Here is an 863,327-nt window from a genome sequence, read left to right on the forward strand (position 1 = left end):
TCCAGAATCAAAAAACACAAAAAACGTAGCTGTGGCGACACCTCGGCGATGAGGAGAAGCTTTTTTTACAGCAATGGATTGAAAACTTGATGTAATCGTTCCAAAGCCTAATCCAATCAATGCTCCAGCTAATAAAAACACCCAGCTTGTTGTCGCTTGGCTAAGCAAAAAGATACCGATAGCTAAAGATAAAATGGACGGATATACCACGCTGTTTTCTCCGTATTGATCAAACCATTTTCCAGTAAAAGGTCTAGAAGCTAATAAGCACACCGCGTAGACAACAAAGAAAAAGCTTGAAGCTTGCGTAAAGCCCATTTCTTTTGCATAAATAGACACAAACGAAATAACACTTGCATATGAAAAAGCTACCACAAGGCCAGCAACAGAAATAGGCAGCGAACGGTATTCAAAAAACGCCGCAAGACCTTTAGCTGGCTGTATTTCATTTGTTGCAGAAGAAGCTTGCACCTCAGGTACACGAAGTACTAGACTGCATAATACTGCTAAAACAGAAGATACAACCGCAACGGTAAAGACCGCTGTATGACCCAAAGTATTTGTTAACGTTAAGCCTACAAACGGACCTACTACCATCGCTAAGTTCATAAACGTCGCATAGTACCCCATCCCTTCGCCTTTCCTCTGTTCTGGAATTACATTTGCAACGATTGCTCCTGTGGCAGTTGTGCTCATTCCAAAACCAATACCATGAAGCACACGCAGCAGCAGCAGCGCAGATAATGAGTGAATGTTCATATATAAAATAGAACCAATTAAAAAGATAAAGACACCTATTAATAGTACTTTCTTTTGTCCTAATGTTGTCATCCACTTACCGGCTAGCGGTCTGAACACAATGCCGGACACTAAAAAAATTGTCACAATTAGCCCTAGGCTTTGTTTACTTGCATGAAGTTCATCCGTTGCAAACAGCGGCAATGTGACAGTTAACATATAAAAAATGACAAAAACAAAAAAGCTGGTCAATGAGACCGCTAAAAAATCTTTTGTCCATAATTTTGATTTCTGCATGATTTTCCTCCTTTTATTTGTTTGTTCGTATCTATTTATTAAAACAAACTAAATCATAGTCTAGAAATAATATGTATACGAATTATCTCAACTCAAACTATTATAGGGTTCATATATGTAAGTGTCAACATGTATTTATCGATTTTGATTTCCGTGCAAGACTTCGCTTTTCCCGCAGGAGTCTTGCACGGAAATCAACCGCTAGAAAGACCTACACACATGAAACCTACGTTTACCACAAAAAAACAAACCATGAATCAAACACTTTGATCAATGGTTCGTTTTTCACTTCGTCTAATATTCTTTTGTCCTAGCCTCTTTTAGAACCTTCACTTCTTTAAATGAGAAATAATTTGATCCGTTACTTCACTAGTAGTTGCGCTGCCTCCAACATCTGGTGTAATGATGCCCGATTCCGTCACTTGTTCGATAACCTCTAATAAATGACTGCCTAATTCTTGTTCACCAAAATGATCCAACATCATTTTAGCCGTCCAAATCTGTCCGATTGGGTTTGCAATTCCTTTTCCGACAATATCAGGAGCAGACCCGTGTACCGGTTCAAACATCGAAGGATATTTTCCGTTCACATTAATATTTGCAGCAGGAGCAACGCCAATACTTCCCATAATAGCAGCTCCGATATCTGTTAAAATATCTCCAAATAAATTGCTTGCCACAATTACATCAAAACGACTTGGATTTGTAACGAAAAAAGCCGCCAGCGCATCGATGTGCTGTGAGTCTGTTTCAATATGAGGATAACTCTTTGCAACATCTTGAAACACTTCGTCCCAAAACGGCATGGAATGAACAATTCCATTTGACTTCGTTGCGCTTGTAACTTTCGCTTTTCTTTTAGAAGCTAATTCAAATGCGTAGCGCATCGCTCGTTCTGTTCCTTTTCGAGAAAAAACCGCATTTTGAATAGAAATTTGATCTTCTCCTTGATAAATCCGGCCTCCTACTTCACTGTATTCTCCTTCACTATTTTCACGAACAACAATTAAATCAAAATCTTTTGGGTTCGTTAGTGGAGATGCGATGCCTTTTAACCTTTTGGCTGGACGAATATTAATTACCTGCTGAAATTCTCGACGAATCTTAATGAGCAGACCCCATAGCGACACGTGATCTGGCACAAGATTTAAATTTCCTACGGCTCCTAAAAAAATTCCGTCAAAGTGTTGAAGCTGCTTTAGCCCATCTTCCGGCATCATCTGTCCGTACTTCAAATAATAATCACAGCTCCAAGGAAATTCTGTAAATTCAAATTTTAATCCCCCGTGAAGATCTGCAATCGTGTGAAGGACCCTAACCGCCTCCGGCACAACTTCTTTTCCTACTCCATCTCCTGGTATGTTCGCTATTTTTAACGTTTTCATCAAAAATCCCCCTGCGTCTTTTATGTAAAAAATTATCGGTCGACCGTCGACTGATATTATCTATTTGATTATACGTAAAAAGAACGCTTTTAACAAGAAAATTCTGAATATATTCATTCTCTTCAAAAATTCAAAATTATTATGACTCTTATGAACAAGCGTATTATAATTAGGAAATAAATGATTATAAATAAACGAGGTATATCAATGAACAATTTTGATTTACACAAGCCGTTACCATACTATCTTCAATTTTATGAAAAAATTAAGCAAATGATTGTGAACGGTGAATATGAACCGGGTCAGCGAATCAATGAAACCCAGCTAGCTAAAGCATTTGGGGTCAGCCGCTCTCCCATAAGAGAAGCAATGCGTTTATTAGAAAAAGACGGCCTTTTAGTTGCAGATCAAAAAACAGGCTTTATTGTTTATTCCCTGTCTCCTGAAGACGTAGAAGAAATTTATCAAATTCGTACGGCTTTAGAGTCTTTAGCCATTGAGCTGTGTATTACTCGCGCTTCTGATGAAGAGCTTCTTTTCATTGAGCAACTGTTAGACAGAACCGCTGAGGAAATAAAGCAAGGAGCCGAAGATTCTCGACTTATTGAGCTAAATGAACATTTTCATCAGCTGATTCTTCAATACAGTCATAATAAACATTTAAAAAAACAGCTCGATAGCGTAAATGTATTGATTTATTTTTGTCGGGTGCTTAATTTTAAAGGTAAAGGACGCGCTGCTGAGATTTTAGATGAGCATCAGCAAGTGTTCACCTTTATGAAAAAACGCAGTTTAAAAGCTGTTGAACATATGCAACAACATTTACATCATGATCTTGTTTATTTACAAAAACGATTAAATACCAAAAGAGATTGAGACATAACTAAATTCATTCAATCCAAAGACGAACAAATGAGATACATAAAAAAATCCGAACGATGAATCGAGATTCTCCATCAAGAATCTCAATTTATCGTTCGGATCTTTCTTCAACGAAAAAAATTTTGTCCTAACCTCTTTTTTTAAATAGGCAAAAACACTCCAGGTGCTTCCCCATGCTCATCGTCATCGAGCCACCACTTAAAGCCTTCTTGTTCAACTAATTTCTGGGCTTCTTCAGGGCCTTGTGAGCCGGATGGATATTCATAAAGCGGCAGCATATCAGCTTCAAATGCATCTAATACAGGCTGCACCCACTGCCAAGATAGCTCTACTTCTTTCCAATGAGCAAAAAACGTGGAGTCTCCGATTAATGCGTCGTAAATAATTCGTTCATATGCTTCCGGCACACTTTCTTCTTCTCTTGAAAACGTAATACGAACCGGCTCAATAACACCATTTTTTAATGGGTTTTTGCTGTTAAGCTGCAAAGCGACGTTTTCGCTTGGACTGATTTCGATAATAAATAAGTTTGGTGCTACTTTGTCATAAGGAGTTTCGTACAGACCCTTTAAAGAATCTTTAAATTCTACGACGATACGAGTTGATTTTTCTTTCATTCGTTTGCCCGTTCGAATATAAAAAGGAACGCCTTTCCAAAATGGATTATCAATCCATAAACGTGCTGCCACAAACGTATCATTTTTAGAGTCTGCTTCTACGCCAGGCTCTTCTTTGTATCCTCTAACAGATTTGTGATTGATTTCTCCGTTTCCGTATTGTCCTCTTACAACATCGCGAGCTACTTCTTTCGCTTGAATTTTCCTCAGTGACTCCATTACTTTTTGCTTTTCTTCTAAAATGTTTTCTGAGCAAATTCGTTTTGGAAGATGCATAGCTGTCATCATGAGAACCTGCAGCATATGATTTTGAATCATGTCGCGTATGGCCCCCGTATGATCATAATACCCTGCACGATTTTCAACACCGACTGTTTCACTTGCCGTAATTTGTACGTTCGCAATGTGTTTGTTATTCCACAGCGATTGCAGCACGGGGTTCGTAAATTCAAGCGCTTCTAAATTTTGCACCATCGGTTTACCTAAATAATGATCAATTCGATAAATTTCTTCTTCTTTAAACGTACTGCTTAGCTTTTCATTAAGCTCTCTTGCTGAAACAAGATCATGTCCAAATGGCTTTTCAATCATAAGACGCTTCCACCCGCTGGTTTGATCCAAGCCGCTTTTTTTTATATGCAGAGCAATTACATCGAAGTATTCGGGTGCTACGGACAAATAAAACAAACGATTTCCTTTACTTCCATGAGTTGTTTCTTGCTCATTCACAACCTTTAATAGCTGTTTGTAATCTTCTGTTTTGCTTGCGTCTACTGCTTGATAATGAAACAGGGACAAAAAATCTTCTTCGTTACTTTCCATTTTCCGTCTCGAAAAATCGTTTATAGATTGCTTTACACGCTCTTTAAAATCCTCATGAGACATCTGCTCGTACCCCGATCCAATAATAGAAATAGCATCAGGGAGCTTTTTGTCTGTAAATAAATTATAAAGAGCGGGAAAGATTTTTCTTTTTGCTAAATCACCCGTTGCGCCAAATAAAACAAAAGTTAAGGACTCCACTTTTTTTTCCTCCCGTCAGGTTGTATGTATGATGGATTTTCTCTTCTCCTAGCTTACCTCTGTTTATTTGGGAATATCCTTTTTTCATCAAAAAGGACGCTCACAAGTGCGAGCGTCCTCAGTTATTTACATTAAAATGTTTGTCATTCCCCACAGCAGCAAAAAACTCAGCAGAATCGTCATATTTGAAACGGTGCCGACAAATTTTTGATCGTATTTGAATTCTACTGCGTAAGGTAAAACTGACCCCGCTACTGGTAGAATGAAGCAAACTAAGATTGTATACCGGAACATATCTTCAAATGGAAGCAGGAAAAACAGCGCAATTCCTACGCCGAGTCCGATTATGTAGCGGATACTTAAAAACATAATAATTTTTTTCAAGTAGCTTTTTTGGAACGAAAAATTTAAATATACGCCTAAAAGCAAAAGAGAAAGCGGCATATTAGCTTTAGAGATAATGCCTGAAACGTCTAATACATATGATGGTAAATGAATGCCTATAATCGCAAGAAGACAAATGATTACGTAGGTAAGAAGCGGCATCGATTTTAATACTTTGTATAAAATCTTTTTAAATTCAATGTCAATATCATCTCCTGAGTAGTAGCTGCCAATCACATAGCATAAAACAAAAATAACAAAGGCATTTCCGACATCAAACATACCAAAATATTTAAGCCCTTCTTTTCCCCAAATGCCTTCTACTAACGGATAAGCAAACATTCCAATATTAAACCCTGGAATCATCATCGTCAGCATGCCTTTCACTTTTCTTTCATCTTTTCGAAAAACAAAAATTCCTACCGCAGCTAACAGCAAGCCATAGACAATTCCAATAACTAATAGTAAAATAAGCGATCCATCAATTTTAATACTGCTGAATGTGACAATAATCAAGCAAGGCATTGTAATATTAAAAATAATTCTGGCTAAAGCTTCCCCGTCTTTTTGCTGAAGGAGGTTTGTTCGTTTTAGTATGTATCCTAATAGAATGATTGTAACGGAATACAAAAACTGACTGTTAAAGCTGCTCATAGACCTACTCCCTTGCCCTCTAAGATAAACGTTTTATAGAAACGTTCTTCATATCTTTTATACTTATTTAATCGATTGTTTTACCCTGTCTTTTTTAATCCTTGTTTCATTATAATATAAGCAGCTTAAAAAGAAACTAGAGAATTGGATGCAGTTTACCTGTTTGTTAGACAAAAACAGCTTAGAAACAAATGAAAAAACTTTCCTCCAAACTGATTTTAAAACAGGAGATTTTTCTTTTTTATGGAATTTGTTTAAAAGGTATGTAGTATTTTTATGAGGAGGAAGAAACGTGAAACGAAAAATGATAGCGCTTACTTTTTCTGCTGCTCTTTGTTTTTCAGCTTCAGGATCTCTTGCTGAAGCTTCTAACAAAACAGATGTAATTCCAAATGCTGATCAGTCGGCAGAAACCTATTTCGACGGAGCGAACGGGAATTGGCTCACCACTAAAAACCCCACTCAATATCAGCAGGCTACGCTCTATGGCAATATTGGGCTTACTCCTTATAACTGGGGGAAACCTGAAGATGGATCGGGCTGGTATCGAATCAATCAGCCCGCTGAGGTCAAAGGAACGCAAGTAAATGGCATTTTTGAAGACGCTCAGTTCGTCATCCGTGTTCCTGATAACTGGAACGGAAAACTTGTGGTAGCCGGCATTCCTGCCACGCGCAACGAAACGTCCACCGATTTATTATTCAGCGATTACGTTCTTAAAAAAGGCTATGCATTTGCAGCCACCGATAAAGGAACGCAAGGAGAAAGTGACCCTAACGATCCTTTTGCTAAAGTAAAAAATGCACTCGCTAACGATGACGACAGCGTAGCAGAATGGAATATGCGCTATCGTCAACTGACAAAAGCTGCCCAGCAATACTTGACTACTCATTATTCAGACAAGCTAATCAACCCGTCCAACCGAAAAAATCCTGCAAGCGATTTGATTCGAAACGATCATAAAGTACCAACGTATGCAATTGGCATTTCAAACGGTGGATACGTCGTCAGATACGCACTTGAGCACGATGATCCAAAGCAAACAAAAGAGCCTCGTTTATTTGATGGAGGCGTCGATTGGGAAGGCGTATTATGGAGTTCAAAAGCACCAAATTTAATTAGCTCACTAACACCTGTTGTCAACAACGCAGAAGAAGCGCTGTACGGAACGGGAAAAGAGCAGAAAAAAGCCATTAAACAAATGTATAAAGCAGGTCTTCCGAAAGGATCAGAAAAATTGTGGAATTACCATGATCAAGTGTACTGGTCGGTCACATTAAACATTTACCGTGATCACTTTGATCCAACTGCTCCAGGAAGAACAAACTGGCACAACTATTTAAACTTTACTTCAGCAGGTTTACGTGATCGCTCATGGGATTATATCTTTGAAAATTATCGCTATCAAACCCGTCCAAAAAGTGTAAAAGAAAATGTAGCAAAAGTAGAAAATACAGGCGATATCGATGTACCTCTTATCAGTATGGCCGGCTCTCTCGATTCACTTATCTTCCCGTCTATTCACGCGGAAGGCTATGAAAAACTCGTTAAAAAAGCTGGCAAGGCAAATCTTCATCGTCTTTATACCGTTAAAAACGGAAATCACGTTGACAGCTTAGTATGGAATAAACAAACGGATCCAAATCAAGAGCTTCAGCCCCTGCTTCCATATGCCCATCAATCTTTTGATTTGTTAGTAGACTGGGTGGAAAATAAAAAAGCTGCACCTGCAAGTAAAGATATTAAAGCACCTCAAAATAACCTTAAAGTAATGGATATAAAATCCGGACAAGAAGTAGATCCACGCTGAGGTTGAAACATAACTAAATGAATCCAACCTAAAGACGAACAAATGAGATACATGAGCTGGACTGCTTATTACACCGCAGTTGATTTCCGTGCAAGGCTTCGCTTTCCGCGGGCGGTCGCTGAGCCTCCTCGTTGCTTGCGCTCCTGCGGGGTCTCATCTGTTCCGCTTTTCCCGCAAGAGTCTTCGCCTTGCCCTCCAATCAACTGCTAGAAGGAACGAAACAGATAAAACTATATTCACAATCACAAAAAACGAACCACTAATCAGACATGTTGATTAATGGTTCGTTTTTCACTTGGGCTAAAATACTTTTCTCTCAGCCTCAGTCTTCATAATAATCAAGATACAAATGACCTGCTGAGTCTGCTTGACCTAAAAATACCTTATCGGCTGCAGCACCTTTCTTTTTGAGCTGTTCTTTAACCCACGCTACGCTATATCCCAGCTCATGAACCGCTTCTTTCATTATATTTCCGTCCATGATAATCGTTTGAGGTAATCGTGTCGCCTCTCCTTTTATTAATAAATCTTCTCTCGTAACGTTTTGCTTTTCTTTTTTTAACAGCACGCTTAATTCGCCGTTGGTTTCGAGCATGGCAAAAGCTACGTCTTCCACATAAAAGATGTCTTTTTTTCGAAGCTGCTCCATGAGCTCATCTACTGTATATTTTTCTTTTTTTACATTTTCCTCAAGAATTTTTCCTTCTTTAATGAGGATCGTTGTTGTCCCTTCCACCGCTTTTCGAAAGCTTATACTTTTTAACGATACGTTTGATACAAAAATAAGAAACGATGCCCACACTAAAATTGCGACTACCCCGTGACTTGCCTGTAAATCTACATCCATTGAAATTGTTCCTGCAATATCTCCAATTGTAATGCCAACGATATATTCAAAAAAAGAAAGTTTGGATAACTGTTTTTTCCCCAACAGCTTTGTGATAAAAAACAAGCCAAGTAAAATCAGCACTGAACGAAGTACCACTTCCATCCAATGATTCAACGCATGCACCTTCTTTACTAAAATTGATGTATCCTTTATCTTGTACTTATTTTTATGTATGAACACGTTTTTTCATCTTCCATTATTTACATACCTTTCACGACAGGTTAGAGTAGAAAGAAGTAGGAAGCAAATGGGGGTTTTATGATGAACGATGAAGTGTTAACCGTATTTAACGACCAACAGCAGCGCATAGGAACAGCGTCTCGCAAAGAAGTTCATGAAAAAGGCTATTGGCACGAAGCGTTTCACTGCTGGTTTGTCAGCCGTGAAAATGATACAGACTATATTTATTTTCAAATTCGAAGCGAACAAAAACAAGATTATCCCGGTGCGCTTGATATCACAGCTGCCGGACATTTGCTTCATACAGAAACCGCTGTGGACGGAATAAGAGAAATTCACGAGGAACTTGGTGTAAACATTTCATTTGATGAACTGCTTCCTTTAGATGTCTTTAAATACGAAGTATCTCAGCCGCACTATGTTGATAAAGAATTTGCACACGTATTTTTATACCACAGCTCTCATCTGCTCACTGCTTTTACGTTGCAGCAAGAAGAAGTATCAGCACTTGTAAAAGCGCCTTTTTCTCACTTTTGCGAACTGTGGCTTGGAAATCAAACAGAACTGATCATTGAAGGGATAACAAATAAAAAAGAGCCAATTCACCGTACAGCACATAAAAGTGAATTTGCTCCTCATCCCAAAGCTTACTATAAAACGATCATTGCATGTATTAGTCAGCAGCTGCATTCAACAGAAAAAGCTTAGAATCCTAAGCTTTTTCTGCTGAGAAAACCATGTATGTTGCACTGCCAAGCGCAACAAGCTTGCCGCTGCTGTCTTCAATTTTCACTTCTCCAACAGCGAGTGTTTTGCCGCGGTGAGACAATGTAGACTTTGCAACTAAATAATCGCCTATACCTGGTCTAGTATAATTTACTTTTAACTCAACTGTACTGGCGCTTTCCTCCTCAGAAAGAGAAGATCGCACAGCCGAACCAACCGCCGCGTCGATAAGCGTGGCAATAACGCCTCCATGAACCGTTCCTCTTCCTTGCAGAAGCTGCGGTTGAATCGTAATTTTCAACTCTGCATACCCTTTTTCAAGCAGCGTTTCTTCAATGCCAATATAATCCCAAAACGGAATCATCCCTTTACTCGTTCGTTTCATCAATCTCATCCTTTACATAAATAAACTATGTAAGAAATTCTAGAAAAGCTGGAAAACTCCTGTTTTTATATACAAAAAGCGCTTGCTCTTTAGCAAACGCTTTTTATTCCTCTATTTTTCAAATAAAAACTGCACTTTGTTTTCTTTCCATTCTAACTTGGCATTAAAGGTTTTATCGCCTTTTTTAAAGCCTTCAATTAAATCTGTTTGTCCTTCGCTTAACAGCTTTTTTAAATTAGCCTGCGTAACTGTTTTACCTAAAATCTTTTTCGATACGGTAAACGTGCATTTTGTTTTTGCATAGTTTGAGCATCCGTAAAATGAGCCTTTATCAACTACTTTTCCGTCGCAAAGCTTACATGAACCAAACGATTTAGAAGAAAAGCCTTTACCTTTTCCCTTACCTTTTCGCTGAATGGATTCAGTATCGTATCCGCTGAAGTTCCACTTGCTTTCTGCTTCGACAGCGTCTTCGATAATTTTAGCTGACAGCTTCTTTGTTTGTTCCATAAAGGCAGCGGCCGATGCTGTTCCTTCTCCAATTTCAGCTAGACGCTGCTCCCATTTAGCCGTCATTTCTGGAGAAGCTAAAATTTTATCGCCAATCGCGTCAATCAATACCTTTCCTTTATCAGTCGCAAATACTTGGTTTTTTTTCACATCAATATATTTACGATCTTTAAGCATTGTAATGATTCCAGCGCGCGTAGCTTCTGTTCCTAAGCCTTCTGATTTTGCTAAAATTTTCTCCAGCTCGTCATTATCCAAATGCTTGCCTGCTGTCTTCATCAGTGTAATCAACTGACCTTCCGTGTAGCGTTTTGGAGGCTGTGTTTTACCTTCTTTTACGTCTACTTTAATAACTTTTCCTTCTTCGCCTTCTTGAACATTCGGAAGAATAACGTCGTCATCTTTCTCATTTTGAAAAATTACTTTGCGCCAGCCTTCTTGGATTTGCTGCTTTCCTTTTGAAATAAAAGCTGCTCGCTTTTCCACTAGTGTCGTAATCGTTGTATAGTCGAAAATCGCTTTTTCGTAGTGTGCCGCAATTAGACGTCTTACGACTAAGTCGTAAATTTTCTGTTCGTCTCCTGACAGTTTGCTGGGGTCCTTCACTTGTTCCGTTGGAATAATCGCATAGTGATCGCTCACTTTTTTTGCATTTACATAGCGTTTATTTCCTAGGATTGAAGCGTAAGGCAGCGGAAATAAATGTTCATATTCAGAAAAAGCACTCAGCTTTTCTAAAATCTCAGGAAACGTTTCCGCTTCTCCTTCTGTTACGTAGTTTGAGTCTGATCTTGGATAAGAAACAATTCCTTTCTGATACAGCCCTTGCAGCACATCAAGCGTCTTTTTAGGAGAAAACTTAAACGCTTTATTCGCCGTTGCTTGAAGTGATGATAAGTTAAATAATAGCGGCGGCTGGAACTCTTTTCGCTCCGTTACGAGTTCATGAACTTCCGCGTCTTTTCCTTCGCAAAACTGAGCAATTTTATAGGCCATTTCTTTTTCTTTAAGACGCGATTCTCCGTCTTGATGCCATTTGCCTTCATACTTCTTTCCTTCAATATCAAACTTGGCAAGCACTTCCCAAAAAGGCTCTGATTTAAAGTTATCAATTTCTTTTTCACGCTTCACGATCAAAGCAAGCGTTGGCGTCTGAACTCGTCCTGCTGAAAAAACATCTGACATGCCATGCTTTTTTAACAAAATGCTATACACCCGTGAAGCATTCATCCCAACGACCCAATCTGCACATGCTCTTGTATATGCTTCATAATAAAGGTTACGCGTATCGCTTTCGTCTTTTAACTGTTGAAACCCATCATAAATGGCTTTTGGCGTTAAAGAAGAAATCCACAATCGCTTCATCGGCTTATGCACACCTGACAGCTGAATGATATTACGAACGATTAATTCCCCTTCACGCCCCGCATCTCCCGCATGTATAATTTCTGTGACCGTGGGCTTTTTAAGCAGCTTTTTTACCACTTGAAACTGCTTCGCTTTTGAGCGCGTCACTTCATATTGAAAACGGTCTGGAATCATCGGCAGCGTGTCAATTGACCACTTTTTCCACTCCGGCTTATAATCTTCCGGACTCACAAGCTGACATAAATGCCCGACTGCCCACGTTACATATGCTCCGTCTGTAAACACTTCATTCGGTGGAATCTCTAAATAGCCGTCGTGACGCTTCGGCTTAAACTGTGAAGCTAGCGTAGATCCTTGATCCGGCTTTTCTGCAATAATTAACTTCATGTATCTAATCACCTTACATTTCAAATTTCCATGTGAAACTTAGTCAGTTTTATTATTTTATCATAGAAAGAGCTGTTGGAGTATGAATGAGGAGAAAAGTAGCTTAGATGAGAAATACGTATCTCATTTTAAAAACGTGTCGCTGTCCGTTATACCTTTTCAAAAAAAAAGCTGTAGATCATTTTCTACAGCTTCGATACACATCTCAATTTTTCTGGCAACAGCCATTATCATATCGACTAAAACAAATCTCCTTTAGGACGTGTTATGAAATAATCAATAACCAAATATACAAACCAACAAGCGTAATAAACAATGTGGGAATCGTTAAGATAATACCTGTTTTAAGATACGTTCCCCATGAAATCTTCACGCCTTTTGTTGAAAGAACATGAAGCCATAAAAGCGTCGCTAAAGAACCAATCGGGGTAATTTTCGGACCTAAATCCGATCCAATGACGTTTGCATAAATCAATGCTTCCTTGATTGTTCCAGCTGCGTGTGTTGCATCGATTGCCAGTGCATCAATCATAACGGTTGGCATATTGTTCATAATCGATGAAAGAATAGCCGCAGTGAATCCCATACCAATTGTTGCTGCAAACAGTCCATGACTGGCCGTTGCTCGGATCACGTCAGCCAGAATTTCTGTTAAACCAGCATTACGCAAGCCGTATACAACAACATACATGCCGATAGAGAAAAAGACAATCGCCCATGGAGCTCCCTGTAACACTTTTTTTGTATGAACCGCTCGGCTTTTTTTGGCCATCATCAAAAACAGAATAGCAATAATACCTGCAATAATCGAAACAGGGACGCTGAAGAATTCTCCAATTAAATAGCCTAGCACTAACAAAACTAAGACAATTCCGGATAACCGAAACATCTTTTCATCTTTGATGGCATCCACTGGCTTCTGCAAATCTGCTACATTGTATTTCTTAGGAATTCTTTTGCGGAAATACAGATATAAGACCATAATACTTGCAAACAGAGAAACCAAATCTGGAACAATCATGCGTGATGCAAATTCAGAAAAGCTAATACCAAAGAAGTCGGCTGATACGATATTTACTAAGTTACTAACAACAAGGGGCAGCGACGTTGTATCTGCAATAAATCCACTTGCGATGATAAACGGAAAAACCATTTTATCGTCGAACTTTAATGCCCGAACCATGGCTAGTACAATGGGTGTTAAAATCAACGCTGCTCCGTCATTAGCAAATAGCGCTGCTACAACGGCTCCAAGAAGAGACACGTAAACAAACATACGCACGCCGTTCCCTCCTGCAGCTCTAGCCATATGAAGCGCTGCCCATTCAAAGAAACCAATTTCATCTAAAATTAAAGAAATAATAATAATAGCAATAAACGTAAGAGTCGCATTCCACACAATGCTGGTTACCTCAAGAACGTCTTGAAAATCAACAACGCCTGCCAGTAAAGCAATCATAGCTCCCCCGCAAGCCGACCAGCCGATTGATAAATTTTTCGGCTGCCAAATGACAAAAATTAATGTTACTAAAAAAATCAATGATGCTAGTACAACTGATGCCACTTTTTAAACCTCCAATTATTCACAACAACTAATACGCAGTCCTTGTTTTTCCAGCTCTTTTAAACGTTCGTCCTGACTTGGTACAGATTCAAGTATGCCCAGAACAAACTCATAGTACTGGCTTTCTTTATTAAGAGAATAAAAAACCCATTGCCCTTTTCTTCTTTCCTTCACAAGTTCAGCATCTCTTAATTTTCGTAAATGCTGACTAATTGAAGGTTGGCTAGCTTGATAGATATCTACGAACTCACACACACAGCATTCATTGTTCTCTATTAATTTCACCATCGAAAGCCTTGTTTTATCTCCCAATAATTTTAAGATTTGGGCTGCCTTTTCAATACTATCTATAGATTTTGTGCTCATTAATGAATACCTCCTACTCCCTTTCAGTTGATAGATAATAATGTGCTTATGTATTAATGCTCATTACTATAATTGATTTATATATTATTTACAACTCTTCTAGCAAAATGCAATGGATGAACTATGAAGAATAATAACTAGGTCTGATTCTTAGGCTGTTTTTTAATAGATGTAATTTATATAGTTGACAATTTTCATCATAAGATTCATCCTGTCAGCTGCCCCAACTGTCCTTTTTCCTGTCTTATCTTTTTGAAATTCATGAATTCTCGTTAATTCTCGTTAAGCTGTCTTTTCATTTAAACTTTGTCACAAAAAGAGGCTGGGACAAAAGTATTTTAGCCCAAATAAAAAACGAACCATTGATCAACATGTTCGATGAGTGGTTCGTTTTTTTGGTTATGGTGAATACTGCTTCATCTGTTTCGTTCCTTCTAGCAGTTGATTGAAGGGCAAGGCGAAGACTCCTGCGGGAAAAGCGGGACAGATGAGACCCCGTAGGAGCGCAAGCGACGAGGAGGCTCATCGCCCACCCGCGGAAAGCGAAGCCTTGCACGGAAATCAACTGCGGTGTCATAAGCGGTTCAGCTCATGTATCTCATTTGTTCATCTTTAGGTTGGATTCATTTAGTTATGTCCCGGCCTCTTTTTAATTAATCCGCTTATTTCAGAACTTACTTCGCTTTTTCTCTTTGTTGTAAGAAAATAGAAGCACTAATCCAAGAAGTAATCGGAATAATAATAGCTACACCAATGCCTCCGCTCAAGATAGAAATGACTTCTGCACAAAAGGTTTTTGAATTGATAATATCTCCAAACGAATACGACAATCTCTTAAACCATATAATTAAAGTTAAATATCCCCCTACAAATGCAAAATACAGTGTATTGGTTGTGGTGCCTAAAATATCTCTTCCGATTTTCAATCCTGAATTGAAGAGATTTTTTTTAGTTACGGACGGATCATGAACAAATAATTCATTCATAGAAGATGAAATAGATAGCGAAATATCAATGATTGCTCCTATGGCTCCCATAATAATGGTACAAATGGCTATTTTAGCAAAGTCAATTCCAACGTAAAGTGAAAAAGCGTTAATTTCTTCTTCTTGTTCTTCTCCAAACCCTTGAATCATGGCATGATGTTCAATGATAAAAATAAAGAGTACTAAAAAGGCTAAGGTAATAATCGTTGAAACAAACGCAGCAAGCGTTTTATGATTGAATTTATTAATATAAAATAAATTAATGCAGCTAATGATTGTACAAGCGATTAACGTAACAATAATCGTATTTTTTATAGACAGCATAAAGAGAATGGTTAGAAAAATAACGCCAAAATTCAAGAACAAAGCAAGGAACGATCTAACCCCTTTTTTTCCGCCCACAATACTCATCAAAATAAATAAAATAAGAGCAAGCAATAGTAAAACGTTCACTTTCTGTTCCCCTTCCTAAAAATAAAAAGAATCGAAAGATAGAGTGTAATTGGAATCGTTAGCACAATGCCAATACTGCCAGTAAGAGCACGGATTAACTCTAACGAGAAATTCATCGAAAATGTGTATCCTAAAGGAGAGCCGTTTTCTAAATAAAGAAGAACCATTGGAATTGTTCCACTTATATATGAAAAAAATAAAATATTCGTCATGGCTCCCATGATGTCTCCGCCAATTTCCTTGCCCGATTTTAGTAAGTCTTTGTGCGCTATCTCTTTATTCTTTTCATATAGTTCATAGACAGAAGAAGTAATCGTAATAGCTACATCCATGACAGCTCCTAAAGATCCAATTAGTACCTCACTCATAAATATTTTTTGAGGAGGAATCGTCACAAACTCCATTCCTTCATAATGAAGACCATTAGAATCTGTTAGCTGCATGACGATGTATGCAATTAACAGAGAAATAAACGTACCTATTAAAGTTGAAATAATTGCTACATGCGTTTTTTCTTGATTACCGCTTACTAATAATAAAGAAATAACCGTAAAAAGAACGACCGCAACAATACATACAGCTAGCAAGCTCACATTCCCTAGTGCTAGATATACATTCAAGGCTCCGATTAAAAGAACAATATTAATAAGTAAGCTGATAATTGAATAAAAACCTTGTTTTTTTCCAATCGCCAGCAAAATCAGTATAAATAAGCCTGCGACAGCGGTAACCTGCGCGTCCCGCTTCACTCCTTCAATCGTGCCGCTTAAAGCATGCTGTGAATTCTTTTCTAAGGAGACAAAAAGATCTGTTCCGACAGTGTACTTTTGATCATAAGCACCTGAGTATGAGTACGTATTCTCTAAATGAATAAGCTTCCCTTTGTATTTTCCGTTCATGATTTTAGCAACAATTTTTTGAGAATATACGGTATCTTTGTTGTGATTTAAATCAGCAGATTTGTTTTTTTCTACAACATTCGTCTTCACTACCTCAGCTATTGGTTTTTTATAAAGAGAATAATTGTGGTTTGTTACTATTAGCGCTATACACAAACAGCAAATTCCTAGTATATAGAGAAAGATTTGTTTACGCGATAATTTATTAAACTTTTGCTTCGAAAAAAGATTCCTTATATGCTGGGAATACAGAGGTGACATCACATAATTCCTTTCTGGTTATTATTTGAACGCAGAGCTCTTGAACGTGAAGAGACTGCAAAGAGATCTAAGACCCTTTGCAGTCTTTTCATTCGTTTATTTATTATGGGCGCTATACAGCAAAACACACTATGATCATGCAAGACACTCCACATGCTATTTTTCATTCCGTACTGTATCAGAGAAAAGTGAAATTATAGTGAAAACATAGAACGATTTATCTACTTCACTAGTTTTTTATGACTATCTTATATAATCATAGGAATATAAAAACAAATAGAAAACTGTCTGCGCTATAATAAATTGACTTTATAGCTACTGATTAGTTATAAAACTCATGAAAAGCGACAAATAGTTGCTAAAAACAAGGAGGTTATTTCATGTTAACGAAAAAAACACTTGTCATGCTTTCTACTCTCACCCTTGTAACAACATGCGTAGCATTCAGCACTCCAACTACTGAAGCAGCTGCTAAAGATACCTACTCACAAAAAATTGAAACTAAAGCAGGAACAAGGCCTACGCTTCGTAAAGGTTCTCACTCTAGCTACGTAAAGGACTTACAGCAAAGCTTAAAAGATGTGAAGTATAACACATCAGTTGATGGAATTTTCGGTACGCAAACACAAAATGTAGTAAAAGAATTTCAAATCGATCACAGCTTGTCTCCAGATGGTATTGTGGGTCCCTTAACATGGGCAGCTTTAGATGAGAACAAGGTAGAAAGAAAGCAATTTCCTGTCAGCACAGCTATTACATTCGGTAAAAAAGAGCTCGGTGACAACATTGTCTTCAGTACAGACGACCGCTTACGGAAAGATAACAACGATAAAGCTTACTACAGATTCTTAGCAAAAAACAAAGACTGGATGGATCAAGGCGGATCAGGTACCATAGGGTGGTATCACATTTACAAAAATGGAGATGTGATTGAAGCATCCAATTAAATCTATTTACAAATAACGGTTCGCAAAAAAACCTTTATAATCACTCTTTTGAGTGATTTACTGCCCGCCTTACAGAATGCTAAAATTTAAAGGAATCATTCCGTAGGTATTTTACTTGAACAAGAACAGCTGTTACTCCCCGTCGCTGTTCTTGTTATTTTTTTAGGTAAAAATACAAAAAGCAGCATGTAAACATTCCACGCGCTGCTTTTTGCAATTACATGACTACTCTGCGGGTCGAGGTCCTGCTTCTCGTCCTGAGCTCTCTACCGTTAGTATTGGTCGAACGGTGATATCTTCATTTACACGAATTTGACATGATAAGCGCAAGTGATCTTCAATTGAACTTTCTGAGTATGCATTTTTCTCCGCGTGTGTTAAATCACAATATTCACCTTCGAGCACTTCTACCCTGCAAGTCGTGCATTTAGCTTTCCCGCCGCACCGATGAAGAATATTTATACCATTGTCTTCAAGTGCCAAGACAAGCTTTTTTCCTTTTTCCACTTCAAAACTTCCGTGTCCTAAAACGGTTACTCTTGGCATGTATCTCCCTCTTTCCCTCTACTGTGTACAAGCGATTTAAATTACACTATATGCAGTTTCTTTTTATTGCATGCCTAAATAAGTTACAATCCCTTATTTCTACTGATTGCGACGCTTGTTTGTACGTTACAGGCCCCTTTTGCATGCCTAGATCCAATTAAGAAGACCATCATTTTGTAATACGGCAACTAAAACGACAATCCCAAGTATAATAACAGGTATCAGTGCTTTTAAAATTTGATACTTAGATAATTCTACGCGTTGAGGCTCCTTTAATGAGTGGCTTTGTTTTAACTCAGTGTTGTTTTCACTTTCTTTGTGATCCATGTTCCTCTGCCTTTCTATTTTTTATAGTGCGGTTCATATCTACTTCTGCTGAAATCACAAAAATAGACACAGAATTTCTTCATAAAAACCAGCTTAACCTTTTTAAGAACATGCTATACTAACAATTCTATTTTAAAATACGCACCTATCTTAAATTTCAGACAAACAAATTCACCATGATCATAAAAAACACGAACTATTCATCCATTCATGATAAATAGTTCGTGTCTGACTTTACCTGCACTACTTTTGTCTCGAGCTTTTTACTTTATATGTTGTTTTTTTGGAATTTTAATTTGTTTAATATCTCCAAGCACATAAATATAAAAAATTAAGCCTAGCAACAATACAATTCCCGCTACAATAAAGCTTAGATTAAAAGAACCAGTTTTATCTAAAAGATATCCCGTTAAAGCTGTAGCTATAATTCCACCAAACAAATTATTAGCTAAATTAACAATAGAACTGAGAAGAGAAATAGAGCCTGCAGGCGCAATTTCAGCAGAAATAGACCAGCCGATTGGTGCCGTTGCAGATATACCTGCCAGTCCAATCGAAATACAAATCATCGCTACGACGACATTATCGGTGAAAATAGAGCCTAAAAACACAAACCCTAAGCATAACCCTACTACAATGATCGTACGATATACATTTTGACTGTTATACCCTTTTTTTATAAGGTAATCAACAAGCCAGCCGCCAACTAAAATGCCAGCAAATGTAGCAATTAGCCAAGGTACTGCCGTAAGCAGGCCCGATGACATGATATCCATACCGTATTTTTCTTTTAAAAAAGTTGGCAGCCACGTTAACAGTAAATTAAACGTATATCCATAGCCTGTAAACCCAATCATGAGCCCCCAAACTTTCCGATTCGTAAATAATACTTTTAAGGTATGTAAAAATTTTGATGTTTGCTCATCGTTTGCATTTAGATTATTTTCTTGAATATACTTCAACTCATCATCTGATATACGTCTATGCTTTTCTGGCTTTTCGTAATAAAACCAAAACAGCAGCGTAAACAGCACGTTTATAATTCCAATGGATAAAAATGCTGTGCGCCAATCAAATTTGGTGATGAGAAACGCTACAAGAGGCGCGCCAAGTACATTTGAAAATTTGGCCGCTGAATCAAACAAAGAATTTGGTAAGCTTCTTTCGTTTGGAGGAAACCATAGCGACGTAGCTTTTGATGCTGCCGGAAATGCGGAAGCACTCATTATTCCTATTAAAAACCGGACAATATAGAGAAGAAGTTTTCCTTGCAAAAAAGCCATCGACATCGTTAATAAACTCCAAATCACCATACCGACTCTTGTCACCCAAGCTACTCCGAACCGATCAAGCAAGCTTCCGGCAGGTATTTGCATGATCGTATAAGAATACGTATAAATAGAAAAGACAATTCCGAGCTCTGTTCCTGTTAAGTGAAATGCATCTTGTATTGCAGGAGCGGCTACTGACACCGCTACACGATCAAAATAGTTTAAAATAATCATACTGCTTAACAAAGATGAAATGAACCATCGTGTGCGTCCTGTTCGCTTTACTGTATGTTCACTCATAGCTAGCTCCTTTCATCAGTAGTTTGTTCGTTTTATTACCGCAGCATTCTACTTAATACCGCAACTTCTTTTGAAAGAAACATGCGTTTTCTTCATACATCATGTCAGAAATTCATCATTATAAAACATAAAACAAGAAGTAAACAAAAAGAGATTGAGTCATAACTAAATCAATCCAAACTACAGCTAGAAGCCACTACCTACATGAAACCTGCGTTCACCATAACAATGAAAAAATCCGAACGAGTTGGATTCTCAATCAAGAATCTCGATTCATCGTTCGGACCTTCCTTCACCTAAAATACTTTTGTACCAGCCTCTTTTTTCGCTAACAGTCTATTTGGTTGAAAGTTCACTTTCGGTTACCCATTTGTGATTTTTTACTTTCTCTCCGCCTGTAGTCGGTTTGTAGTCTACCATATACACCGTTGTTTTTTCGGCTGAATCAATCGTTGCTTTTGCCCCTTTCATACCTTTCATATGATCTGCTTCAATCGTCACTTCGCTACCTGGCTTTAACTGTTCGTTACCCGCATCTTTTATTTCTTCTTGAATAACCCACTTATGATTTTTTACTTTTTTGCCGCCAGTCTTTGGCGTATACGAAACAGTATAGGCCGTAGTGTCGTAAGCACCAACAATCGTTGCTTCAGCCCCGTTCATGCCTTTCATATGATCTGCTTTTATAACGGCTTTATCTCCAACTTTATATGTTGGATTCTCAGCTTGCTTTAATCCTTTTGGAACCTCTCCTGAACTAGAGTGATTCATCTCTGAGTGATCGTGCATGGATTCGTTTTTGTCAGTTGAAGGCTTTTCATGACTAGAATCGTTTCCGCATCCGCTTAGTCCAATAATGACAGATGCACCAAGAATAAATAGCTGTTTTTTCATAACAGTCCCTCTTTTCCACATAATAAATTTTAAAATAAAAATCATTTAATCCTTAAAAACAACTTATCTTTGCCTACTCTTCTACTTTTCTTTATTGTAGCCAGACTTTGTGCAGATTTTGTGAAGATGAAGGTAATTGGGTACGAAAAATTCCTGTGCCTAAAAAAGGCCTTCGTATGAAACACTTACCACAAGGAAAAAGTATAAAAATAAAAGGAGGAAAGAAACATGCTAAAAATACGCTTTGCTCTATCCTCACTCTTACTTGCGTTTAGCTTGGTGATGGGAGCCCCCTTTGCTTCCGCACACTCCACGCTCTCATCTAGCGTACAAAAGATAGAAGTAACGTCCATTAAAATGAAAACGCTCAAAACATTTATCGATGAACAAGATATGAATGCATTCACCAATAGCATAAAAAAGGCACAGCATATGAACATTCTCTTAGATGAAGAATCTGCTGAGAGTATTGATTGCAAAATGACCATTACCTATGGAGATGGTTCTAGCCGTCATTATTTCATTTGGATTATGGATGATGGACGCGATGTGTTAATTGCTCATCAAAAGTATCCCCAGGACCTTCATCTTAAAGGGTATGAATTAAGCCAAAAAAATTCCTTGCACCTAACAAAGCTGCTAAAGAATATTCTTTAGCAGCTTTGCTTTTGGATCACTTTCACCGAGAGTGGCTCGATGACTCCAATATTTTTTAGTTTATATTGCCCACATAGCATATACTGCTATGACTGCGAGCACGTACAAAATAGCTGAGATGATCCACTTTTTCATATCTTATAGTCTCACTCTCTGCAATCGCAGTGCATTTAATACAACCGATACAGAACTAAAGGCCATCGCGGCTCCAGCGACCCAAGGAGCTAACAGCCCAACTGCTGCAATTGGAATACCAAGCGTGTTGTAGCCCATTGCCCAGAATAAGTTTTGCTTAATATTAGAAATCGTTTTTCTACTCATTTCAATCGCAGCTGCAATGCTCATCAAGTCTCCTCGCATCAGCGTAATATCAGCGGCTTCCATCGCTACATCCGTTCCTGTTCCGATGGCCATTCCAATATCAGCTAACGCAAGTGCAGGAGCATCGTTAATACCGTCTCCTACCATTGCGACTTTTTTACCTTGCTGCTGAAGCTTTTTCACTTCTTCTGCTTTTCCTTCTGGCAACACTTCTGCTATAACATGCTCAATACCCGCTTGCATCGCAATAGCCTGAGCTGTTTGACGATTATCACCTGTAATCATCATCACTTCTAAGCCCATTTCTTTTAACCTGGAAACTGCTTCTTTAGAAGTTGCTTTAATGGTATCTGCAACAGCAAGCATGCCGGCATATTTTCCGTCAAGAGCAACGAGCATGGCCGTTTTTCCTTCTTGTTCTAAATTTGTCATTTCTTCTAAGGCTGTATCAATATTCACTTTATACTGGTTCATAAGCTTTCTTGTTCCCACTAACAGCTCTCGCTCTTGTACAGTTGCTTTTACTCCATACCCTGGAATAGCTTCAAAAGATAACGGTTCTTGAATCTCTATACCTTTATTTTTTATACCTGCTACGAGTGCTTGAGCGAGAGGGTGCTCCGACAAACGCTCAGCCGATGCAACTAACTGTAATAGCTCATTTTCTTCGTAGCCTTGTGCAATACGTACATCGGTTAACTCGGGGGTTCCATTTGTAACAGTTCCCGTTTTATCTAAAAGAATCGTATCGATTTTATGCGTTGCTTCTAAATGCTCGCCGCCTTTGAATAAAATACCAAATTCTGCTGCGCGGCCCGACCCCGCCATAATGGAAGTTGGAGTAGCTAAGCCTAACGCGCATGGACATGCAATCACTAGTACGGCAATAAGCTTTTCTAAAGCCGGTGCAAATTCGCCAGGCGCAATCCAAATATACCAAACAAAGAAAGTAAGAAGTGCAATTCCGACTACAATTGGCACGAATATACCTGAGATATAATCAGCTAATCGCTGAATAGGCGCTTTAGACCCCTGCGCTTCTTCTACTACTTTAATAATTTGCGCAAGCGCCGTCTCTTTTCCAATGTTTGTAGCTTTTATTTTCAGAAAACCATTTTTATTAAGTGTGGCCCCAATTACTTTATCTCCAATGTTTTTATCTACCGGTACGCTTTCACCTGTCAGCATGGACTCATCTAAGGCCGATTGCCCTTCAATAATCTCTCCGTCTACAGGCACTTTTTCACCAGGCTTAATAAAAATAACTTCGCCTTTTTGGACTTCTTCCACTGGAATTTCAACTTCCGCTCCGTCTCTTATGACAACGGCCGTTTTAGCCTGTAAGCCCATCATCTTTTTAATTGCTTCTGAAGAACGGCCTTTGGCGTTTGCTTCAAATAACTTTCCTAAAAGAATCAGCGTAATCAATATAGCGCTCGTTTCATAGTAAAGCTGATCTGTATGAGCAGATGACCCAAGCGATTTAAGAGAAGAGTATAGACTGTAGAAATAAGCTGCGCTTGTGCCCAGTGCTACTAAAACATCCATGTTGGCGCTTTTGTTACGAAGAGCTTTAAATGCGCCTACATAAAATTGCTTCCCTACCACGAATTGAACAGGCGTAGCTAAAGCGAGCTGAACCCATGGATTCATCAGCATATGAGGCAAAGGAATAAACGATGTAAACGTAAAATGGCTAACCATTGCCCACAATAACGGTACGCTTAAAATCAATGAAAACCAAAACTTCCCTTTTTGTTTACTGAGTTCTTTTTCTCTGTAGCTTTGCTCTTCTTCTTTTTCTTCTGACTTTAGCTTTGCTCCGTATCCAAGTTTTTCAACTCGCTGCGTTATATCTTGCGGAGCTATTTGAGAAGGGCTGTATTCAACAGAAGCCGTTTCTAAAGCAAGATTAACGCTTGCCTTTGTCACGCCTTCTAATTTGTTTAACCCTTTTTCAATACGAGTCGAACAAGCGGCGCACGTCATGCCCGTAATAGCAAATTCGGCTTTTTCACTTACAACTCCATACCCAAGCTTTTCGATTTTTTCTTCAAAGACCTGTGGACTTGTTTTAGACGGATCAAATACGATAGTAGATCTTTCCAAAGCCAAATTCACGTTTGCTTCTTTTACACCTTCTATTTTTTTTAATCCTTTTTCAATTCGGTTAGAACATGCTGCACATGTCATACCTGTAATTTGCAAGGTGGCTTCTTTTTGTTTATCACCCATCACGTTTCGCCTCCTGTCATATACCTATAAGGGGTATATATTTTTCCTAAATCAAGCGTGCGAAGGTATTCGCACGCGATGCTGTTTATGCTACGTCATAACCTTGGTCATCAATAGCCTCTTTAATATCTTCGACCGTTACTTGACTTGGATCAAATGCAACCGTTACTTTTGCATCTTCTAAGCTTACTTCTACGCTTTTAACGCCATTAAGTTCGCCTACGCCGCCTTCAACAGCTTTGACACAATGACCGCAAGACATTCCTTTTACTGATAATGTTACGTTTTCCATTTCTAGCATCTCCTTTATTTCATTAATCGTTTAATGGTTGTTAATAATTCATCCACTACTTCTTCATCACCATCTTGCACACGTTCTACAATGCAATGCTTCAAGTGGCCTTCAAGCAAAATTTTACTTACACTATTTAAAGCAGACTGCGCAGCTGCGATTTGAGTAATCACGTCGTCACAATACGTATCTTTTTCAATTAATCCTTTAATTCCTCGAATTTGTCCTTCAATTCGATTTAATCGGCTTGTTAGATTTTTTTTCACTTCTGGAGAATGGTGACTTTTTCTTTCACTATTTATCGTACAACATTTTTCTTCACTATTCATGTGATTCGCTTCGACCATCTAACATCCTCCCTTCATAACTTCATGATACTATACCCCCCTACCCTATGTAAAGAAAAAAGCTCGCTTCTGCTTACTTTATCTTTTCACCAATTTCACCAGCTATGCTTATATCATTTTCAACTAACATCAACCCACTTATAGCCTATTCCCCATACGGTTTGCAGGTATTCGTCTACAGGAAAGCCCGCTTTTCTTAGCTTATCCCGAACATTTCGCACATGAGAGTCAATAGTACGGTCTCCAATCTCCGCCTCATATCCCCACACTAACACAAGCAAGTCGTCCCGGCTGAACACACGATTTAAATGCTGAAGAAGTAATCCCACTAATTCAAACTCTTTAGGCGTCACTTGAATGTGCTGATTTTTATATTGTAATACGTGGTCTTCCTTGCTCCATACTAACCCTTTATAGGTGATTTCATTCTTTTCTTTTAAGGAACGTCTAAGAACCGCACTGATGCGTGCAACCAATTCTTCTTCGCTAAACGGTTTAGTAATATAGTCGTCTGCCCCTATATTTAATCCTTTTACTACATCTAACGTTTGGCTGCGGGCTGTGAGCATAATGACCGGTAGATCAGACATTTTCCTTACTTTTTGACAAATCTCCCACCCATCTTCGCTTGGCATCATAATATCTAATAACATCAAATCTGCTTTGTTACCTTCATAAAGATAGCGCAGCGCTTCTGTGCCTTTTTCAAATTTTATACATGTAAATCCGTTTGGCAGAAGATAAAGTTCTAGTAAATCCAGCATCCTTGCTTCATCATCTACTAATAAAATAGTGGCCATCCTATCCATCCTCTCTTAATGCAATCTCTACAGTCGTTCCTTTTCCCACCTTGCTTATGATTGTTATTTCTCCTCCATGAGCTTCTACAATCTCTTTTACAATTGATAAGCCTAATCCGTAACCTCCGCTTTTTCTCGAGCGGGATTTTTCCACTCGATACAGCTTGTCAAATACGTAAGGCAGATCTTTTTCTGGAATGCCTATTCCTTGATCTTTAAGAGTTATTGTCAATGATTCAGCTGATTTTTTTACAATTAAATCAATTTTAGTCCCTTCTTTTGAATATTTCATTGCGTTATCAAGTAAATTGATAATCACTTGCTGAAATCTTTCAGGATCTAGTGAAATGTAAAGGCCTTGAGAGCAGCTTATGTCCAGCTCCATCTCTTTTTCTTTTAAAGCTAAATTAAAATGCGCGCATATGGTGTGCAAATACGTAGCCAGTTCTACTTTTTGTTTTTGAATAAAAAATGTGTGCTGATCCAGCTGCGCCAGCTGAAACAAATCTTTGACTAACTGTGAAATTCTTTCCGCTTCTTCTTCCACAATGGCAAGATATTTATCACGTTCTTGCGGTGTATTAGAAGGCCTTCTCGCTACGTCCGCATAGCCCTTTAAATACATCAAAGGAGTTTGAAGTTCATGTGAAATGCTGCTTAAAAATTCATTTCTCTCTTTTCGTAACCGCTGCAGCTCATTCGCTAGCGACTGAATGGACATTCCTAATTGGCCAAGTTCATCTCTTGAATGAGCACCAAGCTTTACAGACAAATCTCCTTGACTCAGCTTCTCTGTTGCTTTTTTCATCTTGATTAAAGGAGCGGTTATAAATTTAGACAGAGCAAAAATAGTCACAATCGAAAATAAAATGGAAACAGCTCCTGCTACGTAAAAATGATGCTGTAGTCTCGCAATCATTTCGTGAATATCATTTGTGTTTTTGAACATATAAACCGTTCCAAACTGCTGACGGCCTTTTTCAATAGGTGATGCTGTGGCGATATAAGGTTTGCTTTTCCAGTCGCCTTGCATAATTTCACCTTTGTATGTAAGAGACTTTCCTTTCCATTTCTCTACTGCTTTTCTTGCACCTTGAATTAAAGGCCTAGACGAACTGATAATCTTTCCTGTTTTATCCGTTATGACAACATCAGTTTCTGCTTCAGATTCCATCAGTGCAACATGGTTAAGCGTAGCCGAATCATGATGCTTCTCTAGTACTTCCCGGTGACTGTTTCCTCTTAAACGCAAACTTTCTAATTCCTCTGAAATTCGTGTGTTGGCAAGACCGCTATATAAGTAAAAAAAGAGCGCAGCTTCAATTAGTAAAATGAACATTAAAAATAAGAGTCCAAGCTTAATAGAAATTCTATTCATTTATTCACATCCTTTGCTTTCATTATAAAAGTAATAATTGAAGAAACTGTGCAGAATAAAGCATACCTGATTAAATAACCATTATTCTCTGACAGTTTACCACAGGTATCTGACAGCTTAGCGTATAAAGTACGTTTATCATACAGTAAATTTCGAACTCACTAAGCACGCAGCACTACATAATCCAAACGCAAAAAAAGATGGAGACATAACGAAATCCATCCAACCTACAGAACAAATAAAATAAAGAAGCTAGTAGGTATCGCTTGTTCCACCGCGGTTGATTTCCATGCAAGACTTCGCTTTCTGCGGGGTCTCACCTATGCCTCTTTTTCCGCAGGAGTCTTCCTCTTGCCCTCCAATCCACAGCTAGAAGCACCTATATACAGGAAACCTACCTTCACCATATCAATAAAATCAACAAAAAATCCGAACGAGTTGGATTCTCCATCAAGAATCTCACTTCATCGTTCGGATTTCCCTTCAACTAAAATACTTTTGTCTCAGCCTCTTTTTATTTAACAATGATAACAGGACATTCTGCGGATTGAGCAACTTCGTGACTTACACTTCCTAAAAATGTCTCTTTAACAAAGCCCTTTCCTTGACTTCCTATTACAATGACGTCTTGTTGATTGTCATGTGCGTATTCGATAATTTTCTTTGAAGCGGTGCCTTCTAAACCGTATGCCTTATATGGAATACCTGATTGAGTTAAATGATTGTGAGCTTCAGATAAAATATCGCGATTTTCTTCTTCTATCAGTGCGTCTAAGTCAACGCTAAAAACAGGCTGCTGCAAGTGAATTCTTTCCTTAATATGTACAATTGTCAGCTTATTAGCATTTACGCTTTTAGCTAGTTTACTTGCATGTTGAAGAGCACGAATAGAAGGTGCCGAACCGTCAAAGGCGACTAAGATTTTGTTATACATATAAAGAACCCTCTCTCTTTTTGTTCTTTCGTGATGCGCTGCCATCTAGATGCTGTAGATGATAAAGCAAAAAATAATAAAGTAAGAGACTTCTTGATTTTTGCTTTATCATCCATACTATACTTTTACCGCTTTCAGAAAAAACAAAACATTTATCCGTTTTTTTCCATATAAAAAGCCTTTGCTCACTAGAAGCAAAGGCTGATCGTTTATGTTAGTAGGTTATTTAACAAACTTCTTTTAACTCTTCAGTTAAACGTAAAAAAGTTTCTTTATCTCTTTTTTCTAAAGACTGATCAATTTGCAGTAAAAGCTGTGCTTTTTTAAAGTCACGAAGAGATTTGTTTAGCACTAGTTGAGCTGCTGTCGCGTCTGATACTTTTACTTCTTCTTGTGTCATTTTGCGGGACGTATAGTTTTCCATTACAAGTCAACTCCTCATCCTTTTCGCTATTATATAAGAAATCATATAATTATTCAAATATTTTTTCTTATTTTTCATTTTAAATGTGCCTCTCAAAATGAGGTTTGGACATACCCAAATCATTTTAATCCAAAGGCGAGCGAATTGAATTGATTTCCGTGCAAGGCTTCGCTTTCCGTGGGCGGCCGGTGAGCCTCCTCATCGCTTACACTCCTGCGGGGTCTCACCTGTTTCGCTTTTCCCGCAGGAGTCTTCGCCTTGCCCTCCAATCAACAGCTAGAAGCAACAGAAGATACAAAATCCACGTTCACCATCGCCATGAAAAAATCCGAACGAGTTGGATCCTTTATCAAGAATCTCGATTCATCGTTCGGATTTTCCTTCAACTAAAATACTTTTGTCTCAGCCTCTTGATATCACAACCACTCTGGGCATGAAGAACCTCGAGGAACCAGAACCGTCTTATATTTCCCTGGAGTTTCCGACATTTCAATTTGTTCTGTAAGCCCTTGGTACAATCCTAAAGGTGTTTGGGCTGTAAAGAGATCCGGTGCAATGTACTCGTGCTTCTCTGACGAACCAGCTGTTTGATGAGCGTACGCTTTGTCATAGATGCCCATTGATAAAATCCATAAAGATACGCGATCCAATGATACACGCACGCGGTAGCTGCCTCCTTCTTTTGCTCTTCTTTCCAGTGCCATTAAAGCACCAACTTCAAGCAACCAAGAAACCGCATAATCATTGACAACTACAATAGGAGGCAGCTTAGGATTTTCTGGCGATCCTTCTAACGCCATGACTCCCGTTACACTTCCCGCTGTCTGATCAAATCCATTTCTTTTTGCCCACTCTCCTTGCGTTCCGTGCAGGTTAACGGTGCAGTGGATGATTCCTGGTTTTAGTTCTGCACACTCTTCAGCTGTTAGACCGTATCTCTCTAGAAATCCGTATCGACGGTTCGCAAAAAAGATATCGGCTTCTTTTAGAAGTTCAACCATTTTTTCTTTTCCTTCTTTTTCACCGATATCCAGCGTTGAAGAGCGCATACCGACATTAGACGTAGCGTAAATCGTATCATGCTCCCAATCCGTTGGCTTCCAAATATTTAAGACGTCCGCACCGTGTAAGGCAAGAGCTCTACCAAATCCTGCTCCCGCAATAACATGACCAAGCCCTAATGCTCGAATACCATCTAGCGGCGTTTTAGGATCTTTTGAAAAAGGAATCGGCTCACTTTCTCCAATCTTTTCAATTTCAATTAAAGGAAGTTGCGCTACTTCTTCATACACGGACTCATTCATAAACTCTTCAATTGTCCGCACAACAGGCATGATAACTCCTCGCTCCGCTGCAGCTTTTTCTAATTCTTCTGCATTCCATCCGCGAATTGCTTTTGCCACTGCATCAGGGTCTTCTATACAATTTAACAGCTTTAGCGTTTCATGCTTGGAGCGTGGATATGGATTCAGCGGCATCACCCATTTGTCATCTTTTGTTTGATAAAAGCGAAAGCCTAATGGGTTATATGGATCATTTGCTTTACTTGGTGCGTACCCATTAAGCTTTTCCCATTTTTTATCGTAAAAAGGTGATAATCTTCGGATAGCTTTTCGTAAATCCATATGAATATCTTGACCTTTTCCTCCGCGTATTCTCCAAATTTTTGAGACAGCTACTGATTTAGCAACTAGTGCAATAGCTGCTGCTGAGGCAAGGCGCAGCGTACTAGGAACAACCGGATCTTCTCCGTAAAACGTAATGTTTCCTCCACTGTCTTTTGCTGATAAACCTACTCCTTGAAGCACATTTTCAAGCTCTTGATAGATATCAAAATCACTATTATCCGTTAAACGATTTTCATTTGCTTTCACAATAGATTTTGTTAGCTGATCTTTCGTAATGTTGCTCACGTATAGTCCCTTCTTTCCTAATATAATTACCTCATTATGTCCCTGCTTGCTGAAGTTATGCCCTCATGGAGTTAAATCAAAACACTTTAAATATAACCTTTACGTTAACGTTAATATTACCTTAAAACGAATGTATCATATATCACTTATGCGAACAAATAATTTGTTTCACAGACAAACAAAAGCGCTTTATGTTTTTGTACATAAAACGCTTTTTTCCTATTTCATATTTTCTTTTTTGAACTACTTTTCGATTGGTTTTTTTAATGCATGTAAATTTTCTTCTGCAGAAAGCATGACTTGGTTCATAATATCTTCCGCATCTTTAATTGCTTGGTTATAAAAGTGAGGACCGATATGTTCTTTAATAAACTCTAATACATTTTCCGCTGCAAATTCACTTATTTCTTCATCTCGTTCGTTATAAAAAAACGTTTGAATTTCATTCAGCATTTTATCTTTGTCTTCTTTTGAAAAATTAATAAACATAAACAAAACTCCTCTTTACATTGATATCTGTCTACCTGACATCATAGCAAGAGGAGCTGAGAAAATGCAGTCTTTTTTTCTTGTTGTTTTTGTGTACAATGCTGATGCTAATTTTAATTAGCTAGACACCTTCATAGCCGGTTTTTCTTTTATGCGGCTTGAGCGTTTTTTCATATCTTGTAAAATTTCTAGATATCTCTTTTCCGTCAACTCATATTTTACGAGTGGGACAAGTGATAACAAACAGAGAATACCCGGAATAATCGTAAAGATTAAAGCAATCCAAATGAGTGTGCTGTGTGACTGAATTTGATTTGGCACGTACCCTACTGCTGAAAGGATATACCCCCCTACTGCTCCACCCACTGCTGAAGCGACCTTTGTTTTGAAAATATTCGTAGAAAACACCATTCCTTCTGCTCGGTTCCCCGTTTTCCATTCGCCGTATTCTACACAGTCAGCGAGCATAGATGTTTGAGCAATGTTACTAACTCCACCGCCAAAAGAAGCTAAAAAGCTTAAAATCATCACTGGCATAACGTGGAAACCCGTTGCAAACATTGTAAGAGTGGCTACAGCATTTAGCGCAATCCCCCCTATTGCTGCACGTTTCTTTCCAAATTTATTTGAAATAAAAGGAGACGCAATCGCCCCTACAATTTGTGCTGTAAAAAATAAGGTTAAATAAAGAGACGCGATGTTCTCTGCATTTAGATTGTATTTAAAATAGTAAATAGAAAAAGTAGTTCGAATTGTTAAAATCGTTTCAACTAAGAGCATCGAGAAAATCAGGTAGCGCAGCGGTTTATTTTGAATAAATAAGTTCCAAACTGCTTTTGGCGTCTGCTTTTCCTGTCTTTTTACGGTATAGTTTTCTTTTACTCCTGAAAATGTAATGATCATTGTAATCATTAAAATACAAGCATAAATAAGACTAAGCATAAACCAGTTTCCAAAATAATGAGCTAGTGGAAGAGTTAATAAACTAGCAAATAAAGACCCTACTGCTGCAATGGTTCTAGGAAAAGCCACTACTTTATTTCGTTCTTTTACATCTTGTGTAATCGTTGCTGAAAGCGACCAATAGGGAATATCCATGATAGCAAAACTTGTTCCCCACGCGATATAAGTGATATAAGCATAAATTAATTTTCCTGTATGAGAAAGATCAGGACTAATAAAACACGCGACTGTAGCAACGGCTGCAAAAAATCCGCCTATTAACAGGTAAGGCCTAAACTTACCAAATCTCGTTTCTGTATTATCAACAATCATTCCAATAATAATGTCTGCAATTCCATCCCATATCCTAGCAATAAGAAATAAAGTTCCTACAGCTGCGGCATTTAATCCTACGCTATCCGTATAAAAAATCATTAAATATGTACTTGTTAATGCATAAATAATATTGTTTCCAAAACTCCCCATTCCGTATGATAATACGGTTTTTAGAGAAACTTTTGACTGTACCCCCATGCTCATATAACTTAACTCCCTTCTCCTATAAAACGCTTTCATATCATTGGTGACTAGAATCTCATTGCTTTATGAGATTCTAGTCTTCTATTACGGCTGTATATTTTCCACAACTCGACTTTCGTAAGGCTGCAGAACAATATCTTTAAATACTTTTACTTCTGACGTATGGTTCATAAGGAAGTAATAACTTTTCTCTCCAAGCTTGCGAGGATATACTTCAATTCCATCTTCACTTTCTCTATGCTCAATATGTTGCTGTTTCACAATATCAAGCGCAATTTTTTCAAACGTTTGCTCCTCAATTCCACAGCCTACATAATAAACCGTTCCGCGACCAAACTGATTTTTTGTTACAGCTGCTTGATTATAAAATGGATCATCATACTCATACAGCACTTCAGCTGTTACAGGCGTGATAATATCTCTCCACACGGACGCACTTGATTCTTCTCCTTCATACGGTCCTTTTCCTTTAATAGCTGCTTTTTGAGTAGAAGACAGTGCTTCCACTTCATGAATTTCAATTCCTGTTATTTCTTTTACATATCCCGGGAGCGTCTGTTTAAAATGAATGTTATTTTGTTTGTCTTTAATGCCGGTTCTAAAAGTAAAAATAATCACGCCGCCGTTTTCAGTAAATTCAGTAAATATCTTACCTAGTTCTTCATCAATGATTTGCAAAGCCGGAACAACCAGTACTTTATAGCTTGAAAAATCTCTCGAAGCAGGAATAACATCAATAGGTGTATTCAGCTTATAAAACGGTGTATATCCTCTAAGAAGCTCTTGCGTAAAGTCAAATCCTTCACTTTGCTGCTGAAAGCGCCATGACCATATATTTTCATAGTCATACAAAACGGCAACATCGGATTTAATATCAGACTCAAGTACATGTTCGTAATGAACGATTTCACTAAATAACGACTGAACTTCTTTGTAGCGTCTTCCATAATGATTATCATGACCTACAACTCCATAGCAGTACTGCTCGGCTCCTCTTGTCATTCCGCGCCAACGGAAATACAGCATATTCGTACATCCATGAGCAAAAGCCTGATAAGACCACATCTTTGCCTGGTTAGGTCGCGGAAGATAACCGATGACATCATGACCTTGAGCGCCCATTAATTCCTCTACAATCCAGAAGTTTTTATGTAGCAAGCCTCTATTAAAATCATGCCCTAGTGCAATATGAGCCGGAGTAATTGGCTCTGTTTGACCGCCCCATACCGGATAATTGTCATAGGATACAAAGTCCATTGCTTCTAGATTTTCTTCATGATCAAACCATTTATCAAAGAAGCCTCCTGATACGTTCGTTGTCAACAGCTGGTGATCACCTTTATATTTCTTCACAATCGCCGTTTGTTCGTGAGCGTATCTGTTTAATGAAAAAGAGCGAAAGCGCGCCCAGTCAAGCTTTAGCGAAGGGCTGTGTGTCGTAATTGTTTTTACAGGCATAGGCACTTCAGTAAACTCGTTATATGTTTGTCCCCAGAAAATAGTGCCATACTTTTCATTTAGCTCATTAATATCTTTATATTTTCTTTCCAAAAACTGCTGAAACTCTTTATGACATTGTTCGCAGTAACACATGTCACTGCCTTCATGGCCAAATTCATTGTCAACTTGCCATGCTACGATTGCTTCTTCTGAGCAGTAGTGCTTTACGAGTTGTTCTGTAATCTGGGCGCTATACTTCCGGTAAAGAGGCGAATTAAAACAATATTGACGTCTTCCTCCAAAGGCTCTGACCGCCCCGTTTTCATCTTTTGATAAAATGGAAGGATGCTGCTTCGCAAGCCAAGCCGGAAAAGTGGCAGTAGGCGTACCAAACATAACATCAATATTCTGTTTTTTAAGTTTATTGATAACGCTATCAAAAAAGGAAAAGTCATAGTGCCCTTCTTTAGGCTCCATAAGGTGCCAAGCGAACTCTCCTATTCTCACCATGTTTGATCCTAGCTCTTTAATGCCTTGGATATCTTCTTCTATCATATTCTCTGGCCAATGTTCAGGGTAATAATCGACGCCGATGTACATTTTTCTCTACTCCTATCTATTACTTTATTTCATTAAATGAACGATTTGCTGCTAACTGTTAAGGTCTACTCGGAAACGGTAATCAAAAGCAAAAAAATCACATTTATTTTCTTCATAAATAAATCTCTATTCAACTTTCAAGATACATACTTCCTAATCTTTTAAAACGCTTACAAGTTTATTTTATGAACTTTATTCAAAATATTCAATGGTAAAAATTTAGAGAAAAACATCCTTTTTTTGCTCTTTATTAAAACAAATAATAAAACGCTTACAGAGACAAATGTTTTTATGATTCTTTTATATATCTCCTCTCATACTTTCCATATCCACATTTAGGTAATAAATTGCTAAGAAAACCATCATCAAAAGTCATTTCTTTTACACATGTTATCTATCAATTAGCAGAAGTCATTTGACTTATCTATAAAATAGCAAAAATTAAAGAGCAGGTTTTTACCATTATTAATATATTAAACCTACGTTCACCCTCACAACAAAAAATACCGCACAATTAATCAATAATCTCGATTAATTGTGCGGCTACTTCTTGTGCTAAAATACTGTTGTCCCACCTCTGCCTTGCAGCTGATTGTGAACATAGAACATACCTTCTAACGGTTTGTATTCATGCAGCTTCCATTTATACAAAACTCTTCAAACACAGGATTCTCTACATTTTCCATTAACAATGGTGTTGCAACATGCTGGAAATTAGAATTGCGAATTGTTAGGTTTGTAACGGGAGAACGTTCATAGGCTCGAACCCATAAACCGTATTTCCCTCCATTACTTTGCAAATTTTCTATGTTGATATTACGAACGACGGGCGTAAAATTCCCTGTGTCTCCTTCTTCATAGTACATGTCTATTTGAATCACTTCACTGCCAACGCTTTTGACCGTATTGTTGCTAAAGTCGATATCTTCAATCGTTCCGCCGCGAACGGAATTTGTTTTAATGCGCAGCGCCCGGTCTAGATTGGGACTGTCCATAACATTGTGCTGAGCAAATACGTTCCGAACGCTTCCTGATATTTCGCTGCCGATCACAACGCCCCCGTGGCCATCTTTCATTTCGTTTCCTTCAATAATAATATTTTCACTTGGTACGTTGATTCTTCTTCCATCTGCATTACGCCCCGACTTAATCGCAATACAATCATCTCCATTGTCAAAATAAGAATCTTTAATAAGCACATTTTTACTCGATTCAGGGTCTACTCCATCATTATTAGGACCATGACCTATAATTTTTACATCATCAATTAAAATGTTCTCGCTTAAGACGGGATTGATTTGCCACATTGGCGAATTTAAAATAGTTACGCCTTTTATCATGATATTTTTGCTGTGATAAGACTGAATAAAACTAGGTCTCAAATAGTGCCCTTTACCAAATACGCGCTCTTTAACAGGAACTTTCTCTTCTGCCATTTTAAACAGCAAATCGCGATCTTGCTGTTGATTCGGCTCGCCTTCTTTCCATCCAAACTCCTTTTTTCCTTTCCAGGGCCACCAATGTTCGTTATCACCCTGTCCATCTAACGTACCTTCTCCTGTAATCGCAATATTTTTTTCGTTATAAGCATAGATAAGCGGTGAATAATTATATAGCTCCACGCCTTCCCATCTTGTTAAGACAGCAGGTAAGTATTTGTCAGGATTTTGACTAAACTTAATCGTAGCTTTTTTCATTACATGAAGATTTACATTGCTTTTTAAATAAATCGCACCGGTAACATAAGTTCCTGGTGGAACAACAACACGCCCTCCTCCTGCTTTGTTAGCCGCTTCGATTGCTTTTTTAAAAGCAGCCGTTGAATCAGACTTTCCATCTCCTGCTGCTCCGTACCGCTTAATATTAAACGTACGGTTTGGAAATGAAGGAGGCTGAATTTGTTCTTTAACTGCTGTTATTTTTTCACTTGCTGAAAGAGCTTCCCCTTGGGCAGAAAACGGTAAAACAAGCATAAGAGTCATCACAAACAAAGAAAGCACATATTTTTTCACTAGCTTTTCTCCTTTCGTTTAACAATCTAGTAACCGACTTATTTATAAAGTAACGCCTGTTTTAAAAATGGCTATTTCTCTAAAATCATTTTTTTCATTATTTACAAGCTCTCCGCTAGAAACGCTGATCATGTACTCAATAAAGTTTTCTAACGTAGTTTCTTCCGTTTCGCCTTCAACCAGTACTCCTCCATTAAAATCAATCCAGTGCGGCTTTTTGTTATAAAGAGCGGTGTTTGTAGAAATTTTTATAGTGGGCACAAACGTTCCAAACGGCGTTCCTCGTCCCGTTGTAAACAGTACAATATGACACCCTGAAGCCGCTAAAGCAGTTGAGGCAACTAAATCATTTCCAGGAGCACTTAATAGATTTAAACCGTTAATTTGTAAGCATTCTCCGTACTTTAACACATCTACAACTGGGGCTGTTCCTGCTTTTTGAGTGCAGCCAAGTGATTTATCTTCTAACGTTGTAATGCCGCCTGCTTTATTACCGGGAGAAGGATTTTCATACACCGGCTGTTTATGATTGAGAAAGTACGTTTTAAAATCATTAACAAGATCAACAATTTTATCAAATGTTTGTTCATCAACGGCTCTTTCCATCAGCAGGGTCTCTGCTCCAAACATTTCAGGTACTTCTGTTAAAACTGTTGTACCTCCTTGAGCAATGAGCCAATCGGAGAATTTGCCGAGCAGCGGATTTGCTGTAATACCAGATAATCCATCTGACCCACCGCATTTAAGGCCTACTTTCAGCCTTGAAATATCAACGTCTTCTCTTTTATCATCTTTAGCAGCATCATAAATTTCTTTTAGCAAAGCGACTCCTGCCTCAACTTCATCCTCGACGTCTTGAGATTGTAAAAACTTCACTCTGCTTTCATCAATTGTACCTAGCGCTTGTTTAAATTCTGTTAAGCTATTATTCTCACATCCAAGCCCTAATACTAGTACGCCACCTGCATTTGGATGCTGTACCATTCTCGTAAGCATGGTTCTTGTATTAAGGTGATCATCACCGAGCTGAGAACATCCGTAATTGTGTTTTAAAACGGTTACATGTTCAAAAGGCGAGATATCCCCTATTTCTCTTTGAAACTGTTTAATCATTTGTTCGGCTATACCATTGACGCACCCTACCGTTGGAACAATCCAAAGCTCATTTCTAATTCCAACATCTCCGTTTTTGCGGCGATATCCTTTAAACATTAGCGATTGTTTTTTTTCTTTAGGAGCTGCTAACTTTTGATGAAATTCATATTCGTTAATATTATTTAAATTTGTTTTTGTGTTATGCGTATGCACCCATTCACCAGGTGAAATAGAGTGAGTCGCATGTCCGATTGGAAAACCATATTTTATAATGTTGCCGCCCGCTGAAATAGGCGTAAGAGCTATTTTATGGCCCCGTTTCACTTCTTCTTTTAGAGAAATTTCTTTTCCGTTAACCATAAGGTTCTCTTGTGCTAAAAAATCTCGTAAAGCTACTGCTACATTATCTTCCTGATGAATACGAATTACTTCTTTCATATGCTTCACCTCTTACTGTTTAGTTGCGGTTACATAGAGAATTTCTTTTATTGCCTGTTTCATTCCGAGAGTTTCAATGGCTAAGACTCCATTTGTTACGGCTTTTGTTAAGCTAGGAATTGTATTTAAATCCTCTCCCCAATGCTGTTTACAACCCAGCACTTCTCTTACAATATAAGAGATATTTTTTTCAGTACTGTCATACGTATTCCAAAGAGATTCATACATTTCTAGAACTGCAGGGTCATCTGATAGTTCAATTTTTTCTCCTCCTCTTTTTCCTTTATAAAAAGAAATGAGGGCACTGAGAGAGAATGTAAGCAAAGCAGGCAGCGCTCCTTGCTTTTCAACGTATTCTTTAAGGGTTGGGATATTTCGCGTTTTAAACTTTGTCATGCTGTTCAAAGAGATGCTCATTAATTCGTGGTGGATAAACGGATTTTGAAAGCGTTCTAATGCAGATTTAGCAAATGACAAAGACTCTTCTTCGGAAACTGGTAAGCAAGGAATAATTTCTTCATACAGACATTTTCGAATAAACGTTCCAATTACTTCATCTTCAACTGCTTCTCTGACCGTATTTAGTTCCGCTAAATACGCAACAGGCATCATAGCAGTATGAATACCGTTTAAAATTCTAACTTTCTGCAGCGCATATGGTGCAATGTCGTTCACAAATTTCACATGTAAACCAGCTTCTTCCGCGGGAAACTCTTCTTTTACCCACTCAGGTCCCTCAATAACCCATAAGTAAAATGGCTCTGTGATAACAAAAAACTCATCTTCATAACTCAGTTCATTTAGCATATTTTTATCGTTTGGATAACCTGGCACAATTCGGTCAACAAGCGTGCAGCAAAAAGCATTTGCTTCGTGTATCCATTCCGTAAACTTTTTCTCTAAATTCCATTTGTCGGCATAGCGCAATACCATTTTCTTTAACAAATCCCCGTTTCGCTCCACTAATTCACAGGGAAGGATAATAAGTCCCTTTGTTGGATCTCCTTGAAAAGCTTTAAACCGCTTATATAGAAATGCCGTGACTTTACCAGGAAAACTCGTTTGCGGTGCATGTTCCAAGCGGTCTTCTTCTAAAAATGCGATGCCTGCCTCTGTTGTATTAGAAATAAGAAATCTTAGCTCTTCTTTCTCTGCTAATTGCATATACGCCTCATAATCTTCATATGGATTTAGACCGCGGCTAATAGATTCAATTACTTCATGTTCTTTGACTGCTTTGCCGTCTTGAATTCCTTGAAGAGAAACCGTAAACAAACCGTCTTGCTTATTCAATTTACCTGCATTTCCTGTGATTCTCGGATTGACAGCTACTATACTGCCTTTAAATGCAGTGCGTTTGTTCATTTGATGAATTTGCCAATCAGCAAACCCTCTTAGAAATACGCCTTCTCCAAACTGCAGTACTTTTTCTGGGTATATACGTGTGTTAGCTTGCATCTCACGGTTTAGCTTCATGTTAGCATCTCCTTCTTTGCACACATTAACATTGTTATTTTTATAGATTTTTATATTATTTTAATTCTAAAAATGTTAACGTTAACATTTTTGGGCCGGTTATACTAAATAACCGGCTACATAGATGAGCGTGACTTTACAGACTGGCGAACCATTAATTCGGTATTAATTAAAACTTTATTTTGCAGCATATTTTTGTCATCTTTGTTCATTAATGATAAAACTGCTTCTGCTCCGGTCATGCTGATTTTCTCGATTGGTCTTTTAACGGTTGTTAGTGAAGGAGTGGTGTATTTGGCTAATTCAATATCATCAAATCCAATAATTGAGATATCACTCGGTACGTTTAGCCCAGACTCGAATGCGGCATTCATAGCACCGATTGCCATATCATCATTTGAACAAAAAACAGCAGTAGGCGGTTGCTTCAACCTTAACAGTGCTTTCATTCCTTCATATCCGCTTTGCATATCGTAATTTCCTTGAATCATATACTCTTGACGAATGGAAACATTATGATCAATTAACGAGTTAAGAAATCCTTCCTTACGCTGTTGAGTTGATTTAAAGCCTTCTATTCCTTCTATGATTGCAATATGTCTGTGACCTAATTCCATCAAATACTCGCCGGCTTTGTAGGCTCCTTCTTTGTCATTAGACAAAATATTAATAATTGATGAATCGTCAACTTGGCGGTTGAGCACAATCAACGGGATGCCTTTCTCTACTACATTATATATAAAAGTGTTATCACGATCGCTTTGACTCATTAAAATAATCGCATCAAAGCGTTTATTATTGATGTACGTATAATCATCATAATCGTCAATGCCTCTTACAAATAAATTATACTGAACATCAATTACTTTACTTACCCCTCTAATACTATCCACTAAAAAACTTGGTGACGTACCGTTTGCCATGCTCGTAAAAAACAATCCAATTGTATGAGATTTTTGAAGAACCAAATTTTTCGCATGATAGTCAGGAATATAGTTAAGCGTATTTGCAATATCTAAAATTTTCTTTTTTGTTTTTTCTTTAATAAGCGGACTATTGTTTAATGCACGTGAAACCGTTGTATGTGATACGTTTGCTAGTTTTGCAATATCCTTAATTGTAACACCCATTTCATTTACCTTCCTTTAATGAATCAGTATCGATTTTTATTATAAGGATATCACAACTTAGTAGGAATAATAAGCAAATGGTGAATGTTATGACAGTTTTGACTAAGACCTAGCATGAATATCTTGGACAATCTCCGCGTGTTTCTTATCCGTTAGCTTATACATAAAACCAATAATCACTGCAGCAATGGATAAAGCAATAGCAGGATATAGTAACAGCAAACTTTTAATCCCCACTAATGTACCTGCCTTTTGTGCCACGTTTGGGATATACCCAACTAACCCTAAACCAATACCTGATAAGAAGCCGGATAGCGACTGAGCGAGCTTTCGAGAAAAGTTGAACAGTGAATACGTTGTGCCTTCTTTTCTTTCGCCTGTTTTCCATTCACCATAATCAATGATATCTGATACAAATGCCCATGTAATCCCGTTAGGAATGCTGATACCTATAAAAGCAATACTTGCTAAAATCGTAAAAATTACGACGTTAGAAGGCATAAAGAAATTTACTGTGTCCGCTGCAATACTGATTCCTAAGCCAATCATTGCCGCCTGCTTTTTTCCAAATCGGCTAACAAGCTTTGGCAGCATAATGACTCCTAGAAAGGATGAACCAATAATAATAAAGTTCATGTAAGCCATCAATTTAATATTCCCTAAATTATATTGTGCAAAGTAAATAAGCATAGCTGATTTAATATTGTAAGCTGAAATGGTAAATACCGTCATAAATACTAAAATTAAAAGAGGTTTGTTACTTACAAACGTTTTAAAAATAGACTTGACTGATAATTTTTCTTTTGGACTCTCTTTTACGACAATGCGTTCTTTGCAATTGCGATAACATACATAAAAAGCGATTATTCCAATGACCGACATAATCCCCATGACAACGGGATAACCGATTTTTTCATTTGGAAATAACAGAATGAGCGGTACAACAGCAATGCTGGTTACAAACAGTGCACCTAATGATCCTGTTTGACGAAAAGCAGCAAGAGACGTGCGATCAGAAGTATTTTGAGTCATGGATGCGCCTAGCGATCCGTATGGAATATTGACAAATGAATAGCCAATTCCCCAAATCATATAAGAAGCGTACGCATAAATTAATTTACCCGCCGGTGAAAGGTTTGGAGAAATAAAAGTGAGTACGGTTAAAATAGCCAACACCATACTTCCGAACAGTAAATACGGTCGGAATTTCCCTTTAGCACCTATGTTTTTTCGGTAATCAATGGACGAACCAACAATTGGGTCGCAAACTGCCGCAAATAACTTACTTACTAGAAAAATTCCTCCCGCAGCCGCGGCAGGGATGCCTGCCACATCTGTAAAGAACTTCAACAAATACAACTGCCCTAAATCAAACATGAAACCGTTACCAAAATCACCCATACCATAAGATATTTTTTCTTTTACACTAAGATTTTTCTCTTCTACTTTTATTTCAACCTTTCTTTCTGTTGCCACAACACTCATGGTAATCCCCCTTCTCCCCTTGCAATTCTTTAAACTATTTTGCGTCTTTAATTTTGCAGCGTGTAGGCTGGGAAGCTAAAGTAGTCTTTAGCATTTTCATAACATACTCCTTTTACAATTTGCTCAAGCAACTGTTGGTCGTTAGGTACTTCCCCTTCTTCTACCCACGTACCGATTAAGCTGCATACTAGTCTTCTGAAATATTCATGCCTTGTATATGAAAGAAAACTTCGGGAATCTGTCAACATACCGATAAATCGACTAAATAACCCAATGTTTGATAACGCTTTCATTTGTTCTAACATACCTTCTCTTTGATCATTAAACCACCAAGCTGTGCCGAGCTGCAGTTTGCCAGGGATGCCATCTCCTTGAAAGCTGCCAATTATACTTGCTAATACATAATTATCTTTTGGATTTAACGAATATAAAATCGTCTTTGGCAAACTATTCTGTACGTCCATTTGATCAAGAAGTTTCACGAGAGGCTCTGCCACTTGTCCGTCATACATCGAGTCATATCCTGTATCCGGCCCTAACTGGTGAAACATTTTTGTGTTATTGTTTCTAAGAGCATGAAGGTGAAATTGCATTGCCCAACCTAGCTCATTATACAGCTTCCCTAAAAAGATTAACGTATATGACTTGTATTTACTTTCTTCTTCAGTACTTACGCCTTCACCTTTTAAGGCTTTTAAGAAAATCTCCGAAACTTCTTCTTTCGAAGTCTTCGTATATACCATTTTGTTTAGTGCGTGATCAGATAAACGCCCTCCCATGGAATGGAAAAAACGAGCTCGACTTTCAAGAGCTTTTAACAAATCATCATAGGTGTGAATGGAATGATGTGCACAATCTTGCAGCTTTGCAATCCAGTTCTTAAACCCTTCTTGATTGATTTCAAGCCCTTTATCCGGACGAAAGCTTGGAAGTACTTGGGTCTCAAAACCTTGGACATCTCTTAGTTTCATATGATACTCTAGTGAATCTGTTGGGTCATCCGTCGTACAAATAACTTTTACGTTAGAACGTGTAATAAGATCTCTTGCACCAAACTTACCGCTTCGTAATTTCTCGTTTGCTTTTTCCCAAATAAACGGTGCCGTATGTTCATTTAATATTTCATCAATATCAAAGAAACGCTTTAACTCTAGATGCGTCCAATGATATAACGGATTCCCAATTGTCATCGGAACTGTTTTAGCCCACGCGAGAAATTTTTCATAGTCACTCGCTGATCCTGTTATCTTTTCTTCTTCAATTCCGTTGGCTCTCATCAGTCTCCATTTATAGTGATCTCCATCTAGCCAAACGTTAGTTAACGTTTTAAACTGTTTATTCTCATAAATTTCCCGGGGGTTTAAGTGGCAGTGATAATCAATAATCGGCATATCTTTTGCGTAAGCATTATACAAGTGTGCTGCTGTTTCATTTGTTAATAAAAAATTGTCATCCATAAACTTTTTCATTCCCATTCACTCCTTCACTTTTTTGTTAACGTTAACAAAATCAAATAAATTGATGAATACTCTTATTTATAGATAGCTATATTAATAAGATATAATCTTCAATAACAAAAATGTTAACGTTAACATTTTATTTAATTCTATTACTTATTTCTAAATTTTACAACAATTTATCTTTATATTTTTCAATTTTTTCTCTCTTTATTTTCATATATTGATTCTTCATTTAAAAAAACAGGATTTATGACATGTTTCCATAAGAATTAAAGCAAGTTTTTTCACATAGAGCTTATACAAGGGTAATAAGGCGAACGGCTGTCTTTAATGCTATAATTAACTTCGTATGCAAAATATCACTACTAGCATTTAAACCATACATAGCCGCTTCACCTTATTTTCGTATCATTTAAAATAAAGGAATTTTAAAGAGAAAAGTGAATAGTATAAACATGCACTTTATTTACTATCTCTTTTTAATTTTCATATATTCATTGCTTTTAAAGGAGAGGATATCATGCCAGGAGCTACAAGCATGGTCGTAATCGGGATTACTGCCTTAATTGTATTTGGACCAAGTAAATTGCCGGACATAGGACGAGCATTTGGACATTCCCTGCGAGAATTTAAAAATGCAGCAGAAGGAATTATACAGGATGACGACAAAAAAACTCCAGAGGATACTACTGAAGATAAAGAGGAAAAATCCTAATTTTTATGTAAATGAAAGTTATACAGACTAAAAAGCCCACTTTTAACGTGCAGTGGGTTTCTTTTTTGATGTATGATAGTAAAAAATAGTAAAGAAAGAGGGTAACTTTTTGTTTAAATCGAAACTGCATTTTTGGACATTAGAACTATTAATGATTGCTTTACTGATTTACATTTGTAAACATATTTCGTTTGTTTTTCTACCAATCGGTGTGTTTATCTCCACTTTGTTTTTCCCTATTCTTGTAGCTGGTTTTCTTTTCTTTTTATTCGAACCAATTGTGTCATTTCTCACAAGAAAAAAAGTGCCAAAAACACTGGCCATCTTATTATTATACGTTGTTTTTATCGGCGTAATTGCTTCTATTGTGGGCGGTGTGGGACCTACTTTATCTAAACAATTAACTGATTTGGCTAAGAATATTCCGTCTTATATTGTAGAAACGAGAGAGTACATAAATGATTTATCTAACTCAAGATGGTTTAACTGGCTCGTTGAACAAAAATATGTGTCGCTCGATCATATTGAAGAGTCACTTTTAAACTACGCGTCTACTTTACCTACGAATCTCACAAACAGTATTTCATCTGTTTTAAGCGTCGTAACAAATATTACACTTACGGTTGTAACCGTTCCTTTCATTCTTTTTTATATGCTTAAAGACAGCCATAAACTTCGTAAAAATACGCTGCGTATGGTTCCTGCTTCTTACCGAAAAGAAACGTTACGTACAATGAAAGAAACAACAAATACGCTAGCTACTTATATTCAAGGCCAAATGCTCGTTTGTTTATTTGTCGGTATTAGTACATTCATTGGTTACCTCATCATCGGGTTGCCCTATGCATTAATACTCGCACTAATAGGAGCCCTTACTAATATTATCCCGTACGTCGGCCCTTTTATTGGCGTAGCACCCGCTTTAATCGTAGGTTTATTATACTCTCCTACAAAAGCAATATTAGTAATTATCGTCGTCGTAATCGTCCAACAGCTAGATGGGAACATTATTTCTCCGCTGGTAATTGGAAAAAAATTAAACACTCATCCTTTAACGATTATTATTTTATTGCTTGTTGCGGGTAATATTGCAGGAATACTCGGAATGATATTAGCGATTCCGGCTTATGCTGTAACAAAAACAATTGTGATAAATATTGTAAGAATGATTCAATTCAGAAACAAATCTATCAAGTTGTAAAATGCAAAGGCAATCCAATAAAGAGGCTGATACAAAAGTATTTTAGTTGAAGTTAAATCCGAACTATTAATCTGATTAATGGTTCGGATTTTTTGTTGTCATATTGAACGTAGGTTTCGTGCAGCTGCTTCTAGCTGTTGAGTTCCTTTATCCCATTTGTTTGTCTTTAGATTCGGTTAATTTTGTCATATCTTAATCTCTTTTATCTTCCCATGAGTTCAGCACTGACACACCATCAGATGATTTCCATCCGGATCTTTAAATGTAAACCAATGATTGTGTTGAATTCCTGTCGTTAGCTCTACTTTTTTCTGTTTCATATATTCATAAGCTTTTTTGATATCGTTTGTATTCAAATGAAAAGCTGGCGTTTTAAAAAGCGTATTTTTTGAATAAGTTTTGCTATCTAATACAATTCCTGTTCCATTCATAGGTATCACATATAAATGATCATATAAAATGTCTCCATCTGCTATCACACCTAGTATGTCACAATACCAATCTCGTGCTTTTTTTATGTCCTTTACAGGAATAAAAACCGTGCCTACTTCATTTAATATAGGGTTCATTTATGACCTCCGGTATGGGTTTAGTAGTTTTACAAAATATTCTCTTTTAATCGCTGATAACCTTTTATTTTGAGATACTTTCTATCAGTCCATTAAACTCGGTAGCAGAATTAGCAGTGGTGCGGACACGGTCATTCTCCATACATAAGCTACACTGCAAATGTATATACTTCATGACAAAATGTAGATTACTAAAAAAGAAAATGAGAAAATCTCCCCCTTCGCCCGCTTTGCACGTGTATAATGAAAAATAGACTATAGATAGTAGCCGTCTTTTGTTTGTAGCATCGAACTTTCGTGCATTACAATAGATTTATAGCCACTATCCAGCTAAGAATTAAAATGACTAACTTAAGGTTAAGGAGGTTAGATGTGTATGGATTATTCATCTTTACTCATACGCGAAGTCATTGATAGAGTATCTAAACTACGCCTCTTATCTGTTTATAATGAAAGTATAAAAGGAGATTTAGAAAGCACCATCCTCCCTCTTTATCAGCAGCACTTTGAAAATAAAGATGTAAACGAAGCGTTGAGGATTTTAAAAAAAGACTTTCTCAATCGTACGAAACGCAGATGGTTAGATGCTGCTATACGCGACTATGAGCAAAAAAAACCTAAGAAGAATAAAGAGCTGATTGGAGAATACAAAGCGCTAACAGCTTATTATAAAACGAATGGAAAAGAACTCTTTTGCAAACAGTTTGAAAACGTATCATCTCCGGAAGAAGTCATTGATAAACGAATTGGTATTCTGCGTGAATGGAGTCAAGAAGATAGCTTCTTCTTAACGGATTATCCTTATATTCATCAAAAAACCAAGACCCAGCGAGAAAAAGCAATCCATACGGATATATCTATTATTATTGGGCTTACTATACTGGATCCAAGCTTCCAAAACGGAAATCATAGTATTATTGAGAGCCCTTTTTCAACTGTAGAGAATCCTTTTTTCTCTAACTCAAGAGCAAAACTTCTCGTCGAGCAACCCCTATTAGAGAAAGAAGGAAAAGAATATTTCTTAAGTACTTATAACTCTGAAGACGGGACAGATTACGAATTGTTAATAGAAAAAGAATACGCTGAAGAAAATGGAAATAAAATTAGTGATTTAGATCGGTTTGATTATAAAGTGTTTTTAGAAATCATGAGCCAGCGGGACGAGTTGTTCGCTACACAAAAAATCATTAACGTAAAAATTGGTGACCTTGTGAAAGCACTTTATAAAACAGATAGTAAGCGCAACTATCAGATGATAGAAGAAAGAATTACAAAAATGAAGCACTACAGCATGACAAAAGTACAGCATAATAAGAAAATTGCCTATGGTATTTTTGACTTTGTAGATATTACTACGATGCCGAACGGAACGCGAATTGCTGAAATTCACGTCAATGAAGTGATATATAGAGACTATATTCAACGCCAAACGGTGCGTATTTATAAAAATAAAGTAGAAAAATTAAGTTTAGACGCCGCTTATCATTTGCTATTCGTTATGCAAAAAGAGCGCCTCATTTGCTATGAAACAAAATCTTCATACAATGTCACAAGAGATTATTTATATTTTTCGACAAGAGTCCGCTTTCGAAAAAGACGAAAAAAAGAAAACCTTGTCGAAATTGAAACAGCCTTAGATGAGCTAGTCGAACAAAAACTAGCTGTCCAATCCTATAAAAGAGTGGGCCAAGTGTTTCAGATTACCTTTATTCCTGTGGGAGAAAGTGAAGTAAAAGACTTATTAGCTGGTGATTACGAATATGCTCCCCTTTCTATTTATCAAAACGTAACAAGTTCTATAGGCTAAAAAAGAATGCCCTTATAATCTTTATAAGGGCATTCTTTTTATCTATCTACTATTAATCACTGCATTTTTTGCTCCACATTTCCGTGCGAAAGTGTTTTTTTGCTCCAATTCTTTATGTAAACATATTATTTCCCCTGCTAATATAGCTATTAAACTTCACCTTCCTTATCATTTTGTGAACTTTTTATGTCTAAAAAAGTATTTATAATTGTTTTTTGCTCCAGATCCCCGTGCGAATGTGCCGTTTTTCTTTCTATACTGCATTTACTATAAGTTTGGCTCCAATCTTCCGTGCAAATATGCCACTTTTACATAAATTTTCTTGTGCCAGCGACTTTCCCTCTTCGTTTCCTTCAATTTTTGCTCCACATCTCCGTGCAAAAGTGTTTTTTGCTCCAGATTTCCGTGCAAACATGCCACTTTCTTAAAAAAACACTATTTTTGCTGCAAATGTTTGTTTATCCCCTCTGAAAATGTGAACTTTTTGTGTCTCAAAAAGGGCATTTTTCTTTTTTTTGTCCCTTTTTTCCGTGCAAATGTGTCACTTCCTTGCCTGGATCTTTACTTTTATCATTTTTGCTCCTATTCTCCGTGCGAATATGTCATTTTTACATCAAAATTTTTTTTGAATTTGTCGCATTTTGTGTATTTCATCCGTCATAATACGACATTTAGCTTAAGAATGCTGTTTTATCAACGTTTATGAAATATAACACTATTTTTGCTCCACATCTCCGTGCAAATATGTCACCTTTTAAATAGATGTCTCGTCCCTTGATATCACTAGTCTTTTAAAAAAATGCACCATTTCCCCGTGCAAATATGTCATTTTACAGCCTATATGACTGTGTCTATACTGTAAAAGACGACGTCTATAGTTTTGGAAAGGAGGTCACTACATGAGTATACAAAAGCTGTCACTAAAACGGCACACCCTTGTAGCAAATAAACTGCTGATTGTCATGAGCGGCTTAAATAGAAACACTAAACGAGACAATAGCTATTACTATGAAAAACATTCATTTGGTCTTGCGAAAAACTTTGTAGATATAAAGTGGACGGGTTCTCTAATGAAGCAAATTTTAGCTTACATAGCCAAATGTAACAGCCAGGGTCACATTTCAATTATTTCTGAGCAAGAACTGGCTAATACAATCCAATGTTCCGTTCGGACCGTTCAAAATAATAATAAGCTTTTAGAAGACTATGACATCATTCGCTGGGATCGTTTATGGGGAGACTATATTCAAGTTTCTTTAAACAACTATTTAGAGGATTTTTTAGATTTATATATAAAAGAAGCTGCTGATGTTCAAAACATATCATATAATCCTGAAATGCTTGATGAAGATAACAATACATATACTTCAAAAGGTGGTTATACTTCTGTTTCGATGGAAGTGATTTATCAATTGCTGGCTATTAAAAATATCAACATGCTGCGTCTGGCTTTACGTGCGTTGTACGTATACGAATCTGATGTAAACGTAAAGAAAGATTCAGAAGCACTTTTATCTTACACCGAGGTAAAACACATTCTTCCAAAATACATTGGCTATAAAGCTGCTATTAAAGAAATGGCTAGTAAATTGAGTACAATTTTCCGTATCGATGTGCTAGAAAAAGATGATTGTGTCAAAACATTATTAGAAGAAAAGCAGCCAAGAAAATCAATTATTGAAAAAATCAAGGATGGTTTTATTTTAAGCTTTAATTTAACTGGTGCTCATGATAGTAAAAAACAAAAAGAAATCGAAAAAATCCGTGGAGAGCATGCATTTGCTCAGTTTAAGAATTTCTTTAAATCTTTTGGCCATTATTCAATTAAAAAGGAAGATATTCATTCCATTGTACATGAGTTTGGTTTAGATATAATCGAAAAATCATTAACGTCCGTTCAGCGTCACCTACAACAAACTTACATAGAAGAAAGTATGGATGCATTTCGCCCTCTTGTGCATGAAATGGAGTCAAACTTCTTTACGTATATCCGCAAAATTGCCAACGGGTATTATCAGGCAAAAATTAACGCTCTATAATACTCTTTTTTGTTATGCCTTTTTTTACTCATTTCTACTCTATTTTCCTTCCATTCTTTCTTTCTCTTTAACTTACTAAAACATAAATGTCTGTGAGCTATAATAAATCCTTTTAAATGATAATGATTTTCGTTTTCATGAAAAAAATCAACTAAATGAACAAAAAACACAATAAATAAACGTTATTTTCCGAACTACTGCGTAGAAAATGTGGCTGTTATAAAAAAATCCTATATTTTTTCGTGAAAATTCTTGTAGTAAACTGCAGTTTTTTTGATTACTTTATTCCCTTTAACCTCAGTCAGCAGAAGGCTTTTACCCATATAAGTTTTAACAATGTTTTTAATTTCTTTAATTTCTTTTTAATCTCTTATAAATGTATAGTAATGTCTCTAAAATAAAGGGCATCAAATAAATAGCAGGTATATATATGAAATGATGAAGCTAATCTATGAGATATAATCATGAGTTGATTTAATTTAGCTGACAAAAAAAGCTGTTTTATACGTCAAATTTCTCACGTATAAAACAGCTCAGCCTGTTATTCACATATTTTCACGAAGCCCTATTCACTACGTTCAATTACTAGTTAGCTGGACTTCTTTCTTTTCTTCATTTTCTTCTATTCCCACTTCTTCTATATTCACAAAAGGTTGATCAGCAACGGTCACAAGCTCGCCGCCGCAAACATGGCGAACAACGGTTACTAGCTCTGGAAAAGCGGGAAATTTGCCGTATAACGTTTTTAAAGGAAGTGCGCCTTTACATATCTTACTGTTATGTGGTTCATACCCTCTGAGCGTATCAAGCAATAATTGTTCTCCGCTTTCAGTCAATTTGATGTAGGTGTTTCTTTTATCATTTTCTCTTTTGGACAAATGCAGGTATCCTTGATTTTCTAATTTTTTCGAAAAATTAAACGCTGTAGAGATATGCATAGCTCCTAAATTAGCTAACTCTGACATAGAGATTTCTCCCGTGTTACTAGCTAAACATAAAATATGATGCTCATTTACGTTTAGTCCATAAGGTTTCACCCATTGCTCCCAGTCATCTTCCGCAGCTCTCCAGATGGCTTTACTTACCTGCATTAATTTTAATCCAAACAATGATGCATCTTTTATTGTGTATTCACTTTCTTGTTTCGGCATACTATCATTCCTTATTTGTAGGCTGTTGTAAGTTAGTTTATTTTTAAAACGCGTAAAAACATTTTTATTTCATCTAATTTATCAGTATACCTACAAAATCAGACGAAAAAATACACGTACAGTTTAATTTATCAGCTTTATTCCACAAAATTTCTACAATTCTGAAGAAGTGTCTACCAACTAAAAAGAGGTACTTACTTTATTTTTATTAAAAAAAGTAATACGCGTCTTTTTAATTACTAATAGATGATGCGGATTCTAAGTGAGCAAATGCTTGTTCTAAGTCTGCAATTAAATCTTCCGTATCTTCAATTCCAACAGATATGCGAACCAGTCCTTCAGATATTCCAAGGGCTTTACGTTCTTCAAGCGTACATTCTACGTGACTAGTCGTTCTTGCTGGTCCATAAATCGTTTCAACCGCTCCTAAATTGCCGGCTTTATTTGCATACGTTAACTTTGGCAGCAAAATTTTAATAGCTTCCATTTCTCCTTTTAAAACAAAGCTTAATATTCCGCCAAAGCCTTTCATTTGTTTTTTGGCAATATGATGATGAGGGTGTGTTTCCAATCCAGGATAATAGACGGCTTCAACAGCTTCTTTCTTTTGAAGAAATTTAGCAATTTCCAAAGCGCTTCGTTCTTGTTGACGTATACGTAATTTTAACGTTTTCATTCCTCTTAAAATAAGATACGCTGACATGGGATCCATGGTCGCGCCATTGATCTCACGGTAGTGATACACTTGCTGCATTAATTCTTTAGAGCCGCATACTGCCCCTCCTAAGGCATCCGCATGTCCGCTTAAAAATTTTGTTGCGCTGTGAATGACAAGATCTACCCCTAATTGAAGAGGGTTTTGATTAATGGGTGTCGCAAACGTATTATCAATAATGACGACTGCCCCTGCAGATTTTCCTGCTTTTGCTATTCTTTCAATATCAATAATTTTCATCGTAGGATTTGTAGGTGACTCTAGATACAGCACTTTACATCCTTTATTTACTTCCGCTTCAATTTCTTCATGATTTCCCGTATTACATAAGGTTACATCAACTCCGATGTTAGGAAGGAACTCAGTGAAGATTTTATTTGTTCCTCCATATGTATCTTTTACCGATACGACGCGGTCTCCAGGTTTTAAAAACGTGTATAATGTGCTGCTAATAGCCGCCATGCCGGAGGAAAATGCGACCGCTTCTTCTGCTTCTTCAAGTATCCTTACTTTTTCTTCAAAAGCTTTAACCGTAGGATTACTCATACGATTATACGTATAGCCTGGTTTGTTTCCTAACGCAACTTCTTGCCATTCGTCCACATCATCATAATTGTAAGCTACGCTGAAGACGACGGGGACTTGAGTGGCATTGTAAGCAAGGGATTCTTTTTCTCCTGCCCATACCGCTTTTGTTCCGTCTTGTACATTTCTAAACTGTTTGTCTGTCATTCACTCATCACCTCTGATTTTATTAATTAGATAATGATTAGATTATATATTGTATACAATATACTGTATATAGTACAGAATAATCTGATAATAAAATAACCATACTTACCTTATTAAATTTAAAGAGGTTGAGACATAACGAAATGAATCCAATCTAAAGACGAACAAATAGGATACATGAGCTGAACCGCTTGTGACACGTCAGTTGATTTCCGTGCAAGACTTCGCTTTCCGCGGGAGTCTTCGTCTTGCCCTCCAATCAACTGCTAGAAGGACCTAAACAAATCGAACCTACGTTCACCCTAACAAAAAAATGAACCACTAATCAAAAATCTTGATCAATGGTTCATTTTTTACTTCGTCTAAAATACTTTTGTCCCACCCTCTTTTTTTATTCAGCTTTCACCAAAATTTTCACCTGTTCTTTTTCTTTTAACAATGTCTCAAAACCTTCTTCAATTACATTCTCTAGCTTGATACGTTTTGTCACCAGTTTATCAGCAGAAAAATAGCCTTTTGCCATTAAACTAATAACCGCTGGAAATACATCGCGGTAGCCAATAATACCTGTTACTGTACGCTCTTGTAAAACGATTGTTTGGGGATGAATGGACGCTTCTTTTTCAAATATGCTAACAATCATTGTCTCCCCACCACTTTTGGTAGAATTAATGGCTTGAGTTAAAACTAAGGGAACACCCGTCACTTCATAGGAAACATCCACACCTCCACCTGTGGGCTTATGTACTTCTGCTACGGGGTCGTATTCTTGCGGGTTAATCACAATCGCCCCAAGTTCTTCAGCTTTCTGTCTGCGCTGTTCCGATAGTTCGATCGCATAAATTTCAGATGCACCCGATGCTTTTAACGCTTCAATAACTAACAAACCGATTGGTCCCGTCCCAAATACGGCAGCTTTATCTCCTACCTTTAGTTTGCTTTGACGCACAGCATGAAGAGCCACAGCTGAAGGCTCTACGAGAGCTCCTTGCTCGTAAGATACCACTTCCGGTATTTTATGAATCATTTCTACCGGTATGGAGGCATACTCAGAAAAACCTCCGCCACCTCCGGCAAGACCATAAAACCCCATTTTATTACAAAGATTATACTTTCCTTGTTTACAGTTTTCACACTCTCCGCATGCATAGATAGGTTCTACCACTACTCTGTCTCCGACTTTTACATTCGTAATACCTTCTCCGATTTCTACAACTTGTCCAGAAAATTCATGCCCCAGCACAACCGGCGCTTTATCTTTACTTAATGGATGGGGTTCTTCTGTAGGAATAAAAATGGGTCCTGCCGTGTACTCATGCAAATCACTTCCGCAAATTCCACACCATTCTACTTTAATTTTCACTTTCCCTTGAGAGACGGTAGGTTCTGCAATATGTTCTAACCTTACATCTTTAACGCCATGCCATCTTAATGCTTTCATTCTACTCAGCTCCTATCCTTATTTAAAAATTTAAAACAGCTAAAAACTCTTAGCTTACAAATTGAATCTTTTTAATCTGTTATAAAATGTACTTCTTGGTATATCTAACAGCTTAGCGGCAAGTGACACATTTCCCTGCGTTTTACGTAAAGCATCCATCATTAAGTCTTTTTGAACTTTTTCACGAAATGTGAGTGCGGGTAAGGACGTAAAATCATTTTCTTCTATTTCTTGTGAAGTATCAAAGTGGGAGATGCTCTTCTGACCGCCAAGATTTAAAGAACTTAAATAATTCAATATCCTCTCTTTTTCTGTTTCTGTTTTAAGCGAGATCTTCAAGCGTTCAAGTACATTAAATAATTCTCGAATATTGCCGGGCCACTGATAATCTATTAATTTATCTACTAACTCTTTGGAGAAATTCATATTCCAAGCATTCTTTTGACAAAAGTAGCGCATCAGATGTGGAATATCTTCTTTCCTTTCTCGCAAAGGCGGAACATGCACGGGATACACGTGAAGCCGGTAATATAAATCTTCTCGAAACTTCCCTTCACTGACAAGTTGACGAAGATCTCGATGAGTAGCGGTAATAATCCGGATGTCTACCGGAATTTCCTGATTGCTTCCAACAGGCGTTACCTTGCGCTCTTGCAATACTCTTAACAAAGAAACTTGCATAGAATGAGGAAGTTCACCTATTTCATCAAGAAAAATCGTACCGTGATTAGCCTGCTCAAACTTTCCTTGATATCCTTGACGCCGTGCTCCTGTAAACGCTCCTTCCACATAGCCAAATAATTCACTTTCCATAAGTTCCTTCGGAATAGCACCACAATTAAGAGCAATAAAAGGCCCGTTTTTACGCGAGCTGTTTTCATGAATTGTTTGAGCTATTACTTCTTTTCCAGTACCTGTTTCCCCTAAAATATAGACCGTTGTATCCGTAGGAGCCGCATGCTTTATTTCTTCTAGTGTTTGCTGAAAGGAACGGCTTATGCCTGCTTCTCCTTTAAAAGAAAATGATTGAGCAGGGATCTGTGTAGTTGTTTGGTTATGGTGCGCTTCTTCTGATAGATAAATAATCTTTCCAATAGAATGACCGTGTCTTTTTGAAATGACAGGTACTTCCATCACTATACGAAATCCCTGTTGTACAATCGTATTTAACTGCAGGCCTGACCATTTTGGTATACATTCCCGAACGGTTTTGCTTGCTCCTACAATCACTTCTTTGTAATTGCAAAGCAGCAAGAGCTGTTTGCTATCAACAAAATTCATAGAAGCGTGAACCAACTCAATTTCGTCTTTGTGCATTCGAATGCTTAACTCCCGCTCAATTGTATAAGCAATGGACGTAACCATTCCAAGTGTATAAGGGTGAGCTCTGTTTACAGGACAAGAAATATTAATAATCCCAATTAAATTTCCGTCGTCATTTCGAACAGGAGCTGCCGAACAGCTCCATTGATGCGAAGCAATTGAATAATGTTCTGTACCCGTTATCATAATGGGCTCTTCCGTTTGCAGAGCCGTACCGATTGCATTTGTGCCTACTTCTTTTTCTGTCCAACAGGCACCTTCCACAAAATTAATTTTCCTTGCTTCATTCAGTGTAAGTCTATTTCCTGTAATAGATAAAATATAGCCTTCTGGGTCAATTAATAAAGCAACCATTCCTAAGTCCGCCGCTGATTGTCTGATTCTTTCTAAGTGCGGCAAAGCCGTCTCAAGAAATAAAGAGTTCATTTGTTTTCGAGAATGAAAGGCTTCATTTCTTAAAATCGATCTGCCTTTATCTAGGTAAGGATTAACATCTGCGCTTTTACAACGATGCCATGACTTTACAATAATGTCGTTTAACCTTGAAGATTCAAGTGCTCCTTCGTTTACAAAACGTTTCCATGTGTTTAAAGAAAGTGTGGATTCCATTTCTTACCTCTCCCCTATAAACTTAATTGAATATAGTAAATCAAGGCTTGTTATCATTATTATAAATCACAAAGAAAACGTTATCATTACCAAATGATAGATTTTTAAACTCACGTTATGTAAAAATTAATAAAGAAACTAGACGAGGATGCAGGAAAACTCCTATACCGCTTCCGTGATTCCTTCATCCTCTAGTTATCTTTTTGAATCATTCATTTTTACTTTTCATCCTCAAAGAGTTTAATAACTTGGGCACCTGCGTAATCAGGAGTGAACGGCCTGACCCGCCGACTGCAAAAGAGCTTCGTGAATGGCTTCAGATAATGTAGGGTGGGCAGCGATAAAGTCTTCCATTATATCTGTGGTCAACTCTCCGTGCATCATAATGGTTCCTTGTCCAATTAATTCTGTAGCATGTGAACCTACAATGGAAAGCCCAATAATTTCATTAAACTGCGGTTCTACGATTACTTTCACTTTTCCAACGGACTCATTGGCAATCATCGCTTTGCCGTTTGCCGTAAACGAGAATTCTCCGACGCGAATATCGCCGTATTCGCTGCGAGCCTGCTTTTCTGTCATACCGACACTTGCAATTTCAGGGTGAGTATAAATGCAGCGGGGTACAGCTCGGTAATTTACGCTCTTATCTTTTCCGCATGCGTGTAAAGCAGCAACTGTGCCTTCATGAAAGGCTACATGAGCAAGCTGAATTCCGCCAACTACATCTCCACAAGCATAGATGTTAGGTATATTCGTTTGCATATGCTCATTAACATCAATTCCTTGTTTTGAAAAATGTACGCCAACCTGTTCTAAACCCAAACCTAGCACTCTAGGTTTTCTTCCAATTGAAATTAATGCATACTCAGCTTGCAGTTCATGCAGCTCCTCTTTATGTTTAAATAGAGCTGTTTTATCTTCTGGCTGCATTTCTGTTAACGAAGAGGATGTATAAATTGCTACGCCTTTTTTCTCTAATTCTTCCTGTAACGTAAATGCGATGTCGGCATCTTCACCAGGAAGCAGCTGATCTGCCGCTTCCACAATCGTTACTGTTGTTCCCATTTGGCTGTAAATGCTTGCAAATTCACATCCAATTACACCCCCTCCTACTATTAGAAGAGTTGAAGGGATAGCAGGCAGCGACATTGCTTGTTTACTGTGAATGATCCACTTTCCATCAAAAGGAGCAAATGGCAGGCTAGCAGGTTCTGAACCCGCAGCAATAATAAACTGTTCAGCCTCTATCTCTTCTACGTGATTTTCGTTTCGCACAGATAGACGATGATTTGTCAAAAAAGAAGCTTCTCCTTTTATGACTTTAATACTGTTCTTTTTCATCAAATAGCCAATTCCCCTGACCAAGTTTTTAACAATGGTTGTTTTATGATGCTGAACGCCATCCCAGTTAATTTTCACTTGTTCTAAAGGAATAGTGATACCGAATTGCTCAGCTTTCTTAATTTTCTCATAGGCTTCCGCGCTTGCTAATAGCGACTTTGTTGGCATACAGCCCTCATTTAAACAGGTTCCACCTAAATCTTTTTGTTCGATTAACGTAACTTGTTTTCCTTGCCGAGCGGCAGTGATTGCCGCCACATATCCTGCTGGACCGCCGCCAATCACAACTAAAGGTTTCACGGAATGCACCCCTTTCTATAAGAGTAGTAAAATAGGCTGTTCTAAGTATTGTTTAATAGTTCCAAGGAAATTAGCTGCAGGTGCTCCGTCCAGTACGCGATGATCAAACGTCAGGCTTAAAGGCAGCAAGTTTCTTTTTTGTAATTCGTCTCCTTTATACATCGGTACATCTTCAGTAGCTCCAACACCAAGAATTCCTGTTTCAGGCGGGTTTAATACAGGTGTAAAATACTCTACTCCGTAAGCACCGAGATTAGTAATAGTGAATGTAGAACCTTGCATTCTATCAGTGCTCAGCTGACCTTGCCGAGCATCTGCTGCTCGTGTTTTGATCTCTGTAGCTAATTCAACTAACGACATCTTTTCAGCATGCTGCATAACTGGAACAACTAACCCATTTTCTAAAGCTACGGCCATTCCAAGATGAACATGGTTATAGAGTTGAATTTCGTTATCAATATAGGCACTGTTCATTTGTTTGTGTTCTTGAAGTGAAAGAACAACAGCGCGAGCAATAAAATCAGTTAGAGATATCTTCACCTTATGGCGTTGCTGGGTCACATCTTTAATTTCTCGTTGAAGAGACAGCAAATCCGTCACGTCAGCTTTCATATTAATCGTTAATTGGGCACTGTTTAATAAACTGTTATGCATTCGACTTGCAATGACTTTCCTCATGCCCGCTACTGGAAGCGTTTCTTTGTTTATAGCGGGGTTATCTCTTTCTACCGTTTGGGGACTCGATTCTGAAGCTCTTTCCGCCAGCACTTTCTCTACATCTGCTTTGGTGATTCTTCCTTTTGGTCCTGTGCCTTGAATCGTTTCAATATTAATGTTTTCAGATTCTGCTATTTTCCGTGCAATTGGTGAAATGCGCACAGTTTCTTTATTCTTTTTTGATGAAGCTGTGTTTGCTGGTGGCTCTTCTAAAGAGATAGCAGCCGCTACCTCGTTTTTAGGCGCTTGCAGCTCATTTGCTGAACGGTTCTGCTCAGTGAGCTGCTCGTTTGGCTTTCCAACATAACAGATAATCGTTCCAGGAGGCACTCCTACATCTTCTTGTACAAGAATATCAAGAATCACACCGTCCTGCGGCGCTTCAATATCCATTTCGATTTTTTCAGAATTAATGCTTGCAATCATATCTCCTTTTGAAACGGAGTCTCCAACTTTTTTGTTCCACGTCGAAACGGTTCCTTCTTTCATTGCCATACCTAGTTTTGGCATTACAACCTCTGCAGCCATTTGCTTCCTCCTCCTTTTCTTTAATTACACGCTTAGAAGCGATTTATCTCCTAGTAACTCCGATACAACTTCAATTACTTTTTGTGGTGTCGGCAGATAAATATCTTCTAATGGAGGTGAAAACGGCACAGGTGTATGTGGTGCTGTAATTCGTTTAATAGGTGCATCAAGCATGTCAAATCCTTTATCAGCAACTAGCGCAGCAATATCTGTTGCTATGCTGCATCTTGGATTGGCTTCGTCAATGACAATTAATCGATTCGTTTTTTCTACAGACGAAAGAATGGTCTCTTCATCAAAAGGTGATAGACTTCGCGGATCGACTACTTCTACGTCAATTCCCTTGTGAGATAATTGATCTGCTGCCGCAAGTGCAGTATTTACTTGTTTTCCAATTGCTACAATGGTTAAATCTGTTCCTTCGCGTTTCACGTCAGCTTTCCCTAACGGAATCGTATAGTAGCCTTCAGGAACCTCTCCTTTCATGTTGTACAATGTTTTGTCTTCAAAAAAGATAACCGGATCATTGTCTTCGATTGCTGCTAACAATAACCCTTTTGCATCGTAAGGGTTAGAAGGTACTACTACTTTAATGCCAGGAATGCTAGTAAACAAGGCGTACAAGCTCTGAGAATGCTGAGCTGCAGCCCTAAATCCAGCTCCATGGGTTGTCCGAATCGTGACGGGCACTTCAGCTTTTCCTCCAAACATGTATCTAAATTTTGCGCCTTGATTCAGCACTTGATCTAAACAGCAGCCAATAAAGTCATTAAACATTAATTCTGCAACCGGCCTTAACCCTGTAGCTGCCGCTCCCATTGCAGCTCCTATATAAGCTGCTTCTGAAATAGGCGTATCAAGAATTCGTTCACGTCCAAATTCTTGTACAAGTCCCTTCGTAACTCCAAGGACCCCGCCCCACGCCTCATCATCTTGCAGGTGGTCAATTTCCGCTCCGCCAGCTACGTCTTCTCCCAAAAGAACCACATTCTCATCTTTTCGCATCGCTAGTTTCATAGCTTCGTTAATAGCTTCAGACATGCTTAATTTTCTAGTCATTTTCTTTTCCCCCTTTAATTAATAAGATACATAAACATCCGTTAATAGTTCCGAAGCATCAGGATAATCGCTTGTTTCTGCTAGCTCAACTGCGCGTTTTACTGCTTTTTCTACTTCACCATCAATATCTCTAAGCTCTTGTTCTGTTACTACTTGTTCTGAAAGCAAGTAATTTTCAAAAAGAGCGATAGCATCTTTTTCCTGGAGATGTTCTTTCTTTTCATTTCCTGATTTATACGTTTGTGCGTCACCTTCAAAATGTCCGTAATTTCGATACGTTACACATTCAATTAACGTTGGACCTTCCCCTCTGCGGGCTCGTTGAATAGCTTCTGCAGCTGCTTCATAAACTGCCATCACATCTTTCCCATCTACCCTTACCCCTGGAATGTTATAAGATGCGGCACGGTCTGCAATCGCACTGCAGCTCGAAGCATAAGAAAATGGAGTTGCCTCTCCGTAGCCATTATTTTCAGCAACAAAAACAACCGGCAGTTTCCAAATGGCTGCTAAGTTAATTCCTTCATGAAACGTCCCTTCATTGCCTGCTCCGTCTCCAAAAAAGCAAACGCTTACATCTTTTGTCTTTTTATACTTAGCAGTTAAAGCAGAACCGCATGCAAGCGGAAATCCTCCTCCTACAATTCCATTTGCTCCTAAAATTCCTTTATCTAAATCCGCGATATGCATGGATCCGCCTTTTCCTTTGCCTAACCCCGTTACCTTTCCAAAAAGCTCCGCCATCATGCCATCTAAATCGCCGCCTTTAGCAATACAATGGCCGTGTCCGCGATGAGTGCTCGTAATACTGTCACTGTCATTAAGATGAGCGCACATTCCAACCGCTACCGCTTCTTCACCTGCATACAGATGAACAAAACCAGGCAGTACCCCTTTTGCGAAAATTTGATGTACTTCATCTTCAAACTTTCGAATTTCTACCATTTTCTGATACATCCAGCTGGCTTTTTCTTTCGTAAGCTTTTCTGTTTTGTTTTGAGCAGTTTTCATTATGGTAAGCCTCCTCATTTGATTATCAAACTTCACTTAACTACTATTGCAAGTACCGTGCCAATAGTAAAATCGCTTCATACTAGCAATCTATTGTTGTATTTGGCCTCATAAAGTTAGACAAAATTGGACACTGTTCCAACTTTGTCTAACTTTGTCCAATCTTAAAGGAAACAATTATGTAAACTGAATTTAAGGTGCATAATAAGCGTGCGAGATGAAAATCGCATTGAATAATCAACAAGAAAGCTTTTATATAAATATGATATAATGCTGAAGGAATCGTCTTCATTTTGAAGAATACTAAAGCTCCTAAAGGAGGTTGGTTAAAGCAAAACAGGCTTTATAGAAGTTTTACCGTAAAGTTGGATGTAAATTAAACGATGAAAGATGAGGTGAAAACCTGGAAAACATCCAAAGTTTTTGTCATCTACACTTCGTGATGTCTAGATGACATATCGCCAGGTTACTGTTATGCACAATGCAATTCAACACATTACAAGTTTTCATGTATACGCAGCCATTATTATATTTATCATTACATATTTTTTGATTATGACCGAAAAGATCAATCGCGCTTCGGCAGCTCTTTTAGGTGCTATATTGATGATTTTGTTAGGTATTGTTGACTTTAATAAGGCCATTATGGAACACATTCAGTGGGAAACGATTGTCCTTCTTATGGGTATGATGATTTTAGTCGGCATTACAAACAAAACAGGCGTGTTTCAATACGCAGCCATCAAGTCTGCTAAAATCGCTAAAGGTGATCCTGTTCGAATTCTAGTTATTTTATCAATCTTAACAGGCGTCGGATCAGCATTTTTAGACAACGTAACAACCGTGTTATTAATTGTTCCCGTTACATTTTCCATCACTACTATTTTGAATATTAATCCTTTTCCCTTTCTTATATCAGAAGTGCTGTTTTCAAATATTGGAGGAACGGCAACTTTAATAGGCGACCCGCCTAATATTATGATTGGGGCAGCGAACCCTCACCTTGATTTTAATGCTTTTTTATTAAATTTAACTCCTGCAGTACTGATTATCGGTGTTGTTACGCTGGGGATTCTTGTTCTTATCTATCGTAAAAAGTTAAAAGTAGAAGATAGTAAAAAGCAAGAGCTAATGAGTTTAAATGAAAAAGATTATATTCAAGATTCCGTTTTAATGAAAAAATCGTTAACTGTATTAGTCTTAACGATTCTAGGTTTTACCCTGCATTCCGTTTTACATATTGATGCCGCTATGGTAGCTATTACAGGTGCAGCTGTATTATTGGTAATTGGATTAAGAACTCATGATGAAGTAGAAAGTGCGTTTGATTCTGTTGAATGGACAACCATTATTTTCTTTGCTGGTTTGTTTATTCTTGTCGGGGGATTAATCGATGTAGGCATCATTAAAAAGCTGGCTGCAGGCGCGTTAAACGTTACAGACGGCAATATCGCACTGTCAGCTTATCTCATTTTGTGGATTAGCGGAATTGCTTCAGCTGTTATTGACAACATTCCTTTTGTTGCTACAATGATTCCACTTATTCAAGATATGGCTCATGGAATGGGAATGAGCCCTGATTCTGCTCAAATCAGTGTACTATGGTGGTCACTGGCTCTAGGAGCATGTTTGGGAGGAAATGGTACGTTAATTGGAGCGTCTGCCAATGTAATTGTAGCTGGCATGGCTGTAAAAAAAGGACATAAATTTTCGTTTATGGATTTTTTGAAAATTGGAGCTCCAATCACGCTCGTATCTCTTTTAATTTCAACGTTATATATTTTCCTTCGCTATCTTTTATTTCTGTAAGGGAAGAAAAATTAAAATCTACGCGAACAGTAAAAAAGACTTCTCAGCTGAGAAGTCTTTTTTACTGTAAATACATGCCTCAAGCAGCCCAGACGAAGTTGATAATAAAAGCGGCGCTAATGATGTACATAATCCAGTGAATTTCCTTTGCCCTGCCGGCTAACAATTTAACGAATGTATAAGATAAAAACCCTAGCGCTAAGCCTTCGCCGATACTAAACGTTAACGGCATCAAAATGATGGTACAAAAAGCAGGCACAGCATCTGTTATCTCGTCTAAAGGAATGTTTTTGATTTCTGTTAACATGAGAGCTCCAACCATAATTAAAATAGGCGCTGTAGCAAAAGCAGGAATAATGCTAATTAATGGCGTAAATAAAATGCTCACTAAAAACAACATGGCAACGACCAGTGCTTTAAGGCCCGTTTTGCCTCCTTCTGCAATTCCCGCAGCATTTTCTACATACGCGTTCATTGCGGTAGATCCCATAGCAGCACTGGATACAGTCGCAAGAGAATCTGCCATAAGCGCTTTATCTAACCCTTTGATTTTTCCTTTTTCATCCATTAATCCAGCTTTTTTAGATAATCCAATCATCGATCCTAAATTATCAAATAGCTCCACAAGTGTAAATGAAAAAATAATAGAGAAAAGACCGTAATGAAGAGCAGATTTAATATCCATTTGTAAAAAAGTTTCCGATATGCTCGGCATTGAAAACGACACCACGCTGCTGATGCTTTTAGGTGCTTCTACTATGCCCAGCACCATCCCGGCAATTGATACTAGCAAAATGCTAATCAGGGCAGCTCCTTTAATTTTTCGAGCAGTTAATACAGTTACCGCGATAAAACCTAATAAAGCAAGTAATGGGCCCGGTTTTGTAAGCTGACCAAGGGCTACTAAATTTTCTTTGTTGCTTACAATAATTCCTGCTTGCTTAAAACCGATAAAAGCAATAAATAGACCGATTCCAACAGAAATAGCACTTTTTAAAACAGCGGGTATCCCTTCAATAATCTTCTTGCGTAAGCCTGTTATGGTTAAAATAAAAAATACAACCCCTGAAATAAATACGGCTCCTAAACCTGTTTGCCACGTTAACCCTTCACCCAATACCACTGTATACGTAAAAAAAGCGTTTAGCCCCATTCCTGGTGCTACTGCAATAGGCATGTTCGCCCATAATGCAAACAAAAGAGTTGCAAAGACAGTGGCAAAAATCGTCGCCGCAATTGCCGCTTCTTTTGGAATGCCTGCATCTGCTAAAATCGTCGGATTAACAAAGATAATATAGCTCATCGTCACAAAAGTAGTAATTCCAGCAAGAATTTCTGTTTTTACATCTGTTTTGCGTTCGGTTAAATGAAACAGCTTATCCAACCATGAAGGGTTAGGTGCTGATTTTTTTATTAGTTCCATATGCTGAGTTTCAACTTTTTCATTTATCGCCACTTGCTTTTCACTCCTTTAATTTTCGATTCAGCTTCTTTTAACTCGCTTTTACAACTCCTCTATAAAACAGTGTGTTTTTAACCATTTCCCCTCTCTTTTTTATGAAAATATCTATAAAAAGAGCCGTGAAAACAGAAGGGAATCCTTCTATCTTCACGGCTCTTTGCTTCTGTAAACAGAAGATAAGCATCCGTCTTTTACGTGTTTTGCACAACAAACGATTTCATCGAACGTTTTGCAATTTATATAGAGAAGTTATTTAAAGCAAATAACCGTACAAGAATTCTCTGTAACAGGATCATAGTCTCTAAATAAAGAAGTGACCTGGATATCAAATAAAAGCTCCACTTTTTGCTTTAGCATTTTTTTATATTTAGTCGACAAAGCGGCATCAAGAGACATCACTAATTCTCTATATTCTTCACTAAGTGCTTCTAGTGCCGGCATTCTTTTTGATTGAGCTAGTATAAGGATTTTATTATCAATAATATCTATTTTTTGAGTATTCACGCCTACATTAAAAATTTCTTGGCTAATTTGAGTATACAAAGTAGCTATCTTCTTTTTAGAGATCGGCTCCATATGCTTCACCTTTTTCATTGTTAAAAATATGTTTTTGCTATATTGTTTTCGCTTGATTATTGTCCTTTGACCAGCTGCCGACAAATTCAGGCTCATCATAGTCAAAGAAATTGGTTAAATTCTCATGGCGATTATCAATAAAAAGCTGATTGGCGACTTCTGAGACGAGCTTTGGTATCGCATATTTTAGCCCTGAAAGAGCGGATGCAGAAATTCCACAGCTAATTAAAGCGGAATAATTAAAAGCAAAAAGGCCATATACCATTTTTTGACCTTCCCTATTACGACTTAAAAAAGCAAAGCCGTTACTAAGGTAAGGATGGGCATCCAATACTGGGTTGGCAATTTCATGCGGTGCTTTGTAATGATCGTTCCAGCGGGCGATGTGTTTTTCAACAAGTTGCAATTCTGGACGCAGAGCCGGATCTGTTAGAAGTCCGGTGCTAATAATTAAATAGTCAAACGTAAACGTTCCCTGAGGAGTGGTTACAACTGCTTTGTCGTGTTTTTCCTCGACGTCGAGCCATGGGGCATGTACGTGCAAATGAAAACCTGGCCATGAGGAAGCGCGTCCAAATGTATCATTCGTAGGCGGCTGATTGTATTCGAAAAAATGAGCCATCACTTCATATTTTTCAGCATCTGATAGAGCATGGAAACGTTCAATCATTCCTGAAGCTTCCATTTGTCTGATTGGATTAATACGGGGAAGTTCTTTTCGTCGAACAAATACATGAGCTTCAGCAACCCCTTCAGAAAGCGCATAGTTGGCGTTATCAAACGCGGAAGCTCCTCCTCCTAAAACAGCTACTTTTTTGTTCTTCAACGTAGTAAAATCAATGGTTTGTGAAGTGTGAGAGTAAAGATGAGACGGCAATTTTTCAGAAATCATAGATGGAACATGCCATTCTCCTCCTCCTTGAATTCCTGTAGCTAGTATAACTTTACGTGCCATCAGTGTAGGACACACGGCTCCATTCCCTTCAATATGCAAGCGATGGATACCTGTTTCTGCAGGCTCAATTAACGTTAATTTTATTTCATTTGCCACAGGAAGGTTAAGAATGTTCCGGTACCAGCGCAAATAATTCATCCAGTCTCCTCTTGGGATTTTGTCAAGAGCTTCCCAGCCTTCTGAGCCGAATTGTGCTTCCCACCACGCTTGAAACGTAAGTGAAGGCATACCTAAATCGATAGACGTTAAGTTTTTGGGCGTTCTTAGCGTAATCATTCGCGCGTACGTTTCCCACGGACCTTCTAAACCCGAACGGTTTTCATCAATAACAAGAATATTCGACACGCGTTCTCGCAGCAAGCCAAAGGCCGTTCCTAAACCGCTTTGACCTCCTCCAATAATGATTGCATCGTATACGTGTCCGCTCTTAGGGATAATCGGCTGTACCTCTGTTGGTTTCCTGAAGGAAAGGTAAGAAAGATCGGTTTCTACTCTTTTATTTAAAGCTTCTAAGCTCATTGTTATCTCTCCTTTCAATAAAGTTTCTCCGTGATAAAAGTTTATTTTATACCTAACATAAAATGATAGGTTTTATAACATCATTTAATTTATATTTATATTATCACTTTTGGAATATGATTGTATCTCCATTCTCTCTAAAGTTTTTTTTGCAAATTGTATAAAATCACTAATATAATTTTTTATATCTTATGTATGGAAGCATATTTACATCGTTTAAAAGGAAAAAACCATTACAAAGTTTAAGGAAGAAAGCTTTTCTGACATAAATTTTAAGTTAAACATGTGCGAGTTTGTGACAGTTATTTGTTAATTACGCTCTACTACTTGACTATCGTATTCATCAAATCTATAGTCATAATTAGTAACTCAGCAAAGGGAGTCAACGTATGAGAAATTTATTTAAAATAACAGCTATATTTACAACGATTGTTATGTTTATTTTAATGATTGCCGGCAGTCTGGTCACAACCACAGGATCTGGATTAGGATGTGGAAACGAGTGGCCGCTGTGTAACGGGCAGTTAATACCCGAATACGCGGTAGCAACAATGATTGAATATACGCATCGTTTGATTACCGCATTTGCAGGTCTTCTCGTTTTAGCATTTTCTATTTGGGCTTGGATTCGTTACCGCAGAAACCGTGAAGTGAAAATTTTAGCGATTATGAGTATTGCATTTATCGTTATTGAGTCATTACTCGGGGCTTCTGCAGTTATTTGGCCTCAGTCAGCTGAAGCGCTAGCGCTTCATTTCGGTCTTTCGCTTATTGCGTTTACCGGCGTATTTTTACTTTCAATGTTTGTTATTCAAAAGGACCGTTCGGATCATTTTATTAAAGGAGCGGTTACAGGCAAATTTAAATGGCTCGCATGGTTTACGCTTCTGTTTACTTACTGCGATATTTATTTAGGGGCATATGTGCGTCACAAAGGTGCAAGCTTAGCATGTACAAGCTTTCCTGCTTGTTATGGCAATACGCTTATTCCAAAACTTTCAGGAACAACAGGTATTCATTTTGCCCACCGATTTGCTGCTCTTGTGCTGTTTGTTCTTATCATTTGGATTATGGTATCTGCCATCAAACAGTATAAAGAAACCCGCCGTGATATTTATTACGCGTCCATCATTGCGGTTGCTTTAACCATTGCTCAAATATTCAGCGGTATCTTTGTTGTCATATCTCGTTTAAATGTCTTTGCTACACTGTCTCACTCGGCATTTATTACAGCGTTATTCGCTACGCTTAGCTACATTTGTGTACAGACTTTAAAAGGTAAAAGACGATAAAACCAAAAAAACACGTGCAGTTCATAACTGCACGTGTTTTTTTTTGAGTTAAGCTAGTTCTATCCCGCCTGTAATCCCGTAAACTTGAGCTGTTACGTAGCTTGCATCCGTTGAAGCTAAAAATACGTATACATTTGCTAACTCTACCGGCTGACCAGCACGCTGCAAAGGTGTATCTTGTCCAAAGCCTGGAATAGCGTCGCTTGGCTGCCCTCCAGAAATTTGTAGCGGCGTCCAGATAGGTCCTGGAGCAACGGAGTTGACGCGAATACCTTTTGGAGCTAATTGCTTGGCTAGTCCGCGAGTGAATCCGTTAATGGCAAACTTTGTAGCTGCATAGTCTAATAAATTAGGACTTGGGCTATAGCCTTGTACAGAACTTGTTGTAATAATAGAAGCACCTGCCGGTAAATAAGGCAGCGCTGCTTTTACGGTCCAATATAAAGAGAATACATTTACTTCAAAGGTTTTGCGCAGTTGGTCCGTTTCTAAATCAGCAATATCTTCTACTGCCTGCTGTTTGCCAGCTACGAGCGCTAGAACATCTAAACCATCTAATTCTTTATAAGCTTTTTCTACTAGCTCTTTGCAAAAAGATTCTTCGCCTACATCACCAGGTATGAGAACGGCTTTTCTTCCTTCTGCTTCAATAAGCTTTTGTACTTCTTCTGCATCTGCTTGCTCTTGTGGCAAGTAATTAAGCGCAACGTCTGCACCTTCTCTTGCGTAAGCGATCGCTGCTGCCCGACCAATACCTGAATCTCCACCCGTCACAAGAGCTTTTCTGCCTTTTAATTTACCTGCACCTATGTAACTGTTTTCCCCGCAGTCCGGGATGACGTTCATTTCTTTCTGTACACCGGGCGGTTCTTGATACTGTTTTGGATAGTCTTCATGGAAATATTGAGTTAATGGATTATTTAGTTTTGACATATTCGTCACTCCTTTATAAATCAACCTTAACCAACTAAGGAAAAGTTTTCTATATACTTGTTCTTCCCGTCCTCTTCTTTAGTAAACATGTTTGATGTGCTCTATTATCCTCACTTTTCTTTCATTACCCTTCCCCTTCAATCAACAGCTAAAAACAGCTGCATACATGAAACCTACGTTCACCATCACAATAAAAAAATCCCAACGAGTCGAATTCTCTATTAAGAATTCGATTCCTCGTTCGGATCTTCTTTCAACTAAAATACATTTATCCCCCCTCTTTAAATAAATGGTGAGAGCTTTGTATTTTGCTGTGAACAATAAGCTTTCTTTCTCTTCTGTCCTGCTACTCTGTTAGTTCCACTTGTAAAGGCTTTGATTCTTCTTCAGCTTCTTTAGGAGTGCGAACGATTAACACATCACATTTGGCATAGCGTAAAATATGTTGAGATACGCTTCCGATTAAAATGCGCTCTACGGCGTTTAACCCCGTCGCACCGCATACAATTAAATCAACGTGCTTATCGGGAGCAATTTTTTTAGATATTTTTGTTTTAGGGGAGCCGTGTTCAATTAATGTCTCGACTTTCGTTACTCCAGCTTTGATGGCTAGGTTGCTATAGTTGGTCAAAAGTTCTTCAGCAAATTTCTCTGCATCTTGAAAGCGTGTATCCGTATAGAATGCATAAGGTGATGGACTTAACGCCTGTATGTCGATAACGTGACAAACTATCAAATGAGCGTTATTTTTTTTCGCACTGTTAACTGCTTTTTTGAATGCCCACTCTGCTTCTACAGAACCGTCTACTGCTACGAGGATGTTACGATAAGCCATATTCATCATAATCTCTCCTTTGTCTTTCGTTTATAAAGAACTTTCCTTGCTACACTTTTATTTTACTTCTTACGCAAACGAAAGTATGTGATTTTTATCACAAGGTAGAGAAATTAATAAAAATGGAGCCGTGTGTAGTGCACGGCTCCATTTTTATTGAACTTGAGAGTTAAAAGTCATTATCCAAATCGACCCTGCTACAATCGTAATAACAAAAACGATTCCAAGTATTAAAGCCATCACATTATAACGGGGCTTCTCTCCGTCTTTAATATGCATGAAGAAAAACAGTTGAATGAAAAATTGAAGCACGGCCATTCCTAGAATACTAGCTAGTAATATATTTTTAGCAAATACATGGTTTAATACGAGCATCAGAGGAATAACGGTTAAAATAATCGAGAAAATAAATCCTATTGTATAAGCTTTTAACGACCCATGGTTCTCCATCTACATCACCCCCATTAAATACACAACCGTGTAAAGGAAGATCCAGACAGCATCAAGAAAATGCCAGTATAAGCTGATAATCGTCACTTTTCGCTTTGTTACAGAGGTAATTCCGTATCGTTTTAATTGGATTGTAATTGAAATCATCCAAATGATGCCGACAGAAACGTGCAGCCCGTGCGTACTAACTAGCGTATAGAAAGCTGTAAAAAATGCGCTGGTGGAAATGGTTGCTCCTTCATGAACCATTGTTTGAAATTCATGAATTTCAAGGCCAACAAAGCACATACCTAAAAGCAGAGTTACGATTAGCCAGCCAATTAAAGGCTTTATTTTTCCCTTGTGCATGCTCAGCACAGCTAATCCGCTCGTAAAGCTGCTCGTTAATAAGATAAACGTTTCAGAAACAAATCCTGGAACTTCAAAAAATTCCTTTCCTGTAAGGCCACTCGCAGTATGATTAACAAGAACGGCATAGGTCGCAAATAATGCTCCAAATAAGATGCAGTCCGTTACGAGGAAAAGCCAAAAACCCATAACTGTGATTCCTTCATCATGTTCGTCATGATGTTCTTCGTGGTGCGCTGTCGCATAAGCCATGTCAGCCAACCCTCCCTACTGAATCTTCTGTATGCCGAATTTCGTCCACCGGAATATAATAGTCCGAGTTGTATTGAAAAGAACGAGCTAGTAAACAAGCTCCGACTCCTGTCAAACCTAATATCGCCATCCACACCCAGTGGAACGTTAAGCCAAAACCAGCAATGAACCAGAAAACCGCCATGATAAATGGAATACCTGAATTCTTAGGCATATGAATCGCAGAAAAAGCAGCTGTTTCCTTCGCTTTTTTCTTTTTTCTTTCTTCTTTTATTGCCCACCACGCATCTTGCCCCGTTACTGTTGGAATCACTGCAAAATTGTAGTGCGGCGGCGGTGAAGGAATGGACCATTCTAATGTACGTCCATTCCAAGGATCCCCTGTTACATCTCGTTCTCCGTACTTAATGCCATGAAGAATCTGCCATGCTTGAAAGATAAACCCTATGCCCATAAAGAAAGCTCCGACTGTAGAGATAACGTTCAGCGGTCCCCATCCCATGTCAAAGTCGTACGTATAAATACGGCGCGTCATTCCCATAAACCCTAATGCGTATTGAGGCATGAAGCATACATAAAAACCAATATTCCACGTCCAAAACGCCCATTTACCAAGACGGTCATTTAGATTAAAGCCAAACATTTTTGGCCACCAATAGTACAAACCTGCAAAAAAGCCGAATACAACGCCTCCAATTAACACTTGGTGAAAGTGTGCAACTAAAAAGTAGCTATTATGATACTGATAGTCTGCGGGAGCTGCTGAAAGCATAACACCCGTTGCTCCTCCCACAACAAAGCACGGGATAAAAGCAATTGTCCATAGCATTGGCTGCGTCATTTGAATACGGCCGCGGAACATCGTAAATAACCAGTTGAACACTTTAACACCCGTTGGAATTCCGATAGCCATCGTCGTAATAGCAAAAAACACATTCACATTAGCACCTGCACCCATCGTAAAGAAATGATGCACCCATGTGAAATACGATAGAATGCTAATAATCATCATTGAAAAAACCATAGACTTATAGCCAAATATCTTCTTTTGAGAAAACGTGGCAACGATTTCAGAAAAAATACCGAATGCAGGAAGTACAACAATATACACTTCAGGATGTCCCCACATCCAAATTAAGTTAATGTACATCATCGGATTTCCTCCGCCGGTCATAGTAAATAAGTGTCCGTCAAAGAAGCGGTCAATAAACAATAAAGCAAGCGTTACGGTTAATACAGGAAACGCAAAAATGATAATAATACAGCTTGCTAGAACGGACCACGTGAATAACGGCATATGCATAAGTTTCATGCCCGGCGCACGCATTTTTAAAATAGTCATAATAAAATTAATTCCGGAAGCCAAGCTGCCAATACCTGATATTTGAATACCCCAAATATAAAAATCTTGACCTGGTCCAGGACTGAACTGCATGCCAGAAAGCGGCGGATAACTCAACCATCCTGCATCTGGCGAGCCGCCGATTACGAACGACAAATTGAAAAGCATGGCGCCAAAGAAAAATAGCCAAAAGCTTACCGCGTTTAAAAAAGGATAGGCGACATCTCTTGCTCCAATTTGAAGCGGTACAACAATGTTAAAGAACGCAAACATAAGCGGCATTGCCATAAATAGAATCATAATGGTTCCGTGCGTAGTGAAAATTTCGTTGTAATGATTAGAATCTAGAAAATGCCACTGAGGGAATGCTAGTTGAATACGCATTAATAGTGCATCTATTCCGCCTCGAAACAGCATTAATAATGAAGAAAGCATATACATAATTCCAATTTTTTTATGATCCATCGTTGTGAGCCATTCACGCCATAGCCACTTCCATTTTTTAAGATACGTAAGAACAAAAATAATACCGGCTAGTGTTAACAAAATGGCGACATCTGCTCCATAAATCATCGGCTCCCCTGTCACAAAAAAACGAGATGAAAAATCTTTTAATTTGTCTAACAACTTATTTTCCTCCTTCCTGGTGCTCGTGCTGTGTATGTGTTTGTTCATCAGAAGCCACATTCATGGTCTTCATGTCTTCGTTTTTCATATGGTGATGCTGACTATAATATTGACCGCCGTTTTTAATGACAATTTCTTGGAATAAACCTTTAGGAATAGTAGAATACGATTTTTCCAAGGAAAGACCTTGTTTGGCAAGACTGTTATAATCAGCTTTTGTTAAAGCTGGTGCGGTTTCTTTCACTTGTTTTACCCACTGATTAAATTCTTTTGTCGATGTAGATTTAACTTTAAAATTCATATGAGCAAATCCTTTACCCGTAAAATTAGCGCCTGAACCAAAATATTCTCCCTTGTGATCAGCTTGCAGCCACAGTCCCATTGCCATTCCCGGCATGGTATATAATTGTCCTCCCAGCTCCGGTACCCAAAAAGAATTCATAGGTGCATCTGACGTTAGCACGAATTGAACGGGCACATCTTTTGGAATTTCAACATAGTTGACTGTCGCAATATCTTGATCCGGATATTGAAATAACCATTTCCAATCAAGAGACGTTACTTCAATCGTTAGTGGCTTTACATCTTTTTCCGGCGGATCCACTAAGTCATACGTTGTTCTGGCCGTAGCAAAACCTAAAATGCCAATAATAATAATAGGGATGACCCACCAAATAAATTCCAGACGCTTACTATCGTCCCAGTCTGGTCGATACGGAGCCTTGTTTCCAGGCTTATCACGGTAGCGTAAAACGATATATACAAGCAGGCCTAACACAGGAATAACAACAATTGCGCATAAAATTATGGAAAAAATAATTAACTGGTATTCTTTTTGGGCCACCGCCCCCTGCGGATTTAAAATCAAATAACGACTATCACAGCCTGCTAAAAAAATTGTGATGAATACGGAGAGAATCATTAACTTGCTAATATGCATTGATTTTTGCTTTCTCACCTAAGCTCAGGCTCCCTTCCTCTAAATCTCTGTACATAATAATGGTATATAAACGTTCATATTAGAGATGCATCTCAACAGATCAAAAGGCTAAAAACCTCCTAACATATTGAAGTTTGTCATGACATATTGCTTACTCCTAAAAAATTATCATGTTGTGTTGTTAAAGGGTGTGATATTTATCACACTTAAATCGGTTTTTATCTATTTTAAATACCTTTACCATAATTTCGTCACATATTTGGGTAAATGTAGGGGATAAAAGGTGCCTTGTGACTAGCCTAATAAAAGAAAAAACTCTTCCAGTTTTTATTAACTGAAAGAGTTTTTTATAAGTACTAGATGAAGTATTGAGCTTTAACACTTACTGATTTGCTTGTTTGACCTACTGAAACATCCAATCAATCATTTTCTGATTTTGATACGCGGGAACCCATGAAGCATGATCATACTTTAATTCTTTAGGATATTCCGTATATAGCGGATGCCCCCAGATTTTTTGTAAATTCATTGCACCGTTATTTATATTTACGATGAAACACTCCTCATAAAGAAAACTATATTTCTATTTTCAAAGAGACTTATCACTATAGCAATATCTTTTAAAAAAGCTATCCACTTTCTTCATAAAGATTACATATTAAAAACACCTAAGGATAGTTTAGGTGTTTTTGAAAGTTTTATATTCATCTTTCCTCTAATTAAAAGCTCAATGGTTATATGGCCTTCTTACTCTTTGAAGCCCCTTGTTTTTTTCTCCACATATTTTCCATTTGTTCAAGAGTTCTACCCTTTGTTTCAGGAATAAATTTCCAGACAAATAAAGCAGAAAGTACACTCATTAAACCGTAAAAACCATATGTTAATCCTCCGCTATATTCCATCATCACGGGATATGTAGAGGAAATAAAATAGTTAGCCGCCCACTGAGCAGCTACGGCAATAGCTACAGCACGACCTCTAATTTTATTAGGGAAAATCTCTGAAATGAGCACCCAACAAATTGGTCCCCATGACATCATAAAGGAAGCTGTATAAATAATGATAAATACAAGCGTCCCTATACCAATGATGTTTGAAAAAGCCATGCTTGCGACACCGAACATTCCAATGGCCATTCCGATAGACCCTGTTATTAATAAAGGTTTTCTTCCCAAACGATCAACCGTCAAAATTGCAATTACTGTAAAAATAACGTTTACTAATCCCATAATAATCGTTTGCAGCATAGAAGAATCTTTAGCTGCTCCCATGCTTTCAAAAATACGTGGAGCATAATATAGAGCTACATTTATTCCTACAAACTGTTGAAATACAGAAAGCAGTATCCCTACAACGATAACTAATTTTCCATATGCCAATAATTTTTCAGACGAAACATTGGTAGTGATTGTCTGTTTAATATCATCTAAAATCGATTTCGCTTCTGAAGGCCCATTAATTTTAGTTAGTATAGCTAAAGCTTTTTGATCTTGATTCTGTATAGCTAAGTAGCGAGGCGTTTCAGGAACTAAAAACAAGAGTGCTGCAAAGAGTAAAGCTGGAATAGCTCCTGAAGCAAACATGTATCTCCATCCTACATCATTAATCCATTCTAAGGTTTCCCCATTTGCAATACCCCAATTCACGAAGTAAACGACTAACATTCCAAAAATAATCATAAATTGATTGAACGATACCAATCTGCCGCGAATATCTGCCGGTGCAATTTCTCCTATATAGATGGGACAAATGGCTGATGCTAAGCCAACGCCAATCCCACCTATAATGCGGTAGAAGTTAAAAGCTAGTAACAAAGAGAGTGTCGGTTCACCTTTTGTAAAAAATAAAAACTCAGGATAAGAAGCGCCTAACGCTGAGACTATAAAAAGAATAGCTGCTAGTATAAGTGATTGTTTGCGTCCTAGTTTCGTCGCAAAATAACCAGATACCAATCCTCCAATAATACATCCTATTAAAGCACTTGATACAGTAACACCGTGTGCTAAAGATCCTAACCCTAAGCTGTCAATAAGATACACCTTTAAAGATTCTTCAGCTCCAGATATTACAGCTGTATCATATCCAAACAGTAACCCCCCGATAGCGGCAACTAAGGTAATAGAAAAAATATATAATGAGTTTCGATTTTGTTTCATGCGTTGTTAAAAGCAGTTAAGAGTAACAGTAGAAGTTCTATTTCTAACTGAGTTCGCACTTATTTGAATGCGCTTTCAAATTCTTGGAACACAAAAGAAATTTTCTTCGTCCATTCGATTAACTGCTCTTATCCTCCCCTCTAATGTACGTATTTTTCTATTGAATCAAATCTTACTACAGCATTTTCTATACTTCCTTTTGTGTCAGATATATCGATATACAACCATAATCAATTGATACAAGCTACTTTCATATGAAGCTCCTTTTTAAAGTAAGGTTGCATATTTTGCAATCTATTACTTCCTTTTAAATTCGCCTAGCTTTTTACTTAAGTCGTTTGTTTGAAGGTAGACTTCTTTATATAATTCATAAAGCTGTTTATAGACTTGTACATGTTCTGCGTTAGGATAATATGTTTTCGAAGAGGTAATAAATACGTTTGCACACTCTTCCAATGAGTTATACCAGCCACAGCCATAAGCTGCTAGCATGGCTGCTCCTAATGCTGGGCCTTGTTCAGTAGACAACTTTACGATTTTTGCATTAAAAACATCTGCTTGAATTTGAAGCCAATGATCATTTTTTGCTCCTCCGCCAATTGATACAATAGATGTAATTTCCTTTCCGCTTTCTCGAAAGATTTCAATTGATTCACTTAATGAAAACGTAATACCTTCAATAACTGCTCGCGTAAAGTCTCTCTTTTTATGAGAGGCGTCCATTCCTATAAAACTTCCGCGAATCGTAGCATCTGCATGCGGTGTACGCTCCCCAACTAAGTAAGGGGTAAATAAAAGGCCGTTTGAGCCGATCGGTACATTTTTTAGGTCAGCCAACAATTCTTCAAACGTGTCTTTTTCTGCGAAATTCTCCTTAAACCAGCTTAAACTGTGACCCGCAGATAGCGTAACGCCCATCGTATAAAAGGCATTTTCTTTTCCATGATTAAAATAATGGACTCTTCCATTAAAGTCTCTATCGTTTCGTTCCTCATAAGAAAGAACAACACCCGATGTCCCAATGCTACACAGTGTTTCTCCTGGCGATAAAATGCCGGCGCCAATTGCTCCGCAAGCATTATCAGCTCCACCTGCAAATACTTTTGTTGAAGTAGCTAATCCCGTTTTTTGAGAGAACGATTCACTAATATTGCCTATGCATTCACTAGATTCGACTAGTGGCGGACAAAGGTTAATATTGACTCCTACTAATTGGCAAAGCTCACCATCCCATTTTTTCTTGCTGATATTTAATAATAATGTACCGGCAGCATCTGAATATTCACTATGAATAAAGCCAGTCATCTTAAAACGCAAATAGTCTTTGGGCAACATAAATACAGCTGTTTTTTCAAATATCTCCGGTTCATACTCTTTTACCCACAATAACTTAGGAAGAGTAAATCCTTCTAAAGCCTGGTTTTTTGTTATTTCTAAAAGACGTTTTTCTCCAATCACTTTATAGAGATGATGACATTGTTCTGTTGTTCTTGTGTCATTCCACAAAATGGCATTACGTAATAGGTTATAGTTTTCATCCAACAGCACAAGGCCATGCATCTGTCCAGAATAACTAATTCCTTCTATATCTTCGGGTTTTATATTAGCGTTAGCAATTAATTCATTTAAAGCACTAGCCGTCTGCTGAACCCATTCTTCTGGATTCTGTTCGCTATACCCTGTTTTTTCATGAAGGAGAGGATAATTTTTAGAAACCACAGCGCAAATCTCGCCTTTTGTATCAACTAAAACCGTTTTTACGGCGCTTGTTCCTAGATCAATTCCAATTACATATTTCATCTTGATACCTCCGTGTTTATAAACGAGAGTAGAAATTGTTTCTACTCTCGTTTGTCCTTTAAACTTCCAAAATATATTGATTTAAAATAGCCTTTAATCGTTCTTGTCTTCCTGATTTATTCACAATATTCGGATTTTTAAACGCGTACTGCTCCAGTGTATGGAAGTTAGCTTTTCCTTCCACAATCTCAAGCCCAATTCCCTCTTTAAAACTGCTGTAGCGCTCGTTGATAACATTTTCGAAAACACGATCTTCTACTAATTTATGCGCTACTTTCAATCCTCGAGCAAACGCATCCATTCCTGCTACATGAGCATAAAGTAAATCGTCTTGTTCAAAAGAACCTCTGCGTACTTTGGCATCAAAGTTTAATCCTCCGCTGCCCAGCCCTCCATTTTGCAGGATTTCATACATTGCTAGCGTTGTAGAATATAAATCCGTTGGGAATTCATCTGTATCCCAGCCTAAAAGAGGGTCACCTTGGTTTGCATCCACTGATCCTAATAAGCCTTGTACTCTAGCTACTCGTAATTCGTGTTCAAATGTATGCCCAGCTAACGTTGCATGGTTAGCTTCTAGATTAAGTTTGAAGTATTTATCTAATCCGTATTGTCTTAAAAATGAAATAGTTGTTGCTGCATCGGTATCATACTGATGTGTCGTAGGCTCTTTAGGTTTAGGTTCAATTAAAAACTGTCCCGTATATCCAATTTCGGTTGCGTAATCTACAGCCATATACATAAATCTGGCTAAGTTATCTAACTCTAACTGTAAATTTGTGTTAAGCAGTGTTTCATATCCCTCACGGCCGCCCCAGAATACATAATTTTCTGCACCTAGTTCTTTTGCTGTTTCAAGCCCCTTTTTTACTTGAGCCGCCGCATAAGCAAATACATCTGCATTACAAGAAGTAGCTGCACCATGAACGAACCGGGGATTTGTAAACATATTCGCTGTGTTCCATAATAACTTTACGTTACTTGTTTGCATGTATTCTTTGATCATAGTGACGATAACATCAAGATTTTTATTTGTTTCTTGCAACGTACTGCCCTCAGGAGCAACGTCTCGATCATGAAATGCGAAGAATGGAACATTTAATGTTTCAAAAAGTTGAAAAGCTGCCTCAACTCTCGCTTTTGCTAAATCCATTCCATCATATCTATCCCAAGATCTTTGCATAGTAGCTGCACCAAAAGGATCCGTCCCATCTGCTGTAAACGTGTGCCAGTAAGCAACAGAAAAACGCAGCTGATCTTTCATCGTTTTACCGCCTACTACTTCGTCAGGGTTATAGTATTTAAAAGCTAAAGGATTTTTAGAATCTTTACCTTCGTATAAAACTTTGTTTGCGCTTTCAAAATAATTAATTTTATTAGTACTAGTTTGGACCATTTGTCATTTCCCCCTTTGATTTAAGTGAACAAGTTTATCCAATAACTATCTTAATTCGGTTAGTTTGTTTATCCAATAAACTAACTTTATTTCATCATATACAAAATAAATGTTTATTTCAATGTTTTTTTTAGAAAATTTAGTTATAATATTAGGTAAGATACTTTTAAATATCTAATTAAAGCTTCATAAAACGCCAACTTAGTTCGATAGATAAACAAAGGAGTGGTTATTATTCAAATTGCAGATCAAGCTTTAGTAAAAAAAATGAATCAAAAATTAATATTAGATGAAATTTTAAAGAACTCCCCTATCTCCAGGGCAACTCTCTCTGAGATTACAGGATTAAACAAGTCTACTGTCTCCTCTCAAGTAAATACACTGCTTGAAAAAGATTTTATTTTTGAAATTGGGGCAGGGCAATCTAGAGGCGGCAGAAGACCTGTAATGCTTGTTTTTAATAAGAATGCAGGCTACTCGATCGGTATCGATATAGGAGTCGACTATCTTAACGGAATTCTAACCGACTTAGAAGGAAATATTATTCTTGAGAAGACTTCTGACTTGTCTAGTTCTTCCGCTAGTGAAGTAAAAGAGATTTTATTTGCACTTATTCATGGTTTTGTAACCCATATGCCTGAGTCCCCTTATGGTCTAGTGGGAATAGGAATTTGTGTTCCAGGTCTTGTAGATCGTCATCAGCAAATTATTTTTATGCCTAACTTAAATTGGAATATCAAAGATTTGCAGTTTTTAATTGAAAGTGAGTTTAATGTTCCGGTTTTTGTTGAAAATGAAGCTAATGCAGGAGCATACGGTGAAAAAGTATTTGGTATGACAAAAAACTATGAAAACATCGTTTACATCAGTATTAATGTCGGAATTGGAACTGGACTTGTTATTAACAACGAATTGTATAAAGGTGTTCAGGGTTTTTCTGGGGAAATGGGTCATATGACGATAGATTTTAATGGCCCCAAATGTAGCTGTGGAAATCGAGGCTGTTGGGAATTATATGCTTCTGAAAAAGCGTTACTGGCTTCGCTCTCTAAAGAAGAAAAGAATATTTCTCGAAAAGAGATTGTGGAACGCGCAAATAAAAATGATGTAGAAATGTTAAATGCACTTCAAAACTTTGGCTTTTATATCGGAATTGGATTAACTAATATTCTTAATACATTTGATGTAGAAGCTGTTATCTTGAGAAATCATATAATTGAATCTCATCCCATTGTTTTAAATACGATTAAAAACGAAGTTTCTTCTAGAGTCCATTCTCATTTAGACAATAAATGTGAATTATTGCCTTCTTCGTTAGGAAAAAATGCACCTGCGTTAGGAGCGGTTTCTATCGTTATTGATTCTTTTTTAAGTGTTACCCCTATAAGTTAGTTAAGTGTTACCCCTATAAGTTAGTTAAGTGAACGCAAAGGTTAGCAAACTATATCACGTTTGATCTTAAGAATGAAGCAGCTATTTTCGATTAATTGATTTTCTATAAAAGGGAAAGAATTACCCTCTTCTAATAAGAGTGTTATGTCTGTCTCCACCACCTTTTTCATCCCATGCAGCCAGTCACCTATCATAACGGCAACTGGCTGTTTATATGTTATTGGCAACCTGCTTTTTTCTAAATTACGGAGAGTCTTGCCTTTTAGGTTAGTTTACCTGCTTTTCAAATTATGAAGCATGTCTTGTCAGAGTAGTTATGACTTCCTTATATTCCTCTAACTCTTTGGTCTGTGCGAGAGTATTGATTTTCTCTAGCGATAAAAGAGAGCTCTGAATAATAAATGTGCGAGGCTCCGTATCATTTTGCAGTAATTCATCAGATATAAACGTCACAAATTCCAGACCCTTCTTTTGTTCCTCTTCATTTATTAGTTTATTTTCAATCACCCGTTTTAACTTCGCGGTTACGCGCGTAAGCTCAGTCGAAAAATGACTTTCTGTTTTCTCATTAAATACCGCAGAGTAAACGGAAGGATTAAATAACTGTTCTTTTTGTTCTGCTACTTCGATTACGATTTCCTCTATACGCTTCATACAATAACGGACAATTTGTTCAATAGGCAATGGATAGTTTAGTGCTTTATTCATTTTAAATATATTGTTAAGCATTCCTTCTAGCAGCACAGCTCCATCAAATAAATAAGGAGAAGTCTTAGAGGGGAAAATCTCCTGAAAGCGTTCATATATCCAGTTGAATGTTGCTGCTTTTAACTCCTCTATATATTGAAATGTTTTGACCTCATTTAAAACGAGTGTACTTTCAATCATTTCAGGAATTTTGTTTTGCTCTGCAAAGCTCAGCATAAAAATTATCTGCTCTTCAAATAGCTTCTGATTATCTCCTTTATATTTAATGGCTACTTTTTCTCTTTGTAGAATAAGTGATTCTTGCAAAGACGAAAGTAATGAGAGAAGCAGTTCGCTTTTAGATGAAAAATATTTATAAAATGTTCCTTTTGAAATACCGCTTCTTTCTAATATATCTTGTACCGAAGTGTCTACGTATCCTTTTTCCATAAAAAGCTGGTGCGTATGCCCTAAAATATCGAGCTGTTTTTGATTCATTGCTGCTACTCCTCTGTTTACAATTTACTTTTTATTTAGTATAACTTATCTGCCTTTTCTTACGTGAACTTTATCCTTTTTCCTTGATAAATAAATAAAAATAATTATATACTATTAGTACACTTTTATACACTAAGTATAAAAGTGTACTAATAGTATAGGTAATTCAACAAAGTAATTATTGATCTAGCAAGTGACAACTACTAAGCGCTATGTAGCTAGTAGATTCCAAATTTATACCTATTCTGAAGGAGGAATAAGATCATATGAACAAAGAAGTCATTCCCGTTACAGAAATTCCAAAATTCCAATCACGTGCAGAAGAGTTTTTCCCTATCCAATGGTATAAAGAAATGCTGAACAACCACCCTGTTTATTTTCATGAAGAAACAAACACCTGGAATGTATTCCAATACGACCATGTTAAACAAGTCTTGAGCAACTACGAATTTTTTTCAAGCGATGGACAAAGAACCACTATTTTTGTTGGAGATAATAGTAAGAAAAAAAGCACATCTCCAATTACCAATCTTACAAACTTAGATCCTCCTGACCACCGGAAAGCGCGATCTTTGCTTGCTGCAGCCTTTACTCCTCGCAGTTTAAAGAACTGGGAACCGCGAATCAAACAAATTGCAGCAGAGCTTGTAGAAGCGATACAAAAGAATTTAACTATTGATATTGTTGACGATTTATCTTCTCCTTTTCCTAGTTTAGTTATAGCAGATCTATTTGGCGTACCGGTAAAAGACCGATATCAGTTCAAAAAATGGGTAGATATTCTGTTTCAGCCTTATGACCAAGAAAGATTAGAAAAGATTGAACAAGAAAAGCAACGTGCAGGAGCTGAATATTTTCAATACCTCTACCCGATTGTCATTGAAAAGCGCTCCAACCTTTCTGATGATATTATCTCAGACTTAATTCAAGCCGAAGTTGATGGTGAAACATTCACAGATGAAGAAATTGTACACGCTACCATGCTGCTTTTAGGTGCAGGCGTTGAAACCACAAGTCACGCTATTGCAAATATGTTTTATTCTTTTTTATATGACGACGAGTCGTTATACAGCGAGCTGAGAAACAATAGAGAATTAGCTCCAAAAGCAGTAGAAGAAATGCTTCGATATCGGTTTCACATCTCCAGACGAGATCGGACGGTTAAACAAGATAACGATTTATTAGGCGTTAAGCTAAAAAAAGGAGATGTGGTTATTGCGTGGATGAGTGCATGTAATATGGATGAAAATATGTTTAAAACCCCTTTTTCTGTAGATATTCACCGTCCAACTAATAAAAAGCACTTAACATTCGGAAACGGACCTCATTTTTGTTTAGGCGCCCCTCTTGCTAGACTTGAAATGACAATCATATTAGAAGCATTTTTAGAGGCCTTTTCTCACATCGAACCATTTGAAGATTTTGAATTAGAGTCGCATTTAACAGCTTCAGCTACGGGGCAATCTTTAACATATTTGCCGATGACGGTGTACAGATAAAGTCTATGTGCATGCCAAAGTAGAGAAACGTGAAAGAGGTTTATCTTCTCTCATGTTTCTCTTTTCTTTTATTATCTCGTTTAATTATTTATGTACCAAGTTTAGGAGGCCTTTAATATGATTTAAAGCTGACAGTATCGAAATTTAAGTGACGATGAGCCGGTTAACGAAATATCAGCTATTGTCTTCTCTGCCTTAATACATCTTCTATAAAATGCTGATACAAATAATTAATAAGAGCAGTCGCAGTCGAGATGATAAAAAGTTGAAAACGCGTCATGTTGACCATTTTGTATACCTTTAGTTTTTCTGCCAGACTCGTCAAAGGATAAGCAAATAGATAATCAAATAGAACGTTAATCAGCAAATATTTTTTGAAATTTCCATAGGTCAGCTTGAATACCCAAAAATTAGCTACAAAAAATGGTCCAAAGATAAAAGAAATGTCGCTTGAAAGTTTAGGAAAAAGAGGTTTTCTCACTTTCCACCAAGTAAAGCTTTTAGATAACTCACTGATAAAGGCAATAACCAATGAACTAAACGTCAAAACAGGTAGGTATCTTTTAAAGACAAATTTATCAACTTTTACTATAGACAGCCAAGGCAATAAAAGTACTGCCAAAAGCGTTAATTTTCCTTTCATTATGTACCCAACTCCTGTCGTTACGAAAATGTAAGCTAGATCATATCCTCTTTAGTTTGTGTAATAGGCTCTTTTTTATGTGCTTATTACACTGCGTTAGTTCTTTTATTCACCTTTTATTAAAAAATTTTTTCCTTTCTTTATTTTAATCCTGTACTTTTTGGCTTTTAGGAAATTATTGATTCTCATATTCTGCATGTGCATGGAGAAAATACGGAGGTGAATGTTTAAAAGGAGGAAATAAAAATGACTACAGTACGTGAAGTTATGACTAAAGATGTGAAAGCTTGTGCACCGCACGACCCAGTAACAGCAGCTGCAAAATTAATGCGTGATATTAATTGTGGTTCTGTGCCGGTGTGTCAAGAAAATCGAGTAATGGGAATGATCACAGACCGTGATATCGTATTAAACTGCGTGGCGGATGGAAAAGATTGCAACACTGTGCATTGCCATGATTGTATGACCAAAGATGTAATTACGTGTTCTCCGGATACGGATATTCACGAGTGTGCACGTATGATGGCTGACCATCAAATTCGCCGCATTATTGTAGTGGAGAATAATAATATGGTTGGAATCTGTGCAATCGGCGACCTTGCGACGGTTAACGTATATGTTGATGAAGCCGGTGCAGCATTAAGCGAAATTTCTAATCAAGTTCATTAAAACTTTTCAGCATATAAATCCTTAATGCTTGTACAAAATAACCCTGTCTGCAAGGAGGTGCTAACATGCCAAATTTAAACGATAACAAATTTAAAAAGATTCAGTCTGAGAGTCAAAAGCAAGGAAAGTCTCAAGAAGAATATGCAGCTGAGCTTGACGCTAATCGTGCAAAAAGCCAAAAGAAAAAGTAACAATAAAAAAGGATTACAATTGGCAGAGGCTCGTTTGTAATCCTTTTTATCATCCCGTTTTGTTACAGGCTGCGATCAGTTATAAATGTATAGTGAGTATATGCTTCATACTTTTCACCGGGCTTTAATACACAAGAAGGAAAATGCTTATGATGAATAGCGTCCGGTAAACCTTGTGTTTCTAGGCAAACACCGAGGTATTTCTCTGAGTGAACTCCTCTAATTTCAAATTCTTCGTCTAGATGATTTCCCGTATAGAGAACAACTGAAGGCTGATCCGTTTTGACTTCTATTTTGCGGCCGCTTGCAGGATCAAATAATGACATCTGATTTTTAGCTTCTGCTTCTAAAAGAAATGGATGATCGTACCCTTTACCCACTAATATGTTTTGCGGATGTGTGGATTCCACACCTTCCTTGAGACTATGTCCTTCTCTAAAATCAAATGGGGTACCTGTGACATTTAGCGTTTCTCCAGTAGGTAAAAGATCATCATTCAGCTCTAAGAATTCGTTACTTTTCAGCTTCAAAACATGATCCAAGACCGTTTCTTTTAGATTTCCGCTTAAATTGAAATACGTATGATTTGTTAAATTGATAAGAGTGTCTTGATCTGTTGTTCCTTCATAAGAAATATGAAACTCATTTTTATTCGTTAATGTATACGTAACTTTCACTTCAAGGTTGCCGGGATACCCTTCTTCTCCGTCTTTACTTACATATGTAAATTCAACACCTACATGGTCACTTGCTTCAATTATTTTGGCATTCCATATCTTATGGCTGAATCCTTCTTTTCCGCCATGCAAATGATTGTTTCCTTCATTTTTCTCTAGACGATAGGTTTCATTATTAAGCTCAAACGATGCTCCACCTATACGCCCTGCTACGCGTCCGACCACAGCTCCGAAATAAGGAGAATACTTTTGGTATTCTTCTATTGAATCAAATCCCAATACAACACTTTCAATCTTCCCTTCAGAATCCGGCATTTCAATATTTGATATCACACATCCATAGTCAAGGCAGGTGATTTTAAGCCCTTCATCATTTAATAAGGTATAAGCATGTACAGCTTGATTGTTTAGTTCGCCAAATTTCTCTGAGTTCACTTTCACTTTTAATCAGTCCAATCCTCTTTTTATTCGTAAATTGCTTAACGGACCCTACATGTTATAAACATCGGATATGTTGTTATAGTTCCCTCTGCAATACTTCCTGAATCTTCATTATTCTCATTTTATTGTAATCGTGTACATTTCTTAATTCAAGCTTGAATGATAAAGGCTGGCCACTGTGTGTCATTGCTATTTCTTTAGTATTCCTAAGTATTCTTCCCAAGGTCCTACATCTTCTCTATATCGTTCTGCCATTACTCGAACAATTTGCGCAATATGGGTTAAATCATGAGCAACCCAAGTCGAGAGCAACTCTCTGACTTTTACTTCCCCAAACGCCGGGTGTTCTCCTCTCACTTCAAGGTGCTTTTCATGCTTAACTAGCAGCTTTAGTTGATGTAAATTCTGTATTCTTATCTTTTTGAATTCAAGAAGCTTCTCTTCAATAGAACTAGCAGATTCCTTGTTTAAATGGGCATAGCGGTCAAACGGAGGAAAAGCTCCCTCTTTTCCTTTTTGAAGGATAAATTCTAGCCTTGGTATCCAATTGTTTTTTTCTGCTTCTATTAAATGTTCTATGACTTCGGAGGTATTCCACGTTCCTTCTCCTTCATTGCATTGCAGCCACCCTGCAGATAGACCAGACAAAAGTTTTTCAAGTGTTTGTGGCGTATGCTCAAGTATTTCAAACGCTTCTTTTAAATTAAAATTCATATCAATTCCCCTTTCTCAACGTAATGATGCTGAGCTATCAGTTATGTAAATCCTTTAGAGATTATAGTCAATTTTACCATAATTCGCTTCTATTAAAGGAGCCAACTATTTTTCTAATTCCTTTTATGATGACTAAAACAAAACAAGAACACACGTTTGGTTTTTCTCTAGAAATATGATAAAATATATATAGACTAAAACGCAGTGAGTATCAGTCTGAATAGGCACTGCTCATTCGTAAAATAGATTGCTAGCAACTTTTTCATCTTGAGCTTTTCGTGTGAATTGGAGTGAGACAACAGTGAGTAAAAATCAAAAGCGATGGACAAAAGAAGAAGATAGATTTCTTATCCAACACTATGGTGCTATGACGCTTCAAGAGATGGGTAAGCATTTACATAGAAGCAAGGAATCGGTTAATAAACGACTTACTCGATTAAATCTTCGTGCTTCGGATACAGCTTTACGTAAAAAATGGACGCTTGAACAAGATGCTTTTTTGCAGGAGAACATTGATATCATGAATAACCGTGAAATGGCACATTCCTTAGGCAGAAGTCCTTCTTCTATTGCTACGCGCATAAAAGTTTTGGGACTAACACGAAAAACGGCGATGCGAAGATGGACGCTGCAAGAAGACGAATATTTGCTAAGGTATTACGGGGTAAAACCTCTTTCACACATATCAGCTAAATTACAGCGAAGTGTGCAAGCGCTAGAATCGAGGTTGAACCGTTTAGAAGTGTATGGAGCCAAAGCACACGTAGGACATATTACAGCGTGTGAACTAGCAGCCTGCCTTGAAGTAGATGTTCATACAATTTACAAGTGGATTCATAAAGAGAATCTACCGTACAAAATGATCATCGCCAAGACCAGAACATTTATGGGAATTGACATTCAATCTTTTTGGAAGTGGGCTGAACAAAATAAATCGTGCCTTAACTTTTTTAAAATACCTAAAAATACGCTTATTCCAGAACCAGCGTGGGTGAATGGACAAAGAAAACTAGACTATGTAAAGCGCCCTAAATACGAGCATAAAAAGTGGACAGCAGAAGAAGATGCCAGATTGTGGCGTATGTTTTATCAGGAAAAGCGCAATCAGCGAGAAATTGGGCAGCTGCTCGGGCGTTCGAGAAATAGCGTGCAGCGACGCTTAGAGCGTTTACGTAAAAAGAAACTAGTTAGTTAAACGATAAAAAGCTTGGAATAAGCTATGCTTACTCCAAGCTTTTTTATTGATATGACTTTTTGTTAAGCTTTAACTGCTTTTTCCCAATCCGCTGCAAATTTTTCCATTCCTTGGTCAGTTAAAGGATGTTTTGCTAATTGCTCAATAACAGCGTATGGAATTGTGGCAATATGAGCTCCTGCAAGTGCTACACGCGTTACATGATCCGGATGTCTTACAGATGCCGCAATAATTTGAGAGTCGATGTTTTGAACGCGGAATAACTCAGCAATTTTAGATACCAGCTGTACTCCGTCTTCTGAAATATCATCAAGACGTCCTAAAAATGGAGAAACATACGTCGCTCCAGCACGAGCTGCTAAAAGCGCTTGGTTTACTGTAAAGATCAGGGTTACATTTGTTTTTACGCCTTTTTTAGCAAGATAACGTGTCGCTTCCAAGCCAGCTAATGTCATAGGCAGCTTAATCGTAATGTTTTTATCTCCGTCGTTAATTTTAATCAGTTCTTCAGCTTGAGCAATCATCTCTTCAGCAGAAAGTGCGTCAGGAGTTACTTCAGCGGAAACGGATTCAACTTCCGGTACCATTTGAAGAATTTCTTCGATGCGGTCTTCAAATCTTACGCCTTCTTTTGCTACTAAAGATGGATTTGTTGTCACACCAGCTAGAACACCTACTTTGTATGCTTTCTTAATATCCTCAAGGTTTGCTGTATCAATAAAAAATTTCATCTCACTATTCCTCCTTATTGTTGTCCATAAATCTGCATTTCAACGTACGAAAACTATAGCCTAGCCAATTTGCTGTAGCGCATATAGGTTTTCTATAGAAGCGTTTTCAATCTCTTTTGCAGTTAATACCTTTAATTTTTCTAAAAATTGTATAGCGTCCACTCGGTCTTCAATGTCTTCTTCTGTACGAATATTCTCCGTTTTAATCTGGTGGATACATTCGTTGATAACTTCTTTGTACGCATTCGTTTGAATAAACCATTCTGCTAACAGCGTTTTTGTTGCTTCTCTTTCTTCTTCACTTTTAACCGCAAACAAACTCTCTGTTTCCGTTTCACTGAGCATAAGGCTGCTAAAATCGTGATTCATACAAATCCAAAAATAACCTTTTTGGCTATCGTAATACTTTCCTTCCCTTAAAAGAAAATACTTGATTCCAAATTTAATTTTATGAGATTGGTTCTCTGAACTCGGCATATGAATTTCTTTTATTTCCACGCTTTCTGGTACATCCAGGTATGTCTCTAAACCGTACTTTGTATTTACTACTTTTGCATCCAATATGTCCATCCTCATTCTCCTTTTCTCAAGTTCTATTTATTTTTATAAAAAAACAGAGGCCTGATTTTATGTAATAACGAATCCAGTTTTTGTGGATGTTTTTCTTAACCAACCGACATGTTTCACTGTTTACGCTTTCATTATATATCAGATTATTCGAAAAATCATCAAAAACAATCAAATTCATTCAAAAAAAGTCATAAAATCGTAAAAAATAGTCAAAAAAGGTCATTATTCATTAAAAATAGATGTACTTTTATGTTAATTGCGTGCTTCACTGTATCTTAAGGGAATTACCTCTTCAAAAAAACCGGCTTTTATTACATACCCTCTCTGCAAAAATATACCCACTCATTTCACCGTTTTTTCACTTTAACATGCTATCCTGTAGTATAATTTTGTTTCACATGCTAATTCCCAATAATTTTTACCGTTTAAGGTTATTCGTTTTTATTAGTGGGAAAGTTACATAAATACAACACGTTATAGGGGGACTTTAACATGGATAAAAGAATTGAAACATTAAAAGAAAAGCTGCCTGATAATCATAAGGAGGTTGCTGTTCTGACCTCTCATATTTTTGATGCGCTTGATAAATTAACAACTGAGCATCGTAGATACGTTGATATTTCGGCAGCAGCCAAAATAAAGCCTAACCCGGATGAAGAGAGAGCTTTTTTTGATACCATTTATCAAGTAAAAACACTCATTATGTCAGAGCTTGAAAAAACCGTTGAGGATATCGAGCATAAAGGTGATAAAAACTGGCATAAGAACTATAAAGATGGAATCGAGTAACGATTAAATAAGATGTTTAAAAGCCTGTGCTTTGTGAAGCACAGGCTTTTTTCTATAAGTCCCTCTACTGGCTTGATTTGGAGAGCTCTTGAAATTCAATCATTGAAGATTTAATACCGTTACTTTTTCACGAGTCATGGATTCAATACTTTTACGAATGCCTTGAGCACCCATACCGGATCCTTTTACGCCGATAAAAGGAAAATGATCAGGACCGCGTTCTGTACGGCCGTTGATTTGAACGGAGCCGACTTCAATTTTGTTTGCAATTGAGAAGGCTTTATTAATATCTTTTGTAAAAACACTTGCTTGTAAGCCAAATTCTGATTCGTTTGCTATATCAACGGCTTCTTGATCAGAAGCGACGCGGATAATTGGTAACACAGGACCGAATGGTTCTTCCCATGCCACGCGCATAGTATCATTCACGTCATCTAAAAGCGTAGGATAGATAAGGTTTCCTTCACGCTTGTTTCCAGTCACAACTGTTGCACCTTTTCCTAGTGCATCTGCAATTAAAATCTGAATAAAGTCCGCTGCTTTGCTATCAATTAATGGAACGATCGTACATCCATCTTCAGGAGAACCGACTGATAGTTTATGTACTTCTTCTTTTAAAATATTTACGAGCTCGTTTGCCACTTTTTCATGCACAAGTACACGTTTAATAGCTGTACAGCGCTGACCGGAATAAGAAAATGCTCCGCTTATAATATGTTTTGCTGCTTCTTGTAAATCTGCATCTTCACATACAATACCCGGGTCTTTTCCTCCAAGTTCTAGTACAAGAGGAATCATGCCTGCCTTTTTAGCTAATTGAGTACCCGTGTTTGTTCCTCCGGTAAATGAAATCATGTTAATGCCTTTATGTTCAACTAAATAATCCCCAATAACAGATCCGCGGCCCGTTACGACGTTTACAAGACCTTGTGGAATACCTGCTTGATGAAGAGCTTCAATCATCTTAATACCGCTGATCGCTCCTTGCGTTGCGGGTTTGAAGATAACTGCATTTCCTGAAATAAGCGCAGGCGCCAGTTTAGCAGCTGCTAAATTTACCGGATAATTAAAAGGAGGAATTGCGAGTACAACCCCTAAAGGCACGCGTTCAACAATGGCAACTTTAGACTTAGAACCGCCAGGAAAACTATCTCCCTTCATGCTTTCTCCGTTCATATGAAGGGCTTCTTCAACTGTATAGCGAATGAAATCTGCTGTGCGCACTACTTCATTCCTTGCATCTTTTAAGCTTTTTCCAACTTCCTTCATAATAATTTCGGCAATTTCACTCTGCATTTTTACCAGCTCATCCGCCCAGTTGTATAAATATTTGGCACGTTCTTGCAGAGAAATTTCTGCCCACCCTTTCTGAGCTTTTTGCGCGGCATGTACTGCTTCATCGACCTCTTCTTTTGTGATAGCCTGCACTTTTCCAATCACGTCATGACGGTATGGAGAAACAATGTCGATTGTCTGCCCTGATTTGCTTTCTTTCCACTCACCGTTAAGATAAAAAGAATAAGTTGATACATTTAATACCGTTGTTGTCATAAAAAGTCCCCCTTAATAAAAGTGAAATTATTATCAAAATTTTCAGTCTTTTTCACGAATGAAAACTCTGTGAATATCTGAGCAAAAAGAATTCTAGATGCATCCATTTCTATAACTTTTTATATCGCTTGTAACTTCCTTAAACTTGTTGCCTTTAAAGCAGCAGCTTTTCTCTTTTCGACTCAAAACCAAAGCATCATATAATTTAATGAATATTTTGTATTTTTAATATATATAAATTTCTTTCATTCGTACAATACAAAAAAGTTATCTCAACGATTAATAATTTTAATGATTTATATCCCCCATACGAAAAAAATTTATGGCTTCCTACTTTTTTAGGGAAAATGGGATAAGCTCCCTTGATTATATTTATTTTGAGGGAGATATTGAGGAGATGCACTACTCTTTTTGTTCTATGTGTTGAGAAAATAAAATAAGGGTATATAATAAATATAGGAAAATGAAGATAAAAGTAGAATATATATTCTAAAGGGAGGGATTTATTGTGATTGTTACTTTAGGTTTTGCGGCATCAATTATTGCTTTGTTTATGCTTTTTACTAACCGGACGTCCAATATCCCGGAAGAAATAATCCATGAAACAACAAATGTTAATAAAGATGAGCAGTATATGTATTATATATAAAGCGTCTTAACAGACGCTTTTTTGTTGCGCTTTTTACAAAGTCTATAGCGGTTAGAAACAGCCCTCACTTATCATTTATCTTTATTTGTCAGTGCCTGATAGCCATAAATAGTTAAGCAGAAACTAATAAACGAAAAAAAGATATGTTTTGGCTTAAAGTTGACTAACTTAAATAAGTTCAATTTTTGATACAAGTAACTTAGCGGAAAAGCAAATAGTGAATCCATAAGTAAATTAACGAAAAAAAATCTTTTAAAGCTGCCAAACGTAAAATGAAAGATCCACAGTGTCCCTACCAAAAAGGGTCCAAAAATAAAACTACTATCGTTTAAAATTTTTCCTTTCCACCCTCCTTTTACACTCCACCACTTGTAAGGAATAGCTAATGAGCACATTCCAATTACTAAAGATGAGGCAAAAAGAGAAGCGGGAAAATAGGTTCTCATTGATTTTTTGGCATAAAAACAAGGGAAATCCACGGAAGAAACAATTGAAGAATTCTGATGACATTGGGCATATTAGTAAATTCTCCTTTCTTATGTTAACATGCCTAAATGTAATCGGATTATGCCTATATCCAAAAAACAGGATAAGCTCTGTTGGTCTGTGAGTTATTTACAACCGGGGAACAATCACAATTAAGATAGAGCACAGCTTCCAGCAAAACGTTTAAGAGCTAATTCTTTTTAAATGAAAATATCTGAATTCAAAATACGACAGACTTCGACACTATCTATTTGTTACTATATTTTTTAGGTTCTATTTTTAGATTGGAACCATTTTTACATAAATAATTCAACAATTTAAGCCTTTAAAATGACGTGGCAAGTGGAGGAAACTTAATGTGTTTCAAATGTAGACTACTGCTGATAAAGATAGAATTTATACGAAAAATGATGATGATGATTGCTCTAGAAGAAGGGTTTACAAGTAGTAATACGATTAAAATCAGTCAGGATCTAGATGTATTGTTAAATCGGTTTGAAGCTACTTGTTAAAAAATGTTCGTTGATAACAGAAAAAGGATCTTTCGATAAGATCCTTTTTTGCTGTTGGTAGACAATTATTTGTTTCAAAAAAAATGAAAGCTAATGTTATTTAGTAGTACATCTTGATCGCTCGTTCATACTCTATTCAATCATTCTGTGCTTCAAAAAAGTCCCACATCATTTTTGAAGCATTAGGACCTTTTGAATCAGTATCTGATCCATTGTCATTTCCTCCTGACCATGCATGCACCATATCCTCTACCATAATTTTTTTCATCCAGATTTTATTTTCTGCATCTATGTAGTCAGACATTATGTAGCTATAATGATTTCCGTTGTCTTGTGACGTATAAAAAGCAGCATTTTCATGTAAGTTTATACCGAAATTCTTATAGGTATGAATCCACTGCTGAATTAATGTAGACGCATTAATTGGATTGACTGTTGTATCTGATTGACCATGAAACGTAATGATGGGAACAGGCCGTGCATAAGGTCCCATTTTTTTATAAGCTTCATCACCGTCAAGTTCAGGATTTAAAGAGCCGTATAGCATGACTTCTCCAGCTGTGATGAGGTCTACAGCATACGCATTACTGCCTGCTGAATGAATGCCTACCGCTTTAAATACATCGGGATAAGCAATAGCCATCACATTTGCCATAAAGCCTCCAGCTGACATGCCAGCAAGGTATATATTAGTAGAATCAATCGCATATTTAGCGGTTATGTGATCAATCATATCTTTTATTATGTCTGGCTCTCCATTACCACGAAACTGGTTATACTCATAAAACCAATTCCAGCACCCGTTGGAATTAGCAAAGTAATTCATTTGAGGATAGAGAACAATAAAGCCTTTTTCTTCCGCTAGCTTATTCATCTCCGTACCTGCAGCAAAATCATCTGCATCTTGTTGACATCCATGAAGCATAACGATTAATGGTACTTTACTTAACCCAGTATATGTACTTGGAACATACACCTTGTAGGTAAAATAATCATCATAATTATACTTTTTCCAAATAGGTTGAAAGAACACGCTCTGTAATTCTATTAAAAACGTAGAAGCAGTTAAAACCGGGTTCGTAAAAAAGGAATATAAAGTATTCACGGAGTTTACCCTCTCTCTATTTCTGATGTATATACTCTTTATTTCGTTATATCACAAAATAATCCTTTTATTATGTATCTCATCTTTCTTATATGTCTTCCATTATTTTTTTCTTCACTCTTTAGTGGTGCAAATTCATAGAGTAAGTTACGCTCTGCGCTGGATAACAACTTTAGTTAATTTTATTAAACTTAATATAACGACTATCCAATCGGGGAAATTTTAAAGGGAGTGTTCAAAATGCCGAAAGTAAAGCCTGGTTTTAAACATTACTGGAATGAGATCATTCAAGCCCTTATTACCACCAAATAATAGACAAAAATCCTACTACAGAAAAAAGTTGTGCAGCACGGATAGGTTAGTAAGGCTAGCCCTTTACCATAGCGATAAAACAGTGGGTCTTATCGAAGAAGGCACGCGTGAGTTTAGCTTAAAAGAACCTATCTTTCCATATTCTGAACCGACTACAAAATAATTGTCTTTTAAGAGAATAAAAAAAGGCTGGCTATAGAAAGCCAGTCCTTTTTGTGTTATCGAACGCTTATTGGTTTAAACAAAATTAAAAACTTACATTATTTGGCGGGATGCTGTCGTCTTTGTCATCTGTTTTCAACTCGGACTCTATGTATGAATCTTTAGAGGATTCTCCCATACGCCAATAAACAAGAAAGCTGATGGCGATACATCCTGCTACATAGAAAAAGAAAAGTGATTCATGGCCGATACTTTTCAGCCATAGGGCGATAAATTCTGCAGTGCCTCCAAATATGGCAACTGTAAGTCCATACGGTAACCCAACACCAAGAGCTCGAATTTCTGTTGGGAAAAGCTCGGCTTTTACAATAGCGTTAATCGATGTATAACCTGTTACAATGATAAGTCCAATTGTCATTAATAAAAAAGCCATGACTGGGTTATGTGCTTGTTTCATAAAAAGAAAAAGCGGTACTGTCAGTAATGTTCCTAAAATACCAAAGCTCATTAACAGAGGTCTGCGTCCAATTTTATCAGATAGCATACCTGCTATTGGCTGAATAACAACAAATACAAGCAGCGCACAGAAGTTAATCCAGCTTACGACTCCTTTATCTAGCCCTACACTGTTTACCATAAATTTTTGCAAATACGTCGTATACGTATAAAAAGCGACTGTTCCTCCTAGTGTTAAGCCAATAACGGTCAACACTGCTTTAGGATGCTTCATAAGTGCTTTAATAGTTCCTGCATTTTCACGGCTTTCAGAGTCCATTTTAGAAAATTGCTCTGACTCATCCATTGTACGGCGCAGCCATAAAACGCTTAGCGCTCCGATTGCTCCAATTACAAAAGGAATACGCCAGCCCCATGAAATCATATCTGCTTCACTAAGAACGTTTTGCAGAATAATTTGAACACCTAATGCCACTAGCTGACCAGCAACAAGCGTCACATACTGAAAGCTTGAATAAAACCCTCTTCGCCCGCTGCTTGCCATTTCAGAAAGATAAGTTGCAGACGTTCCGTATTCTCCTCCTAAGGAGATTCCTTGCAGCAAACGCGCTAGTACTAGAATAATAGGAGATAATAACCCTATCGTGCCATAGCTAGGAGTACAGGCGATAATAAAAGAACCGCTCGCCATAATGGTAATAGATAAGGTAAGCGCAGCCCGACGACCATATCGATCCGCATAGCGCCCCATTAATAAACTTCCGATTGGACGCATTAAGAAACCGACGGCAAAGATTGCCGCTGTGTTAAGCAGCTGACTTGTTGAATCACCTTCCGGGAAGAATTGCGATGAAAAATAGACGGCAAAAGCAGAGTAAACGTACCAATCGTACCATTCAATTAAGTTCCCAACAGATCCTTTAAAAATATTACTTGTAACACGCCTGTTGTTTGCAGCTTCACTGGTATGAGCCATGAGTGATCCCTCTTTTCTTTGAGTGTTTAATGTTGGTTCTCCTATAACATGAAGTAGTAAGTAATTTACCAGCAAATCTTTTTAAACAGCTAGACTGTATTGCTTTCTATAAAACCTGTTCAACCAATTACTTATATAATGAGAGCGCTTAAAAAAGGTTGGATAATTCATTTCAATATCATCTATAGATAACAAAATAAGCGGTTTTAAAAGCGGCTGCTGTCTATTACATATGTAGTGTTAATCCTCCCTTCTATTTATATATTGTACTATTGATTTATTAGAAAATATAATATTTTCTAATTATTTATACAGAAATTTTACAAAGTTCGGTTTTCTAATTTATATGACAAACAGAAAAAAAGCCATGTTCTTTAAGTAAGAACATGGTTAAGAAAATACTCTTTTCAACTTGTGAGTGTAAGCTGCTTACATTTACACAATATGTAGAATAAACATAACTTGTACTAAGCTCTAACCTAAATTTAAGATAATTATCGAATTTTAATCTTATCCCCTATTATATATACAGCCATAGATGCTCTATAATTTTGTTGCATCGGCGACCTTAATTTGACTCATTTGATTTTAAATTCACACAAAAAGCGTTCTATCCCGAGATATTTTTCACCTAAGCTTGTTGTTTGGAAACCAAACTATATAAAATAATGAATGAGAAGAAATACCCCGAGAACTGGAGTGGCAGCTAACATAAGGTTTATAGAATTTGTAATTCTCCACTTCTTGTCTGTTTTTGATTCTGTGGCTAGATTAGCTCTCATTCGATCACCGCTTACAGCTGCTCCAGATATAATAATAGCTAGCGCTACTAGTATAATGAACGCTACAAAAAATACTGTTTCTGAATTTACGTTAGCTATTGTACATGCTACTAAAAGAATAAAAGATAAAATGAACCCTCCAATAATTGATTTAATCATTTTTGCTTTCCTCCTAGTCCTTTTATAAAGCTTCTAAACATTAACTATATAATATCATTTTTTCTATATTTTTACTTTTATTTTGTTGTTTTAACAGATAAAAAGACAGTAATTAAGGGAACTAAAAAAGCGAAACGCTCATGTCGGAGTGCGTTTCGCTCAAGGGAACTACATTTCAACTATCTTTTGTGATGTCTGCTAAACCTATGCGAATTACTTTTGATAAGTCACTTAACGTTAACTGTATTTGGTGACCTACACGCCCGCCTGAAAAGTAAATCGTTTCACAGTTTTCTGCTGTAGAGTCAATGAAGGTTTCGAACTGCTTTTTCATTCCGATAGGAGAACACCCGCCGTGAACATATCCTGTAAGAGGTAACAGTTCTTTTTGAGGAATCATTTCCAAAGACTTTTCACCAGCTGCTTTTGCCGCTTTCTTTAAGTCAAGCTCCTTTTCAACCGGTACCATGAAGACGTAATGTTCTTTTGATTTCCCTACGGTCACCAGTGTCTTGAAGACTTTAGCAAGATCCTCTCCGAGCGAAGTAGCTACCTGTACCCCACTCAGATTTTTAGTTTCATAAGAATAATAATTGTACTCAATTTTTTTCTGATCTAAAATTCGCATGACATTCGTTTTATCTGCTTTTTTACCCATAATTATCACCGATACTATCATAACACGTTTTGTTTTCATATCTCCATATATTAGGATAGGTAGGTTAGTAAGGATTATTCATATCTTTTATATAAAAATGAATCTAATATGCTGAATAATGACTTTTCTCAACCCATTGAACCCGCTTTTTTCACAGAAAAAAAGCCACTAGAGGTACTAGTGACTTTTTCATTTTTATTTATTCAATTATGCTGCTGCATTACTACGTTGCTTTCTATATCTCTACAGCTTCTCAAATTAATTATAAAGATGACATTTTACTTTATGCTGGCTGTCAATCACTGTATCTTCAGGTGTTTCTTTCATGCAGCGGTCAAATGCGAACGGGCATCTTTTATGAAACGCACAGCCTGAAGGCGGATTAAGAGGAGAAGGAATTTCACCTTTAACCTCAATTTTTTCGCGTTTTTCATGTTCGTGAATTGCCGGGACAGATGATAAAAGAAGTTTTGTGTAAGGATGACGAGGATTTGAAAAAATCTCATCTGTTGGCCCTTCTTCTACTAATCTTCCTAAATACATCACACCAACGCGGTCTGCAATATGTCTTACGACGCTTAAATCGTGGGAGATAAAAAGATATGAAAGCTTCATTTCTCTTTGCAAACTGCGCAGCAGGTTTAAGATTTGTGCTTGAATGGATACGTCCAGCGCTGAAACCGGCTCATCACAAATGATAAGCTTGGGGTTTAAAATCAATGAACGCGTAATGCCTATGCGCTGGCGCTGACCGCCTGAAAATTCGTGCGGATAGCGGTTGTAATCTTCTTCGTTAAATCCGAGCTTTTTTAATAACTCAATGACAAGCTGCTTTCGTTCGCTTTTTGCGCCTACATTATGAATTGTTAATGTTTCTTGAATGGAAGCACCAATCTTTTTCCTTGGATTAAGGGAAGTATGCGGATCTTGGAAAATCATTTGTAAATCTTTACGAATTGTTCGTAAGCGTGATGCTTTAGATTCGAAAATACTTTCTCCATTAAACTGTGCTTCTCCGCCTGTTGGTTCTACTAATTTTAAAAGCGTGCGCCCCGCTGTACTTTTCCCGCAGCCAGATTCACCTACTAATCCATACGTTTCGCCTTCATAAATATCAAAGGATAAATCTTGAACTGCTTTGATTTGGCCTTTTGCTTTCCCAAAAGCAGAACGAACCGGGTAATATTTTTGCAGGTTGCGAACTTCAAGCAAGGGCTTGGCGCTTTGCTGCTTTGCTTCACTAGACATACGCAACCTCTCCTTCTTGAATTTTTTCATAGTGCCAGCATCGAACGCGATGTGTATCATCGGCATGCTCTAAAACAGGTACTTCTTTATGGCATTTTTCCGTTGCAAATGGGCATCTTGGTGCAAAACGACAGCCGTCTGGCACGTTTGAAAGCGGCGGAACCGTTCCGGGAATGGACGAAAGCTCTTGTGTTCTGTCGCCATCTAAGTGAGGAACCGACTTAATTAAGCCCATTGTATAAGGATGAAGCGGCTTTGAAAACAGCGTTTTAACGTCCGTTTCTTCCATCACTTGTCCTAGATACATCACGGCTACTTTTGTACAAATATTAGCCACAACGCCTAAATCATGGGTGATGAACAGCACGCCCATGTTGAGCTTGTCTTTTAAATTCATCATAAGATCAAGGATTTGCGCTTGAATGGTTACGTCTAAAGCCGTTGTTGGCTCGTCGGCAATCAGAAGCTTTGGCTCACAGGCTAAAGCCATTGCAATCATAATTCTCTGCCTCATTCCTCCAGAAATTTCATGCGGATACTCTTTTGCCCGCTGTTCTGGAGAAGAAATGCCAGTCAGTCTCAAAAGCTCTACAACTTTCTTTTGCGCTTCTTTTTTAGAGACTTTTTGATGCAGACGAATGACTTCAGCAATTTGTTTTCCAATGGGCATAACAGGATTTAAGGACGACATTGGATCTTGGAAAATCATTGAGATTTCGTTTCCTCTTAGCTTTTGAATTTGCTTTGAAGACATGTCTAATAAGTTTTTTCCTTCAAACAAAATCTTGCCATCGTAGCTTGTTAGGTCTTCATCTAATAGCTGAAGAATAGATTCGGATGTTACGCTTTTTCCAGATCCTGATTCACCGACAATCCCTAATACTTCTCCTTTATTTAATTGAAGAGATACATTGTCAACAGCCGTTACTTCTCCGCCATAGGTTGTAAAAGTTACTTGTAAGTCTTCTAATTTTAAAAGGGCGTTACTCAACGTTTTTTCCTCCTTTTCTTCAGCATTACGTTTTTCGGATTTAACCAGTCGCGCAGACCGTCACCAAATAAATTAAGGCCAAGTACAATTAAAATGATGAATACACCAGGAAACACGGTCATCCACCACGCGTTGTAAATCGCAAGCTTTCCGTCATACAGCATATTTCCTAAGCTTGGTGTCGGCGCAGGAATCCCAGCTCCTAAAAAGCTTAGCGAAGCCTCTGTTAAAATCGTCACGGCAAACACGTATGTTACTTGAACGATTAAAGGCGATAAGACGTTTGGCGCCATATGAAAACAAATGATTCGAAGTGAGCTTGCACCTTGAGCTTTTAATGCTTCAATAAAGGTTTTTTCTTTTACAACAAGTGCAGCTGAACGAACAATTCTCGCGATTGAAGGAATAAATACAAGGCTCAGTGCGATAATAACGTTGCTTGTTTTCGGTCCTAAAGCAGCCATGATGGCAATTGCTAGTAAAATAGATGGAAAAGCAAACAAGCCGTCACAAATTCTCATTAAAATATAATCAAGAATTTTATAATAAGAAGATAAAAGTCCAACGATTAAACCAAGTACAGTAGCAATAATCGTTACTGCGGCTCCAATCATTAATGATATTCTGACGCCGTACATTGTCCGGCTAAATACATCTCGTCCAAAGTTATCCGTTCCAAACCAGTGCGTGCTTGACGGCGGTGCTAATCGATTTGCAGGGTCGATTTGTAAGCTGCCAAAAGGAGAAATGAGCGGAGCAAAAACAGCAATCAAAATCGATAATAAAATAAGTATCGCTCCTCTTACTAACAAACGGTTTGAGAAAAAGCGCGCTACCGCTGGGTTTCTTTTTTTCTTTGCAGTTACTGAAATGGTCTCTGTATTTTGTTGTGCGTTCACATTCATCACCCTCCTTTAATCATGATAAGAATTGCGTACACGCGGATCGATCACGGCATACAGCAAATCAACAACTAAATTGATGACCACATAAGCAACCGTAATTAAAAGTACGGCTCCTTGAATAAGCGCGTAATCTCGGCGTTCAATTGATGAAACAATCAGCTGACCTAGCCCTGGAATGTTAAATAATGATTCTGTTACCGCCGCTCCGGTCACAAGCCCCGCAAATGATTCTCCGATAACTGTTAAAATCGGTAAAAAACTCACGCGCAGCGTATGCTTAAGCATAATTGTGCGTTCATTTAATCCTTTTGCTTTTGCCGTTTTAACAAAGTTCTCAGAAATGGTATCGAGCAAAGATGAACGCGTCATACGCGTAATTAATGCAGCTTGAATCGCTCCAAGTGTAATCGTTGGTAAAACTAAGTACTTTAAATACTCAAATAATCCAGCATTTAACGGAACGTATCCTGAAACAGGAAAAATTCGAAGCTGTACCGCAAAAAGCAAAATAAGGAATGAACCGAGAAGAAAGCTAGGAATGGAAATACCTAAAAGGCTGGCTCCCATAATGCTTTCATCACGAATCGTTCCTTTATGTTTAGCTGCATATATACCAAATAGTAAAGCAAAGGCCACACCAAAAATTTGCGCGAGTATAGCTAGAGAAACCGTAGGACCTACATTATCCCAAATTGCCCCGAGCACAGGTTTATTTAAAAAGTAGGAATAGCCAAAATCTCCGTGAAAAATGTTAGATAGCCAGATAAAGTATTGACTTACCACAGGCTCATCCAATCCCATTTCTTTGCTCAGCGCTGCAATTTGTTCCGGACTTGCGCCTTGTCCTAAAATGATTGCTGCGGGACTCCCAGGCGTTAAGCGCGTAATTAAGAACACAACAATAGATACAATGAATAAAACAGGAATTAGTGCAAAAAGTCTCTTAAGTGTATAAGCTCCCATCGTAAACTCCTTTCTAAAACAGAGAGCATAAGCTCCCTGTTTATTAGAATAATAAGATATTATTTTGTTAGACTCATATTGTAGAAAATTGGACCTAAATTATACTCATAGCCTTTTGCATTGTTAGAAACGGCATTGATGTTCACTTTATGACCAATAAGCGTAAACGGAAGCTCGTCCCATACGTATTGCTGAATTGCATCAATGTCACCGCGAGCTTCTTTAACAGAAGGAGCAGCTTTAATTTTGTTTAAGTAGTCCATTGATTTTTCAACTGATGTACCTTTTGTAGTCCAGAATCCTTGGAAGATGGTAGAACGAGCATTCCAGTCAACAGGATAGATGTCCCATTGGCTTGTATCACTCATTTTATCGCTGAATGTCGCCCAGTCGTATACTTCTAATTTTACATTCATACCAATGTCTTTTAACTCTTGTTGAACCACAACAGCTGTATTGTATTGATCTTGGTAATCACGAGACGCCATTAAGCGAATTTCTTCTCCGTTATAACCAGATTTCTTCAAATATTCTTTTGCTTTTTTCTTATCATGCTGGTTATATTCTTCTTTTCCAGCTGTACTGTAGTAATTTGGATACTCTTTGTTCACAATGGATGAAGAAAGCTTGTAATAATCCGAGCTTCCGTAAGAACTGTCTAAGATATCTTTTGAGTTAAGAGCTGCGTTAACTGCTTTTCGTGCATTGATGTCTTTAAAGACGCCTTTATCTGCGTTGTAGAAAAGTCCCATAAATCCGCCTGGTGATGTTTCTACTTTTGCATTTTGGCTGCCTTCAACTTGTTTGGCATTATCGCTCGATACAGATAGCGCAACGTCAAATTGTCCGGTTGTAATACCAGAAATCCTAGTTGACTCATCGCTTACGAAACTAATCTTAATTTCATCGACGTGAGGAGTTTTCTTAACTTCGCGGCCTTTCGAAGAATAATCTTTAAATTTCTCTAATAAAAGATATTGATTTTTCTTCCATTCTTTTACTTTATATGGACCTGTTCCTATGTAGTCTTTGATCCCTTCATCAGATGCATTGTCAACCACTTCTTTTGGTAAAATAGCTGCTGCGGGGATTGGATCAGCTAATAAAGATAGCGTGTTAACGTTTGGTGATGGTAAATGAAGCTCCACCGTATCATCATTGGTTTTTGTCATTTCAGCACCAGAGAAGTTTGTTTTCCCAAGGGATGATAGCTTAATCCAGCGGTTAATAGAAGCGACAACGTCATCTGCAGTCATTTCTTTACCGTTATGAAATTTAACCCCTTTTCTTAAATGGAACGTGTATGTTTTTTTATCATCGCTAATATCTACTTTAGACGCTAAGTCAGGCTTAGGATTTCCTTTGTCGTCTAAAATCATCAACCCTTCATAGATACTGCGCGTTGCGTCTTTCACGTCGGAGTCCCCAGTGATTTGAGCATCCAGCGTTGCTGGCTCACTTTGAGACGCGACGTTTAGCGTTCCGCCTTCTTTTCCTTCTTTTTCACTTGAAGTATTTTTACTTGCGTTACCACTGCACCCTGCTACCATGAGGACAATGGTTAAAAGAGAAATGAAAAGTAAATAAGTCCTTTTCACTAAAATCACTCCTATTTCCTTGTATAAAATTTTAATCCGACTATAATAAGAAGAATAGTAGGAATGTGAACAATTGTAGCACTACCTTCTACCTTTGGCAATTAGTATTTTTAACATACAGAGGCTATCATACCATTTTCTATTAAATAAATATGGTATATATGTATAATAGTTGAACAAAAGAACCATTTATTTCTTATAAAGCAAGAGATTGAACACACTTTATCAACGCAGGAAAAAGAAAAAACATCTCAAGAAATGGTAATTTAACAAAAAAGGAGAAAACAACAGTGGGATTTTTAATTGGTATATCAGGAAGCATTATTGTGGATCAAGGAGGACGCTTTCCAGGCTATAAGCGAGCGTATGTGAATAACGACTATATCGAATCAACAGCGCTCAGCGGCGGAGTTCCTTTTATCTTGCCAGTGCTAAAAGACGAAGAAATGATTAAAGCGCAGGCAGAAAGTATAGACGGGTTGATTTTATCAGGTGGACAAGACGTTAATCCCCTTTTATACGGAGAAGAACCGACAACCAAAACGGGTTCACCTTTTTTAGCACGAGATCAGTCTGAACAGCTATTGTTAAAGCATGTGATTAATCAAGGAAAGCCGGTATTAGCAATTTGCCGCGGCTTACAAATTTTAAACGTTGCTTACGGAGGCACTCTTTATCAAGACATGTCAGACATTAAAGAGTCATTTATCAAACATGATCAATACAACAATACAAGCGACCCTTCTCATTCCATCATGATTAAAGACGGAACACAGCTACATAGTCTTTATGGTAATCAAGCTCTTATTAATTCATTTCACCACCAAGCTATTAAAGACGTAGCGCCAGGTTTTGAAGTTTCTGCATGGGCAAAAGATGGAGTCATTGAAGCCATTGAAAAACGAGGAGAACAATTTGTAGTCGGCGTCCAGTGGCATCCAGAAATGATGGCAAAAGAACATACTTCAATGCTAAACTTGTTTAAACTGTTTATGGAGCATGTGCAGCAGTCGGCTGTAAAAAAAGTCAGCATTTGACGTTTTAATCTACTGCGTCACCAATACAAAAAGGCAGGCCGTTATAATGGCCTGCCTTTTTGCATTACCTGAAGATACGCATAGAAATCTACACAAATTTTCATCTATTAATAAAGAAGAAAAACAGCGCAAGCATCTTTAGCTTTTACAACATTTCAATATACCCTTCTGTTCCATGTACGCGAATTCGCTGTCCGTCTTTTATCAGCCGAGTAGCATTCTCTACTCCGACAACCGCTGGCAATCCGTATTCACGTGCAATGACTGCTCCATGAGTCATCAGTCCGCCAACTTCCGTAACAAGCCCCTTTATCCCTACAAATAACGGGGTCCAGCTGGGGTCAGTAAAGGAAGTGACTAATATATCTCCCTCTGATAGATTAGCATTTTCCATGTTTAAAATGACGCGCGCTCGCCCTTCTATCACTCCTGAAGAAACCGGTAAACCTACAATTGCTTGGGACGGAAGATTTTCTCGTTTGTACGCACCTGTAACAATTTCGCCATGAGACGTGATGACACGCGGAGGTGTTAGCTTTGTGTATAATCGGTATTCTTCTTTTCGCTTGGTGATGATTTGATCATTCACTTTATGTGTGTACACGACTTCTTGAAGTTCGTCAAACGTCAGATAGTATATATCTTCTGTTTCAGAAATAACATCGGCTTTTACAAGCTGAGCGGCTTCTTTCAGCAGAGCCTGCTTATAAACAAAATAACGATTAATCATCCCGTATTTGGGATATTCACGATAACCGATAAAATTTCGGATGAGATTAATCTTTTCTTTTGTTTCTTTTGCTTTTTGTTCACCATCCGGCAATTGCTTCAAGCGGTTTAGTAGCTCTTGCTCTTTTTTCAAGGCTTCCTGCAGGCCTTTTTCAAATTTTTGCTTGCTAGCGTTAGCCTCAAAGTTTTTAATATTACCAAGAATCACGGGGATAAGTGAAGCCGGCTTTTCGCTCCAGCGAGTTTTCGTAATATCGATTTCGCCGGGGCATCGCATTCCGTATTTGCTCAGATAATCATAGATAGCGTCTTGAGTTTTCTCTCCGCCTTCAAACTTAACCAGTTTCTCCAAAAAGTTATCATCTTTTCCATGTTTTAAATAATGAATTACTTCTGGATAAGGACGAATCACATCTGCGACATCCAATAGCGCCAGACCCATTTCTGAAGTAATATTGTTTGGTACAGATTGAGAAAGCATGTCTGCTGCGTTTTTTTCACCTAGCCACGTCTCCATTTTTTCATTGATCCATGATGAAGCATCCATAGCGGCCATAAACACAGCTGAACTTTGTGGGTCAAATAAAATCTTCTTTAATGTCCCGATATCTTCTGAAATAAAATCGACTAATTCCGACCCTGATTTCGTTTGGATGGTTTGCTTTAGCTCTTCTATTGATGCTTGATTCTTCTTGATCAAGTCAGAAACGATGGTCGAGTCGTTTTCGATTTGTGCCTTAGGCTTCGTAGGCGGCACGCTTTTATTGCTTTTACCGGAACTTTGATCATTTGGTAAAGGTTTTATAAAGTCTCCTCGCTCTATTATGCTTGTAAGTGCATCTTTCATGAGCGGATCATGTTGTGCCATGGCACCTAACATCATTTTTCTGCTGTCAGGTGAAGCTAGCATAGGGGTGACATCAACAAACAGCCTTCCACCGGCTGTACGCATCGGTGCATTAGTCGTTAACAGAAAAAAAGACAATCCCAGTGGTTTCATGGCATCGGTCATCATTTGTTGATGTCCAACAGATACATAAACGCGATTTTCCTGATCATGTGCTTCAGGAATTGGATATAAAGTAGTAATTGGACGACTTTGGACAATGTAAAATGTATCATCAGCCAAGCACCATTCAATATCTTGAGGACAATCAAAATAAGCTTCAAGCTGTCTTCCAACGCGTTCTAGCTGTAAAATTTGAAAGTCAGTGAGCGCTTGCGTTTTTTGCAGATCGAAATGAACTTCCTTCGTTTCTGTTCCGCCTTCTTTTAATCCGTAGATAGCTACCTTTTTAGCTGCTATTTTTTTATCGCCGATTTCTCCTTCTTGTACTTTATAGCAATCGGCAGAGACCAAACCTGACACTAGCGCTTCTCCAAGTCCAAATCCCGCATCGATTGATAACAGCTTTCGGTTAGAAGTAATTGGGTCAGCGGTAAATAAAATACCTGAAGCCTGTGGAAAAACCATTCGTTGAACAATAACCGATACGTGCACTTGACTATGGTCAAATCCATTTTTAATACGGTAGGTTACCGCGCGATTTGTAAACAGGGAAGCCCAGCATTTGCTAATGTGCTCAAGGATGGCTTCTTTGCCTCTGATGTTTAAATAGGTGTCATGCTGACCAGCAAAAGAAGCATGTGGCAGATCTTCAGCAGTCGCACTTGAACGAATTGCATAAGCATGCTCTTCCCCAAACTGAGAGAGAGAATGAATAACTGCTTTTACAACGTCAGAAGGAATTTTTATTTCCAGAATGATTTGGCGAATTTTTTCGCTAATTTCACCAATTTGATCTCGGTCATCAGCTTTTAGCATTGTCAGCTGGTTCAGTAACGCTTGAAACGTTTCATTGTGTTCAAGGGCTTTTTGATACCCGGCCGCTGTCACACAAAATCCGTCCGGCACTTGTATTCCTTGAATTTTTGATAACGCCCCTAAATTCAAGGCTTTTCCTCCAACAAGTGAAAGCTGTGTATCTTTTATTTCTTGACAGCTAAGAACTAAAGAGTTCATTCAACATCTCTCCTAACCGGTAATGTTTTATTGATTTTACCAGCAGTAAATGAGAATAAACAGTCTATATTGACGTTTTTTTATGTGATATAATTAAAGTAGGAAGAGAAATACATGCCTTTTTGTTTGCGGTTACATATTTAAAAGTTGTATAACTAACTTATCTAATTGATTCGTATCCTTTTTAAAGCAGGTAAGTACACGTTTGAAGTATTTGTTGATCTTCCTCATTTAGCACTTTCTTTTTAGCGGATAAAATTTCAGCAACTCTCCTCATTTTAACCCTTCTTTCATTTGGTCACCTGAAGAGTCTAGCTCATTAGATGACTAACTCTCTTTTTTTGAACTATTCCGAAACCATAGTATTACGAATGTATCTCTTTGCTCGTTTTCTAGCAAGTGTATAAATAATTACCTGCAGAACAAGCGCCGCAAGGCTTATCAGTACTACTTGTTCGACAGAATTAAAGGGCGAAAAATATTTCTCCCATTTAGAATCAGGAAGCCTTAATGCGTTATAAAAATATGAAGTACTAAAAGAAATTATATTTCCTAAAATAAGTGATAAATCCGCTCTAATAAGCCCACTTAGATAAGACAGTGCTACTGTAACTATGGCCATGATTATATAGTTTACCTTTGAATCATCCTCAAAATCTTTTCACATAGATAAATAAACGTATGGAATGCAATAAATGGTAAAAATTATAAAAGGAAGTATTCTTCTCATATAGTAATCTCTCCAATATTTGGGATTCGACATAGTTTTCTATTATTATAAATTACCGAAGAGAATTTTTTCCAGTTTTTTGTACGCAGAGAGTGTAGAAATACTTATATGTATCATGATCGTTTTTAGAATCATTCCTTAAGGCAAAGTAAAAAAGCACGCTTATGAGTGCTTTTTTACAGCATATTTATTTAAACAGGACGTGTGTTTTAATCGAACATTTTCTGTTTACTGGTAACAATTACTTCTTTATTTTTCTCCTAAAATGGCTACAGGGCTAAACACCTCGTAATGAATACGTTCGTTTGGTATATCCCATCTACGTAATGCTTTAAGAATAGCTTCCATAAACGGAATCGATCCACAGAAATAAAAGACAGCTTCTTTTGAAGGAACAACGGATTGTAACAATTCTAAATCAATATAACCCTCTTTATCAAAATCAGTGCCAAGTCGATCCCCTTCATTAGGCGAACTATAACAGATGAAGGAGGTAACATTTTCGTTATTTCTATTTAGTTGAGCCACATGTTCTTTAAAAGCATGCGTTTTACCATTAATACTTGCATGAAGAAAGGTAACCTTACATGTAGGTTGTTTTTCTACAATGGTATTCAGCATACTAAGCAAAGGTGTAATACCTATACCTCCACTAATTAGCACAACGGGAAGTTCACTGTGATCAAGTACAAAATCTCCAGCAGGAGCTGAGAACTTAAGAGTATCTCCTGTCTGAACTTGTTTATGTAAATAGTTTGACACGATTCCTGCTGGCGCACCGTCATGCGCATCTTCTCGTTTTACACTGATTCGATAATAATCCTTTCCAGGGGCTTCAGAAAGACTATAGTGACGAATATGCGTGTATTTCTCTCCCGGAACATTTGCTGCTAATGTAAGGTATTGTCCTGCTTTATAAGAGGCAATTCCTTTCTCATTTTTAGCTTTTAAATAAAAAGATGTTACATTATCACTTTCTTCTACCTTCTTATCTATATAAAAGCTTTGATATCCTTCCCAGCCTCCAGGTTGACTCTCTGTCTCTTCGTAGAGAGCTTCTTCTAGCTCAATAAAAGCATTGGCAATATATCCGTATGCTTGTCCCCATGCTTCAATAATCTCATCTGAAGCTGTATCTCCTAAAACATCCTTTACTGCTTGAAGTAAGGTTTCACCAACGACTGGATATTGTTCTGCCTTTACCCCTATCGCACGATGTTTTTGTGAAATCCTTTCAATTACAGGTTTAATGGCTTCTAAGTTTGTAATATGTTCCCCAGCAGCATACACGGCATAGCCTAATGCTTCCTGCTGAATTCCTCTTTTTTGATTTGTTTGATTGAACATATTATATAAATCTGGCGCTTTTTCAAATAACAATTCATAAAATCTCTTTCCTATTTGTTTACTATGTTCTTTCAAAACTGGTACTGTTGATTGGACAATTTCAATCGTTTTAGAATCAAGCATATAACATCCACCTTTTAAGAATTTTTCATATGTATTAATCTTTTTCAATACTACAATTTAGTATGGATAAATTTGGATTGTCCTATACGGGAATGAAAATACTAACTCTAGTTACCGTAATGAATAGGTTCTTTAAGAAACAAATTTATTAGATTTGACATTACTTTAATTTGGCTTTTCAACAAGTACCCAAGGAACTTCTATCTCAAAATCAAGTTGAAGTACGGGTCTGGTAAATCCGCCAGGGACAAATTCTAAATCGTTGGAAAAGCCAATATGTAGGTTATTGCTTATTTCAATTGCACCATCTGAATTTATAATTTCAAGAGGTGTTTTGTTAGATACCTTACCTACCATATGATAGCAGCCAATATAGAAGTATAGTCCATTTTCTTGAGGATCAAAATGTGATAAGTGATTACATTGAGAAGGATTAATACCTAGTCGGTTAAAAAACTGAAGCTCTATCTCTGATCGTGACTTCATAGCTTCATAAAAGTTTAGACAATATAGACAATCGCACAAATCCCACTTTTTCAAATACTGTTTTTTTGTTTCTTCAACATCAATTTCTAAAATCCAATCATTAATTTTTATAGTTTGATACAAACTCTTCACTTCCCGTACTTAGGCTATTTAGCAGTTACCTTCAGTTGCAGAATTCTTTAGCTTAATTTATAAGCTGATTAGAAAGATATACGGGCAATTATAACGAATCAGCGAAAGCATCTAATAAGTCTTCACCTTTAGTTTCTGAATAGCTTTTAATACATCTTCTCTATTCTTAGCAAACTTCATCCACTTTGGCAGTCGACTCTCGACACTTAAATAATAGGGATGTGATTCCCTGAGTTCAGCTTCTATATAGCTTTCGATATAATTTAAATGTTCCAGGTTTAATGTCCATAAGGTGTTTCCACTACATTCAATTTGTAAATAGAGCGGAAGTTGAAAATACCAGTCGCAGGGATTTCCAATTAAAATTACTTCATAATCAGCTTTAGGTTCATACGATACTCTTGCTTGTCCGTAACCGTTTGCTTTTATAACTTTGTCTTTTGTGGTTCCGCAAGTAGTACAAACAAACCTTCTTCTGACGTTAGCGACGTAGGGACTCGAATCATCTAAAGCTATGACTTTTGCACAAGAGGCGCAATGTGGACAAACGACTAGAAATTCATATCCTAACCCTATAAGTGTTTTATTTTTATTTAGAAATGTTTTTTTAAAGACGTTTTCTCCCTTGAATTTATTAATTCATATTATCGAAGCGATGGAACTACAACATTGATTTCAGTTTTAATTTTACATTAATCGCCAGAGGCAAATACTAATTTATTTAGCTTTAGTGCCTCTAAGCAAAGGCCCTTTAATGCTTCAGCAAATGTTTTCGTCTTCAGATCTATCTCCGTTGGTTGTCTACAGATAGTCTGTAATGCTTCACATACCTTGATTAATTGATTTATTTCTTGTACAGAAAACAACTTGTCACCATATTGATCTAATCCTGTCAATAATTCAAACGAATCTCTGAATTCTCTTGTTAACAGGTAGTCGTGTACTCTTCCCTCAAATTTTACACATTTAGTAGAAAAAGCTGCTTCTTTCTTATTATCAGCAATACAGAAATCGATTCCTACCATCAGTCCCTTCCTTCCTCTACATTCTTTCTAAGTTTAATAGGTACTAAAAAAGAGGACAGCTAGGTATATACTAAACTACTATCTGTCCTCTTCTGGCCGTACTTTTATCCAAATCTTTTAACGTAGCAATAATTAGGTAACATCTTCTACAAACTCTTTTAGAGAATCATACATTTCTAAAGCGTCCCATTCCCCCATTCCGTGTCTAGCTGTGAAAACTGGGTAATCTACATTCGCTATATCAATAAAGAGCGGGTCACCGCCTATTTCTTCATCATAACCTATAACAAACCAGTTTTCTTGCCAATCTCCTTCTTGATTTCCTATAAGGGAATTTGCTTCTAAATCTTCTCTGTAGCCTAATTGTCCATCTAAAAACTCGCTTTTAAGGTAGATATAATAAGGAGTAGAAAGAGTTTCTCCCACTTCATCTTCAAATTCTACTTTCACTGACGTACCTGGAAGTTCTTTAAGAATTTTATAGATTTTCTCTATATCAGGTTTTATCATTTGCTTCTCCTCTTTAATGATCTGTATGACTTATCGTGGCTGTTACCCATTCTTCTAAGCTGTCTGCTATTACTTCACGCTGTTCCCAATCGTGCCAAAAGGTGATAATTTGGCCGACTTTTCCTCCTTCATCAGGATCCAAGTCTATACAAATATCATCTCCTCCCCCATTCGTGGCAATCGAAATCCAACGTGGATTCCACCAAAATTCTTTTTTTACTGGCCCGATAGGTTCAATTTCTGGGAAATCTTCAAATTCTCCTCCGTCTAAAAGCTCTTTTAATGTTTGCCACGTATACAGAATCTCCTCTAAAGGTAATAGAGTATAATTTTCAATAACCGCTATGTATTCATCACGCTGTCCATTATGTATCATTAACCATTCTTTAAGGTTTTGAGGGAAGGTTAGTCCCATCTTTTGTTCAACCGCTGCAATTTCTGATTCAGCAGCAGCTTCATTAAGCGTTCCTACTGCTTCTGGTCGATTTGTCTTCAACCACTGTTCAAACTCATTCCAAACCTGCTTCATATTAGGAGCCTCCTTATATAACGTCATTAAATGAATCTATGGAAAATGATTAGATACTTTTTAAACTTATACTAATTATGTATGGAAATCTTATGTAAATAAACTGTTTTATTATTTTCTACTACATGAAACGAACATCAATTAGCTCACTTAACCTCATTTTGTTCGTTTGCTTACATCCTTCATCTATAAATACAAATAAACCTCCAAGGGAATCTACAAATTGAATAACTCCTGTTTCCGTTATACATTGCCCGTGGTTGTAATACGTAAGGTATACTTTTTTATGTGTATGAAGAGCTTCAATCAAGGTAAAATTAATTTGTTCCATTTGATCTTCTGTTAAAAAAGGTTGAGGTATTTCTGATTGCTTTTTTATAACTTCTTGTAATCCTCTGTATTGCTCTGGCATAGTGGCGAATGGTCGCCATTTTTTCATTCCTCTGTTTTGCATATCATCTTCCTCCTTTATGCTTTATGACCTCCTAAAAGGCCGTTTCGATAACGAGCTGTTGAATGCTCGAGATGGCTTGAAGCTCGCAAAACACTATTCTTCCCATAACGCATCCGTATTTCATCAATCGTTTTAGCAAGTGCATAGGCTCTTTCGCGCTGGTCAATATCTTCAAATAAACTCATTTGCTCCTCTTCTTGAATAAGGGTGTTCGATAATGAAATCCCAATAGAACGAATTGGCATTCCGCTATCAAACGTATGTAAAATCGTTAAACAATAAGGGAAAATATCTTGACTTAAATTCGAAGCTCTTCCCATTTTCTTTTGCCTTGAGAAGCCCCCACCTGTTTGTTTGCTATATCCAATGGATAAATGGATAGTTTGTGCCACGACTTGATGCATACGTAAACAAAAGCACACATCGTCTAACAGCTCTAATAGCAGCAATTCCACTTCTTTTCGATTTGTATAGTCTTGAAACAGAATTTGACTCTTCCCGAATGATCTAGAGCTCGGAATATACACGTTAGAAATGCGACTAAAATCAATTCCGTTTGCATGTTGGTGGAGTTCTTCTCCCAAGATGCCAAACTCTTTTTGTAACATCTCTTTTGAAGAAAGAGCGAGTTCTTTGATGGAGTGAACGCCCAAACGATTTAAGCGCCTTTCCGTAGCGGATGAGATTCCCCAGAAATCCTTCATTGGGTGAATCGACCATAATTTAAAAGGAATATCTTCGTATCGCCAATAAGCTACCCCTGTTGGGCTATTCTTGGCCTCATGATCTAAGCTCACCTTAGCCAGTAAGAGATTCGGACCTATGCCTGCAGTAGCTGTCAGCCGTGTTTTACGATAAATCTCGTTGATGATTTTATGGGCTAATTCTTCTGGTGTGCGAGCGAATAAATGCAAAGAAGCTGTGGCATCAATAAACAACTCATCAATGCTATACGCATGAAAATCCTCAGGAGCCACATACTGTAATACTAAACTAGAAACATAGTTCGAAGCCTTGACATACCTTTCCATGGATGGGTTTACGACGTGGATATCTTTCCTTCTAGGAATGTCGAAAAGACGGCTGCCTGTTTTGATTCCTTCTTTCTTTAATAAGGGTGTGGCAGCTAACACAACTGATCCCGACCGCTTTGTATCTCCTACAACTGCCAACTTTGTTTTTAATGGATCTAGCCTACGTATCACGCATGAAACAGAAGATAACGATAGGTAGCCTACTAAGTGTAAAATCTGGTATGATTCCATTCTCTTTTGGGCTTTCCCCCGTTCCACACCGTGCGTGAGACTTTCACCTCACACGGCGCTCCAGCAATTCCTAAGTTTGATTTCTACTAAGTCATAAACACTTCATTGGTTTAGTTCATTAGAACAAAGTTAGTTGTTCATAGTAAGTTTTGTTAGTACAGATTAAATTGTTTTTCACAAGAAATCGCAGTTTATTTAATTTCTCGATTTGTTTATCTGTCATTTTTAGTTTGTCCACTAGCTTTTTGGCCAGAGGTTCATTAGTTAGATGTATCAGCTTGTGAATTTCTGATTTTACGAGAATAAGATTTGCGTAGTTGTCGTCCTGCGTTTCATTCCATAATTGTTTGTGATGACAATGCATGTCTGTCAGTTCAAGCTTTTCATTCATAACCCCACATTTTCCGTTTTGTGCAACGAATAGGGAGATTCGATTATCATTGAACTCAATTGTTGCTCTGTCATTAATTACTGGATGTTCCCTTAGCCACCTTAATTCTGCTTCGGTCACGTTTTCCAGTCCTTTATGGATTAGTTTTCGTCCTTCTGGTGTGTACTTATTAATAGCTATACGTTTGCTCATAGGATTCTTATGCAGAACATACGCAAAAGGAAGAATTGGTTTTTTTATGTAGAATCTTATGGTTTTTGATCCGAGATAGGGAATAATTCCTTTATCTTTGCCACTATATTTACCTACCCTTGAGAAACCGAAGGTATCTGCTTTGCTAGCTCTTGGAAGCCGGTTGTACATTTTCCTAGTTAAGTTTCTTCCGGGCCAATGAAAATCTCGACTTACATGGGTGGCAATGCAATAGTAGTTGTGCGCTCCAATCACCATACTGTTGTACTTTCCAATATTCCTAATTATCTCTCGATGGCTTGCTGATTTTTGTAACTTTTTGATTTGGTCTGTTAATTTAGCTATTTGAATTTTGATAGCTTTTGGTGATACATGAGTCTCTGCCACGTATTTGGTTTTCCCCGTGGAAAGACGCTTACCTTTCTTGGTCGCCTTTAAGGTAAAACCAAGAAATTCGCTTCTTTCCCTTTTTAGGTTCGTCACTTTGGACTTTTCTTCAGAGATAGGAAGTTTCAATCTTTCCTCGAGCCATCGTTTACACGCTTTGTAAATCTTTTCGGCGTTGCTTCTTATATTCGTAAATATTTTGAAGTCATCTGCATACCTCACTATGTACATTGGTTTTAGTCTGGTTTTTTTAAGTTCGACATTCTCGTGTGAACGGTTTTGCGCTCCTTGCTTTGTTAGCTTGGGCGTCCTCTCTTTTACCACAAACGTTTCCCATTGTCGGCTTATCCACCAATCAAATTCATTCAGATTGATGTTGGCGAGCAGTGGACTTAATATTCCACCTTGCGGTGTTCCTTTTGTAGGATATATGGTTGAACCATCAGTCATTATAATTGGGGCTTTGAGTATCTTTCGTATAATTACTAACAGTTGTTTATCTCGTATTCCCAATGTCCATAATTGTCGCATTAGCTTTACATGGTTTACTTCATCGAAAAAGCCTTTAATATCGACATCTACCACGAAAGTTAAATCCTGCCGATTAATCTTTCTAACTGAATCTGCAATAGCTTGTTCGGCAGACCGATTAGGTCTGAATCCATAGCTCCTAGGGCAAAAGTGTGCTTCACATATCGGTTCCAGAACTTGCAAGATACATTGTTGGATAAGTCTATCCCAAAACGATGGTATGCCAAGAGGTCTGTTTTTTCCGTTTGGTTTTGGAATTTCCTTACGCCTAACTTTACCTGGTGTGTAATTTTTAAATCGCATTTTAACAGACTTAACAAAACTTTCTTGGGACATTTTTTCGACAGTTTTAATGGTAATCTTATCGACTGATGGTGTTCTACTTCCTTTATTTCGCTTAATATTTCGATAGGCTAGTAGGATATTCTTTTCAGAAACGATTATTTTCATTAGTTGTCGAAAGTTTTCTTTGTTCTTAGCCCTCTGATACAAGTTATCGAAAGTCTCTGTCATACTGTAGTATTCTGAGTTTCGGATACTTTTGTCTTTAAGCCTTTTTCCTACTGAGTGTTTATTCATGGTTTGTCACCGTCCTTTGAAATTCAGTGACCTTTTTAGTCCTACCAGAATCCATGCTAGGATTTAGTGAAATCATGTTTTAACCTTAGTTATTGCCTCGTGGCTGTTCCTCCAGTTCTATTACATAACCTTCATCGGTCGTGCCACTACTTTCATCTACCATTAAAGAGAGTTATATCCTTACGGAATTTTCCCCTCTAACTCGACATGCCTGCCTAGTTTTATTTCACACTATACGTTGGTAGCTTCCGACGTTCCTTTTCAGCTATCATTAATTATACTTAGGTGCTCACTCTACTCCGTGGTTTGCTCCACCGCCTATAACAGTGTAAGAATTAGGGCATCTTCGATTACCTTTGTTTCCTTAAACCAAGTCATCTTTTCAGACCCGACTCATTTCTAAGCCGTAAAGCTATCGAAGCGTACATTCGCGAGTTCGTCAGTGATTTATCACATTCTCACCGTATATAATCCACGGCATACATTACTCGTCCAGTTCCACCGGGTTTATTACTCCCTTTGGCTTTCGGTTACCTCATGAGAGGTACTTCGGGTTACTTTCATGCATACGTTACCCAGCTATGGTCGCCCAAGCCGTTGCTGCGGCTTGAGGTTAGGGCGTATTACCGCAGAAGTTTCAAGGCGTTACTCAATCATTCCTTCTGTCACTGAAAAAGTTGTATCTCTTGTAATCTAAATTCAGATTCCATTGAGATCAATCCCTCCCCGTTAGGTTATTAGCCTAACTTTTGAGATTAACGTCTCGCACCAAAGAATGCTTTCATATCAATACAAATAATGACTCTGTTTGGTAGATATTCATAATCCATTGGAATAACTCCTCAAATAAAGAACGTTTGTTCTCTATTATATACGAACAAACGTTCTTTATTCAATAAAAACTCTAAATTTTTCCCGATTATTGTTACTCTAATAAGAGAAAAGAACATCGCATATAAATCGGAAGAATGGAGGGGTGACCTATGAATAGAAAAATGCCTAATTATATTATCTTTTTATCATGGTTTTTGTTTTTAGTTCTTTTATGGATTATCTTCTCATTTTTTAAAGGTGAAAATGGACAGTGGTGGTCTATGTATCGTTTAAATATAAAGAAATATGGTCCTTGGGCTTTAGAGGTTTCTTACATAAAAATTAGTATTGCTGCTGTTATCTGCTTAGTAATAGCTTATATGGGGAGTTTTGGCTTCAAAAGAAAAAGATAAGGTTAAATAAAGTGCTTTTAAGGTAATATATATCATTCAATTTAATCGTAATAAGCAATAAAGATAAAAAGACCTTAATTAATTTGTTAATAAGGTCCTTTCAGTATATATAAAATTTATGACATATTTTAAAAAAGAAAAAATGGTCATTATTACTTATCCTCTGACTGCTTGAGTGGAGTACCATAAGATAATGATTCAAAGGAAACAGAAACATTTTTGATTCTAGACAGTAATTTTACATTAGAAAAGTACTTTGTTTAGAGATAAGCTGTTGATTGTCAAATCACTAGCTCAGGAGATAAAAGTAAGCATTCTTTATAAGACTTAGAACGCTCCATTTCTTGAAGTAATAAATCAACTACTTTTTCCTTTTAGATGTTTAGCTCATATTAAAAAGTTTTATAAGTTTCGTAGTACTATATTTACAAACTTTCTTGACTTAATTGCATATCATTCAATCAAATTAATTAAAAGGATAATATACGCGATTTGAATATGATTTATAATTTTTTAAAAATAATACCGTTATTAACCTACTTAACGTACGCATTTTGAATAAAAATCTGGGTTTTTAATATTATTTTTATTTTAATAATGGATAATGAACGGAAAATTGATAATTTTTTAAATTTTATCAAAAAAGTTTATTTTTTATATTGAAATATGTAATTTGACTGTTTATAATACAAAAAAGATAAGTTATTTGTAATTTAAGTTGTCTGAAAATTTAATTTTTTATGAAGAATATTATTAATGGGGGTTTCACCTTGTCAAACAAAGTACCGTTTTCTTTTATAGTAATCATTGGTTTAATGTTATTTGCATTATTTTTTGGAGCTGGAAATTTAATATTCCCTGCTATGCTTGGCCAGTCAGCGGGAGCAAATATCTGGTCAGCAAATGCGGGTTTTTTAGTTACTGGAGTAGGCTTGCCTTTACTTGGTGTACTAGCTTTTGGATTCTCCGGAAAGGAAGATTTACAATCATTAGCAAGTCGCGTACATCCTATCTTTGGTTTAGTATTTACAACTGTTCTTTATCTAGCTATTGGACCTTTATTTGCTATCCCACGAACAGGTAACGTCTCTTTTGAAATCGGACTTAAACCTTTCATTTCTGAAAGCTCTAGTTCTATAGCTTTACTCGTATTTACTATTATATTTTTCAGTATCACATGCTTTTTTTCTCTCAATCCTGCGAAAATTGTCGATATTGTTGGAAAATTCTTAACGCCAATTAAATTAACATTTATTGGAATTTTAGTTCTAGTTGCTTTTATTCATCCTATTGGAAAATTTCAAGCACCCACAGAAAAATATGTAACAAACTCTTTTTTTAATGGGTTCCAAGAAGGATATCTCACAATGGATACTCTTGCATCTTTCGTTTTCGGAATCATTATTATCAATGCAATTAAAGAGAAAGGCGCTAAAACAAAGAAGCAAATTATAACTGTTTGCCTAAAAGCTACGGGAATTGCTGCTATTATTCTTGCAACTATCTATTCTGCCCTTTCATACATGGGCGCTTCAAGTGTAGAAAAGCTTGGGCATTTAGATAATGGTGGTACGGTGTTAGCGAAAGTTTCTGATTATTATTTTGGAGAATATGGAGGATTACTATTAGGCTTAATGATCACAGTAGCTTGTCTGACAACTAGCGTAGGGCTTATTACTTCATGCTCTTCTTATTTCCATAAATTATTACCTTCTATTTCTTATAAGAAAATTGCGATTAGCTTATCCGTGTTTAGCGCAATCATCGCAAATGTTGGATTAAATCATTTAATTTCTTTTTCAGTACCTGTTTTAACAGTTCTCTATCCATTAGCAATTGTTCTAATCTTTTTGACTTTCCTTCATTCTTTATTTAAAGGATGTGCTGAGGTATACCAAGGTAGCCTATTCTTAACATTTGTTGTAAGCCTGGTAGATGGATTAAATGATTTTGGCTTACACATCCCTGGTATTGACCAATTATTTACTTACTATCTTCCTCTTTACCATATTGGATTAGGTTGGATATTCCCTGCAATTATTGGAGGTCTTGCAGGTTATGGAGTTAACTTGTTTAAAAATAAAGAGCAATTTACTTCTAAATCAACAAGGTTAAATAAATAAATTTACTTTAATTCTCTGGATAAATTAAAGCATTTAGATGAACACTTTGAAGCCTACTTTTATTACTATTTGGTACTTAGTATAAAATGAAGCTTCAATTAACTTCTAAATAAGGAATATAACTATGGAGAAAACGTCACAAAATTATAGTTGTATGGATTCGTTAGTATTTAGATAAGATTAAAGAAAATTTAATCGAAGAAGATGAATCACTTAAAAATTCTCTTAAATAATAAAGCAAATGTAAAAAGAGTCTTTTACTATACGAAGTAAAAGACTCTTTTTACGCGTTGCTTTTATTATATATGTTTTTGATAAAATATTATTAGATTTCTGCTTTTAGACATAAATAAGCTTCTATATCCCCCTTTTTTGTAAAGATCAATCAAATCTCTTAAGGATCTTAGCTTTTTGAAATTAATTATAAATTAATCTAAGAATGATTCAGTCATTTATTTAAAAGCTCTTATTACATATTTAGGCAAGTTCTCTTACCATTTTTATACTTATTTTAAACTTATATCTATATCATTCTAAAAAAATGTTCGTAAAAGTGTAGAGTTTTCAAAAGACGTTCGTAATTCGTTTTTTAATTTAAACGAACGATGGAAATGATAGATTTTCTATATAATAGAAAAGTCCGTAAAGGTATACTTTTACGGATATACTTCATTCATAGAAGATCCTACATCATTTTGATGAAGGATCTTCTTGGAGTGTCATGTTGGTCATCTTCGTCTAGATTATTTAAGGAACCTATATGTTAACTACCTGTGTATATGGAAATTTACTTACTTCCCATTATTCCAAAGAAAGAATGTTAAATCTGCTTCACACACAATATTATTATCTACTTTAGCAATGCCATGAGCTTTTGCAACAGCTCCTCGGACTCGTGTCATTTCTACCTCTAAGTATAATTGATCCCCTGGACGAACTTGTTTCTTAAAGCGACAATTTTCAATACCAGTTAAAAGGCCTATCTTTTCACGATTATCTTCTTTTTGTAGCATTATCATTCCACTTACTTGAGCCAAAGCTTCAACAATTAATACACCTGGCATAACCGAATAGCCAGGAAAATGTCCACTGAAGAATTCCTCATTAGCTGTAACGTTCTTAAGCCCAATTGCATTTTTTCCTTCTTTTAATTTAATAATTTTATCTACCAGTAAAAAAGGATAACGATGGGGTATAATTCTTTGAATTTCTTGAATATCTAGCACAATTTTTCTCCTTTTAAATATTACCTTTTAATTCTTCAAACACTTTTGAGATCACTTCGTTTGTTGCTTCTGTAACAGCTTCTTTATCTTTAGTCATTTTAGGCACATGAATAGCATCTCCAAAAATGATAAATCTTTTTTTTCTTCCTAATAAGTCTCTTATGGTATGAGGTCCTATATATACTGTTGGTATAATAGGAACACTTGCCCTTGAAGCAATATGAATAGCTCCATTTTTTAAAGCTTTCTCTTCTGAGTTTCTTGTTCCACTTGGAAAGATCCCAACTACTTGTTTCTTTTTTAGCAATTGCAAAGGTATTTTTAAGACACTGGGTCCAGGATTACTTCGATCTACAGGAAATGCATTTAATTTTTTTAAAAGCTTTTTGATAAAAATCTTATCAAATAACTCTTTCTTAGCCATAAAGTGAATAGGAGTCGGATGTAACGCTATTCCTAAACACACTACATCAATCCAGCTTTTATGCGTACACACAACAATAAACGGATCATTTTGAGGAAGTTTTTCTTTGTTTACTGTTTTCATTCTTCCGTTCATCAAAAATAGTATAAGCTGTAGAAATCTTGTTGCAAAGGTATACATTGATTATTTACTCCTTACCTAAATCCCATTTAATAATATGACCTGCGTGGGTAAGGCCTCCTCCAAATCCGTAGAGTAAGAGAATGTCTCCATCTTTTAATTTCCCTTCGTTTATCCCTATTTGTAGTGCTAGAGGAATGGAAACGGAAGAAGTGTTTCCCATGTACTCAACACTAGTTAATGTCTTCTCAACTGGAAACTCTGATCTTTCACATATAGACTCAATCATTCGTAAATTGGCACTGTGTGGAACGAACCAATTTACTTCATTCTTTTGTAGATTTGCTTGTTCTAGCAATTCAGATATCCCTAAAGGGATTGTTCGAGATGCCCACTTATATACTTCCCTTCCGTTTTGCACCATCTTGCCACTCGAACTCAAAGGTTGTCCATGCATAGTAGTAGATAAATTGGTGCGGTATACGTGTTTACCTCCCTTTCCATTTGTACCAATATGCGTAGCAATAAAACTCGGGTGCTCTGCATCACTTTCGACCAAAACAGCCGCAGCTCCATCCCCAAATAGAACACATGTAGTGCGATCTGTATAATCTGTAACCTTCGATAACGTTTCTGCAGTTACGACTAAGACTTTATGATGAAGTCCAGATGTAATAAAGGCATTTGCCATGTGTAATCCATATGTAAAGCCAGCACAGGTAGCGTTAAAGTCTAGAGCCCCAGTTGTAGGAATATCAAAGTAATCTTGTATTTGGGCTGCTACGCTTGGAAATGCATAGTCCGGTGTTGTAGTTGAGACAACGATACATCCTACATCCTTTAACTCTTTCTGATATTGCTCCACTAAGTTTTCAATTGCTTTAATAGCTAGGTCAGAAGAATATTCGTTTTCATCGGCAATTCTTCTTTCCCTCATGCCAGTTCGTTTCACGATCCATTCATCGTTCGTATCTACAATTCTTTCTAAATCGTCATTGGTAAGTCTTTTTTCTGGTACGTATGTACCTATTGCTGTAATACGTGCAGTTGATTTCATTGTATTCACCCTTCTTCATTACCAAGATATATACATTGATATTAGTACTAGGTACTAATAAAGTCAATGATTTTACATGAAAAAATTGTAAATTAAGTTGACTCGATCTTAATAAAAAAATATCAACCTCTCCCGATTTGTACTCGGAAGAGGTTGATAATTAGTAAGATTATAAGAGGATTGAGTTAATAAACGTATGTATAAAATGCAAATTTCTTATACATTCATTTTGTCATTTCTCTTGCATCAAACCTTTATAAATAAGGCATTTATAAAAAGCTGTATAAACGATAAATTTAAAAAGCGAACAAGCCTTTGTGTACCAAGGACTCGTTTTTTGCGTGTGTTCCGAAAAGAGTGATTATGTTAACTACTTTTGTATATCGTACACAGCTTAAAAAACAGAAAAAACTACCTCATGCGGGTAAGATAGCTTTTCTGGTGAATGTTCTAAATAGCCTTATTTGATACTTTGCAGTATCTTGAGTAGTTTGTTCGAAAAACAAAAAAATATTCAGTTCTGAAAAGTAGAAAAAGCTACTTGAACCTAATCAGTAGCTTTCTTTACAAGCAGTCAGTATCAAGGACCGATGACTATGAGTTCAGTCATCTTAAGTAGTTTGCTTTAGTTAGGATCTTTTAATTCATATAAAAAGCAAATACCCCCTGAATAAATGCATTCAAAGGGTATTGACTAGTTCAATTTATAGGTATGTTGAGTCCTTTGTTAAATGATATGCTTATCTTTACAGTTTTATGATTTTATATTTCATAAAAACAAGCTACCTCTAATTCATTTTGAATGGTGGCGAGGTAGCTTATAAGGTGTAACGGAGGAAAGTAGAAACTGTATAGAAAGTATGCTACCCATCTTGATTAGCTTGCTCTAAGGTTGCAGCAGCTATGCAACCTTTACATAGTAAATTTGCAATAACTTCTTGCATAGATATTTAATGTGTTCCGAAAAAAACATTATATTAACTAAAGTTATATATCATGTACATCTTAAAATAATCTAGATCGAAAAATGACCGATGTTTTAAAACGATTCTCAGATGTGAATATTACCTATAGACCTCCAAGATTCGCATAGGATTGGATAAATTTAGGTATATTAATTGAAGTGTTTAGTCCTGATACATATTACAAACTTCTTAAAAGGTGGATGATGTAACATGCTTGATTCCAAGATAATTGTAAGTAACCTGAAGTTTTTGAATCAGAATCACTCTTACCAATTTGATTATAAATAGTTAAACTATTTCAATTACAAATGCTCTAACTATTCCTTACTTTGTAGAAAATTGTAAGATATTTCACCAAAAAGTCGGCTTACCGACCATAAACCAAAGCATAGTCATTAATAGAATGATGTAAATCCAAATAGATCGCTTTAGTTTAGTTGCTAGTTCTTTCTTATTTTGGCCTTCTTCCTTATACTTTCGAAGTGTTGGTGAAAACGCACGAGCCAAAAAGAATAATGAACAAAAGAGGAGAATAAGTGTCATTATAATCCACGGTGTAGTCCACGTCCATGGACCACACATTACAAGGAGAATCCCTGTTATAACAAGAACATGGCCTGTATGTTTTGCGATCCTAACGACAGATTGAAATGTGCTCAAATAGGCATTCATTTCTTCTTCTCTTGAACTATGTAGTTTTTTAACGATTGGCAAGAGAATAAAGAAAGGACCAATAGATAAAATGACACTAGAAACATGAATATATACTAATATACGGTACAACAAATCCATTTCTTTTACCTATCAATCATTAACTGATCTGAACTCATGCACCCATACCCTCATATGAGGAAGCCAAGGCATTCCAGGATGATAAGATAAAATAGATTTTTTATATTCCTCTACTGTATCATAGCCCTCCTGGCGAGCCTCTTCATCTGTTAGCTCACCTAGTGATTGAGAATAAACCCGTTCCACTATAAACTTTTTATCCCCTAAGACCATTATCTCTCCTACATCAGCATACCTTCCATTTCGACGAGTTGCTGTTTTGCTGCCCTTGAGTACTTTATTTACATCCTCCGGCATCGTTACAAGTCGATCAATTGTACATGTTTTTGGTGGCAATTCATTTTGTGCTTCATAATTACTCATTAAAAAACTCCTTTCATTTCTTGTCTCTTATTTAATGTATCACACTTCCAATAACAAATTTTATTTAAATTTATTAGGTGGATGGTTTTCGGGGAAAATAAAAAGGAACCAGAATGTTCTAATTGATGTAGGAAAGTTGTTGAATTTCCATATTCACTTTTTTTATTTAAGACTTGAAACAAGAACATAAATTAATGTCAAGGAGCTGTAAAAGTGAAAGCATTACAGGAATATCAAAAATGGTTAAATTACAAAGAGCTACCCAAGAAACTTTATCAAGAACTACTTGCTATTCAGGGAAATACGGAGGCAATTGAAGAAGGATTCGGAGGTGTTCTTGATTTTGGTACAGCCGGACTTCGAGGAATACTGGGTCCGGGGTTGAATCGAATGAATATCTATACTATTCGCAGAACCTCTTGGGCACTAGCTCAATATATCTTACGTCAAAATGATGGCAAAGATTTGCGTAGTATCGTAATTGGATATGATTCTAGACATATGTCTAGAGAGTTTGCACAAGAAGCCGGACTTACAATAGCTGCTGCTGGTATTCGTGCATACGTCTCACCTTACTTATGCCCAACTCCTGAGGTATCATTCTCAGTTCGCCACCTCCAAGCTGATGCAGGTATAATGATTACCGCAAGCCACAACCCTCCGGAATACAATGGGTTTAAAGTGTATGATCCACACGGATATCAACTGTTACCTGAAGCTGCGTCAAAAATACATAATATCATGTTGGAAAATCAAGATGTATTCAAACTTTCAATCTTGTCTCTTGATGATGCAACAAAGCGTGAATTATTCGAGTGGATTACTCCAAAAGCACGATATATATACAAAAACAATAGTTGATGAAGTACAGCTCCCATCTGTTACTTCTTCTCAAAGAAAGGATCTATCTATTGTCTATACTCCCTTACATGGTACGGGAAATATTCCTGTGCAAGAAGTATTGCACGCATCTGGATATAACAAAGTGCACATTGTAAAAGAACAAGCTGATCCGGATGGTGATTTTCCAACTGTCAAAAGTCCGAATCCAGAGGAATCTGAAGCACTAAAACTAGGTATTGGTCTTGCAAATAAAATTCAAGCCGATATCGTTATGGGTACAGATCCAGATGCCGACAGAGTTGGAATTGCAGTACGTGATCACAAAGGTTCCTATCAGCTTCTCACAGGAAACCAAGTTGGAGCCCTCTTGGTGGAATTTATTCTTAGTCAACGGAAAACAGAAAACAGATTACCTAATAATGGGATTATATTCAATACAATCGTTAGCTCTACACTTGGTCAGGCAGTGGCCTCATCATATAAGATTCCCATAGAAAATACATTAACAGGATTTAAATACATCGGTGAAGGAATTACTCGTTATGAAAAGGAGAATGAGCATACTTTTTTATTTGGCTATGAAGAAAGTTATGGATATTTAATCTCCCCTATTGTTCGTGACAAGGATGCAGTACAGACTTGTTTGGCTATTGCTGAAATGACATCCTTTTACAAAGACCAAGGTAAAACCCTTTTGGTTGTGTTGGAAGAATTATTTCAGAAATTTGGTTATTACAAGGAAGAATTGTTCAGCCTTCCCATCAATGGAGGAAATACGCCAAATCATACAGGATTAGTGATGGCTGAATTACGAAAAAACATTCCAAAAATTGAAGGACTTAAACTAGTATCTATCGATGATTACCATATATTAAAACGAACTCACATAAATAAAAAGGGAAAATTAACTTCTAATACAGAGCCTTTACTTTTACCAAGCTCGAACGTATTAAAATATTGGTATGAGGATGGCTCTTGGATAGCGATCCGGCCCTCAGGAACAGAACCGAAACTTAAAGTTTATCTGGCTGCCCATGGAACAGGCTCCACAGAATGTGAAACAAAAATACAACAGATGCAGACAGCTATCAAAAAACATATAAAATAAAGAGAGCCACATGGCTCTCTTTATTTTTTTACCATTTATATATTCTTTACCCCACAGTGCTCGACCGATGCAAGCTTACATGGACGACTACTTGATGTACTTTACCATCATCCACAAGTTTTAAGTATGGCTGATTCTCAAGTACCTTACCGTCAACTACCCATGTTAATAAAGCTCCATAATCTGGTCTACAATAAACCTCAATTGAATAAGTAGTCTGCCTATATCTATAGTCGATTGTAAACGATTCCCATTCGGAAGGTACACAAGGTTGAATATATAGTTGATCTCCCAGAAGTTTAATGCCTAATACATACTCTAATCCAGCTTGATACATCCAGCCGCCAGCTCCTGTATACCATGACCAGCCACCTCGACCTTCATGTGGATTTGCGGTATACACATCAGCTGACATCACATATGGTTCATTTGCATATATTTGGACGTCACGAGATGTTTGTGTATGATTAATTGGATTAAGCATAGAAAAAAGCTCAAATGCCTTATCACGTCTTCCTAACATCGCCCAAGCTACAATTCCCCAAATAACACCATGAGTATACTGTCCACCATTTTCGCGGATTCCCGGTGGATATCCCTGTATATACCCTGGACTAGGGCTTGTTTTATCAAAGGCCTTTGTCAACAATCGTGCAAGTTTCATATCTTTATCCACAAGCTCACGATCAAACGAAAGCATCGCCCGAGACTGTCGTTCCTCATTCGCTCCCTGAGAAATAACTGCCCACGACTGTGCGATGGCGTCGATTCGGCACTCTTTATTTTTAATTGATCCAAGCCATGTTCTAGCATCAGTATACGCACGACGATACCACGCGCCATCCCAAGCAGAATCATTTAAATGATTCTGCAATTCAAGGGTTATATGTTCAAACTGTTTTACTGTATCATGAGGAATGATATCATTCTCAAATTTTGTAAAACGTTTCAGGATGTCTAATAAGAACCATCCTAGCCAGACACTCTCACCTTTTCCCTTTGCACCAACTCGGCTCATTCCATCATTCCAATCACCAATACCCATAAGTGGAATTCCATGTTCACCAAATTTCAGAGCATGACGGATTGCTCGTAGGCAATGCTCCAATAGTGAATCTTTCTCATCAGATAACACTGTATCTTCATAACGTTCTAATTCTTCTTCTTTTAGAACTTCGCTGTATAGAAATGGAACTTCCTCTTTTAAAATCTCATAATCACCTGTCTGTTCTATATATCGAGATACAGTATATGGAAGCCATAATAAATCGTCTGAGAATTTCGTACGTATACCCTTATGTGTTTCCTCGTGCCACCAATGTTGAACATCTCCCTCTTGATATTGATGGGCAGCATTAATGAGTATTTGCTTCTTAGTAATAGAAGGTTCTGCATGCAAAAATGCAAGTGAATCCTGAAGCTGATCGCGGAACCCATATGCACCTCCAGCTTGATAAAATGCTGTGCGTGCCCACAATCGACAAGCCAAGGTTTGGTACAATAACCAACCATTCATCATTAGATCCATCGCTCGATCTGGCGTTTTAATCTGGACTTGTCCAAGATTATGCTCCCAATATTGAGCAACACTTGTAATTGTATCTTTGTATGCAGAAGTATGACCATACTGTCTAATAAGTGAATATACTTCCTCTTTGGAAGAGGTACAACCAATTAAAAAAGTCACTGTTATTTCATCTTCTGCGGGCAGTTCAATTATAGTCTGAAGCGCTCCACATGTATTAGAGAATGTACCTGTACGATTAGATAATCTCCCCTCTAAAAATGCTGAAGGATATTCTAATGTACCACCACGACCAATAAATTCTCTTCGATCTCCCGTCCAAGAAAATAGCTGTTCAGATTTTCCTGCTAAAGAATCTGGTAACACGATATGCATAAAACCAACCGCATCACGAAATGTCTCTTGATATGCATTGCGAGCAAGCAATGTGTTATGATTCTTATCCCATTCGGTAACAATGTATGGTGCTTGTGCTTCCCTCATGACTCCAAGAACCCATTCAGCGTAATAAGTAATAGAAATTCTCTTCATATTTTTACTTCTATTGCGCAGGCGAAGCTGGATAAGTTTTAACGGATCCTTCAATGGAACCGTTGCTTCCATTGTGTGTACTACATCTCCATCGAGCTGTTCAAATCGGCTAAATCCCCTGCCATGAGTAACTTTGTATTTGTGCTCTCGGCCTGCTGGTTTTGGAGTAGCTGACCATACACGACTAGTATCGAGATCGTGTAAATAAAGGCATTCTCCAGGTTGATCTAGAACTGGATCATTTGTCCACGGTGTAAGTTTACACTCTCGGGAGTTACGCCACCAACTGTATCCAGTGCCCAACTCTGTGAATATGCAACCGAATTGTGGATTTGCTATTACATTACTCCATGGTTTTGGTAAATACTTTCCATTCTGTACATTAATCTGGTACGCCTTACCATCCTCAACGAAACCTCCCCAACCGTTAAAAAATTCACCCTCCTTGCAAATAGTAGATGGTTGCTGTTTCTGACGTATTTTTCGAGAAGAAATTGCTGCTTGCTGTAACGGCCATATTTCTCCTTCATCAAATTGCAATTGCGCACGTAAGCTTGGACCTCCAGCCCGTAGCAAGACCCGTGATACCGTTATAAGAAGAGTTCGTTCAGCCTCTTTCAACTGAGATGCTTTTAATCCCACTATTCGTTTCATCTCTCCAATCCCAAGTGCAGAAAGGTTATCGCGTAGACGGTTCATGAGCTGATCCTGATACCCACCAATAGTTTCATCAAGTACTACCAAGTCAATTTCTAATCCAAGTTTGTATAAATACTGGTGCTGACGTGCTAACAAGATTACAAAAGGTAAATCAGCCAGGTTACTGATTGACAAAACAACAACTGGTACGTCACCACTAATTCCATGTGACCATAGCGAGGATTGACCTAAAGTATTCTGCACAATTGCACCCCCTCGCTCTTGCGTCAGTGGTGGAGCGAAAAGACCTCTTCCTGCCAATAGTTGTGCCACTGAAGCCTGCATTGGTGTTAAATGCATGTGACGAAGATCAATTTGGGAGCGTACCCAAGCTAAATGAAAAGTGCGATCTGCTTGTTTAGATTCACGTAAGCGATGAATAATGTCTAGGACATTCTCACAATTTTCTGCAATCCCTGTTATAATATACACTTTTGCTGACTCTCCGGGTGCCAATTGAATACGGCGTCGCATGATAAAAGCTGGGTCCACTACTGATCCAACAGATCCTCGCAAGCGTGCATATATTCCATTTGGAGATTCCAGCGAATAACCTCTTTTAATAAATTCGGCTCTATCCGTTTCAAATTCGTAATCCTCTGTTTCATCTCCATCAACATAAATGGTATGAGCTGCCCAAGTCTCTTTTTCCTCGTCCTCTCTTTTACGTCTCTTTGCCAACAGACATTGATTGTTTTGATCATGGATGGTTTCTATAAATAACTTGCTGAATGCCGGATGTGCACTGTCTGCCGATGGACTTGCTAGAGCCAACTCTAGAAATGACGTTACTTCTAGCATACGTTCCTCATCACCGTTGTTGATGATGTGAAGGCGTTTTACCTCTGCGTCCACATCTGGAGAAATGGTCAATTCAAGTTTGGAGGAAATGTTGCTATAAGTTCCTTCAAAAGTTGTTTTGTCAAGACGGAACACAGCTTTCGTATCTTGAATTCCTTTATGAGGAAATCTGTTAGCGCTCCATGTTTCCTCCGACTTAGTATCATGAATATAAACAATAGCACCGGAAGTATCGACAACTGAATCTTCTCTCCATCTTGTGACGGCAAGACCATTCCATTTGAGCATACCTGTTCCATCGTTCGTATTCACACTAGTCATGGAACCATTTGACAATACATTAATCTCTGGTACAACAGTGGGCTCAATAAATGTCCGATCTTCATCATTTAACTGACCATCAATTTCAGAAAATCCGCCGTGTAACCCAATTGGTTCCTCAATTAACGCTGCATTTTTAGGCACACGTTCCTGTAAAATCAAATCAGCTGCACACACACGTGCATCAGCATGAAATCTTTTAATCATGATATCGTCCGCCAATAAGTTGATAAGAGTCAGCATGCTCATGCCTTGATGATGAGCCATATAGCTTTGCACTACTTTATATCGTTGTCCTCGTGGTAGTCGGGCTGTAGTAAAATCAACAGCTTCATAAAAACCAAATTCGCCTTTTGCACTGTAATCTTTGAACTTATCCAACGCTGCAAGTCCAGCTTGACCTGAAAACGGAAGGGCCATCACAGTAGCATATGGCGCGACAACTAAATTCTGTTCCAAACCTCGATCAAGTCCAAGTCCTGGAACCCCAAAAGCTCGATATTGATAATTCAATTGATAGTCAAATGCATAATAACCACTTTCTGAAATTCCAAACGGCACTTGATGTTTATTTGCGTATGTTTGCTGTTGATGAATAACACCACGATAGGTGGAATCCCACACCGTATTTTTATAGGTACGCATAATCAAACTTGGCATCATGTACTCGAACATTGTTCCAGACCAAGATAACAGCGTCTTATTTTTTCCCGAAATTGTCATTGTTCGTCCTAATGCAAACCAATGAGAAATCGGAACTTGTCCCAAGGCAATTGCTACAAAACTTGCTTGTCTAGCTTCTGAAGCCAGTAGGTCATAAAGAGTTGTATCTTTTTGATTGGTATCGACATGATATCCTAGACAAAATAGACGTTCATCAGAATTATATAAGGATTTGAAATTAGTCTGCTCAATAAGTTCCTCGATGTCTCTATTGAGATTGTCAATGCGAGATTGAAAATCCATTTCTCGCTGACTCCATTCAGATAAAGCTTGGCGCACAAGCATCAAGTAAGCAACAAAATTTCCGGAATCAACTGTAGAAACGTATTTAGGGAATAGAGGCTTAGCTGTTTGAGTATCGTACCAGTTCAGCAGGTGCCCATTCCATTTTTCCATGTTTGCAATTGTTTTAACTGATGCTTCAATGCGTTTAATCATGGTAAGTGTATCTATAAATTTAAGGTCACGCGCAGCCACTACACTAGCTAAATATAATCCAATATTTGTAGGTGATGTACGATGTGCGACAACCTCCTTCGGATGATATTGTACATTGTCAGGAGGTAGCCACGACTCTTCTGCTGTCACATACTTTTTATAAAATGACCAAATTTGCAGTGCTAACTCCTCAAGTTCTGGACGAGCGCCTTTTAGCCAAGTACGTGGATCCATTTTACGAGGATGGTTCAATTGCTTTATAACAGGTCTAGCTAGAAGCCACATAACAAGAGCAATAACACTTATAATACGACCCGAAGTGCTATCAGAAAACCAAGCTATTGCAGAAAATAAAAAAATCACAATATACCCAGCTGGCTCGTACATGAATACGCGTCCTTTAATAGACCTGCGATCCGTTACTGCAGATGTAGTCCACTCAAGTAGATTGCGCTTACTAATAAATAAGCGATAAAGTGTTCGTATGATAGCATCTACCGCAAGAACAGCCGAAAATGGAAGAGTTATTAGCTGTACAAGACTTTGCAGAAAACTCACGCCAAGTATGCGACTTATGTTTCTGCCAAGAACTCCTAGTACAAGAGCACGCAAGAATGGGAGAAAAATCGTTAATAACACAATTGTTTCCCATACCCATTTCTGACCAGGAAGCAAGAATAGTCCAAGTATCGCAATTAATAAGAGAGCCGGTGTCAGTAGGCTTCGACGTAAATTATCAATTATTTGCCAACGTGTTAATCCACACAAAGCAACGCGCTTATTCTCACCGTGACGGTCCTTGCATCTTACACCCAACCATTTGAGGAGTTGCCAATCCCCGCGAATCCATCGATGAGCACGTTGTTCATAGGCATAGAATGTACGGGGGTGTGACTCGACCACTTCAATGTCAGAGGTTAACCCCGTACGTAGAAATCCTCCTTCAAGTAAATCATGACTCAGTACATGCTGATCTGGTACACGACTAATCAAAGTCTTCCTAAATGCATTCACCTCAAAAATACCTTTACCAACAAAGATTGCCTGACCGAAGAGATCTTGATAAGCATTCGAGACAGCAAAAGCATATGGGTCGATGCCAGGATCTCCGGCCCATAATTCGGCAAAACGAGATCTTTGTGTAGATTCAAAGTTCACGGCGATACGGGGTTGAAGGACACCGAATCCTTCGACTATACGCGTCTCTTCTTTGTTAAGACGCGGTCGGTTATATGGAAAATGAATCGTACCTGCTAAGCGGCTAACCACTCCAATTGGAAGTTGTGTATCGTGATCTGCTGTAAATATATATCGAATTTTTTGCAGAATGTCTGTTTGCCCATGTATCGTTGTATAACTGGTCTGGTCACTACCAGACAAAAGTTCGACGAACTCAACTAGTTTACCACGCTTGCGCTCCCATCCCATATAAATGTTATCGGCCGAATTATATAGACGTGATCTGTGAAATAGAAAGAATTTATTATCCCCATACTGCTTGCGTAAAGCATCAATTCGTCCAATTGCATGGTCGACAATTTTCTTGTCTTCTGGGTGTATCTCTGTAGATGCATCTGAGAAGTCAGCCAAAACGCCAAAATAGATATTTTGTTGTCGGTTTGCTAGATAGTGAATTAGGAGTCGATTAATCACGTCATCCACTTCTTCGATACTTGACCAAATAATTGGCATGACAACCATTGTACTAGCATCATTGGGTAACTTTTCCGAAAAATCATACCGTAGAAGGGTGGTAGGTCGACAATAGCGACAAATGACATCATGTAAAATGGTTATAACCCATTCACTAACAGGCAAAGAAAGAGCAACTAAGATTGCAAGCCAAGATATAAATCGAATCGGCTCGCCATACGATACCCATCCCGCAGCAAACACCATCAATCCAACAAAAAGTAAAATCGCACCTGATAAATATACCAGGAGGGGTTGACGTCGAAGAGAAATATCTGGTAAACGACGTGGACGTGTTATCGAAGAGATTTCCTCACGTATGTCCATGATTCCTTTTAGATCAAGTAAGTAGTATGCTAAGCATGCATTGCGAGGCTGCAAATCTGTTTGATTTGATTCTTCTTGTTTAGATTTAGCAAGTCTTACAGCAGTTTGAGCAACCAACACTTCCGGAACGTCTAGTTGGCGTGCAAATTCTGCAATACGTCCACGAAGTAAATCGCAACTTTGTATATCTAAACATTTATATTCACTAGTTGTATCAGACAACAAAATTTGTTCTACATGCGAAATTTTTGTAAACGTTAATTGCCATGGCAAACGTTCCAAAAGGTGTAAACTCCGAACTAGGTTTCCACAATTAACCTGTAATTCTGTTTGAAGCTGATGCTCAAACGAGACCATCTGCTCAAGACTGGATTCACTGTTTCCTACATGGGCCGCAAGCCAATCTCGCACGGTTTGAATATTTGGTTCCCATTCTCTCAAGTGTTGTACGAAATGTACGACTTCTACTGGTCCTAACTTCTTTTTGCGTGTAGCCCGTTCTAATAAAGAACGGATTCTGATATCAGACATACTCTTTATACTTATACTTCCAAGTAAGGATGTAATAAAATTACACACTTCATGTCGATGCCGTACCTCACGCATTTCTGCAGCGAGACGACGAATAATCATAACACGCATGGCGCTAGGTAACGCCCAGCATTCTGCAACCTTAAGGACGGAAACTTCCTGATAGGATAATAAATAATTTTCAAAAGATTTTACATCGTAGTGTCCATCTACATGCTCTAGATAATCACTGCAAATAGCATATATTCTTGGCATTCCAGTAGATTGTAATCTTGGAAGCTGTTTAAGCATGGTTCTCGAAAGTTCTCGCATAACCACTTGTGCTTGTGTCTCTATGAAATTGATATGATCAAGTAGCCAATCTTCTGCAGGTTGCTTACAATTTAAATTATTGCTTCTTAACTGCTCTGCAAACTCATGCAGGCTGTCCATATCTGATTTAAAAACTGGCCAAAAGCCTTTATTTACCTTATTATTTGTACATAATTCATGAGTTAGAGCAAATTCGTGTGCTCTATCTTTTAGTTGGTCATTGTTTAGAATCATAAGGGCCTCCTTGTAGGCATTATCAAGGAAAATATGCCCTATAAACCATCATTTTATACAAAATATAGAGCTTTGAAGCTCACTAGTTAGTAATAAATCATCTGAAAAAGAACATATTAACTTTTAACAAATTACTTTCTATCAGATATTTTTTAAACGCCACCAAAATCACTCATTTTAACACTCGAAACTATTTTGTGTATAGTAATTAAGCTTTCCCATTGGGGATATCATTCATATTTTGAGCAACATACTTAATACTAGCTTTCCATCAAAAATAGAGCCTCAAAGTTAATGAGGCTCTATTTTTGATGGAAAGTAAATGTTTCTTGATATTCTCTTTCTTCGCCTTTTTCTTTCCACATTATCACAATATTTAAGTCGGTTGCTTTTTCAGACAAACCAAAATTGGAAACATGTAAGGGATGTCCATCTTTCTGAGAAAGCTCCGGGGACTCCATAGTTGGTAAAAGTCCATATTTAGTATTCGAATTGGATTCATTGCGAAATAATTGAACTTTTACATCGTGTACGTCCTTCCCTACGTTTTTCACATTTAAACTATATGTGTGATATACTCCCCTCTTAGCTTGCGCTAAATTAGGGTAAGCGTTGTCAGGATTATTGACCTCTACGGCCCATTGTTTAGACGTTTCTGTCATTGGTAATTCAGGAATAGTTAGAGCTTTAACTTGCATACTTTTACCAAAAGTTAAAAAACTAGCTAGGACAAAGGCTGTAAATGCTATTTTCTTCATCATTACACCTCCATATATATATAGTTTTAGTATGTCGCTCATAGCAAAATATATGTAGATGTACAAATGATTCCGTATGTATTCCACTTCTGAAGATGAAAATCGTATACGGGCTGGTCGATTCGATTTAATTACAGTAGATATGAAAAATGTAAAATGTAAAATTACAAGTTCGTCTTTCGAAATCAAAAACAGAAAAACTCGGACCTCCTGTTTTGCAAAATATAATAAAAATCTTTAAGTAACTATTTTATGAAACGGAGATAAAGATTTCGTTTTACTTCTCATTATATCCCAATCTATCTTCCATTTCCTTTTTGGGAAATTGCTTTATTCACAGTAACCAAATATAAACGTTATAATTATTTATTTTTAAGATGGATTTAATCAGATAAAATTAACAAAAATACAAAATTAACTTCTTTTATATTGAGAAGTAAATGAATAAACTTACTTTTAAAGATTATAGTTTTATCATTCAATTAATGATATAGATTCTCCATCTGTTCTTCTTTTCGCTATCTATAAAATTACTCCATCCTTCTCCTTGGCTAATATAATCATTAAACGTAGCATTCTTCATCACAATATGAACTCCACATTCATCTGCCAATTGTTTAGAAGACTCTCCATCAATGGGAAATGCTAACGATTCATCATTAGTAAATTCGTAACTGGATACCTCTTTCTTTTTTACGTTCTTATACGAATGATATACATAATATAATTTACCTAACCTTATAAAATAGTATGGATACTCTCTGTTAGGCAACTTATTCCCCTCCATTTCTGTATCCTTCAATTGCTTTATAAGTCACTATTACTATCTTACTTGGATTTAAAAAGGTAAAATCCTTCTACGCCAAAGGGTTTCCTTTTTCATGTGTTCCGGAAATGGTGATTATGTTAACTGAAAATTCATAGCAACCCTTTAGCAATATAGAGTTTTTCTTTTGACTTTTAAACTTCAGCTGTAGTGTTCAATTACAGGGCCATTTTCTGGAGTAAGAATTATTGAGAATATTGGACAGTTATTAATAAGAATTAGAAATTATTCTGAATTTTATATAGTAAAATAAGGAAAGCTTTAGATGTAGAAAGGAAGCTTAATATGGGGTCCTACCACATAAATAAAGAAAGCGTACTCTGGTAGAAGAAATTCAGTTAAGTAGTTTAGTATTACAATAGCAATTGGAAGGGGAAGAATAAAATGATTGTCGATTGCCATTTTCATGTAGATGAAAAAATGTTGACTCTAGAAAAAATGATAGAGGGTATGGATAAAAATGATATAACTAAAACAGTGCTAATTGCCTCTATGAGTGAAACAATGTTTGAATTGGATAGCGCTTTTCAAGATAATTTACAACACTTTTTCCGGTTTTTAATACTAAATGCACCTCAAATTGGACTTAAGATTTATGATGGTCTAGTAAAGGATGGCTTTTTGAAACTTTATGGCAACTCATACAAGATTTTCACTAAGCCAAGTAATGATATAGTTGCTACTGCAATTGCTAGATTTCCGGAACGATTTCTAGGCTGGGTAGCAGTGAACCCACTGACTCATGAATCAGTGGAAGAAGTAGAATTCTATCTTAATAACCCCCGTTTTATTGGAGTGAAAGCTCATCCGTTCATGCATGAATATAGTATTAAAGCACTTGATCCAATTGCGGCTTTGTGCGAATCAAAAGGCATACCTATGATTATTCATCTATCTTCAGAAGCTGACTCCTATAAATATTTACCTGAAAATTATCCTAAATTAAAATTAATTTATGCTCACGCAGGTCTTCCGTTTTGGAAAAAACTATGGAAATACGTTAAGGATCAACCAAATGTATTTGTTGACACATCAAGTGATTATCTTAACCAATCGATTGTAAAGAAGGCAGTTGAATCTTTAGGATTTCGTAAAGTTCTTTATGGTTGCGACGGACCTTATGGAATGAAAAAATTCAATAATTATGACTATTCGGCAAAGAAAAGTTGGATTGAATCACTTCATATTCCTGATAACCAAAAGGAATATATTCTTGGAAAAAACTTTTTAGGATTAATTGATTAATATAAGTATTGTTGACGAGAGAAGAGATATTTTAATAGAAAATAAAGTTGAATAAATGACGACATATTATTATTCAGCTAAAGGGCGTTTTAATGACATAAGAATCACAGAAATGATCAAACATTTTTATAAAAGAATAATTCAGTTGAATAATTCAGTTGAATAATAGAAGAAACTCGTCAAAAAAGTAGCCTTTGCTCAACGGGAGCAAAGGCTTGTTAAAATCCAGGCGATTGGGGAATACGCTATTAGTTTGAGCCAAATTAAAAATTCATATACATGTTTTTATATTATATAGGTGTGGATTTTGATGCGGATGACTCCATTATCTTCCTTTAACGGATTTCATTTCGTCACAGCGCAAATCTCAGTATCTATTTTAATGAATTATTTTTTAAACCCTCAAAATAAGGGCTTATGTTTGAACCTTTTATAAAGACTATGATATGTTTTACGTATACATACTATATGGCAATAAGAAATGAGGCATTTAAATATGAAAAAACCTGAATTAATCGATGCAGTTGCTACAAAATCCGACTTAACAAAGCAAGATTCGAAAAAAGCTGTAGATGCGTTGTTTGAAACGATTTCTAATACACTTGCAAAAGAAGAAAAAATTCAACTACTTGGCTTTGGCACATTTGAAGTACGTGAACGTGCTGAGCGCACAGGTCGTAACCCTCAAACAGGTGAGGAAATGACCATCCCAGCTTCAAAAGTTCCTGCATTTAAGCCAGGAAAAGAATTAAAAGAAGCTATTAAATCACTATAAATTGGAGATTAATTATAGAGATGGAAACATCAATTCCAATTTTATTATGGTGTATGTTCTCAAAAAGACTACCCGAGTTAGTTTTTTTGCGTTTAAAAATGTATACTTTATGCTTTTTTAGTTTATATAACTGCAATTATCGACAATAATAAGCTAAAAAGCCCTTTTTACTTAACGCAAATCTATCGTTTTTTTCTAGGGCCTAAAATTAATTTGATTCCTGTTCTTTCTTCATTATCGATTAAAATATTTGTAAACCCAGGAACAACAACCAAATCAACACCACTGGGAGCTACGAATCCCCTTGCAATCGCAACAGCTTTAATCGCTTGATTTAAAGCGCCGGCTCCCATTACTTGAATTTCTACATTACCTCTTTCTCTAAATACGGCTGTAATTGCACCTGCAACTGAATTTGGATTTGATATTGATGATACTCTTAATATAGTATCCATATAAAGTGCTCCTCCTGTTATTTAATCGATTTATTTGATCATTGGAACGAATGTAATTGACGTATCTTTAAATCATATTCATATCCCGATTAAACTGAACTATTAAACCGTTTTCTAAATGGGTGCCTCAATTAAAGGATTTAAGACATACATCTCTTAACTTTTGTTTATTTCCCGACCATTCCCATGATAAATGGAGTAAGATCACTCAACTTTGTTTTATCGCTAAGAACTTTCAAAAAGACATTAGAGACATGTTCAGGTATAGGTGTTCGACTATCTACAGTTGCTGTCAAAAAATAATATAAAAAATCAAAATGATTTCCTCTTTTCATTGCATCACTCAAATAATGAGCATAAAGATTATTATTTGATAGCTTCCTCTTTACGACTGTTCCAAAATCATACAATTCATTAACAGCTGTATTCACAAGGTATTCCTCCTTCTAAAATTCAGACAGTTAAAAACCGGATACCACATAGTTACTATAAACTGAACGAGAAAACTTTTTAACTGCGTGTAGAAAAAACACTCTATTTTCTATAATGAAAATGCTACGTAATATTGCAGGTGGAAGCTGTTACATAAGTGTATTATATTAGAAAATGGGAACTTGTATGGATACGCATAGAAGATAGGGGGGAAGAGAAAAATTATCCCTGTAGCAAAGGATTGTGAATTCCATGGGCAATTTAATTAGCTTGATTTGATGATTTTTGCACTAATACCATATTAAGATGACTAAAAAAATCATTGATAAACTAATAATTAGACTTTCTCCTTACCAGCTTTAAAGAAAATTAGGAGGTTTTATTTTATATATATTCTTTTTTCAACTAAATTCCCCTGCTCTATTTCTTCTAGTAAATCTTTAATCTGCTTACATAAATTAATCCTCAAATTTAACATTACGTTTTCTTTTGACGTCAAATTAGCTCCCTATAAAAAGATTTATAACAGCAATAAACGACCTATTCATCCGATTAGAATCATAAAGTCGCCTACATTATTTTCATTTTCATTTTTTATCCTTCCAGGATTTACATACGGAAATTCATATATTGTTTGGTATGATAAATTCTGCATAAGTATACTTAGATGAAAAGTATAACTATAATTTTTATAGATTTATTTATCTATCTTTAAAAAATTCAGAGGCTGGACCTTCCATTAATAAATTTCCATCTAAGTAAAACTCTACTTTTTCTTTTCCAGTGATTTTAGCCATAGCTTCCACCTCCTTTTCCATAAGTTACTTGCACTTAATATTTTATATTATTCTGAATACTATCGATACCTATTTCCTATATTGGTTTAAAGATAAGTTGGATAAGGTTGCAGGAAGTACAAATTGAATACCGAATTATCCTTAACAAATAGATTTCTTCTTACATCCAAAAGTTTTTTGTATGTTAACGAGCATGTATAATACCTATACTGTTGAAAAGGAGATGAGTGCTAGTTGTATTCTAGGAGGGTAACGAAGTATAACCCCTTAAAAAGAGATAATAATGGTTACTTTCTCAATGATGAATGGACTTGTTTTTCTGAAGTAGGAGTAAAGATAAATATGGATGAGTATTTGAAAGTGGAAAAAAATTATATTAATGCGGTTGTAACATTCATGAATGAAATGAATATTAACAAACTTTATATAAAAGGGTTAGAACAATGGTCTGAAGATATAGAAGCTCAAAATGCAACTGAATTTATATCAAAATTATGGATAGGACAATGGATAAGTATTCAAGAAGTAAAAGAGCTAGTAAAGCTAACATTACGAAATGCAGTGTGGTGTAAATTAGAGTTAGGAAACCAGTTCTTTGTCCATTTTGGCTATGATTATTATATGTACATAGGAACCTCTCACAAATGTTCTAATGCTTTAGAAAAAGTAGTTTTAACAGGTTTACATGTTGAAATGGTTGATTCTCCGTATCTATAACTTTGAAAAATAAATTTCTCAAATGTGTGTTATGTAAAGAATATTAGTTAATTAGCAGGGTTTGTAATTATTTCCTTGTAATAGTAAGAGTAGAAAAGATGATGAAGTAATATTTTACACATGACAAACACACCGGCTAAGTCGATGTCAAATTAGCTAAGAATAATTAGATAGTACTGAACTAGATTATAGGAGGAAGAAAATAGTATGACAAACACCATTGAAACAGTAGAACAGTATATGGATCAAGTAGTGCCAGACAATCGAAAGCATGATTTGATCCAACTTCGCAACTTAATTATTCAAATAGTACCTAATGCTATAGAATCAATTAAATATGGAATGCCTTATTATGAACTAAACGGTTCACTATGTGCATTTGCTTCTCAAAAAAATTATATGAGTCTGTACTTTCTAAATACTCCTATTCTGCAAAAGAATATAGATTCTTTAAGAGACCTAAATGTCGGAAAAGGATGTATTCGATTCAGAAATATTGATCAGCTTTCGATAACTGTCATTCAGAAAATCTTAGAAGAATCAGTGGAAGATAACTTGGCTCGTTATAATGATCATTGCTAAATGCAATATTATTGGATTAATATCATGATAAGAAAAAAGGTATAGTGATAGTATTACTCCTAATCACCTACCGATAATTCGTGTTCGTAACTGAATAGCAGGGTTATATTAAGTGAATGCAACAAGAAAATCGTAAGCCATACAAGGTTGAAAAGAGAAAAAACAGCAGGCTTGTTAGACAGCCTGCTGCAGAAGACAAAATGGTTTTAAGGTATTGGTATTAAACTAACTTTAAGAGTCTGCTCTATTTAAGAAGCGCATATCTTATGGTATTCATTCTTAGCTCTGCGTTCACTCAGTTTAATGAAGTCCTGTCTCAACTCCAATTATACTTCCTATCTTATTTGGATCTTTCACTAAATTCACCAATTTCAACCAGTAACTTTCATTTTTCGTAACCGGTCTAATCGTTTTTGAATGCCCCTAGTAGAACGTCCCATTAATTCGCCTATTTCTTTTTGAGTACGGCCTTCTCCGTAAAACATGTTCCTTAGGCGAGTATCTTCCTCATCGTTCCAGTTTTTGTTTTCATTCCTAGGACGAGTAAGATAATCAATATCCCTTTGTTTATCTACCCAATCTGGCTCTGGAACAAGAGCGTTCTTTGGCACTTTATAAAAATTAATAAGCCCTCTATTCTGTTCAACCCATCCCCAAAAAATCAGTACGTCAATCAACATAAATTCACGCGTTTTCGCTACCATCTTTTTATAGGGCATTTTGTTATTCTTAATCCAGTTGTAAACAGTATGAACATCAACTTGAAGACACTCGGCTAATTCGTAGACTGTAATGTTTGTTGTATTTGCTTTTGCTCCATATACACCCAAACGATTTAACCTAGACTCTAAGGCTTTTACAGTTCTTTGTAAACTTTCTGATATATGTTTAAGAGGTGCGGAGCCGTAGTAATTTAATAGGTACTCATCTTCTTCATCCGTCCATCTACGAACTTTTTCTTTCCATTCAAGATTTAATACTTTGATACGTGTAACAACAGAACTGGCTACTTTCCCTAAATGTTCGCCTATTTCACGATTACTCATGGTATCGATGTTTTCTTTGAGAAAAGTATCTTGATTCTCCGTCCAGTTTTTGCGTAACCGTGTTTCTTCGGTCCGAAGTTTTAATCTACTAATACGTTTATTAACAGATTCTTTACTCCGATTTAAATGTTCGCCAATTTTTTGTAACGTCATTCGTCCATATTGTACTGTAACGAATAAATCTTCTTCGTCCGTCCAGATTCTCTGACTCTTACTCAACGTTATCTCACCCCTTTTCATCTAAAAAATAAAGAAGTCAATAAAAAAGGTGTTAGTGTGTGTACTATCTCCCTTGATGTTCTTAATCATTTTATGGTCTAACTGTGTTGTCCTCTTAAATTATCCAAATTATAGGTCGTGGTATTTGGTATATTTAATAATCTGTAATGTTTCTACCTAAATAAGTGCTACTTTGTCATACTAATTATACACCCTTTTTAAGTAGTAGTATCGGTATGACAAAGAGAGGAATAACCTTTTCAAAAAAATTCGGTAACAAAACCAGATAAACCTCAACTGATATATTTTATTGAATAAAAAAGGAATTTTTTCTCACTCAAGGAATTATCAGTTTCATTTTCTATTATGAATATTTGATGAATGTTATATCTAAGTGTTGATTTTTTTGTGCATAACACCATTGAATCCCTAATCCCTCTTTGCTCTTAAATTTGTTTTGTTAGAATTTGATCAATTAAACCATACTCTTTTGCAGAATCGGCATTTAGAAAATAATCACGATTTGTATCTCTTTCAATTTCTTTTATTGTTCTTCCTGTATGGTAAGCCAGTAACTTATTTAGTCGATTCCTCATACTTAAGATTCTTTTAGCACTAATATCAATGTCAGATGCTTGCCCCTTAGCCCCACCTAATGGTTGATGAATCATAATTTCACTATTGGGAAGGGAAAATCGTTTTCCTTTTTTACCACCTGCAAGTAAAAAAGCCCCCATTGATGCAGCTATTCCAATGCATAATGTACTTACATCAGGACGAACTTGTTGCATGGTATCGTAAATTCCCAAGCCATCTGTGATAGATCCTCCTGGTGAGTTAATGTAAATAATAATGTCCTTTTTGTCATCCTCTGCTTGCAGGAACAATAATTGTGCAATGATACTACATGCAGTTTCGCCATTAATTTCTCCACTTATCCAGATAATACGCTCTTGTAATAATCGTGAATAAATATCATAAGCTCGTTCACCTGTTCGTGTTTGCTCAATTACATATGGGACAAAGTTCATTTGATTTCCTCCATCTTCAAGAATTCAGTTATTTTTATGTGCAATTTGGTTTACGATGATAGCCATTTCATAATCAACCATAATTAATATATGCTTATCTTTTAATTTTAAGGATCTTTAAAATTTAGTTCTTCCTAATAAAGCAGTCCCAAAAGGTACACCTTTTTAGACGATGAAAAAATGATTCGAAAAACGTCTATTTAAATGAAAAATATACTTTTACGGACAAAATATTTAAATCTATTATACGATGTGAAAGTCATTATTATCGTTAACAAAATAAAAAGCAACCTCGGCATTGGCAAGCGAGGTTGCTTTTAATAGGGTTCACACGTAGGTGAATATGAAAGAAATAACTGCAAATAAACAATAGCACATTTTTGCTGGAGATACTATATTTTTCCGTATAAGCATATGTATAAAAGGTGCACTTTTTATACGTTCTTGTTTCTTTCAACTATCCAAAGAACATAGTCATATCAACGATGCATAAAAAGTTGGATGATTCGGGTGAAGAATCCTTGGTGGAAGCCTACCGCCCCAAGGGTTCTTTTGCTTTCTTATCTCCGTAAAGAGACATTATGTTAACAAGAATTGTGCTCTTTCTTTTTGTTAAGGGCCCTTTTGTGGAATAATACTTAATGAGCGAATTAGGTAAATTTTGTTGAAGTAAATAGAGAAGATTGTTAAGAAATGTACTTAAGCTAACGGAGCAGGTTAGTTTAATATTTGGACAATTTATTTTTCTAGGTTTTTCTTAACAATGGATGATTCTTTTTTAACGTGAAATCGCTCTTTTAAAAAGCCCCTTAAATTTCTCCTTATCTTCTGATGTAAATGGTTTTGGCCCCTTTGTACGCTTTCCGCTTTTTCGAGCCATTGCACTCAAATAACGTGTTTGTAATAATTGGTCAATGTTTTCATTTGTATAGCTAGACCCATTATGGTGAAGTACCGCACACCCTTTTGCTAAACCTAGCGAAGCAAGACCATAATCTTGCGTAACGATTATATCTCCTTTTTCTGCTAACCTCATAATACGATAATCCGCAGCATCTGCTCCAGAATCAACATAAATGGTTTCCACTCCTGATGGTTGTTCCGCATTAGAAAAATGAGAAAAACTAGTGACAAGGATAACAGGAATTTCAGCATTCGTACCTTCAGAGATAATGATATCTTTTACTGGACAAGCATCGGCATCAACATAAATTTTCATCTTAACCTCTCCCTGTAAATAAGTTTGAGTTGATGATAATGGCAAATTTAGCCTTTGTCAAACGATAAAGATGGTTTACCTAAAATTATTTAAAAACAGTTGTTCTATTAAAGGGCGCGTTTGTTGAACAAGAAGTAAAATGGTGATGCATATTATACATGACTAATATGTATCACTATCTATTTTTTTATGACTTTTTACGATTTGGTCTTGATAAGCTTTTGCGTCTATTCCTGAACAATCAAGATTGTTCTAATTGTGATTTATAAGAGAAAATGAGAAGCTAATTTGAGCTTACGTAACCTTCTAACTTATAAAAAGGTTAATTACTTTTTGTGCGTATAATAAGGTTTATTTAGTAGAGTAAATAGACGTTTTGTCATTAGTTTTCCTATAGTATAAAAAGGTGTACCTTTTTGGATTATCTACATTGGGCAGCCTTCACCATAGACTACCTATACATAGTTAGATTAAATAACAGCGCCCTGATTGAATTGGGAGATCTTTTTATATTTTTTTCGCTAGAAAAAATATAAGCCTGAAGGCTAAAAAATCACCCTAAAGGTGACTAATCTAGTTAACAGAATAAAAGGCTACACCATTTTGAAATGATGTAGCCTTTTACTTTTAAGTATTAGATGAAATTTGCAAAAAAATAATCAGTTCCTCTACAAATATATCACATTCATATGAGTAATAAATAAATTATTTTGGAATTTCTGCATATGTATAAGCGTAACATTTTTTATGCAGTACGTATTATTCAGCAAAAGCTCGTTTTTTAGTTTGGTTCTGGAAAGAGGCATTATGTGAACTTACTTATAATAAATTGCACTTAGTAAAAAAAGAATCCTTTGCTACAAGCAGAAAAGGATTTTTAAATTTATCGGAACAGGGGGAATACGTTATTAGTCTGGCCAGTTTTATAGATTAATATACAGGAGAAATAAAAAAGTTATATTTTTGATTCTATTAGTTGTCATTTCAATCTTTCGTATTCATTAATGCTCCACAAATCCGTTATTTTATGACCATTTAAGAAGATAAAGCTAAGAGTCTTTGATAAAAGGGCTTTTTAGCATTCTATTGCTGATAGTGGTGACTATGGTAACTAGTTTTTTTGGTAGGGCACGTAAACTGTAGATGGAAATGTTATGCTCAACAAAAAAGAAGTTTTAACCTATACATATGTGGTACACAAATAGTACAGGGCCAATAGAAGAAATTCTAAGGCTATTGTGAAAGGTTAAATACTTAGCTTTATGAAGGGGACTGGTTCGGTTTTGAAAGACGTAACAGCAACTTCAGCAAACGTATTACCCCAATTGACAAGTAGATATTCTGATTTAACGAACGGCACTCTCGTTATGAACCGATATACGTAACGAAAGGGCCTCACAAGGGCAAATGAACATGAGAAATATTCTTTATTAAGATTAGAAGAGCCTGCATCATTTTCGGTGCAGGTTCTTCTAATCTTGATTATATACAGTAGAAAACAAAAAATAATTGATAAGAAAAACACACAAATAGCCCAAGTTTATATATATTGTATCCTCTATGAATCAATGTAACACTTTATTATTATCTTTGTAGGATAATCAGTTAAATGGGTACAACGAAATCTAGTGATTTAATTTCCTCGAAAGAAGTTTTTTTTCACTATCAGTATTGATAATTTGACTCGACAATATACTGTTTAATTCTTTGATTGAAATAATATTACTTAAATTTTTTTCTATTTCATTATTAAATAAATTCTCAATTTCTCTAATCTTAGGAACTAAAGATCTACCATGTTTAGTTAGATGAAGAACAATTTTTCTACTATCTTCAATAGACTGACTTTGAAATACGGCATCTCTATCTACAAGCCGTTTTACAAGTCTACTTGGGCTTTTTGATTCACATAAAAGTAAATTTCCAAGCTCAACAAGTGATAAAGGCTCGTACTCGCTTAGAACCATAATTACCTCACTTTGACTGGGGGTAATATCTAGCTCTTTTTTGAGTAGAGCTCCGAATTTTTTAGTACCTTCTCTTTGAACACATTGGATTAAATATCTAAGTTCATCTGTATCATTCATAAAATATTCTCCTCTTTATTCCATTATACATGACCTATCATTTATATCAATTTAGCATATAAATAAAATAAAATCTATTGACTAATGTAATATAATGTATTAAATTGATTACACGACATCATTTACATGACATTGATGTCGTGTAAATGATAATTGGTGAAGGAGATAACTATGAAAAAAACAGTTTTAGTAACAGGAGCTTCATCTGGAATAGGAAAATCGTTTGCAGAGGAATATGCAAAAAAAGGATTTGATGTAGTTTTAGTAGCACGATCAGAAGATAAATTAATGGCTATATCAAAGGAATTAGAAAATAAATATAATATTGAGACTTATATCATATTAGCTGACTTATCAAAAGAGTATGAAGCTAAAAAAATACATAGTATTGTAAAAGAAAAAAAACTATCTATTGATATTTTAGTAAACAATGCCGGCTATGCTTCAAATGGAATATTAACCCATGTGGAATTACCAAAACAACACGAACAAATAATGGTAAATTCAGTTGCGGTCGTAGACATGTGTTATCTATTCATCGAAGAAATGGTCAGGAATAATGCTGGAACGATTATTAATGTAGCCTCCACTTCAGCTTTCCATCCTATTCCATATATGTCGATTTATGCAGCAACTAAAGCTTTTGTTTTATCATTTACAGAAGCCTTAAGTATTGAATACAAAAATAAAGGTATCAAAATCATTGCTATTTGTCCTGGTGCGACAGATACTAATTTTTTTGCTAATGGTGGAGTTTCATTTGGCAGTAAACGTACTCCTAAAGATGTCGTTAACACCACTTTTAAAGGTATAAATAGAGGGAGAATTTCAATTATTGATGGAACTAACAATATATTTACTAGCATTGTTCTCCCAAAAATTCTATCACGTAAAAATATGGTGAAAATGGTAGGGAATATAATGAGCAAACGAATAGATTAATTATTATTGAACTTAGATTGAAAAATGATTAAATAGTAAAAATCTCATCACGATTATTTATAGAAGTAACTATTTATAGAAGTAACTATTGTAGTTATTGAGTTCAGTTACACAATTAATTGGTTCTGGTGCAAGTATAATACGATTTTAAAAGATTCATTTCAATTATCTTGAAGTTTTTGCACCAGAACGAAAACTTCTCACCATCACATAATTAAAGTGATGATGAGGAATGATTTACTCTCCGATGTTAATGCGTCTGGCACCATAATAAATGGATTTCCAATAAGAGCTCACTTTATAATTAACAATTCGAACTCCTTCGTTTCTTGAAACCACTGCAATTTGTCCATTTCCAACATAGATGGCAGGGATCATGCTATTGGATTCAAAGAATATAAGGTCTCCTGGTTGTAAATCCTCTTCTTTCACTTCTGTTCCTTTTTGAAGCATGTCTTTCCCATAACGAGGTAAGTCGATGCCTACTTGTTTATAAACATATTGGACAAACCCACCGGTATCAAATCCTTCCGGTGATGTACCCCCTGATTGGTAAGGAACATTTAGAAGGTCTGTTGCTTCTTTAACAACTGGGATATTCTTAGGAATGACAAGAGTATTCATTCGTCTAATACCAGCGAATTTTTCCGTATAGAAATTATAGGACAAGTAATTGATTCTCACCTCTGCTGTATCAGTTCTTGAGGCATGGATCATTTGATTGTGTCCTGCATATATCCCCACATGGGATATGCCTGGACGATGCGTATCTTGAAAGAATACTAGATCGCCTACTTGAATATCTTTCTTTTCAACAGGTGTACCTAGCTCCCATTGCTGCTCAGGTGCTTCAGGCAAATAAATTCCCATCGCTTTTTCATACACATATTTTGTAAATCCAGAGCAATCGAATCCATTTGGTGTTTTACCACCTTCGACATAAGGTACTCCCATGTACTTCAAAGCCTCAGTGATTAGTGGATTTTCACGATCAATATCTGGAACTTCTGTTATTCGTTTAGCTCCATAAAAACGACTATTCCAATAAGAAGAATCCTCAAAATCAATCGCTGTGATGCCTTCTGAAGGTGAACTGTAAATCATTTGTCCATTTCCTAGATAAAAAGCCGTGGTTGTAATATCTCCTGTATCCGTATTTTTAAAGAAAAGGACGTCACCAGGCTGAAGATTTTCCTTTGATATGGTTTGTCCTAAACTCCACTGTTCACTGGAGTTATCTGGAAGTTTAAGATGTAAGGCATGTTCAAACACATACTGAACGAATCCTGCAGAACTAAAGCCCTCATCAGGCGTCTTTCCATTGCTTGAGTAGCCAACTCCCACATATTTCATTGCTTCTTTTAAGAGAGGGGATTCGACTTGATAAAGATTATCAGCATCGAGCCGTTTAGCACCAATATACCTATCTTCGTAGTAGGATCCCTCTGTTAGTTCAGTCTTTATGACGCCCTTTGAAACAGAGCTAATGATAATTTCATTATTTCCATTGTAAATCCCGACACTTGTGACATTTTCCGTATTTGCCCCTTTAAAAAAGACGAGGTCACCAGCTTTTAGATCTTCCTTGTTCACATCTTTACCAAGCTTGAATTGTTCTCTTGGATACAAAGGTAAATCTACATCTTTAGCTTCTTTAAAGACATATTGAATTAGTCCACCTGTACTGAATCCCTGATTGGGTTCTTGGCTGTCTGTAAGGTAAGGAACACCCAAATATTTTTGAGCTGTTTCTGAAATACTTAGTTCTTCATCCGCAAAGGCTGTATTTGCGAGAAAAACGGAGAGAAAAAAGACTCCTAGGAATAAACATGTATGTAACCACTTTGACAAATCTCTCACTCCTTCCTTTTTACTTCTCCATTATTTCGACAATTAAAGTTAGATACAATGGTTTGAATTACCTGTTTTTTTCGAAATAATAAACATCTACTAGCAAAAATAGGATTTCATTTTATTAGAGAGGTAAGTTCGATTCCACTAGGAAGTTTTTCACCTCTTTATATCTTCCTCAAGTATTTGCACCAGAACCTCCTATTCTACGATATTTTTTCTTACTTTTAATAGACAAGGATGCTGGGGAATGTATGGAGAAAGACCTATCTTTTATAATATCTCTTCCCTCCGAACTGCAATTAAACTAATTTTTTTATTTTTTTACATTTTTAGGTTTTGGAATTTTAACCTTTTATGTTTAAATGTAATCTTAATGGGTATTAAACCCAGGTTTCTATATTAATTGAATCTAAACATACTGAAGGGAATGATTTAAAAAGAGAGTTTAATAAAGATTTTGATTAACGTTATCTTTATTTTATTTATAATCACAGAAACCAAAATGGAAAAGGGGCTAATCTATTTGATGAATTTTCAAAAATATGGAGCAATTATCCTTTTTGCTCTTATTATTGCTTTATCGTGCCAAATCTCAAAAACAGAAGCTGCTGGGGTATTAGAGCCTGCCAGTGAAGAAAATCAAGTTTACTTACTACAAGAGCAGCTTCTAAAAATGGGGTATTTACAAACTTCTCCTACAGGATACTATGGTCCTGCCACAGAAGGAGCTGTAAAAGAGTTTCAACAAGATACAGGTCTTGGCATAGACGGTAGAGTAGGAGCACGTACATATAAACAACTGATAAATGTGGAACAAATGGCCCGCGTTGTAAACGGAGAAGCGAGAGGAGAAACTTATGAAGGAAAAGTAGCTGTTGCTTCTGTCATATTAAATCGACTTGAATCCCCCGGATTTCCAAAGACGGTTTCTGCAGTCATTTCTCAGACGAATGCTTTTACCTGCATGGATGATGGTCAGTATAATTTGACTCCGAACCATTCAGCATATCAAGCTGTTATTGACGCATTTCAGGGGTGGGATCCTTCAAGTGGATCTGTCTATTATTACAATTCTTCTATAGCTACTAACGAATGGATTTTCACACGTTCTACGGTCAAAAGAATAGGGAACCATCTATTCGCTCGTTAATACAAGGAGCTAAAACAGAGAATGAATCTTTCCTATAAAGCTTTGTAATTAATAAAGATGATTTTTTACATAGACTAAGGAAAGTGGGATTAAACCTAATATAGTAATCTTTATCACACATAAAAGCCCATGGAATTTTATTCCGTGGGCTTTTTCTACGAATGCCACGCAACGGTTCTGGTGCAAAAAGAATTAGATAGCTAACTCAACATGAATGCTACCTATCCCATGAGCAATTTTTATTCGGAATAAAAAACTTTATTCCGAATATTAACGGTATATAAAAATGAAACGTTCGGGAAACACTAAAGTATTTAGTGTATATTATTAGTTTTATAATTTACACTAAATGACGACAAATTCGTTCTTTGTCGTAATTATTAACAAAGAATTTCAATTGTATATATACCGTTCGTTGCTTTCCTTCCCTTTATCACGTTGAATAAGTATTTAAGGTGGACAAGAATGAGATTCTAATCAAAAACGTTATTAAGTTACCTTGCAGTTCTCTAATCTACATCGATTTTTTATTGGCAGAAAAAATTAATAACTAATTTCTAAATGAATGGTATTAATTATAAAAAATTTGTAAGTTTATACAGATATTGATTCTGGTGCAAAAAATACTTAATAGAACATAGAATGTCAATTTTCTTTAAATGAATAGCTTATTGAACTACTCCAAACAATTTATGAATGAATTCTTTTAGATTTTGGACAGACTTCTCCCGTTGGAGAGTTTGTCCTTTTTTGATCATGTGCATAGCCTCTATTCCTGCAATGATTCGTTTGGCCGTTCGTAAAGACTTTAATCCAAGCATTGGACGAATTCGTTTTTTAATAAAGCGATGATCCTGCTCTACAATATTGTTGAGATATTTCACTTGCCTTAGTTGAATGCCTTTAGGCATTTGTTTTTCTTTTTTTAACTCTTGGATAGCCATAGGATAAGCAGGGTTCTTGTCTACAGTGATCACACGAGGTTTAGAAACATGTGAAAAAGCCAAGGCTTTCTTAAAAAAGCGCTTGGCTGCTTGTTTATTTCTTGTTTTACTTAGATAAAAATCAATCGTATCTCCTTCTGAATCAACGGCACGATACAGATACATCCATTGTCCTTTCACTTTCACGTAGGTTTCATCCACTCGCCAAGAGTCGTTCGTTGTCTTAAGATGGCGCCGTACTCGCTCATCTAATTCTGGTCCATATTGATGAACCCAACGCATAATCGTGGTGTGAGCCATCGATAAGCCTCGTTCTTCCATCATTTCAACCAAATCACGAAAGCTGAGGCTGTACCGTAGGTACCATCTCACGGTTAACAAAATAATATCAGATTGATAGTGTTTCCACTTAAATTCTACAGATTTTTTCATACTGATTGATACACGTCCTTTTTAGTTTAGTAGTATCAGTATGTCCAAATTTAAGAGATTACTTGCAAGCTCCCTGAAATTTTTGCACCAGAACCAGTTTTTCTACAAGATAAATAGTTATTGAAGTATTTTTTCTGAAGTAAGTTAATTATTACTCTTCAAATAGATGTATAAAATACTTTTTTATAAACTATTGAAATGTTATTTATTTTCTACTTAGAGTGTGAATACTAATTATTTTATAAAGAGACTCTGTTAAATTTCATAGTTGATTTTTAATCAAATGGCATTGCAAACAATAGTGTTTCTCTTTTATTAAAGAAAAAAGCCAGTGTAAAAACCGGCTTTTTGACTTGCTTGTTGAATTAACGCAACTCCGTAGGTAATATAGGGTCTACTTTCTTATCAGATTATTTATATACCCTAATTTTATATTTAATTATTAATTCGAAAAATTTATAATTTTATGTCACTTTCTGTCGGATTACATAGTTCATAATATAAATTAAAGATAAGATCTTGATAGTAAAAAATGAAAGCGCTTAATAACAGTTTTTATTTTTGTTAATCACACTTCATTGGAGAGATTTCTAAACTAAATACAGAAAAAAAGTTGCTCTTATTTTATCAGTATTAATGACTTAGGGGCATTCTCATCTTTTCAAGTTACACTGACGTATCAACTTCTATTGAAGCTATGCAGACTGCAATATCTAATATAACCCCTTCGTTATAAGGAACCGGAATGGGAGGATATCGGTTTGGTAAAGATTTAAAAAACAACACTTCTAACAAAGCTAACTTACGAGATATTAAGAATAAAAGGATTCTTTAAATTGTTGATCTTCCTTTTTTATAACCACCAAATTTTTTCTAGTTTACAAAAAAATATAAATCTACTTATAACCTTTATAGTCGAAAAATTTTTACAACAAGGAGACAAAACCATGACAGAAATCGTTACACTTATTAATGATTATTTATGGGCTAAATTAATTGTTATAATCTTAGTTGCAATTGGACTATTTTTATCTATTAATTTTGGTTTTTTACAAATAAGGTTCTTTCCTGAAATGATTCGTTTATTGTGGGATGGACGTAAAAACAAAGATAAAGATAAAAAAAGTGTTTCTTCATTACAAGCATTTATGATTGGAATGGCTGCTCGTATTGGTACAGGTAATATTGCCGGTGTTGCTACAGCAGTAGCACTAGGAGGACCTGGTGCAGTATTTTGGATGTGGATTATAGCATTAATTGGATCTGCTTCAGCTTTTGTAGAAAGTACATTAGCCCAGGTTTATAAGGTTAAAGATGGAGATGCTTGGCGAGGTGGACCTGCTTACTATATGGAGAAAGGTTTAGGAAATAGAAAACTTGGTATTGCATTTAGCATATTAATTACTCTATCCTTTGGCCTTATTTTTAATGCTGTGCAAGCTAATACCATTGCTGCTTCGGTTGAAAATGAATTTGGAATAAACAATACCTTAACCGGTGTTATACTTACCATTATTACTACTCTAATTATATTCGGTGGCGTTCATTCAGTAGCGAAATTTTCTACAATTTTAGTGCCTATTAAAGCCGGTGCTTATATCTTATTATCAGTGTGGATGATGATTGCAAATTATGAAGTATTACCAAATGTTTTTAGTGCAATCTTTTCAGAAGGTTTGTTTTCATTTAAACAACTTTTTAGTGGTGTAATGGGTGCTGCTGTACTTCATGGTATCCGTCGTGGATTATTTTCTAACGAAGCCGGTATGGGTTCTGCTCCGAATGCAGCTGCAGCTGCAGACGTTACTCATCCCGCAAAACAAGGATTTATTCAAGCTTTAGGCGTTATTTTAGATACATTTATAATCTGTTCATCTACTGTAATGATTGTTTTAGTTTCAGGCGAGTATCAAACATCAGATTTAACAGGTATTCCATTAACACAAGAATCTTTACGGACGGGAATTGGTGGCTTTGCAGCAACATTTGTATCTATTTCAGTATTTTTATTTGCGCTGAGTACGATAATGGGTAACTATTACTATGGTGAATCAAATATTAGTTTTATGAAGCATAGTAAGAAAACAGTCTTATTATACCGTGTTGCTGTTATCTTGATGGTGTTATTTGGAGCATTATATAGTGCAGAATTGGTATGGTCTCTTGCAGATATCTTTATGGGATTAATGGTTCTAATTAACCTATATGCAATTACTCGATTATCCAAAGTAGCTAAGGCTGTACTGAAAGATTATGTAGCTCAAAAAAAGCAAGGACGAGACCCTGTGTTTCAGGCAGATAGTATTTCAAATTTACCTGGTCGCGAAAAGTTAGAAGCATGGACTGAAGAACAAAAATCTAATAAACAAGTTGTATAAGAAATTACAAAAAAATCCATCTCCTTGTCTCACAAGGGGGTGGCTTTTTTTGTAACCAGAAAATCACATTATGTTAACTGGATTTGTATCTCGTATATATCCTCAAAACCAGAAAAAACTACTGATCCTGTTTCAGCAGTTTTCCTAGTCGTTGAAATATAGATGTTAAGCTGATGCTCTATTGCATCTTAAGTAGTTTGCTCAAAATATTGAATTTTATTATTTTTCTTTTGCTATTTCTTTTCTGTTAGGAGCAAGTGGTGGTTGTTCTAACCATTTATTTTTCACCATAATGTTAAACCATTTTTTTGTTATCATTAGATTTTTGAGAATGATGCCTTCATAAGTTGTTACAAGATCTGTTCGCATGGCTGATGCTAAACCTGTTCCGTGATATGCTTGTGCAGCTTGGAACAAGAAACCAATATGATACATCATTAACTTATCAGAAAAAGGAGAATCTGTTGAAGTTGTTACTTCTGTCTCCCACGATTTAGGAACTGGTAAATTATCTGCGTGCATGATTTTTGAAAAGGATTGTATTTGATCATCAGCTGTTTTCTCCGAAGCCTCTAGAAATTTTCTTACTTCTTTTGATCGAGCGACCTGACTAAATCCAATAGAAAGGGTTTTAGCCATAATGCTTTTTTTAAGATTAAAAGAAATACTTATGATTTCTGTTGCAGTTAAACGTCTGCCTTTCCCGAAAAACCCATCCGAAAAATCCTGGCTAGAAATATATTCAGGGTTCTTAGCAGGATAAAAATAGGGATCCCTCTGAAACTCCCCTTTTTCAAGTAATAATTCAATCGTTTGATGATACATCCTTTTTGCATCATTATCACATGTATCATAGAAGTGACGTAAGTCTTCTCTGACAGACACACCTAATGAGGTTGTATGTCCTAGTAAGCCATGTAACGTCATGATATGTAAATAATTCAAGCAGAATATATCAGTGAATAATCTTTTAGTACCTTTATTGAGGTCAGACTCAGTAAATCCAATTGGAACTGGAAACCCTTCCTTTTCTATAAAAGCTACGATTTGTTTCTTTTGTTTTGCGAAGGTATTGATAGCATCCTCAAAAATGGCCTTTATTGACTCATCCTCAATAATAGAGAACATATATTTATTTACTACATCTGTCATCGTTCCGTTCACATACTCTCCCCATAGTGTTCCTATTTCGGAAGATGTGAGTTTTAACTTATTCTTATCCACATTATCACCTCTTGCATAATATTCACTAATTTAGTAATAGATATGAATTTTTTCTTAATAAAAAGGGGTTTTAGCATGTCATTTCCGATAATTTTTTTATGTAAACTAAAAATGAATCGGATATACATTGAAAAAACAATAAATTTTAATTGTCAATATTTTGGGAAGGATATGAATAAAAAAGCATTTATCGAGTGTATGTAGAGAGGAGAAAGAGTATTTATGACCTACCCTTCTTATGATCAAGTACAAGATATTCGAAGTGACCTAAAGGAAGCCGGATATCAGTATTGGCTTCACTATGACCTATTTACATGGCAATGGTGGGTTTTGCTTATAGTTTCTATTCTACCTTGGATTATATGGGGGTATCTTATTAAACAGGAGCACCGCCTACATGTATTTGCATTTGCTATGTCGATGGGAATCATTTCAATTGTCTTAGATGTAATTGGAGTTGATACATTGTTATGGGGATACCCTATCAAATTATTTTTCATGGTTCCACCCTTATTTCCTGCTGACTTAACTGTCATCCCTGTTGCATTTAGTTTAGCTTATTATTACGGGAAAACATGGAGAAGATACTTCCTATATATCGTTATTACCTCATTTTTATTCTCTTATCTGATAGAGCCTTTATTTATATGGGCAGGAATGTATGAGATACATAACTTTTCTCATTGGCTTTCTTTCATTGGTTTTATATTCATTTCTTTACTCATTAGGTGGTTTTTGGAGAGAATTCTACCACTAAGAGAACAATAAATAAAGAAAAAATACCTAAAGTGAACTGCACCCCCATTGTTAGACAAAGAAACTCTAATGATTTTGGGTTCAGTTCACTTTTCGAGAGGAAGGTAGTTTTTTCTGCTACATTTATTTAACCAAAAGATTGAAGCTTCACGACGTCTTGAGTAGTTGGCTCAAGATACTATTTATTTTACGTTTGTAGTTAGAGAAAGGATGTAAATTAATTTTTGCTGGATGTTCGAACTAAACAGTCAGTAAGAAGGAGAATAGCAAAAGGAATAGCAGAAACACCAAGGATTACAAGAAAGACTTTACGAACTTTGTAATTCATTTATATTGAATCCACCTTTATATAGTAGAGTGAACATTCTATTGGATAGTTTACTCATATAGTTAGTTATTAAACCTATTTTATAAATTGCATTCTACAATGTTTTTTATATAAAGTAAAAAGGAGGAACAATACGCAATGAAATTGTCCCTCCAAAGCAGAAAATGAACAAAGCATGCTGCATATACAATGTTTTGTCATTGTTCGATAGTATACCATGAGAACTATGTTATATATGCTTTGATACATTTATGTATAGAAAATGAAACATCTTGTAGCACTAATGATACTTTATTTACCAAAAAAGCAGCATTCCGTAATATAAAAACACGAAATACTGATTCGTTATCAATTATTTTTTAACTTGTAGCCTTTGAACGTATACCCGTAAACCTTAGTTAGATCAACAAAGCTCTTATAGGAATAAGTAATCGCAACCAGTGTACCCACTTGAACTTTATCATAAAACTTTTCAATATCTACATTATGCATTCTCACGCAAGCTTGTTGTAGTACTTGTTAATGATAATCAAATCTTGATTCGCTGGTTTGCTTGCTGCTTCTGCTTTCCCTTCATTGCCCCCACATAATACGATCATTAGTAACGTAAAAACGGTCATTGACTTAATAAAGATATTTTTCATAAAAATTCTCCTCTTTTTTATATTTTTATATAAAATGAAAAAAGCACCTCCAAATGGAAAGGCGCTTTTTCCGCAACGATTAGTTAATAAATAAAAAGCCAACTTTTCTTTACAGCAAGTTGACCTCTTTTTATACTTACTTTCTACTCCTTAATTGACGATTGTTCTGAGAAATAATAATGCTGCTGAAAACAGTAGTTGCCACAACACCCATAATAGAAAAGAATAATAGCACTACAAAGTGATTATCTGATCGCATAGCGAACCTCCAGTTATTTGTAAACTACTTTTATTATTTGAATAACCTTCATTTTTATTCTCAATTACTTACGAGATATCCGTTTTATTACTTACTGAGAAACGCTCTCTGACGAAATTAACTTTTATTCTACGTATAACTTTGAACTTTGGTCATTCGATGCAAATTTCAGCGTCTTAAAACTACATATAAAAAAAGACCACCCATAAAAGAGAGGTCCTTTTTATTGCTTATTAATTTTTTCTGTGTGACGACAAGAAGGAAAAGCAAAACAGCCAAAAAAACGAGTGCCATTCCCCTCTCGTACGACTAAATCCTGCCCACATTTCGGACACTGACGAGCTTCTGGTGTGATATTTTCAAAGATTTCCCGTGCCTTAAAAACAGGATTAACTTCATTAATAAACTTTTGAAGATCCGCACGATCCACTAAGGTCACATCACATGCAGCTGCAAGCTCTTTTGCTTGTTTCGTGAAATAACTATTGGTCACAACCCAAGCTTGGTTCGCTTTATAATAAGCTTTTGCTGCGTACACTTCTTGTACTGCTGAAAGGTTGACCCTATTTTTAGCACTATACCGTTTGGCTTGAATCACAACTTTTTCTTTACCTTTCATCACTAGATCAGCCCCAAAATCACCTGATTTTGGTGTTATCTGTGGTTTGTATCCTAGTTGTTGAAAAAGTGCTCGCAAATATACCTCAAATTGATACCCATCCATCTTATCAATATAAGGCATACCTGATTGGGCTAACTCTTTCATATACCTCCGTTCACGAATCACACGATAAGCAAATGTAGAAAGTTTAAATAAAATGATGATAAGAAAAAGATAAAATACACTTTGAAACACTTTATCCATTCATTGAAAGCTCCTGTTCAGTTTGTTTATTCCGGAGACGTGATGCCACAGGTTGAATGCTTTTTCCATTCTTCTTTAATTCTTCGTTCCAGTCTTTCGCTCCCTTTGGAATATCTGCTCTTATTAAATCAGCATTCACGATTTGGTTCATTTTGTCAATAAATTCTTTTCCTCCTTGGTCATTATCGACAGCTAACACCATTTCTTTAATGTTTAAGCCTTCTCTTCGAGCTTCGATATAAGACTGTGCAACAGTTTTAGGTTTTAAGCCATTCATACTAATAAGGCGTGTATTCTGCAATTGGTTCTCTTGTATACTCCAATAAGAAAGAAGATCAATTGGGCTTTCAAAAAAATGAATCTTATTTGGATGTCCGACATCGATTGAAAAGCCTGTATACGGGTTATCGTTCGGTAAGACTTGTTTAAAAGAACCTCGTTTATTTTTTATTGAAGCTGTTCCTTGCCGATCCGCCCCAATCACTTTTCCTTTTCCTCCGTGCTCACGCCATTTAAACACGACATTGTTCCGTTTATCCTGGGCGATTAAATCTTTTTGAAGGAGCCAGTTAACTAATCGAGGATCTATTTTACGTTCTTTTATGAGATAGTCTTTTACTTTGCTTTGATCCTTTACTTCTAACTCTTTTGGGTAGCGAAAAGGCTCTTTCGATGGTGAAATTGACGGTTGCTCATGTGAATGAGAAAGCTCTTTATAATCGCCTTTATTAATATCTAACACAGCTTGTGGAAACGACATCCCATAATACATTTGAGCGAAACTGATCGCTCCATACCCTGTTTCATTCCGGCTATTCCAAGCATACATATTCCCTTTGATGAGTAAGCTATCATGTTCCGTATGGCGATAGTACTTTCCTTCTTTTACAAAGGTTTCGCCTTTGGCTTCCAGATACGACAACAAATCAATATCTCGCGCTTTCATAACCTCCTCCTCCTTGACATGTTTTCGTTCTCCCATCTAAATCCCTCCCTCACTTCACCCTATGAAAAAAGGAAGCTTTTCAGCCCCCCTCTTTCTTTTCCAACCATTTGCCATTTTTAGCGTTCTATTTCTTGTGTTTCTTTCCGTTTCTTTGAAGAATTTGCTCCATTACTCCGTGCGAAAAACTTGGTAAACCCATTTTGCGATTTCTCTTTTTTTTTCTGCTTGTCATGATCCTTTTTCTCCATATCTAATGCCTTTTCAAGCTTGGTTAATTTTTCACGTTGAGAATCAGTCAAATTTAATTCTTTCAATTCCTGCAGCACCTCTTGTTTCAATTTGTACACCTTATCAAAGGAATGCTTTTGTTCAAACTCCTTCATTTTGGCCAAACGCTGCTCTTTCTCTTGAGGTGTTTCTTGCTTAAGCTGCTTTTCGACAGGAGCTTTTTCTGCTTCAGCTTCCTTTTTCGCTTCTTTAGAAGAATCTTTTTCATCTGATATGCCTAATTGAGCTAACAAGCTTTGTTTAAACAGCTGCTTATACTGTGTCTCTTCACTAGGCTGCTGCATAACTTCTAGTACCTCTTGTTTGTAATCTTCTTGATATCGGTCCTTCTCTTGTGCCTGTTTTCGTGCTTGAAACTGATGAGAAAGCTCATTCTCCATGCCTTTCAATTGGTCAGGGGTGAAGGTATTTTCCTTTAAAGCACTTGATTTCAACATGACATAATCGTTTTCTGCATTCACACGAGCTAACATACTATCAATATCTTGAGGTTTTTCTTTGTCATGAGCCTGTAAAAACTGAATGTAGCTTGTTTTGAGCTGCATTTCTCGATCTTTCTCTAAAACAGGGTTCACGTCATGACTCTTTAAAAAATCAAGTGTTGTTTCACTTTCATAGGCTTGTTTTTGCCCTCTTTCATTAGTAGAAACAAGTAAAACCTGCGGCTTTTCCTCTCCTATAGCTGATTGTGTTAAGTAAACGGCACCAGAAGGTATGTTTTGCAGCTGTTCCCCACTGATGTTTGCCCAACCTGCCTCGATTTTTTCATTTTGTGGGTGCTTCATGAACTTCTTTAATTCGCGTTTATCTGCAATAAGGGTGTTGAATTGGTCATTTGAAAGAGATGTTACTTTTTTCATTGTCGATTCCTCCGTTTAATTCATATTTGGGCATAAAAAAAAGAGCTTTTACGCTCCCTTACCTTTCGAGTTCCTGATCTTCTTTTTTCTTTTTGGTGGTGCCTGTACGTTTTTGGATTTGCATGTGATTACCCACTTCCATACAGTCTTGAAAAGTAAGAGATTTCTCTTGAACTTGACCATTGATGATTCCCTTCTCGTTTTTAGTGATGTTCGAATCGATCTGATGCTCAAGCTTCACGACTTCCTCTTTTGTCATCCATCCATTTTTGATGGCTTGTGTTTTGGTTGAATAATATTTTTCTTCAGCCGTGACACGATCTAAAATGCTATCTACATTTTGTACGGATTCCCTTTGCTGCTTTTGCTTATAGTCTTCATAACCTTCTTTCATTTTCTCTTGCACGTTTTGAGGAAAAAGAGGATCTGCTTGCTGCTGTTTTTCATCGTTTTTTTTCGGTGACTGATTTTTTTCTCGTTCTTTTACCAAAGTCTCTTCAATTGTTTCAATAAAACCAACTGACGTTTCATGTACTTCTTTTAAAAGCTTGGTTTTATCTTCAAAGCTCTTTCCTTTCGTCCAGTGTGACAGGTAATTGGGTAGAAAGAGGACGCCCAGCCGAACTGTGTTTTCCTCCAGCCCCCGTTAGAACCGTGCAAGCAAGTTTCCCTGCACACGGCTCACGATCAATCATTTCTATCCCTTTATTGTTCCAGCTTTTGAGTGAATATCCTTATGACATGTTGCACACAAATAGACTTTAGGAATATCTTTGCTAGCCTGTCGCCTTGCCTGAATATCCTTTCTTTTTCCTCTCTTTATCATTTTTGTGTGATGTACTTGGAATTTCCCCTCACTTTTCCCACATTTGCTACAGAATTCTCCTTCAGTTTCTACTAATTCAGCTTTAAACTCGACAGAGTGTCCTGAGTTAAGGATTCCAATAGATTTTTCTATTGTTCCATTATCAGGTGTTCTAAACCAAGGCTCATAGGCAATCTTCATTACTTTATTTGCTATTTCATTTGAGGTAACGTATTTAAAGTCGCTGAACTTTCTTAATATATAAGTTTTATATTCGTTATTTGCAATAATCTTTTGATTAGTTGTACCATAAGCTGTAACATTGTTTCTAACATGTTTTTTAATCACTTGAGGGATTTGGCACTTGTATTTCCTACCAATCCAATGCATGATCTTCCAGTATAAGATTCGGTCTAATTTAGAACTTATAGTGCTCCAGTTATTTGCTATTCGGAAGTAATTACTCCATCCACTAATAAGTCTGTTAAGACTCACAATTATATCTGGTATACCTACGCTATAAATTTTCAGGATCTTTTCCATCTTTTCAATGACAGCTTTGAATTTAACTTTTGGAACATAAACCTTTGCAAATCTGCCGTATCCTATTCCATTACCTGACGGTATCTGTACGATATCATATCCTAGAAATGAAAAGCCTTTGGTTGAATGTGTAATCATTGTCTTCTCAGGACTTAATTCCAAATCGAGTTCAGACGTAAACCAAGACATGACTTTTCTTTTTAATTCCACAGCGTCCTTTTTTTGATAGTTCCCCATTAAAATAACAAAATCATCTGCATAACGAACATAGCCCAGACTTTTGTTTGAATGATAGTTTTCATTAGTACGAGTATTAAGGTTCTTCCTTATTTTCTTTAGCTTACGGAGCATATCAACCATTTCTTGTCGATTTCTCAATTGAATTCTTTTATCCTTGGAGTTATCATCAGCAATGTCGTCTTTAACAAAAATATTATACGAAGTTCTTCCTTCTTTCAGTGCTCTGGCCAGTCTTACTACCTTGTTATTGTAGTACTGATAAGGTTTTGAATTTCTATTTTTGTTGTCATCCATTTTCTTACACATTGGTGTAAGAAATTTATCAAACTCATGCAGATAGACATTGGCAAGAATAGGGCTAATTATGCCTCCTTGAGGTGTTCCCTTACTTGTCTCATAGATTGGATATCTTCCATCTGTACCAAAACTTAATTGATAGCCACTCTTAAGGAATTTCGCAATCAAATTAATAAACTTTTCATCTGCAATTCTTTTCCTAAGGAGGTTTAATAATTTACCGTGTTTAATGTTGTCAAAGCACCCTTTTATATCACCTTCCACAACCCAATCGAACTTACGACAAACAATTTTACTTATTGCTGTTTGACAACTTCTCTTAGGTCGGAATCCATGTGAAGATTCTAGAAACAGAGGTTCATATATTGCTTCCAGTATGATTTTAACCGCAGATTGCACAGCTCTATCTTTTAATGCTGGAATTCCCAAAGGACGTTTCTTACCGTTACTTTTGGGAATTTCTATTCTTCTAACAGGTAAAGGACGATAACTATTATCATATAGAGAACTAGACAGCATTTCGATCATATCGTGCTTGTTTTCATTTGTTAAATTTACCTTCGTTATCTTATCAATTCCAGCTGTTTTGGACCCTCTATTTCCTTCAATTGAGTCGTAAGCATGTAAAAGAAACTCTTTACGCGTGACTAATTTATATAAGTTTTTAAATCGTAGGTCTTTCTTTTTAAGAGCAATTCGGGATAGATAAGCAATACTCTCCATAGCGTCAAACATGGGGCTTCGCCTCCTATTCTAAAGTTTGTATTACTTACGGTTGACCTCGTGTCATTCGCCAGCACTATTTTATAGTCACCTATAAAGTAGTGTCTTATATCCTTCGATATAAGTGTGAAAGGGTTATTCCCTCGCTAAACTAAATAGCTTTCAGTAAAACTTTTGATCTTACCTACCAATCGCAGACTACTCTAACACGTCTTTTGGTATTCTGTATTTCCGCGAATATTCACCCTTCTCAATACAGAAAACCTTTGCAGGTTATCTACATAACACGCATATGGAAATCCGTAGGTTGTCTTCCGATGGCTCCACAATCTGTGGCTGTGTGTCACTTAGATGGACTACTTGTACAGAGCACCATCCTCACGATTTAATTTAATCATGTCCTCAACGCCTCGATTATTCGTATTGGTAAGTGCAATGAACGTATCAAGGATTTCTTCGTTCATGGGTTACTTACTTCCCCCACCCATCTCAACTTCGCAATTAACCTGCTAACCATAATAGACTTCCGCACCCTGAAGGAATGGCTTCTTGCCTACAATCCTCTTGGCTCACCACCCCAACTTTCACCCTCCAAGCTGACCCAACTTTATTTTCGGAGCTAAGGGCAATCTTAACTACGGGGGAGGGATTAGGTCGTAGGTACTGTACTACCCTAAGAGAGTGTTACCACTCTCAACGGTGTCTTAAGACACTTTGTTATGCAGACATCGTCTGCCGCCCATCAAGCGAATACTCACTCGTATCAATGCCAAAGTAAGAAGAAACGGTATAAGCTGTCATTTCTGCCTGAAATTCTTTTTCGGCAGCTGTATAGTTTAGATGTGTCTCTTTTGTATGAAGTTTCGCATGAGCTAACTCATGCACCAAAGTCTTTACATTTTGACGTTCAGAGTTACGAGGATTCAACGCAACTTCTTTTGTTAATGTATAAGAAACTCCTTTTGCAGCTCCAAGCTCCTCTTTTGGTTGAATAATAGAAATACCATTCTTTTTGGCAATGGCTTCCATCCCTTTATAAAGTGCTTTGTAGTCCTCCACGTTGCCTTCTAACCAACGATTGGGGAAAATCTTAGGTAAATCACTCGCTTTTGCATTCGTTTGTGAAATTTCAAAAACATGGCCGACTGAAAAGTACAGTCGGCCTTGAGTGACTTCTTTTTTCCCCTCTTGAATGAGCTTCTTTTCTTGAGAAGTAGCTTTAGTAATGGACTTTAATTTCCCATTTTCATCTTTGAATTTGGGAACCGTTTTATTTGGCACAAGAATTTTAATGCCTTTCTCTCCTTTATTGACAGAGAACCCTTTATCTTTCCAAAACTTAAATGACCCAACAGCTTGAGCACCAAAGAACTGTTCCTGAATAAGAGCTGTGTTCGACATGGAGTATTGATAAAACTTGCCCATAAAAGATAAATAGTCTTTTAATTCTTCGGCAGAATGCACCTTCATACATACACATTCCCCCAAAAGAAAGTAGTATTTTGACGTGCACACTTTACTGAAGTTGGGTCGATGTCGGTTGCATACAGCTCAATGAGGCCTATGACTTTGGCCAGCGCGGCTCCAACTGCACCCGTACCACAACACAAGTCAACTATGATGGATCCTGGAGTAGCAAGAAAAGCTGCCTGTTTAACAAGAAACTCGGTGCGCGGGCGTGGTATAAAGACTCCCTGTTCCACTTCTATTCGAATACCGCAGAAATCTGCCCAACCAATAATATGTTCGAGGGGAAGACCAGTTACTCGCTGTTCCACCATGTCGGTGAGTTTGTCCAATGTCTGAGCCTCTGAAATAAGTAACCGAGCCTCATTCTCTGCAAAAACACAACCGGCAGTTCTAAGCTTCTTTATTATAATTTCCTCTGTTTTCTTGTCTATATAATTATGAATCTGTTTCTCCATTCATTTCACCATTCCAAATATCTTATTGAAGTTATATTCATTGATAACTAGTTCTTTGAAATTTAGAGGAGCCCTTCTTCAAGTGTCCTTTAATTGCATAAGCAAGGTGTATATCATATAGTTAGTTAAGTTAGGTGGGAGGGTATTCTTAAGAGTACCTTCCTACCGTAACTAGTAAAGAGTATCGCGTATAATGGAAGCTGCCGAAACTTAAAAGCCCATATTCTCTTAACTATAACCCATGAAATCTAGCAATAAAGTTCATTAAATTAAGTTTTTGGCAATGTATGACTAAGCTCTTTACCAATAAGATTGGCTGAAACCGGTTTTTTTCCTATTTCCCTAGCCCATACTGATAATTGTCCAATATGGTGTATCTCGTGAGCAATCATATGACGCATAACTTCTCCCCAAGTATCAGTTACTATACTTCCATCTGGTTGTGGATCATAAAGAATATTATTTTCTTTTTCTACATTCCAAGACCTAACAAATTCTCTTACCTCAAGCTGAAAGTTTGTATCTAGCTGCCGAACTTTTTCTAAGCTTTGATATTCCTCAAAAATCTCTTGGAAATCATCTTTTCCCTGAAGAATACGAACCCAACTCCACTCTACATCAACAATGTGAAAGAGAGTATGTAGTATTCCTCCTACCCCTCCTGTTCGCTTCCTAAGCAATTCCTCTAGTGGAATATTCTCACACCATTGATACCACTCTTCTCTAACCAACCAGTTATAATGGAACATAGTTTGCAAATTAATTCCTCCCTTTATTGTATTTTTTACTTTGACTCTTTTTTAATGAGGTATTAATTAGTTCGACAAATATTTATAGATACCTATTTCATAGGAGTAAGAGAAAGTAATAAGTAAAGTCGTATAGGCTGTTTTGTTCCTAACTGTATTATGTTAACTAAAGATGTATAAGATATGCAGCTTAAAAACAGAAAAACCACTGGCTTATATCAGTGGTTTTCTGCGATGCATGTTGTCAACTCTATAAACCATGAGGATTTCCAAATGGATGCTTCACAGCGTCTTGAGTAGTTTGCTTAAGATGCATAATAGTATGTATTTTCAATTATAATTATTGAACTTTTTAGTTATTCGTCTTTCTAGATCTTCTAAAGTGTTTCGTAACCAAAGAGTTTGGGCAAATGCTGCTATCATAGATATAAAACCCATAATTAAAATAAAGCTTAGCTTATTATTTATTTTTCGATACATATTAGGTTGAAGCCACCTTTACTTTTTTACATAGTATTCTCCTCCAAATCTTTTTTATTATAAAGATTCCTAGAAAATCCATTATGGTAACTAAACATATATATCATATTCATTAAAAAAATAAATGGTCCACTAATGAATTTATGGGCTATTTACATATGTATTATCTTCTTCAACAAACCGAACAGATTAGTTTAAAAAGCATTTGGTATTAACTAACCATAAATGCATATTTTCTTTCAAAAAAAGAAATTCTAAATAAAAAGAAATAAAAGGAAGTTTAAATATGTCAATGAAAAATAAGTGGTTATTTAATATTGCCATGGTATTATTCTCTTGGGTATCAATATCTTTTTTGGACCGGCGTAGTATAAAAAGATTTTTCCCGGCTTTTATTTTTGTGTTTTTAATAAATTGTATTGATGTTCCTGTTGGAAAGAAATTTAGATGGTGGTCTTTTTATAATAAACCACATTCCTTTATTTATAATGAATTTCCTTTTTTAATAGGTCCAATGCTGGCGGTGGCTTTATGGTCATTAAAATGGACATACGGAAATTTTAAAAAGTTTATTACTCTAAATGCTCTTTTTCAATTATTTTTTGCATTTTTAGCTAAAACTTTATTTGTAAAAATAAAATTATTTAAATTAGTTCGATTTAATGCATTTCAATTCTTCCTTTACTTCTTTTACAAGGCCTTTCTCCTGTATGGATTTCAATACATTTTTGAAAGTAAAAGAAGATGAACATAATCCACTAAAGGTTAGAAATATATATTTATTCTAGTCAAAAAGGGACGAAAAAATTTAGATTCAAAATTAGTTGTAGGACATAAACTATCATATGAATATCAAAAATCTTGTTGAACTAACAAAGGTATTAGTTCAACAAGAATCGCCTATTTAATTTCGGATAACTGTGATTATGTTAACTATCTTTGTATATCATGTGTAATAGATTTCCTAGAATATATAAGCTTAAATCATGTAAATTTTTAACTTTCATGGGATTTATTCGTATATATTATGGGAGGCGGTATTGTGAGCGTAACAAGTATTAACTGGGGAGATATTGCTTGGCAGATTTTTAACCTGGTAGTTTTATTTGGAATTGGAGTTTTTATTTTTAATTTTATAAAGAAATTAAAGAAGAATTAACAACAGAACCTTCTAGAAATGGTCTAGAAGGTTCTGTTAGTTCCTAGAAGGTACATTATGGTAACTAACTATAGCATACATCCTGAACTGATACATAATCTCTGATAAAATGTAATTATAAGGAAAATAACGAGAGAGGAGTTAACGAAAATGAAAAAAAGACTTAAAAGGGAGGAAACTAAGTGAAAGAGATTGTTCGGTTTTTGATACGTTATTTAGGTCGATTTATTTGTTTTTTTCTAATAACTGCTTTTCTTTTATACGTATACGGAGCTATTACTTACTTTCCAAACAGCCTAATGAGTATTTATTGGATAGCCTTATCTTTATTAGTTTTGTTGCTAGTTTACAGTGTATATTTATTTAAAAGAAGTATTTGATAATAAAACCGACTTCTCCCTTAAATAGAAAAGCCGGCTTTATATATAGACTATTATGAGGAGAGCCCTGATTGTTAGATAAAAGTTATATTCACCTCAGTCTATTAGGGCAGTCTTTTTTACACCGATGTAGCTCCTTGTCCACCATCAATACGATAATAAGAACCTGATATGAATGATGCCTTTTCAGAAGCTAAAAATGTGATTAAGTTGGCGATTTCAGTAGCCTCAGCATAACGATTCATTGGTACTGACGCTTCAAAAACGGATTTGGCTTCTTCCTCTTTACCTGGCATTGCATTTTTTTCAATAGAACGCATCATCTGAGTATCAACACCCGAAGGACAAACTGCAACAGAACGTATGCCATATTCTGCACCTTCAAGTGCTGCTGTTTTATTAAGAGCGATCACTCCGTGCTTAGATGCTACATATGAACTCATTCCAGGTGCACCTAGCAATCCACCATTAGATGCCATATTTACAATTGAACCTTCTTTTTGATTCATCATTACTTTCATGACATATTTTAAACCTAAGAATACTCCAATGACATTAATATTTAATACATTTTTAAAGTTTTCAACGGTTTGATCCACAATATTTGCAAAATCCCCATTAATCCCTGCATTGTTTACAAATGCATCAATTCTTCCATATCTTTCAACAGTATCATCAACATATTTTTTTACTTCTTCTTCATTTGTTACGTCTGCAGTCAATAATAAAGCATCGTTAATCCCTGCTTCTTTAACTGCCTTTTCTAAGCTTCCCTTTTTTAAATCAACTAATGCTAGCTTTGCGCCTTCCTTAGCAAAAGCTTTTGCCGTAGCGATACCAATACCGCCAGCAGCACCCGTAATTAAAACAACTTTATTTGAGAAATCTCCCATGATGTATCATTCCTTCTATTAATTATTTATACGTGGTTTATGTGTTCTATGATAATTCACTCTATTATTACCTTATTTATAAATGAAATTATGATAGTGCAGTAACTTTAGTTTTCGCAAAAATCTTCAATATTTATAAGATTGACCACCATCGATTGGAATAACAGTTGCATTTATAAAGTTTGCTTGATCAGACAATAAGAATGCGACTAAATAAGCCACTTCTTCTGGTTTGCCAAATCGTTTCATCGGGTTTGTCTCAACAAATTGTTTTCCTGCTTCTTCCCATTTTTCTGAATCAATTTGTCTTAATGAACCTTCGACCATTGGTGTCATGATTGCACCGGGTGCAATGGCTTTGATACTGATTCCGTATTGACCATATTCAATTCCCGAGTTTCTGGTTAATCCAACTACACCGTGTTTACTAGCTGCGTAACCAGATTGGTTTCCTAAACCACGAATACCACCAACTGAAGCAGTATTAACAATAGAGCCAAAACCTTGCTCTCTCATGACTTTCAATACGCTTTTTAGGCCGTAAAACACACCATTTAAGTTAACATTAACTACTTTTTGGAATTCATCAATATCAAAATCTTCTGTGAGACTTTGTTTTCCTTCGATTCCTGCGTTGTTGAAGAAACCATCGATTTTCTCAAATTTCTCAACTGTTTTATTTATATAGTTTTCCACTGCTTTTTCATCTGACACATCTGCGGTGATAAGTAACACATCTGCATTTGGCACAATTTCTAACACTTTACTTTTTGTTTCTTCTAATGAAGAAGCGTTTAAATCAACGAGTGAAAGTTTTGCTCCTTCTTTTGCTACTTGTAAGGCAGAAGCTTGACCCAAACCGGATCCTGCACCGGTAATTAATATTACTTTCCCATCAAAACGATTAACCATCGAAAATTCCTCCTTTATTATTCTCATAGAAAATGGCAAATAATTTATGATAGATATTCTATTATGTTTCCTTTAATTAAAATATCTTGAAATAAAGATATATAATCACGTAAGTCATCTACTAGTACCCAAGTGGTACATTTAATCCGGCAAAGCTAACTATTTCCTGTTTAAAACTCAAAAAGCAAGAGGGTTCACCTTCTAAATTTATTATTGAGCTGTATATCCACCGTCAAGGGTTAAACTATTACCAGTCATATATGAAGAGTCATCAGAGGCCATGAATAATACTGCTTTTGCCATTTCTTCTGTTTTACCCAAACGTTTTAATGGTGTAATTGCAGCTAAAGCTTGTTTGTCTTCTTCTGGTATAATTGGTGTATCAATAAAACCTGGGCATAATGCGTTGATACGGATATTTTGTTCTGCATATTCAAGTGCAAGTGAACGAGTTAAGTTGATCACGCCGCCTTTTGCAGCGTTATAGGCAGCTGAACCGGGTGATCCAACCCAACCGTACATAGACGCCGTATTAACAATGGTACCACCATCTGTTTTTAACATTTCACGAATGGCCTCACGTGCTACTAAGAAGACTCCATCTAGGTCCACGTTGACAGTTTTGCGCCATTCTGAGTACTCTAAATCGTGTGATGGATGAACCCGACCGATACCCGCATTATTGAAAACAACATCCACTTTACCAAACGTTTCAACAGTTTGTTTGAAAATATTTTTGACTTCTTCTTCACTCGTAATATTTGCCTTTATAAAAAGAACTTCTTGGCTAAACGCTTTTAACTCTTTCTCAAAAGCTTTTCCTTTTTCCTCATTTAAATCTACAAGAACTACTTTGGCTCCTTCTGAAACAAATAAACGTGCCGTTGCTGCCCCAATACCGGATGCTCCACCAGTGATAATAGCTACTTTATCTTGTAATTTCCCCATTCTAAATCCTCCTAGTCATTGAAAGTTATCTACCATATTTAGAATAAAAATGCTAGATATATTTTATATCTGTGCTTTTTTGTTCACAATTTAATTGTACTACTCTGTTCATATTTAACAATCATTAAGATATCATTAAGTGTCCACTAACTAGACACTTATGATAAATCTGTTTACTTCAAGGGAGGTTTTTTCATGCATAACGAACAAAATACAACATCTCAGCGTCAAAATCGCACAAAAAATCATTTAAAGCAAGCATTGATTGAACTGATAAAAGAGAAGGGCTACCATAATGTAACTGTAAAAAACATTGTTGATTATGCTTCCTATAATCGCAGTACCTTTTATATTCATTACTCTGATAAAATTGAACTTGCTAAAGATTTGCTTGCTTCCATGCTTCAAGGGTTAGAATCTTCAGTAGGCAGTCCATATGTACCTGGTCGTAAAGTGTATACAACTAAGCTAAATGCACCGTATTTAAACATCGTTTTCTACATTTATAAAAACCGAAATTTTTTTGAACTCATTAATTACGATGACACCTTACCGGGGTTACATATACAGTTTCCTCAAATGATCTTAAAGATCTATAAGGAACAATTTATTTTTGAAACCATCAACAATATAGCAGTTAATATGGAGTATTTTAAACGTTATACAGCCTATGGATTTTATGGGCTTCTTCAGAATTGGATTCGGAATGGCTTTAAGCAAAATCCAGACGAATTTATTCACGAAGTCATTGATCTAGCGAAAACACATATATACTCAATCGAGTATATTGGAAATAAAAGGTAAATAAACTAATGATTTTAGCATCTTGATTAGTTTGCTCAATACATGTAAATTTGCTCATTTATATAAAAAATAAAAAAGAGGAGTTCAGAAGCATGATCTTCTCTTTTTGTTTATAGGTTCCGGTAACATTGATTATGGTAACTAGCTTTTTATGGAGTATACATAAGGTAATTGAAGAGTATTAAAGTATATGGGAAAATAATTGAGGAATTTTTGTTTTTTTAATACTGTGCAAAAGGATCTATTTAAATAGATAGTTTCAACCAAGGAGGAAACAAATGCGAGATTGTCCCGAAGAATTAGACTTTATTTCATTATTTGAATGTATTCCACTTAAAAAGGACCAAAATGAGAGCTTTTTGTACGATGAGTCCACTTTTATCTTTACGAACGAAATAAACAGGTTCGAAGTGAAAATCTCACCATTCTATAATTCTTTCTCGCTTTCAGTAACGGATTTAGAAGATGATGAAATCTTTTACTACAGACTCGAATCAGTTACAAAGATTGAGATCATGAATGACAATAAAGAAAGCAAAGCAATTCGATTATTTATAGATCAAAGAATTGACCGTTTTATAATGATTATGCATTTAGTATTTAGACCCAAATTTAAAGTTGTGCTAAAAGAGGTTTTAGATTCCTAGAACGCATATCATGGTAATTGTAAATGTATGCACTCATACATGAAATAATAAGGATAAAAACTTTAAAAGGAGAAACGACTTTGAAGATAGAGAATCAGAGATTAGCAGAAAAAGCTTTACAGTATTTACTTGTGGGTAGTCAAATGGATGGAATAAAGTTCACGTGTGAGGTTTCCGCCATTTCCCTGACCTTTACTCACTACGATCGAAAGGAAGATGATGCATTCGTTTTAACGATTGAAACAGAGTGGACGGTATATGATGACGTTCCACTTGTCTACCCATCCTCAGAGAAAGAAGTCCCCGCACATACCGAAGAACAGCATTTTAAGCATATTTGGGATGTTAAGAGACAAAAAGTAGTCAATGTTCAATTAGGTCATCGGTCGCCCCATCTCATTATTTCATTTGAATCAGGCAGCATCTTGTTTGTAAACGGTCACGACCCGAATTATGAGTGCTGGCAACTAGGTGATCATTTTGCAGGTGGTAGTTGTGATTGGCTTTTAGTAGCAACTCCAGGCGATGATATAGCAGTTTGGTCTCCTGAAAGCTTTGAATAAACTTCTAGAATGCTGATTATGGTAACTTTAATAAATACTTAGGAAAGGTGGAATTAATGTTTGAAAGTCAGCCAACTAAAAAAGACTTGATAAATAAATTAGAGAACGTTCTTAAAGGAAAGATGTCTAGAGAACAATTTAATCAATGGTCCTATAAATGGGTTCAAAACCTAGAGAGTAGAAATGTGCTCTCTTCTGATGAAGATCAACTACATGAATACCTTATTTTTTTATTATGTATAGATTTAGAGATTGAACCAAATATATATTTTCATGAAGATATAGAACTAAAAGAATGGATTAAAAAAATAACGCTAGGTATTCCATTAACTTAATATAGGTATTTCAATGATTGCCGATAATACGTTTTATGTTAACTACAAACGTATACTTCTACGGCAGGTAGGTTTGATTCTGTTTCAAAACGCTAAAGGAATAAAGTCAAGGTTTTTCTTTGAATTATTGAAATTGTCTTATTAAAAATGATCAAAAATAGGTTGTAAATGAGCTTCAAGTTCAGACATAACACAAAAGCCTTTGCTTAACCTATTAAAGCAAAGGCTTTTTATTTAATCGGATTTCCTCTTATAAAGAAAAAGCTCCCATTGCAATAGATACAAGAATCATTATAACCGATGTTCCAATAGCCCATGGTAAAGTGAATTTTTGGAATTCCCCGAAATCAACTTTCGCCATCCCTACTAATAGATAGGTTGAGGCAACGAGTGGACTTAATAGATGAACGCCAGGTCCCATAAGAGCAGCTCGAGCAATCTCCCCAGAATCCACTCCATAATTACTAGCAGCTTCTGCAATTATTGGTAGAATTCCAAAGTAATATGCATCATTAGACATAAAGAAAGTAAATAGAATAATATGCATGATTAAGCCCTATTTCCTTTTAGATATTTTTCATATGCCTTCAATTAGATAAGAAAAAGATATCACTCCATCATTAATAACTAATCGATTAAAGAGAAATGATATTAATTAGTTTCTTTTATTTATTAAGAAAAGAAAAAAACTAATTTTTGAAGGTCAATGTGTTATTGCTTAAAGATATTTGACGACAAATGAAAATTCCCCCTTCATATCTTATACCAATTTATGTTTTACTTCTCTTTTAAGAAATTGTTTTATTCACTTTATTTCATCATAAAACTTATAAGCACTAAAAGTTATTTTTTTTAACTACATTAAATACCTTATTGAACTAAAAAGGTATCAGTTTAGTAAGATCCATCTAAGTATAATTAAATTTTATTTTAAAGTATCATGGATCCCCTTCTTTTTCGTACATACTCGTACGGAGATGGTGTTTATAGCTAATCAGTTAGAAGTTCTTACCCAGCATGTCAATGATAAACAATACTATTACTGGCTTCATCACGATTTACTTAGTGCCCAATGGTGGCTAATTGTGATTTTAATTGTGCTCTTTCTATTTATTCTTTATCTGCTCGTTGACCGACAACGAATGGTATTTATTCTCTTAGTCTTTTTCATTAGCTTTGTTGTAGTATGTATAAATTAAAAAATAAATTAACTATTCTAATGAATTATTAATTTATTTTTCATAGATACTTAAGAGTATTGCCATACAATTATCTTAACGTTAAAAACATATTGGATATGAGGTGTTTTTTGACAAAAATTACTTTCAAAAAAAACAAATAATAGTAAATAATTCATGGAGTAAATTAATATAAATTGCACTCGTTTTTTGAATTCTAAAATGTATGGCAATGCTATAGAACAATCAGCTTGTTCTTTAAAAAAAGTTGTGGGAAACCACTGTAAAGAAGGGGAATGTGTATGCAAGAGAACCAAAATAAATTGGGTATTTCACTTAACAAAGTGCCAGAAGTCACAATTTTCTTCTGGATAATCAAAGTTTTATGCACAACTGTAGGTGAAACATTTGCTGATTTTCTAAATTTCAACCTTGGATTTGGGTTAACTCTCACTACTATAATTATGGGAATAGCATTTTTTATTTTATTGTATCTTCAATTTAAAGCAACTAAATATGTCCCAGGGATTTATTGGACAACGGTTGTGCTTATAAGTGTATTTGGAACACTAGTAACTGATAATTTGACAGATGCAATGGGAGTACCTCTTGAAGTTAGTACAATTGTCTTTTCCGTTCTACTTGGATTAACTTTTCTTTTTTGGTACCTGAGTGAAAAAACACTCTCTATACATTCAATTTATACAAGAAAAAGAGAAGTTTTCTATTGGCTTACTATTCTATTCACATTTGCACTTGGAACAGCAGTAGGTGATTTATATTCTGAACAACTAGGTTTTGGATATCTTAAAACGGGAGTAACAGTCATCATTATCATAGGCTGTATCTTTTTGGCATACAAATCGAAACTTAATGGAATTTTAGCATTTTGGATTGCCTATATTCTTACTCGTCCACTGGGAGCATCATTAGGAGATTACCTATCACAAACAAAAGTTAATGGTGGATTAGGTTTGGGAACAACTGTTACTAGTGTTATTTTTCTTTTAGCTATTTTAGCAATAATCGTTTTTCTTGCTATTACAAAAATTGATATAACTTCAAAAAGTGAAATAGTGGATACACGCCAAACACGTGCAAGTAAGAAAAATATTTTGACACAAACCATTGTAGTGCTTTGCCTTTTCTTAGTTCTAAGTATAGGTGGTTATATCTGGCGCAGTAATGATATAGCATCACAATCCACTGCTTCACAAGCTACATTATCTGGGCAATTAAAGGATTTTATTAAAATTGAAAATGACATGCTCAAGGATGTGAATTCAAAAAACTTTACTTCAACGAAAAAAGGAGCAGACGATTTAGAACATCAATGGGACTCGTCGGAAGCTAAACTTAGAAAAGTAGATGGTTCTAAATGGACTAAAATTGATGGAACTATTGTTGTGCTTTCATGTCTTTATATAAGTGCATTGTGTATTCACTCTCTACTTTGCTTAGCTTCTGTTTGTTCAAAACGTTTCTCCAGGTAACGTTGATAAAACCAAATGGCGATAGCAAGCCAGCAACCACTAGCAAAATACCCTCCAATAACGTCGCTAGGATAATGCACACCTAAATAAATACGACTAATACCTATTGTCAGAATCATTATAATGCTAGTAACGATTAAAAGTGTACGTCCCCAGCGAGTAGGAATATGACGCCAGAGCAAGAATGAAAGAACGCCGTAAACAGCAAAGGCACTCATAGCATGTCCACTTGGAAAACTATAACCATTTATTTTGATTAATCGATGAAAATCAGGACGTGCACGATGAAAAAGCAGTTTTAGCAATTCATTAAGAATTGGAGAGCCTACAATAATGGCTATAAATAAAATAAGCTCCGTTCGATGTTTTAATACTTTATAAAGAAAAAATAAACTAAAGAGAGAAATCACTGCAACGGATGGTGTAGAGCCAATGAAAGTAAAACCCTTCATAATAGCCGTTAATCCAGGAGATTCGAATCCTTGAATAAACGATATAATAGAATGATCGGATGCCTCAATTTTTGATCCACTAATTAAAATAGCCATCCCACTAAAACAAAGAAGGGAGAATATGCTTAACATAAAAGCCAGTGTAAATTGGAATTTCAACTTCATACTAGACACCTCTAATTTCTGTCCTTTATCAAGCTACTTTTGATGGAATGTGATAAGGTCTTTTTATTTTTACATTTTAATGTTTCTTTGTTTTTGCAGTTAGGAGTATTAAAAATAAAGAGCTTGTTTTATATGCACATTTATAAAGAGTTATTAAACAGAGGCAACACAATCGTTACATTTGTTCCTTCGCCTTCTTTACTTTCAATGTTAATAGTGCCGTGGTACTGTTCAACCCAGCGTTTGGCTATAGCCACCCCTAAGCCCAACCCTCCCTGTTTTCTGCTCCTTGCCTTATCCACTCGATAAAATCTATTTAAAATATAGGGTATATCTTCTTCTGGAATTCCAATTCCTTTATCCATTACTTTAAGGGATACCTTTTCATTGATTAGAGAACAGTCTATAACTACCTCTTTCTCTTCCTTCTTAGAATACTTGACTGCATTATCTAACAAAATGATCAATATTTGTTCTAGATGTCGAGAAGAAATATTCACATAAAGATTTTCATGTGAATGTTTTATTTTAAACTCATAGTTGCTATACAGTACTTCAAAATTCCTTACAACATGTTGGACAGTCGTCCATACATTGATAGGTTCAACATCTACAGGATTTATCAGACTATTCTCAGCTCGGGATAACTCTAATAATTCTTGCACCAGATTCGTTAAACGCTCTACTTCTTTCAGACTGGATTTCAAGGATTTATCTAGTATTGCAGCATCATTTTTGCCCCAGCGATTTAACAACATCAAATGTCCTTGAATAATGGCTAACGGAGTCCTTAATTCATGTGAAGCATCCTCTACAAACTGTTTTTGCTGTAAAAAGGAGTCTTCGAGGCTATCCATCAACTCATTAAATAAACTACCTAATTGAGCAAATTCATCGTTTTTTTCATTAACTGGAACCCGTTCTTCAAGGCCATTTGTTTTTATTTTTTTCATCGTCAATGTTAACGCTTGAATGTTAGATAGTATTTTCTTTGCTAGAATTGTTCCACCTAAAATACTAAAGATAAGCGATCCTACTCCTGCAGCAATCATTAATAAGAAAATCTTATCCATAAAGGCATCGGACATCTCCATATTTCTAATAATTTCAACCGTTCCAGAGAAGTTGTCGGTGACGATAGGAGAACGAAGAACGAGTAGACGTTCGTCGTTCTTTCGAATCACTTTATACTCTTGATGCTTCACTGTTTTCGGTTGCTGCCAGTTTGGTGAAACATTATTTGAGGTACTAGTTATAACGTTTCCTTTCGTATCAAGAATCCGAATCAGCTGATTCTTCTCATTAATTTTTGATAAGTATCCTTCACTGTTTTCAATTTGGTTTAAAGATAAAGGTTCATCATCAGATTGAATAAAAGCTAGAACTTCTTTTAATTGATGAATAACATTTTGCTTCTCATAATTTAAAATACCGTTATCAATCACAATATATTGAAAGAGGTTATAAGAGAGAAAAAGAAAAAATAAAAACATGGAAGACCATAAAGTTATCTTCCATCTTATAGGTAAATCTTTTATATATGTTATCTCTTTTCTCATTCACGCATCACGTACCCAACCCCTCTAATAGTTTGAATATATAACTCTTTGTCCTCTGCACTTAATTTATTTCTTAAATATCTGACATATACATCTACAACATTCGTTTCAACAACTGAATCGTACCCCCACACTTGTTCTAACAGTATATCTCTCGTCAATACTTTATTAATGTTACGCATAAAAATGGCTAGAAGTTCAAATTCTTTGTTCGTGAGTTCAATAGGCTTTTTTTCTTTTATCATTGTTCTTGATTCCAAATCAAGTTCAATATCTTTAAATGTTAATAGTAGCTTCTGATTCAACATCTTGTTGTTTTCTTGACGTCTAAAAATGACTCGCATCCTTGCAAATAACTCTTCAATTGCAAATGGTTTCGATAAATAATCATCGGCCCCATTATCAAGCCCCATTACCCTATCCATGACACTATCCTTAGCTGTGAGCATAATAACAGGAGTATCCTTAGTTGTTCTTAGTCTTCTACATACTTCAATTCCATTTAATCCAGGCATCATTAAATCAAGTAATATAATATCGTAATTCTGCTTGGTTGCTTTATCTAAACCAGCGCGCCCATCATAAGCTACGTCAACTAAATATCCTTCATATTTTAGTTCTAGTTCTAAAAATTCTACTAATCCTTCTTCATCCTCTATAATTAGTACCTTTTGCATATAAGATACTCTCCTTTGTCTAAAAATAAAAAAACATAGAAACTTTTTCTATCATTAATGAATGCTGATGCTATGTACTCTGATTTTGAAAGATAATAATAAAAAAGATGAACTGAGTTTTTCTATAATTCCTCTTCTTCCTTCAAACCTTTTCTTCAATTTATCAAGTGAAAATTAGATTTCAATAAAAAAGAGATTAAGAATAAATGAAATTATTTCTTAATCTTCTTTAATCAATCATATAAAGCTACTCTCGAGATTCCCCTTAGAACCTTCGATGTCAAACGTCATGGATTCTTACTATTAAAATTTAACTTTCTTTAATGGTGTATCCTATACCTCGAACAGTCTCAATGAGTGAGGTACTAAATCCTTCTTCAACTTTCTTTCTCAAATAACTTATATAAACATCAAGTACATTTGTGTCGCCATCGTATTCATATCCCCATACATTCAGTAAGATACCTTCACGCGTAACCGTTTTATTTTTATGAAGGACTAAATAAACCAATAAATTATACTCCTTAGGTGTTAAGCAGATTTTTTGCCCAGCTCTAGTTACTTCTCTTGATTCGGTATTTATAACTACATCTTTAATTAATAATAATGAGTCATTTTCTGTCTTATCTCTAATAACAAGATGCTTATAACTTAGTAAAGAACGTATCCTAGCTAGCAATTCTTCAGTTTTAAATGGCTTAGTTATATAATCATTTGCTCTATGATCTAATCCCATTACCTTGTCTAGAGTTGAATTACGGGCTGTTAAAAGAATAATAGGCACGTAATTTTCTCTCTTTCTTAATTTACGCAAGACCTCTATACCACTCATTTTCGGCAGCATAATGTCAAGTAGAATTAAATCAAACAAATCTGATAAGGCTGTTTCGAGACCATCTCTTCCATTGTTTTTTATTTTCACTTGGTAACCTTCATGTTCAAGTTCCATTTTTAATATGTTTCCTATTTCTACTTCATCTTCCACAATTAGAATGCTTTCTTTCATCGAACCCCTCTTTTCAAACTCTAGATTTTCACATATCGTTGTTCCCATAACGAAGAGAAGTATATAGCTACCACAAACCAACACCTCATTGAAAGATAGGAAATTTTAAGTGCTGAACATAAAAACATAAGATAAAAGACTGCTATTAAGATGTGATATCAAATTCCCTACCCATTGTTCTTTGCTTTAATAACAATTACTTCACTAATATCATTAAAGTTGGATGAGGGTTTTATAATGGCCAATTGTGTTAGTCCATATTCATCGGGTTTTACTTTAATTACTTTTCCTAAAGCTAATTTCCCTTGAAAAATTGAACTGATAGGAGAGGTTTGAACTTTATCTCCTACATTAACCTCAGCCTCACTAGGAATTTTTCTAATAATTAAATTACCCTTTTTATCATCATAGCCTTCTAATGTTCCATTTACGTTTTTCTTATCCTTTAACATTACCGCCATGCGATTTGTCCTAAGGTTTGAGCTAATTAGTTCTACTATAGAGGTTGACGAGAAAACTTTAGATACCTTCCCAATGACTCCATTTGTACCTAGCACATTCATATCTATTTTTAACCCCTGATTCTTTCCCTTATCAATTGTTATTTCATTGTTCCAATTGTTCGTTGAGCGACCAATTACGGTAGCTGTTACAGGATTATAGGCTTTCACCTTAGCTTCTGTTTTTAGAATTTTTTTAAATGCTTTATTTTCATATTCCAACTTATAAACATTTGCTTCATCCTGATTTTCAGTGGCTAGTTTATTCTTTAAGGTAAGGTTTTCCCGGTAAGTGGAAAATAATTGACTCACTTGTTGAGGTTCACTCCAAGAAACCTTGTCTAGAAAAGGTAAGCTATCTTTGTACAAGCTCCCAACAACAATGAATCCTCCTATAGCAAGAATCCCTCCTATCAAAATATATCTATGTCTTCTCTTCTTTCTTTGAAAACGTATCAAAATGGCACCTTCCTACCAATAGTCATGCTATTTATAATATTATTAGCTGTTTCTTAAAAACTTCTTAAGTATTATCATCTTTGAACTCTTAATAGCTGTTTGACGTTCTCCTTCTTTCAATGAATTGTACTTATTTTCTGGTTTCAGAAGCTGAAGGCATAACGTTATGTTTAAAAAAATTGGCTCATATGATTTAAATTTAATACTGTGTAATGAAATTTAAATGAAATTAAAATGAGAATTCAATGAAAAGTTTTTTATAGAAATCTCATTAAATTCTTATTTACTTTTCATTTTCATTTTATAAAAAGACTGTACAGTTTGAATTGCAATGATAAGGCTTTTAAAGAATTTTTTAGAAAAACTTTAGGTATGTGTGCCGTTTATTTAAGAGAATAAACAGTTAGCACAAGAAGGAGAGAAAAATTAAAAATGCAAGCATCTTCGCCAATGAATAAAATTGCACAAATTACCCTTGTTTTTTGGATTATGAAGATTTCTGCTACGACACTAGGTGAAACCGCAGGTGACTTATTAGCACAAACACTGGGAGTTGGATACGCAGTTAGTACGCTAATCTTTTTTAGCATATTTTTAATTACACTTGTAGCTCAACTGAGCTCTAGGAGATATATTCCGGCCCTTTATTGGACTGTTATTCTGTCAACTAGCGTAGCTGGCACAACAATGTCTGATTTTATGGACCGTACACTGGCATTAGGTTACGCAAAAGGCTCGATGATATTAATCACTATATTGTTGTCGATATTTGCATATTGGTATTTTAGCGAGCGTTCATTAAATATCAATTATATTAGAAATCGCAAGGCTGAAGTACTTTATTGGATTGCCATTCTTTTCTCAAACACATTAGGTACAGCTTTAGGGGATTTTTTGTCTGATACGTCTGGCCTTGGGTACATAGGTGGAGCTATTTTAATCGGCAGCTTACTAGCATTCATCGTTATATGTACCTTCTATACAAAGATTTCTCGTGTATTTTTATTCTGGGTAGCATTTGTTTTAACTCGCCCTTTCGGAGCAACATTTGGAGATCTTTTGACAAAGCCACATGAAAAAGGTGGTTTGGACTTAGGTACGACAGGATCTTCTCTAGTCCTAGCCTCCATTCTTATTGCCTTTATGATTTATACAACATTTAAACAAAATAACGTAAGTTCAGAACAAGCGCTGTAGATTTTCTTTTTTATTTAATACATTATAAAATTCATAAAAAGGAAAAATCTAATGAAGTGACTGATTGCATGAACACCCCCTTTTTCGCACATACTCGTACGGAGGTGGTGTTTATGGTTAATCAGTTAGAAGTTCTTACCCAGCATGTCAATGATAAACAATACTATTACTGGCTTCATCACGATTTATTTAGTGCCCAATGGTGGCTAATTGTGATTTTAAGTGCGCTCTTTCTATTCATTTTTTATCTGCTAGTTGACCGACAACGAATGGTATTTATTCTCTTAGTATTTTTCATTAGCTTTGTATTAGTAGGTATTGTGGATGAACTGGGAAAGTTCTTTGATGTATGGAGCTACCCTCATCAATTCCTAGTGTTTACCCATCGGTTTAATTCCGTTGATTTTGCGGTTATCCCAGTTATACTTACGTTGGTGTACCAATTCTTTAGCAAATGGAAGTTCTATTGGATTGCACTATTATCAAACTTGTAGTCCCACTTATAAGCCCCTACTTTGGATGCTGGCTCATACTTAGCTAAAAACCATTTGTTATTTACATTCATCTCTATATTTTCCTTTATAACCTTTATATTTTGCCATCTAAATAGACTAAATCACAGGTTTATTCTATTTTAATTATATATCAAAATTGAGTTGGGAAACTTGAATATCATATACAAAGTTAGTTAACATAATCACTCTTTCCAGAAAACATGTGAAAAACGATCCCTTGATAATCAAGGGATCGTTCACTTTTTGTTTTTCTTTTTTATCTTTGAAATACCATTGGTTATTGTACATTTTTACCACTTATAGCTTAAACGAGATTGTAAGAGATTGTCCTTAGTGACCCATAAAAAGTTCCCCTCCACGTATAGTGTAACCCTCACTCTCAAAGAGTAGTTTTTTCACACTATATTTAGAGGGGATAATACCAAATTTTACTTATTTTCTCGCATTACTTGGGCTACTTCAGTAAAAATTACGCCTAAGCCATGTGCACCTGCGTCCGGATAACCAAGACTTCTTTCTCCAACCGTACCAGCACGTCCCATACGTGCAACAATCTGTTCGGTTGATTTTGCTCCTTCAACAGCAGCTTCTGCTGCTTTGACAAGAGCATGTTTCAAGCTTTCACCTTCAGCAGCACTTGATGTTAACGTATCTGCATAAGGTACTAAGGCATCGATTAAAGTTTTATCTCCCACAACAGCTCCACGTCCAAAAGAACGTTCTCCTGTTGCTTGAATTCCTTTTACAGACGCTTGGACCATTTCAGCAAATTCTGCTAAAGTGAGTTCGGTTTTAGATTCGGTGTTCTTTCCAGCCGCACGAAACGCTGATCCCCAAATAGGTCCTGATGCTCCACCACAGTGCTCCATGATAACGATAGAACACGCCTCTAAAAAGTTGCCAATATCATTTGATTTATTTTCTAGAATTTCGTGCCATTCAGATTTCAACTGTTTGAATCCTTTAGCAACACTCATTCCAAAGTCCCCATCACCAGCATGGGAATCTAATTCACAGAATGGTATTTCATTTCTAATAATACATTCACTCATTTGGTCAACCATAAAAATAATATTATTCAACGTCAATCGATTTTCCGTTACTACGGAATATTCTTTGTTGGTTTGCACCTCATAGGACACTTTCGGGGCCTCCACGGTACCGATGATTTCATCATAAGTGACAGCTGGTACTTCACCTTTGATTCTTAGCGCAGGAGTATCGCACTCTTCAGATAAGAGACTCTTTAAGTTTTCATCTAATTTCATAATTGAAATAGAAGCACCGGCCATATCAATGGCTGTCATATAGTTTCCGACAAACGTTCTTGCAATCGTTACTTTTCTACGTGACAATTCACGAATGACAGAATGATTTAATAAATATAGTTCTTGAAGAGGTGTGCTTCCAAATCCATTAATTAGGACAGCCACTTCTCCTTTTCCATCTTCTATCCCTATTTCTTTTAATAATGCCGTTACCATGCACTCTGCAAGTTCGTCTGCTGAAATAATTTTTTCACGACGGATACCAGGTTCTCCATGAATGCCAACCCCAAATTCCATCTCATCTTCTGCAATCTCAAACGTAGGAGTTCCTTTAGCAGGAACTGTACAAGAAGTTAGCCCAATACCAATGCTTTTAACATTCGCAATAGCGTTTTCTGCTGCCTCTTTCACTTTTGATAGATCATATCCGCGTTCTGCTGCAGCACCTGCTATTTTATGGACAAGAACAGTACCAGCTACTCCACGTCTTCCAACTGTATATAAACTGTCCTGTACAGCAATATCATCATCTACTTTTACATAATCCACTTGAATTCCATCTTCTTCTGCCAGATAAGCAGCATTCTTGAAATTCATCATGTCACCACTGTAGTTCTTAATAACTAGTAAAGTTCCCTTATCGCTTGCTGTTTCTTTAATGGCTTGATAAATCTGTATTTGAGAAGGTGAGGCAAATACATCACCACAAACTGCTGCATCTAACATGCCCTTCCCAACATATCCAGCGTGAGCAGGTTCATGTCCACTACCGCCCCCACTAATTATACTTACTTTGTTTTTATTAATTTGCTCTTTTTTAATGACTTTATATTTTTCAATTAAATTCAGTTCAGTATGTGCTAGAACCATTCCTTTACACATTTCAAGTACGACATCTTCTGGTTTATTAATAATTTTTTTCATCTTATATTAACCTCTTCTTATAATCATTTCCAATTTGATCTGCTGCGATGATAGCTGCAGCTACTGACTCTGGAGTAATAGGGAATGGCATAGAATAAATAGATTCCTCTGGAATACAAGCTTTATTAGCTACTTCCATTAACTCTTCTTGTGTGATTTGTTCTACTCCAATATCAGCAAGACAAACTGGAAGTCCTACTGCTAAACAGAAATCTAACACTTCTTCTATTTCCTCAGTTGGGGCATTTTCCAATACCAATTGTGCTAATGTACCAAAAGCTACTTTTTCACCGTGGAAGTAGTGGTGCGCACTTTCTAAAAGAGTAAGTCCATCATGAATTGCATGTGCGCCAGCTAATCCACCACTTTCAAACCCTAATCCTGATAATAAGATATTGGCTTCAATAATGTTTTCTAAGGCTGGAGTAACAACATTATGATCGCTTGCAGCTTTTGCTTTAACCCCGTCCTCTAATAGAGTGTTGTAGCAATGTTTTGCTAAAACTAACGCTGCATTTGTACCTTTTGCTGGTGCACATAAGTCCTCACGCACTCCACAAGGTAATCCAGCATTTACATTAGAGAAAGAACGTGCTGTTGCTCTTGCTTCGAAATAAGTGGATAATGCATCTCCCATACCAGATACTAAGAATCTAGTAGGTGCATTAGCAATCACTGTTGTATCAATCAATACAACACTTGGGCTTTGCTTAAAGTATGCGTAATCATCGAAAGCACCCTCTGGTGTATATATAACTGCGGAATGACTTGTAGGTGCATCTGTAGCAGCGATTGTTGGGACGATAATTAATCCCTCTCCCTCTGCCACACATTTTGCTGTATCAATTGCCTTACCGCCACCTAAACCAATTGTACAATCACAGTTGTTTTCTTTTGCTATTTCCTGCAATCTAGAAATTTCTGGTCTTGAACATTCGCCATTGAATCCGCCTTCAAAAAATGTAATACCATATTTTTCTGCTGTTGCATCTAATTTGTCTTGTACACGTTTAATATCTTCAGGATGTGCTATTAAAAGTGCAGAAGTACCAAATGTTTTCACGAAATAACCTAGGTTTAAAATTTCATTTTCACCTTGAATGTATTTTGAAGGACTAATAAATGCTTTCCTCATAAGTAAAACCTCCTAATTGACTTTGTAATCCCTTACAATTGGAATTTTACTATCTTTTGTCCAAGATTACATTAGTCTTAAATGACGAGTTTTTACAACCTTTTATCGTATTTTTTTGCTCTCTTCATTTAATATGGTATTATTATGACATTATTTCAGGTAAAAATATTACCAAGTTCATGTTGAGCAGAGATGACCTTTATCTCTAAGAACTCTTTTATTTCATGAACTAAAGAATAAAGAAAAAGTATTCTCAAATAGTTGATTTAAACTACCACAGGGTAAGTAAGGGAGATAAAAACATCATTGAAAACTACTTACATGAATTTAGATAAAATACTAGATTTAAAAAAGTGGCGAAATCTTCAAGATTCGCTTGCTCTTGTTACAAAATTAGCGATTGTCACGGTTAACTATAAAGGAGTGCCCATTTCTCAACACAGTAGCGTACGTCCATTTTGTGAGACTATGCGTAAAAATCCTAATACAGCAAAACTTTGTGAAAAGTGCGATGCGCGGGGAGGACTAGAGGCAGTCAGAACCAATGCTCCTTATATCTATTTATGCCACTGGAATATTGTCGATATTGCCATTCCCATTATAATTGATGATAAATATGTAGGTGCCATCATGGCGGGAGAAGTGAAAATTAAGGATGGTGACAAACATCCTCCCTTGGAACAAATGCTTACTGTTCCATCAAAGGGATTTGAACAGAATTTAAATAATAATGAGGAAATACAGCGTCTATATGATTCTATTCCTACTCTATCCTATACAGAAATTAACGACGCTGCTCAAATGTTATATAGGCTTTGTAACTACATTGTAGAGGAAGCTATGAATAAAAACTTAATTTTAGAAGTATATGAAAAGATGGCTCCAGTAAAAGAGAACCTTTCTACTGAAGACATTTCTTACGGTTATTCTCTAGATAATATTCAAAATATAAAAAAGGAATTAGCCAACACAGTTACTAATGCTTACGTAAAAACGTCTATTAACGATCACTTAGTTTGTAAAAACAAAGTATTACAGCCAGCCTTTGACTACATTTATAAACATAAAAGAGAAAAAATATCTCAACAAAAGATGGCTGATTTATGTCACATTAGTACAGGTTATTTCAGCCGTATATTTACCAAAGAAACGGGTATGAATTTTTCTGTTTTTATTTCTCTCAAAAAAATAGAGTGGTCCAAACAATTATTAGAAAAAACGGATTTGTCTATTGCACAGATTAGCGATGAATTAGGTTTTAACGACCCCGGGTATTACATCAAGACATTTAAAAAATATGAAAATATAACTCCTAACGTCTATCGGAAATATTATCAAGAAAAGCTGTAGAATTTTCAGTCCTGATGTAAGAAATATATATAACTTTTCCATACTGATACTATTACTCTAAAAAGGGATACTCTCAGTATGTAAAAGCAAAATCTCTTTAAGTGGAAACACGATTGATTTTTATCTGAGTAAAATAAGAAATAAACAAGCAGCATATTAAATAAACAAATTTTTTATTTACTCCATCCACTTCATTGGGAGCATATCACACATGAATGAACCCATACAAAAAGACACCTTGATTGCCAATATCGAGGTGTCTTATACTTTTTTCATAAAAAATAAGAACTAATCAGCCGTAGAGGCCTCTTTTAATTGGTTTAGCAATTGATCAATGGATTGGCTAATTACAATGGTATTTTCACTGGTGAATCCTTCTTCTAAACCAACTTGAATCATAAGTTCTCTTCCTGCCTCTATATCTACAAGTAAAGCTTTTATTAAAAATTGTTCTTTATATATACTTGCACTTACCTAATCACCTATTGCTCTAATTTGCTACTTTTTTATTTAACACTAACTATATTTTGGCTTTCCAACAATGTTTTTTCCTGTAAAATCCAATTAAAAGCTCGGAATCCCCTTTTTAGGATTTGAATAGCTCATTTTTTATATCGAATGCGTGTTATAATACATTTTGTAGATGCAAATAAAATTTCCATTCCTAATTTCATAGTTAAGAAAAGTCCTCAATTTATGAGGACTTTTTTATAATTAACATAGAGATATTCAATTTTTAAATTAGAAATTAAATATTTACCCTACCACCAGAATGACAAAAAGGACAAACATGATGACTTGTTTGTCCTTTTTACATAGATGATATGTAAGATTTAATTTGCTATCAATCACTTATTTGTTTTAAACGTACTAAAGTTAAACAGTATAACAGCAATAATAAGCTCTATGATAGCGCCTATTTTTCTTTTAAATCAGAGGTAGGCATGAAGAAAGAGACATTTTACAATAAGGTAAAAGTATACGGGGCAAGGAAGTAAAGTCTTCTTCGTTTCCTAATCTTATTAGATGTCCTAACAAAATAAGTGACTCAACAGTTTGTTAATAATCAAGCTTATAGCTTTAATAAAATCACATTAATAAAATCACAGTTTTTTTAAAAATACGTTGATTTAAAAAAACACCCTGAATTAGGTATTCTTCATTTAGATATTCATACTTCCAATTTGGATCATGTTCAACTACTGTAATGTTCATTTTTTTCCCCCTTAATCATTTATTACATGGACAATATAATAAATGATTAAATTAATTCAAAAATCTTAGTATCTCCTAAATTATAATATGTGCCTTCCTATAAAGTACCCTTATTCTCCAATGCCATTAACGATGAGGGTGCTTTTTTCTATTTGAAAAATTCATGAGTGCTTGCCAACTGTATGATACAAGTATGGTTTGATAAAAATACATAGCGAACAGGTGTAATTAACATGACAGAAAGGAAGAGGGGTCTTCTGGCTGCAACTCCAATCAAAATATCAAATAAAAAAGAGCTTATTTCTTTTGCAAGTTTACATAAGATAAATTATAAGAAGTAACAAACCTTTAAAATTCCTATTATTAAAGGTTTTTGTATAGTTGTAATTCAAATGTTGTAAAAGAAAAGTTCCTAAAAGGATAATAACTCTTGCCTTGTTATATTCTTTAGGATAAAATACAATACTGAGATATATTCTCACCATTTTTATTCTGATTTGAAAACCTACTGTACTCTTGTTTGCACAGTAGGTTTTCTATTATAGAAAAGCGTACAATTCAATCACAGTACAAATGATTGGAAAAGGAATGATTAACTACTAAATAGTGATAATTGTTATCTTTATGTAAAATCTAATAACTCTTCTTATAGCTGTAAGTAGATAAAAAACATATTGACATTTAATTTCAAACTAACTAATATGATATACATTACATACACTTTAATTTAATAAACAAAAGCTAAGATAGGATCTTAAGTAATCCTAATCTCCCTGTTATAGAGAGCTGATAATTGGTGGAAGTCAGTACAAAGGTTAGAGATGAAATTCACTCCTAGAGCTTCCTCTTCTAATGGTGTTTTAGAGAGGACGGATAAAACCGTTATGCTAATTAAGAGGTAAGATGTTTTTACAATATAGGGTGGTACCGCGAAATTTTCGTCCCTGCTGAATAATTCAGCAGGGACTTTTTTATGTTAAAAGGAGGGCATCATGAAAGAAAATACTGCATCAAAGAATACGTTAAAAAAGCAATTATTACCGCGACACATTCGAATGATTGCTATTGGAGGAATGATTGGGACAGGGATTTTCAAAGGGAGTGCTGATACAATTGGATTAGCAGGACCTTCGGTTATCTTTTCGTATCTATTTGCTGGACTATTGCTTCTTATTGTAATGGGAGCTTTGGCTGAAATGGCTATTGTATACCCATCCCACAATATGAAAGATCTAATTCAAAAAGCTTTTGGAAGACGTTTTTCTTTTGTAACGGGAGCTACTTATTGCTTTATGTGGCTTACTGTATGCGTTATTGAAGTCATCGCTGCAGGTAGTTTTCTGCAATATTGGTTTTCTTCTATCCCCTTATGGATTCTTTGTCTTATTTGTTCAATTGTACTTATTTTAATTAATGCTACAAGCGTAAAGTCTTTTGGAGAAATTGAGTTTTGGTTTGCTGGTATTAAAATCTTTATTATTATTGCTTTTATTTTATTAGGTATAGCGATACTATTTGGAATTATGCCAAGCAATAATTCATCTTCTCATTATCTTCATAATTATAGTGATTTTATGCCAAATGGCTGGAAAGCCGTTTTCTCTACATTACTTGTAGTCATTTTCTCGTATGGAGGATCAGAACTCATTGGTTTAACTATTACAGAAACGAAAGATGCTGAAAAGGTATTGCCAGGGGTAGTTAAAGGCGTTATGTGGAGAGTAGTTCTGTTTTATACTTTGCCTATTTTTATTATCTGTGGCTTGATACCATGGGATAAAATTGATGCAAATGCTAGCCCTTTTGTCCAAGTATTTGAAACAGCCGGGCTTCAAGGGGCTTCTCATGTTATGAACTTTATTTTATTAACAGCTGTCCTTTCAGCAGCCAATTCAGGTATTTATGGCTGTACAAGGATGCTTCATTCTTTATCTCAGTCGGGAGATGCTCCTAAAAGTTTGTCCTATGTAAATAAACAAGGCGTACCTGTTTACAGTTTAGCTTTCAGTGTCCTATTTTTATTATTGGGAACGTACCTCGTATACTTATATCCTGAAAAAGCTTTTTCTTATTTATTAGCTATTCCTGGATTTACAGTTTCTCTTATATGGATTAGTATTTGCTTAGCTCAGCTAAAGCTACGTCCTCAATATAAAGAAAAACCATATTTTAAACTTTGGGGCTTCCCTTATTTAACGCTTTTTGCCGCATGTACATTAATTATTAGCTTCATAGTCTTTCTCATAGACAGTGCGAATAGGTTAAGCTCTATAGTTTGTGTAGCATTCGTTCTTGTAATGGTAATTCTTTCATTTTTCAAAAGGAACACCAAACCTACTTCTCTTGAAGTACCGAATGATACCAATTAGATTTTACATTCTTCAAAAACTTAAATCAAAAAAAGATACTTTATAAAGTATCTTTTTTTGATTTATAGAATCACTCGCTTCATCTGAGAGCATTTTTAGTGATTTAACTCACGATTTGTTTTTGGGATTTTTGCTCTTCATTCCAAGCCTCTAAGGTTTCAAGGCCTGTTAAGTGCAAGATACTCTTTGCATCTCCTTATAGTTGTTTTCGCTGTGAGTGTAGTTTATTCCTTTAGCGTAATATGCCATATTCGTTTTGAACAATTCTTTCATTTTCTGCATAGCTTGTAGATTAAAATAAGCAACATCGATTTCCATTAAGTACCCAAAATGGTGATGTACGATTGTGTTTGACATACCTTTGTTATCCACACTGTAAATTCGTTAATCATGTTAATTAACTCACTAATGTACTTGTTTTTGTGATGATCAAACTGTTTGTACGTTTCCTCTACTTTGCTAAAATCAATCCATTTCTTTAGTTTAATCATAGGCGGATTAGTGCTCAAAAAATACGCAAGTTCTTGCAGCTGATTACTGATCCTCAGCCATGTTTCTGCTTTGATTTCTGTCACTTGGGTAGGTTGATACTGTGGCACATACTTGCAAATCGTGGTGTAGAAATAAGCAAAAGCTTCATCAGCAAAATAGACCGATTCTTTATTCCAATACTTTGCATTGTACTCACCTGGTTTCACTTCTATATAATAAGCATTTTCGACCTTGTCCACATTGGTTATCATTTCAAAAGGAGATTCCATAGTAACACCTCTTTTTTAGATAACGTTAGTATGTCCTTTTTTATTAGTGATTTACCTAAAAATTACTCCTAAGTTAATATCATGTACTTTTATTTTTTTAACCATTTATAAAACATAGGTATGATTGCCTTTCCTTTGAATAGGTTAGTTGTAAAAAACCATATAGCCGAAAGGAAGTAGCAATTATGCATATAGAAATGAATATCTTATTTACTTTAGGTTCTTTACTGGGTTTATTAGTAGGAGGAGGAATTCTCAAATTAGTAAACCATCTGGCAAGGGGAAGAATCCAATTTATGTATGCTATATGCGGTGGAATCTTATTGGGCTTATTGTTCTTTGATATCCTTCCGTCTACTTGGCATCTATATGATTTAAGAGGCGTTTTATTAGGAATTGTAGTCGGATATATCATCATGCTATGCATTGATCTCTTTTTGCATAAACAAAACAGCGAAATTTCACCCTTACAGGCACTTATCTTATTAACGGTTGCTATCTTTTTTCATAATGTCATCACAGGTATTACCTTTGGAATAACAGATATGCACCAATCAGCTTCTGTATTCGCAGCTACCCTTTTACATCAGGTCCCAGAGGGGATGGCAATTATGACAGTCCTCTCTATAGCAAAAATACCGAACACCTTCTTTTTACTAATTATAGCCCTTCTATCGCTGTCCTTAGGAGGCAGTTTATTTATTGGTGAAAGTGTACAAGTTTCCTCACTTAAACTACAAGCTTTATCGACTGGTGCAGCAATCGGTACACTGTCTTTTGTTATCTTTCATGAAATAATTGGAAATACCATCAAGCACTTCAGGAAATTGCATGTATGGCTACTAATTTCGCTAGGATTCGTAATTATTTATGTTTATCAATATTCCCTTTCATTATTTCATGGCCATTAGAATGATTAAGTTTAAGTGTCAAAAAGACAACTGCAAATGTATGCAGCTATACCTCATTCTGATCATTTATAAAATTAGAACATTCATGATTATGGTAACTAGAAATGAGTGTTATATATAATGAAACCACAGGAGACAATACAATGACAAAAAACACCTTAAATCATGGCATTATAATTTTATTAGAATTTTATCCAACTTGGTTAGCATTACCTCGTGAAAAAAGAAGAGAGCTTGCAGAGGATTTATATTCAATAATCGAAAAATACAGCGAGAACGTTAAAGTGAAGTTCTTTGACGCTGATGCCTTTGGAGACGGTACTTATACGGATTTCATCTTTTGTGGAACATCAGATTTAAAAATGTATCATTTTATGTGGGAAGAAATTCGTGATACATATGCCTATTCAAATGGTTACTTTAAAATGAAAAAAGTGATGATGGGCGTACAGAATGCCTATCAAAAATTCGAGGAAGAAGTCTTAGAAATGGGTTCTGAACACAAATAAAATCTTAGTGTAGCAAAAGATGAAGACGAAATAGATCTTACATTTAAAAAAGGCTGCACAATATTTTGGGGTTATTACGATAGCACACCTATCATTTCTACCTCTCACAACAATCTATTGTCATTCAATTATTAACTCATCCTCAACAAACATCAATGGGGTTGAATTTAAATATAAAAAGTAAATTATAGATTGTATCCTTTAGACCTTTTAGTTAACTAACATGTATATAATGCTATTTATGACTATGAAAAAGAAGCCACGCTATCTTAGTGGCTTCTTCCCACATGTACAATGTAGTTACTATTTTAGTTAGACCATTTTTCTTCACTATCAATCCATTTGTTCTCATTTAAATCAAACGATTCTATGTCATCATGAAAATTAAGATAAACAGGCAGCTTAATTTCACTGTCGCTGGCTTTATTCCAGCAAGAAATAAACCAGTTTGTAATTAATTCTTTCTCAGCAGCAAATATTTCTTCTTCATTTGCTTCATAGAATTCCCAAAGCTCACCCGAATGCTCGTCGGCTAGCTCATAGTATTCAAACTCTTCAAGTAATTCATAACTTCCTGAAAAAATGGCACGATTGTTCCTTTCATAGAAAACTTCGTTCGCTTCATTGTCCATAGAAAACATCATAATAGACAAATCAAATGGTTGGATAAAGATTTCAAAGTCCAGTAAATCAATGCCTTTATAATAATGAAAAGTATGTACTTTTTCGATATTGTTAATTAACTTATCTTCATTTTGCTCAAGTATTCTCTTTAATGAACCAATATATGAATCAACCGTAAATAACTCATTACTTTTATTTTCTTCTTTTGTATGCTTCCAAGTATTAAAACGCTTATTAATCTTTGTTTTAATAGCCTCATAATTGTTCCACGTATCTTCTACCTCATAAAGTGATTCTACATGAGGAAATATATCTTCATAATCATCTAAATAAATTCCTTTATCGAAATCAAAATAATCTTTTGTAAAAGCCTTTCCTTCTGCATTCAGCATATCGCTTGCAAAGATGCCATCCCATTCCGTGTAAACTTCAGTTCCGGTCATATTTTTTTGTTTGAATTTTAGGATCTCCTGTGCAGCTTCTTCTTCAAATTCTTTGCTGTATAAGTTTTCTTCAATGATCCATCCAAGATACATTCCAGTATGAACGAACGCCTGCTTTTCACTCAAGTTATTTGGGAAATCTCCTTCGTAATGCCATTTAGCTTTATCATAAACGGTTGTCATAGACCCTGTCTCTTCTTTCTCTGCATCTTCTGTCAATACATTTTTTTCCTGTTCACGACTACTTTTTTTATTTAACGAGTCTTCACAACCTTGTAGTAATAAAATAATAGATACAAAAAACGGAATACACTTTAATTTATACAAAATTCCCTCCATACATTAAATCAAAAGTAAACGATATACTGCATTATATACTGTAGAGGCTAAACAATATATATTTTAACTGATAAAAATAGGATTATAGTAAAAAAACGTGGTTGAGGTAAGGATGATTACCAGTAACAATTGTGTTAAAATTTAATATCTATCCACTGTCCTGCTACCACTTTCTCGTATGTTCCCCACTGAGGAGAACTAGTGTCTATCCCCTTAACTCTTACTGGTTCAATAAGGTCTTCCTGACAATTCTTCATAGGGTTTGATACATACACCCAGGATACCTCATTATTTGTTTCTTTTAAGAATGTCCGAATAAAAAAGTCCTCTGCTTCTTGCAGTGTTTCGAAACTATAATCTCCGATCGAAGGTTTATCATCTAGCGTATCGTAAAGAAACATAGTTACTTCATCTCTAAATTGAACTATCATAACTTTCTTAACATTGTTTATAGGTATATCTAAAGCTATATATTTTCTCATTGAATCTCCTAGTTTAAATAAACTTTCACCTAACATAATAAATATTGTGAGGTGCATTAGCTATTTATAAATAGGCTACAGAATTCTTGTTTTGAACGTAGCCGTAAATCTTAATAACATTACCGTTTGCTTGTCCTGTAAGCTTTTATAGTGCCAATTAATATGGTCAAGTTCTAACTCTATTTCAATTAATTGTTCTATAACTTTCTCTTTATCTAGTGAAGAGCTAAGAAGAGCTTTAATTAACCGCTCAATTTTATTACTACTCTCAGATATGTCATTTAAATCTAAATCAGTCTATTTATTAAAATAAAAAGCACCTCAATTAATAGATGCCTAGTTTTTATTATTATTTTTCTTCTGTAATCATAAACTGTACCACGTTATTTAAATTGATGTGCACTAACTCTTTTTCATTCGAAATGAATCTTTCATATTTTGTTATATGACTAATGACTTCTTTCTTTGATGTGGCTTCGAATTTTAATTCCTTTGTCCTGCCATTTATAAATTCGAAAATAACTTTAAATTTAAGCATAGGTGTATCTCCTCATTATCTACTTATTATTTTTGTTTCATTAATTCTTCTTCAAAGAAAAAAACACTTGAATATTTAGTAACCGTATAAGAGTATCTTTTTATGTTTTTTACATAATGACTTTTTAAGATTGTTACTAATTCATTCGATACTCTTATAGTTACTGTTTTTCCATTACTAAATATTTTCACGCTTATATCCTTCATCTTCTCTCCTATTAAAAATAATAAGATTATCGTATTATTCTTATAATAGAGCTGAGAAAAGCTTACATCAACCCGTATAGATTTTCCTCATTCTGGTATATGGGCTCAAAAAGTATATAGTTATAAAATAGTAAAGGATTATTTTCTATAGATTTTTTTATGACCTACTGTCGCTTTTCTACCTCTCCTACGTTCTGCTCTTGCCTTTTTATTAGCGAACAGAGCCAAGGAATGCTCGCTATTAATGATGGGTGGGAAAAATGTGTCAGTCCCTAGTCATTCCTACTATCTTTGGGCTAACATTTACATACGCATTAATGCACCATTAGGCTTTGGTAACTCCTCAGCTGTTATCAGATTCATTTTACAAAAATGTTCAAAAAATTGTTGTGCCAGCTCTCTTTCCTTTGGGTCACTTTTTAACTCAGCTATATCAAGCAAAATTTGAGCCATCCATAAATTATCAAAATAACGGTATTTACCTGTATTCCATGTCATTTTTTGAGATGACCTTTCATTTACATAATATTTCCAGAAAGGCATCTGATCCGATTCCTGTTCTGTAAGTTGGAGTCTGTATTTTGAATGAGCAGGAATATATCCATCTTCACAAAGCTTACCGATAAAATCTTCATTCACCATATAGACGCCTAAGATACGTCTGTCTTTTTCAGGCATACTGGAATCTATTGCTGTTAACAAGACAGCACTATTTTGGTGCAAACGGATGGGTTTGGTTGGCTTCCCCTTGTTATTACCGCTTTTTATTACGCCTGAAAAAACCTTCCACTCTAAAAGAGAACTATTCTGTTCTTCTGTGTTACACCAAAAAACCATTTGTGATTCAGAATGAAGTTTATGATTTTTCATAAGTTTTTCAAGTCCCCAGCGAAGTTCTTGGTTTTTTCGTTGTAGTTTTTTTTCCTCTTCCTTCTTCCGTTCTTCCTCGTTGTGTTCCATTTCCTTTTTTTCTATAATTTTTTCGAGTGAATGAGCAACACTTTTATCATGCAGTTTTAGATGCTTTCCAAATACATCGGGGAAAACAAACTTTTTATTTTCCGATGCGAAATGTATTTCAATACTAGAATCATTATATTTAACTATACTACCTATCCCAAAAAGCTTGTGTGTAACTTTCTTATTGATTAGATTCATTATTTTAGACCTCCTTGTAGAATAAAAACTCGGTTACTATTAGATAGTAAATTAATAATTTTATTCAACTAACTTACCTTTAAAGCTCACACAACTGTTTGAGTGTTTTTAGTTTAAAAAAGTATTGAAAAAATGTATCCATAATTCTATCTGAAAAAAACACAGCGGAATTTGGAATACGATCGAAAAAACAATTGTAAAACTATTATAACATTTTTTGAAAATATTACAAATTTTTCATTGACAATATATTTTAATCTGAGGTAAAATGGAGTTTTGTTATTTATAATAACTCGAAATAAAAGTCTCCAACAAGTCACGAAACTTCTGGAAAGTCCCTATAAATAACAACTTGATTACCGGTGATAAGCGAAATGATTCCACCATTAAACTAATCTTTAAACTAACCCTCATTACGTTGGAGGCTTAGTTTAGGGATGTACTACTACAGTAAGTGTTACAAGTAAAAAGCAAAAGAAGAAGATATGAATATTATTACCAAGTGTTTAGAAATTCTCATATCACAAATTCCGCGCATTATTCAATGAAAATAAAGTGGTAAAAAAACACCAATTCATATAAATGATTATTACTCCTTTATAAGCTATAATATAAAATGAGGAGTAGTGATGTTAGTATGTATTATTACGGCAAAAGAAATCAAGAACCTTTAGCTCAAGAACAAACAGAGGTTTGGGAATGTACGGTAGAAGATTGTAAGGGCTGGATGAGAAAAGATTTCTCTTACGACAACCACCAAAAATGCCCTTTGTGTGGAAATCACATGGAAGCTGGAGAACGGCTTATTAATAAAATTCCCCTTAATCCCCATCGAAGATAATTTGTACCAAATTATTTAATTTAATTGAAAATATAGTTAATTCATTTGCATTTGCTTTCTATTTCTATTGTATGTTATAACTAGTTATACCTTGTATCGATCGTCTTGTCTAAAACCCAGGCTTTTTTTAAAGCCTGGGTTTTCTATTGAACTAATAGTAGATAAATCATGGTTTTCTAATTATAAGACCACAAAAAAAGACTCCTTCATAAGGAGTCCTTTTTGTTATCACTTTTAATTATGCTTTGTGAACGTTAGCAGCTTGTGCTCCACGTTGACCTTGCTCGATATCAAAAGTAACTTTTTGACCTTCTTCTAATGATTTGAAACCTTCACCTTGAATAGCACTGAAATGAACGAATACATCGTCTCCGCCTTCGATTTCAATGAAACCGAAACCTTTGTCTGCATTAAACCATTTTACTGTACCTTGTGTCATAATGTTGCCTCCTGCTGTGGAATACTCCACAAATGTATTACCTCTCTTGCCCAATCATACTATTTCAAGATAAAAACTTCTGTTTAAGGTTTTTTCTTCTCTCAATCTTATACCGAACAAAAATAAGTTAAGTATAATGTAACACATAGAGATATTCATAGCAAATAATTGCTTTTTTCCATTCCTTCACAAAAAACAGTATTATGAGAAACGCTCAGAATTGCAACGAGTGGACAATGACCCGCGAAATAAAGAATATCTTCTTCTGGTAGCTTATCAGCACAACATTTCAACACTTATGCACCAGCATCCCCTTAACTATGTATAGTTAATTTATGGTTAAGGTTGTCCAATATAGATAGTCTCAAAAAGTACACTTTTTGGGATTGTGAAAAAATGACTTAAAAAACAGCTATCCCATCCGAAAAAGTATACTTTTTCGGACTCCTAATTCTATACTTTATTCAAACACTAAAGGAATAAAGTTAAAAAATTTATTGGAATTAATAAAATTGCTTTAACGAAACTCAAATAAAAGGTTAATTAATACTTTTTTATGAATTAATTTACTTTTAATTTATTTTTAACCATATTTTAATGATTCAATATAATCATTGGATTATAATGGAATTACCAAAGTGATTATCCTTCTTTCAACTTGCTTTCTATCTAAAGCAAGTCTTTTTATTTATCGGAATGAAAATGACTAGAATGATATAGGTTGCACCGTATCCACATATTTCATTAGTAATCAAATTAAAATATATTTCAAATATACAGAGAAACGCTCTCTGAGGGAATGAACTTTGGTTTTACATATAATAAATGGTTCGACATAAATTTGAGCAATTTAGAAGCTCTTATTTTCTTCTTATTATTGATTTTGAAACACTTGCTTTTTGAAATTAGTTAACCTAATGTCACTCTCAAGAACTACAAACGCCTTTCATCAAGAAGTATTTATAACGTGCTATATTTAATAAACTTCATTTCTATATACAATCCAAAAGTTACTAACATATATACTGATAAAGCATGGAAATAGGAGAGGATATTCTTGACTAAAAATCATCCATATTTAGATGAGAAAGTTATGACTATAAAAATCGTTACTGAAATGACAGGTTTATCAGAAAGGCAAGTTCGTTATTATGAAGAGCGAGAGCTTATTTTCCCGAAACGAAACTCTTCAGGTACCCGAATGTATTCCTTTTCCGACATTGAAAGGTTAATGGACATCGCAGAAAAAATTGAAGATGGGGTTCGAACACGAGAATTGCGTAAGGATTTATTTTAAAATAGGTAAATTTGATTTGTTCTTTTAGTCTTTGTTCATGTTTACTCAATCCGTATCTTCAATATTTAATGGATTATTTTCATTTTAATTTTTATAAGTGTATATAAAACAAGATTTTTATGCATCCCATTACCATTTAGCCTAGAGAGAAACATTGATACATAAAGAATGTATAAAAATTTGCATATTCTATAAAAATGACTCTGTTAGAACCCTTACTCCCATAAGGGTTCCTTTTTGGGTTGTGTACCGTAAAGAGGTATTATGTTAACTGAACATTCATAGGTTATAGAGTCAAAAAATAGAAGGAACTACTGTCCCTCAACAGTAATTCCTTGCTGTAATATAAATGTATTTTGGATGATCTAATTTATCTGAAGTAGTTTATACAGAAAGAATGATTGACGAATAACTCACAGAGATAGATTCTTTTTTAGTTATTTACTAACTTCCACTACGAATGGAACTATAAAGACTTTGTTACTGCGCTGAAACTCTCCCCAAACTTTATAGACGCCAGGTGAAGGGAAGGTTGTATGGAACATAGCATTAGATCCTTTTACCCTTTCATCCATCGGATGTACGTGCAGATATTTTGTTGCGTCTTGATTTAGAATGACAACGTGTCCTACAGCTCCAAGGTATGGTTGTAAATCCTGAATAGGCTGTTTGGTTTGAGCGTCTTCAAAATAAAAATTTAGCATAGTTTCCTGATTCGCTTTTAGCTGGCTATCTATTTTAAGAGACACTTGATTCCCATTAACAGTTTTTACTAATTTCTTATCAGGTGTAAGGCTAACAGGAGGTGGTGTATTTCCCCTAACAGAAACCGTATGCATTTGAACTGTATCCGATTGTCCTTTCGGTACAAAGTCAGCAATTAACTGAAATGATCCTCCCTGAGTAAACGTAACAGGTACTGTGAACACACCTTTTCCCTTATAAGCAGGATGGATGTGTTGATATTTTGACAAGTCTTTGCTTGCAACAATCAGATGCATTTTCTTTTCGTGATTTACCTCAAATTCGGAAATAGGCTTCCCTTTATTATCTTTGATTGTGATTGTTAACTGGTTGGTTGTATTAGCCTGAGGATAATGTTCAAACTTCCAATCGGTTTGTACTGCAACTTGTTGTTTTTCTTTTGAAGAATCGTTATGGTCCATGTTTGCCATGTCGTGTTTCATCTGCTTATGTTCAGAATCCTTATTACATGCTACCAAAGCAATCATAGTTAAGAGAGATACCACGACAAATAGTAACTTTTTCATATATACACCCTTTCATTGTAATAAGTACTGCTGTCCACTATTTATATCAAATAGATGTGGAGAAACTGTGCAGACCTATCCATACTCAAACACAGGATTAAGCAACTACCGATAAGGAACATTATGGTAACTAAACATGTATAGGGTATAAATTAAAAAAGATTTTATTATTACCTTAAAGGTATGGACGAACTTTTCTGCCCTCCAATAGTTAGCCTTTATGTTATGATTGTTGGTAGTATCCTAGGACAGAAATGGAGTGGTCATAATGGTAAGGAGAAGATAGGTAGCCTCCTGTAATAGACGTTTAAGTGATCTTAGGAGGCTATTTTACTATATAGGAGTTGTTATCAGTAATGAAACAAAATAAATATGATGTTGAAAAATTCTTTTCTGCTTACGAGCAGATGCCACGTTCTATTAAAGGGCTTGAAGGCGCTGGTGAATGGCATGTGTTAAAAGCATTAATGCCAGATATGAAAGACAAAAAAGTACTGGATCTAGGTTGTGGGTTCGGCTGGCATTGCCAGTTTGCACATGAACAAGGAGCACGTTCAGTAATCGGTGTTGACATATCTGAAAAGATGCTTGAAAAAGCTCGTGAAAAAACAAAGGACCTTTCTATTTCATATATCCAAATGCCGATAGAAGATATTGATTTTAAGAAATCAGAATTTGATGTGGTCATTAGTTCGTTAGCTTTTCACTACATCAAGTCATTTGAGGAAGTTGCTAAAAAGGTATGCAGCTTTTTAAAGCCAGGTGGTACATTTCTTTTCTCAGTAGAGCATCCGATTTTTACTTCTCGGAATGAACAAGACTGGTACTATGATAATGATGGACACCCTATGCATTGGCCTATCGATCATTATCAAGAGGAAGGGATTCGTCATACGTCCTTTTTAACCGAGGATGTAATAAAATATCATCGTACGATTTCTACTTATATGAATGATCTGATTCGCACAGGTTTTACAATCAATGCAGTGAAGGAACCAATGCCTTCTGATGAAATGTTAGAAAGTATACCTGAAATGGTACATGAAACTAGAAGACCGATGTTTTTAATAATCTTAGCAGAAAAGAACTAATTTGTTTCATGAAGAAGAATTAGTTAATTAAATAATGAAAGGGTGTCCTAACTTACTAAAGGACACCTTTTTTGTTTCCTAGGACTGTGATTATGGTAACTTAAATTAGCTCTGAGCTTTTGTAATATATGTTTTTACTGAAGGTGGTTGGTATGTATTAAATTGATTAAGTAACCCATGTGGTTCTGTATCTACTAGAGCCATAGAACGATATTTTTCCTGTAAAAACTGTTCTTCTGTCATATGATTAAATAATGATACAAGTGGTGTGTAATAGTTATTAATGTTTAAAAGTCCACATGGTTTCTGATGTAAACCTAACTGAGCCCATGTGAAAATTTCAAAGAATTCCTCTAATGTGCCTGGACCACCTGGTAATGCAATAAATCCATCCACTAATTCTGCCATCTTGGCTTTCCTTTCATGCATAGATTCAACAACAATAAGTTCCGATAAGTTTTTATGAGAAATTTCTCTTTCCTCAAGAAAGCTCGGCATAACGCCAATTACATGTCCACCTTCTTGTAAAACGGCATCAGCAACAGCACCCATTACACCGACACTTGCACCTCCGTATACAAGAGCGATATTGCGTTTAGCAAGCTCTCTTCCTAGAGCTTTTGCTCCTTCAATATAAAGATCAGATGCCCCTTTACTTGAGCCACAAAATACAGCTAGTCTTTTCAAAAGTATCCCCTCCTAAGTAAATAACCCTTATCGATTATACATAATGATGGAACATTTGTTAAACTTAGGAGGATTTTTAAAAATGGAAGGTGGAACTAATCAATGAATGTAACAGAATTTCAACAATGGGTAAAGGACTACTACAAGATGAGAGGCTGGTCAGACTTAGATATTTTTGTTCGAATTGGCTTTCTAGCTGAAGAAACAGGTGAAGTAGCACGAGCTATTAGAGCTTTAGAGATCGGGAGAGATAGACCAGACGAAGTAGAGGGTACTCTGGAAGAAAATAAGAGAGAATTGACGGAGGAACTAGGAGATGTATTAGGCAACTTAATTGTGATTGCCAATAAGTATGATATTCCTCTAGAAGAGATATTTCAATCTCATAAGGATAAACTTGCAGAACGATATTCTAGTTAAGGGTTAGGATTTACATGCTAATAAGTACCAAGATATATTAAGCAAAATACATATTAACAAAAGGGAGACAGCATATATAGGCTCCCTTTTGTTAATATGTATTTTTATAAATTTTTTTATGTAAACTTGCTTTATATATGGTATTCATAATTTAACGTCTCTTTTTTTCGTGATCTTTTTGGGTGTCTTTTACTGTTTTAGCCATAGCTAGAAATATAATTAATGCAATGATGATACCCAGTATAATACCTCCGGACAATAGGCTGAGCCCCCTTTAAAATTCCTGTTTTTGTTAATTATATCATATAGATTAAAGAGATTAAGTACCTAGAAACAACATTATGCTGACTAGAAGCATAATGTATATTTTGTATATTTTTCTGCTTCTTAGTATCAAATAAAGGTAATTATATCGACTTGTTGAACTCTTATCTTAACTGATAGTTAAAGGAGTGGTATTCAACATGAGTACCTATTTATATCGAGTAAATGCTTTTTCACAAGATTTAACTTCTGGTAATCCAGCATATGTAATTCAATTAACTAGTCCAATCCATAAACAGTTTATGCAAGCGATTGCTAAAGAGTTAAATCTACCTATTACAGCTTTTCTCCTAGAGCAACAGTGTAACGTATATGAGTTAAGGTGGTTTACTCCTTCAGAGGAAATAAAATTGTGTGGGCATGGTACATTAGCAGCTGCTCATATACTCTGGGAGGAAGGTATTATAGAGGATCAACACCCTATTACATTTACAACAAAATCCGGTCATTTGAAAGTGGAAAAAGTAGAAAAAGGGGTTCAATTAGCTTTCTCTACCGATGCACCTACCCCTATAGATATTACATCTACCATCCAAAAATTAGTAGATGTACCTATTTTAAAGGCTGCCCAAAACAGTGATCGATACATTATTGAAGTAGCAGATGAAGAATTATTGAAAAGACTTGTACCTAATTTAGACCTCCTTGCTACTCTGCCTGTTACAGGTTTAGTCGTAACAAGCCCTTCAACTAAGTATGATTTTGTTTCTCGTTATTTTGCTCCTAGAATTGGAATAGAAGAAGATTTTGTTACGGGTTCAGCCCATTGTGGTCTAGCTCCATATTGGAGCCAAAGGCTAAATAAAAAACAATTATATGCTTTCCAATCTTCTGAAAGAGGTGGAGAGTTATTCATTTATTATCAAGGTGATTTAACTTACATAACTGGTAAGGTTATTACTATTTATAAAAGTCATTTTAATGAATTGTTACTCTAAGGATATAGAAACATTCAACAACAGAAAGAAGCGTTAGAATCAATTCGGACGCTTTTATGTATGCGTATTTTGCTTTTGTAAGCTTATCTTTGAAATTTTTTCTGATTTTGTATCAAAATGAATATTAACTATAACTTCAAACTTCTTGTTATTTTCATCAAGCCATAGTTTGAATGTCTCAACTGAATAATTCCCTTTCTGTTCTCGCTTTACGTGTAGGTAATCATAAATTTTAGCTGATGGATATCTTTCTGTAGCTTTTTGCATAGCGATCTTTCCCCACTTTGCATGTGAGGGAATCGCTTTTTCCGCATTTACTGTGTTGATGTTATTAGGATTATTCAAAAAAGGTATGAAAATAAACAGAATACATAAACAAGTGGTTATTATTGTAATATCTTTTAAAGGTGGCATATTACAATGAAAATGGCACTAATTATTTTATTGATCTTTGGAGGGATGAATTTTTCTTCAATACTTGTTCCGGCGGAGCAAATTCAGGGGCCGTCTCTAATGAAAATGGTTGAAAAATTCAAGCCGTCTAATGCAATTCTTATAAAAGCTGACAGACCTTCATCCGCAAAACCAATTCAATTTTATGACTTTAATCATGATGAACAAAAGGAAATTATTATTACCTATGAAATTAAAGCAAAAGAACAACCCTCTCCTTCTCAATTTGGAGTAATGATATTAAAAAAAGAAAAGGATGGAAATTGGAGAAAGCTATTTAATGACCACGTTCAAGGAGTAGATTTAGACTTTTCAGTACTAGCTGATATTACAGGGAATGGTGTGAATGACTACTTATGGGGAGTTACAATTGGAGCAGCAGCAGGAAGTCAACTTAAAGTTATTCATTGGAATGGTACATCATTCAAAGAAATTGCAGACGAACCTTACCACAAAATAGATCTCGTAAAAGGAAACAAAAAGCTTGGTATTACAGCTTGGCATATGTACCTTGGTGATAGTCATCTTGTAGATGTATTGAAATGGAATGGTGAAAAACTAGTTTATGATCAAGAATTATACTCTACATATTATCCAATTATTGAAAAGTTTTATAAAAATAAAATCAGAAAGTTGGATGCCTGGTATTACTGGTATTGCCTTGCAGATGCTCAAATAAAAGCGAATTCATTTGATGAGGCTTCTAAATCCATAAAAAAAGGCAAATAACCCTTGAATCAATACATTCAAGGGTTATCTACTAATTCAATTTATAAGCACGTTAAGGTCTTTATAAATCATATGCCTGTTTTTAAAGTGCTATGACTTTTTGTCCTTTAAAAAACAAACTACCTAAAAATAGAAAAAACTACTGGGACAGCAGTAGTTTTTTCTAGTGCAAACTATGTTTTTATTGATGACTTTAATCATCATGAATAGTGTAGTTACACTAATGAATTTTATTCCTAGATAATCGATAAGAAAGAAAGCTGCCAGGGAGGGCAGCTTTCTTTCTTACAAGGTTGCAGTGGAAGACGCCGTTCAGACATCTTGAGTAGTTTGCTCAAATGATAAAAAAGTATTCAATTTAGGCAAGTTGCCTGATAAAGAATGAAAACATATAGTGTAGTCAGAATGCTTTCAGCTCTGAATCCGTATTTTTTATAACTTCCCTGATCTATAAAATTAAAAAGCGCTTTTCCGATAAAAACATTCATGACAGCTAGCTAAAGCTTATACATATAGTAAGAGATAAATTGACTGAAAAGGTGATTATTATTCGGAAAATACTGGTTGTTCTAGTCGGAAGCTTATTGTTAAGTATAGGAATTAATGGATTTTTAGTTCCTCATTATTTGTTAGATGGGGGAACAATTGGGATTGCTCTCATCCTTCACTATTATTTTGAATTTCCTACAGGTGTGATGATTATTATTTTGGGTTTTCCATTATGCTGGTTTGCTTGGGTTTATGAAAGAAATTATTTTTATAATAGTTTTTATGGTTTAGTTATTTCTTCTTTATTGATTGATTGGCTAGAACCTATTAAAGACCAGTTTCAACTTCCTGTTTTTCCTAGTGTAATTCTTGGAGGAGTGTGTATTGGGACGGGGATTGGTCTTATGCTTCGATATGAGACAAGCACAGGAGGAACAGATTTACTAGCACAACTTATATCAAAAGCTTTTTCTTTAAACATAGGGATGGTTATTTTAATTATAGATGGTTTTATCATAACAGCAGGTCTTCCTTTATTAGGACCTAAAACGTTTCTTTTTTCATGTTCGACAATTTTCATAGGTGGAATGACGACTTCGTTAATTACTAAAAAAGAATAATTTGGATTATAAAATTAGTATCTTCTATCCTCCATTTTTTGCACTTTCTTGATTTTTATAAATTTAAAAGGCCCTTATAATAATTCTGAGATTGACTAAAGGGTTCTCTTTTATGGTTCGTTCCTAGAGAATCCATTATGGTAACTAAAAGGCGAAAAAGCTACCTTTGGGGAAGATGGCTTTTTCTACTGATAAATAAATTAGGTTGTAAGTGGAGTCCTAAAAGACTTCTTAAGTAGTTTGCTCATTATATAAGTTTTTATCAAAGTTATTTTATTACTCAATTGGACCAAGCATCTGTTGGGCCATATCTTTATACTCTTGCATCCCAGAGCTTTTAGCAAACTCAGCAACAGTAATTGCCTGTGTTGTTGCTAACTCTATGATATGCTCTTTCATAAGTGGCCACGCTTTTCCCCCTGCTTTCTCATATGCAGTAATAGCTTTTTCCAATCCACCTTCTCCAGTAAATAAATAGTGAGCAAGAAAATCACGAGATACATCTGTAACGGCTACTTCGGTCCAATCTATTAAGCCAGTGACCTCTGATTGGTGATTAATTAAAATATGCCCCGGATGAATGTCACCATGGCTAAGGCCGGTATAGTTTGGCCACATATCATCATTAGCTACCCAGGCTTCCCAACGATTCAACAAATTATTACGCACCTCATATTCATCTTTTACTTTTTGCATTTTTTCTTTCATTAACTCTCTTGCTTCCGTTGCCGTATAAACCTTAATACCAGCCTTCTTTACTACGTTTGTTGGCAGTTGATGTAACTCTGCTAACATGCGTCCGAATGATTCGTAATATGTGGATGGAATATTTTCTATATCTAAAACCCACTCGTAATTTTGAATTTTAGGATTAATGGTACCCACAGGCACTCCGTCTAATAATCTATAAGCAATGAGTTCATCGGTGGAAATTTCCCAATTGGGTGCTTGAATGGTTGTATATCGATTTACAGCATCTAAAACCATCTTTTCTTGATTAGCTTTTGCCATAGAGTCTAGTCTGCGCGGGATTCGTAAAATCCATTTTTGTCCCTGCTCATCCTCTGCATGGGCAACTTGAAAATCTAAGCCTGATTCATTCAATTTCATTGTTTTTTCGATTACATTTAGGCCTTTTCTTTTTGCTAATTCTTTAATTTCTAGTTTATTCATCTTAATTATCCTCCCATAAATATTCAATTTTTTTTACTTTGTTCGTTGCCCTTTTTATTCTCTACAGCTCTTCTTCTCACAACTAATGTTATCAATTAATAGCTATTTATCAGTATAAATCAACAGTTAGAAACACAAAAAAACTGCAGAAATCTCTGTCTGCAGCTTAAAGTAACCAAGTATCAACCTCCATGTACTCAGTAATACCTCGAAGAAACCATAACAGTAGATTGTTCAAGGTAAATGAGTGCATTTTTAGGTTAGGTATAACAAAAGAAAGATAGATGAACCCACCTTTCCTCATGTCACACATTGCTATGTCCGTTGAAGATTATTAAAAATGGACAGACTGATCCTGTTTACTCTGCAAGTATTAAACAGAGCCTTTGAACATATTAAATTACTTGTTCAAAGTACGGATACGCAATCTGATTGAAGCAGTCATTTTTAATAATCCTCCTTATTGTAGAATACTTTCATTTTATAACATAAAATTATTATTTTCCATCCCCCGATAAAAGTCTATTTTACTTATCTAAAAGGTCTATTGCTAGGAGTAATGTTTGCACGAGAATTAACATATTAGGTAATACTTATCAAAAAATTTACTCTATAAAGATTTATACTAATACTCTTCCGGTAATGATCATGTTAACTAGATATGTATGCGGTATTGATGTTATTAAATAAGCTTATAAGGATTACCATGCTTGGGATACAAACGAACAGATCAGTTTGGATTTAAATAATATCAATACAGCATTGAATTTACCGATATTATGAAAAATTTCCTGGAACAGTTTAACACTAATCAAATAAACTGTTTCTATTAAACCATTTTGATTTTATTTGGCAGAAGTAAATAAATTTAATACTTCTTGCTTACTCGTGTTTGTTTTACACTATATAATGAAAACAATTAATTGACTATTTTTATTATGAAAAGGTTGGAGCAGGAAATTCATCAATTTTGATACGAAGTAAACTATAAGGTTTCTCTCGTAAGTCTTTTCCATAATGAAATCTAGGCTGTCGATGTAATTGGTTTACAATGACATACAAATATTGATCTGGGCCAATTGAAAAAGTATCCGGCCACAAAATTTTCGGATCATGTGCGATAGTTTCCATTATGCCATTTGGCAATATCTTACGAATACTGTTGTTTTCGTAATCTCCAGCATAAACAGTTCCCTTTGCATCGGTGATCATTCCATCAGACGCACCTTTTTCTCCCCAATACTCCACATGATAAATTAAATCTTTATCTGGTATAGTTCGGTCCCTTAGAACTTCTGTTGAAATCGAGAAAAGATGACGACTGGTTAGTGGACAAAAAAATAAAACTTTGCCATCGGGAGAAATTGCTATTCCATCAGAAGCCAACCTAAATGGGGAAGTTGAGCCATCTATGTTTCTATTCATCAAAATTTCACCTTCTACCTTCGGTAAAAAATAGGGATCGGGTGAAGTTGATTTTTCTCCATTTAATCGTCTAAACGCGTTTCCATTTGATAAATCTACGACAATAATAGCTCCTGGTCCTCTTGAAGAAGAATCCGTTATATAGGCATAACCTGCTTTTCCAACACGAAAATCAAAACGGACATCATTCAGATAAGTTGTAGGTAGAACAACATCTTCTGTAAAGGTATATACTTTTCTTATTGTATTGGTTTCTAAATCAACAGCGACTAATTTTGCTCCCCCTTTAATAGGTTCAGAAAAATTGGGTGCCGCTGTATCTAATATCCAAAGCGTTCCCCTTCCATCAGCAACTACACTTTGGACACTGATGAAAGTCATTGTGATATTTTCGGAGTTAACCAAATTGGTTTGTAAATTAGGATAAGACTGCAATTTATCCTGAATAATTTCCGCCACTGTAAATTTAACATCGTCTCCCCATTTCGGAAAGCAAATGAAAATACGACCGGTTTCTGAAACAGTAACACCTGTAGGCATAGCCCCATAAAATGCATAAACTAGTTCTAAATTACCGAAATATTTTTCACTAGGTAACATAGGTTTCATAATATCCTCCTCAAACATTCAAACGGGATATCTCATATATATGGTTTATATTTTTTCTAATGCATATTTCTTAATAAGTTTTTCTATACGAAAAGATGATTGAATTGATTGTTTTCGAAATTTAATAAGTCTGTCAGAAGAAAGGAAACATTTTAATTTAAAGGTCTCCAGATGAAGTAGAATTCAATTAGCAGGTAGCGAAGTTCAATATTCCCGAATCAACATTAAGCTGTTATAAATAAGAAATTAGGAAAATTTTCTTTTTTAACTTTATGAAGAAATGTATTTAAGCTAAACTGCCTCTTTAGCACAATAAGCACTTCAACCTTTAGCAATTTAAGTCCACTACTCTTTTATCATAGCTTTGCTTTTTAAAGAATTTTCGTATAAAGTGATGATTACATAGAATACTGTATCAGTCAGTGGTTTAATAACATTTCGGAGGAAAAATGCCAATGAATACAAAAGACTTAAGAAATATCCATGCCCTCGTAACAGGTGCTTCAAGCGGCCTAGGATTTTCCATGGCGGAGGCTTTGCTTCAAGCTGGAGCCACGGTGGCGTTAGCTTCTAGAGTTGGAACTAAATTGGATCAAGCAGTAGAGAAATTAAAGCGTGAGGGTTATCCTGCTGTTGGAATTCCTTTGGATGTTCGATCAGAACAATCCGTCAATAATGCGATCAAATGGGTGAAAAGAGAATGGGGGAAGCTCGATGTTCTCGTCAATAATGCGGGAATTGGGATGAGGACAGTAAACCCGCGTTTTTTAGTCGAGCCTCAGCCATTTTTTAAAGTAACACCAGAGGGGTTTCGAGATTTAATTGATACCAATCTCACAGGATATTTTTTAGTAGCTCGAGGGTTTGCTCCTTTAATGATGGAACAAGGTCATGGGCGAATCATTAATATTTCTATGAATCATGAGACTATGAAAAGAAAGGGTTTTGTACCTTATGGACCATCGAGGGCAGCCACTGAATCACTCTCATATATAATGGCCGAAGATTTAAAGGAATATGGAATTATGGTGAATATGCTTTTACCAGGTGGTGCCACTACTACCGGGATGATTCCGGACGAAGTTCGAAAAGAGATTGAATCAAAATTCCAGCTATTAGATCCAAGGGTTATGGCCGAGCCGATTGTTTTTTTAGCCTCAGCTGCTGCAGAGGGAATCACAGGTGAAAGAATAGTTGCCACCGATTTTCAAGACTGGCTTCTTAAAAGAAAATAAGTTTTTAATCACAGGGACGGATCCTTTCCTCTTTGAAAAAGTAGAGCTGTCCCTATGATTATTCTTTTATATTTTATAGAATGTCCAGCTCCAGCACGGGTATAAGCCAATCCGTCAAGAAGACTAAAGAGCAAACCTTCTCGCTAGCTTGTCTAGAGTCACGCCTCTCATCTACACGCTTCCGCTTTTGTTCCTTCGGGTTCTGCATAGTTTTATAACATCTGTTATCCATAGTCAAGGAAAGAATTCCTTCTTCAACTAACTTGCCCCATTACTTTAAGTACATTCCTCCACCAACAAAGAAAGCGTCGCCCATGACAACATCATCAATGATGTCAAAATTGGGCTTACTGCCGTTCAATTTCCCCGACTCATCCCCATTCATATAGAATCGATATCTCATAGATCGCAAACCCCTACAATTAATTTTATTTTTAATTTTACTTTTAAGTACTTCTCGTTCACATCGCTTATAATACAGGCATTTCCGTACAATGGTATAGTCGTTTTCTGTAATTAATTTAGTGAAAAAAAGAACCCAAATTGAGTTCTTTTTCACGGTGGCCGTTTCTATTTTAAATAAGTGAAGAAGCGATTGTACATATTAAACATTTGCTACCCGTTAGTTTAAGTGAAAATGTTCATAACCAGGAAACAATTTTATATCAAAATAGAACCTTGCTTATTCACTGTTTACTGATCTAATTTTGGAATTTCCTTAGTATAACCTCCTACATCAAAGATAAACTATCTTTGTGGAGGTGCTAAAATTGGATCGGAAATTTGAAATAAACCTTGTAAAATTCCTTTATTTCTTTGGTATTAGTTCTTTTATATATTTAATAAAAAAACCACTTGCAAAGGAATGGCTCCTTGTTTTCTTTATAAAAAGTTACTATGCATCATTGGTCGATAATCTGGTTGTAAAAAGAGGCTATGTTCAATATCCCACCCGATTTCCAAAACAAGTTAAAACAAGCGTGTTGTTTGATTACATAATTTTCCCAATTACTTGTGTCTTTTATAATCAACTAACTAAGGATTCCCGCATCATTCAGTGCCTTTTAAAAGTTCTGTATTTCAGTATACCTATGACTATTGCTGAGCTATGGTTAGAAAAAAATACACGTCTTATTAAATATAAAAATGGATGGAATTGGACAACTACTTTTTATTCTCTCTCTTTTTCCTTATTATTGGTTAGATTTACAATGTCTGTTATAAGACTTATCTTCAATAATAAGTACGATTTATCTTAGATAGAGGTGTCAATCAATAATAAGAGTCAAAAAGAATATAGGGACATTTGAAGAATGATTAAATCTGCATATTTGTTTCAATTATTCACAATTTCTTCTCTACATTAACTTAAATATCCTACTGATTTTCTGTTAATAAGCACCGAAAACGGTCAATTATATGGAGAGCTTTTTTAAAAATGCATAAACGTCTTCCAGAGAAAGGAGTAAATGAATAAACGTTATAAAAATTATAGTTTTATCCTTTACTCTATATGACGACAAATACAATGTTTTTCGACAATATAAGTAATAGTTAAACTATTTTTAACTATTACTTATATTATTATTTACTCTTATGAATAATGTAACAACAAATATTATCTATATTTTAAAATTAAAAGGTATTAAAGATTCATTTAACAAGTTATTTTAAAATTATCTAACGTTTATTATTTTTATAATGGACTTCATTTCGCCACAGAGCAAATCTTAGTATGAAGATTCCCGGAAAAATAGGAATTCTTCTTCTTTTTATCTAATCTTATTAAGTGACAAGCTTGTAGAAGCTATGATATGTTAACATCTCTACATATTATCTAAAAATAAGAGGATGAGGTGTTTGAATATGAATAAAACTGAACTAGTAGATGCAGTTGCAACACAAGCAGAACTATCAAAGCAAGATGCTAAAAAAGCTGTGGAAGCGTTGTTTGAAACGATTTCTAACACACTTGCGAAAGAGGAAAAAATTCAGTTGATTGGATTTGGAACATTTGAAGTACGTGAACGTGCAGCTCGTACAGGTCGTAACCCTCAAACAGGTGAGGAAATGACAATTCCGGCTTCAAAGGTTCCTGCTTTTAAACCAGGAAAAGAATTAAAAGAAGCTGTTAAATAAATATTCCTTATAAGCAAGTCCCCTCTAGAGCTAGACTTCTAAAGGGGGCTATTTTTTATGGTGAAAAATCTTTAAATACCTCCACCTAAATATTATCTAATCAAGGTTTCTATTTTCTTGAGTCGTCGTCTTAGAGTTAGAGTTAGAGGTAGGCTCTTTGCCAAGTCTAGGCTTCCAATTTCCTAACTTGTTTTTTTAGTAATCCTTTAAAAAATCATGTTTCTTTTTTTGTCTTTTATCCCTGTTTTTCATAAAAACTCACCACCTTTAGGTTACTTAATAGATGTAATTTATCCTTATTATAACTATGGTGAAAAACCCACTCTTTATGCTAAATCTATAAGTAATAAGTAGTTCATCTTGCTACTAAAAAGTATACTTTTAGGTATTGTCATAATTAATAATAATAAAGAAAGAAGGTTAATAAATATTAACCTTCTTTTCAGACTGGCGAGAAACCTTTTAAGTTCTCGTTGAAAGGACTTTATTATTTCGTAGAAGAAGCATCCTCATTCTCAGAGGTAGAATCTTTCTCTTTGAAGTTAGGTAGATGTTTTCCATGAACATTATTGATATTGGCTTCATCAGAAGTATATCCAGCAGTATTAAATCTGTCATCCCCTATTACAGGCTGAGAATTGTTAGACTGATTTTTCATCATGTACCTCCTAGTTTGGGTTGGATAGGTTTAGTATGCTCATGTTCACATTATTTCATGAGGATGCACTCAACGTTTTACTTCTATTCAGTCGAAAGGGTTGGATATTTAATCAATGTAAGGATTAAAATGTTTCATTAAAATGAGTTTTGATTATTACATATAACATAAAAAAAGGATGTATTTGTCGTCATAAAGAATAAAGTGTAAAATATTAATTTTCAGAAGTTAGTTTTTGTCTTTTCTCTTGTATATAAAATAGATTACCGATCTAAAACCTATACAATTTTCCTTTTATTAATTAGTCATTAACTGAGTAGGTTTATTTTTTTATCTAAGTATAAGTATACAACAAAGTTTTAATAGGAAAAGATTGTCCTTACTTTCAACCGACTTGTTTCTCAGATGAATAATTGCTTTTGTTTTGTTTTTCTTCACCTGGTAATTTCATAAATACCATCAAAATAGCACTAGCAAAATACAAACCAGCAAATATCCACATGACTCCGTGTACACCCATGCTACCAATGAATGTTCCCACAATTGCAGGTGCAATAAAGTAAGACATTCCAGCCCCAAAACTTACAATAGCCATAGCTGAGCCCTTCTTTTCAGGTGCTAATGAACTTACTAGAGCAGAGAGTGGTACATAACCACATAGAACGATTCCAAAAAATATGCCTACCACAGTTAATGCCCAGAAATTATGCCCGAACATTTGAGGAGTATAAAGCATAACCAGAGTCATTACACCGCAACCGACACTGCCAATCCACATAATTGTCTTTCGCCAACCTAACCATTTGTCACTGATATAGGGAATGATTAAGTTAAAAGAGATATTGGCCACCCACATAGTTCCCCATACTTGTAACCATTCTTCTGTACTGTATCCATATTCTGAGGACAAGTATAGAGGGAAAAAGATTGGAAGAGCACCTACGCCGGTCGAGTTTATTATACGAACAACTCCTCCTATTGCGATTTTTGGATTTTCAATACAAATAGTTAGTCCACTGAGTAAACTTTTCAATTTTTCCTTGCCGTTACCCTCACGTTCGTGTACTTGGCCTTTTACAACAACAACTCCAATTAATCCACCGATTAACACCCACACGACTGCACTCCACATTAATCCGATATATCCGATTTTCGGAATCATATACGCTGGAAAATAACTTCCAACAACATAAAGACCGCCACTCCATGCTGCCCAAAATAGCCCTATTGCCGTAGCTAAAATACGGTCAGGACTGCGATACGTAACCCAAACTAAAAACGAATAGCAAAATAAAGGATAACCAAATCCTCGAATAGCATAAGTTGGTAACATAACTGCATAATTATGCGGTTTTAGACCATACTCAATAAAAAGAATTTGACCAACTAACCAGATAGCCAAGCCTGCTATCATAACCTTTCTTGGTCCCCATGCTTCTGTAAGGACACCCGAAAAGTAGGAGGCGATTGCTAATATAGCTCCGTATGCTGCAAAGAGAGTAGAAGATTGTTGAACGGTTAAGCCATGTTCAATAAGATACGGTGAAAGCCAACCATGTTCGAGACCATCTCCTACCATAAAAATTAGAGTTGCGATATAGCCCCAAATCATAGCTGATGGAAGACCTTTGGTGTTTTGCTCTCTTTTTGAAATCGCATTCATTTTAATCACCTCAAAATTATATATTTAACAATGCTAATAGTCACATTTACTCATTAGATGGTTCTCTTTAATGGTTAATGATAAATACCCAACCGAGTATTTATCATTAACCATATAGGAAATATACTGTTACGCCCACCACATTTCAGTTAATTGTTCTTTAAATTGTGCGCCTTTTAATAAAGAGATGGCCTTACTTAATCCTTCATCTAACGAAGCTAGCATATCTTCATGTTCAATGGATATCACATAGTCATATCCTACCGCACGAAGCGCACTCACCATATCTTTCCATACTTTTTCGTTTTGCCCATATCCTACGGATCTAAATGTCCACGAACGATTCAAAGTATCACTGTAATGTTTTGTATCTAATACTCCATTAACACTAATATTTGCCTGATCCAAATACGTATCTTTTGCATGAAAATGAAAAATAGCCTCTTCTCGACCAAGTTTTTTAATGGCTTCTACTGGATTAATCCCTTGCCAAATCAAATGGCTTGGATCAAAATTAGCTCCAATACTTGGCCCAGCATGTTCTCTTAATTTCAAGAGAGTTTCAGGGTTATACACAACAAAACCCGGGTGCATTTCAAGCGCAATTTGATGGATACCGTGTGACTCTGCAAATTTCACTTCCTCTTTCCAGTAAGGAATGACTACTTCATTCCACTGCCAATCTAGGATTTCCGTATATTCCGGCGGCCAAGAACAGGTTACCCAGTTCGGATTTTTGGCACCTGGGTGGTCACCTGGGCACCCAGAAAATCCATTAATCACCGGCACTTCTAAACGTTCAGCTAATAAAACTGTTTTTCTCCACACATCATGAGCCTTTTTGGCAACCATCTTATTTGGATGCAGTAAATTTCCATGACAACTTAGACCACTTATTGTAAGTCCTCTACTTATAAGGGCAGCTTGAAATCTTTTTAATTTCTCTGGGTTCTCTAGTAATTCATCGGGATTACAATGACTGTTTCCTGGAAAATTGCCTGTGCCCAATTCAACGGCCTCTACACCCATTTCACATAGTTTGTCCAGCATCTCTTCAAAAGGTAAGTTTTGATAAAGAACTGTAAACACCCCTAATTTCATGCACGTACCTCCTGCTTTACCGTCACCTTCATCCATTTTTGTTGTTCATGACTTGCTAAAATGGCGTCGGTAATGCACATGGACATATGTCCATCTTCAAATGTCGCGAAAGTGGCTTTATCACTTAAAGGATTTTTACCTTCTCGAATAAAGGTATAGAAATTCAACAATCCATTTTTTAATGCATCTGGCCAGCCTTCATTATGGCCCCCAGGATGATGAATGGACGATTTTGCTTCAGGATTAAATAAAGCAGGATCTGCAAGAAGAGTTTGATTTGGTTGATCTCGATAGCCAATCCACAGCTTTTCTGGTTCTTCTTGATTCCAAAAAGCAGAATTTTGACTGCAAGCGATTTCGAAGCTTAGCCTATTTTTTCGCCCTGCACTTACTTGAGACACAGTAAATAAGCCTTTTACCCCGTCTTCAAAACGTACAAGAACAGATGCATAGTCTTCTGTGTTAATCGGAATATCTTCATATGCTTCTTCTTGTCCTTTTTGTCCCCCAAAAGTAGATCCTTGAGAAGTAGATTTTTTTCTTACTGGTATAACAGTTGCTAGATCAGCAAAAACTTCGACAATTTTTTTACCTGTTACATATTGAACTGTATCACACCAATGAGAACCGATATCCGCTACCGCCCGTGATTTCCCTCCGACTTCGGGAGCTAAACGCCAATTAAAGTCTGTTTCGAACAATAACCAGTCTTGTAAATAACTTCCGTGCACTAAGTTGACTTTCCCTAACTCACCGTTTCTGATCATCGTTTCTAATTGTTTTACAATCGGAAATTGGCGGTAGTTAAAGTTTACGCCATGTACGACCTGGTGCTCTTTAGCTAATTTCAATAGCTCGGCTGATTCTTCACTAGACATAGCTAATGGTTTTTCCGATAACACATGTTTGCCTGCTTGAATAATTTCTTTATTAATTTGAAAGTGAAGGTGATTAGGTGTACAGTTATGAACAACTTGAATATCACTGTCTTTTAACATGTCACGATAATCCCCATAAGCTTTCGGAATTCCAAGTTCAACCGCTTTTTGTTCCGCTACTTCTTGACCATGTTCTGCTAATCCAACTACTTCTACAAAACCAAGTCTTCTGATAGCCTCAATATGAGTAGGTCCAATAAACCCTGTCCCAATAACTCCAACTTTTATTTTTTCCATTTCTTTCTCCACCTTAATAAACTGTATTTTCTATAATTTCTGTTGTTTACGTAGTAGCTAAAAAGAGAATTAAAACCTTTATAGCTGTTTGTTGACTTGTCTTTATTGATCCGAATCACAAATCAACAACTCTATTTCTAATAAAGGCTAGTCTACTAGGACTAGCCACTACTAAACTATTATTTAAGCTTTCACTAAATTTTCTGTAAGATTAACCCATACACCTTTTTCAGCTGATTCAAGGATAGCATCTGAAATAACAGCGATTTGATAACCGTCTTCAAAATCTGGTGATACGCTTGTATCTTCAGCGATTGATTTGAGGAAATCATATGTTTCAATAATTTTTGTTTCCCCGTAGCCAATCCCTAATGCTGGGATTGGCCATAGACCTTCTCCATATGGATGTGCAGGTCCTGTATAAACCGTTCTGAATCCGCGGCTATCACTTGGATCATCAGAGAAACATACTTGAAGCTCATCACGGCGTTCATAGTTAAAGTATAATGAACCTTTCTCTCCGTGAATTTCAAATGTTAAGAAGTTGTTGCGACCCCAGGCATTACGAGTCGCTTCAATACTTCCTACTGCGCCGTTATCAAATTTAATTAAAGTTGAAAACTCATCGTCTACATCAACTTTACCCTTTGGTACATCAGCTTCTGCTTTTACTGTTCCTAGTTTATCTACACCGCCACTTTGAATCGGTCTTTCACCAATCCATGTCTTTGCAACAGCCATTACCTCTGAAATGTCACCCACAAGATATCTTGCATAGTCGATCACATGTGTTCCGATATCACCTAATGCACCTGAACCAGCTCGTTCTTTTTGGAAGCGCCATGATAAAGGCGAGTTACGATCCGCAGACCAGTCTTGCAGGTACGTACCTCGGAAGTTTAAAATCTTTCCGATTCTTCCTTCCTCAATATATTTTTTTGCTAGAGCAACGGCCGGTGTTCTGCGATAGTTAAATGCAACCATATGTTTAACACCTGCTTCTTTTACTGCGTCAAGCATTGTTTTTGCTTCTGCTGCAGTTCGTGCTAAAGGTTTTTCTGAAATGATATGTTTACCTGCTTTGGCAGCTGCAATGGCAATCTCTGCATGAGAGTCATTTGGTGTTACAATATCAATAATATCAATTTCAGGATCTTCTACTACCTTTCTCCAATCAGATGAATAGTTTTCAAACCCTAAACGTTCCGCTGCATCTTTTGCTAACTCTTCGGTCACATCAACGACTGTGTGTCGTTGAGGAATTGCTGGTGCTGGCCAAAAAAACATTGGCATACCTGCATAAGCAAGTGCATGCGCCTTCCCCATAAATCCTCCGCCAATCATACCTACGTTTAACTTTTTCATTTTTATTCTCCTCCTATGAAAGTAGTCTATTTATTCGGATCTACTACCTTTTAAATAACATCTGCTATATCGTTATGGTAAATCAGATTCCAAGTTTCTAATATATTATCTCTGTTACTTTCTCCTTGACCTTAAGACTTATTTGCCGTTTCAAAACTTAATAAGAAGTTAAAGCTGATTTCTGCTCCTTTTTTCGGATCATTATAGCTGTCTAATTCTACTGTAAGCCATTCATCATACCCAATCCCATCCAGCGCTTGGATCATCTGGTCAAACTTTTGATGTCCTTCTCCTAAAGGAAGAAATTCTCCATTATAATAATCTTTGAAATGAATATATTTAATGCGATCTGCATATTTTTTAATTACTTCTACCGGATTCCCTCCACCTGCTTCGATATGCGCTGTATCCGGACATAAATTAATCGTTGTTAGTGCCATTAATTTGTCCAGCTGGTCTGGGGCCTCTACGTTTGTTCCTAAATGCGGGTGATAGCTTGGAATAAGATTATATTTCTCTGCAATTACTACTACTCGATTAAGCGCATTGCCTAAATCAGCGTAATCGCTTTCTAAAATACCATTCGTACGGATAGCTCCTCCGCCAATTACTAGATGCTGCGCTCCTAGTTCAGAAGCAAGAGCTGCAACCTCTTCAATTTTTAATAATTCCTCTTCCAAAATATCCGGGAAAATAAAATTCCCTCCAGTGTAAACTCCAATAAAGTCTAAAGAGTAACGGTTCAGCAATGCTCTAAATTCTTCTTTTCTATCTTTAAATTCCATTAGATTTCCGTCAAACATTTCAAATCCTTTATATCCAACTTCTGCAATATCTTTTAAAGCTTCTTCTGTTGATCCATTTGCAAGGTAATAAAGGTCTTTTATCGAAGTGACTCCGGCAGGGTGCCCTACTACCCCGCCCCACGTATTTGTCTGATATCCTAGTTTCATGGTTTCTCCCCTATCTTTAAAGATTCCTTATGAGTGCATAGTGTATTAATACTGGGATTTCATCACCTCCCTAAATTAATTTAGATAAGAAATAATTGAACCAAAATACATGTAATCGATTACAAAGTATTCTAGACAAAGACTGTATTTTTTAATTCATTATAAGAAGAAGTTGTTTTTACTACCTGTACTTGTACTTGATTGTACTTATCAGAAATCTAAACTAAAAATCCCTTTTTAATCGGATATTAAATAATTCTTTTTCCAACCATTTGTAATCGATTACATCTTAATTTTTAAAAAACAAGAAGATTTAAATCATCAGATACATTTTCAAAAGAACTCTTATTCCCTTATGAAATATGTGTTGAGCATGAATCACGTATGATAAGCTGATCTTCCATTAGGTATTGATGTCTTTCAATTTCTTCCTTATTCATCAACTTTATAAGTAATTTCATTGCCATCGTGCCCATCTCAAAAGCTGGCTGTGAGATGGTTGTAAGAGCCGGTTTGAAAATAGATGAAAATTTTATATCATCAAATCCTACTACGGAAATATCATGTGGAACACTTAATCCTTTTGAAGAAATAGCATTTATAGCTCCAAATGCCATCTCATCATTGGCTGCGAACACGGCTGTTGGAAGATGATTAAGATCCAAAAATTGATTCATTATATTAAAACCGCTTTCATAAGAAAAATTACCCTCCTGCACTAGAACGGACTCAATTGTAAGGTTGTATCGTGCCATTGTCTGATAAAATCCTTTTAATCGATCCTGGCCTATCACTCCATCTAGAGGACCTGATATAAATCCTATTCTTTTATGTCCCAGCTTAACCAAATATTCTGTTGCTTTTTGAGCCCCACTGATATTATTAATAGAAACGGTGGGGATGGCTGAACCTTCTATATATTCACATGCCAAAACTACAGGATATTTGAGAGCCATTTCCTCAATGTTCTTCGATTTCATTCTCGCCGTTAGTAAAACCATTCCATCAGCTTTTTTTTGGAGAAGTATGTTTAAATACCCATTTTCTCTTTCCAAATCATTGCCCGTATCCCCAAGCAGAACTTGATATCCGTTTATGACGGCTACAGACTCAATTCCTCTTAATACTTTAGAAAAAAAAGGATTTGTTATATCAGGTACAATGACTAGAATCGTTTTGGTTTCTAATGTTCTTAACTGGCGAGCTAATGCATTTGGCTGATAGTTTAATTCTTTAATTACTTGTAATACTTTCTCAGTCGTTTCTTCCGTTACAGTGTTAGGTTTACTTAGTACTCTTGACACTGTAGCAGTTGAAACATTTGCTTTTTTTGCTACATCTATTATTCGCACCATTTTACGACTCTCTTTTCTTGTTCTTCTCTATAACAGAATTGTAATCGCATACAAAATTATTGTCTAATTGGATTCAGACAACATTTTCTGAGATTCAAACTCTTTAAATTTCCTTTTAAGCGTCGTTTTTATCCATATAAACAAAAAAACAACAAATTAAAAAAACTCAGCACTTATTGCTGAGCTCCATGTTTATAATAATTTGTACCTTTGCAGATTGTCTACTTTATGCTTGGAAATCTTTGCAGTTTCCTTATAATCTTTAAAATAGGCTTTATACATTTGACCCGTTGCTTCGATTCTTGTTAAAAGTTCCACATTTATAATATAAGATCTATGAGATATCATAAACCTAGAATCAACGGCACCTTCCAAGCTAGTTAAAGCTTCATTTGTCTCAAATTTACCATTTTTAGTATGAATGACAGATTTCCGATCAAGTCTTTCAATAAAGATAATTTCTTCTAATGGAATAAAAACTATATTTTTCTGCTGTTTAATCATTAAATCCTTTTTAAATGAATGTTCTTTATCAACTAGTGAAATAGACACTTGGGAGGCTCTTTCTAAAGCACCATATAAACGATTTCTATCAATTGGCTTTAAAATATAGTCCACTGCCTTTACGTTAAATGCCTCAAGTGCATAATCATCATGCCCCGTAATAAAAATAACTTGTAAAGTCGGGAAAAGTTCTTTACATGCTTTAACCGCTTCCATCCCATTCAATAAGGGCATTCCGATATCTACTAAAGCAAGATCCGGTTTTTCTTTCGTAACATAGTGTATCAATTCTTCACCGTTGGCGGCCTCTCCGACAATTTTATATTTGGATAAACTCCCAATAAAGTACCTTAACAATTTTCTTGAGGTAACATCATCGTCTGCGATCAATACTTTCATCTTGTTGTTCCCCCTTTTCCTTAGCGCTTCTTGATTTCGCAACACTTTGAATAATATCTGGAGCATCTTCATGATAAACGAGCTGCCAAGCATCAATTACATTTTCTTTCATTACTTTTAGAGACGGAACGGCTACATAAGGTGGCGCTTGTTTTCCAAGTAGGCCGTACCCTGCTAGAATCGCTTCGGCGACTCCTTGCTGGTATGGTAGCTGGGCACCTAGTCCTTTAATAGGTCCATCCTGTGCAATTTCCAAGGCGACATTCATACCCAAATCCATTGTCGTAATGACTAAATTGCTTTTTTTTGCAGTACGAGTTGCCCTCAAAGCTCCTTCAGCCGGTACATCCCATACAACAAAAATACCATTTAAATCCTGATGTTCAGCAATCATAGCGGATGCCACTTTTTCTCCATCATTCGAATCAGTAATGCCCCTGCGATCGACAATTTGAATGTCAGGGTACTTTTCCTTTATAGTTTTTTCAAATGCTTCCGTTCTTTGTTTGGTTGCAAAAAAATCAGCATCATGATAGATAATCCCAACCTTACCTTTTCTATCTAATTTTTCAGCCATGATATTGGCCGATTCAATGCCATTTCCATAATTGTCAGCTGAAACAATACTTACATAATCCTTCCCATGCTGCAAACCATTCGGTGTATTGTCCATAAACACCAGCTTCACACCAGCTTGGGCCGCTTTTTGATATACGCTTGCAGTCAATTCTGGATCAACTGGAATGCTCACCAGGATATCCGGGTTTTTGGCTAAAATGCTTTCAATGTCGGCTACTTGCTTTTTCCATTTAAATTCTGCATTTGTCACGGCTACTACCTCAATGCCCATTTTCTCAAAAGTAGTTTGCATTCCTTCCAATTGAGACCTTGACCAATCACTTCCAGTATAATGCATGGCAATAGCAGCCCTATATTTCTTTTTCTTAATTTTTTTTAGCTCTTTCAAAGATAACCGAAGTGTTTTTGCTGAGACAGCTTCCTCGCCATGTGGTCCTGTACTTAAAATTTTATGATCTGGAATATTTTGATTAATTGTATTGTTTAGCGTTTCACTTAGGATTGTCAAAAACTCTTGTACATGAATGGGCTTTGTTAAATAGTTATTAAATCCTTTATCCAATGTATATTGAATATCCTTTGGCATTGCATTGGCACTTACAGCGATGACAGCAATATCTTTCGTTTCTTTGCCTGCTTTTAAAATTTCAAATACTTCATATCCGTTAATATCTGGGAGGTTAATATCAAGAAGAACCAAATCTATTTTTTCGTTTGCTACAATTTCTATTCCTTCTTTTCCTGTACAAGCTGATAAAAGCGTATAGGAAGGCTGCGATTTAATGATGTTACTTACTAAGTGCAAGTTGGATTCGTTATCTTCAATATATAGCAAACGATAGTTATCTTCCTTCCTATTATTTGTTGGAGGAAATTTAGTTTGTTCACCCCATTGTATGACAGTCTTTAAATCATTTGGAAGAGGAAGACTAAAGCAAAACTCACTTCCTGTTCCTTTATTGCTTGTTACATTAATCTCCCCTCCCATTAGATGCACCAGCTGTTTAACTAAAGATAACCCAATCCCTGTACCTTCTTCTTTTGTACTTTCAATTCGATAAAATGGAACAAACACTTTAGTATATTCCTCTACAGAAAAACCCACACCTGTATCTACGATATGAATGTACTGCTTATTCTCTTGTAAACGACAGAAAACGATGACTTTTCCATTTTCTTGATTGTATTTAATAGCATTATCAAGTAGGTTCAGCAATATTTGTTTAAGACGTATAGGATCAGCAAGAACGATCATATCTTCCCATTGATCCAGTTGGCTATAAATACTGATATTCTTCTTCTTAGCCAATGGTTGTACAATGTTGATACATTCCTTGATGACAGTTAGAAGATGAACTTCCTCTACAGAAATCTTTAAATTTCCTGTTTCTATTCTTGACACGTCTAAAATATCATTAATTAAACTTAATAAATGGCTTCCTCCACTTAAAATCTCCTGTGCAAAATCACGCTGTTGTTCATTTAAAGATTCATCCATCTCCAATAATTGAGCAAAACCCAGAATTCCATTCAGCGGCGTACGCAGTTCATGACTCATCTTAGACAAAAAACTTGATTTGGCCATGTTCACTTTTTCAGCTTCTTCTTTTGCCTGAATAATAACTCTTTCCATTTTTTTTTGTTCTGTGATATCCTCAAACTCCCACAAGTAGCCTACAAAATCATTTTCCTCATTTAAAGGAAAACAATTGTAGCGTAGTGTCCTACCTGTATCTATTTTAATTTCTTTCGTAGTTCTCGTTCGTTTTTCTGTATTTTCGAACTTATTTTTATTAATTTCCTTATCAAAAAGATAATGTAAATCCGAAGCCTGCATCCCAATATGGCAATCAACTTCCCCCTTCAACTGGAAAAGTTCATAAAATTTCCTATTTAAGAGCCTTATTTTTTTATTGCAATCTGTTACTGCAATCCCACTATCTAACCGATCAATCAAACTACGCTGGAATGCATAAGAATTCATTAATTTTCGTTCTTGTTCTTTTTGAAGAATGTCATCTTCCATAATCTTTTTGTTAGTAATGTCCACACAAGTTCCGACTACTTCTGCTACTTTATCCTTATGAAATAAAGGTCTTAAATAAATTACATAATAGATACCTCTAAATTCACCTTCATATTCAATGTACTGTCCTTCCCATGCTTTTTTGTAATAACCGTTTAGTAAATTGGCAGTGTCAATATCATCCCAATAAAAATCATGAAGCGTCTTTCCGACGATATCCTCTCGATTAAAACCCAATGTATACAGTAATTCTCCCTCGGCAAAAGTATGAATAAACTCGTTACTTCTTTGTACAAACTTAAAAATCATCCCGGTATCAGTAAAGCCTGGTTGTGAAATATATCTGGAATCCTTCATTTGTTTCGCCCCTAGTTAGTTAAAAAAATATAATATGGATTCTATATGATGAATCCCTTACTTTACGTTCTTTACAGTGCTTAAAGATTAATTTGAAACCAATTATTCATTTGTAATGATTATTGTAATCGCTTTACAAATTATACTTTTCTTATTATAAGCTTCACTATATTGATTAGTCTAACAATACTTACCCATGGGGCTGCCAAACCTTTATTAAAGAAGGAAGGGATCAAAACAGGGAGTCGTCTTTTTGACATTCCTAAAAGGAAAGATATTTATGTCGTTAATCCGTCTATGGAACTTTACATAAAAGCTTCGAATTATGAATGCCCATTTTTCTTCATCTGTTCTTTCTGCTTTTAACGGGTCATCAAAACCCCAGTGAACTTGTTTCACATGTAGAGGAGTTACAGATCAATGCTCTACTGCGTATCCGCATAGTGTCACAACTAAAGTAGTATTATCAAGAATTTCAGGATTGATTACATAAGATACTTGGTTTGAGATATCGATTCCTACCTCTTTCATTACTTTTATGGCATTAGGATTTAAAGCATGAACTTCAAGCCCAGCACTTTTTAGCCCAACTTTCTGCCATGCCATATTTAAATCAAAAAAATTTGATGTAATTAAAAGGGTTTCTTGTTCAGCTAACCTATCAGTTAGCTAACAAGAAAAAAACTATCGAAGCGTTTAGCCTCTGCTATCATAAATGAATTAATTTTATTAATTATTAGAATATTAAACAAACCAATATAATTCACCTATACAAAAATTATAGAATGTTTTCTCCTATATTCGGAACAATAACTTTGTATTTACGTAAAAAGGAGGGTAATCAGAAATGGATATTCAGAAATTAGCCGATCATGAGTCATTGGATCTACATGAAGTTATTAATTTTAAAACCCTTTGCTTAGCGAAATCAAAACTAATGCAAGGACTTGTATTTGATGATGATTTGAGAGCATTGATGCAAAAAGATGTTGAACAATCGATACAAGCGCTGGGAGAATTACAGGCAATTTATCAACGTGCACCTTTTGAAGCCCCTGTTCCTCAAAACCGGCCAACACCAATAATAAATTAAAAAGGAGGTAAATTCATTGAATCATGACTATTTAGATCCTATAAACTCGCTACACGTACCAGAGCTCGCAGATACCACATTTGCGATGGACTTTCTTCTTCGTGCCAAGGAAGGTGTTCGCAATATCGCAGTCGCATTAACGGAGTCCGCATCACCTGATGTTAGAACTCTCTTACGAAAACAGTTAATGCAAGGAATTGCCATGCACCAAGAAATTACAGAACTAATGATCAGTAAAAAATGGTTCCATCCATACGAATTAAGTGAACAATATCAATTAGACCAACTTTCTGCCAACAATACATTGATGATTGGCAAAATGAATCTATTTCCTGTTGAGACCAATAGAAAAGGTCTGTTTGACCGAACACCTGATGAACACTAACACTGGAGGCTATATATCATGAAGGCAGTAACGTATCAAGGCATTAAAAATGTTGTAGTCAAAGAAGTTCCAGATCCAAAGATTCAAAAACGAGATGACATGATTATTAAAGTAACCAGTACAGCTATATGCGGATCTGATTTACATTTAATTCATGGCATGATTCCTAACCTGCAAGAAAACTATGTGATTGGCCATGAACCAATGGGAATCGTCGAAGAAGTTGGTCCAGATGTGACGAAGGTAAAAAAGGGAGATCGTGTCATTATTCCTTTTAATATAGCATGCGGTGAATGTCTTTACTGTAAAAACCATTTAGAAAGCCAATGTGATAATTCCAATGATAATGGTGATATGGGTGCCTATTTCGGATATTCTGGTACGACGGGTGGCTATCCAGGTGGGCAAGCTGAATATTTAAGAGTACCATTTGCAAACTTTACTCATTTCAAAATTCCAGAGACTTGTGAAGAACCAGATGAAAAGTTAGCAGTTATTGCCGATGCAATGACTACTGGTTATTGGAGTGTTGACAATGCAGGCGTAAAGGGTGGAGACACAGTTATTGTTCTTGGCTGTGGTCCGGTTGGTCTTTTTGCTCAAAAATTCTGTTGGCTAAAAGGAGCAAAGCGTGTCATTGCCGTAGATTATGTAGATTATCGTTTGCAACACGCCAAACGTACCAACAAAGTTGAAATTGTAAATTTCGAACATTTTGAAAATGCAGGAATGCATTTGAAAGAAATGACGAAGGGCGGCGCTGATGTTGTCATTGATGCAGTTGGTATGGACGCTAAAATGACTGATATGGAGTTCCTTGCGAGTGGAATGAAACTGCAGGGCGGAGCATTTGGTGCGTTTATCATGGCTTCACAAGCAGTACGTAAAGGCGGGACAATCCAAGTTACAGGCGTTTACGGTGGCAAATATAATGGATTCCCAATGGGAGATATTATGAACCGAAACGTCAATATTCGCTCTGGACAAGCACCTGTGATTCACTATATGCCATATATGTTTGAATTAGTTTCGACCGGAAAAATTGATCCAGGAGATGTCGTGAGTCATGTACTTCCACTTAGTGAAGCAAAGCGTGGCTATGAGATTTTTGACACCAAAATGGATAATTGTATAAAAGTCTTGTTAAAACCTTGAGGAAGGAGGTAGAAAAAATGAATTACGCCTTACATGAAGTTCTTGAGGTCCATGAAATGGCTGCATTTAAGACCAATTGCTTGACTAAGTCCAAAACGATGAGAGGGTTAGTTACAGATCAGCAATTAAAAGATATTATGCAACAAGATATTGATGTATCTGCGAGACAATTACAAGAATATGCTTCTATCCTTTCCAACGCTAAGCAGTAAAATAGGAGATGAATGAACATGAATCCAATTATTGAAAATTTAACTGGCATGAATGCACTATCGGATCAAGTGGTTGCAATGGATTTATTGATTGCAGCTAAAAGTGGAGTTAGAAATTACGCCATGGCAGTTACAGAGGCAGGAACACCTGAAATTAAAGAAATGCTCACTCGCCATTTAGTGGAAGCTCTTGATATGCATGAACAAATTTCTGCATACATGGTAGAAAAAGGATGGTACCACGCTTGGGATACAAACGAACAAATCACTTTAGATTTAAATAATATCGATACAGCATTGAACTTACCCACTCTATAAAAATAAAATAGGAGCAGTTTAACATTACCAACCTAAACTGTTCCTAATAAACCATTTATATTTAAATAATGGAAATATACGATTGCACTCGCCATTTTCTTTTACGATTACAAATTTGATGTCTTTTCTTTTAGAATTAGAGATAAATGAAGCCAATTACGAACTATTGGCTTCATGCTTACCCGTTCAAAGATTAAAAAATGAACCAATTATTCTTTATACCAAATAGTAGTATCAAATAGTAGTATAAGGAAATTAATCAATTTTCATATGAAGTAAACTATAAGGTTTCTGTCCTAAATCTTTTCTAGAATGAAATCTAGCCTGCAGATGTAATTGAGTCAAAATGACATACAAATATTGATCCGGACCAATTGAAAAAGTATCCCGCCACAAAATTCTCGGATCATATGCGATTGTTTCCATTATGCCATTCGGCAACATCTTACGGATACTGTTGTTTTCATAGTCTCCAGTATAAACGGTTCCTTTTGCACCTGTGATCATCCCATTAGACGCACCTTTTTCTCCCCAATACTCCACATGATATAATCCATGTCCGGTATCGTTCTGTCTCTTAGGGATTCTGTTAAGATTGAGAACAGATGACAACTGGTAAGTGGATAAAAAAATAAAATCTTTCCATCGGGAGAAATCGCTATACCATCAGACGCCAATCTAAAGGGAGAAGCACCGCTATCTGGATTTCGATTCATCAAAATTTCACCTTCTACTTTCGGTAAAAAATAAGAATCCGGTGAAGATGAATTTGCTCACCTTAGTGGAAAAAGGGTTCAATTAGCTTTCTCTACTGATGTACCTATTACATCTACTATCCAAGAATTAGTAAATGCACCTCTCTTAAAGGTTGCCAAAAATAGTGATCGATACCTTATAGAAGTAGCAAATGAAGAATTATTGAAAGGACTTGTTCCTAATTTAAACCTCTTTGCTACTCTGCCTATTACGGATTTAGTCGTAACCAGTCCTGCAACTAAGTATGATTTTATTCCTCGTTATTTTGCTCCTAGAATTGGAATAGAAGAAAATTTTGTAACGGGTTCAGCCCATTGTGGTCTAGCTCCTTATTCGAGTCAAAGATTAAGTAAAAAACAGTTATATGCTTTCCAATCCTCTGAAAAAGCTGGAGAGTTATTCAGTTATTATCAAGATGATTTAGCTTATATAACTGGTAAGGCCATTACTATTTATAAAAGTCATTTCAATGAATTGTTACTCTAAGGAAAAAACATTCAACAACAGAAAAAAGGGTTCTGGTGCAATAATTTCATTTTTTTCTAAGAGGTATAACTGTCCTGTTGGTGTTCAATCTTATAAAGTTATTCCAAATAGTGGATGAATGAATCTGACTGGATTTTCGACAGACTTCACCTCCTGATAAACCTGTTTCTTTTTCATCATATGCATGACCTCTATTCCAGAAATAATGGCTTTTGCTGTACGAAAGAGTGATTATGTTAACTAAACATGTATACGATATACAGCTTAAGGACAGAAAAAACGCTGGGCCTATTCAGTGGTTTTTTTTGTTTATTGAAAGGTAGTCGTAAAGTGATGATTCAATCCGTCTTAAGTAGTTTATTTAAAGAAATAAACTTTATGAAAAAAGATAGAAAAAGCTAATGAAGCCTTGAGGAGTGAACCTTGTTCTTATACAAATAACAAAGGTTATAATTTACTTAATAGGCTTGGATAAAGTAGCAATATAATGTTTAAAGACTACAAAGAATAAAAATGATATAAAAGGCAACTCTAAGAAAAAATAAGCTTAGGAGATTATACATGAGAACAATTAAACCAACTAAAATAGGCTCAAAAAAGTCAAATTTCAATGGAAAATTGACAGCACCAGAAATGGGAAAACTTTGGGCAACCTATATGGGGAACAGCATGTCTAATTGTATTTTAAATTATTTTCTACAACATGTTGAAGATCAAGACATAAAAAAACTAGTAGAACATGCGAAAAGATTAACTGAAGAATTTCAAAGGAGTGTAAAGGAAATCTTTATCAAAGAAAACATACCTCTTCCACATGGTTTTACGGAGGATGACGTTAATCTAGGTGCTCCAAGATTATTTGCAGACGAGTTCTATGTACATTACTTAAAATATGCAGCAAAAGCAGGACTTAGCATTTATAGCATTGCTATACCTTTGATGTATAGAGAAGATGTACGCAATTTCTTAACTTATTGTATGAACTCGACAATGGAATTAGTGGAAGAAATTAAAACAATTTTAATGGATAAAAGCCTTATTATTGAACCACCTATTATTCCAGCTCCAGAACAAGTAAGAATTGCCGACACTGATTATTTGAGTGGTTTTGTTGGAGACGTTCGTCCTCTACACGCATTAGAAATAGCTCATTTATACGATAATATTGAAAATAACGTAACAAGCAAAGCCTTAATCATGGCCTTTAGTCAAGTTGCCAAAAGGGAAAAGGTTAGAGACATATTTATAAAAGGGAAAGACATTACAAATAAAGCAGTTGAACGTTACATGGAAAAACTTCACTATGAGAGCTTACCAGCTCCAGGATTTATTGATCATTTAGTCACCACTTCAACTTTTGCACCTTTTTCTGATAAATTAATGCTGTTTCATAAGGTCGATATGTTTTCCATGAAAATACGAGCATTTGGGAATTCACTAGCTGTAAATGGAAGACATGATTTAGCGTTACTATATGGAAAGTCATTAATGAATATAGCAAATTTTGTTAAGGATGCATCAAATATTCTGATAGAGAATGAATGGATGGAAATCCCACCCGAAGCTGTAGATAGAGAAAATCTAGCTTCAAAATAGTATCTTTGATAAAAGTGAGAAAACAACAAAAAAGCCTTAATAAAAGGGCTTTTTTGCATGTGATTTCTGATAAAATCCATTATGGTGCCTAAAGAAGATACGACATCAAATGGACCTGCAATGGGAGGCTTGAGCCGATGCGTGTTGAAAGGGACTCGCACGGTTCTTAGGGGAGGCAGGGGCAGTGATGCCCCTAACTTACCCGACTTAACTAAACATGTATATCATATAAAGCTTAAAAACAGAAAAACCACTGCTCCCGTACAGTAGTTTTTCTGTTACACGTATTTTATGTTTAAGTACTAATGCCTCATGACGTCTTAATTAGTTTTACGTATATTTAACACTTTATTCGTATTATCCTAACGTTCTAAGATCTTTTGCCAGATAAAGTGTTATCTTTTACATACATTTCATAGTGTCCATTTATGTAACTAGATACCTTTAAATTAAGTAAAAGAGCTTTTAGGTTAACTATTTTTTCAGTATCTAACCCACACTCTTTTGCTATATCTTCAATCCCCTTTTTACTGATTTGTATGTTATCTTCCAAATCGGTTACTGTTTCTTTACTGTACTGGAAAGGAACTTCATCTATAACTTCTGTAATTAATTGATCCTGCCCTTCATACTCTAGTCTCCCTTTGACTGCAGCATGTTTTCCAATTAATACAGCCTGCTCCTTTATATCCGACAGCAGAATCATTAATCTAATTCGTTGATTCATTAGAATATGGTGTTTATCAAAAATAGAGATAATTTTGGTTTGATAATCATCCATGGTTGTATGAAGTTGATGTTTTGCTTCTCTTATTACTTCTTCGCTGTTTTTAATAAGTATCATACTCAAATTCTCTACCCTCCCCGTATCATACATACTTTCATTATAACAAACTATAAAAAGGGAACGTCATTTTTCACTATTTATCACGATAAATAATGTACATAAACAAATATTATCATGGATTTATTAATCATTAACATTGATTGTAGGGAAATATACCGACTCATAGTTTTTAAAGATTTACACCAATAATAAGCGACCTCATTAATTTCAATTAGAATTATAAGGTCGCTTATAAGAAATTCTGATTCAATTTTTGTATTTTTTCCGTTCTTTTATTGCAAAGCAATTGTTTTTTTATCAAACTCTCGTCTCATTTTTAACATGTATATCAATTATACTGAGCAAATAAATAAGGTAAGAATTTAATTTGAATTGCTTCTCTTCAATAAAGTCAGATAATATTAGAGTAGTATTACTAGTCACTCCAATTTACATTTTATCTCTTTCTCATGCATGATGACCATGATTATTGTTTTGACCCATTTTGCGCATAATAAAGCTTACAATTAACACTAAAATAATCGATCCAATAATAGCTGGGATAATTGCAAATCCACCTACGACTGGTCCCCAATTACCTAAGATAAGTCCACCTAACCAGGCACCAATAAAACCAGCAATAATATTACCGATAATTCCTCCAGGGACATCTCGGCCTGTAATTAAACTAGCAAGCCAACCGATAATCCCTCCAACAATTAGCATCCATAGTATTTCCATTAAGAATCGTCTCCTTGTTAAAAGATTTAGTTGACTTTACCCCTAAATGAGACGAATTAATCGTGGGATTTTTTTCTTATTTGGAGGCTTTTCTCTCAGTTAAGTAGAAAATTTCACACAGATTTCTTTAAATAGTTACTAAGTGCTAGTCCTATTCACCATATGAATTTCCTAAATAAAAATAATCCATATATCATAAATTTATTTGTTTCTATGGGTCGTATAATTCGTTTTATGTTAACTAGAGATCACTAAGATATCATCGCTACTATGCATATTAGCAATGATCTGTCATTGTCTCCTTTTTATTTCGTTTAAGTGATAAGAACCTATTCTTTTATATAAAAAAGAGAAAAACAATCCGATTTAAAGATCAATTGTTTTTCTAAACAAATATATAACTTCTACTATCTAGATATTCTTTTTTCATATCCATATTTAAGTACTTTTTTTAAAAATACTATCTGATTGTATAACTCGTTCTTAGTAGGTAGAAGCCTACACTTATCATAATCCGCAATTAAACATTTAATTTCCCTATACAATAGGAAACGTTCATAGTTATCGAGCATCTCCTTCCCTCCTGATGTTATATCTTTTACATTACCCTTTCGACACATATTGACACATGATCTCTGATAATTTACATTATGGTAACTAATCTCTTATATGATATATATCTTAAATCAACTTAACTCAAGAAAGCTAGGAACTTTAATCCCCTAGCTTTCTTGAGTTGCTATTGCTTGTTTAACAGTTGCATAAGTTTTAATAGAGGAGAAGTCAATGCCATTTCTAACAACTGTTTGGGCAAGTTCAGGTCGTATACCTGTCATCACTACCTCAATACCTTGTAAGCGAAGAACACTGTAAATATCAAAGAGGTAACGTTCAGCTATACTGTCTATATTTAAAATACCTGAAAAATCAACAATTAGATACTCTACCTTCATTTCAATAATTTTCAAGATAACATTCTCTAAGATATATTCAGCTCTTTCTGAATCAATAGAGCCAATTAGTGGGAGAACAGCGGTTTTATCTTGAATGGGGACCACAGGAACAGATAATTTCAATACTTCTTGTTGCGCCTTTTGAATAATTTTATCTTTCACTTGTTCAAATACTACAATCGTTTCATTAATACTTATATCGAGCAAATAGTTAAATCGTTTATTAATAAATACAAATTCTTCTGAAGAAAGTCCATGCTCTATACTTATTTTAGTAAGGTAATCGATGAAGACTAGGCGCGTAGGAGGATAGCGTGTAATAATAATAGAGACTCTCTCCCCTTGAGATGCTGTACGCTTACCATTGGTCTTACTCCATTCAACAAGTCCTTCAGGTACGTTGTTTTCACTGCTATGGAGACTTTTCCCTAAAAACCTAATAAATTCAGTATAGACGATAATTGCTTGTTCAAGTTCCTCCTTTAGAGCCTCAAAGTTAGGGCTTTGAGAAATTTTTTGAACAATTTCATTTGCTAACATTTCTGCGTTATCATTTAAGTATCTAGCAACGCCTATAATCCCTTTCAATAATTGTCACTTCCTCATCTTCTTATTCATGAATACGTTTAGTTAGTCATTTTATCTCTTGCTTTCTCTATTTATTGTTTTTGACACGAATAAGTAGATCTTCTATCGCCTTTTGTAAACTTGATTTTATAGTCAAGCTACTAAAATCAATACCTCTACTTACAATGGTCTGTGCAACTTCCGGACGAATTCCTGTCAAAATTGTTTCTACACCGAGAAATCTTAAAGAGTCTATCACTTTAAAAATTTGATCTGCTACCATGGTATCTATAATATAAACACCCGACAAATCTACTATTAAACGTTGAAGCTGCAGTCTGTTTGCTGATTTCAACGTTTCTTCCATTAGATAATTGGCTCTTTCCGTATCTATATTTCCAATAAGAGGTAACACAGCGATTTCTTTGGCTAAAGGTACCACAGGAACCGATAATTCAAGAAATGTACTTTGCGCACGTTCAAGAGTTAATTGATAGAAATGCACATAACTTAAACTAAAGGAATAAGCTGCATGATCGAGAAGAGGATCAATAATTCCGCCTACTTCAAATACAGTATCTATTGACATCTTATCTTTCTTTATTACTTCCTTTAGTGTCTCCCATAAGAAAGTTCGATAATACTTTGTATCTTTTAACGCTTCATCCAATGAAACCTTCAAATTGAAAAACATTTCTCCTGTTTCTTTTCCCCATTGTGTAAATTTTTGGAGTGCTGTTTCTTCATCTAGATGATCCCTAAGAACTTCACCAAATAGACTTATAAAGTGAGCACGAATATTAATAAGTTCAACTTCAAAAGGAGCCAATTTCTTCTTTTCTTCTTCTGTAATACCACTAATTCTACTCTCATGTACCTCATTAGCGATTTTAAATCTATATTCTAAGATTTTATCCCCTAAAAATCCTATTTCATCTTCCATCTTTTCCTCCGAAAAGCCTGCTGAGGCTATTATTTAGTTTTTATATTAATTATACCACCACGTGTCAAAATACTTATTTTTTCGTTAATTTCTTAGTATAAAATTCTCTATTATCATCTTTAGTACTTATTATACAAATTTGTTACAAAGGGTAAAAAATCAAAGTCGAATTCGTCTGCTATGATATGATTAATCCAATAAATAGAAATCTTGTATGTTATACACATCATAAAAATAGACGTTAAGCTGATGCTCTACGGCAACTTGAATAGTTTACTCAATATATTAAAGGACGTTCAACATCGGAATATGTAAAATTAACACAAATAAGAATATCTTATTATTCTATAGGTTTTTAAATTTTTTTGCTAAAATCACTCTGAGGTGAACTATGAAAACAGTTAATCCTATATCTAATTCTAAAAAATTTGATATAGGTCATGTCTTTTACCGTTTTGAAGATAAACAATTTTACATAAATAATTTAATGAGTTTTATTAAGAATGGATTAGAGAGTAAACAACGTATATTGATAATTGAGAATATGAGGGCACTTCCTCTAATAAAAGCTAATATTGATAAAAAGTTTAATCATAAACAAAAAGAATCTATTCGTTTAATTAATAATTTTGATTATTACTTGGCAAATGGTGATTTTTACACCAAAACTATTCTTAGTCATTTTCAAGAAGATTTGTCTATGTTGAAAATGAAAAATACAATGATAAAAACATGGGCTCACGTAGAATGGGCTTCAGAGAAACCAGATGTTCTTTTACTAGAAGAATTTGAATCAACTGCCGATAATTTTGTTAAGGAGGAAGGTATGGTTTCAGTTTGTGCATCTGCTGCTGATTCTTTATCTTGTACTTTGGATACTACTCTGCAGCAATTACATCAATACATTATGACAGATCATAACTTTTTTATTTCCCCCTTTTACAATGGGTGAAGTTATTAAAAGTATGGCCAACAATCTACATATTCATGGCTTTTTTGGTTCCTATATCGTGTTTTATGTTAACTAAAAATATATAGTATTTACATTTTAAGAAGAAAAAAGCAACTGTCCTATATCAGTGGCTTTTTTTGCAATGAATGCATGTCGTCAACTCGAAAACAGAATGAAAATTTCCAAATAGACACTTCCCAGCGTCCCAAATAGTTTGCTCAAGACATTGAATTTTATAAATAAAATTATACTTCTAGGAGAAGTTAAGGAGAAAAAGAAATGTTTATAAAATAAGTTTTAAGACTAGAACTTTTAAATTATATATATTACTATTGGTGTTTCTGAAAAAGCTCATGATAAAGTGAGGAAGTAGAAAGTGAGGTCGAAATATCTATGCACTTCCCTCTTAAGGAACCAGTTCTTATATTTGGTTTTGCTGTATTAATTTTTTTATTGTTCCCTATACTCATGGGGAAATTAAGAATACCTGCTATTATTGGTCCCATTATTGCAGGTATTATCGTTGGACCAAATGGGCTAGAAATATTAGAACGAGATTCGACTATTCAATTGCTTGGAACAGTTGGATTGCTGTTTATCATGTTCATAGCAGGGCTTGAGTTGGATCTTGATGGTTTCAAAAAATACCGAAATCGCAGCATTTTGTTTGGAATGCTCTCGTTTTTAATTCCATTAGTTCTTGGAGTACTCATAGGGTTATGGCTTCATCTCAGCATGCTTTCAGCCATTCTATTCGGTAGTATTTTCTCTACCCATACCCTTTTAGGATATCCTGCCATTAGCCGGCTAGGCGTGGCGAAAAACCAAGCTGTCACCACAGCAGTTGGCGGTACATTATTAACCGATAGCTTGGCATTACTTTTTCTTGCCGTCATAACAGGGGCGTCTGAAGGTCATTTAACAGTTGGATTTTTTGTATACTTGATTGTTGCAACGGCTCTTTTTGCGGTAGTTGTTCTATTCTTAACTCCTTACCTGACAAAGTGGTTCTTTAAACGTTCTAATAATGAAGGAACAACAGAATTTAATTTTGTTCTAGCCATTTTATTTGTTGCAGGAGCAATCTCTTTATTTGTTGGATTAGAACCAATTATCGGCGCATTCTTGGCTGGTCTGGCTTTAAATCGGTACATTTATGACCATGGTCCGTTAATGAATCGAATTCGTTTTACGGCAAATGCCTTATTTATTCCATTTTTCTTGTTATCTGTAGGTATGTTGATGGATCTTGGCGTTCTTATATCCAGTCCCAAAACATTGTTAACCATCGCATTAATTACCATTGTAGCAATTGGAAGCAAACTACTTGCCAGTTGGGTTACCAGTAAAGTATATGGTTATTCCAAGACTGAACGTAACGTTATATTTGGTCTTTCCACTACTCATGCAGCAGCAACACTAGCCATCACACTTGTTGGATATGAATTTGGATTATTTGACCAACAGATCATCAATGCTGTAATTATTGTTATATTAGTTACGTGTATTCTTGGCCCTTACTTGTGTGAAAAATATGGAAGAAAACTAGCTGTTGCACAAGATAAAGAATCACTGGATGATACACTTCCAGAACGTATATTAATAACCATTACGAATTCAGACACAATAGAATCTTTACTTGATTTAGGATTTGTTCTTAAGAAGGCGAAAAAAACAGAAGAACCGATTTATCCCCTAACAGTTATTCAAAAGGATTTAAAGCAAGCGGATCATGAAGTAGCACAAGCTGAAAGAATGCTTGGACACGCTCTCACGTATGCATCAGGAGCAGATGTTCCCGTTAGGTTATTGACACGCGTAGATCATAATATTGGATGGGGTATTGAACGTGCTGCTACAGAAGAACGAATCACAACAATTATCGTAGGATGGGATGGTTCAGTGAAAGAAAGCCAAAAGGTCTTTGGTAGAGTTATTGATAATTTCCTTGAACATACCTATCAACGCTCACTCATTACAACAATTAAGCATCCGTTGAATACGATGGAACGAGTGATTCTTATTCTGCCAAATAATATCGTACACAAGCCAGGATTTGAAGATTCAATTGCAATTATTAAAGATATTGTATCCCAACTCAATGCGACAATTCAAGGTCTTGTCATTCGTGATGACTTAGAAGCTTATAGAAAAGCTTCGGAACAGGTACACCCTAATGTCGAAGTCGAGTTCCAATCCATTGATTGCTGGAATTCCGTTTACAAAAATGGTTTGAATGATATTAAGTCAACTGATCTTGTGATTTTATTAAGTGCTAGAAAAGGTACTGTGGCATGGCACCCGGAATTAGAAACATTACCTAAAAAGCTAGCTTCGATGAATCTTGAAAACTTCATCGTGTTCTACCCAACAGAAATGAAGGAAACAGATATTCGAGGCTCACGTGGTACAGAAATTCCCAAAGAATTACTTCTTAAAAGTGATTATGAAAGCTAATGATGTTTTATATGCCACAGTGTGGTCTAATATATCATTAAAAAAATTTAATTGGCTAAAAAATAAAACCCTTGTCACATCTATATTTGTGGCGAGGGTTTTATTAGCATCACATGTAATCTTACACCTTTTAATTAATAAAAAAGTTCATTGATTTGTAATAGGTTGTTACGACATACGAGTCTTTATTTAGCAAATAGATAAAGACTTATTAATTTTATATTCCTTTTGGTTATCTAAAATCGGTTTTATGTTAACTAAAGTTGTAGATGACATTCACTTCAAAAGTAAAAAAACTCTCTATTTCCGTAGAGAGTTTTTCTACTACAAGAATTATCTATCATATAGGTTGACGTGTTGGAGCATCTTGGACAATTTGTTCAAGAATCAAATTTGTAATCCTCTCTAATAAGATCTGTATTTTTAAATGGAGAATCAACAACAAGCATTATTTACAGGTAGCTTTTCATTTGGCCCAACGCTATCCTCACCCTTATGAACCTCACTATCAGATTTCGTATAAAAGAATTCCCATTCATTCCCGTCAGGATCTGTTATCCAAAACTTATCTTGTACAGCATAGCAGCAAGTTGTATCCATTTCTTGACGGGCAAAGAAGCCTTCTTTTTCTAATCGTGATTTATGGGAATGGATTTCTTGGGGAGTTTCTACTTGGAAGCCGAAATGATTCACTTGATTACCCTTTACTTCGTCCTGTACATTTAAAGTGAAATTTAATCTTGGCTCATCTAATAAGAATTTAGCATAATCTACTTTCGTTTTCACAGGATGAACGCCAAATACCTTTTGATAAAACGCAATGGACGCCTCTAGATTTGTTACATTAATTCCTACGTGAACATATTTCATTTACACTTCCTCCTTCGCATGATAAACAATATTATTTTGAATGTATTAAATTACGAGCATGAGCCGCTTTTCCTTGTATCTTTTCTAAACAAGCAGCAAAGCTCCTCAGATAACAGGTGATTTACCTCTTTATCATTTAAATCATAATAGCTCCATGTCCCTTTCGTTTCTTTTGTGATGAGGTTTGCTTCTAATAAAATCTTTAAATGATAGGAAAGTTTAGATTGAGACATTCCAAAGCATTCAGTTAGATCACATACGCATGTCTGTCCTCGCTGACAGAGCTCATACATAATTTCTAATCTCTTTTGATCAGCAAGAGCTTTAAATTTTTGTTCGTACTGTTTAAATGGGTGCTTTTCTTCATTAACTTTTTCCATTGTCATTCCCCTTCATCAATTTTTTTTGATTTAAAGTTCAAAGCTTTCGGCAGCTTTTTTAAAGTTACTATATGTAGTTTCCCCTCTTAGCATAGGATCTTGATGAAAAAAACGCTGAAAGATTAGGTTTTGTGCTTCCTTATGGTTCATCCCTTGAGTGTTCATAACTAAATGAAAATAGGCTCGAAAGTACGTAACTGATAAGTTTCCAGAGTTGTTGACTCTCACTGCTTTCATCCTCACTTTTATAAATCAATTTTTTTTGATGTATTCATCATATCTGGAAAATTTAGATAAATCAAGGTATTCATCAACTTTTTTTGATTAATATTTAAAATGTATATTTTCGTTGAATATATAATAAAATACTTATATAATTATATTTGAAAATAAGGAGGCGAGTCATAATGGATGTAAAAGCGCAGGTAGAAGTGGAAAAAGCAGTACAGATACTGAAGCTGCTTGGAGATAAGACGAGATTGTCAATGATGAAGCTGCTCCAAAATAACGAGTGCTGTGTTTGTGAGCTAGTTGAAATTTATAAAGCAAGTCAACCGGCTATTAGCCAACACTTACGTAAATTAAGAGATATCGAACTTGTAAGTGAAAGACGAAAAGGACATTGGATCTTCTATTCCTTAAATAAAGAAAACAGCTATTATCAGTTTGTCCTTGATATACTCGATTCTTTGCCAAGCGAAGATGAACGATTAAAAGAACTAGAAAAGCAAGGATTACGTATTAGTTGTTGCTAATAGTAGGAGGTTTGTAAAGTGGTATCAGTTATAGTAGCTTCCCTCATTTTCTTAGTGACATTGATTTTTGTCATTTGGCAGCCGAAGAACTTGTCTATTGGCTGGTCAGCATGCGGAGGCGCAGTATTAGCTCTTTTAGCGGGTGTGGTTGATTTCCATGACGTGCTAAATGTAACTCAAATTGTATGGAATGCAACATTAACGTTTATTGCAGTTATTATTATTTCCTTAATTTTAGATGAAATTGGATTTTTTGAGTGGGCAGCTTTACATATGGCACGAGCTGCAGGAGGAAATGGCGTTCGCATGTTTGTGTATGTATCCCTACTTGGAGCTGTAGTAGCCGCATTATTCGCAAATGATGGAGCAGCCTTAATTCTAACACCTATTGTACTTGCCATGGTACGAGCACTAAAATTTGAAGATAAAATGGTCTTTCCTTTTATTATCGCCAGTGGATTCATTGCAGATACAACATCGTTACCTCTTGTAGTAAGTAACTTGGTCAACATTGTATCAGCTGATTTCTTTGGTATTCGCTTTTCTGAATTTGCATCACGTATGATTGTGCCAGATCTGTTCTCACTTTTGGCAAGTATTGTTGTCTTATATTTGTACTTTCGTAAAAGCATTCCTAAGAAATACAACTTAGATGACTTACAGAAACCGGTTGAGGCTATTAAAGATGAAAAAATGTTCCGTTTATCAGGAATCGTTTTATTCATTTTAGTTCTTGGTTACTTTATTGGTGAGTTTTTCGATGTTCCCGTTTCAATTATTTCAGGAATTATTGCAATTTTATTCTTAGGAATAGCGAGAAAGAGTCCCGCTGTTCACACTAAAAAAGTGTTAGCAGGAGCTCCATGGGCAATTGTTTTCTTTTCCATTGGTATGTATGTGGTTGTCTACGGATTACGTAATGTAGGGCTAACTGAAGTATTAGCAAGCCTTATTCAAACAGCGGCTGACCATGGATTGTTTGCAGCAACTATTGGCATGGGATTCATTGCAGCCATTCTTTCATCGATTATGAACAACATGCCAACCGTGATGATTGATGCTTTGGCCATTGATGCAACTTCTGCAACAGGTACAATTAAAGAAGCCTTGATTTATGCAAATGTCATTGGTTCGGACTTAGGACCAAAAATTACACCTATTGGCTCTCTAGCCACTCTCTTATGGCTCCACGTTCTTTCGACAAAAGGAGTTAAGATTTCTTGGGGAACCTATTTTAAAACAGGTATCATCTTAACCATCCCAACATTGTTTATTACGCTTGTTGGTTTATATATTTGGTTATCAATTATTTCTTAACATATTATAAAGGAGATTTTACACATGTCTAAAAAAACACTTTATTTCTTATGTACAGGTAACTCTTGCCGTAGCCAAATGGCTGAAGGATGGGCAAAAAAATATCTAAATAACGATGAATGGGATGTACGCAGTGCAGGATTAGAAGCTCATGGATTAAATCCCAATGCTGTAAAAGCAATGAAAGAAGCTGGTGTTGATATTTCAAATCAAACATCTGATGTCATTGATCCTGAAATTTTAAATAATGCAGATTTGGTCGTTACATTATGTGGCCATGCAGCAGATCACTGCCCAGTAACGCCTCCCCATGTGAAGCGTGAACACTGGGGATTTGATGACCCAGCAAAAGCTGAAGGAACAGAAGAAGAAAAATGGGCGTTTTTCCAGCGTGTACGTGATGAAATCGCTGAACGTATTCAGCGTTTTGCTGAAACAGGTAAATAATTAATCAAGAAGCAGTCTATTTGTGTAGACTGCTTTATTTCTTCCTGAAATCTGTTTTATAGTAACTGGGAATATGAGGAATACGTTATTAGTCTAACCAGATTTGTAGATTCATATACATACAAATTTAAAAATGCAGATTGTAATCGATTCTACTTCTATAAAAAGCGTCACTTATTGTTACTTATTGTTACTTATTTAATTTAACTTATATAAAAGTAAAAGTATAAACTTACTTTTTATAAATATAAGATATTCTTTTAGCTAGTTTGTAGAAAAACTTTCGCCTTTACAATTAGATGCGTTTATTGTATGATTACACAACAGGAACATTTGTTCGATGCTAAGGGTTTAGAGATGAATAAAGGAACACCGGAACAAACTAAGACAGTTAAACACAAAATTTTCTCGCACGGAGCAAAAACATTTGAGCCAACTCTTATTATTTATCGAAATACCTTGGCGTTTATTGTAAACGTAATAACAATCGGAGGTTTCAAATTATGAATGATAAAAAAGCAGCACTAGATATGGCTCTAAAACAAATTGAAAAACAATTCGGTACAGGATCAATTATTAAAATGGGAGAAGGCACACATACAAAAGTTGAGGCATCTAGCTCAGGCTCATTAGCTTTAGATATAGCTCTTGGAATTAATGGTTATCCCAAGGGAAGAATTATGGAAGTTTACGGGCCCGAAAGTTCAGGTAAAACAACCGTTTCCTTACACGCAATTGCAGAAGTACAAAAAAATGGAGGTCGAGCTGCCTTTATTGATGCTGAACACGCACTTGATCCGGTTTATGCAAGAAAACTAGGTGTAGATATTGATGAGTTACTGTTATCTCAACCAGATACTGGTGAACAGGCACTTGAAATTGCTGAAGCATTAGTTAGAAGTGGTGCTGTAGATATTATTGTTGTTGACTCAGTAGCAGCATTAGTTCCACAAAAAGAAATTGAAGGAGAAATGGGAGATTCTCACGTAGGTTTACAAGCTCGTTTGATGTCTCAAGCTCTTCGTAAACTATCTGGAGCAATCAATAAGTCTAAAACCATTGCCATCTTCATCAACCAAATCAGGGAGAAAGTAGGCGTTATGTTTGGAAATCCGGAAACAACGCCAGGTGGAAGAGCACTAAAATTCTATTCTTCCGTTCGTCTGGAGGTTCGCCGCGCTGAACAACTAAAACTCGGAAATGACATAGTTGGTAATAAAACAAGAATTAAAGTAGTCAAAAATAAAATGGCACCTCCTTTCCGCATTGCTGAAGTAGATATTATGTATGGAGAAGGTATCTCAAAAGAAGGAGAAATCTTAGATATCGGCTCTGAAGTAGACATTGTTCAAAAGTCTGGATCTTGGTTTTCATATAATGAGGAGCGTTTAGGACAGGGACGAGAAAACGCTAAGATTTTCTTAAAAGAAAACCCTGAAATTAGAGAAGAAATTAGAAAAAGAATTATTGATTTCAAATATAGTGATAATGTTAATAACGATAACGATAGCGAAAAAGAAAACCAATAAAAGCATAAAACACCTTTCCCACGGCTTGAACTGCCCCCCCATTATTAGATAAAAAAACTCTAATGATTGGGGGGTTTTTATGTCAAGACTATTGATTTGTACCTAAATAAACACTACTCATATAGAGAAACAGCATGAATCTTCTTGCAATCCATTGGTATATTTACAACGAACGCACCTTTCTCTTTGTTTCAATGAAATAAAAAGTATAATCAGCAGATAGTGAAGTGAATAATTTTTCGGCCTCAAATAGAATCCCAGCGAGTAACTAAATAAAGAATATCTTCTAAAAAGAAATTCTTATTAAAAAAGCCTAGGTGATACGATAGTAGAACTTTCTATTTCTGCCCCCTTCCATATCCATCGATTCGCTTTATCTCTACTTTTATTTAGGTACACATTATGATTAAGTTGATTATATTTATTTGAGTAATGAAGATTGGCCAGAAGCAAATTAGATTTTACTGAAACCATAACATTATTGTTGATAGTGTTATGAGTTGCATGATATTGCATCAGTAATTGGCCACCATCCATGTTCATCGTATCATTTCCATATAAAATATTATGTTCAATAAGAGTATTTATCGTCCCTCCACGTTTTTTATCATAGCCTCCAATGGAAATTCCTGTAAAACGATTCTTATAAATCATATTCCGTATAACTTGAACATTGCTAGTTTGTTTACCATAGTGTTCACTTGCGATTTCTATTCCTAGATCGTTATGACTTGAAACGTTATGCTCAATAATAACATCTTTTCCTCCGTCTACGTAGATTCCGCCAGCGGAGTATTCATATTTGTAAGCAGGGTTTGAATAACTGCTGACGTTGTAAATATGGTTTTCACTAATGAGTCCTTCACGGGCTCGGTCATATTTCTCAATAGGAGCTACTTTTTCAAAGCCAATTACGTCAATCCCAATATTATCAACGTTTCGAATTGTATTGGCATTGACGATAAAATCTTTAACATTCCCATTTAGAGTTAGCGCTTCACTAAAACCTAAGGTCAGGTTTTCAAGTAGGTTTCGCGATATTTTAATGTTTTCTAATGAACGCGGCGCTTTGGATCCATAAAAAGCTATTCCATGAGCGTTTCCATTTTTATGTGCAGTCTTAATATCGAAAATATGATTATTAATAATTCGAAGGTTCTTTCCACTTCCTTCTACTAAAATACCACATGGTGTATTTTGTTCCTTAGAAGTAGAAGAATGACCTATATTCAAACCTTGAATTGTTATGTAGCTCTTATTTTTTATGCTAACTAGCCCTCCATCTGTAGAACGGCTTTTTATTTTTTCTCCACTAATAAGAGGCTTTTCACTTTTATAGTTCCTGAAGATAATAGGCTTTTGTTTAGTACCTGAACGGCTAATAATTAATTGTTCATAGTAGATACCGCCTCTGATGTAAACGGTAGTTCCGGGCTGAGCTGCTTCACTTGCCTTTCTTAATGTTCTAAAAGGTTTGCTTTTAGTACCTAGGTTTTTGTCATCCCCTGTAGGAGAAACATAAATTTCATGATGTATTATAGGAGCTGCTGAAGGTTGATTAGCTGCCTCAACCCTTTGATTTATACAACACAGTAAAATAAGAAGAATACCAACTGCTTTTTTCATAAGATCCTCCTTAAAGTTAATGAATTTCACTTGCAAGATTTTTAAATTGTACTATAGTTCTTTTAATAAGGATGTAAATAATCGCACTATGTCTTATTATTTTTTAAAACTACAACAATTTTTACATTTAAAACGGAAAGTGCTAAAGTAATGCTAGAATGTGGAGGTTTGAGAAATGAATAAGGAACTTAAGTTACGACCTTTGGAAAGAGAAGATTTAAAATTTGTCCATGAACTCAATAATGATGCAAACATTATGTCTTATTGGTTTGAAGAGCCTTATGAAGCTTTTGTAGAGCTACAGGACTTATATGATAAACATATTCACGATCAAGGTGAGCGTCGTTTCATACTTGAAAAGGACGGGGATATGCTTGGATTAGTGGAATTAGTCGAAATTGATTATATTCATCGTAGAGCAGAGTTTCAAATTATCATTGACCCTACGTATCAAGGTCATGGTTACGCCATGGTTGCCACAAACCTAGCAATGAATTATGCCTTTTCGGTATTGAATATGCATAAACTTTACTTAATTGTAGACAAGGAAAATGAAAAAGCAATTCATATCTATAAGAAGGTTGGTTTTTCTATTGAAGGCGAGTTAAAAGATGAATTTTTTGTTGATGGAAGCTATCATAACGCTATAAGAATGTGTATGTTTCAAAAAGAATATTTACAAACCAAAAATAAAAACTAAGGTTGAACTAGTATAAGAGTCCTGGTCACTAAAAAAAGAAGAAAGAATGAAATTGGGCTTCTGCTATAGGGGTGAAAAATCCTGGAGGAGAAATGTGCAAACCATTTAAATATGATAACATTGTAAATTATAGAAATCATAAGGATGGTATTATGAGTACATTTAGTCCAACAGGATTGCTATTATTCTTAATAATTATTGGTTTAATAGGATTCCTAGCTTTTAAAGTTGTTAAAAGGTTAAAAAAGAAATAAGTAACAAGAAGGACCTGCTATCAAAACAGTAGGTTTTTTTAATAAGAAGATACATAATACCAGTTTTTATGTACTTTTTTTATTTGTTTAAAATCCCCGTTAAAATCGCTTTTTGAAGGTTTATTATCGTTTGGGTTATATACAAATCCCGAAAAATTGTCTATCATCCCACGGTATGTAAAGAAAAGAATTGATTTAGCCTTTCCTTTTGTTTCTACTACGATGTCGCCCCCACCTTTAGACAATTGAGTATACTCTTTAGGTAATTGAATAAGTGATGGACTATTAGGTACATTAGGTTTAATAACACCATTTTCTATTTTAGTTGCAACCTCTTCTCTCTTATCTTGATGGATTCTAAAGTTGAGATCTAAGTTGATTTGATTGAATGGAAAGAAAAACCATAATAAGATAGTAATGAGCTGAATAACAAACGGCTGCCACTTTCTATTTTTTAAAAGATGAATCAATGTCCATATAGTCATTATGATAAAGAAAGCATATACAAATAACCAAATAGGTAACATTAAAAATTCTGTTATAATATCAATCAGATCCCACTGGAACAATGACACTAAAATAACTAACAAACTACTAATTAACGATAAAAGCAACAATCGATTACGTTTCACACATTTTCCTCTTCCTAAAATAATTCTTTTTTAACCTTAATTATATATTAAAATCCTTATAAAGACGTATATATAATTCATACATAATCTGTTAACATAATCACTCTTTCAGAAAACATCATAAAAAAGAACCCTTGATGAAGGACGGGGACTGCCAAGGGCCCTTTTTCCGGAGTATGCAGCTTTTTATACATTGTTGACTGATCAACGTTTTCTCAGTAGGTGGATGAGAAACTAATGTATAAGAAGTGCACCTTTTATACATATGTTAATTTTAAAAAATATAGTATTTCCAGGTGAAATTGCCTCTTTTTTTAGTAAACTTTCATAAGATATTCTGATAACACTCAAAATTGAGAGGATGATCTATTAACGGATTAATCTGTTAATAGATCAGAAAGCAACCTCACTTTAATACCTGTGAATGAGATTGCTTTCTTTTTTCACGTATTTACTTTTTATTTGCTGTTAGTACATTTTGGAACAAAATACAATTAGAATGCTTTCAGAACTTGGGCATTTGCAACCCATTTTTTCTGTTTTTAAGCTGGATATGATATACAAATTTCTATTCTGCATGCTTATAAACATCCGGTCTCAGGCTTTCAAATATTGGGATGTATTTTTGTTGTTCTGTAACTTTCTGTATATGGATTTCCGCAGTTATAATCTCTTCTTGATCTCCCCCCTCTTCTACAATGTTTCCATTTGGATCAATGATCATTGAATGCCCCGCGTATGTGTTGCCAACATGATTTTTATTATTTACATTTCCTACACTGTTACATGCAATGACATAAACACAATTTTCTATAGCTCTTGCCCTCAATAGTGTTCTCCAATGGTTTATATTTCTGGTAGTCCATTGTGCAACGTAGAATATGACTTTTGCACCTTGAGACGTTGGGTAGCGTGTGATTTCTGGAAAACGTAAATCGTAGCATATAATTTGACTGGCTTTTATATTGTTAATCTCAAAGACATCTGGGACTTCATCTCCCCCTGTTAAATAATGATGTTCATCCAACATCGGCACGAGATGTATCTTATCCTTTTGATAGAGCAGCTTACCCGTTTTTGATACAGCAAAGGCTGTATTATAAATATTTTCATTTCTTTTATTTGAAACTGAACCTGCAATGATATTCACTTGATGGTTGATTGCTAAACGTTGAATAAAGGGAAAAGCTCTCTTTAAATCAATATCTGCTTTTTCTGCTACATTTTTTAAATCATAACCCGTATTCCACATTTCAGGTATCACAACAATCTCAGTATCTATATGAAGCTTTTCTTCAAATAAGGACTCAATGCGGTTTTCGTTTTGCTTAACTTCTCCTTCTATAATCTCCATTTGAAATAATTGTATTTTCATTTTTCTCCCTCTTATTCATATATAAATTTATAAATAGGATATAAATCACAGTTATATTTGACATCCTCGCCATGTGATGAAGAAATAATAGAAGGTTTAATTTCATCTATAATTCGCCCGCTATTAATATTTTCACCCATATCAACTGTAAACTTTCGAATCGGTGGATGTAAGGATTCAGCATTAGAAAAGAATAAGTCTCCAGTTAGCAGCACATTGTCATCTTTATGATGGTATATCACATGTCCTGGTGTATGACCGGGCGTTAAATATACATCTAAAGGTAACTTTTTAATGATGTTGTCACTTAAACTTTCAACTTGATGTTCCACGCCTGTTGTTTCCTTTTCTGCCTTGTTTGGATATGGCTTTTCGCCATTGATAAAAGGCGTTTCAATTTCGTGTGCGTAAATAGGAATATTTAAATTATCTCTTAAATACTTGGCGCCATTAATGTGATCTAAATGGCCATGTGTCAGTAAGATACTTTTGGGGATACCTAAAGATTTTGCTATATTTAACTGAGTATGTGCATAGTCTTTCATTCCGGTATCAATGATATGAACATTCTCACCATCTAGCACGTACCATGTATTGATTTTGACTGGAATTCCCACAATGGTTTTGTAAGTAAGTTTGTAAATATGGCTAGAGATTTGGACAAATTCCAATTGATGCACCTTCTTTTGTTTTATTTGACAATATAAGTTTAGTAAGAAAAAATAGACGTAACAAGAAGGCACAATTTTGTTACTAGCCATTGAGGTGAGAAAATGTCAGACTTTAAAAGTGATCAATACGGTCCTTGTACGTTAACTGTAAAACATGCTTGTCCAATTGAGTTAACGATGCATATTATGGGTGGTAAATGGAAAGGTATTATTTTATCTTTGTTATCAAAATCACCCATGTATTATAATGCAATGCGCCGTGAAATACCGGGTATTACCCAGCGCATCCTTACACTGCAGCTTAGGAATATGGAAAAAAACGGATTGATTGAAAGGGAAGAAACAAACGATAACCCTAAAAGGGTTTTATATTATTTAACAGATCTTGGAGAAAGTTTTGTTCCAATACTAAAATCTTTAGAGAAGTGGGGCAATGCTTATATAAGTCAGCAGGAAGAAGAATTAAAAAAATCTTAACGCTTTAAATAAACTCCTTAACTATATTTTACTTCTTTTTAATGATGCCTTGTTTTTTATAATGTAAGGACTTAATTAAGTGGTGTCCATGAAACTATACTAACTCCACCTCTTCTTTAATTAAAACGAAAACTTATTAAATGAGAAGAGCCTTTACCATGACGGTAAAGGCTCTTCATACGCTCTTCCCTGATGGGAATCTCTTGTTATCTTTATCTTTATTTTTAATTAAGGTCTATGAAAATCGACTGTTTTTTCGTCATCTCCTGTTCGTTCAAACCATCCTCTGAAAGCCCAGTTATCATAACCTCCATCGCCTTCATTAATAAATGTTCCTTCTTCAAATACCCAGACACCATACGTAATACCATCATAATCTACGGTATCAAAATATTGAACACCTTGTAATTGATCTGAATTATACCCTTGGCTCAAATTCATAACTATTACATTATATTGTTGACCTGATTCAAAGAATGCTTTTTCCATTGCTCCCTTAACGAACCCACTTCGATTGTCGGCTGTTTTAGCCGCATCTGCAATCGCTTGTCCTATGGCTACGGGATCAACTGTTACGTCTCCTCCAACTTCTGCAGCTTCTGCGGAGCCTGCAGAACCTCCTAAATTCGGTAGAGCTAATGGCGTCGCTAACACAGCTAAACCTACGGCAGAAGCTACAACAGCTTGTTTCGCTTTTCTCATTTGATCTCCTCCTATTTTTAGGTGATTCTTAGAATATTTACCCTTTATTACCAAATCAAAACAAAAAAGATACTATAATTAAGAATAGGAGATGGATAATTTTATTCTTTTAAAGCTTTTGTTCAACTAAACCTAAGCTTATAAGTTTCTTTCTAAAAGCTCCCTACTTTTTCTGCCATTTCTCTCGGTGAATATGGCATCTCATTTTTGAGCCACCACTCCACTGTGACGCCGTATTGGAAAAAGTTGAGGTAGCTCATTCAACATGATAACCAACTATTATTTAATGGATTTAGTTGCCAGATAACAAGGCATATATTCAGTGATTTTCCCCTTGTGGTGATGATCTTCATAAAGATCTTGTAGGGTGAATCCAGCTTTTAGCTGTCCTCCAATTTGAGTTTCTAAAGAATGACTAAACTGTACACCGCCATTCTTTATAAGCTCTTCATCATTTTCTACCGTGTTTTTAGTTCCATCATAAGGTAATTTATTAACCACTTGTAATGCTTTCTCACCTTCTCCAAATAAATAAAGAGCAGGGTTTGCAAAGCCAGATAGCAGAACGCCACCTTTTTTTAGAACTCTAAAACATTCTTGCCAAACGTGTTCAACATCTTGAATATAGCAGTTTGATACGGGATTAAAAATCATATCGAACGTCTCATCTTCAAAGGGAAATGTCTTACTCATATCGCCTTTAACTAAATCAATAGAATAGCCTTCTCTAGCGGACACCATTCTTTCTAATTCTAATTGTTTATCAGAGTAGTCAAACACTGTAACTTCTGCATGCTGTGCTGCAAAGACTGGGCATTGCTGTCCTCCTCCGCTAGCAAGTCCCAATATTTTTGCTTTTTTAAATGGAATAAACCAGTTATGTGGAACAGGCTTACAAGGTGTTAAGTAAATATCAAAAACACCTTGAGTTGCATCTACAAAGTCTTGATGATTAATAGCTAATGACCATTCTCCTCCAGCTGAAGCCCACTCATCCCACATTTTTGAGTTAATTTTTGTATAATCAGCTTTTTGTGACATAGTTACTCCCCCTTTACCTTTTTTAGTATTTTGTTTAATTTTACCATGTCACTAGAAGAATAATTTAGATGTACAAATTAATTTTTTCTGTTTCAGATAATTAATTTGTACTGGAGAAGTACTTAATAGATATTTTTAAAAATAAAAACACCCTTTTTAAAAATTAAAAGGGTGTTTTTATCTTAAGTATAAAAGCTTGTATATAAACAAGATACGAGTTTTATTTTTAATGACTTGTCTCGAAGCTTTCAGCCATCATTAGGTCATTTTTGTAGGCAGCCATTGCGAGTTCATATCTCACCTTTTGACCCGCTTCTACAAAATCTGCTTCCTTCACAAGTCCTGATAATGAATATTGGTGACCTTTAAAATCTACGTTCAGTTCAGTAATTTGATTGAATTGAAAGCTCTCTATAGGAATTCCATTCACATCTTTCAACAAATATTGACCATATTTCTCGTTACATGTTTGTGCTACTTGCTCCATTACTTTGAAGGCATCGTCCGGATTTTGCCTATAGTTGAGAATAAGACTTTCATTTACTCGGCGTCTTCCTCGGGTTCCGTTCTGTAGTTCCGTAATGTTGCTATATGAGACTGTATAGAGGTAACCGTCATACTGACGAATCTTTAAGTAGCGCATGGTGATTTCTTCTATTTTCCCTTGGCGGTTTCCGTTGAGAATAACATAATCTCCGTGATGGATCTGGCGTTCAAACAAGTAAGTCAGTCCCATTATATAATCACGGATAATATGCTGGAGGATTATTGCCAAGGCACTGGCCAACACTACTGAACTAGTGAGTATCTTTCCGAAGTCAAAGAAATGGCTAAGCACATAAATAAAGAAAAAAGCCAGGCCTACTACTCTTGTCACCTGATTAGAAAAATGCATCAGCGTCTCTTCTCGTTTTTCATCTAAGAAGCTCGTTTTGTCAAAGAAAAGCTTAATGAATTTGCGAATAAAATAAACGATAAGTATAATCAGCAGCGCTACCGTTAAAACCTTTACGGGAAACTGCTGGAAGAATTCAGTAAAAACCAACCTATCCACTCCTTATTTCTAACACTATACCAAAAGAATGCACGTAAAAACAAAAATCTTCTGTTCTTCATAAACCTTAATGATAATAGCACGGTTTCATCAAAAAAAGAAGCGTAATCTATGCTTCTTGAAGTTGGGTATATTGATGATAATCTCTCAATTAATTGAAATTAAAGGGGTAAGGTGAACTGTAATAGACTAATTTTCTTCGTTTTTTTGTAGACTATTCTTATATATCTTTTGACTTTTGCAGGCTTTCTAATAAAGACATTCCTATATGTTCATCATTATTTCTACCTAGTCTATAATTAGCTAAAACGACGGACGCAACTTTCTTTTCTTTATCAATCCCTAAAAATGAGCTGAAGCATCCTGTTCCACCGCCGTGCAACACTACATTATTGTTTTTCTTTAAAAGCAACCATCCAAGACCCATATCAAACTTCTTTGTTCCATTCCCGTGTTTTTTATGACAAAAAGAAAGATATGGTTTATCTTCATACATATTTATTTTTGCGTATTTAAGTAAATCGTCAGCGGTTGAGGATACCGCCCCGGCAGGTGATATAAAATTTTCCTTGTCCCACTGCCAGTTGCCACAATTATTATTTTTGCGGTCATAACCCTGTAGATTATTATTTGAGCTGCCTAAACAAGTATCCTTTAGTCCGAGCTCATTATGAAAAAAGTCATTCATGGTATCCCAATATCCCCTGCCCGATACCATTCCCAACACGTACCCAATAAGTGAGATGCCGAAATTGGAATATTTCCATGAATAATCTACTTCTTTCAATTTATTACTTTCGATTAGCATCTTCATTTTGTTAAAATCCATATGCAGCGGATTATTTTTGTTCAAATCACTTCCGCCAAAAATCAAACCTAAAATTATTTTAAAATATTCCCGTTTATTTAAAGGTAAGCTTCCTGAATATCCAGAAGAGTGAATAGCAAGGCGAAGCAATGTGGGATAATACGTGTCTTCTTTAATTTCTTTTATGTATTTTTGTATAGAGTCATTTATTGACAGCTTGTTTTCAGATACATACTTTGAGAGCAGCGATACAGTGAAAGTTTTCGTAATAGAACCAATTTCATAATGATATTTTTTTGATGAATCTATTTCACCGCCTTCGTTATAAGTTTTTGTAACAGGATTATTGTCCTTTAAGTAGCCAACGGTTAATTTTAAGTGTTTTTTTCCTTTACAGGTTTTATTAATTAACCGTAATGTTTCATCGCTGATTTCAAACATAATGATTGCTCTCCCTTATCCTTTATTTTTAAAATTTTAAAAGGATTAATCGATATGCTTTAAGTTAGATTAGCCTATCGAGTTTTTTTATATATTCTTTCTCATATTATCAATTGCTTGAACTCTTCGACTTTCAAGCTCCCTTATTACTCTCAACTGTAATTCATTGTGATCATCATCCATTTTGATGTTGCCTTCTTCTTCAAATCCATCATGTTCTTCCCCATCAAAGCTATAGAGTTTCTTTAAAAGCTTCCACATTATTTCCAGCTCTTCAGTTGAGAACTTTTTAAAAAGTTCTTCCAAAAAGAAAATTCCTTTTTCTGAGACAACAAGCAGTGCCACTTTTCCCGCTTTTGTAATTTTTACGTTAACTGCACGCTTGTCTTTACTGCTAGGAACTACGTCAACATAACCCTTCTTTTCCATAATGGTAATTAACTGTTTGACGCTTTGTTTTGTGGTTCCTAATTTTCTAGCGATATTATTCAATGTTGTTTCATCTTCAGGTAAATGAGCAATTGCCACCATCGCCATATGCTGTCTTGATGTTAAAAGTTCAAGAGATTTATCACCTTTTACTTGGATTTTATTTGCCAGAGAAAATAAAGTAGCGTAAGTTTGCTGCATTAAGAAAAGCTCTTTATAAATATCCATATTCAGCCTCCATTTTAGACAATATAATGTCTAAAATAAGAGTATTACACTTCGAGAATTTAGTCAATATATTGTCTATTTTATTTTAGAAACATTCGGATTATGTGAACAAATAAAAAAGCAAACTCCCTATCACCAGAGGTTGCTTTTTATCTTATTTTAATTTTGACAATTCTAAGGAGACTATTCTGTTACACTAAATTAGGCAAAGAAATAGTGGCCGCTCGTAACCAAAAGTTGTCCTTTCTTTATCTAATTAGATAACTAAAAAGGCAATCTAATTTAATATTACTCTAAAAAAATGTAAGAAAACCGATATGAAGTAAAGGAGAAAAAACATGAACCAACACACACAACCTTTAAACCAGATATCAAAACGTGTATTAAGGGATAAAAACCAACAAAAGCAGCAAGTTGATCTTCAGAGTCACTGAAAATCAACTTGCTGTTTTTTTGTATTGTTCATTAATATTTTTAATTATAATCATCATTTATCTATATTTTACTAATAATAAACGGTCTTTTATAGTTAAAATATACACTTCTTGTGTGAAGCTGCGCTTGATAAGAATTCATATTGGAGATGAAATGTATGATAACTATAAATAAAGCCCAAAAGCAGAATCTATTTTCACGAACAAATGCTAAAACATCATCTACTGTTTCTTTATGGACTGGAGGAGTTGCTTTTACTTTTCTTTTTGCTTTACTTGCTTATGGCTTAGCGAAAGTCCCAGGGTTTAATCATATCGGTCCACTAGCCTGTTCAATTATAATGGCAGTCATTTATCGTCAAATTTGGGGGTACCCTGAAAAAATAAGATCTGGAATTGAATTTTCTTCTAAAAAGCTGTTACGCTATGCGATTGTTTTATATGGACTAAAGCTTAATATTGATGTTGTTATTCATCACGGGTTAGGATTGTTACTTCGCGATGTGGGAACGGCTGTATTTGCGATTGTTTTAACGGTTTTTCTAGCCAAATGGATGAAGGCTGATAGTGGTTTATCCCTTCTTTTAGGGATAGGAACAGGAATATGCGGTGCCGCAGCTATTGCGTCTGTTTCTCCGATTGTAAAAGCAAAAGAAGAAGATACAGCTATCGGAGCTGGTGTTATTGCTTTAGTGGGAACCCTATTTGCGATTGGATATACCATTTTAAGACCTTATATACATTTAACAAATATTCAATATGGAATTTGGTCAGGCGTAGGTCTCCATGAAATTGCCCATGTAGCTCTAGCTGCAGCACCGGCTGGACGCGATGCCCTAGCTATTGGACTGTTGGCTAAGTTAGGCAGAGTGCTCTTACTTGTGCCATTAAGCTTTATCTTAATGTACTGGATGAAGCGAACAGGAAAAATTGAAAAGGATACGAAGATTGAATTCCCTTGGTTTTTAATAGGTTTTATAATCATGAGTATTTTTGGGAGTTATGTCGTCGGTAAGTATTTTATAATACCTAAAACGATCATGAATGATATTTCAACTCTAACTACCTTTCTTTTAACAATGGCTATGGTCGGCTTAGGGTTAAATGTAAGTATGAAGGCTCTTCGAACAAAAGCATTAAAGCCGTTGATTGCGATGTTTATTACCTCTATACTCTTATCATTCCTTACATTTTGGACGATGTAAAGATAAGTAAATTAGAATAATTAAGTAACAACTAATACTTCCTATACAACTGTTAATGTGAAAAAAGTTTCTTATTTATCATGTTTTAAATCTCTTCCCAAATTTATGGATTAATTATAGAGAACTCTAAACCTATAACCTAAATACTAATGGTAGTTCCCTCTCTAATAAACAGTTTCACTTAAAAAACAATCTTTATTGCAGTAAGTAGTGCTGTAAGATGCGCTGTATTTGTATATACTAGGGGTTGTACTGCTGAACTTGATGTTGTTTTAAGAGCAGCAAGCGGATGAAAAGCCAAAGCATCTCCTGCCCATGGAATACAGTAAAACAGAGACACATTTAGAAAATACATTGACGCCTCTGAATCAGTCATGGTATAAACACAATAGGAGAGTTTAGTGCTTAAAAGCATAAAAGCGATAAAGTTTAAAATAATACTCATATAAATGAATACATAGGAGGAAACAACTACCATGGAACATAATAGCAAAATTATAGACTGTACCATTCGTGACGGAGGTTTAATTAATAATTGGGATTTTAGCGTTGAATTTGTGCAAGACTTATATAACGGCCTAAGCGCAGCCGGCGTTGAATATATGGAGATCGGTTATAAAAATTCACCTAAGCTTCTTCAAGCAACCGAGCCCAATCCATGGAGATTTCTTGACGATAACTTTCTCAAAGAAATTATCCCTGAGAAAAAGTTTACGAAGCTATCTGCCTTAGTAGATATTGGGCGTGTAGATCCAAACGACATCCTGCCGCGTGAACAAAGTATGTTAGATATGATTCGAGTGGCATGCTATATTCGCGAAGTAGATAAAGGCTTAGAGCTTATAAAAATGTTTCACGATTTGGGCTATGAGACTTCACTTAACATTATGGCACTATCTAGCGTACCGGAAAATCAGCTTATTGAAGCATTTGAAATGGTAAAGAAAAGCCCTGTAGATGTTGTATATATCGTTGACTCCTTTGGAAGCCTAGACCCTGCGGATATTGAGCATCAAGTGAAAAAGTTTCAAGCCATGATTCCTAGCAAACAGCTTGGTATCCATACGCATAACAACATGCAGCTAGCTTTTGCTAATACATTAACTGCGATGCGTAATGGCGTTACATTCCTTGATTCATCTGTTTATGGTATGGGCCGCGCAGCTGGTAACTGTAACACAGAGCTGCTTGTTAGCTACATACCAAAACCAAGCTATGAGATGAAACCGATTCTTGGCGTAATTGAAAAGCATATGCTTGAAATGCGTCAAAAGTGGGAATGGGGCTATATCATTCCTTACATGATTTCTGGCGTACTGAATGAACATCCACGTGTTGCTATGGCTTACCGTGATAGCGAGGATCGTGACAAATTCATAGATTTTTATGACAAAGTAACGTCTCCAGAAGTTACTACGTCTCCAGCATCAAAATAAGTTAAAATGCTAAAAGTACCTCTGTTAATCGGGGTACTTTTTTGTTTTCGTACAAAAAGCCCATGATTGTATAGCATATACTTAAACTTTGATAACCTCGATCTCGACAATTAGCTAAATGTAAGCAGTCTTGCTCTTCTTAAACTATTATTTATGTATATAAACCGGCGTTCCAATAGGAACTGCAGAGGAAAGTTCTAGAATATCTTCATTGTCCATTCTGACACATCCATGTGACATATCTCTGCCAATAGAAGCTGGATCATTAGTCCCGTGTATTCCATATGTAGGTTTTGACAGTCCCATCCATAAGGGACCAAATACAGCTGGAGGGGTAGTATCTTTATTAATAATTTTAAATTTTCCAGTTGGAGTTGGAGTGATCATTTTCCCTACAGCAATAGGATATGTCTTTACTAATTTAGCTCCATCATATAGTTTTAATTGATGCTGCTTTATTGAGACATCTATCCTTTTTGCCATAGCACTGCCTCCAATCTCTTATAAGTTACTATAAATAGAATTATTTTATTGTTAACCACGTATATCGAATAACTGTTAACTGAAAAATATCTAAATTGATCCATAAAAATTAGTGCTATTTATACCGTTCTAATAGTGAAAAATTTCTTTAAAAGCCAAGGCCCTGGCGTAAATCCAAGCGTTAATTGCCAAGCTCCTATTGCTTGCAAACCAAATTTACGAACTAACACCATTTTTTCACTCATGCTTCTTACATCTTCAAACCATACTTCATGCATCTGTCCCGCTTGATCTCTATACTGAAAAAATGGTGATTTATACTCCTTAGAATATTGGATGGGAGACTGATATCTCATCGCTGTTTTAATCGCATTTTGATTGGATATAGCGGATGCTACTGTGCCAGGCTTGTAAGGAATTGACCAGTTATATCCATACAAAGGGACTCCAATGATAAGTTTTCTTCGCGGAACACTTTTTATGGCAAATTCTATTGTTCTTTTTACTTCAGTAATAGGTGCAACAGGCCCTGGTTCACTGCCTGCATGATGCCAATCATATGCCATAATGAACATATAGTTAACAACGGCACCTATTCCCCCGTAATCATATCCTTTTAACCAAGGAATATCTTCGCTTGTCTTGGCTGGAACCGCTATGGTCAGCACGTATCCGGCAGGTTTTAAACGTTCACCCAGCTGACGTAAAAATCCTGTAAAAAGATCTCTATCCTCGGCCTTTACACGTTCAAAATCAATATTCACCCCGCCGTAGCCTTTTCTAGATACTAAATAAAAAATATTATTCACAAGATTGTTTCTTGCCTGAGGATTGTTTAAAACTTGGTGGGCAAGATCAGAACTAAATCCTTCAGAAGTTAGATTAGTAATCGTAACTAACGGTGTAACTCGGTTTTTCCAAGTCGTTTCAATCGCTACTAAATCGTTTAAATTATTCATTATATCTCCATTGCTGCCAAAATGATATTCAAAGATAGAAATGGACGAGGAATAAGTTGCAAAATCAGTAATTAAACTGCGGTCTAACTCTGGATTTCGAACAGCATAGTATTGCAGTGTACCTGCAATGTAGTTTGATATGTTAGGAATTTTTATTTTCATTCCCACCTGCAAATAATTATAATGGACTGAAGGATTAGCCCTTTTTAATTGTTCTAGGGACACATAAGCTTTTTTAGCAATGCTGCTCATTGTATCACCAGGTTGAACTCTGTATACATAAGAAGCTATAAGTAAGGCTTGACCTGGAACAATATTCGTTTCTTCTAACCCATTCACACTCCTAAGCTGCGCAATGGGATAATCATATCTACTGCTTATTAAAGACAGGGTATCACCAGGTTGAACTATATGAACAAACATGTTTTCTCCTCCTATGTACTCTTTATCGAATTATGTTTTATTCCGTGACAAGTTTAAAGAAGCCATTCAATAAATGTATATGAGTATTGTTTGTTTATATAACTGAGTTAATTGAGGGGGAACCTTTTTACACACTCCCCCCTCCATTGCGCCCCTAATATGGGTAGAAATGTTCCAAAGATTATGTCAAAATCTATGTATCATAAACGTATGCTTTTAGCGTACTTGAAAAAGGATGATTGTTTGTCAGGTAGGATTACGTTAAGAAATAAAACTATTTTAAACAATATAAACAACGCGGCGATTAATGTTAGTCTTAATGAATAATTAAAATCGAAAAACCTTCCCCTCTGTTAGGTAGAAGGTCATTCGTGTAATTGAAATGTCAATGTAGTCTCTGTAAAAAGAATTCAATTCTTTAAACGGAAGTGGAAGAATACAAGTAAATTTGAGTGACATGACTTATTTGAGAGCTAGGCCTCCATGCCACAGATAAATTAAAGTCCTTGACCTACTTTAACTTTATTTTCACCTGTACTCCTATAAGCCCATATGATAACCGGAATTAATATCAAAGATAGAATCCCTCCACTTAATGATAAAACGGCATAACTTGATTGAGCCACAACCATTCCGGATAAAGCTCCTCCGGAAGCTCCCGCTAAAGCAATTAAAACGTCTATAGTACCTTGTGTTTTCGCACGTGTTAATGGTTCTGTAGCATCCACTATTTGAGCTGTCCCGCTAATTAACCCTAAGTTCCATCCTAATCCAAGTAACGATAGAGCAACCAATAGAAGAACCATTGAATCACTCGGTGCCATAGCTGCTACCAGCCCAGCTAAAAGAAGGATAATTCCTGAAGCAATTGTCATCGCCGTTCGTCCAATTTTATCAATTAAGACTCCTGTAAATAATGAAGGAAAATACATAGAACCAATATGAAAGCCAATTACAACTCCTACTTCAGTTAGCCCGTGGCCATGATGTCTCATGTGCACAGGTGTCATGGTCATTATAGCAACCATGACAATTTGAGTAAGAACCATAACTGTGGCCCCAACAGCCACTCCTTTTTTGTTGGTTGATTGCTCAGTATTTGTTAAATTTTTTTGAGTATCACGTTCTTGTTTATTCGCTTCTATCGCTCTTGCAATCAGTAACGGATCCGGACGCAGCATAATATAAAATACAAGACCAGCTACTATATATGCAACTGCTGCTAAAATGAAAGGTCCCGCAAGTGCTGGGGCACCAATAGAAAGAGCAAAATCTCCCATTACGTCAACTAAATTCGGACCTGCAACAGCTCCAAATGTAGTGAAAACCATGGCCATACTAACAGCGGTCCCCCGTTGTTTTGCTTTGGCTAAATCTGTTCCTGCATAACGCGCCTGTAGATTAGTAGCTGTTCCTGATCCATAAACGAGGAGCGAAAGAAAAAGAAGAAAAATACTATTAAGGATGGCAGAAAAAATAACACCAATCGCTCCAACTCCCCCTAGAATAAAACCCGTCGTAAGTCCTGCACGACGCCCTTTTTTTTGAGAGAGCTTTCCTACTAACCAAGCAGCTCCTGCAGATCCTAAGGTAAATAGCGCCGTCGGTACTCCTGCATAAGCATCTGTACCAAGCATTTGCTGTGCAATAAGTGCACCGACAGTAACTCCTGCTGCCAATCCTGCACCGCCAAAGATTTGAGAAACACTTACAACAAATAAGGTGCGTTTATATAAAGCTTTTTGTTTCTCTGGTGAAGTAACATATTCTTGTAAACAAGTTGATTGGGTGTCTAAAACTTTTACATGATCCTCGTTTACCATCATAACCTTCCTTTCAGAAAAACTCATTCTATTTTTAAAAATATTCTCACTAGATTTGGATTATCATAACACGCATAAAAAAACCATACAATATTATAATTGTATGGCAAACAATATTATATATAGTCGTTAAGTAAACGTTTAAGGATAATCAATCCTTGCTCAAACTCTCCAATCGTTTTCGGTGCACAGACAGCGATCCTTACAGCTCTGTCTGGACAACTGTTTCCCACTACAAAGCGTTCTGCTGCATACACTTGTACGCCCTGCTGCGCATCTAATGTTTCAAATTCAGCACGTGTAATTTTCTAAATATTGATTTACAATTCGATTTCTGAGAATAGCTTGTTCACGATGATTCTCTACTAAGGGTTCAAATTGATTTGACACAATAATACGTGCTGTTAGCTCTGCTAATAATGGTGAAACTGATATGTTTAAATTATAAAGTGCCTTTGAAATAGGCTCTTTAAATCGACTAGGCGCTGCTACATATGCTAGTCGTAACCCTGGTGCTATTGATTTTGATAAACTCGCAATATAGATGACTTGTTCTGGTGCATACGATGCCACTGCTGGCATTGGTTGCTCATGATGGAGATGATACGTTGCATCTTCAATAATAAATTGGTTATATTTTTTTGCAATCACGGCAAGCCTTTCTCGGTTTTCCACAGACATACAGCAAGCAGTTGGATTATGATAGTCTGGTATCAAGTAAATGCCTTTAATATGGTCATTTTTACATGCATATTCAAAAGCAGTTGGACTCATTTCATAATTCTTTGATTTTATCGGTACTAATTGTATACTAAGCATAGCTGCAACCGTTTTCAAACCTGGATAAGTGTGATGATCAACCCCGATGCGATCTCCAGGCTGACAAAGACTCGCTAGTATTGTAGCAATTGCATTTTGTCCTCCATTTGCAAATAAAATGTGATCAACTGTTGTTTCGAATCCGCCTCTTCTCATCAGCTTTACAGCTGCAACTTTTTGCCAAAGACTTTCACCTGGCCTCCCATAACTAAACCACTTTTCGTAATCAGTCTCTTGTAGCATATCTTTTAGTTGAAGGAGAAGCGGCTCGTATGAATCATTGTCTGGCAGTGTCGCGCCCATTTCAATTAAGTGGCTAGGCTTTATATCTTCGAGTAAATACGCATTCGATAACGCATCATACGATACGAATGTACCGCTTCCAACAGTAGCACTTAATAAACCCTTTAGCTCGCACACTTTAAATGCTTTTGAAATCGTACTCAAATTTAAATCTAAATAATCGGCTAGCTCTCTCTGTGGAGGAAGTTTTGTTCCAAGTAATAAAACTCCCTTGATAATATTCCTGTTCCAATTGTCCTGCAATGGCTTGATAAATAGGCTTTCTTGTTTTATCAACAGATGGTTTCCAGCTCATCGGATAGTTTTCAAACGAATTAATCGGCATAGTATCCATCCTTTTTTCACACAATTATATACTTGTACTGTTTATATCACAATTATCATTATTAATAATTTCCAAGAATCCATGGTTTTTGAGACTTGATTATGATCAATTATTTTAACGATTAAATGCACTTGCTCATAATTTTCTACACCTTTTCTCATTTTTCTAAGCCTCTTGTGACTACTACGAAGAAAAATTTTTGTCCTACTGCTAAGAGTTAATAGAGGAGAAGCACATGCTGAAGGTACCAACTCACGCATGTGAAATATCTTAACCTTATCCTAGAGCAGGATCAACAGGGGATGATATTTTTAGAAGCTATCTCCTATTCAATAAAGGAGTCTTTTGTAAAGAGGAAGTCCGTTCTTTCTTAAACTTTTTAAAATTTCTTGACCTTAATAGTGCTTAATGAAAAATATATTTTTCAGTCTAACTACTGATAAATCTATACAAATCTTTACCTACTGTTGTAGATAAACGTTTACACTTTAACTTGGGTTCCTTTTACTTATTTCTTTTTTTCCATTTTATAACCTGAATGTTAACGCCATGGTCTTCTTGAGTTGATATGGTGAATTCGTCCATTAATTTTTTCACCCCTGATAAACCAACGCCTAACCCTCCTGACGTTGTATAGCCACTTTCTAGCGCTTTTTGAATATGTTTAATGCCTGGTCCTTTATCTATAGCTATTATTTTGAGTCCTATTTCAGGTTGTTTCTCTATTATTTCCATTATAATTTTTCCGGTAGTGGCATATTTATATATATTTCTGGACAATTCTGAAATAGTCGTAATAATTCGGGCTTGATCAAGTGTGCTGAAGCCTAAGCAGTTAGAGAACATTCGCCCTTTCTGACGCGCTTCTACTATATCCACTTCAGTTTGTATCTCAACAGTTAAAGGTTCCTTTCCTTCATCCGATTGAAATAGCATAAGTATCACCACTTTCTTTATTTTAATAGTAGTAAAAAAACAATAGGCCAAAAAGAAAGGTTAGATAACCTTTCTTTTTGGCCTACATCTAGTTCAGTGCCTAGCTTATCAGTGCCGTTATGAAGTTGGGTTTAAAATCAGAAGAATTGTACTTTTATCTTTATGAAAGTCCCATGCTACTAGTATATCTGTTACCTTTGAATCTAAAATTACTTCTAATGATTGACTATGTTCATAAAGTAGCCTTTTTTCGAGATTTCTTTTAGCCAATGTAAGGTTTTCTTCAAATCCTAATTGAACTAATTCTTTCTCTATAGTTACCATAATACCTTCCCTGATTATAAGAAGTGTTCTCTGATCTAATAGATAAGAAGAAACATTGTGAGGGAACTTTTCCGCTTTTTGAGTTACTTCCTCAACTTCTTTATGCAGCAATTTCTGATTTCTATAGGAATGATTAGCTATGTTTTCTTTATCAGAATGGATCATGATAAACATCCCAGACTGCAGCTCTAAATTCCAATCATAATAAAATTCTTTAATATCTAAATGTATATTTAATTGTATATATCCTTTTATCTCTTCAATTAAAGTCTCCATTAACAAATCACGTGTTTTTTGAACATAGATAACTTGTCCCTTGTCTAACAAAGCCTTTTCTAAAGGTAATAAAAAGGCTTTAAAATAAACGGTTATAAAAGGAGGAGAAATGACGGTGAATACACCTCCAGGACCTCTTCCAAAGTTTTCACGAAGTAACCTTCCCATATAGCTACTTAATTCTTTTTCCAGTTTCGTTTTATCCATAGATGGTGCACCTAGTTTCTAGTTTCATAAGGTATACTATTCGTGATGTTTTATGAAAAATCCTTCTTCATCATAAGATCATTTTCGGTAATAAGAATTCACTTTTTATAAAGTGTAAACGAGGCATACTAGTATACCTTTAAGAGATTGGTTTCTGTTTAGCTTTGTATTTCCTGTGTTTAAAGATTCTTCTTTCATTTAAAATTACAATTTTACTTCCATAGATAATGGTACTTAAAAGTAGTATATCCTTGCTAATTTCTTCTTTGTATAATTCATTGTCATACTTTTGGTAATCCTGCAACAATCGACGAAGCTCTTTTATAAACAATACAATCTCATGATTATCAGCCATCCCGACCAAATCCTTTCTGTTGGCACATCCTATTTTCAGGTGCTGTTTTAGGGGATTATTCCGTTATAAAAGGACTTACTCTTTTTAGACAACAAAAATAAGCCGAAAAAGAAAAGGTATGTCCTTTGCTTCCTCGGCTTATTTTTGGCACAGTGTGTCCAATTCATTACTGCCTCATTAATTTTTTGGTTTTAGGATAAGCGTAATGATACTATTATCCTTTTCAAAATCCCAATCTACAAAAATATCAAGAATGTCTGCATTTAATATCTCATCATAGTCATCGTTTTGTCGTAAGATTCCTTTTTCCAAAGGACGTTTAGAGATGCGTAAGGTATCATCAAAACCCAACGAAATTAGCTGCTTTTCAATAGCCACCAGTATTCCCTCGCGTACGATGACCAATGTACGATCGCTTAATTTATATGAAGAAATTTTTTCAGGTCCTTTTTGGGCAATCTCACTCATCTTTATAATTCGATCATGAATTGCTTGTTTTCCTGGGTAAGGGTCACCCTCAGTCAAATCGGCTTTCAAATCGTCCAGACACACTCCCACAAAAATTCCGGAGTGGTGATCTAAATTCCAATCATAATATAAGTGCTGTATGTCAAGGTCTGTAATCCCTTTAATTTGCCCAGTGATTTGAGGTTCAAGAGTCTTAGAGAATTAAGCTTTGGAAACGTGCAAAAAAGCCAAAGCTTTCTTAAAAAGCATTTGGCTGCTTGCTTATTTCTTTCTTGCTTTACTTAAATAAAAATCTACTCATCATTTAACAGACCTTTATTAAGAAAGAAGGCCGTCCTCCCTGACCGATTTCTTTCTTAATAACCCTCTATTTAAGAGAGTAGCAGCACCGGCAGTAGATCGGCGTTTGATGGATTCCTCCATAATTGAACCGGAACTATTTTGTTATAATTTTTTCAGCCTTCTCCCTTTAGCTCTACCAATTTTTTGTTTAATCGCGGAGTGTACATAACTAGGAACCCTGATCGCCCGATAGTATAGATGATGAAAGCCAGCCATAGGCCATGATTATGCCAGATAGGAGTTGCTGTAATCTGTATAATGATATAGACAACCATCGCGTAAATCATAGAATTTCGAACGGGAGCAATTTCAGTTGCTCCTGTAAAAACCCCATAAAGGACAAGGCCAAAACAAGCAACAAAGGGGTAGATGATAAGCCATACTCCATACGTAAGTGAAAGTTCAATCACATCAGGCAAATTTGTAAATAGCCCTACAACCTGCTTTTGAAAAAGTGCATATAAACTAGCTATAATAACAGCTGTTATTATCGACCACTGTCTAGACAAAGTAAGTGTTTTTTTAAATAATTCTTTATCATTTGACCCTACTGCTTTGCCAACTAGGATACTAGAAGCATTAGCAAATCCATCAAAGAAATAAGCCATTATATAGTGAATTTGAAATAATACAGCATTTGCAGCTAGAAATTCTGTGCCAAACGAAGCACCTTTTGCTGTGAACATATTAATAACGACTAATAAACAAATAGTTCGAATAAACAAATCCTTGTTAACATTAAACATCCTCTTCGTAGAATTTGTATCTATAAGTGCCTGAATGGATGGCATTTTCCATTTAAATGGAGATACTTTCAAAATAATGAATAATCCTAATATGAAGGCTGTAACTTCAGCAATCAAGGTTGCTGTAGCAACTCCTTGTACGTCAAAAGAAAAAACATGGACAAAAAGAATAGCTAAAAGCATATTTAAAACATTTGTTAGTATCTGTAAACATAAAGATTCTTTAATCTTAGCCATCCCCATTAACCAACCAAGAATCACATAGTTCATCAGTATAAAGGGTGCTCCCCATATTCTAATTCTAAAATATTCTACTGCAAACCTACTTACATCAGCATCGGGAGAAATCACTAGGAGAGCCGCATGTTCAATCGGCCATTGTAAAAGAATAAAAAGCATCCCTACTATTAAAGCTAATAAAAACGGGCGGGATAAAGCAAGTACTCCCTGATCTGGATCGCTTGCCCCATTTGCTTGTGCAGCAAAGGCGGATGTACTAACTCTTAAAAAGCCAAATACCCAATATAACGTATTAAAAATAAGAGTTCCTACCGCAACTCCTGCAATATAAGCTGGAGCTGAAAGTTGCCCGACAACCGCGGTATCCACCGCACCTAATAAGGGCGTAGTCATCGTTGAGATTGTCAGGGGAATCGCCAAAGTAAGATACGTACGATGATTCATCCAACTGGCCTCCTTCTATCGTTTCGAGTTAAACATAACAGCAATAGCCTCGATTACGTGGATGAAATCGAGGCCTTAAAATGCATGAGTATAGTAATATCTTTAAATTAAATATAATTGCTCTTTGTTCTAATCGAGCGAAAACGTGGATGCTCGGCAAGTATAGAACCTCTCATCTCTTTTACCACAGGATTTTCTGAACTAAAGAACTCATTTTTCGAATTATAATGTTCAATTAATTCTCCTTTTTCTAATACACCTAATGTATCGCTAATCATGCAAGCGGCTTTGATATCATGTGTAATAAAAAAATACGATAAGCCAAAGTCTTCTTTTAACTCTCTTAATAGTTCTAGAATAAGAGTTTGCGTAACCATGTCTAGACTGCTTACAGATTCGTCTAAGACAATGAGCTTCGGCTTAAGAGAGACTGCCCTTGCAATATTGATTCTTTGCAGCTGACCACCACTAAATTGATGTGGATATTTTTTTAAGTCCTTTTCACCGAGTCCTACTTTTTCTAATAATTCAATTACGGTTCGTTTTTGTTCAGCTAATGTTAATTTCTCATAGTTTTCTAACGGCTCTGCAATAATACGTTCAGCGGTCATTCGGGGATTAACTGCTGAGTATGAATCTTGAAAAACAACTTGAAGATCACGCCGAATTTTTTGGCGAGTGTACTTATCTACCGTATAGATATCATGTCCTTGAAAAAGAATCTGTCCATGCTTTGGCTTTTCCAAACCAAGGATTACTTTTCCTAACGTACTTTTACCGGCTCCACTCGTACCCAACATTCCTAAACATGTCCCTTCTTCAATAGAGAAGGAGATATCAGAAAGTACTTTCTTAGAACGATTTTGCCATTTGAAAAAAGTTCGATTTCCGTAGCTATGAGTGACTTCATTTACTTGTAATAAACTCACTTGTTCACCTCTTATAAAATGCTTTCCACATATCAAATTAAGTTGGTCATAGGTTCTTCTAAATATAATGTTGGTCTTGCATTTAACAGCTTCTTTGTATACTCATGCTTGGGTGAATCAAACAGCTGAAATACACCTGCTTTTTCTACTATTTTTCCATGCTGCATAACGGCTACTTCATCTGCCATTTCAGAGACAACTCCTAGATCGTGTGATATTAATAAAATTGCTGAACCATATTCGGAACGAATTTTATCCAAATGACGTAGTACATTCTTCTGATTATTTACATCTAACGCGGTGGTCGGTTCATCAGCGATAATAACAGCTGGATGCAAGCTTGCTGCAATAGCAATCATTACTCGTTGAAGCATACCCCCACTTAGTTGAAAAGGATAGTATTTCAAAAGCTTGCCAGGGTCAGGTAAGTTTACTTGTTTCATTGACTCAATAGCAAGCTCTGTTGCCTGTTTTTTATTCAAGCTCGTATGAGAGCGAATAGTCTCAACAAATTGGTGCCCAATAGTAAAAACTGGTGTAAAAGCATTCATCGGGTTTTGCATAATAAACGCTATGTCCTTGCCACGAATCTTACGCATTTCTTTCTCAGCTAAACCGTTTAATTCTTGCCCTTTTAGCATTATGCTCCCTTCAATTGTTGTTTCCTTACGATTAAGGAGCTGAAGAATAGACATACTTGTGACGGTTTTACCACAACCGCTTTCACCAATAAGACCAAGAATCTCCCCAGGCTTCAGTTCAAAATTGATATCTTGAACGAGAGTTGTAATACCGTTTTTTGCTTTTATTTGAACATGTAAATCTCTAACTTGTAATACTTTTGACTTGTCTGTTCCCAACTTTCTTCATTCCTTTTTAAAATCGACGTTTGACACCGTAACGCTCTGATAATGCTTCGCCTAATAGATTGAATGTAACAATAACAAGCATAATAGACAAACCTGGATAAAGCATCAGTTCCGGATTCGTCCGAATATATGATTTTCCTTCGTGAATCATTGCTCCCCATTCAGGTGTAGGAGACTGAACGCCTAATCCCAGAAAAGACATAGCAGATATATCCATGATTGCCCAGCCCATTTCCAGTGTACCCATTACGACAAGCGGGGGTAACACATTGGGGATAATATGATTTTTAATGATCTTCCATTGAGAAGAACCACTGATCTTCGCAGCAGGGATAAAGTTCTGCTCTTTCAAACTAAGGGCCATTCCTCGGAACATTCTCGCGTAATAAACCCATTGTACAAGCATCAGCGCTAAGATTACTTGTGACAGTCCAGGACCAAATATACCAACCAATCCTAATACAAGAATAAGGCTTGGAAAAGCCATAACAGCATCGCAAAATCTCATTAAAACATGATCGACCCAGCCACCTTTATAACCTGAAAAAGTTCCAATAATTAAACCAATGGCTAATGATGAAATGAAAATAAGTATAGCAAAACCTAATGAGATGCGTGCTCCATATAAAATACGTGACAAGTTACATCTTCCTAAATGATCGGTTCCTAATGGGAAATTCCAGCTTGGAGGCTGCAATTTATAAGCCAAATTGACGGCAACGGGATCATTTGGTGTAATCCAAGGGGCCAAAATGGCGATGATAAAAAGAATACCTAATATCGTTGAACATATGGGAATTACTTTTTCATTTTTAAATATCGTACGTATACTTGTTATCATCGATGTTGCCCTTCTTTCCTGGAAATACGTGGGTCGATATACATTTGAACTATATCTACAATTAAGTTACTCAAAATAAATAAACTAGCCGCTATTAGTACATAGCATTGTATAACAGGTATATCACGATTAAAAATAGCTTCAATGAAATAACGGCCAAATCCAGGCCAAGAAAAAACCGATTCAACGATAATTGTGCCCGTAAGTAATTTCCCAAGATTCATTCCAAGCCCAGTTATCATTGGAGAAATAGCAATTCTCAGCACATGCTTTGTCATAATCGTTTTTTCTTTAAGTCCTCTAGTTCGAGCAAATAGCACATATGGTTGCTGCAAGTTTTCAAGAACACTGGCACGTAATAATCTTGTATACATTGCTATTAAAGGAAGAGCTAGCGTAATGGAAGGCAGTACAAGATGCTGCCATGTCCCAATCCCTTCAACTGGAAAAAGGTTAAGCTTAACAGAAAAGAAAAAGACCAATATATAGCCCAGCCAAAAACTTGGAATAGATGCACCAAAAAAGGAAAGTAAACGACTAAAATGATCAATAGCGCTACCTTTCTTTACTCCCGCCAGAAATCCAAGAGGCACGCTGACGAACACGGCTATTAATATACTTACTATAGCTAGTTGGATGGTCGCTGGTATTCGATATATAACCTCATCCCAAACCGGCTTATTCGAAACATAAGATATGCCAAAATCAAGTTGGCATATCTTCATAATAGAGTTTGCATATTGAATAAAGAATGGTTGATCTAAACCAAACTCATGTCTTTTTTGAGCTAAAATCTCATCAGTCGGCTGGATATGGGCTGCTGTTAAATAAGCTTCAGCTGGATCCACCGATGAAAGGTGAACCATTCCAGTCGTGAGAAGTGTGGCCAAAAGAAAAACTGGAATGATGGACATAATTCGTTTCAGTATATAATTGCCCATGAAAACCTCCTGCTAGTTACTGTTTGATGCTAATTCCTGTGAATGGATTCTCGTCACGATTAGCAGGGAAATTAAAATTCGTTACATTCTTTTGATAAATGGCTGTTTTCTTCATATACGAAATAGGAATAATAGCTCCTTGGTCTTGTATTGACTTTAAAATAGATGAATAGAGCTGTTGGCGCTCTTTTTCATCTGTTGTTTGAGGAACCTTCGCCATTTGTTTAATTAATTCATCTTTATTTGGATATGCTGAAATAGCTTCATTAAACCCATACCCTTTTGATGAGACAATGTTTAAAAATGTATGAGGATCATAAGGAGCACCAAAATTACTATAGAAATTAATATCAAATTTATTATCTTTAAATCTTTGAACTTGGTCTGGTAGTTCAACTCCCTCAATGTTTAATTTCACACCAATTGCCGCCCATTCAGATTGAAGAGTTTCGGCCATTGCTTTTTGAATTGATTCTGCTGAATCATACATTAGGTCAATTTCAAGTAACTTTCCATCTTTTTCACGAACTGTTTTTCCTTTAGGGAGTTTCCATCCTGCTTTGTCTAATAGTGCCTTTGCTTTTTCTACATTATACTTTACCAACTTCACATCAACATCTTTCGTGTAAGGTAAATTTGCAGGTAAGATATGGTCTGCTTTTTCTTCTAAATCTGAAGTCACTCCTTTAACCAAAGCTTCTTTATTAAAACCATAATGAAGGGCTTGTCTTACACGTTCATCTGAAAGCTGTTCTGTTTTTGTATTCATAACAAGCTGTCTTGTGGCAATTGGTTCAGAAACCCTAGTTTCATATTTTCCAGTAGACTTTAATTGCTTAAACGTGTCTAGACTGACAACTCCTTCTCCATAAATCATGTCCAAATCACCTTTTTCAAATGCGAGTACTCTCGTTTCCGCATCTGGAATAACTTTCACTTTGATTTTTTCTACTTTTGGAATCTCTCCCCAATAATTTTCATTTCGTTTATAAATAGCATATTCGTCTGCTTTATACTTTTCTAAAATCCATGGACCTGTACCTACCGGTTTAACGATACCTTTTGAAGTATCACCATCTTTAGGAAAACCAGCTTCACCCAAGAAACGAACTGGTCGAACTACAGCTAGCTCTTGAATTGTTGGGTAATATGGTTCAGTCAATGTTAATTTAAAAGTATTTTTATCCACTACTTCTGTTTGAGCTATTTTTGTAATGAAACCCAACCAACTATGTAATTCTTTATTATTCAAAATAGTGTCAAAATTCTTTTTAACAATTTCTGCATTAAAATCTGTTCCATCGGAAAATTTTACACCTTCACGCAAATGAAACGTGTATACTTTACCATCCTCAGAGATTTCCCATGACTTAGCTAGATTTGGTTTTATCTTACCGCCGGCTTGATAGCTCACTAACGGTTCATATACCATAGATTGAGCAAATAATTGTGAAGGATTGTAGACATGTGGATTCATTTCTCCTACATCTCTCGGCCAAGCAATCGTAAGCATGTTATCATGATTGCCTTTCGATGTTGATTCCTCATTATTAGCGTTTGAACAACCAACTAATAATGTCGACAAAATTAAAATAAACATAAAAGCTAACTTAATTTTCAGACTAATTTTACCCTTAGACATAACGGTGTCTCCTCCTACTTGATGTTGATAATCGTTTTCAATTGTAAGCAGGATTGGCATTCTTGTCAATGTAATATTAAAAACTTTATTTTCAATATTGTTATCCCGTTTGTGAAAGTAACTTTCTAATAAAATAAGCTAATCCTTATTTATATGTATGATATAAACTTAATTATTGCTTAATATATAGAATTAATGCTATATCTTCTTTGTGTAAATAGATATTTCCTACTTTTTTTGGAATTTACTGCTTTTTTATTTACGTTTGTTTGTATAAAAAGGTGTAGATCTTTAAATTGTCTGCTTTAGATATTCTCAATTATGGCTTATGTATTATGCCCTCTTTTAACATATTATATTGGGGTAAAATTCCTTTTATCACCCACTTTGTTTATACAGGTTTGTTGTTGAAAACCTTGCTTTTGACAAATAATATATTTACTTTGACTTAAATGATGGGAAAATATGAAGATTTTCGGAATAAATATATTGGTTCTTTTATTGACAACTGCAAACCTCCTATAATGGATGGTTTGTTAGATTAGAGCGTAGATTCATTTTTGAGGGAATGAGTTATAGCATGTAGTCAAATTATTGTTGGGGAAATATAGCTTTATCTTTTAATTGATGTATCGCAGGGACATACTAAAAAATGAGGTGATACTATGGAAATAAATCGAGCTAAGCAAATTCTTTCTTCACCCAAGGAAATTGATGTTCATTACCACGGAGTTCCTATTTGGATTAAAAGTGTAGATGAAACATCAAGTATGGCTACCGTTCATGCGAGAGGAACACATGATGAAGACCGTATGGTTCCAGTCCTTGATTTAGAAGAAAAATAAAAAGTCAGAAAGGAAGAATGTGGAATTTTCACATTCTTTTCTTCCATCTTCAAATAGAACCGAATAACTGATACCATATTTCTCTAAGCTTTATTTATAAGAAAAAAGAGGTGCAGCATGAAAGAGAAAAAAGAACCACAATTCAGAAGTGGCGAGCTAGAAAATGCGGAACTAAAAGGCTATTATGGAATGGATCCTGAAACTAGCCTTCAATCTGTTAATTTTGCTACGACAGAGAACCTATACTTAAATGAACATTACCAGGAAGATTCTAAAGAAAATGAATAAAGAGGGAAGAGAATAACTGATCTTTATTTCTTTAGTTATACATTTTTAATAAGTTGTCAATAAAGGGGTTGTAGATACCATATTTCAATCTTGGCTTATTCTTACTTCTGCAAAGATATTACCTAACACATAACGAATATAAAGAGCCAATTGCTTTACGCAAGTGGCTCTTTGCTACGTTAATTGAATACACTTGAATCCCTAATAAATAATGGCAGATAGCAATCTATAAGTGATTTAGATTATTCTTTAACTAATTTAACAAGCATATGAGCAAGATGATGTTGTTCTTCCTCATTTCCAACTTTCCATAACTCATGTAACAAGTATTGCTCTTCATTTTGTGGCTCCTCATGCGTTGCGAGATAATCAGCTGTTTTTTTAGCTGCTAGAGCTAATTGATTATCATTTAACCCTAGTTTCTCACCTTTTGTGACTTTATCTCCTAAGTAACTTTTAAATTCGTTAAAACTAGAAAGGATGTTGTCTTTCTTCTCTTGACTCATTTCATTTAGTTTATCCTCTACTTTATTTTCAACGGTTTCAGTATTATTGTTCATTTTTCATTCTTCTTCCAATTAAGTATTAATGTTCTTATATGGTAAATCCCCCATTTACAAGTATGTAAACATTTCGTAGCCTACTCATATATTAAGTAGAATAGTTAACGGGCTTCAAAATAGTGAACACTTCTTTTTTGACGAGTTTGAATAGAAGATATTGGATATTAAAAAAGAAAAACTCCCCTAGTGCGTTAAGGGAGTTTTTCTTTTTTTTTAATATTAAGGGTGTAATTGCTTGTTACTTACATATCATTTAATATTTTTGTAGATATTTATTATAACCTATCAAATGATTTCAAGAAAGTAAAAAATGAAAGCGATTACTTTAAATTTAAAATAATAAATGAAACATAACTGTTTTTTATGAGATGTATTTTGGTTTTGAAAAAATACAGAGCTTAAGCTTAAATGCTCTAAAGTTTCTCTTATATATTAATATATAAGAAACTTTTATTCTTTATCGTTTCGTGGCACAGCATTAGAAACCATAGAAGTATCTCCAGTATAATATTTATGCTGATAAGGATCAGAAGACTTAGCAGGCTTTGTTACAAACTCTTTCTCAAGATCATCTAATTTGGTTTCATCTGTATTGTTCTCTGATACCTGTTCTAAATTATTTGATTGATTATCGCCCATATAAAATTCCTCCTTTTAATTAAACAATGCTCATTGCTCATTAAGGATACATTTTTTAATAACCTGGATATAAATACTGTTTTTATTCTATACTTTCCTGTGCTTTTTCTTCATTTAGTATATATTTGAAATAAATATTTATTACTTTTTTGAAATTGTGAACGATTTATTTATACCTTTAAAATTCATTATGTTAATTAAGAAAGTATGTTATATTCACTTTAAAAAGCAGAGACCGATTGGCCCTGCTTGTTATTTGACTATCACTTTCCCTACCATTCCACTATTAAAATGATACCTACATATCAGTTCATATGTACCGGGGTTTTGTGGTTTCACGGTAATGGTTTTTTCTTTTCCAGGCTGGACTTCAGCGTCAATTCCGAGTTTTTCTACTGTGAAGGTATGCTCTTTCTGACCTTCATTTTTCAATATCAATGTTGTCGTTTTTCCACTCGGGATAGTGATGGTTTCTGGATTAAAGTAATCATCGTTCAACTGAACCTCTATGGCTTTCTGTCTTACCACGTCGGATTCGGCCAAAACGCCGAGTGATCCTGAAGTCATCACACCGATAACCATCGCACACAAAACGACTAATCCCATTAACCACTTTTTCATAGACATTTGCATTCACTCCTTTCATAAGCCATATTCTTTTCCAATTCATAAAATAATATCACTATTTTTTTGTGAATGAAGTATTATTTTTCCTTAATTTCAATTTCTGGAAAGCACAAATAGTTATGAACGTTGAGAGAAGCGTGAGTGCTAAGAGAAGAAAATAGCAGGCGTAATTAGGAATGGATAATTTTTATAAAAAAAGCCTCTCAATTAGGTCTCTTAGTTAAATTACCTAACTTTATAAAATAGTATTGATACTAATAGAACAGTTACAATCATATTCTTATAAAAGAAAACAATAAAAAGGAGTGTCAAGTTAGTTGATAAAAGCTAAGGTTAGTTTACGGCCTATTGTTAGTAAGATAAATTTACCTACCGTGTTGAAAACAGCTATACTTCCTGGTGACTCATTTGAAAGCTTATTTATTGCAGCCCAAGTAGGAGAGATCTTTTACATAAGAGACGAAGCTATACAGACTTTTTTAGATATTCGCTCACGAATCATAAAATTAGGTACGTCTGAACCAGGTGTTTCTCGCGGAGGATATGATGAACGAGGATTGCTAGGGCTAGCGTTTCATCCAGAATTTTATTATAACGGTCTGTTTTATCTTCATTACTCAGTAGCTGGAACACAAGGCCCAGGTGCACTTTCCGAACATTATAGGCCTAACCCGTGTGATCCTAAAACTTCAAACTTAAGGTGGATAAATAGAGAAACTAACTATGATCATATTGATACAGTGGAAGAATGGGTTTTCCAACCATATGCTCAGCCTCAAAAAAGACGGACGTTACTTAACTTAAGAAGACCATTTTTTAATCATAATGGTGTCAACAGCTTAAACTTTTCACCTGAAACTGGAAAACTTATCTTAACAATCGGAGATGGTGGATCAGGCTATGACCCCTTTAACTTAAGTCAGGATGATATGGAAATTTACGGGAAAATAATTGAAATTGATGTAGGTAAGAATACATTTATCTATAATCCACCCGTAGTCACACGTTTTAGTGAACTCCCCTCACCTATTCAGGAAACTCTTACGCTCATTGCTAAGGGTGTTCGCAATATAACGGGCATTTCATTTCAAAAATTTTATAATCAGTACATCAAATATGTGGGAAATGTTGGACAAGACGTGGTAGAGTCGATTTTTTCATTTGTTCATTATAAGCCAATACCTGTTCCTCAACTTGTTCAAGCTTCTTTAATGAGAGCTAAACCCAGCCAAGAAGGATTTATTAACCTTGGCTGGCGGGGATGGGAAGGAGATTTTCCAACTTCGTTTATAAAAAGGTGTTCTGAAAATCCGGCCTTGGATGAGAAAATAATTGCTTATTACAATGAAGCGGTAAAAACTTCAGTGAGACGTCTTCAGCCTTTAACTAGTTATTTTCACAAAGATCCCCGCCCCAATAAATTTGGAGGGACCTCCCTTACAGGAGTTCAGCCATATATGGGGAATAAAATCCCTAGCTTAACAGGAAGCGTTATGTTTACGGATATTGCACAGGTTAAAGAATCTCAATCCCCAGTTAGAGGAGTTTTAGCTTATACCAAGGCAGGTACAGATTGTAAGCTAAATGATTTTAGTGTTGTGGAAATTGATTATAATTTTGGTTCCCAATCAGCTTACTACGTTAGTTTGGGAACGAACCTGGATCAAACCAGGCTTTATTTAGGAGTTTATGGCTCTATGAAAGTGTCTGACTTTAATCAAGGTACTGTTTTTGAAATTGTTCCATGATTTATATTTATAAAATTCGACTGGGTATTGATTTTCTCCCAAAAATTATAGCTTAATTTTTTCACCAGCTATTTTGTAAGAATGAGCAAATGAACTTTCTAGAAAATAAAAAAGCCTTTAATCAATAAAGCCCATAAAAGATTCATTTTATGGGCTACAGTACATACCTTTAGAAAGATAAAGAAATTTATCTTAACGGATATGACCTATTCCTGTAAAAGTAAATGCGACTTATTAGTCCTCCCTCTTAATTTCTTTATATATTACATGTAAGAGTTGACATATCAGGCAATGATCTAAATCTCTTACAATGTAAAAACAGTTAACCGAGGTGAAATTCATGTACTTTTTAAAGTCTCTTTCAAATGAAGTAAACTCTGCGCGGCTTTTTTTTAATAGACTATCTAAAACTAAGCAGCTTGTATCAGGCGCTCTTTTCGCCAGCTTAGCAGCCTTTTTTCAATCAGCAGGAGGTTTCTTACCAGGAATAGGAATTTTTATTAGCCCATTCTCTACTGCACCCATTCTTTTTTGTTTTACACTTTCGCTCCCTTTAGGATTTATTACCTATATACTAACGAATCTGCTTCTTCTGATTACCCAGCCAAGTGAACTTATTATTTTTCCTTTTACCACAGGAATATTGGGAATGGGCATAGGAGCTGCTTTTTACTTTTTTAAAAAGAGATTGTACATTATTATAAGTGGGGCCACCCTATTAACTGTTGGGATTATTACCCTATTGTACGGTTTCAAATTCCCAGTACTAGGTCCCGTGATTTCTAAAAATTTTTCTCTTTCTACTACTGGTTTAATTTTTGTATTTACTTTCCTTTATAGTTGGATTTGGGTTGAACTCAGCTTAGCTTATTTTAAAAAATTAAAAACCTTTATTTCCTAGTGAATCTACAAATTAATCCCTTAACAGAGATAACTCGTTAAAATAATGGAGAAATCCCAATCAGCTTTTTAGAAGAACGTCAATTAGGACAATCTCATCTAAACTTTGTAAGGCTCTTTTCATTATATTTTCAAATTCAACTAAACTATTTGCCTGTTCCCCTTTAATTCCAAAGCTTTTTGCCAGTTGAACAAAATCTGGGTTTGTAAAAGTTACTCCATAGCTCTTACCAAACTTTTTGTTCATCATTTCCTGCTCTATTTTTAATGTAGAGTCGTTTAAAACAATAATGATGAATGAAAGCCCTAAGCGCTTTGCCGTCTCTATTTCAGCAAAATTCATTAAAGCTCCTCCATCTCCAGTAATACAAATAGCTGGATCATTAGGGCAGGCTAGTTTAGCTCCAATTGAGCCTGGTAGAGCAATACCCATGGAAGCTAGACCATTTGATATAATGAGCCTGTTAGGGTTTTTAGGTTGATAAGTTCGGGCTATAGATACTTTATGAGCTCCCACATCTGAAATCACAATTGTTTTCTCTGAAGAGAGCTTGTCAATAATATGCAAGATATTCTCGATTGTCAAAGGCAGCAAATTGCTGTCTATCTTTTTCTCTTCAATGTGATAAGATTGCTTAATTTGTTCCTGGAGATTACCAGAGGGAATCCATGGTTTAGAAGGAATATCAAGCTGATTGAATACTCGTAAAGTTTGCTTTATATCTCCAACCAATTCGACCTCTATAGGGTAATATTCATCTACTTCTGCGGGTAAAGTATCTATATGTAAAATTGGTGTTTTTTCCGTGTTCCATTCTTTGGGTAACCTTTCGACAAAATCAAACCCAATTACAATAAGTAGATCAGCTTCCTTTAAGCCTGCGAGCACTTCATCTTTTTCATTAAATCCAAACGTAAAGAAGTTTTGTGGATGATCTTTAGACAATACACCTTTAGCCATATAACTATGGGTAACCGGTGATTGAAGGCGTTCAATAAATGGTTGAAGCTCATCCACGGCTCCCTGTCTAACAGCGCCGTTACCGATAATAACAAAAGGTTTCTTATACTGCTTAATAAGAGTATTGGCAGCCTGAATGGACTCCAATATAGGTATGCTTACGGGTATAGATGTAGGTAAAATAGGTTTAATGGGAACGATTTGAGTTGCTAAGTCTTCTGGCAATTCTACTACTACGGGTCCTGGCTTTTCCATTTGTGCAATTTTAAATGCTTTTCGAATAATCTCAGGAAGCGTTTGTGCATCTTTTATCTGAACACCCCACTTCGTTGCCGGTTCCACCATTTTGATAATGTCCATATACTGATGCGAATCTTTATGCTGCCTTCCCAAAGCAGCCTGTCCTGTTAAAACAACAACAGGGGAATGGTCTAGCTTTGCGCTAGATATACCTGTCAATAAATTAGTAGCTCCAGGGCCTAATGTTGATAAGCATACCCCTACTTTGTTTGTTAACCTTCCGTATACATCTGCCATAAAAGCAGCTCCTTGCTCATGCCTCACATTCACGAATTGAATCTGTTTAGAGTTGGATAAAGAATCAACAAAATCCAATGTCTCTTTACCAGGTATTGCGAAAATATATTCAACTCCCTCATTTTCTAAACATTGAACAAGTGTGTCGGTCACTTTCATATTGTTCGACCTCTCTTTAGATAGTATTGTGACAAGCTTATGTAAAAGGAATAGCTCATTAATCTTTATCTCATTTTTTTAGTTTTAACTCGCAAAAATCCCAAATATATGCAAGGAAATCCTATTCACTAACTATTGTTTATAGTGTTGCCATTAGGTTCTTATGTTAAATACATTTTTTAGAGAATGTATAAATAATTGGATGAGTCAAAAAAATTGGAATGAAATTAAACCTCAATGACTGTTTCTTTGTTAGTGAACAAAAAAAGGCTCCCTCAAAAGCTGAAGCCTTTTAAATTAAGTCATTAAGGTTTGTAAAGAGGAAACATCAATGTATTATTTTTGTGTTTGAAGATTCTTTTCAAACATATCGATAATATGAAGGAACCTTTCAGCCTCTCGAAAAACATGATCAGCTAAAAGAGGATGAATAATACTTTTAATTCTACATTCCTCAATTAAATCTCTTGCTGTTTTTTTAAAGTCTCTAAGGGAAGCCACGGAAACACGATTCTGATCAAGAAATTGATCCAAAAGAGGTACCGTTTGAGATTGAGGCTTCATAGACTCTAAATCTCTTGCTTGAAAAACTAATTGATCAAAATCGTGACTGAAGTTTCTCGCCATATCTACAAGTTTTCTTTCTGATGGATCAAGAAGATGGCCTATAAATTGGGCATGATCAGCCATAATTCTTAAAAAGAAGACATTTTCCTTTATAATGGCATCAGCTAGCGGCTTCAATTTCCCTTCGTTTAATTCAATTAATCGTTTTCTAAAATAGTTGGCTTCTCTACTAGTATGATCAACCAAAAGAGGAAAGTTATTTGAGCCCGGTAGTTGACAGGTTAAGATTAAACCTAAAATTTTTCTCTTAAATGCAAATATACCTGTGGCTGCTTGTTGGACTTCCGAATTAAATCTTCTCATTTGCTCCGGATCTGTTTGATTAGTAAATGAATGAGAGCGTTGTTCAATATCTTCAAACAAACGATAAAATTGATTCGCTTCCTGTATTAATTGTGTATCCTCACATCTAAAACCTAATCGAAGAAACAATGAGTGTTCCTTCATAATCCTTGACCAAAAACGAATTTCATCTAAGGATTGTGCAACAAATGCATTAGTCATTATTAATCCTCCTATAATTGTAAATTAGTTTCATTCTAAGTTATTCTGTTTTATGTCTGGACATGCTTAAGCTCACATAAAAATTGGTTTTACTATATTTTTGAGGAATGGAATAAAAGATTTTGATTTTAGCCCTTCTCTCACAAAAAGAACAGGTACATGTAGAGTAGTGAATCTTCTTTACATGGGGGGTTTTAAGACCAATAAGTCCCTCCTTCACATGCTGATTACATACCATTAGCATATGCTTCACATTTTTCACCTCTTTTTCTTCTAGAGTTTTATATAAACATATGAGACAAGCAATAATATTTATGAATGTATAAATACAAGAGCCTAAAATTTCGAATTCTCTACTATCACCTTATAGAAAGGTATCCTCTGTAACCCTTCATCCGTGTGAGCTGATTGGGAGTGTGGTAGTACTCTATAAAGAATTATTATTAGAAAATAACATTTTGAGGAATGTAAAAAATGCCATATACAAATAATAAGACGGATCATTTAAATTGGAAGGAGCAGCTTTTATGAAAAAATTGTTATGGCTGGGATTTATTTTGTTATTTTCGCTAAACATGCTGGTTGACCCAAGTAGTACTCGTGCTCAAACACAAGAACATCGTGTTAGTCAATCTCAGGTAAAGTTTGAAAATGAATTCAGAAGTCTTTGGATGGATCATGTATTGTGGACAAGCAATTATATTACAAGTGCAACAACAGCAGGATCAGAAGACCAAAAACAGGTGTTGGCAAGGTTATTAAAAAATCAAGAAGATATCGGGAATGCTGTGAAGCCGATATACGGAGAGAAAGCTGGGAATAAACTTACGGATTTGCTCAAGGAACATATTGTGATTGCTGGCAAGATTGTAGATGCGGCTAAAACGGGAAAGAAAGCCTTGGTGAATCAATTAAACAAAGAATGGTATAGAAATGCTGATGATATAGCAGCGTTCCTTAGCCAGGCCAACCCTTATTTAAAAAATGAAGATTTGAAAAAATTACTGTATATGCATCTAAAATTAGTGACAAATGATTTATCTGCAAGCTTAGAAAAAGATTGGGAGGCAAGAATCGTTGCAATTGATGAAGGAGTCTCACATATTATCTTAATGGCAGATACTATATCTGCGGGAGTTGTGAAGCAGTTTCCAAAGAAATTTAATAAATAATTTTAATAATATCCAGTATTATTTGAAATTTCTTCATAAAACACTGCACCTGTAAGGGCTCTTTTACTTGATGACTCTAAGAAACCTTATGTTTACTAAAAAGGTAAACGTAGATATTCTGCATAAAGCGTCATAACCAAAGGTTTATTAAATTTAAACACTGGGTATTATCAAATCAAGACGATGTGTTAAGAGTACCGCCCGTGCCTAGGGTGTGTCCTTCTCTATTCTATAAAAAATGGCGCCTAAAACGGCGTCATTTTTTATTTGGAAACAAGTTTACGGATTTTAGTGCGAAGGTTGTATTTATATGAAAAAGGTATATAGATTCCTATCTAATAGAATGTATTTTTACGCCACTATTCAAAATTTTTTTGAGTGAACTTCCTTTTCTTTAGGAAAGACCGGTTCCATTGTGCTCTCTCATCTAATTTAGGTTCATATTTATGAATACAATGCCCTTAATAATTGTGTGAACAGTGGCTAATACTCGACTTCTATCATTTCCATGTTTAGAAGATCACTTATAAATATTTTGAAGGTTTTGCACCAGAACCTCATTATGATGTATATAGTCATACCCTTATTACATTTTAATGGAATGAGTGATGATAAAAAAAGTTAAAAAGATCAAATTAATTTAAGTTTAAGATGTCTCTATTGGGATAATATAATAAATAAGCTAGATTTAATGATAATCTGGTTTATTTTCTATATTTTAGGAGGCAACAAAAAATGGAACACGGTAAAGTGAAATGGTTTAATGCTGACAAAGGTTTTGGATTTATTGAGCGCGAAGGTGGAGAAGATGTATTTGTTCACTTCTCAGCTATTCAAGGTGAAGGTTTTAAATCCTTGGATGAAGGTCAAGAAGTGACTTTTGATATCGAACAGGGACAACGTGGACCACAAGCGACAAACGTAAATAAAGCATAAGAAACCATACTAAAAAACAGACTCTATTTTCAGAGTCTGTTTTTACTTAAAAAGATTTTTATATCAACACTTATTCATCAATAATTATAGTTCACGTTTTTTTAACTCTTCTTCAAAGAAAAAGGTACTTGGGTATTTGTCGACTGTATAAGAGTATCTTTTCATGTTTTTTACATAATGACTTTTTAAGATTGTCACTAATTCATTTGATACTCTTATATTTACTATTTCTCCATTACTAAATATTTTCTCACTCATAGCCATTATCCTTTCTCGCATCAAAAATAATCAGGGATTATTTTCTATATGTTTTTTTACGGCCTACTGTTTCTTTTCTCCCTCTATTTCTCTTACGCTCTGTTTTTGCCTTTTTATTACGAAGTGGTGCCACTTCAGTCAATTGGACAGAGGTCATATTTGATTCTTTTGTTAAGAGCTTTAAAGTGGCTGACAGTAAAGAAACAGAATCCACTTCTTCTAATAGCTTTTCCGCCATTGGCTTATATTCCACAAACTCGCCTTTGTCGATAGCGGTCAAAACCTGGTGAATGATTGCTTCCTGATGCCCTGCCATTACCTCACTAGAAGTAGGAGGTGATTGTCTAGACATTTTGGTTTTCGTGACATCTTCAATCACTTTTAAATGATTACGTTCTCTTGGAGTTATAAAGGTAACTGCCAATCCCTTAGTACCTGCCCGTCCTGTTCGGCCAATACGATGAACATAGCTTTCAGGGTCCTGAGGAATATCAAAATTATAGACATGGCTAACACCTGTAATATCAAGTCCTCTTGCTGCAACGTCGGTTGCAACCATAATCTCAATCGTATGATTCTTGAATTGACGAATTACATCGGCACGTTTGGATTGTGTAAGATCTCCATGAATGCCTTCTGCTGCATACCCACGCTTTTTTAGTCCTTCAGCAAGTTCATCCACACGTTTTTTTGTGCGTCCAAACACAATAGCAAGGTCTGGTGATTGAAGGTCTACAAGATTACAAAGAACATCAAATTTTCGATTCTCTGGAATTTCCATATATTGCTGCTCAATGTTCTTTACCGTTAACTCCTTCGCTTTTACTTTTACGAGTTCAGGATCGTTCATAAATTTCTGGGCTAGACTTTGTACTTGCTTCGACATAGTTGCTGAAAATAGTAAAGTTTGATGGGGAGAAGAGATGCCACCAAGAATCGATTGGATATCTTCAATAAAGCCCATATTTAACATCTCATCTGCTTCATCCAGAACAGCTGTACGAATATGATTTAAACGAATGGTTCTTCGCTTCATATGGTCCTTAAGGCGTCCTGGGGTTGCCGAGATAATATGCGGTCTGTTTTTAAGGGCTTTAATCTGACGATTAATATCCTGGCCTCCATAAATGGGTAGCGTTTTAACTCCTTTTACCTGTCCAATTCGATTTAACTCCTCTGCTACTTGAATAGCCAGTTCACGTGTCGGTGCTAAGACTATTCCCTGAATCCCTTCTTCACCAAGCTCAACCCGCTCTATAAGGGGAATGCCAAAAGCTGTTGTCTTTCCAGTACCGGTTTGAGCTTGTCCAATTAGATCTTTACCCGTCATAGCTATCGGAATAGCTTCAGCCTGAATCGGCGTAGCCTCTTCAAAACCCAAGTTATGAACTGCCTTTTCAATGTCCTTGCTTAAATTAAAATCAGAAAATTTTTTCATTTTTTCGTGCTCCTTCTCTTACTTAAATTCAGAAATGAGAAAAGTACTCTTTAACGAGAGATATTATTTATTCATTTCTGCGTAATGGAAATCCGTGTTATTATTCACGAACATCTTATTTTAGCGTATCTATACAAGGCGAATTCATGCCTTATTTTATCCGCGCTTCCGTGTATTTATAAATTTTTATAGGATCTATAAAGTGTGGTTTAATTTAGAAAGATATGGTTCTCACTATTTCTTTTTTAAAAGGTATACTATTTAGGAGGAGGGATGATGTAGTTATGTATTATAACCATAGGAAAAAAAATCAAGAGCCCTTACCTAAAGAACAAATAGAGATTTGGGAATGTGAATCAGAAGAATGTAATGGTTGGATGAGAAAAAATTTCTCTTATCAAAAACAGCAAAAGTGTCCTTTATGTGGCCATAAAATGAGAACAGGAGAACGGCTTTTAGATGCGTCTCCTAATCCCCATCAAAAATAATTCATGTCCGTCTGTTGTATAAATCTATAAAAAAATTACGGCACTTCTTTAACTGAAAGTAAACTTCTTACCAAACAAACATGCCATATTTGCTTTGTATTTCTAGTGTATGGTTAACTAGTTCATACCTTGTACCCTACGTATGACCCAGAAACCAGACTTAAAACGCTGGTTTTTCTATTATAAGGAGATTTTAAAATGAGATATAATATGTCTTTTGCTAGCTAGTGAAATCAAAAGTAAAAAAGACTCCACCTAGGAGTCTTTTTTACTCATTTTAATTATGCTACTTTATGAACGTTAGCAGCTTGTGCTCCACGTTGGCCTTGTTCGATATCAAACGTCACTTTTTGACCTTCTTCTAGCGATTTAAAGCCTTCACCTTGAATAGAGCTGAAATGTACGAATACATCGTCTCCGCCTTCAATTTCGATAAAGCCGAAGCCTTTGTCTGCATTAAACCATTTCACTGTACCTTGTTCCATAATAGTGCCTCCTGGTGTGGAATACTCCACGCTTGTATTACTACCCTTGTCCAACCATACTATCTTAAGATGAAAATTTCTATGGAAGAGATTTCTCTTCTCTCAATCCTACACCGAACAAAAATAATTAACCTAAGCGTAACACACAGAACCGAAGATAGCAAATACAGAAAAATAGATAAAATTTTAAAATGGAAATATATGTATCACATTAAGAACTAATTTAAGGTTTACTAGCAGTACATAAATTCAATGGACTTTCACCATTTTTGCACCTCTGTAGATTACTTACAAAATAATAAGCGCATTAAGAAACCTGCTGTTTTTGTGTATATGAAATTTTTCATAAAATTGATATCTTGGGCATAATACAGGATAGACACTTGGTAGAGGGGGGATTGTGTGAGACTGAAGGATGGAAACTTTTATACAGATAGTAGAACCAATAAGGTATATAGATTAAATGAAGATAACAAAGGAAGTTGGTACCTGAGTACTCATGATGATGAAGATAATAATCAAATGTCAAGAACTTCAGGGCGTAACATGATGAAAATGTTAAAGAGTTTTTATAACAAAGTGAACGACAGTTGAAAATTTACAGCTCTGGAAAACAGCATAAAAAATATAAAGCTAGCTTAACACAGCTAGCTTTATTTCTAATTTATAGAGCTAGTTATCATAATGTTTTTTGGGGATTAAGCAACAATACTAACAAAAAATTTTTAGCCTTGCCATTGGGAATCACCTATTATTTAATTTCGATTGCAGAAGCCTTGTTGTCCCAATCGGATGCCATAATACCATTTCTATATTGTTTTTTGAAAAATCATCTATAATTGATATTGTTTTAATCTCATATTGAGATATATAATAAAAACAAGAAAAAGAAAACGCTTTCTATATTTAAATACATTGTTACTTCTCAAACTATAAGGAGGATTTAAAATGAGCCAAGTGGAAAGAAATTCTAAAGTGCAGAAATTAGTTGAGTATCAAAAATTCAATGAAGAAGAAGTTTCGAAGATGACAGATCCGCAGGTTGAATATTATCACTGGCTCTATTTTGATGATTCCGCTTATGATTATATGTAACTCAATTATAAAATAAGAAAAAAGCACAAAAACGTTTGGTTCCAACGGGTTTGTGCTTTTTTCGTTTCTTTAATTATGCGATTACTCGTTTTTAACACCATTTCCTGTGACAACAAAGTGAGGGCTGCCTTCCTTCCGGTTGAAAAGTCTCCAGAACTCACTATATTCATCGTCTTCTGACGTATTCGGAAACACCTCTAATAAATAACCTTGAGATAAAAAGATCTTTAGCCCTCCTACTTCGTCCGAGTCAACTCTTTCTACAATCGTGTGTTCGTTTATATCTTCTATAATCGATTCAATTCGTTCGCTGATTTTCCCCTTCTCTTACTTCGCTGATTGTCTTTATAAATTCACGCTCAGTTACTCCTAGATAGGAGTCGGAGCGACGAACATACACAATCCTGAGGTTTCTGTAAGGTTCAGGTATTGGAAAGAGTTGTACTAACCCTTCCCTCTCATATCTCTCCGCTAATGACCGTGCTATAAGTGTCACACCCAGACCAGAAACTACTGTCCCCATAATCGTTTCAAGTGTAGCAAATTCCATAATTTTTGGTGATATTATTTGTTCGTCTTTTAACCACTGCTGTAGTCTTTCTCTATATTGGCAGCCTTCATTAAATAAAATGAATGGTAAGTGCAGTAACTCTTTGGCAGACTGACTCTGCTTCTTCCCTTTTTCATTTGCACTGCATACAAGTACAACTTCTTCATCAAAAGCCGGAATTTGATCAAGCGTTGACACATTTACTGGTTCTGCTACAAATGCCCCGTCTAACTGAAACTTAAGAACTTTCTCTATTAATTGTGTACTTACTCCTGATACTAAAGAAATATCCACATTTTTATGCTTATTATGATAGGAAGAAATGATTTCAGGAAACCCTACTACCGTTTCAACTAATCCAATACATAATGATCCAACAAGGTTACGCTCATCTTGAAATGCTTTCTGTATTTCATCCATCAGCCGCATCATTTGTTCTCCATATGTTAAAAGTTTTCGACCTTCTACATTTAATGTCATTCCTCGTCTGTGACGATGAAACAATGGGTGTCCAATTTTTCGTTCAAGAGACCGAATACGTGCTGTTACATTTGGTTGGACATAGCCTAGCTTATCAGCGGCAAGGCTTACACTGCCGTATTCTGCTACAGCCATAAATATGCGTATATCTTCTACTTCCATAAACATCCTCCTTTCCACTTACATTCATTTAGGTATTAATAATAGTGATATCTACAATCATTTATCATTATTTTACAAGATATCAAGCTCTAGATAAAATAATGACATCTGAGTGCTACTGCAATTATTTAGTAGCAATTACGTAAAGTTCTTAAAATGAGGTGACTGAAAGGAGGAAATCTGATTGTTTTATTTACTATTGTTTCTTGCCATCATCTTGGAGGTAATCGCAGTATTTTTTCTTAATCTTACAAATGGATTCACAAACTTTGTTCCTACTGTTTTCGCCATACTATTTTATTGTTCTTCAATTGCTGCTTATATGCTACTTAACGCCAAAGGTGAAGTAGGAGTAGCAAGTGCTTTGTATGCAGGAGGAGCAACCGTACTTGTTGTTGTCACAGGTATTATCTTTTTTGATGAAACTATTTCCTTATCTAAAATTTTAGGTGTTTCTCTTATTATAATCGGTGCAGTTTCTCTTAACATTAAAGGGAGCTCTAAAGAAAGAAGGACAGCGTAATGGGATACGTATTTTTAACGATTGGCTTAGTTTTAGGCATTGCAGGGCAAATGTGTGTAAAACTATCTAAAGGCTTTAGACAAACTGTTCCCACGATAGGCGCATTTCTACTCTTCATTGCTTGTATTTATTTTATTTCTCTAACGACACACTATTTTGAAATGGGAATCGTTTTTGCTATATGGGCAGGGCTGACGATTGTTAGTACAACGCTGTTAGGTATTTATATATTTAAGGAATCAAAAAACAAAAGAAAGATTATCTCGGTTACTCTTATTATTACAGGTGTTATTATACTGAAAGCTTTCTAATAAAAATAAGATAAATAAGGCCCTTACTTAACTTATAAGTAAGGGCACCAATGCAACACGGTCCATCTCTTCTTCTAATTCATGTATTCGTTTTGATAATACACTTTTCAATTTCACAGCCTCTGCTAGAGAAATTTTAGACATAGATCAAAGCTCCTTTATTCATAAACTTAATTTTTACTATTTTATTGTTGTAATACCTTCTCATAATAAGGAGGTGTTGTGCCACTTCCGCCATACCCTGAGACACTGCTGCGATCTACTTTATAAGACATTACATAGTGTCCTTTTCGTTTCCCTTTGGTCCAGTTTTCTTCAAAGGTCACAAGGTATAACTCTTTATTTATTTTTTTAGTACGAGTGCTTCTTTGAACGTGATATCCCTCAAACGTTCCTTTCCATGTTCCAACTGTATCAGGAAATAAATCAATATCTGTTCCTTCACCAGTTGTCGCAAACTCTATGGCATCTTCTTTGGTAAATGGCGGAAGACTAGGTGATATCGCTTCTAATATACTCCAACTGAGAAGTAAAAGAATAAGAGGTATAATTAGCAATAATTTTGTACTTTTTTCCCTGTCAATTCTTCTTTCTACCCACCAATCTATACATGCATATAACATAGCAGCTGCCATCCCGTAATAAGCCAAATATGTATCTTGAAAAAACAAACCGTTAATTAAGCCTAATATGCCGTGGAAGAAGACAAATAGCCACCTCATGTTGGGAAGCCATTTCTTTCGAATAGCGTCCAGTATAACTGAGACAAAATTTCCGTATACAGCAATAACTGCACCTACATAAAAAAGATATACAAGGAACCACCCTGCCATGTCATTTCCAGTATGATACGATAGTTCTTCTCCATCAGTTAGCTGTTGAACCAGACCTGTTATTGCCAAAAGGTAAGCTAAAATAAAGCTTGTAGAAAGAGTTGTTATCGTCTTTCTCAAAATCACATAATCTTTTTCACTTTCCATAAAGGGTACCTTTTTCTATTTATTTCTATATATTTTATATTAAATCATATTTCGTCATTTAAAGGCGACTTACAAACAAAAAATTGTGATTGATACTATTTATTTTAGTGGCTTTGTTATAGTAAAACGTTAATCACAGAAGTACATATATTAAACTGATTTGTGTTAAACTGTTACAAGCTTAATACTTTGAAAAAGAAAGGCCGGAAAAAACATGACACAAACGAATACAGCATTTCGTGATGCGCTTATCAAATCACTGCGAGGTGAAAGAGGTCATCTTCCGACGATTAACGCAATAACTGATATTAATATGAAGCTTGCTTCACATAAACAAGAGGAATTACCTTATTCTATTTATCAATTAGTGAAGCATATGAGCTATTGGCAAGACTTTTTACTTGCCCTTGCTAAAGGAGAAAACCCCGAAAAACCGAAAAGTGTGAGTGAAAGCTGGCCCGAACATCCAGCTCCGTCTGATGAGGAAGAATGGAAAAAGACGATCCAGCATTTTTGTGATGGAATTGACGAAGCTTGTCACTTAGCTGATACATTAGCAATCGAAGAACCTCTGGATGCTTGGCCAAGTGAGACCCCAGGGGGATTACTGCGTAATATTGCTTCTCACAACAGCTATCATCTAGGTGAAATTGTCATTATGAGAAGATTAAACGGAGCATGGCCACCGCCAACAGGAGGCTTTCCTGCTTAATAAAAACCGATTGAGACACAATGATTGGCAGAAATAAAGCCCTAAGAAGCGTCGATTAGACACTTTTAGGGCTTTATTTTAGTTATGTGCTATTACCTTTTGTTTTATCTATAAATCAATCGATTACTGAATTCGATTTTCAGCACTCTAAAAATCTTTGTCTTCGTGCAATTAGTTACCTATAAGAATAATGTGTCGGACGAAACAAGTCTTCTTCTGCATTTCTGACAATTGAAAAGTGTACAACATTGTAATGACCATTTAAACTTTCACTATGATGCTTTATAATTTGTTCCGTACTTAAACCTGTTACGGCTCGCTGATGAATGCCCACCCCATTGATCGTAGCTGTTTTGACTGCACTATCTATACAGTGTTGTCTCTAAATTTATGACAAGCTCAGTGAGCAACTTAACGAATGTTCTTTACCCCTTGGTCTTTTAACTAGTTCCCCTCCACAGTTAGGACAAATATACATCGCGTTTTCACTACATTTATCACAAAATGTACATTCATGTATACAGATATAAGCAACAGAGCTATTTTGGAGTTTCTTATTGCACTTTTCGCATGTATTTCTCATTTCTAAAGCCATTAAATCCCTCCTTTTGATATAATTAAATTGTATTCTATAAATTTCTATTTTTACATATGTTTCTCATTGTATTACTAAGTAATAACTTTAATATTGACGGAAAACCTACTATTTTAATTTATAATTTAAAGCGGGGTATGTTTTATGGATGAAATTGATAAAAATATATTACTACATCTACAAGAGAATGCTCGTTTGTCCGTTACACAGTTGGGAAAGCTGGTTGGTTTATCTACCCCTGCTGTTAATGAAAGGGTAAAAAAACTTGAAGAAAAAAATATAATAGATGGATATAGAGCAATAATTAATCCTGAAAATTTTAATAAACCTGTAACTGCTTTTATTTTATACAGCAATACAAAATGCAAGCAATTCGTAGAATATTGCAAAGAACACCCTGAAGTTATCGAATGTCATCGTTTGGCAGGTCAATACAACTACTTAGTAAAAGTTTTAACTAATTCCGTTCAATCTCTTGAAACATTCATTAATGAATCTATGGCTTTTGGGCAGCCATCTACATTGATTAAACTTTCCTCACCAGTTGTTTATAAAGCAATAAAGTAGATTATAATCTACTCTTTTTTTATTACTAAATCTATTTAAGGTAATTCTATTATAAGAAGAACATGTTCTGTTGATAGCCGCCTTTTTAACTGATCAGCTAGCAGGATTAGAAGTGCATAGAATTTACAATTGCAGTTATCATACTGTCTGTTCTCGGCAGGTATTTTTCTATACGTTCATATGTTACAATAGAGAAAGAACATAAATTAAAATTATATGGTCTCTTTGTACCCTGAGTTTCCTTATAATGGAAAGAGGTACTTTTATGAATATACTTGAAATAAAAAAAACGCTTTATACTCTTGTTCAATACGAGGATAGTGCTATTACTCATACCATTCCTCAAGTACTGGAACTGTCGTATTGTAAAACATCTAAGATTTTTCAAATCACTACACTTACGGATCAAAAAACCTTAAATTATAACGATTATGATATAGATAACGCTTCTGAAGCTTTATACAAGATCTTAAACTGAAGAAAGCGATTCAATGATTCTTCTATCTTTTATTTAACAAACGTGCGATTGCACAATATGTTATTTTAAACCAAAGAAACTCCTGGTATATGTTCAGGAGTTTCTTTGGTTTTTCTAATGTATACAAAATACAAATCTAATTTAAAAAACCATCTAAAAATATTTAAAACAGCACGAAACCGGAAAGACGATGCCACTATTTCTTTAATTAGAAACTTCCTCTGAAAGGGTTAGCACCATCTAAAGATTCATATCATATGTATCTTTAAAAACGTAAAAGTGGCTTTAGTTATTTTCATTTTACAGATTATTTACTAGAAGTAATTCCTAAAAAATGAAGTGCATTTTTTACAGTAGCCATTGTCCGGGTAGAATCTAAATTAATACCTAGCTGTACAGCAGAGCGAGATAATTCTGGCCTTAATCCTGTTAAGATACATTGCACTCCAAGTAGTGACATAACGCTATTAATTTTAAAAAGATGCTCCGTTACAATTGAATTCAATGTATAAATACCGGAAAAATCTATAATTAAACAATTTACATTTTGCGTCTGCACTTTTACTGGAACGGCCATTAAAAGTTGGTTTGCTCTTTCCTCATCTATGGATCCTACTAAGGGAAGTACAGCGATTCCCTCTAAAAGAGGAACAAGGGTTGTAGACAGTTCATTTATTTGCTTTATTATTTCTTTTTGTCTTGTTTCACTCTCTTTTTTTACCGTAATATCTCTCACATAGGTTTGGATTACTTTTTTATCCCCCAGCAGCAAGGGATGACAATATAATTCAACATTAACAGTTGTCCCGTCCAATCTAAATATGGTTTCCTCAATGAGCTCTGCTGGGCGTTCATAAGCAGATTGGATTCTTTTCCTTATTGCTGCTTTAGATGTTTCTTGAAATATATCTAAGGGACTTGCACCTATAATATCTTCCCTTTTTCCTCTAAAAAAATGTTCAGCTGCGTGGTTAACATACATAATCTTATGATTTGAATGAATAATGAGTGGATCTAACGCATATTCAATGACTTCCTGATAATCAATACCCGAAATGTTTTCATTCATAATTTTCACTCCTTAATATGAAGGTTAGACTACTATTTCAAATTTATCAAGGGTTCAATTGCTTGTTTAAGATCTTAAAAAACGATAATAAAGTTTCTTTTGAAGTTATAAATAAGAAATAGTAAGAAAATAGAAGATTAAAAGGTCGTCTGTCCTTTACAGAACAAAAATAAAAACAGCCCTTAGAAATGAATTCAAGGGCCCTCTCTGCATTTATTTAAATCATACTTTCTCACGAGTTAAATCATGGTGTAAGGCTGTATCAGGAACTGTAGGATTAGGATAATTTATTTTCACTTCAAACGGGAATTCTTTTTGATGACGAAATATATTAATTCTTCTTTTAGATCATTTACAGAGTTTTATCTTTTCCTCTTTTCCCCTTTACCCTATTCTCATTTGAATGAATCGTTTGATCTCTATTTCTTTTTCTTCTACTAAGAAAATAGATAATAAAACCTACTAAAACTAATAAAGTAATTAGAAGGATACTTGTAGGAAAGTATAACGTCCCTATGTGGATACCAAAAAATTGAATCATTATCCTTTCACCTCCATATGAGATTAGTAAACGACTCTAGTAATATACTTTGCGTTCAGTATCTTTCCGATTCATAAACCCTTCGTACAGAAGAACAAATATTATATATAAAGCAACATGCTAGTATGATTTACTAATAGTTCTCGATCACTTAGTTTCTTCGAAAGTTATTGCAAGGAAAAATCATTACACATCTTTTTTTGCAATAATGATTATACGTTCTTGTTTCATTTCACCGACACATTGTTTAGCTTCTTCTTGGGTTAAACCTAACGAGGCCATTTTAGAATGAAGTTCATCTTCACGAGAAAATAACTTATTAACTGCAGATTCAAAAACTCCTTGTTCAGAAGCTCGATATTCTTTTGTATTTGTTGTATTTGTTAAATATTCCGAGCGCTCTTTATTATAGGTCAATAAATAAATTTCACTTTTACTAAACCCGTTGGCAAAAAACTCTTCAATAAACTTATTTGCCTGACCACTATTTTCTGCTACTTTAATTTCCTTCACTATTTTCTCCTCCTCTATCCCCATAGAATATGTCGTTCTACTAATAGGTGTATCCTTCAGCAGCCAATTAAAACCAATTTATTCGGATATGGGATAAAAGACTATAAAATACCATCTAAATATTGTATAAAATGGGGTAAATTATCTACTTCTAAGAGAATAAAATATAGACTTCTTTTCCTTTGTAGAAATATCGAAAGAGAACTTTTTATGTAACCTTGAAAAAATTCCCCCTCTATTGTCAGAGGGGGAATTTTAGTTAACCTTTCGCTAAATCTAACGCTTTATCTGCCTTTTTTAAATCGTGATTTACTTGTTCTTCTACATCATAGGCATGATACATTTCATTATCAATCATATATTGGGCAATCTTTTCATGAAGCTCGATGGCTTTATCTAATTGCTTTTTTAATACCTTTCGAACTTCAGGCGTCGCCGTTTCTGTAAGCGCTACCGCGTATGTTCGTACACCATTCTTAGCTGATAATAATAAATCAGTCGCGATAGCAAGATCATCTAACGTTTTAGTAAGAGTACTTTTAGTGGCCATTTTTCTACCCCTCCTATTTATTGAGCTTTCTTTAAGATTTTTTTCAATTCTTTAATCGCTTCAGTAGATGTTTGAACATCTTCTTCAAGAATCTTTTTTAAATCCTCATCCTCTACCAATTCCAACATAGCTGTTCCTTTTGTTACACATGATGTTTTAAGCGTTAAGATTTCATGAACTTCTAGCGTTTCGTGCATAGCTAGTCCCTTTGCCATGTTTGCATCCTCCTTGTCATTTTTTTGACTTGTGAATTATATTCCCAAACCATTTCCATTTAAACAAGTATTGATTATTTTTTTGAAATTTTAGAAAGAGAAACAGGAATATTAAAACTAACAAAAATAATAAATAAAATAATCCGGTTCGCTTGCGCAATAGTTTCAATTAAAAAGTGCGTTAACCCGGCTTGGATTAACGCACTTGATCGTTACGCTTGAAATAACAAAACTCACTTTTCTATAGAATCTAAACATCCTTTTAAATGCTGAAATGAGGATCCATTTGGACGGAAAGAGTAAGGGTGATTGGTAAATTCAGGGTGCGCATTACACTCGATTACCTTCTAGGCCGATGATTTTTCTGATGACTTATTGCCCGGTGCAAACCAACCTAATAGAGCAATACCAACTAATGCTCCATAGAAAATTAGAGTCCAGATAGTGCTATGAGGAAAATGAGGATCTAAGACACCAATATCTTTATGCGCAAAAGTAATAACAGCAAGTTTCACCCCTACCCAGGCAACAATGGCGTATGCTGTCGTTTCTAGAGCAGGTCGCTTTTCAAGGAGTTTTACAAACCAGGTCGCTGCAAACTTGATTAAGATAAGACCTGCAATCCCTCCAAGAACTACAACTGCAAACTGCCCTCCGTCCATACCACCGATTTCTCCAAACTGTGAATCCGGAAGTCCGAGAGCTATAGCAACCGCAGCTAAAATAGAATCAATGGCAAAAGCTAGGTCGGCTAACGCAATTTTTCCCACCGTCGGCCAGAACCCTTTTCCAGCAGACTCCTTTTCATCATCATTATGAATATTCTCATTGTGTTTCCCAAACCGTGCCTTAATGACATGCTTTAAACCTAAATACAGAAGATAAGCTGCTCCTATCGCCTGTATCCACCAGACGTTGGCGATAAATGAAATGGCAAAAAGAGCTCCAAATCGAAAAATAAATGCCATAAGAATTCCGTAATTAATCGCTCTTTTCTTCTGATCCTCGGGTAAATGTTTAGCTATAACTGCTAGTACAAGAGCATTATCAGCTGATAATAATCCTTCTAACCCAATTAGAATCAATAATGCCCATACGTATTCGAGCCAAATAGATTCCATCCATTTTTCTCCTTTCCAAAATGTAAGCTGTTATACTAAAGGTTTTGTTTACAATAGAATAACCATATATGCTACAGTAAACTCTAAAAGATAAGATTTTCATTTTTTTAACACTAATCAACAATTGAACATCTCTTAAGATAAACATAAACATAAACACGAGTTCCAGTATGTCAGTAAATAGTTTATGTCAACATACTTACATAGGTTAGAAAGTCACCCTATTATTGTTATGCCCTTCCCCTTTTCTCAAGAAGTACCTGTGAACAATAAAAAAAACCGGCTGTAACATATTAACCAATATGTTACAGCCGGTTTTTATAGTGGAATAAGAAAATTAATTAGGACTAATCCCTACCCAAAAAAGATCCACTAGAGCCTGAGCCGTTTTTTCAGGGCCTCCTAATTCTGTAATTAATTCTTTTTTGTTCCGAATCATTGTTACCGTGGAAAATGTATGCGCAAGCAATCTGGGACTTGCTACGACGATTTCTCCGCTGTTTGCAGCTTGCTTGAATACGTTCTCTAATGCCTCATGTATCGCTTTCTCCGCTTCACGAATTTCATGAATATGACCTTCTGTAAGCGAAGAAGTCGCTTCTTGCAATAATGTTTCAAAATCAATATGCGGTCTTTTTAAATGATCCAAGGTTACCTCATATAATCTGTGTTTCAGCCCTTTGGAGTTTTGTAATAATTTCTCTGTCTGTTTTGTGATACGTTGGAACATACTTGATACCGAAACGGTAAACAAAGTTGCCTTATTTTTAAAATAGTAGTAAACGCTGGCCTTGGTCACATCGCTTGCTTCAGCCACTTGCTCCATTGAAACTTTTTCGTATCCATATGCCATAAAGAGATGGGCAGCTGTTTTTAAAATTTGCTCTCTTGTTATATTATTTTCAGTTGTTATTTTAGGTCTGCCAGGCTTTTTTTTCGGCTTCTGATTCGTATTCATAAGGGCCCTCCTTCTAGTTCAAGAAATTGGCACATTTAAACTAGTTGATTAATTAACCTTCTGGTATATATAATTATTGAAGGTTCTATATATATTGTAATAGAAACAAACAGATTTGGAAATGAGGGAGAATTAATGAAAGAATCACCTTTAGCAACATTCAGCCGATTGATGACTGGAAAAGTGAGTCGTTGGGTTGTTATTGCCGTATGGATTCTGGCAACTGCAGTTCTAACAATTGCTTGGCCTGCCGTTAATAAAACGGAAGTGAACAATGCACCAAACTTAAGTGAGAATTCACCTTCTGTAGAGGCTGAAAATCTCATAAAGAAAGAATTCCCTAACTCTTCAGGGGTTCCTGCCCTGCTTACATGGCATAAAGATTCAGGTTTGAATACCGATGACTTAAAATCTATTCAGCAAGTGGCGGCAGATTTAGAAAAGAAACCGTTAGAAGAACAAACGTCTACCCCGCCTTTGCACAAATTACCGTTAGCAGCTTTACAAAATATGATTTCGAAGGACGGTACAACGCTTGTACAGCCCATTTTCTTTAAAGAAAACGTTGAAACGGATGTACTAGAAAAAAATCTAGACACGATTAAAAAACAAGTAAAAGAACAGGTTTCATATGATTCTTTTGCTACAGATATCGATGCAAAAGATAAGCTAAGCACGCGCGTTACCGGACCTGTAGGAATTCAAGTAGATGCAACCAGCTTATTTGAAGGAGCAGACGTTTCCTTACTAATCGCGACAGTTTTATTAGTCTTAATTTTACTTCTTGTAATTTATCGTTCCCCAATTTTAGCGATTATTCCTTTAATCGGTGTAGGTTTTGCCTATGGGGTTCTGAGTCCGATTCTCGGTATTTTGGCAGATAAAGAATGGATTACGGTTGACTCGCAGTCCATATCCATTATGACGGTCTTGTTATTTGGAGCAGGAACAGACTATTGTTTATTTTTAATTTCTCATTATCGGGATGAGCTTCGCAAAGTAAAAGATAAGAGACAAGCACTTATTAACGCCTTTAAAGGTGCTTCAGGTGCTATAGCTATGAGTGGATTTACAGTTGTCATCTCTCTTCTGGCCTTGATTGTAGCAAAATACGGTGCTTACCACCGCTTTGCAATCCCTTTTAGCTTATCTATTCTAGTTATGGGATTAGCAAGTTTAACACTTATTCCCGCCCTGCTTTCGGTTATGGGAAGAGGTTCTTTTTATCCTTTCGTTCCTCGTACTCCTGAAATGGAAGAGGAATTGGCGAAAAAGAAAGGAAAACCGGTGCGTGACCGAAAAGAGAAAAACCGTTTCGGGAATTGGATTGGTAATGTGGTTACGACTAAACCATGGACAATCATTGTAGCTTGTCTAGTCTTTTTTGGAGCTTTGTCCATTTACTCAAGTCAAATCAAGTACACATATGATTTATTGTCTTCTTTCCCTGAAGATATGCCTTCTCGTGAAGGATTTACCATTATCTCTGATGCTTACTCTCCTGGTGAACTAGCACCGGCACAAGTAGTCATTGATACGGAAGGAAAATCGGTTGACCTTGAAAAAGCATTAAAGAAAAATCACCTTATTAGTACCGTTTCTGCACCTCAAAGTGGTACAAATAATGAGGATTTAAAAGTATATGACGTCACGTTTAATGTGAATCCATATAGTATAGAAGCAATGAAAGCTATTCCAGACTTGAGAGATGCAGCTGAAAAGGCACTGTCACAGTCCGGAGTTTCCGCAGTCAAATCCAAAGTATGGATCGGCGGTCAAACAGCTACACAGTATGACACGATGACCACGAGTGATAAAGACGACAGTATCATTGTCCCATTAATTATTATTTTCATATCGCTCCTGCTATTAGCTTACTTGCGTTCCATTGTAGCCATGCTTTACTTGGTTGGAACGGTTATCTTGTCCTACAGTGCAGCCTTAGGATTAGGCTGGCTCATTATTCACAACATCATGGGGGCAGATGCTATCCAAGGAGCGATTCCTTTATACGCATTTGTATTTTTAGTGGCGCTTGGTGAGGATTATAATATCTTTATGATCTCAAGCATCTGGCAGAAAAAGAAGCACATGCCATTAAAGCAAGCAATTAAAGAAGGCGTAAGCGAAACAAGCGGTGTTATTACATCAGCTGGAATCATTTTAGCTGCTACCTTCGCGGTTCTAGCAACACTGCCTATTCAAGTTCTGGTTCAGTTCGGAATTATCACAGCTTTAGGTGTTTTGTTAGATACATTTATTGTGCGACCATTCCTTGTACCTGCGATTACTACGGTTTTAGGAAAATTTGCTTTCTGGCCAGGTAAAGTTGAAATGGTATCAGAAAAAGAGCAGTAAGTATTTGAACAAAGATGTTATATATATAATTTACTATGTAGCTTCTATGAATATGAAAACAAGAAAAAAGCAAAGAGAATATTCTCTTTGCTTTTTTACTTCACTTCCATCTATTCTCTTTTTTATCTGTTAGCTTTACGGTAAACGGAAACAAGTTATAACCATCCTTAAGTTTCTTGTCCAAGCGTCCTTAATAGATTAAAAAAGGGTGTGATTCTATTAACTTTTTACATATTATCACAGCGGCTGTTATTCTCTCTTTTGTTGGTGTGATCTTCAGAGTCATTTACCGCCTATTAATTGGAGAAAAAGGTGTGCAAATAGAAAGTCTCACCGGTCTTTTCATTGATTTTTTATTCAAATAATTTTAATTTACTATTTTACTGATTATTGAAAAAAAGAATTAATTCAGTAGTTAGCAAACGAAATACTCAATACAAGTTCCAATAATCTAAAATGGCCTTTAACACAACTTTCATAAAAGCAACTATTTAGGTTAAATTATTACTTAAGAAAGATATGCTACTGAAGGTCATAACTTGTTAATAGGTGAGATTGTTCAAAAGCTAAATAATGGTGCTTCTTATGAAGATATTGCTTCTTCCATGAAAATTACTGAAGATATATTGAGAAATGATTTAAAGAAAATCGGAGTTCACTATGATAATAAAGAAAGAAATCTGGTATTCACAGGATACGAATCTGAATATGAGAATACACTTTGTATTTGTTACTCTGATATCAGGAAACTCTCTACTTAACATTTTCATTTTAAGGTGATATAGTGAGCTCCCGCTATAAAAGTGTGGGTTAGATTTAATCCACGCTTTTAACTAGTCCTACTCTATTAGAGACTACGAAAACTAACCATTTTTAGTCATCTTAGATTCGTTCAAACTAGCCTCTTATTGCCGAGTCGTTATATTCCCTATCCTCTGCATTAATAAAGATTCCTTTGTATGTTATGAATCAATTGAGCTTTCGCCTCTTCTAATTCTCTCTCGCTTTCATTATCATTATTTAATCAATTTATTGCACGATTTTCAAGTTAACATACATATCATATAGAGAAATAATCAAGACAAATCTATATTCCATGCTATAACAAGTGTTACCAGTAAATAGGTGAAAGATCCAATCAAGTATCGAATGAAGTGATTCCTCAAAATTAAGAAATGTTTTTTATTAGCTATTCTTTTTCTCTCTATTAGTTGAAGAAGACTTTAATTTGGTAAAATATTGGAGAGGCTTTTCATTTTCTTATTCAGCTTCACTATCTAGATTTCTCATTTCCTTAATAAATAACTTTACAGCAATGGACGCTTCTTTTAATGCTGGAACTGCTAGTGCGATTTCTCTACAAAACCTTGGTTCTAATTTTTTTATAGCAATTCCTTCAGGTACACTTGTTAATGAAAATTTAGGAGCTATGGCCAAGCCTAAGTCTTCTTGAATCATTTTTAATAGAGTATTGATATGAGAAACCGTAAATTCAGCTCTTAATTTCACTTTAGCTTTATTAAACATATCTATAATGGGAGATTCAAACCCTCCTCTGCACAAAATTAATGGCTCATTATCTAAGTCATTAATACTAATAGAATTTTTTTCAGATAAAGCGTGAGTTTTTGGTACTAAAACTACCATTTCATCTTTAGCAATTGGCACAATATCCATACCTGTGCTTGGCAGAACGATAAACCCTATATCGATAGCTTTAGATTTGAGCCAACTTTTAATTTCATCTAATGTTCCTTCATGAACAATTAGCTGGAGAGAAGGATATTTTTGTTTAAAAACTTTAATGATTCCGGGTAAAAATTTCGTAGATGCACTAGGAAAACTTCCTATTCTTATTGTTCCTACTTCAAACCCCTTTTCAGCTGCTACTTCTTGTTCCACTTTTTCAATATGATTTAATACTGCTCGAATATGTACTAAAATACGTTCCCCAATATCAGTTAAAAGTAGACCTCTTTTACGATCCCTAAGAAGCAATTTAACGCCCAAATCAGCTTCTAAGTTAGATATTGCATGGCTGACAGCTGGCTGAGTCATATTCAAAACATGACTAGCCTTTGTAAAACTTCCCGTGTCAATAGCTTTTACTAATACTTGAAGTTGTGTAATTGTTATCATAAGTGATTACTTATACTCCCTATAAAAAACATTCATTTTCTTTATTCATCTTCCTATCGTATCATGTTTAATGTAATCATAACAAGGAGGTTTTATCATGAAGCAATATTCTAAAACGCGAATTGGATTTTTTCTTGCATTTCTTGTTTTTATGTGGGGAATAAACTGGCCTCTAACGAAATTCGCGCTGCACTACTCTCCACCACTTTTATTTGCAGGTATACGATTGTTTATCGGCGGAATCATATTACTCATAATTGCCGTTCCTAGATATAAAATGCTTCGTTTTAAAGAGACATGGCCTATTTATTTTATATCCGCACTATTTAATATCATCTTATTCTATGGACTCCAGACGATTGGATTAAATTATTTACCGGCCGGACTTTTTACCGCGATTGTTTTCTTTCAACCAATCTTAATGGGATTATTTTCTTGGATTTGGCTTGGTGAATCAATGTATCCCTTCAAAATATTAGGTCTTATTTTAGGGTTTGCGGGCGTTCTTGTCATTTGTCTTGGAGGTTTAAAAGGCCATATTTCTATTACAGGCATTTGTCTTGCATTAGGTTCTGCTTTAAGCTGGGCTTTTGGTACTGTATTTATGAAAAAATCCTCTAATAAAGTTGATGGAATTTGGCTTACTACACTGCACATTATTATTGGTGGATTATTTTTAATGGCTTCCGGAACACTTACAGAAAGCTGGTCATCTATTTCATGGAATCCGGCTTTTATCGCCGTATTGTTGTTCATATCCGTGTTCGTCATTGCTCTGGGTTGGCTTGATTTCTTTACACTTGTTAGTTCAGGAGAAGCAAGCAAAGTTTCCACCTATACTTTTTTAATCCCTATTATTTCTATTACAGCAAGTTCATTATTTTTAAAAGAACCAATTACAATGAATCTACTAGTAGGTCTCTTATTAGTCATTTTCAGTATAATATTTGTCAGTATAAAACCGAAAACCTCAAAGCCTCTCCTAGTATCAAAATAAAAGAAAAGGATGGCCCTTTGGATCATCCTTTTCTTTTTCATAACTTCCTCTCAAGGTTTACTTGCTCATTTATTCATTAAAGGAACTTATTTTTGTTCTTTTTCCTCTTCTAAATCTCTTTTCAGCCAATAAATAAGTTGTTGTTCACGTTCTTTGTTCATTTTTTTTGATTGCTGCTGTGACCATTCATAAAATCCTTTTCCCGTTTTTTGTCCGTAATTTCCCTCATCTATAAGATTTTTCATCTTGCTAAACGATTTATTATGATTGCTTAAATCAGGGAATAGATAGGCTGATATAGAATCAAATACATCTAGTCCTCCCATATCAGCTGTCATAAATGGGCCTGTCACCGATAAACGTCTACCTATACTGTAACAAACGGCTTTATCAATATCCTCAATTGAGGCCACCCCTTGCTCAAGAATATATTGAGCCTCACGGAATAAAGCATATTGCAGTCGATTTCCAATTGAACCAAGGATATCTTTTTGAACCACAATAGGCTTTTTATTCAAGTTTTTAAGTAATTCAAGCGATCGATTAACAGTCTGTTCTGACGTCTGTTCTCCACGTATTACTTCTACAAGAGGGATCAAATGTCCTGGATTCCAAAAATGTGTAACTACTGTTCTTTTCGGATATAATGTAAGAGCAGCAATATCAGTTGGACTCAAACCGGATGTGTTACTCGCAAGTATTACATTTTGGGAACATAATTCATCTAACTCTTGAAACATTTTTTGTTTTAAGTATAAGTTTTCTGGAATTCCTTCAATCACGAAACTCGCATTATTTACACACTCTCTTAACGAATTTGTAAAGTAGATACGTTCTTTTATATTTTTTATCTCATTAGAATCCACTACCTCATACGTTGTCAACAAATTCAATTTTTCATCAATACCTTGCTTCCCACGGTGAATATCATTATCATCTATTCCCCAAATTTTTACGTTGAAGCCTGCTATAGATGCAGATAAAGCGATAGAATGCCCCATTGTACCAGAACCTATAATTGCTAATTCTTCTTTAAAAACACTCATATTGCTGTCCACCCTCCATCTACTTTAATTGTTTCTCCTGTTATAAACTGAGCTAAATCGGAAGCTAAAAAAAGAACTGCTCCTGTAACATCGGAGGGCTGAGCCAATTTTCCTAAAGGGATACGGGAGACAATATCCTGATAAAATTCCTGATCTTCAAACATTTCCCTCGTAAAATCTGTCTCGATAAAAGTAGGAGCCACAGCATTTACTCTTACGTTATAGGGGGCCCATTCAACTGCAAGTGCTTTTGTTAACTGAACTGCGCCGCCTTTACTAGAACAATAGACAGAGCGCTTAATATATCCTACAAAAGCCATTTGGGACGCCATATTAATAATCTTTCCTCCTCCTTGTTCTATCATATGTTTGCCTACTCTTTGTGCACAGAAAAAGGTTCCTTTAAGATTGGTGTCTATGACTTGATTCCAATCTTTTTCGGTTACTTCTAGTGCTGGTTTTGCAATATTAATCCCTGCATTGTTTATGAGTATATCAATATTACCTAATGTAGAAACTGCGTTATCTACCATTTCATGCACACTTTGTATATCTTGTATATCTACTTTTAAGTAGAAAGAATGGGGATGAATCCGCTTTAATTCATTTGTAGTCGACACTAAATCTGCTTCGTTACGCCCTATAATGACTACATCTGCCCCTTGTTTAGCGAACGCCAAAGCAATATCCTTACCAATTCCCTTACTACCTCCAGTAACTAGCACTTTTTTTCCTTTGAGTTCAGAGAAATAAGTCATTATAATCCTCCTTTTATTAGATTCATAGACTCTATCATCAAACTAAACCAGTTAAACTATAAACAAGGATTACAAAGAAGCATGCGAGTGTTTTAAAAATAGTCACTGCAAAGATATCTCCATAAGCTTGTTTATGGGTTAATCCAGTAACAGCAAGTAGGGTAATTACGGCTCCGTTATGAGGTAAGGAATCCATCCCACCCGATGCCATCGCTACGACACGGTGCATAACTTCAGGAGGAATATTATATTGTGTAATAGCTTGTATATACTTATCTCCCATAGCACTCAGTGCTATCCCCATTCCGCCAGATGCTGAACCCGTGATTCCAGCTAATACGTTTGTTGTAACAGCTCCATTAATAAGTGGATTTGTAAAAGTATGTGAGATGCTATCTCGTACAGTTGCAAATCCGGGAAGAGATGCAATAACTCCACCAAAACCATATTCAGAACCTGTATTCATAGCTGCTAGCAGAGCTCCGCCAATACTGGCATTAATACCTTGTTGAAATCCACTAGTCACGCGCTTCCAATCATAGGCAAGTGCTGTAAGAATACCTAGCACTAAAGCTAGCTCTACCGACCAAATTCCTGTTACTGTTGCTAAGTCTACTTTTCCAAAGGCTTCTAAACCTAACTTAGAAAAATCAAAACCTTCTGGGTACCACTTTGGAATAGATATAGTGAAAAATTTATTGGCCACTCCAACTAAAATCAGAGGAACAAATGCTAATACCTGACGCCCGATACTAGCAGAATTAGTAGAAGGAGCAGCTGACATATTAACTGTTTCAGCAGCAATAGCTGTCTCTTCCCCAGCGCCATTAAAACCAAAATAATCTTCACCTGCACTTTGAGCTTTTTTACGGCGTCTTTCCAAATAAAGAAGTCCTAGGCAAAGTACAAAGAGCGATCCGATTATTCCTAATATAGGAGCTGCATAAATATCTGTCTTAAAAAAAGAAGTCGGTATTACATTTTGAATTTGAGGTGTTCCCGGCATAGCATCCATTGTAAAAGATAAAGCTCCTAAAGCAATGGTTCCAGGAATAAGTCGCTTAGGAATGTTAGCTTCTCGAAAAAGGTTTGCTGCAAATGGATAAACGGCAAACGCTACTACAAACAAACTGACTCCGCTGTAAGTTAATATTGCACACATGAGAACAATAGCTAAAATAGCTCGTTTTCGACCAACTAAATTTATGATTGTTTTGGCTATAGATTCAGCAATTCCAGACATTTCAACTAACTTTCCGAAAACTGCTCCTAATAAAAAGACTGGAAAATAGTTCTTAATAAAGCCAACCATCTTTTCCATAAAAATATTAGAAAAGAAAGGTAAAGCATAGCTAGGTTCCGTTAATATAACCGCAAGTAATGCACATAGAGGTGCAAAAAGAATGACAGAAAAACCTCGGTAAGCAATAAGCATTAAGAGCCCTAAAGCAAGTATAATGATGACTAAATCCATTGTTTCTCCCCCTATATTTCTCGTCGCAACTTATTATATTTTCTTTCTTAGTTTAAATTTTAGCCTTTAAACCATATTAAGCTCTAGTAATTCTACCGCTAACCCTCTAAAAGCAAACGCTTTCAATATTTTAATAGGGATAATCAGTAATTCATCTAAAGAACAAAAACTTACTGAAAAAGGATACATAAAAAGTTTATGCATCCCTTTTATTGGTTATTTTGCTGTTACTTTTCCATAACGACGTACGCGAAGTAAAGCTTGTTCAGCATGTCCAGAGAAGTTCTCTAGTTGACAAAGGCGTGCTGCATATTCCCCAATATGCGCGCTAGCTTCTTCTGTAACCTTTTGATAAGTACATGTTTTTAAAAATTTACCTACCCACAGTCCACCAGTATAGCGTGCAGCTCCTTTTGTTGGAAGCGTATGGTTTGTACCAATGACTTTATCACCATAAGCTACATTTGTCTCAGGACCTAAAAATAAACATCCGTAATTATTCATGTTTTCTAAAAAATAATCTGGGTTTTCAGTTAAGATTTCAACGTGCTCAAAAGCTAATTTGTCTGCTTCTATTAAAGCTTCCTGTTCATTTTCTACAATTATGATTTTGCCGTAATCCTCCCATGAAACACGTGCTACATCAGCTGTTGGAAGCTTTTCGAGCTGACGCTCAATTTCTTCTACAGTTTCTTGAGCTAACTTTTCAGATATTGTAATTAATGCTCCTGGTGAAGTTGGTCCATGTTCTCCCTGTCCTAAAATGTCAGTGGCAATCATTTCTGCGTCTGCTGTTTCATCAGCTACAACTAATGTTTCTGTAGGGCCTGCAAAGAGATCAATTCCAACACGACCATACAATTGACGTTTTGCTTCTGCCACATAAGCATTACCTGGCCCTACCAGCATATCTACAGGTTCAATTGTTTCCGTACCAACAGCCATGGCAGCCATTGCTTGAATTCCCCCAAGAATGTAGATTTCATCGGCTCCTGCTAAATGCATGGCTGCTACTGTAGCTGATGGAATTTCTCCTCCAATAGGTGGAGTACAAGCAATCACTCGTTTTACTCCAGCTACCTTTGCTGTCAGTACACTCATATGTGCAGAAGCAACCATAGGATAACGTCCACCTGGAATATAACATCCAACACTTCCAACTGGAATATTTTTATGGCCTAAAATAACGCCAGGTAATGTTTCTACTTCAATGTCTAGCATAGATTTTCTCTGTTCTTCAGCAAATCTTCGTACATTATTTTGAGCAAATTTAATATCTTCAATTGTTTGCTCTGGTACACTATTCACAATCTCAATGATTTGTTGATTGCTCAATCTGAAATTTTCCGGAGACCAATTATCAAATTTTCTTGATAGTTCTCTAACTGCACTGTCTCCTTCGTCCTCAATTTTTTTAATGGTTTGACTTACTGTTGCTGATACTTGCATATCATTTTGATTAATTTCTTCCTGACTTTTCCCCTGTTTGAAAACTTTCGCCATGACAAATCTCTCCCTTTATTTGCATACGTATGCATTAAATTCATACTTCATTTAACAGCATCCCCGAAATGCATACGTATGCATTTTAAAACAGAATTTTTAAATCCTAGTAGTATTAATTTATTTAATAAAAAGTTATTTGCATACGTATGCATTTTTAGTCGTAAAAGAGATATTATGTATCCCTTTTTTAAAAAAACCTTATTGTTTACACAATTCATACTATTGTGTCTACTAAATCATAAATGATAGCCCTTTCATTGTCAACTATTTTTGAGAAGTTTTACAGACTTTCTCTCAAGAAGCTTGCCTGAAAAAAGTAGAGATTGAGGCTTGGTCGCTTCTCCATCCACTGTATTTAATAACATATTAATAGTTGCTTCAATCATTTCTTTTACTGGTTGCTGCCAAGTTGTTAAAGAATAAGGAGGCCAAGAGGCCATTGAAATATCATCAAATCCTACAATTGACAATTCATTTGGAATAGATAGACCTAATATTTTAGCAGCATCTATTACTCCTAAAGCTATAATATCATTTGCACAGAAAATAGCATCCGGACGATTTCTATTTTTTAGTACACGCATTGCTACAGAGTAACCGGCTTCATAAGTGTAATCTCCTTCTTCAATTACCGGTTTTATTCCTTTTTGTAAAAGAAACTCAACGAATCCCCTCTCACGATCACGACTCGTTGATGTATTTGTACGACCGGTAATATAAGTGAACTTTTGATGACCTTGTTTATATAAATACTCCCCGATTTTCATGCCCGCAGAATAATTATCACAACATACAGAATGACAGGAAGAATCTTGGGTATATCGATTGAAAAGAACAATAGGTATATCATGTGTAGAAAGTTTGGAGACAACATTTGAAGATAGCAAAACGTCTGTCACTATCACACCCTCTACATTGTATTCAAGAAATTGGGATACTTCATCTTGGGTAATTTCATCATTCTTTGTATGAAAAAAAAGTACATGATACCCTTTTTCATACAAACTTTTTGTGAATTCATCGAGGATTTCTGGATAAAAAGGGTTTTGAATATTACCCATTACAAGTCCAATTATGTTAGTCTTATTAGTTATTAGCCCTCTTGCTAAAGCATTTGGACGATATCCTATTTTTTGGGCAGCTTCTAACACGCGTTTTTGTGTCCTAGGAGACACTTTGGCACCTGGAGTAAATACCCTAGAAACCGTCGATTGTGATACATTAGCTAGCTTAGCCACTTCTATTGCATTAATTTGTTTTTTTTTCACATTTACCTCTCCCTGTTCCCTATATAGTACGTTTTCTTAATATAAAAACTCGTTAATAACTAGATATACTTATATTATAGATATTTCCCCCTTTTAACAATTGACTGTTATATTATTATTATCATTTTTTGAGAAAAGGTAGTATAAAAGTGTTTTAATAAATATTAAGAGGAATTAAAATAATCCCGTGACATTTCAAATTTTAACCAAATGCCCCTATAATACTATTAAAACACAAAAAAGTCGCAAAGCCTTAGTGGAAAAGGTCTTTGCGACTATGTGATTTTTATTTCACTTGCATTACTATCAAGCACATTTATTTTTGGACAATATTAATAAGAATTACTCAAAGCTTCCCCTTTGTCTCTAAATATCTTTTTAGTAACGAGCTGTAACCATTTTCTTTCTTGTATAAAACTCTACGCCATCTGTGCCGTTTGCATGAAGATCGCCGTAGAAAGAGTCTTTCCAGCCTGAGAATGGGAAGAATGCCATAGGTGCCGGCACCCCTACATTCACTCCTAGCATGCCTGACTCAATATTTTCACGGAACTCGCGTACGCTTGCGCCGCTGTCTGTATAGATGCAAGCACCGTTTGCAAATCGGGAATTATTTGCTACCTCAATTGCTTCTTCTAGTGATTTTACACGCACAATCGATAATACTGGTGCAAAAATCTCATCTTGCCAGATTTTCATTTCTTGTGTGACATGATCAAAAATAGTTGGCCCTACAAAATAGCCTTTATCTTTTACTGCACTATCTTCACGGCCATCCCGAACTAAACGAGCTCCTTCCTCTATGCCTGATTTTATGTAGCTAAGCGTACGCTCTTTGTGATTTTCACGAATAACAGGTCCTAAGAAGACATCTTTTTCTAGGCCGTTCCCAATGACAATGTTGTTTGCTTCTTCTACTAACCGATTGATTAATTTATCCGCAATTTCCTCTTGTACCGTTACAACAGAAGCGGCCATACAACGCTCACCTGCCGAGCCGAAGGCAGCCCCAATAATTTGTTTTGTTGCTACGTCTAAGTCAGCATCATTTAATACGATTGAGTGGTTTTTAGCACCCGCTAATGCTTGAACACGCTTTAAATGTTCCGTACCTTTTTTGTATACGTATTCAGCTACTGGCTGAGAACCTACAAACGAAATTGCTTTCACTAATTTATGTTCAAGAAGGCCATTTACCACATCATGCGCGCCGTTTACAATGTTTAATACGCCTTTTGGCAATCCAGCTTCTTCGAATAATTCTACTAATCTTGCAGCTAAAAGCGGCGTACGCTCAGATGGTTTTAAGACAAATGTATTACCGCAAGCAATCGCAAGCGGGAACATCCAGCAAGGAACCATCATTGGAAAGTTAAACGGTGTAATTCCTCCGATTACGCCAATTGGATAGCGGTACATGCCAGATTCAATGCCTGTCGCGATATCAGGAAGCTGTTTCCCCATCATTAAAGTAGGGGCGCCTGCAGCAAATTCCACGCATTCAATCCCACGTTGTACTTCACCATACGCTTCATTAAAGCTTTTTCCATTTTCAATCGTCACTAACCTTGCTAATTCATCCCAGTTATCTACTAATAACTGTTGATACTTAAATAAGATTCGTGCCCGTTTTGGAACTGCTGTCTTGGACCAGCCCTTAAATGCTTCATTTGCAGCTCGGACAGCTTGATCTACATCTTCTTTTGTTGAAAGAGGCACCTCTGCAATAACTTCACCCGTTGCAGGGTTATAAACTGGTTCTGTAAGACTTGTAGATGACTCTACCCATTCACTGGCAATATAGTTTTGAATTACTTTTGTATTAGTTGTAGTTTCCATTTTCCATTCTCCTTTTTAGATAAACTAGTAGATGTTTAAGATTCAACGGTATTTTTGCTTCCTGAAAAATCGTAGTTATAGCAGTAATAGTACAAATCCACTATTTCTTGATGAGTAGGTACTTTTGGGCTATTTCCTGGACTGCCGCTTGCTATTGCATCCGTTGCCATTTTATCAACTACCTGTTGAAACTCTTGTTCATCTATTCCCCATGCTTTCATATTAGGAATATCTAAGTCACAACAAAGTTGTTTTATTTTCTCAATAGCCACATCAGCTAGCTCTTCTTTGTTTAATGATTTCGATTCTGGATAAATTAGATGTCCTATTTTTGCTAGCGAATCAATAGCAGCTTCCTTTGTAAATTCAAGTACCGCTGGAAGTAACATTGCATTTGAAATACCATGAGGTACATGAAATAAAGCACCAATTGGACGGGACATTCCATGAATCAGCGTCACAGAAGCATTACTAAAAGCAAGTCCAGCTTCCATAGAAGCAATGGCCATTTTTTCCCTTGCGTCTGTATTCTCTCCATCTTGATAAACTTTTCTTAAATGGTTCAAAATAGCTTCTATCGATGAAAGAGCCAATGTTTCCGTTAACGGTTGAGATAAACGTGATATATAAGCTTCAACAGCATGGCAAAGTGCATCAATTCCCGTTGCTGCTGTAACTTGTGAAGGAGTAGAAATTGTGAAAATTGGATCTACAATCGCTACTTTCGGAAGAAATGCTTGATGTTTAATCATCATTTTTATATCTTCCTTAGTATTCGTAATTACTGTAACATTTGTTACTTCCGAACCCGTTCCAGCCGTAGTCGGAATTGCAATAAGCGGAAGAGGATCTTCTGTAATTGGAGACTTTCCGCCTTCAAAATCACCAATATAACCACCATTGGTTGCTACTACAGCTACAGCTTTGGCAGCATCAATGCAGCTTCCTCCACCTATTGCGATAATAACATCGCATTGCTCTCTTAAACACAGGTTTAATGCTTCATTAACATGTAAATCCGTAGGCTCTGTATTAACATCTAAGTATGCAGCATAAGAAACATTTAAATCCTCCAGTATTTTTTTGCAACTTCTTACATGTCCTATTTTTTCCATAACACGATCACTAATTAAAAGTACTTTCTTTCCATAAGCTCTCACTTGCTCTCCAAGCTGAGCTAAAGAATTTTCACCATAAAAGACTGAGTTAGGCATACAAAATTTTGAATACCCTTTCATAAAATCCCTCCTTACATTAACGTCACTATTATTAATGCAAGAACCGTGCCAAATATAAATGCTTCATTTCAAAGGCTTCTTTTAGTTAAAGTGTCCATTTTTAAATACATAAGTGTTTGATATATGTCCGATCACAAAGACACTTGAACTATAATCCGTATTTTTTTAATTTTATGTAAAGAGTAGAACGCTGAATGCCAAGAATTCTCGCGGCAGCAGCCTTATTACCGTTCACGTCGGCAAGCGCTTTCAAAATAGTGTCTTTTTCACTAGATAAAATATCTTCTCTTACCTTTTTTAAGAGTTTGTTTGTATCACTAGTTTTTTCTGTTGTAAAAGAGCTTGTATCTTTTTTTCGAAAATGAGTAGGTAAGTCTTTTTCCGTGATTTCTTGATTTTCTACTAGACTCACTAACATTTCCACCGTATTAACAAGTTCCCGTATATTTCCCGGCCATTGATATTCTTGTAAATACCGCATTGCTTCAAAAGAAAAGCTTTTTTTAATGATTCCAAACTTTTCACAAAAATTTTTAAGGTGGTGTATGAGTAATATCTGAATATCCTCTTTTCTTTCTATAAGTGGTGGAATACTCAAACGAATAATGTTTAAACGATAATATAAATCTTCACGGAACTCCCCCTTCTTAACTAGATCTTCTAATCTTTTATTAGTAGCAGCAATAATTCGTACATCTACATGTTGACTTTTCATTCCTCCGACTCGCTCCACTTCTCTGTCTTGTAATACTCGGAGTATCTTAGCTTGCATAAGTAGGGGCATGTCTCCAATTTCATCTAGAAATAAGGTACCTTTATGAGCTTGTTCAAATTTACCTGGCTTTCCTCCTTTGCGTGCTCCTGTAAATGCTCCTTCCTCATAGCCAAATAACTCTGCTTCAAGTAATTGTTCTGGAATAGCGGCACAATTGATACTAACAAAGGGTCCTTCTGAAAATGGGCTAGAATAGTGAATTGCTTTTGCGAATAATTCTTTTCCCGTGCCACTTTCTCCAGTAATTAATACGGTAGAAGGCGTTTTTGCTGCTTTTCTAGCAATCTCTTTTACGGTTTGTATTGCAGAACTTTCTCCAATAATTTGATCAAAATGATTGTTATTCTCTATTGGTTCATGATTAGGCAAATGAGCTTCTGTTACTTTTCGGGACAATTCCTGCATACGTCCTAAAATATTATAAAGCTCACTGACGCCTTCGAAGATAAGCATGCCAATTGCTCCTACAATTTTCCCTTCCTTTCTAATCGGAATGCGATGAACAATCATGTCTTGACCTTGGATACGTTGAACATAACCTCTTTCATCTGTCCCCGTCTCACTAACGATATGCACTCGGGTATTCTCTATAATCTCTGTGACATGTTTTCCAATAGCTTCTTCACGTTTTTTTCCTAAAAAACGGCAGTAAGCCGCATTAAACTCCTTAATAATTCCATCCGTGTCAACAATAACAATACCTTCGTAAGCGCTTTCTAAAACAGCATCTAATGTTTCAACAGCATAAAGATTTTCTTGTAGATGCTTTAGATAGAAAGAATACGAATGAAGAATATCCATTTTAGTTAATACCCCGACCAATTTTTCTTTTTCATCTATAACAGGTAAAATTCCCTCTTGTACTTTCCAAGCTGTGTCAATGGAGTCATATGGGCTAACACTGTTTATTGAAGGCTTCATAACTTCTTCAACTTTGGTATTTAGGGAGTGGCACTCAGTCAGGGATCTTATTAATTCCGAAGTTGTTAGCATCCCTACAACTTTCTGCTGTGGGGAAACAACAGGTAATCCCTCAATACCGTACATATCTAGTAAATGAAAGGCTTCCTTTAACGTTTGACCTACTGTCAAGTTAGAAGAAAGAGGTCTCATCCATCTATGAACAAGTTCGTTATTTTCTATTTGGTTATAATCAAGGGGCGCATATTTATTAAAATCTTGTAGCATTATTCATACCTCCTAATCTTAGCTATCAATACAAATGTAGCATTTATTATACATAAAGTTTTTGGAGTTGTCTGTGTTTTAGACATAAAAGAAATCTCTTATTACCTGTCTAATTATATTCAAATTGGTAGAAAAAGCACCAGTTTAAGATTACATACGACGGTTATATTTCAGCTTTTAGCTGTTCTGTTACATGCTTATCTCCTTATTCAAAAATAAATATGTAGAGGAGGTTAAATGTGGTATTGTCAATTTTTATCTTAGCTTATTCTTAGTTATTTCTTACATGTATTGGAATATAGACTTAAACATTAACTATTTTATCATTCTAGATTTTATCGCTTCTACTTTCACAAATTTTCCAAAAAAAAAAAAAAAAAAAATAACTTACCGAGAGGTGGATTGTTCGTAATGCTATAGAAAAATTTCGATAAAAATGAAATTAGTATTTTACTTTTAATTATACTCGCTTTTGCTATGTTCGCTTTTCTTTCTCAAAGATTGTCCCGTCACATTACGTTTTTAAGCTTATTATGGGGTTCAGCTAGTAGCATACCCTTCGATTTCACCCTTGGAAGGAGTTTTGTGGATACTTATACAGTAAATTACTAAGAACGCTACGAATTATTTGATTTTTTGTATCATACCTTATTCTCTCCACCCAACTATTTTTCCAGTTGTATTACCGATATGAATAACAAAAGTCATAAGAGTTATATTAATAAAAACGCTAAGATAATATAGAGCTTCTCTTCTTGCTATAGGATATATAAATGACCATGGAGGAAAATATGAATAAAGTCTTTTTCATTTTTATGATTATTGGTGTACCTCTTTCAATTATTGGTAGCATTTTTAATTGGAATTATATTTTCATGTTCTTTATTTATTGTGTGACATTAATTAGTTTGGCTAATTACATCAGACGTTCTACTGAAAGCCTTAGCGTTGTGGTAGGTCCAACAGCAGGGGGATTACTGAATGCTACATTTGGCAACGCTGCAGAAATTATTATTTCGTTTTTTGCATTAAGTAAAGGACTAAATACAATCGTCATTTCCTCCATTACTGGAGCAGTTCTCGTTAATCTACTTTTTGCGAGCGGAATATCAATGATTGTTGGAGGAATTCGATTTAAAAAGCAAAAATTTAGTGTGTTTAAAACACGACATAATACCTCCCTTTTAATGTTTGCTATTATCGTAACTTTTGTATTGCCATTTATCTTTGCAAAACGCTTGGATGATAAAGATATGCAGGTTCTATCAACTTCTTTTGCGATTGTGATGCTGACCATTTACCTGCTTGCTCTTCTTTTTAAACTTGTCACGCATAAGGGGATTTTCACTGGAAACGCAGAAGAAAATGGAGAAGAACCAGAATGGGGAAAAAAGAAAGCAATCGTTGTGCTTGGATTGGCCACAATTGTACTAGCTTATATTAGTGAAAAACTTGTTGGCACCATTGAGCCAGTAGGTGCTGCCTTAGGCTGGAGTCACGTTTTTATTGGAATTATTGTTGTGGCCATAGTGGGAAGTGCTGCAGAGTACGTGTCAGCAATTGCAATGGCCTATAATAACAGAATGGACGTAATGGTGGAGATTTCCATTGGTTCAACCGTCCAAACGGCTATGTTTGTTGCTCCTATACTCGTTCTGTTCTCATACTTGTATGATTTCTTGCCTCTTGTGTTTAATACAGCGGAAATGATTGCGATGATCCTTGCCGCTCTCATGACGGTGACCGTTGTGAACGACGGTGATTCCAACTGGTTCGAAGGTGTTTTACTTGTTGGTACCTATATTGCGATAGGCTTCAGTTTTTACCTTTTATAGAATTAATCTCGCAACAAAGAGGAAATTTTTAAACATAATCAAAGTCTTTCTATATCAATGATGCATAAACGAGCCCTTCATAAACAAGAGCTCGTTTTTTACGTATGTTTTATCTATATAAGTATTTAAAATATACTAAACACTTCTATTTATTAAATTTTTTAACTTTTTCGTCCAAGATCCTTCCATATTAATATTTTTTCATCTGGAAAATTCTCTATCTTTTCCTCTTCCCTTCCATTTGCGGCTTTATTTTTATTTATAAAGTCTCTGCTACTTTTCGTTTTATACTTCTCTTGACCTGCTAATCACGAGCAAACATGATTCCATTTAACAGTTAAAATCATATATTCAGGTTTAATTACATCTTTACTAGCATCAACCTTTACTTTTTCTTTGAAATTCCCTTCTTTATTTAACCTTGCGTCTCTCACTGCAATTCCATTTTGATTATTTGAAGTGTCTAAATTAATCCCAAAATCTCCTACGGATTCTACCTCACCACCTAGATAATTTAAGTTCATTTGAGCTATTTCTTTACTATTTTCAACGGGATATAACGTAATAGTAGCTGACCAGCTTTGAGTTTCACCTGAAAACTCTAAAGGATCCTCAGCTTTACTTTGACATCCAACTAATGAAATAAAAAAGAAAAGACTAAATAAAGCAATATAAAACTTTCTCATGCTCTTCCTCCATGTAAACACCATAATGTCATTTTTACTACCTTATATTTTATTAAAATATATATCTTTAGTTAACATGGCGTAGAATATTATCTAACAAAGAACATATTTAAGATCTTTTTTAATAACTGTTCGTAGGTTTTGAAAGCCGCACTAAATGTGGAACGTTTCTTTTCATTTCCCATCATAACTTTATCCCCTTTTATCTTAAGCGGGTATATTATATACAAGTTTATACAAAATGAATTGTCGTTAGTTTAAATAATGAAGGGTCTCCCAGAAATAATTCTGAGAGATTAGTAAAAAAAATTAACCTGTAAAAAAGCTTACAACACCTATTAGCACAAAAAATATGAGAATTGCAGATAAAATGAGCACAACTGTAAAGATAGGTTTATACTTTGTTCTATTTTCTTGATTACTTATCTTATTATGTAAATCATCTAATTTTCTTTCAATTTCATCCAGACGTTTTTCCGTGTTAATATCCATCACCTCCTACCTTTTATACGAATTACTTCTACAAAAGTTTCCTAATTACTGTATTTTAAAGAATATATATGTAAAAGCCGTTTTAAATTGTATTTATAGTTAGTTACCGAAATCCCCTTTTCACATAGTAAACTTTCTTTTTTTTAATCTTAATCTAAATTAAAAGTGAAATGGACTTACTTGTTTGATAATAAACGAAATGATAAACGAAACAGAAATTATTGCCGCTAGCTGCTTTGGATTTTTGTAAAAGACTCCGCATAAAACAGCATACATAATGAATTCTTCAATATAACTTACATATATATAAAATACTCCAACCGCTAAGGAAAGACTTAGCAATAACCCCATAGGCAACGCTGGTAATATCCAAGCTAGACGTAAATTATTTTTAGCCATCCATACAATAGCTGCTAGAAACGGAGACGCTAGTGCGATACTTCCCCACAGTAAAAAATAACTAGTTGGAAAAGATCCAAATAGAAAAGCGGAATATATATAATAGCCTGTTAGCATTCCTATAAAGAACATGAATGTATTAAGAGCCGCACTAATTTGGCTTTTACTATACGCGGGCGGCTATAAGGGTAGCAATCAGTACCCAAATACCGGCCCTAGAACACAAATCCCCAAAGCACGGCAGAATATTCATCCACCAGCTTCCATCAACACCTGCGATGGTATCTAAATATTTGGCTACTATCCCCAAAGCTGTACCGAAGACTAAATAGATAATAGAAAATGCAAGTTTGTTTGTAGACTTAACTATTCCAATAGTAAACTCCCCCTAACCAAAGCAAATCTATTAAATTATTTTAACTCTTTCGTCCAAAAGCTTTTGTATCAATATTTTTGTCATCTAGAAAATTCTCTATTTTTTTCTGTTCCCTTCCATTTACACCTTCATTTTTATTCATAAGTGACTCAATTTCTGTTTCAGAAAAATCTCCTTCGCTCATACGCTCAACCATGTCATCGATTGCTTGATCCAGTTCATCCAAAATTTGATTGGAATCCGTAATAAAGCGGCTAATTCTCTCTGACTCTTTTTTATATCCTTCTGGTAGAGTGTTGTGCGAGATATATGTGGAAAAGTTACGATCATTTTCTTTGACCAGATCGTTTAGTTGTTCAAGTTTTTTCGCTTCAGCTTTAGTTAGCTGTTGATCGGAATCCATCATTTCTTCAAATTGATCACTGGTGTTGAGTAAATCCTCGTTAGCATCTAAGTAAGTCTTTATACTTTCTTTTATTTCCTTTTCATCAATTACGGCATTATTTTTTGATGAACTAAATGTGGAAGTTGGTAATACAATTTCTTCACTAGCTTCTTTTGTACTTTCCTGATAAGAACAAGCACCTAATAAAAAAATAATCATTAAGCTAAAACAAAATTTCTTCAATTCAAACGCTCCCTTTAATAATGTAATCATACCATTAATTTACATAGAAAATTTTAACATTAAAATCCCCTTAGGGCTATACATCCAGAGGCGTACATTACAAAAACATCCTCACCTAACTGAATGTAGCAAAAAATGTTAAGAACAAAGATTTGTTTGCTGTTATAGTGAACATAAGGTAGGTGGATGTAAATGAATTATGTAACTTGTATACAGAGAACGCTAGATTACATTGAGGAGAATTTGGAGACACAAATTACTTTAGAAAAGTTAGCAGAAATTGCTTGTTTTTCTCCTTTTCATTATCACCGTGTCTTCCAAGCCATGGTTGGAGAATCAGTGATGGATTATGTGAGAAAACGAAGACTTACACGCGCAGCAGAACGCTTATTTTTCACAGATGAAAAAGTCATTGATATCGCACTTGATGTTGGTTTCCAATACCAAGAATCATTTAACAGAGCGTTCAAAAAGTTTTATGATGTTTCACCGAAGCAATACCGTAACGCAAGGAGAATATCTGGACCGCTGCGGGGAAAAGCCTACCTAACTACCACACTTTTGTCAGGAGGAAATAAGATGGAACCAAAGCTAGTCACTAAACCTGCTTTTTATGTCATTGGATATGAGCTAAAAACGAAAAACGAAGGTGGCCAGAATAATAAAGACATTCCTGAATTTTGGCAACAGTACATGCAAAATGGATTAGGCTCTAAAATCCCCAATCCCCTAAACGAAAACGCGGAGCTTGGCATTTGCACTGATTTTAATCCTGAAACGGGTGAATTTGTTTATGTAATTGGCATGGAAGTAGAGGAAGGCACTCCAGCGCCTGAAGGAACAGTTTACAGAAGCTTCCCTGAACTAGAATATGCTGTATTTACTACACCAAAATCAAATGAAGAATCTTTTACTTCTTCCATTCAGTCCACATGGAATTATGTTTTTACAGAATGGTTTCCAGAATCAGGTTATGAGCACTACGGATCAATGGAATTTGAACTGTATGATAAGAGGTGTTATGGTTCAGAAAATAAAGAGATCGACATCTACATTCCTGTGAAAAAACAGACCGTTAAAGCATAAAAGAGAGTACCCTTTCTTAATAGAGAAGTAATGTAAATAGAAATTTATCTATCATATTAAAAATATTTCTATACAAAAGCCCAATCTCTAAGCAATTAAATTTAGGATAGGGCTTTTTGTTATTTCACATTAGAAATTTTGAAATTCATCAACGTGGATATTTGCTTCCTTTACAATACCGATATAAAAAGCTCCAAGTATACAAAGCAATATGGGCTGCTTTGTATATCGAATTACTTAACTTTTTTTAAAATACCTCCTGATTTGTCACTGAATATAAAGTCATATTAGCTGGCTAGCTTTGTCTTTCACCTAAACGCTCTAAAAGATCCTTAGCATTACTTTGATACCCAACTAATGCGAAAAAAGAAGATACTAAAGTTCCTACATGTACATATTTTTTACAAATTATAGAGACAATAACAGTGCTCATTGCATACACAAATATTCATTCATATAAAAGGTGGTAAAAAGTGCGACAAAGATATCTTCTAAGAGAATCTAAGGAAAAAAAGACAATAAATTATTCAGTAACTCCTCTATATGATGATGTAAATAAAAATATAGAGCGGTTATTGAACGAACTAGGAAATAGTTCTGATGTGTCATTTCGAATAGTGGAGTCTCCATACCAAAAAACGGTAAAAGCAGCTGTTGTCCACCTTGATGGATTAGCAGATGAAAACATTATAAATGAGAATATCATGACTCCTCTTATTCAGTGGCTTAAGGAAAGTAATCAAGTAGTAACCGTCAAAGAGATAGAAGAACAAATATCCCAGATATTAACTGTATCTCAATTGACTATAAAAGAGAATTGGCATGAATTTATGTCAGCCGTTTTAACTGGTGATACGGTCATACTACTGAATGGAAGTTCTAAAATTTTCATTGGCAATACAAAAAAACTTCAGTCCCGCGCAGTAACAGAACCAACCAGTCAAACTGTTGTTAGAGGACCTAAAGATAGTTTTACAGAGAATTTACGAACTAATACCTCCTTGATAAGAGCTAGAATTCAGGATTCTAATTTACGCTTAGACAGCATGAAAATTGGAAGCGTAACCCAAACAGATATAGGGATCATGTATATTCAAGGGAATGCAGATGAACGTATTGTAGAGGAAATCAAAGAACGTTTAAAAGAGATTAAGGTAGATGGGGTCCTTGAGTCGAACTATATTGAGGAATTTATCCGGGATGATAGGACCACTATTTTTCCACTTCTATTAAATACGGAACGACCTGATGCCGTTGTAGGAAATTTATTAGAAGGTCGAATTGCTATTATTGTACAAGGAACACCTTTTGTATTAATTGCGCCTGCTATTTTTTCTCAATTTTTCCAGTCTCCCGAAGATTATTATCAAAATGACTATATTTCTTCCTTTTTAAGGATCTTGAGATTTGGTTCTTTTTTTCTTTCTATGTATGCGTCTGCTATCTATTTAGCATTGATTACGCATCATCAGGGACTTATTCCAAACACATTAATGGTCAGCTTAATGGCGCAAAGAGAAAGAGTTCCTTTTCCAGCAATTGTAGAAATGGTAGTGATGGAACTAGCTTTTGAGATGTTGCGAGAAGCAGGAATCCGAATGCCTAGAGCAATCGGACCAGCAGTCTCCATTGTAGGAGCACTAATTTTAGGACAAGCAGCTGTAGAAGCAGGTTTTGTATCGGCTGCTGTTGTGATCATTGTTGCTATTTCTGCCATCAGTAATTTTACACTGCCATCTACTAGCATTGTCAATGCGGCCCGTGGTTTTCGGTTTATCTTGATTCTAATTTCAGCATTTATTGGCTTATATGGAATTTTGCTTATGACCTTATGTATATGGCTTCATATAAGTAGTCTAAGATCTTTCGGTATCCCCTACTTTTCACCTTTTGCTCCCTTTGATTTTAAAGAGCAAAAGGATACTTTAGTTCGATTCTCTTTACCATCTCTGTTGAAAAAACATCAAAATAAATAGACGTCGTATAAAGATGAATGAGGATAGAAAATGAAAACTTATCTTTTGCTTTTATGGATCGCTGCCATTTGTTTATGCGTTTCAGGATGTTCGAATTATCGAGAATTAAACCAAATAGGAGTCATTATAGGAATGGGAATTGATCAAAATGACAGTTCGGAACAACCTTATAAAGTAACCTATCAGGTTATTAATCCAAGTGGTTTATCACAAGGCAGTTCGTCAGGAGGACAGGGTCTTCCTGTCATTAACTACACAGTAACTGCCAAAACGCTAGTGGAGGCATTAAAAAGAGCCTCCGTCGTCATTCCAAGAGAACATGTTACTTCACATCTTTCGCTTATCGTTGTAGGTGAAAAGTTAGCAAGAAGTGACCTTAGCTCATTATTTGATGCTTTGGATCGAGGCAAACAAGCCCGTACCAGTATTCCAGTTTTTATTGCACGTGATGGGACTGCGGAAAAATTGCTTGGTGTGATTGAACCTTTTGAGGTTACTCCAGTTAAAAGCATCATAAGCACAAGTCAAAATGCTCAAAAAGTGTACGGAATAGTTAGCAACGTACAAGCATATGAAGTGATTTCTATGCTTGGGAGTGAAGGAAAAGATCTATCTCTTCCTGGAATCAGCATTAACAAGCCCTCCCAGAGCGGCGAAGAAGCAGGAAATTTAGAAAGTACAAACCCAAGTGCGATGCAGGTAAAAGGATTAGCTATGTTTCGAAAAGAAAAGTTAGTGGGGTGGCTGGATGGTGAAGAGGCTCGATCTATCCAGCTTGTTACGTCTAAGGTGAAGAGTACAGCCCTTGTTTTCCCTTGCAGTATAAATGGAAATAGCACACTTACAACGACCGGAATAAAAAGCAAAATAAAAACAAAAATCCGCCATGGACAACCTGTTATTCATACAGATTTGAACGTCATGGGAGAAATTACGGAAACATCATGCCGGAAAGATTTAAGCAACCCTAAAGTATTAAAGGAGTTGGAAAAAGAGGTAGAAAATGAACTACAAAAGGAAGTTACAAAGGCTATTACCATCGCACAAAAAGAAAAGTCAGACATATTCGGCTTTGGTGATAGCTTATCTCGAACCAATCCTAGTTATTGGGGTCAGCATAAACAGAACTGGGAGAATCTATTTTCAAGCGCTAAGATATCGATGAATGTGAACGTCAGTATTGTAAATACTGGCATGCGAACAAATCCTTATGAGGTAAATTAGATGAGGAGCTGAAAAAGCATTGACTAAAATAAAAATCGATGGATTTCAATTATTTTGTATGATGTTTATCTTTATATTAGGCAGTACGTTACTTTTAGATATTGGAAAGGCTGCTAGGCAAGATGCATGGATAGTCCCCCTTTTGGCTACTATTTTTGGCTGTTTACTGTATTTAGTCTATATCTCCTTATATAAGAAATATCCCAATATGCCTTTGACTGGCTATATCATTAAAATTTGGGGTAAATACGTAGGCAGTGCTATCAGCTTTTGTTATATTATCTATTTTGTTTATATTGCTTCCAGAGTACTACGAGATTTTGAAGAATTACTAATTAGCTCTTCTTACTATGTTACATCGATTATTACGCTGGGCATATGCATGACCTTTGTGTTAATTTATAGTATTCACTTAGGAATAGAAGCATTCGCACGAGTTACATGCTTATGTTTTGTTGTTATTTTACTGACTCTTTTTATATTAAATGTTTTGTATATAGTAGGAGGCTACATCAAGGTGGAGAACCTTCAACCCGTATTAGCGAATGGATGGGGAAACATAGGGAAAGAGTTAGTCCCTCTTGGCATTACTGTACCTTTCGGGGAATTGATTACCTTTACTATGATTCTTCCTTATTTAAATAAAAAAAGTCAGGCTGCAACAATTGGTTTGTCCGCCATTATGATAGGAGGAATTGTCTTAACCATTAATTCAATTATTCTTTTGTGTGTACTCGGACCAGAGACTGTTTTAAGATCCTCTTTCCCGGCTCTTACAGCTGTGAGTTACATTAACATAGCTAGTTTTATTCAAAGACTGGATACCTTTATTCTTATTCTCATGGTCATTTTAGGTTTTGTCAAAATAACCATCTATTTCTTTTGTGCAGTGATTGGCGCGGCTGATTTGTTTCGAATGAAACCTTCTGTTACAAACATTTATTTAATTGGCGGTGTTATTTTTTTCTCCTCACTGATGATTGCTCCTAGTTACCAAGCTCATATAAATGAAGGACTCAAAATTGTTCCTTATTTATTGCACCTCCCTTTTCATATAGCAATTCCCATCCTATTGCTGATTACAGCATATATAAAACAAAAAATAAAGCCTACCCTTTCATGAGAAGGGAGGCTATTGTTTTTTTAAAACAGGAAAAATGCTAACAGCAAGGAATATTATAGCAAATAAAATAACCAAAAAATAATCTTCCCCACGGGCAATTACAAAATATTGTTTTAGGTTATAAAACGATTGAAACATATAGTTTCCCTGAAAAACGTCGATGAATACAATAAGAACATAAGCCCCGAGCAAAATGCATAAGGATGGAATTATTTTAGCCATTATATCAGCCTCACCTTTTTCTTTTAAATTGCGGTAAATAATATAAAAATATACAAGACGTCCATGAGATTTAATAATATTTATTAAATGATGAAAAATAATTGATTTTCTGCAAAGCAATCTGTTATAAAAGTTTAACGCAACAAGAATTGTGGACATTGATCTCCAAGGAACTTTGTTCATTCTAATGCACGATTCTATTTTTATAGACTCTTAAGAAATAGTACAAGCCAAGCAGAAGTAATCCTACATTTGTATAAACATAAAAGATAAATCCATACAAAAAGTTCTTTTGAGCCAATGAATCAAAAACATAATGCAAAGAGTGGTATAGCGCTACATAGATTAAACAAAGATTCCAGAAAATATTTTCTTCTCTAGAATAAATCTCTCTTAGTAATAAAAGAATGATCCACCAAAACACAAGTATGGATAATGTACTGAGTAAGTTAATTGGGTAAGTCTTATAGTAAAAAAATACGCGCTGCTATAAAATGAAAGCATCGATAGTAACAACATGAATAGTGGCTTTCTAGAGTATTTATTGGTGATAAAAAAGTACAAGCCAACTAAAATAGCAACAAAAAAATAAATGTAATTTAACGAATTTCCCATCTCAAACCTCAAAATTTTTATAATTTAATACTATGATATTTAAGTTTCTAATAAAATCTTTTATGTATTGGGTGAAAAACACTGCACCTTATGCTACCTTGCCTTTTTTATGTGTATAATACTCAAAGATAGCAATCCCAAAGGAAACTCCAAAAGCGGTTGAAAATGCTGGTAAAAGATCAAAATTAGAGGTAAACAGAATATTAATCATTAAGTTTCCTCCAAAGAAGATTAAAAAATATACCAAGAATTTCAAAATAACTATTTTCAAGAATTACCCTACTTTCATAGATGTCGTTTAGATTGACTGCTGATTCAGCACAGATTTTAAAAATCACGAGATTATAAATATAACCAATATATGATTATATTTCCATATATTTTTGCTGGACATAAAAAAGAACCTCTTTAAAATAGCGGTTCTTTTTTTATAACAGACAAGATATTTAGTTACGGTAATAACAAGAATTAAAATTTCATTCGCAAGCTTTAATAAAGATAATCTTCTTACTACCTATAGCTTTTCTACCAATTCATCAACACGGACACAAGTGAATCCTTTTGTTTTCACTGTTTTTAATACATCTCTTAACGCATTAATTGTGTTTCTTGGAGCGTCGGATTCCGCCCCGAGCGTATCTCCGCAGTCGTGCAGCAAAATGACGTCCCCGCCTTTTATGTTGGCCAGGCGTTGTTTAATCTTTTCGCTTCCGCCAGAGGTTCGCCAATCTTCCGCCATGATTGACCATAGAATAATCTTATATTTACCTCTTCTCATAAAATCGAAAAGGTTGAGCATTCCCCAAGGTGGGCGATAATAAATAGGTGTAACTCCAGTGATAGATTTAATCACCTTGGCTGTATTCTTAAGTCCATTTCTAACTTTCCAAGGCGCCATAAACCAATTAGAATGATGGACGTAATTATGAATTCCAATTAAGTGGCCTTCATTATGCATGCGCTGAATCAGTTCAGGATATTTCTCTGCTTTAGTACCTACCACGAAAAAGGTGGCCTTTACCTCATTTTCCTTCAGTAAATCAAGAAGGATTGGCGTATAAACAGGATTCGGACCATCATCAAACGTAAAAGCAATTTTGGATAAGTCCCTTCCCCTTTTAACTACGTTCACTCCTAGACCACGTGATAGGACATACGGAATAACGCTGTATAATAAAATTAAAAAAATAATAGCAGAAATTATGAACCCCATATTATATACTCACCTCTATCTCCTTTTGCTTTTGTATCGTTTTACTACTTGTTACGTTGCGTAATGGACCGCTTCTTGCTGCTCCGACAATGACATGGAGAGCGTCTATGGATGATGTTTTGGTTTGAGATTTTCTCATTCTTTGCTTCATCCATTTTAAAGGTGCTGAATCGCAGACAAGATTTTCAACTTGCGCAATTAACTCTTTTTCTGACTCTGCAGAAAGTGCGAATCCTGAACGACATAAATAATCCGCGTTGTCTTCTTCCTGTCCTGGTAACGAATGATAAATTAATATCGGTAAATCCATCGCCGTTGCCTCAGAGGTTGTTACTCCCCCGGGCTTGCTGATCATTAAATCTGAAATAGCCATTAATTCCTCGACCTTTTCACAGTATCCAAGAATTCTCACTTCATGCTTCGAGTCTTTTAATTCCCACTCTAATTGTGTTTTTAATTTCTTATTTTTACCACATACTATAAAAAGTTGAATCGGTGTGGAAATGGATTCTAATGCCTTAAAGGTTGAAATCCCTTTCCCAAAAAATCCGTCGCCCCCTCCCATGATGAGCAGGGTGAACATATTTGGATTGATCATATATTTATCTAAGAGAAGGTCTTTTGGAAGAACATCCATAAATCTTTTCCGTACAGGTATTCCAGTGTTTTTAATTTTGTCTGCCTCTACTCCTAACGCAATTAATTGATCACGCAGTTGGGCAGAACCTACCACATATTGATCTGTATAATCCGTGATGATGGTTACTGCTGGAATATCAATTAACCCTTGCTCTTTTAATTTTGATATAATCCCGGCGGCAAATGGGTAGGTACTGACCACTACTTTCGGTTTTATTTCCTGTATAATTTTAAGCACGGTTTGCATTCCCGACAAAAAAATCGAATTTAACTTGATGGAAAACGAATTTTTTACACGAGTTTTTTTATACAAAAAGCTGTACACTTGAGGAAACTTCTTAATGCTTTTTTTGTAAATATAATGGCTGATTGGATAAAGATTGGGATGAATCCATTCCATGATGTCCATGGTAATAGGCTCAGCATCAGCAACCATATCATTTACCGCCTCGCTTATCGCATTAGCCACTTGTTTATGCCCCTCTCCAAATGTAGCGGAAAGAATGAGGTATTTATCCTTCTCACGATTGTTCATGACTTTTCCCTCCTTGTAGTTTGTATGCTTTTGCTATGTGGTAAAGCCTGGGCTGTTTCCCACACCTTTTTGTTCTCTTGTTTATACGATTAAAGAATTACTCTACTTGGAAAAGAGTAAGCATTATAAAAAATTAATAATGGGTAGTTACCCTTTTCAATTAATTTGTAAGATTTATCTTTTCTTCTCCTCCATTACATAGATTGTTTAGGAACTCCTTACACTATTTATTAGAAAAATAAACGTTCTTATGTTGACCTTTCAAATACCACATTTTCAGTCTACGGTTTGTAATTAAAAATAGGCTAAAAATAACATTAAAAATCAATGAAAAAGAAAGTTTTTTTTATAAATAGTGCTACATTAAAAGAAAAGCAAAGGTGAAATTAACCTTTTTCCTCCTCTTATTTTCAATCAAATTCAAGCATATTTGAGTTATTCACTATGCTTTAGGCAAATACATATTATGAAAGAAGGACAAACCATGGATTTTATCACATCTTATATAAATCAATACGGATATATCGTGCTGTTTCTAGCATTGATGCTGGAACTTCTTGCACTTCCTCTTCCAGGGGAGCTTCTCATGGGCTACGCTGGGGTTCTTGCTTTTCAAGGACATTTAAGCTGGGTGGGAAGTATCCTGGTGGCTGGTATGGGGAGTATGGTTGGAATGACCATAGCTTACGGGGTAGGCTATAAGTTAGGGACTCCTTTTTTTGATAAATACGGACTGGTCTTTCGTGCTTGAAAATGATGTTGTATATGGCAAAATCATTATGACATAGTATCTCAAATGGTTTAGGAGTGTTATCTATTGCTTTCCAGCTATCATCAAATGAAAAATCACTCACTGAATCATGATAAAGACGGAGCATTTTCCCTATTTCTATTAAAACATCGTCAGACCACATATATTTCTTCAAGGGATAATTACCAGCTTCACCTTCAATAAATGACAAGACCTCTCTCCCTTTTTCATCAATGCCTAAAAATTTTGGTGCATAACTAAAACCTTTGTTCTCTAAATGCTTTAATAGCTTATGAAATTTATGACTATCTGATTTTAATTCTCGTCGTACAGTATCTCCCGAGCGATAAACGTTAGAGACATTCCCTCCTCTTAGCACTTCTTCGTCCTCAAAGCTTGACATATAAACATTCCTCCTGAATATATCCTATTTGTCGTCAATAAGTGAAAATGATAAAGCATTCGTCATAAATGAAATATCTCATTTTACTACTGATGATTTAGAAAAGCCCGTACTTTTTCTTTTGTAGCCCATCAACAATCCTTTGGGACTGACTGATAAGTTGTAGAAACTCGGTTATCGTCATGTTACGTTACATTATAATAAAAAAAGAATCTTCATTCGAAGATCCTTTTAACTGCTTGTTTCATACAAAAATCCGCTAAAAAGTGGAAGGCCGCTACTATGTTAAATCACCAAAAGCCTCCATCTGAGTGAATAATTTGTCCGGTAATCCATTCTGATTCTTCACTTGCTAAAAAGATAACTAATTTTGCGGCATCCCGGGGCTCTCCAAGTCGCCCCATCGGGAACTTTGGCAGTAACTCTTCCTTTAACTCACTGCTCATCCAGCCAGTGTTAGTTGGTCCAGGATCTACAGCATTAACAGTAATTTTAAGAGGTGCTAATTCAATAGCAACTGATTTAGTAAACGTAGAAACAGCCCCTTTCGTTGCAACATAAGCCAAATTCCCAGGCTCAGGTGACTTATCTTGACCTGAAACCATATTAATAATTCGACCGCCATGCTTACCTTCTATTAGACGTGCAAACTCAACAGTCAAAAGACACGTACCTCTAACATTCACGTTATAATGAGCATTAAGAATATCAGCATCTATAGAACGAAAATCTACGTCCACAGAATGTGTTGCGTTATTTACAAGGATTGATGGAGAACCTAGTTTGTTTTGAACTTCATCAAGCAGCTTTCTTGGTGCATCGGGTTGCGATAAATCCAATTCCATTGATTCACATCGCACTCCCAGACTGCGAATCTCTTCCATAAGATGTTTCGACCATTTAAAATCATCTTCATTGCAATAATCCATTAAACGATCATACTTTGACCAATGAGTGAAAAAAATATCTGCGCCTTCTCTAGCTAATTCCCTGCATATTTCAGTACCAATACCTTTTGCCCGACTAGCACCAGTAACAACCGCAATTTTATTTATTAACCGCTTCATAAAGCATCTCCTCATGAGAACGTTGAATTCATATGCTCACCAATAGCACACGAATTCAGCAATCCTTTATATGTATATTAATCTATCAAGTTGTAATAAATGAAAAAATGTAATTAAAGTTTAAAAGGTATTTTCTCCATATTAATCATTCATTCTTATTTCACCTCACATAAGTATTTTTCCATACATGCATTCAACTTTCCTGCCTTATCAACATGTTACAGACAGTACAAGCTCAATCCCCCCTAGTCTCCAACAAGTTTAGGCTCTTTCCTTAGTTACATTTTTAAGAACGTTATATTTTACTTTTTAGTAAAAAGGTAAAGAGATAGACAGAATAATGGATTTCCTAAATAAAATTTCAAAAGGAAATATCCTTATTTTAGAGAACTTAATAAAGGGCTGCTTTTCATTTCTCTAACATTTAAAAGGAGGTACACGAATGAATGAACAGATACTGAAAATTAACAACGTGGAAATTTGTACAGAAAGTTTTGGAAACCCTAACAACCCGGCTGTACTGCTAATAATGGGAGCAATGTCTTCGTTAGATTGGTGGGATGAAGACTTCTGTCTTCGTCTTGCCGAACGGGAGAGATTTGTTATTCGTTATGACCATCGTGATTTAGGGCGATCTACCACTTATCCACCCGGTACTTCTAACTATACAATAACGGATATGGCTGATGACGCAATTGGTGTTTTAGACGCTTATTCTATAGAAAAAGCTCATATTGTTGGAATGTCTTTGGGCGGAATGATAGGTCAGATTCTTGCTCTTAGATATCCGGATCGCATAGACTCCCTTACTTTAATTGCATCAAGCGTATTTGGAACGGAGGCGGAAAAATTGCCCCCAATGGATCAGCAGATACTTGATTACCACACGAAGAGCACTTCCATAGACTGGTCAAATCAAGAGGAAACCGTTCCCTACCTTGCAGGTGGATGGGAAATTTTAAGTGGGACAAAACCTTATGAAGAGGAAAGAATGTATAAGCTAGCAGAAAGAGAAGCTGCCCGTGCTAAACAGCTGCCGAGTAGATTTAATCATGCTTTGCTTCAAGGAGGCGGACAATATTATGACAGGCTGAGTGAAATTAACATACCTACGCTGATCATTCATGGAACAAAAGACCCCGCACTGCCGTATGAACATGGGCTTGCTCTTGCAAAAGCTATTTCTCATGCTAAATTAATAGCTCTTGAAGGTACAGGACATGAAGTTCATAGCGAGGACTGGGAACAAATTATCCAATCAATTGTAGGGATTAGCTCCTAAAAATAAACTGGTTTGCATACTAAAACCAAAAGGAAAGTCGTTAATTCAGAAGAAAATTCAATTGATTTTTATCTAAGTAAAACAAGAGACATGAAGACTTCAAAGCGCTTTTTTAAGAAAGCTTTGGGGTCTTTTTATGTTTCAAATTTTCTTCTACTGACAGTAGACAAAACATCCCCTACAGCAAAGGGTGTTTTGTACAAAAGTACCTACACCTTTTCAAAACATCACATTTACGATACACTGATATTCCGTATAATATCCACATAAGGGTATTTAAGTAATAAAATGGAGGTTTTCATGAAATACTTTAAGGTGTTTTTTTTGTTTAATCTTATTAATCCTTGTAAGCATAACAGGCTGTTCTCAAAAAGAAGAAGTCACAAGTATTAACAATGTTGATGTAAAAAAACTTAAAGACCACAGTGGAACTTATGTTGGATATAATTCTAACGTAGTAGCTATCATAGGGGCGTTGCCTGGAGGAGAAACATTTAAAGAAATTGATTTACATAATAAAACACCAAAAATAATGTATGGTACTAAAGAGGGCTCTTTATCAGAAGATGAAATATTAAAATATTGGTTCGACGGTAAGGATACACTTGAGAAAAACTTTCTTTATAATGCTATTTATTTAACGATACTAATACCTAATGCTGGAGGGTACAGTTTTAAAATAGATGATCAGAAATTCTCAGTATCTAGGCAAGAAATGAAACAATTCATTTCCAAAAACATTCAAACTTTACCAGATAGCAATGAGTTATTTGATAAAGAAAAAGCACAGCAATTTATAGATTATAATAAAGAAAAGATAAATAAAACAGCTAAATCGGCAGCTATTCGACAACAATTCTTTAAGAATGTTCCTATCATAAAAAAATAGAAAACAAATAAAGAGCCTTATGTAAGGCTCTTTATTTGTTTTCTATTTGCCTTTGTGCTTGGCTTTTGCCTTTTGTTTTTTTATAAAATACTTTTGTTCCTTCAGCTCTTCACGATATTGTTTAGCTTTCTTTTTTCTACTTTTTTTCTTTTCTTCGTACTCCTTCTTCACGGCTTCTTGAGCTTTAGTCGAAATACCAACATTATTTATCTCTTTTGCTACTTGGCGCTGTAAGCGTTTTGGATTTACCTTTTTATTAGATTTTATTTTTACATCAAGACCTGCATGAACTGATTGATTGATCACCTCTAGCAATCTGTAATTAATAAAGTCTAATATCTCTGTATCTTTTGGTTCTGCTCCAAATACATAACGAAATGCTTTTAACTTACCGCCTTCTACAACTTCAATAATTCCTACCCAAAACTGACCATCATGGTAAATCGTTAGTGACATAACGATTCCCTCCTCTAAACATACTATGAAATGATGGACATCCCGAGGAGGGGAAGGTCACTGACATTAATTTATTAATGCATCCGGACTACCAACCGAATTGTGTTTTTACATCCCATATACAAATTTTAACATAAAGCTATTTAATATCACTACCTTCTTTTATTTGTCGCCAAAATTCATTGCAAAAAATAAAACGCCCGCCATAATAAATATTGGAATTACTACAAAAGAGATTAAACTAAAATATTTTATTAGCCCTTTTTCTTGTTTTCCAAAAGCTATTATTCCAAATGAGAATCCTATTAAGTAAACAGTAATACATACAAAATTTTTGATCTATGTATGGGTGTGAAATATTGTCCAACACCAACAACCATTCCAAGCAACGATAACCACAGTGAATATTGACTAAAACGTTTTTCCAATTTGGTCCTCACTGAACTAGGTACATGTTTATATGGCCCATTTAGTTATCAGTTACTATAATGTACTTAATCATCGGTAGAAAAAGAGCTTGGATGAATCACTCCAAACTCTTTTTTCTATAAAGAAAGAAACCTATTACCGCTCCGACTACAGCTATAACTACACTAAAACGAATTAAATGAATAATAAAATCACTAAGGTTTAAATAAGTTGTTTCTGTTGCACCATCACCGACTGATTCAACTTCTTTATATGGGATTACAAAGAAACCCATTGATCCTCCTAAAATAAGGCCATAGAAAAAACCTTTTTCTATAAATTTCAACAAGAAACTCTTCTCCTTTCAAAAATGCTCATTTAATGAGTTATAGCATTCCCTATAACTATTAAAAGGCATTTATTTATCTTCCATAAAAATTATTTAATTATGAATTTTATTACATATAATCTATATATTAACATATGTACAGATTAAAAGGGAGACTAACGTATAGTCTCCCTTTCTATAAAAATTTAATAACTTTTAAAAATGCTATTTACTTAAACAGTCTTTCAAATTAAATAAAAGATCCAGAAAGTCACGAAGCAAGGAAGCTTTTCACAGCAGTTAAAAAAGCGGATAAGTTTCCTACATGCACCTCATGTCCAGCCCCTTCTATCGTTACTAATTTACAATTTGGGATGCGCTTAGAAACTTCCTGCAATTTATCTTGAGGAATATGGCTGGATCCTCCTCCTATGATGAGAGTAGGTGCAATTATCTCTGTAAGACTTCCCCACCATTTAGGATTGGGGTTGTTTAACTGTTGAAGAATTGAAGGTACAACCTCCCAGTCAAACGGTAAAGAACCAGGCGGTTTGGCAGGAGTTTCAAACTTTTCTCCTGTAAAAGGTGGAGGAGTGTCTTCAACAATCAATTGATCTACCCTTTCTGGAAATGTTTCAGAAAAAAGATAGGACACCGTACCACCCATAGAATGCCCAATCAACGTAAAGCTCTCCAAATTCATCGCATTTACAAACTGAAGTAAGTCATCGCACATAAGTTCAAACGTATAGGTGCCGGTTCTCTCACTTCCACCGTGTCCTCGCTGATCTAAAGCTAAAAACCAATATTCCTTCCCTAATACAGCTGCTACTTCATCCCAAGACTCTGCACTCATTCCCAAAGCGTGAAGTGCAATAATGGCGGGTGCCGAAGCTTCACCCGCCTCTCGATATTGAAATGTTAAACCATTTAGTTCGATTTGATTTACTCTCATTTCCAAATCAGATCAACTCCTAACTCAGATTTCACCAATTAAAATCTAGTTTATTAAGGTTCATCTATATATTAGTGAAGGAATGAAGATTTCCTTCACCTCTTATCTTATTGGGAAAGATATTAGATTATTTTATGGATCCTGTTTAATTCTTTAGTCAGCATAATGCACCTAGAGTTTTTTACTTTCGATACCTATATAATTTAAACCAAAAGTACTGCAAGCCAATTGAATAAAAGATTGTAAAGGAAGAGACATAAATTTATCTTTATGCCAAAACATTTGTGTATAAAGAGGCGTATCAACTTTAGTACAAGCCAATTCTTTTAATATGCCTTTCTCAAGCTCTCCTTTTACTACTACTTCGGGCAATATGGCAATACCTAAATCTAGCATGACGCATTGCTTAATAGCTTCCACGCTTGCAAATTCAAATTTAGTTGATGTACAAATACCCGCCTCGCGAAACAAGTTTTCCAATACTACCCGGTATGAACACCCCGACTCAGTATACAAAAGAGTCTCATTTTCAAGATCTTCTAAGTAGATATCCGCTTTATCAGCTAAAGGATGCTGAGGAGAAGCAATAATTTTTAAGTCTTCTGCAACAAGACATTGTGTATGTAGATTTGCATCATGATGCTGAATAGGCTCCATTGTAAAGGCGATATCAAGAGTGCCGTCTAGTAGCTGCGCTCTTGTTTGTGCTTGAGAGTAAATGGGCTTAAAAATCATTTTAACCTTTGGAAATTGATCCTTAAACTCTTTTAATATTGGAGGTAACCTATACGTGCACTGGCTTTCAGAAGATCCAATAATAAGTGTACCCGCAGGCTCCTCCACTCCACTTACAGCGTTTTTTGCTTCCTTAGTCAATTGAATCAGTTTATCAGCGTATCTTTTAAATTCTCTACCTGCCTCTGTTAAAACCAAGCGCTTCCCTAAACGTTCAAATAAAGGCGTTTCAAGTTCATTCTCAAGAGCTTTTATTTGAGCGGTAACGCTTGATTGAGCAAAGTTCAAAATTTTAGCTGTATATGTAAAATTTAAATTTTCTGCAGCTGTTTTAAATGTAATCAGTTGTTTTATTTCGATTTTCCTCACCTCTGTATAATCGGATGTTTCGATTGATTTAATCGTAATGTTCATCTGTAACGATTGCTAATTTCATTATAAAATATGGTAAATCAAACCACAACATACTAAATATAAAGAGATAAGGGGAAATCATAATGACTACAAGAAAAGAGAGTAAAAAGGAATCAATCAGTTTAACACAAAAAGATACAAGTGAAAAAAACTTCAAATACTATTGGAATGAAATTATTCGAGCGCTTATCATAACTAAATAAGTAAGGCTAATCAATTTTATTTTTGGTTAAAAAGGCTATATAAAATAAATCCACATACAAGCGCTTAAATATAAAAACAATAGTCCGCTAACTCTGTATATCGTCAGAGTTAGCGAGCTATTAGCCTATTTAAATTTAAAATCATGTTTATTGACTTGAATCTAATCTGAATTTGGCAATATCCTTTCCATCTTGGGAGATAATGAGTGTACCCTTTAACGCATTAGCTTGTAACTTTTTTAGTTTTTCTTCAGTTGGCAAAAGAGGTAATTCATTATTTTTTTGTTTTGCTCCTAAGGTATAATTAAGAGTAAATTTACTGGTTCCTTTAGATGGGATCTCTCCTATACTCATACCAAACCCTAACTTACTGTTATCCATATCATAAATATTTGAACCAATTGCTTCTTTTACAGCTGATACTAACTCCTTATCTGGTTCTATGCGAAGTTTTGTTTTATCAAGATCAGAGAGAGCCATAATATTATTGGACGTGTTTTCCATCGTGAATGTATAGTATAACTCGGTTGGAACGATACGTTTACTTTTATTCTTTTTATCAGGTACTATCATCTCCCCGACGATTTTTTTATCATCTGTTAGCCTTACCTCTGTTTTTTGTAATTTTAAGTGCTCGACATTGTTTACATACTGTGTATTTGAACAAGCTGAAATTATAAATACTAGAAAAGCAATAAATAAACTAAGAGAGAACTTTTTCATAACGCAGCCCCTTCTTTATTCCAACTATATTTCAAGAGCAAAATAATACATCCTCTTTAATTAACATAATGGATTTTGTAGACACTTTAGCGTCTTTATTGACGAGAATATAAAAACCACATAGGCATCTCTGTATTTTCAATTAGTAGAACTTGTTTATGCTTATCATCACCTTTAATCGCATAAATAAAGTCACCATTTTGTGTTTTACCAAAGGCTCTAAAATATTTCTTAGAGTCATACTTTGTTTGATCAGCCATCTCCGTGCACTCATAATTTCCATATGTATTACTTAAAAGCTTTGTGTTAAACATATTATCGTCTTTTCACATCATGACTCCTTTCAATTTAAGCTGCATCCTTCTTTTTTAATTCCCAGATAAGAGCACTGGTGGAAATAGCTCCACCTACCGCAAAGAGATAAGAAGAAAACGGTATTGTTTCATGTATGAATAAACCTCTTACTCCATAAAAACACAGGATAATAGTGCTGATTAAACCAATCATAAGCCGAATATTTTTATTAATCTTTTTCTCCCCCTTAGGATTTTCCCTGCACCTGATCCTTTATCATAAGTCCAAATATAGCCAAGAAGTTTAATGCAATCAGCAATCCATAATAAAAGCCAAGCCCTTCAAAAAACAAAGAGAGAATAGAAAATATTATAGATTCAAAGCCAAATAACATAATAATAAGGCCAATTCCTTTAGCGAGCTGTTTTTCATCCTTAGGTGTAAATATCCTTCCATACCCAGCAATGAAATTAGTATTACCTTTTTTCCATACACGTTTCCCAATATAAATAATGAAGCAGCTTACTAAACATATAAATAATACGTGCAACATCAGATATTACCCCTTCTTTACACACTCTAATTTAACATATATAGTATATTTTACCATAAATAATTTACAAATATTATGTATTAAAGGTGGACTCATAAAATATAACACTATAAAATATATACATTCTAATTATGGATATCTTAATTAAACAAGAACTCACTGAAGAATATAATAAAACTGAAGAAGTTGTGAAAAGCGCTTTTTTAAATGAAGAATACAGCGATAAGAAAGAACATTTTGACGTGCCTGAAGAATTCTTTATGGCCTTAGAGTTAACAGAGGGATTATTAAAAAATATGCAAGGTGTTGTGCATTACTCAAAAGCTTTTTCAAAGTAAGTACTAACTGATTAATTAGGTTTTACGTAAAGGCTGCCTGGAAAATAATTTTATAGTATTTTCTGTGGACAGCCTCTCTTTTATTTACCTGATATTATTAAAGCGGTGGGTTTTCCACACCTAAATGAACCCAATCTTCTTTTGGAGGTCCATAAACTCCAGCAGGTTTTAGGCCTGCTTGACGCATAAGAACTGTAATTTGACCTCGGTGATGAACAATATGCTTGATTAGTCCCATTAAGATTGCCGCATTTGATTGCTTTCTACCAAACGCTTCTTGCGTATGTTCTAAAGATTCATCTGTCCATTGCTGTTCAATAATTTTAGCAGCGTGAGAACTTACATTTTTGAAGGTTATAGCGATTTCCTGGGCAGAAGATGGAACGCTTGCTGTACTTTCTATCCTGTCTATACTTAATCCAAACTCAGTTAGGTAATCTGGAATATTTGTTGTAAAATGCCAAGCGATTCTTCCTAACGTACGTCCTTCAGGGTAAACTTGTTGTTTCAACGAATCATCTGTCAAGCTATCCAAAACTTTTTGAGTTAGCGTGGCTTCGCTGTTCCATTCTTTGATAAAATCTGAAATGGTGTTATACATGTAAAAAACCTCCTAATATAAATCTAATCTAAATTAACACTTAAATAATATCATAGAAAAAACCAGTTGGCTTATTTACTAAAGAAAGGAGATTCTATGTTATTTAAAGCTACTGCTCAAAAAGCTATTGTTTTTCCTTTATTACTTTTAAATAATTTATTACTCATTCAAGCAGTTCAATATAAAGCACTTGATTTTTTACTTCTTTTTGCTATCCTTTGTTCGTTTCTTTCCCTTTTCCTCAGATATGAATTTCAGATAGACAAAGATACTTTAACCTATAGAACATATATATTATGGTTTAAAGTATATGCAAAAACAGTTAAACCAACGGACATTAAAAAAATTGTATTTAAACGGTTAAGTTGGAAAACAAAATTAGCAGTAGTAAAAGTAGAAAACGGGTGGAATATGCGAATAGCATTATTTAATCCACCAAATGTTTTTAAGGAATTAGAAAGATTTGCACATGAATATGATGTAGATATTCAAAAAACATCAGATTATAAAATTCTAGAGAAAACGTCCTGAATTTCACCGCGTTTAGAATACATTAACTTTACGTATGGGTGCATAATCAGCATCTATTCATTTCTAATTAAGACGCTTTTGGACCTCTTTACTCCTACAAAAAATTAGTAAAGAGGTCCTTCTATTCTTAACCTACTATAAGCATCTCTAAGTTTAAACACTTTGTCCTCCCTCCTCACATCAACCTCAAGCCCTACATAAAAATAGGCTTCAAGACCATTCTGTTTAACATTATTTGGATATACAATTCGTATATAACGCTTTTTAAGAGGTGATGATTCTGTATATATCAAAAAAGGTTGGCATTTTAAGCTGGTTTGCTACTTGCTTGTATTTTTTAGTTGAACCTTTCTTTATTTTGACTTCAACTGCTCCCTACAGTGTTTTAAATCACGCAATGAGTGATCTTGGCGTAACTTCTTGTGGAACCTACACCTATTCAATTGCACCTCATGAAATTTGCTCTCCTGACCATTTCTGGATGAACGTATTGTTTATTATAAACGGATTAACACTTTCAATTGGTGTTCTGTACATTTCACAAAACCTAAAGAAAACAAAAATAACCCAACTAGCAACAGCTTTTATTCTTATATTAGCTTTAGGTAACATTGTTTCAGGCTTTATACCGGCTGATATAAATTTATTTTGGCATTCAATATTCGCTCAACTTGGCATGATCACTGTTTTAGCTGGTCTTTGGATATATGCATCCTCTTTAACCAGCGGCAAGTATTGGACTTATGGCTGTTTAGTCTCCTTAATAGTCATCCTCATACTCATCATGCTTGTATTTTTTGTTCCTATGCCTACCGGTCTGCTGCAAAGATTATTCTATTTAGTAATCTTTATATGGGGCACCGTGCTTTCCTTTATGTTAAACAAGTAATCCATTATCATTCCGTTTCATATGAGCTTACAAGATTACGTTCAACTACGCGTAATTTTAAATAGCAAAAAGTCCATAGAGGCATCCCCTATGGACTTTTTATACGATTTTGTTAGATAAATTCTCTTAATAATTCTTTAGATTTCTTTCCGCTAAAACCAAAATAATTGCCAATAAGCTTGACGTATTCTGTGTAGGTAACTTTTCTATTTAAAGCAGTTTCCCACCACCTCTGTGGATTATAATAGCGACTTCCACTAGAACAATAGGTTAATTGTATTTGGGTATCCTTAAATTCTTTATTAAAGTTTTTTTCTGCCCTTTTCATATGATAGTTGGAAGAAACAACGATAGCGGATTGAAAATGATAGTTCATCATTAGCCTTTTTGTGAATTTAGCGTTTTCCGTAGTACTTGTAGCGTGATTTTCTAATATAATTGAATCCTCAGGTATCCCTGATTCCTTGGCTTGATGATAAAAATTATTCTCTTGACCATTCGAAAGGATTAAATGAGCCGCATAGCCTTTTTTATATAATTCAATTCCCTTCTCCAGTCGATCATTATCACCACTTAACACAATAATCACGTCAGATTTTACCGGCTTTTCGTTTACCACAAGCTCTTTCCCGGCAAACAGAAAAAAAATAATCCCTAATCCCAGCATAAATATACTAATTTTTATCCTTTTACCTTTAATTTTTTGCATATAGACCCTCATTTAAAAAGTTCACTTCATATCGTATCATAAAGCTCAATATTCATAAAAATAAAAAGGTAATCTCCAAAAAAATTTTAATTCTTAACCTTGATCTTAGCCTTCTCGTTCTTGGTAACTAGTGCTTTGTAGTTTATTAGAAGACAGATTTACTTCCTAAATAACGAGGTGCCCAGTAAGAATTGCTTAACGATGCAATAGTTACACCAGTTGAACTTCCAGCATGAATAAACTGCCCGTTTCCAATATAAATTCCAGCATGTGAAGGACCTCCAGTAGTATCAAAGAACACAATATCTCCTACATTTGGAGTAGATGTATTTTTTCCTGACTGATACAAGGTAGCTACTGTTCGCGGTACAGTTACTCCACCTCCATTTTTAAATACATAATAAATGAAACCACTGCAATCGAAACCACTCGGAGACGTTCCTCCCCAAACATATGGTACGCCTATGAATTTTTTGGAATAAGCAACAATATCACTAGCTGTCGCTTGCGTTGAACTATTGACAGTTGAAGAACCAGTGGAGCTGCTAGATGCGTTATTTAAGGCATTTAAAGTAGCCGGACCTACTATTCCATCCACGGCTAAGCCATGATCCCGTTGGAAATTCATAACCGCAGTTTGAGTAACTGTACCAAAATATCCTGTTGGTGTGGCGTTAAAGTAACCTTTGTCCTTTAACAGTTGCTGTACTTTTTCAACTTCATTACTAGTCATTCCATATTTTAAAAGTGTACCGTTTGTAACCGTACTTGTTGAATTACCTATTAACGCTTGATATGTATTAGATCCTACAATTCCATCAGCGGTTAAACTATGAGAACGCTGAAAGCTTAAAACTGAATCTTTTGTAATTGAACCAAAATAGCCAGTCGAAGTAGCTGAAAATATCCCCTTCTGTCTTAAAACATCCTGTAATTCTTTTACGTCTGGATCTGTCATACCTTCTTTTAATAGCTTGTCTCCTAAAGCTGCCTGGCTTATTGTTGGTAAAACAATCAATGATGAGCATAGAGCTAATGAAGAAATTATCTTTTTCACTAAGTATATCCCCCGATGTTATATTTTTCTTGTTCTTGACTATAAAATTTTAGCAGGGAGGAAGAGAAAAGAAACAACCTATTTATGAGTTTTTTGTGACATTTTCAAAAATCACTTGATTTATTAGGAGGTAATTATTTGTTTTGTCATATAAAGTATAAATATACTTATAATGGTTAAACCTGTTGTTCTTGAATCTCATTTTTCTTTTTAATTATGTGACGCTAAATCGTGAATACAATAAAACACCTTTCTGTAATGGTGGACACCAAAAGGAAAGATAGGATGCCAGCGCGAAGAGATAGGAGGAATAATGTGAGCAAATTAGTATTTTTGAAGCGCCGGTTTAAATACTTACTTATTAAACTATTAAGATTAAAAGATCATTCACATAAAGTTGCGCTAGGTTTTAGTCTAGGTTCTGTTGTGAACTTTGTTCCTACCTTTGGATTGGGCCTTATAATATCCGTAGGTTTAGCTAAATTATGTAAAGGAAACAGCATAGCAGGTCTCATTGGTGGAATGTTTTTTATGTGGGCCTTTCCGTTGATGTTTTACTTGAATACAGTAGTGGGAGGATATATATTTCCAATCGACCTTGATCAAACTTTATTTCAAAGTGCAGATGAAAATTTGGCCAATCGACTAGAACTAGGAGCGAAAGTAGGAAAGAATTTTTTAACTGGAATGTTTCTTAATAGCTTTTTGTTTGGAAGTATACTCTATATTGTTAGTTACTATATTATAAATCAGTACAGAGGCTTCCTCTTACACTACATCTATAAGAAATGGATAGTAAAAAAACACACTAAAAAAACGGATAATTAGCTCAATTTCAACATTTATTTTTAATTGTAAAGCGATATAGCTGAACATTTTTTAAAAAGGCATAGAGATAAATTAGCCCATAATTGATACCTATGGTTATCAATTATGGGCTATACGATCTTTGTTTCTGTTTTAAGATAAATATGGAGGAAATAAAGGACTGCTCTCATTCCTTTGTTGAAGATAATACAGTTTGTTTCACCCATTTTTTTCGATTTCTTTGGTCAATTATCCATTGATATAAACTTTGTATACCTAGTATCAGAGAAATTATGACACCGCTAGCTGCCAGGATTAATGCAAAATATTCTACAGGATTGTACGCAAGTATATTTCTCCATGTGATTTTTCCGATAAAATCATTTACTATAAGCCCCATTCCAAGCATTTGACCTACTACGGAATAAAGAGTCAAAATCAGCAATAACAGGCTGTCTTTTTTCGCGTTAACGTTTTCCCGGTATCTAAATAAACTCTCTAGAGATTGTTTAGCTTCCTTATATAACAACTCAATATTGAAATTTTTCCTAAGAAGATAGAAAATATCACGGCTTCGGGACTGAGATACTATTTCAAGCGAAAAATAATTGGCGGTAAACGAATTAATGGAATAAATTAATTTTTCCATTTCTTTCACGTCTTTTTCAATATTTAGCTCTGTATAGGTATTAGCTAATTTTAATAAAACGATCTTGTGAAAAAGATTTAATACAAGCCCGTAGTAAAATTCTCCATAAAACTGATTAGCTAGATCAGGAGTTGTACGTTCATCTTGAATCGTTATACAAGTAAAAATATGTTCTTCTATCAGAAAATAAGTGCTAGGAGCCCAGCGCTGATAAGCATGTTTTTGTAAATAATCTTGAATGTAAGGAAGGTTATTAGCATGAACATATGGCTTCCCCTCTACAGTTAAGCCGCAAAGACTTCCCATTCGATAAACATCAACTACATCGATTTTTTCATTTTTCTCTAATGCCACTAAAGATTGGACATACATTCTTTCATCTTCAAAAAAAAGAAAAGGTTTCAAAATAAGAATTTTCCTTTGAATCACCTTCAAAAAAGCGGGAGAGCCCCTCAAAGAGGTTGTTAAATACAAATTCCCCTGCTCCCTTGTATATCTTGCCATCGCATTCAATTTTTGTACTGCTATCTTTTCGTGTTCGTGGTTCTAATACGCGAAAGCGATCTGCGAATTCTAAAGAATGAGACAATGACATAGACGTAAAGGGTTTCAACTCAGTTCGAATGGTTAAAAACCCAAGTTCATAAGGACATGTAGTTAAATCAACAGAGTGTATTTGAAAAGGAATGCACTCTGTATCTGTAATTAACTTACCTCTTATATTTAAAAGTTTTGAATATCTATGAAGGCCTTTTTCTTTTTCTGAATGTGGAAAGAGTATCTTATTAGTGAAAGACAAATAATACGCCTCCATATCACGATGTGAGACTTTAAAATCGCCGTAATATGCACATTCGTTTTCTAGTTGATTTAACTGAAATAGCTTAAATCCGCTCTTTTTTAAAAAAGAGGAGATAGTAGATTCCGTTCCTTGCTTTAAGGAAAAAGGGAAAACAAATTGAAAGAGAGCTCTGTCTATCTTTTTTTCTTGGATATCAATTTGCTGCATTTGCTCTAATGTACTCCTTTCAATTATATATATCATTTACCATTTTGTATCATAACGATCGATAGTAAACCTAATATATTTTTTCTTAATAAGAGTTCATTCAATTTAATAATTTAAAAACAGTAAAACAGCTCCACGTAAAAATAAGTAGCCATACTATGATAATAATTGAACCCGCAACCCAATTTTTAGGTCGTTCATTTTGAATGAGCTCTTCTGCTTTTATTGCGCAGTCCTCTATAACACTTGTAGGTAGCATCTTCAAAGCAAGCATAATTCCTAAAGGAACAATGATTATATCGTCAATATAGCCTAAAACCGGTATAAAATCAGGAATTAAATCTATTGGACTGAAGGCATATGCAACAACACAAGCAGTAAATACTTTGGTATACCAAGATACTCGTTCATCTTTATAAGCTAAGTATAAGATAAATAGCTGCTTTTTTAACTTTTTAGCCCACAGCTTTAATTGATTAAGCATGTTTCCTATTCTCCTTTGCTATATATCTGGACGGTTTGATGTAATATAAAATTACTTTTATTCTCTTTGATACCTGCATATTTCTCTTATTAATAAATTTAGAACTATAAAAATAACTGATTAATGCAATCATCTTGATTTACAGCTAGTTTGGGAACAGCTTGAATAGGAACCCAATAATACGAAAAGATTAGTCCTGCATCTTCACCTTCAGAATTAACCTCATGTTCCCAGTGTTCTGGAACTTCTTCGCTAACTGCTAAATGAAAAACATGTCGTTCATGATACTGACTTTTACCTTCATGATGATAAACATATGTTGTCAATTTTGTTACTGATAAAAACTCCATTAATCCAGATTCTTCTTTGACCTCCCTATATAAAGCTTCTTCAATTGTTTCTCCCTGTTCTACAGTACCTGCTGGAACTTGAACTCCTGCTTCTGGATAATCTTTGTGTTTGTAAACTAATAACTCTGTATGATGACCATTAAACCTAGTTATGTAAGCCATAACTTTTGTTATCATCGTTTTACCCTGCATATTCGCTTCCTCCTATATATAGATACTAACCGTACAGATTTCTTCATCAGCAAACAAACTTCTTTAACTCCCAAGAATAAATCAGGCATATTTTATTACATCTATTTTAATTGCAAAAATAATTAGTTTCAGTGTTGTCATAATAAGCTGCTTTTACGGAAGGTTAACTGGTATGGGAATTGGAATGGTTAGTTTTGCTATTCTGATAGGATCTGTAATCATCATATCAGTAAGTGAAGTAATAGGAAAAGGCAAGAATCAGATTGATTCTTGCCTTTTCTGTCTTTATTTTCTTTCAAGAGAAGGTTCTGATACATTTTCGTATTCTGTAATTTTACAGATGCGATTTTCATGACGGCCCCCGACAAATTGGGTTGTTAACCAAGTCTTCGTAATTTCGCGGGCTAAACCTGGTCCAATTACTCGTTCTCCCATGGCTAAAATGTTCGTATCGTTGTGTTCACGCGTCATTTTAGCTGAAAAAACATCATGAACGAGTGCGCAACGAATTCCTTTTACTTTGTTAGCGGCAATACTCATGCCAATTCCCGTACCGCAGATTAAAATTCCAAAATCCGCTTCTCCATTTGCTACTCTTTGGGCAACTGGAATCGCATAGTCCGGATAATCGACTGAACTGCTGCATTCACAGCCTAGATCTTCATATATTATGGACATTTCATCTAGCAGATTTATAATCTCTTTGCGAATGTTTATCCCGCCATGATCTGAAGCAATTATGACTTTCATAAGATTACTCTCCTTGTTCAGCTATAGTCTTAATTAAAATTCTAATGATTTTTGGGGTCTCTTTTTACCGCTACGTTATTTCCTAGAACAATCCTCAGAACACTTCCCGTACCATGTTTTAACCCCTTCAGAGTTGTCTACATTCTCAATAACTTTCCCACATACTTGACAAACGATAGTTCCCTGTTTTACATTAACCTGCTTATTCATGTTTATTTCCTCCTTTTTATTAGAAAAATTCGTTTGTATTCAAATACATTTCTTTAGAGACAAATTCGTTTTATCTCTATTTTGATAAATCATTGTATGTTAGAAAAGATATTCTTAAGCTAGAATGGTATCCAGTAAGCTGTATTTATCATCATTACTAGATAATTTCGAATGAACTTTTTCAATATCTACATTAATCAAGTCATTTTCTTTAATTCCTACGGCTCTACCAGAATACCCTTTTAGTAATAATTCTACTGCTGTAATCCCCATTTCACTTGCTAATATACGATCAAATGCGGATGGCTGCCCTCCTCTTTGAATGAAACCTAATATACTTGTCCTGACGCTAATATCTAATCGATCCTCGACATATTTTTGTAGGTCTTGAATATCGTACATTTTTTCAGTAATTAGGATTAGGTTATCTTTTTTGCCACTTTTAATTTTCTCGTTCAGTTTGGAACATATCTCTTCAAAACTTAATTTTCTTTCCGGTGTCGAGATAATTTCTCCTGCGCCTGCTAAAGCAGAGTACAGGGCTAAATCGCCGCAATATCTTCCCATTACTTCCACAATCGTCGTCTTTTCATGAGATAAATCTGTATCCTTAATTTTACCGAGGCACTCTAATATCGTATTTAAAGTAGTATCAAATCCAAGTGAATAATCTGTGTAAGATAAATCATTATCAATCGTTGCCGGTATACCAATGACATTTACACCTAATTCGTGTAATTTCTGTGTTCCTTTAAAAGAGCCTTCACCGCCGATTACTACTAAATGATTAATTCCATAATCCTTTAATATACTTAAGGCTTTTATTCTGCCCGACTCTTTCATAAATTCTGCGCAACGGGAGGTTTTTAAAAATGTCCCTCCTTTATCCGCAATGTAGTCTACATCCGTAGAGGTTAATCTATGAAGTTTACCTTCTATTAAACCTTGGTAACCACCCTCGATTCCCATTACCTCTATGTTATGATAATCAGCTGTTTTTACTACTGCTCTAATAGCAGCATTCATTCCTGGAGCGTCTCCGCCACTTGTTAAAACTCCTAGCTTCATCATTGCCATACACCCCTGTTATTCTTATCCATGTAAGAAAGTTGGCCGACAGCCTCTAGAAACTAATTGTCGGCCCCTCCTAGTAGTACAAATTTCTTTCAAACAAGAATCAACTAGTTTTTTCTAATCGATCGACTGTATTTTTTTTAATAGCTCTTCCTGATTGTTTTAATAAAAAAGCTACGATAAAGGACGCTACGAACATGCTAATACCTAGAAATGTCATACTAGCATTAAAAGATCCTGTTAGATCTTTGATGTATCCCACGATATATGGTCCGAAGAAACCGCCTAGATTACCAATACTATTGATAAGAGCGATGGCACCTGCAGCAGCAGCTTCCGTTAAGAAAGACGGTGGAATTGCCCAAAACGGAGAATATGCTCCGAACGCTCCGCAAAGACTGATCGTTAAGAATACAAATGATAAAACAATGTTCGTACTTGCAACGTAGCTACTAATAATCAATGCGACGCCGCTTGTTACTAAACAAGCAACTACGTGAAAGCGTCTTTCATTTTTCTTGTCAGAGTGGTTACTAACCAACATCATGGTTACCATTGCACAAACATACATTAATCCTAAAATCCACCCCATAGCATGTGTACTAAGAGAAGTAGTTTTAGATAACCCCTCTGAAATTGTCGGTAAAAACATGACGATGCCATAGTAGCCAACCATCCAGAAAAAGTATCCTAAAGATAGAGTTAATACGTCACGATCTTTTAAGGCCTGAGCAAACGTATAGTGTTTGGCTTCCTGTTTTTCTAACTTCTCTTTTGTTGTAACGTCGATTAACCATTTCTTCTCCTCGTTAGTTAACCATTTTACATCCTCAAGCTTATCGTCAAGATAGAAGAAACATATAATACCTAGGATTAAAGCTGGAATCGCTTCCAAAATGAAAAGCCACTGCCATCCAGCCATGTTTAACCAGTCAATACCTAATAAATAAGTAGAAAGAGGAGATCCTATTGCATTAGCACCAGGGATCGCAATCATAAATCCAGCAATTGCTTTTGCATGATGTTTTGTTTGATAAAAACCACTTAGATAAAAGACCATACAAGGATAAAAGCTAGCTTCAGCAACTCCTAAAAGAAATCTTGCTGTATAAAACTGCCATGGTGTTTGGATAAAAGCCATCAAAATAGCAATTACTGCCCATGTAATCATGATTCTACTAATCCATCTTCTAGCCCCAACCTTCGTCATCATAGCACTGCCAGGTACCTCTAAAAGAAAATAGCCAAGAAAGAAAATCCCTGCCCCTAATCCAAAAACAGCATTAGAAAAACCTAAATCTTCATTCATTTGTAATGCAGCAAACCCAATATTTACTCGATCAAGTATAGATATGGTAAAACATAAAAATAGAAATGGAATGAGCCTTAACGTTACTTTTTTAGTAGTTGAACGTTCTAAGTTAATTGGATCCAAAATAATTCCTCCCTGGGTTACCATCTTTCTCCTCTTCATGTTCTTCGGTCTTTGACCTGAGTATTTGCTCTAGGCTAATTGACAGAAAGAATTAAAAGTTTATATAAAAGATGATTGATCTATTTCTAAGTCTAAGTAAATCTAGTCCCTACTTCTGTAATCCCTTTCATATGGAAATATAAAAAAATGAAAAGCGAAGTATCCCCCTGTATTATTTATCATTTAAAAAAGTAAGAACTATTAGAAAATATCATACACCAAAACCTTACTAGCGATATGAAAACACTATAAATCTACTTTCTAATTTCTATCCTAATAATCCAAAACATTTGTAATGCACAATAATGGTAAAAAACGCTTACATTTTCGAACCCTTCTGCTAATCTCTTCAAAAAATATCGAGCTGTAAAGAATGTAAAGAATAATGAATTTTAAGATTTACATTACCTCCGTTTTATAGATTTAGCTACTTGTATACTAAGTTACCTTATATAAACAGTGTACTTACATACCTATCAATTGTCAATATAATTATTAGATTAAATATTTTCTGAATTTTATTAAAAACGAAAAGAAATATACAGTTTGTTTGGAAAGAAAACACTGAATCTTGACCATTTTATGCTGTCTTTTTAACAGCAAAAAGACAGCTACACTTTAGCTGCCTTTTGACTCTATATTTGGTATTAGTTTAATAAAAAATTAGTTAGAATTAAGCTTTCCAATAGCGATCATACAAATTTCGCATGTGAAAATTCATGATTCTCACAGCTTCTTCTTCATTATGTTGTTCAATTGCATTAATAAGTAATTTATGTTCATTAAAATTAACTTCTCGATAGTCAGGTCTAGTGACGGTTCGATCTCTTATAAACTTCCACATTTCCTGCTGTTTCATTGCATTGCTAATAGCTGCCATAATACTAATAAATAAATCATTATGAGAAGCCTTCGCTATGCCGTTATGTAGGGCTTCATCTGTTTCAGGTACATACACCCCTGCGTTCGTTTCTTCCTCCATCTTATCAATTGTTGCGCGCAGTTCCTTAATATCTTCTTCTGTAGCTCTCAAAGCTGCAAAACGTACAATAAGAGGCTCTATGTTCATTCTTGCTTCTACAATGTCTTCAGGGGAGGTAGATTCCGTTAAAAGTGTTGATTGAGAATTTTCAGCTTCTGTTTGAAACTCTTTAACGTATACACCTTCTCCTTGACGAGAATAAATAAAACCGTTCAATTCTAGGGCGCTAAGGGCTTGTCTAACAGGCACTCGGCTTACACCAAATTGTTCACACAACTCCCTTTCAGCAGGGAGCTTATCTCCTACTTGAAACGCTCCAGATTGAATTTCAGAAAGAATTTGATTATAAATTTGAATATATAATTTATTATTGGAAACTGGATTAAAACTAATGGAAATCACTTCTCTCTATAATTATTAACTCATTTTATTCATAATTAAGTAGACATAATTATTATATACTGTTCTATTTTTAGGGGCAACAAGCCTAGCATCTTCTAGCAAAAAAATCCTTATTTATGTAGTCAGTTTCTCATTTTACTAATGATTTTATCAATGAACAGCTATACAGGCATACCATAATGGCATGCCTGTATAACGAACCTGAATATTAATCCATATGTGAGCCACCGTTTATATCAATTTCTTCTCCTGTAATATAAGAAGCTTCTTTTGAAGCTAAAAAGGCAATTGTAGCCGCGATTTCTTTCACTTCACCTGGTCTACCCATAGGAATACTATCAATCACAGACTTTGCATCTTCTTCAGGAAGGGACTTCCAAATTTCTGTATTAACCAATCCAGGAGCTACACAGTTAACCGTAATGCCATCTAAGGCTACCTCGCGCGCTAAGTTCTTTGAAAAACCTAGCACTGCTGCCTTAGATGCCGAATAGTGAGGCCCCCCAAACACGCCTCCACCTCTTTTAGCCGAAACAGAAGACAGGCTTATAATTCGACCGTACTTTTGATCTTTCATTGTTTCTAATACTGCTTGCGTACATAGAAACAACCCAAACATATTGACGTTAAACACTCTCGTAATGTCTTCAAGCGTCATATCTTGAACGGTAACCTTTTGAGAAATCCCTGCATTATTAATTAAAATATCAATTCTACCGAATTCTTCAAGTGTTTTTTTAACCATCGCATCGCAAGAATCTTTACTTGTTACATTTAACTCTATTCCTAAGGCTTTGCCGCCCGCTTCTTTTATTTCATTTACTGTATCCTGAACACCATCAAAATTAATATCTGCTATAACAACAGCCGCTCCTTGCTCTGCAAGTGTCAGGGCGATTGTACGTCCAATCCCTTTTTTGGAACCGCTACCAGTAATAATTGCTACTCTCTCTTTTAAATCAAACATATTATATTTCCCCCATCTTGTTAGCTTCTTCTATTTAATTTAGTTAGTCTTAAATCAGTTCTTTAGCTGTTTTAATAATATTTTCTACAGTAATTCCATTTAACTCTAATAGTTTTTCATAAGGCGCAGATTGTCCAAATTGATCCTGTACACCAATTCTTCGAACTGTACCTTTTCCTTCTTCCGCAACTACTTCACATACGGCACTGCCAAGACCATTTAGAATATTGTGATCTTCAACCGTAATGATTTTTCCGATATTTAAGCAGTCAACCACTGCTTCTCGATCTAAAGGCTTAATAGTATGCATGTCTAGTAATTTCACAGATATGCCTTGTTTCTCTAATTCTTTAGTTGCCTCTAAAGCGAGTCGTAATGTATCACCGTTGGCAATAATAGCGATGTCACTTCCATCTTTAATTTTCTTGGCTTTTCCAATTGTAAACTCTTCATTTTCATCGTAAATCATTGGAACCGTATCGCGAGTAAAACGAAGATATACAGGTCCGTACACTTGAGCAGCTTGTTCTACTAGTTTTCTAGTAGAATAATAGTCAGCTCCCATAATGACGGTCATATTTGGAACCGATCTTAATACTCCCATATCTTCTATAGCTTGATGACTTCCGCCATCATTAGCTGGCGTTAAACCGCCGTGTGAACAAGCAATCTTTACATTTAAGTTAGGATAGCAGACTTCTTGTCTAATTTGTTCAAGCATTCTTAACGAACCAAAAACCGCGTAAGTGCTTACAAAAGGAATTTTACCAGTCGTAGCAAGTCCAGCTGCTAACCCAGCTGCATTTTGCTCTGCAATACCAACATTAATATGCTGGTCGGGTAATTGTTTGATAAAGTTTACTGTTTTACACGACTTTGCAATATCTACATCAATGACATAAATATTTTTATTTTCTTTCCCTAATTTTACGATTTCATCTCCAAAGGCTTCTCTCGTAGCTTTTTTTACTGTAAGATCTTTTTCTAGTATGCTCATTACCTTAAACCTCCTGCTACTTCTTCCATTGCTTGATGATATTGTTCTTCATTAGGAGCAACCCCGTGCCAATCAGCCACATCCTCCATGAACGAAACGCCTTTACCTTTTACCGTGTCACAGATGATACATTTTGGTCTTCCATTCTTCGCTACTCTTACTTCATCCAATGTTTCTACAATCTCTTCCATGGAGTGTCCATTAATTCGCTTTGTTTCAAAACCAAACGCATCAAATTTTTTCTCTAAATCTTGCAATGGCATAATTTCATCACAAAATCCATCGATTTGAAGTCTGTTATTATCTACAAATACAACTAAATTATCTAATTGGTACTTAACTGCTGTTTGAGCAGCTTCCCAAATTTGTCCTTCTTGACATTCTCCGTCTCCTACTAAAGAAAAAACTCTATAGTCTTTAAAATCTCGTTTCCCTGCGATTGCCATACCTACGCCACACGAAAGTCCTTGTCCTAGTGAGCCTGTTGAAATATCAATACCTTTGCACTTTTTCATATCTGGATGCCCTTGAAACGGAGAACCGTATTCTCTTAACGTGTATATCATTTCATAGGGAACGAATCCTCGTAAAGCTAAAGCAGAATATTGAATGGGACAAACGTGACCTTTAGAAAGTACAAATCTATCACGATCTTCCCAGTTAGGGTTGTGCGGATCAACATTCATTTCTTTAAAATAAAGCGCTGCCATAATATCTGCTGCAGAAAGTGAACCTCCTGGATGGCCAGACTGTGCTCCATAAATCATTGTAAGAGCTGTTTTTCTTAATTGAATGGCTTTTTCTTTTAATTCTTCAATACTAATTTCTTTCATTTTAGTCACCTCATTAATTTATGACTTGCTGTTTTCTAAATGATATATCCATTAAAATATAATTTAGTATACTTAGGTAACTTGTATACTAAGTAGCTTTGTGACTTAAGTGTACATCTGAAATGCGAGTTCGTCAATAACAAGATTGAATTATTAGAATTTTTTTATTTAAAACAAGTCATTTTTGAAGGAACAGATGAATTCATCTGCCATTTTGTCTAAGATTTTTAAGCGAAAAAATAAGTACTGCTCCTATTTTAGAAGCAGTACTTATTTTTTATTGATTGATTAGTAACTGGTGTATATAACCAAAAGCTTTATCAAAAAACAACTATGCTTTTGCACTGGAATTATTGCTGCTTATCATGTCTTGGCTACCAGATTTAATGTTTTTAGCTACTAGTATACCTACTATCCCCGATACTCCTAAAATAATAAAGATGTAGTTATAGCTTGTAACGAGAGCAATAAGCGTGGATGAAACAATACTTCCGAAATAACGAAACGTTGAGTAAATGCCAGAGGCTGTACCAGATTGCTCTTTACTTACGGAGTCCAGCGAGGCAACCTGCATGCTTGTTAAACCTATTCCTGTAGAAAAACCTCCAATAATTAAAGCCACTATAAGAAAAAGAATAGATCCAACATTCTCTAAAGATAAAAAAAGAATATTAGAGACGATAATCATAGCAAAAGAAAATCCAATCACTTTTTTAGAACTAAACTTATTGTTTAATAATCCTCCTATCCAGCCGCTTAAAGACATTGAAATCGAAAAAACTGATAAAACAAGCCCTGTTTGCGCTGTAGATAAATGAAATTGAGACTTCATTAACAGAGGCATAATTAACAAAATCACATACATAACAAAATTGCTAAGCATAATAGATAAATTAGCGCTTGTAAAGGTGGAATTTTTAAATAAAGAAAAATCGATAATCGGGTTTTCTGTCGTATTTTCTCTTTTGATAAACAAGATTGTAGATAAAATAAATATTATTCCCATTATTAAAGCCTTAGTAAATTCTATACCGTGTGTCAACAAGATCAATAAAGAAATACTAATTGCTAAATAAATGGAGCCTTGAATATCTAAAGTGCTTGTTTGCTTTTTAACATTAAATTTAGGAATCATAACTATTCCACTGATTAAAGCTAAGAAAAGAAAAGGAACATTCACCCAGAATATAGCTTCCAAGTTGAAGTTTTCAAGCAGTACAGACCCTAGCAATGGTCCAATTGCAGCACCCAAGCCCATTCCCATTCCAAATACACCTAAAATTTTAGGAAGCCTCTCTTTTGGCACCACATATCTAATGATTGCTATAGTGTTTGGAGTAAGTAAAGCTCCTCCTACTGCCTGCAGTGATCGAAAGATAATAAGGGAAATGAGATTAGTTGAAAATATACAGCCTAAAGATGCTATAAGAAAGAACACTACGCCCCATAAATAGATATTTCTGTTTCCATATAGATCTCCTAGCTTTCCAGCGATAGGCTGAGTAACAGCCATTACAATTAAATAAATAGTTACTACCCACGAAATATTTGCAAGTGGTTCATTAAAATGAGCTGATATGGTTGATAGAGCAACGGCAATCATTGTCGAATTTATTGGTACAAGAAATGTCCCAATTAGTAATGAAATAATCAAGATAAGCTCTTTATGTTTACCCAAACATTATTGCCTCCTTTTAATGGAGAGAAATTCCTTTTATAAACGTTTTTATACTGTTTTTTATCATATTTTGATAATCTGCATGTAAGGCTTTGTCTCCAAAATTTAGTTTATACATAAAATATCCCCAATACGTACTTAGGAAAATCTCCGCTTGTGTACAGCAATCTAATTCTTTGATATATCCTTTCTTTTGCATTTCTTCAAAGTATTCTTTTAGTATTTCTTTCGTATCATTAATTTTTTTTAAAATTTCTTCGTGCGCCTGTGAGAAAATTAAAGGGTCCTTTAAAGCAATTGAAATCATGTCTCGGTTATTATCAAAGTCTTTTAGTAACAGGTAACCGAAATTCGTCAAATCTTTTTCAAGCTCCCATTCAATTGATTTATCAAAAATCTCAAGCGAAAAGCTTGTTGTTTTGACAATAGCTTGAATAATGCCTTCTTTATTGCCAAAGTGGCGAAAAACAGTTAATTCATTAACGCCAGCTTGTTCTGCAATTTCTCTAGTGGTAGTACCTTTATAGCCTTTTTCTTTAAGCAGTTCTATTGTAGCTTTTGTTATCTTCTTTTTTGTTTCATCTTTTTTCATGTTAATCATCCTTTATGCTTCCTGAATGTAAGTATTTACTTTCCATTAGGCAGTATATAAAGGAAAAAGAGCTGTTGTCAAATGGAAGCGAAGAGAATTATTTATTCATTTAAAAGCGTGACAATTCCATTCGTACCATCGACCATAACCATATCGCCATCCTTTAGCTTATCCGTACTTATTTTCGTACCAACCACTGCAGGAATTTCATATTCACGTGCAATTATTGCCGAATGAGAAAGAATACCTCCAGCGTCAGTAATAACAGCCCCCGCAGTCTGAAATAAAGTAGTCCAAAGTGGAGTAGTGGTCTTACATACTAAAACATCACCTTTTTCCAGCTTGGAAAATTCCTTCGTATTTGAAATGACTTTTACTTTTCCAGTATATGTTCCCGAGGAAGAGGCTAACCCTTTAATAGAATGTTCGCTGTTAGCGTCATTTTCCTCAATAGCTCCCATATATTTCTCAGCTTCTTTCAGCTGAGCTGGTTCAGGGACGCCGAAGTATTTAGGCAAATTAGACATTTTCTCATGTTCTGCGTGTTCTTTTTTACGTTTCTCAATTAATTCTGTCATGTCTACTGGATTTTCTAAAAGAGACTCTAGCTCATCAAGATATAAGAAGAAAATATCTTCTTTCACTAGAAAAACATGATGATGTACTAGTAAATTACCTAGCTTGAGTAGGAATAAACGGGCTTTTGCATCCAACATTGCATCGATATAAAAATGATGGTCATCTCTTATAACGGATGCATCTAATGCCCAATGATAATATTTTTTAAATTCTTCTTTATGTTGGCTATCCTCTATCTGCATCAACAATTCATTATAGTTCTGTTCACGTTTTTTGACCGTCTGTTTGAAATTCTCATCAAAGTTGTAACCGTCATTAACATATCCTTGAATAATCGATAATGCGTGAAGAGGATTCTCTAGCCAAGTTTCTCCTACAAAATCGTGACTTACAACGCTTCGATATCCATACTGTTTTAGAAAAGCATCTACTTCAGCCATAAAGCTTTTTGCTGCTTTATTTTCCTCTAATTTCTTTAATAAAGTTTCTGTGCATTCTTCTTGAAAGATCTTAGTAAGTTCCGCATCGCCTTTAACTATTAAAGCAAGTCTAGAAAGCTGTTGATCCGTTTCCAACGATTTGTTCATTTTCCCGGTTAATAGCTCATAAACATCATGTCCGGATTTTTTATTTGTAAGGTTTTTATAGTATTCTTCAACTATAGTATTTAAAGACATTTGAGGCATAACAATGTCAAAATGCAAATCATATGCCGTTTTATAAAAATCAGTCAAACTTTGAAGAATCTCTTTTCCTCTCTGAAGGTTGAGATTTTCCCAGGTAGAGCTATCTAATTTGTCATAGTAAGGTAAAAATTGTTCCTTAATAATTTGATTCATTCGTTTTGTTAAGACTGGATAAATACTTTCCATTAATTCTTTATGTTCTTGGCTTCTCTTATCAGAATCTCCTTTAAAAGGCTCCGTTCTTGTGTAGATATGTCCTTTATACACTTTTAAATTAAGTCTATTAAATATAAAGTTTAACTTTTGAAAACTAGAAGCTGTTCCTTCAGAAAATGCCGGAATAATAAATGAAGCGTACAAAGGACTAACAGCATGAGAAAAACTTGTGTCATTTAAAATCCAAAACTCTTCCATATCCTCGAAATTTAAAGATATATCTTTTTGGAAAGGAGTTAATTCTTTGGTCTCTGTTAACGTGGTAATCGCTCTTGCCTGTAATAGATATACTTGATTGTCTTGAATACCAAACTCTATGTCTACGGGATGTTGGTAAAGAGCTTCTACTTCTTTTGTTATTTCGGCCAATTCAATGATTTTCTCGTCTGTTAAACAAAACTTTTGCTGCTCATCTTCCGTTGTTTCGATTTCTTCAACGCCTTCAACAAGTGGAATTATTTTTACTTCCTTTAGCCCTTTTTCTTTCTCTATCTCAAAGGTTTGTTTATTAACCAGGTAAACATCAGGTGTTACTAAGCCCGATACGATTGCTTCTCCTAGTCCGTAGCTGGCATTAATCATCATTTCTTTTGTATTATGAGTGACGGGGTTTTGACTGAATATGACTCCCGATGTTTCGGACTCAATTAACCCTTGAACAACAACTGCCATTGAAACTTCATCAAAATCAGCATACATATTTTGAGTATATTGTTCGACTCTTTCAGTAAAAAATGAGGCCCAGCACGCTTTCACTTTACTCAAAAAATCCTCGGTACTTTTCACATTAAGATAGGTTTCATACTGGCCAGCAAAAGATGCGCCTTCTAAATCTTCAGCACTGGATGATGAACGAACAGCTACTGACGTATAAGAGCACTTTAGGTTTCGAAATGCCTCTACGAGATCCGATTCAATTTCAATAGGAATTTCCCCGTGCAAAATTCTCTCGTGTATATTATCTGTTTGACGATCAATCTCATTCCATTCGATATATCGCTTTAAAGCTTCCGTTTGAATAATAAACCCATCTGGAATCGGTAAATTTTTTCTTTTCATTTTTATAAGGTTTAAAGCTTTTGCTCCAACTTTTTCATTCGCCTCGTCCACCTTTTGAAAACTTAAACTATACATTAAAAATATTCATCCTCCTACAAAACAATTTTAAAATGTAAGTAATTACTTACTTTATATTTATTTTAATTCTTTTAAATTTTTATGGTCAATAAAAAGTGGTAAAACATTTAAAAAATGCATATTTAGTTGTGCTTTATTTTAATTTCACTTAAATAATATTTCTCTTTTTTATTACATTTTTTAACTTTTATTAGTCTTTTTTATTATAAAGTCTAAATAGTTAACCAATTAAAAGGTTAATAAAAGAAATGCAAAAAACCCCATCTAAATTAAGATGGAGGTTTTCCTCTTTTAATAGTTGGGTTAACCATTATCTCCGAGTTCTTACAAGCTTCCACTGGCTGAGTGTCAATTTTATCTTATACCCTCTAATACATAAGTGAGCGCTATCAGATTTACGAATCATATGCGAAGTCATAATCAAAAATCTCCTTTCTCATAGAATTATTTTTAATATAAAACTATTTTGGAAATCTTAACCTAAGCATAGCTCAGTATTGTAAACCATTTATTAATGACAAGAAAAGATTATGTAAACATTTTAAATTGCAAGGGAACCGCTCATTATTTATGTTTCAACTTCAGTAGATTTAGGTCTATAATTGAGACATTAACCATCTATAATGGTTATGTACGAGGATCTTAGATTGACAAGCTACTATTTATGTTAGATACAATAGTTTTTAACTCCTTCAAATCATCTATTACCACATCAGCCTGCGCAAGTTCAGCTTCTTGAGCAAAATCAAAATTGCACCCCACTGCCATTAAACCATTATCCTTTGCAGCATTGATATCAGATAGGCGGTCTCCTACTACTGCAGCGTATTTGATATCGTATTTCTTTATAATCGTTTTGACTAACTCTCCTTTATCGAGAGTTTGGATTTGTTGAATACTAAATGTCTCTGTCACCCAATTATTCAAATCGTAATGGTCTACAATCGCTTCTAAATATTCCCTTAAACCGTTACTTGCTATGTAAATGGAACAATTATTTTCTTTTAAATAGCTAAAGACCTCTTTTACATTGGGATATAAAGCACCCTTCCCTTTTCTTATATTCTCCACTAAGCTTTTCAAAAAATAGTCATCCGTATACTTTCTCATTTCACCTGAATGAATAGGTAATAAAGCTTCCCATACTTTTGGTAAAGGTACACCCATAATCTCACGATACTTATCAATAGGAGTGCCAGTATCCCATTGATTGAGTGCACGCAAATGGTTAAAGGTATCATCAAGTGATAATTCTAAAATCTTATCTGTTTGAAACAGCGTTCCATCCATATCAAAAATCAGTGATTGCAACATTAAGTATCTCCCTCTTTCGGCAGTATTAAATATGTATTTATATATAATACCATAAAAAGGAAAACCCGCAGTTGTTAAAAACCATAATGAATGTTCTCAGCACAAAAAAGCACCTAATCATTTATAGGTGCTCTTTTTCATTTTGCAAATAGATCATTATTACTCATCCTAATTATTTATTTTTTGAACCAAAATACCTCCAACTTTACTATTATCATCTAAAGAAAACTCAATGTTGAGTTTATGAGTTTTATCAAAATACCCTATTATTGTTGCTCCGGTATCTTCTCTTTCGTAATAATTTTCTCCATATGCCCTAATGACATCTTTTTTGCTGTCACCAGTATGTATTCCCTTTTCCGTACCATACTTGTTACTAAGCAAGTCATATCTGCTGACTTTATTATTTACAATTTTAAATTCAACATCATACTTTTCTGTACTTTCTCCGTAAATGTAGGTAGTATACGGAGGCTGCTCCGTAACCTCTATAAATTTTGGTTTCTTCTTTAAACAACTGGCTACGTCATATTTAGAACTTCCTATTGATACTGATTTAACGTTTTCTAATTGAAGGTTTGTGCTTTTGGTGCTTGAATAGTATTTTTCTTTAGGCGTAGAAGATGGATCGCAGCTGGCTAATAATAGTAAAATGAGTGGAAAGATAAACAAAAAATAATTCTTAATGCGCACTGTTAGTTTCCTTTATATCGTTTGTTTTTACTCTGACTCTCAGCATTTTCTAATCTATTAACTATTTTTCTTTTGCATATACAAGTCAATCGAATAGAAAACACTAACTGCAAAGTAATACATGGCAAGTATAGCTAACGTCTCATAGACAGATTCCGCAGCGCTATTTTTCACAAAAGAAAAAACAGTACGCACTACAAAGAAAACGATAGGATAGACTATAAATAGAGAATTAAATTTACGATTCATAACAACACAAAATTCCTTTATTTGGGTATTTAAGATTATTATAACATATAATTTTCTTTTTTATTTCTCTCCTACGTATTCCATAGGTTTTTCATTTACATAATACTGTTTATCAACATTACAACATCAAAAGAAATTCTTATTAGTAGGTCTTCTTTTGATTATCCGTTGTTTTCGATTTCTTATCTAAGATGAATTTTAAATGACTACTAAAGATGAATAAACCGCAGATAACCATCAACCAGCGCGTAATCCCTTGATTTATAGGATCAAAAAGGTTTAATAAAGAGCTATTCCTAATCCTGATAACATAGCTAGATAACGAAAAATCAAGTCTCATACCGCTACTGTATGCAAAGATACCCATTTCAGATCTCCTCTAGCAAGACGAAAAGAATCGTACCAGTTTTCAGTCGTTACCAATAAACTTTTATAAGAAAGTTCCTTTTTCTTTAAATTTTTGATTTCTAGAATAAAATCTAACATATTTTCTTCCTTAGGCACTTGAACAACCCGCTCTATAAATGTTCCATTAGGATTTTTTCGTTTTATAAATTTTTTCCCTTTCTATTTCTAACTCGGGCCGCCCCCTCATATTCCTTCCCCCTGTGTATTAACAAATAATCTCAGTGCTAAGTAGAAATCTATAATTGGTTCAGTAATTCTTCTAACTTTTCTTCAATATCAGCTTCTAAACGATTTTTTGACAAATCATACAAAGTGCCTGTCCCTTTAAAATACCCACTAAAGTAATACCACAATTGGATGTAATGAACGTATGCATCTTCTTCATCTGTAAACCCATCAAAGTTTATTGCCACTTGGGAACGATATTCTTTTTCTAAACACTGCTTCGAACTTAGATTTGGTAGTTGGTCGCCATCAATATCTCGGCACACCCATACTTTTAAGTTCTGCTTACCATCACGTTCAAATTTACTTCTATATTTGTGCTGAAGACTTTTGCAGTATGTCTCTCCTACTTCTTCCAACTTCACTATATCTCTTTTTAAAGTCTCATTTATTTCACTCTCAGGGACTAAAATGTATTTGTCATCTGCTTCCTGATCCTGTTTATCCATAAATAGCTTTTTCAATTTATCAAACAAGCTTTTCCCACCTATCTAAAAAAAGAATATAAGCATGTTAAATTCGACTAAACGAATCTCATTTCCTTCTCTGAACTGCGTTTAGTCGCCATAACTAATATAATATCAGCTACTTCCTTACAAGTAGATTCTTTTCCTGGAGTGCTGATTTTCTGACATACTTGTAATTCGATATTTTTTACAGTGAGCACATATGTTAAAGTGTAAAGTAGTGAAGCGAAAGGAGTAACGACAACATGGCTCAACGAATCGTCAATATGTTTTTATCTGTTTTAGCTGCTTATGGAACGTTAATTCTAACGAAACACATGAGTATTGCAGATAATATCTTTGTGACACAGATTGTTCGTCTGATCATTTGTATTGTGGCTGTTATCATTGTGACAGGAATTACTACATACATTTTCAGAAATAAATCTTCTAATAAATAAAAGGGCAGCTATTTAGATAGCCGCCCTTTTTGTTTTCCTTAATTCTCATTTTATTTCACCCTAAAGAAATGGGGATGTCTCAATCAATCATGAGACATCCCCATTAGGGTTATAGATACTTTTATGCGTTTAAAGCACGTACAAATTCTTTTGCGAGGCTGATTGTAGACTGTGGATTTTGCCCTGTTAAAAGTTTTCCGTCTACTTCAATATGATCTGTCCAATTATCTTTTGCAATAAACTCAGCGCCTAGCTCACGAAGTTATACTTTATTTATCTTTTAAAAAACTATAAAAGTGTTTTAACCATAATAAAGTCTATTTGTTCTTCGTCTCCCATATAAAACGAGTGAGATCCAGTTTGAACAAATCCCTGTTTCTTGTAAAAAGCAATCGCATTTTTATTTTTTTCCCATACGCCTAACCAAATTTTCTTTTTATTAAGTGTCGTTGCTATCTCTACTGCTTTATTAAATAAATGTTTACCAAGCCCTCGTTTTTGAAAGCTGTTACCTATATAAATTCTTTCAATTTCAAGCGCTTCTTCCCCCATCTCTTCAGATTGAGCATCATCCGTATTAACCTTTAAATAACCTGCAATTTCATGATTAACATACATAAAAAAGAATTGCGAGGACGTATTTGATAGTTCTTTTTCTAACTGTTCGACTGTAAATGCTTTTTCTAAATAAGCTTTCATGTTTTCAGGTGAATTTTGATCTTTAAACGTTTCATTAAATGTTTTGTAGCTAATATTTTGAAGGTGATTTACATCTTCAAGAGTACATTTTTTTATATCCATCATCACTGACATGCGCCTCTCCTTTATATCATTAATAATTTCTCTTGTTTCCTTTTTTGACAAACTCCCAATCTGTTTCTATATTTTTTCTTACTCTTTGAACCAGCTTAAGAATGGTATCTGCTTCTTCCTGGGTAAAACCTTCTAATGCCACTGTATCCGAATAATCATTTTCTCTTTTTATAAACGGATACACGTTCTTCCCTTTTTCAGTGGGAAAAAGGTTTTTATTTTTTTTATTGTGGAGATCGTCTTTCTTCTCAATAAAACCATTCATTTCAAGCTTTTTTATAGCCCGAGCCGCTGTTGTTCGATCTACTTTTATCATCTCAGCTAACTTTTCTTGAATGATTCCGGGATTTTCACATATTCGCACTAAATACAAATACTGCCCCTTAGTCAGGTCATACTCTTTAAATTCTATATTACTAATCGAATCCAATGCTCTTGCTATCATTCCAATTTCACGCAGAATTTCACTCATAAATATCTCCTTTGTACATATTTTTGTTGCAAATACAATAAAAATAATATAAGTTTAATGTACCTTGAAATAGTTGCATTTGCAACAAAAAAATGAGTAAAGGGGCTGATTACAGTGAAATATGCTATTTATGTAGGAGGAATTTTACTATTAACTCTGGGAATTGCTTTGACGATCCAATCCAACCTAGGAGCTTCACCTTTTGATGCACTTTTAGTTGGACTATCCCTAAACGTAGGTCTTAGCGTTGGAAGCTGGGAAATTATACTTGCCTGTGTTTTAATTTGTGGTAATGCCCTTTTAAGCAAACAAAAGCCGGAAGTACTGGGACTGTTAACAGCATTCATAACGGGTCTTGGTATTGATTTATGGCTTTTTTTATTACAGAATTGGGCTCCCTTTGAAATGTGGTACAGCAAATTATGTTGTTTTGGAATTGGCTTAATCATTATAGGTGTAGGAACCTCAGCCTATTTACATACAAACTTTGCACCCATTCCAATTGATCGCTTAACATTAATCATACAAAAACTAGTTAAAACAAATTTATTTCTCGCAAGAACATTGATTTACTTCACATTTTTACTAGCTGCGATGCTTTTAAACGGACCAATTGGTGTAGGAACGTTATTAACCGTGTTTTTAGGCGGCGTGCTGCTTAATTTTTTTATGCCCATTACTAAAAGAGCATTAGACTGCATATTACCAAAATCTCATACCTCACAAAATCATATTCAAGATAACAAGCGTTCCATATAGATACATTTTTATTACTCAACTATCATAATATATTTGCACCATAGTACTAGATATAATAAGAGCAATGAGGAGGAAACATTTAATGAAGGAAAGGAGTTATTATTAATCAATGATTGTATTGTATGAAGATAAGTATAAAGAAGCAGTTATTCAACTAATATTGCATGTACAAAATGTAGAAGCTGGTGTAGGTATTAGAGTTGAAGAACAGCCCGATATTTTAGACATTAAGTCAAACTATCTCCATACCGGCGGTAACTTTTGGGTAGCTTTGAATGATAAGCAAGAAGTAGTAGGATGTATTGGATTGCAAAAGAAAACCAATGAAATAGGCATATTAAAGAAATTTTTTGTATACAAGCACTATAGAGGAAAAGAGTTTGGAATAGGAAAAAATCTTTATGCTTCTTTACTTCTTTTTGTGCAGAAGCACGGGTTTTCTAAAATTATTTTAGATACTCCATCTCAAGCTACTCGATCACATAATTTCTATAAAAAAGCTGGGTTTAAACAAGTGACCAAAAAGGATCTGACAGTTCAATATGATTATCCAGATCGAAATTCTCTTCTTTTTGAGCTAGATTTATCTAGCAAACAATTACATAATTAAAACGGAGAAAGCAGGTTTCCAGTTAGAGACCCGCTTTCTCTGTGTGATTATCTATTTATTTGCCTCAGCTCTAATAATAAAACGATGTTGTTTTACGTCAAAGAAACCTTTAGACTGTATAATTCCATGTATGTTATACAACCCTTCGATATATGTTTCTACATCAAAATTAGGAACTTGCCAAGGAATTGCCTTTAAATAAAAGACGAGCGCTCCGATATCATAAAATCTCTGTACAGGAAACTCTTCTTTGCAAGAAATGACGTTAAAAGAACTTTGTTTAAGTTCTTCTATTGCTTTCTTTAAATTCCAGTTGGAAAACTCTTTATTTATTGGAGCCCCTATACATTCATTGATTCGTGAACAGTCTAACCCGCCTACTTGCTGAGTGAAGAACGTGCCTTGGGTTGATAAAATTCGGTGTACTTCCGAAGCACAAAAAGATTCGTGCTGGTTCAAAATCAAATCAAATGTATCATCTTTAAACGGTAAATTTTCGTCTTCAGTTCGTTCAACAACTTTGACACCAAGCGGTTCTAAACGTTTTTTAGCGATTGGAACGTTAGGTTTATATCCTTCTGTAGCATACATAACGTGAGGAAAAGGCTGTAACAAAGATAAAAATTCTCCTCCTCCTGTTCCCATATCTAAAGCGGCATTAGAGTCTTGAATAAGACGAAAAGCTTCACTTCCGTATGACCACGAAAGCATGTCGCTATCCATACGACCAGTACGAGTAATAATAGAAAAATCCCATCCAGTAAAATCAACATTTGTATTGTTTACAGGGTTTAAAAAATGTTTGTCCGTTATCATATTAAACTCCTCCTTTTTATAGCTAGCATTAATCATCTATCCTAAACTAGTAAAAGGCGGACCACGGACATATAGACAGCGTTGTTATGTTTCATGTGCTAACGTATTCACACTAACCGCTCCTTTATTAAAATTACGTATGCTTCATTTGTTTGTCCATTCATATGTAATATCGGGTAGTTTCTCTTCGTTTTCACATCCTCTTTTTATAATACTGAAGCCGTGTTTCTCGTAAAACCTCTGGGCATTTTTATTTCGTTCAAATGTACTTAATATTAATTTTCCATTTGATTCTGTCTTGGCTCTTTCGAGTAAATGCTGTCCGATTCCTCCTCCTTGATAATCTACATGAACGTACAGTTGGCTAATTTCGTCAGCATGATAAGCAATCATTCCTACTATTTGTTCATCCATTAACGCTAATTCAATTTTATAGTGTGCTGACAATATATGATTTAAAAAATAGACATGACGGTCAAAACTGTGCATTTCCTTTTGTTCAATCGCTTTTTCTTTACTATCTCTCCACATTTTTACCGTTTGCTCAGCAAATTGAGGATGATAGTGAACAATATCAACATTAAAATGGGCCATACATTTTCCCCTTATCTGTCATTGTGCTATACGTATTCTTAATAACGATGTCTAGATATTCCCTTCATGTGGTTGAAGCCTGTCAAAATCTTGTTTTAATAAAGAATACATGTACAAATCATCAAATTTTCCACACGTAAATTCATAGCTTCTTAATAGGCCTTCTTTTATAAAGCGATGCTTTTTTATTAATTTTTGTGAAGCAGCATTAGCAGGCTCTATTAATGCTTCAATTCTCCGCAAATTAAAATGTGTAAAACCATATTTTATGACAGCCTCCAATGCCTCATTAGCAATCCCATTCCCCCAGTAATCTTTGCTTAGCTCATATCCAATTTCTGCACGGCAATGGTTATGAACTCTATTAAGAAACCCGCAGCTGCCAATAATGTCGTCTTGTTCTTTAAGAGTAATACCCCATCTTATTCCAGATTTTTCGTTTAAGATCGATTTATACCACGCAATCTCATTTGAAGCATCCTCAACCGTTGTAAAAGGCTCTAGACCGTAGTGTTTCATTACTTCTTTATCGGATAGGTATTTTAAAATATTGCCTGCGTCTTCTGCTACAATTTCCCTTAGGGTAAGCCTTTTTGTTTTAATTATGGGAAAATAATTTGACACCTGTACCTTCCCTCCTCTTATTCATTCATTAACTAAACGGAGCTTTTCTCACAGCTTTATCTAATTTAAATAAGCGTTAGTAAGGAATTTCTTTTATTATTACTGAACTCCTTTTTAATTCTAAATATTTGTCGAGAAATGAGTAAAAAAAGCACGCATAACTTCATTTTTAAATCAGCACTGTCATTTCTTTTATATTTGTTAGTTCTAAAAATTAAAGGAATGAAAGCTAGTAATGAAGAATTCTTTTCTAACTAGTCTAACTGAGAAAATAAGGAGAAAAAGATGAAGCTGTATGGCGATTTTGAAAAAAAAGATTGGCTAAACGTATTAAAGCTATCAGAAAAAGAGCTGCCTAATGCATTTATTATTCATGGTGAGTGGGAATTCCAAGATAATATAAATTTATGGAAAGAGATCTTATCTACTGATATTCATACGCCTAAATGGAACACGGTAATAGGTAAGTTCAATAACAGAAATATAGGATTTGCGAATGTATACGGCAGTCCGATGGCGTCAAACATTGTACATCAATTTGCTGGCAGCGGAACCGACTTATTTATTCAAACGGGATATTTTGGAGGTTTATCTTCTACTATACAATATGGCGATATTTTAATTGTATCTGCAGCAAAAATGCAAGATGGCGTATCACACTGGTATTTACCAGAACAAACGCTTGTAGAAGCTGACAAAGAGTTAGTGGAAGCCGCCTGTAGGTATTGTGAACAAAAAGGCTACAGCTATATAAAAGGACATGTGGTCAGTATGGGTGCCATGCTGATCGAGACGCATGACATGGTAAAAGAATGGTCGCTTGCAGATTTTCTCGGGGTGGATATGGAAACAGCTACCACTTTAGCCATTGCTCATAAATTCAACAAGCGCGCTGTCGGCTTATTAAATTTATCAGATCTCCTTCTTCACGGTGATACTGTTTATTCGTATACAAAGGACAGAGAGTTAATAGAAAGTGAAACTGATAAAGCAATTCGCGATGTGGCTCTTTATTTAAGTAGTAAATTCTAATAGCGTGCTGTCTTATAAAAATTTTTGTATTACTGATATGAGTAAAATCTATTTGGAGTAGAATGCTCAGTTATACTATTCTTTTTAGAAGTATAGCTCTATATGACTCTAAAAAATGGGATAGACTAAAAAAGATAACCACTTATAAAAGCGATTATCTTCTGCCTGCTTGAAAGTATAAAAATGAACCTTATAATAAAGATACGAATTTTTCTGCACTGTAAATGAGACAGTCATTGTGAATTAAGAAGCATTCAGCACGCTCTGCTCCTTTTTTCCTTTTTCTTTAATTAGTAAGACACCTAACAACCCCATCATTGAAAACAAAATGGGAATCATAAAAGCATAATGATACCCGATGTGCAGCGAGCGTTCGGGAAATAAATCCAGAACATTTCCGAAAATACTAGGTAATAATACGGCGCTTAAAAAGCCTCCCATATTGGCAAAGCCTGATACAACCCCTACTTCTTTTACGGAGAAGGATTGACGTACTACGGCAAATGTCAAAGCGCTTGCGCCGTTTCCAAAGCCGATGATAAAAAGCAAAATAACGACTAGCATGAATGAAGGTTTCACGCCGGATAGTAATAATCCAGTCCAGCTAAGCACCACAATAAGGTGAATAAGTGAATAGATTTTTTTAATGGAATTTAACCTGCTTGTTATCCAGCTGATTAAAGGGCCACCAATCATAGCGCCAAACAGACCATACATAATAAGCTGACTTGCATCAGCGCGGGATAAATGGAACACATTCATTCCATAAGGAACTCCCCAAGAACCAATAAAACCGATATATGTACCGACTACACCAAAATGACAAAGAAATGTTGCCCAGGCTTGGCGAGTCGTCATCACTCTCCTTAGGATCCCCCATACGCTTTCCGGAGTCTTAACAGAGGATTTATTTGCTTTAGCATCCTCTTGAAATAATCGTTTAGGTTTTATCACTAAAACGACATAAAGCAGGTAGGATACCGCCATTAAAACTAGACCTATGCTAAGAAAAGGAACTCTCCAGCCTGAAAATGAAATCCACATAGACAAAGGCACGGTAGCTGATAATGAACCTACACTTCCTACCAGCCCAATTAAACCTAATAGCTTTACAAACTCATTTCCCTTAAACCACTGACTTAAAATTAACACTAAATTGACAAAAATCATTGAGTCTCCCGTACCGACTAGTAAACGAGAGAAAATTAACACATATTCGTTAGGAGCCGTGCTGTAGATAAGACTTCCTATTCCAGTTAAAAGCGACCCTATAATCAAAAATCGATTGGGACCGTATCGGTCAGAAAGTAAACCAATAGGAATCTGAAGGCCTGCATATGCTAAAAATTGTATACTAGTCATTAACCCTATAACAGATGCTGAAACGTGAAAATCTTTCATTAACTGTTCTGTAATAAGTCCAGGGGCTGTTCGTTGACTGACAATCAAATAATATGCTAATAAAGCGGTTCCAAAAACAACCCATCTGTAACTACTTTCCTGTTTGTTCATTTTGACAGATCCTCTCATGTATAATTTTTTCTGCGTAGAAATGCTGGTATAAAACGTTTAAGAGATGAAGATATTGATAGAATGAAGGTCTGTTTGATAAATAAGGCGCTATTGCAGCCAGATCTTCTTTTTATCCTTGTTTTTCCTTTCTATCATAATTTTAAGTTTTTAAACGTTATTTTTCAATGAGGGATGTAATCTTGTATACCTTTTGCAATTTTCTTTTCACTATTAGGCATCCGAGTTAGAGTCGTTCTCGCCATTTTTCGGGTGTAAAAAACCTTAATAATGACCCATAAATAACCTATATTACACATAGAGCTTTTAAAAAAATTCTTCTTTCACTGTTTTGCCGGTGTTCAATAAGTTGGTATAAAACTTGCATGTTTATCTATGAACTCCTATTAAAGGAGGAGAACTTTATGAAAAAAGCTGAACGTAAAAAAACATTAAAAAGCAGGTCATTACTTGTGCTGTTCTCGCGGCATCTCTTTTACTTCCAATCTCCACTTCCGCTGCTTCTGCACCTTACACGTTTTATCAAGTCGGAAGTACCGCAGACAAAGCGACTAGTACAAGCTTTGGACAAGTCTATATGGGAGGAAGCACCGATGTAGATGAAGCGTTCAAATGGATGATTCAAAAGGCAAACGGCGGAGATTTTTTGGTTATAAGAGCGACGGGTACTGACGCCTATAATTCATATATCTATGACCTAGCAAAAAGTATAGGTAAGCCCCTTAACTCTGTTAGCACAATTGTCGTTGATGATTTAATAAGAGCAGGCTCAGACTCTTCTTTGATTGATAAAATTAACAAAGCAGAAGGTATTTTTTTTGCTGGAGGCAATCAAGCTGATTACATAGATTTCTTAGAAGGCTTCCCGGCTCTTACAGCATTAAATAACCGTATTACGCAGGGCATTCCTTTTGGAGGAACGAGTGCCGGCACCATGATTCAAGGTGATCACATTTATGATTCTATCTCAGCAGGCTCTACAACTTTAGATTCGAAACAGCGCTAAACAACCCGTATAGTTCTCTTATTTCTTTTACAGATTATTTGATTCAAACACCGCATAATAACAACATTCAAACAGACACTCACTTTGAACAACGAGATAGAATGGGGCGCTTTTTAACATTTCTTGCACGTAATATCCAAGACGGAGAAGAAACTAGAACAAGCGCAAAAGGAATTGCTGTTAATGAACAGTCAGCACTGTTGGTAGAAAAAGATGGTTCAGCTAAAGTAGCAACACAGCCAGGCTCTACAAATGCTGCTGTTTATCTGGCTAAAACAAATAAGGCGCCTACTACTTGTATAAGCGGTCAGCCTCTGACGTTTAATAATATTTCTATCTATAAACTATTTAATGGCAGCACTTTTAATCTTTCCACTTGGACAGGTTCTGGAGGGTTAGCTTATACTTTAAACGTAAACGGCGGCGTTATTACTTCTTCTACAGGAAAAGTTTACGGCGGAAATCAGCCGTAAACGCCGAGTTTATGACTACATTATTTTATAAAAAAAGGGAAGCTTAATTAGTTAAGTTTCCCTTTCCCCTGTATATCAAGGATGAATCAAGTGCTGTTTTGTTTTTAAATGATATAGATAATGCAGTCCTTTTTCTGTTATTTTTGTTCCTGCTCTGCCTCTGCGCTTTATAATATACTCTTTTTCTTCTAATACATCCAAACGGTTTCTCACCTGCTGTTCTGTAAGAGTAAAGCCTTTTAAATGCTGGGTGATCCACTTTCTGCTTGCTGCTTTTCCTGTATCATTACACTGTTTTATCGTTTCTAACAGGGCATGATTTTCTTGAAGTTCAATTAAGTCAAACGATTGATTTTCAACTTCATAAAAAGAATGGTCCTCTTTTCGACTACTAAGCCTATACTCTACGTCTTTTGCTTTTACTTCGTTTTCATCGCAGACGGTAAGCAAATACTCGATGACTCCTTTTAATTCTCTTATATTTCCTAACCATTCATATTCGATAAGCAGCTTCATAGCTTCTGGATGAATATGCCTCCACGTTTTTGATTTAGAAATAAAGTGATGAATGAGTAAAGGAATATCGGTTCTTCTATATCTTAAAGGAGGAATGATTAAGGATAATACATGTAAACGATAGTACAAATCTTCTCGAAACAAACCTTCTTTCATTTTATGTAGTAAATTGTTGTGAGTAGCTGCTATTATCCTTACGTTGATCGGAATAACTCTTGTGCCTCCCACCCGTCTAATTTCTTTTTCTTGAAGCACTCTTAAAAGCTGGGTTTGTAAACGCGGACTGATATCACCAATTTCATCTAGAAAGATCGTGCCTTTATCAGCGCTCTCGAACAGCCCTTTTTTACCGCCTTTTTGCGCTCCTGTAAAGCTGGCTTCTTCGTACCCAAACAGCTCGCTTTCTAGCAGCGTATCAGTCATGGCACTGCAGTTAACGGCAAGAAACGGTCCATTTTTACGTGTAGAATAATTGTGGATAGCCTGAGCAAACAGCTCTTTTCCTGTACCGGTTTCTCCTTGAATTAAAATAGGATACTCAGTAACCGCCATTTTTCGGGAAATTTCAATTGTTTTGAGCAAAGCTGGGTGTTCTCCGATAATATCTTGATAATCATACTTAGCTGAAAAGCCGCTTTTTCTAAGTTCTGACTGCGCTTTTCCTTCTATTTCAACAGCTTGATTAACACTTTTAAACGTTGCTACCGTAGTATTGCTCTCCTGAATCATAGACTTATAGATAACCATTTCGTATCCGTTTATGTTAAAGTACTGACTTTTCTCGTCCGACAAAGTAATAAACTCCACAAGGCCTTCGTCGAAAATTACATTTTGAATTTCATGATCTACAACATCAGAAGAAGATAGCTGAAACAATGATTCTAACCTTTTATTAAATAACGTAATTCTTTTATTGAAATCCACGGCAAGAATACCATCTTCAACTACATTTACAACACTTTTTACATGCAGGTGAAGTTCTTTCATTTGCCCCTCTGCTTCTATTAGTTTTTTTTGCAACTCAATAATATTTCGTAAATAGCGATCCCAAATAATTGAATGATTAGACTGATTAAAACCAAATGATTTTATAAGTTCAAAAATGGTAGCCATGTCAAAAAGCCTAACTCCTATATCAATTACATGTTTTACATATGGCGGGCACAAGTGAACCTCACCTGGAGAAACAGCAATTTCAACCCCTTCGTAATAGGTCTTTTGCTTTTTAAAAGGAATAAACTGAACATGATTAATCCCTACTTGATAGAGAGACTCTATTAACTTAAGAGTTTCTTTATCATCATCGTTTACAATTAACACCTTTGTATGGGCAGGGATTTTCAGCAATTCATTTATATGTTTATGGTGAATCGTTCTATTTCCTACAATTTCATGTGCATGCTGAACGTCTAATCTGTCCTTCATTTCGTGCTTTATACTCTCCGATGAATAAAGGACAACATCGCCATCAATTTTTCCGGGTAATTCTTCATCAATCGCAAAGCATTCAATAGAAATGTAATCTCCTAACAACTCTTTTAATTGATTATGTAAAATGATTCTAGTTTGCTTGCTTCCTGTTATTAAAACTAATTTCTTTTTCATTGTATGGACACCTTTCTACAGGCCTTTAACTTGACTTGCCTTCAGAGATTAGTTTATGGAATATATACCTATCATTTTATACTTTGCTGCGCATTTCATCTAGCGGACGTTTGTCCCTATTACAAATAAAACAAGTAGAAAAAAGAACCTCCACTTCAATAGATGGAGGCACGCTATGTCAAAGCTCTACATGCATTTAATTACTTTCTGTTTTCTTTTTATTTAATAGCTACTTTTATTGGTTTGATATCTAACGTAACTTTCACAATGGAATAATCGTCTTTTTGACCGTCTGTATAAGCCCAATAACCATTGCTTTCAGCGCTTTTTCGGAAGGTAAGCTCAAAACCTTTGTTTTGGTTAAACGCATAGCTCTTTATTTCTTTACTCTGGGCATTATCAATAAGATCGTAAGCCAAAAATTTTCTTAATACACCGTGCGGAGAGAAAAGACCCGTGTTCGGCCCAATCTTTTCACTGTAGTATTCATTTTTTCTAGTAGATGTTTTAGCTGGGTTTATTACGATCTCTTTTGTTGTCATATTTACTTTGTCGCCTGGCGTAATACAAGAGATAAGAATATTTTTGTAATCACTCGGAAATTTGTCATTTGCCTGTACCTTCGCTAAGTCAACTAGCGTAATGCCGCCTCTTCCCACAACTTCTATTTGTTTTTCTTTATTATTTACTACCATAGCAGTATCTTCATCAATTCCGTAAGAAAGCTGATTTTTATTTCCTTTTTCATATGCTGTTGCAATAAGACGTCCGAGTCTTGCTTTGTTGTCAAAATGCTGATCTACAAGACCGTATTGGAAAAAGCCAAGACCTTTTTCCAAATAAGCAGGCCCGCCTTCTTGCTGAGTCATATCATCGTATGTGTCTGTAAATCCGTATGAAAGCGCTCCGTAGCTATCTCCGCCTGCGAGCATAGTATTACTCATAATCGCCGCGCCGGCGCTCGTACCGCCAAGTACTGCTCCATTTTTATACGTATGCCATATGGCTTGTAAAACTTTTGAGTCCGAACCATTTTCATTACGCAACGAGCCCGTAATCAAGGTTTGATCTCCTCCTACAAACCAAATGCCTGTTAGTCCTTTAACTTTTTGCGCTAGTTTATCACTATTCATATTTGCTTTCCAATTCGACTCATTTTCAGAAGTTCCTTTAAAGTCATGGTTTGAAATAGGTAAAACTTCTATATTTTCTGCCTTCATTCCGTATTTAATTAAATCTTCTTTAAAATGACTAGAGGAATCAAACTTAGTACTCGCTGCAGGCACAATTCCTATTTTGGCCTGTTTTCCTCCTGCAAGATTAATAAACTTGTTATACACGCTTGAATTGCTGCTGCCAAGTGCTCCTCCTGCAATTAAGAGATTACCTTTAATCGAATCGTATACAGGACTTTCAGATGGAGAAAAGGTAGATTTTTTATAAGTTAAACTAGTTTCTTTATCCGGCTGGAATTTAACGGTTTTGGGCGTAATATCCATTCCTACATTTACGATGGAATAATCATCTTTTTGTCCGTCAGTATATCTCCAGTAGCCGTTTGTATCACTATTCTTTCGAAAAGCAATTTCATATCCCCACCCTTGACTGTCATAAACATAGCTGTTGGCAGATTTCATCGATTCATTGTCAACAAGAGAATAGGATAAATAAGCCTTTAATCTTCCATATGGCGTAAAAACACCCGTAGCAGGCAGTGCGTTAAAGGAATAATATTCAAATCCCTTCGTTTCTACTTTATCTTTTGGAAATTCAAATGACTTTAAATGATAGTTAATTTTATCTCCAGGAGATAAGTAACTAACTTTTATGTTCTCTAAACCTGAACGCGCTTTTTGCTTAGATACAAAGCTCGAAGCTGATTTTAGCTTAGCCTTGCTCATGTCTAATACAGCTACTCCGCTTCGTCCAACGACTTCAATTTTTTGATCTTTATTATTAACGACCATAGCCGTATCTTCGTCCACACCGTATGCAAAGTTTTGTTCTTTGTCGCGTTCAGAATTATACGCAGCTACTGCAAGTCGCCCAAGTCGTGCTCGTTCATCCATATGCTGATCGATTATGCCGTGTTGGAAAAAACCCAGCCCCTTTTGAACTGATAAAGGCTCGTACTCTTTTTTACCGTCTTCCCCTTCATTTACATGCTTATTTGCCTTGTTTCCTATACTTTCTTTTAAAGCTCCTAGACTGTCTCCCCCCGTAATCATGACGTCACTCATAATTGCAGCTCCTGCACTTGTACCTCCAATTACTGCTCCTTTACGATAAATATCCCAAATAGCTTTTAACGCTTCGGAATCGCTTCCATTATTTTGCCGAAGGGAATCTACAATTTTTGTTTGGTCTCCTCCAACAAACCAAACTGCCGTTAGTCCTTTAATTGTACCGGATAACTTCTTATCGTTTACTTGGCTCTTCCAAGTTGATTCATCCCTTTGTGTGTCAGAAAAATCGTGATTTGAAACGGGAAGTATCTGAATAGAATCTGAGTTTACTCCGTATTTCACGAGGTCTTTCTTAAACTTTTCAGAAGACTGCAGCGTTGTGCTAGCAGCTGGAATAATCCCTATTTTGGCTTTTTCTTTTCCTCCAGCAAGCGAGAGGAATTTTTCATATATGTCGTGATTAGATGTTCCTACACCTCCGCCTGCAATAACAAGGTTGCCTTTAATGTCCTGAGTATTGTCTTGTGCTTTTGCAAGCAGCGGTGTACTCAAAGAAGAAAGTAATGTAAAGCTGATCAGACATGAAACAAGTTTCTTTTTCATTGGAATGCCCCTTTCCACGCAAATTTCAATAGCTCTTTCTAATTAGCTCATATCCTTTCCACAATACGTTCGTTAAATGATGCTTCGCTGCTTAGAGTCTAAAATCTGTTATTCAAACGTTCCTTTCACAAGAGGAACACCATCTTTTAGCATCATCTTACCTTGAGCAAAAACTGTTTTAATCGTTAGCGTCTCTTTATCTAAAAGGACTAAATCTGCATCTTTTCCAGGTTGAATATGCCCTTTATTGTACAATTTTAATACTTTAGCAGGGTTAGAGGTAATAACTTGAAGAGCTGTTTCTAACGGTACTGATTCCTCTAATACTGCATCTCGTACTTCTTGAAATAAAGAAGACACTTTTCCAACTTGAAGACCTTTATAATCTCCGTTATCATCAAAAAACGGCAGGCTCGCGTTTCCATCGGATGAAAACGTAATACTCGAGATCGGAACTTCTTCTTCAAGCATGATGCGTAACCCTTTGCTGCACTTCACTTCCCCTTCTTCTAAAAAATGGGGAATGGTGCTAGTCGTCAAATCTACATATCCGCCTCGTTTCGCAAATTGAATTCCTTCTTTAAACAGCTCTTCATTTCGATTAATGTGTGTAGGATGAAATTGACGAATTGGCAGGTCTGTTTTATCTGCAATTTGATTTAATAAAGATAATTTTCGTTCTCCATCTCCTACGTGAACTTCTAATATTCCAGCTTTTCCTGATAAAATCCCTCCATTGCGGGCAGCGGAAGCCACCTTTACCAGTTCTTCAAATGTCGGTTCAGAGGAACGGTGGTCAGAGATCGCAATTTCACCTACTCCAATAATTTTATCAATTAAAATAAGATCTTCCTCGATGCTGCTGGTTAACGTTTTTACCGGTATTTGATAGGAACCTGTGTGAATGAAACAGCTAATCCCTTCTTCTTCTAATCCTCTTGCTTTGGCCAGAAGATTTTCCATTCTTCTTGTTGTACCGTCTGTTCCAAGTACACCTACAATAGTTGTAACACCGGCAGTCGTTGCATCGGTTAACATTAGTTCAGGAGTGCGTGTTTTATATCCACCTTCTCCTCCTCCACCAATAATATGAACATGTGAGTCAATGAAGCCTGGAGCTATAATGTGATTAGCGGCGTCTACAACATCAATAGGAATGGACGTATTTAAATGCTCAATATAATCTTTTATAAGGATGATTTTGCTGTCTGCAAGTAATACGTCTTTTTTTCCTAAAGGCTGTGGTGCATATACTTCTGCGTTTTTGATTAAGGTTAACAACTTCTATTCCTCCTACTAGTAAGCTCGACTTGCGAATAATATTTTTCTATATAATTTTAATGCTTAAAATGGTCCGTAATTGATAAAATAAGCAATCACAACGGCTATTAGACCAATCACATATTGAATAAGGACTAACGGCAGCACCCATTTTGCCCACTTTGTCCATGAAATTCCCGCAATCGCTAAGCCAGCCATTAATGTTCCAGCCGTCGGGAAAATAATGTTTCCGATGCCGTCTGCAAAAGAAAAAGATAATACTGCTGTTTGTCTTGTAATATCAAGCAAATCTGCAAGCGGCGTCATGATTGGCATTGTCAGCATCGCATGACCTGTTCCAGATGCTAAAATAAGGTGAATCAGCGCTTGGAAGTTATAAATTCCGATAACGCTTAAATATCCCGGAATATGTTGAATGGCTCCAGATACTTGATGAAGCATAGGATCTACAATATGACCTTCATTCAAAACAACAAGAACAGCACGAGAAACTCCGATAACTAGCGCTCCTCCAACTAATGCTGCTGCCCCGTTTGTAAACGACTTAACTATATTTTCAACAGACAGTCTCCCAATAACCCCAATCACAATAGTCAAAATGACAAACAGAGAGGCAATTTCGGTAATGTACCACTTATACTTAATAACCCCAAAAGCAAGAATTACATAGTTAACAAGAAATGCTGCCATAATCCATTTATGCTTTCTAGTTAACTTGGCATCGGAGTTTAAAAGTTTATTTGCATTAGTTATGCTGTATTTTCCGTATGTTCCAATCGAAGGACTTTTTTTAACTTTCATCGCATATCGATAGACAAACCATACTGAAACAGCGTAAACAACTACGAATAAGATAAGGCGAAAGCCCATTCCAGAAAACATAGGAAGCTCTGCTACTCCTTGTGCAACACCCACTGTAAACGGATTCATAACGGCCGTAGTAAAACCAGCTGATGCTCCAATTAAAACAATGGCAGTTCCCGTTAATGCGTCGAACCCAAGAGCAAGTGCCAGCGGAATTAAAAGAGGAATATAGGCTAGCGTTTCTTCCGCCATTCCCATTAAAGATCCTCCTACCGCAAAAAATAGCATCATAACAGGAATTAATAACTTTTCTCGGGTAGCAAGCTTTTTAGCCATCGTTGTAATTAATACATCTACTGTACCCGTAGCACTTAGTACACCAAAGAAACCGCCAATAATTAATACAAAAAAGATAATATCGGCTCCTTCTACCATTCCTGTATGTATCGCTTTGACCATATCAAAGAATCCAACTGGCGTAGAATCAATCCATTTAAACGACTGAGGATCTACCGTTGTTCGTCCGTCTACTTCTACACGTGCGTATTCTCCGGCTGGCAAGATATACGTTAAAATAGTAGCAATCACAAGAAAGCCTAACAATAAAGCAAAAACGTTTATTTTCCTCTCTTTTTTCCTTACCTGATTTAATGAACTCATTTCTTTTTGCGGTTCACTCATTCTTCTTCTCCCCTTCATTGTGAAATAATAACTTTAAACAGACTTCTCGTTCTTTAAAAGCAGCTTCCTTATCTGCAACTACATATTGCTCCTTTCTTTTTTATTCCTCATATACAGTACAAGCAATTTTCGTGCCAACGGATAACCGTTTAATTTTCTGAATTATGATATAATTAAATCATGTTTTAGGTGGTAATTGGGTGTTTTTTTAAATTTAATATCACCAATTAAGAAGCTGTTTAATAGAAAATCTGGAGCACGAAGCATTAGCTAGTTCTTTTTAAAAAAAGCAGCAAAAAGAAAGATAAAAGAATTTAATCTATAAACATAAAAAAATACTATTTTATTATTGTCTTTCCTTTAAGTAGATTAATACTATAAAACTTCAATCTATTTATAAAAGCATTGCGCATAATGAAAGGGTGTTCAAATCAATGACTGTTTATCGTATAGGGGTATTGGCCGGCAAAATACAGAAGGATTTTGTGCCGATCGTAATATGTTTTCTGGACACGGGGAATGGCAAATTACAAAAGACGTTGTGGTGACATCGGGCGTATTTACGCGAAAAGCCGTAGAAAGAATTGCGCATGAAGCTTTTGCATTGGCTATGCAGCGTCGTAAAAAAGTAACAATCGTACATAAAGCAAATGTTTTAAGATTAAGTACCGGACTATTTCTAAACGTTTGTCGAGAAGTAGCTGAGCAATATCCTGAAGTAAAAGTGGACGACTATCATATTGATGCTATGGCTGCTCATCTAGTACGCTGTGCAGCCGATTTTGATGTCATTGTAACCGAAAACATGTACGGTGATATTCTTTCAGATTTAGCCGGCGAGCTTGTAGGGAGCTTAGGATTAGCCCCTTCTCTTAATGCAAATGAACATATGGCTATGGCACAAGCAGCTCATGGTTCTGCGCCAGATATCGCAGGTTTGAACATAGCAAACCCAACCGGTATTATTTCTTCGGGGATTATGCTACTGAGATGGCTGGCTGAAAAACATACGGATCACAAACTTCCAGAAGTGGCTGCTACAGTAGACTGCGCTCTTTATCAAACGCTCCAAGATGAAGTGAAAACAAAAGATTTAGGCGGACATGCCTCTACGTCGGATTTTACAGAAGCTATTTTAGATAGAGTAAATTCCCTGCAAAAATAACATTAATTTATCCATTCTATAGAGGTGACAATAATGAAAAAAAGAAAGATTATTATGGACTGTGACCCAGGTCATGATGATGCCATTGCAATTATTTTAGCTGCTGCACAACCAGAATTAGATATTTTAGGGATTACAACTGTTTCAGGAAACGCAGAAATAGAAAAAACGACGCTGAATGCTTTGAAGGTGTGTGATTTAGTATCGTTACATAACGTGATTGTTTCAAAAGGAGCAAGCGAACCAATGATGCGCAGACGTGAAAACGCGCCTAGTATACACGGTGATTCAGGATTAGACGGCCCTGAGTTCCCGGCTCTCTCTCGCAGCTGGAGCGAAGAACACGGAGTAGATACTATTATACGAATGGTCAAAGAGTCAGAAGATCCCGTTACGCTTTTGCCTACCGGTCCATTAACGAACATTGCTTTAGCTTTAATAAAAGCTCCAGAAATTAAAGAAAATATTGAAGAGATTATCCTTATGGGCGGCGGAACCTTCGGGAACTGGACGCCAACAGCTGAGTTTAATATTTGGGCAGATCCAGAAGCGGCTAAAAAAGTGTTTGATAGCGGCATTCCACTGATAGTAATGGGGTTAGATATTACGCATCAAGCCGTTGCAACAGATAATGTTATTAACCAAGTGATGAACATTGATAATAACGTAGCAAAAAAGGTGGGTGAATTATTAGCATTTTTTAAATCTACCTATAAAGAAACGTTTGGCTTTGATGGTCCTCCTGTTCACGATGTATTAACCGTTGCTTATTGCATAGCTCCAGAACTATTTACGCTAAAGGAAGTTAATATTGTGGTAGAAACACGCGGAGAATACACGGCTGGAACGACTTCAGTTGATTTGCTTGGAGTTACAGGAAGGAAAGCAAATGCGAAGTTTGGTTTAACCCTTGATGTGGATGGATTTTGGGATCTGATGCTTGAAGCTCTTAAATCATATTCAGCTTCGTAATGTTCATTTAGAAAATAAACTTTATAAACGAGAGGCAGCACCATAGCTGAGTTGGTGACTTGCTGGTGCTGTCTTACGTTTATTCATACTATCTAGCTGTTCTTTTCGCTTTTTGATTGAGCATTACCGTAATGATTGAAGCGACAATAACACCTGTAATTAAACAGTTGGATAGATCTTTATAAATTACTCCCATTACTGTCCCGCCTATAACGCCTACACTAATAAGTGAAATTCGCTCTCTTTGATTCATGATTTACCCCTCCATCTTTTTTAATAAAACATTTAATTTATGAAGAGCGAAGTGCAGGTCTAATTGCTCTTCTTCATTTAACTTCGCAAGATTTGTATGAAAGTTACTATAAATCCCTCTCCATTTTTCTTCTTGAATACTTTTTCCTTTAGACGTTAATGAGACTAAAACTGCACGCTTATCTCGCGGATCAGGCATTTTGATTAAATATCCTTCATTTTCTAATTCACTGATAACATTCGTTAACTGTTGTTTGGCAATATTTAATCCATTACTAATTTCCTTAATATTCAAATCTCTTTTTTTCATATACATAAATTCAACTACGTGATTTTGTAAATGTGTTAATTTCACTTCATTCTTGTTTAAGTTCTTGAAGTTTTCAAATAAAACCGGTATTAAAGCGATATATTCCTTAGCCAGATTTTCCTTCATAAGATGTTCACCTTCTTTAGTAAATATATTATTACTAAATTCGAATAAAAACAATAAAAAATGTTTATTTTAGTAAAAATATATTTACTAAAATCCATACACACTTCTAAAGTTATTTTATCCCACTCTCAACAATCGTTTATTAATCTTATAAAAATAGCCATATAAAAAAGTAAGGAAGCACACTTCCTTACTTTCTGTTTGCAACGCCCGTTAAAAAATTCAAAAACACGTGTACGCCTGCTTTCACGGTAATTTCTCCTACATCACGCAGCGGATCTAGACATACAATATCCATTGCTTGAACAAGTGGATGACTCCCGGCGGTGTATACTGCTTCAAACAACTCATCTGTCCTCATTCCGCCTGTCGTTCCTGCTGGAACTCCCGGTGCGTAAGCGATATCTAACACGTCCATATCAACTGTTAAATAGATCATGTCTACCTCTTTGCTCAGCTGTTTTAATGCTTCTTTCACGGTATGATTTATTCCTGCTTTTCTTGCTTGCAGTAACGTTACATAATGAACGCCTTTGCTATCTGCATATTCCTTTAACGATTTTGAATTATAAAACCCGTGAAGTCCGATATTCCATACATGAGCTGCATCAATAGTATTGCTTTCGATTAAATTTCGTATAGGGGTTCCGTTAGAAGGACCGTTATCTTCTAAGCTGCGTAAGTCAAAGTGCGTATCAAACTGTAAAATCCCTATTTTCTGTTCGGGATGTGACTCTTTCCACCCTTTTACTAACATAGCTGTAATAGAATGATCGCCTCCAAGCATAATAGGTAGCACATGCGAAGGAAGTCAAATCCGTATCATACTCAATATGATACGGGTTAAAGGATTTCCAGAGCTTCCTCATGGCCATTGGCGTCTCACTGGCTCCAGAAGCGCTAATGGAAGATCTTGAAAGAGGCACGCCCAAGACCGTAATATCTATCGATGTAAAGTCGACGCTGCTTCCATCTTCAACTGTCTGAATCCAATCACTTACTTTTGGGTCAGGAGTACTTTGACGCTGCCAGCAAAAAGGCGGTCGATCAAGCTGTGGGTACGGATAGTTCATGTAAAACACCGCCTTCAACCACAACTTTTCCATCTTTTAATACCGTGTCTACAAGGTTTACGGCATAGTTATACTGCAGCGTTTGGTAATTGGGAGCGTCAAATAGCACTAAATCGGCTTTTTTACCTACTTCAATACTTCCGATTTGATTCCCTTTGCAAATGGCATGAGCCGCGTTGATCGTACAGGCCGTTAAAACTTCTGCTGGCGTCATCTTCATCGTTAAACAAGCTAAATTCATAATAAACGGCAGCGATTCCGTAGGAGAAGATCCTGGGTTTCGATCTGTAGACAAAGCAACCGGCACTCCTGCTTCGATCATTTTTCTAGCACGCGCCGGCTCTTCCATTAAAAAGAATGCAGTACCCGGCAATAGAACGGCTATAACTCCGCTTTCAGCCATTTGCTTAATTCCTTGATCCGATGCTTTTAACAAATGATCCGCAGACACAGCTCCCACTTTAGCCGCTAATTCTGCCCCGCCAAAAGACACAATTTCATCGGCGTGGATTTTAGGTTTTAGTCCGTATGCTTTTCCAGCTTGTAAAATACGATCTGACTGTTCAACTGTAAACACGCCTTCTTCACAAAATACATCACAAAACTCCGCTAGCTCTTCTTTTGCAACGATTGGTATCATTTCTTCGATAACGAAACGAACAAACTCATCTTCATTTCCTTTGTACTCAACTGGCACCGCATGAGCTCCCATAAAGGTTGAAACAACATCTACTGGATGCTGTTCATTCAGTTTCTTCGCTACTTTTAATTGTTTGATTTCATCTTTAAGATTTAAACCGTACCCACTTTTGGCTTCGACAGTTGTAACTCCGTACTGCAGAAATTTATTTAAACGTTTTGTAGATTGCTTGATTAGCTCCTCTTCTGTTGCTTGTCGTGTACTAACGGTTGTTTGTAAAATTCCTCCTCCCGCTTTTAAAATATCAATATACTTTGCCCCGTTTAAGCGCATTTCTAATTCTTTTTCACGACTGCCGCCAAACACAAGGTGAGTGTGGGGATCAATCAACCCAGGCGTTACGATTTTTCCTTCGGCATCAATTATATTAATAGGTTCATGGATATGCTCAAGGTATTCCTGCGCTTTGACGTCAGGCCCAACAAATACAATTCTTCCATTTTTCACGAGTACGCTGCCATTTTCAATAATTCCTAGATCTGACATTTCCTCCGCTCGTCTAGGCTGACTTCCTCCTTTAACCGTAATGACTTGTGCAGCGCATTTGATATACGTAATAGTCATACGTATCCCTCCTTTTTTATTCATTTAACGCCGGAATTTGTATTCCTTTTTCTTTTGCAGTTTGAATGGCCTTATCATAGCCGGCGTCTACATGACGAACAACACCCATGCCTGGGTCTGTTGTTAAAACACGTTCTAGACGTTTGGCGGCTTCTTCCGTCCCGTCTGCTACTACAACCATTCCAGCGTGAAGAGAATACCCCATACCTACTCCTCCTCCGTGGTGAACAGATACCCAGCTTGCGCCTGCTGCCGTATTTACTAATGCATTCAAAATCGGCCAGTCTGCTACTGCATCACTGCCGTCTTTCATCGCTTCAGTTTCCCGATTTGGCGAAGCCACAGAACCGGCATCTAGATGGTCTCTGCCAATAACGATAGGCGCTGACAGCTCTCCGGACGCCACCATATCATTAATAATTTTTCCAAAGCGCGCTCTTTCTCCGTAGCCTAGCCAGCAAATACGAGCCGGCAATCCTTGAAACTCAATTTTTTCTCTCGCCATTTTAATCCAGTTGCAAAGATGCGTATTATCCGAAAACTCACGTAAAATGACTTCATCTGTTTTATAAATATCCTCTGGGTTTCCTGACAAAGCGACCCATCGAAACGGTCCTTTTCCTTCACAGAACTGCGGACGGATGTACGCTGGGACAAATCCCGGGAAATCAAATGCATTCGTGACACCTTCATCCAACGCCACTTGGCGAATATTATTGCCATAGTCAAAAGCAACCGCGCCTTTTCTTTGCATCTCTAACATGGCTTGAACGTGAATAGCCATACTTGCTTTTGATTGTTTTATATATTCATTTGGATTTGTATTCCGCAATCTGTCTCCTTCTGCTAAGCTGACTCCAATCGGCAAATATCCGTTAAGCGGATCATGTGCCGATGTTTGATCCGTCACAATATCTGGGATAAATCCTCGCTCTATCATCTCAGGAAGAATCTCGGCTGCATTTCCAACTAATCCAATGGAAAGCGCTTTGCCCAATCTTTTTGCATCTTCAGCTAACGTGATCGCATCAGCTACGCTTTCGACTACCGTATCGCAATATTTTGTTTCGATACGTTTTTCAATACGCGTGCGATCAACATCAATTCCAATTACAACCCCGCCTGCCATCGTAACAGCTAGTGGCTGTGCGCCTCCCATTCCTCCTAATCCAGCTGTTAGCGTAATCGTTCCTTTCAAAGTTCCGTTAAAATGCTGGTTGGCACACTCAGCAAATGTTTCATACGTTCCTTGAACAATGCCTTGGCTTCCAATATAAATCCAGCTTCCTGCAGTCATCTGTCCGTACATCATTAACCCTTTTTTATCAAGCTCATGGAACGTCTCCCAATTTGCAAAAGCAGGAACAAGATTTGAATTCGCTAATAAAACACGCGGTGCATCACTGTGGGTTTTAAAAACCGCAACTGGCTTGCCGGACTGTATAAGAAGCGTTTCATCTTCTTCTAAGTCTTTTAACGCTGCGACAATACGATCGAACGCCTCCCAGTTACGGGCTGCTTTTCCGATTCCTCCGTATACGACTAACTTTTCCGGATGCTCCGCTACTTCGGAATCTAAATTGTTTAGAAGCATGCGAAGAGCAGCTTCTTGTACCCAGCCTTTTGTCGTTAGTTCTGTTCCACGGGGTGCTTTCATTCCACTTTGTTTTGTCTCCATTTTGTTTTCCTCCTCTATAAAAATGAAAAACTGTTAAACTAACATTTTTATTACAGCGCTAGTTCATAATTAGTATCTTGCACAAAGGTTTTGAAATCAGCTGCTAACGCCTCAATATCGCGTGAGAAAATTCGGTCTTTAATAATGGTTGGTACGGTTTTTCTAATTCTTGAGTAAATTTTTCTTGTTTCTGAAGCAAGTTTATCCACTCCTTGAATATCGGCCGCTTGAGCCGCACAAATTGCTTCAATTGATAAAACTCTTCGTGTATTTTGGATAATTTGATAAGCATGACGTGCAGCAGTCGTTCCCATGCTGACATGATCTTCTTGATTCGCTGAAGATGGGATGGAATCGACACTTGATGGATGCGCTAATACTTTATTTTCGGAAACTAATGAAGCAGCAGCATATTGAGTAATCATGAGCCCAGACTCTAAACCAGGATCTGCACTTAAAAATGCTGGCAGCCCGCTAAGCTGAGGGTTTACTATTCGTTCGATGCGCCGTTCAGAAATATTCCCAAGCTCCGCCATTGCAATTCCTAGAAAATCCATAGCAAACGCAATGGGCTGCCCATGAAAGTTCCCTCCAGAAATTACTTTGCCGCTGTCGGCAAAGATGAGCGGGTTATCGGTTGCTGAATTAATTTCAATTAACAGCTTTTCTTTTACATAATTTAAAACTTGATAAATAGCACCATGAACTTGAGGAATGCAGCGCAGTGAATACGCATCTTGCACTCTTATTTGACCTTGAGAAGTAGTTAATTGACTGCCTTCTAAATACGAAAGAATTCGGGCAGCTACCTGCTGTTGTTCCGGATAAGGTCTTACCGCATGAGACTCGGGCATGAATGCATCTAAAATGCCTTGCAGACCTTCTAACGTCAGTGCTGCAATCCCGTCAGCAAGATCTGCTAGCTTTTGAGCTTCAAGGTACGAAACTACTCCTACAGCTGTCATTGCCTGAGTGCCGTTAATTAAAGCTAGCCCTTCTTTCGCTTGTAATTGGATAGGTTTAAGCCCAGCTAGCTTTAAAGCTTCTTCTCCTTGCATTCGCTGATCATTATATACAGCTTCTCCTTCTCCAACTAACAGCAGCGCTAGATGTGATAATGGAGCTAAGTCACCGCTAGCTCCAAGTGAACCTTGACTTGGGATAACCGGCACTATATTTTGGTTTAAGCAATCGATAAGCAGCTGCAAGGTTTCCAGTCGTATGCCGGAATACCCTTTAGCCAATGCATTCGCTCGTAACAGCAGCATCACTCTGCTTACTTCTAAAGAAAATGGTTCTCCTAGTCCGCAGGCATGACTGCGAATTAAGTTAATCTGCAGATCAGCTAAGTCCGTTTTTGAAATAACCGTATCGCTAAACTTTCCGAATCCAGTATTTACTCCGTAAATTACGTTGTTGTTCGTAATACTCTCTTCAACTAACGTTCTGCTTTTTTGTATATGTTCAACTGCGTGATCGCTAATTTTCACGGAGTATCCTTGGTAAATAACTTTGTAGATTTGGTCGAACGTCAGTGAATTTCCATCGATTTGAATAAACATCATACCCGCTCCCTTGTTAAACTGTAGACTACCTTTTCTTTTTGAATACAAAAAGGGGCTATATCAAAGAGGAAACAAGCTCCTTTTGATATAGCCCCCTATAAACTAACCTACTTACACTATGGGCTTTTATTAATAATCAGCACTTCACCTTATACATACAAACAATCACTAAATGACTAAATCACTATACACTTTAAGCTGTACAACTTAAAGCAACTAGGGTACCTACACTAAGTATTACGCTGAATTAATCATTTGTCAATTATTATTTAAGAAAATTTTAAATAATCTGAAATAAAATCGTTATTTCTTATAGCAGCGATGATTCACGGCTGCACATTCTTATTTCTTTAAACGTTATCGGACGTTCATGTCACTTGGGTGCGGACCTTTGCGGCGATTGCTGTTTAACTCATTAATCTCTGCCATATCATCGGCAGTGAGTTCAAAATCAAACACGTTAAAGTTTTCTTCTATTCTAGACGGTGTAACTGATTTAGGGATGACAATTGTGTTGTTCTGTAAGTGCCAGCGCAATACAACTTGAGCCGGAGTTTTGCTATGTACTTCAGCAATTTTTTGAATGACTTCGTCTTGTAACACTTCTCCTCCTTGATCAAGGGGGCTCCATGCTTCCACAAAAATATTATGTTTGGCACAAAACTCTTTTAATTCATTTTGAGCTAGATACGGATGGCACTCAATTTGGTTTAAAACAGGTGTTACATCACATTCGTTTAACAAGCGCTCTAAATGCTCAATTTCAAAGTTACAGACGCCAATTGCTTTTACTTTTCCATCGTGATAAAGCTTTTCTAATGCTTTATACGTCTCCACATACTCATCATATTGAGGCGTAGGCCAGTGAATCAAATATAAATCGACATAATCAAGTCCTAATCGTTCTAAGCTTTCGTCAAATGCACGTAATGCATTTTCATAGCCTTGATCGCTGTTCCAAACTTTTGTTGTAATAAACAGCTGTTCTCGAGGAACAGAAGATTTTTTAATCGCTTGACCTACTCCTTCTTCATTTTTATAAATCATGGCTGTGTCAATAGAGGTATACCCAACTTCAATTGCTTTTGACACTGCAGATGCTGCTTGGTTATCTTCTACTTGCCATACGCCAAATCCAAGCTGAGGCATTTTTAAACCGTTGTTTAATGTAACAATATTCATTTTACACGTCTCCTTTTTTGTTAAAAAGTTCAAAGTTTTAATGATGGTGCCAGCCGATCAGCATAGCAACCTGTCCCATTATAATGCCGACTGGGATTCCTATAATCATGGCTCCAAATCGAAATTTAAAAGACCATGCGCGCGGCACAAGGGAAAACAAATAAATCATACTCATCGTTGCCATACATGTACTGCTAAAAAAACTGATGACAGTGTGTAAATTTGGCATTACTTCTCCTCATTTCACTAGAACGTTTGCGCCTTTTCAATTTCATCATTTATCTTTCGTTCTAATGCCTATGTTTTCGCAGCCGACATAGTTACATTCGTCAAAGGGTTCCGTAATCCTGCTTTAATCAGTTAAAAATACTTTACCTACGTAACTTTTTTAGTTAAAACGAATATGTGCTTTTAACTTCAAAGTTGTGTATAATTTCTGTATATTAAAATAATAAGATTTTTTCACTATAAAGAACAACTGCACATTCTCTGTAAGGCAATCATACATATTTGCAAGAGTTAACGAAAGGAATGGATATAAAAAATGGCGATTGAAAAAGTAAAAGCATATTTTAAACAATATGGTATGGAGAATCGAATTATCGAAATGGATGAGTCCAGTGCTACTGTAGAACTGGCAGCGCAAGCTTTGAAATGCGAGCCGAAACGGATCGCAAAAAGTCTTTCTTTTAACGCCGAAGGAACTGTTCTATTGATTGTGGCAGCAGGAGATGCAAAAATTGATAACCGAAAATATAAAGAAGAGTTCGGAACCAAAGCAAAAATGCTTGGAGCAAGTGAAGTAGAAACGCTGATTGGTCATGCTGTAGGCGGAGTATGCCCTTTTGCCGTTAATGAAGGCGTTCACGTGTATCTAGATGAATCTCTGAAACGTTTCGTCACCGTTTTCCCTGCCTGTGGAAGTGGAAATAGTGCAATCGAATTAACAATACCTGAACTAGAAGAATTTTCGAAATGCTTAAAGTGGGTTGATGTCTGCAAAGGATGGAATGAATAATTTAGGTAAATTACGGTACATCTATACATAAAATAAATAAATCAGCACGCCAACAAGCTGAAACAGTTTTTTGTTTCAGCTCATTGGTGTATCTAAACGAATTTATGAAACAGCTTAACCCAACCTAGGTAAGAAACCCCTAAGAGAAATACAAAAAGAAATAGTAAAGGAATGTTCCTAGGGATAAAAAGCCAGCCGTCTAACGTATTCCACAGAAATTCACTTTTATTTGCTTTTCTCATCATTTTCACCTCAAGCAGATTTACTATTTTGTATTCAAAAATTCTTTTACATAGTTATATACAGTATCTTCAACTTATGACCTTTTTTCAAGAAAAACGTGCACGGAAAATTGATTGAATGTGAATCTTTTCAATTTATATCCGCTATGTACTCATCCATCATCTTAGTTTCATCTGTAAAAAAGAAGAAGCCTACATTTTTAGATGCAGGCTTCTTCTCGTTGATTCAGTCTTTCCTTTGTTTTCCTAGTCAGGCCCTTTCGTTACGTATATCGGTTCATAACCAAAGTGCCTTGCGTGAGATACGAATATCTACTTTCAATTTGCGGTAATACATTTGCTGAAGTCGCTGTTAAGCCTTTCAAAACTAATCAGTCCCTTCATACACTAAGTATTTAACCTTTCACAACAACCATTTGCATGATAGCTGCTGTACTATATGTGTACCCCGTATTTATATAGTAAAACCTTAAAAAACAATTTTTTATTATATAATTTTCTAGACTTCAAAGCAAAGAAAATTTAGATAGTATAGATGAAAGACACCCGTCACCTATTAGCTCCTCTACTGTTCGTACTCAAGCGTTCAAAGAAAAGCATCCGCAGTGAAATTCATCAAATTTATTTAATGTATGATTTCATCAATTTTTTGAAATGCATCTTCAAGTGAAGTATATCCATTTGTTTCTCCTTCGTTACCTTGAACGGTCCATTCTTGCTTTTCTACTGCTAGTTTCCCGTCTTTATCTTTTATATAAGGTCTGTTAAGCATAAACACATGATCATCCTTTTTTACTGTGTAGCCAAGATAATAGTGATTACCTTCTCCTTCTTCCTCATATACGGAGACGCCTTGAAGGTTATATTTGTTTAAAATGTCATCCATATGATGAGTCAGTTCACTTATAGCCGTTTCTCTTTTTACATATTCCACATTTTATACCCCTTTTCATTTTGATTTATGTTTAGCATTCCCTTGAGCATATTCAATTACACTATATTTCAAACCATTCATTATGTGAAATTTCCCCTGTATCGGCATTAAAGAAGTTACGGCTTGTCATTTGATATAAAGAAATTTAATCTACCTCCTCTTACCTTGTTATAAAGAAAAATCATTTTTTCTCTTTCGTATCTCCAATTAGTTATCATAGAAAAGACCCTCATATCCACGACCTCATTTCATTCTTAAACAATCAAAAACCGGTTAAGAAAAATAAACTTAACCGGTTAATGCTGATGTTATTTAAAATTGATACGATTTAAGATTTTTGCTTTTTGAAAGTGAAAGATAGATTTTGACAACTCAAAGATCGTTCCGTTCGTTAAGCACACCGTATTTTCGATAATCAGTGCTGGGTCGAATGGGTCGATATGAAGGAGTTCAGCACTTTCTTCATCAATTTTTTCGCAGTTAATGACTTTGTCAGCAAACCCAATGTTTAATTTTAAGTGATCTATCAGGTAACTATAAATAGAATTTGATGCAATATCTTCATTTAGATAAGGTACCACATCTTTTTTAAAGTAACTGATTTCAATAGAAAAAGGTTCTTCATCTACAATTCGCAGCCGCTTCACATAATATAGCTTGGTTCCGCCTTCACACCGTAAACCTTTTGCGGTTAATTCATCAGCTTCTACCACGTGCAAAGAAAGAATTTTTGTCTCAATTGTTTTCGACGTTAAGTCTTTCGTTAATCCTCTAAGACTGCCTAAATTAATATAATCTGTGACTGATTCCTCACGCAAAAACATGCCGCTTCCTTGGACTTGATAGATATAGCCGCGATTGACGAGCTGAGTCACTGCTTTTCGAATTGTATTACGGCTCACTTCAAATTTTTTTATCAATTCTTCTTCCGTCGGTAGCTTTTTTGTTTGATCAAACGTCCCTTCTCGAATTTCCCTTTCTAAACGATCTGCAATTTCTTTATATTTTATAGCCATATAATCTCCCTAGTTTACATTCTCAATCATTTACTGCTTCTATTATACACAAAACCTCTTGATCAAAATCAAGAGGTTTTCTTTTTACTTATAGCTCTTCTCCTCTCGTTTCAATAATATGCTTGTACCAATGAAACGACAGTTTTTTCTTTCGATTTAAGTTATCGTCGTGATCTACGTAAATGAATCCGTATTGTTTTTTATAACCATTTAACCAGCTTAATAAATCAATAACAGACCAAGCGTAATATCCTTTTAGATGAATGCCTTCTTTTATTGCGCGCTTAATCACTTTTAAATGTTCTTCAATATATTTAATACGGGGAACGTCTACAATTTCACCATCAATAATCGGATCTTCATCACCAAGACCATTTTCTGTTACGTACATTTTAATATCACCATAACGCTCTTTTAACATATGCAGCCCGTCTAAAAATCCTTGAGGGGAAATTTCCCATCCCCATTTTGTATAGGTTTTATCTGTCATCTTTACTGTGCGATAAAAGCCGTCAAACGATGGATTTCCAGGAGCTAAAGTAGATGTTTCCCTCGAGTGCTCCATAGACGAAACAGCTTCTTGATTTTTCTCTACTCGAATCGGTTGATAATAATTAAGACCAATGAAATCATTGTTTTCGGCATTTCTTTTTAATGTATCTAGCTCTTCTTTCGTCCAGCTTGGGGTCCATCCGTTTTCTTTTAATTGCTGTACGACGTAAGATGGATATTCGCCTTTTAAAATCGGATCATAATACCAAAACGTTTCGTATTCATTCGCGTGTCTAGCAGCTAAGATATTTTCCTTTTTATCATCAACACTGTAAGCCGGTAAGAAGACATGTGTAATACCAATTTCTCCATACTGCTCCAGCTGCTTATAGATCTCTACGGCTTTTGCATGTGCATAAAACACATAATGTGTAGCTTGAAAGTACTTTTTTTCATCGTTTTGGATACCAGGCGGATGTGCTCCTTTTAAATAGCCTAATCCGCAAAACATAACGGTTTCATTGAACGTAATCCAATGTTTAACACGGTCTCCAAATGCCTTAAAACAAACCTCTGCATACTTAACGAAAGCATCGGCTGTTCGTTTATTCGTCCATCCGCCGTCTTCTTCAAGCGTCAAAGGCAGATCCCAGTGATACAGCGTTACAAATGGAACAATTCCATACTTTAAGCATTCATTAATCACTTGATTATAAAATTCCAAGCCTTTTTCATTCACTTCTCCATCGCCAGTTGGCAAGATACGTGCCCATGAAATAGAAAAGCGGTACGATTCTAGTCCCATCTCTGCCATTAACTTAATATCTTCTTTGTAGCGATGGTAATGATCAATAGCTACATCTCCATTTGTGCCTTTATATGTTTTTCCAGGAATCTTTGAAAAAACATCCCAGTTTGTTTCGCCTTTACCGTCTTCATTCCAAGCTCCTTCTATTTGATAAGAAGCTGATGCAGCTCCAAATAAAAAATCCTTTGCGAATTTCATTATAGCACTCCTTATTTTCATACTGACTTTTTAAATTCATTCCAATATATTAAATTTATAGGTACAAATTTAATATTGATTATATACTTATTTTTTGCATTTGACTACAAAAAATGTAATACAAAGACCTTTTTATTTTTCTCTAATTTAAAGAAAAATTTCGTTATCTTACTCATACTTGATAAAAGAACAAAAAAAAAGCCTGCTTTGAAAAAATTGATCAAAACAGGCTATTTATTAATATGACGGATTAACGCTTTATAATAACTCTCATCGTTATTAAACTTTCGTTTTCACATATAAATAAAGACCATACTCTGTGGGAACAGCAGGATAACCCATTACAAGCGATTTTAAGTTTTTTAAAACTTTTGCTATTCCTCGTTTTAATAATATTATATTAATTTAGGAAAAAAACGTTATTACCAAAGGATTCTTCATTCAAAATGCACATTTGTTTATAATTGATAATTGATATAAAAAATAAATTAATACACTTTATTTCGTTAACTAGAGGTGTTTTTGTTAATGACCTTCTTGAATTTTAAAATTGTTTCTACTGCTTTTTTATATCCTCCAGCCTCTTTTAATGATTCTCCAATTTTGCAGCTGCTTTCTTTAAATGATGGAAATACAATCGTTATATCTCCAGGACACGTCATGGTATTTTTCTATCAGTAAGAATAACTCCATATTGATCTTTCCACTTTTTTGAAATTTGTTCGATTTCCATGTATCTTGGAGATTCCTTATCTATTTCTCCCCTGTTCTTCATAAACATAGAAAAAATTTGGCTATTAATTGCAAAAGTTGTACAAGAACATACTTTGGGTATTCGTAATATATCAGCTATAATCCATCCGGCAGCGAAATTATTATCATAAATAACATAATCGTACTTTTCCGCTCTTATTTCTTTTAAAACCTCTTCTATAATCTTATCCATAGCCCTTCCCATATGCAAAAGCATTTCAAGAGGATCTATTTTCTCTGCCATCCTTTTTCTGTATTTATATGGAGTAGAAAGTTTTCATAAGGACGAAATAAAGCGCCTGTTTTTTCAATCTTGTTTCTATATTCTTCTATGCAGTAATAGACCACCTCTTCTCCCTTTTTCACAAGCTCTTCTACTAATGCAATGGTAGGATTAACGTGCCCTTCACCGGGAAAGTTAAAAAAAGAACATTTGCCATCTAACTCCCTCCGTTTCTCAGCAAATAAATATACTAACCTTGTTTAGAATAAATTTTCTTCTTATCTAGTGTACAGTAAGAATCAATTTCATTAAATGTATAAAACAAATATCAAGCAAAATGACCCTATTATTAACTTTTAAGGTTTTATAAAGAGTTAAAAAATTAAGATGGGCAAGTAGCTGATTCTTTAATGCTTGGCTGTGGCTGTCTAGGGGGAATTCGCTATTTCGGCACTAAGATGCCAGGTAGTAAAGGCACTATAAAAACGATTTCTGATGCAATCTGTTTACATGAAGAGGATTACGGAATTGCGTGGAAACACAAGGATTGGAGAATCGAGGAAGTAGAAGTACGTAGTTCACGTCTCTTGACCATTTTTTCCGCGTAACTTTTTCATGGATTTTTCAGGTCTTTCTATTTTTCAATTCTTTTATAACGTGTAGAAGCAAAGCGCCGGGTTTCTGCAGAAAGCAGCTGCTTTACCAAATCTTCGCTAATGATTCTTTTGATTTTTAGTTCCATTGCTATTAAGCCCCCCATTTCTCCCTTTTTTTATAAAAGCAATAAGGAGGAGAAAAAGTGGAATTACAATTTCTAGAGAAAAAAAGAAAACAATGCCACTTGTAGACAAAAAGGAAACAAGTTGTTGAAAATTGGAAGATATCCACAAAGCAACTATAACTTGGAGAAAACCAAATGGAAGCACAAATGGCTTATAATCACGTACGTTTAGACACTGCGCTGTCCCAAGTGTAAGTACATAATAAATGGCTGAAACTTTAACAAAAATACCTGTAACCCAGACTGCCATCACCATTGATTCGACATGTTCAAAAAAATTAGCTATGCTGATATACCTTGAAACACTTATTACGGGATAAGTGTATTCTTGAGTAGTGCTGCCTAATACAAGAATGGTAATTAAATTTGTAATCACCATAGTTAGTACAACAGCTACAATAGAAATCACACCCAATTTTCTTGCCTTACTTCGATCTTTCAAAAAAGGAAGAAAAAAAGAAATATAAAAAAAATCGTTAAACCATGACTGAATAGAAGTAGCTCCTTGTAGAGATGGTAAAATACCATTCCCCATGATAGGAAATATATTATCAATTTCTATATCAGGTAGCAGTAGAAGTACCATCAGAAGAAGAGGAAGAATAAATAATGGAAGAAAAACTTGTGTGGCACGTGCTAGCACCTCTACTCCTCCGTATACAACGAACATGCAAACTAACACCATACTGGCTATTACTACAGGTATAGGGGTTTTCGGAAGAAAGTTTGCAATGAACTCCGCGTACTGTCGTAGAACAATACCATTCAAATAAAGATGAAAAAACAAATATATAAATCCAATAGTCTTTCCGGCAAGCTTTCCAATAATACGCTCACTGTACTGAATAATATTTTCATTAGGATAAAACTTGTTTAATTTCAAAAAAATACCTAATGTCAGAAAACCAATGAGGGAGGCCCATATTGGTGATAGCCAAAGATCTTGCTTCGCATCTTTTCCGGCGACTGATGGAAGAGTCAGAATAGCTGTAGCTAATACAATAAAGTATAGTAACATCGCCATCTGAAGAGATGATATTTTCCCTTTTTCAATCATTTCTTTTTACCCCATTCTATTTTTTTATTATCTCTAACAAATATTTAAATCGACAAAATATTGTGTGTGTTATTGATTTATAGGCATATGATTACATTTTCCTTTCTAATTATTTTTTCCGGATAATAGCAATGAGTAGTAGTAAAACCGGAATGAACGTCATAATGAATGTTCCGTAAAAAGGAAATATATTACCTAAAAATCGAGTTAATTCATACATGCTAGGAGTTACCCATATACCGAATATAATCACCAGAAAACCAAGTGGAAATACAAGGGGGCGGTAGTCAGATAGATGTAGCCATTGGGCCGTTCCTAAGACAAGTGCATAGTAAAATACTGAAAGTTTAATAAATATTCCCATTACCCAAATAGTAATTACAAAGGCTTCAAGATGTTCAAAAAAAGTAGCAACACTAATGTAGCGGAAAGCAGTAAACACCGGATAGATATAACTGGTTGCTGATTCTCCAAATAAGAATATGTTCACTATATTGGTGTAAACCATGACTAACATAGTGATAACCACCGAGATCATACTCCACTTCTTTCCTTTTTTATGATCTGTCAAAAAAGGAAGAAGCATGGAGATAAGAAACATTTCGCTAAACCAAGACTGTGGTACAGCTGCTCCAAGGATCGAAGGCATCATACCATGCTCCATAATTGGAAACATATTCTCTGGTTTGAATTGAGGTATGAGTAGTATAAATAGTAACAGGGGAAGAAGTATAAAGATTGGAACGAACAGTTGGGCAGATCTTCCCAATACTTCCACGCCGCCTCGTACAGCGAAAGCACATACAAGAACCATGCTCCCAATAACTACAACCATCGGGGTTTTAGGCAAAAAAGCATTAATAATGAAATCTATATACTGCCTGGATATGGTGCCACATATATGCAAAAAAAAGAACAAGTAGACAAACCCAAGCACTTTTCCTGGAGTCCGACCAATAATATGTCTACTGTATTGGATGATCGATTCCTTCGGATAGAGTTTATGTAATTGATACACAATAAACGCCGTAAAAAATCCATTGAGTGAACCTAAAATTGGCGAAATCCACATATCACGCCCTGCATACTTGCCCGTAATGGCTGGGATGGTAAGAATAGCGGTTGCTACTATCGTTGGTACGATCATAAGCGCCATCTGAAATGAAGAAATTTTCCCTTTTTCGATCATTCTCTTTTCTCCTTCTTTTTCCGTATCTTCTATGCCCCTGCTATTTCTCCAACATCTTACCAAGTGGTTTGAAAAGCATGTCAATCATCTGTGTAGGACCTGGCATATCCGGAAAGAACAGAAGGAGGATGGCAAGCAGCCATCCCATCGTTGTTAAGATCACAAAGGCTGCTTTCTCCTTTTTCTGATTTCGATCCATTTTTGGCCATTCATACAAAAAGATAAGAACCACGCATACGGTTATTCCTATTACCGTTATCCACTTCATTTCTTTTCTACCTCTTTTTCTTTCAAGCCCGCCGGCGTAGTAGATAAACCAGGTCGGCGTACACGCGTTTTAATATCTATTTTCACTTCCACATCCGGAAGGACTGTATCCCAATGATCTTTGACTTTCGACCATTCTTTAGGGTATTTTCGATGAAACGCATCTGCGAAACCAAATGCGTCCACATTCATCCCTTTCTTCACTTGTTTAAGAGACTGGTTAATGCGTTTTTTGATATCTTTTTCTACGTCTTTCTCCACTCTCTTCGTAATTTGTGGACTCATAACATCAAGATCACTGCCATTTTGCACAATTGTCCCTTCCGATGTGATCCTCGCTAGGATCTTCCATTTTCCATTCTTAAGGGTAGGGATGAGTTTCGTCGTTTGTCGAATAGGGTCTAGCGAGATGGATTCTCCTTTTTTAGGATTTACTGTAACCGAAGTCACTTCGATTTCATTTCGTAACCATAAAAGTCCTCTGGTAGCCTTAATATCAACTTGACCGATCATTTTATCTTTCTTAAAAATAGCAGTCCCCATTATATAAGCAATCGTTTCCTGTGGTTTCCCCCCAAGAAACGGCGGTAACTTTTTAATTAAAGGTAGGAGAGCCACTCCAGAATCCCCTGTTAACATCTGTTCAAAATCTTTCACTGTGACATCCATACCAATCTTCATCTCAGATAACTTTCGTAGCACTTCTCCCTCGTATGATTCTAAAGGTGGCTGTAATGCTAGAACATCGGCTGCCTCTCCATAACTGACAAACAAATGAGCACGTTCCCGAGGTTCTGGATGGCGAAGTAAATAGTCAATTTGCTTATGAATACCACCATTTCTAGCAAACTTCTCACCGATAATATACGCTTTGCAGTGACCCCAGAAGATTTTACGTGGGATTTTTGTCTGCACCTTTGACATAGCATCTGCTATATTTTCTCCAATTGCCGATCTCACCAAACTCTCGGAGCCTGTTCCTGATGCTCCTCCTCCCTGCTGCTGACCATTCACAGCCTTAGGAATCAAAATTTGAACAGTAAGCCTAATTCCCCCCCCTTTTTCTTTATCAATAGCAGCCCCTAACACAAGCGCTGTGTCATTTACTTCCCTTCTGTCCCAGCAACCGCTCAGTAGAAAGCTAGCCAAAAAAAAGAGAAGAATGGTCAACGTTTTTATGACGTTTCGAGATAGAAAGAGATTCATTCTTGTTCACATCCTTCTCATCATGTATTTACTCTACTATTCGTCTCCTTTACTGGAATTTGGTTTTTGTCTAGGGGACTGTCTGTATGAGTTGAACTCCCCGGTTAAATGGGGGCGTGTGTCCATTTTCCACCATGGAGCTCGAATCAAGGCATCTTTCAACTCACGCCCCTTCACCGGAGCGATTGGTGTCAAGTATGGAATCCCAAAAGAACGCAACGTACATAGGTGAACGACGATTGTAATCACCCCAAGCATAACTCCAAGCAAACCCAACGTTCCAGCAAGCAGAATGATAGGAAAGCGTAGCATTCTTAACGCAATTCCTTGCGTATAGTGTGGCACCATAAAGGACGAAACTCCTGTAATCGCAACAACAATGACCATTGGAGCAGAAACCAGACCGGCCTGAACTGCAGCTTGACCGATGACCAAAGCGCCGACAATACTAACAGCGGCACCGACCTGTTTTGGAAGTCTGACTCCTGCTTCACGTAGTGCTTCAAATGTAACCTCCATCATTAATGCTTCAACAAGTGCTGGAAAGGGAACACTTTCCCGTGAAGATGCCACGCTAATCAGCAAGGCCGTCGGCACCATCTCTTGATGGTAGGTAAGGACTGCTACATAGAGCGAAGGTAAAAGAAGAGAAAGTACCATAAATACAAAGCGTAAAATGCGGATGATTGAACTAATCATGTAGCGTTGGTAATAGTCTTCAGGCGACTGAAGTAGGGAAAAAAAACTAATAGGCGCAATTAAGACAAAAGGAGTACCATCCACTAGAATCACTACACGCCCCTCTAAGAGATTAGCAGCAGCTACATCCGGCCGTTCTGTATTGACAAGTTGAGGAAAAGGAGAATAGGAATTGTCTTCAATCAGTTCTTCAATATATCCACTTTCCAATACACTATCTATTTCGATGCGCTGCAATCGATTTTCGACTTCCTCAATAAGGGTGTGATCCGCAAGTCCTTCTATGTAGGCAATTACAACATCGGTGTTAGTATAACTCCCGATTTTCATCGATTTCATTTTGAGGTGAGGACTTTTGATCTTCCGTCGGAGGAGGGAAGTACTGACTCCTAATGTTTCCACAAAACCTTCCCTTGGTCCCCGTACAACACTTTCTGCGGTTGGTTCTTCAATCGATCTCTTTTCCCACTTTGCCAACCCCAAGGCAAGTCCAGATGCTTCATGTTGTACGAAAAGCACAGGGTTCCCGATGGAGATATTCTCTATACAATCTGCGAACGTCTTAACTTCTTTCATCTTTGAAATGTGTATCTTTTTCTTTAACATTTCACGTAAACTACGAACCCTTTCTTCTGTTTCTGACGTAAGTGGGGCGAGAACATTCTCATCAATCTCCTCAATATTAGATAAACCCTCTATATAGATAAGGACGGCTTTTGTTTGTCCACCTATTAAAAACGTCCGAAAGACTACATCAAAACAGTCCTGATAGATGGAGCGAAGAACCTGTAGGTTTTCATCTAAGTCTAAAGAAAGCAGTACTTGTTGCTCGTTAATCTGTTGATCCGTATAGAGTTGTTTTAGCTTATGGAATCTTCTTCGAACCTTTCGAAACAACATAGACAGCTCCTTCCTTTTATGTAAGGTTGCATAGAAAAGCGTAATGAAACCTATCCTTATCTTTTGTTGTATTTTCCAAAATTATTATATCTAGTTAAAAATTTCATTGATTATTTAAACTTAACTCTTTTTGTATGTTTTTTCGTTACAAATTATATAGATAGTAAAGCTTAGATAAGAGCAGTTTTTTCTATTTTTAGCCTGTATAAAGTATTTATTTCCAATCTGTATAATGGACATTATAGGAAATCTTATTAGTAATTGTTAAATCTAAATCTTTTTTAGTGTGTATAGTGCCACTATACTAATCCCATACTAAATACTAAAAGAAGTTATTTGAGATTAAACAATACAGAACAAATAGTTAATTGTATTAAGTTAAATGTAAGATGAAAAAAAATTTCAGTTTTCATCAACCGAATTAACTTTAACTAAAAAGTAGTTATTAATCGATTTTGGAGTGAGAAATAAGCATGCCTTTTGTTGAAATAGACACTAATCAATATTTGTATTATGAAGAGTATGGACAGGGTATACCTATCATCTTTATTCATCCACCTGGGATGGGAAATAAAGTGTTTTACTATCAATACGATTTATCCAAGCATATGAGAGTCATCTTTCCTGATTTAAGTGGTCATGGACAAAGCCCAAAAGCTGCACAAACTGTATCAATTCCCTTCTACGCAAACGAAATATTACGCTTTATGGATGCATTACATTTAAACAAGGCCATTATATGTGGCTATTCTGCTGGCTGTCTAATTGCTCAAGAGCTTGCTATTTATCATTCCGATAGAATAGAATTATTAATTTTCTCAGGAGCATATCCTATAGTAAGAGATATGCCTGGACAATTATTACATAAAATAGGATTATATATGGTAAGAGAACACCTAAATATATTAATAACAAGCATTGCTAGAAGTCATACCAGAGACAAGACACTAAGAAGAAACCTAGTTAATTATATGAAAAAAGCCGATCAAGAATCATGGTATCAGTATTATAATCATTCATTACAATATAACTGTTTAGACAAACTTCATCGTTTAACAGTACCTTTGTTGTTTATGTATGGTGGAAAAAAGGATTGGACTATCCGCTATATGAAAGAGTATAAAAATAAATGTAAACATGCTGAATTCTTTATTTTTACACAGCAGGGTCACCAACTGCCTACAAAAAAAGGGATTCAGTTTAATGAACTAATTACAGGGTTTGTCTTAAATAAATCCAGTTTATAAAGCTAAAAGGCACTTGAAAAATGAAGAATCCTAAAATCCCATATGTATAAGAACGGATGATAAACTACGAAGACTGATAAGGTTGCTCAGCTCATCAGTCTGAATATATATTTCACAATTAAAAATAAGACGCTTCGGAAAATCCCTTAGCCGCTTTAGCTTATTATCATCACTATCCACAAAAGTCTCCACCATAACAACTATATAATAATCACTAAAAGGATAAACAATGTGACTTATAAAGCTAATCCAGAACCGAGTCTACCACAATTAGATATTCAAAACGCTTCATTTATATATTGGAACATGATGATACTTTTATTTTTCGTTTCATTACCTTTAAAGCACCTGGGAATTTGTCAACGATAGTGCTTGTCAAGCTACCAATGAAGACTATCAGAAGGATAATGATGTCCTAGCCAAATCCTTGAGAATCCCGTTAACAAGGACAATCCCAACATAACTAACCCAAGAATACGTTTATGGAGAAAGATAGAAGTGGATACAGCAAAAGCAAGCAACGTATGTTTACTTAAGAATGAAGAATCCATCTTTGAAGGAATGAGTATACCGACACGGCGCTCCATAAATGGACGAGGCTTAAAATAAAAACATTTAATCAACGTATTAATAAAGTTGGATCAGGTTCAGCTTCATCCTTTTTATCATTACAACCAAAAAGAAACCCTACTGATAAAATGGTTGATAGGAGACCAAATAAATATTTTCTTTTCTTCACTTATTCTTCACCCCTTACAGTAGTCGTATATCTATTAAGATCCACATTATTCTTTTAATAATTACAGGTAATAATTTAAAATCCCAAATAGGGATAGTATCATTTTCCGCGTATATATAAGTAACATCGTCAAAAAATAAAGCCGTTGGAAGAACGGTTTCTTTCAAACAACTATCAAAGAGGGATTTGCATAATGAACAACTTACAGGGGCTAACTTCTTTATTTAATTTTAATGGAATGTTTGGAAAGAGAAATAATAACAGAGTCATACTACTTTCACTTTTAGGTGTAGGAATTGGGACTTTGGCCATTTGGCTAATAAGAGGGACGGGGAACAAAATCGCATCTCCAACCATGCAAACAATGAAGAGTAGAAGCCAAATGAAAAACAGTTTATCTAACCAATAATAGACACGCATACTTTCTCTACGATATATAAATTAAAGACTAACGATCAGTTTAATTATGGGAACAATATATTTAATGTACACCTGTATTAATAGTTCACCATGCTGATTACAAAAAATAAAAGCCCCTAGATTTTTGTTAAATCTAGGGGCTTTTCAAACTTACTTAAACTTTTTATTCTCTAATACAATCATTTGGTTCTTCATTTTCTGTTATTAAATGGGGAATATAATATTATTCGATGAGATAAATTACTGAGATACAGAGGTGGAATATGAAACAAGTTATTAAAAATATTCAAAACGATCAGCATTTTCCTTTTACATACGATTCACGCCCCATGGCTGAAAATATGAAACGTTACAGTGAGTTTTACAATCTTCCAACAGAGGGGCTAATGTATCGCTACGGATTTGAAACGGTTGCTCATGAACGGTTGTTTATCCAATCTTTTCGTCCCTTACAGATAAAAGCTCATATACTCCTTCTTCATGGCTATTATGATCATGCTGGAGTACTAAGTACGGTTATTCGTTTTTTGATTCAAAAAGGGTTTCATGTGTTGACATTTGATTTACCAGGACATGGATTGTCAACAGGAGAACGAGGAGCCGTATCGGAGTTTTCTCTCTATGTAGAAAGTATTCGAGAAGTCATGCGTAGACACCTGTCTTCAAGCTCTCTACCTATCTATATTGTAGCTCATAGTACTGGCGCTGCTGCTGCAGTCGATTATATACTGAATAACCATGAAGCATCTCAGGTTCGAAAGGCGGTCCTTGTCTGTCCCCTCGTTCGTCCTTATCACTGGAATGCAATCACCATTTGTATAAAGTTCTTAAAAGTGTTCACCACGAATTTGAAAAGGATAATTCGAAACAATTCATCAGATTCAAAGTTTTTGCATTTTGTGAAGAATGATCCGTTACAGTATGATCAGCTCCCCCTCGGTTGGGTAGAAGCCTTGATAAGATGGAATGAATTAATTAAGGAAGGGAGCCCTAGTCCTATTCCTATTCTCATCCTTCAAGGAAAAAAAGATACAACAGTGGATTGGAGGTATAATGTTGGTTTCTTACTGAAGAAGTTTCCAAATATAGATATTGAACTTATAGAGAATGGAAAACATCATTTATTTAATGAAAAAGAGCTGATAAGAGAAAAAGTGTTTACTTCTATCCATCGTTATTTAACAGGTAACGTGTAAACACAGGTTCCGAGAACAAAGTATATAATATCTGTCTATTATTCGAACGAAGGGAGTTTTATTGATTAATGAACATCGAAATATCTGTGTAGTTTTTTACTAGTGTCTACTTGATGCGGAGCAGACCACTTGAATAAGAAGTTACATTTTAAGTTTTCCTGAAAAAAGCCACCTCACAGCAATGAACGATCATTGCAGTGAGGTAGCTTTTGCTAATAAAATCTTTAGAAATTAGCAGGTGCGTGGGGTAATATGCTGCACCCTCATAGTTCAGTTAAAATAATCGGTTCACCGTTTGTTACAACAATCGTATGTTCACATTGTGCTACAAGACTATTATCAGGTGTAACAAACGTCCAGCCGTCGTCTCCGCGTTCAATGATATGATCAGCTTTCATAGAGATAAACGGCTCTACAGCAATAACAAGGCCTTTTTTCAAAAGGGCTTTATCCATTGGATCATAATAGTTTAAAATATGGTTAGGAGCGTCATGCAAGCTGCGGCCCACACCGTGACCCGTTAAGTTTTCAATAACAGCATATCCGTTTTGATGTGCAAAGTTAGATACAGCACGACCAATTTGGTTTTGTTTTGAACCAGCTTTTACTTTTTTCATGGCTGCCCAAAATGCATCTACTGCAGCTTGGCACAACTTTTCTTTTTCTTCGTCTTGCCCAATAACAAATGAAATACCCGTATCTGAATAATAGCCATCAAGTACGGCAGATACATCCACATTGACTAAATCGCCATCTTTTAATACTCGGTCTCCGGGAATACCGTGAGCCACTTCTTCGTTTACACTAATGCACGTTACACCTGGGAAATTATATTCTTTTTCAGGTGCAGAAATAGCACCGTGTTCATCCAATATTTTTTTACCGATCATATCAAGCTCTTTTGTTGTCATGCCTGCTTTTGCTTGGTTTTTCATCTCTTCGCGCGCAAGTGCAACAATGCGTCCAATTTTGCGTAAACTTTCTAAATCTTGTTCGTTACCAATAATCATAAAAAACACTTTCCTTCCTCGAAATATATATCCTATCCGATTTTATCATATTTCTATGAGGATTTTTCAAAAGACCTTTTAAGAACTAAAATGTACGATTAATTAGACTAGTAAGATATTTATCATATGCTAAACTTTTGTTTCTTAACCAATTAAATCCACAAAAAAAGAGGTTGAGACATACCTAAATCAAACGAATCTAAAGACGGACAAATTGGATACATGAGCTGAACCGCTTGTTACACCGCTGTGGATTTCCGTGCAAGACTTCGCTTTCCGCGGGCAGCCGATGAGCCTTGCCCTCCAATCAACAGCTAGAAGCACCTACATACATGAAACCTGCGTTCACCACAACAACAAAAAATCCGAACGATTAATAAAATTTATTAATCGTTCGGATTTACCTTTAAACAAAATAATTTTGCTTCTTTCTACATGATCGGCCTTACACCTTCATCAACAAACTTATTTCCAGGTTTTTTAAGCTCCAAATGGTCTCTTAATGTGCTTCCTTCATAGTCTAACCGAAACAAACCTCTCTCTTGTAAGATTGGTACAACAAGATTTACAAAATCATCTAAGCCAGATGGAAGCAAAGGAAACTGCAGCATAAATCCGTCCGCTGCTTTTTCCTGAAACCATCTTTCCATTTCGTCCGCAATTTGAATGGGGGTTCCTACAAAGTTATCTTTCCTTGCAGCACCGAAAAATCGCGTATAAAGATCTCCTACCGTAAGTTTTTCCCTTGCTATAATTCTTAGCATCTCATCAAACTGACTTTGAATGCCATTCACGACTGGAAATTCCACCTCTGATGCAGGAGTATTTAGGGCATACTTGGTAAAATCCACGTTCCCCATATACCCAGAAACGAACTTTAATTCTTCATATGGATTCACTAGCTTTTGTAAATCGCTGTATTTTTGAACCGCTTCTTCTTCTGTTCCTCCTACAATAGGGGAAATACCGTGAAGAATATGTAAATCCGCTTCTGTTCTATTGTATTCAGAAAGCCTTGATTTAAGGGATTTATAAAAGCTTTTGGCTTCTTCTATGTTATCTCGGTGAGCAAATACCACTTCTGCCGTTCTTGCCGCTAAGCGCTGTCCCGGCTCAGAAGAACCGGCCTGAACGATAACGGGCTGTCCTTGGACGGAACGAGCGATATTTAACGGCCCTTTTACAGAAAAATACTTACCTTTATAGTTAAGTTCATGTACCTTTTTAGCATCAAAAAACGCTCCGTTTTCTTTATCATATAAAAAGGCAGCATCTTCCCACGAATCCCATAACCCTTGAACAACATCAATAAATTCTTCCGCACGTTCATAACGGTGATCGTGTTCCCAATGAGTATCACGGTTAAAGTTTAACGCCGTTTCACCTGTTGCATCTGCTGTCGTCACAACATTCCAGCCCGCCCTTCCTCCACTTACATGATCGACAGAGGCGAACTGACGCGCTAGTGTATAAGGTTCATTGTAAGTAGTTGAAGATGTGGCAACAATGCCAATTTTTTCAGTAGCTGCTGCCATTGCTGTAATGATTACAATAGGGTCAAATCGATTTAAAATCTGAGGGTGCGACTCTGCATTTACTGCTAAACTGTCGGCAATAAAGGCGATATCAAATTTTCCTCTTTCAGCGGTTTGTGCAAGCTTTTGATACACAGAAACATCGATGCTTGCGTCAGGCTTTGAATCAGGATGACGCCATGAAGCTACATGCATACCTGTGCCAATCAAATATGCTGCAAGTTTCATTTTTCGTTCCTTGGCCATTTTCCCACTCCTATTTTGTACTTATTTTGTTTTATACGTGTCTTTGTACGTATTCAATTCTTTCAAACTAATAAACGTCGGAATATAATTTCCTTTGTATGTTTTTTTAATAAAGGCAGCCGTACTTTTGGATTGATACACTTTTACTAGCTTCTTTAAATACACTTTATCCTGATCTTTTTTTCTTGCAGCGATGACATTAATATAGGGCTTCGCTGTTTTATTTTCATGAATGAGTGCGTCCTTTAAACTTAGACCCGCTTCCACAGCTACACCGTTGTTAATAATGGAAGCCGCCGTATCTTGCATAACGCGGGGAGTGCTTGCAGAATCGACGGGAACAATCTTTAAATTTTTAGGGTTGCTTTTAATTTTATCCTCTCCTCCGTTACCGTCAAAGCCTTCGACCACTGTAATTAAATCCGCTTCTTGCAGTAAAACTAGTGCTCTTCCCCAGTTGGAAGGATCATTTGGAACAGCAATTTGAGCACCGTTTGGAATGTCTTTTAATGATTTATATTTTTCAGAATAAAGACCTAGAGGGGCAATGATGGTCGTTCCAATTGGCACAATATCCGTTCCGTTCTTTTGATTAAATGAGTCTAAATAAGCAACGTGCTGAAACGCATTTACATCTATTTCTCCTTCAGCTAAGGCTTGATTAGGATCGTAAGCTGAAGAAAAATTCACAAGTTCTATATCCAGGCCTTGTTTTTTTGCTTTCTCTTTTATAAATTCCCACGTCCTAAGTTCAGAACTTCGAATGCCTACTTTAATTTTAGCTTCTTTACTATTGGCACTGGATGAGGAATTAGAACATCCTGTTATGACGAGGATGAACAACAGCAGAAGCAGAAATATCGGTTTTTTCATTTATAACTCCCCTTTTAAAAAGCTTGCTTCTAATACGTTTTTACACTCTTCTAATCTTGCGTTCTATGATGTTCCCTAAAGATTGAATACCTTGAACAATAATGATAAGAAGCACGACGGTGACTACAATAGTAATCGTGCTGAAGCGCTGATAGCCGTAAGTAATAGCTAAATCGCCAAGCCCTCCGCCTCCGATAGCACCGGCCATTGCCGTTGCTCCAATTAACCCAATTGTGACAGTTGTTAAGCTTAAAATAAGAGAGGGAAAGGCCTCTGGAATTAAAAAACGGAATACAATTTGAGTTTTAGAAGCACCCATCGCTTGCGCTGCTTCAATAATACCTTCATTTACTTCAAGCAAAGAATTTTCAACGAGTCTAGCCATATAAGGTCCAATATGTAAAACAAGCGGAACAATAGCCGCTGTTGTACCGATAGTCGTTCCGACGATGAACCTTGTAAATGGGATGATCGCTACAAGTAAAATAATGAACGGAATCGAACGAAAAATATTTACAATAGGATTTAAAATTGAAAAAATAACTCGATTTTCAAGAATATGACCCTTGCGTGTTACAACAAGTAGAATTCCTAAAGGAATTCCAATTAAAGCCCCGAAAAGCAGGGAAGCACTAACCATGTACAGTGTTTCCCACAAAGCCGCTAATATCAACTCTTGGCTTACTTCTAACATTCTCAACCACCTCTTCTATTTTTATATTTTGCTGCAGTGCATATAGTTCAGCTCGATCTATTTCTTCTTGTGTGCCAATTAATTCAATAATTAAATGACCAAATGGAATCCCCTGTAACTCTGTAATATTTCCAAGTAAAATATTCACCTGTACATTAAAGCGCTTAGATAAAGTTGAAATTACAGATTGACCCGAATTACTGCCGAGAAAGTTAATCTTAAAAATCTTCTGATTTGAATTTGTAGTTTGAACTAATTCATACACGTTTTGTGGAATGTCATCTCGAACAACCGACTGGACAAAATTTTTAGCAATTTCAGTACGTGGACTTGAAAAAATATCAAATACATTTCCTGTTTCAATAATCTTCCCGTCCTTCATCACAGCGACACGATTACAAATTTGCTTAATGACTTCCATTTCGTGTGTAATTATTACTATCGTAATTTGATATTCTTCATTAACTCTTTTCAGTAATTTCAAAATAGATTCTGTTGTATGCGGATCTAATGCCGAAGTTGCTTCATCACATAATAAAATAGAAGGGTTCGTTGCTAATGCACGCGCAATGCCCACTCTCTGTTTTTGACCTCCTGATAGATGATCAGGATATACACCAGCTTTGTCTTCTAAACCTACAAAATGAAGAAGTTCTTCTACACGTAGCTTTATGTCTTTTTTTGGTTTTCCACTTAATATAAGGGGCATTGCTATATTTTCAAACACTGTTTTTGAATTTAATAGATTAAAGTGTTGAAAGATCATGCCGATTCTTTTTTTGTTTTTTCTTAGCTCCGTTTCAGACAACATTGCTAAGTTTTCTCCATCTACGATCACTTCACCTGACGTCGGGTACTCCAGCAGATTAATCGTTCGAAGCAGTGTGCTCTTCCCCGCCCCGCTTAATCCAATTACCCCAAATATGTCTCCTTTTTGTATCGTTAATTCAATGTCTTTGAGGGCTTCAACTTTCTTTGAACCACTCTCAAATATTTTTGAAACACGTTGAAACTTTATCAAAAGAACCCCTCCTTTTCTTTCAAACTGTCATTCCTATTTCTCTTTTACTCCTATACTTAGAAAGCTGGAACGACTGCGCCATCATATTTGTCATTAATAAACTTTTTAACCTTGTCTGTCGTAAGTGCTTTTGCTAAACGTTGAATATTTTTATCATCTTTTTTCTCTTTCGTAGTCACTAAAATATTCACGTAAGGAGACTCTTTCTTTTCAATAATTAACGCATCTTTAGTTGGTTTAAATCCGCCTTCAAGAGCGTAATTCGTATTGATAGCTGAAGCTTCTACATCATCAAGAGAGCGGACAAGGAGCGGACCATCTACTGCAACAAAGTCTAGCTTCTTTTTATTCTTTGAAATATCTTCAACCGTATAAGAACTACCACTAGGTTTCTTGTTTAATTCAATGATTCCATTAGCCTGGAATAGCTCTAGTGCACGTGAAAAATTCACTGGGTCATTAGGAACAGCAACCTTTGCTCCTTTGGATAAATCATCAATTGATTTTATTTTTTTAGAATACACTCCAAACGGTTCAATATGAACGTTTGTCACGTTGACAAGATTTAATCCACTGTCTTTATTCGTTTGCTTTAAGTATGGCGTATGCTGAAAATAGTTGGCATCTAATTCTCCATTTGCTGTTTGTTCATTTGTCTGTATGCCGTCTTTAATATTTACAATGTCCAACTTTATACCTTCTTTTTTCAAATCGGGTTCCACATACTTTAAAATTTCGGCATGCGGCGTGGAAGCTGCTCCCACTTTAAGAACTATATCTTCTTTCTTGTCACTATTTTGGCCAGATGCTTTTTCTTTATTTCCACACCCTCCCACAACAGTAATCACTGCTAATAATGCAAAAAGCCATACAAATTTCTTCATTTCTCTCTCTACCTCCATCATTTGTGATGTATTAAACATATGGCGTTAATCTGCGGCCACTAAAAAAGACAAAAAATCTGAGGTAATCCCCGTCATTTTTGTCTCCATTCGTCTGGTCGACTGTTCTATTTCCGCTATAGGTTTAACAAACATTTTTAAATCCGATAATTCCAATAAGAATTTTAAATCTTTTGAAAAATATACCAAACATCTTTTTGACTGTCAATTTAGTATTTTTAAACCTTGAGATTACATATTTTATTTGTGCTGGCTGTACTTGAGTGCCTCAATCGAGCATTAGATAGAAAGTCTAAAAAACCTAACCAAAATGTTTATGTTACCCAAAAAACTGACTTTACAAATAGGAATAATTAACTTAATATAGACTTCATATTAATCAGGCCGTCTGGTCAACCGGAGGCTCTTCAAACGTATCCATAGCGTTTGAGGAGCCTCTTTTGTTTTGTAGACAAGTATTAAAATTTTAAAAATGAAATGAGGAAAACAAATGACAAATGCAACTGTACAAGAATCTTCTTACTACATAAAAAAAGCTTCTTTACTCGCTGAAGGGTTTGCTAAAGATGCCGCTGAACGCGATAAAGCAGGCGGAACGGCAAAAGCACAAAAAGATGCCATTCGTAACAGCGGCTTACTTAAGGTTTTAATTCCTATTAAATACGGAGGCGAAGGTCAAAGCTGGTCTGTTGTGCTTCGCATTGTTCGGGAACTAGCCAAAACCGATGCTGCATTAGCACATTTATATGGGTATCACTTTCTTCACTTAACAACTCCCCACTTTTGCGGATCTCATGAGCAAAAGAAATATTATTATACAGAATCTGCTGCCCATAATTGGTTTTGGGGAAATTCATTTAATCCAATTGAACCTACTTTGCAAGGAAAAACAGAAGGAGATACAGTCATTTTAAACGGACGTAATACCTTTAGTACAGGGTCCCAAGATTCTGACCGTCTGTTAATTCTATGGGAAGAGAATGGTCAACCATACGTAGGTATAGTTCCAACTAAACGTTCAGGCATAACGATAAACGACGACTGGGACGGTATGGGTCAAAGACAAACAGATAGCGGCTCAGTTACTTTTAAAAATGTAATCATACATGCTGAAGAAATTATCAACTTAACAGATTCAGAACGGACTGCATTCTCTACATTTGACGCTATTATATCTCAAATTGTATTAGCAAATGTTTTTGTTGGAAGTGCTGAAGGGGCATTGGAAGAAGCCCGTCGTTATACACGAGAAAAATCTCGTCCCTGGTATTTGAGTGATTATGAACAAGCTGTTGAAGATCCTTTTATTCAGCGTCGCTATGGTGATTTTTGGGTTGATATTCAAGCTGCTGTCACCTTGGTAGAAAGAGCAGGAGAAAAACTGGATGAAGCTTGGGCCAAAGACAAAGCCGTATCTGCAGAAGAGCGTGGAGAAGTGGTTCTTGCTACAGGGGCAGCAAATGTATTCGGAACAAAGGTTGCTTTACACGTTACAAGCAGTATGTTCGAGGTAATGGGTGCCCGCTCGGCTACAAGAAAAAATAATTTTGACAGGTTTTGGCGTAATGTACGTACTCATTCTCTCCATAATCCAATTGAGTATAAAAGAAAGAACATTGGACGTTGGGTGTTAACAGGAGAATACCCGACACCTACTGATTATTCTTAATAACTCTATAAATTTTAAAAGACAAAAACAATAAGGAGAAATGGATATGACTAAAAAACGAATATACCTTAATGCTTTTGAAATGAATTGCGCCGGACATTATTCTCCTGGACTATGGACACATCCTGATGATAGATCCTCTACTTATAAAGATGCTGAATATTGGACGCATTTAGCTAAAGTATTAGAAAAAGGACACTTTGATGCCATTTTTCTTGCTGATGTGTTAGGAACCTATGATGTGTATCAAGGTTCACGCGATCCTGCTGTACGCCAGGGAGCACAACTTCCAGTTAATGACCCTGCATTTTTAATTCCCATTATGGCACAAGCAACAAAACATCTAGGTTTCGGGTTAACAGTGTCCACAAGTTATGAACATCCTTATATATTTGCACGACGTATGTCTACTTTGGATCATTTAACAAAAGGACGTATAGGATGGAACATTGTTACTTCTTATCTAAACAGTGCCGCTGTTAACACTGGATTGAATCAACAAACAAGCCATGATGAACGCTATGAAATAGCGGATGAATATTTAGAAGTGGTATATAAGCTATGGGAAGGAAGTTGGGAAGACGATGCTGTATCTGTAGACAAAATTAACAAGGTATATACAGATCCTAATAAAGTTCATGATATTCAACATAATGGTTTATATTATAAAGTTCCAGGAGCTCATTTATGCGAACCATCTCCGCAAAGAACCCCTGTTCTTTTTCAAGCGGGCGCTTCTAAAAAAGGGCGAGCATTTGCTTTGAAACACGCTGAACTCATGTTTATTAGCGTGCCGACAGCTTCGATTGCAAAAAACTATGTTCGAAAAATACGTGAAGAAGCCAAAATCAGCGGGCGGGACCCTGAGACAGTTAAAGTCCTTTCTGTATTTACACCCATTATTGGGCTAACTGAAGAAGCAGCAAAAGCCAAATTCCATGATTACGTACAGCATACTAGCTATGAAGGCAGTTTGGCACTTTTAGGAGGATGGACTGGCATCAATTTTGACGAGTATGCTCCTGATGAAAAAATAGAGTATATACAAAGCGATGCAATTCAATCTGTTATTGAGACCTTTACAAAAATTGATCCAAACAAGCAGTGGACCATACGGGAAGTGGCTGATTTCGTAGGAATAGGCGGCCTTGGTCCAGTAGCCGTTGGAACACCGGCTCAAATTGCAGACGAGATGGAAAAGTGGATTGATGAAACGGATGTAGATGGGTTTAACATTGCTTATGCTGTATCTCCTGGTACGTTTGAAGACTTTGTTGAATATGTTGTTCCTCTACTGCAAGAACGCGGCCTTGTACGGAAAGAATATGAATCAGGTTCTTTTCGGAAAAATTTATTCGGATACGATCAGCTGCCGGATCATCACCCGGGACGTCAGTATCATCATTACTTTTCAAAGGAAACCGCTACGTCTAAAACATAAAAAATTCAGACTTAAAATATTGGCTAAATGGTCAACCTGAGGCTCCTACTCTCTTATTCATTGAGAAAGAGCCTCTTATTGTAGATAAATCCTTTTTATTATACGGTGGAGGAAAAATATGAGTACTAAGATAACGTCACAATTAGCTCCGAAAAAAAGACTAACATTATTTGATGCAGTAAACTCTACATTGGCTCAAATTGCTCCAGCAGCAGCCATTTATTATGGATTACCAGTTATTTTTCTAGCGACAGGTACCGGCTCTCCCCTCACATTATTAATTGCCGCATTAGCAGTAGCAATGGTCGGGTTAAGTCTAACGAACTTCTCTAAGAAGTATCCCTCGAGCGGGTCACTTGTAAAATATATTGGTATGACGTTTGGCAGCGTAGTTGGAACTGCCTCAGCAATCATATTTATAGTTGGAACATTTTTTCTTGCCGCTTCAGCATTTATTGAATTAGGTGGTTGGACAGCCGATTCGCTAGCGCTATACGGAATTCATATTCACTGGATTATTCCTACGATTCTTTTAACTTTATTCATATGGGGATTGACAATAGTCGGAATAGATCGTTCTACAAAAATTGCTTCTGTAGCATTAATAATAGAAGTTATTGTTCTATTAGTTGTTTCTATCTTGATTTTATTCTATCCTCCTGAACCACTATCTTTAGAACCATTTCATTTATCTTCTATTAAAGGTGGACTCGCGGGAATTGGTTTAGGTTTCCCTTTAGCTGTTTATCTATTTATTGGATTCGAAAACTCTGTAGCACTGGCAGAAGAAACAGAAAATCCAGAACGTAATACATCTCGAGCTGTTTTAGCCAGTATTGCAATTATGGCTATCTTCTATATATTTGTCACATATTGTGTGATTCAAGGGTTTTCTAATAGTGCTTCTGCTCTAAGCAAAAGTTCAAATCCATTTATGGAATTGGCAAACAGGTATTTAAATGAACTTGCTATCTTTGCGATTATCGCTGGGTTTACTAGCATTGTGGGGATGTCCATTGCTTGCTTAAATGCCTTTTCAAGAATTGCTTTTAATTCTTCTAAAGAAGGGTTAATTTCTACCAAATTTTCAAAGGTATCTAAATGGGGAACGCCGATTGGAACTTTAACATTAATTATGGGAATAGGTTTAGTGCTAGCAATCCTCTTCGGTATATTCAGTGAAAATTGGGTCGTTGGATTTGGTTACGTAAGCACGCTAGGTACCATCCCTATTCTACTAATTTATTTAATGCTTAACTTAGCTGTTATATTTAATAAAAAAGAAAGATGGCCATTTCATCGTAAATTTATCTTTCCAATTTTAGGATTAGTAAGTATTAGCCTTCCTATTTGGGCTATGGTTCAACCTGGTCAGCCGCTCCCAACGGGTTACTTTCCTTGGGCAATATTAGCAGTATGTATAGTCAGTTTAATTTACTCGTGGTTTAAAGTAAGAAAAGGAAATTCTAAAGCTTCTGCTATAAATCCATTAGAACCATTCAGCACTCAACGGAAATAGTGATGAACAATTATCTGTCATTCACCCGTTAGTTATAGAAGAACTAAAGATTTGTTCCATTTAAATAAGAAGCTCACGCACCTAGAATGCGTGAGCTTCTTATTTTTATAGTCAGCTGTCTTTTTTTAATTTCCTTGCTGAATAATTCCCCAAGGACTGTATCAACTGAACAATAACAATCAAAATTAAAATGGTTGTATACATAACAGTGGGCTCAAAACGTAAGTGTCCGTATTGAAAAGCAATGTCTCCAAGCCCTCCTGCTCCAACAAGCCCTGCCATCGCCGTCGCCCCAATAAGACCAATAGTAGCTATTGTCAGCCCAAGAATAATACCTGAACGTGCTTCTCTAACAACAACATACCAAATAATTTTTAGTGTTGAGATTCCCATTGATTGATAAGCTTCTATAATACCTTTATCTACTTCAAGTAATGCAGATTCCATTAACCTAGCTATATAAGGGGCTGTATACACAACTAAAGGGACAATAACACCTTGTACGCCAATTGTAGTACCTGCAACTAGTTTAGTGAATGGAAGGATGAAAAATAATAAAATGATAAAAGGAATGGATCGAATAATATTAATAATCCAGTTGCACGTTCGATATACCCACACATTTTCAGCTTGCCCACCTGGTCTTGTCATTACTAAAAAAATTCCCATTGGTAAACCAATGATGATGGCAATAATTAACGAGATAATGGTCATCGTAGCGGTTTGTAATAAACCTTCCCAAATTACACTTCCCCACTCATTAAAGAAAGCAGCCATTTAGTTTACCTCCTCTACAATTACGCCTTGATTTGTTAAGTATGTAATCGCTTGTTCATATTCTTCCTTTTCACCACGTAAATGAACGAGTAACTTACCAAGAGTGTGGTTTTTTAGCTGTTCAATTCCCCCTGCTAATATGCTTGGCAATACATTAAATTTCCGAGAAACTAAAGCTAAAGCTGGTTCTTCTGAAAGCTCATTTCCAACAAAGTGCAAAGAAACCAGCTTACCGGTACTGCGATAAGACGCCATTATTTCAGACGGAATAGTGAAAGTATTTTCAGATTCTACAAAGCGCTTTGTTGTCGGATGCTTAGGGTTAGTAAAAAGGGAAACGACTGTACCTTGTTCTACGACGTATCCATTTTCCATAACTGCAATTCGGTCACAAATGCGTTGTACCACATTTAACTCATGCGTGATTAAAAAGATTGTTAATCCAAGCTCTTTATTAATCTTTAACAGTAAGCTCAAAATGGCTTCGGTCGTTTCGGGATCAAGTGCACTAGTTGCTTCATCGCTTAATAAAATCTCAGGTTCATGCGCTAGCGCACGAGCAATAGCAACACGCTGCTTCTGTCCGCCGGAAAGTTGTGAAGGATAATGATTTTGTTTATCTAAAAGTCCTACGATTGATAAATATTTTTCTACGCGTTTCTGAATTAATTTTTTGTTTACGCCTTCTAGCTTTAATGGAATCGCTATGTTGTCGTAAACTGTTGCCGTTTTTAATAAATTGTAGCCTTGAAAAATCATGCCGATTTTCCTTCTCGTTTTCTGCAGCTCTTGCTTACTTAGCTTTGATAGATTTTTTCCATCAATGATGACCTCTCCAGAAGTGGGTTTTTCCAATAAATTAATACAGCGAATTAATGTGCTCTTTCCAGCTCCGCTATATCCAATAACACCGAATACTTCACCTTTATTAATCGTTAACGAAACATCTTTAACAGCTTCTACCGCTTTTCCGTTCACTTTATAGGTTTTAGAAGTTTTCTTCAGTTCAATCATTCTAACCCCTCCTTAAAATGCCGGTACAACAGAACCTTTAAATTCTTTTTCTATGTATGTACGAATTGTATCTGAATGATAATATTTTTCTAGTTTATCAATAATTTTATCTTGTTTATTCTCTGTACGGACAACAAAATAGTTTGGATATGGATTATTTTTTATTTTTTCATGATAGATTGCATCATCATTAATCGATAAACCCGCTCCCATTGCAAAGTTTGTATTAATGGCTGCTGCAGCTACCTCATCCAACTGAGAAGGAAGTTGAGACGCCTCTAGTTCTACGATTTGAAGATCAAGCTTATTTTCAGCAACATCTTTTTTAGTAGCCGTTGTTTTCACACCATCTTTTAATTTAATAACTCCTGCAGATTCAAATAGTTTTAGCGCGCGGTATTCGTTGCTTGGGTCGTTTGGTACTGCAATTTTGTCTCCTTTTTTGAGCTCACTAACATTTTTTAAGCTATTTGCATAAATACCCATCGGGAATGCTACTGTTTTGAACACATCTGTAATCTTATAATTTTTATCTTCCACTTGCTGCTTTAGAAAAGGCAGGGTTTGATAGTTATTACTATCTAAATCATGTTGATCTAATGCTGTATTAGGAGTGTTATAGTCATTAAAGACTTTTACCGTAATATCAATACCATCTTTCTTGGCTAATTTTTTCACCTGATCTGCAATTTGCTGGTGAGGTCCACCCGTTACACCGATTGTAATCTTTTTCGAATCTAATGCTTGTGCTTCTGTTTTACTGCAGGCTGCTGACACCAACAGCGATGCTGCCACTAAAGTAAGTCCAATTGCTTTTGTTACTTTTTTCATGTTTTTATTCTCTCCTTTATTTTCTTCATAAAAAAACGCCTCCCTTAAAGATTAAGAGAAGCGATAGTTTACGATCGGTTCTCTTATCTTCCAATGCACATAATATGCACATTGCTGGATTTAGCACCAAAACAATACGTGTATTGTTGGGTTGCCGGGCTTCAAAGGGCCAGTCCCTCCACCGCTCTTGATAAGAGTTGTTTTTATAAAGTTTTATTTACATTAATTTAACTTTATTATCCGAAAATTGTCAATGTTTATTTTTAATATAATTTTCAGTATAGGAATAATAAAAGATTTATATAAGAAAACTCAATTAAAAGATGATTTGTATAACTTATGATTTCTCTTTTCTTATTCTTATATAGTGAATAGCTTTCTATTACTTAAGCAAGAATACTTTTCTTTGCATTTATGACATTGACAAAAACAGGAATACATCGATATAATTCATATTAATTCTATCGGTAATATATAGTTTGTGGAATTCCAAATCTTATTTAAAAATTTTTTACTGTTAGAATATACTTCCTCTATTGTAGTAGTAAGTATATGTTCACTGCCTACTGGATCACCAATGGCACCGAAAAAGCTTTTTAGCAGCTTTTTCGGTGCTTTTTTATTATTCGTCACACAGAAATTAGTATCGGGAGGAATAAAACGATGAAAAAATTATACTTTACTTTAGCTTTTGCAATTGGACTTATTATGGCTTTAGGAGGATGCTCTCAAAGCTCTAGCTCAGAAAATAGCGATAAAAAAGTAGTCAAAGTTGCTTTGAGTGATGAAGTAAATCCGCCTTTTCTATTTACGAACGACCAGAATGAGCCTATTGGATATGATATGGATTATTTAAAACAGCTTGAAAAAAAGCTTCCGGAATACAAATTTGAATATACGCTTGGGGAAGAAGAAACAAATTTGGTAGGTGTCTCGACGGGAAAATATGATTTCGCCATCAATTGGTTCTTTAAAAACCCTGAACGTGAAGAAAAGTTTCTTTATCCTGCACATGAATATGGTTATTCTTTAACGGCCTTAGTGACACAAAAATCACGGAATGATATCAAAACACTTGACGATATGGTAGATAAAAAGTTTCCACCCGTATCTGCTACAGGTGGATTGCGCGCTATTTTGAATGCTTATAACAAAGAACATGCCACTAAGCCTTTAACATTAGAAAGCATTGATAACCCTTCTACGGCAGAAAACTTAAAGTTAGTGGATAAAGGTAAAGCGGATGCTATTTTTTTAAACGTAACAACATTTAACGAAGTACAAAAACAGCTCAAATTAAATTTAAAAGTAGGAGGCATTGTATCAAAAGAACCAACTTGGTTAGTCTTTAATAAAAATAATCAAAAACTTGCTGATGAAATTGATAAAGCGACAGTCAAATTAAAAAATGACGGGACGCTAGAAAACTTGGCTGAAAAATGGTTTAAAGTAAATTTCTTTAAAGACTTAAAGTATATTAATCAGCAAAACTTCAATTTCCAAGATTAAATGAGTATAAGAATTCATCATTAAGGCGGGGTGAGATATGATTAGTACTGATTTTCATGATTGGTTAAAACTATTGTGGCAAGTGGTAGATAAACTTCCTTTAACACTATTTATGTTAGGCCTTTCTCTACTTTTTTCGTTGCTTTTAGGTTTCGTGATTGCCCTGATACGCATTCAAAAAAAGCCTGTTCTTTCTAAAATGGCTACCATCTATTTATCTTTTATGCGCTGTACACCGCTGCTTGTTCAGCTGTTTCTTGTATACTTTGGCCTTCCTCAGCTGCTGCTCCTTGTCCATATCGACATTAACAGCTGGAGTCGCGTCACTTTCTTGGTGATTGCTTTTTCCTTACATACTGCCGCTCCTTTATCAGAAGTTATTCGTTCAGCATATCTCTCGATTGATAAAGGGCAGTTCGAAGCAGCGTATAGTATAGGCATGAACTATTTTCAATCCTTAAGAAGAATTATCCTTCCTCAAGCGTTTGTAGCAGCACTACCTAATTTAGGAAATGCTACGATTTCATTATTAAAAGATACTGCACTTGCTTTTAGCATTGGGATTATTGATATTATGGGGCAAGTTCGCCTTATTTTGGGCAACAACTATGGAATAGGAATGTTTGAAATTTATGTTACGATTTCACTTGTTTATTGGAGCATGTGTATCGTAATTGAAATCATAGTCAGTTATTTAGAGAAACATCTTAAAAAAGGCAGGGTCAGCATCTCTAAATAACCTGCACTAGTAAAGGAGTGAACATGATTGCCTATTATTGATTTGCGATTTGCTTTGGAGCAAACTCCTGAAGTCTTAAAAGGTGTGCCTTTAACACTAACAATATCGATCATTTCAATGGCGTTAGGAAATATTTTTGGTCTTTTCATTGCGGTATGCAGAATATATAAAATTCCACTGCTAAAGCAAATAGCTGTTATATACGTCTCATTTATGAGAGGCACTCCATTGCTCGTACAGCTCTATGTATTTTTCTACGGAATCCCTATTTTTATAGAATTTCTAAACGAGACTCAAGGATGGCACTTAGGTGGGGATACTATTTCACCTTTAATTTATGCTTTAATTGCGTACACATTAAATACCTCTGCTTATCAATCAGAGGTATTCCGTTCTTCTATTCAAACCATTGACCGTGGTCAATTTGAAGCTGCATATTCAATAGGAATGACTACTTTTCAAGCTATTAAAAGAATTATCTTCCCCCAATCTTTAGTAGCCGCTATTCCTAACCTTGGAAACATTTTTATTAGTTTAATTAAAGCCACTTCTCTTGCTTTTGCGGTAAAAGTAGTTGAAATTATGGCGATATCTAAAGTCATCGCCAATGATGGGTATAGATATTTAGAAATGTATCTGGTCGCTTCACTTATTTACTGGATTCTTTGCTTTTTCTTTGAAAGGCTGTTTGTAGTCATTGAGAAAAAGCTTAGTTATTATGAATTAAGAGAAGAAGTGCGTTCAGCTTCTTAGTCCCCCTAGAAAAATCACTATAAACTGATCAAGAAAGCTGCCTTAGTCAACGGCAGCTTTCACAATCCCTTAATCCACTATTTCAAGCTTCACTTCATTAAACAAACTAGTAGAATTCCACACATTCAACCCCGCATAGCCTTCTGAAAAGGTATGGTCCACTGCATCAATCACAAGCTTATCATCGAGATAAACTTGAATGTGTTCTCCTTCAGCCGTTACTTTCAAGCGATAATCCGTATTTGTCTTTAAATCCAACTTTCCCCCATCATCGTAAATAATGAGATCCTTGCCTATTCCGTCTCTAAACGCAATGAGTTTTACTTGATTATTAAGCACATCTACATTCGCAGCATAAGCGTTATTTGCCTGTTCATCCGAACGGAATACTAGCGCTCCTGCTCCTGTAGAATTTGAAACAGAATCGGCTAACACCTTTATCTTTGCCTCATATATAAAATTCTTTGCTTTTTCTGATGATAAAGCAAAGGCATCTTCTTTGCTTCGTCCTTGTTTTCCATTAATCGTATCGGCCCATAGTCCGCTAATGCTTTTCCACCCTGATAAGTTTGTATCAACAGGACTTTTATTCCAAATAGATTTTAATGGATACATCTTTAGAGAATTCAATTTTACACCTCCTCCTTTGCTATAAAGCCTTATTTTATTGCTTGAAAGCTTTGGAAAGAGCTGATCTGTTATTACTTCAGTGCCGTCATTACCAAATACTTCTACAGATGACTGGTCTACAAACATATGAAGCTTAACCTTTCCGTCTTTTGGAAGCATGGAAACAGAGTGTTTGTCTTTCACATTTTCACCAAAATCAAAACTTCCAGAGTTTGTTCGGTCAACAAATAATCGCTGCTTGTTTACGTTATAGCTGACTTTTGTATTTTCACTGCCTTCTTTTTGAATTTGAAAACCAAATTCTTGTGCATCTGTATTTGAAACATCGAATTCTGCAATGATTTCATATTTGTTTTCCTGTATGCCTGAAAGAAGATTTTTGTTTTCAGTAACCATCAGATTCTTCAACACCTTTTTTTCTTGCTTATTGCGAATTGAATCAATTGAAACAGGTATTTGTTTTAAACGAAGCCCTTTTGCTGTTTTGGCGAGTTCTATTTTTCTTGGGATTGACATAGAGCTTCTCCAAGTAGTAGTTGGGGTATTGTTGGCATATTGCCAGTTGCTCATCCAGCCTAGCCAATACTTTTCTCCGTTATCTCCTTCAACTCCGCTCCAATCTACAGCAGCATAAAAGTCGGCACCATAATCTGTCCAAAGCACTTCCTCTGGCGGGTTTTCATTTTTAAATGTTTTTCCGTCAAAATCACCAACAAAGTACTGCATACCTGAACCTCCAGCTGCCGCTCCATCATTGATGCTGACCTGCAGCACCCATTTTTTCTTTGTGCTGTCTCCATCAACCGGCAGTTCAAGTAAAGTAGGACACTCCCAAATCCCTCCGTTGCTTCCATGAGTTGATTTCACCCATTCTCCTGACACAGTATTCCAATCTGAAAGCTCTCCGCCTTCCCTTTGTTTAACTTCCTCCGGTTCTTTTGCTACACTGTCTACTTTATCCGGCATTTTTTCTGTATTAAATACATTAACATCATCTAGATTAATATGCCCCCATCCGCCTACAGCTTGATCAACGGCTTTAATGTACAGTACTTCTCCTATATACTTAGAAGCATCCCACACGTAGGGCTGATACTTTTCATCTGCAAACTTTGTATTCGCTTGACGAATCAATTCTTTATCGTCAGATGCTCTGACTAAGGAGACATAGCGGTTTGTGGGGTCGTTTCCGCCTCCCATTAACAAATTGATTTCACCTGAGCCGCTCAATTTAAAATAAGACGAATGTAATTCTCCAGTGGCATTATCGCCATCTTGCTTATCAGAAAAACCCCATAAATGATACTTTCCTTTTTGTTCAAAAAGACCGCTCCAATTTGCGGTTGCATCCGTTACATGATCGTTTGTGAATGCATTTCCCTTTATCGTTTTCCAGCCGGTGAGATCTCCTGTTTCAAAACTTTTATTTTTAATTTCTTTTTCATCCGTATCAATAAACTTAGTTATATTAACGTCTTGAAACTGGACTGAAGATTGATTAACGTGTAGTCCAAACAATCCTTTTGAAAAAGTTTCATCTTTTGCAGTAAGGGTGAAGTTATCGTCTATATGCAAATCAAGTTTATTTCCCGATGCAGTTACTTTTACTTGATGTGATTTGCTCGTATCAATTTTTTCGTTTGTTTCGGCAAGGACAGTTGAAATGCCATTTTGAAGCTTTACTAGTTTGACTGTATCTTTAGAAGCATCCACGCTAGCTATATATCCGTTTTTGGCTTCCGCGTCTGCTCGAAAGAGTAGTGCACCTGAACCATTTGCATCTAAAAATGTCATATTTGACTTGAAAATGAACTGATCTCCCTGTTCTTCACTTATGATATATCCATCGCTGTCAGATTTACCAAGTTTTCCAGCAGCAGTATCATTCCACGTTCCAGTAATAGGTTTCCAGTTAGATAGATTGGTTATAAAATTAGATTGATTCGTAAATTTAACATGACGAAAGACAGCTGTGGAATTCCATGCTGTTAATCCAAACTGACCATTTTCAAAAGATGCATCACTGCCTTCTAGAACCTGTTTGCCATTTAGCAATACCTTAAAGTAGTGACTGTTTGCTTCTACTTTTACATGATATGCTTGTGATGTATCAAGCCTCATCGACTTTGAAACAACGGTTGTTACGTTTCCTTTCTCTACTTTGTTAAGTGTTAAGAGGTTCTTTTCAGCATCTAAATTGACGGTATATGCGTTTGTTGCGTCTTTATTAGAACGAAAAACAAGACCGCCTGCGCCTGCGCGTCCATTCTTTTCTACAAGCGTAATTTCTCCCTCTAGAGCAAAGGATTGACCTTTTTGTTCGGATAAAGTATATGAGTAGGCACCGCTTTGACCGTTTGCTTGGATGCCTCCATCAGGTCCAAACTCACTTGCGTATTTCCAATTTTTCAAGTCAGGTGATGTATAAAACATAATTTTATCTTTAGCAGCTAAAGACATCACCCACTGCTTGGTTTGGTCGTGCCAAAACACTTTTGGGTCGCGCCAGTCAGGAACTGGGGGATTCGGCATAACAGGATTTCCTTCATATTTGGTCCACGTTCTTCCGCTGTCCGTGCTGTATGCTAGACTTTGCACTTGTCCTTTGCTGCCCGAGTGTGTAAAGATAGCTACCATTGCTTCTTTTCCAAACCCTGCGGTATTATTCCAATCGATAACGGCACTTCCTGAAAAGATCTCTCCGTTCTCGTCTGGAGAAAGTGCAATCGGCAGGTGTTTCCATTTCACTAAATCTGTACTAACTGCATGCCCCCAGTGCATAGGCCCCCAAGTGGTACCGTAAGGATAATACTGATAAAAAAGGTGATACTCTCCGTTATAATAAACCATTCCATTTGGATCGTTCATCCAGTTCGCTTCTGGAGAAAAATGAAATTGATTCCGGTATTTTTCTTGATAATACCCTGTATTATCAGCTAATACAGGGCATGCAGAAAACAAGCTTATAGAACAAGCGACTCCAATCATCAATAACTTTTTAACGGTTCTTTTCATCTTCCTTTCCTCCTTTATTTGCATACTGGTTATATAAAACATTTTCACCAGCAGATGTTAGAAGAATAGATGACTCCTCTTATTTATCAACCTAAAAAGCCTATCCAATAACCTCCTATACCAATTAAGAAAATACCGAAAATAATAAGCAGCGGATTTGTACCTTTTCGAAGCATCCATGCTACTAATAAAGTTAGCGCTAAAGGAAGTAGCCCCGGTAGAATACTATCAAGTACGTCTTGCACGGTTTTTACCACAACTTTACCAGAATCATCTTTGATCCTAGAAACAACCACTGGTATATTAATAGTGGTCCATTTCGAAACCAACGCTCCCATTACGAAGAGTCCTAAAATGGATGCACCTTCTGTCAGTTTTTGAATTCGATTGCCTACTAAATCTTTTAAAATTTCTGTTCCTTTTAAGTAGCCATATTTTAATCCATAATATTTTGTACTTAATCGAATTGCATTAATTAAGATGAAAAACAGCAGTGGCCCGGCAATATTCCCTCCTAACGCAAGCGATGCGCCTAGGGCTGCGAGAACTGGTCGAAGCGTTCCCCAGAAAATAGGGTCTCCTACACCAGCAAGCGGGCCCATTAATCCAATTTTCATTCCGCTGATAGCTTTTTCATCAAAATCTTTTTTGTTTGCCATTTCTTCTTCCATTGCTGCCGTGACGCCGAATATAGGTGCGGAAATCCATGGGTGTGTATTGAACCATTCTAAATGACGTTTTAATGCTGCATTTCGCTGAGCTCCTGGTCCATATAAGCGCTTGATTGCTGGAATCATAACATAACAGTAGCCCATTGCTTGAACACGCTCAAAGTTAAATGAACCGAGTAAAAAATTCGAACGAATGAACATGCTAAAGATATCTTTTTTCGTTAATCTTTTTTCATTTTCCATCTCTATCCCTCCCTTAAGTTCGCCGTTTAGGCATCTAAATCATCGTCATCATCATATACTTGTTCGCTCCCTGTAGCTGCGGGAACGCCTGCCGGCTGCATTTGATTTCGCTGCTGCATTACTTGCTGATAAAGAAGTGCTAAACAAAGACCCAGCGCTCCAAATCCTACCAGGTTAAACCCTGTAAATGCCGCCAATAAGAACCCGATATAGAAAAAGGGCTTTAAATGAGGAATGTTCATCATATTGATAACCATGGCGTATCCTACGACCACGATAATTCCTCCTCCAATTTGCAGGCCTTTTGTAATAACTTCCGGAATATTTCCGAGGAAAGTTTGCACGGCGCTTACGCTGATTAATGTAACAATTAAAGTTGGAATCATAACGCGGAGAGCTTGAAAACCCATAGCAGTAATATGCATAATTTCAATTCCTTTAAAATTTCCTTCTTCCGCATACTTATCAGCTCGATGAATTAAAAATACTGTAATGGTACGAACAAAAATGGTGAGCACTTGCCCTGCAGCTGCTAAAGCTATGGCTACCGCAATGCCTTCACCAATACCCTGACCAGCTGTGATAACTAAAATAGTTGAAATAACAGAAGCAATAGCCGTATCAGGTGCCATCGCCAATCCAACATTCATCCATCCAAGAGCCATTAATTCCAGTGTTCCACCTAAAATAATGCCGGTTTTTAAATCTCCAAGCACCAAGCCTACTAATGTGCAGGCAATGAGAGGACGATGGGATTGCCCTTCGTCCAACACGCTTGCGATGCCAGTTACCGCTGCAATGACTAATAATAAAATAATTTGTATGGAAGACATAAACTCATCTCCTTATTTGATTTTTGTTTCATTTCTCAGTAGTTGAATAAAATTTTCACTAGAATCTGAAGGTAATTGGCGCAGCTCAAGCTTTACGCCTAGTTCCTGCAGTTTCTCAAAAGCATCGATATCTTTTTCGGTAACGCTTACAGATTTAGTGATTTGTTTTCGGTCATTAGCAAAACGCATGCCGCCTACGTTTACTGTCTCAATAGGTACGCCCGCTTGAACAAGAGCGACAATGTCTGCGGGATTTTCAAACAGCAGCATGGCTGTTGTATCCTGATAACGAGGGCTGTGAAATGCTTTTGTCATTTTAGAAATCGAGACAGCGCTCGCTTTTACATTCGAAGGGGCCACAGAAAGAATAAGCGTTTTTCGCATTTCATCCGCTGCCACCTCATCTGAAACAATGATAATTCGATCTGCTGCATTTGTTTTGATCCATCTTGTTAATACCTGCCCGTGAATAAAGCGGTCATCAATTCTTGCTAAAACGATTTTCATAATAATCCATCCTCTCCGATTTGGTTTGCTTGCTGGATTTTCTCCAAATGTTCACTGCACACTTGAAAACTTTCTTCATTCACTTGCTTTAATCTTCCTAGCATCTCTTTTAATGTAACGTGTTCCCTCATGGCTAACACTTCTAATAGCATAGGCAAGTTAACTCCGGATACCATATCCGCTGTTTTATTTTTAAGGATATATGGAGTAGCCGCATTGTAGGGTGTACCTCCGAAAATATCGACTAAAAAAAGCACTTCATTTTCTAAGGGCATTTCCTCTAGTGCCTGTTTATATTTTTCTTCAAGGGTTTGGATACCCTCTCCTTTTAGAAAAGGTACGGCTACTACGTGATTCTCTTCACCAAATATCATTTTGGAAGACCCCTCTAACGCTGGCGCGAAATCACCATGTCCACTAATAATGACTGAAATCATGTACACTTGCTCCTCTCTTTTACGTTCTACACTTATTTATTGCAAGTATCGTGCCAACAAAGAGTATTAAGCGCTTTCATTTATTTTTCAATACCTTTTTCTGTGTTGTTGATACAGGTTTCTTAAAATAAACAAACCTGTATCAAAACGTCATGCGTTTTAATACAGGTTTTTCTGTTATTTAAAAAGTGGGATAAAAAAAGAAACTAGTGGCATATAAATCAAACTAGTTTCTCAGAATTATAATATGATTTTTACATTTCATCCGCAAAAATGGTGGCAATAAATAATTTTTCATCTCTTGTTAAGGTAAGTTTCAGCTTTTTTTCGACGGCTTGTAATGTTTTTTCCGTTTTTTGATAAATATTTTCTAACTGATGAGTGATTTCTTCATCCTCTGGAAAAGTAAGAGGTTCATTTTTTATCATTCTTTCTAAAGCAAAGGCTGTATGCATCACAATTCGAATCATAACAGTGTTGCTTAATTCCATTTCTAACTCATCTTGTACATGACTTAACCACTCTAACAGAATCTCACTTATGAGGTACGGATTAATAAATAGAAGGTACTTTCGCAAGTTTTCTTCGCAAAGTTCGCGCACCACAATATTCGCTTCGGTTTTCTCGTCATCATAGCGTATCGTTTCTTTTGTAATTGCCTGTTGAAGTATTCGCTCTCCCTGCCCTTCAATGAGGACTTCTAATGATACATGAGGCGCATCAATCCTTGGATTTTTAGTACCTGCTGTTGCAACAATTTCATATTCTTTTTGAATTTCTCGAATGTTTGCTGCTAATTTAATAGAAGAAACGGTTAGAATTTTAATAGGTTCTTGAGATACTTTGCGTGAAATAATCGTTAAGATTTTTTCTAATTGTTTTGCTGTACCGCTTCCTGTTGTACAAATAGAAACAAGTGCTTTCTTTTTTCCAAACACGTGCTGCTGCTTATCTATAAATTCCATAAAGTCTTTTTGCACCGAATCAAATATGGCATATAAATTTAAATCTAAATAATTTACTTTTCTAACAGTGTCTAACACCATAGACGTCGTCACATTGCTGATGGTTTTAATTTTAGTCCCTGTTTTTTGTTCCAACTTGCTTTCTAACATGGCAAGCGAGCCCATGTCCACAAGCATTAATACGCCTTCTCCTTCATCTACTTTCTTAATTCCTTGGATTAGCCTGTCTACAATTTCAACCGGAGATACCGTCAAAGGCACATCAATAGCTATAATAGGAGTGCTTCCTAAAAGCTCCGTAGCAACTTCAACCATAGAAGTTGCCGTGCTGTTTCCATGCGCAGCAACTACAATCCCTACTCGTTTATTTTCTTCTAACGTTCGAATCGATTGAATAACCATTGTGAGATAAATGACTTCTATTTCTGGCACGCTAATGTTAAACCACTTTTCAATTCGATTTTTAAAAAGCAGTGCTACCGCATATTCTTTTGGATATGTTTCGCGAATTTCATCTATCTCCTTTGTATTTAATACGTCTACTTGTTTTTTTCGCTTTAAAAAGGATTCCATATGCATACTTAAAAAATGAATAAACCTGCGATCAAATTTACAGTTCAATTCTTTTTCAGCCAACTGTTTTAATTCTTTTGTAAGCTGAATCACATCGTCTTCTACGAATTTCATTAAATTAGAGCTCTGGCCATTTTTTTGATTAAAAAAGCTCCGAACATTCAAATGAATGTCGGTAAGAATATACTGATTGATGTCTTCTTGAGATAAACCTTCTTTTGTTAAAACATCTACTTTTTCTTCTATTAACTGATATAAATTAAATGATACGTCTTCCTCCATTTTTATTTCTTGGCTCTCCATAGCCGGGGAGATAATCGTTTTAAGGTTTACATATTCAGAAATTTTTTTGCTGCGCTCCATATTTTTACTATTCGAAATCCAATCTCGTTTAATATCATCAGGCAGATCTCGCACTGTAAGTTCCACCATATGTTTACTATCAAGGTTATTTAAAAATCCGTGTGCGCAAACGAGCTGCACATTCGACTTTAACTGCCCTACATTCCCGAATTTTTCAGTGTGGATTAAAGCATTTAATACATCAATGTGGACACTTAGCTTTTTATTAATTCGTTTAGCCTCTTGTTCTAAAAGAAACGTGGTGAGGCGAATTTTTTCTTTTAAAGACCTCTCTTCTAATGAGGGAATATGGATAGTCATCGGAATTCTTCTTAAGAAAGTTTGCAGTAAGGCTGAACCGGGATTTTCAGTTGTAGCACAAATAATTAATACCTTAGACGTTCGCTTGTGATCTGTTTCCCCTAGGCGATTGTACGTACCTTGATCAATGAGGTAAAAAAGCATTTCTTGGCCTTCGGGAGGAAGCCGGTGTACTTCATCCATAAAGAGAATCCCTTCATTTGCTTGTTCTACTAAACCTACTTTACTTTCAGTTGCTCCAGTGAAACTCCCTTGCTTATGACCAAATAACTGAGAAAGAAGTAATTGAGGATTATGGTAATAATCAGCGCAGTTAAAGGTAATGAACGGGGCATCTGTTTTTAGCCTCTCTGAATATAAGGCAAATTGATAGATTCGTTTTGCAAAAAGAGATTTTCCCGATCCCGTGGGACCTAATAGCAGCATATGTAATCCATTAGGCGGGTAAAGAACAGCAGCTTTTGCTTGAGAAATCGATTTTTTCAAACTGCCTGTAGCTCCAATCATTAATTCAAAAGGATTAGCAGGAAGAGCTTCTTCTTTTCCCACATTAGATAGCTGCTCTAGTTTTTCTACTTCCATCTTATTCGTATCCCACTTTTGACGACAAATGGTTTCGACAACCTCTAGCGGAACGTAGCGAACGGGGAACATTTTAATTTTGATTACTTTTTGCATGCGGACAAGTTTATTAAGTTCAAGACTTACATTAGATCTCTCTAAATCTAACTGTTCAGCAATTTCAATCGCTGAGCTTCCTTGTTTATGTAAAAGTTCCACTTCTGTAAACTCTTGAAAATTACTCAACAGCTGATTGTATACCTTATCAATTCGTTTCATTAGAAGCACCTTCTTTATTTTCAGTTCACGATTGGGATTTTCTCTTTCAAAGAAATGATCATTCCCTACTACTACAAGCTATTTCATCTACAAGTACCCTCATGTCATACTAATCTATGAAAACGTTTCAAACCATTATATGTAAATATATTAAGTTAGTCAAACCTGCATGTCAACCGGTTTCATTCTTAAAGTTATAGTCTGTCTGAATGTTTCATTTTCTTTAAATAACTATTAATGTAGATACTGCTTTTTTATTTTAATCACCGCTGCGGTTACAGCACATTTTTGATTAAATAATAAAACGAAAGAAAACAGCAGCAGTTGTCGCCATCTTCTTTCGTTTTTAAAAATTATTTATCCGTACTTAATTGCCCTTGTGGTAAAATACTGTTTTTCACAACAGCTGTTTTTGATCCTTTAATATTTAACAAGAAGCTAGGAGCAAAAGTAGAATGTTCCTCTGAATAGAAGCCTCTGTTTGTCATGTAACTTGTGATTACGACATTGTCTCCTTTCACTTGTGGAACTGCAAAATGTGAATACGTAAACGTTTTGTCATTAGGGTCGAGGTCCATATGTAAAACAAGTCCTGTATCATTTAGCGGCTTGTATTTTCCTGTCAGCGTATTTGATACGTACCCTAGCATATATACATCATCTTGGCCGATACCATCAATAGTCATTTTAGATCCGCGAGAATCTGTGAATAAGTACCATTTCCCATCTTTTTTAAATACATTTGCGCGTTCAATTTCATCTGTCACCGTGTTTGAAGTAATCAGTGGATCCATTACTTTTTTCAAGGTATAATCGTTATTTAGTTCAACAATGCCTAATGCACCGTTTGCTAAAGAGGCTTTCTTTTTATTAGAGCTCTGAAGTAATTTCTCTTTTTCTGATTGGAAAAATGGATTATTTCCACCGTAGTAAGCTCGATTGTAAAGGGAATCTTCACCTTGATAACCATCTTCAGTTCCTGTGTTTGCTTCAAACACAAGGTATTTATGCCCTTTATCCTCTACATAGTGAGGATCTCTCAACGTATGATTATCTCCTGAACCATATGCGCCTTCGTCAATAAACTGCTGAATATTTTGATACTTTTTACCATCCCCATCAAAAATGGATTTATGATCTTCAACACCTTCAATTTTTAACGTATCTCCACTTGGCTGGGATACATTTACTTGAGCTGTTGTTAAGGTTTGTTTTCCATAGTTTGTACCTGAAAAGTTAGTATAGAATAAGCGTATTTTTCCGTCTGATGTTAAAGTAGCAGATCCTGACCATTCTTGTGTTTGCTTTTTCAAATGAGGATCATTCGGTACAAATTTGTCACTGTCTTTGAACACTCTTCCTGCATTTTTCCAACTGTCAATCGAATCTTCACCGATTTTTTGATAAAACACATAAATAGATGTATCATCAGCATCTTTCGGATCACCTGCTAGTGCAAATACAACTTGGTAACCATGATAGTTGGCTACTGTTCCGTCAGCATTTTGCAGAGGCCAGCTGTCCCATACGTCTAAATCAATTAAATTGCCCGATTTATCATACCCTTTTGCAGAGGCAATATTTTTGATTGTTGATTTATCAAAAGCTGGAACTTTAAACTGTTCGCTTTTTTGCTGCTGAGGAATTTTCAGCATGTTATCACGCGTAATATGGGAAACTCCATAATTATTGTTGGTATCTTTATGATTGCTTTCAGCAGCCCATGTTTGAGATCCAGCACCTACTAACAGAGCTGTAGCAAAAGATAAAGCTGTAGTTTGCTTTGCGATTTTCTTAATATTCATCTGTTTTTCTCCCTTTTGTATAATACCTTTTCTTGTGTCACTCACAAGCAATTCATTTTCTATGTATCGAGAAGTAATATCAATCTGGCGAAATAACAGAACCGGTTCCATTACCTTTCCAAGATTACTTGCATAATATTGAAAAGTCAAATAGGTAAAATGGAGTGATTATCTCATTTTTCTCCCCTTGTATTTTTTATTTGGTTATAAAGTCTTAAACCTTCAACTTTTTGATTAAATGGGCAAATTCATCATCATATTTAACCTGCTATTTTTTATAAGCTCTTCTACAGCTGTTAAAGTAAGCCATTTTCAAAAAAATATCGTTAATGTATTTTTTGTGAAATAGTGGAATAATTTATTATATAATAGTTCCTATTGGCAATAATAAGAGACAAAAGAATTAGATGATTACTTTTCAATTTGATTCTTTTATCCTGTTAAATTTTATGTAGCTTTTCACGAGAAATCGTTATCATTTTAATAATCAATAATACATTTTTCAGAAAATCAAAAAGAGCTCTTTATAAAGAGCTCTTTTTGATATCATTTATGCTGTTTTTAAATAGCAGTTCTTATTTAAATGAATCAAGTTCCGCAGTACGTTTGATAAGGCTGATTAGACGGAGCAGACGGTGTATAATACTCTGGCTGACCCGGAGATTCATATGGGCTAGAAAGCACTTCAAGAAGGGTTTCCATCACGCTGTAGTCTTCTTTTTGTGCTGCGTCTAACGCTTCTTCCACTCGGTGATTTCGAGGGATGACAGCCGGATTATTATTTTTCATAAGCTCTTGTGAATCCGCTTTAGATTGTTGTTGTCTACCTAGTCTTTTCTGCCATAGCTCATGCCACTGTGCAAACTCTTTGCTTTTAAACAGATCACTATTTTCTAGCTTATCGAAAGTTAATGCACGAAACGTATTTGTATAGTCAGCTTCATAGGTTTTCATTATTGTAAGAAGCTCTTGGAATAATGCTTCATCTTCTTTTTCTTCGTTAAAAAGCCCAAGTTTAGCCTGCATACCTGCCAGCCAGTTTTCCCGATAGAATTTTGGAAATTCCGTCACGGCGCTTTGCGCTATTTCAACTGCTTTTTCTATATCTTGATCCAATAGCGGTAATAAAGCCTCAGCAAACCTCGCAAGATTCCACCCTGTAATGCCTGGTTGATTTTGATAAGCGTAGCGCCCTTGTACATCAATTGAACTAAATACAGTTTCTGGATCATAGGTATCCATAAATGCACATGGTCCATAATCAATTGTTTCTCCACTAATTGTCATATTATCCGTATTCATGACGCCATGAATAAAACCAATAAGCTGCCATTTGGCAACTAGGGTAGCGTGACGCTTAATCACTTCTTGAAGCAATGATAAATATTTTTTTTCATTCTTTTCTATATGGGGAAAGTGACGTTCTAATGCATAGTCAGCTAAAGCTTGAAGGTTTTCGACCGTTCCCCATTTTGCAGCGAACTGAAATGTGCCAAAACGAAGGTGACTGGAAGCTACACGCGTCAAAATCGCCCCCGGCAGTTCTTTTTCACGAACAATGGATTCGCCTGTTGTTACGACTGCTAGGCTCCGAGTAGTCGGAATACGAAGAGCATGCATGGCCTCACTAATAATATACTCACGCAGCATAGGTCCTAGAGCTGCACGACCGTCTCCTCCGCGGGAATAAGGAGTTCGGCCTGAGCCTTTAAGCTGAAGATCTACTTTCTCACCCGAAGGCGTAACTTGCTCCCCTATCAGCATAGCCCGGCCGTCTCCTAGCATGTTAAAGTGACCAAATTGATGCCCCCCATAAGCTTGTGCAAGCGGGAAAGCACCTTTTGGGACACTGTTTCCAGCCAAAATGCTAACTCCTTCTGGGCTTTGCAGCTGTTCTTTTTGTAACCCTAGAGATGCGGCTAAAGAGTCGTTAAATTTAACTATTTTAGGTGAACTCACTGGATTAGGATCAAGAAGCGTAAAAAAGATGTTTGGTAACTCCGCATAGCTATTACGTAAATTCCATCCTGTTTCTTTTTGATTAGTCATCGTATCTCCTTTTCTTTTTGTGTCTTAAAACATAATTCTTTCTTTACTGATCGTTGTTTTATAAGCGCAGTAGCCCTTCTCTGTCCTACTTTCTTCTGGGCATCTTAGAGCAGGACAGTTTCTCTTTCATTCATTATCTCTTTTACTATTATATCGTATTTGCTCGTACTTTTAATCTAAAGTGCCTTATCCATTTATATACCTCCACTTTGTTGACGGGCTATTAAATGCTCAAAAAAGAAGAAGTATTAATATACTTCTTCCTCTGTATTTTACCCCCAAATATCTTTTAAATTCCAATACGTTAACTCTTTTACGATTACGTTTCCTCCTTCAGTAAATAACTCAATTCCGATCCTGCTTTCTTTTGGATAAATACGGCTCGTCATGGTCGCTTGTCCTTCGTTTGCAAATACTTCAACGGAAGAACGGTCCACAAATATTCGTAAAGCTAGTGTCTCACCTGCTTGTAACGCTACTTTCCTCACTCCATCTTCTTTTCCCGAGTGAGTACAGTCAAGCAATAGCTTTTGCTCATTAAGGTTGTAACACATAAGCGTTTCTTCGTTGTTTATTCCACGAATTTTTATTCCTACCGATGAAGCTTGGCAGTCCGCTAAATCAAATACAGCTTGTATCTCTAGCAAGTCTTCATTTACTTCTACTACATAGCTGTTAGAAAGAGCTTTATTGGTTAGCATATTATACTGAGTTTTCCGAAGTGATGTAAGCTCTTGGACGGGGTTCATTAACACTTTATCCTCTCTTAAAGTTAGTTCTCTCGGAAGCGTTAGCGCACCGCACCATCCATCCTCTTTCGTTGGCATATTAGCTTCCCACATGTCCATCCAGCCAATTGCAATTCGCCGCCCTTTATCATCTAAAAGCGTTTGAACAGCATAAAAATCGTGGCCGTAATCTAATTCAGTAAATGACCCATGATGAAATGTATTGGTTTCGTAATTATATTCTCCAACTAAATATCCTGTTTGGAAAAGGTTGTGATAAGAATCACCTTTTGCTTCTATCCCTTGAGGAGAAATCATTAACACATGCTTTCCGTCTAACTCAAAGAAGTCTGGGCACTCCCACATATACCCTAGATCTCCACCGCTTTTAGCAAGAACACCAACATACTCCCATTTTCGTAGATTTGAAGATCGGTATAAGATAACACGTCCCTCTTTTTTCTTTGTTGAGTTTCCTAGAATCATATACCAGAAATCTTCGTGCTTCCATACTTTAGGATCCCGAAAATGATGAGAGCTATCTGCTGGCGGCTCAGCAATAACTGGGTTGGTCTCTGCTTTTTCAAAGGTAATGCCGTCTTTACTAACAGCTATATTTTGGTTTTGAAAAAAAGTATCCAGCTCTTTGTCTATATAATTATGTCCTGTATAAATTAACGTAAGCTCTCCTTCGTTATCCACGGCACTTCCAGAAAAACATCCATCTTTATCAAATGTATCTCCAGGAGCTAAAGCAATCGGTAAATGCTGCCAATGAACAAGATCTTTGCTTTTGACATGTCCCCAATGCATCGGTCCCCAATTCTCGTCATATGGATGATGTTGATAAAAAACATGATATTCTCCTTTATACTGAACCAACCCATTCGGATCATTAATCCAGTTCGCTGGCGCCATAATATGATACCCTAACCGGTATTGATGATTTACCTTTTTCTCTGCTTCATTTAATGAATGCTGAGCTTGTTCGATTTTATTTATCGTTAACATCATCATATCCCCCTATATAATCTGCGTTTTTTCTTGTACATCTTTTCTTATAAACTTGTGTTTTTTAGAGTTTAGTAGTGTAAACATCGAAATAACGTTAAATACCAAAACCATACCTCCCATAATTAAATAGGTACGGGAAAAACCTACGCTATCATATAATCCTCCGGCTATAGGTGAAAGAACTGAAGCACCTATTTGTGAAGCGAATTGGAATCCAACCAAATAAAGTATAGAAGATAGGCGCGTGTCAAAGTTAGCTGCCAAATATTTAAAGATGGCAATGAGCATAATAGGAAGTTCTAATGCATGAATAAGTTTCATCGAAGATATTCCAATTGGACCAACAACAAGCCCTGACCCAATAATACGAAACCCCATTAGAAATCCTGCTAAAATTAAACTATTTTTTGCACCGATCTTATTTACAATAAACGGTGCTGCGAACATCATTCCAGCTTCTAAAAATACTTGAAACGAATTTAAGTAGCCAAATACTTGGTTACCTATCGATTCAGTAGGAAACAAAGATGCATAATAGATAGGAAATTGCTGATCGTATACCCCATACACGCACGTAACGCCAACAACATAAATCATAAAAAACCAAAATTCCTTCAATAAGAATAAATTACCTACATCTCTCAGCCTGACGGATTCAGCTTTTTCCATTTCATAGCTGCTCATTTCTACTTTTACAGAAAAAATAATAGCCATTAGGATAACCGCTGAAACAGATGCCACCCAAAAGTTAATATGGGGATTAATATTAAATAGTTGTCCTGCAAAAAATGTAGCTGCAGCCCAGCCTAATGACCCCCACATTCTAGATTTTCCGTACTCAAATTTATATTTTCGGCTGACTTTCTCTATGTATGTTTCAATCGCTCCGATGCCCGCCAAAAACGCTACTCCTAAATATAAGCCTCCAATAATAGCTCCTATCAACACATTGTATTGAAGCAAAGGCCCATAAACAAAAATATAAAATGGTCCTACAAACACTAAAAGACAGCTAATAAAAAATAAAATATGTTTCTTTAAACCTATCCTGTCAGATATATATCCGTACAAAGGCTGCATACACAAAGCAAAGATAGCGTTTACAGAAAAGATTAAGCCTGTAGCTGATCCGTTCAACTTAATCTCTTGCCCTAACCAGATAGAAAATAAAGAGTAGCTAGACGACCACGTAAAAAAGAAGAAGAAAAAATATGCACTCAGCTTCCAATATAAACTTTTTGAACTTTTCATTTTAGTTACCCCTTTAGCTTAAGATATAAAATCTTTTATCTAACAAAATGAAAGCACTTTCAATTTGATTTTATGTCAACCGGTTTCATATGTCAACCGGTTTCATACTTTATATTGCAAAAAGATTGTATTAGGTGTAAAAGTGGGCTTTGTGGTATGTTTAAATTGTTTAATAAACCGTTTACAATTCTTACATAGATTTTTATCGATTAAAATAAAACGTAACGACTGGAAAGCTGCTTGCTTGATTGCATTTATTTTAAGGCTTTTACATGTCTGATATATACTGTAAAAGCAATGCTTTGGAGAAATTAGGAGGAAACTAGATGAAAGCCAAAATTAGTGATGTAGCAAAAATTGCAGGTGTTTCACCGACTACCGTTTCTCGTGTATTAAATAACCGTGGTTACATAAGCAAAGAAACGCGAGAAAATGTTTATAAAGCAATGAAAGAAATTAATTATTTCCCAAATGATATTGCGCGTTCATTATTTAATAAGCGAACAAATTTAATCGGTATGATTGTCCCGCAAACGAGCAACCCTTTTTTCGGAGAGTTAGCCTTTCACATTGAAAGTATATGTGCTTCTCTTAACTACAAAGTACTTCTTTGTAACAGTCTTAATCGAATTGATAAAGAAAAAAAATATGTAGAGATGCTCATTAGAAATCAGGTAGATGGTGTTATTGCCGTTACTTATAATAGAGGTATTTTTGATTCGGAAAGTCAAAGTCTTCCTGTGGTAGCAGTGGATCATTATTTATCGAAAGATATTCCTACCGTATCTTCTGATAACTATTCTGGAGGAAAACAAGCCACGGAATTGCTCATTTCAAAAGGTTGTAAGCATATTGTTCATATTAACGGCCCCCTTAAACTTGAAACTCCAGCTAACTTAAGAAGGAAAGCTTATGAAAACGTGATGAAAAAGGACAGAAAACAGCCTATCACGTATGAAATTTCAAATACCTTTGACCGCAACATTCAGCGAGAAACTATTTCTAAGGTTTTCGAAGAACATCCGGAAGTAGATGGTATTTTTGCAAGTGATGACTTACTTGCAGCTTTAGTAGTTGCGGAAGCACAAAAAAGAGGAAAAAACATCCCAAGAGATTTAAAAATCGTGGGCTATGACGGAACGGAGGCCAGTCAGACTTTGTTACCTGGTCTAACTACAGTTCAACAGCCCATTGAATCGATTGCTCAAACAGCCATTGATATTTTACTAAAAGAAATTGAAGGAGAATTCAGCAATATACCTCGTGAAATCTGCCTTCCCGTTAAGCTTCTAGAGGGACAAACAACGTAAAAATACGTTTTTTATAAAATAAATATCAGTTTGTTGCATATTCTTCTTCCTTTGTTCACACCTTAACGTTACAGAAAGGAGTTGAATACAATGGCAAACAACAAAAGCAGCAATAATAATGAATTATTAGTATACGGAGCTGAACAAGCAATCGATCAAATGAAATATGAAATCGCTAGCGAGTTCGGAGTAAATTTAGGAGCTGACACTACTGCACGTGCAAACGGATCAGTAGGCGGCGAAATCACAAAACGTCTTGTACAATTAGCTGAGCAACAACTTGGCGGCGGACGTTTCTAAGACAATTTCATACACACCATGACTTAAGGAAGAATGGATATCCATTCTTCCTTTTCATATATTTACTTTCCATCTTTATATAAAAATTATTATTCTTCCTCCTCTTTACTGACTGATTTTGTTTTTCCTTTCTTTAGTACAGCGCTGATTCCTAAACAACAGACAGCTGCTATCCATCCGGAGATGAGAAAATAAACGGAAGTATTTGCAAAGAGTGTGCCTATTAAAATAAACAGGCCTCCGAGAATAATAAAAAAGACGTGACCCTCACCATTTCTTTTCACCTTCATCACCTCTCCCTACCTATACAAACAAATGTTCAGATACAAAAGAAACTTCTTGATAAACAAGAAGTTTTCTTCGTGCGTTCCTTTTTAAATAAAAAGTAAAGGTGTTTTCTTTTTATTTATTCAACGAAACCCCTCAATATTCTTCTCAATTACATGCTATTCAATAATTTCTGCGGTTTTATACTCTTTCATAAATACATCAATGACATCTCCTGCTTCTTCGTTCTCCTCCTCCATTTGAACGAGTATTTCGTTTTGTGCATTTACCGAAAGGATTCTGACATCCGACATTCGGTTTATATCCAGCTGCAGTTCCAAATCTCGGGCAACTTCATCAGCTTTTAGTGAATCTTTAATAATATATCTGTGGCTTCTCATAACATTCGCTCCCTTTACGTTATATGAACGAATATAGTTTATCCAAACTATCAGCGCTCAATGACATTTTTCTTGTATCTTTCATTTAAACAAAACAAAAAAACGGCTTTTCTCAGCCGTTTTTTTGTTTTGCCTTTCACTTATCAAAAAGCATATTTATTTCTTTATTTGACCGTTCTCTGTATCGGGTATCATACGCTTATTTATTCCGAATGCGTAAAAACTAATGACAACGAGAGCGAGGAAAATAATCCCTACAATAAGTGAAATACGCGTTTCATCATTAAACCACATGCCTACAAGCACCATTAGTAAAAAAGCAATGGTTACATAGTTTGTTACAGGCGCAAAAGGCATTTTGAAAGGATGACTGTCCATTTCAGCACCTTTAGCTTTACGGAAACGAATTTGGCTGATAAGAATAATAAACCAGGGAATCATTCCCGGAAGCACGCTAGCACTGTATACATAAACAAATACATTCGGTGGAGCGATGTAGTTTAAAATAACGCCAATTACTAATCCAATCATAACAGCAAGTGTACTGTAAATTGGAACACCGTTACGGGAAATTTTTGTAAAGAATTTAGGTGCTTGACCGTTTACACCAAGCGTATAAAGCATGCGTCCTGCACTAAAGATTCCACTGTTACAGCCTGACATCGCTGCTGTAATAACTACGAAGTTAATAATACCTGCAGCTGCCGTAACGCCAACTTTAGCAAATGTAGATACAAATGGACTTCCTAAAGAATCTAACTCATTCCACGGATACACCGTCACGATGACAAAAATTGCTCCAATATAAAAAATTAAGATTCGCCAAATGATGCTTTGAATCGCGCTTGTTAACGTTTTTTTAGGATCCTTTGCTTCACCAGCTGTAATACCAATTAGCTCGACTCCTTGATAAGCTGCAATAACAAGAGATAGTGCAAAGAAAAAGCCTGACCATCCGCCTGCAAAGAAGCCGCCGTGTGCCCAAAGGTTTGATAACCCAATTGCGTCTCCGCCATTTCCAAAGCCGAAGAAAATCAACCCGAGGCCTGCAATAATCATTAAAATAATCGTTACAATCTTAATCATCGCAAACCAAAATTCAAATTCTCCAAATGATTTCACTGAAATTAAGTTTGCTGCGCCTAAAATCAACATGGCGATAATACCTGGTACCCAAGCAGGTAGATGCGGGAACCAGTACTGCATATATGCTCCTACCGCTATAATTTCGGACATCCCTACGATTACCCATTGAAACCAGTTGCTCCATGCAGTCATATAACCTGCTAATGGATGAATATATTTGTGGCCAAATGTAGCGAATGAACCTGTACTTGGTTCCATGTACAACATTTCGCCCATTGCACGCATGATAAAGAAAATAAACATTCCGCAGATTGCGTAAGCAAGTAATACCGATGGACCCGTCCACTGAATTGTGCTTGCTGATCCCATAAATAATCCAACGCCAATTGTTCCGCCTAGCGCGATCATTTGAATGTGACGGGATTCTAAGCCTCTTTTTAGCTCTTTGTCTGCCATTCCATTTCCTCCTCCTAAACTTGTTATAGCTCTGTTAGGAAAGATACTTTTTGTGTCTGATGGAACAGCTATCGTTTTTAAAACCTTCCATTTTTTACCTAGTACCTTTACAACTAAACTATTTTTTCTATTTTTAGCTATTCGACTGTATAATTACTTATTTTATAATAATAAATTTTCCTCAGAAATACAATTGTTTTTTTCAGAAAAACACTCAACAAAACCTTTCACCTTTGTTAAATCAATCATCTCAGTAAAATAGTTTTTTATTTCAGTATAATTTAAATTTTATGAATATTAAAAATAAATATAGGCGTAGGATGCTGGAACACTCTATTTCTTAAAGATAAGGAAATGAAACCGCTACTTAATCGAACAAATTCCTTTCTTCTACTTTTACGTTTTTTCTTTCTCTTCTTAGGGAAAGTATCCATAGAAAATAGAGATGAGGAGGGATTTTTCATGTGGCAAGCTGCGATGTGGGGCGGCATTTCAGGATCAGCTGTCCTTCTTGGTGCTTTGGCAGCAGTTTTTTTGCCTATCGGCAAAAAGATAATTGGTTATATTATGGCTTTTGGGACAGGTGTATTAATCGGAGCATCTACCTATGAGCTGCTTGGAGACTCGGTTCATAACGGTGGTTTAAAAGCTACTTCCCTTGGTTTTCTTGCCGGGGCTGTCGTTTTTACTTTTTTAGACTATCTAATTTCACGTCAAGGAGCGAATAAAAGAAAGAGGTCTACCAAACAAATGGCTGCGAATAGTTCTGGAATTGCTATATTTATAGGAACCGTAATGGATGCAATCCCAGAGTCCATTATGATTGGAGCTAGCTTAATTGAAAATGCAACCGTTAGCTGGCTTCTAGTTATCGCTATTTTTATAAGTAATATTCCTGAAGGACTGTCAAGTACGACCGGTCTAGTGAAAAGCGGATTCTCTAAAAAGAAAATTTTTTTACTATGGGCAGCTGTTTTGTTCATTTCAGCTTTTAGTTCATGGACAGGATTTGTTTTTTTAGACCATGCATCTGAGACACTTATGGCTGCTATTGCTGCTTTTGCCGGCGGTGGTATTATTGCTATGGTAGGTTCTACAATGATGCCAGAGGCCTATGAAGAAGGAGGTTCTATTACGGGATTAATTGCTGCACTTGGATTACTTGCTTCACTGATACTAGATCATTTTTCTTAATCGTCTTCATACTACTTCTATCGTTTCCAAGTAGAAAGCAGAAAACCTTCTACTTGGAGACATATTTCCTTATCACATTATTGTGAATGTGTCTTCTTAATAAGTAAAATCGTAGTTTTCTTTTATTTCCCGAGTAAAAGCTTTCCAATCCGTAGCTTCAAATTCTGCATTGCGTGCTTTTAACTCTTTTTCCATTCCTTGAATCTCTTGAACAGCTTCTATAGTTCTTTCACTTCCTGGCCCTACTCTCCAAATTAATTCTTTGTATTCTTGTATTTTCTGTCGCAGCGATGCGTTATCCATTTCTACATATTTTGACATGTTTCTAAGCTCCTTTTTCTTATTTCTATTAACCATATCATATTTCATATAAATTTTTTTAAGATTAATTTTAACTTAATAAATACTACTATACAGGGCTTCGTGGTCTGATAATTTTGAGAAAAATCTAATTTTTAGAAAAAATATAAAATAACCAGTTTAATCCTTTTTTGACCGGGAAGACAGACTATGAATTCAAATTTATTAGGAGGGATGCAAGATGGCAACTAATAAAAAGAATGAAAAAATGAGCCGTGAAGAAGCAGGAAGAAAAGGTGGAAAAGCTACTTCCAAAAATCATGACAAAGAGTTTTACCAAGAAATTGGTGAAAAAGGCGGAGAAGCTACTTCCAAAAATCAAGGTAAAGAATTTTACGAGGAAATTGGAAAAAAAGGCGGCAGATCCAGCAGCAGCCAGCGTAATAATTAACTAGTATTTGAAGTATATAAACAGCTCGAAGAAGAAAAGTTCCTTATAGTATAAGCCACAGGAACTTTTCTTCTTCTAACTAATCTTCTCCATCTCTTTATGGTAATGGGCTAACGATTGATCTTTTATGGATGAGAATAGCTCTGAATTAATAAAAGGAATCAATTTCTTTCCTATCTCCCAAGCATTACATTCAATTTGATACAAAAGACCTATATCTTCTGTCTGATCAAATTTTGCACTCAAAGATAAAAGGTCTTCATCTAGCGCATGACCTAATTCGTGAGCTAAAATAATCCATTGATAAGATTCTAAACACTCATTTGAACCAAACAAGTGCCGACACTGTATTTTAATATCTTTTTCATATAAAAAAATAGAATGCGTGCTAGGAACGTACTTTCCGCCTACACACCGCGTTCCAGGAAACTCATCTTCAATAACTAGCTTTATTGTTGGATCTACTCCATGAACAAAATCATGTAAATTCATAAAATCCCCCACTTCTTTTCTCCAAACTTTAATTTTTTCCCAAAAATACATGTACAGGTTTACCATTATACATACGTTTATCTAAAATAACGTATGTATGATTTTTTTTCAATATGTACACAGCTATACATAAAAAAAGCAAGCATGGCTGCTTGCTTTTTTATGTATTAAAGCGGTGCTTCAACTTTTATATTGCCCACGTATCCTTACAGTTTTATATGTAAAATTTTATTAACGATATCGACTCGAATATTCGAGAATGCTGCGCAGCATTTGACTTGTACTCTGTGATTCATTTGTGCGTTCTTTATATTCAAGAGGGCGACTAGGAGTTGACTTATTTTCTTCTTTATATTGAGAATTTTTGTTTTCTGACACGTTTTTTCACTTCCCTATCTCTATTTTATCCAGAGCAGCTCAAAGCTGCTCTTTTTGTTGTCAATCTTTTATTTGTTATGACGGCTTACCTTTGCTTTTTGAAGCTCATCTGTATGAATATCGTTTGATAAAATACTTTTATTCACATTATCGACAGCAGCTGCACTGCTGCTGACTCCTTGGTTTGTGCTTTTATTTTGTTTACTCATTCCATCCACCTCCATGTGTAACATCTATATCTTATGGAGTTATAAAAAGAAAATAAGAGGTAGTATTAGGAAAATGACCTGCTTTTCTTTTTGCTTGCATCCCTCAAATTGAATAAAAAATAAAATCTCCATATTTAACAGAATGCACCAGAAATAAATGTTCATACTAAGAGTAGAAATTCTGCATATTCATTTTGAAAATATAGGAGGAAATAAGTTTGAGTACAAATAGAAACACACTATCCATTTTTGCTTTAGGCGGCATTAATGAAATAGGAAAAAATATGTATGCGGTTCAATATGATGATGACATCATTGTAATCGACTGCGGCTCTAAATTTCCTGATGAAAGTTTATTAGGAATTGATTTGATTATACCTGATATTACATACTTGCAAGAGAATCGAGAAAAAGTTCGAGCACTGGTTGTTACGCATGGCCATGAAGATCATATTGGAGGTATTCCTTATCTTTTAAAACAGTTGAACCTTCCAATTTATGCAACAAGCCTTACCCTTGGATTAATTGACATTAAACTCCAGGAACATCAATTATCTGCAGAGACGGAGCTTATTGAAATCAACGAAGAGTCAGAAATTACATTAGGCAATATTCCGCTTTCTTTTTTTAAAACGAATCACAGCATTCCAGATTGTCTTGGAATTGTCTTTCATACGCCTGAAGGAGCTGTTGTGCATACCGGGGATTTTAAGTTTGATTTAACTCCTGTTAACGACCAATATCCAGATCTTCATAAAATGGCAAAAATCGGCAGTGAAGGCGTACTGGCTTTAATATCAGAAAGTACAAATGCTGAACGCCCTGGATTTACGCCTTCAGAAAAGCTAGTTGGCAAACATGTAGAAGAAGCTTTTCGTAAAGCAAAGCGAAAAGTAATTATTTCTACTTTCGCCTCCAATGTTAACCGCGTACAGCAAATTGTAGATGCAGCGATTAAAACGAACAGAAAACTTGCGCTGCTAGGAAGAAGCATGGTTAACGTTGTATCAGTTGCGTTAGAGAAAGGGTATTTAACCATTCCTGAAGGGATGCTAATTGAACCTTATGAAGTACATTCACTTGCGCCTGAACAAGTCGCTATTCTCTGCACTGGAAGCCAAGGCGAGCCGATGGCCGCTCTATCTAGATTAGCCAGCGGAAATCATCGACAAGTAGAGATTCTTCCTGAAGACACGGTCATTTTATCAGCAGGGCCTATTCCTGGCAATGAACGTAATATCTCTCGTATTGTCGACAGTCTTTTCACACTCGGGGCTCATGTGATTTATGGTTCAGGAAGCGCAACAGGTATGCACGTATCAGGACATGGCTATCAAGAAGAACTGAAATTAATGGCTACATTGATGAAACCAAAGTACTTTATCCCGATTCACGGTGAGTTTCGAATGCTTCATCACCACAGCTTATTAGCAGAATCTGTAGGGGTGGAAAAAGAGAACATTTTTATTATAAATAACGGTGATATTGTTGACATCAAGGGCGGAACAGCTGTTCAAACAAGAAAAATCCCTGCAGGCAATGTATATGTAGATGGGTTTGGCATTGGAGATGTTGGCAACGCGATTTTACGTGACCGCAAACAGCTTTCAGAAGATGGTATGCTGGTTATTGTTGTTACTCTGAATAAAGCGGAAGGGAAAATTGTGTCTGGTCCAGATACCATTTCACGAGGCTTTGTTTATACAAGAGATTCAGAGCAGTTATTGAAAGATGTTAATCGACAAGTGACTAAAATTGTAAATCAATTACAAAAAACTCATGTTCACCAATGGAGCATTATGAAAAAAGAAATCAAGACAACGCTTGGCCAATTTTTATATAACCAAACCAAAAGAAGACCTATGATCCTTCCCATCATTATTGAAGTTTGATTACTCAAGTAAAACTGCCTTAGTCCCCACTAAGGCAGTTTTACTTTATAAATCCGAAGCTTAGCCCAAAGTTAGAAGTTGCCCTTTATAGTTTATGAATAGGCACTCCCTTTATATGTATGGTTAAAAGTGTTAGGTGTATTTCTTCTTTTTTATCCCATTCTATAAGAGAGATATTTCACCGTGAATATCTTGTGAAAGTATCCTATCCTTGAGGTGATTATGATGAATGATAAAAATCAAGTAGATCAGCATTCAGAACTATTCCGCCACAACTGGACGAGACCGAAGCGTTCAAAGTCCCAAGTAAATGGACATACAGAGATGTCTCAAACGAACATCATCTTGCGAAGTAATGCAAAAGCTCATCGTTGGTAAGGATACACTTCAACAAAAAAAGACGCGAACGCGTCTTTTTTTTATTATTGGCCGTCTGCTCCGCTTTGAGTTATCTTGCGAATATGACCATCTTCATAATTATTTTCTCGTAGCGCTTTTGCTTTGTCATCTACTATTTGTTTTTGATCTACTTGTGAAGAAGGAGTCTGCTTGTTTTTTGGCATAATCATAACCACCTTTTATTTTTGTAATTGTACAACGTGCATAGTGTCCCTCATAAAGATTAAATATATGTTAGCTAGTGGCTTCTTCTTCTTTCCACTTATGGCGCAGTTTTAAAATAACGAGGCTTATAACAATTAAAAAGCCTAAGCTTGCAAAGAAACCTGGCCTGCTTGCAGATTCTAACAGCGTACCGCTTACTGCAAGCAGGATTAATAAGAGGCCAACAGCTTGTTTTACTTTATCCCAAACGGTTTGTTTGATTAAGCGATGAAAAGAAATTAAAATAAAGAACCAGTTATAAATCAGCATCAGTCCCGCTGCTGTTGTAATGTACTCATAAATTTTCCCGGGCAATAGCAAGGAAAGAACAATAGAAACAACTAATCCCGCTGTTGTTAAAAGTAAAGCCGGTAAAGGAAATTGCAGCTTTTTCTTTTTTTGTTTTGAAAACAATGCAGGAGCATCTCCATCTTCTGAAAGAGTGACAATCATTGTTGTTACAGAAAAAAAAGACGCCGACATTGTTGAAAACCCAGCAACAATCATTGCTCCATTAAAAACATGAGGAAAAAATGGAAGATGGTATGTTTCTAAAGCCGTTATAAATGGACTTTGATTTCCATGAAAATCATGAAATGGCACAATTAAAATAGCTAAACTCAGTGAAACAATATAAATAATTCCAAGGAGAATAAGCATACTTCTTCCCGCTTTCGGTGCGTCTTCTTTTTTTTCTAAACGAACCGTCATGATCCCCATGACTTCGATGCCGCCGAAAGCATAAAAGGCATAAAGCAAAGCGCCCCATAAACCTAAAAACCCGTGAGGAAGTACTTCACTTATCGTTCGCGGCAATCCTTGTTTGGCACCTTGGTCAAGAAATCCAAATAAAGCGAGACTAGCTAATACAATAAACATTAAAATGGCAGCCACTTTTGTAACAGCAAATACATTTTCCATTCGTTCAAAGCCTTTTGTTCCGATTAATACAACAGCAATGCCTAAAACAGCATAAATAGAGGCAAAGACCCACAGTGGAATACCGTCAAACCAAAAACGTGTAAAAAGAGATAAAGCCGTGAGCTGACTCCCCATGATCAGCATCTCTGAACTCCAGTACACCCATCCGCTGCTAAATCCTGCCCATCTTCCATAAGCTTTTTTAGCATAGGAGCGAAACGAACCTTTTTGAGGATCTTGAGCACTCATTTTAGCCAGAGCGTCAAATACAATAAATGTACATACTGCTGCTAGTAAAAAAGCAATTAATACAGAGGGACCCGTGGCTTTTATTGCAATACTTGATCCTAAAAAATAGCCTGTACCGATTATGCACCCTACTCCGATTAAAGACAGCTGCCACCATTTTAATTTCCCTTCAACCTGACTTCCGCAGCCTATTTTCTTTTTCATACTATCACTCCTTACACCTCGATGTAGTGTGTGATAGTTTGAAAAATTTATGCGTAAAAAGAGGCAGCTTTCTACTATTTTTCAGCAGATAGAAAACGCTTTAAATTTAGTTCTGCTTTCTCCCCTTTTAAATAATGAATTGCTGTACAGCTTGCCAGCCGAAATATATACCAAATCCTATTAGAGAAAGGCCGGATATAACGGAAACTGCAGTCAAAAATGTCGCTGCTAAGTACCTTCGAAAAGTGCTTGCTAAAGCTGCCATAGCAATATCCCAGCATAAAATCCCTGTAAAAATAGCACAGCTGTATAAAATGAGCTGTTCTGTTTCGTATGTATTAGCTGTTTTGGCTAAAACAGAGCCATAAATACCAAGCCAAAAAAGAATAGTAAGCGGGTTTGTTAATGAAATTAAAAAACCTGAAAAAAAACACTTTAATACCGAATCTCCTTTTGCGTTCCGATGCTGTGTAATTTTCCCTGTGCTCATTAACCCTTCAATACCGGTATAAATTAATACGAAACATCCAAACGAAAAAAGAAACGTTTTCATAAAATCGCTGCTTAAAAAATGAACGGACCCAAAATAAACCACAAGCATATAAAGAGCGTCAACCGATGTTGCTCCTATCCCTAAGAACCAAGCATGTAAAAAACCATTTTTGATTCCTTTATCAAGCTGAGCGGCGTTAATTGGACCGATTGGTGCGGCTAACGATAGCCCTAATAACATATAGCTGAAAAAAGCTCCCACATGCATCCCTCCCTGCTTCTGAGGTTTTATAAATTGAACTATGATAAATGTATGCAGCCTGCTTAGCTTGTACTACGTAATTTTTATTTTATTTCTAAATCCTTTTGTATAGCTACGAAAAACCAGCGCATGTTAACTGTAAATACTATACAGAAGGATGAGAAGCATGAATTCATACACTCATATTAAAGAAGCATTACAATTAGCTGAACAGGCTGTTTATCAAGGGCAGATGAATTTGGATGCAGCCAATTTTCAAAAAGCTCAAATGCATTTGAATATGGTTCAGCAGCAAATTAATGAACAAAAAGAAGCGGCGTCTGGTGATAAAGAATTAAGACGAATGGAAGAACACTTAAGACATTTACGTGAAGCGCAGCAGGCTATTCAACAAAATTTTTAATAAGGATAATAACCACCTTTTTTCACTTTTATACGAAAAACTAAAAAAGCTCTACGAACTCACTGAGTTCGTAGAGCTTTTGATCTTCACCTGCAGCTTTTAAGAGCTGCGTAAAGAGTATCATTTTTTCTTTAGCCTTATACATACTTTCCGTAATCAGGACGAGCAATTTCATCGAAATTCTTCGTAAGCTTCAATAAATTAGTTGAAAGCCATTCTCCGGAAACTGGTTTTCCATGTCCGGTCACCGCCACAGATGGATAAAGTGACTGAAGCACTTCAACTGATCTTTTGGCAGATGCCCAGTCCGTAGTTAAATAACGAGGAGGTCCACTAATTTCCAATTCTTGCTCTAGTACATCCAGTAAATATTCTTGCTTAGTGGTAACAAAAGCATCTCCTGCGATAAGCGCCAGATCCTGCTTTCTAAAAAGAGAAATATGTCCTGGAGAATGACCAGGGGTGTGAATCCATTCCCATTCCGGCATATGAGGTACGGAGCCGTCGGCTGGTAAAGCTTGCACGTGAGAGCCTAAATCAATGGCTTCCGTTGGAAATAGTGGAGAAAGCTTTGCCACGAGCCCGCCTTCCACTGTACCATCTGGTGTAGGATAATTTTTTTTACCCGTCACATATGGAAGTTCAAGTGGATGTGCATATACCGGTATATTCCACTTCTCCACTAGTTCAATAATAGATCCAATATGATCAAAATGTGCATGTGTAAGAATAATTGCTTTTGGTTTTTTTTCTTTTCCAAACCTTTCTTCTGCCTCTTTGATAATCATAGAAGCCGAATTAGGCATTCCCGCATCCACAAGTACAAAACTATTTTCTTTGTCTGGATTTCCTATAAAACATACGTTAACAATCTGTGTAGTGTAGCTGTAGATATCCGGCGCCACTTCGACTCCTTTTCCACTGGCTATAGAGCTCATGGGAATGAAACTTTCCGTTGATGAACTTCCGTGCATCTCTCTATTCAATTTATAATTCCCTCCTTTAACGTGTCACTTCGTATACGTGATACACGTTTATGCTATCCACCTTTGCTTTCGTTATTCTTTCTTTAACTGGCTTTCTTTTATGTATCCATAAAAAAAGAAAGGAGAAAAACTCCTTTCTTTTTTTACACCAATTATACTTTTGCCGGAACTTTAACGCCCATGATCGCTTTTGGCTCTAGATATTCTTCGATACCAAATGCTCCCCACTCGCGTCCAATACCAGATTGCTTAAATCCACCGAATGGTGCAGCTCTGTCTTGCTCGGCATCGTTGACGATGATTTGACCAGCTCTAATATTTTTAGCAACATAGTCAAGTGTTTCTTGGTCTTTTCCGACCGCATAGCCTGCAAGTCCATAAATTGTATCATTTGCAATTTCAAGAGCTTGCTCTAGATCATTATACGTAATAATAGTTGTTACAGGTCCAAAGATTTCTTCTTGTGCAATAACCATATCATTTGAAACGTCGGTAAAGACTGTGGGTTTAACAAAGTATCCTGTCTCTAAGCCGTCTGGTTTGCCCGTTCCGCCAGTAAGAAGTTTTGCACCTTCGTCCATTCCTTTTTTAATATAATCCTGTACGCGATCCCACTGTTTTTCCGCTACGAGCGGTCCAGTTACGTTGTCTTTATTTAATGGATCACCAACTGGGAATGATGGTAGAACCTTCTTCACTGCTTCTTCAAATTTTTCTTTCATAGAGGCAGGAATGATAATGCGCGTTGCTGCCGTACATACTTGCCCTGTATTCATTGCAATGTGTGAAACTGCTATTTTAGCCGCTTCTTCTACATCCGCATCCTCTAATACAACTAGCGGTGATTTCCCGCCTAGCTCAAGCGCTACTTTTTTGATTGTTTTAGCCGCATTTTGCATAATTTTTTCGCCTACAGCACCTGATCCTGTAAATGATACAAAATCAATGTCCGGGTGAGAACTAATACCGTCACCGATTGTGCTTCCTGTTCCGTTTACAAGGTTAAAGGCACCTTTTGGTACACCAGCTTCATCAATGATCTCTGCTAATATCATCGCTGCATACGGTGTAAGTTCTGATGGTTTTAATACCATTGGACTTCCTGCTGCGATAGCTCCTGCAATTTTAGTAGACGTCTGATTTGTTGGGAAGTTCCATGGGGTAATAAGTCCGCTTACTCCAATAGACTCCTTCACGACCTTGTAGCTTCCATGATCTTTTTCAAATGTGTAATCTTCAAGTGCATTAGCTGCTTCTTTAAAGTGGCTAAGTCCCATTTCATAGTGAACTTCTTCTGAAATCTTTAAAGGAGCGCCAAGCTCTTCAGTCATAACTTCAATAAGCTCCTGTTTACGCTTTTCATATCCTTTTGCAATATTGCGAAGCATTTTAATTCGCTCTTCTTTTGTTGTTCTTGAAAATGTGGGAAGAGCTGCTTTAGCTGCTGCCACGGCTTTATCTAGATCTTCTTTTGTACCTAAACTAATTTTACCAATTGATTTTTCAGTAGCAGGATTGATCACATCTGACGTTTCGTTTCCTGTTGATTCAATCCATTCTCCGTTAATGAAGTGTTTTAAATTTGTACGCATTGATTTGATCTCTCCTTTTAGTTTGTTACTTTTAGTTTGTTAATTGTTGAACTATGTCATCTAGTTTTTATCTACCCGCCTGTCTGCTTCTCAAACACCGCTTCTATTATTTTTGTTTCTTTCACTGCCTTATCCCTTTTCCAATCCGCTTTTCGCAGCTGAAATTATTTTCCCCCTGAAGCTTTTTAGTTCTTTATAACAAACAGAGATTGAGTCATAACGAAATCAATCCCATCTAAAGCTGAACAATTGGGATAAAGGAGCTAGTATGGATTATTTGTTATACCCCTGTTGATTTCCGTGCAAGCCTTCGCTTTCCGCGGACGGTCGATGAGCCTCCTCATCGCTTACGCTCCTGCGTGGTCTCACTAAATGGAACCTATATTCACCATAACCACAAAAAAATCCCAACGAGTTTGATTCTACGTCAAGAATCTCGGTTCCTCGTTCGGATCTTCCTTTAACTAAAACACTTTTGTTTTCCCCTCTTTTGTATTAACGTACTTCTTGTAAACGATGTACCACTCTGCTTTCAATTAACGGTTCTGTTTGCTGTCTGTATTGTTGATAGTGAGGTGTTTCAATGTGAGCCTCAATATCTTTTTTGCTTTCCCATTTCTCATAAAAAACAAATGTGCCTGCTTTTTCTGTATCCTGGTGGAGAGTGTATTGAATACATCCTTTTTCTCCTCTTGATGGTTCAATAACTTTTACTAACTCTGATCGAAGCTCTTCTTCTTTTCCTGGCTTGGCTTTCAAAATGGCGTTAATAATAATTTCTGACATCGTTTTTCCTCATTTCTTTAAAAAATATTTCCTATAAAAAGCTTCCCTCTTTTTGTATTTATTACACTGACCATCATATTTTTTGTATGATGATTGATTTCTCTAGTCCAAGACAGCAAAACATCCATGTTATCTACAGCGGTCTTTCTTGATGCTGTTGATAAAAAAGCCTGTAGGCTATAAGCCTACAGGCTTTTTTACATCTTATTTCAATAATTGCTTTACGACTGCTTTTGCTACACTGATTGTTGACTGAGGATTTTGACCTGTTATTAGGTTGCCATCTGCTTGTACATTATCTGTCCAGTTTGGAGCAGCTACTACATTTGCCCCAAGTTCACGCAGACGTGTTTCCAAAAGAAACGGCATGAAGCGGTCCAATGTTGTTTCACGTTCTTCATCATCTGTAAACGCAGCGACATCTTTTCCTTCGACCAACGGCTTTTCATCTGATAATGTAACACCTACTAAGCCTGCGGGTCCGTGGCATACAGCGGCTACTACTTTGTCTCCTTCGTATAGTTCACGAATTAAAGCATGGAGCGTTTGATTATCTGGCAGATCAAACATTGTGCCGTGACCGCCTGGTAAGAAAACAGCATCGAATTTAGCACTGTCTGTAATTGTATCAAGTTTTAGGGTATTCTCTAGATGCTTAGCTGTATTTAAGATTTCTTGAGAAGTCTCCCCTTCAAGGCTGCGAGCATCCACCGGCGCTTTTCCTCCTAGAGGACTTGCTACCGTAATCGTAAATCCAGCTTTTTCGAACTCTACGTACGCTTCACCAAATTCTGAAAGCCAAAGGCCTGTTGGATGATTTTCTTTCATTTTGTCAGCCGTTGTTACGACCATTAATATATGTTTAGACATAGTAACGTCCTCCTGTAAATAAAGATAGTATTTTCTGTTTCCGCCTTACACACTATATTGTAAAAGAGGAATTACTATAATACAAATTAGAAAATATCTGCTTATCCATAAATATTTTTATAGATAATGTGTCATTGTTAATAAAGCATCTCCGAAAGAAACAACCATATAACACCTGAACTTATTTTTTATACACTCAAAAAAACCGCCCTTTTGAGTAAGCGCGGTTTTTCCAGAAAAGCATAGAATCTGTCTTTTATTTTAAAGAACAGATTGAGCGTTCATTTGTTTCACTTTCTTTTCTCCCGTTCTTTTAAGACTTACCATAAAAATAAACGAAATACAGTACAGCCCCGCCAAGTACGTCATCGCTACTGTCATATCATAGCTTTGCAAAAGATAGCCGACAAGAATGGGTGATAACCCTCCCAACGCTCGCCCAAAGTTAAAAATAGTGTTCGTTGCAGTGCTGCGCACTTCTACTGAATAGTGGCTGCTGATCAATGCTCCGTATCCCGCGAACATTCCGTTTGAGAAAAATCCGACTACAGCTCCTCCTATAAGCAGCCCTGCACTTCCTTCGGCATACGAGTATAAAAATACCGCACAAGCTGAAGCGAGAAGAAAGATTCCAAAAGTACGTTTCGAACCAAAACGATCCATAAATTGACCAAATGTTAGCATGCCTATAATCATTCCAACGGCTGTACTGATTGTCCAAAGAGCTGAACTTGAAACAGAGAGGCCTTGTGATTGCTGAAGCATAGACGGAAGCCATATCATGAGTCCGTTATAGCCTGCAATTTGAACTGTAGCCATCACTGCCAGCGAAATAGTCGTCATCGCCGTCCTAGGCGTAGCGAATAATTGACGAAGCTTACCATTATTTTTAACAACCGCTGTTTTCTCTTTTTGAGCTTGTAGCCACTCAGGAGATTCGTTTAAATTTTTTCGTACGATAAAAGCAAAAATGACGGGGATAATTCCGACAAAAAACAGAGCTCTCCATCCGAAAATCGGCAGGATCAGAGAACTTAAAAGCGCCGCAAGGATCACTCCAAATTGTGCGCCAATACTAACATAGGATGAAGCTCGTCCTTGCTTATGTTTCGGCCACGCTTCTGCTACAAGAGCCATACCGATCCCGTACTCTCCTCCAGCCCCAATTCCGGCAATAAATCGCGAAGCATACACTTGTTCAACATTTGCTGCAAAACCTGTCAATGCCGTTCCGACTGCAAATAGAAGAACCGTGTAGGTAAAAACCCGCACTCTTCCAAATTTATCTGCTAAAATTCCGAAGATGACTCCACCTATCAGCATTCCTATATTCGTAATAGAAGAAATAAGTCCACCTGTTGCTAAATCAATGTGAAATTCAGCAATAATCATTGACATAGCAAACGAGATAAACATAACGTCCATCCCTTCTAACGTCAAACCTGCTACTGATGCTACAACTGTCTTGTTACGATAATTCATGTTGTTCCACCCTCCAGTGTATTCTTTCTGTATCAACGCTCTTTCTTTTTTGAAGGAATGGATAAATAACATATCTCCATTCTCTTTTGAAGCCTCTCTGGACTTCGTTTAAAAGAGGTAAGTAACACATAAAAGCCCTTTTGTCGCAGAGGGCAAAAGGGCACAGATAGGCATAGAAGCAGTAAATAAGTGATCCGTCCTTTTCGGCCTCTCTGGACCGTCTTAAAGGCAGTTATTATATTAATCATTATGTTAACACGCCGCACAGAACCTTTCAATAAGAAAAATATCTTCTTTAAAGCAGCTATGTACATCTCTCACTTTTTACATTCATACTATTTCGTTCATTATTTTTTAAATATGGTTAAAACCAAAGCCTAATGTATCATGTTCAAAACCTTTTTTAGGCGCACCTATCGTTCCATACACACAAACGCTAATCCATTCGTCGCTTGATCCTGAAAACTCAATTTTTCCTCGTACGATTGAAAATGTGAGTCCGACCGTCCGTAAAATATCACCCAGCTGCAGCGTTCCTCGACTAACTCCTTGAATGGCTTCAAGTATAGCATGATAAAGAGCGTGAACTTCCCGGTACGACTGGGCATTAATAATTTTATTTGTCTTGGCGCTCGTTTCAATTGCCGCCACGACTTTAGACAGCTCCATCGCTCCCACTTTTCCTACTGTGTAGCTGTATCCTCTCTCATTGATTTCCTTTTCAATACCTTCAGCTAGTTCCGTATTATGTAAAAGAACGAGTAAAGATGTTAATCTTCCCATTGAAAAATCATTAACTTGTTGAAATTTATTGCTCAACTGTCATTCCCTCCCTTCTATCCCCTTATTATTTTAACAGACGGTACCTAAAAGGGTGCTGATTATTCAACGAACGAGCGCTCACTTAAAGGGTTAGGAGATCTATGTGTACTGTCCACCACTGTTACGAAGTAGAATTTGCATAAATAAGTAACCCACCGTTTAGTAAGCGCTTACTTTATTTCTAAGGAATAAATCATTTTTCTCTACTTACGTTAAGACAAGCTGTGATTCAACTTTTAACTTTCCCAGCATCTCTCTCGTCATTTTTTCTAGGTTATATTCTGCTTTAAATCCCCACTCTTCCATCGCACAGCTGGAATCTATATGGTTAGGCCAGCTTTCAGCAATTGCTTGTCGAACAGGATCTACTTGGTAATTCAGCACAAATTCCGGAATCGTTTTTCTGATTTCAGTCGCCATTTGTTCTGGATCAAAGCTCATGGCAGAAACGTTAAATGAATTTCGGTGCTTCAGCTTAGAACCGTCTGCTTCCATTAGTTGGATAACAGCATTTAATGCATCAGGCATATACATCATATCCATATATGTTCCTTTGTCAATATAAGAGGTATATCGCTTATGCTTAACGGCTTCATAATAAATCTCAACAGCGTAGTCCGTTGTTCCTCCACCCGGAGGCGTTACGTATGAAATTAAGCCTGGAAAACGTAGCCCTCGTGTATCTACTCCGAATTTATGGTGGTAGTAATCGCAAAGTAATTCACCCGCTACTTTATTAACACCATACATCGTGGTAGGACGTTGAATTGTATCCTGCGGCGTCCAGTCTTTTGGAGTCGTTGGACCAAATGCACCAATTGAACTTGGAGTGAAAAATTGACACTGAAGCTCACGTGCTGCTTCGAGCGCGTTTACTAATCCGCCCATATTTAGATTCCAAGCTAGAAGCGGTTTTTGCTCGGCTGTCGCTGATAACAGCGCAGCCAAGTGAATAATCGTATCAACTTTATGCTTTTTAGCGATCGTAAATAACGCAGTCTGATCCGTTACATCTAAAATCTCGAATGGACCTGAAGTCACGACATCGCTCGTCGTTTTGCGAATATCAGTGGCAATAATATTTTCTGAACCATATATCTCTCTCATTTTCGTCGTTAACTCAGAACCGATTTGCCCTAAAGAACCCGTTATTAATACTTTTTTCATGTCAATATCCTCCTCGTGTACTGCCTAGATTAAACGTTTAGATTAATTTCATTTCCTTGCCTACCTTTTTGTAGATACGAAGTGCTTCATCTAACATTTCTTTCGTATGAGCAGCCGTCGGCATATTGCGAACGCGTCCTGTCCCTCTTGGAACGGTTGGGAAAACAATTGATTTAGCGTATACCCCTTCTTCTATTAATCTCTCACTAAAAATCTGCGTTTGGTTTTCATCTCCTATGATGCACGGAGTGATAGGTGTTTCACTTTCTCCAATGTTAAAGCCTAGTTCTTTTAATCCTTGCTTTAAATACCGGCTGTTTTCCCACATTTGCTGCTGTAGTTCTGTGCTTGTGCTTAGGATTTCAATTGCTTTCATACAGGCAGCAGCCGTGCCTGGTGTAATAGCAGTCGAAAACAAAAACGGACGACTTCTTACTTTTAACCAGTCGATTAAGTCTTTTTTTCCGGCCACGTACCCACCTACAGCTCCAATCGCTTTTGATAATGTTCCAATCTGGAAGTCTACTTTTTCAGATAAGCCAAAATGTTTGACTGTGCCCATGCCGTTCCCTAATACGCCCGACCCGTGAGCATCATCTACGTATGTGATTAAGTCAAATTCCTCTGCGATTTCTACAATTTCCGGAAGCTTAGCAATGTCTCCATCCATTGAGAATACACCATCGGTAATTACCATTATTTTATTATATAAACCGGATTTTTGTGCTTCGCCTGCTTTTGCACGAAGATCTTCCATATCTGAATGCTTAAAAGGAATAATTTTTGCTTTTGATAGCCGGCATCCGTCAATAATTGAAGCGTGATTCAGCTCATCTGATAAAATCGCATCATGTTTATCCATAACCGCGGAGATGGCTGCCATATTACAGTTAAAGCCAGACTGATAAGCTATAGCTGCTTCTGTATGCTTAAACTCGGCTAGCTTTTCCTCTAGCTTAATATGAATATCTAGAGTTCCATTAATCGTTCGGACAGCTCCAGCCCCCACTCCGTATTTTTCAGTGGCTTCGTTGCACGCATTAATAAGCCTCTCGTTTGTAGCAAGACCCAAATAATTGTTGGATGATAAATTAATTAATTGCTTTCCCTCAATTTGAATCACAGGTCCGTTTGGCCCCTCTACCGGATTAATGACATTGTATAATCCTTTATCTTTTAAATCTTCTAAATTATTATTCAAGAATTCTTTTAAACGTCTGCTTGTCATCTTCCATACCCCCTCATTGTTGTTCAACACGTCTTATAAACTTCTCTTTTCCCCATTAAAAGATTAATCTAAGCACTTACAGTATATGAGTTAAAAATCAAGTGTATTCCTGAGAAAGACAAATGTTTCTTTTGAAAGCGTTTAAAATTCAATGCTTATAGAATTCATAATAATAAACAACTAGGTAAATGTCCATACTAAAAAAACAAAAAATAAAAAATTTTCTGCATTGATAAGAATCTTTCTTATTATGAATGAGTTTACGGGAACGTTATCAGACAATATCTTTTTTATTTTCTTTCTTTGATAATTCTTTTAAGGAAGAGACTGATATATAACGAAATCAATCCAATCAACAGCTAGAAGCAGCCACATACATGAGACCTACATTCACCATACCCATAAAAAAATCCGAACGAGTTTGGTTCTTAATCAAACCCGTTCGGATGGTCCTTCAACTAAAATACTTTTGTAACAGCCTCTTCCGTTACTTTTGCATAGATATGGTCTTTATTTTTTTATGTTCGTTTTTTACTAATAAGCATGAAACAGCAAAGCTTAGTAATGCAGCTAAAAACGTTCCACTGTAAATAATGTGAACACCCGATGCAAGAATTTCATGCAGCTTTGACAGTTCTTCTGCTGGTACTCCACCTGTCTCAAACGAAGCATTTAAATTTTCTTGCCCTAATTTCTTTGCTTGTGAAAGTGTCACTAAGTTAAAGATTGTACCAAACACCGCAGAACCTAGCGTTTGACTAAATGTATTTGTAAACGTATTAAGAGCCACCGCTACTCCTCTTTTGCTAGCCGGGACCGCTGATTGAATAACTAGCATAAAAATAGGCGTAATAATACCCATTCCTAACCCAAGGACCCCAACGGCTACATAAATTAAAAATACGGGTGAGTGGGTGGAAACTAAAAACAGCATAAAACAAGCCGTACTTCCAATTGCCGTGCCCAGCGTAAGGATGGAGTGCGTTTTAAGACGCCCTACTAAATTCCCTGAAAGCAGTGAACCAATTGTCCAGCATACTGGCATAGGCATTAATACAAAACCAGCAGCGGTTGCACTTTTCCCCAGCACTCCTTGACTCCAAATTGGAAGGTAGACCGTAATACTAATAACTACTGATCCCACAAGAAGTGTTAATAAGTTTATAACAGATACACTTCGAATGGAAAACAGTTCAAGCGGGATAAGAGGTTCGGGAGATTTCTTTTCTATATAAATAAAGCCAATGAATGTTAGAACAGCTAGAACAAATAACCCTATAATGGTGAGATCTCCCCAGTTTTGATGCTGACTTCCGGTTAAAAGCGCATATAAAAACGCAATTGTTCCCACTGAAAACGTCACCGCTCCAATATAATCGATATAGCGTTTTTCTTTTACCACTTCTTCTTTATAGTTTACTAAAAGAACAAAAAAAGCCATTAGTCCAAACGGTATATTTAAAAAGAAAATATAGCGCCAAGACAGCGTATCCACTAAGAATCCCCCAAGAAGAGGCCCGAGAACTCCCGAAACTCCCCAAACTGCGCTAATCCACCCTTGCGCTTTGGCTCTTTCTTTTGCTTCTTCATACAAGTCGCCAATAATAATCATTGTAAGCGGCATAACGACCCCGGCGCCCAGCCCTTGGATAGCTCTATAGACAATTAATTGCTGCATCGAAAAGCTAAGTCCGCAAAGTATCGATCCGATTAAGAAAATAATGATTCCAACAAGCATAACTTTTTTGCGGCCGAATAGATCCGCTAACTTTCCGTATATAGGTGTAGATACAGCAGTTGTCAGCATATAAATGGCATATACCCAGCTAACTAGCTCAATGCCCGACAAATCACTTGTAATTCTTGGAACAGCCGTACTGACAATGGTTCCTTCCATTGCAGCTAAAACAGTGACAAGCAGCAGCGCTGTCATGATTCGTTTCCTCATCTTTCTCTCTCCTTGCAACTGCGGGCATACCATGGTTTTTCTTATAGAAGATAAAAGCGGTTTCAATATACGGATACCCTTTTAACCTTTATATGTATGTGATGCCCCGCATATAGTTGCTGCCATATGCAGCCAAATAATTATTTTACTATAAATTTTTTCAAAGCGATAGATAATTTCAAAAATATGACTTTCCTCTCATTGATAGAAACATGCTTACATGATGTTTTATTTCCTTTTTAAATTGCAAAAAAGCATCCCGTAACAGGTATTACGGGATGCTTTTTTGTAATTTTGTATGATTAGCTTAGTCGGGGATCTTTTAATAAACGTTCCATTTCTTCCATATGATTTGTTTCATCTGCAATCATATCTTCAAGCTTTACAACAAGCTCTGTTAACCCTAACTCTTCGGCTTGCTTTTTACGCTCTTCGTAGCGCTGGATAGTTTCTTTTTCAGCCTTGCTCGCTTCTTTAAGCATTTCCGTCACGTTTGAAACGTGCTTCACCTCAGCCGGCTTTGTTGTTGGTTCACCGCCAAGGTTTTTGATTTTTTCTGATAAATAAAGGGCGTGTCCTTGCTCGTCAGGAATTTCTCCTTCAAAGAAAGGTTTTAAAATTTGATATTCTAGGCCGGTTACTGTAGACGCATAGTAAGTGTACTGAATAACCGCCGAATATTCACCCGCTAAATCGGTATTAAGTCCCTCTATTAGTTGTCTCATTTTCTCTTCCATTTGAATAAACACCCTTTCATTTGCTGTTAGTAGACATGTACCCTTTCTACCTAGTCCTAAACCGCAATAAGGCGATATTCTGCTCTTTCTTTTTAAAAGTAGGGAAATTACTGAATGGAGCGAAGATGTTTGATTTCTATATTTTTAAAGAGAGCCGTTCCTCCTTGAGAGAAAAGCGTAATTCCTTGGTCGTTGTGACGCGGAAACACCTCGCTAGAATGCACGGTTTTTCCATCATCAATAAAGACTTCAATGCTTGTTTTATCTACCAATATCTTCAAATGAACATTTTTCTTGCCTGCATCAAAATAATCACGGCTTTCCACATACTTTTTGCTTTGATCAGGCTGATTGCTATAGCTTCTGTTCACATACGAGACGTTATCTTTTGCAAAAATGCCCACATCAATGTGCCGCTTTTGATCTGCGGACTCTCGAAGTCGTAAGCCTACATTTTCTGCATCTGACCATGAAATATCTGTATCAAGCTGATAAGCTTCACCTTTTATCTTTAACTTTTTCTCTCCGTTTACTTCTACTTGTTCAAGAGAGTTTGTTGAATCAGTTAGCTGATTTAATTCTTCAACAGGCTTTGATAACAGGCTGTATTGATCGTCGTCTTGTTTTGAAAGCGTAATTTCACGGGTTACTGAATCGAAGCCGTTAAACCCTTCTTTCATCGTTGGCGTCTTATCTGGATAATCCCAGTTGTTCATCCATGCAAAAGCGTAGCGTTTTTCTAAGGAACCTGTATTTTTACCGTCTTCAAACGTGACTGCTCCGTACCAATCGAAACCATGATCGAGCCATTGTGGCTCGTCCATATCGGGAGTGAATGTTGTTCCATCGTAATTTCCTGTCCAATAAGCATAGGTGTTTGGCTTTCCGCTTTCTTTTCCATTTGCACTTGTCCCGAGAACCCACTTAACTGTCCCGTCATCTGCCTTCATTTGAAAAAGATCTGGACATTCGGTAATGGCAATATCTTTAGTTACAAATCCTCCCGTATACGTCCAATCCTTTAGATTAGAAGATTCATAAAATCCAATTTTTTCACCTTCTGACATGACGAGAACCCACTTGTCATGTTCATTATCCCATATGACTTTGGGATCTCTAAAATCTTTGGTGCCTGGATTAGGCATAATAGGATTTTTGCTATATGATTTAAAGGTTTTTCCTCTATCGGTACTATACCATATATATTGTTCTTGCTTTTGTCCATCGGCAGAAGGCTGGGTCATAATCGCTACAATTGCGTCTTTACCAAAGCCTGCTGTGTTATCTTTATCCTCTACAACGGATCCGGACCATATATCGCCATTTTTATTTGTATACTTTGGAATAGCTACTCCTTCATCTTTCCAATGAACCAAATCTTTAGACGTTGCATGTCGCCATTCCGTCCCGTTCCCTTTAGGATAATCATGATTGTATAAGTAATAGTAATGATATTTCCCGTCAAAATAAATGGGCTTTTGGGGATCATTTTTCCATTTATCAGGCGTACTAAAGTGATACACTGGGCGATAAGTGGATTCACTTTTATTCTCTTTTTCTTTTCCTTGGTCTTTTGTATCCTCTTTTTTGGATACGGTTGCTATAATGAGTCCGGCTATTACAACTAAAAGAACGGCAAGCGTTATCCATTTATAAGCACCTTTTTTCTTCAAAAAAACCCCACCTTTCTCTTTTTTGTCTACATCGAATAAAACAAAAGAAAATGGTGATTACAATCACCATTTTCTTTTGTTGCTATTGCAAAGTGCTCAGTCTTCATCTACTGTTAACTGACCTTGCTCAAGAACACTATCTTTTACAACAGATGTTTTTGAACCGTCAATATTTACTAAGAAGCTTGGTGCAAATGTAGAGTGGTTGTCTTCATAAAAGCCTCTGTTTGTCATGTAGCTTGTAATAACGACATTATTACCTTTTGTTTGCGGTACGGCAAAGTGAGAATACGTAAATGTTTTATCTTTAGGATCTAAATTCATGTGAAGAATTAATCCTGTATCATTTAAAGGCTTGTATTTTCCTGTTAACGTATTTGAAACATAGCCTAGCATATAAACGTCATCTTGTCCGATTCCATCAATCGTCATTTTAGATCCGCGAGAATCGGTGAACAAGTACCATTTTCCATCTTTTTTGAAAATGTTTGCACGTTCAATTTCGTCTGTAACTGTGTTTGATGTAATAAGCGGCTTCATTACTTTTTTGAGCGTATAGTCATCATTTAACTCAATAATGCCCAACGCCCCGTTTGCTAAAGAAGCTTTTTCTTTATTAGACCCTTCAAGAAGCTTTTTCTTTTCAGATTGGAAGAAAGGATTGTTTCCTCCGTAGTATGCTCTGTTATATAGAGAGTCTTCGCCTTGGTAGCCATCTTCTGTTCCAGTGTTAGCTTCGAAAACAAGGTACTTATGTCCGTTGTCTTCTATGTAATGAGGATCTCTTAGCGTATGGTTATCCCCTGTGTCATAACCGCCTTCATCAATAAACTGCTGAACCGTTTGATAAATCTTTCCGTCACCGTCAAAGATTGACTTGTAATCTTCTACTCCGTCAACTTTTAACGTATTATCGTTTGGCTGAGACATGTTTACTTGAGCTGTCGTTAACGTTTGTTTTCCGTATTGTTTACCTGAATAATCCGTGTAGAATAAACGAACTTTACCATCTTTTGTTAACGTGGCAGAACCAGACCATTCTTGTGTTTGATTTTTAAGATGCGGGTCATTCGGAACGAATTTATCGCTGTCTTTAAACACTCTTCCAGCGTTTTTCCAGCTGTCAATTGATTTGTCTCCAGCTTTTTTATAGAAAAGATAAACAGACGTGTCATTCGAATCTTTTGGATCACCTGCTAAAGCAAACACAATTTGATATCCATGATAAGTCGCTACTGTTCCATCAGCATTTTGTAATGGCCAGCTGTCCCATACATCTAAGTCAATTGTATTTCCCGATGCATCTTTTCCTTTAGCAGAAGCAATGTTTTTAATAGTTGATTCATCAAAAGCAGGAACTTTAAACTGATCACTGTTTTGCTGCTGTGGAATTTTCACCATATTATCGCGAGTAATATGCGAAATGCCGTAGCTATTATTAAAGTCTTTGCTGTCATTTCCTTTAGCAAATGTTTGATATCCCCCGCCTACTAGTAGGGCTGCAGCCAATGTAGCAGCAGTTGTATGCTTAGCAACTCGTTTCATTTTCATATGTTTTCTCCTTTTGTGTTAGTAAAGAATATAAATTTATTAATTCAATTAGCTATTAAAAACCCAAAAACAGAACCGGTTCCGTTCAACCAAAAGATTACTTGGATAAATGACGAAAGTCAAACATGCCAAATGTAGCTATTTCTGATTTTCATCTTTTTCATTGAGCTGTAACTAGGACCAAAGTTTACGTGTAAGGGCCTTTTTTATGTAACCGTTTTTCCAAAAAAAGTGTACGGCTTTTTTTACATTCCAAGCCACGATTTCCAGCCGTTGCGTTTTATACTTTCTACATGATTAAACACTTTATCTTCCCGGCATTGAAAGCGCTATTCCGTTTTTTATACTTTCCGACCATTCTGTTTTCATCAATCTCTTGAAAAATCAGTACTTTTTTTATTAGCCGGACATGAAAACGTTCTATTCTTTTTCCTTTCTGAAGATTAGGATGATAATAATAAAGGTCTAAAGTATGTTTTCAGAAAAAAATATTCCTTCTTTTTACCTACTCATTTTTATCTTTTTTAATGCATTATACGCTCTCTCTTTTGTAAAAAGAGAGAGCGTATAATGCATTTTTTAAATATTAAGAGTCTAAGCCAGTTGCTTTTCCTTCACGGCTGGAATCAGCTGCTCCAAATAAACGGCCGGTTTCTTTATCAATTTGAATACCTTGAACATTTCCGATTGGGAATGGCTCATCTCCAAAATTAAATCCCATGGCTTCTAGCTCTCCTTTGGCATTCATATCCACTCCGGCTTCCCAACCGATAAGTGATCCTGTACTATTAAAAATTCTTGGTTCTTCAATCGCTTCTTTTATATCCATTCCATAGTCTAAGACATTCATAAGCGTTTGAAACACAGACCCTACAATCGTTGGTCCGCCTGGAGATCCTAAAGTGAGTACAGGTTCGCTGTCTTTAAAAACGATGGTTGGACTTTTACAGCTAACCGGACGCTTTCCTGCATCCGCTTGATTTAACCCTCCAGGAATAGCATCAAAATCAGTAAGCTCGTTGTTGAGTAAAAACCCATGGTCTTTAACCATAATTCCTGTACCAAAAGGATGTTCCACAGTTGATGTACAAGCGACAATATTGCCCCAGCGGTCAACTACCGTGAAGTGAGTTGTTTCACTAAGCTCACGTTCAGGTTCATAAGGCTGACGCACAACGTTCACTTTTTGGCCTTTCTCATAATCCCACGGGTTGCCAAAATCAACTTTCTCATTTTTATGCTTCCAATTAATTAATTTTTGACGTTCCTTTATATATTCGTCATTTAAAAGCCCTTTTAATGGAATGTCACTGTAGACTGGATCTCCAGAGAATGCAATTTTATCTGAAAATGCAATGCGCATAGCCTCTGCAAACAAATAATACTTTTCCCAAGATTTCACGTCGTACTGAGACACATCAAAGTCCTCTAATAGCTTTAAGATTTGCAGCACGGTGGTTCCTCCTGCACTAGGCATGTTGGAAGAAGCAATTCGGTGTCCTTTATAATCTCCCCACACGGGCTCATCAATCTTAATCTGGTATTCTTTCAAGTCCGCCAGTTCCATAAAACCGCCGTGCTCTTTGATCGTTGAAATAATGGCTTCTGCAATTTCACCTTCATAAAAAGCCTCGATACCTTTTTCTTGAAGAATGCGGAAGGTTTTAGCAAGATCTTTTTTATTAATCATATCTCCTTCTTGCATAGGCTTGCCGTTTGGGGAATATAGCTGCTTAGCATGTTCTCCTAGTCGGTAGGCATATGTTTTTAAAATATCTCCAAGAACCCAGTTTGTTTCCACACCTGCTTCTGCTGCTTTGGCAGCCGGTTCAATCAATTCTGCAAGGGGTTTTGTTCCATACTCTTTACGAGCTGCTTCCATCGCCTTTAAAATCCCTGGAATTCCAATTGCTGTTGCATGAGTAGAACGCTTTCTAAACGGAATAACTTCTTTATTTTCATCAAGAAACATTTCAGGATAAGCTGCTTTAGGAGCCTGAGAATGCCCGTCAAAAATTTTAGTTGTTTTGCTTTCATTGTGGTATACCATAAAAAAGCCGCTGCCTCCAATACCGGTCATCATCGGTTCTCCAACGTTGAGCCCAAACTGAACGGCAATTGCTGCATCAATTGCATTGCCTCCGGCTCTTAGCACCTGTTCTCCGGCGTCTGTTGCAATTGGATGAGCACTGGCTACCATTCCTGTTTTTCCAACCGCTGTTTCTCTTCTATATGAACTCTTTCCTGAACGAGATAAACTCTTTCCATTAATCATCTTTTACAACCTCCTAGTTACTTACTTTATCTGGGATATTGGTAAAATACCCTATTGCTTTTGAGATAAAACTGTTTAAATTTGTATTGATTACTTTAGCCATCCTATTTATAGACCAATATCCCTAGCGTATTTTAAGCCTTTGAAAGCCATAAAATAGAAAAAGCGCCAACCCTTTTTGTTTAAAGAAAAGGTTAGCACTTTTTGCGTTCTCTAACGTTTATACACTTTTACACTTGTACCGAAGCTACTTCATTATTTACGTTTAGCAGGTCATAAAGCTCTTGAAGCCTTCCTATTTCATAGGTTGAATTCCAATTTGTATCATTCTTTTTTTCCTGAGGATTAAACCAGCACGTGTCAATACCCGCTAGCTGCCCGCCTTGAATGTCTGCACTCAAAGAATCTCCAACAATTAATGTTTCATGTACGGACAACTCTTTTATACGTGAAAAAACATAATCAAAATATTCCTTCATAGGTTTTTGAAAGCCCGTATCTTCTGAAACAAATACTTCTTTAAAATAAGGATATAGACCTGAGTCCTGAAGGCGCTTATATTGCGTAGCCGATACGCCATTTGTAACAACATATAACTCATAGTGACAGCTCAGGTTTTTAATTACTTCAATTGCTCCGTCAATTAGCTGATGACCATTGTTCAAATACGTTCGGTACTCCGCTTCAAGTAGCTTTCCGTCTTTTTCTATTCCATATTCTTTACATAGAGTAGAAAAGCGAGTATTTACAACTTGCTCACGGCTTATTTTATTTTCTTCAAAAGCTGTCCATAACCCCTGGTTTATCAAGCTATAACGTTTTTTGCTTTCCTCAGTCAGCGGAATATCGTGGTTAGCAAAAAGAAGCTGTAAAGCCTGCTCTTCAGCTGCGTTAAAATCTAAAAGCGTATTATCAATGTCAAATAGCAGCGTTCGGTATGTTTTCATTCTTCTCTCTCTCCTTCAACTAATCTATTACTTTGTCTACTCGTATATATTGTCGTTTGCTAGACAGCTCAGTTTTTCCTTATCTTTGAGAATAATGGAGCCTTTCTTTTTTTCAATAACTCCTTGCGCTACAAATTTCTGAAGAACACGATTTAAATGCCGGTAAGTCGTTCCGATTAAATTAGCTATATCTTTTAAGCTTTCTGTTTTTTGATTCATAACCAAATGCGATTCTTCACAAAAAATAGAGAGCAAGTAACTAGCCAGCCGCACTTCAACTGGGTACATTAAATTAAAGCTTAGCGAGTTCGATTTTGCGCAAAACTTTTTTGTGAGCATTTCCAGTAAAAACGTCAGCAGCTGTGGATCATTGCTCGCATGCTGTTTTAATCGTTTGTATGGTATACCGATAACAACTAAAGGTGAAACGGCTTCAACCGTATTCATAATATCAACATCTTGTACATACTCAATATCGCCTATTACTTCAAGGGGCTGTTTAAAGGAAAGAACAAGCGTCTTGCCTTCGGGCGATATGGTATAAACTTTAACCTTGCCTTTCATCAATATGTACAAACAGTGAGACGCATCTCCTTGAGAACAAAGACGTTCCCCTGCCTCGACATCATACAATGACAAATGCGGTAGTAACTCTTTTTTGAAAACCGACTCTAATTTATAAGTATTTATATACTCCATCAGCTGTTTCTCACTCGTAATTTCCCTCATGTTTTCCTCTCCATCATAACGGTTTCTTTTATTAAACAATAACATTTCCTAAAATAAAAAGGACATATGTCTCAAATAAATTTTTAATTTTTACGTTATGTTCATAGCTCACTTTCAAGATAAATATATACACAAAAAAGACTCTAGCTTGTTCGCTTAGAGTCTTTTTTTGCTAAACGCTCTTTTTATTTCTACCGTATCCAACGTAAATAAAGACGCCAATCAGCATCCAGCCGATTGAATACATCCACGTTTTCATTGATAAGTTGAACATAAGAAAGATACAGCAAAGAATAGCAATAATCGGAATAAATGGTACAAAAGGTACTTTGAAACCGCGTTTTAGGTTAGGCTGAGTTTTTCGTAGAGCCAAAATCGAAAATGAAACGGCAGCAAACGTGACAATCGCTAGCATATTCGCTAAATCTGCCAGCTGTTTTAAATCAACAAAACCAGCTACAACAGTGCCTAACGCGCCCACAAGCCATGTGGATATGACAGGTTCGCTGTTTTTTCGGTTTACTTTCGCAAAAAGAGACGGCAATAATCCATCATGGCTCATTGACATCAGTATGCGAGGCACGACAAACAAATAAGCAAATACGACGGCCATAATACCAATAACCGCTCCTATAGATACAATGAGCGCTGCCCATTCTTGTCCTACACTATTGAGCGCATATGACAACGCATCGCCTACGTTTAGCTCTTTATAGGAAACCATTCCTGTTAATACTAATGCAATTACTACGTAAATGACTGCACAAACACTTAGTGCAATCAAAATGCCTAGCGGCAAGTTTCTTTGCGGATTTTTCACTTCTTCTGCCGAAGTAGAAATGGCATCAAATCCGTTATAAGCAAAAAAGACGGAAGCTGCGCCTGCAAAGATTCCTTTCACACCAAAAGGGGTAAATGGGTGCCAGTTATTTGTATGAATAAAAAAGACGCCGACGGCTACAAATAAAAGAACAATACCTATCTTGATTAAAACCATTAAGTTATTTATTTTTTTACTTTCTTTTACCCCTCTTGTTAATAAAAACGACATGCACAGCACAATAAATACTGCCGGAAGATTAATAATACCTCCATCGCTCGGTATGGCCGTGAACGATTCAGGAAGTCTAATACCAAATTCAGTAAGCACATTATTCACATAAGATGACCATCCACCCGCTACTGAAGCTAAAGATACCGTATAGCAGCCTACGATGGACCACCCTATTAAATGCGCTACAAATTTTCCTAGTGAAACATATATGTATGTATATGCGCCTCCCGAACTTGGAATAGCTGAACCAAATTCTGCATAACACAGCGCAACAAGAATACAGGCTACTGCAGAAATAACAAAGGAAATGGAAACCGAGGGCCCTGCATCCCTGGCGGCAACTAACCCTGCTATAACCAGAACTCCTGTCCCAATAGTTGCTCCTACTCCCATCAAAATCACATCAAATAACCCTAGTGTCTTAGTTGATTCTTTTGCTGCATTTTCCTCTAACAGCTTGTTAACATCTTTTTTTGCAAACAGATTACTCATGATGACTAACCTCTCTTTATCTCATTACGAATGACTACTTTTTAGTGGTAGATCTTTCTATATATGTAACAGTGAATTATTTTACTACATTTAATTTTCTGTGTAAAATAATTTAGTTTTTTAACTTTTTAATGATTAAAACAAATTTACTAGTGATGTTTTTTTATAACACCATCATGATGTACCCGAACAGACTAAAAACATGTGTTAACAACTTTCTCAAAATTGGCTTCATTCACGATTGCTTTTGTACTATACTAAAGAAAAACTTCATAGGAGCAACGTAAAAGATGAACTTATTTTATTTTCTAAAGGGGTTAGTGATCGGTTTTTCCGTTGCTGCTCCCGTCGGTCCCATTGGTATTTTATGTATTAATCGCACGTTATCTAAAGGGCGATTACACGGATTTGTATCCGGGCTGGGAGCAGCTACAGCAGATGCTCTTTATGGATGCATCGCTGCGTTTGGCCTAACGTTCATTACAACCTTTTTACTAACCCAAAAGATTTGGCTTCAGCTGATTGGGGGATTATTTTTATGTTATTTAGGTGTACAAACCTTTCGTTCTCAACCTGCAGAGCACGCTGCCGCTGCTAAAGGAGGGGGTTTGCTTCGTTCTTATACATCCGTTCTTTTTTTAACGGTTACGAATCCAATGACGATCTTATTTTTTATTGGCGTATTTTCTGGTGTAGGCATTAGTAAATCAGCATTTGATGTTGCTTCTGCTTTGACAATGGTTGCAGGCGTATTTTTAGGATCGGCCTGCTGGTGGCTTTCGCTCAGTTTTGCTATTAGTCTTGCCCGGTCGAAGTTTACGAATAACAGCTTGATCTGGGTAAATCGTATTTCGGGAGCAGTTGTACTGACTTTCGGGATATTTGCGTTATACAAGTTGCTATAAAAAGTAATTCGTCTCCTTTTCTAGGAGGAAATTACTTTTTAATAGCAAAGAATAATCTTAAAAAATACCCTAAACGCTGTCTTTTCTGTATAATAGATAAATAGAAAAACAGAAAAAGTATAAAAATGCTTGAAAACTACATACTCAATCATTAGTCTTCAAACATAATAAGGGGAAATAAAGCATGACCATTCTTCTAGTAGATGACAATCAAGTCAATCTATTTGTGATTGAAAAAATTTTAAAAGGTGCTGGCTACGATAACTGTGTGTCTCTTACGTCTGCCCATGCCCTTTTCGACTATCTTAACCTGGACGATGAGAACTCAAAAACGAATTCGGTCGATTTGATCTTACTTGATATTATGATGCCCGAAATTGATGGAATCGAAGCCTGCAGGCGAATTCAACAGGTAGAACGCTTAAAACATATTCCAATCATCTTTGTCACAGCTCTAGAAGACAGCAGCAAATTAGTAGAAGCTCTAGACGCCGGCGGAACAGATTACGTCACAAAGCCGATTAATAAAGTGGAACTGCTGGCTCGTATGCGGGTAGCCTTACGCCTTAAAGCAGAAATTGACTGGCACACGGAACATGAAAAGAAAATTCAAACTGAGTTAGATTTAGCTACGCACGTACAGCAAAACTTACTCAGTCCCCCTTTACGAGAGAAAGATATTCAAATGGAAGTTTCATATTATCCTTCTTTTAAATTAGCGGGTGATATGTACTATTGGCACAAAATTGACGAGCATCGGTACGGAATTATTCTTTTTGATATGATGGGGCACGGCATCTCTGCCTCGCTTGTTTGTATGTTTATTTCGTCTGTGCTCAGAGAAGCTATCAAGTCTCTCATAGACCCTGAGCAGGTTATTACAGAGTTGAATCGCTACATGGAATTATTGCACAGCGAAAAAGATGAAATCCCTTACTATTTCACTGCTATTTATTTAGTGATTGATACGGAAGCTAAGACAGTAGAATATGTGAATGCCGGGCATCCAGAAGGTTATATGTTAGTGGATGAACATACGCTCGTTCCTCTTCAACGAGGAAGCTGTCCTGTAGGGTTTTTTGAAGAAATGGACGTTCAGAAATCTGTTGTCAGCTTTGAAAACGATGTGCAAATTTTGCTATTTACAGACGGAGCTCTTGAATCAATGGGCCCTTGCGAAAATGAATCTGCTCTTCGTCTTCAAAAGCTTACTGAACAAAAATGGACAAATCCGCAGACATTTATGAATGAAATTTTTTCAGAAGAACAAAAGTTAAATCAGCCTGATGACATGTGCGTGCTTATGATTCAAGCACAAGCAGAATAAAAAAAGACCTCATAAATGAGGTCTTTTTTTATTGCTTTTGATAGATGCGCTCGTTCCCTGCAAACTCGATATAAGAAGCTTCTCCTTCAGCAAAGCGAAGCGTTTCTTTATCACCAAGCCCAAGAAATCCTTTTGCACACAGGCTTTCTGAAAATAAATTATACACTTGATTTTGCAGCTGAGCTGTAAAATAAATAAGGACGTTTCGGCAAATGATGACGTGAAATTCATTAAATGACTGATCCGTGACTAAATTATGCTGAGCAAAGATAATATTTTTTAACAGCGACGGATGAAAATATGCATAGTGATGGTCCGTCTGATAATATTCCGAGAAGGCGTTCTTTCCACCGGCTTGAATATAATTTTTTGTATATGACTTCATTTTACGTAAAGAAAAGGCACCTTGTTTTGCTTTTTCTAATACATCTTCGTTCATATCGGTTGCGTAAATGACCGTTTTATCCATTAACCCTTCTTCTTCTAAAAGAATCGCCATAGAAAATACCTCTTCACCCGTTGCACAGCCAGCGTGCCAAATGCGAATTTCCGGATAATCCTTTAATACCGGAATCACTTTTGTGCGAAATGCTTTAAAAAAGCTTGGATCGCGAAACATCTCTGTTACATTTATCGAAAAATCATTTAAAAGCTGATTCATAAATTCTTCTTCATGAATCGCTTTTTCTAACAATCGAGATACGGTTGGAATACGTTCAATTTTCATTCGATTATAGACCCGGCGACAGATAGAAGATTTAGCGTACTGTCTGAAATCGAATCCTGTTAATCGATAAATAGCCGTCAGCAGTAAATCAATCTCTAAATCTGTTTTTTTATTCATAACTAAGTCTTCACTTAAATCTAGGTGCTTCATATCCATTTATGTTTCATACCCCGCTTAATTTACTAGCCATACACGCATAACGGAGAACAGCTGATTTAAATCTAAAGGTTTGCTGATATAATCTGATGCTCCAGCTTCCAAGCATTTTTCACGATCATTTTTCATCGCTTTAGCGGTTAGTGCAATAATAGGCAAATCAACAAGCTTTAGCTCTCCTCTAATTTTCTGCATCGCTTCATATCCGTCCATTTGCGGCATCATAATATCCATTAAAATGAGATCAAATGGTTCACTATTCTTCATCATTTCAAGACACTCTATTCCGTTATGAGCTGTCATAATGGTCATACCTTGTTTAGCTAGCGCAGTTTTTAAGGCAAAGATGTTGCGCTGGTCATCATCTACGATGAGCACTCGCTTATCCTGAAACACATTTTCATCATCTGGCAATGAAGGTTCAACTGGTTGTACAGGATGGTCAATTTCAGTTATTTCTGCTTCAGGTTCAGCTTTTTCTATAGATACTGCTACTTCTTCATATGCAAAATTTACTTTTTCATAGTCAACAAGACCGTTAGAGAGACTAGGAAGATAGAGTGTAAACGTACTTCCTTTTCCTACTTCACTGCTTAGGGAAATCCAGCCGCCCAATAATTTTGCAAACTCACTGCAAATAGATAAGCCAAGTCCCGTTCCTCCGTACTTGCGAACCGTAGCTCCATCCGCCTGCTGAAACGCTTCAAAAATAAGCTGATGCTTTTCTTTTGGTATACCAATCCCTGTATCAGCTACAGCTATTTCTAGCCAGCAATCCGTATCCACTGTACGCATAGCTGTTGTAAGACGATGGTCAGCCACTCGTTGAATGGATACTGTGACAGATCCCGATTCCGTAAATTTAAATGCATTTGATAAAAGATTTTTCACAATTTGCTGGAATCTCTTTTCATCTGTGTGAATGATGTTCGGTACATCTTGTGCTTTATTAATTTTTAATTGTACTTTTTTCTGTTCAGCAACGTGGCTGAAATTACGTTCAATTTGATCTGGAAGCTCACTCATATTCATCTCAGCAAGCAAGACATCTAGTTTTCCAGACTCTACTTTTGATAAATCCAAGATGTCGTTGATTAATGCCAACAAGTCTTTTCCTGAAGAATGAATAATACGAGCATATTCTTCTTCATCTTCAGATAGCGTTTTAGCCGAGTTTTCCTCAAGCATTTCAGACAAAATAAGAATGCTGTTAAGCGGTGTTCGAAGCTCGTGCGACATATTAGCAAGGAATTCAGATTTGTATTGAGAATTCAATTCCAGCTGATGCGCTTTTTCTTCTAAATCTTCTTTTGCAGCCTCTAATTCAAACGATTTTTCTTCTGCATCTTTTGTTCTTTCTTCTAGCTGCTCATTAATCATACGCAGCTCTTCAGACTGCATTTGCAGTTCTTCTGATTGTGTTTGAAGTTCTTCAGACTGAGCCTGGAGCTCTTCTGTCATCGCCTGAGATTCTTTTAATAGACGGGCAATTTCCATACGTCTGATTACACCATTGATAGTGAGACCAAACGTTTCAATCACTTGACTAATAAGTTCTTGCTCTAAAACTGTAAATTCGTGCAGCGATGCCAGCTCGATAACTGCAATTACTTCATCTTCAAACAAGACGGGTACAATAAAAATACTCTTAGGTTTTACGTCTCCTAATCCTGAAGCAATGAGCTGGTACGTGTCAGGTACATCGTTTATGACAAGGGTTCTTTTTTCTAAAGCAGCTTGTCCAATGAGCCCTTCGCCTATCAAAAAGCTCTCTCTTCCCGCGTCGCCTTTTCTATCTGCAAAAGCAGCTTGTTTGATGAATAGATCTCCTTTATCATTTTCCTCTCGAACATAAAATGCTCCGAAAGAAGCTCCTGTCATTTCTGAAACCGTAAAGAGAAATTTTTCCGCAAGCTTGTCTACAGATGCTATGCCTTGGTACATCGTTACAGCATGAGCAATGTTCGTTTGAAGCCAGTTTCGCTCTTCAATATTTTCTAACAACGCGTTCGTGGCTATCCCTAAATCTTTAATTTCATCATTAGATCGAACTTTAATTCTTCCTTTTAACTCGCCTTTTGAAGCCGTAATTCGTTTGATCGTTTGCGTAACTTCTTTAATCGTATTCACAATGGAATTGGACAAAACAATAGCGATAGCAAGTGAAATAAGCGTAACAAATAACAGCAAACCGTAAAGTCCAATTTTAATTTTTTGATTTTTCTCGTCTAACTCTGTTGCTCTTGTTTCAGTCGATTTTTTCTCTACATTTCTAAAAGAAGTAAACTGGCTGCGTATATCGTCCATATACTGGCGCCCAGGATCTTTCTCAAAAAACTGCTGAAGCTCTTTTGTATTATTTTCTTTTTTTAATGCAATGGTCGGTTCACCAGCAGCTTCAATCCAGTCTTGAATGCTTCCTTTAATCTTCTCCAGTTTCTCCTGCTGATTTGGATTATTATTTAGAAGCTGATACAGTGCATTATAATCTTTTTCCCAACTTGATGCTGCGCTGTTATAAGGTTCTAAGTAACTCGCTTCTCCTGTAATAATATAGCCTCTTTGTCCGGTTTCCATATCGAGCAGGTGTTTTTCAATTCGATTGGTCAGATCATGCACTTCAATATCATGATCAATGATAAAATTTCGTTCTTTTTGCAAAGATGAAATTTGACTGTTTAAAACAATAAATGCAATAAATAAACAGACAATAACAATTAAATATCCAATAATAATTTTGGATTTGATGCCAAACCTCATTTTCTTTTCCATAATGTTCCTACTTTCATTCTAGATATTCTTCTAGAAGCATTCGAAAAACATGTTTATTTTTGCCGCTGGACAATTTCACTTTCAGTACACACTCTCCACTCCATCTTCCTTTACTTGATAGGGCTTCTCTCTTTTTCCTATCAAGTCAACATTCCTATTATACACTCTATTTTTGTACAGAAGAATATTTATTGTGCAAGAGGTGAAGATTAATTCCCCAATTAGAAATTGACGTTTTAAAACTCCATATAAAGATAAGCCCATGCCTTTAAAGGCATGGGCTTATCTCGTAGTATATTTGTACACAATAAGGTAATGAAAAGTAATTTATGCTTTGGGGAATCACATAAATTATGACAACATAGGTATAAATAAATACTTACATACGAAACGTAAAGCATTCATTATTTAAATTGTACTTGGACAGTAGAAAGCAATGCCACTTTTTTAAATTTACATATTTACTTGCTGCACTTTTTATCTCGAGCTCTTTAACATTGTTAAAAACTCTGAGAGGCTAGGGGCGTTTTTATTTAAAATAGTTTCAGCAAAATAAGATATTTTATAAAGAGTTTCTATGCTTTCAATCGGATATTTTCCAGCTGCTGTTTCAGCAGAAAGCATCACTGCATTCGTTCCGTCAAACACCGCTTGAAACACATCTGTCACTTCAGCTCTTGTGGGAATCGTGCTGTCTACCATTGATTGAAGCATTTGTGTCGCTGTGATTACGTATTTATCGTGCAACCGGCACTCGTGAATTAATATTTTTTGCAGTAAGGGAATCCATTCATATGGAAGCTCTACTCCTAAATCTCCTCGTGCAATCATAATTCCGTCGCCTTCTTCACATATTCTCTGAAAATTTTCTATAGCTTCCATCGTTTCTACTTTTGCAATTAGCTTTGGGGTATTTGGATTTTTTAAATGGATAAAATCTTTAATTTCTTTTAAATGCTCAGGGGTTCTTACGAATGAACAAGCAAGAAAATCTACTTTTTCTTTCACCAAGAATCTGATATCTTGTTTATCCTTTTCAGTAATGGCTGGTAAACGCACGCGAGTAGCTGGTAAATTTACTCCTTTATGTGAAGAAATAACGCCGCCTTTTTTTACTTTTGTGACAAGTTTATCTTCTTCTACTCTTTCAACAATTAGCTCTACTTGGCCGTCATTCATTAAGATTTTGCTTCCTTTTTGAACATCCTGCACGATACCCTTGTAATCAACGCTGGCTCCCTTTTCATTTCCTAATACCTCCTCTGTATACAAAACAAAAGAGGTTCCTTCTTTTAACACCACTTCTTTTAGTTTCATCACTCCAAGCCTAATTTTAGGACCTTGCAAATCTCCTAGGATTTGAATAGAGGGATCTAAAAACCTTACTGTATCTATAATTTTCTTGTGGCTTTCATGCGACCCATGAGATAGGTTCAGCCGAGCTATTGTCATTCCTTTTGCTAACAGTTTCGCTAGTACATCTTCTTTATTACTAGCAGGCCCAATTGTACAGATTCGGTCGATTGCCATCGCCTTTCACCATCCTTTTAACATAGGATGCCCACTTCAATGAAAGAGATAAGCTTCATATAAAAATAGTTATATTCCCACAAAAAAGCCGTCTCTAAGTCAATAGCTTCACTTATGAGACAGCTCTTTTATTTTCGTTCTCTTCTTTATTTCACCCAGCTTCCAGCCACTTTTTTATTTTTAGAAATCCAGTTTTTTACGCCTTTTGTTTCGTCTTTTGCACTGTTAATTTCTGATTCCAACGATGCCAATTGATCAGCACTAATAGAAAAATCTTTCAGCCACTTTGCTGCTTCTGGATAATCTTCTTTAAATGCCTTTTTGCTAATCGACTGTATTTTTTCAGGTCCAGTTGGATTCATCGTATTTTTGGGATCTTTTAAGTATCTGAGATTATACTTTTCAAAAGCCCAGTGCGGGCGCCATAACGTAACAACAATGGGTTCTTTATTAGCAATGGCTTTATCTAATTCCGATAACATGGCGGCTGTGCTGCTTTCTACTAAATTCCAGTCTGTTAACCCATAGCTTGGCATCGCATGATCTTTAGTAAGACCGTTTATTCCAGATCCTGGTTCAATACTAATAATCTTTCCGTTAAACTCATCTTTCTTATTTTTTAAATCAGCTAGTGACTGCGCGTCTACGTAGTCGGGAACGGCCAATCCGCTATCTGCTTGATCATACCAAGTACCGAGCACATCAACTTGTTTTCCAAATCTTTCCATATAAGAACTATGGGTGGTCGGCATCCATACATCCAAAAATAAATCAATGTTTCCTTGAGCAACTCCTGAGAAAAGCGGAGCTACGTCGCTTTGAACTGCTTTAACTTTATAACCTTTTTCCTCTAATAATTCCTTCCATAGAAACGTAACAGCTACGGCTTCGTCCCATGGTATGTATCCAATTGTAATTTCTTTTTTAGTCGTGGTGCTGCTTGCCGTATTGCTATTGCCACATGCGGAGACAAGCAGCATAATGACGATTGTTAGCATAATAAAAGAAATTTTTTTTGATTGTTTCATATACTCCCACCTTTATTCATTTTATTTACTTGATTGAATACCTTCTCTTTTTTGAGTAGAAAGGTGCGTCAGACGATCTAAAATAACGGCAATAATGACAACTGCAATCCCACCGATAAATCCTAAGCCTACATCCAACATACTGATGCTTCTTAATACCTCAGCACCCAAGCCCCCTGCACCGACCATTGAAGAAATAACAACCATCGAAAGAGATAGCATAATAACCTGGTTTACACCCGACATAATCATAGGCAAAGCGAGCGGCAGCTGGACTTTAATTAATTTTTGCCATTCCGTCGCTCCAAAAGCTTCTGCCGCTTCTAAAGTGGTTTGGGGAACTTGCTGAAGTCCAAGCAGCGTCAGACGAACGGCAGGCGGCATTGCGAAAATAAAAGTAGCAATAAGAGCTGTAACATTCCCTAATCCAAATAAAAGTACGGACGGAATTAAGTAAACAAAAGCAGGCATTGTTTGCATAATATCAAGAATGGGCTTTATCACTGCTCCAACTTTGTTAAAGCGGTGTGATAATATGCCTAAAGGAACGCCAAATAGAAGTGAGATAATAGTAGAAGCTAAAACGAGAGATAAGGTCAGCATCGATGCTTCCCATAAATTCAAGCTAATAATAAGAAGTAAACCAAAACACGTAAATACAGCTATCTTCAAATCTGTTAACCATAGCGCTAATAGAACAAAAACAACGACCGTTACTAGCGGAGGAGAAGCGGTCAATACCCATTCGAGACTGCTTATTAAGCTGGTCATTATCTGGTTGATTCCAGTAAATACACCTGAAAAACTATCAATCATGTAATCAACAAATGAGTTTGCCCATTTATCTAAAGGGATACGAGGAATCGTCGCGGAATTTACCATCATATTTATCGGACCTCCATTTGATATGACTTAACTTCTTGTTGCTCGGTCACTGCAGTACGCTCAGTGAGATTTGCAATAAGAGTGTTTGGGGAAATCATACCTTGTAGGCGATGATGATTATCAACAATGACTACAGGCGAATGACTGTCTGTAAATAAAGGAATCATTTCTTGTAAAGACATATCCGGATTAACACAATGCGGCTGTGTCATTTCTTTTCCTTTTAAATCATGCTTATGAGCTTCTATCAGCTCCATCACCGTATAAATGCTTATTAAGCCCAATAAGCGGTCAGCACTATCAAGAACAAAAATAGTAGATAAATGATTGGTTCTCATTCTTCTTAATACGACTTGCGGTGATTCATACTCATAGGCAGCCGTTTCTACCGGAACCACCGCGTCTTTAGCAAGGCGAATTTTGCCGTAATTAACGTCTTGAACAAGCAGCTTTACATAACCAGTTGCCGGTTGACTTAAAATATCTTCAGCGGTTCCAAGCTGTACAATTTCCCCATCTTTCATCACGGCAGCCCGGTGGCCTAAAGTTAATGCTTCATCCAAATCATGCGTCACAAAAATAACTGTTTTTTGTACTTCTCCCTGAATATCAAGAAATAGCTTTTGCATATCTCTTCGAATAAGAGGATCTAAAGCTGAAAAAGGCTCATCCATCAGCAAAATCTCCTGTTCAGAAGCAAGAGCTCTCGCTAATCCAACCCGCTGCTGCATACCTCCTGATAATTCATAAATTCTTTTATAAGCTTGTCCATTTAAGCCCACCATTTCAAGCGCTTTTTTCCCTCGCTTTTCTCTTTCGTTTGCTGATACACCTTGTATCTCTAGACCGAACGTAATGTTGTCAATCACGGTGCGGTTTGGAAGGAGGCCCACATTTTGAAAGACCATCCCAATTTTATTTCTCCGGACTTCCTGAAGCTGTCTTTTTGGTATATGAGAAATATCTGTGTTTTCTAGATATACCGTCCCTTCCGTCGGTTCTACAAGCCCGTTCAAGCATCGAAGTAAAGTAGATTTCCCGCTTCCTGATAATCCAATTAACACAAAGGTTTCTCCCTTTTTTACTTCGAAATGAGCATTGTAAATAGCAACGGTTGTCTTAGTAGCTTGTTCGACTTCATATTTACTTTCTCCAGCTTCTCGTAGCTTAAGAGCCTGTTCTTTTTGGCGACCAAATACTTTTGAAACATCGGTAACGCGGATAATGGGTTCTGTTAGTTTAGAGCTTGTACTCAATTTATTTCCCCCTTATTTTAAAGTAGATTGTTAGAGGTGGTCTGACACCTTAAGGTAACGTATCAGACCACTTCTACTTACTATTCGACCTTCATACCGATTGCTTCCAATACATAATTGTAAAAATGAGAAACGTGCTGTTCGATAGGTACTAAAATACCTCCTTCTTTATAAGATTTTGAGCTCATATTTTCTTGACACCACTCACACGCTTCAAAGTCTTGTAAATTAACGCGGTGAAATAATTCCACGGCATCTTTTGGGTCAAAATCAGGCTTAGCCATTTCTTCCGGGTCGAATAACCATTCACAAATCACTTTAGACTTTTCCGCACTAATTGGAATAATACGATGAATAATAACGTGATCCGGTGTTAAATTGATAAATACAAGCGGCAGAACGGTAATGCCAAAATACGTGCGGTCATCTTCAGGAAGCAATCCTTTTAGCATAGGACGGCTTCCTTTCCCGCTGATTGAAAAAGCTTCTAATTCATTCCCAAACTTAGCTCCGCCTCCCACGGAACTTTGAGTGCCGATTCCCGAACGAAATTCAGGCAGCGTTGCCGTAAGTTCAGGATGAATAGAGGAACAGTGATAGCACTCTTGAAAGTTTTCTACAATAAGCTTCCAGTTTGCCTCGACTTCATATTCTTCACGATGAGCGGATTTCAAGTTTTGAATTTCATATCTAGCAAACGTATAAAGTTCTCCAAAACGATCAAAAATTTGTGCGTCTAGCTGATATTCAACAGACATAGGATTGTCAGATAAATTAACCCAAACCATGCCGTGCCACACTTCAATGTGAACGGATGTTAGTCCGTAATTTTCATTATGCACGAGTTCTTCTCGACAGTGGCTTGTGTTAGGAGCACCTACTAAATCACCATCTAAGCTATAGCTCCACGAATGATATGGACAGCGAATGACACCTGCTTTACCGGATGCTTGGCTGCACAGCTTAGCTCCTCGATGCCGACATACGTTCAAGAATCCACGCAGCACGTGATCTTTTCCTCTAGTAATTAAAATATTTTCGCCTTCAACTCTCGTCGTAATATATTGTCCTGGTTCTGCTATTTCGTATTCAAATGCAACTAAACTCCATGATTTAGAAAATATATGATCTTTTTCTAACTTAAAAATGTCCGAAGATGTATACAGCTCTCCTTTCAACGTGGGCTCAAGTCTCCCATTATCATTCACTAAACCATGTTCCATAACCATTTACTATTCCTCCTTCGCTTCTTTAGAAACATTTAAATAGAACCATTCGCAAGAGCTGACGACAATTTATACTATTTTATTCGCCGCAAATCGCTGCGGAGTAAACAAATCAATTGGGTGATTAGTTTTTCCCTCTATCACTAAATCTGCTAAAATCTCTCCTACTACGCTTGCAAACTTAAAACCATGTCCAGAAAATCCCGCTGCAATCGCTACTTGAGGATATTCAGGATGCAGTGAAATGACAAAATGTTCATCTGGTGTATTGGTATACATGCACGTTTTCCCTTGTAAAAATCGACCGTTAAGCTGCGGAATACCTTGAGCTAGATAGTGCCGCATCATGTTCACTTCGTCTTCATATATATTTCGATCAATCGTTTCCGGCGTACACGCTGTTCCTTTTCGGAAAAACGCCACTTTTGCTCCTTCAGCCTTTAATCCAAAAGAAGGGAAACCATACAACTGTACATAATCATCTGCTTCCCAAATATAAATCGGCTGTTTTCCCACTGAAAAAACATCTATTCCTTGTGTTGGTTCAAAAAACATTTGCACATGCCGCTCTACTTGTAAGCTAACACCTAAATCCCGTAATAAATCGGGTGCCCAAGCGCCTGCAGAAATAATGATTTTTCCAGCTTCGTATATTCCATTAGCTGTTACAACGCGCACGCCTTCACCAGAAGGATGAGCTTCCCACGACACCACTTCCTTAAAAAAATGAAGCTCAGCTCCGTACTTTTCTGCTTGAAGAAGGTGAGTATATACGCTCGCTTCCGGCCTAACGAATCCAGCTCTTTCTTCATATAGAGCAACCGTAGCAGGTGAAGGTGTAAACGCCGGAAACCGTTTGTAAATATCCTTTGCTTCTAGAATCTCATACGCAAGATTCCACTGTTTAGAGCTTTCGATGCTTCCAGAAACCGTCAAGCTATCAGGAGGTCCCATCATAAGTCCACCGGTAACCGTAAGAATTTCTTGACCGCTTTCTCTTTCAATTTCATTCCATAATTCGTAGGCGCGAAGCAATAATGGAACGTAAGCAGGGTCTTCAAAATACGACTGTCGAATGATTCTAGAACCGCCGTGACTCGATCCTAGGTCATGAGCGGGACCGTATTGTTCTAACCCCAATACCCGCTGACCTTTTTTGGCGAGCTGATAAGCAGCCGTACTCCCCATAGCTCCTAATCCGATAATAATGACATCATAATGTGTTGACATCTGCATTCCTCCTGTCTTTCGATTGATCAATTAAACTACCGCTGGGGAGTGTGTCATCATTGTTGCTTTATAACGCTGACCAAAGTATTCAACTTCTAAAACCATTTCTTCATGTACAGCTTGAGATAATAAAGTGTGTACAATTCCTTTTCCTAAGCTGTATGAATAGCCGGCACTTGTAACAAATCCGAGGGCTGTTTCCCCATAAAAGACCGGTTCATATCCCATTACTATCGCTGAAGGATCATCTAATATGAGCGTCGCTAATACTGTTTCAGAATCTTTTCGCTGACGATCAAGCAATGCCTCTTTCCCAATAAAAACTGGTTTTGTTAAATCAACCATTTCATGAAGGTTAACTTCATATGGATGATGCTCGCTCCAAAAGTCTTTCCCGCTTTTTAACGAAAAAGATTCAATTCGAAGGTTTTCAAGAGCTCGGTCTCCCGCGGCAATCAGCTGATAAGGCTGTCCTTGTTCAATTAATAAATCCCATAAATTCAGGCCTTGATCAGAAGTCGTAATCAACTCCCAGCTCTCCATTCCCCCGTAGGAATCACGCAGAGCAAGAACTGAACTATTTTCAATAAACAGGGTTTTCGCTTGCCCTTGAAGCCAAGTGCTGCTAAGGTCTGAGCGTTGAACCACGGACTTCATTACTCCTGTAGCTTTAGGACCAATTAATGCTATACTGCATGTCCCTGACGTTACATCTTGAAAAACAACTTGACCGTCTTGAGGCACGTGTTTTTGAATCCAGCTTGCTTCTACAGCTCCCGTACAAACAATCAAGAAAGTGGATATATTTTTGCGAATAACCGTTATTTGATCTTTTATGCCGCCTCGCTCATGCAACATACACGTACGTATGCTTTGACCTACTGTAATGTCTATATTTCCTGTCGTTAGCTTCTGTAAAAACTGGAGAGCTCCTTCCCCTTTAATCTCCAACCTTTTCTTTGCTGCCGTTGTATCGTAAATCGCTGCGTACTGACGAGTATGCAACTGTTCAGCCTCGATAATTGGTGACCAATATTCAGCGGACCACCCCTTTCTTATTACCATCTTCTTTTCATATGTGGATATAAGCGGATAGTTAGCTTCATACCACTGCGGCTGCTCCCACCCTGCTTTTTCGTTAAAATACGCTTTTAGTTCTTGCTGACGCATATAAAATGGACTTACGCGCATGTTTCGCGATACTTTTCGCTGCATAAATGGATGATGAATGCTATAAACCTCTTCATACTCTTCAATAGACCGCTGTTTGTAATAAACAGGGCTGCATGCATACGTATCGAAACGATTAATATCGCATAGCTCCAAATCCACAGTCGGAGCACCATTCATCACCCATTCGGCCATTTGCCTAGCGACACCTGCAGAGTGCGTTACCCATATGGCTTCCGCTACCCAAAATCCCCCTACTGCTTGTGATTCGCCAAGCAGCGGCATCCCATCAGGTGTGAAGGAAAAAATGCCGTTCATTCCTTTTTTTATTCCTGCTTGTTTTAATGCCGGAATTAATTCCATTGCATCTTCCCACGGTTTTTCAAAATCTTTTGGTGTAAAGGGTTTAACAGAAGGCATTTCTTTTGTTTCTCCGTATTTTGTAATGTCACTGAGTTCGACTGGAAACGGCTCATGCTGATATGATCCAATCCCAAGCCCTTTCTCTACCTGACGAAAATAAATTGCATTATCCTGATCTCGAATAAGAGGAGTCGCGGTTTCTTCCGTTTCTCCGTTTAATTCAAGTAAATCATTTGTAAACACATATTGATGAGCCATCGGCTGAAGAGGAATCGTTACACCGACCATTTCTCCGATGCGAGGCCCCCAAAATCCGGCACAGCACATGATTACATCTGCTTCAAATTTTCCAGCGCTCGTGTACACTGCTTTTACTTGACCATTTGTCACTTCGATATTCGTCACTTCTGTATGACCGTAAAATTCTACTCCGCACTCTTTAGAAAAACGAGTCATTTTATCAACGGCATGCAAAGGTTTGGCAATACCGTCTGACGGAACATAGAGACCTCCGCAAATACGCTCAGGACAAATCAGCGAATTTTTTTCCGCGCATTCCTGCGGTGAAAGAAGAAAAGCTTCGATTCCCCATGAGCTGGCAACACCAGCCTTTCTCTTTAGGTCTTCTAATCGCTCGGATGTACGGGCAACTTCTAAACTGCCGACCGGGTAAAAAGAGCGCTGTTCATCTGTACTCAACTCTTTAAAGGTCTCGACCGTGTGAGAAGCTAGTGTTGTCAGGATTTTTGAAAAGCTAAGCTGAAATACAAGCCCCGGAGCGTGAGAAGTAGATCCTCCCGTTTCAAACAAAGGGCCTTGCTCAATCACTGTTATGTTTCTTTGCCCCATTTTACTTAAATAGTAGGCAATGCTGCACCCGACAATTCCAGCTCCTATGACTACTATCCTCTTATGTTCCATCACTTCATATCTCCCTCCTTTTTTGGTTTAAAGATGTTAAATATTGTCGATAGTTAATTATATTTTTAATATTCATAATTTTCAAAGTATTTTGTCAAAAAGTGTGACATAGATTTTTTTGCACTTTCTTCCGCTAATGTTCGGATAACGCTTTCTTAACTTTAAAATCCCAGAAAAACCGCCGTCTTTTTCTTTCGAATAACGAATTTTAAAGAAACTATCTATCTGTCAAAATGACTCTTATCAATGAATGGTTATACTAAAAATGACGGAAAGAAGATAGCTAAAATAACTTAGCTATCTTCTTTTTAAACCATTTACCGATTAATTAATTTTGAAGGCCTAAATACTTTTGCTTATTTTTAGACCAAAGTTGCTTGTTTGACTACTTTTTTCATTTCTTCTGCAACGTTTCTTTTGTCTTTTTCACTTGTAATCCCCCCGCCTACAATCACAAGATCAGGCTGTGACTGCACAACTTCAGGAAGTGTATTCAGTTTAATGCCTCCTGCCACCGCTGTTTTTGCATTTTTCACAACTCGTTTAATCGTTTGAAGCTGCTCGAACGGGGTTTCTCCTTCAGCTTGAAGATCATACCCTGTGTGTACACAAATATAGTCAACACCGAGTGCATCGACTTCTTTTGCACGTTGTTCAAGGTTTTTTACATTAATCATATCAACAAGAATTTGTGTTCCTTGTTTTTTGGCCTCTTCTACAGCGCCTTTTATAGTCGAATCATCAGTAGCGCCAAGAATGGTAATAATACTAGCACCCGCTTCAGAAGCTTTCATTACTTCATAAGCACCTGCATCCATAATTTTCAAATCAGCTAATACCTTTAAAGACGGAAAGGCTTCCTTGATTTCTTTGACTGCTTTTAGCCCTTCGTTAATCACAACTGGAGTTCCAATTTCTACAATATCGATATACTCTTGAACCTCCTGCACTACTTCTTTTGCCTCTGAAATATTTACAAGATCCAATGCTAATTGAAGTTCCATACCTACTTCACTCCTTCATTAAATGGGGTTGTCTAGCATGAATTCATTGTAAAACCGTTACTTTCAAAAAAAAAGTAGGCACTTTTAAAACATATAGTCACTAAAAATATACTATGGACGCTTCAATGCAGCGTATCATTCGTATTTATGTTAGAAAATTCTGAATAATAAGGGTAGCTTTATCCTTTTCAACAAAAGATTTTAACCCATATGGCTGGAATTATTCATTTCAGGCTCTATAACGGTTTCCATATAATTTTTTCCCCACTCATCCATGCTCTCAAGGATGGGCATCAAGCTTCTCCCGTGTTCAGTCAAGGAATATTCAACTTTTGGAGGGACAACCGGATAGACTTTTCGGTGAACGATTTGATCTTCTTCTAATTCTCGCAGCTGACTTACTAACATTCGCTGAGTAATTCCCGGCATCATGGACTTTAACTCCCCAAATCGTTTCGTCCCTTCTTTTCCTAGGTGCCACATAATCAACATTTTCCACTTGCCTCCAATAATCGTTAACGTTAATTCCTTTTCACAGTTAAACGTTTTGCTAAAAAGTCTGCTCAATCCTTTTTCCTCCCTTTTTATGCGTAATAGTATAGTTTTAGACACTATATGAAAATAAAGTGTCTACTTATAAAGGAAAATTGTACCTGCTATACTGTAATCTGTAAAGGTGGTAAAAGACTATATTCACTGCAATAGACCGTTAAAATAAAGGAGGAGATCAATTGGGCAGTGTAGCTCGTTCACGTGATAATTGTCTCAAGTCTCATTCACCACAAGCGTTAGAAGTGGATTCCATGACCTTTATCTTATTTGGAGCAACAGGAGATTTAGCTAAAAGAAAAATTTTTCCTGCGTTATATAATTTATTTTTAGATAAAAAGCTGCCTTCTTCCTTTTCTATTGTTGGTACGGGTAGAAGCAACTGGTCTGATGATGCCTTTCAAATATATGTAGAAGAATCAGTAAAGACTTTTTCAAGGCGCTTTAGCCAAGGTGAATCCAAGATAAAAGAATTTCTTAAGACAGTTCGCTATCATAAAATGGATGTTACCAATAGTGATGGATATGACCAGTTGCTGCATGCTATTCAAGAAGGCGAAGCAGAATTAAATATTCCTGAAAATCGTCTTTTCTATTTATCAGTGGCTCCTGAATTTGTAGACGTTATTGCTTCAAATATAAATAGCGGCGGATTGGGATCTACAAAAGGCTGGAAACGCCTTATTATCGAAAAGCCTTTCGGACACGATTTACAATCTGCTCAAGTGTTAAATCAAAAGCTTACTGAAACGTTCAATGAAGAAGAGATTTATCGTATCGACCACTATCTGGGAAAACCAATGATTCAAAATTTGGAGGCTCTAGCATCTGCAAACCCTATTTTACAAGCACTATGGAATCATCACTACGTTGCAAATGTCCAAATTACAGCTAGTGAAACAGTTGGTGTAGAAGAAAGAGCGCATTACTATGATCAGTCCGGTGCAATTAGGGATATGTTCCAAAACCATATGCTTCAAATGCTTATGATGACTGCCATGCAGCTGCCAAAGACACTTAACATCGCAAAGACTCGCCAACAAAAGATAAAAATTATGAAAAGCCTTCGCCCTCTACAAAAAGAGTTTATCCATTCTAACGTCATAAGAGGTCAATACGAAGCGGGAAAAATCCAAAATCGTTCCGTTATAGGATATAAAGATGAGCCCGACATCAATGCTGCTTCCGTTAATGACACATTTATAGCAGTCCGGGTATGGATTGATCATGAGCTTTGGAAAGGAGTTCCTTTCTATCTTCGCACAGGAAAAAAAATGAGTAAAAAATGCACGCGTATCGTCATTGAATTTAAACATCCTTTAAAGGATGTTTATACAGACGAAGAAGTTATTCCCAACCTTTTGGTTGTCGAAATCAGCCCAAATGAAGGTATATCACTGCAATTAAACAGCAAAAACCCTTTGAATGACAATAAAATCGAACCGATTTTTATCAATTTCTCAACAAATCAAAAAGAAGTACCCGAAGCTTATGAACTGCTGTTATTTGATGCTTTACAGGGAGACTCCACATTTTTTGCTCATTGGGAAGAAGTTGAATTATCTTGGAAATGGGTGCAACCTATTTTAGAAGTTTTTAATGATGAACGCTTTCCTCTTCATTTTTATCCTGCGGGTACGATGGGACCAGCAGCTTCAAATCATTTGTTAGAAGACGACGGGTTTAAGTGGTGGTGATTACTTTTAATCTCGTTAAAAAGAGGCTGGGGTAAAAGTATTTTATTTGAAGAAAGATCCGAACGATGAAGCGAGATTCTTGATGGAGAATCCAACTCGTTCGGATTTTTTCATTGTGGTCGTAAGCGTAGGTTTACTGTATGTAGTTGCTTCTAGTTGTTCGTCTCTTCTTTATTTAATATCAGCCATTTGATTTTTCGATCTCGCTCTTTTCTTTCTTGTTCATCAACCAAATCATATTTCTTCAGCAAATGAAACATCTCGTTTAATGTTGTTTGCGAAGGATTTCGTACGAGAAACTCATGAAATAACGAGCGAATATCTTCTGGCAGCCATTGTGACTGCGAGTTAAACTTCTGCTGTACATCTTCTACCGAGTGGTCTAAATTACATTTACCCATACCTTTTCCTCCCTTTTTATGTAACTATTTTGCATTTTTTAGTCTTCTTTGCGTTTAAACGTACTTGGCATAACAACTGCCACAACTTCTCCGGTCGCAACAATGATGTCACTCGCGTATACTTCTGTTTTAACTCTCCATTTCTTCGGGTGAATTTCTTCAACCGTTCCTATCGCTTTTAGTACTTCACCCTGTGGCGTTGGTTTTTTAAAATCTACGTGGAGAGAACCGGTAACAAACCGCGGCGGCTCTGCTGAATCTCCTATTTCGTAGCCATTTTTACGGTATAGAGCAAGAGATGCAGAGCCTGTTCCATGGCAATCAATCAGTGATGCAAGAAGTCCGCCATAAACAAATCCTGGTATAGCTGTATGTTCAGCCTTAGGTGTATAAAGGGTAATAGTTTTTTCTCCTAGCCATCCTGTGCGAAAATGATAGCCGTCCTGGTTTAATCGGCCGCAGCCGTAACACCATGCAAAATCATCCGGATATTCGTCTTGAATCGCTTTAATTACTTTTTCCATGGTTCACCACTCCTTTTTTCGGAATATTTTAACACATTTTCTCCTACAATCGTTAGAACTAAACGGACTATTTTCAGTCTTAAATAATGAAAAACCATAGAATAAAAGCCTCACTTAAAAAATAAGTGAGGCCTTATAGTTAAAATTCTTCATAAGCAGCGGGGTCTTGATTATTAAGTCTTCCATCCTCGCGGTTCAATTCTGAAATCATATTCATCTCAGTTTCATCTAAAGAAAATGAAAAAATGGATATGTTTTCAAGCTGCCGCTTGCGAGATGACGATTTTGGAATTGAAATCGCCCCTAGCTGATAATGCCATCGCAAAATCACTTGTGAAACTGTCTTATTATGACGGTCGGCAATTTGTTTAATTGCTTCATTTTCTAAAACAGCACTTGCTCGCCCTAGTGGACTCCAAGATTCAATTTGAATGTTTTTCTCCTGATACCAATTTCGATATTGATGTTGATTAAAAAAAGGATGCAGTTCTATTTGATTGATACTTGGTAAAATGCCGGTCTCTTTTTCCAAGCGCTCAACATGCTCGGGAAGAAAATTGCAAACACCGATTGAACGAATCAATCCCCAGCGCTTCGCATCAATCAATGCTTGCCAAGCTTCTACATAATGATCTTGTTTAGGATTAGGCCAATGAATAAGATACAAATCATAATAGTCTAAATTCGCGCGATATAAAGATTCTTGGATGGTAGGAATTGCTTTGTCATACGTATGGTATCGCCCTGGGAGTTTAGACGTAACGAATAGTTCTTGTCTAGAAACCGGCGTTCTTCGAAGAGCTTGGCCCACGGTGCCTTCATTTTCGTAATTATAAGCCGTATCAATTAGACGATACCCTACATCAATCGCACTCGTTATAGCGTTGACTCCTTCATTTCCGTTAAGCTTGTATGTACCAAAGCCTATAGCAGGCAAGGTTACCCCGTCATTAAGGGTTATTTCAGGAATTACTTTACTCATTATTATCCACTCCTTTCGATCATGCCCTAAGGTTAGCATATATTATCCAATAATTGAATAAATTTGCATCACTCATTTTCACAAAGGAGTGATGCTTTCAAACAATCAAAAAAGTGATTACGGAGAAACTTCCGTTTTAAACTCGTTAACGTCGCACTTTTCTGTTTCTTTCTTGTTTTTAGTTAACGTAAAGAAAGCTACAAAACCCAAAAGCGCCGTACTAAATAAAATAGCAGCCATCGGAATCGCTGTGGTTTCGTTAATACCCACTAAAGGAGAAACAATTGATCCTAAAGTTAGTGGAAGCATGCCTAACACGGCACTCGCACTTCCTGCTCTATGTCCTTGATTTTTCATTGCCAATGTCACCGAGCCTGTGATCGTCATTCCTATAGAGATCATGTAAATAAAAATGGGAATAACAATCGTAGCCAGCGGCCCTTTAAGCATGGTCATGATAAGAAGTACGCTAGTAGCACTTACAGCCGTAATCACGGCAATGCGAAGCAGGCTTCTTTCATGAAGAATTCCGCTAAAGCGCCCAATAATAAAGCTTCCAGTCACAATGGCCAAGCCGTTAATCCCAAACAAAATGCTAAAAACTTGCGGAGAAACATGGTAGATCCCTTGATAGACAAATGGAGTGCCTGATACATAAGCAAAGCTTCCTCCGTGGACCAGTCCGACAATTAAGGCATAACCAATAAAAGAACGGTCTTGTAATAAACTGCCCATTGTGCGAACGGAATGACCAATTGAACTTGGCGTTCTATTTTCAATTGGCAAAGTTTCTTTTAAACGCATTGAGATTGTTAAAACAATTAAAAGACCTATTAAACTTAAAAACAAGAAAATAGTATGCCAACTTGCAAAAGGAAGAAGTAAAATAGCACCTCCGGCCATTGGTGCTATCATTGGTGCAAAGGCATTGATAACCATTAACAGAGCAAAAAACTTCGTAAGCTCCCTTCCACTAAAAACGTCTCTGACAATGGCTCGAGAAAGAACAACTCCTGCCGAAGCCGTAAACCCCTGCAAAAAGCGTGCGATAATTAAAGCCGTGATAGTAGGAGCCAGCGCACAGAGCAATGACGATAGCATAAATAAAGAGATGGAAATGAGTAAAGGTCCTTTTCTTCCCTTCGCATCACTGATTGGACCAATCACGATTTGACCAACGGCAAGGCCTAGTAAACACGATGTTAAACTAAGCTGAACAAGTGAAGCTCGCGCATTTAAATGATCAGCAATAGCAGGAAAACTTGGCAAATACATATCGATATTAAGCGGACCTAATATCGCAAGCGTGCTGAGAAGAAACGCCAATCCTAGACGTTTTTTCCCAGTTGGATTATGAAGCATAATAGCAGTGCACCTTCCTTACCTAAATATTGTATTTTCACAGATAACCTTTAGTCTATTGAAAGGCATCTCTTCTGTCTAGGACATTTGTCTAAAGATGTAGGTAAAGTTCCACTCGCAAAAAAGGATGTATGAGTGATGACATACGATTGATATTCAAAAAACAACGCTTGAAATATCCTTAAGATACTTCAAGCGTTGTTTTTTTATATACTATCTAATGCCTGCTGTAAATCTCTCATAATATCTTCCCATGCTTCCAGTCCAACTGATAAGCGAAGGAGTTCGTTTGAGATTCCCATTTCTTTTCGAGCTTCTTCCGGCACAACTGCATGCGTCATCGAGGCAGGATGCTGAATAAGTGTTTCAGCATCTCCAAGACTCACCGCAATGGAAATGAGCTTAAGCTGATTAACCACTTTTACGGTTTCTTCATAACCTCCTTTCACTTCAAAGGAGAGAAGCCCCCCTCCTTTTTTCATTTGCTTTTGCATGAGAGAATAAGCAGTGCTCTTTTTATCACCTGGATAATAAACGGCTTTCACCTTGGGATGGAGACTTAATTGTTTTGCGATATGTTCAGCATTTTCACAGTGACGATCCATTCGAACGGCCAGCGTTTTTAAGCCTCGGAGTAACAGCCAAGCATCAAACGGTGAAAGAATGCCTCCGATATCTTTTTGCGTCGTTTTGCGCAGTACGGAAATAACCTCTTCGTTCCCTACTACAATTCCCGCGACAACATCTCCGTGTCCACCAATAAATTTTGTTGCGCTATGAATGACTAAGTCGCATCCAAGCTTCAGCGGCTGCTGCAAATAAGGAGTTGAAAAGGTATTGTCTACTACCACAGGAATTCCTTTTTGTTTGGCGATAGAAGTAACTAACTCTAAATCTACTAAAGTCATAGTCGGGTTAATCGGTGTTTCAATATAAATACATGCTGTATCTTTTCTGATAGCAGCAAGAATTTCTTCCTCAGTTTCCAAGCTGGAGAAAGAATGACGGATTTGATATTTTTCCTCAAGCATTTCTAAGAGACCAAACGTGCATCCATACACTCCTTTAGAACACAAAATATGATCGCCTGCTTTTGTAAGTCCAATCAATACAGCCGATACTGCAGCCATTCCCGATCCAAATGCCAAAGCGGCTTCTCCTTCTTCAAGCTGTGCCATACGCTCTTCTAAAATGGTGATCGTTGGATTAGATAACCGGGAATATACATAACCATCTTCTGCTCCGCTAAACCGGTTTGCACCTTGTTCTAGAGATGAAAATGTAAATGTAGACGTTTGATAAATAGGCGGAGCTAAACTATCAAAATGATGTTTTGATTCATACCCTGCGTGAATGGCTTTTGTTTCAAACTGATATTTCTCTTTTTCGTTCATACGGCTTCCCCCTTATGCAAACAAGCGCTGTGTCATCTTTAAAAATGTAAGCGTTTTCTTTTATTATATTTCTCTTTTCTTTTTTCGTTCCCTTCCTCCTTACTTAGATAATTCTACCGTAGAGAAAGAAGCGACATGCACCCTGCATCTCGCTTTACTTCATCATTTGTTTAATTAGTGTTGAATTACGCTTTTTGAATACTTCATTGTGAGAAGAAACCATAGCTGTCTTAGCCGCAGAAGGCTGAACGAATTGTTTTGCTTTGTTTACGGCATTAGCAGCATCTTGAAAAGCACCCGTAATTAAATGGACTTTCCCTTCGTGCATGAGAATATCTCCCGCTGCATATACGCCTTCTACAGACGTTTCGCTTGCTGCATTACCTGCGATGTAATAGTCATCAATGGTTTTGATATGTAGTTTACTGTTTTTTAACAGCTCTGTATCTCTTTCATAACCGTGATTAATGATAACTTCTTCAACCAGCAAATAAGAAATCTCACCGGTTTGATGATTAGTCAGCTCAACTGTTTCAATAAATTCATGCGTCGCATCAGCCACTAATTTTGTAATAGATGTGTTAAGCAGACAGTGAGCTGAACTGTTTATTAATTGTCTCACCTGTGCTTCATGACCAGTTAGTTCACTGTTTCGATACGTAATATATACCTTTTCAGCAACGGGCTCTAGCTCATTTGCCCAATCAATGGCTGAATTACCTCCTCCGGAAACAATCACCGTTTTATTTTTAAAATGCTGCAGAGATTTAACCGTATAGTTTAAGTTTGTTACTTCAAATCGTTCTGCCCCTTCGATTTTGAGCTTTTGCGGATTTAAAATACCTCCTCCCACAGCAAGGATAATCGTTTTAGAGTAATGATGTTTCCCTGAAGAACTCGTCAGCTGGAAAATACCATCTTCTAAGCGGGAAATGGAGTCAACTTTCTCATTTAAAACAACAGTTGGATCAAACGTCAGCCCTTGTTCAACAAGCTGTTCAATAAGCTTCGCACCAGTAATAGGAGTTTGGCCTCCGACATCCCAAATCATTTTTTCAGGATAAACGTGAAGCTTTCCGCCTAGCTTTGGCTGATATTCAATTAGCTTTGTTTTCATTTCTCTTAGTCCACTATAAAAAGTCGAGTAAAGGCCAGCCGGCCCCCCTCCTATAATTGTCACGTCAAACAGTTCGTTTTTTGTCATAAACATCCACTCCTTGCAATTAATCGTTATTGATTATCATTCTCATTTGAATATACATCTTCTTCACCGTTTTGACAATAAAAATAACTATTGACATCTGAAAACGTTCGAATTATAGTATGTAAAGTAAACGACATTGATAATCATTATCAAGTATCGTTGTATTAAACGTAAACGGAGGGGCAAATATGGTTCGCCTATATACAGAGAAATTACATATTAGTTATGGTGAACGTCTAATAGTTAAGAATTTAAGCGTTAACATTCCAGACAAAAAGATTACCACGATTATTGGTTCAAACGGATGCGGCAAATCAACGCTTTTAAAAGCCATCACCCGCATTATTTCCCATCAATCTGGCTCCGTCATTTTAGATGGCGAAAACATTTCAACAGAACATACAAAATCACTCGCTAAAAAAATGGCGATTCTCCCTCAGACACCAGAAAGTGCCAGCGGCCTAACTGTTGGAGAACTTGTATCTTATGGGCGATTTCCCTATCAAAAAGGTTTTGGGCGTCTATCGAAAGAAGACTATAAAATGATTGACTGGGCGCTTGAAGTAACCGGAACAAAAGATTACAAGTTTCGTCCCGTTGACTCTCTTTCAGGCGGTCAGCGCCAGCGAGTGTGGATTGCGATGGCTTTAGCTCAAGAAACCGATATTATATTCCTCGATGAGCCTACTACCTACTTGGATATGGCTCATCAGTTAGAAGTACTTGAACTCCTGCAAAAACTAAACAAAGAGCAAGAACGTACAGTTGTAATGGTGCTTCATGATCTAAATCAAGCCGCTCGCTTTGCGGATTATATTATCGCTTTAAAAGATGGAGAAATTGTCAAAGCCGGAAAATGTGAAGAAGTCATTACGCAGGACGTTCTAAAAAAAGTGTTTCATATCGACGCTGAAATTGGGCGGGATCCGAGAACAAATAAACCAATGTGCATCACATATAACTTATTAAGAGGAGATAACTAAATGAAAAAATTACTGCTTCCATTCATGCTTATATTCGTACTACTTATTAGTGCCTGCAGCAGCGGTTCAACTGAAAGTAAAAATGATTCTAGCAAAAACAGCGAATCCAAGACGATCACATATCAATCTGAAGACGGCCCTGTAAAAGTTCCGGCTAATCCGAAACGTGTTGTTGTGTTAGGTTCCTATGCAGGTAACGTACTTTCTTTAGGTGTTAACATTGTCGGAGTGGACTCATGGTCTAAAATGAATCCCCGCTTTGAAAAGAAATTAAAAGGCGTCGAAGAAGTATCAGAGGAAAATTTAGAAAAGATCATTGAATTAAAGCCTGACTTAATTATTGGCTTATCTACTACAAAAAACATTGATAAATTGAAAAAAATTGCCCCTACTGTCACGTATACATACGATAAAGTAGATTACCTTACTCAGCATGTAGAAATTGGAAAGCTATTAAATAAAGAAAAAGAAGCACAATCATGGGTAGACGACTTTAAAAAGCGTGCGGCAAAAGCTGGTTCTGACATCAAAGCTAAAATTGGCGAAGATGCCACGGTTTCAGTTATTGAGAACTTTGACAAACAGCTTTATGTGTTTGGGAATAACTGGGGACGCGGAACGGAGATTCTTTATCAAGAAATGAAATTAAAAATGCCGCAGAAAGTAAAAAAAATGGCTTTGAAAGATGGGTACTATGCAATTTCACCGGAAGTTCTTCCTGAATATGCCGGAGATTATTTAATCTTCAGCAAAAACCAAGATGGAGATACATCATTTGAGAAAACAGATACGTACAAAAATATTCCTGCTGTAAAGAACAATCACGTATTTGAAGCAAATGCAAAAGAATTTTATTTTAATGATCCAATCACACTAGATTATCAACTAGATTTCTTTACTCAAAAATTTCTTGGTAAGTAATTCATTCAAGAGGAATTCTTTTTAGGATTCCTCTTGCTTTGTGTTACTAAATTTATTCTCACATGAAAAGATGGGTGTTTTATGAAAAAAGACAATCAGCGTTTCATTCCCTTTTTATATAAATTAATAGGTATGCTGTTCGTATTCATCACAATGTTTGTTTCTTCAATGGTTTTTGGCGCTGCTGATATATCTATAAAAGATGTGTGGTTAGCACTTTCATCAAGCACTGTAAACGAACACATCTCGATCATCCGGGATATTCGTTTACCCCGTGAAATCGCCGCTGTTTTTGTTGGCGCTGCTTTATCCGTATCAGGAGCAATTATGCAAGGTATGACAAGAAACCCTCTTGCAGATCCAGGACTCTTAGGGTTAACGTCTGGCGCAAATGCGGCTTTAGCTGTAACAATTGCCTTGATCCCTTCTATAAATTATTTGGGTATTACGATTGCTTGCTTTATAGGAGCCGGGGTTGGCGCAATCCTGGTGTTTGGAATTGCTGCTATAAAAAGAGGAGGATTTTCTCCGCTTCGAATTGTACTAGCGGGGGCTGCCGTTTCAGCATTTCTATATGCCATTGGAGAAGGCTTCGGTATTTATTTTAAGATTTCAAAAGATGTATCCATGTGGACTGCTGGCGGAATTGTAGGCACTTCTTGGGAACAGCTTCAAATCATCGTTCCTTTTATTGTCGGCGGTATATTCATTGCCCTTTTGCTTTCTCGGCAGCTTACTATTTTGAGCTTAAATGAAGAAGTCGCTGTAGGGTTAGGCCAGCAAACAACAAAAGTCAAAACCATTTTATTTGTCGTCATGATTCTTCTTGCCGGCGCTTCTGTTGCGCTAGTCGGAAACATGGTGTTTATTGGCTTGATGATTCCTCATATTGTACGAGGAATCGTAGGAACCGACTATCGTTATATTATCCCTATGTCCGCTATCACTGGCGCAGCGTTTATGCTGCTTGCTGATACATTGGCTCGAACAGTAAGTGCTCCTTATGAAACACCGATAGCAGCAGTTGTATCGATGATTGGTTTACCTTTCTTTTTAGTCATTGTTCGTAAAGGAGGAAAAGCATTCTCATGATTCACCCAGTGCTTATTAGAAAACAACGAATAATTATGATGCTGCTCACTGTTTTGATTCTTGGAACGGTTGTGATAGGAATGGCGCTCGGTGATGCACCCCTTCCTTATAATAAAGTGTTTCCTACTCTTTTTGGCAAAGGTGATTTTGCAGATGAGTTCGTCCTTTTTTCAATTCGACTTCCGCGCATTATCATCACGCTTCTAGCAGGAATGGCTCTAGCTTTATCAGGAGCTATCTTACAAGGTGTTACGCGCAATGATTTAGCGGAACCTGGGATTATAGGAATTAATTCAGGAGCAGGAGTCGCAATTGCTGTATTCTTTTTATTTGCCCCAATTGAAGCTGGTTCTTTCGTCTATGCCCTTCCGCTAGTAGGGTTCATCGGTGCCTTGTTTACAGCTAGTCTCATCTATCTTTGTGCATATAGTAAAAGCCAAGGACTGCAGCCTGTAAAGCTTATCTTAACAGGCGTAGGTTTTTCGATGGCTCTTTCTGGAATGATGGTGGTGATTATGTCATCAGCTGATCGCGCTAAAGTTGATTTTATTGCTAAATGGATTGCAGGGAACATCTGGGGGACAGACTGGCCTTTTATATGGGCTCTTCTACCTTGGCTTCTTGTCTTGATTCCTTTTATATTGTACAAAGCAAACTCATTAAATATTTTTAATTTAAATGAAGCTGCAGCTATTGGAGTCGGCATTTCTATGGAGAAAGAACGTATAACATTGCTTTTAGCCGCGGTTGCATTAGCGGCAGCGGCAGTTTCAGTGACGGGCGGCGTTGCTTTTATTGGACTTCTTGCTCCTCATATTGCTAAAGGCTTAGTGGGACCGAGAAATCAGCTTTTTATTCCTGTCGCTATTTTACTTGGCGGTTGGCTTTTGCTGATTGCAGACACAATAGGACATAATATTGCCGATCCTAACGGTGTACCAGCAGGAATTGTCGCCGCCGTAATCGGTGCTCCTTATTTTGTTTATTTGCTTTTGAAAAAATAACAAACGAGGCTGAGAGATAACAACATTAATAATCCAATCTAAAAACGAACAACTAATCAAAATGTTTGATTAGTTGTTCGTTTTTCACTTGGGCCAAAATACTTTTATCCCAGCCTCAGTTATTATTTTTTTGTCTTTCATCTGCAGCGTTCGCTCTAGCCTGTGCTTCTAAATCGGCTTGGTCTGCTAATTCACGAGAAAACTCTTCGTCTACTCCATCTGCTTTAGATGCAGGATAATCCGCTACCTTTTTTAATTGTTTTTTCAACTCTTTTTCATTCATTATAAACACTCCTTTATTCTAGACTGTTATTAGTATGCGTTTGTCATTTCTGCACTATGTGGGGAAAGAAGGAATTTTACTAATAAGACCGAAAGCATACATAACGAGAAAAAGAAAGGATGGTTTAGATGATTGTCATTATTACGCTCTCTATTATCATTGTATTTGTTATTTTACTGCTATGCGTAATTACTACTTCGAAAGCTTATGATTACAAACATACCGTAGATCCTCTTACAAAAAACCAAGACGAAAAAAAGTAGGTGCGCTCGTTTCACACACCTACTTTTTGTATTAGCTCTGCAGTGTTTTTAAATCATGATCATTCAATTGAAATGCTTGTTTAATTTTGTCCTCCAAGTTTTTTGTTACTCTTCGCTTACCCACTTCAACCAGTGCAATTAAAGAAAAACTGCAGTTCACCGCTTGAGCAAAGCTGCGCTGATTCATATTGTAGTTTTTCCGAATGTTTTTTACCATCTCTTTATCCATTTACACTCACTCCGCTTAACTCAATATACTTTTGTCTATTCAAGTTCAAGTCACATGTTCATCTAGCTGCCGACAGAGCGTAAGAAAGTGCTGCTGTTCTTCTTCTTTATAGCATGCAAACAGTTTTTCAACTTCTTGCTGCATGTCTTTCTCAGCAGCTCGAATGACTTGTTTCCCCTTGTTTGTAAGTTCAATCATAACTTTACGCCGATCATCTTTTGAATGGTAGCGCTCCACAAGATTCAGTTCATACAAACGTGTAATCGATGCTGTGATAACGCTTGGACTCGCCTTCATTTCGTCTGCCACTTTGGTAACAGGTATTGTATGTGATCGTTCAACAATCAGTAAAATATGATATTGAAAAGGGGTAATTCCGTAATGCTGTAAAAGACTTTTTACATTTGTCATTACTTTTTTGTTTAAAGATATTGAAATTTTTTGAATTTCTTCACCAAATATCAGTGGATCCATCCACCTCACCGCCCCTTTCTCTCTAACATGTCTTATGATGAACGTTAGATTTCTATAGCTCCTTATGAATTTATACTTTTGGGAGCTGGAAGCATACGAATATCTTCCTCTTGAGCTTCTGATTTCTTTTCTTCGACTACTTTATCTTTACGTACGTCACGAAGGAAGAAGCTTAAAATCAAACCGATAATAGAAATCGCTGTTGCCCAGTAGAAGGCATCGTTAATACCTTGAATCGTACCTTGCTGCGTCATTTTTCCAGATAAAATCGTGAGCGCTTGCTGCTGAGCTTGATCTTGTGATAAATGCAAAGTAGCGGCCACTTTTTGGACGAATAAATGAAAGCTATTCATAAAGAATGGATCTGACGTATTCATGGAACTGCTGATTTCATTTACATGATACGTTGTACGGTTCGTAAAAATCGTCGTCATCAAACTAATACCAATTGAACCACTTACTTGACGAAGCGTATTAGACATTGATGTTCCGTGACTGCTTAGTCGCTGCGGAAGCTGATTTAAACCGGCTGTCATAATCGGCATCATTAAAAGTGACATACCAAACGAACGGATAATATAAATCCCTAAAATATGATTAAACGGTGTATCCATCGTCAGCTTCGTAAATTCAAACGTTGAAATAGATGTAATGAGCATACCAACGATTGCTAGCGGACGAGGTCCCACTTTATCAAACAATGTACCTGAAATTGGCGACATAACCAGCATAACAAGTGCTCCAGGAAGTAACAGGAGTCCTGAATCAAAAGCAGAATAGCCGCGGATGTTTTGCAAGTAAATTGGAAGTAAGAACATACCTGCGTACATACTGATTGTAATTGCAATACTAATAATATTCGATAATGAAAAGATATTATATTTAAATACCCGCATATCCAACAGCGGCTTTTCAGATTTAATTTGCTGAAGGACAAATATAATTAACAGCACTGCCCCGCCAATGATTGTAGAAAGAACAACTGGATCCGTCCAGCCGTCATTTCCAGCTTCACTGAATCCATAAAGCAATAACCCCATACCTGCAAGTGATGTCACAACAGAAGGCATGTGTACTTTTACATCTTTTGGAGGCTGAATATCTTTTAATTGAAAGAAAGCAATAATCAGTACAATGGCACCTAATGGCACCATGCCGTTAAAAAGGATGTGCCAATCATAGTTTTGAATAACCCATCCAGATAAAGTTGGGCCAATAGCCGGTGCGAACATCATGGCCAATCCAAAAATCCCCATCCCTTTTCCTCGCATGTGAGGAGGGAAAATAAACACAATAATAGTCATGACAAGAGGCGATAAGACACCTCCGCCAATAGCTTGAATTAAACGGCCCGTAAGCATAATGGGAAACGTAGGTGCAATTCCGCAAATCAATGATCCTACTGTAAAACAAAACATTGCAAATAAGAACAAGCGACGTACACCAAATCGTTCAATTAAAAAAGCTGAAAGCGGAATTAACGCCCCGTTCACAAGCATATATCCAGTTAACAACCACTGAGCTGTATTTGCCGTTACGCCAAACTCAGTAATCAAATGCGGGATGGCTACGTTTAGTAACGTTTGGTTTAATATTGCAAGAAACAAACCAAGCATTAAAACAATTAATAGTGGAATATGCTTTTTGATGGATCCATCACTTGTGTTTTCTATACTGGCTGTCATCATATTTCCTCCCTTCTTGAACTATTGTAGTAAGAATTAGTCTTTCGAAATTTTCACTTCGGCGTTCATACCTGGCAGAACATGCTCTGAATAATTAGAAATAGAAATTTTCACAGGAACCGTTTGAGACACTTTTGTGTAGTTTCCATCTGAGCTTGAGTTGGATGTTAAAGATGAAAGTGAATTGGTTGCATATCCAATTTCTTCGACTTTACCGTCGATTTTTGCACTGCTGTCTCCGTCTACCGTTACATCGACATCGTCGCCTTCTTTAATATCCTTAAGCTGATCTTCTTTAATATTTGCTACGATAAATAGGTCTTTCATATCTACTTCCGTTGCAATTTGCTGTCCAGCTTGAACCATTTGATTTTCTTTTACGTTTGTTTGAATAATTTTTCCATCTGCTGGTACTGTAGCAGCTACAGACCCTTTTTCAGCTTGAATTTTAGCAATTTCAGCATCTTTTGATACATCATTTCCTTCTTCTACTGTCCAGCTTGCTACTTTACCTGCTGCAGGTGCAACTACATTGTATACATCTCCGGATACTTTAGCGTTATCCGTTGTAATATAGTTCGATTTTTGAACGTAATAATATCCTCCTCCAATTAATAAAGCTAAAATAACGATGATTCCAATAAAATTTGTTACCATTAAGCGACTTCTAGACATTCATTACTCCTCCTTAATAATTCACTAATAAAATTACTTTTTTATATAGCTTTTCCATAAAGATATTATCTCCATCTATTATGAGATATGTTTCTTTATAATCATCTATTTGGTTAACTACCTAAATAACTTTATCATAAAGATATTTTTTCGTAAAGATATTAATTTAAAAATAATAATGGTGGTTAAAGATAATCATTGCCATCCTTTACAATTGTTTCATTTTATTTTAGAGTTAGTTTATATATGTCCGTAGTGTACAAGGAGATGGAAGCTAGCATGGATAACAATTTAGATTCAAAAATTGAACACCTATATCAAATTAACACATCTTTTTTTCAATATATGCGACATTTAGTCGAAGAAACATTAAAAACACAGCCTTATCACTTAACACCCACTAAATTTTATATCTTAAACTACATTGCCAGCGGCACAAAGTATATGGTAGCAGATATTTCAAATAAACTTCACTTAACCTCGGGCGCTACAACTAGCTTATTAAATCAATTGGAAGAAGAATCTCTCATTAAGCGCGTGCGAGACGAAAAAGACCGGAGAGTCGTGTGGGTTTCATTGACCGATGAATCAAAGAAACTTGTTTCAATAATTACAGAGAAGCGAAATGGATTTTTAAAAGATATGCTAGCAGCTCTAACTGTAGAAGAACAGGAAGAATATTTTCGCTTATTAAATAAAATGGATGCCCTCTTAAGCGATAAATATGGATTTTCATATTAGGATACCTAAAAGAGCCCCGTTTCGAATAGAAACGGAGCTCTTTGTTATTTTAGAAAGCAGAATTTATTAGTGCAGCTGCTTTGTCAGGAAAATCGATAAAAGGATTTCGGTTGCCTTGCAACTCAAAGATTGCTGCATTGCGATGTTTTTCATAAAGTGAAACAGTAAATTCTTCATGCCATTTTAGTAAAAGAGGAAGATCTACTCGCGAAGAGTCAATTTTATTATGATAGCGAATTAAAAAATAAAGAGTTGATCGAGCCACAATTCCTTTTCCATATTCGGGTTCAAACTTACCTTTTTCTGCTTTGCCACATCCTTCTTTCACATCTGATTGCTTTACTTCCGGCGTATAATCCGGGAAGTCAATATAAGAAGAATTACCTCTTCGACTGTTACAAGAAGGTTCACACGCAAATAAATGATGCAAATCGCCTCTCATAGGCTCTTGTTTCCCAAACCAAGATTGCGGGACAACGTGCTCACAGTTTAGCAGTATATCATTGCTTGAAAGAGAGGAGTTACTAAGCGACTGAAGTTGATCAATATCTTGCTGTATAGTTTCTAACGGATCCATCCCTTTCCCTGAGTATAGACTTTTCAGCTCCCCATTCTCCTGTAGATCCACCCATGGATATACATATTTATGCGGCGAATAACTTAGCAAATGCTGATGCGTTTCCTTTAACAAAGTTTGCATGGCTTCTCTTTCAAAGAGCGTATCTTGATAATAAAGATTTTTATTTTCTTCATCTGTCTTTTCATCATAATAACTTCGATTGTTTGCGTATTCGTGATAAAGAGCTTTTGCCTGCTGCTTTTCCATCATTAACATATCTAAACTGCTTCTCATCCGATCACCTCTGAAGTCATTTGACGTTGAATTTCACGCAACAGCTTTTCAACAACGGTCAAGTGCACAAATCCGTTTCCTACTTCTCTTGGTGATTCATTTAATGGAAGGGTTCTTCTGATTAACTGTGCATAAAGCTCTGGTTCTGTAAGTTCTCTTCCAAACATTTCATTTGAAAGAACTTTTATCAATCCTAAGGACCCTGCTACGTGAGGTGTTGCCATAGAGGTTCCGCTCAGTGCAGCATACTTTCCATTCAAGTAAGTTGATACGATCTTCTCTCCCGGAGCCACTACATCTACTTCGTTGTTTGAGTTGGAAAACAACGAAGATCGTTTCTCTAAATCAACAGCTCCTACGCTAATCACTTCATTATATGACCCTGGGTACGCAAACTCATCTGTGGAGCCTTCTCCATCTCCTTCATTTCCCGCTGCGCAGACAACTAAAATATTCTGATCAACAGCATCTTGAATCGCTTCATGTAGCTCAGGCACATCCGACGGACCTCCAAGCGACATCGAAATGATATCTACTTTTTGCTCGATGGCGTAGTTAATACCTTGAATAATCCACTCGTATTGACCTGAACCATTTCCATCAAGTACTTTTAGGATAAGTAAGCCCACTTCAGGAGCCACTCCTACAACACCCGCTCCATTATGCGCTGCTGCAATTGTGCCTGCTACGTGAGTGCCGTGACCATTATAATCTTGAAAAATATCTGGATTTTGTTGATCATCTTGTGTAAAGTTTTTTCCTCCAATAATTCGCTCCTGCAAATCTGGATGTGTAACATCACAGCCAGTATCCAAAACCGCTATGGTTATTCCCCGTCCCTTTGTTTGCTTCCATACTTGCTCTGCTCCAATTAGAGCGACTCCTTCTGGGACTTCATTAAATTGATTCAATTGTTCAACTACTTGAAATGGGATAATGCGCACTTTGCTCTTCATTCAGATTCCCCCTGCAGGATTAAATGGAAGCTGGTTCATGGTGGGATCACTTTTAATCGCTTATTTTTGGAGCTTACTCATCGAGGTTTGTTACTTCTAAACTTATTATAACATAAAAAACAGAACGCATGTTTGTATTTTTGTAAATTTTTTTGCAAATAAATAAAAAGCAGAAGCGAAATTTCCGCCTCTGCTTTTTATTTATTGTTGGTTTTTAGAGGAATCAGGAACGGCACATTGACCATCTGCACAAAAGGCATCATCTGCGCCTTCTGGAGAAAGGCTCTTCAAAGCGGGAGTCGGATTTTCTTCTTCCCATACTTGTTGGAGAGCTCCTACAAATGTTTCGATTGGCTGTGCACCTGAAATCGCATATTTTTGATTAACAACAAAATATGGAACACCGCTAATACCATATTGCTGAGCCGTTGCTTCATCACTGCGCACTTCATTTGCGTATGCGTTTTTATCCGCGAGAATTTGACGTGCTTCTTCTCGGTCAAGACCTGCATCTTCTGCAACAGCAACCAGCGTCTCTTTTTCACCTAGATGTTTTGATTCAGTAAAGTATGCATATAAGAGTTTTTCTGTAATGGCTGCTTCTTTTCCTTGAGCTTTTGCAAATTTAGCTAAGCGGTGAGCATCAAATGTATTAGTTGGCTTCATATCGTCAAAATTAAAGGATAAGCCCACACTAGCTGCCTGCTGTCCGATTCCTTCATTTGCTTGCTTCGCTTGTTCAATCGTCATTCCATATTTAGCAGCAAGAGCTTCATTAATCGTTTTGCCAGTATCAACTGGGGCGTTTGGATCTAGCTCGAAGCTTTTAAATTCAACCTGCACATCATCTTTGTGTGCAAATTGCTGAAGCGCTTGCTCTAATCGGCGCTTTCCAATATAACAAAAAGGACAGACAAAATCTGACCATACTTCTATTTTCATCGTGACACCTCTTCAATTCAAGATAATTCTTATCGTAGCATACCTTTGAAGAAACTCCATCATAACTTGCTCACACAAAGCAAAAAACACGGTGTTGATTTACATACTAAGTGTATTAAATCAACACCGTGTTTTTATCTCACTTATTTTAAATTCATTGCTTTTAGAAGAGCATCATGTAAATACGTATTTTCGTATACTCCAGTAAATCTTTCTGAGCCGGCACCCATTGCATTTAAAGGAACGTCTGATGACGTATGCTCTTCAGTTGTCCAATCCGCAACGAACTGCTCTTTTGAATGAGCGATTGCAAATGGCCCATCTTCTTTTGATGCTTCATCTCCACCTTTATCTTTATTGTCTACTTTTTCAAGTGCTAAACCTCCGGTTGCATGGTCAGCTGTTACTAATACGAGAGTGTCTGGGTGTGTTTTAGCATAAGCTTTAGCCATCTTCACCGTATCATCAAGCTGCTTACCTGCTTTAATCATGAGTTCAGCATTATTATTATGAGCCATTTCATCAATGGCTTCCTCTTCTACTACAAGAAAGAACCCTTTTTTATTTTGTGATAGCGTATTGATTGCTTTTTTTGTCATGTCTTTTAGAGATACTTGAGGGTTGTACACATCACCTTGGCCTTCAGGAGCTTGTTGAAACATTTCTTCATTAGCAAACAGACCAAGCAATTTTGTTCCTTTAGCATATTTTAATTCATTTTCGTTATTAACGTACGTATACCCAAGTTTTTGTGCTTTGTTTACTAAGTTTCCTTGCGTTCCTTTGCTTCCTTCAGTTTTATCTTCTGGCGGGGCATCTGGATGTGCACCTTCATTTCCTTTTGTGTACCAATAATCTTCTCCGCCACCTAGAATCACATCTACTTTACTGTTTTCAAGATACTGCTTCGCGATGTCACTTTGAGCACTTCGATCTTTAACATGTGCGCCAAAAGCAGCTGGAGTTGCGTCTGTTACTTGACTTGTTGTCACAAGCCCCGTCGTTTTCCCAGCTAATTTTGCTTTTTCTAAAACTGTTTGAACAGGCTTTCCTTTCATATTTACGCCAATAGCGCCATTATAACTTTTAACTCCTGAAGCCATGGCTGTAGCAGCTGCAGCAGAATCCGTAACAAATGAATTTCCTGAAGATGTATGGACTCTCCCTACTGCCGGCATATCATCCATTGCTAACTTTCCATTTGCTCCTACGGCGGCCAGTCGGATCGCATCACGATGATCGGTACCCATACCGTCTCCAACAAAAAGAATAACATTTTTAGCTTTTTGGTTATTTACGCCTTTAGCTGCTTTAGCATCTGTTGGTGAATTTGTTCCAAATGCCAGCGCTGCTACAGTTACCGCTGATAATACTGCCGCTCCAATTGCACGTTTTTTCATTGTTTACACCCTTTACTGTTTATTATTGACATAACTTAACTGTACACGCAGTCTGTTAAATCAACTTAAATAAAAGGTTAAAGGTGTGTAAAGATATATAAACTTCCATTTACAATGCATGAAAGAGGCTTTCCTTTTAGCTAATCAATACTTGGCGGAACTTCAAGCCAGCCTTTTTTAATCATAATTTCTGTTGCTTCGCTTGCATATTGAAACGCATCTTCTCCTATCAGCATCATTTTAGCCACAATATCTCTTCGAAAACTAAATGCTGCTCCAAACGCCTGACTTCCGATACTGAAGTTACTTAGTAAAATATCGCATGTCAGCATCAAACGATCCGAAAAAGCAGGCGTTTCAGAAGTCGTTATGCTTCCTGTTGAGGCAACAGAAGGTGAAATATCGTCTTGTATAATTATTTCTTCAAGTCGTGTAATAATTTTTTTACTGAGCTCTTTTCCTTTCAAAAAATGCTTTTTCACTTCGGTATCTTTCGCAGTTTGAGAAAAAGCCTTCATTAACTTCATCCCGACAATGTTTGTTTCGACTCCATGATAAATCTGCGCTAGCTCCATCGTATTTAATACTCTTTTGTCCGCAAATACATTTAAGCCGCTCAGATATTTTCTATCCGAAACAAACTCAACGGTAGTTGGCATTGGAATATAGGGTGGGCGTGATAAAATTCCTTTTCTCAATAAGTACTGCGTACAGGAATCGTAGCACTCTTGCGTAATTTTTGTTAAATCTTGATAAAATTTCACCACATCTTCTCTGTAGGCCTTGCCTAAACTTAATGTATACATCCCCATACTAATTTCTTTGATGACACGAAGAAACATAATATCAAATCCGTTAGTAAATAGTTTTGGAGCCTGTACATTTACGTCTTGAGATGAAAGCCCCGTTGGCACTACCGCTCCTTCTTTTTCAAATATTGTTTTTATTTTCCGTATGTATATAATAAGCTGCTCACGCAAGTCCGTCATAATTGTTTTAGCATCTTCATCATCCGCATGTTCAATCATATAATCTAACAAGCAAATAATTAACGTTTTCTGCTGATATGTCATCCACAGCGTCCCAATTTCGCTTGAGGTAATACTAGGTTTGTCAGGCACTGTTACTTCCCTCCGCTTCTTCAGCTTTGTTGAGTACGTCTGCTTCTTTGAAAAGAGAGCATACTCATTGTACATTTACTTATCATTATGCTATCCAACATTCTTTTTTTTATTTAAATCTCTAACAAACAGCTTTTCAGGCAACAAAAAACAGCTCCGATTACAGAGCTGTTTTTACGTTTAATTTGTATAGTTAAGATTCTAATTAATATGAAAAGGCTCGTTTTTTATTAAATCGTTGCTATAATAAAAGTTAATTGACCAGAGAGTTTGTATTCTCCAAATTGGGTGGGGACAGTGAAAATTGCTCTTTTAATATTGTCCATTTTCTTTTAGCTGTTCCTCCAATGAAATTGAGCTGTGTATCCTCATCTACTTCTATTCCCAGCTTTTTAAAGATGTCTTTATTACGGATGCGGTATACAGGTTCACTGTCGACAATTACGCCATCCATATCAAAAATAAAAGCTAATTGATTCATCTTTACCCCTTCTTTCGTTTAAAGATTGTCACGAAAAACTTTTACTTTGTCCATGAATTTTTTTACACGATCAACATCCACATGGTTTTCAAATTTGCCGTCGTATTTAAATGTTGTACCTACAACTGCCCCATCAGCAATAGATAACTGTTCTTTGAAATTAGTGAAATTAACTCCTGTATTAACAAGTAGAATTGTATTGGGAACAGCCTCCTTTACGCGCATTAATAACTGCACGTCCGTCTTGGCCCCTGCTGTTAATCCAGATACACATAGTGCATCTGGTCTATTATTAAATACCGTAGATGCAGCAATACTTTCAATTTCCCGCTCAGCCAAATACGCAGCAGATTCAGGAACAACATTATATAATAATTTAACGTTTTGTGCCCCAATTCGATGCTGATGTCTAATTGTTTCTCCAACGTTGGTATTCCAAGTACCAAAATCACTTGCATATACGCCTGTAAAAATTTCTCTAACAAATTTAGCCCCTGTAGCAGCCGCTAAATCCAAAGATTTCTTAGCATCCCACAATACATTTACCCCAAAGGGCACTTTAATTTCCGACATCAATTCACCTATAATTCGGGCCATCGCAGCTACAGTTTCCGTTTTAACATCCGTTAAATATGGCATGCTAAACTCATTTGAAAACATAATGGCATCCACTCCGCCTTCTTGAAGAGCATGCAAATCCTTTCTTGCCATTTCTACCACATAGTCCATGCCTTTTTCATTATTAAAATATGGATCTCCCGGCAACGGTAACAAGTGACACATAGCAATAATAGCTTTTTCCGTTCCGAGTATTTCTTTTAACCACGTCATATACATTGCCCCCTTATTCTACAAATACTATATTTCAAGTCAACTAGGAAACCTCCTTCCAAAATAATTAGAAGGAGGCAATTTTTAAATAAAAATATCAAATAATAAAACGCCTCCAAAAGCAATAAACGAGAGCAGTGTTTCTAGGACCGTCCAAGTTTTAAACGTCTCTTTTACTGTTAAACCAAGATATTCTTTTACTAGCCAAAAACCTGCATCATTTACATGAGAGAACATTAGTGATCCTGCTCCTGTCGCAATAACCAGCAGTTCCAGATTAACTCCAGACATATGCACAATGATTGGTGAAACAATGCCGGCGGCTGTTGTTAATGCAACGGTTGCTGATCCTGTAGCAATACGAATTAATCCTGCTACCATAAATGCTAAGACAATAGGAGAAAGCGATAATTGCTCAGACATTTGAGCAATTGATGTACCTACACCGCTATCAATTAAAATTTGTTTAAATCCCCCTCCAGCTCCAATAATTAAAATAATAGATCCGACCGGAAGTAAAGACTCTTCCACTAATTTTTTAATCACATTTTTCTTCATTCCCTGACGCATGCCCAAAAGATAAAATGCGGCAAAGCAAGAAATTAAAAGTGCGATGACAGGACTGCCGATAAACACAAAAAATTTAGTTAAAAAGCTAGAAAGCGGTATATACGGAGCCATAACAGATAACACCATTAATAACACAGGTAATAAGATAATGAAAAATGAAATACCTGTTTTAGGTAATTTTTTAGATGAAGTGCTGACACGAATTAATTCAGGTTCCCCTTCAGGAATCACACGTTTATGCACCCATTTTGCGAATACGGGACCTGCTACTATTGCTGCTGGAAGAGCAATAACCAATGAATAGAGCAAAACTCTTCCTAAGTCTGCATTATATATTCCAATGGCTGTCATCGCTCCCGGGTGGGGGGGAACAAGACCGTGTACAATCGATAGTCCTGCAATTACAGGTAGTGCAATTAATAGAATATTTTGTCTTGTTGTTTTATGAATAGAAATTACTAACGGCAGTAAAATAACAATTCCGACTTCAAAAAAAACCGGAATGCCTATTATAAAACCAGCAAAGAGCATCGCCCATGGCAACTTTTTGATTCCAAAAAACCTAATGAAAAACTCCGCGACCTGCATGCCAGCACCTGAGTCTGACATCATTTTTCCTAAAATCGTTCCAAGCGCCAAGATTCCAACAAGGTGACCTAAAACACTGCCCACTCCTGTTTCATAAGCTCCCACAATTTTGTCCATCGAAAGCCCTGACATAATAGCCAGAAATAAACTGGCAACGGTTAAGCTGATAAAAGCATGCCACTTCCACCAAGAGACTCCTAATACAACAATAACAATTGCTAGGCATGTCACAAGCAATAGATACATATCCATACTAAATTCCTCTTTTCCCCCATTTAGTAAACGCTCTCATTTTTCAGGCGAAAAGAATATGTATTCTTCTCGCACTTCTTAAATATCGTAATTCACAATGTATTGCTGCATCTCTGTATTATAATAGCCCTCACTGTATTCGATGATATTTCCTTCTTCATCATATGAATATCGTGATCTTTTTAATAGCGCTTCTCCGGCCTGCATATTTAGTCTTTCTCCTACATAAGAATCAGCTTTTGCAACAGCAAACTGATCTCGAAATTTCTCCAATGAAATATCCTGTTCTTCAATCAAATCGTATAACGATTGTGCATTTAAGTGTGTTAATTCTATCCCTTCCATGCGCTGCATGGTTAAATAATGCGTGTAATGAATATAAGGTTCATTATCTAAATAGTAAAGACGTTCTATTCGAATGCATTGCTCACCGAACAGCGTATATAAAGTTGTTTCTGGTGCATTTTCAATTGTCTCTGCCCCAAGCAGCCTTTTTTGAATGATATGCCCTTTTTCCACCAACACTTCGGTAAAGCGTTTTCCTTTTGACAGCCTTGAAATGGATGTATTTCGAATAACTTTTGTTCCTTTACCGCTTTTTGTTTCTAAATATCCATCTTTCACAAGTTCTTTGATAGCATTTCGAACCGTAATTTTACTTACTTGAAATTCCTCTTCCAGCTGCGGTTCAGAAGGAATATTTGTTTGAATGGGATACACGCCATGCAAAATTCGATCTTTTAAGATATTTTTTATTTGCAAATACAATGGTCCTTTTTTTCGAGATACGTTCACTATTACATCCTCTACCTTTCTACATCGCCTACTGATTCTGTCATCGCTTTTTGTATATCATACTGAGATGACATAGGAGTATCGCCTACGATTGTATGAGCAAGCACTCCCGCTGTTACAGCGAATGCAACAGTTTTTTCTGCTGAAAAGCTCTCCAACTCGCCATATAAAATGCCGCTTGTATAGGCATCTCCTGCGCCTATTCTATCATAGACAGAAAAAGTAATCGTATCAGAAAATGTAAATGTATGATTTTTATATATAAAACCGCATAAAGAGTGCTTATTGTCCTTATTAATAGATCGGTGCGTGCCGGCTACGACAGAAAGGCCGTATTTCTTTGCTACCTTTGGAATTAGTTTCATCAGCTGCTCTCTTCTGCTTGCTTCTTCTGTTTCCATCTTAAGAATGTGCATAGCATCTTGTTCATTCATCATTACGATATCTGCAAGGTACAGCATATCTTCATAATGAGGTTTTGCGTTTTCATATCCTCCATCTCCCCATAGAGACGGACGGTAGTTACAGTCAAATACGACCGTACCACCGCGTTCTTTTACCGCTTTGGCAAAGGATTTCATATGGGACCGGACGGAATCATTCATTGCCAGAGAGATTCCGCAAAAATGCACCACATCTACTTTCTCTGCAATATTCTCAAAATCATATATGCCTTCAGGAGCTCTGTTGAAGCTGCTTTCTAAACGGTTGGTATATGTAACCCGGCTAGACCGGGACCCAAATCCATTTTCTAAAAAATACATACCGACATGTTTTCCGCTGCGTTTAATAAATGACTGTGAAATACCTAACTTTTTAAGATAAGATAAAGCCGCATCTCCCACAGCATTATCCGGTAAAGCAGAAATCAAATATCCCGTATATCCGAAGTTAGCTAATCCCGCCGCTACATTTACCCCTGTACCAGAAAACGAATAGCTTAATGTATTAGCTTGAGAAAGTAATTCATATCCTGGTACTTGTAAACGCATCATTACCTCGCCAAATGCTGCAAAATTCTTAGCCATGCTGATCAACTAACTTTTTCATCTTTTCAAGTAACTCACGTACATCATCTACTTTTGTCTTTTCTGTTTTTTGGTCAATAATTGACGAATAGACATGTGGAATAATCTTTGGGACGTCCGCTTCCAAAGCAATACGCAAAATTGTTTCAAAGTTTTCTTTATCAATTCCGCCAGTTGGCTCTAGAGCGAATCCTTCTTCGCCGCATGCTTGTGCCACAGCTCGGAATTCTTCTTCATGGCTTAACCCTTTCATAGGAAAATACTTGAGCGCGTTGCCTCCCATGTCACGTACTAGGGCAATAGCCGTTTTTACCGGTACAATAGCTTGTTCATTATGCGCTGCACTAACTGGACCAGTCGAAATATTTACGTAGCCGACTTTTCCAGTTGGGGACACTAAACTATTAATCCAGCTATCCTTTTCACCTAGATTAGCACGTGTTGCTCCAACAGCGGGAAATACTTGATTAATATGACTGCCAGCATAGTTCTTTGCAATTTCTGCTACTACAGCTGCCTGACGATTGTCTCCAGCCCCTAAACCGATTGATACTGCTTCTTCAATTTCTTTTCCGTATTCTTTCATTGCTTTTACTGCTTCTTCGACAGTAGAATAATCCTTGGATAACACGCCTACTAAGACATGCCCTTCTGCAGCCTCAAATACTTCTTTGGCATTTTCGATACTGTTTGCTAATACGTTTAACGCTACGCGCTCTTTATAAAAACGTTTTGTAATGTTTGACATGTCACTTTCCTCCTACAATTTCGCGTATTCTAGACTCAATTACATGTATATCGTCGCCCTTTAAAGGTCTGGGATCGATGTCAAAATATCCTTGTCTTATCCCATAATCGCGTGTATAAATAGCAATTTCACCTTCACACAACTCTTTTACAACCTCTTTCGCAGTTGTATTAGCCCGTTCTGGACTGATTTGAATTCGCGCACGGAATATAGCTCGACCTGCTTCATCTTGTACAATTGTCACATTCACGCCTTCTATATCTTTTAATGACATCAATGCTTGTAAACTTTCTTTTTCTTGTTCACTTTTATCTTTTTTCTCGCGATACTCATCAAGAGCTTGAAGTAATCCAAACGTTGTTTCCTTACCAACTTTCATACTTCTTCCAATGCAATGTAATTGAACTTTCAACCATTCAATGTAGTTACGTTTACCACCAACAATTCCAGACGTTGGACCTTCAATTGCCTTTGAACCACTATAAATCGCAAGGTCTGAGTATTTTACATACTTTTGAAGGTCTTCTTCTGCCGCGGCATCCACAATCAATGGAATATTATTCTTCTGTGCAACTTCCCACGCTTCTTCCACAGAAATCATATTTTTTTGAACAGTGTGATGAGACTTCACATAAAGGATAGCAGCTGTATTTTCGGAAATCGCTTCTTCAATATGAGTTGCTCTACCCTCATTAGCATAGCCAACTTCAATAAGCTTTCCGCCACCTAAATAAACCATGGTTTCAACTGGGGCCCCGTACTGTACGTTATGACCTTTCAGCATAATAATTTCATTTTTTGAGATGACTTCTTGATGAAGGCGCTCGCTTTTACGGCGGTTTCCTTGTGTAACAAGAGCAGCAATAGAGAGAGCAATTCCACTTGAAGCTGAGTTAACAACCACAGCTGCTTCTGATCCTAGAATGTCAGCAATATAGTCACCTGCTTTATCAACTAAATCAGCAATCTCAACGTAATTTTGTCCTCCTTGCTTCATTGCATCCATTACTGTATCAGTTGGTGCTGATACTCCTAAGATGCTCATTCGGCCGCTCGCATTAATTACTCGTTTCAAGCCATATTTAGCATTCAATGAACGTTCCATTTACAACTACTCCTTTTGCTTTAATTATTTGCTTACCTTCTCTCTGCTCTCCTTCGGAATCAATAAACAGAACAGGCTCGTCTTCTATAGTAAAGAGAGTTAAATTGGCACGGTCTCCAACTTGTATCCTTCCTAACTCGGGTCTGTTAAGCCATTTTGCCGCATTAACAGTAACACCATTAACTACTTCTTCAAGACTGTATCCTAAATAAAGAAATTTAGATAATACATGAGCTAAGCTATATACAGGCCCATTTAGTCGGTTCTTCCGATAAATATCTGTACTGATTGTATCGAATTTAACATTATGCTTTTTGGCAGCTTCTGCTACTTGAAACGAAAAGCTTGCATTTCCATGCCCTACATCCAAATGAACACCTCGTTGGATGGCCTCCATTAGGAGTGGAAGCGGCTTTCCTTCATTATCAAATAGATTATTAGCTTTTCCATTCAAATAGTGAGTAATAATGTCTCCTTTTTCTAGAATCGAAACAACTTCCTCAATAGCAGGAGGGCCAGATCCGATATGAACCATTAATGGAAGTGAAATTTCACTAGACATTTTCCGAGCAAAATATAAAGGCTCAATACCCCTTTTACCTACTACACTTTTACTTATACGGGCTTTTAAACCTACAATAATGCTTCTATATGCTTTCATGGCTTCCAAAATTTTTTCCGCTTTTAGCCACTCCATATTTGAAAGCTCATCTGTGCGTTTTAGACCAATACGCGAAATATTTAAAAACGCTAACAAATTAGTTTTTGCTGCATATTGGCTTTGAACTAAATCTGCTATTTGATCAGCACCGCAGCTACCTGCATCTACAAGTGTTGTTACTCCTTGTTTCACTCCTATCTCGTCTATCTCATCTCCATACGGCTCGAAATCTGGAAATGCATGAACATGTAAATCAATCCATCCGCTTGATATGTAGGTTCCTGAGTAATCATAAACAAGCGGTGCTTTTCCTTCACCAGCTTTTGCTATCTCAGAGATTTTTCCATTTTCTATAACAATATCAAACTCTTTTTCAGTGACCGATTTGACATTCCGTAATAGAAACCGATTCTCCATTTCGTTCACTCCCCTTATGATGACGCTTACACTAATGTTAATTATTTTTCTGCTTTTACAAATGTAGAATAACATAAAGAATTAAATAAGTAAATATAACGTTATAATGTTTTAATTCAAAAAAAAGATAAAAAGCGGCCAATAGCCGCTGGTTTTTACCTTTTCTTGAATATATATGTCACTTTTGTTAACTCTTCCGATGCGCTCCATAGTTTTTCCGCTACGTCCGCTTTAAATAAAACATCTCCCATCATATCTTTTACAGGATATCCTTTTTTAGCATCTTTTCCGTCTGGCCCAATATACGCACCTCCTTCTATTGATTCAGTGGCTACATAAAGAGTAGGCAGCGCGCCCATTTCTGCAGATTGACTAAATAGCTTGACTAAAAATTTCAACAAAGCGTTTGGCTCTTTGCCCGAACCGCGTGATAATAGGTTAGTATTCGAAATGCCTGGATGCACAGCGGCACTAATTGTCGTTGATCCAGCTGCTTCTAAGCGGTTTTGCAATTCTTTTGCAAACAACAGGTTGGCGAGTTTACTTTGTCTATAGAACTTCATTGGACTGTAGCCTTTTTCCCCGTCTAGATTATCAAAATAGATTTCTCCAGAATTAGCAGCTATACTGCTTACCGTTACGACTCGTGAATGTGGAGTTTCCATTAGCAAAGGAAGAAGCAAACCCGTCAATGCAAAATGCCCTAAATGATTACAGCCAAACTGCAGTTCAAATCCATCTTTCGTTTTGCTGTGAGGCGGCACCATCACGCCTGCATTATTAATGAGAAGATTCAAAGACGAGTATTGTTGAAGAAATTGATTGGTGAAATGTCGAATAGAGCTCAAGTCACTGAGATCTAATGACATAATCGTCACTTTAGCATTCCCGTTAGCCGCTTTAATTCTCTTTTCAGCCTCTTTCCCTTTTGCTTCATTACGTACAGCAAGAATGATTTCTGCTCCGCGCGCAGCTAGAACCTTTGCAGCTTCAAATCCAATACCGCTGTTTCCTCCCGTTATAAGGGCTGTTTTTCCCGTTACATCGGGCATTCGTTCAGCTGTCCATTTTGTTATCATATAAGTTCTCCCTTTCAGCTATAGCTGTTTTTCTAGAATTTACGCGTCTAAGTCACACTAAATTAACGTTTTTTTAAAATTAAGGTATGTATAAAGTATAATGTCTTCAAAACAAAAGGAACAAGCTTTTTCAAAGCTCGTCCCTTTTATATGTTTATGTGGTTCGCGGCGAATCGTAGCGTCCAAACCAGTCGTATCGGTTTGTGGAGACCCATTTGTATAGCGGACTGAACGCTTTCTTCATCAATGGTAAATGCAGAAGTACGCCGATTGGAAATGTAAGAGGCAAAACAGTTAAAAGCCGTCTAACCGTCTCAAATCCTGCTAGCACTTCACCTTTTTTGGTTACCATATGAATTTGGTCATACAAATCCCTTCCTTCTTTTTTTAAATAACTATACTCTGTTCGTTCAATGTATTGAACTGGAATCCACTGGATTTGGTTCGTCCAGTCCAGCGCTTTAATTATTTTTTTTACGTTGTAACATAAAGGACATTCCGCATCAAAAAATACTTTGTGCTTCATTGTTTCCACCTTTCTTCCTTTGTTTATTTTTCCTTAGTTTATAAATACCCTTTTCCCCTTTTTAATAACCACCATTAGGAGGCATTTCTTGTATAGCCTGGCTTTAAAGCGAACATTTTTTGTGGGGTTTCTTTAGTGAAGCCGCGAAAGAAGACAGGATTTTTTTTATAAGATATCACTTTTTTGGTTTAAAGCGCTAAAAACATGTTAGAATAGATTCCATATTGATTTAAAGCACTAGATGCACGCATTTAGTCACATACTAAAAAGAACTGAATGAATCCAATGATAAAAGGTAAAGGTAATGTCTTCATAAACTTATCATGGAAGTAGGTTTATAAATGACGGAGAAAAAAGGAGAAACAGGTGATTACTTTTATCCATTTCATATAAGCTTTATTTACGTAAGGATGTGTAAACGATGAAAAATAAGTACATGCTGTCAGCTTCAGGTATGTATATTAACTACTTTCTACTTGGCATGGTAAATATCATGCTTGCATCAAATATGTCATTTTTGACAAAACAATTAAATACCGACGGCGCCGGAATCAGCTATATTATTTCTGCTATCGGAATTGGAAAGCTGCTTTCATATTCTCTATCAGGCATCTTGTCTGATAAATTCGGACGAAAGCCTTTGATTCTTGTTTCGTCTCTGACGATGGCTATTTTCTTAATTGGCATTCCATTATCGCCAAATTATCCAACAGCCTTTATCTTTGCCATTATTGCGGGTATTGCAAATTCTGCTATGGACGCTGGAACGTACCCTGCTTTGATTGAAGTTTTTCCTAAATCTTCAGGTTCAGCCAGTGTTCTTGTAAAAGCATTTATTTCAGCTGGAGCGGCACTTCTTCCGTTTATGATTGCCTTTTTTGCGGATCGTGATTTGTTTTATGGGTATGCTTTTTTCCTTCCGGCTCTTATTTATTTACTAAATATGATCTTTATGTTCAAACTGCCTTTTCCCAATCATAAACGCGAACAGAGTACAGTTCAACAACAAAATACAGCGGAGAATAAATTCATCTCTCCTCCTAAAATGAAACAAGAAGGAATTGCTCTTATTGTGATTGGATTTACTTCTACAGCGCTGTTTACAGTGGCTCAAATTTGGCTCCCTACTTATGGTCAACAAGTATTAGGTATGGCTGAAAGCAGCTCGGTTCGCCTTTTAAGCTACTACAGCATCGGAGCTTTAATCTCTGTTTTAGTATTAGCTGTATTATTAAGCAAAGTGCTTCGTCCTGTAACGGTTATTCTCGTTTACCCGATGATTACTCTTATAGCCGTACTTACGCTTTTGTTTGTTAAAGTACCTACTATTGCAATTGTAGCTGCTTTTTTCATGGGGTTTTCTACGGCTGGGGTCTTTCAATTAGCGATTACTGTTATGACCGAGCTTTTCTGGAACAAAAAAGGAACGGTTACTGGAATTGTAGCCACGGCTGCTGGATTAGCTGCTATTTTATTGCCTTTAGCAACAGGGCTCATGTCTAAAACTGGGCATATTTCAATTATCTTTATCTTTGATGCGATGCTTTCAGTAGTAGGTATGGCAGCGGCAGCTTTTGTTAATTACCGCTACCGCAAAATTTTAAATAAAAATCGCAGAGAACAAATTCAAGAAACAGCCTCATAAAAAAAGAGGCTGGACATACCGAAATGAATCCAACCCAAAGACGAACAATCTGGATACATGATCTGGACTGCTTGCTCGAACGCTGTTGCTTTCCGTGCAAGGCTTCGCTTTCCGCGGGCGGCCGATGAGCCTCCTCGTCGCTTGCGCTCCTGCGGGGTCTCATCTGTTCCGCTGTTTCCGCAGGAGTCTTCGCCTTGCCCTTCAACCAACAGCTAAAAGCACCTGCGTTCATCATGATTATAAAAAAACACGAACTATTTATCCATTTTTGATAGATAGTTCGTGTTTTAATTTAATGAAACTACTTTTTTTTTCACCTTCTTCTTAACTTTTCAACTCATTTCCTCAGCTGATTTTTGCTTCATAAACAAGAACATCACACCTGAAATAACCGCGAAAACAGCTAAAATGTAAAAAGTAGAAGGCAGCGGAATCACGCTGACTAGCGACCCCATAGCTAAACTGCTGACAACTGCTGAAGTTTGTATAGCCGTCATATATGCCGTTGTGGCTAGTCCAATTTGACGCGGAGCCAGTGACTGAGCATACACCATTCCCACTCCCATTGTAGCGGACAGAATAAAAGCATAAAATACTTGAAGCACAATTAACCCACTCAGCGGTAAATGAAGACTCGTTAAAATAAAATAAAGCACTTGGCAAGCAATTCCAATGATAAAGAATCGTTTAACTCCGATCTTATCAGAAAAATAGCCCCCTAACGGCATAAATACTAGCTCAAAAACAGATGTAACGGTAAAGAGAATCCCTACAATCGAAACGGATTGTTTTAACGTATCCGTTATGTAGAGCGGCAAATACATAGAACGCCCGGAATCACCCGCAAAAATGAAAAGAGCTGCTACGAATACAGCTATTAATACAGAAGGTATACCGGCTGGCGCTTTTGAAGATGCATGAGCTGAAGTTTGAGGCATACTGTCTTCTTTAAGCGCAAAAAGAACCCACCCTAAAGTTGCTAGCGATAACAACCCTGATAATAAAAATAAAAGAGTATACCCTCCGTGGTCAATAATTAAAGCGCCAAGCATAGGTCCAAAAATATAGCCTTGTGAAAAAGCCATTCGCACGGTACCAGTAATCGTACCTGCCTGCGATTTGCTTTCTTGCTTTTTAACAATAAAATCATTCAGCAGGGCAAAGAAAAAAGAAAACGCATTAAACCCTCCTATAGCAAGTAAAATGAGTGCTATTGTATAAGAATGCGTAAACGCTAACGGCACTCTTGAAATGGTCCCAATCAGTAACGCCCAAATAATAAATGGCTTTCGTTTCCCCCATTTGTCTGATAACGAAGCTAAATAAAACGATACGATTAAACCAATAATGCTCATTGGCACAAATAAAAATCCTGCTTGAAAAGAAGTGGCATGCAATGTATTTGTTGCCCAAACCGTTAAATAAGGCATAAAGCCGCCAACAGATAATCCAATAATAAATAATGAAATAAAAATCGTTAGAAAATCCCGGTCTGTAAATACAATCTTTATGCCTGATACAAACGAATTTTCTGTTTTCGACATAAACTCATTTCAACCCTTTCTATCCAGCTGTCAAACGTTCAATTTCCGCAAAAAAATGCACCTTTCTTCCAGAAACAGTAGAAGAAAGGTGTGTAAATGAAGGTTATTTTCCAATTGGTACAGCAATTTTTTCTTTTTGTTCTTCCTTGTTGATCAGCTCTTTGAATTTAGTTAAAAGAGGTGCTTTTAATTCTTCATCCTTTAATGCAAAAGCAAGGGTCGTAAAAATAAAATCTAATTTTTCTCCTGCATCATAACGTTCGCCCTCGAATTCGTAAGCATAAATAGAACGGTCTATATTCATACGCTGAATAGCATCCGTTAGCTGAATTTCCCCGCCTTTTCCAGCTTCCTGCGTTTCAAGATAATCAAAAATGTCAGGTGTAAATACATAGCGTCCAATAATTCCTAAATTAGACGGAGCTTCTTCGACTGATGGTTTTTCTACAAAACCATTCACTTCGTATAACCGGTTTTTATTTGCTTTTGGATCTATAATCCCGTAACGGTGAACGGATTCTTCCTCTACGCGCTGTACGCCGATAACCGACGATCCCGTTTGGTTATACTGGTCAATCAGCTGTTTTAAACAAGGCTGGTCTGGGTCTGTTAAGTCATCTCCAAGTAAAACTGCAAACGGTTCGTTTCCAATAAACTGTCGAGCACAGCCAATTGCATGGCCAAGGCCCTTCATTTCTTTTTGACGAACGTAATGAATATTCGCTAGTTCAGAGATATGCTCCATTTCTTCTAATAGTTCAGTTTTTCCCTTTTGATGAAGCAAGTGCTCCAGTTGGATATTATGATCAAAATGATTTTCAATTGCTTGTTTCCCGTTTCCTGTAACAATTAAAATATCTTCGATTCCTGATTTTAAGGCTTCTTCTACAATAAATTGAATTACGGGCTTATTTACAATTGGAAGCATTTCTTTTGGGATAGATTTTGTAACGGGTAAAAAACGAGTACCTAACCCTGCTGCTGGTATAACTGCTTTTTTTATAGTCTGCATATTATATTTACTCCTCTCTGTTAGTTATCTAGCTGCCTTACATCTATTACGCTTTGACAGGCACCACATTGAAAATTTCTTTCACTCCTTGCTTGTATCCTCCCGCTGAGCGAAGTGATTCTCCAATTTGTTGTGCATGCTGTTTATATGTGTGAGTAGTTAAAACGTCGTTAACTGTATTTTTGATTAGCTCAGCAGATACATTGTTTTTATCTAATTTTACACCTGCTCCTAACTCCTGCACGCGATCGCCAACCATAAATTGATCCACTGCCATTGGAATAACGACAAGGGGCGTATCGTAGTATAAACCTTCACTGCTGCTGTTCATTCCGCCGTGAGTAATGAATAAATCCGCACGTTTTAAAATTTCTAGCTGCGGTACGTATTGTTTCACAACGAAGTTTTCTGGAATGTGTGCTAATTCTTCAGGTTTTGTATTTTTACCAATAGATAAAATAACTTTACCCTCAAAATCTTTTAATGCTTCTACACATAAGTTATAGATTTCTAGCTGCTGATTAAAAATAGTTCCCATAGAAACAAAAATAATTTTTTCATTTTCATTTTGTAAGTAAGAAGGATCTTCAATGTCTAATCGTTTAACAATTGAAGGACCAATAAACTTGTACTCACTCGTAAATTCAGATACGTTTGGCTGAAAGAATTCTGACGTAAATACTAGCGTAATATCCCCTGGATTCGACATAATGTCAATGGAATCTTTTAACTGAGTATTATATTGGTTGTTGAACTTATTTAATGATTTTTCGAATTGAGGATAAAAGGAAGATTGGTCAGGTTCTGTTTGACCACTTGGCATCATACAAGTTGCTAACTCTTTATTTAACGCAAATGTTGTACAAAGAGAAACCTTCGGAAGCTGAAGAAGGTCGGCCACAGCGGAACCTGCTAAAAGGTGATAATCATAAAGTACATAATCATATGTTTCATGTTTCGTTTCACTCATAATTTTAGTAATAATATTTTCAGATTCATTTAAAAACAAATTCATTATTTCATAGCGGTCATAAGACTCTTCGTTTGTCATCCGGTTGCTCATATCAAGACTTGGACGAAAATCTTCGTATTCACGAAATTCCGCGCCTGATTTCCGAATTTTTTCAGCATAGTCTTCAATGCCGTAATAGACGACCTTTTCCCCTTGAGCCATCAACTCTTTTACAATTCCTAAAGAAGGATTCACATGCCCTTCACCTGGAAAGCCTATTACTAATACTTTTCCCATAACATTCATTCCTTTCACTTAGTTAATAATTAAATCGCTTAATTGTTCATTTAGTAAATTTATTGTATAGAAACTGAATTTACTATAAATTATCTTTATCGTAAAGTCATTAAGCGTTTTCAACTAAAAAAAGGTTAAATAGGCTCATTTTGGAATATAGTTATAAACTAACTCAAGAAAAACAAATATTGTAAAATTTATCTTGTTTGTAAATAGATGTATACGCTTCATTATGATGCAAATAAAAAACACACCTCACTAAATCAAGCAAGAGGTGTGTTTTTTATTTAAAAGGTGTATAACTCCCATATATCTGAGGTTTCTGAACCAATATACCAAGCTGCCGCCCCACCTAAATGATAGTCATTAATTAATTTAACCCGACGCTGCATAGATGCTTTGTCTTCGAGCCATATTTGATGCTTCGTACCATTTTCCGTGTATTCTACATAGTACTGTGAGGCTTGGCTATCCCATTTTTTAGTTAACTTTTTAGAAGAGATAACAGCTTCGGCTTCTTTCATCGTTAAGTCTTTTGTGACAACTTTTTTGGTCGATAGGTCCGTTTTCCATTCTCGCGTATAAAAAGGAACTCCCAGAAGGATTTTGTGTGCAGGTACATCTTTCATAAGAAGTTGTATGCCTTCTTTCACCCAAGGCAGTGAAGCAACAGATCCTGGAACCTGACTTCCTCCCCAGTGTTCTTCATATCCCATCATAATGACATAGTCTGCCACTTGACCAATCTGTTTTCTATCAAAGCTTCCCGACCAAAAAGGATCATTATTTTCTCTTGTTACGTCTACTGAAATAGTCATACCATGAGGTTTTAACGCTGCTTTTAATTCCTTAATAAATAAAACAAAATCTTGTTTGTTTTTGATATTAATGTTTTCAAAGTCAACATTGATCCCATCGCTGTTTGTTTTTACTAGCGAACTTTCTACTGATGATACAAGCTTTTTCCGCTTTGCTTTGTTGCTTAGTACATCACGTGTAAGTACATCATCAAAATTGTTACCAATAAGCGGCCAGACTTTTTTGCCGTTTTTATGAGCCGTTTGAACATATGATTCATTTATAGAAGATGAAACAACTTTGTCATTCGACGTTAGCGTAAACCAACGAGGTGAAACAACGTCTAAATTCTTTTGCTTCATCGATTCTGTATAGCCTGCTGTTTTTTCATTAAAGCTCCAACCCATAACTACAGGCTGATGCTTCTTTTGCGCTAAATCAGATTTTTTGATCCAGCCCTTTTCCCCTTCCAAAAGCTGTACTTGTACATAGTAATCAGGAATAATAAGCATTTGTCCGGGCTTAATATTTGTTGAGGATAGCTGATTTAACTTTGTTAATTCATTCGCTTTTACACCGTACTTTACGGAGACTTTCCAAAGCGTATCTCCTGATACTACTTTATGTAACAAGCCTTTTGGTGGTATTTTCAGCGTTTGCCCTGGAATCAGCTCTGTCTTTTTTAGCTGATTTTGTTTTATTAGATCACTGACTGTTACACCGTATTGCTTAGCTAGTAGCCATAGTGTATCTCCCGGCACTACCGTATGAGTAGTAACCTGAGCTGAATCTCCAGCTTCAGATGAAATGACAGGAAATTCTTCTCCTTTTTTCACTGTCTGCATAACAGAAGAATGTAAGGAAGGAGAACGATATACGTTTACGTTGTCACCTTTGACAGTGCCCACTGAAGAAGCAGCGGCTCCTTTACTCATCGGGGCCAATCCTCCACTTAAAAGACAGAGAACGATCAGGCTCATACATATTTTCTTCATTTTATAATTTCGCCTCCCCACTTTTTGACATCACCTGTCTAGTTTACTACTCCTATAATATAGAATCCTAGAGGTACATTGTGGTAAAGCAACGTCTGGGTATACGTAAAATTCAAATAAAAAAGCTTACCGTCCGATGACGATAAGCTTTCGTTTCTTATGCATTTCCCACTACATTTTGATCCTTAATATCCATATCAATTGTATTAGCGGTACTGGAACTGCTTGTAATATTCATAAAATTCCCTGTGTTCCCGCTGCCAGAACCGACTGTTGTAAAAGCTGTACTTTTTGGCTTAATAGCCAGACAATCACCAAACTCCACTGAAGATGAAACCAATACATTCGAGATATTTACGGCTCCTACTACCGATGGCATCTGCCTCTCCTCCTGTTCATTATCTATCTGCTATATGATATGAGCAGAAGGCCAAAAAGTAGCTTTTTCATCTTTTTAATTTTATTAAGGATCAATTCGTTTATACCTTGATTCTGCAAACATATATACTCCGTATGCCATAAGCCCGATTGATACGATAGCCAGCAGTACAGACCCAAAAGGACGCTGTGCTACTTCAGCAAGGGCTCCATCTAACCCTTTCGTTTCGTCTGGATCCGCTTGAAGAGCCGTGCGAATAAGAAAGAAACCAATAATGCCAAAGACGATACTTCGAGCAATAATACCTACTTTTCCAATATGCCCGCTCCATCGCCACTCTTCTTTTGACATTTCGTTTTTCTTTAGTTTTTTTAGGAAGCGTCCTGAAAGAGCCCAATATACTTGTCCAATCCCAAAGATAATAACGCCGATACCTGTAAGCGCAATGATGGTTTGCCCAAAGGGATAAGATAACAACTTGGCCGATACCGTTTGATAATGCTTACCTGACGTATGAACGTGAGCATGAAGCAAAATTTTTACCGAACTCACACAAAGACTAATATAAAACGTGGCTACAACTAAATAGCCTAAACGAGTAAAAACGCCTTTTACCCCATGCCCAACGTGGTGAGGATCAAAAATAGCAGAAATGATTTGCCAAAACGCATATCCACTTAAACCTACTGCCAAAACAATTAAAATTAAAAATCCAAACGGCTGCTTTGCAATTGTGTGTAGGGCTCCTTGAGAAGTAACTAAATCGCCTTTTAATCCGAAAGCTGTCTGAATCGCTAATATACCGATGATAAAATAGACCACACCTTGAGCCACATGACCAAACCGTGAAAAACGCACGACAAATGGCTTAGTACGTTCTTTTAAGCGATGTAACTTTCGACCAAACGTATCTTTTTTAACAAATGGAGATTCACCCATACGTTTCCTCCTGCTTTTTGAAAACAAACTTTATTTTATAAAACACCTGAAAATAAGCGCGCAAATGACTCTTTCGAACGTTCTACTAAGCTTCGCTTGTAAAATGCTACTGGTTTGATCAAATGACTGTCTTCAATATCTTCTTCGTAATTTTTGATGAGCGTTTGAATCGTCTCTCCCTCAATTAAAAATGCATTAACTTCAAAGTTCAGATGAAAACTTCTCATATCCATATTTGCAGTACCGACCGAAGCCATATCTCCATCTATAATCACAATTTTTTGATGCAAAAACCCTTTTCTATACGAATATACTTCAATTCCACATCGAAGAAGTTCAGCAAAATATGACCTCGTTCCATATTGAGTCAGAAAGCCATCATTAATTTCTGGTACCATAATTCGTACCTCTACACCTTTTCTAGCCGCAATACGAAGGGCGGTTCTTATGGCTTCATTTGGAACAAAATAAGGGGTTGAAATCCAGATTGATTTCGTCGCGCTTGTAATCATAGTATAGTAATAATCACTCATATTTTCCTGCGTATCCGGCCCCGTCGCCACCACTTGCACAAAGCCTTCGCCTTCGACAGGATGAGGCTTTGTATATGCTTCATTGTTAATTAAGCATTCTCCAGAAATGTATTCCCAATCGAACATAAAGATTGAATGCAAGGTTTGAACAGATTCTCCTTTTAGCATCAGATGAGTATCTCTCCAAAAACCAATTTTTTTGTTTTTTCCTAGATACTCATCCCCAACATTCAATCCCCCTACAAAACCTACTTCCCCGTCAATTACGACTATTTTACGGTGGTTTCGAAAGTTAAATTTTTGATTAAAAAACCCATACTTAATAGGTAAGAAAGGATGCACTTTAATATTCGCTTTTTTCATTCGTTTAATATCTGAACCCGATAGTGTAAAGCTTCCCATTGTATCGAATGTAAAGCGCACTTCTATACCTTCGCTTGCTTTTTTTATTAAAATATCAATGATTTCTTTTCCTAGAGAATCTGAGTGAAACATATAGTATTCCATATGAATAAACTGTTTTGCTGATTGCAAATGCTTTTTGATTTCATTAAACGTTTCTTGCCCGTTCTTAAGGACGTAGGTTTTTGTATGAACATTCATCTTGGTCAAAGATACACATTGAAGATACTGAGCAAAGTAACGCTGATGAGATTGAAGCGGCGATAGATCAGGCGTCGTTTCTTTATCTGCCATCTTTCTAAGCATCTCTCGGTTATGCATACGCTTTTTTTTGAACATATGCCCCTTTAAATAGAGCTGTCCTGAATACAAATAAAAGAAAAAGCCTGCAACAGGGAAGAAAAAGAGGACATACATCCAAACCAACGTACTTTCAGGCGTTCGATTTTCAAGCATAAGTGAATACATACAAATGAAAATAATGACACCATATAATCCAACTAAGGCATACTTCCAATGAACATCAATAGAGGTAAAAAAGAAAGCATAAATGGAAAGTAAAATAATAAATAAAAAAATAAAGTCCAACCGGCGTTTTTTCATAAAAGCTCTCCTAAAAACAAACTGTATTGTATCACTTGTCTATCTTTCATATGAGGTAGTATATGGAATACACAGAATTCTTATCATGCATGCTACATAAAATGTACATATATTTGCACAAAAAGCAGTTTAGCCGCTTAAGCAACTAAACTGAACTACCTCAGACAAGCATCATTCATATACCTATACCCTGGATGGTAAAATAAAAACCTCCCTACGGGGAGGTTTTTTGTTTTACACGCATAACGATGTCTTTTTATGAGTTGGTATAACCGGACTCTTTTTCTTTTTTAGGCCAAACGAAATTAGAAAGAGATAATAAAAAATCAATTCCTACAATAACTGTCCAAAATTCCACTACATTTTGCAGCACGTTGGTTTTTCCATTTGGTACTATATGCATCATCGCCGCTAAAAGAGCTGCTCCAATAGCGTAAGCAACAAGATGCTGTATCCATGACTTAAAATAATGCTTTGCATATTCTTTTCCATAGCGCCTACGAGGTTTCTCCCCGCTTTTTATCACATAATATTGAAAACGTTCGTCTGCCCATTGAATCATACTTTTTCCAAAAGCGATCGAAATTCCAATATACACGGCTGCAATAGCGTGAGCATAGGTCGCTTTAGCACCTCGGTAAAGGTCTACACTCGTCACAATCAGAAGAAAAAAATCAACAACAGGTGTTAGAGCTAAAATAAAAAAACTGAGCTTTTGTTTTTTAAACATATACCTTGTTGCTAATCCTAAAATGATGACTATCCAAAAAGCGATTTCACATGCAATAATCATCCAGGCTATTAAATTCAAATAATCCCCTCTCTTCCTCTCGTTCAACGAATAGATAATTGGTTTTAAATAAAAAATTTTTATGCATAAGTTTATTTTTATGTATATACATCCTGCTTCATAACCTTACGGCTTATTCCATTCTCAGCTGAGTTCTAAGATTCGTTGAACCGTATTTGCTAGGCGGATCTTTTAAATCGATATCTATAATACTCCCAGCTCATTCCTGCCGCGACTCCAATCGAATAGGCTAGTATATCTCTCCATAAGAAGCCATACCCCAGAATGAGCCCTCCTAGCGCATTTTTTCTTATGTCATCAATCCACGGAGCGTGATACAGCTGTGTAAATTCAATGAAGTAACAAAACACTATAGCAAACATACCAATCGTTTTTGTCTTCCATGCAGGAAACAAAAAACCCGCACTGACAAAAATCATTAAGGCCCATAACGAATCTCCCGCATATATATTTACGATGTGAGGAAGATACGCGGTAAGTTTTCTTGATAAAAGGCCTGCTCCCATGATAACAATAGCTAGAAGCAGATATACCCATCTATTTCTTTTATTCATTTCAAACTCCTTTTTTCTTCTTAAATGCTCCGTAACAATAAGCCTTCACTGTATAATTTTATCAGAACCGAAGACTGTTAAATACCGATTTTTTTCATTTTTTACAGCTTCCCCCTACGTATATATGACAAGTGTCATAGTTTCTATATGACACGTATGTCTTAAATAGTCAGAAAAATCCCTTTATACTGAGGGTAATATACGGTGATGAAAGGAATTTCATATGACTATACAAAAACAAAAGAATTTACGAAAACAAGTTGCACCTTTTGAAAAAGCAGTAATGAAAGACAGCATAAGACAATTGATCAATACTTTTTTACCTTTTTTCACACTGTGGTTTCTCGCTTATGAGAGCCTTTCAATTTCTTATTTTTTAGCATTTCCGCTAACTGTTATCGCAGCAGGGTTTTTAGTAAGAATATTCATTATTTTTCATGACTGTTGTCACTACTCTTTCTTTAAGAGTAGACAACACAATAAAATTCTCGGAACAATTACCGGTGTCTTAACGATGTTCCCTTACAGTCAATGGGGACATAGCCATGCAATTCACCATGCAACAAGCAGCAACTTAGATAAAAGAGGTACGGGTGACATTTGGGTGTTAACCGTAACAGAATATAAAGAAGCTTCTATTTGGAAAAAAATCGCTTACCGTATCTATCGCAACCCGTTCATTATGTTCGGCGTGGGACCTATATATGTATTTTTGATTACAAACCGATTCAATCAAAAAAATGCGAAGAAAAATGAAAGAATGAATACGTACCTTACAAATGTATTGATCGTTGCATTAGCGGCAGCGACCTGCTGGTTGGTAGGTTGGCAGGCGTTCCTATTAATTCAAGGACCGATTTTCTTCATTTCAGGTTCAATTGGAATTTGGCTGTTTTATGTACAGCACCAGTTTGAAGACTCTTATTTTGAAGAAGATGAGCACTGGGATTATGTAAAAGCAGCCGTTGAAGGAAGTTCATTTTACAAGCTTCCAAAACTATTGCAATGGCTAACAGGCAATATTGGGTTTCACCATGTACATCATTTAAGCCCAAGAGTGCCCAACTATAAGCTTGAAGCTGTTCATCAACACACACAGCCTCTTCAAAATGTACCAACCATTACACTCGCAACAAGTCTTCGCTCTCTTCGATTCCGTCTATGGGATGAAGAAAACAAAATGTTTGTGAGCTTTAAAGAAATAAAAACACGCTCAGCTGTACCAAAAGCAAGCAGAATGTCATCTCAAACAAAAGCAGAACTTTAATAAAACAAAACAGTCAAGCTTTCAAAAGCTTGACTGTTTTATCTATCCGTCTAAACTTATTTCATTCTACTTTGTGGTAAACTAATAGTGTATTTTAACAAGTAAACGAGGTTCTTTATGAAAAAATATACGTTTTTCCAAAAAATCACTGGGCTATCTCCTTACATATGGACGGTATTTGCCATTTTACCATTTTATTTTATCTTACAGTCTTCATCCATGAATCACATTATTGTTGGTTCGTTACTCACCATCTTATTTTTTATTTTCTATCGTTTTGCATTTGTTTCAACGGACAAGTCCGTTTACGTATGGACGGCTTTGTTAATCGTTATTTCCTTAGCCCTGACAACTATTTTCAATTATATTTACTTTGCCTTTTACTTTGCTTTTTTTATCGCTTATTTTATTGGAAATATCCAAAAACGGCTCGCTTTCTTTACTTTGTATGCTGTTCATTTAATTAGCACCGTTATTTCGGTAAACTTTAACGTTGTTATGCAAGAAGAGATCTTTTTAAAACAGCTGCCTTTCATTTTTGTAATTTCCATCAGTGTGATTGTACTGCCATTTAGCATTTATAATCGGAAGAAGCGAGACCGGCTGGAAGAACAGCTTGAAGATGCAAATAAACGTATTTCTGAGCTTGTAAAACAGGAAGAACGCCAGCGGATAGCTCGCGATCTGCACGATACGTTAGGACAAAAGCTGTCTCTTATCGGTCTAAAAAGTGATTTAGCAAGAAAACTTATTACAAAAGATCCTGAAAAAGCAAAATCAGAATTAAAAGATGTCCAGCAAACAGCGCGCACGGCTCTTAATGAAGTGAGAAACATGGTTTCTCAAATGCGTGGAATCCGCCTTAGTGAAGAACTAAAACGCGTTCAGGAGCTTTTAGAAGCTGCCGAAATTAAGTTTGTAGGAGAAGAGGCCATTTCATTAGAGAATGTGTCGTTGCTAATTGAAAATATTCTTAGCATGTGCTTAAAAGAAGCAGTAACCAATGTGGTCAAACATAGTCAAGCCACCGTTTGCACGATTACTTTACATCAGTCTGCAAAAGAAGTAGGCATAACGGTAGAAGACAATGGAGTTGGTATTAATACGAAGAAAACCTGCTGGAAAGGAAACGGTCTTTTAGGAATGAAAGAACGGCTGGAGTTTGTAAACGGCCATCTTGATATCTCCAGTCAAGGGGGGACGATTATTCATATTACAGTTCCAAACATCGTTAAACATATTAAGGAGGAACAATTATGATTCGAATTGTCATTGCCGAAGATCAGCAAATGATGTTAGGGGCTTTAGGCTCTTTGTTAAATTTAGAAGATGACATGGAAGTTGTCGGAAAAGCTTCAAATGGGGAACAAGCGGTATCACTTGCTAAGCAGCACCAGCCAGATATATGCGTAATGGATATCGAGATGCCTCTTAAAACTGGACTTGAAGCTGCAGAGGAACTGAAAGATTTAAACTGCAAAGTCATCATTTTGACAACGTTCGCTCGCTCCGGCTATTTTCAAAGAGCTTTGAAAGCAGGCGTAAGCGGATACTTACTAAAAGATAGTCCAAGTGAAGAACTCGCAAATTCCATTCGAAGCGTGATGGCAGGCAGGCGCCTCTATGCTCCAGAATTAGTGGATGACTTATATAGTGAATCTACCAGTCCTCTTACAGCTAGAGAGAAAGAAGTATTAGCTCTAGTAGCTGATGGAAAAAACACAAAAGAAATTGCTGACGAACTATCTATTAAGACTGGAACGGTGCGCAATTATATTTCTACCATTCTGGACAAACTCGAAGTAAAAAACCGCATTGAAGCCATTACTCGCTTTAAGGAAAAAGGCTGGTTCAAATGAAAAAAGCATGCATCAAACCGAGATGCATGCTTTTTAATCATTTGGCAATTTATCGTACCCTAATTTGTCGATGATCACAACATGCTCGGGGAATTCATCAAGCAGCTGCTGTTTTGTGAATAATTCAAAGTCACGGAAATCAAAACCTGGTGCGACCATGCATCCAACGAGAGAAAACGTATTCTCATTTGCCACAGAGGAACCAAAAATCGTATCTCTTGGAACTAAAAATTGAGGAACTTCTCCATTTTCTAAGTTTGTACCTAGTTTTACTTCTTGATAGGTTCCGTCGCGGTAAATAATATGAATGGTTAAAGGGCTTCCCCCATGATAGTACCATAGTTCATCTGATTGCAGCCGGTGGAAATGCGATACATCTTGAGACCTTAATAAAAAGTAAATACTCGTGTATAGAAATCGTTTATCATCAAACTGCGATGACACTTCTTTATCAGAAATTTCATCATTGGAGCGATAGGTTTGTTTATAAAACCCTCCTTCTGGATGAGGCTGAAGCTCGAGCTTTGAAATCCAATATTCCCACTTATGTAAATCCATTACGTTCCTTCCCTTCCTTTTTCTTTTATCATTAACTACATCATAGTAAATCATTCTTTCTAACACAACAAACGGCTTCATTATTCCATCAGGAAAAATGAAGCCGCTTACCACTGGTATCTTATCATTACATCCTACCCTTTCTGTTAGCACGGTTATATCTATACCTGCTAGAATGGCAGCGATGAAATAAATATGTCATATACAAATCTAACTGAAATCGATCTCCCTCAATGAAACATTGAAACGGCTGTTCTCTGCCTTGATCATTTTTTGCAGATGAACGCTGCTTAAACGGGACAATATTCATCTCTTTTCCCCCTCAGACAGATGTACTTTTTAGTGTAAATGCTGATGACAAACGTAATATTTTTTGATAAAAGTGAGGGCTGCCTGTGCATCTTGAATGCCAAGCTTTTTACAAACGCCAGCTAACATGAGCAGTTTGTACATAACCAGCTTTTGATTATTTGTTGCCAGTACGTAATAAACAATCGTATTAGCAACTGCCCGCGGTAATCTTATTTTTTTCAGCTCATATAGCGCAGCAGACGAAGACATGCCTGCTTCAGTTAAAATCTGTTCAGTTGTGTACGTCTCCAAATAGCGAGCAAGCTTTCTTTCTTTATCGTTAAATATACCTTTAGAATCGTTCATTTTCTCTCCCTCTGTTATTTTAATAATCCATTAAATGCTGCATTAATTAGCCATAATGCAATAGCTCCCCCTGATAAATAAGTGCTGAGATAGAATAATAATTCCATATACCTCCCTCCCATTTCTATCTTACCCCTTCATTTCTCTAGCTGCAGTGATATTCATCACAGGTAAAAAGTGTATTGTTGAGCTACTGAATAGCTCCGCAAAAGAGCTCGTGAGAAAGATCTCACGAGCTGCTTAGTTAGCATTTTTATTTTCGGATAAAGCGTTTAAAAATCATAATAATTAATAATACAACTACAATAACAAGCAAAAATTTCAACATGAGTTGTCCATCCCTTCAAATCAGTAAATCATCTTTCATTAGTAAGTAGTTACCCTGTTTCGTTTTTTATAAACTGCTTACCTACTTATTTCATGCCAAAAATTATATAATAGTAGAAAATCATCTAAAATAGCCCTACAAGTAAAACATAAATGGGAGTATAACCATGACTGACTATCTTCAAACATTTCTGCTTGAACATTTAGAAGCAGCTGGGTTTATCAGCATTCTCTTGAACATTCTTATTAGCATTACGGGCGTATTTCCAAGCGCACCCCTTACGTTCGTAAACGTAAAATTATTTGGTTTTTGGAACGGATTTTTACTTTCTTTTATTGGAGAAGTTTTAGGTGCAGCTCTCTCTTTTTGGCTGTATCGAAAAGGTTTCCGTACACTTGTTCATACAAAAACACCTTCTCACTCCAAGTCGCTAAAGCTGCTGCGCGTACAAGGGAAAGAGAGTTTTATATTGATTCTTTCTTTGCGTTTACTTCCCTTTGTTCCATCAGGCCTCATTACATTCTTCAGCGCTGTAGGAAAAGGCTCCTTTGCCGTATTCATTTCTGCTAGCGCACTTGGAAAAATTCCAGCGCTTTTTATTGAAGTTTATTCGGTTTATCATATTTCACAAGGATCTATGCAAGGCAAAATCATTTTAATGGTTTTATCCATTATTTTACTTTTTTATATAAGTAAAAAATGGAAGAAAAAAGCTTAACAGACTATAAAAAGGGAAGACTATCTAAAAATAAGCAAAAACATTATCGTATGTAACTGTAATAAGATAACGTATTGGAGATGGTCCATTGATTTTTCTGTTAGTTTCTGGAAGTATTATTATTCCTATTATCATGCTCTTTTTCTCACTCAAATGGAAAGGAGCAGAGCTAGTTTTTAATACGCTAGCCCTTCTTTCAGCGCTAGTATTTGGAAATATAGCTGCTGCTTCTATCTATCGTATCTTAAAAAACCATACTGTTTTTATGACGAGCATTCATGCAATCTTTTTAAATTCAGCTTTTTTATTAACCGGTGCATACCTTGGAATCTATGTATTGTATAAACTGTTAGCTCTGACCTTAAATGTAAAAAGCCGTTCTTTTAAATAAGAACGGCTTTTTACATTAATGAACAAATTCCATTTTCTCTTCGATTTTATGAAATTTCTCATAAAATTCCTCCGCTGAAATCGGTTTGGAGAAATAGTATCCCTGCACCTCATCACATTTTTCTTTATGAAGAAGTTCTACTTGTTCAACTTCTTCTACACCTTCTGCTACGACGGATAGCTGCAAACTTTTGGCTAGTGTAATAATGGCTCTGACAATCGATACTTCCGTTGTATTAGGATCTAAATCTTTAATAAAAGACCGGTCAATTTTCAGCGTATGAATAGGTAGCTTCTGAATATAGCTGAACGAGGAGTATCCTGAGCCAAAATCATCAATCGAAATAAATACTCCTGCATCTTTTAAGATTTGTAGCTTTTCGATTGTTTGCTCAACATGCTTCATCGTTACACTTTCTGTAATTTCAAGTTCTAAATATCGTGATTCTAACTCTACTTCACGCAAGACACCTAACACATAATCAACAAAATCAGTTGTACCAAAATCAACGCTTGATATGTTCACACTCATTTTTAAGGGAGGAAGTCCTTGAAGCTGCCAATACTTATTTTGATGGCACGCTTTTTTTAATACCCATTTCGTCAGTGTAACAATAACGCCTGTTTCTTCAGCAATCGGAATAAATTCTGCGGGAGAAATGACGCCCATCTCGGCATGAGTCCACCGGATTAAAGCCTCCACTCCAACAATATGGCCACTTTGAATATTGACTTTCGGCTGATAGTGAAGCTCCATTTCGCCCAGCTCAAAAGCCTTGCGTAACCCATCTTCAATTCTCATTCGTCGCGTAGTATGAACCTGCATTTCTTTTTGATAAAACAGATAATGATTACGCCCTTGTTTTTTGACTTCGTACATCGCTAAATCAGCATGGCGAACTAGCACTTCAAGCAACTTTCCATCTTTAGGAAATAAACTAACTCCGATGCTTACCCCTAAATAAACATCTCTCGATAGCACTACAAAAGGAGTGGATAAGCAGTCATTTAATGATTGACAGATTTTTTTCACTTCTTCATCAGTCCTATCATGCAGTAAAACTAAAAACTCATCTCCTCCAAAACGCGAAAGCACATCTTGGTTTCTTAGGCAGCTCTTCATTCGATCAACAACCTGAAGCATAAGCTGATCTCCAGCATGATGACCAAGCGTGTCATTTACCTGTTTGAAACGATCTAGGTCTAAAAATAAGAAATGAAGCTTTTTTCCTGAAGTAGCTGCTGAATCAATGGATTTCTCTACAATGCTTGAAAACATACTTCGATTTGGTAAATCTGTTAGCATATCGTGAAAAGCCATGTATTGAAGCGATTCTTGAGCTTTTTTCTGTTCCGTTACATCTCTAGTTACTGTCTGAAAAAGCGTCTCTCCATTAATTTGAATGAGCGTAGATTTTACTTCTAAGAAGAGTTCCTTACCTAACGCATTAAACATTTTCAACTGAGCTAATGGAGATCTTGGCTCATCTTTTCTATCCTTTACTGCCTTCAATCCTTTTTTAATATCAGGAACTTGTTCAGATGAAAAGAAATCATATAACGATTTACCAACGAGCTGGTCTTCCGTTACTCCTAAAAGCTGAATCATAGCATCATTCACAGACACCACCTCTTCTTCTCGATGGACCATAATTGCCAATGGAGAGGAGTAAAACAAGTTTTCATAGCGATTTTTTGCTTCAATCAACGTTTTTTCTGCTTCGCGCTCTTGCGTCATATTGCGGATATACAGCATATACTCAACCGTCTCTTCAATTCCTACCGCCATCACCGTTATCTCAACCGTAACTTCTCTATTACTTATCAAAAGGGAGTGCTCAGTTCGTCCATCTTGTAGAGAAGAAAATTCATAGAAGGGCAGCAGCTTAACAACATTACTCCCGATTACATCTGATGCTTTAAGAGAGAAAAGCGTTTCCGCTGCATAATTGAGCGATAAAACATGTCTTTTTTCATCGATTACCAAAATAGCATCCAGGGCGGATTCAAAAAAAGCCCATTTTAAAACTTCTTGTTTTTGTACGCGTCGATCCATAAAAATGGTTAAAAACACAGCCGTAAATAGGCAGACAATAAAAAAAACAATAACGACGGATAAATATATTGGATTTAAGGCAAAGCCGTTTGAGTGTTCAGACATTGACATTCCTGAAAAAGAAGCTGCCTGCATGCCCGTATAGTGCATACCTGCAATAGCAATGCCCATAATAGTAGAACAAATAACCTTAGCAAAAACGGTAAGCTTCCCTTCATTTAGCTTTGAATAAAAACCAAGCCACAAAGCTGTATTAGAAGCAGCAACAGCAATAAGAATAGAGAGAAAAACGATAAATGGATCATATGAAATCATAATTGGCTCCATAGCCATCATGCCCAAATAGTGCATAAAAACAATTCCAGCTCCCATAAAGCTCCCTGCAATGATAAGTGCTTTTATACTTTTCTTTTGTTTGTGAATGAGGTAGAGGCCTATATAACATCCCGTTATCGCTCCCAAAATTGAGAGAAGAACAAACCATAAATTATATGAAACATCTACGGGCAAGTGAAAAGCAAGCATGGCGATAAAATGCATTGACCAAATGCCTATTCCCAATGTACATGCCCCGCTGATTAACCAAAACTGAATAAATTTTGCCCGGGAAATTTTCACACGATTAGCTAACCCAAAAGAAGCGTACGCCGCAGTAATAGCGATAAGGAAAGAGAGTGTAACGAGTAACTCATTGTACGTCCCTTCTAGTAAATGTGTATGATGATTCATTCATGACCTTCCTTCAATTCGTTCTTTTCTTTGTTATCGGTTAAGGCCTAAAAATATTTACTATTTCAAAAGAACTTATGCAGAACTTATGCTTGATTTACTTCTTACCTTTTGAACGTCCTGACAATATCGCGCTCACTTTTTCCTTGTTGACGGTGTATAAACAAGTACAATCATCTGACTCATACGCCTCTTCTAGTTGAAACGAAAATTTTTTTAAAAGAGTAATTGAATCTTTATTATTAGGATCAACTTTTGCTTCAATTTCTTGTATATGAAACTCTTCAAAAGCTTTTTCTAGCAAAAGGCAGAGCGCTTCTGTCATGAGGCCTTTTTTCCAAAAAGGTTTGCCTAAATCATACCCAATCTCTGCTTGCTTTTTAACATAATCAATACGGTTTAGACCGCAGGTTCCAATGATCTCATCGGAAGTCTTTAATCGAATAGCATAGCGTGTTGCTTTCCCTTCTTTCGTCAAACTTTGGAGAAGTGCAATCATGCTTTCCGCTTGATAAAGCGTCGTAAAGGGCTCAATATTCATATATCTAGTAACCTCTTCATCCGACCAATATGCAAAAACTTTAGAAGCATCTTTTTTTTGAAGAGGAGATAAATATACCCTCATCTATGTTCTCCCTCCTTTTGGTGAATGATGGAGCAAGACATTTTCATCTGCGCCTCTTTCACATCTTAAAAAATCTCACATGGTGCACGGAACATGTGAGATTTGACATTTAACTATTCTTTGATTGTGCATCGCGCAGCTGCGTATATAAACGATTAATTGCTACAGTCATTGACTGTTCATAGGAATGATGATCATAATAAACCGCTATATTTTTTAACATTTCATACGTTTGATGATCAAGCTGCACCTCAAGCGTAATTTTTTCGTCAATTGTTGCTGTTTGCAAATGATGAGGCAAGTCCTCTTTTGTAGACACTTGCTCTGCAATATGAATTGCTTCTTCTACTGTTTCAATTCGGCCGTACTGATGCACCCATCTTCTGCCCATTTCAATCGTATCTTTTACAAACTGACGATTGGTAATGGTATCTTTAATATTAAATTGATGATCTGCCACATATACAGATTGATACAAGATTACACTGATCACTTCGTCTTTTAAATTTAATTTTCTCAGCTCATCAATTAAATCCGCTATATATTTAGGTAATGGACTAAATGTCCCTCGCACTTCCTTAATTAAATCCATGGCAATGGATTCAGTTGAATTGCGTTTAAATGCTTTTATAATATCTATCATTACATGTTCGTTTGCCATACATACACCACCATTTATGAATCGAATAATTTCATGCTCCTTGCTGCTTTGCATAGACATTCACTATTCGTTTAAAATATATACTATTATTCTATTATATAAAAAATACGAATAAGTTGGTATAGGATGAATGATTTATCATTATTTTTTCATAAAATTTCATGAAAAAGAACATGTTTATCTATTACTAGCACAAATCCAGCACAGCAAACAACGGCCTCGCCAAAATCTGAGAAGACAAGCATTTATTATTAGTAAATGTGAGTTTTTCTTTGATAGAAGACATTAAATAAAAGGGAGCAAACCAATCTCGCTTATTGAAGTATATGGTTAAAAGATTTTTAGATGTTAGATGACAGAAGGTATCCAATATCAGCAATTAATCTCCTTCCCTGTTCATTGTCACTTAGTCCATCTATCAAAACAACGGCATAATACGTTTCGTTACCTCGCATGAGAATAGCACTATCATGTTCTGCTCCCTGTAGTTCTCCAGTCTTATTCGCAGCTTGAAACGCTGATCCTATACGTGCTGGAAGCTTATGCTGAAACTGCTGCATTTCTAACATTCTCATTATTTTTTCGCGACTAGATTTTTGCAAAAGGTTTCCTTCATATATTTCCCTTAAACACTTTACTACGTCAGAGGCACACGTATAATTATCAATCCCTTTTTCAACAGCGATTTCGTCCATCATATAGCGGTTTAAAACAGTTTTCTTTAATCCTAGATTTTTAGCACATTCGTTAATTTTTTCAAATCCTACTAAAGAAATGAGCTCATTTGTAGCTGTGTTGTCAGAAACAATTATCATAAGGGTAAGCAGCTCTTCCACTTTAATATGTGTTAACCGCGGAAGAGCTCTAAGTACACCTGCTCCACCAACCGTGTTTTTTTCCATTCTTTGAATGACAGATGTTAAAGCCAAGATGCCCTCATCAATTTGACGAAACGCTTCTATTGCAAGCAGCAGCTTGATTGTACTTGCTGCTCGTTGTTGGATAAAAGAATTAATCTGTATGGATTCTTTTCCTTCAATATGAATACGTATAAGTCCATTATTACTCCGCTTCCATGTAGTAACTGCATCTTCTATTTTCATTCTCGCTCTTTCCATCATTTTGTCGCAGCTGTTTCAATATAGTTGTTACTCATTATCTTTTGATTGTATAAGTGACAGGCTACAAAGTGATTGTCTTCAACTTCCTGCCACTCTGGCTTTTGAGTCTTACAGGCTGCTACTGCAAGAGGACAGCGCGTATTAAACACGCAGCCAGAGGGCGGGTTAATTGGACTCGGTAATTCTCCTTTAAGAACAATCCGCTTCCGATTATCCTCAACGTCAGGATCAGGGATAGGAATAGCTGACAGTAGAGCTTGAGTGTAAGGGTGAAGCGGTTTTTGATACAGCTCCGAACTTGTTGTTAATTCTACTAAATGCCCTAAATACATAACTCCAATACGATTGCTTATATGCTTTACCATCGACAAGTCATGTGCAATAAATAAATAAGTTAATCCTTTTTCTTTTTGGAGTTTTTTTAATAAATTAACTACTTGAGCCTGTACAGACACATCTAAAGCAGAAATAGGTTCGTCTGCAATAATGCATTCTGGATTTAGTGCTAAAGCTCTTGCAATCCCTATACGCTGGCGCTGCCCGCCGCTGAATTCATGAGGATAGCGATTGGCATGATCACGATTTAGCCCGACATCTTCTAGCAACTCATACACGCGGTTCAGCATCTCTTTTTTATTCGAATAAAGTCCGTGAACCTCCATTGGTTCTGAGATAATCTCCTTCACGGTAGAACGAGGGTTTAGTGAAGCATATGGATCTTGAAAAATCATTTGCATATTACGATGAAAAGCAAATTTTTCTTTCTCTGATAGCTCATGCACGTTTTTCCCTTTATAAAGCACCTCTCCTGATGTACGGTTATACAATCCAATGATTGTTCGCCCGGCAGTTGATTTTCCGCAGCCGGATTCACCAACAAGTCCAAAGGTTTCTCCTTTTGAAATATGGAAAGACACGCCGTCTACTGCTTTCAAAACCTGCTTATTCGTAATCGGAAAATATTTGCTCAGCTGCTTTACTTCTAACAAATGCTTCGTTGTCATAACTGCCACCTCCTAATAATAGCGCCGGGCTGCGCACAGCTCTTCTTCATAAAGCGTTCCTTTTAATTCAATCAGTTCAACGGTTTTACCTGTTTTAGGTGAATGAAGCATTTTTCCTTTACCATAATAAATACCAACATGGTGGATAGCCCCTTCACCTTTTTCATGAGCGAAAAACAGCAAATCTCCAGGTTGAATAGAGGCTAACCCTACTTCTTTTCCTTGCCTTGCTTGATCGGTTGCATCTCTTGGAATAAGATATCCGTTTGCTTTATGAGTAGCATAGGCAAACCCGGAACAATCATATCCCCAGGCACTCATGCCACCCCATAAATATGGAAGATTCAAAAACTGTTCTCCTGCTGCAATAATCATATCCCCAGTTCCTTTTACTTTACGGTTTCTATCCTCTATTACAACAGCATCTTGACGTTTTATTCTCCCACTGCCAACCGGCGTTTGAACTTGTAGCCATTCTTTATCTTCTTTTAAAAGAGGCAGCTGCGTTTGATAACTAATTTGCAAGGCTTCTTCCGCTAGGTGCAGGGTCGCAATCGTTGCTGATACCACTGCCGTTGGTTTATTCAATGGAAAATATTCGGCTTGAGAAATCAGTTGGTGGAAAGGAACCCACCCGGGATATCCTCTTTCATCTTTAGAAGAAAACTGAGAAGGAATAACGATTTTTGCCCATTTACCTTTCATTTCCGTTACATATACTTCTTCTCCTAGTAACAGCTGCGTTTGAACTAAATTTTTCTCACAAAGCTCCAACCGGCGTGTATACGTTAATTGTTCTAGCCATTTATCCAGTTTTACTGGGAAACTTATTGCATTGTCATCTATTTCTCTGCTAGAGTCATAGGAAGTCCAAACAGTCGCCACAGCTACACAAACGTAATACGCTTTTTTATCCATCACTTATTTATCCTCCCCGCAGGTTTAACCTTCAGCGTTCGACTTTATCTTTTGGTAATGTAATACCGGATTCAAATTCCACCATTCGTTCATAAGTCGACATCGTGGCATAGCTTCCAATCGCCACAGCTGTTTGAGGAGAGCAATGCCCGATGCGAAACCCTCTCATAACAGGCTTTTTTAAAGAAGTCAGGTAACTTGTTAATGCCTCTTCTAATGAAAGCGACTCCTTACGTTTTTTAGGATAGCAGTTATGAAAATCTCCGATAATAATTCCCGCTGCATCCTGCAGTTTATTGGCCATATACAGCTGTGTCATCATGCGGTCAATTTCATACGGCTCTTCATCAATATCTTCAATAAATAAAATTCGATTTTTTGTATCTAGTTCAAATGGAGTGCCAAGCGTGCTTACCAGCAAAGTAAGATTTCCTCCTATCAGCTGACCAGTTGCTTCTCCTTCACAAATAGTGTCGAGCGGACTAATTTGATCCGTATAGCACAAAGAACGGTGAGAAAATAATTGATAAAAAGCTTGCTTCGTCTCTATATGAACATCTTCTTTTCCGAGATCCGACGAAAGCATTGGCCCGTGAAAGGTAACCAAACCTGTGCGCTGATGAATAGCCGTATGTAAAAACGTAATATCGCTATACCCCCAAAAAACCTTTGGGTTTCGCTTAATTAAATCGTAGTTTAATTGCGAGGCAAGCCTAGCAGTCCCGTACCCTCCGCATGCACAGATAATTGCCTTTACTTCCTTATTGGCAAACATCGCATGTATATCGGCTGCTCGCTGTTCATCAGTCCCTGCCAAGTACCCGTTTTTTTTATATAAATGCGCGCCTGTTACTACGTTTAATCCTATTTCCCTTAAATATTCTATTCCTTTTTTTAGATTGTGCTGATTAGGCGGACTAGCAGGTGCAATAACAGCTACTGTATCACCTTTTTGTAATGGTTTTGGTTTTATCATTTGTTACACTCCTTTTGTGTAAAGAAATGAAGAAAGTGAAACTTGGGTCAGAAGGGAATTGAAATCCCCTCTGACGAAAAGTTCCACTTTACTGTTTATCTGCCCACTTCAAATCTAAATAGCCAACAGGATGACGAACAATTCCAGATACGTTATCTTTGATTAAAAACACATAGTTGTAGAAATGGATAGGAATGATCGGCATCTCATCAAATAAAATACCTTCTGCTTTATACATAAGCTCAAAACGTTTTTTATTATCCGTTTCGTTCATAGCTTGTTTAATTAACTCATCATATTCTTTATTGCTCCAAGCTGTACGGTTCATTGAATGACCCGTCTGGAAGCTCTCTAAAAAGTTAATTGGATCTGCATAATCAGCTAAAAATGAACTTCGTGACAGCTGAAACTTTAACGCTTTTTGTTCTTCTTGGAAAACATTCCATTCCATATTGGCAAGCTTCACATCTACGCCTAGATTTTCTTTGAACATTTGCTGCAGTGCTTCTGCTATTTTTTTATGCGTATCGTCTGTACTGTATGTTAGCGTAATAGCTGGCAGCTTTTTATATCCTTCTTCTTTCATTCCTTTTTTCAGAAGTGCTTTTGCTTCTTTGCCATCTGTTTTTAATAAGTCGCCGCCCGTTTTGCGGAAATCCTTTCCATCTGCATCTTTAAATCCGTAAGATACGAACCCACGAGCTGGTTTTTCTTTATTCTTTGTAACAAAATTAACAATTTGATCTTGATCTACAGCCATTGCAAATGCTTTACGGATATTTTTGTTTTGAAAGGGCTCTTTATCTAAGTTAAAGCGATAGAAGTAAGTTCCCGCTTGGTCTTCGATATGAACATCTCCATCTTTCAGCAGCTTTTCACTTAAATCCGATGGAATTTCAGAAACATCTAGTTCTCCATTTTGATACATTTGATATTCTGTGTTTGTATTTTCAACAATTACCCATTTTACCTTGTCGAGCTTTACATTTTCAGCGTCCCAATACTGATCGTTTCTTTCCATGACTAGATTACTGTTATGCTTCCATTGAGTTAATTTGAAGGGACCATTAGCAACAAACGAATCTGCTTCTGCAAACCATTTCGGATTTTTTGTTGCTACTTTTTCATTAATTGGGAAGAACGCTGGATTGGAAACTACGCTTAAGAAATAGGCTTGAGGGCTTTTAAGCGTAACTTCAAAGGTTTTGTCATCTAGCGCTTTTACCCCTACTTGATCAGCACTACCTTTACCCGTATTAAATTCTTCTCCACCTTGGATGAAATAACCTAAAAATGCCGCTGGAGAACCCGTCTTAGGATCTAACAGCCTCTTCCAAGCAAATACGAAATCACTTGCTTTCACGTCATCTCCATTTGACCATTTAGCATCTTTTCGTAAATGAAACGTATAGACCTTTTTGTCCTCAGAGATATCCCATTTCTCGGCCATTGCTCCTTCAGGCTCATCGCTTTTTCCTAAACGAGTCAGCCCTTCCATTAAGTTATTAAGCATATTCCATGAATATGAATCAAATCCAATAGGTGGATCAAAAGACGTAGGTTCTGCGCCATTATTCATATAAAGGACCTTACCGTCTTCTTTTGCTGTACTGCTTTTCTTTTCTGGCTCCGCGCCTGAATCTTTTGTGGCCGTACAGGCAGCAAGTGCAAATATAAGTACACACATCATTAGTAAAGACCCTATTTTTTTCATCATTTCCCCCTCTTTCATAAGTTCTCTATTCATCTATAAATCTAGCTTATAGTTGCTACAAATTTTTGGGCTCTCTCATCTTGAAGCCAGCAGTGCACTTGGTGACTTTCTTTCAGCTTTGTCGACGCAGGATACATGCGGTCACACACTTCCATTACGTAAGGACAGCGAGGTGCGAACGAACATCCGGATGGAGGTGCAAATAAATCGGGAGGTGATCCTGCAATAGGCACAAGTTCACTTTCGTATAAATCTAACCGAGGAACTGAACGCAGCAATCCTTTTGTATACGGATGCTGCGGCGTATAAAAGATGTCTCTTCTTGTTCCAATTTCTACAATCTTTCCTGCATACATTACGGCAACACGGTCAGCTACCTGAGCAACTACACCTAAATCATGGGTAATTAAAACAATAGAGACATCCGTTTTCTGCTGAATATCCTTAAACAATTCTAAAATCTGCGCTTGTATCGTGACGTCAAGAGCTGTGGTAGGTTCATCAGCAATGAGCACTTCGGGATTGCATACAAGAGCCATTGCAATGACAATACGCTGTCTCATTCCCCCGCTAAATTCATGAGGATATTGCTTTAGGCGTTCTTTAGGATTTGGAATTCCGACTAGCTCCAGCATTTCAAATGCTTTTTCTTTGGCTTTTTCTTTTGAAATGTTTTCATGTTGCATAATATTTTCTGCAATTTGCTCACCTACGCGAAGAGTTGGGTTAAGCGCAGTCATAGGATCCTGAAAAATCATCGAAATATCAGCGCCTCGAATGTCTCGCATTTTCTTTTCTGATAGTTTCGTTAAATCCTGGCCTTTAAATAAAATAGATCCGCTTGTGATCCTGCCCGGAGGTGTCGGAATTAACCTCATAATACTTTGAGATGTTACGCTTTTTCCGCACCCTGACTCTCCGACAATCGCTAGTGTTTCTCCTTTATGTAAATCAAAACTAACGCCTCTTACAGCTTGAACTCGCCCTCCGTAAGTTGAAAACTGTACGTGTAAGTTTTTGATTTGGATCATTTTTTCCATTTGCTTACCTCCTTAATTTCGGATCAAGTGCATCTTGCAGTCCGTCTCCAAGGACATTAAAAGCAAACATGGTAAGAGAAATAAAAAAAGCGGGAAAAAACAAACGCCACCAATAGCCTGATAGAATCGTTGATAAACCATCGTTTGCCATTACTCCCCAGCTGGCATAAGGAGCCTGTACACCCAGCCCTAAAAAGCTTAAAAAAGCTTCAGCAAAAATGGCAGTTGGTACGGTTAGTGTCATTTGAACGATAATCGGCCCCATCGTATTTGGAAGCAGGTTTCGCTTAATGATACGACTAGTTTTTGTTCCAAACGTTTTGGATGCAAGCACGTATTCATAGTTTTTTATTTGCAATACTTGCCCCCGTACAATTCTCGCCATCCCGATCCAACCTGTAACGGAAAGTGCCACAATAATCGTAGAAAGCCCGGGGCCCATGACTACCATTAGTAAAATCACCACTAATAAATAAGGAAGACCGTATAAAATTTCAATTACGCGCATCATGACATTATCTGTTTTTCCGCCTTTGTAGCCTGAGAATCCCCCGTAAATGACACCGATGATAAAATCAATAAGCGCTGCCATGAGTCCTACAAATAAAGAGATTCTAGCTCCATACCATGTCCGAGTGTACATATCTCTGCCTAAGTCATCCGTTCCAAACCAATGACTAGCTGAAGGAGGAAGGTTTTGCTCTGTAAAAGAAGCTTTCGTTACACTGTAGGGTGAAAACATAGGACCGAATATAGCCATCACAACGAGAATGACTAAAAAAAAGAGACCCAGCATGGCCAACTTGTTTTTTACAAGCCTGCGCCAAGCATCATGCCAATAAGAAAGACTCGGCCTTACAACTGCTTCAGCTTCAGATTTCTTTTTTTTCTTTGGCACAAACCACTCATCAGGAATTTGCTTATACTCCTGTTTTTCCAGCACGTTATCCCTCCTTCTTATACAGTTTGATTCGTGGATCAAGTATTCCGTAAGCAATGTCTACTAAAAAAAGCATAATGATGAGAATCGAACTGTAAAAGACCGTCGTGCCCATAATTACCGGGTAGTCTCTCGTATTAATACTGTCCACAAAATATTTTCCCATGCCAGGAATAGCAAAGATTTGTTCAATAACAAATGTGCCGGTTAATACGCTGGCTGCAATCGTTCCAAGAACTGTTATAACGGGCATTAAAGCATTTCTAAGCGCATGCTTAAATACAATTTTTACTGGCGAAAGCCCTTTTGCACGCGCTGTTCGAATATAATCTTGAGTTAGTACTTCTATCATGCTTGAGCGAGTCAAACGTGCAATAATAGCCATAGGACCTGTGGCAAGAGCTAGAGTCGGAAGAATCATATGTAAAGGGCTTGTCCACGTAGCGGCAGGTAAAATTTTCAAATTGACAGAAAGCTGTTGAATTAACAACGTGGCCATAACAAAATTTGGAACCGACAATCCGATAACTGCTATGCTCATCGCCATGTAATCAATTATTCCATTCCTTCTAAGAGCAGCGATAATGCCTAGTGTAATACCGGAAATCACCGCAAGAATTAACGTCACCATTCCAAGTTCAAATGACACGGGAAACCCTCTTCCTAAAAGGTCGTTAACCGTTTGAGACGGCTGTTTAATGGAAGGACCAAAGTCAAAGGTAACAATGGATTTTAAATAAAGAATATATTGCACAGCTAGCGGCTCATCTAAGTGATAAAATGATTCCAGGTTTTTTTGAACTGCATCGCTTGTCGCTCGTTCTTCATTAAATGGAGATCCAGGAATCGAATGCATTAAAAAGAAGGTTAAGGTCACAATTACCCACAGCGTAACAAGCATGGATAAAAATCGTTTCAAAATATAACTTTTCACCTTTATCCCACCTTCTAACAGAATGTTGTGCGCGTAGCTAATTCAGTCATAACAAGCATGGCCTGATAAGCTTCTAAAATATCTTTTGCTTGAAACCGAACGGTCGTCGTTCCAGGCTCAATTTCTGTTCCCGGCATTAAATGCGCCCACTCTGCTTGACCATAATTTGCAAATTCTATTCGTAAGGTTGGATGTTTAGGTGGATTTAAAGGTTTAACAAGGTGTTTGTGTTGAATAGCTGCGGCTGTTTTTTCTTGAAGTAATTGTTCTGCTTTCTTAGGGGTTAATGTTTTGGCTGCAGAACGTGAAATGGCCTGTTTGACGATAGCGGTCGTCACGTTTGGAATAAGCTGCTGTGCTTCCAGCGCCGTTTGGTCATCACCGGCTACCATTAAAACTGGCACGCCGTAATAGCCTGCGACGTATGCGTTGAAGCCTAACTCTCCAATATTCGTATCGTCTATGTACATATTGCGAGCACCAAATATCATTGAATGAGACATGACACCAGGCATGGATGCTTTAGCATGATACCCTAGAAACATAGCACCATCAAAAGTCTGATCTAATCCCTGTACCATTGAATATGGTTTTACGCTCCCTGAAATAAGCTGAGTTTCTGGATGAAGCCGTTCAACAAGGAGATTATTCATACTCGAATGACTGTCATTTACCACAACTTCTGAGCACTTTTCTCTAAATCCTGCATAAATTACTGCATTTGCTTCATCCGTCATTATTTTGCGGCTTCTTTCATAATTTTCTTTCTGTCGCAGAACATTTGTGTGATCGACGAGTCCCGTAATTCCTTCCATATCAACCGACAGGTATAGTTTCATTTGTCTTATTCCTCCTCCTTCCTTGACTGTTAGTCAGTTCATTATAAATTATTCTTATGTTTATAATTTATAATTGTAAGAAAATTATAAATTATCTTTCTTCTTTTTACAACAATATATTGAATTTTTTGACACTTCATTCATCTTCCTTTTAACAAGATATCGCTTACAAATTGGAAATCCCATGGTAAAATAATAGAGCAGCCTGTTGGTTCATTCAGCCGCTCGTCGGCATTAATTGAGGTGTTAAGAATGTTTCGAGTTTCCATTGCTTCACTACAATGGTTTTTATTTATGATTTCTAATAGTATGATTGTTCCTATTGTAATTGCTTCTCAGTTTCATTTAAACGCAGCGGATTCTATTCAATTTTTACAGCGAACGTTATTTATTTTAGCTTTATCCGGGCTCTTGCAGGTATTTATAGGGCATAAATACCCAATCATGGAAGGGCCAGCTGGCGTTTGGTGGGGCGTCTTTTCTCTGTATGCGAGCCTTGGAACCGTTCTGTTTGGTTCTCACTCTGAAACGCTCCGCGTGCTGCAGTTCACCCTCCTTATAAGCGGGATAATTGCTATTTTGATGAGCCTGCTTGGTCTCATTGATAAACTAGCAAAATACTTTACCCCGACAGTTACCGGTACATATTTAATTTTATTAGTGACGCAGCTAAGCGGTTCCTTTTTAAAAGGAATGTTTGGCATTACAGAAATGAATTCAGCTATTAAACTTCCAATTGCGCTGGCTTCAGCTGCGATTTTGCTGCTGACTTTTTATTTATTATCGCACCGGACGTTAAATAAGCTTAGCATTATTATTAGTATTGGTGTAGGCTGGGGAGTATTTGCAATACTAGGGTTAGCTAAACCTATCGAGTTTCAGGCGCAGTTATTTTACATACCTAAAGTGTTCGTATTTGGAGCTCCTCGCGTTGAATGGAATATGGTTGTTACTGCTTTTTTTGTGACGCTCATTTTAATTACAAACATGCTCGCTTCTATTCGTGTTGTTGAGTCTGTTTATAAGCACAAAGGAGAAAAAATTGAAAAAGACAATATTAAGCGTTCCGGGATGGTTTCGGGTATAAGTCAGCTGCTTGGAGGATTGTTTTCAGGTGTCGGTGCCGTTCCTATTTCAGGTTCCGGTGGATTTATTTCAGCTACAAATCTTTATAGCCGAGTTCCTTTTATTGTAGCATCGTGTCTTTTGCTTTTTCTGAGTATCTTTACTCCTTTAACGTCCATTATGTCCGCTCTTCCTCCTGCCGTCGGATACGCGGCAATCTTTCCTGTTTTTACAGGTATGATGGCTCTTGGAATTGGAGAATTCAAGCATGCCAAACAGCCCGAAAAAGCAATGAAAAAAGCCGGTATTGCGTTGCTGTCGGGGATAGGGGTTATGTTTTTGCCTTCTCAAGCTTTTTCAACACTGCCTCCTTTAGTTACTACGTTTTTAAGCAACGGATTAGTTCTTGGCACCATTATCATTCTTACACTGGAAATTTCCGAATCCATTTCTTTGAAAAGACAAGGTGCAAAAGAGGGATAAAAAAAGAAGCTGAAACCCAGCTTCTTTTTTTTACCTTCTTACCGTTAATCCTTTTAGTTCATCGTCTTCCATAGCCATTTCATAAAATTCTCCCGTTTCATCGTGCGCTAAAACATAATCCAACTCTTCCTGAGCAGAAGCAGTTTTTCCAAGAACAGCTAGATAGCATGCCAAGTTATAGCGAATAAAAAGATCTTCGTCTCCACTTTCTACTCTGGTTATCATAAGCGAAGCTGCTGCTTCCGTTTCACCTTCTAAATGATACGCGATACCTAAATCGGTATACATCCCTTCATACTCTTGACGCTGTTCAATTGCTTTTTGAAGAAGCTGAACAGTTTCATGATAACGTTCCGTTTTATTATATAGTTTTGCTAATCCTGCATATATGTCAGGCTGATAAATCTCCTGCTGAAGTAATTCTTGAAAAGCTGCCTCCGATTTTTCTACCTCTTCAAGGCTACTCAAAATAAATGCTCGGTATATCTGCAAATCTATATGATATGGCTGCTGTTCAAGAAGTTTTTGAACTAAGTTTAGCGCTTCATGTGCAGCCTGTTCATTTTCATGGATATTAACGAGTATATTGGCTAAATGATAGGCAACATCAAAATCCCAGCTTTGATGCAGCGATTTTTTCAGCACGGTGATGCTATCTTCAATCAATCCTTTCTCTTCGTAAAAAGCCGCAAATGCATGCACAGCCTCTTTATTATTCCGATCCGTTTTTATAGCCAGTTCATACAGTTCAATCGTTAAGCCAAGTAGCGTAACCGTTTTTGCTTTTGCTTTGAACTTTGCTAAGCTTCGTTTGAAGATAGATCCTTGCTGCTCTTCTACGATCGAATCGGCATACTCATTTAAAGCCTCCGCTGCGTTTTTAAACAGCATGCTTTTGCTTCGTTTTTCCATTTTTATCTTTTTAAAATTTGCCGTAAGCCCGGACAGTTTTTTTCCATTTGGAAAGCTAGACATGAACGTTTGAAATAGAGCGTAATCTTCCGGATCCTCACTTAGTAGCTCTGTAAGAATTGTTCTAGCTTCTTCATATCTATGCTCCATGATGAGCCATTTTGCCTGATGATGGCGAATAACAAGATTCTGTGGATCTAGTTCAAGCGCCTTCTCTAAATACGTTTCAGCCTGTGAAATGTCTCCTTTTAGGCGATACACATGAGCTTGGCTGTCAGCGAGCCATTGGGGCAGCACAATTTCCTCTACGCTTTTTAATACCTCTAACAGCTCTTCATACTCTTTCCCTGTTTCACAAAGTGAAGCTGCGTGCTCAACGTTTACTTCCATAGGATTCAGCTGTATCCATTGAAGCAGCCAATTCCTTTCAGCCGTTCGATTTTGTTCTTCACAAGCCATTTCGGCAAGCTTCATACAAGCGGCTTCAAATGTTTTATCAAGAGTTAAGCATTTTTGGAAGGCCTCTTTTGCTTCAGTGATGCGATTCATTGATTGATATATTTCACCTAACCGATAATATGGCAAAGCATCTTGCTTGATACGAAGCGCTTGCTGATAAAGTTTCTCACTTTTTGTTAGCTGCTTGGCTTGTTCGTATAATATACCTAAATAGCACATGTACAAAATCTCATTAGGGTGCTCTTGATGTTCTCCAGTTAAGAACTTAATTCCACGAGTCAGTAAAGCCGTGTCTTCTAAATAATTCGTATATGCTTCTAACACTTCATCTAGCGCTGTTTGAGCAAAATGAATTCCTTCTTCATAAAGAGCAAATCCAAACTCTATCGTTTGGTTGTCTAGCTTCTTCTCTTTTGCTGCATCTAAAAGCATGCTGCCTGCATCCAACATGACGTCGCTGTTCGATGAAAACTTCTGCGCAATAAGCGTGAGCGTATCAACGGCCGTTAAATGTTCATCTGTTTCTAGATACGCATAAGATAAGCCCAAATACATAAGGGCATCTTCTTCTATTTTTAAGCCTTCTTTATACAGAGCAATAGCTTCTTCGTACCTTTGATTCGCGACGTATAAATCGCCTAGTCTTCCTCGAATTGTCATGTCGCTCGGGAGATGCTTCATGCCTTCTTTGAGATAGCTTTCAGCTTCGTCTGTTTTTTCTAGTTGATATTGTAGCAAATCAGCTATCGAAAGATATGGATAAGGGACAGTGGGTAAAAGCTGTTTAGCTACTTGAAATCCCCGGTAAGCTTTACGAAACTTTTTTAAATGTTCATCACAACGGGCTCTTTCAAACCAGCTGTGCGCATCTTTTGGGTTTTCTTTTAATAACGCGTCGAAAAGATTTCTGGCTTCTGCGTATCTTTCTTTCTCCATTAAAATAAGTCCGTGATTCATTTGTGTATAAGATTCATCGCCATACATATTTAAGGAAATAGTCGAGCATTCAAAAGCCTTTTCGAGGTTTCCTTTGTACATATATGCAAGTGCTAAATAGCTCCAGTTCAAGTGCTGCTCTACGTCTAATTGCAGCGAGCTGCGCAGTGCTTCAACAGCCTCATCATATTTCTCTTCATCCAGCGCAATTCTTCCTTTAAGATAGTGATAAAAAGAGCTATGCTTTTTGTTATCTACGTGGTGTAACAAGGAAGATGCTGCCTTACTGTCGTCAAGTTTAAAAAAGGCATATGCGGCGTGAAGCTTAAGATAATCGTGATTGCTATATTTCTCTAACACATGATTAATACACGTACGAATATAGGCTTCATGCTCTTTTCTGTACAAATGCTTCATACTGTAAATAGAGGCAAATGGAACATGCTCATTTGCTTTTAATAAAGAAACGAGATCGTTAATGTGTGCCTCTTCATCCGCTTCAACTAGTTCGATTAAGTCATACAGCTGACGAATAAACACATCTTGCTCTTTAGAAAGTGAAGCGAGATCCGCTGCCGCTTTAGAAGCAACAATTGATAAAAACCCCGAATTAGCGTAATGCTGATCAAAATTTTTATATTCTACATACGTTGGACTTAGAAAATTAGCATCCTGTACATGAAAAAGTTCAAGTTCATCATCATAGCCAAATACAACTTGAACGTGGGAAGCTTGTTCAAATTCCAGACTGACCAAAATAGGCAGCCCTTTGTCTAATAGTTCTTTAAACTGTTCAACTGTGCCTGTAAAAAACATCGCTGCAAAGCCAAGAGATTCAAAGTAGCTCACCGCAGTTGACAGTTTGGATCCTAAGCCTCCGTAAATACGCGTTCCAATCTCATCCTGTGTTTTTTCGGTATGTAAAAGCCTTAACATCATACTCATACTGGCTGGCACGCAATAATTATCTTTTTGAACAATTGGTACAATAGGAAGCTTGATTGTACTGATTCTATCGTCTGTATGCTTTCCGATTAATTTTTGGTAAGGTGAATCTTTTAAACATCGCTTAGTCGAGAGCAGATGCGTAAGCTGAGATTGCTGCTGCTGCTCAAAATAAATGTCGGCGCGCAGCAGCGTAAAAAAATCTTGATAATCGTGATAGGGTAACTTTGAGTTGATAAATTCAATGGTTTCAAGCAAGAGAGAATACTCTTTTAAATCTTTTAATCGCATCACTTTATCCATATATAAAGACGGAAGCTGTGGATAGCGGACAATAGCCTCGTTAATTGTTTCAAGCGATTGTTTATGCTTCCCTTCATACGCATATAAGTCTGCGAGCATTGCATAGCAAAAATCTCCATTCTCTTTATATGTCGTTCCTTCTTTTAAGCAGGATTCAGCTTTTATTCTGTCGTTGAGCTGCAAATAAAAATATCCCCATCTGTCAGCCATACCCTTTTGATTATGTGACGTTACTTGTTTCATCCACTTAGAAGCTTCATCCGCTTGTTTCATTTCTAAAAGAATTCTTACCTTTAAAAAATAGATTTTCTCAAGCTGTTCCTCTTTAACTGATTCCGTATCCAGCTGAGAAATTAATACAGAAAGTCTATCATCAGCGTCGAGTATCTTGCCTTCTCGCAGGAGATCATCACAATAAAGAGTCACCATTCGAATCGAGCCAAATCGACGATAGCCATATGTCGTTAACATTCGACTTAAACGATTTAATAAAGCTTCATCACAAAAGCGGATAAGCTCGTACAGCTCTTCTTCCGTTTGTAAGTTTGTTAACCATTCTTTCACAATCCCCGCAAGGCTCTTTGATTGAAGGCTTTGTACTTCTTCTGTTATATACGCTACAAGATCAAATATTTGATAATGATCCACCATGCTTTTTAATTTCTGATAATTTATACTCAATTCAAAACCACCTTATTCAATAAAATAAGAACTATTGCATCTGCTGTCTATAAATTGAAGTATAAGAAATTTCAAGGATTTTTTCTAGACACAATATAAATTTAAGCATATTGACGGGTCTTTAAATAGCAAAGAGCTGTCTTTTATCATAAGACAGCTCCATAAAATCACACTTCAGCTTTCTTCAGTTTTACGCCGCCTTCAGGTTTTGGTTTGATAGCTTTTAAAACTAAAATGGCACCTACTGCACTAATCCCTAGAGACGTTTGGAACACAGCCATGTCCGACCACTTCATAAGCAATGTATAAAGAGGAGGGCCAGCTGCTACTCCGACAAAGCGCATCGAACTGTAAAGAGACGTAATGGTTCCTCTCTCTTCCTTTTCAATTCCTTCTGTAATAAGCGCATCAAGACTAGGAAGAGCTGCTCCAATTCCAATTCCACCAAGCACTAAAGTGAGTAAAATACTAAAAAGAGACGTATTAAAAAATAAAATGATGAAAGAACACGTTAACAATAAAAAGCCAAAAAAAGCAGACCACTTCATAACGATTTTATTGTTTCCAACTTTTTTCCCCGCCACAAAAGAAGAAATAGATAAAGCGAGCAAAGGAATAGCCATCACTAAACCTTTTTTCGTATTCACAATATGATAACGCTCCTCTAGTATGGTCGATAGGTAAAATAAAACACCGAATAATACAAGCATAATAATGGCGCCTAAAATAAAAATAGCCATAAGCCATCCAATATTTTCTTTGAGCGTTTTCTTCAAATCCTTCAAAAACTGCGTAATACTTTTCTTTTTTTGTTCAGATTCAGAAGAACTATCATTTTTCGGAACTTTTACTAAAAAGATAACCAAAAGAATCGAAATAAGGCAAAGAATAGGAATGAACCAAAAAGGAAGAAACCAAATCATAGCCGCTAAAAAAGCTCCCAGTATTGGGCTTAGTACTTTCCCAAACGTATTAGCTGTTTCAATTAAACCTAGTCCTTTTGTAATTTCTTGCTCGTCTTTGAACATATCTCCTACACAAGGCATCACAACAGGCATAGCTCCTGCTGAACCTATTCCTTGAATCGCGCGGCCAATTAAAATAACCCAGAAAGGATTGGCCATTTGCCATGAAGCCCAGCCTGTTAAAGCCCCTCCTGCTGCAGCAAGCAGCAAACTGGGAATAATAATTTTCTTGCGGCCAAATCGATCTGATAAATAACCAGCAATCGGGATTAAAAAAATAGCGAAAATTGAGTAGACCGTGATAATCATGGATACCTGCAGCGAGCTTATCTGTAGACGTTTTTCAATCACCGGCAATACCGGAATTAACATTGAATTTCCGAGGGTCATGATAAGTGGCACAGAAGCAAGAGCAAGTAAATCCAATTTTTTTCTACTTTCCATAGCGTCCTCCAAACCTTACTTCTAATTAACGTCACAATCACACGTTTTTCAATTTAAGCTTTATAAAACCTCTCGTGTTCATTGATTTTAAAGCTTAACTATCTCATTACATAAGATGATGTGTATCTATATTTTTTAGCTAAAAAGGTGATTGCTATTCATGGTTTCACTGTTCTTCTTTAATTTATTGAACTTTGTTATTTATCCCTGTTAATACTTGTAAAATCGCATATTTTTAATCCTATATATGAAGAAGCGTACGAGTATCTCCGTACGCTTCTTCATATATAGGTGTCATCTTGTTACACTACTTCACCTCGATGACCATCTCCATCATACATAAACTGTTTATCAATGATATGTTCGATATATATGGTTGTCAAATCACTTTTTTTCACTTGAGCTACAATTAATCCTAACGGATCGCCAATGGTGAAGCTTGTTCCATTTTGAAACATTAGCAGCTGCTCATTTAAATGCAATACTCGCTTATAAATTTGCTCTTTCTCTAGGTTGCTGCGGCTCTTTGCTGCTTCGAGCGTTGAAAATAACAAAATGATTTCTTTTCCATTTACTTGTGTACGATACATACACGACCCACTCCTTATCACCGCTTTAAAATTATGCTGACTATACTTTTATTATAAACTAAATTTTCAGTTATTTTTCATCTCATAAGAAATTTTTTTAGTTATAATTGTACTACGTCCACGTTAAATAAAAGTTAAATTTTCAGAAAAGTTAAATTTTAATGTTGAAATTTTATTTCTTCTTATTATATAATATAAACAATCATTTACCTCAATTGGAAATGATAATTCGAGTTTCAGCAGCATGAGGCTGCACAGTACTAGGGGGATTCAAGTTATGCAAAATGGTAAAGTAAAATGGTTCAACAATGAAAAAGGCTATGGCTTTATTGAAGTTGAAGGCGGCAGCGACGTGTTTGTACATTTTTCTGCCATCCAAAGCGAAGGTTATAAATCCTTGGAAGAAGGACAAGAGGTATCTTTTGAAATTGTAGAAGGCAATAGAGGCCCGCAAGCCGCTAATGTCACTAAGCTATCATAAATAGATCTTTTTATTTTATAGTAAAAGAGACTCTTTTCCGAGTCTCTTTTTTGTTATACCTAGCGTTTGGCCTCAGTAAGCTGCTGTTCACATGTTTGAATAGACTGCATGCACTGCTGAAGAAATTGCTCGTCTACTCCTGTGCCATGAGCTTTGGCAGATTGAAGCTGTGCTTTTGCATCATTAAGCGCATTCGTTGCCTCTTCAAGCTGCTGAGGACTCATACTCATCGTAGCTGTCCCAATCATCTTTTGAGCAGATTGAATAGACACTTCTACTTGCTTTAAATCATTATATCCTGTTGTTACTTCTTCATTTGAAAACTTATCCATTGAAAGAACACCTCCATATGGATAGAATGAAGCTGCTGCCGGCAAATTATACACGCTTACTTTTTAGTCAGCAAATCTCCATACTGCTTAATTTTTTCTCCTACGGTACACTCTTTAATACAAAACGTCTGAGCGTATGTTTTGCCCTTTTCTTTATTAAACGTTTTTTTTACAAAACAATCACTACAGTAGTAATCCAATAACTCCGTTACTTCTTCTAATAATTGTTTACGTTCCACTCTCGTTCATCTCCATTTCGTTCTGTGTGTTACACTTGCTTCCTGCTAGCAATTGGTATCCCTTGAAGAGCTTGAGTAGCAAGCTGGTCAGCCTCTTCATTTTCCTTCCTTGAAATAGGCTCATATACGGGTCGGATACCAAGTTCCTGCATTTTATCTTCTATTCGATCTAAGTACCGATTAAACTCTTCTTCGAAACAGGGCCACTCCCCAGCCAGCTGATTTAATACAACCTGAGAGTCACCTCTAAACGTTACAGGTATATGATGAACACCAAGTTCCTCAAGCACTTGTATTAAATAATAAAAAGCAGCATACTCTGCCTCATTATTTGATTCAATCTCTTGCAACCTTGAGTTGCGTCGTATTCGGTAAGAGTTGTTGTTCTGTTTAAAATAAATCACAACCCCAAGCCCCGCTAAGAGCGTATCATGCTCATAGCCTCCGTCAAAATATGCCACAATATCGTGAGGCTCTGTCTGTACTTCCTGTAAGAGCTTTTTCGCTTCTTTTACAGTCCATTTTTGCTGTTGCTCATCAAGTAGAAAAATTTCCTTCGTTCGACCTGTTTTTTCTAAATCACCCACAATCATTAGCGCCTCATTCGCATCTGTGAAATCGGATGTGAAAATTAACTGTTTATGTTTCGAGGATTTATAATGCCATTCAATTTGGAAATTCATAACGAGCATTCCTTTCATCAGCAATTTTGAATTCAACACTTTTTCTGCTTTTTTGTATTTTATCTTCTATTATGTCTTTTCATGACAGTTTTCTTACCTAATAAGCGGATTTTAGCGTTTATACGTGCTAATATAAAATAGCTGAAGTACTTATGATACAATACTATTGATGAAAAAACATGGTTTAAGCTTATATTGTTTTAACAAGGAGGCTGTATGATGATTGAAGTTTATATAGACGGAGCCACTGCTGGCAACCCTGGTCCTTCTGGAGCTGGTATTTTAATTAAAGGAAATGGTGAACATCATCGTTACGCTATTGCTCTTGGGATAATGACGAATCATGAAGCAGAGTACCATGCACTTCTTCATGCATTAAAAATTTGTTTAGAAAAAAAGTATACGAGCGTATCTTTTCGAACGGACTCTCAGCTAGTAGACCGCGCAATGAACCAAGAATACGTTAAAAATAAAGCGTTTGCTCCTTTACTGGAAGAAGCCCTCAAATTGTCCAGTCAATTTGAGTTATTTTTTATAAAGTGGGTCCCTAGCTCTCAAAATGCAGGTGCTGATCAGCTGGCCAGACAAGCCATTAATCAAAAAGAAGCAGGAATGTAATCCTGCTTAAATCATACCTGATGACTTTAAATATTGAATGGCTTGTTTTTGATTGCTAATACGATTTGATGTCAAATTCTCGAGGAGCGATACAAAAAAACTGCCGTCAAATTCTTTTTGTACCTTTAGTGTCCATTCAATTGTAAATATGACCATCTCGTCAGCTGCACGCGTATACTGCTGACCAAATGAAATAAATCCACGTGCATCTTCTGCTAAATGAAAGCCTTTTTCTTCAAGATAAAGAAGATACTCTTCAACGGTTTGAACTGTTTTTGTCACTTTTTCGTCCCATCCTTTTGCAAAGGTTCTTCTTTATCTTAGCTTACTTTTGGCTATTTGACTATGATTTCCCTTCTAAAAAATAGCCAATTGCTCCAAGTGCTACTCCTAAAATGGCTCCGCCAATCACTTCTTCGGGCTGATGCCCAAGCATTTCTTTCAAGCGCTGTTCCGTCAAATCGTGAAAGCCTCCGTCTGGAAGACCCGCAAGCTTTTCAATTTCTTCATCTAACGTATTCACTTTAATAGTAATTTCGCCAGTCTGCCTTCGAATTCCTTGTGCATCGTACATCACAATAATTCCAAAAACAGATGCTAACGCAAAGTCAATCGTAGAAACACCTCTTTTTAACGCTACATAGGTAGCCAAAGAAGATACGCCGGCTGAATGAGAGCTTGGCATTCCACCCGACGCAGCAATCATCCGCATATCCCATTTTCCTGTTTGATACTTTTTAATTGGGATTTTTAAGGCTTGGGCTAAACCGATTGATGAAAGAGCAATGACAATTCCTTTATTCATATTGCTTCACCTCATCTATAGTTTGCGATGGATTGACATCTCGTACCCAAGCAAATATTGCCCAACAAAAAACGCCGGGCTAATCTGCTGACAGAGCAGACTAATCCCGGCGCTTTTGGAAACAGTTCTGTTATTTTTTACGCTTTTTTTGTGCAGCATTATTCATTTTGGCAGATTCAACTTCAGCATAAGAGCCGAATTCTTGGCCATATTGATTATTTGCACTTTTATTAGCTTCTAACTTCTTGTTAACAGAATTGTTTTGGTTTTGTTGCACGTTGAACTCAGAAGCAAACTCCCCAGCATAAGTGTCATTTGCACTTTTTGCACGCTTTGCTTTTTGAGCCTGATTTGCTTTAAACTCAGAAGAGAACTCTTGGTTATAATTATGCTTTGCATTGTTATTCGCTTGCGCATTTTTATTACCTAATTTTTGACGACCCATCGCTATCTCCTCCTATTTGTACCTCGTTGGTACACTATTAGTATGGATCAAGCGGCACGTCATATCCTGTTCAAATTAAGGTAAAAACACCAGAGCTTAGCACGTTTATATTCTTGCTACGTACTCTTTAACCATTTCTTCTGTCACTACTTTACGGCCTGGAATGATGGTATATTTTTGAGACAGCTCATTAATTTCTGCTGTTACAGCATTAATACCGTCTACAGAAAAGGGTTTCCCTTCTTTGCAAAGAAGCACAGCTGCTTCAATAGCTTGCTCGCGTCGAGCTTCTAAACTGGCAAAAGTACGTACTAATTCGTGTTGTTTTTTAGAATGGGCTGAAATTTCTTTATGTACACTCATGTTCGTTCCTCCATTATATTATGCTGAGTTAGTAAAAATAAGTTAATGTCCTCATAACTGATTTGCTTTTCCGGTAATTCTTTTAAGCTTTTTTCTATCGCTGCAGCTTCTTTCTTAATGCTGTCCAAAAAGTTTTTCATCTTTTCATTAAAAGCAACTTTCCCGCTTATCTTGCACTGTACAAATTGCTCAATGATGGATTGCTGCCTATCGTCGAGATTTGCCTGCTTACATAAATCGGCAAATAAAATGACAGGGAAACTGCGCTGCTTTACTACTACTTTCAGTGATAAAAATGCACGAATCAGTTGAAGCATCACTTTTATATCCTCTATTGTAACAGAAGATGTCAGATTTCTTTTACTATTTATCGTTAAAATTTTAAAATAATGATACCCCAGTGCTTTTAAGGAATATGATTGAGCCATCATTTGCCGCAGTGGCTCAGCAAACGATGGCTTCTGATAATAAACAAAAGGCGACCATAGCCACTCATAAAGCGAAGGGTTTGATTTTGTAAACAAATAAACGGTTTTGTACAAATCCCACCCTTGCATATCATAATTGCCTTCTGCTACATTAATGACCTCTTGAGGTCTATTGAGATGAAGATAGCATGATGCTTTATACTTGTATATAAAGCGGACGTCAAAATCACTCGCTGACGTGTCGAGTCCATAAGCACGGCTGCCTGATTCACATGCAAACAAAATTTCCACATTATATTCTTTTTCAATTTCCTGTAAACGTTTATTTATGTGTGTAGACATAAAAATTAATGACCCTTTCTTTCCTCCAATACATGTTCTAGCACCGTCATTGTACTTACCAACTCTTGAATTGGAAATTCTTCAGACACGGCCGCTTGCAGCTGTTTGTAATAATCATACCATTCTTCAGATACAGACTGTTTATGCGCTAAAACGTACTGATTCACTAAATGGGTATAGTGTGAATGAAGAGCGGCTTCTTCTTTCGCAATGTAGTGATTAACATCCGGCTTAATACGTTCTAGTAAAGCAGCGTGAAGCTTTACTTTCTCATTTTTTTCAAAAAAGCTTTTATTGTTTTTATACAGTGAAAGCTCTTTTTGATACGATTCATTCTCATCAAATTGATGACTTGTCACAACTTCACTGCCATTTGGAGGCTCTAACGAGTTCAACGTTGGAGTAAACGTCGGTTCATAGCGCTGTAGCTTTGTAATGATCATTCGATGCCAGTCTTCGATTAATTTTACGATGTATTTTTCGATTCGCAAAGTGGTCGCACGCACTTCTTGCGTTGCGTCGAAGGAAATAGACGTTAACAGCTCCTGCAAACACAGGCGCAGCTGCTTTTGCTTTTCACCTCGATCATCCCTTAAGTTTGCCGGACTGAAGGCTTCTTTAAAGAAGTCATCGTACCTCACAAACAGACGTTTTTTTACATAAAATAAAAGCTCTTCTAATTCTCGGTCAAACTGCTGTTGTTCATATTCAAAATGAATTTCATGCAGTTTTGCTGCTACCTGCTCATTTTTTATGTGAAGAGATTGAATGTATCGCTTTTTATCCACTTCTGATTTTGTTTGCACCTGTTTCATTTCATTGGCAACTGCTAAAATTTGTTCGAAATCTGCATAAACACTTTGGATAGCCAGCTCTGGTAATTCATAATTTATGAAGCGGTAAAACGCATTTTTGAATGGCAGAAACATTTTATCCTCGTGGTTTTGCAAAGCCTGCAAGCTTGATACCGGGTATAAGCGCGGAAAGCGTATACCGTACTGTTCAAGCTGCTCTTTTACGTACGTCTGAACTAACTGCAGCTCTGTATCCGAACTGGCTAGGTCCGCTGCATTTACTAAGAAAAACATTTTATCAAGCGCAAATACATCTTTTACACGGCCAAGCTGAATAAGAAATTCGCGGTCAGCTTTTGAAAACGCATGATTATAATACGTTACAAATAAAATGGCATCTGCATTTTTGATATACTCAAACGCTACTCCCGTGTGTCTCGCATTGATTGAATCAGCTCCGGGTGTATCAACGAGCGTAATGCCTAAGCGAGTAAATTCACAGTCATAATACAGGTTAATAAATTGAACAAAACACGCTTTTTCTTCTTTGGCTACATAATCATGAAATCCTTCTGTATCCACTACTACTTCTGAACCGATATGCTGCTTGACTTCGCCGTAGCCTTTTTCTACTGCCTGTAAAAACGACAAATGCAGCTGCAGCTCTTCTGTTGCCTGCAGGGTTGGAATAATTGTTAGCGCTTCGTCAATTGATTCTACTTCATGATGAAACAGCTTAAGTGCACCATTTAAATCTTGGATCATCTGCTCGTTTGTTTTCATTTGCACAACAGCTGTTTTATGCGGCCGTTTTTCTGTTGGAGGCATAATTTTATTGATGGTTGCTGTTGTTGGATTCGGAGATACTGGAAGTAATCTTTCTCCAATCAACGCATTAGCAAAAGATGACTTACCGGCACTGAATGCTCCGAATAAAGCTACGGTAAACGTTTGATTTGATAGCTTTTTACGCTTTTCTTGAAGCCTGTTAATAAAGCGGTCTAGCTTTCCAAATGAACGGAGCTGTTCGAGAACAGCTGATACATCTTGAAGAACCTTTTCTGTTCCTGTTTTATGCACAGCTTCCTCAGACTGTGAAACTAACTGCTGCTCACTCACAGCTTCTTGCTTTTCTTCAGCTTTCATGATGCCCGTTTCATATTCTTCTTGTAACATATATGACAACTCGTTTGTATCTTCTGCCGTTAGGTCGTCATCAGTTTGCTGTAAAGATTGAAGCAAAGCTTTTGTACGTGCCAATTTTGCTTTCATTTCCTGAAGAGATGTATACGCTTCTTCAAATACTTCACATTCCTGCAAGTGTTGATAAATTTTTTCACGCATTACTTCATCTTGCTCGATTTTGCTCTGTTCGATTTGCGCATAAAGCTCGTATAATAATCGCGTCGCTTTTTTCTTAATATGATCGGCTACATCTTTTGCGTACGTTAAAACATAATCACCATTAATCGTAGCTCCTGCCTTTACCGTTTCAATTAAATCATGCGGCTCTAACGGGATTTCAAACTGCTGAACCTGGCGTATAAGATCCGGGTCGGTAAGATTTTGATTTTTCACCAGCTCTTGCACATATTGCTGCAAGTGCCACTGCAGCTGAGAAGCTGCTCGTTCTTTCATATCATCAAAAAATAACGTCAGCCGCTCTTTTTTTACTTCCTCGGTCTTTTTCTTAGCAAATAAAAGACCTACTTTAAAATCAGGCTTTGTCGTTTCTAAAAACAGCCTAGCTTTTTCTCTCATTTCATATGGTGTTAAATTGGCGTTGCTTAGTATCTTACCTGTTTCTTGTTGGTACGTTTCTGCTAGCTGCTTTTCAGCACGCCTCATTTCCGCTTCTTTTTCGAGAAGCTGCTCTTTTTGCTGCTTATTCATTTCATGGTTCTCAAGCGTCAGCTTATGGCGCAGCTCGTCATGAATCGTTAACTTTTCTTCTTCTTGGTCCTCAATAAAGGCAAGGTGATCGTCAATTAACATTTGCATCGCATGTTGAATATGCTGATGTCGGTTTTCTTTTTCCGTCATCATAGCAAGTAATAGAGATTTTACGTACGAAAGGTCATTATGACGGTTTGTTGGCTCTTTTAACGACGTATAGAAGATTCCTTCTGGTCTCACATTCCACTTTAAAAATGACGTTTCTACAGATTCTTTAAATGCTTGAAATGTTAGCTGATCTTCTTGGTGTTTATCGATTTGATTTACAATTAAATAAAGCGTTTTATTAGCTTCTTGCAGCTGTTTTGCAAATTGAAGATTTAATTCTGCCTGCACATGATTATAATCCATCACGTAGAAAATAACGTCCGCTAAGTGAAGAGCTGACTCGGTCGATACACGATGCGCATCATCTGTTGAATCAATTCCCGGTGTGTCCATCACCACAACACTTTTAGGAATAGCATCTGTATCTATCGATAAATGAATGGACTCTACTTCATCTCCATCCACAGCAAACTGCTTAATTTGCTCATACTCATAAGGCGCTTCATAACGCACCGGCGGCTGTTTGCGGTAATAAACGGTTGCATGCTCATCCCCAGCTTTTACTGATACTAAGTTTGCACTTGTTGGAATAGGACTTGCAGGCAAAATTGCTTGCCCCATTAATTCGTTAATCATGCTCGATTTTCCAGCCGAAAAATGTCCGCAAAATGCTACAACAAATTCGCCGTTCACCCACTTTTTTAACAGCTGTATTGCTTTTGCTGCCTGCTGTTCATCTCCAGCTGCTTGAAATTGCTTATGTAAATGAAAAAGAGATGCTTCCAATCGGAGATTTTCTTGATGTTTCACACTCACTTTACCCATTATTACTCTACCCCTTTTGCCTCATTCAAGACTGTATTTAAATGTTCTCTATCCATCTTCATTTCTGCTTATTCTTTCTCTATTTTACTTGATTCGCATGCGTTTTCCCATAAAAAACTGAATTTTTAGTTACAAAAACAATAAAAAAAGCTGTCAATAATTTGACAGCTTTGCATCGTACTTTTTATTCATCGCATGTATGTTACGCCTTTTGGGCTTTTTCAATATTTTTCATTACATACGTTGTGACGCCAACATATGTAGCAAGTGCTCCGATCACAAAAAGACTAACCATTACGTCCACCACCGTTTCTACTTGATGAAATTGATAATCTTTATCATTTGTTTTATCTTATCATGAAAGATAATCATTTTCAATTAGTTTTAAGATTTTTTTACAGGAAAGAAACGTCCCCTGTTTTGCATCACTTCGCCGTAATTTGTTTCATTCGTTAACGCTTGCTCTTCTAAGGGAATTCTGACGGCTAATATACACAAATTGAAAACAGAAAAAATAGCTAACGTCCAGTATGCCTGAAACATAAGCGGAACTAACACCAATTCTGCCGCTACTACTGCATAGTTAGGGTGCTTCATAAAACGATAAGGACCTCTTAGCACAACCTTCGCATTAGGCAAAACGATAATTTTTGTATTCCAATACTTTCCTAACGAAGAAATAGCCCATATTCTTGCAAGTTGCACAAGCACAAAAAAGCTAAACAACAAAAAAGAAAAGTGATACATTCCATCGTTTAACACATACACTTCCGTAAAAAGAGCAGCAAAAAAAGCGGCATGCATGCTTACCATCCATTTGTAGTGACTTTGACCAGCTTCGTATGCTCCCTGCTTCTTCATCCAAGCTTCATTTCTTTTGGCAATAACCAATTCACATAGACGCTGTAAGATAATAAATACAAAAAAGCTATAAAAAAACAATCGCTTTACCTCCACTCTAATAGAAGCATTTCAGAACTAAATCCAGGGCCAAGAGCTGTTAATAAACCGTATTCTTTACTCGAAATTTCTTTCTTCATAAAGCGGTCTAGCACATACAAAACGGTTGCCGAAGACATGTTTCCATGGTTTTTAAGTACATCTAGGGAATCAGCAATCATATTTTCGTTTAACGACAGCGTTGATACATATGCTTCAAGCACTTTTTTTCCTCCAGGATGAGCAACAAAATGCTTCAAATCGCGACTGGTCAAATGCTGTGTTTGTAAAAATGACTCAACTTCTCCGCCTAACCACGAATCGATAATCGTGGGAATATCTTTTGAAAAGACAACAAATAGTCCATCATTTTTAATCTCCCACCCCATTACATCTTCTGAATTGGGCATGAGCGTCGATTGTGTATGTAAAATGTAAGGATAGCTTTTTGCAAGGGCAAAAGTGGTGTCAGCTTCGTCACCTGCGACTAAAGCAGCCGCTACTCCATCAGCAAATAAAGATGTACCGATTAAGTTGCTTTTTGAACGATCATTTCGCTGAAAAGTTAAACTGCAAAGCTCAATGGATAAAACAAGGACTTTGGCACGCGGAAAGGCTTTGCAATACTCATAAGCTCTTGAAAGCCCAGACGCTCCTCCAGCACACCCTAATCCCCAAATAGGAATTCTTTTTGTATGGTCTGAGAACGCAAGCTTATTCATAATTCGCGCTTCAATGCTAGGCGTAGCTAAGCCGCTTGTTGAAACATAAAAAATAGCCTCAATTTCTCCACACGGCAAAGGGGTACTTACATAGTTCTTATTTGTTAAGCAGTCTTCAATTGCTTTTGTACCTAATTCAACAGCAGATTCTATAAAAGCATCATTTTTTTCTTCAAATGTATGATCTTCTTGAAACCAAGATAAGTCTTTGGCAAAATTACGTTTCTCAATTTGGCCATTTTGAAAAACGGTTAGCAGACGATTAATATCTTTAAACGATTCGGAAAAAAGTTCTTTTGCAAATAGCAGCGTGTCTTGCTGAGTTAATTCATAAGGGGGAACTCCAAATCCAACTGAGATAATCTTTGGCATACACTTCACCTCTTTGATTGCGTTACATTTAATATTTGTAATAGCTGGGGATTTATTCAATTCTTTTTTAGTGGAATGGAGGCGAAACACAAAAAAAACTTTCCTGTAACTCAGGAAAGTCTACGTTTTGAAGAAGTGTATGTTTGTTGTGCACTTTTATTATAGCGCAAATAATCTGAATGTACAGATACAATTTATGGATTGACGAAAATAAGTGCTTATTTTTTATGAAAAGAAAATGGACATATAGATTTCATCTACATATTCATTGTTGAAATAAGCTTGTTCTTTCATAACGCCTTCTTGTTCAAATCCTACCTTTTTATACAATTCGTATGCCACTTTATTCGAAGCAAACACAGTTAAAGAAAGTTTATGAAGATTATTTTCTTTGCACCAGTTTAGTGTATAATTCATAAATTGTTTTCCTATCCCCATTCCCTGTGCTTTTGAAATAAGCCATGTACGGAAGAGCCCCGTGTGGCGCTTCATTTTAATTTCGCCTCTAAGAACACGTGCAATTCCAAGCACTTCACCTTCGACTTCAGCTACAACGTACATGTGATTGTTCTTTTCTACTGATGCAATAAAATCTTGCTCTTCTTGGACTGTGCGCGGCTCATCTTTTTGAATAAATTCCCCAGCCTCAATAATTTCTCTTACCGCTGTTGTAATATGCTCCGCATCACTTGCCTGTGCGGGGCGAATAGTGACTTCACGTCCGTCTTTTGCTTTAAATTTCACTATGTTTTTCTCTGCTGTAATCATCTATATCAACTCCTATATTTTTCACTATTCAGTACTACTATTTTGGTTCTAGCTTGCGTAATTTATCAGTGGTAAAGTTCCGCTTTTCATTTCATCTAACAAGCAATCATGTGCATTTGTTGTATTACCCACGCTTTAAACAAAGCTAAACCATTTTTGAAATATTTATTCTTGCACAGACATCCTAGAAATGCAATTAATTGCGTTAAAGAACTATTATTCCAAATTTTCTTTACAAAAGTTCATAAAAAAAGGCTGGGACACAACGAAACACATGAAAGCTACGTCCATCTTAACAACAAAAAAATACGAACTAACAACCAATAATTTTGATTATTAGTTGCTAGTTCGTATTTCACTTCGAATAAAATATTTTTGTCCCAGCCTCTACTTTTTATTAAAGTCCCATTGAGATATATTTTACTTCTAAATAATCTTCAATGCCGTAATGACTTCCTTCACGTCCAAGACCACTTTCTTTAAAGCCGCCGAATGGAGCTTGAGCTGCAGATGGGGAGGCGTCATTTACTCCTACAATGCCGTATTCTAACTCTTCAGATACAAACGTTGCTTCTTTAATGTTTTCTGTAAATACGTAAGCGGCTAAACCATAAGGGCTATTGTTTGCTCGTTCTACGGCTTCTTCTACTGTTTTGAATGTTGCTACAGGTGCCAATGGTCCAAACGTTTCTTCAAACATGCAATTCATGTCATCAGTTACATTTGTAATAATTGTCGGTTCCATAAAGAAACCGTTTTTAGTTGTTATAGCTTGTCCGCCAACCACAACTTTAGCTCCTTTACTTTTTGCATCCGCAATTTGTGCTTTTACTTTCTCAACCGCTTTGTCGTTAATTAACGGTCCAACTTGTGTACCTTCTTCTAATCCATTTCCTACTGTTAATTCCGCCGCTTTTGTTGCAAATTTTTCAACAAAAGCATCTGCAATGGATTCTTGTACATATACGCGGTTTGTGCAGATGCACGTTTGACCTGCGTTGACAAACTTAGAAGCAATTACGCCGTTTACAGCAGCGTCTAAATCTGCATTTTCTGTTACGATAAACGGTGCGTGACCGCCTAATTCCAGCGATAATTTTTTCACAGTATCCGCAGCACCGCGCATTAAATGTTTACCAACCGCTGTTGAACCAGTAAATGTTAATTTTCGGATGCGTCCGTCTTTTTGCCATGTGTCGCCAATAGCTGCTGCATCTCCAGTAACAACATTGATCACACCTTTTGGAACTCCCGCTTCTTCTGCGAGCTCTACTAAACGAAATGCTGTAAATGGTGTTTCTTCAGATGGTTTGAGAACAATTGTACATCCTGCTGCAAGAGCTGGGGCCACTTTACGCGTAATCATTGCTGCAGGGAAGTTCCATGGTGTAATAGCTGCTACAACGCCGACAGGCTGTTTTTTAACCGTAATACGTTTATGCGTATGATGAGCTGGAATCGTTTCACCGTATACACGCTTTCCTTCTTCAGCAAACCAAGCAATATAATCATTCCCATACTGCACTTCACCTTTTGCTTCTGCAAATGGTTTGCCTTGTTCCGTTGTCATAATTTCTGCTAGTCCATCTTTATGATTTTCAATTAGTTGATGCCATCTCATTAAAATAGCACTGCGCTCTTGAGCGGTTCTTTTCGACCATGTTTTAAAAGCTGCAGCCGCTGCATGAGCGGCAAGTGCTGCTTCCTTTGCGCCTGCCTTTGGAATTTGTCCTATAACTTCTTTTGTTGCTGGATTAATCACATCAATTTTCTCTTCAGTTGTTGTCCATTCACCGTTAATATATAGTTTGTTTGGATACATCATTCATCCTCCTAGTTGTGTGAATTTCTTTGTGCTGTGTTAACTACACTATATACACTAGCATCTTCATTGATTTATGAGAACTTCCCTTCTATACTATGGGTATAACAAAAGGTTATAGGTGATAAATATGAAAACAGAATGGCTTAAGTCTTTTATTGAAACAGCCAAAACAAAAAGCTTAAGCAAAGCAAGCGAACAGCTGCATATGACGCAGCCTGCACTTAGTAAGCAAATGAGAAAACTAGAAGAAGATTTAGGAGTAACATTATTTATTCGCTCCGCTACAGGAGTAGAATTAACCTCAGCAGGTGAAATTCTTTTACAGGAAGGTGAATCCATACTATCAAGCGTTCATGCTCTTCAAAAAAAATTAGTGTCTACGCAAGAAGCTTGTGATTTAACTATCGGAACGTGGCAGAGTATGGCTGCTTTTTACTTACCTTATCAACTGGCTTCTGCTGAAGACCACAATCGCCATATTGATATAAAAACCTCGCATCACTATTATGATTTGTTAGAGCAGTTAGAAAGCAATAAAATTGACGGGGCTTTATTTGATGATCGAGAGATTCAACATACTTACTGGTCAAAACTATTGTTCAAAGAAGACTTTTATTTATTTGTGAATGATCAGCACCCGTTAGCCGAAAAAGAAAGTGTATCATTTGAAGATTTCAAAGAAGAACCCATTGTAGTTCTCCCCCCAGGGTGCGATGTTCGGACACTAGTAGAAAAAGCGTACAATCGTCATAACTTAAAGATTCCCATTGCCAATGAAATTGAATTTGCTCAAAGCATTATGGGATTTATTTCAGCTAATTTAGGTATTTCAATTCTACCTGAAATTTTTATGCGCCATTTACAAAGCTCAAACATTAAAGCTTTACCCATCACAGACTTCAAATTCAAAAGAGAAATTTCATTAGTGGCAAAAAACCCTGACGTGGGAAAAATGCTTTATACGCTGTTTTTCAAAACACGATCTTAATAGGAAAGACAAACAAATTAGATGAATGATCTACTATGGATCACTTGTTGCACCATGACAATGAAAAGATCCGAACGATTAATCGTTCGGATCTTTTCAACTAAAATACTTTTGTTCTAGCCTCTTTTTATTTCGATACTACTTCATTTGTTAACTTTGTTTCTGCAACTTGCGTACGTGGTGATTTCATCATATTAAAGACAATGTTTAAAAAGATTGCTGTAAAACTCCCCATTACAATACCGCTTCCAGTAAGAACTTGAAGACTCTCTGGTAAGTTTTTGAAGAGTTCAGGTACAACCGTCACCCCTAGACCCATGCCAACCGAACATGCAATCACAAGAAGGTTTTCTTGTTTTGCTAAATCAACTTGACTAAGGATTTTAATACCTGAAGAGATTACCATTCCAAACATAGCTACCATTGCTCCTCCAAGTACAGAGCTCGGGATAACTGTCGTCACGGCTGCGATTTTAGGTAGGAAACCCAAAATGATTAAAATTCCACTCGCTGCAAATACAACATTTCTTGTGCGAACACCTGACAACTGTAAAAGGCCTACATTTTGAGAATACGCTGTATAAGGAAATGCGTTAAAAAATCCGCCTAATAAAATCGCCAATCCTTCTGCACGATAGCCTTTAGATAAATCTTTTTCATCCACTTCTTTTTTACAAATATCACTAACGGCAAAATAAACGCCTGTTGACTCGACAATGCCAACAAGTAAAACAAGGAACATTGTCAGAATGGCCATAATATTAAAAGTTGGCATCCCAAAGTACAGCACATGTGGCATATGAACCCACGCTTCTTCTTTTACTCCGGAAAAATCAACTTTCCCCATAAAAGACGCAGCAATTGTTCCAACAACTAATCCTAATAAGACAGAGACCGAGCGCATAAACCCTTTTGTAAATCGATACAGAACAATAATCAATAGTAAAACGCCAAAACCTAAACCTAAATTGCTCAAGCTCCCAAAATCTTTACTTCCTTCTCCTCCGGCTAAATCTTTTATCGCTACGGGAATTAACGTAATTCCAATAATCGTTACAACCGAACCTGTAACTAAAGGAGGGAAAAACTTAACCAATTTACCTAAAAAAGCAGAAAGAAGGACGATGAGTAAACCAGCGACGATAATAGAACCATATATGGAGGAAACGCCGTAAGAACCTCCAATTGAAATCATAGGTCCTACGGCAGTAAACGTACACCCTAATACAACTGGAAGACCAATTCCAAAAAAACGATTTTTCCATACTTGCAGTAGCGTTGCCACACCGCACATAAATAAGTCAATCGCCACTAAATACGTAAGCTGCTGCTGAGTCAAGCCAATGGCTCCTCCAACAATAAGCGGAACAACAATCGCACCTCCGTACATAGCTAAAACATGCTGTAAACCAAGTGAAAAGACTTTTCCTTTATTCATATTAAACCTCCACTGTTGGTTTATCTTCAACAAATGTCACTTTACCATTTGATAAAGACTGAATGCGTGCTAATGATTCTACTTTAACGCCTGATTGACGAATTTGTTTTCCTCCATCTTGGAACGCTTTTTCAATAACAATACCAATGCCGCCTACTTTAGCACCTGCTTTTTGCACGATATCCATCAAGCCGAATGCAGCTTGGCCGTTTGCTAAAAAGTCATCAATAATTAAAATCACGTCATCTTCTTGAATAAATTTATCAGCAACTGAAATTTCATTTTCTTCTTTTTTTGTAAATGAATATACTTTTGATGTAATGAGTCCGTCTTGAAGTGTTAAAGATTTTCTTTTTCTAGCAAACACCATCTCAACGTTTAGCTTCAATGCGGTCATAATCGCTGGAGCAATTCCTGATGATTCAATCGTTAAAATCTTCGTAATTCCTGCATCTTCAAAACGCGAAGCGAATTCTTCTCCAATTTCTTTCATTAATACAGGATCCATTTGGTGGTTTAAAAATGTGTCTACTTTTAAAACCGTGTCCGATAATACGATACCATCTGTTAAAATTTTGTTTTGCAAAGCTTTCATAGTTCGTTCCTCCAACGTTTGTATTAAAAAAGCTCAAAAACATAGCTGCACTCGTATATGAGTAGAGCAATGTCTTTGAGCTTTTACGCACAAAAGTGAAAAACAAACTTCATCGCTCACCCATAGTCAAACTATTTACGGTAGTTTGGTAGATACTTACGAGCCTTATTCTCGTCATTATATGAGTGCGTTATTGAGTTAATTGTATTATATCAGCAAATCTTTTATTTGAAAATATCTAAAAACGATATTTTCGAACATTTACTTGTGATACAAAACATAATATTCGTTTATAGCGCCTTTTATACGTGATAAATTTCTCCATATTTCTTTTCTAGATACTGAATTAAATAATCTACATTTAAGCCTTCTCCCGTTACATCGTTTAAAATTTCAAGAGGCTTTTTCATTTTTCCGTACTGATGAATATGTTCTGTTAGCCAATTTGTGATCGGCGAAATTTCTCCTTTTTCGAGGAGTTCATCATAATTGGGCAAGTCTTTTAACATGGTATGCTTAAACTGCGCTGCGTACATATAGCCAAGAGCGTAGGAAGGGAAGTACCCAAAGCTTCCTCCGGCCCAGTGTACATCCTGAAGCACGCCTTCTCCATCGTGACTTGGACGAACTCCTAAATATTCTTCGTATTTCTCATTCCAAATTTCCGGTAAATCTGCAACTTTATATTCTCCGTTTATTAATCCTTTTTCAATCTCATAGCGAATCATAATATGAAGAGGATACGTTAACTCATCTGCTTCAATACGAATAAGCGACGGTTTCGCCTCATTTACTCCTCGGTAAAAATCTTCTAAATCTACATCGTCAAATTGTCCCGGCGCATGCTTTTTTAGTACGTCGTAATGATGCTGCCAAAATGCTTTATTTTTCCCGACAAACTGCTCAAAAAACAGCGACTGTGATTCATGAATTCCCATTGAAGTACCTTCACATAGAACCGTACCCACAAGATCCTTTGAAATATTCTGCTCATATAAAGCATGGCCGCATTCGTGAATCGTTCCAAAAATAGCCGTTCGGAAATCGTTTTCAGCATACTTAGTCGTGATGCGCACATCTCCCGGGTTTAAGCCAGTAGCAAAAGGATGGACTGTTTCATCAAGTCGCCCCGCTTCAAAATCGTAGCCAAGCGTTTTTAACACGTCTAGACTAAATTGCTTTTGCGCTTCTTTTGGGAAAGTACGGAATAAAAATTCCGTATTTGGCTTTGTATTCGACCCGGCGATTCGCTGAACAAGAGGCACAATATGCTCCCGTAGCTTTCCAAATACCTCGTCTAAGATTTCAACCGTCATCCCCGGTTCAAAAAGGTCTAATAAACGGTTATATTTGTTTCCTTCATACCCCCAATACTCCACAAACTTCTGATTGAAAGCTACAATTTTTTCGAGGTACGGTTGAAATAAAGCAAAATCTGCTTTTTCTTTTGCGTCTTCCCAAACCGACTCAGCTTTTGAAGTTAATGTAACGTATTCTTTATATTCATGCGGAGGAATCTTTTTATTTAAGTCATATTCTTTTTTACATTCTTCCACTGCTTTTTTCGTAATATCGTTTATGTAAGGCTGTGACTCAGGGGTCGTTAATTTCTCAATAAAACCTGCCATGTCATCAGAAACAGAAAGATTGAACGCTTCTGATGACATCATGCCAATAACTTCAGAACGCTGATCCGCCCCTTTTTTTGGAGCACCCGTCCTCAAATCCCAGTACATCACTCCGATTGCCTCGTGATAACTTTTGATTTTATTCATGTATTCATAAAACTGTTTCTCAATTTTCTGTATGTCTTCTCTCATTGTTTTTCCTCCTTACTTTCCTTATTTCACCATAAATTATTTTATCATAATAGTAACGGTGTGTATATAACTGAATATTCAATCTATTATGCATATAAAAAAGCGCGGCTACAACCGCGCTTTTTTATACGTTTTCTATTTTTGTTGGGACATTTTGTTCAATGATTGAACGCACTTTTGAATCTGTGCTTTTTGGCATAAAGATCGTGATTAGACCCTTATCGTTATGAGAGCGAATCAGTCTTCCAACTCCTTGCTTTAAGCGAAGAAGCATATACGGCATATCTGCATCCCAAAATGGATCGACTACTTGATTGCGCTTTGCTTCAAAGACCGGATCATTTGGCGGATATGGCAGAGACCAAATAATTACATTAGATAGCGAAGGTCCAGGAATATCCAATCCTTCCCACAAATGAACAGCGCATAAAATCGTTTCTTCTTCCCTTTGGAACTGAGATACTAATTTACTGATTTCTTGATCGCCTTCAAATAAAAATGTGTACTGATTTAACTCTTTGGAAACTTCTTTGAACATCTCTAGTTCTTCTTTGCTATTAAACAATAAAAGTGCTCGTCCGTTCGTTTTTTCGAGCTGAGCAACAGCAAAGGCGAATTTTTCAGCAAACGCTTCTTCTTGATCATCCGAAACATTTTTTACCGCAATTTTCATTTGCTCATCATAATCAAATGGCGATTCAACAGAAAAAGAAAGCGGCTTTGCAATTCCTAAGCTATATGCTAAATAATCGAACGATTGGTTATCTGAAAGAGTCGCAGAAGTGAAAATATATGGTATTTTCTTCGCAAATACTCGTTCTTTTAAGACGTCTTTTACTGCTTGCGGCATAATAACCAACGTCAGTTTCCAGTTATTTTCTTCTACCCAGTAGATGGCATTTTCGTTGTCCATAAATAAGCGCAGCGAATAATCAATTTGATCTAGGTACTCATCTACAATTCGCAGCGTATATTCGTCTACTGTATAGGTCTCACTCTCAAACACAAGCTCGTTTCCGATATGCTCAAGCAGCGATAAAAGTTCTTTTCCTACACTTTGTAATCCGTTTGTGCGGGCTACTTCTTTACGGCTAGAACCAACGATTTCTGTGCTTGCTTCACTTAAACGGTCAAAGAACATTGCATATACATCGATAGCGTGCTCGATCTTCACAGCAAATTCTTCTCGCACGTCATTTTCTAATAGACGCGTTAACAAGTTTTCTAACGTATCTTCTTGAATGCGATATGTTAAAGCCTTTTGTGCAGCAAATTCCAGCAGGTGACCTTCATCAAATACAACACAGCTGCTTTCAGGAAGAAGGGGAAGCTGTCCTTCACGCTTGCGGGCTTCATATGTCCAAATGTGCTCCATGTAAAAATCGTGAGAGCAAATAATTAAGTCATGTGCTTTTCTATAGTGCTCACGTGAAAGCGTTAAGCCGCATCTATGACGCTGCTCACAGGAAGAGCAGTCTTGAAACGTATCCCAGTTAATTTGATTCCATTCCTCATCCGTTAAATGAGGATATTCTTTACGGTCTCCGTAGTGATAGAACGACTGCATACCGCTATGATCATGAACAAAATCAGGAAGCGTATCGTAAATTTCTTCAATGTTTTCATTATCTGTTCGTGCTGTCACAGCATCTAATTTCTTTAAACACAGATACTGATCTTGAGATTTTGCTAGGCGAACATCCATGTTAATATCTAAAATGCCAGAGAGCTTTGCAATGTCTCCTTCGGCTTTTACTAACTGTTCAATTAATGTTTCATCCGCACAGGCAATAATAGCTGGCTTGCCAATATACCTTGCATAACAAATAGCGTACAGCAAATACACAATGGTTTTCCCTGTTCCTACACCTGCTTCTGCAAATATTACATTTTTTTCTTTAAAAGCTCGTTCGATTTGAAAAGCCATAAAAATTTGTTCATCCCGAAGTTCTAACCCTGCGTCTGGAAGATGATCATAAAAAACATCACCTATCCATTCATTTAATTTGTCAAAAAAGTTTTCATCCCGCTCAATTGTAAAAGGCAACCGCTCTCTCATCATCGATACTGACTCCTTTATTTATGTAAATATCTATCAATAAAAATTAGCTTCACTTCTTTTTATCTAGTAAATTTCTCATGTAAGCAAAACTTAATTATTGACTACTTTATCTAAAATGTCAATAAAAAGAGCTGAACATAAAAAAGTTCTGCCTGTAAGGACAGAACCTTTTTGTATAAAAGCTGAGTGTATAGAACGCAAACGGAATAAGTGCTATTAAAAAATTAATTACAGCGGAATTTTGAGTCCGTGGACTGAGACAATAAAAAGGCCGCTTCATACTCGGCTTTTGCTTGTTCCAGCTGAGTAAGCGTCTCTCCGCTCACTTCTATTCCCTGCTGCATTAAATGATAGCTGTTTTCCAACGCTTGACGAATCATAGTGAACTGCGTGTTTCTATCCATTTATAAACATCCTCTCTCTGTAATGCTTACTATAAAAGTGAATACTATCATTCTATACACCAGCTGTTTATTTTATTCTCAAAACCAGCATCTCTGGCTTAATAAATGGATTCTTTCATTTAAAAAAATAATCTAACTTATTAAAATATTTTAATTCTCACTTGACTTATAGGAATAATATATTTTAAAATTACTTACATATTCAATCACTCAAAACTACATAATACAGGCTTACCGGTCAACCGATAGCCTCTAATTGCCAGATACGCGTACAATCCGTCTGTGCAATTAGAGGCTTTTATTTTTTAAAAAGCCTGCTGAAAGGAGAAAAAATGGCAGAACTGCAGTTACAGCATGTGTATAAAAAATACGGAAAAGATAGTCTTGCAGTTGATAATTTCAATCTTCATATTCAAGACAAAGAATTTATTGTATTTGTAGGACCTTCAGGCTGCGGCAAATCCACTACCCTTCGAATGATCGCCGGCCTTGAATCGATAACAGAAGGAGAATTGCTTATTAATGGAGATCGTGCAAACGATTTGCCTTCTAAGGACCGAGATATTGCAATGGTGTTTCAAAACTACGCGCTTTACCCTCATTTAACAGTTTACGACAACATGGCATTTGGCTTGCAGCTCCGCAAAGTCCCAAAACAAGAAATTGATGAGCGCGTTCGTGAAGCGGCTCGTATTTTGGACTTAGAACCCTATTTAAAACGCAAGCCAAAAGCGTTATCAGGAGGGCAGCGTCAGCGGGTGGCTTTAGGAAGAGCCATTGTACGGAATGCCCAAATTTTTTTAATGGATGAGCCTTTATCTAATCTTGATGCGAAGCTTCGCGTACAAATGCGTGCTGAAATCAGTAAGCTTCATCAGAGGCTGCAGACGACCATTATTTATGTAACCCACGATCAAACAGAAGCGATGACGATGGCAAGCAGAATCGTAGTTATGAAAGACGGAAAAATTCAGCAAATAGGTTCACCTATGCAAGTGTATAATGCTCCAGAGAATACGTTTGTAGCCAGTTTTATAGGATCACCGGGAATGAACTTTTTCACAGGAAAAGTAGTGAACAGCAAACTGCACATCAGTGAACATGAGTTTCAACTGACAGAAAATCAAATGCATTCGTTACATGAAAAAGGCTACAACAATCAGTTTATTACTGTAGGAATTCGACCTGAGCATGTTACGCGCGCCTCTTCTGATGCTCCTCATATTTCATTACTGGTAGATGTGTCTGAGTTATTAGGAGCAGAGTACATACTATACAGTAGTTTAGGAGACCAGCTCTTTGTGGCTAAAATCCCTGGGGATGAACATATTCAAGTTCATCAGTACTTTCCATTTCATTTTCAAATGAATCATGCTCATTTCTTTGACCAAGCATCTACCAACCGTATCAAAATTGACCAATAACTATCTAAAAAGAATTCTATAAGTGGGGGAACTAAAATGAAAAAATTATTAATTCTGTTAGCAATGCTCACCGTGATCATCGCGGGCTGCGGCAAAAACAGTTCAACAAGCGGTGACAGCAGCGACTCTTCTAAAAAAGTAACCATTAACTTTACGCATTGGCGAGGAGAAGATTCGAAAGCTTTTGATTCTATCATTGAGCAATTTGAAAAGAAAAATCCAAATATTCATGTAGAAATGACCGTCTTTCCTTCTGATTCATATCAATCACAAATTCAAGGATCTCTACTATCTGGAGAAGGTATCGATGTATTTGCTAGTTTTCCAGGAAGTCAATTTGAAACGATTCGCAAAGCAAATGGTTTTGCAAAGCTGGACGACCAAAACTTACTCAGCAAATTTGACGAAAAGCTAATCCAAGCGGGTAAATCGGATAATACGCAATATGCTCTTCCTTATCAGCTAGTCTATAACATCCCTGTCTATAACAAAGGCATTTTTGAAAAACTAAATTTAGATATTCCTAAAGATTGGAATAGCTTTTTAAAAACATCTGAAACATTAAAGAAAAATGGATACACGCCGATTTTATTTTCAGGAGACGTAAGTCCTTCTCAATTTATTAATCCAATGATTATGAATAACGAACCTACAAACAACGCCCTTCACGAAGTAGAAACGGGCAAGCGCAAGCTAACTGATGAATGGTTTATCAAAACCCTATCTCAAATTAAAGAATTAAATGACAAAGGTTACTTCCAAAAAGATGCTCTTGGTACGAAAAAAGAAAGTGCTGCAGCACTTTTTGCTCAGGAAAAAGGCGCAATGCTTGCTCAAGGTTCTTATATGATGGCTACAGTCAAACAGCAAAATCCGAAGATTGATCAAGGTTTGCTTGCACCGATTACAGTGGATCAAGATAAAGCAAAATACGAAGGTGTTCATACCACGACATTCTTATTAGGTGTTGCTGAAAAATCAAAACACAAAGAAGCTGCTAAGAAATTTTTAACTTTCCTTGCAGATCCAAAGATTTCTTCTGAGTATGCGAATGCTACTGGCCAGTTATTAACGGTCAAAGACGTGAAATATGATTCACCTGAACTCAAAGAAAGCGCAAAATGGAAAGACAAAAAAACGGTCTTCCAACCTCGATTTACAATTTTAAATGAGCGCGTATCAAAAGCTGTTGAAACATCTGTACAGGACGTACTATCCGGTATGTCAGCGAAAAAAGCTGCTGAAAAAGCACAAGGAGAGGTAGAACGTGTCGCTAAAAACTAATACGTCTATTCAAGAAGAAGAAAAGAGAACCCCTTCGTTCTCTTTTCCTCTCTTTTCATTTAAAAGTATCTCTAAAAGCAGACATCTATGGTTGTTTTTACTTCCCGGTTTTGTCATATATACTGTTTTCTTTGCATTGCCAACGCTTTCTGCTTTATTTTTAAGCACAACTGATTGGAATGGATTATCTTCTCAGTTCTCATTTGTAGGGTTTCAAAACTTCAAAGAAATTTTAACAAACGATGCTATTTTTACACAGTCTCTTACAAACAACTTAAAGTTCACAATTGGCGTGCTGATCTTTCAAACGTTATTGAGCTTAGGCTTTGCACTCTTACTTTATAAAAATTCTGCATGGAATACATTTTATCGCTCACTCTTTTTTGTACCGACGATTATTTCGTCCGTGTCGATTGCTTTCACGTGGAACTTTATGTATGACCCCAACATTGGAGGAGTTAACCTATTTTTAAGTAAAATAGGCCTTGAGCATTGGACCCAGTCTTGGATTGGAAATGGGCATATCGCAATTTACAGCTTGGCTTTTGTACAATTTTGGGCACATACTGGTCAAATGCTTATTATTTTTGCAGCTGGAATTCAAGCTATTCCCAGTGAGTTATATGAAGCTGCTAGTATTGATGGAGCAACAAGATGGCAAAAATTCAAGCGCATTACGTGGCCTCTTTTAGCTCCAGCTACGACAATGGTTGTAGCTTATACGACCATACAAAGTTTTAAAGCATTTGATTTAATCATTGCAATGACAAATGGAGGTCCCTCCAATTCAACTGAAATTCTTTCGACGCTTCTTTATCACGAAGCTTTTATTAATTTTCGTTTCGGCTATGCCTCTGCCATTTCAGTTGTATTTATGATTGTGATTGCTCTTTTAACGTTTCTTCAATTTCGCGTACTTCGCTTGACCAAAATGTAAAAGGAGATTCTTTTATGAAACAAAACCCATTCAGACAACTGATTTTAGGGATATACGGTTTAATCATTCTGTTGCCCTTAAGCTTGGTTTTATTAACAACCTTTAAAACAACGCCTGAACTTTACAGCAACCCAATCGGATTACCAGCAGGCTGGAATATTGAAAATTATAAACAGCTGCTCGTCAATGAACCCATCTTTGGCTATATTAAAAACAGCGTGATTGTTACCGTCTTTAGCACGTTTTTTATTCTATGGTTTTCAAGCATGATTGCTTATGCTATTATTCAGCTACCTCAAAAGCTTGGATGGATTGTATACGGCTTTTTTGTTTGCGGAATGATTGTCCCTACTCAAGTCAATATGATTCCTGTCTTTTTGCTGATGAATAAGCTTGGGCTCGTCAATACGCTAACAGGCGTCATTATCGTCTCCATAAGCTTTTTGCTTCCCATCGGTGTGTTTATTATCACGGGGTTTATGAAAACTTTGCCAAGGGAACTATTCGAAGCTGCTCGCATGGACGGAGCGTCAGAGTGGAAAATATATTCAAAAATCGCTCTTCGACTCTCAATACCATCAATGGCTACAGTGGGAATTTTTTCGTTTGTGATTGTGTGGAATGATCTGTTATTCCCTTTGCTATTGTTAAAATCTAAAGAAGTAAAAACGCTGCCTATTGCACTATTGGACTTTCAAGGGGAATTTCTGACTAATTACCCTATGCTGTTTTCAGCAGTCGTTCTTTCTTCTATCCCACTATTGATTGCGTACGTGTTTTTGCAAAAGCATTTCATTTCAGGAATGACATCTGGGGCATTAAAATAGCAGGCAAGAAAATCACGCTTCCCTGCCTGCCCCTTTATTCTATAGGATTATTTTTTAAAGCACGCTGAGGTTTCGGTTTCTCTACTACTAGATGTTGGTAAACGTACATTAAAGCAGCTTTCAACAGAAAGATACCTAGCAAATGGTACTCTTTAAATGTGCCTACGCTAAAAAGCTTTGCACGGCTCATAGCTCGTTGAAAAGGATAAACAAAAAATGTATCTACGATTGCATTTAATAACATATACCTTCCAAAATGGCCGTATGTGAACTTTTTAATCCATAAAGAACCTGCTAAAAATGGACCTAAAAGTAAAGCAGCTTCACCTGTTAGATATGGATGAGGAGGATTAGGGAATATCCACCACTTCTTTTTTTCAGCAATATAGCTTTCAACCATAATTAAAAAGGAAATAAACATAGTAGATGATAAATAGCGCTTAATATGCTGTCGTCCTATAAAAGGGATGGTTAACCATGAAAGAAGCATCATCCCCCCAAAAATCCGTGCTGATCGGTTTTTTCTCATTTTATCACCTCTTAGGTTTTAGTATGAGATTTCCCTTTCGTAAACATGTTAGAAATAAGCTAATCATTTCTCGTTTTAAGCCTGCTATTGAAAAGAAATGAATACATATATTGCCCTGCTACTCGCCCATACTATAAAAAACATAATGGGGTGAGTATATGCATGATTATTATGACGGACTATATAAATACCTGCTTAATGCTACATTTTGGTTTATTTTATTAATTGTCGTGCTCGGTATAGGCATGTTTGGAATGCTAGCTTATCGAGGTTTGAAAAAAAAATAACGTACAAAAGCCAAGCTGGTTTTTACACCGCTTGGCTTTTGTATTTATTGATCGTTGCGTGGAGGACGAGGTCCCCAGTATTGATAGTAGTCTGTTTTAATAAACCCGTTAAACAATTTGCGTTTTTTCGTTGCTTTTTTACCGTAGTATTGTTCAAATTGTTCATGAGATGTAAGCATATAAATCGACCACGTATCAAGCTTAGAAAACGCTTCGCCCATTTCAGCGTACATTTTTTCAACGGAAGGACGATCGCTTAAACGTTCGCCGTACGGAGGGTTACCAATAATGATTCCATATTCTTTCGGCGTCGTAAAATCGCGCACTTGCATTTGCTTAAATTGAATTAAATCTCCAAGTCCAGCTTCAAATGCATTTTGCTCCGCTACTTTTACCATACGATGATCAATATCATGACCAGCAATATCTAGCACTTGGTCGTAGTTCGCTAAGTCTTCTGCTTCTTCGCGCGCTTTGTCCCAAATGCTTGCTGACATCCATGGCCATTCTTCTGATAAGAAGTCACGGTTAAATCCTGGTGCAATATTTTGACCGATAAGCGCTGCTTCGATAGCAATTGTACCAGAGCCGCAAAAAACATCGACAAACGGACGATTCGCATTCCACGGCGTTAGCATAATTAGAGCCGCTGCCAGCGTTTCTTTTAAAGGAGCTTCTCCTTGTCCAACGCGGTAACCGCGCTTATGAAGTCCTGCACCGCTTGCGTCAATTGTTAATGTAGCAACATCTTTTAATAGCGCTACTTCAATTTTAAACGTTGACCCTGTTTCTTCGAGCCAGCCTGTTGTTTTGTTATAATGTTTTTTCATGCTGTCAACAATTGCTTTTTTCACAATGCTTTGACAATCTGATACGCTGAACAATTTAGATTTAACTGATTTTCCCGATACAGGAAACTGTGCATCTACGGGCAAATAATCTCCCCAATTTAATGCTTTTGTTTGTTCAAAAAGCTCATCAAACGTACGAGCTTTGAACTGTCCAACCTGCACTTTAATTCGATCTGCTGTACGAAGCCATAAATTGCAGCGAGCAATTGCGAGCTCGTCTCCTTCAAAGATAACCTTGCCATTATCTACTTCACAGTCATATCCTAAAGCACGCACTTCTTTAGCGACCAGTGCTTCAATTCCCATTGCTGCTGTTGCAATAATTTTATATTTCGCCATTTTTCAACCTCATTTTGTTTCTAATTATCTACACTAAGTGTAAAAGTACCATATACATGCGCCGTAGTCAAAGCTTTCTCCGTCTTTTTATTAAAATGCAAAAACTGCTCGCTCTTGATAGAGCCAGCAGTTTCTTCACCTATGTCGCATATAAATGTGTTTTTAAAAGCTTTCCACTTTAAAATTGCGCAATCGGTTGCTCAACTTGTTTATGAAAGTAAGTATACACGTGTTTCATATGGGTGCAGCGTACATTTTTCAAGCGTTTCGTTTTTATCCAACGGATAATTATGAATCAGCACTTCTCTGTTTACAAATGAGCTCTCTGAAGGAAACTCGAACGTTTGATTTTTCGGTGACATATTACAAATAACAACAGCGGTTTTACCTTCTAATGTTCGCGTATACGCGTAAATAGCGGAATCTTCTTCTGCCAATAGCTTATAAGTTCCATACACCAGCACATCATGCTGTTTTCTAATTTTAATGAGCTGTTTGTAAAAATTCAGTACCGAATTTTTATCACTTTTCTGCTCTTCTACGTTAATATCTACGTAATTTGGATTCACCTTCATCCAAGGGGTACCAGTAGAAAATCCTGCATTTCTTTCTGTATTCCACTGCATTGGCGTTCTTGAATTATCGCGGCCTGTTTCCCAAATCACTTTCATAATCTCGTCATGTGTATCGCCTTTTTCACGCTGAATACGGTAGTAGTTAATCATACCAACATCATCATAATCGTCAATAGAATCAAACTTAACATTGGTCATTCCAAGTTCTTGTCCTTGATAAATAAACGGTGTTCCTTTCATTAAAAAGTATAGTGCAGCTAAGCACTTTGCACTTTCCACTCGGTAAGCTAAGCTGCCGAATTTATTTACAGAACGAATTTGGTCATGATTTTCTAAATATAAAGCATTCCAGCCGTTAATTTTTTCTAAACCATTTTGCCAATTAGTTAAAATCGTTTTTAACTCGATTAAATCAAGCGGTTTTTCTTCTCCTTTATCCCACAGTCCCATATGCTCGAACTGAAAAATCATATTGAAGTTTCCGCCATCTTCAGCTACCCACTCATCTGCGCTGTCCGATGTTACACCATTTGCCTCTCCAACCGTCATAATATCATATTTGGCAAACGTATTTTCTTTTAGCTCTTTTAAATGTTCTTGAATTCCCGGTCGATTCATATGCCCTTCAAACGATGGCACATAATCTAGCTTTTCAGGGTTCGGTAGATCTGGGAAGCCGGCCACTTTCTTAATATGCGAAATAGCATCTACACGAAAGCCGTCAATTCCTTTATCTAACCACCAGTTAACCATTTCATAAAGCTCATGACGTACTTTTTCGTTTTCCCAGTTTAAATCAGGCTGTTTTTTAGAAAATACGTGCATGTAATATTCTTTTGTCTTTTCGTCGAACTCCCAAGCTGATCCGCTAAAAATAGATTCCCAGTTGTTTGGCTCTTTTCCATCTTTACCTTCGTGCCAAATATAATAATCACGATATGGATTCTCTTTAGAAGACCTGGATTCTAAAAACCAAGGGTGTTCATCTGAAGTATGATTAATAACTAAATCCATAATCAGCTTCATTCCGCGATGGTGAACTTCATCTAGCAGCTCATCAAAGTCTTCCATTGTTCCGAAATCTTTCATAATATCTTTATAATCACTGATATCGTAGCCATTATCGTCGTTAGGAGACTGATAAATCGGGCAAATCCAAATGACATCAATTCCAAGATCAGATAAATAGTCTAATTTTGAAATAACCCCTTGAATGTCACCAATTCCGTCGCCGTTTGAATCCATAAAGCTTCGCGGGTAGATTTGATACGCAACAGCTTCTTTCCACCATTTCTTTTCCATGTGCTCAACCCCTCAAAATAGTGCTTTTACGTAAGCGTTCGCCTTTACGCATATCGCTATTTTATAATGAATACATGCAAAAAAATAGGTTTTTCACAAAAAAAATCGTTATTCTCTTTTGAATAACGATTCTCACTGCGCTAATTTGTGTTTAAAGGCATAGATGACTGCTTGAGTCCGGTCCTGTACATCCAGCTTACTTAATAAATTGCTCACATGTGTTTTTACCGTCTTTAGCGCAATAAATAATTCGTCTGCAATCTCTTGATTTGTTTTGCCTTGCGTCATTAGCAATAAAATTTCCATTTCACGAGCTGTCAGTTCTTCATGAGGTAAAGACGGTTTTCTCATTTTAGACATCATTTTACCGGTTACTTCGGGCTCTAATACAGATTGCCCCTCATATGTACGGCGAATAGCAGCTGCAATTTCTCCTGCTTTAGACGTTTTTAATAAATAGCTTGTTGCCCCTGCCTCTAGAGCGGGATATACTTTTTCATCATCTAGAAAGCTAGTGACAATGATCACTTTCGCTTCTGGCCACTGCTTAATCAGTTGTTTCGTTGCTTCAATCCCGTCCATTTCTTCCATGACTAAATCCATTAAAATAATATCCGGGCGCAGCTGAAGCCCTAATTCAACGGCCTGTTGGCCATTTGCTGCTTCAGCTATCACATGAATGTCTGCTTGAGCCGACAAATACGCTCCTACGCCAATACGAACCATTTCATGATCATCTACTAACAGTACATTAATCATTTTGCTTCTCCTCTCTTTCTACTAACGGTACTTTCACTTCTAGCTTTGTTCCTTTGTCGGGCAAGCTAATAATTTTTAATAGGCCTCCAATTTCAACTGCGCGTTCGTACATATTTTGCAGGCCGTACGATCCGACTTTTTCCTTTTCTACATCAAAACCAACTCCGTTATCAACAATACGTAAAATAATGGAAAAGTCACGTTTAATCAGCAGCACATCTAAAGCTGTTGCATTGGCATGACGCAGCGTATTTGATACGGATTCTTGCAAAATTCTAAACAAGTGGTCTTCAATGCCTTTATCAAGTTCAAATCCTTCTATTTTCCAATTTAATTCAAGCGGTACTTTTTGAGCAAGCTCATTCATCAGTTCTTTCATTCCAGCCTGTAGCGATTTTCCTTTTAATGCTGCAGGACGAAGATGAAGAAGCAAAGCCCTCATTTCAAGCTGTGATTGATTAATCATTTTTTCAACCATCTTTAATTGCTTAGCTTCAGAGTCTTGTAGCGTAAGATTGGATTCCGTAATAGCAGACATAAGCATCGAAGCGGCAAATAGCTGCTGACTAACGGAGTCATGCAGTTCTCTAGCAAGCCGATTTCGTTCCTGAGAAACAATTTCTTGCACTTGCTTTTGCTGATTTTCCACTTTTTCCGTTGCCATCTTTTGAGATTGCTGTGCTTGAAGAATCATTTTATGATCTACTTTATTTAAACGGCTTATAATTCGAGACGTTTCTTGAATAAGCGGTTCATTTGCCGACATATGCCGGTGGCCATTTTCTATTTCATATAATCGGTTTTCAACATATGTCCACTGCTGTCTCCACATAAACCCCATGATTCCTCCAATCACGCTTCCAATCGTAAGGCTTAAACTGAAGGAAAACAGCACAAAAGGCATGCCAAATACGCTTGTTTTCCATAAGTCGCTAAGTTGAAAAACAGGATATGCAAAAAACACGGTAAGGAGCACGGATACAAATACAAAAAAACTTAAGAAAATCCCCCATAATAACTGCCGTTGAAGAATACTCATATCCTTTGCACCTCTAAATCTCCAATCACAACAGTTGTAACAATCTTCACCCTATGAGCAGATTGATCAAATTCCTCTGTTTTGATAGACAAATTTTCATTGAACGAAAAGCCGCGCTGATGTCCAAAAACCGTTACGTTTCCTGCTAGTTTAGAATGATTCACAGATACTTCCGTTTCGTAAGGAATGAGCACTTTAATATTTCCAAACGCTTGACGAATAAAAATAACCGCATCGCCTTTTGGCAGAACGGTATTGCTTAAATCAACCACAATGTCTCCCCATACGCTTTGAATATTAATATCATCCCATTCGTATACGGAGTCTTCGGTTCTTTGACTACCAAGAAGTTTATTCGTCAAAACCGGCCGGACCTGCACCAAACTTTGGTTTGGCTGCTGGGTAAATTCGTCAGTCGGTCTGAATTCAACGGGATGCTTTCTTGATTGAATAAATCTAAGTAAAAAATACAGAAAAAGAGCAATAACTAAAAACTTAAAGGCAACCGTATTAAATATATTCAACACAAGCCCAATAACGCCAATCCAAAATAAAATGCGCCCTAGTTTTCTTCTCATTTTTTTTCGCCCAATATACATGAACGCACCGGCAATTAATACAGAAAAGATCAAGCCGCTGTGAAAAAACATAATTTCAATAAACAGGACAAATAAACTGCAAATAAAAATGAACATAAGAGATTCTGTTTTGTTTACGCTTTGCACAGCTCTCTCTCCTTTCTCCTCGTAGATGACATAGCGTTCTTTGGATGCTCTGCAGGTATCTATTCTCTCACCTTAAAAAGACGCAGAAACCTACGCCTTTTTTAGAATACCATGTTTTATGCAGAAACACTGATTTTTTACGATGATTTTACTCTTTTTTCTAATTCAGCAATCTTGCTGTCTACCGTTTGTCTATAGTAATTTGTATTAATTTGATTTTCAAGCTGGTCAATATAGGTTTCCATTTCGTCAAACTGGCTGTAGGACGTATAAGATGCTTCTGTTTTCATTACTGAATTCATACGATGATGCGCACGAGCAATATTTTCGCGCCCCATTAGTTCCATACGGCGAATATGCATATCTTTTACCTTATGCTTCATTTCTTCATACTTTTGTTCAAGCTCTTCTAACTGCTTGGATGCATCTTCATAAGATTCTTTTACACGCTTTGCTCTCTCTTCGTAGTGAGCATGTTCTTTTAAAATAAATTCATGTAATTCCGCTTCTTCAGCTGCTTGTGCTACTTGTGCTTGCTCATGACGTTTTTTCATCATGTCAAGGGCCAGATGGTATTCGCGATTAAACTGTTCTTTTAACGTGTGCTGTCGCTCAACAAGCTGCCTTACCTTTTCGGTCTCCTGCTCGCATTGACGCAAATAGTGGTTTAGTGCAGCAATTGGATTTTTTTGTTCTTTGTGATCAAGTAATTGATGAAGGTCTGCAGAAATCGTTTCTTTCATTCGAGTAAATAAGTTTCTCATTTTGTTCATCTCCTTAGATAATAAAGTAAACTTTTATTATTTTTGATTTAAGTCAGCCCACTGACGTTCAAAATGCTTAAACGGATCTTCTTTTTCCGTTTTTATAGGGCTGCTGCTGTTCCACTTTTTATATACAATGTAAAGTACTACTGCTGCGATGATACCAGCAAGGGCCGGGAGGTTTGAAACAGTTGTTAAGAGTACGACAACACCAATAAACCCCCAGAGCCATTTTTTAAAGGGGGCCTCTGCTTTAACAAACCCTTTAAATGCTACGTACAAAATAACCAAGCCAAGCGCAAGTCCTACCATCGGACCAGCATTTGCAAGAAGAACGATAGCAGCTACCGCTCCAATCAAAAATAAACCAACTTTTTTCATTTTGTCTCCTCCTTTCGCTTATCTATATACTTAGTTTAAGAATTATGACGTTTTTTCAAAACGAGCTAGAGCTTTATTTTCTCCTAAGACCTGAGGCTGACAACAAGCTCAGTCTGATTGTACAAAAAAATGACAGCTTATGATAAGCTGTCATTTTGACATAAAAAAAGCTCTTCCGTTATACGAAGAGCTGGGTTGGATTAAAATATAGTGTATAACAACAAGTGTCGATTGCTTTTCAATAACGTTCTGTAAGCCATGTTTTGTACCATTGTACTGCAAGCGGCTAGCTACCTCGTACTCCGGTGGCAATTATCTATCTACAAAATGTAACCATTTTGTCCTTCCTTCCGTTCAGTTCCTTCCAGAAAGTTCCCCTACCATTATTTGGGTTTCTCGCTCGAGGGGTTTACCTCGTTCCACTCTTACCATTTCTGATAAGACTTCGTCACTGTGGCACTTTCAGAGTAGTCAAGCCATATCTTAAAAAGACTTAGGCTTTTTCCCCGCCGTTAGCTTTTAACAGCTACCCTAGCTTATGACTTCGCTAGGCACGAACACTACAGACATCGCAGTCTGTGCGAGCATGGACTTTCCTCTACATCCTCATATGTGATGCAGCAATTACCCGAACGTTATTGATAACGACTTTCCTTAGTATAATAAAAATAGGAGTTGAATGCAACTCCTATTTTTAGGTTATTCGTATAATTTACTTCCAAACACATGTTTTTCTAAGTTAGACAAACGTTTTAAAATATCAAAGTTTGTCGTACCCGCTTGCTGCTGCTGTTGAGCCGGCGGCGGGGTAAACGAAGGTTGTTGCGGCTTTTTAGATAATTCTTCTACTTGCTTTTTTAAGCGTAAATTTTCAGTTTGTAATGCTTCAATTTCTTCATGAAATGCTTCATAATCTTTAATAACAGAATCTAGATACTTATCTACTTCTTCTTGATTATAGCCTCTCATGCCTGTTTTAAATTCTTTTTCTAAAATTTCTTTGGCCGTTAAACGGATTTTATCAGCTAACATCTCTATCACCTCGAATACGATAAACCTTATCTTTATTATAATTCATTTTTTCAAAAATAGCTTCAAATGTCAATTTATCTTTTAAAATGTTTCGCCAAGTGGCGTTAAAAAGATGAAAATTTTTCTTCATCCACGATATCCTGTAAGTCGTGAGACGTCACCATTATAATAGGGTATTCTTCTCGTTCAGCACGTTTTTTAGCCGTTTCTAACATATATTTAGGACTTCCTTCGTGCTCTTCGTCGTAAACTAAACAAATACCTTCACTTTTTTCTACTAAAAATTGATTTTTTAACCGAAACTGTGCTGGACTTTCATATTTCTTTTTTGTAATGCTATCTACATAATCTGCTTGACTTAAGACGAATTCATACAATTCTTTATTCACATCATTCCATTTTTCTTCTTGCTCCAAAAACGGTGTTAAAACAGCTAACTGAAGCTCGGGATAATCGAGCTGGAGATCAAATACCACTTCTGCTGCCCAAATCTCTACTCCTAGCTGGCCACTAATCAATACCCATTCTAATCCATCTTCTACTAATTCCTGTAATTTTTTATAGAGCGCTTTTTTTATGTATGTAATGCCTTGATGTTTTTCATTAAAAATCCCAAGTTCGAATGGCTTATAACCAGTAACCGTTAGCACCTTCATTATATAACTCCTTTGTAACAAAATAGAATAGGAACTGATGTAATCAGCTCCTATTAACGTACAGTACATTATCTAAAATACCCTGAATTAGGTCCTTGATGCGCGCCTTTTGTATGACAGCTTCCTTGGCCGCAACCTTTGTGTCCCGGATAACTAGCACCTGCTACTTGACCTGGGTAGCCTCCTTGACCTGGATAACCAGCTCCCCCTACTTGACCTGGGTAGCCTCCTTGACCTGGATAACTAGCACCTGCTACTTGACCTGGGTAACCTCCTTGACCTGGGTAACCAGCACCTGCTACTTGACCTGGGTAGCCTCCCATTTGACCTGGATAGCCTGCTCCCCCTACTTGAGTTGGATATTGCTGCGCACCGCCAAAAAACTGTTGATTTGAAGTTTCATTTACAACAGATTGCGTTTGCGGGAAGTAATGCACGTGCTTCACATTTGTATGATTCACCAATGTATTATGACTTGGATGAATGTGAGGTACAACTACCTCCTGAGAAGTAAACTGCGTGCAGCATTTTGTTGGATGCACAATTGGTGGCATACATTTTGTTGGTCTTGGATACATATCCTTTTTCCCCTTTCACTGTTTAGTTATTACACTATTACAATATGTGAAGGGCAGTGTACATGTACTAAGACAAACACCTATTTTCGGCCTACATAAAGGAGTTATACGAATTTTTCAAACTGCTTAAGACAATTACTGTTAAACAAATTAATGCGAAAAATGATACTAAAATCACATTTTTCATGAGGCCTCTCTCCATCTCACCAAAGTTCTGTTTTTAAGCTGTAAGAATAAGTCTTACATTGACTAATTTTATCAATGACTGAAAAATAGAACAATATAAAACATCCACAAAAACAAAAGAATAATAATTCTGAATATTTTAAAATAAATCAGCTGAAGTCTATGCTTTAGCTGATTTATTTTTTAGTCTAACAAGTCTTTTTTCAAGCGCTTCCTTCGACGTTTTTTTAGTCATTTCTCTGAATTGATTCCACTTTTCCAAGGCCAGCTCAGTATATAGAAGTGCTTGATGAACATCTTTGAGACGATGCTCATAAATTTTAGCTAGCTCAACCAATGCTTCTATAGCGACGTCATCTTCACATGTTTGAACCAAGGGTTCAAACATGTCCACTGCCTCTTTCCAACTCTTCTCTTTTTTATAATGATAAGCCATCGCTAGCTGAGCTTTTTCATGCTCCTCTTTTTCTTTTTCCGCTACGCCCTGATAAAGAGAGAAAGCGTGCTTATTCTCCCCTAACTGCTCATACCACCTTGCTACTTCATATGTTTCTTTTTCTGTAAACTCCTCACTAGTAAGGAGATGTTTTGATAAATGAATGTATAAGGTGATAAGTGATAAAATATCATGTTCATTATGTTTCATAATGTCGAATAAGCCTCTTGGATTTTTCGTTTCAATAAAATCAAAATAAATCATGGGAGCTAAGAAACCTGGAATATCATCCACTCGTTCAATTCCAAGTATTTCATTTTCGACATTCGCAAGCTTAACCGAATTCATTTTATGTTTCCACAGCCTTCTTGATGCATGCAGTAAATCAAAGTGACCGAACTTAGGCAGCTTGGGCAAATGATCTCTCAATAGCGTATGACGAGTCTTCACATGAGGCCAATCGAAAGATTTCCCATTATAAGTCACAAGCGTCGTATAGTCTACTTCTTTTAAGAAACTTTCGTAAAATGCTACTTCTCCACTTGGCTCTGTTAATATATGCTGACGAAAAACGACGGAATCTTTTAGCACCCTTGCATATCCTAGCAAAAAGATAGTCGTTCCCGTACCTGTACTAAGCCCCGTCGTTTCCGTATCAAAGAAAAATAAATCTGAATATGTGCGGCCTTTTGATGAAAGCGGATGAGCAACTGTAGACCGATTCCATACTTCCACTACTTTTTTCAGCTCATTAAATTCATAATGTCCATGCTTGTAGTCGAGCGGGTAAACCACTTCTCTGATCATACAGTAGCTGTCTTCGGCAAAGTAAGGAACAGCATGATTTCCCTTCCATTCCTGCTCATAGGGAATAGACGCGCTTTTAGGTCGCTGCGGGTTACTTTCAACCGGCGGCTTTGCTTCTGTAACATGAAGATGCTTTTTCATACGGTTTAATTTATTTTTAAAAGACACGAGTTCACCTACTTTGCAGTTGTTGTAGCAGCACGAGCGCATCGCTTTTTGCGTATTCTCCCTGTGCTTCCATACCGATACAAGACGGACAGCCGCTTTCGCAAGAACAATTTACAATTAATTGATTGGTTTGATTTAGCACATCATTCATTTGTTCGTATACTTTGTCACTTAGCCCAATGCCTCCCGGGTATCGATCATATAAGAAGATAGTCGGCTGTTCGTTGTGCACCGCTTTTATCTGAGGCACTACATGTAAATCAGACGGATCGCACATCACCATAAGCGGTGCAATTGACTGAAGGGCATTTGCCACGGAAATGAGCGCTTGTTCCAATCGTTCTTCAGATTCGTTAGACTGTTCTTTTTCAAAGCTTAGCCACACGGCATTTGTATGAAGCTCTTCTTCCGGAAGTGAAATGGGACCTGACCCTATGTTTTCATGCGTCTCAAACTTTATTTTTTTAAATATCGTAGCCATAGCGCTGACCATTACATCGCCATAACCGATTGAATATGTTCTCTCCATCCGCTCTTTATCAGCTTCTAGAACCTTTAAGTTAACCGCTAAGTTTGCATCGGTGAAATAGTCTACATCGACTTCACGAACATACGCTTTTTTCTCATCCCAGTCCAAGTATTCTACTTGATACTGAATGCCTTGATGCAAGTAAATCGCCTCATCATGAAGAAGCGTCATGGCACTAAAGCGATCCATTTCTCCAATTACTTTCACATTTGCAACGTCCGATTGATCAATGATGACAACATTTTCTTGGGATGCAGAGCGCAGACTGATATTATGAGCTGGGAACGAATCATTCATCCAGTACCATTTGTCTCCGCTAAAATGAATCACTCGCTCTTCTTGCAAAAACTCCAGGACGTCTTCAATTTCTACCCCATCAAATGTTTCTCCCTGCTTAAACGGCAGCTCATAGGACGCACATTTTAAATGATCGACTAAAATAACAAGATTATCAGGATTAATTCGAGCTGTTTCTGGATTTCTGCTAAAAAAGTAGTCCGGATGCTGAATCATATACTGATCAAGCGGACTTGAACTTGCGATCATCACAATGACGGCTTCTCCGTGACGTCTCCCTGCTCGTCCTGCTTGCTGCCAAGCGCTTGCAACCGTGCCTGGATAACCTGTCATCACACACACCTGCAGCTGCCCGATATCCACTCCTAGCTCTAAAGCATTCGTACTGACTACCCCGTAAATACTTCCCTCTCGAAGTCCTCTTTCTATTTCGCGTCGCTGCTTCGGCAAATATCCTCCGCGGTACCCTTGAATAGACTTATTTTGAAGCTGGTTTTTTACGAGCTCCTGCAGATACGTTAAAATAATTTCCACTCGTACTCGGCTTCGTGCAAATACAATCGTTTGAATTTTATTTTTCAAAAACTCTCCTGCAATATTTCGCACTTCAAGCGTAGCACTTCTTCTAATGTTTAACGGTTTATTAACAATAGGAGGGTTATAAAAAATAAAATGCTTGCGGCCGCTAGGCGCTCCGTTGTTATCTACTAACATAACATGAGCTCCCGTTAAATGTTCAGCGAGTTCTTTTGGGTTAGCGATGGTCGCTGATGTACAAATAAAGATAGGATTGCTTCCATAGTAGCGGCAAATTCGCTTTAACCGGCGTATAACGTTGGCTACATGGCTTCCAAAAACACCGCGGTACGTATGAAGTTCATCAATCACAATGTACTTCAGATTTTCAAACAGTGATACCCATTTAGTATGATGAGGTAAAATAGCTGAATGAAGCATATCTGGATTCGTAATAACAATATGACCTGCTTTTCTTACCTTTTGACGGATGTTTGCCGGAGTATCTCCATCATACGTGTAGCTATTGATTGGTACTTCCATTTCTTCAATGATTTCATTTAACTCACTTTTTTGATCTTGGGCAAGCGCTTTTGTTGGAAACAAATAAAGAGCTCTAGCCTGATCATTCTCCATAATACTCTGGAGTACCGGCAAGTTGTAGCACAATGTTTTCCCTGATGCTGTCGGCGTCACAGCCACAACATTCTTCTTAGCTGTCGCCAAATCAAACGCTGTTTTTTGATGCGTATAAAGCGAACCAATTCCTCGATTCTCAAGTGCTTGCCGCAGTTTCGTATGCAAAGAAGCTGGAAATGGCGCAGTTTTAGCTTCTTTCTCTTCGATTGTATGCCAATGAACGATATTTTGCTGATATGACGGATTCGTTTGCAAGATATCCATTACTTCTTGTAAGTTTTTTCGTATTCTCATTTTCATCACCTGCTTCTATTTTAACGAATGAACGTTCGATAGAAAACCATAAGTTTTTGTATGTTTTTGGTGGATTCGGACATGGTATTAATACAGTAAATTTTTCAAGGAGATGTTAAAAATGGGAAGCCCTTATCTTTGCCCTAGCTGCAAAACAAATCGAACGCGCTTTAATATCATTGAACAAAATGCAAAACCTGTAAAAATGGATCCAAGAAGCGGAGACGTCGTAGAAGAATACACAAACGATACACTCGATGCCTTTCATGCTGCTTATAACGGACCGCAAAAACGCATTCAGTGCGGAGCTTGCGGCTTAGTAGAAGATGAGACCATGTTTGTACGGCATGCTGAATCGAATAAACTTCAATAAAAAAGGTGAGGCTCTTTGTCCTCACCTTTAATCATATAAATCTTTATGCTTTTTCTTAATCAAAAAGCAGACATTTTCATCTAAAAAATTCATGTCTTTTCTTATACAAACATGCTAAAATACCTAAAAAAGATATGGAGATGATGGTCATGTCATTCCTTCTTTCGCTTTTACCTTTCTCCTTTTTGAAGAAATTTCGTTTTCCTTCTGGAAGAGAAGTTAATGAAGATAAAATGTTCGATAAAACGAATGTAGAAATGCTTCAACAAAGAGTCAAGCTAGTTTCACTTGCTCTTGTAGTTTCCTATCCTATTTATATTTATATTTATATAGGTTTTTCTTTACTTCAACATGCGGGGACATCTCAGTTTAGACATAAACTAATTGGTATTCATTTCACTAGTTTTGCTCTCTCCTCTCTTTATTTATTTTTCTATTATGTTAGTAAGAGAAAAGAGCGGTTTGCTAACTACTTAAGCACCATTGTATATGGCTATATATTTTATTACGTATTTGCTGCAGCACTTTCTACTATTAACAGTCAGCTTTTCACAGGTCGCGTAGACGTATATATGATGCTGTTGATTTCCACAGCTGTTTTGTGTCCTATGAAATTAAAACAGCTGTGCATCATTTTTATTCCTAACCATCTTTTTTTACTATACGGCTTATCACGATATGTACCGGATTCTTTTTCTCTTATTTCAAAGCAGATCAATACAACTGCAGCAGTTGCTATCGCTTTACTTATTTCATACATTCTTTATACATACCGTCACAAAGAATATATGAGTCATTTACAGCTAAAAAAAAGCGAACGTAATTTTTTTACGCTGTTCAAAATTAATCCCTATCCTTTACTATTAACAAGATTATCCGACCACAAAGTGCTGCTCATTAACAATAAAGCTATTCATTTTTACAATCTTGCTTCTCAAGATCTTGATCAAATAGACGGATTTATAATCTATCCCACCGATGAAGATCGAGAGGAGATTTTAAAACGTCTTCAACAAGAGAAATATGTAAAAAACTACATCCTAGAAGCACGGGAATATGGAGATTCTAAGTGGGTTATGATCAATTATGAATTACTAGAGTATCAAAGCGAAAGCTGCATACTCGCAGGTATTACCGATATAACCGATTTAAAAGCGGTTGAGCATGAATTGAGCTTGCATGCTTCAACTGATATGCTAACCGGAATTTTAAATCGAAGAAGTGGAATGGAAAAACTGCAGCTGGAACTGCTGAGAGCAAAAACCAATGATACACCTTTTCTATTATGTTTTATCGATATTAATTCTTTAAAACTAGTAAATGATCAATACGGTCATAGAGAAGGCGACTGGCTTATTAAAACAATAGCAGAATCAATTAGTGGTTATATTAGCAAAGATGATACGCTCTTTCGCTACGGAGGCGATGAGTTTTTATTAATTGCTCCTGAACAAACGGAAGAATACGTACAAGAGCTGTGGCAAAATATTAATGAGCAGCTAGAAGGTAAAAAGAAAGAATTTAATAAGCCATATGCACTGTCTGCGAGTTACGGATTTATTATATGTGCGCCTTCAGACGACACCAACCTAGATACATTAATTCAAAAAGCAGATGCTGCCATGTATAAGCAAAAACATACGCGCGTTTCTTCCGCCTTTAAGTAAATCATCGAAGTCCTTGCGCCATCGATTCGCTAAATAGAATGATCAAGGAATAAATCCGTGCATGAATTACGCATGCACTTTCTTTCTTTGCAAAGAAAAACTATAATAGATGATGCAAGTATTTTACTGATATATGGAAAGGACGTACATATGTTTACAATTAAAGAATATACAGCTGAACAATTGCAGGATCCATTTGGTCTCCTTCTAGGTGAACGCTATGAATTTCATTTATACATTGAGGTAGAAGAAGATGATGAATTATATACGGGCAACGACCTAGCACTACGCTTAGTATATATTAAAGGCGAAGATAACACTTCTATTGCCCAAACTCATTTCTACGAAGTTTCAACAAATAAAGTATTAGACTTCGACCTTGAAGAAGAGGAAGAAGAAGCTGTAAAAGAGTTTTGCGGGAAGCATTTACCTTCAGAGGAAGGTACAAATAACGAGGAATAATCAAAAATAAGCTCTTTAAAAAGAGCTTATTTTTGATTTCGTTTTTCCATTAGTTTTTTAACTACTTCTTTTGGCTCCCAGCATGTAAACTGATAAGAAGGTCGGGTCTCATAGCCTAGTCTTTTGCAGAGATACTTCATTCCCTTATCCAATTTAATGCTTTGAAAATGTTGACATGTGGCACAGCAATGAAATGAACTCATGCCTTCCCTTCTCCCCTACTTTAATCTATTTTCTTAATCATACAAATAAAACAAATTTGTATAAAAAAAAGCTGCCTATCGGCAGCTTTCATATGTAGCGTTGAATTATAATTTTACAACATTCTCCGCTTGAGGTCCACGTTGACCTTCAACGATTTCAAATTCAACTTTTTGGCCTTCTTCTAATGTTTTGAAGCCTTCAGATTGGATAGCTGAAAAATGAACGAATACGTCATTTTCGCCTGGTACTTCGATAAAACCGAAGCCCTTTTCACTGTTAAACCATTTTACTGTACCTGTAGTAGCCATGTAAAAAACCTCCAAAAAATGTAAAAATTTTAATATGTTACTCTATATTTACATTTATACCGTAAATAAAAAATTCACATATTATAAAAGAGACCTACGCGAAGTAGATCTCCTTTATAACAAGTGAATTTTCACTAAATCTAATTCGAGTATATGGTCAAACGTAGTATTCATTACATTTATTAAATTTGGTTGCGTTTACATTATACTATACCTATATGTAGAATGCAAATATTGGGCCATTCTTAACATATGGCTCATCCGTTTTGCAAAATATTTATCTTCCTTACGTCAGCATGTTATCAATATGGGCGTCGATAATTTCTTTTCGTTTATTTTGCAGGGTCTCAAATAATAGCTTAGCTTCTTCTGAAGTTAGTGCAAACGTTGTTGTTTCTTCATGGTTTTCTTCTTTTGTATGAAGCACAAATATGCTTTGTTGAATTCCACTCATACATATTCCTCCTTTTTCGATAGTATAGGCTTTTTTATATTTTTCATGTATGCTTCACACGTTTTTAACAAATTATAAGAAAGGTTAAAACTTATAAGGAGTGATACTATCATGAAGAAATCGTTTTTGTTTGTTGTAGGCTGCATGACGACCCTTTCTTTATTCGGCTGCAGCACAGCAGATCAAGGTAAAGATGGCGTCATTGATGATGACACAGTCCGCAACGTCACATATGAAAATGGGAACAATAAAACGAAAATGAATGACGTAAACGATACGCAAGACGTACAGCGTAACGAAAAAGAACAGTATAATCAGTCCGGCGGAATGAGAGTAGCCGATGTGGCGGCTGATCGTATCGTAGCGTTAAAAAATGTAAAAGATGCTAATGTAATCGTAACCGATCATACAGCTTATGTAGCAGCTGTATTAGACGATAACAAAGAAGGTAATCTCACAAAAGATATGGAGCATAAGATTGCACATGAAGTGAGAAAAGCCGACGGCAGTGTTCATCGAGTGTTTGTATCAACAAACCCTGATTTTGTAAACCGTATGAACGGATATGTAGACAAGCTTCAAACGGGCAAACCAGTTTCTGGACTGTTTAACGAGTTTTCAGAAGTTGTTCGACGCGTATTCCCGAATTCACGCTAATATACATGAATGTCAAAAGAGCATTTTTAAAAATGCTCTTTTTATTTTACCTATTGCATAAAATATTGCATAAAAAATACACCGATAAATTTCTGAATATTTTTATTTTACTTTATTTTGAAAACGATTTCATTTCTTTCGTATAAAGGTTTGGGGGATTTTAGACTTAGAAAATTTACGATTTTACGGGTTGATAGTATAGGAAAAGTTTGTTAGTTTTAGAAACCATAAGATGTTTTCATGGGATGTGTTGCTTATCCCATGCATAAAAAATGCATAAAGGGGAGATTTTGTGAATATTGGAGTTTATATTTCACTCGGCATTTATTTTGTAGGAATGCTCGGAATAGGATGGTATGCCTATACAAAAACCACTGAAGATGTAGCTGGCTATATGTTAGGAGGACGCGGGCTAGGTCCAGCCGTTACCGCCCTTTCAGCTGGCGCTTCGGATATGAGTGGATGGATGTTAATGGGCCTTCCTGGCTCCATGTATGTAACGGGTCTTTCTAGCGTATGGCTAGCAGTAGGATTGTCTATAGGTGCTTATTTAAACTATTTAATCCTCGCGCCGCGTCTTCGCACTTATACTGAAGTAGCGAACGACTCCATTACAATTCCAGACTTTTTTGAAAATCGCTTTGGCGACCATGCCAAAATTCTTCGAACAGTATCAGCAATCGTTATCTTTATCTTCTTCACTCTTTACACTTCAGCTGGTATGGTATCAGGTGGACGATTATTTGAATCGGCATTTAGTTTAAATTATCAAATTGGCTTGTTCGTAACAGCATCTGTTGTTATTGCCTACACTCTTTTCGGTGGATTTTTAGCCGTTAGTTTAACAGATTTTGTTCAAGGTGTTATTATGTTCCTTGCTTTAGTTTTAGTACCCATTGTAGCTTTCACCGACGTTGGAGGCGTCAACACTACAATGGACATTGTACAGGACATTAATCCAGCATACCTTGACATTTTCAAAGGTACAACCGTTTTAGGTATTATATCTTTCTTAGCCTGGGGACTTGGCTATTTCGGCCAGCCTCATATTATCGTTCGCTTTATGGCTATCTCTTCCGTTAAGGAGTTAAAACCCGCACGTCGTATTGGAATGAGCTGGATGATTATTTCTATTATTGGTGCTATGCTGACAGGGCTTGTTGGAATTGCATATGTAGAAAAAACAGGTATGAAACTAGCAGATCCTGAAACTATTTTTATTAAATTTGCAGATATACTCTTTAACCCGTTAATTACAGGATTTTTATATGCAGCTTTACTAGCAGCAATTATGAGTACTATTTCTTCTCAGCTGCTTGTAACGGCAAGCTCTGTTACAGAAGACTTTTATAAAACATTTTTCCGACGCAAGGCCTCTGACAAAGAGCTTGTAACGGTTGGAAGAGCTGCGGTTTTAGGTGTTGCAATTATAGCTATTTTGCTTTCTTTAAGACCTAGTGATACGATTTTAGGACTGGTTGGATATGCTTGGGCTGGATTCGGTTCAGCTTTTGGTCCTGCTATTTTACTAAGTCTTTACTGGAAGCGTATGACTCGATGGGGAGCCCTTGCAGGAATGATTGTAGGTGCTGTCACGGTATTAATTTGGGTAAATACTCCACTTAAGGATGTCCTTTACGAAATGATTCCTGGGTTCTTTTTAAGCTTATTAGCTGTTATTATTGTAAGTTTACTAACAAAGAAACCGTCAAGCGATGTTCAAAATCAATTCATTGAAATGAAAGAAATCTTAATTAAAGAATCGAAATAAACAAAAAGGTACACGAGTTTTTACTTGTGTACCTTTTTGTTTTTAATCTCCTTTTCTTATCATATATATACTAAAGATCAATAAAGGAGGTTTTTTGTATGCAACATTCTTATTTTCCTTACGAGCCTACACAGCAACTGCGCGTAGATACACAAAATAGAGAAATTAAAGTAATTGGTGAAGGAACAGCTTCAGCAATTCCAAATGAAATTTCCATGACAATTGGAACGCGCACGGAAAACCGAGACGTTCAAGAAGCGTTAAAAGAAAATTCAGCTGTTTCAAATACTCTGCTGCAAGAGATGAAAAACCTTGGAATTAATGACCAGCAAATTGAAACGGCTTCATTCACCATAAATCCTAAATATGATTATAGCGATGGAAAATCGACTCTTACAGGATACGAAGTACAGCACTTATTTAGAGTAAGAGTACAAGATGTAAAACAAGCGGGCGACGTCTATAATGCTACGTTTTCGAGCGGAGCCAACGTAGCGCAAGACCTTCAATTCCACGTTACAAATGATGATAAATATGAACAAGAAGCGATAAGTAAAGCTTTGCTTAACGCTAAGGAAAAGGCCTTTACCATTGCCAACACGCTGCAGCTTCCTATTAACCAAATCCCTATTTTAATCGAAGAAGGATCCGTCTATCAGTCATCTGGCTCCTCGCCTAAGTTATTAGCGGCCTCTCCCCCTATTCAAGCTCAGTCCTTGACTGTATCTGCTTCTGTAAAAGTTACGTACACGTATTAATACTTGTGGTAAACTATAGATTATTATTATAATGAAGAAACTAATCTAAAGGAGCTCTTTGCACAATGACTTCTGAACATTTACTAGCAGCTTATCAAACCCTATGGTTGAACCGTTCGTTCGCTTCTAAACAATCCATGACAAGTAAAGATCAGCTTCATGAAGCCATTCTAAAAGATTTAAAGGATGAAATGACTCATCCACGCGTCCGACAAACACCGCATGTAAAATATCATCTTGGCATAAAAAGAATTCTAAACAGCAGTCTCTCCTCTGATGAAAAAGTTGCGCTTACGTCCCTATACACAAACCTTTTAGATAGCTGTATATAACGATAAAAAGGACTTCCTTGATGGAAGTCCTTTTCTTTATTTGATTAGTGCTTTTTCTTCTAAGCTTTGAAAAACAGCGTTAAAGTCTTGCTTTAAATCCTCAAACTCCTCTAATCCTACTGAAAGACGAAGAAGTGAATCAGTAATTCCTTTTTCCTCACGTACTTCTTTTGGGATACTTGCATGAGACATCGTTGCAGGATGCGTTAGAATGGACTCAACTGCACCTAGACTAACGCCAATTGAAGCCAATTTCACTCCTTGTAAAATATGTCGTGCTACTTTTTCATCCTGTACTTGGAAAGAAATCATAGCTCCGTATCCATTTGCTTGTTCTGAAATCAGCTTGTGGTCTGGATGACTTTCTAAGCCTGGATAGTATACACAGCTTACTAGAGATTGTTCTTCAAGCCACTTTGCAAACTGCAGCGCTGTTTTTAACTGCTGATCTAAACGAACTTTTAATGTCTTAATTCCTCGAAGCAGTAAAAAACAATCCTGTGGTCCTAAGATAGCACCAAAAGCATTTTGTACAAACTTTACTTCTTCTGCTAGCTTTTCATCGCTTACCACAACTAGACCGCCAATGACGTCACTGTGACCGCTGATATATTTTGTAGCACTATGAATCACAATATTTACACCAAGGTCAATCGGCTGCTGTAGATAAGGTGTTAAAAACGTGTTATCCACAATTGTAAGGAGATTGCGCTCCTTCGCCAAACTTGCTACTGCTTTAATATCCGTTACCTGTAAAAATGGATTTGAAGGGCTTTCGATATAAATAGCTCTCGTATCTTTTGTGATAGCTTCTTCTACTTTCTCAACCTTCGTTGTATCAACAAAAGTTGTTTTGATACCAAACTTTGAAAATAACCGTGTTAATACACGATATGTCCCGCCGTACGTATCGTGTGAAACTAAAATTTCATCCCCTGATTCAAAAATAGATAACACCGATGAGATAGCAGCCATACCTGATGAAAAAGCAAAACCAGCGTATCCATTTTCTAGATGAGCAATGGTGTTTTCTAAAGCCTCACGAGTTGGATTTCCTGAACGAGAATAGTCATAGCGGCCGTTGTTCGTCTCATCTTCTTGGTTAAATGTAGATACCTGATAAATAGGTACGTTAACCGCTCCAAAATGACCGTCAATTCCTGTATTTGCATGAATTAAGTTCGTACCGAATCTATGTTTATTATTGTTGGTATGCATCAAATGCCTCCTTCAAATCTTTAATTAAATCATCTGCGTGCTCAATTCCAACTGATAATCGCAGTAAACAGTTTGTTACTCCGACACGATTTCGAATTTCCTCGGGAATATCAGCGTGTGTTTGACGAGCTGGGAATGTCATTAAACTTTCCACGCCTCCTAAGCTTTCTGCAAATGTAATAACTTTAACATTTTCCAAAAGCGTGGACACGATGTCAGGGTGTGAGACAGCAAAAGAAATCATGCCTCCAAATCCAGTCGCTTGTTTCTTCATGATTTCATAGCCTGGATGTGTTTCAAGACCAGGGTAATACACTTTTTCTACGAGATCATGAGCAGTAAGCCAATTTGCAATTTTCAGTGCGTTTTCGTTATGCTTTTCCATACGAAGCGCTAGCGTCTTAACACCGCGCAACAACAACCAGCTATCTTGTGGACCTAAGACTGCCCCAGCTGCATTTTGATAAAAACGAATTTTCTCTCCTAAGCTACTACATCGAGCGACTACAAGACCAGCAACTACATCATTATGACCCCCAATGTATTTGCTCGCACTATGTATCACAATATCTGCTCCAAGCTCTAAAGGACGCTGATAGTAAGGGGACATGAATGTATTGTCAACGATAGTAAGCAAATCATGCTGTTTAGCTAACGCAATTGCTTCGGGCAAATCAGTCACGTGCATCATTGGATTTGTAGGTGTTTCAATAAATAAAGCTTTCGTGTTGGGACGAAGCGCATCTTTTACTTGCTCGAGATGGGCTGTGTTGACGTACGAAACAGTAATTCCTTGCTCTGAAAAGATTTCATTTAGTACTCGGTACGTTCCTCCGTATAAATCCTCTGATACAATTAAATGATCTCCGTTTTTAAATAGTGCTAAAACTGCCATTACACCCGCCATTCCTGAAGCGAATGCTACTCCTACTTCTCCTTTTTCTAAAGCAGCAATTGCTTCTTCCAATGCTGTACGAGTAGGATTTGCCGTACGTGCATAGTCAAATCCTGTACTTTGCCCTAAAGCAGGATGAGCAAATGTTGATGCTTGATAAATGGGTGTTGTAATAGAACCTGTTGAAGGGTCACGACCTACTCCTGAACGAACTAATAAAGTTTCAATTTTCATCTATTTCTCTCCTTAACTCAAAATAAAAAACACTCTTCACAGATGGAAGAGTGTTCGTTTATACACGATTTCTCTCATCTGTTAGAACAATACTGATGTTCCACAGGAATTAGCACCGTTCAAATGAATGTTTCATTTGATGGTTGCCGGGCATCGTAGGGCCAGTCCCTCCGCCACTCTTGATAAGAGTTCTATATAATTGTTGGTGGTTAACGTTTGTTGTTAATAACTTTAATAAAGATTTTCTTTATTGTCAACATAATTTTCTAAAAAATTTAAATCATCTCATTTGTTTATTCAATATACTTGTCCTGATAAGCACATTAAAAAAGAGACGACAGCGAGGTCTCTTTTTCTAAGGCAAGTGCACAGATTTTACGTGAGCTAACTTCCAATACATACTTTCTCCATTTGCCGTAATTAGTTCAACAATATTATTAGAAACTTCTTTAAGTACGCCAATTTTTTCTGATTGATCCCCTAAATCTAATACGACCAGTTGATTTTCATATTTTTTAAGCTGCTCTTCAAAGTTTCTGACAAAAGGTGCAGAGGCAGGCCTTACTGGAAGCTCTTTGTCACTTAAAGAATAAGGGGTTAACTCATTACTGTAAGGAGTAAGCCATTTCAAATGATGCAGAGAAACAAAGACATTTTTATACACTGGAGAATAAAACACAAGATAATCATTCAGCACGCTTGTGATATAACCATGCAATGATTTCCCTCCCGTTACATAAATTTCAATAAATTTCCCTTTTGCCTGCTGTAAAATATTACGATAAGAAATCCGCTGACTTTCTTCTATTAAGTTCTCTTCTATTTCACGTAAAACCGTATAGTCTTCTTCCGATACTTCCCGCAAACAATGCATGTGTAAAAGAGGAATATACAAATAATCATGTCCATTATACAAAACCATAATATCTAATCCAAGATCAATAAGTCTGCCAACAAATGTCGTTTTACCTGAAATATCTAATTCCACAATTTTATTGATATAATGATTCATACTCATTCTCATTTTCCTCCTTTTCCCTATATGATAGAAAAGGTGCTTTATAAGCACCTTTTATGTTCCATTTCATCATGCTTTCCAACGATAATTTTTCGTTTTAATAACTTTCTCGCTTGGTGCTGAAGAGCGTGAACCCGTACGGCGTCCTCGAGAGCGATCGTCTGTACGTCCTCCTGTGCGACGTCCTGTACGGCCTCCCGTGCGGCTTCCTGTGCGTCCTCCCGTACGGCTTCCTGTACGTTCTTCTGTAGACTTTGCAGCTGCAGTCTCTCCATTTTCTTCTGTTTGCTCGTTATTTTGATTGTTGTCGTTTTGCTTAAAAGCTCCTTTTGCTCCTACACAAATGGTTTTAACGTGTCTTGGCTGTAAGCGTAATACTTGATTATTCTGAACAAGTGTAAATGTGCCGTTTAGACTTTGTACTAACACGCCCTCTACCGCTTCAGGTCCTCCATTGTTGATAGATACCCATTTATGAGAAAGGTGTGCAAACAGATCGTTAAAACTTTTGGATTTCATATATTCTGGTTCTTGGCTCACGAAGAGTTCATTTGCAGATTGATTAGTTTGATTTCCATTGTTATTTTGATATTCACTCACACTCTTAACGTGGTCAGTGTTAATATAGATGATACCATCGTCCTCTGTGAGTAATACTATATAAGCAGATTCAAATGACCCTAAGACATCGAGAAGCTGACCCGCTTTTTTCTCAGGTCCTCCTTGGTTAACCTGCACATATTTAGTTTTCATTAATGATAAAGTTCCAGCAAAAGTTTTTCCTCGGTATAATTCTAGTTCTTCGTTAAACCCTGTAAAGGTTTGCGCTGAATTTGACATAGTATCTTCAGTAATACTCTTTACATGCGCTAAGTTATAATATACAAGGGTATATTCTTGTTGATTGTTTTGATTGTTTTGATTGTTTTGGTTTTTTTGGTTGTTTTGGTTGTTATTTTCACCATTATTGTTATTATTGCTTTCTACCGCTAAAATTAAATAATCTGATTGCACATCAACCAAATAACCTGTTTTAGATTCAGGTCCTCCACGATAAACGGTCACCACTCTTCCTGTTAGGGGTTTGAAGTGAGAAGAATAGCCTTTATCAGGCATTTGTACATTTTGGCTGCGTTTTTGGCTTGATTTTTGGCGTGGATTTTGATTTTGCCCTTGTTCTTGGCCATAGTAATAGTTACTCATTGTTTTTCCTCCTTATTAATTATCCTTATTGGTCATTCATACTGTATATATACGTATCATGTACAGCTATTGATTTCCTGCATTTGCCTATTATTAACAAAATCCACTGTTGCCTATAAATCTATCCATATTTAAAGAGTCAAAAGGTTATTTTTAATATACGCTGTTCGTTCTTTTATGAAAGACACCATCAAGTCGGGTTCTTTATAAAATTGCTCCATGTTATCTTTTACGTAAGGATCTTTTAATACATAAGGAGCGATATATTCATGCAGTTGATAAATGATTGGTTTCGTATATTCTATTGTGAATTGATTATTTAGAACATTGTTCATTTTTTTAATATATCGTTTTTTAATGCTGTCTACCGCCAATAATCGTGCTGTAAGCGTGTTAAACCCCTGTGCACGGACGTAGTCTCCTTCCATTACTTTTCCATTTACATCTCTTCCCCAAGTTGCATCATAATCCCACGGAATCAGTTCAAAGCGCCCGCTTTCATGATTTAGATAGAGAGCGTAGTTATGGACAAAACCGTCGTAATTCTGCATACAAATAATACCAACTAACCAAGATAAGTAGCGGTCGACATTCAGATAATTATCAATATTCTGTTCGAATTCTGTATTTGTCCACGTATTAAGATTAAATATAAACTGCTCTAATTTTTCCTCATCCCCCTGTTTCACTGCTTTGTCTTCATATCCAGATAGCAGAGTTGTTTTCGGCTTTTTATCCAAGTCGCTCATCAAAGAAAAATTAGCATCTCCGTCCACTGCATAAAATATGGATCCATCCGCTAAATTTCTTTTTTTCAAAAATAATTCATCTACCGATTCGAGCTGAAGATAGATTCCTTCATTTTTCCCATTAATCGTGAGGGTTACAAACTGAGATTGAGGAGATAAAACGTCTAAAGCAGCGAAAAAATCAAGGGACAGTTTGTTGCGCATAAGCGATGGATCTTTGTATTCAGCGTTTAGGTGTATTTCTTTGGCACGCTGAAATATTTTCGGGGAATAAAATTCAATATAATATGACTTTTTCTTCATCTTTCGAATATGTGAGCCTCTGAGCAACAAATCAATGTCATAGCGTTTTTTATTGAACTTCATTGTTGCCTGAACGGCTTCTTCTGACCAAATATCTCTTTTCATTTCCTTTAAATCTTTTACATTCACAAACAGAGCGTATTGAGGAACTTCTTTTTGCTTCATTACTCGACCACCTTTCTTCAATTATTAAAGTATATGAAGGGCAAATTCTCCATGATACCCCATCACATCAACTATTTCCGTAAATTCCACTTTTGACTTATATCAAAAACAAGTATCTTTGCGTATTCTATTAGTGCAAGACCTAGTCCAAATGACAAGGAGGTTTTTTGATTGCATATTACAGCTCAAAAAATTAAAGAGGCTGTTGAAGCCCTAGAATGTACAGAACTGAAATCTTTCATGTTTCAAGAGCCAACTGCTGGTCCACTAACAAAACGCCGTCGCTCTTCTCGCCGTTCACATCGCTCTTCTCGCCGTTCACATCGCTCTTCTCGCCGTTCACATCGCTCTTCTCGCCGTTCTACTTGCCGTTCTCGTCGTTCTACTCGCCGCTCTCGTCGTTCTACTCGCCGCTCTCGTCGTTCTACTCGCCGTTCTACTCGCCGTTCACGTCGTTCTACTCGCCGCTCTCGCCGCTCTCGCCGTTCTACTCGCCGCTCTCGCCGTTCTTAATTTCTCTAAACACTCATTTTTATTGCAAAAAAATGCCGAAGAACCATGAGTGTCTTCGGCGTTTTTTTCCACTTATAGAAGGGGCACATTTGGAAATATACTAAGATGGAGCGTTATTCATTTTACATAGAGAAGGAGAGGTTTTATGAAAAAAAGCAAGCATCAAATTTCAACTTCATCAACAACAGATATCGAAGAAGTCAAACGTTTAAATGCTCAGGCTGGATTAACTTACAATGAAGTATTTACACTTCTTGGAGAAACCTATTTGAAAAATCAAAAGAAAAAATAATAAGCAGGGACTAGAAAACACCTTCTAGTCCTTATACTTTGAAAATCCCGGAAAATCCTTTTACGAGGGATGTTAATTGGTTCATGGCTCCCATCATCTGTCCCGCAGTATTCATCATCTTGTTCATATCGTAATTGCCATCACTCGATTTAAACTGAGACATTAATGACTGAAATTGAGAAGGCTGGGGCTTTTGTTGCTGAGCTTTAGGGTATGGATTAAAAGGCGCACCTGCATTATTGTACAGGGGCTGCTGGTACATTCCGTTCATATAGGGAATTTGCTGAGGACCAAAAGGCATTTGTTGCTGAGCGTACGGATGTTGCGGCATATAAGCTTCCGTCCATGGCTGCTGATGATACTGCGGAAATGGATGTACCTGACTTAAATCAAAACGTTCTGGTTGATGTTGCTCATAATACGGATAATGCTTACTTGTATACATGCAAAATCAATACCTCCTTTTTAATATTACATAATATATAGTATGTATGCAGAAATAAGAGGTGACGTTCGTCTACTTGTACTTTTGGAAAACACATTCAAAAATATGTAGGTTTCTGTCGAAAGTTTAAATTTTTCAAAAAAACGAGATTATTTAAATATATGGTACGATAAGAACAAGTGATACTACGATACGTAGTGGCACAAATGGGGATTAGGAGGGAATTTACATGTATGTGAACGAACTTCAAGAAGCTTTTATTGCGGTGAAACAGTATGAGCCGCAGTCAAGTAATGAATTACTCGATTTTGCTCAGCAGCAGTATTTAAAAGGTTTTTTAACTCCTATGAATTACAAAGCCGCTGTACGTGAACTCGAACAAATTGGAGCTACTAAGCCCGATTTTAGTGCACAAGATGATTAATTTTTTTACTACCATCGAGAAATCGGTGGTTTCTTTGTTTCCTATAAAGTGGACACATACTTCTTTTTTGACTTGTTTATACTATAAAAGCTTTAACGTAGTATTCAATAAAGGAGGTCTATCTTATGAGTCGTGGAAAACATTTTGATCATAAAAAGCAAGGACAAAGTGCAGTAACTAAAACAAATAACGCCGTTGCTTCTAAACATACTGAAAAAGTTGATTATCATATCGATACAGTCGCTTCACAAGATCACCCAGCTGTTTCTATCCAATCTCAAAAAGATTTTGATTAACTTTTTATTGATAATGATAAAATGCCTAAAGAGTTTGCTCTTTAGGCATACATAGAAAATCCCCACCTTATAAGTCTCAACGGAAGGCCGGGATTAATTATTCAATATCGACTCGAGCACATACTTATTTGAGTGATACATCTTTTTAAATCGCTTTTCTCGCGTCTCAGGATAAAAGGACTGTAGTACAACGTTTTGTAAATTTTCTTTTAACGTCTCTACTTGATTCACATGAATATATTTTGGTCGCTCTTTCTTCAGCCATTCCGTTACGAGACTAGCCCATTCATCAAGTTCTTTGAAGAAAATATCTCCATAAGGCTTTACTTCTTCAAAAAATTTCACTTCATAATTTTCTTCCTGTTGAATAGACGCTAATCGTTCTACAGCTACTTCATTATATTGAAACATGATCTCCGTACTTTTTTTCACATCTTCATTCATCGTTATTCGTCACCTCTACGATGACTATTGTAACATAAACAGTCTTTATACTGTATGAAGAACCATTTCTCTTCGGCTTCTATTCCATTCTGTTTCGGAAGGCATGCTTTCATACACAGCTACTTCAATTTCTTGCAGTGATTGGTCAATGCGATGAACTTGTTCCATATATGTTTCTTCACAATGTGTAAATGCTTCATTTATAGATGTAGACATCGTTTTATCCACTAAATCTACTTGCTCTAGTAAGCTATCTAATAAAGTCATCATTTCGCTTGTTTTAACCATACTTTGTTTCATCGCCATCCCTCCAAATTTTCCTTTGCATAACGTATTCTCTCTTTTCTTCATTGTCCCTTCATACATGACAAAACTAGTTTCTATTCGTCAAAGAAAGATGTTTTCGACATTTTCATTTATGGTGAATCGAAAGTGAACATATTGAAAACACTAGTATAGACATTTCAGCTAAGCAGATACATTCCGCTGCTGAACGTTTATTACAACATGATAGGAGGTGCCTAGATATGGCCAACAAACAGCAAAAATCACAGCCTAAAAATAAGCCTGAAACAAAAACCTACGGTGATCCTAAAAAGTTAAACGGTCCTAACCAGCCTTCTACTTAAGAACAAAACGGTCACTTGTGACCGTTTTTATTTACATTAAATACTTGCGCTACTTTCATTAATATATACAGCTGCTTTTGCTTTTGAAGATACCACTTTGTAAAATGAACTTTCTTTGGAAAAGACGGCTTTTTCATGAGCTTTTGCTCCTCTTTTTTCGTTAAAAACCACTCTTCTCTCTTCTTTTCATGATGTCTAATAGCCGGATACACCTTTCGAAGAGCAGGTGTACGGCAAATGGTTTCATTCACAAAATACTGCTCATAATCGTATCTCGAACCCGTATGCTTTGTTTTCAAAGAAAATTCATAAAACAAGGGATAATACTTTTCATGAAATAATAAAGCCGCTAATTTCTTCCCCAAATCAATCCGATTATTTACTTTTGTAAAATCATGAACAGAACAACCGTATAGCTCCCCTTTTGTAGTAGGAAAAAGGACGGAACTAAAGTGGAATATATCTTGAAAAAAAAACAGGGTACTTTTAAACACTCTATCTTGATAAAAAGGCTGTTCAATAACGGGCTGTTGAATAACATGCTGCTCATTCACAATTAACGCATGAATAAGCTGCAGTTCACAAGGTCTCTGCATAAATTGTCTCCACTTCTCTTCGATAAAAGATGAAACATTTAAATAGGGAAGTAAATGAACGTAAGAGACATGTTTTTTACGCGAAACAGCATACAATAGTAATTGAGGGAAGGCATCTTTAAAAATAAGCCAATTTGCTCTTTCATACGTCAAAAATAATAAATCGCGCGTTTGTTTTGATAACGCTTTTTTCATGTTTTTCCCTTGCAAATCACACATATTCCATCCTGCGTTTCGTGATACCATACTTGCGAGAAATGCCCACTTTACTTCAGGATATCTATGATAAAAAGTTGCATAAGCCTGGGTTCTTGATATATTATCAATATTCAGCTTGTCTGTGGTTTTTTTAATCGCCGTCAACAGCGCTTGTTCCGAACTATTGAGTGACATCTCTTCATCTTCTTTCATCTATTTTTATTTGTAGGATTTGGTATAATAGAATTTGTTTGTTTAATAGATTTACACTAAAGGAGTGATGGTTATGATTCGCTATCCTAACGGAAAGGCCTATAAGCCATTGAATACCAGCAGTCCTTCCCCTAAAAAGCTAGAAGCTAGCTATAGCAATCGTGGTATGACGCTGGAGGACGATTTAAACGAAACAAACGAATACTATGTTTCAAAAGGAATAGCCATTGTTCACAAAAAACCAACCCCTGTTCAAATTGTAAAAGTAGACTATCCGAAGAGAAGTGCCGCTGTTATCAAAGAAGCTTATTTTAAACAGGCTTCTACTACAGACTACAATGGAGTCTATAAAGGAAAACACCTTGACTTTGAAGCAAAAGAAACGAGAAATAAAACCTCATTTCCGCTGCGTAATTTTCATGAACATCAAATTGAACATATGAAGCAAATTGTGAAACAAAACGGGATTTGTTTCGTTATATTAATGTTCTCTACTTTACAAGAAATATACTTGTTCGAAGCACAGTTCCTTTTTCCTTATTGGGATGCCATGAAAAAAGATGGACGAAAATCAATCCCTAAGGCAGATATTGAAAAAAAAGGACATTTCATGGAACTTGGTTACCATCCGAGAATCGATTACATAAAAACTATAGATAAATTATACTTTTAAGAGTATGATATATATGTTTACGGAAATCATTCTCTTACAATGCGTTGAAAGGTAGGAGTTTTTATGTCAGATAATTATCGCTCTCGTGAAGAACGACGAAGAGCTATGAATGACAACAAACCAGAAGGTAAATCTCAAGGAAAACCGAAAAAGAAGAAAAAAGGAGGCCTATTTCGTAAAATTGTTGCCGCAGTTTTACTGATAGGAATCATCGGGCTCATTGCCGGAGTGGGAACTTTTTTTGCTATGATAAGTGATGCTCCAAAAGTTGATGACTCGGTATTAAAAAACTCTTTTTCATCTAAAGTATATGCAAACGATGGAAAGACAGTTGTAAAAGAAATTGGAGCTCAAAAACGTACATATGTGCAATACGATGAAATCCCTCAAGTCGTCAAAAACGCATTTATCGCTACGGAAGACGTTCGTTTTTATAAACATCACGGCGTCGACTTTTACCGAATTGGCGGAGCATTAATGGCGAACTTTAAAAACGGCTTCGGTGCTGAGGGCGGTAGTACGATTACTCAGCAAGTGGTAAAGAATTCGTTCTTATCACCAAAGAAGACGGTTAAACGTAAAGTACAAGAAATGTGGTTAGCTTACCAGCTTGAGCGTAAATATTCCAAGCAACAAATTCTTGAAATGTATTTAAACAAAATATATTTCGCATCAGGTGAAGTATACGGTATTGAACGAGCAGCTGAGAAATTTTACGGAGTTAAAAGCGTAAAAGATTTAACTCTTGATGAAGCTGCTATGTTGGCAGGCTTACCAAAAGCGCCAACTACTTATAACCCAGTTACAAACCCAGAGAATGCTACTAAACGCCGTAACACAGTATTAAACTTAATGGCTAAAAACGGCTTCATTACACAAGCCGAGGCCGACAAAGCAAAACAAGTAGATGTACAGGCTCACTTAGCTAAACAAACTGAATCAACATCTAAGTACGATGTATTTATTGATCAAGTAATCGAAGAAGTAAAAAAGAAAACAGACGCAGATCCATTTTCTGCGGGCTTAGAAATTTATACAACGCTTGACACTAATGCTCAGGACTATGTGGATGATGTGATGAATAACAAAGTAGTCAACTTCCCGAACGATAAATTCCAAGCAGGTCTTGTCGTTGTAGATAATGAAACAGGCGGTATTCAAGCAATTGGAGGCGGACGTAATCGTGTGTCAGGCGGCTTAAACTTTGCAACAAATATGAGACGTCAGCCCGGCTCAACCATTAAGCCGATCTTAGATTACGGCCCAGCGATTGAGAACTTAAAGTGGTCCACTGGACAACCGATAAAAGATGAAGAATATCATTATTCAAACGGCACGCCAATCCGAAATTTTGGACGCAATTATAAAGGGTGGGTTTCAGCGCGTGAAGCTTTAGGACGCTCACTGAACATCCCTGCTTTAAAAGCGTTTCAAGCAACCGGGGCAGACAAAGCAAAAGAGTTTGCTACGGGCCTTGGGCTAAAATTAGACGAAGAAGACGGCGAAGCTTATTCTGAATCTTATTCTATCGGAGGCTTCCGTACAGGTGTTACACCGCTACAAATGGCTGGAGCCTATAGCGCTTTTGCAAATGAAGGTATGTACAATGCACCTCATACAGTAACAAAGGTAAAATTCCCAGATGGAACAGAAATTGATTTAACGCCAAAATCGAAACGCGCAATGCAAGATTACACGGCATTTATGATGACGGACATGATGAAATCTGTTGTAAACGAATCATATGGTACAGCTCGTGCTGTTCGTACACCAGGATTAGAAATTGCAGGTAAAACGGGAACTTCGAACTTTAGTGCTGCAGAAAAACAACGATACAACATTCCAGACGCTGGTGAAAAAGACGTTTGGTTTAATGGGTTTACGCCAAACTATACGATTTCCGTATGGACAGGCTATGAAACTGCTAAAGACGGGTATATTTTAAGTGCTAATGAAACAGGCATGGCAAAAAATATCTTTAAGCATGTTATTACTCATATTTCTGAAGGCAAACCTAAAGGAAGTTTCAAGCAGCCGGACAGCGTAGTGGAACGTTCCGTGGAAAAACCAACGGGCAAAGACTTAAAACGCCCAAGCGGCTCTACTCCTTCGAGCTTAATTACTAAAGAATACTTTGTACGCGGTACTGCACCGACAAAAGTATCGCAAACGTTTGTGAAGAAAGAAAAAGAAGAAAAGAAAGAAGATAAAAAAGAGGACAAAAAAGAGAAAAAAGACAATAAAGATGTGAAGCCAAAAATTACTGCTTCGTATAGCGGAGGAGCAATTTCAGTTAACTGGTCAGCGGCAAACGCAGCCAGTGATACGACCTTTACAGTCACAATGTCATCTCCTAACGGTTCTGAACAACTCGCATCTGGCGCAGGAGCCGGTGGAAAAACAATTTCCAATCCAGCACCAGGCGCAACGTATAGTTTCACCGTAACAACAAATACGGGTGAAAGCGCTAGTTCTTCTGTAAAAGTCCCTGATTCATCAGATCAAGCTACCGAAGATGATTCTACTAAGCCTGAAGATGACGGAACAACGGACGATAATCAAAATGAAGACAATAGCAACACTGATCAAAACAACGGCTCTGATCAAGGTGACGATTCATCTACTCAGCCGGATGATAACCAAAACAGCAATAATGGCAGCAATAATGGCAGCAATAACGGCGGTAACAATAGCGGCAATACCGATAATAACAATAATGATAGCGGCAATGCTAACGATGGTAATAGCGGCAACAACAGTAATAACGGAGGCACAACAACTCCTCCAGCAGACAACGGTGGAAGTGACTCAGGAAGTCAAACACCACAAACCCCTGCTACACCATCGACGCCGGCAACACCTGCTACACCGCAGCAAGAGCCAACAACTGAAAATTAACGTAGCAGTAAAAAGCCCCTACACGTGTAGGGGCTTTATTTCTTGTGAAGAATAAGCATTTTTGCATACTGCTTACGCAGCTCATTAAATAATTCTGTCAGCTGAATATATGCTTGATAAGAAGAAACTCGCTGCAGCAAAAACATAAGTCTCTCAGCACAGTTAATAGGCTTATAGGTTAGGTCCGCTATATCTTCTTGCAGCCGATTTAAACGCCGAACGGGCTGTCCGTTAATCCAAAACAGTAAACTAATATACATAGCAGCAGCTTGTTTCATACAAGGGGCTGCTTCTTTTGCTTTTCGCACAGAAAAAAGCGTATACAGTTCTTCCCTTTGAGTTTCCCACTTTTCAAAAAATGGCCGTATGTTCTTTTGAACATCCCTCCAAGGTGTTTTCGTTTCTTTATGTACATCGTATAAAATATCATAAGCAAAATAATTTTTTCCATTTTTCCCACCGACTTCAAGAACCCGATCTTCTTTTGAATAGAATGGTTCGCATATGAAATGTGACGGCACTTCAATCGGTAACATCTGTCTTCTTCTCTTTTCCTTTCATTCGTTTCTTTCCTTCTCGGCAAAGATCAAGAAGCGGGCAGACATGACATTGAGGAGACTGTGCTTTACAGTGATAGCGTCCAAAAAAGATAAGTCGATGATGCGTAACTGACCATTCATCTTTCGGAACTTTTCTCATTAGCGTTTTTTCTACTTCCAAAACGGAATCTTTCCACCTGCAAATCCCGAGGCGTTTACTTACACGTTCTACATGCGTATCTACTGCTATTGACGGTACTCCAAAAGCTACGGATACAACAACATTAGCCGTCTTACGCCCTACTCCTGGAAGATTGGTCAGCTCATCACGATCTGTTGGAACTTCTCCTCCGTACTCATCAATGAGCATACGGCAGAGCTTTTGAATATTTTTAGCTTTGTTTCTATATAAGCCGATTGATCTAATATCTTGCTGCAGCTCTTCTAACGAAACGGCTAAATAGTCTTCAGGCGTTTGATATTTTTTGAATAAATCCGCTGTTACGCGGTTGACTAGAGCATCTGTGCACTGAGCAGATAGCGCCACAGCAATGACTAAATCAAAGGGATTCCGATGATTTAACTCACAGTGGGCGTCAGGAAACATTTCCGCCATAGCATCTAGGCACTGTCTGATTTGTTTTAACGTTAACATACTAGTTCTCCTTCTTCTTACAGGTAGTTCCCTCCTATTTTACAATAGGGTTCCTGTCAAATGCTACTTTTGTCCATATTCTTTTAAAAAAGCTGCTTCAAGATTCAATTACTTGGATCTTGAAGCAGCTTTTTATCCTGTCATTGCTCTAGCCAGTTAAAAAAAGGAATGGCTGATGTAGACTGAGAAGGGTTAACAGAAGATAGTTTTTTGGGCTGTTGATTTTGACGAAATTTTTGGCTATGCTTGCGGGCTTGATCAATGGTTTGAATACCATTTTTCTTCCATTCAAATAAAATACGATCAATATACCGGAAGTTTAATTTTCCAGACATCACCGACTCTCTTAGTGCCGCTTTAATAATAATGGGATCATGATGATCTTGATCAATCCACATCGCTAGCGTTTCGCATTCAAACGGAGACAATGCTCTGCCGAACTCTTTTTCAAACATTGTATATAAATTAAGCTCTTCTTGTTCTTCTTCGCTTTTTTCTACTTCTCTTGTTTCTTGCATCATATGATGAATAAGCTTTTCCCAAAGCGGTTTTAATGAATAACGTTCACAAATAAGGGCGTTTTGCTGTTGATCTTGCTCAATAGATAAAAAGCCGCGCTGAATTAATGCTCGCAGCGTATCCATACAGACAGCACTTGAAATACTCATTTTTGCCGCCAATTCGTTAGGTGTCGGGAAACCTTCACCGCCTTCAATGGAAACATAAATATGCATTAACGTCATGAATTCCGTTTCGTTCATTCCCAAATTGCTATAGTGATTAAACAGCAGCTTCGGAATTGAAACTGTGCCTTGTTCAAACCATTCAATTAACGTTTCTTTTTTCATATCCGAACACCTCAGTAGTTAGTATATCATGAAGTTTATAGTCAAAGTAATAATTATTCGAAGCTAAAAAAGCTTCTATGTAAAAATTTCCGCTGAAACCGTACCATTGCTCTGCACATATAAAATATATACGAACGATGACTTCCTTCCAAGAATATTACACTAACTTATTTTTTCGAGAATTGCAACTCCCTTTTAAGTTAGACTCTTTTCTATGTTTGCCTTTGTTTCCTTATGATATAAGTAAAAGCCTCGTTTTTCTTTTCTTTTTATGATTCATAAAAAAAGCTAAAAAAGTATCCTGACTACAAGAGTCAGAATACTTTTTTCACTTCCTTACGGGTATAGACGGTTTAATAAGCGTGGGAATGGAATCGTTTCACGAACGTGTTCTACGCCGCTAATCCATGCTACCGTACGCTCAAGGCCTAAACCAAATCCTGAATGTGGAACTGAGCCATACTTACGAAGCTCTAAATACCACTTATACGTTTCAGTATCTAATTTGTGCTCTTCTACACGCTGCGCTAAAAGCTCTTGATCATGAATACGTTCAGAGCCTCCAATGATTTCTCCGTAGCCTTCTGGTGCGATTAAGTCTGCGCATAATACTACGTCTTCATTTGTTGGATCTGGCTGCATATAAAATGGTTTTAATGACGTTGGATAGTGTGTAATGAATACCGGCTTGTCATAGCTTTCTGCGATAGCCGTTTCATGCGGTGCTCCAAAGTCATCTCCCCACTGAATGTCTGTAAATCCTTTTTCATGTAAAAATTTAAGAGCCTCATCGTACGAAATACGAGGGAATGGCGCTTTAATTTGTTCTAACTTAGATGTATCACGGCCTAGTACATTTAACTCTAACTTACAGTTTGTTAAAACAGACTGTACGACATGAGACACATACTCTTCCTGTACTTTCAAGTTATCTTCGAATTGGTAGAAAGCCATCTCTGGTTCAATCATCCAAAACTCAATTAAATGACGACGTGTTTTAGATTTTTCAGCGCGGAACGTTGGACCGAATGAAAATACTTTTCCGAGCGCCATTGCCGCTGCTTCCATATAAAGCTGTCCACTTTGAGAAAGATATGCATCTTCCTCAAAATATTTCGTGTGGAATAATTCTGTTGTTCCTTCAGGAGCACTTCCTGTTAGGATTGGAGGATCTACTTTTGTAAACCCGTTTTCGTTAAAGAATTCGTACGTTGCACGAATAATTTCGTTACGAACCTTCATAACAGCATGTTGACGTTTAGAACGGAGCCATAAATGACGGTTATCCATTAAGAACTCTGTTCCATGTTCTTTTGGCGTAATTGGATAATCAACAGCTTCATGAATAACTTCAAGGCTTGTAACTGTTAACTCATAGCCAAACGGTGAGCGCTCATCTTCACGCACCACACCTGTTACATATAGTGATGATTCTTGCGTCATAGATTTAGCTAATTTAAAAGTTTCTTCTTCTACTTCAGCTTTTACAACTACCCCTTGCATGAATCCTGATCCATCGCGCAGCTGTAAAAAGGCAATTTTACCACTTGAACGTTTATTCGCTAACCAAGCACCAATTGTTACTTCTTTTCCTACATGCTTGCTTGCTTCTGAAATCGTAATTTTCACGATTAATATCCCTCCAAAAAACTTACATTTCGTAATTATGTATGCCATCCTATTATACATTTCGACAAACATAATAACAAGTAACAAACAAAAAGAGCCTTCTAACACGTGTGATTTGTGCTAAAAGGCTCCTTTGTTTTTAAATATAATCTTTTTTATTTCATATGACGAGTCATAAATGAATGGATGCGTTCCACTGCTTTTTCTAGCAGATCTAGTGATGTAGCATAAGAAAGACGTACATTTTCAGGTGAACCGAATCCTGAACCAGGCACTAGCGCTACCTTCTCTTCTTCTAAAATAGCTTCTACCCATGCATCAACTGTATCAAAACCAGTTAACTTTGCAGCTTCAATTGCATTAGGGAATAAGTAGAAAGCACCCTGTGGTTTTAAGCATGAGAACCCTGGAATGTTAATCAGCTTTTCATGAATTACGTTTAGACGCTCTTCAAAAGCTTGTCGCATCATTTCCACCGGCTCCTGAGTGCCGTTATAAGCAGCAATTGTTGCATATTGAGCAATAGATGTTGGATTTGACGTGCTGTGACTCGCTAGGTTTGTCATCGCTTTAATAACTGTAGCATCACCAGCTGCATATCCAATGCGCCAGCCCGTCATGGAATGTGACTTAGAAACACCGTTAATGATAATTGTTTTTTCTTTTAACGCTGGTGAAAGCTGTGCAATCGATACATGTTCATTTTGACCATACACAAGCTTTTCATAAATTTCATCTGATACGATAAAAATATCGTGCTTCAAGCAAACTTCTCCTAAAGCTTGTAGCTCTTCTCTTGTGTAAATCATACCTGTTGGGTTGCTTGGTGAATTGATAATAACAGCTTTGGTTTTAGCAGTAATAGCCGCTTCTAATTGTTCAGGTGTGATTTTAAATTCGTTATTTTCAGAACCTTCAACGAATACTGGTGTACCTTCTGCTAACTTTACTTGCTCAGGATAACTTACCCAGTAAGGAGTTGGGATAATCACTTCGTCACCTTCGTCTAACAGAACTTGAAATAACGTATACAGTGCGTGCTTAGCACCTGTACAAACAATAATTTCAGAAGGTGAATACGTCAGGCCTTGGTCGCGTTTGAATTTTTCAATTACCGCTTCTTTTAATGGTGCAAGGCCGCCTGCTGGCGTATATTTTGTCTGACCATCATTCATTGCTGTAACAGCCGCTTCTAAAATGTGCTGCGGCGTATTAAAATCAGGTTCCCCTGCTCCAAGTCCAATCACATCATGACCAGCCGCTTTCAATTCTTTCGCTTTTGCTGTAATCGCTAATGTTGATGATGGCGTTAATGCTGATACACGTTTTGCTAACTTCACTAAAATCTCCCCCTATGAACTAAAGCTATAATCAGCCCGCGGGCTGATTATAGATAAAAAATTGGCTTCATTTTCATAAAGCGCTGAAATCTTATATTATGACACATATGGTATTTCATATGGTATAAACGATTTATGATTGAGATAAGCTGTATCGTTTTATAAATTCACCGCTAGAGAAATCAAGATAATAGTATGTTAAATGTTTCTTATCTTTATCCACATATGTTACTTCCCACAGCGGCTTTTTATTTTCAATGCCTAGGCGCACCGACTTAATTTCCTGCGGGTTTTTATCATTTTTCACAATGGAAATGGCTTTCTCTTTTGTGATCCCGCTGCTTGCTTTCTTTAAAACAGCTGTTTGTTTTTTGCTTTTAGGCATCCAAGCAATTACCTTTTGATTGCTTCGGTTTGTACCTTCTACTACATAAAATGCATGATTGCCGAAATATGGCTGGGTGCTTGTGACAGATTTCAAATTAAATTCTTTTTTTGCTTGGGATGCTGCTTTTTCCTCAGCAGACTGCACATCCTTCACGGACGAGTGATAAATGCTAAAAGAAATGCCCCCGATAATTAAAAGCACAGCAGCTACCGCTACAATAATTAACTTTTTCATAAAATCCCTACTTATGTACGATAAATTGTAAATACAGCTTTGCTTTGATCTTCTTCATCTAACGCTAATCCGAACATCAAATCTTGCTTTTTCAACGTGCGATTCAAACTATCAACAATTTTATATAAATCCGAGGAATTTTCCACGCGGACAGTTGATAATACTTCAATCCTACTTTCCATTGTAAACCTCCTAGCTCGTCTATCACGACGCAAAAATGACGATATCCGTATTATAACAGGTATCAAAAACCATCGTCATCTTTTTCACTCATCAATCCAATCTGTACGTTTTGCGTAAAAACCGAATAAATAAGTAAACATATATAATATTATAAGGAATTTACCTCTTTTTGCAAAAGGAAATTTATTTATTTTGCAGAAAATTTCATCACATCATAGGATTTTAGCGACATTTTAATAGAGTAAGCGCTCCCCTCTCTTACGTCATATAATTCAATCCATTCAGCTGTTAAATTTGAAAGCAGTCGAGGGGAATAGGAACGGCCTGGTTTCGTAAACGCAACCGCAAGCTGTGTATCTAATTGCTTCAAAAATGCATTCGAAAAAAACGTTCCCTCTCCAAAATTAGGAATTTTCAATACATCTACATGGGTAAGAGGAATGCGTAAAAACTTTTCTTCTACTTCATCTGAGCTGCTCATTGCATATAGAATCCGATGTTCTCCGATCGTAAATAATAGATCCATAGCCGCTGTTTTTTGCTTCGATGCATGCAAGACATCAACGTGTATATTATTTGTTAACTGAAATAAATCACTTTCTTTCCACTTCTCTGTTTGAAATTCCGCCTGGTACTGAGCCGGGACAATAATACGCTCTATATGATAATCATTCACAGCTCGCTGAACATTTGAATCATAGTACTTTTGCTGTTTCGTAATCACTAATTGGTTGATTTTTTTTACTTTATATCGCTTCAACCACTTCTTTAGCTCGGGATAGGAAGATGCATTCCCGGTATTTATCAAAATAGTCTCACCGCTTCCGTCTTGAATCAGACTCGCTTCTCCAGCTGAAAGAGGTAAAAAGGTGATCACTACTTCATCAGCTTGTAAACCAAAATCTACGTTTTTAATAACGGCTGCTGAAACCGAACAGTTCATAAAACTAAAAAACAGTACAGCACTTATTAATATTTTAATCATACACTGTCCTCATTTGCTTATCATAGTATATTACTATCGTCTCTCAAGTGAAGAAACAGTATGCATAAAAAAAAGACTTAAGCGTATGCTCAAGTCTTTTCATTCCACCATTCTTTGTAGTCCAGTAATATATTCGAAAACGTTTTTTGAACAACCTGGACTTTTGGAAGTGAGTGAAGGAAATGGTACCCATATGCTGTTCGCGTAATACGATTATCAAAAATAAATATAGCTCCTCGGTCACTTTTGGAACGAATCAACCGTCCAAATCCTTGTTTAAAACGGATAACGGCCTGGGGAAGTGAATAATTCATAAAAGGACTTTTTCCTTCTTTTTTCATCTGCTCAAATTTAGCTGTCAGCAGAGGTTGATTTGGAGATGAAAAAGGAAGTCTGACAATTACGAGGCATGATAATAAATCTCCTGGCAGATCAATTCCTTCCCACAGACTGTTTGTACCTAATAGAATGGAATGCTCAAACTGGCTGAAGTCCTTTAGCAGTCTATTACGATTTCTAGTTGTGACTCCTTGACCGAGCAGTACAAACTCTTCAAGATCGTTTAACTCTTTTAAATAACCATACGTAGCTTTCAACATGTCATATGAAGTAAAAAGCACCAGCATACGACCATTTGTTACTTTAGCTACGTCAAGAATATTTTCTGCCATCATAGCGCTATACTCATATAATGATACTTCGTTAACAGCAGGCATATCTTGAGGAATATAGACTCTAGCTTGCTTCTCATAATCAAACTCGGAAGGGAGAATGAGTTGAGCAGGCTGAAAGTCATATAACCCTAGCTCTTGAATTAAATAATCAAATGTTCCATTCACCGTCAATGTAGCCGATGTTAAAATAACGCTTTGTTTCTTAGCGAAAAATTCATCAGCCAGCGTATCGGCAATGGAGGTAGGCTGACTATAGATATACGTAGCATTCGCTGCTCCTTTTGGTTCAATCTCAAACCACGTTACGTGATGACTCTGCTGTTTGAACAAAAGCTTTTCTATTTGCTGAGATATGTGTTCAAATCCTTTAACAGCCGTTTGAAATTCATGAAGAGACGACTGTTCATTTTTTGTGACTTTGTCATATAGTTCGTCAAAGGAATGTCTTGCCCCATCATTCCATGTAAAAAGATCGTGAATTAAAAAACGAATGCGCGACGCTGCTTCTTGAATAGCCGTCCAGTAATGCCCATGCTCTTTTTCCACTTTATATCGATAGCTGCTTCTTCCAATCTCGCCCTGCTGATTGCCGATTCTTTTTTGGACAAAAGAATGAATCAAACGAAATAAGTCATCGCACTCAGAATGAAGCTGCACAAACAGGTTTTGAAGAAGTTCAGTGTTAAGCTCGATACTATATTTCACAAACGTATGATGAACTTTTTTTAACAGCCCTTTGTCTTGAATGGTTCCGATTCGGTTTAATAGCGCATGAACCGCAAAATAATCTAAGCGCTCCCCCAGCTCTTCTCCAGCAATGTCTTCTAAGTGATGAGCCTCGTCAATAATAATCTGTTCATACTCAGGCAGCAGCTCATGATTACTCATCACATCCATCAACAGCAAGCGATGATTTGTCACTACTATATGGGCATTTTGCGCTCTGTTCTGCGCTCGTTCATAAAAAGAATAAAGTTTCCAAGGATGCTTAAAGTCACTTGGAGACGGATTGCTTTCGTTTAGCTGTTCCCAAAAAAGTTTGCCGCCAGAAGGCAGGTTTATTTCATCGCTATCGCCCGTTTCCGTTTCCGTCAGCCAAATAAGCAGCTTCGCTTTTGTGAGGATCGCATCGTAATTATTATTGCGCTCTTTTAAGAGCTGAATAAATTTTCTTATACTAATGTAGTGTTCTCTTCCTTTTAAAACAGCTGCCGTAACAGGAAACGGAACAATCTTTTCTAGAATGGGCACATCTTTTTCGATGATTTGCTGCTGAAGCGTTACCGTGTTAGTCGAGATAATGACTGGGTGATGATGAACAGAAGCATAAAACACGGCAGGAACTAAATAAGCGTAGGTTTTACCAATACCGGTCCCGGCTTCAATTAAAGCATGCTCATTACCTGCAAAGCACTCTTGTACAAAGTTCATCATCTCCCACTGCCCTTTTCGTTCTTCAAACAATGGCAGAGCCTGATGGAACAGCTTTTGCTTTTCAGTTTCAAATATTTCGTAAGTATGAGAGTGCTGCTTTTCATTAGCTGAATGCGGCTGATATTTGTTTAGCGCAATGCCATGTATAAATTCATAAGAACCATCCTCGGCATAACTTTTATCATCTATAACTTGTTGAATCAGTTCTCCAATTTCACTTTTAAAGTGCAAGCTTAGCGCATACAGCTGCTTTAAGGTTGTTAGAGGTAGCTTCTTTAATTTCTCAATTAGTAACAGTAAAATACGTGCCGTTACTTCTGCATCACTATCTGCTTGATGAGGGTTTTCATGTTCAATATGTAAATACTCAGCTAATTGGCTAAGTTTGTACCCATCAACTGTAGGCAGCAGAATCCGAGCCAGTTCGACGGTGTCTACGGTTGAATTATAAAGCGTCTCCTCTCCGCACTGATAGAGTTCTTCTTGTAAAAAAGTTAAATCAAATGCCACATTATGTGCAACAAAATAAGCATCATCTAGCAATTCTATAATTTTAGGTGAAATTTCTTCAAATAAAGGCGCATCTTTCACCATATCATTTTGAATGTTAGTTAGTTGTGTAATAAAAGGCGGAATATCCATACCAGGATTTAAAAAACTAGAAAAACGTTCAACAATTTTGCCGTCTTCTACTATGACAGCAGCAAATTGAATCATTTTATCTCCTTGTTTTGGAGAATGTCCCGTCGTTTCAAGATCTACCACAACAAAGCGTTTATTCACGGTCAACACCTCGCAAGTCTGTCTTTTTATAGTATAAAGTGAAAGCCTGCTCTATATGCTTTAAAAGCGCAACTCCTTCTCGTGAAAAACAGAGAGGCTTCCATACATAGAAGTTTTACTTTAGTGTGTATAGAGGTATATACCGTTCACTTACTAGCGTATGTATTCAAATAAAAATCCCCCTCATAAAGGGGGACTGTTCTTATAGAATTGTACCAGCTGGTTCTTGTTTAAGCAATTGTTGGATTTTATTCTGCTCATTCATAATCGCTACGGTTGGATGATGGTGAGCTACTTCTTCATTTGCTACGAGCGCATAAGAGATAATGATGATGATATCTCCAGGCTGCACAAGTCTTGCAGCAGCTCCATTTAAACAAACTACGCCGCTCCCGCGTTCGCCGGGAATAACGTACGTTTCCAAGCGAGCTCCGTTATTATTGTTTACAATTTGGACTTTTTCGTTTGCTGCGATTCCTACTGCGTCGATGATATCTTCATCAATGGTGATACTGCCAACATAATTTAAGTTGGCTTCAGTTACATGAGCTCTGTGTATTTTAGCATTCATCATCGTGCGAAACATTTAGTTATCCCCCTGTACGTCTACAATTACATTATCAATTAAACGAGCTTTAGAGAATTGAACAGCTAAAGCAATGATGATTTTGCCAGCGGCTTGTTTAATCGTTTTTAGCCCTGGATACGTATAAACCTCGATATAATCCACTTTACCGCTCGTATATTGCTCAATTTCTTTTCGAATGGCCTGTTTAATAATTTCTACGTGCTTCTCTCCGCTTTCAAGAAGCTGCAGAGCGCTTTGTAAACTCTTAAATAAAACAGGTGCCTCTTCTCTTTCTTTATCTGTTAAATATACGTTACGAGAACTTTTAGCTAATCCATCTGCTTCTCTCACCGTATCTACTGCTCTAAGCTCCACTGGGAAATTAAAGTCTTCAATTAGGCCATCTACTACAGCAACTTGCTGTGCATCTTTTTTACCAAAGTATGCACGATCTGGTGTTACAATGTGAAAAAGCTTTGTTAGTACCGTGGCTACTCCGTCAAAATGACCGGGGCGCTTCTGTCCACACAATACGTCTACACGATCTGTCACGGTTATAGCAACTGAACGGCTTAACTTATACATTTCCTCTACTGAAGGATAAAATAAATAGTCGACGTTAGCTTCTTTTGCCACGCGCTCATCGCGCTCAAAATCTCTTGGATACGTATCAAAATCTTCATTTGGTCCAAATTGAGTCGGGTTCACAAAAATACTTAGCGCCACTACTTCATTTTCTGTGCGGGCTGCTCCAAGCAAAGTAGCATGGCCTTCATGCAAGTAGCCCATCGTCGGGACAAATCCAATTGAGCGTCCAAGCTGCTTTTCTTTTTTCATCTCCTGCTGCATGTCTTTAATTGTTGTAATGACTTTCATCTTATTTCCCTCCGTACAGTGCCGTTAACTGCTCTTCTTTCATTGAAAAAGTATGTGCTTCTTTCGGAAACTCTCTTTTTTTCACTTCACTTACATACTGAGAAAGCCCCTGTAAAATAGGCTCATTTATTTTCGCAAATGACTGAACAAATTTTGGTACACGCTCTACTCCGTACGTTAATACATCGTGGTATACAAGTACTTGACCATCCGTGTCAGCTCCTGCTCCAATTCCGATTGTTGGAATGCTCAAGCGTTCAGCTACTTGTTTTGCTACTTGTTTAGGAACACATTCTAATACAACAGCAATAGCTCCCGCCTGCTCACACTTGATAGCGTCTTGGATTAGCTGTTTGGCTTCTTTCGCTTCTTTTCCCTGCACTTTATAACCGCCCAGGACACCGACAGACTGAGGAGTTAACCCGAGATGTGCAACAACCGGAATACCAGCTTGCGTCAATTCTGAAATTGTATAAAGAACATCCTTTGCACCTTCTACTTTTAAAGCATGAGCTCCGCTTTCCTGCATAATACGAGCAGCATTTTTCATCGTGTCTTCTTTCGACACGTGATAGGACATAAATGGCATGTCGGTGACGATAAATGTATCAGCAGCTCCTCTTTTAACCGCTTTTGTATGATGAATCATATCATCTACCGTTACAGGAATCGTAGAGTCATATCCTAAAACGACCATTCCTAGAGAATCGCCTACTAAAATCATGTCTACGCCTGCTTCCTCAGCGTACTTAGCTGACGGATAATCGTACGCAGTCAGCATCACAATTGGTTCATTGTTTTGTTTCATACGTAAAAAATCTAATTTTGTTTTCACTAACTTTCTCCTCCTTCTCAGAGGAGATGAGCGCACGTCTGCACACAAAAAGTCCTTCTACCTATAAAAGGAAGAAGGACTTTGACAGACTTGATCTATAAAAAGCACACTTTACCTAATGTGCTTACCTACGCGTCATCCCTCTGTCCTAGTCCTTAATGGATCAAGGCAGATTTATTGTCGTATTAAAAATAAACAAACGAGTATCAAGTGAAGTTCTTGCGATACTACCTTGATACTCGTATTATAATAAAAATTTCTTTATTTTTCTACTATTTTTTAGCAGAGAGCTCAATATCTGCAGAATGAATTCGGTGTATAACTCCTTCATCATCTTCAATCAATAAAACGCCTTCATCTGTTATACCTTTTGCAAAGCCTTCAATGTTGGCTGTCATCGTGCGTGCTATAATTCGCTTTCCAATACTGATCGCATACGTTTCCCAAAGAACTTTAATTAAACCAAAGCCATTTTTTAAGTATTCTTCGTAAAGGGTTTCTAACTTTAAGAAAAACGCTTGCATCAAAGCCGCACGATTAATTTCTTCACCTTTTTCAATACGTAAAGATGTGGCAATGTGTTTGATTTGTTCATTAAAATCCGTTTCCTGCTGATTCACATTGATGCCGATTCCTATGATGACCGAATGAATCCGGTCAAAATCAGCCTGCATTTCTGTTAAAATCCCAACTAGCTTCTTCCCATTTAATAAAACATCATTAGGCCATTTAATGTCTGGAGAAAGGTTCGTCACTTCTTGAATGGCCTGTACAACAGCCACTGCTGATAGTAGAGTCAGCTGAGGAGCCTGCTGCGGAGGGATAGAAGGACGCAGTATAATACTCATCCAGGCACCAGTATATTTTGGGGAATACCACGCTCTATCAAGTCTTCCTCTCCCTGCCGTTTGCTCTTCAGCAACTACGACCGTTCCTTCTTTGGCTCCATCTTGAGCAATTCGATGAGCAATTTTTTGAGTAGAATGCACGCTTTCCTCATAATGAATATACTGACCGATTTTTGTTGTTTGGAGCCCTAATAAAAGCTCGTTGCTGCTTACTTTGTTCGGCTTCCCAACAATGCGATAGCCTTTTTTACGAACAGCTTCAAGTTCATAGCCGTCTTTTCGTAGCTCTTCGATATGCTTCCATACAGCTGTTCTTGAACAGCCTAATAAATCGCTGATCTTTTGGCCGGACACATAGTCCCCATCTGCGTTCGTAAACATTTCAAGCAGTGTTCTTCTTATATCTGACTGCAAGACTGCACCCACTTTCTTATTGAAGATTTCGTGTTCATTAACTCATTGTATAGAACTTTCTCCTCAATTTCTTTTAACAGTTGAGACACCCATGGACCACCCTTTTTACCTGTCCACACTAACAGATCTTGACCATTTATATCTAAATCTTTTAAAGAATGAATAGGCAGCTCGCTATAGATGTAAAGAAGCTCATGTTCATTCATATACTCATTGCTTCGAAGAAGTTGTAAAATACGATTCACGCTCACGCTGGCCTGCTCTCCAATGGTATACATGATGCGTTTTGACCATCCATTTTCCAAAACGTCTCGAAGACCAATAGACTGAAGCTGAATATCTTTAATTTGCTTATTAGATAATTTCCAGCTTTTAAAAAATGCCTGCTTGTCTTGAATGTCGAGTAGATGTACCAGAAGTGTCCATGACTCCGATACTCGCTGAAGCATCATCCAATCGTGTGCACAAACAGATCGGAATTTTTGCGGATCTACATTCAGTTGGGGCAAGTAGCGATACAGCTCCGTATCTGCTACAAGTGCTAATGCTAAAGACGGACGCTTTCCGCTCAGCATTTTTTCGAATTCAACTGTAATGCGTTCAATAGAAACATGCCTCAGCAGTTCACCGTATTGCTGAATGGCTCTTTTAGTTTGATCAGACAGCGAAAACGCCAGCTGACTGACAAAGCGAACGGCTCTCATCATACGAAGAGCATCTTCATGAAAGCGTTCTTTAGCATTTCCGACAGTGCGAATTAACTGATTTCGCAAATCTTCTCTTCCATTAAATGGATCAATGATTTCTCCTTTTGCATTCATAGCCATTGCATTGATTGTAAAATCGCGACGCTGCAAATCTTCTATCAGAGACGAAATAAACGTAACGGACGAGGGACGACGAAAATCATCATATTCTCCCTCAGAGCGAAAAGTGGTTACCTCATAGGTCTCGTTCTCATGGACAACGACAACCGTACCATGCTCGATTCCTACATGAATCGTCTTAGGAAAGAGTTCCATCACTTGTTCAGGCCTAGCTGACGTAGCGATATCAATATCTCCAATCGTCCGATTTAAAATGAGATCCCGGACCGCTCCTCCAACAAAATACGCTTCGTAACCGGCTGTCTCCAGTTTTTCAATAATATAAAGCGGATGAATGAACGGTTCTTTCATAACTTCCTCCATTCTTCAACCCTGTACCAATTTATAATAAAGTTTTTCATATTGACTCACAATCTCTGTTGAATGAAATTTATGATTAACTGCGCTTAGAGACGCTTCCCTCATTTGGTGATGCAGCTGTTCATTTTCAAGTAGCTGAATTGCTTTGCTCGCTGCCTCTTCGACGTCTCCCACTTCGCAAATATATCCTGTTTTTTCGTGTTCAATTACTTCGGGAATTCCGCCTATATTTGTTCCGATGCATGGAACACCACAAGCCATAGCTTCTAAAAGTACAAGCCCAAAGCTTTCTTTTTCAGATAATAACAGTTTTAAATCGCTAATCGAATATAATTCTGCTACATTTTCTTGTTTCCCAAGAAATAACACAGAATCTTGAAGATTTAGCTCTCTTACTAATTGAGACACAACCGTCATTTCAGGGCCGTCCCCTACAAGCAGCAGCTTAGACTGAAGCTTTTTATTAATAATAGCAAATGTTTTGACTATATCTGTAACTCGTTTGACTTGACGAAAGTTTGAAATATGAATAACGACTTTTTCATTTTCTAATATGCCATACTCCGCTTTTAAATACTGCACTTCTTTTTTATGATAAACTCGTTCATCAATAAAATTATACATCGTTTCAATTTCTTTATCTGGACTAATTAAATGGTGAGTTTGATCAACAAGTGACTGAGATACAGCAGTCACTGCATCTGATTTCTCAATTCCAAATTTAATTAAATCTTTTAACGATGGATCCTCTCCTAGAACCGTAATATCTGTCCCATGAAGAGTCGTCACAATTTTCACTTCGTGCTCCACCATTTGTTTAGCTAAAATCCCGCAAACGGCATGGGGGATTGCATAGTGCGTATGAATAATGTCAAGCTTTTCTCTTTTAGCCACTTCAGCCATTTTACTGGATAAAGCGAGATCATACGGAGGGTATTTAAAGACGGAGTACTGATTTACATCTACTTCGTGAAAATAAATATTTGGATATACTTTCGTCAATCTAAAAGGCATGCTAGAGGAAATAAAATGAATTTCGTGCCCCTTTTCAGCCAGCAGCTTCCCTAGCTCCGTTGCTACCACTCCTGAACCTCCAACGGAAGCATAACATGTAATACCAATTTTTAACTTCATTTATTTTCCACCTACTAAATCGTCGTACATCAAAATCGGTTTTTTAGATAAAAAACCTTCACCGTATGCTACCCCGACTTCTTTGCCAAATAATCTCTCTCTGCTCTCTACCGTTTCAATATATCCGTTTACCAGCGGCGTATCAAACGTATCTGCTGTTTTTATAAATTGACTTTCATAAGCCTCTAGACTAGCTACTTTCTTTTGAAACGTGCTTGATACATCTACGATAAAATCTGGCTTATGAAATCCATTTATCATATAGAAATAAAGAGACTCAGCACGATGAGCTTTTTGCTTTTTATAATCGATATAATTTTTAACGCCAGCGGAAAACATGGCCTCTTCTACAAGCTTTGCACAATTTCCATGATCAGGATGACGATCTTCAAAGTAAGGAGCAAATATAATCCTTGGTTGATACGTGCGAATGACTGATGCAATTTCAGCTATATACTCTGCCTTTAAAACCAAACCTCTGTCTGGCAAATGCAGATGAATTCGCTCATGAACACCTAAGACATCAGCAGCTTTGGACGCTTCTCGTTTTCGAATTTCAACCGTTCCATTTGAAGAAAGTTCAGCTTGCGTCAAATCGCAAATAACTACCTTCAAACCTTGTTCACTCATTCTTGCAATGGTTCCACCCATACCGATTTCTACATCATCGGCATGAGCACCAAAGGCAAGGATATCTATTGTTTCTTTCATTATCTTCACCCTATTTTTTTATAATTGAACGCCAATGCAAATCGCCTCGTTCAAGTCCATGAATTAAAATCTCTGCTGTTCCCATATTCGTTGCAAGAGGAACCGCATAGACGTCACATAGGCGCATCAGAGCTGAAATATCAGGTTCATGAGGCTGAGCTGTTAACGGATCGCGGAAAAAAATAACCATATCCATTTCATTTTGAGCAATTAAAGCTCCTATCTCCTGATCTCCTCCAAGCGGCCCTGATTGAAAGCGGTGAACCTTCAAACCTGTTGCTTCTGAAATACGCGTTCCTGTTGTTCCTGTTGCGAACAGCGAATGTTCCTGTAAAATCGCTTGATAGGCTGTTGTGAATTGTACCATATCATTTTTCTTTTTATCATGTGCAATTAAGGCGATTTTCATTTTTCTCGCTCCTTAGTCAATAATATTTTCTAATCCATATACAAGTGTGTCTACGTTCATAACTGTATCAACAGCTAGCTTCACACCTGACATAAAAGAAGCACGGTTGTATGAATCATGACGGATTTTTAATGTTTGTCCAAATCCTCCGAACATTACTTCTTGGTGAGCAATCAGCCCTGGCAGGCGTACGCTATGTAGGCGGATTCCTTCATAATCTGCACCGCGCGCCCCTTCTAGCAATTCTTTTTCCTCAGGATGACCCTGTTTTTTTGCTTCACGAACTTCACTGATAAGCTCCGCTGTTTTTAAGCCTGTTCCTGATGGTGCATCTAACTTTTGATCGTGATGCATTTCAATAATTTCAACATCATCAAAGTATTTAGCTGCCATTTGTGAAAACTTCATCATTAAAATAGCGCCAATCGCAAAATTAGGTGCAATGATACAGCCAAGTTCCTTCTCTTCAGCAAGCTGCTTTAATTCTTTTAAATCTTCTTCTGAAAAGCCAGTGGTTCCTACAACAGGTCTTACTCCATATGTTAGGGCTGTTTTAGTATGAACGCGCCCAATTTCAGGTGTTGTCAAGTCAACTAAAACATCTGCCTTAACGTCTTGAAAACATTTTTCAATATCCGTGTAGATTGGCGCTTGTACATTTGGCATTCCTTCAATATCACTTATGTATTTTCCTTCATTGATACGATCTACCGCTGCTACTAATTCAAAATGCTCTGTTTCTTCTATTAATAATACAGCTTCTTTTCCCATACGACCTCTTGGTCCTGCAAGTACAATTCGAATTTTGTCCATTCTTTTTCTCTCCTTAGTCTTCTTTTTTCGTCCAGCGATCTTTGTCACGCGTATTAAATTTATTCATAACGCGATCATGCGCTTCTTGTAAATCAATATTTAATGAATTTGCAAAGCAAATTAATACAAATAAAATGTCGCCCATTTCTTCTTCGACCGTACGTTCTGCTTCAGTCGTTTTCTTCGGCTTTTCACCATAATAGTGGTTAATTTCGCGCGATAATTCGCCCACTTCTTCCGACATTCGCGCAAGCATAGCAAGAGGACTAAAATATCCTTCTTTAAATTGGCTAATATATGCATCAACTTCTTGCTGCATTTGCTCCATCGTTTTTTTTGACATCTTTTTATTTCACCTCTTTTAGAAGTACACTCAGCTTACTATTATAACATCTTTACTTCAAATTATTTAGTGTAATTACTTCTTCTTACCAAGCCTTTGTCAGATGCTCTTTCACAATATTCCTCGCGTTTCCCTTAATTCTCAAAAATCTGTCTATATTTTACGAATTGAGGATACTACTAATACATAGCACTAGAAGAAACATCATCACTTTTTACTATTTTCAAAAATCTTTTCGATAGTTATTTACGAAATGAAATATATTCCTTTATGATAAGGTAGTGCAAAAACGGTCATAGGAGGTTTGTAAGTATGAAAGGTCTCAGATTTAAAAATATTATTTTTATACTGCTTGGTGCTGCCATATTTGCGTTTGGACTTGTTAATTTTAACATGCAAAACAATTTAGCTGAAGGTGGATTCACAGGCATTACCCTGCTTTTATTTTTCTTATTTAACATTGATCCCTCTTATTCTAACTTAGTGTTAAATATTCCTTTGTTTTTTGTAGGGTGGAAACTATTAGGGAGAACAGCATTTATTTATACCATGCTCGGAGTCGTTAGCTTATCGCTATTTTTATGGATATTCCAGCGCTTCCCGGTGAATATGCCCCTGCGTCATGATATGACTCTAGCAGCTCTTTTTGCCGGTGTTTTTATTGGAGTGGGTCTTGGCATTATTTTCAGGTTTGGAGGAACAACAGGAGGAGTCGATATCATCGCACGTGTTGTTCAAAAATATATCGGGTGGAATATGGGAAAAACGATGTTTCTTTTTGACTTTATTGTGATTAGTGCGTCTCTCATTTATTTATCCTACCGAGAAGCTATGTACACACTTGTTGCAGTCTTTGTCGCTGCACGGGTTATTGACTTTATGCAAGACGGCGCGTATGCCGCCAAAGGAGCAACGATCATTTCAAATCATAACGAAGCCATATCGGATAAAATTATGAAAGAAATGGATCGAGGCGTGACGATTTTAAAAGGACAAGGTTCTTTTTCTAAGCAAGATACCAACGTACTATACTGCGTGGTTAGTAAAAATGAAATTTTCCGTTTAAAGCAAGTTATTACTTCTGTAGATCCACACGCATTCGTTGCAGTTACGGATGTTCATGATGTCTTAGGCGAAGGATTTACCCTTGATGAAAATAAAAAACCGCTTGAAAGATAAAAAAATACCGCTAATGCGGTATTTTTTTATTAGTCGTCGTTATTCATTCCTGTATAAATCATGATTAAACGAACCAACTCAAGAACCGCTACTGCTGCGGCTGCTACGTATGTTAAAGCCGCTGCGTTAAGCACTTTACGCGTCTCGCGCTCTTCGTCATTTCGAATCGCTCCGACTGAGACGATTTGCGTCATCGCTCGGCTTGAAGCGTTAAATTCAACAGGCAGTGTTACAACTTGGAATACGACCGCTGCTGCCATGAAAATAATACCTAACAATAGCAACGGCTTAATCGACGCGATAATTCCAATCATAATTAAAATCCAAGAAGCGTTTGATCCAAGGCTTGCCACCGGCACAAGGGAGTGGCGAAGACGTAAAAACGAATAGTTTTCTTTGTCTTGAATCGCGTGTCCCACTTCGTGAGCCGCAACGGCAGCGCCCGCGACAGACGTTCCGTAATAGTTGTCTTCTGATAAACGAATTACTTTTGAACGAGGATCGTAGTGATCCGATAAAAATCCGCCTACAGGCTCTACGTGAACGTTGTACAACCCGTTTTCATCCAAAATTTTTCTTGCCACTTCTGCGCCTGTCATTCCTGATGAGTTGCTTACTTGTGAATATTTTTTGTAAGCACTTCTCACCTTAAACTGTGCCCAAATTGGCACAAGGATAATAATGAGAAAATAAATCAAAAAGCTCATTTACCCACACCTTTCATTATGTGTTTGACTACTCTTTTATTTTAGACAATTCTGCGCTTTTACGTCAATCATTACGCCCTCTAGCTGACTTTCTTTTCTGGTCAGCAAAATATTTTCGCGCTCCTACATAAAAAAGTGTAGCAATAATAATACTTCCGGTGGTAATTGTAACCCAAATAAAAGACGGGTCTGTACGATTTTCTTTTACTTGTTCAAAAAAATCTTTTAAGTTTTGTTCCATTTGGTTAAACTGCTCATCGTTAATCTCACTTGGCGTTCCTTCAGTTTGTAAAAAGTGAACGTCCGCGCTCACACGCTGTACGTAGGGAGACGACACGTCTACCTGCGCGCTCGGTAAGATCATATCATATTCCTTCAAAAATTGCTTAAGCTGCGCTTCATAAGCCGCTTGTTCTCCTTTTACCGCTTCATTTCGCATCTCTTTAAATGTTGCTAGCATACTGCCTTCGAGCTCAGTCCACATAGGCTGATGCTTGCTGTGCAGCGCATCGACTAACAATCGAAATTGAGTAGCTTTTTGAAGACGTTCTTCATCACTGGAATCAGAAGATAAAAGAGACCTTTCTACCTGTTCATAACAAAGAGTTAAAATACGTATATCTTCGGCCGAAACGCCCAAAGAAGCTGTATTGAGACTGGTAAATTCATTCGAAAAGTTTCTGAACAAATGTTGGGCTGCTTTATACTCCTTTTGCTCTACAAGCGATAGCGTTTGATCAGATAAGTTATCAAGCTTTTCCCACTGCCCTTCAGCTGCATGTACAGTAGTCGTATATGCAAAGAAAAGTACGAGCAATATTCCTACTATTCTTCCTTTCATTCTCGTCCCTCCTCTAACCTCTACTAAAACTTATGAGAAAGAGGACAAGAGTAGACCTATTTTCAAAAGGAAGTTTTAATCTTACTATTCATTCATCGGAGTGATAAAGTTTTGCGTGTAATATTTCTCATATACACCTACACCAAGACGCGTAAACTCTTTATTGAGTAAAGCCTTACGATGTCCCTCACTATTAAGCCACCCTTCAACCGCAGCGATTCCATCCTGATAATTCGAGGCAATATTTTCGCCCGCGATACGATATACTACATCACCTTTTTGCAGACGGTTGCCTAAATCACCTTGTGCTGGTGAAACGTGAGAGAAATAGTTTAAGTCGCTCATTTCTTTGCTGTGTAAATAAGCTACTCCAGCAGTGGCTTCGTCCCAAGCTAAAGGTGACAGCTGAAACCGGTCTCGAATTACATTTGTAATATCGATAATTTGCTGCTCTTCTCCTTCTTGGACACTTTTCCACTCCTCCAATGTCAATGACGGAGCTGTTGGAAGCTCGCCGCGATAAACAATTTCGTACGGGCGCTGTTTTAATAGCGTGTCCATGTCCATAATTCGAATACTTGAGATTGTATTAAGGAACTGATCAAAATATAGTTGGACGTATACATCTCCATATTTAATAATGGGACGCATTTTCATATCCTCTTCACTCAGACGAAATCGGTATTCATTTCCGCCTTTCTGAAGCGTGAGTTCGGATGAAAGTGAAACTCTTTTTTCTACTTCCTCTCGCTTCTCACCAATCTCAAAAGGATCTGTATTTGTTTTTGAGCCAATGACGTATACAGATACGACTTGATTATTTTCTACTCCTACCTGCGCATACGTTTGACGATTCTTTTTGTAAATCCACCAGTCATAGCCATATGCAGAAGAATCAATACGATCCGGCTCTCCAAGCATTCCAATTAACTGTTCTGAATGATCTCCAATGAGCCTCATCATATTTTCACTTTGTTTTTCATAAGAAGCCACTTCTTGTGTGGGCTGACTTTTGGAATCCGTTTGGTTTTGCTCAATATTTTGACCCGTTAGATATTTTTCTAGCTGAGGTAAATAATCCTCCGCGTATACAAATGCCACTATTAATACGAGAATAAAAATAACTTTTTTCAGCTTTTCTTCCTCTCCTTACACCTGTTTTCTTTACCTGTTTAACTTATTTTTATCTCTATTATACATGCATTCAAAAAAAAATAGCTATCGGTATGAAGGAAACAAAAGAAAAAGCCAACTATTTACGAATATACTGCAAACAGTTGGCTTTCGCTTTTTAATGCGTTTGTTGTGAAATGTCTGAGAGCGCTTCTCCTGCACGTTCATTTGCATAGCGAAACGTTGATAAATCACCTAGCGATACAATCCCTACTAGCTTTTGATTTTCCACAACGGGAAGACGACGGATTTGATGTTGAGCCATAAGCTTAGAAGCTTCTTCTACAGAGGCTTCCGCTGTAATAGTTATAAGCTCTTCACTCATAACATCCGTTACTTTACTTGAATTTGGCTTCTTTTCTGCAATGCCTTTTATAACTAAGTCTCGATCTGTAATCATTCCTACTAGCTGATCTCTATCGACAATTGGAATTGCTCCTACATTCCATTCCTTCATTTTCACTGCTACTTCATATACGTTATCAAGCGTGGTGCATGTTTCCGTATCAGCTGTCATTACCTCTTGTACAGTTTTCATTGTTTTATCCTCCTTTACATCGTGTGTTCGTTTTATAGTGTGACCAACTTTTTAGTAAACTTTCGTATTTAAAACGTTTAAATAAAAATAGATAACGTTTACATTTTTCCTTATTAGATATTGCAAGTTTTATCCATTCGGCTTATGATTTAATTGGGGTATATCTGTTTTGGGAGGGAGTTCATATGAAATTTGAATATGCAAAATTTGATTCATTAAAGGTTGATTTAGATTTATTAGATGAGATTATGCATCAATTTGGTCTGGTCCGCGCCGGACAATGGGATTATGAACGCGTCACGTACGATCGAAAATTCGAGTTTCAGCGAGATACCTTCTATTTGCGAGTACAAGGACATGCTATTTCAGGCGACGTAGGGGGCAGGCATGCTGTTATTCATCTTATGACACCTCTACTAGGCAAACATTATTATCCTCACGGTGTAGAATATGGAGACGGCGAATACTTTCCGCCATCCCTTGTAGAACAGTGTGAAAAGATATTAACACAAATCAAATCACAGCTTGAAACCGTTCAGCTATAGAAGTAAAAGAGGCTGAGACAAAAGTATGTTAGTTGAAGTTAAATGCGAACTACTAATCAAAATTATTGATTGGTAGTTCGTTTTTTGTTGTCATATTGAACATAGGTTTCGTGTAGCTGCTTCTAGCTGTTGATCAGAGAGCAAGGCAAAGACTCCTACCGGAAAAGCGGCACAGATGAGACCCGGCAGGAGCGCAAGCGACGAGGAGGCTCAGCGCCCGCTCGTGGAAAGCGAAGCCTTGCCTGGAAATCAACTGCGGTGTCACAAGCGGTTCAGCTCCTTTATCTCATTTGTTTGTCTTTAGATTGGATTAATGTAGTTATGTGGCAATCTGTTTTTAATTCAAAGGAGGAGTAGATGGAATCTCCTTTGCTTTTATATCTTGACGTTCACTAAAATCAGGCATGTACGTATCTTTCTCTCGTTCTTTTCGAGCCCACTGAAAAAAAATAAAGCCTAAAACCGTTCCATACACAATTTCTTGAATGATCTTCATAATAACGCCCCCTAGCTGCTGATCTTCCACGGGCGGCAGCGTATTAAACATCTCGGGAGCAAGCTGCCCTAAACTTGCAATCATAGAAGGCGGTACACAAAGGGAAAGAGCTTGTACCCAAGCGCTTGAGTCTGTATACGTCGCATATAAAGAGTGATTTGCAAAAATAATCAGCGCGCATGCTGGAGTAAGGAGTACACCATCTGCAAAAATGTATCCAAGTTTTTTTAAAGAACTTAGCGTTTGTTCTTCTTCTAGCTGATTAACAAGTGGCCACCACATGCAAAATGCAGCGATAAATAATACAACACTCACGATTCCGTGGAGCATCATATTCGTTTTAATAACATCAAAAAGCAGCGGAATATGATACAAAGAGAATAACCCATTAAATAATAGCAGAGCAATTAAAGGCTTTGTAAAGAATTTAAAAACATGTTTAACCCCTTTTACATAAATAACAGAACGAGCTAGCCACGGCGGAATTCCTAAAATAAAAAGCGGAGGAATCACCAAGTAAACGATGGCCATTTGCGTCATGTGAGCACTAAACATAAAATGCCCTAGTAAATCTACGGGTCCTCCTTTACATATATATAAAAGAACCATGCTAATAATAAAATATGCTTTTGTTTTTCTGTTTACGGCCTCCGCTCCCATAAAATTCCCTCTCCATCTACCAACGATGAAAAAATATAAGATGGTCACCAGACAAATGGTTAAAAAATAGTAAGGACTCCAAAGTGCTTCAAAACCAAACATCTGCAAATTGTTAATCAACGTCTATTCCTCCTTCTACAGATGATGAAAAGGACTGGCGCATGCCAGCCCTTCTCTTTACCACCAAATAATGGTTACAAAAGCTAAAATGGTTAAAAGAGCTACCAATACGCCTGAATACAAGAAAAATGCTGGTATGGTATGTCCTTTGTGGTTCATATGCATGAAATAATAAAGTTGAAAGATGACTTGAACAACGGCCAAGAGCACAATCACCGGCATAATGTACCATCCGCTAAACTCTTGATAAACCGCAAAAAAAGCAATTAGTGTTAAAAACAGCATCATCGCAAAAGAGACAACTTGCATCTTCATATCTTCTGCGTTTCTTTTTTTGCGATACTCTAAATTGAGCCTTGGGTTATCTGAGTTTGATTGATTTGTCGTCATCAGCTTATCCCACCATTCCCATTAAATATACAACCGTGAAAATAAAGACCCACACAACATCGATAAAGTGCCAGTATAAACTTGCGACATAATATTTAGGAGCGTTATATAAGTTTAACCCCCGCTTCGCATTTCGAATCATTAAAGAACCAATCCAAAGCAATCCAAACGTTACGTGAGCTCCGTGAGTTCCAACTAGCGCATAGAAAGAAGAACCGAATGCGCTGCTTGTGAACGTATGCCCTTCATGAACATAATGCCTGAACTCATAAATTTCTAATCCTAAGAAAGCTAAACCTAAAAGCCACGTAACGCCTAACCATAGCTGCATCTTTTTAAATTCAAAATTTTTCATATGATACATAGCATATACGCTTGTTAGTGAACTTGTTAATAAAATCATCGTGGCTGCAAAAACAAGCTTAATATCAAACAATTCTTCCGGCTTAGGTCCTGACATCGTTGAGTTGCGCAAAGCTAAATAAGTAGCAAAAAGTGAAGCAAACAAAACCGTCTCTCCGCCTAGAAAGAGCCAAAAGCCAGTAAATTTATTTTTCCCTTCGAGCGTTGCTTTTTCAGGCGAAGCAGGGAAAGTTTCAGCAGTTAGCTTTTGTTCAGTCTCCATTACATCTTCGCCTCCTTGTCATCATCAACTAAGTCTTCTTTATGAATATGAAAGCCGTGATCATCAATCCATGAACGGAAGAACATCGATAAAAACATGACGATCATTCCAATAATCCCCACAATATCTCCCCACGCATGGTCATTTCGATACAAAAATCCAATCCCTGCAATAAACATTCCAAGCGAGATCATAAATGGAATAAACGACGAGTTTGGCATATGAATATCACCAAGAGGTTCGGCTGGCGTCATTTCTTTATTTCCTGCCATTTTTTCAATCCAATATGCATCTAACCCGCGTACAAGCGGCGTTTGTTTAAAGTTATACTCTGGAGGCGGAGATGAAATAGCCCATTCTAATGTGCGTCCGTCTCCCCAAGGGTCTCCTCCTACCTTTTGTCCTTTGGCAGTTGTTTTTATAATATTAAACAGTAAAATGAGCGTAGCAACCGCCATGAAAGCAGCTCCTGATGAACTGATTGCATTCCCAAGGTCGAGACCTTGATTAGGCAAGAACGTCCATACGCGGCGAGGCATTCCCATTAGACCTAAGAAATGCTGAATAAAGAACGTTAAGTGGAAACCAATCAAAAAGAGCCAGAACGTTGCTTTGCTTAACTTTTCATCTAACATCTTCCCAAACATTTTTGGCCACCAGTATGTGACACCCGCTAATATAGCGTATACGACACCGCCTACGATAACGTAATGGAAGTGGGCAACGATAAAATAAGAATCTTGAAATTGATAATCTGCAGGTGCTACAGCTGCCATAACTCCTGTTACTCCCCCGATAACAAATGATGGAATAAAGGCGACAGCATACAGCATTGGAGACGTAAACTCAATACTTCCTCCCCAAAGCGTAAACAGCCAGTTGAAAATTTTAATTCCAGTTGGAACGGCGATAGCCATCGTAGCGACAGCAAAAATGGCATTTGCAATCGGACCAAGTCCGGTTGTAAACATGTGGTGAGCCCATACCATGAACCCTAAAAATCCGATTAATACGGTAGCAAAAACCATCGACGAGTACCCGAATAATCTCTTTCTTGAAAAAGTAGGTAAAATTTCAGAGAAAACACCAAACGCTGGAAGAATTAAAATATATACTTCCGGATGACCGAATATCCAGAAAAGATGTTCCCAGATAATGGTGTTTCCACCCATTGTGGCGTCAAAAAAGTTTCCACCGAATAAGCGGTCAAAAATCATTAAAAACAATCCAACCGTTAGTGCTGGAAACGCAAACAAAATAAGAGCTGATGCAACAAACGTCGTCCACGTAAACAGCGGCATACGCATATAAGTCATACCTGGCGCCCTCATGTTAATGATTGTCACGAGAAAGTTGATACCTGAAATCAATGTCCCGGCTCCCGAAATCTGCAAACCTATCGCATAAAAATCAATTCCGTGACCAGGTGATGCAATAGACAGCGAAGCATATGATGTCCAACCTGCATCAGGTGCTCCTCCTAAAAACCAGCTTAGATTTAAAAAGAGTCCCCCAAAGGCAAACAGCCAAAAACCTAACAAATTTAAAAATGGAAATGCTACATCTCGAGCTCCAATTTGCAGCGGAACAACTGCATTCATCATGGCAAAAAGAAGCGGCATTGCGGCTAAGAAAATCATCGTTGTTCCATGCATTGTTAAAATTTCATTATACGTTCCTGCACTGACAAAGTCATTGCTTGGTATAGCCAGCTGAATACGTATAAATAGCGCTTCCACTCCTCCGACTAGAAAAAAGATACCGCCGGCAATTAAATAAAGAATGGCAATTTTCTTATGGTCAACGGTTGTCATAAAGTCCCAAATTGTCCCACCTACACCCTTCTTTTGACTGAGTGTACTCATCGCTAAACCTCCCCTTTTAAAAACGACTGGACGTTTATTTTTCTTTTAAACTCATTAAATAGTCTGCTAGCTCATTCACTTGTTCATCTGTTAAGTCAGGATATGTACCACTCATCTTATTACCCGGCTTAACTTTTTCAGGGTCTTTTAACCATTTTTTGATATTTTCCTTGTTGTGAGGAAGCACCCCAGCTACACGCTCACGTTCAGAAAAACCGGCTAAGTTTGGTGCTTGACGAGCTTGCTCTGGACGATTGTCTTTGACGTCAACAGCATGACATCCGATACAGCTTTCATTAAAGACCTCTTGACCAGCTTTTGCGGATGCTGTTTCTACATCAGGCTTTGCCTTTTTCAAATCTTTTGCCCACGTATCAAATTCACCGCTTGATACAGCCCGTACTTTAAAGTCCATAAGAGAATGAGATGGACCGCAAAGCTCAGCACATTTTCCGTAGAATACCCCGTTAGCTTCCTTCGATTTTTTAGAATCAAACACTAGCCAGAATTTATTATCATTTTCTGTGTTAGCATCGAGCTTTCCTCCAACTGAAGGAATCCAGAATGAGTGCTTGACGTCAGAAGCTTTAATGTTAAAGTAGACTTTTTTATCCGTTGGCACAACTAGATCTTGCGATGTAATAATTTTTTGATTAGGATACTCAAATTCCCACCAGTACAAGTTAGCGCGCACATTTACTACGACAGCATCTTTGTCCTTCATTCCTTTTACATCCGCTAGCTTAAATGTTGAGATGACCGTTGGAACAGTCAAAATAATCAGCAGCAAGATAGGAATCACTGTCCATATAATTTCTAACTTTCTGCTCCCCTCTACTTGCTTTGGAATCACATTTTCTTCGCCTTTGCGACGACGAAAGCGCAGAATAACAAATATAAAGATAATGGTGACAACAATAATAACTAAAACCATGATGGCTGTACTAAGCAGCATAAGCGAATATTGTTCTTCAGCTACCTCACCTGCAGGCTTAAGTGTTGACAAAAACGGTTTTCCACAGGCCGATAACACGAATGCAAGCAGCGTAAATAACGACAAAACACGAAAGTTCAATCGCCATTTTTTCATACCATTCCCCAACCTCTCTTTCATTGACGTGATTTCATCTATGCTCTCTTGAGCATAAAACTTATTCCTTCTATAATGAATTCTACATGTAGAAGAAATCCCCCTTGTGCAGTGTCGCATTCAGTGAAAGATTTTATCTAGGCAAAAAGCGTTGCGACAATCATTGAGACAAATAAAATAGTTAAATAGTTTAGTGAGTAGACAAACATCATGCTAGCCCACTTTGTGTCTTCTTGTTTATTGTATTGAGCAAATCCTAAAAATAGCCATCCTATGTTTAAAACAGTGGCCAAAATTAGAAATGGAGTGCCTAATTCGTATAAATAAAGAGGTAATGGCAACAAACAAGCAATCCAAATGAGAATCTGTCGTTTTGTAAGCTCAAAACCGTGTACAACAGGCAACATAGGGATTCCCGCTGCCCGGTATTCTTCACATCTTCGCATAGCAAGAGCTAGAAAATGAGGCGGCTGCCAAATAAACATGATTAAAAATAACACCCAAGCCACTACATGTAAATTGGGATCGATAGCGGCCCATCCAATTAAAGGCGGGACAGCGCCTGATATACTTCCGATTACTGTATTAATTGTGTATAGTCTTTTGGACCACATGGTGTAAAGAACTACATATGTAAGTATTCCTGCTAATCCAATGAGAGCGGCTACGGAAGAAACAACTAGTAGCATAAGCAAGCCGGTTAACGTAAAACCGATTCCAATCCCAAGGACCGTCAAAGGTGTAAAACTTCCTGTCACTGTAGGTCGTCCCTTTGTTCGTTCCATTAGAGGGTCAATGTCACGATCTATGTAATTGTTCAAACTGCATGAACCGGCGATGATAAGTGAAGAACCTATTAAAGTAAAAAATGCTTTATCCAGGTTTTCTAAGAAGTGTTGTTCGTTGAAGAAAAGAGCTAGCCAAAAACCAGTAAAGGTGGTGATGAAATTTGAATTGACTATTCCAATTTTAATCGTAGCTAAAAAATCTGACCAAATGGAGCTATTTTCGCTTACATGAGCTGTGTTAGGCGATGCAGAAAGCGTTGAATCTTCCACCATTTTTGAATCTTCCATGGCGCGTCCTCCTTTACTCATCCACAGACTTTTATCTAGTAAATAAAGAGTCTATAAATGAAGGCGTTTTCAACATATTTTTACAAAAATCTCCTCTTTGTTCACAAAGAAGTCATATTCCTCTCACCAAAGCTACTTAAAAGCTTCACATGTAAACGATAAAATAGTAGAGAAATATCTATTTCTCATGTTTATTAAACCATATTTTGCCGCTACTTTGTGAAGAATTCATGAAAAAAATATGGATTTTTTTTGACATGAGCTAAATGCATGTCCCTGTCACTTGTTAAAAGATATTTGTGCAAGTAAAATAGTTTTCTGTACGGTAACTTTTACATATCTGCAGAGTCAAACTCATGAATAAACCTTACACTTTCTACCATTATAACAAATTCAATCAAGTTTATGGAGAATAAATGAAATTTATGTTTAATATACAAAAAGATTAGGATAAATTGTTTAACTCGTTATATTACTTACTTTGCTTTTAGGATGGTGATTATTGTGCGACTTGGATTAAAATTTTTATCCGTTGTAACGAGCATGGCCATGTTACTTATTCTACTTGGCGGTGCCCTTGTCACGAAAACTGGTTCAGCAGACGGGTGCGGAGATTCTTGGCCTCTGTGTAATGGACAGCTCATTCCTGACCCTTTAACATTTGAAACCGTTGTTGAACTAAGCCACCGTTTAGTTTCTGGCGTGTCGGGCTTTCTTGTGCTCGCTTTATGCGTATGGGCATGGATTTCACTAGGACATATAAAAGAAGTTAGACCTTTAGCATTTATCTCTTTTTTCTTCCTAGTACTGCAAGCATTAATTGGGGCTGCTGCCGTTATGTGGGGGCAATCAGATGCAGTGCTTGCTCTTCATTTTGGTATTTCCCTTATTTCGTTTGCTTCTGTGCTGCTGTTAACACTTATTATCTTTGAAGTGGATCAAAAGCTCGACGCAACTAATATACAGCTAGGCTCTAAAATGAAAAAACACATTTACGGGGTTATCTTGTACACATATGCTGTTGTGTACACGGGCGCGCTTGTTCGCCATAAAGAAGCTAGCTTGGCTTGTCCAGACGTTCCATTTTGTTCAAACGGAAACGGTTGGCTACCTGTTGATTTGAATCAGTGGATTCAAATGGGACATCGATTCGCTGCTGTTTTAACGTTTGTATGGATTTTAGCTGCCTTTATCCATGCAGTTAAATATTATCGCCATCAAAAAAATATTTTTTACGGATGGTTAACTGCTCTCATTCTAGTTATTTTTCAGGCGGTTTCCGGTATGCTTGTTGTTGTCACACGTTTGCAGCTAGAGCTCGCGCTTGCTCATTCTTTAATTATCTCTTTCCTATTCGGTGTATTAAGCTACTTAACCTTACTTGCAACGCGTCATACACATAATTGATCAAAAAAGGTACGAGCTCAGAGCTCGTACCTTTTTTAATTAGCTTTCTAATTCAATTAACAGATCTCCCGGCTGGATGCCATCTCCACTCGACACGTGTACTTGTTTAATCACGCCGTCAAATGGTGCTTGCACGGTTGTTTCCATTTTCATTGCTTCTGTGATCATTAAGTGATCACCTTTTGAGACTTTATCGCCTTTTTCTACTACTACTCGAATAACGGTTCCAGGCATTGAAGCGCCGATGTGGGCCGGATTTCCTTGGTCGGCTTTTTGTTTTGCCGTAACGGTTGTTTTGACACTTTCGTCTTTAATCACGACTTCACGAGGCTGACCGTTCAATTCAAAGTATACCGCTCGCGTACCGTCTGCCTGCGGTTCTCCAATGGATACAAGGCGGACAATTAAGGTTTTTCCTTTTTCAATCTCAATTTCAACCTCTTCTCCTAAACGCATGCCGTATAGGAAAGTCGGTGTATCAAGAACAGAAATGTCCCCGTATTGTTCGACTGCTTTGTGGTAATCCATAAATACTTTTGGATACAGCGCATAAGCAATGGCATCAAAACTCGTTACTTGACGATTTAAGTCTTTAAACAGCTTTTCTTTCACTGCATCGAAGTCCACATCTTCTAACAATTCTCCAGGACGAACTGTAATAGGTTTTCTGCCTTTTAGAATGATGCGCTGAAGCTCTTTAGGGAATCCCCCGTGAGGCTGCCCTAAATACCCTTCAAACAATTCAATAACTGAATCCGGGAAGTCAAGCGTTTCACCGCGCTCAAACAGCGTTTCTTCTGTCAAGTTGTTTTGAACCATAAACAATGCCATATCTCCAACTACTTTTGATGATGGCGTAACTTTTACAATATCACCAAATAACAAATTCACGCGTGAATACATATCTTTTACTTCATCCCAGCGGTTTCCTAAACCAACTGCTTTTGCTTGTTGCTGTAAGTTGCTATATTGACCGCCTGGCATTTCATGCTCGTACACTTCCGTATGAGGAGCGTTCATGCCGCTTTCGAAGTCTTGGTAATATTTTCGCACGTCTTCCCAATAGTAAGAAAGCTGTTCTAGATTTTTAATATCCAGATTTGGTCTGCGGTCCGCACCTTCTAATGCGTAATAAAGAGAGTTAGCACTTGGCTGAGACGTTAAGCCTGCCATTGAGCTTACGGCTACGTCTACAATGTCTACACCTGCTTCAATTGCTTTTGCATACGTGTATACACCGTTTCCGCTTGTATCATGCGTATGAAGGTGGATTGGAATATCAACCGTTTCTTTTAGAGCCGATACTAAATCATAAGCTGCCTGTGGTTTTAAAAGACCCGCCATATCTTTAATGCCCAGGATATGTGCTCCAGACTGCTCAAGCTCTTTTGCTAAGTTCTTGTAGTAATCCAAATCATACTTACGGCGCGTCGGATCTAAAATATCACCTGTATAACACATCGCTGCTTCTGCAATCTTTCCTGTTTGACGAACGGAGTCAATTGCAAGAGTCATTCCTTGCACCCAGTTTAAGCTGTCAAAGATACGGAAAACATCAATACCTGCATAAGCTGATTTTTCAACAAATTCTTTAATTACATTATCAGGATAGTTTTTATATCCAACCGCATTTGACGCGCGAAGAAGCATTTGGAAAAGAACGTTTGGCGCTTGTTGACGTAAAGTAAGCAAGCGATCCCACGGATCTTCTTTTAAGAATCGATAAGCGACATCAAACGTTGCTCCCCCCCACATTTCCATAGAAAATAAATCTGGAAGCAAGCGTGCAGTTGGGTTAGCTACTTGTTTTAAGTCGTTTGTACGGATACGCGTTGCTAAAAGAGACTGATGGCCATCACGGAAGGTTGTATCCGTTAATAGCACTTCCTTGCGTTCTTTCACCCAATTTACTAAACCTTCTGCACCTTTTTCATCTAAAATCTGCTTTGTTCCGTTTTGAATTGGTTTGCTTATATCCACACTAGGAACGCGCGGTTTCGTAAAGATCGGCTTTTTCTTTTCCGATACACCTGGGAATCCGTTTACCGTAACATTCCCAATGTATGTAAGCATTTTAGTTCCGCGGTCTTTTCGCTTCGGGAAAACAAAAAGTTCAGGCGTTGTGTCAATAAATGATGTATCATAAGCACCTGTTAAGAACTTATCATGCTTCACTACATTTTCAAGAAACGGAATATTTGTTTTAATTCCACGAATACGAAATTCTTTTAAGTTCCGTACCATTTTTGATGCGGCTTGATCGAATGTTAATGCCCATGTTGTTACTTTTACTAACAGTGAATCATAATAAGGCGTAATTACAGCACCTTGGAAGCTGTTTCCCGTATCTAAACGTACGCCAAAACCGCCACCAGAACGATAAGCCATAATCTTACCCGTATCCGGCATAAAATTGTTTAACGGATCTTCTGTCGTTACACGAGATTGAATCGCATATCCATGTACGTGAATTTGATCTTGTGCAGGAATGGACACTTCCTTGCTGTGAAGCGCGTAACCGTCTGCAATTAAAATTTGCGATTGAACGATATCAATACCTGTAATCATTTCAGTAATTGTGTGCTCTACTTGAACACGTGGATTTACTTCAATAAAATAAAAATCGTTTCCTGATACTAAAAATTCTACTGTACCAGCATTTATGTACTGCACTTTTTCCATCAGCTGCACAGCTGCTTCACAAATGCGGAGACGTAAGCCTTCATCTATAGAAACACTTGGTGCTACTTCTACTACTTTTTGGTGACGACGCTGCACAGAACAGTCGCGTTCATAAAGATGCACAACATTTCCTTGTTCATCACCTAAAATTTGCACTTCAATATGTTTTGGATTTTCAACTAATTTCTCGACATACACTTCATCATTACCAAAAGCCGCTTTTGCTTCTGATTTGGCACGGTCATAAGATTCATTCAGGCTGTCTGCATCGCGAACGATACGCATGCCTCGACCGCCTCCGCCTAAAGCCGCTTTGATCATTAGAGGATATCCATGCTGATTAGCAAATTCTTTTGCTTCGTCAATTGAATCAATAGGACCATCCGTACCAGGAATAACGGGAATATCTGCTTGAATAGCCTGATGACGTGCTTTTACTTTATCGCCAAACATATCAAGATGCTTGGATTTTGGGCCAATAAAAATAATGCCTTCTTCTTCGCAACGTTTCGCAAATTGGATATTTTCTGACAAAAAACCATAGCCAGGGTGAATAGCATCTACATCATGAGACTTAGCAATGTCGATGATGCCTTCTATATCTAAATAAGCATCAATCGGTTTTTTCTCCGCTCCTACTAAATAGGCTTCATCCGCTTTGTAACGGTGATAAGAGCCTGCGTCTTCCTTAGAATAAATCGCAACAGTCCGAATATTCAGTTCAGTACATGCTCGAAATACACGAATTGCAATTTCTCCTCGGTTTGCTACTAATACTTTTTTGATTTTTTTAGTTACAAAACTCATGTTGCTAATCTCCTCTCAATTTCGTATAAACTTCAATATATAGCAAAATTAGATAAAAGAAAAGCAAAAATCAATGGAAAATGATAAAATTCCAATAAATTTTTGCTTTTTTTACACATTTTTTTCACGAAAATCAATCGCTTGTTGTTGGTGTATTGTTCGGATGTAGCACAATATTTTCCGTATTTTTCTGTTTTTTATTTTGATAATTTACGAAAAACGAAATATTTACAATAATTCCCATAGATACCATCAGCGTTAGCAGCGAAGACCCTCCGTAACTGATAAACGGAAGCGTGACGCCGGTAATCGGAATGAGTCCCGTAAGCCCTCCAAGGTTAATGCCTGTCTGAATACCTATCATACTGGCTACTCCAATACAAATCATGCTAGCAAACGGATCCTGAGATTTTTTAGCCAACATTAAAATCCTGAAAATTAAGAAGCCTAAAAGGCCCAGCACGAGCATAACTCCAAAGAACCCTAATTCTTCTGCAATAATAGCCATAATGAAATCGGTATGGGGCTCCGGAAGATAACCATACTTTTGTACACTTTCTCCTAAACCAAGGCCTTTTAAGCCTCCTGTACCTATTGCTAAATATGAATTAACCAGCTGATAACCGGTTCCTTGAGCATTGGCAAACGGATCTGATGCACCGGTAAAACGGCCAATTCGATTGGTAGTAAACTGCCCTGTAAAAAAACCAATCGTAATAATTACCGTAAGTAAAATGATACCTAGTGCTAGCATGCGGAAAAAGGTTTTTTTAGAGATTCCCGAACATAGCATAATGGTAACGGCAATAGCAAAAATAATTGATCCCGTTCCAAGGTCAGGCTGAATCGCTACAAAGCCTAATATTAGAAATACAAGACCCATAGGTCCAAAAAAAGCTTTTTTGATGTTGTCAATATACTCTTGCCTTTTAGACAAAACATACGATAAGTATAAAATGACAACAAGCTTGGCATACTCAGCCGGCTGCATGTTTGCCCCGCCAAGCTGCAGCCAACTTTGCGCATTGTTACTCGTATGCCCCATTACAAACACAAGCAAAAGCAGTACAAAAATGCCCAGAATCGCATAAGGCAGTATTTTAGGATACAGCTTGTAAGGTGTTAGCATTGTTAAAATGAACAATACAAGCGTAAAAGCAAGCCACATTTTTTGTCTGTTGTAAAAGAAATCACTTGACGTATGATATCTTGTAATACTTACAATCATACTTGAACTGTAAACCATAACTAGTCCAACCGCACAAAGAAGCAGCACTGGAATTACAATTGAATAGTCAAAATGCCTAAATATTTTTTTTACCATAACCCTCTTCCTTTAAAAATGACGTGTTTCTGTTTCGTTTCATCTTTTATGTACAAATTTAAGTAAATTAGGAAATTTCAACCACCTGTAATAAAAAACTCAAACTACGTTTGTATATAGTTTGAGTTTCGATCGCGTGATTTTTATTTTTTTGTAAACGCTTCATGCAGTGCAGAAAGTTCACGCTCGAGGCGGTCTAGCAATGTTTTTCCAACACGTTCATCAATTAAACCAAGACGAACTGCAAAATCAATTTCTCTTGATAAACCAAACATTTGTGTATCTAAAACCTCTTCATAAAGAGGACATTGTGGCATTGTTAAGTTATCCATTTGAACTTGAATTAATTGCAAAATCTTATCTGCATCAGCTTTTAACAACGCATACGCTTTTTCACGATGATCTATCATTGTCTCAGGCGTCAAACTCAATCCCTCCGTTCGCGAGCGATTACCTAATCTATCTCTCAATTTTAAAGGCTATGCTCCAAAAAAGCAAGGATAAACATGTCCGTGAGGCTGGCCGTCTTTTTTATACTGTTACTTTCTCAAAACCGTTACCATAGATGTAGGAAATTTCGCACTTTCGTTGACCTTTACATTATATCATACGAGAATCACTCTCAACTAAATTTTTTCATCAAAGTGACAAATAAGTAGAAAGCGCTTATACTTTTAGCAAGGGGGCATTTATGATGAATTCAATTATTATGTTAAAAGGAAAAGTAAAATATACGCTGACACTCGACCCAAGCGTGTGGATTTTCGATGACCGCAAGCTCGATATGGACGTTTTCTTTGAACATCCACCGGAGCAAAAAGACGAGACAGAAGCGTACACAAAGGCTGTTTCGAAGCATTGGGACCGTGAAATTCAAGAGGGAGCCGTCTTTCCTCCTACGTTAAAAACCGAAAAGAAATTCAAAAAACAGGAGCTAGTAAATGGAACATTTGGTATTTTATTTGCACCTTTTCTAGCAAACGCTTCACCTACTGAAGAAGCTGCCAACGTTTCATTTAAAACAAAAGACGCGCTGATTTCTTTTTCATTAGAAGAAGCTCAAAAACTAATCTTTGGTTTCAGCCAAGATGGAAAGCCTCTTAGAGAAGATGGGCCTATCTATGTCTATTTACCTGACGGATCTAACCGAAATAACCCTATTAAATATGTGGAAGAAATCATCGTTACATAATAAAAGAAGCGGGGTTCCAAAAGGAACCCCGCTTCTTTTAAAGAATATCAGCTGCTAATTGTGCTAGCCCGGAGCGCTCTCCTTTGATTAACCGAACGTGGCCCGATACTTTTTGCTCTTTAAACTTTTCAACTACGTACGTTAATCCGTTGTTATACTCATCTAAATAAGGATGATCAATTTGAGCCGGATCTCCCATAAGGACAATTTTACTCTTTTCCCCTACCCTTGTTAAAATTGTTTTAATTTCATGCTTCGTTAAATTTTGCGCTTCATCAATAATAATGAACTGTTCCGGAATGCTTCGGCCTCTTATATACGTCAAGGCTTCCACTTCTATTGAACTGAGCCCCGCTAGAATCGCATCCAGTTCTCCAGGCTTTTTAGTGTTGAATAAGTACTCTAGGTTATCATAAATTGGTTGCATCCATGGACGAAGCTTCTCCTGCTTTTCTCCTGGCAAGAATCCAATATCTTTCCCTAAAGGAACAATTGGACGAGCTACAAGTAGCTTTTTAAAACATCCTAGATCTTCCGTCTGCATAAGTCCTGAAGCTAAAGCAAGCAGCGTTTTACCCGTACCTGCCTTTCCAATTAACGTGACCAGTTGAACGTCGTCTCTAAGAAGAAGTTCTAAAGCCATAATTTGCTGAACATTTCGAGGTTTGATTCCCCAGATATGATCATATTCAAATAAAAGCTTTTTTACTTTCGTTGTTGTCTGATCGACAATGCCGATGGCTGATCCGGATCCCCCAAATGCATCTTTCATCACTAAGAATTGATTTGCAAAAAAGGAGTGGTTCGCAATTTGAGACGTTAGCAGCTCTCCTTTTTCGTAAAATTGACTCAGCAGTTCTTTTGCAATATAGACTTCCGTAAAGCCTGTATAAATACTATTGAATTCCACTACTCTATCACTTAAAAAATCTTCTGCTCTTAAGCCGATTGCGTCAGCCTTCACACGTACCAACACATCTTTACTCACTAGTATCACTTCACGTCCATCTTCTTTTGTTTCCTCTTCAAGAGATAGATTTTTAGCAACCGCTAAAATTCGATTATCATTTGTTTTTTCCACAAAGATTTCTTGAAGCTGTTGAAAAGAGCGATGATTGAGTTCAATTCGCAAATGGCCCCCATTTTCTAAAGGGATTTTCTCATATAACTTTCCATGTTGTCTCAAGTTATCAATGAGTTTGGATACCTGCCTTGCATTTCGTCCGACTTCATCCATATTTCTTTTTTTCGAATCAACTTCTTCTAGCACAACGGCCGGAATCACTACTTCGTTATCATCAAATGAAAAAATTGAATGCGGATCTTGTAATAAAACATTCGTATCTAATACATAAATTTTTCCCAATAATTCAGCCTCCTACTCCGATTGTTTTTCCTGTAAGGAGTGAAACAAGGCACCCATCCATTTATATACTATGTAACGCACATGTGTGAAGTGACCTTAAATGGACGGACCATTTTCTTTAAATATATGAACACGTGTATAAAGATAGAAGAACTATTAGAAACTAAATACAAATTACTACAAAAAATGAGTCATTCATAAGGAGGAGTCTCCCACATGAACAAATTTTTTCTATCCATTAGCTTATGTTTTATTACACTAACCGGCTGTAACAATAACCAAGCAGACGTTGAAGAAGGACAAAAAACAGATCGAATTGTACAGGTCAAAAATTCATCTCCTGAACGCTCTCACAAGCGTACTGCTAATGAAATATCAGCTCATTTAGTTGAACTGGCTTCAAGCGTTCCGAATGTAAATGATGCTACTGCCATTGTGCTTGGTAAGTATGCAATCGTAGGCATTGACGTCGGCAAAGATATTGATCGTTCAGAGGTAAGTTCAATCAAATATACAGTTGCCGAAGGTCTGAAAGCTGATCCGTACGGCGCTAATTCTGTTGTTATTGCAGATCCTGATACGGTCGCTCGGCTAAAACAAATTGGAAATGAAATTCGCAAAGGTCGGCCGGTTACAGGATTTTTAGATGAATTAGCAGCCATTGTAAACCGAGTGATGCCTGAATTTGCAGAAGAAATTCGCCGAAATCCTAGCTCAACAGATACAAACAATCAAAAATTAAATAATAAACAAGAGCAAAATTTAAAGAATGAGCAGGAAAAACAATCTAATAATCATCTTCAAAAAAATGAATAAGAAAGTCGCTTAGCGGCAGGCTGCTGCTAAGCTTTTTTTATCGCTTCAATTACTTGCTTATCGAGTTTAGCAGCTGCTACTGGATCATAGGTCTTTTCATATGAAGGGTTTACTGAAATCTTAGAACCATAGAACATGACATCTCTTACTTCATTAATATCTAGTTCAATTAGCGCCAGCTTTAAAGCTACTCCTTCTAACTTTTCTTGCGCTACCTCAGCTATTCCGCTGATTGAGTAGCATGATTCATTAGCAAGAATATTTACCACTGCTTTATTCGTATGTTTAATGTTTTCTACAATCCTCGATTTGACATCTACGGCAAATCGAATTTTTTGTTTAGTCGGAGCTACTAACCACGAAATGGCACTAACATTTGGACCGTTTGTTTCAAAATCAATAGTTGAAATGGTTGCAAATCTCTCTGTCTGTAGCTCATCGTATAATGCATCTACTAATTGAGTCTCGACTTCGTTGGCCATTTTCATCCCTCCTACTGTTTATGTACTTACTAGTTACTATCTTCGAGCTAACAAGCAAAATTACCTGCTTCTTTAGGAATGTTTTCCTATCGTTCCTTTTCTACTGAGAGATAGCACCGCAAAAAAACTTTATAAAACAAGAATTTTCGGCTAGAATGATGTATAGAGAAGTTGAGGTGATAGAAATGAGAGTACAATGTGTCATGTGCGATAAAATTGAAACAATTGAGGATGAAACGCTTGTGGCAAAACGACTGCGCAACCGTCCTATCCATACATATATGTGCAATGAATGTTCTGAACGGATTGAAAAACGAACAAAAGAACGCATAGCTACTGGTAACTTTAAACTATATGAGTCGAAAAAGACAGAGGAGGATTGGTAAGGTGCTCCGATTAGGAATAAGTATTGGCATGTTAAGCGGGATTATCCTTGGGTTATGTTTAAAATGGATAGAATGGCTAACCGGCAAACAAGTTTATACCCTTTTATTAAATGTTGATTTTATTCCTATCATTGGCCCTATTCAATGGCCTGAATGGGTAGAGTTTGTTTTTCATTTACTCATTGCCGTTGCAATTGGGATCGTTTTTGTTTACATAGTAGGTAAATTAAATAATATGTCTATTCGAAAAATCGTATTGTGTTCCTTTTTATTAACACTTCCAACCATTCCTTTGTATTTTCCGTTGACGCTGCTTGCGCTCAAGCCTACGCCTGCGGTGGATGATGCAGTAGCGATTTTTTATTGGACAGCTGGCCATTTAATTTTCGCAGCCGCTCTTGTCTTCGGCTATATCATACTAAAAAGACGCTTGTAGCTACAAGCGTCTTTTTATGTAGTCTTTTATGAACCCAACGTGGAGTTTTGCTTTTTAGCCTGATACAGCCGTATTTTATAAATAATTAATACAAGCGCTGCAACCACAAGCCCTTCAGCTACAGGTAAAAAAATGCCTAAAAACGTTAAGATCGTACATCCAAAAGCTAAAAATAGATAAATAACCACAGATTTTAAAAGCGGCAGCTTCTTTGCAAACCCGAGTTTGTACACGAGAACAGATAGCCCTAAAATGGTAAAGTATAACAGCCACATTCCTATTTTTGCATGTTCATCTACTTGATACAGAGCAGCAAAAAATGAAAGGTGTTCTTTTACATCCATACTTCTTCCCCCTATTCCTTACTTTACATTATTCGATATAAGCCACCTTTTTCCTTTCCAAATTCCTTATTTATAAAACGCTTTCAAAAAATAGAAAATTCTGATATAATAGATAAAAAACAAGCCGCTAGCAGATAGAGCTAACGACTTACTTTTTTTATTATTTCGTGTCAGCGTATTTTTTCTTTTTCGCTGCTTTTTCACGTTCATTTTTATCAAGAATTTTTTTACGTAGACGAATAGATTCTGGTGTGATTTCACAATATTCATCTTCGTTTAAATATTCAAGTGATTGCTCTAAAGACATAATACGAGGTTTTTTCATACCTGTTGTTTGATCTTTATTAGCAGAACGCATATTCGTCATTTGCTTCATTTTACAGATGTTAACAACGATATCATTTTCACGAGTGTGTTCTCCTACGATCATACCTTCGTATACTTCTGTACCTGGCTCAACGAAAATTGTGCCGCGGTCTTCTACGCCTTGGATTCCATAAGTAGATGATTTACCGCTTTCCATAGAAACAAGCACACCTTGACGGCGACCTCCAACTTGACCTTGCTGCATTGGCTGGTAGCTATCAAATGAATGGTTAATGATACCGAATCCACGAGTTAACGATAAGAACTCAGTTGTATAACCGATTAAACCACGTGCAGGAACCATAAAGATCAGACGAACTTGACCGCTGCCGTTGTTAATCATATCAACCATTTCACCTTTACGAGCACCCATTGATTCCATAATAGAACCCGTATGTTCTTCAGGCACGTCGATTTGCACACGTTCAACTGGCTCACAGCGAACGCCATCAATTTCACGAACGATTACTTCAGGTTTTGATACTTGAATCTCATATCCTTCACGACGCATATTTTCAATTAAAATAGATAAATGAAGTTCTCCACGTCCTGAAACAACCCATACATCCGGTGAATCAGTATTTTCCACGCGTAAACTTACATCCGTCTCAAGTTCAGACATTAAGCGCTCTTCAATTTTACGAGATGTAACAAATTTACCTTCACGACCAGCAAACGGTGAATTGTTTACTAAGAACGTCATTTGTAAAGTAGGTTCATCAATACGTAAAATTGGCAGTGCATCTTGGTGGTCAAACGGACATACGGTTTCACCTACGTTGATGTCTTCCATTCCTGATACAGCGATCAGGTCTCCTGCTTTTGCTTCTTCGATTTCAACACGCTTTAAGCCTAGGAAACCGAATAATTTTGTTACACGGAATTGTTTTACCGTACCGTCAAGCTTCATTAATGCAACTTGCTGGCCTACTTTCATTGTTCCGCGGAATACGCGACCTACACCGATACGACCAAGATAGTCATTGTAGTCAAGCATTGCCACTTGGAATTGAAGTGGTTCGTCGCTGTTGTCTACTGGTGCTGGAATGTGCTCGATGATTGAGTCAAATAGAGATGACATGTTCTCATCTTGCTTTTCAGGGTTCGTGCTAGCCGTTCCGTTGATTGCTGAAGCATAAACAACAGGGAACTCAATTTGTTCCTCGCTTGCACCTAGTTCAATAAATAAGTCGATTACTTCATCAACTACTTCAGTTGGACGAGCAAAGTCACGGTCAATTTTGTTAACAACAACAATCGGCGTTAAGTTTTGCTCTAATGCCTTTTTCAATACAAAGCGAGTTTGAGGCATACATCCTTCATATGCATCTACTACAAGTAGAACACCGTCTACCATTTTCATAATACGCTCAACTTCTCCACCGAAGTCAGCATGTCCTGGCGTATCCATAATGTTGATACGCGTATCTTTATAATTAATAGCTGTGTTTTTCGCTAAAATTGTAATTCCACGCTCACGCTCAAGGTCATTTGAATCCATCGCACGTTCTTCAACATGCTCATTAGTACGGAATGTTCCGGACTGATGTAATAATTTATCTACTAACGTTGTTTTCCCATGGTCTACATGGGCAATAATGGCAATATTACGTAAATCTTTACGAATGTTCACGCATTTCACTCCTATGCTTGTAATAACTAAGCTATTATATCACACTAACTCTAGAATTGCAGAATGATTTTGTTGTACACTATAAATATCCGTTATAAATGGGAGGAATCAACATGAGAAACATTAAGTGGGTATTTGTTTTATATGCATTTATCGCAACTGCGGCAATTATGTCAATCGGCATATTTATCGGAGAAGGAAGCGCTCTCGGGGTCATTTTAGCTATCGCAGCTTTAATTGTTGTAATGGGCCTTGGCTTTACGACTAAGAAAAAAATGCGAGAAAAAGGGCAGCTGTAATTTTTTTGCGATGATTGAAAGCGTCATGGCCATTTGCAACATCAAAATGGTTCATGACGTTTTTTCATCACAAAATTCTTTGACTACACGTAAGTCTTCACTTCTATTTTATTTATTCCACTTTCCTTCAAGGTACGTACGAAAGATTTCGTCATGTAATGTTGGTTTGCTTACAAATACACTGCTTTTTTCAAGAATCTCTAACGGCTTTCCTTCTAAATCCGTCATAACTCCTCCAACTTCTTCAATCAATACTTTACCGGCAGCAAAGTCCCATGGAGCCAAGCGTAAAGTAATGTATCCATCCAAGCGTCCAGCCGCTACGTAAGCAAGCTCAATAGCTGCGGATCCATATGAACGGGTCCCTCTTACTTTACGCACAAGCGGACTTAATACGGAAGGATCAATACGGCGGTTCTCCGTCACCCATGTTGCATTTAGGCTAATAATAGCTTGTTCAACTGGTACAGGTTCAAGTTTCGGCAATTGGATGTTATTCATAAACGCGCCCTGTCCTTTTAAAGCATGATACAGCTCATTATGAATAACATCGTAAATATAACCTGCTTGTCCTACACCATCTTCAAATATACCGATGGAAATAGCAAAATTTCGCTGCTGATGAACAAAGTTCATCGTACCGTCGATTGGATCGATAATCCAAATCGTTCCTTCGTCTGATTCAAGCTCTTCTCCATATCCTTCTTCTCCGAGAATATGATGTTCCGGAAAGGTTTCATTGATTTTTGAGATAAAAAACTGTTCAATTTCTTTATCCATATTTGTTACTAAATCATTTGGATTCGATTTCGTTTGAATGAGAAGTTCTTTACTAAACGACTGTTGAATTTTTTGTCCAGCTTCTTTTAGCCACTCTTTAACGTATGTATCAATTTCTTTCCAGCGTTGCGTCATCTCAATTCCCCCTCAAAAATACGTCTCTTATTTAAGCTTAAAAAAACCTCTGCAAGATGTCAATTAACAGAGCACGTGGGAGAAGAACTGCCGCTTCTTCTCCCACGTGCTCTGTTACCACTTATGAATCTGCTCATTCAGTTTAATCCTTTTTTACAGTTTACCCTTATTTGTTCTATTTTATTCCCGTATCTGCTACTGAAGAGATATCATTTCTTCACGAAGTTTCTCGAGCTTTCGCTTACATTTTTGTTTTTGTTCCTCATTATTCTCCATCATGGCTTCATATAACGTTGCTAACTCGTAATCTAACTCCAAACGAATTACACCTAATCTTTTTTGTCCATCATTCTTCTTATACATATTCACCACTTGTTTCATGTTTCAAACACCCCTCTCAAATTATTGAACCTGCTTATAGAAAACTAAATTTTCAGATATTTTGATTGATATAGTCTATGTCGAAACCTAATCTCATGTAACTAAATTGTGTGATTACCTATAAAAAAATGATAGACACGTTTTGACAAGCATATGCGAATTAATTGGTGTTTATGCTTTTCATGTGGTAGAATCTTCGCGTAAATCATACTTACTTGCATAGATGCACAGCAGCTATACATATTCACTAAAAAACGGAGGTTTCACATGGCATTCTCAGGATTTTCACAAGATGACTTTAACGTATTCCGTATCGAGGGACTTGATGCACGTATGGAAGCCATCAAGACAACGATACGCCCAAAATTCGAACAATTGAGCAATCATTTTGCTCCTACTCTTTCTTCACTTTGTGGAGATGAAATGTTCGTACACATTGCCAAACATGCACGAAGAACAGTTAACCCGCCAGCAGATACGTGGGTAGCCTTTGCTAACAGTAAACGCGGGTATAAAAAGCTCCCTCATTTTCAAATTGGCCTTTGGGAAACACATGTCTTTGTGTGGTTCGCCGTCATTTACGAATCACCTATTAAAGAACAATTTGGAAAGCTGCTAAAACAAAACATTGAGGAGATTCGTCAAAATATCCCAGCCTCGTTTGTTTGGTCGAAAGATCATACAAAACCTGATAGTGACAAAATGGGCGACTTATCTTCTGAAGACTTAGAGAGTTTGTTTGAACGTCTAGAGACGGTTAAAAAAGCTGAGATCCTATGCGGCATTACAATTCCAAAAGAAGAAGCGATTGCAATGAACGGCGAAGAATGGATAGCTCGTATTGAACAAACATTTCATACGGTAACTCCATTATATGAACTAACTAAAAAAGCATATGCATAATTTTAACGAATTGATATAAAAAAAATGGAGCCAAGCTTGGCTCCATTTTTTACATTTTTATGATGTCTCCAGAAGAAGCAGCCTTTGCTTTTTGAATCGTTCGATAAGAAGAATATTTGCTTTGATCTTCAAAATCGTTACAGATTGTTTTTTCTTCTGCTTTACTTGGCACAATTTCTTTAAATCGGCGATAGACTGCCATTAGGTGATCACGCTCAATACCTTTTTCATAAGCTCGTTCAATGCTTTCAAAAAACTTCACTACATCAATAATTTCTTCTGTACTCCAATCAAGGGAGATAGGGTATTGATATTCCACTTCTCATCACTCCATTTATTTCTTCAATCTATGTATATCTATATTCTTAACTCTATCACAATCTATAATGTACACAAAATTTATTCTCTTTTCACACAAAAGAATTTCTCCTTTTTTTTCTTTTTATTTTCTCTTTAAAATATCTTTGCAAATGGGTTAATAAGTGCTATAATTCTTTTGTTTTATGGGGATTTTCAAAACATAAAGAACTATAAAATAATAAGTAATAAGCAGTTTACAATTACTTGTATTTTTTTAACTAAAAATTGTATTTATATTATCAAACAGTAGTAAACATACACGTTTCATTCATTTATATAATGGTTAAAATCAAGAAAACTGCCGAGTAGAATTTCTGTTGAATTTCTTTTATAGAAAAAAGATCTGATATTTTAATATGTAGAATTCAACAGCCACTAGTTTTTGGTATATAAAATTGAATGCTGTAATTTGATAAAAAACAATCAAAGTCCCTCTAAGCTTTGCTTAGAGGGACTGACAATTTATGATAAAAGAGGTGTATAGCAAAGTTGTCTTCTCAATTTTCAACTCCATTATTTACTGGATTGGTTAATCACGCTAAGAAAAACCCAACACAATTCCATATCCCTGGACATAAAAAAGGAAATGGAATGGATCCTGAATTCCGCTCATTTATTGGCGATGATGCTTTATCCATTGATTTAATTAATATCGGTCCTCTTGATGACCTTCACCAGCCAAAAGGCATTATCAAACAAGCGCAGGATTTAGCTGCAGAAGCATTTGGTGCTGACCATACTTTTTTCTCTGTTCAAGGAACGAGCGGAGCAATTATGGCAATGGTCATGGCGACATGTGGTCCTGGAGATAAAATTATCGTTCCTAGAAACGTGCATAAATCTGTTATGAGTGCGATTGTTTTTTCAGGAGCTACGCCTATTTTTATTCACCCTGAAATTGACGAAAATCTTGGCATTTCTCACGGTATTACATCGGACTCTGTAGAAAAAGCCTTAAAGCAGCACCCTGAAGCAAAAGCAGTGCTTGTTATCAATCCAACTTATTTTGGAATTTCTGGAGACCTTCGTAAAATCGTAGAAATTGCCCACTCGTATCAAGTGCCTGTACTTGTTGATGAAGCTCACGGCGTTCATATTCACTTCCATGATGATTTGCCTCTGTCTGCTATGCAGGCCGGTGCAGATATGGCAGCAACAAGCGTGCATAAATTAGGGGGCTCTATGACGCAAAGTTCAATTCTAAACATACGCGAAGGCTTAATTTCTCCAAAACGTGTACAGTCTATTTTAAGCATGCTCACAACAACATCAACATCTTATCTGCTGCTGGCTTCTTTAGATGTTGCACGAAAACGTTTAGCTACAGAAGGAAAAGAGCTGGCTGAACGTGCAATTTCTCTTGCTGAAAAAGCACGAAAAGAAATTAATACAATTGAGCATATCCGATGTATAGGCAGAGAAATTTTAGGGACAAAAGCTACGTATGATTTAGACCCTACTAAATTAATTATTTCTGTTTCAGATTTAGGAATTACGGGCTATGACGTAGAAAAATGGATGCGTGAAGCTCATAATATCGAAGTTGAAATGTCTGACCTTTATAATATTCTATGTATTATCACGCCTGGAGATACAGAAGAAGATCTGTTACGTCTGGTCACAGCTCTGCGTGAATTATCTGCAAAATTCCATAATCTTTCTGAGACAACGGCAAAACCGGCTATTTTATTGCCTGATATTCCTGTATTGGCTTTAACACCTCGCGATGCTTTTTACGCTGAAACAGAAGTGGTACCTTTTCATGAGTCGGCAGGTCGTATTATTGCGGAATTTGTGATGGTCTATCCTCCTGGTATTCCTATTTTTATTCCCGGGGAAATCATCACTGAGGAAAATTTAACCTACATTGAAACAAACTTAGAGGCAGGTTTACCAGTGCAGGGTCCGGAAGATTTTGAATTAAAAACATTTCGTGTCATTAAAGAACATAAAGCAATTCAATAAAAAAAAGGTGCGAATTTCCGCACCTTTTTTTATTGAATTAATCTAAATCTTCATCTGCTTTTTGACATTCTCCGCTTTTACATGTTGAGTATAATCGCGTCACTTTCTCATCTTCGAAATGATCAATTGTGCAGTTACATGTTTGACATACGATTGTTCCCATTTTGTAAACTCCCCTTTAACCGTCTTTTTTTGTAAGCGTTTTACAACTCTTGATATTATATTAATATGTCACATTAAATATGTCAACAACTAATTAGTATGTCACATTAAAAATATTTTTCTCATAAATGTTATATTTGTTTTCAAAAAGCTGAACGCTTAGCATCATCTCTATTTATATGAAAAAACAATGTCTAATTTCACATCTATTTCAGCACTTTAAAATAATTACGAAAAATAAGAATTTGGGTTCTTGCCGTTTTTTCTTACTAATAGGGTAGATATTTCATACAAACTTTACTAGAATGTATAACCATGTGGTTTCATGTATAGCTAAAAAGGTTATATGAGAAAACATGTTATGTAAAATAGAATAGGAAAGGAGTGATAATCGATGAAAAAACTGACTCCTGTTTTTATCATTTCGGTTATTATTGCTGCAGTATTTATCGTATGGGGTGTTATTCCGGAATCTGTGCTAGGAAGCGCAGCGCTTACACCTGTCACATCGGCAATACATAGTTTTATCATCGAGAAATTTGGCTGGTATTACTTATTAGCAGCTACATTATTCTTAGTTTTTACGCTGTACTTAATTTTTTCAAAGTACGGAAACATTAAACTAGGTAAACCTGACGAAAAGCCTCAGTATGGTTATGTCTCATGGTTTGCCATGTTATTTAGTGCTGGTATGGGGATTGGACTTGTATTCTGGGGTGTTTCAGAACCAATCAATCATTTTCATACTCCACCTTCTGGTGAAGGCGGTACAGCAGAATCAGCTCACGCAGCTCTACGTTATTCGTTTTTCCACTGGGGTTTACATCCTTGGGCTATTTATTCCGTTCTTGCACTGGCCCTTGCATATTTTCAATTTAGAAAAGGTTACCCGTTCATAATCAGTAATATTTTACGTCCACTATTAGGAAAACGTGTTGATGGACCTCTTGGAACGATCATAAACGTCATCGCCGTATTTGCAACTGTTTTTGGGGTGGCAACATCTCTAGGACTGGGCGCTATTCAAATTACCGGTGAGCCTCTTACTTGTCGCCAAGTATTGATAATAATTTCACCACTCAATTAATTGTTATTATTATCGTGACGTTCTTGTTCATGCTGTCAGCACAGACGGGTTTAAACAAAGGTATTAAGTATTTGAGTAACATTAATATTGTTTTAGCTATTCTGTTAATGCTATTCTTGTTATTTGCAGGTCCAACCAACTTTATTATGGACTTATTCGTTACAACAATTGGCAGCTACATTCAAAACTTGCCGTCGATGAGTTTTCGATTGAGCCCGTTTGATAACAGTACCTGGGTTCAAGATTGGACAATTTTCTACTGGGCATGGTGGATCGCTTGGGCACCGTTTGTTGGTACGTTCATTGCTCGTATTTCACGAGGTAGAACCATTCGAGAATTTTTAATTGGTGTACTAGCTGTTCCGACCGTATTTGGTGGATTATGGTTTTCCGTATTCGGAGGTTCTGGGGTCTACTTAGACTTTTTTAAGGATCTTCCTGTTATGGATGTTATCAACAATAAAGGAACAGAAGTTGCTTTATTCTATGTACTTGAACAGTTTCCATTTGGTACGTTCATGTCCATTGTCGCTATTTGCTTAATTGCTACATTCTTCATTACATCAGCTGACTCAGCTACATTTGTTTTAGGAATGCAGACAACAAATGGTGATCTAAATCCTTCAGGCTCTATTAAGCTTACGTGGGGCTTAATTCAATCGTTAACAGCAATCATTCTGCTTTGGACAGGTGGTTTGGATGCGCTCCAAACAGCTGCGATTATAGCAGCACTTCCATTCTCAATTGTGCTGGTGCTAACGGTCTTCTCATTAATGAAAGCATTTAAAGAAGAAGGCGCATTGAAAAGAGAAAAGAAATCTGTGTAAGACAAAAAAGCGTTAGCTTATATAAGCTAACGCTTTTTTTATGCAATCTTACGCCGTGCAAAATAAAATTAGTTGATAACATGTCAAGCAGACAGCTGAAGTTGTACCCGTCATCATAAGCGCCAGTCTTTTAGATTTGACGTTCATTTCTGCTATGCCGTAAGCTAAATAAGCAAATACTAAAAATAAAATAATTTTAGATGTCAACTGATCACGTTTTGATACCAATTCAACCAGTGAATAACCCATCCAAATAACAATGTGTAAGCTCCAAACGAAATACGTCTTCATAGCTCCTTCGCCGCCTTTTCATTCGTTATCCAAAAGAGCAATTTTTTATCTACCTATAAGGAAAGCACGTCCCACTTCATATGTATGCATCTAGAGCTCATTTAAGACTTCCTCAGCGCTTTTTATACGTTTCCTCTAAAAGAGTATACTCATCAGCAACAAAAACTGTCTGACAAGCATCTGATACTTTATGAAAACCGTTTTCTTCAAAAAAAAAAAGCCGATGCATACGCATCAGCTTTTTAAAAACATTATTTTACAATGTGAATTGGGCTTCCAATAGCTACTTCAGCAGCTTCCATTGTGATTTCACCTAATGTTGGGTGAGCGTGAATTGTCAATGCGATATCTTCAGCTGTTACGCCAGCTTCGATAGCAAGACCAAGCTCAGCAATCATGTCAGATGCGCTAGGTCCAGCGATTTGAGCACCAACAACTACTCCGTCTTCTTTACGAGTGATAAGCTTCAAGAAGCCTTCTGCAGCGTTAAGTGCAAGCGCACGTCCGTTAGCAGCAAATGGGAATTTAGAAGCTTTAACAGCTAATCCTTCTTCTTTCGCTTGTGCTTCAGTATAACCTACAGATGCAAGCTCAGGCTCAGAGAATACAACTGCTGGAATTCCTAAGTAGTCAATCTCAGCAGGTTCGCCAGCGATTACTTCAGCTGCGATTTTACCTTCGTAAGAAGCTTTGTGTGCAAGTGGAGGTCCAGTTACGATATCACCAATTGCAAAGATGTTGCTTACAGATGTACGAGTTTGGTTATCGATTTCGATAAGACCACGGTCAGTCATTTTAACGCCAACTTGCTCAAGACCAAGCTCATCAGTGTTAGGACGACGACCTACAGTAACTAATACGTAGTCAGCATCGATTACTTTTGACTCTCCGCCTACTTCAAACGTAACTTGTACGCCGTTAGCAGTTTCTTCAACACCTTTAGCCATTGCTTTTGTATAGATTTCAACGTTTCCTTTTTTCTTAAGGTTACGTTTAACAAGTGAACTCATTTGTTTTTCAAAACCAGCTAAGATTTCATCAGCAGCTTCTACAAATGTAACTTCTGTACCGAAGTTAGCAAAAGCAGTACCAAGCTCAGTACCGATGTAACCTCCGCCGATTACAACTAATTTTTTAGGAACTTCTTTAAGCGCTAATGCACCTGTAGAGTTGATTACGCGCTCAGAGAATTTGAATCCAGGGATCTCGATTGGGCGAGAACCAGTTGCAAGGATAGCATTTTTGAATTTGTACGTTTGTGCAGAATTTTCATCCATTACACGTACAGTTTCGCTGTCAACGAAGTAAGCTTCACCTTTTACGATGTCAACTTTGTTACCTTTAAGAAGGCCTTCAACACCGCCAGTAAGTTTATTTACAACGCTGTTTTTGAATTCTTGAACTTTAGAGAAATCAACTGTTACATTCTCAGCGATAATCCCCATGTCTTCAGAATGTTTAGCGTGTTCAAAACGGTGACCTGCAGCGATTAATGCTTTTGAAGGAATACAACCAACGTTTAAGCATACGCCTCCAAGGTTACCTTTTTCTACGATTGTAACTTTTTGACCTAATTGAGCTGCACGAATTGCTGCAACGTAGCCACCAGGGCCAGCACCAATGACAAGAGTATCAGTTTCGATTGGGAAATCTCCTACTACCATTTATTACGCCTCCATTAATAATAATTCTGGATCATTTAATAAACGCTTGATTTGGTTAAGAGCGTTTTGAGCTGTTGCGCCATCGATAATACGGTGGTCAAAGCTTAGTGATAATGCTAATACTGGAGCAATTACAATTTCACCGTCGCGTACAACTGGTTTTTCAGCGATACGTCCGATACCTAGAATTGCAACTTCTGGGTGGTTGATAACAGGAGTAAACCATTGTCCACCAGCAGAACCGATATTTGTGATTGTACAAGAAGCGCCTTTCATTTCAGCAGGAGCTAATTTACCATCACGTGCTTTTCCAGCAAGGTCGTTAATTTGATCAGAAATTTCGAACACAGATTTACGGTCAGCATTTTTCACAACTGGTACTAAAAGACCTTTTTCAGTGTCAGCAGCGATACCGATGTTGTAGTAATGTTTTTGAATTACTTCATCTGTAGAGTCATCGATTGAAGTGTTAAGAGCTGGGAACTTCTTAAGTGCTGAAGTTAACGCTTTTACCACGTAAGGTAAGAATGTTAATTTAATACCTTGATCTGCTGCAACTGTTTTGAATTTTTTACGATGAGCAACAAGAGCTGTTACATCGATTTCATCCATTAATGTTACGTGTGGAGCAGTGTGTTTAGAGTTAACCATAGCTTTTGCGATTGCACGACGGATACCGCTCATTTTCTCGCGAGTTTCTGGTAAGTCGCCTTCAGGAATAGCTTGTGCTGCTGCTGCTTTTGGTTCAGCTGAAGCAGTTTCCTCTTTAGCTGGAGCTTCAGCAGTTGCTGTAGCTGTAGAACCACCAGATAGGAAGCTATCGATGTCATCTTTAACAATACGTCCGTTTTTACCTGAACCAGGAACAGCTTTAATGTCTACACCTTTTTCACGAGCATATTTGCGCACTGAAGGCATAGCAATTACTTTACGGTTAGGATCAACATCAGCTTGTGCTGCAGGAGCTGTTGCTTCTTCAGTCACTTCTTCAGTTGAAGCTTCTTCTTTAGCTTCTTCTGCTGGTGCATCATCATGATCGTCACCTTTGAATTTTAAGTCTTCGTATCCAGGAGCATCAAAAGTAACGATAACTTGTCCTACAGTAGCTACTGTACCTTCGTCAACTTTTACTTCTAATACTTTACCTTTTACAGGAGATGGGATTTCAACAACAGCTTTGTCATTTTGTACTTCTGCTAGTACATCATCCTCATCAATTTCATCTCCAGCTTTTACGAACCATTTTACAATTTCACCTTCGTGGATACCTTCACCGATATCCGGCAGTTTAAATTCAAATGCCACGTGTCTTCACCCTCCTAGTTAGTTGCGTTCAATTTGTTAGTGTTTATTTTATCTAAGACAGAAATCAGCACAAAGCTGATTTCTATCACAGTAAAATGCTAATTAAAATTCAAGTACTTTCTTAGCTGTTTCAACGATATCTTTGTGGTCTGGTAACCATACGCCCTCAGCTTGAGAGAATGGGAACACAGTATCCGGTGCTGTTACACGTAATACTGGTGCTTCTAAGCTTAAGATTGCACGATCGTTAATTTCAGCTACAACGTTAGCTGCGATACCAGCTTGTTTTTGAGCTTCTTGAACTACTACTACGCGACCAGTTTTTTCAACTGATGCAAGAATTGTATCGATATCTAAAGGTTGAACTGTACGTAAGTCCACTACTTCAGCAGAGATACCTTCTTTTTCTAGTTCTTCAGCTGCTTTTAATGATGAGTGTACCATTGCACCGTAAGCGATAAGCGTTACGTCTGTACCTTCACGTTTCACATCAGCTGTACCTAAATCAATTGTGTATGATTCTTCAGGTACTTCTTGACGGAATGAACGGTAAAGCTTCATGTGCTCTAAGTATACAACCGGATCGTTATCACGAATTGATGAAATTAAAAGACCTTTTGCATCGTATGGAGTTGAAGGAATTACAACTTTTAAACCAGGTTGAGATGCTACGATACCTTCTAAGCTATCAGCGTGAAGTTCTGGGGTATGAACGCCTCCACCAAATGGTGAACGGAATGTGATTGGTGCATTCCAGCGACCGCCAGAACGGTAGCGCATACGTGCAGCTTGACCTGATACAGAATCAAGTACTTCGTATACGAAACCAAAGAATTGAATTTCAGGAACCGGACGGAAACCTTGAGTCGATAGACCCACAGCAAGACCACCGATACCAGATTCAGCTAATGGCGTATCGAATACGCGATCTTCGCCGAATTCTTGTTGAAGACCTTCAGTCGCACGGAATACTCCACCGTTTACGCCAACGTCTTCACCAAAAACTAATACGTTTTCGTCGTTTTTCATTTCTGTGCGTAACGCATCAGTAATCGCTTGAATCATTGTCATTTGCGCCATGGCTTACTTCGACTCCTTCTCTTTGTAGATTTCATATTGCTCTTGTAAGTTTGAAGGCATAGTTTCGTACATGATTTCCATTAAATCTGTAACTTTTTGTTTTGGATAATCGTCAGCCTTCTTAATAGCTTGTTTGATATCTTCTTTAGCTTGCTCGATTACTTTGTTTTCCTCTTCTTCATTCCAGATGCCTTTAGCTTCTAAGAATTTACGGAAGCGAACAAGTGGATCTTTCTTTTCCCACTCAGTGTCAAGCTCAGCTGTACGATAACGAGTTGGATCGTCACCAGCCATTGTATGTGGACCATAACGGTAAGTTAATGTTTCAATTAAAGTTGGACCTTCACCGTTTACTGCACGCTCACGAGCTTCGCTTACTGCAACGTATACTGCTAGTGCATCCATACCGTCTACTTGAACGCCTGGGATACCAACAGCCGCTGCTTTTTGAGCGATTGTACGTGCTGCAGATTGCTTTTCAACTGGTGTTGAAATTGCAAAGCGGTTGTTTTGTACAACAAAGATTGCTGGAGCTTTGAATGCACCTGCGAAGTTCATACCTTCGTAGAAGTCACCTTGTGAAGCTCCGCCGTCACCTGTATAAGTGATCGCTACTGCTTTTTTACCGCGCTTTTTAAGACCTAGTGCCACACCAGCAGTTTGCACGATTTGTGCACCGATGATGATTTGTGGAGAAAGTATATCTACACCTTCTGGCGCTTGGTTACCGTGGAAATGACCACGAGAGAATAAGAACGCTTGATATAGTGGAAGACCATGCCAAATTAACTGAGGCACATCACGGTACCCAGGTAAAATGAAGTCTTCTTTTTCTAATGCGAAATGTGAAGCGATTTGAGAAGCTTCTTGCCCAGCAGTTGGTGCATAGAAACCTAAACGACCTTGACGGTTCAATGAAATTGAACGTTGATCAAGAATACGAGTGTATACCATGCGAGTCATTAACTCTTTTAATTTTTCGTCAGATAAATCTGGCAACGCTGATTTATTTACTACTTCGCCCTCTTCATTAAGAATTTGGAACGTTTGGTACTGCTCAGCGATTTTATCAAGTTGCTTTGATACATCAATAATAGCCTTTTTAGTTTTAGCAGCCATCTAAGTCACCTCTTCCTTTCATTTAAGCCGTATAAATTCATTTTACTAATCAAACAAACATACACGCTTTTAGAATGTCCCAAATGGACAAGTAAAAGTCATATTTTGTCGAGTAGCTTTTTGAATTCGCTAATCCTTAACATTTCTATGTATTCCCCAGCGAATTCTGTGCAAACATTTACGTAAAAGGAAAGTTTAAGCGAAACGAACGTTTCGTTAAACTGTATTAATTATTTTGCAAAAATGATTAATACAACACTTACTACGCTACCTAGTTTACAATACACTAAAACAGTTCGTCAATGCATTTACATCAAGAAATTACGCTTTTTTAGTTTGTGAAATAAAACACATAAAAAAGACATGCTGTACTATTACACAGATACAAACTGTATTATATGTTTTATAATAACCTTCTCTTTTTTTACGTCTGCACATCTCCTATCTTGCCACAAATAAACGATTTTTTAAAACAATAACCTTTTGTAATTTTTACTTGAATCATGTCGAAACTCTTTCTTTATTTCAGAAAACCTTCCTTTTCAGCCAAAAAAAAGACCTGTAAACTTCACAGGCCTTCTTATTTATCCTCGCTATTTTTCACCTTTAACTTCGTTTTGTTATAAAAATCCTCTTTGGCTTTGTTATAGTCAGCTGTTAATGTGTTAAACGTTTCTTTTTTCTTTTCAACTTCTTTATAAGTAGCATTGATCGAAGCGATTTGTGTTTCAAGATTCTCTAATTTCACATTGTCTTTTTCAAAGAGCGTATATAGCTGACGATCTAATTCAATGGAATGAAGATAGGCATCATGTAAGGACTGGTAGGCATTATAACGCTTCTTCATTAACGAAGATAGTTCAAGCGCCTCTTCTTTTGCTTTGCCATCCTCTAGTTTTTGGATCTTTGGCTCTGTCGCTTCAAATTGTTTTTGCGAAGCGCTGATGCTTTTTTCTTCTTTTTGTAATTTACTTTCACGCTCATCTAATAACTGCTGCGCTTTTTGTGCTTTATTTTTTATTTTCTTTTTATCTTTAATCCCTAGCTCAATAATTTGGTCGTATATCGCATTTTCTTGCTGTTCTAAATCAGCTAACGGTTTTTGCTGATCAGCAAATTGTTTTTCTTGTGCTACCACTTTTTCTAATCCATTATATACCTCAAGTTCAGGCGATGAGCCTTCTGCGCAGCCTGCTAGTGACATAGCAGCAATGCCGATAATTATATATCTTCCGACGCATTTCATATCTGGTAAATCCTCCCTTATTCATGGGTCATTATACAATTTTTGTAGGAAATTAGCAATTTCTCTACACCCTTTTTCCACCTTTTAATATATTATACTAACCCAATCGTGAAAAAAAGGGAGTTTATGACTTTTTACCTTGGGATTGATAACTACGGGAGGTTATATTATGTTGGGTTACGGTGGATATGGCTACGGCGGTTCTAATAAAGGGTTTGTTTTATTAATCGTACTGTTCATTTTATTAGTTATTATTGGCTGCAGCTGTGGCGGCTGGTAATTATACAATAAAAGCGGCTAACGGTCGCTTTTATTTTTTCTTATACATGTTTTTCCATATGCGTGATACATATAATTAGTAGAAACATTTATGTGTTCAAGGTCGAGGTAATGACTTTTTTATACGGATTTGGTACACTTTATACCTATAAAATAGCCTAGGGAGATGTGAAAGTTGATTACAATGAACGATATTATTCAAGACGGACACCCAACGCTGCGAGAAGTAGCAAAAGAAGTACCGTTACCTGCTTCTGAAGAAGACAAAAAGATTTTACATAGCTTATTAGAATATGTAAAAAACAGCCAAGATCCTGAAATTGCTGCTAAATATGGACTGCGATCTGGTATCGGGCTTGCCGCTCCTCAAATTAATGTATCAAAACGAATGATTGGGGTACACGTTACGGATGAAAAAGGCAAGCTATACAGCTATGCATTATTTAACCCTAAGATCATTAGCCACTCAGTTGAAAAGACATACCTTACAGGCGGTGAAGGCTGCTTGTCTGTCGATCAAGATATCCCAGGATTTGTTCCTCGATATGCACGTATCACAGTAAAAGGCACAACGCTGGAAGGCGAAGAAGTGAAAATTCGTTTGAAAGGTCTTCCTGCAGTTGTATTTCAGCACGAAATTGATCATTTAGACGGCATTATGTTTTATGATTACATTAATAAAGAAAATCCATTTCAAGAACCTGAAAATGCTTTTCCATATGAACGCTAAAAAACGCGAGCTAGAGCTCGCGTTTTTCTTACTTTAATAATCCTACTAGCTCTAATCCGTGGAGAATACCATCTTCTGCTACATCTTTTGTAACAAGATTAGCAACTTCTTTCACGACTTCTTCCGCATTTCCCATCGCTACGCCATTTCCGACAAATTCCAGCATTTCGATATCGTTTAAGCCGTCTCCGAATGCATATACATCTTTTTTGTCAAAGCCAAGCTTTTCAATCATTGTCTCAATTCCTCGCGCTTTTGATCCACCTTTTGGCAGAACATCAGTTGAAAATTCATGCCAGCGAATAAAGTCAAATTTCTTAAATTTTTCTTCATAAGGAGCTTCTTCTCCCGCTGTACAGAATAAGAGGGATTGATAAATTTCACGCCCTTTGAAATAAGTAGGATCGTGGTGAGGGTGGGTAAATCCAATTTTCAGCGTGCTGATGCTGGATTCGATATAGTCATGAAATTCAATGTTTGATTTCATATCTTCATGATCCATGTATACGACAGGGTGATCATGCTCAACAGCAAAAGCTGTTAAATCTTGAAGCTCTTCTTTATTTAACGGGTTTTTGTAAAGAACTTCTCCATTTAAAACAATGTACTGACCATTAAAGCTAATATATGTTTGAATATCCAACTCTTCACGCAGATCTTTAAACATAAAAGGAGCCCTTCCAGTTGCAATTGCCACTTCATGCCCCTGCTCTTTTAACAGCCGGACAGCTTTTTTTGTAGAAGCAGGCAGTTTTTTATCATGATCCAATAACGTTCCATCAATATCAAAAAAAATAATCTTTCGTTCCACGTTTATCACCTTATTTTTTATAATTTTTTATCTCTTTGTTAAGCCTTTCCAATTATATCAAACAAGCGCTGGTTTCTCTATAAATGGACGGTCCAATTTACATTTTTTCCATATTTAACCACGAGAAACCTCTCCCTTTTCATCATATAATAAAAGTACAGAGAGAGACAGGCAGGTATCGCAAAAAAACAAAGGAGCTGAAAAATCATGTTAAAAGATTTTCGAAAAAGGCTGCTAAAACGCTGGAATGAATTATTGCGTAAAAAAACGATGGCATAATCGATTTTTTTAGGGCTTTCTGTTGTAAAATTTGCAGAGTGTGTGTCTGCATCGTACAATGGAATAGCCCTTATTTTTTATACGCCCGGAAAATATAGTCTTGTATCCGTTTCCTATTAATATTATTCTATAATTAATTGACTTGTTATATTTAGATGACTAAAATGTAGTGAAAGCAAGTTTCTTTAGAAAATACATGAAATACATACACATTTTATAATATAATAAAATAAGTTATTTGAATTTCGGAATTAAGGAGAGATTTTTGTTATGATTTTTAAAGTTTATTTTCAAGAAAAAATGAGTGAAGTAGCTGTACGTGAAAATACAAAAACAGTGTATGTGAACGCAGATTCTGAGCGTGACGTTCGTAAAAAGTTAAAAGCGCGTTCAATTAATATTGAGTTTGTTCAAGCAGTGACTGGAGACTATCTAGAATATGAACAACAGCATGAAGATTTTAAAGTATTGGAGATATGATGAAAATGAAATTTGTAAAAAATAATCAAACGGCAGTTTTCGCCCTGGGTGGACTAGGCGAAATCGGTAAAAATACGTATGCCGTACAGTTTCAAGATGAAATTATTCTTATTGATGCAGGAATTAAATTCCCTGAAGATGAGCTTTTAGGAATTGACTACGTTATTCCTGACTACAGTTATTTAGTAAAAAATGCAGATAAAATCCGTGGCCTTTTCGTTACACATGGTCATGAAGATCACATCGGCGGAATTCCTTACTTATTAAGAGAATTAAACATTCCTATTTATGCAGGGAAATTAGCCCTTGGGCTTCTTCGCAACAAATTAGACGAGCATGGGTTGCTTCGTACAGCTCAGCTTCATGAAATTACTGAAGATGACGTAATTAAATTCCGTAAAACATCGGTAACGTTCTTCCGCACAACTCACAGTATTCCTGATTCTTACGGAATTGTGGTAAAAACACCAAACGGACAAATCGTACATACAGGAGATTTCAAGTTTGATTTTACACCAGTGGGCGAACCGGCTAACTTAACAAAAATGGCTGAAATCGGTAAAGAAGGCGTTCTATGCTTGCTTTCAGACAGTACAAACAGTGAAATTCCTAACTTTACGATGTCTGAGCGCCGCGTAGGTGACAGCATTCATGACATTTTCCGTAAAGTAGACGGCCGTATTATTTTTGCAACGTTTGCTTCAAATATTCACCGCTTACAGCAAGTAGTGGAAGCAGCCGTATTGCATAACCGTAAAGTTGCTGTATTCGGACGCAGTATGGAAGCAGCTATTGAGATTGGCCAACAGCTTGGATATATTTCATGTCCAAAAGATACGTTCATTGAGCCTTCTCAAATTAACCGAATTCCAGCTAACCGCGTGACTATTTTATGTACAGGCAGCCAAGGTGAACCGATGGCAGCGCTATCTAGAATTGCAAACGGTACTCACCGCCAAATTCAAATTATCCCTGGAGATACGGTTGTATTCTCATCTTCACCTATTCCAGGAAATACAGTAAGTGTTAGCAAAACAATTGATATGCTATTCCGTGCAGGAGCAGAGGTTATTCACGGTGCTCTAAACGATATCCATACTTCTGGACACGGCGGACAGGAAGAGCAAAAATTAATGCTTCGTTTGATGAAACCAAAATACTTTATGCCAATTCACGGTGAGTATCGCATGCAGAAGATGCACATCAAACTTGCAACAGACTGTGGAGTTCCTGAAGAAAACTGCTTCATTATGGATAATGGAGAGGTGCTAGCTTTAAGCGACAGCGAAGCTTCAGTAGCCGGCAAAATCCCTTCAGGCTCTGTATATATTGACGGAAGCGGAATTGGTGACATTGGAAATATCGTACTTCGTGACCGCCGCATTTTATCTGAAGAAGGTCTTGTTATTGTGGTTGTAAGCATCAATATGAAAGACTTCAAGATCGCTGCTGGTCCAGACATTATCTCTCGTGGTTTTGTTTATATGCGCGAATCTGGCGACTTAATTAATGATGCACAGTCCCTCATTACAAAACACTTGAACAAAGTGATGGAACGTCGTACGTCACAATGGTCTGAGATTAAAAATGAAATCACAGACACATTGGCTCCATTCCTTTACGAAAAAACAAAGCGCCGTCCAATGATTTTACCAATCATTATGGAGGTTTAATAAAAGAAAAAGAGCGGATGCAATTGCATCTGCTCTTTTTTATTAAGCACTGGCAAATTTATTTTCGAAGCGGTTAATATCTGCATCTGCTCCAATAACAATCAACACGTCCCCTTCTTGAATCGTTTCGGACGCCTGAGGAGAAACGATGATATCTCGATCACGCTTAATGGCTACAATGTTAATGCCATATTTTGCACGAATGTCTAACTCAATCAGCGTATTGCCAGCCATTCTTTTGCTCGCTACTAATTCGACAATGCTGTGTTCTTCAGATAGCTCTAAATAATCTAGAACGCTGTTTGAAATCATGTTATTAGCAATTCTTCGTCCCATATCTCGTTCGGGATGCACGATAAAATTAGCGCCAATTTTTGATAATACTTTGGCGTGATAATCATTTTGCGCTTTTACCGTTATTTTTTCAACGCCCAGCTCTTTTAAAATAAGGGTCGTCAAAATACTTGCCTGAATATTGTCACCAATAGCTACGATAACATGATCAAAATTACGAATTCCTAAACTTTTTAGAACCCCTTCATCCATTGAATCGCCTACTACTGCATGGGAAGCAACGTTAGCATACTCATTTACCTTTTCTTCATCAATATCAATCGCCAGAACTTCCATTCCTTGATCGCTTAATGTTTTACAAATACTTCCTCCAAATCTACCTAATCCGATGACTGCAAATTCTTTTTTCATTTGAATTCCTCCATTATGTACAGGAAAAAATCTGAACTACCGTTATTTTACCACAATTCTTTTGTATCAACCTCATTTTCCCGTTAACACTTATATCTCTTTACTATTTCTCACACTCATAGAAAAACAGAAGGATCAGCTCCCTCTGTTTTTAAGCTGTAGCATGGGTTTGAACAAGGTAATAATATACGCCTTTTTGCTGCATTAGTTCCCCGTGATTCCCTGTTTCAATAATGCTTCCGTGATCTAATACAATGATGTTATCTGCTTCTCGTATAGTAGATAACCGATGAGCAATCATGATGGCAGTTCTGTTTTTTAACAGCGTTTTAAGCGCCTGTTGAATCTTCACTTCTGTTTCTGTATCGATGCTTGCTGTCGCTTCATCTAAAATGATAATACGAGGATCAGCCAACAGCGTTCGAGCAAATGAAATCAATTGACGCTCTCCCACGGATAAGACGTTTCCTCGCTCTTCTACTTCCGTATCATAACCTTTTTTCAGACGCTTTATAAAATCTGCAGCCCCTACCGCTTCTGCGGCCTTAATCACTTCATCATCAGTAGCATCCGGTTTTCCAAACCGAATGTTTTCCATAATGGTTCCTGAAAAAATAAAGGTTTCTTGCAGCACAATACTAATTTGCGCTCGTAAACTCGCTAACGTAATATCTTGAATAGGCATATTATCAATTAAAATCTGCCCTTCGTTTACATCATAAAAACGTGTGATTAAATTAGCAATGGATGTTTTTCCAGATCCAGTATGCCCCACTAAAGCAACCGTCTGGCCTTCTTTTATGTCAATTGATACGTTGTTTAGAGCTTTCCGCTTCCCATCATAAGAAAATGAGACGTGCTTGAACTCAACTTTTCCTTTCATATCCTCTAAAGACGTAGCGGTTTCCAAATCTGCGACGAGAGGTTTTTCATCTAGAAATTCAAAAATACGCTCGGATGAAGCCATTCCCATTAATAATTGATTATACACTTGCCCTAAACGAGAAATCGGTTCCCAAAACATTCCAAGATAAAAAGCAAATGATACAAAAATACCAATTGTTAGCCGTTCATCTTGAATAAGTACAGCACCGAACCAAATTAAAATAGCCGTTCCGACAGCATTTGTGAGTTCTACAAACGGTCGAAACATGGCATTTTTTCGAGTAGCTTGCCTCCAGCTCTCGTAATTTTCACTGTTTATGCGCTCAAAAAACAGCATATTTTCTTGTTCTTGAGCAAATGATTGAGTGACGCGAATGCCTTGAATACTCTCATTTAAATGTGAATTTAATACTGACTGCTTCATACGAACAACTTGCCACGACCGACGAATTCTTCTTCTCAGCTTTGTGGAAATCAAGAACATAATCGGTAAAATGATTAAAACAGCACATGTCAAAGCAGGACTGAGAGAAAATAATATAACTACAATCCCAACTAACAATAAGAGGTCCATAAACAGGTTAACTACCCCGTTAGTAAATAAATCTTGAAGAGAGTTAATATCATTCATGATCCTTACAAGAATAGAGCCTCCTGAACGCGTATCAAAAAACCGGTGCGACAGCCCTTGAATATGCGTAAATAAATGTTTTCTTAAATCATATATAACGTGCTGCCCGAGTTGGTTCATCCATTTAATTCGAAAGATATTCGAAATATAAGATAGTACATACAAGCTAAAGATTATGAAAACTAACTGCATGAGCAGCGTGCTATTCTTATCTTTTACAGCATGATCAAGCGTATATACACCTATCAAAATAGGAATAGCGAGTCTAATGACCGTCGTGATAATGACCATAAGAAACGAGAAAGGAAGCAAGTTTTTTCGATATGGATGAAGATAACGAAACAAGCGGGCCATTTGCTTCCAGTTAAACATCTTATCAATGATTTGATCTGTTTGATAATAAAAGCGCTCTCGCACAACTTTATTTTTTTCGGCTTCCATTCTATTCCTCCCTTGTTATACGTTCATCACTGACGTATTGCTTTCATATTGAATGTCATAAATATTTTTATAAATCCCTTGCTTTTGAATGAGCGTTTCATGGCTTCCTCTCTCTTTTATTTGACCTTCATGCAAGACTAAGATTTCATCGGCATGTCGCAAAGAAGAAAGGCGGTGTGCGATAATAAACGTAGTACGATTCTTCATCACTTCTTTTAAAGCCAATTGAATTTCTCTTTCTGTTTTCATATCAACAGCACTCGTGGCATCATCTAATACTAAGATGCTAGGGTTTAAGATAAGCGCTCGTGCAATCGCAATGCGCTGCTTTTGTCCGCCTGATAACCCCAGGCCTCTCTCTCCCAGCATCGTGTCATACCCATCTGGAAGCTCCATAATAAAGTCATGCGCCTGCGCTCGTTTTGCAGCATCAATAATGTCTTCTCTAGAAATACCCGGCACGCCATAGGAGATGTTGGTTCCTATACTGCTTGAGAACAAAAACGTTTCTTGAAGTACAAAGCCAATTTCTTTCCGAAGAACAGGGAGCGGATACTCTTTAATCGGACGATGGTTAACTAAGATTTTTCCTGAAGTTGGTTCGTAAAACCTCGTGAGCAGCTGTGTTAAGCTTGTTTTGCCGGCTCCAGTTGCTCCGATTAAACCTACTACTTTTCCTTTAGAAGCAGAAAATGATATGTTCTCAAGCGACTTTTTTTCTTCGTTTGGATAGGATAAGCTAACATGTTGAAATTCGACCGTTCCATTAATAGAGAAACTTCCGGCATGCTCATGGACTTTTTCTTCTTCTTCTAAAATTTCTAGCAGCCTTTCACCTGAAGCTTTAGACTGTGAAAACATATTGATAACAAACCCTAGATTCATAATAGGCCACATTAAATAAGAGGTTAAGCTAAAGAAAGCAACAAGCTCTCCCGGACGTACACTTCCGTTCATAACAAGTGCTCCTCCGTACGCAAGGAGACCAACAATAGATAAGTTTCCTATAAACTCCATTAACGGGAAATAAGTTGCCCACACATTCGCGGTTTCAATGTTTCGATTTTTATAAACTCCGTTGGAGTCGTTAAATTTAGAAGTTTGAAATTTTTCTCTTGATAATGACTTGACCGTTTGTATGCCGCTTATATTTTCTTGAACATTTGTATTAAGTTCCCCAAACGATTGGCGAATTAAGCGAAACGCTGGATGAACGCGTTTATCAAAACGATAAACAGCTACCCCCAAAAAAGGCAGCAGGCAGATTGTGACAAAAGTGAGTGAAATAGAGTAATAGAACATAACGGAAAAGCTGGCAGTAAGTAAAATAACGAAGCGAATTAATTCTGAGAAGCCAAAAGATAGAAAAAAACGAAATCCTTCTACATCAGCTGTCAACCTGGACATCAAGTCCCCTGTTTTAGCATTGTCATAGTAAGAAAACGGTAAATACTGAAGTTTGCGGTAAAGTTTATTGCGAAGAGTATACACGGACTTAATTCCAAATAAGTCGCCGTAATATTGCTGAATATATGTAAAGATTCCTTTGACAATCATCAGCCCAATAAAAATAAATGCTACATTATCGACTAGCTGATATTGTTTCCCTAACACAATATGATCAATCGTATATTGCAGCACAATAGGGTAAATCACAGTGATGGAGGTTACAAACAACAAGCAAATAGCAGAATAAAAAAAGTACATTCGGTACGGCAAATAAAAATCTTTTAGTTTTTTAAACGTTTCCATATACCCCGTCCTTCCTTTGGCTAAAATGCGGCACACATATTTAAATATATCGGTTCCCGAAATAAATTACCATAATTTTTAGATAATTTTTTCAAAAAAAGGTAAATAGTCATAAAAAAAGAGGTTGGGATATAACTAAATGAATTCAATCTAAAGACGAACAAATGGAATACATTAGTTGAACTGCTTGTAATACCACAGTTGATTTTCGTGCAAGACTTCGCTTTCCCCCCAGGAGCCTTCGTCTTGCGCTCCCATCAACTGCTAGAAAGATCTAAACAGACGAAACTATTCACCATAACAAAAAAACGAACCACTAATCAAACATGTTGATCCATGGTTCGTTTTTCAATTCGTCTAAAATACGTTTGTCCCAGCCTCTTTTTTTATTGTTTTTCTACTGCATGTCCGCCGAACTCATTGCGAAGAGCGGCAACTACTTTACCTGTAAACGTATCGTCTTCAAGTGAGCGATAGCGCATCATTAACGATAGAGCAATAACTGGCGTTGGCACTTGTAAATCTAAAGCTGATTCAACCGTCCATTTTCCTTCACCGGAAGAATGCATAACTCCTTTAATACTGTCAAGTTTTGCATCTTTTGAAAATGCACGTTCCATTAATTCGATTAACCATGAGCGAATAACAGAGCCATTATTCCATACGCGGGCTACAGCTTCATAGTCATAGTCAAATTCACTTTTCTCTAACACATCAAAACCTTCAGCAATTGCTTGCATCATACCGTACTCAATTCCGTTATGAACCATTTTCAAGAAGTGGCCGCTTCCTGCTGCACCTGAATAGAGATAGCCGTTTTCTACGTTGATGTCGCGGAAAATAGGTTCGATTGTAGCAAATGCTTCTTTATCTCCCCCAATCATCATACAAGCGCCGTTTCGGGCACCTTCCATTCCGCCGCTTGTTCCAACATCAAAGTAGTGAATTCCTTTTTCAGCAGAAGCTGCAGCACGTCGTACAGAATCTTTATACTTGGAATTACCGCCTTCAATAATCATATCTCCTTCTTCAAGTAGTTCTTGGAGCTCAGAAATTACTTTTTCTGTGAGCTCCCCAGCCGGAACCATTACCCAAGCAATGCGTGGTTTTTCTAATTTGCTCACTAATTCTTTAATGGAAGAAGCGCCTTCTGCTCCCTTTTCTGCTACTTTCTGTACGGCTTCGTTGTTCACATCGAATGCTACCACAGAATGGTTATGATCTAGTAAATTCAATACTAAGTTTGCTCCCATTTTCCCTAAGCCAATCATACCTAATTTCATATGTAAATTACCTCCAATAGTAAGTTTCGTATCATGTTGTTAGTGTTAGTATGGTGTAAACTCACAAGAAAAAATCCACATTTTTATATTTCCTTTATCAGTTACTTCCTACACACAAAAAAGAAAAACATTCGATGCAAGTTCTACTAAGCATCGAATGCTTTTCACCTGTTACAACTGCCTGTATTTATTCGTTCTCGCCTAATACACGATTCACGCGCTTTTCAAGCATTTTCATACCGCTCCCACCAGCTTGGAAGTGGCGTAGCTGACCTGTTTTGTCAAATACATAATATGCCGGTACATATTGATTTTCAAATGCATCCGTTAATTTATGCTCACTGTCTACAAAAATTGGCTGCGTAATATCATGTTCTGCTGCGACTTCTTTAATTTTTGATAAGTCTAAATCATCTTCAGAGCGCGGCATATGAACTGCTACTACGTTTAATTGATCTTTGTATTGGTCGCGAAATTCATTTACTTGAGGCATTGCTTCTTTACATAAATGACAGCTTACTGACCAAAAATGAATAAGCGTTGGCTTTTCGCCGATTAGCTGCTCTTTTGTAACCTCTCCGTTTAACCATTCTGTAGCGCCCGTTAACTCAGGCATTGGCTGACGTAATTTCATGAATAAAAGCCTCCCTTATTTTCACTATTATTGACTATATGTTCTTTATTATCCGATGAAAAAAAGGCCTAACGTGGACGTTAGACCTTTTAAACGTTGTGCTTACGCGTTTAAAGTAGCTTGACCTGGTTTCCAGTTAGCTGGGCAAAGTCCGCCAGTTTGTAACGCTTGAAGAACACGTAAAGTTTCATCAACGTCACGGCCAATATTGTTGTGGTTTACAACTGAATATTGTAATTCGCCTTCTGGGCTGATGATGAATAAACCGCGAAGTGCTACACCTTCTTCTTCAATTAAAACGCCGTACTCACGAGAAACAACGTGATTTGTATCAGCTGCTAATGGATATTTAAGATCACCTAAACCATTATCTTTACGATCAGTGTTGATCCAAGCTAAGTGTGTATGGATTGTGTCTGTAGAAACACCGATTACTTCTGCGTCAAGATCTTCAAACTCATCATAACGGTCAGAAAGTGCAGTGATTTCTGTTGGACATACAAATGTAAAGTCCATTGGATAGAAGAATAATACTGTCCATTTGTCATTTTTAATATTTTCTTCTAAGCTAACTTTACCGAATTCTTTGTTTGATAATACAGCTTCCATTTCAAAGCGTGGAGCTTGTTTACCTACCATACGTTCTGGCATACATGATCCCTCCAAATAATTATTAAATGAGAAAATGTATAAAACATTCTCACTTATGTACTGTTATAACGGTTTTCATTATAATGGATATTGTTTTTTTAGTCAATATTAATTAAGAATGAATTTAAACAACATCTTATAATGGTGACATAGTTGTTATGCCCGCCTTTAGGGCAAATTAAACCCTGATTCCAGCAAAAAAATGCTATAAAAGGGTTGCATTTATTTACCTTCTCAGTTTAGCATGTCTAATATCGGGAATAAACAAATGTGCTCATACTCTTACAAAATCTTTTCCACAGAATAAATTCCCACTTATTAATATTGAAACAGAACATAGGAAGGATGAACAACTAATGTTTAAGATGCAAGACATCAACTGGGAACAGCTTCTTACCAATGCTGGAGTTATTGTGTTAAAACTCATTGCCATTACCATTGTATTTTTACTTGTACGAGCAATTGGTAAAAAAGTTATTGAACGTTCCTTTGAAAAAATGAGTGAGCGCGAAAATGCTACGCGCGGACGTATGCTCACACTCAAAAGTTTAACCGTTAATGTGTTTTCATATGTACTTATTTTTATTTTTGTCGTTATGCTGCTTGAAGCAGTAAATATCCATGCCACGGCTCTATTAGCTGGTGCCGGAGTTGTGGGTCTAGCAATCGGGTTCGGTGCTCAAGGACTGGTTAGCGACGTTGTAACAGGTTTCTTTTTACTTCTTGAAAAACAGCTTGATGTTGACGACTATGTAACAACCGGAAGTTTTTCAGGAATTGTCGAATCAGTAGGTCTTCGTACTACTCAAATTCGCGGGTTTGATGGAACTCTGCACTATGTGCCTAACCGTGAAATTACAAGCTTAAGCAATCATTCCCGAGGCAATATGCGCGCGTTAATTGATATTGGCATTTCGTATGATGATGATATTGACAAAGCTATTTCCGTACTAGAAAAAGTATGCGAGCGCGTTGCTGCAACAAATGAAAATATTGTAGAAGGACCAAACGTGATAGGAGTTCAAGGTCTAGGCGCATCGGACGTTGTGCTTCGTGTAGTTGGCAAAGCTAAAAACGGTGAACAGTGGGGGATTGAACGTCAGCTTCGCAAAGAATTTAAAGAAGCGTTTGACGCAAACGGTATTGATATTCCGTTCCCTCATCAAGTAAATATTGATAAAAAGCAGCCTGAAGATGTCAAGCAGCCTCAGCATGCATAAAAAATAGCCGAAGGATTTATTCCTTCGGCTTTCTTTTATCCTTGTACCTTGTTGCCTACTTGCTGACAAATTTCTTCTGCCGTTAATCCGCTAGCTGTAATAACTGAGCCTTGCGTTACTGCATCAGAAATCCCCATTACGTTTGAATCCTGTCCTGTTACAACACAGCAATCGCACCCTTGTGCATCACTTTCGTTGCGTAATTGTACCACTTCATGTCCGAGCTGCTGAAGTGCAGCCTGTACATCTGTTAAACCGTATTCTACACCAATTCGTGCCATCGTTGCCCACCTCCTCATGGTATTAATTTAGCCATAAGGAAAAATGATTATACGATTTATTGATTGCCTTTATGTTCAAAATATTTTGTAATAAGTGAAATCGCAATATCTATTGCGCCTTCATGAGGCTGCAGCTTTGCATGATGAAGCCCATATTCAGACTGAACGCCAAGCCAAAACATAAATCCAGGAATATCTTTTAGCATATAGCCAAAATCTTCTCCTGTCATTGCTTCTTTGCACTCAATGACATCCACGTCCGTTTGCTCTTTGGCAAATTCCATGAACTCTCGCGTGACTTCATGGTGATTATATACTTGATGATACATACAACCATAATCAATGGCTGTTTCACACTGGTACCCTACTTCTACTCCTTTAACAATCGCTTCAATTCGTTCTTTAACACGCGTCATTGATTCAGGAGATAGCGTGCGAATGGTTCCTTCTATGCGAGCTCGCTCCGCAATAATATTTTGAACCGTCCCGCCTTGAATTTTTCCTACTGTAATTACAGCGCTGTCTAGCGGATCAACGTTGCGAGCAACAATAGTTTGAAGCTGTGAAACGAGCTGGCATGCCGCAACTACCATATCATTTGTTGTATGTGGATAAGCAGCATGGCCGCCTTTTCCTTTTAAATCAATAAATAGCTCAGACGTGTTAGCAAATAGTAACCCTTCCTTCAGCGCAATCGACCCAACCGGATATTCAGGCGCTACGTGAAGGGCGAAGATGAAATCTGGAAGCCATTCTTTCATGATGTCGCTTTGGAGCATTGGCTGTGCTCCTCCTGGACCTTCTTCTGCAGGTTGAAAGATAAACAGTACATTATCTTTGATTTCATGCTGAGCAAAGTAAGTCAATACGCCTAACCCAATGGCCATATGCATATCATGTCCGCAGGCATGCATGAGTCCTTCATGCTGTGATTGAAAAGAATAATTCGTTTCTTCCGTGATAGGAAGACCGTCAATATCTGCTCGGTAGCCTATTGTTTTAGTTGGATTTGTACCATGTACTTTAACAAAGAGTCCTGTTTTCCACGTCTTTACTTCTAAGCGCTCTTGCGGAAGAGTGTTAATATAATCAAGCAAAAAACGCTGTGTTTTCACCTCTTGAAACCCTAATTCAGGAATTTTATGTAGCTCTCTTCTTATTTTCACAAATTCATTTTCAGCCATGTGTATGTCCTCCTCACGAAATAAAGAAGAAAGCGTGGTTGCCCACGCTTCCAACTTGTCCATATGATACGTTCAAGGATTCAGTATCCCAATCGCTAAAACCTATTAATTCAGCAAAGAAAAAGCGCAAACTGATCGTTTTTCTTATTCTTCGTTTAATTGACGCAATTCTTGCTTGATTTCTGTTTTAGACTTTGTTTTTTCGTCAATTTCTTTAATAACGCGAGCCGGCGTACCTGCTACTACTGTGTAAGGAGCTACATCTTCTACCACAATTGCACCTGCAGCAACTACGGCACCTTTACCTACTGTTACACCTTCAAGAACAACAGCATTAGCACCGATTACTACATCATCTTCTACTACAACTGGTTTTGCAGAAGGTGGCTCAATAACACCAGCTAATACAGAACCTGCGCCGATGTGACAGTTTTTACCTACTGTCGCACGACCACCAAGTACTACGTTCATGTCGATCATTGTTCCTTCACCGATCACAGAGCCGATGTTAATAGATGCACCCATCATAATAACAGCGTTGTCGCCGATTTCAACTTGATCGCGAATAATAGCGCCTGGCTCAATACGAGCTTTAATTCCTTTCATATCTAATAAAGGAATCGCAGAGTTGCGACGATCGTTTTCAATTACGTAGTCTTCAATTTTTCCTTCGTTTGCTTCAATAGCAGCTTTGATTTCTTTCCATTCACCAAATACTACACCTGTGTTGCCCGTTACGAATGTTTTAGAAGATGAACCAAAGTCAATTCCTTCTACTTCACCTTTTACGTAAACTTTTACCGGTGTTGATTTTGTGCTGTTTTGAATAAATGAGATAATCTCATTAGCATCCATCATTTTCATTATGTATTCCTCCTAAGTAAGCAATGTCTCATTTAATGTAACAAAATGCTTTCACAATGACAAGCATCATTATCGTTTTAATAAAAAGATAACGATTGCAAATAAAAAAAGCGAGCATCTAGGCTCGCTTTAGACCGTTTCTCTTACATATTCACGTACAATATCAACAAATGCTCGAACTTGCTTCAGTTTAAACGCTGATTCATATCCAACTAAAGAAGTGTCTCGAGTAATTGGCTCTCCATTTGCTTTCAGAAGCGGCGTCCGGTGAATATGGCTTCCAGCTTCTTTAATAGCAATCGATGGTAAAATAGCGAAGCCAAGACCATTTAAAGCCATTTGCTTACACGTCTCAATCTGATCCACTACAATCGTACGCTTCGGTGTAGTATGAAACTCTCGATGCCACCATTCTAAAATTTCTTGATAATACGTTGAGTCACTTTTAAATTGAATAAATGGTCGATGAGTATTTACTACTTCCGCTGCCCTTTCAATTTCTGAATCAACTAGGTAAAGAGGATCTGTAAACAAATGTTCTTTGACACCTTTCCAATCCGGATTTCCGCGTATGATTCCAATATGTACCTCATCTTCGTACAGATAGCGAAGCATTTCACTGCTCCAGCCGGTTACAAGAGAGATTTTAGCATGTGGGTAACGATCCATATAGCGTTTTAAAACCGCCGGCAGCCAGTGCTGTCCAATAATCGAAGCCACCGCTAATTTGAGTGTACCATATACTTCATTATCTAAATGATGCAGGTCCTCACGAACCCGATCTTCTTTTTCTACCACTTCTTTTGCAAATTGAACAATCTTTTCTCCAGCAGGCGTTAATGACAGTCCTTTTTGCGAACGAATGAAGATTTGTGTATCCCATGCTTTTTCAATGGTTTGCAGCCTCTGTGATAAAGCTGGTTGCGATACAAATAATCTCTCTGCAGCTTTTCTCATATTTAATTCTTGAGCTAATACAACGAGCATTCGACATTCTATTAATTGCATTCAGTTATTCCTTTCAAGCCTCTTTTTACTTTCATTTTACCTTTATCATATAAGAAAAAAACGGAGAAAGATAGGCTGAAACACGATTTCTTAAAAAAATTATTGAAATGACTCTTTCGGGAGAATGATGGACTGCCTTCTTAATGACTTTAACAAATTTCTTCGTGTTAAAATCCCTTCAAAAATGCCATCTTCATTCTCTACGCACAAAAAAGGATGGTTAATCATGGCATTTATGACTTTTAATACGGATTTTTTCATGGAGACACGAGGAACATTTTGATTCATAACTTCTTCTACTTTCATGGTTTCTAATCGCTCAAATTCAATGCGCTTTAATCCTAAAATCGAATCTAAAATAAGCGTCATGCTCACGAACCCCTGCAGCTGAAACCTTGGATTTAATACGGGAATGGACGTATAGCCAGTCTTTGTTAACACAAGCAAAGCATGTTCTAAATTATTTCCCACTTGAACATGAGCAACTTTATCAGAAGTGACAAGCAAATCTCGAAGTTCAATTTGATTTAACTGATTGTGATCAATATCAATCATTTATACATTCTCCTTCCATTTCTCATAACTTCCACGTGTGTAAAGAGAAAAAGAACAAGCTACAAAATGAAAATAGCTTGCTTACGTAAATGCGAACCTTTAAGAGGGAATAGAAGTAGACACACTCGATGTTCTCCCTTATATGTTAAGTCTAGATTTTTTTAAAACAAGTGTCAACGAAAGTTCATAATTATCTGAATTTTTTATTTTGATTTTTTTACAGCATTCGACCCGTTCCTTCCATTTATCAGAAAATCCGCTATGACTTTGTCGATATTTCTCGGGAAAATAGGGCAGAAGCCACCGCAAAAACTCCATACGCAGTAACAAAAAAATGCCGCAAAGTATAAAATCCTTTGCGGCATTCGTTTTGCTTTATCCCTTAATGAATAAGTTCAAAAATTTCAATTGCAATCATATCAACGTTATCAAATTGATAAACGGCTGGCTTTTCACCATCTTGATATACTTCAAGTTCGTATGTTTCAGTTTTTGCATGATATTTCACGCTGCAAATTCTTTTTCCCTCTACTTCGAAGAAGCGTTGTGGCGCTTCACTTCCACTTGCTTGCTCACGGAGATTCACAAGACGAGTTAAAATACCTTGTAATTGTGACATATAATCTCTCCTTTCACCTATTACATCATTACGCATTCGACTTTTCTACAATATCAATTCAAATAAATACTTTATCTAAACTAATACTTAAAAGACACCATTTCACTATATGCCACATACTAAAAAAACACAAGTACTTTACGTGATTTTTCATAAGAAAATGCCTTATTATAGCGATATATGTCGTTTTTTATTATAATAACATAGCGATATACTATGTATCATACAAAACTTCATTCTACTTTAACACCATTCATTTTAATATAGGGAGGTGCTTTCATTGAGATCTATAGAGTTGTACACACAACCAGCTTGCCCACCTTGCGAAATTGTTAAACAGTTTTTACAGCATCATCACGTTTCCTATAAAGAATTTGACGTATCTAAAGATGCTTCTGCTCGAAAACGAATGACTACTGAGTTAGAGTCTTATTCCACTCCGACCATTCGTGTTGATCAGGAAATTATCAGAGGATTTGACCTTCAAGCGCTTGAGAAGCTTCTTAACATCGGGTAACAGAAACACTCAAAATAAGCTTTCCTCGGCTATTTTGAGTGTTACTTACTATATATAAACTTTTGCACTTTCCATTTCCCCTGTTTTTTTACTAACGTGATCATTTCGTAATGATCTTGGTATTTTACCCGTTCATTATGCACAGCCGGAAAAAATTGATAGACATAAGCTTTGTTTTGGTCGGAATGAAGAGCTACCTTCGTCTGTTCATCAAAAGAAAAGAAAGGGATGTAGTGTGTTAAATATTCAGGTCCCTCTCCAACATACCCTTGAGCTTTTTGTAAGAGAGCCTCATTAAAAAACACAGATGCATACTCATCATCTAAAAACAATTTCAGCTCACGAACAACAGCGTCTTGATTAGTATGGGCAGACGCAGCTCTTAGCTGAGCCTGATAAGCGTCCTGCAAATTTATAAAGATTTCATGCCTAATCTCTCCTGATACTTCTGCATGAACAGATTTTCCTGAGTACAAGACAATCAGCAAAAAGACAAGTAAGCATATTTTCTTCAAATTAAATCAGCTCCTTAACTTCTTTTTTATTAGAATTCCGAAATTTTCTCTGCCTATGCATATCTCTATAACCGACTGTCGTTCTCCTCTAAAAAAACATAAAAAACCGGCAACCACTTTTGCTGGTTGCCGGTTTAACTTCAACTTATTTATTCTCTACAAAACGTCTCTTTCGTATAAAAAAGAATATGAAATATCAAGGAATATATAGTGCATATTATCAATCGGATACGAAAAAGTTCGGATATTCTCACCTGTTTCAATATCATTATACAAATCTGATAATATGCCTTTTTTTTCATAGCTCATTCGAATAATATTCTCAAGAAAATATGGGCGCCAGCTCCAATTTTTCTTTACATATTCAGGTTCAAGAATCCAATCCTCGTTTTTCTTTACATAGTTAGAAGACTTTTGAAATCCATTTTCATCGCAGATGTAAAGGCGAAAACACACGTTGGATAGTTCTTCTGCAATAACAGGCAGCATATCGTCATACGTTTCTAGCTTTCTGCACTTTGTCATTACCTGCTGCATTTTATCTTGAAAGCGTTCTGTCAGCTGGTAAACAGCAAGCAGCTTTTTCTTTTCGTGAGCGATATACATTTCAAAACGTTCCTTTAGTTTATCCTTTAAGATGTTCGGATCGACAAGTTCAGCAGCCGGCTTATGTAAATAATAACCTTGAAAATATCTGCCTCCGTTTCTCCATGCATATTGCAGCTGATAGGAGGCTTCTATATCTTCGTATAGAAGCGTAGCACCCATTTTTCTTGCTAACAGAGATAAAGAATACAATACGTCTTGATACGACTGCGCCATGTCCGTTTGTCTCAGAATATGTAAATCTACTTTTAAGATATCTGGTGAAAGCAACCCAATCCTGTCTAGATTACTACTTTCTTTTCCTATATTATCAATTGCAATCTTAATACCATATGTTTGATAATACTTTAGTAAGTGTTGAAGCGATTCCAAATCTCCACTAAAATTGTGTTCTGTAATTTCGAGAACAATTCGATCAAGCGATAATCCTTTATTTTCGAAAAGTTGCAATAATTCTAGCAAGGATTCTCCATGATCGTTCATTAATAAATTAGGGTTCTGATTAATAAAAATTAAAAATTGTTCTTCCTGGGTCAACATATGCTCGAGCGCTTGTGTTAAAACAGCATAATCAACTTCTATGCGATATTCATCCGGAATCGCATCATCATGAAAGAATGGGCCGAGACTTTCAATTTCCCCTTCATTTTGAAACCTCGCCAACACTTCATAGCCAATTACTCTATGTCCATCTGCACTAAAAATTGCTTGATAATACGGAAGAGTTTTCTCTATGTTTGTTAATACATCTAACGGGTCCACTCAACTCTCCCCTCTCCTTGTTCACTTTACGTTAGTATAATACGAATAGCATAATTTTGCTAGTCCTTCTCGGTTTGCTTTGTACTTTTTAGTGCGTATCCAACCTTAAAAAGGATGCTGATTTAGCCACTGTCCCCCGTCCATTGTGATACATTCCCCATTTATATAAGACGCTTCATCGGAAAATAGGAAACTGGCTAATCCTGCTATTTCCTCAGGAGTTCCAAGGCGTCCTAATGGTACAGAATCTAATGTACGCGCTTTCATTTTTTCTGACTCAAATAATTTATCAGCTCCGCCTGTTCGCTCGATCGGTCCTGGCGCAATCGCATTCACCCGTATACCATATTTCTTCCCCCACTCTACTGCAAGCGTGCGCGTCATGGTTAAAACTCCTGACTTGGCACAAGCTGAATGAATAACGCCTGCTCCTGCGTTCCAGGCGTATGTAGCCACAATGTTTGTAATGACCCCTTTTGTACCTTTATCGATCCAATATTTCCCTACTGCGGAACTGCAATAAAATGTACCATTTAATACGATATTAATTACGCTGTTCCATCCGTTAATGGATAAGTCTTCAGCTGCACATATAAAATTGCCTGCAGCATTATTAACTAAAAAATCAATTTGTCCAAATGCCTTGTCTGTTTCTTGAACCATACGTTCCACATCTTCTGGATTGCGTACATCCATTACCACTGAAAGTACCTGTCCATCAAACGTTTTAATTTCATTTTCTGTCTCTTGTAATCGATCGGCTGATCTACCTGTGATTACCACATGAGCACCTTGTTCTGCAAATCGCTTCGCCATATGTTTTCCCATTCCACTTGAACCGCCAGTAACAATTACGACCTTGTTCTTCAATTTATCTTCCTCCCCAAAACATAAGTGTTTTACAACTATCATTTTACTATTTTTTCTGAATAAAGTGAAACTTTTATCCATTTAACTTAAAAGCAGACTTCTCGTTGTGATGATAAAAAAAACAATGCTATAATGAAAACTTGAAAACTATAAGGAATAGGTTGATTTTGCATGAAAAAGACGTATACAAGACGATCTTTTTTGAAAGGACTAGCGTCTATTTCGTTAGGGTCTTTGCTCACCACGTCTTTTGGGTATACATATGCCAAATATATTGAGCCTAGACGTCTGCAAATTGTTCGTCATACAATTACTTCTAAAAACATTCCGAAAAGCTTTAACGGAATAAAAATTTTACAATTTAGTGATATTCACCTTGGACTCTCTTACGATTTATTACAACTAGAACAGCTTATGGTGACCATAAATAATTTGAAGCCTAATATTATATTATTTACCGGAGATTTAATGGATGTACCTAATGAATACCCGCATCCAGAAAGAATCCCCCCAATTTTACAGAGGCTTCAGGCTCCTCTTGGAAAATACGCAATATATGGAAACCATGATCATGGAGGGTATGGAACAAATATCTACAAACAAGCCATTGAAGACGCAGGATTTAGACTTCTAGTAAATGAAGTTGATACGGTTTCCATGCCTGATAAAAGCTACATTCATATTTGTGGACTCGATGATATTATGCTTGGGAATCCACAATATGAGGGAACGCTAGGGCAATTACAGCCGAATATCTTTTCTATTGCTATGATTCATGAACCTGATGTTGCTGTCAAAGCAGCTCCTTTTCCAGTAGATCTTCAGCTCTCCGGCCATAGTCATGGAGGCCAAATTCAAATTCCTTTTTACGGTCCTTTGATTACACCGCCCTTTGGGACGGTTTACCCTGAAGGAATGTACGAAGTTGGAGATTCTAAAATGAAGCTTTATGTGAACAGAGGCTTAGGAACCACTCGCATTCCTTTTCGTTTTTTAGCTACGCCTGAAATTACGCTTTTCACCTTGCAAAAAACATAAAAACGCCCTTACGGGGCGTTTTTATGTTTTTTGTCTTTTTTTAGCTGATCATGACCGCCTAATTCTAGTCTTAAAGAAATAAACCAGGCTCAAAAGCTTCCGTTCAGCCATACACTACAAAGACAACTGACAAGGAGGTTAAATTATGTACTATCAATATCCCTATACAGGATATCGTAATATTCCAAATGGTGACGAGCGCTTTTTTGGATTTCCTTTTGTTGCTGGCTTAGCTGGTGGGCTGCTTGGAGGACTAGCTGTTGGCGGTTTTGGAGGCAGACCTGGGTGCTGTCCACCACCTTATCCTTATCCAGTTCCGTTTTATGGCGGTGGATTTCCTGGAGGAGGCTACCCTGGTGCCGGCTATGGAGGCGTTGGATTTTCTGGAGGAGGCTACCCTGGTGCCGGTTATGGAGGCGGTGCTCCTGTTTATAACACATACTACGGACCTGGATACGGTCCTGGTGGTCCCATTCCTAGATAATAACATGACTAAAAAGCCGAGCACTCGGCTTTTTTTATGTTATTCTTGGTCGTCGCAAAGAGCATATTGACAAAAGATCTCTTGACTGTTAATAGAGAGCTCATGTTCTTTTTTTATGACGTAATGATAATTCCCTTCTTGATCTTGTTCTCGTGCTTTTACATTATCAGCAAGCATAACTTCAAGCCACTTCCACACTTTTTTTTTCAAATGTGTATCCAAGATAGGAAATAAAATTTCTACTCGTTTCACCATATTTCTTGTCATCATATCTGCAGATGACAAGAAAAACTTTTCCTGTTTATTATGATGAAAATAATAGATTCGGCTATGCTCTAAAAATCGTCCGACAATGCTTCTTACCCTTATATTCTCGCTAACGCCTTGAATTTGAGGGCGCAAGCAGCACGTTCCTCTAACAATGAGTTCGATTGTCACACCAGCTATAGAAGCTTCATATAGCTTCATAATTAAAATTTTATCCGTCAATGAGTTCATTTTCCCAATGATTCTTCCATTGCCATACCGTCTGTGATAATGGATTTCCTTATCAATGAGATGCAAGAAATCATTTCTTATATCAAATGGTGCAACGGATAAATGATGATATACTGGTTTTTGCGTATAGCCACTTAAGTAATTAAAAAAATTGGCCGCATCTATCCCGATGTTTCGATTGACAGTAAAAAGACTTATATCCGTATAGATCTTTGCCGTCGCATCGTTGTAATTCCCAGTACCAAGATGAACAAACCGTTTAATATGCTCTCCTTCTCTTCTCACCACGAGCGTAATTTTACCATGCGTTTTTAAATGAGTCATTCCATATATCACGTGGCACCCTGCCCGCTCTAGCTCTTTAGCCCATTGCACATTATTCTCTTCATCAAACCTCGCTTTTAGTTCAACTAGTACCGTCACTTGTTTACCTTTTGCAGCCGCTCGTTTTAATGCTTTAATAACGGGAGAATCTCCGCTTACCCTGTATAACGTTTGCTTAATAGCGAGCACATTTTCATCGTCTGCTGCACCGTTAACAAAATCAAGTACCGGCTTAAACGATTCATAAGGATGGTGAAGCAAAATATCTCTTTGAATCATTTGGTCGAAAACATTTTGATCCGGATGTAACTCTGTTGTAAGCTTAGGAATAAAGGCTTTGTCAGCCAACTCTTCATGCGTAGATTTAAGTAATCTATAAAACGAAAATAAACTGGTTAAATCCAGCTGTCCTTCGATCTCATACACATCTTCATCGTCAATTTCAAGTACTGACTTTAAATACGCTAGTACACCCTGATCATATGGACTCTTAATCTCAAGCCGAACAGCCGCTCCCCATTTTCGCTTCTGTAACTCTTCTTCAATTTCTTTTAGTAAATCTTGAGCGTCTTCTTCGTGAATAGTCATATCTGCGTTGCGGGTAATTCGAAATTGAGAAACGGATGAAACGCGGTATCCCTTAAACAACTTTTTAATAAAATAGGCAATTACATCCTCTAGCAATACAAATAGACGGGTAGAATCTGACGTGGCTATTTCAATGTAGCGCGTTAGCACCGAAGGTACTTGAACGATAGCTAGTCTTTCTTTTATCTCGGCAATTTGCTGCTCATCATTTAAATTTTCTGAAAGGACGACTACTAAGTTCAAGCTTTTATTCATCAACATAGGAAACGGCCGGTAGGTATCAATAGCCATAGGAGTTAATACGGGAAAGATTTGCTCGTCAAAATACTGTTCAAGCTTATCTAGATTTGATTTCTCCAGCTTTTCAACCGTAATGATTTCCACGCCGTATTTCTGTAATTCGGGAAGAAGTGTATGAATATACGTATCATCCTGCTGCTTGACTAGATCGTGGTTTTGTTTGGAGATAGAAAATAGCTGCTGTTTAGGAGTTAAGCCTGCTTTGTTTTCAGGTTTGCTAAATCCAGCTTTCACTTGATCTTTTAATCCGGCTACCCGAATCATAAAAAACTCATCCAGATTTGAACTGAAAATTCCTAGAAATTTAAACCGCTCAAGTAAAAGGTTTTTCGTATCTACTGCTTCTTCCAGCACCCGCTTGTTAAAAGCCAGCCAGCTCAATTCACGATTATTGTAATAAGCTGAATCAGCCACTTGTATGGTTTGCTTATAAGTGCGATTACTTTCTAACATTAGCCTCACCTTCCAGGATAATGGATTTAATCTAGTTAGCTATACTGAATATTCTAACCGATCCAGCGTTATTCTAAAGCTTAGTAAATTCAAGAACAATATTTTTTTTCACTACTTTTTCTAGATGCTTTTTCTGTTTTTCAGCCTGATATTGTTCAGGACGAAAGGTTTTTGTACATAATAGTTTAATCGTAACTGTGTTTTCATCGCTTTTCATGTCAATATGTTGAACAACATTTCGCTTTGTTGCATGTAAACCGTCAGCTATTTTTAAAACCGCACCGAGCAGCTGGACTTTTTTTTGTTCTTCTTTTGTTAACCACTTTTTAAAAGGAGCAACATATTGCCTAAAAGAAGACTTCCCTTTATATGAAGAAACAAGTGCCAGCTTTAAACGTTCTCTATGTGAAATTCCATCGATTGTACGATTAGCAAGCACATAAAACGTATGCTGGCTGCTTGATTCCGCATCAATATACTTTCCTATATCATACACTTGCGCAGCTTTTATAAGAAGCGCTAAGTCATCCTCTTTTAAATCAACCGGTCCCTGCTCCCTAAGATGCTGAAACATCATAATAGCTGTGCGCGTAAGCTGTTTGACATAATCTTTATTTACTTCAAACTCTTCCATTATTTCTTGAAAACTTTGCTGTATGACATCGGGGTACATTGGCTGGATATTAGCATCAGAAGCCTCCTTAAATAACACCCCTTCTCTTAAGCCTTTGCGGCTTAAGATGAAACGAGTCGCGTTGACTGTTTCATATAATGATTGAAATACTTCAATCGCTGGCAAAATTGTATCCGCACGATCTTTTGACAAGCGGTCTAGCTTTTGAAGATTGTGATAAGACAATGAGCCTATAGCAGATTTCACATGCAATATATCAGCTAAATTCATTTCATATTGATGCAGCCCGGCGAGAGGATAGTGGATAAAACCTTGATGCACTTGCACCATACTTCTTGCACTTCCTCCAATTGCTACAATCGGAACTTGGCGATTTAAAAGCCACGGGACAGTATGGAAATGCCGGATCACGAAATCGCGGATTTTTACTTTTTCTTCTGCAGTGGGAATATTGCCTTTGACGAACTGCAGACGCAGAGATAAGGCACCGAACGAAAAGCTGTGGTACTGCACTAACTCTCGATTGCGAAAATACGTAACTTCCGTACTTCCCCCACCAATGTCAATTGTAATGGCTTCTTCGATCGAAGTGGAATGAATAACGGCAACAAAGCCGTAATACGCTTCTTCATATTCAGACAATAGTTGAATAGAAAAGCCCGTTTCTTTTTTTACAAGCGCTAGAACTTCTTTTGCATTAGCCGCTTGACGGATGGTAGCTGTGGCCACACAGGTAACGTGCGGCAGCTGCTGATGCTTGGTAATAACTCCAAACGTTTCAAGCGTATCAAGCAAGGTACATATTCCTTTAGCCGTTAACACTCCTTCTTTACTTAAATAATTTCGAAGCCGTGCAGCTACTTTCACGTTTTCAATTTGCTTAAACCCTCTGCCTTTTTTGTATTCATAAATAACAAGGCGTATCGTATTTGAACCTATATCAATCAGTCCATGTTTATAAGTCAATGTAATTTCAACACCTTTTTCAAAATAACTTTATGCTCACAAAAGTCACTTTTACTTTTTTCAATCGTATACTGTTACAACATAATCATATATCAAAGGAGCGAAGTTAATGAGATATATAGTAAAGCGCGGTGAAACCTGGCAAAGCGTTTCAGGTGACTACCGGATTCCGGTTGAAGACCTGTGGATGGCTAATCCTTTTGTAAGCCATAGTACGCTGAAGCCTGGGCAAGTAATCATCATTCCAAACCTCCCTGATAAAGAGCTCATTCCTTACACGATCCACGTGTTTATTGCTGAAAAGCAGCTTGAATTACGAAGAAATAATATCATACAAAAAGTCTATCCCATTGCAGCAGGAAAAATGCTGAGCGCAACCCCTACTGGAGACTTTATTATCGTTAACCGGGAGCCAAACCCCGGGGGGCCTTTTGGCACAATGTGGCTAAGCTTGTCTAAAAAGTCATATGGCATTCACGGAACAAATGATCCAAGTTCTATTGGAAAAGCCGTATCCAAAGGATGCATTCGCATGTATAATGCCCAAGTAAATGAGCTAGCTAAAATTGTGCCAAATGGGACTGGTGTTTATATTCGACCTTCTCGACGAATGGCTCAATAGTTCGGGATTTACTAATCAATAATTGTTTAACTGTGGGAGCAGCATTTTTTTTAAAATAGAAAGTATGGCTTGCTGTTCCACTTTACTTGTATAAGGAAGCGTAACAAAACAAACCCTATACATAGGAAATTTCATTAATTACCAAAATACTTCTTCGTGTAATTATTTTCAAATGGGACAAGACACGCTATAATGAACGTATCAGCTTTCACCTTATAGGTTGAACAGCTGATATGATAGAAAGGGAGTGAACGTATGTCTCAAGCAAATGGACAAGGCTCTTTGACCCCGTCTGTATCTGAGATTGCACAAGCTATTTTCACTGTAAATCGTCACGCAAAAGCTGCTCCTGATCCTAAGCAGTTATATACGTTAAAGAAAATTGCATTAGATCAACTAATTTTAGAAGGAAAAGCCAAAAAAGAAGGACTTCACTTTTCGCCAAACCCTGGTAAAAGTCAACAAAAATCAGATGTACTTGTATCAGTTGGAGACTACTTTTTCCATATGCCTCCAAAGAAAGAAGACTTCAAAGAGTTATCACACCTCGGCCATTTAAACCATCAGTATCGAAATCCCAAAACGACTATGTCATTATCTTATGCGAAGCGCTTATTATCTAAATATACGGGTCATCTCGTACAGCCGGCTAAAAGCCCTGTTTCGACTCCAAGAAAACGGCAAGCACCTGTGTTTAAACCGCTGGGTAAAAGTTATTTTTAAAAAAAGTGCCTGAAGTGGAGCGATCTGCTTTCAGGCACTTTTTTGTGATTCTACAAAATATAAAGATCGATCAACTCAACAAGCTCTCCGATTTCTGGCTTACTTACTTGTCCTTCCGCTCCTACCATCTTTCCCTTGTGACGTAAATCTTCTGTGATAAGAGAAGAGAAGATAATGACTGGAAGTACAGAAAGCTGAGGATTTTCTTTTACTTTTTTAGTTAAATGATGCCCATCCATTTGCGGCATTTCTATATCTGTAATAAGCAGCTGGACTTGATCACTGATTTCCACTCCTTCATCGATCACCGAGCTTAGATAGTTCCATGCTTCCTCACCGTTCTCAAAAAATTCCGTGTTCTCATAACCTGCTTGTGCAAGAGTATCTTCAATCATTCGGCGCAGCAGCGGCGAGTCTTCAGCCACGACAATCTTTTTATTAGAGCGTTCCCTAGCCCCTAGCTTTTTTATTTTCGACTGATTAATACCTGCATCAGGGTTCACGTCAGAAATCAACTTTTCAAAGTCTAACAGCAGAATCATTTGACCGTTTAATTTCACCACTCCAGTAATCTGTGTTTCCAAACCTTGATACAAATCTGAAGGCTTCTCAATTTCTTTCCAAGAAATACGGTGAATTTGCGTCACTGCATGGGTATGAAAGACAATTTTTTGCTGATTGAACTCTGTAACAATTAACTTATCTTTTTCCGGCGTATTTGAAGGTTCCATTTTTAACGCTTTTGCTATGTCAACAACAGGAAGTACTTCCCCTCTTAGCTCTGTAATACCTTCTATGTAAGAATGCGCATTTGGAACAGGTGTAATAGATACGGGATTAATAATCTCTCTAACTTTTACTACATTGATGCCAAACCAAACATTTCCTATCTCAAATTCGACAATTTCCAGTTCGTTTGTGCCACTTTCCAACAAAATTCCTTTATCTCGATTCATATACTTACTCCTCTCATCTCACCTACTTATCTAATAGTCCATATTTCCTATTATAGTGACCGCCTCTTATATCCGTAAAGAAAAATTTTCTTATTTTGGTATCCTTTTCTCCTAAAACATATACATAAAATATTGTTTTAGGAATTGACAGAATATTATATACTATATAAAAACATGAGCGTTGATCCCTTTCGTCTCATCCTCTGCTCAGTTTTTTACTTGCTCTACTTTACTTCTCTATACTAGCTTATGAACTTGAGTCAAACGACTACTCCTATTAAAACGAGGTGTAATTTATGAACAGAGGATTACAAAAAGAAGAAACAAAAAAACGCATCCAAAAGGCCGCTATTTCTTTATTCCAACAGCAGGGATATCAAAAAACGACTGTGTCTCAAATTACCCATGAAGCGGGTGTAGCAAAGGGTACATTTTTTAATTACTTCAAAACAAAAGAAGAAGTTCTTCACTACCTTGGAATTAATTTTACAAACCGTATCTCCTATAAATTAGAACAGCTCCTTCAAACAGAAGAATCAACTGCTTCTATTGTTAAACAACTGTTTTTATTACTAGCGCAATCAAACGAAGAAGCGAACCCTCACCTAATCCGTTCTTGGTTTCATATTGCTATTACTAACAGTTCCTTTCAACAATCTGAAATTCTTCAAATTGAAAAAATGCGCGCTCATTTTACAAAAGTTTTTCAAACAGGACAAGACCGAGGTGAACTTATAGTCGATATTCCTGCCGAAGAAATGGCTTCCACTGCTATACTTAATTTTTTTGGCACACTTCTCTACTGGTGTACCAACCACCCCGACTCTACTACCCTTCAAGAAAGAATAGACAAGTCGGTTACTCTTCTATTTAGAGGGTTTCTTATTCATTCCTAAAAGCCTGTTCACAAATTTTTAACAAGAAATCGAAGATAGCTGTGGACTCTACAGCCAAAACGGTTTATACTACACAAAGTGAATGAATAATCTTAAAAGAAGGTGTTCGTAATATGAAAGGCTCCGTCATTCTTTTTAATGACGATAATGAAATGACCATTATTGAAAACGTAGAAGAAGCTGTATATCAAGATATTAAAGAACAAGAAGGCTCTGATCACTGCGTTGTAACATTGGACGATCATGAAGTTGATTTTGGCTACGTTTCCCCCGTTTATTGGCGTGAAGGCCAAATACACACTGACTAATATACAAGACCTGCATATATATGCAGGTCTTTTTATGCGCTTATTATTTTGAATCTAGAATTGAACGTGAAGCGAGGAACCTCTGATTTCCTAACACATACCTTAGCACATTCGCAGCTAAAAAACAGGGTTAACAACTATATAGAAAGGGTACATTTCAAGTAATAGAAGCTGCGTTTTATTTTAAAAAAGGAGGTTTATGTTATGAGTTCTTATCGAAAAAATATGAATCACTATCCTCACTCATCTCAGTACACACCTTACCAACACTATTACGCGAAAGAAGCTGATCGTATTTTAACGACTATGAGTACAAACTTTAATAAACAGCATTTGAAATCTCTTATCGACGATGCGTTAGATAACAGAGATGAAGAACAATTTTATGAACTAACAACAGCTTATAATAAGCTGTATAATACCTAACTTAAAACCACTATTTGCAAAATGCGCAAATAGTGGTTTTTTACCTATTTTCATTGTGATAAAATGAGTTGAAAATACGCGGAAGGATTTGAAACTATGGAGCACTTAATCAATAAACGTGTCAAAGAAATTGAATTATCAGGAATACGTACATTTTATAATATGGTCTCACAATATCAAGATGTTTTATCCCTCACAATTGGACAACCTGACTTCTTAACACCACAGCATGTAAAAGAAGCGGCAAAATCTGCAATTGATGATAACCAAACTTCTTATACCCACAATGCTGGAACGATAGAACTGCGCGAGGCAGCAGCTCAATTTGTCAAAGAAAAATATGACTTGCACTATAACCCAGCTGATGAAGTGATTGTGACCATTGGAGCTAGTCAAGCAATTGATATTGCTCTTCGCACCATTTTAGACGAAGACTCCGAAGTTATTTTACCTGGACCTGTTTACCCAGGATACGAACCGCTTATCCGGTTAAACGGCGCTAAACCTGTACATATTGATACAACCGAAACAGGATTTCGACTAACAGCGGATTTAATCCAACAACATTTGACGTCTAAAACAAGATGCGTCATCTTACCTTATCCGTCTAATCCTACAGGCGTGACGTTGTCACAGCAAGAATTAGAAGAAATTGCTGCTCTTTTAAGCGATAAAAATATTTTTGTACTATCTGATGAAATATACAGCGAGCTCGTTTTTGATAAAAAACATCAGTCCATTGCCTCCATTTCATCTATGAGAGAGAAAACAATTGTTATTAACGGAGTATCAAAGTCTCATTCCATGACAGGCTGGCGAATTGGTCTTTTATTTGCTCCTTCTTATTTAGCCAAACATATTTTAAAAGTTCATCAATACAACGTGAGCTGTGCTTCTTCTGTCTCTCAAGCAGCTGCACTCGAGGCACTGACAGCAGGCAAAAATGATGCGGTAGATATGAAAAAAGAATACGAACAAAGACTGAATTATGTTTATGACCGGCTAGTAAACATGGGATTTGACGTAGAAAAGCCGACGGGTGCTTTTTATATCTTCCCTTCTATTCAGAACTTCCACAGTAATTCATTTGATTTTGCCCTGGAGTTAGTAAAAGAAGCGGGTGTTGCACTAGTACCCGGCAGCGCTTTTTCTTCCCACGGAGAAGGATATGTACGCCTGTCGTATGCGTATTCCATGAACACGCTGCGTGCAGCCTGTGATCGAATTGAAGCTTATCTTACCTCTCGTCAATCACGTTAAGCCGATGGTAAGAAGTGTATGCATTTTTTTGTGAGTGATAGCACATAAGAGCGGGTATACTAGAAGCATATAAATTGACTTCAATAGTGTATCATTATAAAATGTGCATCGATTCACTAAAGAAATACATACTTTTAACGGAGGTTTTTATTATGACAAAAGATTTTTTTGATGTGGTAAATGAACGTACATCGATTCGAGAATATGACTCTTCAGCTAAATTAAGCAAAGAAGAATTAACGGAACTTTTAGAAGCAACAGTGAAGTCACCATCAGCTTGGAACTTACAGCACTGGCATTTCGTTGTTATTACAGACCAAGATGCGAAAGAACGTCTACTTCCAATTGCTTACAACCAAAAACAAATTACAGAAGCAGGCGCTGTAGTAGCTGTCTTAGGTGATTTAGAAGCCAATAAAAATGTAGATGAGGTGTACAATCCACTAGTCGAAGCAGGTCACATGACAGAAGACGTAAAAAATATTTTGTCAGGACAAATTAACGGCGCTTATAAAAACGGTGCTTTTGCCCGGGATGCAGCGTTTACGAATGCTTCTCTTGCATCTATGACATTCATGCTTGCAGCAAAAGCAAAAGGATTAGACACTTGCTCAATGGGCGGATTTAACGCTCAAAAATTTGTAGAAGAATTCAAAATTGAGGATCGATACATTCCGGTTATGCTTATCTCAGTGGGAAAAGCGGCTAAAGAAGCTCACGCTAGCGATCGTTTACCATTAGATCAAGTTACAACTTGGATTTAACAAAAAACCCTGCAACTGCAGGGTTTTTCTATGTAACTAAATGGATTTCACCATGCCTCCGTCGATTAGAAACGACTGGCCTGTCATATATGAATTCGCTCCCGAAACAAAGAAAGCAACGGCTTTAGCAAACTCTTCAGGCTGACCGTAGCGTTTAAGAGGAATTTGGTTTCTCATCTCTTCTTCAATTTCTGAAACGTCTACTCCCAGTTTTTCAGCACGAATGGTATCTAGCTCTTTCACTCGGTCTGTTGCAATTCTTCCTGGCGCAACCGTGTTAATTAAGATACCGTCCTCTGCTAGTTCTGAAGCAAGTGTTTTGGTAAGTCCCACGATTCCTGTACGGAAGGTATTTGACAGAATAAGTCCAGCAATTGGCTCTTTAATGGAAGAAGAAGCAATATTGACGATACGTCCTCCGCTCTTTTTCATAACGGGCACTACCTCACGAATAATACGAATATAGCTGAGGAGATTTAACTCAAATGCATGCTTCCAATCATCATCTGTTACCGAAAGGAAGTTCCCAGCTTTAGGACCTCCTGTATTATTAATTAAAATATCAATGGTTCCAAACGTATCTACTGTATATTGAATAACATCTTGAATGTCTTGAGTTTTCGTGACATCTGCCGTTTTATGTAACACTTGTCCGCTTCCAAGATATGAAATCTCTTCCGCTACTTGGATTAGTTTCTCTTCTGAACGACTTGCAATCATAACGTTTGCGCCTTCTTCTGCGAGCCTGGCAGCAATCGCTTTGCCGAGCCCTTGGCTGGCCGCAAATACAAGCGCTGTTTTTCCTTTTAATTCAACATCCATTTCTTTCACCTCGTCTAATAGTTTGAATCTTTTTAACTTTATCACGTTCTCGTCAAATTCTTCAATAAATATGAAATAATTTCTTTTTTCCATATGGTATACTTAATTATCTGAAAATTATTTCTTAAAGGAGGCAAAAAAGCAGTGTATAAAAAGCAATGCTTTGTCTTTCATCAAAATAAGCCTGTAACATGTACGGTACGATCATATACATTAAATGACTTCGATGAGCTGATTCGGATTCAAGAAGAAAGTTTCACCCCTCCTTTCCCTTCTGAATTATTATGGAGCAAAGCTCAGTTAAATAACCATGTTTCCCTATTTCCGGATGGAGCGCTATGCGTGGAGATAGACGGGACAATATGCGGATCTATCACAAGCGCGATTGTTTCAGTGGAAGGAAATGAGGCTCACACATGGGATGAAGTAACAGGAAGCGGATATATTCATATGCACGACCCTTCTGGTAATACGCTTTATGTAGTGGACGTATGCGTCATTCCTTCGCATCGATCGATGGGGCTTGGGAAGCTGCTTTTGCAGTCTTTATATGAAGTCGTGATTCAATACAAGTTAGAAAGGCTTCTCGGCGGGTGCCGCATCCCTGGATACGCATCAGTGTCTTCCTTGTACACGCCCGTTGAATACATGAACCTTGTATCAGCCGGAACTCTCTACGACCCGGTTATGACCTTTTTAATGCGCTGTGGCAGAACGCCTATTGGTCTCGCAGCAAACTATATTGAAGATGAAGATTCACACAACTACGCCGTACTAATGGAATGGAAAAATCCATTTTATACGGCTATTCAAAAAGAGGCTGGAGCAAAGGTATTTTAGCCCAAGTGAAAAACGAACCGTTAATCAACAGGTTTGATTAACGGCTCGTTTTTTTGTGATTGTGAATATAGTTTTATCTGTTTCGTTCCTTCTAGCAGTTGATTAGAGAGCAAGGCGAAGACTCCTGCGGGAAGTGAGACCCTATAGGGGCGGAAGCGACGAGGCTCAGCGGCCGCCCGCGGAAAGCGACGCCTTGCATGGAAATCCACTGCGGTGTAATAAGCAGTCCAGCTCATGTATCTCATGTGTTCGTCTTTAGGTTGGATTCATTTAGTTATGTCTCAACCTCTTTTTAGATTATTGAACTTCTTCAATGCTCCACTCTAGCTCTTTATGAGTGAGAACAAGATGCGCCTGCAATTTACTCATCTCTTTGTGCTCAAACCGATCATTATACATTTCATTCATGTCGTCAAAGTCACCGATTGTATACAAAGGAATTTTAATATCTCTACGGGATTGCACCATGTGTTCAAAATCAATAAACAAACCGTCATTCGTTAAAGTAAGAAGCGTATTTGCTAACACTAGAGGCAATATTGGATATTCCAACTTTTTCCTTCTAAACACAAATCTTTTTTGCTTAATTTCTGACATTTTCAACGGAATGATTCGGCTTAAAATATGCTTCATATCATACACGTCTCGAAAATAGATTTTGTTGTAAAATCCATCATCATGAGCTAAATAAACAAATTGATTACCGAGTTTATTATTAAATGGCGAGTTGAGCGGTTTTTTTAAATGACCTAAATACAGCAGCGCTGCAATATCTTGAGGTTCTAACAAATCCAACGAAGATACATCCTCAAAATCAATCCAACAAAAATCACCATAATTATAAACATCATCTTCTGCTAAAAGATGAATTTGTTCTTCTTCTACGTAGTCCATATGGGTTTGGTAATGGTAATCACTGTCTTCAAAACCGTGCTTTAACAATAATATATTTGCAAGCGGCGTAGGAAGGGAATGATAAAACTCTTTAAATTCAATTCCATATGTAATAAAGCATTTTTTATTTACATGGCCATTAATATAAACGATATCTCTTATTTCATCTGCTTTACTCAACCGTTCTAACCACCTTATTGATTGATTCTGTGATCGATATGTAACCGTTCTACTGATTTATATATTATACTTCTAAAATAAACAATGTGTAAATATATATTGTTGGCAATTTCTTTCGTATTCACTCCTCTTCTACTGATCATTTTATTTGATAGGAAAGAAAGGTATAGAGCTGATTGTGAATGTGGTAGAATGTGTGTATCTTATTAATTAGCATGTATGAACACGGAGGTATACAAAATGGATGTTCGCCATTTGCATTACTTAACAGAAGTGGCTAAACATAAAAATTTCACAAGAGCTTCTGAAGCGCTGCATATTTCGCAACCTTCTCTCAGTAAAATGGTTAAATCATTAGAAGAAGAGCTCGGCACACCTTTGTTTGATCGCGCTGGCAAACAAGTTCAGCTTACCGATGCAGGAATAATTGTGTACGAGCAAGCAGAAAGCATTTTATCTTCTCTCCGAGATTTATCGGATTCCCTCTATGATTTAATGCATTTAAAAAGAGGAACCATCAAAATAGGCATTCCCCCTATTATTGGTACATTGTTTTTTCCTACTATTATTAAAGCATTTCGAGAGCAATACCCTGAGATTCATATTCAATTAGTGGAATATGGCGCTAAAAGAATGCAAAAATTTGTGGAACAAGGAGAAGTGGATGTGGGCGTAGTTTTACTTCCAGTTGATGAAAACATGTTTTTTACGACTCCTTTAGCCCGAGAAACACTGCAGCTTGTTGTTCATAAATCTCATCCGTTAGCTCAGCATTCTACGATTTCATTAAAAGAGTTAAAAGACGAAACGCTTATTTCCTTTCATGAAGACTTCACCATGCATGAAATGGTCTATAACGAATGTTTAAAAAATGGATTTACACCTAATATTGCTTTTAAAAGCTCTCAGTGGGACTTCATTGGAGAGTTGGTAGCTGCTAATCTCGGCATTGCTCTTTTCCCTTATTCATTATGTGAAAAGCTTGATTTGGAGCATGTGAAAGTAATTAATCTCGAGAATGCTATTCCATGGGAAATTGCTTTAATCGTTAAAAAAGATCGCTATATCTCTTATGCTACACAGGCTTTTATTGATTATATTAAAAGTACAGTTTAACAAAGCTGAGACAAAAGTAGTTTAATTAAAAATCCAAATGAGTTTGATTCTTAATAGAAAATCAAACTCGTTCGGATTTTTTTTATGGTGGTGAACGTAGGTTCCATATATGTAGCGGCTTTTAGCTGTTGATTGGAGAGCATGGCGAAGACTCCTGCGGGAAAAGCGGAAGCGACGAGGAGGCTCAGGGGCCGCCCGCGGAAAACGAAGCCTTGCACGGAAATCAACAACGGTGTAATAAGTCATTCATACTAAATCATTTTTCCCATTGGTTCGTCTTTAGATTGAATTGATTTAAGCATGTCTCCATCTCTTTTTTTTAATTGCCTTTTATTAAATAATTAGACCTTATATTTCACAAACTCTTTTTTTGAAAAGGTTACCAACGCATTTGTAAAGAGATTTCTTTTAACTATAACTAAAAAGAATAGTTATCATAGTTATTATATATTTCATATTATAGTCGTTTTTTTGTAAGATAAGTGTGTAGCATTCATTTACTTAAGTTGTATCCCCATTTGCAAAATCCAAATAGTTTCTCTTTTCCCATGATGGAGTCGTCTTTTCAGCATAGACGACTCCATTATTGTCTCAACAAACTAGGAATGAATGAATAAAAACATAAATAAAGGAGGCTAATCATGAAACTGATTATAGTGATTTTACAGATTTTATTACTAACGGCTCTGTTTTTAATAGGAGAAAGTATTTCACAGTGGTTTGACCTCCCAGTGCCAGGTAGTATCATCGGATTTTTCTTACTGTTTTTCTTACTGTACTTTAAAGTAATTAAATTAAGCTGGGTTGAACAAGGTGGAACACTGTTAGTGGGAGAACTATTACTATTTTTCATACCAGCCGTCGTTGGACTCATCAATTATGGAGATGTATTGATGCATTTTGGAATCCAGATTGTGATTATTATCACAATCAGTACGATTATTGTGATGTCTATAACGGGAATCATTGCAGAACATATTTCAAGAAGAAAGGAAGGTTCGCTAAAATGACATTACTCACATGGATTGCTCTTCCGCTTACACTGCTCGTTTATGTCGGCACAAAAGTGCTCTATAAAAAATATAAGTCTATGCTAGTTTCCCCTATTTTACTAGCCCCCATTCTTTTAATTGGTATCTTATTAGTAACGAATGGCTCTTATGATCATTATAAGCAAGGTGCCAGTGCTATTAGCTTTATGCTTGGACCAGCAACCGTTGCTTTTGCTGTTCCTATGTTTAAGTATTTTGATTTACTCAAAAAACATCGTGTTGAAATCAGCTTAAGCGTAGGGCTCGGCACGTTTGCTGCCATGATATCTTCCATGCTGTTAGCATTAGTGTTTCATTTACAATCAACGCTGGTTCATAGCTTGATTCCAAGATCGGTTACGATTCCTATTGCTGTTAATGTATCTCAGACGCTAGGAGGAGATCCAAATATCACCATTATGTTTGTGATTATAACCGGTGTAGTAGGATGTATGGTCGCTCCAAAACTGATTAAGCTCCTCGCACTGCACTCTTCTCTAGCAAGAGGTCTTCTTTTAGGAGTAGCTTCTCATGGGACAGGTACAGCAAGAGCTTTTGAATTTGGAAAAATTGAAGGTACTTTTTCTAGCCTTGGCATGATCGTAGCAGCACTTCTTACAATGCTGTTTGCGAATATGCTTCTGCCTACTATTTTCGCTTAAAAGATAAAAAAGGTGTGATCATATATGATCACACCTTTTTATTATCCAATATGAAAAGTTGATTTTACGAACTCAATAACTTCTTCCGTAGAAGACATTGATAGAATTGTATCTAAATGAGGTTCGATATCAGCTTTTGATAATTGACGGATTTGAGAACGAGCTTTCAGAATAGATGTTGCACTCATTGAGAATTCATCTAAGCCTAAACCTAAAAGAATTGGAATTGCAATCTCATCTCCTGCCATCTCTCCGCACATGCCTACCCACTTACCTTCTTTGTGAGCCGCTTTGATTACCATATTCACCAAGCGAAGAATCGCTGGGTTATACGGTTGGTATAAATAAGACACGCGCTCATTCATGCGGTCAGCAGCAAGCGTGTATTGAATTAAATCGTTTGTTCCGATAGAGAAGAAATCTACTTCTTTAGCAAATAAATCTGCGATTACCGCTGAGGAAGGAATCTCTACCATCATCCCTACTTCGATGTCTTCCGAAACTTGTACGCCTTCTTGTTGAAGTTTAGCTTTTTCTTCTAAAAGAATAGCTTTTGCTTGACGGAACTCATCAACAGTAGCAATCATAGGAAACATAATTTTCAGATTACCGTATACGCTTGCACGTAGAAGCGCACGAAGCTGTGTACGGAACATGTCTTGCATCTCTAGACATAAGCGAATGGCACGGAATCCTAAGAATGGGTTCATTTCTTTTGGTAGATTTAAATAAGGAAGCTCTTTGTCTCCACCAATGTCAAGAGTACGAACAACCACTGGTTTGCCTTCCATACGTTCAAGAACTGTTTTATAAGAAGTAAACTGCTCTTCTTCCGTCGGAAGATCTTCGCGGCCCATATATAAGAATTCTGTACGATAAAGGCCAACGCCTTCGCCGCCGTTTTCTAATACGCCTTTTACATCTTCTGGTGTACCAATGTTAGCTGCAAGTTCAACGTGATGATCATCAGCTGAAACCGTTTTTTCATTCACAAGCTTAGCCCACTCAGCTTTTTGTTCTGCATACTCAGCGGCTTTTTTCTCGTAAGCTTTTACTGTTTCTTCGCTTGGATCAACGATAACTTCGCCATCTAAACCATCAACAATTACTAATACACCGTTTTGAATGTCTTCCATAACTGTTTTTGTACCTACAACAGCTGGGATCTCCATTGAACGCGCCATAATTGCTGAGTGAGAAGTACGTCCGCCAATATCTGTTGTAAATCCTTTTACGAACTTACGATTTAACTGTGCTGTATCAGACGGCGTTAAATCTTCTGCGATAATGACAACTTCTTCTGAGATTAAGCTTGGATTTGAAACGTTTACACCTAAAAGATGAGCTAATACACGTTTTGTTACGTCACGGATATCAGCAGCACGTTCTTTCATATATTCATTGTCCATTGACTCAAACATATTAATAAACATTGCCGCTACTTCATCAAGTGCATGTTCAGCGTTTACATTTTCATTTGTAATTTTATCTTTAATTGGATTAATAAGTTCAGGATCGCTTAGAACTAATAAGTGAGCTTCAAAGATTTCTGCTTTGTCATCACCAAGTTCTTTACGAGCGTGCTCTCTAATAATTTCAAGTTCTGATTTTGACTTTTCTAGCGCAGCTTCTAGACGTGCTACTTCTGCTTCAACTTCAGTTACTGATTTTTTTTCAACGGTTAATTCTGGATTTTCTAGACGAAATGCTTTAGCAATAGCAATGCCGCTAGAAGCGGCAATGCCTTGAATTTCCTTTGTCATTATTCGCCTAATCCTTCTTTGCTCATTGTATCTTCAAGAGCAGCAAGTGCATCTGCTTCGTCAGAACCTTCTGCAGAGATAGTGATTGTAGCGCCTTTTTGAATACCTAAAGACATAACGCCCATGATTGATTTTAAGTTTACAGTTTTACCGTTGAATTCTAAGTTGATATCAGAATCAAATTTGCTTGCTGCTTGTACTAAAGTTGTTGCTGGACGTGCGTGAATTCCTGAGTCTGCTGTTACTGTAAATGTTTTTTGTGCCATGTTAAATCAATCTCCTTTTTACTTTGAAATGTTAATAATATTTGCTTCTTGTTGAGAAACTTGGCCCTGCTTTAAGATATCAATTTTTTCATCAGCTTGTAAATTCGTGAAAATGATCGGCGTAATCGTCGATGGCGCATTTTCTTTTACAAAGTCTAAATCAATTTTCAATAGAGGCTGTCCTTTTTTCACTTCATCGCCTTGGGCAACTAAAGCTTCAAAACCTTCGCCTTTTAAATTAACTGTATCAATACCAACGTGAATTAAAATTTCACGTCCAGTCGTTGATTCAATACCTAAAGCATGTTTCGTCGGGAATAAGTTTACTATTTTTCCGTCCACTGGTGCAACTACTGTGCCTGTTTTCGGAATAATCGCAAAACCGTCACCCATTAATTTTTGTGAAAATACCTGATCTGGTACTTCCGATAAAGGTACCAATTCTCCCTCAATCGGTGAAACAATATCATTACCATTATCGCTTCCTACTTCAGATGTTGCAACAGGTTTTTCAATTGTTTTTGTCTCTTCTTTTGTGACAACTGGTGTTTTGCCATTCATAATGTCTTGAATTTGACCTTTTAGCGTGTCAGATTTCGGACCGAAAATAGCTTGAATATTGTTACCAACTTCAAGAACACCAGCTGCTCCAAGTTTTTTCAAGCGGTTTTTATCAACATTACCTACATCATCTACTGATACACGCAAACGCGTAATACAAGCATCTAAATGTGTAATGTTTTCTTTACCGCCAAGTGCAGCTAAAACATTTGTTGGAAGCTCTGCTGCTTCTACTTTTACATCTTCTTCTCCTTCTTCTTTATCTTCACGACCCGGTGTTTTTAAGTTAAATTTACGGATTGCAAAGCGGAAACCGAAGTAGTAAATAACTGCTAGAACTAAACCTACTGGAATAACTAGCCACCATGCTGTACGGTTTTGCATAACTCCAAATAGAACGTAATCGATAACCCCACCTGAGAACGTCATACCGATTTTAACATTTAATAATTGCATAACCATAAATGATAAACCAGCAAATACTGCGTGAATTGCAAATAGTACTGGTGCTACGAATAAGAACGAGAACTCAAGCGGCTCTGTAATACCCGTTAAGAAAGATGTTAAAGCAGCTGAACCCATGATACCAGCTACATATTTTTTGTTTTCAGGACGAGCTTCGTGATAAATCGCAAGAGCTGCTGCTGGCAATCCGAACATCATGAACGGGAATTTACCAACTTGGAATGTTCCTGCTGTTAAAGGCACGCCATCTGCTAATTGAGCAAAGAAAATCTTTTGGTCACCGTGAATATGTTGACCTGCTTTATTAACGTAATCACCAAACTCAAACCAGAATGGAGAGTAGAATATGTGATGAAGTCCAAATGGAATTAATGAACGTTCAATCAATCCAAATACAAAAGCTGATAAAGTTGGGTTTGCATCAATCATGTTAGTAGAAAAAGCATTTAATCCGCTTTGAATTGGCGGCCAAATGAAAATCATAATAACACCTAAAACAATTGAAAATACCCCAGTAATGATTGGTACAAATCGTTTTCCTGCAAAGAACCCTAAATAAGATGGTAATTCAATATTGAAATAACGATTATACATGGATGAAGCTAAAATACCTACTATGATACCCCCGAATACACCTGTAGCTAACGTAGGAATTCCTAAGATGCTAGTGTAAGCTGGATTGGCACCCATTTTGTCAGGATCTAGTTGTCCTGTAGCAACTAAGATTGTGCTCATCGTTTTGTTCATAATTAAGTAGCCTACAATTGCAGCAATACCTGCTACACCGTCACCACCAGCTAAACCAACGGCAACACCAACGGCAAACAATAGCGATAAGTTGTCAAATACAATTTGACCCGCTTGCGACAAAACATTTGAAACCAATTGAACCCAGTCTGCACCAAGTGCCGGTACTGCATCCAACAATGTAGGGTTTTGAAGCGCTGTCCCTACTCCAAGTAAAATCCCTGCTGCCGGTAAAATCGCAACCGGCAACATAAGCGCTTTTCCGACTTTTTGTAATACTCCAAAAAGTTTTTTAAACATGGCGCTTACCTCCTTTTATATATTTAGTGTGCAACAAGCTATTTATTTGATACGTGAATCATTAACGCGCTTTCATAAAACGCTTTCTTTAACTAGAAAACTCATTACATCTCCTGGTGTCCTGAAGCCTAAGCTTTAAATGATTGCGCTTTCTTATAACAAAAAAAGGCATGAGGAAAAAGAAACGATAAATGGATACACTCATCCAATTATACATCGCTTCATTTCTCACTCATGCCTGATCGTATCAGTAACACGTATTGAAATGATTTTATAAATCCGTTTTTGTTATAAGTCGCTGCAGATGCATCGTTAAGTAAACTGCTTCTGCTTCATATACAGGTAAATGTAACGCTTGCTGCATTACTTTTATCACTTTCCAAGACACATTGTAACACAGGGGATATTCTTCTTTCAATAGCAAAGCAATTTTTTTTGGCTCTTCTATTTTTTCTCCTGTTTTTACTCGATCAATAGCAAAATGCAAATGACGAATCAATCTCATATAGTGCACAGATTCTTTGTCTACCTGCAGATGAAGCGATTCTTCAATCACATTAATAATCGTTTGAATAAGCTGCGAGTCTTGATTCACTTCCAGCAGGTTTTTTTCAGTCAGCGCACTGTGGATATGAAGCGCAATAAAACCAATCTCTCCTACTGGAAGCTGCACGCCTATTTTGCGACTAATAATTTCTACCACTTCAGATGCGATCGTATATTCCTCTGGATATAAAGCTTTTGTTTCAAGTAAAAATGGATTTTTAAGCCCCATTCCCTGCTGAAAACGTTTTATCGCAAACGCGATATGATCCGTCAATGAAATGTGTATATGCTCATTCAAAGGAATGTTAACACGCTTTTGAATGTGCGTTACAATATCATTCATCATTTCAATCACGTCTTCATCTACCTGAGCTAAAAGCTGCTTGTACTGTTCTTGCTCTTCTTCACTCTTTAACAAAAACATTTTCTCCACGGCTTTTGCATCGATTTCATCGCCTTTTTTCTTATTGAACCCTATTCCTTTCCCAATTAGCACAACTTCATCATAGGTAAGGTGTTTAGCAATTAATACATTATTATTAAGTACCTTTTCTACAAAAAAGGACTCTTTCACGAATCCTTCACTCCCCTGTTTCGGCTTTCTATTATTTGCTTTCCTATCTTACAAATAATACGCATAACCGTCAATTCATTTTTCTTTGTTTCAAATATTATTGAACTAAACTATTTGAGTTACGTATTATCTTAGTAGTTCTTCGCTGGAAACGCAACGTCTTTTTTGCTCGTCCCATAACAATTTTTCATAATAAAGTTTTGAAGCATAACGCTCAGAATGAATGCACCCGCTTGTAAAAGCGTAAAAAGAACAAGTGAAGTGGTAATAGATACCAGCAAAACCCCATAGTGAATCAGCAAAATATCTACTATACGCAGCCCCGCTATAATCATTCCAGCTCCAACAAAAAATTCTTTGACTACACTCCAAACGAGGAGAATCGTAACAATACAAACGTAAATCATTGTGGCATTTACGGAATCATGAGTAGCCGACGCAAACCATCCCGTATAAAACCAATTATTATGAAAATATGCTAACAGCATAAACATAATAGTAGAAGTAATGGCGAGCATCCCGAGAAAAAATGTAGCGTAATGCACAAATGTCATATACCGTTCTGTTAGCCATACATACCAAATCTTTGAAATGCTAAAGCCTATGGTCATTAAAACGCCTGTATAAATTGTTTTCCACCAGTGATGTGTATAAATATCCCAGTGTAAAAATAATTCTTCAATCCCCATAAATATAGCTGAAATGAATAAAATATAGCGGAATTTTAATTGATAAGCAGCTACCACCATAGCCATGATTGGAAAAGCAAACGCTTGAGAAGTTAAGGAACCAAACAAATTATCAAAATATTCATTGGTCATAAAATCAGGATCGTAATCGTAACTTTCAAACAACACAAATACAACATACTCTAGTACATAAGCCATTCCAATGATAAAAAAAAGCAAAACGACTAGCTTTTTATCTTTTTTACGTATGAATACTGTAAGCAAAACGGCTGTGCTGATAATAATCAATGCAAAAAAAGCAGTATAATGAGGCATAGACGTCTCCCTTTTACGACCTAATTATTACTTAGAGTAAGACGTTTTAGCCAAATTATACATAGCTAGCTTCTATTCAAAAGAGCTTGAGACATAACTACATCAATCCAATCTAAAGGCGAACAAACGGGATACATGAGATAGTTTGGATCGCTTTCTACGCTGCAGTTGATTTCCGTGCAAGACTTCGCTTTCCGCGGGCGGCCGCTGAGCCTCCTCGTCGCTTCCGCTTCTGCGGGGTCACACTTCTTCCGCTTTTCCCGCAGAAGTCTTTGCCTTACCCTTTAGTTAGAAGCCACTACATACCTGAAACCTACGTTCACCATGCCAATGAAAAAAATCCGAACGATTCATCGTTCGGATCTTCTTTCAACTAACATACTTTTGTTTCAGCCTCTTTTAACTCTTCAGCTTATAAAAACTGGAATGGTATCTATTATCCTTCAATCATTTTTGAAAGGTTAGCCATTTCGATAGCTGATGCTGCAGCTTCCCATCCTTTATTTCCTGCTTTTGTTCCTGCACGTTCAATTGCTTGCTCAATTGTTTCAGTTGTTAATACACCAAAGATAATTGGCACGCCTGTTTGTAAGCTTTGAGATGCAACGCCTTTTGCTACTTCATTACATACAAAATCAAAGTGTGGAGTAGCTCCTCGAATAACGGTTCCTAGCGTAATCACTGCATCATATTTTTTAGATTCAGCTAATTTTTTGGCGATTAATGGGATTTCATAAGCGCCCGGCACCCAAGCCACGTCTACGTCTTCATCAGCTACGCCGTGACGTTTGAGCGCATCTTCTGCTCCACTAAGTAAACGGCCTGTAATAAATTCATTAAAACGCCCTACCACGATTCCGATTTTTAATCCTGTGCCTACTAAATTTCCTTCATATAAATGATTCATCTTTTGTTCCTCCTGCTAGTATTAATATATAGTTATTTACATTTCTTTTCATGAATTAGCTTCATTTGTTATAACGAAAAAAAGTGTAAAATTATAAATGTAATAAATGACCTAATTTTTTAGCTTTTGTATCTAAGTATTTTTTATTGGCATCCACTGCCGGCATTTGAAGAGGCACTCGCTCGATCACTTCAAGGTCGTAGCCTTTTAGCCCAGTAATTTTACGAGGGTTATTCGTTAAAAGCTTCATTTGTTTGACTCCAAGGTCTTTTAAGATTTGAGCACCGATTCCATACTCTCGTAAATCTGCAGCAAACCCGAGTTTTTCATTCGCTTCTACGGTATCGTATCCTTCTTCCTGCAGCTTATATGCTCTTAGCTTATTTAGTAAGCCAATACCTCTGCCCTCTTGACGCATATACAGCAGAATGCCGCGTCCTTCTTCTTCAATTTGCGTAAGAGCTGCGTGAAGCTGAGGACCGCAGTCGCAGCGTTCAGAACCAAACACATCTCCAGTCAAACACTCAGAGTGAACGCGAACGAGAACGGGGCTATTATGATCAATATCACCTTTGATAAGAGCCACATGTTCTTTATTATCAAGTTTATTTGTATATCCTACAGCTTTAAACTCACCAAATGCCGTAGGTAAGCTCACTTCTACTTCACGGCTAATAAGCTGGTCATGTTTGCGGCGGTAGGCAATCAAATCTTTTATTGTAATCATTTTTAAATCAAATTGCTCTGCAATTTTTGTTAAATCCGGTACACGTGCCATTGTTCCATCTTCATTCATAATTTCACAAATAACACCCGCAGGCTTTCCTCCTGCTAATACTGCTAAATCAACAGCAGCCTCTGTATGACCTGCACGCTGCAGAACGCCCCCGTCTTTTGCAATCAATGGGAAAATATGTCCTGGGCGTTGAAAATCACTTGCTACCGTCGCTTCATTTACAAGAGCCATAACCGTAGCAGAGCGTTCGTATGCACTGATACCTGTTGTACTTGAAATATGATCAATACTTACTGTAAATGCTGTTCCATGTACATCCGTATTGTTCGCTACCATCGGGTGAAGATTCAATTTATGCGCAATTTCTTCATTAACAGGTGTACAAATTAATCCTCTTCCATGAGTAGCCATAAAGTTAATAACCTCAGGCGTCGTTTTTTCGGCTAATGCAATAAAATCTCCTTCGTTTTCTCGATCTTCATCATCGCATACAATAACCACTTTTCCCTTTTTTAACTCTTCAATGGCTTCTTCTACTTTATGAAACATCTCTTTCACCTCACTGTTAATTTGTAAAACCATGCTGCTGCAATAAATCCTTCATGTTACCTGAACGATTCGAGGCGCCAGGGGTTGACTTATTTGTCATCATCTGATGCATATATTTAGCTAACATATCGCATTCAATATTCACCTTGTCTCCTCGCTGTTTGTCTCCAACGACTGTGTGAAGCACCGTATGAGGAATAAGAGAAATAGTAAATGATTGGTTGCTGACATCAAAAATAGTAAGACTTGTTCCGTCTACGGAAACAGACCCTTTTAACATCATAAATTCACGAAGTTCGGGATCGACTTGAATTTCATAATAAAAGGCATTTCCTTTACGTGTTTTGCTTACAATGGTTCCAATTCCATCAACGTGTCCGCTAACGAAATGCCCTCCAAATCGGCCATTTGCAGCCATCGCCCGCTCTAAGTTAACACGTGATCCAACGGTTAGAAGCTGAAGGGTACTTGCTTTAATCGTCTCCGGCATGACATCGACCGTAAATTCATTTTGAGAGTAAGTCGTTACGGTTAAACAAACGCCGTTAACTGAAATACTGTCCCCTAAGTTCACATCTTCTAACACGGTCTTCGCATCAATCGTAAGAACAATTGCTTCTGTGGCCTTTTGAATACGTTTTATTTTTCCAATTTCTTCAATGATACCTGTGAACATTTTCTTCACCTGCTTTGGCGCTATTCCAACTTCTTATACCGTTTTGAAATAGCAGCTGCTTTTTTTTCATATTTATCTTTCCCCCAACCACTGAAAATAAAAAAGCCCCTTGAACAAATGTCCAAGGGGTCGGCTGAGCTGAATCAGTTTTATCTATGCAAAATTCCGCTAATTGTATACGAAATAAACAGTTATATTTTGTGTACAAAAACAAGGGTAGCTTTAAAAAAGGCAAACGTGTCCCTTATTAATTCAACACAAAAAAACAACTGTGCTTCCTGATCCTTCTCCCATCCAGACTTTTACTGTCGGCTCTAGATTTTAACTAGATCCACCGCTAACATACATCGTATGAAAACGGGTCACGGGCTTAAAAGCATACGCTTTATCACCGCCGGTTGGGACTTACACCCGACCCCGAAGGATAATATATTCGACTGCTATAGTCTTATTTGTTTTACATTATAGCAAAGTAAAATCGACTTGTCACATCATTTAACTTCGTTTTTTCACATCTATTCTTTAAAATCCAGCTTTTAGCTTATTTTTTCTTTTTTAATACATAGCATCCATACAAAAGCTAGTCCAATATAGCCAAATATCGGATACAAAAACTCAAGAAGCTGGGCATATCCGAATTGCCCAATAATAAAGCAGGCCAAGATAATAAACGCAAAAGCTTGTTTGTCATTCAGGGGAAGAAATGACTGAAGCTGCTTAGCGATTCCAAATACATTTCCAATCAATGTAGTAAAAATCTCGCCTAACACAACTACCGTAAATAAAACATTCACCCACGCTGAGATATTTTTAACAACGGCACTCATCGGAATATCAAGTTGAAATGAATAAGGCAAATTGGAAAGGGCAAGATGAGTAGAAACAAGCATAAACGTAAGTACACACCCTCCTATTACGGCCCCTTTTTTAATCACGCTCCTATCTTTCACGGAGCTTCCTAATGGAACCAAAACGGCCTGAGCCAAAGCTAGATTTAGGGAAATATATAAAAAGGGACTAACCGCCCACTTCCACTGCGTGACGAGCGTTAGATCCGGCTTCGTTTGAATCAGTGAGAAATAGCTGATATTTGGCACAAAGATGATAAAAGCAAATGAAAGCATCATCGGCACAACAAGAGAATTAACCATTAAAATACCGTTAATTCCTTTTGCGATAAATATATAAGTTAAAACAATTGTAAAAATCATCCCAACAGGAGGCCACAGTCCAAACTGCTCTTTTCCTATTGCCCCCGTACTAGCTAGCATGACTGAAGTTACTCCAAATAAAATGACAATCATTACACCGTTTACCGCTTTTCCAAGCACATCACCAAATAAATATGTATTAAGCTGCTGATAAGAAGAAGCCCCAATTGCGTGCGAAAGCAGCATCATTTTTGAACCTAGCCAAATAAAAAACAAGCCGCTGACCAAAATTCCGACCATTCCAAGTTCCCCGTACTGTGTAAAAAATTGAACGATTTCCTTGCCTGTTGCAAAACCGGCTCCTACAACGGTGCCTACATACGTAGCAGCAACCTGCAGCGTGAGTTTCCACCTTTTCATGCCCATCACCCTTCTACCCTTCATAGTTCACTATATGTAGAAACGATTAAAAAAAGACGAGCCTTTTTATGTGTAAATCTACGCATATCCCAGCGCTTGTGCCTTTTCGTTTATTTTTTATTTTTCATTTTCTTTTTGTATTTCTCACAAAAAACTCCTTAACCCCTAACATAACAGTCATTTTTAAACAAAATATACGGATATTTTCCCTTTAGCTTTTAAATTCCCCTCAATATTTGCTGGAAATTCACAATTTACTGTTGTATAATTTCTAAAAATCAGATAAATTATTAAATAAGTATTCTTTCTATTTAAAAAAATATGTTTCAATTATATACAATTGATTCTTATCATGAGAGGTGGAGGGACTGGCCCTTTGAAACCTCAGCAACCAGTCGTTAGAGACATGGTGCTAAATCCAGCAAGCAATTTATTGCTTGGAAGATAAGAAGGCGAAAAAAGTCTTCTTCTTAAGAAGACTTTTTCTATTTTATCGGCATATTGCATAAAACGAATCACTCGTGAAATAGAAGCGGAACAATTTAAGGAGGTTTTGACATGGGGTTACTTGAAGATTTAAAGTCTAAAATTTTAATTGGGGATGGTGCCACTGGTACCCTCCTTTACTCACACGGTATTGACAGCTGTTTTGAAGAACTAAACATCACCAAACCAGAAGAGGTTTCTCGTATTCACAGAGCCTATGTAGAAGCTGGTGCAAACGTTATTCAAACAAATACGTACGCTGCTAATTATCAAAAACTTGCCCGTTATGGATTAGAAGATTCAGTCAAAGACATCAATGTTGCTGGTGTAAAATTAGCGAAACAAGCTGCAAAAGATAAGGCTTACGTGGTTGGTACACTCGGCGGAATTCGTTCTTTCCAAAAAAACGCTATTAGTTTAGAAGAGGTTAAGCGAAGCATTCGTGAACAAATGTTTTGGCTTTTAAATGAAGGCGTGGATGGCCTTTTATTTGAAACATACTATGATTTCGAAGAATTAAAGACCGTTCTTACACTGGCAAGAAAAGAAACGGATAAGCCTATTATTACCCACGTTTCCCTGCATGATATTGGCGTGCTGCAAGATGGCCGTCCTTTAGCAGATGCATTAAAAGAATTAGAAGCGTTGGGAGCAGATGTTGTCGGGCTAAACTGCCGCTTAGGTCCTTATCATATGATTCAGTCTCTTGAAGAAGTACCGCTTCCTGATCGTGCTTTCTTATCTGCTTACCCTAATGCCAGCCTTCCGGCGTATGTGGAAGGAAAGCTGGAATATGAAACTAATGAAGACTACTTTGTAGAAAGCGCGCGTTTATTCCGCGAACAAGGGGTTCGCTTAATTGGAGGATGCTGCGGTACAACACCAGCTCACGTACGCGCAATGTCATCTGCCTTAAAAGACCTGCCTCCGATTACAAGCAAAGTCGTTAAAATGAGACCAGCCGTTACGGTTCAAGAGCGTGAGCAGCAGGATAAACCTCATATGCATGAAATTGTGAAGAAGCGCCGCTCGGTTATCGTCGAGCTAGATCCGCCTAAACAGCTTGGTCCGACGAAATTTTTAGAAGGCGCAAAAGCACTTGATAAAGTCGGCGTAGATGCTATTACATTAGCTGATAATTCTCTTGCCTCACCTCGCATCAGCAACTTGGCAATGGCAACACTGATGCAGCAAGAAACAAAAGCACGACCGCTTATTCATATTACCTGTCGCGACCGAAATTTAATTGGACTTCAATCTCATTTAATGGGACTTCATACGCTAGGAATGAATCAAGTGCTTGCAATTACCGGTGATCCGTCAAAAGTTGGCGATTTCCCTGGCGCCACTTCGGTCTACGATTTATCTTCATTTGACTTGATTAGTTTAATCGCTCAGTTTAATGAAGGACTATCTTATTCCGGTAAACCGCTTGGTCAAAAAACCAATTTTTCCATCGCAGCTGCCTTTAATCCAAACGTGCGTCACTTAGACCGAGCCGTTCAGCGTTTGGAAAAGAAAATCGACTGCGGGGCTCACTATTTCATTACTCAGCCTCTCTATTCAACTAAGCAAATTGAAGAGGTATATGAAGCAACCAAACATTTAACAACACCGGTATACATCGGGATCATGCCGTTAACAAGCGCAAGAAATGCTCGATTTATTCACCATGAAGTACCTGGAATTAAATTATCAGAAGATATTCTAGAACGCATGGATGCAACGGGAAATGACCGGATTCGCGGTGAAGTCGAAGGTCTTGCGATTGCAAAAAACTTAATTGATACAGCATATGAGTTATTTGACGGTATTTACTTAATTACGCCGTTTATGCGCTATGAAATGACCGAGATTCTAACACGCTATATTCATGACAAGCAACTTGTTACATCAGAAAGGAAGATATAAATGAGCTCACTTATCGAACAACAACTAAAGAAGCGAATACTCGTCATCGATGGAGCAATGGGAACGATGATTCAAGATGCTGATTTAACCGCTGAAGATTTTGGCGGCGAAGAATATGAAGGCTGTAACGAATATTTGACTCGAACAGCGCCTCATGTGATTCAGCGCATTCATGAAGAGTACTTTGCAGCAGGTGCCGACATCATTGAAACCAATACGTTTGGCTCAACATCTACCGTACTTGATGAATACGATTTAGGTCACTTGGCTTATGAATTGAATATCGAAGCTGTGAAGCTTGCTTGTGCAGCCCGCGATAAATATTCAACTCCCGAATGGCCTAGGTTCGTAGCTGGAGCTATCGGTCCTACCACTAAAACTCTCTCTGTTACCGGAGGCATTACATTCCCTGAGTTAGTAGAATCGTACGAAGAGCAAGTTCGGGGTTTGTTAGACGGCGGCGTTGACTTACTTTTAGTCGAAACCTGTCAAGACATGCTGAACGTAAAAGCCGCGTTTCTAGGGATTACAGCGGCGTTTGAAAAACTAAAAACCGAAGTTCCTATTATGATTTCAGGAACAATTGAGCCTATGGGAACAACTCTCGCTGGTCAAGATATCGAATCTTTTTACTTATCACTGGAACACATGAAGCCTCTTTCAGTCGGACTTAACTGCGCGACAGGCCCTGAATTTATGACGGATCATATTCGCTCTCTTTCAGACCTAGCCACTTCAGCAGTTAGCTGTTATCCAAACGCTGGACTTCCGGATGAAGAAGGCAATTATCATGAATCCCCTGAGCTGCTTGCTCAAAAAATTAAAGGGTTTGCTGATAAAGGCTGGCTGAACTTTGTAGGCGGATGCTGTGGTACAACGCCTGCTCATATTAAAGCACTGGCTGAAGCGGTAAAAGAGGTTGCGCCTCGTTCGCTCGATCGCTCCGAGCATAACCATGCTGTAACCGGTATTGAACCACTTGTATATGACGATTCTATGCGCCCTCTTTTTGTGGGAGAACGTACGAATGTAATCGGTTCTCGCAAGTTCAAGCGTCTGATTGCAGAAGGAAAAATTGAAGAAGCATCTGAAATTGCGCGTGCTCAAGTTAAAAATGGTGCTCACGTTATTGATATTTGCTTAGCAGATCCAGACCGTGAAGAAATGGAAGACATGGAGGAATTTATTCAAGAAGTTGTAAAAAAAGTGAAGGTTCCTCTTGTAATCGATTCAACGGACGAGAAAGTTATTGAAAAAGCTTTAACGTACTCACAAGGTAAGGTCATTATTAACTCCATTAACTTAGAAGATGGTGAAGAGCGTTTTGATGCAATCTTACCGCTAGTAAAAAAATTCGGTGCAGCTCTGGTTGTCGGTACAATCGATGAAACAGGCATGGCCGTTACTGCAGAACGAAAAGTAGAGATTGCTAAACGCTCACATGATTTGCTTGTTGAAAAACATGGCTTTAATCCAAAAGATATTATTTTTGACCCTCTTGTGTTTCCTGTAGGGACTGGTGATGAACAATATATTGGTTCTGCTGAAGAAACAGTTAAGGGAATTAAAATGATTAAAGAAGCCCTGCCTGATTGCCTGACCATTCTTGGCGTAAGTAACGTGTCATTCGGTCTTCCTCCAGTCGGACGTGAAGTACTAAATGCCGTTTACCTTTATCACTGTACGCAGGCTGGACTCGATTATGCCATTGTCAATACCGAAAAGTTAGAGCGCTATGCTTCTATTCCAGAAGCTGAAATTGAGCTTGCTAATGCGTTATTATTTAACACAACTGATGAAACGTTAAGCACGTTTACCGACTTTTATCGTGATAAAAAGAAAGAAGCAAAAGTAGAAATTTCTACGTTAACACTCGAAGAACGATTGGCAATGTATATTGTCGAAGGTACAAAAGAAGGATTGCTTCCTGATTTAGAACAGGCTTTAGCTCAATATGATGATCCGTTAGATATTATTAACGGACCGCTTATGAAGGGCATGGCGGAAGTTGGACGTTTGTTTAATGACAACCAGCTGATTGTAGCAGAAGTGCTTCAAAGTGCGGAAGTGATGAAAGCATCCGTTGCCTTTTTAGAACCTCATATGGAAGCAACTGAAAATGATTCTGGAAAAGGCAAAGTTATTCTTGCAACGGTTAAAGGCGACGTGCATGATATCGGTAAAAACTTAGTAGACATCATTTTAAGCAACAATGGTTTTAAAGTAATTGATTTAGGGATTAAAGTAACGCCGCAGCAGCTGATTGAAGCAGTAAAAGAAGAAAAGCCAGACATCATTGGCCTGTCAGGTCTTCTAGTAAAGTCAGCTCAGCAAATGGTTTTGACTGCCCAAGATTTAACACAATCAAGCATTGATGTTCCAATTATGGTAGGAGGCGCTGCCCTTTCCCGTAAATTTACTGACTTTAAAATTGCCCCGGAATATGAAGGTGCGGTCCTCTACGCCAAAGATGCGATGGACGGATTAGCGTTAGCAAATAAGCTGCAGAACAAAGAAGAAGTTATTCAGCTTTTAGCAGATTTAAAAACGCGGCAAGAAAAGAAAGTAACGGTTCGAGAACGCCAGCCTCAAACCGCTCAAGCAGCTACGGCTGTTTTAGAAAGATCCGCCATTTCAACGGACGCTCCTGTTTTTGTACCCGCTGATTTAAAGCGGCACGTTGTCAAACACTACGATTTGGCACAGGTTCTTCCGTATATTAACTGGCAGATGCTTTTAGGCCATCACTTAGGACTAAAAGGAAAAGTGAATAAGCTGCTTGCTGAAAAAGACGAGCGTGCTGTTCAATTAAAAGAAACCGTTGATGACCTGCTCGAACTGGCACTAAAAGAAAACTTAATTAAGCCAGCGGTTATTTATCAGTTCTTCCCTGCTCAAGCAGACGGAAATGATTTAATTATTTATGATCCTGCTGATGAAAAAACAGAAATTGAACGCTTTACCTTCCCTCGACAAGCAAAAGGACAGTTCCTGTGCTTATCTGATTTTGCAAAGCCTAAAGAAAAAGAGATGGACTATGTATGTTTCTTCTCTGTAACAGCAGGAACAGGCATTCGCGAACGCGCCGCGAAATTCAAAGAAAACGGCGAGTTTTTAAAGAGTCACGTGTTCCAAGCTCTTGCGCTTGAACTAGCTGAAGGATTAGCAGAACGTGTTCATCAGCAAATTCGTGACCGCTGGGGATTCCCCGATTCGCCTGACTTTACAATGGCGGAGCGTTTTTCAGCCAAATACCAAGGTCAGCGTTTTTCATTCGGATATCCTGCATGTCCAGACCTTGAGGACCAAGCAAAACTGTTTAAATTACTTAAACCTGAAGACATCGGCATTCAGTTAACAGACGGTTTCATGATGGAACCAGAAGCTTCTGTTACAGCCCTTGTTTTTGCACATCCTGAAGCGAAATATTTTAACGTATTATAAAATATGGCCGCGGTCTTTTAGACCGCGGCTGTTTTTTTACAGTGAACAAATCTGAAAAAAAGGCTGCGACAAATGTATTTTAGCTGAAGAAAGATCCGAACGGTGAATTCAGATTCTTGACTGAGAATCAACTCCATTCGGATTTTTTCATTATGATGGTGAACTAGATTTCATGTAGCTGTTTCTAGCTGTTGATTGAAGGGCAAGGCGAAGACTCCTGCGGGAAAAATTGATGTAGTTATGTCTCAATCTCTTTGAATTCACCGCCGGTTTGAGCTTTTTTTATGAGTTTCTTGGGAAACACTGATAGAATAAGGAATGTAATAAATTTGTAACACTCTTATCACAGCAAATTTTTCAGGGAAAGGAATTTTCAAGAAATGATCAAATTATTTGTAAGCGACTTAGATGGCACTCTTTTACACGAAGAAAAATACGTAGAACAGCATAATGCAGACGCACTTAGTGAACTTCAGCGCCAAGGAGTAGAGGTTTGTCTTGCTTCTGGACGAATGGATACGGAAATTTTAAAAATTTCTACTGATATTAACAATACATTTCATCGCATAAGCCAAAACGGCGGATTTGTGTGGACCAAAGAAAATCAAGAACTTCATGGAAAAGTGTTTGAAGATGATTTAGCGGTTCAACTTTATAAAAAAACGATAGATCCTAACCGTATTACGCTTGTCTGTTCAAACGACACCAATTATGTAGAGCAGCGAAATGAAATTATTGAAGCAATTGAAACTCACATGTTTTTCCCTATCGAAGAACAAATTGGAATGACAGATTCATTTGGTCACGCTCTTTCTCCATCTAAAATCACGGTTCTTGGAGATCATGATGAAATGGTAGCTCTGCAAAAAGAAGTGAACGAAGAGTTTGGTGATTATATTGATACATATATTTCTGCCAAGCAGTGTTTGGATATTATGCCTAAACATATCAGCAAAGGAAATGCCATTGAAATTTTATTAAATCATCTTCAGCTAAAACCAGAGGAAATTGCATGTGTGGGGGATTCATTTAATGATATTCCTATGTTCCAATTAACGCCGAACAGTTTCGCTATGGCTACAGCTCCTGAAGCTGTTCAGCGCCACGCCTCTGCTGTTGTGTCATCAGTTAGTGAAGCAGCGCGTATTGTTTTAGAAAAAAATAAGCAAACAACCTAAAAAAAGCGGTCAACGTTTAAATTGACCGCTTTTATCTATTTAATAAGAAAACGGTAGTTATTTTTTTCGTAAAGAACGAAAAAATTCACCTAAGCTTTTTTGCTTCCCATCTGCATGCTCTCCGTGATTAACCAAGCTGCTGATTCTTTCTCGTCGAACAACAACCATAATAAGAGTGGCAAAAAAGATAATGGAAACGGCAATGACAACCAGTGCAAGAACGGATGCTACAATAGCTTCAGAAGTCGTTAGTGACGATAGCATCTGCCTCGTACACCTCCATTTCGTTTGTGGCGAAAAGGAGCCTAGCAATTAGAAATGCAAATAATCTTTTTTCTCAGCTTGATGCATGTTATTATACACCATTTTCATTTTAGAAGCTGTAGCTTTTAAAGACGTAGACGAATCCACATCTTCGGCTAACATAATGTTTACTAAGTCAACCACAGAACGAGACAACAACTCTACATTATTTTGCAACTCTAATTCGTCATAAGTCGTACGGTCTTGAAGACGAAGTCGAATAATTTCATTTGCTAGCTCCCTAACACGCACTAATTGTTGATGTTCTCCCATAGTATCTCCGCCGCAAGAAACTTATAATCAGCCCTTTTATTGGCTTTTATAAGAGCTAGAAATCCCTGCAGCTTACCCCTCCTTATAAAGATGCCTAGCACATCTTTATGTAAATCACACTTTCACCTTGTTTACATGTATATTCGCTATAGCTGGTTCTTTTTCCTTTTGAAATTAGCAGCCATCGTCAACGACCTTCTTCGTTCATCGTTCAGATTTCAAATTTTTAAGGATGTGATATACGAAAATTAAAACGCCAATAGCCGTAAGTGTTGCTCCTGCTGCCACTACGGGTGTAAAAGCTTGGTTTTCTAGTACGATCATGAAAAATAAACCAATCATCATGACCGGTAATCCTATATTATGCAACCATACGTGCAGTTTGGCTAATTTACTTTCGCTAAACGCAGGAAACAAATAATAAATAATTCCCGCTAACGTAAGCGATGTCCATCCTAATAAATTGATGTGCACGTGAACAGGTGTCAAAGCGTAGCTGTGAACAATTGACATATAATACCCCAATATGATGCCAATTCCAAAATAAACGGCTGATATTTTAATTAATTTAATTCCCATCGTTTTCTCCCCCTTATATCCCCCTACGACTTCTGTACTACTTTACGCAGGAAACGTCATTTTAGAAGCGGCAGATTAGCCAAAGGACACGAAATACGGAGTATGATATCTAAAAAGAGGATTCTTTACTGCAAACACAAAAAACAGCTGAGCAAAAGTACTCAGCTGTCTATTTTAAGCAATATAATGCAGCACAAAATTCAAGAAAAACAACAGCGCGCTTACATACATAAACATCGATACTTCACGCATTTTACCAAGGAATAATTTAAGCAGTGGATACGCAATGAACCCAAATGCAATTCCATCAGCAATGCTGTACGTAAGAGGAATAAGCGCAATAATTAAAAATGCAGGGAAACCTTCTGTTAAGTCCTGTAAATTGATGTTTTTGATATTTTGAATCATCAATGCTCCAATAACAATAAGAATAGGTGCAATAGCACTATCTGGCACCAGCTTGATAAATGGAATAAACAGAAGTGAACTTAAAAATAAAACTCCTGTAATCAGCGATGTTAAACCCGTTCGCCCTCCAGCTGCAATACCAGATGCTCCTTCTACAGAAGACACCGTTGGACTTGTTCCAAACACGCCGCTTAGCAAAGCTGAGGCGGCTGTTGCTTGAAAGGCCCGCGGAAATTTGCTATCTTGATTCATCATACCTAGCTGACCATGCAGCAAACCGATATTTTCAAAAATCAATACCATTGTTAATGAAAAGACAGCTGCCCAAAACGCAACGTCTCCAATAGCTCCAAAAGACAATGTGCCAAAGCTGCTAAAGAAGTCGTTCACGCTCCCAGCCGACTGTCCTTTTTCTGCACCGCTTCTTACACCAAGTAAGAAGGCAAGGACTGATCCAGCAATCATGCTTAACAAAAAGTTACCTTTCACATTTCGGATAAACAGTACGATTGTGATAATTAACGTCAACAGCGTACTGATCACAAACGGATCTGACAAGTCTCCAAGTGCTACAAAAGTGTTTTCGCTTGGAACTACAAGCTTCCCTTTTTGCAAACCGATAAATGTTAAAAATAAGCCAACACCGACTGTTATCGCTTCTTTTAGCGAATGCGGAATCGAAGAGACAATTTTGGCAGACAGTCGTGAAAAAGCTAATGCTATAAAAAGAAAGCCGGATATCACTACTGCTAATAACCCTTCTTGCCAAGATAACCCCATTGATTGAACCATCGTATACGTAAACAATGCATTAATCCCCATACCTGGCACCAGGATGAGAGGCGCATTTGCCCAAAAAGCCATAATAACACAGCCTACAAAAGCCGAAGCTACTGTTGCGAATATTCCTGCTTCAAGCGGAATACCGGCATCAGACAAAATGGTTGAATTAACAGCAATAATATACACGATGGAAAGAAATGAAATGACCCCAGCTAAGCTTTCTTTTCCGACAGTTGTTTGGTGGTCGTTTAAACGAAACAACTTTTCAAATAATGCGTTCAATCTAATTTCCTTCTTTTCATCTATCCCTCGCCCACCCAGTGACCAAAAATGCCACCGAAGTTATTATAGCAAAATCAACAATTGTTGCAAGGAAAACTTGTCTCCTTTAGCTTAAGCGTTCATTCCTTATTTAAAACTGTTATCATTTTCTAAACGTAACGTCTTGCATTCATTCTATATATACCTTGGACTGGACATAATAAAAGAGCGCTTTATCAGCGCTCATTGTTTTAATAATAATAAGGATAATATGGTGGGTACGGCGGATAATATGGTGCTGGATAACCGTAATAACCTGGACCTCCTAGTGCACTTCCAAGAACTAATCCTCCAAGAAATGGAGCTCCAAAGCCCCAACCCCAAGGGCGACCAAAGCCAAAGCCGAACCCCGGACGGCCGAAGCCAAAACCAGGACGACCGAAACCAAAACCTGGGCGACCGAAACCGAATCCTGGACGACCAAAGCCTCCAAATCCTCCAAAACCACCGAATGGTCTTCTTATGTCATTAATATCAAATTCTTGCATGATACATGCCTCCTCAAATTATATTTCATTCTCTTTATTACATATGTTATTCACCTACTTCTTGCATAGGCAATCGCCTCTTTTTTTGTGATTTCTTAAAAAATATTCCTTTTCTACCACCTCATTAGGATTAAACAAGCGTACAAACATATATTTTTTAAGGCTTTGAAACATACTACATGTAGCTTATGTAAAATAAGAGAAATGCAATGAGAAATAAACATAATATGAACGCATAAAAAGAACGCTCAACAAAAATGTTGACCGTTCTTCTTATGAAAATACATAGCGATTTTTTATTAATTTATCTGACCCTTTGCTTGACCGTATATGCCCTAAAGCTATATAATCCCCTTTTTATACAATGCGCTTTGAACATAAAATCATAGGAGCGTCTCCCCAAACGCTGCTATGTATGTATATCTGTAATCGCTTACAAACCTTTAATAAAAAACCGATATGATTTTCTATCTATTTACATTAAACAATATTTCAGGCTAAATTTCAACACATTTTTTGTTTTTCTTTGTACTCAGCAAAAAAACAGGTGATATAGCACAGTGATTTTCCTTTTTTCCTAAGCCTTTTACTTATAGCCATAATCGTTTATAGTTTATAACGAAAGGAAGTGACGCAATGTCTGATCAACTAGAAGAATACTTAGAACGAGGAATGTACGGAGCAAAGGAAACAAAAAGAGACGAAAGAAGATATTTCCTAACTGCTCTACGTGAAAATATTGAAATTGCGCTAAAAAAAGGGCAAGTCATGAAAAAGGATGCAGCAAAAATAAAGCCTCTTTTAAAAAAAGGGAAAGACGGTCATTTGTTTTTAAATGGCTCCTTGTCTTATTCATACCTCTCCCCCTATATTCAAGCGGCTAACCAACATAAAGTGCCTTTTACTATCGTTCAGAACTTAGAAGCTGATACCGATATTGGTCTGGTTTTAACAGGTTCTGAAGGCAGTTTGGAACGAGATATCTTTTTAGACTAAAAAAAGAGCCAGAACGGCTCTTTTTTATTTGGCAAATACATGATGATCAATTGTTTTAATTACAGCACGTGAACGAATCCAGTTATCGGTAGCTGTTTTTGGATTATAAAAGTAAATGGAATCGTCTAAACGATCTTTTCTAGTCAATGCTTGCTCTACTGCTTTTTTCGAATCTTCTGAAGCAGGTTTGTTAATTGATCCGTTTTGGACCGGTGAAAAAGCGTATGCTTTTCCGACAACTTGTTTAATAACTCCTGTTACCGTATCTGGAAACTTCGGAGAATCTACACGGTTTAACACCACTGTTGCTACCCCTACTTTTCCTTCATATGATTCGCCTTTTGCTTCAGCTTCTACTAAGCGAGCTAATAAATCTTTTTCACTTGCAGAGATCGAAACTGCAGGTGTTTCCTGCTCTGCGGGTTTTGCTTCTGGCTTAACCGTATTAGCCGGTGCTGCCGTTGAAGGTTCCGTTGTTTCAGCAGCCAGCACTTTTGTCTCACTCGGAATCGCTAATGTTTCACCAATATAAATCATATCTCCTTGACGATTGTTTATTTTTTTAATATCGTCAATTGTTACACTATATCTTTTACCTAACTTCCAAAGACTATCGCCTTTGACTACTTTATAATTAGTTGCAGCCGTAGCTGTTGCATTAAAACCTATAAATGAAAGAGTAGCTAAACAAGCTACTACCATTGATTTCATATAACTATGTTTCATAGGTAATACCTCCTGAAATTTCGTATGGTATTACTCTATCATAGCTATATAGGGGTTTCACCGAACGATTCAGTTACATTTCTTTAAGTTTGATGAACAAAATTACGTTCGAAACACAATTATGACATTGTACCTTGTTTTTTGTCATAATCACGGTAATTTTTCTAAAATGCAGGTATATTTTCCCTCTTTATTTCAGTTTAATCAGAAATTTCTTCCTTTGTTTTTCCCTTATAATTCTTATGATAAACATTTAAATTCATCTACTTTTACACAAAAAAGCTGAATGTTGTAATCAACATTCAGCTCTTTTTAATCTTCGATCTCAATTTCTACAACATCATAGAAATCAATCACTAGCTTAGCACCCGTATCATCCATAAACGTAAAGACGTCTTGATCATCTGATAAATGTATCACGTATCCGCTCAACTGCTGTTCACTGTTGTCGTAAACAGTAGTAATTAGAATTTTTTTATGATCTACATATGCTTCTTCTAATAACGAATGGAGGTCATAGTCCCCGTCATCTTCGGGCCGGTTCGTTAACAGCATCCCATAAGTCGTCATTCCATTTTTATCTTTCCATATATGATCTGCAAAATAAAAAGGTGCTGTACTTTTTCGAAACTCATCCATAATATCCCTCCTATAACTAAACACGTTTATTCGCTCTTACCGTACGTTACTAAATAAACGCACAAGCACTTGTAACAGTATATTCTCTACTGTACAGACTCATACATCCATTATATAAGGCATAATCAAATAATGCCATCATTTCGTTTAGCTCCTAGGAATTTCTAGATACGTATAGGTGAAATCTCCACCGCGTCCAGCTATTCCACGAAAATGTTTGAAATCAGGGCGATTTACTAAAAAAGGGCGAAAAGCAAGAAAGTCTTCTTTTTTAACTTTAATTTCGGTTACTTTTCCTTCACTTAACTCATTCAACATGTTTATTGCTGTTTGTTCATCCATTCAGTTTCACCTCGCTTTTAACTGTTCAGCCAATTTTGCAGAGATGCAAATTGAGCTTCAGCTTCTTTATATCCTTGGTTGTAAAGAGCGTCGAGACGCTCACGATTCTTCTCAATTCGCCCTACTACAAGAGGGGTTTGCGGACGAATCACAAAGATATTCCCCTGTCTTTCCTGTTCTTCAATATATGACAATGTTTCATTATACAATTTATAGCGGTTCTCAAGCGCACGAGTCAGCCCATCATAATGACGGTATTTGCGCTTCAATAACCAAAGCATATTTGATTTCTTTTTTCGATATCCTTCGTTTCGCGTTAGCACAACAATATTTTTTCTATATCCATCCTGCACTGCTTTTTTGATTGGAATCGGATCACTGATTCCTCCGTCTAACAGCTCTTTTCCTTTATATGTAACGACAGGTGCTAAAAATGGAAGGGAACTAGAAGCGCGAACCGCTGTCAAAATGTCCCGGTCATACTCATCAAAATAAACAGGTTCTCCCGTCACGCAGTCCGTTGCTCCTACTACAAGCTTCTCTGTACGCTCAGCAAATGCCTCAAAGTCAAATGGAAGAAGCTGATTAGGAATTTCATCAAAAACGAAATCCATTCCAAATATCTCTTTTGTTTTAAAATAATTTTTCCACGACAAGTAGCGAGGATCCTCTAAAAAATCTAAATTAGCTTTGCGACTTCTTCCTATTTGTCTAGATAAATAAGAAGTGGCATGACAAGCGCCGGCTGAAACGCCAATTACATACGGAAGATACAGATTTCTTTCCATAAAGTAATCTAAAACTCCAGTTGTATAAAGGCCTCTCATACCGCCTCCTTCGAGCACGAGTCCAGTATCTTTCAATTTCTACACCTTCTAATTCTTATAATTTATGACAAGATTATACCTCGTTTATTATAACGAAAGATGAACAAAGATGGAACTGTCCTGCTTCTCTCTTTCGTTAAAGCTACCAATTCCTTTTATTTCTCAGCACATTTTACTTATTTTTTCAATTTTATTTTATATTTTTTCAAAAAACCCTTTACTAATTCCCAGTTTTAAGGCAAAATTGTAAAAAAGAAAACGCTAACTAGTTTTACTATTTTTAAAATTAAAATTATTGAAAAAATTTATAATGAACTAATTTAAAACAAAGGAGCGATGAATCATGAAAATAGCAGAGGTAGGAAACTTGATAGAATTTAAAAATGGCTTACAGGGCATTGTCGAAAAAGTAAATGAAAACTCCGTGATTGTAGATTTGACTTACATGACAAACTACCGCGATTTAGACTTAGAACAGCGAACTGTTGTCAACCACAAAAACTACACCATCATTAATCCAGCTATGTAAAGGAAAAAAGCAGCCGGAAAGCAAAAGCGGTTGCTTTTTTATTGGTTTTGAAAGAATTGATTCTTTTGTTCCTCTGTAATAATTCCCAGCTTATACATAAGGTAAATATACTGTTGCACCTTAACATCCTTCGAACTTTTTTTCACTGTACTCCCTCTTTTCTAAAATGTTTCTTTATACAATAATATATGGCTGAGATAAAAAAAGTTTCCTTAAAGAAACAAAAACAGGCCCCATTTTTTCTTGAAAGGGGCTTATTTTCGTGTGACAATAAGAACAAGCTACTACTATCTTCTTACCGAAAGGAATTACTAGCATGTTTGATACTGTATTGTTTATCGTTGCTCTTATTGTTATTCTTTTTTTCATCGTGCAGTTCGTTTTTAAACGCAAACAAACTTCAAATAAAAAAACATCCGTTGAACCCATGAATTATGCCGAAGAAGATTCTAACTCCTACACAAGCTGGAGTGAATCTGCTTCTAACCACGATCATGATGGAGATGGAGATGGAGATGCGGATGGTGACGGAAGATAGAAAAAAAGCCCCTTCTTATGAAGAGGCTTTTCTTTATTTTGATAATACTCGCTTACCGTTGGTAAACGAATAATAGCATTCACCTGTATAAATGTCTTGGCTTTCATGTACATGAACGCCACATTTATCTTCAAGGGCAGCTTTCATCATCGATTTGGCTACGTTATACGCTTTAATTGGACGATACTTTCTCCACTTTCCTACAAGGCAAAATGAACACGACTTTAACGTGTATCCCCCAATCTTTTCAAATAGGCGAAACTCTTGGCGCTTTCCTAATAATAACGATGGGCGGAAAAAGTGAGTAGAACGGATATACAAGCTTGCGATATCTTCTTCTACTTGCCCCTTTACTTTACTGTAAAAGAATGGCGAACGAAGATCAGCACCAATTGCTGTAATCGTTAAAAAGTTTTTGCAGCGATATTTTTCTGCACATTTAGCCGCTTTTAAAGGAAATTCGTAGTCCACTTTAATGAATTTCGCTTTTGTTTTTGCTTTTTTCATTGTCGTGCCTAAACAGCAATATACATCATCAACTGCAAAGCATTCTTCGTGCTTATCAAGCTCTGAAAAATCAATTTCAAGCTGACGTAGCTTTGTGTGTTCGATTGGTAGCTTTTTTCGAACAAACACTGTCACATGGTTATATAAGCTGTTGCTTAATAACATTTTTAAAAGTTCTTGACCAACAAGTCCGCTTGCACCTAATACTAATGCTGATCTCTGTGACATTCTTTCACCTTCTCACCTGTTGTTTTTGCAATGGAAAACAGGTTGCATACACAACCTGTTTGTTCGAATTAACGATTATCAATTGTTTCTGGGTATAAATCATGATTCATCAGGCGATAATTAGCCATTTCTTCATACTTCGTACCGGGACGGCCATAGTTTGTATATGGATCAATTGAAATCCCGCCGCGTGGTGTGAATTTTCCCCATACTTCAATATATCTTGGATTCATCAGTTTAATTAAGTCATTCATAATAATGTTCATACAGTCTTCATGGAAATCTCCATGGTTACGGAAGCTGAACAAATAAAGCTTTAACGACTTGCTTTCCACCATTTTTTCATCTGGAATGTAACTAATATAAATGGTTGCGAAATCCGGCTGACCTGTTTTTGGACATAAGCTCGTAAATTCTGGACAGTTGAATTTCACAAAATAATCACGATTTGGATGTTTGTTATCAAATGCTTCTAGAATCTCTGGTGAATATTCAAACAAATAGTTTGTTCCTTGATTTCCAAGGAGTGATACACCTTCTAATTCTTCATCTTTTCGACCGCTCATTTGCATTTCCTCTCTTTCTACGATTGTCATTCTAACAGCGTTTTTTTATTTTGTATATATCTGTTTTTATTTTTCTTTGTAAATTTTTTGCTATGCGCTTACACGCCTCGTTTATTTCCCCAAACAAGGGCGTGAACCTGCGGCAGAACTCTTACATCGTTCATGTTTTTAGCTGCCACTGCCTTATCGATTAACCACTCATACTTTTTAAGCAATTCTTGTGTTAACGACGCATTATCGATTGTCGTTAAGTCCTCATTGCCTACCTGAACAAAAAATGGAACCTCAGGATAACGTTCATGAACAGAGGCTGCATACTCAAAGTCATCATCATTAAATACAACGACTTTTATGCTTATATGCGCCATGCGTTTTTCCTTTATTAATGTCTCTATAATATCGTCTAATACGGAGAAATTTGTTTTCATTAATGAACTTGGAGGCTTAGGAGAAATCGTTAAATCATCGATTTTTAGGAACCAATCCTGATAACGGCTTCCCTGTGTTTCAAGAGCTGCTTTTACCCCATGACTGTGCAAAAGCTCTACAAGTGAACCAATCGCCTTGATAAGCGCAGGGTTTCCTCCAGAAATGGTGACGTGATCAAAGAACTCTCCTCCAATTTCTTTTAGCTCCGTCCAAATTTGTTCTGCTGTTAGCTGACGAATATCGTTTTTAGCAGATCCATCCCATGTAAAAGCTGAATCACACCAGCTGCAGGAATAATCACAGCCCGCGGTACGAACAAACATCGTCTTACGTCCTACAACCATTCCTTCCCCTTGAATCGTTGGTCCGAATATTTCAAGTACTGGAATTGTATTAGCCACGTTTTTTCACCTTCTTTGGGCGGTAAACTACGTAACTTGTCGGCGTTTCCCGCACGAATACTTGTACGCAAGAAGGGTTATTTGGTAGTGTGTCTAGATATTCTTGAACCAACTCATAAATTTTACGAGCAACAACTTCAGTTGTAGGAAAATCATTTGGATTTTCTTCGTTAAAGATAGAATGATCGTTCAATAATGTATGATCAAATTGACCAGAAACAATTTTTTTCAATAGCGCAAAGTTTACTAAAAAGCCCGCTTCGTCTAATGTATCTCCGGCAACAGTTAAGTTTACAAAATACGTATGTCCATGGACTTGACGGCATTTTCCTGCTTCTGTGTGAGGAACAAAGTGTGCCGCAGCAAACTGCATATCTTTGTTCAGTTCATATTCATAGTCATGAAATACTTGAGGATACATTTGTTGCAGCATTATTCCTCTCCTCCTTCTTTTGTTTGCATGTATTGATCTAACCCGCGTTTTCGCAATTGACATGCGGGACATTCGCCGCATCCATCAGCAACAATACCGTTGTAGCATGTTAATGTTTTTTCACGCACATACTCAAGCGCCCCTAGCTCATCCGCTAACGCCCACGTTTCTGCTTTATCAATCCACATAAGCGGCGTATGAATCACAAATTCAAAGTCCATTGATAAATTAAGCGTGACGTTTAACGATTTTACAAATACATCTCGACAGTCTGGATATCCCGAAAAATCAGTTTCACAAACGCCTGTTACGATATGACGGCCTCCGCTGTTTTTAGCCAGTACGGCTGCAAATGATAAAAATAACAGATTGCGGCCGTCCACAAACGTTGTAGGCAACTCTCCTTCTTTTTGCTCGATCTCAATATCATCTCGCGTTAAGGCATTTGGTGCTAATTGATTTAAAAGTGACATATCTAGTACGGTATGCTTCACACCTAAATCAGCTGCGATAGCTTTTGCTACCTCTATCTCTTGACTATGACGCTGACCGTATTGAAAAGTAACCGTTTCTACTTCTTTAAAGTTTTTCAAAGCCCAAAATAGACATGTTGTACTATCTTGACCTCCGCTAAATACAACAATAGCTTTTTCATTTTTCATCATTATTGTTCGTCTCCTTTTTGATTGAAATCAAAAGAAGAAGAAACTTTATTGAACCGTTCGTTCCCTTTGTGACTAATTTTATAACACAAAAAAGAGACTGCTCTTTTCCAGCAATCTCCCTAAAAAGCAACTAAGATACACGTCCTCGCCAGCATACACGTCAAAAAGACGCGTTGATAGAAAAGCACGTGAAAGAAGACACGCTAAAACCGTGTCTTTTGTCATCAACGATGATCTTAGTTTTTTATAGAGGGAGTTTTCGAACCTCTCCCGTACATATACAAACGTGCACGGAGTTTCTTCTTGAATTGTCATCGTATTATACCACATGCGTATAAATAATGCTATGTTTGTTGGCTTCTATCGCCTTTAGCTGCCTTATTTTTCTTTATATAAGAAAGCGCAATAAATAACAACGGAAAACAGACGCTTAGTACAAATAAATAAAACGGCCAGTAATATTTTTCAAAATAATTGAAGTACGCTGTATTGGGAATAATGTAATACGCCACGCCTGTAATAATTAGACCTAAAGGAAAGCTTAAAAAATTGCGCACCCGTAAATTACACAGTTGGACGATACTTAACTGAATAGCATAGAACACAATGACAACTTTAAAAAAGATAGATAACATCCAAATAATAGCTACTAATACTTCAACATGCTGAATCGTTGCACCTAACGAAATCATTTTTCCTAATAAATAAACTGGGTAGCTGTGCATCGATGCAATATTCGCGCCAAGAGCTAATATACAAGCCGCAACTGCAATCGTAATCGTCAAGCCCGATGCGACAGTGCCGATAACAAACATTCTTTTTACCTTTTTTCCACCTTTTACATGAGGCGTAATCATTAGAATAAAAACCAATTCCATAAACGGGTTTCCTAAAAAATAAGTGGTCCCTAATACTAAATCACCCATGCTGAATTCAAAAAAAGGATAAAGACGATCAATTTTCATCTGAGGAATATTTAAAACAATTAACAATAAAAAGGGGACCACAATCCACGGCAAAAAGATTTCCGCGGTTCTCCCTACCACTTCAATACCTAGATACCCTCCGTATATAACAGCTAAAAGAACAAGCGCATGAATCCACGTAGGCAGCGTTTCAGGGACAATTTGAGTCGTCATAAATGTACTGATGTCTCGAAGCGAAAACGTAGATTGAATGAACATAAAGAAAATGTAAATAAGAGAAATACACGTTCCGGCATAACGACCTAGCGCCTTTTTAGCTATTTGAATGAATGTTTGCTGAGGGTAACGCTGAATCAGCCATAAAAGCACCGCAACGATTAAAAGTGCAAAGCCAATAGCAAGCACACCGCAAAACCACGCATTTTGTCTATTCGTCTCTAATAATGTAGCCGGAACTGCCAAGATGGCGCTTCCGATACAAAAAACATAAATTAGAAAAAGAAATTGTTTCGGACTAATAAATTCTTTTATTTGCATCATACACACCTTCTCTCCTACATGCTTGCTCACGTGAATAACAGATGATGAACGGTTCTAGTAAGAGGCTTAATTAGTGCCTCTAAAAAGTACAGAGGCGTAGGAACTTCTTTACGGAGTGTAATCGCTCCCCAAAAGAATAGACCCAAACCTATGAGACAAAGGTAGACGACTATTTCACGATAATACTTTTCCTTTCGGAAGTTGATCATTATTTTTTTAGTCAAATAAGCAAGCAGTACAAGTAAGGCGATAAATCCCTCCATTTTCTTTCTCCTTAATGCTTCATTTGCTTCATATATGAGTTATTTAACGTGCCTAAGCGACGGATTTGAACTTTTGCATCTAAATCGACGGTTAAATCCTCTGCGTAAATTCTGTTCCAGTCTCTTTTCATTTTGTACCATCTCTTTACATCTTGTCTGTAAAACGCTTCGCCAAAACCAAAGATATCGCTTTTATAGGTTTTTTGAGCTTTTTCTACTGCATCATTCATTTTTTCTTTTACGTCGGCTGCTGTTTTTCGTTCGAGCATATTGATTACAGCTGGGTCCTGTAAATTTACTTGACACTCTACATCAGCTACGTTAGCTTCTCCTTTTAAATCAACGTGAATATGAGGTTTATGATTTTTCATAGTAGCTGTCACCTTGACATTCGTTCGAAGCATTTCTACTCCGATAATATCATGCTTTTTTTCTTTTTTTTCGCATGGAATAACAATCAACGTACTTTTTACATTTCCTGTAATATAGTTATATCCTTTACTTTCGTCTTCATTGAACCAGCCGATAAGCTTATCATTTTGAAAGACACCTAATCCTTTGAAATTGAGCAGTGTGGAAAGATTGGTGCGAGAAATGCTCGACATATCTCCTGCATTTTTTACATTGCCTTTCACCAATACCCCTGATAATACCGCCTGCTTTCCCTCGCTGGTTAAGTTGCTGATCAGTTCATTTAACTTTACTCCTCTAGTAGGTGCCCAAATACGCTGTGACACGTCTAATGAAGCAAACATATGGTTAGCTGGTATTTTTTCGATTGTTGTTAATACGTTCAGAACGCTCGATGCTTTCGTATTTTTAGCAACAACAACAAAATAATCGGTACGCACTTCATGATCCCGAGCAAAGAAATCAAGCACTTCAGCAATACCGTCTTCCGCCATGCTTTCGCTAATGACTAGCATTCGTAAATGAGAAAGATAAATTTTCCGCGGGGATTTCGTCGTTATTTTTCTTAGCCCTTCCATTACAGACGAAGCCTTAATAGAAAATGTGGTAACAGAAGGCCCGTTTGTAGGGGTTTTGGCCTGAATATCACCAGGGTTAATCAGCTGAACTGTAACAATGATGCCATCTTCTGCTTTATCAATTCCGACAGCAACCGTAATGGCTAGCTCATTCAACTCTCTACTGCTCCAGCAGCCGCTTAATAGCAATGAACAGATACATAACATTAGAAATGCTTTCATAGTAAACGGCCACCTTTACACAGTTTAGTTTTTTTGCGTCTTTTGACGTGAAATATTCTTCTCGTTAATCAGCTTTGGCCTTGTTTTCATTTTTTTGATCGAACGTCTAATCAGAACATCCTTTTGATCGCGCTTCACAAATGGAGCCATAGGTGTCATATAAGGGACTCCAAATGACCTTAAGCTGCATAAATGTAAAATCATTAAAATTAACCCCAGGATAATACCGAACAAGCCAAAAGTAGCTGCTAAAACCATTAAAATAAAGCGCAGCATCCTTACTGCAATAGCCATATCATACACAGGTGACACAAAGTTACTAATAGCGGTGATGGATACAACGATAACCATTGCAGGTGAAACTAATCCCGCTTGTACGGCGGCTTCTCCTAAAACGAGTGCTCCCACAATCGAAATAGCTGAACCTACTGCTCGAGGCAATCGGACTCCAGCTTCTCGCAAAATTTCAAACGTGATTTCCATAATAAACGCTTCAATAATAGCAGGAAAAGGAACACCTTCCCTTTGAGCTGCAATACTAATTAACAAAGCAAAAGGAAGCATCTCTTGATGAAAAGTAGTTAAAGCAATATAAGCAGAAGGTGTTAAAAGGGCTAAGAAAAATGCCATGTAGCGCATTAAGCGAATCAATGTACTAATATCTGCGCGCTGGTAATAATCTTCAGCCGCTTGAAAAAATTGAATAAATAGGGCAGGAACCATTAATACAAAAGGTGTACCGTCTACTAAAATGGCTATTCGTCCCTCTAAAAGACCTGCTGCCACGGAGTCTGGACGCTCCGTGTTATGCATAGTAGGAAAAGGTGTATAATCTTCATCTTGAATCAACTCTTCGATATATCCGCTCTCCAAAATACCGTCTATATCAATTTTAGAAAGACGCTCCTTTACCTCTTGAATGACCTGTTCATCCGCAATGCCGTCTATATAAACGAGCGCAATATCCGTTTTTGTAAACTCTCCTATTTGCTGAGATTCAATCCAAAGTTTTGGAGATTTTATTCGGCGCCGAATCAATGCGGTATTCGTTCGCAGTGTTTCTGTAAAACTGTCTCGAGGCCCTCTTACAACGGTCTGAGATTGTGGTTCAGAAACAGCCCTGTCTCTCCACCCTCTTGTACTTGCCATAATACACGTTTGATACCCTTCTAAAAACAGTACGGTATCTCCTGATAAAACATGAAGAAGAGCATCATCCAATGTCTTTGCTTCCATGATTTCACCCGCTGCCAAACTATAGCTTTTAATCAATTCGTACATATTAACAATGCCATCATCATGTGTTAAATGTTCATCGTGATAGTGCATAATGGAGTCCAGCGCATAGTGTTCAACTTCGTCTTTATTTACTAATCCGTCGATGTAAGCAACACCTAAAGTGAATTTTTCTTCAATCGAAATTCGAAACTCTCGCACAACTAAATCCGTGCTCTGTCCCAGTGCTTTTTTCATGCGGGATAAATTATCTCCCACCCTCTCCGATAATTTCTGCTCTTCCTGTGTAGAAGAAGCACTAGTTTCCTTAGAGTCCTTCGATTCATCAGCTTTTTCTTTCCGCTGCTTGGATTTATTCGTTAACTCAGATAGTTTTTTTATACGCATTGTTCATCCTCCACTACATTGAACGAAAAGAAACGGAATTTCTTCTTTTTAGTCTCTATAGTTTTTGTATGAAAAGGAAATTTATACTTGAAGCCATTTTAATAATCTTTATTTTTGACATCATTTGTGCATTTCTATAGGATAGTAATGGATAATTCTTTGTTATTATGAAGAATGTTTATGCGGAACATTGAAAGGAGTCTATACATGGCACAATCACTTAAAGGCAAAGTAGCTCTTATTACAGGAGCAGGAAAAGGTATCGGTCGTTCAACTGCGATTGAATTAGCAAAAGAAGGCGTAAATATCGGTTTAATTGCTCGTACAGAGTCAGATTTAAAGGCTGTTGCTTCTGAACTAGAAGCATTTGATGTACAAGTTGCTTATGCAACAGCAGATGTTTCTTCTATGGAAGAAGTAAACGCAGCAGTTGAGCATCTACATACAAAATTAGGGGCAACGGATATCTTAATCAACAATGCAGGAATCGGTAAATTCGGAAGCTTTTTAGAGCTAGACCCAGCTGAGTGGAAACAAATCATTGATGTGAATTTAATGGGCGTTTACTACGTAACGCGCGCCGTTCTACCTCAATTAATCGAAAAAAATGGTGGAGACATCATCAATATTTCTTCCACTGCTGGTCAAAAAGGCGCTCCCGTTACAAGTGCTTACAGCGCTTCAAAATTTGGCGTGCTCGGCTTAACTGAATCTCTAGCGCTAGAAGTGCGCAAACACAATATTCGTGTAACAGCGCTAACACCAAGTACAGTAGCAACGGAATTAGCATATAAAGAAAACTTAACGGATGGCAATCCTGATAAAGTGATGCAGCCTGAAGACCTAGCAGAAATTATGGTAGCACAATTAAAACTGCATCCGCGTATTTTTATCAAATCTGCGGGCATGTGGTCCACAAATCCATAAACAAACATAGAAAAAGGAGAGCTTCAGCTCTCCTTTTTTGTGTCTTCCTTTATATGATGGTTACCTTATTTACGTTTAGGCGTGATTTCTTGTGATAGTTCTTCAAAAGATTTTACTTTTCCATGCGATGGGTTTTGTGATTGTTTTCGTACATTCCACTGACGCTCTTTTTGACTTTTAGACTGAGTCATTTTGCTTCATCCCCTTTTTATATGCTTACATGTAGTAGGATAAAACAAGGTGCTCTTTTCCATTCATCAAAACTGCTTCCAATTTCTTTACTGCTTAGCTAAATGTACTTTAAACCATTTATCAATTTCCGCGTTATATTGATCATAATAAGCAGTTAGCGGATGGTCTCCGTTTTTGTACAGTACGTATTTGTATTCTTTTCCCTGCTCATCTAGTTGTTTCACAAGCTTTTCAGCCTGAGTGTGGTGAACTTTACGATCATGATCACCCTGTAAAATTAAAAGAGGTGAATTTACTTTATCGCTCCAATAGACAACAGAACGACTTTTATACCTCTCTGGATACTGCGCCGGATCTCCTACAATTGTCCGCAGCACTTGTTTCATTTCAGGCCCTCTTTGATCATAGAATTGAAACATGTCGGTAATACCTGATTGTACGACAACTGCATCAAATTTAACGCCGTTTTTCATCGTTAAATACGTCATCATGCCGCCGCGTGAATATCCTAGCGCTACCTTTTGCTGGTGATTTACATAAGGAAGCTGTTCTCCCCATTTAATAAGATTTAATACGTCGTCAATATCTTTACCGCCGTACGTCTCTGTTCCTTCACTTCCGCCATTTCCCCTGTATTGAGTCGCAACAACGACGTAGCCTTTACTTGCCCAGTATGACAAATACTGAAGTGTTTTTGCGCGAATCATGCCATGTTCGCGATTTCCTCCGCGATTATATACTAAAAGCGGATAATGTTTGTCTGCAATGTCTTTAGGCTGTACTAAAAACCCTTTTATCTTTAAATTATCACTAGGATACGTAATGCTATATACATCTACTTTATTTGAATAAGGCGATAATAAATTCAATTTTTCTTTATTTACATCATCACTTTCAGCTCGGTTGAAAACCGCTGTCACACCGAGCACAGCTACAGTGATTAATGCAATGATGCCCCATTTTTTCAACAGAAACCCTCTCCTCAATAAATATCTTTTCTCTTTTATAATGAGTGTTTTCATTTGGCTTTACCCTTCTTAAATGTTTGCTAAAAAGGGCATTCATCCCATCGCCAATACAGCTTATTTATCATACCGCAAAACCCAAATTTCTTCATCTGTAAAGAAATAAGAATTCATACAAATACATTAACAAGAAAGACGTATAGTAAATTGTATTATTAAATTATAGATTTGAAAAGTGGAATGATACTTTTTTTGTCGTTTTTTACCTGTCCTTTTTCAAAAAGAAAAAAGCCCAGTTAAGACTGAGCTTTTTTCTTGGCAATGCCAATGCCTGTATATGCTAAAATAACTGAAAAGATCGGACAGAGAATGCTAAAGAATGTAAATGGAATATAGTCAGCCGCGGGAATATTTAATGCAGTTGAAATAAAAGCGCCGCTGACACCCCACGGAATAATAGCATTAATAACCGTTCCACCGTCTTCAAGCGTTCGTGATAAGTTTTTCGGGTCTAAGTTCCACTTTTCATACAGTGGCTTAAACGTCTGCCCAGGCAGAAGAATCGATAAATACTGTTCGCCTGTAATAACGTTCACTCCAATTGAAGATAGAAGCGTAGCAAAAATAACGTCTCCGCTGCGGCGGATTTGTTTTGCTAATCCTTCTAATAAAGCATCAATAATTCCAACCGCTCTCATCAAGCCACCTAGCGACAAGGCAATCATGATAAGAGAAATAGAAAACATCATGGACTGTAATCCGCCTTTGTTTACAATCGCATCGACTACTTTATTTCCTGACTCTACTGCCGGCCCGCTTTGAAGAACGCCTAGCAATTGACTCAGCGTAAATTCATGCTGTGTAATCATTCCTGTAATAATGGCCGTGACAATCCCTAAAACTAACGTTGGCAATACATCGACTCTTCTCATGGAAAAAATAAGAACTAAAAGTGGAGAAAGCAACGTTAACACGTGTAAATTAAACGTATGCTTTAATGCGTCTTGAATTCCTTGGATTTCCCCGTAATTGACGCTTTCATGATTTCCGTTCATCCCAATGACCAATGCAATAATTGCGGTAATAACAATACTTGGAACCGTCGTCCACGTAATGTGCTGAATATGTTTAGGAAGCGGCACTTCAACGATACCAGAAGCAAAATTTGTTGTGTCAGACAAGGGAGACATCTTATCTCCAAACACAGCTCCTGAAACAATCATCCCCGCTGCTAGCCCTGGGTGTACACCAATAGCAGTTCCTACCCCAAATAAAGCGACCCCTACCGTACTGACGGTTGTTAATGAACTTCCCGTGAATGTTGAAACCAATACGGTAATAACCAAAGCACTAATTAAAAAGTACTGCGGTGAAATCCAGTGGAAGCCGTAGGATAAAATCGTCGGTATCGTTCCTCCTACCATCCAAATCGCAATAAGCATCCCGATCAGCATTAAAATAAGGATAGGCTTAATGCCCAGTCTAACACCGTCTAAAATCCCTTTCTCCATTTCTGTCCACTTATATTTCAACAAAAAGCCAATCACACTAATAAATGCTACCCCAAATATCAGCGGAATATGAGGCGGCAGCTTTAACGTAAATAATGAAACAAAAATAATAGCTAATAGCACCAAAACCACCGCTATTGATTGTATAAATGAAATTTCTTTTTTCATGAGGTATTCCCTTTCTATCTTTCTTTTTCACTTAAACGCTTTTATGCTTTTACGCAGTTAAGTGCAAACCTTCTTGAGTATAATTTTTATCCTTCTTGCTGTCAATAACTTATTTTATCCAACGGTAAGCTCTGCACTCATTTTGTCCACTTTTCTTCTTATTAATATTTGTTCTCTATCTAAGCAAATTATTGTACAAAATGCTTCTAATGTTTTTACATATATAAAACGGGTACACACAAAACACACGTTTTTTTAATGTACTACCTTTTGTACATAAGAGAGGAACTTCCCTCAAAAATTTTTTTAAGCAAAAGACTTGAAAGTCAAAAAAGGTCAAAGTATAATGAGATTACGAAAGGTCAATAAAGGTCAAACACCTGCTGATCTTCGATTAAAATCATTTAGGGAGGCTAATTAAATGATTTGTCAAAACTGTAATAAACGTGAAGCATCTATTCAATTAAATGTACAAACAAATAATCAAAAATCTCAATATCGTTTATGTCATACATGTTATCAAGCACTAATGAACGAACATAAAATCCCATCAGGTTTTGGAGGTGGCGGCTTTATGAACATCGATGATTTATTCAAGCAAATGTCACAAGAACAAGCTGCACCGGAACAGCCGCAGCAAGGAAATGGCGGCAGCGGATTTTTAGACCAGTTCGGTCGAAACTTAACTCAAATTGCGAAAACGGGATTGATTGACCCTGTTATTGGCCGCGAAGAAGAAGTAGAGCGCGTCATTGAAATTTTAAATAGACGAAACAAAAACAACCCTGTACTAATCGGAGAACCCGGTGTTGGTAAAACGGCTGTAGTCGAAGGGTTAGCTTTAAAAATCGCGGAAGGAAAAGTTCCTGCCAAGCTGTTAAATAAAGATGTATATCTATTAGATGTAGCATCTCTCGTAGCTAATACGGGCGTGCGCGGTCAATTTGAAGAGCGCATGAAGCAGTTAATTTCTGAGCTTCAACAGCGAAAAAACGTGATTTTATTTATCGATGAAATTCACCTTCTTGTAGGAGCTGGTTCAGCGGAAGGTTCAATGGATGCAAGCAATATTTTAAAACCAGCTCTTGCACGAGGCGAACTTCAAGTAGTCGGAGCTACAACTTTAAAAGAGTACCGTTCCATTGAAAAAGATGCGGCTCTTGAACGACGCTTCCAGCCGGTTATGGTTCACGAACCGTCTGTAGAAGAAGCCGTTGAAATTCTAAAAGGAATTCAAAGTAAATATGAAGATTATCACGGCGTTAGCTATACAGATGAAGCGATCCGCGCTTGTGTAAATTTATCACACCGCTACATTCAAGATCGCTTCTTGCCTGATAAAGCAATTGACTTGCTAGATGAAGCAGGCTCAAAAATGAATTTACAGGCAGGCATTACAAATAAAGACGACGCGGCCGCTCGCTTAAAAGAAATTACAAAAGAAAAAGAGCAGGCGTTAAAGAATGAAAAATATGAAGTAGCGGCAAAACTGCGCGATGAAGAAGTTGCTCTTGAAAAACAATTGAACGAAGAAGAAGAACAGCAAAAAATGAATGTGGATATTGCTGACATTCAAGCAATTATTGAAAAGAAAACGGGTATCCCTGTTGGTAAACTTCAAGAAAATGAATCAGCAAAAATGAAGCATTTAGCAGAGCACTTAGCTCAAAAAGTAATCGGACAGCAGGAAGCTGTAGAAAAAGTAGCAAAAGCGATTCGACGTTCTCGCGCTGGATTAAAAGCGAAGCATCGCCCAATTGGTTCATTCTTATTTGTCGGTCCAACAGGTGTCGGTAAAACAGAGTTAACCAAAACATTAGCTGAAGAACTATTTGGCTCAAAAGATGCTATGGTTCGTCTAGATATGAGTGAATACATGGAAAAACACGCGGTGTCTAAATTAATTGGTTCACCTCCTGGCTACGTAGGTCATGAAGAGGCAGGACAATTAACAGAGAAAGTACGTCGTAATCCTTATTCCATCATCTTACTAGATGAAATTGAAAAAGCTCATCCAGACGTTCAGCATATGTTTCTGCAAATTCTAGAAGACGGACGTCTAACAGATAGTCAAGGTCGCACAGTAAGCTTTAAAGACACAGTTATCATTATGACAAGTAACGCTGGTGTAGGTGAAAAGAAAATTACGGTTGGATTTGACGCAAAAAATGACGCACTTAAACAGGCATCCGTTTTAGATTCACTTTCATCTTATTTCAAACCAGAGTTTTTAAATCGATTTGATACAATCATTGAATTTAATCACCTTGAAAAAGATAACTTGATTAAAATCGTTGACCTTATGCTTGCTGAATTAAAAGAAACATTACAAGAACAAAACATCACGCTGAGCGTAGCAGATGAGGTAAAAGAAAAACTGGCTGAACTTGGCTATCACCCTGCATTCGGTGCTAGACCGCTCCGCCGAGCAATTCAAGAACAGCTTGAAGATCGAATTACAGACTTACTGTTAGATGACGCAGACGTATCTACAGTGAACGTAACGTTAAATGAAGCAAGCGAAATCACCGTGCAAAACTAATAGAAAAAGCGACTCTACTTGAGTCGCTTTTTTTTATAGAAATACTTACGTTTATTTACTTTCATCTGTTTTTTCGTCAGCACTATCCGTTGATTCTTCTTGATCATCAGCTGCTTCATCCCCAGATGAATCATCTGCTTCGTCTTGCTTCATTGTTTCCTGTGAATCATCTGTAGTTGTATCCTCCGCTTGAGTATCATCCGACTGTTCTGTTTGCTGTTCTGTGGCATCTTTTTCATCCGTTTGTGAGTTGCATGCTGTGATTAACATAATTGCTAGAAGTGATCCAAATAACTTGACTAATAAACTTTTGTTCATTTTACCGTCTCCTTTCGAATCATCTGAGCCTCTATGTAGTCACCATTCATATGGCTCTACTGACAGTATAGCCTATCCAATTAGAAAAAAGTTCACTTTTACAAGGTTATCACAAAAGCTTTACATCCCCTTCATTTCGTCCATATTCCCCTCATATTTCCTTAATAGTTTATGATCAGCTACATTCTAGATCTATCTTCCTTGGTCTAAGTGCTCAATTCGGCTATTCACACAGTTGTAACTATGCTAATATGAGTGATATATTACTATATCGTGCAACTAGCTGACTATAAAGTTATTCTCCTATAAAATTATTCACCATTTAAGAAAGGGATTTTTTATGGAATCACACAACCTCATAAAAAAACGGAATTTTATTCTTTTACTTATTTTTTGGCTGCTATATTTTGTCCACATTGTGTTATACCACTTCATTGCAGCTGACCCTCATTTGATTGTTTTTATAAGCGGAGGAATTTTATTATTGGTAGTGACGGCTATGTATTACTTTCGTTTTCATCCTACCATCATTATGTATTCTTTTTTTATATGCTATTATGCCTATATTGCGTACATGACATCTATTGAACCTGCTGTTATTAATTATTTATTTTTGTTTCTTGGAATTATTGTTAGCTTTATTTATTATAGCTATATCGCTATTGTAATTTCTACATTGATGTCTATTGTGATTGTTTTGTACTTTTATGTAAGCAACACTCTTTTTACATCTGTGACCTTCGTAAAATTAGATATTGTTTATTTTATTTTGTTTACGCTGATCACAATGATTATTTTGTTGTACTGTGCTCATTTCTCTAAAAAGCTGATTGCTATTACCACGATCAAAATGAACAAAACCGAAGATGAACTGTACTCAGCTCAAGAGTATTTACAATCTTTTTTTACATACAATCGCGACGCCATTGCCGTGTTCAGCCTAGATGGCAAAGTGATTAAAGTAAACGATGCTTTTGAGCAAATATACGGATGGAAAGCGGAAGAAATTGTCGGAAAATCCATTCCATTTATTCCTGCTGGCTCAAAAGGCGGCGCTGAAAGCCGATTGGAAAGGGTTAAAAAAGGAGAAAAGCTGGTAGCCTTTGAAACCCAAGATAAGCGAAAAGACGGAAAAATAATTGATGTAGAAATCACTGTTTCACCTATTTTTAATCGTGATAAACAGGTCGTTGCGCTTTTTGGTATTTCACGGGACCTTACCGAAGAAAAGGAAACAGAAAAATTTCTTCGCCAAACCGATAAGTTATCTTTAGCCGGCGAAATGGCAGCGGGAATCGCTCATGAAATTCGAAACCCGCTTACTTCTCTGAATGGGTTTATTCAGCTTATTCATGAAGACAGCAGCCGCTATCATTCTTATACAACCATCATGCTGAGCGAACTGAATCGTATTAACTCAATCGTTGGAGAATTTTTATTGCTCGCTAAACCTCATGATACGGTTATGAAAAAGCAGGCATTCTCTACTATTTTAAATGACGTTATTCTTCTGTATGAATCAGAATGTATATTAAAAAATGTCGTAGTTAAAACGCAGGTGGAAGCCCCGCATACATACATCTGCTGTGATGCAAATCAAATTAAGCAAGTACTCATTAATTTATTAAAAAATGCGCTCGAAGCTATGCCTAGCGGAGGAGAAATCCATTTAAACGTTACTCAGCATACTAAAGATCTTACTATTTTCATTAAAGATACAGGAGTCGGCATTCCTTCACATTTGCTTACGCACATTCAAAAGCCTTTTTTTACCACGAAGCCCTCAGGTACCGGTCTTGGACTTGTTGTGATTAAAAACATTTTGTATCAGCATAAAGGAACATTTGAGATTAAAAGCACTGTTGGCAAAGGAACCAGCGTTACCCTTACGATTCCTCTATGGAAAGAAGGAACATGTCAATAAAAAAAGCCGCAAACGCGGCTTTTTTTATAGCTTTTTATCATCAATACTATTTAAATAGTTTTCAATTTCATCTACTACAGACTGCACGCAGCCCTCTTCGAATGGAGAGATCAAATTCGCTTCCTCTACTAATTCTAAAAACGGCTTACTTCCGCCAAGCTTACACAAATGAACGTAATCTTGCCATGCTTGTTCGTGATTTTCTCGATCTTTTTTCCAAAATTGAAATGCACAAATTTGAGCGAGCGTGTAATCAATATAATAAAACGGAGACGTGTAAATATGAAGCTGGCGCTGCCAGAAGCCCCCGCTTTCTAGATAGTGATGGCCGTCATAGTTTTTAGAAGGCATATATTTCTTTTCGATTTCTCGCCACGTTTGTTTTCGTTCCGAAGGCGTCATCTCAGGGCGTTCGTATACAGCATGCTGAAATTCATCTACCGCTACCCCGTAAGGCAAGAAAGTTAAGCCTGAGCTTAAATGAGAAAACTGGTATTTATCTTTGTCTTCTTTAAAGAACAACTCCATCCAAGGCCATGTAAAATACTCCATGCTCATCGAATGAATTTCAGCTCCTTCATGCGTAGGCCAGTGATACTCATTGGTTTCCATATCTCGGCTGGAATACACTTGAAAAGCATGCCCTGCTTCATGCGTTAACACATCAATATCGCCTGATGTTCCATTAAAATTTGAAAAAATAAACGGCGCTTTGTATTCTTCAATAAACGTACAGTAGCCTCCGCCTGCTTTGCCTTTTTTAGCGACTAAATCCATCAAATTATTTTCAAGCATAAATGAAAAAAATTCGTCCGTCTCTTTAGAAAGCTCCTTATACATTACCCGTCCATTTTCAATAATCCACTTTTCATCACCTTTTGGCACTGCGTTTCCTGTTTCAAACTGAAACGGTTCATCATAATAAGTTAAGCTCTCTACTTGAATTCTTTCCTGCTGACGCTTTTTTAGTTTTTCAGTAAGGGGAACAATATACTCTTTTACTTGTTTGCGAAAAGCGGCAACCATTTCAGCATCGTAGCCTATTCTAGACATACGAGCATAGCCCACTTCTACAAAATTTTTATAGCCTAATTTTTCAGCAAGCTTGGTCCGCACTTTTACAAGCTTGTCGTAAATATCATCAAATTCCTCTTGGTGATCGGTGAAAAATTGAAACTTCGCTTCTGCTGCTTTTTTTCTCATTTCTCGATCAGGTGACTCCATAAACGGATCGAGCTGAGCTAACGTTCTTTCTTCTCCTTCAAATAAAATTTTGGCTGACGCCACTAGTTTCGTATATTGAGACGATAGCTTATTTTCTTCCTGCAGCTCTTTTACTATTTCAGGAGAGAACGTTTTTAACTGCATTTCAGCAAGAGAAAACAGCTGCTTGCCCCACTTTTCTTCTAGTTTCTCTTTAAAAGGCGAAGAGATTAACGCTTTGTAAAATTTCTCTACATATCCTTCTAAAAGCGGCTGTGTTTCATCAAAATAGTCTTGTTCTTCTTTATAAAATTCATTCGCTGTGTCGATAGAATGACGAATATAGCAGATGTTCCCCATTGTGCTGTACTGAGAATACGCATCGTTTGCTAGACGAATTGCCTCGTTTTGCTGACTGACTGACGCTGCTTCCGTAAAATGTGTAATGGCCTTTTCAAACTGCTTTTCAATTTCATTCATATCAGGTCGCGTATATGTATAATTCTCAAATTTCATCATTTGTTCCCCTTCCTCTATTGTCTGTATGTAACCTAATTCGTTTTTATCCAGCTGTATTCCTGTTAATTTCAATTTTTTGTAACTTTTATTTTTTATGTCGATTGGTTATGAAAGAAGTCATAGAAAAAACTCGTTTGTTCAACAGAAACAAACGAGCTTTCCTTAATTAATTAGTCGATTCCGGTAAAAATTCATCTGCATAGTGCCCCAGTTTCTTAAGCATCGAAATAGCAACTTCCTTTTCTTCGCTAGATAAAACGGATAGAATATCATGAATTCTTTTTTCATGACTCGGAAACATACTTTCAATCATTTCCTTGCCTTGCGGAGTGATCGCTGCGTAGGTTACGCGGCGATCGTTCGGACAAGCAACGCGCTCTAAGAAGCCTTTTTTCTCAAGTTTGTCTACTACATAAGTAATACTGCCGCTTGCGAGTAGAATTTTTCCGCCAATTTGCTGCAGAGGCTGTTGACCTTTGTGATACAATAACTCTAGGACAGCAAATTCGGTTGGATTCATTCCATGCTGTTGAATAAATTTATGCACATGATCATTAATTGAACGATTGGCACGAGATAGTACAATAAATAATTTAAGAGATTGGTCTAACTCTTCTCTAGTTACATCATTCGTCATTTTAATCAGTTCCTTTAATATTATCTTGATATCAAGATAATACTAAAATTTCCCTTCAAAGTCAATCAAAGCAGGCTTATTTCATCGGTTATTCTCTCCGCTTGTACAATTTTTTTGATAAAAAATGTATATAAGTGGATTTATACATATGCTTTTAATACAATAAACATATGACCATTACATAAAAAGGTGAATGATTATGAAACCAACCCATTTATTATTTAATTCCGCGATTGGTTCACAAAAGCCTGAAACAATCGTTAACCGGCAAAATCCCTGTCCATTTTGTGACGTTGAATCTCTCACAGGCATCATTGAAAAACAAGGACCTATCATTTGGCTAAAGAATAAATTTCCTGTTCTGCAAGATGCTTATCAGACGGTTATTATTGAGACCGATGAATGTTCCTCGGAACTATCTGTTTATCCAAAAGAACATCTGTACACCTTGCTGAGCTTCGCTACTGAACGATGGATATCTATGATGAACAGCGGTGAATATGCTTCTGTTCTTTTCTTCAAAAACCATGGACCTATGTCCGGAGGATCGTTACGGCATCCTCATATGCAAATTATTGGTTTAAATGAGATGGATGTAAATGAAAATGTGAAGCTAGAGCAGTTTGAAGGAGTCACAATTGCCAAAAATGAACACGTCACATTTAATTTATCTGTAAAACCTAGAATGGGCTTTTTTGAATTTAACGTGATAACGGATAAGCTTGACAAAGAGCTGCACGCATTTGCAGATTATCTTCAAACGGCTGCTCACTATTTATTAAATCATTTTCATCGTAGCTGCACGAGCTACAACTTATTTTTTTATAATCTTAAAAACGGCAAAATTGCGGCGAAAATCATTCCTCGCTTTGCCACATCTCCTTTGTATGTAGGATATGGCATTCCTCAAGTTTCCAATAAGCTTGAGCACATTGCTAACCAAGTTCAGGAGCTGTACTTTACCTAAAAAGTTGAACCTTCACTGGTTCAACTTTTTTTGTAAGGTTATTGCATAAAGCTATTCATTTTTAAAATAGTCATGCTCATGGAAAACAAAAAACATACACTAAAAGAACGATGTGAATTGAGGATAAAAAGAAGAATACGTAAAAGGAGACGGTTTATGACTGAGGTACTAATTGGAAGCATTCTTTCTGCACTATCGACTGGAGTAGGCGCTTTGCCTATTCTGTTTTTGAATCAAGAACTCACTCATCGGTGGAAAGATATACTTCTTGCGCTCACTGCAGGTATTATGACAGCTGCTTCTACTATGAGCTTGATTCCAGAATCTCTTCAAAGCGGCGGATTTTTTCCCTTAGCCATTGGCTTACTGCTTGGAGTTGTAACATTAACACTCTTGGAGCAGAATATTCCTCACATTGACCTTGAGCATTCTAAAACCGGCATTCAGTTTGACGAAAAAGCACTTTTAATTGTTTCCGCTATTACTTTGCATAACCTTCCTGAAGGACTGTCTGTTGGTGTTAGCTACGCTTCAAATGTTGAAAATACAGGGAACTTAATCGCCCTTGCAATCGGTCTTCAAAATGCACCTGAAGGACTGTTGGTCGCGCTATTTTTAGCTCAGCAAAATATCAGTAAAATAAAAGCATTTTTAATTGCTACCCTTACAGGCTCCGTTGAGATTGTAACGTCTTTACTCGGGTTTTATTTAACTAATTTTGTTGATTCTCTCGTTTCATATGGATTAGCTTTTGCTGCTGGAGCCATGCTTTTTATTATTTATAAAGAGTTGATTCCAGAAAGTCACGGCGATGGAAACGAAAGATTTGCTACTTATTCGTTTATTTTTGGTATTTTGTTTATGATCTTTTTAATTAACATTTTTTAAAGGTGAAGAGAGGCCACGGGCAGCATAATTGTTTTACTGCCCGATCCCGAATGCTTGTCCTGCATTACAGCTTTGAAAAAGATAAAAAGCGGCTAATCAGTGTGGCAAACGATGTCTTTTCTTCCTCTTCTTTTAAACGCTGCTTTTGATAAACGAGTAAGAGCTGATCAAGCTCTTGACTACAGGTAACGGTTTCTTCATTAGTCAAACCTTTTTCTTCTCCGATCTGCACCATCTTTTGTCTTTTTTGGACGATTTCTACTAATAATCTCTCTGATTTCGTTCTATTTCTCACTCCAAACACAAAATCCTCTCCTATGACAAAAAAATTAGCTTATAACGCATTATTACAAATTCTACTAAATATGTAAATAGAGTCGCAATAATAGACATTTTTTTTGCAAAAAAATTATTTTGTCGGAATTTACAAACGCTTACATTACTATAGGAATACCATTTATCTTTTTTTTACAACTTGTTTTTCGACAAAAGATGCTGCTTGTCGAATAGAAAAAAGATTGAGACATAACGAAATCAATACAATCTAAAAACGAACAAATGGGATACATGAGCTGAACCGCTTGTCTCGCAGGAGTTTTCGCCTTGCCCTCCAATCAACAGCTAAAAGCAGCTAAATATATGAAGCCTGCGTTCACCATCACCACAAAAAAATCCGAACGAAGTTGATTCTTAATCAAGAATCAATTCGTTCGGATCTTCATACTTTTGTCCCTGCATCTTTTTCTATTCAGCTTTCTGAGCAGCAATTTGTACAGCATCCCATACCGTAGCAAAAGGAGGAGCATACGAAAGATCTAGCATGGTTATTTCATCTGTTGTGAGGCGGCAAGTAATAGCTATCGCAAATACATCGATCCGTTTTGCTACTCCTTCTTTACCAATCATTTGAACCCCCAAAATCTCTTTTGTTTCAGGATGATAAACAAGTTTTATCACAATCTTTTCAGCTCCTGGATAGTAAGACGCATGACTCGGAGCTTCGGCCGTGATGGCTTTGTATAAAAGAGAATTTTCTCTTGCTTCTCTTTCTGAAATGCCGGTTTTCCCAATTTCATAGTCCATCACTTTGACAATACTTGTACCTACAACACCCGGAAATTCTCTATTTTCTCCCCCTAATCGGTAACCAAGAACCCTTCCCTGCTTATTGGCAATGGTTCCAAGAGCAATATGAACATCTTTTTTTAATACGCGGTGATAGCTCGTTGCACAATCTCCTGCTGCGTAGATATGAGGCACGTTGGTTTCCAACTTCTCGTTTACTAAAATAGCTCCATTTTCAAGCATCCTTAGTCCGTTTCTTTCTAAGAATTGCGTATTCGGACGAACTCCTACATTTACAATCACTAAATCTGTTTGATACGTTTGACGGTTTGTTTGAACGTGAGTGACGGAACCATCTGAATGCAGCAATGCTTCCACTTCTTCTTCGAAATGAAATAAAATATCGTCATCTAACTGCTTTTGTAAATGTTCTGCCATTTCTTGATCTAAAATAGATAGAATCTGCTTTCCCTGTTCAATAACCCGTACTTCTTTTCCCAAAGCCTTCATTGCTTCAGCTACTTCCATTCCGACATATCCTCCGCCGATAATGGTGACTTTCTCTACGGAGTGAGCCTGTAGATATGTATAGATTCTTTCGCTGTCTTCTAATGACTTTAATGTGCATACATTCGGCATGTTATCACTCATAAAATTGGGTTTAACAGCCGTTGTTCCAGTTGCAATGATGAGTTCATCATATGTTATCTCTTTTTCCGTTTGCGTCTTTACATTTTGCACTACTATGTATTTTTTTGTATGATTTACTTCTTTAACTTCGTGAAAAAGATGGACGGAGATGTTTCGCTCTTCAAATTCTTGTTTCGTCCGAGCAATCAAATCGTCTTTTTCTTTTACAACACCTGACAGATAGTAAGGCATGCCGCATGCGCTGTAAGAGATATCTCCACCTTTTTCAAACACAAGGATTTCCACTTCTTCTTTTTCTTTCATCCGGCGAAGCTGTGAAGCTGCGCTCATTCCGGCGGCTACTCCTCCTATAATGACGACACGTTTCATCTATACTCCCTCTTTCTACATAAATAATAGGCTATACTATTGTTTTTCCTTATTCTTCCCGATTTCAAACGAAAAAAAACGGCTGTTCACACAGCCGTAGATGTTTGTTTCGAGCGGTAATACGTCAAAGCCAAGGCTCCTGCTAATACAGCTCCTTTAATAATGTCTTGCATATAATACGGAACATTTAGCATCGTTAACCCATTTAACAGCACACCAATTAAAATAGAGCCAATCAGCGTCCCGAATACATTTGGTTTCCCTGCTCCAAATACGGAAAAGCCAATGTATGTAGCAGCTACGGCATCCATTAAAAATGGTGAGCCGGCGTTCACTTCTCCTACTCCAATACGGGCAGCTAAAACGACTCCTCCAATTCCAGCAAGCAATCCTGAAAACATATAGGCATACATACGGTAACGGTTAACCGGTACACCCGAAAGTCTTGCAGCTTCTATGTTCCCTCCTGTTACGTAGAAAAAACGCCCAAACTTCGTATAGGAAAAAACGATATGAACAAGCAGCACAGTCAGCAGCATAATGATAACAGGAACAGGAATACCTAGAAAGTGACCTTGCCCTAGCGCAAGGAAAGATGGAATAAAAATTCCCGGAGCTCTGTCTCCGCTTGGTAAAGGCATATTGGTATAAATAGCTGAGCCTTTTGTATACGTTAATAAAATCCCCTGTACGATGAACATCATTGAAAGAGTAGCTAAAATATCAGGAATCTTTACTTTCACTACTAAAAAAGCATTTACTAACCCGATAAGAAGCGATGCAATAATCGGAACAATGATAGCAACTGCAATTTCTTGTCTGTGTAAAACAAGCATAGAGGCTGATAAAATAGTGGCTAATCCAGCCGTAGACCCTACAGATAAATCGAGTCCGTTGACGGTTAACGATATTGTTACACCAAGCGCGATTAAGGTAACAATGGAAATAGAGCGCAGGATATCACTAATGTTTTCTCCTGTTAAAAAGTTAGGTGTGGCAATGGAAAAAATAATCATAATAACAAAAATCATTAAGACTGTCCCATATTTATAAAAAAAGTCGAAAACGCTTATTTTTCTCTTTGGTTTCGCTACAGGTTCTGTTACATACTCCGCACTCATCCTTTTACTCCTCCTGCTGTATAATAAAATAATTTTTCACTAGTTGCTTCTTCTTTGGATAATTCTTTCACGATTTTTCCGTTGTACATAACATAAATTCGATCCGCTACCCCTAACAGCTCCTCGAATTCACAGGTTGCATAAACAACTCCTTTTTGCTGTGACACAAGATTTGTAATTAAATCAAATATCTCTCGCTTGGAGCCTACATCGACCCCTTTAGTTGGCTCATCGAACAACAGTACGTCAGAGTCCGTAACAAGCCATTTTCCGATTGCTACTTTCTGCTGATTTCCACCGCTTAACGTTCCAACTGACTGCTCGATAGAATGAGACTTTACTCCAACTTGCCCAGTCGTTTTCTGCGCTTTTTCTTTGATCTTTCCTCGCTTTAGAAACGAATAATTTGTAAAGCGGGACAGACTTGGCAAAACTAAGTTATCCGCAATCGATTCATGAACAAAAATCCCTTCTTTTCTTCGTTCTTCAGGAACAAGAGAAAGACCTTGTGCAATATAATAATACGGCTGCTTATTCAACTTTAATTTCTTGCCTTTTAACTCAACACTGCCGCTGACATATTGCTCCAATCCAAATAGACTTCGGCAAAGCTCCGTTTTCCCTGCTCCCACAAGCCCTGCAATACCTACTACTTCTCCTTCTTTTACATGAAAAGAGATATTAGAAAGCCGCCCTGGAAGAGATAATGCTTCTACGTGTAAAAGTTGGTTTCCAACTTCTACTGATTTTTTGACCCACTGCTTTACAGAAGCCGTTCCTAACATAAGTGTAATCACGTCTTCGATCGAGGTATGTGAAGTTTCTTTTGTGGCTACATAGCGTCCGTCTTTTAAAACCGTTAAGCGGTCACAAATATCTACCACTTCTTGAAGACGATGTGAAATGTAAATAATACCTACTCCATTTTTCTTCAGCTCTCTCATCACAGAAAACAATTGTTTCGTCTCTTCCACACTAAGAGGTGCGGTTGGTTCATCCAAAATTAAATAGTCAACGTTCTGTACAATTGCACGTGCAATAAGCACCTGCTGCTTCTCTGATAGAGTTAAATCAACAACATTTTTTCTAACGGATAGAGAAGAACCAAGTAAAGCAAGAGCTTCTTCCGCTTTTTTATAAATAGATTTCCAGTTTACAAATGTCTTACTTTTCTTAGAAGCCTGCACATCTAGCACGATGTTTTCAGCTACTGACAGCGAAGGAATCAGCGCTACATCGACTTCTTGATGCACAATGCCAATGCCGTGGCGCTTAGCTTCTTTAGGAGAAGAAATGGAGATTTCACCTCCGTCTTTGTAGATCTTTCCTTCGTATTCGTCGTAAGCTCCGCACAATATTTTCATCAACGTACTTTTACCGGCACCATTGGCTCCCAATAAAGCATGAATTTCCCCTTTTTGAACAGTAAAATCAACTTTGTTGAGGGCTTGAAAAGAACCAAAGTTTTTTATAATGTTCTTCATTGAAAGCTCGTTCGTCATCTCTATCCCTCCACTTCTATTCTTTTTTACCCCATTCTTCTACGTACTGACTAAGCTGATCCATATTAATCGTTTGATTAGGCAAGTCTGTTTGTTTGACTAAAACCGGATCAAAGGAATAATAGCGAGGGATGTCTTGACCGGAAATCTTTTTAAGAAGCAGATCAACTTGCTTTTCTCCTACTGAAGCTGGATTTACGGCAGCTGACGCTTTCCACGGGCTGTTTTTTGCCTGCATCATTTGCAAATCTTCATCAGATAAGTCTACTCCGTACACTTTAATCTCGTCTCGTCCTGCTTCTTTAATCGCTCTTGTTACTCCTTTTGCAAATTCGTCCCAAGGTGCCCAAACGGCCGCAATGTCTCCTTTATTTGGATACTGCTTCAACACAGCTGCCATTTTATTTTGTGTGTCTAATGAGGTATTGTCCGTTGCGCTTCCGAACGTGGCAATTTGTTTTACATCTGGATAGCGATTCATCATAATTTTATAAATGCTGTCGCGCTTTTCCATCGGCGCAAAGCCTCCAACAAACGCATATACAATGTTTCCTTTTCCGTTAATGTCCTGCATCATTTGTTTCAAGCCCTGGAGCGCAAGCATATAATCGTCTTGATCGATGGTTGTAACGCCTTCTACTTTTAATTCTACGTCTGTTGCAATAACGGGAATTCCTTTTGCAATCGCGCGCTTCACACCAGGTTCAAGAGTTTCAGCCCGGCCGTGGTCAATCATAATACCGTCAACATTTTGGTTAATAGCCGTGTCTAAATAAGCAGCCATTTTGGATTGATCATTGTTTGAATCAGAAACGGATAGCTGTACTCCTGCTTTTTCAGCCGCTTTTGTCACACCTGTTATATATTGAGCAGCATGAGTGCCTGACGTAAATTCAGAAATAAGCGCAATTTTTGTATCTTTCGTAACCTTTTTTCCTTCTTGCTGTACAGGCTTAGCAGAAGCCGCTTGCTGCGCTGGAGCTGCCTGTGCTTTCTCGTTTAGACTTGGCTGTTCTTTCGTGCAGGCAGCCAGCGCAAAGACTAGAAGCACGAGCAAAGTAAGTGGCCACAGCATTTTTTTACTCTTTTTCATGGTGTTCCTCCCATTAAACTTATTATTCACATAAAAATAGTTAGTTTTATAATAATCCAAAGAATACCCCGCTTTTAGATGTAAAAGCGGGGTGATGATGACCTATGCTTTACAAGTAATTGTTATGCGTAAATAGGTACCCATCCTTCAGTTGTCACGAAAATTCGGACAGCGACTACTTTACGATCTTCCATTAGTGTAAAGTAATGAAGAATGTTTTCTGGTACTGAAATTAAATCGCCCGGCTCTAATTCAACATCAAAAAATTCGCCGTCTTTTCCTTGAATAACAAAAATTCCATGACCACTTACAATAAAGCGAACTTCGTCATCTGTATGAATATGCTTGCGCTGAAAGTTTTTTAACAATTCATCAATATTTGGTGTAGATTCCGATAACGAGATAACATCTTGAGCTTTATAGCCGCGGCGTTCAGAAATATCTTTAATATCCTCACCAAAAGCGTTTAAAATTTCTGTTTTTTCTTCATCAGTTAAATCATATTTTTCACGAAGATTTTCTGGAAGTTTTGTAATATCCCAGTTTTCATAAATAACTTCATTGTTTGCCAGAAAAGCTGATACTTCCTCTTGAGTTTCAATTCTTTTATTGTTTACATGTAAGCGAATTTGCGCCATTGTTGTTTCCTCCTTTTATAAATGCACCTTTGGCTTAATGCCTTTAAGTGACAGTAATTTGACATGGTAGCTAAATAGAAATTCATAGGCTTCTAGCGCTTTTTTTGTTTCAAATGCATTTTTCCCCCATACCGTAATCCCGTGGTTACGAATCAAAATCGCGCCTTGATCGCCTTTTATATGGTGAGAAAACTCTTCTGCTAGTGTCGGAATATCTGCGTAATTCGGAATAATCGGAACAGTAATTTCCGCATCTTCTTCCCAAATACCTAGCGCCTTAATAATTTCTTGACCTTTGAATGAAATAACGCCTTCATCTCCGTACAGTTCAGAGATCACGTTGTTGTCGATTGTATGTACATGAAGACTGCACCCAGCATTCGTTAAATCGTAAATCTTAACGTGCAAAAGCGTTTCAGCAGAAGGCTTTAAATGCGTGTCTTCTGCAGGCTTTCCGTATTGATCAACTAATAAAAAATCTTCATTTGTACGTTTTCTTTTGTCTTTTCCACTTGCTGATACAAAGAAAGTTGTCGGATTTTGATCCACTTTGATTGCTAAGTTTCCGCTTGTACCGAAGAACCAATCGCGCTCTGCCAGCTCATCTTTTATATCCGCAAGCTCATGCAATCTTTGCTGAGCCATGATACTCATGCTTTCACCTCTTCTGTTAATTCTTGTAAATGATGAATCACATCATAAAAAGTAGAAAAAGGACGATACGGTAGAGATAGCTCTTCACATTTTTTGATTAAAAAGTCACGTGCAATGACCGTATCAGCTAATTTGGCAGCCTGCAAATCCGTAATGGAATCGCCAATAACAACCGTATGATCTCTTTCATCTGCAAGATGGCGAATAATCGTTGGCTTACAGCAGCCGCAGTTATTTGTACACTGTTTATCACATGTATGAGGCCACGTAATGGAAATGCGCTCACCGGAAAAATCAGATCCGTTGCAGTAGAGCATTTCCTCTGCAACTCGATTTCCCAAAAGTGGTTTTACAAAAAAGTCAATTCCTCCGCTTACAATATAAAGCGGAATATGGTGCTCTTTTGTATAGGCAATAAAATCATCAAATCCATCTCGAATAGCAGACGTCTCTAAAATATAAGAAATAATATCTTCCTTTAATTCCACGGGGAGCAAGGCAAACATTTGCCCTACTCCTTCTTGAATGGAGACGCGCTGTGCCAACACGTCGTCTTTAATACTTTCCCACTCCGGAGGAGCAAATTGCTTCATAATAGCAATAATGTTATCGCTATTTGTGATTGTTCCATCAAAGTCACAAAAGATTTTTAACGATGTCATGCTTTCACCTCTACTGTTCCCCATAGTTCTAAGGCTTTTTGCAACTCTTTTGATTCTTCCGCTTTTTCGGCTAGTGTTTGATGAGAGAGTACTGCATCTATCGCCGCACGGAATGCCTTTCCTCCTCCGATAGCTCCGTCTGGATGACCGTGAACTCCGCCTCCTGCATTAATAATGCTGTCGATTCCAAAGTCCTTCATAAGCTGCGGTACCATTCCAGGATGAATTCCTGCTGAAGGAACCGGGAAAGACTGCTTATATTTGTATACAGGACGCGTTAATTCGTAGGCAATGCCTGTCGTATCTTCAAGAGAAAGCGCTACGCTTCCGTATGGTGATGGAAACAGTGAAAAATCTGCTCCGGCTAAGCGCAATAGCTTTCCAAGCAGTAATGAATTTGAAAAACCGTAAAATTCTGATGGCGTAAGCGCTCCGCTAACAGCTGGGTGTGCCATAATCGGCAAGTTAATTTCATCATCTTCTCGAAGTTCCTGCAGTACGTCTAACCCGTAAGCAAATGCGTTGAATAAAAGAGCATCGGCTCCTAGCTCAGCTGCTTTTCTCGCTTTTTCTTTTAATTCAAACGTTCGTCCCGTTAAATTAACAGCATACAGCGTGCGGTGTCCCGTTTTTTCGTATACTTCATTCAGTACTTTTTTCCCTTCTGTAACACGAGCTTCAAAAGGTGTTCGTTCACTATCAAACAAAATCTCGTCGTCTTTAACCAAATCCACTCCGCCAAGCGCTTGCTCACGCAGCTGAGTTGTTAAGTACGTCATATCTCTTCCAATCACGCCTTTAAAAATACTCATCACAAGCGGACGGTCATAAACGCCTAATTTCTCTCGGATACCTTCTATTCCAAAGCGCGGTCCTGGGAATTCAGCTAATAATTCATCAGGAAAATCCAAGTCTAATAATTTCACTTTTCCATCAAGTGATAGTTTTCCGAAAACCGTAACTAAAATAGCCGGTAAATCTTTTGAAAAGTTGGCAGTTGGATAAGCAATTTTGACAATAGCCTGCTTAATTTCTCCGCCTAAATATCCGTTTACACGTTCGCAATCTTGAAGCTCAGTTACTGACACGACGCGCCCTTTATGCTTTTGAAGCTGCTGTTGATCTAAAAGCGGCAGATCTGTCCATGAGCCGACGGTTAGTCCTAAAGCGATTCCTTCCGCTTTTTTATGAAAATTCCCTTTATTATCATGTAGTAAGTAGCTTGCAACGATTTCGCTCATTATGCTAAAAACTCCCTTGCTGTTTAATATCGTTAATAAAAAAGCCTCTTCTGTGATTAAGAAGAGGCTTTCGTTGCTCTTCTTATCTCTCAGCTGCTGCTGCAAGAATTAGCACCGTGCTTAACATGCGTTAAGTCGGTTGCCGGGCTTCATCGGGCTAGTCCCTCCACCTACTCTTAATAAGAAAGTTGCTATTTATTTAAATTGAATTCGTAGATTATATACTAAATAAAAAATACCGCTAGGATTTATAGGTTATTAATCTCGTTAACTTCTTACATATTAAGCCAACTCAAAAAGAGTTGTCAATGCGTTTTTAAAATAAATTTAATTTTTTTATTCGAGATACAGCTTCTCTCATGCGCTCTTCATCCGTCAGCAGTCCTACGCGCACATAGCCTTCACCATATGTTCCAAAGCCTACACCAGGCGCAACTACAACGTGCGCTTTTTCAAGAAGTAAATCTGAAAACTGTTCGGAAGTATATCCTTTAGGAACTTTTAGCCATGCAAAAAAGGAGCCTGCTGGAGATGTAACATCCCAACCAATTTCTCGAAGCCCTTGAATAAAGGTATTGCGTCTAGATTCATAGCGCTTAACTAAATCATTCACACATTGTTGAGATTCCAACAGAGCTGCGGCTGCTGCCTCTTGAACCGCCCCAAAGAGACTGACATACATATGATCTTGAAGAAGATTAATAGCTTCTACTACACTTTCATTTCCTACAGCAAATCCAACTCGCCATCCCGCCATGTTATACGTTTTAGAAAGAGTATAAATTTCAATTCCCGTCTCTTTTGCACCAGAAGTCTGTAAAAAGCTGATTGGCTTTTTACCATCAAATCCAATTGCTCCGTAGGCAAAGTCGTGTACCACACAAATATCGTGCTTGGCAGCAAATGCCACGGTGTCTTCAAAAAATTCTGCCGTTGCCACTGCACCAGTAGGATTATTCGGATAGTTTAAAAACATGAGTTTTGCCTGTTCTTTAGCACTTTCACTTATCTCTTCGTATACGGGTAGAAAATGATTTTCAGCCGTGAGCGGCATCACTTCCATCTTTGCCTTTGCAAGCTCTACTCCAGACCAGTAATCAGGATATCCAGGATCCGGAACCAGCACCGTATCTCCAGGGTTTAACAAGCACTGCGGGATTTCAACAAGTCCACCCTTTCCGCCAAATAAAATAGCTACTTCTTTTTCAGGATCCACATCAACGCCATATTCTCGCTTATAAAAAGTCGCCACGGCCTCTTTTAAAAACTGGTGCCCCCGAAATGGAGAATATTTATGATGCATAGGATTAGCACTTGCTTTTTGCAGTGTTTCTACAATATGTGAAGGAGTAGGCTGATCAGGATTTCCCTGCCCTAAGTTAATAACGTCGTGCCCTTGGGCCATTACTTTTCCTACCTTGCCTACAAGTGATGCAAAAAATTGTTTTGGTAAACTTTTTAATAGTTCCGATTGCTCAAATTGTTTCATCATCGCACACCTTCTCAAAAAATTCTTGAAATTCTAGTCACAAATAATATATTGTAATACTCAACTTGTAAAGTCATTTTTTTCAACTACTAAAAAAAGGACGGATGATAAAGTGAGTGTAAAAATTACGTGTTTGCAGCTTGATATTGCGTTTGGAAACCCAACTAAAAACCGAAAATATATCGAACAAAAAATGACGGAAGCCCTGAAAGAAAACCCTGATATCCTTGTGCTTCCGGAGCTATGGGATACAGCTTATGATTTGACGCGGCTAGACGAAATTGCAGATGATGAAGGGCAGCAAGCCAAGCAATTAATCTCTCAGTTTGCTAAAACAAACGAAGTAAATATTGTGGCAGGTTCGATTGCAAAAAAAACAGAGCAAGGCGTCACGAATACGATGTATATTTTTGACCGAAAAGGTCGTGAAGTATCAGAATACAGTAAACTGCACTTATTTAAATTAATGGATGAACACCTCTATCTCGAAGCAGGAACAGCAAAAAATCTTTTTACACTTGAACAGTCACTGTGCGCAGGAGTTATTTGTTACGATATTCGTTTTCCAGAATGGATTCGGGTTCATACTAGCAGCGGAGCAGAAGTCTTGTTTGTTGTCGCTCAGTGGCCGGCTCCAAGACTTGCCCACTGGAAAGCCCTGCTCATTAGCCGTGCAATCGAAAATCAATGCTATGTAATCGCGTGTAATCGTGTAGGCCAAGATCCTAATAACACATTTGCCGGACATTCCTTAGTCATCGATCCGTGGGGAGAAATAATCGCTGAAGCTGGCGATAGCGAAGAACTTTTAAGTGCTGACGTTAACCTGGAACTTGTAAAAGAAATTCGTAAACAAATTCCTGTCTTTACAGATCGCCGCACAGAATTTTATTAATTATGTATTGACAGCCGTTTTTTTGCATGATACGATTTTCACCAGATATCATAAAATATTCAAACAAATCAAAATTGAATAAGTAATCGTACTCTTATCAAGAGTTGGCTGAGGGATTTGGCCCTGTGAAGCCCAGCAACCGACCGTCATTCCATCCTAAGATGGATCACACCCGTAAAACATGTTTTACAAAGGCACGGTGCTAATTCCAACAGAAAGTAATTCTTTCTGGCAGATAAGAGGTTTGAACACTACAATCAAGCCTCTTTCCAACGAAAGAGGCTTTTATATTTTCTAAAATTATAAAAGCCTCCATATATTCTTAAACCTATTAACTTAGTAAACAAATCAGTTTAATAAACTATGGAGGGATTCCGATGTCAACAACAAAAACAGAGAAGTATCAGCCTTTAACAGAAATTTCAGCAATCAAACTTGTGAAAAAGCTAGGTCTTTTTGATGCCACAGAAGCGCTGACTGCCCGTGAAATTGGTGACGGCAACTTAAATCTCGTCTTTCACATCATAAATGATCAAACGAATAAATCCATTATCGTCAAACAAGCACTTCCCTATGCAAAAGTTGTAGGCGAAAGCTGGCCTCTATCATTGAACCGTGCCACAATTGAAAGCAATGCGCTCAAGCAATTTGGTGCATTTACGCCAGAACTTGTGCCCGCTGTTTATTACCACGATGAAACGCTTGCTGTTACGGTCATGGAAGATCTGTCTCATTTAACGATTTCTCGCGCCGGACTTATTCAAGGTGAAAGTTATCCTCTGCTCTCACAGCATATCGGTTCTTTTTTAGGACATATTGCGTTCAAAACGTCTGATTTCGCCTTAAAGCCTCAGGATAAAAAAGAAGAAGTTGTTAAGTACAGCAACCCGGACTTATGCAATATTACGGAAGATTTAGTGTTTACAGATCCTTTTTTTGATATTGATACAAATGAATTTGAAAAAGCGTTGCGTCCTGATGTAGAAGAATTGTGGAATGATGGTGATGTAAAGCTACAAGCAGCAAAATTAAAATATAAATTTTTAACAAATGCGCAAACCCTAATCCACGGTGATTTACATACAGGCAGCATCTTTGCTAGCAGTCAAGAAACGAAAGTGATTGATCCAGAGTTTGCTTTTTACGGTCCGTTTGGATTCGATTTAGGGCAATTTGTTGCGAATTTATTTTTAAATGCTCTTTCTCGAGAAACAAATCGCGAACCGTTATTTGCACACATTACGAACACATGGAACGTATTCAAAGATACCTTTACTGCGCTTTGGCATTCTGAAAACACTGAACCTTTCGCTAAAGATGAGCGCTTATTACATGAAATTTTAACGCAAACGTGGCAAGATGCTGTTGGATATGCAGGATGTGAAATCATTCGACGTACGATTGGCTTAGCTCACGTGGCGGACTTAGACGAAATTTCTTCAGAGGAAAGAAAAATTAACGCTAAACGTACTGCGTTAAAAATTGGACGTTATTTGCTTCTGCACCAACAAGACGTTTCACCAAATGAATTTGAACATTTACTTCGATAACGAATAATGTACACAATGAAAGGATCGGTATCAGCATGACAAATACACTATCACTTCCACGCTCAGTGGAATGGAATGAATCATATATTACTTTATTAGATCAGCAGCAGCTTCCTGGCAAAGTTGAATATATTAAGCTGCAAACCATTAAAGACGTATGGGATGCTATCACTACCTTGAAAGTACGCGGAGCCCCTGCAATTGGCATTACGGCGGCTTTTGGTCTTGCTCTTTCTACGCTTAGCTATGACACAGATTCAGTCAAGGAATTCAACAAAAAGCTAGCTCTTGATCAACAGTATTTAGCTAGTTCACGCCCTACTGCCGTCAATTTATTTTGGGCATTGGAGCGCGTAGCGAAAAGCGCTGAATCCGCTTCGTCCGTTAATGAAGCTAAAACAAAAGTTGTTCATGAAGCTATTCAAATTCAAGTAGAAGATGAAGAAACGTGCTACCGAATTGGAGATCATGCTCTTTCTTTATTTAAAAAGAAAGATAAAATCATGACAATATGTAATGCTGGTTCAATTGCTACAGCTTATTATGGAACAGCATTAGCACCTTTTCACTTGTCTAAGCAGCGCGATATTCCGCTTGAAGTATTTGCCTGTGAAACAAGACCCGTTCTTCAAGGTTCTCGCTTAACAGCATGGGAACTTCAGCAGTCGGGAGTGGACGTGACGCTGATTACGGATAATATGGCCGCTCATACAATTAAAACAAAAGGAATTAATGGGATTATTGTAGGTGCTGACCGCATTGCAGCAAATGGCGATACGGCTAACAAAATTGGAACATACGGACTTGCTCTTTTAGCGAAAGCATTCGGTATTCCATTTTACGTAGCAGCGCCGCAGTCCACATTTGATTTATCTATTCAAGACGGCAGCAGCATCCCTATTGAAGAACGTTCACCTAAAGAAGTAACGCACATTGGAGATACACAAATTGCTCCAGACGGAATCTCTGTGTACAATCCGGCTTTTGATGTGACGCCAAGCGAACTGATTACGGCCATTATTACAGAGCATGGAATTATCCATTCTCCGTCTTTTGAATCCATTCAAAAAGTTTTGCTGCAATCTGCTCAATAAAAAAAGCCGCATAGCAGCGGCTTTTTTTGTTGAGCACTGGTTTTCAACTGCATTTGTAACACAATTGTAACAGTACTCTCTTCTTTTTCTACATATATTATAGGGGATTCTTTTTGAATAAGGGGGAGTAAATATGAGTTCAGAGCAAAAAACGGATAAAAACAAAGCGCTGAATCGTAAGCAGCAATATCAGCTATTCGATTTATCCAAAGATGAAGAACTAAATTCCCTCCCTTCTCCTCAACAAATTGACGGTGTTTTTGTGCAAGGAGAAGGCTGGAAATTAGACGGTGAATAGTTATTTCAACTCCAGAGCGCCTTTTGCTACATTTCTTTCAAGCATTAATAGTTTCTCTTTTATATGAGTTTGGGAGCCTGCATAACCTGTTAATGCTCCATTTTTTCCAATCACACGGTGACAAGGTAAAATAATAGGCAGTGGATTTCGACGATTCGCTTGTCCCACAGCCCTTACGGCTTTAGAGCGATTAACAGACTCCGCTACCTCACTGTAAGACCACGTTTGTCCATAAGGTATACCTTTAAGCGTTAACCATACTTCTTTTTGGAAGTCTGTTCCTTTTACATCCAAAGGCAAATCAAATGTTAGCGTGCGCCCTGTAGCATAATCCTGCAGCTGTCTCTTTGCTTCTTTCACATGGTGATAATCCTCATCATGGACAAGTTTTTTAAGCTGCTCGTTATGATCATCGCTATCAAACCAAATATGTTGAACCCCTTTTTCCGAGGCTACAATATAAATTTTTAAATCAGAAAATAAATTCATTTCTCCGTAGTACATATTTTTTATCCTTTCTAATTAAGCTGGAAGAATAACATGAAAAGCTGTGCCTTCTCCTATTTTGCTTTCCACTTCAATTCGCCCTTTATGTTCTTCGATAATTTTATATGAGACCATCAAACCGAGTCCCGTTCCTTTTTCTTTTGTCGTATAAAATGGTTCTCCTAAGCGCTTGATGCGCTCTTCGGGCATTCCGTCTCCTTGATCTCGAATGGAGACCGTCACGTAGTGCGGCTCTGTAGAGTAAACTTCAACAATAATTCTTCCTCCGTTTGACGTGACTTCAATTGCATTTTTAATTACATTTATTAGTACTTGCTTAATCTGGTTCGGCTCGCAGTACACCATTGGCAGCTGAGGAGACACACTTAGTTCAAACTGAATATTTTCTAAAAGCGCTTGAGCATTTAATAAATCAATCGTTTCTTTAACAACCGCAGCTAGATTTTTCTTTTCAAACTTTACGGCCTGTGGCTTAGCGAGTACTAGAAACTCTGTAATAATGGTTTCAATTCTTTTTAATTCAGATTTAATAATATCAAAATAAAGAGAGTGATCTTCTTGAATGCTGCTTTCTAACAGCTGAACAAACCCTTTTAAAGCCGTCATCGGGTTGCGGATTTCATGCGCAATCCCAGCTGCTAACTGTCCGACTACTTGAAGCGTATCCGATTTCCGAATCTGCTCTTGCATTTGATTTCGTTCCGTTACGTCTCTTAAAAGCGTCATATATAGACCTGGCAAGATATCTTTTTTCGTAGAAAATTCGATATTTTTAACTTTTTCGTTCCCCGTAACGTACGTAATCTCTCCTTCAGCTTCCCCTTTTTGCTCAATCGTTTCTTTATGCTCAATGACCGCATCTAAATTCGCTGAAGAAATAAAATCCTCCATGGAGTGCGCACAAATCTCCTCTTTGCTGAGTTCTAGAATATCACAAAGAGAAGAATTTACATCAATAATATTTCGCTTGCCGTCCCATAAAACTAACCCATCGATCGAACCATTAAAAATCTGTCTGAATTTCTCTTCGTTATTCCGAAGCTCCTGTTCGATTTTTGTACGTTCACTGATGTTTCGAAAAATCGTTAAATGGTCTCCTTCTATAATGCCTTTTTTCCCTGTGAATTCCAACTGTTTGATTTCTCCATTTGGCATGTAAAAAGGAAGCTGATTGCGAATTTCTCCTTTTGTTTGAAACGTTTGGAGCACCTTTAACGCACTAAAGCTTTTTGTATCGATAAACGTATACAAATTGCTTCCAATTAATTTGTTTAACGGCAGCTCAAATGTACGCGAAGAAGCAAGATTAGCGTTCAAGATTTCACCATCGTCTCTCCAAATCAAGATCGCTTCAATCGCATTTTCAAAAATAGCCCTGAAATTTTTTTCGCTTCTCAACAGCTGCTGCTCCATCAGCCGTTTTTCCGTCACGTCTCTCATAATGGACATATAGTATTGACTGTATATATTAGCCGTTGTGGTAAATTCAAAAAAAGTAACGTCTCCATTTTCGAGCCTGATCGGTAGCTCACCGCTTGTCTTTCCTTCTTGATGCAGAGTTCTCCATAATTTTTTCACCTTATAATGATAAGTAGGTTCTACAAGCTCTTCTAATGTTTTGGTTAGAAGTTGTGCTCTTGTATAATTTAATCGTTCGCAAAATGAAGGGTTCGCGTCGATAAGCTGACCCGTTCGATCAAAAATGACAATTCCGTCTACCGCTTCATTAAATACATCCATAAACATATGATGACTAATAAACCGTTCATTTTCCATCATTTTGTGCTGCGTAATATCTCGAAATGTACACACAATAATGCCCGACATGTGACTATGTTTGTGTGAAGTAAATTCAACATGTTTCATCATGCCGCTTCGAAGCGTCATCGCGCCTTCATATTTGAAATAGCTTTCTTCTAAGAGTGCAGGATAATACGCTTCAATCATGTCATACGGAAAATACATCAGAAAATCTTTCATTTGATGCGTTAATAGCTCATCCTTTGTTTTTTCAAACAGCCCGCAGGCTGATTCATTTGCATTTATAACTTGAAAATACTCATCAAATACGACAATGGCATCTAATACGTCATTAAAAATAGCTCGTAGCTGCTGTAATTCACCTTGCTGCTTTTGCGCAGCTTCAGATGTTAATTCTCTATGTGGTGACATGCTCATTGCTCCTTTCTTTTGCACTTCCCATTTCCCCACCTTTATCTATAGACTTAGTATTCTACAAGATTTGCTTTTTACCTTTTTAAAATTAGGCACGTTTATTCAAAATGCGACATTTCTTCACATTATCCCGCTATTTAGAAAGAAAGTATGAATAAAAGAGGCTGGGACATAACTACACCAATCTAATTTAAAAACGAACAAATTGGATAAGCGCCCTAGTATAGATCAATTGTTACACCGCCGTTGATTTCTGTGCAAGGCTTCTCTTTCCGCGGGCGGCGGCTGAGCCTCCTCATCGCTTGCCCTCCAATCAACTGCTAGAAGGAACGAAACAGATAAAACCTACGCTCAACATAACAAAGAAAACGAACCATTAATCAAACACGTTGATTAATGGTTCGTTTTTCACTTGGGCTAAAATACTTTTGTCCCGGCCTCATCGATCATTCACTACAATATAAGTTGCTTGAATAGGCCCATGCACACCAACTACTAAATTCATTTCAATATCAGCTGAATTACTCGGTCCCGTAATAAAGTTAATGCAAGAAGCAATCGTTTCTCCTCGCTCTACTTTTTCATGAATCATTTCAGCGGCTTGTGTCATGCGAGGGACAATTGAGCTTTGAGGTATGATTGCAATATAAGTGGCGGGCAGCAAGCTTACCGCTCGTCCCTTTGCAGCACTGCTGAACAAAACAACTGTTCCAGATTCCGCTAGCGTCAAATCACTGAACGTGATGCCGACGTTTGCTTGTTCAGCTAGTTTAACATTCTCATCGCCTTTTACTGAATTCCATACGTGAAGGTTACGGTTTGTTTCCCATTTCTCCATCAGCGGATTCAATCCATATTCGGAAAACCTGGGATCATTCCACGTGCAGACAAGACCATTTCCATAGTTCGCTACGGCTTCCTCAAGGGCATCTGGTAAGTGTTGTGATGAGGTTTCTACACAGCGAGTATGAATACGTTCGCAATGGTTTTCAAGCTCTTTCTTTAATTGATCCGGCGAATAGTTGCGGTAGACCTCATGCTGAGGAGCATGCTTCCATTGTGGCTTTACTACACCGCCTGTTCGCCTGCTTCGCTTAAGATTAGCAGCAACATTGTCTAAAAAACTGTCTCTATTTTGAATGCTTCCGTTCATCATCATCACTCCTTTTATCAAACCAATCTCGTAAGCGCTCTTTTGTAGGCGCTGGAAACTCTCTGCTTTCCGTCCACGCTTTTAATGGACCAGGCCCTTTGGAAATACTACTTCCTGACATAAAAGGAGTAAGAGCTGCCGGTGCTACTTTAGCGCCCACTGTATATAGAGAAGAAGAAGCTGCTCCCAAGCCAAATGCTTTCATCGCCAGCTTTTCCGAAATAGGTGCTTTTCCTTCTTTTTCAACAATTCGCTGACGATGCTTGTGCAATAGCTCATGCAGCGGAATTTTGACCGGACAGGCATCTGTACAGGCTGCGCATAGCGTTGAGGCATATGGAAGCTCTTTGTAGTCTTCATAGCCTCCAAGTAAAGGAGATAATACAGCTCCAATCGGCCCTGAATAAATAGATCCATATGAATGTCCTCCAATATGGCGATACACGGGACATACATTCACACATGCCGCACAGCGAATACACTGTAAAACAGATTGAAACTCAGTTCCTAAAATCGCAGATCGTCCGTTATCTACAATCACTAGGTGAAATTCTTCCGGTCCGTCTACTTCCCCTGGAAGTCTAGGTCCCGTAAGTGCCGTTACGTAGCTTGTAAGCCGCTGACCTACTGCACTTCTAGTTAACAGACTTACCAACACTTCAAACTCTTCAAATGTTGGCACAATTCGTTCCATTCCCATAACCGTAATTTGCGTTTTAGGAAGGGCGGTCGTTAGCCTTGCATTTCCTTCATTGGTAACAAGTGAAATAGATCCAGATTCTGCAATCGCAAAATTACATCCTGTGATGCCAATATCTGCTGATAAAAATTCTTTTCTCAGCATTTCCCGGGCATGAAGAGCTAGTTCTTCAGGTTTTTCTGTCTTTTTATAAGAAAGCTTTTCCTGAAATACATCTCTAATTTGTTCTTTATTTTTATGAAGCGCAGGAGCTACGATATGAGAAGGCGGATCGTGATCATCTACTTGCAGGATATATTCTCCTAAGTCCGTTTCAATAACTTCACAGCCTAGTTCTTCTAAAGCAGCGTTCATATGAATTTCTTCTGTAACCATTGACTTGGATTTAACCACTTTCTTTGCCTGTTTTTTCCTCGCTACATTTTTTATGTACTCATTCGCTTCTTCAGCTGTTTGAGCGAAAAAAACGTGGCCTCCGCGTTTAGCTACATTATCAGTGAGCTGCTCTAAATAGTAATCTAAATTTTCAAGCGTATGCTGACGAATTTCTTCGCCAAGCGCTCTCCATTCTTCCCAGTTTCCTAGCTCTTCTGCCGCATCTAATCTACGGCTTCTTAAGCGCTCTTGAGCACTTGAAACTGCAAAGCGCATAAACGCATTATTGACTCCATCATCGACGCGTTTTTTAAACTGATCATTTCCTATTTTCATAGACATTCGGTATTCTCCTTTCTTTACATTCTGCTATTTAATACTTCAGCGATATGCATCACTTTTACAGGCTGTCCTTTTCGTTCAATTCTTCCTCCAATATTCATAAGACAGCCGCAGTCAGCTCCAATTAAGTACTCTGCGTTTGTCTTAGCTATACAGCCTACTTTTTCATCGACCATTTGTTCAGAGATTTGCCCCATTTTAACCGAAAACGTCCCACCGAATCCGCAGCAGTTATGACTGTTTTCAAGGTTCTCCATTTCAAGACCCTTTACATTGTTTAATAGTGTAAAAGGTTCTTTTTTTACGTTTAGCAAACGCGTCATATGACAGGAAGAATGATAAGTGGCTTTCCCATTTAAGCTGGCTCCTACATCTTCCACTTTTAAAACGTTTACAATAAAATCTGTTAGCTCATACGTTTTATCAGCAAGCTTCACGGCAGGTTCATGCCATGCAGCATCACCTTCAAAAAGATGAGGATACTCTTTGAACATTGTCACACACGATCCAGACGGAGATACAACGTACTCTGCATGCTCAAACGCTTTTATCATGTTTTTCATCGCTTCTTTTGATTCTTTTACGTAACCGCTATTATACGCAGGCTGCCCGCAGCAAACTTGACTCTTTGGAAAATCCACTTCACAGCCTAATCGTTCTAACAATTCTACCGTCGCTTTTCCTACATTTGTTTGAAACATATCAATCAAACATGTGGCAAATAAAGATACTTTCATCATTTGCTCCCTCCAAGCTGATCATTTTACTTCTTTTTAGTTAACAGGTCATCAGATGACTTAATGCTATTATACTCCTATGTTTTTCTAATTTCACTAGTTTTTCAAAAATACCTTTCTTTGTTTGCTATCTTTTTTTCATAAAAACTAGGAAATTGAGGCATAACTAAATCATTTCAGTCTAAAGACGAACAAATTGGATAAATGATTTAATGTGAATTACTTGTTTTACACCGGGGTTGATTTCCGTGCAAGACTTCGCTTTCCTCGTCGCTCCCGCTCCTGCGGGGTCTCATCCCTTCCGCTTTTTCCGCAGGAGTCTTCGTCTTGCCCTCCAATCAACCGCTAGAAGAAACGAAACACGTGAAACCTACGTTTGCCATAACATTAAAAAAATCCGAACGGTGAAGATTCTCTATCAAGAATCTTCACCGTTCGGATCTTCCTTCAACTAAACTACTTTTGTCTTAGCTTCTTACTTATTTATTTCCAAAAATCATCAAATACTGTGATTGGCAATTGGCGTTTATGCTGCGTTTTTAAGAAGTGACCTTCAATGACGTTACTTGCATGTTCACCTACATCTTTGCCTTCTAAATAATCGTCGATTTGCTCATACGTTACGCCAAGCGCTTCTTCATCCGGAAGCTGTGGACGATCTTCTTCCAAATCAGCCGTTGGTTTTTTCATATATAGATGCTCGGGACAGCCTAATTCTTTTAGCATTTGTTTTCCTTGTCGCTTGTTCAGACGGAAGATAGGGACTAAGTCAGCTCCTCCGTCACCGAATTTTGTATAAAATCCTGTAACAGCTTCAGCAGAGTGATCCGTTCCGAGTACGACTCCACTGTACATGCCCGCTACCGTATATTGCGCAATCATTCGTTCACGTGCTTTTACATTTCCTTTGTTGAAGTCGGAAACTTTATCATCTGCCGCTTCTTCAACAGCAGAAAGCATAGCATCTACTGCTGGTTTTACGTTAATAGAAATAGATTTTGTTGGTTGAATAAAAGCAAGTGCATCTTGACAGTCTGCTTCATCTGCCTGCACACCGTATGGAAGACGAACAGCAATAAACTGATAGCGCTCTTCTCCGGCCTCTTCATTCAACTCATTAACCGCTAGCTGCGCCAGCTTTCCAGTTAACGTAGAATCTTGGCCGCCGGAAATACCTAGTACAAACGAACGTAAAAAAGGATATTTGTTCATGTAGGATTTCAGAAAATCAACGCTGCGGCGAATTTCTTCCACGGGATTAATTTCTTTTTGTACGTTCATTTCTTCAATAATTTGCTTTTGTAGCTCTTTCATAAAAAAACTCTCCTCTCATTACTAGCTGATGGAATCTACACAAGCACTGTATCAGATAGTAACTTGCTTCTAGTCTCTTCGATATTTTGCATTTTGTTATCCCAGCAGCTCGTACTCAAGTCTACCGGATACTCTGTAGGACGAAATACATCTTCGTTCGACTTTGTAATAACTTTATAGTCATCCCATAGATGCTTTAAGTTTTGTAAGCAGTAGGCTCTCATTTCTTCAATGGTAGGCTGCTCATACACAAGCTTTCCCTGTGCAAAGATTGGCTGGTGAATTTTACGTGCGTTAAAGTTCGTTACAAACTTGCTGACGTGCGTATGAATCGGATGAAACATTTTTAAATGCTGCTCTTCGTTCGGCACTTCGTCCTGCATCGTAATATAATCGCCTTCCCATTTGTGGTTCACTTGATTTACAATTCGATATACTTCTTTTAGGCCGGGAGTTGAAATTTTCTCTGGATTTTCTGACAGCTTAATCGTATCCACCATGTTTCCATAATCATCTTCAATAGAAACCAGCTTGTACACAGCTCCTAGCGCAGGCTGATCAAAAGAGGTCATGAGCTTTGTTCCAACTCCCCATCCATCAATTTTGGCACCTTGCGCTTTCAAATCTAGAATGCTGTACTCATCAAGGTCATTCGAAGCAAAAATTTTCACATCATGATAGCCAGCTTCATCAAGCATTTTTCTTGCCTCTTGAGAAAGATATGGAAGTCTTCCGCTATCTAATCGAATACCGATAAAATTAATGCGATCTCCCATTTCTTTTGCTACTTTAATAGCATTGGGAATACCTGATTTTAACGTATTATATGTATCTACTAAAAAGATACAGTTACGGTGTGATTCCGCATACTTTTTAAACGCGCTGTATTCATCACGATAGACTTGAACAAGCGCGTGAGCATGAGTACCAGACACGGGAATTCCAAATACTTTCCCCGCTCTTACATTACTGGTTGCATCAAAGCCTCCAATATAAGCAGCTCTTGCCCCGTAAAATGCAGCATCCATCTCGTGTGCTCTTCTTGAACCAAATTCCATAAGCTGATTCGTACCCGTATGCTCATATAAATTATCTTCTCCCGCGGCTAGGCGAATACGCGATGCTTTTGTCGCAATCAGCGGGTGGAAATTTAAAATATTTAAAAGCGGCGTTTCAATAAGCTGCGCTTCCGCTAAAGGAGCGTCAATCTGCAGAATTGGTTCGTTAGCAAAAATCATTTCGCCTTCTACAACCGAACGAACATTACCGCTAAAGCGAACTTGCTTTAAATAGTCGATAAACTCCGCTTCATAATGCAATTCTTCATATAAATAATCTAAGTCCGTTTCGCTAAACCTAAAATTAGCAATAAAATCAATTACTCTTTCTAGCCCGGCAAACACAGCATAACCGCTTTCAAACGGCATCCGACGAAAGTAAGCTTCGAATACAGAACGGCGTTTATGAATATGGTCTTTAAAATACGTATGTGCCATATTCAGTTCATATAAATCTGTATGCAAAGCTAAACTATCATCTCTATATTGCTTTTTCATACTTTGTAACCCTCCATTTGACAATCCTAGTTTCTATTATGTAAATCTTTTCACAATAGAGCAAGCATAAATTATCAGAAGGTGCTTGAATTTTAGTTTTTCTGTTATTTGGTGCACACTTTTCTACCTGAAATGGCATTATTTCTCTTCGGGTATGTATTTCATTAACACATGTTCAACATTATCAAGATGACTCATCATAAAATGCTGAGCGTCTTCTGCATGCTGAGAAAGAATAGCTTCATAAATTTGCTGATGCTCTTTATAAATCCGTTCAGCCGTTTTCTCTTCTGCATAAAGCCAGATGCGTCTTGTCTCTTTCATCGTTTCAATCATCATTTCTGATACGTTATTCATAAGCTTCACTAAAAGAGGGTTTTGCGAGGCTTTAGCAATGGCTAAATGAAAAGCAAAATCTGCTTTCTCTCCCAGCTCTTCATTGCCAAACGCTCCTTTCATTTGTTCCAGACTATCGCACAGCTGCTTGAGGTCCGCATCTGTTCTCTTTTGAGCTGCAGCACGAACAGCCCCAATTTCTAATACCTTTCTCACTTCAAGCAAATGTTCAATATCATTTTTATTCATTAATACAGCGCTAGTTACAGGCAAAGACAGCATATCGGAGTTAAACTCTCGTACAAATGTGCCTTCCCCCTGCTTCATCTCGAGCAGCCCCATCGCCCGCAAAGCACTAAGAGCTTCACGAATAGCTGAGCGCCCTACCTGAAAGTTTTCCGCCAGCTGCTGCACTGAATCCAAACGGTCACCAGGCTTTAAACTGCCTTCTTTTATATTCTCAAGAAGCGTTTCGGCTACTTCTTCGTATATTTTTTTTGGCTTAATTCGCTTATATTCCACGTTTTCCACCTCATTTTTTTCGTTCACCAAGGTTTACATTAACCGAGACTTTTTCTTCTTTTACGTTTCTGTTACATTTTACCGAAATCCTTTCCCCTCCACAACAAAAGTGGCAAGGTATTTATACTTTATTTCTCAAATGTGCTAAAATAGTAAATTGATTTCATATTACGAGTTAAAAGGAGCTTTTTGAATGAACATTGTTGTCAGTACATTGAATGCGAAGTATATCCATACTTCTTTAGCCCTTCGATGTTTAAAAGCCTATGCCGAGCCTGACTATAAAGTGGATATGGCCGAATATACGATTAAAGATCCTGCTATGAACATTGTCACGGATTTATATAAACGCAACCCTGATATTATTGGTTTCAGCTGTTACATTTGGAACATTGAAGAAACAATTAAAGTCGCACAAATGCTTAAAAAAATTAACCCCGAGCTCATCATTATATTCGGTGGACCAGAAGTAACCTATGATGTGACTCACTGGCTAGAGCGCATTCCTGAAGCTGACTTTATCGCTATTGGTGAAGGAGAAGAAACATTCAAGCAGCTTTTAGATGAACTTCACGGAGACCGTCAGTTTGAAAATGTAAGCGGCGTGGCTTTCCGAAAAGACGGCAAACCAGTTGTTAACCCGCAGCGCAATAAAATTGACCTGCGCGAAATGCCTTCTCCTTTCCGTTTTGAAGAAGACCGCCAAGAACTTTCAAAACGCGTTGTGTATATTGAAACAAGCCGCGGCTGTCCGTTTAGCTGTCAGTTCTGTCTCTCTTCTATTGAAGTAGGCGTTCGTTATTTCGACAGAGAAAAAGTAAAAGAGGATATTCGCTATTTGATGGATAACGGAGCGCGCACCATTAAGTTCGTAGACCGCACGTTCAACATCAGCCGCAGCTACGCCATGGAAATGTTCCAATTTTTAATTGATGAACACCGTGAAGGTACGGTATTTCAGTTTGAAATTACGGCCGATATTATGCGCCCTGAAGTCATTCAGTTCTTAAACGACAATGCGCCAAAAGGATTATTCCGCTTTGAAATTGGCGTGCAGTCTACAAATGATGCCGTTAATGAATTAGTTAAACGCAAACAAAATTTCAAAAAATTAACCCGTACCGTAACGATGGTAAAAGAAGGCGGAAAGATCGACCAGCATTTAGATTTGATTGCGGGACTTCCAGATGAAGATTATAACTCATTTAAAAATACGTTTAATGATGTATTTGCACTTCGTCCTGAAGAGCTTCAGCTGGGCTTTTTAAAAATGCTTCGCGGCACCGGCTTACGCTTAAGTGCATCTCGCTATAATTATCAATACATGGATCAATCGCCTTATGAAATTTTAAGCAATAACGTCTTGCCATTTTCAGATGTCGTACGTATCAAACATGTAGAAGATATTTTAGAAAAGTTTTGGAATGACCATCGAATGGATGAAACAATAGAGTTTTTAGTAGAGCACTGCTACGATACACCTTTTGATTTCTTCCAAAACTTCGGGACGTATTGGGATGAAATGGGCTGGGTTCGAATCGGCCATCAGCTTGAAGATTTATTCAGACGCCTTAGACAGTATATTGAAACAGAGAATTTTTCAAATGAAGAAATGATTGAAGGGTTTATGAAAATTGATTATTTACAAAACCAAAAGCATAAGCCTCGTAAACCTTGGTGGGACGATAAAGTAGAAAAACAAGTCCGCTCTCATTACTATCAGCAAATGCTTGCTAATCCTTCTATTATGGGACAGGCTTTTGAAGCTGAACAGCTTGCTGAAAAAGAATTATACAAGCACACCGTTTTAGAAATTCTTCCATTTGACTATATGTATTATAAACAAACGGGAAAAATAAATGAACAACCATCTGTTCTTCTTGCTTATTATGATCAAAAAGCAAATGATACAAAACTTTATTCAGCACCTGTAGAGGCATTTGGCCTTCCAGTTGTAAGCTAAAACCTCGGATATCCGAGGTTTTTTTCTTTAACATTCTTTTTTCTTTTTTTGCTCTTTATCAGACTTTGTCTTTCCTAAGGATTCATATATTTTAGCTGCGTTGGGATCGCCCATTTCCGCTCCGAACTCTTCTTGCAGTAACTGTTTTTGCTTTGCTTCAGTGCTTGCGATATGCTTATTATTTTGTTTATGTTTGCTCATCGTTATTTACCTTGCTTTCCTTTTTTCGAATTGCGATTCGCGCCTTTAGCCGGCTCCTCGCCGCCAGCATATTCAGCAGCAAATTCTGCATCTGAAAGGCTCTCTTTTGGTGTATTATTGTTAGTCAGTGCTGATTTGTACCCTACTTTACGCTTTGCCATCATATATCCCTCCTATGCTTGGAAGTCCATTGAACTTCCTTTTCTTAGAATGCACTTTCTGATGCGTAATATAAGCAGAAAAAGCTGTAAAAAAGCGGTTGAAACATAACGAAATCATTTTACTCTAAATACGAACAAATGAGATAAATGGGTTGCCCCTCTTGTGACCCAGCTACATGAAACCTGCGTTCACCATCATAATAAAAAAATCCGAACGAGTTTGATTCTTAATCAAGAAACAAACTCGTTCGGATCTTCCTTCAACTAAAATATTTGTGTCCCAGCCTCTTTTATCCAATAATAATACGTTCTTTCGGATAGTGATAATCCGGTCCAGACGTTGGACGGCGAAGCATTAAAATAAATGAAAACATGCCGATTCGGCCAATGAACATTAAAATCATAATAACGCATTTACCGATATCAGAAAGCCCTCCTGTAATTCCCATTGATAAACCTGTTGTCCCAAAAGCTGAACACACTTCAAAAATAAGCTCAATGAGAGAAAAATGTTCTGTAATACTTAAAATAAGAAGCGAAATCGAGCAAATGATTACGGCTAACATCGATACAGCTACTGATTTAATAATGTCATCTTCATGAATTTCGCGGCGAAAGATTTTAATCGTCTTATTTCCTCTTACGTAATAAAACAGGAAAAGAATATTTAATGCAAACGTCGTCGTACGAATTCCTCCCCCTACTGAGCTCGGTGAAGCACCGATAAACATCATCGCACTCATCATAATTAACGTAGGAAGCGAAAACTCATTAATATTCATGGTCGCCACTCCTCCGCTCCTTGTGGCAGCAGATTGGAAAAACGCATAAAAAAACGATTCATCCCAAGACTTATCTGCTAGAAATCCTGAATGCTCTAGCACAAGAATCAAGATTGTTCCCCCTGCTAACAGCAGAAAAAACATGATGGTCGTTAGCTTCGTAAATAGCGAAAATTGAAATTTACGCTTATCTTTAAATGTTAAAAAATAGTGCTTAATTTCAATTAATACAGGGAATCCAATCGCTCCAAGCGTAATTAAAATAACGGTTACCACTTGTACAAAATAATCATGGGCATACGGAATAAATGAAGATCCTGTAATATCGAAGCCAGCATTTGTTGTAGCGCTGACAGAAGCAAAGAACCCATGCAGAAAAGCATCTGTCCAGCTTGAGTAATAACGGAGAAAATGTAATCCTAAAATAATGGCGCCAACTAGTTCAATGGCAAAAATAATAAATAAAATATTTCTCATCAAGTCAACTAATCCTGATAAACGGGATTGGTTATGGTCTGTCATAATGAGCTGACGTTCCTTTAAACCGATTTTTTTACCCAAAATCATCCAAATAAATGTACTGAGTGTCATTACACCAATACCACCGATTTGAAAAATAAAAGCGAGCAAAAAATAGCCCGTCGTACTAAATGTATCCGGAGTAGAGACAGGTGTCAGCCCTGTTACACTTACCGCACTGACGGCAATAAATAAGCGATCAATAAATGCTAACTTCACTCCCGGCTTTAAAGCTTCGGGGATACTAAGTAATAGAAATCCAAGCGTAACAGCCACTATGTAAAATGTAACAATAATTTGAGCTGAAGACATCTGCCTTACTCGTCGTTTCCATGGTTGCGGCATAATCTGACATTCCTTTTTTGTTATAATACTAATAGTTTTCTTCTTTCTTCCCAAAGCATACTCATTGTTACACGGATTGCAATATCCATGTAAAAAATCCCATGTTCAAGAAGGTGACTACATTAGTATAAAAGAAGTCACCTCACTTGTCATTAGATATCATAAATCCCAGCAGCCCGCATAAAGGATCGTCACTCAATATTATCGGTTTACACAAAAAAACGAGGTTGCGACATAATTAAATGAATCAATCTAAAGACGAACAAATGGGATACATGAGCTGAACCGCTTGTGACACCGCTGTTGATTTCCGTGGAAGACTTCGCTTTCCGCGGGCGGCCCGTGAGCCTCCTCGTCGCTGACGCTCCTGCCGGGTCTCACCTGTTCCGCTTTTCTCGCAGGAGTCTTCGCCTTGCCCTCCAATCAACAGCTAGAAGCAACGACATACTTGAAACCTACGTTCACCATAACAAAAAACGAACCACTGATATCAGTGGTTCGTTTTTCACTTCGGCTAAAATACTTTTGTACCAGCCGCGTCTTTATTTTATTTAGAGCGTTTTTCTAGCCAATCGCCGATTGAAGGATATGTTTCCTTCACTGCTTTTGGACCAAATACAACAGATACGTGACCTGTTTGCAACAATTTATACTCTTTATCTTCACTTGAAACAGCGTCCATTAAAGCTGCCACCTGATGCGGCATCGCAATATGATCACGGCTAGCAGCAATGTTTAAAATATTAGCTTTAATATTTTTCAAATCTACTTTGCGTCCGCGAACTTCAAGTTCACCATTGATTAATTTATTTTGTTGATAGAAGTCACGAATCCACTGACGATAAGCTTCACCAGCAAATGGGATTCCGTCAGCAACCCACTTTTGCATTAGCTTCCAGCTTTCAACAAACCGCTGATTTTCGGAACGGTCCACCAACGTTACATACGGGCCGTAGAAATTCGTGATTGGCTTTAACATCTTGTTTCCAAAGTCAATCATCTCTGGAGGGATGTTTCCGAATGTATCTACTGCTTTATCTAAATTAAAGTAGCGATCGTCTAGGAATGCTCCGTATAAACCTGTATCGGAAAAATCAAATGGACTTGTCATAAAAATTAAGTTTTTAATCGGCAAGTCTTCATTTAATGCAGCAAAAATAGATGTCATAGTTCCGCCCATGCAGTAACCAAGAACAGACAAATCAGGAGATTTAGAAGTGCGCAGCACCTTTTTCGCCGCTTTTGGAATATAATCTACAATATAATCATCTAGCTTCATATTGCTGTCTTCAAGCCCAGGAGTTCCCCAATCAAGCAAATACACGTCAAAACCGCGGTTTAATAAGTATTCAACAAGGCTGTTTCCAGGTGTTAAATCCAAAATATACGGTTTATTGATCAATGCATATACGAGTAAGATTGGTGTTTTATGCAGGTTATCTTTTACTGGCGTATAGCGATATAATTTCGCTTTGTTCTTTTTCCAAATAACCTCTTTTGGTGTTAATCCAACTTCCGGTTCCGCTTCTGTTGTCATAATTTCATATGCACGCTTAAAACGTCTTGCAGAACTTTTATATTCACTTGGCATTGATTTGATTAATTTTTCCCACTCTTGCACGTAAGGAATTGCCACGAATATACACACCCTTTCATTCCATTAGTAGTTAGTTAACAAGCACAGCCCCGACAAAAGTCAGGGCCAGCATTTATTACATGTATAAGCCGCCGTTAATGTTTAACTGTTGTCCTGTAATGTACGCGCCGTCTTTTGCTAAGTAAACAACTCCACGTGCAATTTCTTCAGCGTGGCCTAAGCGACGAGTTGGAATTTTCGCAACAATTTTTGCACGAACATCCTCAGGAATTGCCATCACCATTTCCGTTTCAATAAATCCTGGGCAAATTGCATTAACTGTTACGCCTGTCTTAGCTAGTTCAAGAGCTAATGATTTAGTAAATCCTAGCATACCTGCTTTAGCAGCTGAGTAGTTTGTTTGACCAAATCCGCCCGCTTGACCAATAATTGATGAAATATTGATAACACGACCACCTTCAGATTCTAAAAGGTGCGTTAGCGCAGCTGATGTTGTGTTGTATACGCTATGTAAGTTTACATCAATTACTTTTTTCCAATCTTCTTCACCTAACTTCTTGAATGAACGGTCGCGCGTAATTCCAGCATTGTTTACTAGAATGTCTAATTGACCAAACGCAGCTTTTGTTTCTTCGATTAGGTGTTTTGCTTGATCTACATAAGACACGTCAGCTTGAACCGCAATAGCTTCTCCGCCGTTGTCTTTAATTTCTTTTACGATTGCTTCTGCAGATTCTTTACTGCTGTTATAGTTTACTGCTACTTTTACTCCATTAGAAGCAAGCTCACGTGTAATTGCTGCCCCGATACCTTTAGATCCGCCTGTTACGATTGCTACTTTACCTTGTAATGTTGTCATGAAAAATTTCCCCCTTGCTTCTTCAGCGATGATTTTTACTGTAAATACAGCAGTTAATGTTGTTATAAAATCCTCTATACCTTACTTGCGAGCCGGCTGCTCAGTTTTTTGAGCATTTGATGGTTTTGCTTCAGATTTAGCTTCTGCCTTTGGCTTTTCAGCTAATTTTTCTTGTTTTTCTAACAGCTGAGCCTGAAGCTGCTCACCTTGAGTTTTAATTTGTTTTTGAATAGTTTCTTTTAACTCGTCTTGTGTTTTTTGCTGCCCTTCAAGAAGAGATAAAACTTTGTCGAGTTTTTTGTCTAACGATTTGACATCAGATTTCAGCTTAGTGACATCTTTTTTCAAAGCAGATGCACTTTCTTGCTGTGCTTCTAATTCATCAAAACGATCGTCAAATTGCTCTTCTAATAATTCTACTTTTTCTTCCACATTGATGACTAATGACGCAACGTTTGCTACATCTTCTTTTGTTGGTACATTTACTTGGTGCAGATAGCGCCCCGTTACTTCATTTACTGCTTGTTGATATTGAAGGTTCATATTTAGCACATTTCCCATGAGCTGGGAAAATTCTTCACGATTCATATTGTCCCCAATAACTTTACCCCAGTAAGATTCGGTTTTGTCATATACGTCTTTCCATGCTTGAAACGGATCAAATACTTTTTGCTGTTCCAAAACTCCATCTCCTTTCTTGTGTACGTTAAAAGTGATGGCTTTCAATATGGACACTTAATGTGACAAGCGACATATTAGAAGCTCTAAGTAAACGCAACCAATTTTGCGTTTATTTATTGGATAATGTAAATCTTTTCACAATTCACTTACCAACAAATTATAAATGTTATAAAAATTACCTACATGTACTATTATAAATTCGTTTTCCAAAATAAACAATTCTAAATCTTTGTTTATTTTTGAATTTTTTTGACGCTTTTTGTCGAAATCCAAAAAATCGTTCTTTTTTCCTGTATTTGAAAGACCTGTTTTAAAGTGTTGACAATTTTTTCATCTAGGTGTAAATTACACATATAGAAAACAAATTCTCTTTTTTCGAAGGGGTGATTACCTTGGGATCAAGTGAAAAAGATAACACCTCTAATTCAAACAACTTAGAAAAATCGATTAGCGGTGCACCAAAAAACTTGATGGTTCCTTTTCTTCTTTTAAGTTTAAGAGGTTGGAATCTACATGGTTACAAGCTCATTCAGCAACTAATGAGCTTTGGATTCACATCAGTTGATCAGGGAAATGTCTACCGCACGCTGAGACAGCTTGAAAAAGACAACTTGATTACATCGCAATGGGATACGTCAGCTGAAGGACCTGCACGCCGGATTTATTCATTAACAGATGCCGGCGAACAATATTTAAGCATGTGGGCTAATTCACTTGAACAGTATCAAAACATGTTAGATTCATTTTTTCACATGTATACCGACATGTTGTTCCCTTTTAGCTCTTCTTCTTCTAAAAAGTCAAAAGAATCAAAAGAGGAAGAAAACGATTAAAGGGATTCACGCAGTACATCTGCGTTTCCTAATATAATATTAAATTTCACGGTCAACCAGCGAGCGCGGAATGTTAGGTTTATCACACAACTACGAATTTCTTCTTTAACGTTTTGTTCATTACGATAACTGTTCGCCAGACCAAATTATTCAAGGAGGAATTTGATTATGTCAACAGTAAAGTATGATACAGTAATTGATGCAATGTGGGAACAATGGACAAAGGGGTTACAAAACATTGCAGAAGGAAACAAACAAATTGAGCAATGGACGTTAAAAGCACTTGAGCAACAGCAAGAATTTGTAACAAAAGCAGTTGAACAACTTCAAGCAACAGACAAACAATGGAAAGCTGAATTAGAAGATCTTCAACAAAAAACAGTTGAAAACTTACGTAAAACAGCTGGAAACGCTGTTGCCGATTCTTATGAAGAATGGACAAACCGCACGCATGAAGCATTAAATAAATTACAAGAGCTTTCTCTTAACCAAAGCAAATCAAGCTATTCTTTAGTAAAGCAAGCTCAAGAACAATATCATCAAGTAGTAACACAATTAGTAGAAGAGCAAAAGAAAACGCGCCAAGAATTCCAACACGTATCTGATGCATACGTAGAACAAGTAAAATCTCTTCAAAAGTCATTTGCTCAGTCTCTTGAGCAATATGCAGTTGTAAAATAATATATAAAAAAGCCCAGCTTCTTTGAAAGCTGGGCTTTTTTATACTTTCTTGCAAACCATTACCAGTATGCAAAATAGGAAACAACAAATAATACAGGTACAGCAGTAAACTGCTGTACCACTAAAAAAGGAGATGACTAATCATGGCTAGAACAAATAAACTATTAACACCAGGTGTAGAACAATTTTTAGATCAATATAAGTATGAAATCGCTCAAGAATTTGGGGTAACTCTAGGTTCTGACACTGCTGCACGCAGCAACGGTTCAGTAGGCGGAGAAATCACAAAACGCTTGGTGCAACAAGCTCAAGCTCACTTAAGCGGCAGCACACAAAAATAAAACATAATTTCATAACATGGCTAAAAAAGGCACCTGCGTGTGCCTTTTTCTTACATAATATAGTCTTTTAAATACACGTAGTCCCCCGCTAATATAATAACCATCGCGATAATATATTTACGGTTTCTTTCAATTGTTTTCCGGCTCACTTTCACATGTTTTTCAATCAAGCGAATAGGAAGCTGCCGCTTTAAAAACAGCTTATCTTTTAATTCTTTTTCCTTGACGATAAAGGATGCAACTTCCACTGCATTTCCCCTTGCATCCTTATGTTTAGGAGACGTGTTAATAATGTCTTCAAGAGTTAATTTAAACAATTTTAGCGTCTGACAAAAATAAGTCATTTCCTCTTGAATATATGAAGTTTCACTTTGCCTTTTATAGTTAGAAAGCGATATATCCCTTTCTACCTTACCTTGAATAAAACCTTCATTTTCAATTCGGTTATAGAGCAGCGTTTGATTTCTCTTTTCTTTTCGAATATAGTCAATTACTCTTCTTTTAATAATAAGTTCCGCAAATGCAAGAAGGGATCTGCCTTTTTGGATTGTGTAATTTTCAATGGCTTCATTAAATGCAATCAGACCAATGCTAAATTCATCGTCAGCTTCACTTATATAACGTTTACATACAGCTGAAACAACTTTAGCAATAAACGGTTTATATTGTTGAATCATTTCGTTATGTAATTGTTTATCCCCTTGCTGAATCGTCAGTACAAGCGTTTCAAGCGATGGAGGCGTTTGAACTTTTGTGAGCATTGGCTTCACCTCTTTTACTATACTCAGTTACTTTATACCATGTTAATATCCATTCTTTTGATGACGAACAGGGTTTAGAAGCGCTCTGCTCCTCTTAATTTCCCTTTATTATAACCCATAATAGCTCAATTTTACCAATTAACATACATTTGAAATATATGTTTATAAACTGAAATAAACTTCATTGAACTGAATTACTCACGGCTGCTTCTGTTCTCTACAGAATATGAACGAAAAAGCAAAACATTCGGATATAAAGTAATTAAACAGTAGTTAGTTCTTTTACCCTTTATCTAAACAATCTAAACTAGGCATTTTGTCTCAATATAGAAAACGCGCCTTCAATTAGCATTGAAGGCGCGTTTTTTTTATTATTGATTTTCAATTTTTTTTAACGATTCTTTTTCTTTCTCTGAGCCTTCAAGATCAGTTTGTTCTTTATTTTTAGATAGAAACCAGCCTGAAACTGCTATGGCAAGTAACACAATCCAAAACGTAATTTTCCACACTTTTGATTCAGGGAAATGTTCATTAATAATACCTAACTCCGGATGAGCAAGGGTATAAACCGCTAACTTAACCCCTACCCACCCTACAATAGCAAAAGCCGCCGTTTCTAGGCCTGGGCGCGTATTTAATAGCTTGACGAACCAAGTTGCAGCAAAACGCATAATAATTAATCCCATAATTCCTCCGGCGAAAATCACCAAGAATTGTCCCCCATCGAGTCCGCCAATTTGAGGAAGATCTGTTGTTGGCAATGTAACGGCGAGAGCCACAGCGGCCAAAATTGAATCAACGGCAAAAGCAATATCTGCTATTTCTACTTTTAAAACCGTCATCCAGAAACTTGAGCCCTTTTTCTCGTCTGCTTCTTTCACTTTTTCATGATCGTCTTTTTTCACATATCGCTTCACAATATGATTAATGGAAATGAACAACAAGTAAATGGCTCCTATAGCTTGAAGCTGCCATACGTCGACTAAAAATGAAATCAAGAACAATGAACCAAATCTAAAAATAAAGGCACCGGCTAGTCCGTAAAATAATGCCTTCTTGCGTTTTTCTTCCGGTAAATGTTTGACCATAATGGCCATCACAAGAGCATTATCCGCCGCCAAAATTCCTTCTAATGCAACTAGAACTAGCAATACCCATCCATACTCTAACAAAAGCGATGCATCCATAAAAATCCCCTCTCGTTTCTTTATATAAGTTTATTTATCCTCATTACCGGAATAAAACACAAAAAGACCTTTGCCAAATATGGCAAAGGTCTTGCTAAGCATAATCATTATGCCAACAAAGCCGATGGAATACTCCATGTAATGACGACTTTGTTTCAGGTTTCCCTGACGCTACTCCCCTTTACTCCGTAAGAAGTAAATGTATTAAGTTGTTTTTATTTTATAAAAGGTTCACTAATAAGTCAATTAAAAGCCCTCTAAACTTTTGTTAAGCTTTTGTTAAGCGTTTTAATACATTCAAAAACGTTGAAATATGAATAGGCTTTGTTACGTATTCACTAAAGCCGACTAAAAAAGCTTGATCAATATCGCTTTGCATCGCGCTTGCACTCAGGGCGACTCGCGGAATATGCTTCAATTCTTTTTCTAGCTGCAGCTGTGTGCATACCTCAAAACCATTCATATCAGGCAGATCAATATCAATTAAGATCATATCCGGTGAAATAGACCTGATTAGCCCGATGCCGTTTTCTCCTGTTTTGGCAACTAAAAGCTTAACGTTTTTATATGGAGAAAGAATCGATTGCATAAGCTCAATATTTGTATCGTTATCCTCAATATATACAATTGATGTCGGCATGGAAAAACCTAAAAACGGCTCGGCTTCTCCTTCACTGGATAATCGTTTAGGAACAGGTGGATGTACTAAGGGAAAACGCACCCAAAATGTACTGCCTTTTCCTTCTTCACTTCGCACTCCGCACGTACCATTCATTAATACAACAAGCTGCTTTACAAGCGCCAATCCAATCCCTGTTCCGTCTTTTTCTAGTCTATTTACACGGTAGAAAGGCTCAAAAATCCGATTCAATTCTGAAGCTGGAATTCCAAAGCCCCTATCTTCAATCAATATGGTTACGTGATGCTGAGTGATCTCGGTATAGATAGTGATATCGCGATAAGCGGGCGAATATTTAATGGCGTTTGTAAGCAGATTTAATAAGATCTGCTGAAACCGAAGTTCATCTACTTCAACAAAGACTTCTTGGTATGCATGAAAGCGAGTATAAAGTATACTATGCTTATCTTTTGCTAATGGTTTCATAATTTTAAGCGCGTCTTCAATCGCCTCTTTTACCGACACCGGTTCAAGGTTAATCGCTAAGTGACCTGATTCAATTTTCGATAAATCAAGCGTTTCATTTATCAAATAAAGAAGATGATTACCTGCTTTTAAAATTTTTCGTATACGATTCAATTGTTTTTCTGTTAAATCTTTTTCCCCTTGCTCTTCCAATATCTGTGCATAACCTAAAATACTGTTTAAAGGCGTACGAAGCTCATGGCTTACTTTTGATAAAAATTCAGACTTGGCTTGATTTGCTTTTTCAGCTTCTTCTTTTGCTATAATCATTTGCTGATTAGAATGAAGCAAATCTTGTTCTTGTTCCTGCTGTTTTGTAATATCATAAAACGTGACAACTACACCTTTATAATATTTGCTTTCTTGAAGAGGTTCAGCATTCACCGAAAGCCAAGTCAACTTTTTCTCATTTAAATAAATGCCCATAACTGTATTTCGCACAGGCTCTTTTGTACGAAGACATCGAACAGATGGAATGTCTTCCAGTGCAAAAGGTGTGCCGTCAGGATGAATGATTTCCCAGTCTAAACCAAACGGGTTAACCGACAATATTTGGTCATAAGGCACGTTTAAGATTTTAGCAGCGTACGCATTAGCAGCAATTAAGTTTCCTTCAAGATCATGAAACACAACCCCTTCTGACATCGTAGAAAGAACGGAGCGATACATGCTTTCACTTTTAGCCAGCTTTTCTCTTGCTTCGTGAAGATCGGTAACATCTACTATAGAACCAATAACTTCTTTTACTTCTCCTTTGTAAATATGAGGTATTAACTTCGTATAGTAAGCAAAATCGTTCAAAAGTACTTCATACGATACTTTCTCTCCCGCCCATGCTTTCTCATAGTACCCCTTATTTTCTTTTGCGTAGGATTCAGGTAAAAATTCTTCAAGTGTTTTACCGACAACATCTATTTCCTCATATCCCATTTCACGAATCATTTTGCCTTCGCACATGGTATGAATATACCCTTCATCGTTTTTCACAAATTTAAAAATAGCGCCATCTTGCTGTGAAAGCGTGCGTTTTAAATCTTCTTGTAAATCCAGAAGCTGCTGTTGCGCCTTTTTTCGGTCTGTCACATCTTTGGCAATGACGTAACTGCCTTTAATTTGACCATGAACAATAATAGGCATTTGCGTTACTTCAACATATACAGGCTGATTATCTTTGCGAATGAGCGTTGCCTCATAATAAACAGAGTCTCCGCTCAGGGATTTCCACATATATTCTTCAGCTTTTTCAGCTTCTCTAAACATATAGGGAAACGGAATTTTCTCCATTTGATGCAACGTGTATCCTGTTAGTTCTATTCCTTTTGGATTAATCGTTTGAATATTGCCGTACAAATCAACCGCACACACAATATTGGGATTGTAGTTAAAAAGAGATTGATAATACTCTTCTTTTAGTTGACTATCCCTCACTTCTTCCTGGCGCTTAAAAGCCGCAACGAGCAGAAAGACAATGAGTAGCGTAATCGTGATACTTGCAATCATATTGGAAAATGGCGCTTGATAAGGCAGCCACTGGCCCCATCTTCTGACAACTGAGTGTTCAATATGCAGCTTCATTCCATACATACTGATGAAATGCATAGCTGAAATTCCAATGCCCAGCAAAATTGAGCTAACAAGTTTGAGAAACGGATTAGCTTTCACGCTTTTCGAACGAAAAAACAAGTGCATCGCATAAAATGCAACGACCAGGGCGATGATGATGGAAAGCAAAACAGATAGCACGGCATAATGGATGTGTGCTTCTGTTTCGATTGCTGCCATGGCAATATAATGTGTACCCAGAATACTGCTTCCCAAAATGAGCCCTGACCATACCGACGTGCCCCATTTCCAAAATGTCCAAAACGCACCTAGTGATCCGCTAATCGCTATTATTAAAGCAATGACAGAAAGTACAGCATTAAAATGAAAGCTAACAGGCACATAATAAGCAAGCATCGCAATATAGTGCATCGCCCCCACTCCAATCCCCATTGAAGCCGCTGACAGTGTAAGCCATAAATAATTGTTCCGCTGTTTTTTCATCATTTTACTCATAATATCAAGTGCTGTATAAGAGGCAAGAATTCCTACAATGACAGCAAGAAATACGGTAAATTCATTATAGTGACCAGTAATTGAAATCATTTTCTTTCCTTTCACTTCAACGTTACTTCTTCTATCTAACTCTCCTCATAAGAACTATATTACGATCATTTATTCCGAAAGCAGACACATGAAATAGACGAAACTTACATAAGCTTCGTCCTTTCATCAGCATAGCTATTTTAGAAGCAGCAGCATCTCTTAATTCATCATTAACTGATGCAGCTGTTTTTGAACGTCTTGGATTTTTAATTTTGAGATATGAGCATATTCATCAATTTCTAAGAAATAAACAAGATATGTTTCGTTTTTTGGTGTGATGTGCGAAACTTTCTGTAAATTCACGATATAAGACCGGTGTGTTTGACTAAATACAGAAGGGTTCAAATACATATAGATATCACTAATATTTTCATATGTCTCATAGACACGTGATTGAGTATAGATCAAGCATTTTTTTCCGGATTTTTCGATAAAAATAATTTGATCAATTGGAATGTAGTAAGTAGATCCATTAAATTTTACAGGCAGTCTTTTTAATTGCTCACCTGGCTTTTTTGACTGATTTCTATCAATTCTAATGGAGTTTTTTGCCCGCTCTAACGCCATATAAAGCCTTGTTTTTTCAATCGGTTTTACAATGTAATCCAGTGCTGACAGCTCAAATGCCTTCACAGCAAATTCATCATAACCTGTAATAAAAATGAACTTTAAATTCGGCTTAATACGCAGACACTTTTTTATTGCATCTACACCGTTAATCGTAGGCATATTAATGTCTACAAGCAAAAGGTCTGGACTTTTAACCATCACTTCCTGTACGAGCTGCTCTCCGTCTTTACAGATTCCGATAACTTCAAATTCCGGAAGCTGTTCTATAAAGTAATCTAAAATTTCAACCGAATCTTCGTTATCATCGGCAATAATTAAGTTAATTTTGTTCATCCTGACTCCCCCTAGGATACAATGTTAAAGTATAGTACGAACTATTGCCCATTCTGTTTTATGCATGTCTACACATCTTTATAGTGTTTTTATGGTGAGATGAATGATCTACACGGACGCTAATCGTTAATGAACACATAACGATTGTTCATGGGGAATATTGCAATAATTGTAGGTTTTCTAGAAGAAGAAATAAAAACCGTTTATCTATTATCATTTATTTTCCTAACAATGATTTAATACCCTTTTTATAATCTGTAAATCAGCATGCCAAAATCTTTATTTAACATTTTCGATAAAGGCGGCACGCTCTTTCACCCATACTTTTATTAATTTTTTTACTTTTTTTTCAAGGTAATTACTTACATATTGTCCTTAATAACCTTGACTTTGTGATTTCATCCAAAAGAATTTATGTATTTTTTATTCATTTTATTATAAAAATTTTAGCATACAAAGTTATGAACTTACATATGTATTCCGAACTAGTTCCTTTTAGAACTATGATTATTATACCATTTCATAGTATAAATCACATATATTTAAAGGTTAAGACTTTCCATTCCTTTAAGAGTTCAAAGCTATTTATTTGTAAAATAAATAGCTTCATTCCTCTATAACGGCTACATAACCTAATTAACCAGCTATTATTTGTAAAAAAACAGGCCTAAAGTTATAACCCAGCCTGTTTTGCATTCATTTCTTATTTTTCATTTTTTACAATTTGCTGTGCTTGTTTCGATACAAAGAAGCGATTCTTTTTATCCTGTACCACTACGCTGTCCATTTGAATTTCTCTTCCATTTACAATAGCAATATTTTTATTTACTGGGAAACGCACCGTTCGCTTATTGTTTGTAACAACCAGCACAGGGTTGTTTTTGTCTTTTGAGTCAACCGCTACCTTTGAGCCTTTAAAAGCTTTATTCGCTTCAATAAATAATTCATTTGTTAACTCATTTAAGTTAATATTCATTGATTTAGCCATATGTTTGGCAATATCCGTATTATCAAAGTGCCCCGTTGGTCGATTTACGCCGTATGAATACAGAAATACATCCTCACCCGTATGACCGCCTGTTGTGAATCCAAGGTTTGCTCGGTTGGCTAATAACTTCGATAGTGTAGCACTGATTTCTTTTTTATCTCTTGCTTTAGTCAGCTGCGCTTTTTCCTCTGAAGTTAGATTTGATAAACCATACAAAGCAGCTACTTCTTCTTTATTTGATAAATCTTCTTTTAATTTAGACGTAGCACCTTCTAATGTCATTTTTGCTTTTTTTAATGGATCAATATAAGCAGAAACAGGTGTGGTATCGTATCCTTTTGTTGTATTTGCGTTACCGATTGAAAGACCGCTGTTTCCGTGATCGGCAATCGCAATAACCATCGTATTTCCATCTTTTTTAGCGAACTCTACTGCTTTGCCCACTGCTTCATCAAACGCTAGTACATCGCTAATCATTCCTATTGGATCATTTGCATGAGCTGCCCAATCGGTTTTGCTTCCTTCAACAAATAAGAAAAAACCGTCTTTATCTTTTGATAGTGTTGTTATTGCTTTATTTGTCATCTGGGACAACTTTGGCTGTTCTGCTTTTGTCTGCGGTCGGTCCATATCATACGCTAAGTCTCGGTCGGTGAAGCTCCCCCAGATTTTTTTGGCGCGTGACTGCTCTAATTCCTTTTTATTTTCTACAAAGTCATATCCTCTTTTATTCAATACATTGACTAAGTTTTCACCGTCTTTCCGGCTTTTTTCTTCTTTTCCTGGAAGAAGAGATTGCTTACCTCCTCCAAGCACTACATCAATGTTTTGATACACTTGCTGCTCCGCTAGCGTTTGAAAATCATCACGGCTATAGTTGTGGGCTGAAAAACCAGCTGGTGTGGCGTGCTGGATTTCAGAAGTAGCCACAATTCCTGTCGCGCGCCCTGAAAGCTTTGCTCCTTCTAGAACGTTTGCTACGGGACGAAATTGATCTTCTTTTTCTACGGATTTAACCCCAGGTGTATTCACTACTGAAGGAAGCACACCTACATAACCTGAATTTGATTTATTTCCTGTTGCTAAAGCAGTAGCTGCCGGAGCGGAATCTGTAATAGCAGATTCTGCCGAATACGCACGTACTCCCCCGGCCATCAGCTGATCCATATGTAACGGTTTTCCCTTGTACCATCTTGCGAGTGTAGTAGCATTTGAACTCGTCCCGTCCATTACCATCATAATGACATTTTGAGGTTTCTTAGCTGACTTATGCTCCACTTTTGCTTCCGTTTGAATAAGTGAGTTTCCTACACCAAACGAGGCCAATGCTACTGCTCCTGCCAGTGTAATACCTGCTAATTTTTTCTTCATATAAATGTACCCGCTCCTTTATTTAATTGTCTTCGACATGTCTAAAGTTACCATTCAAACGTAAACCCACTGTTTATCTGCTGTAAAAGAGTGTAAAGTTTGTCTTTATATTCTTCCTTTCTTCTTAAGAAAAAATAGTCGAATAAAAAGGAAGTACATGAACAAACTACCAGTAATAGAAAGTCAAGCGAGGGGCACGGTTATGTTTAAACATTTATTTAAAAGAAAAAATGCAGACGATCAGCCCAAAAAATCATTGGATGAACTGATTAACCAATTTAAAAAATCAAGTGATTTTACAACATTAGCCATTGGCTCGCAGCACCGAAAATACATCATTACTTATTTTAAACAGCTCGTAAACATGCAAAGTGTTGAAGATAAAATACTTGAGCCTTTTCAAAAACTAGACTTCACGTTAAGCAGTATATATGAAGTTGAAAATGTTCTGCCGATTGAAGATATTTCAGTCACAAAAGATACAAAAGAAATTTTAGAAAAGATGCTGCGCGGCTATGTGATGTTTCAACTGCATAAAGACGATAAGCTAGTAGCTCTTATTAAAGTTCAAAGCTTTGATACGGGGTTTCGAAAAGAAAACGAAACAGAAAATGAGTTCAGCGTCGTTGGTCCTAAAATTGGTTTTGTAGAGGATTTAGATGTCAATCTCTATTTAATGAGAAAAACGGTCATTTCCGAAAACCTTATTTTTAAAGAACTCACCGTAGGAAATAAATCGAAAACGCGCGTGGTGCTTGTTTACTTAGAAGGCGTAACGAACCCTCAGCACGTAGACACCATGACCCAGCGCCTTGAAGATATAGATTTCGACGTCATTTTTGATAGTACAATGCTTGATCAATTAATTTCCGATAATTCTTCTACGGCGTTTCCGCTTTTTTTAACAACAGAGCGGATTGATCGAGTCTTGTTTAGTCTGTTAAACGGGCAAGCTGCCTTCTTTTCGAGTGGTTCACCCTACGCAGTTACGGGACCTTCAACATTGCTTGACTTCTTTATTTCACCTGAAGACTACTATTTACCGTGGGTTCTAGGGTCATTTTTCCGGGTTATTCGTATTTTGGGCGTCTTTTTCTCTATTTTTGCTACGCCTCTTTATGTAGCCATTGTTACGTATCATTATGAGATGCTTCCAAAAGATTTGCTGGGTCCTATTATTTTTTCAAGGACAAACGTTCCTTTTCCACCGGTCATCGAAGTACTTTTTTTAGAAATCACCATTGAACTGCTTCGAGAAGCTGGAGCCAGGCTTCCAACAAAAGTAGGTCAAACGCTGGGAATCGTAGGCGGGATTGTTATTGGGCAAGCAACAGTCGAAGCGGCGTTAACAAGCAATATTTTGCTTATTATTGTTTCACTGACAGCTTTAGCTTCTTTTACAACGCCTATTTTTAAAATGTCTAATACCATCCGGTTATTACGTTTTCCGTTTATTTTGTTTGCTACTGCGTTTGGTTTAGTCGGCATCACCTTTGGCTTTTGCTTCTTGCTGGTTCACTTGCTTCGTTTAAAATCTTTGGGCATGCCTTATCTTGTTCCGCTTTTTCCGTTTCGTCCAACAGAGTATAGGGATACCTTTCTGCGATTGCCCTATAGTCATACAGCAAAGCGTCCAAGTTACTTGCGTCCTTTAGAACGCTTTCGCTATAACCCTAATAAAGCGAATAAGATGAAACGAAAAAGTAATTTAGATAATGAGTAAAGCGGGGAAACGTCATGAAGAGAATACTTATTTTATGCACTTGCCTTACTTTCTTAACGAGCTGTGCAGACCGTGAAACGATTGACGAAATTCAAGTAGTTAACTCCCTAGGATATGATTATATTCCTCAAAGCAATAAAGTCAGAGGAACCATTTTATACCCTATCTATAAATACGGCCCAACGGAAGAGCCAAGTATCATTGCGGCTACTGCTAATTCATCATTTGATATTCCACTTCGCTTAAACAATAAATCATCTCTTCCGGTCGCTTTTGGGCAGTTAAGGAGCATCGTCATGGGAAAAGAATTTGCAACACATGGCGTGGAAGAATTAGTAAACACAATTGCTAGAAATCCAGACCTTGGACGTAATATTAAATTAAGCATTGTAGATGGCAACGCACATGAATTATTGAGTTCCGTTACCAAAAAGAAAATTAAGGACTATCAGTTTATTTCTAATTTAATCGAACAAAATATCCGCACAGAAAATTTACCTAACACCAATTTACAAATTTTTTTATTTAGTTTTTTTAGTGACGACCGCGACCCGTACCTTCCTGTTTTAGCTCAGGAAAAGGATGCCATTAAGTTAAAAGGCCTGGCGCTATTTAAAGAACAAAAAGTCGTTACAACTATCGGAATGAAAGAAACGTTTTTATTTAAGCTGCTAACAAGCGGAACAAAGCACGGCCGCTACTCAGTAAAAATTAAAGAGAGTGACCGTAAGGGCGAGATCATTCTTCAAAACTTGCGCACCAAAACAAAGTATGAAATTAAAGGAAATCATCAACATCCAAGTATTGTTGCACACTTAACTGTCGACGGCCTTGTAAAAGAGTTTCCCGGATGGATAGATTTAACAGACCCGGCTAGTATTAAAATGGTTGAAAAAATGCTTCAAAAAGATATTGAAAAAGATGGGGATGCCTTTATTAAGAAGCTTCAGCAGCACAAAATCGATCCCATTTGTTTTACAGATTATGTTCGAAGTAAAACACGCGGGTTTAACAGTGAAAAATTCAAATCGCAATATCCGGATATGAATATTGAAGTAAAAGCTCGCGTTCATCTTATTCAAACCGGTATTAGCAACTAGGAGGAAGAAAAGATGCACAATACAATTAAAGAAGAAAATCAAGTTTCCCCTTCTTTTCTTTTTTTCTTAGTTCACTCTACTCAGATTGGCGTTGGAATACTAGGATTTCAGCGTTATATTATTAAAGGTGCCGGATATGAAGCATGGATATCTATCATCCTTGCAGCGATCAGCACCTGTATTTTATTGGCAATGATTTTTAATATTTTAACCCGTGAAAACAGCGATATTATTGATATTCACCGGCTATATTTTGGAAAATACCTTGGAGGGGCTTTAACCCTTGCCGCTTCCATTTATTATTTTATCTTTGCATTAACGATTTACCGAACATATGTAGAGATTTTGCAAATATGGATGTTTCCACAGTTAGAAACATGGGTGGTATCACTTGTATACCTGCCTATTATTTACTACACAGTTTCCGGTGGGTTTCGTGTGATTACTGGAATTGCCTTTTTTGGAGTCATGCTTCCCTTGCCGCTAGTATTTGCCTTACTCTATCCGTTAAAGTATGGGCACCTTAATAATTTATTTCCTTTATTTGACCACACAATATGGGAATTTTTAATTTCAACTAAAATGATGACCTTTGAGAATTTGGGATTTGAATCCGTGCTTTTTTTCTATCCATTTATAAAAAATGGCGCTACTAGTCAGAAGTGGGGGCAATATGGCGTTTTGTTCAGTACTTTTTTATATTTGTGCACAGCATTAGTGTCATTTGCTTACTTTAGTCAAGGACAGTTAGGCCATACCATCTGGCCAACTTTAACAATGGCTAAAATTATTGAAATCCCATTTTTACAGCGTTTTGAATATATTTTAATTTCTCTGTGGCTTTTAGTCGTTCTTCCTACTATTGCTGTCAGCGTATGGTGTACAATTCGTGGATTTAGTAAAACATTTAATAAGCCGCCTACGATTTTTCTCATATTAGTTCTTATTGCTCTTCTTGGCTTTTCTATTTTCTTTGATGATAGAGAAACCATCGATCAGCTTAATACACGATTATCCATGACCGGCTTTTACTTTATTTATGGCTACATTCCTTTCCTTTTTCTCTATAGCCTTATTCGAGCCAAAATAAAACAAAAGAAAGCACAAAAAGAAGAGCGTGAGCCAACTTTAAGTTGAATCACGCTCTTTCTTTCATATTATTTTATTTGTTAAATAAAACAGCGTATTCCCCGTATCCTTCTTTTTCTAAATCTTCCTTCGGAACAAAGCGAAGAGCCGCTGAGTTGATGCAGTAGCGCAAGCCGCCTGCATCTTGCGGACCATCATCAAATAAATGGCCTAAATGAGAGTTAGCCGTTTTGCTTCGTACTTCTGTACGAACCATATTATGACTAACGTCCATGTTTTCTTTTACTTCATCTTTATTAATCGCTTTTGTGAAAGACGGCCATCCGCATCCGGCATCATATTTATCAGTTGAACTAAACAACGGCTCTCCTGATACGATATCTACATAAATACCATCTTCTGTATGGTCCCAAAATTCATTGCGAAACGGAGGTTCCGTTGCGTCATTTTGAGTAACTTCATATTGAATAGGCGTTAATGTCGTTTTCAGCTGCTCGTCGTGTCTAAAGTCTTTCCAGTTTTCTTTAATAAAACGATCACGTCCAGACCCGCGTCGATACATAGCATAGCGGAATTTATTTTTCTTATAGTAACCTTGATGGTATTCTTCCGCTTCATAAAACGGTTTTGCCGGTAGAATTTGTGTAGCAATCGGCTCAGAAAAACGGCCGCTTGCTTCTAATTGTTGCTTAGATTCTTCAGCTAGTGTCTTTTGGTGTTCATTGTGATAAAAGATAGCTGTTCGATACGAGTCGCCTCGATCGGCAAATTGTCCGCCTGCATCCGTTGGATCAATTTGAGGCCAGTATAGTTCTAAAAGCTTTTCATATGGAAAAACTTCTGGGTCAAATGTAATTTGGACCGCTTCATAATGGCCCGTTGTTTCTGAGCATACTTCTTTGTACGTCGGGTTCTCTTTGTGACCGCCTGTATAGCCAGATACAACTTTTATAATGCCTGGCTGTTCGTCAAATGGCTTCACCATACACCAAAAACAGCCTCCGGCAAAAGTTGCTACTTCATATTGTTCTGTCAAAAAGATGACCTCCTTCATGTGTTCTTTCTATTATTATACGCTGATTTTATGTTCTCACCAACTAACTTGCCTTTTATACTCTTTGCGTTTTAAAACAAAAAAATAATCAGTGAAGCTCATACTCACTGATTATTCTTCCGTATTTAAAGCGCTTTATTTTTGATCGCCTTTAATTTTGTGAAACAGTTTATTTACCGTTTCAATTTCTTTATCTGTAAAGTGCTCAAAACGCTCAAGGAAATAGGCTCGTTTCTTCTCTTGAATAGCATTAAAAATATCCTGTCCTTCCTCGGTCAGTTCAATATCAATAATACGCCGATCGTTTTCAGACCGTTTGCGTGCAATGTAGCCTTTTGATAAAAGCAAGTCGGTTACCGCCGTAATGTGGCTTGCTGACACTTGAAGATACTTTGATAAATCAGTTGATCGCTGCCTGCCGGAATCAACCAGCATACGAAGCACCATAAATTCATTTGTTGATAGCTCTGAATTGTATACTTCATTAATTTCTTGGCGAAGCTGTCTGAACACAAAGCGAAACAGCGTCTCCATTTCTTGAACGAGCTCTTCTCTTTTTTTCACTTGTCACTCTCCTTAACGCTATCACATGATAACGAATATGTATTTACGAAAGTATTTCACTTTCTTAACTTAATTAGTTTTATCAAATTACTAAGCGTTTCGTCAACTATTATTGAGATTTTTTTCCACAAACCTGTACGAATTGATGTATTTTTCATAAAATTCCATAAAAAAAGCGATTTACCGTTATGGTAAATCGCTGCTAGTAGCTAAAAATACCGGTTAAAAAGCTTCTCCATCTAGGAACAGGCTTTTTGGCTTTTAAGCTATCTTCACTTTTTAACTGACTTTCAAGTTCAACTACTCGATTTTCTAATTTCGTAATAACTTTATTTAATCGATCGATTTCTGAACGATGCTCTAAAATTTGAAACGTCACTACTTCTCCTGCTTTTTCTTCTGTACGCTTTTCATTTTCAATCAGCCTTAAAAAAAGCTGATCAAGCTGCTTTTGCATGTCTTGCGCACGTTCATCAGATATAACGACTTCCTCTTTTTCTACTACTTTTTCTACCACTTTGACGACGGCTTGACGATTGCGGTTTTTTTGAAAGTTTCTAAGTGCTTCAACATTTTCTTCTGTAAACTCACAGTGTCCCGACTCATTTCTCTCTAGCTCGATATCGGCCATTTTAACCCATTTTAATACCGTACTTGGATGTATTCCCAGCGACTTTGCCACATCTACCGTTTTCATCGTCATGTTCTATCCCTCCATTTTTTTCATTTACTAGCCATTTCGAGAGAAATTTTTAAATCCCTTCATACGTGACAAAACTAGTATGAATTCGTCAAAGAAAGTGGACGTTCAACAAATGAAGAAAATGATGTCATTATCGCTTAGAAAAACTCGTACAATCCTTCTGCAAAATAACAAAATTCGTGCTGTGAAATCGGCTTGCCATATCCTTAAAAAAAGACGCGCGCTCTTTACCTGTAAAGATTCCGTCTTCAAAGCGCACAGCAAGCGCCATATCATAACGAGCATCTCCGCAAGTTCCTCCGCTCCAGTCAACAACAGCTGTTTGAACGAATTTGTAAGCACTCGGGCTTTGAAAGTCCGCCAGTGCCTGTATATTTTTTAATACATAATATTCCTTATATAACCATTTTCTGTACTTTTCCCTTTTTGCCCGCTTTAAAACATATCTCCCTTTAGCGGTATGAAGGATCCCAACATCCGATGTACACCCTTGCTTTGGAAACGTTACTTTTTCGATTTGCTTTACATACTTCTTTATCGAATGAGGAATTTCTTCTACTATAATAGGATGCAACTGTTTCACTCTCCTTTCTTTCTACATTCTCTTTTAAGCTCTATTTCCCTACAAAAAGGCTGAGACATAATTAAATCAATTCAATCTAGAGACCGATAAATGGGATATTATGAATCGCTTGTTACGCCGCTGTTGATTTCTGGGCAAGACTTCGCTTTCCGCGGGCAGCCGGTGAGCCTCCGTCTTTCCCTCCAATCAACAGCTAGAAGCATCTACATACATGATAATCATAACAATGAAAAAATCCGAACGAGTTGGATTCTTTATCAAGAACCTCGACTCATCGTTCGGATCTTCCTTCAACTAAACTACTTTTGTCCCAGCCTCTTACCCTTTACCAAGCACCCAGCGGCTTTTGGTAAACATCGTATAACCAATCGTAAATAAAACAACTGTACAAACCGACAAGCTTCCTATTGTATAGGCAAGACTCTGCATGTCATAGACACCGTAGAGAAGCTGTTTCATAAGTGCAAATACGTTATAAATAGGAATTAAGAATCCGCTTGGCTGCAGTTCGTGTACGGATTTTCCCATCAGTAAAAAGTATGGAAGTATCGCTACCATCATAATCTGGGATGTGTAGCTTTGCGCTTCTTTGACCGAACTTGCTAAAAGGCTAAGAATGCATAATACCATAGCTCCTAGAAGCGCTAGTAAAGTAAGACTAACTAAAAATGAGAAAATAAAGGTTGTAAAATGCCCCTTAAGCTGCAGTGCATTATTTAATACCGTTGTTAAATAACGCACAGACAAAACAAAGGCCAATGTCGACAAAAGGCCGCTTATGATACCGAATGTAGAGATAGTCAGCCATTTCCCAACCAATAATTGAGTTCTTTTGACAGGAGACATCAATAAAGCTTCCATCGTCTTTCGTTCTTTTTCACCTGCAAAGATATCATTTGCAGAAGGAAGAATACCACCTAAAACGCCCATAATGATAATCATTGGAGCAAACATCGCAATCATAGTTAAAGAGCCATCATCTTCCTTAGACACTCCTTTTTCAACCACATTAAACGGAGCAATCGTTTGACTATTGACATTTAATTGACCTAAACGTTCATTAACTATAGCTTCTCGATGTTTATTCAATATATTTTGTATATAATCCGCCGTAGCGCCTGAGTTCATACTGGATGAATCAATATAAACAGTAACTTCTGGCGATTTCATGTTACGCATTTCTGAAGAAAAATCACCTGGTATCTTTAACGCCGCTAACGCTTTCCCTTGTTCTACAGCGCTGAGTGGATTTTTACTTTCAATTACTTTAATGTTGTCATCGTTTTTTAACCAGTCGATCACACTGGCATCAGAATTCTTTGTAACAGCTACAGACATGGAATCTGTTTGATCCCTAGCCATCATTTTGTCGGCAAAAAAGATAATCCCTACATTTAATAAAATTGGAATCAACACGCTAAAGATAATCGTTTTGCGATCTCGCAAACAATCAATTAACTCTTTTTTATAAATATGCCAAATCATATTAAGCCCCCCTCACGATACGCGACATAAAGATGTAGTTTAAATCTGTGCTTTCCTCTTCTTTATAAAGCTGTTCATTTGTTCCTTGATAAATCATTTTCCCTTTATGAATCATGATGATAGACTGACACAGCATCTCCACTTCTTCCATAATGTGACTGGAAAAAATAATCGTTTTTCCTTCCCTTTGCAGACTTTTAATAAGCTCACGAAACATGTTTGCCGATGTAATATCTAACCCTGTAGTCGGCTCATCAAATAGGATAACGTCCGGGTTATGGAGAATAGTGCGTGCAATGGCTACTTTTTGACGCATTCCTTTTGAAAAGCCTCCGACGCGGCGATCCAAGTAGTCTTTCATCCCAAAACGTTTGGCCAGTTCCTCAACCCTTATCTTTGTTTCATGTTTGCTCATGCCATAAAACTTGGCAAAATAAGCTAAGTTTTCACGAGCGGTCAAACGGTCGTATAAGCCTGTTTCACCGCCAAAAAGCACGCCAATTCTTTGTTTTATTTTATCGGGCTGTTTATGAATGTTAATTCCGTGAATGAACATATTACCTTCCGATGGTTCAAGTACAGTCGACAGCATACGTAAAAGAGTTGTTTTCCCCGCTCCATTTTCACCTAATAGCCCTACAATTTCTCCTTGTGCGATGGTTACATGAATATCTTGAACAGCTGCAATTGTTTGCTTTTTCTCTTTAAAATATTTCGTAACACCTTTGATTTCAATCATATCCGCTCTCCCCTTTTACTGTGATTGACTATATCTTAGCTTATTTTTCATACAGCATCTTCCGTCTTGTCATAAAGAGGGTTTTTTATGTCGCGAAACGCCCTTTCCATCTTGCAAATCATGGTAAAATAGTGTGGTAATATCCAATAGAATGAAACAAAGAGGGTTTTTATTTATGAAGGTAGGATTAGTGGACGATCATTCATATGATTTAGAGAAATTGAGGATTTCTTTAGAAAGAGAAGATGATATAGACATACTTTTTTCGACTAGCAGCGCGGAGGAAGCTTATAACAAAATTAAAAAAAATGAAATTGATTTATTAATTACAGATATTGAAATGCCAAAGCTATCAGGTTATGAGCTTGCAGACTTTATCAATGCTTACGCACTTGATATTCAAGTCATCTTTGTCACTGGGCACAGCGGCTTTGCCGTTCATGCATTTGAACTCAACGTTTTAGACTACATTATGAAGCCTTATTCTAAAGAGCGTCTGTTAAAAGGCATTCAGCGCTTTCATCAAAAAAAACAATCAACTGACACAAGAGATAAGCTTATTTTAAAACAAAAAACCGAAATACAGGTGCTGAACAAACAAGATATTATATTTGCAGAACGAACGGGTCGCTCTACCACAATCATAACGACAAATGGAGAATTTAGTACCTATCAATCATTAAACGAAATTGAAAAAGAATTAACAGCGAGTCATTTTCTAAGGTCTCATCGAGCTTTTATTATCAACATTTCCTATATTCAAAATTTCTCCCTGTATACTAAGCACTCCTACTCAGTGATGTTTCAAAGCACCGAAAAAACAGCTTTAATCACGAAAACAAATTTAGACATCTTGCAAAAAGAATACTTTTAAAGGAGGGACTATCTAAAATGAAACTATTTTACACACTAGTTTTACTAACCGTTTTCGTGCTCCTCTTTTTTAAAGACCTGCCTGTTAGTTTACATCTCCTACTTAGTTCTTTTATAATTGGTTCATTTTTCATATGGAGAAAGAAATATCAAACGGCTCCTTTAATAAATATAAAAAAAGCAATCGTACTGACGTCTTTTTTCCTGCTGTTAATTAGCCTATCTTCACCTTTTAGTATTGGCCTAACCGTTATCGCAATGATTGGTTACATGACCGACATGTTTTCGTCTTATCAACAATACATATTCGTAACCAACCGGGAAAGCAGTGCTTCACGTGAAATTCAAAAGAACAATGAGCTTTTTCAAGCGTTAAGGGCTGAAAGACATGATTTTATCAAACATGTCAGTGCCGTATCCTATCTTCTAGAAACAAATCAAAGACAGCAGGCACAAGAGTACATTCAAGATTACGTTGAAGCTTTGAATGATACCCATTCATATATTCAAGGTGAACATTCGCACGTTGCTTCTATTGTACATCAATGCAAGAATCAAGCACATACGTGGGGAATACATATGAATGTTCAATTAGATTCACCGTTATCACAGCTGCCTTTAAAGCACCTTGACCAAATGAATTTCATCATGAATTTACTGCATAATGCTTTAGAAGCCGCTCATTCTTCTGAGAAAAAAGAGATAACTGTTTCGAGTATGATTCGAAGTGGCATTTACATTTTAGAAGTCAGCAATTCTACCGCTCCTTTATCACGAGAGCGTCAAGATCACTTGTTTACTTCTTTTCATGTTACAGAAAAGAAAGAACGCCACGAAGGCCTTGGCACGTGGATCATTTCTGAACTTGTTTCCAACTACCACGGACGCTTGGAATATACGTACCACGATTTAACTCTTTCCATTAAAATAAAATTTCCGATAGTCGTTGCCTCAAAACAAGCAACATAGCCGCTGTAGCCCAAGCGGCTTTTTTTCGTATGAGCCTCTTCGATACGCACACACTATAAAAAGCACCGAAAATAAGAAATATTTCACACTTGTTTTAGCTCTTTTATCGTCACTTTTTTAGTTTTTGATTTTTTATATGCAAATCTATTGCATTTCAAGTAAAAAACGAATATTATATATCATGTTGCTTTTAATGTTCGTTATTTTTGGAGGTTACTTATGTTTAAGTTAAAAGAATATAACACGGATGCTAAAACGGAGATTTTAGCTGGTATTACAACGTTTTTAACCATGATTTATATCGTCATTGTGAACCCAGTTATTTTGTCCAGCGCCGGCGTTCCTTTTGATCAAGTATTTACAGCTACTATTATTTCAGCAGTCGTAGCTACGCTATGGATGGCTCTTGCAGCTAACTATCCAATCGCTATTGCTCCCGGTATGGGAATGAATGCATACTTTGCTGCTTTAGTTGTTGGTTCAAATGGAAGCATCGACTATGCTACTGCTTTTTCAGCTGTATTCGTAGCGGGTATTATCTTTATCATCCTATCGTTAACATCGTTTCGTGAAAAATTAATTGAAGCTATTCCAAACAATTTAAAGCACGCGATTAGTGCTGGTATCGGTTTATTTATTGCTTTTATCGGGCTTCGTTCAGCCGGTATTATTGTTGCAAATAAATCAAATTTAATTGGACTTGGTGATTTGCAGTCTGAAAAAGTAGTTTTAACACTGATTGGACTTGCGATTACAATCATTTTATATACGCTAAATGTAAACGGCGCTTTATTCTTCGGTATGATTATTACGGGATTAATTGCTTTCTTTAGAGGACAGCTTTCATTTGATAAAGGTTTGTTTGCTTCTCCTCACCTTCCAGACGGCTTAATGATTTCAAATCCTTTTGCTGCTTTTGGAGATGTTATTCATCATGATTTGTACACAGTTGTTTTTTCTTTCTTACTTGTTACAATTTTTGATACAACAGGTACAATGGTAGGAGTAGCTCAACAGGCCGGTCTTATGAAAGGTAATAAGATGCCTCGCGTACGTCAAGCATTGCTTGCTGACTCATTTGGTACAACGATTGGAGCTTTATTTGGTACAAGCCCAACAACGGCTTACGTTGAATCTTCATCTGGTGTAGCAGCAGGCGGACGTACAGGTCTAACGGGTGTGACGGTAGCCATTTTATTTATTGTTGCAGCGTTCTTTAGTCCGGTTGTAAGCTCGGTTTCTGGCGTAGCAGCTATTACTTCACCTGCATTAATTATTGTCGGAAGCTTGATGATGGGCGCTGTAGCTAAAATTAATTGGAATGACTTTGATGAAGCGTTCCCTGCCTTTTTAGTTGTTCTAGCGATGCCTCTTACATCAAGTATTGCAACAGGAATTGCGCTTGGCTTCATTTCTTATCCGTTAATGAAGCTGGTAAAAGGAAAAGGCAAACAAGTCCATCCGCTTGTGTATGTCTTTGCTGTTTTATTTCTCTATCAGCTCATCTTTTTACCGCATTAAAAAAGCTTGGAGATTCGTCTCCAAGCTTTTTTTATTGAAAGTGATTGTTATTTTCTTTTGTTTGATAAAGATAATTTTCCACATAGATTTGTTCTGCATCAGAAGCATTCTTTATTCCTTCTTCTGGATCTAACTCAATACTTCTCTTTTTAGCTATATAATCCACTAGCGCCCCAAACCCTAAAAGACCGCCTATGATCCCAGCAAATACAATCCATATTGGCAATCGCTTCACGTCCTTTTTCTTTTAATTGTATCATCCTCAGCACAACAGGTAAATATTAACATAGTTATCCATTTGTAAATAAAACGCTTTTTACCAAATATACGTAAAAAACTTCTTTGTATTTGGTATACTAAACTCACGGCATGTTCTACAGAGAAAGGGGCTTAATTGCATATGAACAAACAGCTTGGAACGTTAATGTTTGTTATTTTTATGGTATTTGTCGGCTTTGGAGTGATCATCCCCATCGTACCTGAAGTTATTCGTGCCACGGGTGCAAGCACGGTCAATTTAGGAATACTAATGGCTAGCTATTCGATCGCATCTTTTATTACTGCACCTTTTTGGGGGAAGCTTTCCGATATAAAAGGCCGGCGTCCCATATTACTTTGGGGCTTACTCGGCTTCAGCGCAAGCTTTTTTCTTTTTTCGGTGGCAGAAAACTCTCTGACTTTAATGTATACGTCGCGCATCATCGGAGGTTTGTTCGCAGGAGCTGTTATTCCTTGTGCTTTTGCATACGCTTCTGATAGTACAGATGAAGAAAACCGCACGAAAGCAATGGGACTGTTAGGAATGTCGATTGGCTTAGGCTTTATTTTTGGACCGGCATTAGGCGGCGTCCTTTCATCTTTCGGCTTGTTTGTTCCCTTCGTTATCTCTGGTATCTTGTCACTGATTATGACAGCGTTCTCATTCTTTACGTTAAAAGAATCTTTACGAAAAGAATCTGCTGCCAAAGTACAGACATCGAGATGGCATGACTTCACGTCAGATTTTCAAGGAGCTATGAAGTATTTATATGTTCTTTCATTTTTAGCGACTTTTACGCTCGCTGGTTTAGAAGCTACTTTTCAATTTTTTCAAATAGCGAAAATTAATGCTACTCCTACGACAATCGGATGGATGTTTATGGCGAGCGGTTTAACTCAAGCGCTGATTCAAGGCGGTGTGCTGCAGCGATTTAAAAAAGGAAATGAAAAAAAGCTGATGGCCATTGGCTTATTGGTTTCAGCAATAGGATTTACGTCTATTTTGTTATCTTCTAGTGCCGTTAATGCTACCTTATTTTTGTGCATATTTACAGCAGGAAATGCCCTTATTCGTCCTTGTGTCCTCTCATTAATTACGATGAGAACCAAAGTAGGATATGGCTCTGCTTCGGGGCTAACCGCCTCAATGGATAGCTTAGGGCGTATTTTTGGCCCTCTGCTTGGTGCATTTGCCTTTAAACTCAATATGACGCTGCCTTTTATTATCGGAGCAGTTGTCACTTTAGCTGCTTTACTGCTGATTCAGCGCCATACAGCTCTAGATTATTCTGAGCAAACACTCTCATCGTAGAGGCTGGGACAACATTATTTTAGTTGAAAGAAGATCCGAACGATGAATCGAGATTCTTGATGGAGAATCCAACGCGTTCGGATTTTTTTATTGTTATGAGTATACTAGCTGTGTTGATTGGAGAGCAAGGCGGAGACTCCTGCGGGATAAGCGGAAGCGACGAGGAGGCTCAGCGGCCGCCCGCGGAAAGCGAAGTCTTGCACGGAAATCAGCAGCCGATTCCTACTAGCGCATGTAGCTCATTTGTTGGTCTTTGTATTAATTTAGCGATGTCTCAATCTCTTTTCATCGTTACTAACACAAGATTATCAGCAGCTGCAGTACGTTTTATAATTGAAAACCGATGAGCTTCGTATAGCTTAATCGCAGGTGTATTTTTTTCGGCTGTAGACACGATACATTCACATTCAGAATATCTTTGAAGTACATGTGTTAAAAGACGGCTTCCGATTCCCTTTCGAAAGTACCGAGGACGCACAACGAGGCGGCAAATCGTTAATCGCTCATTTTCTTTTTCAAACGACAGCACTCCTGCTAGCTTACCTTCAATCATTTCTCCGATAAACACTTCCTTGCTTTTCATAATATCTTCTTTGCTTTCTGTAAGCTGAGGAATATCTGAAAAACCAATGAGCCTTGCTTCTTCTTGATAAGCTTCTACTTGCACAGCTACTATTTGAAGAGCGATATCCACTCTTTGATGTTCGAGGATTTGAAGCATGAAAACCACTCCATTTCTTTCACAAATTTAGACAAATTCCATGTTTTCACTATATCCAAACGCCTTCCTTGTACATATTGTATTATGTACCGAATTAGCCAGGAGGTGTTTATATGCATATCACTGCTGAAAGAATTAGAGAAGCAACAGAAGCGATTGCTTCTACTGAGCTTGAAACATTTATGTACCAAGAGCCAACTGCTCTTCACAGACGCTCTCGTCGTCGTTCTACTCGCCGTTCTACTCGTCGCACTACTCGCCGCACTACTCGCCGTTCTACCCGCCGTTCTACTCGTCGTTCTACTCGCCGCACTACTCGCCGTTCTACTCGCCGCACTACTCGCCGTTCTACTCGCCGTTCTACCCGCCGTTCTACTCGTCGTTCTACTCGCCGCACTACTCGCCGTTCTACTCGCCGTTCTACCCGCCGTTCTACTCGTCGTTCTACTCGTCGTTCTAGCCGTCGCCGCTGTCGCTGCGGTTCACCTTGCTGCTCATATCCATGGTTTAATAAATCATTTGGCTGCTGCTTTAAAGGGCATGGCTGTCGTCGCTAAATAAATCTAAAGCAAGTCGAGTTTAAAACATACGCGGCTTGCTTTTTTTAAGATTTTTATTTTACATAATCATTCGTTTTACTCTTCTAAAAAAAGAAAAAAACGTATAATAATGGGAAAGAATCTCTCTTAAAAGGAGGCCTATCCATGCACTTATCTTTTGATCATCTTGTTCATTTTTCACCTGATCCTATTAAAGCTCAGAAAGAACTAAACGAATACGGAATAAATGTCGTTAAAGGCGGCATCCATGAAAAATGGGGCACTTTTAACACGTTGGCTTATTTTAACCTCAGCTATATTGAATGGCTTGGGCTTAGAGATATCGCGTTAGCTCAAACTGTTACAGATAATGACCTTATTCAGCAGCTTGTTAACGAACATACACCGGTTGGTCATTTTGGTCGATTTGCATTCCGTACAGATGATATGGATTTGCTAATAAAAGAGCTGGAAAGCAAGAATGTCACTGTAAAAGGTCCTGTAGCGGGTTCTCGTCAAACCAATGATGGAGAAAGACTTCAATGGAAAATGTGTTTTATTGAAGCTGACCACGATTCCCTGCCTCTTCCTTTTTTTATTGAATGGGGTGAACCAGAAGAAAAACGCAAGCCAAAGCTAGCGGCTCTTTCTTCTCACCAAGCTGGTCAGCTGCAGCTAAAAAATATTTACTGTGCTGTACATAACCTCGAAGAATCCATCAGCAAGTGGACGAAACTGCTGGACATTCAGTCTGCCGAAAGCTACAAAGACTCTTTACTTGATGCACGTTGTCAAAAACTATATGTCAATGGAGGAAACCTTATTTTTTGCAGCGGAATACAAGGTGTTGTCCATGATACATTAAAAAAAGTTGGAGAGCGTCCATTTTTGGTTGAATTAGATCACGCTCTAACACCGCAACAAATTACCGTACAAGGAGCTTCTTTTAAATTCAACAAATAAACATCCGCGGACGGATGTTTATTTGTGTGCTTCCTTTATAGCTTGATAAATGAAATGAGGCAAAATTTCAAAGGAATACTGAACGTCTAATCTTTCGGTCCATTGATGCGCATCTCTTCCCAGCGGTCCAATGTTCAGCACCGGCATCTTCAGCTCCTCTAGCTCTTCTAGCGGGATATGATACCCTTTATTCCATAGCGGCATATTTGCTACCAACGTGTTAAATGTATGGAGCGGATGCTGCAGGCTGGCATAGCTTAAATCCGAAATTCCGCCAAAATAACTTTGTTCAACTAGCTCCACTTGGAATTGCTCTTTGGCAATTGCCTGTACGTTTGACAAAATCTCTTGTACAAACGGATCATCATGTGAACAAACGGCCGGATAAAAAGGCGGCGTAAAAAATAAGACCATCATCGGAGCTGCTTCTTTACATAAACCAGCTAAAGAGTTTACTAATTTAATGGTTTTATTTCTGTCATCATCCTCTTGTGCCAAAAGTGCTGCTTCCATTTCTTGCACATATTTTTCACCGTGCTGTTTGACTGCATGAGTATAAAGTTCTTCATACGTCCATACGTTCACGTCAAGAGATGAACCCTCCATTCCCGCAGCGTACTGCCTAGCGGCTTTATTATAGTGTTTTTTCACATTCAAAGCCGCTTTGTCAGCCGATTTCAACAGCAGATCTGTTACTTCTTTAAGAGAGCGGTTTAACATAAATAAATTAAATAATACAACGGCAGAGTGCGGAACTTGAACTGAATACTCTTCTTTTAAATCTTTTTGTATCAGCACCGTAGGAGGTGGACTCGTTTCTTCTCTTACTTTTTCGCAAAAATCAACGTTTAATTCTATTTCTTTTGTTAAATAAGAAGCTAGTAAATTAGCATTTAAACCAGCTAGCGGTTCCCCTACATGAGTTTCTTTTCCATAACACAAAAAGCTTGGCATGATCTTCCCAATCGATCCTGAGTACACATAGTTCGTTTGATCTCCAGGATAGCGGCTGAACACTGGTTCTGCATTTAGCATGAGAGAAAAATCCAGCTGATGTTTGCGGGCAAGTTCTAAAAGAACAGGCACTGCTTTTCTCATCCCAAGCGAATTTACTTCTTCATCCGGCACCGACAGCAGCAGGATGTTTCCGTCAAACTCTCCGTTGCATGCTCGTTCAACCATACTGATATGCAGGGCAATGCCTGCTTTCATGTCCATCGTTCCTCTGCCAAAAAGCCAGTCTCCTTTTATCATATCCTTTTGTACGTGCGCCGGAACTTGTTCCATATGGTTATAAAAAGTACTCGTTAATGTATCAGCGTGAAAAGCATCCTTTTTCCACTGTCCATAATCTTGTACATCCACTACATCGTAATGACTTACTAGTACAACTGTTTTATTCGTATTTTTCCCTTGAACAAAAGCTGTGACAATCGACCGTCCGTCTCCTGTTGAATGAAGCTCGACTTGCTCGTTTTTTTGAAAGTAAGGCAGCTTCAATAAATAAGACGCTATCGATTCAGCCATTTCCACTTCTGCCATCGTTCCTGTCACGCTAGGTATAGAAACCAATTCGCTTACAAGTTTTTTTAACTGTTCTTTTGTTTGATACAAAGATGTTTTGTTCGACATACCCTTCATCTCTTTCCTTTTTCTAAATTTTCTATCAAACAAAACCATTCGTCAATCCCTTTGACAGAGACTCTTTCATTCTATCCCTATGTATCATAGTATGGCGCTGCCTTTACGCACATGATAAAAAAAGAGTGCGCGGCTAGGGATAGCACCGCACACTCTTTTTTTACTTTTCGTCATCTTCTAAAAAGTCTAGGATACGATCAATAAGCTGTTCGCTTCCTGCATCGTTTCCGTGTTCAAGAGACATTTCCATTTCAATGCTCCTTTCATAAAATATTCTTGTTTTATAACATACCACAATTCATTTCGAATGTAACCTTTAATTTGCGTAAAAATTTCGACAATTTATGATTAATTTTAAAACCTAGTGAGTATTGATTATACCCACCAGATTCTTTGCTTGTCAAAAACCATGCTTTCTATTTAAAAACACTTAAAAAATAGAGGCGCGAGCAGACTTCTTCTATAAAAGACAGCCTACTCGCTCAAGCTTGGAACAGCATGATGAATAAATTTCTAGTTCATTTGCTTTTTGTACATCTTTAATATCTATGCCTACAGCATATGTACGAACATGGTTTTCGACCACAATTTCATAAAATGTTTCTAATTCGCGATAAGCTACTTGATAATGCTTTCCTAATAATTTCACTGCTTCCTTTAATGCTTTCTCTCCTGTATGTGCTGCAACTGCTGTATGACTCATAAAACCCTCTCCTTTTAGAAAAATAAAAAAACTCATTTTGCTTTGATGCAAAATGAGTTTTTCACCCGTTTTATCACCCAAAGCACATGCTTTGCTGGTAGGAGCACCTTACATTCGTAGGTTGCTGTGGAGTCAAAGAGCCAGATCTCTCGTCCACTCGTGATAACTTTTTTAATTTAAAATTTATTTTATCAAACAATTCCATCCCCGTAAATAGAAAAATAAAAATATTTTAATTTTTTTGGTAATGGAATGAATTCAAAAAATGAAAGCTTAGATTAGCAAAATAAGAAGCTGCTACAAGTAATGCCTCTTCATTTAATGAAAAAGAAGGATGGTGCCATTCATATTCTCCAGCTGTACCCATCCATACAAAAAATCCTGGTACATGCTGCTGATATACGGCAAAATCTTCTCCTCCAGGCGATTGTTCAGCTTCTACGACTTGATAACTAAGATCCTCTGCCGCTTTAGTAACTAGTTTTTCCAGCGTATCATCATTGTTTACTACAGGAAGATATGGATACCATTTAACGTCTACTGAAGCCCCGAAAGCTGCGCCAATCCCTTCAGCAGTTCGTTTCATAAGAGCCGGTATTTTTTCTCTCGCTTCTTCTTGAAAGGTACGCACAGTTCCTTCAAGCGTTACTTTGTCAGGAATGACGTTCCACGAGCTCCCTCCATGGATTTGAGTTATGCTGACAACAACATTTTGAAAGGGGCTGAGATTACGGCTGACAATGGTTTGTAAACTAGTAACAATTTGACCAGCAGCAGCAATCGGATCTATTGTTTTTTCAGGAATACCCGCGTGACCTCCTACTCCTTTGACGTCAATTTCAAAACGATCAACACTTGCCATTAAAGGTCCCGGTTTAATACCAATGGTTCCTACAGGAAGATCCGGTTTGTTATGCATCCCAAATATCGCTTCCACTCCTTCGAGCACACCTTTTTCAACTAGCATTTTTGCCCCAGAAGCCGTTTCTTCGGCTGGCTGAAAGATAAATCGAACCGTACCGCAAAGCTCCTGCTGACGCTCTTTAAGAAGGATAGCTGCTCCGATTATAGAAGCCGTATGAAAATCATGGCCGCATGCGTGCATAACACCGTTCACTTCAGAAGCAAATGGCAGATTGGTTTTTTCTTCAATTGGCAGCGCATCAATATCAGCTCGAATAGCGATAATAGGTCCCGGCTTTCCTCCCACAATTTCTGCTACTGCTCCTACGTCTAATTGGAATTCATCCGCTATAGAAATATCATAGTGTTTTAACCACTTTTTAATACGTTTAGTTGTTTCATATTCTTTCATTGAAAGTTCTGGAAACCGGTGCAGCTCACGGCGTATGTCTATTAGCTCGTTTAGTAGTAATTGATCGGTCATATTTATCACTCTTTCACATTTCTTAATTTGGATCACTTCTCTATCTTTTACGACAAATAGTGTACCTCATTGAATTTTTTATAAAGAAATACGGTCGTATAACCTTCTGCAAGGTGCTTTTCTTTAGCTTGAACATATCCTTTTCGTTCATACATCTCAACTAACCAAGGATGTTCTTTTGCTGTTCCTAAAGACACACCTGGTGATTTAAACGTATTTTTTATTACCTCTTCCTCTACTAGATGCAGCAGCTTAGAACCAACGCCTTTCCTGGCAAACGACGGGTCCACTGCAAACCACCAAAGATGCGGAACAGCAAACGGACCTGGATGTTCTCCCCAAGGCATTCGTATAGATACAGTTGCAGCGATTCTTTTATCTTCTTCATATACATAGCAAAGGTTTTGAGAAATATTTTTCTTAACAAGGGCAAGATCAGCAGTAGCTGCTAAGAAAGGAATGCCTCGCTCTCGAATAGGCTTATATGCTTGTAGAGTTAAGTTCAATAAGTTATCTGCGTCGTCATTTGTTGCCAAACGGAATTCATTTTTCATCTCTTCGCCTCCTTATGCAGTGTTTAAATATTTTATTTAACTTATAAGTTTACTAAGAATTAAAAAAGACAGACTGGCGCCTTGCGTACTCACTATACAACTGCTTTTATAACGTGTCAATTCTATTTATCGTTTTCTATAAAGGGTATAAATAAAACAAAAGAGATTGATACATAACTAAATCACTCCAAGCTGAAGACGAACAAATGGGATACATGAGCTGGACTGCTTGTTACACCGCTGTTGATTTCAGTGCAAGACTTCGCTTTCCGCGGGCGGCAGCTGAGCCTCCTCGTCATTTATGCTCCTGCGGGGTCCCACCTCTTCCGCATTCCCCGCAGGAGTCTTCATCTTTCCCTCCAACCAACAGTTAGAAGCACCTACATACATGAAACCTATGCCCAAGATAGATAACCATGAAAAGATCTGAACGAAGTTGGATTCTCAATCAAGAAGCTCGATTCATCGTTCGGACCTTCCTTCAACGAAAATACTTTTTTCACAGCCTCATTACGTATATACCAAGATCGACTTCAGGACTCACTTACCGTAGCTTTTAAAGTAGCTGCCAACACCACAAGTTCTTCTATAGATGCTAACTCCTCCTGTGAAGCCGCAGCTACTTCTTCAGCATAAGCAGCTGCTTGTTTAGCAACCTCTGAAAGGCCCATGACAGACTCCATTACCTTGAACGAATACCCATCAATCTCTCCTGTTGCCTTTGTCATTTTGTTCATTTGTTCTTGAGCAGCAAAGACATCCTCCATGATTGTGGAAAATTGTTCAGTTACATCTTCGACAGTGGCAATACCAAGTGTGACTTCTTCTGTATTGACTTCCATGTTTTGATAAGCCTGCTTTGCCTGGGCTTCAATTTCTTTTAACAGATGACTGATTTGTATAGCGGACGTTTTAGATTCTTCCGCTAGCTTACGTACTTCCCCTGCTACTACAGCAAAACCTTTTCCATGTTCCCCAGCTCTTGCAGCTTCAATAGCAGCATTAAGTGCAAGAAGATTTGTTTGTTCAGCAATTCTTGTAATCGTGTCAATAATTCGTCCAATCTCTGTAGAACGATCTTCGAGTCCCCTTACTTCACTGGTGGATATCTTAACTGATTCATAGATTTTATTCATTTGGTTCGTCACCTCTTTCACCGAAACATTTCCAGTGGAAGCATGTTCAGAGGCTCTGTTCATCGATTGTTGTACCTTTTAAGAATGATCAGTCATTTTCTGAAGCAGCTTGGCCATATCCACCATAGCTTGCTCGGTTTCAACCACATTTAGCAACTGCTTATCAGAACCCGCAGCAATTTCTTGAATAGACATCGTAACTTCTGTCACAGCTGTTTTTGTTTCCTCCATGCTTGTAAGCAATTGCTCTGAGGAATGACTGACCGTGCTCTTTGTTTTACTTATTTTCTGACGCAGCATTCTCATGTGAGTCATCATTTCATTAAATGAAGATATGAGTGTACTAATCTCATTTTTCCCTTTCAAAGGAACAACATTTACAGATAAATCACCGTTTGAAATCCCTTTCATTGTTTTTGACAAATTTTCAACCGCAATTATGTAGCGACGTATGATAAAATAGAACACGGTAGTTGTAAAAGAACCAAACAGAAATGTAATCACTAGCGTAATCGAAGCTGCTTGCTCTTGTTTCACAATAAGATAATAATTTGTTACTTCAATTACAGTAGATGTTATGGCCACCATGGCTGCAATCATACATAGCATTTTCATGCGTAAACTTTGAAAAGCTTTTTTCATTTTTTCATCCCCTATACAATCTAAAGACATAGAATGTCTAATCTATATTAGTAGTATCGGCATATTTTTATATTTTTTTGTAAAAACTAAAGAAGAATTGAAACAATTATTATTGGCGCTTTTCCACTAAATATTGGAATACATATCATTCTGCAAGGCGCTGCAACAGCAGTTGATAACTGTCTGATTATTCTTTCATTTGACCAAACTCTACCTTTGCTTATAAAATGAAGATTTGTAGAAAGGAGTACGAAAAATTTTATGTATACGTATCAAACAGGCAATCAAACAATTGACTACAAAATTGAAGTCGTTCCAAATAGAACCGATATCACGGTGCAAATTTGTGACAAAGAAGGGGTAAAAGTTATTATCCCAAGAGGTCTTAATGAAAACAATGTGCGTTCAATCATCGCACGCAAAGCAACATGGATTTTAAAACAACTAAACGGTTCACAGCCAGCTGAGGAAAAGCCAGCTGCTCCAAAGAAAGAAGCAGTAAAAAAAGAAACAGCTAAAAAAGAGGCTCCTAAAGCAGCAGCTTCTGCAGCTAAAACTGGTTCTTTTGAAGAGGGAGACAAATTCCCTTACCTAGGACGTCAATACCGCTTAAACATCGTTCGTGGAGATGTAGCAAAGGCTGAAATGACATTCCGTGCAAAATTCATTGCTACAGTACCTCAAAGCTGGAACGAGCAGCAAACAAATGAAGGTATTGGACAACTATTAACAGAATGGTACCAAGGCCGCGCAGGTGAAAAATTCCAAGAAGCTTTGAAATCTGTTAAAAAAGCAGCAGACAATGCACCTGAATCTGTTAAGTGGGACGAGTTAGGTGAAGAATACGCTACGACTCAAGATAATACAATCGTATTAAACTGGCGTTTGCTAACAGCTCCTCTTGCAACAATTGAATATGTCATTGCTTCTCAATTTACAAATGCAGATGAGTTATTCGAAGATGCAGCTGAACGCAAACAGTGGTTAAGCGATAACACCCTAAACGCATTTTAAGTTTATACATAAAAAAAGTACGCGGCGAACGCGTGCTTTTTTTATTTGGATAGAAGTACTCGAATAATCTCACTGCTCAAAAATTAGTTAACCTGATAGGTTCATTCAAGAGCAGTTTATAAACAAATATATAATATACATGTTTAAAGTTTTATTAATCTAATTTTAAAAGCAGTAAGTAAGACTAAACTGATTCTATAAAAAACTGCTTTCTATCCTTTTAATACTCTAAACGCTTCTCTTACTTTTCGTGCAAAATCTAACGGTGGCTCTACGGATTCAAAATGCATATACATTGCTCTCGGCTCTTCAAATAGCCAATGGTTGTGAACGGCCGTAACCTTAATATCTCTTTTTCTAAGCTCCGTTAATAATGGATTTACCTCTTCTTGCAAAAGCACGGTTTCACCTAGATTTAGCGCTCTTCCTTTGCTATCTAAATCTTCAAAAGTAAAAAATTGAGGAGTAACTAATGGAGAGCGTGTTGGACGCCCTAAAATTTTAAAACGAATCGTCCGAAACTTTTGTACCAAACAAACGCCATTTTCATCTAAACTGCCTTGTCCACCTAGAATTCTCGCAAACTCCTGACATAGACTCTTTTTATTTTCCCAACTCATTATTCTGACTTCCTCTCTTATAATAACTTGTCCTTCCTTAATAGATATATGTGAAAGTTATCAAGTAGAAACGGCAAACACACAGGAAAACTACCCATTTTATAAATCCTGATTATCAAAAGTCATATTTATTTTTCTTTGTTCATATCAATAGCATGTATTTTTGAATTTAACTAAAAAGAGAAATTCAGATTCTCATTTAAAGAATTTACTTAAACAGTTTTTTTAAATTGAATTTGTAGGGGGAAGTAAAATGAAAAAAATAGGCAAAGATGATTTTATTTCAGGGTTTGTTCCTCATCATAATCATGGTTCAGTGGACTACACTTCTGTTGCGTCAGGACATGTCCATCAGTGCCTCGATGTAACGTCTCCTCCAATTCAAAGCGAGGATGGAAGCCACATTCACTATACAGAAGGCTATGTTGTTTTTGAAGACGGACATACACATCATTACAAAGCCTACTCTGGTCCCGCTATTCCCATTGGCAACGGTATGCACGTTCACTATTATGACTTTTATACCAGCGAAGACAACCAGCATCGACATCATGTCAAAGGTGTAGACCACCCTGCTCCGGGCGATAGATAATGAAATAATTTAATGCACTTAAGACAAAGTCTCAGCTTCTGTACTGATTTATATCTTGTGTTTATATACCCCTTTATTAAAAGTGAGACCTTTAATAGATAAAGGTCTCTTTGTACATATATGAGTTAAATGCAAGTCTCTCCCTCTGCTTAAGCAAAAAAGGATACGCGAGCTCTTTATTCCAAAAATTCGACATACCAGGTCTTTGGACATGTCAAAGTTTCTACACCAATCGATATATTGTGTTTTAAAAGAAAGATATATAATCAAGAAAATGTTTGATTTTGTTTAAATGTGGATACGTATACCTATAAGCAAGATAGCAAACACTTAAGATGAGTGGTTACGCTATAAAAGTTGTAATGACCATGTAAAGAAAGGAAGTGCAGCTTATGAAAGGACAGAGCTTTTTTATTTTAGGACTTATATTTGCTCTTATCATTGCTGTTTTAGCTGTAATTAACAACGATCCGGTACAATTTAACTATGTATTTGGTTCACAAAAATGGCCTCTTATTTTAATTATCTTAACAACGGCCGTGTTTGGAGGAGTTGTTGCTGCTTCATTGAGCTTTGTAAAAATTGTTCAACTAAGAGGACAAGTAAAGCAGAAAAACAAGCGAATTGCTGAACTTGAAGAAGACATCAAGCAGCATAAGCCTGTTGAGCCTGTTGTGGAAGAAGAACCAAATCAACCAGCTACTCGAACTGAGCGCGCTCAGTTATAATAAAGAAGAGCCGTTATTCTCTAGAATAACGGCTTTTTTCATTTTTTGTTCCCTCACGCATATTTTTGGCATACACGCATAAACAGATAGATATGGAAAACTTTAGTTCTGAGTGGTACAATCAACACTGTTATATCTATATCTCTATGAAAAACTTAAATTGACAGTCTTACCGTTAAGAAGGTGTTCATCCATTATGGTCAATAAAAAAATAAAGCGTGAAATTCTTACATACACAAGCGTCATCCTCGGCACCGTTTTGCTTTCTGTTGTTGTTCAGCACTATTGGTTTCAGCCCTACACTGTAAAAGGCGATTCGATGAAGCCTATTTTACACGAAGGCAATCGAATTATTATTAACAAACACAGCAAGCTGGAGCGCTTTGACATTGTCGTTTTACAAGCTCCCTATAGCAGTGATTTTCTAGTAAAGCGTATTGTGGGCTTACCAGGAGAAACGGTGGAATACAAAGATGATGTTCTGTATATAAATAACAAAGTCAAAAAAGAGCCGCATCTTCATAAATATTTATCCAAAGTACCCGCTTACGAGCGATTTACTGAAAACTTTTCAACTTACGAACTGTCTCCAGACGGCACGATACCGGATGGATACGTATTAGTGCTAGGTGACAACAGACGCATTAGCCGAGATGGCAGGCATTTCGGCCTCACTCCGATTTCTTCGATCATGGGAGAAGTCAATATGAAATACTGGCCTTTAAAGGAAATGACTTTTATGCATTAACACAAAAAAAAGAAAGCTCGAAAGTGAGCTTTCTTTTTATTTTGGATTTTCCTTGTTTTCTACATGCTGTTCTTCAGCAAATTCTGTGTCATACGCTAGTTTTCGCTTAAAAGCGGGACGCGTTCTTGCTGTATGTTTCGTTTCAATATGGTTGAATAAGTAGCGGTGAACAAAAACCTCAGCGAATGTAATAATAGCTGCAGAAATAATACTTCCCCAAGCAATTTGAACGTAGCTGTCTAATAACAATGTGCCAAAAATCCATACGCTCATATAGGTTAGAACAAATTCAACAATAATGGCATCACGGTTGCCCACTCGAGGCAGTACAATTCGATCCACTACTAAATATGTCACAACTGTCGTTAGCAAGCTAAAGGAAATAATGTCTCCGATGGTTGCATCAAAAAACAAATCAAGGCCTATACCAAACGCAATAAGTGCCGCTGCAAATTTAATGAGCAATAATGTTGCATGATTCATATTTGAACCCTCCTTTTTCTATTTAATTTGAACAAAAATAGGGAAATTAATACCTTTTTTGCCAAGAAGGGTATAATATAAGCAAAGCCAGTACGTTTGAGACTGCTCTAGCGTACAAGAATAATTTAGGAGATGTTGTAATGATTGTACTAGAAAACAACGAAATGAAAGTCAGCATTCAAGAAAAAGGGGCGGAAGTTGTAGAAGTATTTCATAAAGAAAAAGACCTGCAGTTTATGTGGAGCGGCGACCCCGCTTATTGGGGACGAGTATCGCCCGTATTGTTTCCGATTGTAGGCCGATTAAAAAATGATCAGTATACCGTTGATCAGCGCGTATACTCTTTGCCTCAGCACGGTTTTTTACGTGATTCTACTTTCAGCGTGATCGAACAAACAAACGAAACAGCACGGCTGCAATTTGCTACAAATGGCCGCTTTAAAGACGTATATCCGTTTGAATGTTCAGTTGAAATCAGCTATCGTCTGGAAAACAACCGATTAACGTTTCAGTGGAAAGTAGTAAATGAAGATAAAGGCGATATGTATTTTTCAATTGGAGCCCACCCTGCTTTTCGTATTCCGTTACGTGAAAACGAGCAGATTTCTGATTACTTTTTAGAAATAGAGCCTCCTGAAACTACGCCAAAGGAATTTGTATTAAAAGACGCTCTTATTCATGAAAAAGGGGCTGCAGAAAATTTGCACCAGCTGCCGCTAAGCGCAGATTTATTTGCAAATGATGCGTTAATTTTTAGTGATATTGACGGAATTACGATTAAATCGACGGTTAATGAAAATCAAATTAACGTTCAGTTCAATGATTTCCCGTATGTCGGTATTTGGTCAAAGTATGATGCAGAAAATCATACAATCGCTCCTTTTCTTTGCATCGAACCTTGGTTTGGAATTGCAGATACGCATGATCACAACGGAAATTTCAAAGAAAAATTAGGCATCAACCGTTTATCAAAAGACGGTGTATTTCAAACAGAGTTCTCTGTTTCCTTTAGCTAATGCAACACATAACAAAATCAATCCAATCAACAGCTAGAAGCAGTTAAATAGATCTTCGTTCACCATAATAATGAAAAGCTCCAAACGATTACTCGTGCGGAGCTTTCTTCAACTAAACTACTTTTGTCTCTGCTTCTTTTTATATTAGTTATTTACAACATCACTATTTTTTAGCGCATGGACTTGCTCTATTAGCTTCTGAACGTATTCTTCGCTGAGTACACCTGTTGCTCCTCGAATAATTTCAGTCGAATAGTGATCCGGAGGTGCGACTTCTTTTTCTTTATTTAACACAAAAAAAGTAAGAACATGATCCACCATCTTACCTTCATGCTCGACAGAAATAATAGCAGGACGATAGCCGTTATTATCTACGCCTTCTCTGCCATACAGGTACGTAATGGCTTCAGGCGGGACGCGGTATAGTTTGCCTTCAACGACTCCGCCTTCTTCAACCATGTCTGCACGTCCTCCGTCATGAATAACGTGGTTATATCGAAGCGTATAGCCTTTAAAAACAGCTCTGCCAAGACAGTCTTGGAAATGCTGATCCACCCCGTGCTTAATAAAACGATCGTTATCCATACATGAACCGTAAGCAAAATACAGCATACCTTCTAATAAATCTTCTTTCCACACGCGCCAGTTTCCGCTCGGGATAAATTCGTGCAGCAGCGAACGATCGCTTGCCACATAAACAACGGCTTCAAATTCACCTTGGTCCGTTTCAACCGTTTGCACAACTTTATCATATTCATTGTCTTTATGACCTTCATGAATGTATCCTTCTAATTCATCAAGAGCCTTCCACATAAGCTGATCGGTCACTTCATATACTTCTCCGTACACAATATGTTCACTGTCGATATCAAGCATAGGATAGCCTTGCTTTGTGTCATATAATTTCCCTTTCGTTTTTGCCTGCTTGGCAATAGGGCGCGCATGATGCAGCAATCCGTGATTACCTTCTCCTTCAAGAAGCGTTCCGTATACAAATAAATAATTGCACATACTCCTTATTCCCCCTCTTTCTCTTCATAAAGCTCTAGCGGTAACCCGTCCGGATCAGCAAAAAAAGTGAATTTTTTTCCCGTTAGTTCATCTACCCTAATAGGTTCCACATCAATCCCTTGCTGCTCTAGTTCACGCTTGGAATCCGCTACGCTTTCAACCGCAAAAGCTAAATGGCGTAAGCCGCACGCTTCAGGTCTTGAAGGACGTTGTGGCGGATTTGGAAACGAGAACAACTCAATTTGATAGCCAGGAGCTACTTCTAAATCTAGCTTATATGAATCTCTTTCTTTTCTATATGTTTCTTCTATAATCTTGCATCCTAACACATTTACATAAAAAGCTTTTGAACGTTCATAATTACTTCCTATAATGGCTACGTGGTGCATTCGTTTTAAATTCATTTCATTCTCCCATAAAAACCCTTTTCTAATCATCCTACACAAAATGCCGGCAAACATCAAATAATTACGTTATCACCTTTGACTAGAGTGATAAAAGTCACGGACATAGCGCCTCATAACAAGTAACATAACAACGAGGTGAATAACATGATTTCGTTAACATTTAAAGCAAGAATTGACCGAACTCAAAATTTAGATTCGTTAAAAGAAGAAGCTGCTATTATGCACCGTATTGCTGATTAGCTATCTCCAATGAGCCCTGAGTTCATAGAATATACTGAACGTATTCAATATGTGTATGAACGCATGCACATTATCGTACGTCATCCTACTAAAAAACTCGCTTAATATAAGCGAGTTTTTTTATAAAATCTTTGTCAAACTACCTTATTTTAAGATATACTGAATGCTAATAAAAAAATGAAACTTTTTGATCTTACGCGCGTATACTTAATTACGATAGGATAAAAGATAAATAGTTACGTAGATGAAAACCATCACGTGATGGTTGACATAGTTAAAGGAGGTGGTATTCTGATGGGGTTGCGACATACAAAATTGGCGAACTTGCAGAGATGGCACATGTAACGAAACGCACGGTTGACTATTATACCAACATTGGGTTGTTAAAAGCAGAACGCTCTGCTTCTAACTATCGCTTTTATAACGAAGAAGCGCTGAAACGTCTTTACTTAATTGAAAAATTAAAAAGCGAAGGCCGTTCTCTTGAAGAGATTTCTTCTCTATTTTCTATAGAGCAATCCGAGAATAGCCACTCCAAAGACGAATTAGCATCCAAATTTTACGTACTAAACGACAGTTTAAAAGAAGTTGCACCGCTTATGGAAAAGCTTAATGAAGAAGATCGAAAAGTAATGATGAATCGGCTCTCACCAGAAAGCGTCACTCTTTTGCACTCTTTACTGCTGCTGCTGTCGTAAATTTATTATTTACAGGAGGTGTTTACTTACTTTATAGCACTATAAAGTAAGTATATTCATTGATAACCATTAACTTAATTATTTTTGCGATTTTAATTGTACTCACTGCTTTTTTCGTTGCTTCAGAGTTTGCAATTGTGAAGCTTCGTAGTTCACGGGTAGATCAACTTGTTGCTGAAGGAAAAAAAGGAGCGAATGCGGTTAAAACCGTGACGACACACTTAGATGAGTATTTATCTGCGTGTCAGCTTGGTATTACGATTACTGCTTTAGGACTCGGTTGGTTAGGAGAACCGACTGTTGCGAAGATTTTAGAACCCCTGTTTGAAAAAATGGGTGTTGCTGCATCTTTAACACATATTCTTTCATTCATTATCGCATTTGCGCTTGTAACGTTTGTTCACGTAGTAGTTGGTGAATTAGCGCCAAAAACATTTGCGATTCAAAAAGCTGAAACAGTTACGTTATTGTTTGCTCGTCCGTTAATTTTATTCTATAAAATTATGTTCCCCTTCATTTGGTTACTAAATGGTTCTGCCCGTTTATTAACTGGAATGTTTGGATTAAAGCCAGCTTCAGAGCATGAACTTGCGCACAGTGAAGAAGAGCTGCGCATCATTTTATCAGAAAGTTTTAAAGGCGGGGAAATTAACCAGTCTGAATATAAGTACGTGAACAACATTTTCGAATTCGATAACCGTGTTGCTCGCGAAATCATGGTACCAAGAACAGAAATTTCAGCTGTTTCTGAAGACGACAGCATTGAAGATTTCTTAAAGCTTGCTGTAGAAGATCGCTACACCCGTTACCCTGTTACCGTTGACGGAGACAAAGATAACATTATTGGATTAGTCAACGTCAAAGAGATTCTAAACGATGTCGTAATTAACGATGCGTTAAAAAAGCAAAGCGTGAAGCTTTATATGAATCCTATTATTCAAGTAATTGAAACTGTAGCGATTCAAGACCTATTGCGCTCGATGCAAAAGAAACGTACGCATATGGCTGTGTTGATTGACGAGTACGGCGGTACGGCTGGTATCGTTACCGTTGAAGATATTTTAGAAGAAATCGTTGGAGAAATTCGAGATGAGTTTGATACAGATGAAAAGCCGCTTGTTCAAAAAATCAGCGATCAGCATTTTGTCTTTAACTCAAAAGTACTGCTTGAAGAAGTTAACGAAGTGCTTCATATCGAAATTGAAAACGACGATATCGATACAATTGGCGGCTGGATGCTAATGCAAAATATCGATATCCAGGAAAGCGAATCGTTCAAACTTTTTGGATACGAGTTTATTGCAAAAGAAATGGACGGTCACCAAATGAAAGAAGTAGAAGTACGTGCCCTTCCTGAAGAAGAATGCGTGCAGCCTGAAAGTCATTCACCAGAACAAGAAGTTACACAAGCATAATAGAAAGAGCCGCTTCTTTATGAAGCGGCTCTTTTTTTATTATTGCTTTATCTTAATCATGCAGCAGCTTATACACAACGTTCTCTTCTGCCTCTTCCCCAGTCTTTTCCTTCGCCTGGTCCATGGTGCCGACAAATTCCAGCTTTCCCTCCTTTAAGACCGCAAACCGATGACACACGTCTAAGATTTCATTCAAATCGTGGGTAATATAGATAATCGTCTTTCCTTTTGCCGCCAGCTGTTTAATATAACGAATGATCTCAAGCTTGGACTGCAAATCAATTCCGACTGTCGGCTCGTCCATTAACAAAACGGACGGTTCATGAATAAGTGAAACGGCTATGTTTAGCTTTCGCTTCATGCCTCCTGATAAATTTTTCACTTTTTCCTTCCATCTTCCTTCGAGCTGTACAGCTGAGCAAAGAGACTGAAGCTGTTCATTCGACAGAGAGCGTGAAGTCATTTTGCTCCACATTTTCATGTTTTCTTTTACGCTAAGCTCTTCCCACAGCGCTATGTCTTGTGGAACGTAGCCAATGACTTCTCGAATCGCTTTTTGATTTTTCTTAAGCGATAAGCCTCCAATCGTGACATTCCCGCTTGAAGGAGCCGTAATGGTAGACAAAATAGACAGAAGCGTCGACTTACCAGCGCCGTTTGGTCCTAAAAGACCAATGACTTCTCCACTTTCTACGGTCAGCGTAACATTTGCTAACGAACGTTTTTTTCCGTATGTTTTGCTAACATTGTTAATTTCAATCATTTGATGCTCCTCACATTCCACACTATTTTAAATGCGCACAAACATATACATGCAATGGAAACAGCTATCTCTTTCCAAATGAACGTAAGCGGCAGTGCATGCTGATACAGAAGCAGATGCTGCGGAAGCCACTGACTTATTTTTTCAATCGTTGCAGAAAGCTCTCCTACCGGGAAAAAGCTCCCTCCTATTATACTGAGTCCTGTGACCATGACAACGCTGATCATATAATAAGATCCAACTCGCTGACTTTCACTTGCAAGCCATGTGCTAAAAGCAACGCACACAATCACATAGATACACATATACAGCAGCACACCGTAAGACTCTACTCCATACAGCCATTTAAATAGAGCAAAGCTTATGAGAGCTTGAAGCACGTATAGCACAGCATAAGCAGCGCTGACGCTTCGAATATAACCGTAAAGTCCTTTTTGCATCGGTTTCATTCGTTTGAAAAGGTGCCTCCGCTCTTTAATCATCCAATCTGATGTAATGCAGCAAAGTAAAAGCGTAAAGAATCCCCATAGCGGCACGTATCCGGTCATTTGAACGTTCCCTTGCTTCGTATGCTTCGTTCCTTGCACCTCGTAATCAATTGTCATCAGCGGCTTTGGCTTCCACTGGTTATCGGTATAACGATACGCTTCTTTCCATAAATCCGGTCCCGCATGAATGTTATAAACTTTATAAAAAAAACACACTTCATTTGCCGCTTTAACATTTGTCGTTAACCTTGTCACTTCACTCGCCACGACTTCTCGAACCGCTTCTGTGGCAACTGAAGAAGGCAGCGTGAGCGAATCAATGACTCCTTGATAATTCCCCTCTTCTACTTCTTGTTGAAATCCGTTAGGAAACATAAAAATGCTGTCAATTTTATTTTTAGCCAGCTCCTTTCTCGCTTGTTCTTCGTTCAGAGAAAGAAACTGAATTTCTGTTGTTTTCTGTAGTCGATCCATCACTTGTTTAGACATGTTGCTGTGATCTTGATCGACAAGAGCAACGGGTATTTTTGAATCACTTTGTACTTTTGCTAAAAATGAGCTGCTAATAATCGTTCCTATTAAAGGTAAAAAGAAAATCATGATAACAAGCATAGGGCGCTTCAGCAGCTGCTTTATTTTTCCACTAATCATTTTCTCCACCGCCTTTGCAAAGTCATCACGTAGCCAACAGCAAGAACAAAACTTCCTGTTGCCGTAATGAGAATAGGCTTAAGGTAAAGAAAAGCTTCGTTTGTGTTATATCCATCAAATTCATAAAATAACAATTCCAAGACTCTGGTGTTGAGTGACCATTTCTGAAAACCACTCGCCCAGTCCGGTAAATAGACGACCGGCACAACATGTCCACTTAAAATCGCACTCAGCAAAATAAACAGCAAACCGGTTATTTGATAAGCTTTTTGTGATAAAAAAAGAACCCGAAGCAGTAAAAACAAACATAAAAAAGCAAACAAACTTCCGCTTACCCCTAAAAAAAGCTCTCCGTACGTACCGGTTACAGGCAGTTTCAGTTCTTTAATGAGACTTCCAAACAAAACGACAGAGACCGGTAGCAAAAGAACATACAGAGCCGTCAGCTGTGCTAAATAAATGTGAACAAACGATACACCTCTTGTTTTCATTCGAGCCAGCACCGGAGAAGTCTGCGTTTCACTAGCAAGCAGCCATCCGCCGTAGCTCCAAAGCATAAGCAGCAAAGCAGCAAAAGACAGGACATAATATTGCTTCATATCCTGCTGAAAGAAACTCGTTTCTATTTGTTCATCAAATAAACTTCCTCTATCTAGTACGTGAAGCCCAAACGTCACCAAGCTCTTCTTAAATTCTGCGCGTCTATTTTTATCGGAAACATTTTCTTTTTCTAAAAAGGCATCAACCGTATTAATACCGCTTTGAGCAGCTGACGTGTAGTCAGCTGCACTTTCCATCACGTAGCGAAACAGCTGTGACTGAAGCGGCTTATTGCTATTTCCAATGACGTGTAAAGGCTGATTTTTTCCATGAGCAATATCGTGACTAAAACCTTTTGGCAGCGTCACAATGGCTGCCACTTTATTTTGCTGCAGCAGCTGTTTAGCTTTCTGTTCATTCGTGTAAAGAGGCTTCATAATCTTGCGAAGCTTACCTTCAGTCAGCTGTTCGATGACGTACTTCGTTTGTGCAGTATCATCTTTATCCACAATTGCCACGGGGAACCGATTTACTCTCTCCTCACCTTGCATGGTCTGACTAATAATGATCCCTGCTCCAAGTAAAAACAGAGCAGGGATCATTATTAGCAGTATGAGAGATTTTATATTTTTCAATAGAGCTTTACATGTAAAAAGAGTCAAAGAGAAATATATCTTCATCTGCTTTGCACCTTTTAGTAACCAGCGGTTCCCATATTCATCATGAGACCTTGAACATTTTTAGCGAAATTTTCTTGAATCGACAGCATATCTTCAGGCGTTACATCTTTTACGTTTGTTGCATTAGATGCGTCAAGCTCTGGAATAGTTGCTGATTTTTTTAATTGAGAAGCAGAGGCAATTTTTAACGTAACGTTTGCCGGATCTGCTTTTGGTCCTATCTTTGTACGAATATCAAACGAATAATCTGCTTTTCCTTTTGAAGCACTGATTGCTTGATTCTGCTTTACTTCCCCATTTACTACTAGATCTTCTTGATCACCTAAGTCTAAAGAGAAAGTACGGTCAGCCGTTTGTTTCGCATCGGTTTTACCATTGATTACCGAATTCATTTTAAACGTCATATTCGTGTCTTCATCTTTTGAATCTTTTGTTAACAAATGAATAGACATGTTTTCTTTTCGTTTTTCACTTTCCGTTGTTACGTCATTTTTCATATCAAACGTAAACGCATCATCGGTAGTGCTATCCGCTAGAACTGCTTTAAACTGCTTAGCCGTTTTGTTATCTTCATACGGAATATTTTTAGTCACCACGTTAAGTTTGCCTTTATCGTTAGAAGCATTTTTTACGCCCATGTTCATATCGCGAGCTACCACAACATCATCTTGAACGTACACAGTTGATTTCACACCGCCAGGGTAAGTCGTATCTTTTGCTTCTTTTTGGAAGTCTTGAAGACTTTCTTTTACTGATTTTTTCAATTCTTTTGGATCTGCCATATCTTTTAATTCTGGATTCGTTGCTGCCGAAGATTTAAACAGCTTAGATACGTGATTTGCATAGATGGTATGAAGCTCGTCATCTTTTGCTACTTTCGCAATAAGCTTATCCATAAATTGTTTTGTTTCTTTATCAGACATGTTAAGCGTCACGCTTGTTAACTGAAGCGTTTTGCCATTTGTTTTATAATCCACATTTTTTTCTTTTGTAAAATAATCGCTGTCTAACTCATCATAAATGAACGTTCCGTACTCTTTTGCAATGTAGGTCTTTTCTTTTTCCGTTAACTTTAAGTCTTCTAAACTCACGTTGCTTGTGTTAATATCAAGCGTTTCAGGACCAGAATAAGAAGGATCGAACTTACGCGCTACCTGTCCATATTCGTCTAAGTTTAAATAGAAATATTCATTTGCTAGAATCGGGGCTTTAAAGCCTATTCTTTCTTTCGTTTGAAAACCTTCTAGGTCAAGCGCTTTTGAACCGCCGATATTAAGAGCCAGTGAACCGTATCCTTCACTTTTTTTCGGATCTTGTTCCGCTTTAATTTTAATTTCAGCTTTACTGATAAGATCTTGAATCATTTTAAAGCTTGGATCATACGAAAGTGAATCCATGTTAAAGCCGCCTTTGATAGTAGCATTTGTAGCAGAAGGCTGCTTCATCGCTTTTTCCTGATAAGCCATCGTTTCACTGTACTTTGTTTCTAATTCATCAGCTGCTTTTTGATAGGTATTTACTTCAGAAATTAAGTATAATTGCTTAGGAGATTTTTTAAATACCGTAGCAAATGTAATTGCTCCTCCAATAATAACAATTAAAGCTGCTAAAATGATAATCCATTTAGCCGGCGCTTTTTTGGGAGCGGGCGCTGTTTCTAGCGAAGCCGCTGTTTCGTCTGTTGTTCTGTTTTGATCTTTCTCACTCATCTACACCAGAACCTCCTATGTATTTTGTTAGTCACTTTGTACATGATAAGGAATGGTTTCCATAAATTCTACTATTTCGACAAAATAAGACAATAATTAGTCCGATAAACCGATGTCTTTCGGTGCAATATCGTGTGCAAAGTACTATACTTAAGTACCCAATATATTGAAAATAAAACCAATTATTCAAAACTATCTCAATAACTATTAAAATAGGTAAATGACTTAACTTCTAATTTTTTTACAACATATTCCTATTTTTAAGCATTTACACCTAAGAATTACGAATCGGCGTTTTTCTATAGTCGATCTCTTTTTCATTTAATCACATACAGGTGATATCTATGTACGTCTTTATGAAAAGATGATAAAAAAGCAGCGTTTTGTTCTAGTTCGAAAGGGAAATAATAAATATAAGAAAGCTTTTTTCTTGCCGGTGATATAAAAATCGAATAAAGTATTGTTAAATATATTTTACACAATTTAATTTGAGGATAGAAAAAGGAGGATATCATTATGAATATACGCGTCACTCCTTCTGCAAAAGAAGCGTTGCAGAACGTAGAACAAAATCAAATGATTCAGCTTTCTTTTGATCGAGGAAGCTGCGATATTGTTAATACAATTTATGAAATGAAGATCATCTCAAAGCGCAGCCTTCAACCCTATGAAAAAGTTGTAACGGTTGAAGACTTAGAATTTATTGTTGATGATGACATGGAAGAAGTATACGACAATGAGCTGGTGATTGATCACGCAGCAGGTGCTTTTGTCTTCAAAAATCACAACCAAATTTTTAATAACCGCGTAGGATTGCGCTATATCAATTCATAGAAAAAAAGCAGGGAACTCCCTGCTTTTTTCCTTGCATATGTTAGTAAACTCGCTTCTATCGATTGACCTTTAACCGCTCTTGGATAAATAACAACACGTTCACAAGGCTATTTTCTTCATATACATTCACCTGCTGACGCTTAAATTCTCCTTGTTCATGGTAGTAAACAATATCTCCGGTCCCTTTGTCTTCATTCATATGTAAATGAAAACTAAGCGGCGTTGCCAAAATAGATCCGTCTTCATCTCGCTGAAGAATTTGACAAAGCGTTTGATTCCCTTGTTTTTCAGATAAAAAGTCATAGCCAAATTGGCGTGCTAACTTCTCCACTTGTGCAGCAATAAGAGCTGTAATCTGTTGATTGTCTTTCATATCTCTAGTTTCTCCTTACTTATTTTCTTTTTTTATATTCCATGCTTCATAGCCGGAACGAGTTTTTGATAGTTTTTCCATAATATCGAACCACGCTTGTTCATGACCTTCACCAGCTTCAGAAAAAATAGCCGATAACTGCTCACGCTGTCGATTACTTAATTCTTTTTCTAATTCCCGTCCTTCATCCGTCAAAAACAGCTGCTTTACTCGACGATCATGCGCTGCTTCTTCACTAATCATTAATTCTTTTTCAACCAATTTTTTCATTGGACCGTGCAGCGCTTGTTTTGTGACTTCTAGCAATGCCAACAGCTCGTTCACACTAAGTCCCGGAAACCTCGCAATGAAAAATAAAATACGATGATGAACGCGCTGAATTCCATACTTTTGAATAATTTGATTCGGCTCCTCCGTAAACGTTTTATAGGCAAAATAAAATAAAGCCAGCACATCATTCATTTGCTGCTTCTTATTTTCGTCCATTTATGTCACCTGCTTTCTCTACGCTCTGAGTATCTTCTTATCAGTATACTATATTCTGAACTTATAGCACTAAAGGTCAATATACTTGACTAAAAAAACTTATTCTTCTACACTGTATTTAAGTCAACTGTGTTGACATATTATTTTGAGGTGATGAAGTATGAGTAGCAACTATACGATCGGACATTATTTATTAGATCGTTTAGCCGAATTAGGTGTTCACCATATGTTTGGTGTACCTGGCGATTATAATTTATCTTTTTTAGATGAAGTCATTGATCATAAAGAAATAGAATGGATCGGAAATTGTAATGAGTTAAATGCAGCTTATGCTGCTGATGGCTATGCAAGAGTTAATGGAATGGCCGCGCTCATTACAACATTTGGTGTCGGTGAATTAAGTGCTGTTAACGGTATTGCAGGATCTTACGCTGAACGTGTACCCGTCGTTAAAATTACGGGAACTCCTACAACAAATGTAATGGATAATGGTTTGTACGTTCACCATACGCTTGGAAACGGAAAGTTCGATCATTTTTCAACTATGTATAAAGAAGTAACTGTAGCTCAAACGTTCCTTACACAGGAAAATGCAGCTCAAGAAATTGACCGCGTACTTCTTACATGCTGGACTGACAAAAGGCCTGTTCACATTAATTTGCCAACCGACGTATATGATAAGCCTATTAGCAAACCCTACAACTCATTATTAGACAGTGCCATTTTAAGTAACGAAGAAACATTGAAACAAATGATAGTAGACGTTCCCGAAAGAATCAATTCAGCCAAAAGGCCCGTTATACTGGCAGACTTTGAAGTAACTCGATACAGAGCACAGAAAGCTTTGCTGCAATTCGCTGAGAAAACCGGTTTTCCTGTTGCAACATTAAGTATGGGAAAGAGTGCTTTTAATGAAGCACACCCTCAGTTTATCGGTGTTTACAACGGAGATTTAAGTTCTTCTTATGTGCAAAAACGTATAGATCAATCAGATTGCATCATCAGCGTTGGAGTAAAATTAACGGATTCAATAACAGGCGGATTTTCTCACCAATTTTCAAAGGACAATGTTATTCATATTCACCCATTTTCCGTTCAGTTTAACAGCACAAAATATGCACCTGCTACAATGATTGATTCTTTACACGCATTAAGCAGTGCAATTACAAAAAGAAAAGCGGAAGATTTGGATATTCTTTCTCTCACTTCACAGCTGGCTGCTAAATCATATACTGCAGCTGAAACCGAGATAACGCAAGAAAGGTTCTTTGAACGAATTGCTGCTTTCCTTCATGAAAATGATGTACTGTTGGCGGAACAAGGAACATCTTTTTTCGGAGCAGCAACCATGCCGCTGCCAAAAGACACAACATTTATCGGCCAGCCGCTTTGGGGATCTATCGGCTACACACTCCCTGCTCTTTTAGGATCACAGCTTGCCGACAAAAACCGACGCAACGTATTGCTTATCGGCGACGGTTCATTTCAATTGACAGCACAAGAGCTGTCAACTATGCTGCGTCAACATATTAAACCGGTAATTTTTCTAATTAATAATGACGGCTATACGGTAGAACGTGCGATTCACGGCGAAAATCAAGTATATAATGACATTCAAATGTGGAATTATCAAGAGCTTCCCGCTGTGTTAGGCCCTAAAGACCGGAGTATAACTTTTAAAGTTCGTACAGAAATAGAGCTGGAGGAAGCTTTAATATTGGCCGAACAGAATTATCAACATCTCGTATTTATTGAAGTTATGATGCACCGAGACGATAAACCTGCTCTGCTTGCCGAACTTTCAAAACGATTTGCAAATCAAAACGTATAAGCTAATAACTGTAACACAAAAAGCTTGTGAGTCATGCTCACAAGCTTTTTCCTCATAAAAAATATGTATGCTGCACAACTACAATCACAACCGCAATTAAAATCGAAGGCAGTAAATTAGCAACTTTAATTTTAATAATTTCTAATAAATTAATTCCAATCGCTAAAATTAACACGCCCCCTACTCCTGTGACTTCGGCAATGATACTATTCATTAAATCTTGCGGCACGACCGCATTAATTTGCGTGGCAAATAACGCAATGATCCCTTCGTATAGAAACACGGGCACCGCTGAGAAAATGACGCCTATTCCAAGCGTAGTGGTTAATAATAATGAGATAAATCCATCCATCACCGCTTTTGTAAACAATACGCTGTGATCACCGCGTATTCCGCTGTCTAATGCCCCGACAATCGCCATTGCTCCAATAACAAAAATTAAAGTTCCTGTCACAAAGCCCTGTGAAATACTGAATGTTTGCTTGTCATTTTGCTGAGATTGAAATTTTCGTTCAATCATATTGCCTAAAAGGTTTAGCTTTTCATCTAAATCGATGAACTCACCAATAACCGCTCCAATGGCTAAGCTCAAAATTACAATTAAAAACTGATGGCTTTTAAAGCCCATTTGCAAACCGAGCGTGATAACCGATAAACCCATCACTTACATCACCGTCACGCTTACCTTTTCAGGAATGCGGTGAGCAAGCTTGCCCATTAATGTTCCTACAACAATCGCTAGTCCATTTACTAATGCTCCTATAATAAACATGTTGTCACCTTTACTATAAACAATCTTATTTCTTTTTTCATTCGTTCTACTCCCTCTCCGCTCTGCACTAGCTGTATCAAACACACTAAATTTTAACACAAAATTCTTTCAATTATTAAAAAAAGAAAAAAAGCATAAGCTCAGACGAGCTTATGCTTTTTTATTAAAATGTAATAACGTCTTTTGTGCCTTGCTTTTGGTAGCCTGTTTTTAACAGCTTCACTTCTTTATCTGCAGGCAAATTGGTAAATACAACTGGTGTCACAATCGACGGTGCATGCTTTTTAACATACTCTAAATCCACTTTTAAAAGAGGCGTTCCTTGTTGAACGCTGTCCCCTTCTTGAACAAGCGCTTCGAATCCTTCTCCTTTTAAATTCACCGTATCTAATCCAACGTGAATCAGGATTTCAATTCCTTCTGCTGTTTTTAATCCAATCGCATGTTTTGTTGGGAATACGGTCATCACTTTACCGTCAATCGGTGATACGAGCGTTCCTTCAATAGGTTCAATCGCAAAGCCGTCGCCCATCATTTTTTGTGAAAACACTTGATCTTCTACTTCACTAAGCGGCTTTACAACGCCTTCAAACGGTAACACAAACTCTGTGTGTGCGTCTGCTTGGACAGCCTGTTGTTCAACAGGTGCAGCGGTTGACGCTGTGCCGTATTTAACTAATTGATTCATTGCGTCTGCAACAAACTCTACTTCTGTTCCGACAATTACTTGAACATTTGTTTTGCTGAGCTTCATGATTCCTCTCGCTCCGTGACGCTTTAAGGCAGCTTCGTTAATGTTGCCGGCATCAGCTACTTGTAAACGAAGACGAGTCGCACAGTTATCAATTACGGTTAAGTTTTCTTTTCCGCCTAAATCTTCAATAAAATAAGACGCCATATCCACATATTTATCGCCTGTTGCAACAATTGTTTCGTTTGATGTGTCTACTTCTTCATCATCTTCACGTCCCGGTGTTTTTAAATTTAATGCTTTGATCAGCGTGTAGAAAATGACAAAGTAAATGACTGCATACACAATTCCAATTCCTGCTAACAGCAGCGGTTTTTGTGAAATTCCGTAGTTTAAGAAGAAATCAATAGCCCCTGCTGAAAATCCAAATCCAGCGTGAATACCAAGTGCAACGGCTAAAGCCATCGAAATTCCCGTTAAAACGGCATGAATAACGTATAATAGCGGTGCTACGAACATAAATAGAAATTCAATTGGTTCCGTAATTCCCGTTAAAAAAGAAGTAACAGCAAGTCCGATTAACATACCGCTGACTTGTTTGCGTTTTTCTTTTTTAGCTGCTGCAACCATCGCAAGCGCAGCTGCCGGTAAACCAAACATCATAACCGGGAAGAATCCAGACATAAATGTTCCTGCCGTTGGATCGCCTTTAAAGAAGCGGTTCAAATCTCCCGTTACGCCGTGATAGTCTCCGAATACAAACCATACTAAGCTGTTTAACACGTGATGCAGTCCAATTGGAATCAGTAGACGGTTTAAAAATCCGTATATACCTGCACCAAGCGCTCCTGCTCCTGTAATCCACGTTCCTAAGTTGTTAATTTGATCTTGAATCGGCGGCCAGATAACCCCAAAGATTCCTGCAAGCGCGAGCATAACGACTGACGTAATAATCGGTACAAACCGCTTTCCTGCAAAGAAGCCGAGCCACTCTGGCAGCTTAATGGCTGAGAAACGATTGTATAGTAAACCAGCCGTTACCCCCGAGACAATCCCGCCGAGTACACCCATGTTAATATCTTTATCAATAGCTACAGTCCCTTTTGTTAACACAAAATAACCGACCACTCCGGCAAGTGCTGCTGCGCCGCTTCCATCTTTTGAAAGCCCTACAGCAATACCGAGTGCAAACAGTAGTGCTAAATTCGCAAAAATCGCATCTCCGGCTTGAGCCATAAACGGAATATCCAATAAGTCTTTTTGACCCAAACGAAGAAGCAATGCCGCAGCAGGTAATACTGCGATTGGCAGCATAAGCGATTTACCAATACGTTGTAAAAAATTCAGCATGTTTCTATCCCCTTTGTATAACGTATTTAACCCGATGTTACGAGCAAGGATTTTCGTAACAATATTTATCGGATGACAAGTTACCGCATTCATCCCGGCCTATGATTACATCATCAGCTGACATAACGGCGGTTTTACTGCATGGACTCATACTAGCACATAAAATATATAGTTGTCTATACCAATTTTCTTTTTAAAAACCTTTCTATATCAATGTTAAAAGCCCTTACAAAACTTTCTAGTTCACAAAAAAGAATCAACTGGTCTAGACAACTATTCCAAAAAGCGTTACACTTAAATCAATACAACGAGCAAAGGAGTGTATGTATGGATACACATTCATCCATCATTATTTATAATGTAACCGTTTATAGTGAAAATCAGACATTAAAAAATGGGTATATTAAACTAACGAACAAAAAAATCACTGAAATCGGAGAGATACATCAATACGTACGTCAGCCAAAAGACCATGTAATTGAACTTTCTCCTTCCTATAAAGTGATTCCGGGTGCCATTGATGTGCATATTCATGGCGTTAACAATGCCGATGCGATGGACGGTACAGCAGAAGCATTAAAAACAATGGCGCGCACGCTCCCAAAAGAAGGTACAACAAGCTTTTTAGCAACCACTATGACACAGTCGAATGAAGCGGTTGAAAAAGCGCTTCGCAATGCCGGCACTTATATCGAAGAGCAAACAGATGCGGATGCTGAAGTAGTTGGTATTCACTTAGAAGGTCCGTTTATTTCACCGAAACGTGCGGGCGCACAGCCGCCTACTCACATTCAAGATCCGAATGTGACACTGTTTCAAGAGTGGCAAAAAGCAGCCGGAGGACATATTAAACTTGTTACATTAGCTCCGGAGCAGCCAAACGGCTTAGCGCTTACTTCTTATTTAAAAGAAACAAACGTCGTCGCTTCTATTGGCCATTCCGACAGCACATACGATCAAGTTGGTGAAGCCATCGAAGCAGGAGCGTCTCATATTACGCACTTATATAACGGCATGCGCGGTCTTCACCATAGAGAGCCGGGCGTATTAGGGGCCGCGTATTTGAGAGATGAATTATTTGTAGAGCTGATTACAGACGGCATCCACTGCCGACCTGAAATGGTCAAGCTTGCGTACGATCAAATTACAAGTGAACGCATGATTCTTATCACGGATTCTCTTCGTGCCAAATGGCTAAAAAACGGTACGTATGATTTAGGAGGGCAGCCTGTTCACGTAAACGACACAACCGCTACACTTGCAGATGGAACATTAGCAGGAAGCATCTTAAAGATGAACGATGCGATTAAAAACACGATGAGCTTTACGAACTGTTCATTAGAAGACATCGTAAAAATGACTGCTGAAAACCCAGCAAAACAGCTTAATCTGTTCGATACAAAAGGAAGCATCAAAATTGGAAAAGATGCGGATATCGTGGTGTTAAATGAAAACTTAGATGTTGAAATGACATTTTGCCGAGGCACATTGAGCTTTAAAAAGGAGGACTAACAATGAATATCATCCAAGTGAAAAATTACAGTGAAATGAGCGCAAAAGCAGCTGATATGCTGATTAGCAAACTTCATGAAAAACCAAATATGAATCTGGGACTTGCAACGGGAGGCACGCCGAAAGGATTATATGATCGTTTAATTCAAGATCATAAGGAGCACGGCACGTCTTACAAACACGTTACTTCATTTAACTTAGATGAATATGTCGGAATGAAGCCGCAAGATCCAAACAGCTATCACTACTATATGGCAGATGCGTTATTTAATCATATTGATATTGACGTAAGCAACACGCACGTTCCTAACGGCCTAGCTGATACGCCTGAAGAAGAATGCCGCCGCTACGATGAAATGATTCAAAATCACGGAGGCATTGACCTTCAGATTCTTGGAATCGGCCAAAACGGACATATTGGCTTTAACGAACCTGGTACGTCATTCAACTCTCCTACTCATATTGTGACGTTAGAAGAGTCAACGCGAAAAGCGAATGCGCGCTACTTTAATTCTCTTGACGAAGTGCCTACTCAGGCTATTACAATGGGAATTGAATCGATTATGAAAAGTAAAGAAATTTTACTGCTTATCTCCGGGGAAGCCAAAGCAGAAGCGATGTATCAGCTGCTTAACGGAGAAATCACAGAAGACTTTCCTGCTTCTATTTTAAAGAAACATCACTGTGTTACAATTATTGCGGACCAAGAAGCTTTAGCTAAAGTGAGCCTTTGAAAGAATAGTCAAGTAGGCTGTCCCGACTATAATCAATCCGTCTTTATGAAAGAAAGGTGTCTGGCTATTAGTTAGAGTATATATAGATAACATACCTCCTCGTCTTTTTTAGATGAGGAGGTTTACATAAAGGAGAGAACTTAAGTGATTGATAAAAGCTCACCTCTTCCGATTTATTATCAAATTGAAGAACAGTTGAAAAAACAAATTGAAAACGGAGAGTTAAAACCAAATGATTCGCTTCCTTCTGAACGAGAGTTTGCAGAACGATTTGAAATCAGCAGAATGACCGTTCGCCAAGCGATTAACAATTTAGTAAACGACGGTTATTTATACCGTCAAAAAGGCCGGGGCACCTTTGTGTCTGAAAAAAAACTGGAGCAGCAGCTCGTTGGATTAACGAGTTTTACAGAAGATATGAAAGCGCGCGGAATGGTGCCAAGCAGTAAGCTGCTGAGCTTTGAAATTATTGCGGCTTCAGAAAAAATTGCCGAGCAGCTGCAAATTTCTCTTCATGCACCTGTTTATGAAATCAAGCGTATTCGTTTAGCTGACGACGTGCCAATGGCGCTTGAAAGCGTGTATGTATCCGCTAACTTAGTCAAAGGCTTAACAGAATCCATTGTTAATGACTCGCTCTATCGCTATATTGAAGAAGAGCTCGGGCTGAAAATTGGCGAAGCCAATCAAACGTTAGAATCCATTTTAGCTTCTGAAACCGAAGTGAAGCATCTTGGAATCAGCTCATATTCACCCGTTCTATTGATTCAAAGAAATACGTATTTGCAAGACGGCACGCCGCTTGAAGTGGTGAAGTCTTCGTACCGAGCAGACCGCTATAAGTTTACGATTAACATGACACGATCTTAACTAAGGAGTTTTTTTATGTCTAGTTTATATCTACAGGAACTAACAAAACTGCTTGCCAAAGTGGAGGCGCATGAACAGCAGGCAATAGAATCCGCAGCCGAGAAAATTTCACAGCAATTAGCTTCTCATCACCTCATTCATTTATTTGGGTGCGGTCATTCTCATATTTTAACGGAAGAAGTGTTTTACCGGTCCGGAGGGCTTGCACCGATTCATCCTATTTTTGTAGAAGAACTGATGCTTCATAAAGGAGCTTCGCGCTCTTCACAGCTAGAGCGTAAAAACGACTATGCCTCCACCTTTATGGAAAAAGAAGATATCGTACCAGGCGATATCATGATTGTGATTTCTACGTCGGGCGTAAATCCCGTTCCGATTGATGTGGCCTTAATTGCAAAAGAAAAAGGCGCCTTTGTTATCGGGCTTACCTCTCCTTCTTATGCCACGAGCCGGGCTTCGCGACATAAAAGCGGAAAATACCTTCATGATGTCGTGGATCTTGTTATTAATAATCATATTCCAAAAGGAGACGTTCTTCTTCATCAGCAAGACATTTCTTTCGCTTCTGGTTCCACTGTAATTGGAGGCACTATCTTAAACGATATCCTATCTAGAACTATTCAAAAACTGCTCAGCCGCGGCATTACGCCTCCTGTCTTTTTAAGCGGAAACATGGAAGGTTCAGATGAACATAACCAGCGGTTGATTGATGCTTACAAAGGAAGAATTACTGCCCTATAACAGCCCCTGCGGCTGTTTTTTTGCACAAAAAAAAGATGCTTGAAAGCATCTCATCAAAGCCGGACTGTAAGATTTGGACTAGATCTCCTCTTTATCAGTAGAAGTCTTGTTCACAGCACCATAACCTACTTATCCGACATAATTACTATGTTTAACATAAGTATACTCTTTTATACCTTAGGTGTCAAATAAGTTATAAGAAATTTTGTAATGCCTTCATTTGAGGATTTTCTTACGGTAATGTTCCAGCTGGCTTTTAGCTTCTTTCATAATTGTTGTATGTATGATTTCATCCGTGATGGTAAAATAACTTACCATACTTAACTTATAGATTTTACATATAAATTCCTTCCAAAATTTTGTATAAAATTTCCTGCTGCATCTCACAAAAAAGAACCTGCATCAAAACTGATGCAGGTTCTTCCCTTCATATCATGCTAATTATTTCATGTTCATTTGCCCTTGTGAGGCCCTTTCGCTACGTATATCGGTTCATAACGAGAGTGCCAATTGTCAGATCAGAATATCTGCTTTTCATGTGAGGTAATACGTTTGCTGAAGTTGCTGTTAAGTATTCCAAAACGAAATCAGTCCCTTCATGAAGCTAAGTATTTACCTTTCACAGTAGCCTTAGAAAAATTTCTATCGGCTCTGTACTATTTGTATACCACGTTTCAATTGAACTAAACTAAAAAATTCATTTTAATCAAAAAATTCTTACCACAGGGATACAACCATTAACAGCGAATTATAAATGGAGCTTTAATCCTTCATGAGAAGCTGTGAATCCAAGCTTTTGATAAAAACGCAAAGCCTCTGACCGTTCCTTGTCGGTTGTTAATTGTACTAACTGACAGTTACGTTCTTTCGCTCGTTCAATCGCCCATGTAATCAGCTGATATCCAACTCCTTTCCCGCGCTCTGACGAAGCGGTTCGAACTCCTTCAATCGTTGCTCTCCACCCGCCTTGTCGTGCAATGTGGGGCGTAAAGGTTATTTGTTGAACACCTATTACTTCACTATCTTTACATGCGACAATCAGTTCATTGTTTGGGTCCGCATCAATTGCCTGAAATGCTTGAACATAACAGTCTGGAAGCGGTAATTCGTAGCGCTCTCGTTTGCTTCCGAGCATATCATCAGCGAGCATTCCAACAATTTGATCTAAATCTTCCCGCACTGCTTCTCTAAAGGTTATTTCTCCCATTTCACACAGCACCTTTCCCGTGTCTATTTATGATGTTAAAAAGAACACTGACGAACAAGCTCAGAACCGATGCCAAGAACAAAGCAGCCGCTAAAGCACCCAGACCCATTCCTTCAAAGCCGCCAACTCCAAATATGCTATATAGAAATAGAAATATGCTTATTAGCATGCTGCTGAGTGAAATTCCGTACTGCACGGGCGAGTTCCTTCTATAGAAGAAATACGACGCACCAGCAAGCAGCACAAAGAAAGCACCCATTAATCCAAATAAAGAAATCATTTACACCTTCCTCCCTCTTCAAAAAAGGAATTTATATCCATTATATACTATCATTTTTATTTATTCTATCTAGCCCTGCAGCCACAACTAAATAGACATGACCAAAACGGCCATGTCTATTTTTCTACTATATTAAAAAGAAAGTTCTTTGAACCAAAAAGAATAAGGGGCTAAGCAAGCTTCATCAATTTCATTCATACGTTTTTTGCATCGCTGCAGCACCTCAGCAGGAATGTGTCTCTCTAAGTATGCAGATTCTCCGTTAGCTTGAATCGTTTCTTCTACTAGCTCTTCAAACACATCTAAGCATGCTAAAAACTGCGGAAAAGTTGTATTAATAAAACGCTCACAGTCATCGTTGGACGTATCGAGCAGCACAACCGAACCGTTTTTTTGATGAAGACAAATTGGATCTCCAGCGCCTGTTGTTCCTAAAAACCAATAGTGCTGGTAGCGAGATGATAACTCAAATGTTTCGCATAGCGTTGTTAGCTTTCCTTTGGATGAAACGAACTCTAGAAATGGTGAAGCTTCTTTGGGCAATCCTTTTTCTGTTAGCAACTTCTTTGTCTCTTTATCAATATCAAGGGGTGCAAGCTGTTCGGCATCAAACTTCATTCGTTTTTCCTGTCGTTGCATCACATTTGACAACTTCTTTCACTCCTTTTCACCATTTGCTCTTTCTTTGCTTTTGTTTATTATAAAAGAAATCCAGCTCGTATTATATGCTACAAATGAACTTAATTAGACTGAAAATTTTTCCAATCTTTATTTATATAGCCCGATTTCCTCTTTATAAACACAGGTAAAAAGAAACCGACCAGATTTTCTCCAGTGAATTCTGCTTTGAAAAATAATTCTCATTCCCTTCTTCCCTTTTCAGCGTACTCTCGCCTCTTATAAACAGGCTCAATCTTTATTATTCCAATTTTTTCTACTTTTTGCAACTAGGACTTATTTCACCATTTCTTATGCGAGATTAATAACTTGACAAAATAATAAAATAAGTAACAGTAATTATTTACAATTTTTTAAACTTTATGGTTTAATAGGTATGTAATTCCTGTTTTTTACTATATTTTTTGGAGGTTTAACATGAAAAAAGGGTCAATTTATCGTTTTATTGCTTTTGCTTTAATGTTCACCTTGTGTTTTAGCCAATTAGGCTTACTGAAAACACAAGCGGCAGGCAATCCTCCTGCTAATGAAAAAACATTAAGCATCGGTAAAGCAGCAAAAGGAACATTTACAGAACCAGAACAAACACATTGGTACAAAATTAATCCTTCTAAGCAAGAGGTAGCAAAGTTTTCACACTACCGAATTAAGCTTCAAAGTGATGATGAAGTAAACATCACGGTTTACTCTAGTCTTGAAAATGCCAAAAACAACGTGGCATTTGACCGTTATATGGGATACTCCTACAAAGATGAGCCTGCTCAGCTTGATTTTCCAATCGCTTGGACTGGCCCTTATTACGTGAAAGTTGAGTATTATGGAAGCGAAGACGGCATGATTGAAGAAGATGCGGAAGATGGTTCAACTTCTCCAGAACCACAGCCGGAAGAAAAAACAGAAGTTCCATATACAATCAGCTATGGAGGCGCTTCACTTCCTCCTTCTCAAATGATGGAAGAAGAATGCCCGGCTGAATTAAGTACAAGCCAAAAAGAAAACGGAAAAGGTATTTTAAAAGATTTGCGTACGATTCGCGACGCTGTGCTTTCAAAAACAGCAAGCGGAAAAGACCTTTCTTCTCTTTACTACAAAGCCGCTCCGTTTATCAGCTCTAAAATGATTATTGATAAATCGATGCGTGAACAAGTATACAAAGATTTAGTTCAGCTAAAGGGTCTATTTACAGATGTGGCGAAAAACGGCGCATCAAGCACATATATGATTACAAGTGCTGATCAAAAAGCAATCAATGATTTATACAGCATCGCTTATAAATCCGTTCCGACTGCTTTAAAGAAAGACTTAGAAAAAGTAGCAGCACAAACAAAATTAAAAGACGTAACGGATTTAAACGTATCGTCTGTATTAGTAAGAGCTAAATTAGTCAGCGCAAACAGCGTTTCAACAAAAGCTGAAACTCGCTATATTGTTAAATTAAAAGATGGTGCAAATGCTAAATCATTCAAAACAAAAGCACAGTCAAAATCAGCAAGCATTGAATCTATTAATCCATTAAAACAATCAGCTGCTTCTTTTGATAATATGTTTGTTATTCAATTAGATGACAGCAATGCAAAAAGCTTCAGCACGTCATCTGCTCAAGGTAAAATGACGGCAAAACAAATTCAGGCACTTCCTGAAACTGAATTTATCGAGCCGGTTCAAGAGTATCACGCTCTTTCGATGGATTCACAATATCCGTATCAATGGTCATTAAACAATACGGGTAAAAATGACGGTACGCAACATGCCGATATTCAATACGAATCGCTTGAAAAATTACTAAACGGTCAAAAATTAAAAGATACGGTTATTGCCGTTGCGGATACGGGCGTCGATTCATCACTAGCTGATTTAAAAGGCGTGGTGGATACAAAAACAGGCTATAACTACGTGGATCGTTCGTCGAATGCAACAGACGACAACGGACACGGAACTCACGTAGCAGGTATTATCGCAGCCTCTGCAAACAATAACTATTCAATGGCTGGCATTAATTCTCATGCAAAAATTTTACCGGTTAAAATTCTAGACGCATCTGGAAGCGGAGATACAGAACAAATTGCGTACGGTATTAAATACGCGGTTGATCACGGTGCAAAAGTCATTAACTTAAGCCTTGGCGGATCTTACAGCCGTGTGCTTGAATATTCGTTAAAATACGCATACGACCATAATGTAACGGTTGTAGCTGCAAGTGGAAACGACGGTATGGAAGAGCTCTCTTACCCTGCTTCATCTGCCTATGCGATTTCAGTAGGCGCATCAAACCGTTTAGATATCGTATCTGACTACTCAAACTATGGAAAAGGATTAGATATTACAGCTCCTGGCTCTGATATTCCAAGTCTTGTTCCAGACGGGAACGTCACTTATTTAAGCGGAACATCAATGGCAACACCTCACGTGGCAGCCGTTGCGGGATTATTGCTATCGCAAAACCCAGGCTTAAAGCCAACAGACGTTGAAAAACGCCTAACGGATACAGCTAAAGATATTAAATTCGATGAAAAAGATGCTCCTGTATACGATGATGAAGAAAGTCCGTTAGAACCCCCTGCTCCAGGCTACGATTACGTATCAGGATGGGGACGATTAAATGCGTACAGCGCGGTAAGTGCACAGCAGCTGCAAGCACAGGTAAATACATTTGTCAGCACGCAAAAAATTGTTACAGGTAAAGCTCAAAGCGGTTCAACTGTTAAAGTAATGAACGGCTCAAAAACACTTGGCACAGCCAAAGCTGATGCAAAAAATACGTTCTCTGTGAACATTCCAGCTCAAAAAGCTGATACCGTTTTACAAGTGGTTGTCACAAACGGAAAAGCAAGTGCGAGCATTCGTGCAGTTGTTCAAAAAGCACCTGCCAAACCAGCGGTAAAAGCCGTAACGAATAAAGATGAGTACGTAACAGGAACGTCTAAAGCGAATTTTACGGTAAATGTTAAAAACAGCGCTAAGAAAGTGATTGCTTCAGCAAAAGCTGATGCCAAAGGCGCGTTCAAAGTAAAAATTCCAAAACAAAAAGAAAATACAGTTTTGTATATCACGGCTACAAACAGCCAACAACAAGAAAGTGAAGAAGTAAAAGTAACGGTGCGTGACGTTATTGCTCCAAATGCACCTAAAGTGAATCCAGTCAGCGATGCGGATACGGCTATTAAAGGAACAACAGAAGCAAATGCATCTGTTGTAGCGAAAGTGAACAACAAAGAAATCGGCAAAGCAAAAGCCAATGCAAAAGGTCAGTATAGCATAACAATTAAAAAACAAAAAGCAGGTACAGCAATCAGCGTAACAGCAGCAGACGCAGCTAACAACACAAGTAAAGCTACGACTGTAAAAGTGAGCGATAAAACTCCCCCTGCTGCACCAAGCGTAAATGCTGTCACAACAAAAAGCACGGCTGTAACAGGTAAAACAGAAGCAAATGCTACCGTAACGGTAACAGTAAACAAAAAAAGCATTGGCTCTGCTGCTGCTAACAGCAAAGGGCAATACTCAGTAAAAATTAAAAAGCAAAAAGAAAAAACAGTTTTAAGCGTAACTGCAAAAGACAAAGCGAACAATACAAGTAAAGCAACAGCAAAAACGGTGACAAAATAAAGAAAAAAGGCGCTTGGCTTATGGCCAAGCGCCTTTTGGTTATAAAAGCTGTTTGTTTTTAAAGTATTTCCACATTCCCCACGTTAACACAATTAACATAACAATAATAACAGCAGTAGCCCAGTGGGAATTTTGATATGGAATCGGTACGTTCATCCCAAAAAATCCGGTTACGAACGTCAGCGGAAGCATAATCGTTGAAATCAGCGTTAAGACGTTCAGCTTTTCAGATGAAGTTGCATTGGTAATAGAATAATACGTATCAAGTGCACTGTTTACGAGGTCTCTAAATGTTTCAGCAGAGTCTACAATACGCTCTAAGTGGTCAAGCAAGTCAATGTAGAAAGGAACATTTTCTTCTCGTATGTCGAATTTCCACTTTCCATTAACCGTTAAGAAAATTCGGCGCTGAGGCAGAATAACGCGTCGGATTAAGATAATCGTTCTTTTTAACGCCAAGAACTCTTCCGTCACTCCGCGCACTTCTTTGTTGTAGATTTCATCTTCTAATTCATCAATACGCATGTCAATTCGGTCTAAAATCGGAAAGTATTCGTCCGTGATGCCATCAATCAAAGCATACAGTAAAAAGTCGGCGCCGCGGTTCATAAACTTTGGATAGCGTGAGCACACAGCATCCATTTTGCGAAGCCAGCCCATTTTATGTTTATGAATCGTCACTACGTAATTTGATCCGACAAAGGCATTTAACTCAAGCGTCGTAATCTCGTCATCACTTTCTTCGTTATAGCGAAGCGCGTGAAAAACGAAAAATTTATAGTCTTCGTAATCATCCATTTTAGCGCGAGGACTGTCGTGTAAGCAGTCTTCAATCGCCAATGGGTGAAAATCGAATAATTTAGCAATTTGAGCAAGCTCTTGTCCGTGGACATCATACAAATCAATCCACAGCAAATTATCAGGATTGCGCAATTTTTCATGCACGTCTCCTAAATCAAGATTCGTTACCATTTCTTTTGTTTCATCATCATATAAGTATGTTTTAATCATTGATTTTTCACCTCACATCATTGAGGCATTAAGGAGTATTTTCCTTCGTTGAAATGAGAGGAACATATACACCTTTGTTGCCCCTATCTTGTTTTGCAGTAACCTTCATCGAAATGGGGTCATCAGTGCCCATTCATCTCACCTCCTAATTAGTTGAAGGAACGCTGACTTGTAATACAGCTACTTCACAAAGTTTAATTTTAACATACAATCCAACTCTAGCGTAGCGCTTTTTTCAAAACCTTTCCCTCTCTATTTAAAGTTTCAAACAAAACTTCCGATACTATAAAAGCAGTTATAATCGGCAATCGATAACTAAGACCGCTTGAATCCTCCCACAAAGGTTCACCTAATCGTAGGCGATCAACCCCGCAAGGGGGATCGCCTACGATTAGGTCTAGAAAATCTCACATGACCGGTCTGTGGTCATATGAGATTTTCTACACCGATAAACATTATATGGGTGATGTGGAAAAACGTGTAGGAATTTTTAGACTTTCATCGAATACTTACTTAACAAACTTAGATTACGAAAAGGACTGATAATACATGCATTTTAAACGTGAAGAACCGTTTCGCTTTTTATTTGAGACTCCCATTGTTGGAACGTTTTCCATTGCTAAATACGACAACAAAGAAATCGATTCTAAGCCAGGTCCTTTGTCTGTTATCGACCTTTCACCGAAAGGAATCAAAATAATTACGCCGCTTGATTTACCTATTTTTAACCATCAAATTCAGCTAAAAATCAGCTTTTATTTAAATGAAAAACCCATCCATATTACCGGACTTTGCGTGTGGAAAGAAAAACGGCACACCGAATATCTTTATGGCATTGAAGCGTTTAACGATGTGGAAGAACAAGCGGTTTTAATTACAGAGCTCAAAACCTACGCCAAGAAAAAGCGAGATAAGCAATAAAAATAGCGCTCATTTGTTTTACTACCCTTTTAAGATGGCAATACTACGAACGACTTCGATAGAAAAAGGTGAGATGATGAGCAGCAAAGCAAAAAAAGAGTGGATTGGCGGTCTCGTACTATTTTTACTCGTCAGTTTTGTCAGCATCACATTTGCAGGCTATCATACGGTGAAAGCTGCCGTTGATCAAACGTATGTACCGCTTGAGCATGGTAACAAAACACACGTCAATTTAAAAAAAGGGCAACCGTTTTCCCTGCTTTTAATTCAAGAAAACCATCAAAATACGTCATTTGTGTATATGACTGTTAATAAACAGCATGAATCAATAAAAATGACCCACTTGCCAGGGTCAACTCAGCTCGGCAATGAAACACTGCGAACCATTTATCACCGAGGAAATATGAATGCTGTCATAAAGAACGTCGAAACGTACGCAAAGCTTCCTGTTGATTATTATGTCAAAATGGATCAGCAGTCAGTCGTCGATGCTGTAAATAAATTAGGCGGCATTATCGTCACAAACAAACGTGCTTTTGAACATAGCAACATTGTTTTTCCAAAAGGATCGATTCGCCTTAACGGAGAAGAAGCGCTTGTTTTTTTAAAGGAGCGTAATGAGCAAGACATCTTTACTGCGCATGAAAGACAGCTGTCCGTCGCGAAAGCCATTTTCAGCCAAGCAGCTACGATTCCCAATGTTGCAAAGCTGCATTCTCTTGTATTTACGCTCGCTGATCACATTGAAACCAACGCAACCTTTAATGATATCAAACGGATTCAAAAAACCTACAAACCGGCCGTTTCTCATGTAGACAAGCAGCAGTTTCCGCAAAACGAATGGAACCAAAAACAAGTCACAACGCGGCTGTACAAGCACTTAGAACGCAACGAGCTGTTTTTATAAAAAACGCCTAACGAAAAAAACCATTGACCGCAGGCTCAATGGTTTTTTATGCTACTTATCTTCAGCACGCACGACTTTCTCATTTATTTTAATAACAACTTTTTCATCACGTTCATAGCCCTTCTTATAAGAAGAATGATCATTAGGCGGCCCAATCACAACCGTATCCGTAATTGGCGCTACGGCTTCTGCTACTTCGCTTGCGCTTACTCCGTATGCTTTTTGAAACACGATCGGAGGCGTTAAGCGCAGCACGTCGGATCCTTCTGTAGATTCGAATTGATCATTGTTAAAAAAGAGATGAAGATGCGCTTCTTCCGATAAGGGCTCAATCCAATGCCACCAGCCCATCGGTATAAACACAACTTCCCCTTGTTTTATCCGGTAATTGTGCATGCTGCTTGTATCAGGATCCAAGACAGACACCTGCACTTCACCTGAAACGACGACATCTAATTCCCACGCGTTTGGATGCCAGTGGGGTTCTCTCATATGCCCTTTCGTCATATATAAATCAACAAAAGCACCTCCAAGCATAGCAGGCAGCTGAGTTGAGGTTAGTTGATACGCTATATTTTGATCATTTCGTTTGAACAGGACGTTTTGCTTATAGTTCACTGACAGATTAGGCGTTCCTGAGCTTTTTTTAATATTTGAATTATCCGGCACAAATCCAGATTTACTCATAGTGTCATACCCTCTTTTCATCAAAAAGTTATATGCACTATCCTATTAAAACTCTTAGCTAAGGGTGTTTTAATTAGGAAAAATAAAAAACGAGCGTTTCCGCTCGTTTTTTATCCGACAAGACGTTCAATTTTCTTTTTCTTCCATACAAATTGATAATAGCCGTACTGCAGGATTAAGCTGACAACAAACGCCGCTGGATATCCAATCCAAATCCCTTTGATTTCAAGAGGTGTAAACTGCGATAACACGTAGGCTACGGGTACTTCTACACACCAAATAGCCATAATACTAAATACCGTAGGCCAAAGCACCGTACCGCTTGCTCGCATTGTAGCGGTAATAATTTGCGCATGACCGAAAATCAAATAGCTCCAAAGTGTTATCACTAACAGCTCTTCGGCAATATGGAGCGTGTGCTGACTTGTTAAAAACAAAGCTAAAATTTGATTAGAAAAGAGATAAATAAGTAAAATCAATACGCTGCCAATGACGTAATTCAGCATAATTCCAGAGCGAATAACTTCTTTTAAACGCTCAAATTTATTAGCACCAATCGACTGCGCCGCAAAAATAGAAACCGCAATTCCTAAGCTGATTGCAGGCATTTGTACATAGCTTGCCACTTGGTTCACCGCTCCGTACGCCGCTGTAGCGTCTGAGCCAAATCCGTTTACAAACGTAATGACCGCAATTTCAGAAAGAGAAACTAAAATCATGTTGATACTAGCTGGAATCCCTAAACGCATAAGCAGCTTTAAAAGCGTTCCGTCCATTTTTAATGAAATAGATGAGTCAAACTTTAACGGATGATTTTTCTTGCGTAAATAAACAATCATAATAATGAACGTTAATACGGTTGAAAACACCGTTGCATACGCAGCGCCGTACACTCCAAGCTTTGGCACTCCGATCCATCCAAAAATTAAAATCGGAAGGAAAATGATGTTTAAGACCGTACTCACAACTAAAAAGTAAAAAGGCGTTTTAGAGTCTCCGGTTCCGCGCATAAACATCGTATAAACAAAGTATAAAAACAAAACAGGAATTGCCACAAACAAAATGCGCGCATAGTGAACCGTTACATCAATAATATTAGCCGGCGTTCCCATAATCCGAAGAATATCCGGAGCAAATATGCTTCCCAAAACAGCAAGCACAATTCCCACTAAAAATGTAAACGTGAGCGTGGTACCGATAATTTCTTTGACTCGTTTTTCATTTTGTGCCCCGTACGCTTGCCCGATTAAAATGGAACTTCCTGACCCAATTCCAATTGAAAACGACACAAGCAGAAAAAACAGAGGAAAAAACGCGGAAATAGCGGCTAACGCATCAACTCCAAGCGCTCTTCCGACAATAATACTTCCCGCCAGCTGCCCAACGGACTGCATGGCGTTACTTAACATGAGCGGAATCAAAAACACAAGCATCAGCTTACTGACGGATTTTTCTGATTCCACTACTTCACTTTTCACATCTTGATTCTTCACACCTATTTCTCCTTTTTATCAGCTTTCGGCGAATGATAGCCTTTTTCGCCGTAAGGCTGCAGCTTCTCTAACCATTTCGCTTCCAGTTTCAGCAAATCCTTTTTTGAAAGTGCTTTTTCTTCTTCTCTTTTAATCGTTTCCAGCATCTCAATTGAAAAAGCATCTGCTCCGTACGTATTCCACTCGTTTTGAAGCTCTTTATTTTGATGAGTGTTCATCTTTAACGTGAACTTTACGCCGTTTAACGTTTTGATATTAGGCGTAGAGCCAATGTAAATCTTATCGTTGTGAAGGTTTTTAATTTGATACACGCCGCCTTCTGTTTTTACTTCTTTCGCTAGCTGCTTCATTTGTTTTTTATAGTCTTTTGAATCGGTATTCATCTCTGTCTCTCCTTTTCTCCAGTAGCTGCTTCCATCTGCGCTGCGCTCTAAAAAACCGTACTCAATTAAATAGCGTCGCAGCACCGCATAGTCGTCATAAAAAGGTGCTAACCTATCATTTACTTCTTTTTCGGTATACGTGCTACCGAAATCAAAATGCCCGCTTAATTCTTCAAGAACAACAAGACGGTGTTTTTCTTGCAAATGAAAAGTACGAAGAGGTCCGTTTAAACCTTGCGGAAAATTCTTCGCTAAAATCTTTTCACGTTCTTCATCATTTACGCTGTAGCGCTGACTTCTTTTAGGAGCTGTATTTGATGCGGGTAACCTCTTCTCTTCTTCCCCGTCGTTTAACAGTTCCATCAGCGTTAAAAACACTTTTGCCTGACGCTCTTTTTTCTTTAACGTAAAGCGGTGATTCCGAATGGTCGATGAACTGCCGATTCCCATTTCTTTTTGAATATCACTATCACTTTTTCCTTCTTTAAAAAACTTCACTAAATTTTTTTGATGATCAGAAAGACCGGTTACATCTTTATCTAGCTCTATTAAATGATGAAACACAGACCCGTGCTGCTGTTCAACATGAAGCTTCATATAACGTTTTGCTTCATAAAAAACACCTTCCACTGGATAAATAATGCCTTTTTCAATACTTTCACCGCACAGTAAGCAGTGATAGTGCTCTTCGCTTTCCCCGTACCCTTTCTTCATATCTTCAAAAGATGATTCCCAAAACAAGTTATTTACCATTTAAATAGACACCTTTCTATTTTGTTTATTAATTTATAAACAAATATATTATATGTTTATTATTATGTCAAACTTACGTTTATGATACACAAAAAAGGTTGAAACATAACGAAATGAACCCAACCTAAATACGAACAAATAGGATACATGAGCTCATATAGATCGCTTATGACACCGCAGTTGATTTCCGTGCAAGGCTTCGCTTTCCGCGGGCGGCCGGTGAGCCTCCTCGTCGCTTGCGCTCCTGCGGAGTCTCACCTGTTCCGCTTTTCCCGCAGGAGTCTTCGCCTTGCCCTCCAATCAACTGCTAGAAAGACCTACATACATGAAACCTACGTTAACCATAACAAAAAAAACGAACCACTAATCAAACACGTTGATCAATGGTTCGTTTTCACTTCGGCTAAAATAATCCCCTCCGGTTCTCTTTGTTCCATTCACTTAAATATGGAAAATCCTTAGATACAACGGGCTTATCATCCAAAAGCGTAATTAATTCCAAGCGGTTACCGTCAGGGTCATTAAAGTACACGCACGCTGCCGGCATCCACGTATGAACAATCGGCTCTGTTTGCGGCTTTCCAAACGACGTTTCTTCAGGTTCAATGCCTTTTGAACGCAGCCACGTTAACGCTTCATGAATATCTGCTGCTTCAATTCCAAAAGCAAAATGACTCCTTTTCAACTCTTTTTCATTTGTTTCCCAAAGCCCGAGCATCTGCTTTTGTTCCCCAACAAAGAAAAAAGCACAGCGCCTCTCTTCAATTTTATGAACAAACGTCAGCCCAAGACGTCTATAAAATTCAATCGAATCCTCCAAATTCCGAACCTGCACATGCGTCTCATAAATACTCTTAATCATAGCCTTTCCTCCATCCTTTTCTACTACTATAAGCCTTTTCACACCAAACAGCTTCCTAACAAAGAATGAAAAATCATCAGTCTTAAGAACGAGAAACACTCAACAGGAACATACAGCTTTGAAATTCAGAAGAGCACTAAGGTTTTGATCTTGACTTTGACTATGGGTTTGAGGCTACCCCGCAAGGGGTGCCTCAAACCCTTAGGTCTAGAAAAACCCCCATGGCTGCACTCTAGCCATGGGGGTTTTTCTACATCGATAAGTTATGCGTGTGCTTTTGCGAGACCGATACAGATACCGCCTGAAATAATCAGTACACTCGCAAGAGATACATAAAATAATTGACGCTTTGTTTTCTTTTCTCCCAAGAAGACAATACCGCCAAAAATTGAAATAACGATACCCATTTGCGATAATGAAAAGCTTGTTGCTACGCCTAGTCTTGATTGAGATAAGAATAAGAACATGTTTCCAGATGCCCAGATTAGCCCTGGTAAGATATTGCGAATCGTATATTTGTTAAATGGCTTATGTTTGTATGTAATGATTAAGCCCCCAATTAACATACCGATTGCTTGCGGGAATAGAGCTGCCCATGCGTCTACGTTGAAGATACGTGCGATAACTACGTAAACTAAGAATCCAAGACTTGAAATGATAAGAGTGATAACTCCTTTTTTTGTTTGTCCCGGAGCCCCTTGTGCCCCTTCTTTTTTACCGTCTAATGAAGAAAGCACAACGCCTGCTAGTATTAAAAGAATCGCAATAGACCCAAGTACAATCGTTTGAAGCGTTGACCATTCTTTAAATACAATAACACCAAAAAGAGCTGTTGATACTAATTGCATACCCGTTGAAATCGGCATTGACTTTGAAACGCCAAGGTATGGAACACTTTTAAACTGATTGCTTTGACCTACTGACCAGAACAAACCTGAAACAATTCCGACAATAACGAGCGTTGGCGTTAACACCGGCTGCACAATCATAAACTGAACAAATGAAAGAATCAAAGCTCCAATAATTGTTCCAAGCGTTTGACTGTAAGGTCCACCGCCCATCTTCATACTAACTAAAATCATGCTTCCCCACGCAACGGAAGGAAGAACACCTAGCAAAATATCCATCTTTCTCTTAACCTACTTTCCTATTTCTAATCTATGTACGTGATACGTAATAACCTGCTGCTTTTCTTTTATCAAGGGCTAAGGGCCAAGCACTTATACTCCCTTGAATATTCCCCAAAAGGTCTAGGTCTAGAAAATTTAATAGGATCGCTCTTTGATCCTATTAAATTTTCTACATCGATAAATATATAACGTTTTCATAAATAGTGGTAAAACTGCTATTTCTTGCTGCTCGTATTATACTAACACGAACATTTATTATTTAGCTAGAAATTTTTTTGATTATTTTTTAAAAACAGAAAAAAATTTTTTCTTCTTACTCCACAGCTCGCTTCTCCCTCTTATGTGATCTGCAATCAGCAGAAACGGACGCCTCTGCTGATTGAAAATAAGAAGAGATAAAGCCTTTTCATTTTAGTTAGCTACAGGCTTACAAAATTGCTCTACTACTTCTTTGGCTGGAATTGAACTGATCGCACCTTTTCCAGTTGTCGTTAAGGCACCGCTTGCATTTGCAAAGCGCAAAATAGCATCGTGGTCGCGGTCAAGGATAGCCGTTAAGTTTTCTTGTGACACATCGCGGCTTAATAGCTGATAAAGGAATCCGCCAATAAACGCATCTCCTGCACCTGTTGTATCAACAACCGCTACTTTGTAACCGTTTGATTCATAGACAGCTTGTTTTGTATAAAGCGTTGCGCCTTCTGCTCCTTTTGTGAACACAACTACTTGAACGTCACCTGTAAATAGAGACTGAATCGCTTTCTGTTCATCTTCAATGCCGGTGATAAACGACAGCTCGTCGTCTGAAATTTTGACAATGTGCGCTTGAGGAATAAATTCTAAAATCGTTTGACGGCATAGCTCATGATCTTTCCACAGTGGAAGACGTACATTTGGATCAAAGCTGATAACGCCGCCTTTTTCTTTCATGCTTTTAATCGCTTTCATATGAGCGTATTTCATAGGGCTTTCAACTAAATCAACCGAACAGAAATGAAGAAGATCGTTACTTGCAAACCAATCAGGGTTAATTTCGTCTTCTGTTAATAATAAATCTGCTGAAGGATTACGATAGAAGCTGAAATCTCTTTCTCCGTCTTCACGCAGGGAAACAAAAGCTAAAGCTGTGTTTGCTTCTTCTGTACGATAGACCATATCAGTACCTACTCCTACTTCACGAAGCGTATCTACTAGAAAGTCTCCAAACGCATCTTCTCCAACTTTTGTAATAAGCGCTGACTCATTACCGTATGTAGCAACAACTGCCGCAACGTTTGCCGGCGCTCCCCCTGGCACACGCGTAAACGATTCCACTTCTTTCAATTGAAGACCTTTTTGAGCTGGAATCATATCAATTAATACTTCACCGATACTAAATAACTTACCCATTCTATTCACCTTACTTTTCTTTTTTGTCATATTGTCATACTGTCATACTATGTTCCAAAAAATCCTTAAATCAAATTATACGTCCCAACCATCTTTTTCGTAAAGAGAAATTTCCAATTTATTTTAAAAAAATCGTAAATGATAGTTTTTTTCTGACAATCTTTTATTGGTTAATCCCCTTCCATCCCTTGTAAAATCTGGGATTAAAATGACCTTCTTACATAAAGATAGAGGGATAAAAAAAGCAATGTCCAGTTTTAACTGTTTATTTATTCATTTTTCGTTCGACATCTCTTTCCTTATTCCCTCTTTATTCGCCGCGAATATGCAAATAATGATAAAGATTCGTGTTTTTACCCCTATTTAAGAAGGAGTGCAGTAAAATGTGTCGAATAGACTTAGGTAGGTATATGACATTATGTATGTTACACTAAATACAAGGCAAGGAAGGGAGAATCAGTCATGAAAATCAATGTTTTTCTAGACGACTATCGCAAATGCCCTGACGGTCATGTTTTAGCCGAAACGATTGATGAATGTATTGATCTGCTAAGATCATTCGATGTTGAACATTTATCACTCGATCACGATTTACTGAGTAAGACACGGAATGGATTAATGCTCGTGCATTTTATGGTAAAGCATCATTTATATGCCGATCGAATTACGATTCACTCCGCTAATCATTCAGGCAGCAAAGCAATGTACAACTGCTTTAAGGACGCTCAAAAAGAGCATAAAATGCCAAACAACATTAAAATTCTAAGATGCCCTCTGCCTCTTCGATGATACCTGCACCCTCACACATTCATTTCAACAGAATCTGTCCGATTCAATTCTCACAGACATCCTGTTTCTATAAAATGAAGAACGATACTGCTTGTTCGATACGTATAGATGTGAATACGCTTTAAGCAGTTTATATTATATAGAAGAAACCGCTCTAAAATACCGTGATGATAGCTTTAAAAAGCAGACTATATGGTACAAAGAGCGGTTTTTTGCTATTTAGACAGTTTAGCAGAATCCAAGTCAGCTGAGAGAGCAGCCGGCTGTTTTTTAGCTTCTTTTAGCTGCCTAGCGTTCACGAACCAGTAGAGGCTTCCTACAAACAGTCCTCCCCCTGCGATGTTTCCGAGCGTAACAGGAATTAAATTATGAAATAGTCCAGCAGCCGAAATCGCATCAGAATGCGGAAGCAATAAAGCTAGACCAAGAAACGTCATATTTGCCACGCTGTGCTCGTATCCTGAAGCAACAAATGCAAACAGCATCCAAAAAATAAGCATGATCTTTGCCGCATCGCTTTTAGTACGCGCAGCCGTCCAAATTGCCAGGCAAACAAGCCAGTTGCAAAGGATGCCGCGAAAAAATAATTCACTGACCGGCAAATGCATTTTTTTAGCTGCCAGCGTCATAAGTAAATGATCCGGTTCAATTCCTTTAAACAAACCGGTTCCGGTAATTAACAAACAAAGCCCAAACGCACCTATCGCATTTCCGATAAAACACCACGTCCAGTTTTTAAACGTATCTTTCCATGTGGTGACTCCCGATAGCGTACTCACCGTATACACCATGTGATTTCCGGTAAACAATTCCGCTCCTGCAAATACGACAAGCAGTAAAGCAACAGCAAAAGATAACCCCATCACAAGAGAAACGACCGGTAAAGAAGCAGAGGCTAAAGGCGCTCCTACCGATAGAGCTAATATAACGCCAAGTCCTACGTAAGCACCCGCTAGCACAGCTAACAGCAAATAACTCGGCAAATGATCATTCACAAGCTTCGTCTTTTCACGGGCTAACTCATTCATTGACTGCAGTGAATTCTTAAACAAAAGTGTTTCCTCCTTTTATTCATCTTAGACGCATACTTTTTCTTCTGTTTTTTCCAAAAACCAAGAAAGAGCAGAAGCTTGCTTCACCACTTCACCAATCACAATCATCGCGGGATTGCTCACTTGCTGCTCCGAGGCTACGCCTACGATAGTGCCAAGCGTACCTGTAACCGTGCGCTGATAAACCGACGTGCCTTGTTCAATAAGAGCGACCGGCGTATCCGCGCTTTTTCCGGCGTCTAAAAGCTGACGGCAAATATAAGGCAAGTTTTTAACGCCCATGTAAATCGCAAGCGTATCAACTCCTTTTGCTAAATGCTCCCAGCGAATACTTTCCGGCTTGCCGCTCAGACAATGTCCCGTCACAACGGCAAACGAACGGCTCAGCTCACGATGCGTGACAGGAATTCCAGCATACGCCGGCGCCGCAATTCCCGCTGTAATACCCGGAACGATTTCAAATGGAATTCTATGCTGAACAAGGACTTCTGCTTCTTCACCGCCTCTTCCGAAAATAAACGGATCTCCGCCTTTTAACCGGACGACGGTATTTCCTTTTCTTGCGTAGAATACAAGCAAATCATGAATATCTTCTTGAGAAACGCAGTGATCACCAGGCTTTTTCCCGCAGTAGACGAGTTCGGCTCCTTCTTTTGCATACTGAAGAAGAACAGGGTTCACTAATCGGTCATATAAAATAACATCTGCTTTTTCTAAACATTTGGCTGCTTTTATCGTTAGTAAATCTGGATCTCCTGGTCCGGCTCCTACAATGTACACTTTTCCTGTTCTCATTTTTGCTTCGCTCCTTTTAATGTGTCCCCTTGAATTTTTATGGCGCGTTGAAAATCAACGCGCCACGGTACTTATTCTTCAATTAAAAGATACAGTAAATCTCCTTCAACAGACGCTTCGTACGTGTCTACACATCCGCTGTCAGGCTCTTGCACGTTGCCGTCATGCAAGCAAATTTTCCAGTCGTGCATCGGACAGAACACCGAGTCGCCGCTCACGATTCCTTCACTGAGCACCCCGCCTTTATGCGGACAGCGATTTTCAATTGCCCGTATTTTTCCGCTTGATAGCTTAAACACTGCAATTTCTTTTCCGTTTACTTTCACTGTTTTACCTAGGCTTACCGGAAAATCATGAATCGACCCTACGCATACTTTTGTAATGTTTTTATTCACCATCTTTATTTCCCCCCAGCTTTATGATGTGACAACTGTTTCAAACAGCTCTTTTTTCGTCTTTTTACTTTCGACGATTTCTTTCCAAGGATCACGGTACGTAGATAACGCTTCGTCCATACGCATATTCAGCTCTCTTCTCGTTTCAGCGTCATCAAGCACTGACTGAATGTGCGAAAGTCCCATGCGCTCAATCCATGCAGACGTACGCTCTAAATAATTAGCAGTTTCTCGGTAATACTGCAAATAAGCTCCTGTAATGTCCATCAATTCTTCATCTGTTTTTACTTTATACAACAAATCTCCTCCGCGAAGATGCGTACCTCCATTTCCGCCCACGTAAATTTCCCAGCCGCCGTCAATTCCAATAAAGCCAATATCTTTAATACCTGACTCAGCACAGCTTCTCGGACAAGCAGATACAGCCATTTTTACTTTATGAGGTGTCCATAGTCCTTCGAATTTTTTCTCAAGCGCAATGCCAACGCCCATTGAATCCTGCGTTCCAAAGCGGCAAAACTGTTCGCCGACGCATGTTTTCACCGTTCGCAGCGACTTACCGTACGCGTAGCCAGAAGGCATATCTAACTCTTCCCATACGCTAGGCAAATCTTCTTTTTTAACACCAAACAAATCAAGACGCTGACCACCCGTCACTTTTACGAGCGGAATTTCATATTTATCAACAACATCTGCAATCCGTCGTAAGTCTTCCGCATTTGTGACGCCTCCGTACATGCGAGGAACAACAGAATACGTGCCGTCTTTTTGAATATTGGCGTGCATGCGTTCATTCACAAATCGTGATTCGCGTTCATCAACGTATCCGGTTGGATTCACCATACCTAAATAATAGTTTAGCGCCGGACGACATTTCGAACAGCCTTCTTCATTATTCCAGCCAAGTACATTCATCACTTCACGCGTATGCGAAAGTCCTTTTGCTTTGATTTCTTCGACAACTTCATCTCGTGACAGAGTCGTACAGCCGCAAATTGCTTCTTTTTGAGCCGCCGCGTCAAAGTCAGCGCCAAGAGTATGCTGAAGCACTTCCGCTACAAGCGGCTTACATCCTCCGCAGGAACGCGAAGCACTTGTACAAGCTTTGATTTCATCAACCGATGAGCATCCTTGTTTTTGGATAGCTTCCACAATCGTACCTTTTGTTACGCCGTTACAGCCGCAAATAATATCATCCGCGCTCATGCTTGCTACTAAGCTTTCACCCGCGTTACCGCCAGATGGCTGTAAAATCGAAACTTTCGCGACATCCGATACATCTTCTTGCTTTTGTATCATTGAAAACAGTCGATTTCCGTCGCTGCTGTCTCCAAAAAGAACAGCTCCGACGATTTGATTCCCTCGCAGAACAAGCTTTTTATAAATGCCGTCTTGTTCATCGAACACTTTGATCGCTTTTTTCTCTTCATCTTCCGTGAAGTCTCCTGCTGAGAACACTTCAACACCTGATACTTTTAGCTGGGTGGATAAAACCGATCCTTCATAAGGCACTTTTTCTGCCCCGCAAATCGCTTTTGCTAATGCTTTTCCTTGTTCATACAGAGGTGCCACCAGTCCGTATACCATTCCTCTATGCTCTGCACATTCTCCAACGGCGTAGATGTTTGGGATGTCCGTTTGCATATAGTCATTCACGACAATTCCTCGGTTTACGTTAAGTCCCGCTTCTTTTGCAAGCTGAACGTTTGGCTTAATTCCAACGGCCATCACGACTAAATCAGCTTCTAAAAACGTCCCGTCTTTAAAAGATAATCCTTCAACTCGCTCATCCCCAACGATTTCCGCCGTTTGTTTTTCAAGCAAAAACTTCATGCCTTGTTTTTCTAATTCGTTTTGAAGCAATTTGCCGGCTGTTGGATCAAGCTGACGTTCCATTAAATACGGAGCTAAATGAATCACAGATACGTCCATTCCCAGATTTAACAGTCCGCGCGCTGCTTCTAATCCAAGCAGTCCGCCTCCAATAACCGCTGCTTTTTTATATTGCTGAGATGCCTGCACCATTTCATCCGTGTCTTTTATATCTCGAAAAGCCGTCACTCCTTTTTTATCTGATCCCGGAATTGGAAGAATAAAAGGAAGAGAACCCGTTGCTAAAATTAATTCATCATACGATTCTACTCTGCCGCTGTTTGTCGCTACTTCTTTTTTTATCGAATCGATACTAGTAACCGTTTCGCCCGTATATAATGTAATATTGTTTTCTTGATACCAGTTCCAATCGTTTAGCGTAATGTCTTCAACATTCGTATCTCCTTGCAGCACTTTTGATAGTAAAATACGATTATAGTTCGGATGCGGCTCGCTTCCGAAAATCGTAATTTCAAACGCTTCCCTTGAAACCTTCAATACTTCTTCAATCGCTCGAACTCCAGCCATCCCATTTCCAATCAATACGAGTTTCTTTTTTTGCATCTTCCATTCCTCCCCTGGCGTCTATACCTGCTTGTTTCAAAGATATATTCCCTATACATCTTTAAAGATATACTTAAGATATATGAATTTTCTGAATCGTTCAACTTATGTGTTAGATTATCTAACACAGTTATGATATGTATGCGATTCCATTGCTTTAACAGCAAGCAAAAAAAATAAGTGGTCTAATTACGTTTTAATTTGGATCATCCTTTGCATTTTATTTTGTGATATTTTTCACAACGTTAATGTAACAAAAAGAAATAACCTGGGCTATGATAAAAATCACTCCCACAAAAAATGATCAATAGTTTGATAGTCTGGTTCTAAAAACTATAAAAAGACAAGCCCCCTTTTTCGAAAGAGGGCTTGTCTTTTTATTTTCCCGTAAACCAATTCACAACGTACTCTCCCCACACTTCATTTCCTTTTTTCGTTAAATTACCGCTGTCTTTATTTATATACTCTCCTAAATGAAAGGGCCAAATGAGCGAGTGATTCATATAATATACCCAGTTTGCTTCAGAGACTCCCCTGATCGCTTCTACTCCTTCTTCATAGGACTCAGTTTGTGAAATATATGGCTGTGATGGCTGAATCATAAGAGTTTTTTTCAAGTCTTTAAGCTGATGAATCAACTTGTCTGTATTTTCAAGCGTATCATCTAGCGTAAGGTGCTGATAATCATTTTTAAGAGGCGCTTCAAACAGAATAATGTTTGGCTGAAGTTGATCAATTTGATCGGCAATATGTGAGGATAAAAGCTCATCCGTTGTTTGGTTGCCGTATGAAAGTGTTTTAACCGTAAATACATCACTTCCATACGTAGCTGCTAGCTCTTTTTCTAACTGCTGAGGCCACCCTGCTTCCTTCGCGGATGTGGCAATTACAAGAATTAGAGGCTTTTTATTTGCGATAGATGACTCAATTTGCTTTGTAATAAAGTCTGGAAGATTTTTTGTATAAGCAGATACATCGGAAAACTGTTTTTCTTTATGTACAACAGCAGTTTTTACTTCACTTGCCTGCGCTTCCGTTTGCTTTTGCCAGTGCTGCGTCCCCGCATACATCACCGCCCCGCACAAAACAGCCGCCGCCACATTTACCCCAACCATCGCCTTCATTCAATCTCCCCTTTACCCGTTTTCAAAAACCAACTATATTCTACCCACCAAACTTACATTCAACAAAATAAACAAATGGACGAACACAAAAATACTTCACTGAATCTGCCCTAAAAGGTCCACCTATCCGGATGGGACCAGCCCGCAAGGGAGGGGCTCATCCGGATAGGTCTAGCAACTCTACCATCACCAAAGAGCGGTGATGGTAGAGTTGCTACATCGATATAAAAATAATTATAGATTAGTAGAATTTGGAATGGGGGACCTTTCGTACGTAAAATCTCTACAAATACACAGATACTTCGCATATTTCCTAGCGAAACGTGAAGTTTCCGGGGAAATTACGTCACGTTTCTTAAAAAGAAAACATAATGTACGTTCATTCGCACAGGTGATCTTCCCCTTGTACAGTAGAGATACCGGCGGAATACAGCAAAAACGCGTTTTTGAAAAAGGAATGCCACATGCAAAAAAGCTCGTTTGATCAAGTCGCTTCATCTTTTCATCCATTAATTGTGTCGATGATTAAAAAATTTCATATTTACAAAGACTACGACGAATATTATCAAATTGCGTTGATTGGTTTATGGAGAGCATATCAAAAATTTGACGAAAACAAAGGATCTTTTTCTGCTTATGCCTACACAACCGTGCGCGGTACGATCCTTTCTCATTTAAAAGGCACCATTTTATACGAAGAACGTGAAACACTGGCTGAGCAGAACTTGCTTTCACTAAACGAAGATCCCGCTCTTCCCGTTCCGCTAGAAAGTGAAATCATCAGGCAGCATATCGAACATTTAACGGGAAGAGAAAAAATCTATGTAATCGAACATCTGCTAGAAGGCTACTCGTATAAAGATATTGCCTATAAATACGGAGTCTCCACGGGAGCCGTTAAAAACTGGGGAAAAGCAGCTCGCAAAAAGCTAAAAGCCTCGCTTCTTCAGGAGTAAAAAAAGAGGAAGCTTATCATAAGCTTCCTCCTTCCGTGCATATGTGTAGTCCAAACGATTGTTCATATGTAGGACAAGTTTATTCGATAAAACGAACGCATTATGCCAAGACAACCGGACTTTCTAAACAGTAATTACGAATAACAGCTGCTCTAGCCAGCTTTTTTTCTAAACTATAATAAGAAAGTTTTACTGGAATGAACGTTCCGTCTTTGAAGTGAATTAGCATAGAGGTTGGATTAACTGTAGCAAGCGTGTGTGAAGTATGAACATGAGAGGCAAAAATCCAAGCGCAGCTATAGTCGTTAGGCGAAGATGTAGGAAACGCAATGATGGCTTGTGAACGATTAATAACAAGCGGCGTAAGCTGTTTGTACGGAAACATTTTTCGAACGGCGGCAATCGATCCCTTAAACGTACTTAATTCTCGAATACACGCTTCTTCTAATAATTGCTTACACGTCTTGCTTAGCATGTATTCTCCTGCTTCATCTAGCACCTTTGTGCGGTGAATAGGATCATTCACTGGAATCAATGCTTTTGTCGTCAAACCAATTTGATATTTTTCATCATTTGTCATACATCTACCCCCTTTGCTACTTTATAACTATTCTATACTATCGAAACGGGAAAAATCTAGTCTTTTTTTCTCATTATTTGAAATATTTTGAATATATTTTATATCCAAAGAAAAAAGCGCTGAAACCAGCGCTTTTTCTCTTAGATGAAAATGTCTAAAATAAGAACCATCGCAAACGCCGCAAAGGATAGAATCGTTTCCATCACTGTCCACGTTTTTAACGTTTGAGCCACTGACATATTGAAGAATTCTTTGATCAACCAGAAGCCAGAATCATTTACGTGTGACAGCATCACAGAACCTGCGCCTGTTGCTAGCACCAATAGCTCTGGGCTTACGTTTGGCATGGTTGCTGCAATTGGTGCGACAATACCTGCTGCTGTTGTCATTGCTACTGTTGCCGAACCAACTGCTGCACGAATTAACCCTGCAATCACAAATGCTAGCACGATAGGAGAAAGATGTGCATCTTGAGCAAATCCCGCGATCGCGTCACCTACACCGCTTGCTGTTAAAATTTTATTAAAACCGCCGCCTGCACCGATGATTAAAATGATCGAAGCAACGGGTCCAAGACATTCGTTTGTGAATTTTAATAAATCATCTTTGTTGTATCCTCTTGCAAAACCGAACGAATAAAAAGCAAACACTAACGAAATCAATAGCGCAACAATTGGACTTCCGATAAAGTTTGTTACGTAGCGAATTGTACTTGTTTCTGGATAAACAAACCCAGTGATCGTTGCTAAAAGCATTAATAGTACTGGAAGTAAAATCGTGAATAACGTAATCCCGAAGCCAGGAAGATCTTTATGCTTTGACTCTGTGAACTGCTCCATAATTTCACCCGTTGGCTCTACGTGAACGCGGCGTGAAATGAACGATCCGTAAATAGGACCTGCCACGGCTGCAGCTGGAAATGCCACAACTAATGAATACAAAATCGTTTTACCTAAATCTGCTTTAAAAATATCTACCGCTAGCATCGCTGCTGGATGCGGAGGTACTAAACTGTGAACAACGGCTAAGCCGGCAATTAACGATAAACCAATTTTAATAAGTGACGTACCCGTATGCTTGGCAATTACAAACACAAGCGGAATTAATAATACAACCCCAACTTGGAAAAAGACCGGGATACCACAAATAACCGCTACAACCATCATTGCCCAGTGTACGTTCTTTTCACCAAATACGTTAATTAACGTGCGGGCGATACGCTCGGCTCCGCCTGACTCTGCCATCATTTTACCTAACATCGTTCCAAGACCAAGAACAATCGCGATAAATCCTAAGACACTCGCTACTCCTTCTTGGAAAGCCGTTACGATATCAGGCAGCTTCATTCCTGAAATAAGACCCATAAACAAAGCCGCGACAATTAGTGCTACAAACGGATTTGTTTTAAATTTGGCAATTAAAAAGATTAGTCCGACAATCGATACAATCGCATACAGCAAAAGACTTGCTTCATGACTTAATCCGAATACTGAATTCATATGTTCATCCCCTTAGTGTGACCATTTTTCATGTACGTACATCCAAATAATGTATACGCTTTCAAATATTTTCTAAAGTGAACGTCCATCATACGTTCACTTCTTTCTATTTACTTAGTAATTCAACCGTTTCACGAAGCGTTGTTTTAGCTCCAACATTTCCAGGAAAAATAATGTACGCAATGCCCGGAAACTTGCTTTCCTCTCCCGTTACCCATACCGGAATACCCGGCTTGATTTGTCCAGCAACCGTCGCGCGCTTTACAGATAAGCCGTTTACGCCAATATCACTTGACGTAATGCCGCCTTTTGCGACGATAAAGTTTGGACGAACGTTTAAACGGCGAACAATGCTTGTAACCGCATCTGAAATTTTTACCGATAATTTAAGCTCTTCTTCTTTTTTCCCTTCGCCAAGATCTAAGCGCTCGCGTCTTGTATACACAGCTACCGTTTGACCTTTAGAAATCAGCTTCTCTGCTTCATTGATAATACGATTCACTTCTTCTTCAAACTTTTCAGGTTCTAAGACAAGATGACAATCAAATTCAATAAATTCAATGAAGCTGCATTTCTTTAATTCTTCTAACTGCTCTGTTGTTTTTTTAACATGCGAACCAACCATAATTAATCCGCCGTTTGATGACTTTTCTTTAATGAGCTCTTCTTTTGTTAACAGGTCTTTGTCGCTCACGCCGCCCATCACTTTTGTTAGAGCCGCAGCGCTTCGATACATAAAGTGCTTTCCAAGCTTCATCGCGCGAAGAAGCGCAATCGTCACAACTTTTACATCCACATAATCTACTGCGTTCACAACGACTTTGTTAAAGTCTTTCACTTCCATTAACTGATTTGTAATCGTCACTAAATCAAGTGCACGAATGCTCCCGAGCGAAATATACGTCGTATGACTTGCTTTGAATTTCCCTTCGGACTTTTCTTCTACCCACTCGCCTAAATGAGATTTACTGTAGCCAAACGTACGGTCTTTTGCAAACTCCGTTTCTCCTGCCGGCACTAAGTAGTCTTCATCTTGCACGTAGTGAATGTTATCAATGGTGAATCGTCCGCCTTCTTTAAAGAAAGGAAAAATCACTTCGCCGTCAAGCACTTGATTGGAGTGCTGTTCGACCGTTTTCTTTAACACTTCTGTTTCTAACGGATAGTGACCGCGAAGAGTCGAATCACCTCTGCTGATAATTAAAAACTCTTTATTCAGTTCACCTGCTACCTCTGTAATAACAGCGGCAATGTCCGTGTGCGCTTTTTCCGTTTCAGATGCGGTAAATCCGCGGGAATTTGTTAGAATAAAAAACATTGAATTTTCTTCTAAAAACCCTTGCTTAATGCTGTCTTTGCTCCAGTCCGTATAGACGGAAATGCCGTTAACCGTTTGAACACCCGTTGGATCATCATCCAGCACAATGATTTTTTGGTTGAACGTCAGAAGCTCTTCATCAAGCATTTTTTGTACAAGTGCTTCATCGACCGCTGGAATGTTTTTAAACACATCGCTTACAAGACGTTTTTCCTGCTGTTTAATCATGCTTCCACCTTCTTTTTCACTTCAACGTTTGCTAATTTTTCATAGTACTGTACAATTCCGCCGTGATCATCGCTTGCTTTTCCGTCTACTTTTAACGCGTGGAAAATTTCCACAAGCTGGCTTGAAAGCGGAAGCGGTACGCCAATGTCATGAGCCGTTTCCATCACGTTTGTCATATCTTTTAAGTTAATATCAATGCGTCCGCCTGCTACAAAGTTGCGGTCTAAAATAAGCGGCACTTTTGCATCTAATACAGCGCTTCCAGCTAATCCGCCGCGAATCGCTTGATACATTTTTTCAACGTCAATGCCTGCTTTGGCTGCTAGTACAAGTGCTTCAGACATCGCTGCGATATTTAAGTTTACAATGACTTGGTTTGCAAGCTTCGCCGTTACGCCGCTTCCGTTGTCACCAACAAGCGTTACTTCTGCTCCCATCGCATGAAGAATAGGTGAAACGCTTTCAAAGATATGTTCATTTCCTCCGACCATAATAGCAAGCGTGCCGTCAATTGCTTTTGGCTCTCCTCCGCTAACCGGAGCGTCTAGCATCTGAATTCCTTTTTGTGCAAGCTCAGCCGCAATTTCTTTTGATGCTACCGGAGAAATCGAACTCATATCGATGATAACGCTTCCTTCTTTTGCGCTATGAATTAACCCTTCTTCTCCAAGTACCACGCTTTTTACATGATGTGAAGCCGGAAGCATC

The 863,327-nt window shown here is 37.1% G+C and carries 824 protein-coding genes, 1 other RNA gene, 24 pseudogenes, 10 riboswitches and 1 other annotated feature (1 of these 860 only partly in view); of the genes and pseudogenes, 245 read left to right on the forward strand and 604 right to left on the reverse strand.

What is annotated here, in order from left to right:
• Both ACFX4N_RS04790 and ACFX4N_RS04795 read right to left on the reverse strand, forming a co-directional pair.
• Window positions 1-1,035, reverse strand: the 5' portion of a protein-coding gene (locus ACFX4N_RS04790) for an MFS transporter (RefSeq protein WP_050690042.1). 174 nt of this gene lie to the left of the window's left edge; only the first 1,035 of its 1,209 coding nucleotides appear in the window; its start codon is at window positions 1,033-1,035; its stop codon lies beyond the left edge, outside the window.
• A gap of 329 nt (window positions 1,036-1,364) precedes the next feature.
• Window positions 1,365-2,420 carry a tartrate dehydrogenase gene (locus ACFX4N_RS04795; protein WP_055989381.1) on the reverse strand — a complete coding sequence of 352 codons (1,056 nt, stop codon included), beginning with the start codon at window positions 2,418-2,420 and terminating at the stop codon, window positions 1,365-1,367.
• Between the two features lie 207 nt (window positions 2,421-2,627).
• Between ACFX4N_RS04795 and ACFX4N_RS04800 the strand changes: the two genes are divergently transcribed.
• Entirely contained in the window at window positions 2,628-3,296 is a 669-nt protein-coding gene (locus ACFX4N_RS04800; RefSeq protein WP_013056663.1) for a GntR family transcriptional regulator, read from the forward strand.
• A 146-nt stretch (window positions 3,297-3,442) separates the two neighbouring features.
• On the opposite strand, the gene zwf (ACFX4N_RS04805) is transcribed toward ACFX4N_RS04800, so the two are convergent.
• Window positions 3,443-4,942: a glucose-6-phosphate dehydrogenase gene (gene zwf / locus ACFX4N_RS04805; protein WP_013056662.1), complete on the reverse strand. Its 1,500-nt coding sequence runs from the start codon at window positions 4,940-4,942 to the stop codon at window positions 3,443-3,445.
• Window positions 4,943-5,068: 126 nt separating this feature from the next.
• Window positions 5,069-5,980, reverse strand: a complete 912-nt coding sequence (locus ACFX4N_RS04810; protein ID WP_013056661.1) for an AEC family transporter — start codon at window positions 5,978-5,980, stop codon at window positions 5,069-5,071.
• Window positions 5,981-6,272: 292 nt separating this feature from the next.
• Here ACFX4N_RS04810 and ACFX4N_RS04815 point away from each other — a divergent pair, with 292 nt between their 5' ends.
• The gene (locus ACFX4N_RS04815; RefSeq protein ID WP_274589558.1) at window positions 6,273-7,790 is read left to right on the forward strand and encodes an alpha/beta hydrolase; all 1,518 of its coding nucleotides are present in this window, start codon (window positions 6,273-6,275) and stop codon (window positions 7,788-7,790) included.
• Window positions 7,791-7,858: 68 nt separating this feature from the next.
• On the opposite strand, the gene ACFX4N_RS04820 is transcribed toward ACFX4N_RS04815, so the two are convergent.
• Window positions 7,859-7,993, reverse strand: coding sequence for a hypothetical protein (locus ACFX4N_RS04820; RefSeq protein ID WP_013056659.1), 135 nt, complete (start codon window positions 7,991-7,993; stop codon window positions 7,859-7,861).
• A 119-nt stretch (window positions 7,994-8,112) separates the two neighbouring features.
• A complete protein-coding gene (locus ACFX4N_RS04825) occupies window positions 8,113-8,802 on the reverse strand; it encodes a DUF421 domain-containing protein (RefSeq protein ID WP_223268947.1) in 690 nt (229 codons plus the stop codon).
• A gap of 135 nt (window positions 8,803-8,937) precedes the next feature.
• On the opposite strand from ACFX4N_RS04825, the gene ACFX4N_RS04830 reads away from it, so the two are divergent.
• Entirely contained in the window at window positions 8,938-9,567 is a 630-nt protein-coding gene (locus ACFX4N_RS04830; protein ID WP_328126431.1) for an NUDIX hydrolase, read from the forward strand.
• A 4-nt stretch (window positions 9,568-9,571) separates the two neighbouring features.
• On the opposite strand, the gene ACFX4N_RS04835 is transcribed toward ACFX4N_RS04830, so the two are convergent.
• The 6 genes from ACFX4N_RS04835 to ACFX4N_RS04860 form a co-directional block, all read right to left on the reverse strand.
• Window positions 9,572-9,970, reverse strand: coding sequence for a PaaI family thioesterase (locus ACFX4N_RS04835; RefSeq protein WP_057273022.1), 399 nt, complete (start codon window positions 9,968-9,970; stop codon window positions 9,572-9,574).
• 111 nt (window positions 9,971-10,081) lie between these two features.
• On the reverse strand, window positions 10,082-12,235 hold the full coding sequence (locus tag ACFX4N_RS04840) for a DNA topoisomerase III (protein ID WP_098547954.1): 2,154 nt from the start codon (window positions 12,233-12,235) through the stop codon (window positions 10,082-10,084).
• Window positions 12,236-12,500: 265 nt separating this feature from the next.
• On the reverse strand, window positions 12,501-13,799 hold the full coding sequence (locus ACFX4N_RS04845; RefSeq protein ID WP_057274862.1) for an arsenical efflux pump membrane protein ArsB: 1,299 nt from the start codon (window positions 13,797-13,799) through the stop codon (window positions 12,501-12,503).
• A gap of 15 nt (window positions 13,800-13,814) precedes the next feature.
• Window positions 13,815-14,165 carry an ArsR/SmtB family transcription factor gene (locus ACFX4N_RS04850; protein ID WP_013056623.1) on the reverse strand — a complete coding sequence of 117 codons (351 nt, stop codon included), beginning with the start codon at window positions 14,163-14,165 and terminating at the stop codon, window positions 13,815-13,817.
• A 674-nt stretch (window positions 14,166-14,839) separates the two neighbouring features.
• Window positions 14,840-15,604 carry a YibE/F family protein gene (locus tag ACFX4N_RS04855; protein WP_057274861.1) on the reverse strand — a complete coding sequence of 255 codons (765 nt, stop codon included), beginning with the start codon at window positions 15,602-15,604 and terminating at the stop codon, window positions 14,840-14,842.
• Window positions 15,601-16,593, reverse strand: coding sequence for a YibE/F family protein (locus ACFX4N_RS04860; protein ID WP_057274948.1), 993 nt, complete (start codon window positions 16,591-16,593; stop codon window positions 15,601-15,603). The genes ACFX4N_RS04855 and ACFX4N_RS04860 overlap by 4 nt, the downstream gene beginning before the upstream one ends.
• Window positions 16,594-17,144: 551 nt before the next feature.
• Here ACFX4N_RS04860 and ACFX4N_RS04865 point away from each other — a divergent pair.
• The gene (locus ACFX4N_RS04865; RefSeq protein WP_057274860.1) at window positions 17,145-17,711 is read left to right on the forward strand and encodes a peptidoglycan-binding domain-containing protein; all 567 of its coding nucleotides are present in this window, start codon (window positions 17,145-17,147) and stop codon (window positions 17,709-17,711) included.
• A 225-nt stretch (window positions 17,712-17,936) separates the two neighbouring features.
• Here the strand turns inward: ACFX4N_RS04865 and ACFX4N_RS04870 are convergent, their stop codons facing one another.
• From ACFX4N_RS04870 to ACFX4N_RS04885, 4 genes are all read right to left on the reverse strand, one after another.
• The gene (locus tag ACFX4N_RS04870; RefSeq protein WP_013056619.1) at window positions 17,937-18,257 is read right to left on the reverse strand and encodes a 2Fe-2S iron-sulfur cluster-binding protein; all 321 of its coding nucleotides are present in this window, start codon (window positions 18,255-18,257) and stop codon (window positions 17,937-17,939) included.
• A 147-nt stretch (window positions 18,258-18,404) separates the two neighbouring features.
• Entirely contained in the window at window positions 18,405-18,584 is a 180-nt protein-coding gene (locus tag ACFX4N_RS04875; protein WP_013056618.1) for a hypothetical protein, read from the reverse strand.
• Between the two features lie 263 nt (window positions 18,585-18,847).
• Window positions 18,848-20,155 (reverse strand): MFS transporter, encoded by a 1,308-nt coding sequence (locus ACFX4N_RS04880; RefSeq protein ID WP_013056617.1) that lies wholly within the window; start codon window positions 20,153-20,155, stop codon window positions 18,848-18,850.
• A 336-nt stretch (window positions 20,156-20,491) separates the two neighbouring features.
• Entirely contained in the window at window positions 20,492-21,049 is a 558-nt protein-coding gene (locus ACFX4N_RS04885) for a YdhK family protein (RefSeq protein ID WP_057237198.1), read from the reverse strand.
• 228 nt (window positions 21,050-21,277) lie between these two features.
• On the opposite strand from ACFX4N_RS04885, the gene ACFX4N_RS04890 reads away from it, so the two are divergent.
• Window positions 21,278-21,706, forward strand: coding sequence for a hypothetical protein (locus tag ACFX4N_RS04890; RefSeq protein ID WP_057274857.1), 429 nt, complete (start codon window positions 21,278-21,280; stop codon window positions 21,704-21,706).
• A gap of 138 nt (window positions 21,707-21,844) precedes the next feature.
• Here ACFX4N_RS04890 and ACFX4N_RS04895 read toward each other — a convergent pair whose 3' ends face one another.
• From ACFX4N_RS04895 to uxaC, 17 genes are all read right to left on the reverse strand, one after another.
• Window positions 21,845-24,262 (reverse strand): heavy metal translocating P-type ATPase, encoded by a 2,418-nt coding sequence (locus tag ACFX4N_RS04895; RefSeq protein ID WP_192100709.1) that lies wholly within the window; start codon window positions 24,260-24,262, stop codon window positions 21,845-21,847.
• An 85-nt stretch (window positions 24,263-24,347) separates the two neighbouring features.
• Window positions 24,348-24,554: a copper chaperone CopZ gene (copZ, locus tag ACFX4N_RS04900; RefSeq protein ID WP_013056613.1), complete on the reverse strand. Its 207-nt coding sequence runs from the start codon at window positions 24,552-24,554 to the stop codon at window positions 24,348-24,350.
• A 14-nt stretch (window positions 24,555-24,568) separates the two neighbouring features.
• Window positions 24,569-24,901: a metal-sensitive transcriptional regulator gene (locus tag ACFX4N_RS04905; RefSeq protein ID WP_013056612.1), complete on the reverse strand. Its 333-nt coding sequence runs from the start codon at window positions 24,899-24,901 to the stop codon at window positions 24,569-24,571.
• A gap of 119 nt (window positions 24,902-25,020) precedes the next feature.
• On the reverse strand, window positions 25,021-25,701 hold the full coding sequence (locus ACFX4N_RS04910) for a response regulator transcription factor (protein WP_192100708.1): 681 nt from the start codon (window positions 25,699-25,701) through the stop codon (window positions 25,021-25,023).
• A 1-nt stretch (window position 25,702) separates the two neighbouring features.
• The gene (locus tag ACFX4N_RS04915; protein ID WP_274589553.1) at window positions 25,703-27,079 is read right to left on the reverse strand and encodes a sensor histidine kinase; all 1,377 of its coding nucleotides are present in this window, start codon (window positions 27,077-27,079) and stop codon (window positions 25,703-25,705) included.
• A gap of 514 nt (window positions 27,080-27,593) precedes the next feature.
• Window positions 27,594-28,013, reverse strand: coding sequence for a universal stress protein (locus ACFX4N_RS04920; RefSeq protein WP_057274853.1), 420 nt, complete (start codon window positions 28,011-28,013; stop codon window positions 27,594-27,596).
• A gap of 226 nt (window positions 28,014-28,239) precedes the next feature.
• Entirely contained in the window at window positions 28,240-28,437 is a 198-nt protein-coding gene (locus ACFX4N_RS04925; RefSeq protein ID WP_013056608.1) for an IDEAL domain-containing protein, read from the reverse strand.
• A gap of 416 nt (window positions 28,438-28,853) precedes the next feature.
• A complete protein-coding gene (locus ACFX4N_RS04930; RefSeq protein WP_029321266.1) occupies window positions 28,854-30,350 on the reverse strand; it encodes a CoA transferase in 1,497 nt (498 codons plus the stop codon).
• A 243-nt stretch (window positions 30,351-30,593) separates the two neighbouring features.
• Window positions 30,594-30,839, reverse strand: a complete 246-nt coding sequence (locus tag ACFX4N_RS04935) for a DUF2164 domain-containing protein (RefSeq protein WP_013082790.1) — start codon at window positions 30,837-30,839, stop codon at window positions 30,594-30,596.
• A 117-nt stretch (window positions 30,840-30,956) separates the two neighbouring features.
• Window positions 30,957-32,321 carry a glycoside-pentoside-hexuronide (GPH):cation symporter gene (locus ACFX4N_RS04940; protein ID WP_043981959.1) on the reverse strand — a complete coding sequence of 455 codons (1,365 nt, stop codon included), beginning with the start codon at window positions 32,319-32,321 and terminating at the stop codon, window positions 30,957-30,959.
• A gap of 84 nt (window positions 32,322-32,405) precedes the next feature.
• Window positions 32,406-34,361 carry a beta-galactosidase gene (locus ACFX4N_RS04945; RefSeq protein WP_192100706.1) on the reverse strand — a complete coding sequence of 652 codons (1,956 nt, stop codon included), beginning with the start codon at window positions 34,359-34,361 and terminating at the stop codon, window positions 32,406-32,408.
• A 614-nt stretch (window positions 34,362-34,975) separates the two neighbouring features.
• A complete protein-coding gene (locus tag ACFX4N_RS04950) occupies window positions 34,976-36,373 on the reverse strand; it encodes a glycoside hydrolase family 28 protein (protein ID WP_301264308.1) in 1,398 nt (465 codons plus the stop codon).
• 42 nt (window positions 36,374-36,415) lie between these two features.
• On the reverse strand, window positions 36,416-37,906 hold the full coding sequence (locus ACFX4N_RS04955) for a UxaA family hydrolase (RefSeq protein ID WP_057274851.1): 1,491 nt from the start codon (window positions 37,904-37,906) through the stop codon (window positions 36,416-36,418).
• Window positions 37,907-37,918: 12 nt separating this feature from the next.
• Window positions 37,919-39,382 (reverse strand): tagaturonate reductase, encoded by a 1,464-nt coding sequence (locus ACFX4N_RS04960; protein WP_057274850.1) that lies wholly within the window; start codon window positions 39,380-39,382, stop codon window positions 37,919-37,921.
• Window positions 39,383-39,498: 116 nt separating this feature from the next.
• On the reverse strand, window positions 39,499-40,512 hold the full coding sequence (locus ACFX4N_RS04965) for a LacI family DNA-binding transcriptional regulator (protein ID WP_192100705.1): 1,014 nt from the start codon (window positions 40,510-40,512) through the stop codon (window positions 39,499-39,501).
• Window positions 40,513-40,614: 102 nt separating this feature from the next.
• Window positions 40,615-41,997, reverse strand: coding sequence for a glycoside-pentoside-hexuronide (GPH):cation symporter (locus ACFX4N_RS04970; protein WP_057274848.1), 1,383 nt, complete (start codon window positions 41,995-41,997; stop codon window positions 40,615-40,617).
• A 47-nt stretch (window positions 41,998-42,044) separates the two neighbouring features.
• On the reverse strand, window positions 42,045-43,466 hold the full coding sequence (gene uxaC, locus ACFX4N_RS04975; RefSeq protein WP_377260924.1) for a glucuronate isomerase: 1,422 nt from the start codon (window positions 43,464-43,466) through the stop codon (window positions 42,045-42,047).
• Window positions 43,467-43,977: 511 nt separating this feature from the next.
• Here uxaC and ACFX4N_RS04980 point away from each other — a divergent pair.
• Both ACFX4N_RS04980 and ACFX4N_RS04985 read left to right on the forward strand, forming a co-directional pair.
• Window positions 43,978-44,172: a twin-arginine translocase TatA/TatE family subunit gene (locus ACFX4N_RS04980; protein WP_013082787.1), complete on the forward strand. Its 195-nt coding sequence runs from the start codon at window positions 43,978-43,980 to the stop codon at window positions 44,170-44,172.
• 109 nt (window positions 44,173-44,281) lie between these two features.
• Complete coding sequence (locus tag ACFX4N_RS04985; protein WP_025751972.1) at window positions 44,282-45,373, forward strand: AI-2E family transporter; 1,092 nt, start codon at window positions 44,282-44,284, stop codon at window positions 45,371-45,373.
• 218 nt (window positions 45,374-45,591) lie between these two features.
• Here the strand turns inward: ACFX4N_RS04985 and ACFX4N_RS04990 are convergent, their stop codons facing one another.
• Window positions 45,592-45,942 carry a VOC family protein gene (locus ACFX4N_RS04990; RefSeq protein ID WP_057237214.1) on the reverse strand — a complete coding sequence of 117 codons (351 nt, stop codon included), beginning with the start codon at window positions 45,940-45,942 and terminating at the stop codon, window positions 45,592-45,594.
• A gap of 376 nt (window positions 45,943-46,318) precedes the next feature.
• Here ACFX4N_RS04990 and ACFX4N_RS04995 point away from each other — a divergent pair, with 376 nt between their 5' ends.
• A complete protein-coding gene (locus ACFX4N_RS04995; RefSeq protein ID WP_013082784.1) occupies window positions 46,319-47,749 on the forward strand; it encodes a hypothetical protein in 1,431 nt (476 codons plus the stop codon).
• 253 nt (window positions 47,750-48,002) lie between these two features.
• Here ACFX4N_RS04995 and ACFX4N_RS05000 read toward each other — a convergent pair whose 3' ends face one another.
• Window positions 48,003-48,164, reverse strand: coding sequence for a hypothetical protein (locus ACFX4N_RS05000; RefSeq protein ID WP_170959515.1), 162 nt, complete (start codon window positions 48,162-48,164; stop codon window positions 48,003-48,005).
• Between the two features lie 484 nt (window positions 48,165-48,648).
• On the opposite strand from ACFX4N_RS05000, the gene ACFX4N_RS05005 reads away from it, so the two are divergent.
• Window positions 48,649-49,788: a hypothetical protein gene (locus ACFX4N_RS05005; protein ID WP_057274845.1), complete on the forward strand. Its 1,140-nt coding sequence runs from the start codon at window positions 48,649-48,651 to the stop codon at window positions 49,786-49,788.
• Between the two features lie 578 nt (window positions 49,789-50,366).
• Here ACFX4N_RS05005 and ACFX4N_RS05010 read toward each other — a convergent pair.
• The 9 genes from ACFX4N_RS05010 to ACFX4N_RS05050 all read right to left on the reverse strand — a co-directional run bounded on the left by ACFX4N_RS05010 (window position 50,367) and on the right by ACFX4N_RS05050 (window position 60,718).
• Window positions 50,367-50,939 (reverse strand): HTH-type transcriptional regulator Hpr, encoded by a 573-nt coding sequence (locus ACFX4N_RS05010; protein ID WP_057274844.1) that lies wholly within the window; start codon window positions 50,937-50,939, stop codon window positions 50,367-50,369.
• Between the two features lie 232 nt (window positions 50,940-51,171).
• Window positions 51,172-52,386 (reverse strand): cystathionine gamma-synthase family protein, encoded by a 1,215-nt coding sequence (locus ACFX4N_RS05015; RefSeq protein WP_057274843.1) that lies wholly within the window; start codon window positions 52,384-52,386, stop codon window positions 51,172-51,174.
• Between the two features lie 119 nt (window positions 52,387-52,505).
• Window positions 52,506-52,649 carry a hypothetical protein gene (locus tag ACFX4N_RS05020; protein WP_013056589.1) on the reverse strand — a complete coding sequence of 48 codons (144 nt, stop codon included), beginning with the start codon at window positions 52,647-52,649 and terminating at the stop codon, window positions 52,506-52,508.
• A 128-nt stretch (window positions 52,650-52,777) separates the two neighbouring features.
• Entirely contained in the window at window positions 52,778-53,827 is a 1,050-nt protein-coding gene (locus ACFX4N_RS05025) for a 2,3-butanediol dehydrogenase (protein WP_057274842.1), read from the reverse strand.
• A gap of 54 nt (window positions 53,828-53,881) precedes the next feature.
• Window positions 53,882-55,759: a sigma-54-dependent Fis family transcriptional regulator gene (locus ACFX4N_RS05030; RefSeq protein ID WP_098546843.1), complete on the reverse strand. Its 1,878-nt coding sequence runs from the start codon at window positions 55,757-55,759 to the stop codon at window positions 53,882-53,884.
• A gap of 264 nt (window positions 55,760-56,023) precedes the next feature.
• A complete protein-coding gene (gene lpdA, locus ACFX4N_RS05035) occupies window positions 56,024-57,403 on the reverse strand; it encodes a dihydrolipoyl dehydrogenase (RefSeq protein ID WP_013056586.1) in 1,380 nt (459 codons plus the stop codon).
• A gap of 15 nt (window positions 57,404-57,418) precedes the next feature.
• Complete coding sequence (locus tag ACFX4N_RS05040; protein WP_057274840.1) at window positions 57,419-58,648, reverse strand: dihydrolipoamide acetyltransferase family protein; 1,230 nt, start codon at window positions 58,646-58,648, stop codon at window positions 57,419-57,421.
• Between the two features lie 24 nt (window positions 58,649-58,672).
• On the reverse strand, window positions 58,673-59,707 hold the full coding sequence (locus tag ACFX4N_RS05045) for an alpha-ketoacid dehydrogenase subunit beta (RefSeq protein WP_029321219.1): 1,035 nt from the start codon (window positions 59,705-59,707) through the stop codon (window positions 58,673-58,675).
• Between the two features lie 18 nt (window positions 59,708-59,725).
• Window positions 59,726-60,718, reverse strand: coding sequence for a thiamine pyrophosphate-dependent dehydrogenase E1 component subunit alpha (locus ACFX4N_RS05050; RefSeq protein WP_053487179.1), 993 nt, complete (start codon window positions 60,716-60,718; stop codon window positions 59,726-59,728).
• 474 nt (window positions 60,719-61,192) lie between these two features.
• Here ACFX4N_RS05050 and ACFX4N_RS05055 point away from each other — a divergent pair, with 474 nt between their 5' ends.
• Complete coding sequence (locus tag ACFX4N_RS05055) at window positions 61,193-62,527, forward strand: ArsB/NhaD family transporter (RefSeq protein ID WP_057274839.1); 1,335 nt, start codon at window positions 61,193-61,195, stop codon at window positions 62,525-62,527.
• Window positions 62,528-62,606: 79 nt separating this feature from the next.
• On the opposite strand, the gene ACFX4N_RS05060 is transcribed toward ACFX4N_RS05055, so the two are convergent.
• From ACFX4N_RS05060 to ACFX4N_RS05070, 3 genes are all read right to left on the reverse strand, one after another.
• The gene (locus tag ACFX4N_RS05060) at window positions 62,607-63,983 is read right to left on the reverse strand and encodes an NCS2 family permease (protein ID WP_192100702.1); all 1,377 of its coding nucleotides are present in this window, start codon (window positions 63,981-63,983) and stop codon (window positions 62,607-62,609) included.
• 255 nt (window positions 63,984-64,238) lie between these two features.
• The gene (locus ACFX4N_RS05065; RefSeq protein ID WP_013056580.1) at window positions 64,239-64,565 is read right to left on the reverse strand and encodes a Na-translocating system protein MpsC family protein; all 327 of its coding nucleotides are present in this window, start codon (window positions 64,563-64,565) and stop codon (window positions 64,239-64,241) included.
• Between the two features lie 37 nt (window positions 64,566-64,602).
• The gene (locus ACFX4N_RS05070) at window positions 64,603-66,039 is read right to left on the reverse strand and encodes an NAD(P)-binding domain-containing protein (RefSeq protein WP_057274837.1); all 1,437 of its coding nucleotides are present in this window, start codon (window positions 66,037-66,039) and stop codon (window positions 64,603-64,605) included.
• A gap of 389 nt (window positions 66,040-66,428) precedes the next feature.
• Here ACFX4N_RS05070 and ACFX4N_RS05075 point away from each other — a divergent pair, with 389 nt between their 5' ends.
• Complete coding sequence (locus ACFX4N_RS05075) at window positions 66,429-67,331, forward strand: COX15/CtaA family protein (RefSeq protein ID WP_057274836.1); 903 nt, start codon at window positions 66,429-66,431, stop codon at window positions 67,329-67,331.
• Window positions 67,332-67,379: 48 nt separating this feature from the next.
• Here the strand turns inward: ACFX4N_RS05075 and ACFX4N_RS05080 are convergent, their stop codons facing one another.
• The 10 genes from ACFX4N_RS05080 to xylA all read right to left on the reverse strand — a co-directional run bounded on the left by ACFX4N_RS05080 (window position 67,380) and on the right by xylA (window position 78,410).
• Window positions 67,380-68,264, reverse strand: coding sequence for an SDR family oxidoreductase (locus ACFX4N_RS05080; protein WP_013056577.1), 885 nt, complete (start codon window positions 68,262-68,264; stop codon window positions 67,380-67,382).
• Window positions 68,265-68,610: 346 nt separating this feature from the next.
• Complete coding sequence (locus ACFX4N_RS05085; RefSeq protein ID WP_053487177.1) at window positions 68,611-69,105, reverse strand: universal stress protein; 495 nt, start codon at window positions 69,103-69,105, stop codon at window positions 68,611-68,613.
• Between the two features lie 147 nt (window positions 69,106-69,252).
• Window positions 69,253-69,549, reverse strand: coding sequence for a cytochrome o ubiquinol oxidase subunit IV (gene cyoD / locus ACFX4N_RS05090; RefSeq protein WP_013056574.1), 297 nt, complete (start codon window positions 69,547-69,549; stop codon window positions 69,253-69,255).
• The gene (cyoC, locus tag ACFX4N_RS05095) at window positions 69,550-70,149 is read right to left on the reverse strand and encodes a cytochrome o ubiquinol oxidase subunit III (protein WP_053487176.1); all 600 of its coding nucleotides are present in this window, start codon (window positions 70,147-70,149) and stop codon (window positions 69,550-69,552) included. It lies immediately after the preceding gene.
• A 1-nt stretch (window position 70,150) separates the two neighbouring features.
• Window positions 70,151-72,118, reverse strand: coding sequence for a cytochrome aa3 quinol oxidase subunit I (qoxB, locus tag ACFX4N_RS05100; RefSeq protein ID WP_377260934.1), 1,968 nt, complete (start codon window positions 72,116-72,118; stop codon window positions 70,151-70,153).
• Between the two features lies 1 nt (window position 72,119).
• Entirely contained in the window at window positions 72,120-73,058 is a 939-nt protein-coding gene (locus tag ACFX4N_RS05105; RefSeq protein WP_057274946.1) for a ubiquinol oxidase subunit II, read from the reverse strand.
• A gap of 403 nt (window positions 73,059-73,461) precedes the next feature.
• Entirely contained in the window at window positions 73,462-73,587 is a 126-nt protein-coding gene (locus ACFX4N_RS05110; RefSeq protein ID WP_257128659.1) for a hypothetical protein, read from the reverse strand.
• 205 nt (window positions 73,588-73,792) lie between these two features.
• Complete coding sequence (gene xylE / locus ACFX4N_RS05115) at window positions 73,793-75,214, reverse strand: D-xylose transporter XylE (RefSeq protein ID WP_013056570.1); 1,422 nt, start codon at window positions 75,212-75,214, stop codon at window positions 73,793-73,795.
• Between the two features lie 297 nt (window positions 75,215-75,511).
• On the reverse strand, window positions 75,512-77,014 hold the full coding sequence (gene xylB, locus ACFX4N_RS05120; RefSeq protein WP_013056569.1) for a xylulokinase: 1,503 nt from the start codon (window positions 77,012-77,014) through the stop codon (window positions 75,512-75,514).
• 58 nt (window positions 77,015-77,072) lie between these two features.
• Window positions 77,073-78,410, reverse strand: coding sequence for a xylose isomerase (gene xylA, locus ACFX4N_RS05125; protein WP_013056568.1), 1,338 nt, complete (start codon window positions 78,408-78,410; stop codon window positions 77,073-77,075).
• 234 nt (window positions 78,411-78,644) lie between these two features.
• On the opposite strand from xylA, the gene xylR reads away from it, so the two are divergent.
• The gene (gene xylR, locus ACFX4N_RS05130) at window positions 78,645-79,802 is read left to right on the forward strand and encodes a transcriptional repressor XylR (RefSeq protein WP_028408895.1); all 1,158 of its coding nucleotides are present in this window, start codon (window positions 78,645-78,647) and stop codon (window positions 79,800-79,802) included.
• A 288-nt stretch (window positions 79,803-80,090) separates the two neighbouring features.
• On the opposite strand, the gene ACFX4N_RS05135 is transcribed toward xylR, so the two are convergent.
• Window positions 80,091-80,987, reverse strand: a complete 897-nt coding sequence (locus tag ACFX4N_RS05135) for a TetR/AcrR family transcriptional regulator (protein ID WP_013056566.1) — start codon at window positions 80,985-80,987, stop codon at window positions 80,091-80,093.
• Window positions 80,988-81,253: 266 nt separating this feature from the next.
• On the opposite strand from ACFX4N_RS05135, the gene ACFX4N_RS05140 reads away from it, so the two are divergent.
• A complete protein-coding gene (locus ACFX4N_RS05140; RefSeq protein ID WP_029321191.1) occupies window positions 81,254-82,486 on the forward strand; it encodes a cytochrome P450 in 1,233 nt (410 codons plus the stop codon).
• Window positions 82,487-82,664: 178 nt separating this feature from the next.
• On the opposite strand, the gene ACFX4N_RS05145 is transcribed toward ACFX4N_RS05140, so the two are convergent.
• Entirely contained in the window at window positions 82,665-83,129 is a 465-nt protein-coding gene (locus ACFX4N_RS05145) for a hypothetical protein (RefSeq protein ID WP_013056564.1), read from the reverse strand.
• Window positions 83,130-83,375: 246 nt separating this feature from the next.
• Here ACFX4N_RS05145 and ACFX4N_RS05150 point away from each other — a divergent pair, with 246 nt between their 5' ends.
• Together ACFX4N_RS05150 and ACFX4N_RS05155 are read left to right on the forward strand one after the other, a co-directional pair.
• A complete protein-coding gene (locus tag ACFX4N_RS05150; protein WP_013056563.1) occupies window positions 83,376-83,798 on the forward strand; it encodes a CBS domain-containing protein in 423 nt (140 codons plus the stop codon).
• A 65-nt stretch (window positions 83,799-83,863) separates the two neighbouring features.
• On the forward strand, window positions 83,864-83,989 hold the full coding sequence (locus tag ACFX4N_RS05155; RefSeq protein ID WP_013056562.1) for a hypothetical protein: 126 nt from the start codon (window positions 83,864-83,866) through the stop codon (window positions 83,987-83,989).
• 62 nt (window positions 83,990-84,051) lie between these two features.
• On the opposite strand, the gene ACFX4N_RS05160 is transcribed toward ACFX4N_RS05155, so the two are convergent.
• Complete coding sequence (locus ACFX4N_RS05160; RefSeq protein ID WP_013056561.1) at window positions 84,052-85,107, reverse strand: aldose epimerase family protein; 1,056 nt, start codon at window positions 85,105-85,107, stop codon at window positions 84,052-84,054.
• 189 nt (window positions 85,108-85,296) lie between these two features.
• Complete coding sequence (locus ACFX4N_RS05165; RefSeq protein WP_013056560.1) at window positions 85,297-85,821, reverse strand: DinB family protein; 525 nt, start codon at window positions 85,819-85,821, stop codon at window positions 85,297-85,299.
• A 301-nt stretch (window positions 85,822-86,122) separates the two neighbouring features.
• On the opposite strand from ACFX4N_RS05165, the gene ACFX4N_RS05170 reads away from it, so the two are divergent.
• Window positions 86,123-87,016, forward strand: coding sequence for a hypothetical protein (locus tag ACFX4N_RS05170; RefSeq protein ID WP_057274833.1), 894 nt, complete (start codon window positions 86,123-86,125; stop codon window positions 87,014-87,016).
• A 62-nt stretch (window positions 87,017-87,078) separates the two neighbouring features.
• Here the strand turns inward: ACFX4N_RS05170 and fsa are convergent, their stop codons facing one another.
• Together fsa and ACFX4N_RS05180 are read right to left on the reverse strand one after the other, a co-directional pair.
• A complete protein-coding gene (gene fsa, locus ACFX4N_RS05175) occupies window positions 87,079-87,747 on the reverse strand; it encodes a fructose-6-phosphate aldolase (RefSeq protein WP_013056558.1) in 669 nt (222 codons plus the stop codon).
• 60 nt (window positions 87,748-87,807) lie between these two features.
• Entirely contained in the window at window positions 87,808-88,317 is a 510-nt protein-coding gene (locus ACFX4N_RS05180; RefSeq protein ID WP_029321181.1) for a hypothetical protein, read from the reverse strand.
• A 492-nt stretch (window positions 88,318-88,809) separates the two neighbouring features.
• Between ACFX4N_RS05180 and ACFX4N_RS05185 the strand changes: the two genes are divergently transcribed.
• On the forward strand, window positions 88,810-89,106 hold the full coding sequence (locus ACFX4N_RS05185) for a hypothetical protein (RefSeq protein ID WP_013056556.1): 297 nt from the start codon (window positions 88,810-88,812) through the stop codon (window positions 89,104-89,106).
• Window positions 89,107-89,205: 99 nt separating this feature from the next.
• Here the strand turns inward: ACFX4N_RS05185 and ACFX4N_RS05190 are convergent, their stop codons facing one another.
• Window positions 89,206-90,657 (reverse strand): NADP-dependent glyceraldehyde-3-phosphate dehydrogenase, encoded by a 1,452-nt coding sequence (locus ACFX4N_RS05190; RefSeq protein WP_055989435.1) that lies wholly within the window; start codon window positions 90,655-90,657, stop codon window positions 89,206-89,208.
• 508 nt (window positions 90,658-91,165) lie between these two features.
• On the opposite strand from ACFX4N_RS05190, the gene ACFX4N_RS05195 reads away from it, so the two are divergent.
• Together ACFX4N_RS05195 and ACFX4N_RS05200 are read left to right on the forward strand one after the other, a co-directional pair.
• A complete protein-coding gene (locus tag ACFX4N_RS05195) occupies window positions 91,166-91,306 on the forward strand; it encodes a hypothetical protein (RefSeq protein ID WP_013056554.1) in 141 nt (46 codons plus the stop codon).
• Between the two features lie 842 nt (window positions 91,307-92,148).
• Window positions 92,149-92,304 carry an aspartyl-phosphate phosphatase Spo0E family protein gene (locus tag ACFX4N_RS05200; protein WP_016763750.1) on the forward strand — a complete coding sequence of 52 codons (156 nt, stop codon included), beginning with the start codon at window positions 92,149-92,151 and terminating at the stop codon, window positions 92,302-92,304.
• A gap of 136 nt (window positions 92,305-92,440) precedes the next feature.
• On the opposite strand, the gene ACFX4N_RS05205 is transcribed toward ACFX4N_RS05200, so the two are convergent.
• From ACFX4N_RS05205 to ACFX4N_RS05245, 9 genes are all read right to left on the reverse strand, one after another.
• Window positions 92,441-93,409, reverse strand: a complete 969-nt coding sequence (locus ACFX4N_RS05205; RefSeq protein ID WP_192100699.1) for an extracellular catalytic domain type 1 short-chain-length polyhydroxyalkanoate depolymerase — start codon at window positions 93,407-93,409, stop codon at window positions 92,441-92,443.
• A gap of 559 nt (window positions 93,410-93,968) precedes the next feature.
• A complete protein-coding gene (locus tag ACFX4N_RS05210; protein WP_057274831.1) occupies window positions 93,969-95,315 on the reverse strand; it encodes an MFS transporter in 1,347 nt (448 codons plus the stop codon).
• A gap of 656 nt (window positions 95,316-95,971) precedes the next feature.
• Window positions 95,972-96,256 carry a DUF5316 family protein gene (locus ACFX4N_RS05215; RefSeq protein ID WP_057274830.1) on the reverse strand — a complete coding sequence of 95 codons (285 nt, stop codon included), beginning with the start codon at window positions 96,254-96,256 and terminating at the stop codon, window positions 95,972-95,974.
• Between the two features lie 175 nt (window positions 96,257-96,431).
• Entirely contained in the window at window positions 96,432-96,914 is a 483-nt protein-coding gene (gene ybaK / locus ACFX4N_RS05220) for a Cys-tRNA(Pro) deacylase (protein ID WP_013056549.1), read from the reverse strand.
• 258 nt (window positions 96,915-97,172) lie between these two features.
• Window positions 97,173-98,162 (reverse strand): ABC transporter ATP-binding protein, encoded by a 990-nt coding sequence (locus tag ACFX4N_RS05225; protein ID WP_377260941.1) that lies wholly within the window; start codon window positions 98,160-98,162, stop codon window positions 97,173-97,175.
• Window positions 98,155-99,153, reverse strand: a complete 999-nt coding sequence (locus ACFX4N_RS05230) for an ABC transporter ATP-binding protein (RefSeq protein ID WP_057274828.1) — start codon at window positions 99,151-99,153, stop codon at window positions 98,155-98,157. The genes ACFX4N_RS05225 and ACFX4N_RS05230 overlap by 8 nt, the downstream gene beginning before the upstream one ends.
• Window positions 99,150-100,058, reverse strand: a complete 909-nt coding sequence (locus ACFX4N_RS05235) for an ABC transporter permease (protein WP_061859769.1) — start codon at window positions 100,056-100,058, stop codon at window positions 99,150-99,152. Before ACFX4N_RS05235 ends, ACFX4N_RS05230 begins: the two co-directional genes overlap by 4 nt.
• Window positions 100,059-100,067: 9 nt before the next feature.
• The gene (locus ACFX4N_RS05240) at window positions 100,068-101,021 is read right to left on the reverse strand and encodes an ABC transporter permease (protein WP_029321165.1); all 954 of its coding nucleotides are present in this window, start codon (window positions 101,019-101,021) and stop codon (window positions 100,068-100,070) included.
• Window positions 101,022-101,080: 59 nt separating this feature from the next.
• Entirely contained in the window at window positions 101,081-102,619 is a 1,539-nt protein-coding gene (locus ACFX4N_RS05245; RefSeq protein WP_061859770.1) for an ABC transporter substrate-binding protein, read from the reverse strand.
• A gap of 290 nt (window positions 102,620-102,909) precedes the next feature.
• Here ACFX4N_RS05245 and ACFX4N_RS05250 point away from each other — a divergent pair, with 290 nt between their 5' ends.
• A complete protein-coding gene (locus ACFX4N_RS05250) occupies window positions 102,910-103,656 on the forward strand; it encodes a gamma-glutamyl-gamma-aminobutyrate hydrolase family protein (protein ID WP_057274825.1) in 747 nt (248 codons plus the stop codon).
• Between the two features lie 145 nt (window positions 103,657-103,801).
• Here the strand turns inward: ACFX4N_RS05250 and ppsA are convergent, their stop codons facing one another.
• The 9 genes from ppsA to ltrA form a co-directional block, all read right to left on the reverse strand.
• Window positions 103,802-106,408, reverse strand: coding sequence for a phosphoenolpyruvate synthase (gene ppsA / locus ACFX4N_RS05255; RefSeq protein ID WP_192100698.1), 2,607 nt, complete (start codon window positions 106,406-106,408; stop codon window positions 103,802-103,804).
• A gap of 979 nt (window positions 106,409-107,387) precedes the next feature.
• Window positions 107,388-108,608, reverse strand: coding sequence for an NO-inducible flavohemoprotein (gene hmpA, locus ACFX4N_RS05260; RefSeq protein WP_192100697.1), 1,221 nt, complete (start codon window positions 108,606-108,608; stop codon window positions 107,388-107,390).
• Window positions 108,609-108,773: 165 nt separating this feature from the next.
• Entirely contained in the window at window positions 108,774-109,217 is a 444-nt protein-coding gene (locus ACFX4N_RS05265; RefSeq protein ID WP_057274822.1) for a hypothetical protein, read from the reverse strand.
• Window positions 109,218-109,918: 701 nt separating this feature from the next.
• Window positions 109,919-110,251 carry a hypothetical protein gene (locus ACFX4N_RS05270; RefSeq protein WP_192100696.1) on the reverse strand — a complete coding sequence of 111 codons (333 nt, stop codon included), beginning with the start codon at window positions 110,249-110,251 and terminating at the stop codon, window positions 109,919-109,921.
• A gap of 132 nt (window positions 110,252-110,383) precedes the next feature.
• Window positions 110,384-110,761 (reverse strand): SMI1/KNR4 family protein, encoded by a 378-nt coding sequence (locus ACFX4N_RS05275; RefSeq protein WP_192100695.1) that lies wholly within the window; start codon window positions 110,759-110,761, stop codon window positions 110,384-110,386.
• Window positions 110,762-110,774: 13 nt separating this feature from the next.
• Complete coding sequence (locus ACFX4N_RS05280) at window positions 110,775-111,290, reverse strand: SMI1/KNR4 family protein (protein WP_057274819.1); 516 nt, start codon at window positions 111,288-111,290, stop codon at window positions 110,775-110,777.
• Window positions 111,291-111,411: 121 nt separating this feature from the next.
• On the reverse strand, window positions 111,412-111,744 hold the full coding sequence (locus ACFX4N_RS05285) for a YolD-like family protein (RefSeq protein WP_192100694.1): 333 nt from the start codon (window positions 111,742-111,744) through the stop codon (window positions 111,412-111,414).
• 14 nt (window positions 111,745-111,758) lie between these two features.
• Window positions 111,759-112,949, reverse strand: a complete 1,191-nt coding sequence (locus ACFX4N_RS05290) for a Y-family DNA polymerase (protein ID WP_483879970.1) — start codon at window positions 112,947-112,949, stop codon at window positions 111,759-111,761.
• A 178-nt stretch (window positions 112,950-113,127) separates the two neighbouring features.
• Complete coding sequence (gene ltrA, locus ACFX4N_RS05295) at window positions 113,128-115,089, reverse strand: group II intron reverse transcriptase/maturase (RefSeq protein ID WP_377260949.1); 1,962 nt, start codon at window positions 115,087-115,089, stop codon at window positions 113,128-113,130.
• Between the two features lie 983 nt (window positions 115,090-116,072).
• On the opposite strand from ltrA, the gene ACFX4N_RS05300 reads away from it, so the two are divergent.
• Together ACFX4N_RS05300 and brnQ are read left to right on the forward strand one after the other, a co-directional pair.
• On the forward strand, window positions 116,073-116,315 hold the full coding sequence (locus tag ACFX4N_RS05300; RefSeq protein ID WP_013056539.1) for a hypothetical protein: 243 nt from the start codon (window positions 116,073-116,075) through the stop codon (window positions 116,313-116,315).
• A 770-nt stretch (window positions 116,316-117,085) separates the two neighbouring features.
• Window positions 117,086-118,438 (forward strand): branched-chain amino acid transport system II carrier protein, encoded by a 1,353-nt coding sequence (brnQ, locus tag ACFX4N_RS05305; protein WP_029321146.1) that lies wholly within the window; start codon window positions 117,086-117,088, stop codon window positions 118,436-118,438.
• Window positions 118,439-119,229: 791 nt separating this feature from the next.
• Here the strand turns inward: brnQ and fabZ are convergent.
• The 5 genes from fabZ to ACFX4N_RS05330 all read right to left on the reverse strand — a co-directional run bounded on the left by fabZ (window position 119,230) and on the right by ACFX4N_RS05330 (window position 123,385).
• A complete protein-coding gene (gene fabZ / locus ACFX4N_RS05310; RefSeq protein WP_192100692.1) occupies window positions 119,230-119,664 on the reverse strand; it encodes a 3-hydroxyacyl-ACP dehydratase FabZ in 435 nt (144 codons plus the stop codon).
• A gap of 13 nt (window positions 119,665-119,677) precedes the next feature.
• Entirely contained in the window at window positions 119,678-120,268 is a 591-nt protein-coding gene (locus ACFX4N_RS05315) for a lysophospholipid acyltransferase family protein (protein ID WP_192100691.1), read from the reverse strand.
• A 7-nt stretch (window positions 120,269-120,275) separates the two neighbouring features.
• Window positions 120,276-121,265: a ketoacyl-ACP synthase III gene (locus tag ACFX4N_RS05320; RefSeq protein WP_192100690.1), complete on the reverse strand. Its 990-nt coding sequence runs from the start codon at window positions 121,263-121,265 to the stop codon at window positions 120,276-120,278.
• Window positions 121,266-122,581: 1,316 nt separating this feature from the next.
• Window positions 122,582-123,016 carry a DUF2269 family protein gene (locus tag ACFX4N_RS05325; protein ID WP_057274945.1) on the reverse strand — a complete coding sequence of 145 codons (435 nt, stop codon included), beginning with the start codon at window positions 123,014-123,016 and terminating at the stop codon, window positions 122,582-122,584.
• An 18-nt stretch (window positions 123,017-123,034) separates the two neighbouring features.
• Window positions 123,035-123,385, reverse strand: coding sequence for an ASCH domain-containing protein (locus ACFX4N_RS05330; protein ID WP_192100689.1), 351 nt, complete (start codon window positions 123,383-123,385; stop codon window positions 123,035-123,037).
• 213 nt (window positions 123,386-123,598) lie between these two features.
• Between ACFX4N_RS05330 and ACFX4N_RS05335 the strand changes: the two genes are divergently transcribed.
• Window positions 123,599-124,246: a phosphohexomutase domain-containing protein gene (locus ACFX4N_RS05335; RefSeq protein WP_192100688.1), complete on the forward strand. Its 648-nt coding sequence runs from the start codon at window positions 123,599-123,601 to the stop codon at window positions 124,244-124,246.
• Window positions 124,176-125,336, forward strand: coding sequence for a phospho-sugar mutase (locus ACFX4N_RS05340; RefSeq protein ID WP_328143154.1), 1,161 nt, complete (start codon window positions 124,176-124,178; stop codon window positions 125,334-125,336). Before ACFX4N_RS05335 ends, ACFX4N_RS05340 begins: the two co-directional genes overlap by 71 nt.
• Window positions 125,337-125,382: 46 nt before the next feature.
• Here ACFX4N_RS05340 and ACFX4N_RS05345 read toward each other — a convergent pair whose 3' ends face one another.
• The 3 genes from ACFX4N_RS05345 to ACFX4N_RS05355 all read right to left on the reverse strand — a co-directional run bounded on the left by ACFX4N_RS05345 (window position 125,383) and on the right by ACFX4N_RS05355 (window position 135,000).
• Entirely contained in the window at window positions 125,383-133,470 is an 8,088-nt protein-coding gene (locus tag ACFX4N_RS05345) for a GH36-type glycosyl hydrolase domain-containing protein (protein WP_377260953.1), read from the reverse strand.
• Between the two features lie 302 nt (window positions 133,471-133,772).
• A complete protein-coding gene (locus tag ACFX4N_RS05350; RefSeq protein WP_057274811.1) occupies window positions 133,773-134,228 on the reverse strand; it encodes a hypothetical protein in 456 nt (151 codons plus the stop codon).
• A 478-nt stretch (window positions 134,229-134,706) separates the two neighbouring features.
• The gene (locus ACFX4N_RS05355; protein WP_192100685.1) at window positions 134,707-135,000 is read right to left on the reverse strand and encodes a hypothetical protein; all 294 of its coding nucleotides are present in this window, start codon (window positions 134,998-135,000) and stop codon (window positions 134,707-134,709) included.
• A 438-nt stretch (window positions 135,001-135,438) separates the two neighbouring features.
• Here ACFX4N_RS05355 and ACFX4N_RS05360 point away from each other — a divergent pair, with 438 nt between their 5' ends.
• A complete protein-coding gene (locus tag ACFX4N_RS05360) occupies window positions 135,439-136,299 on the forward strand; it encodes an amidohydrolase family protein (RefSeq protein WP_057274802.1) in 861 nt (286 codons plus the stop codon).
• A 496-nt stretch (window positions 136,300-136,795) separates the two neighbouring features.
• Window positions 136,796-137,074, forward strand: coding sequence for an HU family DNA-binding protein (locus ACFX4N_RS05365; RefSeq protein ID WP_057274801.1), 279 nt, complete (start codon window positions 136,796-136,798; stop codon window positions 137,072-137,074).
• Between the two features lie 182 nt (window positions 137,075-137,256).
• On the opposite strand, the gene ACFX4N_RS05370 is transcribed toward ACFX4N_RS05365, so the two are convergent.
• Window positions 137,257-137,529 carry a stage V sporulation protein S gene (locus tag ACFX4N_RS05370; protein ID WP_057274800.1) on the reverse strand — a complete coding sequence of 91 codons (273 nt, stop codon included), beginning with the start codon at window positions 137,527-137,529 and terminating at the stop codon, window positions 137,257-137,259.
• Window positions 137,530-137,696: 167 nt separating this feature from the next.
• The gene (locus ACFX4N_RS05375) at window positions 137,697-137,960 is read right to left on the reverse strand and encodes a hypothetical protein (protein ID WP_057274799.1); all 264 of its coding nucleotides are present in this window, start codon (window positions 137,958-137,960) and stop codon (window positions 137,697-137,699) included.
• Window positions 137,961-139,100: 1,140 nt separating this feature from the next.
• On the opposite strand from ACFX4N_RS05375, the gene ACFX4N_RS05380 reads away from it, so the two are divergent.
• Together ACFX4N_RS05380 and ACFX4N_RS05385 are read left to right on the forward strand one after the other, a co-directional pair.
• On the forward strand, window positions 139,101-139,475 hold the full coding sequence (locus tag ACFX4N_RS05380; protein ID WP_055992243.1) for a hypothetical protein: 375 nt from the start codon (window positions 139,101-139,103) through the stop codon (window positions 139,473-139,475).
• 207 nt (window positions 139,476-139,682) lie between these two features.
• Window positions 139,683-140,057 (forward strand): iron chaperone, encoded by a 375-nt coding sequence (locus ACFX4N_RS05385; RefSeq protein ID WP_055992245.1) that lies wholly within the window; start codon window positions 139,683-139,685, stop codon window positions 140,055-140,057.
• A 371-nt stretch (window positions 140,058-140,428) separates the two neighbouring features.
• On the opposite strand, the gene ACFX4N_RS05390 is transcribed toward ACFX4N_RS05385, so the two are convergent.
• The 4 genes from ACFX4N_RS05390 to ACFX4N_RS05405 form a co-directional block, all read right to left on the reverse strand.
• Complete coding sequence (locus tag ACFX4N_RS05390) at window positions 140,429-141,322, reverse strand: hypothetical protein (RefSeq protein ID WP_057274798.1); 894 nt, start codon at window positions 141,320-141,322, stop codon at window positions 140,429-140,431.
• A gap of 446 nt (window positions 141,323-141,768) precedes the next feature.
• Window positions 141,769-142,353 carry an ATP-dependent Clp endopeptidase proteolytic subunit ClpP gene (gene clpP, locus ACFX4N_RS05395; RefSeq protein ID WP_055992250.1) on the reverse strand — a complete coding sequence of 195 codons (585 nt, stop codon included), beginning with the start codon at window positions 142,351-142,353 and terminating at the stop codon, window positions 141,769-141,771.
• Window positions 142,354-143,131: 778 nt separating this feature from the next.
• Window positions 143,132-143,572 carry a YaiI/YqxD family protein gene (locus ACFX4N_RS05400; protein WP_057274797.1) on the reverse strand — a complete coding sequence of 147 codons (441 nt, stop codon included), beginning with the start codon at window positions 143,570-143,572 and terminating at the stop codon, window positions 143,132-143,134.
• Window positions 143,573-145,197: 1,625 nt separating this feature from the next.
• Complete coding sequence (locus ACFX4N_RS05405) at window positions 145,198-145,659, reverse strand: MarR family winged helix-turn-helix transcriptional regulator (RefSeq protein WP_057274796.1); 462 nt, start codon at window positions 145,657-145,659, stop codon at window positions 145,198-145,200.
• 171 nt (window positions 145,660-145,830) lie between these two features.
• On the opposite strand from ACFX4N_RS05405, the gene ACFX4N_RS05410 reads away from it, so the two are divergent.
• A complete protein-coding gene (locus tag ACFX4N_RS05410; RefSeq protein WP_057274795.1) occupies window positions 145,831-146,601 on the forward strand; it encodes an SDR family NAD(P)-dependent oxidoreductase in 771 nt (256 codons plus the stop codon).
• 237 nt (window positions 146,602-146,838) lie between these two features.
• Here the strand turns inward: ACFX4N_RS05410 and ACFX4N_RS05415 are convergent, their stop codons facing one another.
• Entirely contained in the window at window positions 146,839-148,452 is a 1,614-nt protein-coding gene (locus ACFX4N_RS05415) for a C40 family peptidase (protein WP_057274794.1), read from the reverse strand.
• Window positions 148,453-148,981: 529 nt separating this feature from the next.
• On the opposite strand from ACFX4N_RS05415, the gene ACFX4N_RS05420 reads away from it, so the two are divergent.
• Entirely contained in the window at window positions 148,982-149,605 is a 624-nt protein-coding gene (locus tag ACFX4N_RS05420) for a cell wall hydrolase (RefSeq protein ID WP_057274793.1), read from the forward strand.
• A gap of 668 nt (window positions 149,606-150,273) precedes the next feature.
• Here the strand turns inward: ACFX4N_RS05420 and ACFX4N_RS05425 are convergent.
• Window positions 150,274-150,981 (reverse strand): IS6 family transposase, encoded by a 708-nt coding sequence (locus ACFX4N_RS05425; protein WP_057274792.1) that lies wholly within the window; start codon window positions 150,979-150,981, stop codon window positions 150,274-150,276.
• Between the two features lie 947 nt (window positions 150,982-151,928).
• Here ACFX4N_RS05425 and ACFX4N_RS05430 point away from each other — a divergent pair.
• Window positions 151,929-153,359 (forward strand): alanine/glycine:cation symporter family protein, encoded by a 1,431-nt coding sequence (locus ACFX4N_RS05430; RefSeq protein WP_057274791.1) that lies wholly within the window; start codon window positions 151,929-151,931, stop codon window positions 153,357-153,359.
• Window positions 153,360-153,578: 219 nt separating this feature from the next.
• Here ACFX4N_RS05430 and ACFX4N_RS05435 read toward each other — a convergent pair whose 3' ends face one another.
• Window positions 153,579-154,583 (reverse strand): DUF3231 family protein, encoded by a 1,005-nt coding sequence (locus tag ACFX4N_RS05435; RefSeq protein WP_192100683.1) that lies wholly within the window; start codon window positions 154,581-154,583, stop codon window positions 153,579-153,581.
• A gap of 222 nt (window positions 154,584-154,805) precedes the next feature.
• On the opposite strand from ACFX4N_RS05435, the gene ACFX4N_RS05440 reads away from it, so the two are divergent.
• The gene (locus tag ACFX4N_RS05440) at window positions 154,806-155,351 is read left to right on the forward strand and encodes a CBO0543 family protein (RefSeq protein ID WP_057274789.1); all 546 of its coding nucleotides are present in this window, start codon (window positions 154,806-154,808) and stop codon (window positions 155,349-155,351) included.
• 810 nt (window positions 155,352-156,161) lie between these two features.
• On the opposite strand, the gene ACFX4N_RS05445 is transcribed toward ACFX4N_RS05440, so the two are convergent.
• The 11 genes and pseudogenes from ACFX4N_RS05445 to ACFX4N_RS05495 form a co-directional block, all read right to left on the reverse strand.
• Window positions 156,162-156,311, reverse strand: a complete 150-nt coding sequence (locus ACFX4N_RS05445; RefSeq protein WP_244659729.1) for a hypothetical protein — start codon at window positions 156,309-156,311, stop codon at window positions 156,162-156,164.
• Window positions 156,312-156,447: 136 nt separating this feature from the next.
• Window positions 156,448-156,570 carry a hypothetical protein gene (locus ACFX4N_RS05450; RefSeq protein WP_274598748.1) on the reverse strand — a complete coding sequence of 41 codons (123 nt, stop codon included), beginning with the start codon at window positions 156,568-156,570 and terminating at the stop codon, window positions 156,448-156,450.
• A gap of 223 nt (window positions 156,571-156,793) precedes the next feature.
• Window positions 156,794-157,435 (reverse strand): restriction endonuclease, encoded by a 642-nt coding sequence (locus tag ACFX4N_RS05455; RefSeq protein ID WP_192100682.1) that lies wholly within the window; start codon window positions 157,433-157,435, stop codon window positions 156,794-156,796.
• Window positions 157,428-158,417 (reverse strand): DUF3991 and TOPRIM domain-containing protein, encoded by a 990-nt coding sequence (locus ACFX4N_RS05460; protein WP_057274786.1) that lies wholly within the window; start codon window positions 158,415-158,417, stop codon window positions 157,428-157,430. Before ACFX4N_RS05460 ends, ACFX4N_RS05455 begins: the two co-directional genes overlap by 8 nt.
• Before the next feature lie 80 nt (window positions 158,418-158,497).
• Entirely contained in the window at window positions 158,498-159,529 is a 1,032-nt protein-coding gene (locus ACFX4N_RS05465) for a hypothetical protein (RefSeq protein ID WP_192100681.1), read from the reverse strand.
• A gap of 58 nt (window positions 159,530-159,587) precedes the next feature.
• A complete protein-coding gene (locus ACFX4N_RS05470; protein WP_377260962.1) occupies window positions 159,588-160,019 on the reverse strand; it encodes a hypothetical protein in 432 nt (143 codons plus the stop codon).
• A 70-nt stretch (window positions 160,020-160,089) separates the two neighbouring features.
• A complete protein-coding gene (locus tag ACFX4N_RS05475) occupies window positions 160,090-160,224 on the reverse strand; it encodes a hypothetical protein (RefSeq protein ID WP_377260965.1) in 135 nt (44 codons plus the stop codon).
• Between the two features lie 2 nt (window positions 160,225-160,226).
• Window positions 160,227-162,149, reverse strand: a complete 1,923-nt coding sequence (locus ACFX4N_RS05480; protein ID WP_377260968.1) for a reverse transcriptase domain-containing protein — start codon at window positions 162,147-162,149, stop codon at window positions 160,227-160,229.
• A 732-nt stretch (window positions 162,150-162,881) separates the two neighbouring features.
• Window positions 162,882-163,607: pseudogene (locus ACFX4N_RS05485) on the reverse strand (ImmA/IrrE family metallo-endopeptidase); the annotation flags it as partial.
• A gap of 2 nt (window positions 163,608-163,609) precedes the next feature.
• Window positions 163,610-164,038, reverse strand: a pseudogene (locus ACFX4N_RS05490) (methyltransferase); the annotation flags it as partial.
• Window positions 164,039-164,331: 293 nt separating this feature from the next.
• The gene (locus tag ACFX4N_RS05495) at window positions 164,332-164,820 is read right to left on the reverse strand and encodes a DinB family protein (protein ID WP_029321126.1); all 489 of its coding nucleotides are present in this window, start codon (window positions 164,818-164,820) and stop codon (window positions 164,332-164,334) included.
• A 757-nt stretch (window positions 164,821-165,577) separates the two neighbouring features.
• Between ACFX4N_RS05495 and ACFX4N_RS05500 the strand changes: the two genes are divergently transcribed.
• Window positions 165,578-166,039 (forward strand): hypothetical protein, encoded by a 462-nt coding sequence (locus ACFX4N_RS05500; protein WP_098196372.1) that lies wholly within the window; start codon window positions 165,578-165,580, stop codon window positions 166,037-166,039.
• Between the two features lie 910 nt (window positions 166,040-166,949).
• On the opposite strand, the gene ACFX4N_RS05505 is transcribed toward ACFX4N_RS05500, so the two are convergent.
• From ACFX4N_RS05505 to ACFX4N_RS05515, 3 genes are all read right to left on the reverse strand, one after another.
• Complete coding sequence (locus ACFX4N_RS05505; protein ID WP_013056517.1) at window positions 166,950-167,723, reverse strand: SDR family NAD(P)-dependent oxidoreductase; 774 nt, start codon at window positions 167,721-167,723, stop codon at window positions 166,950-166,952.
• 126 nt (window positions 167,724-167,849) lie between these two features.
• Window positions 167,850-168,635, reverse strand: coding sequence for an SDR family oxidoreductase (locus ACFX4N_RS05510; RefSeq protein ID WP_301264299.1), 786 nt, complete (start codon window positions 168,633-168,635; stop codon window positions 167,850-167,852).
• A gap of 210 nt (window positions 168,636-168,845) precedes the next feature.
• Window positions 168,846-169,583, reverse strand: coding sequence for an SDR family NAD(P)-dependent oxidoreductase (locus tag ACFX4N_RS05515; RefSeq protein WP_098548747.1), 738 nt, complete (start codon window positions 169,581-169,583; stop codon window positions 168,846-168,848).
• A gap of 195 nt (window positions 169,584-169,778) precedes the next feature.
• Between ACFX4N_RS05515 and ACFX4N_RS05520 the strand changes: the two genes are divergently transcribed.
• From ACFX4N_RS05520 to ACFX4N_RS05535, 4 genes are all read left to right on the forward strand, one after another.
• Window positions 169,779-170,387 (forward strand): TetR/AcrR family transcriptional regulator, encoded by a 609-nt coding sequence (locus tag ACFX4N_RS05520; protein ID WP_098548746.1) that lies wholly within the window; start codon window positions 169,779-169,781, stop codon window positions 170,385-170,387.
• A 278-nt stretch (window positions 170,388-170,665) separates the two neighbouring features.
• The gene (locus ACFX4N_RS05525) at window positions 170,666-171,034 is read left to right on the forward strand and encodes a hypothetical protein (RefSeq protein ID WP_353880128.1); all 369 of its coding nucleotides are present in this window, start codon (window positions 170,666-170,668) and stop codon (window positions 171,032-171,034) included.
• Window positions 171,035-171,114: 80 nt separating this feature from the next.
• Window positions 171,115-171,597, forward strand: a complete 483-nt coding sequence (locus tag ACFX4N_RS05530; protein ID WP_029324520.1) for a hypothetical protein — start codon at window positions 171,115-171,117, stop codon at window positions 171,595-171,597.
• A gap of 56 nt (window positions 171,598-171,653) precedes the next feature.
• Complete coding sequence (locus ACFX4N_RS05535) at window positions 171,654-171,932, forward strand: hypothetical protein (protein WP_353880129.1); 279 nt, start codon at window positions 171,654-171,656, stop codon at window positions 171,930-171,932.
• Window positions 171,933-172,182: 250 nt separating this feature from the next.
• Here the strand turns inward: ACFX4N_RS05535 and ACFX4N_RS05540 are convergent.
• Window positions 172,183-172,464, reverse strand: a pseudogene (locus ACFX4N_RS05540) (citrate transporter); the annotation flags it as partial.
• A 445-nt stretch (window positions 172,465-172,909) separates the two neighbouring features.
• On the opposite strand from ACFX4N_RS05540, the gene ACFX4N_RS05545 reads away from it, so the two are divergent.
• Both ACFX4N_RS05545 and ACFX4N_RS05550 read left to right on the forward strand, forming a co-directional pair.
• Complete coding sequence (locus ACFX4N_RS05545) at window positions 172,910-173,131, forward strand: hypothetical protein (RefSeq protein ID WP_377260973.1); 222 nt, start codon at window positions 172,910-172,912, stop codon at window positions 173,129-173,131.
• A 281-nt stretch (window positions 173,132-173,412) separates the two neighbouring features.
• Window positions 173,413-174,603, forward strand: a complete 1,191-nt coding sequence (locus tag ACFX4N_RS05550) for a COG4705 family protein (RefSeq protein WP_377260976.1) — start codon at window positions 173,413-173,415, stop codon at window positions 174,601-174,603.
• Here the strand turns inward: ACFX4N_RS05550 and ACFX4N_RS05555 are convergent.
• The 5 genes from ACFX4N_RS05555 to mreC form a co-directional block, all read right to left on the reverse strand.
• Window positions 174,552-175,151 (reverse strand): phosphatase PAP2 family protein, encoded by a 600-nt coding sequence (locus ACFX4N_RS05555; protein ID WP_225519250.1) that lies wholly within the window; start codon window positions 175,149-175,151, stop codon window positions 174,552-174,554. The genes ACFX4N_RS05550 and ACFX4N_RS05555 overlap by 52 nt on opposite strands.
• Before the next feature lie 209 nt (window positions 175,152-175,360).
• Window positions 175,361-176,779, reverse strand: a complete 1,419-nt coding sequence (locus ACFX4N_RS05560; protein ID WP_377260979.1) for a HAMP domain-containing sensor histidine kinase — start codon at window positions 176,777-176,779, stop codon at window positions 175,361-175,363.
• A complete protein-coding gene (locus ACFX4N_RS05565) occupies window positions 176,776-177,456 on the reverse strand; it encodes a response regulator transcription factor (RefSeq protein WP_029324506.1) in 681 nt (226 codons plus the stop codon). Before ACFX4N_RS05565 ends, ACFX4N_RS05560 begins: the two co-directional genes overlap by 4 nt.
• Before the next feature lie 310 nt (window positions 177,457-177,766).
• Window positions 177,767-178,462, reverse strand: coding sequence for a response regulator transcription factor (locus tag ACFX4N_RS05570; protein WP_377260982.1), 696 nt, complete (start codon window positions 178,460-178,462; stop codon window positions 177,767-177,769).
• 167 nt (window positions 178,463-178,629) lie between these two features.
• The gene (gene mreC, locus ACFX4N_RS05575; RefSeq protein WP_377260985.1) at window positions 178,630-179,421 is read right to left on the reverse strand and encodes a rod shape-determining protein MreC; all 792 of its coding nucleotides are present in this window, start codon (window positions 179,419-179,421) and stop codon (window positions 178,630-178,632) included.
• A gap of 432 nt (window positions 179,422-179,853) precedes the next feature.
• Here mreC and ACFX4N_RS05580 point away from each other — a divergent pair, with 432 nt between their 5' ends.
• Together ACFX4N_RS05580 and ACFX4N_RS05585 are read left to right on the forward strand one after the other, a co-directional pair.
• Complete coding sequence (locus ACFX4N_RS05580) at window positions 179,854-180,618, forward strand: COG4705 family protein (RefSeq protein WP_223268917.1); 765 nt, start codon at window positions 179,854-179,856, stop codon at window positions 180,616-180,618.
• Between the two features lie 113 nt (window positions 180,619-180,731).
• Complete coding sequence (locus tag ACFX4N_RS05585) at window positions 180,732-181,112, forward strand: hypothetical protein (protein ID WP_211079466.1); 381 nt, start codon at window positions 180,732-180,734, stop codon at window positions 181,110-181,112.
• A 449-nt stretch (window positions 181,113-181,561) separates the two neighbouring features.
• Here ACFX4N_RS05585 and dhaK read toward each other — a convergent pair whose 3' ends face one another.
• Both dhaK and ACFX4N_RS05595 read right to left on the reverse strand, forming a co-directional pair.
• On the reverse strand, window positions 181,562-183,325 hold the full coding sequence (gene dhaK / locus ACFX4N_RS05590) for a dihydroxyacetone kinase subunit DhaK (RefSeq protein ID WP_328143283.1): 1,764 nt from the start codon (window positions 183,323-183,325) through the stop codon (window positions 181,562-181,564).
• A 1-nt stretch (window position 183,326) separates the two neighbouring features.
• Entirely contained in the window at window positions 183,327-184,460 is a 1,134-nt protein-coding gene (locus tag ACFX4N_RS05595) for a glycerol dehydrogenase (RefSeq protein WP_013056510.1), read from the reverse strand.
• A 306-nt stretch (window positions 184,461-184,766) separates the two neighbouring features.
• Between ACFX4N_RS05595 and ACFX4N_RS05600 the strand changes: the two genes are divergently transcribed.
• Window positions 184,767-185,810 carry a PocR ligand-binding domain-containing protein gene (locus ACFX4N_RS05600; protein WP_328126356.1) on the forward strand — a complete coding sequence of 348 codons (1,044 nt, stop codon included), beginning with the start codon at window positions 184,767-184,769 and terminating at the stop codon, window positions 185,808-185,810.
• Between the two features lie 288 nt (window positions 185,811-186,098).
• Here the strand turns inward: ACFX4N_RS05600 and ACFX4N_RS05605 are convergent, their stop codons facing one another.
• Window positions 186,099-186,272 carry an aspartyl-phosphate phosphatase Spo0E family protein gene (locus ACFX4N_RS05605; protein WP_306471725.1) on the reverse strand — a complete coding sequence of 58 codons (174 nt, stop codon included), beginning with the start codon at window positions 186,270-186,272 and terminating at the stop codon, window positions 186,099-186,101.
• A gap of 627 nt (window positions 186,273-186,899) precedes the next feature.
• Window positions 186,900-187,025, reverse strand: a complete 126-nt coding sequence (locus ACFX4N_RS05610; protein WP_244659728.1) for a GrpB family protein — start codon at window positions 187,023-187,025, stop codon at window positions 186,900-186,902.
• A gap of 734 nt (window positions 187,026-187,759) precedes the next feature.
• Window positions 187,760-187,974, forward strand: a binding site (T-box leader).
• 43 nt (window positions 187,975-188,017) lie between these two features.
• On the opposite strand from ACFX4N_RS05610, the gene ACFX4N_RS05615 reads away from it, so the two are divergent.
• On the forward strand, window positions 188,018-189,394 hold the full coding sequence (locus tag ACFX4N_RS05615) for an amino acid permease (RefSeq protein ID WP_098287655.1): 1,377 nt from the start codon (window positions 188,018-188,020) through the stop codon (window positions 189,392-189,394).
• Between the two features lie 317 nt (window positions 189,395-189,711).
• Here the strand turns inward: ACFX4N_RS05615 and ACFX4N_RS05620 are convergent, their stop codons facing one another.
• Window positions 189,712-190,155, reverse strand: a complete 444-nt coding sequence (locus tag ACFX4N_RS05620; RefSeq protein WP_029324493.1) for a hypothetical protein — start codon at window positions 190,153-190,155, stop codon at window positions 189,712-189,714.
• A 185-nt stretch (window positions 190,156-190,340) separates the two neighbouring features.
• Between ACFX4N_RS05620 and ACFX4N_RS05625 the strand changes: the two genes are divergently transcribed.
• Window positions 190,341-191,066 carry a ZIP family metal transporter gene (locus ACFX4N_RS05625; protein WP_013056505.1) on the forward strand — a complete coding sequence of 242 codons (726 nt, stop codon included), beginning with the start codon at window positions 190,341-190,343 and terminating at the stop codon, window positions 191,064-191,066.
• A 143-nt stretch (window positions 191,067-191,209) separates the two neighbouring features.
• Window positions 191,210-191,575 (forward strand): darcynin family protein, encoded by a 366-nt coding sequence (locus ACFX4N_RS05630; RefSeq protein WP_029324491.1) that lies wholly within the window; start codon window positions 191,210-191,212, stop codon window positions 191,573-191,575.
• An 827-nt stretch (window positions 191,576-192,402) separates the two neighbouring features.
• On the opposite strand, the pseudogene ACFX4N_RS05635 reads toward ACFX4N_RS05630, so the two are convergent.
• From ACFX4N_RS05635 to ACFX4N_RS05655, 5 genes and pseudogenes are all read right to left on the reverse strand, one after another.
• A pseudogene (locus tag ACFX4N_RS05635) lies at window positions 192,403-192,825 on the reverse strand (DUF7832 domain-containing protein); the annotation flags it as partial.
• Between the two features lie 290 nt (window positions 192,826-193,115).
• Window positions 193,116-193,463 (reverse strand): hypothetical protein, encoded by a 348-nt coding sequence (locus ACFX4N_RS05640; protein WP_053487164.1) that lies wholly within the window; start codon window positions 193,461-193,463, stop codon window positions 193,116-193,118.
• Between the two features lie 349 nt (window positions 193,464-193,812).
• Window positions 193,813-194,001, reverse strand: coding sequence for a hypothetical protein (locus ACFX4N_RS05645; RefSeq protein WP_013056501.1), 189 nt, complete (start codon window positions 193,999-194,001; stop codon window positions 193,813-193,815).
• 26 nt (window positions 194,002-194,027) lie between these two features.
• A complete protein-coding gene (locus ACFX4N_RS05650) occupies window positions 194,028-194,207 on the reverse strand; it encodes a hypothetical protein (protein WP_013056500.1) in 180 nt (59 codons plus the stop codon).
• Window positions 194,208-194,510: 303 nt separating this feature from the next.
• Window positions 194,511-195,365 carry a hypothetical protein gene (locus tag ACFX4N_RS05655; RefSeq protein WP_057274765.1) on the reverse strand — a complete coding sequence of 285 codons (855 nt, stop codon included), beginning with the start codon at window positions 195,363-195,365 and terminating at the stop codon, window positions 194,511-194,513.
• 637 nt (window positions 195,366-196,002) lie between these two features.
• Between ACFX4N_RS05655 and ACFX4N_RS05660 the strand changes: the two genes are divergently transcribed.
• The gene (locus ACFX4N_RS05660; RefSeq protein WP_016763693.1) at window positions 196,003-196,206 is read left to right on the forward strand and encodes a cold-shock protein; all 204 of its coding nucleotides are present in this window, start codon (window positions 196,003-196,005) and stop codon (window positions 196,204-196,206) included.
• A 238-nt stretch (window positions 196,207-196,444) separates the two neighbouring features.
• Here the strand turns inward: ACFX4N_RS05660 and ACFX4N_RS05665 are convergent, their stop codons facing one another.
• Entirely contained in the window at window positions 196,445-196,645 is a 201-nt protein-coding gene (locus tag ACFX4N_RS05665; RefSeq protein WP_013056497.1) for a cold-shock protein, read from the reverse strand.
• A gap of 1,093 nt (window positions 196,646-197,738) precedes the next feature.
• On the opposite strand from ACFX4N_RS05665, the pseudogene ACFX4N_RS05670 reads away from it, so the two are divergent.
• Window positions 197,739-197,936: pseudogene (locus tag ACFX4N_RS05670) on the forward strand (MerR family transcriptional regulator); the annotation flags it as partial.
• A gap of 443 nt (window positions 197,937-198,379) precedes the next feature.
• Here ACFX4N_RS05670 and ACFX4N_RS05675 read toward each other — a convergent pair.
• Entirely contained in the window at window positions 198,380-199,213 is an 834-nt protein-coding gene (locus ACFX4N_RS05675) for a hypothetical protein (protein ID WP_057274764.1), read from the reverse strand.
• A 356-nt stretch (window positions 199,214-199,569) separates the two neighbouring features.
• On the opposite strand from ACFX4N_RS05675, the gene ACFX4N_RS05680 reads away from it, so the two are divergent.
• Complete coding sequence (locus ACFX4N_RS05680) at window positions 199,570-200,304, forward strand: class I SAM-dependent methyltransferase (protein ID WP_055990402.1); 735 nt, start codon at window positions 199,570-199,572, stop codon at window positions 200,302-200,304.
• A 105-nt stretch (window positions 200,305-200,409) separates the two neighbouring features.
• Here the strand turns inward: ACFX4N_RS05680 and ACFX4N_RS05685 are convergent, their stop codons facing one another.
• A complete protein-coding gene (locus ACFX4N_RS05685; RefSeq protein ID WP_192100680.1) occupies window positions 200,410-200,991 on the reverse strand; it encodes an LOG family protein in 582 nt (193 codons plus the stop codon).
• A 102-nt stretch (window positions 200,992-201,093) separates the two neighbouring features.
• Here ACFX4N_RS05685 and ACFX4N_RS05690 point away from each other — a divergent pair, with 102 nt between their 5' ends.
• Together ACFX4N_RS05690 and ACFX4N_RS05695 are read left to right on the forward strand one after the other, a co-directional pair.
• On the forward strand, window positions 201,094-201,411 hold the full coding sequence (locus ACFX4N_RS05690; protein ID WP_013056492.1) for a MazG nucleotide pyrophosphohydrolase domain-containing protein: 318 nt from the start codon (window positions 201,094-201,096) through the stop codon (window positions 201,409-201,411).
• 464 nt (window positions 201,412-201,875) lie between these two features.
• Entirely contained in the window at window positions 201,876-202,673 is a 798-nt protein-coding gene (locus tag ACFX4N_RS05695) for a PhzF family phenazine biosynthesis protein (RefSeq protein ID WP_192100679.1), read from the forward strand.
• A gap of 54 nt (window positions 202,674-202,727) precedes the next feature.
• Here ACFX4N_RS05695 and ACFX4N_RS05700 read toward each other — a convergent pair whose 3' ends face one another.
• A complete protein-coding gene (locus ACFX4N_RS05700) occupies window positions 202,728-203,018 on the reverse strand; it encodes a DUF3889 domain-containing protein (protein ID WP_274583084.1) in 291 nt (96 codons plus the stop codon).
• Between the two features lie 75 nt (window positions 203,019-203,093).
• On the opposite strand from ACFX4N_RS05700, the gene ACFX4N_RS05705 reads away from it, so the two are divergent.
• Both ACFX4N_RS05705 and ACFX4N_RS05710 read left to right on the forward strand, forming a co-directional pair.
• Window positions 203,094-203,855 carry a hypothetical protein gene (locus ACFX4N_RS05705; protein ID WP_013056489.1) on the forward strand — a complete coding sequence of 254 codons (762 nt, stop codon included), beginning with the start codon at window positions 203,094-203,096 and terminating at the stop codon, window positions 203,853-203,855.
• Between the two features lie 527 nt (window positions 203,856-204,382).
• On the forward strand, window positions 204,383-204,964 hold the full coding sequence (locus tag ACFX4N_RS05710; RefSeq protein WP_057274758.1) for a YitT family protein: 582 nt from the start codon (window positions 204,383-204,385) through the stop codon (window positions 204,962-204,964).
• 276 nt (window positions 204,965-205,240) lie between these two features.
• Here the strand turns inward: ACFX4N_RS05710 and ACFX4N_RS05715 are convergent, their stop codons facing one another.
• Window positions 205,241-206,137: a macrolide 2'-phosphotransferase gene (locus tag ACFX4N_RS05715; RefSeq protein ID WP_013056487.1), complete on the reverse strand. Its 897-nt coding sequence runs from the start codon at window positions 206,135-206,137 to the stop codon at window positions 205,241-205,243.
• A gap of 936 nt (window positions 206,138-207,073) precedes the next feature.
• Window positions 207,074-208,171, reverse strand: a complete 1,098-nt coding sequence (locus ACFX4N_RS05720; RefSeq protein ID WP_057274757.1) for an L-dopachrome tautomerase-related protein — start codon at window positions 208,169-208,171, stop codon at window positions 207,074-207,076.
• Window positions 208,172-208,626: 455 nt separating this feature from the next.
• Between ACFX4N_RS05720 and ACFX4N_RS05725 the strand changes: the two genes are divergently transcribed.
• Window positions 208,627-209,406, forward strand: a complete 780-nt coding sequence (locus ACFX4N_RS05725; protein WP_235567415.1) for an SDR family NAD(P)-dependent oxidoreductase — start codon at window positions 208,627-208,629, stop codon at window positions 209,404-209,406.
• Between the two features lie 271 nt (window positions 209,407-209,677).
• Here the strand turns inward: ACFX4N_RS05725 and ACFX4N_RS05730 are convergent, their stop codons facing one another.
• On the reverse strand, window positions 209,678-209,809 hold the full coding sequence (locus ACFX4N_RS05730) for a hypothetical protein (protein WP_255256000.1): 132 nt from the start codon (window positions 209,807-209,809) through the stop codon (window positions 209,678-209,680).
• A 367-nt stretch (window positions 209,810-210,176) separates the two neighbouring features.
• Between ACFX4N_RS05730 and ACFX4N_RS05735 the strand changes: the two genes are divergently transcribed.
• Window positions 210,177-210,665: a CBO0543 family protein gene (locus ACFX4N_RS05735; protein WP_057274755.1), complete on the forward strand. Its 489-nt coding sequence runs from the start codon at window positions 210,177-210,179 to the stop codon at window positions 210,663-210,665.
• Window positions 210,666-211,272: 607 nt separating this feature from the next.
• Window positions 211,273-211,545 carry an HU family DNA-binding protein gene (locus ACFX4N_RS05740; RefSeq protein ID WP_057274754.1) on the forward strand — a complete coding sequence of 91 codons (273 nt, stop codon included), beginning with the start codon at window positions 211,273-211,275 and terminating at the stop codon, window positions 211,543-211,545.
• 487 nt (window positions 211,546-212,032) lie between these two features.
• Here ACFX4N_RS05740 and ACFX4N_RS05745 read toward each other — a convergent pair whose 3' ends face one another.
• The 10 genes and pseudogenes from ACFX4N_RS05745 to ACFX4N_RS05795 form a co-directional block, all read right to left on the reverse strand.
• Complete coding sequence (locus ACFX4N_RS05745) at window positions 212,033-212,203, reverse strand: hypothetical protein (protein ID WP_156622812.1); 171 nt, start codon at window positions 212,201-212,203, stop codon at window positions 212,033-212,035.
• A gap of 385 nt (window positions 212,204-212,588) precedes the next feature.
• On the reverse strand, window positions 212,589-213,866 hold the full coding sequence (locus tag ACFX4N_RS05750; protein ID WP_057274753.1) for an MFS transporter: 1,278 nt from the start codon (window positions 213,864-213,866) through the stop codon (window positions 212,589-212,591).
• Window positions 213,867-213,995: 129 nt separating this feature from the next.
• Window positions 213,996-214,967, reverse strand: a complete 972-nt coding sequence (locus ACFX4N_RS05755) for a sugar phosphate isomerase/epimerase family protein (RefSeq protein ID WP_057274752.1) — start codon at window positions 214,965-214,967, stop codon at window positions 213,996-213,998.
• Window positions 214,964-216,142, reverse strand: coding sequence for a Gfo/Idh/MocA family protein (locus tag ACFX4N_RS05760; RefSeq protein WP_057274751.1), 1,179 nt, complete (start codon window positions 216,140-216,142; stop codon window positions 214,964-214,966). The genes ACFX4N_RS05755 and ACFX4N_RS05760 overlap by 4 nt, the downstream gene beginning before the upstream one ends.
• 183 nt (window positions 216,143-216,325) lie before the next feature.
• Window positions 216,326-217,507 (reverse strand): levoglucosan dehydrogenase, encoded by a 1,182-nt coding sequence (locus tag ACFX4N_RS05765; RefSeq protein ID WP_057274750.1) that lies wholly within the window; start codon window positions 217,505-217,507, stop codon window positions 216,326-216,328.
• A 131-nt stretch (window positions 217,508-217,638) separates the two neighbouring features.
• Complete coding sequence (locus tag ACFX4N_RS05770; protein WP_057274749.1) at window positions 217,639-218,460, reverse strand: sugar phosphate isomerase/epimerase family protein; 822 nt, start codon at window positions 218,458-218,460, stop codon at window positions 217,639-217,641.
• 353 nt (window positions 218,461-218,813) lie between these two features.
• Window positions 218,814-219,815, reverse strand: coding sequence for a LacI family DNA-binding transcriptional regulator (locus tag ACFX4N_RS05775; protein ID WP_192100678.1), 1,002 nt, complete (start codon window positions 219,813-219,815; stop codon window positions 218,814-218,816).
• Between the two features lie 192 nt (window positions 219,816-220,007).
• The gene (locus ACFX4N_RS05780) at window positions 220,008-220,718 is read right to left on the reverse strand and encodes a LytR/AlgR family response regulator transcription factor (protein WP_192100677.1); all 711 of its coding nucleotides are present in this window, start codon (window positions 220,716-220,718) and stop codon (window positions 220,008-220,010) included.
• A complete protein-coding gene (locus ACFX4N_RS05785; RefSeq protein ID WP_057274746.1) occupies window positions 220,693-223,680 on the reverse strand; it encodes a substrate-binding domain-containing protein in 2,988 nt (995 codons plus the stop codon). Before ACFX4N_RS05785 ends, ACFX4N_RS05780 begins: the two co-directional genes overlap by 26 nt.
• Before the next feature lie 318 nt (window positions 223,681-223,998).
• Window positions 223,999-224,259 (reverse strand): annotated as a pseudogene (locus tag ACFX4N_RS05795) (low molecular weight phosphatase family protein); the annotation flags it as partial.
• A 268-nt stretch (window positions 224,260-224,527) separates the two neighbouring features.
• Here ACFX4N_RS05795 and ACFX4N_RS05800 point away from each other — a divergent pair.
• The 5 genes from ACFX4N_RS05800 to ACFX4N_RS05820 are packed head-to-tail and all read left to right on the forward strand — an operon-like array spanning window position 224,528 to window position 226,843.
• Entirely contained in the window at window positions 224,528-224,773 is a 246-nt protein-coding gene (locus tag ACFX4N_RS05800; protein ID WP_013056474.1) for a hypothetical protein, read from the forward strand.
• A 16-nt stretch (window positions 224,774-224,789) separates the two neighbouring features.
• Complete coding sequence (locus ACFX4N_RS05805; RefSeq protein ID WP_013084321.1) at window positions 224,790-225,158, forward strand: spore coat protein; 369 nt, start codon at window positions 224,790-224,792, stop codon at window positions 225,156-225,158.
• Between the two features lie 18 nt (window positions 225,159-225,176).
• Entirely contained in the window at window positions 225,177-226,313 is a 1,137-nt protein-coding gene (locus ACFX4N_RS05810) for a zinc-dependent alcohol dehydrogenase (RefSeq protein ID WP_013056472.1), read from the forward strand.
• Between the two features lie 17 nt (window positions 226,314-226,330).
• A complete protein-coding gene (locus tag ACFX4N_RS05815; protein WP_013056471.1) occupies window positions 226,331-226,525 on the forward strand; it encodes a hypothetical protein in 195 nt (64 codons plus the stop codon).
• A gap of 18 nt (window positions 226,526-226,543) precedes the next feature.
• A complete protein-coding gene (locus ACFX4N_RS05820; RefSeq protein WP_029324473.1) occupies window positions 226,544-226,843 on the forward strand; it encodes a spore coat protein in 300 nt (99 codons plus the stop codon).
• Between the two features lie 255 nt (window positions 226,844-227,098).
• Here ACFX4N_RS05820 and ACFX4N_RS05825 read toward each other — a convergent pair.
• Window positions 227,099-227,616, reverse strand: a pseudogene (locus tag ACFX4N_RS05825) (L-dopachrome tautomerase-related protein); the annotation flags it as partial.
• A 61-nt stretch (window positions 227,617-227,677) separates the two neighbouring features.
• Between ACFX4N_RS05825 and ACFX4N_RS05830 the strand changes: the two are divergent.
• Window positions 227,678-228,085, forward strand: a complete 408-nt coding sequence (locus tag ACFX4N_RS05830; RefSeq protein WP_301264626.1) for a PhzF family phenazine biosynthesis protein — start codon at window positions 227,678-227,680, stop codon at window positions 228,083-228,085.
• A gap of 90 nt (window positions 228,086-228,175) precedes the next feature.
• Here ACFX4N_RS05830 and ACFX4N_RS31105 read toward each other — a convergent pair.
• Window positions 228,176-228,310, reverse strand: a pseudogene (locus ACFX4N_RS31105) (IS6 family transposase); the annotation flags it as partial.
• Window positions 228,311-228,646: 336 nt separating this feature from the next.
• On the opposite strand from ACFX4N_RS31105, the gene ACFX4N_RS05835 reads away from it, so the two are divergent.
• On the forward strand, window positions 228,647-229,681 hold the full coding sequence (locus ACFX4N_RS05835) for a DUF3231 family protein (RefSeq protein ID WP_057274744.1): 1,035 nt from the start codon (window positions 228,647-228,649) through the stop codon (window positions 229,679-229,681).
• A 370-nt stretch (window positions 229,682-230,051) separates the two neighbouring features.
• On the opposite strand, the gene ACFX4N_RS05840 is transcribed toward ACFX4N_RS05835, so the two are convergent.
• From ACFX4N_RS05840 to ACFX4N_RS05855, 4 genes are all read right to left on the reverse strand, one after another.
• A complete protein-coding gene (locus ACFX4N_RS05840) occupies window positions 230,052-230,525 on the reverse strand; it encodes a hypothetical protein (protein ID WP_049787047.1) in 474 nt (157 codons plus the stop codon).
• 450 nt (window positions 230,526-230,975) lie between these two features.
• Window positions 230,976-231,248, reverse strand: a complete 273-nt coding sequence (locus ACFX4N_RS05845; protein WP_013056465.1) for a GlsB/YeaQ/YmgE family stress response membrane protein — start codon at window positions 231,246-231,248, stop codon at window positions 230,976-230,978.
• Window positions 231,249-231,970: 722 nt separating this feature from the next.
• On the reverse strand, window positions 231,971-232,789 hold the full coding sequence (locus ACFX4N_RS05850; protein WP_013056464.1) for an STAS domain-containing protein: 819 nt from the start codon (window positions 232,787-232,789) through the stop codon (window positions 231,971-231,973).
• A 67-nt stretch (window positions 232,790-232,856) separates the two neighbouring features.
• Entirely contained in the window at window positions 232,857-233,711 is an 855-nt protein-coding gene (locus tag ACFX4N_RS05855) for an STAS domain-containing protein (protein ID WP_192100676.1), read from the reverse strand.
• A gap of 391 nt (window positions 233,712-234,102) precedes the next feature.
• Between ACFX4N_RS05855 and ACFX4N_RS05860 the strand changes: the two genes are divergently transcribed.
• Both ACFX4N_RS05860 and ACFX4N_RS05865 read left to right on the forward strand, forming a co-directional pair.
• On the forward strand, window positions 234,103-234,663 hold the full coding sequence (locus ACFX4N_RS05860) for an MEDS domain-containing protein (RefSeq protein WP_057274741.1): 561 nt from the start codon (window positions 234,103-234,105) through the stop codon (window positions 234,661-234,663).
• A 393-nt stretch (window positions 234,664-235,056) separates the two neighbouring features.
• Window positions 235,057-237,120 (forward strand): cation:proton antiporter, encoded by a 2,064-nt coding sequence (locus tag ACFX4N_RS05865; RefSeq protein ID WP_057274740.1) that lies wholly within the window; start codon window positions 235,057-235,059, stop codon window positions 237,118-237,120.
• A gap of 435 nt (window positions 237,121-237,555) precedes the next feature.
• Here the strand turns inward: ACFX4N_RS05865 and ACFX4N_RS05870 are convergent, their stop codons facing one another.
• The gene (locus ACFX4N_RS05870) at window positions 237,556-237,990 is read right to left on the reverse strand and encodes an ArsI/CadI family heavy metal resistance metalloenzyme (RefSeq protein ID WP_192100675.1); all 435 of its coding nucleotides are present in this window, start codon (window positions 237,988-237,990) and stop codon (window positions 237,556-237,558) included.
• 50 nt (window positions 237,991-238,040) lie between these two features.
• The gene (locus tag ACFX4N_RS05875) at window positions 238,041-238,370 is read right to left on the reverse strand and encodes an ArsR/SmtB family transcription factor (RefSeq protein WP_057274738.1); all 330 of its coding nucleotides are present in this window, start codon (window positions 238,368-238,370) and stop codon (window positions 238,041-238,043) included.
• Between the two features lie 407 nt (window positions 238,371-238,777).
• Between ACFX4N_RS05875 and ACFX4N_RS05880 the strand changes: the two genes are divergently transcribed.
• The 5 genes from ACFX4N_RS05880 to recA all read left to right on the forward strand — a co-directional run bounded on the left by ACFX4N_RS05880 (window position 238,778) and on the right by recA (window position 242,418).
• On the forward strand, window positions 238,778-239,125 hold the full coding sequence (locus ACFX4N_RS05880; protein WP_098197175.1) for an ArsR/SmtB family transcription factor: 348 nt from the start codon (window positions 238,778-238,780) through the stop codon (window positions 239,123-239,125).
• Window positions 239,126-239,143: 18 nt separating this feature from the next.
• Window positions 239,144-240,442: an arsenic transporter gene (locus ACFX4N_RS05885; protein WP_192100674.1), complete on the forward strand. Its 1,299-nt coding sequence runs from the start codon at window positions 239,144-239,146 to the stop codon at window positions 240,440-240,442.
• Between the two features lie 24 nt (window positions 240,443-240,466).
• The gene (arsC, locus tag ACFX4N_RS05890) at window positions 240,467-240,889 is read left to right on the forward strand and encodes an arsenate reductase (thioredoxin) (protein WP_013056447.1); all 423 of its coding nucleotides are present in this window, start codon (window positions 240,467-240,469) and stop codon (window positions 240,887-240,889) included.
• Between the two features lie 312 nt (window positions 240,890-241,201).
• A complete protein-coding gene (locus ACFX4N_RS05895) occupies window positions 241,202-241,396 on the forward strand; it encodes a hypothetical protein (protein WP_055990421.1) in 195 nt (64 codons plus the stop codon).
• On the forward strand, window positions 241,393-242,418 hold the full coding sequence (gene recA / locus ACFX4N_RS05900; protein ID WP_013056446.1) for a recombinase RecA: 1,026 nt from the start codon (window positions 241,393-241,395) through the stop codon (window positions 242,416-242,418). The genes ACFX4N_RS05895 and recA overlap by 4 nt, the downstream gene beginning before the upstream one ends.
• A gap of 303 nt (window positions 242,419-242,721) precedes the next feature.
• Here recA and ACFX4N_RS05905 read toward each other — a convergent pair whose 3' ends face one another.
• Window positions 242,722-244,044: a DUF1565 domain-containing protein gene (locus tag ACFX4N_RS05905; RefSeq protein ID WP_063671206.1), complete on the reverse strand. Its 1,323-nt coding sequence runs from the start codon at window positions 244,042-244,044 to the stop codon at window positions 242,722-242,724.
• 175 nt (window positions 244,045-244,219) lie between these two features.
• On the opposite strand from ACFX4N_RS05905, the gene speG reads away from it, so the two are divergent.
• Window positions 244,220-244,744: a spermidine N1-acetyltransferase gene (gene speG, locus ACFX4N_RS05910; RefSeq protein WP_013056444.1), complete on the forward strand. Its 525-nt coding sequence runs from the start codon at window positions 244,220-244,222 to the stop codon at window positions 244,742-244,744.
• A gap of 292 nt (window positions 244,745-245,036) precedes the next feature.
• On the opposite strand, the gene ACFX4N_RS05915 is transcribed toward speG, so the two are convergent.
• The 3 genes from ACFX4N_RS05915 to ACFX4N_RS05925 form a co-directional block, all read right to left on the reverse strand.
• Window positions 245,037-245,630 carry a hypothetical protein gene (locus tag ACFX4N_RS05915; RefSeq protein ID WP_013056443.1) on the reverse strand — a complete coding sequence of 198 codons (594 nt, stop codon included), beginning with the start codon at window positions 245,628-245,630 and terminating at the stop codon, window positions 245,037-245,039.
• A 568-nt stretch (window positions 245,631-246,198) separates the two neighbouring features.
• Window positions 246,199-247,005 (reverse strand): carbon-nitrogen family hydrolase, encoded by an 807-nt coding sequence (locus ACFX4N_RS05920; protein ID WP_057274732.1) that lies wholly within the window; start codon window positions 247,003-247,005, stop codon window positions 246,199-246,201.
• Between the two features lie 11 nt (window positions 247,006-247,016).
• Complete coding sequence (locus tag ACFX4N_RS05925) at window positions 247,017-247,676, reverse strand: MBL fold metallo-hydrolase (RefSeq protein WP_029324417.1); 660 nt, start codon at window positions 247,674-247,676, stop codon at window positions 247,017-247,019.
• Between the two features lie 102 nt (window positions 247,677-247,778).
• On the opposite strand from ACFX4N_RS05925, the gene ACFX4N_RS05930 reads away from it, so the two are divergent.
• Window positions 247,779-248,153 (forward strand): winged helix-turn-helix transcriptional regulator, encoded by a 375-nt coding sequence (locus tag ACFX4N_RS05930; protein ID WP_013056440.1) that lies wholly within the window; start codon window positions 247,779-247,781, stop codon window positions 248,151-248,153.
• Between the two features lie 228 nt (window positions 248,154-248,381).
• On the opposite strand, the gene ACFX4N_RS05935 is transcribed toward ACFX4N_RS05930, so the two are convergent.
• From ACFX4N_RS05935 to ACFX4N_RS05960, 6 genes and pseudogenes are all read right to left on the reverse strand, one after another.
• Complete coding sequence (locus ACFX4N_RS05935) at window positions 248,382-248,855, reverse strand: hypothetical protein (RefSeq protein WP_013056439.1); 474 nt, start codon at window positions 248,853-248,855, stop codon at window positions 248,382-248,384.
• A gap of 138 nt (window positions 248,856-248,993) precedes the next feature.
• Window positions 248,994-249,091 (reverse strand): annotated as a pseudogene (locus tag ACFX4N_RS05940) (TetR-like C-terminal domain-containing protein); the annotation flags it as partial.
• A gap of 43 nt (window positions 249,092-249,134) precedes the next feature.
• Window positions 249,135-249,896, reverse strand: a complete 762-nt coding sequence (locus tag ACFX4N_RS05945; RefSeq protein ID WP_053487102.1) for a class I SAM-dependent methyltransferase — start codon at window positions 249,894-249,896, stop codon at window positions 249,135-249,137.
• 226 nt (window positions 249,897-250,122) lie between these two features.
• Window positions 250,123-250,941, reverse strand: a complete 819-nt coding sequence (locus ACFX4N_RS05950; RefSeq protein WP_013056437.1) for a mechanosensitive ion channel family protein — start codon at window positions 250,939-250,941, stop codon at window positions 250,123-250,125.
• Window positions 250,942-251,170: 229 nt separating this feature from the next.
• Complete coding sequence (locus ACFX4N_RS05955) at window positions 251,171-252,199, reverse strand: serine hydrolase domain-containing protein (RefSeq protein ID WP_063671204.1); 1,029 nt, start codon at window positions 252,197-252,199, stop codon at window positions 251,171-251,173.
• Between the two features lie 87 nt (window positions 252,200-252,286).
• On the reverse strand, window positions 252,287-252,856 hold the full coding sequence (locus ACFX4N_RS05960) for a MarR family winged helix-turn-helix transcriptional regulator (RefSeq protein WP_013056435.1): 570 nt from the start codon (window positions 252,854-252,856) through the stop codon (window positions 252,287-252,289).
• Window positions 252,857-253,448: 592 nt separating this feature from the next.
• Between ACFX4N_RS05960 and ACFX4N_RS05965 the strand changes: the two genes are divergently transcribed.
• On the forward strand, window positions 253,449-254,495 hold the full coding sequence (locus tag ACFX4N_RS05965; protein WP_013056434.1) for a YeiH family protein: 1,047 nt from the start codon (window positions 253,449-253,451) through the stop codon (window positions 254,493-254,495).
• A gap of 181 nt (window positions 254,496-254,676) precedes the next feature.
• Here the strand turns inward: ACFX4N_RS05965 and ACFX4N_RS05970 are convergent, their stop codons facing one another.
• Window positions 254,677-254,940: a hypothetical protein gene (locus tag ACFX4N_RS05970; RefSeq protein WP_142346447.1), complete on the reverse strand. Its 264-nt coding sequence runs from the start codon at window positions 254,938-254,940 to the stop codon at window positions 254,677-254,679.
• A 31-nt stretch (window positions 254,941-254,971) separates the two neighbouring features.
• Here ACFX4N_RS05970 and ACFX4N_RS05975 point away from each other — a divergent pair, with 31 nt between their 5' ends.
• On the forward strand, window positions 254,972-255,931 hold the full coding sequence (locus ACFX4N_RS05975) for an aldolase catalytic domain-containing protein (protein ID WP_098239470.1): 960 nt from the start codon (window positions 254,972-254,974) through the stop codon (window positions 255,929-255,931).
• Between the two features lie 147 nt (window positions 255,932-256,078).
• Here ACFX4N_RS05975 and ACFX4N_RS05980 read toward each other — a convergent pair whose 3' ends face one another.
• The 14 genes and pseudogenes from ACFX4N_RS05980 to nikA all read right to left on the reverse strand — a co-directional run bounded on the left by ACFX4N_RS05980 (window position 256,079) and on the right by nikA (window position 270,626).
• Entirely contained in the window at window positions 256,079-256,414 is a 336-nt protein-coding gene (locus tag ACFX4N_RS05980; protein WP_013056432.1) for a L,D-transpeptidase, read from the reverse strand.
• A gap of 119 nt (window positions 256,415-256,533) precedes the next feature.
• Entirely contained in the window at window positions 256,534-257,796 is a 1,263-nt protein-coding gene (locus ACFX4N_RS05985; protein ID WP_013056431.1) for a glycoside hydrolase family 18 protein, read from the reverse strand.
• A 497-nt stretch (window positions 257,797-258,293) separates the two neighbouring features.
• Window positions 258,294-259,622, reverse strand: a complete 1,329-nt coding sequence (locus ACFX4N_RS05990) for an MFS transporter (protein ID WP_244659726.1) — start codon at window positions 259,620-259,622, stop codon at window positions 258,294-258,296.
• 113 nt (window positions 259,623-259,735) lie between these two features.
• Window positions 259,736-261,066: pseudogene (locus ACFX4N_RS05995) on the reverse strand (aminotransferase-like domain-containing protein).
• A gap of 504 nt (window positions 261,067-261,570) precedes the next feature.
• Complete coding sequence (locus ACFX4N_RS06000; RefSeq protein WP_013056429.1) at window positions 261,571-262,002, reverse strand: anti-sigma regulatory factor; 432 nt, start codon at window positions 262,000-262,002, stop codon at window positions 261,571-261,573.
• Between the two features lie 117 nt (window positions 262,003-262,119).
• Window positions 262,120-262,809 carry a Na-translocating system protein MpsC family protein gene (locus ACFX4N_RS06005; protein ID WP_013056428.1) on the reverse strand — a complete coding sequence of 230 codons (690 nt, stop codon included), beginning with the start codon at window positions 262,807-262,809 and terminating at the stop codon, window positions 262,120-262,122.
• A 139-nt stretch (window positions 262,810-262,948) separates the two neighbouring features.
• Window positions 262,949-263,164 carry a hypothetical protein gene (locus ACFX4N_RS06010; RefSeq protein ID WP_041816524.1) on the reverse strand — a complete coding sequence of 72 codons (216 nt, stop codon included), beginning with the start codon at window positions 263,162-263,164 and terminating at the stop codon, window positions 262,949-262,951.
• A 177-nt stretch (window positions 263,165-263,341) separates the two neighbouring features.
• Window positions 263,342-263,701, reverse strand: coding sequence for a Na-translocating system protein MpsC family protein (locus tag ACFX4N_RS06015; protein WP_231101709.1), 360 nt, complete (start codon window positions 263,699-263,701; stop codon window positions 263,342-263,344).
• Between the two features lie 386 nt (window positions 263,702-264,087).
• A complete protein-coding gene (locus tag ACFX4N_RS06020; protein ID WP_013056426.1) occupies window positions 264,088-265,404 on the reverse strand; it encodes an MATE family efflux transporter in 1,317 nt (438 codons plus the stop codon).
• Between the two features lie 107 nt (window positions 265,405-265,511).
• Window positions 265,512-266,333, reverse strand: coding sequence for a nickel import ATP-binding protein NikE (nikE, locus tag ACFX4N_RS06025; protein WP_013056425.1), 822 nt, complete (start codon window positions 266,331-266,333; stop codon window positions 265,512-265,514).
• A 32-nt stretch (window positions 266,334-266,365) separates the two neighbouring features.
• On the reverse strand, window positions 266,366-267,193 hold the full coding sequence (nikD, locus tag ACFX4N_RS06030; protein ID WP_013056424.1) for a nickel import ATP-binding protein NikD: 828 nt from the start codon (window positions 267,191-267,193) through the stop codon (window positions 266,366-266,368).
• A 16-nt stretch (window positions 267,194-267,209) separates the two neighbouring features.
• The gene (gene nikC / locus ACFX4N_RS06035) at window positions 267,210-268,043 is read right to left on the reverse strand and encodes a nickel ABC transporter permease subunit NikC (protein ID WP_013056423.1); all 834 of its coding nucleotides are present in this window, start codon (window positions 268,041-268,043) and stop codon (window positions 267,210-267,212) included.
• A complete protein-coding gene (nikB, locus tag ACFX4N_RS06040; RefSeq protein ID WP_013056422.1) occupies window positions 268,040-268,984 on the reverse strand; it encodes a nickel ABC transporter permease subunit NikB in 945 nt (314 codons plus the stop codon). The genes nikC and nikB overlap by 4 nt, the downstream gene beginning before the upstream one ends.
• Before the next feature lie 16 nt (window positions 268,985-269,000).
• On the reverse strand, window positions 269,001-270,626 hold the full coding sequence (gene nikA / locus ACFX4N_RS06045; protein WP_192100670.1) for a nickel ABC transporter substrate-binding protein: 1,626 nt from the start codon (window positions 270,624-270,626) through the stop codon (window positions 269,001-269,003).
• A 665-nt stretch (window positions 270,627-271,291) separates the two neighbouring features.
• Between nikA and ACFX4N_RS06050 the strand changes: the two genes are divergently transcribed.
• Window positions 271,292-271,471 (forward strand): H-type small acid-soluble spore protein, encoded by a 180-nt coding sequence (locus ACFX4N_RS06050; RefSeq protein ID WP_013056420.1) that lies wholly within the window; start codon window positions 271,292-271,294, stop codon window positions 271,469-271,471.
• A 117-nt stretch (window positions 271,472-271,588) separates the two neighbouring features.
• Entirely contained in the window at window positions 271,589-271,759 is a 171-nt protein-coding gene (locus tag ACFX4N_RS06055; protein ID WP_013056419.1) for a hypothetical protein, read from the forward strand.
• Between the two features lie 242 nt (window positions 271,760-272,001).
• Here the strand turns inward: ACFX4N_RS06055 and ACFX4N_RS06060 are convergent, their stop codons facing one another.
• The 3 genes from ACFX4N_RS06060 to ACFX4N_RS06070 form a co-directional block, all read right to left on the reverse strand.
• On the reverse strand, window positions 272,002-272,319 hold the full coding sequence (locus ACFX4N_RS06060) for a DUF3243 domain-containing protein (RefSeq protein ID WP_053487096.1): 318 nt from the start codon (window positions 272,317-272,319) through the stop codon (window positions 272,002-272,004).
• A gap of 453 nt (window positions 272,320-272,772) precedes the next feature.
• On the reverse strand, window positions 272,773-272,961 hold the full coding sequence (locus tag ACFX4N_RS06065; RefSeq protein ID WP_098325660.1) for a hypothetical protein: 189 nt from the start codon (window positions 272,959-272,961) through the stop codon (window positions 272,773-272,775).
• A gap of 252 nt (window positions 272,962-273,213) precedes the next feature.
• Window positions 273,214-273,588 (reverse strand): cupredoxin domain-containing protein, encoded by a 375-nt coding sequence (locus tag ACFX4N_RS06070; protein ID WP_013056415.1) that lies wholly within the window; start codon window positions 273,586-273,588, stop codon window positions 273,214-273,216.
• Between the two features lie 317 nt (window positions 273,589-273,905).
• Here ACFX4N_RS06070 and ACFX4N_RS06075 point away from each other — a divergent pair, with 317 nt between their 5' ends.
• On the forward strand, window positions 273,906-275,336 hold the full coding sequence (locus ACFX4N_RS06075) for a PQQ-dependent sugar dehydrogenase (protein WP_192100669.1): 1,431 nt from the start codon (window positions 273,906-273,908) through the stop codon (window positions 275,334-275,336).
• Window positions 275,337-275,676: 340 nt separating this feature from the next.
• Window positions 275,677-276,237 carry a hypothetical protein gene (locus ACFX4N_RS06080; RefSeq protein ID WP_057274718.1) on the forward strand — a complete coding sequence of 187 codons (561 nt, stop codon included), beginning with the start codon at window positions 275,677-275,679 and terminating at the stop codon, window positions 276,235-276,237.
• 60 nt (window positions 276,238-276,297) lie between these two features.
• Here the strand turns inward: ACFX4N_RS06080 and ACFX4N_RS06085 are convergent, their stop codons facing one another.
• Both ACFX4N_RS06085 and ACFX4N_RS06090 read right to left on the reverse strand, forming a co-directional pair.
• Window positions 276,298-277,893 (reverse strand): acetolactate synthase large subunit, encoded by a 1,596-nt coding sequence (locus ACFX4N_RS06085; protein WP_328126239.1) that lies wholly within the window; start codon window positions 277,891-277,893, stop codon window positions 276,298-276,300.
• A gap of 336 nt (window positions 277,894-278,229) precedes the next feature.
• The gene (locus ACFX4N_RS06090) at window positions 278,230-279,024 is read right to left on the reverse strand and encodes a DUF2935 domain-containing protein (protein ID WP_013056411.1); all 795 of its coding nucleotides are present in this window, start codon (window positions 279,022-279,024) and stop codon (window positions 278,230-278,232) included.
• Between the two features lie 527 nt (window positions 279,025-279,551).
• On the opposite strand from ACFX4N_RS06090, the gene ACFX4N_RS06095 reads away from it, so the two are divergent.
• Together ACFX4N_RS06095 and ACFX4N_RS06100 are read left to right on the forward strand one after the other, a co-directional pair.
• Entirely contained in the window at window positions 279,552-280,196 is a 645-nt protein-coding gene (locus ACFX4N_RS06095; protein WP_192100667.1) for a glycosyltransferase, read from the forward strand.
• A 735-nt stretch (window positions 280,197-280,931) separates the two neighbouring features.
• Complete coding sequence (locus ACFX4N_RS06100; protein WP_013056409.1) at window positions 280,932-281,132, forward strand: cold-shock protein; 201 nt, start codon at window positions 280,932-280,934, stop codon at window positions 281,130-281,132.
• A gap of 295 nt (window positions 281,133-281,427) precedes the next feature.
• On the opposite strand, the gene cshA is transcribed toward ACFX4N_RS06100, so the two are convergent.
• Window positions 281,428-282,828 (reverse strand): degradosome RNA helicase CshA, encoded by a 1,401-nt coding sequence (gene cshA, locus ACFX4N_RS06105; RefSeq protein ID WP_192100665.1) that lies wholly within the window; start codon window positions 282,826-282,828, stop codon window positions 281,428-281,430.
• Between the two features lie 284 nt (window positions 282,829-283,112).
• Here cshA and ACFX4N_RS06110 point away from each other — a divergent pair, with 284 nt between their 5' ends.
• Entirely contained in the window at window positions 283,113-283,316 is a 204-nt protein-coding gene (locus ACFX4N_RS06110; RefSeq protein WP_013056406.1) for a cold-shock protein, read from the forward strand.
• 281 nt (window positions 283,317-283,597) lie between these two features.
• Here the strand turns inward: ACFX4N_RS06110 and ACFX4N_RS06115 are convergent, their stop codons facing one another.
• Window positions 283,598-283,801, reverse strand: a complete 204-nt coding sequence (locus ACFX4N_RS06115; RefSeq protein ID WP_013056405.1) for a cold-shock protein — start codon at window positions 283,799-283,801, stop codon at window positions 283,598-283,600.
• A gap of 948 nt (window positions 283,802-284,749) precedes the next feature.
• On the opposite strand from ACFX4N_RS06115, the gene ACFX4N_RS06120 reads away from it, so the two are divergent.
• Window positions 284,750-284,896 carry a BH0509 family protein gene (locus ACFX4N_RS06120; RefSeq protein ID WP_013056404.1) on the forward strand — a complete coding sequence of 49 codons (147 nt, stop codon included), beginning with the start codon at window positions 284,750-284,752 and terminating at the stop codon, window positions 284,894-284,896.
• 298 nt (window positions 284,897-285,194) lie between these two features.
• Here ACFX4N_RS06120 and ACFX4N_RS06125 read toward each other — a convergent pair whose 3' ends face one another.
• Window positions 285,195-286,088 carry a LysR family transcriptional regulator gene (locus ACFX4N_RS06125; protein WP_192100664.1) on the reverse strand — a complete coding sequence of 298 codons (894 nt, stop codon included), beginning with the start codon at window positions 286,086-286,088 and terminating at the stop codon, window positions 285,195-285,197.
• Between the two features lie 184 nt (window positions 286,089-286,272).
• Between ACFX4N_RS06125 and ACFX4N_RS06130 the strand changes: the two genes are divergently transcribed.
• Together ACFX4N_RS06130 and ACFX4N_RS06135 are read left to right on the forward strand one after the other, a co-directional pair.
• On the forward strand, window positions 286,273-286,611 hold the full coding sequence (locus ACFX4N_RS06130) for a DMT family transporter (RefSeq protein WP_013056402.1): 339 nt from the start codon (window positions 286,273-286,275) through the stop codon (window positions 286,609-286,611).
• Window positions 286,611-286,922 (forward strand): DMT family transporter, encoded by a 312-nt coding sequence (locus tag ACFX4N_RS06135; RefSeq protein ID WP_013056401.1) that lies wholly within the window; start codon window positions 286,611-286,613, stop codon window positions 286,920-286,922. Before ACFX4N_RS06130 ends, ACFX4N_RS06135 begins: the two co-directional genes overlap by 1 nt.
• Window positions 286,923-287,107: 185 nt before the next feature.
• Here ACFX4N_RS06135 and ACFX4N_RS06140 read toward each other — a convergent pair whose 3' ends face one another.
• Window positions 287,108-287,902, reverse strand: a complete 795-nt coding sequence (locus tag ACFX4N_RS06140; RefSeq protein ID WP_192100663.1) for a hypothetical protein — start codon at window positions 287,900-287,902, stop codon at window positions 287,108-287,110.
• A 214-nt stretch (window positions 287,903-288,116) separates the two neighbouring features.
• Here ACFX4N_RS06140 and ACFX4N_RS06145 point away from each other — a divergent pair, with 214 nt between their 5' ends.
• Window positions 288,117-288,614: a DinB family protein gene (locus ACFX4N_RS06145; RefSeq protein ID WP_029324379.1), complete on the forward strand. Its 498-nt coding sequence runs from the start codon at window positions 288,117-288,119 to the stop codon at window positions 288,612-288,614.
• A gap of 175 nt (window positions 288,615-288,789) precedes the next feature.
• On the opposite strand, the gene ACFX4N_RS06150 is transcribed toward ACFX4N_RS06145, so the two are convergent.
• Together ACFX4N_RS06150 and ACFX4N_RS06155 are read right to left on the reverse strand one after the other, a co-directional pair.
• The gene (locus ACFX4N_RS06150) at window positions 288,790-288,948 is read right to left on the reverse strand and encodes a hypothetical protein (protein WP_377261008.1); all 159 of its coding nucleotides are present in this window, start codon (window positions 288,946-288,948) and stop codon (window positions 288,790-288,792) included.
• A gap of 54 nt (window positions 288,949-289,002) precedes the next feature.
• On the reverse strand, window positions 289,003-289,209 hold the full coding sequence (locus tag ACFX4N_RS06155) for a DUF1272 domain-containing protein (protein WP_055990467.1): 207 nt from the start codon (window positions 289,207-289,209) through the stop codon (window positions 289,003-289,005).
• A 144-nt stretch (window positions 289,210-289,353) separates the two neighbouring features.
• On the opposite strand from ACFX4N_RS06155, the gene ACFX4N_RS06160 reads away from it, so the two are divergent.
• On the forward strand, window positions 289,354-289,776 hold the full coding sequence (locus ACFX4N_RS06160; RefSeq protein ID WP_192100662.1) for an Lrp/AsnC family transcriptional regulator: 423 nt from the start codon (window positions 289,354-289,356) through the stop codon (window positions 289,774-289,776).
• Window positions 289,777-290,041: 265 nt separating this feature from the next.
• The gene (locus ACFX4N_RS06165; RefSeq protein WP_029324376.1) at window positions 290,042-290,254 is read left to right on the forward strand and encodes a hypothetical protein; all 213 of its coding nucleotides are present in this window, start codon (window positions 290,042-290,044) and stop codon (window positions 290,252-290,254) included.
• A gap of 307 nt (window positions 290,255-290,561) precedes the next feature.
• On the opposite strand, the gene ACFX4N_RS06170 is transcribed toward ACFX4N_RS06165, so the two are convergent.
• From ACFX4N_RS06170 to ACFX4N_RS06195, 6 genes are all read right to left on the reverse strand, one after another.
• Window positions 290,562-291,323, reverse strand: coding sequence for a PAS domain S-box protein (locus ACFX4N_RS06170; protein ID WP_192100661.1), 762 nt, complete (start codon window positions 291,321-291,323; stop codon window positions 290,562-290,564).
• A 727-nt stretch (window positions 291,324-292,050) separates the two neighbouring features.
• On the reverse strand, window positions 292,051-292,377 hold the full coding sequence (locus tag ACFX4N_RS06175; protein WP_013056395.1) for a YflT domain-containing protein: 327 nt from the start codon (window positions 292,375-292,377) through the stop codon (window positions 292,051-292,053).
• 259 nt (window positions 292,378-292,636) lie between these two features.
• The gene (locus ACFX4N_RS06180; RefSeq protein ID WP_013056394.1) at window positions 292,637-292,927 is read right to left on the reverse strand and encodes a spore coat protein; all 291 of its coding nucleotides are present in this window, start codon (window positions 292,925-292,927) and stop codon (window positions 292,637-292,639) included.
• 17 nt (window positions 292,928-292,944) lie between these two features.
• Window positions 292,945-293,142: a hypothetical protein gene (locus ACFX4N_RS06185; protein ID WP_013056393.1), complete on the reverse strand. Its 198-nt coding sequence runs from the start codon at window positions 293,140-293,142 to the stop codon at window positions 292,945-292,947.
• 347 nt (window positions 293,143-293,489) lie between these two features.
• A complete protein-coding gene (locus tag ACFX4N_RS06190) occupies window positions 293,490-294,263 on the reverse strand; it encodes a TerC family protein (protein ID WP_192100660.1) in 774 nt (257 codons plus the stop codon).
• 337 nt (window positions 294,264-294,600) lie between these two features.
• Window positions 294,601-295,221, reverse strand: a complete 621-nt coding sequence (locus tag ACFX4N_RS06195) for a TetR/AcrR family transcriptional regulator (protein ID WP_192100659.1) — start codon at window positions 295,219-295,221, stop codon at window positions 294,601-294,603.
• Window positions 295,222-295,356: 135 nt separating this feature from the next.
• On the opposite strand from ACFX4N_RS06195, the gene ACFX4N_RS06200 reads away from it, so the two are divergent.
• Together ACFX4N_RS06200 and ACFX4N_RS06205 are read left to right on the forward strand one after the other, a co-directional pair.
• Window positions 295,357-297,579: an MMPL family transporter gene (locus ACFX4N_RS06200; protein ID WP_097812122.1), complete on the forward strand. Its 2,223-nt coding sequence runs from the start codon at window positions 295,357-295,359 to the stop codon at window positions 297,577-297,579.
• A 539-nt stretch (window positions 297,580-298,118) separates the two neighbouring features.
• Window positions 298,119-298,340, forward strand: a complete 222-nt coding sequence (locus tag ACFX4N_RS06205) for a hypothetical protein (protein WP_097812121.1) — start codon at window positions 298,119-298,121, stop codon at window positions 298,338-298,340.
• A gap of 499 nt (window positions 298,341-298,839) precedes the next feature.
• Here ACFX4N_RS06205 and ACFX4N_RS06210 read toward each other — a convergent pair whose 3' ends face one another.
• Complete coding sequence (locus tag ACFX4N_RS06210; RefSeq protein WP_176519025.1) at window positions 298,840-299,715, reverse strand: LysR family transcriptional regulator; 876 nt, start codon at window positions 299,713-299,715, stop codon at window positions 298,840-298,842.
• 100 nt (window positions 299,716-299,815) lie between these two features.
• On the opposite strand from ACFX4N_RS06210, the gene ACFX4N_RS06215 reads away from it, so the two are divergent.
• Entirely contained in the window at window positions 299,816-300,715 is a 900-nt protein-coding gene (locus tag ACFX4N_RS06215) for a DMT family transporter (RefSeq protein WP_097812119.1), read from the forward strand.
• An 86-nt stretch (window positions 300,716-300,801) separates the two neighbouring features.
• Here the strand turns inward: ACFX4N_RS06215 and ACFX4N_RS06220 are convergent, their stop codons facing one another.
• From ACFX4N_RS06220 to ACFX4N_RS06255, 8 genes are all read right to left on the reverse strand, one after another.
• Complete coding sequence (locus tag ACFX4N_RS06220; RefSeq protein WP_097812118.1) at window positions 300,802-301,761, reverse strand: 3-hydroxyacyl-CoA dehydrogenase family protein; 960 nt, start codon at window positions 301,759-301,761, stop codon at window positions 300,802-300,804.
• Window positions 301,758-302,519: an SDR family NAD(P)-dependent oxidoreductase gene (locus ACFX4N_RS06225; protein WP_097812117.1), complete on the reverse strand. Its 762-nt coding sequence runs from the start codon at window positions 302,517-302,519 to the stop codon at window positions 301,758-301,760. Before ACFX4N_RS06225 ends, ACFX4N_RS06220 begins: the two co-directional genes overlap by 4 nt.
• Window positions 302,520-302,556: 37 nt before the next feature.
• Window positions 302,557-303,993 (reverse strand): GntP family permease, encoded by a 1,437-nt coding sequence (locus ACFX4N_RS06230; protein ID WP_192100657.1) that lies wholly within the window; start codon window positions 303,991-303,993, stop codon window positions 302,557-302,559.
• 216 nt (window positions 303,994-304,209) lie between these two features.
• Entirely contained in the window at window positions 304,210-305,496 is a 1,287-nt protein-coding gene (hisD, locus tag ACFX4N_RS06235; protein WP_097812115.1) for a histidinol dehydrogenase, read from the reverse strand.
• Between the two features lie 263 nt (window positions 305,497-305,759).
• The gene (locus ACFX4N_RS06240) at window positions 305,760-306,767 is read right to left on the reverse strand and encodes a LacI family DNA-binding transcriptional regulator (RefSeq protein WP_097812114.1); all 1,008 of its coding nucleotides are present in this window, start codon (window positions 306,765-306,767) and stop codon (window positions 305,760-305,762) included.
• Between the two features lie 378 nt (window positions 306,768-307,145).
• Window positions 307,146-308,606 carry a CoA-acylating methylmalonate-semialdehyde dehydrogenase gene (locus ACFX4N_RS06245; RefSeq protein ID WP_192100656.1) on the reverse strand — a complete coding sequence of 487 codons (1,461 nt, stop codon included), beginning with the start codon at window positions 308,604-308,606 and terminating at the stop codon, window positions 307,146-307,148.
• Between the two features lie 35 nt (window positions 308,607-308,641).
• Window positions 308,642-309,844, reverse strand: coding sequence for an iron-containing alcohol dehydrogenase (locus tag ACFX4N_RS06250; RefSeq protein ID WP_098590643.1), 1,203 nt, complete (start codon window positions 309,842-309,844; stop codon window positions 308,642-308,644).
• Window positions 309,845-309,992: 148 nt separating this feature from the next.
• Entirely contained in the window at window positions 309,993-311,807 is a 1,815-nt protein-coding gene (locus ACFX4N_RS06255) for a sigma-54-dependent Fis family transcriptional regulator (RefSeq protein WP_377261014.1), read from the reverse strand.
• Between the two features lie 791 nt (window positions 311,808-312,598).
• Between ACFX4N_RS06255 and cax the strand changes: the two genes are divergently transcribed.
• Complete coding sequence (gene cax, locus ACFX4N_RS06260) at window positions 312,599-313,642, forward strand: calcium/proton exchanger (RefSeq protein ID WP_013056387.1); 1,044 nt, start codon at window positions 312,599-312,601, stop codon at window positions 313,640-313,642.
• A 308-nt stretch (window positions 313,643-313,950) separates the two neighbouring features.
• Here cax and ACFX4N_RS06265 read toward each other — a convergent pair whose 3' ends face one another.
• The 5 genes from ACFX4N_RS06265 to ACFX4N_RS06285 all read right to left on the reverse strand — a co-directional run bounded on the left by ACFX4N_RS06265 (window position 313,951) and on the right by ACFX4N_RS06285 (window position 316,253).
• Entirely contained in the window at window positions 313,951-314,328 is a 378-nt protein-coding gene (locus tag ACFX4N_RS06265) for a hypothetical protein (RefSeq protein WP_097812110.1), read from the reverse strand.
• A gap of 309 nt (window positions 314,329-314,637) precedes the next feature.
• Entirely contained in the window at window positions 314,638-314,820 is a 183-nt protein-coding gene (locus tag ACFX4N_RS06270; protein ID WP_098239462.1) for a hypothetical protein, read from the reverse strand.
• A 159-nt stretch (window positions 314,821-314,979) separates the two neighbouring features.
• Entirely contained in the window at window positions 314,980-315,351 is a 372-nt protein-coding gene (locus ACFX4N_RS06275) for a hypothetical protein (RefSeq protein WP_377261017.1), read from the reverse strand.
• Window positions 315,352-315,385: 34 nt separating this feature from the next.
• Window positions 315,386-315,529, reverse strand: a complete 144-nt coding sequence (locus tag ACFX4N_RS06280) for a hypothetical protein (RefSeq protein ID WP_377261020.1) — start codon at window positions 315,527-315,529, stop codon at window positions 315,386-315,388.
• Window positions 315,530-315,635: 106 nt separating this feature from the next.
• On the reverse strand, window positions 315,636-316,253 hold the full coding sequence (locus tag ACFX4N_RS06285) for an NDxxF motif lipoprotein (RefSeq protein ID WP_377261023.1): 618 nt from the start codon (window positions 316,251-316,253) through the stop codon (window positions 315,636-315,638).
• Between the two features lie 162 nt (window positions 316,254-316,415).
• Between ACFX4N_RS06285 and ACFX4N_RS06290 the strand changes: the two genes are divergently transcribed.
• The 4 genes from ACFX4N_RS06290 (at window position 316,416) to ACFX4N_RS06305 (ending at window position 321,632) form a co-directional block, all read left to right on the forward strand.
• Window positions 316,416-317,309 (forward strand): AraC family transcriptional regulator, encoded by an 894-nt coding sequence (locus ACFX4N_RS06290; RefSeq protein WP_053487088.1) that lies wholly within the window; start codon window positions 316,416-316,418, stop codon window positions 317,307-317,309.
• A gap of 473 nt (window positions 317,310-317,782) precedes the next feature.
• On the forward strand, window positions 317,783-319,285 hold the full coding sequence (locus tag ACFX4N_RS06295; protein WP_057274709.1) for a spore germination protein: 1,503 nt from the start codon (window positions 317,783-317,785) through the stop codon (window positions 319,283-319,285).
• Between the two features lie 30 nt (window positions 319,286-319,315).
• Window positions 319,316-320,509: a Ger(x)C family spore germination protein gene (locus ACFX4N_RS06300; protein WP_057274708.1), complete on the forward strand. Its 1,194-nt coding sequence runs from the start codon at window positions 319,316-319,318 to the stop codon at window positions 320,507-320,509.
• 19 nt (window positions 320,510-320,528) lie between these two features.
• Window positions 320,529-321,632 carry a GerAB/ArcD/ProY family transporter gene (locus tag ACFX4N_RS06305; protein ID WP_057274707.1) on the forward strand — a complete coding sequence of 368 codons (1,104 nt, stop codon included), beginning with the start codon at window positions 320,529-320,531 and terminating at the stop codon, window positions 321,630-321,632.
• A gap of 9 nt (window positions 321,633-321,641) precedes the next feature.
• Here ACFX4N_RS06305 and ACFX4N_RS31110 read toward each other — a convergent pair whose 3' ends face one another.
• The 6 genes and pseudogenes from ACFX4N_RS31110 to ACFX4N_RS06330 all read right to left on the reverse strand — a co-directional run bounded on the left by ACFX4N_RS31110 (window position 321,642) and on the right by ACFX4N_RS06330 (window position 327,077).
• On the reverse strand, window positions 321,642-322,037 hold the full coding sequence (locus tag ACFX4N_RS31110) for a YczF family membrane protein (RefSeq protein WP_476643709.1): 396 nt from the start codon (window positions 322,035-322,037) through the stop codon (window positions 321,642-321,644).
• 520 nt (window positions 322,038-322,557) lie between these two features.
• Window positions 322,558-322,680 carry a hypothetical protein gene (locus ACFX4N_RS06310; protein ID WP_013056379.1) on the reverse strand — a complete coding sequence of 41 codons (123 nt, stop codon included), beginning with the start codon at window positions 322,678-322,680 and terminating at the stop codon, window positions 322,558-322,560.
• 303 nt (window positions 322,681-322,983) lie between these two features.
• A complete protein-coding gene (locus tag ACFX4N_RS06315) occupies window positions 322,984-323,682 on the reverse strand; it encodes a polysaccharide deacetylase family protein (protein WP_013056378.1) in 699 nt (232 codons plus the stop codon).
• Window position 323,683: 1 nt separating this feature from the next.
• The gene (locus tag ACFX4N_RS06320; RefSeq protein WP_377261027.1) at window positions 323,684-324,856 is read right to left on the reverse strand and encodes an MGDG synthase family glycosyltransferase; all 1,173 of its coding nucleotides are present in this window, start codon (window positions 324,854-324,856) and stop codon (window positions 323,684-323,686) included.
• A gap of 725 nt (window positions 324,857-325,581) precedes the next feature.
• Window positions 325,582-326,010 (reverse strand): annotated as a pseudogene (locus tag ACFX4N_RS06325) (protein kinase family protein); the annotation flags it as partial.
• 290 nt (window positions 326,011-326,300) lie between these two features.
• Window positions 326,301-327,077 (reverse strand): SDR family oxidoreductase, encoded by a 777-nt coding sequence (locus ACFX4N_RS06330; protein ID WP_098287206.1) that lies wholly within the window; start codon window positions 327,075-327,077, stop codon window positions 326,301-326,303.
• Window positions 327,078-327,519: 442 nt separating this feature from the next.
• On the opposite strand from ACFX4N_RS06330, the gene mle reads away from it, so the two are divergent.
• The 3 genes and pseudogenes from mle (at window position 327,520) to ACFX4N_RS06345 (ending at window position 329,248) form a co-directional block, all read left to right on the forward strand.
• A complete protein-coding gene (mle, locus tag ACFX4N_RS06335) occupies window positions 327,520-328,359 on the forward strand; it encodes an alpha/beta fold macrolide esterase (protein WP_057274698.1) in 840 nt (279 codons plus the stop codon).
• A 33-nt stretch (window positions 328,360-328,392) separates the two neighbouring features.
• Window positions 328,393-328,530, forward strand: a pseudogene (locus tag ACFX4N_RS06340) (DDE-type integrase/transposase/recombinase); the annotation flags it as partial.
• A gap of 304 nt (window positions 328,531-328,834) precedes the next feature.
• Window positions 328,835-329,248 carry a DUF4825 domain-containing protein gene (locus ACFX4N_RS06345; RefSeq protein WP_328126256.1) on the forward strand — a complete coding sequence of 138 codons (414 nt, stop codon included), beginning with the start codon at window positions 328,835-328,837 and terminating at the stop codon, window positions 329,246-329,248.
• 42 nt (window positions 329,249-329,290) lie between these two features.
• Here the strand turns inward: ACFX4N_RS06345 and ACFX4N_RS06350 are convergent, their stop codons facing one another.
• The 7 genes from ACFX4N_RS06350 to ACFX4N_RS06380 all read right to left on the reverse strand — a co-directional run bounded on the left by ACFX4N_RS06350 (window position 329,291) and on the right by ACFX4N_RS06380 (window position 334,317).
• Entirely contained in the window at window positions 329,291-329,704 is a 414-nt protein-coding gene (locus ACFX4N_RS06350) for a YjdF family protein (RefSeq protein ID WP_013056372.1), read from the reverse strand.
• Between the two features lie 526 nt (window positions 329,705-330,230).
• Window positions 330,231-330,461, reverse strand: a complete 231-nt coding sequence (locus tag ACFX4N_RS06355; protein WP_013056371.1) for a hypothetical protein — start codon at window positions 330,459-330,461, stop codon at window positions 330,231-330,233.
• A 250-nt stretch (window positions 330,462-330,711) separates the two neighbouring features.
• Complete coding sequence (locus tag ACFX4N_RS06360; RefSeq protein WP_013056370.1) at window positions 330,712-331,401, reverse strand: alpha/beta fold hydrolase; 690 nt, start codon at window positions 331,399-331,401, stop codon at window positions 330,712-330,714.
• Between the two features lie 165 nt (window positions 331,402-331,566).
• Entirely contained in the window at window positions 331,567-332,490 is a 924-nt protein-coding gene (locus ACFX4N_RS06365; RefSeq protein ID WP_192100728.1) for a LysR family transcriptional regulator, read from the reverse strand.
• Window positions 332,491-332,894: 404 nt separating this feature from the next.
• The gene (locus tag ACFX4N_RS06370; RefSeq protein ID WP_192100654.1) at window positions 332,895-333,470 is read right to left on the reverse strand and encodes a hypothetical protein; all 576 of its coding nucleotides are present in this window, start codon (window positions 333,468-333,470) and stop codon (window positions 332,895-332,897) included.
• A 95-nt stretch (window positions 333,471-333,565) separates the two neighbouring features.
• Complete coding sequence (locus ACFX4N_RS06375) at window positions 333,566-333,730, reverse strand: hypothetical protein (RefSeq protein WP_192100653.1); 165 nt, start codon at window positions 333,728-333,730, stop codon at window positions 333,566-333,568.
• 281 nt (window positions 333,731-334,011) lie between these two features.
• Window positions 334,012-334,317 carry a hypothetical protein gene (locus ACFX4N_RS06380; protein ID WP_192100652.1) on the reverse strand — a complete coding sequence of 102 codons (306 nt, stop codon included), beginning with the start codon at window positions 334,315-334,317 and terminating at the stop codon, window positions 334,012-334,014.
• Between the two features lie 131 nt (window positions 334,318-334,448).
• Between ACFX4N_RS06380 and ACFX4N_RS06385 the strand changes: the two are divergent.
• Window positions 334,449-334,553: pseudogene (locus ACFX4N_RS06385) on the forward strand (GNAT family acetyltransferase); the annotation flags it as partial.
• Between the two features lie 199 nt (window positions 334,554-334,752).
• On the opposite strand, the gene ACFX4N_RS06390 reads toward ACFX4N_RS06385, so the two are convergent.
• Window positions 334,753-335,256, reverse strand: coding sequence for a DinB family protein (locus tag ACFX4N_RS06390; RefSeq protein ID WP_053487079.1), 504 nt, complete (start codon window positions 335,254-335,256; stop codon window positions 334,753-334,755).
• Between the two features lie 96 nt (window positions 335,257-335,352).
• Here ACFX4N_RS06390 and ACFX4N_RS06395 point away from each other — a divergent pair, with 96 nt between their 5' ends.
• Together ACFX4N_RS06395 and ACFX4N_RS06400 are read left to right on the forward strand one after the other, a co-directional pair.
• Window positions 335,353-335,787: a diguanylate cyclase gene (locus ACFX4N_RS06395; protein WP_192100651.1), complete on the forward strand. Its 435-nt coding sequence runs from the start codon at window positions 335,353-335,355 to the stop codon at window positions 335,785-335,787.
• 274 nt (window positions 335,788-336,061) lie between these two features.
• Window positions 336,062-336,676: a DUF998 domain-containing protein gene (locus ACFX4N_RS06400; RefSeq protein WP_098322034.1), complete on the forward strand. Its 615-nt coding sequence runs from the start codon at window positions 336,062-336,064 to the stop codon at window positions 336,674-336,676.
• A 112-nt stretch (window positions 336,677-336,788) separates the two neighbouring features.
• Here the strand turns inward: ACFX4N_RS06400 and ACFX4N_RS06405 are convergent, their stop codons facing one another.
• Both ACFX4N_RS06405 and ACFX4N_RS06410 read right to left on the reverse strand, forming a co-directional pair.
• Window positions 336,789-337,385 (reverse strand): YdcF family protein, encoded by a 597-nt coding sequence (locus ACFX4N_RS06405; RefSeq protein WP_013056361.1) that lies wholly within the window; start codon window positions 337,383-337,385, stop codon window positions 336,789-336,791.
• A 145-nt stretch (window positions 337,386-337,530) separates the two neighbouring features.
• Window positions 337,531-338,442, reverse strand: coding sequence for a C40 family peptidase (locus ACFX4N_RS06410; RefSeq protein WP_013056360.1), 912 nt, complete (start codon window positions 338,440-338,442; stop codon window positions 337,531-337,533).
• Window positions 338,443-338,757: 315 nt separating this feature from the next.
• On the opposite strand from ACFX4N_RS06410, the gene ACFX4N_RS06415 reads away from it, so the two are divergent.
• Window positions 338,758-339,270 (forward strand): DUF2062 domain-containing protein, encoded by a 513-nt coding sequence (locus ACFX4N_RS06415; RefSeq protein WP_057274688.1) that lies wholly within the window; start codon window positions 338,758-338,760, stop codon window positions 339,268-339,270.
• Between the two features lie 166 nt (window positions 339,271-339,436).
• On the opposite strand, the pseudogene ACFX4N_RS06420 reads toward ACFX4N_RS06415, so the two are convergent.
• The 18 genes and pseudogenes from ACFX4N_RS06420 to ACFX4N_RS06505 all read right to left on the reverse strand — a co-directional run bounded on the left by ACFX4N_RS06420 (window position 339,437) and on the right by ACFX4N_RS06505 (window position 357,875).
• A pseudogene (locus ACFX4N_RS06420) lies at window positions 339,437-340,907 on the reverse strand (hypothetical protein).
• Window positions 340,908-341,007: 100 nt separating this feature from the next.
• Entirely contained in the window at window positions 341,008-341,391 is a 384-nt protein-coding gene (locus ACFX4N_RS06425) for a YkvA family protein (RefSeq protein ID WP_057274687.1), read from the reverse strand.
• Between the two features lie 104 nt (window positions 341,392-341,495).
• Complete coding sequence (locus ACFX4N_RS06430) at window positions 341,496-341,933, reverse strand: NUDIX hydrolase (RefSeq protein ID WP_057274686.1); 438 nt, start codon at window positions 341,931-341,933, stop codon at window positions 341,496-341,498.
• Between the two features lie 285 nt (window positions 341,934-342,218).
• Window positions 342,219-342,683 (reverse strand): ribose 5-phosphate isomerase B, encoded by a 465-nt coding sequence (gene rpiB, locus ACFX4N_RS06435; RefSeq protein ID WP_057274685.1) that lies wholly within the window; start codon window positions 342,681-342,683, stop codon window positions 342,219-342,221.
• A gap of 75 nt (window positions 342,684-342,758) precedes the next feature.
• Window positions 342,759-342,893, reverse strand: coding sequence for a GapA-binding peptide SR1P (locus tag ACFX4N_RS06440; protein ID WP_107917869.1), 135 nt, complete (start codon window positions 342,891-342,893; stop codon window positions 342,759-342,761).
• Between the two features lie 114 nt (window positions 342,894-343,007).
• Window positions 343,008-343,964 (reverse strand): 6-phosphofructokinase, encoded by a 957-nt coding sequence (pfkA, locus tag ACFX4N_RS06445; protein WP_377261034.1) that lies wholly within the window; start codon window positions 343,962-343,964, stop codon window positions 343,008-343,010.
• A 106-nt stretch (window positions 343,965-344,070) separates the two neighbouring features.
• Window positions 344,071-345,402, reverse strand: a complete 1,332-nt coding sequence (locus ACFX4N_RS06450; protein WP_025601763.1) for an MFS transporter — start codon at window positions 345,400-345,402, stop codon at window positions 344,071-344,073.
• A 712-nt stretch (window positions 345,403-346,114) separates the two neighbouring features.
• Window positions 346,115-346,825: a FadR/GntR family transcriptional regulator gene (locus tag ACFX4N_RS06455; protein ID WP_053487075.1), complete on the reverse strand. Its 711-nt coding sequence runs from the start codon at window positions 346,823-346,825 to the stop codon at window positions 346,115-346,117.
• 208 nt (window positions 346,826-347,033) lie between these two features.
• Window positions 347,034-347,792 carry an SDR family NAD(P)-dependent oxidoreductase gene (locus ACFX4N_RS06460; protein ID WP_013056351.1) on the reverse strand — a complete coding sequence of 253 codons (759 nt, stop codon included), beginning with the start codon at window positions 347,790-347,792 and terminating at the stop codon, window positions 347,034-347,036.
• Between the two features lie 49 nt (window positions 347,793-347,841).
• Window positions 347,842-348,789 carry a transketolase family protein gene (locus ACFX4N_RS06465; RefSeq protein ID WP_057274683.1) on the reverse strand — a complete coding sequence of 316 codons (948 nt, stop codon included), beginning with the start codon at window positions 348,787-348,789 and terminating at the stop codon, window positions 347,842-347,844.
• Entirely contained in the window at window positions 348,789-349,640 is an 852-nt protein-coding gene (locus ACFX4N_RS06470; protein ID WP_057274682.1) for a transketolase, read from the reverse strand. Before ACFX4N_RS06470 ends, ACFX4N_RS06465 begins: the two co-directional genes overlap by 1 nt.
• A 313-nt stretch (window positions 349,641-349,953) precedes the next feature.
• Window positions 349,954-351,300 carry an MFS transporter gene (locus ACFX4N_RS06475; RefSeq protein WP_025601767.1) on the reverse strand — a complete coding sequence of 449 codons (1,347 nt, stop codon included), beginning with the start codon at window positions 351,298-351,300 and terminating at the stop codon, window positions 349,954-349,956.
• A 16-nt stretch (window positions 351,301-351,316) separates the two neighbouring features.
• Complete coding sequence (locus ACFX4N_RS06480; RefSeq protein ID WP_013056347.1) at window positions 351,317-351,901, reverse strand: TetR/AcrR family transcriptional regulator; 585 nt, start codon at window positions 351,899-351,901, stop codon at window positions 351,317-351,319.
• 92 nt (window positions 351,902-351,993) lie between these two features.
• Entirely contained in the window at window positions 351,994-354,507 is a 2,514-nt protein-coding gene (locus ACFX4N_RS06485) for a PEP/pyruvate-binding domain-containing protein (protein WP_377261038.1), read from the reverse strand.
• A gap of 645 nt (window positions 354,508-355,152) precedes the next feature.
• Window positions 355,153-355,824: an HAD family hydrolase gene (locus ACFX4N_RS06490; RefSeq protein WP_013056345.1), complete on the reverse strand. Its 672-nt coding sequence runs from the start codon at window positions 355,822-355,824 to the stop codon at window positions 355,153-355,155.
• 168 nt (window positions 355,825-355,992) lie between these two features.
• Entirely contained in the window at window positions 355,993-356,517 is a 525-nt protein-coding gene (locus tag ACFX4N_RS06495) for a hypothetical protein (protein ID WP_097812100.1), read from the reverse strand.
• Window positions 356,518-357,105: 588 nt separating this feature from the next.
• Window positions 357,106-357,361 (reverse strand): annotated as a pseudogene (locus tag ACFX4N_RS06500) (hypothetical protein); the annotation flags it as partial.
• A gap of 49 nt (window positions 357,362-357,410) precedes the next feature.
• On the reverse strand, window positions 357,411-357,875 hold the full coding sequence (locus tag ACFX4N_RS06505; protein WP_063671140.1) for a hypothetical protein: 465 nt from the start codon (window positions 357,873-357,875) through the stop codon (window positions 357,411-357,413).
• Window positions 357,876-358,111: 236 nt separating this feature from the next.
• Between ACFX4N_RS06505 and ACFX4N_RS06510 the strand changes: the two genes are divergently transcribed.
• Window positions 358,112-358,306: a hypothetical protein gene (locus ACFX4N_RS06510; protein WP_013056341.1), complete on the forward strand. Its 195-nt coding sequence runs from the start codon at window positions 358,112-358,114 to the stop codon at window positions 358,304-358,306.
• Between the two features lie 121 nt (window positions 358,307-358,427).
• Here ACFX4N_RS06510 and ACFX4N_RS06515 read toward each other — a convergent pair.
• The 3 genes and pseudogenes from ACFX4N_RS06515 to ACFX4N_RS06525 form a co-directional block, all read right to left on the reverse strand.
• A pseudogene (locus tag ACFX4N_RS06515) lies at window positions 358,428-358,568 on the reverse strand (type 1 glutamine amidotransferase domain-containing protein); the annotation flags it as partial.
• 26 nt (window positions 358,569-358,594) lie between these two features.
• Entirely contained in the window at window positions 358,595-359,119 is a 525-nt protein-coding gene (gene paiA, locus ACFX4N_RS06520; RefSeq protein WP_035439286.1) for a spermidine/spermine N(1)-acetyltransferase, read from the reverse strand.
• 19 nt (window positions 359,120-359,138) lie between these two features.
• A complete protein-coding gene (locus tag ACFX4N_RS06525) occupies window positions 359,139-359,591 on the reverse strand; it encodes a MarR family winged helix-turn-helix transcriptional regulator (RefSeq protein WP_063671139.1) in 453 nt (150 codons plus the stop codon).
• Window positions 359,592-359,705: 114 nt separating this feature from the next.
• On the opposite strand from ACFX4N_RS06525, the gene ACFX4N_RS06530 reads away from it, so the two are divergent.
• Both ACFX4N_RS06530 and ACFX4N_RS06535 read left to right on the forward strand, forming a co-directional pair.
• Window positions 359,706-360,350 carry a YczE/YyaS/YitT family protein gene (locus ACFX4N_RS06530; RefSeq protein WP_013056338.1) on the forward strand — a complete coding sequence of 215 codons (645 nt, stop codon included), beginning with the start codon at window positions 359,706-359,708 and terminating at the stop codon, window positions 360,348-360,350.
• A 109-nt stretch (window positions 360,351-360,459) separates the two neighbouring features.
• Window positions 360,460-360,960 carry a GNAT family N-acetyltransferase gene (locus ACFX4N_RS06535; protein ID WP_013056337.1) on the forward strand — a complete coding sequence of 167 codons (501 nt, stop codon included), beginning with the start codon at window positions 360,460-360,462 and terminating at the stop codon, window positions 360,958-360,960.
• Window positions 360,961-361,011: 51 nt separating this feature from the next.
• Here the strand turns inward: ACFX4N_RS06535 and ACFX4N_RS06540 are convergent, their stop codons facing one another.
• From ACFX4N_RS06540 to ACFX4N_RS06550, 3 genes are all read right to left on the reverse strand, one after another.
• Window positions 361,012-361,776 (reverse strand): methyltransferase domain-containing protein, encoded by a 765-nt coding sequence (locus ACFX4N_RS06540; RefSeq protein WP_053487071.1) that lies wholly within the window; start codon window positions 361,774-361,776, stop codon window positions 361,012-361,014.
• Between the two features lie 144 nt (window positions 361,777-361,920).
• Window positions 361,921-362,370, reverse strand: a complete 450-nt coding sequence (locus ACFX4N_RS06545) for a GNAT family N-acetyltransferase (protein WP_098197147.1) — start codon at window positions 362,368-362,370, stop codon at window positions 361,921-361,923.
• A gap of 51 nt (window positions 362,371-362,421) precedes the next feature.
• Window positions 362,422-362,994 (reverse strand): GNAT family N-acetyltransferase, encoded by a 573-nt coding sequence (locus ACFX4N_RS06550; protein WP_377261043.1) that lies wholly within the window; start codon window positions 362,992-362,994, stop codon window positions 362,422-362,424.
• 285 nt (window positions 362,995-363,279) lie between these two features.
• Between ACFX4N_RS06550 and ACFX4N_RS06555 the strand changes: the two genes are divergently transcribed.
• On the forward strand, window positions 363,280-364,026 hold the full coding sequence (locus tag ACFX4N_RS06555; protein WP_013056333.1) for a phosphorylase family protein: 747 nt from the start codon (window positions 363,280-363,282) through the stop codon (window positions 364,024-364,026).
• Window positions 364,027-364,269: 243 nt separating this feature from the next.
• Here the strand turns inward: ACFX4N_RS06555 and ACFX4N_RS06560 are convergent, their stop codons facing one another.
• Window positions 364,270-365,538 (reverse strand): MFS transporter, encoded by a 1,269-nt coding sequence (locus ACFX4N_RS06560; protein WP_025601406.1) that lies wholly within the window; start codon window positions 365,536-365,538, stop codon window positions 364,270-364,272.
• Between the two features lie 422 nt (window positions 365,539-365,960).
• On the opposite strand from ACFX4N_RS06560, the gene ACFX4N_RS06565 reads away from it, so the two are divergent.
• From ACFX4N_RS06565 to ACFX4N_RS06575, 3 genes are read left to right on the forward strand one after another with little or no spacing between them, the layout of a single operon-like run.
• The gene (locus tag ACFX4N_RS06565; RefSeq protein WP_223268922.1) at window positions 365,961-366,155 is read left to right on the forward strand and encodes a hypothetical protein; all 195 of its coding nucleotides are present in this window, start codon (window positions 365,961-365,963) and stop codon (window positions 366,153-366,155) included.
• The gene (locus ACFX4N_RS06570; protein ID WP_244659725.1) at window positions 366,134-366,562 is read left to right on the forward strand and encodes a Type 1 glutamine amidotransferase-like domain-containing protein; all 429 of its coding nucleotides are present in this window, start codon (window positions 366,134-366,136) and stop codon (window positions 366,560-366,562) included. The genes ACFX4N_RS06565 and ACFX4N_RS06570 overlap by 22 nt, the downstream gene beginning before the upstream one ends.
• A 38-nt stretch (window positions 366,563-366,600) precedes the next feature.
• Complete coding sequence (locus ACFX4N_RS06575; RefSeq protein ID WP_377261047.1) at window positions 366,601-367,035, forward strand: hypothetical protein; 435 nt, start codon at window positions 366,601-366,603, stop codon at window positions 367,033-367,035.
• A 75-nt stretch (window positions 367,036-367,110) separates the two neighbouring features.
• Here ACFX4N_RS06575 and ACFX4N_RS06580 read toward each other — a convergent pair whose 3' ends face one another.
• From ACFX4N_RS06580 to ACFX4N_RS06595, 4 genes are all read right to left on the reverse strand, one after another.
• On the reverse strand, window positions 367,111-369,156 hold the full coding sequence (locus ACFX4N_RS06580; RefSeq protein WP_057274671.1) for a sigma 54-interacting transcriptional regulator: 2,046 nt from the start codon (window positions 369,154-369,156) through the stop codon (window positions 367,111-367,113).
• A 218-nt stretch (window positions 369,157-369,374) separates the two neighbouring features.
• Window positions 369,375-371,945: a cyanophycinase gene (locus ACFX4N_RS06585; RefSeq protein WP_025601402.1), complete on the reverse strand. Its 2,571-nt coding sequence runs from the start codon at window positions 371,943-371,945 to the stop codon at window positions 369,375-369,377.
• Between the two features lie 108 nt (window positions 371,946-372,053).
• The gene (iadA, locus tag ACFX4N_RS06590) at window positions 372,054-373,226 is read right to left on the reverse strand and encodes a beta-aspartyl-peptidase (RefSeq protein ID WP_013056329.1); all 1,173 of its coding nucleotides are present in this window, start codon (window positions 373,224-373,226) and stop codon (window positions 372,054-372,056) included.
• A gap of 63 nt (window positions 373,227-373,289) precedes the next feature.
• Entirely contained in the window at window positions 373,290-374,711 is a 1,422-nt protein-coding gene (locus ACFX4N_RS06595; RefSeq protein ID WP_057274669.1) for a YfcC family protein, read from the reverse strand.
• 457 nt (window positions 374,712-375,168) lie between these two features.
• Between ACFX4N_RS06595 and ACFX4N_RS06600 the strand changes: the two are divergent.
• Window positions 375,169-375,876, forward strand: a pseudogene (locus tag ACFX4N_RS06600) (isocitrate/isopropylmalate dehydrogenase family protein); the annotation flags it as partial.
• Window positions 375,877-375,909: 33 nt separating this feature from the next.
• Window positions 375,910-376,848 (forward strand): nucleoside hydrolase, encoded by a 939-nt coding sequence (locus ACFX4N_RS06605; RefSeq protein ID WP_057274668.1) that lies wholly within the window; start codon window positions 375,910-375,912, stop codon window positions 376,846-376,848.
• Window positions 376,849-376,936: 88 nt separating this feature from the next.
• Here the strand turns inward: ACFX4N_RS06605 and ACFX4N_RS06610 are convergent, their stop codons facing one another.
• The 8 genes and pseudogenes from ACFX4N_RS06610 to ACFX4N_RS06645 form a co-directional block, all read right to left on the reverse strand.
• On the reverse strand, window positions 376,937-377,101 hold the full coding sequence (locus ACFX4N_RS06610; protein WP_170959567.1) for a hypothetical protein: 165 nt from the start codon (window positions 377,099-377,101) through the stop codon (window positions 376,937-376,939).
• Window positions 377,102-377,104: 3 nt separating this feature from the next.
• The gene (locus ACFX4N_RS06615; RefSeq protein WP_057274667.1) at window positions 377,105-377,536 is read right to left on the reverse strand and encodes a MarR family winged helix-turn-helix transcriptional regulator; all 432 of its coding nucleotides are present in this window, start codon (window positions 377,534-377,536) and stop codon (window positions 377,105-377,107) included.
• A gap of 190 nt (window positions 377,537-377,726) precedes the next feature.
• Window positions 377,727-378,609, reverse strand: a pseudogene (locus ACFX4N_RS06620) (agmatinase family protein).
• Complete coding sequence (gene hutI / locus ACFX4N_RS06625) at window positions 378,584-379,873, reverse strand: imidazolonepropionase (protein ID WP_057274666.1); 1,290 nt, start codon at window positions 379,871-379,873, stop codon at window positions 378,584-378,586. Before hutI ends, ACFX4N_RS06620 begins: the two are co-directional and overlap by 26 nt.
• Before the next feature lie 16 nt (window positions 379,874-379,889).
• The gene (gene hutU, locus ACFX4N_RS06630) at window positions 379,890-381,551 is read right to left on the reverse strand and encodes a urocanate hydratase (protein ID WP_377261052.1); all 1,662 of its coding nucleotides are present in this window, start codon (window positions 381,549-381,551) and stop codon (window positions 379,890-379,892) included.
• A gap of 50 nt (window positions 381,552-381,601) precedes the next feature.
• A complete protein-coding gene (gene hutH, locus ACFX4N_RS06635) occupies window positions 381,602-383,113 on the reverse strand; it encodes a histidine ammonia-lyase (protein ID WP_013056321.1) in 1,512 nt (503 codons plus the stop codon).
• Between the two features lie 360 nt (window positions 383,114-383,473).
• On the reverse strand, window positions 383,474-384,298 hold the full coding sequence (locus ACFX4N_RS06640) for an aldo/keto reductase (protein WP_057274664.1): 825 nt from the start codon (window positions 384,296-384,298) through the stop codon (window positions 383,474-383,476).
• Window positions 384,299-384,335: 37 nt separating this feature from the next.
• Entirely contained in the window at window positions 384,336-384,527 is a 192-nt protein-coding gene (locus tag ACFX4N_RS06645) for a hypothetical protein (RefSeq protein WP_192100737.1), read from the reverse strand.
• 315 nt (window positions 384,528-384,842) lie between these two features.
• Between ACFX4N_RS06645 and ACFX4N_RS06650 the strand changes: the two genes are divergently transcribed.
• Window positions 384,843-385,316, forward strand: coding sequence for a YbaK/EbsC family protein (locus ACFX4N_RS06650; protein WP_013082511.1), 474 nt, complete (start codon window positions 384,843-384,845; stop codon window positions 385,314-385,316).
• Window positions 385,317-386,183: 867 nt separating this feature from the next.
• Here ACFX4N_RS06650 and ACFX4N_RS06655 read toward each other — a convergent pair.
• The 5 genes from ACFX4N_RS06655 to ACFX4N_RS06675 form a co-directional block, all read right to left on the reverse strand.
• Window positions 386,184-386,492 carry a DUF5634 family protein gene (locus ACFX4N_RS06655; RefSeq protein ID WP_013056316.1) on the reverse strand — a complete coding sequence of 103 codons (309 nt, stop codon included), beginning with the start codon at window positions 386,490-386,492 and terminating at the stop codon, window positions 386,184-386,186.
• Window positions 386,493-386,800: 308 nt separating this feature from the next.
• Window positions 386,801-387,508 carry a GntR family transcriptional regulator gene (locus ACFX4N_RS06660; protein ID WP_013056315.1) on the reverse strand — a complete coding sequence of 236 codons (708 nt, stop codon included), beginning with the start codon at window positions 387,506-387,508 and terminating at the stop codon, window positions 386,801-386,803.
• An 88-nt stretch (window positions 387,509-387,596) separates the two neighbouring features.
• A complete protein-coding gene (locus tag ACFX4N_RS06665; RefSeq protein WP_013056314.1) occupies window positions 387,597-389,006 on the reverse strand; it encodes a GH1 family beta-glucosidase in 1,410 nt (469 codons plus the stop codon).
• Between the two features lie 506 nt (window positions 389,007-389,512).
• Window positions 389,513-389,668 (reverse strand): hypothetical protein, encoded by a 156-nt coding sequence (locus ACFX4N_RS06670; RefSeq protein WP_377261057.1) that lies wholly within the window; start codon window positions 389,666-389,668, stop codon window positions 389,513-389,515.
• Complete coding sequence (locus ACFX4N_RS06675) at window positions 389,665-390,003, reverse strand: glycosyltransferase (RefSeq protein WP_025601823.1); 339 nt, start codon at window positions 390,001-390,003, stop codon at window positions 389,665-389,667. Before ACFX4N_RS06675 ends, ACFX4N_RS06670 begins: the two co-directional genes overlap by 4 nt.
• Before the next feature lie 380 nt (window positions 390,004-390,383).
• Between ACFX4N_RS06675 and ACFX4N_RS06680 the strand changes: the two are divergent.
• Window positions 390,384-390,590 (forward strand): annotated as a pseudogene (locus ACFX4N_RS06680) (copper amine oxidase); the annotation flags it as partial.
• Window positions 390,591-390,695: 105 nt separating this feature from the next.
• On the opposite strand, the gene ACFX4N_RS06685 reads toward ACFX4N_RS06680, so the two are convergent.
• The 5 genes from ACFX4N_RS06685 to ACFX4N_RS06705 form a co-directional block, all read right to left on the reverse strand.
• Window positions 390,696-391,820, reverse strand: coding sequence for a GerAB/ArcD/ProY family transporter (locus ACFX4N_RS06685; protein ID WP_057274662.1), 1,125 nt, complete (start codon window positions 391,818-391,820; stop codon window positions 390,696-390,698).
• Window positions 391,821-391,929: 109 nt separating this feature from the next.
• The gene (locus ACFX4N_RS06690) at window positions 391,930-393,009 is read right to left on the reverse strand and encodes a GerAB/ArcD/ProY family transporter (RefSeq protein ID WP_192100646.1); all 1,080 of its coding nucleotides are present in this window, start codon (window positions 393,007-393,009) and stop codon (window positions 391,930-391,932) included.
• A 40-nt stretch (window positions 393,010-393,049) separates the two neighbouring features.
• Window positions 393,050-393,277, reverse strand: a complete 228-nt coding sequence (locus tag ACFX4N_RS06695; RefSeq protein WP_057274661.1) for a hypothetical protein — start codon at window positions 393,275-393,277, stop codon at window positions 393,050-393,052.
• Window positions 393,274-394,482: a Ger(x)C family spore germination protein gene (locus ACFX4N_RS06700; RefSeq protein ID WP_057274660.1), complete on the reverse strand. Its 1,209-nt coding sequence runs from the start codon at window positions 394,480-394,482 to the stop codon at window positions 393,274-393,276. The genes ACFX4N_RS06695 and ACFX4N_RS06700 overlap by 4 nt, the downstream gene beginning before the upstream one ends.
• Window positions 394,483-394,518: 36 nt before the next feature.
• A complete protein-coding gene (locus ACFX4N_RS06705) occupies window positions 394,519-396,081 on the reverse strand; it encodes a spore germination protein (RefSeq protein ID WP_098546869.1) in 1,563 nt (520 codons plus the stop codon).
• 473 nt (window positions 396,082-396,554) lie between these two features.
• Between ACFX4N_RS06705 and ACFX4N_RS06710 the strand changes: the two genes are divergently transcribed.
• The gene (locus ACFX4N_RS06710; protein WP_013056312.1) at window positions 396,555-397,328 is read left to right on the forward strand and encodes an alpha/beta fold hydrolase; all 774 of its coding nucleotides are present in this window, start codon (window positions 396,555-396,557) and stop codon (window positions 397,326-397,328) included.
• Between the two features lie 292 nt (window positions 397,329-397,620).
• Here ACFX4N_RS06710 and ACFX4N_RS06715 read toward each other — a convergent pair.
• Window positions 397,621-397,963, reverse strand: a pseudogene (locus ACFX4N_RS06715) (phosphatase PAP2 family protein); the annotation flags it as partial.
• Between the two features lie 297 nt (window positions 397,964-398,260).
• On the opposite strand from ACFX4N_RS06715, the gene ACFX4N_RS06720 reads away from it, so the two are divergent.
• Together ACFX4N_RS06720 and ACFX4N_RS06725 are read left to right on the forward strand one after the other, a co-directional pair.
• Window positions 398,261-398,476, forward strand: coding sequence for a hypothetical protein (locus ACFX4N_RS06720; RefSeq protein WP_098239438.1), 216 nt, complete (start codon window positions 398,261-398,263; stop codon window positions 398,474-398,476).
• Between the two features lie 274 nt (window positions 398,477-398,750).
• Window positions 398,751-399,683 (forward strand): alpha/beta hydrolase, encoded by a 933-nt coding sequence (locus tag ACFX4N_RS06725; protein WP_013056310.1) that lies wholly within the window; start codon window positions 398,751-398,753, stop codon window positions 399,681-399,683.
• Between the two features lie 263 nt (window positions 399,684-399,946).
• Here ACFX4N_RS06725 and map read toward each other — a convergent pair.
• From map to ACFX4N_RS06755, 6 genes and pseudogenes are all read right to left on the reverse strand, one after another.
• Window positions 399,947-400,742: pseudogene (gene map / locus ACFX4N_RS06730) on the reverse strand (type I methionyl aminopeptidase).
• Between the two features lie 382 nt (window positions 400,743-401,124).
• Window positions 401,125-402,474 (reverse strand): LLM class flavin-dependent oxidoreductase, encoded by a 1,350-nt coding sequence (locus tag ACFX4N_RS06735; protein WP_377261062.1) that lies wholly within the window; start codon window positions 402,472-402,474, stop codon window positions 401,125-401,127.
• A 21-nt stretch (window positions 402,475-402,495) separates the two neighbouring features.
• Window positions 402,496-403,347 (reverse strand): MetQ/NlpA family ABC transporter substrate-binding protein, encoded by an 852-nt coding sequence (locus ACFX4N_RS06740; RefSeq protein ID WP_013056307.1) that lies wholly within the window; start codon window positions 403,345-403,347, stop codon window positions 402,496-402,498.
• Window positions 403,348-403,387: 40 nt separating this feature from the next.
• Window positions 403,388-404,041 carry a methionine ABC transporter permease gene (locus tag ACFX4N_RS06745; RefSeq protein ID WP_013056305.1) on the reverse strand — a complete coding sequence of 218 codons (654 nt, stop codon included), beginning with the start codon at window positions 404,039-404,041 and terminating at the stop codon, window positions 403,388-403,390.
• Window positions 403,980-405,062 (reverse strand): methionine ABC transporter ATP-binding protein, encoded by a 1,083-nt coding sequence (locus ACFX4N_RS06750; protein ID WP_274495870.1) that lies wholly within the window; start codon window positions 405,060-405,062, stop codon window positions 403,980-403,982. Before ACFX4N_RS06750 ends, ACFX4N_RS06745 begins: the two co-directional genes overlap by 62 nt.
• A 56-nt stretch (window positions 405,063-405,118) precedes the next feature.
• The gene (locus tag ACFX4N_RS06755) at window positions 405,119-405,946 is read right to left on the reverse strand and encodes a MetQ/NlpA family ABC transporter substrate-binding protein (protein ID WP_013056303.1); all 828 of its coding nucleotides are present in this window, start codon (window positions 405,944-405,946) and stop codon (window positions 405,119-405,121) included.
• 508 nt (window positions 405,947-406,454) lie between these two features.
• On the opposite strand from ACFX4N_RS06755, the gene ACFX4N_RS06760 reads away from it, so the two are divergent.
• The 3 genes from ACFX4N_RS06760 (at window position 406,455) to ACFX4N_RS06770 (ending at window position 410,593) form a co-directional block, all read left to right on the forward strand.
• On the forward strand, window positions 406,455-407,633 hold the full coding sequence (locus ACFX4N_RS06760) for an acyl-CoA dehydrogenase family protein (RefSeq protein ID WP_057274652.1): 1,179 nt from the start codon (window positions 406,455-406,457) through the stop codon (window positions 407,631-407,633).
• Window positions 407,634-407,679: 46 nt separating this feature from the next.
• On the forward strand, window positions 407,680-409,074 hold the full coding sequence (locus ACFX4N_RS06765) for an LLM class flavin-dependent oxidoreductase (protein WP_029324260.1): 1,395 nt from the start codon (window positions 407,680-407,682) through the stop codon (window positions 409,072-409,074).
• Window positions 409,075-409,192: 118 nt separating this feature from the next.
• The gene (locus tag ACFX4N_RS06770) at window positions 409,193-410,593 is read left to right on the forward strand and encodes an APC family permease (RefSeq protein ID WP_029324258.1); all 1,401 of its coding nucleotides are present in this window, start codon (window positions 409,193-409,195) and stop codon (window positions 410,591-410,593) included.
• 111 nt (window positions 410,594-410,704) lie between these two features.
• On the opposite strand, the gene ACFX4N_RS06775 is transcribed toward ACFX4N_RS06770, so the two are convergent.
• Genes ACFX4N_RS06775 through ACFX4N_RS06785 form a run of 3 tightly spaced genes read right to left on the reverse strand, consistent with a single transcriptional unit; the run spans window position 410,705 to window position 413,215 of the window.
• On the reverse strand, window positions 410,705-411,370 hold the full coding sequence (locus ACFX4N_RS06775) for a methionine ABC transporter permease (protein WP_057274649.1): 666 nt from the start codon (window positions 411,368-411,370) through the stop codon (window positions 410,705-410,707).
• Entirely contained in the window at window positions 411,371-412,384 is a 1,014-nt protein-coding gene (locus ACFX4N_RS06780) for a methionine ABC transporter ATP-binding protein (protein ID WP_029324255.1), read from the reverse strand.
• A 12-nt stretch (window positions 412,385-412,396) separates the two neighbouring features.
• Window positions 412,397-413,215, reverse strand: a complete 819-nt coding sequence (locus ACFX4N_RS06785; RefSeq protein WP_063671118.1) for a MetQ/NlpA family ABC transporter substrate-binding protein — start codon at window positions 413,213-413,215, stop codon at window positions 412,397-412,399.
• Between the two features lie 80 nt (window positions 413,216-413,295).
• Window positions 413,296-413,412: riboswitch (SAM riboswitch) on the reverse strand.
• A gap of 466 nt (window positions 413,413-413,878) precedes the next feature.
• Between ACFX4N_RS06785 and ACFX4N_RS06790 the strand changes: the two genes are divergently transcribed.
• From ACFX4N_RS06790 to ACFX4N_RS06800, 3 genes are read left to right on the forward strand one after another with little or no spacing between them, the layout of a single operon-like run.
• The gene (locus ACFX4N_RS06790) at window positions 413,879-414,724 is read left to right on the forward strand and encodes a transporter substrate-binding domain-containing protein (RefSeq protein WP_013056302.1); all 846 of its coding nucleotides are present in this window, start codon (window positions 413,879-413,881) and stop codon (window positions 414,722-414,724) included.
• 37 nt (window positions 414,725-414,761) lie between these two features.
• Entirely contained in the window at window positions 414,762-415,463 is a 702-nt protein-coding gene (locus ACFX4N_RS06795; protein WP_013056301.1) for an amino acid ABC transporter permease, read from the forward strand.
• A gap of 27 nt (window positions 415,464-415,490) precedes the next feature.
• Window positions 415,491-416,216 carry an amino acid ABC transporter permease gene (locus ACFX4N_RS06800; RefSeq protein ID WP_377261070.1) on the forward strand — a complete coding sequence of 242 codons (726 nt, stop codon included), beginning with the start codon at window positions 415,491-415,493 and terminating at the stop codon, window positions 416,214-416,216.
• Window positions 416,217-416,285: 69 nt separating this feature from the next.
• Here the strand turns inward: ACFX4N_RS06800 and ACFX4N_RS06805 are convergent, their stop codons facing one another.
• From ACFX4N_RS06805 to ACFX4N_RS06850, 10 genes are all read right to left on the reverse strand, one after another.
• Window positions 416,286-419,861 (reverse strand): glycoside hydrolase family 32 protein, encoded by a 3,576-nt coding sequence (locus ACFX4N_RS06805; protein WP_063671116.1) that lies wholly within the window; start codon window positions 419,859-419,861, stop codon window positions 416,286-416,288.
• 86 nt (window positions 419,862-419,947) lie between these two features.
• Window positions 419,948-420,775, reverse strand: a complete 828-nt coding sequence (locus ACFX4N_RS06810; protein ID WP_013056298.1) for a mannose/fructose/sorbose PTS transporter subunit IID — start codon at window positions 420,773-420,775, stop codon at window positions 419,948-419,950.
• 26 nt (window positions 420,776-420,801) lie between these two features.
• The gene (locus tag ACFX4N_RS06815; protein WP_013056297.1) at window positions 420,802-421,608 is read right to left on the reverse strand and encodes a PTS mannose/fructose/sorbose transporter subunit IIC; all 807 of its coding nucleotides are present in this window, start codon (window positions 421,606-421,608) and stop codon (window positions 420,802-420,804) included.
• Between the two features lie 12 nt (window positions 421,609-421,620).
• A complete protein-coding gene (locus tag ACFX4N_RS06820; RefSeq protein WP_013056296.1) occupies window positions 421,621-422,115 on the reverse strand; it encodes a PTS sugar transporter subunit IIB in 495 nt (164 codons plus the stop codon).
• Window positions 422,112-422,552, reverse strand: a complete 441-nt coding sequence (locus ACFX4N_RS06825; RefSeq protein ID WP_014460796.1) for a mannose/fructose/sorbose PTS transporter subunit IIA — start codon at window positions 422,550-422,552, stop codon at window positions 422,112-422,114. The genes ACFX4N_RS06820 and ACFX4N_RS06825 overlap by 4 nt, the downstream gene beginning before the upstream one ends.
• 254 nt (window positions 422,553-422,806) lie before the next feature.
• Window positions 422,807-425,593 carry a sigma-54-dependent transcriptional regulator gene (locus ACFX4N_RS06830; protein ID WP_029324242.1) on the reverse strand — a complete coding sequence of 929 codons (2,787 nt, stop codon included), beginning with the start codon at window positions 425,591-425,593 and terminating at the stop codon, window positions 422,807-422,809.
• 353 nt (window positions 425,594-425,946) lie between these two features.
• Window positions 425,947-427,398, reverse strand: a complete 1,452-nt coding sequence (locus tag ACFX4N_RS06835; RefSeq protein WP_013056293.1) for a glycoside hydrolase family 68 protein — start codon at window positions 427,396-427,398, stop codon at window positions 425,947-425,949.
• A 588-nt stretch (window positions 427,399-427,986) separates the two neighbouring features.
• On the reverse strand, window positions 427,987-429,447 hold the full coding sequence (locus ACFX4N_RS06840) for a protein adenylyltransferase SelO (RefSeq protein WP_377261075.1): 1,461 nt from the start codon (window positions 429,445-429,447) through the stop codon (window positions 427,987-427,989).
• A 272-nt stretch (window positions 429,448-429,719) separates the two neighbouring features.
• On the reverse strand, window positions 429,720-431,177 hold the full coding sequence (locus ACFX4N_RS06845) for a glycoside hydrolase family 32 protein (protein ID WP_176519024.1): 1,458 nt from the start codon (window positions 431,175-431,177) through the stop codon (window positions 429,720-429,722).
• Between the two features lie 21 nt (window positions 431,178-431,198).
• Entirely contained in the window at window positions 431,199-432,440 is a 1,242-nt protein-coding gene (locus ACFX4N_RS06850; protein WP_013056290.1) for an MFS transporter, read from the reverse strand.
• A 326-nt stretch (window positions 432,441-432,766) separates the two neighbouring features.
• Here ACFX4N_RS06850 and ACFX4N_RS06855 point away from each other — a divergent pair, with 326 nt between their 5' ends.
• Together ACFX4N_RS06855 and ACFX4N_RS06860 are read left to right on the forward strand one after the other, a co-directional pair.
• Window positions 432,767-433,750 (forward strand): LacI family DNA-binding transcriptional regulator, encoded by a 984-nt coding sequence (locus ACFX4N_RS06855; RefSeq protein ID WP_013056289.1) that lies wholly within the window; start codon window positions 432,767-432,769, stop codon window positions 433,748-433,750.
• 90 nt (window positions 433,751-433,840) lie between these two features.
• On the forward strand, window positions 433,841-434,050 hold the full coding sequence (locus ACFX4N_RS06860; protein WP_013058452.1) for an alpha/beta-type small acid-soluble spore protein: 210 nt from the start codon (window positions 433,841-433,843) through the stop codon (window positions 434,048-434,050).
• An 89-nt stretch (window positions 434,051-434,139) separates the two neighbouring features.
• Here ACFX4N_RS06860 and ACFX4N_RS06865 read toward each other — a convergent pair whose 3' ends face one another.
• The 3 genes from ACFX4N_RS06865 to ACFX4N_RS06875 form a co-directional block, all read right to left on the reverse strand.
• Window positions 434,140-434,340, reverse strand: coding sequence for a hypothetical protein (locus tag ACFX4N_RS06865; protein ID WP_013056287.1), 201 nt, complete (start codon window positions 434,338-434,340; stop codon window positions 434,140-434,142).
• 156 nt (window positions 434,341-434,496) lie between these two features.
• Window positions 434,497-434,718, reverse strand: a complete 222-nt coding sequence (locus tag ACFX4N_RS06870) for a hypothetical protein (RefSeq protein WP_013056286.1) — start codon at window positions 434,716-434,718, stop codon at window positions 434,497-434,499.
• Between the two features lie 156 nt (window positions 434,719-434,874).
• Entirely contained in the window at window positions 434,875-436,260 is a 1,386-nt protein-coding gene (locus ACFX4N_RS06875; RefSeq protein ID WP_013056285.1) for an amino acid permease, read from the reverse strand.
• Between the two features lie 462 nt (window positions 436,261-436,722).
• Between ACFX4N_RS06875 and ACFX4N_RS06880 the strand changes: the two genes are divergently transcribed.
• Window positions 436,723-437,454, forward strand: coding sequence for a ZIP family metal transporter (locus tag ACFX4N_RS06880; protein WP_013056284.1), 732 nt, complete (start codon window positions 436,723-436,725; stop codon window positions 437,452-437,454).
• A gap of 96 nt (window positions 437,455-437,550) precedes the next feature.
• Here ACFX4N_RS06880 and ACFX4N_RS06885 read toward each other — a convergent pair whose 3' ends face one another.
• A complete protein-coding gene (locus ACFX4N_RS06885) occupies window positions 437,551-437,775 on the reverse strand; it encodes a hypothetical protein (protein WP_013056283.1) in 225 nt (74 codons plus the stop codon).
• A 220-nt stretch (window positions 437,776-437,995) separates the two neighbouring features.
• Here ACFX4N_RS06885 and ACFX4N_RS06890 point away from each other — a divergent pair.
• Window positions 437,996-438,199, forward strand: a pseudogene (locus ACFX4N_RS06890) (KGG domain-containing protein); the annotation flags it as partial.
• A gap of 81 nt (window positions 438,200-438,280) precedes the next feature.
• On the opposite strand, the gene ACFX4N_RS06895 reads toward ACFX4N_RS06890, so the two are convergent.
• The 3 genes from ACFX4N_RS06895 to ACFX4N_RS06905 form a co-directional block, all read right to left on the reverse strand.
• Entirely contained in the window at window positions 438,281-438,697 is a 417-nt protein-coding gene (locus tag ACFX4N_RS06895; RefSeq protein WP_041816660.1) for a hypothetical protein, read from the reverse strand.
• A 231-nt stretch (window positions 438,698-438,928) separates the two neighbouring features.
• Window positions 438,929-439,075 (reverse strand): hypothetical protein, encoded by a 147-nt coding sequence (locus ACFX4N_RS06900; RefSeq protein ID WP_155660526.1) that lies wholly within the window; start codon window positions 439,073-439,075, stop codon window positions 438,929-438,931.
• 68 nt (window positions 439,076-439,143) lie between these two features.
• Window positions 439,144-439,284, reverse strand: coding sequence for a hypothetical protein (locus tag ACFX4N_RS06905; RefSeq protein ID WP_013056280.1), 141 nt, complete (start codon window positions 439,282-439,284; stop codon window positions 439,144-439,146).
• A gap of 218 nt (window positions 439,285-439,502) precedes the next feature.
• On the opposite strand from ACFX4N_RS06905, the gene ACFX4N_RS06910 reads away from it, so the two are divergent.
• Together ACFX4N_RS06910 and ACFX4N_RS06915 are read left to right on the forward strand one after the other, a co-directional pair.
• A complete protein-coding gene (locus ACFX4N_RS06910) occupies window positions 439,503-441,176 on the forward strand; it encodes a ribonuclease J (protein ID WP_013056279.1) in 1,674 nt (557 codons plus the stop codon).
• 225 nt (window positions 441,177-441,401) lie between these two features.
• On the forward strand, window positions 441,402-441,554 hold the full coding sequence (locus ACFX4N_RS06915) for a YpzG family protein (RefSeq protein ID WP_013056278.1): 153 nt from the start codon (window positions 441,402-441,404) through the stop codon (window positions 441,552-441,554).
• 44 nt (window positions 441,555-441,598) lie between these two features.
• Here ACFX4N_RS06915 and ACFX4N_RS06920 read toward each other — a convergent pair whose 3' ends face one another.
• The 3 genes from ACFX4N_RS06920 to ACFX4N_RS06930 form a co-directional block, all read right to left on the reverse strand.
• A complete protein-coding gene (locus tag ACFX4N_RS06920; protein WP_013056277.1) occupies window positions 441,599-441,739 on the reverse strand; it encodes a hypothetical protein in 141 nt (46 codons plus the stop codon).
• A 70-nt stretch (window positions 441,740-441,809) separates the two neighbouring features.
• Complete coding sequence (locus ACFX4N_RS06925) at window positions 441,810-443,153, reverse strand: amino acid permease (protein ID WP_053487054.1); 1,344 nt, start codon at window positions 443,151-443,153, stop codon at window positions 441,810-441,812.
• Window positions 443,154-443,280: 127 nt separating this feature from the next.
• Window positions 443,281-443,907, reverse strand: coding sequence for a LysE family transporter (locus ACFX4N_RS06930; RefSeq protein ID WP_013056275.1), 627 nt, complete (start codon window positions 443,905-443,907; stop codon window positions 443,281-443,283).
• A 166-nt stretch (window positions 443,908-444,073) separates the two neighbouring features.
• Between ACFX4N_RS06930 and ACFX4N_RS06935 the strand changes: the two genes are divergently transcribed.
• Entirely contained in the window at window positions 444,074-444,310 is a 237-nt protein-coding gene (locus ACFX4N_RS06935; protein WP_013056274.1) for a hypothetical protein, read from the forward strand.
• A 137-nt stretch (window positions 444,311-444,447) separates the two neighbouring features.
• On the opposite strand, the gene ACFX4N_RS06940 is transcribed toward ACFX4N_RS06935, so the two are convergent.
• From ACFX4N_RS06940 to ACFX4N_RS07015, 16 genes are all read right to left on the reverse strand, one after another.
• Window positions 444,448-445,296: an MBL fold metallo-hydrolase gene (locus tag ACFX4N_RS06940; RefSeq protein WP_029324209.1), complete on the reverse strand. Its 849-nt coding sequence runs from the start codon at window positions 445,294-445,296 to the stop codon at window positions 444,448-444,450.
• Window positions 445,297-445,448: 152 nt separating this feature from the next.
• Window positions 445,449-446,888, reverse strand: a complete 1,440-nt coding sequence (locus ACFX4N_RS06945) for an aldehyde dehydrogenase family protein (protein ID WP_013056271.1) — start codon at window positions 446,886-446,888, stop codon at window positions 445,449-445,451.
• 495 nt (window positions 446,889-447,383) lie between these two features.
• Window positions 447,384-447,674: a putative quinol monooxygenase gene (locus ACFX4N_RS06950; RefSeq protein WP_013056270.1), complete on the reverse strand. Its 291-nt coding sequence runs from the start codon at window positions 447,672-447,674 to the stop codon at window positions 447,384-447,386.
• Window positions 447,675-447,878: 204 nt separating this feature from the next.
• Window positions 447,879-448,544, reverse strand: coding sequence for a type 1 glutamine amidotransferase domain-containing protein (locus ACFX4N_RS06955; protein WP_013056269.1), 666 nt, complete (start codon window positions 448,542-448,544; stop codon window positions 447,879-447,881).
• A 261-nt stretch (window positions 448,545-448,805) separates the two neighbouring features.
• Complete coding sequence (locus ACFX4N_RS06960) at window positions 448,806-450,026, reverse strand: MFS transporter (RefSeq protein ID WP_377261087.1); 1,221 nt, start codon at window positions 450,024-450,026, stop codon at window positions 448,806-448,808.
• 354 nt (window positions 450,027-450,380) lie between these two features.
• The gene (gene hutP, locus ACFX4N_RS06965; RefSeq protein WP_013056267.1) at window positions 450,381-450,845 is read right to left on the reverse strand and encodes a histidine utilization transcription antiterminator HutP; all 465 of its coding nucleotides are present in this window, start codon (window positions 450,843-450,845) and stop codon (window positions 450,381-450,383) included.
• Window positions 450,846-451,055: 210 nt separating this feature from the next.
• On the reverse strand, window positions 451,056-452,015 hold the full coding sequence (locus ACFX4N_RS06970; RefSeq protein ID WP_013056266.1) for an L-threonine 3-dehydrogenase: 960 nt from the start codon (window positions 452,013-452,015) through the stop codon (window positions 451,056-451,058).
• Window positions 452,016-452,052: 37 nt separating this feature from the next.
• Window positions 452,053-453,243 (reverse strand): glycine C-acetyltransferase, encoded by a 1,191-nt coding sequence (locus tag ACFX4N_RS06975; RefSeq protein WP_353880144.1) that lies wholly within the window; start codon window positions 453,241-453,243, stop codon window positions 452,053-452,055.
• Between the two features lie 487 nt (window positions 453,244-453,730).
• Entirely contained in the window at window positions 453,731-455,191 is a 1,461-nt protein-coding gene (locus tag ACFX4N_RS06980) for an MDR family MFS transporter (protein ID WP_377261091.1), read from the reverse strand.
• Between the two features lie 302 nt (window positions 455,192-455,493).
• On the reverse strand, window positions 455,494-455,928 hold the full coding sequence (locus ACFX4N_RS06985; RefSeq protein WP_013056263.1) for a ferritin-like domain-containing protein: 435 nt from the start codon (window positions 455,926-455,928) through the stop codon (window positions 455,494-455,496).
• Between the two features lie 107 nt (window positions 455,929-456,035).
• On the reverse strand, window positions 456,036-457,601 hold the full coding sequence (locus tag ACFX4N_RS06990) for a glycoside hydrolase family 32 protein (RefSeq protein WP_057274632.1): 1,566 nt from the start codon (window positions 457,599-457,601) through the stop codon (window positions 456,036-456,038).
• 96 nt (window positions 457,602-457,697) lie between these two features.
• Window positions 457,698-459,152, reverse strand: coding sequence for a glycoside hydrolase family 68 protein (locus ACFX4N_RS06995; RefSeq protein ID WP_057274631.1), 1,455 nt, complete (start codon window positions 459,150-459,152; stop codon window positions 457,698-457,700).
• Between the two features lie 586 nt (window positions 459,153-459,738).
• Window positions 459,739-461,427 carry a gamma-glutamyltransferase gene (gene ggt, locus ACFX4N_RS07000; RefSeq protein WP_192100638.1) on the reverse strand — a complete coding sequence of 563 codons (1,689 nt, stop codon included), beginning with the start codon at window positions 461,425-461,427 and terminating at the stop codon, window positions 459,739-459,741.
• Between the two features lie 230 nt (window positions 461,428-461,657).
• Window positions 461,658-462,374 (reverse strand): YjjG family noncanonical pyrimidine nucleotidase, encoded by a 717-nt coding sequence (locus ACFX4N_RS07005; protein WP_098449060.1) that lies wholly within the window; start codon window positions 462,372-462,374, stop codon window positions 461,658-461,660.
• A 36-nt stretch (window positions 462,375-462,410) separates the two neighbouring features.
• Window positions 462,411-463,103, reverse strand: coding sequence for a Crp/Fnr family transcriptional regulator (locus ACFX4N_RS07010; protein ID WP_013056257.1), 693 nt, complete (start codon window positions 463,101-463,103; stop codon window positions 462,411-462,413).
• 172 nt (window positions 463,104-463,275) lie between these two features.
• Window positions 463,276-464,649 (reverse strand): amino acid permease, encoded by a 1,374-nt coding sequence (locus tag ACFX4N_RS07015; RefSeq protein WP_192100637.1) that lies wholly within the window; start codon window positions 464,647-464,649, stop codon window positions 463,276-463,278.
• A gap of 290 nt (window positions 464,650-464,939) precedes the next feature.
• Between ACFX4N_RS07015 and ACFX4N_RS07020 the strand changes: the two genes are divergently transcribed.
• Window positions 464,940-465,554, forward strand: coding sequence for a LysE family translocator (locus ACFX4N_RS07020; protein ID WP_057238410.1), 615 nt, complete (start codon window positions 464,940-464,942; stop codon window positions 465,552-465,554).
• Between the two features lie 184 nt (window positions 465,555-465,738).
• Window positions 465,739-466,881, forward strand: coding sequence for a SpoIIE family protein phosphatase (locus tag ACFX4N_RS07025; RefSeq protein WP_013056254.1), 1,143 nt, complete (start codon window positions 465,739-465,741; stop codon window positions 466,879-466,881).
• Window positions 466,882-466,909: 28 nt separating this feature from the next.
• Here the strand turns inward: ACFX4N_RS07025 and ACFX4N_RS07030 are convergent, their stop codons facing one another.
• From ACFX4N_RS07030 to hxlR, 11 genes are all read right to left on the reverse strand, one after another.
• The gene (locus ACFX4N_RS07030; protein WP_098287240.1) at window positions 466,910-467,764 is read right to left on the reverse strand and encodes a CheR family methyltransferase; all 855 of its coding nucleotides are present in this window, start codon (window positions 467,762-467,764) and stop codon (window positions 466,910-466,912) included.
• 18 nt (window positions 467,765-467,782) lie between these two features.
• Window positions 467,783-470,536: a CHASE3 domain-containing protein gene (locus tag ACFX4N_RS07035; protein ID WP_377261095.1), complete on the reverse strand. Its 2,754-nt coding sequence runs from the start codon at window positions 470,534-470,536 to the stop codon at window positions 467,783-467,785.
• A 477-nt stretch (window positions 470,537-471,013) separates the two neighbouring features.
• Window positions 471,014-472,066 carry a pyruvate kinase gene (locus ACFX4N_RS07040; protein WP_029324194.1) on the reverse strand — a complete coding sequence of 351 codons (1,053 nt, stop codon included), beginning with the start codon at window positions 472,064-472,066 and terminating at the stop codon, window positions 471,014-471,016.
• Between the two features lie 146 nt (window positions 472,067-472,212).
• Window positions 472,213-473,094: a glycine betaine ABC transporter substrate-binding protein gene (locus tag ACFX4N_RS07045; RefSeq protein WP_192100635.1), complete on the reverse strand. Its 882-nt coding sequence runs from the start codon at window positions 473,092-473,094 to the stop codon at window positions 472,213-472,215.
• A 21-nt stretch (window positions 473,095-473,115) separates the two neighbouring features.
• The gene (locus ACFX4N_RS07050) at window positions 473,116-473,979 is read right to left on the reverse strand and encodes an ABC transporter permease (RefSeq protein ID WP_013056250.1); all 864 of its coding nucleotides are present in this window, start codon (window positions 473,977-473,979) and stop codon (window positions 473,116-473,118) included.
• A 2-nt stretch (window positions 473,980-473,981) separates the two neighbouring features.
• Complete coding sequence (locus ACFX4N_RS07055) at window positions 473,982-475,235, reverse strand: quaternary amine ABC transporter ATP-binding protein (RefSeq protein ID WP_192100634.1); 1,254 nt, start codon at window positions 475,233-475,235, stop codon at window positions 473,982-473,984.
• Window positions 475,236-475,315: 80 nt separating this feature from the next.
• Window positions 475,316-476,464 (reverse strand): aromatic ring-hydroxylating oxygenase subunit alpha, encoded by a 1,149-nt coding sequence (locus tag ACFX4N_RS07060; RefSeq protein ID WP_192100633.1) that lies wholly within the window; start codon window positions 476,462-476,464, stop codon window positions 475,316-475,318.
• A gap of 66 nt (window positions 476,465-476,530) precedes the next feature.
• Window positions 476,531-477,691, reverse strand: coding sequence for an N-methyl-L-tryptophan oxidase (solA, locus tag ACFX4N_RS07065; RefSeq protein ID WP_053487048.1), 1,161 nt, complete (start codon window positions 477,689-477,691; stop codon window positions 476,531-476,533).
• 30 nt (window positions 477,692-477,721) lie between these two features.
• Complete coding sequence (locus ACFX4N_RS07070) at window positions 477,722-480,145, reverse strand: GcvT family protein (protein WP_199866505.1); 2,424 nt, start codon at window positions 480,143-480,145, stop codon at window positions 477,722-477,724.
• 362 nt (window positions 480,146-480,507) lie between these two features.
• Window positions 480,508-481,149, reverse strand: coding sequence for a 3-hexulose-6-phosphate synthase (gene hxlA / locus ACFX4N_RS07075; RefSeq protein ID WP_013056245.1), 642 nt, complete (start codon window positions 481,147-481,149; stop codon window positions 480,508-480,510).
• Window positions 481,150-481,350: 201 nt separating this feature from the next.
• Window positions 481,351-481,716, reverse strand: a complete 366-nt coding sequence (gene hxlR / locus ACFX4N_RS07080; RefSeq protein ID WP_013056244.1) for a transcriptional activator HxlR — start codon at window positions 481,714-481,716, stop codon at window positions 481,351-481,353.
• Between the two features lie 164 nt (window positions 481,717-481,880).
• Between hxlR and zwf (ACFX4N_RS07085) the strand changes: the two genes are divergently transcribed.
• A complete protein-coding gene (gene zwf / locus ACFX4N_RS07085; RefSeq protein WP_377261102.1) occupies window positions 481,881-483,395 on the forward strand; it encodes a glucose-6-phosphate dehydrogenase in 1,515 nt (504 codons plus the stop codon).
• Window positions 483,396-483,547: 152 nt separating this feature from the next.
• Here the strand turns inward: zwf (ACFX4N_RS07085) and ACFX4N_RS07090 are convergent, their stop codons facing one another.
• The 6 genes from ACFX4N_RS07090 to ACFX4N_RS07115 all read right to left on the reverse strand — a co-directional run bounded on the left by ACFX4N_RS07090 (window position 483,548) and on the right by ACFX4N_RS07115 (window position 489,262).
• A complete protein-coding gene (locus ACFX4N_RS07090) occupies window positions 483,548-483,796 on the reverse strand; it encodes a hypothetical protein (protein ID WP_013056242.1) in 249 nt (82 codons plus the stop codon).
• 38 nt (window positions 483,797-483,834) lie between these two features.
• Window positions 483,835-484,320, reverse strand: a complete 486-nt coding sequence (locus tag ACFX4N_RS07095; RefSeq protein ID WP_192100631.1) for a PaaI family thioesterase — start codon at window positions 484,318-484,320, stop codon at window positions 483,835-483,837.
• A 139-nt stretch (window positions 484,321-484,459) separates the two neighbouring features.
• A complete protein-coding gene (locus ACFX4N_RS07100) occupies window positions 484,460-485,302 on the reverse strand; it encodes an aldo/keto reductase (protein WP_057274620.1) in 843 nt (280 codons plus the stop codon).
• Window positions 485,303-485,419: 117 nt separating this feature from the next.
• A complete protein-coding gene (locus ACFX4N_RS07105; protein WP_057274619.1) occupies window positions 485,420-486,664 on the reverse strand; it encodes a Bcr/CflA family efflux MFS transporter in 1,245 nt (414 codons plus the stop codon).
• A gap of 206 nt (window positions 486,665-486,870) precedes the next feature.
• Window positions 486,871-488,058, reverse strand: coding sequence for a methionine gamma-lyase (gene megL, locus ACFX4N_RS07110; RefSeq protein ID WP_192100630.1), 1,188 nt, complete (start codon window positions 488,056-488,058; stop codon window positions 486,871-486,873).
• Window positions 488,059-488,212: 154 nt separating this feature from the next.
• Window positions 488,213-489,262 carry an NAD(P)/FAD-dependent oxidoreductase gene (locus tag ACFX4N_RS07115; protein ID WP_377261107.1) on the reverse strand — a complete coding sequence of 350 codons (1,050 nt, stop codon included), beginning with the start codon at window positions 489,260-489,262 and terminating at the stop codon, window positions 488,213-488,215.
• A gap of 188 nt (window positions 489,263-489,450) precedes the next feature.
• On the opposite strand from ACFX4N_RS07115, the gene ACFX4N_RS07120 reads away from it, so the two are divergent.
• The 4 genes from ACFX4N_RS07120 to ACFX4N_RS07135 all read left to right on the forward strand — a co-directional run bounded on the left by ACFX4N_RS07120 (window position 489,451) and on the right by ACFX4N_RS07135 (window position 493,262).
• Window positions 489,451-490,245, forward strand: a complete 795-nt coding sequence (locus tag ACFX4N_RS07120; protein ID WP_013056236.1) for an ABC transporter ATP-binding protein — start codon at window positions 489,451-489,453, stop codon at window positions 490,243-490,245.
• Window positions 490,246-491,166 carry an iron-hydroxamate ABC transporter substrate-binding protein gene (locus tag ACFX4N_RS07125; protein ID WP_057274617.1) on the forward strand — a complete coding sequence of 307 codons (921 nt, stop codon included), beginning with the start codon at window positions 490,246-490,248 and terminating at the stop codon, window positions 491,164-491,166. It abuts the gene before it with no gap.
• 81 nt (window positions 491,167-491,247) lie between these two features.
• Entirely contained in the window at window positions 491,248-492,258 is a 1,011-nt protein-coding gene (locus ACFX4N_RS07130; RefSeq protein WP_013056234.1) for a FecCD family ABC transporter permease, read from the forward strand.
• Entirely contained in the window at window positions 492,255-493,262 is a 1,008-nt protein-coding gene (locus ACFX4N_RS07135) for a FecCD family ABC transporter permease (protein WP_013056233.1), read from the forward strand. The genes ACFX4N_RS07130 and ACFX4N_RS07135 overlap by 4 nt, the downstream gene beginning before the upstream one ends.
• 115 nt (window positions 493,263-493,377) lie before the next feature.
• Here the strand turns inward: ACFX4N_RS07135 and ACFX4N_RS07140 are convergent, their stop codons facing one another.
• Complete coding sequence (locus tag ACFX4N_RS07140; RefSeq protein ID WP_013056232.1) at window positions 493,378-493,545, reverse strand: YfhD family protein; 168 nt, start codon at window positions 493,543-493,545, stop codon at window positions 493,378-493,380.
• A gap of 128 nt (window positions 493,546-493,673) precedes the next feature.
• On the opposite strand from ACFX4N_RS07140, the gene ytzI reads away from it, so the two are divergent.
• A complete protein-coding gene (gene ytzI, locus ACFX4N_RS07145) occupies window positions 493,674-493,808 on the forward strand; it encodes a YtzI protein (protein WP_081252125.1) in 135 nt (44 codons plus the stop codon).
• 31 nt (window positions 493,809-493,839) lie between these two features.
• Here the strand turns inward: ytzI and ACFX4N_RS07150 are convergent, their stop codons facing one another.
• The 4 genes from ACFX4N_RS07150 to ACFX4N_RS07165 form a co-directional block, all read right to left on the reverse strand.
• Window positions 493,840-494,037: a helix-turn-helix domain-containing protein gene (locus tag ACFX4N_RS07150; RefSeq protein WP_013056230.1), complete on the reverse strand. Its 198-nt coding sequence runs from the start codon at window positions 494,035-494,037 to the stop codon at window positions 493,840-493,842.
• A gap of 45 nt (window positions 494,038-494,082) precedes the next feature.
• Window positions 494,083-494,511 carry a MarR family winged helix-turn-helix transcriptional regulator gene (locus ACFX4N_RS07155; protein ID WP_057274616.1) on the reverse strand — a complete coding sequence of 143 codons (429 nt, stop codon included), beginning with the start codon at window positions 494,509-494,511 and terminating at the stop codon, window positions 494,083-494,085.
• 62 nt (window positions 494,512-494,573) lie between these two features.
• A complete protein-coding gene (locus ACFX4N_RS07160) occupies window positions 494,574-496,199 on the reverse strand; it encodes a DHA2 family efflux MFS transporter permease subunit (RefSeq protein ID WP_057274615.1) in 1,626 nt (541 codons plus the stop codon).
• A gap of 33 nt (window positions 496,200-496,232) precedes the next feature.
• On the reverse strand, window positions 496,233-496,871 hold the full coding sequence (locus ACFX4N_RS07165; RefSeq protein WP_013056227.1) for a biotin/lipoyl-containing protein: 639 nt from the start codon (window positions 496,869-496,871) through the stop codon (window positions 496,233-496,235).
• Between the two features lie 279 nt (window positions 496,872-497,150).
• Here ACFX4N_RS07165 and ACFX4N_RS07170 point away from each other — a divergent pair, with 279 nt between their 5' ends.
• Window positions 497,151-497,612: a MarR family winged helix-turn-helix transcriptional regulator gene (locus tag ACFX4N_RS07170; protein ID WP_192100628.1), complete on the forward strand. Its 462-nt coding sequence runs from the start codon at window positions 497,151-497,153 to the stop codon at window positions 497,610-497,612.
• Between the two features lie 49 nt (window positions 497,613-497,661).
• Here ACFX4N_RS07170 and ACFX4N_RS07175 read toward each other — a convergent pair whose 3' ends face one another.
• The 15 genes from ACFX4N_RS07175 to ACFX4N_RS07245 all read right to left on the reverse strand — a co-directional run bounded on the left by ACFX4N_RS07175 (window position 497,662) and on the right by ACFX4N_RS07245 (window position 511,965).
• A complete protein-coding gene (locus ACFX4N_RS07175; RefSeq protein ID WP_013056225.1) occupies window positions 497,662-498,465 on the reverse strand; it encodes an endonuclease I family protein in 804 nt (267 codons plus the stop codon).
• On the reverse strand, window positions 498,462-499,421 hold the full coding sequence (locus ACFX4N_RS07180) for a S8 family peptidase (RefSeq protein WP_057274613.1): 960 nt from the start codon (window positions 499,419-499,421) through the stop codon (window positions 498,462-498,464). The genes ACFX4N_RS07175 and ACFX4N_RS07180 overlap by 4 nt, the downstream gene beginning before the upstream one ends.
• A gap of 201 nt (window positions 499,422-499,622) precedes the next feature.
• Complete coding sequence (locus tag ACFX4N_RS07185) at window positions 499,623-500,363, reverse strand: DsbA family oxidoreductase (RefSeq protein WP_013056223.1); 741 nt, start codon at window positions 500,361-500,363, stop codon at window positions 499,623-499,625.
• A 143-nt stretch (window positions 500,364-500,506) separates the two neighbouring features.
• Complete coding sequence (locus tag ACFX4N_RS07190; protein ID WP_192100627.1) at window positions 500,507-501,763, reverse strand: alkaline phosphatase; 1,257 nt, start codon at window positions 501,761-501,763, stop codon at window positions 500,507-500,509.
• A gap of 140 nt (window positions 501,764-501,903) precedes the next feature.
• Entirely contained in the window at window positions 501,904-502,884 is a 981-nt protein-coding gene (locus ACFX4N_RS07195) for a DUF3231 family protein (protein WP_098287248.1), read from the reverse strand.
• A gap of 253 nt (window positions 502,885-503,137) precedes the next feature.
• The gene (locus ACFX4N_RS07200; RefSeq protein WP_013056220.1) at window positions 503,138-503,365 is read right to left on the reverse strand and encodes an HAD family hydrolase; all 228 of its coding nucleotides are present in this window, start codon (window positions 503,363-503,365) and stop codon (window positions 503,138-503,140) included.
• An 18-nt stretch (window positions 503,366-503,383) separates the two neighbouring features.
• Window positions 503,384-504,196: a BtpA/SgcQ family protein gene (locus ACFX4N_RS07205; protein ID WP_013056219.1), complete on the reverse strand. Its 813-nt coding sequence runs from the start codon at window positions 504,194-504,196 to the stop codon at window positions 503,384-503,386.
• A gap of 84 nt (window positions 504,197-504,280) precedes the next feature.
• The gene (locus tag ACFX4N_RS07210) at window positions 504,281-505,606 is read right to left on the reverse strand and encodes a GntP family permease (RefSeq protein WP_013056218.1); all 1,326 of its coding nucleotides are present in this window, start codon (window positions 505,604-505,606) and stop codon (window positions 504,281-504,283) included.
• Between the two features lie 78 nt (window positions 505,607-505,684).
• Window positions 505,685-506,401, reverse strand: coding sequence for a GntR family transcriptional regulator (locus tag ACFX4N_RS07215; protein WP_013056217.1), 717 nt, complete (start codon window positions 506,399-506,401; stop codon window positions 505,685-505,687).
• Between the two features lie 11 nt (window positions 506,402-506,412).
• Complete coding sequence (locus ACFX4N_RS07220; RefSeq protein ID WP_029324178.1) at window positions 506,413-507,429, reverse strand: sugar kinase; 1,017 nt, start codon at window positions 507,427-507,429, stop codon at window positions 506,413-506,415.
• Window positions 507,422-508,177 (reverse strand): 2-dehydro-3-deoxy-phosphogluconate aldolase, encoded by a 756-nt coding sequence (gene dagF, locus ACFX4N_RS07225; protein WP_377261119.1) that lies wholly within the window; start codon window positions 508,175-508,177, stop codon window positions 507,422-507,424. Before dagF ends, ACFX4N_RS07220 begins: the two co-directional genes overlap by 8 nt.
• A gap of 1 nt (window position 508,178) precedes the next feature.
• Window positions 508,179-509,282: a DgaE family pyridoxal phosphate-dependent ammonia lyase gene (locus ACFX4N_RS07230; RefSeq protein ID WP_013056214.1), complete on the reverse strand. Its 1,104-nt coding sequence runs from the start codon at window positions 509,280-509,282 to the stop codon at window positions 508,179-508,181.
• A complete protein-coding gene (locus ACFX4N_RS07235) occupies window positions 509,260-510,360 on the reverse strand; it encodes an amidohydrolase/deacetylase family metallohydrolase (RefSeq protein WP_057274610.1) in 1,101 nt (366 codons plus the stop codon). Before ACFX4N_RS07235 ends, ACFX4N_RS07230 begins: the two co-directional genes overlap by 23 nt.
• Before the next feature lie 155 nt (window positions 510,361-510,515).
• On the reverse strand, window positions 510,516-511,439 hold the full coding sequence (locus tag ACFX4N_RS07240; RefSeq protein ID WP_192100625.1) for an oxidoreductase: 924 nt from the start codon (window positions 511,437-511,439) through the stop codon (window positions 510,516-510,518).
• A 154-nt stretch (window positions 511,440-511,593) separates the two neighbouring features.
• Window positions 511,594-511,965, reverse strand: coding sequence for a thiol-disulfide oxidoreductase DCC family protein (locus tag ACFX4N_RS07245; RefSeq protein WP_013056211.1), 372 nt, complete (start codon window positions 511,963-511,965; stop codon window positions 511,594-511,596).
• A 421-nt stretch (window positions 511,966-512,386) separates the two neighbouring features.
• Between ACFX4N_RS07245 and ACFX4N_RS07250 the strand changes: the two genes are divergently transcribed.
• Window positions 512,387-513,610, forward strand: coding sequence for an MFS transporter (locus ACFX4N_RS07250; protein WP_013056210.1), 1,224 nt, complete (start codon window positions 512,387-512,389; stop codon window positions 513,608-513,610).
• Here ACFX4N_RS07250 and ACFX4N_RS07255 read toward each other — a convergent pair.
• The 10 genes from ACFX4N_RS07255 to ACFX4N_RS07300 form a co-directional block, all read right to left on the reverse strand.
• Window positions 513,592-513,819 carry a hypothetical protein gene (locus ACFX4N_RS07255; RefSeq protein WP_013056209.1) on the reverse strand — a complete coding sequence of 76 codons (228 nt, stop codon included), beginning with the start codon at window positions 513,817-513,819 and terminating at the stop codon, window positions 513,592-513,594. The two genes, ACFX4N_RS07250 and ACFX4N_RS07255, sit on opposite strands and share 19 nt — an antisense overlap.
• Window positions 513,820-513,942: 123 nt before the next feature.
• The gene (locus ACFX4N_RS07260; RefSeq protein WP_057274608.1) at window positions 513,943-515,154 is read right to left on the reverse strand and encodes an MFS transporter; all 1,212 of its coding nucleotides are present in this window, start codon (window positions 515,152-515,154) and stop codon (window positions 513,943-513,945) included.
• A 103-nt stretch (window positions 515,155-515,257) separates the two neighbouring features.
• Window positions 515,258-516,166, reverse strand: a complete 909-nt coding sequence (gene galU, locus ACFX4N_RS07265) for a UTP--glucose-1-phosphate uridylyltransferase GalU (protein WP_029324171.1) — start codon at window positions 516,164-516,166, stop codon at window positions 515,258-515,260.
• Between the two features lie 46 nt (window positions 516,167-516,212).
• Complete coding sequence (locus tag ACFX4N_RS07270) at window positions 516,213-517,415, reverse strand: macrolide family glycosyltransferase (protein ID WP_029324170.1); 1,203 nt, start codon at window positions 517,413-517,415, stop codon at window positions 516,213-516,215.
• A gap of 287 nt (window positions 517,416-517,702) precedes the next feature.
• Window positions 517,703-519,148, reverse strand: coding sequence for a LysM peptidoglycan-binding domain-containing protein (locus tag ACFX4N_RS07275; RefSeq protein WP_377261126.1), 1,446 nt, complete (start codon window positions 519,146-519,148; stop codon window positions 517,703-517,705).
• A gap of 217 nt (window positions 519,149-519,365) precedes the next feature.
• Complete coding sequence (locus ACFX4N_RS07280; protein ID WP_013056204.1) at window positions 519,366-519,587, reverse strand: spore germination protein; 222 nt, start codon at window positions 519,585-519,587, stop codon at window positions 519,366-519,368.
• 84 nt (window positions 519,588-519,671) lie between these two features.
• Window positions 519,672-520,526 carry a DUF1206 domain-containing protein gene (locus ACFX4N_RS07285; protein WP_013056203.1) on the reverse strand — a complete coding sequence of 285 codons (855 nt, stop codon included), beginning with the start codon at window positions 520,524-520,526 and terminating at the stop codon, window positions 519,672-519,674.
• 35 nt (window positions 520,527-520,561) lie between these two features.
• Window positions 520,562-522,064, reverse strand: coding sequence for a cardiolipin synthase (gene cls / locus ACFX4N_RS07290; protein WP_063671035.1), 1,503 nt, complete (start codon window positions 522,062-522,064; stop codon window positions 520,562-520,564).
• A 256-nt stretch (window positions 522,065-522,320) separates the two neighbouring features.
• Window positions 522,321-522,875 carry a hypothetical protein gene (locus tag ACFX4N_RS07295; protein WP_055988968.1) on the reverse strand — a complete coding sequence of 185 codons (555 nt, stop codon included), beginning with the start codon at window positions 522,873-522,875 and terminating at the stop codon, window positions 522,321-522,323.
• Between the two features lie 158 nt (window positions 522,876-523,033).
• On the reverse strand, window positions 523,034-523,429 hold the full coding sequence (locus tag ACFX4N_RS07300; protein WP_057274603.1) for a ribosomal maturation YjgA family protein: 396 nt from the start codon (window positions 523,427-523,429) through the stop codon (window positions 523,034-523,036).
• Window positions 523,430-523,652: 223 nt separating this feature from the next.
• Here ACFX4N_RS07300 and desA point away from each other — a divergent pair, with 223 nt between their 5' ends.
• The 3 genes from desA (at window position 523,653) to ACFX4N_RS07315 (ending at window position 526,555) form a co-directional block, all read left to right on the forward strand.
• Window positions 523,653-524,696: a Delta(5) desaturase DesA gene (desA, locus tag ACFX4N_RS07305; protein ID WP_013056199.1), complete on the forward strand. Its 1,044-nt coding sequence runs from the start codon at window positions 523,653-523,655 to the stop codon at window positions 524,694-524,696.
• A gap of 117 nt (window positions 524,697-524,813) precedes the next feature.
• Entirely contained in the window at window positions 524,814-525,956 is a 1,143-nt protein-coding gene (locus ACFX4N_RS07310; protein ID WP_013056198.1) for a sensor histidine kinase, read from the forward strand.
• Window positions 525,953-526,555, forward strand: a complete 603-nt coding sequence (locus tag ACFX4N_RS07315) for a response regulator transcription factor (protein ID WP_013056197.1) — start codon at window positions 525,953-525,955, stop codon at window positions 526,553-526,555. Before ACFX4N_RS07310 ends, ACFX4N_RS07315 begins: the two co-directional genes overlap by 4 nt.
• Window positions 526,556-526,588: 33 nt before the next feature.
• Here ACFX4N_RS07315 and ACFX4N_RS07320 read toward each other — a convergent pair whose 3' ends face one another.
• The 3 genes from ACFX4N_RS07320 to ACFX4N_RS07330 form a co-directional block, all read right to left on the reverse strand.
• Complete coding sequence (locus ACFX4N_RS07320; protein WP_013056196.1) at window positions 526,589-527,113, reverse strand: cupin domain-containing protein; 525 nt, start codon at window positions 527,111-527,113, stop codon at window positions 526,589-526,591.
• Window positions 527,114-527,240: 127 nt separating this feature from the next.
• Complete coding sequence (locus ACFX4N_RS07325) at window positions 527,241-527,423, reverse strand: hypothetical protein (protein WP_029324165.1); 183 nt, start codon at window positions 527,421-527,423, stop codon at window positions 527,241-527,243.
• 29 nt (window positions 527,424-527,452) lie between these two features.
• On the reverse strand, window positions 527,453-527,770 hold the full coding sequence (locus tag ACFX4N_RS07330) for a hypothetical protein (RefSeq protein WP_013056195.1): 318 nt from the start codon (window positions 527,768-527,770) through the stop codon (window positions 527,453-527,455).
• A 494-nt stretch (window positions 527,771-528,264) separates the two neighbouring features.
• On the opposite strand from ACFX4N_RS07330, the gene ACFX4N_RS07335 reads away from it, so the two are divergent.
• Together ACFX4N_RS07335 and ACFX4N_RS07340 are read left to right on the forward strand one after the other, a co-directional pair.
• Window positions 528,265-528,816, forward strand: coding sequence for a TVP38/TMEM64 family protein (locus ACFX4N_RS07335; protein ID WP_098449045.1), 552 nt, complete (start codon window positions 528,265-528,267; stop codon window positions 528,814-528,816).
• A gap of 88 nt (window positions 528,817-528,904) precedes the next feature.
• Window positions 528,905-529,207 (forward strand): hypothetical protein, encoded by a 303-nt coding sequence (locus ACFX4N_RS07340; protein WP_013056193.1) that lies wholly within the window; start codon window positions 528,905-528,907, stop codon window positions 529,205-529,207.
• Window positions 529,208-529,222: 15 nt separating this feature from the next.
• Here ACFX4N_RS07340 and ACFX4N_RS07345 read toward each other — a convergent pair whose 3' ends face one another.
• From ACFX4N_RS07345 to ACFX4N_RS07400, 12 genes are all read right to left on the reverse strand, one after another.
• Window positions 529,223-531,991: a bifunctional diguanylate cyclase/phosphodiesterase gene (locus ACFX4N_RS07345; protein WP_013056192.1), complete on the reverse strand. Its 2,769-nt coding sequence runs from the start codon at window positions 531,989-531,991 to the stop codon at window positions 529,223-529,225.
• A gap of 97 nt (window positions 531,992-532,088) precedes the next feature.
• A complete protein-coding gene (locus ACFX4N_RS07350) occupies window positions 532,089-532,616 on the reverse strand; it encodes a GNAT family N-acetyltransferase (protein ID WP_013056191.1) in 528 nt (175 codons plus the stop codon).
• A gap of 109 nt (window positions 532,617-532,725) precedes the next feature.
• Window positions 532,726-533,277: a hypothetical protein gene (locus ACFX4N_RS07355; protein ID WP_013056190.1), complete on the reverse strand. Its 552-nt coding sequence runs from the start codon at window positions 533,275-533,277 to the stop codon at window positions 532,726-532,728.
• A 341-nt stretch (window positions 533,278-533,618) separates the two neighbouring features.
• On the reverse strand, window positions 533,619-534,395 hold the full coding sequence (locus tag ACFX4N_RS07360) for a serine hydrolase (RefSeq protein ID WP_225519240.1): 777 nt from the start codon (window positions 534,393-534,395) through the stop codon (window positions 533,619-533,621).
• On the reverse strand, window positions 534,395-535,402 hold the full coding sequence (locus ACFX4N_RS07365; RefSeq protein WP_013056188.1) for an ABC transporter ATP-binding protein: 1,008 nt from the start codon (window positions 535,400-535,402) through the stop codon (window positions 534,395-534,397). The genes ACFX4N_RS07360 and ACFX4N_RS07365 overlap by 1 nt, the downstream gene beginning before the upstream one ends.
• Window positions 535,403-535,414: 12 nt before the next feature.
• The gene (locus ACFX4N_RS07370; RefSeq protein ID WP_013056187.1) at window positions 535,415-536,320 is read right to left on the reverse strand and encodes a C40 family peptidase; all 906 of its coding nucleotides are present in this window, start codon (window positions 536,318-536,320) and stop codon (window positions 535,415-535,417) included.
• A 31-nt stretch (window positions 536,321-536,351) separates the two neighbouring features.
• The gene (locus tag ACFX4N_RS07375) at window positions 536,352-537,296 is read right to left on the reverse strand and encodes a S66 peptidase family protein (protein ID WP_013056186.1); all 945 of its coding nucleotides are present in this window, start codon (window positions 537,294-537,296) and stop codon (window positions 536,352-536,354) included.
• A gap of 88 nt (window positions 537,297-537,384) precedes the next feature.
• Window positions 537,385-539,028, reverse strand: coding sequence for a peptide ABC transporter substrate-binding protein (locus tag ACFX4N_RS07380; protein ID WP_057274597.1), 1,644 nt, complete (start codon window positions 539,026-539,028; stop codon window positions 537,385-537,387).
• 23 nt (window positions 539,029-539,051) lie between these two features.
• Window positions 539,052-540,050 (reverse strand): ABC transporter ATP-binding protein, encoded by a 999-nt coding sequence (locus ACFX4N_RS07385; RefSeq protein WP_013056184.1) that lies wholly within the window; start codon window positions 540,048-540,050, stop codon window positions 539,052-539,054.
• Between the two features lie 4 nt (window positions 540,051-540,054).
• Window positions 540,055-540,993, reverse strand: a complete 939-nt coding sequence (locus tag ACFX4N_RS07390; RefSeq protein WP_013056183.1) for an ABC transporter permease — start codon at window positions 540,991-540,993, stop codon at window positions 540,055-540,057.
• 1 nt (window position 540,994) lies between these two features.
• On the reverse strand, window positions 540,995-541,924 hold the full coding sequence (locus tag ACFX4N_RS07395) for an ABC transporter permease (RefSeq protein WP_013056182.1): 930 nt from the start codon (window positions 541,922-541,924) through the stop codon (window positions 540,995-540,997).
• A 14-nt stretch (window positions 541,925-541,938) separates the two neighbouring features.
• Window positions 541,939-542,763 (reverse strand): M55 family metallopeptidase, encoded by an 825-nt coding sequence (locus tag ACFX4N_RS07400; RefSeq protein ID WP_029324155.1) that lies wholly within the window; start codon window positions 542,761-542,763, stop codon window positions 541,939-541,941.
• 252 nt (window positions 542,764-543,015) lie between these two features.
• Between ACFX4N_RS07400 and ACFX4N_RS07405 the strand changes: the two genes are divergently transcribed.
• Window positions 543,016-544,311 (forward strand): purine/pyrimidine permease, encoded by a 1,296-nt coding sequence (locus ACFX4N_RS07405; RefSeq protein ID WP_013056179.1) that lies wholly within the window; start codon window positions 543,016-543,018, stop codon window positions 544,309-544,311.
• Between the two features lie 30 nt (window positions 544,312-544,341).
• On the opposite strand, the gene ACFX4N_RS07410 is transcribed toward ACFX4N_RS07405, so the two are convergent.
• From ACFX4N_RS07410 to ACFX4N_RS07420, 3 genes are all read right to left on the reverse strand, one after another.
• The gene (locus ACFX4N_RS07410) at window positions 544,342-548,547 is read right to left on the reverse strand and encodes a tetratricopeptide repeat protein (RefSeq protein ID WP_192100624.1); all 4,206 of its coding nucleotides are present in this window, start codon (window positions 548,545-548,547) and stop codon (window positions 544,342-544,344) included.
• A gap of 167 nt (window positions 548,548-548,714) precedes the next feature.
• Window positions 548,715-549,956: a bacillibactin exporter BcbE gene (bcbE, locus tag ACFX4N_RS07415; RefSeq protein ID WP_013056177.1), complete on the reverse strand. Its 1,242-nt coding sequence runs from the start codon at window positions 549,954-549,956 to the stop codon at window positions 548,715-548,717.
• 302 nt (window positions 549,957-550,258) lie between these two features.
• Window positions 550,259-550,546 (reverse strand): hypothetical protein, encoded by a 288-nt coding sequence (locus tag ACFX4N_RS07420; RefSeq protein WP_013056176.1) that lies wholly within the window; start codon window positions 550,544-550,546, stop codon window positions 550,259-550,261.
• A 277-nt stretch (window positions 550,547-550,823) separates the two neighbouring features.
• On the opposite strand from ACFX4N_RS07420, the gene cspD reads away from it, so the two are divergent.
• On the forward strand, window positions 550,824-551,027 hold the full coding sequence (gene cspD, locus ACFX4N_RS07425) for a cold-shock protein CspD (RefSeq protein WP_013056175.1): 204 nt from the start codon (window positions 550,824-550,826) through the stop codon (window positions 551,025-551,027).
• Window positions 551,028-551,086: 59 nt separating this feature from the next.
• Here the strand turns inward: cspD and ACFX4N_RS07430 are convergent, their stop codons facing one another.
• Genes ACFX4N_RS07430 through ACFX4N_RS07440 form a run of 3 tightly spaced genes read right to left on the reverse strand, consistent with a single transcriptional unit; the run spans window position 551,087 to window position 552,281 of the window.
• The gene (locus ACFX4N_RS07430) at window positions 551,087-551,359 is read right to left on the reverse strand and encodes a DUF2564 family protein (protein ID WP_013056174.1); all 273 of its coding nucleotides are present in this window, start codon (window positions 551,357-551,359) and stop codon (window positions 551,087-551,089) included.
• 56 nt (window positions 551,360-551,415) lie between these two features.
• Window positions 551,416-551,598 carry a zinc-finger domain-containing protein gene (locus ACFX4N_RS07435; RefSeq protein WP_013056173.1) on the reverse strand — a complete coding sequence of 61 codons (183 nt, stop codon included), beginning with the start codon at window positions 551,596-551,598 and terminating at the stop codon, window positions 551,416-551,418.
• A 29-nt stretch (window positions 551,599-551,627) separates the two neighbouring features.
• The gene (locus tag ACFX4N_RS07440; RefSeq protein ID WP_041816515.1) at window positions 551,628-552,281 is read right to left on the reverse strand and encodes a ribonuclease H family protein; all 654 of its coding nucleotides are present in this window, start codon (window positions 552,279-552,281) and stop codon (window positions 551,628-551,630) included.
• 219 nt (window positions 552,282-552,500) lie between these two features.
• On the opposite strand from ACFX4N_RS07440, the gene ACFX4N_RS07445 reads away from it, so the two are divergent.
• Window positions 552,501-552,899 carry a reverse transcriptase-like protein gene (locus ACFX4N_RS07445; RefSeq protein ID WP_013056171.1) on the forward strand — a complete coding sequence of 133 codons (399 nt, stop codon included), beginning with the start codon at window positions 552,501-552,503 and terminating at the stop codon, window positions 552,897-552,899.
• 6 nt (window positions 552,900-552,905) lie between these two features.
• Here the strand turns inward: ACFX4N_RS07445 and ACFX4N_RS07450 are convergent, their stop codons facing one another.
• The 10 genes from ACFX4N_RS07450 to ACFX4N_RS07495 all read right to left on the reverse strand — a co-directional run bounded on the left by ACFX4N_RS07450 (window position 552,906) and on the right by ACFX4N_RS07495 (window position 563,528).
• Window positions 552,906-553,181, reverse strand: coding sequence for a DUF6123 family protein (locus tag ACFX4N_RS07450; protein WP_029324151.1), 276 nt, complete (start codon window positions 553,179-553,181; stop codon window positions 552,906-552,908).
• A 61-nt stretch (window positions 553,182-553,242) separates the two neighbouring features.
• A complete protein-coding gene (locus tag ACFX4N_RS07455; protein WP_013056169.1) occupies window positions 553,243-553,704 on the reverse strand; it encodes a divergent PAP2 family protein in 462 nt (153 codons plus the stop codon).
• Between the two features lie 130 nt (window positions 553,705-553,834).
• Entirely contained in the window at window positions 553,835-554,149 is a 315-nt protein-coding gene (locus tag ACFX4N_RS07460) for a hypothetical protein (RefSeq protein ID WP_013056168.1), read from the reverse strand.
• Between the two features lie 105 nt (window positions 554,150-554,254).
• Window positions 554,255-554,512 (reverse strand): DUF2533 family protein, encoded by a 258-nt coding sequence (locus ACFX4N_RS07465; RefSeq protein WP_013056167.1) that lies wholly within the window; start codon window positions 554,510-554,512, stop codon window positions 554,255-554,257.
• Window positions 554,509-555,282 (reverse strand): nucleotidyltransferase domain-containing protein, encoded by a 774-nt coding sequence (locus ACFX4N_RS07470; protein WP_013056166.1) that lies wholly within the window; start codon window positions 555,280-555,282, stop codon window positions 554,509-554,511. Before ACFX4N_RS07470 ends, ACFX4N_RS07465 begins: the two co-directional genes overlap by 4 nt.
• A gap of 5 nt (window positions 555,283-555,287) precedes the next feature.
• Entirely contained in the window at window positions 555,288-558,905 is a 3,618-nt protein-coding gene (locus ACFX4N_RS07475; RefSeq protein WP_057274595.1) for a dynamin family protein, read from the reverse strand.
• Between the two features lie 384 nt (window positions 558,906-559,289).
• Complete coding sequence (locus tag ACFX4N_RS07480; RefSeq protein ID WP_013056164.1) at window positions 559,290-559,847, reverse strand: isoprenylcysteine carboxyl methyltransferase family protein; 558 nt, start codon at window positions 559,845-559,847, stop codon at window positions 559,290-559,292.
• Between the two features lie 5 nt (window positions 559,848-559,852).
• The gene (locus tag ACFX4N_RS07485) at window positions 559,853-560,938 is read right to left on the reverse strand and encodes a type III polyketide synthase (protein ID WP_013056163.1); all 1,086 of its coding nucleotides are present in this window, start codon (window positions 560,936-560,938) and stop codon (window positions 559,853-559,855) included.
• Between the two features lie 225 nt (window positions 560,939-561,163).
• On the reverse strand, window positions 561,164-561,706 hold the full coding sequence (locus ACFX4N_RS07490) for a GNAT family N-acetyltransferase (RefSeq protein ID WP_013056162.1): 543 nt from the start codon (window positions 561,704-561,706) through the stop codon (window positions 561,164-561,166).
• 397 nt (window positions 561,707-562,103) lie between these two features.
• A complete protein-coding gene (locus ACFX4N_RS07495) occupies window positions 562,104-563,528 on the reverse strand; it encodes an NAD-dependent succinate-semialdehyde dehydrogenase (RefSeq protein WP_192100623.1) in 1,425 nt (474 codons plus the stop codon).
• A 130-nt stretch (window positions 563,529-563,658) separates the two neighbouring features.
• Here ACFX4N_RS07495 and ACFX4N_RS07500 point away from each other — a divergent pair, with 130 nt between their 5' ends.
• A complete protein-coding gene (locus ACFX4N_RS07500) occupies window positions 563,659-564,519 on the forward strand; it encodes a LysR family transcriptional regulator (protein WP_055988981.1) in 861 nt (286 codons plus the stop codon).
• 127 nt (window positions 564,520-564,646) lie between these two features.
• On the opposite strand, the gene ACFX4N_RS07505 is transcribed toward ACFX4N_RS07500, so the two are convergent.
• The 5 genes from ACFX4N_RS07505 to ACFX4N_RS07525 form a co-directional block, all read right to left on the reverse strand.
• Window positions 564,647-565,957, reverse strand: a complete 1,311-nt coding sequence (locus ACFX4N_RS07505; protein WP_013056158.1) for a nucleobase:cation symporter-2 family protein — start codon at window positions 565,955-565,957, stop codon at window positions 564,647-564,649.
• Window position 565,958: 1 nt separating this feature from the next.
• Entirely contained in the window at window positions 565,959-566,552 is a 594-nt protein-coding gene (locus ACFX4N_RS07510) for a xanthine phosphoribosyltransferase (protein WP_013056157.1), read from the reverse strand.
• Between the two features lie 103 nt (window positions 566,553-566,655).
• Window positions 566,656-566,757: riboswitch (purine riboswitch) on the reverse strand.
• A gap of 97 nt (window positions 566,758-566,854) precedes the next feature.
• Window positions 566,855-568,372, reverse strand: a complete 1,518-nt coding sequence (locus ACFX4N_RS07515; RefSeq protein WP_013056156.1) for a carboxypeptidase M32 — start codon at window positions 568,370-568,372, stop codon at window positions 566,855-566,857.
• A 124-nt stretch (window positions 568,373-568,496) separates the two neighbouring features.
• Window positions 568,497-570,434, reverse strand: a complete 1,938-nt coding sequence (locus tag ACFX4N_RS07520; RefSeq protein WP_377261147.1) for an ATP-dependent DNA helicase — start codon at window positions 570,432-570,434, stop codon at window positions 568,497-568,499.
• A gap of 224 nt (window positions 570,435-570,658) precedes the next feature.
• On the reverse strand, window positions 570,659-570,838 hold the full coding sequence (locus ACFX4N_RS07525) for a hypothetical protein (RefSeq protein WP_013056154.1): 180 nt from the start codon (window positions 570,836-570,838) through the stop codon (window positions 570,659-570,661).
• 332 nt (window positions 570,839-571,170) lie between these two features.
• Between ACFX4N_RS07525 and ACFX4N_RS07530 the strand changes: the two genes are divergently transcribed.
• The 4 genes from ACFX4N_RS07530 to ACFX4N_RS07545 are packed head-to-tail and all read left to right on the forward strand — an operon-like array spanning window position 571,171 to window position 575,310.
• Entirely contained in the window at window positions 571,171-572,262 is a 1,092-nt protein-coding gene (locus ACFX4N_RS07530) for an ABC transporter ATP-binding protein (protein WP_013056153.1), read from the forward strand.
• 36 nt (window positions 572,263-572,298) lie between these two features.
• Window positions 572,299-573,546 carry an ABC transporter substrate-binding protein gene (locus tag ACFX4N_RS07535; protein WP_057274593.1) on the forward strand — a complete coding sequence of 416 codons (1,248 nt, stop codon included), beginning with the start codon at window positions 572,299-572,301 and terminating at the stop codon, window positions 573,544-573,546.
• Window positions 573,530-574,483 carry an ABC transporter permease subunit gene (locus ACFX4N_RS07540; protein ID WP_192100621.1) on the forward strand — a complete coding sequence of 318 codons (954 nt, stop codon included), beginning with the start codon at window positions 573,530-573,532 and terminating at the stop codon, window positions 574,481-574,483. The genes ACFX4N_RS07535 and ACFX4N_RS07540 overlap by 17 nt, the downstream gene beginning before the upstream one ends.
• Window positions 574,484-574,497: 14 nt before the next feature.
• Complete coding sequence (locus ACFX4N_RS07545; protein ID WP_013056150.1) at window positions 574,498-575,310, forward strand: carbohydrate ABC transporter permease; 813 nt, start codon at window positions 574,498-574,500, stop codon at window positions 575,308-575,310.
• A gap of 34 nt (window positions 575,311-575,344) precedes the next feature.
• Here ACFX4N_RS07545 and ACFX4N_RS07550 read toward each other — a convergent pair whose 3' ends face one another.
• Window positions 575,345-575,839 (reverse strand): hypothetical protein, encoded by a 495-nt coding sequence (locus ACFX4N_RS07550; protein ID WP_029325143.1) that lies wholly within the window; start codon window positions 575,837-575,839, stop codon window positions 575,345-575,347.
• Between the two features lie 158 nt (window positions 575,840-575,997).
• On the opposite strand from ACFX4N_RS07550, the gene ACFX4N_RS07555 reads away from it, so the two are divergent.
• Window positions 575,998-576,126 carry a hypothetical protein gene (locus ACFX4N_RS07555; RefSeq protein WP_013056148.1) on the forward strand — a complete coding sequence of 43 codons (129 nt, stop codon included), beginning with the start codon at window positions 575,998-576,000 and terminating at the stop codon, window positions 576,124-576,126.
• A 44-nt stretch (window positions 576,127-576,170) separates the two neighbouring features.
• Here the strand turns inward: ACFX4N_RS07555 and ACFX4N_RS07560 are convergent, their stop codons facing one another.
• The 13 genes from ACFX4N_RS07560 to ACFX4N_RS07620 all read right to left on the reverse strand — a co-directional run bounded on the left by ACFX4N_RS07560 (window position 576,171) and on the right by ACFX4N_RS07620 (window position 588,999).
• The gene (locus ACFX4N_RS07560) at window positions 576,171-577,316 is read right to left on the reverse strand and encodes a THUMP domain-containing class I SAM-dependent RNA methyltransferase (RefSeq protein WP_013056147.1); all 1,146 of its coding nucleotides are present in this window, start codon (window positions 577,314-577,316) and stop codon (window positions 576,171-576,173) included.
• Between the two features lie 209 nt (window positions 577,317-577,525).
• Window positions 577,526-579,193, reverse strand: a complete 1,668-nt coding sequence (locus ACFX4N_RS07565) for a glycoside hydrolase family 13 protein (protein WP_057274592.1) — start codon at window positions 579,191-579,193, stop codon at window positions 577,526-577,528.
• 132 nt (window positions 579,194-579,325) lie between these two features.
• Window positions 579,326-579,952, reverse strand: coding sequence for a response regulator (locus ACFX4N_RS07570; protein WP_013082360.1), 627 nt, complete (start codon window positions 579,950-579,952; stop codon window positions 579,326-579,328).
• Window positions 579,945-580,991: a sensor histidine kinase gene (locus tag ACFX4N_RS07575; RefSeq protein ID WP_013056144.1), complete on the reverse strand. Its 1,047-nt coding sequence runs from the start codon at window positions 580,989-580,991 to the stop codon at window positions 579,945-579,947. Before ACFX4N_RS07575 ends, ACFX4N_RS07570 begins: the two co-directional genes overlap by 8 nt.
• Window positions 580,988-581,716 (reverse strand): cell wall-active antibiotics response protein LiaF, encoded by a 729-nt coding sequence (gene liaF / locus ACFX4N_RS07580; protein ID WP_013056143.1) that lies wholly within the window; start codon window positions 581,714-581,716, stop codon window positions 580,988-580,990. The genes ACFX4N_RS07575 and liaF overlap by 4 nt, the downstream gene beginning before the upstream one ends.
• Before the next feature lie 137 nt (window positions 581,717-581,853).
• Window positions 581,854-582,480, reverse strand: a complete 627-nt coding sequence (locus ACFX4N_RS07585; RefSeq protein WP_013056142.1) for a PspA/IM30 family protein — start codon at window positions 582,478-582,480, stop codon at window positions 581,854-581,856.
• Window positions 582,481-582,516: 36 nt separating this feature from the next.
• The gene (locus ACFX4N_RS07590; protein ID WP_013056141.1) at window positions 582,517-582,861 is read right to left on the reverse strand and encodes a lmo0954 family membrane protein; all 345 of its coding nucleotides are present in this window, start codon (window positions 582,859-582,861) and stop codon (window positions 582,517-582,519) included.
• A gap of 247 nt (window positions 582,862-583,108) precedes the next feature.
• An RNA gene (gene rnpB / locus ACFX4N_RS07595) (RNase P RNA component class B) lies at window positions 583,109-583,497 on the reverse strand.
• A gap of 63 nt (window positions 583,498-583,560) precedes the next feature.
• Complete coding sequence (gene gpsB / locus ACFX4N_RS07600; RefSeq protein ID WP_013056140.1) at window positions 583,561-583,893, reverse strand: cell division regulator GpsB; 333 nt, start codon at window positions 583,891-583,893, stop codon at window positions 583,561-583,563.
• A 104-nt stretch (window positions 583,894-583,997) separates the two neighbouring features.
• Window positions 583,998-584,549 carry an SLOG family protein gene (locus ACFX4N_RS07605; protein ID WP_028414057.1) on the reverse strand — a complete coding sequence of 184 codons (552 nt, stop codon included), beginning with the start codon at window positions 584,547-584,549 and terminating at the stop codon, window positions 583,998-584,000.
• A gap of 68 nt (window positions 584,550-584,617) precedes the next feature.
• Window positions 584,618-585,127, reverse strand: coding sequence for a spore coat protein (locus tag ACFX4N_RS07610; RefSeq protein WP_034653393.1), 510 nt, complete (start codon window positions 585,125-585,127; stop codon window positions 584,618-584,620).
• A gap of 346 nt (window positions 585,128-585,473) precedes the next feature.
• On the reverse strand, window positions 585,474-586,724 hold the full coding sequence (locus ACFX4N_RS07615) for a ribonuclease H-like domain-containing protein (protein ID WP_057274590.1): 1,251 nt from the start codon (window positions 586,722-586,724) through the stop codon (window positions 585,474-585,476).
• Window positions 586,725-586,728: 4 nt separating this feature from the next.
• Window positions 586,729-588,999, reverse strand: a complete 2,271-nt coding sequence (locus ACFX4N_RS07620) for a DEAD/DEAH box helicase (RefSeq protein ID WP_057274589.1) — start codon at window positions 588,997-588,999, stop codon at window positions 586,729-586,731.
• Window positions 589,000-589,120: 121 nt separating this feature from the next.
• Here ACFX4N_RS07620 and ACFX4N_RS07625 point away from each other — a divergent pair, with 121 nt between their 5' ends.
• From ACFX4N_RS07625 to ACFX4N_RS07635, 3 genes are all read left to right on the forward strand, one after another.
• Window positions 589,121-589,372, forward strand: a complete 252-nt coding sequence (locus ACFX4N_RS07625) for a hypothetical protein (RefSeq protein ID WP_013056134.1) — start codon at window positions 589,121-589,123, stop codon at window positions 589,370-589,372.
• Window positions 589,373-589,557: 185 nt separating this feature from the next.
• Complete coding sequence (locus tag ACFX4N_RS07630) at window positions 589,558-591,039, forward strand: sensor domain-containing diguanylate cyclase (RefSeq protein WP_377261160.1); 1,482 nt, start codon at window positions 589,558-589,560, stop codon at window positions 591,037-591,039.
• Between the two features lie 150 nt (window positions 591,040-591,189).
• Window positions 591,190-591,501 (forward strand): DUF6509 family protein, encoded by a 312-nt coding sequence (locus tag ACFX4N_RS07635; protein WP_013056132.1) that lies wholly within the window; start codon window positions 591,190-591,192, stop codon window positions 591,499-591,501.
• Between the two features lie 26 nt (window positions 591,502-591,527).
• Here ACFX4N_RS07635 and ACFX4N_RS07640 read toward each other — a convergent pair whose 3' ends face one another.
• From ACFX4N_RS07640 to ACFX4N_RS07650, 3 genes are all read right to left on the reverse strand, one after another.
• Window positions 591,528-591,704 (reverse strand): hypothetical protein, encoded by a 177-nt coding sequence (locus ACFX4N_RS07640; protein WP_170959566.1) that lies wholly within the window; start codon window positions 591,702-591,704, stop codon window positions 591,528-591,530.
• A 105-nt stretch (window positions 591,705-591,809) separates the two neighbouring features.
• Window positions 591,810-592,013, reverse strand: a complete 204-nt coding sequence (locus tag ACFX4N_RS07645; RefSeq protein WP_013056130.1) for a cold-shock protein — start codon at window positions 592,011-592,013, stop codon at window positions 591,810-591,812.
• A 286-nt stretch (window positions 592,014-592,299) separates the two neighbouring features.
• Window positions 592,300-592,467, reverse strand: a complete 168-nt coding sequence (locus ACFX4N_RS07650) for a hypothetical protein (protein ID WP_013056129.1) — start codon at window positions 592,465-592,467, stop codon at window positions 592,300-592,302.
• 111 nt (window positions 592,468-592,578) lie between these two features.
• On the opposite strand from ACFX4N_RS07650, the gene ACFX4N_RS07655 reads away from it, so the two are divergent.
• From ACFX4N_RS07655 to ACFX4N_RS07670, 4 genes are all read left to right on the forward strand, one after another.
• The gene (locus ACFX4N_RS07655; RefSeq protein ID WP_013056128.1) at window positions 592,579-593,124 is read left to right on the forward strand and encodes a YhcN/YlaJ family sporulation lipoprotein; all 546 of its coding nucleotides are present in this window, start codon (window positions 592,579-592,581) and stop codon (window positions 593,122-593,124) included.
• Between the two features lie 292 nt (window positions 593,125-593,416).
• Complete coding sequence (gene putP, locus ACFX4N_RS07660; RefSeq protein WP_377261165.1) at window positions 593,417-594,895, forward strand: sodium/proline symporter PutP; 1,479 nt, start codon at window positions 593,417-593,419, stop codon at window positions 594,893-594,895.
• 98 nt (window positions 594,896-594,993) lie between these two features.
• Window positions 594,994-595,653, forward strand: a complete 660-nt coding sequence (locus ACFX4N_RS07665) for an SIMPL domain-containing protein (RefSeq protein WP_057274586.1) — start codon at window positions 594,994-594,996, stop codon at window positions 595,651-595,653.
• 65 nt (window positions 595,654-595,718) lie between these two features.
• A complete protein-coding gene (locus ACFX4N_RS07670; protein ID WP_057274585.1) occupies window positions 595,719-595,985 on the forward strand; it encodes a hypothetical protein in 267 nt (88 codons plus the stop codon).
• Between the two features lie 36 nt (window positions 595,986-596,021).
• Here the strand turns inward: ACFX4N_RS07670 and ACFX4N_RS07675 are convergent, their stop codons facing one another.
• The 5 genes from ACFX4N_RS07675 to ACFX4N_RS07695 all read right to left on the reverse strand — a co-directional run bounded on the left by ACFX4N_RS07675 (window position 596,022) and on the right by ACFX4N_RS07695 (window position 601,770).
• Window positions 596,022-597,203, reverse strand: a complete 1,182-nt coding sequence (locus ACFX4N_RS07675; RefSeq protein WP_192100618.1) for a trans-sulfuration enzyme family protein — start codon at window positions 597,201-597,203, stop codon at window positions 596,022-596,024.
• Window positions 597,187-598,332 carry a trans-sulfuration enzyme family protein gene (locus ACFX4N_RS07680; protein ID WP_192100617.1) on the reverse strand — a complete coding sequence of 382 codons (1,146 nt, stop codon included), beginning with the start codon at window positions 598,330-598,332 and terminating at the stop codon, window positions 597,187-597,189. Before ACFX4N_RS07680 ends, ACFX4N_RS07675 begins: the two co-directional genes overlap by 17 nt.
• A 71-nt stretch (window positions 598,333-598,403) precedes the next feature.
• Window positions 598,404-598,521: riboswitch (SAM riboswitch) on the reverse strand.
• A 166-nt stretch (window positions 598,522-598,687) separates the two neighbouring features.
• Window positions 598,688-599,350, reverse strand: coding sequence for a hypothetical protein (locus ACFX4N_RS07685; RefSeq protein WP_057274583.1), 663 nt, complete (start codon window positions 599,348-599,350; stop codon window positions 598,688-598,690).
• A gap of 69 nt (window positions 599,351-599,419) precedes the next feature.
• On the reverse strand, window positions 599,420-600,553 hold the full coding sequence (locus tag ACFX4N_RS07690; RefSeq protein WP_377261168.1) for a spore coat protein: 1,134 nt from the start codon (window positions 600,551-600,553) through the stop codon (window positions 599,420-599,422).
• A 131-nt stretch (window positions 600,554-600,684) separates the two neighbouring features.
• Window positions 600,685-601,770: a CotH kinase family protein gene (locus ACFX4N_RS07695; RefSeq protein WP_377261171.1), complete on the reverse strand. Its 1,086-nt coding sequence runs from the start codon at window positions 601,768-601,770 to the stop codon at window positions 600,685-600,687.
• A 171-nt stretch (window positions 601,771-601,941) separates the two neighbouring features.
• On the opposite strand from ACFX4N_RS07695, the gene ACFX4N_RS07700 reads away from it, so the two are divergent.
• Together ACFX4N_RS07700 and ACFX4N_RS07705 are read left to right on the forward strand one after the other, a co-directional pair.
• Window positions 601,942-602,283: a CotG/ExsB N-terminal domain-containing protein gene (locus tag ACFX4N_RS07700; RefSeq protein WP_377261174.1), complete on the forward strand. Its 342-nt coding sequence runs from the start codon at window positions 601,942-601,944 to the stop codon at window positions 602,281-602,283.
• Window positions 602,284-602,428: 145 nt separating this feature from the next.
• Complete coding sequence (locus ACFX4N_RS07705; RefSeq protein WP_179865038.1) at window positions 602,429-602,575, forward strand: hypothetical protein; 147 nt, start codon at window positions 602,429-602,431, stop codon at window positions 602,573-602,575.
• 31 nt (window positions 602,576-602,606) lie between these two features.
• Here ACFX4N_RS07705 and ACFX4N_RS07710 read toward each other — a convergent pair whose 3' ends face one another.
• Window positions 602,607-603,020 carry a YppG family protein gene (locus tag ACFX4N_RS07710; RefSeq protein ID WP_053487029.1) on the reverse strand — a complete coding sequence of 138 codons (414 nt, stop codon included), beginning with the start codon at window positions 603,018-603,020 and terminating at the stop codon, window positions 602,607-602,609.
• A 229-nt stretch (window positions 603,021-603,249) separates the two neighbouring features.
• Here ACFX4N_RS07710 and ACFX4N_RS07715 point away from each other — a divergent pair, with 229 nt between their 5' ends.
• Window positions 603,250-603,444, forward strand: a complete 195-nt coding sequence (locus tag ACFX4N_RS07715) for a YppF family protein (RefSeq protein WP_013056115.1) — start codon at window positions 603,250-603,252, stop codon at window positions 603,442-603,444.
• Window positions 603,445-603,569: 125 nt separating this feature from the next.
• Window positions 603,570-603,740: a hypothetical protein gene (locus ACFX4N_RS07720; RefSeq protein WP_013056114.1), complete on the forward strand. Its 171-nt coding sequence runs from the start codon at window positions 603,570-603,572 to the stop codon at window positions 603,738-603,740.
• A 93-nt stretch (window positions 603,741-603,833) separates the two neighbouring features.
• Here ACFX4N_RS07720 and ACFX4N_RS07725 read toward each other — a convergent pair whose 3' ends face one another.
• Window positions 603,834-604,184, reverse strand: a complete 351-nt coding sequence (locus ACFX4N_RS07725; protein WP_013056113.1) for a YppE family protein — start codon at window positions 604,182-604,184, stop codon at window positions 603,834-603,836.
• 45 nt (window positions 604,185-604,229) lie between these two features.
• Window positions 604,230-604,484, reverse strand: coding sequence for a hypothetical protein (locus tag ACFX4N_RS07730; protein WP_013056112.1), 255 nt, complete (start codon window positions 604,482-604,484; stop codon window positions 604,230-604,232).
• A 227-nt stretch (window positions 604,485-604,711) separates the two neighbouring features.
• On the opposite strand from ACFX4N_RS07730, the gene ACFX4N_RS07735 reads away from it, so the two are divergent.
• The gene (locus ACFX4N_RS07735; RefSeq protein ID WP_016763465.1) at window positions 604,712-604,813 is read left to right on the forward strand and encodes a hypothetical protein; all 102 of its coding nucleotides are present in this window, start codon (window positions 604,712-604,714) and stop codon (window positions 604,811-604,813) included.
• Between the two features lie 11 nt (window positions 604,814-604,824).
• Here the strand turns inward: ACFX4N_RS07735 and ACFX4N_RS07740 are convergent, their stop codons facing one another.
• A complete protein-coding gene (locus tag ACFX4N_RS07740; protein WP_013056111.1) occupies window positions 604,825-605,820 on the reverse strand; it encodes a DUF2515 family protein in 996 nt (331 codons plus the stop codon).
• Window positions 605,821-605,893: 73 nt separating this feature from the next.
• Between ACFX4N_RS07740 and recU the strand changes: the two genes are divergently transcribed.
• On the forward strand, window positions 605,894-606,493 hold the full coding sequence (gene recU / locus ACFX4N_RS07745; protein ID WP_013056110.1) for a Holliday junction resolvase RecU: 600 nt from the start codon (window positions 605,894-605,896) through the stop codon (window positions 606,491-606,493).
• Window positions 606,494-606,556: 63 nt separating this feature from the next.
• Complete coding sequence (locus tag ACFX4N_RS07750; protein ID WP_057274577.1) at window positions 606,557-609,391, forward strand: transglycosylase domain-containing protein; 2,835 nt, start codon at window positions 606,557-606,559, stop codon at window positions 609,389-609,391.
• Between the two features lie 35 nt (window positions 609,392-609,426).
• Here ACFX4N_RS07750 and ACFX4N_RS07755 read toward each other — a convergent pair whose 3' ends face one another.
• The 19 genes from ACFX4N_RS07755 to ACFX4N_RS07845 all read right to left on the reverse strand — a co-directional run bounded on the left by ACFX4N_RS07755 (window position 609,427) and on the right by ACFX4N_RS07845 (window position 627,221).
• Window positions 609,427-609,927, reverse strand: coding sequence for a YpoC family protein (locus ACFX4N_RS07755; RefSeq protein ID WP_098548045.1), 501 nt, complete (start codon window positions 609,925-609,927; stop codon window positions 609,427-609,429).
• On the reverse strand, window positions 609,914-610,585 hold the full coding sequence (nth, locus tag ACFX4N_RS07760) for an endonuclease III (RefSeq protein WP_013056107.1): 672 nt from the start codon (window positions 610,583-610,585) through the stop codon (window positions 609,914-609,916). The genes ACFX4N_RS07755 and nth overlap by 14 nt, the downstream gene beginning before the upstream one ends.
• A gap of 140 nt (window positions 610,586-610,725) precedes the next feature.
• Window positions 610,726-611,433 carry a DnaD domain-containing protein gene (locus ACFX4N_RS07765; RefSeq protein WP_063670997.1) on the reverse strand — a complete coding sequence of 236 codons (708 nt, stop codon included), beginning with the start codon at window positions 611,431-611,433 and terminating at the stop codon, window positions 610,726-610,728.
• A gap of 336 nt (window positions 611,434-611,769) precedes the next feature.
• The gene (gene asnS, locus ACFX4N_RS07770; RefSeq protein WP_013056105.1) at window positions 611,770-613,062 is read right to left on the reverse strand and encodes an asparagine--tRNA ligase; all 1,293 of its coding nucleotides are present in this window, start codon (window positions 613,060-613,062) and stop codon (window positions 611,770-611,772) included.
• Window positions 613,063-613,217: 155 nt separating this feature from the next.
• Window positions 613,218-614,402, reverse strand: coding sequence for a pyridoxal phosphate-dependent aminotransferase (locus tag ACFX4N_RS07775; RefSeq protein WP_013056104.1), 1,185 nt, complete (start codon window positions 614,400-614,402; stop codon window positions 613,218-613,220).
• Window positions 614,403-614,535: 133 nt separating this feature from the next.
• On the reverse strand, window positions 614,536-615,024 hold the full coding sequence (locus ACFX4N_RS07780; RefSeq protein WP_013056103.1) for a cell wall elongation regulator TseB-like domain-containing protein: 489 nt from the start codon (window positions 615,022-615,024) through the stop codon (window positions 614,536-614,538).
• 11 nt (window positions 615,025-615,035) lie between these two features.
• Window positions 615,036-615,206 carry a YpmA family protein gene (locus ACFX4N_RS07785; protein WP_013056102.1) on the reverse strand — a complete coding sequence of 57 codons (171 nt, stop codon included), beginning with the start codon at window positions 615,204-615,206 and terminating at the stop codon, window positions 615,036-615,038.
• A 188-nt stretch (window positions 615,207-615,394) separates the two neighbouring features.
• On the reverse strand, window positions 615,395-616,192 hold the full coding sequence (locus ACFX4N_RS07790; RefSeq protein WP_013056101.1) for a ComEC/Rec2 family competence protein: 798 nt from the start codon (window positions 616,190-616,192) through the stop codon (window positions 615,395-615,397).
• Window positions 616,193-616,281: 89 nt separating this feature from the next.
• Window positions 616,282-619,083, reverse strand: a complete 2,802-nt coding sequence (dinG, locus tag ACFX4N_RS07795; protein WP_377261179.1) for an ATP-dependent DNA helicase DinG — start codon at window positions 619,081-619,083, stop codon at window positions 616,282-616,284.
• A gap of 202 nt (window positions 619,084-619,285) precedes the next feature.
• Complete coding sequence (gene panD / locus ACFX4N_RS07800) at window positions 619,286-619,669, reverse strand: aspartate 1-decarboxylase (RefSeq protein ID WP_013056099.1); 384 nt, start codon at window positions 619,667-619,669, stop codon at window positions 619,286-619,288.
• Window positions 619,670-620,527 (reverse strand): pantoate--beta-alanine ligase, encoded by an 858-nt coding sequence (gene panC / locus ACFX4N_RS07805; RefSeq protein WP_377261182.1) that lies wholly within the window; start codon window positions 620,525-620,527, stop codon window positions 619,670-619,672.
• A 1-nt stretch (window position 620,528) separates the two neighbouring features.
• Window positions 620,529-621,362: a 3-methyl-2-oxobutanoate hydroxymethyltransferase gene (panB, locus tag ACFX4N_RS07810; protein WP_028407963.1), complete on the reverse strand. Its 834-nt coding sequence runs from the start codon at window positions 621,360-621,362 to the stop codon at window positions 620,529-620,531.
• A gap of 272 nt (window positions 621,363-621,634) precedes the next feature.
• Window positions 621,635-622,624 (reverse strand): biotin--[acetyl-CoA-carboxylase] ligase, encoded by a 990-nt coding sequence (locus ACFX4N_RS07815; RefSeq protein ID WP_082611907.1) that lies wholly within the window; start codon window positions 622,622-622,624, stop codon window positions 621,635-621,637.
• Window positions 622,609-623,802, reverse strand: a complete 1,194-nt coding sequence (locus ACFX4N_RS07820) for a CCA tRNA nucleotidyltransferase (protein WP_013056095.1) — start codon at window positions 623,800-623,802, stop codon at window positions 622,609-622,611. Before ACFX4N_RS07820 ends, ACFX4N_RS07815 begins: the two co-directional genes overlap by 16 nt.
• 15 nt (window positions 623,803-623,817) lie before the next feature.
• Complete coding sequence (gene bshA / locus ACFX4N_RS07825) at window positions 623,818-624,945, reverse strand: N-acetyl-alpha-D-glucosaminyl L-malate synthase BshA (RefSeq protein ID WP_013056094.1); 1,128 nt, start codon at window positions 624,943-624,945, stop codon at window positions 623,818-623,820.
• Window positions 624,946-625,656, reverse strand: coding sequence for a bacillithiol biosynthesis deacetylase BshB1 (bshB1, locus tag ACFX4N_RS07830; protein ID WP_053487028.1), 711 nt, complete (start codon window positions 625,654-625,656; stop codon window positions 624,946-624,948).
• A 10-nt stretch (window positions 625,657-625,666) separates the two neighbouring features.
• Window positions 625,667-626,065: a methylglyoxal synthase gene (mgsA, locus tag ACFX4N_RS07835; RefSeq protein WP_013056092.1), complete on the reverse strand. Its 399-nt coding sequence runs from the start codon at window positions 626,063-626,065 to the stop codon at window positions 625,667-625,669.
• 12 nt (window positions 626,066-626,077) lie between these two features.
• The gene (gene dapB / locus ACFX4N_RS07840; RefSeq protein ID WP_013056091.1) at window positions 626,078-626,878 is read right to left on the reverse strand and encodes a 4-hydroxy-tetrahydrodipicolinate reductase; all 801 of its coding nucleotides are present in this window, start codon (window positions 626,876-626,878) and stop codon (window positions 626,078-626,080) included.
• 13 nt (window positions 626,879-626,891) lie between these two features.
• Entirely contained in the window at window positions 626,892-627,221 is a 330-nt protein-coding gene (locus tag ACFX4N_RS07845) for a nucleotide pyrophosphohydrolase (RefSeq protein ID WP_013056090.1), read from the reverse strand.
• A 312-nt stretch (window positions 627,222-627,533) separates the two neighbouring features.
• Here ACFX4N_RS07845 and ACFX4N_RS07850 point away from each other — a divergent pair, with 312 nt between their 5' ends.
• A complete protein-coding gene (locus tag ACFX4N_RS07850) occupies window positions 627,534-628,400 on the forward strand; it encodes a YitT family protein (protein WP_013056089.1) in 867 nt (288 codons plus the stop codon).
• Window positions 628,401-628,429: 29 nt separating this feature from the next.
• Here ACFX4N_RS07850 and ACFX4N_RS07855 read toward each other — a convergent pair whose 3' ends face one another.
• The 4 genes from ACFX4N_RS07855 to ACFX4N_RS07870 all read right to left on the reverse strand — a co-directional run bounded on the left by ACFX4N_RS07855 (window position 628,430) and on the right by ACFX4N_RS07870 (window position 631,659).
• Window positions 628,430-629,107: a zinc metallopeptidase gene (locus tag ACFX4N_RS07855; RefSeq protein WP_013056088.1), complete on the reverse strand. Its 678-nt coding sequence runs from the start codon at window positions 629,105-629,107 to the stop codon at window positions 628,430-628,432.
• Between the two features lie 64 nt (window positions 629,108-629,171).
• Entirely contained in the window at window positions 629,172-629,948 is a 777-nt protein-coding gene (locus tag ACFX4N_RS07860) for a sporulation protein YpjB (RefSeq protein WP_013056087.1), read from the reverse strand.
• Window positions 629,949-630,032: 84 nt separating this feature from the next.
• Complete coding sequence (locus tag ACFX4N_RS07865) at window positions 630,033-631,049, reverse strand: CAP domain-containing protein (RefSeq protein WP_057274572.1); 1,017 nt, start codon at window positions 631,047-631,049, stop codon at window positions 630,033-630,035.
• Window positions 631,050-631,239: 190 nt separating this feature from the next.
• A complete protein-coding gene (locus ACFX4N_RS07870; protein WP_013056085.1) occupies window positions 631,240-631,659 on the reverse strand; it encodes a CBS domain-containing protein in 420 nt (139 codons plus the stop codon).
• Between the two features lie 185 nt (window positions 631,660-631,844).
• Between ACFX4N_RS07870 and ACFX4N_RS07875 the strand changes: the two genes are divergently transcribed.
• Both ACFX4N_RS07875 and ACFX4N_RS07880 read left to right on the forward strand, forming a co-directional pair.
• Window positions 631,845-632,204, forward strand: a complete 360-nt coding sequence (locus ACFX4N_RS07875) for a YugN family protein (RefSeq protein WP_013056084.1) — start codon at window positions 631,845-631,847, stop codon at window positions 632,202-632,204.
• Window positions 632,205-632,333: 129 nt separating this feature from the next.
• The gene (locus tag ACFX4N_RS07880) at window positions 632,334-632,561 is read left to right on the forward strand and encodes a hypothetical protein (RefSeq protein ID WP_192100613.1); all 228 of its coding nucleotides are present in this window, start codon (window positions 632,334-632,336) and stop codon (window positions 632,559-632,561) included.
• Here ACFX4N_RS07880 and ctaG read toward each other — a convergent pair.
• From ctaG to cyoE, 6 genes are all read right to left on the reverse strand, one after another.
• Window positions 632,542-633,480, reverse strand: a complete 939-nt coding sequence (gene ctaG / locus ACFX4N_RS07885) for a cytochrome c oxidase assembly factor CtaG (protein ID WP_082611902.1) — start codon at window positions 633,478-633,480, stop codon at window positions 632,542-632,544. The genes ACFX4N_RS07880 and ctaG overlap by 20 nt on opposite strands.
• A 57-nt stretch (window positions 633,481-633,537) precedes the next feature.
• Window positions 633,538-633,870: a cytochrome c oxidase subunit IVB gene (ctaF, locus tag ACFX4N_RS07890; protein WP_013056082.1), complete on the reverse strand. Its 333-nt coding sequence runs from the start codon at window positions 633,868-633,870 to the stop codon at window positions 633,538-633,540.
• A gap of 4 nt (window positions 633,871-633,874) precedes the next feature.
• Entirely contained in the window at window positions 633,875-634,495 is a 621-nt protein-coding gene (gene ctaE / locus ACFX4N_RS07895) for a cytochrome c oxidase subunit III (protein WP_013056081.1), read from the reverse strand.
• Window positions 634,495-636,360 carry a cytochrome c oxidase subunit I gene (ctaD, locus tag ACFX4N_RS07900; protein WP_029325121.1) on the reverse strand — a complete coding sequence of 622 codons (1,866 nt, stop codon included), beginning with the start codon at window positions 636,358-636,360 and terminating at the stop codon, window positions 634,495-634,497. Before ctaD ends, ctaE begins: the two co-directional genes overlap by 1 nt.
• Window positions 636,361-636,394: 34 nt before the next feature.
• Window positions 636,395-637,450, reverse strand: coding sequence for a cytochrome c oxidase subunit II (gene coxB, locus ACFX4N_RS07905; protein ID WP_013056079.1), 1,056 nt, complete (start codon window positions 637,448-637,450; stop codon window positions 636,395-636,397).
• A 137-nt stretch (window positions 637,451-637,587) separates the two neighbouring features.
• On the reverse strand, window positions 637,588-638,526 hold the full coding sequence (cyoE, locus tag ACFX4N_RS07910) for a heme o synthase (RefSeq protein WP_057274571.1): 939 nt from the start codon (window positions 638,524-638,526) through the stop codon (window positions 637,588-637,590).
• A gap of 504 nt (window positions 638,527-639,030) precedes the next feature.
• Between cyoE and ACFX4N_RS07915 the strand changes: the two genes are divergently transcribed.
• Window positions 639,031-639,933: a COX15/CtaA family protein gene (locus ACFX4N_RS07915; RefSeq protein WP_013056077.1), complete on the forward strand. Its 903-nt coding sequence runs from the start codon at window positions 639,031-639,033 to the stop codon at window positions 639,931-639,933.
• A 39-nt stretch (window positions 639,934-639,972) separates the two neighbouring features.
• On the opposite strand, the gene pyc is transcribed toward ACFX4N_RS07915, so the two are convergent.
• From pyc to ACFX4N_RS07930, 3 genes are all read right to left on the reverse strand, one after another.
• Complete coding sequence (gene pyc, locus ACFX4N_RS07920) at window positions 639,973-643,422, reverse strand: pyruvate carboxylase (protein WP_013056076.1); 3,450 nt, start codon at window positions 643,420-643,422, stop codon at window positions 639,973-639,975.
• A gap of 133 nt (window positions 643,423-643,555) precedes the next feature.
• Complete coding sequence (locus ACFX4N_RS07925; RefSeq protein ID WP_029325117.1) at window positions 643,556-644,746, reverse strand: FtsW/RodA/SpoVE family cell cycle protein; 1,191 nt, start codon at window positions 644,744-644,746, stop codon at window positions 643,556-643,558.
• A 143-nt stretch (window positions 644,747-644,889) separates the two neighbouring features.
• Window positions 644,890-645,156 carry an Fpa/YlaN family protein gene (locus tag ACFX4N_RS07930; RefSeq protein ID WP_370506486.1) on the reverse strand — a complete coding sequence of 89 codons (267 nt, stop codon included), beginning with the start codon at window positions 645,154-645,156 and terminating at the stop codon, window positions 644,890-644,892.
• Window positions 645,157-645,437: 281 nt separating this feature from the next.
• Between ACFX4N_RS07930 and ACFX4N_RS07935 the strand changes: the two genes are divergently transcribed.
• Window positions 645,438-645,938: a hypothetical protein gene (locus tag ACFX4N_RS07935; protein WP_082611900.1), complete on the forward strand. Its 501-nt coding sequence runs from the start codon at window positions 645,438-645,440 to the stop codon at window positions 645,936-645,938.
• A 37-nt stretch (window positions 645,939-645,975) separates the two neighbouring features.
• Here ACFX4N_RS07935 and ACFX4N_RS07940 read toward each other — a convergent pair whose 3' ends face one another.
• Window positions 645,976-647,304, reverse strand: a complete 1,329-nt coding sequence (locus ACFX4N_RS07940) for a PhoH family protein (protein ID WP_057274568.1) — start codon at window positions 647,302-647,304, stop codon at window positions 645,976-645,978.
• 216 nt (window positions 647,305-647,520) lie between these two features.
• Between ACFX4N_RS07940 and ACFX4N_RS07945 the strand changes: the two genes are divergently transcribed.
• Window positions 647,521-648,120 (forward strand): YhcN/YlaJ family sporulation lipoprotein, encoded by a 600-nt coding sequence (locus ACFX4N_RS07945; protein WP_013056071.1) that lies wholly within the window; start codon window positions 647,521-647,523, stop codon window positions 648,118-648,120.
• Between the two features lie 26 nt (window positions 648,121-648,146).
• On the opposite strand, the gene ACFX4N_RS07950 is transcribed toward ACFX4N_RS07945, so the two are convergent.
• Entirely contained in the window at window positions 648,147-648,602 is a 456-nt protein-coding gene (locus tag ACFX4N_RS07950) for a pyridoxamine 5'-phosphate oxidase family protein (protein ID WP_013056070.1), read from the reverse strand.
• A gap of 185 nt (window positions 648,603-648,787) precedes the next feature.
• Here ACFX4N_RS07950 and ACFX4N_RS07955 point away from each other — a divergent pair, with 185 nt between their 5' ends.
• Both ACFX4N_RS07955 and ACFX4N_RS07960 read left to right on the forward strand, forming a co-directional pair.
• Window positions 648,788-648,988 (forward strand): YlaI family protein, encoded by a 201-nt coding sequence (locus ACFX4N_RS07955; protein ID WP_013056069.1) that lies wholly within the window; start codon window positions 648,788-648,790, stop codon window positions 648,986-648,988.
• Between the two features lies 1 nt (window position 648,989).
• Window positions 648,990-649,424: a hypothetical protein gene (locus ACFX4N_RS07960; RefSeq protein WP_013056068.1), complete on the forward strand. Its 435-nt coding sequence runs from the start codon at window positions 648,990-648,992 to the stop codon at window positions 649,422-649,424.
• A 26-nt stretch (window positions 649,425-649,450) separates the two neighbouring features.
• Here the strand turns inward: ACFX4N_RS07960 and ACFX4N_RS07965 are convergent, their stop codons facing one another.
• Both ACFX4N_RS07965 and typA read right to left on the reverse strand, forming a co-directional pair.
• A complete protein-coding gene (locus ACFX4N_RS07965) occupies window positions 649,451-649,768 on the reverse strand; it encodes a YlaH-like family protein (protein WP_013056067.1) in 318 nt (105 codons plus the stop codon).
• A gap of 160 nt (window positions 649,769-649,928) precedes the next feature.
• Window positions 649,929-651,767, reverse strand: coding sequence for a translational GTPase TypA (typA, locus tag ACFX4N_RS07970; RefSeq protein WP_013056066.1), 1,839 nt, complete (start codon window positions 651,765-651,767; stop codon window positions 649,929-649,931).
• Between the two features lie 113 nt (window positions 651,768-651,880).
• Between typA and ACFX4N_RS07975 the strand changes: the two genes are divergently transcribed.
• Window positions 651,881-652,066: a YlaF family protein gene (locus ACFX4N_RS07975; protein WP_016763441.1), complete on the forward strand. Its 186-nt coding sequence runs from the start codon at window positions 651,881-651,883 to the stop codon at window positions 652,064-652,066.
• A 108-nt stretch (window positions 652,067-652,174) separates the two neighbouring features.
• On the opposite strand, the gene ACFX4N_RS07980 is transcribed toward ACFX4N_RS07975, so the two are convergent.
• Together ACFX4N_RS07980 and ACFX4N_RS07985 are read right to left on the reverse strand one after the other, a co-directional pair.
• Window positions 652,175-652,981, reverse strand: coding sequence for an inositol monophosphatase family protein (locus ACFX4N_RS07980; RefSeq protein ID WP_013056064.1), 807 nt, complete (start codon window positions 652,979-652,981; stop codon window positions 652,175-652,177).
• 195 nt (window positions 652,982-653,176) lie between these two features.
• The gene (locus ACFX4N_RS07985; protein WP_013056063.1) at window positions 653,177-653,362 is read right to left on the reverse strand and encodes a hypothetical protein; all 186 of its coding nucleotides are present in this window, start codon (window positions 653,360-653,362) and stop codon (window positions 653,177-653,179) included.
• Between the two features lie 267 nt (window positions 653,363-653,629).
• On the opposite strand from ACFX4N_RS07985, the gene ACFX4N_RS07990 reads away from it, so the two are divergent.
• Window positions 653,630-654,265 (forward strand): YktB family protein, encoded by a 636-nt coding sequence (locus ACFX4N_RS07990; RefSeq protein WP_013056062.1) that lies wholly within the window; start codon window positions 653,630-653,632, stop codon window positions 654,263-654,265.
• A gap of 49 nt (window positions 654,266-654,314) precedes the next feature.
• Here the strand turns inward: ACFX4N_RS07990 and ACFX4N_RS07995 are convergent, their stop codons facing one another.
• Window positions 654,315-654,584 carry a UPF0223 family protein gene (locus ACFX4N_RS07995; protein ID WP_013056061.1) on the reverse strand — a complete coding sequence of 90 codons (270 nt, stop codon included), beginning with the start codon at window positions 654,582-654,584 and terminating at the stop codon, window positions 654,315-654,317.
• Window positions 654,585-655,114: 530 nt separating this feature from the next.
• Between ACFX4N_RS07995 and ACFX4N_RS08000 the strand changes: the two genes are divergently transcribed.
• Window positions 655,115-656,590, forward strand: coding sequence for an aminotransferase class I/II-fold pyridoxal phosphate-dependent enzyme (locus ACFX4N_RS08000; protein ID WP_013056060.1), 1,476 nt, complete (start codon window positions 655,115-655,117; stop codon window positions 656,588-656,590).
• Between the two features lie 37 nt (window positions 656,591-656,627).
• Here the strand turns inward: ACFX4N_RS08000 and ACFX4N_RS08005 are convergent, their stop codons facing one another.
• Window positions 656,628-656,753, reverse strand: coding sequence for a GapA-binding peptide SR1P (locus ACFX4N_RS08005; RefSeq protein WP_013056059.1), 126 nt, complete (start codon window positions 656,751-656,753; stop codon window positions 656,628-656,630).
• A 393-nt stretch (window positions 656,754-657,146) separates the two neighbouring features.
• Between ACFX4N_RS08005 and ACFX4N_RS08010 the strand changes: the two are divergent.
• Window positions 657,147-658,666, forward strand: a pseudogene (locus tag ACFX4N_RS08010) (glycine betaine uptake BCCT transporter).
• Window positions 658,667-658,714: 48 nt separating this feature from the next.
• Here the strand turns inward: ACFX4N_RS08010 and ACFX4N_RS08015 are convergent.
• The 6 genes from ACFX4N_RS08015 to ACFX4N_RS08040 form a co-directional block, all read right to left on the reverse strand.
• Window positions 658,715-658,957, reverse strand: a complete 243-nt coding sequence (locus ACFX4N_RS08015) for a hypothetical protein (RefSeq protein ID WP_192100612.1) — start codon at window positions 658,955-658,957, stop codon at window positions 658,715-658,717.
• Between the two features lie 251 nt (window positions 658,958-659,208).
• Window positions 659,209-660,621: a dihydrolipoyl dehydrogenase gene (gene lpdA, locus ACFX4N_RS08020; RefSeq protein WP_057274567.1), complete on the reverse strand. Its 1,413-nt coding sequence runs from the start codon at window positions 660,619-660,621 to the stop codon at window positions 659,209-659,211.
• A 3-nt stretch (window positions 660,622-660,624) separates the two neighbouring features.
• The gene (locus ACFX4N_RS08025) at window positions 660,625-661,926 is read right to left on the reverse strand and encodes a dihydrolipoamide acetyltransferase family protein (protein ID WP_028407941.1); all 1,302 of its coding nucleotides are present in this window, start codon (window positions 661,924-661,926) and stop codon (window positions 660,625-660,627) included.
• A gap of 102 nt (window positions 661,927-662,028) precedes the next feature.
• On the reverse strand, window positions 662,029-663,006 hold the full coding sequence (locus ACFX4N_RS08030) for an alpha-ketoacid dehydrogenase subunit beta (RefSeq protein ID WP_013056055.1): 978 nt from the start codon (window positions 663,004-663,006) through the stop codon (window positions 662,029-662,031).
• 3 nt (window positions 663,007-663,009) lie between these two features.
• Entirely contained in the window at window positions 663,010-664,125 is a 1,116-nt protein-coding gene (pdhA, locus tag ACFX4N_RS08035; RefSeq protein WP_013082293.1) for a pyruvate dehydrogenase (acetyl-transferring) E1 component subunit alpha, read from the reverse strand.
• A gap of 580 nt (window positions 664,126-664,705) precedes the next feature.
• Window positions 664,706-665,371, reverse strand: coding sequence for a YkyA family protein (locus tag ACFX4N_RS08040; protein WP_013056053.1), 666 nt, complete (start codon window positions 665,369-665,371; stop codon window positions 664,706-664,708).
• Window positions 665,372-665,540: 169 nt separating this feature from the next.
• On the opposite strand from ACFX4N_RS08040, the gene ACFX4N_RS08045 reads away from it, so the two are divergent.
• Both ACFX4N_RS08045 and def read left to right on the forward strand, forming a co-directional pair.
• The gene (locus ACFX4N_RS08045) at window positions 665,541-665,651 is read left to right on the forward strand and encodes a YjcZ family sporulation protein (RefSeq protein WP_078081608.1); all 111 of its coding nucleotides are present in this window, start codon (window positions 665,541-665,543) and stop codon (window positions 665,649-665,651) included.
• 174 nt (window positions 665,652-665,825) lie between these two features.
• The gene (gene def, locus ACFX4N_RS08050) at window positions 665,826-666,380 is read left to right on the forward strand and encodes a peptide deformylase (protein WP_013056051.1); all 555 of its coding nucleotides are present in this window, start codon (window positions 665,826-665,828) and stop codon (window positions 666,378-666,380) included.
• Between the two features lie 28 nt (window positions 666,381-666,408).
• Here def and ACFX4N_RS08055 read toward each other — a convergent pair whose 3' ends face one another.
• On the reverse strand, window positions 666,409-667,191 hold the full coding sequence (locus ACFX4N_RS08055) for a Cof-type HAD-IIB family hydrolase (protein ID WP_013056050.1): 783 nt from the start codon (window positions 667,189-667,191) through the stop codon (window positions 666,409-666,411).
• A gap of 549 nt (window positions 667,192-667,740) precedes the next feature.
• Between ACFX4N_RS08055 and ACFX4N_RS08060 the strand changes: the two genes are divergently transcribed.
• Window positions 667,741-667,950 carry a DNA-dependent RNA polymerase subunit epsilon gene (locus tag ACFX4N_RS08060; protein ID WP_013056049.1) on the forward strand — a complete coding sequence of 70 codons (210 nt, stop codon included), beginning with the start codon at window positions 667,741-667,743 and terminating at the stop codon, window positions 667,948-667,950.
• A 5-nt stretch (window positions 667,951-667,955) separates the two neighbouring features.
• The gene (rnjA, locus tag ACFX4N_RS08065) at window positions 667,956-669,623 is read left to right on the forward strand and encodes a ribonuclease J1 (RefSeq protein ID WP_013056048.1); all 1,668 of its coding nucleotides are present in this window, start codon (window positions 667,956-667,958) and stop codon (window positions 669,621-669,623) included.
• 42 nt (window positions 669,624-669,665) lie between these two features.
• Here the strand turns inward: rnjA and ACFX4N_RS08070 are convergent, their stop codons facing one another.
• The 6 genes from ACFX4N_RS08070 to ACFX4N_RS08095 all read right to left on the reverse strand — a co-directional run bounded on the left by ACFX4N_RS08070 (window position 669,666) and on the right by ACFX4N_RS08095 (window position 676,605).
• Window positions 669,666-670,328 carry a potassium channel family protein gene (locus ACFX4N_RS08070; protein ID WP_013056047.1) on the reverse strand — a complete coding sequence of 221 codons (663 nt, stop codon included), beginning with the start codon at window positions 670,326-670,328 and terminating at the stop codon, window positions 669,666-669,668.
• A gap of 151 nt (window positions 670,329-670,479) precedes the next feature.
• Window positions 670,480-672,285 carry an ABC transporter ATP-binding protein gene (locus ACFX4N_RS08075; RefSeq protein ID WP_029325113.1) on the reverse strand — a complete coding sequence of 602 codons (1,806 nt, stop codon included), beginning with the start codon at window positions 672,283-672,285 and terminating at the stop codon, window positions 670,480-670,482.
• A gap of 15 nt (window positions 672,286-672,300) precedes the next feature.
• On the reverse strand, window positions 672,301-674,037 hold the full coding sequence (locus ACFX4N_RS08080) for an ABC transporter ATP-binding protein (RefSeq protein WP_057274566.1): 1,737 nt from the start codon (window positions 674,035-674,037) through the stop codon (window positions 672,301-672,303).
• Window positions 674,038-674,423: 386 nt separating this feature from the next.
• On the reverse strand, window positions 674,424-675,320 hold the full coding sequence (gene gnd / locus ACFX4N_RS08085) for a phosphogluconate dehydrogenase (NAD(+)-dependent, decarboxylating) (protein ID WP_013056044.1): 897 nt from the start codon (window positions 675,318-675,320) through the stop codon (window positions 674,424-674,426).
• Between the two features lie 187 nt (window positions 675,321-675,507).
• Window positions 675,508-675,954, reverse strand: coding sequence for a redoxin domain-containing protein (locus ACFX4N_RS08090; RefSeq protein WP_013056043.1), 447 nt, complete (start codon window positions 675,952-675,954; stop codon window positions 675,508-675,510).
• A 102-nt stretch (window positions 675,955-676,056) separates the two neighbouring features.
• On the reverse strand, window positions 676,057-676,605 hold the full coding sequence (locus ACFX4N_RS08095) for a peroxiredoxin (RefSeq protein ID WP_014461006.1): 549 nt from the start codon (window positions 676,603-676,605) through the stop codon (window positions 676,057-676,059).
• A 356-nt stretch (window positions 676,606-676,961) separates the two neighbouring features.
• Between ACFX4N_RS08095 and ACFX4N_RS08100 the strand changes: the two genes are divergently transcribed.
• A complete protein-coding gene (locus ACFX4N_RS08100) occupies window positions 676,962-677,825 on the forward strand; it encodes a mechanosensitive ion channel family protein (RefSeq protein WP_013056041.1) in 864 nt (287 codons plus the stop codon).
• 35 nt (window positions 677,826-677,860) lie between these two features.
• Here ACFX4N_RS08100 and ACFX4N_RS08105 read toward each other — a convergent pair whose 3' ends face one another.
• The 6 genes from ACFX4N_RS08105 to ACFX4N_RS08130 all read right to left on the reverse strand — a co-directional run bounded on the left by ACFX4N_RS08105 (window position 677,861) and on the right by ACFX4N_RS08130 (window position 682,336).
• Window positions 677,861-678,106 carry a YkuS family protein gene (locus ACFX4N_RS08105; protein WP_013056040.1) on the reverse strand — a complete coding sequence of 82 codons (246 nt, stop codon included), beginning with the start codon at window positions 678,104-678,106 and terminating at the stop codon, window positions 677,861-677,863.
• Between the two features lie 56 nt (window positions 678,107-678,162).
• Complete coding sequence (locus ACFX4N_RS08110; protein ID WP_013056039.1) at window positions 678,163-679,290, reverse strand: N-acetyldiaminopimelate deacetylase; 1,128 nt, start codon at window positions 679,288-679,290, stop codon at window positions 678,163-678,165.
• 144 nt (window positions 679,291-679,434) lie between these two features.
• Window positions 679,435-680,154, reverse strand: a complete 720-nt coding sequence (dapD, locus tag ACFX4N_RS08115) for a 2,3,4,5-tetrahydropyridine-2,6-dicarboxylate N-acetyltransferase (RefSeq protein ID WP_013082280.1) — start codon at window positions 680,152-680,154, stop codon at window positions 679,435-679,437.
• Between the two features lie 129 nt (window positions 680,155-680,283).
• The gene (locus tag ACFX4N_RS08120) at window positions 680,284-681,162 is read right to left on the reverse strand and encodes a transcriptional regulator CcpC (RefSeq protein WP_013056037.1); all 879 of its coding nucleotides are present in this window, start codon (window positions 681,160-681,162) and stop codon (window positions 680,284-680,286) included.
• A 99-nt stretch (window positions 681,163-681,261) separates the two neighbouring features.
• Complete coding sequence (cbpB, locus tag ACFX4N_RS08125; protein ID WP_013056036.1) at window positions 681,262-681,717, reverse strand: cyclic-di-AMP-binding protein CbpB; 456 nt, start codon at window positions 681,715-681,717, stop codon at window positions 681,262-681,264.
• A 382-nt stretch (window positions 681,718-682,099) separates the two neighbouring features.
• Window positions 682,100-682,336: a YkuJ family protein gene (locus ACFX4N_RS08130; protein WP_013056035.1), complete on the reverse strand. Its 237-nt coding sequence runs from the start codon at window positions 682,334-682,336 to the stop codon at window positions 682,100-682,102.
• 280 nt (window positions 682,337-682,616) lie between these two features.
• On the opposite strand from ACFX4N_RS08130, the gene ACFX4N_RS08135 reads away from it, so the two are divergent.
• Window positions 682,617-682,853 (forward strand): glutaredoxin domain-containing protein, encoded by a 237-nt coding sequence (locus ACFX4N_RS08135; protein WP_013056034.1) that lies wholly within the window; start codon window positions 682,617-682,619, stop codon window positions 682,851-682,853.
• 41 nt (window positions 682,854-682,894) lie between these two features.
• Here ACFX4N_RS08135 and ACFX4N_RS08140 read toward each other — a convergent pair whose 3' ends face one another.
• The 3 genes from ACFX4N_RS08140 to fadH all read right to left on the reverse strand — a co-directional run bounded on the left by ACFX4N_RS08140 (window position 682,895) and on the right by fadH (window position 685,606).
• Window positions 682,895-683,368 carry a DUF3993 domain-containing protein gene (locus tag ACFX4N_RS08140; protein WP_057274565.1) on the reverse strand — a complete coding sequence of 158 codons (474 nt, stop codon included), beginning with the start codon at window positions 683,366-683,368 and terminating at the stop codon, window positions 682,895-682,897.
• 156 nt (window positions 683,369-683,524) lie between these two features.
• Window positions 683,525-684,736: an EAL domain-containing protein gene (locus ACFX4N_RS08145; RefSeq protein WP_013056032.1), complete on the reverse strand. Its 1,212-nt coding sequence runs from the start codon at window positions 684,734-684,736 to the stop codon at window positions 683,525-683,527.
• Between the two features lie 105 nt (window positions 684,737-684,841).
• On the reverse strand, window positions 684,842-685,606 hold the full coding sequence (gene fadH, locus ACFX4N_RS08150; RefSeq protein ID WP_013056031.1) for a 2,4-dienoyl-CoA reductase: 765 nt from the start codon (window positions 685,604-685,606) through the stop codon (window positions 684,842-684,844).
• Window positions 685,607-685,777: 171 nt separating this feature from the next.
• On the opposite strand from fadH, the gene ACFX4N_RS08155 reads away from it, so the two are divergent.
• Both ACFX4N_RS08155 and ACFX4N_RS08160 read left to right on the forward strand, forming a co-directional pair.
• A complete protein-coding gene (locus ACFX4N_RS08155) occupies window positions 685,778-686,644 on the forward strand; it encodes a metallophosphoesterase (protein ID WP_013056030.1) in 867 nt (288 codons plus the stop codon).
• 145 nt (window positions 686,645-686,789) lie between these two features.
• Entirely contained in the window at window positions 686,790-687,128 is a 339-nt protein-coding gene (locus tag ACFX4N_RS08160) for a hypothetical protein (protein ID WP_029325109.1), read from the forward strand.
• Between the two features lie 39 nt (window positions 687,129-687,167).
• Here the strand turns inward: ACFX4N_RS08160 and ACFX4N_RS08165 are convergent, their stop codons facing one another.
• Both ACFX4N_RS08165 and ACFX4N_RS08170 read right to left on the reverse strand, forming a co-directional pair.
• Window positions 687,168-689,291 carry an RNA degradosome polyphosphate kinase gene (locus ACFX4N_RS08165; RefSeq protein ID WP_192100609.1) on the reverse strand — a complete coding sequence of 708 codons (2,124 nt, stop codon included), beginning with the start codon at window positions 689,289-689,291 and terminating at the stop codon, window positions 687,168-687,170.
• A 73-nt stretch (window positions 689,292-689,364) separates the two neighbouring features.
• Window positions 689,365-690,891: a Ppx/GppA family phosphatase gene (locus tag ACFX4N_RS08170; protein ID WP_057274562.1), complete on the reverse strand. Its 1,527-nt coding sequence runs from the start codon at window positions 690,889-690,891 to the stop codon at window positions 689,365-689,367.
• Window positions 690,892-691,000: 109 nt separating this feature from the next.
• Here ACFX4N_RS08170 and ACFX4N_RS08175 point away from each other — a divergent pair, with 109 nt between their 5' ends.
• Together ACFX4N_RS08175 and ACFX4N_RS08180 are read left to right on the forward strand one after the other, a co-directional pair.
• Window positions 691,001-691,513 (forward strand): L,D-transpeptidase family protein, encoded by a 513-nt coding sequence (locus tag ACFX4N_RS08175; RefSeq protein WP_013056026.1) that lies wholly within the window; start codon window positions 691,001-691,003, stop codon window positions 691,511-691,513.
• Between the two features lie 255 nt (window positions 691,514-691,768).
• Window positions 691,769-692,236: a YkyB family protein gene (locus ACFX4N_RS08180; RefSeq protein ID WP_013056025.1), complete on the forward strand. Its 468-nt coding sequence runs from the start codon at window positions 691,769-691,771 to the stop codon at window positions 692,234-692,236.
• Between the two features lie 50 nt (window positions 692,237-692,286).
• On the opposite strand, the gene ACFX4N_RS08185 is transcribed toward ACFX4N_RS08180, so the two are convergent.
• Window positions 692,287-693,192, reverse strand: coding sequence for a chemotaxis protein (locus ACFX4N_RS08185; protein WP_013056024.1), 906 nt, complete (start codon window positions 693,190-693,192; stop codon window positions 692,287-692,289).
• 296 nt (window positions 693,193-693,488) lie between these two features.
• Here ACFX4N_RS08185 and ACFX4N_RS08190 point away from each other — a divergent pair, with 296 nt between their 5' ends.
• The 5 genes from ACFX4N_RS08190 to ACFX4N_RS08210 all read left to right on the forward strand — a co-directional run bounded on the left by ACFX4N_RS08190 (window position 693,489) and on the right by ACFX4N_RS08210 (window position 696,846).
• Window positions 693,489-694,088: a TetR/AcrR family transcriptional regulator gene (locus ACFX4N_RS08190; protein ID WP_057274561.1), complete on the forward strand. Its 600-nt coding sequence runs from the start codon at window positions 693,489-693,491 to the stop codon at window positions 694,086-694,088.
• Window positions 694,089-694,201: 113 nt separating this feature from the next.
• Window positions 694,202-694,396, forward strand: a complete 195-nt coding sequence (locus ACFX4N_RS08195) for a hypothetical protein (protein WP_013056022.1) — start codon at window positions 694,202-694,204, stop codon at window positions 694,394-694,396.
• 204 nt (window positions 694,397-694,600) lie between these two features.
• Window positions 694,601-694,822, forward strand: coding sequence for an IDEAL domain-containing protein (locus tag ACFX4N_RS08200; RefSeq protein ID WP_013056021.1), 222 nt, complete (start codon window positions 694,601-694,603; stop codon window positions 694,820-694,822).
• A gap of 96 nt (window positions 694,823-694,918) precedes the next feature.
• Entirely contained in the window at window positions 694,919-696,082 is a 1,164-nt protein-coding gene (locus ACFX4N_RS08205) for an aminotransferase A (RefSeq protein ID WP_192100608.1), read from the forward strand.
• 152 nt (window positions 696,083-696,234) lie between these two features.
• Window positions 696,235-696,846 carry a nitroreductase family protein gene (locus ACFX4N_RS08210; RefSeq protein ID WP_013056019.1) on the forward strand — a complete coding sequence of 204 codons (612 nt, stop codon included), beginning with the start codon at window positions 696,235-696,237 and terminating at the stop codon, window positions 696,844-696,846.
• A 36-nt stretch (window positions 696,847-696,882) separates the two neighbouring features.
• On the opposite strand, the gene ACFX4N_RS08215 is transcribed toward ACFX4N_RS08210, so the two are convergent.
• Window positions 696,883-697,668 carry an SDR family oxidoreductase gene (locus ACFX4N_RS08215; RefSeq protein WP_057274559.1) on the reverse strand — a complete coding sequence of 262 codons (786 nt, stop codon included), beginning with the start codon at window positions 697,666-697,668 and terminating at the stop codon, window positions 696,883-696,885.
• A gap of 144 nt (window positions 697,669-697,812) precedes the next feature.
• Between ACFX4N_RS08215 and ACFX4N_RS08220 the strand changes: the two genes are divergently transcribed.
• Window positions 697,813-698,508 (forward strand): GNAT family N-acetyltransferase, encoded by a 696-nt coding sequence (locus ACFX4N_RS08220; protein ID WP_098546996.1) that lies wholly within the window; start codon window positions 697,813-697,815, stop codon window positions 698,506-698,508.
• A 297-nt stretch (window positions 698,509-698,805) separates the two neighbouring features.
• On the opposite strand, the gene ACFX4N_RS08225 is transcribed toward ACFX4N_RS08220, so the two are convergent.
• The gene (locus ACFX4N_RS08225; protein ID WP_013056016.1) at window positions 698,806-699,582 is read right to left on the reverse strand and encodes a hypothetical protein; all 777 of its coding nucleotides are present in this window, start codon (window positions 699,580-699,582) and stop codon (window positions 698,806-698,808) included.
• A 240-nt stretch (window positions 699,583-699,822) separates the two neighbouring features.
• Between ACFX4N_RS08225 and ACFX4N_RS08230 the strand changes: the two genes are divergently transcribed.
• The 4 genes from ACFX4N_RS08230 (at window position 699,823) to ACFX4N_RS08245 (ending at window position 702,391) form a co-directional block, all read left to right on the forward strand.
• Window positions 699,823-700,698, forward strand: coding sequence for a LysR family transcriptional regulator (locus tag ACFX4N_RS08230; RefSeq protein WP_013056015.1), 876 nt, complete (start codon window positions 699,823-699,825; stop codon window positions 700,696-700,698).
• A gap of 128 nt (window positions 700,699-700,826) precedes the next feature.
• Entirely contained in the window at window positions 700,827-700,991 is a 165-nt protein-coding gene (locus ACFX4N_RS08235) for a hypothetical protein (protein WP_179865036.1), read from the forward strand.
• 348 nt (window positions 700,992-701,339) lie between these two features.
• Window positions 701,340-701,708: a CidA/LrgA family protein gene (locus ACFX4N_RS08240; protein ID WP_013056014.1), complete on the forward strand. Its 369-nt coding sequence runs from the start codon at window positions 701,340-701,342 to the stop codon at window positions 701,706-701,708.
• On the forward strand, window positions 701,705-702,391 hold the full coding sequence (locus ACFX4N_RS08245) for an LrgB family protein (RefSeq protein ID WP_013056013.1): 687 nt from the start codon (window positions 701,705-701,707) through the stop codon (window positions 702,389-702,391). Before ACFX4N_RS08240 ends, ACFX4N_RS08245 begins: the two co-directional genes overlap by 4 nt.
• Window positions 702,392-702,432: 41 nt before the next feature.
• On the opposite strand, the gene ptsP is transcribed toward ACFX4N_RS08245, so the two are convergent.
• The 9 genes from ptsP to ACFX4N_RS08290 form a co-directional block, all read right to left on the reverse strand.
• The gene (gene ptsP, locus ACFX4N_RS08250; protein WP_013082261.1) at window positions 702,433-704,154 is read right to left on the reverse strand and encodes a phosphoenolpyruvate--protein phosphotransferase; all 1,722 of its coding nucleotides are present in this window, start codon (window positions 704,152-704,154) and stop codon (window positions 702,433-702,435) included.
• Entirely contained in the window at window positions 704,154-704,420 is a 267-nt protein-coding gene (locus ACFX4N_RS08255) for a phosphocarrier protein HPr (RefSeq protein WP_013056011.1), read from the reverse strand. Before ACFX4N_RS08255 ends, ptsP begins: the two co-directional genes overlap by 1 nt.
• A gap of 18 nt (window positions 704,421-704,438) precedes the next feature.
• A complete protein-coding gene (gene ptsG, locus ACFX4N_RS08260; protein ID WP_013056010.1) occupies window positions 704,439-706,493 on the reverse strand; it encodes a glucose-specific PTS transporter subunit IIBC in 2,055 nt (684 codons plus the stop codon).
• 271 nt (window positions 706,494-706,764) lie between these two features.
• Entirely contained in the window at window positions 706,765-707,613 is an 849-nt protein-coding gene (gene glcT / locus ACFX4N_RS08265) for a glucose PTS transporter transcription antiterminator GlcT (RefSeq protein WP_013056009.1), read from the reverse strand.
• Window positions 707,614-707,744: 131 nt separating this feature from the next.
• The gene (locus ACFX4N_RS08270) at window positions 707,745-708,617 is read right to left on the reverse strand and encodes a hypothetical protein (RefSeq protein WP_057274556.1); all 873 of its coding nucleotides are present in this window, start codon (window positions 708,615-708,617) and stop codon (window positions 707,745-707,747) included.
• A gap of 436 nt (window positions 708,618-709,053) precedes the next feature.
• Window positions 709,054-709,524 carry a 6,7-dimethyl-8-ribityllumazine synthase gene (gene ribH / locus ACFX4N_RS08275; protein ID WP_013056007.1) on the reverse strand — a complete coding sequence of 157 codons (471 nt, stop codon included), beginning with the start codon at window positions 709,522-709,524 and terminating at the stop codon, window positions 709,054-709,056.
• A gap of 91 nt (window positions 709,525-709,615) precedes the next feature.
• Window positions 709,616-710,809, reverse strand: a complete 1,194-nt coding sequence (locus ACFX4N_RS08280; RefSeq protein ID WP_013082259.1) for a bifunctional 3,4-dihydroxy-2-butanone-4-phosphate synthase/GTP cyclohydrolase II — start codon at window positions 710,807-710,809, stop codon at window positions 709,616-709,618.
• A 16-nt stretch (window positions 710,810-710,825) separates the two neighbouring features.
• Window positions 710,826-711,485: a riboflavin synthase gene (gene ribE / locus ACFX4N_RS08285; RefSeq protein ID WP_192100607.1), complete on the reverse strand. Its 660-nt coding sequence runs from the start codon at window positions 711,483-711,485 to the stop codon at window positions 710,826-710,828.
• 278 nt (window positions 711,486-711,763) lie between these two features.
• A riboswitch (FMN riboswitch) is annotated at window positions 711,764-711,914 on the reverse strand.
• Between the two features lie 107 nt (window positions 711,915-712,021).
• Complete coding sequence (locus ACFX4N_RS08290) at window positions 712,022-713,056, reverse strand: YkvI family membrane protein (RefSeq protein WP_013056003.1); 1,035 nt, start codon at window positions 713,054-713,056, stop codon at window positions 712,022-712,024.
• A gap of 344 nt (window positions 713,057-713,400) precedes the next feature.
• Window positions 713,401-713,507: riboswitch (SAM riboswitch) on the forward strand.
• A 107-nt stretch (window positions 713,508-713,614) separates the two neighbouring features.
• Between ACFX4N_RS08290 and ACFX4N_RS08295 the strand changes: the two genes are divergently transcribed.
• The 3 genes from ACFX4N_RS08295 (at window position 713,615) to ACFX4N_RS08305 (ending at window position 720,075) form a co-directional block, all read left to right on the forward strand.
• Window positions 713,615-715,453 (forward strand): bifunctional homocysteine S-methyltransferase/methylenetetrahydrofolate reductase, encoded by a 1,839-nt coding sequence (locus ACFX4N_RS08295; RefSeq protein ID WP_057274554.1) that lies wholly within the window; start codon window positions 713,615-713,617, stop codon window positions 715,451-715,453.
• A complete protein-coding gene (metH, locus tag ACFX4N_RS08300; RefSeq protein ID WP_057274553.1) occupies window positions 715,454-718,897 on the forward strand; it encodes a methionine synthase in 3,444 nt (1,147 codons plus the stop codon).
• 380 nt (window positions 718,898-719,277) lie between these two features.
• Complete coding sequence (locus tag ACFX4N_RS08305; protein ID WP_057274552.1) at window positions 719,278-720,075, forward strand: Cof-type HAD-IIB family hydrolase; 798 nt, start codon at window positions 719,278-719,280, stop codon at window positions 720,073-720,075.
• 57 nt (window positions 720,076-720,132) lie between these two features.
• On the opposite strand, the gene ACFX4N_RS08310 is transcribed toward ACFX4N_RS08305, so the two are convergent.
• The 5 genes from ACFX4N_RS08310 to ACFX4N_RS08330 form a co-directional block, all read right to left on the reverse strand.
• Window positions 720,133-720,339, reverse strand: coding sequence for a hypothetical protein (locus tag ACFX4N_RS08310; RefSeq protein WP_013055999.1), 207 nt, complete (start codon window positions 720,337-720,339; stop codon window positions 720,133-720,135).
• A 48-nt stretch (window positions 720,340-720,387) separates the two neighbouring features.
• Entirely contained in the window at window positions 720,388-720,651 is a 264-nt protein-coding gene (locus ACFX4N_RS08315; RefSeq protein ID WP_013055998.1) for a hypothetical protein, read from the reverse strand.
• Window positions 720,652-720,855: 204 nt separating this feature from the next.
• The gene (locus ACFX4N_RS08320) at window positions 720,856-721,230 is read right to left on the reverse strand and encodes a cbb3-type cytochrome c oxidase subunit I (RefSeq protein ID WP_029325096.1); all 375 of its coding nucleotides are present in this window, start codon (window positions 721,228-721,230) and stop codon (window positions 720,856-720,858) included.
• Between the two features lie 174 nt (window positions 721,231-721,404).
• Window positions 721,405-722,703 carry an NCS2 family permease gene (locus ACFX4N_RS08325; RefSeq protein WP_013055996.1) on the reverse strand — a complete coding sequence of 433 codons (1,299 nt, stop codon included), beginning with the start codon at window positions 722,701-722,703 and terminating at the stop codon, window positions 721,405-721,407.
• A 230-nt stretch (window positions 722,704-722,933) separates the two neighbouring features.
• Window positions 722,934-723,230, reverse strand: coding sequence for a hypothetical protein (locus ACFX4N_RS08330; RefSeq protein ID WP_029325095.1), 297 nt, complete (start codon window positions 723,228-723,230; stop codon window positions 722,934-722,936).
• Window positions 723,231-723,866: 636 nt separating this feature from the next.
• On the opposite strand from ACFX4N_RS08330, the gene ACFX4N_RS08335 reads away from it, so the two are divergent.
• A complete protein-coding gene (locus ACFX4N_RS08335; protein ID WP_192100605.1) occupies window positions 723,867-724,226 on the forward strand; it encodes a YueI family protein in 360 nt (119 codons plus the stop codon).
• Between the two features lie 24 nt (window positions 724,227-724,250).
• Here ACFX4N_RS08335 and ACFX4N_RS08340 read toward each other — a convergent pair whose 3' ends face one another.
• The 4 genes from ACFX4N_RS08340 to ACFX4N_RS08355 all read right to left on the reverse strand — a co-directional run bounded on the left by ACFX4N_RS08340 (window position 724,251) and on the right by ACFX4N_RS08355 (window position 726,796).
• Entirely contained in the window at window positions 724,251-724,952 is a 702-nt protein-coding gene (locus ACFX4N_RS08340) for a cell wall hydrolase (protein ID WP_053487018.1), read from the reverse strand.
• A gap of 312 nt (window positions 724,953-725,264) precedes the next feature.
• Window positions 725,265-725,591, reverse strand: coding sequence for a hypothetical protein (locus ACFX4N_RS08345; protein WP_013055991.1), 327 nt, complete (start codon window positions 725,589-725,591; stop codon window positions 725,265-725,267).
• A gap of 147 nt (window positions 725,592-725,738) precedes the next feature.
• Entirely contained in the window at window positions 725,739-725,933 is a 195-nt protein-coding gene (locus tag ACFX4N_RS08350; RefSeq protein ID WP_013055990.1) for a hypothetical protein, read from the reverse strand.
• Window positions 725,934-725,950: 17 nt separating this feature from the next.
• The gene (locus tag ACFX4N_RS08355) at window positions 725,951-726,796 is read right to left on the reverse strand and encodes a patatin-like phospholipase family protein (RefSeq protein ID WP_013055989.1); all 846 of its coding nucleotides are present in this window, start codon (window positions 726,794-726,796) and stop codon (window positions 725,951-725,953) included.
• Between the two features lie 307 nt (window positions 726,797-727,103).
• On the opposite strand from ACFX4N_RS08355, the gene ACFX4N_RS08360 reads away from it, so the two are divergent.
• Both ACFX4N_RS08360 and ACFX4N_RS08365 read left to right on the forward strand, forming a co-directional pair.
• Entirely contained in the window at window positions 727,104-727,289 is a 186-nt protein-coding gene (locus ACFX4N_RS08360) for a YkvS family protein (RefSeq protein ID WP_013055988.1), read from the forward strand.
• Between the two features lie 316 nt (window positions 727,290-727,605).
• Window positions 727,606-727,827, forward strand: coding sequence for a hypothetical protein (locus ACFX4N_RS08365; RefSeq protein ID WP_098547003.1), 222 nt, complete (start codon window positions 727,606-727,608; stop codon window positions 727,825-727,827).
• A gap of 33 nt (window positions 727,828-727,860) precedes the next feature.
• Here ACFX4N_RS08365 and ACFX4N_RS08370 read toward each other — a convergent pair whose 3' ends face one another.
• The 9 genes from ACFX4N_RS08370 to ACFX4N_RS08410 all read right to left on the reverse strand — a co-directional run bounded on the left by ACFX4N_RS08370 (window position 727,861) and on the right by ACFX4N_RS08410 (window position 735,619).
• Complete coding sequence (locus tag ACFX4N_RS08370; RefSeq protein ID WP_013055986.1) at window positions 727,861-728,562, reverse strand: NAD(P)H-binding protein; 702 nt, start codon at window positions 728,560-728,562, stop codon at window positions 727,861-727,863.
• Between the two features lie 68 nt (window positions 728,563-728,630).
• Complete coding sequence (gene queF, locus ACFX4N_RS08375; RefSeq protein ID WP_013055985.1) at window positions 728,631-729,128, reverse strand: preQ(1) synthase; 498 nt, start codon at window positions 729,126-729,128, stop codon at window positions 728,631-728,633.
• Between the two features lie 98 nt (window positions 729,129-729,226).
• The gene (gene queE / locus ACFX4N_RS08380; protein ID WP_082611896.1) at window positions 729,227-729,958 is read right to left on the reverse strand and encodes a 7-carboxy-7-deazaguanine synthase QueE; all 732 of its coding nucleotides are present in this window, start codon (window positions 729,956-729,958) and stop codon (window positions 729,227-729,229) included.
• Window positions 729,951-730,391 (reverse strand): 6-carboxytetrahydropterin synthase QueD, encoded by a 441-nt coding sequence (queD, locus tag ACFX4N_RS08385; RefSeq protein ID WP_192100604.1) that lies wholly within the window; start codon window positions 730,389-730,391, stop codon window positions 729,951-729,953. Before queD ends, queE begins: the two co-directional genes overlap by 8 nt.
• The gene (gene queC / locus ACFX4N_RS08390) at window positions 730,391-731,056 is read right to left on the reverse strand and encodes a 7-cyano-7-deazaguanine synthase QueC (RefSeq protein WP_013082241.1); all 666 of its coding nucleotides are present in this window, start codon (window positions 731,054-731,056) and stop codon (window positions 730,391-730,393) included. The genes queD and queC overlap by 1 nt, the downstream gene beginning before the upstream one ends.
• A 230-nt stretch (window positions 731,057-731,286) precedes the next feature.
• A riboswitch (PreQ1 riboswitch) is annotated at window positions 731,287-731,330 on the reverse strand.
• Between the two features lie 70 nt (window positions 731,331-731,400).
• Window positions 731,401-732,522 (reverse strand): GerAB/ArcD/ProY family transporter, encoded by a 1,122-nt coding sequence (locus ACFX4N_RS08395; protein WP_029325092.1) that lies wholly within the window; start codon window positions 732,520-732,522, stop codon window positions 731,401-731,403.
• Window positions 732,523-732,548: 26 nt separating this feature from the next.
• Window positions 732,549-732,785: a hypothetical protein gene (locus ACFX4N_RS08400; RefSeq protein ID WP_013055980.1), complete on the reverse strand. Its 237-nt coding sequence runs from the start codon at window positions 732,783-732,785 to the stop codon at window positions 732,549-732,551.
• Between the two features lie 11 nt (window positions 732,786-732,796).
• Window positions 732,797-733,996 (reverse strand): Ger(x)C family spore germination protein, encoded by a 1,200-nt coding sequence (locus tag ACFX4N_RS08405; protein WP_057274549.1) that lies wholly within the window; start codon window positions 733,994-733,996, stop codon window positions 732,797-732,799.
• 24 nt (window positions 733,997-734,020) lie between these two features.
• A complete protein-coding gene (locus tag ACFX4N_RS08410) occupies window positions 734,021-735,619 on the reverse strand; it encodes a spore germination protein (protein WP_057274548.1) in 1,599 nt (532 codons plus the stop codon).
• Between the two features lie 207 nt (window positions 735,620-735,826).
• Between ACFX4N_RS08410 and ACFX4N_RS08415 the strand changes: the two genes are divergently transcribed.
• On the forward strand, window positions 735,827-736,546 hold the full coding sequence (locus tag ACFX4N_RS08415) for a 3-ketoacyl-ACP reductase (RefSeq protein ID WP_013055977.1): 720 nt from the start codon (window positions 735,827-735,829) through the stop codon (window positions 736,544-736,546).
• A 65-nt stretch (window positions 736,547-736,611) separates the two neighbouring features.
• Here the strand turns inward: ACFX4N_RS08415 and ACFX4N_RS08420 are convergent, their stop codons facing one another.
• From ACFX4N_RS08420 to nhaC, 3 genes are all read right to left on the reverse strand, one after another.
• Window positions 736,612-736,737: a DUF6254 family protein gene (locus ACFX4N_RS08420; protein WP_013055976.1), complete on the reverse strand. Its 126-nt coding sequence runs from the start codon at window positions 736,735-736,737 to the stop codon at window positions 736,612-736,614.
• 87 nt (window positions 736,738-736,824) lie between these two features.
• Entirely contained in the window at window positions 736,825-737,706 is an 882-nt protein-coding gene (locus tag ACFX4N_RS08425) for an alpha/beta hydrolase family protein (RefSeq protein ID WP_013055975.1), read from the reverse strand.
• A gap of 293 nt (window positions 737,707-737,999) precedes the next feature.
• Window positions 738,000-739,382 (reverse strand): Na+/H+ antiporter NhaC, encoded by a 1,383-nt coding sequence (nhaC, locus tag ACFX4N_RS08430; RefSeq protein WP_029325088.1) that lies wholly within the window; start codon window positions 739,380-739,382, stop codon window positions 738,000-738,002.
• A gap of 421 nt (window positions 739,383-739,803) precedes the next feature.
• On the opposite strand from nhaC, the gene ACFX4N_RS08435 reads away from it, so the two are divergent.
• On the forward strand, window positions 739,804-741,924 hold the full coding sequence (locus tag ACFX4N_RS08435) for an ATP-dependent Clp protease ATP-binding subunit (protein ID WP_377261205.1): 2,121 nt from the start codon (window positions 739,804-739,806) through the stop codon (window positions 741,922-741,924).
• A 51-nt stretch (window positions 741,925-741,975) separates the two neighbouring features.
• On the opposite strand, the gene ACFX4N_RS08440 is transcribed toward ACFX4N_RS08435, so the two are convergent.
• Window positions 741,976-742,242, reverse strand: a complete 267-nt coding sequence (locus ACFX4N_RS08440; protein WP_013055972.1) for a hypothetical protein — start codon at window positions 742,240-742,242, stop codon at window positions 741,976-741,978.
• A gap of 451 nt (window positions 742,243-742,693) precedes the next feature.
• On the opposite strand from ACFX4N_RS08440, the gene ACFX4N_RS08445 reads away from it, so the two are divergent.
• Window positions 742,694-744,166: a PAS domain S-box protein gene (locus tag ACFX4N_RS08445; RefSeq protein ID WP_328142420.1), complete on the forward strand. Its 1,473-nt coding sequence runs from the start codon at window positions 742,694-742,696 to the stop codon at window positions 744,164-744,166.
• A gap of 24 nt (window positions 744,167-744,190) precedes the next feature.
• Here ACFX4N_RS08445 and ACFX4N_RS08450 read toward each other — a convergent pair whose 3' ends face one another.
• Entirely contained in the window at window positions 744,191-745,885 is a 1,695-nt protein-coding gene (locus tag ACFX4N_RS08450; protein ID WP_029325086.1) for a M3 family oligoendopeptidase, read from the reverse strand.
• A 169-nt stretch (window positions 745,886-746,054) separates the two neighbouring features.
• Window positions 746,055-746,525 carry a MarR family winged helix-turn-helix transcriptional regulator gene (locus ACFX4N_RS08455; protein WP_013055969.1) on the reverse strand — a complete coding sequence of 157 codons (471 nt, stop codon included), beginning with the start codon at window positions 746,523-746,525 and terminating at the stop codon, window positions 746,055-746,057.
• A gap of 199 nt (window positions 746,526-746,724) precedes the next feature.
• On the opposite strand from ACFX4N_RS08455, the gene ACFX4N_RS08460 reads away from it, so the two are divergent.
• Window positions 746,725-747,492 (forward strand): DUF4931 domain-containing protein, encoded by a 768-nt coding sequence (locus ACFX4N_RS08460; protein ID WP_013055968.1) that lies wholly within the window; start codon window positions 746,725-746,727, stop codon window positions 747,490-747,492.
• Window positions 747,493-747,648: 156 nt separating this feature from the next.
• Window positions 747,649-748,380: a ZIP family metal transporter gene (locus ACFX4N_RS08465; protein ID WP_013055967.1), complete on the forward strand. Its 732-nt coding sequence runs from the start codon at window positions 747,649-747,651 to the stop codon at window positions 748,378-748,380.
• A gap of 64 nt (window positions 748,381-748,444) precedes the next feature.
• On the opposite strand, the gene ACFX4N_RS08470 is transcribed toward ACFX4N_RS08465, so the two are convergent.
• The 10 genes from ACFX4N_RS08470 to ACFX4N_RS08515 form a co-directional block, all read right to left on the reverse strand.
• The gene (locus tag ACFX4N_RS08470; RefSeq protein ID WP_013055966.1) at window positions 748,445-748,684 is read right to left on the reverse strand and encodes an aspartyl-phosphate phosphatase Spo0E family protein; all 240 of its coding nucleotides are present in this window, start codon (window positions 748,682-748,684) and stop codon (window positions 748,445-748,447) included.
• A gap of 440 nt (window positions 748,685-749,124) precedes the next feature.
• Entirely contained in the window at window positions 749,125-750,465 is a 1,341-nt protein-coding gene (locus tag ACFX4N_RS08475) for a CoA-disulfide reductase (protein WP_098547007.1), read from the reverse strand.
• Window positions 750,466-750,551: 86 nt separating this feature from the next.
• Window positions 750,552-751,586, reverse strand: a complete 1,035-nt coding sequence (locus ACFX4N_RS08480) for an ABC transporter permease (protein ID WP_042992251.1) — start codon at window positions 751,584-751,586, stop codon at window positions 750,552-750,554.
• Complete coding sequence (locus ACFX4N_RS08485; RefSeq protein ID WP_029325083.1) at window positions 751,583-753,088, reverse strand: sugar ABC transporter ATP-binding protein; 1,506 nt, start codon at window positions 753,086-753,088, stop codon at window positions 751,583-751,585. The genes ACFX4N_RS08480 and ACFX4N_RS08485 overlap by 4 nt, the downstream gene beginning before the upstream one ends.
• 16 nt (window positions 753,089-753,104) lie before the next feature.
• Window positions 753,105-754,181, reverse strand: a complete 1,077-nt coding sequence (locus tag ACFX4N_RS08490; protein ID WP_192100601.1) for a sugar ABC transporter substrate-binding protein — start codon at window positions 754,179-754,181, stop codon at window positions 753,105-753,107.
• A 122-nt stretch (window positions 754,182-754,303) separates the two neighbouring features.
• On the reverse strand, window positions 754,304-754,819 hold the full coding sequence (locus ACFX4N_RS08495) for a 1,2-dihydroxy-3-keto-5-methylthiopentene dioxygenase (RefSeq protein WP_013055961.1): 516 nt from the start codon (window positions 754,817-754,819) through the stop codon (window positions 754,304-754,306).
• 15 nt (window positions 754,820-754,834) lie between these two features.
• Complete coding sequence (locus ACFX4N_RS08500) at window positions 754,835-755,473, reverse strand: methylthioribulose 1-phosphate dehydratase (RefSeq protein WP_013082222.1); 639 nt, start codon at window positions 755,471-755,473, stop codon at window positions 754,835-754,837.
• Window positions 755,470-756,135: a 2-hydroxy-3-keto-5-methylthiopentenyl-1-phosphate phosphatase gene (locus ACFX4N_RS08505; RefSeq protein WP_013055959.1), complete on the reverse strand. Its 666-nt coding sequence runs from the start codon at window positions 756,133-756,135 to the stop codon at window positions 755,470-755,472. The genes ACFX4N_RS08500 and ACFX4N_RS08505 overlap by 4 nt, the downstream gene beginning before the upstream one ends.
• Window positions 756,132-757,376, reverse strand: a complete 1,245-nt coding sequence (gene mtnW / locus ACFX4N_RS08510; protein WP_013055958.1) for a 2,3-diketo-5-methylthiopentyl-1-phosphate enolase — start codon at window positions 757,374-757,376, stop codon at window positions 756,132-756,134. The genes ACFX4N_RS08505 and mtnW overlap by 4 nt, the downstream gene beginning before the upstream one ends.
• Before the next feature lie 79 nt (window positions 757,377-757,455).
• Window positions 757,456-757,562: riboswitch (SAM riboswitch) on the reverse strand.
• 130 nt (window positions 757,563-757,692) lie between these two features.
• Window positions 757,693-758,865 (reverse strand): pyridoxal phosphate-dependent aminotransferase, encoded by a 1,173-nt coding sequence (locus ACFX4N_RS08515; RefSeq protein ID WP_053487010.1) that lies wholly within the window; start codon window positions 758,863-758,865, stop codon window positions 757,693-757,695.
• Between the two features lie 112 nt (window positions 758,866-758,977).
• On the opposite strand from ACFX4N_RS08515, the gene ACFX4N_RS08520 reads away from it, so the two are divergent.
• The 4 genes from ACFX4N_RS08520 to ACFX4N_RS08535 all read left to right on the forward strand — a co-directional run bounded on the left by ACFX4N_RS08520 (window position 758,978) and on the right by ACFX4N_RS08535 (window position 762,702).
• Window positions 758,978-759,760 carry a carbon-nitrogen family hydrolase gene (locus ACFX4N_RS08520; RefSeq protein ID WP_029325078.1) on the forward strand — a complete coding sequence of 261 codons (783 nt, stop codon included), beginning with the start codon at window positions 758,978-758,980 and terminating at the stop codon, window positions 759,758-759,760.
• Between the two features lie 91 nt (window positions 759,761-759,851).
• Window positions 759,852-760,002: riboswitch (SAM riboswitch) on the forward strand.
• Between the two features lie 135 nt (window positions 760,003-760,137).
• On the forward strand, window positions 760,138-761,310 hold the full coding sequence (gene mtnK / locus ACFX4N_RS08525) for an S-methyl-5-thioribose kinase (protein ID WP_029325077.1): 1,173 nt from the start codon (window positions 760,138-760,140) through the stop codon (window positions 761,308-761,310).
• A gap of 35 nt (window positions 761,311-761,345) precedes the next feature.
• Window positions 761,346-762,404: an S-methyl-5-thioribose-1-phosphate isomerase gene (gene mtnA, locus ACFX4N_RS08530; protein WP_241096973.1), complete on the forward strand. Its 1,059-nt coding sequence runs from the start codon at window positions 761,346-761,348 to the stop codon at window positions 762,402-762,404.
• A 133-nt stretch (window positions 762,405-762,537) separates the two neighbouring features.
• Window positions 762,538-762,702 carry a hypothetical protein gene (locus ACFX4N_RS08535; RefSeq protein ID WP_013055953.1) on the forward strand — a complete coding sequence of 55 codons (165 nt, stop codon included), beginning with the start codon at window positions 762,538-762,540 and terminating at the stop codon, window positions 762,700-762,702.
• Here the strand turns inward: ACFX4N_RS08535 and ACFX4N_RS08540 are convergent, their stop codons facing one another.
• The 8 genes from ACFX4N_RS08540 to ACFX4N_RS08575 form a co-directional block, all read right to left on the reverse strand.
• Window positions 762,703-763,206, reverse strand: coding sequence for a methylated-DNA--[protein]-cysteine S-methyltransferase (locus ACFX4N_RS08540; RefSeq protein ID WP_029325075.1), 504 nt, complete (start codon window positions 763,204-763,206; stop codon window positions 762,703-762,705). It lies immediately after the preceding gene.
• Window positions 763,207-763,224: 18 nt separating this feature from the next.
• A complete protein-coding gene (locus ACFX4N_RS08545) occupies window positions 763,225-765,381 on the reverse strand; it encodes a PAS domain S-box protein (RefSeq protein ID WP_199866481.1) in 2,157 nt (718 codons plus the stop codon).
• A 442-nt stretch (window positions 765,382-765,823) separates the two neighbouring features.
• On the reverse strand, window positions 765,824-766,540 hold the full coding sequence (locus ACFX4N_RS08550) for a LutC/YkgG family protein (protein ID WP_274588774.1): 717 nt from the start codon (window positions 766,538-766,540) through the stop codon (window positions 765,824-765,826).
• Window positions 766,515-767,954 (reverse strand): LutB/LldF family L-lactate oxidation iron-sulfur protein, encoded by a 1,440-nt coding sequence (locus ACFX4N_RS08555; RefSeq protein WP_013055949.1) that lies wholly within the window; start codon window positions 767,952-767,954, stop codon window positions 766,515-766,517. The genes ACFX4N_RS08550 and ACFX4N_RS08555 overlap by 26 nt, the downstream gene beginning before the upstream one ends.
• A 17-nt stretch (window positions 767,955-767,971) precedes the next feature.
• The gene (locus tag ACFX4N_RS08560; protein WP_029325071.1) at window positions 767,972-768,691 is read right to left on the reverse strand and encodes a (Fe-S)-binding protein; all 720 of its coding nucleotides are present in this window, start codon (window positions 768,689-768,691) and stop codon (window positions 767,972-767,974) included.
• Window positions 768,692-769,174: 483 nt separating this feature from the next.
• On the reverse strand, window positions 769,175-770,005 hold the full coding sequence (gene nadE, locus ACFX4N_RS08565; RefSeq protein ID WP_013055947.1) for an ammonia-dependent NAD(+) synthetase: 831 nt from the start codon (window positions 770,003-770,005) through the stop codon (window positions 769,175-769,177).
• Between the two features lie 35 nt (window positions 770,006-770,040).
• Window positions 770,041-771,561, reverse strand: coding sequence for a nicotinate phosphoribosyltransferase (locus ACFX4N_RS08570; protein ID WP_013055946.1), 1,521 nt, complete (start codon window positions 771,559-771,561; stop codon window positions 770,041-770,043).
• Window positions 771,562-771,699: 138 nt separating this feature from the next.
• Window positions 771,700-772,419: a FadR/GntR family transcriptional regulator gene (locus tag ACFX4N_RS08575; protein ID WP_013055945.1), complete on the reverse strand. Its 720-nt coding sequence runs from the start codon at window positions 772,417-772,419 to the stop codon at window positions 771,700-771,702.
• 193 nt (window positions 772,420-772,612) lie between these two features.
• Here ACFX4N_RS08575 and ACFX4N_RS08580 point away from each other — a divergent pair, with 193 nt between their 5' ends.
• Window positions 772,613-774,382 (forward strand): B12-binding domain-containing radical SAM protein, encoded by a 1,770-nt coding sequence (locus ACFX4N_RS08580; protein WP_013055944.1) that lies wholly within the window; start codon window positions 772,613-772,615, stop codon window positions 774,380-774,382.
• 27 nt (window positions 774,383-774,409) lie between these two features.
• On the opposite strand, the gene ACFX4N_RS08585 is transcribed toward ACFX4N_RS08580, so the two are convergent.
• The 7 genes from ACFX4N_RS08585 to phaR all read right to left on the reverse strand — a co-directional run bounded on the left by ACFX4N_RS08585 (window position 774,410) and on the right by phaR (window position 779,527).
• Complete coding sequence (locus ACFX4N_RS08585) at window positions 774,410-774,583, reverse strand: thiamine pyrophosphate-dependent enzyme (protein WP_013055943.1); 174 nt, start codon at window positions 774,581-774,583, stop codon at window positions 774,410-774,412.
• Between the two features lie 2 nt (window positions 774,584-774,585).
• A complete protein-coding gene (locus tag ACFX4N_RS08590) occupies window positions 774,586-774,744 on the reverse strand; it encodes a hypothetical protein (protein ID WP_025749458.1) in 159 nt (52 codons plus the stop codon).
• 290 nt (window positions 774,745-775,034) lie between these two features.
• Window positions 775,035-776,414: a TrkH family potassium uptake protein gene (locus tag ACFX4N_RS08595; RefSeq protein ID WP_255256020.1), complete on the reverse strand. Its 1,380-nt coding sequence runs from the start codon at window positions 776,412-776,414 to the stop codon at window positions 775,035-775,037.
• Window positions 776,415-776,637: 223 nt separating this feature from the next.
• A complete protein-coding gene (locus tag ACFX4N_RS08600) occupies window positions 776,638-776,817 on the reverse strand; it encodes a hypothetical protein (protein ID WP_013055940.1) in 180 nt (59 codons plus the stop codon).
• Between the two features lie 120 nt (window positions 776,818-776,937).
• Complete coding sequence (locus ACFX4N_RS08605; protein WP_013055939.1) at window positions 776,938-778,026, reverse strand: class III poly(R)-hydroxyalkanoic acid synthase subunit PhaC; 1,089 nt, start codon at window positions 778,024-778,026, stop codon at window positions 776,938-776,940.
• A gap of 76 nt (window positions 778,027-778,102) precedes the next feature.
• On the reverse strand, window positions 778,103-778,846 hold the full coding sequence (locus ACFX4N_RS08610; protein WP_013055938.1) for an acetoacetyl-CoA reductase: 744 nt from the start codon (window positions 778,844-778,846) through the stop codon (window positions 778,103-778,105).
• Window positions 778,847-778,927: 81 nt separating this feature from the next.
• A complete protein-coding gene (gene phaR, locus ACFX4N_RS08615; RefSeq protein ID WP_013055937.1) occupies window positions 778,928-779,527 on the reverse strand; it encodes a polyhydroxyalkanoic acid synthase subunit PhaR in 600 nt (199 codons plus the stop codon).
• 392 nt (window positions 779,528-779,919) lie between these two features.
• Here phaR and phaQ point away from each other — a divergent pair, with 392 nt between their 5' ends.
• The 3 genes from phaQ to ACFX4N_RS08630 all read left to right on the forward strand — a co-directional run bounded on the left by phaQ (window position 779,920) and on the right by ACFX4N_RS08630 (window position 781,382).
• Entirely contained in the window at window positions 779,920-780,360 is a 441-nt protein-coding gene (gene phaQ / locus ACFX4N_RS08620) for a poly-beta-hydroxybutyrate-responsive repressor (protein ID WP_013055935.1), read from the forward strand.
• A gap of 168 nt (window positions 780,361-780,528) precedes the next feature.
• On the forward strand, window positions 780,529-781,041 hold the full coding sequence (gene phaP / locus ACFX4N_RS08625; RefSeq protein ID WP_013055934.1) for a polyhydroxyalkanoic acid inclusion protein PhaP: 513 nt from the start codon (window positions 780,529-780,531) through the stop codon (window positions 781,039-781,041).
• A 143-nt stretch (window positions 781,042-781,184) separates the two neighbouring features.
• Complete coding sequence (locus ACFX4N_RS08630; RefSeq protein WP_013055933.1) at window positions 781,185-781,382, forward strand: alpha/beta-type small acid-soluble spore protein; 198 nt, start codon at window positions 781,185-781,187, stop codon at window positions 781,380-781,382.
• Between the two features lie 50 nt (window positions 781,383-781,432).
• Here ACFX4N_RS08630 and sigI read toward each other — a convergent pair whose 3' ends face one another.
• From sigI to ACFX4N_RS08655, 5 genes are all read right to left on the reverse strand, one after another.
• Window positions 781,433-782,143 (reverse strand): RNA polymerase sigma factor SigI, encoded by a 711-nt coding sequence (gene sigI, locus ACFX4N_RS08635; RefSeq protein WP_013055932.1) that lies wholly within the window; start codon window positions 782,141-782,143, stop codon window positions 781,433-781,435.
• A gap of 371 nt (window positions 782,144-782,514) precedes the next feature.
• A complete protein-coding gene (locus ACFX4N_RS08640) occupies window positions 782,515-783,330 on the reverse strand; it encodes a TerC family protein (protein WP_057274536.1) in 816 nt (271 codons plus the stop codon).
• 96 nt (window positions 783,331-783,426) lie between these two features.
• Window positions 783,427-783,522, reverse strand: a riboswitch (yybP-ykoY riboswitch).
• A 76-nt stretch (window positions 783,523-783,598) separates the two neighbouring features.
• Complete coding sequence (locus tag ACFX4N_RS08645; protein ID WP_057274535.1) at window positions 783,599-786,637, reverse strand: PAS domain S-box protein; 3,039 nt, start codon at window positions 786,635-786,637, stop codon at window positions 783,599-783,601.
• A gap of 144 nt (window positions 786,638-786,781) precedes the next feature.
• Window positions 786,782-787,525 (reverse strand): LytR/AlgR family response regulator transcription factor, encoded by a 744-nt coding sequence (locus ACFX4N_RS08650; protein ID WP_057274534.1) that lies wholly within the window; start codon window positions 787,523-787,525, stop codon window positions 786,782-786,784.
• A 703-nt stretch (window positions 787,526-788,228) separates the two neighbouring features.
• Complete coding sequence (locus tag ACFX4N_RS08655; protein ID WP_057274533.1) at window positions 788,229-789,884, reverse strand: alkaline phosphatase; 1,656 nt, start codon at window positions 789,882-789,884, stop codon at window positions 788,229-788,231.
• A gap of 202 nt (window positions 789,885-790,086) precedes the next feature.
• Here ACFX4N_RS08655 and ACFX4N_RS08660 point away from each other — a divergent pair, with 202 nt between their 5' ends.
• The 3 genes from ACFX4N_RS08660 to ACFX4N_RS08670 are packed head-to-tail and all read left to right on the forward strand — an operon-like array spanning window position 790,087 to window position 793,844.
• Entirely contained in the window at window positions 790,087-791,607 is a 1,521-nt protein-coding gene (locus ACFX4N_RS08660) for a spore germination protein (RefSeq protein ID WP_057274532.1), read from the forward strand.
• A 14-nt stretch (window positions 791,608-791,621) separates the two neighbouring features.
• Complete coding sequence (locus ACFX4N_RS08665; protein WP_057274531.1) at window positions 791,622-792,707, forward strand: Ger(x)C family spore germination protein; 1,086 nt, start codon at window positions 791,622-791,624, stop codon at window positions 792,705-792,707.
• Between the two features lie 12 nt (window positions 792,708-792,719).
• Window positions 792,720-793,844: a GerAB/ArcD/ProY family transporter gene (locus tag ACFX4N_RS08670; protein WP_057274530.1), complete on the forward strand. Its 1,125-nt coding sequence runs from the start codon at window positions 792,720-792,722 to the stop codon at window positions 793,842-793,844.
• A gap of 25 nt (window positions 793,845-793,869) precedes the next feature.
• Here the strand turns inward: ACFX4N_RS08670 and msrA are convergent, their stop codons facing one another.
• The 6 genes from msrA to ACFX4N_RS08700 all read right to left on the reverse strand — a co-directional run bounded on the left by msrA (window position 793,870) and on the right by ACFX4N_RS08700 (window position 798,924).
• The gene (msrA, locus tag ACFX4N_RS08675; protein WP_192100600.1) at window positions 793,870-794,832 is read right to left on the reverse strand and encodes a peptide-methionine (S)-S-oxide reductase MsrA; all 963 of its coding nucleotides are present in this window, start codon (window positions 794,830-794,832) and stop codon (window positions 793,870-793,872) included.
• A gap of 153 nt (window positions 794,833-794,985) precedes the next feature.
• Complete coding sequence (locus tag ACFX4N_RS08680) at window positions 794,986-795,414, reverse strand: MarR family winged helix-turn-helix transcriptional regulator (RefSeq protein WP_013055923.1); 429 nt, start codon at window positions 795,412-795,414, stop codon at window positions 794,986-794,988.
• A 202-nt stretch (window positions 795,415-795,616) separates the two neighbouring features.
• Window positions 795,617-796,117: a MerR family transcriptional regulator gene (locus tag ACFX4N_RS08685; RefSeq protein ID WP_098547902.1), complete on the reverse strand. Its 501-nt coding sequence runs from the start codon at window positions 796,115-796,117 to the stop codon at window positions 795,617-795,619.
• 130 nt (window positions 796,118-796,247) lie between these two features.
• Window positions 796,248-796,691, reverse strand: a complete 444-nt coding sequence (locus tag ACFX4N_RS08690; protein ID WP_377261219.1) for a hypothetical protein — start codon at window positions 796,689-796,691, stop codon at window positions 796,248-796,250.
• 327 nt (window positions 796,692-797,018) lie between these two features.
• The gene (locus tag ACFX4N_RS08695; protein WP_053487001.1) at window positions 797,019-798,185 is read right to left on the reverse strand and encodes an ABC transporter permease; all 1,167 of its coding nucleotides are present in this window, start codon (window positions 798,183-798,185) and stop codon (window positions 797,019-797,021) included.
• 1 nt (window position 798,186) lies between these two features.
• Window positions 798,187-798,924, reverse strand: coding sequence for an ABC transporter ATP-binding protein (locus ACFX4N_RS08700; protein WP_013055919.1), 738 nt, complete (start codon window positions 798,922-798,924; stop codon window positions 798,187-798,189).
• A gap of 175 nt (window positions 798,925-799,099) precedes the next feature.
• Here ACFX4N_RS08700 and ACFX4N_RS08705 point away from each other — a divergent pair, with 175 nt between their 5' ends.
• The 3 genes from ACFX4N_RS08705 (at window position 799,100) to ACFX4N_RS08715 (ending at window position 802,287) form a co-directional block, all read left to right on the forward strand.
• Window positions 799,100-799,798: a LytR/AlgR family response regulator transcription factor gene (locus ACFX4N_RS08705; protein WP_192100598.1), complete on the forward strand. Its 699-nt coding sequence runs from the start codon at window positions 799,100-799,102 to the stop codon at window positions 799,796-799,798.
• 17 nt (window positions 799,799-799,815) lie between these two features.
• Entirely contained in the window at window positions 799,816-800,766 is a 951-nt protein-coding gene (locus ACFX4N_RS08710; RefSeq protein WP_328251369.1) for a sensor histidine kinase, read from the forward strand.
• 219 nt (window positions 800,767-800,985) lie between these two features.
• A complete protein-coding gene (locus tag ACFX4N_RS08715) occupies window positions 800,986-802,287 on the forward strand; it encodes an NCS2 family permease (protein ID WP_013055916.1) in 1,302 nt (433 codons plus the stop codon).
• Window positions 802,288-802,318: 31 nt separating this feature from the next.
• Here the strand turns inward: ACFX4N_RS08715 and ACFX4N_RS08720 are convergent, their stop codons facing one another.
• The gene (locus tag ACFX4N_RS08720) at window positions 802,319-802,513 is read right to left on the reverse strand and encodes a hypothetical protein (protein ID WP_013082184.1); all 195 of its coding nucleotides are present in this window, start codon (window positions 802,511-802,513) and stop codon (window positions 802,319-802,321) included.
• A 174-nt stretch (window positions 802,514-802,687) separates the two neighbouring features.
• Between ACFX4N_RS08720 and ACFX4N_RS08725 the strand changes: the two genes are divergently transcribed.
• Both ACFX4N_RS08725 and ACFX4N_RS08730 read left to right on the forward strand, forming a co-directional pair.
• Window positions 802,688-803,857, forward strand: a complete 1,170-nt coding sequence (locus tag ACFX4N_RS08725; protein WP_013055914.1) for an MFS transporter — start codon at window positions 802,688-802,690, stop codon at window positions 803,855-803,857.
• Window positions 803,858-803,916: 59 nt separating this feature from the next.
• A complete protein-coding gene (locus ACFX4N_RS08730) occupies window positions 803,917-804,204 on the forward strand; it encodes a hypothetical protein (protein WP_162257219.1) in 288 nt (95 codons plus the stop codon).
• On the opposite strand, the gene ACFX4N_RS08735 is transcribed toward ACFX4N_RS08730, so the two are convergent.
• On the reverse strand, window positions 804,132-804,578 hold the full coding sequence (locus ACFX4N_RS08735; RefSeq protein ID WP_057274526.1) for a GNAT family N-acetyltransferase: 447 nt from the start codon (window positions 804,576-804,578) through the stop codon (window positions 804,132-804,134). The two genes, ACFX4N_RS08730 and ACFX4N_RS08735, sit on opposite strands and share 73 nt — an antisense overlap.
• A gap of 113 nt (window positions 804,579-804,691) precedes the next feature.
• Between ACFX4N_RS08735 and ACFX4N_RS08740 the strand changes: the two genes are divergently transcribed.
• Complete coding sequence (locus ACFX4N_RS08740; RefSeq protein WP_301264243.1) at window positions 804,692-805,135, forward strand: CotG/ExsB N-terminal domain-containing protein; 444 nt, start codon at window positions 804,692-804,694, stop codon at window positions 805,133-805,135.
• Between the two features lie 147 nt (window positions 805,136-805,282).
• A complete protein-coding gene (locus ACFX4N_RS08745) occupies window positions 805,283-806,080 on the forward strand; it encodes a VOC family protein (RefSeq protein WP_057274525.1) in 798 nt (265 codons plus the stop codon).
• A gap of 18 nt (window positions 806,081-806,098) precedes the next feature.
• Here the strand turns inward: ACFX4N_RS08745 and ACFX4N_RS08750 are convergent, their stop codons facing one another.
• From ACFX4N_RS08750 to ACFX4N_RS08775, 6 genes are all read right to left on the reverse strand, one after another.
• On the reverse strand, window positions 806,099-807,712 hold the full coding sequence (locus tag ACFX4N_RS08750) for a M20/M25/M40 family metallo-hydrolase (RefSeq protein ID WP_057274524.1): 1,614 nt from the start codon (window positions 807,710-807,712) through the stop codon (window positions 806,099-806,101).
• A 469-nt stretch (window positions 807,713-808,181) separates the two neighbouring features.
• Window positions 808,182-808,424 carry a hypothetical protein gene (locus tag ACFX4N_RS08755; protein ID WP_028414204.1) on the reverse strand — a complete coding sequence of 81 codons (243 nt, stop codon included), beginning with the start codon at window positions 808,422-808,424 and terminating at the stop codon, window positions 808,182-808,184.
• A gap of 67 nt (window positions 808,425-808,491) precedes the next feature.
• Window positions 808,492-808,593: riboswitch (SAM riboswitch) on the reverse strand.
• A 63-nt stretch (window positions 808,594-808,656) separates the two neighbouring features.
• Window positions 808,657-809,811, reverse strand: coding sequence for a M20 peptidase aminoacylase family protein (locus ACFX4N_RS08760; RefSeq protein ID WP_057274523.1), 1,155 nt, complete (start codon window positions 809,809-809,811; stop codon window positions 808,657-808,659).
• Between the two features lie 47 nt (window positions 809,812-809,858).
• Window positions 809,859-810,365, reverse strand: a complete 507-nt coding sequence (locus ACFX4N_RS08765) for a GNAT family N-acetyltransferase (RefSeq protein ID WP_013055906.1) — start codon at window positions 810,363-810,365, stop codon at window positions 809,859-809,861.
• A 533-nt stretch (window positions 810,366-810,898) separates the two neighbouring features.
• Window positions 810,899-811,564: a methyl-accepting chemotaxis protein gene (locus ACFX4N_RS08770; protein ID WP_377261224.1), complete on the reverse strand. Its 666-nt coding sequence runs from the start codon at window positions 811,562-811,564 to the stop codon at window positions 810,899-810,901.
• Window positions 811,565-811,579: 15 nt separating this feature from the next.
• Window positions 811,580-812,143 carry a HAMP domain-containing protein gene (locus ACFX4N_RS08775; RefSeq protein ID WP_377261227.1) on the reverse strand — a complete coding sequence of 188 codons (564 nt, stop codon included), beginning with the start codon at window positions 812,141-812,143 and terminating at the stop codon, window positions 811,580-811,582.
• A gap of 261 nt (window positions 812,144-812,404) precedes the next feature.
• On the opposite strand from ACFX4N_RS08775, the gene ACFX4N_RS08780 reads away from it, so the two are divergent.
• A complete protein-coding gene (locus tag ACFX4N_RS08780) occupies window positions 812,405-813,157 on the forward strand; it encodes a M48 family metallopeptidase (RefSeq protein WP_013055904.1) in 753 nt (250 codons plus the stop codon).
• 212 nt (window positions 813,158-813,369) lie between these two features.
• Here ACFX4N_RS08780 and ACFX4N_RS08785 read toward each other — a convergent pair whose 3' ends face one another.
• Window positions 813,370-813,777, reverse strand: coding sequence for a DUF1259 domain-containing protein (locus ACFX4N_RS08785; protein WP_016763340.1), 408 nt, complete (start codon window positions 813,775-813,777; stop codon window positions 813,370-813,372).
• A gap of 253 nt (window positions 813,778-814,030) precedes the next feature.
• Between ACFX4N_RS08785 and ACFX4N_RS08790 the strand changes: the two genes are divergently transcribed.
• The 3 genes from ACFX4N_RS08790 (at window position 814,031) to lepB (ending at window position 815,845) form a co-directional block, all read left to right on the forward strand.
• Entirely contained in the window at window positions 814,031-814,369 is a 339-nt protein-coding gene (locus tag ACFX4N_RS08790) for a YmaF family protein (RefSeq protein ID WP_013055902.1), read from the forward strand.
• A gap of 392 nt (window positions 814,370-814,761) precedes the next feature.
• Complete coding sequence (locus ACFX4N_RS08795) at window positions 814,762-815,097, forward strand: LapA family protein (RefSeq protein WP_013055901.1); 336 nt, start codon at window positions 814,762-814,764, stop codon at window positions 815,095-815,097.
• A 196-nt stretch (window positions 815,098-815,293) separates the two neighbouring features.
• A complete protein-coding gene (gene lepB / locus ACFX4N_RS08800) occupies window positions 815,294-815,845 on the forward strand; it encodes a signal peptidase I (protein WP_013055900.1) in 552 nt (183 codons plus the stop codon).
• Window positions 815,846-815,881: 36 nt separating this feature from the next.
• Here the strand turns inward: lepB and ACFX4N_RS08805 are convergent, their stop codons facing one another.
• Complete coding sequence (locus ACFX4N_RS08805) at window positions 815,882-816,328, reverse strand: YndM family protein (RefSeq protein WP_016763336.1); 447 nt, start codon at window positions 816,326-816,328, stop codon at window positions 815,882-815,884.
• A gap of 140 nt (window positions 816,329-816,468) precedes the next feature.
• On the opposite strand from ACFX4N_RS08805, the gene ACFX4N_RS08810 reads away from it, so the two are divergent.
• Complete coding sequence (locus ACFX4N_RS08810) at window positions 816,469-817,344, forward strand: aldose 1-epimerase family protein (RefSeq protein WP_328251371.1); 876 nt, start codon at window positions 816,469-816,471, stop codon at window positions 817,342-817,344.
• A 144-nt stretch (window positions 817,345-817,488) separates the two neighbouring features.
• Here the strand turns inward: ACFX4N_RS08810 and ACFX4N_RS08815 are convergent, their stop codons facing one another.
• Window positions 817,489-818,355: a gamma-glutamylcyclotransferase family protein gene (locus tag ACFX4N_RS08815; RefSeq protein ID WP_013082166.1), complete on the reverse strand. Its 867-nt coding sequence runs from the start codon at window positions 818,353-818,355 to the stop codon at window positions 817,489-817,491.
• 5 nt (window positions 818,356-818,360) lie between these two features.
• Window positions 818,361-818,759 carry an SMU1112c/YaeR family gloxylase I-like metalloprotein gene (gloA2, locus tag ACFX4N_RS08820; protein ID WP_301264241.1) on the reverse strand — a complete coding sequence of 133 codons (399 nt, stop codon included), beginning with the start codon at window positions 818,757-818,759 and terminating at the stop codon, window positions 818,361-818,363.
• Window positions 818,760-819,334: 575 nt separating this feature from the next.
• Here gloA2 and ACFX4N_RS08825 point away from each other — a divergent pair.
• Window positions 819,335-819,700: a MerR family transcriptional regulator gene (locus ACFX4N_RS08825; protein WP_013055894.1), complete on the forward strand. Its 366-nt coding sequence runs from the start codon at window positions 819,335-819,337 to the stop codon at window positions 819,698-819,700.
• A gap of 59 nt (window positions 819,701-819,759) precedes the next feature.
• The gene (locus ACFX4N_RS08830) at window positions 819,760-821,115 is read left to right on the forward strand and encodes a hemolysin family protein (protein WP_098906939.1); all 1,356 of its coding nucleotides are present in this window, start codon (window positions 819,760-819,762) and stop codon (window positions 821,113-821,115) included.
• 52 nt (window positions 821,116-821,167) lie between these two features.
• Here the strand turns inward: ACFX4N_RS08830 and ACFX4N_RS08835 are convergent, their stop codons facing one another.
• From ACFX4N_RS08835 to ACFX4N_RS08850, 4 genes are read right to left on the reverse strand one after another with little or no spacing between them, the layout of a single operon-like run.
• The gene (locus ACFX4N_RS08835) at window positions 821,168-821,878 is read right to left on the reverse strand and encodes an ABC transporter ATP-binding protein (protein WP_013055892.1); all 711 of its coding nucleotides are present in this window, start codon (window positions 821,876-821,878) and stop codon (window positions 821,168-821,170) included.
• Entirely contained in the window at window positions 821,875-823,017 is a 1,143-nt protein-coding gene (locus ACFX4N_RS08840) for an ABC transporter permease (protein WP_377261231.1), read from the reverse strand. The genes ACFX4N_RS08835 and ACFX4N_RS08840 overlap by 4 nt, the downstream gene beginning before the upstream one ends.
• Window positions 823,014-824,237 (reverse strand): ABC transporter permease, encoded by a 1,224-nt coding sequence (locus ACFX4N_RS08845; RefSeq protein ID WP_098278354.1) that lies wholly within the window; start codon window positions 824,235-824,237, stop codon window positions 823,014-823,016. Before ACFX4N_RS08845 ends, ACFX4N_RS08840 begins: the two co-directional genes overlap by 4 nt.
• 14 nt (window positions 824,238-824,251) lie before the next feature.
• Window positions 824,252-825,946 (reverse strand): DUF6583 family protein, encoded by a 1,695-nt coding sequence (locus tag ACFX4N_RS08850; RefSeq protein ID WP_328251373.1) that lies wholly within the window; start codon window positions 825,944-825,946, stop codon window positions 824,252-824,254.
• Window positions 825,947-826,462: 516 nt separating this feature from the next.
• Between ACFX4N_RS08850 and ACFX4N_RS08855 the strand changes: the two genes are divergently transcribed.
• Window positions 826,463-826,780, forward strand: coding sequence for an iron-sulfur cluster biosynthesis family protein (locus ACFX4N_RS08855; protein WP_013055888.1), 318 nt, complete (start codon window positions 826,463-826,465; stop codon window positions 826,778-826,780).
• Window positions 826,781-826,835: 55 nt separating this feature from the next.
• Here ACFX4N_RS08855 and ACFX4N_RS08860 read toward each other — a convergent pair whose 3' ends face one another.
• Together ACFX4N_RS08860 and ACFX4N_RS08865 are read right to left on the reverse strand one after the other, a co-directional pair.
• Window positions 826,836-827,153 (reverse strand): hypothetical protein, encoded by a 318-nt coding sequence (locus tag ACFX4N_RS08860; protein WP_013055887.1) that lies wholly within the window; start codon window positions 827,151-827,153, stop codon window positions 826,836-826,838.
• Window positions 827,154-827,168: 15 nt separating this feature from the next.
• A complete protein-coding gene (locus ACFX4N_RS08865) occupies window positions 827,169-827,639 on the reverse strand; it encodes a MarR family winged helix-turn-helix transcriptional regulator (protein ID WP_013055886.1) in 471 nt (156 codons plus the stop codon).
• Between the two features lie 160 nt (window positions 827,640-827,799).
• On the opposite strand from ACFX4N_RS08865, the gene ACFX4N_RS08870 reads away from it, so the two are divergent.
• Window positions 827,800-829,470: an alpha-keto acid decarboxylase family protein gene (locus tag ACFX4N_RS08870; RefSeq protein ID WP_097813260.1), complete on the forward strand. Its 1,671-nt coding sequence runs from the start codon at window positions 827,800-827,802 to the stop codon at window positions 829,468-829,470.
• Window positions 829,471-829,522: 52 nt separating this feature from the next.
• On the opposite strand, the pseudogene ACFX4N_RS08875 reads toward ACFX4N_RS08870, so the two are convergent.
• Window positions 829,523-830,242: pseudogene (locus tag ACFX4N_RS08875) on the reverse strand (DUF554 domain-containing protein).
• Window positions 830,243-830,405: 163 nt separating this feature from the next.
• On the reverse strand, window positions 830,406-832,283 hold the full coding sequence (gene nagE / locus ACFX4N_RS08880) for an N-acetylglucosamine-specific PTS transporter subunit IIBC (RefSeq protein WP_053486989.1): 1,878 nt from the start codon (window positions 832,281-832,283) through the stop codon (window positions 830,406-830,408).
• Window positions 832,284-832,610: 327 nt separating this feature from the next.
• On the opposite strand from nagE, the gene nagA reads away from it, so the two are divergent.
• The 4 genes from nagA to ACFX4N_RS08900 all read left to right on the forward strand — a co-directional run bounded on the left by nagA (window position 832,611) and on the right by ACFX4N_RS08900 (window position 836,140).
• On the forward strand, window positions 832,611-833,795 hold the full coding sequence (nagA, locus tag ACFX4N_RS08885) for an N-acetylglucosamine-6-phosphate deacetylase (RefSeq protein ID WP_013055882.1): 1,185 nt from the start codon (window positions 832,611-832,613) through the stop codon (window positions 833,793-833,795).
• Window positions 833,796-833,797: 2 nt separating this feature from the next.
• Complete coding sequence (nagB, locus tag ACFX4N_RS08890) at window positions 833,798-834,529, forward strand: glucosamine-6-phosphate deaminase (RefSeq protein WP_029325042.1); 732 nt, start codon at window positions 833,798-833,800, stop codon at window positions 834,527-834,529.
• Between the two features lie 144 nt (window positions 834,530-834,673).
• On the forward strand, window positions 834,674-835,399 hold the full coding sequence (locus tag ACFX4N_RS08895; RefSeq protein WP_013055880.1) for a GntR family transcriptional regulator: 726 nt from the start codon (window positions 834,674-834,676) through the stop codon (window positions 835,397-835,399).
• A 15-nt stretch (window positions 835,400-835,414) separates the two neighbouring features.
• Entirely contained in the window at window positions 835,415-836,140 is a 726-nt protein-coding gene (locus tag ACFX4N_RS08900) for an SIS domain-containing protein (RefSeq protein WP_301264237.1), read from the forward strand.
• Between the two features lie 748 nt (window positions 836,141-836,888).
• Here ACFX4N_RS08900 and ACFX4N_RS08905 read toward each other — a convergent pair.
• From ACFX4N_RS08905 to ACFX4N_RS08915, 3 genes are all read right to left on the reverse strand, one after another.
• A complete protein-coding gene (locus tag ACFX4N_RS08905; RefSeq protein ID WP_328125796.1) occupies window positions 836,889-837,347 on the reverse strand; it encodes a GNAT family N-acetyltransferase in 459 nt (152 codons plus the stop codon).
• A gap of 1 nt (window position 837,348) precedes the next feature.
• On the reverse strand, window positions 837,349-837,627 hold the full coding sequence (locus tag ACFX4N_RS08910) for a YesK family protein (RefSeq protein ID WP_013055877.1): 279 nt from the start codon (window positions 837,625-837,627) through the stop codon (window positions 837,349-837,351).
• A 132-nt stretch (window positions 837,628-837,759) separates the two neighbouring features.
• The gene (locus ACFX4N_RS08915; protein WP_231101795.1) at window positions 837,760-838,269 is read right to left on the reverse strand and encodes an SUKH-4 family immunity protein; all 510 of its coding nucleotides are present in this window, start codon (window positions 838,267-838,269) and stop codon (window positions 837,760-837,762) included.
• 453 nt (window positions 838,270-838,722) lie between these two features.
• Here ACFX4N_RS08915 and ACFX4N_RS08920 point away from each other — a divergent pair, with 453 nt between their 5' ends.
• On the forward strand, window positions 838,723-841,911 hold the full coding sequence (locus tag ACFX4N_RS08920; RefSeq protein ID WP_328125794.1) for a S8 family peptidase: 3,189 nt from the start codon (window positions 838,723-838,725) through the stop codon (window positions 841,909-841,911).
• Between the two features lie 39 nt (window positions 841,912-841,950).
• Here ACFX4N_RS08920 and corA read toward each other — a convergent pair whose 3' ends face one another.
• Complete coding sequence (corA, locus tag ACFX4N_RS08925) at window positions 841,951-842,922, reverse strand: magnesium/cobalt transporter CorA (protein ID WP_013055874.1); 972 nt, start codon at window positions 842,920-842,922, stop codon at window positions 841,951-841,953.
• A 549-nt stretch (window positions 842,923-843,471) separates the two neighbouring features.
• On the opposite strand from corA, the gene ACFX4N_RS08930 reads away from it, so the two are divergent.
• Together ACFX4N_RS08930 and ACFX4N_RS08935 are read left to right on the forward strand one after the other, a co-directional pair.
• The gene (locus tag ACFX4N_RS08930; protein WP_328125793.1) at window positions 843,472-843,843 is read left to right on the forward strand and encodes a PilZ domain-containing protein; all 372 of its coding nucleotides are present in this window, start codon (window positions 843,472-843,474) and stop codon (window positions 843,841-843,843) included.
• Window positions 843,844-843,877: 34 nt separating this feature from the next.
• A complete protein-coding gene (locus tag ACFX4N_RS08935; RefSeq protein WP_377261237.1) occupies window positions 843,878-844,750 on the forward strand; it encodes an LCP family glycopolymer transferase in 873 nt (290 codons plus the stop codon).
• 51 nt (window positions 844,751-844,801) lie between these two features.
• On the opposite strand, the gene ACFX4N_RS08940 is transcribed toward ACFX4N_RS08935, so the two are convergent.
• The 7 genes from ACFX4N_RS08940 to ACFX4N_RS08970 form a co-directional block, all read right to left on the reverse strand.
• Window positions 844,802-845,437 (reverse strand): cupin domain-containing protein, encoded by a 636-nt coding sequence (locus ACFX4N_RS08940; protein ID WP_098325776.1) that lies wholly within the window; start codon window positions 845,435-845,437, stop codon window positions 844,802-844,804.
• A gap of 110 nt (window positions 845,438-845,547) precedes the next feature.
• Window positions 845,548-846,870: an MATE family efflux transporter gene (locus ACFX4N_RS08945; protein WP_328251399.1), complete on the reverse strand. Its 1,323-nt coding sequence runs from the start codon at window positions 846,868-846,870 to the stop codon at window positions 845,548-845,550.
• A 62-nt stretch (window positions 846,871-846,932) separates the two neighbouring features.
• Window positions 846,933-848,066 carry a DUF2087 domain-containing protein gene (locus tag ACFX4N_RS08950; RefSeq protein WP_328125789.1) on the reverse strand — a complete coding sequence of 378 codons (1,134 nt, stop codon included), beginning with the start codon at window positions 848,064-848,066 and terminating at the stop codon, window positions 846,933-846,935.
• Window positions 848,067-848,232: 166 nt separating this feature from the next.
• Window positions 848,233-848,370 carry a hypothetical protein gene (locus ACFX4N_RS08955; RefSeq protein WP_170959564.1) on the reverse strand — a complete coding sequence of 46 codons (138 nt, stop codon included), beginning with the start codon at window positions 848,368-848,370 and terminating at the stop codon, window positions 848,233-848,235.
• A 99-nt stretch (window positions 848,371-848,469) separates the two neighbouring features.
• A complete protein-coding gene (locus ACFX4N_RS08960; protein ID WP_328251376.1) occupies window positions 848,470-848,928 on the reverse strand; it encodes a VOC family protein in 459 nt (152 codons plus the stop codon).
• A gap of 263 nt (window positions 848,929-849,191) precedes the next feature.
• Window positions 849,192-850,055 (reverse strand): GRP family sugar transporter, encoded by an 864-nt coding sequence (locus ACFX4N_RS08965; RefSeq protein WP_013055866.1) that lies wholly within the window; start codon window positions 850,053-850,055, stop codon window positions 849,192-849,194.
• Between the two features lie 414 nt (window positions 850,056-850,469).
• Entirely contained in the window at window positions 850,470-851,447 is a 978-nt protein-coding gene (locus tag ACFX4N_RS08970; RefSeq protein ID WP_013055865.1) for a carbohydrate kinase family protein, read from the reverse strand.
• A gap of 462 nt (window positions 851,448-851,909) precedes the next feature.
• On the opposite strand from ACFX4N_RS08970, the gene ACFX4N_RS08975 reads away from it, so the two are divergent.
• Window positions 851,910-852,236 (forward strand): cyclic-phosphate processing receiver domain-containing protein, encoded by a 327-nt coding sequence (locus ACFX4N_RS08975; RefSeq protein WP_025749520.1) that lies wholly within the window; start codon window positions 851,910-851,912, stop codon window positions 852,234-852,236.
• 215 nt (window positions 852,237-852,451) lie between these two features.
• Here the strand turns inward: ACFX4N_RS08975 and ACFX4N_RS08980 are convergent, their stop codons facing one another.
• From ACFX4N_RS08980 to ACFX4N_RS09000, 5 genes are all read right to left on the reverse strand, one after another.
• Window positions 852,452-853,288 carry a formate/nitrite transporter family protein gene (locus tag ACFX4N_RS08980; protein WP_328251377.1) on the reverse strand — a complete coding sequence of 279 codons (837 nt, stop codon included), beginning with the start codon at window positions 853,286-853,288 and terminating at the stop codon, window positions 852,452-852,454.
• Between the two features lie 24 nt (window positions 853,289-853,312).
• On the reverse strand, window positions 853,313-854,083 hold the full coding sequence (cobA, locus tag ACFX4N_RS08985) for a uroporphyrinogen-III C-methyltransferase (RefSeq protein ID WP_328251378.1): 771 nt from the start codon (window positions 854,081-854,083) through the stop codon (window positions 853,313-853,315).
• A gap of 71 nt (window positions 854,084-854,154) precedes the next feature.
• Complete coding sequence (gene nirD, locus ACFX4N_RS08990; RefSeq protein ID WP_013055862.1) at window positions 854,155-854,481, reverse strand: nitrite reductase small subunit NirD; 327 nt, start codon at window positions 854,479-854,481, stop codon at window positions 854,155-854,157.
• An 18-nt stretch (window positions 854,482-854,499) separates the two neighbouring features.
• Entirely contained in the window at window positions 854,500-856,914 is a 2,415-nt protein-coding gene (gene nirB, locus ACFX4N_RS08995; RefSeq protein WP_328251379.1) for a nitrite reductase large subunit NirB, read from the reverse strand.
• A 377-nt stretch (window positions 856,915-857,291) separates the two neighbouring features.
• Window positions 857,292-858,038, reverse strand: coding sequence for an SGNH/GDSL hydrolase family protein (locus ACFX4N_RS09000; RefSeq protein WP_328251380.1), 747 nt, complete (start codon window positions 858,036-858,038; stop codon window positions 857,292-857,294).
• Between the two features lie 464 nt (window positions 858,039-858,502).
• Here ACFX4N_RS09000 and ACFX4N_RS09005 point away from each other — a divergent pair, with 464 nt between their 5' ends.
• Complete coding sequence (locus ACFX4N_RS09005; RefSeq protein WP_328251381.1) at window positions 858,503-858,994, forward strand: sigma-70 family RNA polymerase sigma factor; 492 nt, start codon at window positions 858,503-858,505, stop codon at window positions 858,992-858,994.
• Window positions 858,995-859,094: 100 nt separating this feature from the next.
• On the opposite strand, the gene ACFX4N_RS09010 is transcribed toward ACFX4N_RS09005, so the two are convergent.
• From ACFX4N_RS09010 to ACFX4N_RS09025, 4 genes are all read right to left on the reverse strand, one after another.
• A complete protein-coding gene (locus ACFX4N_RS09010; protein ID WP_328251382.1) occupies window positions 859,095-859,574 on the reverse strand; it encodes a competence protein ComK in 480 nt (159 codons plus the stop codon).
• Between the two features lie 140 nt (window positions 859,575-859,714).
• Window positions 859,715-861,073 (reverse strand): GntT/GntP/DsdX family permease, encoded by a 1,359-nt coding sequence (locus ACFX4N_RS09015; RefSeq protein ID WP_057238872.1) that lies wholly within the window; start codon window positions 861,071-861,073, stop codon window positions 859,715-859,717.
• Between the two features lie 106 nt (window positions 861,074-861,179).
• Complete coding sequence (locus tag ACFX4N_RS09020; RefSeq protein ID WP_328251383.1) at window positions 861,180-862,619, reverse strand: four-carbon acid sugar kinase family protein; 1,440 nt, start codon at window positions 862,617-862,619, stop codon at window positions 861,180-861,182.
• A partial coding sequence (locus ACFX4N_RS09025) for an NAD-binding protein (protein ID WP_377261243.1) occupies window positions 862,616-863,327 on the reverse strand: 712 nt, incomplete at its 5' end. The genes ACFX4N_RS09025 and ACFX4N_RS09020, both read right to left, overlap by 4 nt.

It is taken from the genome of Priestia sp. YIM B13551 (genome assembly GCF_042787905.1).
In the GTDB taxonomy this organism is placed as follows: Bacteria; Bacillota; Bacilli; order Bacillales; family Bacillaceae_H; genus Priestia.

Excerpts from the sequence above, each read along its gene's own strand:
- ACFX4N_RS04990 (WP_057237214.1), bottom strand. The coding sequence starts at position 45,942 with ATGAACCCTATATTAAATGAAGTAGGCACGGTTTTTATTCCTGTAAAG.
- ACFX4N_RS06060 (WP_053487096.1), bottom strand. The coding sequence starts at position 272,319 with ATGAACAATAATACTGAAACCGTTGAAAATAAAGTAGAGGATAAACTA.
- ACFX4N_RS08440 (WP_013055972.1), bottom strand. The coding sequence starts at position 742,242 with ATGAACAAAAGTTTATTAGTCAAGTTATTTGGATCACTTCTAGCAATT.
- ACFX4N_RS06020 (WP_013056426.1), bottom strand. The coding sequence starts at position 265,404 with ATGAATCATCGTACGTATCTTACTTTGGCGATTCCCCTGACAATCTCA.
- ACFX4N_RS07585 (WP_013056142.1), bottom strand. The coding sequence starts at position 582,480 with ATGAGAAACTTATTTACTCGAATGAAAGAAACGATTTCTGCAGACCTT.
- mtnA (WP_241096973.1), top strand. The coding sequence starts at position 761,346 with ATGACAAATACACTATCACTTCCACGCTCAGTGGAATGGAATGAATCA.
- ACFX4N_RS05630 (WP_029324491.1), top strand. The coding sequence starts at position 191,210 with ATGACAAAAAACACCTTAAATCATGGCATTATAATTTTATTAGAATTT.
- ACFX4N_RS05235 (WP_061859769.1), bottom strand. The coding sequence starts at position 100,058 with ATGAATGTGAACGCACAACAAAATACAGAGACCATTTCAGTAACTGCA.
- cobA (WP_328251378.1), bottom strand. The coding sequence starts at position 854,083 with ATGAGAACAGGAAAAGTGTACATTGTAGGAGCCGGACCAGGAGATCCA.
- ACFX4N_RS08850 (WP_328251373.1), bottom strand. The coding sequence starts at position 825,946 with ATGAGTGAGAAAGATCAAAACAGAACAACAGACGAAACAGCGGCTTCG.
- ACFX4N_RS08505 (WP_013055959.1), bottom strand. The coding sequence starts at position 756,135 with ATGACATCGTTAAAAATCTTTTGTGACTTTGATGGAACAATCACAAAT.
- metH (WP_057274553.1), top strand. The coding sequence starts at position 715,454 with ATGAGCTCACTTATCGAACAACAACTAAAGAAGCGAATACTCGTCATC.
- ACFX4N_RS05075 (WP_057274836.1), top strand. The coding sequence starts at position 66,429 with ATGAGAAATTTATTTAAAATAACAGCTATATTTACAACGATTGTTATG.
- ACFX4N_RS05445 (WP_244659729.1), bottom strand. The coding sequence starts at position 156,311 with ATGAAAAATATCTTTATTAAGTCAATGACCGTTTTTACGTTACTAATG.
- ACFX4N_RS07190 (WP_192100627.1), bottom strand. The coding sequence starts at position 501,763 with ATGAAAAAACGTGCAATTGGAGCGGCAGTATTATCAGCGGTAACTGTA.
- ACFX4N_RS08685 (WP_098547902.1), bottom strand. The coding sequence starts at position 796,117 with ATGACGATGAAAACGGTAGATGTGGCAAAGTCGCTGGGAATACATCCA.
- ACFX4N_RS07470 (WP_013056166.1), bottom strand. The coding sequence starts at position 555,282 with ATGTCTACACACATAAATAAACGTTTACAGGAAATTGAAAAAGAATAT.
- ACFX4N_RS06660 (WP_013056315.1), bottom strand. The coding sequence starts at position 387,508 with ATGGCTATAAAATATAAAGAAATTGCAGATCGTTTAGAAAGGGAAATT.
- ACFX4N_RS07870 (WP_013056085.1), bottom strand. The coding sequence starts at position 631,659 with ATGAAAACTGTACAAGAGGTAATGACAGCTGATACGGAAACATGCACC.
- ACFX4N_RS06860 (WP_013058452.1), top strand. The coding sequence starts at position 433,841 with ATGGCAAACAACAAAAGCAGCAATAATAATGAATTATTAGTATACGGA.
- ACFX4N_RS08455 (WP_013055969.1), bottom strand. The coding sequence starts at position 746,525 with ATGACGAATGATGTAACTAGAGAAGAGTTAGACCAATCTCTTAAATTA.
- ACFX4N_RS06490 (WP_013056345.1), bottom strand. The coding sequence starts at position 355,824 with ATGTTGCAATCACTGATTTTTGATATGGATGGAACGCTGTTTCAAACA.
- ACFX4N_RS07345 (WP_013056192.1), bottom strand. The coding sequence starts at position 531,991 with ATGAATCATCATACACATTTACTAGAAGGGACGTACAATGAGTTACTC.
- ACFX4N_RS05810 (WP_013056472.1), top strand. The coding sequence starts at position 225,177 with ATGAAGGCAGTAACGTATCAAGGCATTAAAAATGTTGTAGTCAAAGAA.
- ACFX4N_RS07070 (WP_199866505.1), bottom strand. The coding sequence starts at position 480,145 with ATGGAACATAAGAGGATAGTAGTCATAGGAGCTGGAATTGTCGGGTGC.
- ACFX4N_RS06375 (WP_192100653.1), bottom strand. The coding sequence starts at position 333,730 with ATGGCTGATCAAACAAAGTATGACTCTAAGAAATATTTTAGAGCCTTT.
- ACFX4N_RS07965 (WP_013056067.1), bottom strand. The coding sequence starts at position 649,768 with ATGGATGTAAAAGAACACCTTTCATTTTTTGCTGCTCTGTATCAAGTA.
- ACFX4N_RS09015 (WP_057238872.1), bottom strand. The coding sequence starts at position 861,073 with ATGAATTCAGTATTCGGATTAAGTCATGAAGCAAGTCTTTTGCTGTAT.
- ACFX4N_RS05770 (WP_057274749.1), bottom strand. The coding sequence starts at position 218,460 with ATGAAACTAGGATATCAGACAAATACGTGGGGCGGGGTAGTAGGGCAC.
- ACFX4N_RS08200 (WP_013056021.1), top strand. The coding sequence starts at position 694,601 with ATGAGTTCTTATCGAAAAAATATGAATCACTATCCTCACTCATCTCAG.
- ACFX4N_RS05040 (WP_057274840.1), bottom strand. The coding sequence starts at position 58,648 with ATGGCTGCAGAGGTTGTAATGCCAAAACTAGGTATGGCAATGAAAGAA.
- ACFX4N_RS06875 (WP_013056285.1), bottom strand. The coding sequence starts at position 436,260 with ATGGCAGACAAAGAGCTAAAAAGAGGCTTAGAATCCCGTCACATTCAA.
- ACFX4N_RS06165 (WP_029324376.1), top strand. The coding sequence starts at position 290,042 with ATGAATATACTTGAAATAAAAAAAACGCTTTATACTCTTGTTCAATAC.
- ACFX4N_RS07515 (WP_013056156.1), bottom strand. The coding sequence starts at position 568,372 with ATGAGAGAAGACATACAGAAAATTGAGAAACAGTTTTATGAATACATG.
- ACFX4N_RS08825 (WP_013055894.1), top strand. The coding sequence starts at position 819,335 with ATGGCACATGTAACGAAACGCACGGTTGACTATTATACCAACATTGGG.
- ACFX4N_RS06245 (WP_192100656.1), bottom strand. The coding sequence starts at position 308,606 with ATGGAAACTACAACTAATACAAAAGTAATTCAAAACTATATTGCCAGT.
- ACFX4N_RS08700 (WP_013055919.1), bottom strand. The coding sequence starts at position 798,924 with ATGATTGAAATCAAAGGTGTTACGAAATATTTTAAAGAGAAAAAGCAA.
- ACFX4N_RS06870 (WP_013056286.1), bottom strand. The coding sequence starts at position 434,718 with ATGAGAAGCCACAGATATATTATTAAAGATTCACTAAAAGCTGATGAA.
- ACFX4N_RS05905 (WP_063671206.1), bottom strand. The coding sequence starts at position 244,044 with ATGAAAAAAGCAGTTGGTATTCTTCTTATTTTACTGTGTTGTATAAAT.
- ACFX4N_RS08840 (WP_377261231.1), bottom strand. The coding sequence starts at position 823,017 with ATGATTAGTGGAAAAATAAAGCAGCTGCTGAAGCGCCCTATGCTTGTT.
- ACFX4N_RS08005 (WP_013056059.1), bottom strand. The coding sequence starts at position 656,753 with ATGGGAACAATCGTATGTCAAACATGTAACTGCACAATTGATCATTTC.
- ACFX4N_RS08345 (WP_013055991.1), bottom strand. The coding sequence starts at position 725,591 with ATGGATGAGTTTCGAAAAAGTACAGCACCTTTTTATTTTGCAGATCAT.
- ACFX4N_RS05745 (WP_156622812.1), bottom strand. The coding sequence starts at position 212,203 with ATGAAAAATCAGTCTAACAATTCTCAGCCTGTAATAGGGGATGACAGA.
- ACFX4N_RS04940 (WP_043981959.1), bottom strand. The coding sequence starts at position 32,321 with ATGAGCATGGGGGTACAGTCAAAAGTTTCTCTAAAAACCGTATTATCA.
- ACFX4N_RS07935 (WP_082611900.1), top strand. The coding sequence starts at position 645,438 with ATGATGAATTCAATTATTATGTTAAAAGGAAAAGTAAAATATACGCTG.
- ACFX4N_RS06970 (WP_013056266.1), bottom strand. The coding sequence starts at position 452,015 with ATGAAAAAAGTATTAATAACGGGTTCTTTAGGGCAAATCGGTTCTGAG.
- ACFX4N_RS08630 (WP_013055933.1), top strand. The coding sequence starts at position 781,185 with ATGGCTAGAACAAATAAACTATTAACACCAGGTGTAGAACAATTTTTA.
- ACFX4N_RS06330 (WP_098287206.1), bottom strand. The coding sequence starts at position 327,077 with ATGAAGCGGTTAATAAATAAAATTGCGGTTGTTACTGGTGCTAGTCGG.
- ACFX4N_RS08095 (WP_014461006.1), bottom strand. The coding sequence starts at position 676,605 with ATGCCAGAACGTATGGTAGGTAAACAAGCTCCACGCTTTGAAATGGAA.
- ACFX4N_RS08580 (WP_013055944.1), top strand. The coding sequence starts at position 772,613 with ATGAACATTGTTGTCAGTACATTGAATGCGAAGTATATCCATACTTCT.
- gpsB (WP_013056140.1), bottom strand. The coding sequence starts at position 583,893 with ATGTTAGCTGATAAAATCCGTTTAACGGCCAAAGAAATTTTAGAAAAA.
- ACFX4N_RS05500 (WP_098196372.1), top strand. The coding sequence starts at position 165,578 with ATGTCAATGAAAAATAAGTGGTTATTTAATATTGCCATGGTATTATTC.
- ACFX4N_RS04840 (WP_098547954.1), bottom strand. The coding sequence starts at position 12,235 with ATGAAGTTAATTATTGCAGAAAAGCCGGATCAAGGATCTACGCTAGCT.
- ACFX4N_RS05140 (WP_029321191.1), top strand. The coding sequence starts at position 81,254 with ATGAACAAAGAAGTCATTCCCGTTACAGAAATTCCAAAATTCCAATCA.
- ACFX4N_RS07380 (WP_057274597.1), bottom strand. The coding sequence starts at position 539,028 with ATGAAAGAGGGGGAAATGATGAAAAAAATAGGGTCTTTACTAATGATG.
- ACFX4N_RS07180 (WP_057274613.1), bottom strand. The coding sequence starts at position 499,421 with ATGAAGAGCAAAGTGCGCATTATCCCATTTCAAGTAGTTGAACAATTG.
- ACFX4N_RS06560 (WP_025601406.1), bottom strand. The coding sequence starts at position 365,538 with ATGAACAAACAGGAAAGTAGTTACAGATGGGTTGTTTTTGGAACCGCT.
- ACFX4N_RS06350 (WP_013056372.1), bottom strand. The coding sequence starts at position 329,704 with ATGTCACTAACGATTTACCATGATGGTCAGTTTTGGGTAGGAATTATT.
- cyoC (WP_053487176.1), bottom strand. The coding sequence starts at position 70,149 with ATGGCTTATGCGACAGCGCACCACGAAGAACATCATGACGAACATGAT.
- ACFX4N_RS06840 (WP_377261075.1), bottom strand. The coding sequence starts at position 429,447 with ATGACTAATCAAAAAGAAACAGGATGGAATTTACGTAATAGCTATGCG.
- ACFX4N_RS07155 (WP_057274616.1), bottom strand. The coding sequence starts at position 494,511 with ATGGATCCACTGATATTTGGTGAAGAAATTCAAAAAATTTCAATATCT.
- ACFX4N_RS07355 (WP_013056190.1), bottom strand. The coding sequence starts at position 533,277 with ATGGCAAACGAACATGTAATGATAGATATTATAAAAGCATTTAAACGC.
- ACFX4N_RS07165 (WP_013056227.1), bottom strand. The coding sequence starts at position 496,871 with ATGTCTAGAAGTCGCTTAATGGTAACAAATTTTATTGGAATCATCGTT.
- ACFX4N_RS05730 (WP_255256000.1), bottom strand. The coding sequence starts at position 209,809 with ATGAGATATCGATTCTATATGAATGGGGATGAGTCGGGGAAATTGAAC.
- ACFX4N_RS05380 (WP_055992243.1), top strand. The coding sequence starts at position 139,101 with ATGGATGAGTATTTGAAAGTGGAAAAAAATTATATTAATGCGGTTGTA.
- ACFX4N_RS07520 (WP_377261147.1), bottom strand. The coding sequence starts at position 570,434 with ATGATGAGAGAGCGGTTGCCTTTTACAATTGAGCGGGATGAAAACTTT.
- ACFX4N_RS07565 (WP_057274592.1), bottom strand. The coding sequence starts at position 579,193 with ATGGAAAAGAAATGGTGGAAAGAAGCTGTTGCGTATCAAATCTACCCG.
- ACFX4N_RS06780 (WP_029324255.1), bottom strand. The coding sequence starts at position 412,384 with ATGATTGAACTGAAGAAAACTTCTAAAACCTATAAAGTGAACGGAAAA.
- ACFX4N_RS05610 (WP_244659728.1), bottom strand. The coding sequence starts at position 187,025 with ATGAACATTACAGTAGTTGAACATGATCCAAATTGGAAGTATGAATAT.
- ACFX4N_RS05400 (WP_057274797.1), bottom strand. The coding sequence starts at position 143,572 with ATGAAAATTTATGTTGATGCCGATGCTTGTCCAGTAAAAGATATCATT.
- ACFX4N_RS05715 (WP_013056487.1), bottom strand. The coding sequence starts at position 206,137 with ATGAATAAACTAGAAATTAAAGAATTAGCAAAAAGAAAAGGCCTAAAT.
- nirD (WP_013055862.1), bottom strand. The coding sequence starts at position 854,481 with ATGGTGAATAAAAACATTACAAAAGTATGCGTAGGGTCGATTCATGAT.
- ACFX4N_RS06275 (WP_377261017.1), bottom strand. The coding sequence starts at position 315,351 with ATGTTCTTTATAGGAATGCTAACAGGCTATTATATATATTCCGCTTTT.
- ACFX4N_RS06170 (WP_192100661.1), bottom strand. The coding sequence starts at position 291,323 with ATGAATGAAAACATTTCGGGTATTGATTATCAGGAAGTCATTGAATAT.
- ACFX4N_RS06425 (WP_057274687.1), bottom strand. The coding sequence starts at position 341,391 with ATGCTTAATCAATTAAAGCTGTGGGCTAAAAAGTTAAAAAAGCAGCTA.
- ACFX4N_RS04880 (WP_013056617.1), bottom strand. The coding sequence starts at position 20,155 with ATGAGTGAACATACAGTAAAGCGAACAGGACGCACACGATGGTTCATT.
- ACFX4N_RS06180 (WP_013056394.1), bottom strand. The coding sequence starts at position 292,927 with ATGGCCACTAAAAGTACTCTTACTAAAACGTTAGATGATCTTGCTATC.
- ACFX4N_RS05000 (WP_170959515.1), bottom strand. The coding sequence starts at position 48,164 with ATGTTTGCACGGAAATCTGGAGCAAAAAACACTTTTGCACGGAGATGT.
- queD (WP_192100604.1), bottom strand. The coding sequence starts at position 730,391 with ATGCTGCAACAAATGTATCCTCAAGTATTTCATGACTATGAATATGAA.
- ACFX4N_RS05655 (WP_057274765.1), bottom strand. The coding sequence starts at position 195,365 with ATGAATCTAATCAATAAGAAAGTTACACACAAGCTTTTTGGGATAGGT.
- ACFX4N_RS06905 (WP_013056280.1), bottom strand. The coding sequence starts at position 439,284 with ATGAGTAAACAAAATAAAAGCACAAACCAAGGAGTCAGCAGCAGTGCA.
- ACFX4N_RS08165 (WP_192100609.1), bottom strand. The coding sequence starts at position 689,291 with ATGTTAGAAAGTAATCGCACTTATAAGCAAACCATACAAGTGGCTGAT.
- ACFX4N_RS08350 (WP_013055990.1), bottom strand. The coding sequence starts at position 725,933 with ATGGATGAACAAACAGCAATAAACATGTTGAATGAGTTAAGTGAAGGA.
- ACFX4N_RS06380 (WP_192100652.1), bottom strand. The coding sequence starts at position 334,317 with ATGTTGCACGTATTATTTATATGTTTAGTAAGCTGCTTCATTATTTAT.
- ACFX4N_RS08550 (WP_274588774.1), bottom strand. The coding sequence starts at position 766,540 with ATGATGAACGGAAGCATTCAAAATAGAGACAGTTTTTTAGACAATGTT.
- ACFX4N_RS08270 (WP_057274556.1), bottom strand. The coding sequence starts at position 708,617 with ATGCCTCATTATACTGCTTTTTTTGCATTGATTATTATCAGCACAGCC.
- ACFX4N_RS07750 (WP_057274577.1), top strand. The coding sequence starts at position 606,557 with ATGTCAGATAATTATCGCTCTCGTGAAGAACGACGAAGAGCTATGAAT.
- ACFX4N_RS05775 (WP_192100678.1), bottom strand. The coding sequence starts at position 219,815 with ATGGTGCGAATAATAGATGTAGCAAAAAAAGCAAATGTTTCAACTGCT.
- ACFX4N_RS04925 (WP_013056608.1), bottom strand. The coding sequence starts at position 28,437 with ATGGAAAACTATACGTCCCGCAAAATGACACAAGAAGAAGTAAAAGTA.
- ACFX4N_RS06650 (WP_013082511.1), top strand. The coding sequence starts at position 384,843 with ATGGCGATTGAAAAAGTAAAAGCATATTTTAAACAATATGGTATGGAG.
- clpP (WP_055992250.1), bottom strand. The coding sequence starts at position 142,353 with ATGAACTTTGTCCCATATGTAATTGAGCAAACACGAACAGGTGAACGA.
- ACFX4N_RS06285 (WP_377261023.1), bottom strand. The coding sequence starts at position 316,253 with ATGATTACATTATTAAAGGGAGCGTTTGAATTGAAGAAATTTTGTTTT.
- ACFX4N_RS08280 (WP_013082259.1), bottom strand. The coding sequence starts at position 710,809 with ATGTTTCATAAAGTAGAAGAAGCCATTGAAGAGTTAAAAAAGGGAAAA.
- ACFX4N_RS05525 (WP_353880128.1), top strand. The coding sequence starts at position 170,666 with ATGCGAGATTGTCCCGAAGAATTAGACTTTATTTCATTATTTGAATGT.
- ACFX4N_RS06980 (WP_377261091.1), bottom strand. The coding sequence starts at position 455,191 with ATGAGGAAACGAATCATGACAGCGCTGCTGCTTGTCACTGTTTTAGCT.
- ACFX4N_RS05460 (WP_057274786.1), bottom strand. The coding sequence starts at position 158,417 with ATGGGAGAACGAAAACATGTCAAGGAGGAGGAGGTTATGAAAGCGCGA.
- ACFX4N_RS06975 (WP_353880144.1), bottom strand. The coding sequence starts at position 453,243 with ATGACAAGCAGACGTTTAAAAGAATTCTTGAATAATAATTTAGAAGAT.
- ACFX4N_RS06735 (WP_377261062.1), bottom strand. The coding sequence starts at position 402,474 with ATGGCCAAGGAACGAAAAATGAAACTTGCAGCATATTTGATTGGCACA.
- ACFX4N_RS08110 (WP_013056039.1), bottom strand. The coding sequence starts at position 679,290 with ATGGCTGAAAATGAATTTGTGAAAATAAGAAGAGAGCTACATAAAATT.
- ACFX4N_RS07605 (WP_028414057.1), bottom strand. The coding sequence starts at position 584,549 with ATGAAGGTGCTAACGGTTACTGGTTATAAGCCATTCGAACTTGGGATT.
- ACFX4N_RS06850 (WP_013056290.1), bottom strand. The coding sequence starts at position 432,440 with ATGAAAAGTTCAAAAAGTTTATATTGGAAGCTGAGTGCATATTTTTTC.
- ACFX4N_RS06765 (WP_029324260.1), top strand. The coding sequence starts at position 407,680 with ATGACTAAAAAACGAATATACCTTAATGCTTTTGAAATGAATTGCGCC.
- ACFX4N_RS05025 (WP_057274842.1), bottom strand. The coding sequence starts at position 53,827 with ATGAAAGCATTAAGATGGCATGGCGTTAAAGATGTAAGGTTAGAACAT.
- ACFX4N_RS07610 (WP_034653393.1), bottom strand. The coding sequence starts at position 585,127 with ATGTATCCAAGACCAACAAAATGTATGCCACCAATTGTGCATCCAACA.
- ACFX4N_RS05110 (WP_257128659.1), bottom strand. The coding sequence starts at position 73,587 with ATGAATTTACAAAAAATCTGGGGGCATCCGCTATATACGGAATATCCT.
- nirB (WP_328251379.1), bottom strand. The coding sequence starts at position 856,914 with ATGCAAAAAAAGAAACTCGTATTGATTGGAAATGGGATGGCTGGAGTT.
- ACFX4N_RS05855 (WP_192100676.1), bottom strand. The coding sequence starts at position 233,711 with ATGGAAGATGAAATAGGATTTTTAGGGGATAAAATCTTAGAATATAGA.
- ACFX4N_RS07980 (WP_013056064.1), bottom strand. The coding sequence starts at position 652,981 with ATGACGCAACGCTGGAAAGAAATTGATACATACGTTAAAGAGTGGCTA.
- ACFX4N_RS07975 (WP_016763441.1), top strand. The coding sequence starts at position 651,881 with ATGAGAAACATTAAGTGGGTATTTGTTTTATATGCATTTATCGCAACT.
- ACFX4N_RS07930 (WP_370506486.1), bottom strand. The coding sequence starts at position 645,156 with ATGATAGATCATCGTGAAAAAGCGTATGCGTTGTTAAAAGCTGATGCA.
- ACFX4N_RS08490 (WP_192100601.1), bottom strand. The coding sequence starts at position 754,181 with ATGAAAAAGAGTAAAAAAATGCTGTGGCCACTTACTTTGCTCGTGCTT.
- ACFX4N_RS05595 (WP_013056510.1), bottom strand. The coding sequence starts at position 184,460 with ATGAGGAAAGCATTTATTAGTCCTTCAAAATACATTCAAGGTGAAAAT.
- arsC (WP_013056447.1), top strand. The coding sequence starts at position 240,467 with ATGTCTAAAAAAACACTTTATTTCTTATGTACAGGTAACTCTTGCCGT.
- ACFX4N_RS05365 (WP_057274801.1), top strand. The coding sequence starts at position 136,796 with ATGAAAAAACCTGAATTAATCGATGCAGTTGCTACAAAATCCGACTTA.
- ACFX4N_RS08970 (WP_013055865.1), bottom strand. The coding sequence starts at position 851,447 with ATGGGTAAGTTATTTAGTATCGGTGAAGTATTAATTGATATGATTCCA.
- ACFX4N_RS07645 (WP_013056130.1), bottom strand. The coding sequence starts at position 592,013 with ATGGCTACTACAGGTACAGTAAAATGGTTTAACAGTGAAAAGGGCTTC.
- ACFX4N_RS08910 (WP_013055877.1), bottom strand. The coding sequence starts at position 837,627 with ATGATTTCTTTATTTGGATTAATGGGTGCTTTCTTTGTGCTGCTTGCT.
- mle (WP_057274698.1), top strand. The coding sequence starts at position 327,520 with ATGAATGAACAGATACTGAAAATTAACAACGTGGAAATTTGTACAGAA.
- ACFX4N_RS07495 (WP_192100623.1), bottom strand. The coding sequence starts at position 563,528 with ATGTATCCAAACAAACTATATATTAACGGTGAATGGACAACAACTGAA.
- ACFX4N_RS05190 (WP_055989435.1), bottom strand. The coding sequence starts at position 90,657 with ATGACAACAACGGTATTAAATGTATCAACTTATTCTTTTTATCTTAAC.
- nth (WP_013056107.1), bottom strand. The coding sequence starts at position 610,585 with ATGTTAACGTTAAAACAAATCAGACAGTGCCTAGATGCTATGGCGGAA.
- dagF (WP_377261119.1), bottom strand. The coding sequence starts at position 508,177 with ATGTCAAACATTACAAAACGTTTTTATAAAGAGCGCGTAGCGTTAAAC.
- ACFX4N_RS07375 (WP_013056186.1), bottom strand. The coding sequence starts at position 537,296 with ATGATAAAACCAAAACCATTACAAAAAGGTGATACAGTAGCTGTTATT.
- ACFX4N_RS05065 (WP_013056580.1), bottom strand. The coding sequence starts at position 64,565 with ATGGAGCCGATCTCTAAAAAGAAGATAGCTACTTTGTATACTCAAATT.
- ybaK (WP_013056549.1), bottom strand. The coding sequence starts at position 96,914 with ATGGGTAAAAAAGCAGATAAAACGAATGTCATGCGAATTTTAGATCAG.
- ACFX4N_RS06510 (WP_013056341.1), top strand. The coding sequence starts at position 358,112 with ATGGCTCAACGAATCGTCAATATGTTTTTATCTGTTTTAGCTGCTTAT.
- nagE (WP_053486989.1), bottom strand. The coding sequence starts at position 832,283 with ATGCTGAATTTTTTACAACGTATTGGTAAATCGCTTATGCTGCCAATC.
- desA (WP_013056199.1), top strand. The coding sequence starts at position 523,653 with ATGACTATACAAAAACAAAAGAATTTACGAAAACAAGTTGCACCTTTT.
- xylB (WP_013056569.1), bottom strand. The coding sequence starts at position 77,014 with ATGAAATATGTAATTGGAATTGATCTAGGAACAAGCGCCGTAAAAACG.
- ACFX4N_RS08060 (WP_013056049.1), top strand. The coding sequence starts at position 667,741 with ATGATTTTTAAAGTTTATTTTCAAGAAAAAATGAGTGAAGTAGCTGTA.
- ACFX4N_RS06250 (WP_098590643.1), bottom strand. The coding sequence starts at position 309,844 with ATGAAAGGGTATTCAAAATTTTGTATGCCTAACTCAGTCTTTTATGGT.
- ACFX4N_RS05620 (WP_029324493.1), bottom strand. The coding sequence starts at position 190,155 with ATGGAATCTCCTTTTGAAATGATAACCAATGTGGACAAGGTCGAAAAT.
- ACFX4N_RS06705 (WP_098546869.1), bottom strand. The coding sequence starts at position 396,081 with ATGTTGTTTCGAAAGGTTCGAAGAAGATTCCATAAGCTAAAACAACTC.
- ACFX4N_RS05835 (WP_057274744.1), top strand. The coding sequence starts at position 228,647 with ATGAGAACAATTAAACCAACTAAAATAGGCTCAAAAAAGTCAAATTTC.
- rpiB (WP_057274685.1), bottom strand. The coding sequence starts at position 342,683 with ATGAAAGTCATAATTGCTTCAGATCATGGCGGGATAAACATTCGCAAA.
- ACFX4N_RS08760 (WP_057274523.1), bottom strand. The coding sequence starts at position 809,811 with ATGACCGATCAATTACTACTAAACGAGCTAATAGACATACGCCGTGAG.
- ACFX4N_RS06125 (WP_192100664.1), bottom strand. The coding sequence starts at position 286,088 with ATGGAAGTAGAAGATATACGCATATTTATGGCTGTAGCAGAATACGGC.
- ACFX4N_RS06955 (WP_013056269.1), bottom strand. The coding sequence starts at position 448,544 with ATGTCTAAACATATATTAATGGTCGTAACAACGGCTGACAAAATGAAA.
- ACFX4N_RS05210 (WP_057274831.1), bottom strand. The coding sequence starts at position 95,315 with ATGGCTCATACCAGTGAAGCTGCAAACAACAGGCGTGTTACAAGTAAT.
- ACFX4N_RS08215 (WP_057274559.1), bottom strand. The coding sequence starts at position 697,668 with ATGGATGTTGAATTAAAAGGAAAAACAGCGCTTGTATTTGCGGCCAGC.
- ACFX4N_RS06110 (WP_013056406.1), top strand. The coding sequence starts at position 283,113 with ATGTATTATAACCATAGGAAAAAAAATCAAGAGCCCTTACCTAAAGAA.
- ACFX4N_RS06770 (WP_029324258.1), top strand. The coding sequence starts at position 409,193 with ATGAGTACTAAGATAACGTCACAATTAGCTCCGAAAAAAAGACTAACA.
- ACFX4N_RS07490 (WP_013056162.1), bottom strand. The coding sequence starts at position 561,706 with ATGATTACAGCAGAGAAAAACATAGTGAAATTTAAAGCAAAAGACGGA.
- ctaD (WP_029325121.1), bottom strand. The coding sequence starts at position 636,360 with ATGAGTACACTCAGTCAAAAGAAGGGTGTAGGTGGGACAATTTGGGAC.
- ACFX4N_RS08855 (WP_013055888.1), top strand. The coding sequence starts at position 826,463 with ATGAATATACGCGTCACTCCTTCTGCAAAAGAAGCGTTGCAGAACGTA.
- ACFX4N_RS07135 (WP_013056233.1), top strand. The coding sequence starts at position 492,255 with ATGATTCACCCAGTGCTTATTAGAAAACAACGAATAATTATGATGCTG.
- ACFX4N_RS07050 (WP_013056250.1), bottom strand. The coding sequence starts at position 473,979 with ATGATGGTAAATTCCGCGACGATTCCTCGTATCCCTTTAGATAAATGG.
- dapB (WP_013056091.1), bottom strand. The coding sequence starts at position 626,878 with ATGGACAAAATTCGAATTGTACTTGCAGGACCAAGAGGTCGTATGGGA.
- ACFX4N_RS07175 (WP_013056225.1), bottom strand. The coding sequence starts at position 498,465 with ATGAGAAGCAGTTTAGATATGTTAATGATGGAAAAGCAGCAGGCAAAA.
- ctaE (WP_013056081.1), bottom strand. The coding sequence starts at position 634,495 with ATGGAGACTGAACAAAAGCTAACTGCTGAAACTTTCCCTGCTTCGCCT.
- ACFX4N_RS08410 (WP_057274548.1), bottom strand. The coding sequence starts at position 735,619 with ATGCGTATAAAAAAACTATCTGAGTTAACGAATAAATCCAAGCAGCGG.
- ACFX4N_RS06725 (WP_013056310.1), top strand. The coding sequence starts at position 398,751 with ATGAAACAAGTTATTAAAAATATTCAAAACGATCAGCATTTTCCTTTT.
- copZ (WP_013056613.1), bottom strand. The coding sequence starts at position 24,554 with ATGGAAAACGTAACATTATCAGTAAAAGGAATGTCTTGCGGTCATTGT.
- ACFX4N_RS05185 (WP_013056556.1), top strand. The coding sequence starts at position 88,810 with ATGGATAAAAGAATTGAAACATTAAAAGAAAAGCTGCCTGATAATCAT.
- ACFX4N_RS07720 (WP_013056114.1), top strand. The coding sequence starts at position 603,570 with ATGAGTCGTGGAAAACATTTTGATCATAAAAAGCAAGGACAAAGTGCA.
- ACFX4N_RS05720 (WP_057274757.1), bottom strand. The coding sequence starts at position 208,171 with ATGAAACCTATGTTACCTAGTGAAAAATATTTCGGTAATTTAGAACTA.
- ACFX4N_RS04810 (WP_013056661.1), bottom strand. The coding sequence starts at position 5,980 with ATGAGCAGCTTTAACAGTCAGTTTTTGTATTCCGTTACAATCATTCTA.
- ACFX4N_RS05625 (WP_013056505.1), top strand. The coding sequence starts at position 190,341 with ATGCATATAGAAATGAATATCTTATTTACTTTAGGTTCTTTACTGGGT.
- hutH (WP_013056321.1), bottom strand. The coding sequence starts at position 383,113 with ATGTTTATTCAAATCGATGGAAATTCACTGACGTTCGACCAAATCTAC.
- ACFX4N_RS08545 (WP_199866481.1), bottom strand. The coding sequence starts at position 765,381 with ATGTCACCACATAGAGAATTAACATCTGAAGCTGCGCAAAAGCAGCAA.
- ACFX4N_RS07485 (WP_013056163.1), bottom strand. The coding sequence starts at position 560,938 with ATGCCAAAGATTATCTCAGTTGGATTTGGAGTTCCCCCTTATGAATTA.
- ACFX4N_RS08100 (WP_013056041.1), top strand. The coding sequence starts at position 676,962 with ATGTTTAAGATGCAAGACATCAACTGGGAACAGCTTCTTACCAATGCT.
- ACFX4N_RS07525 (WP_013056154.1), bottom strand. The coding sequence starts at position 570,838 with ATGGATAGAAACACGCAGTTCACTATGATTCGTCAAGCGTTGGAAAAC.
- ACFX4N_RS06810 (WP_013056298.1), bottom strand. The coding sequence starts at position 420,775 with ATGGAAAATGAAAAAAGATTAACGAAAAAAGATATCTTTAGCATGTTC.
- ACFX4N_RS06405 (WP_013056361.1), bottom strand. The coding sequence starts at position 337,385 with ATGCAAAAAATTAAAGGTAAAAGGATAAAAATTAGTATATTTATGCTG.
- uxaC (WP_377260924.1), bottom strand. The coding sequence starts at position 43,466 with ATGAAAAAGTTTATGGATGACAATTTTTTATTAACAAATGAAACAGCA.
- ACFX4N_RS06950 (WP_013056270.1), bottom strand. The coding sequence starts at position 447,674 with ATGTCAGAAATTATTATTAACGCCATTTTGAAAGCCAAGCCAGGAAAA.
- ACFX4N_RS07160 (WP_057274615.1), bottom strand. The coding sequence starts at position 496,199 with ATGATGACAGCCAGTATAGAAAACACAAGTGATGGATCCATCAAAAAG.
- ACFX4N_RS06985 (WP_013056263.1), bottom strand. The coding sequence starts at position 455,928 with ATGGAAGAGAAAATGAGACAACTAATAGAGGGACTTAATACCGATTTA.
- ACFX4N_RS07780 (WP_013056103.1), bottom strand. The coding sequence starts at position 615,024 with ATGAAAAAGTTAATTATTGTAGCGGTAGCTGCTGTGCTTTTAATTATC.
- ACFX4N_RS04935 (WP_013082790.1), bottom strand. The coding sequence starts at position 30,839 with ATGTTTATTAATTTTTCAAAAGAAGACAAAGATAAAATGCTGAATGAA.
- ACFX4N_RS06225 (WP_097812117.1), bottom strand. The coding sequence starts at position 302,519 with ATGACTTATTTCTCTGAACTCAAAGGAAAAAAAGTGCTAGTTACTGGA.
- ACFX4N_RS06580 (WP_057274671.1), bottom strand. The coding sequence starts at position 369,156 with ATGAAAAAGAAATTAGTTTTAATAACAGGAAGCAAGCAAACTAGAATC.
- ACFX4N_RS05660 (WP_016763693.1), top strand. The coding sequence starts at position 196,003 with ATGTATTATTACGGCAAAAGAAATCAAGAACCTTTAGCTCAAGAACAA.
- ACFX4N_RS05450 (WP_274598748.1), bottom strand. The coding sequence starts at position 156,570 with ATGCGATCAGATAATCACTTTGTAGTGCTATTATTCTTTTCTATTATG.
- ACFX4N_RS08790 (WP_013055902.1), top strand. The coding sequence starts at position 814,031 with ATGAAAAAAATAGGCAAAGATGATTTTATTTCAGGGTTTGTTCCTCAT.
- ACFX4N_RS05005 (WP_057274845.1), top strand. The coding sequence starts at position 48,649 with ATGAGTATACAAAAGCTGTCACTAAAACGGCACACCCTTGTAGCAAAT.
- ACFX4N_RS05510 (WP_301264299.1), bottom strand. The coding sequence starts at position 168,635 with ATGGTTAATCGTTTTGATGGGAAAGTAATATTAATTACCGGTGCAGGA.
- ACFX4N_RS05135 (WP_013056566.1), bottom strand. The coding sequence starts at position 80,987 with ATGAATCAAAAACAGCTCGATATTTTAGGGCATACGCACCAGCTTTTT.
- ACFX4N_RS07120 (WP_013056236.1), top strand. The coding sequence starts at position 489,451 with ATGGTTCGCCTATATACAGAGAAATTACATATTAGTTATGGTGAACGT.
- ACFX4N_RS05740 (WP_057274754.1), top strand. The coding sequence starts at position 211,273 with ATGAATAAAACTGAACTAGTAGATGCAGTTGCAACACAAGCAGAACTA.
- ACFX4N_RS07860 (WP_013056087.1), bottom strand. The coding sequence starts at position 629,948 with ATGAAAGGAAGAATAGTAGGAATATTGCTCGTACTTTTCTTTGCATAT.
- galU (WP_029324171.1), bottom strand. The coding sequence starts at position 516,166 with ATGCAGACTATAAAAAAAGCAGTTATACCAGCAGCAGGGTTAGGTACT.
- ACFX4N_RS05520 (WP_098548746.1), top strand. The coding sequence starts at position 169,779 with ATGCATAACGAACAAAATACAACATCTCAGCGTCAAAATCGCACAAAA.
- ACFX4N_RS06610 (WP_170959567.1), bottom strand. The coding sequence starts at position 377,101 with ATGAATCAAAGAGAGCGAATTTCACTTATTAGTGTAGGCGTTATAGGC.
- hutI (WP_057274666.1), bottom strand. The coding sequence starts at position 379,873 with ATGACTATTACGTATATCAAATGCGCTGCACAAGTCATTACGGTTAAA.
- ACFX4N_RS05945 (WP_053487102.1), bottom strand. The coding sequence starts at position 249,896 with ATGTCACAAAAAGCTGATTATACAAAAATTAACTCAAAAATGTGGGAT.
- ACFX4N_RS05820 (WP_029324473.1), top strand. The coding sequence starts at position 226,544 with ATGAATCCAATTATTGAAAATTTAACTGGCATGAATGCACTATCGGAT.
- ACFX4N_RS07765 (WP_063670997.1), bottom strand. The coding sequence starts at position 611,433 with ATGAAAAAAGAAACGTTAATTGAATGGTTTGAACAAGGCACAGTTTCA.
- dapD (WP_013082280.1), bottom strand. The coding sequence starts at position 680,154 with ATGAAAATGATGGATGCTAATGAGATTATCTCATTTATTCAAAACAGC.
- ACFX4N_RS05765 (WP_057274750.1), bottom strand. The coding sequence starts at position 217,507 with ATGAAAAAGTTAAACGTAGGTATGATTGGCGGAGGATTTATGGGGAAG.
- ACFX4N_RS06525 (WP_063671139.1), bottom strand. The coding sequence starts at position 359,591 with ATGAGTGAAATTCTGCGTGAAATTGGAATGATAGCAAGAGCATTGGAT.
- ACFX4N_RS06215 (WP_097812119.1), top strand. The coding sequence starts at position 299,816 with ATGAAGCAATATTCTAAAACGCGAATTGGATTTTTTCTTGCATTTCTT.
- ACFX4N_RS08555 (WP_013055949.1), bottom strand. The coding sequence starts at position 767,954 with ATGTCTATGAAAATAGGAAATGATCAGTTTAAAAAACGCGTCGATGAT.
- ACFX4N_RS05560 (WP_377260979.1), bottom strand. The coding sequence starts at position 176,779 with ATGAGAAAAGAGATAACATATATAAAAGATTTACCTATAAGATGGAAG.
- cyoE (WP_057274571.1), bottom strand. The coding sequence starts at position 638,526 with ATGGAAGATTCAAAAATGGTGGAAGATTCAACGCTTTCTGCATCGCCT.
- ribE (WP_192100607.1), bottom strand. The coding sequence starts at position 711,485 with ATGTTCACAGGTATCATTGAAGAAATTGGAAAAATAAAACGTATTCAA.
- ACFX4N_RS05975 (WP_098239470.1), top strand. The coding sequence starts at position 254,972 with ATGGAACATAATAGCAAAATTATAGACTGTACCATTCGTGACGGAGGT.
- ACFX4N_RS08485 (WP_029325083.1), bottom strand. The coding sequence starts at position 753,088 with ATGACGAACGAGCTTTCAATGAAGAACATTATAAAAAACTTTGGTTCT.
- ACFX4N_RS05935 (WP_013056439.1), bottom strand. The coding sequence starts at position 248,855 with ATGAGAAAAGCGAAACAAGCTGTTGTAGCTTCTGCCGTAGGTTTAGCT.
- nikB (WP_013056422.1), bottom strand. The coding sequence starts at position 268,984 with ATGGGCAATTATATACTGAAACGAATTATGTCCATCATTCCAGTTTTT.
- ACFX4N_RS08130 (WP_013056035.1), bottom strand. The coding sequence starts at position 682,336 with ATGTCACAATTACAAGGTATTTTAACTCGTCTTGTGAATCTCCGTGAG.
- ACFX4N_RS08290 (WP_013056003.1), bottom strand. The coding sequence starts at position 713,056 with ATGAAAAGGTGGAAACTCACGCTGCAGGTTGCTGCTACGTATGTAGGC.
- ltrA (WP_377260949.1), bottom strand. The coding sequence starts at position 115,089 with ATGAATAAACACTCAGTAGGAAAAAGGCTTAAAGACAAAAGTATCCGA.
- ACFX4N_RS05585 (WP_211079466.1), top strand. The coding sequence starts at position 180,732 with ATGGTTAATCAGTTAGAAGTTCTTACCCAGCATGTCAATGATAAACAA.
- ACFX4N_RS07010 (WP_013056257.1), bottom strand. The coding sequence starts at position 463,103 with ATGAGGGAAATTACGAGTGAGAAACAGCTGATGGAGTATATAAATACT.
- ACFX4N_RS08210 (WP_013056019.1), top strand. The coding sequence starts at position 696,235 with ATGACAAAAGATTTTTTTGATGTGGTAAATGAACGTACATCGATTCGA.
- ACFX4N_RS08240 (WP_013056014.1), top strand. The coding sequence starts at position 701,340 with ATGAAACTGATTATAGTGATTTTACAGATTTTATTACTAACGGCTCTG.
- ACFX4N_RS05030 (WP_098546843.1), bottom strand. The coding sequence starts at position 55,759 with ATGGAATCCACACTTTCTTTAAACACATGGAAACGTTTTGTAAACGAA.
- ACFX4N_RS05340 (WP_328143154.1), top strand. The coding sequence starts at position 124,176 with ATGCAACAAAGCGTGAATTATTCGAGTGGATTACTCCAAAAGCACGAT.
- ACFX4N_RS05085 (WP_053487177.1), bottom strand. The coding sequence starts at position 69,105 with ATGAATATGGCTTATCGTAACATCCTCGTAGCAGTAGACGGTTCTGTA.
- ACFX4N_RS08785 (WP_016763340.1), bottom strand. The coding sequence starts at position 813,777 with ATGAGTTGGGAAAATAAAAAGAGTCTATGTCAGGAGTTTGCGAGAATT.
- ACFX4N_RS07845 (WP_013056090.1), bottom strand. The coding sequence starts at position 627,221 with ATGTCAAAAAAAACGATGGAGCAAATGCAGCAAGAAGTTGATGCATAT.
- ACFX4N_RS07235 (WP_057274610.1), bottom strand. The coding sequence starts at position 510,360 with ATGGAGAATCGGTTTCTATTACGGAATGTCAAATCGGTCACTGAAAAA.
- mtnK (WP_029325077.1), top strand. The coding sequence starts at position 760,138 with ATGTCAACAACAAAAACAGAGAAGTATCAGCCTTTAACAGAAATTTCA.
- ACFX4N_RS08305 (WP_057274552.1), top strand. The coding sequence starts at position 719,278 with ATGATCAAATTATTTGTAAGCGACTTAGATGGCACTCTTTTACACGAA.
- ACFX4N_RS06320 (WP_377261027.1), bottom strand. The coding sequence starts at position 324,856 with ATGAACAATCGTGAGAAGGATAAATACCTCATTCTTTCCGCTACATTT.
- ACFX4N_RS07045 (WP_192100635.1), bottom strand. The coding sequence starts at position 473,094 with ATGAAACAATCAAAAAAAATTTCTTTTATTATGCTAACAATCGTCATT.
- ACFX4N_RS06915 (WP_013056278.1), top strand. The coding sequence starts at position 441,402 with ATGAATGATAAAAATCAAGTAGATCAGCATTCAGAACTATTCCGCCAC.
- ACFX4N_RS08080 (WP_057274566.1), bottom strand. The coding sequence starts at position 674,037 with ATGGAAACGTTTAAAAAACTAAAAGATTTTTATTTGCCGTACCGAATG.
- ACFX4N_RS05425 (WP_057274792.1), bottom strand. The coding sequence starts at position 150,981 with ATGAAAAAATCTGTAGAATTTAAGTGGAAACACTATCAATCTGATATT.
- ACFX4N_RS08585 (WP_013055943.1), bottom strand. The coding sequence starts at position 774,583 with ATGAGCAAACATAAACAAAATAATAAGCATATCGCAAGCACTGAAGCA.
- ACFX4N_RS05360 (WP_057274802.1), top strand. The coding sequence starts at position 135,439 with ATGATTGTCGATTGCCATTTTCATGTAGATGAAAAAATGTTGACTCTA.
- ACFX4N_RS05865 (WP_057274740.1), top strand. The coding sequence starts at position 235,057 with ATGCACTTCCCTCTTAAGGAACCAGTTCTTATATTTGGTTTTGCTGTA.
- ACFX4N_RS05535 (WP_353880129.1), top strand. The coding sequence starts at position 171,654 with ATGTTTGAAAGTCAGCCAACTAAAAAAGACTTGATAAATAAATTAGAG.
- ACFX4N_RS08415 (WP_013055977.1), top strand. The coding sequence starts at position 735,827 with ATGGCACAATCACTTAAAGGCAAAGTAGCTCTTATTACAGGAGCAGGA.
- ytzI (WP_081252125.1), top strand. The coding sequence starts at position 493,674 with ATGATTGTCATTATTACGCTCTCTATTATCATTGTATTTGTTATTTTA.
- ACFX4N_RS07310 (WP_013056198.1), top strand. The coding sequence starts at position 524,814 with ATGAAAAAATATACGTTTTTCCAAAAAATCACTGGGCTATCTCCTTAC.
- ACFX4N_RS08195 (WP_013056022.1), top strand. The coding sequence starts at position 694,202 with ATGAAAGGCTCCGTCATTCTTTTTAATGACGATAATGAAATGACCATT.
- ACFX4N_RS07555 (WP_013056148.1), top strand. The coding sequence starts at position 575,998 with ATGCATGATTATTATGACGGACTATATAAATACCTGCTTAATGCTACA.
- ACFX4N_RS06270 (WP_098239462.1), bottom strand. The coding sequence starts at position 314,820 with ATGGATATTAACACGGAAAAACGTCTGGATGAAATTGAAAGAAAATTA.
- ACFX4N_RS09000 (WP_328251380.1), bottom strand. The coding sequence starts at position 858,038 with ATGAAGGCGATGGTTGGGGTAAATGTGGCGGCGGCTGTTTTGTGCGGG.
- ACFX4N_RS07460 (WP_013056168.1), bottom strand. The coding sequence starts at position 554,149 with ATGGGTCGTCAAAAATTAGGTAATAAAAATGCGCAAGCGAATAACAAT.
- ACFX4N_RS08705 (WP_192100598.1), top strand. The coding sequence starts at position 799,100 with ATGAAGGTAGGATTAGTGGACGATCATTCATATGATTTAGAGAAATTG.
- cbpB (WP_013056036.1), bottom strand. The coding sequence starts at position 681,717 with ATGATTGATATTGATCACAATCAGTTAAATCAAATTGAACTTCGAGAT.
- ACFX4N_RS05080 (WP_013056577.1), bottom strand. The coding sequence starts at position 68,264 with ATGTCAAAACTAAATAATCCATTAACTCAATATTTCCATGAAGACTAT.
- hisD (WP_097812115.1), bottom strand. The coding sequence starts at position 305,496 with ATGGCGAAAGTTTTCAAACAGGGGAAAAGTCAGGAAGAAATTAATCAA.
- ACFX4N_RS07220 (WP_029324178.1), bottom strand. The coding sequence starts at position 507,429 with ATGGCTAAGAATTTTGCAGCATTTGGCGAGGTAATGATGCGTTTACAA.
- bshA (WP_013056094.1), bottom strand. The coding sequence starts at position 624,945 with ATGAAGTTAAAAATTGGTATTACATGTTATGCTTCCGTTGGAGGTTCA.
- ACFX4N_RS07820 (WP_013056095.1), bottom strand. The coding sequence starts at position 623,802 with ATGAAAGAACCGTTCATTCATCCGCTTTATATTATTGAAAAACTGGAG.
- ACFX4N_RS07705 (WP_179865038.1), top strand. The coding sequence starts at position 602,429 with ATGAAAAAAAGCAAGCATCAAATTTCAACTTCATCAACAACAGATATC.
- ACFX4N_RS06430 (WP_057274686.1), bottom strand. The coding sequence starts at position 341,933 with ATGCAGGGTAAAACGATGATAACAAAAGTTATGGCTTACATAACTAGG.
- ACFX4N_RS05880 (WP_098197175.1), top strand. The coding sequence starts at position 238,778 with ATGGATGTAAAAGCGCAGGTAGAAGTGGAAAAAGCAGTACAGATACTG.
- ACFX4N_RS08740 (WP_301264243.1), top strand. The coding sequence starts at position 804,692 with ATGCATATCACTGCTGAAAGAATTAGAGAAGCAACAGAAGCGATTGCT.
- ACFX4N_RS05800 (WP_013056474.1), top strand. The coding sequence starts at position 224,528 with ATGGATATTCAGAAATTAGCCGATCATGAGTCATTGGATCTACATGAA.
- cspD (WP_013056175.1), top strand. The coding sequence starts at position 550,824 with ATGCAAAATGGTAAAGTAAAATGGTTCAACAATGAAAAAGGCTATGGC.
- ACFX4N_RS08900 (WP_301264237.1), top strand. The coding sequence starts at position 835,415 with ATGTCTAGTTTATATCTACAGGAACTAACAAAACTGCTTGCCAAAGTG.
- ACFX4N_RS06310 (WP_013056379.1), bottom strand. The coding sequence starts at position 322,680 with ATGATTAATATTCTGTTTACCTCTAATTTTGATCTTTTACCAGCATTT.
- ACFX4N_RS05180 (WP_029321181.1), bottom strand. The coding sequence starts at position 88,317 with ATGGACATATTGGATGCAAAAGTAGTAAATACAAAGTACGGTTTAGAG.
- ACFX4N_RS06230 (WP_192100657.1), bottom strand. The coding sequence starts at position 303,993 with ATGGATTTAGTCATCATTATACTTGCTTTAGGGCTCTTAATGCTTATT.
- ACFX4N_RS06605 (WP_057274668.1), top strand. The coding sequence starts at position 375,910 with ATGAAAAAAAGAAAGATTATTATGGACTGTGACCCAGGTCATGATGAT.
- ACFX4N_RS05870 (WP_192100675.1), bottom strand. The coding sequence starts at position 237,990 with ATGAAATATGTTCACGTAGGAATTAATGTAACAAATCTAGAGGCGTCC.
- ACFX4N_RS06090 (WP_013056411.1), bottom strand. The coding sequence starts at position 279,024 with ATGACTAATGCATTTGTTGCACAATCCTTAGATGAAATTCGTTTTTGG.
- lpdA (WP_057274567.1), bottom strand. The coding sequence starts at position 660,621 with ATGGTAGTAGGAGATTTCCCAATCGAAACTGATACTCTTGTCATTGGT.
- ACFX4N_RS07285 (WP_013056203.1), bottom strand. The coding sequence starts at position 520,526 with ATGGGTGAATCTCCATTTGTTAAAAAAGATACGTTTGGTCGAAAGTTA.
- hxlA (WP_013056245.1), bottom strand. The coding sequence starts at position 481,149 with ATGGAACTTCAATTAGCATTGGATCTTGTAAATATTTCAGAGGCAAAA.
- ACFX4N_RS06390 (WP_053487079.1), bottom strand. The coding sequence starts at position 335,256 with ATGTATAACACCATTTCAGATTTTATCAAAGAATGGAACAGCGAAGCC.
- ACFX4N_RS08795 (WP_013055901.1), top strand. The coding sequence starts at position 814,762 with ATGAAAGGACAGAGCTTTTTTATTTTAGGACTTATATTTGCTCTTATC.
- ACFX4N_RS05695 (WP_192100679.1), top strand. The coding sequence starts at position 201,876 with ATGAGTACCTATTTATATCGAGTAAATGCTTTTTCACAAGATTTAACT.
- ACFX4N_RS07670 (WP_057274585.1), top strand. The coding sequence starts at position 595,719 with ATGACTTCTGAACATTTACTAGCAGCTTATCAAACCCTATGGTTGAAC.
- ACFX4N_RS08810 (WP_328251371.1), top strand. The coding sequence starts at position 816,469 with ATGATTGTACTAGAAAACAACGAAATGAAAGTCAGCATTCAAGAAAAA.
- recU (WP_013056110.1), top strand. The coding sequence starts at position 605,894 with ATGATTCGCTATCCTAACGGAAAGGCCTATAAGCCATTGAATACCAGC.
- ACFX4N_RS05920 (WP_057274732.1), bottom strand. The coding sequence starts at position 247,005 with ATGAAAATACAATTATTTCAAATGGAGATTATAGAAGGAGAAGTTAAG.
- ACFX4N_RS07025 (WP_013056254.1), top strand. The coding sequence starts at position 465,739 with ATGACCATTCTTCTAGTAGATGACAATCAAGTCAATCTATTTGTGATT.
- ACFX4N_RS05370 (WP_057274800.1), bottom strand. The coding sequence starts at position 137,529 with ATGGATACTATATTAAGAGTATCATCAATATCAAATCCAAATTCAGTT.
- ACFX4N_RS05430 (WP_057274791.1), top strand. The coding sequence starts at position 151,929 with ATGACAGAAATCGTTACACTTATTAATGATTATTTATGGGCTAAATTA.
- ACFX4N_RS07925 (WP_029325117.1), bottom strand. The coding sequence starts at position 644,746 with ATGGTAAAAAAAATATTTAGGCATTTTGACTATTCAATTGTAATTCCA.
- ACFX4N_RS08230 (WP_013056015.1), top strand. The coding sequence starts at position 699,823 with ATGGATGTTCGCCATTTGCATTACTTAACAGAAGTGGCTAAACATAAA.
- ACFX4N_RS07350 (WP_013056191.1), bottom strand. The coding sequence starts at position 532,616 with ATGAGGGTATATTTATCTCCTCTTCAAAAAAAAGATGCTTCTAAAGTT.
- ACFX4N_RS07200 (WP_013056220.1), bottom strand. The coding sequence starts at position 503,365 with ATGAATCAATTAGCTTTTATTTTTGATATGGATGGCGTAATTGTCGAC.
- bcbE (WP_013056177.1), bottom strand. The coding sequence starts at position 549,956 with ATGGAAAGTAGAAAAAAATTGGATTTACTTGCTCTTGCTTCTGTGCCA.
- ACFX4N_RS06945 (WP_013056271.1), bottom strand. The coding sequence starts at position 446,888 with ATGCGTACAAATTTAAAACACTTCATTAACGGAGAATGGATTGAATCA.
- ACFX4N_RS08160 (WP_029325109.1), top strand. The coding sequence starts at position 686,790 with ATGTACTATCAATATCCCTATACAGGATATCGTAATATTCCAAATGGT.
- dhaK (WP_328143283.1), bottom strand. The coding sequence starts at position 183,325 with ATGAAAAAAATTATTAATAAACCAGAAGATGTCGTACTTGAAATGTGT.
- ACFX4N_RS06195 (WP_192100659.1), bottom strand. The coding sequence starts at position 295,221 with ATGAATACGAATCAGAAGCCGAAAAAAAAGCCTGGCAGACCTAAAATA.
- ACFX4N_RS05725 (WP_235567415.1), top strand. The coding sequence starts at position 208,627 with ATGAATACAAAAGACTTAAGAAATATCCATGCCCTCGTAACAGGTGCT.
- ACFX4N_RS06615 (WP_057274667.1), bottom strand. The coding sequence starts at position 377,536 with ATGAAGGAAAATCTGGCTAAGGAATATATCGCTTTAATACCGGTTTTA.
- ACFX4N_RS08365 (WP_098547003.1), top strand. The coding sequence starts at position 727,606 with ATGTTTGATACTGTATTGTTTATCGTTGCTCTTATTGTTATTCTTTTT.
- ACFX4N_RS08120 (WP_013056037.1), bottom strand. The coding sequence starts at position 681,162 with ATGCAATTAATAGAATGTCGAATGCTCGTTGTATTAGCTCAAGAATTA.
- ACFX4N_RS07505 (WP_013056158.1), bottom strand. The coding sequence starts at position 565,957 with ATGAATAAAGGAAAAGTCTTTTCACTTGGTTTACAGCATGTTTTAGCT.
- ACFX4N_RS06315 (WP_013056378.1), bottom strand. The coding sequence starts at position 323,682 with ATGGGGTTCATAATTTCTGCTATTATTTTTTTAATTTTATTATACAGC.
- ACFX4N_RS06760 (WP_057274652.1), top strand. The coding sequence starts at position 406,455 with ATGACAAATGCAACTGTACAAGAATCTTCTTACTACATAAAAAAAGCT.
- ACFX4N_RS06400 (WP_098322034.1), top strand. The coding sequence starts at position 336,062 with ATGATTCTGTATATATCAAAAAAGGTTGGCATTTTAAGCTGGTTTGCT.
- ACFX4N_RS08745 (WP_057274525.1), top strand. The coding sequence starts at position 805,283 with ATGCACTTATCTTTTGATCATCTTGTTCATTTTTCACCTGATCCTATT.
- nagA (WP_013055882.1), top strand. The coding sequence starts at position 832,611 with ATGGATACACATTCATCCATCATTATTTATAATGTAACCGTTTATAGT.
- ACFX4N_RS07655 (WP_013056128.1), top strand. The coding sequence starts at position 592,579 with ATGAAGAAATCGTTTTTGTTTGTTGTAGGCTGCATGACGACCCTTTCT.
- megL (WP_192100630.1), bottom strand. The coding sequence starts at position 488,058 with ATGAACGAAAAAGAGAAATATCAGTTTGAAACAAAAGCCATTCACGCA.
- ACFX4N_RS05105 (WP_057274946.1), bottom strand. The coding sequence starts at position 73,058 with ATGCATATTAGCAAGTTAATGATTCTCTCCGTATTCATCACAATTTTT.
- ACFX4N_RS06880 (WP_013056284.1), top strand. The coding sequence starts at position 436,723 with ATGTGGCAAGCTGCGATGTGGGGCGGCATTTCAGGATCAGCTGTCCTT.
- ACFX4N_RS05410 (WP_057274795.1), top strand. The coding sequence starts at position 145,831 with ATGAAAAAAACAGTTTTAGTAACAGGAGCTTCATCTGGAATAGGAAAA.
- ACFX4N_RS08075 (WP_029325113.1), bottom strand. The coding sequence starts at position 672,285 with ATGGAAGCCGAAAAAAATAAAGTTGTGCGAGAGCGCTTTTATTATCAA.
- bshB1 (WP_053487028.1), bottom strand. The coding sequence starts at position 625,656 with ATGAAAGAAACAATAGATATCCTTGCCTTTGGTGCTCATGCCGATGAT.
- ACFX4N_RS06120 (WP_013056404.1), top strand. The coding sequence starts at position 284,750 with ATGAGCCAAGTGGAAAGAAATTCTAAAGTGCAGAAATTAGTTGAGTAT.
- ACFX4N_RS08650 (WP_057274534.1), bottom strand. The coding sequence starts at position 787,525 with ATGAACAAAATTAACTTAATTATTGCCGATGATAACGAAGATTCGGTT.
- ACFX4N_RS07590 (WP_013056141.1), bottom strand. The coding sequence starts at position 582,861 with ATGAAAAAAGTTGGTTTATTTTTGATTGGAGCGGTAGCTGCTATCGTT.
- ACFX4N_RS05345 (WP_377260953.1), bottom strand. The coding sequence starts at position 133,470 with ATGATTCTAAACAATGACCAACTAAAAGATAGAGCACACGAATTTGCT.
- ACFX4N_RS08835 (WP_013055892.1), bottom strand. The coding sequence starts at position 821,878 with ATGATTGAAATTAACAATGTTAGCAAAACATACGGAAAAAAACGTTCG.
- ACFX4N_RS05200 (WP_016763750.1), top strand. The coding sequence starts at position 92,149 with ATGTGTTTCAAATGTAGACTACTGCTGATAAAGATAGAATTTATACGA.
- ACFX4N_RS06555 (WP_013056333.1), top strand. The coding sequence starts at position 363,280 with ATGAAGCTGTATGGCGATTTTGAAAAAAAAGATTGGCTAAACGTATTA.
- ACFX4N_RS05385 (WP_055992245.1), top strand. The coding sequence starts at position 139,683 with ATGACAAACACCATTGAAACAGTAGAACAGTATATGGATCAAGTAGTG.
- ACFX4N_RS07185 (WP_013056223.1), bottom strand. The coding sequence starts at position 500,363 with ATGAAAATAGAAGTATGGTCAGATTTTGTCTGTCCTTTTTGTTATATT.
- ACFX4N_RS06010 (WP_041816524.1), bottom strand. The coding sequence starts at position 263,164 with ATGGCTGATAATCATGAGATTGTATTGTTTATAAAAGAGCTTCGTCGA.
- ACFX4N_RS06160 (WP_192100662.1), top strand. The coding sequence starts at position 289,354 with ATGGATGAAATTGATAAAAATATATTACTACATCTACAAGAGAATGCT.
- hmpA (WP_192100697.1), bottom strand. The coding sequence starts at position 108,608 with ATGCTTGATTCTAAAACGATTGAAATTGTCCAATCAACAGTACCAGTT.
- ACFX4N_RS06395 (WP_192100651.1), top strand. The coding sequence starts at position 335,353 with ATGTTATTTAAAGCTACTGCTCAAAAAGCTATTGTTTTTCCTTTATTA.
- ACFX4N_RS05165 (WP_013056560.1), bottom strand. The coding sequence starts at position 85,821 with ATGAATTTTAATTTAAAAGAAGCGTTTGAAATACTTGAGCATACGCCA.
- ACFX4N_RS07850 (WP_013056089.1), top strand. The coding sequence starts at position 627,534 with ATGAAAGGTCTCAGATTTAAAAATATTATTTTTATACTGCTTGGTGCT.
- ACFX4N_RS06640 (WP_057274664.1), bottom strand. The coding sequence starts at position 384,298 with ATGAATATTGTTACATTAAACAACGGTTTAAAAATGCCTCAGCTTGGA.
- sigI (WP_013055932.1), bottom strand. The coding sequence starts at position 782,143 with ATGCTCACAAAAGTTCAAACGCCTCCATCGCTTGAAACGCTTGTACTG.
- ACFX4N_RS04945 (WP_192100706.1), bottom strand. The coding sequence starts at position 34,361 with ATGTACATCGGCGTCGATTATTACCCTGAACATTGGCCAGAGAATATG.
- ACFX4N_RS06820 (WP_013056296.1), bottom strand. The coding sequence starts at position 422,115 with ATGAAAATCGTTTTAGCAAGAATTGATGACCGCTTTATTCACGGGCAG.
- ACFX4N_RS05895 (WP_055990421.1), top strand. The coding sequence starts at position 241,202 with ATGATTACACAACAGGAACATTTGTTCGATGCTAAGGGTTTAGAGATG.
- ACFX4N_RS05780 (WP_192100677.1), bottom strand. The coding sequence starts at position 220,718 with ATGAAAGTATTGATCGCAGACGATGATGTTACCTCAAGAAAATTGTTA.
- ACFX4N_RS08475 (WP_098547007.1), bottom strand. The coding sequence starts at position 750,465 with ATGAAACGTGTCGTCATTATAGGAGGAGTAGCCGCCGGAATGAGCGCA.
- ACFX4N_RS05970 (WP_142346447.1), bottom strand. The coding sequence starts at position 254,940 with ATGAGTATTATTTTAAACTTTATCGCTTTTATGCTTTTAAGCACTAAA.
- ACFX4N_RS06370 (WP_192100654.1), bottom strand. The coding sequence starts at position 333,470 with ATGAAAAAGTTCTCTCTTAGTTTATTTATTGCTTTTCTAGTATTTATA.
- ACFX4N_RS08870 (WP_097813260.1), top strand. The coding sequence starts at position 827,800 with ATGAGTAGCAACTATACGATCGGACATTATTTATTAGATCGTTTAGCC.
- paiA (WP_035439286.1), bottom strand. The coding sequence starts at position 359,119 with ATGTCAGTGATGATGGATATAAAAAAATGTACTCTTGAAGATGTAAAT.
- ACFX4N_RS08175 (WP_013056026.1), top strand. The coding sequence starts at position 691,001 with ATGAGATATATAGTAAAGCGCGGTGAAACCTGGCAAAGCGTTTCAGGT.
- ACFX4N_RS08945 (WP_328251399.1), bottom strand. The coding sequence starts at position 846,870 with ATGCTTGTGTTTTTGATTCCGCTCATGTTAAGTAACGCCATGCAGTCC.
- rnjA (WP_013056048.1), top strand. The coding sequence starts at position 667,956 with ATGAAATTTGTAAAAAATAATCAAACGGCAGTTTTCGCCCTGGGTGGA.
- ACFX4N_RS07755 (WP_098548045.1), bottom strand. The coding sequence starts at position 609,927 with ATGTTACCGATTGAAGTGCCGTCACATTTCATATGCGAACCATTCTAT.
- ACFX4N_RS04850 (WP_013056623.1), bottom strand. The coding sequence starts at position 14,165 with ATGAGCACAAAATCTATAGATAGTATTGAAAAGGCAGCCCAAATCTTA.
- ACFX4N_RS05680 (WP_055990402.1), top strand. The coding sequence starts at position 199,570 with ATGAAACAAAATAAATATGATGTTGAAAAATTCTTTTCTGCTTACGAG.
- cls (WP_063671035.1), bottom strand. The coding sequence starts at position 522,064 with ATGAAAAAACGCCGGTTGGACTTTATTTTTTTATTTATTATTTTACTT.
- ACFX4N_RS08750 (WP_057274524.1), bottom strand. The coding sequence starts at position 807,712 with ATGTCGAACAAAACATCTTTGTATCAAACAAAAGAACAGTTAAAAAAA.
- ACFX4N_RS07125 (WP_057274617.1), top strand. The coding sequence starts at position 490,246 with ATGAAAAAATTACTGCTTCCATTCATGCTTATATTCGTACTACTTATT.
- ACFX4N_RS07675 (WP_192100618.1), bottom strand. The coding sequence starts at position 597,203 with ATGCATACCAACAATAATAAACATAGATTCGGTACGAACTTAATTCAT.
- ACFX4N_RS06895 (WP_041816660.1), bottom strand. The coding sequence starts at position 438,697 with ATGAATTTACATGATTTTGTTCATGGAGTAGATCCAACAATAAAGCTA.
- ACFX4N_RS05965 (WP_013056434.1), top strand. The coding sequence starts at position 253,449 with ATGATAACTATAAATAAAGCCCAAAAGCAGAATCTATTTTCACGAACA.
- ACFX4N_RS08500 (WP_013082222.1), bottom strand. The coding sequence starts at position 755,473 with ATGAGTATCATGGCTCAGCAAAGATTGCATGAGCTTGCGGATATAAAA.
- ACFX4N_RS08190 (WP_057274561.1), top strand. The coding sequence starts at position 693,489 with ATGAACAGAGGATTACAAAAAGAAGAAACAAAAAAACGCATCCAAAAG.
- ACFX4N_RS07170 (WP_192100628.1), top strand. The coding sequence starts at position 497,151 with ATGGATAACAATTTAGATTCAAAAATTGAACACCTATATCAAATTAAC.
- ptsP (WP_013082261.1), bottom strand. The coding sequence starts at position 704,154 with ATGACAAAGGAAATTCAAGGCATTGCCGCTTCTAGCGGCATTGCTATT.
- ACFX4N_RS07020 (WP_057238410.1), top strand. The coding sequence starts at position 464,940 with ATGAACTTATTTTATTTTCTAAAGGGGTTAGTGATCGGTTTTTCCGTT.
- ACFX4N_RS08255 (WP_013056011.1), bottom strand. The coding sequence starts at position 704,420 with ATGGCACAAAAAACATTTACAGTAACAGCAGACTCAGGAATTCACGCA.
- ACFX4N_RS08775 (WP_377261227.1), bottom strand. The coding sequence starts at position 812,143 with ATGAAAAAAGCTTTTCAAAGTTTACGCATGAAAATGCTATGTATGATT.
- ACFX4N_RS06220 (WP_097812118.1), bottom strand. The coding sequence starts at position 301,761 with ATGAGTGTTTTTAAAGAAGAATTAGCAATTATAGGTTCTGGTACAATG.
- ACFX4N_RS08845 (WP_098278354.1), bottom strand. The coding sequence starts at position 824,237 with ATGAAGATATATTTCTCTTTGACTCTTTTTACATGTAAAGCTCTATTG.
- ACFX4N_RS08860 (WP_013055887.1), bottom strand. The coding sequence starts at position 827,153 with ATGAAAGACAATCAACAGATTACAGCTCTTATTGCTGCACAAGTGGAG.
- ACFX4N_RS06140 (WP_192100663.1), bottom strand. The coding sequence starts at position 287,902 with ATGGAAAGTGAAAAAGATTATGTGATTTTGAGAAAGACGATAACAACT.
- ACFX4N_RS08310 (WP_013055999.1), bottom strand. The coding sequence starts at position 720,339 with ATGCTATCGTCACTAACGACTTCTGAAGCTATTGTAGCATCCGTTCTT.
- ACFX4N_RS06960 (WP_377261087.1), bottom strand. The coding sequence starts at position 450,026 with ATGAATTATCGTAACAAGACAGTTGTAGCATCAGTAGCAGGTTTGACG.
- ACFX4N_RS08245 (WP_013056013.1), top strand. The coding sequence starts at position 701,705 with ATGACATTACTCACATGGATTGCTCTTCCGCTTACACTGCTCGTTTAT.
- ACFX4N_RS06300 (WP_057274708.1), top strand. The coding sequence starts at position 319,316 with ATGAAAACTTATCTTTTGCTTTTATGGATCGCTGCCATTTGTTTATGC.
- ACFX4N_RS06865 (WP_013056287.1), bottom strand. The coding sequence starts at position 434,340 with ATGAAGGTGAAAAGAAATGGTGAGGGTCACGTCTTTTTTATTATTCTC.
- ACFX4N_RS04875 (WP_013056618.1), bottom strand. The coding sequence starts at position 18,584 with ATGGATCACAAAGAAAGTGAAAACAACACTGAGTTAAAACAAAGCCAC.
- xylA (WP_013056568.1), bottom strand. The coding sequence starts at position 78,410 with ATGGTCCAAACTAGTACTAATAAAATTAATTATTTTGAAAGCGCAAAC.
- ACFX4N_RS06710 (WP_013056312.1), top strand. The coding sequence starts at position 396,555 with ATGCCTTTTGTTGAAATAGACACTAATCAATATTTGTATTATGAAGAG.
- ACFX4N_RS08535 (WP_013055953.1), top strand. The coding sequence starts at position 762,538 with ATGAGTTCAGAGCAAAAAACGGATAAAAACAAAGCGCTGAATCGTAAG.
- mtnW (WP_013055958.1), bottom strand. The coding sequence starts at position 757,376 with ATGAGCGAAATCGTTGCAAGCTACTTACTACATGATAATAAAGGGAAT.
- ACFX4N_RS07100 (WP_057274620.1), bottom strand. The coding sequence starts at position 485,302 with ATGAGTAAAGTAATTCCTGAAATAACCCTTAATGACGGGGTAACCTTG.
- ACFX4N_RS07560 (WP_013056147.1), bottom strand. The coding sequence starts at position 577,316 with ATGGCGAAATATAAAATTATTGCAACAGCAGCAATGGGAATTGAAGCA.
- ACFX4N_RS06885 (WP_013056283.1), bottom strand. The coding sequence starts at position 437,775 with ATGTCAAAATATGTAGAAATGGATAACGCATCGCTGCGACAGAAAATA.
- ACFX4N_RS08710 (WP_328251369.1), top strand. The coding sequence starts at position 799,816 with ATGAAACTATTTTACACACTAGTTTTACTAACCGTTTTCGTGCTCCTC.
- ACFX4N_RS05760 (WP_057274751.1), bottom strand. The coding sequence starts at position 216,142 with ATGGAAAAAATAAAAGTTGGAGTTATTGGGACAGGGTTTATTGGACCT.
- ACFX4N_RS08090 (WP_013056043.1), bottom strand. The coding sequence starts at position 675,954 with ATGAAATTACGTCAGCCAATGCCTGAGTTAACGGGCGCTACAGAATGG.
- ACFX4N_RS05550 (WP_377260976.1), top strand. The coding sequence starts at position 173,413 with ATGCAAGAGAACCAAAATAAATTGGGTATTTCACTTAACAAAGTGCCA.
- ACFX4N_RS06835 (WP_013056293.1), bottom strand. The coding sequence starts at position 427,398 with ATGAATATTAAGAAAATCGCAAAGCAAACTACAGCTTTATCTTTTGCT.
- ACFX4N_RS04980 (WP_013082787.1), top strand. The coding sequence starts at position 43,978 with ATGCCAGGAGCTACAAGCATGGTCGTAATCGGGATTACTGCCTTAATT.
- ACFX4N_RS07095 (WP_192100631.1), bottom strand. The coding sequence starts at position 484,320 with ATGGAAAAAGTAATTAAAGCGATTCAAGACGAATATCCGGATGATTTT.
- ACFX4N_RS07950 (WP_013056070.1), bottom strand. The coding sequence starts at position 648,602 with ATGGCCAACGAAGTCGAGACTCAATTAGTAGATGCATTATACGATGAG.
- ACFX4N_RS07990 (WP_013056062.1), top strand. The coding sequence starts at position 653,630 with ATGGCATTCTCAGGATTTTCACAAGATGACTTTAACGTATTCCGTATC.
- ACFX4N_RS08360 (WP_013055988.1), top strand. The coding sequence starts at position 727,104 with ATGAAAATAGCAGAGGTAGGAAACTTGATAGAATTTAAAAATGGCTTA.
- ACFX4N_RS08185 (WP_013056024.1), bottom strand. The coding sequence starts at position 693,192 with ATGAATCGAGATAAAGGAATTTTGTTGGAAAGTGGCACAAACGAACTG.
- ACFX4N_RS07725 (WP_013056113.1), bottom strand. The coding sequence starts at position 604,184 with ATGAATGAAGATGTGAAAAAAAGTACGGAGATCATGTTTCAATATAAT.
- ACFX4N_RS08660 (WP_057274532.1), top strand. The coding sequence starts at position 790,087 with ATGTTTAAACATTTATTTAAAAGAAAAAATGCAGACGATCAGCCCAAA.
- ACFX4N_RS05785 (WP_057274746.1), bottom strand. The coding sequence starts at position 223,680 with ATGAAGGATTCCAGATATATTTCACAACCAGGCTTTACTGATACCGGG.
- ACFX4N_RS06135 (WP_013056401.1), top strand. The coding sequence starts at position 286,611 with ATGGGATACGTATTTTTAACGATTGGCTTAGTTTTAGGCATTGCAGGG.
- ACFX4N_RS07005 (WP_098449060.1), bottom strand. The coding sequence starts at position 462,374 with ATGAAAACATACCGAACGCTGCTATTTGACATTGATAATACGCTTTTA.
- ACFX4N_RS07440 (WP_041816515.1), bottom strand. The coding sequence starts at position 552,281 with ATGAATTTCCAAATTGAATGGCATTATAAATCCTCGAAACATAAACAG.
- ACFX4N_RS05480 (WP_377260968.1), bottom strand. The coding sequence starts at position 162,149 with ATGTTTGACGCTATGGAGAGTATTGCTTATCTATCCCGAATTGCTCTT.
- ACFX4N_RS06460 (WP_013056351.1), bottom strand. The coding sequence starts at position 347,792 with ATGTTTGATTTAAAAGAGAGAGTAGCAATTATTACTGGTAGCGGTTCC.
- cax (WP_013056387.1), top strand. The coding sequence starts at position 312,599 with ATGAATAAAGTCTTTTTCATTTTTATGATTATTGGTGTACCTCTTTCA.
- ACFX4N_RS08480 (WP_042992251.1), bottom strand. The coding sequence starts at position 751,586 with ATGAGTGCGGAGTATGTAACAGAACCTGTAGCGAAACCAAAGAGAAAA.
- ACFX4N_RS06995 (WP_057274631.1), bottom strand. The coding sequence starts at position 459,152 with ATGAAAATGAAACGAGTTGCTAAGCATACAACTGCTGCTACATTGGCT.
- cyoD (WP_013056574.1), bottom strand. The coding sequence starts at position 69,549 with ATGGAGAACCATGGGTCGTTAAAAGCTTATACAATAGGATTTATTTTC.
- ACFX4N_RS08655 (WP_057274533.1), bottom strand. The coding sequence starts at position 789,884 with ATGAAGAAAAAATTAGCAGGTATTACACTGGCAGGAGCAGTAGCATTG.
- ACFX4N_RS09010 (WP_328251382.1), bottom strand. The coding sequence starts at position 859,574 with ATGACAAATGATGAAAAATATCAAATTGGTTTGACGACAAAAGCATTG.
- ACFX4N_RS06935 (WP_013056274.1), top strand. The coding sequence starts at position 444,074 with ATGAATTCATACACTCATATTAAAGAAGCATTACAATTAGCTGAACAG.
- ACFX4N_RS08105 (WP_013056040.1), bottom strand. The coding sequence starts at position 678,106 with ATGGCACGAATTGGTGTAGAATACGGTTTAACAGATGTACAGGCTGCA.
- ACFX4N_RS08395 (WP_029325092.1), bottom strand. The coding sequence starts at position 732,522 with ATGATGCAAATAAAAGAATTTATTAGTCCGAAACAATTTCTTTTTCTA.
- ACFX4N_RS07400 (WP_029324155.1), bottom strand. The coding sequence starts at position 542,763 with ATGAAACTATACCTGTCGGTTGATATGGAAGGAATTACGGGACTCGTC.
- ACFX4N_RS08400 (WP_013055980.1), bottom strand. The coding sequence starts at position 732,785 with ATGGAGGGATTTATCGCCTTACTTGTACTGCTTGCTTATTTGACTAAA.
- ACFX4N_RS07730 (WP_013056112.1), bottom strand. The coding sequence starts at position 604,484 with ATGAAACAAAGTATGGTTAAAACAAGCGAAATGATGACTTTATTAGAT.
- ACFX4N_RS08465 (WP_013055967.1), top strand. The coding sequence starts at position 747,649 with ATGACTGAGGTACTAATTGGAAGCATTCTTTCTGCACTATCGACTGGA.
- ACFX4N_RS07695 (WP_377261171.1), bottom strand. The coding sequence starts at position 601,770 with ATGAAGCAAAAAGAAGTTCCTCAATACGCTCTGTTTGTGAATGTAAAA.
- ACFX4N_RS04885 (WP_057237198.1), bottom strand. The coding sequence starts at position 21,049 with ATGAAAAAACAGCTATTTATTCTTGGTGCATCTGTCATTATTGGACTA.
- ACFX4N_RS08725 (WP_013055914.1), top strand. The coding sequence starts at position 802,688 with ATGAACAAACAGCTTGGAACGTTAATGTTTGTTATTTTTATGGTATTT.
- ACFX4N_RS05930 (WP_013056440.1), top strand. The coding sequence starts at position 247,779 with ATGTCAGACTTTAAAAGTGATCAATACGGTCCTTGTACGTTAACTGTA.
- ACFX4N_RS06920 (WP_013056277.1), bottom strand. The coding sequence starts at position 441,739 with ATGCCAAAAAACAAGCAGACTCCTTCTTCACAAGTAGATCAAAAACAA.
- corA (WP_013055874.1), bottom strand. The coding sequence starts at position 842,922 with ATGATTAAAACATACTTATATGATGATGAAACAAAAGAAATGGTAACG.
- ACFX4N_RS31110 (WP_476643709.1), bottom strand. The coding sequence starts at position 322,037 with ATGAACAAAGTTCCTTGGAGATCAATGTCCACAATTCTTGTTGCGTTA.
- ACFX4N_RS05555 (WP_225519250.1), bottom strand. The coding sequence starts at position 175,151 with ATGGCTATTTTAATTAGTGGATCAAAAATTGAGGCATCCGATCATTCT.
- ACFX4N_RS05990 (WP_244659726.1), bottom strand. The coding sequence starts at position 259,622 with ATGATGGTAAACGAGGATCATGTAAAAGTTTTAGACACCCAATCAACT.
- ACFX4N_RS05545 (WP_377260973.1), top strand. The coding sequence starts at position 172,910 with ATGGTGTTTATAGCTAATCAGTTAGAAGTTCTTACCCAGCATGTCAAT.
- pfkA (WP_377261034.1), bottom strand. The coding sequence starts at position 343,964 with ATGATGAAGCTAGGAGTTTTAACAAGTGGCGGAGACGCTCCAGGAATG.
- ACFX4N_RS05645 (WP_013056501.1), bottom strand. The coding sequence starts at position 194,001 with ATGCTTAAATTTAAAGTTATTTTCGAATTTATAAATGGCAGGACAAAG.
- ACFX4N_RS07370 (WP_013056187.1), bottom strand. The coding sequence starts at position 536,320 with ATGGATAAAAAAGCGTATTACGTTTGTGTAGCTGTGGCGACTGTTTGG.
- ACFX4N_RS08335 (WP_192100605.1), top strand. The coding sequence starts at position 723,867 with ATGTCTGATCAACTAGAAGAATACTTAGAACGAGGAATGTACGGAGCA.
- ACFX4N_RS05055 (WP_057274839.1), top strand. The coding sequence starts at position 61,193 with ATGCACAATGCAATTCAACACATTACAAGTTTTCATGTATACGCAGCC.
- ACFX4N_RS05475 (WP_377260965.1), bottom strand. The coding sequence starts at position 160,224 with ATGATTGATCGTGAGCCGTGTGCAGGGAAACTTGCTTGCACGGTTCTA.
- ribH (WP_013056007.1), bottom strand. The coding sequence starts at position 709,524 with ATGAATCATTTATATGAAGGAAATTTAGTAGGCACAGGATTAAAAATC.
- nadE (WP_013055947.1), bottom strand. The coding sequence starts at position 770,005 with ATGAAAGAGCTACAAAAGCAAATTATTGAAGAAATGAACGTACAAAAA.
- ACFX4N_RS06565 (WP_223268922.1), top strand. The coding sequence starts at position 365,961 with ATGAAAAAAGCTGAACGTAAAAAAACATTAAAAAGCAGGTCATTACTT.
- ACFX4N_RS05955 (WP_063671204.1), bottom strand. The coding sequence starts at position 252,199 with ATGTTTGAAATCAGCGATGAAACATTACGGTTAATTAATAAAACCTGT.
- ACFX4N_RS07570 (WP_013082360.1), bottom strand. The coding sequence starts at position 579,952 with ATGATTAATGTACTGTTAGTAGATGATCATGAAATGGTTCGTATTGGC.
- ACFX4N_RS05690 (WP_013056492.1), top strand. The coding sequence starts at position 201,094 with ATGAATGTAACAGAATTTCAACAATGGGTAAAGGACTACTACAAGATG.
- ACFX4N_RS07385 (WP_013056184.1), bottom strand. The coding sequence starts at position 540,050 with ATGGAAAAAATGATCCAAATCAAAAACTTACACGTACAGTTTTCAACT.
- ACFX4N_RS08420 (WP_013055976.1), bottom strand. The coding sequence starts at position 736,737 with ATGACTCAGTCTAAAAGTCAAAAAGAGCGTCAGTGGAATGTACGAAAA.
- ACFX4N_RS06070 (WP_013056415.1), bottom strand. The coding sequence starts at position 273,588 with ATGTCTATGAAAAAGTGGTTAATGGGATTAGTCGTTTTGTGTGCGATG.
- ACFX4N_RS07330 (WP_013056195.1), bottom strand. The coding sequence starts at position 527,770 with ATGAACGATTCTAAAGGTATATTTAACGATAAAGAAAGAAAGCTTGCT.
- ACFX4N_RS06265 (WP_097812110.1), bottom strand. The coding sequence starts at position 314,328 with ATGAGAAAGTTTTATATTGCTTTATTTAGTCTTTTCTTTTTTATTTCA.
- ACFX4N_RS06700 (WP_057274660.1), bottom strand. The coding sequence starts at position 394,482 with ATGAATCTCTTTCTATCTCGAAACGTCATAAAAACGTTGACCATTCTT.
- ACFX4N_RS09020 (WP_328251383.1), bottom strand. The coding sequence starts at position 862,619 with ATGATTAAACAGCAGGAAAAACGTCTTGTAAGCGATGTGTTTAAAAAC.
- ACFX4N_RS07620 (WP_057274589.1), bottom strand. The coding sequence starts at position 588,999 with ATGAGAATACGAAAAAACTTACAAGAAGTAATGGATATCTTGCAAACG.
- ACFX4N_RS08940 (WP_098325776.1), bottom strand. The coding sequence starts at position 845,437 with ATGAGTAAATCTGGATTTGTGCCGGATAATTCAAATATTAAAAAAAGC.
- ACFX4N_RS07945 (WP_013056071.1), top strand. The coding sequence starts at position 647,521 with ATGAACAAATTTTTTCTATCCATTAGCTTATGTTTTATTACACTAACC.
- ACFX4N_RS06145 (WP_029324379.1), top strand. The coding sequence starts at position 288,117 with ATGACACAAACGAATACAGCATTTCGTGATGCGCTTATCAAATCACTG.
- lepB (WP_013055900.1), top strand. The coding sequence starts at position 815,294 with ATGGTCAATAAAAAAATAAAGCGTGAAATTCTTACATACACAAGCGTC.
- ACFX4N_RS08950 (WP_328125789.1), bottom strand. The coding sequence starts at position 848,066 with ATGGTAAATAACTTGTTTTGGGAATCATCTTTTGAAGATATGAAGAAA.
- ACFX4N_RS04965 (WP_192100705.1), bottom strand. The coding sequence starts at position 40,512 with ATGGGTGTTACAATTAAGGATATTGCAAAACTAGCAAACGTATCACAT.
- ACFX4N_RS05045 (WP_029321219.1), bottom strand. The coding sequence starts at position 59,707 with ATGACTAGAAAATTAAGCATGTCTGAAGCTATTAACGAAGCTATGAAA.
- ACFX4N_RS06095 (WP_192100667.1), top strand. The coding sequence starts at position 279,552 with ATGAAAAAATTGTTATGGCTGGGATTTATTTTGTTATTTTCGCTAAAC.
- ACFX4N_RS07150 (WP_013056230.1), bottom strand. The coding sequence starts at position 494,037 with ATGGATAAAGAGATGGTAAAAAACATTCGGAAAAACTACAATATGAAT.
- hutU (WP_377261052.1), bottom strand. The coding sequence starts at position 381,551 with ATGGAGACAAAACAAAGTGGAATGAAAGCACCCCGTGGAACAGAACTA.
- ACFX4N_RS05420 (WP_057274793.1), top strand. The coding sequence starts at position 148,982 with ATGAATTTTCAAAAATATGGAGCAATTATCCTTTTTGCTCTTATTATT.
- ACFX4N_RS07315 (WP_013056197.1), top strand. The coding sequence starts at position 525,953 with ATGATTCGAATTGTCATTGCCGAAGATCAGCAAATGATGTTAGGGGCT.
- ACFX4N_RS07270 (WP_029324170.1), bottom strand. The coding sequence starts at position 517,415 with ATGGGAAAAGTATTAGTAATAGGCTTTCCAGGTGAAGGGCATGTGAAT.
- ACFX4N_RS06785 (WP_063671118.1), bottom strand. The coding sequence starts at position 413,215 with ATGAAAAAAGTAACAAAAGCAATTGGACTTACTTTAGTGGCAGCATCG.
- ACFX4N_RS08960 (WP_328251376.1), bottom strand. The coding sequence starts at position 848,928 with ATGATTAAGAGTATTTATGAGACGCATGTGCAGGTTCGGAATTTGGAG.
- ACFX4N_RS08755 (WP_028414204.1), bottom strand. The coding sequence starts at position 808,424 with ATGAGTCATACAGCAGTTGCAGCACATACAGGAGAGAAAGCATTAAAG.
- ACFX4N_RS05405 (WP_057274796.1), bottom strand. The coding sequence starts at position 145,659 with ATGAATGATACAGATGAACTTAGATATTTAATCCAATGTGTTCAAAGA.
- ACFX4N_RS06085 (WP_328126239.1), bottom strand. The coding sequence starts at position 277,893 with ATGAAAGTGACCGACACACTTGTTCAATGTTTAGAAAATGAGGGAGTT.
- ACFX4N_RS08040 (WP_013056053.1), bottom strand. The coding sequence starts at position 665,371 with ATGAAATGCGTCGGAAGATATATAATTATCGGCATTGCTGCTATGTCA.
- ACFX4N_RS04830 (WP_328126431.1), top strand. The coding sequence starts at position 8,938 with ATGATGAACGATGAAGTGTTAACCGTATTTAACGACCAACAGCAGCGC.
- ACFX4N_RS08765 (WP_013055906.1), bottom strand. The coding sequence starts at position 810,365 with ATGAAAAATGAATTCCGTTTGGCAACAAATGACGACGCAGATAACTTA.
- ACFX4N_RS06485 (WP_377261038.1), bottom strand. The coding sequence starts at position 354,507 with ATGTATAGTTTAAGTTTTCAAAAGGTGGACGAGGCGAATGAAAAAGTT.
- ACFX4N_RS08540 (WP_029325075.1), bottom strand. The coding sequence starts at position 763,206 with ATGTACTACGGAGAAATGAATTTATTTTCTGATTTAAAAATTTATATT.
- ACFX4N_RS06830 (WP_029324242.1), bottom strand. The coding sequence starts at position 425,593 with ATGAAACGAATTGATAAGGTATACAATCAGCTGTTGAGTAATTTTCAA.
- ctaF (WP_013056082.1), bottom strand. The coding sequence starts at position 633,870 with ATGACGACAAATCAATCAAACTCAGATAACCCAAGGCTCAATTTAGAG.
- ACFX4N_RS06115 (WP_013056405.1), bottom strand. The coding sequence starts at position 283,801 with ATGGAACAAGGTACAGTGAAATGGTTTAATGCAGACAAAGGCTTCGGC.
- gnd (WP_013056044.1), bottom strand. The coding sequence starts at position 675,320 with ATGAAATTAGGTATGATTGGCTTAGGGAAAATGGGAGCAAACTTAGTA.
- ACFX4N_RS06200 (WP_097812122.1), top strand. The coding sequence starts at position 295,357 with ATGAAAGAATCACCTTTAGCAACATTCAGCCGATTGATGACTGGAAAA.
- ACFX4N_RS08180 (WP_013056025.1), top strand. The coding sequence starts at position 691,769 with ATGTCTCAAGCAAATGGACAAGGCTCTTTGACCCCGTCTGTATCTGAG.
- ACFX4N_RS07475 (WP_057274595.1), bottom strand. The coding sequence starts at position 558,905 with ATGGGTAAAGTGAGTGTGAAACATCAAGAAAATCTCCGATTGGAAGCA.
- ACFX4N_RS08205 (WP_192100608.1), top strand. The coding sequence starts at position 694,919 with ATGGAGCACTTAATCAATAAACGTGTCAAAGAAATTGAATTATCAGGA.
- ACFX4N_RS05860 (WP_057274741.1), top strand. The coding sequence starts at position 234,103 with ATGAAAACAGTTAATCCTATATCTAATTCTAAAAAATTTGATATAGGT.
- ACFX4N_RS07735 (WP_016763465.1), top strand. The coding sequence starts at position 604,712 with ATGGCCAACAAACAGCAAAAATCACAGCCTAAAAATAAGCCTGAAACA.
- ACFX4N_RS08030 (WP_013056055.1), bottom strand. The coding sequence starts at position 663,006 with ATGGCGCAAATGACAATGATTCAAGCGATTACTGATGCGTTACGCACA.
- ACFX4N_RS06100 (WP_013056409.1), top strand. The coding sequence starts at position 280,932 with ATGGAACACGGTAAAGTGAAATGGTTTAATGCTGACAAAGGTTTTGGA.
- ACFX4N_RS07250 (WP_013056210.1), top strand. The coding sequence starts at position 512,387 with ATGAAAAATAAGTACATGCTGTCAGCTTCAGGTATGTATATTAACTAC.
- gloA2 (WP_301264241.1), bottom strand. The coding sequence starts at position 818,759 with ATGAATTTAAAACGAATGCACCACGTAGCCATTATAGGAAGTAATTAT.
- ACFX4N_RS07575 (WP_013056144.1), bottom strand. The coding sequence starts at position 580,991 with ATGAGTATTCTTCAACGGCAGTTATTATGGGGGATTTTCTTAAGTTTT.
- solA (WP_053487048.1), bottom strand. The coding sequence starts at position 477,691 with ATGTCAACACATTATGATGTCATTATTATCGGATTAGGAGCTATGGGG.
- ACFX4N_RS06925 (WP_053487054.1), bottom strand. The coding sequence starts at position 443,153 with ATGAAAAAGAAAATAGGCTGCGGAAGTCAGGTTGAAGGGAAATTAAAA.
- panC (WP_377261182.1), bottom strand. The coding sequence starts at position 620,527 with ATGAAAGTCATTACAACAATTAAAGACATGCAGCAGGAGATGAAAAAA.
- ACFX4N_RS08975 (WP_025749520.1), top strand. The coding sequence starts at position 851,910 with ATGAAAATCAATGTTTTTCTAGACGACTATCGCAAATGCCCTGACGGT.
- ACFX4N_RS05505 (WP_013056517.1), bottom strand. The coding sequence starts at position 167,723 with ATGGGAGATTTCTCAAATAAAGTTGTTTTAATTACGGGTGCTGCTGGC.
- ACFX4N_RS05665 (WP_013056497.1), bottom strand. The coding sequence starts at position 196,645 with ATGACACAAGGTACAGTAAAATGGTTTAATGCAGACAAAGGTTTCGGT.
- xylE (WP_013056570.1), bottom strand. The coding sequence starts at position 75,214 with ATGAAACAAAATCGAAACTCATTATATATTTTTTCTATTACCTTAGTT.
- ACFX4N_RS05815 (WP_013056471.1), top strand. The coding sequence starts at position 226,331 with ATGAATTACGCCTTACATGAAGTTCTTGAGGTCCATGAAATGGCTGCA.
- ACFX4N_RS06825 (WP_014460796.1), bottom strand. The coding sequence starts at position 422,552 with ATGATTTCAGTCATTATTAGTGGACATGGTGATTTCGCGCCAGCGTTA.
- ACFX4N_RS05640 (WP_053487164.1), bottom strand. The coding sequence starts at position 193,463 with ATGAGAAAATATATAGCTTTAGATATACCTATAAACAATGTTAAGAAA.
- ACFX4N_RS08670 (WP_057274530.1), top strand. The coding sequence starts at position 792,720 with ATGCACAATACAATTAAAGAAGAAAATCAAGTTTCCCCTTCTTTTCTT.
- ACFX4N_RS08295 (WP_057274554.1), top strand. The coding sequence starts at position 713,615 with ATGGGGTTACTTGAAGATTTAAAGTCTAAAATTTTAATTGGGGATGGT.
- ACFX4N_RS04920 (WP_057274853.1), bottom strand. The coding sequence starts at position 28,013 with ATGTATAACAAAATCTTAGTCGCCTTTGACGGTTCGGCACCTTCTATT.
- ACFX4N_RS05845 (WP_013056465.1), bottom strand. The coding sequence starts at position 231,248 with ATGGAAATACTATGGATGCTAATTGTTGGAGGGATTATCGGTTGGCTT.
- ACFX4N_RS07245 (WP_013056211.1), bottom strand. The coding sequence starts at position 511,965 with ATGAAGCACAAAGTATTTTTTGATGCGGAATGTCCTTTATGTTACAAC.
- ACFX4N_RS06790 (WP_013056302.1), top strand. The coding sequence starts at position 413,879 with ATGAAAAAATTATACTTTACTTTAGCTTTTGCAATTGGACTTATTATG.
- ACFX4N_RS06745 (WP_013056305.1), bottom strand. The coding sequence starts at position 404,041 with ATGTTAGAAGTAAGCCAAGAGTTGATATTAGCGGCTTTGTGGGAAACA.
- ACFX4N_RS05840 (WP_049787047.1), bottom strand. The coding sequence starts at position 230,525 with ATGATACTTATTAAAAACAGCGAAGAAGTAATAAGAGAAGCAAAACAT.
- ACFX4N_RS06675 (WP_025601823.1), bottom strand. The coding sequence starts at position 390,003 with ATGGCAGAGAAAATAGATCCTCTTGAAATGCTTTTGCATATGGGAAGG.
- ACFX4N_RS04910 (WP_192100708.1), bottom strand. The coding sequence starts at position 25,701 with ATGGCCACTATTTTATTAGTAGATGATGAAGCAAGGATGCTGGATTTA.
- ACFX4N_RS06645 (WP_192100737.1), bottom strand. The coding sequence starts at position 384,527 with ATGCCAAATTTACACACTGTCATCAGTTTTTTTAGCAGTACATGTATG.
- recA (WP_013056446.1), top strand. The coding sequence starts at position 241,393 with ATGAATGATAAAAAAGCAGCACTAGATATGGCTCTAAAACAAATTGAA.
- ACFX4N_RS08920 (WP_328125794.1), top strand. The coding sequence starts at position 838,723 with ATGAAAAAAGGGTCAATTTATCGTTTTATTGCTTTTGCTTTAATGTTC.
- coxB (WP_013056079.1), bottom strand. The coding sequence starts at position 637,450 with ATGAAAAAATGGCGATTGAACTTTCGTGTTTTGTCGTTATTTACGCTG.
- ACFX4N_RS08805 (WP_016763336.1), bottom strand. The coding sequence starts at position 816,328 with ATGAATCATGCAACATTATTGCTCATTAAATTTGCAGCGGCACTTATT.
- ACFX4N_RS08370 (WP_013055986.1), bottom strand. The coding sequence starts at position 728,562 with ATGTCACAGAGATCAGCATTAGTATTAGGTGCAAGCGGACTTGTTGGT.
- ACFX4N_RS06595 (WP_057274669.1), bottom strand. The coding sequence starts at position 374,711 with ATGAGTGAACCGCAAAAAGAAATGAGTTCATTAAATCAGGTAAGGAAA.
- ACFX4N_RS07040 (WP_029324194.1), bottom strand. The coding sequence starts at position 472,066 with ATGGCAATCGACCGAATCTGTACAATTGGGCCTGCTAGTAATAAAGAA.
- ACFX4N_RS06545 (WP_098197147.1), bottom strand. The coding sequence starts at position 362,370 with ATGGCCCATTTTAATGTTGATATTGTTCACTATCATCCTCAATTTGCT.
- ACFX4N_RS05615 (WP_098287655.1), top strand. The coding sequence starts at position 188,018 with ATGAAAGAAAATACTGCATCAAAGAATACGTTAAAAAAGCAATTATTA.
- nikA (WP_192100670.1), bottom strand. The coding sequence starts at position 270,626 with ATGTCTAAGGGTAAAATTAGTCTGAAAATTAAGTTAGCTTTTATGTTT.
- ACFX4N_RS08155 (WP_013056030.1), top strand. The coding sequence starts at position 685,778 with ATGAAAAAGACGTATACAAGACGATCTTTTTTGAAAGGACTAGCGTCT.
- ACFX4N_RS08665 (WP_057274531.1), top strand. The coding sequence starts at position 791,622 with ATGAAGAGAATACTTATTTTATGCACTTGCCTTACTTTCTTAACGAGC.
- ACFX4N_RS07405 (WP_013056179.1), top strand. The coding sequence starts at position 543,016 with ATGTTTCGAGTTTCCATTGCTTCACTACAATGGTTTTTATTTATGATT.
- ACFX4N_RS04890 (WP_057274857.1), top strand. The coding sequence starts at position 21,278 with ATGCTAAAAATACGCTTTGCTCTATCCTCACTCTTACTTGCGTTTAGC.
- ACFX4N_RS07325 (WP_029324165.1), bottom strand. The coding sequence starts at position 527,423 with ATGAATATTGTCCCGTTTAAGCAGCGTTCATCTGCAAAAAATGATCAA.
- ACFX4N_RS08560 (WP_029325071.1), bottom strand. The coding sequence starts at position 768,691 with ATGAAAGTATCTTTATTTGCCACATGTTTGATTGATATGTTTCAAACA.
- ACFX4N_RS07015 (WP_192100637.1), bottom strand. The coding sequence starts at position 464,649 with ATGAGTAATCTGTTTGCAAAAAAAGATGTTAACAAGCTGTTAGAGGAA.
- ACFX4N_RS04995 (WP_013082784.1), top strand. The coding sequence starts at position 46,319 with ATGGATTATTCATCTTTACTCATACGCGAAGTCATTGATAGAGTATCT.
- ACFX4N_RS07685 (WP_057274583.1), bottom strand. The coding sequence starts at position 599,350 with ATGAGTATGAATCATTATATCAATAAAATTGTGGAATTAGATATTTCA.
- ACFX4N_RS07300 (WP_057274603.1), bottom strand. The coding sequence starts at position 523,429 with ATGAATAAAAGAAATAGATGGGTATATCTGCTTCTAGCTATTGTTATC.
- nikC (WP_013056423.1), bottom strand. The coding sequence starts at position 268,043 with ATGATAACAAGTATACGTACGATATTTAAAAATGAAAAAGTAATTCCC.
- ACFX4N_RS07680 (WP_192100617.1), bottom strand. The coding sequence starts at position 598,332 with ATGAAAATTGAAACTTTATTAGTTCGTTCAGGAGTAGGTCGTGACCCT.
- ACFX4N_RS05280 (WP_057274819.1), bottom strand. The coding sequence starts at position 111,290 with ATGAAGCAGGTTTGGAATGAGTTTGAACAGTGGTTGAAGACAAATCGA.
- ACFX4N_RS07320 (WP_013056196.1), bottom strand. The coding sequence starts at position 527,113 with ATGGATTTACATAAGTGGGAATATTGGATTTCAAAGCTCGAGCTTCAG.
- ACFX4N_RS05300 (WP_013056539.1), top strand. The coding sequence starts at position 116,073 with ATGAATAGAAAAATGCCTAATTATATTATCTTTTTATCATGGTTTTTG.
- ACFX4N_RS05980 (WP_013056432.1), bottom strand. The coding sequence starts at position 256,414 with ATGGCAAAAAGGATAGATGTCTCAATAAAGCAGCATCAATTAAAACTA.
- ACFX4N_RS05565 (WP_029324506.1), bottom strand. The coding sequence starts at position 177,456 with ATGCAAAAGGTACTAATTATAGAGGATGAAGAAGGATTAGTAGAATTT.
- ACFX4N_RS08340 (WP_053487018.1), bottom strand. The coding sequence starts at position 724,952 with ATGAAACATAGTTATATGAAATCAATGGTAGTAGCTTGTTTAGCTACT.
- ACFX4N_RS07640 (WP_170959566.1), bottom strand. The coding sequence starts at position 591,704 with ATGAGTTCATTTCATTGCTGTGCCACATGTCAACATTTTCAAAGCATT.
- panD (WP_013056099.1), bottom strand. The coding sequence starts at position 619,669 with ATGTTTCGCACGATGATGAATGCTAAAATACACAGAGCTCATGTAACT.
- ACFX4N_RS07455 (WP_013056169.1), bottom strand. The coding sequence starts at position 553,704 with ATGAATAAAGGAATTGTCATTGCTCTTTCATCAATCGGTTTAGCCCAA.
- ACFX4N_RS06585 (WP_025601402.1), bottom strand. The coding sequence starts at position 371,945 with ATGAAAAAGAAACTTGTTTCATGTCTGATCAGCTTTACATTACTTTCT.
- ACFX4N_RS08905 (WP_328125796.1), bottom strand. The coding sequence starts at position 837,347 with ATGGGAGAAATAACCTTTAGAGAAGCAGTGCGGGAAGATTTAGATCAA.
- ACFX4N_RS05650 (WP_013056500.1), bottom strand. The coding sequence starts at position 194,207 with ATGAAGGATATAAGCGTGAAAATATTTAGTAATGGAAAAACAGTAACT.
- ACFX4N_RS06255 (WP_377261014.1), bottom strand. The coding sequence starts at position 311,807 with ATGCTACAAGATTTTAATAAATATGCGCCCCTTGATTATAACCAAATA.
- ACFX4N_RS04895 (WP_192100709.1), bottom strand. The coding sequence starts at position 24,262 with ATGGGTGATAAACAAAAAGAAGCCACCTTGCAAATTACAGGTATGACA.
- ACFX4N_RS08495 (WP_013055961.1), bottom strand. The coding sequence starts at position 754,819 with ATGGCGCAAATTCGCTTACATGTAAACAATAAAAGAATTGAAACTCAA.
- ACFX4N_RS04800 (WP_013056663.1), top strand. The coding sequence starts at position 2,628 with ATGAACAATTTTGATTTACACAAGCCGTTACCATACTATCTTCAATTT.
- ACFX4N_RS07260 (WP_057274608.1), bottom strand. The coding sequence starts at position 515,154 with ATGTCGAAAACAGAAAATTCGTTTGTATCAGGCATAAAGATTGTATTT.
- ACFX4N_RS08715 (WP_013055916.1), top strand. The coding sequence starts at position 800,986 with ATGTTTAAGTTAAAAGAATATAACACGGATGCTAAAACGGAGATTTTA.
- ACFX4N_RS05750 (WP_057274753.1), bottom strand. The coding sequence starts at position 213,866 with ATGAATGCGATTTCAAAAAGAGAGCAAAACACCAAAGGTCTTCCATCA.
- ACFX4N_RS08965 (WP_013055866.1), bottom strand. The coding sequence starts at position 850,055 with ATGGATATTTTGCTAGGTGTTCTTCCTTCCGTTGCGTGGGGAAGCATG.
- ACFX4N_RS08640 (WP_057274536.1), bottom strand. The coding sequence starts at position 783,330 with ATGGATGCATCGCTTTTGTTAGAGTATGGATGGGTATTGCTAGTTCTA.
- ACFX4N_RS04960 (WP_057274850.1), bottom strand. The coding sequence starts at position 39,382 with ATGAAGCTAAACCGTGAGATGCAAGCTAACACACGTATATACCCAGAA.
- ACFX4N_RS08460 (WP_013055968.1), top strand. The coding sequence starts at position 746,725 with ATGAAACCAACCCATTTATTATTTAATTCCGCGATTGGTTCACAAAAG.
- ACFX4N_RS05070 (WP_057274837.1), bottom strand. The coding sequence starts at position 66,039 with ATGAGCTTAGAAGCTTTAAATAAAAGAGTAGAAACCGATCTTTCTTAC.
- ACFX4N_RS07420 (WP_013056176.1), bottom strand. The coding sequence starts at position 550,546 with ATGTATCGTACACAAGTAAATGGAAAAGAAATCATTTTGTTATTTTCA.
- ACFX4N_RS07365 (WP_013056188.1), bottom strand. The coding sequence starts at position 535,402 with ATGACAACGAAGCATTTGTTAGAAGTAAAGCAGCTGAGCAAATATTTT.
- ACFX4N_RS06465 (WP_057274683.1), bottom strand. The coding sequence starts at position 348,789 with ATGAGCATACTAGAAAAAGATCTTACAGTAAAAAAAGCTACGAGAGAA.
- ACFX4N_RS08610 (WP_013055938.1), bottom strand. The coding sequence starts at position 778,846 with ATGACAACATTACAAGGTAAAGTAGCAATCGTAACAGGCGGATCTAAA.
- ACFX4N_RS06795 (WP_013056301.1), top strand. The coding sequence starts at position 414,762 with ATGATTAGTACTGATTTTCATGATTGGTTAAAACTATTGTGGCAAGTG.
- ACFX4N_RS08570 (WP_013055946.1), bottom strand. The coding sequence starts at position 771,561 with ATGAAAAAGCAATATAGAGATGATAGTTTAGCTTTGCATACAGATTTA.
- ACFX4N_RS05465 (WP_192100681.1), bottom strand. The coding sequence starts at position 159,529 with ATGAAAAAAGTAACATCTCTTTCAAATGACCAATTCAACACCCTTATT.
- ACFX4N_RS08590 (WP_025749458.1), bottom strand. The coding sequence starts at position 774,744 with ATGGCAAAGCGTAAAGTAGGGTACAAATCAGCACTGACTAACAATAAT.
- nhaC (WP_029325088.1), bottom strand. The coding sequence starts at position 739,382 with ATGAAAAAAGAAATTTCATTTATACAATCAATAGCGGTGGTTTTGGTG.
- ACFX4N_RS08770 (WP_377261224.1), bottom strand. The coding sequence starts at position 811,564 with ATGAACAGAGCCTCTGAACATGCTTCCACTGGAAATGTTTCGGTGAAA.
- ACFX4N_RS07625 (WP_013056134.1), top strand. The coding sequence starts at position 589,121 with ATGGGAAGCCCTTATCTTTGCCCTAGCTGCAAAACAAATCGAACGCGC.
- ACFX4N_RS06740 (WP_013056307.1), bottom strand. The coding sequence starts at position 403,347 with ATGAAAAAACCGATATTTCTGCTTCTGCTGTTGTTCATCCTCGTCATA.
- ACFX4N_RS05050 (WP_053487179.1), bottom strand. The coding sequence starts at position 60,718 with ATGAAAACTGCTCAAAACAAAACAGAAAAGCTTACGAAAGAAAAAGCC.
- ACFX4N_RS07030 (WP_098287240.1), bottom strand. The coding sequence starts at position 467,764 with ATGGATATGAAGCACCTAGATTTAAGTGAAGACTTAGTTATGAATAAA.
- ACFX4N_RS05350 (WP_057274811.1), bottom strand. The coding sequence starts at position 134,228 with ATGAAGAAAATAGCATTTACAGCCTTTGTCCTAGCTAGTTTTTTAACT.
- ACFX4N_RS06855 (WP_013056289.1), top strand. The coding sequence starts at position 432,767 with ATGAAAGCCAAAATTAGTGATGTAGCAAAAATTGCAGGTGTTTCACCG.
- ACFX4N_RS06480 (WP_013056347.1), bottom strand. The coding sequence starts at position 351,901 with ATGATTAACATGAAAAAAGATGAAACAAAAAAGAAGATAACAAAAGCT.
- ACFX4N_RS07140 (WP_013056232.1), bottom strand. The coding sequence starts at position 493,545 with ATGAATGAAAAAGAGTTGAAAAAACAATTAAAAAAGGTAGCGGATTAT.
- ACFX4N_RS05320 (WP_192100690.1), bottom strand. The coding sequence starts at position 121,265 with ATGAAATCAACTGCACGTATTACAGCAATAGGTACATACGTACCAGAA.
- ACFX4N_RS08695 (WP_053487001.1), bottom strand. The coding sequence starts at position 798,185 with ATGATTTGGCATATTTATAAAAAAGAGTTAATTGATTGTTTGCGAGAT.
- ACFX4N_RS05875 (WP_057274738.1), bottom strand. The coding sequence starts at position 238,370 with ATGGAAAAAGTTAATGAAGAAAAGCACCCATTTAAACAGTACGAACAA.
- ACFX4N_RS04905 (WP_013056612.1), bottom strand. The coding sequence starts at position 24,901 with ATGGTCGAAGCGAATCACATGAATAGTGAAGAAAAATGTTGTACGATA.
- ACFX4N_RS07240 (WP_192100625.1), bottom strand. The coding sequence starts at position 511,439 with ATGATAACAAAATGGACAGCTGAACGAATGCCCGATGTAACGGGAAAA.
- ACFX4N_RS08435 (WP_377261205.1), top strand. The coding sequence starts at position 739,804 with ATGATTTGTCAAAACTGTAATAAACGTGAAGCATCTATTCAATTAAAT.
- ptsG (WP_013056010.1), bottom strand. The coding sequence starts at position 706,493 with ATGTTTAAAAAACTTTTTGGAGTATTACAAAAAGTCGGAAAAGCGCTT.
- ACFX4N_RS06815 (WP_013056297.1), bottom strand. The coding sequence starts at position 421,608 with ATGTCTTCCATACAAATTATTTTATTATTAGTCATTGCAGCGGTAACT.
- ACFX4N_RS07230 (WP_013056214.1), bottom strand. The coding sequence starts at position 509,282 with ATGGAACGTTCATTGAATGCTAAATATGGCTTGAAACGAGTAATTAAT.
- ACFX4N_RS05705 (WP_013056489.1), top strand. The coding sequence starts at position 203,094 with ATGAAAATGGCACTAATTATTTTATTGATCTTTGGAGGGATGAATTTT.
- ggt (WP_192100638.1), bottom strand. The coding sequence starts at position 461,427 with ATGATTAATGGAAAGAGTTTATCTCGTTCAGGAAAGAGTTCATATAGA.
- ACFX4N_RS06775 (WP_057274649.1), bottom strand. The coding sequence starts at position 411,370 with ATGGCTGCTTTCTTTAATGAGTGGGGAAGTGTAATTTGGGAAGGTTTA.
- ACFX4N_RS07445 (WP_013056171.1), top strand. The coding sequence starts at position 552,501 with ATGATTGAAGTTTATATAGACGGAGCCACTGCTGGCAACCCTGGTCCT.
- ACFX4N_RS06155 (WP_055990467.1), bottom strand. The coding sequence starts at position 289,209 with ATGGCTTTAGAAATGAGAAATACATGCGAAAAGTGCAATAAGAAACTC.
- ACFX4N_RS07690 (WP_377261168.1), bottom strand. The coding sequence starts at position 600,553 with ATGAGTAACTATTACTATGGCCAAGAACAAGGGCAAAATCAAAATCCA.
- ACFX4N_RS07105 (WP_057274619.1), bottom strand. The coding sequence starts at position 486,664 with ATGCTTCATAATCCAACTGGGAAAAAACGTCTAGGATTGGCGTTTCTT.
- ACFX4N_RS05285 (WP_192100694.1), bottom strand. The coding sequence starts at position 111,744 with ATGCAAAACAGAGGAATGAAAAAATGGCGACCATTCGCCACTATGCCA.
- ACFX4N_RS07665 (WP_057274586.1), top strand. The coding sequence starts at position 594,994 with ATGCAACATTCTTATTTTCCTTACGAGCCTACACAGCAACTGCGCGTA.
- ACFX4N_RS07275 (WP_377261126.1), bottom strand. The coding sequence starts at position 519,148 with ATGAGTAAAGGAGCCGCTGCTTCTTCAGTGGGCACTGTCAAAGGTGAC.
- queC (WP_013082241.1), bottom strand. The coding sequence starts at position 731,056 with ATGATGAAAAATGAAAAAGCTATTGTTGTATTTAGCGGAGGTCAAGAT.
- ACFX4N_RS07785 (WP_013056102.1), bottom strand. The coding sequence starts at position 615,206 with ATGGAAAGTAGGATTGAAGTATTATCAACTGTCCGCGTGGAAAATTCC.
- ACFX4N_RS06080 (WP_057274718.1), top strand. The coding sequence starts at position 275,677 with ATGTACTTTTTAAAGTCTCTTTCAAATGAAGTAAACTCTGCGCGGCTT.
- ACFX4N_RS07985 (WP_013056063.1), bottom strand. The coding sequence starts at position 653,362 with ATGAAACAAGTGGTGAATATGTATAAGAAGAATGATGGACAAAAAAGA.
- ACFX4N_RS07205 (WP_013056219.1), bottom strand. The coding sequence starts at position 504,196 with ATGACGTGGTTAAAAGAAATACTCGGAACGGAAAAAGCTATTATTGCT.
- ACFX4N_RS07060 (WP_192100633.1), bottom strand. The coding sequence starts at position 476,464 with ATGGTTATGGAACATGGTTTAGTGAATGATAATGGGAGACTTGAGCCC.
- ACFX4N_RS09005 (WP_328251381.1), top strand. The coding sequence starts at position 858,503 with ATGCAAAAAAGCTCGTTTGATCAAGTCGCTTCATCTTTTCATCCATTA.
- fsa (WP_013056558.1), bottom strand. The coding sequence starts at position 87,747 with ATGAAATTTTTTATTGATACAGCAAACCTTGAGGATATTAAGAAAGCA.
- ACFX4N_RS08045 (WP_078081608.1), top strand. The coding sequence starts at position 665,541 with ATGTTGGGTTACGGTGGATATGGCTACGGCGGTTCTAATAAAGGGTTT.
- ACFX4N_RS08865 (WP_013055886.1), bottom strand. The coding sequence starts at position 827,639 with ATGGACGAAAATAAGAAGCAGCAAATGAATGATGTGCTGGCTTTATTT.
- ACFX4N_RS06065 (WP_098325660.1), bottom strand. The coding sequence starts at position 272,961 with ATGGGCGATAATCAATCAAATAATTTAGAACAGGTATCAGAGAACAAT.
- ACFX4N_RS05580 (WP_223268917.1), top strand. The coding sequence starts at position 179,854 with ATGCAAGCATCTTCGCCAATGAATAAAATTGCACAAATTACCCTTGTT.
- ACFX4N_RS06005 (WP_013056428.1), bottom strand. The coding sequence starts at position 262,809 with ATGGATAAAACGAAACTGGAAAAAGAATTAAGTAGCTATATGGGAAGG.
- ACFX4N_RS05675 (WP_057274764.1), bottom strand. The coding sequence starts at position 199,213 with ATGAAAAAGTTACTATTTGTCGTGGTATCTCTCTTAACTATGATTGCT.
- ACFX4N_RS08450 (WP_029325086.1), bottom strand. The coding sequence starts at position 745,885 with ATGAAATTTGAGAATTATACATATACGCGACCTGATATGAATGAAATT.
- ACFX4N_RS08515 (WP_053487010.1), bottom strand. The coding sequence starts at position 758,865 with ATGAAACAATTTGAGCAATCGGAACTATTAAAAAGTTTACCAAAACAA.
- ACFX4N_RS07550 (WP_029325143.1), bottom strand. The coding sequence starts at position 575,839 with ATGAGAAAAAACCGATCAGCACGGATTTTTGGGGGGATGATGCTTCTT.
- ACFX4N_RS06540 (WP_053487071.1), bottom strand. The coding sequence starts at position 361,776 with ATGATAACGGACAAACATTTTTTAAACCCTGTAAACAATACAAATGTT.
- ACFX4N_RS08320 (WP_029325096.1), bottom strand. The coding sequence starts at position 721,230 with ATGGGAATTAAATTAATTAAAATATCAGCCGTTTATTTTGGAATTGGC.
- ACFX4N_RS06695 (WP_057274661.1), bottom strand. The coding sequence starts at position 393,277 with ATGAAGTGGATAACGGTAATAGGAATAACCGTATGCGTGGTTCTTATC.
- ACFX4N_RS06570 (WP_244659725.1), top strand. The coding sequence starts at position 366,134 with ATGGGAGGAAGCACCGATGTAGATGAAGCGTTCAAATGGATGATTCAA.
- ppsA (WP_192100698.1), bottom strand. The coding sequence starts at position 106,408 with ATGAACTCTTTAGTTCTTAGCTGTCAAGAAATAAAAGATACACAGCTT.
- ACFX4N_RS06665 (WP_013056314.1), bottom strand. The coding sequence starts at position 389,006 with ATGAAATTCGCAAAGGATTTTTTATTTGGAGCTGCATCAGCTTCTTAT.
- ACFX4N_RS07465 (WP_013056167.1), bottom strand. The coding sequence starts at position 554,512 with ATGAGTGTACATAAAGAAATTTCAGCCCATTCTAAAAAACAACACGAA.
- ACFX4N_RS07090 (WP_013056242.1), bottom strand. The coding sequence starts at position 483,796 with ATGGGTAAATGTAATTTAGACCACTCGGTAGAAGATGTACAGCAGAAG.
- ACFX4N_RS07530 (WP_013056153.1), top strand. The coding sequence starts at position 571,171 with ATGGCAGAACTGCAGTTACAGCATGTGTATAAAAAATACGGAAAAGAT.
- pdhA (WP_013082293.1), bottom strand. The coding sequence starts at position 664,125 with ATGGCTGCTAAAACTAAAAAGGCTATTATTGATGTATCAAAGCAACTT.
- ACFX4N_RS05315 (WP_192100691.1), bottom strand. The coding sequence starts at position 120,268 with ATGTATACCTTTGCAACAAGATTTCTACAGCTTATACTATTTTTGATG.
- ACFX4N_RS07510 (WP_013056157.1), bottom strand. The coding sequence starts at position 566,552 with ATGAAAGCTTTGCAAAACAAAATTTTAACAGATGGTATCGTATTATCG.
- ACFX4N_RS05155 (WP_013056562.1), top strand. The coding sequence starts at position 83,864 with ATGCCAAATTTAAACGATAACAAATTTAAAAAGATTCAGTCTGAGAGT.
- pyc (WP_013056076.1), bottom strand. The coding sequence starts at position 643,422 with ATGAGTTTTGTAACTAAAAAAATCAAAAAAGTATTAGTAGCAAACCGA.
- phaP (WP_013055934.1), top strand. The coding sequence starts at position 780,529 with ATGTCAACAGTAAAGTATGATACAGTAATTGATGCAATGTGGGAACAA.
- ACFX4N_RS07545 (WP_013056150.1), top strand. The coding sequence starts at position 574,498 with ATGAAACAAAACCCATTCAGACAACTGATTTTAGGGATATACGGTTTA.
- ACFX4N_RS07360 (WP_225519240.1), bottom strand. The coding sequence starts at position 534,395 with ATGGAAAGAGCGAGAATGAAAATAGAAGATGCAGTTACTACATGGAAG.
- ACFX4N_RS06535 (WP_013056337.1), top strand. The coding sequence starts at position 360,460 with ATGATTGTATTGTATGAAGATAAGTATAAAGAAGCAGTTATTCAACTA.
- ACFX4N_RS06055 (WP_013056419.1), top strand. The coding sequence starts at position 271,589 with ATGAAAGAGAAAAAAGAACCACAATTCAGAAGTGGCGAGCTAGAAAAT.
- ACFX4N_RS07035 (WP_377261095.1), bottom strand. The coding sequence starts at position 470,536 with ATGGAAAAGAAAATGAGGTTTGGCATCAAATCCAAAATTATTATTGGA.
- ACFX4N_RS08930 (WP_328125793.1), top strand. The coding sequence starts at position 843,472 with ATGCATTTTAAACGTGAAGAACCGTTTCGCTTTTTATTTGAGACTCCC.
- ACFX4N_RS08330 (WP_029325095.1), bottom strand. The coding sequence starts at position 723,230 with ATGCAAGAATTTGATATTAATGACATAAGAAGACCATTCGGTGGTTTT.
- mgsA (WP_013056092.1), bottom strand. The coding sequence starts at position 626,065 with ATGAAAATCGCCTTAATTGCACATGATAAAAAGAAAAATGATATGGTA.
- ACFX4N_RS06685 (WP_057274662.1), bottom strand. The coding sequence starts at position 391,820 with ATGATTGAAAAAGGGAAAATATCATCTCTTCAGATGGCGATGTTACTA.
- ACFX4N_RS07500 (WP_055988981.1), top strand. The coding sequence starts at position 563,659 with ATGAAAACAGAATGGCTTAAGTCTTTTATTGAAACAGCCAAAACAAAA.
- ACFX4N_RS08015 (WP_192100612.1), bottom strand. The coding sequence starts at position 658,957 with ATGAAGACGTATTTCGTTTGGAGCTTACACATTGTTATTTGGATGGGT.
- ACFX4N_RS05330 (WP_192100689.1), bottom strand. The coding sequence starts at position 123,385 with ATGAGTAATTATGAAGCACAAAATGAATTGCCACCAAAAACATGTACA.
- ACFX4N_RS08315 (WP_013055998.1), bottom strand. The coding sequence starts at position 720,651 with ATGGGAGAACATCAACAATTAGTGCGTGTTAGGGAGCTAGCAAATGAA.
- ACFX4N_RS07130 (WP_013056234.1), top strand. The coding sequence starts at position 491,248 with ATGAAAAAAGACAATCAGCGTTTCATTCCCTTTTTATATAAATTAATA.
- ACFX4N_RS05960 (WP_013056435.1), bottom strand. The coding sequence starts at position 252,856 with ATGGATATTTATAAAGAGCTTTTCTTAATGCAGCAAACTTACGCTACT.
- ACFX4N_RS07210 (WP_013056218.1), bottom strand. The coding sequence starts at position 505,606 with ATGGATATGTATCTATTGCTTGTGACATGCCTAGCAATTGTTATTGTT.
- ACFX4N_RS04915 (WP_274589553.1), bottom strand. The coding sequence starts at position 27,079 with ATGAATAGAATTTCTATTAAGCTTGGACTCTTATTTTTAATGTTCATT.
- ACFX4N_RS06755 (WP_013056303.1), bottom strand. The coding sequence starts at position 405,946 with ATGAAGAAATTTGTATGGCTTTTTGCATTATTAGCAGTGATTACTGTT.
- ACFX4N_RS07335 (WP_098449045.1), top strand. The coding sequence starts at position 528,265 with ATGACTGACTATCTTCAAACATTTCTGCTTGAACATTTAGAAGCAGCT.
- ACFX4N_RS07715 (WP_013056115.1), top strand. The coding sequence starts at position 603,250 with ATGTATGTGAACGAACTTCAAGAAGCTTTTATTGCGGTGAAACAGTAT.
- ACFX4N_RS07955 (WP_013056069.1), top strand. The coding sequence starts at position 648,788 with ATGAGAGTACAATGTGTCATGTGCGATAAAATTGAAACAATTGAGGAT.
- ACFX4N_RS05985 (WP_013056431.1), bottom strand. The coding sequence starts at position 257,796 with ATGTTTGTTCATATAGTTCAACCTGGTGATACCCTGTCTTTAATAAGC.
- ACFX4N_RS06290 (WP_053487088.1), top strand. The coding sequence starts at position 316,416 with ATGAATTATGTAACTTGTATACAGAGAACGCTAGATTACATTGAGGAG.
- ACFX4N_RS06050 (WP_013056420.1), top strand. The coding sequence starts at position 271,292 with ATGGAAATAAATCGAGCTAAGCAAATTCTTTCTTCACCCAAGGAAATT.
- ACFX4N_RS08735 (WP_057274526.1), bottom strand. The coding sequence starts at position 804,578 with ATGCTTCAAATCCTCGAACATCAAAGAGTGGATATCGCTCTTCAAATA.
- ACFX4N_RS08070 (WP_013056047.1), bottom strand. The coding sequence starts at position 670,328 with ATGAAAAAAGAATTTGCAGTCATCGGATTAGGTAGATTTGGAGGAAGT.
- ACFX4N_RS05240 (WP_029321165.1), bottom strand. The coding sequence starts at position 101,021 with ATGGGAGCTTATACACTTAAGAGACTTTTTGCACTAATTCCTGTTTTA.
- ACFX4N_RS07430 (WP_013056174.1), bottom strand. The coding sequence starts at position 551,359 with ATGGATAAGTTTTCAAATGAAGAAGTAACAACAGGATATAATGATTTA.
- ACFX4N_RS05270 (WP_192100696.1), bottom strand. The coding sequence starts at position 110,251 with ATGGTAGGAATCGATTTCTGTATTGCTGATAATAAGAAAGAAGCAGCT.
- cshA (WP_192100665.1), bottom strand. The coding sequence starts at position 282,828 with ATGAAAAAATTTTCTGATTTTAATTTAAGCAAGGACATTGAAAAGGCA.
- ACFX4N_RS07875 (WP_013056084.1), top strand. The coding sequence starts at position 631,845 with ATGAAATTTGAATATGCAAAATTTGATTCATTAAAGGTTGATTTAGAT.
- queF (WP_013055985.1), bottom strand. The coding sequence starts at position 729,128 with ATGAGCGGTCGAAAAGATGAAGAATTAGAAGGTGTATCACTCCTTGGA.
- ACFX4N_RS07280 (WP_013056204.1), bottom strand. The coding sequence starts at position 519,587 with ATGCCATCGGTAGTAGGAGCCGTAAATATCTCGAATGTATTGGTTTCA.
- ACFX4N_RS08815 (WP_013082166.1), bottom strand. The coding sequence starts at position 818,355 with ATGTGCAATTATTTATTTGTATACGGAACGCTTCTTGAAGGAGAAGGT.
- ACFX4N_RS04970 (WP_057274848.1), bottom strand. The coding sequence starts at position 41,997 with ATGAGTGTTGTGGCAACAGAAAGAAAGGTTGAAATAAAAGTAGAAGAG.
- ACFX4N_RS04835 (WP_057273022.1), bottom strand. The coding sequence starts at position 9,970 with ATGAAACGAACGAGTAAAGGGATGATTCCGTTTTGGGATTATATTGGC.
- ACFX4N_RS06190 (WP_192100660.1), bottom strand. The coding sequence starts at position 294,263 with ATGGAATCTATTTGGCTCGAATACGTATGGGCATTATTGATTCTAATT.
- nagB (WP_029325042.1), top strand. The coding sequence starts at position 833,798 with ATGAATATCATCCAAGTGAAAAATTACAGTGAAATGAGCGCAAAAGCA.
- ACFX4N_RS05440 (WP_057274789.1), top strand. The coding sequence starts at position 154,806 with ATGACCTACCCTTCTTATGATCAAGTACAAGATATTCGAAGTGACCTA.
- ACFX4N_RS07790 (WP_013056101.1), bottom strand. The coding sequence starts at position 616,192 with ATGATTAAAATATTAATAAGTGCTGTACTGTTTTTTAGTTTTATGAAC.
- ACFX4N_RS05145 (WP_013056564.1), bottom strand. The coding sequence starts at position 83,129 with ATGAAAGGAAAATTAACGCTTTTGGCAGTACTTTTATTGCCTTGGCTG.
- ACFX4N_RS06670 (WP_377261057.1), bottom strand. The coding sequence starts at position 389,668 with ATGACGTGTCCTGGAGATATAACGATTGTATTTCCATCATTTAAAGAA.
- ACFX4N_RS04865 (WP_057274860.1), top strand. The coding sequence starts at position 17,145 with ATGTTAACGAAAAAAACACTTGTCATGCTTTCTACTCTCACCCTTGTA.
- ACFX4N_RS05515 (WP_098548747.1), bottom strand. The coding sequence starts at position 169,583 with ATGGGGAAATTACAAGATAAAGTAGCTATTATCACTGGTGGAGCATCC.
- ACFX4N_RS04795 (WP_055989381.1), bottom strand. The coding sequence starts at position 2,420 with ATGAAAACGTTAAAAATAGCGAACATACCAGGAGATGGAGTAGGAAAA.
- ACFX4N_RS07855 (WP_013056088.1), bottom strand. The coding sequence starts at position 629,107 with ATGAGCTTTTTGATTTATTTTCTCATTATTATCCTTGTGCCAATTTGG.
- ACFX4N_RS06440 (WP_107917869.1), bottom strand. The coding sequence starts at position 342,893 with ATGAATAAGCAGGTTAATGTAAAACAGGGAACTATCGTTTGTCAAGTA.
- ACFX4N_RS07535 (WP_057274593.1), top strand. The coding sequence starts at position 572,299 with ATGAAAAAATTATTAATTCTGTTAGCAATGCTCACCGTGATCATCGCG.
- ACFX4N_RS06805 (WP_063671116.1), bottom strand. The coding sequence starts at position 419,861 with ATGAAAAGAACCGTTAAAAAGTTATTGATGATTGGAGTCGCTTGTTCT.
- ACFX4N_RS05150 (WP_013056563.1), top strand. The coding sequence starts at position 83,376 with ATGACTACAGTACGTGAAGTTATGACTAAAGATGTGAAAGCTTGTGCA.
- ACFX4N_RS08780 (WP_013055904.1), top strand. The coding sequence starts at position 812,405 with ATGTATACGTATCAAACAGGCAATCAAACAATTGACTACAAAATTGAA.
- ACFX4N_RS05215 (WP_057274830.1), bottom strand. The coding sequence starts at position 96,256 with ATGATTAAATCAATTATTGGAGGGTTCATTTTATCTTTTATTCTTTTA.
- ACFX4N_RS08730 (WP_162257219.1), top strand. The coding sequence starts at position 803,917 with ATGGAGAATCCAACGCGTTCGGATTTTTTTATTGTTATGAGTATACTA.
- ACFX4N_RS06690 (WP_192100646.1), bottom strand. The coding sequence starts at position 393,009 with ATGATCGAAAAAGGGAAAATTTCTTCATTTCAGATGGCGCTTATGATC.
- ACFX4N_RS07740 (WP_013056111.1), bottom strand. The coding sequence starts at position 605,820 with ATGAAAGAAGATGAAGAGATGTCACTCAATAGTTCGGAACAAGCGCTG.
- ACFX4N_RS05015 (WP_057274843.1), bottom strand. The coding sequence starts at position 52,386 with ATGACAGACAAACAGTTTAGAAATGTACAAGACGGAACAAAAGCGGTA.
- ACFX4N_RS06720 (WP_098239438.1), top strand. The coding sequence starts at position 398,261 with ATGAACAACTTACAGGGGCTAACTTCTTTATTTAATTTTAATGGAATG.
- ACFX4N_RS04870 (WP_013056619.1), bottom strand. The coding sequence starts at position 18,257 with ATGCCAAGAGTAACCGTTTTAGGACACGGAAGTTTTGAAGTGGAAAAA.
- ACFX4N_RS04955 (WP_057274851.1), bottom strand. The coding sequence starts at position 37,906 with ATGAAAGAAGTAATTCGTATTCATCAGGAAGATAATGTAGCAGTAGCT.
- ACFX4N_RS05755 (WP_057274752.1), bottom strand. The coding sequence starts at position 214,967 with ATGAAATTAGGGGTGTTTACAGTTCTTTATCAAAACTTACCTTTTGAA.
- ACFX4N_RS05275 (WP_192100695.1), bottom strand. The coding sequence starts at position 110,761 with ATGATAAAACCTGATATAGAGAAAATCTATAAAATTCTTAAAGAACTT.
- ACFX4N_RS07650 (WP_013056129.1), bottom strand. The coding sequence starts at position 592,467 with ATGAGTGGAATTCAACAAAGCATATTTGTGCTTCATACAAAAGAAGAA.
- ACFX4N_RS06185 (WP_013056393.1), bottom strand. The coding sequence starts at position 293,142 with ATGGCAAAGGGACTAGCTATGCACGAAACGCTAGAAGTTCATGAAATC.
- ACFX4N_RS05225 (WP_377260941.1), bottom strand. The coding sequence starts at position 98,162 with ATGTCTAGTGAAGCAAAGCAGCAAAGCGCCAAGCCCTTGCTTGAAGTT.
- ACFX4N_RS05570 (WP_377260982.1), bottom strand. The coding sequence starts at position 178,462 with ATGAAAGAAAGCATTCTAATTGTGGAAGATGAAGTAGAAATAGGAAAC.
- ACFX4N_RS08405 (WP_057274549.1), bottom strand. The coding sequence starts at position 733,996 with ATGAAAGCATTTCTAATGTTATGTATCTGTTCATTGCTATTAAGCGGC.
- speG (WP_013056444.1), top strand. The coding sequence starts at position 244,220 with ATGAATAAGGAACTTAAGTTACGACCTTTGGAAAGAGAAGATTTAAAA.
- ACFX4N_RS08935 (WP_377261237.1), top strand. The coding sequence starts at position 843,878 with ATGGCAATACTACGAACGACTTCGATAGAAAAAGGTGAGATGATGAGC.
- ACFX4N_RS07115 (WP_377261107.1), bottom strand. The coding sequence starts at position 489,262 with ATGACAAAAAACGAACTGTTTGACGTGACAATTATAGGAGGGGGGCCG.
- ACFX4N_RS05455 (WP_192100682.1), bottom strand. The coding sequence starts at position 157,435 with ATGGATAAAGTGTTTCAAAGTGTATTTTATCTTTTTCTTATCATCATT.
- ACFX4N_RS06000 (WP_013056429.1), bottom strand. The coding sequence starts at position 262,002 with ATGCTATTTCAATCGGATGAAGGAAAGGAACCTTTAACTGTTGAGATA.
- ACFX4N_RS07710 (WP_053487029.1), bottom strand. The coding sequence starts at position 603,020 with ATGTATACAAGTAAGCATTATCCGTATTATGAGCAACATCAACCAGAA.
- ACFX4N_RS05010 (WP_057274844.1), bottom strand. The coding sequence starts at position 50,939 with ATGCCGAAACAAGAAAGTGAATACACAATAAAAGATGCATCATTGTTT.
- ACFX4N_RS07635 (WP_013056132.1), top strand. The coding sequence starts at position 591,190 with ATGTTTACAATTAAAGAATATACAGCTGAACAATTGCAGGATCCATTT.